This is a genomic window from Paraburkholderia sp. D1E (assembly GCF_052682275.1).
Genome location: NZ_JBQYMB010000001.1, coordinates 6,989,068 through 7,865,000 on the forward strand (window position 1 = coordinate 6,989,068; position 875,933 = coordinate 7,865,000).

General features: G+C 61.7%; 734 protein-coding genes, 1 tRNA gene, 2 rRNA genes, 13 pseudogenes and 1 riboswitch (2 of these 751 only partly in view). Of the genes and pseudogenes, 297 read left to right on the forward strand and 453 right to left on the reverse strand.

The features are described from left to right. Positions 1-212, reverse strand: partial view of a TauD/TfdA dioxygenase family protein gene (locus ACUN0E_RS31465; protein WP_408241378.1) — the 5' end (the start) only. It extends 721 nt beyond the left edge of the window; only the first 212 of its 933 coding nucleotides appear in the window; its start codon is at positions 210-212; its stop codon lies beyond the left edge, outside the window. A 336-nt stretch (positions 213-548) separates the two neighbouring features. Next, positions 549-1,103: a cytochrome b gene (locus tag ACUN0E_RS31470; protein WP_408241375.1), complete on the reverse strand. Its 555-nt coding sequence runs from the start codon at positions 1,101-1,103 to the stop codon at positions 549-551. A gap of 550 nt (positions 1,104-1,653) precedes the next feature. Here ACUN0E_RS31470 and ACUN0E_RS31475 point away from each other — a divergent pair. The 3 genes from ACUN0E_RS31475 to ACUN0E_RS31485 all read left to right on the forward strand — a co-directional run bounded on the left by ACUN0E_RS31475 (position 1,654) and on the right by ACUN0E_RS31485 (position 2,552). Further along, complete coding sequence (locus tag ACUN0E_RS31475; RefSeq protein ID WP_408241372.1) at positions 1,654-1,779, forward strand: hypothetical protein; 126 nt, start codon at positions 1,654-1,656, stop codon at positions 1,777-1,779. A gap of 53 nt (positions 1,780-1,832) precedes the next feature. Continuing rightward, a complete protein-coding gene (locus tag ACUN0E_RS31480) occupies positions 1,833-2,225 on the forward strand; it encodes a hypothetical protein (RefSeq protein ID WP_445569030.1) in 393 nt (130 codons plus the stop codon). A gap of 78 nt (positions 2,226-2,303) precedes the next feature. Continuing rightward, positions 2,304-2,552 (forward strand): hypothetical protein, encoded by a 249-nt coding sequence (locus ACUN0E_RS31485; protein WP_408389460.1) that lies wholly within the window; start codon positions 2,304-2,306, stop codon positions 2,550-2,552. A gap of 73 nt (positions 2,553-2,625) precedes the next feature. Here ACUN0E_RS31485 and ACUN0E_RS31490 read toward each other — a convergent pair whose 3' ends face one another. From ACUN0E_RS31490 to ACUN0E_RS31500, 3 genes are all read right to left on the reverse strand, one after another. Then, positions 2,626-2,874, reverse strand: a complete 249-nt coding sequence (locus tag ACUN0E_RS31490; RefSeq protein ID WP_445569031.1) for a hypothetical protein — start codon at positions 2,872-2,874, stop codon at positions 2,626-2,628. Positions 2,875-3,120: 246 nt separating this feature from the next. Beyond that, the gene (locus tag ACUN0E_RS31495; RefSeq protein WP_408340850.1) at positions 3,121-4,293 is read right to left on the reverse strand and encodes a 4-hydroxybenzoate 3-monooxygenase; all 1,173 of its coding nucleotides are present in this window, start codon (positions 4,291-4,293) and stop codon (positions 3,121-3,123) included. Between the two features lie 191 nt (positions 4,294-4,484). Next, a complete protein-coding gene (locus tag ACUN0E_RS31500; protein ID WP_408241358.1) occupies positions 4,485-5,099 on the reverse strand; it encodes a TetR/AcrR family transcriptional regulator in 615 nt (204 codons plus the stop codon). A 280-nt stretch (positions 5,100-5,379) separates the two neighbouring features. On the opposite strand from ACUN0E_RS31500, the gene ACUN0E_RS31505 reads away from it, so the two are divergent. Next, complete coding sequence (locus ACUN0E_RS31505) at positions 5,380-5,691, forward strand: hypothetical protein (RefSeq protein ID WP_445569032.1); 312 nt, start codon at positions 5,380-5,382, stop codon at positions 5,689-5,691. 39 nt (positions 5,692-5,730) lie between these two features. Here ACUN0E_RS31505 and ilvA read toward each other — a convergent pair whose 3' ends face one another. The 6 genes from ilvA to mprF form a co-directional block, all read right to left on the reverse strand. Then, positions 5,731-7,302 carry a threonine ammonia-lyase, biosynthetic gene (ilvA, locus tag ACUN0E_RS31510; protein WP_445569033.1) on the reverse strand — a complete coding sequence of 524 codons (1,572 nt, stop codon included), beginning with the start codon at positions 7,300-7,302 and terminating at the stop codon, positions 5,731-5,733. A gap of 355 nt (positions 7,303-7,657) precedes the next feature. Beyond that, positions 7,658-9,475, reverse strand: a complete 1,818-nt coding sequence (locus tag ACUN0E_RS31515; protein WP_445569034.1) for a serine aminopeptidase domain-containing protein — start codon at positions 9,473-9,475, stop codon at positions 7,658-7,660. Between the two features lie 22 nt (positions 9,476-9,497). Beyond that, positions 9,498-9,758, reverse strand: coding sequence for an acyl carrier protein (locus tag ACUN0E_RS31520; RefSeq protein WP_408241559.1), 261 nt, complete (start codon positions 9,756-9,758; stop codon positions 9,498-9,500). 174 nt (positions 9,759-9,932) lie between these two features. After that, positions 9,933-11,555, reverse strand: coding sequence for an amino acid adenylation domain-containing protein (locus ACUN0E_RS31525; protein ID WP_445569035.1), 1,623 nt, complete (start codon positions 11,553-11,555; stop codon positions 9,933-9,935). 343 nt (positions 11,556-11,898) lie between these two features. Next, a complete protein-coding gene (locus ACUN0E_RS31530; protein ID WP_445569036.1) occupies positions 11,899-13,164 on the reverse strand; it encodes a virulence factor family protein in 1,266 nt (421 codons plus the stop codon). Beyond that, positions 13,161-15,713 (reverse strand): bifunctional lysylphosphatidylglycerol flippase/synthetase MprF, encoded by a 2,553-nt coding sequence (gene mprF, locus ACUN0E_RS31535; protein ID WP_445570557.1) that lies wholly within the window; start codon positions 15,711-15,713, stop codon positions 13,161-13,163. The genes ACUN0E_RS31530 and mprF overlap by 4 nt, the downstream gene beginning before the upstream one ends. A 503-nt stretch (positions 15,714-16,216) precedes the next feature. Here mprF and ACUN0E_RS31540 point away from each other — a divergent pair. Then, positions 16,217-16,351, forward strand: a complete 135-nt coding sequence (locus ACUN0E_RS31540) for a hypothetical protein (RefSeq protein ID WP_445569037.1) — start codon at positions 16,217-16,219, stop codon at positions 16,349-16,351. A 126-nt stretch (positions 16,352-16,477) separates the two neighbouring features. After that, positions 16,478-17,020 (forward strand): PaaI family thioesterase, encoded by a 543-nt coding sequence (locus tag ACUN0E_RS31545; RefSeq protein WP_445569038.1) that lies wholly within the window; start codon positions 16,478-16,480, stop codon positions 17,018-17,020. A 174-nt stretch (positions 17,021-17,194) separates the two neighbouring features. On the opposite strand, the gene ACUN0E_RS31550 is transcribed toward ACUN0E_RS31545, so the two are convergent. Continuing rightward, complete coding sequence (locus ACUN0E_RS31550; protein ID WP_325045863.1) at positions 17,195-17,347, reverse strand: hypothetical protein; 153 nt, start codon at positions 17,345-17,347, stop codon at positions 17,195-17,197. A gap of 243 nt (positions 17,348-17,590) precedes the next feature. Here ACUN0E_RS31550 and ACUN0E_RS31555 point away from each other — a divergent pair, with 243 nt between their 5' ends. Then, positions 17,591-18,988, forward strand: a complete 1,398-nt coding sequence (locus tag ACUN0E_RS31555; RefSeq protein WP_408510282.1) for an MFS transporter — start codon at positions 17,591-17,593, stop codon at positions 18,986-18,988. A 70-nt stretch (positions 18,989-19,058) separates the two neighbouring features. Here the strand turns inward: ACUN0E_RS31555 and ACUN0E_RS31560 are convergent, their stop codons facing one another. The 6 genes from ACUN0E_RS31560 to ACUN0E_RS31585 form a co-directional block, all read right to left on the reverse strand. Continuing rightward, positions 19,059-19,712, reverse strand: a complete 654-nt coding sequence (locus tag ACUN0E_RS31560; RefSeq protein ID WP_408340384.1) for a glycosyltransferase — start codon at positions 19,710-19,712, stop codon at positions 19,059-19,061. Next, entirely contained in the window at positions 19,709-20,314 is a 606-nt protein-coding gene (locus ACUN0E_RS31565; protein ID WP_445569039.1) for a class I SAM-dependent methyltransferase, read from the reverse strand. Before ACUN0E_RS31565 ends, ACUN0E_RS31560 begins: the two co-directional genes overlap by 4 nt. Positions 20,315-20,338: 24 nt before the next feature. Continuing rightward, positions 20,339-21,508 (reverse strand): acyl-CoA dehydrogenase, encoded by a 1,170-nt coding sequence (locus ACUN0E_RS31570; protein ID WP_445569040.1) that lies wholly within the window; start codon positions 21,506-21,508, stop codon positions 20,339-20,341. 186 nt (positions 21,509-21,694) lie between these two features. Next, on the reverse strand, positions 21,695-23,668 hold the full coding sequence (locus ACUN0E_RS31575) for a hybrid sensor histidine kinase/response regulator (RefSeq protein WP_445569041.1): 1,974 nt from the start codon (positions 23,666-23,668) through the stop codon (positions 21,695-21,697). Positions 23,669-23,811: 143 nt separating this feature from the next. Continuing rightward, positions 23,812-24,861 (reverse strand): NAD(P)/FAD-dependent oxidoreductase, encoded by a 1,050-nt coding sequence (locus tag ACUN0E_RS31580; RefSeq protein WP_445569042.1) that lies wholly within the window; start codon positions 24,859-24,861, stop codon positions 23,812-23,814. A gap of 420 nt (positions 24,862-25,281) precedes the next feature. Beyond that, positions 25,282-26,175, reverse strand: a complete 894-nt coding sequence (locus ACUN0E_RS31585) for a LysR family transcriptional regulator (protein WP_445569043.1) — start codon at positions 26,173-26,175, stop codon at positions 25,282-25,284. A 115-nt stretch (positions 26,176-26,290) separates the two neighbouring features. Here ACUN0E_RS31585 and ACUN0E_RS31590 point away from each other — a divergent pair, with 115 nt between their 5' ends. Next, on the forward strand, positions 26,291-27,121 hold the full coding sequence (locus ACUN0E_RS31590) for an SDR family oxidoreductase (protein ID WP_445569044.1): 831 nt from the start codon (positions 26,291-26,293) through the stop codon (positions 27,119-27,121). A gap of 77 nt (positions 27,122-27,198) precedes the next feature. Here the strand turns inward: ACUN0E_RS31590 and ACUN0E_RS31595 are convergent, their stop codons facing one another. Further along, complete coding sequence (locus tag ACUN0E_RS31595) at positions 27,199-27,801, reverse strand: hypothetical protein (RefSeq protein WP_445569045.1); 603 nt, start codon at positions 27,799-27,801, stop codon at positions 27,199-27,201. 551 nt (positions 27,802-28,352) lie between these two features. Between ACUN0E_RS31595 and ACUN0E_RS31600 the strand changes: the two genes are divergently transcribed. The 3 genes from ACUN0E_RS31600 to ACUN0E_RS31610 all read left to right on the forward strand — a co-directional run bounded on the left by ACUN0E_RS31600 (position 28,353) and on the right by ACUN0E_RS31610 (position 31,505). After that, positions 28,353-28,793 carry a hypothetical protein gene (locus ACUN0E_RS31600; RefSeq protein WP_408241590.1) on the forward strand — a complete coding sequence of 147 codons (441 nt, stop codon included), beginning with the start codon at positions 28,353-28,355 and terminating at the stop codon, positions 28,791-28,793. Positions 28,794-29,274: 481 nt separating this feature from the next. Next, the gene (locus ACUN0E_RS31605; protein WP_408241593.1) at positions 29,275-30,384 is read left to right on the forward strand and encodes a porin; all 1,110 of its coding nucleotides are present in this window, start codon (positions 29,275-29,277) and stop codon (positions 30,382-30,384) included. Between the two features lie 2 nt (positions 30,385-30,386). Then, positions 30,387-31,505: a nucleoside hydrolase gene (locus tag ACUN0E_RS31610; RefSeq protein ID WP_445569046.1), complete on the forward strand. Its 1,119-nt coding sequence runs from the start codon at positions 30,387-30,389 to the stop codon at positions 31,503-31,505. Positions 31,506-31,551: 46 nt separating this feature from the next. Here ACUN0E_RS31610 and ACUN0E_RS31615 read toward each other — a convergent pair whose 3' ends face one another. Beyond that, on the reverse strand, positions 31,552-32,478 hold the full coding sequence (locus ACUN0E_RS31615; RefSeq protein ID WP_445569047.1) for a LysR family transcriptional regulator: 927 nt from the start codon (positions 32,476-32,478) through the stop codon (positions 31,552-31,554). A gap of 83 nt (positions 32,479-32,561) precedes the next feature. On the opposite strand from ACUN0E_RS31615, the gene ACUN0E_RS31620 reads away from it, so the two are divergent. Both ACUN0E_RS31620 and add read left to right on the forward strand, forming a co-directional pair. Beyond that, the gene (locus ACUN0E_RS31620) at positions 32,562-33,908 is read left to right on the forward strand and encodes an NCS2 family permease (protein WP_445569048.1); all 1,347 of its coding nucleotides are present in this window, start codon (positions 32,562-32,564) and stop codon (positions 33,906-33,908) included. A gap of 102 nt (positions 33,909-34,010) precedes the next feature. After that, entirely contained in the window at positions 34,011-35,108 is a 1,098-nt protein-coding gene (gene add, locus ACUN0E_RS31625; RefSeq protein WP_445569049.1) for an adenosine deaminase, read from the forward strand. 52 nt (positions 35,109-35,160) lie between these two features. Here the strand turns inward: add and ACUN0E_RS31630 are convergent, their stop codons facing one another. Beyond that, on the reverse strand, positions 35,161-36,021 hold the full coding sequence (locus ACUN0E_RS31630; protein ID WP_445569050.1) for a LysR family transcriptional regulator: 861 nt from the start codon (positions 36,019-36,021) through the stop codon (positions 35,161-35,163). 165 nt (positions 36,022-36,186) lie between these two features. On the opposite strand from ACUN0E_RS31630, the gene ACUN0E_RS31635 reads away from it, so the two are divergent. The 3 genes from ACUN0E_RS31635 to ACUN0E_RS31645 all read left to right on the forward strand — a co-directional run bounded on the left by ACUN0E_RS31635 (position 36,187) and on the right by ACUN0E_RS31645 (position 39,175). After that, positions 36,187-37,587 carry a DHA2 family efflux MFS transporter permease subunit gene (locus ACUN0E_RS31635; protein WP_445569051.1) on the forward strand — a complete coding sequence of 467 codons (1,401 nt, stop codon included), beginning with the start codon at positions 36,187-36,189 and terminating at the stop codon, positions 37,585-37,587. 226 nt (positions 37,588-37,813) lie between these two features. Continuing rightward, complete coding sequence (locus ACUN0E_RS31640; protein WP_408241614.1) at positions 37,814-38,743, forward strand: LysR family transcriptional regulator; 930 nt, start codon at positions 37,814-37,816, stop codon at positions 38,741-38,743. Between the two features lie 165 nt (positions 38,744-38,908). After that, the gene (locus tag ACUN0E_RS31645; RefSeq protein WP_408241617.1) at positions 38,909-39,175 is read left to right on the forward strand and encodes a hypothetical protein; all 267 of its coding nucleotides are present in this window, start codon (positions 38,909-38,911) and stop codon (positions 39,173-39,175) included. A gap of 193 nt (positions 39,176-39,368) precedes the next feature. Here the strand turns inward: ACUN0E_RS31645 and ACUN0E_RS31650 are convergent, their stop codons facing one another. The 8 genes from ACUN0E_RS31650 to ACUN0E_RS31685 form a co-directional block, all read right to left on the reverse strand. Next, positions 39,369-39,608 carry a hypothetical protein gene (locus tag ACUN0E_RS31650; protein WP_408241619.1) on the reverse strand — a complete coding sequence of 80 codons (240 nt, stop codon included), beginning with the start codon at positions 39,606-39,608 and terminating at the stop codon, positions 39,369-39,371. A gap of 113 nt (positions 39,609-39,721) precedes the next feature. Next, positions 39,722-39,973, reverse strand: a complete 252-nt coding sequence (locus ACUN0E_RS31655) for a DUF1488 family protein (RefSeq protein ID WP_408241622.1) — start codon at positions 39,971-39,973, stop codon at positions 39,722-39,724. Between the two features lie 774 nt (positions 39,974-40,747). After that, complete coding sequence (gene tnpC, locus ACUN0E_RS31660; RefSeq protein WP_445565280.1) at positions 40,748-42,166, reverse strand: IS66 family transposase; 1,419 nt, start codon at positions 42,164-42,166, stop codon at positions 40,748-40,750. Positions 42,167-42,345: 179 nt separating this feature from the next. Beyond that, positions 42,346-43,791, reverse strand: coding sequence for an amidohydrolase family protein (locus tag ACUN0E_RS31665; protein WP_445569052.1), 1,446 nt, complete (start codon positions 43,789-43,791; stop codon positions 42,346-42,348). Between the two features lie 18 nt (positions 43,792-43,809). Continuing rightward, positions 43,810-44,673: an ABC transporter permease gene (locus tag ACUN0E_RS31670; RefSeq protein WP_445569053.1), complete on the reverse strand. Its 864-nt coding sequence runs from the start codon at positions 44,671-44,673 to the stop codon at positions 43,810-43,812. After that, positions 44,670-45,503 (reverse strand): ABC transporter ATP-binding protein, encoded by an 834-nt coding sequence (locus tag ACUN0E_RS31675; protein ID WP_445569054.1) that lies wholly within the window; start codon positions 45,501-45,503, stop codon positions 44,670-44,672. Before ACUN0E_RS31675 ends, ACUN0E_RS31670 begins: the two co-directional genes overlap by 4 nt. A 2-nt stretch (positions 45,504-45,505) precedes the next feature. Further along, the gene (locus ACUN0E_RS31680; RefSeq protein WP_445569055.1) at positions 45,506-46,552 is read right to left on the reverse strand and encodes an aromatic ring-hydroxylating dioxygenase subunit alpha; all 1,047 of its coding nucleotides are present in this window, start codon (positions 46,550-46,552) and stop codon (positions 45,506-45,508) included. 58 nt (positions 46,553-46,610) lie between these two features. Next, positions 46,611-47,663 (reverse strand): ABC transporter substrate-binding protein, encoded by a 1,053-nt coding sequence (locus ACUN0E_RS31685; protein WP_408223290.1) that lies wholly within the window; start codon positions 47,661-47,663, stop codon positions 46,611-46,613. A 564-nt stretch (positions 47,664-48,227) separates the two neighbouring features. Between ACUN0E_RS31685 and ACUN0E_RS31690 the strand changes: the two genes are divergently transcribed. Both ACUN0E_RS31690 and ACUN0E_RS31695 read left to right on the forward strand, forming a co-directional pair. After that, on the forward strand, positions 48,228-48,407 hold the full coding sequence (locus tag ACUN0E_RS31690) for a hypothetical protein (RefSeq protein WP_408223292.1): 180 nt from the start codon (positions 48,228-48,230) through the stop codon (positions 48,405-48,407). Positions 48,408-48,621: 214 nt separating this feature from the next. After that, positions 48,622-49,701, forward strand: coding sequence for a glycosyltransferase family 2 protein (locus ACUN0E_RS31695; protein WP_408340411.1), 1,080 nt, complete (start codon positions 48,622-48,624; stop codon positions 49,699-49,701). A 99-nt stretch (positions 49,702-49,800) separates the two neighbouring features. Here the strand turns inward: ACUN0E_RS31695 and ACUN0E_RS31700 are convergent, their stop codons facing one another. The 3 genes from ACUN0E_RS31700 to ACUN0E_RS31710 all read right to left on the reverse strand — a co-directional run bounded on the left by ACUN0E_RS31700 (position 49,801) and on the right by ACUN0E_RS31710 (position 52,173). Then, positions 49,801-50,526 carry an amino acid ABC transporter permease gene (locus ACUN0E_RS31700; RefSeq protein ID WP_445569056.1) on the reverse strand — a complete coding sequence of 242 codons (726 nt, stop codon included), beginning with the start codon at positions 50,524-50,526 and terminating at the stop codon, positions 49,801-49,803. 2 nt (positions 50,527-50,528) lie between these two features. Next, the gene (locus ACUN0E_RS31705) at positions 50,529-51,254 is read right to left on the reverse strand and encodes an amino acid ABC transporter permease (protein ID WP_445569057.1); all 726 of its coding nucleotides are present in this window, start codon (positions 51,252-51,254) and stop codon (positions 50,529-50,531) included. A gap of 97 nt (positions 51,255-51,351) precedes the next feature. Next, positions 51,352-52,173, reverse strand: coding sequence for an ABC transporter substrate-binding protein (locus ACUN0E_RS31710; RefSeq protein WP_408340417.1), 822 nt, complete (start codon positions 52,171-52,173; stop codon positions 51,352-51,354). A gap of 279 nt (positions 52,174-52,452) precedes the next feature. Between ACUN0E_RS31710 and ACUN0E_RS31715 the strand changes: the two genes are divergently transcribed. Next, the gene (locus tag ACUN0E_RS31715; protein ID WP_408223301.1) at positions 52,453-52,674 is read left to right on the forward strand and encodes a hypothetical protein; all 222 of its coding nucleotides are present in this window, start codon (positions 52,453-52,455) and stop codon (positions 52,672-52,674) included. 167 nt (positions 52,675-52,841) lie between these two features. Here ACUN0E_RS31715 and ACUN0E_RS31720 read toward each other — a convergent pair whose 3' ends face one another. From ACUN0E_RS31720 to ACUN0E_RS31785, 14 genes are all read right to left on the reverse strand, one after another. After that, the gene (locus ACUN0E_RS31720; RefSeq protein WP_445569058.1) at positions 52,842-54,155 is read right to left on the reverse strand and encodes an MFS family transporter; all 1,314 of its coding nucleotides are present in this window, start codon (positions 54,153-54,155) and stop codon (positions 52,842-52,844) included. 204 nt (positions 54,156-54,359) lie between these two features. After that, the gene (locus tag ACUN0E_RS31725) at positions 54,360-54,851 is read right to left on the reverse strand and encodes a hypothetical protein (RefSeq protein ID WP_445570618.1); all 492 of its coding nucleotides are present in this window, start codon (positions 54,849-54,851) and stop codon (positions 54,360-54,362) included. Next, positions 54,802-55,368: a nucleotidyltransferase domain-containing protein gene (locus ACUN0E_RS31730; RefSeq protein ID WP_408223305.1), complete on the reverse strand. Its 567-nt coding sequence runs from the start codon at positions 55,366-55,368 to the stop codon at positions 54,802-54,804. Before ACUN0E_RS31730 ends, ACUN0E_RS31725 begins: the two co-directional genes overlap by 50 nt. Next, positions 55,368-55,523, reverse strand: coding sequence for a hypothetical protein (locus tag ACUN0E_RS31735; RefSeq protein ID WP_445569059.1), 156 nt, complete (start codon positions 55,521-55,523; stop codon positions 55,368-55,370). The genes ACUN0E_RS31730 and ACUN0E_RS31735 overlap by 1 nt, the downstream gene beginning before the upstream one ends. Before the next feature lie 28 nt (positions 55,524-55,551). Further along, positions 55,552-57,270, reverse strand: coding sequence for a SpoVR family protein (locus tag ACUN0E_RS31740; RefSeq protein WP_408223309.1), 1,719 nt, complete (start codon positions 57,268-57,270; stop codon positions 55,552-55,554). Continuing rightward, entirely contained in the window at positions 57,267-58,538 is a 1,272-nt protein-coding gene (locus tag ACUN0E_RS31745; RefSeq protein WP_054039600.1) for a YeaH/YhbH family protein, read from the reverse strand. The genes ACUN0E_RS31740 and ACUN0E_RS31745 overlap by 4 nt, the downstream gene beginning before the upstream one ends. Before the next feature lie 237 nt (positions 58,539-58,775). Next, positions 58,776-60,698 (reverse strand): PrkA family serine protein kinase, encoded by a 1,923-nt coding sequence (locus ACUN0E_RS31750; RefSeq protein WP_408223311.1) that lies wholly within the window; start codon positions 60,696-60,698, stop codon positions 58,776-58,778. An 861-nt stretch (positions 60,699-61,559) separates the two neighbouring features. Further along, a complete protein-coding gene (locus ACUN0E_RS31755; RefSeq protein ID WP_445569060.1) occupies positions 61,560-62,321 on the reverse strand; it encodes a 2-keto-4-pentenoate hydratase in 762 nt (253 codons plus the stop codon). A 434-nt stretch (positions 62,322-62,755) separates the two neighbouring features. Then, on the reverse strand, positions 62,756-64,528 hold the full coding sequence (locus ACUN0E_RS31760) for a methyl-accepting chemotaxis protein (RefSeq protein ID WP_445569061.1): 1,773 nt from the start codon (positions 64,526-64,528) through the stop codon (positions 62,756-62,758). A 360-nt stretch (positions 64,529-64,888) separates the two neighbouring features. Further along, on the reverse strand, positions 64,889-65,929 hold the full coding sequence (locus ACUN0E_RS31765; protein WP_408335755.1) for a LacI family DNA-binding transcriptional regulator: 1,041 nt from the start codon (positions 65,927-65,929) through the stop codon (positions 64,889-64,891). A gap of 101 nt (positions 65,930-66,030) precedes the next feature. Further along, positions 66,031-66,180: a hypothetical protein gene (locus tag ACUN0E_RS31770; RefSeq protein ID WP_445569062.1), complete on the reverse strand. Its 150-nt coding sequence runs from the start codon at positions 66,178-66,180 to the stop codon at positions 66,031-66,033. Positions 66,181-66,531: 351 nt separating this feature from the next. After that, positions 66,532-67,494: a sugar ABC transporter substrate-binding protein gene (locus tag ACUN0E_RS31775; RefSeq protein WP_445569063.1), complete on the reverse strand. Its 963-nt coding sequence runs from the start codon at positions 67,492-67,494 to the stop codon at positions 66,532-66,534. 348 nt (positions 67,495-67,842) lie between these two features. Beyond that, complete coding sequence (corA, locus tag ACUN0E_RS31780; RefSeq protein WP_408223321.1) at positions 67,843-68,820, reverse strand: magnesium/cobalt transporter CorA; 978 nt, start codon at positions 68,818-68,820, stop codon at positions 67,843-67,845. 145 nt (positions 68,821-68,965) lie between these two features. Next, on the reverse strand, positions 68,966-69,406 hold the full coding sequence (locus ACUN0E_RS31785) for a hypothetical protein (protein ID WP_445569064.1): 441 nt from the start codon (positions 69,404-69,406) through the stop codon (positions 68,966-68,968). 272 nt (positions 69,407-69,678) lie between these two features. On the opposite strand from ACUN0E_RS31785, the gene cydX reads away from it, so the two are divergent. Together cydX and ACUN0E_RS31795 are read left to right on the forward strand one after the other, a co-directional pair. Then, positions 69,679-69,819 carry a cytochrome bd-I oxidase subunit CydX gene (cydX, locus tag ACUN0E_RS31790; RefSeq protein WP_408510271.1) on the forward strand — a complete coding sequence of 47 codons (141 nt, stop codon included), beginning with the start codon at positions 69,679-69,681 and terminating at the stop codon, positions 69,817-69,819. After that, entirely contained in the window at positions 69,816-70,436 is a 621-nt protein-coding gene (locus tag ACUN0E_RS31795) for an AAA family ATPase (RefSeq protein ID WP_408389018.1), read from the forward strand. Before cydX ends, ACUN0E_RS31795 begins: the two co-directional genes overlap by 4 nt. Before the next feature lie 152 nt (positions 70,437-70,588). On the opposite strand, the gene ACUN0E_RS31800 is transcribed toward ACUN0E_RS31795, so the two are convergent. The 3 genes and pseudogenes from ACUN0E_RS31800 to ACUN0E_RS31810 all read right to left on the reverse strand — a co-directional run bounded on the left by ACUN0E_RS31800 (position 70,589) and on the right by ACUN0E_RS31810 (position 73,339). Further along, entirely contained in the window at positions 70,589-71,686 is a 1,098-nt protein-coding gene (locus ACUN0E_RS31800) for a saccharopine dehydrogenase family protein (RefSeq protein ID WP_408223329.1), read from the reverse strand. 222 nt (positions 71,687-71,908) lie between these two features. Beyond that, positions 71,909-72,366, reverse strand: a pseudogene (locus tag ACUN0E_RS31805) (Lrp/AsnC family transcriptional regulator). A gap of 88 nt (positions 72,367-72,454) precedes the next feature. Beyond that, positions 72,455-73,339, reverse strand: a complete 885-nt coding sequence (locus ACUN0E_RS31810) for a LysR family transcriptional regulator (protein WP_445569065.1) — start codon at positions 73,337-73,339, stop codon at positions 72,455-72,457. A gap of 187 nt (positions 73,340-73,526) precedes the next feature. Between ACUN0E_RS31810 and ACUN0E_RS31815 the strand changes: the two genes are divergently transcribed. Both ACUN0E_RS31815 and ACUN0E_RS31820 read left to right on the forward strand, forming a co-directional pair. Next, positions 73,527-74,027 (forward strand): Spy/CpxP family protein refolding chaperone, encoded by a 501-nt coding sequence (locus ACUN0E_RS31815; RefSeq protein WP_445569066.1) that lies wholly within the window; start codon positions 73,527-73,529, stop codon positions 74,025-74,027. Between the two features lie 210 nt (positions 74,028-74,237). Next, complete coding sequence (locus tag ACUN0E_RS31820) at positions 74,238-74,675, forward strand: PGDYG domain-containing protein (RefSeq protein ID WP_408521230.1); 438 nt, start codon at positions 74,238-74,240, stop codon at positions 74,673-74,675. A 127-nt stretch (positions 74,676-74,802) separates the two neighbouring features. Here the strand turns inward: ACUN0E_RS31820 and ACUN0E_RS31825 are convergent, their stop codons facing one another. The 8 genes from ACUN0E_RS31825 to ACUN0E_RS31860 form a co-directional block, all read right to left on the reverse strand. After that, a complete protein-coding gene (locus ACUN0E_RS31825; RefSeq protein WP_408223339.1) occupies positions 74,803-75,171 on the reverse strand; it encodes a DUF3022 domain-containing protein in 369 nt (122 codons plus the stop codon). A gap of 100 nt (positions 75,172-75,271) precedes the next feature. After that, entirely contained in the window at positions 75,272-76,084 is an 813-nt protein-coding gene (locus ACUN0E_RS31830) for a YhfC family intramembrane metalloprotease (RefSeq protein ID WP_445569067.1), read from the reverse strand. A gap of 60 nt (positions 76,085-76,144) precedes the next feature. Then, positions 76,145-77,410, reverse strand: a complete 1,266-nt coding sequence (locus ACUN0E_RS31835; protein WP_445569068.1) for a LacI family DNA-binding transcriptional regulator — start codon at positions 77,408-77,410, stop codon at positions 76,145-76,147. Further along, a complete protein-coding gene (locus ACUN0E_RS31840; RefSeq protein WP_445569069.1) occupies positions 77,407-78,372 on the reverse strand; it encodes a 2-hydroxyacid dehydrogenase in 966 nt (321 codons plus the stop codon). The genes ACUN0E_RS31835 and ACUN0E_RS31840 overlap by 4 nt, the downstream gene beginning before the upstream one ends. 4 nt (positions 78,373-78,376) lie before the next feature. After that, positions 78,377-79,666, reverse strand: a complete 1,290-nt coding sequence (locus ACUN0E_RS31845; RefSeq protein WP_408223347.1) for an MFS transporter — start codon at positions 79,664-79,666, stop codon at positions 78,377-78,379. 239 nt (positions 79,667-79,905) lie between these two features. Next, positions 79,906-80,889 (reverse strand): sugar kinase, encoded by a 984-nt coding sequence (locus tag ACUN0E_RS31850; protein ID WP_445569070.1) that lies wholly within the window; start codon positions 80,887-80,889, stop codon positions 79,906-79,908. A 165-nt stretch (positions 80,890-81,054) separates the two neighbouring features. Beyond that, a complete protein-coding gene (locus ACUN0E_RS31855; protein ID WP_445570558.1) occupies positions 81,055-81,828 on the reverse strand; it encodes a sugar phosphate isomerase/epimerase in 774 nt (257 codons plus the stop codon). Between the two features lie 149 nt (positions 81,829-81,977). After that, on the reverse strand, positions 81,978-82,907 hold the full coding sequence (locus ACUN0E_RS31860) for a LysR family transcriptional regulator (protein ID WP_408223351.1): 930 nt from the start codon (positions 82,905-82,907) through the stop codon (positions 81,978-81,980). Positions 82,908-83,027: 120 nt separating this feature from the next. Here ACUN0E_RS31860 and ACUN0E_RS31865 point away from each other — a divergent pair, with 120 nt between their 5' ends. From ACUN0E_RS31865 to ACUN0E_RS31880, 4 genes and pseudogenes are all read left to right on the forward strand, one after another. Beyond that, positions 83,028-84,128, forward strand: coding sequence for a YeiH family protein (locus ACUN0E_RS31865; RefSeq protein ID WP_445569071.1), 1,101 nt, complete (start codon positions 83,028-83,030; stop codon positions 84,126-84,128). A gap of 145 nt (positions 84,129-84,273) precedes the next feature. Next, positions 84,274-85,011, forward strand: a complete 738-nt coding sequence (locus tag ACUN0E_RS31870; RefSeq protein ID WP_445569072.1) for a glutathione S-transferase — start codon at positions 84,274-84,276, stop codon at positions 85,009-85,011. 112 nt (positions 85,012-85,123) lie between these two features. Further along, positions 85,124-86,857, forward strand: a complete 1,734-nt coding sequence (locus ACUN0E_RS31875) for a ClcB-like voltage-gated chloride channel protein (protein ID WP_408389030.1) — start codon at positions 85,124-85,126, stop codon at positions 86,855-86,857. A 252-nt stretch (positions 86,858-87,109) separates the two neighbouring features. Next, a pseudogene (locus ACUN0E_RS31880) lies at positions 87,110-87,973 on the forward strand (C45 family autoproteolytic acyltransferase/hydolase); the annotation flags it as partial. Positions 87,974-87,977: 4 nt separating this feature from the next. Here the strand turns inward: ACUN0E_RS31880 and ACUN0E_RS31885 are convergent. Beyond that, complete coding sequence (locus ACUN0E_RS31885; protein ID WP_445566105.1) at positions 87,978-89,360, reverse strand: IS4 family transposase; 1,383 nt, start codon at positions 89,358-89,360, stop codon at positions 87,978-87,980. Between the two features lie 137 nt (positions 89,361-89,497). On the opposite strand from ACUN0E_RS31885, the pseudogene ACUN0E_RS31890 reads away from it, so the two are divergent. From ACUN0E_RS31890 to ACUN0E_RS31910, 5 genes and pseudogenes are all read left to right on the forward strand, one after another. Then, positions 89,498-89,989 (forward strand): annotated as a pseudogene (locus tag ACUN0E_RS31890) (C45 family autoproteolytic acyltransferase/hydolase); the annotation flags it as partial. A gap of 258 nt (positions 89,990-90,247) precedes the next feature. Next, complete coding sequence (locus tag ACUN0E_RS31895; protein WP_408484070.1) at positions 90,248-90,502, forward strand: hypothetical protein; 255 nt, start codon at positions 90,248-90,250, stop codon at positions 90,500-90,502. Between the two features lie 25 nt (positions 90,503-90,527). Continuing rightward, positions 90,528-90,758: a DUF2795 domain-containing protein gene (locus tag ACUN0E_RS31900; RefSeq protein ID WP_408223363.1), complete on the forward strand. Its 231-nt coding sequence runs from the start codon at positions 90,528-90,530 to the stop codon at positions 90,756-90,758. Then, a complete protein-coding gene (locus ACUN0E_RS31905) occupies positions 90,755-91,627 on the forward strand; it encodes an AraC family transcriptional regulator (RefSeq protein ID WP_445569073.1) in 873 nt (290 codons plus the stop codon). Before ACUN0E_RS31900 ends, ACUN0E_RS31905 begins: the two co-directional genes overlap by 4 nt. Positions 91,628-91,744: 117 nt before the next feature. After that, a complete protein-coding gene (locus ACUN0E_RS31910) occupies positions 91,745-92,134 on the forward strand; it encodes a cupin domain-containing protein (protein WP_445569074.1) in 390 nt (129 codons plus the stop codon). A gap of 140 nt (positions 92,135-92,274) precedes the next feature. Here ACUN0E_RS31910 and ACUN0E_RS31915 read toward each other — a convergent pair whose 3' ends face one another. After that, complete coding sequence (locus tag ACUN0E_RS31915) at positions 92,275-93,324, reverse strand: LysR family transcriptional regulator (protein ID WP_408335784.1); 1,050 nt, start codon at positions 93,322-93,324, stop codon at positions 92,275-92,277. Between the two features lie 255 nt (positions 93,325-93,579). Here ACUN0E_RS31915 and ACUN0E_RS31920 point away from each other — a divergent pair, with 255 nt between their 5' ends. Next, positions 93,580-93,792, forward strand: a complete 213-nt coding sequence (locus tag ACUN0E_RS31920) for a hypothetical protein (RefSeq protein WP_120347811.1) — start codon at positions 93,580-93,582, stop codon at positions 93,790-93,792. A gap of 23 nt (positions 93,793-93,815) precedes the next feature. Here the strand turns inward: ACUN0E_RS31920 and ACUN0E_RS31925 are convergent, their stop codons facing one another. Further along, positions 93,816-94,433, reverse strand: a complete 618-nt coding sequence (locus tag ACUN0E_RS31925) for a TetR/AcrR family transcriptional regulator (RefSeq protein ID WP_445569075.1) — start codon at positions 94,431-94,433, stop codon at positions 93,816-93,818. Between the two features lie 219 nt (positions 94,434-94,652). Here ACUN0E_RS31925 and ACUN0E_RS31930 point away from each other — a divergent pair, with 219 nt between their 5' ends. The 4 genes from ACUN0E_RS31930 (at position 94,653) to ACUN0E_RS31945 (ending at position 102,030) form a co-directional block, all read left to right on the forward strand. Next, entirely contained in the window at positions 94,653-95,807 is a 1,155-nt protein-coding gene (locus ACUN0E_RS31930; protein WP_445569076.1) for an efflux RND transporter periplasmic adaptor subunit, read from the forward strand. Beyond that, positions 95,804-98,926: an efflux RND transporter permease subunit gene (locus ACUN0E_RS31935; RefSeq protein ID WP_408510257.1), complete on the forward strand. Its 3,123-nt coding sequence runs from the start codon at positions 95,804-95,806 to the stop codon at positions 98,924-98,926. Before ACUN0E_RS31930 ends, ACUN0E_RS31935 begins: the two co-directional genes overlap by 4 nt. Before the next feature lie 4 nt (positions 98,927-98,930). Further along, the gene (locus tag ACUN0E_RS31940) at positions 98,931-100,442 is read left to right on the forward strand and encodes an efflux transporter outer membrane subunit (protein ID WP_408335790.1); all 1,512 of its coding nucleotides are present in this window, start codon (positions 98,931-98,933) and stop codon (positions 100,440-100,442) included. Between the two features lie 640 nt (positions 100,443-101,082). Continuing rightward, complete coding sequence (locus tag ACUN0E_RS31945) at positions 101,083-102,030, forward strand: IS110 family transposase (RefSeq protein ID WP_445568457.1); 948 nt, start codon at positions 101,083-101,085, stop codon at positions 102,028-102,030. A gap of 309 nt (positions 102,031-102,339) precedes the next feature. Here ACUN0E_RS31945 and ACUN0E_RS31950 read toward each other — a convergent pair whose 3' ends face one another. Together ACUN0E_RS31950 and ACUN0E_RS31955 are read right to left on the reverse strand one after the other, a co-directional pair. Next, positions 102,340-103,218, reverse strand: a complete 879-nt coding sequence (locus ACUN0E_RS31950) for a lipid A biosynthesis lauroyl acyltransferase (RefSeq protein WP_445569077.1) — start codon at positions 103,216-103,218, stop codon at positions 102,340-102,342. Positions 103,219-103,632: 414 nt separating this feature from the next. After that, positions 103,633-106,134: a penicillin-binding protein 1A gene (locus tag ACUN0E_RS31955; RefSeq protein WP_408223379.1), complete on the reverse strand. Its 2,502-nt coding sequence runs from the start codon at positions 106,132-106,134 to the stop codon at positions 103,633-103,635. Positions 106,135-106,722: 588 nt separating this feature from the next. Here ACUN0E_RS31955 and ACUN0E_RS31960 point away from each other — a divergent pair. From ACUN0E_RS31960 to ACUN0E_RS31970, 3 genes are all read left to right on the forward strand, one after another. Then, on the forward strand, positions 106,723-107,337 hold the full coding sequence (locus ACUN0E_RS31960; protein WP_408223381.1) for a hypothetical protein: 615 nt from the start codon (positions 106,723-106,725) through the stop codon (positions 107,335-107,337). Positions 107,338-107,777: 440 nt separating this feature from the next. Continuing rightward, entirely contained in the window at positions 107,778-108,458 is a 681-nt protein-coding gene (locus ACUN0E_RS31965) for a PspA/IM30 family protein (protein ID WP_445569078.1), read from the forward strand. Between the two features lie 85 nt (positions 108,459-108,543). Further along, positions 108,544-109,737: a tetratricopeptide repeat protein gene (locus ACUN0E_RS31970; RefSeq protein ID WP_445569079.1), complete on the forward strand. Its 1,194-nt coding sequence runs from the start codon at positions 108,544-108,546 to the stop codon at positions 109,735-109,737. A 105-nt stretch (positions 109,738-109,842) separates the two neighbouring features. On the opposite strand, the gene ACUN0E_RS31975 is transcribed toward ACUN0E_RS31970, so the two are convergent. Further along, entirely contained in the window at positions 109,843-110,532 is a 690-nt protein-coding gene (locus tag ACUN0E_RS31975; protein ID WP_445569080.1) for a TetR family transcriptional regulator, read from the reverse strand. 146 nt (positions 110,533-110,678) lie between these two features. Between ACUN0E_RS31975 and ACUN0E_RS31980 the strand changes: the two genes are divergently transcribed. Continuing rightward, the gene (locus ACUN0E_RS31980) at positions 110,679-112,169 is read left to right on the forward strand and encodes a flavin-containing monooxygenase (RefSeq protein ID WP_445569081.1); all 1,491 of its coding nucleotides are present in this window, start codon (positions 110,679-110,681) and stop codon (positions 112,167-112,169) included. 108 nt (positions 112,170-112,277) lie between these two features. Beyond that, positions 112,278-113,276, forward strand: coding sequence for an alpha/beta fold hydrolase (locus ACUN0E_RS31985; RefSeq protein WP_445569082.1), 999 nt, complete (start codon positions 112,278-112,280; stop codon positions 113,274-113,276). A gap of 143 nt (positions 113,277-113,419) precedes the next feature. Here the strand turns inward: ACUN0E_RS31985 and ACUN0E_RS31990 are convergent, their stop codons facing one another. Further along, entirely contained in the window at positions 113,420-113,725 is a 306-nt protein-coding gene (locus tag ACUN0E_RS31990) for a hypothetical protein (RefSeq protein WP_408223857.1), read from the reverse strand. Between ACUN0E_RS31990 and ACUN0E_RS31995 the strand changes: the two genes are divergently transcribed. The 5 genes and pseudogenes from ACUN0E_RS31995 to tnpC (ACUN0E_RS32015) all read left to right on the forward strand — a co-directional run bounded on the left by ACUN0E_RS31995 (position 113,724) and on the right by tnpC (ACUN0E_RS32015) (position 118,676). Beyond that, positions 113,724-115,127, forward strand: a complete 1,404-nt coding sequence (locus tag ACUN0E_RS31995; protein WP_445569083.1) for a methyl-accepting chemotaxis protein — start codon at positions 113,724-113,726, stop codon at positions 115,125-115,127. The genes ACUN0E_RS31990 and ACUN0E_RS31995 overlap by 2 nt on opposite strands. 798 nt (positions 115,128-115,925) lie before the next feature. Continuing rightward, positions 115,926-116,228: pseudogene (locus ACUN0E_RS32000) on the forward strand (transposase); the annotation flags it as partial. Between the two features lie 88 nt (positions 116,229-116,316). Then, on the forward strand, positions 116,317-116,751 hold the full coding sequence (gene tnpA / locus ACUN0E_RS32005; protein ID WP_445565196.1) for an IS66-like element accessory protein TnpA: 435 nt from the start codon (positions 116,317-116,319) through the stop codon (positions 116,749-116,751). After that, complete coding sequence (gene tnpB / locus ACUN0E_RS32010) at positions 116,748-117,095, forward strand: IS66 family insertion sequence element accessory protein TnpB (protein ID WP_445569084.1); 348 nt, start codon at positions 116,748-116,750, stop codon at positions 117,093-117,095. The genes tnpA and tnpB overlap by 4 nt, the downstream gene beginning before the upstream one ends. Before the next feature lie 30 nt (positions 117,096-117,125). Then, positions 117,126-118,676: an IS66 family transposase gene (gene tnpC, locus ACUN0E_RS32015; RefSeq protein WP_445565192.1), complete on the forward strand. Its 1,551-nt coding sequence runs from the start codon at positions 117,126-117,128 to the stop codon at positions 118,674-118,676. 109 nt (positions 118,677-118,785) lie between these two features. Here tnpC (ACUN0E_RS32015) and ACUN0E_RS32020 read toward each other — a convergent pair whose 3' ends face one another. Continuing rightward, a complete protein-coding gene (locus tag ACUN0E_RS32020) occupies positions 118,786-118,956 on the reverse strand; it encodes a hypothetical protein (RefSeq protein ID WP_445565191.1) in 171 nt (56 codons plus the stop codon). Positions 118,957-119,195: 239 nt separating this feature from the next. On the opposite strand from ACUN0E_RS32020, the pseudogene ACUN0E_RS32025 reads away from it, so the two are divergent. Then, a pseudogene (locus ACUN0E_RS32025) lies at positions 119,196-120,140 on the forward strand (IS256 family transposase); the annotation flags it as partial. Positions 120,141-120,272: 132 nt separating this feature from the next. Here ACUN0E_RS32025 and ACUN0E_RS32030 read toward each other — a convergent pair. The 4 genes from ACUN0E_RS32030 to ACUN0E_RS32045 form a co-directional block, all read right to left on the reverse strand. Then, positions 120,273-121,091 (reverse strand): ABC transporter permease subunit, encoded by an 819-nt coding sequence (locus ACUN0E_RS32030; protein ID WP_408335808.1) that lies wholly within the window; start codon positions 121,089-121,091, stop codon positions 120,273-120,275. Continuing rightward, complete coding sequence (locus ACUN0E_RS32035; protein WP_445569085.1) at positions 121,091-122,020, reverse strand: ABC transporter permease subunit; 930 nt, start codon at positions 122,018-122,020, stop codon at positions 121,091-121,093. Before ACUN0E_RS32035 ends, ACUN0E_RS32030 begins: the two co-directional genes overlap by 1 nt. Further along, positions 122,017-123,183 (reverse strand): ABC transporter ATP-binding protein, encoded by a 1,167-nt coding sequence (locus ACUN0E_RS32040; RefSeq protein WP_445569086.1) that lies wholly within the window; start codon positions 123,181-123,183, stop codon positions 122,017-122,019. The genes ACUN0E_RS32035 and ACUN0E_RS32040 overlap by 4 nt, the downstream gene beginning before the upstream one ends. A 92-nt stretch (positions 123,184-123,275) precedes the next feature. Beyond that, positions 123,276-124,376, reverse strand: a complete 1,101-nt coding sequence (locus ACUN0E_RS32045) for a polyamine ABC transporter substrate-binding protein (RefSeq protein WP_445569087.1) — start codon at positions 124,374-124,376, stop codon at positions 123,276-123,278. A 509-nt stretch (positions 124,377-124,885) separates the two neighbouring features. Between ACUN0E_RS32045 and ACUN0E_RS32050 the strand changes: the two genes are divergently transcribed. From ACUN0E_RS32050 to ACUN0E_RS32060, 3 genes are all read left to right on the forward strand, one after another. After that, the gene (locus tag ACUN0E_RS32050; protein ID WP_445569088.1) at positions 124,886-126,190 is read left to right on the forward strand and encodes an Nramp family divalent metal transporter; all 1,305 of its coding nucleotides are present in this window, start codon (positions 124,886-124,888) and stop codon (positions 126,188-126,190) included. A 146-nt stretch (positions 126,191-126,336) separates the two neighbouring features. Next, positions 126,337-127,674, forward strand: coding sequence for a phospholipase A (locus tag ACUN0E_RS32055; RefSeq protein ID WP_445569089.1), 1,338 nt, complete (start codon positions 126,337-126,339; stop codon positions 127,672-127,674). Between the two features lie 144 nt (positions 127,675-127,818). Beyond that, positions 127,819-128,022 (forward strand): DUF1289 domain-containing protein, encoded by a 204-nt coding sequence (locus tag ACUN0E_RS32060; protein ID WP_408223405.1) that lies wholly within the window; start codon positions 127,819-127,821, stop codon positions 128,020-128,022. A 130-nt stretch (positions 128,023-128,152) separates the two neighbouring features. Here ACUN0E_RS32060 and ACUN0E_RS32065 read toward each other — a convergent pair whose 3' ends face one another. From ACUN0E_RS32065 to ACUN0E_RS32075, 3 genes are all read right to left on the reverse strand, one after another. Continuing rightward, positions 128,153-128,704 (reverse strand): OmpW/AlkL family protein, encoded by a 552-nt coding sequence (locus ACUN0E_RS32065; protein WP_408336038.1) that lies wholly within the window; start codon positions 128,702-128,704, stop codon positions 128,153-128,155. A gap of 175 nt (positions 128,705-128,879) precedes the next feature. Then, positions 128,880-130,070, reverse strand: a complete 1,191-nt coding sequence (locus tag ACUN0E_RS32070; RefSeq protein WP_445569090.1) for an NAD(P)H-dependent flavin oxidoreductase — start codon at positions 130,068-130,070, stop codon at positions 128,880-128,882. A 297-nt stretch (positions 130,071-130,367) separates the two neighbouring features. Next, the gene (locus ACUN0E_RS32075) at positions 130,368-130,502 is read right to left on the reverse strand and encodes a hypothetical protein (protein ID WP_445570619.1); all 135 of its coding nucleotides are present in this window, start codon (positions 130,500-130,502) and stop codon (positions 130,368-130,370) included. 33 nt (positions 130,503-130,535) lie between these two features. On the opposite strand from ACUN0E_RS32075, the gene ACUN0E_RS32080 reads away from it, so the two are divergent. Continuing rightward, positions 130,536-131,486, forward strand: coding sequence for a site-specific integrase (locus ACUN0E_RS32080; RefSeq protein WP_445569091.1), 951 nt, complete (start codon positions 130,536-130,538; stop codon positions 131,484-131,486). Here ACUN0E_RS32080 and ACUN0E_RS32085 read toward each other — a convergent pair. Next, on the reverse strand, positions 131,470-132,213 hold the full coding sequence (locus tag ACUN0E_RS32085; protein WP_445569092.1) for a hypothetical protein: 744 nt from the start codon (positions 132,211-132,213) through the stop codon (positions 131,470-131,472). The genes ACUN0E_RS32080 and ACUN0E_RS32085 overlap by 17 nt on opposite strands. A gap of 1,028 nt (positions 132,214-133,241) precedes the next feature. Between ACUN0E_RS32085 and ACUN0E_RS32090 the strand changes: the two genes are divergently transcribed. Then, positions 133,242-134,270 (forward strand): hypothetical protein, encoded by a 1,029-nt coding sequence (locus ACUN0E_RS32090; RefSeq protein WP_445569093.1) that lies wholly within the window; start codon positions 133,242-133,244, stop codon positions 134,268-134,270. A gap of 232 nt (positions 134,271-134,502) precedes the next feature. Here ACUN0E_RS32090 and ACUN0E_RS32095 read toward each other — a convergent pair whose 3' ends face one another. The 7 genes from ACUN0E_RS32095 to ACUN0E_RS32125 form a co-directional block, all read right to left on the reverse strand. Further along, complete coding sequence (locus ACUN0E_RS32095; RefSeq protein WP_445569094.1) at positions 134,503-135,297, reverse strand: FRG domain-containing protein; 795 nt, start codon at positions 135,295-135,297, stop codon at positions 134,503-134,505. Beyond that, positions 135,290-136,120, reverse strand: coding sequence for a hypothetical protein (locus ACUN0E_RS32100; protein ID WP_445569095.1), 831 nt, complete (start codon positions 136,118-136,120; stop codon positions 135,290-135,292). The genes ACUN0E_RS32095 and ACUN0E_RS32100 overlap by 8 nt, the downstream gene beginning before the upstream one ends. Positions 136,121-137,048: 928 nt before the next feature. Continuing rightward, positions 137,049-137,450, reverse strand: a complete 402-nt coding sequence (locus ACUN0E_RS32105) for an HNH endonuclease (protein WP_445569096.1) — start codon at positions 137,448-137,450, stop codon at positions 137,049-137,051. Positions 137,451-138,495: 1,045 nt separating this feature from the next. Next, a complete protein-coding gene (locus tag ACUN0E_RS32110) occupies positions 138,496-141,255 on the reverse strand; it encodes a phage tail tape measure C-terminal domain-containing protein (protein ID WP_445569097.1) in 2,760 nt (919 codons plus the stop codon). A 1,007-nt stretch (positions 141,256-142,262) separates the two neighbouring features. Next, positions 142,263-142,451: a hypothetical protein gene (locus ACUN0E_RS32115; protein WP_445569098.1), complete on the reverse strand. Its 189-nt coding sequence runs from the start codon at positions 142,449-142,451 to the stop codon at positions 142,263-142,265. Positions 142,452-142,499: 48 nt separating this feature from the next. Continuing rightward, positions 142,500-143,942: an HK97 family phage prohead protease gene (locus ACUN0E_RS32120; RefSeq protein ID WP_445569099.1), complete on the reverse strand. Its 1,443-nt coding sequence runs from the start codon at positions 143,940-143,942 to the stop codon at positions 142,500-142,502. Positions 143,943-145,276: 1,334 nt separating this feature from the next. Further along, entirely contained in the window at positions 145,277-145,597 is a 321-nt protein-coding gene (locus tag ACUN0E_RS32125; protein WP_445569100.1) for a hypothetical protein, read from the reverse strand. Positions 145,598-145,983: 386 nt separating this feature from the next. Between ACUN0E_RS32125 and halA the strand changes: the two genes are divergently transcribed. Both halA and halB read left to right on the forward strand, forming a co-directional pair. After that, a complete protein-coding gene (gene halA / locus ACUN0E_RS32130) occupies positions 145,984-147,150 on the forward strand; it encodes an anti-phage Hailong system effector protein HalA (protein ID WP_445569101.1) in 1,167 nt (388 codons plus the stop codon). After that, a complete protein-coding gene (gene halB, locus ACUN0E_RS32135) occupies positions 147,150-147,839 on the forward strand; it encodes an anti-phage Hailong system nucleotidyltransferase HalB (protein ID WP_445569102.1) in 690 nt (229 codons plus the stop codon). Before halA ends, halB begins: the two co-directional genes overlap by 1 nt. 342 nt (positions 147,840-148,181) lie before the next feature. Here the strand turns inward: halB and ACUN0E_RS32140 are convergent, their stop codons facing one another. Together ACUN0E_RS32140 and ACUN0E_RS32145 are read right to left on the reverse strand one after the other, a co-directional pair. Further along, positions 148,182-149,774, reverse strand: a complete 1,593-nt coding sequence (locus ACUN0E_RS32140; RefSeq protein WP_408389062.1) for an ABC-F family ATPase — start codon at positions 149,772-149,774, stop codon at positions 148,182-148,184. Positions 149,775-149,920: 146 nt separating this feature from the next. Next, positions 149,921-151,078 (reverse strand): NAD(P)-dependent oxidoreductase, encoded by a 1,158-nt coding sequence (locus ACUN0E_RS32145; RefSeq protein ID WP_445569103.1) that lies wholly within the window; start codon positions 151,076-151,078, stop codon positions 149,921-149,923. 172 nt (positions 151,079-151,250) lie between these two features. On the opposite strand from ACUN0E_RS32145, the gene ACUN0E_RS32150 reads away from it, so the two are divergent. Continuing rightward, a complete protein-coding gene (locus ACUN0E_RS32150; RefSeq protein WP_074283352.1) occupies positions 151,251-151,457 on the forward strand; it encodes a dodecin in 207 nt (68 codons plus the stop codon). Between the two features lie 200 nt (positions 151,458-151,657). On the opposite strand, the gene ACUN0E_RS32155 is transcribed toward ACUN0E_RS32150, so the two are convergent. The 4 genes from ACUN0E_RS32155 to ACUN0E_RS32170 form a co-directional block, all read right to left on the reverse strand. Further along, positions 151,658-152,752 (reverse strand): BMP family ABC transporter substrate-binding protein, encoded by a 1,095-nt coding sequence (locus ACUN0E_RS32155; protein WP_408209634.1) that lies wholly within the window; start codon positions 152,750-152,752, stop codon positions 151,658-151,660. Positions 152,753-152,819: 67 nt separating this feature from the next. Then, complete coding sequence (locus tag ACUN0E_RS32160; RefSeq protein WP_408335834.1) at positions 152,820-153,749, reverse strand: ABC transporter permease; 930 nt, start codon at positions 153,747-153,749, stop codon at positions 152,820-152,822. A gap of 18 nt (positions 153,750-153,767) precedes the next feature. Then, a complete protein-coding gene (locus ACUN0E_RS32165) occupies positions 153,768-154,874 on the reverse strand; it encodes an ABC transporter permease (RefSeq protein ID WP_445569104.1) in 1,107 nt (368 codons plus the stop codon). A gap of 91 nt (positions 154,875-154,965) precedes the next feature. Beyond that, on the reverse strand, positions 154,966-156,567 hold the full coding sequence (locus tag ACUN0E_RS32170; RefSeq protein ID WP_408519189.1) for an ABC transporter ATP-binding protein: 1,602 nt from the start codon (positions 156,565-156,567) through the stop codon (positions 154,966-154,968). Positions 156,568-156,818: 251 nt separating this feature from the next. Here ACUN0E_RS32170 and ACUN0E_RS32175 point away from each other — a divergent pair, with 251 nt between their 5' ends. Continuing rightward, positions 156,819-157,751, forward strand: a complete 933-nt coding sequence (locus ACUN0E_RS32175) for a LysR substrate-binding domain-containing protein (protein ID WP_172176057.1) — start codon at positions 156,819-156,821, stop codon at positions 157,749-157,751. Positions 157,752-157,843: 92 nt separating this feature from the next. Here the strand turns inward: ACUN0E_RS32175 and ACUN0E_RS32180 are convergent, their stop codons facing one another. Then, positions 157,844-159,232 carry an 8-oxoguanine deaminase gene (locus tag ACUN0E_RS32180; protein ID WP_445569105.1) on the reverse strand — a complete coding sequence of 463 codons (1,389 nt, stop codon included), beginning with the start codon at positions 159,230-159,232 and terminating at the stop codon, positions 157,844-157,846. Positions 159,233-159,748: 516 nt separating this feature from the next. Between ACUN0E_RS32180 and uraH the strand changes: the two genes are divergently transcribed. The 4 genes from uraH (at position 159,749) to ACUN0E_RS32200 (ending at position 163,469) form a co-directional block, all read left to right on the forward strand. Further along, complete coding sequence (gene uraH / locus ACUN0E_RS32185; protein WP_445569106.1) at positions 159,749-160,102, forward strand: hydroxyisourate hydrolase; 354 nt, start codon at positions 159,749-159,751, stop codon at positions 160,100-160,102. A 304-nt stretch (positions 160,103-160,406) separates the two neighbouring features. After that, positions 160,407-161,600, forward strand: a complete 1,194-nt coding sequence (locus ACUN0E_RS32190) for a urate hydroxylase PuuD (RefSeq protein WP_445569107.1) — start codon at positions 160,407-160,409, stop codon at positions 161,598-161,600. A gap of 256 nt (positions 161,601-161,856) precedes the next feature. Further along, a complete protein-coding gene (locus tag ACUN0E_RS32195; protein ID WP_408223427.1) occupies positions 161,857-162,123 on the forward strand; it encodes a helix-turn-helix domain-containing protein in 267 nt (88 codons plus the stop codon). Further along, positions 162,120-163,469: a type II toxin-antitoxin system HipA family toxin gene (locus ACUN0E_RS32200; RefSeq protein ID WP_445569108.1), complete on the forward strand. Its 1,350-nt coding sequence runs from the start codon at positions 162,120-162,122 to the stop codon at positions 163,467-163,469. The genes ACUN0E_RS32195 and ACUN0E_RS32200 overlap by 4 nt, the downstream gene beginning before the upstream one ends. 111 nt (positions 163,470-163,580) lie before the next feature. Here the strand turns inward: ACUN0E_RS32200 and ACUN0E_RS32205 are convergent, their stop codons facing one another. From ACUN0E_RS32205 to ACUN0E_RS32260, 12 genes are all read right to left on the reverse strand, one after another. Further along, positions 163,581-164,093: an ureidoglycolate lyase gene (locus ACUN0E_RS32205; RefSeq protein WP_445569109.1), complete on the reverse strand. Its 513-nt coding sequence runs from the start codon at positions 164,091-164,093 to the stop codon at positions 163,581-163,583. Beyond that, the gene (alc, locus tag ACUN0E_RS32210) at positions 164,093-165,103 is read right to left on the reverse strand and encodes an allantoicase (protein ID WP_445569110.1); all 1,011 of its coding nucleotides are present in this window, start codon (positions 165,101-165,103) and stop codon (positions 164,093-164,095) included. The genes ACUN0E_RS32205 and alc overlap by 1 nt, the downstream gene beginning before the upstream one ends. A 73-nt stretch (positions 165,104-165,176) precedes the next feature. Beyond that, positions 165,177-165,698, reverse strand: coding sequence for a 2-oxo-4-hydroxy-4-carboxy-5-ureidoimidazoline decarboxylase (gene uraD, locus ACUN0E_RS32215; RefSeq protein ID WP_445569111.1), 522 nt, complete (start codon positions 165,696-165,698; stop codon positions 165,177-165,179). Next, the gene (gene puuE / locus ACUN0E_RS32220) at positions 165,695-166,645 is read right to left on the reverse strand and encodes an allantoinase PuuE (RefSeq protein WP_408223435.1); all 951 of its coding nucleotides are present in this window, start codon (positions 166,643-166,645) and stop codon (positions 165,695-165,697) included. The genes uraD and puuE overlap by 4 nt, the downstream gene beginning before the upstream one ends. Positions 166,646-166,894: 249 nt before the next feature. Then, positions 166,895-167,761 carry an aspartate/glutamate racemase family protein gene (locus ACUN0E_RS32225; protein WP_445569112.1) on the reverse strand — a complete coding sequence of 289 codons (867 nt, stop codon included), beginning with the start codon at positions 167,759-167,761 and terminating at the stop codon, positions 166,895-166,897. Positions 167,762-167,785: 24 nt separating this feature from the next. After that, positions 167,786-169,267 (reverse strand): NCS1 family nucleobase:cation symporter-1, encoded by a 1,482-nt coding sequence (locus ACUN0E_RS32230; RefSeq protein WP_445569113.1) that lies wholly within the window; start codon positions 169,265-169,267, stop codon positions 167,786-167,788. Positions 169,268-169,599: 332 nt separating this feature from the next. Next, positions 169,600-170,340: a GntR family transcriptional regulator gene (locus ACUN0E_RS32235; RefSeq protein ID WP_445569114.1), complete on the reverse strand. Its 741-nt coding sequence runs from the start codon at positions 170,338-170,340 to the stop codon at positions 169,600-169,602. Positions 170,341-170,654: 314 nt separating this feature from the next. Continuing rightward, positions 170,655-171,581, reverse strand: coding sequence for a muramoyltetrapeptide carboxypeptidase (gene ldcA, locus ACUN0E_RS32240; RefSeq protein ID WP_445569115.1), 927 nt, complete (start codon positions 171,579-171,581; stop codon positions 170,655-170,657). 27 nt (positions 171,582-171,608) lie between these two features. Continuing rightward, positions 171,609-172,259, reverse strand: a complete 651-nt coding sequence (tadA, locus tag ACUN0E_RS32245) for a tRNA adenosine(34) deaminase TadA (protein WP_445570559.1) — start codon at positions 172,257-172,259, stop codon at positions 171,609-171,611. A 161-nt stretch (positions 172,260-172,420) separates the two neighbouring features. Next, complete coding sequence (locus tag ACUN0E_RS32250) at positions 172,421-172,822, reverse strand: DnaJ family domain-containing protein (RefSeq protein WP_408335855.1); 402 nt, start codon at positions 172,820-172,822, stop codon at positions 172,421-172,423. 545 nt (positions 172,823-173,367) lie between these two features. Then, positions 173,368-173,967 carry a 2'-5' RNA ligase family protein gene (locus ACUN0E_RS32255; protein WP_445569116.1) on the reverse strand — a complete coding sequence of 200 codons (600 nt, stop codon included), beginning with the start codon at positions 173,965-173,967 and terminating at the stop codon, positions 173,368-173,370. Positions 173,968-174,492: 525 nt separating this feature from the next. Continuing rightward, the gene (locus tag ACUN0E_RS32260) at positions 174,493-175,398 is read right to left on the reverse strand and encodes a helix-turn-helix transcriptional regulator (RefSeq protein ID WP_445569117.1); all 906 of its coding nucleotides are present in this window, start codon (positions 175,396-175,398) and stop codon (positions 174,493-174,495) included. A 263-nt stretch (positions 175,399-175,661) separates the two neighbouring features. Here ACUN0E_RS32260 and ACUN0E_RS32265 point away from each other — a divergent pair, with 263 nt between their 5' ends. The 14 genes from ACUN0E_RS32265 (at position 175,662) to ACUN0E_RS32330 (ending at position 189,922) form a co-directional block, all read left to right on the forward strand. Next, positions 175,662-176,522 carry a helix-turn-helix transcriptional regulator gene (locus ACUN0E_RS32265; protein ID WP_408389080.1) on the forward strand — a complete coding sequence of 287 codons (861 nt, stop codon included), beginning with the start codon at positions 175,662-175,664 and terminating at the stop codon, positions 176,520-176,522. Positions 176,523-176,814: 292 nt separating this feature from the next. Beyond that, on the forward strand, positions 176,815-179,010 hold the full coding sequence (gene sctV / locus ACUN0E_RS32270) for a type III secretion system export apparatus subunit SctV (RefSeq protein ID WP_445569118.1): 2,196 nt from the start codon (positions 176,815-176,817) through the stop codon (positions 179,008-179,010). Then, positions 179,007-179,285, forward strand: coding sequence for a type III secretion system export apparatus subunit SctS (sctS, locus tag ACUN0E_RS32275; protein ID WP_325043860.1), 279 nt, complete (start codon positions 179,007-179,009; stop codon positions 179,283-179,285). Before sctV ends, sctS begins: the two co-directional genes overlap by 4 nt. After that, positions 179,285-181,393, forward strand: a complete 2,109-nt coding sequence (gene sctC, locus ACUN0E_RS32280) for a type III secretion system outer membrane ring subunit SctC (RefSeq protein WP_445569119.1) — start codon at positions 179,285-179,287, stop codon at positions 181,391-181,393. The genes sctS and sctC overlap by 1 nt, the downstream gene beginning before the upstream one ends. Then, positions 181,374-182,756, forward strand: coding sequence for a type III secretion system inner membrane ring subunit SctD (gene sctD / locus ACUN0E_RS32285; RefSeq protein WP_445569120.1), 1,383 nt, complete (start codon positions 181,374-181,376; stop codon positions 182,754-182,756). Before sctC ends, sctD begins: the two co-directional genes overlap by 20 nt. Positions 182,757-182,924: 168 nt before the next feature. Further along, positions 182,925-183,140, forward strand: a complete 216-nt coding sequence (locus tag ACUN0E_RS32290; protein WP_408223457.1) for a hypothetical protein — start codon at positions 182,925-182,927, stop codon at positions 183,138-183,140. Between the two features lie 130 nt (positions 183,141-183,270). Next, on the forward strand, positions 183,271-183,774 hold the full coding sequence (locus ACUN0E_RS32295) for a hypothetical protein (RefSeq protein WP_445569121.1): 504 nt from the start codon (positions 183,271-183,273) through the stop codon (positions 183,772-183,774). Continuing rightward, entirely contained in the window at positions 183,774-184,670 is an 897-nt protein-coding gene (sctJ, locus tag ACUN0E_RS32300; protein WP_445570560.1) for a type III secretion system inner membrane ring lipoprotein SctJ, read from the forward strand. Before ACUN0E_RS32295 ends, sctJ begins: the two co-directional genes overlap by 1 nt. A gap of 81 nt (positions 184,671-184,751) precedes the next feature. Beyond that, positions 184,752-185,447: a SctK family type III secretion system sorting platform protein gene (locus ACUN0E_RS32305; protein WP_445569122.1), complete on the forward strand. Its 696-nt coding sequence runs from the start codon at positions 184,752-184,754 to the stop codon at positions 185,445-185,447. Beyond that, positions 185,429-186,058, forward strand: coding sequence for a type III secretion system stator protein SctL (gene sctL, locus ACUN0E_RS32310; protein ID WP_408335875.1), 630 nt, complete (start codon positions 185,429-185,431; stop codon positions 186,056-186,058). The genes ACUN0E_RS32305 and sctL overlap by 19 nt, the downstream gene beginning before the upstream one ends. Continuing rightward, complete coding sequence (locus ACUN0E_RS32315; protein WP_445569123.1) at positions 186,055-187,434, forward strand: FliI/YscN family ATPase; 1,380 nt, start codon at positions 186,055-186,057, stop codon at positions 187,432-187,434. The genes sctL and ACUN0E_RS32315 overlap by 4 nt, the downstream gene beginning before the upstream one ends. Continuing rightward, entirely contained in the window at positions 187,427-188,053 is a 627-nt protein-coding gene (locus ACUN0E_RS32320) for a hypothetical protein (protein WP_445569124.1), read from the forward strand. Before ACUN0E_RS32315 ends, ACUN0E_RS32320 begins: the two co-directional genes overlap by 8 nt. Then, positions 188,047-188,850 (forward strand): type III secretion system export apparatus subunit SctT, encoded by an 804-nt coding sequence (gene sctT, locus ACUN0E_RS32325; RefSeq protein ID WP_445569125.1) that lies wholly within the window; start codon positions 188,047-188,049, stop codon positions 188,848-188,850. Before ACUN0E_RS32320 ends, sctT begins: the two co-directional genes overlap by 7 nt. 40 nt (positions 188,851-188,890) lie before the next feature. Beyond that, entirely contained in the window at positions 188,891-189,922 is a 1,032-nt protein-coding gene (locus ACUN0E_RS32330; protein ID WP_445569126.1) for an EscU/YscU/HrcU family type III secretion system export apparatus switch protein, read from the forward strand. 122 nt (positions 189,923-190,044) lie between these two features. On the opposite strand, the gene ACUN0E_RS32335 is transcribed toward ACUN0E_RS32330, so the two are convergent. The 13 genes from ACUN0E_RS32335 to ACUN0E_RS32395 form a co-directional block, all read right to left on the reverse strand. Beyond that, the gene (locus ACUN0E_RS32335) at positions 190,045-202,689 is read right to left on the reverse strand and encodes an LWXIA domain-containing protein (RefSeq protein ID WP_445569127.1); all 12,645 of its coding nucleotides are present in this window, start codon (positions 202,687-202,689) and stop codon (positions 190,045-190,047) included. 255 nt (positions 202,690-202,944) lie between these two features. Next, entirely contained in the window at positions 202,945-203,751 is an 807-nt protein-coding gene (locus tag ACUN0E_RS32340; protein ID WP_445570561.1) for a lytic transglycosylase domain-containing protein, read from the reverse strand. 74 nt (positions 203,752-203,825) lie between these two features. Continuing rightward, a complete protein-coding gene (sctR, locus tag ACUN0E_RS32345) occupies positions 203,826-204,494 on the reverse strand; it encodes a type III secretion system export apparatus subunit SctR (protein ID WP_408223476.1) in 669 nt (222 codons plus the stop codon). Further along, positions 204,487-205,782, reverse strand: coding sequence for a type III secretion system cytoplasmic ring protein SctQ (sctQ, locus tag ACUN0E_RS32350; RefSeq protein ID WP_445570562.1), 1,296 nt, complete (start codon positions 205,780-205,782; stop codon positions 204,487-204,489). Before sctQ ends, sctR begins: the two co-directional genes overlap by 8 nt. Positions 205,783-206,021: 239 nt before the next feature. Then, on the reverse strand, positions 206,022-207,269 hold the full coding sequence (locus ACUN0E_RS32355) for an enolase C-terminal domain-like protein (RefSeq protein ID WP_445569128.1): 1,248 nt from the start codon (positions 207,267-207,269) through the stop codon (positions 206,022-206,024). Between the two features lie 55 nt (positions 207,270-207,324). Then, positions 207,325-208,365: an L-idonate 5-dehydrogenase gene (locus tag ACUN0E_RS32360; protein ID WP_445569129.1), complete on the reverse strand. Its 1,041-nt coding sequence runs from the start codon at positions 208,363-208,365 to the stop codon at positions 207,325-207,327. A 58-nt stretch (positions 208,366-208,423) separates the two neighbouring features. Then, positions 208,424-209,752: an MFS transporter gene (locus ACUN0E_RS32365; RefSeq protein WP_445569130.1), complete on the reverse strand. Its 1,329-nt coding sequence runs from the start codon at positions 209,750-209,752 to the stop codon at positions 208,424-208,426. 105 nt (positions 209,753-209,857) lie between these two features. Continuing rightward, positions 209,858-211,150 (reverse strand): MFS transporter, encoded by a 1,293-nt coding sequence (locus tag ACUN0E_RS32370; RefSeq protein WP_408519204.1) that lies wholly within the window; start codon positions 211,148-211,150, stop codon positions 209,858-209,860. Positions 211,151-211,230: 80 nt separating this feature from the next. After that, positions 211,231-211,998: an SDR family oxidoreductase gene (locus ACUN0E_RS32375; RefSeq protein ID WP_445569131.1), complete on the reverse strand. Its 768-nt coding sequence runs from the start codon at positions 211,996-211,998 to the stop codon at positions 211,231-211,233. Between the two features lie 90 nt (positions 211,999-212,088). Next, complete coding sequence (locus tag ACUN0E_RS32380) at positions 212,089-212,808, reverse strand: FadR/GntR family transcriptional regulator (protein ID WP_408223489.1); 720 nt, start codon at positions 212,806-212,808, stop codon at positions 212,089-212,091. 129 nt (positions 212,809-212,937) lie between these two features. Next, positions 212,938-213,078 (reverse strand): hypothetical protein, encoded by a 141-nt coding sequence (locus tag ACUN0E_RS32385; RefSeq protein ID WP_445569132.1) that lies wholly within the window; start codon positions 213,076-213,078, stop codon positions 212,938-212,940. Positions 213,079-213,346: 268 nt separating this feature from the next. Further along, positions 213,347-214,858: an aldehyde dehydrogenase family protein gene (locus ACUN0E_RS32390; protein WP_445569133.1), complete on the reverse strand. Its 1,512-nt coding sequence runs from the start codon at positions 214,856-214,858 to the stop codon at positions 213,347-213,349. A 58-nt stretch (positions 214,859-214,916) separates the two neighbouring features. Beyond that, complete coding sequence (locus tag ACUN0E_RS32395) at positions 214,917-216,518, reverse strand: GMC family oxidoreductase (RefSeq protein WP_445569134.1); 1,602 nt, start codon at positions 216,516-216,518, stop codon at positions 214,917-214,919. An 808-nt stretch (positions 216,519-217,326) separates the two neighbouring features. Between ACUN0E_RS32395 and ACUN0E_RS32400 the strand changes: the two genes are divergently transcribed. From ACUN0E_RS32400 to ACUN0E_RS32435, 8 genes are all read left to right on the forward strand, one after another. Beyond that, positions 217,327-219,027, forward strand: coding sequence for a DUF1302 domain-containing protein (locus tag ACUN0E_RS32400; RefSeq protein WP_445569135.1), 1,701 nt, complete (start codon positions 217,327-217,329; stop codon positions 219,025-219,027). A gap of 104 nt (positions 219,028-219,131) precedes the next feature. Beyond that, positions 219,132-220,496, forward strand: a complete 1,365-nt coding sequence (locus ACUN0E_RS32405; RefSeq protein WP_445569136.1) for a DUF1329 domain-containing protein — start codon at positions 219,132-219,134, stop codon at positions 220,494-220,496. Between the two features lie 122 nt (positions 220,497-220,618). After that, entirely contained in the window at positions 220,619-221,725 is a 1,107-nt protein-coding gene (locus tag ACUN0E_RS32410) for a WD40/YVTN/BNR-like repeat-containing protein (RefSeq protein ID WP_445569137.1), read from the forward strand. A gap of 79 nt (positions 221,726-221,804) precedes the next feature. Continuing rightward, positions 221,805-224,318: an efflux RND transporter permease subunit gene (locus ACUN0E_RS32415; protein WP_445569138.1), complete on the forward strand. Its 2,514-nt coding sequence runs from the start codon at positions 221,805-221,807 to the stop codon at positions 224,316-224,318. Between the two features lie 38 nt (positions 224,319-224,356). After that, on the forward strand, positions 224,357-225,334 hold the full coding sequence (locus ACUN0E_RS32420) for a lactoylglutathione lyase (RefSeq protein ID WP_445569139.1): 978 nt from the start codon (positions 224,357-224,359) through the stop codon (positions 225,332-225,334). Further along, positions 225,335-226,162 (forward strand): enoyl-CoA hydratase/isomerase family protein, encoded by an 828-nt coding sequence (locus ACUN0E_RS32425; protein ID WP_445569140.1) that lies wholly within the window; start codon positions 225,335-225,337, stop codon positions 226,160-226,162. Positions 226,163-226,166: 4 nt separating this feature from the next. Beyond that, positions 226,167-227,036: an SDR family NAD(P)-dependent oxidoreductase gene (locus ACUN0E_RS32430; protein ID WP_445569141.1), complete on the forward strand. Its 870-nt coding sequence runs from the start codon at positions 226,167-226,169 to the stop codon at positions 227,034-227,036. Next, positions 227,033-227,824, forward strand: coding sequence for an alpha/beta fold hydrolase (locus tag ACUN0E_RS32435; protein ID WP_445569142.1), 792 nt, complete (start codon positions 227,033-227,035; stop codon positions 227,822-227,824). Before ACUN0E_RS32430 ends, ACUN0E_RS32435 begins: the two co-directional genes overlap by 4 nt. Positions 227,825-227,874: 50 nt before the next feature. On the opposite strand, the gene ACUN0E_RS32440 is transcribed toward ACUN0E_RS32435, so the two are convergent. After that, a complete protein-coding gene (locus tag ACUN0E_RS32440; RefSeq protein WP_445569143.1) occupies positions 227,875-231,495 on the reverse strand; it encodes an indolepyruvate ferredoxin oxidoreductase family protein in 3,621 nt (1,206 codons plus the stop codon). Positions 231,496-231,588: 93 nt separating this feature from the next. Between ACUN0E_RS32440 and ACUN0E_RS32445 the strand changes: the two genes are divergently transcribed. Next, positions 231,589-232,494 carry a LysR family transcriptional regulator gene (locus tag ACUN0E_RS32445; protein ID WP_445569144.1) on the forward strand — a complete coding sequence of 302 codons (906 nt, stop codon included), beginning with the start codon at positions 231,589-231,591 and terminating at the stop codon, positions 232,492-232,494. 29 nt (positions 232,495-232,523) lie between these two features. Here the strand turns inward: ACUN0E_RS32445 and ACUN0E_RS32450 are convergent, their stop codons facing one another. Next, positions 232,524-232,985, reverse strand: coding sequence for a MarR family winged helix-turn-helix transcriptional regulator (locus ACUN0E_RS32450; protein WP_445570563.1), 462 nt, complete (start codon positions 232,983-232,985; stop codon positions 232,524-232,526). 115 nt (positions 232,986-233,100) lie between these two features. Between ACUN0E_RS32450 and ACUN0E_RS32455 the strand changes: the two genes are divergently transcribed. The 3 genes from ACUN0E_RS32455 to ACUN0E_RS32465 all read left to right on the forward strand — a co-directional run bounded on the left by ACUN0E_RS32455 (position 233,101) and on the right by ACUN0E_RS32465 (position 237,230). Beyond that, complete coding sequence (locus ACUN0E_RS32455; RefSeq protein ID WP_445569145.1) at positions 233,101-234,654, forward strand: DHA2 family efflux MFS transporter permease subunit; 1,554 nt, start codon at positions 233,101-233,103, stop codon at positions 234,652-234,654. Between the two features lie 122 nt (positions 234,655-234,776). Beyond that, complete coding sequence (locus ACUN0E_RS32460) at positions 234,777-235,631, forward strand: SDR family oxidoreductase (RefSeq protein ID WP_408366178.1); 855 nt, start codon at positions 234,777-234,779, stop codon at positions 235,629-235,631. A gap of 213 nt (positions 235,632-235,844) precedes the next feature. Then, positions 235,845-237,230 (forward strand): MFS transporter, encoded by a 1,386-nt coding sequence (locus ACUN0E_RS32465; protein ID WP_445569146.1) that lies wholly within the window; start codon positions 235,845-235,847, stop codon positions 237,228-237,230. A gap of 109 nt (positions 237,231-237,339) precedes the next feature. Here ACUN0E_RS32465 and ACUN0E_RS32470 read toward each other — a convergent pair whose 3' ends face one another. The 4 genes from ACUN0E_RS32470 to ACUN0E_RS32485 are packed head-to-tail and all read right to left on the reverse strand — an operon-like array spanning position 237,340 to position 240,231. Then, complete coding sequence (locus tag ACUN0E_RS32470; RefSeq protein ID WP_445569147.1) at positions 237,340-238,224, reverse strand: fumarylacetoacetate hydrolase family protein; 885 nt, start codon at positions 238,222-238,224, stop codon at positions 237,340-237,342. Between the two features lie 2 nt (positions 238,225-238,226). Next, a complete protein-coding gene (locus ACUN0E_RS32475; protein ID WP_445569148.1) occupies positions 238,227-239,177 on the reverse strand; it encodes a VOC family protein in 951 nt (316 codons plus the stop codon). 43 nt (positions 239,178-239,220) lie between these two features. Next, complete coding sequence (locus tag ACUN0E_RS32480) at positions 239,221-239,979, reverse strand: SDR family NAD(P)-dependent oxidoreductase (protein ID WP_408195714.1); 759 nt, start codon at positions 239,977-239,979, stop codon at positions 239,221-239,223. Positions 239,980-240,000: 21 nt separating this feature from the next. Beyond that, positions 240,001-240,231 carry a ferredoxin gene (locus ACUN0E_RS32485; protein ID WP_408195713.1) on the reverse strand — a complete coding sequence of 77 codons (231 nt, stop codon included), beginning with the start codon at positions 240,229-240,231 and terminating at the stop codon, positions 240,001-240,003. Positions 240,232-240,589: 358 nt separating this feature from the next. Here ACUN0E_RS32485 and ACUN0E_RS32490 point away from each other — a divergent pair, with 358 nt between their 5' ends. The 7 genes from ACUN0E_RS32490 (at position 240,590) to ACUN0E_RS32520 (ending at position 248,059) form a co-directional block, all read left to right on the forward strand. Next, complete coding sequence (locus tag ACUN0E_RS32490; RefSeq protein WP_408195712.1) at positions 240,590-241,438, forward strand: IclR family transcriptional regulator; 849 nt, start codon at positions 240,590-240,592, stop codon at positions 241,436-241,438. 441 nt (positions 241,439-241,879) lie between these two features. Next, entirely contained in the window at positions 241,880-243,193 is a 1,314-nt protein-coding gene (locus ACUN0E_RS32495) for an amidohydrolase family protein (RefSeq protein WP_154559549.1), read from the forward strand. 222 nt (positions 243,194-243,415) lie between these two features. After that, entirely contained in the window at positions 243,416-244,564 is a 1,149-nt protein-coding gene (locus tag ACUN0E_RS32500) for an acyl-CoA dehydrogenase family protein (RefSeq protein ID WP_445569149.1), read from the forward strand. A gap of 5 nt (positions 244,565-244,569) precedes the next feature. After that, the gene (locus ACUN0E_RS32505) at positions 244,570-245,661 is read left to right on the forward strand and encodes an acyl-CoA dehydrogenase family protein (RefSeq protein WP_445569150.1); all 1,092 of its coding nucleotides are present in this window, start codon (positions 244,570-244,572) and stop codon (positions 245,659-245,661) included. Beyond that, positions 245,658-246,461 carry a crotonase/enoyl-CoA hydratase family protein gene (locus tag ACUN0E_RS32510; RefSeq protein WP_445569151.1) on the forward strand — a complete coding sequence of 268 codons (804 nt, stop codon included), beginning with the start codon at positions 245,658-245,660 and terminating at the stop codon, positions 246,459-246,461. The genes ACUN0E_RS32505 and ACUN0E_RS32510 overlap by 4 nt, the downstream gene beginning before the upstream one ends. A 75-nt stretch (positions 246,462-246,536) precedes the next feature. Continuing rightward, positions 246,537-247,661: an acyl-CoA dehydrogenase family protein gene (locus ACUN0E_RS32515; protein ID WP_408195708.1), complete on the forward strand. Its 1,125-nt coding sequence runs from the start codon at positions 246,537-246,539 to the stop codon at positions 247,659-247,661. Positions 247,662-247,735: 74 nt separating this feature from the next. Further along, the gene (locus ACUN0E_RS32520) at positions 247,736-248,059 is read left to right on the forward strand and encodes a 2Fe-2S iron-sulfur cluster-binding protein (protein ID WP_408195707.1); all 324 of its coding nucleotides are present in this window, start codon (positions 247,736-247,738) and stop codon (positions 248,057-248,059) included. A 71-nt stretch (positions 248,060-248,130) separates the two neighbouring features. Here ACUN0E_RS32520 and ACUN0E_RS32525 read toward each other — a convergent pair whose 3' ends face one another. Further along, positions 248,131-249,408 carry a cytochrome P450 gene (locus ACUN0E_RS32525; RefSeq protein ID WP_445569152.1) on the reverse strand — a complete coding sequence of 426 codons (1,278 nt, stop codon included), beginning with the start codon at positions 249,406-249,408 and terminating at the stop codon, positions 248,131-248,133. A gap of 194 nt (positions 249,409-249,602) precedes the next feature. Here ACUN0E_RS32525 and ACUN0E_RS32530 point away from each other — a divergent pair, with 194 nt between their 5' ends. Beyond that, positions 249,603-251,249 carry a phytoene desaturase family protein gene (locus ACUN0E_RS32530; RefSeq protein WP_445569153.1) on the forward strand — a complete coding sequence of 549 codons (1,647 nt, stop codon included), beginning with the start codon at positions 249,603-249,605 and terminating at the stop codon, positions 251,247-251,249. Here ACUN0E_RS32530 and ACUN0E_RS32535 read toward each other — a convergent pair. From ACUN0E_RS32535 to ACUN0E_RS32555, 5 genes are all read right to left on the reverse strand, one after another. Beyond that, a complete protein-coding gene (locus tag ACUN0E_RS32535; RefSeq protein WP_445569154.1) occupies positions 251,205-251,960 on the reverse strand; it encodes a TetR/AcrR family transcriptional regulator in 756 nt (251 codons plus the stop codon). The genes ACUN0E_RS32530 and ACUN0E_RS32535 overlap by 45 nt on opposite strands. Before the next feature lie 156 nt (positions 251,961-252,116). After that, positions 252,117-252,851 (reverse strand): SDR family oxidoreductase, encoded by a 735-nt coding sequence (locus tag ACUN0E_RS32540; protein ID WP_408195703.1) that lies wholly within the window; start codon positions 252,849-252,851, stop codon positions 252,117-252,119. 52 nt (positions 252,852-252,903) lie between these two features. Then, positions 252,904-254,358: an acyl-CoA reductase gene (locus ACUN0E_RS32545; RefSeq protein ID WP_445569155.1), complete on the reverse strand. Its 1,455-nt coding sequence runs from the start codon at positions 254,356-254,358 to the stop codon at positions 252,904-252,906. Between the two features lie 7 nt (positions 254,359-254,365). Beyond that, complete coding sequence (locus ACUN0E_RS32550; protein WP_445569156.1) at positions 254,366-255,784, reverse strand: hypothetical protein; 1,419 nt, start codon at positions 255,782-255,784, stop codon at positions 254,366-254,368. 124 nt (positions 255,785-255,908) lie between these two features. Beyond that, positions 255,909-256,910 (reverse strand): helix-turn-helix transcriptional regulator, encoded by a 1,002-nt coding sequence (locus ACUN0E_RS32555; protein ID WP_445569157.1) that lies wholly within the window; start codon positions 256,908-256,910, stop codon positions 255,909-255,911. 245 nt (positions 256,911-257,155) lie between these two features. On the opposite strand from ACUN0E_RS32555, the gene ACUN0E_RS32560 reads away from it, so the two are divergent. From ACUN0E_RS32560 to ACUN0E_RS32575, 4 genes are all read left to right on the forward strand, one after another. Next, entirely contained in the window at positions 257,156-258,442 is a 1,287-nt protein-coding gene (locus ACUN0E_RS32560; RefSeq protein ID WP_408195699.1) for a cytochrome P450, read from the forward strand. A gap of 81 nt (positions 258,443-258,523) precedes the next feature. Further along, positions 258,524-259,555, forward strand: coding sequence for a hypothetical protein (locus ACUN0E_RS32565; RefSeq protein WP_445569158.1), 1,032 nt, complete (start codon positions 258,524-258,526; stop codon positions 259,553-259,555). A 145-nt stretch (positions 259,556-259,700) separates the two neighbouring features. Further along, positions 259,701-260,057 (forward strand): nuclear transport factor 2 family protein, encoded by a 357-nt coding sequence (locus ACUN0E_RS32570; RefSeq protein WP_408195697.1) that lies wholly within the window; start codon positions 259,701-259,703, stop codon positions 260,055-260,057. Between the two features lie 98 nt (positions 260,058-260,155). Further along, a complete protein-coding gene (locus ACUN0E_RS32575) occupies positions 260,156-260,701 on the forward strand; it encodes a glutathione peroxidase (protein WP_408195696.1) in 546 nt (181 codons plus the stop codon). 124 nt (positions 260,702-260,825) lie between these two features. On the opposite strand, the gene ACUN0E_RS32580 is transcribed toward ACUN0E_RS32575, so the two are convergent. The 5 genes from ACUN0E_RS32580 to ACUN0E_RS32600 all read right to left on the reverse strand — a co-directional run bounded on the left by ACUN0E_RS32580 (position 260,826) and on the right by ACUN0E_RS32600 (position 265,966). Further along, a complete protein-coding gene (locus ACUN0E_RS32580) occupies positions 260,826-262,001 on the reverse strand; it encodes a thiolase family protein (RefSeq protein ID WP_445569159.1) in 1,176 nt (391 codons plus the stop codon). Further along, positions 261,998-262,900, reverse strand: coding sequence for a 3-hydroxyacyl-CoA dehydrogenase (locus tag ACUN0E_RS32585; protein WP_408195694.1), 903 nt, complete (start codon positions 262,898-262,900; stop codon positions 261,998-262,000). The genes ACUN0E_RS32580 and ACUN0E_RS32585 overlap by 4 nt, the downstream gene beginning before the upstream one ends. 14 nt (positions 262,901-262,914) lie before the next feature. Continuing rightward, complete coding sequence (locus tag ACUN0E_RS32590; RefSeq protein WP_408195693.1) at positions 262,915-263,772, reverse strand: fumarylacetoacetate hydrolase family protein; 858 nt, start codon at positions 263,770-263,772, stop codon at positions 262,915-262,917. After that, the gene (locus tag ACUN0E_RS32595) at positions 263,769-264,851 is read right to left on the reverse strand and encodes an amidohydrolase family protein (RefSeq protein WP_408195692.1); all 1,083 of its coding nucleotides are present in this window, start codon (positions 264,849-264,851) and stop codon (positions 263,769-263,771) included. The genes ACUN0E_RS32590 and ACUN0E_RS32595 overlap by 4 nt, the downstream gene beginning before the upstream one ends. Before the next feature lie 299 nt (positions 264,852-265,150). After that, positions 265,151-265,966 carry a TetR/AcrR family transcriptional regulator gene (locus ACUN0E_RS32600; protein ID WP_445569160.1) on the reverse strand — a complete coding sequence of 272 codons (816 nt, stop codon included), beginning with the start codon at positions 265,964-265,966 and terminating at the stop codon, positions 265,151-265,153. A 149-nt stretch (positions 265,967-266,115) separates the two neighbouring features. Here ACUN0E_RS32600 and ACUN0E_RS32605 point away from each other — a divergent pair, with 149 nt between their 5' ends. Beyond that, positions 266,116-267,756: an ATP-dependent acyl-CoA ligase gene (locus ACUN0E_RS32605; RefSeq protein ID WP_445569161.1), complete on the forward strand. Its 1,641-nt coding sequence runs from the start codon at positions 266,116-266,118 to the stop codon at positions 267,754-267,756. 103 nt (positions 267,757-267,859) lie between these two features. On the opposite strand, the gene ACUN0E_RS32610 is transcribed toward ACUN0E_RS32605, so the two are convergent. Next, positions 267,860-268,660: an SDR family NAD(P)-dependent oxidoreductase gene (locus tag ACUN0E_RS32610; protein ID WP_445569162.1), complete on the reverse strand. Its 801-nt coding sequence runs from the start codon at positions 268,658-268,660 to the stop codon at positions 267,860-267,862. Positions 268,661-268,786: 126 nt separating this feature from the next. Here ACUN0E_RS32610 and ACUN0E_RS32615 point away from each other — a divergent pair, with 126 nt between their 5' ends. After that, entirely contained in the window at positions 268,787-269,521 is a 735-nt protein-coding gene (locus ACUN0E_RS32615; protein WP_445569163.1) for a DUF2889 domain-containing protein, read from the forward strand. An 87-nt stretch (positions 269,522-269,608) separates the two neighbouring features. Here the strand turns inward: ACUN0E_RS32615 and ACUN0E_RS32620 are convergent, their stop codons facing one another. The 4 genes from ACUN0E_RS32620 to ACUN0E_RS32635 all read right to left on the reverse strand — a co-directional run bounded on the left by ACUN0E_RS32620 (position 269,609) and on the right by ACUN0E_RS32635 (position 274,177). Beyond that, positions 269,609-270,175, reverse strand: a complete 567-nt coding sequence (locus tag ACUN0E_RS32620) for a 3-phenylpropionate/cinnamic acid dioxygenase subunit beta (RefSeq protein WP_408195687.1) — start codon at positions 270,173-270,175, stop codon at positions 269,609-269,611. A gap of 40 nt (positions 270,176-270,215) precedes the next feature. After that, positions 270,216-271,607 carry an aromatic ring-hydroxylating dioxygenase subunit alpha gene (locus ACUN0E_RS32625; protein ID WP_408195686.1) on the reverse strand — a complete coding sequence of 464 codons (1,392 nt, stop codon included), beginning with the start codon at positions 271,605-271,607 and terminating at the stop codon, positions 270,216-270,218. A 176-nt stretch (positions 271,608-271,783) separates the two neighbouring features. Continuing rightward, positions 271,784-272,698 carry an NAD(P)-dependent oxidoreductase gene (locus ACUN0E_RS32630; protein WP_445569164.1) on the reverse strand — a complete coding sequence of 305 codons (915 nt, stop codon included), beginning with the start codon at positions 272,696-272,698 and terminating at the stop codon, positions 271,784-271,786. A 48-nt stretch (positions 272,699-272,746) separates the two neighbouring features. Next, entirely contained in the window at positions 272,747-274,177 is a 1,431-nt protein-coding gene (locus ACUN0E_RS32635; RefSeq protein ID WP_408195684.1) for an aldehyde dehydrogenase family protein, read from the reverse strand. A gap of 188 nt (positions 274,178-274,365) precedes the next feature. On the opposite strand from ACUN0E_RS32635, the gene ACUN0E_RS32640 reads away from it, so the two are divergent. The 7 genes from ACUN0E_RS32640 to ACUN0E_RS32670 all read left to right on the forward strand — a co-directional run bounded on the left by ACUN0E_RS32640 (position 274,366) and on the right by ACUN0E_RS32670 (position 280,550). Further along, the gene (locus ACUN0E_RS32640) at positions 274,366-275,313 is read left to right on the forward strand and encodes a LysR family transcriptional regulator (protein WP_445569165.1); all 948 of its coding nucleotides are present in this window, start codon (positions 274,366-274,368) and stop codon (positions 275,311-275,313) included. A 135-nt stretch (positions 275,314-275,448) separates the two neighbouring features. Next, the gene (locus tag ACUN0E_RS32645) at positions 275,449-276,099 is read left to right on the forward strand and encodes an RraA family protein (protein ID WP_445569166.1); all 651 of its coding nucleotides are present in this window, start codon (positions 275,449-275,451) and stop codon (positions 276,097-276,099) included. A gap of 19 nt (positions 276,100-276,118) precedes the next feature. Then, complete coding sequence (locus ACUN0E_RS32650) at positions 276,119-276,892, forward strand: fumarylacetoacetate hydrolase family protein (RefSeq protein ID WP_445569167.1); 774 nt, start codon at positions 276,119-276,121, stop codon at positions 276,890-276,892. A 41-nt stretch (positions 276,893-276,933) separates the two neighbouring features. Next, complete coding sequence (locus ACUN0E_RS32655) at positions 276,934-278,412, forward strand: aldehyde dehydrogenase (RefSeq protein WP_445569168.1); 1,479 nt, start codon at positions 276,934-276,936, stop codon at positions 278,410-278,412. A 122-nt stretch (positions 278,413-278,534) separates the two neighbouring features. After that, positions 278,535-279,071 (forward strand): phosphonopyruvate decarboxylase, encoded by a 537-nt coding sequence (locus tag ACUN0E_RS32660; RefSeq protein WP_445569169.1) that lies wholly within the window; start codon positions 278,535-278,537, stop codon positions 279,069-279,071. Then, on the forward strand, positions 279,068-279,673 hold the full coding sequence (locus ACUN0E_RS32665) for a thiamine pyrophosphate-dependent enzyme (protein ID WP_408195678.1): 606 nt from the start codon (positions 279,068-279,070) through the stop codon (positions 279,671-279,673). The genes ACUN0E_RS32660 and ACUN0E_RS32665 overlap by 4 nt, the downstream gene beginning before the upstream one ends. Before the next feature lie 7 nt (positions 279,674-279,680). Then, complete coding sequence (locus ACUN0E_RS32670) at positions 279,681-280,550, forward strand: alpha/beta hydrolase (RefSeq protein WP_445569170.1); 870 nt, start codon at positions 279,681-279,683, stop codon at positions 280,548-280,550. Between the two features lie 60 nt (positions 280,551-280,610). Here ACUN0E_RS32670 and ACUN0E_RS32675 read toward each other — a convergent pair whose 3' ends face one another. The 12 genes from ACUN0E_RS32675 to ACUN0E_RS32730 form a co-directional block, all read right to left on the reverse strand. Next, on the reverse strand, positions 280,611-281,681 hold the full coding sequence (locus ACUN0E_RS32675; protein ID WP_445569171.1) for an oxygenase: 1,071 nt from the start codon (positions 281,679-281,681) through the stop codon (positions 280,611-280,613). A 33-nt stretch (positions 281,682-281,714) separates the two neighbouring features. Continuing rightward, entirely contained in the window at positions 281,715-282,659 is a 945-nt protein-coding gene (locus ACUN0E_RS32680) for a Rieske 2Fe-2S domain-containing protein (RefSeq protein WP_408195675.1), read from the reverse strand. A 112-nt stretch (positions 282,660-282,771) separates the two neighbouring features. Then, the gene (locus ACUN0E_RS32685) at positions 282,772-283,797 is read right to left on the reverse strand and encodes an amidohydrolase family protein (RefSeq protein WP_408195674.1); all 1,026 of its coding nucleotides are present in this window, start codon (positions 283,795-283,797) and stop codon (positions 282,772-282,774) included. A gap of 143 nt (positions 283,798-283,940) precedes the next feature. Next, entirely contained in the window at positions 283,941-284,771 is an 831-nt protein-coding gene (locus tag ACUN0E_RS32690; protein ID WP_445569172.1) for an SDR family oxidoreductase, read from the reverse strand. 13 nt (positions 284,772-284,784) lie between these two features. Then, positions 284,785-285,555 carry an SDR family NAD(P)-dependent oxidoreductase gene (locus ACUN0E_RS32695; protein WP_445569173.1) on the reverse strand — a complete coding sequence of 257 codons (771 nt, stop codon included), beginning with the start codon at positions 285,553-285,555 and terminating at the stop codon, positions 284,785-284,787. Positions 285,556-285,630: 75 nt separating this feature from the next. Continuing rightward, positions 285,631-286,683 (reverse strand): phosphotransferase family protein, encoded by a 1,053-nt coding sequence (locus ACUN0E_RS32700; protein ID WP_445569174.1) that lies wholly within the window; start codon positions 286,681-286,683, stop codon positions 285,631-285,633. Positions 286,684-286,703: 20 nt separating this feature from the next. Continuing rightward, the gene (locus tag ACUN0E_RS32705; RefSeq protein WP_445569175.1) at positions 286,704-287,978 is read right to left on the reverse strand and encodes an acyl-CoA dehydrogenase family protein; all 1,275 of its coding nucleotides are present in this window, start codon (positions 287,976-287,978) and stop codon (positions 286,704-286,706) included. A gap of 35 nt (positions 287,979-288,013) precedes the next feature. Further along, positions 288,014-288,751, reverse strand: coding sequence for an SDR family NAD(P)-dependent oxidoreductase (locus tag ACUN0E_RS32710; RefSeq protein ID WP_154559590.1), 738 nt, complete (start codon positions 288,749-288,751; stop codon positions 288,014-288,016). Between the two features lie 33 nt (positions 288,752-288,784). After that, entirely contained in the window at positions 288,785-291,133 is a 2,349-nt protein-coding gene (locus tag ACUN0E_RS32715) for a CoA transferase (protein ID WP_445569176.1), read from the reverse strand. Then, positions 291,130-292,137: a fumarylacetoacetate hydrolase family protein gene (locus ACUN0E_RS32720; protein WP_445569177.1), complete on the reverse strand. Its 1,008-nt coding sequence runs from the start codon at positions 292,135-292,137 to the stop codon at positions 291,130-291,132. Before ACUN0E_RS32720 ends, ACUN0E_RS32715 begins: the two co-directional genes overlap by 4 nt. Next, complete coding sequence (locus tag ACUN0E_RS32725; RefSeq protein WP_445569178.1) at positions 292,134-292,658, reverse strand: bacteriohemerythrin; 525 nt, start codon at positions 292,656-292,658, stop codon at positions 292,134-292,136. The genes ACUN0E_RS32720 and ACUN0E_RS32725 overlap by 4 nt, the downstream gene beginning before the upstream one ends. Beyond that, positions 292,658-293,353, reverse strand: coding sequence for an SDR family NAD(P)-dependent oxidoreductase (locus tag ACUN0E_RS32730; RefSeq protein ID WP_445569179.1), 696 nt, complete (start codon positions 293,351-293,353; stop codon positions 292,658-292,660). Before ACUN0E_RS32730 ends, ACUN0E_RS32725 begins: the two co-directional genes overlap by 1 nt. A gap of 166 nt (positions 293,354-293,519) precedes the next feature. On the opposite strand from ACUN0E_RS32730, the gene ACUN0E_RS32735 reads away from it, so the two are divergent. The 9 genes from ACUN0E_RS32735 to ACUN0E_RS32775 all read left to right on the forward strand — a co-directional run bounded on the left by ACUN0E_RS32735 (position 293,520) and on the right by ACUN0E_RS32775 (position 303,635). After that, the gene (locus ACUN0E_RS32735) at positions 293,520-293,933 is read left to right on the forward strand and encodes a Zn-ribbon domain-containing OB-fold protein (RefSeq protein WP_445569180.1); all 414 of its coding nucleotides are present in this window, start codon (positions 293,520-293,522) and stop codon (positions 293,931-293,933) included. After that, positions 293,930-295,120 (forward strand): thiolase family protein, encoded by a 1,191-nt coding sequence (locus tag ACUN0E_RS32740; protein ID WP_445569181.1) that lies wholly within the window; start codon positions 293,930-293,932, stop codon positions 295,118-295,120. The genes ACUN0E_RS32735 and ACUN0E_RS32740 overlap by 4 nt, the downstream gene beginning before the upstream one ends. 185 nt (positions 295,121-295,305) lie before the next feature. Then, on the forward strand, positions 295,306-296,607 hold the full coding sequence (locus ACUN0E_RS32745; protein ID WP_445569182.1) for an MFS transporter: 1,302 nt from the start codon (positions 295,306-295,308) through the stop codon (positions 296,605-296,607). A gap of 29 nt (positions 296,608-296,636) precedes the next feature. After that, entirely contained in the window at positions 296,637-297,875 is a 1,239-nt protein-coding gene (locus tag ACUN0E_RS32750; protein ID WP_445569183.1) for an NAD(P)/FAD-dependent oxidoreductase, read from the forward strand. Positions 297,876-297,955: 80 nt separating this feature from the next. After that, the gene (locus ACUN0E_RS32755; protein WP_445569184.1) at positions 297,956-298,408 is read left to right on the forward strand and encodes a hypothetical protein; all 453 of its coding nucleotides are present in this window, start codon (positions 297,956-297,958) and stop codon (positions 298,406-298,408) included. A gap of 209 nt (positions 298,409-298,617) precedes the next feature. Continuing rightward, the gene (locus tag ACUN0E_RS32760) at positions 298,618-299,532 is read left to right on the forward strand and encodes a LysR substrate-binding domain-containing protein (protein ID WP_445570564.1); all 915 of its coding nucleotides are present in this window, start codon (positions 298,618-298,620) and stop codon (positions 299,530-299,532) included. 355 nt (positions 299,533-299,887) lie between these two features. Continuing rightward, positions 299,888-301,045 (forward strand): acyl-CoA dehydrogenase family protein, encoded by a 1,158-nt coding sequence (locus tag ACUN0E_RS32765; protein ID WP_445570565.1) that lies wholly within the window; start codon positions 299,888-299,890, stop codon positions 301,043-301,045. Between the two features lie 10 nt (positions 301,046-301,055). Continuing rightward, positions 301,056-302,234, forward strand: a complete 1,179-nt coding sequence (locus ACUN0E_RS32770) for a CaiB/BaiF CoA transferase family protein (protein ID WP_445569185.1) — start codon at positions 301,056-301,058, stop codon at positions 302,232-302,234. Positions 302,235-302,258: 24 nt separating this feature from the next. Continuing rightward, positions 302,259-303,635, forward strand: coding sequence for an MmgE/PrpD family protein (locus ACUN0E_RS32775; RefSeq protein WP_445569186.1), 1,377 nt, complete (start codon positions 302,259-302,261; stop codon positions 303,633-303,635). Between the two features lie 110 nt (positions 303,636-303,745). Here the strand turns inward: ACUN0E_RS32775 and ACUN0E_RS32780 are convergent, their stop codons facing one another. The 9 genes from ACUN0E_RS32780 to ACUN0E_RS32820 are packed head-to-tail and all read right to left on the reverse strand — an operon-like array spanning position 303,746 to position 309,772. After that, positions 303,746-304,558, reverse strand: coding sequence for a sugar phosphate isomerase/epimerase family protein (locus ACUN0E_RS32780; protein ID WP_445569187.1), 813 nt, complete (start codon positions 304,556-304,558; stop codon positions 303,746-303,748). Between the two features lie 15 nt (positions 304,559-304,573). Continuing rightward, positions 304,574-305,632 carry a 4-hydroxy-2-oxovalerate aldolase gene (gene dmpG, locus ACUN0E_RS32785; RefSeq protein WP_445569188.1) on the reverse strand — a complete coding sequence of 353 codons (1,059 nt, stop codon included), beginning with the start codon at positions 305,630-305,632 and terminating at the stop codon, positions 304,574-304,576. Beyond that, positions 305,632-306,591 carry an acetaldehyde dehydrogenase (acetylating) gene (locus ACUN0E_RS32790; RefSeq protein ID WP_445569189.1) on the reverse strand — a complete coding sequence of 320 codons (960 nt, stop codon included), beginning with the start codon at positions 306,589-306,591 and terminating at the stop codon, positions 305,632-305,634. Before ACUN0E_RS32790 ends, dmpG (ACUN0E_RS32785) begins: the two co-directional genes overlap by 1 nt. A gap of 20 nt (positions 306,592-306,611) precedes the next feature. Then, on the reverse strand, positions 306,612-306,830 hold the full coding sequence (locus ACUN0E_RS32795; protein WP_445569190.1) for a 2-hydroxymuconate tautomerase family protein: 219 nt from the start codon (positions 306,828-306,830) through the stop codon (positions 306,612-306,614). Between the two features lie 4 nt (positions 306,831-306,834). Next, positions 306,835-307,602 (reverse strand): 2-keto-4-pentenoate hydratase, encoded by a 768-nt coding sequence (locus tag ACUN0E_RS32800; protein ID WP_445569191.1) that lies wholly within the window; start codon positions 307,600-307,602, stop codon positions 306,835-306,837. Then, positions 307,599-308,411 (reverse strand): 2-keto-4-pentenoate hydratase, encoded by an 813-nt coding sequence (gene mhpD, locus ACUN0E_RS32805; RefSeq protein WP_445569192.1) that lies wholly within the window; start codon positions 308,409-308,411, stop codon positions 307,599-307,601. Before mhpD ends, ACUN0E_RS32800 begins: the two co-directional genes overlap by 4 nt. Continuing rightward, positions 308,408-308,620 carry a tautomerase family protein gene (locus tag ACUN0E_RS32810; protein WP_445569193.1) on the reverse strand — a complete coding sequence of 71 codons (213 nt, stop codon included), beginning with the start codon at positions 308,618-308,620 and terminating at the stop codon, positions 308,408-308,410. Before ACUN0E_RS32810 ends, mhpD begins: the two co-directional genes overlap by 4 nt. Before the next feature lie 46 nt (positions 308,621-308,666). Further along, positions 308,667-308,831, reverse strand: a complete 165-nt coding sequence (locus ACUN0E_RS32815) for a hypothetical protein (protein ID WP_445569194.1) — start codon at positions 308,829-308,831, stop codon at positions 308,667-308,669. Beyond that, positions 308,828-309,772 carry a dioxygenase family protein gene (locus ACUN0E_RS32820; RefSeq protein WP_445569195.1) on the reverse strand — a complete coding sequence of 315 codons (945 nt, stop codon included), beginning with the start codon at positions 309,770-309,772 and terminating at the stop codon, positions 308,828-308,830. Before ACUN0E_RS32820 ends, ACUN0E_RS32815 begins: the two co-directional genes overlap by 4 nt. Before the next feature lie 208 nt (positions 309,773-309,980). Here ACUN0E_RS32820 and ACUN0E_RS32825 point away from each other — a divergent pair, with 208 nt between their 5' ends. Continuing rightward, positions 309,981-310,886, forward strand: coding sequence for a LysR substrate-binding domain-containing protein (locus ACUN0E_RS32825; RefSeq protein ID WP_445569196.1), 906 nt, complete (start codon positions 309,981-309,983; stop codon positions 310,884-310,886). A gap of 443 nt (positions 310,887-311,329) precedes the next feature. Beyond that, positions 311,330-312,022, forward strand: a complete 693-nt coding sequence (locus ACUN0E_RS32830; protein WP_445569197.1) for a hypothetical protein — start codon at positions 311,330-311,332, stop codon at positions 312,020-312,022. 59 nt (positions 312,023-312,081) lie between these two features. On the opposite strand, the gene ACUN0E_RS32835 is transcribed toward ACUN0E_RS32830, so the two are convergent. Next, positions 312,082-313,002, reverse strand: coding sequence for a LysR family transcriptional regulator (locus ACUN0E_RS32835; RefSeq protein ID WP_445570566.1), 921 nt, complete (start codon positions 313,000-313,002; stop codon positions 312,082-312,084). A gap of 248 nt (positions 313,003-313,250) precedes the next feature. Here ACUN0E_RS32835 and ACUN0E_RS32840 point away from each other — a divergent pair, with 248 nt between their 5' ends. Continuing rightward, a complete protein-coding gene (locus ACUN0E_RS32840) occupies positions 313,251-314,024 on the forward strand; it encodes an SDR family oxidoreductase (protein WP_445569198.1) in 774 nt (257 codons plus the stop codon). A 92-nt stretch (positions 314,025-314,116) separates the two neighbouring features. Here the strand turns inward: ACUN0E_RS32840 and ACUN0E_RS32845 are convergent, their stop codons facing one another. Together ACUN0E_RS32845 and ACUN0E_RS32850 are read right to left on the reverse strand one after the other, a co-directional pair. After that, the gene (locus ACUN0E_RS32845) at positions 314,117-315,214 is read right to left on the reverse strand and encodes a M14 family metallopeptidase (RefSeq protein ID WP_445569199.1); all 1,098 of its coding nucleotides are present in this window, start codon (positions 315,212-315,214) and stop codon (positions 314,117-314,119) included. A gap of 151 nt (positions 315,215-315,365) precedes the next feature. Beyond that, entirely contained in the window at positions 315,366-316,862 is a 1,497-nt protein-coding gene (locus ACUN0E_RS32850; protein ID WP_445569200.1) for a M81 family metallopeptidase, read from the reverse strand. A gap of 312 nt (positions 316,863-317,174) precedes the next feature. Between ACUN0E_RS32850 and ACUN0E_RS32855 the strand changes: the two genes are divergently transcribed. After that, positions 317,175-319,517, forward strand: a complete 2,343-nt coding sequence (locus ACUN0E_RS32855; RefSeq protein ID WP_445569201.1) for a TonB-dependent receptor — start codon at positions 317,175-317,177, stop codon at positions 319,515-319,517. Between the two features lie 157 nt (positions 319,518-319,674). Next, complete coding sequence (locus ACUN0E_RS32860) at positions 319,675-320,985, forward strand: D-serine ammonia-lyase (RefSeq protein WP_445569202.1); 1,311 nt, start codon at positions 319,675-319,677, stop codon at positions 320,983-320,985. A gap of 138 nt (positions 320,986-321,123) precedes the next feature. Here ACUN0E_RS32860 and ACUN0E_RS32865 read toward each other — a convergent pair whose 3' ends face one another. The 10 genes from ACUN0E_RS32865 to ACUN0E_RS32910 all read right to left on the reverse strand — a co-directional run bounded on the left by ACUN0E_RS32865 (position 321,124) and on the right by ACUN0E_RS32910 (position 332,341). Beyond that, complete coding sequence (locus ACUN0E_RS32865; protein WP_445569203.1) at positions 321,124-322,056, reverse strand: alpha/beta hydrolase; 933 nt, start codon at positions 322,054-322,056, stop codon at positions 321,124-321,126. A gap of 145 nt (positions 322,057-322,201) precedes the next feature. Then, a complete protein-coding gene (locus ACUN0E_RS32870; protein ID WP_445569204.1) occupies positions 322,202-323,890 on the reverse strand; it encodes a serine hydrolase domain-containing protein in 1,689 nt (562 codons plus the stop codon). Between the two features lie 34 nt (positions 323,891-323,924). After that, a complete protein-coding gene (locus ACUN0E_RS32875; protein ID WP_445569205.1) occupies positions 323,925-325,556 on the reverse strand; it encodes a serine hydrolase domain-containing protein in 1,632 nt (543 codons plus the stop codon). 130 nt (positions 325,557-325,686) lie between these two features. Next, complete coding sequence (locus ACUN0E_RS32880) at positions 325,687-326,844, reverse strand: DSD1 family PLP-dependent enzyme (protein WP_445569206.1); 1,158 nt, start codon at positions 326,842-326,844, stop codon at positions 325,687-325,689. 122 nt (positions 326,845-326,966) lie between these two features. Continuing rightward, on the reverse strand, positions 326,967-328,508 hold the full coding sequence (locus tag ACUN0E_RS32885) for a M81 family metallopeptidase (protein WP_445569207.1): 1,542 nt from the start codon (positions 328,506-328,508) through the stop codon (positions 326,967-326,969). A 24-nt stretch (positions 328,509-328,532) separates the two neighbouring features. Further along, a complete protein-coding gene (locus tag ACUN0E_RS32890) occupies positions 328,533-329,759 on the reverse strand; it encodes a tetratricopeptide repeat protein (RefSeq protein ID WP_445569208.1) in 1,227 nt (408 codons plus the stop codon). Between the two features lie 22 nt (positions 329,760-329,781). Beyond that, the gene (locus ACUN0E_RS32895; protein ID WP_408335938.1) at positions 329,782-330,213 is read right to left on the reverse strand and encodes an ExbD/TolR family protein; all 432 of its coding nucleotides are present in this window, start codon (positions 330,211-330,213) and stop codon (positions 329,782-329,784) included. 10 nt (positions 330,214-330,223) lie between these two features. After that, a complete protein-coding gene (locus tag ACUN0E_RS32900; RefSeq protein WP_408223573.1) occupies positions 330,224-330,652 on the reverse strand; it encodes an ExbD/TolR family protein in 429 nt (142 codons plus the stop codon). A gap of 12 nt (positions 330,653-330,664) precedes the next feature. Continuing rightward, positions 330,665-331,636, reverse strand: coding sequence for a MotA/TolQ/ExbB proton channel family protein (locus ACUN0E_RS32905; protein ID WP_445569209.1), 972 nt, complete (start codon positions 331,634-331,636; stop codon positions 330,665-330,667). A gap of 69 nt (positions 331,637-331,705) precedes the next feature. Next, positions 331,706-332,341 (reverse strand): energy transducer TonB, encoded by a 636-nt coding sequence (locus ACUN0E_RS32910; RefSeq protein WP_445569210.1) that lies wholly within the window; start codon positions 332,339-332,341, stop codon positions 331,706-331,708. 217 nt (positions 332,342-332,558) lie between these two features. On the opposite strand from ACUN0E_RS32910, the gene ACUN0E_RS32915 reads away from it, so the two are divergent. Continuing rightward, entirely contained in the window at positions 332,559-333,218 is a 660-nt protein-coding gene (locus ACUN0E_RS32915; RefSeq protein ID WP_445569211.1) for a helix-turn-helix domain-containing protein, read from the forward strand. A gap of 133 nt (positions 333,219-333,351) precedes the next feature. On the opposite strand, the gene ACUN0E_RS32920 is transcribed toward ACUN0E_RS32915, so the two are convergent. Further along, the gene (locus tag ACUN0E_RS32920) at positions 333,352-334,812 is read right to left on the reverse strand and encodes a M81 family metallopeptidase (protein ID WP_445569212.1); all 1,461 of its coding nucleotides are present in this window, start codon (positions 334,810-334,812) and stop codon (positions 333,352-333,354) included. Continuing rightward, positions 334,812-336,467, reverse strand: a complete 1,656-nt coding sequence (locus ACUN0E_RS32925) for a serine hydrolase domain-containing protein (RefSeq protein ID WP_445569213.1) — start codon at positions 336,465-336,467, stop codon at positions 334,812-334,814. The genes ACUN0E_RS32920 and ACUN0E_RS32925 overlap by 1 nt, the downstream gene beginning before the upstream one ends. A gap of 377 nt (positions 336,468-336,844) precedes the next feature. On the opposite strand from ACUN0E_RS32925, the gene ACUN0E_RS32930 reads away from it, so the two are divergent. The 3 genes from ACUN0E_RS32930 (at position 336,845) to ACUN0E_RS32940 (ending at position 340,002) form a co-directional block, all read left to right on the forward strand. Then, on the forward strand, positions 336,845-338,215 hold the full coding sequence (locus tag ACUN0E_RS32930) for an MFS transporter (RefSeq protein ID WP_445569214.1): 1,371 nt from the start codon (positions 336,845-336,847) through the stop codon (positions 338,213-338,215). A gap of 144 nt (positions 338,216-338,359) precedes the next feature. Then, on the forward strand, positions 338,360-339,598 hold the full coding sequence (locus ACUN0E_RS32935) for an NAD(P)/FAD-dependent oxidoreductase (protein WP_445569215.1): 1,239 nt from the start codon (positions 338,360-338,362) through the stop codon (positions 339,596-339,598). A gap of 212 nt (positions 339,599-339,810) precedes the next feature. Then, positions 339,811-340,002, forward strand: a complete 192-nt coding sequence (locus ACUN0E_RS32940) for a DUF2399 domain-containing protein (protein ID WP_408223589.1) — start codon at positions 339,811-339,813, stop codon at positions 340,000-340,002. 153 nt (positions 340,003-340,155) lie between these two features. Here the strand turns inward: ACUN0E_RS32940 and ACUN0E_RS32945 are convergent, their stop codons facing one another. From ACUN0E_RS32945 to ACUN0E_RS32970, 6 genes are all read right to left on the reverse strand, one after another. Next, positions 340,156-340,344: a type I restriction-modification system subunit M N-terminal domain-containing protein gene (locus tag ACUN0E_RS32945; RefSeq protein WP_408223591.1), complete on the reverse strand. Its 189-nt coding sequence runs from the start codon at positions 340,342-340,344 to the stop codon at positions 340,156-340,158. Between the two features lie 45 nt (positions 340,345-340,389). Next, positions 340,390-341,670, reverse strand: a complete 1,281-nt coding sequence (locus tag ACUN0E_RS32950) for a type II toxin-antitoxin system HipA family toxin (RefSeq protein ID WP_445569216.1) — start codon at positions 341,668-341,670, stop codon at positions 340,390-340,392. Continuing rightward, the gene (locus ACUN0E_RS32955) at positions 341,667-342,143 is read right to left on the reverse strand and encodes a helix-turn-helix domain-containing protein (RefSeq protein ID WP_408509936.1); all 477 of its coding nucleotides are present in this window, start codon (positions 342,141-342,143) and stop codon (positions 341,667-341,669) included. The genes ACUN0E_RS32950 and ACUN0E_RS32955 overlap by 4 nt, the downstream gene beginning before the upstream one ends. 496 nt (positions 342,144-342,639) lie before the next feature. After that, on the reverse strand, positions 342,640-342,975 hold the full coding sequence (locus ACUN0E_RS32960; RefSeq protein ID WP_445569217.1) for a hypothetical protein: 336 nt from the start codon (positions 342,973-342,975) through the stop codon (positions 342,640-342,642). A 901-nt stretch (positions 342,976-343,876) separates the two neighbouring features. Next, positions 343,877-344,149 (reverse strand): hypothetical protein, encoded by a 273-nt coding sequence (locus ACUN0E_RS32965; protein ID WP_445569218.1) that lies wholly within the window; start codon positions 344,147-344,149, stop codon positions 343,877-343,879. A 1,212-nt stretch (positions 344,150-345,361) separates the two neighbouring features. Then, entirely contained in the window at positions 345,362-346,156 is a 795-nt protein-coding gene (locus tag ACUN0E_RS32970) for a response regulator transcription factor (protein WP_445569219.1), read from the reverse strand. A gap of 133 nt (positions 346,157-346,289) precedes the next feature. Between ACUN0E_RS32970 and ACUN0E_RS32975 the strand changes: the two genes are divergently transcribed. From ACUN0E_RS32975 to ACUN0E_RS32990, 4 genes are all read left to right on the forward strand, one after another. Continuing rightward, complete coding sequence (locus ACUN0E_RS32975; RefSeq protein WP_445569220.1) at positions 346,290-347,105, forward strand: carbon-nitrogen hydrolase family protein; 816 nt, start codon at positions 346,290-346,292, stop codon at positions 347,103-347,105. Positions 347,106-347,274: 169 nt separating this feature from the next. Beyond that, positions 347,275-348,393: a polyamine ABC transporter substrate-binding protein gene (locus ACUN0E_RS32980; RefSeq protein ID WP_445569221.1), complete on the forward strand. Its 1,119-nt coding sequence runs from the start codon at positions 347,275-347,277 to the stop codon at positions 348,391-348,393. Between the two features lie 75 nt (positions 348,394-348,468). Next, positions 348,469-350,040 carry a DUF3138 family protein gene (locus ACUN0E_RS32985; protein WP_445569222.1) on the forward strand — a complete coding sequence of 524 codons (1,572 nt, stop codon included), beginning with the start codon at positions 348,469-348,471 and terminating at the stop codon, positions 350,038-350,040. A 129-nt stretch (positions 350,041-350,169) separates the two neighbouring features. Continuing rightward, a complete protein-coding gene (locus ACUN0E_RS32990) occupies positions 350,170-351,807 on the forward strand; it encodes an amidohydrolase (RefSeq protein WP_445569223.1) in 1,638 nt (545 codons plus the stop codon). A 54-nt stretch (positions 351,808-351,861) separates the two neighbouring features. Here the strand turns inward: ACUN0E_RS32990 and ACUN0E_RS32995 are convergent, their stop codons facing one another. From ACUN0E_RS32995 to ACUN0E_RS33005, 3 genes are read right to left on the reverse strand one after another with little or no spacing between them, the layout of a single operon-like run. Continuing rightward, entirely contained in the window at positions 351,862-353,061 is a 1,200-nt protein-coding gene (locus tag ACUN0E_RS32995) for a porin (RefSeq protein WP_445569224.1), read from the reverse strand. A 34-nt stretch (positions 353,062-353,095) separates the two neighbouring features. Further along, positions 353,096-354,280 carry an MFS transporter gene (locus tag ACUN0E_RS33000; protein WP_445569225.1) on the reverse strand — a complete coding sequence of 395 codons (1,185 nt, stop codon included), beginning with the start codon at positions 354,278-354,280 and terminating at the stop codon, positions 353,096-353,098. Between the two features lie 17 nt (positions 354,281-354,297). Next, positions 354,298-355,680, reverse strand: coding sequence for an IS4 family transposase (locus tag ACUN0E_RS33005; RefSeq protein ID WP_445566105.1), 1,383 nt, complete (start codon positions 355,678-355,680; stop codon positions 354,298-354,300). 142 nt (positions 355,681-355,822) lie between these two features. On the opposite strand from ACUN0E_RS33005, the gene ACUN0E_RS33010 reads away from it, so the two are divergent. The 3 genes from ACUN0E_RS33010 to ACUN0E_RS33020 all read left to right on the forward strand — a co-directional run bounded on the left by ACUN0E_RS33010 (position 355,823) and on the right by ACUN0E_RS33020 (position 357,933). Further along, a complete protein-coding gene (locus ACUN0E_RS33010) occupies positions 355,823-356,584 on the forward strand; it encodes a hypothetical protein (protein ID WP_445569226.1) in 762 nt (253 codons plus the stop codon). A gap of 95 nt (positions 356,585-356,679) precedes the next feature. Continuing rightward, positions 356,680-357,636 (forward strand): T6SS immunity protein Tli4 family protein, encoded by a 957-nt coding sequence (locus tag ACUN0E_RS33015; RefSeq protein ID WP_445569227.1) that lies wholly within the window; start codon positions 356,680-356,682, stop codon positions 357,634-357,636. A 9-nt stretch (positions 357,637-357,645) separates the two neighbouring features. After that, the gene (locus ACUN0E_RS33020) at positions 357,646-357,933 is read left to right on the forward strand and encodes a PAAR domain-containing protein (RefSeq protein ID WP_445569228.1); all 288 of its coding nucleotides are present in this window, start codon (positions 357,646-357,648) and stop codon (positions 357,931-357,933) included. Between the two features lie 855 nt (positions 357,934-358,788). On the opposite strand, the gene ACUN0E_RS33025 is transcribed toward ACUN0E_RS33020, so the two are convergent. The 6 genes from ACUN0E_RS33025 to ACUN0E_RS33050 form a co-directional block, all read right to left on the reverse strand. Beyond that, on the reverse strand, positions 358,789-359,130 hold the full coding sequence (locus ACUN0E_RS33025; protein WP_445569229.1) for an L-rhamnose mutarotase: 342 nt from the start codon (positions 359,128-359,130) through the stop codon (positions 358,789-358,791). A 61-nt stretch (positions 359,131-359,191) separates the two neighbouring features. Beyond that, positions 359,192-360,328 (reverse strand): mandelate racemase/muconate lactonizing enzyme family protein, encoded by a 1,137-nt coding sequence (locus ACUN0E_RS33030; protein WP_445569230.1) that lies wholly within the window; start codon positions 360,326-360,328, stop codon positions 359,192-359,194. Positions 360,329-360,335: 7 nt separating this feature from the next. Further along, complete coding sequence (locus ACUN0E_RS33035; protein ID WP_445569231.1) at positions 360,336-361,229, reverse strand: carbohydrate ABC transporter permease; 894 nt, start codon at positions 361,227-361,229, stop codon at positions 360,336-360,338. 4 nt (positions 361,230-361,233) lie between these two features. Then, the gene (locus ACUN0E_RS33040) at positions 361,234-362,175 is read right to left on the reverse strand and encodes a carbohydrate ABC transporter permease (protein WP_445569232.1); all 942 of its coding nucleotides are present in this window, start codon (positions 362,173-362,175) and stop codon (positions 361,234-361,236) included. A 75-nt stretch (positions 362,176-362,250) separates the two neighbouring features. Continuing rightward, complete coding sequence (locus tag ACUN0E_RS33045) at positions 362,251-363,573, reverse strand: ABC transporter substrate-binding protein (RefSeq protein WP_445569233.1); 1,323 nt, start codon at positions 363,571-363,573, stop codon at positions 362,251-362,253. Between the two features lie 95 nt (positions 363,574-363,668). Beyond that, positions 363,669-364,733 carry an ABC transporter ATP-binding protein gene (locus ACUN0E_RS33050; protein WP_445569234.1) on the reverse strand — a complete coding sequence of 355 codons (1,065 nt, stop codon included), beginning with the start codon at positions 364,731-364,733 and terminating at the stop codon, positions 363,669-363,671. A 193-nt stretch (positions 364,734-364,926) separates the two neighbouring features. On the opposite strand from ACUN0E_RS33050, the gene ACUN0E_RS33055 reads away from it, so the two are divergent. The 5 genes from ACUN0E_RS33055 to ACUN0E_RS33075 all read left to right on the forward strand — a co-directional run bounded on the left by ACUN0E_RS33055 (position 364,927) and on the right by ACUN0E_RS33075 (position 375,797). Further along, entirely contained in the window at positions 364,927-365,778 is an 852-nt protein-coding gene (locus ACUN0E_RS33055; RefSeq protein WP_445569235.1) for an IclR family transcriptional regulator, read from the forward strand. A 691-nt stretch (positions 365,779-366,469) separates the two neighbouring features. Next, positions 366,470-367,750: an efflux RND transporter periplasmic adaptor subunit gene (locus tag ACUN0E_RS33060; protein ID WP_445569236.1), complete on the forward strand. Its 1,281-nt coding sequence runs from the start codon at positions 366,470-366,472 to the stop codon at positions 367,748-367,750. A gap of 15 nt (positions 367,751-367,765) precedes the next feature. Continuing rightward, positions 367,766-370,897 (forward strand): efflux RND transporter permease subunit, encoded by a 3,132-nt coding sequence (locus ACUN0E_RS33065; protein ID WP_445569237.1) that lies wholly within the window; start codon positions 367,766-367,768, stop codon positions 370,895-370,897. Beyond that, positions 370,894-374,217 (forward strand): efflux RND transporter permease subunit, encoded by a 3,324-nt coding sequence (locus ACUN0E_RS33070; protein ID WP_445569238.1) that lies wholly within the window; start codon positions 370,894-370,896, stop codon positions 374,215-374,217. Before ACUN0E_RS33065 ends, ACUN0E_RS33070 begins: the two co-directional genes overlap by 4 nt. Further along, positions 374,214-375,797 (forward strand): efflux transporter outer membrane subunit, encoded by a 1,584-nt coding sequence (locus ACUN0E_RS33075; protein ID WP_445569239.1) that lies wholly within the window; start codon positions 374,214-374,216, stop codon positions 375,795-375,797. Before ACUN0E_RS33070 ends, ACUN0E_RS33075 begins: the two co-directional genes overlap by 4 nt. Positions 375,798-375,852: 55 nt before the next feature. Here the strand turns inward: ACUN0E_RS33075 and ACUN0E_RS33080 are convergent, their stop codons facing one another. Next, a complete protein-coding gene (locus ACUN0E_RS33080; protein WP_445569240.1) occupies positions 375,853-377,421 on the reverse strand; it encodes a tetratricopeptide repeat protein in 1,569 nt (522 codons plus the stop codon). Between the two features lie 461 nt (positions 377,422-377,882). Here ACUN0E_RS33080 and ACUN0E_RS33085 point away from each other — a divergent pair. Further along, a pseudogene (locus ACUN0E_RS33085) lies at positions 377,883-378,822 on the forward strand (aldo/keto reductase). A 30-nt stretch (positions 378,823-378,852) separates the two neighbouring features. Beyond that, positions 378,853-379,236 carry a nuclear transport factor 2 family protein gene (locus tag ACUN0E_RS33090; protein WP_445569241.1) on the forward strand — a complete coding sequence of 128 codons (384 nt, stop codon included), beginning with the start codon at positions 378,853-378,855 and terminating at the stop codon, positions 379,234-379,236. Positions 379,237-379,314: 78 nt separating this feature from the next. Here the strand turns inward: ACUN0E_RS33090 and ACUN0E_RS33095 are convergent, their stop codons facing one another. From ACUN0E_RS33095 to ACUN0E_RS33115, 5 genes are all read right to left on the reverse strand, one after another. After that, positions 379,315-380,331: a 1-aminocyclopropane-1-carboxylate deaminase gene (locus ACUN0E_RS33095; RefSeq protein ID WP_445569242.1), complete on the reverse strand. Its 1,017-nt coding sequence runs from the start codon at positions 380,329-380,331 to the stop codon at positions 379,315-379,317. A gap of 660 nt (positions 380,332-380,991) precedes the next feature. After that, a complete protein-coding gene (locus tag ACUN0E_RS33100; RefSeq protein ID WP_445569243.1) occupies positions 380,992-381,594 on the reverse strand; it encodes a helix-turn-helix transcriptional regulator in 603 nt (200 codons plus the stop codon). A gap of 262 nt (positions 381,595-381,856) precedes the next feature. Continuing rightward, on the reverse strand, positions 381,857-382,630 hold the full coding sequence (locus ACUN0E_RS33105) for an ATP-binding cassette domain-containing protein (RefSeq protein ID WP_408235334.1): 774 nt from the start codon (positions 382,628-382,630) through the stop codon (positions 381,857-381,859). Beyond that, the gene (locus ACUN0E_RS33110) at positions 382,627-383,634 is read right to left on the reverse strand and encodes an ABC transporter permease subunit (RefSeq protein ID WP_445569244.1); all 1,008 of its coding nucleotides are present in this window, start codon (positions 383,632-383,634) and stop codon (positions 382,627-382,629) included. The genes ACUN0E_RS33105 and ACUN0E_RS33110 overlap by 4 nt, the downstream gene beginning before the upstream one ends. Before the next feature lie 50 nt (positions 383,635-383,684). Next, entirely contained in the window at positions 383,685-384,665 is a 981-nt protein-coding gene (locus ACUN0E_RS33115; protein WP_408509730.1) for an ABC transporter substrate-binding protein, read from the reverse strand. A gap of 310 nt (positions 384,666-384,975) precedes the next feature. On the opposite strand from ACUN0E_RS33115, the gene ACUN0E_RS33120 reads away from it, so the two are divergent. Next, complete coding sequence (locus tag ACUN0E_RS33120) at positions 384,976-385,347, forward strand: cupin domain-containing protein (protein WP_445569245.1); 372 nt, start codon at positions 384,976-384,978, stop codon at positions 385,345-385,347. Between the two features lie 172 nt (positions 385,348-385,519). Here the strand turns inward: ACUN0E_RS33120 and ACUN0E_RS33125 are convergent, their stop codons facing one another. Next, positions 385,520-386,851, reverse strand: coding sequence for a chloride channel protein (locus ACUN0E_RS33125; protein ID WP_445569246.1), 1,332 nt, complete (start codon positions 386,849-386,851; stop codon positions 385,520-385,522). Between the two features lie 221 nt (positions 386,852-387,072). Then, positions 387,073-387,447, reverse strand: a complete 375-nt coding sequence (locus ACUN0E_RS33130) for an MAPEG family protein (RefSeq protein ID WP_408235319.1) — start codon at positions 387,445-387,447, stop codon at positions 387,073-387,075. A 398-nt stretch (positions 387,448-387,845) separates the two neighbouring features. On the opposite strand from ACUN0E_RS33130, the gene ACUN0E_RS33135 reads away from it, so the two are divergent. The 8 genes from ACUN0E_RS33135 to ACUN0E_RS33170 all read left to right on the forward strand — a co-directional run bounded on the left by ACUN0E_RS33135 (position 387,846) and on the right by ACUN0E_RS33170 (position 400,142). Beyond that, positions 387,846-389,066 carry an MFS transporter gene (locus ACUN0E_RS33135; protein WP_408235316.1) on the forward strand — a complete coding sequence of 407 codons (1,221 nt, stop codon included), beginning with the start codon at positions 387,846-387,848 and terminating at the stop codon, positions 389,064-389,066. 405 nt (positions 389,067-389,471) lie between these two features. Then, positions 389,472-390,338 carry a TetR/AcrR family transcriptional regulator gene (locus ACUN0E_RS33140; protein ID WP_408389312.1) on the forward strand — a complete coding sequence of 289 codons (867 nt, stop codon included), beginning with the start codon at positions 389,472-389,474 and terminating at the stop codon, positions 390,336-390,338. 323 nt (positions 390,339-390,661) lie between these two features. Further along, complete coding sequence (locus ACUN0E_RS33145; RefSeq protein WP_445569247.1) at positions 390,662-393,160, forward strand: acyl-CoA dehydrogenase; 2,499 nt, start codon at positions 390,662-390,664, stop codon at positions 393,158-393,160. 124 nt (positions 393,161-393,284) lie between these two features. Continuing rightward, positions 393,285-394,697: a 3-oxoacyl-ACP reductase gene (locus ACUN0E_RS33150; protein ID WP_445569248.1), complete on the forward strand. Its 1,413-nt coding sequence runs from the start codon at positions 393,285-393,287 to the stop codon at positions 394,695-394,697. Between the two features lie 2 nt (positions 394,698-394,699). Beyond that, positions 394,700-395,620, forward strand: coding sequence for a MaoC family dehydratase (locus ACUN0E_RS33155; RefSeq protein WP_445569249.1), 921 nt, complete (start codon positions 394,700-394,702; stop codon positions 395,618-395,620). 150 nt (positions 395,621-395,770) lie between these two features. Beyond that, positions 395,771-397,072 (forward strand): acetyl-CoA C-acetyltransferase, encoded by a 1,302-nt coding sequence (locus ACUN0E_RS33160; protein ID WP_445569250.1) that lies wholly within the window; start codon positions 395,771-395,773, stop codon positions 397,070-397,072. A gap of 149 nt (positions 397,073-397,221) precedes the next feature. After that, positions 397,222-399,027, forward strand: a complete 1,806-nt coding sequence (locus ACUN0E_RS33165) for an AMP-binding protein (protein WP_445569251.1) — start codon at positions 397,222-397,224, stop codon at positions 399,025-399,027. Positions 399,028-399,281: 254 nt separating this feature from the next. After that, positions 399,282-400,142, forward strand: coding sequence for a DUF1571 domain-containing protein (locus ACUN0E_RS33170; protein WP_408235295.1), 861 nt, complete (start codon positions 399,282-399,284; stop codon positions 400,140-400,142). Here ACUN0E_RS33170 and ACUN0E_RS33175 read toward each other — a convergent pair. The 6 genes from ACUN0E_RS33175 to ACUN0E_RS33200 form a co-directional block, all read right to left on the reverse strand. Further along, complete coding sequence (locus ACUN0E_RS33175) at positions 400,139-400,546, reverse strand: hypothetical protein (protein WP_445569252.1); 408 nt, start codon at positions 400,544-400,546, stop codon at positions 400,139-400,141. The two genes, ACUN0E_RS33170 and ACUN0E_RS33175, sit on opposite strands and share 4 nt — an antisense overlap. Positions 400,547-400,623: 77 nt before the next feature. Beyond that, entirely contained in the window at positions 400,624-402,201 is a 1,578-nt protein-coding gene (locus tag ACUN0E_RS33180) for an FAD-binding oxidoreductase (RefSeq protein WP_445569253.1), read from the reverse strand. Positions 402,202-402,240: 39 nt separating this feature from the next. After that, positions 402,241-402,714, reverse strand: a complete 474-nt coding sequence (locus ACUN0E_RS33185; protein WP_445569254.1) for a hypothetical protein — start codon at positions 402,712-402,714, stop codon at positions 402,241-402,243. Between the two features lie 264 nt (positions 402,715-402,978). Further along, on the reverse strand, positions 402,979-403,845 hold the full coding sequence (locus tag ACUN0E_RS33190; protein ID WP_445569255.1) for an anti-sigma factor: 867 nt from the start codon (positions 403,843-403,845) through the stop codon (positions 402,979-402,981). Beyond that, positions 403,845-404,387, reverse strand: a complete 543-nt coding sequence (locus ACUN0E_RS33195; protein WP_445569256.1) for a sigma-70 family RNA polymerase sigma factor — start codon at positions 404,385-404,387, stop codon at positions 403,845-403,847. The genes ACUN0E_RS33190 and ACUN0E_RS33195 overlap by 1 nt, the downstream gene beginning before the upstream one ends. A 15-nt stretch (positions 404,388-404,402) precedes the next feature. Continuing rightward, entirely contained in the window at positions 404,403-404,546 is a 144-nt protein-coding gene (locus ACUN0E_RS33200; RefSeq protein ID WP_408339711.1) for a hypothetical protein, read from the reverse strand. Between the two features lie 352 nt (positions 404,547-404,898). On the opposite strand from ACUN0E_RS33200, the gene hfq reads away from it, so the two are divergent. Further along, entirely contained in the window at positions 404,899-405,393 is a 495-nt protein-coding gene (gene hfq / locus ACUN0E_RS33205; protein WP_445569257.1) for an RNA chaperone Hfq, read from the forward strand. A 20-nt stretch (positions 405,394-405,413) separates the two neighbouring features. On the opposite strand, the gene ACUN0E_RS33210 is transcribed toward hfq, so the two are convergent. From ACUN0E_RS33210 to ACUN0E_RS33290, 17 genes and pseudogenes are all read right to left on the reverse strand, one after another. Then, a complete protein-coding gene (locus ACUN0E_RS33210; protein ID WP_408235274.1) occupies positions 405,414-405,641 on the reverse strand; it encodes a hypothetical protein in 228 nt (75 codons plus the stop codon). Positions 405,642-406,565: 924 nt separating this feature from the next. After that, a complete protein-coding gene (locus ACUN0E_RS33215; RefSeq protein ID WP_445569258.1) occupies positions 406,566-407,498 on the reverse strand; it encodes a phosphatase PAP2 family protein in 933 nt (310 codons plus the stop codon). A gap of 164 nt (positions 407,499-407,662) precedes the next feature. Then, a pseudogene (locus tag ACUN0E_RS33220) lies at positions 407,663-407,842 on the reverse strand (IS5/IS1182 family transposase); the annotation flags it as partial. A gap of 347 nt (positions 407,843-408,189) precedes the next feature. Next, positions 408,190-408,915, reverse strand: coding sequence for a DUF2968 domain-containing protein (locus ACUN0E_RS33225; protein ID WP_408235269.1), 726 nt, complete (start codon positions 408,913-408,915; stop codon positions 408,190-408,192). A 47-nt stretch (positions 408,916-408,962) separates the two neighbouring features. After that, positions 408,963-410,354, reverse strand: coding sequence for a sigma 54-interacting transcriptional regulator (locus ACUN0E_RS33230; protein WP_408235266.1), 1,392 nt, complete (start codon positions 410,352-410,354; stop codon positions 408,963-408,965). Positions 410,355-410,369: 15 nt separating this feature from the next. Next, positions 410,370-412,235, reverse strand: coding sequence for a TadG family pilus assembly protein (locus tag ACUN0E_RS33235; RefSeq protein ID WP_445569259.1), 1,866 nt, complete (start codon positions 412,233-412,235; stop codon positions 410,370-410,372). 8 nt (positions 412,236-412,243) lie between these two features. Further along, positions 412,244-412,618 carry a DUF3613 domain-containing protein gene (locus tag ACUN0E_RS33240; RefSeq protein ID WP_445569260.1) on the reverse strand — a complete coding sequence of 125 codons (375 nt, stop codon included), beginning with the start codon at positions 412,616-412,618 and terminating at the stop codon, positions 412,244-412,246. Between the two features lie 26 nt (positions 412,619-412,644). Beyond that, entirely contained in the window at positions 412,645-413,517 is an 873-nt protein-coding gene (locus ACUN0E_RS33245; RefSeq protein WP_445569261.1) for a tetratricopeptide repeat protein, read from the reverse strand. Between the two features lie 10 nt (positions 413,518-413,527). Further along, entirely contained in the window at positions 413,528-414,529 is a 1,002-nt protein-coding gene (locus ACUN0E_RS33250) for a type II secretion system F family protein (RefSeq protein WP_445569262.1), read from the reverse strand. 2 nt (positions 414,530-414,531) lie between these two features. Then, complete coding sequence (locus ACUN0E_RS33255; protein WP_445569263.1) at positions 414,532-415,542, reverse strand: type II secretion system F family protein; 1,011 nt, start codon at positions 415,540-415,542, stop codon at positions 414,532-414,534. Then, complete coding sequence (locus ACUN0E_RS33260) at positions 415,535-416,920, reverse strand: CpaF family protein (protein ID WP_445569264.1); 1,386 nt, start codon at positions 416,918-416,920, stop codon at positions 415,535-415,537. The genes ACUN0E_RS33255 and ACUN0E_RS33260 overlap by 8 nt, the downstream gene beginning before the upstream one ends. Before the next feature lie 3 nt (positions 416,921-416,923). Continuing rightward, the gene (locus ACUN0E_RS33265) at positions 416,924-418,165 is read right to left on the reverse strand and encodes a fimbrial protein (protein WP_445569265.1); all 1,242 of its coding nucleotides are present in this window, start codon (positions 418,163-418,165) and stop codon (positions 416,924-416,926) included. Between the two features lie 138 nt (positions 418,166-418,303). Continuing rightward, a complete protein-coding gene (locus tag ACUN0E_RS33270) occupies positions 418,304-419,755 on the reverse strand; it encodes a type II and III secretion system protein family protein (RefSeq protein WP_445569266.1) in 1,452 nt (483 codons plus the stop codon). A 40-nt stretch (positions 419,756-419,795) separates the two neighbouring features. Next, on the reverse strand, positions 419,796-420,746 hold the full coding sequence (gene cpaB / locus ACUN0E_RS33275) for a Flp pilus assembly protein CpaB (RefSeq protein ID WP_445570567.1): 951 nt from the start codon (positions 420,744-420,746) through the stop codon (positions 419,796-419,798). A gap of 88 nt (positions 420,747-420,834) precedes the next feature. Next, positions 420,835-421,311 carry a TadE/TadG family type IV pilus assembly protein gene (locus tag ACUN0E_RS33280; protein WP_445570568.1) on the reverse strand — a complete coding sequence of 159 codons (477 nt, stop codon included), beginning with the start codon at positions 421,309-421,311 and terminating at the stop codon, positions 420,835-420,837. Positions 421,312-421,319: 8 nt separating this feature from the next. After that, positions 421,320-421,820, reverse strand: a complete 501-nt coding sequence (locus ACUN0E_RS33285) for an A24 family peptidase (protein ID WP_445569267.1) — start codon at positions 421,818-421,820, stop codon at positions 421,320-421,322. A gap of 153 nt (positions 421,821-421,973) precedes the next feature. Next, complete coding sequence (locus ACUN0E_RS33290) at positions 421,974-422,141, reverse strand: Flp family type IVb pilin (RefSeq protein ID WP_445569268.1); 168 nt, start codon at positions 422,139-422,141, stop codon at positions 421,974-421,976. Between the two features lie 657 nt (positions 422,142-422,798). Here ACUN0E_RS33290 and ACUN0E_RS33295 point away from each other — a divergent pair. The 3 genes from ACUN0E_RS33295 to ACUN0E_RS33305 all read left to right on the forward strand — a co-directional run bounded on the left by ACUN0E_RS33295 (position 422,799) and on the right by ACUN0E_RS33305 (position 428,051). Further along, positions 422,799-424,427, forward strand: coding sequence for a collagen-like triple helix repeat-containing protein (locus ACUN0E_RS33295; RefSeq protein WP_445569269.1), 1,629 nt, complete (start codon positions 422,799-422,801; stop codon positions 424,425-424,427). A gap of 206 nt (positions 424,428-424,633) precedes the next feature. Continuing rightward, positions 424,634-426,103, forward strand: coding sequence for a collagen-like triple helix repeat-containing protein (locus tag ACUN0E_RS33300; protein WP_445569270.1), 1,470 nt, complete (start codon positions 424,634-424,636; stop codon positions 426,101-426,103). A gap of 247 nt (positions 426,104-426,350) precedes the next feature. After that, entirely contained in the window at positions 426,351-428,051 is a 1,701-nt protein-coding gene (locus ACUN0E_RS33305; RefSeq protein ID WP_408509712.1) for a ShlB/FhaC/HecB family hemolysin secretion/activation protein, read from the forward strand. Between the two features lie 279 nt (positions 428,052-428,330). Here the strand turns inward: ACUN0E_RS33305 and ACUN0E_RS33310 are convergent, their stop codons facing one another. The 19 genes from ACUN0E_RS33310 to ACUN0E_RS33400 all read right to left on the reverse strand — a co-directional run bounded on the left by ACUN0E_RS33310 (position 428,331) and on the right by ACUN0E_RS33400 (position 444,290). Further along, positions 428,331-428,564: a hypothetical protein gene (locus tag ACUN0E_RS33310; RefSeq protein WP_445569271.1), complete on the reverse strand. Its 234-nt coding sequence runs from the start codon at positions 428,562-428,564 to the stop codon at positions 428,331-428,333. A gap of 283 nt (positions 428,565-428,847) precedes the next feature. After that, positions 428,848-429,111, reverse strand: coding sequence for a hypothetical protein (locus ACUN0E_RS33315; RefSeq protein WP_445569272.1), 264 nt, complete (start codon positions 429,109-429,111; stop codon positions 428,848-428,850). A gap of 312 nt (positions 429,112-429,423) precedes the next feature. Then, the gene (locus tag ACUN0E_RS33320) at positions 429,424-429,711 is read right to left on the reverse strand and encodes a hypothetical protein (protein WP_445569273.1); all 288 of its coding nucleotides are present in this window, start codon (positions 429,709-429,711) and stop codon (positions 429,424-429,426) included. Then, positions 429,708-429,893: a hypothetical protein gene (locus ACUN0E_RS33325; protein ID WP_445569274.1), complete on the reverse strand. Its 186-nt coding sequence runs from the start codon at positions 429,891-429,893 to the stop codon at positions 429,708-429,710. The genes ACUN0E_RS33320 and ACUN0E_RS33325 overlap by 4 nt, the downstream gene beginning before the upstream one ends. Further along, a complete protein-coding gene (locus ACUN0E_RS33330; protein ID WP_445569275.1) occupies positions 429,890-430,276 on the reverse strand; it encodes a hypothetical protein in 387 nt (128 codons plus the stop codon). The genes ACUN0E_RS33325 and ACUN0E_RS33330 overlap by 4 nt, the downstream gene beginning before the upstream one ends. A gap of 103 nt (positions 430,277-430,379) precedes the next feature. Continuing rightward, positions 430,380-430,883: a hypothetical protein gene (locus ACUN0E_RS33335; RefSeq protein WP_445569276.1), complete on the reverse strand. Its 504-nt coding sequence runs from the start codon at positions 430,881-430,883 to the stop codon at positions 430,380-430,382. A 75-nt stretch (positions 430,884-430,958) separates the two neighbouring features. Next, the gene (locus ACUN0E_RS33340) at positions 430,959-431,606 is read right to left on the reverse strand and encodes a hypothetical protein (protein ID WP_445569277.1); all 648 of its coding nucleotides are present in this window, start codon (positions 431,604-431,606) and stop codon (positions 430,959-430,961) included. Positions 431,607-431,668: 62 nt separating this feature from the next. Further along, positions 431,669-433,798, reverse strand: a complete 2,130-nt coding sequence (locus tag ACUN0E_RS33345) for a transglycosylase SLT domain-containing protein (RefSeq protein WP_445569278.1) — start codon at positions 433,796-433,798, stop codon at positions 431,669-431,671. A gap of 2 nt (positions 433,799-433,800) precedes the next feature. Continuing rightward, positions 433,801-434,220: a hypothetical protein gene (locus ACUN0E_RS33350; RefSeq protein ID WP_445569279.1), complete on the reverse strand. Its 420-nt coding sequence runs from the start codon at positions 434,218-434,220 to the stop codon at positions 433,801-433,803. A gap of 13 nt (positions 434,221-434,233) precedes the next feature. After that, positions 434,234-434,812 carry a hypothetical protein gene (locus ACUN0E_RS33355; RefSeq protein WP_445569280.1) on the reverse strand — a complete coding sequence of 193 codons (579 nt, stop codon included), beginning with the start codon at positions 434,810-434,812 and terminating at the stop codon, positions 434,234-434,236. 255 nt (positions 434,813-435,067) lie between these two features. Beyond that, complete coding sequence (locus ACUN0E_RS33360) at positions 435,068-435,388, reverse strand: hypothetical protein (protein WP_445569281.1); 321 nt, start codon at positions 435,386-435,388, stop codon at positions 435,068-435,070. A gap of 2 nt (positions 435,389-435,390) precedes the next feature. Next, a complete protein-coding gene (locus tag ACUN0E_RS33365; RefSeq protein ID WP_445569282.1) occupies positions 435,391-435,831 on the reverse strand; it encodes a hypothetical protein in 441 nt (146 codons plus the stop codon). Then, positions 435,831-436,619 carry a hypothetical protein gene (locus tag ACUN0E_RS33370; RefSeq protein ID WP_445569283.1) on the reverse strand — a complete coding sequence of 263 codons (789 nt, stop codon included), beginning with the start codon at positions 436,617-436,619 and terminating at the stop codon, positions 435,831-435,833. Before ACUN0E_RS33370 ends, ACUN0E_RS33365 begins: the two co-directional genes overlap by 1 nt. 197 nt (positions 436,620-436,816) lie before the next feature. Further along, positions 436,817-437,401: a hypothetical protein gene (locus tag ACUN0E_RS33375; protein WP_445569284.1), complete on the reverse strand. Its 585-nt coding sequence runs from the start codon at positions 437,399-437,401 to the stop codon at positions 436,817-436,819. A 478-nt stretch (positions 437,402-437,879) separates the two neighbouring features. Then, complete coding sequence (locus ACUN0E_RS33380; RefSeq protein ID WP_445569285.1) at positions 437,880-441,620, reverse strand: DUF927 domain-containing protein; 3,741 nt, start codon at positions 441,618-441,620, stop codon at positions 437,880-437,882. 90 nt (positions 441,621-441,710) lie between these two features. Continuing rightward, complete coding sequence (locus ACUN0E_RS33385) at positions 441,711-442,163, reverse strand: hypothetical protein (protein ID WP_445569286.1); 453 nt, start codon at positions 442,161-442,163, stop codon at positions 441,711-441,713. A 97-nt stretch (positions 442,164-442,260) separates the two neighbouring features. Next, positions 442,261-442,467 carry a hypothetical protein gene (locus tag ACUN0E_RS33390; protein WP_445569287.1) on the reverse strand — a complete coding sequence of 69 codons (207 nt, stop codon included), beginning with the start codon at positions 442,465-442,467 and terminating at the stop codon, positions 442,261-442,263. An 84-nt stretch (positions 442,468-442,551) separates the two neighbouring features. Further along, a complete protein-coding gene (locus tag ACUN0E_RS33395; protein WP_445570569.1) occupies positions 442,552-442,803 on the reverse strand; it encodes a helix-turn-helix transcriptional regulator in 252 nt (83 codons plus the stop codon). 242 nt (positions 442,804-443,045) lie between these two features. After that, on the reverse strand, positions 443,046-444,290 hold the full coding sequence (locus tag ACUN0E_RS33400) for a tyrosine-type recombinase/integrase (protein WP_445569288.1): 1,245 nt from the start codon (positions 444,288-444,290) through the stop codon (positions 443,046-443,048). Between the two features lie 448 nt (positions 444,291-444,738). On the opposite strand from ACUN0E_RS33400, the gene ACUN0E_RS33405 reads away from it, so the two are divergent. After that, entirely contained in the window at positions 444,739-445,224 is a 486-nt protein-coding gene (locus tag ACUN0E_RS33405) for a DUF2147 domain-containing protein (protein WP_445569289.1), read from the forward strand. Between the two features lie 154 nt (positions 445,225-445,378). On the opposite strand, the gene ACUN0E_RS33410 is transcribed toward ACUN0E_RS33405, so the two are convergent. The 6 genes from ACUN0E_RS33410 to typA all read right to left on the reverse strand — a co-directional run bounded on the left by ACUN0E_RS33410 (position 445,379) and on the right by typA (position 455,261). Then, positions 445,379-445,828 (reverse strand): transposase, encoded by a 450-nt coding sequence (locus ACUN0E_RS33410; protein ID WP_408389304.1) that lies wholly within the window; start codon positions 445,826-445,828, stop codon positions 445,379-445,381. A gap of 162 nt (positions 445,829-445,990) precedes the next feature. After that, entirely contained in the window at positions 445,991-447,088 is a 1,098-nt protein-coding gene (gene zapE / locus ACUN0E_RS33415) for a cell division protein ZapE (RefSeq protein ID WP_408235215.1), read from the reverse strand. A gap of 90 nt (positions 447,089-447,178) precedes the next feature. Beyond that, complete coding sequence (gene lpdA / locus ACUN0E_RS33420; RefSeq protein ID WP_445569290.1) at positions 447,179-448,609, reverse strand: dihydrolipoyl dehydrogenase; 1,431 nt, start codon at positions 448,607-448,609, stop codon at positions 447,179-447,181. Between the two features lie 139 nt (positions 448,610-448,748). Then, positions 448,749-450,011, reverse strand: a complete 1,263-nt coding sequence (gene odhB / locus ACUN0E_RS33425; protein ID WP_408389300.1) for a 2-oxoglutarate dehydrogenase complex dihydrolipoyllysine-residue succinyltransferase — start codon at positions 450,009-450,011, stop codon at positions 448,749-448,751. A 133-nt stretch (positions 450,012-450,144) separates the two neighbouring features. After that, a complete protein-coding gene (locus tag ACUN0E_RS33430; RefSeq protein ID WP_408389298.1) occupies positions 450,145-453,006 on the reverse strand; it encodes a 2-oxoglutarate dehydrogenase E1 component in 2,862 nt (953 codons plus the stop codon). 428 nt (positions 453,007-453,434) lie between these two features. After that, positions 453,435-455,261, reverse strand: a complete 1,827-nt coding sequence (typA, locus tag ACUN0E_RS33435; RefSeq protein WP_408235203.1) for a translational GTPase TypA — start codon at positions 455,259-455,261, stop codon at positions 453,435-453,437. A gap of 318 nt (positions 455,262-455,579) precedes the next feature. On the opposite strand from typA, the gene ACUN0E_RS33440 reads away from it, so the two are divergent. From ACUN0E_RS33440 to ACUN0E_RS33455, 4 genes are all read left to right on the forward strand, one after another. Then, a complete protein-coding gene (locus ACUN0E_RS33440) occupies positions 455,580-456,095 on the forward strand; it encodes a MarR family winged helix-turn-helix transcriptional regulator (RefSeq protein WP_408235200.1) in 516 nt (171 codons plus the stop codon). Positions 456,096-456,144: 49 nt separating this feature from the next. Next, complete coding sequence (locus tag ACUN0E_RS33445; RefSeq protein WP_445569291.1) at positions 456,145-457,668, forward strand: efflux transporter outer membrane subunit; 1,524 nt, start codon at positions 456,145-456,147, stop codon at positions 457,666-457,668. A 76-nt stretch (positions 457,669-457,744) separates the two neighbouring features. Then, a complete protein-coding gene (locus tag ACUN0E_RS33450) occupies positions 457,745-458,971 on the forward strand; it encodes an EmrA/EmrK family multidrug efflux transporter periplasmic adaptor subunit (RefSeq protein ID WP_408389294.1) in 1,227 nt (408 codons plus the stop codon). Between the two features lie 34 nt (positions 458,972-459,005). After that, positions 459,006-460,568: a DHA2 family efflux MFS transporter permease subunit gene (locus ACUN0E_RS33455; RefSeq protein WP_408232726.1), complete on the forward strand. Its 1,563-nt coding sequence runs from the start codon at positions 459,006-459,008 to the stop codon at positions 460,566-460,568. A 114-nt stretch (positions 460,569-460,682) separates the two neighbouring features. On the opposite strand, the gene truB is transcribed toward ACUN0E_RS33455, so the two are convergent. The 5 genes from truB to rimP form a co-directional block, all read right to left on the reverse strand. Continuing rightward, positions 460,683-461,618 (reverse strand): tRNA pseudouridine(55) synthase TruB, encoded by a 936-nt coding sequence (gene truB, locus ACUN0E_RS33460; protein ID WP_445569292.1) that lies wholly within the window; start codon positions 461,616-461,618, stop codon positions 460,683-460,685. Positions 461,619-461,710: 92 nt separating this feature from the next. After that, on the reverse strand, positions 461,711-462,076 hold the full coding sequence (gene rbfA / locus ACUN0E_RS33465) for a 30S ribosome-binding factor RbfA (protein ID WP_325043011.1): 366 nt from the start codon (positions 462,074-462,076) through the stop codon (positions 461,711-461,713). A 203-nt stretch (positions 462,077-462,279) separates the two neighbouring features. Further along, positions 462,280-465,252, reverse strand: a complete 2,973-nt coding sequence (infB, locus tag ACUN0E_RS33470; protein ID WP_445569293.1) for a translation initiation factor IF-2 — start codon at positions 465,250-465,252, stop codon at positions 462,280-462,282. Between the two features lie 94 nt (positions 465,253-465,346). Beyond that, positions 465,347-466,822, reverse strand: coding sequence for a transcription termination factor NusA (nusA, locus tag ACUN0E_RS33475; RefSeq protein WP_168793450.1), 1,476 nt, complete (start codon positions 466,820-466,822; stop codon positions 465,347-465,349). Further along, positions 466,819-467,277 carry a ribosome maturation factor RimP gene (gene rimP, locus ACUN0E_RS33480; RefSeq protein ID WP_120296367.1) on the reverse strand — a complete coding sequence of 153 codons (459 nt, stop codon included), beginning with the start codon at positions 467,275-467,277 and terminating at the stop codon, positions 466,819-466,821. Before rimP ends, nusA begins: the two co-directional genes overlap by 4 nt. Before the next feature lie 186 nt (positions 467,278-467,463). Here rimP and ACUN0E_RS33485 point away from each other — a divergent pair, with 186 nt between their 5' ends. Beyond that, a complete protein-coding gene (locus ACUN0E_RS33485) occupies positions 467,464-467,778 on the forward strand; it encodes a hypothetical protein (RefSeq protein WP_445569294.1) in 315 nt (104 codons plus the stop codon). 32 nt (positions 467,779-467,810) lie between these two features. On the opposite strand, the gene rluB is transcribed toward ACUN0E_RS33485, so the two are convergent. The 4 genes from rluB to ACUN0E_RS33505 all read right to left on the reverse strand — a co-directional run bounded on the left by rluB (position 467,811) and on the right by ACUN0E_RS33505 (position 473,455). Next, positions 467,811-469,697: a 23S rRNA pseudouridine(2605) synthase RluB gene (gene rluB / locus ACUN0E_RS33490; protein ID WP_445569295.1), complete on the reverse strand. Its 1,887-nt coding sequence runs from the start codon at positions 469,695-469,697 to the stop codon at positions 467,811-467,813. A gap of 64 nt (positions 469,698-469,761) precedes the next feature. Then, complete coding sequence (gene scpB, locus ACUN0E_RS33495) at positions 469,762-470,850, reverse strand: SMC-Scp complex subunit ScpB (protein ID WP_445569296.1); 1,089 nt, start codon at positions 470,848-470,850, stop codon at positions 469,762-469,764. Positions 470,851-471,202: 352 nt separating this feature from the next. Further along, the gene (locus ACUN0E_RS33500) at positions 471,203-472,426 is read right to left on the reverse strand and encodes a pyridoxal phosphate-dependent aminotransferase (RefSeq protein WP_445569297.1); all 1,224 of its coding nucleotides are present in this window, start codon (positions 472,424-472,426) and stop codon (positions 471,203-471,205) included. 126 nt (positions 472,427-472,552) lie between these two features. Beyond that, positions 472,553-473,455 (reverse strand): LysR family transcriptional regulator, encoded by a 903-nt coding sequence (locus ACUN0E_RS33505; RefSeq protein WP_408232747.1) that lies wholly within the window; start codon positions 473,453-473,455, stop codon positions 472,553-472,555. 409 nt (positions 473,456-473,864) lie between these two features. Here ACUN0E_RS33505 and ACUN0E_RS33510 point away from each other — a divergent pair. Both ACUN0E_RS33510 and ACUN0E_RS33515 read left to right on the forward strand, forming a co-directional pair. After that, a pseudogene (locus ACUN0E_RS33510) lies at positions 473,865-474,260 on the forward strand (transposase); the annotation flags it as partial. A 301-nt stretch (positions 474,261-474,561) separates the two neighbouring features. Then, positions 474,562-474,816 carry a hypothetical protein gene (locus ACUN0E_RS33515; RefSeq protein ID WP_408232750.1) on the forward strand — a complete coding sequence of 85 codons (255 nt, stop codon included), beginning with the start codon at positions 474,562-474,564 and terminating at the stop codon, positions 474,814-474,816. A 393-nt stretch (positions 474,817-475,209) separates the two neighbouring features. Here the strand turns inward: ACUN0E_RS33515 and ACUN0E_RS33520 are convergent, their stop codons facing one another. Next, positions 475,210-475,533, reverse strand: a complete 324-nt coding sequence (locus ACUN0E_RS33520) for a hypothetical protein (RefSeq protein WP_325046491.1) — start codon at positions 475,531-475,533, stop codon at positions 475,210-475,212. Positions 475,534-475,798: 265 nt separating this feature from the next. Between ACUN0E_RS33520 and ACUN0E_RS33525 the strand changes: the two genes are divergently transcribed. The 3 genes from ACUN0E_RS33525 (at position 475,799) to ACUN0E_RS33535 (ending at position 477,468) form a co-directional block, all read left to right on the forward strand. Beyond that, positions 475,799-476,518 carry a YdcF family protein gene (locus tag ACUN0E_RS33525; RefSeq protein WP_445569298.1) on the forward strand — a complete coding sequence of 240 codons (720 nt, stop codon included), beginning with the start codon at positions 475,799-475,801 and terminating at the stop codon, positions 476,516-476,518. A gap of 247 nt (positions 476,519-476,765) precedes the next feature. Further along, entirely contained in the window at positions 476,766-477,014 is a 249-nt protein-coding gene (locus ACUN0E_RS33530) for a hypothetical protein (RefSeq protein ID WP_408232759.1), read from the forward strand. A gap of 196 nt (positions 477,015-477,210) precedes the next feature. Then, a complete protein-coding gene (locus ACUN0E_RS33535) occupies positions 477,211-477,468 on the forward strand; it encodes a hypothetical protein (protein ID WP_007182306.1) in 258 nt (85 codons plus the stop codon). A gap of 88 nt (positions 477,469-477,556) precedes the next feature. Here the strand turns inward: ACUN0E_RS33535 and ACUN0E_RS33540 are convergent, their stop codons facing one another. Then, positions 477,557-477,847: a putative quinol monooxygenase gene (locus tag ACUN0E_RS33540; protein ID WP_445569299.1), complete on the reverse strand. Its 291-nt coding sequence runs from the start codon at positions 477,845-477,847 to the stop codon at positions 477,557-477,559. A 543-nt stretch (positions 477,848-478,390) separates the two neighbouring features. Between ACUN0E_RS33540 and ACUN0E_RS33545 the strand changes: the two genes are divergently transcribed. Next, positions 478,391-479,686, forward strand: a complete 1,296-nt coding sequence (locus ACUN0E_RS33545; protein ID WP_445569300.1) for a sensor domain-containing phosphodiesterase — start codon at positions 478,391-478,393, stop codon at positions 479,684-479,686. A gap of 134 nt (positions 479,687-479,820) precedes the next feature. Here the strand turns inward: ACUN0E_RS33545 and arfB are convergent, their stop codons facing one another. Continuing rightward, a complete protein-coding gene (gene arfB / locus ACUN0E_RS33550; protein ID WP_408232768.1) occupies positions 479,821-480,225 on the reverse strand; it encodes an alternative ribosome rescue aminoacyl-tRNA hydrolase ArfB in 405 nt (134 codons plus the stop codon). A gap of 144 nt (positions 480,226-480,369) precedes the next feature. Between arfB and ACUN0E_RS33555 the strand changes: the two genes are divergently transcribed. Continuing rightward, positions 480,370-481,011 (forward strand): VC0807 family protein, encoded by a 642-nt coding sequence (locus ACUN0E_RS33555; RefSeq protein ID WP_445569301.1) that lies wholly within the window; start codon positions 480,370-480,372, stop codon positions 481,009-481,011. Between the two features lie 273 nt (positions 481,012-481,284). Here the strand turns inward: ACUN0E_RS33555 and ACUN0E_RS33560 are convergent, their stop codons facing one another. Genes ACUN0E_RS33560 through recC form a run of 3 tightly spaced genes read right to left on the reverse strand, consistent with a single transcriptional unit; the run spans position 481,285 to position 490,591 of the window. After that, positions 481,285-483,528, reverse strand: a complete 2,244-nt coding sequence (locus ACUN0E_RS33560; RefSeq protein WP_445569302.1) for an AAA family ATPase — start codon at positions 483,526-483,528, stop codon at positions 481,285-481,287. Further along, on the reverse strand, positions 483,525-487,217 hold the full coding sequence (recB, locus tag ACUN0E_RS33565) for an exodeoxyribonuclease V subunit beta (protein WP_408389276.1): 3,693 nt from the start codon (positions 487,215-487,217) through the stop codon (positions 483,525-483,527). The genes ACUN0E_RS33560 and recB overlap by 4 nt, the downstream gene beginning before the upstream one ends. Further along, positions 487,214-490,591: an exodeoxyribonuclease V subunit gamma gene (gene recC / locus ACUN0E_RS33570; RefSeq protein WP_445569303.1), complete on the reverse strand. Its 3,378-nt coding sequence runs from the start codon at positions 490,589-490,591 to the stop codon at positions 487,214-487,216. The genes recB and recC overlap by 4 nt, the downstream gene beginning before the upstream one ends. A 224-nt stretch (positions 490,592-490,815) precedes the next feature. Here recC and ACUN0E_RS33575 point away from each other — a divergent pair, with 224 nt between their 5' ends. Then, entirely contained in the window at positions 490,816-493,314 is a 2,499-nt protein-coding gene (locus ACUN0E_RS33575) for an FUSC family protein (RefSeq protein ID WP_408233070.1), read from the forward strand. 145 nt (positions 493,315-493,459) lie between these two features. On the opposite strand, the gene ACUN0E_RS33580 is transcribed toward ACUN0E_RS33575, so the two are convergent. After that, positions 493,460-493,666, reverse strand: coding sequence for a hypothetical protein (locus ACUN0E_RS33580; protein ID WP_408232783.1), 207 nt, complete (start codon positions 493,664-493,666; stop codon positions 493,460-493,462). Positions 493,667-493,752: 86 nt separating this feature from the next. Continuing rightward, on the reverse strand, positions 493,753-494,235 hold the full coding sequence (locus ACUN0E_RS33585; RefSeq protein WP_120305114.1) for an Lrp/AsnC family transcriptional regulator: 483 nt from the start codon (positions 494,233-494,235) through the stop codon (positions 493,753-493,755). A 273-nt stretch (positions 494,236-494,508) separates the two neighbouring features. Between ACUN0E_RS33585 and ACUN0E_RS33590 the strand changes: the two genes are divergently transcribed. Further along, positions 494,509-495,018, forward strand: coding sequence for a cysteine dioxygenase family protein (locus ACUN0E_RS33590; protein WP_445570570.1), 510 nt, complete (start codon positions 494,509-494,511; stop codon positions 495,016-495,018). An 18-nt stretch (positions 495,019-495,036) separates the two neighbouring features. Here the strand turns inward: ACUN0E_RS33590 and ACUN0E_RS33595 are convergent, their stop codons facing one another. The 4 genes from ACUN0E_RS33595 to ACUN0E_RS33610 form a co-directional block, all read right to left on the reverse strand. Continuing rightward, positions 495,037-497,649 carry a mechanosensitive ion channel family protein gene (locus ACUN0E_RS33595; RefSeq protein ID WP_445569304.1) on the reverse strand — a complete coding sequence of 871 codons (2,613 nt, stop codon included), beginning with the start codon at positions 497,647-497,649 and terminating at the stop codon, positions 495,037-495,039. Between the two features lie 198 nt (positions 497,650-497,847). After that, a complete protein-coding gene (locus tag ACUN0E_RS33600) occupies positions 497,848-498,495 on the reverse strand; it encodes an NAD(P)-dependent oxidoreductase (protein ID WP_445569305.1) in 648 nt (215 codons plus the stop codon). Between the two features lie 143 nt (positions 498,496-498,638). Beyond that, positions 498,639-499,094 carry an Rrf2 family transcriptional regulator gene (locus ACUN0E_RS33605; protein WP_445569306.1) on the reverse strand — a complete coding sequence of 152 codons (456 nt, stop codon included), beginning with the start codon at positions 499,092-499,094 and terminating at the stop codon, positions 498,639-498,641. Positions 499,095-499,193: 99 nt separating this feature from the next. Next, positions 499,194-499,667, reverse strand: coding sequence for a hypothetical protein (locus ACUN0E_RS33610; protein WP_408232793.1), 474 nt, complete (start codon positions 499,665-499,667; stop codon positions 499,194-499,196). A 319-nt stretch (positions 499,668-499,986) separates the two neighbouring features. Between ACUN0E_RS33610 and ACUN0E_RS33615 the strand changes: the two genes are divergently transcribed. Beyond that, a complete protein-coding gene (locus ACUN0E_RS33615) occupies positions 499,987-500,568 on the forward strand; it encodes a DJ-1/PfpI family protein (RefSeq protein WP_408232796.1) in 582 nt (193 codons plus the stop codon). Between the two features lie 129 nt (positions 500,569-500,697). Further along, on the forward strand, positions 500,698-501,024 hold the full coding sequence (locus tag ACUN0E_RS33620; RefSeq protein WP_445569307.1) for a hypothetical protein: 327 nt from the start codon (positions 500,698-500,700) through the stop codon (positions 501,022-501,024). Here ACUN0E_RS33620 and ACUN0E_RS33625 read toward each other — a convergent pair whose 3' ends face one another. After that, positions 501,025-502,779 carry a sensor histidine kinase gene (locus ACUN0E_RS33625; protein WP_445569308.1) on the reverse strand — a complete coding sequence of 585 codons (1,755 nt, stop codon included), beginning with the start codon at positions 502,777-502,779 and terminating at the stop codon, positions 501,025-501,027. A 410-nt stretch (positions 502,780-503,189) separates the two neighbouring features. On the opposite strand from ACUN0E_RS33625, the gene ACUN0E_RS33630 reads away from it, so the two are divergent. The 3 genes from ACUN0E_RS33630 to ACUN0E_RS33640 all read left to right on the forward strand — a co-directional run bounded on the left by ACUN0E_RS33630 (position 503,190) and on the right by ACUN0E_RS33640 (position 505,209). Next, positions 503,190-504,392 (forward strand): ammonium transporter, encoded by a 1,203-nt coding sequence (locus tag ACUN0E_RS33630; protein ID WP_445569309.1) that lies wholly within the window; start codon positions 503,190-503,192, stop codon positions 504,390-504,392. A 107-nt stretch (positions 504,393-504,499) separates the two neighbouring features. Then, positions 504,500-504,561: riboswitch (Fluoride riboswitch) on the forward strand. A gap of 79 nt (positions 504,562-504,640) precedes the next feature. Beyond that, on the forward strand, positions 504,641-505,021 hold the full coding sequence (gene crcB, locus ACUN0E_RS33635; RefSeq protein ID WP_408232811.1) for a fluoride efflux transporter CrcB: 381 nt from the start codon (positions 504,641-504,643) through the stop codon (positions 505,019-505,021). A 26-nt stretch (positions 505,022-505,047) separates the two neighbouring features. Beyond that, positions 505,048-505,209, forward strand: a complete 162-nt coding sequence (locus tag ACUN0E_RS33640; RefSeq protein WP_408232814.1) for a hypothetical protein — start codon at positions 505,048-505,050, stop codon at positions 505,207-505,209. Here ACUN0E_RS33640 and ACUN0E_RS33645 read toward each other — a convergent pair. Beyond that, positions 505,206-506,168 carry an alpha/beta fold hydrolase gene (locus ACUN0E_RS33645; RefSeq protein WP_445569310.1) on the reverse strand — a complete coding sequence of 321 codons (963 nt, stop codon included), beginning with the start codon at positions 506,166-506,168 and terminating at the stop codon, positions 505,206-505,208. The genes ACUN0E_RS33640 and ACUN0E_RS33645 overlap by 4 nt on opposite strands. 220 nt (positions 506,169-506,388) lie before the next feature. Between ACUN0E_RS33645 and ACUN0E_RS33650 the strand changes: the two genes are divergently transcribed. The 4 genes from ACUN0E_RS33650 to ACUN0E_RS33665 all read left to right on the forward strand — a co-directional run bounded on the left by ACUN0E_RS33650 (position 506,389) and on the right by ACUN0E_RS33665 (position 511,100). Beyond that, complete coding sequence (locus ACUN0E_RS33650; protein WP_445569311.1) at positions 506,389-507,354, forward strand: LysR family transcriptional regulator; 966 nt, start codon at positions 506,389-506,391, stop codon at positions 507,352-507,354. Between the two features lie 157 nt (positions 507,355-507,511). Further along, entirely contained in the window at positions 507,512-508,714 is a 1,203-nt protein-coding gene (locus ACUN0E_RS33655) for an NAD-dependent formate dehydrogenase (RefSeq protein WP_408232823.1), read from the forward strand. A gap of 8 nt (positions 508,715-508,722) precedes the next feature. After that, a complete protein-coding gene (locus ACUN0E_RS33660) occupies positions 508,723-509,235 on the forward strand; it encodes an HPP family protein (protein WP_445569312.1) in 513 nt (170 codons plus the stop codon). A gap of 299 nt (positions 509,236-509,534) precedes the next feature. Continuing rightward, positions 509,535-511,100, forward strand: a complete 1,566-nt coding sequence (locus ACUN0E_RS33665; RefSeq protein WP_445569313.1) for a tannase/feruloyl esterase family alpha/beta hydrolase — start codon at positions 509,535-509,537, stop codon at positions 511,098-511,100. 135 nt (positions 511,101-511,235) lie between these two features. On the opposite strand, the gene ACUN0E_RS33670 is transcribed toward ACUN0E_RS33665, so the two are convergent. Further along, positions 511,236-512,150 (reverse strand): GntR family transcriptional regulator, encoded by a 915-nt coding sequence (locus ACUN0E_RS33670; protein ID WP_445569314.1) that lies wholly within the window; start codon positions 512,148-512,150, stop codon positions 511,236-511,238. Between the two features lie 193 nt (positions 512,151-512,343). Here ACUN0E_RS33670 and ACUN0E_RS33675 point away from each other — a divergent pair, with 193 nt between their 5' ends. The 7 genes from ACUN0E_RS33675 (at position 512,344) to ACUN0E_RS33705 (ending at position 519,945) form a co-directional block, all read left to right on the forward strand. Further along, positions 512,344-513,066 (forward strand): amino acid ABC transporter permease, encoded by a 723-nt coding sequence (locus ACUN0E_RS33675; RefSeq protein ID WP_445569315.1) that lies wholly within the window; start codon positions 512,344-512,346, stop codon positions 513,064-513,066. Positions 513,067-513,074: 8 nt separating this feature from the next. Then, positions 513,075-513,824: an amino acid ABC transporter ATP-binding protein gene (locus ACUN0E_RS33680; RefSeq protein ID WP_445569316.1), complete on the forward strand. Its 750-nt coding sequence runs from the start codon at positions 513,075-513,077 to the stop codon at positions 513,822-513,824. 15 nt (positions 513,825-513,839) lie between these two features. Beyond that, positions 513,840-515,003: a M20 family metallopeptidase gene (locus tag ACUN0E_RS33685; RefSeq protein ID WP_445569317.1), complete on the forward strand. Its 1,164-nt coding sequence runs from the start codon at positions 513,840-513,842 to the stop codon at positions 515,001-515,003. 5 nt (positions 515,004-515,008) lie between these two features. Then, positions 515,009-516,097: a mandelate racemase/muconate lactonizing enzyme family protein gene (locus ACUN0E_RS33690; protein ID WP_445569318.1), complete on the forward strand. Its 1,089-nt coding sequence runs from the start codon at positions 515,009-515,011 to the stop codon at positions 516,095-516,097. A 20-nt stretch (positions 516,098-516,117) separates the two neighbouring features. Next, positions 516,118-517,293, forward strand: a complete 1,176-nt coding sequence (locus ACUN0E_RS33695; RefSeq protein ID WP_445569319.1) for a M24 family metallopeptidase — start codon at positions 516,118-516,120, stop codon at positions 517,291-517,293. 37 nt (positions 517,294-517,330) lie between these two features. Beyond that, positions 517,331-518,563, forward strand: coding sequence for a pyridoxal phosphate-dependent aminotransferase (locus tag ACUN0E_RS33700; RefSeq protein WP_445569320.1), 1,233 nt, complete (start codon positions 517,331-517,333; stop codon positions 518,561-518,563). 104 nt (positions 518,564-518,667) lie between these two features. After that, on the forward strand, positions 518,668-519,945 hold the full coding sequence (locus ACUN0E_RS33705) for a glutamine amidotransferase-related protein (RefSeq protein WP_445569321.1): 1,278 nt from the start codon (positions 518,668-518,670) through the stop codon (positions 519,943-519,945). 56 nt (positions 519,946-520,001) lie between these two features. Here the strand turns inward: ACUN0E_RS33705 and ACUN0E_RS33710 are convergent, their stop codons facing one another. The 4 genes from ACUN0E_RS33710 to ACUN0E_RS33725 form a co-directional block, all read right to left on the reverse strand. Beyond that, positions 520,002-520,994: a threonine ammonia-lyase gene (locus tag ACUN0E_RS33710; RefSeq protein WP_445569322.1), complete on the reverse strand. Its 993-nt coding sequence runs from the start codon at positions 520,992-520,994 to the stop codon at positions 520,002-520,004. A gap of 63 nt (positions 520,995-521,057) precedes the next feature. Beyond that, positions 521,058-522,212 carry a porin gene (locus ACUN0E_RS33715; RefSeq protein ID WP_445569323.1) on the reverse strand — a complete coding sequence of 385 codons (1,155 nt, stop codon included), beginning with the start codon at positions 522,210-522,212 and terminating at the stop codon, positions 521,058-521,060. Positions 522,213-522,312: 100 nt separating this feature from the next. Continuing rightward, complete coding sequence (locus tag ACUN0E_RS33720; RefSeq protein ID WP_445569324.1) at positions 522,313-523,161, reverse strand: ABC transporter substrate-binding protein; 849 nt, start codon at positions 523,159-523,161, stop codon at positions 522,313-522,315. A gap of 249 nt (positions 523,162-523,410) precedes the next feature. Further along, complete coding sequence (locus ACUN0E_RS33725; protein ID WP_445569325.1) at positions 523,411-524,280, reverse strand: LysR substrate-binding domain-containing protein; 870 nt, start codon at positions 524,278-524,280, stop codon at positions 523,411-523,413. Positions 524,281-524,391: 111 nt separating this feature from the next. On the opposite strand from ACUN0E_RS33725, the gene ACUN0E_RS33730 reads away from it, so the two are divergent. Further along, positions 524,392-524,805 (forward strand): VOC family protein, encoded by a 414-nt coding sequence (locus ACUN0E_RS33730; RefSeq protein ID WP_445569326.1) that lies wholly within the window; start codon positions 524,392-524,394, stop codon positions 524,803-524,805. Further along, positions 524,802-525,746: a 2-hydroxyacid dehydrogenase gene (locus ACUN0E_RS33735; RefSeq protein ID WP_445569327.1), complete on the forward strand. Its 945-nt coding sequence runs from the start codon at positions 524,802-524,804 to the stop codon at positions 525,744-525,746. The genes ACUN0E_RS33730 and ACUN0E_RS33735 overlap by 4 nt, the downstream gene beginning before the upstream one ends. Before the next feature lie 29 nt (positions 525,747-525,775). On the opposite strand, the gene lhpH is transcribed toward ACUN0E_RS33735, so the two are convergent. The 3 genes from lhpH to ACUN0E_RS33750 all read right to left on the reverse strand — a co-directional run bounded on the left by lhpH (position 525,776) and on the right by ACUN0E_RS33750 (position 529,537). Further along, entirely contained in the window at positions 525,776-526,783 is a 1,008-nt protein-coding gene (lhpH, locus tag ACUN0E_RS33740; RefSeq protein ID WP_445569328.1) for a trans-3-hydroxy-L-proline dehydratase, read from the reverse strand. 97 nt (positions 526,784-526,880) lie between these two features. Beyond that, the gene (msrA, locus tag ACUN0E_RS33745) at positions 526,881-527,618 is read right to left on the reverse strand and encodes a peptide-methionine (S)-S-oxide reductase MsrA (protein ID WP_445569329.1); all 738 of its coding nucleotides are present in this window, start codon (positions 527,616-527,618) and stop codon (positions 526,881-526,883) included. 47 nt (positions 527,619-527,665) lie between these two features. Further along, positions 527,666-529,537 (reverse strand): cytochrome c biogenesis protein DipZ, encoded by a 1,872-nt coding sequence (locus ACUN0E_RS33750; protein WP_445569330.1) that lies wholly within the window; start codon positions 529,535-529,537, stop codon positions 527,666-527,668. 206 nt (positions 529,538-529,743) lie between these two features. Between ACUN0E_RS33750 and ACUN0E_RS33755 the strand changes: the two genes are divergently transcribed. After that, positions 529,744-530,496 carry a response regulator transcription factor gene (locus ACUN0E_RS33755; RefSeq protein ID WP_445569331.1) on the forward strand — a complete coding sequence of 251 codons (753 nt, stop codon included), beginning with the start codon at positions 529,744-529,746 and terminating at the stop codon, positions 530,494-530,496. Next, positions 530,493-531,986: a HAMP domain-containing sensor histidine kinase gene (locus tag ACUN0E_RS33760; RefSeq protein ID WP_408232852.1), complete on the forward strand. Its 1,494-nt coding sequence runs from the start codon at positions 530,493-530,495 to the stop codon at positions 531,984-531,986. Before ACUN0E_RS33755 ends, ACUN0E_RS33760 begins: the two co-directional genes overlap by 4 nt. Before the next feature lie 52 nt (positions 531,987-532,038). Here ACUN0E_RS33760 and ACUN0E_RS33765 read toward each other — a convergent pair whose 3' ends face one another. Further along, complete coding sequence (locus ACUN0E_RS33765; protein WP_408232855.1) at positions 532,039-532,698, reverse strand: M24 family metallopeptidase; 660 nt, start codon at positions 532,696-532,698, stop codon at positions 532,039-532,041. A gap of 428 nt (positions 532,699-533,126) precedes the next feature. Between ACUN0E_RS33765 and ACUN0E_RS33770 the strand changes: the two genes are divergently transcribed. Continuing rightward, positions 533,127-534,290 (forward strand): porin, encoded by a 1,164-nt coding sequence (locus ACUN0E_RS33770; RefSeq protein WP_445569332.1) that lies wholly within the window; start codon positions 533,127-533,129, stop codon positions 534,288-534,290. A 308-nt stretch (positions 534,291-534,598) separates the two neighbouring features. Here ACUN0E_RS33770 and ACUN0E_RS33775 read toward each other — a convergent pair whose 3' ends face one another. Genes ACUN0E_RS33775 through ACUN0E_RS33800 form a run of 6 tightly spaced genes read right to left on the reverse strand, consistent with a single transcriptional unit; the run spans position 534,599 to position 540,905 of the window. Beyond that, positions 534,599-535,180, reverse strand: a complete 582-nt coding sequence (locus ACUN0E_RS33775) for a c-type cytochrome (RefSeq protein WP_445569333.1) — start codon at positions 535,178-535,180, stop codon at positions 534,599-534,601. Next, positions 535,173-536,423: a sulfite dehydrogenase gene (gene soxC, locus ACUN0E_RS33780; protein ID WP_445570571.1), complete on the reverse strand. Its 1,251-nt coding sequence runs from the start codon at positions 536,421-536,423 to the stop codon at positions 535,173-535,175. The genes ACUN0E_RS33775 and soxC overlap by 8 nt, the downstream gene beginning before the upstream one ends. A gap of 23 nt (positions 536,424-536,446) precedes the next feature. Continuing rightward, positions 536,447-537,475, reverse strand: coding sequence for an ABC transporter substrate-binding protein (locus tag ACUN0E_RS33785; protein ID WP_445569334.1), 1,029 nt, complete (start codon positions 537,473-537,475; stop codon positions 536,447-536,449). A 41-nt stretch (positions 537,476-537,516) separates the two neighbouring features. Next, entirely contained in the window at positions 537,517-538,347 is an 831-nt protein-coding gene (locus ACUN0E_RS33790; protein ID WP_408232867.1) for an ABC transporter ATP-binding protein, read from the reverse strand. Further along, positions 538,341-539,399, reverse strand: coding sequence for an ABC transporter permease (locus ACUN0E_RS33795; protein WP_445569335.1), 1,059 nt, complete (start codon positions 539,397-539,399; stop codon positions 538,341-538,343). The genes ACUN0E_RS33790 and ACUN0E_RS33795 overlap by 7 nt, the downstream gene beginning before the upstream one ends. A 57-nt stretch (positions 539,400-539,456) precedes the next feature. Further along, on the reverse strand, positions 539,457-540,905 hold the full coding sequence (locus ACUN0E_RS33800; protein ID WP_445569336.1) for a SidA/IucD/PvdA family monooxygenase: 1,449 nt from the start codon (positions 540,903-540,905) through the stop codon (positions 539,457-539,459). A gap of 313 nt (positions 540,906-541,218) precedes the next feature. Here ACUN0E_RS33800 and ACUN0E_RS33805 point away from each other — a divergent pair, with 313 nt between their 5' ends. From ACUN0E_RS33805 to ACUN0E_RS33835, 7 genes are all read left to right on the forward strand, one after another. After that, complete coding sequence (locus ACUN0E_RS33805) at positions 541,219-542,286, forward strand: ABC transporter substrate-binding protein (RefSeq protein WP_445569337.1); 1,068 nt, start codon at positions 541,219-541,221, stop codon at positions 542,284-542,286. A gap of 16 nt (positions 542,287-542,302) precedes the next feature. Continuing rightward, positions 542,303-543,163 (forward strand): ABC transporter permease, encoded by an 861-nt coding sequence (locus ACUN0E_RS33810; protein WP_445569338.1) that lies wholly within the window; start codon positions 542,303-542,305, stop codon positions 543,161-543,163. A gap of 37 nt (positions 543,164-543,200) precedes the next feature. Then, positions 543,201-544,070 carry an ABC transporter permease gene (locus ACUN0E_RS33815; RefSeq protein ID WP_445569339.1) on the forward strand — a complete coding sequence of 290 codons (870 nt, stop codon included), beginning with the start codon at positions 543,201-543,203 and terminating at the stop codon, positions 544,068-544,070. A gap of 49 nt (positions 544,071-544,119) precedes the next feature. Continuing rightward, the gene (locus ACUN0E_RS33820) at positions 544,120-544,986 is read left to right on the forward strand and encodes an ABC transporter ATP-binding protein (RefSeq protein ID WP_445569340.1); all 867 of its coding nucleotides are present in this window, start codon (positions 544,120-544,122) and stop codon (positions 544,984-544,986) included. A gap of 46 nt (positions 544,987-545,032) precedes the next feature. After that, positions 545,033-546,409 (forward strand): LLM class flavin-dependent oxidoreductase, encoded by a 1,377-nt coding sequence (locus ACUN0E_RS33825; protein ID WP_445569341.1) that lies wholly within the window; start codon positions 545,033-545,035, stop codon positions 546,407-546,409. Positions 546,410-546,439: 30 nt separating this feature from the next. After that, positions 546,440-547,387 carry a TauD/TfdA dioxygenase family protein gene (locus ACUN0E_RS33830; RefSeq protein ID WP_445569342.1) on the forward strand — a complete coding sequence of 316 codons (948 nt, stop codon included), beginning with the start codon at positions 546,440-546,442 and terminating at the stop codon, positions 547,385-547,387. Between the two features lie 101 nt (positions 547,388-547,488). Then, the gene (locus ACUN0E_RS33835; protein ID WP_408232894.1) at positions 547,489-548,709 is read left to right on the forward strand and encodes an LLM class flavin-dependent oxidoreductase; all 1,221 of its coding nucleotides are present in this window, start codon (positions 547,489-547,491) and stop codon (positions 548,707-548,709) included. A 284-nt stretch (positions 548,710-548,993) separates the two neighbouring features. On the opposite strand, the pseudogene ACUN0E_RS33840 reads toward ACUN0E_RS33835, so the two are convergent. After that, positions 548,994-550,210 (reverse strand): annotated as a pseudogene (locus tag ACUN0E_RS33840) (acyl-CoA dehydrogenase family protein). 294 nt (positions 550,211-550,504) lie between these two features. On the opposite strand from ACUN0E_RS33840, the gene ACUN0E_RS33845 reads away from it, so the two are divergent. Both ACUN0E_RS33845 and groL read left to right on the forward strand, forming a co-directional pair. Continuing rightward, entirely contained in the window at positions 550,505-550,795 is a 291-nt protein-coding gene (locus tag ACUN0E_RS33845) for a co-chaperone GroES (RefSeq protein WP_408232924.1), read from the forward strand. Between the two features lie 18 nt (positions 550,796-550,813). Continuing rightward, positions 550,814-552,454, forward strand: coding sequence for a chaperonin GroEL (gene groL / locus ACUN0E_RS33850; protein WP_445569343.1), 1,641 nt, complete (start codon positions 550,814-550,816; stop codon positions 552,452-552,454). 122 nt (positions 552,455-552,576) lie between these two features. Here the strand turns inward: groL and ACUN0E_RS33855 are convergent, their stop codons facing one another. The 3 genes and pseudogenes from ACUN0E_RS33855 to ACUN0E_RS33865 form a co-directional block, all read right to left on the reverse strand. Then, complete coding sequence (locus ACUN0E_RS33855; RefSeq protein WP_445569344.1) at positions 552,577-552,897, reverse strand: 4Fe-4S binding protein; 321 nt, start codon at positions 552,895-552,897, stop codon at positions 552,577-552,579. Continuing rightward, positions 552,894-554,543 (reverse strand): FAD-dependent oxidoreductase, encoded by a 1,650-nt coding sequence (locus ACUN0E_RS33860; RefSeq protein WP_445569345.1) that lies wholly within the window; start codon positions 554,541-554,543, stop codon positions 552,894-552,896. The genes ACUN0E_RS33855 and ACUN0E_RS33860 overlap by 4 nt, the downstream gene beginning before the upstream one ends. A 10-nt stretch (positions 554,544-554,553) precedes the next feature. After that, positions 554,554-554,691, reverse strand: a pseudogene (locus tag ACUN0E_RS33865) (ATP-binding cassette domain-containing protein); the annotation flags it as partial. Positions 554,692-555,112: 421 nt separating this feature from the next. On the opposite strand from ACUN0E_RS33865, the gene ACUN0E_RS33870 reads away from it, so the two are divergent. Genes ACUN0E_RS33870 through ACUN0E_RS33885 form a run of 4 tightly spaced genes read left to right on the forward strand, consistent with a single transcriptional unit; the run spans position 555,113 to position 558,368 of the window. Continuing rightward, entirely contained in the window at positions 555,113-555,970 is an 858-nt protein-coding gene (locus ACUN0E_RS33870) for a transporter substrate-binding domain-containing protein (protein WP_408232936.1), read from the forward strand. Further along, positions 555,967-556,728, forward strand: a complete 762-nt coding sequence (locus tag ACUN0E_RS33875; protein ID WP_408232939.1) for an amino acid ABC transporter permease — start codon at positions 555,967-555,969, stop codon at positions 556,726-556,728. Before ACUN0E_RS33870 ends, ACUN0E_RS33875 begins: the two co-directional genes overlap by 4 nt. After that, positions 556,718-557,524 carry an amino acid ABC transporter permease gene (locus tag ACUN0E_RS33880; protein ID WP_408232942.1) on the forward strand — a complete coding sequence of 269 codons (807 nt, stop codon included), beginning with the start codon at positions 556,718-556,720 and terminating at the stop codon, positions 557,522-557,524. Before ACUN0E_RS33875 ends, ACUN0E_RS33880 begins: the two co-directional genes overlap by 11 nt. Next, positions 557,511-558,368 (forward strand): amino acid ABC transporter ATP-binding protein, encoded by an 858-nt coding sequence (locus ACUN0E_RS33885; protein WP_445569346.1) that lies wholly within the window; start codon positions 557,511-557,513, stop codon positions 558,366-558,368. The genes ACUN0E_RS33880 and ACUN0E_RS33885 overlap by 14 nt, the downstream gene beginning before the upstream one ends. A 98-nt stretch (positions 558,369-558,466) precedes the next feature. Here ACUN0E_RS33885 and ACUN0E_RS33890 read toward each other — a convergent pair whose 3' ends face one another. The 5 genes and pseudogenes from ACUN0E_RS33890 to ACUN0E_RS33910 all read right to left on the reverse strand — a co-directional run bounded on the left by ACUN0E_RS33890 (position 558,467) and on the right by ACUN0E_RS33910 (position 564,529). Further along, positions 558,467-559,795 carry an LLM class flavin-dependent oxidoreductase gene (locus ACUN0E_RS33890; RefSeq protein ID WP_408232948.1) on the reverse strand — a complete coding sequence of 443 codons (1,329 nt, stop codon included), beginning with the start codon at positions 559,793-559,795 and terminating at the stop codon, positions 558,467-558,469. Continuing rightward, on the reverse strand, positions 559,792-561,165 hold the full coding sequence (locus ACUN0E_RS33895) for an MmgE/PrpD family protein (protein ID WP_445569347.1): 1,374 nt from the start codon (positions 561,163-561,165) through the stop codon (positions 559,792-559,794). Before ACUN0E_RS33895 ends, ACUN0E_RS33890 begins: the two co-directional genes overlap by 4 nt. A gap of 227 nt (positions 561,166-561,392) precedes the next feature. Beyond that, positions 561,393-561,539: pseudogene (locus ACUN0E_RS33900) on the reverse strand (CmcJ/NvfI family oxidoreductase); the annotation flags it as partial. A gap of 14 nt (positions 561,540-561,553) precedes the next feature. Continuing rightward, positions 561,554-562,900 (reverse strand): LLM class flavin-dependent oxidoreductase, encoded by a 1,347-nt coding sequence (locus ACUN0E_RS33905; protein ID WP_445569348.1) that lies wholly within the window; start codon positions 562,898-562,900, stop codon positions 561,554-561,556. 306 nt (positions 562,901-563,206) lie between these two features. Further along, positions 563,207-564,529, reverse strand: coding sequence for an LLM class flavin-dependent oxidoreductase (locus tag ACUN0E_RS33910; RefSeq protein ID WP_408232957.1), 1,323 nt, complete (start codon positions 564,527-564,529; stop codon positions 563,207-563,209). Positions 564,530-564,767: 238 nt separating this feature from the next. Here ACUN0E_RS33910 and ACUN0E_RS33915 point away from each other — a divergent pair, with 238 nt between their 5' ends. The 8 genes from ACUN0E_RS33915 to ACUN0E_RS33950 all read left to right on the forward strand — a co-directional run bounded on the left by ACUN0E_RS33915 (position 564,768) and on the right by ACUN0E_RS33950 (position 572,054). Further along, positions 564,768-565,547 (forward strand): GntR family transcriptional regulator, encoded by a 780-nt coding sequence (locus tag ACUN0E_RS33915; RefSeq protein WP_445569349.1) that lies wholly within the window; start codon positions 564,768-564,770, stop codon positions 565,545-565,547. After that, positions 565,544-567,277, forward strand: coding sequence for a fumarate reductase/succinate dehydrogenase flavoprotein subunit (locus tag ACUN0E_RS33920; protein WP_445569350.1), 1,734 nt, complete (start codon positions 565,544-565,546; stop codon positions 567,275-567,277). The genes ACUN0E_RS33915 and ACUN0E_RS33920 overlap by 4 nt, the downstream gene beginning before the upstream one ends. A gap of 17 nt (positions 567,278-567,294) precedes the next feature. After that, complete coding sequence (locus tag ACUN0E_RS33925; protein ID WP_030102639.1) at positions 567,295-567,540, forward strand: 4Fe-4S dicluster domain-containing protein; 246 nt, start codon at positions 567,295-567,297, stop codon at positions 567,538-567,540. 53 nt (positions 567,541-567,593) lie between these two features. Continuing rightward, entirely contained in the window at positions 567,594-569,024 is a 1,431-nt protein-coding gene (locus tag ACUN0E_RS33930; protein WP_445569351.1) for an ABC transporter substrate-binding protein, read from the forward strand. A 40-nt stretch (positions 569,025-569,064) separates the two neighbouring features. Next, entirely contained in the window at positions 569,065-569,919 is an 855-nt protein-coding gene (locus tag ACUN0E_RS33935) for an ABC transporter permease (protein WP_445569352.1), read from the forward strand. Then, positions 569,916-570,707: an ABC transporter ATP-binding protein gene (locus tag ACUN0E_RS33940; protein WP_445569353.1), complete on the forward strand. Its 792-nt coding sequence runs from the start codon at positions 569,916-569,918 to the stop codon at positions 570,705-570,707. The genes ACUN0E_RS33935 and ACUN0E_RS33940 overlap by 4 nt, the downstream gene beginning before the upstream one ends. A gap of 73 nt (positions 570,708-570,780) precedes the next feature. Continuing rightward, entirely contained in the window at positions 570,781-571,776 is a 996-nt protein-coding gene (locus ACUN0E_RS33945; RefSeq protein ID WP_445569354.1) for a HEAT repeat domain-containing protein, read from the forward strand. Next, a complete protein-coding gene (locus tag ACUN0E_RS33950) occupies positions 571,773-572,054 on the forward strand; it encodes a DUF971 domain-containing protein (protein WP_445569355.1) in 282 nt (93 codons plus the stop codon). Before ACUN0E_RS33945 ends, ACUN0E_RS33950 begins: the two co-directional genes overlap by 4 nt. A gap of 46 nt (positions 572,055-572,100) precedes the next feature. Here the strand turns inward: ACUN0E_RS33950 and ACUN0E_RS33955 are convergent, their stop codons facing one another. The 13 genes from ACUN0E_RS33955 to ACUN0E_RS34015 form a co-directional block, all read right to left on the reverse strand. Further along, positions 572,101-574,170, reverse strand: coding sequence for a family 2A encapsulin nanocompartment cargo protein cysteine desulfurase (locus ACUN0E_RS33955; RefSeq protein ID WP_445569356.1), 2,070 nt, complete (start codon positions 574,168-574,170; stop codon positions 572,101-572,103). After that, positions 574,145-575,077, reverse strand: a complete 933-nt coding sequence (locus ACUN0E_RS33960; RefSeq protein WP_154560115.1) for a family 2A encapsulin nanocompartment shell protein — start codon at positions 575,075-575,077, stop codon at positions 574,145-574,147. The genes ACUN0E_RS33955 and ACUN0E_RS33960 overlap by 26 nt, the downstream gene beginning before the upstream one ends. Before the next feature lie 108 nt (positions 575,078-575,185). Beyond that, the gene (locus ACUN0E_RS33965; protein WP_408232981.1) at positions 575,186-575,461 is read right to left on the reverse strand and encodes a helix-turn-helix domain-containing protein; all 276 of its coding nucleotides are present in this window, start codon (positions 575,459-575,461) and stop codon (positions 575,186-575,188) included. Next, the gene (gene epsC, locus ACUN0E_RS33970; RefSeq protein WP_408232984.1) at positions 575,458-576,435 is read right to left on the reverse strand and encodes a serine O-acetyltransferase EpsC; all 978 of its coding nucleotides are present in this window, start codon (positions 576,433-576,435) and stop codon (positions 575,458-575,460) included. The genes ACUN0E_RS33965 and epsC overlap by 4 nt, the downstream gene beginning before the upstream one ends. Positions 576,436-576,477: 42 nt before the next feature. Continuing rightward, a complete protein-coding gene (locus ACUN0E_RS33975; RefSeq protein ID WP_445569357.1) occupies positions 576,478-576,945 on the reverse strand; it encodes a rhodanese-like domain-containing protein in 468 nt (155 codons plus the stop codon). Positions 576,946-577,165: 220 nt separating this feature from the next. Continuing rightward, complete coding sequence (locus ACUN0E_RS33980; RefSeq protein WP_445569358.1) at positions 577,166-577,414, reverse strand: hypothetical protein; 249 nt, start codon at positions 577,412-577,414, stop codon at positions 577,166-577,168. A gap of 198 nt (positions 577,415-577,612) precedes the next feature. Further along, positions 577,613-579,205 carry a carboxylesterase/lipase family protein gene (locus ACUN0E_RS33985; RefSeq protein ID WP_445569359.1) on the reverse strand — a complete coding sequence of 531 codons (1,593 nt, stop codon included), beginning with the start codon at positions 579,203-579,205 and terminating at the stop codon, positions 577,613-577,615. Positions 579,206-579,325: 120 nt separating this feature from the next. Then, positions 579,326-580,435 carry a porin gene (locus ACUN0E_RS33990; protein WP_408232997.1) on the reverse strand — a complete coding sequence of 370 codons (1,110 nt, stop codon included), beginning with the start codon at positions 580,433-580,435 and terminating at the stop codon, positions 579,326-579,328. A 124-nt stretch (positions 580,436-580,559) separates the two neighbouring features. Further along, positions 580,560-581,666 carry a hypothetical protein gene (locus ACUN0E_RS33995; protein ID WP_445569360.1) on the reverse strand — a complete coding sequence of 369 codons (1,107 nt, stop codon included), beginning with the start codon at positions 581,664-581,666 and terminating at the stop codon, positions 580,560-580,562. Next, positions 581,653-582,972 (reverse strand): MFS transporter, encoded by a 1,320-nt coding sequence (locus ACUN0E_RS34000; RefSeq protein WP_445569361.1) that lies wholly within the window; start codon positions 582,970-582,972, stop codon positions 581,653-581,655. The genes ACUN0E_RS33995 and ACUN0E_RS34000 overlap by 14 nt, the downstream gene beginning before the upstream one ends. Before the next feature lie 83 nt (positions 582,973-583,055). After that, the gene (locus ACUN0E_RS34005; protein ID WP_445569362.1) at positions 583,056-584,207 is read right to left on the reverse strand and encodes a DUF5624 domain-containing protein; all 1,152 of its coding nucleotides are present in this window, start codon (positions 584,205-584,207) and stop codon (positions 583,056-583,058) included. A 51-nt stretch (positions 584,208-584,258) separates the two neighbouring features. Beyond that, the gene (locus tag ACUN0E_RS34010) at positions 584,259-585,137 is read right to left on the reverse strand and encodes an amidohydrolase family protein (RefSeq protein ID WP_445569363.1); all 879 of its coding nucleotides are present in this window, start codon (positions 585,135-585,137) and stop codon (positions 584,259-584,261) included. A gap of 22 nt (positions 585,138-585,159) precedes the next feature. Continuing rightward, positions 585,160-585,936, reverse strand: a complete 777-nt coding sequence (locus tag ACUN0E_RS34015) for an HpcH/HpaI aldolase family protein (RefSeq protein WP_445569364.1) — start codon at positions 585,934-585,936, stop codon at positions 585,160-585,162. 97 nt (positions 585,937-586,033) lie between these two features. Here ACUN0E_RS34015 and ACUN0E_RS34020 point away from each other — a divergent pair, with 97 nt between their 5' ends. Together ACUN0E_RS34020 and ACUN0E_RS34025 are read left to right on the forward strand one after the other, a co-directional pair. Next, entirely contained in the window at positions 586,034-586,942 is a 909-nt protein-coding gene (locus ACUN0E_RS34020) for a LysR family transcriptional regulator (protein ID WP_445569365.1), read from the forward strand. A gap of 27 nt (positions 586,943-586,969) precedes the next feature. After that, complete coding sequence (locus ACUN0E_RS34025) at positions 586,970-588,016, forward strand: 2-dehydropantoate 2-reductase (RefSeq protein ID WP_445569366.1); 1,047 nt, start codon at positions 586,970-586,972, stop codon at positions 588,014-588,016. Between the two features lie 127 nt (positions 588,017-588,143). On the opposite strand, the gene ACUN0E_RS34030 is transcribed toward ACUN0E_RS34025, so the two are convergent. Next, positions 588,144-589,166 carry a LysR family transcriptional regulator gene (locus tag ACUN0E_RS34030; protein WP_445569367.1) on the reverse strand — a complete coding sequence of 341 codons (1,023 nt, stop codon included), beginning with the start codon at positions 589,164-589,166 and terminating at the stop codon, positions 588,144-588,146. A 162-nt stretch (positions 589,167-589,328) separates the two neighbouring features. On the opposite strand from ACUN0E_RS34030, the gene ACUN0E_RS34035 reads away from it, so the two are divergent. Genes ACUN0E_RS34035 through ACUN0E_RS34060 form a run of 6 tightly spaced genes read left to right on the forward strand, consistent with a single transcriptional unit; the run spans position 589,329 to position 594,443 of the window. Then, positions 589,329-590,294, forward strand: a complete 966-nt coding sequence (locus ACUN0E_RS34035) for an agmatinase (RefSeq protein WP_445569368.1) — start codon at positions 589,329-589,331, stop codon at positions 590,292-590,294. Between the two features lie 38 nt (positions 590,295-590,332). After that, positions 590,333-591,187, forward strand: coding sequence for a transporter substrate-binding domain-containing protein (locus ACUN0E_RS34040; protein WP_408233024.1), 855 nt, complete (start codon positions 590,333-590,335; stop codon positions 591,185-591,187). A 21-nt stretch (positions 591,188-591,208) separates the two neighbouring features. Then, positions 591,209-591,865, forward strand: coding sequence for an amino acid ABC transporter permease (locus ACUN0E_RS34045; protein ID WP_408233027.1), 657 nt, complete (start codon positions 591,209-591,211; stop codon positions 591,863-591,865). Between the two features lie 22 nt (positions 591,866-591,887). Further along, positions 591,888-592,610, forward strand: coding sequence for an amino acid ABC transporter permease (locus tag ACUN0E_RS34050; RefSeq protein ID WP_445569369.1), 723 nt, complete (start codon positions 591,888-591,890; stop codon positions 592,608-592,610). Beyond that, on the forward strand, positions 592,607-593,419 hold the full coding sequence (locus ACUN0E_RS34055) for an amino acid ABC transporter ATP-binding protein (RefSeq protein WP_445569370.1): 813 nt from the start codon (positions 592,607-592,609) through the stop codon (positions 593,417-593,419). The genes ACUN0E_RS34050 and ACUN0E_RS34055 overlap by 4 nt, the downstream gene beginning before the upstream one ends. Beyond that, the gene (locus ACUN0E_RS34060) at positions 593,370-594,443 is read left to right on the forward strand and encodes an arginase family protein (RefSeq protein ID WP_445569371.1); all 1,074 of its coding nucleotides are present in this window, start codon (positions 593,370-593,372) and stop codon (positions 594,441-594,443) included. The genes ACUN0E_RS34055 and ACUN0E_RS34060 overlap by 50 nt, the downstream gene beginning before the upstream one ends. Positions 594,444-595,020: 577 nt before the next feature. Here ACUN0E_RS34060 and ACUN0E_RS34065 read toward each other — a convergent pair. The 4 genes from ACUN0E_RS34065 to ACUN0E_RS34080 form a co-directional block, all read right to left on the reverse strand. Continuing rightward, positions 595,021-595,731, reverse strand: a complete 711-nt coding sequence (locus tag ACUN0E_RS34065) for a lysophospholipid acyltransferase family protein (protein ID WP_408233040.1) — start codon at positions 595,729-595,731, stop codon at positions 595,021-595,023. Between the two features lie 721 nt (positions 595,732-596,452). Beyond that, positions 596,453-596,620 carry a DUF2934 domain-containing protein gene (locus ACUN0E_RS34070; protein WP_445569372.1) on the reverse strand — a complete coding sequence of 56 codons (168 nt, stop codon included), beginning with the start codon at positions 596,618-596,620 and terminating at the stop codon, positions 596,453-596,455. A 144-nt stretch (positions 596,621-596,764) separates the two neighbouring features. Continuing rightward, positions 596,765-597,124, reverse strand: coding sequence for a superinfection immunity protein (locus tag ACUN0E_RS34075; RefSeq protein WP_445569373.1), 360 nt, complete (start codon positions 597,122-597,124; stop codon positions 596,765-596,767). A gap of 43 nt (positions 597,125-597,167) precedes the next feature. Beyond that, positions 597,168-597,443 (reverse strand): hypothetical protein, encoded by a 276-nt coding sequence (locus ACUN0E_RS34080; RefSeq protein WP_445569374.1) that lies wholly within the window; start codon positions 597,441-597,443, stop codon positions 597,168-597,170. A gap of 269 nt (positions 597,444-597,712) precedes the next feature. On the opposite strand from ACUN0E_RS34080, the gene ACUN0E_RS34085 reads away from it, so the two are divergent. The 6 genes from ACUN0E_RS34085 (at position 597,713) to ACUN0E_RS34110 (ending at position 609,231) form a co-directional block, all read left to right on the forward strand. Then, complete coding sequence (locus ACUN0E_RS34085) at positions 597,713-598,597, forward strand: SDR family oxidoreductase (protein WP_445569375.1); 885 nt, start codon at positions 597,713-597,715, stop codon at positions 598,595-598,597. Between the two features lie 99 nt (positions 598,598-598,696). Next, on the forward strand, positions 598,697-599,395 hold the full coding sequence (locus ACUN0E_RS34090) for an SDR family NAD(P)-dependent oxidoreductase (RefSeq protein ID WP_408510721.1): 699 nt from the start codon (positions 598,697-598,699) through the stop codon (positions 599,393-599,395). 729 nt (positions 599,396-600,124) lie between these two features. Beyond that, complete coding sequence (locus ACUN0E_RS34095) at positions 600,125-600,961, forward strand: IclR family transcriptional regulator (protein ID WP_445569376.1); 837 nt, start codon at positions 600,125-600,127, stop codon at positions 600,959-600,961. Between the two features lie 380 nt (positions 600,962-601,341). Then, positions 601,342-602,760, forward strand: a complete 1,419-nt coding sequence (locus ACUN0E_RS34100; RefSeq protein WP_445569377.1) for an MdtA/MuxA family multidrug efflux RND transporter periplasmic adaptor subunit — start codon at positions 601,342-601,344, stop codon at positions 602,758-602,760. Between the two features lie 18 nt (positions 602,761-602,778). Next, positions 602,779-605,913 carry an MdtB/MuxB family multidrug efflux RND transporter permease subunit gene (locus ACUN0E_RS34105; protein ID WP_445569378.1) on the forward strand — a complete coding sequence of 1,045 codons (3,135 nt, stop codon included), beginning with the start codon at positions 602,779-602,781 and terminating at the stop codon, positions 605,911-605,913. A 3-nt stretch (positions 605,914-605,916) separates the two neighbouring features. Then, positions 605,917-609,231 (forward strand): efflux RND transporter permease subunit, encoded by a 3,315-nt coding sequence (locus ACUN0E_RS34110; RefSeq protein WP_445569379.1) that lies wholly within the window; start codon positions 605,917-605,919, stop codon positions 609,229-609,231. A 186-nt stretch (positions 609,232-609,417) separates the two neighbouring features. Here the strand turns inward: ACUN0E_RS34110 and tnpC (ACUN0E_RS34115) are convergent, their stop codons facing one another. The 5 genes from tnpC (ACUN0E_RS34115) to ACUN0E_RS34135 form a co-directional block, all read right to left on the reverse strand. Then, positions 609,418-610,836, reverse strand: coding sequence for an IS66 family transposase (gene tnpC / locus ACUN0E_RS34115; RefSeq protein ID WP_408341283.1), 1,419 nt, complete (start codon positions 610,834-610,836; stop codon positions 609,418-609,420). A 310-nt stretch (positions 610,837-611,146) separates the two neighbouring features. Beyond that, a complete protein-coding gene (locus tag ACUN0E_RS34120) occupies positions 611,147-611,479 on the reverse strand; it encodes a hypothetical protein (RefSeq protein WP_445569380.1) in 333 nt (110 codons plus the stop codon). 267 nt (positions 611,480-611,746) lie between these two features. After that, complete coding sequence (locus tag ACUN0E_RS34125) at positions 611,747-612,211, reverse strand: hypothetical protein (protein WP_445569381.1); 465 nt, start codon at positions 612,209-612,211, stop codon at positions 611,747-611,749. Between the two features lie 101 nt (positions 612,212-612,312). Beyond that, positions 612,313-612,876, reverse strand: a complete 564-nt coding sequence (locus tag ACUN0E_RS34130) for a peroxiredoxin (protein WP_408241924.1) — start codon at positions 612,874-612,876, stop codon at positions 612,313-612,315. A gap of 179 nt (positions 612,877-613,055) precedes the next feature. Continuing rightward, positions 613,056-614,393 (reverse strand): EAL and HDOD domain-containing protein, encoded by a 1,338-nt coding sequence (locus ACUN0E_RS34135; RefSeq protein WP_445569382.1) that lies wholly within the window; start codon positions 614,391-614,393, stop codon positions 613,056-613,058. Positions 614,394-614,691: 298 nt separating this feature from the next. Here ACUN0E_RS34135 and ACUN0E_RS34140 point away from each other — a divergent pair, with 298 nt between their 5' ends. Both ACUN0E_RS34140 and ACUN0E_RS34145 read left to right on the forward strand, forming a co-directional pair. Next, a complete protein-coding gene (locus tag ACUN0E_RS34140) occupies positions 614,692-616,506 on the forward strand; it encodes a putative bifunctional diguanylate cyclase/phosphodiesterase (RefSeq protein ID WP_408241928.1) in 1,815 nt (604 codons plus the stop codon). A 91-nt stretch (positions 616,507-616,597) separates the two neighbouring features. After that, positions 616,598-618,055: an HDOD domain-containing protein gene (locus ACUN0E_RS34145; protein WP_408241930.1), complete on the forward strand. Its 1,458-nt coding sequence runs from the start codon at positions 616,598-616,600 to the stop codon at positions 618,053-618,055. A 151-nt stretch (positions 618,056-618,206) separates the two neighbouring features. Here ACUN0E_RS34145 and ACUN0E_RS34150 read toward each other — a convergent pair whose 3' ends face one another. Further along, entirely contained in the window at positions 618,207-619,583 is a 1,377-nt protein-coding gene (locus ACUN0E_RS34150; protein WP_445569383.1) for an EAL and HDOD domain-containing protein, read from the reverse strand. 278 nt (positions 619,584-619,861) lie between these two features. Between ACUN0E_RS34150 and ACUN0E_RS34155 the strand changes: the two genes are divergently transcribed. Next, positions 619,862-620,620, forward strand: a complete 759-nt coding sequence (locus ACUN0E_RS34155) for an acetoacetate decarboxylase (RefSeq protein ID WP_408241934.1) — start codon at positions 619,862-619,864, stop codon at positions 620,618-620,620. Positions 620,621-620,805: 185 nt separating this feature from the next. On the opposite strand, the gene ACUN0E_RS34160 is transcribed toward ACUN0E_RS34155, so the two are convergent. The 16 genes from ACUN0E_RS34160 to ACUN0E_RS34235 form a co-directional block, all read right to left on the reverse strand. Beyond that, positions 620,806-621,600 (reverse strand): ABC transporter substrate-binding protein, encoded by a 795-nt coding sequence (locus tag ACUN0E_RS34160; RefSeq protein ID WP_408241936.1) that lies wholly within the window; start codon positions 621,598-621,600, stop codon positions 620,806-620,808. A gap of 270 nt (positions 621,601-621,870) precedes the next feature. Continuing rightward, positions 621,871-622,929: a succinylglutamate desuccinylase gene (gene astE, locus ACUN0E_RS34165; protein WP_445569384.1), complete on the reverse strand. Its 1,059-nt coding sequence runs from the start codon at positions 622,927-622,929 to the stop codon at positions 621,871-621,873. Continuing rightward, on the reverse strand, positions 622,913-624,253 hold the full coding sequence (astB, locus tag ACUN0E_RS34170; protein WP_445569385.1) for an N-succinylarginine dihydrolase: 1,341 nt from the start codon (positions 624,251-624,253) through the stop codon (positions 622,913-622,915). The genes astE and astB overlap by 17 nt, the downstream gene beginning before the upstream one ends. Before the next feature lie 9 nt (positions 624,254-624,262). Beyond that, positions 624,263-625,726, reverse strand: a complete 1,464-nt coding sequence (gene astD, locus ACUN0E_RS34175; protein WP_445569386.1) for a succinylglutamate-semialdehyde dehydrogenase — start codon at positions 625,724-625,726, stop codon at positions 624,263-624,265. Positions 625,727-625,728: 2 nt separating this feature from the next. Continuing rightward, positions 625,729-626,766 carry an arginine N-succinyltransferase gene (gene astA, locus ACUN0E_RS34180; protein WP_408241944.1) on the reverse strand — a complete coding sequence of 346 codons (1,038 nt, stop codon included), beginning with the start codon at positions 626,764-626,766 and terminating at the stop codon, positions 625,729-625,731. Continuing rightward, complete coding sequence (gene aruF / locus ACUN0E_RS34185; RefSeq protein ID WP_408241952.1) at positions 626,763-627,821, reverse strand: arginine/ornithine succinyltransferase subunit alpha; 1,059 nt, start codon at positions 627,819-627,821, stop codon at positions 626,763-626,765. Before aruF ends, astA begins: the two co-directional genes overlap by 4 nt. Positions 627,822-627,875: 54 nt before the next feature. Further along, a complete protein-coding gene (locus tag ACUN0E_RS34190) occupies positions 627,876-629,111 on the reverse strand; it encodes an aspartate aminotransferase family protein (RefSeq protein ID WP_408241946.1) in 1,236 nt (411 codons plus the stop codon). Positions 629,112-629,313: 202 nt separating this feature from the next. Continuing rightward, on the reverse strand, positions 629,314-630,354 hold the full coding sequence (locus ACUN0E_RS34195) for a GlxA family transcriptional regulator (RefSeq protein WP_445569387.1): 1,041 nt from the start codon (positions 630,352-630,354) through the stop codon (positions 629,314-629,316). A 28-nt stretch (positions 630,355-630,382) separates the two neighbouring features. Then, complete coding sequence (locus ACUN0E_RS34200; RefSeq protein ID WP_054043063.1) at positions 630,383-631,174, reverse strand: ABC transporter ATP-binding protein; 792 nt, start codon at positions 631,172-631,174, stop codon at positions 630,383-630,385. 79 nt (positions 631,175-631,253) lie between these two features. After that, positions 631,254-631,967 carry an ABC transporter permease gene (locus ACUN0E_RS34205; protein WP_408389138.1) on the reverse strand — a complete coding sequence of 238 codons (714 nt, stop codon included), beginning with the start codon at positions 631,965-631,967 and terminating at the stop codon, positions 631,254-631,256. A 6-nt stretch (positions 631,968-631,973) separates the two neighbouring features. Further along, the gene (locus ACUN0E_RS34210; protein WP_408241950.1) at positions 631,974-632,663 is read right to left on the reverse strand and encodes an ABC transporter permease; all 690 of its coding nucleotides are present in this window, start codon (positions 632,661-632,663) and stop codon (positions 631,974-631,976) included. A 517-nt stretch (positions 632,664-633,180) separates the two neighbouring features. Beyond that, positions 633,181-634,134: a patatin-like phospholipase family protein gene (locus tag ACUN0E_RS34215; RefSeq protein WP_408242425.1), complete on the reverse strand. Its 954-nt coding sequence runs from the start codon at positions 634,132-634,134 to the stop codon at positions 633,181-633,183. A 21-nt stretch (positions 634,135-634,155) separates the two neighbouring features. Continuing rightward, complete coding sequence (locus ACUN0E_RS34220) at positions 634,156-634,707, reverse strand: hypothetical protein (protein WP_445569388.1); 552 nt, start codon at positions 634,705-634,707, stop codon at positions 634,156-634,158. A 503-nt stretch (positions 634,708-635,210) separates the two neighbouring features. Beyond that, a protein-coding gene (locus tag ACUN0E_RS34225) for an IS3 family transposase (protein WP_445566636.1) occupies positions 635,211-636,760 on the reverse strand; the annotation gives its coding sequence in 2 pieces (ribosomal slippage) (positions 635,211-636,286 and positions 636,286-636,760; 1,551 coding nt in all). A gap of 709 nt (positions 636,761-637,469) precedes the next feature. Beyond that, positions 637,470-638,657 (reverse strand): acyl-CoA dehydrogenase family protein, encoded by a 1,188-nt coding sequence (locus ACUN0E_RS34230; protein ID WP_445569389.1) that lies wholly within the window; start codon positions 638,655-638,657, stop codon positions 637,470-637,472. Positions 638,658-638,679: 22 nt separating this feature from the next. Beyond that, positions 638,680-639,591 (reverse strand): ABC transporter substrate-binding protein, encoded by a 912-nt coding sequence (locus ACUN0E_RS34235; protein ID WP_408242193.1) that lies wholly within the window; start codon positions 639,589-639,591, stop codon positions 638,680-638,682. 272 nt (positions 639,592-639,863) lie between these two features. Here ACUN0E_RS34235 and ACUN0E_RS34240 point away from each other — a divergent pair, with 272 nt between their 5' ends. Beyond that, positions 639,864-640,775, forward strand: a complete 912-nt coding sequence (locus ACUN0E_RS34240; protein WP_445569390.1) for a LysR family transcriptional regulator — start codon at positions 639,864-639,866, stop codon at positions 640,773-640,775. A 70-nt stretch (positions 640,776-640,845) separates the two neighbouring features. Here the strand turns inward: ACUN0E_RS34240 and ACUN0E_RS34245 are convergent, their stop codons facing one another. The 5 genes from ACUN0E_RS34245 to ACUN0E_RS34265 are packed head-to-tail and all read right to left on the reverse strand — an operon-like array spanning position 640,846 to position 646,157. Next, positions 640,846-642,447 (reverse strand): rhodanese-related sulfurtransferase, encoded by a 1,602-nt coding sequence (locus tag ACUN0E_RS34245; RefSeq protein ID WP_408394131.1) that lies wholly within the window; start codon positions 642,445-642,447, stop codon positions 640,846-640,848. Further along, positions 642,444-643,052 (reverse strand): cysteine dioxygenase family protein, encoded by a 609-nt coding sequence (locus ACUN0E_RS34250; RefSeq protein ID WP_445569391.1) that lies wholly within the window; start codon positions 643,050-643,052, stop codon positions 642,444-642,446. Before ACUN0E_RS34250 ends, ACUN0E_RS34245 begins: the two co-directional genes overlap by 4 nt. A gap of 33 nt (positions 643,053-643,085) precedes the next feature. Beyond that, positions 643,086-644,135 carry an ABC transporter substrate-binding protein gene (locus tag ACUN0E_RS34255; RefSeq protein ID WP_445569392.1) on the reverse strand — a complete coding sequence of 350 codons (1,050 nt, stop codon included), beginning with the start codon at positions 644,133-644,135 and terminating at the stop codon, positions 643,086-643,088. Positions 644,136-644,148: 13 nt separating this feature from the next. Next, positions 644,149-645,066 (reverse strand): class II aldolase/adducin family protein, encoded by a 918-nt coding sequence (locus tag ACUN0E_RS34260; protein WP_445569393.1) that lies wholly within the window; start codon positions 645,064-645,066, stop codon positions 644,149-644,151. Positions 645,067-645,077: 11 nt separating this feature from the next. Further along, positions 645,078-646,157: an LLM class flavin-dependent oxidoreductase gene (locus ACUN0E_RS34265; RefSeq protein ID WP_408242189.1), complete on the reverse strand. Its 1,080-nt coding sequence runs from the start codon at positions 646,155-646,157 to the stop codon at positions 645,078-645,080. A gap of 1,069 nt (positions 646,158-647,226) precedes the next feature. Between ACUN0E_RS34265 and ACUN0E_RS34270 the strand changes: the two genes are divergently transcribed. Together ACUN0E_RS34270 and ACUN0E_RS34275 are read left to right on the forward strand one after the other, a co-directional pair. After that, positions 647,227-648,776 (forward strand): IS3 family transposase gene (locus ACUN0E_RS34270; RefSeq protein WP_445569394.1). Its coding sequence is split into 2 segments (ribosomal slippage): positions 647,227-647,701 and positions 647,701-648,776, totalling 1,551 coding nucleotides; the frame shifts between segments, so codons are not numbered across the junction. A gap of 357 nt (positions 648,777-649,133) precedes the next feature. Next, a complete protein-coding gene (locus tag ACUN0E_RS34275; RefSeq protein WP_445569395.1) occupies positions 649,134-650,129 on the forward strand; it encodes an LLM class flavin-dependent oxidoreductase in 996 nt (331 codons plus the stop codon). A gap of 308 nt (positions 650,130-650,437) precedes the next feature. Here the strand turns inward: ACUN0E_RS34275 and ACUN0E_RS34280 are convergent, their stop codons facing one another. Further along, the gene (locus tag ACUN0E_RS34280; protein WP_408394116.1) at positions 650,438-651,574 is read right to left on the reverse strand and encodes an alpha/beta fold hydrolase; all 1,137 of its coding nucleotides are present in this window, start codon (positions 651,572-651,574) and stop codon (positions 650,438-650,440) included. A gap of 504 nt (positions 651,575-652,078) precedes the next feature. On the opposite strand from ACUN0E_RS34280, the gene glgC reads away from it, so the two are divergent. From glgC to ACUN0E_RS34305, 5 genes are all read left to right on the forward strand, one after another. Next, the gene (gene glgC, locus ACUN0E_RS34285; protein ID WP_408232380.1) at positions 652,079-653,344 is read left to right on the forward strand and encodes a glucose-1-phosphate adenylyltransferase; all 1,266 of its coding nucleotides are present in this window, start codon (positions 652,079-652,081) and stop codon (positions 653,342-653,344) included. A 117-nt stretch (positions 653,345-653,461) separates the two neighbouring features. Then, positions 653,462-654,922, forward strand: a complete 1,461-nt coding sequence (gene glgA / locus ACUN0E_RS34290) for a glycogen synthase GlgA (protein WP_408232383.1) — start codon at positions 653,462-653,464, stop codon at positions 654,920-654,922. A gap of 218 nt (positions 654,923-655,140) precedes the next feature. Further along, complete coding sequence (gene pdxY, locus ACUN0E_RS34295) at positions 655,141-656,007, forward strand: pyridoxal kinase PdxY (RefSeq protein WP_408394113.1); 867 nt, start codon at positions 655,141-655,143, stop codon at positions 656,005-656,007. Between the two features lie 232 nt (positions 656,008-656,239). Further along, entirely contained in the window at positions 656,240-656,701 is a 462-nt protein-coding gene (locus tag ACUN0E_RS34300) for a hypothetical protein (protein WP_121109772.1), read from the forward strand. Positions 656,702-657,311: 610 nt separating this feature from the next. Next, a complete protein-coding gene (locus ACUN0E_RS34305) occupies positions 657,312-658,463 on the forward strand; it encodes a branched-chain amino acid ABC transporter substrate-binding protein (protein ID WP_445569396.1) in 1,152 nt (383 codons plus the stop codon). An 81-nt stretch (positions 658,464-658,544) separates the two neighbouring features. Here ACUN0E_RS34305 and ACUN0E_RS34310 read toward each other — a convergent pair whose 3' ends face one another. Beyond that, the gene (locus tag ACUN0E_RS34310) at positions 658,545-660,464 is read right to left on the reverse strand and encodes a DUF3857 domain-containing transglutaminase family protein (RefSeq protein ID WP_408232392.1); all 1,920 of its coding nucleotides are present in this window, start codon (positions 660,462-660,464) and stop codon (positions 658,545-658,547) included. After that, on the reverse strand, positions 660,461-661,360 hold the full coding sequence (locus ACUN0E_RS34315; protein WP_408394110.1) for a helix-turn-helix transcriptional regulator: 900 nt from the start codon (positions 661,358-661,360) through the stop codon (positions 660,461-660,463). Before ACUN0E_RS34315 ends, ACUN0E_RS34310 begins: the two co-directional genes overlap by 4 nt. A gap of 109 nt (positions 661,361-661,469) precedes the next feature. Between ACUN0E_RS34315 and ACUN0E_RS34320 the strand changes: the two genes are divergently transcribed. Beyond that, the gene (locus ACUN0E_RS34320) at positions 661,470-662,015 is read left to right on the forward strand and encodes a hypothetical protein (RefSeq protein WP_445569397.1); all 546 of its coding nucleotides are present in this window, start codon (positions 661,470-661,472) and stop codon (positions 662,013-662,015) included. Positions 662,016-662,075: 60 nt separating this feature from the next. On the opposite strand, the gene ACUN0E_RS34325 is transcribed toward ACUN0E_RS34320, so the two are convergent. Then, positions 662,076-662,741: a hypothetical protein gene (locus ACUN0E_RS34325; RefSeq protein WP_408232402.1), complete on the reverse strand. Its 666-nt coding sequence runs from the start codon at positions 662,739-662,741 to the stop codon at positions 662,076-662,078. A gap of 317 nt (positions 662,742-663,058) precedes the next feature. Between ACUN0E_RS34325 and ACUN0E_RS34330 the strand changes: the two genes are divergently transcribed. Continuing rightward, entirely contained in the window at positions 663,059-663,196 is a 138-nt protein-coding gene (locus tag ACUN0E_RS34330) for a hypothetical protein (RefSeq protein WP_408232405.1), read from the forward strand. A 282-nt stretch (positions 663,197-663,478) separates the two neighbouring features. Here ACUN0E_RS34330 and hutG read toward each other — a convergent pair whose 3' ends face one another. The 8 genes from hutG to ACUN0E_RS34370 form a co-directional block, all read right to left on the reverse strand. Continuing rightward, complete coding sequence (gene hutG, locus ACUN0E_RS34335) at positions 663,479-664,300, reverse strand: N-formylglutamate deformylase (protein ID WP_408232408.1); 822 nt, start codon at positions 664,298-664,300, stop codon at positions 663,479-663,481. Between the two features lie 87 nt (positions 664,301-664,387). After that, positions 664,388-665,785: a formimidoylglutamate deiminase gene (locus tag ACUN0E_RS34340; RefSeq protein ID WP_445569398.1), complete on the reverse strand. Its 1,398-nt coding sequence runs from the start codon at positions 665,783-665,785 to the stop codon at positions 664,388-664,390. Positions 665,786-665,795: 10 nt separating this feature from the next. Continuing rightward, positions 665,796-667,019 (reverse strand): imidazolonepropionase, encoded by a 1,224-nt coding sequence (hutI, locus tag ACUN0E_RS34345; RefSeq protein ID WP_408232414.1) that lies wholly within the window; start codon positions 667,017-667,019, stop codon positions 665,796-665,798. A gap of 109 nt (positions 667,020-667,128) precedes the next feature. Next, positions 667,129-667,761 (reverse strand): HutD/Ves family protein, encoded by a 633-nt coding sequence (locus tag ACUN0E_RS34350; protein WP_445569399.1) that lies wholly within the window; start codon positions 667,759-667,761, stop codon positions 667,129-667,131. Positions 667,762-667,763: 2 nt separating this feature from the next. Next, positions 667,764-669,452 carry a urocanate hydratase gene (gene hutU, locus ACUN0E_RS34355; protein ID WP_408394098.1) on the reverse strand — a complete coding sequence of 563 codons (1,689 nt, stop codon included), beginning with the start codon at positions 669,450-669,452 and terminating at the stop codon, positions 667,764-667,766. 68 nt (positions 669,453-669,520) lie between these two features. Continuing rightward, positions 669,521-670,216 carry a histidine utilization repressor gene (gene hutC / locus ACUN0E_RS34360; RefSeq protein ID WP_408232423.1) on the reverse strand — a complete coding sequence of 232 codons (696 nt, stop codon included), beginning with the start codon at positions 670,214-670,216 and terminating at the stop codon, positions 669,521-669,523. Positions 670,217-670,251: 35 nt separating this feature from the next. Next, entirely contained in the window at positions 670,252-671,775 is a 1,524-nt protein-coding gene (gene hutH, locus ACUN0E_RS34365) for a histidine ammonia-lyase (protein WP_445569400.1), read from the reverse strand. A 440-nt stretch (positions 671,776-672,215) separates the two neighbouring features. Next, entirely contained in the window at positions 672,216-673,112 is an 897-nt protein-coding gene (locus tag ACUN0E_RS34370; protein ID WP_445569401.1) for a LysR substrate-binding domain-containing protein, read from the reverse strand. A 114-nt stretch (positions 673,113-673,226) separates the two neighbouring features. On the opposite strand from ACUN0E_RS34370, the gene ACUN0E_RS34375 reads away from it, so the two are divergent. Both ACUN0E_RS34375 and ACUN0E_RS34380 read left to right on the forward strand, forming a co-directional pair. Continuing rightward, positions 673,227-674,129 carry an NAD-dependent epimerase/dehydratase family protein gene (locus tag ACUN0E_RS34375; protein ID WP_445569402.1) on the forward strand — a complete coding sequence of 301 codons (903 nt, stop codon included), beginning with the start codon at positions 673,227-673,229 and terminating at the stop codon, positions 674,127-674,129. A gap of 157 nt (positions 674,130-674,286) precedes the next feature. Beyond that, on the forward strand, positions 674,287-674,469 hold the full coding sequence (locus tag ACUN0E_RS34380; RefSeq protein ID WP_408394092.1) for a hypothetical protein: 183 nt from the start codon (positions 674,287-674,289) through the stop codon (positions 674,467-674,469). 105 nt (positions 674,470-674,574) lie between these two features. Here the strand turns inward: ACUN0E_RS34380 and ACUN0E_RS34385 are convergent, their stop codons facing one another. Together ACUN0E_RS34385 and ACUN0E_RS34390 are read right to left on the reverse strand one after the other, a co-directional pair. Beyond that, positions 674,575-675,942, reverse strand: a complete 1,368-nt coding sequence (locus ACUN0E_RS34385; protein ID WP_445569403.1) for an APC family permease — start codon at positions 675,940-675,942, stop codon at positions 674,575-674,577. A gap of 191 nt (positions 675,943-676,133) precedes the next feature. Beyond that, complete coding sequence (locus tag ACUN0E_RS34390; RefSeq protein WP_445569404.1) at positions 676,134-676,970, reverse strand: carbon-nitrogen hydrolase family protein; 837 nt, start codon at positions 676,968-676,970, stop codon at positions 676,134-676,136. A 197-nt stretch (positions 676,971-677,167) separates the two neighbouring features. Between ACUN0E_RS34390 and ACUN0E_RS34395 the strand changes: the two genes are divergently transcribed. Continuing rightward, entirely contained in the window at positions 677,168-678,025 is an 858-nt protein-coding gene (locus tag ACUN0E_RS34395) for a response regulator transcription factor (RefSeq protein WP_445569405.1), read from the forward strand. Between the two features lie 61 nt (positions 678,026-678,086). Here ACUN0E_RS34395 and ACUN0E_RS34400 read toward each other — a convergent pair whose 3' ends face one another. The 4 genes from ACUN0E_RS34400 to ACUN0E_RS34415 all read right to left on the reverse strand — a co-directional run bounded on the left by ACUN0E_RS34400 (position 678,087) and on the right by ACUN0E_RS34415 (position 681,245). After that, positions 678,087-678,821: a DUF899 domain-containing protein gene (locus ACUN0E_RS34400; RefSeq protein WP_445569406.1), complete on the reverse strand. Its 735-nt coding sequence runs from the start codon at positions 678,819-678,821 to the stop codon at positions 678,087-678,089. Between the two features lie 43 nt (positions 678,822-678,864). Continuing rightward, positions 678,865-679,293 (reverse strand): SRPBCC family protein, encoded by a 429-nt coding sequence (locus ACUN0E_RS34405; RefSeq protein WP_445569407.1) that lies wholly within the window; start codon positions 679,291-679,293, stop codon positions 678,865-678,867. Continuing rightward, complete coding sequence (locus ACUN0E_RS34410; protein ID WP_445569408.1) at positions 679,200-679,625, reverse strand: ArsR/SmtB family transcription factor; 426 nt, start codon at positions 679,623-679,625, stop codon at positions 679,200-679,202. Before ACUN0E_RS34410 ends, ACUN0E_RS34405 begins: the two co-directional genes overlap by 94 nt. 237 nt (positions 679,626-679,862) lie before the next feature. Beyond that, entirely contained in the window at positions 679,863-681,245 is a 1,383-nt protein-coding gene (locus tag ACUN0E_RS34415) for an NCS2 family permease (RefSeq protein WP_325046944.1), read from the reverse strand. Between the two features lie 505 nt (positions 681,246-681,750). Here ACUN0E_RS34415 and ACUN0E_RS34420 point away from each other — a divergent pair. The 3 genes from ACUN0E_RS34420 to ACUN0E_RS34430 all read left to right on the forward strand — a co-directional run bounded on the left by ACUN0E_RS34420 (position 681,751) and on the right by ACUN0E_RS34430 (position 685,995). Then, on the forward strand, positions 681,751-682,716 hold the full coding sequence (locus ACUN0E_RS34420) for a PRC-barrel domain-containing protein (protein WP_408232456.1): 966 nt from the start codon (positions 681,751-681,753) through the stop codon (positions 682,714-682,716). Further along, positions 682,713-683,966: an MFS transporter gene (locus ACUN0E_RS34425; protein WP_408232458.1), complete on the forward strand. Its 1,254-nt coding sequence runs from the start codon at positions 682,713-682,715 to the stop codon at positions 683,964-683,966. The genes ACUN0E_RS34420 and ACUN0E_RS34425 overlap by 4 nt, the downstream gene beginning before the upstream one ends. Before the next feature lie 778 nt (positions 683,967-684,744). Then, positions 684,745-685,995, forward strand: a complete 1,251-nt coding sequence (locus ACUN0E_RS34430) for an IS256 family transposase (RefSeq protein ID WP_408265345.1) — start codon at positions 684,745-684,747, stop codon at positions 685,993-685,995. Positions 685,996-686,232: 237 nt separating this feature from the next. Here the strand turns inward: ACUN0E_RS34430 and ACUN0E_RS34435 are convergent, their stop codons facing one another. Both ACUN0E_RS34435 and ACUN0E_RS34440 read right to left on the reverse strand, forming a co-directional pair. Next, the gene (locus ACUN0E_RS34435) at positions 686,233-687,585 is read right to left on the reverse strand and encodes an MFS transporter (protein WP_445569409.1); all 1,353 of its coding nucleotides are present in this window, start codon (positions 687,583-687,585) and stop codon (positions 686,233-686,235) included. Between the two features lie 163 nt (positions 687,586-687,748). After that, complete coding sequence (locus ACUN0E_RS34440; RefSeq protein WP_445569410.1) at positions 687,749-688,921, reverse strand: M20 aminoacylase family protein; 1,173 nt, start codon at positions 688,919-688,921, stop codon at positions 687,749-687,751. 118 nt (positions 688,922-689,039) lie between these two features. Here ACUN0E_RS34440 and ACUN0E_RS34445 point away from each other — a divergent pair, with 118 nt between their 5' ends. Together ACUN0E_RS34445 and ACUN0E_RS34450 are read left to right on the forward strand one after the other, a co-directional pair. Continuing rightward, a complete protein-coding gene (locus tag ACUN0E_RS34445) occupies positions 689,040-689,990 on the forward strand; it encodes a LysR substrate-binding domain-containing protein (protein ID WP_408232698.1) in 951 nt (316 codons plus the stop codon). Between the two features lie 217 nt (positions 689,991-690,207). Beyond that, positions 690,208-691,593 (forward strand): hypothetical protein, encoded by a 1,386-nt coding sequence (locus ACUN0E_RS34450; RefSeq protein WP_445569411.1) that lies wholly within the window; start codon positions 690,208-690,210, stop codon positions 691,591-691,593. A gap of 11 nt (positions 691,594-691,604) precedes the next feature. On the opposite strand, the gene ACUN0E_RS34455 is transcribed toward ACUN0E_RS34450, so the two are convergent. Then, complete coding sequence (locus tag ACUN0E_RS34455) at positions 691,605-692,063, reverse strand: hypothetical protein (protein ID WP_445569412.1); 459 nt, start codon at positions 692,061-692,063, stop codon at positions 691,605-691,607. A 208-nt stretch (positions 692,064-692,271) separates the two neighbouring features. Next, complete coding sequence (locus tag ACUN0E_RS34460; RefSeq protein WP_445570572.1) at positions 692,272-693,708, reverse strand: aldehyde dehydrogenase family protein; 1,437 nt, start codon at positions 693,706-693,708, stop codon at positions 692,272-692,274. 216 nt (positions 693,709-693,924) lie between these two features. Here ACUN0E_RS34460 and ACUN0E_RS34465 point away from each other — a divergent pair, with 216 nt between their 5' ends. Then, positions 693,925-694,296, forward strand: coding sequence for a cupin domain-containing protein (locus ACUN0E_RS34465; protein ID WP_408220634.1), 372 nt, complete (start codon positions 693,925-693,927; stop codon positions 694,294-694,296). A 136-nt stretch (positions 694,297-694,432) separates the two neighbouring features. On the opposite strand, the gene ACUN0E_RS34470 is transcribed toward ACUN0E_RS34465, so the two are convergent. The 3 genes from ACUN0E_RS34470 to ACUN0E_RS34480 all read right to left on the reverse strand — a co-directional run bounded on the left by ACUN0E_RS34470 (position 694,433) and on the right by ACUN0E_RS34480 (position 698,844). Beyond that, on the reverse strand, positions 694,433-695,824 hold the full coding sequence (locus ACUN0E_RS34470) for an NAD(P)/FAD-dependent oxidoreductase (protein ID WP_445569413.1): 1,392 nt from the start codon (positions 695,822-695,824) through the stop codon (positions 694,433-694,435). A gap of 158 nt (positions 695,825-695,982) precedes the next feature. After that, positions 695,983-697,605 (reverse strand): purine-cytosine permease family protein, encoded by a 1,623-nt coding sequence (locus tag ACUN0E_RS34475; RefSeq protein ID WP_408509792.1) that lies wholly within the window; start codon positions 697,603-697,605, stop codon positions 695,983-695,985. Positions 697,606-697,887: 282 nt separating this feature from the next. Then, positions 697,888-698,844, reverse strand: coding sequence for a LysR family transcriptional regulator (locus ACUN0E_RS34480; protein ID WP_408232480.1), 957 nt, complete (start codon positions 698,842-698,844; stop codon positions 697,888-697,890). 209 nt (positions 698,845-699,053) lie between these two features. Between ACUN0E_RS34480 and ACUN0E_RS34485 the strand changes: the two genes are divergently transcribed. Beyond that, positions 699,054-700,439, forward strand: a complete 1,386-nt coding sequence (locus tag ACUN0E_RS34485) for an NAD(P)/FAD-dependent oxidoreductase (protein ID WP_445570573.1) — start codon at positions 699,054-699,056, stop codon at positions 700,437-700,439. A 152-nt stretch (positions 700,440-700,591) separates the two neighbouring features. On the opposite strand, the gene ACUN0E_RS34490 is transcribed toward ACUN0E_RS34485, so the two are convergent. Next, positions 700,592-701,485: a LysR family transcriptional regulator ArgP gene (locus ACUN0E_RS34490; protein ID WP_445569414.1), complete on the reverse strand. Its 894-nt coding sequence runs from the start codon at positions 701,483-701,485 to the stop codon at positions 700,592-700,594. 97 nt (positions 701,486-701,582) lie between these two features. Here ACUN0E_RS34490 and ACUN0E_RS34495 point away from each other — a divergent pair, with 97 nt between their 5' ends. Continuing rightward, positions 701,583-702,218 carry a LysE/ArgO family amino acid transporter gene (locus tag ACUN0E_RS34495; RefSeq protein WP_408509791.1) on the forward strand — a complete coding sequence of 212 codons (636 nt, stop codon included), beginning with the start codon at positions 701,583-701,585 and terminating at the stop codon, positions 702,216-702,218. 57 nt (positions 702,219-702,275) lie between these two features. Here ACUN0E_RS34495 and ACUN0E_RS34500 read toward each other — a convergent pair whose 3' ends face one another. The 9 genes from ACUN0E_RS34500 to bcsB all read right to left on the reverse strand — a co-directional run bounded on the left by ACUN0E_RS34500 (position 702,276) and on the right by bcsB (position 717,302). Then, positions 702,276-702,548, reverse strand: a complete 273-nt coding sequence (locus ACUN0E_RS34500; protein WP_408509790.1) for a hypothetical protein — start codon at positions 702,546-702,548, stop codon at positions 702,276-702,278. After that, on the reverse strand, positions 702,545-704,095 hold the full coding sequence (gene bcsG, locus ACUN0E_RS34505) for a cellulose biosynthesis protein BcsG (RefSeq protein ID WP_445569415.1): 1,551 nt from the start codon (positions 704,093-704,095) through the stop codon (positions 702,545-702,547). The genes ACUN0E_RS34500 and bcsG overlap by 4 nt, the downstream gene beginning before the upstream one ends. A gap of 42 nt (positions 704,096-704,137) precedes the next feature. Further along, a complete protein-coding gene (gene bcsA, locus ACUN0E_RS34510) occupies positions 704,138-706,684 on the reverse strand; it encodes a UDP-forming cellulose synthase catalytic subunit (RefSeq protein WP_445569416.1) in 2,547 nt (848 codons plus the stop codon). Then, positions 706,681-707,481, reverse strand: a complete 801-nt coding sequence (gene bcsQ, locus ACUN0E_RS34515; RefSeq protein ID WP_445569417.1) for a cellulose biosynthesis protein BcsQ — start codon at positions 707,479-707,481, stop codon at positions 706,681-706,683. The genes bcsA and bcsQ overlap by 4 nt, the downstream gene beginning before the upstream one ends. Next, entirely contained in the window at positions 707,478-707,684 is a 207-nt protein-coding gene (locus ACUN0E_RS34520) for a hypothetical protein (protein WP_408232501.1), read from the reverse strand. Before ACUN0E_RS34520 ends, bcsQ begins: the two co-directional genes overlap by 4 nt. Continuing rightward, positions 707,684-709,717, reverse strand: coding sequence for a cellulose biosynthesis protein BcsE (gene bcsE / locus ACUN0E_RS34525; RefSeq protein ID WP_445569418.1), 2,034 nt, complete (start codon positions 709,715-709,717; stop codon positions 707,684-707,686). The genes ACUN0E_RS34520 and bcsE overlap by 1 nt, the downstream gene beginning before the upstream one ends. A 32-nt stretch (positions 709,718-709,749) precedes the next feature. Further along, on the reverse strand, positions 709,750-713,568 hold the full coding sequence (locus ACUN0E_RS34530) for a cellulose synthase subunit BcsC-related outer membrane protein (protein ID WP_445570574.1): 3,819 nt from the start codon (positions 713,566-713,568) through the stop codon (positions 709,750-709,752). Between the two features lie 68 nt (positions 713,569-713,636). Further along, complete coding sequence (bcsZ, locus tag ACUN0E_RS34535) at positions 713,637-714,938, reverse strand: cellulose synthase complex periplasmic endoglucanase BcsZ (protein WP_445569419.1); 1,302 nt, start codon at positions 714,936-714,938, stop codon at positions 713,637-713,639. Between the two features lie 3 nt (positions 714,939-714,941). Then, a complete protein-coding gene (bcsB, locus tag ACUN0E_RS34540) occupies positions 714,942-717,302 on the reverse strand; it encodes a cellulose biosynthesis cyclic di-GMP-binding regulatory protein BcsB (RefSeq protein ID WP_445569420.1) in 2,361 nt (786 codons plus the stop codon). 363 nt (positions 717,303-717,665) lie between these two features. On the opposite strand from bcsB, the gene ACUN0E_RS34545 reads away from it, so the two are divergent. After that, the gene (locus tag ACUN0E_RS34545) at positions 717,666-718,124 is read left to right on the forward strand and encodes a diacylglycerol kinase (RefSeq protein ID WP_445569421.1); all 459 of its coding nucleotides are present in this window, start codon (positions 717,666-717,668) and stop codon (positions 718,122-718,124) included. A gap of 163 nt (positions 718,125-718,287) precedes the next feature. On the opposite strand, the gene ACUN0E_RS34550 is transcribed toward ACUN0E_RS34545, so the two are convergent. The 6 genes from ACUN0E_RS34550 to ACUN0E_RS34575 form a co-directional block, all read right to left on the reverse strand. Continuing rightward, complete coding sequence (locus tag ACUN0E_RS34550; protein ID WP_445569422.1) at positions 718,288-718,794, reverse strand: DUF523 domain-containing protein; 507 nt, start codon at positions 718,792-718,794, stop codon at positions 718,288-718,290. A gap of 128 nt (positions 718,795-718,922) precedes the next feature. Beyond that, complete coding sequence (locus tag ACUN0E_RS34555) at positions 718,923-719,774, reverse strand: ABC transporter ATP-binding protein (protein WP_445569423.1); 852 nt, start codon at positions 719,772-719,774, stop codon at positions 718,923-718,925. Continuing rightward, positions 719,774-720,517 carry an ABC transporter permease gene (locus ACUN0E_RS34560; RefSeq protein ID WP_445569424.1) on the reverse strand — a complete coding sequence of 248 codons (744 nt, stop codon included), beginning with the start codon at positions 720,515-720,517 and terminating at the stop codon, positions 719,774-719,776. Before ACUN0E_RS34560 ends, ACUN0E_RS34555 begins: the two co-directional genes overlap by 1 nt. A 12-nt stretch (positions 720,518-720,529) precedes the next feature. Continuing rightward, on the reverse strand, positions 720,530-721,162 hold the full coding sequence (locus ACUN0E_RS34565; RefSeq protein WP_445569425.1) for a VOC family protein: 633 nt from the start codon (positions 721,160-721,162) through the stop codon (positions 720,530-720,532). 140 nt (positions 721,163-721,302) lie between these two features. Continuing rightward, positions 721,303-722,334, reverse strand: coding sequence for an ABC transporter substrate-binding protein (locus tag ACUN0E_RS34570; protein ID WP_445569426.1), 1,032 nt, complete (start codon positions 722,332-722,334; stop codon positions 721,303-721,305). Between the two features lie 57 nt (positions 722,335-722,391). Further along, positions 722,392-723,312 (reverse strand): fumarylacetoacetate hydrolase family protein, encoded by a 921-nt coding sequence (locus ACUN0E_RS34575; RefSeq protein WP_445569427.1) that lies wholly within the window; start codon positions 723,310-723,312, stop codon positions 722,392-722,394. A gap of 208 nt (positions 723,313-723,520) precedes the next feature. Between ACUN0E_RS34575 and ACUN0E_RS34580 the strand changes: the two genes are divergently transcribed. Continuing rightward, positions 723,521-724,225 carry a GntR family transcriptional regulator gene (locus ACUN0E_RS34580; RefSeq protein ID WP_445569428.1) on the forward strand — a complete coding sequence of 235 codons (705 nt, stop codon included), beginning with the start codon at positions 723,521-723,523 and terminating at the stop codon, positions 724,223-724,225. A 107-nt stretch (positions 724,226-724,332) separates the two neighbouring features. Here ACUN0E_RS34580 and ACUN0E_RS34585 read toward each other — a convergent pair whose 3' ends face one another. Next, on the reverse strand, positions 724,333-725,280 hold the full coding sequence (locus ACUN0E_RS34585) for a dihydrodipicolinate synthase family protein (RefSeq protein WP_445569429.1): 948 nt from the start codon (positions 725,278-725,280) through the stop codon (positions 724,333-724,335). A gap of 39 nt (positions 725,281-725,319) precedes the next feature. After that, positions 725,320-726,276, reverse strand: coding sequence for an alpha/beta hydrolase (locus tag ACUN0E_RS34590; protein WP_445569430.1), 957 nt, complete (start codon positions 726,274-726,276; stop codon positions 725,320-725,322). Between the two features lie 206 nt (positions 726,277-726,482). On the opposite strand from ACUN0E_RS34590, the gene ACUN0E_RS34595 reads away from it, so the two are divergent. The 6 genes from ACUN0E_RS34595 (at position 726,483) to ACUN0E_RS34620 (ending at position 732,592) form a co-directional block, all read left to right on the forward strand. Further along, entirely contained in the window at positions 726,483-726,911 is a 429-nt protein-coding gene (locus ACUN0E_RS34595; protein WP_408232543.1) for a VOC family protein, read from the forward strand. Then, positions 726,908-727,795, forward strand: coding sequence for an NAD(P)-dependent oxidoreductase (locus tag ACUN0E_RS34600; RefSeq protein ID WP_445569431.1), 888 nt, complete (start codon positions 726,908-726,910; stop codon positions 727,793-727,795). Before ACUN0E_RS34595 ends, ACUN0E_RS34600 begins: the two co-directional genes overlap by 4 nt. 261 nt (positions 727,796-728,056) lie before the next feature. Then, complete coding sequence (locus ACUN0E_RS34605) at positions 728,057-729,082, forward strand: porin (RefSeq protein ID WP_408232549.1); 1,026 nt, start codon at positions 728,057-728,059, stop codon at positions 729,080-729,082. Between the two features lie 204 nt (positions 729,083-729,286). After that, entirely contained in the window at positions 729,287-730,327 is a 1,041-nt protein-coding gene (locus ACUN0E_RS34610) for a porin (protein WP_325045283.1), read from the forward strand. A 19-nt stretch (positions 730,328-730,346) separates the two neighbouring features. Next, positions 730,347-732,155: a hypothetical protein gene (locus ACUN0E_RS34615; protein ID WP_445569432.1), complete on the forward strand. Its 1,809-nt coding sequence runs from the start codon at positions 730,347-730,349 to the stop codon at positions 732,153-732,155. A 116-nt stretch (positions 732,156-732,271) separates the two neighbouring features. Further along, positions 732,272-732,592, forward strand: coding sequence for a c-type cytochrome (locus ACUN0E_RS34620; protein ID WP_445570575.1), 321 nt, complete (start codon positions 732,272-732,274; stop codon positions 732,590-732,592). 278 nt (positions 732,593-732,870) lie between these two features. Here the strand turns inward: ACUN0E_RS34620 and ACUN0E_RS34625 are convergent. After that, positions 732,871-734,420, reverse strand: a protein-coding gene (locus tag ACUN0E_RS34625; protein ID WP_445568080.1) for an IS3 family transposase whose coding sequence is annotated in 2 segments (ribosomal slippage) — positions 732,871-733,946 and positions 733,946-734,420 — 1,551 coding nt in all. Because the reading frame shifts where the segments join, the coding sequence is not laid out codon by codon here. A gap of 768 nt (positions 734,421-735,188) precedes the next feature. On the opposite strand from ACUN0E_RS34625, the gene ACUN0E_RS34630 reads away from it, so the two are divergent. Continuing rightward, on the forward strand, positions 735,189-736,439 hold the full coding sequence (locus tag ACUN0E_RS34630) for an IS256 family transposase (protein ID WP_408265345.1): 1,251 nt from the start codon (positions 735,189-735,191) through the stop codon (positions 736,437-736,439). Between the two features lie 234 nt (positions 736,440-736,673). Here the strand turns inward: ACUN0E_RS34630 and ACUN0E_RS34635 are convergent, their stop codons facing one another. The 10 genes from ACUN0E_RS34635 to ACUN0E_RS34680 all read right to left on the reverse strand — a co-directional run bounded on the left by ACUN0E_RS34635 (position 736,674) and on the right by ACUN0E_RS34680 (position 746,609). After that, the gene (locus ACUN0E_RS34635) at positions 736,674-738,074 is read right to left on the reverse strand and encodes an amino acid permease (protein WP_445569433.1); all 1,401 of its coding nucleotides are present in this window, start codon (positions 738,072-738,074) and stop codon (positions 736,674-736,676) included. Positions 738,075-738,198: 124 nt separating this feature from the next. Then, complete coding sequence (kynU, locus tag ACUN0E_RS34640) at positions 738,199-739,428, reverse strand: kynureninase (RefSeq protein ID WP_445569434.1); 1,230 nt, start codon at positions 739,426-739,428, stop codon at positions 738,199-738,201. Between the two features lie 66 nt (positions 739,429-739,494). Continuing rightward, positions 739,495-740,517, reverse strand: coding sequence for an amidohydrolase family protein (locus ACUN0E_RS34645; protein WP_445569435.1), 1,023 nt, complete (start codon positions 740,515-740,517; stop codon positions 739,495-739,497). A 15-nt stretch (positions 740,518-740,532) separates the two neighbouring features. Then, positions 740,533-741,057: a 3-hydroxyanthranilate 3,4-dioxygenase gene (locus ACUN0E_RS34650; RefSeq protein ID WP_445569436.1), complete on the reverse strand. Its 525-nt coding sequence runs from the start codon at positions 741,055-741,057 to the stop codon at positions 740,533-740,535. A gap of 32 nt (positions 741,058-741,089) precedes the next feature. Then, on the reverse strand, positions 741,090-741,521 hold the full coding sequence (locus ACUN0E_RS34655; RefSeq protein WP_201075509.1) for a RidA family protein: 432 nt from the start codon (positions 741,519-741,521) through the stop codon (positions 741,090-741,092). Beyond that, on the reverse strand, positions 741,518-742,291 hold the full coding sequence (locus ACUN0E_RS34660) for a 2-keto-4-pentenoate hydratase (protein ID WP_445569437.1): 774 nt from the start codon (positions 742,289-742,291) through the stop codon (positions 741,518-741,520). The genes ACUN0E_RS34655 and ACUN0E_RS34660 overlap by 4 nt, the downstream gene beginning before the upstream one ends. Further along, a complete protein-coding gene (gene dmpG / locus ACUN0E_RS34665; RefSeq protein ID WP_445569438.1) occupies positions 742,288-743,331 on the reverse strand; it encodes a 4-hydroxy-2-oxovalerate aldolase in 1,044 nt (347 codons plus the stop codon). Before dmpG (ACUN0E_RS34665) ends, ACUN0E_RS34660 begins: the two co-directional genes overlap by 4 nt. A 13-nt stretch (positions 743,332-743,344) precedes the next feature. Then, positions 743,345-744,289 (reverse strand): acetaldehyde dehydrogenase (acetylating), encoded by a 945-nt coding sequence (locus ACUN0E_RS34670; protein ID WP_445569439.1) that lies wholly within the window; start codon positions 744,287-744,289, stop codon positions 743,345-743,347. 11 nt (positions 744,290-744,300) lie between these two features. Then, positions 744,301-745,122, reverse strand: coding sequence for a fumarylacetoacetate hydrolase family protein (locus ACUN0E_RS34675; protein WP_445569440.1), 822 nt, complete (start codon positions 745,120-745,122; stop codon positions 744,301-744,303). After that, positions 745,119-746,609: a 2-hydroxymuconic semialdehyde dehydrogenase gene (locus ACUN0E_RS34680; protein WP_445569441.1), complete on the reverse strand. Its 1,491-nt coding sequence runs from the start codon at positions 746,607-746,609 to the stop codon at positions 745,119-745,121. Before ACUN0E_RS34680 ends, ACUN0E_RS34675 begins: the two co-directional genes overlap by 4 nt. Positions 746,610-746,960: 351 nt before the next feature. Here ACUN0E_RS34680 and ACUN0E_RS34685 point away from each other — a divergent pair. Then, positions 746,961-747,119: pseudogene (locus ACUN0E_RS34685) on the forward strand (IS256 family transposase); the annotation flags it as partial. A 14-nt stretch (positions 747,120-747,133) separates the two neighbouring features. On the opposite strand, the gene ACUN0E_RS34690 reads toward ACUN0E_RS34685, so the two are convergent. Further along, entirely contained in the window at positions 747,134-748,516 is a 1,383-nt protein-coding gene (locus tag ACUN0E_RS34690) for an IS4 family transposase (RefSeq protein WP_445566105.1), read from the reverse strand. A gap of 127 nt (positions 748,517-748,643) precedes the next feature. On the opposite strand from ACUN0E_RS34690, the gene ACUN0E_RS34695 reads away from it, so the two are divergent. After that, positions 748,644-749,753 (forward strand): IS256 family transposase, encoded by a 1,110-nt coding sequence (locus ACUN0E_RS34695; protein WP_445569442.1) that lies wholly within the window; start codon positions 748,644-748,646, stop codon positions 749,751-749,753. A 797-nt stretch (positions 749,754-750,550) separates the two neighbouring features. Here the strand turns inward: ACUN0E_RS34695 and ACUN0E_RS34700 are convergent. Next, positions 750,551-751,546 carry a LysR substrate-binding domain-containing protein gene (locus ACUN0E_RS34700; protein WP_445569443.1) on the reverse strand — a complete coding sequence of 332 codons (996 nt, stop codon included), beginning with the start codon at positions 751,544-751,546 and terminating at the stop codon, positions 750,551-750,553. 202 nt (positions 751,547-751,748) lie between these two features. On the opposite strand from ACUN0E_RS34700, the gene ACUN0E_RS34705 reads away from it, so the two are divergent. Then, the gene (locus tag ACUN0E_RS34705; RefSeq protein WP_035551387.1) at positions 751,749-751,910 is read left to right on the forward strand and encodes a DUF1328 domain-containing protein; all 162 of its coding nucleotides are present in this window, start codon (positions 751,749-751,751) and stop codon (positions 751,908-751,910) included. Between the two features lie 211 nt (positions 751,911-752,121). Here the strand turns inward: ACUN0E_RS34705 and ACUN0E_RS34710 are convergent, their stop codons facing one another. Together ACUN0E_RS34710 and ACUN0E_RS34715 are read right to left on the reverse strand one after the other, a co-directional pair. Then, complete coding sequence (locus ACUN0E_RS34710; protein WP_408232588.1) at positions 752,122-752,751, reverse strand: GNAT family N-acetyltransferase; 630 nt, start codon at positions 752,749-752,751, stop codon at positions 752,122-752,124. A gap of 162 nt (positions 752,752-752,913) precedes the next feature. Then, entirely contained in the window at positions 752,914-753,837 is a 924-nt protein-coding gene (locus ACUN0E_RS34715) for a LysR substrate-binding domain-containing protein (RefSeq protein WP_445569444.1), read from the reverse strand. An 82-nt stretch (positions 753,838-753,919) separates the two neighbouring features. Between ACUN0E_RS34715 and ACUN0E_RS34720 the strand changes: the two genes are divergently transcribed. Continuing rightward, on the forward strand, positions 753,920-754,810 hold the full coding sequence (locus ACUN0E_RS34720) for an EamA family transporter (protein WP_445569445.1): 891 nt from the start codon (positions 753,920-753,922) through the stop codon (positions 754,808-754,810). A gap of 29 nt (positions 754,811-754,839) precedes the next feature. Here the strand turns inward: ACUN0E_RS34720 and rfbC are convergent, their stop codons facing one another. Together rfbC and ACUN0E_RS34730 are read right to left on the reverse strand one after the other, a co-directional pair. After that, entirely contained in the window at positions 754,840-755,391 is a 552-nt protein-coding gene (rfbC, locus tag ACUN0E_RS34725; RefSeq protein WP_408509775.1) for a dTDP-4-dehydrorhamnose 3,5-epimerase, read from the reverse strand. A 115-nt stretch (positions 755,392-755,506) separates the two neighbouring features. Further along, on the reverse strand, positions 755,507-756,502 hold the full coding sequence (locus ACUN0E_RS34730) for a GlxA family transcriptional regulator (protein WP_445569446.1): 996 nt from the start codon (positions 756,500-756,502) through the stop codon (positions 755,507-755,509). A 767-nt stretch (positions 756,503-757,269) separates the two neighbouring features. On the opposite strand from ACUN0E_RS34730, the gene ACUN0E_RS34735 reads away from it, so the two are divergent. The 6 genes from ACUN0E_RS34735 (at position 757,270) to ACUN0E_RS34760 (ending at position 765,821) form a co-directional block, all read left to right on the forward strand. Continuing rightward, positions 757,270-757,644 carry a hypothetical protein gene (locus ACUN0E_RS34735; RefSeq protein ID WP_445569447.1) on the forward strand — a complete coding sequence of 125 codons (375 nt, stop codon included), beginning with the start codon at positions 757,270-757,272 and terminating at the stop codon, positions 757,642-757,644. A gap of 337 nt (positions 757,645-757,981) precedes the next feature. Continuing rightward, the gene (locus ACUN0E_RS34740; protein ID WP_445569448.1) at positions 757,982-758,905 is read left to right on the forward strand and encodes a LysR family transcriptional regulator; all 924 of its coding nucleotides are present in this window, start codon (positions 757,982-757,984) and stop codon (positions 758,903-758,905) included. 16 nt (positions 758,906-758,921) lie between these two features. Further along, the gene (locus tag ACUN0E_RS34745) at positions 758,922-759,596 is read left to right on the forward strand and encodes a response regulator transcription factor (RefSeq protein WP_408232613.1); all 675 of its coding nucleotides are present in this window, start codon (positions 758,922-758,924) and stop codon (positions 759,594-759,596) included. Between the two features lie 250 nt (positions 759,597-759,846). Beyond that, the gene (locus ACUN0E_RS34750; RefSeq protein WP_408509774.1) at positions 759,847-763,140 is read left to right on the forward strand and encodes an efflux RND transporter permease subunit; all 3,294 of its coding nucleotides are present in this window, start codon (positions 759,847-759,849) and stop codon (positions 763,138-763,140) included. After that, positions 763,130-764,344, forward strand: a complete 1,215-nt coding sequence (locus ACUN0E_RS34755) for an efflux RND transporter periplasmic adaptor subunit (protein ID WP_408392164.1) — start codon at positions 763,130-763,132, stop codon at positions 764,342-764,344. Before ACUN0E_RS34750 ends, ACUN0E_RS34755 begins: the two co-directional genes overlap by 11 nt. Further along, positions 764,337-765,821 carry an efflux transporter outer membrane subunit gene (locus tag ACUN0E_RS34760; RefSeq protein ID WP_408339265.1) on the forward strand — a complete coding sequence of 495 codons (1,485 nt, stop codon included), beginning with the start codon at positions 764,337-764,339 and terminating at the stop codon, positions 765,819-765,821. The genes ACUN0E_RS34755 and ACUN0E_RS34760 overlap by 8 nt, the downstream gene beginning before the upstream one ends. A gap of 173 nt (positions 765,822-765,994) precedes the next feature. On the opposite strand, the gene ACUN0E_RS34765 is transcribed toward ACUN0E_RS34760, so the two are convergent. After that, complete coding sequence (locus ACUN0E_RS34765) at positions 765,995-767,173, reverse strand: porin (RefSeq protein ID WP_445569449.1); 1,179 nt, start codon at positions 767,171-767,173, stop codon at positions 765,995-765,997. Positions 767,174-767,499: 326 nt separating this feature from the next. On the opposite strand from ACUN0E_RS34765, the gene ACUN0E_RS34770 reads away from it, so the two are divergent. Next, positions 767,500-767,775: a DUF4148 domain-containing protein gene (locus ACUN0E_RS34770; protein ID WP_445569450.1), complete on the forward strand. Its 276-nt coding sequence runs from the start codon at positions 767,500-767,502 to the stop codon at positions 767,773-767,775. Position 767,776: 1 nt separating this feature from the next. Continuing rightward, on the forward strand, positions 767,777-768,040 hold the full coding sequence (locus tag ACUN0E_RS34775) for a DUF4148 domain-containing protein (RefSeq protein ID WP_445569451.1): 264 nt from the start codon (positions 767,777-767,779) through the stop codon (positions 768,038-768,040). 250 nt (positions 768,041-768,290) lie between these two features. Here the strand turns inward: ACUN0E_RS34775 and ACUN0E_RS34780 are convergent, their stop codons facing one another. From ACUN0E_RS34780 to ACUN0E_RS34795, 4 genes are all read right to left on the reverse strand, one after another. Beyond that, complete coding sequence (locus tag ACUN0E_RS34780; protein WP_445569452.1) at positions 768,291-769,394, reverse strand: porin; 1,104 nt, start codon at positions 769,392-769,394, stop codon at positions 768,291-768,293. 1,050 nt (positions 769,395-770,444) lie between these two features. Continuing rightward, positions 770,445-771,155 carry a winged helix-turn-helix transcriptional regulator gene (locus tag ACUN0E_RS34785; protein WP_408232637.1) on the reverse strand — a complete coding sequence of 237 codons (711 nt, stop codon included), beginning with the start codon at positions 771,153-771,155 and terminating at the stop codon, positions 770,445-770,447. A gap of 35 nt (positions 771,156-771,190) precedes the next feature. After that, the gene (locus ACUN0E_RS34790) at positions 771,191-772,588 is read right to left on the reverse strand and encodes a HAMP domain-containing sensor histidine kinase (protein ID WP_408232640.1); all 1,398 of its coding nucleotides are present in this window, start codon (positions 772,586-772,588) and stop codon (positions 771,191-771,193) included. 13 nt (positions 772,589-772,601) lie between these two features. Continuing rightward, positions 772,602-773,279 carry a response regulator transcription factor gene (locus ACUN0E_RS34795; protein WP_074286056.1) on the reverse strand — a complete coding sequence of 226 codons (678 nt, stop codon included), beginning with the start codon at positions 773,277-773,279 and terminating at the stop codon, positions 772,602-772,604. A gap of 360 nt (positions 773,280-773,639) precedes the next feature. Between ACUN0E_RS34795 and ACUN0E_RS34800 the strand changes: the two genes are divergently transcribed. After that, entirely contained in the window at positions 773,640-773,987 is a 348-nt protein-coding gene (locus ACUN0E_RS34800) for a DUF4148 domain-containing protein (protein WP_445569453.1), read from the forward strand. Between the two features lie 57 nt (positions 773,988-774,044). Here ACUN0E_RS34800 and ACUN0E_RS34805 read toward each other — a convergent pair whose 3' ends face one another. From ACUN0E_RS34805 to ACUN0E_RS34905, 21 genes are all read right to left on the reverse strand, one after another. After that, positions 774,045-777,245 (reverse strand): multidrug efflux RND transporter permease subunit, encoded by a 3,201-nt coding sequence (locus ACUN0E_RS34805; RefSeq protein WP_445569454.1) that lies wholly within the window; start codon positions 777,243-777,245, stop codon positions 774,045-774,047. A gap of 12 nt (positions 777,246-777,257) precedes the next feature. After that, the gene (locus ACUN0E_RS34810) at positions 777,258-777,806 is read right to left on the reverse strand and encodes a GNAT family N-acetyltransferase (RefSeq protein WP_445569455.1); all 549 of its coding nucleotides are present in this window, start codon (positions 777,804-777,806) and stop codon (positions 777,258-777,260) included. A 4-nt stretch (positions 777,807-777,810) separates the two neighbouring features. Further along, positions 777,811-778,392: a GNAT family N-acetyltransferase gene (locus tag ACUN0E_RS34815; RefSeq protein WP_445569456.1), complete on the reverse strand. Its 582-nt coding sequence runs from the start codon at positions 778,390-778,392 to the stop codon at positions 777,811-777,813. Between the two features lie 4 nt (positions 778,393-778,396). Then, positions 778,397-779,758 (reverse strand): TldD/PmbA family protein, encoded by a 1,362-nt coding sequence (locus ACUN0E_RS34820; RefSeq protein WP_445570576.1) that lies wholly within the window; start codon positions 779,756-779,758, stop codon positions 778,397-778,399. Beyond that, positions 779,758-781,194, reverse strand: a complete 1,437-nt coding sequence (locus ACUN0E_RS34825) for a TldD/PmbA family protein (RefSeq protein WP_445569457.1) — start codon at positions 781,192-781,194, stop codon at positions 779,758-779,760. The genes ACUN0E_RS34820 and ACUN0E_RS34825 overlap by 1 nt, the downstream gene beginning before the upstream one ends. Then, positions 781,187-782,848, reverse strand: a complete 1,662-nt coding sequence (locus ACUN0E_RS34830) for an ABC transporter ATP-binding protein (protein WP_445569458.1) — start codon at positions 782,846-782,848, stop codon at positions 781,187-781,189. Before ACUN0E_RS34830 ends, ACUN0E_RS34825 begins: the two co-directional genes overlap by 8 nt. Next, the gene (locus tag ACUN0E_RS34835) at positions 782,845-783,960 is read right to left on the reverse strand and encodes an ABC transporter permease (RefSeq protein ID WP_408392184.1); all 1,116 of its coding nucleotides are present in this window, start codon (positions 783,958-783,960) and stop codon (positions 782,845-782,847) included. Before ACUN0E_RS34835 ends, ACUN0E_RS34830 begins: the two co-directional genes overlap by 4 nt. After that, positions 783,914-784,966, reverse strand: coding sequence for a microcin C ABC transporter permease YejB (locus ACUN0E_RS34840; protein ID WP_445569459.1), 1,053 nt, complete (start codon positions 784,964-784,966; stop codon positions 783,914-783,916). The genes ACUN0E_RS34835 and ACUN0E_RS34840 overlap by 47 nt, the downstream gene beginning before the upstream one ends. A gap of 8 nt (positions 784,967-784,974) precedes the next feature. Next, positions 784,975-786,930 (reverse strand): extracellular solute-binding protein, encoded by a 1,956-nt coding sequence (locus ACUN0E_RS34845; RefSeq protein WP_445570577.1) that lies wholly within the window; start codon positions 786,928-786,930, stop codon positions 784,975-784,977. Positions 786,931-787,153: 223 nt separating this feature from the next. Further along, on the reverse strand, positions 787,154-789,892 hold the full coding sequence (locus ACUN0E_RS34850; protein WP_408232667.1) for a TonB-dependent receptor: 2,739 nt from the start codon (positions 789,890-789,892) through the stop codon (positions 787,154-787,156). A 377-nt stretch (positions 789,893-790,269) separates the two neighbouring features. Next, positions 790,270-790,845: a helix-turn-helix domain-containing protein gene (locus tag ACUN0E_RS34855; RefSeq protein ID WP_408232670.1), complete on the reverse strand. Its 576-nt coding sequence runs from the start codon at positions 790,843-790,845 to the stop codon at positions 790,270-790,272. A 303-nt stretch (positions 790,846-791,148) separates the two neighbouring features. Next, positions 791,149-792,354, reverse strand: coding sequence for a tetratricopeptide repeat protein (locus tag ACUN0E_RS34860; protein ID WP_445569460.1), 1,206 nt, complete (start codon positions 792,352-792,354; stop codon positions 791,149-791,151). Positions 792,355-792,363: 9 nt separating this feature from the next. Continuing rightward, positions 792,364-792,795: an ExbD/TolR family protein gene (locus ACUN0E_RS34865; protein ID WP_445569461.1), complete on the reverse strand. Its 432-nt coding sequence runs from the start codon at positions 792,793-792,795 to the stop codon at positions 792,364-792,366. A 9-nt stretch (positions 792,796-792,804) separates the two neighbouring features. Further along, positions 792,805-793,227, reverse strand: coding sequence for an ExbD/TolR family protein (locus ACUN0E_RS34870; RefSeq protein WP_074284788.1), 423 nt, complete (start codon positions 793,225-793,227; stop codon positions 792,805-792,807). A gap of 12 nt (positions 793,228-793,239) precedes the next feature. Further along, positions 793,240-794,145, reverse strand: coding sequence for a MotA/TolQ/ExbB proton channel family protein (locus ACUN0E_RS34875; RefSeq protein WP_445569462.1), 906 nt, complete (start codon positions 794,143-794,145; stop codon positions 793,240-793,242). A 76-nt stretch (positions 794,146-794,221) separates the two neighbouring features. Further along, positions 794,222-794,884 carry an energy transducer TonB gene (locus ACUN0E_RS34880; RefSeq protein ID WP_408232719.1) on the reverse strand — a complete coding sequence of 221 codons (663 nt, stop codon included), beginning with the start codon at positions 794,882-794,884 and terminating at the stop codon, positions 794,222-794,224. A 1,014-nt stretch (positions 794,885-795,898) separates the two neighbouring features. Next, positions 795,899-801,784, reverse strand: coding sequence for an excinuclease ABC subunit UvrA (uvrA, locus tag ACUN0E_RS34885; protein WP_445569463.1), 5,886 nt, complete (start codon positions 801,782-801,784; stop codon positions 795,899-795,901). 333 nt (positions 801,785-802,117) lie between these two features. Then, complete coding sequence (locus ACUN0E_RS34890) at positions 802,118-803,626, reverse strand: amino acid racemase (protein ID WP_445569464.1); 1,509 nt, start codon at positions 803,624-803,626, stop codon at positions 802,118-802,120. Between the two features lie 218 nt (positions 803,627-803,844). Further along, positions 803,845-805,158 carry an MFS transporter gene (locus ACUN0E_RS34895; protein ID WP_445569465.1) on the reverse strand — a complete coding sequence of 438 codons (1,314 nt, stop codon included), beginning with the start codon at positions 805,156-805,158 and terminating at the stop codon, positions 803,845-803,847. A gap of 76 nt (positions 805,159-805,234) precedes the next feature. After that, positions 805,235-806,455, reverse strand: a complete 1,221-nt coding sequence (locus ACUN0E_RS34900) for a CaiB/BaiF CoA transferase family protein (protein WP_445569466.1) — start codon at positions 806,453-806,455, stop codon at positions 805,235-805,237. Further along, the gene (locus ACUN0E_RS34905; RefSeq protein WP_445569467.1) at positions 806,452-808,218 is read right to left on the reverse strand and encodes an acyl-CoA dehydrogenase family protein; all 1,767 of its coding nucleotides are present in this window, start codon (positions 808,216-808,218) and stop codon (positions 806,452-806,454) included. Before ACUN0E_RS34905 ends, ACUN0E_RS34900 begins: the two co-directional genes overlap by 4 nt. A gap of 109 nt (positions 808,219-808,327) precedes the next feature. Between ACUN0E_RS34905 and ACUN0E_RS34910 the strand changes: the two genes are divergently transcribed. Next, a complete protein-coding gene (locus ACUN0E_RS34910; protein WP_408232696.1) occupies positions 808,328-809,206 on the forward strand; it encodes a LysR family transcriptional regulator in 879 nt (292 codons plus the stop codon). 800 nt (positions 809,207-810,006) lie between these two features. Here ACUN0E_RS34910 and ACUN0E_RS34915 read toward each other — a convergent pair. Both ACUN0E_RS34915 and ACUN0E_RS34920 read right to left on the reverse strand, forming a co-directional pair. Then, positions 810,007-810,312, reverse strand: a complete 306-nt coding sequence (locus ACUN0E_RS34915; protein ID WP_408234148.1) for a single-stranded DNA-binding protein — start codon at positions 810,310-810,312, stop codon at positions 810,007-810,009. Between the two features lie 227 nt (positions 810,313-810,539). Beyond that, complete coding sequence (locus ACUN0E_RS34920; RefSeq protein ID WP_445569468.1) at positions 810,540-811,448, reverse strand: LysR family transcriptional regulator; 909 nt, start codon at positions 811,446-811,448, stop codon at positions 810,540-810,542. Between the two features lie 154 nt (positions 811,449-811,602). Here ACUN0E_RS34920 and ACUN0E_RS34925 point away from each other — a divergent pair, with 154 nt between their 5' ends. From ACUN0E_RS34925 to ACUN0E_RS34935, 3 genes are all read left to right on the forward strand, one after another. Beyond that, on the forward strand, positions 811,603-812,346 hold the full coding sequence (locus ACUN0E_RS34925) for an SDR family oxidoreductase (RefSeq protein WP_445569469.1): 744 nt from the start codon (positions 811,603-811,605) through the stop codon (positions 812,344-812,346). A 79-nt stretch (positions 812,347-812,425) separates the two neighbouring features. Further along, entirely contained in the window at positions 812,426-813,322 is an 897-nt protein-coding gene (locus tag ACUN0E_RS34930; RefSeq protein WP_445569470.1) for an SDR family oxidoreductase, read from the forward strand. A gap of 202 nt (positions 813,323-813,524) precedes the next feature. Further along, positions 813,525-813,968 carry a hypothetical protein gene (locus ACUN0E_RS34935; RefSeq protein WP_445569471.1) on the forward strand — a complete coding sequence of 148 codons (444 nt, stop codon included), beginning with the start codon at positions 813,525-813,527 and terminating at the stop codon, positions 813,966-813,968. A 51-nt stretch (positions 813,969-814,019) separates the two neighbouring features. Here the strand turns inward: ACUN0E_RS34935 and ACUN0E_RS34940 are convergent, their stop codons facing one another. The 3 genes from ACUN0E_RS34940 to ACUN0E_RS34950 all read right to left on the reverse strand — a co-directional run bounded on the left by ACUN0E_RS34940 (position 814,020) and on the right by ACUN0E_RS34950 (position 817,777). Then, positions 814,020-815,045, reverse strand: a complete 1,026-nt coding sequence (locus ACUN0E_RS34940) for an aldo/keto reductase (protein ID WP_408234162.1) — start codon at positions 815,043-815,045, stop codon at positions 814,020-814,022. A 184-nt stretch (positions 815,046-815,229) separates the two neighbouring features. After that, positions 815,230-816,957: a tetratricopeptide repeat protein gene (locus ACUN0E_RS34945; RefSeq protein ID WP_445569472.1), complete on the reverse strand. Its 1,728-nt coding sequence runs from the start codon at positions 816,955-816,957 to the stop codon at positions 815,230-815,232. Positions 816,958-817,225: 268 nt separating this feature from the next. Further along, entirely contained in the window at positions 817,226-817,777 is a 552-nt protein-coding gene (locus tag ACUN0E_RS34950; RefSeq protein ID WP_445569473.1) for a DUF4142 domain-containing protein, read from the reverse strand. 401 nt (positions 817,778-818,178) lie between these two features. On the opposite strand from ACUN0E_RS34950, the gene ACUN0E_RS34955 reads away from it, so the two are divergent. Together ACUN0E_RS34955 and ACUN0E_RS34960 are read left to right on the forward strand one after the other, a co-directional pair. Next, positions 818,179-819,159: a chemotaxis protein gene (locus ACUN0E_RS34955; RefSeq protein WP_445569474.1), complete on the forward strand. Its 981-nt coding sequence runs from the start codon at positions 818,179-818,181 to the stop codon at positions 819,157-819,159. Positions 819,160-820,246: 1,087 nt separating this feature from the next. Next, the gene (locus ACUN0E_RS34960; RefSeq protein ID WP_445569475.1) at positions 820,247-821,026 is read left to right on the forward strand and encodes a hypothetical protein; all 780 of its coding nucleotides are present in this window, start codon (positions 820,247-820,249) and stop codon (positions 821,024-821,026) included. A gap of 21 nt (positions 821,027-821,047) precedes the next feature. On the opposite strand, the gene ACUN0E_RS34965 is transcribed toward ACUN0E_RS34960, so the two are convergent. Together ACUN0E_RS34965 and ACUN0E_RS34970 are read right to left on the reverse strand one after the other, a co-directional pair. Then, positions 821,048-822,145, reverse strand: coding sequence for an asparaginase (locus ACUN0E_RS34965; RefSeq protein WP_445569476.1), 1,098 nt, complete (start codon positions 822,143-822,145; stop codon positions 821,048-821,050). A gap of 147 nt (positions 822,146-822,292) precedes the next feature. Continuing rightward, complete coding sequence (locus ACUN0E_RS34970) at positions 822,293-823,213, reverse strand: LysR family transcriptional regulator (protein ID WP_445569477.1); 921 nt, start codon at positions 823,211-823,213, stop codon at positions 822,293-822,295. 124 nt (positions 823,214-823,337) lie between these two features. Between ACUN0E_RS34970 and ACUN0E_RS34975 the strand changes: the two genes are divergently transcribed. Then, positions 823,338-824,249 (forward strand): DMT family transporter, encoded by a 912-nt coding sequence (locus ACUN0E_RS34975; protein ID WP_445569478.1) that lies wholly within the window; start codon positions 823,338-823,340, stop codon positions 824,247-824,249. A 45-nt stretch (positions 824,250-824,294) separates the two neighbouring features. Here the strand turns inward: ACUN0E_RS34975 and ACUN0E_RS34980 are convergent, their stop codons facing one another. From ACUN0E_RS34980 to ACUN0E_RS35005, 6 genes are all read right to left on the reverse strand, one after another. Continuing rightward, a complete protein-coding gene (locus ACUN0E_RS34980; protein ID WP_445569479.1) occupies positions 824,295-825,542 on the reverse strand; it encodes an amidohydrolase family protein in 1,248 nt (415 codons plus the stop codon). A gap of 60 nt (positions 825,543-825,602) precedes the next feature. Continuing rightward, entirely contained in the window at positions 825,603-826,910 is a 1,308-nt protein-coding gene (locus tag ACUN0E_RS34985; RefSeq protein ID WP_445569480.1) for an MFS transporter, read from the reverse strand. 202 nt (positions 826,911-827,112) lie between these two features. Next, positions 827,113-828,081, reverse strand: coding sequence for a LysR substrate-binding domain-containing protein (locus ACUN0E_RS34990; protein WP_445569481.1), 969 nt, complete (start codon positions 828,079-828,081; stop codon positions 827,113-827,115). Positions 828,082-828,289: 208 nt separating this feature from the next. Then, positions 828,290-829,552 (reverse strand): MFS transporter, encoded by a 1,263-nt coding sequence (locus ACUN0E_RS34995; RefSeq protein ID WP_445569482.1) that lies wholly within the window; start codon positions 829,550-829,552, stop codon positions 828,290-828,292. 114 nt (positions 829,553-829,666) lie between these two features. Then, positions 829,667-830,776, reverse strand: coding sequence for a DmpA family aminopeptidase (locus ACUN0E_RS35000; protein WP_445569483.1), 1,110 nt, complete (start codon positions 830,774-830,776; stop codon positions 829,667-829,669). Positions 830,777-830,794: 18 nt separating this feature from the next. Continuing rightward, on the reverse strand, positions 830,795-832,234 hold the full coding sequence (locus ACUN0E_RS35005; RefSeq protein ID WP_445569484.1) for an APC family permease: 1,440 nt from the start codon (positions 832,232-832,234) through the stop codon (positions 830,795-830,797). Between the two features lie 85 nt (positions 832,235-832,319). Between ACUN0E_RS35005 and ACUN0E_RS35010 the strand changes: the two genes are divergently transcribed. Continuing rightward, entirely contained in the window at positions 832,320-833,123 is an 804-nt protein-coding gene (locus tag ACUN0E_RS35010) for a helix-turn-helix transcriptional regulator (protein WP_445569485.1), read from the forward strand. A gap of 112 nt (positions 833,124-833,235) precedes the next feature. On the opposite strand, the gene ACUN0E_RS35015 is transcribed toward ACUN0E_RS35010, so the two are convergent. The 4 genes from ACUN0E_RS35015 to acs all read right to left on the reverse strand — a co-directional run bounded on the left by ACUN0E_RS35015 (position 833,236) and on the right by acs (position 837,924). Next, positions 833,236-833,326, reverse strand: a tRNA-Ser gene (locus ACUN0E_RS35015). Between the two features lie 60 nt (positions 833,327-833,386). Then, positions 833,387-835,405, reverse strand: coding sequence for a sodium:solute symporter family protein (locus tag ACUN0E_RS35020; RefSeq protein WP_445569486.1), 2,019 nt, complete (start codon positions 835,403-835,405; stop codon positions 833,387-833,389). A 4-nt stretch (positions 835,406-835,409) separates the two neighbouring features. After that, positions 835,410-835,793, reverse strand: a complete 384-nt coding sequence (locus tag ACUN0E_RS35025) for a DUF4212 domain-containing protein (RefSeq protein ID WP_445569487.1) — start codon at positions 835,791-835,793, stop codon at positions 835,410-835,412. 148 nt (positions 835,794-835,941) lie between these two features. Then, on the reverse strand, positions 835,942-837,924 hold the full coding sequence (acs, locus tag ACUN0E_RS35030; protein WP_445570578.1) for an acetate--CoA ligase: 1,983 nt from the start codon (positions 837,922-837,924) through the stop codon (positions 835,942-835,944). Positions 837,925-838,408: 484 nt separating this feature from the next. Between acs and ACUN0E_RS35035 the strand changes: the two genes are divergently transcribed. The 9 genes from ACUN0E_RS35035 to ACUN0E_RS35075 all read left to right on the forward strand — a co-directional run bounded on the left by ACUN0E_RS35035 (position 838,409) and on the right by ACUN0E_RS35075 (position 846,083). Continuing rightward, the gene (locus ACUN0E_RS35035) at positions 838,409-839,302 is read left to right on the forward strand and encodes a DMT family transporter (protein WP_445569488.1); all 894 of its coding nucleotides are present in this window, start codon (positions 838,409-838,411) and stop codon (positions 839,300-839,302) included. A 247-nt stretch (positions 839,303-839,549) separates the two neighbouring features. Further along, on the forward strand, positions 839,550-840,116 hold the full coding sequence (locus ACUN0E_RS35040) for a TIGR00645 family protein (RefSeq protein ID WP_408392249.1): 567 nt from the start codon (positions 839,550-839,552) through the stop codon (positions 840,114-840,116). A 57-nt stretch (positions 840,117-840,173) separates the two neighbouring features. Continuing rightward, on the forward strand, positions 840,174-841,697 hold the full coding sequence (locus tag ACUN0E_RS35045) for a fumarate hydratase (RefSeq protein WP_408234472.1): 1,524 nt from the start codon (positions 840,174-840,176) through the stop codon (positions 841,695-841,697). Between the two features lie 192 nt (positions 841,698-841,889). After that, positions 841,890-842,369, forward strand: coding sequence for a bacterioferritin (gene bfr / locus ACUN0E_RS35050; RefSeq protein ID WP_090685707.1), 480 nt, complete (start codon positions 841,890-841,892; stop codon positions 842,367-842,369). 168 nt (positions 842,370-842,537) lie between these two features. Continuing rightward, positions 842,538-843,425: a glutamate racemase gene (murI, locus tag ACUN0E_RS35055; RefSeq protein ID WP_445569489.1), complete on the forward strand. Its 888-nt coding sequence runs from the start codon at positions 842,538-842,540 to the stop codon at positions 843,423-843,425. A gap of 217 nt (positions 843,426-843,642) precedes the next feature. After that, positions 843,643-843,879 carry a (2Fe-2S)-binding protein gene (locus ACUN0E_RS35060; RefSeq protein ID WP_408392253.1) on the forward strand — a complete coding sequence of 79 codons (237 nt, stop codon included), beginning with the start codon at positions 843,643-843,645 and terminating at the stop codon, positions 843,877-843,879. 280 nt (positions 843,880-844,159) lie between these two features. Beyond that, on the forward strand, positions 844,160-844,888 hold the full coding sequence (locus ACUN0E_RS35065; RefSeq protein WP_445569490.1) for an energy transducer TonB: 729 nt from the start codon (positions 844,160-844,162) through the stop codon (positions 844,886-844,888). Positions 844,889-844,915: 27 nt separating this feature from the next. Beyond that, positions 844,916-845,647, forward strand: coding sequence for a MotA/TolQ/ExbB proton channel family protein (locus tag ACUN0E_RS35070; protein WP_445569491.1), 732 nt, complete (start codon positions 844,916-844,918; stop codon positions 845,645-845,647). A gap of 16 nt (positions 845,648-845,663) precedes the next feature. Further along, the gene (locus ACUN0E_RS35075) at positions 845,664-846,083 is read left to right on the forward strand and encodes an ExbD/TolR family protein (protein WP_408336913.1); all 420 of its coding nucleotides are present in this window, start codon (positions 845,664-845,666) and stop codon (positions 846,081-846,083) included. Positions 846,084-846,494: 411 nt separating this feature from the next. Here ACUN0E_RS35075 and ACUN0E_RS35080 read toward each other — a convergent pair whose 3' ends face one another. Beyond that, positions 846,495-847,481, reverse strand: coding sequence for a LysR family transcriptional regulator (locus ACUN0E_RS35080; RefSeq protein WP_408234484.1), 987 nt, complete (start codon positions 847,479-847,481; stop codon positions 846,495-846,497). 122 nt (positions 847,482-847,603) lie between these two features. On the opposite strand from ACUN0E_RS35080, the gene ACUN0E_RS35085 reads away from it, so the two are divergent. The 4 genes from ACUN0E_RS35085 to hemP all read left to right on the forward strand — a co-directional run bounded on the left by ACUN0E_RS35085 (position 847,604) and on the right by hemP (position 850,093). Further along, positions 847,604-848,482 (forward strand): pirin family protein, encoded by an 879-nt coding sequence (locus tag ACUN0E_RS35085; protein WP_408234487.1) that lies wholly within the window; start codon positions 847,604-847,606, stop codon positions 848,480-848,482. A gap of 188 nt (positions 848,483-848,670) precedes the next feature. Next, a complete protein-coding gene (locus ACUN0E_RS35090) occupies positions 848,671-849,069 on the forward strand; it encodes an OsmC family protein (RefSeq protein WP_408234490.1) in 399 nt (132 codons plus the stop codon). A gap of 78 nt (positions 849,070-849,147) precedes the next feature. Continuing rightward, positions 849,148-849,630 carry an SRPBCC family protein gene (locus tag ACUN0E_RS35095; protein ID WP_408234493.1) on the forward strand — a complete coding sequence of 161 codons (483 nt, stop codon included), beginning with the start codon at positions 849,148-849,150 and terminating at the stop codon, positions 849,628-849,630. Between the two features lie 202 nt (positions 849,631-849,832). After that, complete coding sequence (gene hemP / locus ACUN0E_RS35100) at positions 849,833-850,093, forward strand: hemin uptake protein HemP (protein ID WP_408234496.1); 261 nt, start codon at positions 849,833-849,835, stop codon at positions 850,091-850,093. A gap of 298 nt (positions 850,094-850,391) precedes the next feature. Here the strand turns inward: hemP and ACUN0E_RS35105 are convergent, their stop codons facing one another. The 5 genes from ACUN0E_RS35105 to uvrB all read right to left on the reverse strand — a co-directional run bounded on the left by ACUN0E_RS35105 (position 850,392) and on the right by uvrB (position 856,152). Next, complete coding sequence (locus ACUN0E_RS35105; RefSeq protein ID WP_445569492.1) at positions 850,392-851,798, reverse strand: 4Fe-4S binding protein; 1,407 nt, start codon at positions 851,796-851,798, stop codon at positions 850,392-850,394. Beyond that, positions 851,795-852,640 (reverse strand): FTR1 family iron permease, encoded by an 846-nt coding sequence (locus ACUN0E_RS35110; protein WP_445569493.1) that lies wholly within the window; start codon positions 852,638-852,640, stop codon positions 851,795-851,797. The genes ACUN0E_RS35105 and ACUN0E_RS35110 overlap by 4 nt, the downstream gene beginning before the upstream one ends. An 82-nt stretch (positions 852,641-852,722) precedes the next feature. Further along, positions 852,723-853,055, reverse strand: coding sequence for a cupredoxin domain-containing protein (locus ACUN0E_RS35115; RefSeq protein ID WP_445569494.1), 333 nt, complete (start codon positions 853,053-853,055; stop codon positions 852,723-852,725). A gap of 128 nt (positions 853,056-853,183) precedes the next feature. Further along, on the reverse strand, positions 853,184-853,732 hold the full coding sequence (locus ACUN0E_RS35120) for an iron transporter (protein ID WP_120347004.1): 549 nt from the start codon (positions 853,730-853,732) through the stop codon (positions 853,184-853,186). A gap of 326 nt (positions 853,733-854,058) precedes the next feature. After that, complete coding sequence (gene uvrB, locus ACUN0E_RS35125) at positions 854,059-856,152, reverse strand: excinuclease ABC subunit UvrB (RefSeq protein WP_408234511.1); 2,094 nt, start codon at positions 856,150-856,152, stop codon at positions 854,059-854,061. A 383-nt stretch (positions 856,153-856,535) separates the two neighbouring features. Here uvrB and ACUN0E_RS35130 point away from each other — a divergent pair, with 383 nt between their 5' ends. Further along, the gene (locus tag ACUN0E_RS35130) at positions 856,536-857,735 is read left to right on the forward strand and encodes an amino acid aminotransferase (RefSeq protein WP_445569495.1); all 1,200 of its coding nucleotides are present in this window, start codon (positions 856,536-856,538) and stop codon (positions 857,733-857,735) included. Positions 857,736-857,970: 235 nt separating this feature from the next. Here the strand turns inward: ACUN0E_RS35130 and ACUN0E_RS35135 are convergent, their stop codons facing one another. Beyond that, a complete protein-coding gene (locus tag ACUN0E_RS35135; RefSeq protein WP_445569496.1) occupies positions 857,971-859,209 on the reverse strand; it encodes a DUF3734 domain-containing protein in 1,239 nt (412 codons plus the stop codon). Between the two features lie 10 nt (positions 859,210-859,219). Then, complete coding sequence (locus tag ACUN0E_RS35140) at positions 859,220-860,017, reverse strand: 3-hydroxybutyrate dehydrogenase (protein WP_408234520.1); 798 nt, start codon at positions 860,015-860,017, stop codon at positions 859,220-859,222. 222 nt (positions 860,018-860,239) lie between these two features. Between ACUN0E_RS35140 and ACUN0E_RS35145 the strand changes: the two genes are divergently transcribed. After that, positions 860,240-861,211 (forward strand): potassium channel beta subunit family protein, encoded by a 972-nt coding sequence (locus tag ACUN0E_RS35145; RefSeq protein ID WP_445569497.1) that lies wholly within the window; start codon positions 860,240-860,242, stop codon positions 861,209-861,211. 118 nt (positions 861,212-861,329) lie between these two features. On the opposite strand, the gene ACUN0E_RS35150 is transcribed toward ACUN0E_RS35145, so the two are convergent. Next, positions 861,330-861,464: a hypothetical protein gene (locus ACUN0E_RS35150; protein WP_408234550.1), complete on the reverse strand. Its 135-nt coding sequence runs from the start codon at positions 861,462-861,464 to the stop codon at positions 861,330-861,332. Here ACUN0E_RS35150 and ACUN0E_RS35155 point away from each other — a divergent pair. Beyond that, positions 861,408-862,253, forward strand: a complete 846-nt coding sequence (locus ACUN0E_RS35155) for a 23S rRNA (adenine(2030)-N(6))-methyltransferase RlmJ (RefSeq protein WP_408234526.1) — start codon at positions 861,408-861,410, stop codon at positions 862,251-862,253. The genes ACUN0E_RS35150 and ACUN0E_RS35155 overlap by 57 nt on opposite strands. Positions 862,254-862,304: 51 nt before the next feature. Here the strand turns inward: ACUN0E_RS35155 and ACUN0E_RS35160 are convergent, their stop codons facing one another. From ACUN0E_RS35160 to cueR, 3 genes are all read right to left on the reverse strand, one after another. Further along, positions 862,305-863,354, reverse strand: coding sequence for an ABC transporter substrate-binding protein (locus tag ACUN0E_RS35160; protein ID WP_445569498.1), 1,050 nt, complete (start codon positions 863,352-863,354; stop codon positions 862,305-862,307). 844 nt (positions 863,355-864,198) lie between these two features. Then, on the reverse strand, positions 864,199-864,345 hold the full coding sequence (locus ACUN0E_RS35165) for a DUF3563 family protein (protein WP_074284875.1): 147 nt from the start codon (positions 864,343-864,345) through the stop codon (positions 864,199-864,201). 293 nt (positions 864,346-864,638) lie between these two features. Continuing rightward, positions 864,639-865,061 carry a Cu(I)-responsive transcriptional regulator gene (gene cueR / locus ACUN0E_RS35170; RefSeq protein ID WP_408234535.1) on the reverse strand — a complete coding sequence of 141 codons (423 nt, stop codon included), beginning with the start codon at positions 865,059-865,061 and terminating at the stop codon, positions 864,639-864,641. Positions 865,062-865,184: 123 nt separating this feature from the next. Here cueR and ACUN0E_RS35175 point away from each other — a divergent pair, with 123 nt between their 5' ends. Continuing rightward, positions 865,185-865,403, forward strand: coding sequence for a heavy-metal-associated domain-containing protein (locus ACUN0E_RS35175; protein WP_408234538.1), 219 nt, complete (start codon positions 865,185-865,187; stop codon positions 865,401-865,403). 13 nt (positions 865,404-865,416) lie between these two features. After that, positions 865,417-866,337 carry a dTDP-4-dehydrorhamnose reductase family protein gene (locus tag ACUN0E_RS35180; protein ID WP_445569499.1) on the forward strand — a complete coding sequence of 307 codons (921 nt, stop codon included), beginning with the start codon at positions 865,417-865,419 and terminating at the stop codon, positions 866,335-866,337. 112 nt (positions 866,338-866,449) lie between these two features. On the opposite strand, the gene ACUN0E_RS35185 is transcribed toward ACUN0E_RS35180, so the two are convergent. The 3 genes from ACUN0E_RS35185 to imuA are packed head-to-tail and all read right to left on the reverse strand — an operon-like array spanning position 866,450 to position 872,605. After that, positions 866,450-870,079: an error-prone DNA polymerase gene (locus ACUN0E_RS35185; RefSeq protein ID WP_445569500.1), complete on the reverse strand. Its 3,630-nt coding sequence runs from the start codon at positions 870,077-870,079 to the stop codon at positions 866,450-866,452. A 5-nt stretch (positions 870,080-870,084) separates the two neighbouring features. Further along, a complete protein-coding gene (locus ACUN0E_RS35190) occupies positions 870,085-871,866 on the reverse strand; it encodes a Y-family DNA polymerase (protein WP_445569501.1) in 1,782 nt (593 codons plus the stop codon). Further along, on the reverse strand, positions 871,766-872,605 hold the full coding sequence (gene imuA, locus ACUN0E_RS35195) for a translesion DNA synthesis-associated protein ImuA (protein ID WP_445569502.1): 840 nt from the start codon (positions 872,603-872,605) through the stop codon (positions 871,766-871,768). Before imuA ends, ACUN0E_RS35190 begins: the two co-directional genes overlap by 101 nt. 241 nt (positions 872,606-872,846) lie before the next feature. On the opposite strand from imuA, the pseudogene ACUN0E_RS35200 reads away from it, so the two are divergent. Next, positions 872,847-872,954, forward strand: a pseudogene (locus ACUN0E_RS35200) (lipocalin family protein); the annotation flags it as partial. Between the two features lie 139 nt (positions 872,955-873,093). Here ACUN0E_RS35200 and rrf read toward each other — a convergent pair. Continuing rightward, a 5S ribosomal RNA gene (rrf, locus tag ACUN0E_RS35205) occupies positions 873,094-873,206 on the reverse strand. 200 nt (positions 873,207-873,406) lie between these two features. Then, a 23S ribosomal RNA gene (locus ACUN0E_RS35210) occupies positions 873,407-875,933 on the reverse strand (it continues 353 nt past the right edge of the window).

Sequence of the window (875,933 nt, forward strand, 5' to 3'; positions counted from 1 at the left end):
AGTTTGGCGAAGGCTTCCTGATCGGCATCCTCCAGGTGTGTCTGGCCGCGGAAAAAAATCACCTTGTGACGCACCAGCGCCGCGCGAATCGCTTCGACTGTTGTGGATTCGAGCTGGCCCGACAGGCGTACGCCGCGAATTTCCGCGCCGATGCGGCCGGTGACAGGATGAATGTCCAGTGCGTTGGACGTCGCGAGACTGAGATTCGACATGCGATGCAACTCCTAAGTCTGAGGACGAGACAGGTCAGCGCGCCACGCGGCGCGCAGGGCGAAAATCTTTAGCTGAAGGTAGCGACTGCGCGAATCGGCTGAGCGCAGATCAGATCTTCTGATCTAACCAGCGTTAGCGACGCGCGTAAAACACTTGTTTTTCATGTGCTTATCACGCACGCGGGCATAACCATCGCGCGCGGATGCAATGGCGTCGAAATCGCCATGATCCAGGCATCGGGGAAGAATATCGACGGACTCGCTGCCGCCCCAGGAATACGGGCGGCAGGCGATTAACAGACGGACAGTAACAAACGGCTAACGCACGCTAACGGGTCACGGCAGCATCCGCTGCAATGTCTGATCCTTGAGCACGAAGCGATGAAACAACGCGGCCGCGATATGCAACGCGATCAGCGCGAACAACACCCAGGCCAGATAGCCATGGATATCGCCCATTTCATGCCCCACTGACGAGCCGACCGTCGAGATGCTGGGGTACGGCAATACACCGAGCAGTTTGACGGACCATCCGCGCGAAGACGCATTGGCCCAGCCGAGCAAGGGTACCGCCACCAGCACGACATAAAGAAGGCCGTGCGTGATGTGCGAAACGACACTGAAAAAAGGCGAAAGCGATGCAGGTGCGGGCGTGTGCGTAAGACGCCAGACGATTCTCACCACCACCGCTGCAATCAGCGTTGCTCCCACGCCGAGATGCCATGCGATCAGACCATCAGGCCGCGTACCTTTATGAATGTCAGGCATGGTCCAACCGATCACGAACTGCGCAGCAATCAATAAGACCACCAGCCAGTGAAGGAATCTGGCTACGCCATCGTAGCCAGACGCGTAGCGTGAGAAATTGGCCCGGTCGGATCGCATGATCATAAGAATGTTTAACCGCAGTTAAGCCTTGGAGGGAGCGCGCTCATTTGCGCCGAGGGTACACACATGCTGAGCATACCGACGCAGCATGCTACGGATCAAATCTTAAGAAAAGCTGATGCCGCGTCTGACAATCTCTTTCGGGCCCATGTGGCGGAAATGCATCCGCAAAGCACCGACGACTGCGTATAAAGTGCGATCGGCGATCCATGAGGCCGGATCTCATCCTAAGTCTGCAACTGAATGTATCCGTCTGGCATACACACAGAAATATGTCACACCGTGCATATTCGAGTTGTTCATACGCATGCGCATCAACCTGCCCAAACGCGCCGGATGCATGAAGGCACAACATTTTTCATAGCGCGCTCAACGGGTTGGCCGCCAACTTCTCATCGGCAGAAGGGCTAATCGCCGCGCTGCAACGTGTCCCCGCACTGTGTCATGCACCCCGCCGACATGCGAAGGAATCGACACGTCCTGTTACACACGAACACACCGGTAATTCAGCCGCTCAGTAGAGTTCAATCACACATAAAAAAGGGGCAACGTCATGAAACGAATTTTCGCGCTGGTTCTTTTGGCTATCTCCCTCGGGAGTGCATTGGGCGGCTGCATCGTCGTACCAGAGGGCGGCTACCACGATCATGACCACTACCACGATCACGACCATTATTAAGCGTTGCGCGAGCAGCGCTCTCCACTCTCAATCGTAAAATCCGAGAATAAAACATGAATAGTTCACGAAGCCACTGGCTGTCCTTGGCGATCGTTGCAGGCTTGGGGATTGGTGCATCGTCAGTTGCGCTGGCACACGTCGATGTGGGCGTGAACATCGGCATTCCGGGCGTGGCCTATGCGCCTGCGCCGGTCTATGCTCCGCCGCCACCTGTCTACGCTCCGCCACCGCCGGTGGTCATGGTGAGTCCAGGCTGGTATGGCGACCGCTATTACGACGGCCACCGCTACTGGCAACGGCGCGAGTGGGAAGAACACCATCACGATCGCGAATGGCATGATGCGCGCGGCTATCGCGACGGCCCGCACGGTGACCGGCACGACCACGGCGGCGATCATGGTGATTGGCACGGCCATGGCGATGATCACGGCCGGGGCGATCATTAATGCATGGGCCGTGACGGCGTCACTGACGCGACCGGCCCGCGCGGGTGCTCGCCCCACATCATTTGCAGGAGTGACGATTTGGTACGCAACGATCCACGGCGTGTAACGGCGCAAATCGACGGCGCGGTCATTTCCGCCGAATACAGCGAACAGACCGGCCAATTGTGTTTGCGTCAGGACGGCACCGTGCTTCGCGAATGGTTTCCTCCTCACTCGTGGATTGCGATTGCGTCGGTCGCCGGCGCGCGGCATTGGGGCACGCGGCCTACTGACGAGGACCTTTGGGCTTTGCTGCGCAACGAGATGACATTATTGCGCACGCCATAACCGTATGACGAGCGTAAAGAACACGGGATAAAAGCCGCTGGTCTTGCGATGATCCGTGTACTTCGTATTGCTCTTAACGTGCGTTATAGATCGGCGGCGAATACGAGCTTACCGCTGTGTCACTGCCGCGACCTGCTTGCCACGTGCCGCGGCTGCCCGAACCATAACCGCTGGTATCGGCCTGGGCCGCCCCCTGTTGCCCGGAAACTTGCGCTTGCGTGCCCTGCGTGTTTTGCGGAGCCGGCTGATTCGATTGCGCAAACGAAGCGATCGGGGCGCTAAGAACAACAGCAATAGCAACAGCTTTGATGAGCGATTTCATGAAACCACCTCCAGAGATTGTCTTACACGCGCTGCAAATATGACGTGTTGTGCAGTCGATGAAGACAGTCTAGGTGTGGATCAGACGCGGATAAATCCTCCAATCCCGAATTCACTGTTGCTTTTGGCACGACAATGGCGAACGGCCGCCCATCAAGGGTTTGCCGATGCGAACCGGGTGCCGCGTCAGGATTTTTTACTTAACCCGGCACCTCCGCTTCACATCTCGCGCCCTGCCCGCTCATTCTTATACCGCGGCGACGCCCACATAGTTCTCCGCCATCGCGGTAGCCGCCGCACGCGACGTGGTCACGTATTCGAGTTCGGCTACCTGCAGTTGTTGCTCGAACGGCGATGCACCTTCAATGCGGTGCATCATGCTCGTCATCCAGTAAGAGAAATGCTCCGCACGCCAGACGCGTTTGAGCGCGGTCTCGCTGTAGCTGTCGAGCAGATCGGTACGGTTTTCGACGTAAAAAGCATTCAGCGCCCTGGTCAGCACACGTACGTCGGCAACCGCGAGATTCATGCCCTTGGCGCCGGTGGGCGGCACGATATGCGCGGCGTCGCCGGCAAGAAAGAGGCGGCCATGCTGCATGGTGGCCGACACGAAACTGCGCATGCCGACAATATTCTTCTGGAAAATTTTTCCATCCACGATTTTCTGGCCGTCGTGCGAATCGACACGTGCGTGCAGTTCGGCCCAGATCCGGTCGTCCGACCAGTTGTCGACGGAATCCTTAGGATTACATTGGAAATACATACGCTGCACATTCGGTGAGCGCGTGCTGATCAGCGCGAAACCGCGATCGTGCCGCGCGTAGATCAATTCATCCGACGACGGCGGCCCTTCGCACAAAATGCCGAACCAGCCAAACGGATAGACGCGCTCGAAGTCCTTGCGCAGCGCCTGCGGAATCGACGCACGCGAGACGCCTTGCGAGCCGTCACAACCGATCACAAAGTCGCATTGCAATTCACATGCTTCGCCTTCGTGGCGATAGCGAATCGACGGTTTATCAGTATCGATACCGTGCAGCGATGTGTCCGTCACGCCGAAACGCAAGGCGCCGTTGGCAGCTATGCGCGCGGCGACCAGGTCCTTGATGACTTCGTGCTGCGCGTAGACCGTGATCGAATGGCCAGTGAGTCCGGTGAGATCGATACGGCGCCGCTTGCCTTCAAAAGCCAGTTCGAAGCCGTGATGCAGCGCGCCTTCGGCCTTCATGCGCGCGCCGACACCGGCCTCGGTGAGCAGGTCCATCGTGCCCTGTTCGAGCACGCCGGCGCGGATGGTGGATTCGATCTGCTCGCGAGTACGCGATTCGAGCACGACGGAGTCGATACCGCGCAGGTGAAGAAGATGGGAAAGAAGCAGGCCTGCAGGCCCGGCGCCGATGATGCCAACTTGGGTGCGCATGAGTTGTCTCCTGAATGCGTTTGATTTGCACGCAGTTTGACAATCACACCCTGTATCGCGCAACGCGATATCACGGATATGCGTTATCTTGTTTTGAGATAATTGATGTGCCGGTTCGAACGGATTGGATACACGTAAATGCGCCTCACCGTTGCCCAGACGGCACGTGCGCTCATTCGACTGATAGCCGATCAGTCCGTATCGTTTTGCGCGGCCTCGAGGTAAACCCTAACCAGTTTACGGATCTCGGCAAGCAACTTCCGGCGCGCTGCGGGCTTCTCCTCGCCCGCCCCTGCGACTGCTTTGAGCACATGCAGAAGCACCACCGCCATCGTCTCCGACTGCGCTTTCGCCAGATGAGGAATCGCGTTGCGCAAAATCGTGGCGATGCCGCCGCGCATTGTTTCGCGAAAACGTGCGCGTCGTTCGTCGCTGCCACCGCGCGCGTCCACAAGTGCAACGGCCAAACTGCGTTGCGAATGCAGCGACGCCATGAAATCGACGAATGCGTCGGCGAGTTGGTGAGGCGTCATCGCCGGTGCCTGGTCGGCGAGCGTGGCAAAGCCACTCGTCGTGTGCTGCACATAGCGCGAAAGCAACGCATCCGCCAAGGATTCCTTGGATGGGAAAAACCGGTACAGCGAGCCGATCGCCGTGCTCGAGCGCGCGGCGATCTCGGTCATGGTGGCCGCGTCGTAGCCCTTTTCGGTAAACACCGCCACACCCGCTTCCATGATCGCCGCGACCCGCAGATGCCCCCGTTGCCGTTTCGGTTCCTGCGCGCCGCTAGAAAGTGTTGTTGCCATACCGGAGAATTTTAACTGTCTTTTTTTGCGAGGTTGGCCTCGCATAGTGCATGCGGATTCCAGCATGCATGTTAACTCCACAACTGGCAGCGGCCAAGGCTACTGGCGATGCGCGTACGTTGTTGTTCACAATACGAAGTCCGGACTGGACCGGTTTGACTTATGCGAGGACATCCTCTACTATCTTTTGCGAGGATACCCTCGCAAAAGTACGACGTCACCCGCACGACATGATCGATGCGGCCCGATCGCGTTTTTCGCTAACCAAACAAACCATTCCATGAGCTATCTCGCCCTGTTTTTCTCCGGCGCGTTCCTGTGTAATTGCGTCCCGCACCTCGCGAGCGGCCTGCGCGGCGAGCCGTTTCCAACACCCTTTGCGAAACCCCATGGCGTCGGCAATTCGTCGGCGCTAGTCAATGTGCTGTGGGGTTATTCCAATCTGCTCGCCGGCCTCTACCTGCTCACGCGGCAGCCTGTCACGATCGGCGTGAATGCAAACTGCCTCACCGTGCTTGCCGGCGTGCTGGTATTGGGCACGTTTTCGGCGGTGCATTTCGGCAAAGTCTGGCAGAGTAAGCACACGCGCTAATACGGTCGTTGGAGCCCGCCCACAATGCAATTCGCTCCGTTACGCAAGGAACAGGCGATAAACAGGATTCTGCGTCTCTTCCCAGTACGGATAACCCAGCGTTGTGAGAAAGCGCTCGAACCCGCTGTTCTCACTCTCCGGCACCTGAATGCCGACCAGAATCGAACTGTAGTCCGCGCCCTGGTTGCGGTAATGGAACAGGCTGATATTCCAGTTCGGCGCCATCGACGACAAAAACTTCATCAGCGCGCCCGGCCGCTCCGGAAACTCGAAACGGAACAGACGTTCGTCGTGGGCCAAAGGCGAGCGGCCGCCGACCATGTAGCGGATGTGCTGCTTCGAGAGTTCGTCGAAGGTCAGATCGACGGTGGCGAAACCGTGCGCCTCGAATGCATCCGCGATCTGCGCCGATTCGCTGCGATTCCTGATCTGCACGCCGACGAAAATATGTGCTGAATTCGCGTCCGCAATCCGGTAGTTGAACTCGGTGACGCTGCGCGTGCCCACCAGTTCGCAGAATCGGCGGAAGCTGCCGCGCTCTTCAGGGATCGTCACGGCGAACACCGCCTCACGCGCTTCACCGACTTCCGCGCGCTCGGCCACGAAACGCATGCGGTCGAAGTTCATGTTCGCGCCGGACGTGATCGCGATCAGCGTCTGGTTCTCGATGCCTTCGCGCTCGGCATACTGCTTCGCGCCTGCGACGGCGAGCGAGCCGGCCGGCTCCAGCACGCTGCGGGTGTCCTGGAACACGTCCTTGATCGCGGCACATAGTGCATCCGTGTTCACGATCAGCACGTCGTCGAGATATTCGCGGCATAGCCGGAAGGTTTCCTCGCCGACCAGCTTGACCGCCGTGCCGTCCGAGAACAGGCCCACTTCATTTAACGTCACCCGTTCGCCGGCCTTCAGGGAGGCCGCCATCGCGCACGAATCATCGGTCTGCACGCCGATCACCTTGATCTCCGGGCGCACCGATTTCACGTACGCGGCGACCCCCGCGGCCAGGCCTCCGCCGCCGATCGGCACGAAGATCGCGTGGATCGGGCCCTGATGCTGGCTGAGAATCTCCATCGCAACGGTGCCCTGGCCCGCGATCACGTACGGATCGTCGAACGGGTGAACAAACGTAAGACCGCGTTCTTCCTGCAGCTTCACCGCATGTCCGTACGCGTCGCTATAGGACTCGCCGAACTGCACCACTTCGACCGTCGCGCCGCCATGCGCGCGTACCGCATCGACCTTCAACTGCGGCGTGGTCACTGGCACGACGATAATCGCCTTCACGCCCATGCGCGCCGCCGACAGCGCCACGCCCTGCGCGTGATTGCCCGCCGACGCGGTAATCACCCCCCGCTCCAGCGCGTCCGCCGGAATATGCGCCATCTTGTTGTACGCGCCGCGCACCTTGAACGAGAACACCGGCTGGTTATCCTCGCGCTTCAGATAAACCGGATTGCGTAGCCGTGCCGACAGATTCGGCGCGCGTTCGAGTTCGGTCTCGCGGGCCACGTCGTAGACGCGCGCGGTCAGGATTTTCTTCAGGTAGTCGTGGCGCAACGCCACGCTGTCTGCGGGTTCCGCAACCTGATTGAGTTTGTGTAACGACAAGGCAAGCTCCTGTGCGGCAAGGGCAAATCAACAGAGAGAGATCACCAGGAGGCAGGCAGAAAGCGGACATAAAAAAACCCGCCTCGTGGGGCGGGTTGATGTTGCTGCTATCAGACGCGCGCTAACCCACCATTCGATGAATGGTGCTAATAATCAGCGCAATACGGATGTCGAGGCAGTTCATGCGTTTGATCATCGTTGACTTGGCGGCCTTTGTCAATCCCTGTTCGTTACATCGGGCAACGCCGCCAGTGAGCCGCGTGGCTCGGCGATATCTCGCGGTATGGCTAACCGCTGCAGCAAACGGTGTAGCGACCCCAGCGGTAAAAAAGGAGCCGCGAAGGGAGCCGCAAACTCATGGTTGCGGCACTTCCGCGACCCGCAAACCGGGATTCGGCGCGACGGTTTCACGCCGCGTACTCAGCACTCTTTCGCGCAGAAACACGTCGAACTGTGCCATCACCGCATCACGGGCAGCGCGGGAAAAGAGCGCGTGATCCACCTTGCCAACCACCTTCGCGGTGATGTTCCTCAGCTTGCCAAGCTGACTGCCGCTCGGTCCAAAATGAATCTCCAACTCGTCCAACCCCTCGTCGAGCGGACCGTACATCAGCGAGGTTTGCACTCCCTTGCGTTCGAGTTCCAGCGCGATTCTGCGGACGGCGCCCCCCGGCGTAGACTGCCCGAAAAGCCGTTCGAACGCCGTGCTGGCTCGTGCAGTGATACGCGCGCATAGACGACGCGTGAGTTCGGCAGTGATCGCGCGGCCGTTCACCTGCCCGGTCAACAGCCGCAGCCATTTGCGTGGATTGCGCATTGCACGCCGGTAGACGACACTCGACGCCACGTGCTGCGCGCCGGGCCGCGTCCGCGCGCCACCCCACACGAACAGCGGTGGATTGACGGCGGCGCAACCCACCACGCCGGGATGGGTGAGCGCCGTATGAATGCTGACATACGCACCCGTGCAAACGCCGAACATGACGGTTTTCGGATAACCGGCCCCCGCCAGCCAGTCGACGCCCGAGCGGGCATCCGAGACGGCATATTGGGCGTACACCCTATCGAGCGTCAGCGCTTCGTCGCGACGCAGACTATCGCCGAGACCGCTAAGGTCCATGCGCAGCGATGCGATGCCCTGGGCCGCGAGATGCCGCGCCATCAGCACCGTGAAGCGGCCGTCGCCGATCCGGTGCACGCCGCCCGTGTTGACGAACAGTACCGCCGGTGCCCCTTCAAGCGCGCGCGATGGCTGACAGAACACCCCTGCGTAGCACCCATCATCGAACACGACGGGCACCTCATGACCGTGCGCGAACTCGATCCGCGCCGCCGCTGCGCAGCCCAGCAGTTCCACCGCCGTCCCGGTCGCCATGGCTGCCCTTGCGCCCAGCCATTCGAGCACACTGCCGAATGCCTCCGCCGGCGGCTCGCTATAGCTGGGATCGAGCAGAAACCTGCTGTACTCGCTGAAAATTTGCAGGTCAATCTGAGCGCCCTGAGCCTGATAATGCCTGGCCAGCCGCTTCAGACGCGCACTTTCGCTCAGGTCGTGCAGCAGCACACGCCGCGCGGGACATTGCATGCTCTGTTCGAGGTCGACCTTCGCCAGCATCTCGAGCGAGTCCGGATAGAGACGGAAGCCGTGCGCACCGATCGTTTCCGCGGCCTCGGCATCGAGGCTGACCCCGAGCGCTTTTTGCGCACTGAGCCAGCTTTGATGCTGAATTTCCAACTCGCGGATGTAGTTCTTGCCCGAACTCAGCGGCATGAGCAGCACGAGATTCTCGACGTCGCCTAACTCTTCGGCGGCCAACGCCGCGAGCGTAGCGCCCAGGCGGAGCCCACATAGGCTCAGCCGCGTCACACCGGTTTCGGCGCGCAGCCACGCTGCGGCCGCCTTGATGCTGTCGAGCCACGCGCGCAAGCGCTGCGGGTCTTCCTCGCTGCCGCTCGAATCGCCCGTGCCAGGATAGTCGAAGCGCAGCGTGGGCGTACCGCGCGCAGCGAGCGCCTCGGCAAATTCGCGCCAGCCACGATAGGTGCACAGTGCTTCGTAGCCGAACGGATTGCATAGCACCACACCCATTTCCGCCTGAGTGTCGACCGGTCGGTGCAGCCATCCGAAACAACCGTCGAACGTTACCGGCGTCATGGTGGACGGATTCGTCATGATCGGTCGCTGCAACGCCGCTTCAAATGCGCGGCGCAAGCGATTCCTCCGGCACGAGGTGCGCAATCGTGCGCGCGAGAGATTCGATGCTCTGAAACAGTTCGTGGGTAATCAGCGCGGCTGGAATTTCGATGGCGAGTTGTTCTTCGATGGCCATCATGACGCGAACCGAGCCGAGCGACGACAAACCTGCCGCATAGAGATCGTCGTGATCGCCCAGCGAGTTGACGGGTACGTCGAGACAGGCGGCCTCTTGAAGAATGCTGCGCACGTATGTTTTCATTTGATACCCCGAAAATCTGAATTTTTTGGCTACAGCATCAATGCATCGATTCATCAAGAGCGCACGCGGATGCGCCATCATCAATAATCTGGTCTGGAACAAACGCTAACGCGAGAAAATCGTCGGTACTTTAAAATAATATTTCGTTATACAGATCATACTTGTCTACGAAAATCAGGCGATCGCATTGCTGCCTGCACAGCATTCGGCGAGCGCCTTCCTGTCGATCTTGCCGTTCACATTGAGCGGCAACGCTTCGAGCATCACGATTCGCTGTGGTACTGCATACACGGGCAATCGCTGACGGCACGCCTGCAGAACGTGCAGCGCGCTGCCTTGCGCGTTGGTCACGAAGGCAATCAGGCCACCGGCACGGCCCGCATCGTCGACGGGCCAGGCGATCACCGCGCAGAGCGCCGCATGGCTGCATGCCTGCACAACATGCTCGACTTCTTCGAGCTCGATCCGGTTGCCACGAATCTTGATCTGCGTGTCCAGCCGCCCTTGAAACACGATGCCCTGCCCGGGCACTTCGCGTGCGGCGTCCGAGCTTCGATACCAGCGCTGCGAGGTGTGGCCCGGATAGGCCGTCGACACGAAGTGGCGATTGCCCGCTTCGTCCGGCGACAGATAACCCTCGGCCAACTGAGGGCCGCCGATCAGCAGTTCGCCGCTTTCGCCGGACGCGACCGGCGCGAGCGCGTCGTCGACGATCAAGAGTTCCATTCCCGGTAATGCGCCCCCGAGTGGCATGACCACATGCTTCGGATCGTCGGCAAATTCTGGCGTGACTTCGAAAGCAGCACAGGCCACCGTGGTTTCGGTTGGTCCGTACATATTCAACACCCGGCTGTTCGGCGCGGCGCGCAACCACGCCTGTACCAGCAAACGCGGCAGCGGCTCGCCGCCGAACTGGGTGACACGCACGCTCGGAAAATCGTTCGACCCCAGTTTGCGAAACTGCTGCATGAAGCCGGCCACCGAAGGCACGCTGCTCCAGTGCGTGATCGCGTGTTCCTGAATGAACGCCGCGTTGTAGATCGGTTCGACGGTCTTCGGCACGTACAGACAGCCGCCGTTTGCCCAGCACACGAACATGTCGTGTACCGACGGATCGAAGGTGAGCTCGCACAATTGCACGTAGCGCGCGCGAGGCGCGCTGCCCAGCAATTGCAGTTGCCCTGTCACGTAAGCGTCCGCGTTGGCGTGCGAGATCGGTACGCCTTTGGGTGCACCGGTCGAACCGGACGTGAAGAGAATGTAGGCCAGATCGTGCGGCGCGCGTAACGCGGGGGCTTCTATGACGGATGATTCTGGGTGTAACCTGCCCCGTTCACCGGCGGCAGAGACTGAAGCCGCGCGCGTGCCCTGAGCATCTTCAGCGTCTTGCACGCCTTCACCGCCTGCCTCATCGAGCAGCAAAATCCGTGGGCAATCGTCGAGCAGCGACAACGCTTCTTCGAGCAACGCCGTGCAACGTCGATCGACCAGCAGCAGCGGCGCGCCCGACTGCTCGATCACGGCCGCAATGCGCGCGGCGGGCACATTGGGATTGAGCGGCACGTAAGCGAAACCAGCCTTCAGGATCCCCAACAGGCCGGCGTAGGCGGCCACGCTGCGATGCGCGAACAGCAGGCAGCGCCCGGGCCGGCCGGCCGGCATTGCATCTGCCAACCCGGCAGCAATCCGGCGCGCCCGCGATGCAATCTCACCGTAGTCATAGATGCGTTCATCGACCCAAAGCGCAGGACTATCCGGCTCGCTCGCGGCAGCATCGAAGAAGAAGGAGTCCAGCATTGACAGCCTCGGTCCATTGGGCACTAAACCGGCGCGCGCATCGGCTAACCCGAACGAGCGCGAGAGCAACTGCCGGTCATGCCGAAAGCACGCCGCGGGGCAGCAGAGCTACCCGGTGGCGCGCCGCGTTGCAGCAGAAGAGTTTCAAGAAATATCCGCAGACGACACCGAGGAGTAGCAGTGTTCTCACACAATTTTGCGTAAGAACACTGTCATCCAGGGCTTCGTAAGAATCATAGAATCCGGCAGGGCCGGTATATGTGCGATACCGCTCTCAACAGACGAATGAGGGTATGCAGGGCAGACGCGCCGCGGCTCCGGCGACGCGCTTCAAACAGATGCTCTAATCACGCACGCCGCTTTGCTTCCTGAAGGCGTCCAGAATGCGGCGCTCCAGCGCGTTGTAGTCGCCGCCGAAGTGATGATCGCCCGACGTGCGAATCACCGTGATACCGGTGTTGGTGAGCGCCGGACACAGGGTGTCTTTCTCGTTCCCACCGTAGAAGCATTGCACGATCGCGGGCGGTATGCGCGTCAATTCCGGCTGCACCTTCAAGGCTTTATCGCTCGCCGGCATACCGAGCCAGCCACCCACGCGGATCTGGAAATCGGCATCCGGCGCGAAGCCGAGCAGCGCAATCAGCGACACTTTCGCGCGCAGCGCGTCAGGCAGCCGGTTATAAGCGAACGGCATCACGTCGGCGCCAAACGAATAGCCGACGAGCGCAATGTGTTCCGCATGCCAGCGCGCCCCGTAGGTTTGCATAATGCGCGCCAGATCGCGGCTCGTCTGCGCCGGCGTCTTCTCGCTCCAGAAATAGCGCAGGCTATCCACGCCGATCACCGAGATGCCGTCTTTCTGCAAGGCGAGAGAGATGGTCTTGTCGAGATCGCGCCAACCGCCGTCGCCGGAAATCACGATCGCCATGAGGCCGTTCGGATGCGCCGCCGGCAATTCGATCAGCGGCAGATCGGAGACGTCGTCATCGTTCGTCGACGCCGTTTGCAAATGCGGCGTGACCATCGCAACGAGTCGCGTGCGATCGCCGTTGCCAGGCGTCGCCTTTTCGACGAAGCCCGGCACCTTGTCGCGAATGATCGTCGGGTCCGGCGGGCACGGTTGAAAGCGCGGATCCAGATTGCGCTCGGCATCCACCGAGACCGCGCCGGCAACCGTATTCGACGGCGCCTGTTCAAGCACACGCATTGCGAGCGTTGCGCCCTGCCCCGTACCGGCGACGATCGGCGCGAAATAGCGGCTCGACTGTGATTGCCGTTCGAGTTGATGGCTCAAGGCTTCAGCATCGCCCACCAGTTGATGGCAAGTTTCTTTTTTCGCGCTCAGGTTGGCCGCATAGCGGGCCGTATCCACACCTACGGTCAACGCGCCGGCTCTCGCGAGCGCATCGGCGGTTTGCTGGTCGGCTGCGCTCCAGCCGGTGGCCGGCGAGTAAAGCACCACGAAGCCGCGCAAGGGGCCGGCCGGCTGCGTCACCGTCACGTCGCCATAACGGCCACCGGGCACGGTGGTGGTTGCGGCAAAGGCGGCCGCGCTGCAAACAACGAGGCTCGCCGCTGCGGCGAGCTTGAAAAACGGATGCAATGTCATGAACGCCGGCCTCCTGCCAGCAATGACAGGTCCGCGAGCGTGAAGAACACGCCCACCGAACCCGACGCCGCGAGATAGCGCGGCTCCCAATGCGGCTGGAACTTGCTCTTGAAAGCACGCAGTCCGCGGAAGTTATAAAAGCGGCCGCCGAAGCGCCACACGATCCCCGCCAGCCGATGCCAGCGCGACGCGAGTGGCGTCGGCTGCATGCCGGAGAGCGGCGCGATGCCGAGACTCAGCGAGCGGAAACCCGCCTGCTTCAGATGCAACGCCAGTTGGGTGAACAGATATTCCATCGCATACGGCGACGCGCTTTCCACGTGCCGCATCACCCCGACCGTCGCTTCGGTATTCATATCGGTCGTCATGAAAGTCACAAAAGCGGCCGGTTCGCCGTTCTGGCGCACCAGCATCACGGATTGTGCCGCAAGGTACTCGTCGGTAAACGCGGCCACCGAAAAGCTCTTTTCGCGCGCGTCGCGGCTATCGAGCCAGCCGTCGGAAATCTCGCGCAGCGTTTCGAGCGACGCCGGCACATCGGCCTGATCGATCACTTCGACGGTAAAGCCGTCACGCTCGCCACGTTTGAGCGCATAGCGAAGATGCGCGCGATGCGAGCCCTTCAGGTCGAAATCGTCGAGCACCACGTGAGCCTCTTCGCCGAGCTTCATCAACGTAAGACCGGCATCCAGATAGAGCGGCAACGCGTTGGCGCGCACCTGATAGAACGCCGCACGGCCGCCATGCGCATGCGCGAGCGCGACGAACTTGCTGATCAAGCCGGCCCACTCCTCGCGCGGACCGACCGGATCGTGAAGCGCGGCCCACGTGCGGCCATTTTTCGCGTACATCAGGAAGGCTTGACGCGACGCGGAAAACAGAAAGCTCTTGTCACCCATCAGTGCGAGACCGGCGTCGCTACGCTCCTGGGCGCGCACGATGCGCGCCGCGTCCTGCAGATCCTGGGCGGGGGGCATGACGAATCGCCCCGCCGCCGGGCGCAGCAACTGCCAGAAAGAGAACGTGGCGGCGAACAGACTGGCGGCCAGCGTCGCGCGCAGCGCACGCGGCGCGCGTTCGTCGAAAGCGAATTGCCACCACAGGTCTTGCGTATACGGTACGTCGCGGAACGCAAACAGCATGACCCACACGGCCAGCATCAGCACCATTGCCACCGACACCAGCCAGCCCGCCGTAAAGCGCTCGGCGAACAGCGACGAATGACGGTTGAAACGGCGACGCGTGGACAGCAGCAACGCGATCAGCGTACCGAGCACGCCTGCTTCCACGAACGCAAGACCTTTGGTCAGCGACAGCGCGAGGCTCAACACCGCCAGCAGCAAGGTCACCCACCACGCGGCATCCAGACGCCGCAGCAAGCCGCGCGCGACGAACAACAGCAGCACGCCGAGCACACTGCACAACATCTGCGAGCTTTCGAGCACCCACAGCGGCAGCACGTCGCGCAGAATCAGAATGCGTTGCCAGAACGCGGGCGTCGCGCTGGAAATCACCAGCATGCCGCCGACCACGAAGGTGACGAGGCTCAGAAACAGCGGCGCGAGTTTATACGCGCCTGCCGCATGACGCAGCGGCAAACGGCTTCTCAGCGCGCGGCCTTCGAAGCCGGCGAGCAGTGCCGCCGAGACGATCAGCGGGACGCCGAAGTAAATCGCGCGATAGGCGAGCAGCGCCGCGACCATCTGATGCGTTTGCACGCTGCCGTTCAGCGTGAACACCATCGCTGCTTCGAACACGCCGACGCCACCCGGCGTGTGGCCGATCATGCCGAGCAGCATCGCGGCGGCATAGACGGTGATGAAGGTCACGAAACCGACGTCCGCATGCGGCAGCAGCGCCCACAACGCGAGGCCCGCAGCCACCACGTCGAGCACGGCGAGAGCCACTTGCGCGACCAGGTCGCGACGCGCCGGAATATCGAACGACAGCCACTGCCAGCGCGCGCGGATCGGGCGCGTGTCGCGACGGCAGGCGGCCGCCGCGAGTCCGAGCGCGACGAGCAGCGCCGCGCCGCTCCAACGCAACGTGGGCGGCGCGAGATGCAGCATCGTCGCAAGACGGTCGGCGAGGCACACCATGCCGAACGCCGTCATCAGCACCAGCGCGAGCGCCAGCGAAACGCTCGTGAACACGGTCATACGGCCGATCTGTGCGGGTGACACGTTCGACACCCCGTACACGCGTGCGCGCACGGCGCCGCCCGTCAGCGCGCCGAAGCCGGTCGCATTGCCGAGCGCCGAGCCTGCGGTCGCGCCGATCCACAGCGCCGCGCGCGGCACCGCAGCGCCCAGGTAGCGCAAGCCGACAGCGTCGCGCCCGACCAGCGCGATATAGCTGAGCGCGGTCGCACCGAGCGCCGCGGCCCACTCGCTCCCCGTCAGGTGACGCAGTTGGCGCATGACCGAGCGATAGTCGACCGCTTGCGAGAGATGTTGCAAGACGACCAGCAACAGCCCGCAAATGACGAGCGCGAGCACGGGCGAGAGGACGCTTCGCTTGCCAAGTGTCTTCGATGCACGGTCGAACATCGCACCTAGCAGGTCGAATTTATTGTTATAGCGGTGGAACATGGTCAATGCAGGCCTTGCGTAGAGCTGTCGCGGCGACGGGTCGTCTGCCACGGCGTCGCCTTACTTCGGCGATTACAAATGGATAACGGCAAAGCGTAAAAAAGGTTGACAGTGTTAACGAAGGCCAATCAATTTGTCGGGTTTTAACCTAGGCCGGCAGTTGAAGTGGAACGCGCTTCGTGACGTGGCAGAGCAATATGCGTCGATAAAACGGTCGATATTGCCGATTGACTTGCCGCGCTGATGAGGACCGCTGCGCTCGGCAAGGGCTCGAATTTTAAACGTTTATTGAAGATTGCGAGATAAAGATTCGGTATCGCGTGAGGCCTGCCCGATCGCGCACCGTTTTAAAGGACGATGGACTCCATCAAGGTTTCTGCTTTGCGTGCCGTAATCGAGAGCAATGGCATGGCGAAATGTTGAATTCTCGCCGCGCGAAAACCGCTACTTGAAGGGGAACGATGATGACAGATCAGGATTGGGTGATGGCCGGTATCTATCTGGTGGGCTTGGTGTCGACAGCGCTTCTGATGAGCGCGTTATCCGCACGCGCGGCCAAAGTACAGCGCGCTGTGGCCTCACGTATCCGCAAATAACGCACAGACGCTGCGAAACTCGGCGATCCAGAGGTGGCCCTCCAGCGCCCTGAAGCGGTTTGATGCTCTAATCGATGACGATGCATCGATTCCGAAGCATGCTTGCCTCAGGACAGGAGACACGGATTGACGAACGAACAACAACTCGAACGCTGGCTCGCACGCGAACAGGAAGTATTGGCGACACTTAAAGCCGGCCCGGGCCCGGGCGTCGCGCGCCCTGAACAGGTGGCGGGCAAGACCGGGCTGGAAGTCATGCAGGCGATGTTGAATGCGGAACTGCCCTACGCAGCGATCGCGCGCACACTTGACTTCACGATTGTCGAAATCAGCGCGGGGCATGCGGTGTTTCAGGGCACCCCGCTCGCGCAGCATCTGAATCCGCTGGGCACCGTGCACGGGGGCTGGATCGCCACCCTGCTCGATTCCGCGCTAGGCTGCTCGGTGCATACGATGATGCCGCCGGGTCGTGGCTACACCACGGCCGAGCTGAGCGTGAATTACGTGAAAGCTGTGACGCCGCGCGTGCAACGCGTGCGTGCCGAGGGCAAGGTGATTCATTGCGGACGGCAACTGGCGACAGCGGAAGCTCGCTTGGTCGGCCCCGACGGCACGCTCTACGCGCATGCCACGACGACCTGTCTGGTGTTCGAGATTCCCAGCCGATGAGGATACGGCCAATACTGTCGGTTGCTCGCCACGACTGGCGCCCCGGTAACAATCCGGCGCTAATCTGGCAACACGAGCGGACCGCCAGGCAGGTAGCCCGGCGCATGCGCGCCTCGGCTTTGCCGTACAGCGCCTGCGCCGACTCTGGTACCTGCTAACCCGTTACTAGCGCGCTTACTGCGGGCGGCGATGCGCTTCAGCGATCACCGCGCAGTTTTGCAGATGCAGATTGAGTGCATGCAGGGCCAGGGCGCGGATCTTGCCCAGCCACGTGGTGTTAGCTGCGGTAGCAGTGCGGGCGGTAGCGACGTTGGAAGCAGTGTTCATGGTGGACTCCTGTATAGGGTTTATACCTAGGCAATAACCCGATTATAGTCCTCTCATGTCGCGCCGCAACAAATATCAATAATGTCGTTGAGGTGTTGTGCGAGGGTCACATCCGGAACGTGAGCAATTCAGAAAAAGGGAAGCATCAGACGCAGCGCTATTAACCATCCGCACCGTACAGGTGCAATAATGGCGCCTTTGTCTGCGACCATCCGCCGCAGACCGATCGCCCGCCTGGCTCCCATGACTGTCGTCCAGAAAGCCCTGATTGCGCCTCTCATCGTCGCGTGCGCGATGTTCATGGAAAGCGTCGATGCGAACGTGATCGTCACCGCGTTGCCCGCCATGGCGCGCGACTTCGGGCGCGATCCGGTCACGCTGAAAATCGCGGTGACGAGCTATGTACTCGGTCTTGGCGTGTTCATCCCGGTATGCGGCTGGCTCGCGGATCGCTTCGGCGCGCGGACAATTTTTCGCACCGCGATCGGCATCTTCGTGACTGGCTCACTCTTGTGCGCTGCATCGAACTCGCTGGCCACCTTCACCCTCGCCCGTTTCGTGCAGGGCGTTGGCGGCGCGATGATGGTCCCGGTTGGGCGAATCATCATCTTCCGCGTGGTCCACAAATCCGACTTCATTCGCGCGATGAACTATCTGAGTGTCCCCGCGATGCTCGGACCGGCAGCCGGGCCGCTGCTCGGCGGCTTCATCACGACCTATCTGCACTGGCGCCTGATCTTCTTCATCAACGTGCCGATCGGCATTCTCGGCATCTATCTGACCAACCGGCACATCGCCAATACACGCGAACCGGACCCCGGGCCACTCGACTGGATCGGGTTTTTTCTGTCGGCGGCGGGCGCGGTGTTGCTTCTGCTCGGACTATCGCTAGTTGGCGGTGAACTCATTTCGAATCGGGACGCGTTCGGCATGTGCGCGAGCGGCGCAGTGCTGCTCGTGGGCTACGTCCTGTACGCCCAGCGCGTCAAACTCCCCTTGCTCGATCTGAGCTTTTTCAAGGTACCGACATTTCAGGCGAGCGTGCTCGGTGGCTCGCTGTTTCGCATCGGTCTCGGTGCACTGCCGTTTTTGCTGCCGCTGATGCTGCAGGAGGGACACGGCATGAGCGCGTTCGAGTCCGGCCTGATCACCTGCGCGTCCGCGTTCGGCGGCATGTTCATGCGCACGATCGCCTCGCGCGTGCTGCATCGCTTCGGTTTCCGTTCGGTGCTGGTGGTGAACGCGGCGCTGTCAGGTATTTCAATCGCGGCATGCGGACTGTTTTTCCCCGGCACGCCGACCTGGATCATCTGGTTCGTCGTGTTGCTCGGCGGCTTCTTCCCGGCGCTGCAATTCACGAGTCTCAACTCGCTGACTTACGCGGAAATCGCCAGTCGCGATGTGGGACGCGCGACGAGTCTCGGCAGTGTCGTGCAGCAGATGTCGCTCGGCCTGGGCGTGACCGTGGGCGGTATCGTGCTGCAGATTTCGCGCGTGCTGCACGGACATCCAAGCATCACGTGGTCGGATTTCTGGCCCGCGTTTCTGGTGGTGGGCTTGTGCTCGTTCGCGTCGATCCCCGTGACGCTGCGCATGCCGCATCGCGCCGGTGAAGAGATCGCGCGAGGCGGTCGCGGGTAAAGTACCGCCCCCCTCAATCGATTTACCGGACCAGCGCCAGGCATCAAGCGGGCTGCGGCCACCGACCGCCTTAGCCAGTCGCCCATGCGGCGAGCGTGTCGCCGAAGCCGCCGCGTACGCGGCTCATCGTACGTGCACTAGTAATCACGCGCGGGGCGGCGCTCCACGCGATGCGGGCACCCGTCGCAATCAACCGGTCGACGAGCGCCACGTCTTCGCTGCACGTGAGCGGCGGAAAGCCGCCGGCCCGTCGATACGCGTCGGCCGAAACGCCTAGATTCGCGCCGTGCACATGCCGATGACCGTCGGCGTCCACATAGGTCTTGCGAAAGTATTCGCGCACGCTATGCGGATGAGCGCTCCACTCGTCGACGGCAATCGAGCCGCACACCGCGTCCGCGTCCAGCGACAACTGCGCGACCAGCCAACCCGGCGACACGCGGCTGTCGGCATCGGTGAAGGCAAGCCAGCGGGCGCCGTCCGCCAGCAGGAGGTCAGCGCCCGTCGCCCGCGCGATGCCGACATTGCGCGCCTTCAGCGTCAACGTCTCGACGCCGTACGCTCGCGCGATCGCCCCGGAAAAATCGCTGCAGGCGTCGAGCACGACGACGATCCGCACCGCTTCGCCGGCCAGATCGGCATGCCGTGAGGCTTCGATCAACGCGGCAAGACAAGGGGCCAGCAACGCCTCTTCGTTATGCGCCGGAACGACCACGCCGATCATCGGATCCCCTCACGTTGCGCCACCGAACGCGCATCGCGCGACCATACGTCGATCAGCAAATCGGCTTCATCGTGATGCGCGAGACGCGAAAGGCCGCAGCGCGCATCGAACAACGCGTGGGCGGTACCGGCGCTCTCCAGCGCCTCGGCAAACGGACGGCGCCAGTGGCACGCGAGCAGCGTGCCGTCCGGCGTGAGCGATGCTGCGATTCGCGAGGCCAGCGTCTCGAGGTCGGCTGCATCGAGGTAATAGGCAAATTCGCTGATGACAATCAGGTCGAACGGTCCCGCCTCGGTCGGCCATTCGCTCGGCACCGTGCGTTGTTCGACGCGGACCTGCGGCATAGCCACAACACGTTCGCGTGCGAGACGCACCGCTGTTTCGTGCAGATCGGCGGCAAGCAGCGCGTCGCAACGGGTCGCCAGCTCGGCCGTCAGCTCGCCGTTCGCGCAGCCTGGCTCGAACGCGTTGCGATAGCGCGGACGCGGCAGCAGTGCAAGCGTGAGCGAACGCTTGCGGCGCTCGTACCAGCCTTCGCGCAGATTCCACGGGTCGTCGCTGCGTTTGTATAGTTCATTGAAGTACGCGGCTGTCGAAGACATATCAACGGCCCTCCATGTAGTCTGTCAGAGCATCCACGGAGCACCTCCGGCAGCGGCGTTGCAGTCGAACTTTGCTTTGACGATCAACTCGCCAAGTGCGGCGAGATCGCGCTCGGCATGGCTTTGCCGTAAGAACACCGGCAAGTCGGCCAGCGCGCGGGCAAAGCGCGTATCGCGACACAGCGGACCGGCGCCGAGCGAGCGCGTCGCGTGGCTCATCACGGCAGTTGCCGCCACTTCAACGACGAGGCGCGCGCGCATGGCTTCTCGCTGCGCGTCGGCTCGCGGGTTCGCGTCGATATGGGCAGCGGTTTCGCGCAGCACCGCGGCGGCGCTGGCTAGAGCGACATCGACCGCGCCAAGGTGGGCGTTGCGATGCGCGTCGGCGCGTTGAGTGGCCGCCGCGCGCAACCTCCGGCCGATCTGCGCGGCGGCGCCGTACCAACACGCGGCAATGCCGGCACCGCCATGCCAGAAACCCGGCCGGCGCACGTATGCATGCGCTCCACCGACGAGCGTGGCCGGCGTCTGATCGAAGGTGACGTCGGCGCTAGCGGTGGATTGCATGCCGACCGCTTGCCACTTCGACAGGTCGATCGAAATCGACGCGTGATCCATCGCGACGGCAGCCAGCACCGGTTCGCTGTCAAGCCAGGCGGTGACGAGCGCGTGACTGACTACGCCCGCGCCCGAACACCAGGCTTTAGTGCCGTTCAACTGCAGTTGCCCCGCATCATCGGGACGCATCACGCGTTGGCTGGCCCGAACACGCGCATCAGACGGCTCCGCGGCCCATACCCCCCAACGACTACCAAGGGACGGTGTGGGGCCCTGCAACTCGGCGAGAATCGCCAGCGCATCGGTATGCCCTTCGAACAGTTTGACGAGACCGAGATCGCACGCCGCAACCGCGGCGAGAACACGCCATCGCGCCAGAGTCTGCCCGTGCCCGGGCAATGGCATGAAAGGCAAACGGTCGTAGCCCTGTTCGACCAGCGCGCGCAAAACATCGCCCGGCGCGGCCGGGACGCCGGCATCGAAACGCGTGTCGCGGAGAAAATCTTCAAGCGACCCGGCGGAACGCGCAGTCTGCTGCGCAACCGGTGCCGCATGAGGATCGCGAGTGTCGCTTCTGTTGACTGTTTCCGGCCGCCGCGCACTCACGCCGGCCGCACGATCACGCGTATCGAGCATCGCGCCTCCCTGGAGCTGTTCGATCTATGCACGCGGACTTCCGATAGCCGCAGCACGTGCCGACAAACAGCAAGCGGCGTGCCTCAGGTATCGAACGCCTGAGGCATGCAATATTTCAGGGGGTATAGCGCGCTGAAGATAGAGGCGTGCAGCGCCTCGGGTTGAAGGAAGCTCGGCTTGGGACCGTTAGCCGGCACCGTGCTGCAGGCGCCGCGCTTCCGCCTGCTCCAGCAACGCGTCGAACAACGCGAGTTCCACTGGCTTGACGAGATGGGTGTCAAAACCGGCCGCCCGTGTCTGTTCGCGGTCGCTTGCATGACCGAAGCCGGTCATAGCGGCGAACACGGTGCCGGCCAGTGCAGGCATTTTGCGCAACGCCGCCAGCGTGGCGTAACCGTCCATTTTTGGCATTGCAAGGTCGATCAATGCAAGGTGGGGCGCGAGGCGCGGCGCGGCCTCGAGCGCCTGTGGGCCGTCGTAGGCAATGCGGACCTCGTGGCCTTTGAGTTGGAGCAGCATGGCGAGGCTGTCGGCGGAGTCCCGATTGTCGTCCACCAGCAGGATACGCAGCGGCGACACCTCGTTTGCCGCAGCGCCAGCCTCATCAGCCCGCTTCTCGGCGGGCGCCGCGGCCAGTGGCAGACTGAGCGTGAACGAACTGCCGCATCCCTCTCCCGCGCTGCTCGCGATAATGCTGCCGCCATGCATTCCGACCAGCGATTTGCACAACGTGAGGCCGATGCCGAGGCCGCCTTCGCCGGAGCTTTGCTTGTCCTTTTCCTGGACGAACAACTCGAAGATTGCATCGAGCGAACGTACAGGAATGCCGCGGCCATGGTCGCGCACCTCCAGCACAGCCATATGGTGATCGAGACGCCCGAAGATCTCGATGCGGCTGCTGAACGGCGAAAACTTCGACGCGTTATGCAACAGGTTTTGCAGTACCTGCACAAGTCGCGTCGTGTCGCCGTCGACAATCAGCGGCTCGGCCGGCATGTGCTGCGCCACACTCTGCTCCCGCGCATCGGTAAACGGCCGCGCAGCTTCGATCGCGCGCACCACCACTTCGGCCAGATCGACGCGTGCAAGGCGCAACTCGACCTTGTCCGACATGATGCGGCCGACGTCGAGCAGATCGTCGACGAGGCGCGTGATGTGAGTCACCTGGCGGTCGATCAGATCGCGTGAACGCGCCAACGTGGGACTCAGACCCGCTTCGAGTTGCATCACCCCAACCGCATTGCGCACCGGCGCGAGCGGATTGCGCAGCTCGTGAGCGAGGGTCGCGAGAAACTTGCGCATGTGCTCGCCGGAGCGCTCCAGTTCTTCGCGTTCACGGCGCTCGGTCAGATCGCGCGTGACCTTCGCGAAGCCGCGCAGCTGGTTCGATTCGTCATACATGGCGGTGATGTTGACGTTGGCCCAGAAGGTCGTGCCGTCCTTACGCACGCGCCAGCCTTCGTCTTCGACATGGCCGATCTGCTTCGCGATCGCGAGTTCGCGCACCGGCTTGCCGGCCGCCACGTCTTCGCGCGGGTAGAAAGTCGAAAAATGCCGGCCGATGATTTCGTCGCGCGTATACCCTTTGATGCGCGCGGCGCCAGCATTCCAACTCACAATATAACCATCCGGATCGAGCATGAAAATCGCGTAGTCTTTCACGCTGTCGACCAGCAGACGGAAACGCTCCTCGCTTCGCCGCAATGCGTTCATATACTCGCGCTGCGCGGTCAGATCGCGGGTAATCTTGGCGAAACCGGTCAGTAGCCCGGCTTCGTTGCGCACCGCCGTGATGACCACGTTCGACCAGAAGGTCGTGCCGTCTTTGCGAACCCGCCAGCCTTCGTCCTCGAAGCGGCCGGTAAGTGCGGCCTGTTGCAACTCGTAACCCGGCCAGCCACGCTCCACGGCTTCGGCAGTGTAGAAACGGGAGAAGTGCGCGCCGATGATCTCGTGCGCCGCGTAGCCGTTCAGCTTCTGCGCGCCGGCATTCCAGCTGACGATACGCCCGGCCGGGTCCAGCAGGAAGATTGCGTAATCTTCGATCGACTGGACTAGCGCCCAGTAGTCGACCTCGAAGGGCGTGTTCGCACGGAGCGCAGGCGGCTCGTGGGCGGACTCGCCGTGACCGCTTGCGGAAGCAGCGTCAGTCTCGTTCATAGCAGGAGGACTTAGATGGTTTGCCCAAAAGCATACACCGGCCCGTCTTCATATCCTGTTTGTTGTCCAACGTTACCGCTTCGACAACTGAAAACGCCACCTTGCCGCCGTGTGTGCAGCAAACTCGGTACCTGGAGGGACCCTTAACCCGCCGCTCCGACCTTTTCCGCCAGCTTCGCGTCGTAACTCGAATGGACATGGACCCGCTTTTTCTCCGGAAACGCGTACGTGTATGCCTTGCGCAGCGCTAGCGATGCCTCATGAAAGCCGGACAGAATCAGCTTCTGCTTGTTCGGATAGTTGGCGATGTCGCCGACCGCGAAAATGCCGGGCCGCGAGCTTTCGTAGTTGGAGGTATCCACATCGACCCGACCGCCGTGGGTCGACAGATTCCATTGTGCGATCGGCCCAAGATCGGCGACCAACCCGTACAGCACGACGAGTTGCTCCGTTTCGAGCTGCGTTTCGCCTTCGATATGCCGCAGCGCGATCGATTTCAACGCATCGCCCTCGACGCCGAGCCCTGAAATCGCGCCGACAATAAAGTCCATCTCCCCCGCCTCGACCGCCCGGCGCATCGACTCCACACTCGAATCCGCCGCACTAAAGCCGTTGCGACGATGCACCAGCGTCACGCGCCGCGCGACCTGGCGCAATGCCAGCGCCCAGTCGAGCGCGGAGTCGCCGCCGCCCGCCACCACCACGGTCTTGTCGGCGAAATCGGCGAGGCGTTGCACGCTGTAGTGCACATGGCGCGATTCCAGCGGCACGGCTTCAGCCAGCGCCAGTTTTTGCGGGACGAACGCACCGTTCCCGGCGGCAAGCAGAATCGCCGCCACGTCGAATACGAGACCGCGGTCGGTGCGCACAGTCCAGCGCCCGTCGTCGCGCTGCTCGACCGACTCGACTCTCTGCTCAAGATGGATCGGCACATCGAACGGCTTGCATTGCGCCATCAAACGCTCGACCAGCTCGCGCGCGGTACATGACGGAATGGCGGGAATGTCGTAGATCGGCTTGTCCGGATAGAGCTCCGTGCACTGCCCGCCGATCTTGTCGAGCGCGTCGACAATCTGGCATGACAGGCCGATCACGCCCGCTTCGAAAGCGGCAAAGAGACCCACGGGGCCGGCGCCGATGATCAGGACATCGGAGCGAACCGGTTGCGGAAGCTGGTCTGCGGGGAGCGTCATTCGGGATCTCATCGGGTAGGTGAATGACCCACCATACAGAATCGACCGAAACCCGGCAACGATGCCATTACAAGCGGTAAGGATAGTGTTCTGTAGGTCTGGAACGAGGAAGGCTGTGCCACCGGACGTTGGCGCCGTTTCCAGGACTATCGACTCGGCACCGGAGTTCCGACGACCCCGCCGATTTCTTTGTAATGGTAAAAATGCGCCTGCATGGCAGACGCAGTAATGGGAACCGCGACAGACGCGAGCACAACTACAGTTGAATGGCCGAGCGAAAAGAAGAAACTGGACTGTCACTTCCGAGTCTCAGCAAGCTATCTAATAAGGATAACTATGCTTGAGCCAAACAGGTAGTCTACAGCCGTCAACTTGACAAAGCCATCGGTCAGGATCCTCGACAACGGATATTCACATGCGTTAGTGATTTACCTCCCTAAGCACGTCTATGAACGCCCGCAGACCAGCAGGCACGTGGCGATGCCCAGGATAGTACAGGCAGAGCCCCGGGATGAACGGGCACCAGTCCTCCAGCACGGTAACCAGCCGGCCGTCGTCCAGCCAGTCGTGGGCCGTGGACTCCGGTACATACGCGAGGCCCAACCCATCGGACGCGGCCTCAACCATCAGACCGTTGTGATCCAGCGTGAGCACCCCGGGAACATCGATTGCCACTTCCTGCCCGTGCTTGCGGAACTCCCAGCGGTAGCGTTTGCCGCTCGGTAGACGTTGACGAATACAGTCGTGTCTACGAAGGTCGTCGGGCGTGATGAGTGGTGTGCGACCCGCCAGATACGAAGGCGCCGCAACGACTACGAAGCGAAGATCATCGCTGATGCGCACCGCCACCATGTCGCGCGGGATCGACTCTCCAAGCCGTACTCCGGCATCGAAACCTTGCTCGACGATATCGACGAGCCGTCCCTCCGCGACCAGGTCGAGCGCCATGCCCGGAAAGCGCTTCAGAAAAAGCGGCACCCCTGTTTTCAATAACAGCCGCGCCGCACTCTCATTTGCATTGATCCTGAGCGTGCCGCTCGGATTGCCGCGCGCATCGGCGACGGCATCCAGTGCGTCGTCGAGATCGCGGAGCACGGGCGCAAGCCGAGCGAGCAATGCTTCGCCGGCTTCTGTCGGCGCTACGCTACGCGTCGTGCGATTGAGCAGGCGCACGCCCAATTCGCGCTCCAGTGCGAGCATGGCGTGACTAAGCGAGGAGCGCGAAACGCCGAGTGCATCGGCGGCACGGCGGAAACTCCGATGCGCTGCGACAGTGGAAAACGCGGTCAGATCGGCAAGTGTCGGCTTGGTCATTGGTGGCGAATTTTCACGGGATCATACGCACTATAGAGACTTCTCTGACCAATGACGGGCACCTAGACTGGTAATCAGGCAATGCCATTCCATACACTTTGTGGAGAGACACACCATGATGAAGACCTGGTTTATCACCGGCACGTCGTCAGGCCTCGGTCGACTACTCGCTGAGCACCTGCTGCAACGCGGCGATCGGGTCGTCGCGACGCTGCGGCGCGAGGGGGCGCTCGACGAGCTGAAAGAACAGTACGACAACCGGTTGCACGTGCTGACACTCGATGTCACCGACATCTGCGCGGTGCACTCGAATATCGCCGCCGCATTCGAAGCGATGGGCCGTATCGACGTGGTCGTGAACAACGCGGGCTACGGGTTGTTCGGCGCGGCCGAGGAAGTGACTGATGAACAGATAGTCAGGCAGATCGCTACCAATCTCACTGGATCGATTCAGATCATCCGTGCCGCGCTGCCTCACCTGCGCCGCCAGGGCGGCGGCCGGATCGTCCTGGTCTCGTCCGAAGGTGGACAGATCGCTTACCCAAATTTCAGCCTCTATCACGCTACGAAATGGGGCATCGAAGGTTTCGTCGAGTCAGTAGCGAAGGAGGTTGCACCATTCGGCATCGACTTCGTGATCGTGGAGCCGGGGCCGACGCGCACGCAGTTCGGTGCCGGTCTCGATCACGCAGTGCCGATGCCTGAGTACGACGATACCCCGGCGGGCAACTTCAGGCGGGCGATTGCGTCCAACAGCTTTGCAATTCGGGGCGATGCAGGCAAGACAGTCGCCGCAATGATCGTCGCGGCGGACTCGGTGCATCCGCCGTTACGCCTGACGCTTGGCGGCGGTGCCTACGACTCGATCAGGGCTGCGTTGGCTGAGCGCCTGAGGGTGCTCGAAGCACAGAAGGACATCGCGTTTTCAGTCGACTCGATAAGCTAGGCGGACCGGCACAGAGGGGCGCGATGCTCAAGTGCCGGGAGCGTTCGTGCAGCCGCACGTGCTCCCGGAGAAGTCGGTTACCTGGGCGGCGGCAGCGAAGGATCGAGCTTCGCCGATTCCCTGACAAGCTGATCCGTCATCGCGGCCGCGACCGGGTTCGAGCCCGTGCCTGGCTTCGAGCTACGTTGGTCCATAGCGACGCGAGCGGCGGACATATCCGGCGGAGGCAATGATGGATCGAGCTTCGCCGATTCCCTGACCAGTTCGTCCGTCTCCGGTGTCGAGCCTTGAGTCGTTATCGCGCGACGGTCCGGACCATCTCCTCCACGCTGGGCGCGCTGCGCCGGAACCACCTTCGGCGCTCCCGAGTCCTGCACGTTCACCGACGCGACTGCCGTCGACGGCGCCTGCTTCGGTTGTGCGTCCGGTTTCGGTTGCCCGGTGACTTGTGAGGCGGCCGGACTGGATGCGCGCGCGGCCGTCATGGGCGCAGGTGCCGCTGCCAGAGCGGGAGCCGGAGCGGGAACCACCGGCTGCTGCGCGTTGGCAGTACTTTTCGTGATTGTGCCGGATGACGGCTTCGACTGGCCGATGCTGCCGTCCGTCACGTGATCGCCGACGCGCGAATCCACGACCGGAGGGCGTGCGGATTTATCCATGGCGGCCGTGACTTCTGCCATTGAGCGGCGGTCCGCCTGAAGGAGCACCAGGTACGTGATCCCTGCTGCTCCGAGCAGGAGCCCTCCAATAATCATCAAAATCTTTCGGGTATTCATCATACTTACTGACGGATCCTGCAAATGATGCGAGCCAGCCGTGATAAACGACTGATCCCGGTTTTAATCAGACAAATGACGGCATTGGCGGACCTGACGAGCAGGAACGGGCGAGCGATATCCAGAGAATTGCCGGGTCGTCCGTCCGTGCTGTAGAAACGGGCATTCGCTCAGGCTGGCTGTTCTGATCGGTCTAACGACTGCGAACGCCATCCGACGCACAGAGCCACGCGGGTGACCGATGCTCGAGCAGTAAGCGACGGTCAAATGCCTTCAAAGACGCACGCACGTTTGGCCGCCGACTGCAGCCTGACGCCAATGGTACCGAAAGTGTTTCACTATAAAACCATCGGATCATTTTGTTACACCTCTTACCGAGGTCCGAACCGGCAAGTTACAAAAACCTTTCGGTGGGCGGTTATACTCGGCGCCGTCCCAAAAACTAAAGACCTTTTATGTCGAAGAAAATCTTCCAGATTGTTGCCATTGCAGCGCTCGCCACTGCAACGTCGTTACCGGCGGTGGCCGGCGACATGAACAATGCCCTTGGCGGCGCGCTCGGCGGCGTAGCCGGCGCTGCCCTGGGTGGCGCGATAGGCGGCAGCACAGGTTCGGTCATTGGCGGTGCAGTCGGCGGCGGCGCCGGCGGCGCAGTCACGTCAAACCGCAGGGAACGCACGGGCGCCATCATCGGTGGCGCGCTCGGGGGCGGTACCGGCACAGCGGCAGGCAATGCGATGGGCGGCCGCACGGGCGGCCTCGTCGGCGCGGCCGTGGGCGGCGGCGCGGGTTCAGCGCTTGGCGGTAACATTTCACGGTCCAATTCGTACGCGGACGACTATGCCCGCGGCTACCGACCGAACAAGCGCCATCACAAGCATCGCCACTACGACTGAACGTTGAGCAAAAAACAGCGTGGTTCAATCAAAGGTTAAGCCCGAAACGCCGAATACCTTTCGCAGCGTTGCACGGGCGATTCTCACGTGGGCCAGAACCGGCGCTTGATGAACCACGCCAGCCTCTTCAATCGCCATAGCGGCGCAAAACTCCGACCGCAGCGAACGACTCCGCGATTCCCTCCATCGCGCCTTGTCCGACGCCAGCCCGCATTACCAAATTCCTCGTCATAGCCTCCGGGGCACCACCAGATAACGGCTCCGGACGGTTCACACCACTTTTACACGGGTAAGGGCAAGGACGCTTGCGCTGCGGCCGTCCCCATGTTTCGCCGATGGCCGGCCAAGGCCCATTGAATAGATTAAATTTATGGAACTATAAAAAAACAACATTATTTTTATAGTCGACGACTTCGTATAGTCGAGCCCAGTTTGAATGCGCCCTACGCTCGGCGCCCTCCTTTCCCGCTACTGGACCACGATGAAACTACTCAAGTTCGCCCCTCTCGCGATCGCCGGCGCGCTCTCCAGCGCCGCCCATGCGCAAAGCAGCGTGACGCTGTACGGCCTGATTTCGGCGGGCGTCGGCTATGCGACGAATCAGGGCGGCAAAAACGCGTGGCAGGCGCTCTCGGGGACCAACCAGAATCCGCGCTGGGGGCTGAAGGGCATTGAAGATCTGGGTGGCGGCACGACCGCGATCTTCCAGCTGGAAAACGGCTTTAACGTGATGAGCGGCACCGCGTCGCAAAACGGCCGCGAATTCGGCCGCCAGGCGTTTGTCGGACTCGCTAGCAAGACGTTCGGTACGCTGACGTTCGGCCGTCAGTACGACACGGTGCACGACTACGTCGGCCCGGTGATCATTGCGAGCAACGGCGTGAACATCGGCGACAACGACAACGGCTATAACGACATCCGCGTGCAAAACGCGGTGAAATACGTAACACCCGACTATCGCGGCCTGAAGGCCACGGCCGAGTACGGTTTCAGCAATGCCACCGGATTCGCCAACAACAATGCGTACAGCTTCGGCGCCGGTTACGAGAACGGCCCGCTGAAGTGGAGCGTGGTCTACGCGCAGTACAACAACCCGTTTAGCGCGACCAACCCGGACGGCGCGATTTCGAACGACTATGCCTCGTCGCTGCTGATCTTCGCGAAGAGCGCGCTGCATCCGGCTGCGTATGCGAGCAAGCAGCGCATCTTCGGCACGGGTGGCTTCTATACGGTAGGCCCCGCGCAATTTGCAGCGCTCTTCACCGATGTCCGCTACGATTATCTCGACGGTTCCCATCTGCATTTGCAGAACTACAATCTGAACCTGAACTACCACGTGACGCCCGCGTTCATTCTCGGCGCAGCGTATGCGTTCACGGACGGCAAATACGATGTGATCAACACGAGCCCCAAATGGCATCAGGTCAATCTGCAAGCCGACTATTTCCTGTCGAAACGCACCGACGTCGCGTTGACGGTGATCGCGCAGCAAGCCGCCGGCGACGCGCAACATGCGCAGATTTTTGCCTACGCTCAATCCACCGGCATACGTCAGATGATCGCGACGGTCGGCATGCGCCACGTGTTCTGACAATGACGAATTCATTCGATTCAACGCAAGACCGGCGCGCGTTTTTGCGCACGGCCATGGGACTGGCTGCGGGTGCGTCGGCCTGGCCGATGCTGGCCGCCGCGTCGGGTGCTGCCAGGGCGGATAGCGCGACAAGTGGCACGTCATCTTCGAGCGTTCCCGCTTTGCAAAGCGGCGCGCGCCGCAGCGTGATCATCGATTGCGATCCCGGTCAGGATGACGCGATTGCCATCCTGTTCGCCCTCGGCGCGAGCGACCGGCTCGATGTGCGTGCGATCACGGCGGTCGCGGGCAACGTGCCGCTCAATCTCACCGAGCGCAATGCGCGCATCGTGCGAGACTGGGCCGAGCGTACGCAATCTCTGCCGGTGTATGCGGGCTGTCCACGTCCACTCACGCGCGAACTGATCACGGCCGCCAACGTGCATGGCAAGACCGGCCTCGAAGGCGTGCCGCTGCATGAACCGCTCGCGCCTCTCGCGCCGCAGCACGCGGTTGCTTTTCTGATCGACGCTTTGCGCGCGGCGCCGCCGCATAGCGTGACGCTGTGCGCGCTCGGCCCGTTGACCAATCTCGCCACCGCGCTCATCGAGGCACCGGAGATTCGCAACAGCATCCGCGAAATCGTGCTGATGGGTGGCGCGTTCTTTGAACGCGGCAACATCACGCCCGCGGCCGAATTCAATATCTACGTCGATCCGCAGGCCGCGCAAGTCGTGTTTGCCAGCGGTGTGCCGATCGTCGTGCTGCCGCGCGACGTCGCCGTGAAAGCGCCGATCACGCCGGCACGCATCGCGCCGATTCGCGCGCTCGGCAATCGCTGCGGCACGATGGCCGCCGATATCATGGCCGCGGAAGTCGCGTATCAGAAGGGACGCCGGGGCGTTGAAGAAGCGCCGATGTACGACCCCTGCGCCACTGGCTACCTGATCGAGCCGTCTCTATTCAAAGGACGCGAGGTTAACGTGATGATCGAGACAGTCGGCGAATGGACGCTCGGTGAAACCGTGGTGGACTGGAGTGGACACAGCGGCCGCAAGCCGAACGCGACCTGGATCACCGAAGTCGACGCGGACGGTTTTTACGCCACCTTGCGCGCCCGGCTCGCCACACTGCCCTGAGTCAGTGAAAGACCCGACAACGCTCATGCATTCAGCGCACGTTGCGTCAGATATGCGCGGCGATCCACTCGCGGCAAGCCCGCACGTGCGGACCGCGATCGTCGCCGGCGAGCGAAATCAGCGCGATCGAACGAGTGACAGGCGGTTTGTCGAGGCGCAACGCGACCAGTTCCGCGTCATGCAGATGCATGGTGTAGAGACTGGGCAGCACCGCAATCGCCAGACGGTTGCGCACCAATTCGTACAAAGGCTCCGTGTACTCGACGCGGTATGCGACCGTCAGTTGCAGACCTTCGGCTCCGCCCGTGCGCCGCAACGCATCGCTGACGCTGCCGCGCACGAACACCGCCAGATCGCGGCCTACCAGCTTTGCCCACGCAAGGCTCTTCTTCTGCGCGAGCGGATCGTCACGGCGCACCACCCCCACGATCTGATCCTCGAACAGATCCTGGTAGCGCAGCGCGGCTTCGCCGTCGTCGTCCGCCGCGATCGCATCGGGTTCGTGCACGCCGACGCCAAAATCGACCGCGCCCTGGCGCACGGCATCGATCAAGGCGGTGTTCGGCATGTCGTTCAGCGTGAAGCGCAACGAGGGTTTTTGTGCACGCAACAAGGCGAGCGCGGGCAACAGGCGTGCCGCAGCCGACGGAATCAATCCGATGCGCACCGTCTGCACACGTTCGGCGAAGGTGCTCGCCATATCGTCGAAGGTGCCGCGCGCCTGATTGAGCAGCCGTTCCGCGAGCGGCAGCACGCTGGCGCCCGCATGCGTCAGCGTCAGCCGGTGCGCGGAACGCGCGAACAGCGGGCCGCCGAGCAGAAATTCGATCTGCCGGATCGCCGCAGTCAGCGCCGGCTGCGTCAAGGCGAGCGATTGCGCGGCCTGCGTGAAACTGCGTGCATGCGCAAGCGTGACGAAGTACTGGATTTGCCGCAGCGTGAGCGCGGGCAGCAGGGACGAACGGTCGGTCATGGAGTGCAATGCATCGACGCAATGCGCAGCAGTATAAATGGCGTAGTAACAGGATGAATCAATTGATCAATAACGAATCTTCAATGCCGACAACAAACAACCCGGCCAGGCTTGCGCACAGCGGGTGGCTCGAACGGCGTTTCGCGCTCGCCGCGCGCAAGACCAGCGTGCGTATCGAAACAATCGCCGGCATCACGTCGTTTCTCGCGGCCGCCTATCTGCTGGTGGTCATTCCGTCGCTGCTGTCGGCGGGCGGCATGGATCGCGGCGCGGCGACTACCGCAACGATTCTCGTGTTCGTGCTGAGCACGGTATTGATGGCGCTGTATGCGAACCTGCCGTTTCTCGTGGGACCCGGCATCGGCGGCTCTGTGATTCTGGGCATCACGCTCGCGGGCGAGCACGTCGCATGGCAAACGGGTCTGGGCATTGCGTTCGTGTCCGGCGTGCTGTTCCTGATCCTGACGCTGGTGGGGGCGCGCAGTCTCGTGGTGCGCCTGATTCCGGCGCAGATCAAGCTCGGGCTCGGGGCATCGATCGGTTTGTTCATCGCGGTGCTCGGCTTCCGTAACGCCGGGATGGTGATTGCCAACGCGAAGACCAATGCGCTGGCACTCGGCGATTTCTCGCGTCCCGGCACCCTGGTCGCATTGATCGGGCTCGGCGCGGCTGTCGTGCTGCAGGGCCGCCGCGTCCCCGGCGCGATTTTGTGGGCAATCCTGATTGCGGCCGGCGCCGGTGTGCCGCTCGGCGTCACGCATATGCCCACGTCGTTTCTGTCATGGCCACATAGCATTGCGCCGATCGCGTTCAAGCTCGACATTGCGAGTGCATTGAGCGTGGCTGCAATTCCGTATCTGTTCGTGTTCTTCGCGGCGGAGTTTTTCTCGACGCTCGGCACCACGCTCGCGGTCGGCGCCAAAGCGGATCTGCTCGACGAAAATGCGAATCTGCCGAACATCAATCGCCCGTTTCTCGTCGATTCGATTGCCGCAACGCTCGGTCCGATGCTCGGTATTCCGGCGCTCACCGCGCTGGTGGAATCGGCGGCAGGCGTTGAAGCGGGTGGGCGTACCGGCCTCTCCTCGCTCGCTGCGGCCGCGATGTTCGCGCTGATGCTGTTGTTCGTGCCGGTCGCGCTGGCTATTCCGAAAGAAGCGACTGCCCCGGCGTTGATCCTGATCGGGCTGTCGATGTTCAGCACGATTCGCCATACCCATTTCGACGACTTCAGCGACTCGCTGCCCGTTCTTTCGATGGTGCTGCTCACGCTGATGTCGAACAGTTTCGGCACCGGCATCGCGGGCGGCCTGCTCTGCTATGTCCTCGTCAAGCTGCTCGCCGGACGTTTCCGTGAAGTGCCGTGGGGCCTCTACGTGCTGGCCGTGCCGCTCGGCTATTACTTCTATACCGTGGTCAAGCCGCATTGAGCTCTTCACTTTAGTGACCCAGCGTAGCTGCACGTTTCATCCTGCATTTGCACTAAACTGAATTTGCGTCGAGTCTTACGCACTACCAAAAACCATACCGACATGAAAGAGACATTGGGCAACGTGCCCGCATCGCGCCTCGGCATTACGCTCACCGACGCCCATCGCGCCTTCTTCACCGCCCTGCCGAAGGTCGAGTTGCATTGCCACCTGCTGGGCGCGGTGCGTCACGAGACTTTCATCGCGCTCGCCGAAAAGAGCAACGCGCCGATCGATCGCGAAGAGATCAACGCGTTCTATACGCGCGGCGAAAAACCCGTCGGTGTGCTGCGCGTGCTGCGTGCGCTCGACGAGCATCTGCTTACGCATGCAGACGACCTGCGTCGCATCGCGTATGAATATCTCGCCGATGCCGCCTCGCATCAGGTGCGCCATAGCGAATTCTTCTGGAATCCTACCGGCACCGTACGTGTCTCGAAGATTCCCTATGCGGATGCGCAAGCGGCCATCGTCACCGCAATTCGCGACGCCGCGCGCGACTTCGGCATCAGTGCGCGGCTGATCCCGAGCATCGACCGCGAAGCCGATCCTGACGAAGCGGTCGCACTGGTCGACTGGATGTGCGCGCATCGCGCGGACGAAGTGGCGGGCCTCGGCATCGACTACCGCGAGAATGACAGACCGCCTGAGTTGTTCTGGAAGGCGTACCGCAATGCACGTAACGCCGGCTTCAGAACCACCGCGCATGCGGGCGAATTCGGCATGCCATGGCGCAATGTCGAGACGGCCGTCGACCTGCTGCAATGCGACCGGATCGATCATGGCTACACGATCGTCGACAACCCGCAGTTGGCGGCTCGCTATGCGGAGCGCGGCATCGTGTTCACCGTAGTGCCGACCAACTCCTACTATTTGCGCATGCTCGCCCCGGAAGTCTGGGCCGAACAGCATCCGATGAGACGCATGCCGGACCTGGGCCTGAAAATCCACCCGAACACCGACGACCCGACGCTACACAAAGTAACGCCGAGCGAAGCATGGCAATTGATGCATAGCCACTTCGGCTTCAGCATCGCCGAGTTGCGGCAGTTCATGCTGAACGGTATCGACGGTGCATGGGTCGACGAAACAACACGCCACGCATGGCGCGCAGCGTGGGGCGCGGAGTTCGACGTGTTGGCGGCGGCCCTGCCCGCTTAAGCGGAACAGCACCTCGGGTTAAGCGACTCGCTCAGGCGCCGCCCACGCGGCGTCATTCACCAATCCACGAACCGCGCAAATCGCTATCGTGCAGCAATTGCAGCAACGTGCCCGCCGGACGGCTCAGCCGTTTGGCGGCAAGCGCGATGAATTCCACCGAGGGCAGCGTCGGCAGACTGGCCGCATTAAGCGGCGACGCCAGGCCCCGCGCGGCCAGATACTGCGGACGAACCGTTATGCCAAGCCCGCCCCGCGCGGCCGCGATGCAGCCCGCGTGACTGCTGCTCGTGCACACCACCTGCCAGCTGAAACCGGCTTCGGCGAGTGCATCGAGCACCACGGCCCGTGTCACACTCGGCTCGGCGACCAGAATGAGCGGCAAGGGCTGGCTGAGATCGACCAGCGTACCGGTGCGCGCCAGCCACTCCAGCCGCCCCGTGAAAAGCGGTACGCCGCGGCGGTCGCCCAGACGCCGCTTACCGACCAGCAAATCGATCGAACCGGCGTCCAGCAACTCATACAGCTTGCCGGTCATACCGATGGTGATTTCCAGTTCGACGTCGGGGTGCGCGTCGCGAAACGCCGCCAGCACCGTGGGCAGCGGCCCGAGCGCGACGTCGTCCGATGAGCCGAGCCGCACGCGCCCTTTCAGACGCGGTGCGCGAAACTGCGATTCGGCCCGCGCGAGCGCCTGAAGGATCACGCTGGCGTGCGCGAGCATGGCCTCGCCGTCCGGGGTCACGGCGAGCGAATGGGTGTCGCGCACGAACAGGCGTCGCCCGACGCTCTGTTCGAGCCGGCGGATATGTTCGCTGACGCTGGACTGCGTGAGATCGAGTCGCCGCCCCGCCTCGGTGAAGCTATGGCAGGCCGCGACTGTCGCGAAGGTCTTGAGCCAGACGGGATTGAGCATGCGCCATTGTCGCCTTGGTTATCGGCAAAGTCGATAACAGTCAATGTCCCTAGTGGGGTTCCCGATTGACGGTAATGTCAATATCATGACGGAATCCCCCCAACGACTGCTTCGAGCACGGCCCGCCGGTCTGTCCGCCCCCGCCGCCCCGTAGCTCAATGAACAATGAACAAGGATTCCGCCCAGACCGCGCTACTCTGGATCGTCGCCGCCGGCTTTTTCATGCAGTCGCTCGACACGACGATTGTCAACACCGCGTTGCCGTCGATTGCGAACAGCCTGCACGTCGCACCTCTCGCAATGCAGCCGATCGTGGTCGCCTACACGCTGACAATGGCGATGCTCACGCCCGCTTCGGGCTGGCTCGCCGACCGCTTCGGCACGCGGCGCGTCTATTTCGTGGCGATCCTCGTGTTCGTACTTGGTTCGATCTGCTGCGCGAGCGCGCATACGCTCGGTCAACTGGTGATGGCGCGGGTCCTGCAAGGGCTGGGCGGCTCGATGCTGCTGCCGATCGGACGGCTCGCCGTCCTGCGCAGCGTCTCGAGTGAGCAATACGTGTCGGCGCTTGCGTTCATTTCGATTGCCGGCCAGTTGGGGCCCATCGCCGGGCCGACGCTCGGCGGCTGGTTCGTGCAGGCCATTACATGGCACTGGATTTTTCTGATCAACGTGCCGATCGGCGCATTGGGGCTCTATGCGGTACAGCGGTATTTACCGGCGCATGGCGAAACTCAGGCGCCGCCGTTCGACTTCGTCGGGTGCGGGCTGTTGTCGCTGTGCATGATCACATTTTCGCTGGCCTTCGAAGCACCGGTCGAGACGCACCGCGCGGCATGGTCGGCGGGTCTCTTCGCGCTCGCCGTGGTCAGTGCGCTCGCCTACATTCCACACGCCAGGCGCCGCAGCAATCCGCTCTTCAAACTGTCGCTCTTCGGCGAGCCGAATTTCAGCGTCGGTCTGATCGGCAACCTGGTGTGCCGCATCGGCTCGAGCGCCGTACCGTTCCTTGTGCCCTTACTGCTGCAATTGCAACTGGGTTACTCACCGCTGCATTCCGGCCTGATGATGCTGCCCGCCGCACTGGCCGGCACCCTCACCAAACGCTGGATTGCGCCGCTCGTGCGCCGCTATGGCTACGACACGTTCCTGCTCGTCAACACGGTGATCGTGGGGTCGGCGATCGTTGCGTTCGCATTGATTACGCGTGGTACGCCCCTCATCGTCGAGATCGTGATTCTGGCTGTGTTCGGCGGCGCCAACTCCATGCAATTCGCGGCGATGAACAGCGTCACGCTCAAAGGCCTCTCGCATGAAGATGCCGGCAGCGGCAACAGCCTCTTTTCGATGGTGCAGATGCTCGCGATCGGGCTGGGCGTTTCCATCGGCGGCGGGCTGGTGAATCTGTTCACGGCGCAATGGGGATCGGCGGCGCTTGGGTTCCGCCTGAGCTTCGTATGCGTGGGCGTCATCACGCTGGTGTCCGCCTGGGTGTTTCGTCATCTCGACGAGGCGCCTGTCACGCGCGAGGTGCCTGGCCAGGCGACCCAGGGCGCGGGGCGCTGATATGCCTGACGCATGACGAGCACCGCCGTCCATACGTGCATCAGGCGAACTCATCTGGATTAGCGCCTAAGCGGGCGCCTGACGCGATAGCGTAGCTGTCGTTCCACTCATGATGCAGCGTCATCGATCCGCTCGGACAGATGGCCTTTCCCAACGTCGACACATGAATTCAAACGGCGTTTCGCGTTAGCATGTCACGCATTAATGCGTAACAAGGGAATATCACATGCCATTTGACGAGCGCATGCTGAACGGCATGGGCGTGCTGACGGCGATCGTCGACTGCGGAAGTTTTGCGGCAGCCGGCGAAGCACTCGACATGTCGCAATCCGGGGTCAGCCGTTCGGTTGCCCGGCTCGAAGCGCGTCTCGGCATCCGGCTATTCGACCGCACTACCCGCTCGGTCACACTGACGGATGAAGGCCGGCACTTTTACGAACAGATCGTGCCGCTGCTCGGTGGACTCGAGGAAGCCGCGGCTTCGGCGGTTCTGGGCGCCACTGCGGTTCGCGGACGGTTGCGCGTGAACATGGACCCGTTCTTTTCGCGTCTCGTGCTGGGGCCGAGGCTGGGTGGCTTCATCGATAAGCATGCCGATCTGCAACTCGAGTTGGTTACGCGTGACCAGTTAGGCGATATGGTCGCGGACGGCTTCGATCTGGCGATCCGTTTCGGCGACCCGCCGGTTTCGACGCTGATTGCACGCAAGCTGCTCGACACGCGGATTCTGACCGTGGCTGCGCCGTCGTATCTGAAGAAACACGGACATCCAGCGAGCCCGGCCGAACTCGAGAGTGGCAAACACGTGTGCATCAAGTTCCGTGATCCGCTAACGGGTTACCCGTTCAGTTGGGAGTTTCACCGCGGACGCAAGAGAATCGTGATTACGCCGCAAGGCCGCTTGACCGTGAACGACGTCGGCACCTTGCATAGCGTGTGCGCCGCGGGCCAGGGTGTCGCGCAGATTCTCGCGCTCGGCGCCGAGCCCTTGCTCGCCAATGGCAAACTGGTCGAACTGTTTCCGGACTGGGGCGACGAGGTTTATCCGCTGTATGCGCTCTACCCTTCCCGACATCATCCGCCGGCCAAGGTGCGGGCATTCTTCGACTTTATCGTTTCGCTGACGGGGGGCCCGATACGCGAAACGGTTGCTTGAGTTGCGGTGGGCTGAGCGCGACGCGCTACCGAAAACCACCGATCGCCGACCACGCGTCTACCCGTGCAGAGGGCGCCACCTCGCATCCTGTACGGTAGCGTGCAGACATAAAGCCACCCTGCGCGCACGCTAGGTGGAGGTACTCACAGCGCGTACGGACGATCTATGTCGAACTACCCGTTTGAGAGCGAGCTTGCTCATCTCGAACAGATTATTCCATTTCTCATGACAGCCCCACCGCTGGGCTTACCCTATTGGCGACGGCGGATTCTCGCCTTGTCACCGCGTGAAGGACAACTGCCGCGTGACAGCGCCCAACGTATCGGCAGATTGATGGACGTATTCGAAAAGATCGAACGCAAGGCATTAATGGACGCGACGGCAACGCCGATAGCAACGGCAACGGCGGTAGCGACGGCAACGGCGCGGTAGCGCGCCCACGGCGCGGCGATGCATTGATCTGCGAAAACGGCGCAAGCATTCGTTCCGCTGCAACGGTAATGATGGGTCGCGCGCTGCAGGCACTTAATCGGGTAAAGCGCGACTGTGCTGCGACCGGAAGCGCAACTGGGCACGGCACAAATAGAAAAACCGGCTTTACGCCGGTTATTTTCGTTCCGCACGTTTAAAGAGCGGCGGGTTTCTTCTTGAGTATCAATGGGCGACGCGCTTGCATCAGCGTACGCTTCGCGCCCAGCCACTTCGTCACGTGCTTGACCCATTGCTTTGGTGCGGGCTCATTGCCCTCGCCTTGCGGTTCGTTTGCCGTGGTTGTGGCCGTTTTTTCGCTTTCAGCGAGACGTGCTGCTTCACGCTGCCGTTTGCTATCGGCGATTTCTTCTAGGTTGACCTGGTCATCATCCATGCTGGAACTCCCGCGACAAAACAAGGCGAGGCGCCGGTAGGCGCCGCACTGCTTCGGCTGTGGAACAAGGCGGCGAACGGCAGGTCCGGTTGGACGTGCCGCGCCGCGCTGCGTCAAGCAATCGTATAGCGGTTTTGCGGACCGCCGACATACAGACCGCGAGCGAGCGTGAGGATTTGCTCGCGATGACGGTCGAAAGCCGCCAGCACTGCAGGTTCGTCGGAGCCCGCACTCGGGCTCAGATTCGAAATGACCGAATCGTTGACAGTGAAGGCGATTTCGCGCGCGTTGTCATAGCCCCAGAAATTGACGCAGTGACGGAAGGCGTCATAGCTGCGGCTCGGGTTCGGGAAGTTGAGAGACATGTCACGCTCCCGTGGTTTTGCCTTCTTCACGGTGCGCCGAATGTGGGGCGCGGTCAAGGTGTTGTTTGTAAGTGTCAGGGTTTGGCCCTGCGGGGCGCTTTGGTTGTCTGTATGCCTGCGGTGGTGGGCTTTTCTTGATCTGTTTGCCTGCGCGGCGCTTTCTTGTCTGGTTGCCTATGGCGTTGGCCTTTCCTTGTTTTGTTATTGGTTTATTAGCGTCGCCCCTGTGCGGGGCAGGCACTTACTTCTCTTTGCCGCCGCAAAGAGAAGTAAGCAAGAGAAAGCGGCTCACACCGCTAATTCTTAAGCGGGTCCCTCGCACAGTCGCGGTAGTGGTGCATCTGGAATCCGTGCTCTCGCACATTCGGCGTGGGTGACAAGGGCGTCATACTTCCGGCGGCGCTGCGCGCGCCGAAACGCACTTCTCAAAACCAATTGCGGTGTTTTCGCACTCGTACTTAATCGGTATTTCGCCGAGACGAAGCCGATGGCTCCCTCCGTGCCGAAACGAAGCTCAGGTTCTCATGCAATTCCGTCGTCGCCGAGGTGAAGCCGCTGGCCCCCACCATGCCCAAACGAAGCCCATGTTTCCTGATGGATCCTTCCGGCGAGCACGCAGTGCAAGGCGGGAAGCATGACTGCCTTGTCACGAAGGCCAAATGCGCGGGAACACAGATTCCAGATGCACCACTACCGCGACTGTGCGAGGGACCCGCTTAAGAATTAGCGGTGTGAGCCGCTTTCTCTTGCTTACTTCTCTTTGCGGCGGCGTAACTATTCAGCGGCCGGCAGGGGCGAAACGACCAAACCGGCAAAGCTCAAGGCCAGCGCATCGATCAGCGAGCGGTTCTGCTTACGCAAAGTGGCGAGATAGGAGCGGATTGTGCAGAACGCCTCCATGCCGCAGACAGAGCGGAAACACCCTGATATTTTCTGCTTGAGTTTGGGCATGCGGATATCGCGCTCGGCCAGATTGTTGTCGAACGGCACACGGTGATCTGCAATAAAACGCCATACCTGGCGCGTCTGTGTGTGCAGGCGGCGCAGCAGATTGTAGGCAAAGCTCTGCCTGATCTTGCCGCGCCGCTCCTTGCGCCTGGACTCGCGCGCCTGCTGGGGATTAAGCCTGTCTCCCAGAGCAATCAGCGCCCGACTTCGCCTGGCGTAATAGCGCTGGCGCGATCGACTCAGTGCCGTGTTGCCGCAGGCCAGACTGAGCTCACTCTCGCGTTTGGCCTGACACAGCAGATCAATCATCTGCTGGGCCCACGCCTGCCCGGTGGACTCCAGCACAAACACCAACTCGCGCAGATGGTGGGCATTGCATAGCGCATGGTCGCAGTCATAGTAGGCATACGGTCGCCAGCCGTCATGTACCGCGATGCCCGTGAAGCCAGGCAGAATGCCGAAACTGTCGAGTGCCTCGCGACCGCGCTTGTGGTGCGCACCGTACCAGCTCAGCGTGCGCGTTGACGCGGTATGCAGCCAGTGGGGCGTACGTCCCACGCGCATGCTGCTCTCATCGAAATGCACGACCGGCTGCTTATGCAGTGCCTGGCTGATCTGTTCAACTGCGGGCGCCAGCAGATGTGCTGCCTGATCAATGCTGTGCTGCACGGTGCCGGTACTCACACGCAGACCGAACAGATCCGTCAGCGCCTGAGCGGTGCGTCCCACTGGCAGTTGCTGGTACTGCGTCAGATAGACTGCCGCGGCGCGCACCTGGGCACCGTACTGCACCGCCTGGCTTACGCCTTCGGGAAACACGCCCGAATGACGTTTGCCGCAGCGACACTGTGCGATCTGCACGCGATGTTCGGTCACCTCAAAACGCGTGGGCGGCAAATCGATCACCTGACGTCCTTCAGTCACCACGGTGATCCGTGTGGAATCAAGCCGTGCCCCGCATGCATCGCACACCCGCGCCACCGGGTGAATCTCAATGTGATCGGGTTGCGCCACGCGTTTTAGCGTCTTGCCTTTATGACCGGGCTGCGCTCCCGGGCGTGCACCGCTTACGCCGCGCAACGACTTCGGTTTGCGCTTCGGGCCGTCGCTTGATGGTGGCTTGCTGGAGTTATGACTGTCCTTCTCAAGCTTCGCCTCAAGCTCGTTCAGACGCCTCACAAGATCGACGATCAGTGCGTCCTTCTGTTCAGGCGTCAGATCCTTGATGTCGGGCATCTTCGTCATGTCCTTCACTATGCATGGCCTGGTTCCAGTTTACAACCGCTGAATAGTTACGCGGCGGCAAAGAGAAGTCAGTGCCTGCCCCGCACAGGGGCGACGCTAATAAACCAATAACAAAACAAGGAAAGGCCAACGCCATAGGCAACCAGACAAGCAAGCGCCGCGCAGGCAAAAAACCCCCATCACTTAACTTCATCCAGCAACGCCCTCACCGCCACCCGAGCCTCTCGCGCAAGCTCCTTTAGATCGACACCTTCAATCTGATCATCAACAACAACCCGCTTCCCAGCAGAGAAAAGCGCCGCCAGCGAAGGCCTCCCACCGGAGGCAACCGGTCCAATCGCCGGATCATGCAACCCAAAATACCTCGGATCATCGAGCCGATAAACCGCAAGGTCCGCGGCATAACCCACGGCAACCTTCCCGATTTCATCCAGGCCCATAATCCGGGCGCCACCCGCCGTCCCCCAATGAATCACATCGGCCACACTCGCCGCACCCGCTCCGCCTTCGAAGCTGCCGCCGCGATACTTCGGCTGCGCCAGCATGCCGCGCCGCGCGCGCTGCGCAAGCCACGTCATGTGCACTTCGGAAATCATATCGGCCGCTTCGTTCGAAGCCGCTCCATCGACGCCGATCGACACCGGCACACCCGCGTCCGCCATCTCCCGCACCGGGCAAATACCGCTGCCCAGCCGCCCGTTGCTCTGCGGACAATGCGCGACGCCCGTGCCTGTCTGCGCTAGCAGCGCGATTTCGTCGGCGTCGACTTTGACGAGATGCGCGTACCACACATCGCTGCCGAGCCAGTCGTGCTCGCCGCAGAACGCGACCGGCGATTGCCGGTACATCGAATGCGCACTGTCCTGATAGCCGACCGTCTCCGATAAGTGACTGTGCAACCGCAAGCCCAGCCGGCGCGCAACCGCCGCCGTCTCACGCATCTCTGCAGGAGAGATCGAATACAACACCGTGGTCGGCGCCATCACGACACGCTGCATCGCTCGCGGTGAAGCGTTGTGGTATCGGGCAGCGAGCCGTTCGATATCGGCGACGTAAGCGTCAAGGGTCTCGGGTCGTAACGCCGTCGGCAATTCGGCCTCGAGTTGCCGTGTTTGCGTCGCGCCGCCGCGCAACAGTACGAAACGCAAACCGAGTTTCTCCGCTTCTTCGAACAGAATCGCCGAACTGTCGAACGGCATGCCCGGGTAATACACGTAGTTGTGATCGGCTACCGTCGCGCAGCCCGAACGCGCGAGTTCGATCAGGCCGATGCGCGCCGCGAGCCGGAAGCGCCGCTCGTCGAATAGCGCACGAAAGCGATACGGCGTCGCGGCAAGCCACGGTGTGAGCGTCGCATCGAGTCCGGCCGTGTCGCCCTTGAGCAGAGACTGGAACAGATGGTGATGTGTGTTGACCCACGCCGGATAAATCACGCAATCGGTGGCGTCCACTATCGTCTCGTCAAGCCGCGGCGTGAGCGCGCCGATTGCGTCGATCGTATCGCCGACGATGCGAATGTCGGGACCAGGCACACGCGATGGATCATCTGCCGTACCACGTCCGCCTGTCATGATCGCAGCCGCGTTGCGAATCAGCGTGGAGGGTTGGGTATCGTATGTTGTCATAAGCCTGAGCGTGAAAAATCAAAGTTGGCTATCGTGCCAGCCACGCAAACCGATGCGTGACACCCATGCCGTGATGGCGAACAAGACCACTCCCGTCACGGTGATCAGCAGCAACGCCGCAAAGAGCCGGGGAATATTCAGCTGAAAACCCGCCTGCAGAATCTGATAGGCAAGCCCTGCACCACTGCCCCCCGTTCCCGCGACGAACTCGGCGACCACCGCGCCGATCAGCGACAACCCGCTCGAAATCCGCAGGCCCCCGAAGAAATACGGCAACGCGCTCGGAATCCGCAAGCGCACCAACGTCTGCCAACGGGTCGCCCGATTGATCCTGAAGAGGTTGATCAATCCCGGATTCACGCTACGCAAACCGAGCGCCGTGTTCGAGATGATCGGGAACAGGGCCACTAACGTCGCGCACAGCACCAGCGCCACATTCATGTCCTTGACCCAGATGATGATCAGCGGCGCGATCGCCACAACCGGCGTTACCTGCAACAGGATCGCGTACGGAAACAGGCTCGCTTCGATCAGCGGACTCTGCACGAACAGCAAGGCGATAACGACGCCCAGCACGGTGGCAAGCGCAAACGCCAGCAGTGTGATTTTCAACGTCGCCAGCAAGCTGCCGAACAGCAAAGGCGCGTCCTGGACCAGCTCGGTTACGATCGCCGACGGCGACGGCACCAGATACGCCGGCACCTTCATCAGCACGCACCAGCTCTGCCACAACGCCAGCACCACCATCCCGACAACCCACGGCGCAATCGCTTTTGTCACACCTGGACGTTGCAACCACGGTCGACGTTCGGGCTTCGCAGCCGCCGGACTCCGCGTGCCGTTAGTGTTGGCCGAATGACCCGCAAGCGCTTCGCCCGTCATGATTGCACCCCCGTTTCCTCATTCTCGGACGACGCGCGATGCGCGTCGGTAATCAGCTCTGAGAGCGTCTTGCAGTGCTGCATGAACGGCTCACTGACGCGGAATGCGTCGTCGCGTTCGAGCGGACCGTCGATCGGTACTTCAGCGATGATGCGGCCCGGCCGCGCCTGCATCACCACCACGCGACTCGACAGATACACGGCTTCGTAAATGCTGTGCGTGACGAACACCACCGTCATGCCGCGCCGCTGCCACAGCGCGCGCAAATCGCTGTCGAGGCGGTTGCGGGTGAATTCGTCGAGCGCGCCGAATGGTTCGTCGAGCAACAGCAGATCCGGCTCGGTGACGAGCGCACGCGCCAGCGACGCGCGCATCTGCATGCCGCCCGACAACTCGCGCGGCAGCACCTTACCGAACTTCGCGAGCCCCACGCCGTCGAGTGCCTCGGCGACACGCGCATCGGCTTCAGTACGCGGCACGTGCGCGAGATCCAGCGGCAAGCGCACGTTATCGGTAACGGTGGCCCACGGCATCAGGGTCGCTTCCTGAAACACCATCGACATGCGCCGCCCTGTCGAGCCGACCGTGTCGAACGGCTGACCCCACCAGCGCATATGGCCGTGCGTCGGCGTTTCGATGCCGGCGAACATCTTCAGCAAGGTGCTCTTGCCGCAACCGGACGGCCCGAGCAAGGAGATGAATTCGCCGGGTTCGATCGAAAGCCGCACGTCTTCGAGCGCGACTGTGCCGTTCGGATAGCGCTTGTCGACGCGCTGCACCGACAGCAACGGTACAGGCGGCCTCGGGGAATAAGTTTCGGTCGACGCCATGATCATTCCTCCACGTTGATGGGGAACACTTCGCGAAATACTTCAGACTCGCCGTTATCGTTCAACAACTTCAGTAACATTCGGCGCATCAGCAAACCGGGCTGATCCGATTCCATGTGACATTCCTGCTGACGGCGTACGTCGACGCAGGCGTCGTAGTCCGTGGCTTCGAGAATGTCGCGGTCTTCGTCGGTGATCGGACGGTCCCAGTCGATCAGTTCCTGCGTCGAGCACGCGTCTTCGGTGTCGTTGCGATAGAGCCACTGCGACAGCATCAGCGTGTGGTCGTCGATCGGCGTCGCGCAGTTATAGATGATGTGATGGATGCCGCTCGCCGGATACACGCAGCCGAAGCGGCGTGCAAACGGCATATGCCAGCGGTTGATCAGATGGCGTTCGGTAATTTCCTCGGTCGTGCCGGTGATGCGATAGCTCGCGGGTGGATTGCGCACGGGCACATGCGTCTCAGCTTCGAAGCCCCACTCGTTCGGCCGGAATTCGTACTTCGACGGCTTCGGGTTGTCGAACAGACCAAAGTTGCCTTTGTGCACGAAGCTGAAGTGCGAGTTGTCGAATGAGTTTTCCATCATGCGCAGCGGGCTCGTTTCCCAACGCTCGTAGAACTGCAGGATGCGGCGATAGCCAGGCGCGCCTTCTTCCGGAAACTCGGGAATCGGCTGCAGCGGATCTTCGAGTGCAACCCACGCGTAACCGTAGCGTTCTTCGCAGTGATACGACGGCACGATCGCGCGCGACGGAATCGCGCTGCCGTTGTTCTGCGGAATCTTCACGCATTGACCCGTGCAGTCGTAAGTCCAGCCGTGATAACCGCAGGCAATATTGCCGTCGCTGTCGACAAAACCTTTCGACAGTTTTGCCGTGCGATGACAGCAGCGATCGCGCAGCGCATGCGGCTTGCCGCCTGCGCCCTTCCATAGCACGATCGGCTCACCCAGCAAAGTGAACGGCTGCGGACCGGCATCGAGTTGCGTCATCGGCATGATTGCGTACCAGAAGCGGCGCAAGACTTTTTGTCGGGTGACCAGCATAGTGAAACTCCTTCTTTAGGCGTTCGGGCGTATAAGCGGCATAGGCGTTAAGGAACCCTTAGGGCATGACCCTGGCGTTCTGGATGTATTGAAGCGTGTAGGCCGCGTGATAGTCGGTCGAGGGCTTGAGCAGCTTCGCCCCAACCATGTAATCGAAGGTCTTCTTCCAGCGCGCGTCAGTCATCGTGCCAATGCCTTGCGTGGCTGCATCGCCGCCCGTCACGAGCTTGAGCTTCTTCAACTGGGCGACACCGTACGCGAGTTGCGCGTCGCTCATCTGCGGGTTGTCTTTCTTGATCAGCGCATTAGCGGGCGCCGGATCGTTCAGATAGCTCTTCCAGCCTTCCATCGATGCCTTCACGAAACGCGCCACCATGTCCGGCTTGTTCTTCATCGTGTCGCGCATCGTCACGATCGTCGAGTTGTACGGTGGATAGCCATCGTCGGCGAACAGGAAGAAGTGCGCGTTCGCGTGCGCCTGCTCGGCCTGAAACGTTTCCGAGGACGGATACGCCTGCATCGCCACATTCGGATCGGCGAAGAACGGTTGCAGGTTAAAGGTGTACGGACGTGCCTGCGCTTCCGTGTAGCCGTACTTCGCTTTGAGCCACGGCCACCAGGTCGTGCGGCCCGAGCCCGCGACCAGAATCGTCTTGTTCTTCAGACCCGCGAGGCTCGTCACGTCGGCGTGGGTCATCATGCCTTGCGGGTCGAACTGGAAAGCCGCGGCGACCGTCGTTACGGGAATGCCGGCTTCGACGCTGGAGAGGACCTGGAAGTCGTAGCCCATCAGGAAATCCGCCTGGCCCCCGGCGAGCAATTGCATGCCATTGACTTGCGGACCGCCCATTTTGATCGTGACATCCAGCCCGTACTTCTTGTAGATACCCGTCGCGACAGCCTGATAGAAACCACCGTGTTCGGCTTGCGCGTACCAACTGGTCAGCAGCGTCACGTGATCGTCGGCGTGGGCCGACGGTACGGCGAGCGTGACACTGGCAAGCACCGCGGCGCTTGCCGCGCGTGCGACTAACAAGCGAGACGGGGAACGAAGCGAGCGGCCACCCAAGGCAAGTCGGGCAATGCGGGAAAGAAAACGCGTAACGCGCATGACTGAACTCCGTGTGAACGTGGGGATAGTTGGGATCGTAAGAAAGCAATGCGATAAGGAGCGCTCGACGTGACCGATACGACGTGCGTGAACGACACCACGCGCGAACGAACGCAGATCGCCTCGCGTAATAGCGATGGCGCACAAAAGCCGGGTGAAAATTTGGGGCAACTGCATCGCACGCTCCTTGTTGGCGGAACCGGACGGTTCCGTTCAAACGCCGAATCGCTTCGACGTGGGCGCACGATGCGCCCCAAGAGCAATGCCCCACGATGACCGGCATATATCCATGCCGGTTCGCTAGCCGCTTCTACTCTGGTTTCCTGTTAAGCGAATGTTGTGCCAGTTGTGGCGAACTACCCCATGACGCGGCGATTCAGGCCTTTGGTGTGCGGCACCTCGACCAAGGCGCCGGAATTTTGCACTCGCGCGAAGCGACTCAGCACCGCATGGGTGCATCCCGTGCGCTTTTGACGCCCGCCCGGCGCAGGGCGAGGCGTGAGAACAGCAGCCTCGGGTCCACGCCTTGCTGCGGCACAGGTGTTCTCGAACCAGGAGCACATCATGAACGAAACGAAAGGAAGCAAAGCCACCAAACCAGCCGACATCGAGCATCCACAACCGGCCATTCACAACGACAACGAAAAGAGCAAGCTGCCGGAGCGCCACGATGAGGGGCGCAAACAGTCACCGGCGGACCGGCCGGGGAAAAAACCCGGCGAGGGTGAGCCGTCAGTAAGTTGAAACATATTGAGCGTAAGCCCACAAGCGGCTTTGCTGCGTTTTTGCACCAAAGTCGCACAATTTTTCCCCTTCGGAGCGCTTTCAGAAAAAAGACATTTTTTCCGACTTATTACCAATTATTTTTTTTGCGTAATGGACTATTTTCCTGCTTGCAGCGACGTGTGCGCCAAGCGAACCGGCTGCCGCCCCTCAACAGATAAAAAAGGCGAAGCTCATGTCCAACGCATCTACCGCCCCCATTCCCCCCATCCCGCGGGTTTCCATTTGCCTGCCCACCTGCAATCGCCCTGATCTCCTCGTCGAGTGCATCGACTCCTGCCTCGCGCAAAGCTACGGCAATCTGGAAATCGTGATCGGTGATGATTCGAAGGACACGCGCACGCAACAATTGATGGCGACGCGCTATGCGAATGAGCCACGCATCCGCTACGCGATGAACCAGCCACCACTCGGGCAGGCGCGCAATGTCGCGAGCCTGTTCGAGCGCGCCCGCGGCGACAAGATCCTGCTGATTCACGACGACGATCTGCTCACCACCGACGGGGTCGAAAAGCTCGTCTCGCTATGGGCGCTTCATCCGCAACTGGAGGTGGCGTTCGCCGATCAGTACGAAGCCGATCACAGCGGCGCAGTCGACTTCGACGAGAGCACGCGCCTGAACACCGCGTTTCGCCGCACGAAGGACGCCGAAGGCTTGCAGCCTTTGCCAGGCAGAACCGGGCTGGTCCAGATGTTCCCGAACAACGGCTGGATGGCCAACGCGGACCTCGTCAAGCGGATCGGCTACAAGGATCAGTACGGCATGTGCTGCGATTTCGTGTTCGGCACCGAACTCTGTCTCGCGGCACGCGAGGTGTTCTATCTGCACGAATACGTGTCGGTGTATCGGAAGACGGCAACCTCGATCTCGCATAGCACGCGCGGCACGGCGATTGCCGCGACCGTCAGCGCGTATGCGTTCGTCAAGGCGCTGAACCTGTCGCCGCAACTGGAACCCTCACGCAAGCTGGCGTTGCGCCGGCTCGCGCCGATCGTCGTATCGGTTCATGCGAAGAACCACCAGGCGGCGCTCGGGTTGAAGATCGCGCTCACGCATCTCTTCGCCTACAACTATGGTTTCAGCATGCGGCTCTATTACCACCTGCTCATGCTCTCACGTGCGGCCGTGAGCGTGCGGCAGCGCGCAGCGGTGGCCGCCGTGGTCGCGGCAGCGCCTGCTGTCGTCGCCGAGCCGGTCGCCGCCGTGACAGAACTCGTCACGGACCTCGTGAGCGATCGATCCGAACTGATCTGACGCTGCGGTAGCTTGACGCGACCGCCGATTCCTTCGCCGCTGCCTGGCTCATGAGCCCGATTACCGGGCAAACATCGCAGCGGCTTTATCGTTAGCCGGTCAGTCGCCAGACAAGGCCTGAGCGCCGGCCTGTGCGAGGGGTCGCACGATGCGCCTGCGCCGCGTCAACGCATAGGTGGCGACGCGATCGAGCGCCGTGCACAACACAAGATAGATCAAGCCGACGAACAAAAAGATCTGCGCGGGATACACCATCAGCCGGTTACTGACCTGCGTCGCGACGAACGACAACTCGCCGACGCCGACGATATACGCGAGCGAGGTGTCCTTCACCAGCGACACCCACTGATTCACAAACGAAGGCGCCATGATGCGCTTCGCTTGAGGCAACAACACATAGCGCAGCGTTTGCATCCGCGTGAGGCCGAGCGACAGCCCGGCTTGCCACTGACCGTCGCCGACTGCGCGAATGCCCGCGTGCACCGAATGCGCAAGGTACGCACCGCCGATCAGCGAGAGCGCGCAGACGACCGTTGCGAGTCCGGGCACATCGATCTGGAAGACCACCGGCAACAGGAAATACGTCCAGAAAATCAGCATCAACACGGGAATCGCGCGGAAAAAACCGATCACGAGTAGCAAGGGCACCCGGGTAACGCGCCCCGCCATCGTCAACGCGATCCCACCCGCGACACCGAGCACCGCCGACGCAAGCGCGGAACACAATGCAAGCACCAGCGTGAGCGCCGCGCCACCGAGCGGTCCCTGCGGAAATGCGCCGATCAGCAGATACGGCAGGTTATTGGCGAACAGCGTCCATGTCATGCTCAGCGCCTCGCGAATGAGCGATCGCGCACATGCGCCACCGCATGCGCGACGGCTTCGATCAACGCGACAGCGGCGATATACAACACGGTTGCCACGCCGAACGCCTCGAACGTCTTGAAGGTTTCGGTTTCGACCTGACGCGACGCGTACGACAGTTCGGCAAGACCGATCGCCATGGTCAGCGATGAATTTTTCACGAGATTCATGTATTGGCCGAAGAGTGTCGGCAGCGAAATACGCACCGCTTGCGGCAAAACAACATAAAGGAACGCCTGCAATGGCGTGAGACCAAGGGCCGCGGCCGCAGCATGCTGACCAGGTGGCACGCCGCGCAAACCCGCCTGGAACTCTTCGGCGATGAAGGCCGCCGTATAACACGTGAGCCCGACCCATCCGGCGACAAATTCGAACGACGGCCAGCGCAACGCGTACGCACCGACATGCACGCCATGCGGCGTGTTCAACCATTGCATCAACGCGTCAGGCATCAGTGTGGCCGCGCCGAAGTACCAGAAGAAAAGTTGCACCAGCAGCGGCGTGTTGCGAAACACAAGCACATACGTGGCCGTTGCGCGACGCAGCCAGCCGTATCGGGCATGACGCGCGATCGCCAGCACGAAGCCGAACAAGGTGGCCGCGAGCGCTGCCGTCACCGCAAGTCCGACGGTTACGCCGAAGCCTTGCCACAGCCACATCAGATACTTAGGAGCGAGCCACGCCTGCATCTTTAAACCTGCTTCTTCAAACCGCTTCTTTCGACAATGCCGACGGGCACGTTATCGACGTGCCCGTTCATTCCAGGGTGCACCAGCGACACGGAGATCAGGTCTTGTCGCCGATCCTGAAGATGCGCGCGAGCGGCGTCTTCGTTTGCGGGCCGAACCAGCGGTTGTAGATCTTCGCGGCCGAGCCGTCGGCTTCCAGCCCCTTCAACGTGTCGTTCACGAAGCCGACAAGGCGTGTCTCGCCCTTCGGGATGCCGACGCCCATGTAGTCGTTCGAAATCGTGAACGCCGGAATCTCGTAGTTCTGCTTATCCGGGACGTTGGCGAGCAGGCCGACCAGCTTTGGACCATCCTGCGTAATCGCCTGCACGTTGCCCGCGCGCAAAGCCGCAAACGCGAACGGCGTGTCGTCGTACGCGACGATTGTGGCTTGCGGGAATTTCTCGCGCAGTGTGATCTCGTTGGTGGTGCCCTTGTCGGCGCCCACCCGCAGGTTGTTGATCTGATCCGCCGACTTCAGCACCCCCTTCTTCGCCAGAAACTGCTGACCCGACGAGAAATACGGAGTGCTGAAATCGACCTGTTTGGCGCGCTCGTCGGTAATCGTGAAGTTGGCGAGCACCAGGTCTACTTTCTTCGACGTGAGGAACGGAATGCGATTGGCCGGATTGGTCGGCTGCAGTTCGAGTTTCACGCCGAGCTTGTCCGCAAGTGCCTTCGCGTAGTCGACGTCGAGGCCGACGATGTGGTTGCTTGTTGCGTCGACGTAACCGAACGGTGGGTTGCTGTCGAAGGTCGCGACGCGCAGTACGCCGGCCTTCCTGATGTCGTCGAGGCGGTCGGCGTGGGCGAGCCCCGATACCGTCATCGTCAGTCCCGTCATTGTCATTAACCAGGCAGCGAGTATTTTTGATTTCATTTTTATGGATCTCTTTGATTGTGTGCGATGCGTATGCGATGTTTCAGAAACGGTTGCGTATCGCGCGATATCCGTCACAACCGCAAGGTGCAACCGATGGCCACGCATGGGCGCCACATTAGCAGCGGCGCAACGCGTACCGAACCAAGAAATGCTCCTGTAATAAGCGTGTTTTCTGCTAAGCATCCGCTCATTAGCAAACGTGTATTTGTCGGTTGGTCCTGGGCCTGCGGCTGATTACGATGAATCTCGTACCGTCATCATTCAAGGTGATTCGCCATGTCCGACAGTGCCTGTTTCAAGCCGCGCGTCATCGAACCGGTCGCCGTCAATCAGCCGGAAGGATTGGGGCTCGCGGTGGAGTTATGGCTCGCGCATCCCGTCGATGGGATCGCGGGGCGCGCGCTGCAGATTTATCTGCGCAGCGACGCGAAGATGGCGCAAGCCGAGGCGCTGCGCGATCTGCTGCATGCATTGGGGACGGAGATTGTGGTGGCTTGAGCGCGAGCTCCGCCGCAGGCTTGCCGTGCTTGCCGTGCTTGCCGTGCTTGCCGTGCTTGCCGTGCTTGCCGTGCTTGCCGATGAGATAAAAAAACGGCGGCCGGGTTGCCCCGGGCCGCCGTTCTCAAGCAGCGCTTACGCACGCTGTTCGAGCGTGTTGCTCACGCTCAGGGTTCGTGACGCAGATACCCTTCTTTTGAAGGATCGCGCATGCGCAGCGACACGATGCCGGCGATCGCGCACAGCGCGGTCACATACCAGTAAAACGTCGTCTCGCTGCCTACCGATTTCAGCCACAGCGCGACGTATTCCGCCGAGCCGCCGAAAATCGCATTCGCCACTGCATACGACAGCCCCACGCCCAGCGCGCGCACTTCCGGCGGGAACATTTCGGCCTTGATCAGGCCGCTGATCGACGTATAGAAGCTGACGATCGCCAGCGCCACGACGACCAGGCCAAAGGCCGCATACGGGCTCGTCACGTCTTTCAACGCATGCAGCAGCGGCACGGTGCCGATGGTTGCGAAGAAGCCGAAGAACAGCATCGAACGGCGGCGGCCGATGCGATCCGACAACGCACCGAACGCCGGCTGCATCACCATGTAGACGAACAGCGCCGCGGTCATCACATTGCTGGCCGTCTTGGCGTGCATACCGGCCGTGTTGACCAGGTACTTCTGCATGTACGTCGTGAACGTGTAAAAAATCAGCGAGCCGCCGGCCGTAAAGCCGAGCACCGTCGCGAATGCACCCTTGTGCGCCCACAAGCCGCGCAGCGTGCCGGCTTCCTTGCGTTGACGCGTTTCGGCCGTGGTCGTTTCTTCAAGCGATTTACGCAGATACAGCGCGACCAGCGCCGCCAACGCGCCGATCACGAACGGCACGCGCCAGCCCCACGCTTTCAGTTCTTCGGTGGAGAGCGTTTGTTGCAGAACCACCAGCACCAGCAGCGCGCACAACTGCCCGCCGATGAGCGTGACGTACTGGAACGATGCGAAGAACCCGCGACGGCCCTTGAGCGCGACTTCGCTCATATAGGTGGCGCTGGTGCCGTACTCGCCGCCCACGGACAAGCCCTGGAACAGGCGCGCGGCCAGCAGCAGCGCCGGCGCCAACGCGCCGATTTGAGCGTAAGTGGGTAGCACCGCGATCACGAGCGAGCCGCCGCACATCATGAACACCGACACCATCATCGCGGTCTTGCGGCCGTGCTTGTCGGCGAGCCGGCCGAAGAACCAGCCGCCGATCGGACGCATCAGGAAGCCCGCGGCGAAGACGCCCGCGGTGTTGAGCAACTGCGTGGTGGTGTTGCCGCTCGGGAAGAATGCCGGTGCGAAGTACAGCGCACAGAACGAGTACACGTAGAAGTCGAACCACTCGACTAGATTGCCCGATGAAGCGCCAACGATCGCGAAGATGCGGCGCCGGGTGTCGTGGGCGTCGTGAGCCGTGGCCACGGTTTGATCGGATAGGTCGGTCATGCTGTTGTCTTTCCTTGTCTTTAAACGGAGATGGCGGTCGTGGCGCCGCCTTCACAACGCGCGCATCGAGGTGCCGCAGTGGCATCCATCGCGCGCGTGCGCGAATTTTACAGAATTGCAAGGAGAAGATGGGGATTTGTTAGGTGGCGAGGGCACTGCCCGGTGCGATGCTGCGACGCGGCAGCGGTTATGCCTTATCGGCTTTCAGCGCGTACCAACCTCAGTACATTGCTGCCTGATCAATGCCTCGACGCTGCCCACGCTCGCGATCAGGTCTTCGACAGCTTTTACCGACGGTGGCGGAGCAGGCGATTCATAGATTTTCTCGTTACGCTGCCGCGTCGCGTATTCAATCTCCGAGCGGTCGTCGAGGTCGAGGTCCGGTTTGACATGATCGAGCAAGGTTCCGATTACCTTAATACGGTGGCCGTCCCCGCCACCTGGCGCCAAGCCATGAATGTAAATAAATCCTACTGCCAACGCGTGCACCGCTTCATAGGCATTGGCATAGCGAACGATGGGCGGATGCTTGCCGTCCTTCGCCGCCTGGAGAAAGGACGCCGCGTTCCGACGGAACTGCACAGCGTTCGCCGCAGTGAACGGCGTTTTACGGACATAGCCGGCGTTGAGCATGCCGGTTAGTTTTTCAGTCAGTTGAAGTGGAAACATCGAGCACGATTTTTGGCCCTTGATCAATTGACTCTAGCACGGGATCCGAACAGCGCTTTTGCTCCCACTCATGTTCCGGGTACACGTTCACGTGGACTTCCCTGCCAAGCACCTCACCTGCTGCGTCGAGTTCGCGTTGCACGCGGCCGAGCCGCGCGTCACCGATCACCATGATGTCGATATCGCTAGCGGGCCCCGCCGTTCCGGCTGCCATCGAACCGAAGATGAACGCATGTTTTATTTTGTCACCGATCACCGCCAACGCGCGCTCGATCGGCTCCTTCAGACCGAAGCTCTTGACCGCGATTTGTCGTAGCTCCGGGTAAAGCGGATGCTGGGTGTTCGCCTGGTAGAGCGCACGTCCACCGGGCTGCTGAAGGATCACGTCGCCGTTAAGCAACTTCGCGACAAAGTCCTGAGTGGAGCTTCGGCCACCGCCGCTCAACTCGAACAGTTCAGACAGCGAATATGCACGCTCCGGGTTCAGAACGAGCGCGCCCAGGATACGCTGCTGTTTAGGCGTGAGAAGAAAATCTGCGAGCATCAAATACCCTTCTTTGGCACCTTGTTACCGGAAACCGGCATTCTAAGCTTAATACCGGAAACCGGTAAAATAGTACCGCTTTCCGGTAATTGATGCAACGTGACGTCGGCAGCGCCATGGTCAAAAAAAGCCAGCTCGAAAGCTGGCTTTTCCATCGAATCGATCGTGTTGCGCGCGAACCGCTCAAACCCTCACCGCCGGCGGCACATACTTACACTCATACCGCTTCCTCACCGTGCCATTCTCATCGACGCTTTCCAGGTAAACATCAAACTGCCACAACCGCGCCATGTGCTTGAGCACCTCATCGCTGTCGCCGGACAGATGCCGGTTGTCGCTCATGAAATGCCGCAACGTCAGACTCCGGTCGCCACGCGTGTTCACCGCCCACACCTGAATATTCGGCTCCCGATGATGCATGTCGTACTGCCGCGATAACGCTTGACGCACGTACTGATACCCACTGTCGTCATGAATCGCGGACACTTCGAGCGCATCGCGCATATCGTCATCCAGCACCGAGAACAGACGCATTTCCCGGATCAGATGCGGCGACAGATACTGGGCGACGAAACTCTCGTCCTTGAAGTTGCGCATCGCGTAGTGCATCGCGGGTAGCCACGGACTGCCGGCCAGTTCCGGGAACCACTTGCGGTCCTCCTCCGTCGGCGCTTCGCAGATCCGGCGGATGTCGCTCATCATCGAAAAACCGAGCGCATAGGGATTGATCCCGCTGTAGTACGGTTTCGTGACCGGCGGCTGGTAGACCACATTGCTGTGCGAATGGAGAAACTCCATCATGAAACCGTCTTCCAGCTTGCCCTGCGCGTACATCGTGTTGAGCAAGGTGTAGTGCCAGAACGTGGCCCAGCCTTCGTTCATGACCTGCGTTTGCCGTTGCGGATAGAAATACTGACCGACCTTGCGCACGATGCGGATCACTTCCCGCTCCCACGGCTCGAGTAACGGGGCATTCTTCTCTGCAAAATACAGCAGGTTTTCCTGCGGCTCCGGTGGATAACGCTCCTCGGTTTCCTCCGGCAATGGCGTATGCCGGGTCGGCAAGGTGCGCCACAGTTCGTTGACCTGCGATTGCAGATAGGCCTCACGTTCGCGGCGCGCCGCGAACTCCTTTTCCAGCGAAAGTTTCTGCGGCCGCTTATAACGGTCCACGCCGTAATTCATCAACGCGTGGCACGAGTCGAGCAATTCCTCCACCCGGTCGAGCCCGAAACGCTCTTCGCACTCCGCGATGTAATTCTTCGCGTAGACGAGGTAATCGATGATTGCGTGCGCATCCGTCCACAGCTTGAACAGATAGTTGCCCTTGAAGAACGAGTTGTGACCATAGGCCGCGTGCGCGATGACGAGCGCCTGCATCGTCATCGTGTTCTCTTCCATCAGGTACGCGATGCAAGGGTTCGAATTGATGACGATCTCATACGCCAGCCCCATCTGCCCACGACGGTAGCTTTTTTCGGTCGAGAGAAAGTGTTTGCCGAACGACCAGTGACGGTAGTTCACCGGCATGCCGACGGACGCGTAGGCGTCCATCATCTGTTCGGCGCTGATGAGTTCGAGCTGGATCGGATACACGTCGAGTTCATATTGCTCCGCAACACGGGCAATATGCGAGTCGTACTCTTCGATCAATTCGAAGGTCCAGTCGGACGGGCACGGCAGAGGCCGTCTATCGGCTACGTTCATACGGACTTCCCTTTGCCCCTCAGTGGGCGTTCCGGTGTGTCCCCGTGCTGCAGCGGCATCGACTGCTCCGGCTGCGGCGGCTCCCGTATCGTCCGCCTTCGCCTCGGCATGCCCCGACTGTTGCTGCTGCGGCACGCCTTTCCCGCGCGCCGGCTGCTTGCCGCGCGCTTCGTTGGGCAGGTGCTTTGCCGTCATGACGACGCCACCTGCTTTTCAAACAACTCCCGAAACACCGGATAAATGTCAGCCGCGGTTTCGACCTTCTTCATCGCCATGTGCGGCTGGCTCAGCGCCAACTGTGCATATTCGAGCCACAAGTTCTGCTCTTCCGGCGTGACCTGGATATATGCAAAATAGCGCACCTTCTCCAGGATGTCATCCGAAAGTATCTTGCGGCACTTGGGCGAATCGTCGGTCCAATTGTCGCCGTCGGAAGCCTGAGCGCCGTAAATATTCCATTCAGTCGGCGAATACCGCTCGTCCATCACCTTCTGCATCAGCTCCAGCGCGCTCGACACCACTGTGCCGCCGCTTTCCGTCGAATGAAAGAACGTGTCTTCGTCGACCTCCTCGGCGCGGGTGTGATGACGAATGAACACCACTTCGATCTTTTCGTAGTTACGCTTGAGGAACAGATACAGCAGGATGAAAAAGCGCTTGGCGAGATCCTTGCGCTGCTCGTCCATGGAACCCGACACATCCATCAGACAGAACATCACCGCCTGGCTGGACGGCGTGGGTTGCTTCACACGATTCACATAGCGCAAATCGAACGGATCGATAAATGGAATGCGCCAGATGCGTCCGCGTAAATGGTGGATTTCCTCTTCGAGCAGTTTGATCTCGTCGCGACGGTCGTCCGGATCGGCTTTCATCACTTCGAGTTGCCGCTCCATCTCGTGCAACTGATTGACGAGCGGCGCACCGAGCGCAATACGGCGGCCGAGCGCGCTGCGCAGCGAACGGACCACGTCGATATTGTTTGGCGTACCCTCGGCCGCCCAGCCGGCGCGGATGCTTTTCCACGTAGGCACGGCCATCAGATGGGTTTTGACGAGGCGCGGGAGTTCGAGGTCGTCGAAGAAATACTGCATGAACTCTTCACGGCTCAGCTCGAACACGAAGTCGTCCTGACCCTCGCCCTCATTACTGGCCTGATTGCCCCCGCCTCCGCCACCGCCCCCTTGCGGGCGCTGGATCTTGTCGCCGCGGATGTAGTCCGAATTGCCCGGATGCACCATTTCCCGCTTGCCGCCGGGGCCATGCCGGAACGACGGTTCCGCGATGTCCTTGCGCGGGATGGTGATGCTCTGGGTGTTCTGAATATCCTTGATGCTGCGGTCGCGAACCGCTTCCGAAACGGCCCGCCGAATGTAGTTCTTAACGCGGCGCAGAAAGCGCTCGCGGTTTGCAATGCTCTTGTTCTTGCCTGCTAACCTGCGGTCGATGATTTGATGAAGCACGCCCGGTCTCCCGTGTCGACCAGAATTTGTGCTTTAGCTGTCAATCGGAGTTTGCGCTTTAGCACTTACTCCGATCCCATGCAAAGCACTTACTCTGATCCCATGCAGCTGCACTATTTCAGGTGCGCGAGACGCACGTTGCATTCGCATGGCTACAAACGCAACGCTATGTCCATGCAGCTCGCGCCTCGCAAGGTGCCCGCGCGGTCGGACCGCGCGGGCGGCACGCAGTGCGTATCATGACGACTTGCGCACGCGCAGATACCAGTCACACAGCAAGCGCACCTGCTTCGGCGTATAGCCCTTCGTCACCATCCGGTTGACGAAGTCTTCGTGCTTGCGTTGCTCTTCCGCCGAGCCTTTCGCGTTGAACGAGATCACTGGGAGCAGTTCTTCCGTGTTCGAGAACATCTTCTTTTCGATCACCACGCGCAGCTTCTCGTAGCTGATCCAGGCAGGATTTTTCCCCGCATTGGCAGCACGCGCACGCAGCACGAAGTTGACGATCTCGTTGCGGAAGTCCTTCGGGTTGCTGATACCCGCAGGTTTCTCGATCTTCTCCAGTTCGGCGTTCAGCGCCGCGCGGTCGAAACTCTCGCCGGTGTCGTGGTCGCGGAACTCCTGATCCTGAATCCAGAAGTCCGCATACGTCACGTAGCGATCGAAAATATTCTGACCATACTCGGAATACGACTCCAGATACGCGGTCTGAATCTCCTTGCCGATGAACTCGGCATAGCGCGACGCCAGCACGTCCTTGATGAACGACAGATACTTCTGCTCGGTTTCCGGTGGGAACTGCTCGCGCTCGATCTGCTGTTCGAGCACGTACATCAGGTGCACCGGATTGGCCGCGACTTCAGTCGAATCGAAATTGAATACACGCGAGAGGATCTTGAACGCGAAGCGGGTCGACACGCCGGTCATCCCTTCATCCACGCCCGCGAAGTCGCGGTACTCCTGATACGACTTGGCCTTAGGATCGGTGTCCTTGAGATTTTCACCGTCGTACACCTGCATCTTCGAAAAGAGGCTGGAGTTTTCCGGCTCCTGCAAGCGCGTGAGCACCGACATCTGCGCCATCATTTTCAGCGTACCCGGCGCGCATATCGCATTGGCCAGCGACGAGTTACGCAGCAGCTTGTCGTAGATCTTGACCTCTTCGCCGTAGCGCAGGCAGTACGGCACCTTCACCACGAAGATCCGGTCGAGTAGTGCTTCGTTGTTGCGGTTGTTGCGGAACGCCTTCCATTCCGACTCGTTCGAGTGGGCGAGAATCACGCCGTCGAACGGGATCGCGCCGAAGCCTTCCGTGCCCTTGAAGTTGCCTTCCTGAGTGGCGGTCAGCAGCGGGTGCAAGACCTTGATCGGCGCCTTGAACATTTCGACGAACTCGAGCAAGCCCTGATTCGCGAGGCACAGGCCACCGGAGTAGCTATATGCGTCCGCATCGTCTTGTGCGTACTGTTCGAGCTTGCGGATGTCGACCTTACCGACCAACGACGAAATGTCCTGATTGTTTTCGTCACCCGGCTCGGTCTTGGCAATACCGATCTGACGAAGGATCGACGGGTAGCGGCGCACCACGCGGAATTTGCGGATGTCGCCGTTGTATTCGTGCAGGCGTTTCACCGCCCACGGGCTCAGAATGTTTTTCAGGTAGCGGCGTGGAATACCATACTGCTCTTCGAGGATCGGACCGTCCTCGTCGTAATCGAACAGACCGAGAGGCGACTCGTTCACGGGCGAGCCCTTGATCGAGTAGAACGGCACGCGTTCCATGAGTTGCTTCAGACGTTCCGCGATCGACGATTTACCGCCGCCGACCGGTCCCAACAGATACAGAATCTGCTTCCTTTCTTCGAGCCCCTGGGCCGAGTGCCGGAAGTAGGCGACCACCTGCTCGATCACCTCTTCCATTCCGTAGAACTCACGGAATGCGGGGTATACCTTGATGACCTTGTTCGCGAAGATACGTGACATGCGCGGATCGTTGCGAGTGTCGATCTGTTCTGGTTCACCGATTGCCGTCAACATGCGTTCGCCAGCTGTGGCGTACGCGGCGGGATTGTCTTTGCAGAGCGCGAGATACTCCTCGAGCGAGAGTTCATCTTCTCGCGTTTTCTCGAAGCGGGTCGCGAAACTGCTGTAGATATCCATGCTACCTCCTCGCCGAAGTCTAGACCGATGTCGTGCGCGGCGCGCTATTCGGAAACGACATCGCTCGAATTCATCCTAAACCCTTTTAAATTTTTTTTCCATGAACTACGTTGCGAAAATCGCGCCGCATGCGCCTCCCGACATTCCTCACTTGGAAACACAGATTCGCTCACCTACAATTTTGCGCTCGCATCACAGCTATGGCGTAACGATTGCAGACCCACGTTGCTGCCTCTCCACTGCCATTGCGCTCTGAGCGCACCCCCGCTTGCAGTGCTGTTCAGCACAGATCGCCATGCGCCGTTACACGAATCATCCCGTTCATCGAACAATCTCACTGTTACACCGGACAGCCTGTCTGCACGCGCACGTTTTGTCGCATCGAGCGCGGACGTCATGCGTTTTCCCGTGCCCCCGTACCTTTTTCAACAACGCGCGGCACCGCCATTCCGTCTACAACGACAGGCACTGTGTTACATGTTCGTTCACCGTGCTGAGCTGGCGGCGCGCCTCACCGGCGCGCCGTCAAGCGGTTCGTCAATGCGCAAGCGGTTTTGTTCCACACTGTTTAACATCAGTCACGGAAGGCCGCTGGCGTTACCGCACTTGCCTGCCCCCAGTATTAACCGCATCAGCGGCATGGTTAGTCGCGCGTATAACTGGATCACGGCAGCGCATCGGGTCGCTTCATAGGTGTATACGGCAAAGCGCCCAATGCAGATGCGGCAAATGTAAAACGGCCGCCCGCGGGCAGCCGTTTGCTTGATGCTTCCTGATGCCTACCGAGGTCCTGAGGCTTCGTAATCGACGATTACAGTCGAGCCGTTACCAGCGCGCCGTTACAACTACGCGGTGACACGCTCAGGTCAGTTCAACTTCCACTTCCCCGAGACCGTCGATGTGGCCGCGCACAACCCCCGGTTTGTCCACATTGTGCGCACCAACGTACGATCCGGTGGTAAGGGTCCATTCCGGCTCGATGGTGATGCCCATGGCGGCGCAATGGTTGACGAACCACACCAGCAGTTCGCGCGGATCGCCGGCCGGATTACCGATGGCTTCCGGCACCAGCGAGGTGCCGTCGAAACTCAACTCCAGTTCAGGCGATACAAAATCGAAGCCGCGTGCGATGCCAGCATAGGCAACCGGATGACCGGTGATCAGTGCGCCGTTGTTCTGCGCGTCGGCCAGTTGCGCGAGCGGCGCGACATTGGGCCACTCGGCAAAACGGCTATCGACGATCTCGATGGTCGGCAGCACAACGCCGACCTTCGACAGAACCTCGTCGCGCGCATAAGCCCGGCCACGCGGCTCGATCGCCTCGGCGAAACGAAAGGCGATCTCCAGTTCGACCAGCACCCGGAAGAAGCCGGTATGGGCCACCCGCGCCGGCGACGGCAGCACCAGCGAAGCCGGAATGGGCGCGCCCCCGGCGGCTCCGCCGGGCGTTCTGGCGCCGATCTTCCACGCGCCCGTCGAGTCGCCGAGGCCCGCAATGACAGCCTGCTGGATCGCATAGGCGGTTGCCGCGTCAGGCGGCAGGCTGTCGGGAGGGGGCGCATCGATCGGGCGATGCTGCCGGCGGGCTTCGACGAGGCGGTGCGCGAGGTCGTATTGCGTCATGTCGGTCCTTTATGGCTGGCGCGTTGCGCGTTGGGTTGCCGCACTGAGTTGCAGCAGTTGAAAACAGCGGGCTGACGGTCCGCGCGCTGACGGCCTGAAGCGGCGACGTTGCCGCTTCAGGCCGTAGTCGCGTCCGTCAATGTACCGGATCACGACGCTCGCCAGGGCGCGGACAACACTTGTGAACGTTACTTAGTGCGCAGACCGTAAAAAAGACCACGGTTGCATGCGCAATCGCGGTCTTTATCGTCATGCGGTCAATCCGCATAAGCACGCTTTTCGTCTAATGCTCCAGCGGGAACGAATGTTGCAACGTCGTGGCCGTCGCATGACCGATCGCAGGCCATGGCGTCGCGTTCAAAACGCGGCGCTGACGTCGCACGTCCCTAAACATTGTCGCGCATTAGCGTGCCGCGCTGGACGTACATGCCCGATCAGAAGGTTTCCCAATCCTGATCGCTGCCCGCGCTTGCTATTGCCTTCGCCGGCGTCCTCGCCGGCGTGGCGGCAACCGGTGCCGCAGCGGGTGCAGCAGAGGCCCTGGCGACCATGGCGGCCTGCGCACCGGATTGTGACAAGGATCGTGACACTTTACGCGGCGGCGCCGTGCGGGCCGGCGCGGCCGCGCGCTTCGGTGCCGCGCTGACCGGCGCCTTGACGCCGCTTTCGTCGAGGTGGAACACCGCAACCGCGGTACGCAGCTTGCCGGCCTGATCTTCGAGCGAAGACGCCGCGGCGGCCGCTTCTTCAACCAGCGCGGCATTCTGCTGTGTCACCTCGTCCATCTGCGTGACCGCGCGTGCGACCTGGTCGATGCCGCTGCTTTGCTCTTCCGAGGCCGCCGCGATCTCACCCATGATGTCGGTCACGCGCTGCACCGCGCCGATGATCTCGGTCATCGTACGGCCAGCTTCGTCGACCAGGGCCGAGCCGGATTGCACGCGTTCCACCGAGGTGTCGATCAGTTCCTTGATTTCCTTGGCCGCCGCCGACGAACGCTGCGCCAGGCTGCGCACTTCGCCTGCCACCACCGCGAACCCGCGCCCTTCTTCACCGGCCCGCGCCGCTTCCACGGCGGCGTTCAGGGCCAGGATGTTGGTCTGGAACGCAATCCCTTCGATGATCGAAATGATGTCGGCAATCTTCGCCGAGCTCTGGTTGATGTCGCCCATCGTGCCGACCACCTGGCTGACCACCGAACTGCCTTTATTGGCAATCTCCGATGCATTGGCGGCCAGCGCGCTCGCCTGGCGGGCGTTGTCGGCATTCTGCTTAACCGTGCCGGTCAGTTCTTCCATGCTGGACGCGGTTTCCTGCAGCGCTGACGCCTGCTCTTCCGTTCGCGAGGACAGATCGATATTGCCGGCCGCGATCTGGCGCGTGGCCGTCGCAATGGATTCACTGCCGCTGCGCACAGCGCGCACCGTTTCGGTGAGACTGCGCTGCATCCTGGCGATGCCTTCAAGCAACTGCCCCATTTCGTTGCGCGAGGTGACCACGATCGGACGGCGCAGGTCGCCTGCGGCGATTGCGTCGAAATGGCCAAGGGCCTGATCGAGCGGACGGCCAATTGCGCGACTCAGCGTCAGATAGGACAGCACGGCCGCAAGCACGCCGACCAGCAGAGCACCGGCGCTCACGATGCGGAACACTTCAAAGTTGTTCTGTGCGGAGTCGTAACCTTGCTTGGCCGATACAAACTGGTACTTGCGCAACGCGTCGTCGGCATTGCCGAGATCGTTGTACGCGACCTGCATGCTTTTGGCACCGTCGACGATCCTGCTCGGGGCGTTCTCCGTGATAATCGCCGCAAACGCGTCCATTTGCTGATGCAGTGCGTCGCGTTTAGCAATGACGTTCTGCGCAAGACGGTCTTCCTCGGCGTCGCGCGGCAGATCCATATACTTTTTCCACCACGCGTCAGACGTAACCCGCATCGAACGTGCGCGCTCGAGCGTCGGCGCCGCTTCCGGCGTGCCCATCATGAACGCCGCCCGGTCGAGCGCCATCCGCTCGCGCGCCGCATAGATCTCGGCGTTGCCGATATCGACCGCGCTCGGCATGGCGTTAGTAAATGTGTCCTGATAAGCGCCGTTCGAACGGCTCATGCCGAACAGACCGAAAACGCCGATAGCGATCAGCAGTGCAGCGAGAAAAGCCGTCGTGAGGCCAATCCGTGCCTTGATCGTGATGCCTTTGTTCAACATGCTTGTTCCTGTACCTGGCAAATGAGAGGCTGTGTGCGCAGCGCGAGATAGCGTGAGGCGTCTGCGTGCAGGGCGCTTTTTGATATGGCGCTCTAATACTCTCGTTTACGGCACTCGATCCGCATACTTGAAGGATTTATATGGTACGAAGAAAGACGTTGTAAGGAATTGGGAATAATTACAAAACACTGACAGGCAGCGCCGGCGCGGAAGTCGCGCAGCGCTTCTGGGTATTCAGGGAATGGATTTCAGGCTGAAGCTGTACGAAAAAGCCGAACGCGAAGTCGAAAGACCGGACACGAAGTCTTTTGGTTCGGGTCCGGCAACGCGGCGCGGGATGCCCGCCAACCCAGTGCTGGATCAGGCGGCCAGATCGCGCCTCGCCGAGCCGGCCCAGGTCGCGGTGGATTCGCGCACGATCAGCCGCGGCGACACGACGCGCCGGCGGGCCGGCGCACGCACGGTGCCGGCCGAAGTCCCGGCGATCCGTTCGATCAACGTCTGCGCGGCCATATCGCCGAGCGCGCGGACCGATTGCCCGACGGTCGAGAGCGCGGGATAGGTGAAACGTCCCAGTTCGATATCGTCGAAACCGATGATCGAGCAATCGCGCGGCACGCTGATATTGCGCTCCGCGGCGGCGCGCAGCGCGCCGATACCCATCATGTCGTTGCCGGCAAAAATCGCCGACGGCTTCACGGTGTCGAACAGTTGCCCAGCCGCGCGATGGCCGCCCGTCCCCGAAAAATCGCTTTCGACAATCGCACCGGCTGGAATCTCGATGCCGCGCTCCGCCATCGCGCGAATGAAACCGTGCACCCGCATGGCGCTCACCGCCGTTTTCACCGGCCCGGTGATGCAGCCGATCCGCACATGCCCCAGTTCGAGCAGATGACGCGTGGCGAGATAACCGCCCTTCTCGTGGTCGATCTGCACCAGATCCGCATTCACGCCTTCAATATTGCGGTCCACGACGACCAGCGGCTCACGGGCGTCGGCGAGGGCCTGCGCCAGCACCGCGTCGTCGCCCGCGGAGGCGACAATCAGTCCGTCGATACGTTTTTCCTGCAGCACGCGCAGATAGTTACGCTGCTTGGCCGGATCGTCGTCCGAATTGCAGAAGAACAGGCAGTAGCCGTTGCGCGAGCAACCATCCTCGATACCACGCGCCATCTCCGCGAAATACGGGTTCGTACTGTTCGGCACCACCAGACCGATCGTCGCCGTCGCCCGCGCCTTGAGCGAGCGGGCCACCGCCGACGGTACATAGTGAAGCTGACGGATCGCGTGTTCGACCTTCGCGCGAACGTTGGCCGACACCGGCCGTGAATTGTTCACCACGTGCGATACCGTCGTGAACGACACGCCCGCCACGGCCGCTACATCCTTGATCGTCGCCATAACCTGTTGCTCTCCTGCCTGTTGTTCCCGCCGGCCACGCCACCTGGCGATCTACCGGACGTCTTCATCGAAGACAGACCAAACCCATGGATACTTACGCTTTACCGCTCTTCCAGCTTCGACTGCTCCTGATACGCTACGCTGCTGACAACCGGCAGCGGCTTCATGCGCGCTAACGGCGGCTGCGATAGGTATCCAGCACCGCTGACAGACAGTACGGCAAGCAAGGCGTCGTGATCAGTTGAATCCATCGCAATCCCGGTTCCGTGACTCCCGGCGCGGCTTCATGCGAATCGCCCGAATGAGGCGGCCAACGACAGCCACGTGTCATGCCGGCCCAATGCGCCGAATGCGCAGGTGCTATCGGCCACACCCGCTCCCGCCGCGCAGCCACCGTCATGACGCTTACCTCTGGAATTAACGGCGGCGCAGCAGGTTTCTTGAGCGTTTATTGAATTGGCGCGGATTCGCGTGTTTTTTGCCGTGCATTCAGCATTCAGCATGCAGCGGCGTCGGTGCGAACCCGCGTGCCCTGGCGTGTTGCGGTGCTTCCCGTCGTGCTTCCTGCGGTTGCGGTGCTTCCGGTACTTACTGCCCGGCGCTTATTTGGTCACCAGATCACACGGCGTTTCCACCACACCCGACAACTGCGACTGCTTTTTGTGCTCGCTGATCGCCTTCAGCGCGGTGTCGATGCCGAACACGGCCTGCTTGGCGGCGTACTGGTCGGCGGTGGCGAGCACGCGGCCGTCCTTGAGCATCGGCTTGATCGCGCCGATGTTGTCGTAGCCGACCACCATCACCTTGCCCTGCTTGCCCGCCGCGCGCACGGCCGAGACTGCGCCGATCGCCATGTTGTCGTTGCCGGCCAGCAGCGCCTTCAGGTTCGGATACTCATTGAGCATGGCCGACGCCACCGCGTTGCCCTTGTCGATTTCCCATTCGCCCGATTGCACCGACACGACCTTGGCGCCGACGGTCTGCATGGCGTCCTTGAAACCCGCGGTGCGCTGCTGCGCGTTGGTGGTGGTCGACACGCCTTCGATAATGCCGACTTCGTCGCCCGCCTTCAGCTTTTTGGCCAGGTAATCGCCGACCTTCTGCGCGCCCTTGCGGTTATCCGGGCCGACGAACGGCACGTTCAGGTCTTTCGACTTGAGCACGTCCGGGTCGAGCCGGTTGTCGATGTTCACGACGATGATGCCTGCGTCGATAGCTTTCTTGACGACCGGCACCAGCGCCTTCGAGTCAGCCGGGGCCAGCACGATTGCATCGACCTTCGAGACGATCATCTGCTCGACGATGCGGATCTGGTTCACGGTATCGGTTTCGTCCTTGATACCGTTGGTGATCAGGTCGAACTGGGAGGCATTATGTTTCTGGTAGTCCTTGGCGCCGGTTTCCATGGTCAGGAAGAACTCGTTCGCGAGCGACTTCATTACCAGCGCGACCTTCGGCTTATGAGCGGCTGTGGTTTGCGCGTAAGCGGAGGAAAACGGCAAAGCGGCGGTGGCAGTGACGAGAACTGCGGCCGCCAGCATGCGGCGGCGAATGCGATGGCTCATGCATATCTCCAGGGTTTGTCGGGCTCGCGGTCGAGCCGTATTTTTAGTTGCGAGCAAACGTTTGCGAGGGCCTATTCTCAGCGTGCCCTGTTCGGATTGTCAACGAATCGCGGCGTTACTGTGCACCGGCACGCAAAAGTGCGTCGATGCTGCGCGCTCGATGGGGTCGACCCAGCGCGGCGCCTAAGCGTGCCGGCAAGCTGCGTCTTGGCAAAGGTCCCTCGCTTGGTCCGTGCGTGGCAAATTTGCCACCGGCTGCAAACTCAGCAGCCGGCGGGCCGCTTATGCTGGACTTTTATTGCGCACGGTGCAAGCGGGAACAACGCAGGGAGATGCGGGCGCGGCTTGTCAAAGCCAGCCAGCCTTGCGGAAGCGCCAGTACAGGATGATGTCCACGGTGAGCATCACGGCCAGACAGACCGGATAGCCGAACCGGTAATGCAGCTCAGGAATACTCTGGAAGTTCATCCCGTAGATGCCGGCGATCATGGTCGGCACCGCGAACAAGGCGGCAAACGAGCCGAGCCGCTTGGTCACCTCGCTCTCGGCAAGCGAGATCATCCCCAGATTGACCTGCACTGCGGTAACGACCATTTCGCGCCGGCCGTCGATGATTTTAACGATCCGTTCGAGATGGTCGTAGACGTCGCGAAAATAGGCTTGCATGCCTTCGCAGATGCTCGGAATGCGCCCGCCCGTCAATTTGCTGATCGCTTCCTGCAACGGCGCGATGTGGTGCTGCAGGATCACAAGGCGGCGTTTCAACGAGTACAGATCTTCGATGATCACGCGCGACGCCGCCGAATTGTTGCGTTCGAAGATGCGGTCTTCGAGTGCTTCGATCTCGGTGTTCATCGCCTCGACGATCGGAAAATAACGATCGACGATGTCGTCCGCCAATGCGTACAGCACGAACGCCGAGCCCTCCTTGAGCAATTGCGGCTCGCGTTCGCAGCGGGCGCGAACGTTCTGGAACCCGGCGCGCGTGCCGCGGCGCACCGACAACACATAGTTGTGCCCGACGAACACGTCGACCTCGCCGATCAGCAGTTCGCCCTCTTCGTCCATTTCCACGGTATGCATGACCGCGAAAAGCGACTCGCCGTACTCCTCGATTTTTGGACGCTGATGGCCGTTTTGCGCATCCTCGATCGCGAGTTCGTGCAGGCCGAACTCGTGTTTCATCACCGCCAGCTCCTCCGGCCCCGGGTCTTTCAGCGCGACCCAGACAAAGCACTCGGGCCGCGCGACATAGTCGCTGATGCTATCGATATCGATGTCAGCCAGCTTCCGGCCGTCCTGATAGGCGGCGCAATTGATCAGCATGTTGGATTACCTTGAAAACGAAACAGTCCGGCCGGCTTCGCACTGCGCGTAAGCCCGGCGGCGGATCTGCATGAACGAATACACGACAGCCGCCATGTTAAGGGCTGCGCGTGACCGTCATGTATCCAATTGTTAAAGCGCTCCGCTATCGCGCAACCCTGCGCAAAGCGACGCGGTGATCTTCCCCGAAGATGATCGACGCACGGTTCGTATAGTGGGTATCGGCCGTGACTGTAAAGCGCATTTCCACGACCGGGTCGAATTGCGTGGAGACGCCGATGCGGTGCACGCCCGGGCTCAGATAGAAGACCACATGTTCGCCGTTCATCAGATCGGTGACCTGCTCGCCGTCGATATACACCAGGGCATCGCGAAACCGGACGATAACGTCGCGGGAACGTTCGCGCCGCACATCCACCGCAACGAGGCCGGTTCCGGGCTGCGTATAACCGGGCTGGACGATGCGCGCTTGCGGCACCTCCTTGAACGGGACGGGTTCGGCAGGTGTGGCGGCGCAACCGGCGAACGACGCGATGGCAAGCGCAAGCAACGCGGCTTTGCAGTGGAAGTGCTGGCGCATCGGCATGCTGGGTCTCCCGTGTTATTGCTGGTATTGCTCTTGTTATAGGCGCATTGCGCCATCCCGGCCGAACGACCAGACTCCGCGTCCCCTCTTGCACAGGACCGTATTCTTCTTCATGATCGCTGCAAAGCGCTGCGTTGTGGGCGCTGCGCGCTGCGGATTTACCCTCAGATCCTCCGCGTGCCACTTTTGTCTGCCAGCAGGTGCTTCTCTGTGCCGGCTATGCGCCACGCTTCATCGCCGGCCTCGCCGGACATACGATCAAGGAGACTGCAATGTGGTATTTCACCTGGATTCTCGGCATCGGTGTGGCATTGGGCTTCGGCATCATCAATGTGATGTGGCTGGAAGCGAGCGGCAAATTCGCGCGTGACCCGCAGCATGCCGGCACGCCGCCCGAGGACACGTCTGCGTGACGCATCTGGTTTTCTTCTGCGGTCACGCAGGCACCGGCAAAACCACCCTGGCGAAGAAGCTGATCGGCCCGCTCATGCAGGCGAGCGCGTCGCCCTTCTGCCTGCTCGATAAAGATACGCTGTTCGGCGGCTACAGCGCGGCCGCCATGGCCATGCTGACCGGCGATCCGAACGACCGCGACAGCCCGCTTTTCCTGCAGCACCTGCGCGATCCCGAATACCGCGGCCTGCTCGATACGGCGCGCGACAATCTCGAACTCGGCATCAGCGCGCTGGTGGTCGGGCCCCTATCGCGCGAAGTGCGCGAGCGGCGCCTGTTCGATCGCGCCTGGCTGGGTATCGGCGCGCACGTGGCGCTGCGGGTGGTGTGGGTCACCACATCGGAAGAGATGGCGCATCAGCGAATTGTCGATCGCGGCAATCCGAACGACACCTACAAACTCGCGCATTGGGACGAGTACCGGCAGCGCCGCTTCCTGCCGGGCGGTGATATTTGCGAAGACCTGTTGATGTTCGACAACACAGCGCCAACGCACGCGGATTACGAAGCGTTGCTCACACGCATCGTAGGCGACCCGTATGCGTCGTCTGCGATGCTGCCGCCGCTGCCTGTGTAGCACGGGCGTTTCAAACGCAAAAACGCAAAACGCCCCGCATGGCGGGGCGTTCATAAGACGGCCTTCTGCGAGGCCTGCTTCATTACTCGCGGCAGCCATTGCCACGTCGTCGCACGGCCCCCGGTTTTGAGCCTCAACGCGACAGCCGCGGCCTACACCGTCGCCATCGCATCCAGTGACTGCCCTTCGTACAACTGGCCAAAGCGGTTCGCGAGGAAATCGCGCAGCGACACCTGCTCCTGACGCACGAAGCCGCTTTGCGGCAGTTTCTGCTCGCGGAACAGATCGAGCACCGCGCACATCGCGCCGGCCGTGGTGATCTGGATCGCACTCATCGCCACGCCACACACCGTCTTCGCGAATATCTTGCGGGTGAAGACTTCCTGCACCAGTTGGCCGTCGCGCATGCCGCTCACTGTGATGAACACCAGCACGACATCTTGCGCAGTCGCGGGCACCGAGCGGCGCATGATGGTCTTGAGCGTGTCGCGGTCGCTCGAAAGACGCAGGTCTTCCAGCAGGAATTGCATCAGGTTACGGTGGCCCGGATAGCGCACCGACTTGTAGTCGAGCGATTCGACACGGCCCGACAGGGTTTCACATAGCGTACCCAGGCCGCCGGAGGTATTGAACGCCTCGTACTCGGTACCGTCGAGCGAGAAATGCTCCAGGCCTTCGAGCGGCTGCACCCATTGCGTGCGGCTGTCGCGGATCGCTTCGCACGGCTGACAGTACTCGTTGATCAGACCGTCGACACTCCACGTCAGGTTGTACTTCAGCGCATTGGTCGGGAACTCCGGCAGCGCGCCGACGCGCATCTTGACGTCGCGGATTTCAGTGAAACGGTTTGCCAGTTCGTGCGCGGCGATGCCGATGAAGCCCGGAGCGAGACCGCACTGCGGCATGAAGGCGTGATCGGCGTCGTCGGCGATCGCGCGGATCGCGCTGGTGGCGCGTACGTCTTCGGTCAGATCGAAATAATGGACGCCCGCGCCCTTGGCCGCCGCGGCCACGTTCACCGCGAGGTAATACGGCAGCGCGTTGACGAGCGCGTCGAAGCCCTGAATGGCGGCGCGCAGCGCGGCGGCGTCGGCCGAATCGACACGGCGGGTCGGGATACCCTGGGCGGCGAGCTTATCGAGCGCGTGCTGATCGCGGTCAAACGCGACGACGTCGTAGTCGCCGGTTTCACGCAGCATGTGGGCGATGGTGTGACCGATCAAACCTGCGCCAACAATGGCTACTTTCATGCGCTTCTCCTTGTTCTGTGTGCTGTCTCCAGCTTGGAAAGTGCGCGGCGCTTAGGCGCTGCGCCCGGCGGGCTGAACCCTTGAGACACAGTTTAGGGAGAAGCAAAAACAGTTCATACACGCAAAATGCTGCGCTATGACCATAAACTTCGACATTATGACGATCTGATTAGTCGATAAGTCGAAAACATATAAAAACAGCGTAAAAACTGGGCAGCGGAATCACGTCATGCCGCGGTCGACCTTGCGCGCAAGAATGATCGACGTCGTGGTTCGCTCCACGCCTTCCAATCCACCGATCTCATCGAGCAGATCGTTGAGGCGGTCGGGCGAATCGGCACGCAGCCACGCGACATAGTCGAAATCACCACTCACCGCGCATAGCAGTTCACCTCGGGCATCTTGCCGAGACGCTTCTGCACGGCCGGCCCGTACTTCGGCGCGATGATGATGCCGACGTACGCCTGGATGCTCGAGTCGAGCACGTCCTGGCCGAGCCGCACGCTATAGCCGCCGATCACGTTGCTGCGCTCGAGCCGCGCAATCCGGGCGATCACGGTAGTGCGCGCCACACCCAGTTGGCGCGCAAGATTGGCGACGCTCTCACGCGCGTTGGCTTGCAGCAGCGCAACGAGGCTGCGGTCGAGGTCGTCGAGTTGGTCGAGGCGCGGAGGTCTCATCGAGGGCGAAAGAAGTTGGTCAGCAGTGGGCGGATTATCGCGCGTCTTTGGCATCGTGCGGCAGGCAGCCGGCGGGAACGCCGAAAGATCACACCCCGAACCGCCCGATGACGAAATCGATGAAAGTGGTGAGCTTGGGCGTGGCGCGGCGATCGCGTGGGTAGACCAGATGGACCGGCGCACCCTCGGGAAGATAGTCTTCCAGCACCGACACCAGTTCGCCGCTCGCGATCTCTCTCGCAAGCAGCGCCTCCGGCTGCAACACCAGCCCGAAACCGCGCAATGCGGCAACCTTGAGCGCCTGGCCGTTGTTCGCCCGGAACCGTCCCGCGCGCAGCTGGTTTTCGTTCGCGTTCTCGCCGCCTAGCCGCCACAACCCCTCGCGGCCCCAGTGCAGAAAGCCCAGGCATTCGTGCTGCATGAGATCGGCCGGCGTGCGCGGCGTGCCGGCCCGTTCCAGATAGGCGGGCGACGCACACGCGCGCATCCGGTAAGGCTTCAACGGCCGCGCGACGAAACTGGAATCCGGCAAATGGCCAATTCGCACCGACGCGTCGAAGCCCTCTTCCACCAGGTCGATCACGCGATTCGACAGATCCAGTTCAAGGCTCACGTCTGGCCACGCGCTCAGGTAGTCGGTCATCGCCGGGGCAAAAACTTCGACACCGTACGTCAACGGCACCGTCACCTTCAGCACGCCACGCGGCGCAGTTGCCATTGCTTCGGCGAGCGACTCCGCCTCCTTGACGTCTGTCAGAATGCGCCGGCACTGCTCGTAATATTGCCGGCCGATTTCAGTCAGACTCTGACGGCGCGTGCTGCGCGTCAGAAGCCGCGTCGCAAGCCGAGTTTCAAGCGAGCGGATGTGCTTGCCCACCATCGCCGACGAAATGTCAAAACGCTCGGCAGCCGCTGTGAGACTGCCCGCCTCAACCACGGCAACGAAGATTTCCATGCTGACGAATTTGTCCATCCGCTATTTCCTGTTCGTTTCGGTTGTAAGCGTTTGTCGCACTGCAGCCGCATTGTAGGGATATCGTGATACAAATAGCGGCAACGGCGAAGTGGGCAGCCGGCCGCCTTGCGTCGCCATGGCGACGCGCATTGGGCCGCTCGCCATGCTCGCCTTGTCATAATTCGAACAGACATCAGGAGTTTCGATGAAAAAAGCACTCGTAATGCTGGCCACCGCAGTCGCTATGAGCGGCGCATTCGCACAAACTTCCGCACCGGCTTCGGCACCGGTTGCCGCCGCAGCTTCGGCGCCTGCCGCAAAAGCTGGCCACGAGCGCAACGTCGAAGACCGCATCGCCTACCTGCACAAGCAGTTGAAGATCACTTCGGCGCAGGAATCGCAATGGAGCGCGTTCGCCGACGTCATGCGCAACAATGGCCAGACGATGGGGCAGTTGTTCCAGCAGCGCAAGGCTGACACGAACCTGTCGGCACTCGACGACATGAAGCAATACGCGACGATCGCGCAAGCGCATGCGGACGGCATGAAGAAACTGGTCGATGCGTTCGATCCGCTGTATAGCAGCTTCTCGCCGGAGCAGAAGAAGCTGGCCGACGTGACGTTCCATCAGGGCGGCCCTGAAGGCGGCCATCGCCACCATGGCAAGGGCAGCAGCAAGAAGGCGCCGGCCGCAGCCGCCGAGTAAGTGATGCAGTTGTGAAGCCTTAAGAGCTTAATTGCGCGATTGATTGCGTAGCTGATTGCGCGCGGCGCGGGTTCCCGTGCTGCGCGCCCGGTTCTTGTGCCGCCGCCAGTGGCAAAAGAAGCCGATCTTCACATGCGTCTGGCATGATGCGAGTACGTCGGGACGTAACGTTCTGGCGCGGTTGTCAATATCTCCACACCGACTCGCTTCATGACCGAACTCAAAAATCTCGACCTGAGTAAAGATGCAAACGCCCGGCGCGTCGTCAAAAACGAAACCGTGAGCGTTGAATTCGCCGCCGCCGAAGGCGAACTGATGAGCCTGGAAGGCCCGAACCGCTATGCCAGCGGCGACGCGCTGATCACCGGATCGACCGGCGACCGCTGGGTCGTCTCACGTGAACGGTTCGACGCCAAATACCTGCCCGAAGACACCGCCCTCGCCCACGGCGAACCCGGTGCATACCGCAACCGTCCAGCCGTCGTGCTAGCCAAACAGATGAATGCAGCGTTTTCACTCGCCCGCTCAGCGAGTGGTGGCGACGTGCTGCACGGCGCGGCCGGCGACTGGATCATGCAGTACGCCCCCGGCGACTACGGCGTGGTGCAGGCCGCACGCTTCGCGAAGGTCTATCGGCTCGCCGATTGATTCGCAGCCGGTGGCTGACGGCTTGTGAACTCACGGCCGGTGAGTGGTGGCCGCCCTTGGCGGGTGAGTCCTGCTGCACCCGGGCCCGCCTTCCAGCCAATGGCCTGAAGGTCTTGAATCAACCGCTTCAGGCAAACTCGTCGCCGAGATCCACCGTCACGTCGCGCGCCACCGCCTCGCCGTTCGCATACTGCTCTTCGAGCGAGCCGATGCTTGCTTCGACATACGCCCGCAGCACCGCGAAACTCCGGCCACGCAAGCGCGCCGGCAACGCGCGATAACGCGCCAATGCCGTCGGCGCAATCACCACGGTCATCACGATACGGCGCGCGGCCGCACCGAAACGCATTGCGACCCAACGAATCGCCAGCGTCGGCGTGCCATCTTCGCCCGCCTGCTGGATGAACTGCGTCTGCTCGGGAAACAGATCGCTGATGACGCGCGCCAATTCCTCGAACTCGGGGTTCGCGCAGTCGTATTGGTAAGCTTCTTCCATGAGGTGTGCCGAAAGGATGAGCCTGAACGGTGTACCGAAAGGGTACGCCGAAAGTTAGTGAATCACGGATGGTCTGTGTAACAAGCGGCTCACAACAGGCTTACGCGGCAACCGCCGGGCGACGGAACACTCTGAACAACCCACCCGCGACAATCACCGCCCCCAGCGCATACATACCGTCCACTGCGGCGAGCGGCATGAGCTGCGCCTGAAACAACGCTGCCGGCACGTCGACCAGCGCGTGCAGCGCAATCGCGAGCGGCAGGATGCCGCGCCAGCCCGCCCGCACGCCGCGCCACATCAGCACCGACAAGCCGATCTGGAACACCAGCGCGGCCACCCGTTCGAGCGCGAAAATGCCGGCCGTCTGCGGCGTCAGGCTGGCAAGAATCAGGTGGATGCGCATCACCGAGTCGGTCGGCAGATTGCTCAGGTAGCCATCCAGCTCGCCGCGATTTTCGAAGACGGCAAACAGGATCCATTGAATCTGCACCAGCACACCGACGAGCCAGGCTTCAGCGCCGCCGTGGCCGAGGCCATAAGTCAGTGCTGTGCCGTCGCCCTGGCCCGCCACGGCGGACGCGGACTTCGCCGCCGCGCGCCTGAGCAATAGGCGCATCCCGATGAAACGCCCCACTTCCTCGCAGATACCCGCGACCAGCGCGCCGTACACCACGAAGGCGAGCGGATTGGACAGGAAGGTGGCGGTCGCTTCGTTCCGATGCAGCACGTAGTCGTTCAGCGCGCGTTCGATCACCATGGCGAACAGCGCGAATATGGCGATGCCGATGATCGCATCGCGGGGATTCAGCGCGAGCGGGCGGCGCAGACGACGGTAGATCAGGAACGGTAAGGCGGCGACAAACAGGGTCGCGACGGCGAGGCTCGAGAGAGTAATCGGTGCAACAACCATGAGTTTCCTTGCGATAACCGGCGCGCACCCGCTGCGCGCCGCAGCCCGAATGATCGCAGATCAGCGCGAAGTTGACGCGCGGACGATCAATTCGCCCGGCAAGAGGCAGTCGCGTGCGGTGGTTTGAATCCCTTCGATGCGCTCATGGAGGAACTCGACCGCGCGGTAGCCGATCTCGTAGGTCGGCTGACGAATCGTGGTGACACCGGTCAATTCGGCCCATTCGGGATCGTCGATCGACAGCAGCGCGACGCGCGCCTGCCAATCCGCGCCGTAGCGCGCTTTCAGATGCAAGGCGAGGCACAGCGCGACGGGCGCGTTCGCCGCGAACAAGGCGATGCGCCTGGCTTTGCCGGTGGCGTTAGCCGAGGCTTTGCGAGCGGCGTCGGTCGCGGCATTGCCTGTGGTGTCATCTGCGGAGTTACTTGTAGCGTCATCTAGGGTGTTGCGTGCGGCGCTACCTGTCGTCATGGCCCTGGCCATGGCGCCGCCAGGATCGCCGGCTGCATCGATTGCGCGGTCCAGTTCGGCAAGGGCGCGCTCAACGGCCGCAGGCTCCGTCAGGTTCAACACCAGCGTGTGCCCACGCGCGCCGCCGTTGCCGCCTTCACGCTTTCCGCGGTTTGTACCGCCTTCGCCTTTCCCGCTAATCCTGTCTTCGTGGCCCTCGCCGCCCGCTCCGCTCATCACCTCGCGAAACGCCGCCTCACGCAGTTGCCGCGAACTGACCTGCTCGAAGGGCTGCACGACAAACCAGATATCGTCGAAGCCGTTTTCGAGCAGATGCCGCGTGCCGAGTTCGGCGGCCGCCCGGTTGTCCAGCCCGACCATATCGGCGACGAGCCCATCGACCGAACGGTCGACCAGCACCGCAGGAATCCCCCCGCCGCCTACCGGCCGCAATGTTTCCTCGCGCACGCCGAGCGCGTTCACGATCACGCCTTCCACGCGATACGTGGTCAGCAGTTGCAGATAGCGCCGCTCCATTTCGACTTCATTGGCCGCATGGCAGATCAACGGCATCAGCCCGAGCGCGTGGCAAGCGGCCTCCACGCCCTGCAACACTTCGACGGTGTACGGGTTCGTCAGGTCGGCAAGCAGCATGCCGATCAGGCGATTGCGGCCACGCTTGAGGCCGCGCGCCATCTGGTTCGGCTGATAGTCGAGCCGCTCGATGGCAGCCTCGATGCGCGCGCGCAATTCCGGCGACAGCACGCTCATCTCGCCATTCAGGTAGCGCGAGATGCTAGTCTTGCCGGTACCGGCTTCGCGCGCGACGTCTGTGATCGTCGCGCGTCGGGCGGCGGCAAGCGGCGGCGAGCTCATTTTTTCAACACTTCGCGGTTGACGATGTTCGTCGCGAGCGTACCCGCGAGCGCGGCGACCAGGTTTTCCGCCGCATTGCGCGCCATCGCATGACGGGTCTCGTGCGTCGCCGAACCGATATGCGGCAGCGCAACCACGTTCGCCATTTTCAGCAGCGGCGAATCGGCCGGCAGCGGTTCGGTCTCGAACACGTCTAGCCCCGCGCCGTGAATCGTGCCGTTTTGCAGGGCTTCGATCAGCGCCTGTTCATCGACCGTGGCGCCGCGCGATGCATTGATCAGGATCGCGTTCTTCTTCATCGACCTGAACTCTGCCGCGCCGATCATGTGCTTCGTTTCAGGCGTAAGCGGCACCTGCAGACAGACGAAGTCAGCGGTAGCAAGCAGCTCCGCCAACTCGACGCGGCGCGCGCCGTACGCCTGTTCCGCCTGCGGATTTGCGCTGCGATTCGCGTACAGCACCTTCATGTTGAAGCCAAGCGCCGCGCGCCGCGCAACCGCACCGCCGATCCGTCCCAGCCCGACAATGCCGAGTGTCTTGCCCTGCACGTCGACGCCGAAATGCGCCGGCCCGATGCTGTGCTTCCACTCGCCGGCCTTCACCCAATCCGCCAGTTCGACTACCCGCCGCGCCGACGCGAGGATCAGCGAAAACACCGTATCCGCCGTGGACTCGGTCAGCACGTCCGGCGTGTGCGCGAGCACAATGCCGCGGCGCGTGAGGTCGGCAACATCGAATTGGTCGAAACCCACCGAGATGGTCGACAAAGCCTTCAGCCGGTTCGCGCCTTCGAGCATCGCCGGCGTGATTTTTACGCTCGAACCGATGCCGCCGTCCGCATCCTTCAACGCGGCGACGAACGTGTCGTGCTGCGCGGGGTCGACCTGCACGACTTCCGCATGCTGTTGCAGATACGCGAGCACATCCTCAGGCAGCGACTTCCAGGCGACGATCTTCTTCATCAGCTTATTTTCCTTGCAACGGTGTAGCGAGCGTGCCGGCCTGGGTCTGCGCCTGCTGCTGTGGTTTGACGATCAGCGTCAGAATCACGGCAGCGACCAATGCCACGCTCATGAAAGCATACGATGCCGCGGGCGAGCCGGTCGCGCCGTTCAGATAGCCGACCACGTACGAGCCGACGAACGAACCGAGCGCGCCCATGCTGTTGATCAACGCCATCGCACCGCCCGCGACGTTCTTCGGCAGCAGTTCCGGCACGATCGCGAAGAACGGCCCATATGGCGCATACATCGCGCCGCCGGCAATCACCAGCAACGCGTACGAAATCCAGAAGTGCGTGGAGCCGAGCGCGTACGACGCGGCGAATGCAACCGCGCCGACCAGCAGGAACGGCCACACGAACACTTTGCGGCGGTTGAGTTTATCCGATGCCCACGAAGCCGCAAGCATCGCAATGGTGGCAGCCAGGTAAGGCAGCGCCGAGAGCCAGCCGGTTTCGACCATGCCGAGCGTCGAACCGTTCTTCAGGATCGAGGGCAGCCACAGCACGAAACCATACACGCCGATGCTCCAGCAAAAATACTGCGCGCACAGCTTGATCACCGCGGGCGTGCGGAATGCTTCGCTGTAGTTACGCATCGGCTTGATCGCGGCCTGTTCGGCGCGCAGCGTTTCGGCGAGGTCGTCCTTTTGCTGCTGCGTGAGCCACGACACCTGCTGCGGCTTGTCCTGCACGATGAACCACCAGCACACCGCCCAGATGATCGCGGGCGCGCCTTCGGCGATGAACATGTGACGCCAGCCAAACGAATGCACCAGATAGCCCGACACCACCGACATCCACAACACCGTCACCGGATTGCCGAGAATCAGGAAGGTGTTGGCCCGCGAGCGCTCGCTCTTCGTGAACCAGTTGCTGATAAAAATCAGCATCGCCGGCATGACCGCGGCTTCGACCACGCCGAGCACGAAGCGGATCACCATCAGCGAGGGAATATTACTGACCATGCCGGTCAGCGCCGCGCAACCGCCCCACAGGACCAGGCTCCAGAACACGAGCTTCTTCACGCTGCGGCGTTCCGCGTAAATCGCGCCGGGAATCTGGAAGAAGAAATAACCGAGGAAGAACAACGCGCCGATCAGCGACGACAGCCCTTTGCTGATGCCGAGATCCTGGTTGATGCCGGCGGCCGATGCGAAACCGAAGTTCGCGCGGTCGAGATAAGCGAGGCTGTACGTGATGAATACGATCGGCATGATCGTCCACCAACGGCGAATCGCGAGCGATGAAGTCATGAGAGTCTCCTTTGTCGACCAGAGTTAGCGCTTTAGCGCTTACTCTGGTCCCATGCAAAGCGGTCGACCAGAGTTGGCGCAAAGCATTTACTCGGGTCTCATGCAAGATAGTTGCTAACGGCTTCCCGAAAACAATGATGGGCTGTCATGGGGCGCTGTTCGAGCGCTCTTGCTGTTATCGAGCTAGCTGATGCTGAACGGCGGAATGCCTGAATACGCAGGGCGCCGCTCACGCGCACTCAGGCCACGCTTGCAACGCGCAGCACATCGGTGCGTTCCAGCGCGTCGAGTTCGGCGCGGCTCGGCAAACCTTCCGAATCGCCGATCACCTGGATCGCCAGTGCGCCGATGCGATTGCCGCGCGCGACCGCTTGCGCGAACGGCTTGCCTTCGAGCAGCGCGCTGACCACGCCGACGGCGAAGCCATCGCCCGCGCCGACCGTGTCCACCACCTTCGCGACCGGTTGACCCGCGATCACAGCGGCATCGTCGGCGGTGCGGAAGTACGCACCTTGCGCGCCGAGCTTGATGATCACGCCGCGCGCACCCTGGTCGAGATAAAACTTTGCAATGTCGTCCGGCTGCGTGTAACCAGTCAGGAGTTCGCCTTCGCCGATGCCGGGCAGCACCCAGTCGGCCAATGCGGCGAGCGCATTCAAGCCTTCGACCATCGCGGCGCGCGACGGCCACAGCGTCGGGCGCAGATTCGGATCGAACGAGATGGTCTTGCCGGCGGCACGCATTTCACGCGCCAGATGGAATGCGAGTTCGCGCGAGCTCGCGGAGATTGCCGGCGCCACACCCGTCAGATGGAGATGGCGCGCGGACAGCACATAGTCGGCCGCGTAGTCGGCCAACGAGAGGTAGCTCGCCGCCGACCCTTTGCGGAAGTATTCGATGGCTGGATCGCTGCCGTCGTCGTTCTTCGACTTCAGCTGGAAACCGGTCGGGTAACGCTCGTCGGTGATGACACAGCGCTGGTCGATGCCTTCTTTCGTCAGCGTGTCGCGCACGTACTGGCCGAACGAATCGTTGCCAACCCGGCTCATCCAGCCCACCTTGAAACCCAGACGCGAGAGGCCGATCGCCACATTCAGATCGGCGCCCGCGACGCGCTTGGTGAATTGCCCGACGCCGGCGAGTGCGCCGGGTTCGGCGGCCACAAACATGGCCATCGCTTCGCCGTAGGTGATGACGTCGAGTGCTGCGGTTGGGTTGCTCATCCTTCGCTCCTGCGTGTTTCTGCATGTTCCTGCGTGTTTCTGTTCACTGCCTGTTCTTGCCTGTGCTGCCTTGCCTGCGCTTCCACCGATCTGCGTGTACTTCTACACGCGAGTTTCCGGCTGCGCGTTTCTTTGGCTACTGCTCTCTCAGGTCCTGCGCGCCGTTTACGCGGCGGCCAGCCATGCGACGTAGTGCGCCGCGTCCTCATCGATACGGTTTGCATCGAACGGAAATTCAATGCCGCGCGGCACGTGGCGCGGCAGCTTGTCGAGCACCGCGGCGAACTGCGTGTCGCCAGCGGCCGGTGCTGCGGGAAAGCGTCGTGCGCCCTCGCCCACCGTCGTCTTGCAATGGATGTATTCGACGTGGGCAGCCAGTAGCCCGGCGGCGTCGAGCGGCGCGACATTGCGCCATGCCCAGTTGCCGATGTCGAAAGTCATGCCCAGCACGCCGGCGCGGCCTTCGCGCGCCAACGCGTCGAACAGGCCGACGAATTGCGCGAGCGAGCCGCCCTCGGCCAGTTGGCCGTTTTCGACGACAAGCCGCGGGTTCGCACTGCACAGGTGGTTAGCAATCGCCGCGCCATTGGCCTCGGCGGCGAACCCGCCGAGTTGCAGCTTCACGAATCGCGCGCCGAGCGCCGTCGCTTCGTCGAGCGCGAGACGCAGTGCGTCGGCGTCGAGGTGTCCGTCGGACGTGTAGAGCGATGCAGGGGTCGAATACACCGACCACAAGCCCAGTTCGGCGATCGATTTGCCGAGCGCGCTCAATGCCTGCGGTGCCGCCTCGGTTTCGTTGGCGAACAGCTCGCGGCGCACTTCGAACGCTGCCGCGCCAGCCTGCCTGCTCGCGTCGGCCCACTTCAAATGACCGCCTGTGCGAACCGCGTCCATCCCGAATGCGCTTGCGACGATCACTACATCAACTGCGTCAGCCATGTCGAATTTACTCAAACCTGTCTCTTGATCGGCATCTGGAACCGGTTCCAAACACATTTCGAAAAAAAGCGCCGAAGCGCCTTGGATGACCGAATAGTGCGCCGAGCCCGCCGTCGCGCACCATAGTGGAAATCCCCAGGAGATCCCGATCAGGGCCCATCCGCGAGACATAACGCGAGGAACTGCTCGACTACCCGCGACGGGGCACTCGCGTGGGGCACCAGAATCGACAGACGCCGCGTCAGCGGCTCGGGGCTCAACGAGAACCGGCACAGCGCGCCGTCCTCATGCCGCATCGACATCGCCGAGACGAAACCGATGCCCATTCCCGCCCGCACCGCCTCCTTGACGCCTTCGACGCCGGCAATCTCCAGGGCCACGCGCATCGGCACACCCGCCCGGGCAAAGGCACGCTCGACAATCTGCCGCACGCCCGACCCGGCTTCGCGCAACACCAGCGGATGCGGGCCGAACGCCGCCAGTTCCGCCCGCCCGCCATTGATGTGCAGCCCGTCCGTCATGCCCGGCCCGCCTGCGCCCCCCGCCTGCGCGAGCGGATGCGTGCGCGGCATGATCGCGACGATCTCGTCCTCGCGCCACGCATGCACCGCGGTGTCCGGCGGCAAATCCGCGCCGACCGGCCCTTCGATCATGGCGATATCCACCGAGCCCAGCGCGCCGACGATGTCCGTGGTGTTGCCGTCGGCGGTATGCAGCGTCACGTCGGGATAGCGGCGATGAAAGTCGGCGATCAGGTACGGCAGCAGATAGCTCGCGGGCGTCGTGCTGGCGCCGATGCGTAAGGTGCCCTGCTCAAGGCCGCGCAGCGCGTCGCGGTACGCATGCGCCTGCCGCCATGTATCGCGCAGCCGCGTGGCGTAGCTGGCGAGTTGCTCGCCGGCGGGCGTCAGGCGCACGCCGCGGCCATCGCGCAGGTAAAGCGGTTCGCCGAATTCGTCCTGGAGTTGCCGCAATTGGCCGGACACCGCCGGCTGCGATAAATGCAGCGCCACCGCCGCCCGGCTGATGTTGCGATGTTCGGCGACGGCAGCAAACGTTATAAGTTGATCCGGGGTCATGGCGGTCGAAGTATCCGTAGAGCCGATACCTTACATCCTAAATCATGATTTTTCATATCGATATATCTAATTTAGGATTAGACCTATCGAATCAAGACAGTCATAGGAAGGCACTACGCCATGCCCACCGCTCATCTCACTGCTTCTGCCACACCTGCCGGGTCTTCGGGATCCTCCACCCGCGGCCAGCTCAACGGCATTCTGTTCGTTGCGCTGTTTGCCGCAGCCGTGACGCGCATCGCTGCGATTCCGGCCATCGCCGGTTTGGGTTTGAGCCCACTGATCGTCGGTATCGTGGCGGGCGCCATTTACGGCAACGCGCTGCGCGACGGCATGCCCGAAAGCTGGGCGGCCGGCGTCAACTTCTCGGCGCGCAAGCTTCTGCGCATCGCCGTGGCGTTTTTCGGGCTGCGCGTCAGTCTGCAGGAAATCGCTCAGGTCGGTTTGCCCGGACTTGCTGAATCGGTGCTGATCGTCGCGAGCACACTGGTGATCGGCACATGGGCCGGCATGAAGATCATGAAGCTCGACCGCGACACGGCCTTGCTCACGGCTGCGGGCAGCGCGATCTGCGGCGCGGCTGCGGTACTCGCGTTCGAGTCGACGCTGCAATCGAAGCCGCATAAAAGCGCCATGGCCGTGGGCAGCGTGGTGCTGTTCGGCACCCTCTCGATGTTCCTGTACCCGGTGCTGTTCAAGGCGGGCTGGCTGCATCTCGACACGGTTGGCGCGGGCCTGTTCTTCGGCGGCACGATTCATGAAGTGGCGCAGGTGGTGGGCGCGGCGAGCAATGTCAGCCCGGAAGCGACCCACATCGCGACCATCGTCAAGATGACCCGCGTGATGCTGCTGGTGCCGGTGCTGCTGATCGTCGGCATGTGGGTGAACCGCTCGCCACGCAGCGCGGCCACCACTGCTACGGCCGAAGACGGCAAGCAACACGCTCGGCGCAAGCTGGCGATTCCCTGGTTCGCGCTCGGCTTCCTTGCCTTCGTCGTGATCAACTCGCTGCACGTGCTGCCCGAAAACGCGACCAGCACGCTGAACATGCTCGACACCTTCGCACTCACCATGGCCATGACCGCGCTCGGTATCGAAACCCGCATCTCGCAGATCCGTCAGGCCGGCCCCCGCGCCTTGACCACCGGCTTCATTCTGTACGTGTGGTTGATTGCCGGCGGACTGGGTATTACATGGACTGTCCAGCACCTGTTCGGCTAAAGCGCCCTCGCCTCCCCACCCACCCCGCCGCGTGCGGGGTTTTGTGCGTTCAGGAGACCCATCCGGCACGCATGCGCGGCATACTGGTTGCTGACGTAACCAGTTCATGCAAACCCGTTCATGCAAGCGGAATGAGGATCGATCGATGAGCCTGGAATTTTACTATTGGGACGGCCTGCAAGGCCGCGGCGAATTCGTGCGGCTGGCGCTGGAGGAAGCCGGCGCGGATTATGTGGAAGTGGCGCGCGGCGAGCCGTCAGACGGCCTGGGCACGAGCGCGATGATGAGCGTGATGAAGAGCCGCGACGAGCCCTACCCGCCATTCGCGCCGCCGTTTCTGAAGGACGGCGATCTGGTAATCGCGCAGACCGCCAACATCCTGTTCTACCTCGGCCCGAAGCTCAATCTCGCGCCCCTGGTTGAAAGCCTGCGCTACGTGGCCAACGGACTGCAATTGACGATCGCGGATATGGTGACCGAAGCGCACGACACGCATCATCCGCTTGCTAGCGCCCTATACTACGAAGACCAGAAAGACGCCGCCAAAGTGCGCGCGCACGACTTCATCGACAACCGGATTCCGAAGTTCATGACGTACTTCGAGCGCGTGCTGAAACAGAACCCGGCCGGCGATGCGTTCATGGTGGGCAACGCGCTCACCTACGTCGACTTGTCGATGTTCCAGCTGATCGACGGTCTGCTGTACGCGTTTCCGCGCGCGCTCAAGCGTTTCGGCGAGCACTATCCGCGCCTCGCGGCGCTGCACGACGCGGTGATCGAGCGGCCGAACATCGCTGCTTATCTTCAGTCCGAGCGGCGCATCGCGCATAACGAGGCCTGCATCTTCCGGCACTACCCGGAACTCGACAAGGCGGGGACTTGATCCACGCCGCCCTCCTTCGCGAACCCTCCGCATCGCGCCCGCTTCCGACAGCGGGCGCGATGCTGTTACCGTACGCACATTTCATCCACCCATCACGCCCTCTCCTGCCGACGTGCTTTCATTCCTGCTGAAGCTGCGCACCCGCGCCCAAACCCTGTTCCGTCTGTCCGACGCCCATACGATGCTGGTCTGGTCGGTGGTAGTCGGCGTCGCGGGCGCGTTCGCGACGATTGCCTTTCGCGAGGGCATCGCGTTGCTGCAACTGGCGGTTGTCGGCAAGTCCGGCAGTTTCGTCGAAATGGCGCGTGGCTTGCCGTGGACGGTACGTGTGTGGTTGCCTGCCGCGGGCGGCCTGATCGCCGGCTTCTTCCTGCTGATCGCGCAGCGTCACCTCGACAAGGGCAACCACATCGACTACATGGAAGCGGTCGCCATCGGCGATGGTGTGGTGCCGGTCAAGCTGAGCTTCTGGCGCAGCGTGTCGTCGCTGTTCACGATTTCGAGCGGCGGCTCGATCGGCCGTGAAGGGCCGATGGTGCAACTCGCGGCGCTGGCTGCGTCGCTGATCGGCCGCTGGGTGCATTTCGATCCGCCGCGTCTGCGCCTGCTCGTCGCATGCGGGGCCGCGGCCGGGATTACCGCTGCGTACAGTGCGCCGATTGCCGGCGCGTTTTTTGTCACTGAAATCGTGCTCGGCTCGATCGTGATGGAAAGCTTCGGCCCCGTGGTGGTCTCGGCGGTGGTCGCCAACATCACGATGCGCGAGTTCACCAGCTACAAGCCGCCATACGAAATGCCAGTGTTTCCGCCGGTGGCGGGTGCTGAAGTTCTGCTGTTCGTCGCGCTCGGGCTGCTGTGCGGTGCGGCCGCGCCGCAGTTTCTGCGGCTGATGGACTTTTCGAAAGCAAACTTTCGCAAGCTACCTGTGCCGCTACCCATCCGGCTGGCGTTAGGCGGTCTGATCGTCGGCATTCTGTCGGTGTGGACGCCCGAGGTGTGGGGCAACGGCTACAGCGTCGTCAACTCCATTCTGCATTCGCCGTGGACGTGGACCGCGCTCGTCCTCGTGCTGGTGTTCAAGATCGTCGCGACGTCGGCAACCGTGGGTTCGGGCGCGATCGGCGGGGTGTTCACGCCGACGCTCTTCGTCGGCGCGGTAGTCGGCTCGCTGTTCGGCCTCGGCATGCACGCCTTGTGGCCGCACGGCACCTCGGCGCCGTTCGCCTATGCGATGGTCGGCATGGGCGCGTTTCTCGCCGGCGCTACACAGGCGCCGCTGATGGCGATCCTGATGATCTTCGAAATGACCCTCAGCTATCAGGTGGTGCTGCCGCTGATGCTGTCATGCGTGGTCGCGTATTTCGTGTCGCGCGCGATCGGCAAGACGTCGATGTACGAAATCACATTGCGACGCAACCAGGAAGAACAGGAGCGCACCCGTCTGCGCGCCACGCAGATGCGCGAGCTGATCCGCCCCGCCGAAACCGTCGTGGCACCGAACGCGACCGTGCAGGATATGACGCGCGTGTTCCTCGAATATCCGGTGAAATATCTGTACGTGGCCAACGAGTCCGGCGCGTTTCTCGGCGTGGTCGCACTCAAGGACATCACATCCGATCTGCTCGACAAGCGCGACACCGCCACGAAAACCGCCGCGGATTATCTGCAGCCGCATTTCGATGTACTCACACCGGATATGCCGCTCGGCGTTGCGCTGCAGCACTTCATGGCATTCCAGGGGGAGCGGCTGCCGGTAGTCGAAAGCACGGCGGATCCGAAGCTGGCGGGCGTGGTCTACAAGACATCGCTGCTCGACGCGTATTTCCGGATGAATCCGACGCGCTAGGCCGGGGCTTGGGCTTTCGGGCTTTCGAGCTTTCGAGCTTTCGAGCTTTCGAGCTTTCGAGCAATTGAGTCGCTTAATCGCCATACCGTTCGTCGAGTCCGGACGGCATGGCGCCGCGGCTCCCCCCTCCTTCTCAGCCGTGCAAAGCGCGGCAGATTCTCTACAATGAGGAGACCGCTGCAGCGATTGTGAGCAGCGCGCGTTACGCCAAGACGGGCGCACCGAGACGCCCGCCCTTCGATCGGAGCGAAGATGAGCGAACCGTCCCTCGATGCCGTACGCCGCGATCAGGCGGGCTGGATTTTTCTGCATATCGAAGGCGAGCCGTACGATCGCGGCGAGCAGCACGGCCAGTTGCTCGCCACTGAAATCCAGAACGCGATCCACACTGCCCGCTACCTTGCGAAATGGGACACCGGCGAAGACTTCGACACCTTCGTCAACGCCGCCGTCGCCCAGTTCGCCAACAAACTCGACACTGAATTCGCCGACGAAATCCAGGGCATCGCCGACGGCGCGAAGCTGCCGTTCGCCGAAGTGCTGGCGTGGAACGGCTACATGGATCTGCTGCAAAGCTGGTGGCCGAGCCACGCGGCGGCCCAGCAACCGCAGCTCGGCCTGAAACCGTGGCGCGGGCGCCGCGGCCATCACTGCAGCGCGTTCATCGCCACCGGCAATGCCACCCGGGACGGCCGCATCGTGATGGCGCACAACTCGTGGGACCGCTACGCCGCGGGCGACGCGTTCAATGTGGTGTTCGACATCGTGCCGGATCGCGGCAATCGCATCCTGATGCAGGGCCTGCCCGGCTGCATCTCCAGCCTCACCGATTTCTGGGTCACCCAAGCCGGCCTGATGGTCACCGAAACCACCATCTCCAACTTTGTCGGCTACAACGCAGCGGGTGCGCCGGAGTTCTACCGGTCGCGGCGCGCGTCGCAATATGCGAACAACATCGGCGAATGGTGCGAGATGTTCGCGGTCGCCAATAACGGCGGCTATGCGAACAGCTGGCTGCTCGGTGACACCAAAACGGGCGAGATCGCGCGCTACGAACTGGGGCTGCACTATTCCGGCTTCGAAAGCACGAAAGACGGGTTCTATAGCGAATGGCACTTACTTAAGCCCGAGCCCGAGGAGCGTGCCCATATTTTCGGACGCGCTCGCGTGCGATGTGACGAGGCTCTTTCAGCCATGGATAAGACTTCGGTCTTCGTTTGCGCATTCGTGGTTCGATGCGACCGGGGCGGTTCCCAACACGAGACTGCGCGATCAGCTTGAACAGGACACTCTGGTCGTGAGTTGCCGTCAGACCCCTGGCCAGCCATTCAGTCCATAGCTGCACGGCGTGCTTGAAACTCAGTGTTCTCGGATCGGTGGCGCAGTGGCTGGCGGCTTGGGCCATCAGCAGCCGAATCACGTTGTAGGCCAGCAGATGGACCCACATCTCCTTCTCGTTCATGTGGGCAGTCTGGCAATGCAGCACATCCATGCCCATCGTCGTCTTGATGTTACGTAGATCCAGTTCCACGTTCCAGCGCCTGGCATACAACTGCGAGAGGTCCTGTTTGCTGGTCTTGTGTGCATCAAGCATCGTGGTGACCAGCACCCGGTGATGCAGCCTGCATTCGCGCACCATCAGTTCATCGGGGAAGGCCTGGTACTGCTCACGCGTCATCCAGGCGGGGCACTGCCGGGGTTTGGGCCACGTCACAATGTGATCGCGCGTGCCCTGCGACTTGCCTCGCCGAAAGTCGGTGCGGCGCGCCCCATGCTGTTCCATCACGACATCCACTCCGGCGGCGATCATTGAGGCCATCAGAAAGTAGTGGCAGTACAAGGCATCGGCGACAATCACGTCACCTCGACGAAACGTGTTTTCCAGCATGCGAAACGCCGTCAGCTCCCCGCTGCCTTTGCCCGCGTAAGTTCCGACAGCCGCCTCCAGCACTGCGCCGCTTGCCAGACAGATCACCGCAACCAGATAGGCTAACGGAAATCCCACGCCTTCGGCCTGAGCACTGGACTGTGGGAAGCGCGCCTGGTTCGACGGCGTATCGGGCATCGAGATCCCGGTGCCGTCAACCAGCTTGACCGGGCGCCCGCGCCACTTCCAGGCCGGCTCGGCCTGCTCGTGCAGTTGACGCCCCGTCTCGCGCGCCAACTCCCGGACCATTGTCAGCGGCAGTCTCTGGCGAGCGCGGCAGTAGCCTCCCGTGCGCACGCTCGTGGGCCGCAGCCCGTCGGCAACTCGCTGCGCGGCCCACCCGTTGACTGCCTTCTGACAGGAGGCATCCTCTTCCAGCGCCTGGCGCATGAACATCGACAGCGTCACCGTCGGCGGATACAGCCGTTCTCGATGCGCTGGCAAATACGCTTCGGTGGCGGCCAATAGCTGCGGGCTCGTCAGTATGTTGAAGTAGTCCACAGACTGTGTCCTGCGCGCCCGGCTTTGAACTGTGCTTCGTGTTTGCCTATGATGACTTCGTGAATTACGATCCATGGTGGCTGATCCTTGGAATGAGACGGTGTTTGCCTGGTAACAACCATCCTATCAATCCTTCGATCAGCCGCCTCCCTTTCTCTTCAAGCACTTACCCCCGTCTTCTCCTCCATGCAGGCTTAAGTAAGTGCCATTCGTTCTATAGCGGCTACAACACCGCGACCGATCTGAAGATCCGCAACCAGGAATGCATCGGCGAAGGCGAAGACTATACGGACGTGCGCAAGAACGGCGCGCGCCGCTTGCGCTTCATGCAGCTCGAAGAAATGCATCACGGCAAGATCGATGTCGAACTTGCGAAAGCGATGATCGCCGATCATCACGACGTCTATCTCGATCGCAACGATAACCCGTGCTCGCGCACCATCTGCGGGCATCTGGAACTGGACGACGCGCGCTTCGGCGGTTCCGATCAAGGGCCGTTCAATCCGTGGGGGGCCAACGACGGCAAGGTGGTCGACAGCGACATGGCGCGCAATATGGCGTTCACGGCCCGCTGGGGACATCCGTGCGGCCGCCCATTCGACGCGCAGGCGTTCATGAAGCGCCATCCCCAGTGGAACTGGCTCAACGGCTATATGCGTGACCGGCCATCGTGGCCGTGGACGCGGTTCGACGTGCTGCGCTAGACGCGGCATTTATTGCAGCGCAATATAAACGCGGTGCGACCATTCGTGACCGCGCTGCCTTTTTCCTGCCATCATGTGAAATCTACAATGAGGTTTTGTCTCTTTTGCGCGCGCGCCGCAGCGGATTGCCATCTAAGATGGTAAATGCACGCTGCCCGCATAGCGCAATGCCGTGTGTAGTTGCGCCCTCCCTCCGACGCGGGGACGGCACAGCACTTACTCAACTGTCAGCGCCGCATGAGCTTAGGAGGTCGGGCGATGAAAACCTCGACACTGTTGACCATGGTGACGCTGTCAGCCTCGTGTTTCGCCGCGCCGGTCCATACCGCGCCGGACGGCACGGCCGCCAATAGCCTTGCCGAACGCGCCGACGCCGCACCCGTCGCCCCCGCGGCGCCGGACGTCGCTGTCACGGATCAGAATCGTCCGCAACAATGGCAATTTATCGCGCTGCCCAAGTCGCGGCATCTGGAGCGAAGCTTCACGGGCCAGAACGAGCACTTGCAGACCTGAAAACACTATCCCTCGGAGCGCTTGCATGACCGCATCGGCTATTCCCGGCGAATCGATTGATCTGCAGATCGCCGACGTTTTGCGCGAAGTCAGTTTCCCGACATACAAGGACGCGCTAGTCGACGCCGCGCGCGAAGCCGGCGCAAGCAACGAAGTCATATCGATGCTCGACGGTTTGCCGGAGCAGGATTACGCCGACGTGACGTCGGTGACGCGCCTGGTTGGCGGCAATTACGGGCCGGGTCTTGGAGCATGAGCGGAAAGCAGGTGCTGAGGCTGAACGCGCTTTCCTCCGATCTGAAGCCTGCTGCAGACTGGATCCACCGCTCTCCACATTCGGGCGGCGCGAGCGGCATCGAGCGAATCGAAGCCTTCTTTCATCATGCCGGCTATGCCATGCACCGACACGATACCTATGCGATCGGCCGCACGCTGGCAGGCGTGCAGAGCTTCCGCTATCGCGGCAGCACGCGTAACAGCTTGCCCGGCGGCACGATGGTGCTGCATCCCGATGAACCGCATGACGGCCAGGCCGGCACCCGCGACGGCTTTCATTACCGGATGATCTATGTCGACCCGGCACTGTTCCAGCAGGTGCTTGGCGGCAAGCCGCTGCCATTTCTCGAAGACGGCCTGTCGAACGATCCGCGTCTCTTTGCGGCCACCGAAAGCCTGTTACGCGCCATGGACTGCGCAATCGACTCGCTCGAACAGGACGACGCGCTCTACGAACTGGCCATCGCGCTCGACGCCGTGGCTGGTGTGGCGGCGACGCGCCGGCCGGTAGATTACCTCGCGGCGGAGCGGGCGCGCGAGTATATGCTTGGCTCGCTCGACAGCGCAGTGACACTCGACGAACTGGCGGCAGCCGCTGGCCGCGACCGCTGGAGTCTGTCGCGGGATTTTCGTGCGTTGTTCGGCACGAGTCCGCACCGTTATCTGACCATGCGCCGGCTCGATCTCGTGCGCCGCCTCGCGGTTCAGGGCGTGTCGCTCGCCGACGCATCGGCGGCGGCCGGCTTTACCGACCAGAGCCATATGACGCGGCACTTCAAGCGCGCGTGGGGCGTTGCGCCGGCGCATTGGCTCAAGATGCTGGGGCCATCGGTGCGCAGCGCGCGTTAAGCGGCAGCTCGACGGATATTCCGCTGTCTGGCGGCCGCGCACACAAACGTACAAGACCCGATAGCGCCTTCCGCCGTACGCTGGTGCCTGACACTACCGCTCAGGAGGAGCACCGCGATGTCCACCCATCAAACGACTCAACAGCTTCACCGCGCCATCAACTTCGCTGAAAAGCTGCAGCTCATCAACGACCAATGGCAACCACGCGTCGTCGCGGAAATGAACGACTACCAGTTCAAGCTGGTGCGTATCGAAGGCGACTTTGTCTGGCACGAACATGCGGATACCGACGAAACGTTTATCGTGCTCGACGGGCAGTTGCGCATCGACATGCGCGATGGGTCTGTCCTGCTCTCGGCAGGAGAAATGTTCGTCGTGCCCAAAGGCACGGAGCACAAACCGTATGCCGAACGCGAGGTCAAGCTGCTGCTGATCGAACCGCGTGGCGTGAAGAACACCGGCGAAGAACACAACGAACGCACGGCGGCAAATGACGTATGGATCTAGGCAGGTTGGCTGTTCGCATCAGACATGCGCTTCCCGCACGTACTCAATATGCCATTCGCTTTCGGCAGTCCTAACGAAACCATGGCCTGAGTAAAAGCGTTTCTAAGGCGTGCTGAAGGCTCCTGCGTTCCGCACGCTCGTCAAAGCGGCGACGACACCAGGCTTCGCGCGCGCGAGACCTGGTGCTTCGGCCGCGTCGCGTCGCCCGGCAAGGCGGACACCGGCAGGTCGTCGGCATAAACCGGCGAGCTGGCAACGGCACGCCGCGCCATCGTGTCGCGCGGATCGCGCGCGTGCTCGTCGGTTCGCTGGAAATGCGCGACCAGGTGATCGATAAAGGTGCGCACCTTGGCCGGCAAATGAAGGCGGCTGGGATAAGCAATCGTAATTTCGACTTGCGGCAGGCGGTAATCGCCGAGCAACGGCACAAGGCGCCCGGACGCCAGATCCCGGCCGATCAGATAGCTCGGCAAAATCGCTACGCCCATGCCCAGCAGGGCGAACTGTCTCAGCATCTCGGTGTTGTTCGCCGCAATCGCGTTGGCGGGCCTCACACGGACTTCACCGTGCGGTCCGGTGAACACCTTTTCGTCGCCGCCCTGCTCGGCTGGCCGGCTCAGACACGGATGCGCCAACAGATCCTGCGGGCGAACCGGCGTACCGTGCCGCGCCAGATAAGCGGGCGTCGCGCAGACCGTCATGTAGCCGGTGGTCAAACGCCGCGTGACGATGCTCGCGCTGCGCATCTGCCGCGCAACCAGGATGCCGACGTCGAAACCCTCCTCCACCAGATCGACATGGCGGTCCGCCAGCGTGACATCGGGCATCACATCCGGATAACACGCGGCATACGACTGCACCACCGGCGCGAGGCTATGCAGCCCGAACACGACCGGCGCGACGATGCGCAAGGTGCCGACCGGTTCGTGATTGCGTGCCACCACCATCTGCTCGACGCCTTCCAGGTCGTCGAGAATGTGGCGTACACGTTCCAGATAGGTCGTGCCGGATTCGGTCAGCGAGAGGCGCCGCGTCGTGCGATTGAGCAGCCGCGTGCCGAGGCGTGCTTCCAGATCGGCGACATGGCGCGTGACGACGGCAGTGGAAAGATCCAGCGCGCCCGCCGCGCGAACGAAACTGCCAAGGTCGGCCACCTTGACGAATACGCGCATCGACTGCAATTGATTCATGGGACGACTCCTGCCTCGGTAAAGCCGGGCCGGCGCAACGCTGCCGCCTGTGTCGACCCGCACGACAAGGCGCGCGCGGATTTGCCCAACGATTCGATTGTATCGACCCGACCATGTCCCAACCCTGACCTGAAGATGACAATCCGGTCAGCTTTCTGAGGCGCTCGCGACACTATTGCGAGGCTTATTCCGGATATTAGATAGGTATAAACCCTTACATGCTGGTAATATAGCGCCCGAAAGGAACATATCGCTATGCCACATCGTTTTCAGCTTCTCGAAAAAATCGCGTTTTCACTGGTTTGCTGGTCTGCCGCAGCCTGTTCGGCCTTCATCGCTTATGAGCGGTGCCCGGAGATCAAGGTCGTCCTGCATGTCGGTGAAGAAGTCCTGCGCTACAGCGGGCAGTATTCGTTCGTCTGCGCCACGCCGGTTGCGGACGCCTGCGCGCAGTTGCCGGCGAGCTGATTCGCCGGCATTCGTCAGACCTATTACGCCTCGCGCCCGAACACCACGCGCGCGAAAAATCCCGCCAGCACCGTTTCAGCCATCTCCGACGGCACATTCTGCGGATCGACCGTGTGGAAGAACTGCACGCCGTCGCACAACCCCATCAAACCCATCGCCAACGTCTCCGCCGGCAACGGCAGCGGCGTGCCGACCCGCGTCGAAAATTCGCGGATGTACGCGCTCAACTGTTCGAGCTTCTCGTGCATGAACGCGTTAAAGCGTATGCGGAAGCGGCCGTCGCGCACGGCGAGCAGCTTCGCCTCCACCCACAGCAGGAAGCACTTGTTCTCGCGATGCAAGCTGCTGTAGTAGCGCAGCACGCGCTCTTCCATTTCCTCGCGCGAGCTCGCATCTTCGAAGATGGCATGCAAACCCGCCTGCATGGTCTCGTGATCGCGCCGCAGTAGTTCGAGGAACAACTCGTTCTTGCTGCGGAAGTTCGAATAGAACGCGCCGCGTGTATAACCCGCCGCCGCTGCGATGTCTTCGACACTCGCCGCAACAAAGCCTTTCTTCATAAAAATTGCTTGCGCAGCGTCGAGCAGACGCAGACGCGTCTGGTCTTTACTCTGCTCGCGTGTAAGTCGTTGCCGTTTCATGGGCGCAAGTCTAGCACCGAAAAGAATTCCAATTCACTACAACATTCAAATACAGGTGTGTATTAGAATGCATCCAATCATTCGAAGTCAGACGCGTATGCCGGTTGCATGTTTTCGGCCGCGGGTCTTCGCTGGCGGGCCGTTGCGGCTTGCCGTGTTCGTTCGCTGTCTCCAGTTGGGGTAATTGTGAAGCGTCCCGGATCTCCCGCATCGTCTGTGATGCGCCAGCAGTTCCATCGGTATGCCCGTCCCGCGCACTTGCGCCGCGCAGCATTCGCTCTCGCTCTCGCCGGTATCGTCACGCTCGCCGCGTGCTCGAAGAAAGAAGTTGCCGCGCCCGCACCGCGTCCGGTGGTCGCCGTCGCCGTGCATGCGGACGGCAGCGCAATGGCTGCGGCATCGTTGCCGGGCGAAGTGCAGGCGCGCTATTCCACCCCGCTATCGTTTCGCGTCGGAGGCAAAATCGTCGAGCGGCGGGTACGTTTGGGCGACGTGGTGAAGAACGGGCAGATCCTCGCCCGGCTCGACCCGGCGGATGCGCAGAAGAATGCCGCCAGCGCGCAGGCTCAACTCGAAGCCGCGCAACACAGTCTCGTGTATGCGAAGCAGCAACTCGATCGCGACCAGGCACAGGCCAGGGAAAACCTGATCGCGCCCGCACAGCTCGAACAGACCACCAATGCGTACGCGTCAGCCGCCGCGCAGCGCGACCAGGCCGCGCAGCAGACGGCGCTGTCGAAAGACCAGTTGCAGTACACCACGCTCATTGCCGACCACGCCGGTGTGATCACCGCGGAACAGGCCGACACCGGCCAGAATGTGTCCGCGGGTCAAGCCGTCTACAACCTCGCATGGAGCGGCGATATCGACGTGGTCTGCGACGTGCCGGAAAGCGCGCTAGCCGCGCTCTCGGTCGGGCAAACCGCGAAGGTCACGTTAGCCGCGCTGCCGGGTCACAGCTTCAACGCGCGCGTGCGCGAACTGTCGCCCGCCGCCGATCCGCAAAGCCGCACTTACCGCGCCAAGCTCACACTCGACAATCCCGGCCCGGACGTGCACCTCGGCATGACAGCCGACATCGCGCTTTCCGCGCCTTCCTCTGCAAATTCCGCTGATCAGGGCAGTGCCTTCACCGTGCCTGCCACCGCCCTGTTCCACGACGGCATGCAGCCGGCCGTGTGGGTCGTGCGTACCACGGATAACGCGTTAGAACTGCGCCGCGTGACGGTCACCCGCTACAACGAACGCACGATCGTGATCGGCCAGGGGCTCAAGGACGGTGAACGCGTCGTACTGCAAGGCGTGCACACCGTAACCGCCGGCGAAAAAGTCCACGTGATCCCGCCGCTGCATCCCGAGGACTTCGCTTCATGAGCACCACGCATGAAGAAGGACGCTTCAACCTGTCCGCATGGGCACTGCGCCATCAGGCGCTAGTGGTCTTCCTGATCGCGCTCTCGACCGCATTCGGCATCCTCGCCTATACCCGTCTCGCCCAATCTGAAGACCCGCCTTTCACGTTCCGCGTGATGGTGATCCGTACCTTCTGGCCCGGCGCGACCGCGCGCCAGGTGCAGGAGCAGGTCACCGACCGCATCGGCCGGAAATTGCAGGAAACGCCCGCGATCGATTTCGTTCGCAGCTACTCGCGTCCCGGCGAATCGCTGATGTTCTTCTCGATGAAAGACTCGGCGCCGGTCAAGGACGTGCCCGAAACCTGGTATCAGGTGCGCAAGAAAGTCGGCGATATCGCAGCGACCTTGCCGCCAGGCATTCAGGGCCCGTTCTTCAACGACGAATTCGGCGACGTCTACACCAACATCTGGACGCTCGAAGGCGACGGTTTTTCCGCCGCGCAACTGCACGACTACGCGGACCAGTTGCGCACGGTGCTGCTGCGTGTGCCGGGCGTCGGCAAAGTCGATTATTTCGGCGATCCGGATCAGCACATCTACATCGAGATCGCCAACACGCAACTCACGCGCCTCGGCATCTCGCCGCAGCAACTCGGTCAGGCGATCAATTCGCAGAACAGTGTCTCGCCGGCGGGCACGCTGACTACCACCGACGACCGCGTGTTCGTGCGCCCCACCGGCCAGTTCAAGGACGTCAATGCGCTCGCCGACACGCTGATCCGCATTAATAACCGCTCGTTCCGTCTCGGCGATATTGCGACCATCAAGCGCGGTTACGACGATCCGGTCGCCACGCAAATGCGCGCCGGCGGCAAGGCCGTGCTCGGCATCGGTGTAACGATGCAGCCGGGCGGCGATGTGATCCGTCTGGGCAAGGCGCTCGATCAGGAGACGGTCAAGCTGCGGGCCGCCCTGCCCGCCGGTTTGCACCTGGTCGAAGTGTCGAGCATGCCGAACGCGGTGGCCCATTCGGTCGACGATTTTCTCGAAGCCGTCGCTGAGGCGATTGCGATCGTGCTAGTCGTCAGCCTGCTGTCGTTGGGCGTGCGCACCGGCATGGTGGTCGTGATCTCGATTCCTGTCGTGCTCGCCGTCACGGCACTGTGCATGTATCTGTTCGACATCGGGCTGCACAAGGTGTCGTTGGGCACGCTGGTGCTTGCCTTAGGGCTCCTGGTCGACGACGCAATCATCGCCGTCGAAATGATGTCGGTGAAACTGGAGCAAGGCTGGAACCGTACGCGCGCCGCAGCCTTTGCGTACACCAGTACCGCTTTTCCGATGCTGACCGGGACGCTCGTGACCGTATCCGGCTTCCTGCCGATTGCGTTGGCGAAGTCGAGCACCGGCGAATACACGCGCTCGATCTTCGAAGTGTCGGCGATCGCGCTGATCGCGTCGTGGCTTGCGGCCGTCGTGCTGATTCCACTACTCGGCTATCACTTGCTGCCGGAGCGCAAACGTCAGGAACACGAAGCGGACGATCACGAGCACGACATCTACGACACCCGCTTTTACAAGCGGCTGCGTGGCTGGATCAGTTGGTGCATCGAGCGGCGCTTCGTCGTGCTGGCGATCACCGTCGTGCTGTTCATTCTGGCCATGGCAGGCTTCACGTTGGTGCCGCAGCAATTCTTCCCGAGCTCGGACCGCCCCGAGTTGCTGGTGGATGTGCGCTTGCCCGAAGGCGCGTCGTTCGAAGCGACGTTGCGGCAAGCGGAGCGGCTGGAGAAAGTGCTGGTGGGCCGTCCGGAAATCGATCATACGGTGAATTTCGTCGGCACCGGTGCGCCGCGTTTCTACCTGCCGCTCGATCAGCAATTGCCGCAGCCGAATTTCGCGCAGTTCGTCATCACGGCGAAATCCGTGAAAGATCGCGAGAAGCTCGCGCAGTGGCTCGAACCGGAATTGCGCAACAACTTTCCGGCGATCCGCACTCGCCTGTCGCGCCTCGAAAATGGGCCGCCAGTCGGCTATCCCGTCCAGTTCCGCGTAAGCGGCGACGATATCGCCACTGTGCGTTCGATCGCCGAGCGCGTCGCCGCGACCATGCGCGCCGACCGCGGCACCAGCAACGTCCAGTTCGACTGGGACGAGCCCGCCGAGCGCTCGGTGCGCTTCGAAGTCGATCAGAAGAAAGCGCGCGAACTCGGCGTGAGCTCGGAAGACATCTCAAGCTTCCTCGCCATGACGCTCTCCGGCTATACCGTCACGCAGTATCGCGAGCGCGACAAGCTGATCAGCGTCGATCTGCGCGCACCTAAAGCGGAACGCGTCGACCCCGCGAAGCTCGTCACGCTGGCCATGCCGACGCCGAACGGCCCGGTGCCGCTCGGCACGCTCGGCCATCTGCGCAACGACCTCGAATACGGTGTGATCTGGGAACGCGACCGGCAACCCACCATCACCGTGCAGTCCGACGTCGCGCCCGGCTCACAAGGCATCGACGTCACGCATGCAGTCGATAAAGCCCTCAGCCAGATTCGCAGCACGCTGCCGGTTGGCTACCGGATCGAAATCGGCGGTTCGGTCGAGGAAAGCGGCAAGGGGCAGACATCGATCAACGCGCAGATGCCGATCATGGTTATCGCCGTGCTGGTGCTCCTGATGGTCCAGTTGCAGAGTTTCGCGCGCGTGCTGATGGTCGTGATGACCGCTCCGCTCGGCCTGATCGGTGTAGTGATCACACTGCTACTGTTCGGCCAGCCATTTGGCTTCGTCGCGATGCTCGGTGTGATCGCCATGTTCGGCATCATCATGCGCAACTCCGTGATTCTGGTCGATCAGATCGAGCAGGACATTGCTGCGGGACACAAGCGCTTCGACGCGATCGTCGGCGCTACAGTGCGGCGTTTCCGGCCGATCACGCTAACTGCGGCAGCCGCCGTGCTCGCGCTGATTCCGCTGTTACGCTCCAACTTCTTCGGCCCGATGGCAACCGCGCTGATGGGCGGCATTACGAGCGCGACCATCCTCACGCTGTTTTATCTGCCGGCCCTGTACGCCACATCGTTCAGAGTACGCACCGATGAACGCGAGCCACCGGCGCCGTCCGGTACGACGCATTCGGGGAACTGAGATCATGGCTACCTTTGCATTCCCTCGACACCTGCGCCTCATGCTTCCCGGCGCCGCCGCGCTTGTGCTGGCCGCCTGCTCGTTCGGGCCGAACGGCAAGCCGCCTGCGATGCCGCAACCGGCTCATTACGGCGCCGAGGCACAACCGACGCAAACTGTGCCTGCGCAAGGCATCACCCAGCAATTCGTGGCCGGCGCGAAGCCCGTGCCCGAATGGTGGAAGCTGTATCAATCGGATGCGTTGAACGCACTGGTCGACGAGGGTTTGCGCAACAGCCCGACGCTCGCCGCCACGGACAAGAGCCTCGCCGCCGCACGAGAACAATTGCGCGCACAGATCGGCAGTTCCATGCTCCCGACCATCGACGCGGGCGGCCAGGCCACCCGCAACCGTGCGCTAGCGATTCCCGAGGCCGGTCCGAATACGTTCCTGTACAACGACTTCGTTGGTCAATTGCAGGCGCACTACACATTCGACCTGTTCGGCGCCTCGCGCCTCGCCGATGCTGCGCTCGCGGCTCGCGTGAATGTGCAGGCGTATCAGTTCGATGCCGCGCGCCGGGCACTGGCCGCGAATATCGTGACGGCGGCGATCACGAGCGCCGCGTTGCATGCGCAGATCGACACCACCGAGCGCCTCGTGACGATTGCCAACGATCAGGCGCGCGACACGCAACGACGCTACGCATTGGGTGCCGTTTCGCATGCCGACCAGTTGAGCGCGCAACAAAGTGCGGCGAGCCTGTCCGCGAGTTTGCCGGGTTTGAAGCAGCAATGGCTGACAACGCGCCACGCTTTGGCAGTCCTGCTCGGCCGCACACCGGACGCGGCCCCGGACGACCTCGATCTTGCGCAACTGCATGTGCCTGAGCAGGTGCCGGTGGTGGTGCCGTCCGAGTTGCTACGCTCCCGGCCCGACATTCAGGCCGCGGACGCCGCCTTGAAGGCCGCGGCGGCCGACGTGGGCGTCGCGACCGCGCAGATGTTCCCGAGTCTCTCGCTGAGTGCGTCGATGGGACAGGGCGGTTTTAGCTGGCCGGTGGCGCTATCCGGCGCGGGGGCGATATGGAGTATTGGCGCATCCCTGTCACAACCGTTGTTTCATGGCGGCGCCCTGTTCGCGCAGCGCCGTGCGGCGGTCGACACCTATGACGCCACGGTTTCGCAGTACAAGCAAACCGTGCTAGCCGCGTTCCAGAACGTCGCCGATACGCTCGCAGCGCTGCAGCACGACGCACAGGCGCTCGACGCCGCGAACATAGCAGCGCGCTCGGCTCAGGGCATTTTCGACGAAACGTCGGGACGTTACCGCCTTGGTGCGTTACCGATCACGTCGACGCGATCGAGCGAGCAGCAGTTTCGCAACGCGCAGCTTGATGAGATCCGCTATACGAGCGCCCGCCTGACGGATACGGCGGCCTTGTTCCAGGCCATGGGAAATCCACCATTGGAGTCGGAGCCGTCCGCAGCGGCGGTACCGCCAGGTCCCGCGACAAATGTGGGCGCATCTAACTAAACCTGGGATTCCGTACTGACGGGAGCGGACTTATCCCCAAGTTTATGTTGACAGGGTTGTTGATAACCATGGGGCTACGCGCTTAAGTGCTTGATGCAGATCGGTTTGTTGCGTGCGGCGCGAGTGGAAGCAAAGGTGACCAACTACGCGCTTCGCGAGGAGGGGTATATGCGGCGGAACATCTTATCCACAGATTTTGTTGACAGGCATGTTGATAACACCTGGACATCTGGACTAAGTGCTTGAGCGCACAACGAAATCAGCCTTAGATGTATGTGGCACGCCCCATGAGGCGAGTGACACTGAAGTACCGCCTCGGCGCGCGCAGCGCCGCCGGAAGAATGACGCCCTTGTCACTCACGCTGAATGTGCGAGAACACAGATTCCAGATGCACCACTACCGTGGCTGCGCGGGGGACCCGCTTATGAGCTAGCGGTGTGAGCCGCTTTCTTTTGCCTACTTGTATATTCCCTCCTGTGGCGTCGACCCGATCAGTTGTCGCCACACGGACAGTCAGCTCGTCTGCCTACAGTGCCTCGAGCCCGCAGAAAAGCCTGAGCGACTGTCCTTTTTATCCTCGTAACCCGAACAGTTGACTGAGCCTCGAGCTCGTATTTTCCTGCAAGTATGGGTACCGTGATGAACCAGACTTCCTCTTCCGTTTATATCGGCATCGACGTCAGTGGTAGCACCCTCGACGTTGCCATCCACGACACTACCGAACATTTCAGTGTCGACAATGAAACCGCCGCCATCGACCAGCTGGTCCAGCGTCTGATGGCGCTGAGCCCCACACTGATCGTCATGGAGGCCACCGGCAAGCTCGAACTCGCTGTGCTCAGGGCACTCTGCGAGGCCGGTCTGCCCGCTGTCGCAGTCAATCCCCGACAGGTTCGGGATTTCGCGCGTGCCACAGGCCGACGCGCCAAGACCGATCGCATCGACGCGTTCGCCATCGCCCATTTCGGCGCCGTCATCAAACCCGTCGTGCGTCCGTTGAACGATGTGCAGACCGAGCAGTTGCAGGCGCTGCTGTTGCGCCGCGCCCAGCTTATCGACATGCTGGTGGCGGAAAAAGCCCGCCTGGAGCGCGCCCACGCCGCAGCTAAGGAAAGCCTGAACGACCACATCAAATGGCTCAAACGGCAGCTCACCGTCGCGGACAAGGACATCGATTCGTTCATGCGCTCTTCGCCCGCCTGGCGTCAGAAGGAGGATCTGCTGCGCTCCGTGCCCGGGATCGGCCCCGGTGCCGCGGCCACGCTGATTGCATTCATGCCCCAGCTCGGCTCGCTGAACCGTCGCGAAATTGCCGCACTCACCGGTGTCGCGCCGTTCAATTGCGACAGCGGCAAGCACATCGGCAAGCGTCGCATTCAGGGCGGTCGCGCCATCGTGCGTCGCGCGCTTTACATGGCCTGCATACCTGCGCTGCGCTTCAATCCGGTGATCAGAGCCTTCTATGACCGTCTGCGCAAGGCCGGCAAACCATTCAAGGTGGCCATGACCGCGTGCATTCGCAAGCTCATCGTGACGCTCAACGCCATGGTCCACAACGCCACACACTGGAACGCATCGATGAATTGACCGGCGGTATAGCTTTGCCCGGATGCTGTGCCTGAACGCGATCACTCGCGTGGTCTGCGCTCGCCTGTACGGACTGGCGAACCGCACTGAGAATCCAGCACCCGGAAACAGCCTGTCGCTTGACTTCCAATACGGTTGCTTTTCTTTGCGGCAGGCAAAGAAAAGTAGGTGCCTGCCCCGCACAGGGGCGACGCTAATAAACCACCAGGAAATCAAGAAAAGGCCAACACCGTAGGTATACAGACGACAAACCGCGCCGCAAAAGCAAAAGGCAAAACCCCACCCAGCCGCCACGCGCAAAAAAAACTGTCAATAAACCCCAGCCTCCCCGACAGGCCGATTCTTAAACCTCTTATGCACCCAATAATATTGATCAGGAATCCGCCGCACCTGCGTCTCGAGGAATTCAGTGATCCGTCGTGCATCGACAGAAACATCATCCGAAGGAAAATCAGCTAACGCGTCAAAAATAGTCAGCTTATAGCCGCGATAGTCCGGCAAGACTTCAGTCACAAACGGCACCACCCGCGCATTCCCAGCCTTCGCCATCCGCGAAACAGAAGTCAGCGTACAAGCCGGCACACCAAAAAACGGCACAAACACCGAATCCCGCAGCCCAAAATCCATATCCGCAGCCAGCATCACCGGCTTACCGCCACGCAAAACACGCAACGCTCGCCGCACACTATCGCTACGCGGAATCATCTCCGTACCGAAGCGCCCGCGCTGCCGCTTGGCCATCGCATCGAGCAACAGATTCGACATCGGCGTATACAGCGAAGCAACCGGATGCCGTGTCGAATACATCATGCAACCCGCCTCGATACCGACAAAATGGAAGCCCACAAAAATCGTCGGCTTACCCTCCATGTCGGTAAGGTCGATCGCGCTCTCCACTTCGACAAGGCGTGCCAGCGCCTGCGCATTGCCGAACCATTGCGGGCCGCGCTCGACATAACTGCGGATCACATGACAGAAATGCGCGCGCGCGAGACGCTCGCGCGCTTCGTCGCTCATGTCGGGGAAACACAGTTTCAGATTGGTATGCACGACGCGCCGGCGCGCGCTAGGAATCCGGTACAGCAATGCACCGATGCCGGTGCCGATGCGCGCGACAACACCATATGGCAGGAAAGCAAACGCGCGCAGCAGACCTGTCATCAGACAGATGAGTATTCGACTTTTCACGAGGCAACGACCCGGTGGATGCTGAGTGACAAACACTCCAGCCGCGACAACCTGGCAGTTGCCCACGGGTGGAAGTGGCATGCGCGCGCGTTAAACGGGTCTCGCGCGGCGCGACTTTTGAGGATGGGCATCTCGCTCGCGGCGAGACGCAGCGGTGCTGGAGGCCGAAACCGCTTAGAGGAATCGAGCGCCCGTATAGGACCCAATATAAAAGCACCGTAGGCGTGATTAAAACACACTGCGGAGGGCAGGCACAAAAACTGCTCAAAGGGCCTGCCTCCGTGGCGCGACAAAATCTTCGCCAGGCAACGATCGCCCTGCCCGTTCAAAAACACTTGCGTGTGCGGCCCGCGCATCTGCACGCACTCGCTACGCCCCCAGGTGACTCCCCGAAGGAAGTCATCCTTGGGGGCATCAAGGCTTGTTCGTCTCGAACAAATCCATGATCTGCTTCTTTTCGTTCGACGACACGTTCGGCGGAGGCACCGCCGGCGGCGTCATACCCGCAGGCCCCACACCGCCGACCGCATCGCTCGCACCAGCGGTCGGATTCGCCGAATCGAGACCGATGCTGGCCACGAAACCATTGCCCGGCGTCATGTCCGTATAGAACAGTTCGCCGTCGACCGAAGTCACGCCGTCAGGCTGCGCCGGTTCGCTTTGCGGCACACCGCGCAGCGCGCGCTGCATGTACTCGACCCAGATCGGCAACGCGAGTTGTGCACCGAACTCACGGCTACCGAGACTCTTCGGCTGGTCGTAACCCATCCACGCCACCGCAACCAGCGATTGCTGATAACCGGCGAACCAGCCGTCCTTTGCGTCGTTGGTCGTACCTGTCTTGCCCTGCAAGTCCGAACGATGCAGCACGTTGGTGCCCGCGCCCGTGCCGGCCGTGGCCACCGAATGCAGCAGGCTGTTCATGATGTACGCGTTACGCGGTTCGAGCGTACGCGGCGCGTCCTGGCCCGCCGTCAGGGGTTGCGCTTTCGAGAGCGGCTCACCGCGCGCGTCGGTAACTTCATTGATCAGATACGGATTGATGCGGTAGCCGCCGTTCGCGAACACCGAGTATGCGCCCGCCGATTGCAACGGCGTGACGAGGCCCGCGCCGAGCGCCATGGGCAGATACGGCGGGGTCTTGTCGGCGTCGAAACCAAAACGCTGCGTCACGAAATCTTGCGCGTACTTGGTGCCGATGAACGACAGGATGCGGATCGACACCAGGTTCTTCGACTTCTGCAACGCGAGGCGCAACGGCATCGGACCGTCCGGCTGGTCGTCGTCCTTCGGCTCCCACGCATCACCGCCCGGCGTGCTCGGCGGGAAGTACAGCGGCGCGTCGTTGATGATCGTGGCCGGTCCGAGACCCTTGTCGAGCGCCGCCGAATAGATGAACGGCTTGAAGCTCGAACCCGGCTGACGCCACGCCTGCGTGATGTGGTTGAACTTGTTCTTGTTGAAGTCGAAGCCGCCCACCAGTGCGCGAATCGCGCCGTCCTGCGGTGTCAGCGAAACCAGCGCGCCTTCTACTTGCGGGAGCTGCGTGATCTGCCAGTTACCTTTGTCGTCGGCGACGAGGCGCACGATCGAGCCCGGCTTGATCTTCGTGGCCGCGGCTGCACGCGCGCTCAGCGCGCCGGCTGCAAAGCGCAGGCCGTCGCCACTGATCGTCACGTCGGTGCCGTCGACCAGTTGCGCCTTCACCTGCTTCGGATTCGCGTCTGTCACCACGCCGGCGATGATTTCACCGTTGTCGGGGTGATCGGTGAGTGCATCGTCGATAGCCTGATCGCGGTCGTCGCCCGGTGCGGGCAGTTGCACGAAACCTTCCGGCCCGCGATAGCCGTGGCGCCGCTCATAGTCCATCACGCCCTTGCGCACCGCGCGATAGGCGGCGTCCTGATCGGCGGAATCGATCGTGGTAGTGACGTTCAGGCCACGCGTATAGGTTTCGTCCTTGTACTGCGCGTACATCATCTGGCGAACCATTTCGGCGATGTACTCAGCATGCACGCTGTATTCGTTGCCCGGATTCTTGGTGTGAATCTCTTCCTTGATGGCCTGATCGTACTGGTCCTGGGTGATGTATTTCAGCTCGAGCATGCGCTTCAGAATGTATTCCTGGCGGATCTTCGCGCGCTTCGGATTGACCACCGGGTTATACGCGGACGGTGCCTTCGGCAAGCCCGCCAGCATCGCGGCTTCGGCCAGCGTGATGTCTTTCAGATCCTTGCCGAAATACACGCGTGCGGCCGCGGCAAAACCGTACGAACGCTCGCCCAGATAAATCTGGTTCATGTAGACCTCGAGGATCTGATCCTTGGTCAGCGCGCGCTCGATCTTGTACGCCAGCATCATTTCGTAGATCTTGCGCGTGTAGGTCTTCTCGCTCGAGAGGAAGAAGTTGCGCGCCACCTGCATCGTGATCGTGCTCGCACCCTGCGAGGCGCCGCCGTGCATGATGTCGGAAACACCCGCACGCAAAATGCCGACGAAGTCGACGCCGCCGTGCTCGTAGAAGCGATAGTCTTCGATCGCGAGCACCGCCTTCTTCATCTGGTCCGGAATGTCCTGGAAGCGCACGATGCTACGCCGCTCTTCGCCGAACTCGCCGATCAGCACATGGTCCGCGGTGTAGACCCGCAACGGCACCTTCGGGCGATAGTCGGTCAGCGCGTCGAGCGACGGCAGTTGCGGCCCCATCACCACGAGCGCGTAACCGGCAATCAGCGCGCCCACCACGGCGATAGTCGCCAGCAGACTGACAAACCAGATGGCGATGGTCGCACCGATCGAACGGCGGCCGGCCTCCCCGTCGCGCGAAGCAGCGTTGCGTCCTGGAGTGCGGTGGTAGGAGTCCCGGTCTTCACCAGCCGGAGAATTTGAAGAATGCGGTCGTTTGATGATTGGCATGACTGGAATAGTGGGCGCGTAACTGAACGCCTTTCTGCACACGCTCCTGGCGCGTGCATGGATCGTGGTCGTAGCGCGAACGCCGTTGCCGCACGCCGGGCCCGACAGCGAACCCAAGGCTCACAGCAACGGCCGATCAGGCGGCAGAACACACGACAATAGCAAACGGACTGCATGAGGCGCAAAACACCGCGCGGCCCTACGCCCCCGGGCAGCCGCACGGCACGCCTGGGACATCGTCCGGCGCAACGTAACAGCGCATTTTAAAGAAATCAAGCGGCGCCCAAGACAGTTTTTTTGTAAGAATTCCCTTCGCGCGGCGTCCCGGCGGCAGATCGCGCCAGCCATACAAGCGTCTGGCGCCGCCTGCGGGCGGTTATCAACAGAAAATGTTGAAAGGCCTGTGGACAAGACCGCCGGAAACGCTACAACTCATTGATGTCACGGGATTTTCATGTCGCGCCCGTTCCGCATCGGTGCAACTCGTCATATGATGGACTCGGCGCGCGAGTCGTTACCGACGCGCGCGACGGCGTACGCCAAATACACGCCTTGAACCGCCAATGCCAACAAGTATGCGAGCCGACCATGAACAAGCCCAGCGAACGCATCGTCGTATTCGTCACGACCGCGCAGAAACGCGCGATCGCCGCCACCGCCGAAGAACTGGGTATTAGCGTCAGCGAACTGATGCGGCGCGCGGTGTTGAGCTTCGGCGCGACCAGCGAGCAGGTGAAAGCGGCCAGCATTGTCGACCGGTTGAATGCACCACGCGCACCGGACGCGCTCGACGCGGCGCTGCAGCGCGTTGCGCGCGGCACACGCCATGCACGGGCGGCGCTTCCGGCGGCCTTGCAGACCCACGGCAACAACGAATCCGCTGCGCCGGCAGCAGGCGCGGCCGCAGCGCATGCGGATGAATTGTTGGGCACACCCGCGGGTGGAAGCCCGGCACCGTTGCTGCCGGCCGGCGTATTGGCCGCGCTTACCGCGACAGACGAGGAAATAGAAGCCGCCGCAGCCGCCGAAGCCGTGGGGCGCGTCGCTGCGGCCAAGGCGGCATCGATTGCGGGCTCAGCGCAGAACCCGGCCGACGTGGAAACGCCGTTGCGCACCGTGCTCAAGCGTCCGCGTCTCGACGCCGCGCGCGACGAAGACGATCCGGGCAGCGATCCGAGCACGGAAGGCGGCCGCTTCGCCTGAATCGAAAGTGGCACGGTCAAACGACGCGACCCATCACGCATCGACGTGTTGCGGGTGAAGAAGCGCGGACACGCCGCGCACGCGCCACGCCTATTCACATCCACGACACCGGCCACGCGCAGAGTTGGCGATTACGTCGTCGCGCCCTGCCCGCCGTGCGTAAAGTTGGCGATTACGTCATCGTGCCCTTTAAGGCGGTTTTAAGAGAATGCGTGGTGTAATATCCGCGAGCGGCTGAATGACACGCCGCGCGTTTTCAGGCTGTTTGCAATTCGTTTCAAAACCGTAAATTTACGGCGCCGCTATTGCAATTGGCGTGTGCGCCCCGAACTCCGGTCCGAACGCTGCGCAGCTTTGCGCGCAGCGGCGTAAAGTAGCATTGGAAAGCAGTTAAAGCGCGTGGGTTTATTCAGCGCCGATTTCATTCTTTGGAGGTTTTCATGTCGCTTTTTGACAGCATTTCGCGCACGCTTAAAGGTCTCCTTAACGACGCAGCCGATTCCGTGCAAGATCCGTCGCGCGATTCGCGCCAGATCGTGCGCGAACTCGACGAGAGCATTGCTAAAGCCGAGAACTCGCTGATCGAGATTCAGGCGCAGGTCGCCACGCAGCAAAGCAAGCGCGATGTTGCAGCCGACAAGGCGAAGAAGTACGAAGACGGCGCGAAGCGCGCCCTGCAATCCGGCGACGAAGCACTCGCACGTGAAGCCCTCGGCGCGCAAGCCACAGCCGAAGCCGAGCGCGATGCGCTGGCCAGGGAGCTGACCACGCTGGAGCCATCGGTTGCGCAACTGAAGAGCCAGATCGACGACATGCGTGGCCGTCGTAACGACCTGAACGCGCGCTCGAACATTCTGCAAGCCAAACAGCAGATCGCTCAGGCTAAAGATGTTGCAGCCACGGCGTTGGGCGGTATCGGCGGCAAGAATCTGTCCGAAGATTTCCAGAAGCTGGAAGACAAGGTTGCGTTGTCGAATGCCCGTTCGGACGCGCGCCTGAATTCGGCCGACGTGAAGAGCGGCAAGGCGCTCGACGACAAGCTCTCGGATCTTAACCGCGGGCCGTCCGTCGAAGATCGTCTCGAAGCATTGAAGAAGCAGATCAACACGCCGGCTCAGTAATTGCGTCAGCAGTAAATACCGGCTGCCGTTACGAGTGCAGCAGGAATCGACTGAAGGAGACGGGTGCCTCGCACCCGGTCCGTAAATGAAAAAATTTCTCGCAAGCGCATTCGCCTCACTGCTGTTCGTGTCGGCTGCGGCGTTCGCTCTGCCGACGGTTCAGCAAATCGAATCCGCCATGTCGCAAGGCAACTGGCAGCAGGCCGATGCCGGTTTGAGCGAAGTGCTGCAGGCGCATCCGAACAACGCGCGCGCGCACTACCTGTACAGCCAGGTGCTCGATCGCGAAGGCCGTTCTGCCGACGCCCTCGCCCAGGTGCAGCAGGCCAAGACGCTCGACCCGCAAATCCGCTTCACCGACCCGACCCGTTTCGCGCAAACCGAAGCGCGTATCCGCAAGAACGCGGAACGTGCCGGCGCCGCCGGCGGCAACACCACGAGCCGCGCGTCCAATCCGTTCGTGCAGCAGAATTCGCCGGCGGTGCAGCAACAGTCGGCGATGGTGTCGCAAGCGCCGCAACGGCATGGCCCCGGCATGGGCATGTGGGTCGGCATCATCCTCCTGATCGGTGTGATCGCGCTGGTGTTGCGCTGGACATTGCGCCGTGCCCGCACGCAAGACGATTCGCGTGCCGACGACGATCGTCGCGTGCAGCTCAAGCGCGCGACCGAGATGCTCAACGCCGTGCGCTCGTTGAAGCTCGACGTGAAGCTCTCCACCGTACAAGGTCATGAGGCGCTCGAGAAGGAAGTCGAATCGACCGAAGACCAGTTGCGCGGTGTGGTCGAAACCTTGTCGAACGGCAAGAATCCCGTGCCGCCGTATCAGCTCGACGAACTGGAGCAGCGCATTGGCAGCATGCGCGCCCGTGCCGACGGGCGGCCCGATCCGTATGCCGCGCCTGCCGCCGGCACGCAACAGTCGCCGTATGCACAGGAAGCCGAGCGTTTCGGCAACCCGCCGCAAGCGCCCTATCCGCAGCAAGGACCGTATCAACAGCAGCCGCAGGTCATCGTGCAGCAAGGTGGTGGCGGTTTCGGCGGCGGCATGGGTGGTCTGCTGACTGGCGTGCTGCTCGGCGAGGCGCTGAATTCCGGGCGTGAACGCGTCGTGGAACGCGACGTGATTGTCGATGATGAAACGCGTCGCCGAGGCGGTGACGGCGGTAATGGCGGCGGCCTCGACTTCGGCCAGGGCTCGAACGACTGGAGCGACAACAGCGGCGGTGGCGTCGACTTGGGCAGCAACGACGATTCCGGCGGCTGGAGCGATACCTGAGAAACACGGCGCTGCTTGAGATGCAGTCAAGCAAACGCTAACCAATCAAGCTGCAACGAAAACAGGCTCCTGCACGGAGCCTGTTTTTTTATGTCGGCGCCCTTTTTAAGCCCCCGCTGACGCTGGCGCCCTCACCGGCTCATGCTGCGCCAGCAGTACCGAACCCGCGAACAGCCGGACGATGAAACGCTCCGCGTACGCGACCAGCGCTTCCCGACGCGCGGCATCCCCATCGATGTACTCCGCCGACAAATGAAACAGCTGCAATACGATCTGCGTGCAGACTTCGTCGACGATTGCGCAGGCGAGCGTCGGCATCAGTTCCAGTTGCACGACGTCGTCCGCCATTTCCGCCGACACCTCGTGAAGGTTCGCCCGCACCGCTTCACGCAGCGCCGGCGAGGTGCCGTGATACTCGGCCAGCGCGCTCAGAAACGCCTCGCGGTTCTCCAATGCAAACGCAAAGAACGCCATGCACGCGCGACGCGGCACGCTCTGCGGCTCGTCGTGCGCGGCCAGCCAGCGCTCGCGCCGCAACATCGGCCGCAGGCGGCGGCTCACCGATTCGACTGCCTCGCGCGCCAGGTCGTCGAGCGTGTCGAAATGACGGTAGAACGTGTTGGGATTCAGCCCCGCCTCGCGCGCCAGTTCGCGCAGGCCCAGGCTTGCAAAGCTACGCCCGCCCGCGGTCAGACGCAACGCGGCTTCGATCAGCTTGCGCTTGCCTCGCGGGAGATCATGCCCGGAAAAAGCGCCATGGTCGGCGGCGGACGCCGCTTCGGGTACGAGTTTCATGAGCTTTCAGTCAGAGCCTGGCTCGTGCGTTTAATAGTCGTACTCTAAACGATCTTGACGCGAAGTGTACAGTTGTCTACCCTGCGCGTTATGTTGGTGTAGACATGTGTAGACACCCGAATTTTGCCTGACTCCGGAGCCCCCCCGTGACGCCTGCCTCATCCGCCCAACCCGCCATGCCACGCATCGCCATTGTCGGCAGCGGATTTGCGGGCATCGGCATGGCGATCCGCCTCCTGCAGATGGGCATCACGTCGTTCACGATTTACGAGGCCGTCGGCGATATCGGCGGCACGTGGCGCGACAACACCTATCCCGGCGCGGCCTGCGATGTGCCGTCGCATCTGTATTCGTTTTCATTCGAGCCGAATCCGGCGTGGTCGCGTGCGTTCGGCGGCCAGGCGGAGATCTTCGCTTACCTCAAGCATTGCGCGCGCAAATACGGCGTTGATCGCTATGTGCGCTGCAATGCGAGCGTGGCCGCGACGCGTTTCGATCAAGCGCGGCAAACGTGGCAAGTCGAAATCGATTCGAACGGCGCACGCGAAACCATCGAGGCCGATGTAGTGATCGCGGCGAGCGGTCCGCTGTCGCGCCCGGCCATGCCGCAGATCCAGGGGCTCGATCGTTTCGAAGGCAAGCTGTTTCATTCGGCGCGCTGGGACCATGACTATCCGCTCGAAGGCAAGCGCGTCGCGGTGATCGGCACCGGCGCCAGCGCGATCCAGTTCGTGCCGCGGATCCAGCCGCGCGTCGCGCAACTCGAACTGTTCCAGCGCACCGCGCCGTGGATCATGCCCAAGCCCGACAAGCCGATCGGTCCGCGTGCGCACTGGCTATTCCGGCATTTGCCGTTTACGCAGCGCTTCGTGCGCAATGCGATCTACTGGCAGCTCGAATCGCGTGCGATTGCGTTCGTCGTCAATCCAAAGCTGATGAAGTTGCCGATGAAATTCGGCATGAGCTACCTCGAACGGCGCGTCAAGGACCCCGCACTGCGCACCAAGCTGACGCCGAACTACCGACTCGGTTGCAAGCGCGTGCTGCTATCGAGCGATTACTTTCCTGCGCTCGGCCAGCCGAACGTCGACGTGGTGACGACCGGCATCCGCGAAATCGTCGCCGACGGCATCGTCACCGACGACGGCACGCATCATCAGGCCGATACGATTATCTGCGGCACGGGCTTTCAGGTGAATGACGTGGGCGCGCCATTCGACGTAACCGGCCTTGACGGCGCCGATCTCGGCGCGATGTGGCTACGCGATGGGCCGGAGGCCTACCTCGGCACCAGCGTCGCCAACTTCCCGAACTTCTTCATGATCGTCGGCCCGAACACCGGGCTGGGTCACAACTCGATGATCTACATGATCGAGTCACAAGTGCGGTACATCGCCGATTGCCTGCGCGTATTGCGCCGACGCAAGGCGCGCACGATGAACTTGCGGCCCGACGTCCAGCGCGATTTCAATCAGCGTCTGCAGAAGGAAATGCAGCACTCCGTGTGGGTCAGCGGTTGCCACAGCTGGTATCAGACGAAGAGCGGTAAGGTCACTGCGCTGTGGCCAGGCTTCACATTCAGCTTTCGCAAACGCACGCGGCGTGTGCGGCCGCACGATTATCACTTCGCGCCTTAGAGTGGCGTGCGGCGGCCGAGGGGCCGCACGCGGTGCTGAGGCTGAGGCTGAGGCTGAGGCTGAGCAGAGCAGAGACGATCAAACTCGAATTGAAGGGAGACAACAACCATGGCAAGCATCGAATCCGCGACGCCCGCATCAACAGCGCCACTACCACCCCGCTCGCTCGCCGCGCGCCTCGGCATCACCAGCGTGCCGCGTGCCGAATTGCAGCGGCGCTACACACAAAGTGGTTCGAAATTCGTCGAGATCATGGGCGCCGACGTGCACTACGTCGATGAAGGCAGCGGCGACACGATCGTGATGATTCACGGTTTCGCGTCTTCGTTGCATACGTGGAATCGCGTCGCCGACGAGCTCAAGCGCGAGCATCGCGTGATTCGTCTCGATCTGCCGCCCTTCGGCGTGACCGGACCGTTGCGCTCGAGTTCCGGTGAAATCGAGACGATGAATCTGCCGACCTACCGGCGTTTCATCGATACGTTCATGCAGGCGCTCGGCATTTCGCGCGCGACGCTGATCGGCAACTCGCTCGGCGGCCTGATTTCGTGGGATTACGCGGTACGCCATCGCGAGGCCGTCGAACGGCTGGTATTGATCGACTCGGCCGGTTTCCCGATGAAACTGCCGATTTATATCGGCCTCTTCAATAGCGCACTGGTGCGGGTCAGTTCGCCCTGGTGGCTGCCCGAAGTCATTATCAAGAGCGCAGTGCACAACGTGTATGGCGATCCGCGCAAGATCGATGCGGTGACGCTGCGACGTTACGTCGAATTCTTCCACGGCGAGGGCACGCGCGAGGCGATCGGCAAGATGGTGCCGACGCTCGACTTCAAGGACGTCGATACCGACGTATTGAAGACGCTGAACGTACCGTCGCTGGTCCTGTGGGGTGCGAAGGATCGCTGGATTCCGACTGCACACGCGGCCGAATTTGCGAGCCGCATTCCAGGTGCGAAATCGGTGATGTACCCTGGGCTCGGTCACATTCCGATGGAAGAAGCGCCTGAGCGCGTGATGGCCGATCTGCAGGCGTTTCTCGGCGCGAGCACCATGGGTGCCGCGAATGCTCCCGTTGTCGAGGGTACGCGCAGCGCACCCGGCTGACCCTGTCTTTTCCAGCTGATTCACCTGTACGCGCGCACCGCAGCGCGCGTTCTTCCAGCACTTCCTCGTAGCACTTCTTCCCAGCGCCTCCTCGCAGCACTTCCTCCCAGCGCACGCGCTTCAGACACCTCATCCCGGCATCCTCATCCTCCCCCTAGCAGGCGCAGCAAGCTCCAGAGAAACTTGCAGAGCATCACGATCAGCTCCCACAGGTGATAGAGCTGTTGCCAGCCCGAAACGCGCGCGAAAGAGTCGATCATGGATTGCCGGTGGCAGAAAAGAATGGCTGCGAAGTTGCAGGCTGAACGCACATGATAACGACTGGCTGCGGGATACTCCGTATCAAGTCCCTGGCAAGCTTGCCGTAAACGTGTCGAGAAGACGCGACATCCGCAGTGGGTGATCACGCCAATTGACTGCGCCAACCGCGCCATCATGGAGACCAGCATGACGCGTTTCAGCTTTCGCCGGGCCGGCCGTTCACAAACGGTCGTTGGCGATATTGCCGCGCAAGCCGGCAAACTGGGAATTGAAATTTGCGACGTATCGGGTCACGTCGAGGAAGTTGCCGCGCGCGTGCAGCGCCAGGCGCAGGTTTGCCGCGCACTGCGCGAGTCTGCCGCACAGACGCTCGCGGGCAATCATCGCATTGCCACTGCCGCACGCGAAATGCGTAGCGTGTCGACCGAGGCCGCGACCGGTGTGCGGGCGTCGCAGCAGACGCTGGAGGCGTCGCTCGCCGACATCCACGGACTGGTGGAAGGCGTGACGGTGATCGAGAGCCAGATTGGCGCGTTACGCAGCGCATTGGCGCATGTGAGCCGCGTCTCCGAGGAAATTTCGCTGATCGCCCGCCAGACGCATTTGCTGGCGCTGAACGCCGCGATCGAAGCCGCGCGCGCCGGCGACTCCGGCAAGAGTTTCGCGGTGGTGGCCGCCGAGGTAAAGAACCTGTCGGCGAAGACGGCCCAGGCGACTGGCCAGATCGAGACCACGCTCGCGCAACTCACCCGGCAGACCGAGCAGTTGATCAACGAGGGTTCGGTGAACACGGCGCGCGCACATCGGGTACGCGAAGGCACCCGCAAGATCGGCGACGTCGTGCATGCGACGGGCGATGCGATCACGCAGCTCAACGACGAGGCTGGGCAGATCGCCACGTTGACTGGCGAGATCGAAACCCAATGCAACGGACTCGAAGCGCAGGTGCTGGAAATGGCGAACGGCGTCGAGGATTCAAGCGAGAACTTCGCGCAGGCGAAGAACCGGTTGGGGAATTTGCTCGGCGTGTCCGAAACGTTGATCGAGTTGACTGCGGCAACGGGGGTCGAGACGACGGATACGCCGTTTATCGATGCCGTGCAGCAGGCCGCGGCTGCGGTGTGCAAGCTATTCGAAACTGCTGTCGCTCGGGGCGAGGTGTCGATTGAGGATCTGTTCGATCAGCATTACTTGCCCGTTGCAGGAAGCAATCCGGCTCAGTTCGTTACCCGGTTTACTGCTTTTACTGATCGGGTTTTGCCCGCTATTCAGGAGCCGTTACTCGGGCTCGATCCGCGCGTGGCGTTCTGCGCCGCCGTCGATGTGCGTGGTTATCTTCCGACTCACAATCTGAAGTTTTCTTTGCAGCAACGCGAGGATGTGGTCTGGAATATGGCTAATTGCCGGAACCGGCGAATGTTCGACGATCGCACCGGGATTGCGGCTGCGTCGCATACCAAGAAGTTTCTGTTGCAGACTTATCGTCGCGATATGGGTGGTGGGCAGTTTGTTCTGATGAAGGACGCGTCAGCGCCTGTGTTTGTTGCCGGCAGGCATTGGGGTGGGGTTCGGATTGGATATAAGGTTTGAGGTTTTCTTTTTGCCTGTGCGGCGCCTAGTTTGACTGTATGCCTATGGCGTTGGGTTTTTCTTGATTTGTTTGCCTTCGCGGCGCTTGTTGTCTGTGTTTTTATGGCGTTGGCCTTTCCTTGTTTTGTTAGTGGTCTATTAGCGTAGCCCCTGTGCGGGGCGGCACCTACTTCTCTTTGCCGCCGCAAAGAGAAGTAGGCAAGAGAAAGCGGCTCACACCGCTAATTCTTAAGCGGGTCCCCTAGCTTGGAGGGGGTAGTGGTGCATCTGGAATCCGTGTTCCCGCACATTCAGCCCTAGTGACAAGGCCATCATACTTCCGGCGGCGCTGCGCGCGCCGCAGCGCACTTCTTAGAACCGATTGCTTTGTTTTCGCGCTCGAGCTCCATTTGGCGTTTCGCCGAGGCGAAGCCGATGGCTCCCACCACGTGCAATCGAAGCCCCGGGTTTCCCTGGCGGACCCATCCGCGACGCACGCAGTGCGGAGTGGGAACTGATGAGCGCTTTGTCGCTCACGCGGAATGCGCGAGGGCACCGATTCCAGATGCACCACTACCCCGACTGTGCGGGGGACCCGCTTATAAGCTGGCGGGGTGAGCCGCTTTCTTTGCTTATCTTTCTTTGCGGCGGCAAAGAAAGTAAGTGCCTGCCCCGCACAGGGGCGAACGCTAATAATCCAATACAAATTCAAGGAAAGGCCAAAGCCCAAAGCGCACAGAAAAACGCGCCGAGCGAGGGTGTAATTAGTTTTGTGTAAACGGTCATTTGGCAGGAGACTGCCAGTAATCAGGAGCGACGATGACCGTAGCGAAACGCAACAAACGCGTGAAACCCGACCCTGAGCTCGTCAAGCTGGCCGACAGCCTGCTGGCGAACTACCAGAAACCAGAGGACCTGATTGGCGAGAACGGCCTGCTCAAGCAGCTCACGAAGATGCTGGTTGAACGGGCGCTAGAGACGGAGATGTCCGAACACCTGGGCCACGGCAAGAGCGAAGCGGTCACCAATGCCACGGGCAACACCCGCAACGGCCATAGCGCCAAGACGTTGCAGGGGGAGTTTGGCGAGTTGCCGCTCGATATCCCGCGTGACCGTCAGGGTGCGTGTAAGCGGCTCGTCTGGGCCGTTATGGACAGCGGATTGAGGGTTTGGGTAATTTGGTGTCCACCAAATTATTGCGGACACCAAAGTGGACAATACATTGAAGGCGCGCGCAGCCGGTGGCGCATATAAGCGACCGAATTTCCCTACGGAGTTCAAACGGCGCCTGGTAGAGCAGTCACTTGAGCCAGGTGCCTCGGTAGCGTTGATTGCGCGTGCCAACGAGGTTAATGCGAATTTGCTGTTCAAATGGCGACGGCAGTATCTGCAAGGTGCCTACGGCATCCCGTCGCTTCCCAACCCCACGATATCCGATCCTGCCCGGGAGAGTGCGCCGCTGTTGCCGGTGAGCATTGTCGCCGACACCGCCGAATCGACCCCGGTGACGGTGCGCGACGCGGGGGGCGTGAACACCGTGGTTGAGAGCGTGTGCGAGGTGGTGTTCAGCAATGCGTGTCTGCGGATCCGCGGCGAGGTCTCGCCCGCCACGCTACGTCTGTTGATCCGTGAGCTGTCGCGATGATCGGCCTGCCGGCGGGCACACGTATCTGGATCGCAGCAGGGGTGACCGACATGCGCTGCGGCTTCCAGGGCCTGGCCGCCAAGGTACAGACGGCGCTTGAGGAGAATCCGCTGGGCGGTCACGTGTTCATCTTCCGCGGCCGTCGCGGCGACCTGGTAAAAATTCTTTGGGCTACCAGCGACGGGCTATGGCTGCTTGCAAAGCGGCTCGAGCGTGGCCGCTTCGTTTGGCCGCAGGCCGATAGCGGCAAGATCCATCTGACCCACGCCCAGCTGTCGATGCTGCTCGAAGGCATCGACTGGCGGCAGCCACGCCGCACCGCTGAGCCACTGTCGATGTTGTAAACCGCGCGGCACCTGCGTAAACTGCGTGGCATGTCTGATGCCAGCGACCTTCCTGATGACATCGATGCACTCAAGGCCTTGCTGCTCGAGGCGCGGGCGTCCCTGGCCGAGCGGGATCTGGAAATCGAACGGCTCAAGGCGCAAATCGACAAACTCAAGCGCATGCAGTTCGGCCGCAAGTCCGAGAAACTGGACCGGGAAATTGCGGAACTTGAGACCCGACTGGAGGACCTGACCGGCAGCCGGGGCGTGGCCGAGACGCGCGAAGCGCAGGCCGGCAGCAGCAAGGCGAGCGCGAACCGTGCTTCGCGCGAGGCGCTGCCGGAACACCTGCCGCGCGAGGAGCATGTGCTGGAGCCGGATCCGGTTTGCCCCGAGTGCGGCGGCCAGATGCAACCGCTGGGCGAGGACGTCTCCGAACAGCTTGGCCGCATCGCGGCAGCGTTCACGGTCATCCGTACCATCCGGCGCAAGAAGGTCTGCGCGTGCTGCCGCCGCATCGTGCAGCCGCCTGCGCCGAGCCTGCCGATCGAGCGCGGTATCGCACACCCGAGCCTGCTTGCCGACATTCTCGTGGCCAAATACGCGGATCACCAGCCGCTGTACCGGCAGTCGGTGATTGCGGCACGCGACAAGGTCACGCTGGACCCGGCGAGCATGGGCCGATGGGTCGGCATGTGCGAGTCCCTGGTCGATCCGCTGGTGGAGGCGTTGCGCCGCTATGTGATGGCCGGCACGAAGCTGCATGCGGATGACACGCCGATTCCCGTGCTCGCGCCAGGCAACAAAAAGACCCGAACCGGACGGCTGTGGGTCTATGTGCGCGATGATAGTCGGGCTGGCTCGAAGGAATCCCCCGCGGCATGGTTTGCCTACTCGCCCAACCGGCGCGGGGAGCATCCCCAGCGCCATCTGGCCGACTTCAGCGGCATCCTGCAAGCGGACGCTTACGCCGGCTTCGACGAGCTGTTCAAGGATGGCTCGATTCGCGAAGCGGCGTGTCATGCGCACGCGCGACGCAAACTCTACGACATTCACGTACGCACGCCATCAGAGACGACCACCGAGGCGCTCAGATGCATTGGCGAGCTCTATGGTATCGAGGCCGGCATCCGCGGTAAGCTGCCAGCGGAGCGACTGCGTGTGCGGCAGGCGCAGGCCAGACCCTTGCTCGAAAACTATGGCATGTGGCTCAGGGCAAAGCTCAAGACGTTGTCGGCCAAGTCGGACACAGCCAAAGCGATCAACTACTCGCTCAACCAGTGGGATGCGTTGACGCTGTATTGCGACGACGGCACGGTGGAGATAGACAACAACATCGCCGAAAATGCGCTGCGTTGTGTGGCCCTGGGTCGAAAGAACTTCCTCTTTGCCGGCTCCGACAGCGGCGGCGAGCGGGCGGCGGCGATGTACTCGTTGATCGCGTCGTGCAAACTCAATGGCATCGACCCGCGCGCTTACCTGTGCCACGTGCTGACCTGTATTGCCGATCATCCAATCAACCGCGTCGACGAATTGCTGCCCTGGCGCGTTGCCGCAGACCTGCAAAATCCACCCCAACCTGCGGTTCCGACCGGTTGAACAACAGCGGTGGACAGCACGCCCCGATCGCCCGGAGCGGCTCACACGCGCTGAGCCGGTAGCCGACTGCACCTGGGACACCGGTCCGTTACCCGGTAACGCTGAAGGGCTACCGTGGCACCTGGAAGTAGGTATCCCATTCTGCGGAGTCCGGATCGAGCCTGCGCACGATCGCCGCGTCCGCCCGCACTGCCAGCCGCTCCAGCATCTCACGTTTCGTTACCGAGTAACGGCGTGCCAGCCGTGCGAGCGCGAGATCGGCTTCAGTGGTCACCCACATATCAAGCCGCCGCTCCCCGTTGCCATCGTTTCCAGCTGTCGCCCGCCTTGCCCGGAAGGCGGCCTGCCGCTCCGCTGTTGTTTGCGCCATCGGTTTCCCCTCGTCGTTGTTACCCGGTAACGATATGTCTGAACTCGTTACCGGGTAACGCAAAATACCCAAAGGAGATAGCATGTCCCGCTTCACATCGCGTTGTCCAGGAAAAACCGAACGGTCCAGGCGAGGCGCTTACGGGTGCGTTCGAGCCGAAGCTGGTGAGTCGTCATCAGACGCGCTGGTCGGGCTTTGACGACAAGATCATCTCGCTATATGCCCGCGGCCTGAGCGTGCGGGAGATTCAGGGGCATCTGGAAGAAATGTACGGTACCGAGGTGTCGCCCACGCTCATCTCGGCCGTAACAGACGCGGTGAGCGAGGATGTGAAGGCCTGGCAAGCCCGCCCGCTCGACGCGCTTTACCCCATCGTTTATCTCGACTGCATCCACGTCAAGGTGCGCGACAGCGGTGCTGTACGGACCAAGGCGGTCTATCTCGCCATCGGCGTGAACATGGACGGCCACAAGGAAGTCCTGGGGCTGTGGATCGCCCAGACCGAGGGCGCGAAGTTCTGGCTGCAGGTGGTGACCGAGCTGAAAACGCGCGGCGTGCAGGACATTTTTATTGCCTGTGTCGATGGGCTCAAGGGCTTCCCCGAAGCCATCGAAGCAGTCTATCCGAAGGCAGCAGTTCAACTGTGCATCGTGCATATGGTGCGCAACAGTCTGAACTTCGTGTCCTGGAAGGTGCAGCGCGAGGTCGCCGCCGACCTGAAGACGATCTACACTTCATCGACGGTCGAGCTGGCCGAGCAGAAGCTGAGTGCCTTCGAAGCCACGTGGGACAAGGACTATCCGTCCATCGGGCAGAGCTGGCGGCGCAACTGGGCACGCGTCATTCCGTTCTTCGACTATCCGCCGGAGATCCGGAAGGTGATCTACACCACCAATGCCATCGAATCGATCAACATGAGCCTGCGCAAGGTGATCAAAACCCGCAGTTCGTTCCCGACCGACGAGGCCGTGACCAAGCTGTTTTACCTGGCACTTAACAACATCAGCAAGAAGTGGTCGATGCCGATCCGGGACTGGAAGGCAGCCCTGAACCGCTTCACTATCCAGTTCGAAGACCGCCTGTTACCGGGTTAAATCAATACCCGTTTACACAAAATTCCGGACACCCTCCGCCGAGCAGGCAAACAACCCAAGAAAAGCCCAACGCCACAGACAAACAGACAAACAGACAAACAGACAAACAAGCGCCACGCGGCAAAAAAACACCTACACCGCCATCACAGCCCTCTTCCTCTCTGCCCGCTGCATAAAATAATTAGCAACCACAACACCAACAGTAACAACAGCAATAAAAAGCGTAGCCAACGCATTCATCTCAGGATTCAACCCAAGCCGAACGCGAGAGAAAACAACCAGCGGCAGCGTAGTCGACCCAGGTCCTGACAAAAACGCCGACAAAACCAGATCGTCGATCGACAAGGTAAACGACAACAGCCACCCAGAAACCAGAGCCTGCGAAATCAACGGCAACGTAATGAAGAAAAACACCCTAAGCGGCGTAGCCCCAAGATCAAGCGCGGCTTCCTCAAGCGAAGGATGCAACTCCTTCACACGTGACTGCACGATGATGGCCACGTAAGAAATACACAACATCACGTGCCCGATCCAGATCGTGAAAATGCCACGCCCGGCGGGCCATCCCAACCACTTGGCCATTTCGATGAACAACAGCAGCAACGAGATCCCCTGAATCACCTCGGGAATCACCAGCGGCGCATTGATCATCCCGGTGTAGAGGGTAAAACCACGAAACCGCCCCATGCGGGCCAAAACAAACCCGGCCCATGTACCGATAATCACCGAAGCAAACGCCGTCAGCAACGCCACGCGCAACGACAACCACGCAGCCGCGATCAACTCATCGTCCTGCAACAACGCCGCATACCAGCGTGTAGAAAACCGCGTCCATACTGTGACCAGCTGCGATTCGTTGAACGAATACACAATCAGACTCACGATCGGAATGTAGAGAAACAGAAACCCGATCCCCAAGGCAATGAACTGCAAAATCCGGTTCGGCTTCATCAGTGCCTTTCCTCCATCGCCTTCGCCTGCGCGTACTGGAAAAACGCCATCGGCACCAATAACAACAACACCATCGCGCACGTCACGGCAGACGCCATCGGCCAATCGGCATTGTCGAAGAACTCATTCCACATCACGCGGCCAATCATCAGCGTGTTCGCGCCACCCAGCAATTCCGGAATCACATACTCGCCTACCGCCGGAATGAACACCAGCAAACAACCGGCAATGATGCCGTTCTTCGACAGCGGCAAGGTGATCTGCCAAAACGCCCGCCACGGCTTCGCGCCAAGGTCGTAAGCGGCTTCCAGCAACGTCATGTCCATCTTCACCAGATGCGCATACAGCGGCATCACGAGGAACGGCAGATACGAATACACCATGCCGATATACACCGCGGCATTCGTGTGATAAAGCTCGATCGGCGTATGGATCAGCCCGATCGACATCAGGAAGTTGTTCAGCAAACCATTGTTCTTCAGGATGCCGATCCATGCATACACGCGAATCAGAAACGACGTCCAGAACGGCAGCATCACAGCCATCATCAGCAGATTGCGGCTCGCCGGATTCGATCGCGCAATGTAGTACGCCATCGGATAACCGATCAGCAAACACAGCAACGTGGAGATGCCCGCGACCACCACCGAATTCACATAAGTCGCGAAGTACAGGCTGTCGGTCAACAGAAACGCGTAATGCGACAGGTCCAGCGCGACGTGAATCACACCATCTGTGTACGTGGTGAGTTCCGTATAGGGCGGAATGCCAAGCTGCAAATCCGCGAAGCTGATCTTCACGACCAGCAGGAACGGCACGAGGAAAAACAGCAGCAGCCAGATGAACGGCCCGGCCACCACCGCAGTGCGGCCGGTCAGGTTGAAACGGCGCACCGGCCACGACGCGAGAGAACTGATCGAGCGCTTCATGAGGTCAGTACCACGCCGGCCGATGCGCTCCAGCGCACATATACTTCGTCGCCCCAGGTGGGCGGATCGATCTCCGTCAACGCCAGGCTCGTTACGTTGGCGATCACCGTTTTGCCGGCGTCGAGCTTCACGTGATACAGCGAATAGCCACCCATGTAAGCGATATTCGTGACGACGCCCTTGCCCCAGTTGTACGCACCTTCAGGCGGCTTGCGCGTGAGCGCGATGCGCTCAGGCCGCACCGAGATCGTCACCGGCATGCCGAGCGGGCCGGTGATGCCGTGGCTCACGTACAGACGCACCGGCAGGTCGGGCGTTTCGATGAACACGTGATCGGGTTCGTCTTCGACGACGTTGCCGTCGAACAGATTGGTCGAGCCGATGAACTCGGCCGAAAAGCGGCTGTTCGGATATTCGTAGACTTCGTGCGGCGTGCCGAGCTGGATGATCTCGCCTTCGCTCATCACCGCGAGGCGGTCCGCCATGGTCATAGCCTCTTCCTGGTCGTGCGTCACCATCATGCAGGTCACGCCGACCCTGTCGAGAATGTTGACCAGTTCGATCTGCGTGCGCTGGCGGATCTGCTTGTCGAGCGCGGACATCGGCTCGTCGAGCAACAACAGCTTCGGCCGCTTGACGAGCGAGCGCGCGAGCGCCACACGCTGCTGCTGGCCGCCGGAGAGCTGATGAGGCTTGCGCTTCGCAAAGCGGCCCATCTGCACGAGATCGAGCGCAGTCTGCACGCGGTCTTTCAGTTCCGCCTTCGGCACGCCTTCCTGCTTCAGGCCGAAGGCGACGTTGGCCTCGACCGTCATGTGCGGAAACAGCGCATACGACTGGAACATCATGTTGACCGGCCGGCGATAAGGCGGCAATTGCGCGAGGTCTTCGCCATCGATCAATATCTTGCCCGACGTGATCGATTCGAGGCCGGCCAGCATACGCAACAAGGTCGATTTACCACAGCCGGAACTGCCGAGCAGCGCGAACAGCTCGCCCTTTTTCACCGACAGGTTGACCCCTTTGACCGCTACGGTCTCGCCGAACTTCTTCACGATGTCGACGATCTGGACGAAATTCGCTCCTGCGGCGTCCGCTTCGACATTCAGGCCCGGGGACGGTACGGCGTCCCCTGCCTGCGCGCCCGACTGATCACTACTCATCACAATGCTTTACTCCGGCGTTTGACGAACAAAGCCCCCGGTGGACACCGAGGGCTTCATGTTGAACCATACCCGTTCACTCTGGCCGCGGATCAGCGGCCGGACTTGAATTCAGTCCACAGCCGAGTTTGCAGCCGCTGGATTTCCGGCGGCAGCGGCTTCAGCAGGAACAGCGTCTTGATGACTTCAGGCGGCGGGTACACGGCCGGATCGTTCGCCACGTCCTTGTCCACATACTTGCGCGCTTCGAGGTTGGCGCTCGGGTAGTAGACGGCGTTGGTAATCGCGGCGTGAACCTGTGGCGTTTCGATGTAGTTGATCCACTCGAGCGCCGCTTCCTTGTTCTTCGCGTCTTTCGGAATCGCCATCACGTCGAACCACACCGGCGCACCGCCCTTCGGAATGTAGTACTCGACCTTGTACGGCTTTTTCGCTTCGGCCGTGCGATGCTTGGCGATCACGACGTCGCCCGACCAGCCGTACGCGAAGCACACGTCGCCGCCAACCAGATCGTTGATGTAGCCCGACGAATTGAACTGCGTGATGTACGGGCGGATCTTCTTCATCATCTCGAGCGCGGCGCGGTAGTCGGCCGGGTTCGTGCTCATCGGATCGCGGCCGATGTAATGCAGCGCGGCGGCGAACATCTGGTCCGGCGCGTCGAGCACGGACACGCCACAGGCTTTCAGCTTCGAAATGTTTTCCGGCTTGAAGAGGACGTCCCAGCTGTCGAGCGGCACGTTCTTGCCGAGGAGCTGCTGCGCCTTGGTGACGTTGTAGCCGAGGCCGGTCGTGCCGTATGCCCAGGGTACCGTGTACTTGTTGCCCGGATCGGCGCCCGCCACGAGGGCCATCAGCGAGGGATCGAGGTACTTCAGGTTCGGCAGCTTCGATTTGTCGAGCGGCGCGAAGATGCCGGCGGCGATCTGCTTGCCGGCGTAATTGCTGGTTGGCACGACGATGTCGTAGCCGGAATTGCCGGTGAGGAGCTTGGCTTGCAGCGTGTCGTCGCTATCGTAGTTGTCGTATTTGACCTGGACGCCCGTCTGCTTGGCGAAGTTCGGAATGGTGTCCTTGGCGATGTAATCGGACCAGTTATATACGTTCAGCTGCGTATCTTTTGCAGCGGCCGTCAACCACGGCGTTGCGCACAAGACCAGCGCCGCCACCTGCCCCACTACCCGTCTTTTCATCCCGTTCTCCGATCCTGACCGGTCCGAGCCGATCGTATTCACTCATGCCGCAGCACACCGCACGCGGCTCCCCTGAAAAACCCGAAAACTACCATTAATTATTGCGTGCACCCAAAAAAACGCCGGGCTGTCGCGCAAACGGTACAGCGTAAGCCGTGCCGCTACAAAATGGGCGCAATTTTAGCGGGTTATCGGCGCCTGTCTACCCGAAAAAAACACCAGTGGCGCTCTCGCTGTTATCCCGTCGTCAGGTTGCGCCGCGCTCACTGCACCCGGGTCGCATCGAGGCGGCAGCCGGAGGTCGTTTTTCGCGAATTTTATGCGGTACGGCTAAGCTTCAATGCGAGCGTAAGCCACCCTTCGCGGCACGGTGCACAATAGCTCTGAAAGACTCGAAGACGGCGCGGCGCGAATCATGCAGGCGTGCATTGGCCTCACTGCGTCGCGTGCCGGGTTCGCTGCGGGCACGTCGCTTGCGGGCGGGCGCAGTCTTAAACCTCCAGGCATCGATGAACACGAATCCGTCCGCGTTGCGACCGAACCGCCGCCGGCGTCTGCCAGGAGGCGGGCCGGCACGCCCGGCACACTGGTTTTCGTTCGTCGGCGCCGGGGCGCTGATCGCGGTCGGCTATATCGACCCGGGCAACTGGGCGACAGCACTCGGCGCCGGCGCGGGCTACGGTTATCAGTTGCTAAGCATCGTGCTGCTGGCGAGCCTGATGGCGATGCTGCTGCAGTGGCTGTCGTCGCGGCTGGGCGTCGTCACCGGCCGAGACCTGGCGCAGGTCTGCCGTGAACGCTCGAGCCGCCGCGTCACCCTCTTCCTGTGGCTGACCAGCGAGGTCGCGATCATTGCGTGCGACGTCGCCGAGGTGGTCGGCAGCGCCGTCGCATTGCAATTGCTGCTCGGTGTGTCGCTGACGGTCGGCGTGCTGATGTCGGCTGTCTGCACCTTCGCGCTGCTGGCGCTCCAGCAGAAAGGCGGCCGCAAGCTCGAGGCGGTGATCGCGGCGCTGATCGGCTTTGTCGGGCTGTGCTTCGTGATCGAGCTGGCGCTGGCGCGGCCCGACTGGCATGCCGCGCTGGCCGGCACCGCGCCGAGCCTCGACCTGCTGCGCAACGTGGGCATGGTGTGGCTGGCGGCGGGCATTGTCGGTGCGACAGTGATGCCGCACAACCTGTATCTGCACTCCGCGCTCGTCAAGCACCATGCGCCGGAAGGCAGCGACGCCGAGATCAAGGCCGCGTTGCACGTTGTGAATCTGGACACCTTCGGCTCGCTGTCATTTGCCTTCGTCATCAACGCGGCGCTGCTAATCGTGGCGGCGGCGGTGTTTTACGCGAGCGGCCATCGCGACGTCACCGATCTCGCCGACGCCCACCGTCTGATCGCGCCGCTCGTCGGCACGCATTGGGCCGGCATCCTGTTTGCGGCGGCGCTGCTCGCATGCGGCCTGAGCGCGACCGTCACGGGCACGCTGGCCGGTCAGGCGGTGATGGAAGGATTTCTGCGCCTGCGCCTGCCGCGCTGGAAACGCGCGCTGCTCACCCGGGCGCTGGCGATCGGGCCGGCGCTCCTTGCGGTGGCACTGTTCGGCCAGCACGGCTCCAATCAACTGCTGGTGGCAAGCCAGGTGGTGCTGAGCCTGCAATTGCCGCTCGCGGTCGTGCCGCTGATCCGCTATACGTCGGACGCCAGCCTGATGCGCGGCTGGCATGTGCGCGGCGTGCCACTCGCGTTGGCGTGGCTCTCGGCTGCGTTCATCGTCATGCTCAACGGCGCGCTGTTGTGGCAGTTGGCGTTCGGTGGATGAGGCGGTTTTCCGGCTGCTCCTTGCATTCAGTTTGCGGATGAAGCCGGTTTGTAAGTATTCTCTGAGTAATTCCCGATAATAAGCGATGCCGCTCGACGCCCCTGCTGGCCGTCTCGCTCGCGCTTCTGCTCTCTGGACGACAGCCCATGCGCTTTCACGCTTCGCTTGCCGGCCTCGCCCCCAACACATCGCCTCAAAGTCGCCACGCCATCCCGCGCATTTCATGCGCCACGCTCCTGTCCACGTTCGTCGCCGTCGCCGCCTTCGCCTCCTTCCCAGGTGAGGCCCGTGCAACGGTCGCGATGCTGCAACCCGCACGCGTCGCTGCGGCTAACGAGCCGTTGCAAATCACGCTGCTCTACTCTGCCGACGACGCCAAGGCGCTCACCATCACCGTCCCGACAACTATCCGCGTAACCGTGAACGGCGCCGAACAGTCGCCGCAGCCGCTCGACCTGCAGCGCGAGCCGGGCGTGCCCGACACGCTGCATCTGCGGCCGGGACAGTTCCGCAAGGTACGTTTCTCAGCGCCCTGGCCGCAGTCGGCACGCGGCGAAGTGCGGATCGATCCGGTGGGCTTCGACGCGTCGCCGGCGCTCGTCGCGATCAATCGCGGGCCGCAACAGGACGCCGTCGCCCAGGCAGAACAGGCGGAAAGCCAGGCAAGCACGCCGGCACAGGCCGCCGAAACGGCCGCGGCAGTCGGCGGTCCAACGGGCGACGCGATGTCGCCTCCCGGCGATTCGCTCTCGACGACCGGACGCGGTGTGCTCTCGCACGTCTCCTACTACGAGCCGATGTACTTCGCTGCCGGCCACAATGGCGACACGAACGCACGGCTGCAATTGAGCCTCAAATACCGCATCCTGATGCCGGACGATCTGCGCTCGAAAGCTTTCCTCGACAACCTGTACTTTGCCTACACGCAGACCTCGATCTGGGATCTGTCCGCCGATTCGCGGCCGTTCCGTGACACCACCTACTCACCGCAGCTGTTCTACTACGTGCCTGACACGGGATGGCACAGCCCGTTTTTCACGCGTATGGGTTTTGCGGCGGGCATCGCGCATGAATCGAACGGCAAGGCGGGCACTGACTCACGCAGCATCAACATGCCCTTTATCCGCCCGACATGGGAATTCGGCGATCTGACGGGCAACCATCTGACCATCTCGCCGAAAATCTATTACTACCTCGGCACGAGCAACAATCCTGATATCGCCGACTATCGGGGCTACGTCGATCTGCTGGTCAAATACGGCAGCCCGGACGGCTGGCAACTCGCGACCACGCTGCGCAAAGGCACCAAACACTGGTACGGCAGCATCGATTCGCAATTCACCTATCCGCTCGCCAGGCTGCTCGGCAGCAAGTGGGGCGGCTATATCTGGGTGGGGTATTTCAACGGCTATGGCGAGGATCTGCTTGACTACAACAACCGGCAACACTGGATGGCGCGGATCGGATACAGCATTGCGCGCTGAGGGAAAGGATTCAGATCGCGGCGAAGTCGGCAACGGATACTGCCAACCGACCATGCATTCGTGCCACGGCAAGCGCAACGCCGAGGCGCGATCGCCGCATCGGTTAACATAGCGGAACTTCGCTTCTCCGCCCCAAGGTTTCCGATGGCTTCGAATCTCCACGATCTTCCTGACAGCCCGTGTATCGGTGTCTGTTCCACGCTTTTCGACGAGGTCTGCAAAGGCTGCGGCCGCACCGCCACCGAAGTGTCCAACTGGGTGTTTCTGAGCGACGAAGAAAAGCGCGCCGTATGGGTACGCATCGAGCAGGACGGCACTGCCATGCGTTTCAGGAACGACAAGCTGTAATCTCACGGCTGCGCGGCCGCGCGTATCGGCCCTGCTGCCGGAAAACCCTTTTCCCTATTGGGATTGCAATAAAAAAACGCCGGACATCCCGGCGTTTTTCGTTGTGAGCGCTGTTTCTCAGGTACGGAATTCAGAACCGCATACCGACACCTAAACCGACCACGACCGGATCGATATTCAGCCGACCGAGCGACTGACCGCCAAGCGAAGCGTCGGTATGCATCCAGATCTTCTTGATGTCCGCGTTGACGAACAGCGACTTGGTCACCTGCACGTCCACACCGGCCTGCAACGCGGGGCCAAAGCTGTGGTTGGTGATCGAAATCGGCTGACCGCCTGCGTTCAGGCCGTTGTTGTAGAACAACGTGTAGTTCAAACCTGCCCCGACGTACGGGCGGATGCGCCCCGCGTGGTTGAAGTGATATTGCAACAGCAGCGTGGGCGGTAACACGTTCACACCACCAAGACTACCGAGACTCGAAGTCAATTGATGGCGCGACGTGCCGAGAATCAGCTCGACGCCGAGGTAATCGCGGATCATGTAGGTCAGATCCAGCTCCGGCACAGTGGCGTTGTTGACGCCCACGTTGAGCGCCGACAGCGACTGGTTGGTCCCCACGTTCGGCATGATGCTGATTGCGCGCAGACGCACCAGTACGTCGCCGGCATGTATGCCGTTCATCGGGTCCTCGCCGGCAGCCTGCGCCTGCGGAGCCAGCGCGCCCGCGCATAGCAGGCACGCGGCGATGGCGGTGGTCCTGATCCTGTTCCTTAACGAGTGCTTCATGTGCTTCCCCGAGTGTTGGTTTGCCTGCGGGGATTGTCGAAGGTCTCGCCAGGCTTCACGTTGACCCGTATCAACCAAGCGAGAACGCCCATCGCCCTGCGACAGCGGGTCGCGTCGCGCCGGTCAGGAGCAGTTCAATCAGATCGTGGACGCTGCGAATCGCCGTGCCGAACGGCAAGGCTTCGCGGCCACGGAAGAACAGGCCGTTGGCCACGTCGCCGCGCAATGCCGCGGCAAGCCGCGTATCGATACAGAAGTGGCCGAACTTCTCCACGCCGTCGCGCCATCCACAGACGCTGAGACATTCAAGCGCGGTCGGACAAACATGTTTGAGCGCGCCGATCTTCTCGCGGATTCTCGTTTCATGACGCAAGTAACGCATTAGCCACGGTGTCTTGACGGCGCGCGCGGGCAACCCTGTCACGCTGACGAATTCGACGATGTCGTCGGGCGTCGCTTCGGCCAGCACGCGCTTGAAGTTGGGATGCGCGTCGCCTTCTTCGGTGACGGCGAACGGCGTGCCGAGTTGCACACCGCCGGCACCGGCGGTCAGTAACGCGCGCACGGCTTCGTGGCTATTGATGCCGCCCGCGACGATCAAGGGCACGTCTTTGCGGCTCAAACCGAGCGACGTGAATACCGCTTCGAGCTCCTCAAGCACACGCAGGAAATCGAAGCGCGGGTCGTGCAGATCGGCGAGGTTGGTTACGCCAAGATGGCCGCCTGCGTGGGCCGGATGTTCGATCACGACGGCGTCGGGCAAACGGCCCTTTTTCATCCATTTCTTCAGCACCAACGCGACGCCGCGGCTATCCGACAGGATCGGGATCAGCGCGATGTCGTGGCTCTGGGTCATGTCAGGCAAATCGAGCGGCAGGCCCGCACCCATGACAATGGCATCGGCGCCGTTTTCGCAGGCGACGCGCACGTAATCTGCTTGCGCGTTGACGGCTTTCATCACATTGACGGCGATCATGCCGCGGCCGTCGCTGAGTACTTTGGCGGCGTGAATTTCACGCGCCAGCGCGGTGAGGTTCGCCTGTTCGAGCGTAGCCCGATCAGGGGACTGCCGGCAGAGTTCGATCAGATCCTGGTGATGATGGCGCAGGTCAATGCTGGCGATAGTGCCGAGTGCGCCCTCGCGGGCGACGCTGCCTGCCAGCCGATGGGCCGAGATGCCGACGCCCATGCCGCCTTGCACGATCGGAAGCAGCGAGCGGCCACGGATAACGAGCGGCGGGAAAGAATGAGAGGTGTGCATTGACGACCCGATGGATAGACTATCGAAACGGTGATAATCGATCGTTGAGCGCAGCTTGGGTTGCTTTGGATCAATGAACCTGTCGACCGGTTTGGTTTTCAGTCTGACCGGTTGATGTTGGTCATTTCACAGTGATATTTATGGTTCTTTCCTTGCGGCACCGGGGAGTCTGCAGGTCTGCGGCGAACGGACGGGCAAATCAGAGGGGGGATTGAAGTCGCGCGCCCATGAAAAAAGCCCGCTTCGAAGAAGCGGGCTTTGCTTTTGCTTTACGCTACACCGTGAAGCGAGGAACGCTTACTGCACGCCCTGGCTCAACAGGAAGTCTTCATAATTGCCGCCGAAGTCGTTCAACGTGCCGTTGGTCTTCACTTCGATGATCCGGTTCGCAAGACCGCTCACGAACTCACGGTCGTGCGATACGAACCCCATTCCTGATACTTTTCAATCACTTGGAGAGCAGGAATGGCCTCAATCATCCCCCGTGGGACAAAATGGCAGGTAAAAGTACGCGTCAAGGGTCAACCGATCCAATCCCGGACGTTCGCGACCAAGTATGAGGCAGAGCAATGGGCCGCTCAGGAGTCCAAGCCCGTAGAAGGTCCAACAGTAGGAGACCTTTTCCGCAAGTACGTAGACCAGGTAGCGCCCTCCCGCCGTAACGGTAAGTGGGAACGTTCTGTACTGAGCCGGATGCTCCGCACGGAAAAGAAGCTATGCGCGGTGGCCGCCAACTCCCTCGGTAAGTCGCATCTGGCGGAATGGCGGGACCGCCGTGTAATCGAGGTGGCGACTAGCACTGTAGGTCGCGAACTGGACGCAATAGCATCCGTGTACAGGGTCGCAATAGACGAGTGGGACATGGGCCTTACAAGCAACCCTGTCCACGGATTCCGCCGCCCCAAATTGCCGCTACCCCGTGATATCCGGCTGTCCGTGGGTGACGATGGGCGGCTCATTGCCGCTGCTATCGAATTTAACCGGGAGATAGCACCAGCAATCATTCTCGCCATAGAAACAGCGATGCGTCAGGGAGAGATAGCCAAACTCCGTTGGGAACATATCGACCTGGACGCCCGTACCGCCCTGCTACCCATGACAAAAAACGGTACCCCACGCAGAGTCCCGCTATCCACAAAGGCAATCGAGGCCCTTACATGGTGTCCGCCGCCGCACACCGGGCGGGTATTTAAGCTCACACAGCACGCGATGAAATACGCGTTTCGGGAGGTTCGGCAACAGTGCGGACTCGGAAACATACGCTTTCACGATCTACGCCATGAAGCAGCAAGCCGCCTATTCGAGAAAGGACTAAACGTAATGGAGGTTGCGGCCATCACCGGACATAAAAATCTCAAGATGCTCCAGCGCTACACCCACCTGCGGGCGGAGGACTTGGCTAAGAAGTTGGGCTAACCCCTAGACTAGCCGCAAGCTCCGGCCAATTCTTAGCGCGTATGACTCTCTCCTGGAGGACGTTCTTTGATCGAGCCGGGGCGATTACTTCGCCATTTTCGTCCTTACGCTCCTCATAGAAGCCGGGGATATGAATGCTGTCCCACATGTCCCTATTAGCCAGTTCCCAAACGAACGCGTTAAGCTCAGTAAGTGGGGGTTCAACCACAATCACAGATTGCTTACCTGTAACCGCGTCTTGAACGGTCGTCCCGCGCACGTTGTAGCCGTCCAGCCCTTTGAGACCCGCGTACACCTTCTTACCGTCCTTGCTCCTACGATGGAACACCTCAACGATAAACGGCTTACCCAAAAGCAAAACCATGTGCCTATGCGCCCCACCATGGGCATCATTCATTATAGTAAAGAGCTTAAAGAAGTTGGCCCGATAGTCCAGCGATAGCGTCTCTTGTACGGTAACGCGGCGCGGAGCCAACGTACCGTCATCAAACTTACGCGGTTGATGATTCGGGCCGGACAGTTCGAAAACGAGGTCCACCTTGTCACGGAGAACCATATCCCCGGTCGCGTTCGCTTCCTCATGCTTACCAATCTCAAAGTAGCCAACGAGGCGCGCATAGGCCATACCAGCGGCGGGTGGAATGTAGCCGTCTTGAACGGAGGGTGCACGCATATCCGGCCCGCTCGTAACGCCTTTAAGAATATACGACCAAAGGTCTTTATCCATCGTGCTTCCTCATAGCGAATTGACCGAGTGTAGCCAACGCACTAGTAGCAGCGCAACAATTTCATATGGAGTACATACTATATGTCAACAGTTTCGCCGAAACATGGACACATAGGTGTTTCGCTATCGATCCTTCGAGCGCTGAGCTATCCTACAAATGCTCAACGAACAAGCAGCTACATGGAGGGACGATGCCCAAGGTAAGAACGCATCACGTCAGAACAGAGCGCATTGGAACGCGTGACGTTCCCGGCCCTTATCCCCCTTCTACTACCGCGAATAGCATCACTGAGGCAGACGCCCTGATGATCGCAGTCAAGGCCGTAGAGATATACGCGAATCGACACCCAAGGCCGCCCCACGTCACGATTTCTCAGGCAGCCGAAATGCTAGGCCGCAGCAGACCTACGGTACGCAAGGTGTTGATCCACAATCGGGTTCGCCTTAACGCTCTAGGATCGATCCCAATTGAGGAGATAGACAAACTGTTGCTAAGTGTCTCCTGAACCTCTTGACACGGGTCGGTAGAGTGGCTATGGCCTAGCCAAGCCCCGTACCCAGCCCGCATTCTTTTTATCGCGTCCGATATACACGATTGAACACCACCCGGTCCCCGTAAAATTTCTGAATGACGGCTGACAGACCGCCAAACACTGCTAGTCCAGCGATCCAACCGCCGAACGACATAGAATCAGGCAGCATATGCCCGACCTTATAGCCCACCACCGCAGCCGCCAGAAACGCAGCACCAAATAGTCCGTTCGCTGGTCCGTATTTCACTTCATCCTGACAACCTGTACAAACCGTAGCACCTCGCGGAACTTTCTACGGTGGCGAGTTCTTCCCGTTACGCCCGTTAGTAGAGGCGCTAGATAAGTTCGAAGGGCACGGCGTTACGTTCTCGGTTTGATTGTCGAGAGACATTCTGGCACGGTACACTCACCGCATAACTTCTCGGCGGAAATATGATGGGTGACTCCCAAGACAGCATTCGACCCATCAGAGACGGGTTTAGGTCGCGGTTATCCTTGGCCGCTTCGATCAGTCTTGACGAGTATTTTTCGGTATACATACGAGAGCTAGCAGCGGCACTAGACTATTGTGCGTCTCCTAATCTCCTGAAAGCTTCGATAAGCGCTAAAGCCTTAGCGGCTAATCCCGATATTCTTCGCTTTTCCCTTATCTTTAATGAACTGACTCAAGTAGTTCTACCCACCGCTGGTACGCTGCAATTGATCGTACCCCAAGGGAAGGCTGCGAAAGAAACGTTCGGCAAATCAGGTCTAGCGCTAAATATGGAAATCGCCCATATGAAGGAGCTAGGATTAACCCCTGATAATTTACCGGATTTCTCTCCGGCGTTTGTCCTCCCAGAAGGCAAAGAAAGTGAAGGCTTGCTCAGAGAGCTTTCCGCAATCATCAATCAGGGACGCCTTGTAGTCGCTCCCGAGCGTGCGGCTATGTACGTGGAGAAAGTCGCCCCCGATGGAAGTAGGGAGTGGAAATTACTTAATATCCAATCCGACAGCCCACTCGCCGCATGGACGATTGATTCGGAACGAAAAAACGAGACGATCCCAATTGTGAGCCAAGGGATAGATAATCCAGCACACAAAGATCTTTTTGATATCACCGTCCCGTACTTCGCCAACCTCTCATATACGAAACTAGCTAGTATCCTTGCGGATGAGGCGGATTTAGTTGCAAGTTTGCGGGTTGCTATCAAGTCCGCCGTCAAGGACGCAAAGGAACCAAACGTTGCTCGCGAAGTAATTCAAGACGTGGTAAACCCAAAGCTAGACATGATGGAGAGAAAATTTAAGGGGTTGCTGAGTCGTTACGCTGTCAGTCTTGCCGGTGCATCGGTTACGACCGTGGGTTTGGCGTATACGGCGATAACCTCACAAGCCAGCATCCCCGCAGCAATAGCCGGTCTCGCGGGTGCGGGAGGACTCGCGCTATTATCGAAAGAATACAGCGCATGGAAGGAGAAGCAGGCCGCGCTAAAAGACGATCCGTTATATTTTCTGTGGCGTTGCAAGAAAGAACAGAGATGACCCACTCGATTACCGCTGCCTTCAATGCATCTAGGTACCACGGTGAGGAACCGCCCGACACCACAATCCAGTTTGGGAGCGGCGTCTGCAAAAAGACTTGCGGCAGGTACGTTGCTGACAATGTTGATATCATGGTGGTGACAGCTGCGATATAGTTGGATACGGAAATTCTCCGGTGTGCCAACTTTCCAAAGTTCCCTTAAGAACGTCCAGCGCGCTCACATAGTTAGCACTAGAAATAGACGCTCATCTCCATCTTTATAGATTTCGCCAGCCCACCAAGATCCCCGTATATTGTTTTTGAATTTATTCCCATTTTTCGCAACGCGACGACTGCGCCCTCATACAGAGACGCCGGTATAACTATTTTCGCCATATCGACACCATCGTACACGTCACTAGAAATTATCTCCATAGCGCGGCGGTTCAACCCCCCAGATATTAAGAAAGTCCCCATTTGTCGATCAATTCTAACATTTGCCTCCACGGGCTCTGAAACCCATGCAATATCATAAGAATATCTATCAATTACCGTTTCAAAAATTTCATCCTGCTTTTCATTTATTGAAACCCTAGTCTCATTGAACATTCGATCCCGCGCTCTTATATAATCTATCGATCTCTCCATAAGATCGGAGTAGTTTAAATAAAATATTGAAAAATCGCGCCCGGATCTGGGATCATATGATTCCAGTGCAAAATATAGTGCAATATATGGACTTGTGGTGAAGTCTATCAAACGCGTCGGAACACCATAGTGCTGCATAACCGACAACCATGCCAACTTCGATTCTGGGCGATGTTCCCCACCACAATATATTCTGTATTTTGATTTGAATGAATTCAGCGAGTGATCTTCGCACTTTCTAGCCAAATCGGCAGACCACCCATTGCCCAGCAGGCGCTCCAAGGTCGACTCAATTTTCCAAGCCGCGTCTGCTTGACCGCGAAAAACATATGGATTCGGCAAGGCATTAAGCTCGTGTGCCAATTCGACCATTGACGACACCCGTTTTTCCTTAATCACCCCGGACCTCATGGTAAGCAGTTTGTATCACACGTAGAGTCGCTTCCTTCCCGGCTTCAGCGTCAACAGCAACCTTTCTAGCGTCACCGTGGAACGATATTGAAACCGGTGGCTTACCCTGCTCCTCCAAGATTACGGCTGAGGCTGCGTTCCCTGTAGCGGCCGTGGATTTAGCGACAGCTATTACAGCGTCCTCGTTGAGTGACTGCCCAGCCACAGAGACACTACCCTGATCGCCGTTCAATTGTTGACAGTAATAGGATAATGGTTTTTGAAATAGCTCGTCAGCATCAATAGGATTCGGCCCTGTAAAATTAGCCTTGAATTTCTTTACCGCGTAAGCACCCAAAATTTTCTGAACAAATGTTTCCGGGTCGCGAATCCTATCAACTCTGACAGTTATCTCATTTTCGACAACGCCAGCAGTTGACTGCATTAGTCGCTCAATTTTATAAGCGATAGAGCCAACATCATTGGCTACCCGCGACTTTCTACCAATTCCCAAAACACCATAGCCGGCATCGAAATAGACAAACGTGTACGGCCCCGAATCATCAAGCACCTCCTGAAAATCTCCAGTCCCTTCGTCGTATTTTTCGACAGTCGCCTTTGTAATCCGCCCCACTGCGAACCTACCGGCATCCGCCGTAATATGTTCAATATTTCCGATATGCCAGATATTGTTATGCCTCAACTCCAGCGAAGGCTTTTCACCCAAGCCCCGCTCAAACAATTCCCTAGCAGTTAGCCCAGGATCAAATAGCGACACCTGTGAAGGCTTGATAAACTTGATTCGATAAAGGTGATATTCATTGAACCGCATGTCAAGGTCTTATGTACGTTTTATCCAATAGGCATAAGGCCCTTCCCCACCCCGAAGCCTATAGCCCAACTCGAACAAGAACATAGCACACGCATTTCAAATCGTCCCTTAGCTCGTCAGCGGTCGCGTACCTTTGGTAGTCGAAAGTTGCAGACAGGCAACATAAGACCGGTCTGCTCCCCACATTGCCTCCCCTCCCAATTGCCTCCATGTCACAAAACGTGGCCTAGCGAGCCACCTTTTTGAAGGCACTTTCTATACCTGACAAGGGTTTCCGGCCGATTGCTTGTAGTAATACACACTCTGCGAGTCGGAAAGTCAGGGAGCCCATACAGATTTACCCGAGAAGATTCCCGGCCAGCCGTACCAAATGAACGATTCCTCAAGTACGGATTGAGTCGTATTGATACCATGCCGTTGGAACAAGCTGCCTAGAGCCTGCTCGTTAGCAATGATTCCGGCCCGCGCAATGTCTCCTATCAGTTCAAAATGCTGACCCCTTGCTCTCGCGATACGAGTCACCTTACCTTGACGATTTATGTATCCATCGATAAGACGCTCCAGAGGTAACACGAATGAGCCTCTACTGTTCCGCATGCTGAGAAGAAACACGGCCAAGTCCTTGACCCGCTTCTTAAGCGTGTTCAATACGCATAGCTGTTCTATTAGCTTGACACTAGGATTGCGTGGCACCGGCGCACGCCTCTCGAACATATCGCGCTTGCTAATAATTTCCCCTGTCTGTGTATCAAGGTAAGACTTAGCCGATACTCTCAGCACAGGGTACTTGACAGCTTTCCATCCTGCCTGCTTTAGCGTCAGCTTTGGCACAGAGACCAATGTAGTATCAGGCTCCCATTCGATGTACCTCGGAGTTATCTGACTGGCTCCATAGCTATCGGCGTCTACGTTATCGTATAGCACCGTATCACCAACTACCATCTAGCGGCATGCCATCTAGACCGAATGCACGTTTAACCTTGAATCCTCGGTCTCTGTTGGTCTTATCCACATGGCATGGATTACACAGATATTGCAAGTTGGCGTCATCGTTGGACCCGCCTTGCTCCAATGGCTTAACGTGGTCTACAACACCATGTAAATCCACGCGCTTGCAGATACAACAGGTCCATTGATCCCGCTTGCGGATACGGCCCCGTATCTTTCCCCAAGCGTGGCCGCTAAGGTCATCAATACGTGGAGCTTTCGTAGCCGCTAATCTGGCCCGCTGCTTTGCCGTAAGAGGCTTGGTCCGTGGTGTACTACAGAATGGGCAACGCCACTCCATTCCCTCAGGTTTCCAATGTGGATGCTTAGAACACTCACTCATATGCACTCCTTATTATAGCTCCGTAGAACCACTGTGATTCCCGCCCACCATCAGGTACTAGCCAACCCGTAGCAACCGCTCAGCGGCCTTCTCAGTGGGTCGGACACAGGGAATTAGATAGCCACCAATGGGCGGGGGGGTATGTAAAATTGCGGAGGTCATCGGCTCAGCGCCGACAGGTTCACTCTGTTTTAACGAAAGCCCTAAAAATTAAACTTTTTCGAGCGCAAAACGGGCCGCAAAACCTTGATGGATAAGGAACCGACCTTAGAATCTATAGTGCAAAAACATGCACCCATTTGCACTCGCTCGGGGACCAAGAGCTAAGCCTTAATGCGCTCCGCTAGTCCTTCTATCAGGTGCGCTTGGTCTGCTAGGTCGGTCGTAAATGCTTCCCGGCTGTGGTCCGGCATATCCTCCGCTGCGATTCCATGCACGGTTAGGAATGCGGCGAGGCCCGGAATCAGCATTCGGCATGTAGCGTAATCCGCCCCGTGTAGTGCTAACAGCTTGTCCGCCTCCGTACTGCGCTTAACCTTGACGCCTGAGGCCTCGCTACGCTTAACCGATAGTCGATCAATACCTAGATCATTACGTAGCCTGCGGACCATCGTATTAACGCTATCCACGGCTACCCATTCGGGGCTACGCTTAGCCGTCCCCGCTGCGGACGCTACCGTTACCGGCGCATTCTTGGCCTCTCGCTGCGCTTTCCGTAGCATCGCCTCTGCGTTGATAAGCTCACCAATCCGTGGGTCATCCCGGCTTAGAGCCGGGTTCAACAGCAAAATTTCATGGATTCGATCTGACTTGCTTTTACGTGCCATAGTTACTTTGCCGCCTGCAAGGTCTTAATGATCGCGCTCGAATCAGCGCTAGCCCTAGCGGGGTCCAACTCGTACAGCTTGGCGATAAGCGGCGAAAGCGCACGGGTAAGCGCTACGTCACGTTCTGCGGTGTTAGTTACGTTATTTGATTTCATACGTTATCCTCAATTTTGAAAGTGTTTGGCGCGCCGATTTACGGTTAGCCCGCCCTAGCGGACCTAAATTTGTCCGTATTTCTGTTGATAGCTATATCCGCCTTGGCCGCGCATTTTTTGGTCCATGCGCTTATCTACAAGCGCTTGAAACACCGGGAGCAACGCCTTAGCATCCTCCGCAGTCAAACCGCCTCGCCCCTTGCCGTCTAGGTGAAAATGCAGATCACCAGAGCCGGAACCGCTACCACTGGACGAGGAGGAGCTAGCCGGAGCGTCACCAACCGCACCACCTGACGCGAAGTGCGCAACCTGGCCGGAGTTGATAGACTCAAGCAAGCTACGGTTTTGATTAGCCGCCGAGGCGTTAACCACAAACTCCCCGTTAGAGAGCATTGCCGGGATGCTATCGCTACGCCCCGTACCCGCGCCGCTGATAGAGCCACCGTCCGCGTAGTGACCGACAGAGCCGCCGTCAGAGAACCCGGCCCAAGAGCTAGACACACTTTGGAAAACTTGCATTTCCGCTGCGTGGAGCGCGATCTTAGCCATGTCCGCGACGACGCTACTAGCGAATTGGCTAAAGTTGAGCTTGCCCGTAGTAACGAATTGGTCCAACGCGCTAGACATGCTCGCCCACACGGAGGTAAACGCCTCACCAACGTACTGTGCGTTAGTCTTGCCCGCGCTGCCGATACCTACGATAGACAGCTTGATTTGCGCTTGGTAGCTTTCGCGTATCGTTTGCTCGTCCGTTAAATGTTGCTTGTAAAGCGCTAACCGATCCGAGTAGGCTTGAGCGGCAATCTGCGTCCGATCATCGTAGGATTGTTGGTCAATTTGCTTGGAGTCGAATTGCTCTCTCAGCTTATCAACGTCCTGGTAGTACGTGTTGAGTAGCTTAATCTCGCCCGTGTAGTCGGTCTTTTGCTGAGGCGCCATGAAGCGTTGGGCGTCGCCATTCGCGTAGCTTTGAATGAGAGCGCGAGTAGCCGCCTGCTCTTGGTCCGCATACTTGGTCGTGGCCTCCGCGCGCTTTTGCCACTCCTTACCCAAATCGGTAGACGCCTTTTGCGCAGCAATTACCCGCTCATGCTCGATACGGTTAAGCTCTTGCCGTGCACTCTGCGCCGCAGCAATGTTTTTCTTTTGCTTGGCAAGCTCAAGGCGCTTTTGCTGGATAGCCTCCTCTTGCTTAAAGTAGTCCTCGTTAGTCGCAATCACCTGGACGTAATAGTCCCGATAGTTCAACAGACCCTTATCAAAGTCGGACTTGATATTGTCTAGGTGTTCCTTTCGGCTATCGTCAATGCCCTTAAGCTGAGTGTTTAGCTCTGCAATCTCTCCGTTAAGCTCATTATCGTTACCCTTCTTTGGGGCCTTCTCACCCTTGGCGTAATGAATTTTCTTATTGCCCGTGGGGCCGAGGTGCGGAGTAGCGAGTGACTTTTGATCGTCCCACAGTTTCTTAGTAAAGGCCGCGTAGGAGTCGCCCTGTTTCTTAAGGTCTGCGTACCCGTTCTTAGCATCCTCAACGATTGCCGACCAACTACCTTTGCCGAGGTCGTTAGCCATCTTGCTAAGCATGGTGACAGACGTGCCAACCTGATTTAGGCCCGTGACCACTGTCGCCGCTGACGTAGCGACAACCCGGAAGGTCTCCAGCACACCGGCGTAGAACTGGTTCACTAGCGGTCCCATTGCCGAGTTATCGGAGAATGCGCTAGTAATCGATTCGATAGCCGGGATGAGTTGCGCCTTGGCGTGCATGGTCATTGCTTCCCATTCCGCGTGCGCCTCCTCCGTGTGTTCCTTCATCGCCGCTAGTTGCTTGATGGTGTTATCGGAGAGGACACCGCCCAGGGCGTTAGCCTTGTCGGTGTACTCCGCGATACCGGAGCTACCCTTGTCCAGCAATGGGATTAGTTTTTCTCCGGCCTCGCCAAACAACTCATGCGCTACAGCCGCCTTAGCGGCGCTATCTTGTGACTGTTGGAACGCGTTCGCAACCTCAAGCAACATATCGTGCGGGGAGTCAGTCTTAACTTGCTGCATACTGATACCGAGGGCGGTAAATGCGTTAGCCGCGTTTTTGTTTCCCTCTACCGCTTTGTTCTGCGCCTCGCCCAACGCTACGACAGCCTTTGCGGAATCCTTAGCATCAAGACCAACGGAGCGCGTAGCGTAAGACCACTCTTGAATGCTCTTGGTGCTTTGGCCGGTCTGCTGCGAGAGCTTCTGTACGCCGTCCGCGTAGGTCTCAAGCTCCTCCGCCGCCTTATGGACAATCTCCGCCGACAGTGCCGCTGTAGCGGCCACCGCACCGATACCAAGCGCGAGCGGATTAAGGAGCATCGATATTGAGTTAGTCTGATTCGCCAACACCATGAGCGAGCCGCCGAACCGCTTAAAGTTACCCTGTGACAACTCATGAGCTAGGACTAACAACTCTCGTTGCGCGCCCGCGTTAGCAAGGGAGAACCCGTGCGTATGCTTAGTAGCCTCGTCAATATCGGCAATATAGCCTTTCATTGTTGAGGAAATACCTAAGCTCTCCGCTTTCATGGAGGCCAACTCCGCACGAGTCTTACCCGCCGTGCTAGCCATTTTGTCCATTTGCATAACCGCTTGCGCGATTTGCTGGACTTGCTTGCTAGTCGCAGCCCCTGACTCCTCCAGCGCGCCTTGGAAATTCTCCAACACCTCTTTAGCACGCCCCGTGCTAGCCGCGTAGGCGGAAATACGTTGATTCGCTTTGTCAATAGCCGCAGTAAACCCGGACGAATCCGCTGAGACCCTTACCTTTACCTCGTTATTACTTGCCATCCATAGTACTCCGTATCATATGACCTATTTTATATCGGCTAGTCCAGTGGCCAACGGGCGGACCGCCTACGGTTGAGACCTTAATAGACCCCGTAAAATAACCAACCCGTAATAGGGTTTGGAAAATTCATTCCCGATGTACTACTGTAGGTCCAAGAGATACCACTAGAGTTAATCGTGACTATCGGCGGAGGAGTTTGGTTGGAGATATGCGCGTACAGAAAATCGGGTTGAAAAGACCACCAAGGGACGCCATCCGACATGTCACAAGCCATACTTCCCGCTTGCCCCTTGATCTGCACAGTCCCCTTGATACGACCGCATCGGTCTGACGTGTCCAGCAAGATCTGCCCGGACCCGTTCCAAATCTGCAATCCGGAGGCCATTACCGCGAGGCCTCATGCTGGCTCTGAAACTTAGCGGCCTTCGCAAGGTGTTCTCTCGTCTCTGCAAGAGCCGCCATAACCCGCCTACGGTCTGCTAGGTAGCAACCAAAGGCGGTTAGCCTCGTCCCGCGCGTTGTTACCGGCGCACAGATGGTATTGAGCCATTCTCAGGCTATAGCCATACATGCCCTTACGCACCTTTATAGCGCGCTCAAGCCGCGCGTCTAGCTCGTTGATAGACACGCACCGGACCATCCCTTGTGACTGTCCATACAAAGCCTCTAGTACGCCAATACGAATTTCGGAGGTTGGCCTTGCGAACGTTTGACCGTTACGACCCCGCATGCGGGTCAGTACGCCCATAGCTTCCGCCATGCGAACAACACGCGCACGGTTATTCGACATTGTGCGCCCCCTGTGCACTGATGAAGTCCGCCCGGAGGCGGATAGCTGCGGCAAGTGACGGAACGCGGCCAAGCCTCACCCGTTTCAAAACCGGACCGTACGAGCCGTCCACCCTCCGCACATACTGTCCGGGGACCACCTTCATCCCCCGGACTTCATATTCTCCGCCAATGAGCCGGATGCCGCGAGGGAGGCCCCGGTTACGTTCGGCTCGGATCATTGGCGCTCCGCCTCCTGCAATTGCATTGCAATCAATCGATGCAGAGCGGCGGCTGTGATCAGATCATTTCGTGCGATTACGAGTCTTGCCGTGCTGTTGTCCCGATGGGCCGCTGCTATGATTTCGTTGAGCGCCTTTTCATCTTTCCCGGAAAGCAAGCCATCGATTTCAAATGTCATTTCCATAGTATTCCTTATTGTTTGACGGGCGGCTAAGCCGCCCACCGCATAAGATCAGGCCGAGAGTGCGACTTCCACCGCTGCGCCTGGAACAAATTGCCAGTCGATATACTGGTGTGCAGCAAGGGCAACTTGGGACGTCTGAAACATATTCACTGGCACGTTAGCTGCCACGCCCGAAAGACCGTAAACGTCCGCGTGTCCCATAGCATCCACTACCGCATCACCGATGTAGGCAAGTACGCGGGTTGCATCCGTAATGAACAGCTTTCCCGTAGGAACGCCATACGAGCAAATCGCGGGCATTCCGCCATAGAATCCGCCGCGCGCCGTAATTTGAGTCTCTGTAGGGCTACGCAGCGAAATTGCGGTAAGCGGGTTCACAAGCACGCAAGCTTGAGTAATGTCCCCGGTGAACGCCAAAACACCTGCACTAAAGCCGATAGCCTGTGTAGCTGCCGCCCCAAGGCCTTCCGGGGATACATTGTCGCGAGCTTGAGTACCAACAAATGCGTTATCAATGGCTCGGCTAAGGGCTCGCACAAGGATGCCTGTTAGGGTCGCCTCCGCAGTATCGTCGGTCGCTCGAACGAGTTCTTGCGAAATCACAGTGCACACGCCTGCTTTTCGCTTATCCGACAGATACACGCCAATATTGCCCTGAGCCAGAGGCATACCTGTTCCTTCGCCAAAGAAAGCACCGGCTACGGGCGACGACTCCACGTTGATGCGAGTAATAGCTGGAACCTGCACCAAACCTTGCAGTTGGCCCAGGATTGATCGGCTATAAACAGCTTGGACGAATTCCGAGCGGCTAAGCTTTCCGATTGTTAGCGCTCCAGTTGCATCAGCGCCCGCCACCATAGGATTTACGGCAGCCTTGATGTAGGTTGCTTCCGTAGAATGTTCGCCCCATCGGTTCTCGGCGTATAGCGCGGCGTTGTGCCCGTCCGCTGCCTTGGCGATAGCTGCACGGATGAACGTCTTGTTTTGCATGCGGATAGGTTCAATCATGGTCATGTCCTTTTGATAGTGAAATTGAGTTGATTTGAATGCGGTAATGACAGCATCTGGATTTGCGGGTATCGATACGAGACTAAGCTCATGTACGTCCGCTTTGCTGTAAAGTGTCCCGCCATTTGACAGCGGCTGCGACTTGACCGGACGGAACCCGATAGACACGCCCTTGATAATTCCGCTCTTGACGCTGTGCCAAGCCTCATCCGTCCTTTGCTTAACCGTGCCGTCCTCGTCTACCTTTGCAATCTTGGCTTTGAACGGGAGGCCGTTAGCATTGGGCGCTCCGAAAGTAACCGTACCGACAGGCCGTGAATGGTCGTGGCCAAGCAGCAAAGGTGCCTCCCTCTGGAACGTGAGGCCCATCGGGTCCACGATATCTTTTACGCGGTCGACGGTCGGTGTGCTTGCGATACCCTCAAACTCACGGGCATCCTCTGTAATCGCCTTAACGACGAATTCCGAAAACATCTTATCCATATACTTCCTTATATTTAGAATGCCTAAATTTATCCGCATTAGACGTGAGCGCGGTTTATCAGTAACGGGCTACGGGTGCTGCGCTTCCAAGTACTTCGCTAGAGCGCGGCGGATAATCTCGCTTACGTCTAGGTCTTGCTCAGCGGCGCAGATACGAACCGCCCTTTGCATATCAGGCCGAGTCTTGAAACTCATTGTGCGCAGTTCGCTGCCGCGTGGCTTACGTCGCGCCGTGATCTCCCCTGAGACCATGGATTTTCTCTCCTGTTGGTAATACCACTAGTTAAACAAAGTGGACCGGATGCCACACCATAGCGGCGTTACCAATCCATACGCACAAACATACAAACAGCAAAATTGCTCTATCTTTCACATGCACTCCTAATTTTACAATCGCGAACTATCCGATCTACGAACAAGGCTAGTTAGTGAAACGGATTACGGTGGTCTATCCCTACCCGCGCCCCCGTGGGCAGTGCACACGCAGCAAGCCGCGCTGCACTCTCATGCTCGTTGGAACAGTGGCGCGCCATAATCATGACCCGCGCGACGTTACCGCGTTGTTTCGTAGATGCTTGCGTGACTTCAAAGCCGTAGTGTGTCAGCGTAGCGATTGCTAGGCGGTGCGCCGTGCGCTCATCAAGTCCCGGTACTTCGATATGAATAGTCTTGCTCATTGGTCCGTTTCGCCGTGAGTTGTGAGTTGCGCCGCCATACGCCCCGCCATGCGCCTCCGCTGGTTCGGGAACATGCGGCTAAGCGCAAGACAATCATTACCTGTGCTGTGATTCACGGCAGGGTTGCGTTCCGTGTCACCTCTAAGCGGGCTAGTCTTGGTTTCCCCGTAGCCCGGAGCCTTATACGCCTCGTGATTAATCCGTCGCACGGGTTTTCTAGCTGACTCAGGTAGCCTCTCCGCCGTTGGCGTGGCGTATGGCGTCCGATGGTCTATCCGCATAACAGTCCTCCTTGGTTGGATAAGGAGACTCCGTAAATCCCCTTATCGAACCTCTCAGTTCGTCTAGCCGTTCCGTTGTTTGAGTCCCCGTAGCGACCCGTGCGGCCCATCTTGTCCCCAGGTTTCCCTGACGCTCAGACCCGTTGCGGCTAGTTAGTAATCTTCCCGTTTAATTCCCGTCTGACTTCTCGGAGAGGCTAGGGCCGGGGGAGCCGGGGTTTCCATGAATCCCGGTCACCAATCCGGGAGAATGTCTAGGTAGCTAGCTACACTACCAATGACGAACTGAAGTATGCCAGCAAGCTTCACTACCATCAAGACTGAAAAGAAAAACCGCCGAACAATATTTACTATTGTTTCGCGGCGGCTGATAGTTTTATTCAGAATCGTCCGGGGCGGCGGGTGCACCGTTGGCCCACTCGTACGGCCAGTTATCAACGGTCTCCACTTCCTCATCGTATTTGGTGAGGCTGATGGTACTGAGCAATATAGCCAGCTTGTCCGGGTCGGTCTCGGTTAGACGCTTGTATCGTATGTAGCCGTCTGCAAGCTCTCTAAGGATCGCGCTGGCTGTACGGTCCTCAATGTCTCCGATTGCCTTTAGAACCTTTATCTGGGACTTGAGCATTCGTACCTGCACGGGCTGAGTATTGCGCTCGGTCTTTACCCCGTTTTTTATCGGGTCTTTCGTTGGCATCGTGCACCTCTAAATTTTTTTGTAGTGTAGCACCGTTGCCGCCTAGCCGACATACAAAACCGCGCTGCAATATCCTCCGCCGTCACCTGCTAGTACGTGTTCTGAAGCATTGAGAGGGCTTTATGACCGCAAATCTTAGCCAGCGTCAGAACGTTTTCTTCGCGAGCCATACGCGCCAGGACCTTCGCCTGCGTGGCGTGGATATGCATATCGCCGGATAAAATGTGCTTGACGTACCGGCTCCGCTTCTGTCACGGCGAAAGTTAAGCTACGCGCGAGGATGGCACCACCGGCAACGGGTCGGGCCACGGTACAATATGAAATTTGGGTACCAGTTACCAAGTGCGCCCTTAACACTACAATCTGTGACGCCACCAATTCATCCCATGGATAACCCAATATCTCCGGCACTCAACAGCGGCGATTTAGCGAACCCCGCCAACTCAGCAACACCGGTCAACCCTGCTCAGCATGCGAGTGGCTCGATTACACCGGAAATTGTTGTTCTTCGGGTTCGCGGCAAACGGACAAAAAGTTATTGGGAACCAGTGTTTAACCCAAACTCAGCGGCACCCGTCGCCGTGTATGACTGGGATGTAACTGGAAAAACAGGCATTCAAAATCAATTGTGTCGCGCTTTCGAATTGGCTGCTCTCATGCGAAGTCGCGCCCAAACACGATGGCCCGTAAGTACGTTTGCGTTCGCCGATTGCGATTTCGAGGGGCAATTTGCAGACGTGACGTTCAAGAATTGCACGTTCGTCGGTTGCGACTTTGGCTCATGTTCTTGGAAAAATGCAAAATTTTCAAACTGTGAGTTCAAAAAATGTTCATTTACAATGACCACCTTTGAACAAAGTCAATTTATCACTTGCAAATGGGAAAAAATTGGCATATCGGGCACTGAAACTAAGTTTTTTGATACGAGCGTAAGCAATCCCCTTGAATTTATAGCCGCTGCCTGGACAAACTTAGATTCAGGCGTATTGAGTCAATTTAACAAAGATGCTTTGTATCAAACGATGCGCCTGGAGCAGACAAAAACGAAAGTTGCCAGACTCATTCTATCGAACAATGAACGCAGCGGAGACGATGCAACCTATTATAGATCCGTCGAAACATATCTAAGACAAATCATTCGATCCAAACAAATCGTTTGCAAGTACAATATAAAAAATCGCATATCAATCATAGTCAATATCGCGTCGCTGTTATTGTTCTACGTCGAATCGGTATTGCTAAGAATTTCAGGAACGATAAATAATTGGGGCGCAAGCGTTGCACGACCTGCGGTTGTGGGATTGATCATCGCTGCTGCATTCGCAGGGTGGTACTACTTCGCATGGCGATTTTTCCTGGGGATGTCGCCGCCACTCAAGGAGACAGCCATGAAATCGTTCGACGTAACGCTACTTTTTGGATACACCAAACACGCCTTGGCCGGAAGCCGCTTCTTTGAACAGACGTCGTACGCGATAAATGCCTTTCTTGGGTTATGGTGGTATGCGATCTTTGTACCCACCGTCATTAATCGCATTAGTCGAGTTCGCTGATGACAATTACCTCACTAGCATTGTACGGAAGTCGCGCACGTCAGGACGAAGATATACATTCCGATATTGATCTTTTTGCCATTTCGACTGACCTTCAGTATCAGATGATTGTGCAAAAGAACACCAATATCGCCAGCTATCCGCGACCGCTTGCTTTCGAAAGAGCAAGGCAAGGCGATCTTTTTATGCTGCACATAGTAAATGAAGCACAGGTTCTTTACGATCCGACCAATGAATTTTCACAATTGAAAGAGACTTTCACTTTTAAGGGTTCTTACGATTCTGAAATTCAATTCGCTTCGGATATAGCGTGGATGTTGATTGATAATTCAAGCACGAGCAATAATTTTTCTTTCTTGAACCGGCGCATCGCATGGTGTGTTAGAACTATCCTTATCGCTCGTGGTGCAAATTTACAGCGACCAATATTTTCGGCGAGCAAGCTCGCTGAATTTTCAGCCTCAGATCTAACTCTGCCCCTTATCAAAGGAAAAAGCTCTAATGAAGCTCGGCCCGGCGCGTTGGACGCATTAGAGGCTTTCTTGAAGAAATTCGGAGGGGCACATCCGTTTCTCGACCGAAAAACATCCCTCATTGAATACGCGGGATACTTCGCCGGGCAGGGAAACGTTATGGGAAGCAAAACATTGACTATGCTTCAAAGCACTGCAGAGGATTTCTATTCGTAAGATCCCAAGTAGAGCCTTGATTTAAAGAAACGATTTCGAGCGCACAGGATTCGTACTGGCCTTGATGCGGCAGTGTCAGGCCTGCAGTGCTAACAGCGCTACTGTTCCGCATCCTGCGTTCGCCTTACGTCAAACGTCAACTCGCAGGACAATTACAAAACACTGCGATGGCGAATCGCCCGGAAAACGCCTGTTTGAACCGGGCATACGCGATTGATTTATAAGCTTTACTTCTTTACCCAACGCTGATGCACCTCTTCGAACAGACACACACCACTAATGTACCCACCGGGACAACCAATGGGTACAATCGGGTACATCAGGAATGGGTACAGAAAGCGCTTACTGCACGCCCTGGCTCAACAGGAAGTCTTCATAATTGCCGCCGAAGTCGTTCAACGTGCCGTTGGTCTTCACTTCGATGATCCGGTTCGCAAGACCGCTCACGAACTCACGGTCGTGCGATACGAAAATCAGCGTGCCTTCGTACTTGTCGAGCGCGATCTGCAGCGATTCGATCGATTCCATGTCCATGTGGTTAGTCGGCTCGTCCATCAGCATCACGTTGTGGCGGCCCAGCATCAGCTTGCCCCAGATCATGCGGCCCTTCTCACCACCGGAGAGCACCTTGACCGACTTGCGGATGTCGTCGGCATTGAACAGCAGACGGCCGAGGGTGCCGCGCACCATCTGCTCGTCGTCGCCTTCCTGGCGGTAGCCGTCGATCCAGTCCATCAGCGTGAGGTCGTCCGGAAACTCTTCGTACGTATCCTGCGGCATGTAACCGATGTTCGCGTTTTCGGCCCACTTCACCGTGCCGTGATCGAGCGCAAGCTTGCCGAGCAGCGAGCGCAGCAGCGTGGTTTTACCCGCGCCGTTCTCGCCGATGATCGCGATACGCTCGCCCGGCTGCACGCTGATGCTGAAATCGTTGAAGATCGAGCGCTCGTACTTCTTCGAGATCTTGTCCGCCACCACCGCGATGTTATGCAGCTTCTTCTCGTATTCGAAACGGATGAACGGGTTCTGCCGCGACGACGGCTTGAATTCCTCGATCTTGATCTTGTCGATCATCTTCATACGACTGGTAGCCTGGCGCGCCTTCGACTTGTTCGCCGAGAAGCGGCGCACGAAGTCCTGCAGGTCGGCGACGCGCTCCTTCGCCTTGGCGTTGGCGTTCTGCTGACGCTCGCGCGCCTGCGTGCTGGCCAGCATGTAGTCGTCGTAATTGCCCGGATAGACCTTCAGCGTGCCGAAGTCCATGTCGGCCATGTGCGTGCAGACCTGGTTCAAAAAGTGACGATCGTGCGAGATGATGATCATCGTCGAGTTGTACTGGTTGAGCACGTCTTCCAGCCAACGGATCGAGTTGATGTCCAGGTTGTTGGTCGGCTCGTCCAGCAGCAGCACGTCCGGTTTTGAGAACAGTGCCTGCGCGAGCAGCACGCGCAGTTTCCAGCCCGGTGCGACGTTGCTCATCGGGCCGTTGTGGTCTTCGATCGCGATGCCGATACCGAGCAGCAGTTCGCCCGCGCGCGCTTCGGCGGTGTAGCCGTCGTACTCGGCGAACTTCGCTTCGAGTTCGGCGGCGTGCATATAGTCGTCGTCAGTCGCGTCGGGGTTCGCGTAGATCGCGTCGCGCTCGTTCATGGCGGCCCACATTTCGGCGTGGCCCATCATCACGACGTCGAGCACACGCACGTCTTCATACGCGAACTGATCCTGGCGCAGCTTGCCGAGGCGCACATTCGGTTCGAGCATCACGGTGCCGGAACTCGGTTCCAGATCGCTACCCAGAATCTTCATGAAGGTCGACTTGCCGCAGCCGTTCGCACCGATCAGGCCATAGCGGTTCCCTCCCCCGAATTTGACAGAGATATTCTCGAAGAGGGGCTTTGGCCCGAATTGCATGGTGATATTGGCGGTAGACAGCACGACACGTCCTTTGAATGTGATATCGGCGAACAACCTAACATTTTAACAGGTTATCGCGAATTCAACCCACGCACGCGCCGTGCTCCCGCGTTTTGACGCCGCTTTCACGCTGCGTTCACACGCGCCTCACGTCTTCCGGGCGCCTTCTAGCCGCCGCGCGGCGTCTGCAAAACGTCGATGAAGGCCGACAGATCGGCTTCTGCAAGCCCCATCGCCGCACCGAGTCGCAGCAGTTGCTGGACCGTCGACGAAACCGGCATCGGCGTGCCAGTCTCGTACGCTGTCGCGGCGACCGTGTCGACGTCCTTCTGGAACGTACGGAATGCGCCGATCGGCGCGAGGCCGCTTTGCGTCATGCGGGGCACGAAAATCTGCAGCAGTACGGAATCCGCCCAGCCGCCGGCGAGGCCTTCAGTCAGTTTGGAAGCGTCGATGCCGCTGCGTTGCGCCAGGCTCACCGCCTCGGCGATCGCCGCCACGGTCGCGGTGACGATGGTCTGATTGCAGAGCTTGGTAGTCTGCCCTGCACCGACCTCGCCCATATGCGTGACACGGGCTGAATACGCACCGAGGAGCGGCGTGACCGCCTCGACGTCCACTGCCGCGCCGCCTGCCATGATCGCGAGCGTCCCTGCGGTCGCGCCCGCTACACCACCGGATACCGGTGCATCGATCCAGCCGACGTTTGTGGCGCCTGTGCCTGTGCCTGTGCCTGTGCCTGTGCCTGTGCCTGTGCCTGTGCCTGTGCCTGTGCCTGTGCCTGTGCCTGTGCCTGTGCCTGTGCCTGTGCCTGTGCCTGTGCCTGTGCCTGTGCCTGTGCCTGTGCCTGTGCCTGTGCCTGTGCCTGTGCCTGTGCCTGTGCCTGTGCCTGTGCCTGTGCCTGTGCCTGTGCCATCAGGTTGTCGCCCTGGCCCACCCTGGCCCGTAGCCGCAATCACACCTTCCACCGCGACCGTAGCCACCGCCGCCGCACGTTGCGCGAACGCGCGCGTCGCGGCCGGAGGAATGCTCGAGTGATCGACGATCCAGCGCACGCGTCTCGGCGCAGCGGCATCCCCACTCAGGAGTCCCTCGGCGCCGAACACTGTTTCTTCAACCGCCGCCGCATCCGCGACGCACAGCAGCACCGCCTCGCATCGCGAGGCGAGTTCGCACGGCGTATCGACCACCTTGGCCCCATCCGCCAACAACGCTTCCGCCTTGGCCCGTGTGCGATTCCAGACGTGCACGGAATGCCCCGCGCGCAGCAGATGCCGGATCATCGGCGCGCCCATCAGGCCAGGACCGCAAAAACCAATTTCCACTTTCAAGCCTCATCAGGTTTCAGATTGAGTTGCGCGGACATCATAACGGCCTCGCCTCATCGCGGCATATCGGGCATGCGATGTGCGAGATGACTAACCCATACGAGCGATGCCGGCCGCGATCCATTGCCTATACTTTTTTCACACCAACGAAGATCAAAGGAGGAAGTCCATGTCGGAACACGTCTACAAGCAAATCGAACTGACCGGCTCATCGACCAAATCGATCGACGACGCAATCAGCACCGCAATTACAAAAGCGTCGAAGACGCTGCGCAATTTGCATTGGTTCGAGGTAACGGAAACGCGGGGCCAGATCGAAAACGACAAGGTCGCCTACTGGCAAGTGACCATCAAGGTCGGCCTGCGCATCGACTAGCGCTTCGCCTGAGACATATTCAACACATCATCTGAAGCAAAAAAGCTGCGTCCGTACTGGACGCAGCTTTTAGTGCAGCGGTTACCGGGACCGCCGCCTGGTCGATCGCGACTCCGCCATTACGCGGTCATTCGTGACCCGATCGATCCTGATCCCGCCAATCGCTGCACGATTCGCTCACGACAACCGCGAAAGCCAGATTACTTCGGCAGCGAACCGTCCACGCCTTCCACATACCAGTTCAGGCGTTGCAGTTCCGGATCGGTCAGCGTCTTGCCTGCCGGCACCTTCACCGCGCCGGACTGGTCCTTGATCGGACCGGTGAACACGTCCCACTTGCCGCCTGCCAGCTCATCGCGCTTCGCCGCGACCTGCTTCTGCGCATCAGCCGAAATCGCCGACGTGTTCAAATCTTCAAGATTGACGGCCTTCTGCGGAATGCCCCACCACACCGGATCGTTTTTCCACTTGCCGTCCAGTACCTGCTGGATAGCCGCGTTGTAATACACGCCCCAGTGCGCGACCACCGAACCGAGATGCGCCTCAGGACCGAACTTCTTCATGTCCGAGTCCCAGCCGAACGCATGCACGTGCTTTTCCGATGCGGTCGCGAGCGTCGCGCTCGAATCGGTGTTTTGCAGCAGCACGTCGGCGCCCTGGCCGATCAGCGTTTCAGCGGCCTGCTTTTCCTTGCCCGGATCGAACCAGCTGTTGATCCAGATGACCTTGGTGTGAATCTTCGGGTTCACCGAACGCGCGCCGAGCGTGTACGCGTTGATGTTACGGATCACTTCAGGAATCGGCACCGACGCGACAAAGCCGAGCGTGTTGGTCTTCGTCACATAACCCGCGGCGACGCCGGCCAGGTACGCGCCCTGATACATGCGCACGTCATAGGTGCCGAAGTTCGGCGCCTTCTTGTAGCCGGTTGCGTGCAGGAACACCGTATCAGGGAAATCTTTCGCGACCTTCAACTCGAAGTCCTGATAGCCGAAGCTCGAACCGATGATGATTTTATTGCCCTTGTTTGCCAGATCGCGGAACACTCGTTCCGAGTCGGCCGATTCCGGCACGTTCTCGATGCGGGTGATCTTGATCTTGTTGCCAAACTTCGCTTCCGCTTCCTTCGAGCCCTGATCGTGCGCGAAGGTCCAGCCGGCGTCGCCAGGATTGCCGAGATAGACAAACGCAACGCCCGGTGCGTCGGCAGCTTGCGCAGTTTGTGCGAGCGGCGCGGCGAGCGCCAGTGAGGCCGCGCCCCAAGCGAAAGCGGTCAGCAGATTTCTTCTCTTCATGTTCTCTCCTGTCGTGTTTGTCGATTGATTTGAAACGTGTGGTCGGTCATATGAAACGGCAACCGTGTCAGCCCGCCGAGAAAAACGGCTTGCCAAGCGATGCGGGTGCATTCAGACGAATTGTGTTCGGGTTGCGCGAAATCAGTACGAGCACGACGATGGTCGCGACGTACGGCAGCATCGCGAGAAATTGCGTCGGCACCGGCACGCCGATGGCCTGCGCGTAAAACTGCAGGCCGGTCACGGCGCCGAACAGCAGCGCGCCGATCAGGAGACGGCCCGGGCGCCATGTCGCGAACACCACCAGCGCGAGCGCGATCCAGCCGCGGCCCGAAGTGAGTTGCTCCTGCCACAAGTGCAGGTTGACGATCGAGTAATAACCGCCGGCGAGCCCCGCCATGCCGCCGCCAAAGGCCACCGCGCCGTAACGCACGCCGACCACCGGAAAGCCGACCGAGTGCGCCACTTGCGGCGATTCGCCGACCGAGCGCAGCACGAGGCCCGCACGCGTGCGGTACAGGAACCACCAGATCACCGCGAACATCAGGAACGCGAGGTAATCGAGCGGCGTGAGGCTGAAGAATGCGGGGCCGAGCACCGGGATCTTCGAGAGCCCCGGAATGGTCCACGTGTCGATCGTGGCGCGCACGGCCGCCGACGTGTACGGCTTGCCGACATAGGCCGACAAGCCGATGCCGAAGATCGTCAGCGAGAGGCCGGTGGCGACCTGATTGGCGAGCATGGTCAGCGTGAGAAACGCAAACAGCATCGACATCGCGAGGCCCGCGCCGATCGCGGCGACCACGCCGAGCCACGGGCTGCCGGTAATGGCGGTGACCGCATAGCCGGTCACGGCGCCCATCAGCATCATGCCTTCGACGCCGAGGTTGAGAACGCCCGACTTCTCGGTGACGAGTTCGCCCGCGCCTGCGAACATCAGCGGGATCGCGGCGGAGACGGCGCTCGAGGTGAGCGCGCTGGCTTGTTGAATATCCATGGGGATCCGGCGGGAAAATCAGTGGGCTTGCGCGGCGACTGAGCGCCGGCGCACGCGATAGTTCACGAACAGGTCGGCACCCAGCAGGCAGAACAGCAGCAGCCCCTGGAACACGCCGGAAAGCGCCTGCGGTAATTGCATCGAGGTCTGCACCGCTTCGCCGCCGAGGTACAGCAGCGCCATTAGCAAGCTCGCGAGCACGATGCCGACCGGATGCAGCCGCCCCACGAACACGACGATGATCGCGGTGAAGCCGTAGCCCGGCGACCATGTCGCCTGCAACTGACCGATCGGACCGGAGATCTCGCCCATGCCGGCGAGGCCCGCCAGGCCGCCGCTGATCAGCAGCGAGGTCCAGATGGTTTTCTTGTCGGAGAACCCGGCGTAGCGCGCGGCGAGCGGCGCGAGACCGCCGACGTTCATCCTGTAGCCCGCGAAGCTCTTGCGCATGAAGAGCCACGCACACGGAATCGCGATCAGCGTGACGAATACCGACGCGTTCAGCCGCGTGCCGCGCAGCCATTTCCAGTGCCAGTCGCCAGAAAATGTCGGGTACAACGCGTCGCCGCTGAACATCTCCGAGAGCGGAAAGTTCATGCCCTGCGGATCGCGCCACGGGCCGCTCACCAGATAGATCAGCAACTGCGTGGCCACATACGTGAGCATCAGGCTGACGAGAATCTCGTTGGTGTTGAAGCGGCTTTTCAGCAGCGCGGGAATCGCGGCCCACGCCATGCCACCGAGCACGCCGGCGACCATCATGGTCGGCAGAATCCACCAGCCGGTGGCCTGATCGAAGTAGATTGCGACACCGCTGGCGGCGATGCCGCCGAGCAGCATCTGCCCTTCAGCGCCGATATTCCAGACGTTGGCGCGATAGCCGATCGCGAGACCAAGGCCGATCAGGCAAAGCGGCGAAGCCTTCAGCAGCAGTTCGGACCAGCCGTTCACGCTGGCAAGCGGTTCGATGAAAAACGCATGCATGGCTTCGAGTGGATCGCGGCCGACCAGGCTGAAGATCAGGAAGCCGATCGCGAGCGTGAGCAACGCGGCGATCAGCGGCACGGCAAGCTGCATCGTGCGCGAGGGCGTCGTGCGTGCTTCGAGTCGATACGGAAGAATCATGGGAGCGTGTGCTTATGTGAGTGCTTATGTCTGGTTCTGGTGCTTATGGTGCTTTAGCGTCGATCAGCTATCCGATCGCGCATCTATCTGATCAGGCATGCGCCGGCTGTTCCGCCGACGGCGCCGCGCCCTCGCGGTCGCCGAACAGGCCCGCCATCCAGCGGCCGATTTCTTCGGCGTTGGTCGCCCCCGTGGCACGCACTGGCGAGAGTCTGCCGCCTGCGAGCACCGCGATGCGATCGCAGATGTCGAACAATTCTTCCAGCTCTTCTGAGATCACCAGAATCGCCACGCCGCTTGCGGACAGGTCGAGCAACTGCTGACGAATGAAAGCCGCCGCGCCGACGTCGACGCCCCAGGTCGGCTGCGCGACCACCAGCACCTTGGGTGCCTGCAAAATCTCGCGACCCATGATGTATTTCTGCAGATTGCCGCCGGAGAGACTTTGCGCCAACGCTTCAGCGCCACCGCAACGGACGTCGAAGGCTTCGATACACCGCTTGGCGAAGGCACGCATCACGCCCGCCTTGATCCAGCCGGAATTCACCATCTGCTGACGATGTGCCGTGAGCAGCGCGTTTTCCGACAACGTCATTGCAGGCACCGCGCCGCGGCCCAGGCGCTCTTCCGGCACAAAACCGAAACCAAGCGCGCGCCGGCCGCCAGCGCCGAGACGACCTGCCGCCTTTCCGCAGATCGTGACAGCATCGGCACGCGTGCCGCGCTTTTCACCCGAGAGTGCCGACAGCAATTCGGCCTGCCCGTTGCCCGACACGCCCGCGATGCCGAAGATCTCGCCGGCATGCACGCCGAACGACACGTTATCGAGCGAGGTGCCGAACGGGTCGTCGCTCTCCACCGACAACTGCTTCACGTCGAGCAGCACGTCACCCGGCTTATGTTCACGTCGCGTGTAATCCGGCAGCGAATGGCCGACCATCAACTGCGCGAGCGACGCATGCGTCTCTTCTTTCGGCGTCACGTGACCGGTCACGCGGCCGCCGCGCATCACCGTGGCGGTGTCGCACAACTCCTGGATTTCGTCGAGTTTGTGGCTGATGTAGAGAATGCTGCACCCTTCTGCAGCGAGACGCCGCAGCGTCGCGAAGAGCTTGCGGACCGCTTGCGGCGTGAGCACCGAAGTCGGTTCGTCCATGATCAGCAAACGCGGGTTCTGCAGCAGGCAGCGCACGATTTCGACGCGCTGCCGCTCGCCCACCGTCAGGCTGTGCACGTGACGTTGCGGGTCGATGTCGAGGCCGTAGTCGGCGGAGACTTCGCGGATACGCCTCGCCAGCGTCTTCAGATCGAACGGTTCGTCGAGCGCGAGCGCGATGTTTTCACCGACCGTGAGCGTCTCGAACAGCGAGAAATGCTGGAACACCATGCCGATGCCGAGCTTGCGCGCCGCAGCGGGGCTCGCGATCTCGACCGGCTGGCCTTCCCATTGGATCTCACCGGCGTCGGGACGCACCGCGCCGTAGATGATTTTCATCAACGTGCTTTTGCCGGCGCCGTTTTCGCCGAGCACGGCATGGATTTCACCCGGCGCGACGATCAACGTGACGTCGTCGTTGGCGCGTACGGCCGGATATTGTTTGGTGATGCCATGAAGCATCAACCGGGGCGCCGCCTGTTCCGGCCTGTTTGCCGGCTGCGCGGCGGCGCCGTCGCTATAAGAAGAGTCGCTCATGTGATTCCGTAGTACGTCAGAGACTGCCGGTTACAGCGCGTCCGCCCGCCCTGTCAGCGAGCGATCCGTCACCACAACCGGATGACAATACCTAAATCGACCGGCCCAGTCGAGCCGTCAAAATTCCCCGCAAACCCCCGTCGCAGCGTGCTCTGCGGGTATCCCACTCTTGACGTGGCTTTGTGTTCATATTAAAAGCCATATATACCCACGCCCGTTCGATCAGCCAGAACATATATTTCGGAGAAGTCATGAGTCAGCAACGCGAGGCGATCGATACGTATCTATTACGCGTCTTGCACACCCTGTTGATGGAACGCAGCGTCACGCGCGCGGCCGTCAAACTGAATCAATCGCAACCCGCCATCAGCGCGGCCCTGCGCCGTTTGCGCGACATCACCGGCGACCCGCTGCTGGTGCGCGGCAAATCCGGCATGGTGCCGACCGAGTACGGCCTGCGCCTGCTCGAACCGGTGCAAAACGCGCTGCGCGAGATCGAACGCATCAAGTTCCAGCAGCACAACTTCGACCCGGCAACCTCGATCCGCTGCTATCGGATCGGTTGCCCGGACTACCTGAACGTGCTGTTCGTGCCGACGGTGGTCGAGCGCTTTCGTCAGGCCGCGCCGAACGCGACGCTCGAATTTCACTCGCTCGGGCCGGCGTTCGACTACGAACTCGCGCTCGAGGACGGCAAGCTCGACACCGTGGTCGGCAACTGGCCCGAGCCGCCGGAGCAGTTGCACCTGTCGAATCTGTTCGTCGATCAGATCGTCTGCCTGATGAGCAACGCGCATCCGTTCGCCAAACGCGGCGGGTTGACGCTCGACCAATACCTGAATGCCCCGCATCTTGCGCCTACTCCTTACTCGGTGGGCCAGCGCGGCGCGATCGACGTGCATCTCGCGCGCGAACGCTTAAAACGTCATGTGGTCGTTACGTTGCCATACTTCAATCTGGCGCCCTACGTCCTGATCAAGTCCGATCTGATCTTCACGACCACGCGCCTGTTTGCCGACTACTACGCCAAGTTCCTGCCGCTGACCGTGGTGCCCGCACCGCTCGACTTCCCGCCGATGCAGTACTACCAGTTGTGGCACGAACGCGTGCATTACTCCGACGAAGTCCGCTGGCTGCGCAGTCTGGTTGCCGAAGCCACCAAGACGTTGATCGACAAGCCTTGATCTTTGTGCTGCGGTCTGTCGGCATCCCGTTTTTGTGGATGCCGACAGACCGCCTTCTTCTGTTTCGCCCTTATTCCGTCGTTACTGCAACGTTACGCTGCCGCTTCGTAAAGCGTCTTCGCCAACCGGTTGTGCTGCTCGATGACCGGTCCAAGCTCCAGCGTCGTCAACTGACCATTCTTTACCACCATCTTGCCGCCGATCACGCTATGGCTCACCTGCGACGGCGCGCAGAACACCAGTGCCGCGACCGGATCGTGCAATGCGCCCGCAAACAGCGGCTGACGCAAATCGAAAGACACGAAGTCCGCCGCCATGCCCGGCGCCAATGCACCGATGTCGTCGCGATTGAGCACCTTCGCGCCGCCTAGCGTCGCAATCTCCAACGCTTCACGCGCGGTCATCGCGTCCGGCCCGAAGCCGACCCGCTGCAACAACAGCGCCTGGCGCACTTCCGCGACCATTTGCGCACCGTCGTTCGACGCCGAACCGTCCACGCCCAGGCCCACCGGCACACCGGCAAGCCGCATCCGCCTGACCGGCGCAATCCCCGAGGCGAGCCGCATGTTCGAACACGGGCAATGCGCGACGCCGGTGCCGGTGCGGGCGAACAGTTCGATACCCGCGTCGTCCAGTTGCACGCAGTGCGCATGCCATACATCGTGACCGACCCAGCCGAGGTCTTCGGCATACTCGGCCGGCGTCATGCCGAACTTCTCGCGGCTGTACGCGATGTCGTTGACGTTCTCTGCCAGGTGCGTGTGCATCGATACGCCGTAATGCCGCGCCATCACCGCCGATTCACGCATCAGGTCGCGGCTCACCGAGAACGGCGAGCACGGCGCCACCACCACGCGCAACATGGCGTAACGCCCTTCGTCGTTGTACGTCTCGATCAGGCGCTGCGTGTCCTTCAGGATGTCCGTTTCACGCTCGACCACCGAATCCGGCGGCAAACCGCCATCTTTCTGCCCCACGCTCATGCTGCCGCGCGCTGCGTGAAACCGCATGCCGATCCGCTGCGCCGCGACGATGCTGTCGTCGAGGCGGCTGCCGTTCGGGTAGATATACAAATGGTCGCTCGAAGTCGTGCAACCGGACAGCAACAGCTCGGCCATCGCCGTCAAGGTAGAGACTTCGATCATCTCCGGTGTGAGGTTCGCCCACACCTTGTAGAGGCTGGTCAGCCAGCCGAACAGTTCGGCGTTCTGCGCAGCGGGAATCGCGCGCGTCAGGCTCTGATACATGTGGTGGTGCGTGTTCACCAGCCCTGGAATCACCAGATGGCCGCGCATGTCCAGCACTTCGTCGGCCGTTTGCGGCAATTCCGCGGTCGGACCGACCGCGGCGATGCGGTTGTCCTCGATATACAGACCGCCGTCGCGCAGTTCGCGCCGGGCGCCGTCCATCGTGACCAGCACGTCAGCGTGCTTCACCAACATCGTTTTTTTCGGCTTCATAGCCGCCTGCTCCATCGTCATTCGTTTCTCCGCTTCATTGCTTCCGTGCAAAGCCGTTCGAACGCGATGTGACAGCACGCCAACCGTGCCGCCGCGTCCCGTCGAACGCCGTTGGCCCGGTTACCCAGCGTGTTTCCGCCGTCTTCGGGGTGTGCCGCGCTTCACTCAGGTTTGCTGCAGCGCACAGGTGTAACCTTCGACGGCCAAAATAATGCTGACAACTCGTGCCAGTGCGATACCCAACCTCACGCTGCCGATATAGTGGGCCTTTTTTGGCGCCGGTACGATCGAATTACACGGCAATAGTCGAACGAATCGACTCGATGCGGCTTTCAGCAGGCTGTCTGTCATGCGCCAGGTATTATCTTTCCTATCTCGCGCGCGCTGAGGTGAACATCCTTTTTACAATGGCTGCCACGGCGCTCGCTTCAATTCGCCGACGGGTATGTAGCCACTGACGTGGAGCCTCGATCCGCCGCAACGTATTCTGGATCGGGCCGCCGCCGAAACCTCGCATTCACATAAGGAAAATTGCGAATGGGAAAGCTCACTACCCACGTGCTCGACACCGCGAACGGCCGTCCCGGCGCGGGCATCAAGGTCGAACTCTTTGCGCTCTCCGGCGACACCCGCCGCGCGCTCAAAACCACCATCACCAATGACGACGGCCGCTGCGACCAGCCGCTGCTCGAAGGCGACGCATTGGTCCCGGGCGAATACGAACTCGTGTTCGGCGCCGGCGACTACTTTGCATCGATCGGCACGAAGGTGCCGGAGCCGCGTTTTGTCGATCGCGTCGTGTTGCGCTTCGGCGTGGCCGATGCCGCTGCACACTATCACGTGCCGCTGCTGGTATCGCCGTGGTCGTACAGCACCTATCGGGGCAGTTGAGCCGAACGGAGCGTATCGATAGGCGTTGGAGGAGGACGAGGTTGAAGTCGCGCTGTAGTGCGAGCGCGCCCGATTGCATTGTGCGGATCCTTGGAGACACCCGCGAAGCGCAATCGAACGCGAGCGACTCGACCCGAAGTTCCAATAAAAAACGGCGCTGTGCGAACTGAGCGCACCGCGTCTCTCACCCCGCAGTCTGCGCAGCGACACCGTGCATGCCGACGACCCATCAACCGGGTCCCGAAGGCGCAATCAAGGCACAGGCGTCGTTGCGCGTACAACGAATCAGAAGTGGAGGAGTTTCATGGAAGGCTTTATCACTGACTGGCTGAACCTGGCATTGCGCTGGTTTCACGTCATCGTCGCCATCGCCTGGATCGGCGAATCGTTCTATTTCGTCGCGCTCGACAACAGCCTGAAACCGCCTACGGACCCGAACCAGCGCAAGCGTGGCGTGTTCGGCGAGTTGTGGCACGTGCACGGCGGCGGCTTCTACAACATGCAGAAGTACACCGTCGCACCGCCGGAAATGCCGGACGATCTGCACTGGTCCAAGTGGCCGTCGTACACCACGTGGCTGTCGGGCGCGAGCCTCTTCACGGTGCTGTATCTGCTCGCGCCGTCCACCTACCTGATCGACAAGAACGTGCTCGACATGGGCCCGGTGGTCGCGGTTGCTTCGGCGCTCGGCTTCCTCGCGGCAGGCTGGATCGTCTACGACTCGCTGTGCCGTCTGCTCGGCAACAAAGACAAGGTACTCGGCATCTGCGTCGGCGTTTATGTGGTGATCGCGGCGTACCTCGCGTGCCATATCTTCGCGGGCCGCGCGGCTTACCTGATCATGGGCGCGATGCTGGCAACGATCATGTCGGCGAACGTGTTCTTCGTGATCATCCCGGGCCAGCGCAAGATGGTTGCCTCGATGCTCAAGGGCGAAACGCCGAACCCGATCTACGGCAAGCGCGGTAAGCAACGCTCGGTGCATAACACGTATTTCACGCTGCCGGTGGTGTTCGCAATGCTGTCGAACCACTACGCGATGACATACACGAATCAGTACAACTGGGTCGTGCTGCTGATGATCATGCTGGCCGGCGCGCTGATTCGCCAGTTCTTCGTGATGCGTCACCGTGGCCAGGTGCTGTGGTACTTGCCGCTGGTGGGTATCGTGCTGATGTTCGCCGCCCTCTTCTCGACAATGCCGAAGCCGGTCGTGCCGCAAGCACAAGCTGCGAATGCGCCGAGCATCAAGGTGGCCGATATTGCGCCGGTGCTGCAACAGCGCTGCGTGGCATGCCACTCCGCTCATCCGACGATGATGGGCAGTGCGCCGGCCGGCGTGTTGCTGGATACGCCCGACGAGATCTCGCAGAACGCACAGCGGATCTATCAGCAGGCGGTGACGTTGAAGGCGATGCCGCTGGGCAACGTCACACACATGACCGACGACGAGCGGATGAAGATCGCCGCGTGGTTCGAAGGCGGTGCGGTGAAGTAATGAGCTCGCCGGGTGCGTTGCCCGGCTTGGCAAAGCAGCATGAAGCGGGCTTTTCGCATGAGCGGGAAGCCCGCTTTTTTGTTTGTCAGTCAGGGTTGCTTGTTAAAAATGACAATTAAAATTGTAGCCCAAGAGATACGAATTAAAGTAAATTCGAGAAATTGTAGCCCATGAGGCACAAAACAATAAAATGATTTGTGCCTCATGGGCTACAATATAGACTTACAATTGAAAATTTGATGCCCTGGGGCTACAAATGACCAATCTCGCTGACGTATCGGACATGCTAAAGGCCGTTCGGCGCGAAAGCCGCCTGTCGCAAGAGGAATTGGCCCACCGCGCGGGCGTGGCTCGCACCACCGTCGCGCGTATGGAAACGCTCGCCAAAAACGATATGAGTGTGTCCGTGCTTGTGCGTCTGCTCGAAGCGGCCGGCTACGACCTCAAGTTTGTCGCGCACGGTCACGGGCGCACGCTCGAAGACATCCTGGCTGAACAACGCATGCCGGACACGGACTCATGAGGCTCGACGTTCAGGTACAGGGCAAGCACGTCGCTACGCTGTTTCGCGAGCGCGACGACTACGTCCTCAAATACGATCGTGACGCAACGGCGGCCGATTTCATCAGTCTGACCATGCCGGTACGCGAAGAAGCCTGGCGCTGGCCGCGCGACCTGCATCCGTTTTTCCGGCAAAATCTGCCGGAGGGCTACCTGCTCAATCTGATCCGCGAGCAATTCGGCCCCTTGCTCGACGGCACCGATCTGTCGCTGCTTGCCGTAGTCGGCGCCATGGGGATTGGCCGCGTCACCGTGACGCCCGAAGGCGTCGCGCCGGGCACCGAACTGCAACCGTTAGACGTGCAGGACATCCTGCACGGTGACAACACCGCCGAACATTTCGCTGCGCTGGTTCGTGAATATGCGCGCGCGGCCATCTCGGGTGCCGTGCCGAAGTTCATCGCACCTCAAACGGACGCTTCCAGCGCGTCCACACCGACGCCGCTCGGCAAACCGACAATCCGAACCAGCCGCCACATCGTCAAAGGCTCCGATGACAGCACGCCGTTCCTCGGTTTCAACGAGTTCTACTCGATGCGCGTGCTCGAACGGCTTGGCGTAGCGCCTGTCGCGCGCACGCAGATGTCGGACGATGGCCGGGCGCTGATTGTCGAACGCTTCGACGTCGATACGCATGGGCTGCCAGCCTATGGTGTCGAAGACATGTGTGGCCTGCTAGGTTTGCCGCCACACGAAAAATACAATTCGACCAGCGAAAAAATGCTCAATGCCGCGCGAGCCTACCTGCTCGACCGTGACAGCATGCGCCAGCAACTCGAGCATCTCGCCTGGCACTTGCTGACAAACTACGTCGTGCGCAATGCGGACTGCCATACGAAGAATGTCGCGCTGCTCTACACGTCGGTGGATGACGTCGCGTTCACGCCTGTCTACGACATCGTCACGACGCAGGCTTATCCGCGTTTCGCGGCCAATCCACCGGGCCTGCCGATCGACGGCCGTAAGACCTGGGCGGCAGGCAAAACGCTCGAGCGCTTTTTTAACACCCGCATGGGAATCGCACCACGGCAATACGCGCAGATGGTCGAAGCGTTGTGCGATTCGGCGGTCGCTGTCGGTCACGAATTGATTGAAGCGGCGCGCAACGAGCCACGGTGGCACCACGTCGCGAAACACATGCTTCACGCCTGGGACGACGGCACGGCATCGCTACGATCGCCGAAAAAAAGCCTGCAGTTCAAAGGACTCAAACCGGCAATCGAAGCCGCGGGGTTCTCGGCGCCGGAGCCGGCGGAGCGTGCGCGCGAAGTGATCGGGCACTCACCGCTCTTAGGCAAGCGTAGCTGAAAGATCAGTTGCCCCTGCCGTCGCCTTCCTTAAAAGAAAAAAGCCCACAGCAAGTACTGTGGGCTTTTTTTACAACCAACCGGCTCAACGTACTACGCTAAAGCAACGACCTCAAACGGTTACCGCGCTCAACGCATCTTCAGTGAGCCAAAGCGACTCGGCCAGATCCTGCTCGTTCAGGTTCAATCCATCGCCGCCACGATCGACGACGATAAAGTCGCTCACGTCGCCCAATGCAATCAGCGGATGGTGCCAGACACCCTTCGCATAGTTCACACCTTGCCAGCCGCTCGTCACAAACGCACGGATCCGAGTCGGGTCCAGTTCGCCCGCCGGCGCCACGACCACCAGATACGGCTTGTCGTTCAGCGGCACAAAGGCCTGGCTACCCAGCGGATGCCGTTCAAGCATCTTCACTTCGAACGGCAATGTACGCGGCTGACCGCGAAACAGGTTCACGAGCGTGCGGCCGTTCTCGTCGGTCACGTCCACTTTCGCGAGATCGTGATAACGAATCGTGGTGCCGAGGTTGATCGGAATCTGCTTCGCGCCTTCGAGTTCGACCACGTCGCCGAACGGGGCGAACGCTTCCTTCGTCAGCGGTTCGATAGCCAGCGTTTTCATTATGCGAGCGTGCCCCACAGACGCAGACGCGACACGCCACCGTCCGGAATGATGTTGAAGCGCACGTGCGTCACCGGACCCAATGCAGCGATTTCGCTTTCGAAATAGTGCTGGTTGTCCATCTTCAGCTTCTGCTCACCCAGCAGCACCGGCCAGAACATGGCTTGCGTGATCAGCGAGCTGGCCGTGCCGCCCGTTACATACGCGGCCTGGATCGAGCAGCGATCCGGATAGTTGCCCTTGAAGTGAGCCGTATCGACTTCGATCTTCTTGATCACACCCGGTTGTGCCAGCGCGACGATCGCCCAGTCATTGCCCGGTTCACGGCGGCGACGCGTTTCCCAGCCGTCGCCCATGTTCACGCCGCGGCCCGGCATCAGAATCGTCGACGCTGCACCGAAGTGCTGGTTGTTCGCCGCGACCAGATACGCGCCGTTTTCCATCGCGGCCAGATCGAACTGCTCGGTGCGGCTTGCGCCTGCCCAGTCGACTTGCGGCTGGCCATACACACGCAGACGCGCAATACCGCCGTCCGGGTAGATGTTCACGCGCAGGTGCGTGTAAGCATTCGCGTCGCTGACTTCGTGATAGTGGTGGCTGTTGCCTTGCAGCGTGGTCGACGGAACGATTTCGGTCCATTGCGTCGACTGGTTCGGTACGCCGTCCACGACTCGCGCACCCTCAACCGAAGCCGCCGGCGGGAAATTACCCGTGAAGTGGCTGGTGTCGAGATCGAGACCCTTGATCACGCCCGGACGCGCGAGCTTCACGACGCACCAGTCGTAGCCGTTCGCGCGCTTGCGGCGCGTTTCCCAGCCGTCCATCCACTTACCGTTGTCGTCGTACTTGCCCGGAATGAAGACGGCCGGCTCCGGATTCAGCATGCGATCCTTCGGTGCGAAGAAATCGTCGCTGGCCTCGAGCGCCTGTGCGCCCAGACGCGGGTCCGCCAGATTCACATAGCGGCGCGTGAATTCCGGTGCGTTGGGGTCGAGAATCGGGAGTGCCATCTTTGTCTTCCTTAATGTTTGCTAGTGCTGAAAAAACGTTTCGGTTCGAGGTCCGCGACGCGTAGTTAAAGCCTTACGCGTCGACCAGGTCGTCGAGCCGGAAACGTGCGATGCGGTAGATCTGATCGAGGCTGGCGCGCAATTCATCCGCGCGGCCGTTGTTCACGCGCGCCTCGAAGTTCGCGATGATGCCGTGGCGGTCGTAACCGCGCACCGCGAGGATGAACGGAAAGCCGAACTTCTCGCGATAGGCGCTATTCAACGCCACCAGCCTGTCGAATTCTTCCTGTGTGCACTGGGCAAGGCCCGCGCCGCTCTGCTCACGCGTGGATTCGGCCGTCAACTCGCCACGCACCGCAGCCTTGCCGGCGAGCTCCGGGTGGGCGTTGATCAACGCCAGTTGCTTCTCTTCACCGGCAGTCTCGACGATGTACGACATCTTTCGATGTAATTCATCGATGCTGGCAAACGGCCGTTGCTGGGCGGCGATTGCCGCAACCCACGGCGAGTGCTCGAAAATGCCCGACAGCGCCGCGACGAACGCGTCGGTCGAGGTGCTGTTGAGTTGGTCCAGAGTGTATTGCATCGCCTTCATGCCGCTGCCCCGCGGTTGTTTTGTTGGTAAGGGTGATGTTCGCGCCAGTGCCGCGCGATATCGACGCGCCGCGTCACCCACACGCGATCGTGCTGTTCGATATGGTCGAGAAAACGTTGCAATGCGCGGAAACGCCCAGGGCGGCCGAGCAGGCGGCAGTGCATGCCGATCGACAGCATCTTCGGTGCTTCGTCGCCTTCTTCGTACAGCACGTCGAATGCGTCGCGCAGGTACGTGAAGAAATGGTCCGCGGTGTTGAAGCCTTGCGGGCTCGCAAAGCGCATATCGTTAGTGTCTAGCGTGTACGGCACGATCAGTGAGGGGCTCTTTGCACCGCCCGTCACTTCGACATCCATCCAGAATGGCAGATCGTCGCCGTAGTAATCCGAGTCGTACAGGAAGCCGCCGTGTTCGGCGACCAGACGATGCGTATTGGGACTGTCGCGGCCGGTGTACCAGCCGAGCGGCCGCTCACCCGTAATGCGTTCGATCGCTTCCATGCCGAGGCGCATGTGTTCCGCCTCTTTTTCCGGAGACACGTCCTGGTAGTGAATCCAGCGATAGCCGTGGCAAGCGATCTCATGACCGAGCTCGACGAAGGCGCGCCCCAGATCAGGATGCCGTTCGATCGCCATGCCGACGCCGAACACCGTGAGTGGCAGGCTGCGCTTTTCGAATTCGCGCAGGATACGCCACACGCCGGCGCGCGAGCCGTATTCGTAGATCGATTCCATGCTCATGTGACGAGCCGGATAAGACGCCGCGCCAACGATTTCCGACAGAAACTGCTCCGAGCCCGGATCGCCGTGCAGCACGCAATTCTCACCGCCTTCTTCGTAGTTCAGGACGAATTGCACCGCGACGCGCGCTCGACCCGGCCAGTTCGCCTGCACCGGGTGGCGGCCGTAGCCGATCAGATCGCGTGGATAGTTCGAGTCGAGTGGCATGGTTTGACGAAAGCGTGATGACGGTACGTAAAATTCGCGTAGAACTCACGTGACATGCACGTGGGGTTTGCGTGGCGTTGCATGCGTTTGCGTGCGTTTGCGTTATTACGGCATGCCGGCGCGGGCGAAAACAGGCCTGAACAGCGGCACCAGAACCAGTGGCAAATCGTGTTCGGGTACCAACGCCGAGTGGGACCAGTGTAGCGAAAACACCCGGGTGCGCCCATACACCCGGGCAGATAGTGCGTGTCAGACGGGATGTATGTGCGAATCCGGTCCCACTGGGCGTTCTGTGGTGTTTACCCGCAGTAAACCGGTCGAATTTGCACTTTCCACGGCGCTTGCGGCCGAATCGCGAGGCGGCTGGGGATTTGGGTCCGCATCAGCCGGACTGAAGGCTTCCAGCGCGCCGTCGTAGCGCTTGGCCAGCGGCCGGGCATAGTCACCCCGCTTGGCCGTCGACAGCCGTAGCGCGACCAGCGCCTCGGTCCATTTGACTGCCGCCGTCACGCCCTCGATCACCGGCGCGCCCAAGGCATCTTCAATCTCCGCGCACAACTCGGCCATGCCAGCGCAACCGAGCACGATCGCATCCGATCCGTCCTCCTCCAGCGCGCGCCGGCATTCATCGAGGATGATGCGGCGCGCCGCCGAGCCGGGCTTGTCCAGATCGAGCACGGCGACGTCGGTGGCGCGCACGTTGCGGCAGAACCGCTTCATGCCGTAGCGCTCCGCGAGATGCCACGCCATGCCGCACGTGCGCGCCAGCGTGGTCACCACCGAAAATCCCGGTGCCAGCACGCTTGCCGCATGCATCGCCGCTTCGGCGATGCCGATCACCGGACCGCGCGCCAACTCCCGTGCCGCGTACAAACCGGGGTCGCCAAAGCAGGCGATCACGTAACCGTCGCAGCCCTCGCGCTCACCGGCGATGATCTCGGCCAGCAAGCCGGGCGTCGCGAGCGCTTCGTCGTAATAGCCTTCAATCGACGGCGGCCCCATCGTGGGATTCACCGCAATCACTTCAGTGCCGGGCGCGGCGACTTCGCGTGCGCAGCGGCCCATGGCGTCCGTCATGCGTTGCGTCGTATTCGGATTGATCAGTTTGATGCGCATATCGACTCCTGTTGCAGCACGGGCTCAGCGAGCCAGCACACGGTAGAACACTGCACCCAATCCAGCCCCGATGAACCACGAAAAATTGGCTAGCCCGTCGAGCGTCGGCACCATCACGCAGATCACCGCGATGAGCGCAGCCGGCAACAATGCGGCCACGGCTCGGTAGTTGACACCGTTGGTGTACCAATATGAACCGGCCGGCGAAACCGAGTAGAGATCATCAAGCACGACCTTCTGACGCTTCACGATAAAATAATCAACGATCAGGACGCCATACAAAGGTCCGATGAAGCTGCCGAGCACATCAAGCGTGTAGTGAATCACAGCCGGGTTATTGAACAGGTTCCACGGTGTGATGAAAATCGACGCCACGGCCGCGAGCATGCCGCCCGCACGCCAGCTAATCAGACGCGGCGCGACGTTCGAGAAGTCGAAAGCCGGCGAAACGAAATTAGCGACGATATTGATACCGATGGTTGCGATCGTGAAGGTCAATGCGCCGAGAATCACCGCGGTCGGATAGTCGATATGGCCCACCGTTTCTACCGGGTCCGTGATCAATTCGCCGAATACCGGCAGCGTCGCCGCGGTCGTGATCACCGTCACCAGCGAGAAGGCGAGGAAGTTGACCGGCAAGCCCCAGAAGTTACCGCGCTGCACACTGCGAAAGCTCTTGCCGTAGCGGGAAAAATCGCCGAAATTCAGCATCGGTCCGGAGAAGTACGAGACCACCAGTGAGATTGCCGTGATCATCACCGGCACCACTTGCATGCCGTGGTATTTGACACCGCCCAGGTTGATGCCGATGTTTCGCCATCCTGCGCGATACACCATGTAGCCCGCGAGAATGAACATCACCACGTAGACCGCCGGACCGGCGAAGTCGATGAACTTCTTGATGGTCTCCATGCCGTGCCAGAACACGAGTGCCTGCAAGACCCACAGCAACATGAAACCGGCCCAGCCCAAGGTGGAGAGACCCATGAACCCATGGTGATGCACATCCGCGTACGGCAACAGTTGCGGAACGAACTTCAGCACCACGATCACCAGTGCGCTCGAAGCCAGATAAGTCTGGATTCCGTACCATGCTACCGCGATCAAACCGCGAATCACGGCAGGGATATTCGCGCCGAGCACACCGAACGTCGCGCGGCAGGCCACCGGATAAGGCACGCCGTTCGCCTGACTCGGTTTGGCAATCAGATTGCAGAGTACGTTGACAATGGCAATGCCGACCAGCAGCGCGATCAGGACCTGCCAGCTTGTCAGCCCAAGTGCGAACAGACTGCCCGCGAACACATAACCGCCGACGCTGTGCACGTCCGACATCCAGAACGCGAAGATGTTATAGGCGCCCCAGGTTTGATGGCGCAGCGGCGCCAGGTCTTCGTTGTACAGCCTCTCGCTGTAGCCTGCGGGCATCGACGGATCGCTGGGCACGCCGCCGTCTCCGTAAGTGGGAATTGCGGGATTGCCGGGCGCTGCACTGAACTGAGCCATGTTTCCTCCTTGGGATAGGGACCATCGATAGCAAATCGAAGGACGTTGCATCGGCCAAGCCAGTTGCCTCTCCTCGATCTGGAAACAGGAGGTTCGAACCGACCAATTGACCGTGCCGCGGATGTCTCTGTACTTGATGTACTTGTGGTTATCGCACCGCCTGTAGCCGCGGATTCCCGGCGATGCGTTACTACTCCAAGGCTGTCATCCCATGACGGCCACGCGTGCGCAAGCCGGCAGCGCTCACGTCGAGCCGCCTTGCAACGCCTGATTCAGTTCAGTTCAATTCAGTGCGGCGCGCACCGTCAACGGACACGCACCGGCCGCGTGCCTCAGCCTGGCGCGGACTTGGTTCCAGATGCTTCCTTCGGTGCGCCGTTGAGTGCACCGAACACTTCATGCAGATCGGCCGCGCCACGTGCGGGGCGGTCCAGCATCTTCAACTCGACGCTTTGCAAATGGCGCGACATGAGTGCCGCCGCCTCTTTTGCATCGCCGGCGTCGAGCGCGGCGAGAATCGCTTCGTGGTCTTCGAACGAGCAAGGGCTGCGTCCGAGCGACTCGTACAGGGCCGAAATCAGCGTGGAGCGCGCCACCAGTCCGTTCAGGCAATCGCACAGCACCGTGTTGCCGGTGAGCCCGGCCAACTCGGTATGGAACTCACCCGACAGGCGAATCCACGCCGGAAAATCACGTGTTTCGAACGCTTTGCGTTCGCGGCCGATCATGCTGCCGATGCTCTTCAAGCGGCGCATGCCATGACCGCCGCAAATCTTTTCAACCACAGCCAGTTCGATAATCCGACGCATTTCGAACACTTCATGCACTTCCTGCAGCGACGGACTAGCGACGAACGCTCCACGATTCGGCTCGAGATCGACGAGATGATCGGTCGCCAGTTGCGCGAGCGCCTGCCGGATCGGGCCACGCTTCACACCGAATACTTCGCACAACTGTGCTTCTGTCAGTTTCGCTCCAGGCGCTAGCCGATGCTCGAGGATTGCTGCGCGGATGCGCTCGGCGATCGCTTCGGGTTTCGAACTATTCGAGGTTGCGGAGTCGGTGTCGGACATGATGTTCGTCTCGGTATGTTGGTCATCATAGGATGGACATAAAGATTGTCAACAATTTTTGCCTAGAATTTCGACAATCCACGTAGTTGGCCTGAGTTACGGGTCCGCGGATACGCCGTACAGGCCTTGTTCAGCTTCACTACCAGTTTAATTAATCTATAGGATGGTCGTCTATTGGAGACGATTTTTGTCAACAAAATGAGAGACCTTCATGGAACCGATCTGCTAGGAGTCGCCCCAATAAATTGACCGTTAGTTGCGTTGAAAACCTGAAAAGAAAGCGGACAAAGCCCGCTTCATAGCCCCGCGCGCTTTCAGGCGAGGGTCGGATAGCCCGATAACGTCAGTTTGAACCCATGCGCATTGGCGACGAGGTGCGCGTCCGCGCCAACCGGCAGCGTCAGCATGTTGGGAATGTGGCCGAATTGCAGACCGGTGATGACCGGAATTCCAATCACCGACCTCACCTGCTCGATCATCGTGTGCAGGTCGTAGCCGTTGTCGTACTCGTACGATTTACCGCCGGAGAAATCGCCCAGCACAAGCGCCTGCTGCTGCGCGAGAATGCCCGACAGGTGCAACTGATAAAGCATCCGCTCAAGCCGGAACGGCTGCTCGTTGACATCTTCGAGGAACAGAATGCCGCCCTGCACTGGCGGCATGTATGGTGTGCCGATCAGCGAAGTCAGCACCGCCAGATTGCCGCCCCACAACATGCCCTTGACGTCGGCAGTTTGCGCTTGCGGCGCATTGCTCGTCACCGTCATGGTCGGCCTGGTCAGCGCGGACCAGAAGTGCTGCATGGTGAATTCGCTCAGATCTTCCGCGCCAAAATCGCTCATCAACATCGGGCCGCCGAAAGTTTTCACACCGGCGCGCGCCAGCAAAGCAAGCTGTATCGCGGTGAAATCGCTATGGCCCACCAGCGCAACCGGCTGATCGGCCAGCCGCCGTTGCAGCCCTTCGTAGTCGAGTCCGTGCAGGATACGCGCCGCGCCATAGCCACCACGCACGGCTAGCACGATGTCGGGCAACTCACGCGAGGGGTCGGCCAGCCGGTTCAGATCGGCGGCACGCTCGCCGTCCGTGCCGGCGAAGCGCTGGTAGCGGCGCCTTGTCGCCTCCACACCCTCAACGCGATGCCCCTGCGCATGCAAGCGATGCAATGCGCGATGCAGCACCTCGGCATCATGCGGATATCCGGACGGTGCGATCAATTCAATGGTGCGATGGACGGTCATTGGCAAGACCTGTTGGACGTTGTTGTTTTAGAGCGGCTCAACCGATCCCGGTTCGCTGTGTGCGTCGGCGTCGCCGGTGCGTGCCTCACCACGCACTTCGACATGCACTTCAGGGTGTGCTTCGCTGCTTGCTACGACGTGCGCTTCGCTCCGTGCCGCCGCGCGTGCCTCTCGGCTTGCGCGCCGCCGCTCGGCGAAGAACGATTTGAGGGCGTCGCCGCATTCTGTTTCGAGCACACCGCCAGTCACCGTGGTGTGGTGATTCAACTGTGGATTCGCGAATGCGTCGACGACACTGCCGCACGCGCCGGTTTTCGGATCGCGCGCCCCGAACACGACGCGAGCGACGCGTGCGTGCATGATCGCACCGGCGCACATCAGGCAAGGTTCCAGCGTCACGTAAAGCTCGCAGCCCGGCAGACGGTAGTTTTCGACGGCTTGCGCGGCCGCGCGCAATGCGATCATTTCCGCATGCGCCGACGGGTCGTGCGCACCGATCGGATGGTTGAACCCTTTAGCGATGACTTCGTCGCCCCGCACGAGAACCGCGCCAACCGGCACTTCGCCTGCGGCGCGGGCTTCTTCTGCGGCAGCCTGGGCGAGCGCCATGAAGCGACGATCGCGCTCCGAGACAGGCGGCGGTACGGGCGATTCGTCTGGTGTGGGTGTGTCGATCAGCGTAGCGGCGGCAGCCGTGGGAGTCAGATCACTCACCACGGGTGCTGGAGTATCGGGACCAACGGTTCCGGCCTGAGCAGCCGAAAGCGTGACCGCCTCGGTCAATTCACCAGAGTCGCCCGGCTCCGGACCCGGCGCGGCGGGACGGGCAAGCGGCTCGCTCACTGCGAACCCGCATCGGCCATATTGAGGTTGCCGGCACGTTCCGACAGCCGCTCGGCAATGCGGCGGCAGTATTCGCGCGGCAGGACCAGTGGGCCGCCGCGCAGCGATTCAAGCGCCATATAGAGCGCCAGCATGCGCGCCTGAAGACGGCAGCGGGTGGCCTGATCGCTCACGGCATTCAGATCCGCTTGCAGGTCGCGCAAGGCGCGCAGCTGCTCGACAGCCGGCGGCACGAAGCCCGCATTCTTCAGAATCCGGTTGGCAACGCGCACTTCCTCAGGGACAAGTGCATCGTCCTCCAGAGGCAGCGGCGCACCCGCGCCCGGCAAATCATCGAACTCACCGCGCGCGGCTGCGGCGGCAATACGCTGTTCGACTAACGCATCAAGCAATTTCATCTGCAGTCCACTACGTTGCGGCCCAAGCATTCTATCAGGGAGCGCGCGCCGGTTCTGGCTGTCTGACCGACGAATCCCCCTGGTTTTCAGATTTTGCGTATTTGAGGGACACCTGGCGTGGATTAGGGTGGAGGGTTGCCGGCGCCACGCTTCGTGCCCGCAAAAAACTTACAACCATCTTTCACCATGCGGCGCAAAACGGCCGCCCATAGCTGCCCTACTCATTGAATTCCTCTTACGCTATGCAATCCGGAACCACCGACCACCGCTTCAACATTGCCGTTTCCGCTCACGCCAGACGCTTCGATCCGTGCCCCATCGTATCGGCTGCACGACCTCAAAATCCCGCTTTCAAGCGATATCTACGCATGGCATTGGCGGCGTTTGCGATGTCGGCCGCGTTATCAGGCTGCGGCGTGTTCTGCGGCGGTGCAGGCGGGAGCGGCGGCGCATTCGCCGGCGGTTGCGCGACCGGCGTGCGGTTCTAGTCCGGCGCGCCTCAACGCATGGGCTTCACGACAACCGCCGCGAAGCCAGTACCACGGTCATCCGGCCGCCAACCGCCAGCGCGCCAGAACGACATGCCGGGTCCGCCCGAGCAGGCTGTGGACCAGCGCAAACTCGCGCACATTCCAACTGACGGCCTCGACAGGACGCTTCACGAACCAGGGCATGCCATAAGCGAGGGTCACGTGCGGGGTGTATGAGGTATTTGACGAGACCGCGCGATCCCCAAATCCAGCGTCTTGCAATGCCACTGCAAGTGCCTCGTGAAGCGTGTGGAGCCCAACGACACCCTCGCCTCCACTCAACACCAGCGGCCCCGGCCGCGGCTTCAGCGCAAAACTGAGGGCATTGTCGAACTCGACGCTAAAAGGCGCCATCCTGACCGACGCAGCCGCGCTCACGGCCGCATCCACCCGCGCCGGCGGCAAACCGCCCGCGAAATTCCCGAGGTGCAGCAACGTGGCGTGCAAACGGTTGGCCGCGAGAGGCTTGCTCTTCGAGCGCGTCTCCCCGCAGAGCTGTTGCGCCAGCTTCGAGATGCTCGCCGCCGTATGCGTATCGGGAAAGACGGCGAAGAACAGGCCGTCTGTCGGCACAGGTGGCGCCTCGAGTCCGGGCAGCCAGAGTTGCTCAGGCATGGCGCGCCTGAATCGGTGACGCAAACATTTAGAAGAATCTCCTCTCATCGATGCGGGCTTGCCCGCGCATCTGAAAATTTTCACAGCTCGATGGCGCGAAGCTCACCACGTCGGTTCACGCCCAAAACCGTTGCACTCACTGGGCGCACGCATACGCACATGCCCACCACTGTACATTCATACAGTAGTGTCGGCAACGTGGAATTTGCAGACGGTACAGTCGCGACGGTCGTAACGCGCGGCACCACGGCCACTCAACGCGGCGCTACTGAGTGAGAAAGTCCGTCTGGGGACGATTTGGACGCGCCGTTCGAAGTGGAAGGCGGTTGCGCGATCGCGACTTGTCATCCGTCGTTCGCGCTGAGGCAACTGGGCAGGACAGTGATAGGCGTCGCGGGTCGCTCCTATCCCGCATCACCGTGCGATTTCGACCGCGGGCTCAACCAGGAATGGAATCGACGTTAGCAACGCGCCCGCGCTCTCACAAGCATAAGTGCCCACGCAACACCCCGCCCCGGCAAACCCTCAAATCAACTCCATCTTCGAGGTCAGGTAAGTCAGCTCGATCCGGTTCGCCACGCCAAAGCGCTTGCGAAGTTTGCGCAGGTGGTAATCGACGTTATGCGCGCTCGTGTCGAGTCTTCTGCCGATTTCCTTATCGGATGCGCCTTCGGCGATTCCGGTCAGCAGTTTCTGCTCGAATACGGTGAGCCCGTGCGCTGCGTGTTCGCGCGCTGCTGAGATCAACTTCGGCGAGCCGAACTTATGCACCGACAAACCGATCGACAACGCCTGCTCCACGGTGGCCCGTGTGATCCATTCGCGACTGCGGCGCGGCGCTGTAAAGCTCATGAAGGCGTGCAGCCGCGTGCCCGGCATCGCCATCGAATACATGATCCCGCTGCACATGCCGTCGTCGCGCATGGTGTGCAGAAAGTCGTCGAGTGCCTCGGGTGGAGCCGGCACATCTTGACCGCTATGCCCGCGCAAGTTGCGCAGATCCCACACGATCGCCATATTGCAGCGGCGTGCGCCGAAGGTGCGCGGATCGACATCCACGTGATGGCGATCCACATACTCGCCGCGATAAGCCGAGGGCGTGAACGCCTCGTGCAAAAAGAGCCGCTGCACGCCTTCACGGGAATATTCGAGCGCGAAATAAGCAAACGTCGAGAAGCCCGTCAGATGTAGCAGGCTCGCGACGATGCGCGTGCGCTCCGCCTCGCTCTGCGCACTGGCCAGCATGTCGGCCACGCCGAGACGCGGCGCATCTTTCTGTTCGACTGCCGCCGGTTTCGAGTCGTTGTACCAGACCACCGGAATCGAATTCGCGCGCTGCATCGCGTCGCGCGCAACGCTCCCGGCGCCCGCAGCGCTCGCCGCCGGCAGGATGTCAACAGGGTGATCTTCGCTTAGCGCAATGTCGGACATCGGTTCCTCACCACGGCGGCGCAGCGACGCAGATTTCGCTCGGTACGAACTACGGCGCGAAAAATAGCGACGAGATGAATGGAAGAAAAACGTTGCGGCGCGCAGGGTTTTTAAATTGCCGCTGATCGTTCGTGAAACATATCGTAATATCAATGCCGAACGATAGCGCAAGCAAAGCGCGTGTGGAAGAAGCAATAAAAAAAGACCAGGGATGTGCCGGGGTTTGATTCGTAGTCCACTAGAAAAAGAGGAATCCCACCCCAATGACACCGTCAGACGGCTCTCCCGTGGTCGAATGGTTCTCGCAAGCCGATGTGCTTGCCTACCTGCAGCCGCATCACAATGCAGGTGTCGCCCAGGACACTACGAAAAATCGCACGCCTGATCATTTCGTTTTTACCGACCTCATTACCTCAGCCGGAAAATTCGACCCATCCCTGATCGACTTCAGCGAATATCGCACGCAGTTGCGAGACGCAGGCTTCAGCACCTTGAGCTACGGCGCCTTCGAAATGATCGGCCGCCGGGTGCTACACGCGCATCTGCTGCGCGACCTCGCGCCGGTCTCGTTCGCGCAGCCGTACTTCGAGGGCATGTGGTATGAGGTCGATCCACGCTTCGCCGAAGTGCAGCAAAGCGGTTTCCCCGTGGCGTGGCGGCTCGCCCGCATCGACGAAGACGCGCAACGCAGCGGCGACCGGCGCAAGCTCGCACTCGTCGCGGCACTGCGCGCGCATGCAATGAATAGCGGCGTGATCTTCAGCCTGTCGGCCCCGCAACTCGGTCTGAGCGTCGGTGTCGGGCTCACCTCCGAACTGCACGACTCCGACTGGATCAACGATCGCGTGATCGGCACGGCGCTCGCTGTCAGCCTCGCCGTGCATCGCTTCGCGCAGCCGTTTCTCGAGGACCGTGTACGTGCCACGCGCGTCATCGCGCTAGAACCCGAACAGGAAGCGGTCCTCCGGCGGCTCGTGCAAGGCTTGTCCGATCAGGAGATCGCCGACGCACTGCGGACCTCGCTGCACAAGGTCAGTTATCACATCCAGATGCTCGAACGCATCTTCAACGTGCAGAACCGCGCGCAACTCGCCTATCTGGCCGCGCGGCGCGTCGTGGTGTAGGCCTCTTTGCGACGGCGCTGCTGCGCCGTTTGGGCGTTTCGTAGTCGGGCTCGCCACGAGCCGCCAAAGTGTCCCGAACGCTACGAGGCGCCCCCGATTCTCTCCTGACTGTCCCCGCTAAACTCGATCGCAACCGGATACCTGAGGGCGTCGGCTTGCGCGTGCTCCACGCAAGCCGTCCTGCGGTGTGCCGAGCGATGCACTCGCATCCACGCAACGCCGACGCAATGCGTTGCGTGGTCCCGAACCGGATACACGGCCGGGCTATAAACCAGGGAGTCGATACTCGACGATGGCAGATCTGAAGGCGCTTCCGCGCGACTGGCTGCGGCTATTTCCGGCTGGCGCAAATGCGTCCGGCATGCGCCGCGCCGCGTCGCCACGCGCCGATCTGTTCCTCGCGGCGTTCATTGTCGCCGTAATCGCGCTCTTCATCCTGCCGCTGCCGCAAGCCGCGCTCGACGGAATGATTTCGCTGAACCTCGCGATCAGCGTCGTGTTGCTGACAGTGTCGACCTATGTGCCTTCGGCGGTGAGCTTTTCGTCGTTCCCGGCACTGCTTCTGTTCACGACGCTGTTTCGCCTCGCGCTGAACATCGCGTCGTGCAAGCTCATCCTGCTGCACGCGAACGCGGGGCATGTGATCGATGCGTTCGGCCGGCTCGTCGTCGGCAACAACGTCGTCGTGGGTGGCGTGGTCTTTCTGGTGATCGCGGTCGTGCAGTTCATCGTCATCGCGAAAGGTTCGGAGCGCGTCGCGGAAGTCGGCGCGCGTTTTTCGCTCGATGCGATGCCAGGCAAGCAGATGAGCATCGACGCCGATCTGCGCGCCGGCATCATCAGTGCCGAAGAGGCGCGCGAGCGGCGCGAAAAGCTCGAGCAGGAATCGCAATTGCACGGCGCGATGGACGGGGCGATGAAGTTCGTCAAGGGTGACGCAATCGCCGGGCTCGTGATCGCGTTCATCAATATCGTCGCGGGTATCGCGGTCGGCACGCTGATGCACGACATGAGCATCGGCGAGGCGCTGCAGCGTTACGCGATCCTGACGGTGGGCGACGGCATGGCGTCGCAGATTCCCTCGTTGCTGGTATCGATCGCCGCCGGCATCGTGACGACCCGCGTCGCGACGCGCGACGCCCGTCAGCGTCAGTTGGGCGAGCAGCTTGGCGAACAACTCGGCGCGCACCCGCGTGCGCTGCTGATCGCCGCGCTCGTACTCGCCGGTTTCCTGATCGTGCCGGGCTTTCCGAAGTGGTCGTTCGCGCTGATCTCGGCGGCGCTCGGCACCTTTGCAGTCGTTCAGATGAAACGGCGCACCACGGCGCCGACCTTCAACCTGATCAGCATCACAGGACGCGTCGGCGATGCACAAGGCGAAGGGCAATCCGCGCGTGTGACTCATTCGGCCGGCGTCACCTCGCTGATCGCCGTGACGCTCGCGGCGGACCTGCGCGGCGCGCTGAACCTGGCGCACTTGCAGGCTTCGCTGTCGAGCGCGAAAGCTCGGGTCGACGCGGACATCGGCACGGTGTTTCCGCGCATCTCGCTCGCCGACGACGAAACGGCGCCGGACGGCACCTACCGGATCTATCTGCAAGACGTGCTCGCCGCGCACGGTGCGCTCAAACCCGGCTGGTTCCTGTGGGACGGCGTGTCGCCGCTGCCGGAACAGGCCGAGCGGCAGCCCGCCGAAGCATTCGGCCCGTTTACAACGGCGTTGTGGATCAAGGGCGACACGGCGCAAGCCGAAGGCAAACCGCTCTCGAGCGAAGCGGCGCTCGGCGCGCATGTCGAACAGATCGTGCGGCAGCATGCCGACGAATTGCTCGGCATCCAGGAAACCCAGGCGCTCGTGCATCTGGCGCGGCGCGACCATCCGGAACTGGTCGGCGAACTGACCCGGCTCGTGCCGCTGCAGCGCGTCACCGAAGTGCTGCGCCGCCTGCTCGCCGAACAGGTACCGATCCGCAATCTGCGTGTGATCTTCGAAAGCCTGATCACGTGGGCGCCCAATGAGCCCGACGACGTGATCGCGCTAGTCGAACTGGTGCGCATCGACCTACGCCGGATGATCACCGACCGGCACGCGGGCGCGGCGCGCCAACTGCGCGTCGTGCTGTTCGAACAGAACCTGCAGGAACGCATCGAGAAAGCGGTGATGCGTACCCGGCAGGGCAATTTTCTGGCGCTGCCGAGCGGCGTCAAGCAGGACATCTGCGAGCAGGTCCGCGCGATCGTCAATGCGTCGAGCGCGGCGCCGGGCGCGCACGGCAATGCACGGCTCGCGGTGATGATCGCGCTCGGCGCGCGCCGCTACGCGAAGTCGATTCTGCAGCCCGTACTGCCCGATCTGCCGGTGCTGTCGTATCAGGAGATCGAAGAGGACGTGCAGTTGCATACGGTGGGCTGGGTGAAAAATCCCGCCGACGACGGCACGCCAGGCGCTGGCGCCGACGTGCGGACGGCAACGGGGGCCACGCCATGACGAGCTCCACGATTCTCGACTTGACGCAGCAGGCGCTGATGCTGGTGCTGCTGCTGTCGCTGCCTATCGTGCTGGTCGCCACCGTTACGGGTCTCGCGGTTGCGGTGCTGCAAGCCGTCACGCAGGTGCAGGACGCAAACCTCGGCATCGCCGTCAGGCTGGTCGCCGTGATGGTTGCGCTGGTGGTGTTGTCGGGATGGCTGGGGGGCGAGGTGCTGCGCTTTGCGCAGCAAGCGCTGACGCGATTATTTGTTTCCACAACAGGTGTTTTCTGATGCGCCGACGTGCAGTTCCGTTCTCCTTCGACAGGCGGCGTGCGCAAGCCGCCGCGACGCTGCTGTTCGCTACGGCCCTCCTCTCCATGTCGCTGTTCGCGGCGCTGTCGCAGCCCGCGCGCGCGGCCGAACTGCGCTGGCGCAACCGGCCCTTTACCATCGTCGCGAATGGCCGCAAGATCGCCGACTTCATCCGCGAGCTCGCGTCGTCGCAAGGCGTGACGGCGGTCGTCGATCCGAAGGTGGACGGCGTCATCAGCGGCCGCTTTTCCGGCACGCCGCAGCAAACGCTCGACACGATCTGCTCGACCTACGGCCTCACGTGGTACTACGACGGCTCGTTCCTGTACATCGATCCGGCGGATCAGTCGCAAAGCCAGGTGATGCCGATCCCGCCGAATTCGGCCGGCGAAATCGGCCGCGCGCTCGAGACGATGCAGATCACCGACAAGCGCTTCGCGCTTGTCATCAACGACCGCGCGAACAGCATCTATGTGTCCGGTCCGCGCCGCTATATCGAACTGGTGCGGCAGGCGGTCGGCTCGGTCGGCAATCCGTCGTCGAACGGCCAGCTTGCGGACGTGCGCGCATTCCGGCTGCACTACGGCTGGGCCTCCGACTTCACCGTGAACCGCTCGGGCAAGGAAGTGGTGATCCCCGGCGTCGCGACGATGTTAAAGCGCCTGTACGGCAAAGGCGGCAATCACAGCAACACCATGCCGGTGAATGCGACGCTCGGCGCGGCCGCACGGCAAATGAAACTCGGCTCCGGCGTGACGATCGCGGTGCCGCGTATCGAGTTTCCCGATATCGCGGGCGGACCGTCCGCCAACAGCGGCTACGGCGCCTCGGGTCTGTCGACGGATGGCGTGAGTCCGTTCGCGAACAACGCGGGCGGCGGCGACACGCTGCCGCAGATCGAAGCCGATCCGGCGATCAACGCGGTGCTCGTGCGCGATCTGCCGGAGAACATGTACCGCTACCAGTCGCTCATCAACGACCTCGACGTGCGGCCGCGGATCGTCGAGATCAATGTGACGATCATCGATATCGACGAGAACTCGCTCGACAGCCTGGGCATCGACTGGCGCCTGCATACGTCGCATGGCGACGTGCAGATCGGTAACGGCTCAAGCCCGCTGAACGGCAACACGCAATACAACGGCAGCGGCAACCCGCCGCTCACGTTCGGCGTCGGCACGAGCGAACAGGGCCAGACGGGCACTTTCCTGCCAACCGGTATCGCGCTCACCGCTTCGATCGGCGGCTCGTTGCGCGACTATCTGCTGACCCGCGTCAACGCACTCGCGCAGAACGGCAATGCGGAGCTGCATTCGAAACCGAAGGTGCTCGCACTCGACAACACCGAGGCCATCCTCGAAAACCTCACGCAGTTCTACGTGCAGGTGCAGGGCTACCAGGATTCGTCGCTATACAGCGTGACGACCGGCACGAGCATCAAGGTGACGCCGATGATCGTCGACGACAACGCGGCGCAGCCCGCGAACGTGAGCGCAACGCCGGGCGCAAACCCGGAAAGCGTGATGATGTCGATCGACATCCAGGACGGCAATGTCGTACCCGGCCAGTCGGTATCGAACATCCCGGTCATCCAGCAACGCAACATCGTCACCAAGACGATGATCGATGAAGGCAAGAGTCTCCTGATCGCCGGCTTCAACAACGACCAGGTCCAGATCAACAAGAGCGGCGTGCCGTGGCTGTCGAACATTCCGTGGATCGGCAACCTGTTCAAGTACACCGACAGGACCGGCGACCACATGGAGCGTTTCTATCTGCTCACGCCGCGCGTGGTCAGCAACGCGTCGATGTATGCGCCGGACGGCGCGCCCATCAACCCCGGCGCGGGCAGCACGCCGGATGCGAACGGTATGTCGATGTACCGGCCGCCCGACAACGATATCGCCGTGCCGCTCACGCCCAAGCCGCTGCCCGGCTCGCGTTTCGGCCCGCCCCTGCCCCCGCCGCCGAAAGACCCGGCGTCGCAGCCGGCAGCGACGCAAAGCAGCGCCCAGTCAGGATCGCAAGCCGGTGCGCCGACCAGCCCGCCAACAGGATCGCAGGATCATGTCTTCAACCACCCTTGATCCGCACCGCACCGCGTTGAACGCGCCACCCGCGCCTGCGCAGGATGCCGCGGCGTCGCCGTGGAACCTGTGCTTTCTGAGCGGACCGATGTACGGCCGCACGATGTCGCTCGCGCGCGGCGCGAACTGGATCGGCACCTCGGCCGACTGCGAAGTCATCCTGCCCGATCGCGAGATCGGCGCGAAGCAGGTGTGCCTGCAGGTCGGTGCGCTAGCCGTGACCGTGCAAAACGTCGGCACGGAAAGTAGCGCGCCGGTGCTCTTCAACGACGAAGCGCTCGCCGCGGGCCGCCGTTCGCTGACGCCCGGCGACGTCGTGACAGTCGGCTCGATTCGACTCGGCATTGCCCGCAATGCGCAGGCTGCCGCCGCGCTGCCCGCCGAAAGCGAGAAGCCGTCTGCTGAACACGACACGGTGTGGCCCGGCTGGCTGGCCGGCGCGATGCGCCGCGTCGGCAGCCGCCGCTTCGTGCTGGTGCTAGCCGCACTGTGGCTCGGCGTGGCGCTGGGCGCGCTCGGCTACGGCCTGGTCGCGTGGTCGGGCAGTCTGCCGTGGCAGCAGGAATCGGCGCTCGCGCGCGTGCACCGGCTGCAGCAGGCGCTGCGTGTCTATCCGGAACTGAGCGTGGCGCCGCGTGACGACGGCGCGCTCGTCACCGGCTACGTGAAAGACGGCGCCGAGCGCGACAAGGTCGCGCAGATCGTCGCCGGTGTCGATAACGCGGCGCTCGGCAATCTGTATGTGGTGAGCGACCTGCTCGCGACCGCGCAAACCTACTTCAGCGATACGCCGCTGACGGTGTCGTATCTCGGCCGCGGCAAGATCGAACTCAGCGGCGACGCGCCGCGCACGCAGATCGCACAGCGCATCCAGAACTACATGAAGGACGCGCGCCCCGCGCTCGAAGTCGTCGATCACGTGCATTACGACGACCCGGCGGCGCCGACGCACACCGGCATGCTGGGCGGCGCCGGCGGCATCCCCGAGATCGTCACCGTGTTCGCGGGAGACGGCGACCAGCGCTACATCGAGACCGCCGACGGCAGCCGCTATTTCGAGGGCGCGAAGATGAAACAGGGGCCGACCGTCGTATCGATCGGGCCGGACGAAGTGGTGTTCGACAGCGAAGGCCGCCGGATCACGATGCCGCTCGGCGGCAGCCGCGCCGGCACGCCAACCGCGACACCGGACGGCGCCTCGACCGCGCTCGTGACGGGTGGCGCGGCGGCAGGCGTGGCGTTGCCGGCGGCCGGTTCGGGCGCGCTTCAAGCCAGTGCGGCGGCGGCACCCGCCTCGCTGACGCCGAATGCCTCGGGCACACCCGCTTTAGCCGCACCGACGCGTGCGGCTAAAGCGCCGTAGGAGCAGCAACACAGGTATCAACTATTCGCGTGCGGCGCGCCACGAGCGGCGCCTCACGCCACCCGACGCAGGCCGGCGCGTTCACCCGCAGCGCGGCGGCAGGCGAAAGCGGCGTACGGCATAAGGCCGTGCTGCCGAAGTCGTTGTTCACGCACCAAGGAGCTACACATGAGCACAACTCAACCCAGCGGCCCCGTCACCGATACCGGCGCCGTGCAGGACCAGGCCAACCAGTTGATCGAGGCACAGACGAAGCTGACCGAAATCCAGTTCCAGGTACAAAGCTCGACGAGCACCTTCCAGACCACCGGCGCGGTGACGTCGGCAGCCGGGACGGCCGCGTCGCAGGCAGCGGAGCATATCGGTTCGGCAGGCCGCTCCTGAGCCCGGGCGCTGGCCGCCCGTGCGTCGCGGGACCGCACCCGCCGGTGATAGTCATCGGCGGCGGGGTTGCGCACGTGCAGAGCGGCCGGTTGCCCGCGCTGTCCCATGCTATCCATAAGGAGAGCAGATCATGAATGTTTCAGGTGTCGCACCGCCCGCCACAGCAGCGCTCGCAAGCGCTGCGCAGACGGCTCAGACTGGCGCGCAGAACAAGGCCCAGGACGGGGCGCAGATCCGCCAGTTCGACGGCCTGATGCAGCCGTCCGATACGCATGCAGCCAATGCGTCGGCGGCAGCCGGCCAGCCCGCCGCCACTCAAACGGCGCAGACCGTGGCCCTCCAGTCGCCCACCACGGCAGTACAGATGACGCCGCAGACGGCGCCCTCGTCGCTCGTCGAGCGTTTGCGCGATTTCACAACCGATCTCGACACGCGCTATTCGAAGCTGCAAAACCATCAGGTTCAGATGCTCACGTCGATGACGCAGAACGCCAACGATCCGATGATGGCGATGGCCCAGGCGATGGACTTCCAGTGGAGCGCGACGACCACGATCTCCGAATATCAGTTGAGCCTCGCGGTCGCCCAGGCAACCAACGGCTTGACCCACTCGATTCTGAAGAACCAGGAATGATGGCGCACCGTTTCACTCAGGGTTTCGGACGGCTCGCACATTGCGCGCGTGAGCACACTTCGCGCGCGCCATTCCGTCGTTGCGTGGCGCGCGTGGTGCTCGCCGGCGCGCTCGTGCTGCTGGCGGGCTGCCAGAAGGAGTTGTACTCGAGTCTGTCCGAAGCCGAAGCCAACCAGATGATCGACGTCCTGGGCGACGCCGGCATTTCGGCGTCGAAAGACAACGACGCGCGCGATGGATCCGACCAGCAGTCGTGGCAGGTCGAAGTGTCCGAGAACGACCTCCATGCCGCCTTGTCCGTGCTGCGCACCAACGGCCTGCCGAAGCCGCATTTCGCGAGCATCGGTGAACTGTTCCAGAAGCAGGGGCTGGTCTCCACGCCCGCCGAAGAGCGCATGCGCTATCTGTACGGCGTGTCGCAGGATCTGTCACGCACGCTGCAGGACATCCAGGGTGTCGTCATCGCCCGCGTGCAGGTGGTGATTCCGGAAAACGATCCGCTCGCCGACAAGATCAAACCGTCTTCGGCCGCGGTGTATATCCGCTACAAACCGGGTGTCGATCTGCGCGCGATGGCGCCGATGGTGAAGGACCTCGTCGCGCACAGCATCGAAGGATTGCAGTACGACAACGTATCGCTGTTTTTGCAGCCCGCAGCGGAACAGGCCCCGCCCGTCAACGGCATTAGCAGCGCCGTGAACGACATCGTGCGCCTGCGCTCGCCGCTCGGCTGGCTGGTCGGTGCGCTGATCCTGTTGACGCTCGCGGTGATCGCGCTGTCGGCCGCGCGGCGCGGTATGTTCGGCGGCCGTCTTGCCGGGCTGCTCGGCAGCGGCCGCGGCGGCGAAGCGGGTACGCGCAGCATGCGCGCGAGCGGCGCGCGGGACAGTGCCTAGCCCCCGCCGACGCCGTATGCGTGCCGCGCATCGCGCCCCGCCCTTGTCGCTCTTGTGGCCGGCAACGCCATGGAGCGCTGCATGAGCACACCGTGGCTGCATGCACTCGACACGCCCGCGCCGCCGCGGCGCGTGCCGTTCTACCGGATGGTGTGCGAGTTCAACCTGCGCCCTGACCTGTACCTGCACGTCACACGCGTGCCGCCGGAGTGGCCCGCCGCCTACCGGCAACTGTCGCGCTTCGGCGACGCGGGCCGGCGCCTGATCGCGCGTCATCTGCTCGACGCGCAGGCCGTCGCGCGGCTCACCGACTTCGACGCCGCCACCCCGCTCGCACGGCTTGCACTCTTGCCTGGCGCCGCGCTCGAACAGCTCGCGACGTACGCGGGTTTGCTGCTGCACCGGCACTGGCTGCGCGACGCGTTGCAGGTGCGCCGCGTGCGCGCTGAAATCGTCGCGAAAGTCGGCGCGGATGCGTTGGCGCTGACACTCGAACGCGCGCCCGAATTCACCACGCTGGGCGACACGCTCGAGCCGTGGGCCGCCGATCCCGCCGTCCTGCCGGCATTGATTCGCGCGCGCGGCGGACGTCTGGTCGCCGACTTTATCGCGGCGGCCGGTGTGCCGGTCGAACGCCGCGTGCGCCTGAAATTCAATCGCGCGATCGACGACGAAACGCCCTATCTGCTCAATCACGCACAGCGCGACCAGTTCGGCGAGCTGCTGTTTCTGTTTCTGATTCCCGAGAGGTTAGCGACATGGGATTGGCTTTTCTGATTACCAGCGACAACCTGCAATTGCTGTCTGAACGCAAGGTGCTCAAGGAACGCGAATACGCGGCACTGCTCGATGCATCGGCGGTAATCGCAACGGCGCGCGAGGAAGCCGAGCGGATTGTCGCCGCCGCGCAGCGCGAGTTCGAAGCACGCCAGGCGGCCGGCTATGAAGAAGGTCTGCGCCGTGCGCAAAAGGAATACGCGGCGCAGACCTATAGCCAGGCGTTGTCCGCGGCGAAAACCATGGAGTCGATGAAAGATTCGATGGCGGAAATCGTTGTCAAGGCCGTGCGCGCGATCGTCGGCGAAATGAAACCGCAGCAGCTTTACGAAGCCGCGCTCACCCGCATCATGCCGCTCGTGCGCGACGAAGCCTTTCTGATCGTGCATGTCGCGCCGGGCCGCAGCGACGAGATGAAGGAGGCGCTTGCCGGGGCATTCGCCGGACAGGCACTGTCGCAGAAGATCCGCGTCGTCGAAGACGCGCAGCTCGCAACCCGGGCCTGCATGGTCGAAACACCGTCCGGGCGTATCGACGCGAGCCTCGATCTGCAAATCGACGCGCTGCGCCAGGCGATCCGCCGCGAACCGCTCAAAGGCGCCGCGCGATGAACACCTACAGCGGCGGCGCCGCGCATCCCGAGGATGACGACGACGCGCTATCGCTCGACAGTGGCAGGCTGGTCGGCGATCTGGATGCAGGACTCGCGTTTTTCTCGCCAGTGTCGGTGCAAGGACGCGTGAATCATGCGGTCGGGCAGATTCTGAACGCCACCGGCATCCGCGCGCGGCTTGGCGAAATCTGCGAATTGCGCACGCCCAATCAACCGACGCTGCTCGCCGAGGTGGTCGGCTTTTCACGGCAGACCACGCTGCTCACGCCGCTCGGCGAGGTCGCCGGTCTGTCGCCGGAAACCACCGTCGTGCCGTCCGGGCGCGAACATATGTTTCCGGTCGGCGCGGCGCTGTTCGGCCGCGTGCTCGACGGCCTCGGCCAGCCGCTCGACGACCGCGGCCCGGTGACCGGTGCGGCATGGGTATCGACCCAGCAGTCGCCGCCCAATCCGCTGGCGCGCCGGATGATCGACACGCCGTTCGCAACCGGCGTGCGGGTGATCGACGGCCTGATGACGCTCGGCGAAGGACAGCGCGTGGGTATCTTCGCGCCCTCGGGCGTCGGCAAGAGTACGCTGCTTGGCATGATCGCGCGCGGCGCGAAGGCCGACGTCAACGTGATTGCGCTCGTCGGCGAACGCGGCCGCGAGGTACGCGAGTTCATCGAACATGGGTTGTCGCCCGAGGTGCGCGCGCGTTCGATCCTCGTCGTCTCGACCTCGGACCGGCCGGCGATGGAACGCGTCAAGTCTGCGCTCGTCGCCACCGCGATCGCCGAGCATTTTCGTGATGCGGGCAAGCGCGTACTGCTGCTTGTGGATTCGCTGACGCGCTTTGCGCGCGCGCAGCGCGAGGTCGGCCTCGCGAGCGGCGAGCCGCCCACGCGGCGCAGCTTTCCGCCGTCGACCTTCGCGGTGTTGCCGCGTTTGCTCGAACGCGCGGGACAAGGCGCCACGGGCTCCATCACCGCGCTTTACACCGTGCTGGTGGAAGGCGATGAAGAGTCGGACCCGATCGCCGAAGAAGTGCGCTCGATTCTCGACGGCCATATCGTGCTGTCACGCAAGATCGCGCTCGCCAACCGTTATCCTGCGATCGACGTGCTCGCGAGCCTGTCGCGCGTGATGCCGCTCGTGACTACCGCGGTGCATCAGCGTGCCGCGGGGCGGCTGCGCGAACTGCTCGCGAAGTATCAGGAGATCGAACTGCTGGTGCAGATCGGCGAATACCGCGAGGGCAGCGACCGGCTCGGCGACCTCGCGCTGCGCGCCCGCGATGCGTTGAGCGCCTTCTGCGCGCAGCCCGCCACCGAGAACGCCCCGTTCGATGCGCTGCTCGCGCGTCTCACGCGCCTCGCCAACGATCATGTCTGAAGCCGACGATGCTGCCGTGCTCGCCACCCTCGCCCGTCTGCGGCGGGTACGCGAGATGCGCTCGCAACTGGCGCGCGTCGCGGCCGCGCGTCAGCAAGGCATCGCCGCGCAAAGCCGGCGTGCACTCGACGACGCGCAACAGCGCCTGAACCAGCAGGTGGCGCTCAAGGCGGCGATCCAGCAGCGCCTCGTGGACGGTGCGGCCGGGCACATTCCTGCCGGCTCGGCGCGCGCCCTGCAGGAAGCGGCCGCCGACACGCGCACCGCGAATCTGCAGATCGGCACCGCCACGCAATCGGTCGAACAGGCCGACACGACCCACGACGGCCACGAAGCCGAACTCGCGCAACTGCAACGTGCTGCAAGGCGCGCAAAAGCCGCTGAAGACAAGCTCGAGAAAGCCGGTGAAAAAGCGCAACGCGCGCTCGCCGCGCGCGTCGAACGCGCCGCCGAAGAGGTCGCGGACAGTCACGCAATCCGCGGTTTTTCATCTGCGGCGCGATTCGCGAGCGCCGCGGATCATGCAACGGCAGCACGGGCTGCCGAGCCTGCCGCCGAAGAAGACGTCCCGCCACAATCCGACGCTCCGCCCTTCCCCCACGCCAACAACCGATGCTAGATCAGGCGCAGAATTTCACCGACATCGCCGCGAGCGCGAGGCCGATCCTCTTCGTGATGCCGCGCCTCCTGCCAATCATGCTGATCGTGCCGGTCTTCAACGAGCAGATCGTGACGGGTCTCGTGCGCAACGGTCTCGCGGTTGTGATCGCCGCGTTCGTCGCGCCGGCCATCGACCCCGCGCAGATCGTCGATCTGCCGTTCCTGATCTGGTGCCTGCTCGCCGCGAAAGAAGCGCTGATCGGCATCCTGCTGGCCGGCGCGATGAGCGCGGTGCTGTTCGCGATCCAGGGCGTGGGTTATCTGATCGACTTCCAGACCGGCAGCGGCAATGCGGCTTTCTTCGATCCGATGGGCGGCCACGACGGCGGCCCGACCTCGGGCTTCCTGAACTACGTCGCGATTACGCTATTCGTCACGGCGGGCGGCCTGCAGATGATCGTGCAACTGTTCGCGCAGTCCTACACATGGTGGCCGATCGGCGCGCTGACGCCGAACCTGTCCGCGGTGCTCTCCACCTTCATCCTGCGCCAGACCGATGCGGTATTCGTGTGGATGGTCAAGCTCGCCGCACCCGTCGTGATCGTGCTCGTGCTGGTCGAAGCGGGCATCGGGCTGATCGGCCGTGCGGTGCCGCAACTGAATATCTTCACGTTCTCTCAGCCCGTGAAGAGCGCGCTCGCGATGCTGATGATGGTGATGTTCATGCCGCTCGTGTATGCGTCGCTGCACGCGCAGTTGAGCCCCGACAGCGGCATGATCGCGCTGCTGCGGAGCTTGCTGCAAAGCGCGCCGTGAAGCCACTTCCGTCAGGACAGACACAAAAGACGCACACACCATGGCCGAAAAGAGTCAGCAACCCACCGCCAAACGGCTGCGTGAAGCGCGCGAGAAAGGCGACGTTCCGAAAAGCGCGGAGACGATTTCGACCGCGGTGTTTGTCGGCGTCTGTATTGCGGTAACAGCAGGCGGTGCGCAAATTTTCGCGTACGTGCAAGCGCTGTTCCGGCTCGTGTTCGAGGCGAGCGGCGCTGCCGATCCCGGCGCGCGTATCGCGGTGCTGCTCGACGGCGCCGCGCATGCGTGGCTGCAGGCGTCGCTCGTCTTTGTCGGCGTCGGCTTTGCCGCCGGCGTGCTCGCGGGTTTCGTGCAGGTCGGCGGCGTGATGGCATGGAGCCGGCTCGTGCCGTCGCTCGGACGCATCAATCCGGCTGAAGGGTTGAAGAACCTATGGTCGCTGCGCAACCTCGTCAATCTCGCGAAGATGCTGCTGAAGACCACGCTGCTGATCGCCGTGCTCGGCTCACTGATCTACGCGTCGCTCGATCCCTCGGTGCAGTCCGGCTTCACGCGGCCGCTGTCGATTCTCGCGCTGCTCGCGCATCTGCTGGTCATGCTGTTCGGCTGGGTCGCGCTCATCTTCATCGTGATGGCGTTGATCGATATCGTGCATCAGCGTTTCGAGTTCAGTCAGAAGATGAAGATGTCGATCGAGGACGTGCGGCGCGAACGCAAGGAAGACGAAGGCGACCCGCATATCCAGTCGCGGCGCCGCATGATCGCGATGGAAATGCAGCTCGCGTCGCTGAATGACAAGATCGGCTACGCCTCGGTGGTGGTGTATTCGTCGCGCGTGGCGGTGGCGCTCTATTACGGAGGACTCGGCACGCTGCCTTGGGTACTCGCGCGCGGCGAGGGCGAAGTTGCCGAGCGAATCGTCAAGCTGGCGCAGACTGAACTGAGGCCGACACTCGCAAACGTCGGGCTCGCTGAAGCGTTGTACGAAACGACGCGTGAGAACGGCACGATCGAGGCGCACCATTTCGAAGAAGTGGCGCGGCTGCTGAAGTGGGCGAAAGGCACCGGCTAGCAATGGGCCAGGAGCCGGCCCGACAAACGGGCGATGATCGCCCTGCCCGCTGCCCGCCATTCACCGCTAGCTTCTGGCTTCTGGCTTCTGGCTTCTGGCTTCTGGCTTCTGGCTTCTGGCTCCTAGCCAACAATAATCAACTGCCCCGGATCGATCGACGCCGGATGTTTCGCCACCGACGGATTGAGCTGCAGAACCTCATCGAATGCCATTGCGTCCTGCCGGTTGCGCGACATCTTCTGCTGATCAGCCGCCGGAACATGCGCGGCGTCCAGCAGCGAACGCCGGTTGCGATCGGCAATCACCCACAACGAATCACCCTCGACAACGAAGTACTGCTTCGGCTGATTCGACGACGGAGTCGCGGACGGGGTGCCGGTCGGCGCCGGTTGCGTGGACGACGTCGAACCCGGCGCGGGCGCCGACTTCGATGGCGATGACGATGGCGACGTCGAAGTCACACCAGCCCCCGGAGTCGGACTGACCGACGGCGCCGTGGGCACGCCCGACGGCAGCAAACCTGGCGCCGGGCTGGCGGACGCCCCCGGCTGCTGCAGATGCTGCGTATTGCCTGGATTCTTCGTGTTCTGACTCGACCCGCCGGACAGGAAGCTCTGAATCAGCGTGCCCGCAAAAATACCCACCGGCGCGAGTGCCAGCACAGTCGGGAAACGCTCCATGCCCGGCGTCGCGTTAGGGAACTGGGTGTGCAGCCGCCCCGCGCCGAGAATCGTCGCGGAGGTGATCGCGAGGCCGCCCAGTACCGGATGCCCTTCGCCGATCTGCACGATGGCGCTCGCAAAACCGGCCGCCGAGGTCACGTAGTCGCTGGCCGCATCGACAAAACGGGTCACGCGGCTGCGTTTGTCGGCGTTCACCTCATGCGCGTTGCTGAGATAAACGAGACTCGTGTAAGTCATGCCGAGCGATGCCCCGAGCGTCGTCAACACCGGGGCGAGCACGCCGTGATGCGCAGTAATGGTCGCGATGTTGGTCGCAATCGTCGCCGAGTAGCCGACGATTGCGGCGCCACGCCCGATCAGGCCGACCGCATGACGCGGGCTGCCGTGATGCAGACGCTTCAGCGACGTGCCGCCCACCACGCCCTGCATCTGCGCGAGCATATCCGCCGCGACGGCTTTCGTGTGCGTGACCGTGTCGTCGAACGAAAGCTGGCCGTCGTTGTTCATCGCCCGCAGTTGCGCGGCTTTCAGCCGGCCTTCCTGCGCGATCAGCGACAACTGATTGACGCGCGCTTCGTCGAGACTGTTCGCGCCCAACTGCGAGCGCAAACCGCGTTCGAGCCGGCCGACCACCGCGTCGAACACGCGCGGGTCACCGTTTTTCAGACTGGCGACCGCGCCCTGATGCAATGCCTGAAACACCCGGCCCGCCCGTGTGCCGACGAACAGCGAGGTCGCCGTATGGTGCAGCCCTTCGCTGCCGAACGTATGCAACAGGTTGAGCGAATTGCCGCCGAGCACCAGTGCGGACGGCGTACCCACCGCGATCAGACCGCCCGAGCGGAGCCGGTTGCGCCAGCCGCGCGCGCGTGCGTGCACGCGCAGCGCATGCAGTTCGGCCTCGGCGCGCTGTTCCGGTGCAATCGGCTGCGGGCTGAGTTGCGCCGCGGCTTTGCGGCTTGCGCTGATCGGCTTGGAGCCGTCGTTGCGTAGTACCGGATCGGCAACCACCGCGCGCCAATGCCCGGCCGGGTCCGCCGTGCCCGCCTTTTTCGCGGACAACGTCTTCACCTGCGGTGCGCTCACATGCGCGCCGATCTCACTCTTCCAGCGAATCGAGAACGCGCGCGCGAGTTTTTCGGTGCGGCCGCGCGGGGGGTTGCCACTGGCCGTCCAGCCCTTCTCGGCAGAGTCGATCGTCGCGAGGCGAGCGCGGTTCAACAACGCGGTTGTGTTGCCCTCGTAAAGCTGCCGATGCAGCGTGTCCAGTTGCTCCGGCGTCATGCCCTGAGCACGGCCGAGCCGTTCGACTTCGGCGAACAGCAACTGATGCTGGTCCGCAAGCGCCTGCGGGCTGACGCGTTCGAACACCCGCGTGAGCGCATCGGCGCCGTGCAGCCGCGCGAGCTTACCCGGCTCGCCGTGGTAGTCGACGATCAACTGCGCAAGCGCCGTAGTGAGGTCCTGGTTCGCGATAAAGTCGGCACCGTGCGTGCCGTACGACAAACCCATGTGAACCCATTCCAGGCTCGGCCGATCGAGCACGGCCTTCAGCAACTCCACATGACCCGCGCCCGGCACGGATTCGGGCACCGAGTCCCAGCCGTGGAACGTGACCATCACCGTCGGCGCGCGGCTCTTCGGATTGTCTTTCGCCCACTTGTCGAGCGCGCTGAAGGTCCGCACGAAGTCGTGGTACGTGTCGTTGGTGCCCGCCTGGAAGCGCTGGTCTTTGCCCGACACGAGCGCGCGCGACGGCGCGGTCTCAAGACGGATCGCAAAGCCCGCTTCCGCCGCCTCGTCGAGCCAGCGATGCAGATGATGCAGATCGTCGAGCGCGAGCGCCTCGCCGCCTGACCCCGCGGCCGGCTCGATCACGCCGTTTTCGCCATCGAAGCTCGCGCTCGCCTGATCGCCGAGCGCTCGCACTTCTCGCAGGAAGGCCGGGTCGTGCGACTGTCCGAGCGCGGCCGCGAGCGAATGCGGATCGACCACGAGCGAAACCATCGGCATCACGCCGCCATACCGCCTGATCTGCGCGGTCATCAAGGCGGGATCGTCGCGCAACGCAAAAGCGCGCGACATCGGCGCGATGCGGTCCTGAATGGCCGGGTCCGAACGCACGAACATCTGGATCATGCGCAGGTCCGCCACGTTGGCGACGCCAAAGCGGCGCGCCAGGGTCTTGATCGGTATCGGCGCAAAACGCGACGGCGTGGTCGGGACGTCGCGCGCGACATAATGCCTGTTGCCAAGCGACTTCCACATCGTCGGGTCGGCCATCACCGTCTGCCGCCCGGCGGCGTTCAGTTGGAGCTGCTGGTCGGCCGGCCCGCGGCTGCGCGCGTTGAACGCCTTGATGCGGCCGAGTTCGGGGAACCAGCGTTCCAGTTTCGCCGCGCCATAGCGCAGATTCGATTCCACCACCGTGGTGGTCGATAGACCCGGCTGATACGGCTCGATCTGCAGCGACGCCGCTGCGGCGGCACGCGCCGTACGCTTTTTACCGCCGTTACCGCTTTTGTTCCCCGCCTGCAATTTCTGGGTGAGCGTATTGATTTCACCCTTGACGCCGTCATAGGTCGCCTTGATGCGGGTGGCCAGCGCCTCGAACTCCGGCGAATTCTTGCCGAGTGTGTCCGCCTGCTTCCATTGTTTCTTCAGCACGCGCGCCCGTTCGTTCAATGTGGCAAGCCGCGTCGGCGCTGTATGCTCCAGAAACTCGTCGGGCTTCAGACGCGTCAACAGAAAGTGCACGTTGGCGCCATACTGACCCCGGCCCACCGGCATTTCGTCGAGACTGACACCCGGCTCGTTGACATTGCTGGCTTGTTCCCGGTTGTCGAACCAGCGCAGTTCGCTGTCGCGTGTGGCGATGATTCCACGCGGTGTCCCGAGCGTTTCGGCAATCGGGCCTTCCGTGTCATACACGTAGATATAGTGCTCCGCTCCGATGCTTTTCTGGTCGATGGCGCGCAGCAGATGCAGTGCGTTATGGCCACTGAAGTCGATCACGCTCAGCGGTTTTTCCGGCGACGGCAGCAGATTCAACTCGACCAGCGGATTGCTCTCGCCAGCCGGTTGCGTGGGCTGCGCGAGCGCCTGCTGCCGACGCAGCAGGGTCACGGCCTTACGCGCCGCCGTGGAGACCCGCGACGCGCCGTTGCGCGCCCCTTCTCTGCCTTGCGCGAGCCTCAACTGCCCGACGTCGCCCGCCTTACGGCGCGGCTTCTTTTCCGGCTCGGCCGAATTCTTCTTCTCGGCCGGCTCGAAGCCGCCGACCCGCGCGACCGCCGCCGGCTCGCGATCGCTGACGATAAAGCTCACACCGCGCCGGCCCGCGCGGCCCACCGGAATGCGGCCCGCCCGGCGCCGGAACGCTGCGCCCAGTTCGTGTTCGGGGATCACCGTGTCGGCAACCGGCGTCGTCTCGTGATAGATCCATTGGTGAAGCGCATTGCGCTCGGCATAGCCGAGCACCTTGCCGGTTTTATTCTCGACTGCGTAAATCTTCTGTTGCGCATCGACCGCCTGTGCGGCGAGCTTGGGACGCTTGAAGCGGGGCGCGTCGGCCAACGCGGCAACGTCCTGTGTCAGTTGCGAATCGATCGGCTTGCCGGATGCGGCCACCTGCCAGGACTGCTTGTCGTTCGACGCCTCGATCTTGGCCGCGCCGCCAAAGCGCGCGAGTTCGTCCGCGGCGACCGGCGATACGTAAAAGTCGTACTTCGCGCGCTCGGCAGCAGCGTCGGTAGCGGACTGGTTCAGCGCTTTCGCCAGTGCGCGTGGCACGTTTTTGCGCTCCAATGGCTGCGGCCTGGTGAGCTTGCCATGCTCGTCGGTTGCAAGCTCGGCCACGAACCGCGGCTGCGGATGCTCCGCGTCCGCAACCGGCTGTGCGTCGTGCCTGGCGACCAGAATGTGCGCGCCGCGCCCCGCTTGTCGGGCCAGGTCCTCGAGTTGCGGCACGTGCGCGCCGTCGATCCGGCGCAGCGTCCGCAGGTCGTGTTCGTCGAGCCATGCCGCCGCGCGCGCTTCGTCGGGTGTCAGTGCGGGCGGCTGGGCAGCGGTAGCCGTAGCCGGCGTGTTCGGCGTGCCGGCATTCGGATTAGGTGCCGGCATCGCGTGCGGCGCGGCGCCGTTGGCCACTTCGGAGGCCTGCTGCTCATAGAAGGCCCGATAGCTCGGATGCCCAGGCAACGACGTGCGCATGTTGCCGAACACATTCGCAAGCCGTTCCACGGACGCGGGATCGTCTGCACGGGCGCGGCCGTATTCGCGTTCGATCGCATCGGGTAGCTTGATCTGTGTACCGATATCGACACGCCCATCGGTTGCGGCCTTGATCTCATCGCGCACAGCGAAAGCGTTCAACTGTGCGCGTGCTTCCGCGCGCAGCGCGCTCTGCGCGAAGGCTGGCGTACTGCTGTAGTCGAGTGCGAGCTTGCCTTCAATGGCCTCGACCGCATGGCCCGCTTCGTGCGCGAGCACATAAACCATCGCGCCGGCCTGCTGGAATTTTCCGTCGATGACGATACGCCGGTTATGCGCGTCGACCTTGCTGCCCTCGCCCGCGCCTCCGCGCACGACTTTCCAGCCGTCCTGTTTCCAGAGCCGCATCTGTTGCGTGAGCAGTTCTGAATAGCCGATCAGATCGAGCGCCGCGCGCGGCAGCGGTGCGCCGCCAAAGCGCATGCGAATCCGCGTAATAAGCGAGGGCTTTTGCGAGAACGCACCGGGCTGCGCGATCTCTTCGGCGTCGGGGTGCGCGAGTTCGATTTCGCCGCTATCGACGCCCGCCTGCACACTCTGCTGCACAGCGTCGATGTCGTCGAGCGTACTCAGATGGCGCAGCCGGTCGTTAAAGCCAACCTCGCCCGGGTCGCTGACCAGCACGTCGCCGTCGCGCGTGATCATCGCCTGGAAGTCGATATCGATCTCGTGCCGCTCGACCACGTCGCGAATCTGCTGCAGATGGGCGAGCCCCTGGCGCGAGATGCGCGCCGGCAGTTCGCCGTCTTCGATTGCATGGGTATGCATGATGCCGAGCGGCCGGTACAGCACCGCGACGCGATTGAATGCCGAAAACGGACCGCTCATCGACAGGGTGCGCAAGCCGAAACGGCGCAGCACCGCGAGCGCGTTCAACTCGGCCTCGGCCGCCTGCCGATGGAAGTCGGCATCGTAGCGCGGGCCGCGTTCGAGGACGCCGAGCGCTGCATCGTGGCCAAGTTCGAACACCATCTTCTCGGCACCGTAACCGAGCACGGCGCCCGCATGCTGTTCAGCATCGAGCCGCCGCGCCGGATCGCCGTCGCGGTAGACACCGCGTGCGTCCGCCGCGAGTTCACCCAGGTTGGGCGCGCCGAACGGCGCCGGGTCATAGCGGGTCAGCGCGCTGGCGTCGAGCAGCGTACCGTCCGCGGCGATGGCCTCGGCCGGCGGCACGTAGATCGGCTGTTGCCACAGGTTCGCGAGTTCCGCCGCGTGTTGCGGACTCGCGTGGCGGGCAGCGAGGATCACACGCACGTCGTCGCCGGCAAACGTGCGGCCGAGATCGAGCGTAAAGCCGCGCGCGTCGACAGGTACGCCGTCGAGCAGCAACGTACCGTCCGGCGCGGTTTCCGCATGCACAACGATCAGATCGCGATCTTCGTTCTTCGAAGCGCGGCCCGATGGCTCCCGTTGCAGCGTGCTCAGGTCCGGCACGTCTGCACCGAACGGCGACACATGATAGGCACGGGCACGTGTCCACTCGATGCGCTCGGGGAACGAGGCGGTGTGGCCGCTTGTGTCGGCTGTGTCGGCTGTGTCGCGCGCGTTGGCGGTATCGCTGGTGTCGCTGACGTTGCCGGGATCGCTGGTGCGGGCCTGCGCCGTGACCGCGGGCGTAACAGGTGCGGCCGGCCTCCCGGCGGCATCCGGCGTGCCGACGCGTGCGAGTCGCGCTTTCGCCAGCGCGATGTAATCGTCGATCATCTGCAGGCTGGTCGCACGAGGCTGCGCGCCCTCAGTGACCGATTCGAAGTCCGCCAGATAAAACGTCCCGTCGCGGCTGATCAGAAACTGCAAATCGCCGATCGCGACATTGCGCTCGACCATCCAGTCGCGCGTCGCGGTAAGGCTTTCGATCGACTTCGCATTAAAGAGGCTCGTGTCGTACACGGGTGTGCTCGGCGCACGCTCCCCATGCATTTCGGTCTCCCGTGTCAGCGGCCGGTCGGCGGCACGATACGAATCCATCACCAGCGCATCGTGCCCATGGATGCGTCCGACGCCGTCGATCCGTGCCACGTAGGGCGCGCCCAGCGCCTGGAGCTGCTGTGTCTTCGCGACCATGTCGCGCGGATCGTCGACCACCTCGGGCTCGTCGATATCGTCTTCGAGCCGCTCGATCGGGTTGAGCTCGCGATACACGACCACCGTCTTGTCGCCGAGCTGCAGCGCGGTCTTGTACGCGCCGATGCCACGCAACTGCCCGAGATGCGCTTCGGGATCGATCTGACTACGCGTGCCATCCGTACCGGTCACATGAAACGTGCCGCGTTGCGCATCGAACTCGACAGGCCCGTCGAGGCCCGAGCGGATCGGCCCAGGCGTCAACATTTCCCACTCGGTCGGCGCATCGATGCGCGGCGCGAACACGTGCACGCCGGTGATATCGGCGAGCTGCTGGGCACGCGCGCGCGTCACGTCACTCGGGCGCGAGAACGGCAACGCGATGGGGTCGCCGCCGCCCTCGAGGCGGCTGGAGAAGAAGCGGTCATCGAGCACAAGCCGGTGCGGTTCGGTGTTCAGCAATTCCTCGGCAAAACTCAGGCGCGTGGCGCTCTCGAACGGCGAGCGCGCGAGCGCCCGGTCAAGACCCGCGTCAAGCGCACGGCCGTATGCTTCCAAGCCTTCGCGCGTCGTCGGCAATGGCTCAGGCACGTTGGGGCCTGCGCCGGGCTCGTGAGACTGCGGCGCGGGCATATGCCGCGCGGCGCGCGTCGGGAAGCCTGCCGGGTCTGGACGCGCGCGGTCATACGCTTCGTTGTAGAACTGCGCATACGTCTTGCCGGACGTGCCCGAGACGGGCGCTTCGGCGAACGCTTGCGTCAGACGCTCGACCGTGCCCGCGTAGTCGTCGGTCGGCGCCCATGCATCCGCCTCGCGCTGGATCGCGTCGGGCAGGCGCACGTGCGCGGCGATATCGCCGCCGCCCGCCATGTCGATTTCGTAGCGCGCTTCAAATGCGTTGATCTGCGCGCGCGCTTCGGCTTCGAGCGCTTTGCGCGTAAAGCGGCTGCGGCCGCTGTAATCGAGGCCGCTATTGCCATCGATTGCCTCGACCGCATGTTTTGCTTCGTGCGCGAGCGCATAGGTCATGCTGCCCGGCTCACGCAAGCCGCCATCGAGTGTCACGCGTTTTTTCTTCGCGTCGATCCGGCTGCCGCGACCTTCCCGGCCGACCTTCACACGCCAGCCTTCGTCGTTCAGCATACGCAGTTGCTGCGACAGCGTGCCCGACTGCTGGGCGAGCGCGCTCACTTCATTGGGCAGCGGCGCGCCGCCGAAGCGCATCTGCAGACGCGCAAGCAGGCCGGCCTTGTTGCTGTCAGCGGCCGGTACGGTTTCTTCCATTTCCGGATGTGCGAATTCGATGCCGTCGGTGTCGGCCTCCTCTGTCTCGGTCGGTTTCTGGCTATCGCGGGCCTTGCCGGCAGCCTGGGTGTTGGCGTCTTCGTCACTCGTGCGGCTCGGGTCTTTCGGCACATACAGACCGTTACGATAGGTTTGGGGCGCATCTGTCGCGCGCGGCGCCTGCGCATCGGCCAGCGCCTCCGGACCCGCGACGTACAGGCCGCTCTCACGCAGAGCGAGCCCCTGTGCATCGCCGGGCGCACGTGGCGCGGGATCGAAACGGATCAAACCGCTGGCGCCGCGAATCGTGCCGTCGGCCGCGAGCGCGTTGCGCGGCGCGACGAAGACCGGCTCGTTCCACGCGTTCGCGAGTTCCGGCGCGATCTTCGCCTCCTCGCTGCCTTCGATCAGGACAATCGGCTTCGCGGCGGATGCCGCGGACGCCACGGCGAGGCGCGCCGCCGGTGCCGCTTCGCTTTCCGCGAGCGGTTGCCCGTCCGGGCCGAGCAAGGTGTTGTTGCTCCTGCTCGCATCGTTACGCACGACGTACAGCGTGCTGCCGTCATAGTCGCGCGGCTCGATCAGCGGTGCGCGCGTCAGCGGCTGGCCGCCCGGCGCCCCCGTGTCGGTTTCGGGTGCAAACGGTGGCGCCTCGGTGGCGTTGAGCGCGGTCCACGCGACGCGCTGCTGGAAGGTCGTCGGACGCGCTTCGTCCACGCCGTTTCCGGTGAGCGGATCATTCGCACGCCGCCATACGATCGCGTTGGTTTCGCTGCTGCGGCGATTCGCGCTGTCCGTCAGATGCGCTTCCTCGTTGGCCTGCTGACTACGCTCGCGGACTTCCGTCGAGCTGCGCAGTCCCTCGCTCATCGACTGCGCGGCGCCTACGGTGCTCTCCGTCAAGCTCGTCTCTGCATTCTGCGTAGCCTGGCGTGTCAGCGGATCGGTGGTGTCACTGGCGAGCGGCGTGGTCGTGCGCGGTGCGGTGGGTTTGACCGGCTCGCTGCTGGACGGCGTACCGGCATTGCGACCGGCCAGTTGCGCCACTGTGGCGGCCACTTCCTCCGGTGTTTTCAGCTCGCTGGGACGGCTGAGCGACAGATTGTCCGACAGCTCGAGGCCACCGGATTCGCCAACGGTGACGTGCTCGCCCGTGTCGTATGAAGTCAGCTTCACCTGCCGCAGCGGACCGCTCTTCGTCGGATCGACGACCGAGATGCTGCCATCATCGCCGAGCACCGCCGATGCGCCCGTTTCCTTGCCGCGGCCCGTATAGCCGTCCGCATTGCCGCGATTGAGCACACGTACCGGCATGCCATCGTAAGTCAGCACCTTGTTGCCGACTTGCAGCGTACCGTCGCTGCCGACCTTCACGGTTTTACCGTCGAGCGTGGCGAGATTGCGATCGAGCGTCAGCGCGTCGGTGCTCGTATTGGCGAGGCGCTGCACACGCACGGACTGATCGCCGAGCGTCAGATTGGTCTGGCCGTCTTCGGTGCGCGCCGCAAAGTCCAAACGGCTGCGCACGATGCCGGTCGAGGTTGCCTTCAGCACGTCATGCCCTTTGACCAGCGCCACGTTCATCACGAGCGACGAGACATCCTGCGCGATATTGCCGTGGCCCGTCACGACGTCGTAGCTGAGCTGTCCGCCGGCCTCGACGGCGCCGCCGAATGCACTCGCTTTGGCGCCGAACCCCGCTGTCTTGTTGACGATGCTGGCCGCCTTGCCGGAGTCCGCGCCGAGTGTGGTCGCAGCCTTGGCGAATAGTTCGGTGCCGGTGAACTTCGTGACCGCTTTCGCGGCGCCCGCGGCGCCGACCGGAATCAGGTTGATATAGTCGGCGCGCGCGCCGGCGTCGAACGGACTGATGGTGCGATCATGATCGACCCGGTTCGCGAGGTCGTAGCCGGAGTTCGCCACGGCCGCCGCCGACGCGCCATAGATCATGCTCGTGCCGATCACGTTCAGCGAGACGCCGAACGGCAGTCCGACGCCCGTCGCATCGAGCACGCCACCAGCCACGTCGAGCACGACCCCGCCGATCAGTGTGCCGAGATTCAGATTGCTCGCGCCGAGCGTGTGCAGCGTGCTTTCCCAGAAGCTGTCGTGATGCGCGGCACTCGACTTCACCTGTAGCACGCCGTTGTTGTAGCCGGTCGCAATATCCACCGTGCCGTCGGACGACAACTGGTTGTTGTTGATGTAATCGTCGATACTCGAATACTTCGCACCGCCGTCGTCGACATAGTGTGCGTCGCCGCCGTCCTTGTTCGTGACCTTGAACAGCGCGGTCGTCGTCATACCGCTGTCTTTCGACGCGTAGACGATAGGCAGGATGCTTACCTGAGCGTCGTTGCCGCCCACCTTGTGAATTTCGTTGTAGACGGTATTGATCGTCTTCAACGCGTCGCCGTCGTACTGCACGCCGTCCGCGCCTGGCTGCTGCGCGGTTTGCAGGCCGAGCGCCTTGCCGATCAGATTTTTCTGGTCAGTCGCGCTGGTCGCGCCGAAGTTATAAGCCTGACCCTTGTTGGTGCTCGCACTCGCGTTACCAAGCATCGATTGCGACAATTCGCTGCGATGCGATTCGTAAAACTGGTCGAGCGCCTTGGCGTAATCGGCCTTGTCCGAATCGGTCACCGGGTTCAGCAGATTGTCGCTGAGGCCCGCGTTGAACTGGTCGAACAGCACCTGGTCGTGCGCGCCGTCGGACATCAGTTGCAACTGGTTGACCTTGTTGTTCGCCGCGTCCAGTGCGGCGCGCGCATCAGACAACTGTTGGGTGTACGGATTGATCTGATACGGGCCCACCGATGTGAGCAGCAAGTGACCTGGTCCGCCATGCTGGGCGACATTGACGAACGGCCCGTCGGCCGCGCCGCCGTGCTGGCTATTCCAGGCGTCGTATTGCTGCTGGACTGTCTGCAAAGTGCTTTTCGCGCCGGTCTGATCGCTTTGCGCCGCATTCAGTGCGAGTTTCGTCGCCTGGTCGTTGACCGAATCGGACAGCCGCCCATCTGCCGCATGCAGCGCCGACGCCACGGTTTTCAGGCCCTTGATTTCGAGCGGCGTCGGATCGTTGACCGCACACATCGTGCGATGGTCGTACTGATTCTGCAGGCCATTCGCGGCATCGTCGTATTGCGATGCGAGCGAGTTGCCGTAGGCGGCCACGAAGCTGTCGTGCGCGAGACCCGCCTGGGTCTTGTCGGCAGAAAGCTTCGTGTAGGCGTTGCCCAGGGTGACATCGACTTGCGGGTCGATGAGCTGCGCGTTCGGATTGGCCTTGTGCCACTGATTCGACGCGCTCAGCGCGTTGTTGTAGTCCGTCTGGTCCTGATCCACCTGACGGTTCGCGGACAGCATCTGCAGATAGCCGCCGCTCGTCTGAGCAGCCGTTTGCGCGCGGGTCAGCAGATTCTGCTGCTGGGCCACCGTCGTGGCCATGACCGTCGGGCCGAACTTGCCGGACACCGCGTCGAAGGTCTGCTGCACGTCCGCGACCTGCGAGGCGTCGCTCGCGGCGCTCAGGCAGGCGTTCGCGTAGTTGGCATCGGCGGCGGCGCTATTCAGGTTGGTCTGCGCCGTGCTGGCGTCGATGGCCGGCGGTGCGCTGACCTCGAGGCCGAGCGGCGCGAGCTTGTTGTTCAGGTTCGCGATGCTCGTTTTCATCGCGTCGCCATAGTCCGGGTCCGACGCATGCGACTGCAGTTGCGCATAGGCCAGATTCGAATTGGCAACGTCGGCGCTGTAGCGGCTGTTCGCTTTGGCGAGTGAAGCGTCGGCTTTTTGCCAGGCGTCGTAGGCCCCCAGTTGCTGCGGCGTTTTGCACGCGCTAGCAGGCGGCGGATTCTTCGGATCGAAGCCCGGCATCAGCTTCTGGAGCGCCGTGGCCGCATTGTCCGCAGCCGTCTGCGCGGGCGCGATCGCGCCCTTGTCGGAGTCGGCCTGCTGCGCATACGCGATCATGTAGCCGGCGTCCGTTGTCACCTCGAGCTCGCGCCCCGCTTTCGTGGTGGCCGTCTGGGCGTTGGTGTAGTCGGTCTGTGCGCTCTTGAGGTCCGCCGCGCTCGTCGTCGGGTCCGATTGCAGGTTCGTCAGCGTATTCAGCCTGGTCTGCTGATTCGTGACCGCGTTGTCGTATTGGGTTTGCGAGTCCTGGATCGCCGCTTGCGCGGCCTTCGTGGTCGGGTCGTCGACGGTGATGTCGGGCGGCGGCGGCTGATACTGACCGGCGAGCGTCTGGATCAGCGTGTTCGCGGCGCTGATGTCCTCGTTGGTCGGCTTCGACGGGTCGGAGTTCGCGTCGACCTGCACCGTGATCTGCGGCGGCATGACCGGCGTTTGCGAGCCAGTCTGGCCTTGTGTCTGCGGGGGTTGGGGCGTGGGTTTGCTGAGCGTCTCGTCGAGAAAACGCATCCAGTTGACGCCCATGCCGACGCCGTCGATTTCCAGCATGCAAGTCTCCCTGCCATCCAGCCTGTGCGCAGGCGTTGGGCGTGCGCCGCCCAGCGCCGCACAGGGCACTGATGCGAGTGTACGAAGCCAGCGCACCCTGGATACGGCGGGATCTCGTAGGCCGGCGCACGGCTTGGCGGACTTGCGTGACGCGGGCTACGAAACGATGGGGTTCAGCCGACGGGCCGCGCGCCGTGAGGGTGCTCCCAGGCGTTCGTACTGATCGTTGAGACGGCTTGCCGTTCGTTGACCGCGCTAGTGCGAATCCAGGCAGCGCACGCACAGCGCGCGTATCTGCGCGGCACTCAAGCCCCGGCATACGGTGACGAGCGGGTGCGCGTGACACGACGGCGCGCTGCGTTTCATGTCGCTGACCGGCTTGAACTGCGGCTGTGCAAGGGAAGATTGGACCGACACCGCCACGGACTGTGGTGCGCTCTGGCCGGGTCGATAGAACGCGTTAGTGCGTGGCGGTTCTTTCGCGTCACGCACCACCGGGATCGGCTCGATCCCCCCATGCAACGCATCGCGGCGCGCATTCACCAGAACCTGACGCACATAGCCGGTGGAAAAACCCGTGGTGAAATTGCCGCTGTAATAGCACGACAACGCAGCGCGCAACGCGGCCTGCTGATCGAAGGACGCACGGCTCGAACGACTGAAGCATTCGCTCAGAATTTCCGCCCCGGCGCGCAGATTGCGGCACGGTTCGAAAAGCGTCGCCGCCGTTTCGCCGTACTTCGCGAAGTTGCGGTTGTTCACCTGTGAGAGACCAACGCTATAGCTGTAGCCGAGCGTCTCAAGCTCGCGCACCGTGGCAAGCGCTTCGACCAGCGACGCTGGCTGCCGTTCGAGATGCGCGCCCACCACACCGATCGCGAACGGATTGAAGCCGGATTCGGTACGCACGAGCGCGGACAAGGTGTAGGGGTCGACGTTCGGCGCGCAATCATGGGCGAGCTGCGTGAAGCCGACGCGCCGGTTTGTCTGCGTCGCACCGGCTGCGTCCGTGACTGCGCCGCTTGCTATTGAAACGGGCAACAGCGCAGCCAGCAGCAGCATGCCCACGAGCGGCGCGCCATGCCGCCGCCATGCGCCCGCGAGCGGCGCGATGAACGCCAGGCGCGCCACGCGTGTCATCCCGCCACCCTGTACGACAGCACAAGGCCGTGCACGAGCAGCGACCAGCCGTCGAGCGCAACGAACAGCAGGAGTTTGAACGGCACCGAGATCGTCGTCGGTGAAATCATCTGCATGCCGAGCGCGAGCAGAATGTTCGCCACCAACAGATCGACCACGATAAAGACGATATAAATCACGAAACCGATCTGGAATGCCTTGGTCAACTCGGCGAGCGTGAAGCTCGGCACAAGGACCAGCAGGTCGTCGTTCTGCAGACCGTCCGCGCGGTTTTTCGGCCAGACGCTCGTTGCCGTTTTCACGAAAAATTCGCGATCGCGCAGCCGCGTGTGCGCGACGAGAAAATCCTTGATCGGCGGCAGCGCGGCATCGGCAAGCGCGCCCAGGTCCGCAGTCGATAGCTGCGCCGAGGCGTTGAAGTTGCGCGCCTGCAGCGCGTCGCGAATATTCATACCGACGGGCGCCATGATGAACAATGACAGGATCAGCGCGATACCGTTGAGCACCATGTTCGGCGGCACCTGCTGAATGCCCAGCGCCGAGCGCAGCAGGCCGAGCACGACCACCAGCTTCGTGTAGCTCGTTACCATCAGCGCCGCGAATGGCGCCACGCCGAGCGCGACAATGACGGCGATCAGCGAAACCGGATTCGGCAGATTACCCATCCTGCCGCTCGCGTGGCGCCTGGGCAGCCGGCGGCGTCAGCGTGGTGACGCGCACGCCGAGCTTCTGGCCGACCGCAATCAGATGGCCGGTGCCGACCAGCATCCCGTTAGCGACGATGTTGATCACGCTCTGGTTGATGCCCTGCTGCAGTTCGATCACGCCACCGGGTTGCAGCACACTGAGCTCGCCGAGCGGCATCGTGCAGGACGGTAACTGGAAGGTCACTTCGACGGCGAGCCCGTCGAAGTGACGCGCGGCCGACGTCGCGGCGCCGCTCTCCTCTGGACTGGCCGGCTGCGTGCGCGGGGCTTCGGACGATTGCGAAGGTTCCAACGGCATCTCCCTGATTCGTTCAACGACTAGCCGGTTGCCCGATGGGCGGCCGGTGATTTCCCACGCCGGTTCAGCGGGGACTCGCGCGACGCACAGCAGGCTCTGGCCCTCCGCGCGCCAGTGTTCGATCGCGATGATGTCGCCGGCCAGCACGTCGGCCAGTTCCTGGGCCGTCAGGCTCGTGCGGCCGAGTTCGAAAGCGAGCGGCACGGGTAACGCCGCGAATGCCGCTGCGTTTTTCTGCGCGGCAATGGCGCGCGACGCGGCGAAGCTCCCGGCTGCTTGCGGTGACGCGGCGAAGAACACGCCAAGCGCATCGGGCGCATCGAACAGCAGCGCGCCGTGGCAACGCCACTCGTTATCGCTGCGGCGCAATTCAAAGCGCAACGTGGCAGGCGCACTGCGCAACCTCGACGACCCGGCGCCGTTGGTCCCCTCGGGATGCGACCCGACACGCGCGTCCGGCCCGGCGGCCGGCGGCAATAGCTCGACACGTTGACGGGTCAGCGTTTGCAGCGCGGCGACGAGCGGCGCGCACAGGTCCGCGAGCAACGCCGCACGCAACACCGCCGGCACCGACGGGTCCGCGGCATCGCCCAGCCATGCCGCCTCGGCCGACGGGTCGATCCATAGCGTGCCGTACGCCGGGCCGACGACAAAGCGATACGCGTTCGCGTCGAGCACCGGCTCGGCATCGACGCGCCATCGCACCTGATAGTCGACACCGCCGAGCGTCAACGGCAAGGGCGCGAGGGCCGCATAGGCGTGCGTCAGCCCGCTCGCCGCGGCGGCGGACAGCCGCGGCAGATACGGCGAAGTATCGAGCACGGTCGCAGCCACCGACGGCACGGACGGCGCGGGGCTGGCTGCGGGCCAGCGGATCGCTTCCGGGTCGGTCGTCACCTGATCTGTACGGTCGTCGATGTCGGCTCGCAAAAGAGGCAGCGCATGCACGGCGGGATCAAGTGGATTCGCGGGTTGACTTAATGGCGTGTCGGCCGGACGTCCCATTTCACATGGGGTTGGGCGGGCTGATCTGACGATTTTATGGGGCTTGGTTCGGGGATGCCGCGCGGGGAATCGTAGTCCTGGCGGCTGGCGGGGTGTTGCGGGGAGGATTGGCTACGAAGAACTGCGCCGCCGGCACGATCGATTTCAACCACACTGACCGCAAGCCGGCGACATTGACTCGTTCAGGGCGTCTGCAGCGTGCCGTCCTTCAGGCGCGTTTGCGTCCACGTCGTCACGGTGTTTTCGCACGGATATTTCGCGGCCTCGGTTTCGTCGATATCGACGCCCAGGCCCGGTTTTTCATTGGCATAGACGTGCCCATTCCTGAACGCGGGCAAGCCTGGGAAAACATCCAGCAGGGCCTCTCGCGGCCCTTTGAGTTCTTGAATCACGAAGTTTGGCGGCTCGGTCCCCGACCATTCCTGCACGCCAAAATTGCGTGCGGCGAGATCGATATGAATGTTCGCCGCATGCGCCAGCGGCGACATGTCGCCCGGACCGTGCCATGCGGTCCTTACGCCGAACTGTTCGGCAAATATCTGCAGCTTGCGCGCTGCCGTGATGCCGCCGATCTGGCTCAGATGCACGCGGATGAAGTCGATCAGCCGCTCGGTAATCAGAAACCGCCATTCGTACGGGTTATTGAACAACTCGCCCTGCGCCAACGGCGTGGTCGTTTTGGCCCGTAATTGGCGTATCCATTCGCCTTCCTCGAGCGCAATCGCGTCCTCGAGAAAGAACAGTTCGTACTGTTCAAGCTCGCACGCGAAGCGGATCGCTTCCACCGGCTTCAGACGTTCGTGCACGTCATGGCACAACTCGACGTCAAAACCGACTTTGCTGCGAATGCCGTCGAACAGCTTGAGCGTCTCCCGCATGTATTTTCTGCTGTCGAGATACACCCCGTCCGCGGCGCCTTCGGGCGCGCTCGCGGGCGCCTTGCCGAAGCCACCTCCGCCATAGCCGCCGCTTTGGCAACGAATATGCGTAATGCCCTGCTCGCGATACTTCTGGATGTTCTCGCACAACTCGTTCAGATCGCGGCCGTCCGCATGGCGATAGATCGGCACGCCTTCGCGGCACTTGCCGCCGAACAGTTGATAGAGCGGCATGTTCGCCATCTTGCCCTTGATGTCCCACAGCGCCATATCGACACCGGAGATCGCGTTGTTCTCGATCGCGCCGTTGCGCCAGTACGCGTTCTGATGCATCAGTTGCCACAGTTCTTCGATCGCCTCGGCATCGCGGCCGACCAGCAACGGCCGCAGATATTCCTCGATGAGGCACTTCACCGCCACATGCCGGTAGGCGAACGTCGCGCATCCGAGGCCCACCAGGCCGGGCTGGCTGGTCTCGATCTTCACGACGATCAGGTTGATGCCTTCCGGCGCGGTCAGGATGATCTTTACATCGGTAATCAGAGTTGCCATGTTCTGTCTGCCAAAATCGAATCAATGAATCGGACGCGCGTTGCCGGGTTCTTCGTCAAAACGTGATCTGCACTTTCATCTGCGTGCTGCGATCCGCTGCGAGATCGAATGCTTCGATCGCGCGCTCGATCGGCAGCGTGGCGGTGATGATCGGCTTCACGTCGATGCGGCCTTCCTTGATGAGCCGCGCGGCCAGCGCATATTCACCGTGAAAGCGAAACGCACCCTGCAAACGGATTTCCTTGCCGACCAGCGCGTTGATCGGAATCGGCACGTCACCGGTGACGCCGACCTGCACGATGGTGCCGCGCGGACGCAATGCCGGGATCACGTCCTTCAGCACTGCCGCCGCACCAGTACATTCGATCGCGACATCGAAATAGCCCTTCTCCGCGGTGAATTCATCCGCTTTCAGACCCGGCTCAATCGAGACGTTGAGCGTGCGGGTCGCGCCCATTTCCGTAGCTTTCTTCAACGGCGCGTCGTGGATGTCGGTGGCGACCACTTCGAGCGCGCCGGCATGGCGGGCGGCCGCCACGACCAGCGCGCCGATCGGGCCAGAACCGGTCACCAGCACGCGCTTGCCGGTCACGGAGCCGGCCTGGCTGACCGCATGCAGCGCGACGGCCAAAGGTTCCGCACAGGCCGCCTCGCCGAGCGAAACCGCGGTCCCGACCGGCTCGCATTGATATTCCTCGGCGGCGATCAGCTCGCGAAACGCGCCTTGACTGTGCGGGACTCGCATCGCGCTGCCGTAGAACCACATGTCCGCACAATGCTGCTGTTCTCCGGCGAGACAGAACTTGCAATGTCCGCACGGGCGGCTCGGATTCAGCGCAATGCGATCGCCCGGCTTGACGCGGGTGACCTTGGCGCCAATCGCCTCGACCGTCCCCGCGACTTCATGACCGAGCACGATCGGTTGCTTCACACGCACGACGCCGAAGCCGCCATGCAGGTAATAGTGCAGGTCGGACCCGCAGATTCCGCCGGCGCCGATGCGAACCAGCACCTGGTTCTCCCCGATATCCGCCACCTCGACCGCCTCGATCCGCAAATCCTTTTCTGCGTGCAAAACGCAGGCGCGAGCTTCCATAAACGACTCCTGTTTCAATAATTTCGTTGACCTCGAAGATCACGCCACTTCACGCGAATCATTCGGGCAACACGATACGTTCGACCTTGCCGACGATAAATGCGTAAGACAGCGCCCCGATGAGCGCCAGGGACCCGATGAATACCAGCGCCGACTCGAAATGTCCGTCCTTGACCAGCATGCCGATCACGATCGGCACGGCGATGGCCGAGAGATTGCCCATGAAATTGAACATTCCGCCGGTAAGGCCAATCAGGCTCTTCGGCGCGAGCGCCGAGACAAACGCCCAGGTGATCGACGCCATGCCGTTACCGAAAAAAGCCAGCGACATGAACAGAATGACAGCGGTCTGGTCCTGAACATAGTTGGCTCCAACGATCGACGTTGCGAGCACCAGCCCGGAAATGACCGGTACCTTGCGCGCAAAGCCGACCGAGAACCCGCGTCTAAGCAGAAAATCCGACAGGAAACCTGAACACAGAATACCGACATAGGCCGCGAGGAACGGCACCGACGCCATGAATCCCATCTTGATGGTCGTCATCCCGCGATACTTGACCAGGTAGGTCGGGAACCAGGTGAGGAAGAACCACAGGATCGACGACAGGCAAAACTGGCCGATGAACACGCCCCAGATATTGCGATTCTTCAGCACATGTCTGAAATCGGCCCAGCCGCCTTTTCGGGCCCCACCCTGCTCGCCGGCATCGACCAGACCGCCACCGTCCCGGATGTAATCGAGTTCGGCCTCGTCGGCCTTGCTGTCCTTCGGGTCGCGATAAAAAATAAACCACACCATGCTGTACACAACGCCTGCGGCGCCCGTGAAAAACAGCATGCCGCGCCAGCCGAACGTCGCCTGAATATAGACGAGCAGCGGCATGAAAAATGCGATGCCGACAAACTGCCCAGAGGTGTAAAACGCAATCGCAGTAGCGCGCTCGCGCTCGGGAAACCACGTGGTGACGACGCGGTTATTGATCGGATACGAAGGCGCTTCGAACGTACCGAGCAGCACGCGCAAACCGAACAGCGCCGAGAAGCCGTTCACGGCCGCCTGCAGGCAGGTTGCCACCGACCATCCGCACAGCAGGATTGCATACAGGATGCGCGGTTTCACGCGATCGACGAGCATGCCGCCTGGAATCTGCAGAATCGCGTACGACCAGCCGAACGCCGAGAAAATCAGCCCGAGCTGCACGGGACTCAGATTCAGGTCGCGTCCGAGCAGCGGAGCCGCCAGCGAAAGATTGCTGCGGTCCATGTAGTTGACGGCGATGCCGAGGAACAGCAGGAAACCGACGACGAAACGTTTTTTCGTGGCTTTGGTCGCGACGGTAGATCGCGCCGGCCCGGTGCTCAAGGTGGAGGTGCCCTGGAATTTCATCAGCAGTCCCTTTGATTGGGTAGCCTGCCGTACCGGCAGGCAGCTCGCAGCCCTGCCCGGATTGAAGCGCCGGGAACGCAGGACTGGTACGTGCGATTCATTGCGTTACGTGCGATGCAACGACAATGAAGCGTCACGTTTCGCGTGCTCGTCAGCATTCGCGGGCACGGTGATCATCAGGATGACCGAGAGCAGCAAACCGACCGCCATGAAGATGTACGAAGCCGCCGGGCTGCCGGTCGCGCCGTTCAGATAGCCCACCACCCACGATCCGAGGAATGCGCCCAGCGCGCCGCATGCGTTGATAAGGCCGATCGCACCGCCCAGCACGTTGCCCGGAATCAGCTCCGGCACCAGTGCGAAGAACGGGCCATACGGCGCATACATCGTGGCGCCCGCAATGACCAGCAAAGCGAACGAAATCCAGAAGTGCGAGCCGCCGACCAGATAGGAAGCGACGAACGCAATCGTCCCGACGAGCAACAGCGGCCACACGAACAGCTTGCGGTTGCGCGTCTTGTCCGACAGCCACGACGCGAGCAGCATCAGAATGATCGCGGCGAGATACGGCACAGCCGCGAGCCAGCCGACCGAGACGATATCGATCGTCGAGGCGGCTTTGAGGATCGACGGCAGCCACATGATGAAGCCGTACACGCCAATGCTCCACAGCGCGTGAATCGCGCAGAACTTGATCACGATCGACGAACGGAACGCCGCCTTGTAATTACGCACCGGCGCAATATGGGCTTGCTCGGCCGTCAGGCGTGCTTCGAGTTCGGTCTTTTCGGCGTCGCTCATCCAGGGTGCGTCGGCCGGACGGTCCTTCACCGTGAACCACCAGACCACCGCCCATGCGATTGCCGGCATGCCTTCGAGGATGAACATCTCGCGCCAGCCGAAGCTGCGAACCAGATAACCGGACACCACCGACATCCACAGCACCGTCACCGGATTGCCGAGAATCAGAAAGGTGTTGGCCCGCGAGCGTTCACTGCGCGTGAACCATCGGCTGATGTACATCAGCATCGACGGCATCACCGCGGCCTCCACCACGCCGAGCACGAAGCGCAGCACCATCAGCATTGGAATGTTGCTGACCATGCCGGTCGCCGCCGCGCACAGTCCCCACAGAATCAGGCTGAAGAAGATCAGCTTCTTGACGCTATTGCGTTGTGCATAGATCGCACCGGGCACCTGAAACAGGCAGTAACCCAGAAAGAACAGTGAGCCGATCAGCGACGACGTACCGTGCGAGATGCCGAGGTCCCTATCGATTCCGGCTGCGGCGGCGAAGCCGTAGTTCGCGCGGTCGAGATAGGCCAGGCTATACGTGATGAAGATGATGGGCATCAGATACCACCATCGTTGAGTTGCTACGGGTTTGACGCTTTCCATGATGTCTCCGGACCGGTGTGGCGCGCGAACTATCTGATGCGAGCGGCGGGTTGTTCTGCTCTACTCGCGTGGATCTGCATTTAAAGAACGGCCAGCCAGCCGCCGTCGACGTAGATGATCTGGCCGTTCACGTAGCTCGATGCCGGTGAAGCCAGATACACCGCCGTACCGACGAGTTCTTCCGGCTTGCCCCAGCGTTGCGACGGATTGCTGCTCTTCACCCATGCGTCGAAAGCAGCGTTCTCGATCAGCGGCTTGTTCATGTCGGTCAGGATGTAGCCCGGCCCGATCGCGTTCGCCTGAATGTTCGAGGCCGCCCACTCGGCGCTCATGGCGCGGGTCAGCATCTTGATGCCGCCCTTCGCCGCCGTATACGCGCCGACTGTCGCGCGCCCGGCTTCGCTCGTGAGCGAGCCGATGTTGATGATCTTGCCGCCCGCGCCACGCGCGATCATGCGTCGTGCAGCCTGCTTCGCGACGATGAAAGCGCTCGTCAGATTGGTGTCGATCACGCGCTGCCAGTCGCTCAGTTCGAGTTCGACGAGCGGTTTGCGAAACTGGATGCCGGCGTTGTTGATCACGATATCGACCTGCACGCCGTCCTTGTCCCACTGCGTGAATGCTTCGGCTACGGCGCCTTCGTCGGTGACGTCGAAGGCGCGGCCTTGCGCACTGAAACCCTTATCGCTCAGACGGGCGGCCGCTTCCGCGACCGTGTCGGCGCGCGTACCGTTCAGGATGACGTTCGCACCGGCTGCCGCCAGTCCCTCCGCAAGCGCGAAACCGATGCCGCGCGCCGAGCCGGTAACGAGCGCCGTGCGGCCGCTCAGATCGAATAACTGTGTCATGGGTTTTTCCTCTCGATGTTCAGAAATGAGGCGCGAGTGCGCCCCTCGCGATCGTCATGACGGTCGCGATGAAATGGGTTACGGGGGTCGCTACACCGGTTGGTCGTTAGCGGTTCGGTTCAGCACCGCGCGATCCTCAAAGTCCTGCTCGGCGCGCCTGATGAGCGTGAGCACCGCCGCTTCCGCCGCCTCGGGATCACCCTTCTCGATCGCGACGCACAGTGCCTCGTGCATCGGCAGCGAACGGGCCGGTCCTCCGGCGATTTCGGAGCTGAGTTCGAAACTGGTGCGCAGGATCGCCGACAACGCGTTCTGCATCTGCTGAACGAACTGGTTGTGGCAGGCGACAAGGATGGCGCCGTGAAAAGCGAGATCGGCGGGAACGTACTCGCCGTGGCCGGCGACTGCGCGCTCCATTGCCTTGAAAGCTCGCCGGACCGCACTGCGGTCTTCGTCAGTTGCACGTTTCGCGGCAAGCCTGGCTGCGTTCGGCTCGATGATCATGCGCAGCTCCATCAGATCTTCGATGAGGCCAGGCTCGACGGCGCCCGCACGCGCACGCCACATGATCACGTCCGGGTCGAACAACTGCCATTGCGCGCGCGGCAGCACCACCGTGCCGTAGCGGCGGCGCACCTGCAGCATGCCCTTCGCGGAGAGCGACTTCATCGTCTCGCGGATGGTGATGCGGCTCACCTGCATCTGCTCGGCCAGAACCGGTTCGGCGGGAAGAATGTCGCCGGGCATGAATTTGCCTGAACAGATCTGCTCGCCCATCTGATTCAGGACCTGCCTGTGCAAAGTCGCCACGATTTGCTCTCTATGTCATACGTATGATGTAGAAAGATAGGCGTGAGGAGGCCGAGTGGCAATTCGGGTTGACCCTGAGTACGGACCTTCGGGGTGGGCTGGCCACCTCAGGCTCGATGCGGCATGTCTCTACATGGCGACGGTCCCGTCCGCGCTCCTCTTATGCGATGCATTGAACGGCCGCAGCAACACGATCACGCCCAACGCGCCGGCCGCCGCGAGCGTTGCCGCGAAGCAGAATGCGACCCGATAGCCGCCGCCGTATTGCACGAGCCACCCCGTGAGCCCGGCCGCGAGAATGCCCGCCAGGTTCGCAAGGAGATGGACGAACCCGCCAGCCGCACCACACGACTACCCGGCACGATTTCCTGAATCAGAACCCAGCAGGTCTGTGGCGTCATTCTCTCGACGATCGACGTCACCCACTCGAACGTTGAATTCGATATCACTGTCAGAATCGTGATGGCTTTCGAATCCGCTCGATCCTCCGGTCGCGAACGTCTGCTGGCGGAAGTCTGTTACCCACTACAACTGAGAATCAAACCCCAATCCGGAACAGCACCGACTTCTCCTGTGTATATTCAGCGAGCCAGTTTTCGCCGAACTCGCGCCCAAGCCCGGATCGCTTATATCCGCCGAACGGCGCGTCCATCAATGAATACAGGCCGCCATTGATCACCACGCCGCCGGTGCGCAAGCGCAGCGCCATCTCATAGGCCCTCGCCGGGTCCCGCGAATGAATTCCGCCATACAGGCCATAGCGGCTGTCATTGGCAATCTGCACCGCTTCTTCGTCGCTATCGAAGCCGATCACACTGGCTACGGGGCCAAAGATCTCCTCCTGCGCGATCGACATATCGTTCGTCACGCCGTCGAAAATCGTCACGTCGTAGAAGAACCCCCGGTCCAGATGAGCTGGCCGCCGCCCGCCGGCCACAAGCCGCGCACCCTCGTCCTGCCCCTGCTGCACGAAGCGCTCGACCCGGCTGCGGGCCGCTTCGCGGATCAGCGGTCCGACCACGGTGCCGGCCGCCGCCGGGTCGCCGACGCTCAACTGCGCCGCAATCGCACGCATGGTTTCGACATACGCGGGACGGATCGCGTTGTGCACGATATGACGTGTCGCCAGCGCGCAGCCCTGGCCGCAATGGGTCGACACCTGGAACACGCCTTCCATCGCGGCTTTCTGCACGTCGGCATCTTCACGCACGATCAACGCCGACTTGCCGCCGAGTTCGAGCAGCGTCTTCTTGATGGTCGGCGCGCCTTGCGCCAGAATCGCCGCGCCCACCTGCTCCGAGCCGGTGAACGTCACCATGTCGACGCGTGCATCCGCGGTCATCATCTGTGCGACGTCGGCATTACCGGTGACGATGTTCAGCACGCCGTTCGGCAACCCGGCTTCCTGCGCCGCCTCGCCGAACAGCAGCGCCGAAAACGGCGTATGCGGCGACGGTTTGAGCACGACCGTGTTGCCGGCCAGCAAAGCGGGAAACAGCTTGGCCAGGTTGGTGAGAAACGGCGCGTTGAACGGCGTGATCGCCGACACCACGCCGATCGCTTCACGCACCACGACACCGCTGCCGATCAATTGCGCGCCGGCGGGATCGAATGGATTGAGCTCGGTCGTAATCGGCAGATGGCGCGCCACCTGGTTGAGGGAGCGCTCGATCGCGGTTTCGACAATCTTCATCGGCGAGGCGAACATCATGGTTTCGGCAAGTGCGCGCGTGGCGCCCGCTTCGACGATCTGCAACGCCTTGATGCGATCGGCACGCGCGAGCAACGCGGCATGCATGCGCCGCATAAAACCGGCGCGCTCGGCCGGCGACATGCGCGGCCATGGCCCGCGATCGAATGCTTCACGCGCAGCGGCGAGCGCCGCTTCGGCTTCATGCAACCCGCCAACCGGCGCTTCGCCAATCACTTCCTCGGTGGCGGGATTCAACACGGGCTGACGCTCGCCGCCTTGCGGCGTCACCCATGCGCCGCCGATAAAGAGCCGCGTCTGTTCGGTAAACTGCTTCGGCAGCGCCGCAAAATCGTTCATTCGATGTCTCCGTCCTAGTCGTTGTCAGATGGCGAGAGCGCGGGCAGCAAGGCCACGCTCATGGCTCGCCGAGTATCAGTTCAGCCGCGCGCATGCCGATCGCCATGGCGGGCGCGTTGGTATTGCCGGCGATCAGCGTGGGCATGATCGACGTATCGACCACCCGCAGGCGTTCGACGCCACGTACCCGCAGTTTCGTATCGACAGCAGCGGCATCGTCGTTGCCCATCTGGCAGGTGCCGGACACGTGAAAGGCGGTCGAGCCGAATTTGAAGTACGCCTCGACCAGTTCCTCATCGGAGGTGAACGCGGGACCCGGCGCAGTCTCCTCGGCAAAATGGCCACCCAGTGCCGGCTGACGCAGCATGCGGCGGATCAGCCGGACCAGCTCCACGCTGTGGCGGCGGTCCTGTTCGGTGTCGAGATAATTGGCGTCGATGGCGAGCGGCGCGGCATGATCCGTCGACGTGATGCTCACGCTGCCGAGGCTCTGGGGATGCGTGAGATAGGCCACCCAGGTCATGCCGGGTTGCGTGTCGATCGCGATCTTGCCGTCTTTCACCGTTAGCGAATACAGGCCGACGCCAATCTCCGCATTCGGGCGCGTCAGTTCCGGGTTCGTTTTAACGAAGGCGCAGACCTCGTGCGCCGCATGCGTCATCGGGCCCGCGCCACGCAACTGGTAGCGGAACATGTTGGCGACAAGCGGCCAGCCGCGAAACTGCCGGTTCAGGCTGCCGCCCGTGACGCGCGCGCTCAGCATGATCGGGCGATGCTCGCGCAGGTTGCGACCCACCGCGGGCAGGTCGGCAACCACGTCGATGCCGAGCTCGCGCAATCGCTTGCCGTCGCCAACACCGGAGAGTTGCAGCAATTTCGGTGAATTCAGCGCGCCCGCGCTCACCAGCACTTCGCGCCGCGCATTGACGGTCAGCACAGAACCCTCGGCCGTACGCAGCGACACGCCGGTGGCGCGCTTGCCGCTGAAGTTGATCCGCTCGACCTCGACACCCGTGCGGATATCGAGATTCGCACGGCCGCGCACGGGATCGAGAAACGCCTTGGCAGCGCTCCAGCGGCGCCCGCGCCAGATGGTTCGCGGCTGGTAGCCGATCGCCGCATCCGCAGCCGCATTGATGTCCGCGACTCGTGGCACACCGCTCTGCCCCGCTGCTTCGATCACCGCCTCGCAAAGCGGATCGCCCGACGGATGCATCGACACTTTCAGCGGGCCACCCGCGCCTCGCCACTGCGCCTCGCCGAGCTCGTGATCTTCCATGTCCTTGAAGCAACGGCCCATCTCAGCCCAGCCCCAGCCGGTGCAACCCGCTGCTTCCCAGTCGTCGTAATCGCGCGGATGGCCGCGCAGATACACCATACCGTTGACCGAACTCGAGCCACCGAGCGTGCGCCCTTTTAACCAGTCTTCCGAGCCGCCGCCGCTGCGCTGGGTGGCGCGATAGCTCCACACGAGCGGGCCGCCCGGGCTCAGGATCTTGCCGATGCCGCGCGGCATGTGGATCAGCGCGCTGCGATCCGGCGGACCGCTTTCGAGCAGCAGCACGGACACACCCGAATCCGCCGACAAACGGTTGGCCAGCACACAGCCCGCCGAGCCTGCTCCGACAATCACATAGTCGTAATGCTCACGAAAAGCCATCGATCGTTCCTGTGACAAGTTCACGGTTTTGCCCGTCGCCGGCAGCGGCGCCATTTCGGCTCGCACGGCCAATTCCCGAATATTATGAACATATCTCTTCAATGTGTCTCTTATTAGGCGATACCTCCAGGGTATCTCTGGAGACGGTTGCTCAAGAAGCCCCGCGAGACCGGGTAACTCCTGATAGCGGACAACTTGAACAGGTTCGATTCTGGTGATCAATTTAAGAAATTTCCGGCAGACGGTCCGGCCGGCCAGCATTACCTCCCGACTGCCGAGCATGCAACCCCCACGCCTCATCACACGTCCTGCTGTCTATTCCGCGCGCCGCCCCATTGATGCCCTGCGCCGGACTGCGCGCTACGCAGCCTCTCCACACGCGCATCCGATGCTCGCCATTGCCCGGAAGGCCTTGCCACATAAGCATCCAATCAAAGATGCAAGGCCAATGACCTTACCCGACGGCGCACCTTTCACCTGCGGAAATGGGCGGCATCTCCGTCTTCTGACGCTACGCCACGCAGCTTCCTTGCCCCCACCATCGAAATGGATATGAACAACTTCGCTGAATTTGTCTCGAATAGGGGAAAACGAGAGAGTCGGAGTCGAAATTCTATCTATAGAATTCAATTCCGAATCCAGGCGAATCTAACGAGTCCCGACGAGCAGACTGCACAGAGTTGAACACTGTGTGTAATTCCCTGGGCGGCAGCGTGGAACCCACGAGGCCAGCAGCACCGTGCCGTCACCAGCGTCAAACAAAAACCCAGCCCCGCCAGGGAGCTACGGAGACAAGGAGATGAAGGGAATGAGCAGCTGCGCCAGATTCGAAAAAAACCGGATGAGCCTCGGTATCGCGATGGCTCTGGGATGCTGGGCCGCATCGGCCAGCGCCGTGCAACTCAGTTCGAACCCCGATCTGAACATCAATTGGGACAACACGATCAGCTACAACCTGGGCATGCGTGCGCAGGGCATCAACGACGGGATCGGCAACAACCCGCTCTACAGCGAATCGGATTACAAGTTCAAGCACGCCGGCGACATCGTGACCAATCGCGTGTCCGACTTGAGCGAACTCGACGCGATCTATCAGGACAAGTTCGGTTTCCGCGTGAGCGCCTCACTTTGGAAAGACTTCGCGTACGGCGGCGGCGTGAGCAACAACCCGGGCTCGGCTTACCCTGGCGTGCCGTACTCGAGCCTGAACTCGTACAGCGGCAATCACTACAGCAGCTATACCGAGCGCTATTACCAGCAAGGCGCGAATCTGCTGGATGCGTTCGTGTTCTACAAGTTCGAGATCAACGGCCAGCCGAGCGCAATCAAGGTCGGGCGTCTGACCCAGTACTGGGGCAATGCGCTGATCTTCGGCACGGAAGGCATCAACTACGGTCAGAACGCCTCGGACAACATCAAGGGCGCCGCCTCGCCCGGCACGCAGGCCAAGGAGCTGGCGATCCCGCGCGCGCAGATCCTGTTCGAGACCCAGCTCACACCGACGATCGGACTCGCCGCGCAATACTTTGCCGAATACATGCCGACCCGTCTGCCTGAAGGCGGCACGTATCTCGGCACGGTCGGCTTCGGCTTCCAGGGGCCGAATCTGTTGCAGGGCGCGGTGCCGCGCGGCTCCGACGTGATGCCGAACAACGGCTTTCATAACGACTACGGCGCCAAGGTCACATGGGCGCCGCAATGGCTCGGCGGCACGTTCGGCTTCTACTACCGCAATCTGACCGAGACGCAGCCGTGGGTATTGCTGGGCGTGAACCCGGCAACCGGCGCGACCAACTATCACCTGGCCTACGGCTCTGACGTGAAGCTGTACGGCATGAGTCTCGACCGGCAGATCGGCGACTTCAGCACGGGATTCGAAGTGTCGTACCGGCATAACACCGCGTTGAACAGCGGCACCGGTCCACTGGCGAGCGACCTGAGCGGCCAGCAAGGCGCACGCGGCGACGTCGTCAACGTGATCGGCAACGTGCTGGCGGGCCTGTCGCGCACACCGTTCTGGAACACCGGCAGCGCGCTGGCCGAAATCGCTTTCACGCAGAAGGTCAAGACCACCAGCAACGGCGCGCTCTACAACGGCGTGGACAACTCGGCCGAATGTCCGACCGGCAGCAAGTGGGCCGGCTGCTCGACCAACAGTTCGGTGGCGCTGGCGGTGCAGTTCGATCCGCAATGGCTGCAGGTGTTCCCGGGCGTCGACATCGACGCGCCGATGTTCATCCAGTACGGCCTGTGGGGCAATACGCCGAGTCTGGGCGGCACCAACCAGGGTTCGATGATCTACACCTTCGGCCTGCACGCACTGATCCAGAACAAATACAACGTCACGCTGCAATACAACGGCTATCACTCGCATACGGGCGGCCAGACCAACTTCGGCGCCGCCAACGGTTTGCCGAGCGGCGGCCCTTCGTATTACGCAACAGGCAACGGTCCGTATTTCTACAACGACAGGAATTGGGTTTCGCTGACGTTTTCTTCTTCATTCTGACGGGCGACGGTCGCGCCCGCTTTCTGTCACGGACGCCCTCAAGCGCCGGATAAAAAGCCGTCTCGCACCAGCTGGTTTTTCCGACACACATTCTGGAGACAAGCATGAAACTCGCAATGGTACTGGCAACGATGGCGACGGCAGTCGCCGCCAGCGGGCCTGTGCTCGCGGCGGTCAGCGCCGACGAAGCCAAAGAGCTGGGCGGCAGGCTCACCGAATTCGGCGCACAGAAAGCCGCCAACGCGGACGGTTCGATCCCTGCCTACACAGGCGGCGTGAAGGATCTGACCATCCCCGCCGACTTCAAGCCCGGCAGCGGCCGCTATCCCGATCCGTTCAAGGATGACAAGCCGATCGAGTCGATCACCAAGGCCAATCAGGCCAGGTACGCCGACGCGTTGACGCCTGGCACCAAGGCGCTGCTCGACCGCTTCCCGGGTTTTCGCGTCGACGTCTACAAGACGCGTCGCACGATGACCTATCCGGACTGGGTGCTGAAGAACACGGTGAGCTGCGCAACCACGGCGAAGCTCGTCGGCAAGGTCAAGGGCGATGGCGTGGAAGGCGCGTTCGGCTGCATCCCGTTCCCGATTCCGAAAGACGGCTATGAGGTGATGTGGAATCAGAATATGCGCTACCAGGGCGTGCGTACCGACTTCCGCTTCCGCACCATCTTTGTCGATGAGGCCGGTCACAAGACGTTGATGGGCGATCAGGAATCGAGGTTTATCTACCCGTTCTACGACCGCAATGCGACCAAACTGAACGACGTGTACTTCCGCCTGACCTACACCAGCTTCTACGGCCCTGCCTCGCAGGTCGGTCAGTTGTATCTGGCGAAATACAGCGTCAATAACGGCGACCAGGACGACACCACCTGGATCTACATGCCGGGTCAGCGGCGCGTGCGCGTGGCGCCGGAACTGAAGTACGACACGCCCATGGCGGGCATCGGCGGCACGCTGCTGTTCGACGAAATCGGCGGCTTCCAGGGCCGGATGGACCGCTTCGATTTAAAGCTGGCGGGCGAGAAAGAAATCATCGTGCCGTACAACAACTATCGCGCGTATCAGTCGCCGAATCTGGTGGGCGACAAGTTCGCCAATCCGGATGTCGTGCGCTGGGAGAAGCATCGGGTGTGGGTGGTCGAGGCGACCCTCAAGCCGGGTCAGCGTGATGTCTACAGCCATCGCACGTATTACATCGACGAAGACACGTGGCTGATCGTGGCGTATGACGCGTATGACCAGAGCAATGCGCTCTACCGTACCGCCTATACGCTGGACATCGTTCCTTACGACAAACCGCGCGTCGGCCAGCCAATCCAGGTGGTCTACGACCTGACCAAGGGCAACTACGCGGTGATCGCGGATCAGGGCGATCCGGTCACCCACATGATCCCTTACGACGAATTGCCGAACCAGGCGTACTACACGCCGCAAGCACTGCAAAGTGCGGGCGTGCGCTAAACGGCGCGGCGCGTGCTCGCTGGAACCGGGCATCGATCCGGCGAGCGCGCTGCCTGCACAGTCGAAGAAGGGTCAATGTGTTGCCAATGCGTTCGCAACCTGTGTATGCGGAGACTTACCCCATGACTTTCCGGTCAGTGCAATGTCTGACAGCCATCGTCGCGGCGCTCGCGAGTGCTTCGGCGCTCGCCGCGACGGCCGGCGCGGAGCCGCCGGCGGCCCACGCCGCACGCTTTGTCGATCCGCTCGACGCGCCCGCCGACACCGCCGTCTCACCCGCCACCCGGCCGATGACCGCGGTGGCGAGCGCGGGTCCGCGCCTCGTCGGCGTGGGCCAGCGGGGCGTGATCGTCGTGTCCGACGACCATGGGCACAGCTGGCGCCAGGTCCCCAGTCCGGTGCAAAGCGATCTGACGGCAGTGGCCTTCCCCACGCCCTCACAAGGCTGGGCTGTCGGCCACGACGGCGTGATTCTGCATACCTCGAACGGCGGCACGAGTTGGACCAGACAGCTCGACGGACGCGTCTCCAACGAGCGCTTCGTCGCCTATTACCGGGACGCAGTGGCACGCGGCGACGCGAATGCCGCCGCGTATCAGAAGCAGGAAGAAAACAACGCCAAAGCGGGCCCATCGTTGCCTTATCTCGATGTCTGGTTCGACAACGCCACCGAGGGCTATGCGGTCGGCTCGTTCGGCTCGCTCGCCATGACGACCGATGGCGGCAAGACCTGGCAGCCCGGCCTCGGGCACATCGACAACCCCGACTTCCTGAATCTGAACGCGATTCGCGGAATTGGCGGCGAGGTGTATATCGCCGGCGAACGCGGCACCGTGTTCCGGCTCGATCGCGCGAGCGGCCAGTTCAAGCGGCTGCAATCGGGCTATAGCGGCAGCTTCTTCGGCATCGTCGGCAACGACCAGCGGCTCTTTGCCTTCGGCCTGCGCGGCACCGTTTATCAGAGCACCGACCAGGGCAACAGCTGGCAAAAAGCCGACACCGGCACCGATTCGACGCTGAACGGCGCCACCGTGCTTGGCGATGGCCGCATCGTGATCTGCGGCAGCCGCGCGATGCTGCTGGTCGCCGATCCGGTTAGCGGCGCCTTCCAGCGCGTCTCGGCCGATACGCCGATGCTGTTCGCCGGCATCGCCGCGGACGGCGCGGATCGCGTCGCGCTCGGCGGTTCGAGCGGTATGAGCGTTGAGGCGATCGGCGCGCGGCGCTGAGCCGGACAGGCGCAATCAGCGCAGTAAGTGCAGCGGGCGCGAGAGACGCCATTGAATTGCATCACTAGAGGTGTTCAGCATGGATAACCCACACGATCAGTCCGCAGCGAAGGATCAACCGCAACCGGCGCAGCCTTTCGACCGCCGTTCAGGCGGTCCGGTCGAGCGGCTGATTTTCAATCATCGCGCACTCATCGTGATCGTTTGCGTGTTTCTGACGGCGCTGTTCGGCGTGCGCGCGACACGCCTGGAAGTCAACGCGAACTTCCTGAACATGATTCCGCAGTCGCACCCGTTCGTGCGTAACTATCTCGACAACGCCGCGTCATTACGTGCGCTCGGCAACTCGCTGCGAATTTCGGTGGAGAACACCAACGGTTCGATCTACGACGCCGACTATCTGCGCACGCTGCAAAAGATCAATGACAAAGTCTTCCTGATGCGCGGCGTGGACCGCGCGTACATGAAGTCGCTGTGGACGCCGTCGGTGCGTTGGACCGAAATCACCGAAGACGGCTTTCGCGGCGGCCCCGTGATGCCCGAAGCCTACGACGGCTCCACGAAGAGCCTCGACGAATTACGTCGCAACGTGGCACGCGCCGGCATCGGCGGCTCGGTGGTCGCCAACAACGAACGTTCGAGCGTGGTGTTCGTGCCGCTGCTCGACAAGGACCCGGCCACCGGCGCGCCGCTGAATTACCGCGAGCTCTCGCACGATCTGGAAAAGCAGATCCGCTCGCTTGAAACCCCCAACGTCAAGATTCACATCGTCGGCTTCGCGAAGCTGGCGGGCGACCTGATCGACGGTCTCGACGGCGTGTTGATCTACTTCGGTATTTCCGCGCTGATCGCCGCGTTCGCGCTCTATGCGTACACGCGCTGCCTGCGCAGCACGGGTCTGGTCGTGCTGTGCTCGGCCGCCGCCGTGATCTGGCAGCTCGGTATCGTGCAGTGGCTCGGTTTCTCGATCGACCCCTATTCGATCCTCGTGCCCTTCCTTGTCTTCGCGATCGGCGTCTCGCACGGCGCGCAGAAAATGAACGGCATTACCCGCGACGTCGCGCGTGGCGTGCATCGCTATGCGGCCGCCCGTCATACGTTCCGGCGCCTGTTCCTCGCCGGCCTGACCGCCCTCCTCGCCGACGTGGTCGGCTTCGCAGTGCTGATGATCATCGACGTGCCCGTGATCCGCAATCTCGCGCTCGCCGCCAGCATCGGCGTGGGTGTGCTGATCTTCACCAACCTCGTGTTGCTGCCGGTGCTGCTGTCGTACACGGGCGTGAGCCGGTCCGCGGTGCGACGCGCGCGCCTGAGCGCCGATCCGCAAGCGAAGCGCGGCTTCGTGGTGCGCAGCTATCAGGCCTTCGACCGCTTTTCCACCCGCCGCTGGGCCATTGGCGCGATGATCGGCGCGCTGTTGCTGTTCATCGGCGGTTTTGCGATCAGCACGCATCTGCAGGTGGGCGACCTCGATTCCGGCGCACCCGAACTGAAGACGAACTCGCGCTACAACCGCGATAACGCGTTCATCAACCAGCACTACAACCTCTCGAGCGATGTCTTCGCTGTGATCGTCAAGACACCGGCCGGTGGCGTGGAGAGCTTCCCGACGTTGACCGAGATGGACCGCCTCGAAGCGAAGCTGCGCGAGACCGAAGGCGTGCGCGGCACAGTGTCGGCAGCCAGCGTGGTGCGGCAGTACACGGCCGGCAACTTCGAAGGCTCGCCCAAGTGGCTGACGGTGAATCGCGATCCGTTCGTCTCCGGCGATGCGTTTTCGAACGTCGTGGTGGCCATGCCCGAGCTGACCAACGCCGACCGCACGGTCGCACCGCTGCTGGTCTTCCTGAGCGACCACAAGGCCGAGACGCTGACGCGCCTGGTGCACGTGGTGAACGATTTCGCCGCGGTGCACGACACGCCCGAGCGGCATTTCCTGCTTGCCGCGGGTTCGGCCGGCATCGACGCAGCGACCAATATCGTCGTCGAACAGGCCAATCGCGAGATGCTGCTGCTGGTCTATGCGTCGGTGGCGATCCTTTGCTTCATCACCTTCCGTACGTGGCGCGCCGTGGTCGTCGCGCTGATTCCGCTGATGCTCACCTCGGTGTTGTGCGAAGCGCTGATGGTGCTGCTCGGCATCGGCGTGAAGGTCGCCACGCTGCCGGTGATCGCACTCGGCGTCGGGATCGGTGTCGATTACGCGCTGTATCTCCTCTCCGTGCAACTCGCGCGGCAACGCGCCGGCGCCACGCTGCGCGAGGCCTATCGCGATGCGCTGATGTTCACCGGCAAGGTGGTGATGCTGGTCGGCTTCACGCTCGCGGGCGGCGTCGTCACGTGGGTCTGGTCGCCGATCAAATTCCAGGCCGACATGGGCATCCTGCTCACCTTCATGTTCCTGTGGAACATGGTCGGCGCCCTCGTGCTGATTCCGGCGCTCTCCTATTTCCTGCTGCGGCCGAAAGCCGAGCGCTTGCGCGGCGATTCCGGCACCGAACCCTCCGGCGCCACCCAGCCCGCAATCGCCACCTCGGCTGCCTCGGCCACCCGCCTGCGCGCCGCGGCACCGGTGGTCCGTGAGGCGTCCTGACAAGCTGTTCATCCAACACTTTTTGGAGATTCACCGATATGTTCGATCTGCTGATGACCGCCGACATGATGGTTCCGGACCCGGACGGAATGACCGAATTGCTGGTCAGCAAGCTGGGAATTCACAAGCACCCGAACTGGCGCCAGGCGTTCGACAACCATCCGTACATCGCCCATTTTCTGCGCGTGCACAAGTCGCTGGCGGTGGCGCCGACGCGCGTCGAGCCGCAAGTGCATCTGGATCGCCCGAATCCCGGCGACCCGTCGTTCCATCATTTTCTGCAGAGCCTCGAAGCGTTTCAGGGCAAGCACCGGCCGATCCTCACGCACTCGATCGTGGTGGCGGCGCACGGTCCGAAGTTCGAGCAGACCGTCGAGCGCCTGATGCGCCGCCGCCTGCCGTTCCGGATGGCGCAGCGCACCCCGGAAATGCCCTTCGACCGCTTGTGGGTCGGCGTGACGCCTGAGCGCCCAGAGTACGAACCCTCCGTGGACGGCGGCCTGTGCATCGAGATCATGCCGATGGAGCCGCTGCAATTGCCGCCCGACACTTTCGCGATCCCCGCGCCGCAACCACGCGATCTGCAGCCGGGCCAACTGGTGCGTGTCACCGCACGCGGCTTTCTCGTGCGCAATCTCGACGACACCCTGCGCCGCTGCTCGGCGAATCTCGACTGGGAACCGGTCGGCGCGGTGGAAACCCTGGTCGGCGAAGGCTACCGGCGCGCGCGAATGGGCTTCACGCTGCCCAACAGCGCGTCGCTAGACGTGCTCGAGGCGACCCGCTGGGACGGCGAGGCAGGCCGCTATCTGAATAGCTGGGGGCCGGGCCCGTATTTCGTGCGGATCGCGGTGAACGGCCTGCAAGTCAAGGCCGAAGAACTGAAGGCGCGCGGCATTGGCTTCGACTGGGTCGAATCGTCCGAAGCCGTGGGCGGCCGTTCGCTGATTCGGATCCACCCCGCCGAGCTCGACGGCCAACTGTTCGAGTTCGAAGAATTTCAGGCGCCCCGTTAAATGCTGACTACCCACGAGGGGATCCCCACCATGAACGGGCTGACGATCAACCCTACCGTGCGCGTCGAGCGCAGCGGCAAGACCGCGTGGATCGTGCTGAACCGGCCGGAACAGATCAACGCGATCAACGACGACATTCGCCGTGGCGTGCCGCAGGCGCTGCAACTCCTCGACACCGATCCCGACGTTCACGTGATCATGCTGCGCGGTGAAGGCCCGCGCGGCTTCTGTGCGGGCGCGGACATCAAGGAAAAGCGCGGCTCGGAATCGTCGCTGCAAGTGCGGCGGCGCATGGAACGCTCGCGCTGGATCGAGGCGCTCGATCAGGTCCAGAAGCCGGTCCTCGCCGCGCTGCACGGCTTCTGCATGGGCGGCGGACTGGAGATCGCGCTCGCCTGCGATATCCGCTTCGCGTCGCCCGATACCGTGCTCGCGCTGCCGGAAACCGGCCTCGGCCTGATTCCGGGCGGCGGCGGCACGCAGCGTCTCGCGCGCGTGGTCGGCCATGGCCGCGCGCTCGACGTGCTCCTGACCGGCGACCGCATGAGCGCGCAGCAAGCAAAGGAAATTGGCCTCGTCACGCGTATTTCGGCGACACCCGAGAGTCTGATCGCCGAAGTGCAGACGCTCGCGGACCGGCTCGCCGCGAAATCGCCGGCGGCCACGATCTACGTCAAGCAGGCAGCGCGCGCCGCGCTCGAACTCGATCTGCGGCGCGGCCTGGATCGCGAGCTCGACCTGTTCGCGCTGCTTGCCCCGAGCGACGACGTAAAGGAAGCCGCGCTAGCCTTCAAGGAAAAGCGCACCCCTGTTTTCACTGGAGACTGAGCAGATGACTAGCGGTAGCGGTACGCAAACTTTGCATCAACATAGCGAAAAGTCCGGCGGCAAGCTTGACGGAAAAGTCGCGATCGTCACCGGTGCCGGCGGCGGACTCGGCGCCGCGTGCGCACGCGGACTCGCGGCACAAGGTGCGCGCGTGGCCGTGGTCGATATCGACGGCGATGCCGCGGTAGCCGTCGCCGCATCGATTGGCGAACACGCGATGGGGCTGCGCACCGACGTCTCGTCCGAAGCCGAGGTCAAGGCGATGATCGCCGCGGTGCTGGAGCGCTTTGGACGCATCGACATCCTGCACAACAATGCGGCCGTGCTCGACGCCGCACAACGCAGCGGCGACCGCGATGTGTGCAACGTCGAAGTCGAAGCATGGGATCGCGCGATGGCGGTCAATCTGCGCGGCCCGATGCTGTGTTCGAAGCACGCGATTCCCGCGATGCTGAAAGTGGGCGGCGGCTCGATCATTCATGCATCGTCCGGTTTTGGCGCGCAGGGTGATTTCACCCTGAGCGCGTATGCGGCGTCGAAAGCCGGCTTGACGATCCTGAGCAAGTCGATTGCCGCGCAGTACGGCAAGCAGGGGATTCGCTCGAACACAATTCAGATCGGTCTCGTGGTCGCGGAGAACGGTGGCGCGCATCCGCTGCCCGACGACATCAAGGCGGTGATTCTCGACGGCCATCTGACGCCCTATCTCGGCGAACCGAAGCATGTGGCGGACGTCGTATGCTTTCTCGCTTCGGACGAAGCCGCGTTCATCACCGGCGCGACCCTCCCCGTCGATGGCGGTTTCACGAGCCATGCGCCGACTCTGGCGCCCATGCGTGCGCTGTTCGCCGCGCGCGGTAGAGAAGCATATTGAGCGCACAGCCGTCGTCTCAGGCGCGACCGGACTTCAATACTTCCGCTGCGAAGCCGAAGTCCGGCGGCAAGCCGACTATCGTCCTGGTGCACGGTGGCCAGCATAGCGGTACATGCTGGCAGCCGACCGTCGACGCATTGCGCGCGCGCGATCCTTCAGCGCAGGTACTTGCCGTCGATCTGCCCGGCCACGGTAACGAACCGGGCAATCTGGCGACGCTGACCATCGCACAATGCGTCGAGAGCGTGACGGCGCAGATTCTGGCGACACGGCCGGACCGGGTGCTGCTGGTCGGCCATTCGATGGCGGGGATCACGTTGCCCGGTGTGGCTGCGCGGCTCGGGCCCGCGCTCGTGCAACGGATGGTTTTCATCGCCTGCTGCATCCCGCCTGACGGTAAAACCGTGCTCGATACACTGCATGCGCCGATGAATCTGATCGCCTCGCGAGCGGCGCGGCGCACGGCCGTTAGCGCACCGCTCCCCGCATTCATTGCGCGCTGGGTATTTGCCAATGGCATGACGCGGGAGCAGAAGCAGCGCGTGGTCGCGGGTCTATGCGCAGAAAGCACCCGAGTGACAACGGAACCGGTCGATCGCTCGACATTACCGCGCGTACCGATGAGCTGGGTGCTGACGCAACGCGACCGTGCGTTGCGGCCAAAGGTGCAACACGAATTCATCGGCAACCTGGGCGGTGTGGACGAAGTGATCGAACTCGATACCTGTCATAACGCGATGATCAGCGAGCCGGTGAAGCTGGCGGAGATCCTGTTGAGCCGATGCTGAGCATGACAAAGGGCGCTTGCTTCACTCAAGCGCCCTTCAGCTTCATCACGTCACATTACGAGGCGCTCTTCTTGCGGCTCCTTTGGCTGGTTCGGCCCCCTTGCCTGCACATACTCCGTCATCAACGCCTGCCGTTTTTTCTCGACAGCGTGGATATTGCGTTCCTTGACGTGACCAAATCCCCGGATCTCGTCCGGCAACGTCGCGAGCCGGATTGCCACATCGAGATTGTCCGCATTCAGTGAGGCGCAAAACGTTTCCACCAGCGCGATGTAGTCCTCGATAAGTTGCCGCTCCATGCGCCGCTCGGCAGTCTTGCCGAAGAGATCGAATGCGCCGCCGCGCAGACCTTTGAACGTCGCCAGCATCCGGAACATGGGCAGTACCCATGGTCCAAAGCGGCGCTTGACCAGGTGGCCATGTTCGTCGCGTTTGGCGAGCAAAGGCGGCGCGAGATAGAAGCTCAATGTGTAGTCTTTGCCCGGCTCGCCTTCGAACTGGGCGCGCAGCTTGTCGAGATAGGCCGGATCGGCATAGAGCCGCGCGACCTCGTATTCGTCCTTGTAGCTCATCAGCTTCGCGAGATTCTGCGCGATGGCGCGCGCAAGCGGCATCTGCGTATCGCCGCTGATGTGCGATTCCCTCGCGCGTAGTCGTCCCACCACGTTTCGGTAACGCTCTGCATAACGCTCGTCCTGATACACGATGAGAGCCTGCGCGCGCAGTTCGATCAGTTTCTCCACTGACTGCGGCAACGGCAGTACGACCGCCTGCGTTTGCACTACGTCGCGCGCTTGCTGCGGCACGAACTGATCCGTCGCCTGCGCGCCGTGTTCCGCAATGTAGCGCCCCCAGTCGAACGCGAGACGGTTCTTCTCGACCGCCACGCCGTTCAGTTCGATTGCGCGCAGCAGACTTGCATTCGAAAGCGGCAACCAGCCCTTCTGCCACACATAGCCCAGCAGCAACGGGTTCGCGTAAATCGTGTCGCCCAGCAGCGTCAGCGCGAGCTGATTGGCATCGATAAATGCGCAATGCTCGCCGACATTGGCGCGTAGATCCTGCTCCGTCTGCGCACCCGGAAATACCCAATGCGGGTTCTTCACAAACTCGGCGGTGGGTGTGGCGCCACTATTGATCGCCGCACGGGTGACGTCGAGACGCGTCTTCGAGAGCACTTCCGGCAACGCCGACACAATCGCATCGCAACCGATGATGAGCCGCGCCTCGCCAGTGCCGATGCGCGTGGCGTACAGCGCCTCGGGCGTCGGCGCAAGCTGGATATGGCTCAGCACCGCACCGCCTTTCTGCGCGAGGCCAGCCATATCGAGCACGACGACACCCTTGCGTTCCAGATGCGCGGCCATGCCGATCAACCCGCCGATCGTGACGACCCCCGTCCCCCCGACGCCGGTCACGAGAATGCCGTAGCGGTGCGCAAGCGGCTCGATTCGCGGCTGTGCTAGCGCCGCAAAATCCGCTCTGCGATTGTCGCCTTGCGCGGTCCCACCCGTGCCTGCCGGCTTCCTCACTTGCGCGCCTTCCGCCGTGACGAAGCTCGGACAAAAGCCCTTCACGCACGAAAAATCCTTGTTGCACGACGATTGATTGATTTTGCGTTTGGTGCCGAGCGGCGTCTCGAGCGGCTCGACCGACAGACAGTTCGACTGCACCGAGCAATCGCCGCAGCCCTCGCAGACCGCGTCGTTGATGAACGCGCGTTTGGCGGGGTCCGGGTACGTGCCGCGCTTGCGCCGCCGACGCTTCTCCGTCGCGCAGGTCTGGTCATAGATCAGCACGGTGGTGCCGGCCGTGTCGCGCAACTCGCGCTGGATCGCATCGAGCCGGTCGCGATGATGGACCTGAACACCTGTCGGCAATGGTACGGCCGCCGAGTATTTCTCAGGCTCGTCGGTCACTATCACTACCCGCTTCGCACCTTCAGCGACGACCTGGAACGCGATCTGCGGGACCGTCAGCACACCGTCGACCGGCTGGCCACCGGTCATGGCGACCGCATCGTTATAGAGAATCTTGTAGGTGGCGTTCGCGCTTGCCGCAATCGCCGCGCGGATCGCCAGCAGGCCGGAGTGGAAATAGGTGCCATCGCCGAGGTTGACGAACACATGCTTATCGCTCGTGAAATGCATCTGCCCGAGCCACGCCACGCCCTCGCCGCCCATCTGGCTGAAGGTGTCGGTATTGCGGTCCATCCACATCGCCATATAGTGGCAACCGATACCCGCCAGTGCACGCGAGCCTTCCGGAACCCGCGTCGACGTGTTGTGCGGGCAACCCGAACAGAACCACGGCTTGCGCTCCACCGTGACGCGCGGCCTCGCCGCCTCGCGCTCCTTCGCCTCGATCAAGGCGACGCGCCCGGCGATTCTTGCGGCGACGTCGGCGGGCAAATCGGCCTTCGCGAGACGCCGCGCGATCGCCTTGGCGATCAACGCCGGCGACAGTTCGTGGTGCGCCGGCAACAGCCAGTCGCCGCGCGGCACCGACCACTCGCCGCCTTCGTTGTCGCGTTCGTCGAACTTGCCATAGACTTTCGGACGCACGTCATCGCGCCAGTTGTACAGCTCTTCTTTCAGCGCGTATTCGAGAATCTGGCGCTTTTCTTCGACGACCAGAATTTCCTGCAAGCCGGTCGCGAAGTGGCGCGCGTCCTGCGCATCGAGTGGCCATACACAACCCACTTTCAGCACGCGAATGCCCACCTGCGCACACGTTGTGTCGTCAAGACCGAGGTCGAGCAGCGCCTGGCGCACGTCGAGGTAGGCTTTGCCCGCGGTCATGATGCCGAAGCACGGCGCGGGTGAATCGATCACCACACGGTTCAGTTTGTTGGCGCGCACGTAGGCGAGCGCCGCATACCATTTGTGGTCGAGCAGCCGCGCTTCCTGCGCGAGCGGCGGATCGGGCCAGCGGATATTCAGACCGCCCTCGGGCATCGTGTAATCGTCCGGCAGGGTGATCTGTACGCGCTCGGGATCGATCTCGATCGACGCGGTCGACTCCACCACGTCGGTCACGCATTTCATCGCGACCCACAGGCCCGAATAACGGCTCATGGCCCAGCCGTGCAAACCGTAGTCGATATATTCCTGCACGCTGGACGGATACAGCACCGGAATCCCGCTTGCGATGAACGCGTGTTCCGATCCATGCGCCACCGACGACGACTTCGCGCCATGATCGTCGCCTGCCAGCACCAGCACGCCGCCGTGCCTGTCGGTGCCCGCCGAGTTCGCGTGACGGAACACGTCGCCGGTGCGGTCGACGCCCGGCCCTTTGCCGTACCACATGCCGAATACGCCATCGTAAGTCGCGCCGGGCCACAGATTAATCTGCTGCGAGCCCCATACGGCGGTGGCCGCAAGGTCCTCGTTGACGCCCGCCTGAAACACGACGTCATGCGCTTTCAGATGACTTTTGGCCTTCCATAGCGCCATATCCAGCGCGCCGAGCGGCGAGCCGCGATAGCCCGAGATATAGCCGGCGGTATTCAGACCCGCGCGGCGGTCGCGTTCTTTCTGTAACATCGGCAGGCGCGCCAATGCCTGAGTCCCGCTGATGTAAATGCGGCCCTGGTTCAGGGTGTATTTGTCGTCGAGCGAGACGGCGGCTAGCTCCGCTTCTTGAGCGGACGATGCTGGCGCATTCATGGGCTTGTCCCCGATATTGGTTTCGGGTCAGTATAGGCAGGCCGATTCCAGCGGTAAAACCACAAAAACGCAAGCCTCGCATCCGAAAAACGCATGGCCAAAGACGTCACCCTCAGACAACTCCGTTACTTTGTCGCCGCTGCCCGCGCGGGACAGTTTTCGATGGCGGCCGCAAGCGAGCATGTGTCGCAATCGGCGATCACCAATGCCGTGATCGCGCTCGAACAGGCCCTCGGCGCACGCTTATTCGACCGCGGCGCGCACGGCGTGACGCTCACCGCCGACGGTCACGATTTCTACAATCATGCACGGCACGTGCTGGAGTCGGTACGTGACGCGCTACACAAGCCGCGTTCGGGTGCGCGGGCCAGTTCGGGCACGGTGCGGATTGCGGCCTCGTATGTGGTGCTCGGCTATTTTTTGCCGGAGTTACTGGCGCGGTTTCGCGCGAGTTTTCCTGCGATCGAACTTGATCTGCGGGACATGGACCGGCCCGCTATTGAAGAAGCGGTATTGCGAGGCGACATCGATCTCGGCGTCACGCTGGTGTCGAACGTCGAACGCCCGGACGAGTTTGGGCACCAGATTCTGATTCGTTCGCGGCGGCAGTTGTGGACGGCGCCTTCGCATCCGTTAGCGATGCTGCCGAGCGTTTCGCTGGCTGATGTGGCTGCGCATCCGAGCATCGTGCTCACCGTCGACGAAGGCGAGGCTTCGATGATGCGCTATTGGCGCGCAGCCGGATTGGAGCCGAATATCGCATTTCGGACCGGCTCAATGGAAGCCGTGCGGGGCCTGGTGGCCAACGGCTTCGGCGTGACCGTTCTGTCGGATATGCTGTTTAGAGCCTGGTCGCTCGATGGAACGCGGATCGATGCGCGGCCTCTCATCGACCCGATCCCGCCGATGGAAGTCGGCTTGCTATGGCGCCCCAGCGGGGAGATCGCGCCAGCGGCGCGACAGTTGCAGGAGTTCCTGATTCAGGCACATAGCACATAGCGCGCAGGCTGGCCAGGCCCAGCACCCGCTCATACCTCGGCCGTGCCGCAACTCGCGATCGCCTGGGCCAGATTTGCCCTCATACGATGCAACAAGCCCATCAGCACTTCACGCTCGTGAGTATCGAAACCGGCTAAAGCTTCGTCCGCAACCCGATCGCCGACATCGAGCACCTGGACGAGCGCCGCGCGTGCTTTCCGGGTCGCTTTCACGCAGTAAGCCCGCCGGTCGCCGGCATCCGCCACCCGCATCACCCAGCCGCCTTCGGTCATTCTGTCCAGCAGCCTCGTCAACGAAATCGGCGAAATCTCCAGCGTCTCGGCAAGCCTCGCCTGATTTGTCTCGCCATACCAGGAAAGGTAGGCCAGCACCCGGCTCTGGGCACGCGTCAACCCGAGGCGAGCCTTGGCACGCTCATCGAAAAGGCGGCCGCACAGCCGGCCCGCGTCCGTGATCAGAAAGCCCAAGCGGTTGTCGTAGCCGTTCTTCATGCCGGCGATTATACGAGTCAATTTAGTCTAATGTGAACATGACGGCGATATCTGTCTCAATTACAATAAGCACGCTTACTAATTTTGCGCGCGACGCGACTGAGACCTCTACGTTATGGCAGGACATTCCACGACACCCGCCCAGCCGCTGCAACCCGGCGCCGGGCTCAACCGGCCGCTCATCACCGTGTCGATCATGCTGGCCACGCTGATGCAATCACTCGACAGCACGATCGCCAACGTGGCCCTGCCGCATATGCAGGGTGCGCTGTCCGCGTCGCAGGACGAAATCACCTGGGTTCTCACCTCGTATATCGTGTCCGCGGCCATTGCCACGCCGCTCACCGGCTGGCTCGCCACCCGCTTCGGCGTCAAGCATCTGCTGGCTGCGTCGATCACGGGCTTCACGATCGCTTCCGGCCTCTGCGGTCTGGCGGACTCGCTGCCGCAAATCGTCGTCGCGCGGTTGCTGCAAGGAATCTTCGGCGCGTCACTGGTGCCGCTGTCGCAATCCATCCTGCTCGATATCAATCCGCGCGAAAAACAGGGCCAGGCGATGGCCGTGTGGGGTATGGGCGTGATGGTCGGGCCGATTCTCGGGCCCACGCTCGGTGGCTGGCTGACTGAAAGCTATAACTGGCGCTGGGTGTTCTTCATCAATCTGCCGGTGGGCGTGTTCGCGCTGTTCGGCACACTCGCCTATTTGCCGGAAAACCGCCGCAAGCTCGGCGAGCAGTTCGATTTTTTCGGCTTCGCCACTCTGAGTCTGGCCGTCGGCGCGTTGCAGGCGTTACTCGATCGCGGCGAGCAACTCGACTGGTTCAGTTCGATGGAAATTCGCGCCGAAGCGCTGGTGGCCGTCATCAATTTCGCCTTCTTCATTGCCCATACGGCGACCGCCGGGCCACGCTCTTTCTTCCGCTATCAGTTGTTGAAAGACCGCAATTTCGTGACGGGCGTGTTCTTCATCTTCGTGGTCGGCGCCGTGATGTACGCCACGCGTGCTCTGTTGCCGCCGATGTTGCAGTCACTGATGAATTACGACGCGGCTACCGCTGGCCTCGTCAGTGCGCCGAGCGGTGTCGGCACGATGATCGCCATGATGGTGGTGGGCCGGCTGATCGGCCGCTTCGACGTGCGCCTGCTGCTCGTTACCGGCTTTCTGATCTCGGCGTTCGCGCTGTGGCAGATGACGCACTACACGCTGGTGCTTTCTCCATCGGACATTATCTGGCCGGGCGTGGTGCAGGGCTTCGGCCTGGGCCTCGTGTTCGTGCCGCTCAGCTCCGTTACCTTCTCCACGCTTTCCGGCGAGCTGCGCAGCGACGGCACCGCGATTTACAGCCTGATGCGCAACATCGGCAGCAGTATCGGGATTTCAGTGGTCCAGACCTTCATCACGCGCAATACCCAGGTGGCGCATGCATCGCTGGCCGCACACGTGTCGGTGTACGACCCCGTGGTGCAGAATCAGGTCGATCTGCATTCCCCGGGCGCGCTCGCGCTACTGAACATGCAGGTCACCCAGCAGGCCTCGATGATCGCGTATATCGACGACTTCAAGCTGATGTTCATCGCTACTCTGCTGGTCATTCCTTTGCTGGCCATCATCCGCCCGGCCCGTCACTCGAGCGCCTCGCCCGCCGACGCCCATGTGGCGATGGACTAGTCCGCATGCGCGAAGAACTTTGATCCGGTTTATCTGTACATTTATCGATATTCTGTTTAAATTATAAAAAAACAGACACCACCCGGCGAGGAACCCTGGCTGGGTCCGACATGAGGAGACATATGCAGATCGACCTGAGCAGCAAGCGCGTGATCGTCACCGGCGCATCACGCGGCATCGGCCGCGCCATCGCGCGGGCCTTTGCCGCCGAGGGCGCGCGCGTCGCCATTTGTGCGCGCACCAGCGCCGACCTTGAAGCCGTTGCAGAAGACCTGAAAGTGCGCGGCGCGTCAGCCGTGATCGCGCACTCAGTCGACGTGACCGATACCGAAGGCGTCAAACAGTTCGTGGAACACGTGGCGCAAAGCTGGGGCGGCGTGGACGTGCTGATCAACAATGCCGGCCAGGGCCGTGGCGGCAGCCTCGATACGCTGACGCCCGAACAGATCCTCGAGCATGCCAACATCCTGCAAATGGGGCATTTCCGCTTTGTGCAGGCGGTGGTGCCGCATATGCGCAAGCAACGCTGGGGCCGCATCATCGAGATCAACGCGCTCGCGGGCGTCGTGCCGACGCCGGACGGCATTCCGTCGGTCGTCAATCGCGCGGCCTGCGTGGCGATGTCGAAATCGCTCGGCATGTCACTCGCGAAAGACAACATCCTCGTCAACAGCCTGAACATGGGCTGGATCGACACGGGCCAGTGGGACCGCCACTATCGCGAGATGCCGGCCGGCTGCACGCGCGAGGAGTTCGACAAAATGGTGCTGAAGGTCGTGCCGATCGGCCGCTTTGGCAAACCCGAAGACGTCGCGGGCATGGCGCTATTCCTGTCGAGCGATTACGCGAGCTTCATCAGCGCGGCATCGATCGATATCGCAGGCGGCATGGGCGGCCAGATCGCCTACTACCCGACGCTCAAACGCGATTTCTACGAAGCGGTGAAGGCGCGTGGCGAGGCTGCAGTCGAGCAGTAAGCGGACGGGAATGCCATCACGCTGCCGCGGCGTACTTTTTCAGCACGCTGCATTCCATGACGTATGACACCGCCCGCCTCGCGCGGGCGGTTGTCCATCTGCCTCGGGAGTCCTGCTTTGCCCACCGCCCTCACGCCCCGGACGCAGCAAAGCGCGCCCACCTCATTGTCCACCTCAGCGGCTACCCCAGGGTCTGCCTCTCCGACTGCGTCAGTGGCTGCCTCGTCGGGCAACTCGGCGACTGCCGCGTCAGCCGGCACAACACCCACCTATCCATCGGCCCGTTACGCGTGGTACGTCATCGCCGTGCTATTCGCAGTCACTTTGCTTTCTCAACTTGACCGACAGTTGCCCGCGCTGCTGGTACGTCCTTTGCGTAAAGAGTTCGGCATCTCGGATACGGCATTCAGTCTGTTGCAGGGCTACGCGTTCGCGATCTTTTACACGCTGGCCGGTTTGCCGCTTGGCCGCCTCGTGGATCGCGGCAACCGTCGCAATCTGATCTTCGTCGCGCTGCTGTTCTGGGGCGCAGCCACCGCGATCTTCGCGTTGGGCCAGAGCTATGCGCACCTGCTGCTCGCGCGGGTCGGGGTTGGAATCGGCGAAGCGGTGCTCGCGCCGGCCGCCTATTCGTTGATCGCCGATTGCATTGCGCCAGCACGACGCGGCCGCGCGATAGCGATCTACTACGTCTCGATTGCGATCGGTTCAGGCGCGTCGTTACTGCTCGGCGGCTGGTTGCTGGCGGCAATTCCGCCGCACGGTCTGGCGATTGCGGGTATCGGCAGTGTGCCGGCATGGCGTCTCGCGTTTGTCGCGGCTGCGCTGCCTGCTGTGCCGCTTGCCTTGCTGTTACGGGTGACGGTGCGCGAACCGGCACGTCAGGAAGTGGTGGCGGCGAGCGCTGGAATCGATGCGGCCGAGAACGCTTCCATCGGCGATTTCACGCGTTATCTGCGCCTGCATGCGGCCACGTTTGCCCGTGTGCTGACTTATCCGGCGTTGCTGTCGATCATCGGCTATGGTGCGCTTGCCTGGGCACCCGCGTTATTCGAGCGCAACTTCGGTATGCCGCCGATGCGTTCCGGGCCCGTGCTCGGCCTGATCATCGCTATTGCAGGTGCGGGTGGCACGCTGGTATGCGGTTTTCTCAGCGATGCGTGGACGGCGCGCGGCGTGACAGCGGCACGCTTTCGCGTCGCGCTGCTCGGCTCAGCGGTGTTCGCACTGCCGTGCGTGCTCTGGCCGCTGGTGCCGGACGTCCGTCTCGCGTTCGCGCTGCTATTCGTCAGCGTGTTCGGCCTTGGCATTGCCCAGTCGGCGGCGCCCGCGGCGATTCAGGCGGTCGTGCCCAACCGCATGCGAGGCCAGGCCATCGCGGTGTATCTGCTGCTCGCGGGATTGCTGGGCATCGGCTTGGGGCCGACCGCAGTCGCGCTCGTCACCGATCACGTGTTTCATCGCGACGGCGCTTTGCGCTATGCCGTGGCGTGTACGGCGGCCCCCGCAGCGTTGTTCGGATTGTGGCTGATTGGCTCGGGCATCAAGCCCTATGCGCGAACACTCGCTGCTTTGCAGGTTGCGCAACAGCGTCGGTAAATGAAAAACGGCGGCTAGGCGTGAGTGCTCAGCCGCCGTGTGACTACGATGCTCGTGATGATTCGGTTGCCTGTTGCACCTGCCAAACGCACTTGCCAATCGCACTTGCCTATTCACCGCGCCCTAACCGGCCAATAGCACGCATCGGCGAGAGCACCCGCTTCGCTCCGATCCGGTTACGCAACACGCCAATGCGCTCGATCTGCGCTTCGATCACATCGCCCGGTTGCAGGAAGCGGCCGTCTTCGAGCCCTACACCACATGTCGACCCGGTGAAGACCAGATCGCCCGGACGCAAGGCGATGCGTGCATCCACATAGTTCAGCAATTCGTCGACCGGAAAAATCATCTGGTCGGTCGTATCGTGCTGACGCTCCTCGCCATTGATGCGCAAGCTCAGCGTCACGCACGGCTGGCCAGGGCCGCCGAACTCATCGAGTGTGGTGATCCAGGGGCCGATCGGCGCGGTGCTGTCGAGCGCCTTCTGCGTGAACAGATCGAGCGAGCCGAGCTGCTTGCCGGCATCGCGCGCGCTAATGTCGTTGCCCACGGTATAGCCAAGCAGACAGGCGCTCGCCTGCGGTTCGTCACCGAACGCACGCGCGACGACCGCCACCAGCTCGACTTCGTAATCAAGCTGATTCGTGACGGCGGGATACTGGATCTCGCCGCCGGGCGGCACGAGCGCCGACGCCGGCTTGATATAGGCGAGCGTATGCGGCGGCGCCTGCTTGCGGCCGAGCCGCACCAGATGCGACAGATAGTTCAGACCGACACCGAACACGCGTGCCCCGGGATTCACCGGTGGACACAACTGCAAATCGGCGAGCGGCAAACGGCGCGCATCGAGCTCGAGCGCCGCGCCGCCCTGATCCGCGACCACCGGCGCCCACGCTTCGAATGGCGCGCGAATGCGCTGCACCTCGCGCGCGTCTTCATCGACCTGAGCCCAGAAACTCTCGCCCGCCGCGTCGCGGACTCTTGCGAGCTTCATGGCTAGGCCGGCTGACGTCTGGCGGCGAGAATCGCGAGACCCTCGGCATCCATCACTTCTTCCGGCGCACGCACGCTCGGACCAAGGATCGGGCCGACCAGTTCGTGGCCCCACGTGCTCAGCTTTTCCGGATTCAACTCGAACCCGTCGCCGTGCCAGGGCTCGAGCTCGGTGATGATCTCGAACGCGAAACCGCCCGGCGAGAAATGATAGAACGACACGTGCGGGTCTTGCGTGTGCTGACCGAGCGTCATCATCATCGGCAGCTTGCGCTGCTTGACGATGTCGTAGGTCTCACCCACGTCGCGCAGATTGTTCACGAAGAGCCCGATGTGCTGGATACCCATCTTGTTCGGCCCGAGGCCGTACGCAATGTCGTGGCTCGTGCTGGTGTTCAGTTTCGAGCGATAGAACGCAGTCTTGCCCTTGCCCGCTCCCGCGCCGTAGTAGTGAAAACCCATCACCACGGTCAGGAAGTGTTCGAGTTCGGGTGGAAACTCCGGCGTGATCACCACGATATGACCGAGACCTCGCGCGCCGGCGTTGAAGCCGCCGTGCGGACGGCCTGGGATAAACGAGCGCGGCATCCATTTCTGCGAGTAGAACAGCTCATGCTGATAGCCGACCGGATCGCGAAAACGCACGACGTCGCGTACGCCACGCAGTTCCGCGTCGCCTTGCGTGACTTCGACACCCGCTTCACGTAGCCGCGCCACAGCGGCCTGAAATTCCAGCTTGCCGCGCGCTTCCCAACCGATATACGCGAGCCGGTCAGCCTTGCCGGGATGAAACGCAAAGCGGTGGCGCCGGTCGTCCATCCGGAAGTACAGCGAATCGCGATCCGTTTCCGGCGACGCACCGATTTGCAAGCCCAGCACTTCGGGGCCATAGATGCGCCATTCATCCATGTTGGCCGTCTCGAAGCCGAGGTAGCCGATGCCGATAATATCCACGACGTCTCCTGATAATGTGTTCTCTCAGGCATGCACGGCGCCATTAGAGCGCGAGCATGCCGCCGTCCACGACGATGTCGGTGCCGGTGATGTACGAGGCCTCGTCCGATGCCACAAACAAAGCCGTGGCGACGATCTCTTCCGCTTCGCCCGCGCGTTCCATCGGAATGCCGGCGAGCAGCATGGCACGCGTGGCCGGGTTATCGAGAAACGGTTTGGTGCCGGGTGTGACGACCACGCCCGGGCTGATGCTCACTGCGCGAATCCGATGCTTGACGCCTTCCACCGCGAGTTGCCGCGTCAGAGCGATCACGCCGGCCTTGGCCGCCGAATGCGCGCCGATGCCGGTCGCCGCCGAGGCCCCCCACGCCGCCACCGACGAGATATTGACGATCACGCCGCCCTGCGCGGCGAGATGACGCCAGGCAAAACGCGTCGGATAGAACACGATGTCCAGTTCATTACGCAGCGTGTAACGCCAGTCGTCCACCGACATCTCGCCGATCGGACCGAAGCGTGCCGCCGACGCGTTGTTGTACAGAATGTCGATGCGGCCATAGGCGGCGATCGCGTCTTCGATCCACGTCTGGGCGGCTTGTGGATCGCCCAGATCGACGCTGCCCGTGCCTGCCATGTCGAGACCTTCTTCGCGCAGCAGTGCAATCGTTTCGTGCTGCGCCGCCGCGTTCAAATCACAGCCGAACACCTTGGCGCCTTCGCGTGCGAAGCGCAGCGCGGCTGCCCTGCCCTGGCCGCCGCCGGTGCCGCTGATCAGCGCGACTTTTCCTTCTAGCCGTCCCATGAGATGCGTTCTCCCGTTGGCTCAGCCGGCGATCGCTTCGACGCTTAACGCCTCGGCGGGACAAGCGGCCGCGCCTTCGCGCGCGTCGGCCTCCAGTTCGGCGGAAATCGTCTCCGCTTCGAGATAAACGAGGCCGTTCTCGTCGAGCTTGTAGACCTGCGGACATAGTTGCGCGCACAGGCCATAACCGCAGCAGCGGCTCCGATCCGCGCTCACGCGCAGCACCACTGATGCCTTGATTTCCGAATTCATGTCTCCTCCTTTGGACGCGTGGCCATTCAAGGCCATTGGCTGGAAATTATATGCACAGATTGTTTAAATGTGTTTATTTTATGGTCCGGGTTGACCCTGGCTACAGGTGCCTGCGGCGGTGTTTGGCCGTTGAGGAGTGAATCGCAGGCTGCCCCGGTTTGATCGGGTAAGCCACTATGAACAAAGGCTTTGCGCCGGGACTATTCTGGCTACAGAATATAATCACTGCCTGTAGAACGATTCGGGAACGATTCCGGTACACCGTGAATACCCTTTGGCGCCGCGCGTGTTGCGGGCAAGGATAGAAAATGAACGGCACGTTGCCAGTGCCCGGACGGCAACCAGGAGAGCGCCACCCATGACGACAAAGAAGAACACTGCTGTAAGCGAGTCCGTAGGTACCCGAGCGAGCGTGGCGCGGCACGCCGCTCATGAAGCACCAAAAAGCCGTGGCGCAGCGGGCGCGGTGACGGTAAAGCCCGTTGCCAACGCGATTCGTATCCTGCGTTATCTGACACAGACCGGCGCGCCTGAGCGAGCGGCCGACATCGCGCGGCATCTGTCGATCAATCCCAGTACCTGCTTCAATATTCTGCGCACACTCGTTGCTGAGGACGTGGTCGATTTCAACGCATTGTCGAAGACGTATTCGGCGGGCCTCGGGTTAGCACGGTTGGTGGAGCAACTGGTCACGCAGGGGCAGCGGCTGCAGATGGCTGCTCCGCCGATGCAGGATCTTGCCGCGGAATTCGGCGTCACCGTGACCTTGTGGCGCCGGCTCGGCGCGGACCGGATCGTGCTGGTGAGTTCCGAATCGAGTCCGACGGATTTGCACATCGATATGCCGGCCGGACAGCGGCTGCCGATTCTGATGGGGGCCAGCGGACGCCTGTTCGCCGCGCGCCTCGGGCTCACCGATGAACAGTTGCGTGATGAGTTTGACCAGTTGCGCTGGGCGCGGCCCATCTCGCTCGAAACCTATGTGCGCGAGGTGAATCGCGCGCGGCGGCGCGGCTGGGCCAGCGACGATGGGTACTTCGCAACCGGTGTGATGGCGATTGCCGCTGCTGTCTGCGACAAGAGCGATAACATCGCGTTTACCGTCTCTACGGTCATGATTCGGGGTGATCGAGGGGACGCGCAAGTGGAGGCGCTCGGCGAGGCTGTTCGCGACCTGGCTCACCGGTTGGAGTCCGTACTGTTCTGAATTTCCTTCTCGTCCGGGCGCGCGGCTGTGCGCCTGAAACGTGGGTGTTTCCGCGTCGCGGCGCATTTCATTCGGCGCAATAGCACGCCTTCGCATTGCCGGCACTCGCCTGACGCATCGTCCTCTCCTTCGAAGTATCGATTCACGTTCGCGCAAGGTGCAGGGGTTCGAGTCCCCTCCCTCGCACCGCCTTCGCCTCGAACGGCTGCCCACCGCGCGCAAATTAAAAGAAACCTCACTCCGCGAACCTGCGGACAGAGCACGCGCCGGCAAACATCCCTACTCCCTCTCCCTGTAAACCCTAAAAACGCCGCATCAAACGCACTTAAGTGAACATTATCGTTGATTGTGTTTAACTTGTTATCTACTATCTCTCTACCAATTCACTCCAAACCCGGCTCGCCGACTCGCAGGCGAGCCCCTTCACTACGGGGACCCCCGATGAAACTGGAAGACCTCATTCTCGTCAGCGTAGACGATCATGCGATCGAGCCGCCTAACGCTTTCACACGCCACATGCCCGCCAAATACAAGGGCCGCGAACCGAAAGTCGTGCAGCGCAGTGGCCGCGATGTTTGGGAATTCGAAGAAAAAGCCACCGGCTATATGGGCCTCAATTCCGTCGTGGGCCGGCCGAAGGAAGAGTACGGCATGGAGCCGCTCGGCTACGAGCATATGCGCCGCGGCACCTGGGACATCAAAGCCCGCGTCGACGACATGAACGCCAACGGTGTGCTCGGCTCGCTGTGCTTCCCGACTTTCCCCGGCTTCGCCGGTCAGCGCTTTCAGGCCTATGCGGATCGCGGCGTGTCGCTCGCGGCCATCCAGGCGTACAACGACTGGCATCTGCACGATTGGTGCAATGCCGCGCCGGGACGCTTCATGCCGTTGATGATCGCGCCGTGGTGGGACCCGCAAGCGGCCGCTGCCGAAGTCGAGCGGATGGCCAAACAGGGCGTGCACGCCCTGTCGCTCTCGGACAACCCCTCGCTGCACGGTTACCCGTCGATCCATAACGATCACTGGGATCCGGTCTACAAGGCGTGTGCCGACAACAACGTGGTGATCTGCTGCCATATCGGCACCGGTGCGAAGGCTGACCACGCTTCCGACGAATCGCCGATCGATGCGTGGATCACCTCCATGCCGATCTCGATCGCCAATTCGGCCGCGGACTGGATCTGGGGGCCGATGTGGAAGAAATACCCGACGCTGCGCATGGCGCTCTCGGAAGGCGGCATCGGCTGGATTCCGTATCTGCTGGAGCGCGCTGATTTCACGCATCGTCACCATCACGCGTGGACCATGTCGAACTTCGGCGGCAAGATGCCTAGCGATATTTTCAACGAGCACATCATCACCTGCTTCATCGAAGATCAGTTCGGCCTGAAGAACCTCGATTCGATCAATCTGGACAAGGTCACATGGGAATGCGACTACCCGCACTCCGACTGTACGTGGCCCAATTCGGCCGACGTGTTCTGGGAACAGGCGCAGGCGCAAAACGTGTCCGATGAAGTGATCAACAAGATCACCCATCTGAATGCGATGCGCGAGTTCTCCTATGATCCGTTCCCGATCCTCGGTCGCGAGAACTGCACGGTCGGTGCGCTGCGCGCCAAGGCGAAGCACGTGAGCATCGAGCCCGCGCTTGGCATGGGTGGCGCCGCGCCGGTGCGCGATCCGAACAAGCCGGTGACTTCCGGCGACATCAACCGGATGTTCGCCGCGGCCGACGCACAAGCCGCGCTGTAAAGCGGTCCACACACGCCGTGGCAGCAGAGCGCCGCGGCGTGAGCAACACAGACCGGGCCGCGCACCGTGCATCGCGCATCGGCTTCGTGGTTCAAGCGACCCAGGCAGCCGGCGTGGCCTGCCGAATGTGCTTGAACGTGCTTGAACGTGCTCGAATGCGCTCGACATCCTCGGCCACGATTGGCGCGCCCCGGTGCCCGCTCCCTGCGTCCCATCCGAACTATGTCCGCTACCGCCTTTCGTTATCACCGCATTCCCACCGACGCCGAACCGCTGCGCGAGCAGGTACGCGCGTTCCTGGCCGAGACCTTGAAAACGCGGCCGCCGCTTAAGCGCGCCGAATCGTGGATGGGCGCCGATCCCGCGTTCAGCCGCGAACTCGGCCGGCGCGGCTGGCTCGGCATGGCGCTGCCCAAACGTTATGGCGGCAGCGAGGCCGGCCCATTTGCGCGCTATGTCGTGATCGAAGAACTCCTCGCGGCGGGTGCGCCCGTCTCCGCGCACTGGATCGCCGACCGCCAGAGTGGCCCGCTGCTTCTGCGCTACGGCACCGAAGCGCAACGCGAACGCTATCTGCCCGCGATCTGCCGTGGAGAAAGCTACTTCTGCATCGGCATGAGCGAGCCGAATTCCGGTTCGGACCTCGCGTCGATCCGCACGCGTGCCGAACGCAAAGGCGACGGCTGGCTGCTCAACGGTCACAAACTGTGGACCACTAACGCGCACTACTCGCACTACATGATCGCGCTCGTGCGCACCGGCGAAAAATCCGGCGCGCGGCACGAGGGCATGTCGCAATTCATCATCGATCTGAAAGCGCCGGGTGTCACGATCCGCCCGATCCGCGACCTGGCCGGCGGCGAGCACTTCAACGAAGTGTTCTTCGACGACGTGCAACTCGGCGCCGACGCGCTGGTTGGCACCGAGGGCCAAGGTTGGAACCAGGTCACCGCTGAACTCGCGTTCGAGCGCAGCGGACCCGAGCGCTTTCTCAGCAGCATCGCGTTGCTGCATACGCTGATCGATGCGATTGGCCGCCGCCCGGATGCCCTGCAGGCACGCGAAATCGGCCGGCTGACAGCGCGGCTCTTCACGTTGCGGCAGATGTCGCTCTCGGTCACGGCGGAACTTGCGGCCGGGCAAAACCCCGCGTGGGCCGCGTCGTGCGTCAAGGATCTCGGCACCAGCTTCGAGCAGGAGATTCCCGAAGTCGCGCAATTGCTGCTTGATACGCTGCCCAGCACCGGCGGCGGCAGCGACCATGCACAAGTACTCGCCTATCTGATGCAGATGGCGCCTTCCTTTTCCCTGCGCGGCGGCACGCGCGAAATCCTGCGCGGCATCATCGCGCGCGGACTTGGACTGCGGTAATCGTCATGAGAGAAATTTTCGAATCCACCATCGAGCGCCTGCTCGGCGACATCGTCACTCCCGAGGTGCTGCGCGGCAGTGAAGCAGGCGCGTGGCCCGCGTCTCTGTGGAGCGCCATTGAAGAATCTGGTTTTGCCGTGGCGGCCGCTTCAGAAGCGCAAAGTGGCGCCGGCGCGAGCTGGGCCGACCTGTTCGTCGTCGTGCGGGCAGCGGGCCGCCATAACCTGCCCTTGCCGCTCGCCGAAACGCTGCTGGCCAATGCGCTGCTCGGCGAATGCGGACTCGAAGCAATCAATGCGCCGCTAGGCATCGCGGGTGGCGGCTCGGTGACGCTGCAACAGGGACGCGCGAGTGGCACATTGCTGGACGTGCCCTGGGGCCGTCACGTTGGCCACGTGGTTGCGATCACCGCGGGCAAGGAGCCGACCCTGGTGCTGCTCGACACGGCCGATGCACAGGCGACGTTGCGCCTGAACACGGCGGGCGAACCGCGCGACGATCTGCATTTCGAACGCGCCGCCTGCGTGAGCTGCGTGCCCTTAGCCGCCGATCTGCAAGCCGATGCGCTGCAGCTGGGCGCGGCGATGCTGCGCAGCGCGCAGATCGCGGGCGCCTTGCAAGCGGTGCTCGACCTGACGATTCTCTATGCCACCGAACGGGTGCAGTTCGGCAAGCCGATCGGTGCATTCCAGGCGCTGCAGCAGCAGATCGCCGTGCTCTCCGAACATGCCGCGGCGGCAGCGGTAGCCGCCGAGTGCGCGTTCAGCGCATCGCTCGACGGCGCCGGCGGCTTCGCCGCGCTGCCGATCGCCGCAGCGAAAGTGTGCAGCGCCGAGGCGGCGAGCTTCGCGACGGCAGCGGCGCATACGGTGCACGGCGCGATCGGCTTCACCCATGAACATGCGCTGCATCACTCGACCCGGCGGCTGTGGTCATGGCGCAGCGAATTCGGCAACGCGACCCTATGGGCGCAACGGCTGGGCGCCGCCGTGTGCGCGGCCGGGTCGTCCGGATTGTGGCCGGCGCTGACCGCGGGGCGCCTCGCGCCGCTCGAACGGCCCGCAGCGGCGGTGCAGTTGCAGGGAGTCGCGGCATGAGCGACACCTTTCTCAACGTCGAACGCGACGGCGCAGTGCTGACCGCGTGGCTGAACCGTCCTGAGACGCGCAACGCACTGTCTGAACCCGCGCAAATGGATGAGCTGGTCGATCTCTGCCAGCAGGTGCGCCGCGATCGCACGATCAAAGCACTCGTGTTGACCGGCGCCGGCAGCGCGTTTTGCGCGGGCGGCAACGTGAAAGACATGCGCGAGCGCGGCGGCATCTTCGCCGGTTCGCCGCACGAAGTGCGCGACAGCTACCGCAATACGATCCAGCGCATCCCGCTCGCACTGTACGAGCTCGACGTGCCGGTGATCGCCGCCATCAATGGTCCGGCGATCGGCGCGGGGCTCGATCTCGCCTGCATGTGCGACATTCGCATCGCGTCGGACAAGGCGCTGTTCGCGGAGAGCTTCGTGAAAGTCGGCATCGTCCCGGGCGATGGCGGTGCATGGCTGCTGCCGCGCGTGATCGGCATGCAGCGCGCAAGCGTGATGTCGTTCACCGGCGACACGATCGATGCGGCCAAAGCACTCGAATGGGGACTGGTGGCTGAGGTCGTCGCCGCTGACGACCTGCTCGCACACTCCCAGGCGATGGCACGACGCATCGCCGCCAACCCGTCGCACGCGCTGCGCCTGACCAAACGGCTCTTGCGCGAGGGCCAGCATATGCGGCTCGATTCGTTGCTGGAGTTGTCCGCCGCCTATCAGGCGCTCGCGCATCACACCGAGGACCATCGGGAAGCGGTCAACGCGTTTCTCGACAAACGGCCACCGCGCTACCTGGACAGATGAACGCGTGTATAAGTCACGCGTATTAGACCCAGCCCACTCCACCCAAACGCAGAGCGACAATCGCAGGACATGACCATGCGGACCGTTTTCAGGGAAGACCACGAGTTATTTCGCGAGCAGGCCCGGCGCTTTATCGAAACTGAGATCGTGCCGAATCTGCACGCATGGGAACAGGCCGGCATCGTGCCGAAATCGCTGTGGCGCAAAGCCGGCGAAATCGGTCTGCTGTGCTCGACCGTGCCCGAGGAGTACGGCGGCAGCGGCGGCGACTTCGGTCATTCCGCGGTGATGATCGAGGAACTGGCGCGCGTCAACGCCACGGCCATCGGATTCACGACACACTCGGAAATCGTCGCGCCCTACCTCGTCGCCTATGGCAGCGAAGAACAGAAACAGCGCTGGCTGCCGCGCATGGCGAGCGGCGAACTGATCGGTGTGATCGCTATGAGCGAGCCCGGCATCGGCAGCGATCTGCGTTCGATGCGCACCGGCGCACGCCGGGAAGGCGATCAATACGTAATCAACGGGCAGAAGACGTTTATCACCAACGGTGGCAACGCCGGCCTGATCGTCACGGCGACCAAGCTCGATCCGCAATCGCGCGATCTCACGCTGATCTGCGTCGAAGAAGACACGGAAGGCTTTTCCAAAGGCAAATTGCTGGAGAAGATCGGCCTCAAAGGACAGGATACGTCCGAACTCTTTTTCGACAACGTGCGCGTGCCGGCCGGCAACCGGCTCGGCGAAGAAGACAAGGGCTTCAGCTATCTGACCCATCAGCTCGCATGGGAACGCACCATCATCGGGATTCGCGCGGCGGCCTCGATCGAGGCGTTGCTCGAGGAGACCATCCAGTACACCCGCGACCGGCGCGTGTTCGGCAAACCCGTGTTCGACTTTCAGAACACTCGCTTCAAGCTGGCCGAAGTCAAGGCGCAAGCCACCATGCTGCGCGCCTTCGTCGACGACTGCCTCAGCCGCGCGATGCGCGGCGAACTGACCGCCGAAGTCGGCGCAATGTGCAAGCTGGTCGGCTCCGAACTGCAAGGCAAGCTGCTCGACGAAATGCTGCAATTGCATGGCGGCTACGGCTATATGAGCGAGTACCGGATCGGCAAGGCATGGGTGGATGCACGGGTGGCGCGAATTTACGGCGGCACTTCGGAAATCATGAAGGAAATCATCAGCCGGTCGCTATAGGGCTGCCATTCACGTTGCACGCAGACCCGCGAATCGAAAACCGGCGCTTCAACCACGCTATACAGGAGACGACCATGCCCAAACTCTCATACATCACGCACGACGGCTCGCGCACCGACGTCGACACGGCCATTGGTGCGACGGTGATGCAAAGTGCGCTCGAACGCAACATCGCCGGGATTAGCGGCGACTGTGGCGGCGCGTGCCAATGCTGCACCTGCCACGTGTTTGTCGAAGAAGCATGGCGAGACAGATTGCCGCCCATCGACGATATGGAAGACGCGATGCTCGACAGCACGGCCGAGCCGCGCCGTGTCAATAGCCGGTTGTCATGCATGCTGACCATGACTCAGGAACTCGACGGTCTCGTCGTGCATCTTCCCGCCTCGCAGATCTGAGCGAAGATCGTTGTAGTAGTAAAAAGGCGACCTGCGGGTCGCCTTTTTCAATCCGTCGCCGGATTCGTTCCTCAATCCCAGATCACATGCAACGCATGCGGCCCGCGCAATTGGGCGCCGACAATCTGCGGCTTCGGCATATCCGGATCGAGCCGCAGGTTCGGCAGCAAGTCGAGAATGGTATTCACCGCCACCGCAAGTTCGACCTTGGCGATGAACTGCCCGATGCACATGTGCGGACCAAAGCCGAAGCCGAACGACGGCTTGAGCTTGCGATCGATATCGAAGCTCTCGCTGTTCTCGAACACCTCTTCATCGCGATTCGCCGACGACACGATACATTGCACCATCGCGCCCTTCGGAATGCTGAAGCCGCCGATCTCCGTGTCCTGCGCCGCCTGGCGCACCTTGAACGTCGCTACCGGTTCGAAACGCACGGCTTCGTCGATCGCTTTCGGCACGAGGCTGCGATCCGCGCGCACCCGCTCGAGAAGTTCGGGCCGCTCCAGCAACGCCACCATCAGCGAGCCGAACGTGCGCGTGGTGGTCTCACCCGCCGCCGGCAGCAAGGAGCGCACGAAAGTCGCCACTTCGTGGTCATCCAGAGAGCGTCCTTCGTACTCCGCGCGGATCAGCCGGCAAATCAGGTCGTCGCCTTGCGCGCCGTTCTTGCGCACTTCGGTCACTTCGAGCTTGACCGCGTCGTAGAGTGCCTGAGCGGCTTCCATCGCCGCTTTGCGCGCCTGGGCGGCTTTCTGGGCATCGACCTGCGGGCCCGCCAGAATCGCCAGCGCCCACGCAGCATATTGCTCGATCTGTTCAGGACGATTGTCGGGAAAACCGATCAGCGAATAGATCAAACGGATCGGGAAATGCAGGCCGAAGTTCATCAGATCGGCGCGGCGCTTCGGCACCATTGGCTCGATGTATTCGCTGCGCACGATCGGCGCCATCTTCGTCTCGCGCCAGCGGTTCACCACATCCGGCATGAAGACCGGCTGCAACAGCGAGCGAGCGCGGCGATGCGCTTCGCCGTCCATGCCGGTCAGGATCAGGCCGTCGAAGAACGCGCCGAGTCCTTCGGCGATAAAGCCGCTCGTGAAGTGGGTGGCATCGCGCAACACCGACATCACGTCCTTGTACTTGAACAGCGTAAACGTGGGCCGGTTCGCATCGAGACCGGCAATGTTCGGCACGCCCAGGCGCGCCATGAAGTCTTCCGCGATGACCGGCGAATTGCGGCGCATGTCACGGTAAATCGCGTGCAGATCGACGTCGCTGCCTTTGTAGTTGTCGGCGACGCCGGCGAAGGCGCTCTCGAGCGAAGTTGCTGCGGCGGGTGTGCTCATGCCTGTCTCCATCGTTGATATTCGGCGCGCGGACTTAGGGATCAGCCTGATAACCGTTTGACCCGGGGTCAGCGCATTATATTGAACAGATTTGTAGATTGTGATCCACTTAAGGAATGGAGGCAAGACAAAAGGCGCACACTGCGATCGACGCAAACGCCCATGCACCCTGACAACAAAAAGGACGGAGACACATGGCAACAGAAAAAACTTACGACGCGTTGATCGTCGGCGGCGGCCATAACGGGCTATCCGCGGCCTGCTATCTCGCCGAGGCGGGCAAGAAGGTGCTGGTGCTCGAAGCGCTCGACAAGGTGGGCGGCATGGCTTCGTCGGGCTATCTGCTGGAAGGTGCGCCACAGCACATGGTTCATCCGTGTGCGCTCGACATGATGTCGATGCGCGTGCATCCGCGCGTGCCCGCTGAATTGCAGCTCGAACGGCACGGCTTTCGTCAGATCGAACTGACGCCGGGTTACGTCTATTTGCATCCGGATGGCAGTTCGCTGGTGTTCTGGCGCGATCCGGAGAAGACCGCCGCCGAGATTCGCCGCTATAGCCCGAAAGACGCCGACGCGTTTCTCTCCTTCATCAAGGTCGTGTTCGCCTTCATCGACATGGCGGTTCCGATGATGCGCGTCGACCCGGCGGAAAAAAACCTCGGCGCGAAATTCGAGGCCTTCAAGGCGGCGCTGCGCAATCGCAAGCTGAAACCCGAACTGATGGCATTGCTCACCGGTTCAGCTTATCAGGCCGCACAGGAACATTTCGAGCACCCGGTGACGATCTCCGCGATGTGTTGCCTGACCGGCCTCGCCGGTCCCATCACGGCTGACGGCAGCGGCATCTATTACGCGCTGCTCGGCTTTTTGCACCGCTTCGGTGTGGGCCGTGTGGTCGGCGGCATGCAGACGCTGTCCAATGCGATGGCCGCGCGGCTGCGGGAACTGGGCGGCGAAGTGATGACCTCGGCAAGCGTCGCGGAGATCATCGCCGACGAATACGCGGCGCGTGGCGTCCGTCTCACCGACGGCCGCACATTCTATGCGCATGCGGTCATCGCGAGTTGTCACCCGAAGATCGCGCTGGAACTGGTTACGCCCGGCCGGGTCGAAAAACGCCTCCTGACGCGCATGGCGCATGCGCCGGCCAACGCGCACGGCGCGTCGCCACTGAAGGTCGACATGGCCCTGCGCGGCCAGATATCGCTCAAACGTTTCGAAGCTAAACGCGGCGACGGTCTCGATCTGCGCAAGACCTGCTTGCTGATCGGCACCACGGAAGCCGTGCTGGAAAACTTCCGTGCGTCGGCGCGTGGCGAAGTCCCCACCTTGCCCTATCTGACGATCACCGCGCCGAGCGCGGTCGACCCGTCACAGGCGCCTGCCGGACAGGACACGGTGTATCTTTATCCGCCCGCCATGCCGACCCAGCCACGCGAAGGCTGGGATGCGATTCGCGAACGCGTGACGCAGCAGGTGATCGACCAGGCAAGCGACTACGTGGACGGGTTGAAAGAGTTTGAGATTGCGCGCCGCATGGAGGCGGCGCCGGATTTCACGCAACGGCTGAACACCGTTAATGGTTGCGTGGTGCATATCGACACCAGCACGATGCGCTCGAACAAATTCCGGCCTGCGTACGGGCTGGGTGGCGCGACGTTGCCGGTACGCGGTTTGTACTTCGGGGGCGCTGGCATTCATCCGGGTGGCGGCGTGAACGGCATGCCGGGCCGCATCGCCGCGCAACGTGTGCAACGCTATCTCGGCAAAGCAGAGCGGCGTGGTACGGCCCAATCAGGCTTCGTGATGGCGATTCTTGCCGCGTGGGGCGTCTGCTAAAGCCGTCAAAGCCGGCCGCTTCAGCGGTGGCCGGTCGCTGGCAAGCAACGAGGACAGCACGAAGTCCACCGAGAATTCACGCCATGCCGCCGCGCCCGCCGCGGACGTCGTATCGAAACCGGCGACCGCGGACACCGTGTAGTGATTGGTGAAGCCGCCGGTAGTCAGCAGCGCGCACGCGGCGTAGAACATGCGCGCATCCACGCCGTCACGAAACTCGCCGCTCGCCGCCCCGCGCTGCAGGATACGCTCCATCTGCGCAACCAGCGCGGGCGCCAGATCGACGAAACGATTGCGTTCGACGGGATGCGTGTTGTGCTCGTGAAACCGCAGGCTCTCCTGCGCCAGGGAGCCGAGCGCCGGGTCGAGCCGGTATTGATCGATTGCGTGTTGCAGGAAAACCCGCAATGCCTCCACCGGCGGCAGGTGATCGAGTTCGAGCGCCAGCAGATCAGCGAGTATGTCTTGCGCGGACTCGTCGAGCACGCTGGCGAACAACTGTTCCTTGCTGCTGAAATAGTGATAGACGAGCTGCTTGGTCACGCCCGCTGCCCGCGCGATATCGTCCACACGTGCGCCCGCGAGGCCCTTCTCCGAAAACGCCAGGCGCGCCTCTTTCAATAGACGGCTGAGCGTGGCCCGCTTTCGTGAGGGCGAGGCAAGTGCCGCGGACGTGGACGGCGCGGCGGTATCGGTAAGCGTCGAAGGCATGGATAGGCAGCACGCGATGCAGGGAAAACGAAGCACCGCTGAAGCGGTTGAATACGCCCTTCCCGGCGCAGTCCGCAGCGGTGTTCGACTAATGCATTGTAGTGCTGATCGACGGTAAAAGGCGCCTCGTTCTCACACCGCCGGTCATTCTCCGCTTCAGAAACTTTGCGAGAGCGGCCGCACGACGATCTCATTGACCGCAACATGTTCCGGTTGCGCAATCGCGTAGACGATTGCGTCGGCGATCACGTCCGGCGACATGGCGCCCTCGAACAGTTTTTGCGCGCGCTCGCGGAAAGCCGGCACCGTAATGCTGTCGGTGAGTTCGCTCGCGACGAGACCTGGACAGATCGAGGTCACGCGCACCTTGCCCGCGCATTCCTGACGCAACCCCTCGCTGATCGCACGCACCGCGAATTTGGTCGCCGAATAGACAGCGCCACCCGGCCCCACCGTCAATCCCGCCACCGACGAAATATTGATCACATGTCCGGCGCCCTGTTCGAGCATGCCGCCGAGCACCGCGTGGATGCCATACAGCACGCCCTTGATGTTCACGTCGATCATGCGGTTCCAGTCGTCGACGCAGCCTTGCGCAATCATCGATACAGGCATGATGCCCGCATTGTTGACCAGCACGTCGACGCGGCCGAAGCGGTCGCGCGCCTTCTGCGCGAGTTGTTGCAGATCGGCTGATTGCGTGACGTCGGTAGCGGCCCACAGCACGTTGGCGTCGCCGCCGAGTTGCTCCGCCAGATGCTTCAGGCGATCCGCGCGCCGCGCGGCCAACACGAGTTTGGCGCCCTGCTGCGCCAGCCGTCTGGCGCTCGCTTCGCCGATGCCGCTGCTCGCCCCGGTAATCATGATGACTTTGCCGTCTATCGAATTCATAGGTTTCGCTCCTTCGTTTAAAGTTGATTGCGCAATCGCGGCGCGACCGCGCTTAGCCCGCCAGCGATTCCACCAGCCCTGGATCGGCCGTCTCTTCGGTGACCCATTTCACGGTGCGGCGAATCGGTTCGATCGCATCCTGGCGATCGAGGTTGTGCTGCAAGGTGGCGGCCGCGCCGAGCGAGACCAGCCGTTGCGCGCCCTGATACGCGAGCCGGTCGCGCAACCTGTGTTTGAGCGCTTCTGGAAAAATACCGATGGTCTGCGTATACGCGTTGACCGAACGCACGGCGGTGTCGATTTCATCGATCGGCACCAGATTGCCCACGCGGCAACCGAGGATGCGCGAGAAGCTGACCGGCGCGCCGTCGCGCGAGACGATCAACGCACCTTCATTGCTTCTGCCGCCGAAGACCGTGTAGTCGTCCCCCATCATGCGGATGCCGTCGAGTTCTTCTTTCAGCAGCGGATCAAAAGCCTTGTGGGGAGTGGAAAGATTCTCGGGCAAGGTTTGCAGTGCCGCAAACGTGAGTTCGGCAAGCTTGGCGCACCGCGCGAGGCCGGCTTCATCGGTGCCTGACTGCACGTAGATCACGCGCGCGCTTACACAAGCCTCCTGGTTCTGCGCACCGACGTCGAGCGCCAGACGCCTCGCCACGCTGGCCAGCGTCGTCTCGTCGGCGAAGGCTTCGCGGCCGATGATCGTGCCGCTCAGTTTCGGATCGAGCGTGATCAGATCGAGGCCAGGTTGCAGATAGCGCGTGATGTGCTTGACCGAATCGAAACCGCCCCATGCAATCAGCTTCTCGACCTTGCGGGGATCGTAGATATGCCGCTCCACCGCTTCATCGCCCCCTTTCCAGTACGCGACGCTCAGATGTTTCGTCAGCGGATGATCCGGCGCCATGTCGATCATCGTGCGGGCCAGCGCCATCGACGTCAGCGGATCGTTCGACGGCGCCTTGATGATCGCGTCCGAGCGTGTGAGCGCATTGCGAATCAGCGTCAGTACCGCGACCACCGGCGCATTACCCGCAATCACGTGAACGCAGCGCGCGCCGAATGCACGGGTGCGCGCCGTGACGCCCGGCAGACTGCCCGGCTGCTCGACCCAGCCTTCCAGATACTCGGCGCCGACTGAACGCGCGACGATGTTGTACAACTCCTCGCGTTGAAAGAGGCGCGGCGTGCGTGTGTAGTGAAAGCGCAGAATGCTTTCCGACAGCCCGGACGTGGCGCACGACAGTTCGAAGGCCTGCTGCAAATGACGGTTGTCAGCAAAATTGAGGTGCTGGCCGAGTTCGACCAGATAGTCGACGATCTGCTCGAGACTCAGCGTGTACAGGTCGGCCATTTGCGACGGCGCGCGCAGGGTCAGTTCGTCGACATGGCGGCTCACGTCCGGCGCGGTAAAAGAAACGCCGCCGCGACGGCCGCCAAATGTCAGCGCATCGCCTTCGATGAGCTTGCCGCGAATGATCAGCGGCACGTTGTAGGAAGTGGTCATGATTGGCTTACTCGGAGAGTTCGGTCAGAAAGTTGAGCGCTTCGTCGTGCGCGGCCGGGGCGCCTGCGCAAATCACTTTGTCGTCGCCGCCTTCTTTCTCGCTGTAGCGGCGGATCGCTGCGAGCAGATAGGGGCCACTGCGACCGCAACGGCAGGGTTTCTCGTAACCGTGCAGCGTGATTTCGTCGCCGGTCACGAGGCCCGCCCAGTAGGTGCCCGGCAACAGATCGAGCGAGGCGAAGCGACCCGTTAAACCGTCTTTGCGTGGCAGCGGTTTGCCGGTCGCCGGATCGAGCAGGAACGCGATGGTGGTGGGCGGTACGTGGTAATGGCCTTCCTCGCAGCGCATGCAGAAACCCATCTGTTCGCTGCAGCCGTAGAACTCGTAGAAGTTGTCGAAGCCAAGGAACTCGACGAGTTGCTCGCGCCAGTTGTCGGGCATGTTCTTGCCTTTCTTGCCGCCGCCCGTGTGCAACACGCTGCCGTTGCCAAACACCTGGCGGGCGCCCCGCGCCAGACCTTCGGCGGCAGTCTCGTACAGGATCGTCCAGACCGCGCCCATGTAGACGTCACGGCCGGCGAAGCGGGCGATCGCCTCGGCAAAGAACTTGCGCAGTTGCTCGGGACGTTCGCGCTCTACCCGCACGAGTTCATCGCGTTTGGCCAGCAAGGCATCGGAAATGTGTAGCGAGCCGAGTTCACCTTGCGCCTCGGCTGCGGCGAGACGGCCCGATAGCGAGGCGACATCCGCGGAAAAACGCGCGTCGGGGTACATGAACAATGCGTTGTGCTCGCCGCCCGCGTACATCTCGACCTGATAGCCGCTGCCGCGCGCGGCGGCGCTCGCGCCCTTGCGATAGGTCGGCGCAATCAATGGACGCGGATTCGCAATCAGATCCGGGCCACTACCCGGACCGCGCCAGTCACGAATGCGGCTCGCCGACAGCGTAATGTTCTGGCGCCACTCGCGGTCGGTGCGCGGCAGAAACGACAGTTTGCCCGTGGTGCCCGACGTATGGAACACGCGCAAATTAGTTTGGGCGTCGAGCAGATCGATCCAGTCGTCGATCAGCTTGACGCCGGATGCGTCCACTTGGCTCAGGTCTTCCGTGGTCAAACCGTTGAGCCAGCGCGTGAGCTTGTCGAACTGGCCGCGCTCGAGATACGACAGCGGATACGACTTGTACACCGTGTGCGCGAACAGCAAGGGGGCGACGTCGTCGATGCTGTTGATCGCGTCGATGCCCTGCTCCGCGGCGAGACGATCCAGCACCGGAATTTTTGCGCGCATTTCGCCGAACCGCCGGCGGGCGCCGCTCAGTTGTATGTCCTGGATCTGCTGCGGGGTGAGACGGAAGGCGTCGTCATAGCACGCGGTGACGAGTGCGGCGGGATCGGCAAGGAGCTGCGTATACAGCGTGGACATGGTGTCTCCGTTCGGGCTGTCTGGACTATTCGGACCGCGCGCGGAATGATTCGCGGTGCGTGTCTGAATGCTATGAAAACGAGCCGCCGAATAGAATCGCTAGTTGCCGCGCTGCGCGGTCAAACTATCGTCGAACGGACATGTCGTGCTCAGGCGCCGTTCGCAAGCCCAGCAGATCGAGTCGATAGGCCCGCGGCGTACGGCCGGTGACCTTGCGAAACGCCGCGCCGAATGCCGCGGCGCTGGTGAAACCGCATTCGTATGCAACCGTTTTGATCAGCACGTCGGCATCGGCCAGCCGTCCTTTGGCCTGGCGGATACGCGCATCGGCGATAAACGCGCTCAACGTCGCGCCGGTGCTGTTCCTGAAAGTGCGCGACAGGTGCCGCGCGCTGATACGGCATGCCTGCGCCAGTTCGATCACACCGGGCGACGGTCCGTACGCACCCTCGACGCGCTCGCGGATCAGGCGCAACTGCCAGGACGCGAGCTTGCTGCCCTCGCCCTGGTCCGCACGCGGATCGATGCCGCGAACATGCCGCGCGATATGCACGAGCATCGACATCAACAGACTTTCTGCGAGCGCCGCGCTGGCAAAGCCTGGACTAAGCGCTTCAGCGGCCAGTTGCAGCATCGCGTCGCGTACCTGGGTCACCCGCAAATCGCGGCACAGTTCGAGCCGGGCGGTATCCCATTGCCAGTCGCGCAGTTGATCGAAACGCGCGGGTTCGAACATGCAGCAGACCACGCGCCGTTGCATCGCATCACAACGCACATGGAAGGTCTGACCGGGCGGCACCAGCACACACTCGCCCAGCCGGCCAAATGCCGTTTCGCCAGCGCCTGCACCGAAGGTGCCGCCAGGGATGCCGCGAAATGCGCCGCACGCGCCGCGTTCGCGCGAATCGAGTGCCAGGTCCAGATAGCCCATCGCCGGATGGAATACCGCATCGAGCGGGCCGTCGAGCGTAAACGTGCGCACATTGACCTCGATCGATGGCGTGGTCAGATGCGCGTCTACCGACAAATGGGCCGGCGCCATGCGCTCGCGACGCACCAGCTTGCCGCCGCTGGCCACGCTGTAGAGATCTGAGACGTTCGGGTCCACCGTTTGAGCGTACGACATCACAGCCTATATATGAACATTTTTGTACAATATGTCTATATAAGCCGTTCGACACGGCGCGCCTATAGCGACGAACCCGTAGCGCGTCCCGTTTGACGGCGCGTCAAACGAACCCGGCGGACAGCGCGGGCATTGCTCGCTAAGCTGCACAGCAAGACGGACAGCGCGTCCGCTGACGTTACCAGGCCCGATTGCCCATCGCCACGTTGAGCAGCCGGGCCGAAAGAAGACCCATGAGGAGACACATGAACGCACCCACGCAGGAAGGCCTCACGCTCGATCTGGAGGCGGCCTATCACGCTGTCTCCGACACCTTCCGGGGCCCCGACCTCGATTTGCAGGCGCTTTGCCGCGAAATGCGCCATACGCAGCCTGTAATGCAAGGCGATTTCGTCGCCACACGGCTCGGCGTGCCGACCAATGCGGGCGCCAAAGCGGCGCAATGCGCGGTGACGCTCTTCAAGTATCAGGACGTAATGGCCGTGATGCGGGATGCCACGACCTTCACCAGCGGCTTCATCGCCGAAGGTCTCGGCGCGTTCTTCGACGGCCTGATCGTGCTGGCGATGGACGGCGACGCCCATCGCCGCGCGCGAGGCCTGCTGCAGCCTGTATTCATGCCGGAGACGGTGAACCGCTGGCGGCCCGAACTCGACCGTGTGATCCGTCAGGATTTTCTCGAGCCGCTGCTGCCGAAGAAGCAGGCCGAACTGATGGACTTCGGCCTGTACTTCCCGATTCGCGAGATGTACGCGCTGATGGGCTTCCCGACCGACGACACCGCGCGCTTCAATCAATACGCAACGTGGGCGCTTTCGATGGTGGCCGGCAATCAGATCGACCCTGAGAAGATCAGGATCTATGGGCCACTCGCCGGAGCGGCCGTCAAACATCTCTACGACGCGGTGAAAGAAGTGGTGGTGCAGCGCCGCGCGGAAGGCGCCCACGGCGACGACCTGATCAGCCGCCTCATGCGCGCGGAGTACGAAGGCCACATGCTCGACGATCACGAAGTGACCACCTTCGTGCGCTCCCTGCTGCCCGCGGCCGGCGAGACCACCACACGCACCTTCAGCTCGGTCATGGCGCTGCTGCTCGAGCGTCCCGAACTGGTCGAGCGCGTGCGCAACGATCGCGCGCTGATCCCGCGTCTGATCGACGAAGCCGTGCGTTTCGAACCGGTCGCCACCTTCAAGGTGCGGCAGGCGGCGCGCGACGTCGAGATTGGCGGCGTGCAGGTGCCCAAGGGCGCGCTGGTGCAGTGCATGGTGATCTCCGCGAACCGCGACGAAGATGCGTTCGACAACCCCGATACCTTCGATATCGACCGCAAACCCAAGCCTTCTTTCGGCTTCGGTTTCGGCACGCATATGTGCATCGGCCAGTTTGTCGCCAAGGTCGAATTGCAGTGCGCGGTGAACGCGATTCTCGATCTGTTCCCGAACGTGCGGCTGGATCCCGGCAAGCCCGCGCCGAAAATCGCCGGCGCTCAGTTGCGTGGCGCGAAGTCCGTGCCGGTCATCTGGGACTGATACTCGGACTGACAGCGCGTTGTCTATCGGCGCACTTGCACCTCGCGCATCCTTACAGCATGAATTCCCTCGAAAAAGACCATGAAGCACTTCGACACTCTTCCAGAGCGCGGCAATTTCACCTTCCAGACGCTTGTCGCGCCACACAAAGTAAGCGGCCGCGCCATGCACGATCTGCGCGGCTTTTACGGGCTGCAACTGACCAAGGGCATGCCGTTCGGTTGCGTGCGCGACGAAGACGGTGAAATCTATGCATTCGTGCGTGCCGTCAACGAACCCGGCAGCACGCCGAATCCGACCAAATTTGTTTACCTGTCGACGCAGGTGGATGGCCAGCATCTACGCATCGACAAATCGCGTATCGAGCCGCGCGCGATGACGCTGTTCCCCAGGCGCTGGCTCGACGGCGATACGGCCTGCTGGTCGAGCCTCGAAGGAGAGACAGGCGCCGCGTGGCGATTGACGGCATCCGGCGAACGCCTGAGCTGGCGGGAAGACGGTTTGTTCGATCTGAGCGGCCCATTGCTCGGTCAGGGCATGCAGTGGTATCTGCCGGGCCCGGAATGGGGCACGTTCTATGTCTCGCAGATCTACGATATCGCCGGCACCTGCGACGGCCGCAAGGTCAAAGGCTTGATGTGTTTCGACCAGGCGTATATGGCCGAAGGCGGCGCGATCCACTTCAAGAAGGACCTTGTCGTCAACAACAAGATGCATGTGATCTGGTGGTCGTTCGCCACCGTCTACAAGGACGGCACGTGGGACGCAGGCTCCTTCATGGTCGGTCACGAGAATCTCGGCTATGCGATTTTCCAGAACCACAAGGGCGAAATCCGCACCACCACCAATATCGAGGGCAGCGTCACGCACAAGGACGGCAGCTACTTCGTCGAAAGCGCGCGTATCGTGCTCGACGGGCATGAAGAGTGGGAGTATCTGCCCTGCCCGAAAGGCGAGATGATCGACTTTGTCGGCGGCTTTCCGATTACAGCACAGCAGGAAGGCCGCTGGCGCCGCGTCGGCGATACGCGCGAGCCGGATCGCTGGCTTGGATGGGGCGAATCCGATCGACGCAACGGCACAGCGCGCAATGTGCGCGGTGCGGATCTTTGACGTGTCTCCGATGCGTCTTTGAAGCGTCTTTGAAGCGTCTTTGAAGCGTCTTTGAAGCGTCTTTGAAGCGTCTTTGAAGCGTCTTTGAAGCGTCTTTGAAGCGTCTTTGAAGCGCGAAGCAGTATTCCTTTCAAACGAAGCGATCATGTCCACTACCGAATCCGCCGAAACTATCGCAGCCTTTCTCCACGACCAGACCGAACACTGGAACGCCGGCGACAAGGCCGCATTCTTCGATGCTTATCGACGCGTTGCGTCCGCAGGACTCACGATCGAATACATCGGCCGCCCACCACAAGACGGTTGGTCGGTACTCGAGCATATGTGGGAGAACCAGCGGACGAATATCCGCGCCGAACCGGTAGCGAAGATCATCAACGGCAATGAAGCTGCCTGCTACGTGCGTAATGTGGTGGTCGGCACCGGGCGTGTGATCGAAACGGTCGAGCTCTTTCGCTTCGCGGCCGGCCACCTATTCGTGCGCTACTTCATCAAGCAGTAGTCCGGCGTTCGCCTGAGAGCACGCCGCACGCGATCGAACAGAATCACGTACAGTGCAGATTAGAATTTTTTCACCTGTCTGCAACCAGAGGACTCGCAATGAGCACATCGATTTACGACATTCCTGTTAATACTATCGACGGCGCACCCGGCAACCTCGCGCAGTATCGCGGCAAAGTGCTGCTGGTCGTCAATGTAGCGTCGAAATGCGGGCTAACGCCGCAGTACACGGGGCTGGAAAGCCTCTATCAGGACAAGCACGCAGCCGGTCTTGAAGTGCTGGGTTTTCCCGCTAACAACTTCAAGGGTCAGGAGCCGGGCTCGGACGATGAAATCAAATCGTTCTGTTCGACCAGCTACGACGTGCACTTCCCGCTGTTCTCGAAGATTTCGGTGAAGGGTGAAGACAAGCATCCGCTGTATACGGCACTGACAGGCGCGCAACCGTCCGCGATCGGCGACGGTCCGTTTCGTGAGCGCCTGAAAGGCTATGGCGTCGAATCGGGTGATCCGGTCGAAGTGCTATGGAATTTCGAAAAGTTTCTGCTGAACCGCAACGGCGACGTGGTCGCGCGTTTTGCCCCCGATGTGACGGCGAACGATCCGCGCCTCGTGGCGGCGATCGACGCGGAACTCGCGAAGTAAGTGCCAGGCTGACTGATTTCAGCAGCTGATTTCAGTCGCTGATTTCGGCCGCATGCAAAAACGGCGCGCTGTTTATCGCGCGCCGTTTGCTTTCCAGAACTTTCCCCGATATGCCGGCTCGCGTTCAGTCCAGCCGCTCGATAATCGTTGCCGTCCCGAGGCCACCCGCGCAGCAGATCGCCTGCAAGCCATAGCGCGCACCACGCCGTTCCAGTTCGTGCAGCATCGAGGTCATGATGCGTGCCCCGCTCGCGCCCAGCGGATGACCGAGCGCGATCGCCCCGCCGATCACGTTCAGCTTCGAATGCGGCACGCCGAGTTCTTTCATCCACACGAGCGGCACGGACGCAAACGCCTCGTTGACTTCGAACAGATCGATGTCGTCGATGCCGAGACCCGCCTTCGCCAGGACTTCACGCGTCGCGGCAATCGGACCGGTGAGCATCAGCGTCGGATCGGCGCCGACGGTGGCGACCGCCCGCACACGTGCCCGCGCCCGCACGCCGAGTGCCTTCGCTTTGGCGGCGGACATCAGCAGCAAGGCCGCCGCGCCGTCCGATATCTGCGATGAATTGCCGGCTGTCAGCCGCCCCTGGCTACGAAAACTCGTCTTCAGCGTCGCAAGTTTTTCGGCGTGGGTGCCGGGACGGATCGTTTCATCGGCAGAGAAAAGCGCTGCTTCGCCTTCCTGCGATTTCTCGCGCAGACGCTGCACCGGCACTGGGACGATCTCGCGCGCAAACCAGCCTTCCGCGGCTGCGGCCGCCGCACGCCGATGACTCTCCACCGCGAACGCGTCGAGCTGTTCGCGCCCGAGTTGCCACTCGTCGCACAGACGTTCGGCTGCTTCGCCCTGGCTCGTCAGCTCGTACCGTTCGCTCGCCATCCAGCCGAACGGATCACCATGCAGATCGCGATTGCTGCCCATCGGGACGCGGCTCATGTTTTCCGCGCCTCCGGCCACCACCACCTCGGCCGCGCCGAATGCAATCAGGCCCGCGGCAACGTGCACCGCTTCTTCTCCGGAGCCGCATTTGCGGTCGATCGTGAGGCCCGGAATGCTGTCCGGCCAACCCGCGCCGAGCAGAGAAGTCCGTGCGATATTGGCCGACTGCTCGCCGATCTGCGTGACGCAACCGAAGATCACGTCGTTGACGACGTCCGGTGCGAGCCCGGCGCGTTTGACCAGTTCATCGATTACGTGCGCGCCAAGATGATCGGCGCGCACGCCGGCAAGCGAGCCGCGAAACTTGCCGATCGGCGTGCGCGCCGCACCGACGATCACGACATCGCTGCTCATAGTGAACTCCCCTTCAGCCCCGAGCCGGACACCCGCTGACCGTCTTCGTAGCGATACACACCGTGACCCGTCTTACGCCCCAGGCGCCCCGCAGCCACCATCTTGATGATCAACGGACACGGTCGGAACTTGTCGCCGAGCGTCTGATGCAGATACCTCAGCACCGACAGGCGCGTATCCCAGCCGGTGAGGTCACCAAGCTCAAGCGGCCCCATCGGATGATTGAAGCCGAGACGCAGCGCGGTATCGATATCCTCCGCGCTGGCCGCGCCCTCCTGCAACATCCACATCGCCTCGTTGCCGGCGAGCGCCGACATGCGGCTCGTCGTCAAACCCGGCGATTCGTTGACGATGATCGACGTCTTGCCGATCGCATCCGAATACTCGCGCGTGAGCGCGACGGTTTCGTCGCTGGTGGCAAGGCCGCGCACGAGTTCGACCAGCTTCATCTTGTGCACGGGGTTGAAGAAATGCATGCCGATCACGCGTTCCGGATGCGCCACCGCCGTGGCGATCTCGGTCACGCTGAGCGCCGAAGTGTTGGTCGCGTACAGCGCGCCGTCGGCCATCACGTCTGCCGCGTGCGCGACCACCGCCTGCTTGACTGCCAGTTTCTCCGACACGGTTTCGATCAGCAGATGCGCACCGTCCGCGGCGGAAGCGAGGTCGGTTTTGATGGCGAGCCGCGCCTTGGCGGCATCGGCCGCGCTGACCTGAAATTTACCGAGGCGCACGCCGTCGTCGAGAATCTTGCCGATGCCTTTGTGGGCGCGTTCCAACGCATTTTCGTCCATGTCGACGAGTGTCGTGCTGAACCCCGAACTCGCGAACGCATGCGCGATGCCCGTGCCCATCAGACCCGCGCCGACCACGACCACCTTGTTGTTTTTCAAAGTCATACCGCTGTCTCCCTTCATGCTGATTCGTTTGCCGATACGACGTTGCGCAATGTGCCGATGCCTTCGATCGAGGCTTCCACCACGTCACCGGGATTCAGAAAGCGGCCCGTACCCTGACCGGTGCCCTCTGGCGAGCCGGTGAACAGCACATCCCCCGCTTCGAAGCTCGAGCGCTCGTCAACGAAGCGCACCAGCGCCGCCACGTCCCACGTCATCTCTCCCGACGATGCATCCTGCCGCGTATCGCCGTTCACTTTCAGCGTCATGCGCAACGCTGGACTGCCGGTCGCGAATTCGTCGCGCGTGACGATCCAGGGGCCGAGGCCCGTCGAACGATCCTGGCTCTTCGCCGCGAACAGATCCATCCCGACACCCGGCGGCCCACTGCGTTGCAGATCGCGCGCGCTGACGTCGTTGCCTACCGTGTAACCCAGCACGCTAGTGAGCGGATCCTCGCGGTCCACCCGTTGCGCGCCGATCACGGCGACCAGTTCGACTTCGTGGTCGAGCTCTCTGGTCAGCGGCGGATAGCGAATCGGATCGTGCGCGCCGATCAGCGCACCGTATGCCTTCAGGAACGCCACCGGCTGACTATGGCTCTTCATGCCGAAGTCGGCATTCAGATGCTTCGCATAATTGGCGCCGGCGACGACCACACGATTGCCGCGTTCAACCGGCGGCAGCAGGCGCAACTCGCCCAGCTTGCGCGGCGCCCCTGCCAGCTTGAGTGCGGCGGCGCCGTCCTCCGGTCTCGCGGTGAGTGCCGGCGCCCATTCGGCGAATGAACCTGCGATCGGGGTCGCTTCGCCACGCTCCATATCCACTACGGCCCAGAACGGCGCGCCACCGTCCGTGCAGCGCGCGAGCTTCATGCGCTCACCGCCTGCTTCGGCGCCGGCATGCCGATCTTCGCCGGGTCGAGATGCAGCAGCTTGCAGGCGTTCTGCCAGCGGATCTTTTGCAGGTCGTCATCCGACAAACGCAGACCGTCGGTCAGATCGTGACGCACCGCATCGCTGCCGCCGAAGTTGCTGCCGTACAGAATGCGGTCCGCGCCGATGATGTCGATCAGCGCCTGGCGCATCGGCACTTCATGCAATTCGACGTCGAAATAGAAGTTCTTCAGATACTCGAGCACCGGCTTCTTGTTGTGCGCGAAGTCGAGATTGGTATTGCACTGCGCGAGACGGCCAAGTTGGTACGGCACGTAGCCACCGCCGTGCGTGATGTACACCTTGAGATCCGGGAAGCGGTCGAATACGCCGCCGCAGATCAGATTCCAGAAACAGCGCGTTTCGTCGTACTGCATGCCGACAATCGCCGTGGTCTCGTAACGGTCCTCGTTGGCCTTCTTGCCCCACGTGACCGACTGGTTGTAACCGTGGATGAACATCGGCAGGTCGAGGTCGCACAGCGCCTGCCAGACCGGATCGAGTTCCGGCGAATCGAACTCGAGGCCGCCGAAATTGGCACCACCCGCCACAAGCCCTTTTGCACCGAGTTCACCGCACGCGCGGCGGATTTCCTTCGCGGCCTCTTCGGGCACGTTCAGCGGCGCATGCGCCCAGAACATCAGACGATCGGGTGCGGCGGAACAATATTCGGCGAGTGTGTCGTTGACCGTCTTTGCGTAGCGCACCGAGAAGTCCGCTTCCGCCCAGTACATGTAGCAATGCGACGGCACCGACACCACCTGGGCATTCTGGCCGGCGGCGTCCATACCGGCCAGACGTACGTTCGGATTGGCCCAGCGCGCGAAGTACTCGTCGAGCTTCAGCCCTTTGCCGGACCGTACGGCAGCTTTGCGCTCGGGTGAACCCAACGTCAGGATCCAGTCGCCCACCCGCAACTTGACGTCGCCGTCCTCGTGCTGTTCGAAGAACGGGCCCCAGTGGGGGTGTTGGTTGTAGTAGCCCGGATGCGGAGCGTGGGCATGAAGGTCGATGAGCATGATGTCTCCTGGCGCTCGACGGCGCAGATGTGGGATTGACCTGTCTGCGGTTCACCGACACCCGGACGCACGAAAGCCGGATGCGCGAAGCAGATCAGACTGTTCGACATCATGCCAATGTTAGTCACTTAATGCAATTGTGTTCAAATTAGCGTTTACGTGGGCTCCTCACACTTGCCGTCGGTTTGCTTTCCCTCTCTGTTACCACCGGCATTCCTGCATGGCGACGCGCCGGCCCCGGCGAGAATGCCGGTGGCAAGACGGTCGCCGGGAACCGCGGCGTGCGTGAACGCATAGGCTCAGCGGCGCGCCCGCGTGACGCCACCGAAGCGGATCGAGTCGATGAGACGGCCGATGCGGCGTTGCATCGCGCCCCGCTCGGACTCGCTCGACACGAGGTGTTCGCTCATGACGAAACGGATCAGCAGATCGCAGATCAATTCGCGATCGAGTTTGACGCCCAGACGTTCGTCCCATGCGTCGAACACCGGCGACAGCAAGTCCTGAAAGCGCACCACGGCGTCGTGAAAGATGCGTTTGAAAAAGCGCAGTGCGAACTCCGGTGCAACCAGCAACATGCGCCGGGAATTGCCCGCATCGAGGTAGTCCTGCAGGTAGTTGATGACCACGTCGAAGCGCTCGTCCGGGTCCTGATAGCGCACCAGCAGTTCAGCCAGCGACTTGTGGAAGTTCTCCCGCTTGTGGCGCGAAAACGCTTCGAGCAGTTCGTCCTGCGAGGCGAAATAACGATAGAACGTGCCCCGCGACACGCCCGCCGTCTCGCACACTTCAAGAATCGAAATACGGTCCGCACCCGACTCCAGCACAACCTTTTCCGTCGCGGCAAAGATGTTGTCGATGGTCTGCTCGGAGCGGCGATTGCTGCGCCGGCGGCGTGGAGCCGCGGCGGGTGCTGCGGGCGCGGCGGCAGACGCCGGCGTCACGGCGGGCGCGGCTTGCACGGCAGGCGCGCGGCTCTTGCGTGCCTTTGGCGCTGGCGCCACCGACTGCGCCGCGCTCTTGCCGCTTTTCTCGGCGACGGCGCGTTTCTTCGCCGGTTGTTTGACAGCGATCTTCGAGGTGCCGGCTTTCGATGGAGTGGTCTGTTTAGCCATAAGTTGAATAGTTTTTAGAAAAGTGTGCGGGTTTCCCCGCAGATCAGGATTGGAATACAAACACTAGAATTCAATTCTCGGGTTAGAATTTGTGGGCAGGTCGCCCGGTTCACGCCCAGTTCATTTTCTGAGAGGTTGATATGGCTGGTATGGGAAGAGCAGAGACTTGGTCGCTCGGTGAACAGGACACTGTTATCGCCGCACTCGAGCGCGCCGTCGTGGCGCATCCGGACCGGGTTCTGCTCGACTTTTCGGGTGCGCTCTATACCTACGCGGACGTCGACCGTCTTTCCACGCGCCTCGCCCACTCGCTGGCGTCGCTCGGGGTTCAGGCCGGGCAAACCGTGGTCACGATGCTCGACAACAACGTCGACGCCGTGATCTCGTGGCTCGCGGTCAACAAACTCTGCGCCGTCAGCGTGCCGATCAATACGGCATTGCGCGGTGAATTCCTGCGCCATCAGATCGCCGACGCCGGCGCGCCGCTCGTGATCTGCGAAGCCGACTATCTCGATCGGATAGGCGCCGTGGCGGCGCAACTGTCCGACGTGAAGCAGGTGCTGTATCGCAGCGCCGATGCGGGCGCGACCGCCGTCACCGCCACCCGTTGCGGACCATTGCCGCTCGCGCCGCTCGACGCCCATCGCGGTCATGACGACACGCCCTTCGAGCGCAAGCCGGACCCGCGGGACCTCGCCAGCCTGATCTATACATCCGGCACCACCGGCCCGTCCAAGGGCTGCATGATCAGCTACAACTTCATGTGCAATCTGGCACGCCTGCAATTGCGCGCCGGCCCCGCGAGCGCCAACGACGTGACGATCACGCCACTGCCGCTGTTTCACATGAATGCGCTGGCGGTAGGCATCCTGTCGAATATTCTGGTGGGCGCGCGCGTGGCGATCATCCCGCGTTTCTCGGTGTCCAATTTCTGGCCCGAAGTCGAGCGCAGCGGCGCCACTATCGCGTCGATTCTCGGCGGCATGGGCGGCCTCCTCGCCAATGCGCCGGATAACGAGGCGGCAAAGCGCTGCTTCGGCCAGATTCATACGGTGCGCGGCAATCCGTTCACAGAAGAAAACAAGAAGGTCTGGCGCGAGCGCTTCGGCGCCAGGCAGGTCGGCGGCAACGGCTACGGCCTCACGGAAGCATGCGTGATCACTTCGCTGCCGGGTGGCGAATACGCGGCGCCTGGGTCGTCCGGCAAACGCATAGCCGACTTCGACGTGCGAATCGTCGACGATCTCGACCGCGAGCTGCCGGCCAATACGCCGGGCGAAATCGTCTGCCGTCCGCTGCGACCGGACATCATGTTCATGGGCTACTGGCGCCGTCCCGAGGAGACGCTGAAGCTGATGCGCAACATGTGGTTCCATACCGGAGATATAGGCAAGTTCGACGACGATGGATTTTTCTATTTCGTAGACCGCAAAAAAGACTATTTGCGCCGCCGTGGCGAAAATATTTCCAGCTTTGAGATGGAATCGGCCTTTGCGCGCCACCCCGATATCGCCGAGGTTGCGGTCCATGCCGTGCCATCGGACAAAGGCGAGGACGACGTCAAAGTCACCGCCATTCTGAATCCGGGTGCCGCGCTCACCGCCGAGACCCTGTTCCACTGGGCTACCGACGCCGTTCCATATTACGCCCTGCCACGCTACATCGAGTTTCGCGAGACGCTGCCCAAGAACCCGCAAGGCCGCATTCTGAAGTATCAGCTGCGCGATGAGGGCAAGACGGCGTCCACCTGGGATATCGAGGCGACCGACATCAAGGTGGCCAAACGCTGACCGTGTTCAGTTTCTTCAGTGACTAGCAGTAAAGGGGCCCGCGGGGCCCCTTTGCTTTATATACGACCCGCTTTCGTACTCAGCCGCGTGCCCGGCACATCACTCAGTACTCGCGCACAGGCACATTGGCCGGCCGCGAGTTGTAGCCCGGCAGATGCAGACCGCCATCCACATGCAATGTTTCTCCGGTGATGAAGCGCGACATCTCCGAAGACAGGAACACCGCAGCCGGCCCAATATCTTCTTCCGGATCGCCGCAGCGACCGAGCGGACGCGCCGCGGCCGAACGTTCGGCAAAACCCGGATTTTCTTCCGCCAGCTTGAAGAACGTCGCACCCATCGCCGTCGGCGCAATTGCGTTCACCGTGATATTGAAGCGCCCCCATTCCGAGGCCGCGCTGCGTGTCAGACCGACGATGCCCGACTTGGCGGTATTGTAATCGGCATGCAACCACGCGCCGGTCTCGGTGTCGATCGAATAGAAGTTGACGATGCGGCCCCAGCGGCGCTCGCGCATATGCGGCATCACCGCGCGCATGGCCCACCAGGTGGCCCACAGCGACGACGTCAGGGTTTGCTGCAACATCTCGTCGGTCTTGTCTTCGAACAGTACGTTGGGCGTGGGAATGAAGGCGTTGTTCACCAGAATGTCGATGCTACCGAAGTGCGCCACCGTGCTCTGCACGGCTGCCTCTAGCGAAGCCTTGCTGGTTACGTCGGTCTTGACGAACAGCGCACGGCCGCCGATCTCCCTGATTTCGCGCTCGACCTGCAAGCCGGTTTTCTCGTCGATCTCGGCAATCACCACGGCCGCGCCTTCTCGCGCGAAGGCCCGTGCAACGCCGCGGCCGATGCCGCCGCCGGCGCCCGTGACGAAACCCACCCTCTCCTTAAGCAATGCCATGCCGACGCCTCTTGTTTATTGAACATAATCTGCGATATCGTACACTTTAAGAATAAAAGTGTCAGTATTTTGCAGTCCGCAATTGCGCATTGCCACTGTTTTCCCGTTGTTTTCGAGGGTTCTTTCATGTTCAGGCGTCGCATCGTCATCAGCAGTCACATCGGCACGTCGCAGCGCGTCACGCGCGCGGCACTCGAAGACGACTTCCACCACTTTCGGGTCGAAGTCGCTAGCGCGCATGGACAAGCGACGCGCATTGCCGCCGCGTCACCCCGCCGGCCCTATACGCTGTGTGCGCAAGCCGCCGGGCAATTGCAGGCGCTGGTCGGCATGACATTGACGCAAACAGCCCACGAAGTCACGCGCGTGGCGGATGCCAGCGAGCAATGCACTCATCTGTTCGAACTCTCCGGATTGGCGATCGCGGCAGCGGCGCGCGGTACATTGCGGCGTCAATACGACGTCGAGGTGCCGACGCGCGTGGATGATCGCACGCACCCGGTGCTCGCACGCGACGGCGTCCCCTTGCTGGAATGGAATGTTGTCGGCACGGTGATTCAGGGACCGCCACCGTATGCGGGCATCGATCTGTATCACGGCATGGCGCGCTGGGCGCTGACTACGCTGCCAGGCGAGGAGGCCGAAGCGGCGCTGGTTCTCAGACGCGCGACCGGCATCGCCAAAGGACGTGGCAGGAATCTCGACGCACAAGTACATGCACGTCCTAACGGCAACTGCTTTGCCCAGCAGCCCGTGCGAGCCGAACAGGCGATTCGCATCGTGGGTTCGACCCTGGACTTTGCCGCGCGCCCCGCCGACCTGTGCGCGGACGACCTGGCATGGCTGGCCTTCGACGAATGAGCCACTGAGCATCGTCCGCCATAAAAAAAGCCCCCGGAAACAGGGGGCAACTTCCTTGGCTCGCGAAGCCTCGAGAAACGGTAACGACTATAGAAAGATCGCCAGATTCGGCGTGCCGAGTACGGCCTGATCGAGAATGATCTCGCGGCGCGCCAGCTTGAACGTTTCGCCGCTGCGGCGGAGCACGTCATGGCGCTCGCCGCTGATCAGATCCAGTTCGTCGAAATTAAAACGGCTGCGCGTCACCAGCAGATTGCTGCGCACCACGTATTCACCGGCCGACTCGCCTTCGTACACCAGCACGTTGGTCACGAGCCGGTGCGTGCGCGACGGCGGGTCTTCCGCCCACGCGCTCTTGGTGCCCGTGAGGCGCATGATCCGGCCCATGATCGAGCGATAGTTGTCGTGATAGTGCTGCATCGTGCGGATGACCGACGACTCATGCTGTGCATACGGCCGTGTTTGCCGCAGCGGCGCCGCGTAGACGAGATCGGTGGCGAGCGTTGCGCCCCATTCTTCCAGGCGAATCTCGTCGAGCAGCACCGCCTCGTCGTACAGGAACTCGACCACCGCGTTATATACGGCTGAACCGAGCGGCACGCGAGCACGTTGCGGCGTTGCGGCCTGTTGTACGGCTTCTTTTACTTCGCTCATCACACTGTCTCCTTGAGTGGCTTTGATTGGCGCGCGGCGCTCAACTTTCCGAGGTCATCAGTTCGCGCCAGTGCAACCACCAGTGCCATTGCGTGTCGTCCTTCGTGAAGCCTTCGTTGACCAAGCCCGGACCCGGCCAGCCTGCCGGTGCGCCGGTTTCGTAGATCGCCTGATACTTGAGCGTCTGCTTTTTGCCCTGCGCGCCCTTCGCCGCGAGCGTCATATGCGGCCACGTGTCGGAGTCGTCCTGCTCGACCATCCCCGACGTGCCGAACAACTGGATGGTCTGCTTGAGCATCTGCTCGCGCACCTCGGGCGGACAGTCCTTTTCCGCGAAGACCCAGTTGACGAACTCGAGCTTGTCCGGTCCGCGCGGAATATAGGCGTGCAGCGTGATCGAGCCGATCACCGAGCCGTCGGCCTGCGGAATATAGAGGAAGCCGAACAGCACGTTCGGGAACATGCCGCCCACTTGTGGCGGCATCGAAGTCTGCACCTGCAATTGGCCTTCGTTCAGATTGCGCTTGAGCTGGCTGACCATTTCCCTGGTCATGCCCGCGGGCGGCAGCACGTCGAGCTTCTGTTCGACCGTCAACTGATCCGGATCGAGCCCGGTCAGACGGCGAATCTTGCGGCCGAGGTCGATGCAGCGCAGCGCATGGCCGTGCGGCGAACTGATTTCGACGCCGTACATCTCCGGGCTCAAATCGCCGCCCTTTTCGTCTTTCTTCGAATACGCACCCACTTCGCCGAGCCAGCGGTGCAAGGTCAGCGTGTGATAACCGTCGCCCGACGACTGTTCGCCGGCCGTCTTCCAGTTGGCGCGCACGATGAAGCGCTGCGGCGGCCCGAGCACTTCGATGCCCCTGTCGCTGCGTTTGAACAGCATGTCGTAATACCACTTCGCATCGCCAAGGAATTCCTCGAACGACGGGCCGTTCAGATTCCAGGTCGCGAAGATCAGACCGCCGTACAGCGTCATCCGCGCCTTTTTCAGCGATAGCTCGTCTTTGCTGCGAATCTTGCCATGCATGCATTCCTTCTCGACCGGCGCGCCGAGGAACTGACCGTTCGGACGAAACGCCCAGCCGTGGTAGATGCAGGTGTGGATCTGCGTGTTGCCGGCGTCTAGCGTGGAAACACGCATGCCGCGGTGCGAGCACACGTTCAGCATGACGTGAATCTCGCCGCTCTTGTCGCGCGTGACCAGCACCGAGTCCGACCCCATGTCGCGGACCATGAAGTCGCCGGAGTTCGGAATTTCGCTTTCATGGCCAAGCAGCAGCCACGTCTTGCCGAAAATCCGCTCCATCTCCAACTCATATAGTTCGGGGTCCGAGAGAGCGCGCATCTGCACCTCCCGCGTTTCGACGTTCACCAGATCAGCGACCTTGGTGCCGTCCGCCAGTGTGGGACTGGTCTGCGTCAACATGCTTGTCTCCTTGACTTACCCTTCGTGGGGTTAAGTTGTTAATATAAACACTTTTACTATCTGTGTACATATTTTGAGTTTTTGATCCGGATAATCCCCTACGGGTGCGAAGCGGGCACGTTCATACCTGGTCGCGCCCAGTCTTCGTCATGAGTCGGCAAGCCATGTCTTTATGTTCAGGAAGCGGTCCAGCCCTTTGGCACGCGCGCCCTGTCGATCTTCGCCAGATCGCAGATCGCGTCGGCAATGCCGGAAAAGTCGATGCGGCCATACTCACTGGCCCGCGCGAGACTGAACGACTCGAACACGGCCGCCGCCACCGGCATCGGCACCTTCGCTGCGTGCGCGGCGCCGAGTACCAGCGCCATGTCCTTGTGCGCGAGATCGATCGTGAAGCCCGGCGTGGTGTCGCCCGCGAGCACCTTGTTCGGGAAGTTCATCCGCAATTGGCCATTGCTCGCCGAGGTGCCGTAGAGCACCTGCAGCGTCTTCGTGATGTCGAGGCCGAAGCGCTGCGACAACGCAAGCGCCTCCGCATTCACCTGGCACAGCGTAACGGCGACATAGTTGTTGACCAGCTTGGTGCGCCCACCGGTGCCGACGGCCCCGCAATGATAGACGGTGGTGCCCATCGCGTCGAGCAAGGGTTTGACGCGAGCGAAATCCGCATCACTCGCCCCCACCATAAACAGCGATTCCCCGCGGTCCGCATGCTCGGCGAGACGGCCGACCGGCGCGTCCACCACCGAGAGACCATGCTCGCGCGCGCGCACTTCCAGCCGGTCAGTGGCGAGCGGATCGATCGTGCTCATATCGAGCAGCACGCTGCCGCGCGCGGCGTTGGCGAAGATGCCGTCGGCGCCCAGCGCAACCTGTTCCACTTCCACCGAACTCGGCAGCATCGTCACGACAATCGAACAATCCCGTGCGATCTGCGCAACGCTTTCGCCGGCGCGTGCACCGAGCTCCACCAGTTCCGCCACGGCCGCGCGGTTCAAATCCATCACGACCAATTCGAAGCCCTGCTTGCGCAGGTTGGCCGCCATCGGCTTGCCCATGCGGCCGAGGCCGATAAATCCGATCTTTTCCATCACTCAGGTCCTGTTGTCGTCCATCGTTATCAGAAAGGGCTGGCCGGTTCAATAACCGACGTAGGCCGTTTTGCTGTTCGTGTAGAAATCCACCGCGTAGGTGCCCTGCTCACGCTGACCGTAGCTCGACGCCTTGGTGCCGCCGAACGGCACGTGATAGTCGAGGCCCGCCGTCGGCAGGTTGATCATCGCGAGGCCGCTTCTGACGTGCTGTCGGAAGTGGCTCGCGTACTTGTGCGAGGTCGTGCAGATGCCCGCCGAGAGGCCGTATTCGGTGTCGTTGGCGAGCGCCAGTGCTTCGTCGTAACCCGACGCGCGGATGACCGTCGCGAACGGGCCGAACACTTCCTCCCGGTTGATGCGCATGCTGTTCGACGTGGCGGTCATCAGCGCGGGCTGCATGAAGAAGCCGGGCGTACCGGGCTGCAACAACTGGCCGCCTTCGACCAGCTCCGCGCCTTCGTCACGTCCGGCCTGGATATAGCCTTGCACCATGTCCAGCTGGCGCTGATTGATGAGCGGGCCGATGTCCGTGCCGACTGTCAGCGCGTGGCCGACCTTCAGCGAGCGCATACGGCTGCGCAATGCGTCGACGAAACGATCATGGATCGCATCGGTCACGATCAGACGGCTCGATGCGGTGCAACGCTGTCCCGCCGAAAAGAAAGATCCGTTCAGCGCACATTCCACGGCGACACCGAGATCGGCATCGTCAAGAACGACGAGCGGATTCTTGCCGCCCATCTCCAGCTGGACCCGCACCATGTTGGCGATCGCGCTTTGCGCGAGACGCCGGCCGGTGCGCACGCTGCCGGTAAAACTCAGCGCGTCGACACCTTCGACAAGCGCCTCACCGGCATCCGCACCGCGTCCGTTGATCAGATTCGCGACGCCGGTCGGCAGGCCATTGCGCTCCAGCACGCGAAACAGTTCCCACGCCACGCCCGGCGTTTCTTCCGAGGGCTTGAGCACGGCGGTGTTGCCGAATGCGAGCGCCGGCGCGAGTTTCCACGCGGCAATTGCAATGGGGAAATTCCACGGTGTGATCAACGCGACGACACCGACCGGTTCGCGGCTGATCTGGACATTGATGTTGGGACGTACCGACGGCAGGTTCTCGCCGCCGTAACGCACGGCTTCTCCGGCAAAGAACTGAAAGATCTGACTGGCGCGCAATACTTCGCCGATGCCTTCCGCGCGCGTCTTGCCTGCTTCACGCGAGACCAGCTCGCCGATTTCCTCCTTGCGGGCCGCGAGTTCGATCGACGTCTTCAGCAGAAGGTCGCTGCGCACCTGAGTCGTCGTGGCGCTCCAGGCGGGTTGTGCCGCGCGCGCGGCCGCGACTGCTTCACGCATTTGCGTCGCATCCGCGAGCGCGTAATGCCCGATGCTTTCACGTGTATCCGACGGATTGATGCTCTCGATCGAACTCGATCCTTCGCACCATTCCCCGCCGATAAGGTTGGGCTTCACTGTCATGTGGCTTGTCTCCGATATGCGCAGCATTCGCGTAAACGCTCGGCTGAACGCGATGGTGTTATGGCAGGGAGTCATCTTAGAATTGCGTGCAATTCGCTGTCGAATGACAAAAACTGATCGCCGTATCACGCACTGACATGCGTGCTTTTCGTTTGCGTTCAGCGTGTGTTTGAACTACCGGACTTGCTATGGACATTCGCCAGATCCGCACTTTCCTTGCGATCGCCGACACGGGAAGCGCGACGCGCGCGGCCGAGTTGCTGCACATCGTGCAACCGGCGGTATCGCGGCAATTGAAGCTGTTGGAGGACGACGTTGGTGCGCCGTTGTTCGAACGCGATCGTCGCGGCATGCAGTTGACGGACGCCGGATTGATCCTGCTCGATCGCGCGCGGCGGGCATTGCGTGAGTTGGAGACCGCCCAGCAGGAAATCCGGCCGACGCCCGGGCTCGTGTCCGGCGCGGTGAGTTTAGGTTTGCTGCCCAGCAGCTGCGAGTTGCTGACTGCACCGCTGGTGGGTGCCTTGCAGCGCGCGTTTCCGCAGATACGGGTCTCGCTGTCGGTCGGCTATACCGATCATTTGCTGCGCTGGCTCGAGAGTGGCGAGATCGACGCAGCGCTGCTGTACGACCCCACGGCTTCGCCTGCTCTTGATGTTCAGCCTTTGGTCGAAGAGTCGTTGAGCCTTGTCGGGCTGGCGTCGATGGGTCTGGGCGACGACTATCCCGTTTCCGTTGCGGCACTTGGAGAATCGCCGCTAGTTTTGCCGAGTGCGCCGCATCGGTTACGGAGTCTGGTCGAGCATGCTTGCGCTGTCGCCGGCGTCAGGATCACCCTGGCTGCCGAGACCAATGCCTTGAGTGTGCAGAAGGCGCTAGTCGCGCAGGGATACGGCGCGAGTGTGATGCCTCGTGTTGCCGTTCAGCAGGATATCGAACGCGGCGTGTTCAGCGCGGCGCGTATCGATGGGGAGGCTTTTCTCAGGCGCATTTACCTGGCCATGCCTACGACGCGAAGGTCTTCCACCGCCGTTCGATGTGCCACCAGTGTGTTGCAGAACTGCGTGAAAGACATCGCTTGTGGCGGTGAGTGGAAGGGAGCCCGATGGATTGGATCCAGCCATACCCGGGACTGATGGCTACATCAAATTTTGTGATTCGACATGCCGCCGGCGCGGCTCCTAGAATCCCTTAGCCACGGATGCGCCGCCAGGCGACAAGACACCGCACGCGCTCATCCGCGTTTCCGCCCTTTGGCAAAGAGAACTCCAATGACCTCACTCGCCGATCAACTGGCCACCTGCAACACCCCTGGTCTTTTCGATGTCCTGCGCATCCACGGTCTGCCCGTCCACGAATTGCCGCGCAACATCAAGGGCCTTGCACCCAATATGAAGCTCGCCGGGCCGGTATTTACCGTTACCGGCCGCGCCGATCCGACCATCTCGGTCAGCGAATCGCTCGAACTCTTCATCTCCAGAGTTCTCTCAGGCGCGCCGCGCGATCACGTCGTTGTGTGCCAGCCACATGACCACGCGCGCTCGGCGATGGGCGATCTCGCCGCCGAGGCCCTCAAGCAGCGCGGCATCCGCGGTTACTACATCGACGGCGGTTCACGCGATGCGGACGAAATCGAAGCCATCGGCTTTCCGGTTTTCGCCCGCTATACCAGCCCGATCGACATCGTCGGCAGCTGGCGCCTGGAAGCCACCGATGTGCCGGTGGTCATCGGCGGTGTCACGGTGTCGCCGGGCGACTACCTGCTTGGCGATCGCGACGGCACGCTTCTGATCGAGCGCGAACACGCGGAGTTCGTCATCACCGAAACGGTCAAGACCATGAGCACGGATTCACGCATGCGTACCGCCATTCGCGGTGGACGCGATCCATATGACGCCTTCCTCGAGTTCGGCAAGCTGTAGAAGACCCTCAGGACACCCCATGAAAATCGCCCGCTATCGTCTGCATGACGCCGTTCACTATGGTGTGCTCGAAGGCGAGCATCTGGAGCGCCTGAGCGGCTCGCCCTTCGATGGCATCACACCGGCAGGCCGGGCGGATGCGTTGACCGACGTGACACTCCTCTGCCCGCTGCCTGCCCCGCGACTATTCGCGGTCGGCATGAATTACGTCGGCCACATCGCCGAGGCCGGCGCGAAGACACCCGAGATTCCGCAATTTTTCATGATGCCGACGACGGCGGCAATCGGCCCGAAGGAAGCCATCGTCCGGCCGCGCGAGGCCCAGGTGGTCCATCACGAGGCGGAGCTGGCCATCGTGATCGGCAAAAAGGGCCGTCGCATCGATATCGGCCATGCGCTCGACTACGTGTTCGGCTACACTTGCGCGAACGACGTGAGCGAGCGCGTGATCCAGAACCGCGAAATGGGTTATGGCTGTTTGCTGGTCGGCAAGGCCTTCGATACCTTTTGCCCACTCGGCCCCATCATCGCCACGGGACTCGACGCCGGCAAATTGCGCGTGCAGTCGAGCGTCAATGGCACCCAACGCCAGGACGGCAACACGTCGGATCTGCTCTTCCCCGTGCCCTTCATCGTGTCCTATTTGAGTCAGGCGATCACCCTGCTGCCCGGTGACGTAATCCTCACCGGCACGCCATCCGGCGTCGGCCCGCTCAATGGCGGCGACGTCTGCGAAATCACGATCGAAGGCATCGGCACGCTGAGCAATCCGGTGATCGACGAAGCCGCTTGAGCGGGCTCACCGCTACGCCCTCTTTCGAAACAGGAATCGACATGCAACGCTACGTGCATTACATCGACGGCCGGGATGCGCCGCCGCAAAGCCAACGCTGGTTCGAATCGCACAACCCGTACACCGGCGACGCATGGGCGGAAATCGCCGAAGGCTCCGCCGGCGACGCCGATCTTGCCGTGCAAGCCGCGCACCGCGCCTTTACGAGCGGCGCATGGCCGCAATTGACTGCAACGCAACGCGGCGAGTTGTTGCGCCGGCTGGGCGATCTGATCGCACGTGACGCGCAGAAACTCGCCGCGATCGAAGTGCGCGACAACGGCAAGCTGCTTGCCGAAATGGCCGGACAACTGAACTACATCCCGCAGTGGTTCTATTACTTCGGCGGTCTCGCGGACAAGATCGAAGGCAGCGTGATCCCGCTCGACAAAAAAGGCTTCTTCAACTTCACACGCCATGAGCCGCTCGGCGTGGTCGCGGCAATTACGCCCTGGAACTCGCCGTTGCTGCTCACCGCATGGAAGATCGCGCCGGCGCTGGCCGCGGGCTGCACCGTCGTGATCAAGCCGTCTGAATTCACTTCGGCCTCCACGCTGGAGTTCGTCAAACTGTTCGCCGAAGCCGGCTTTCCGGCTGGCGTCGTCAATATCGTGACCGGCTTTGGGCGCGATGTGGGCGCGGCCCTCGTCGAGCATCCGCTGGTGCGAAAAATAACCTTCACCGGCGCGGACAGCACTGGCCGCGCGATCAACGAAACCGCCGCGCGTCACTTCAAGCACGTGAGTCTGGAACTGGGCGGCAAGTCGCCGAACATCGTGTTCGCCGATGCAAATCTCGACGACGCGGTCAACGGCGCGGTCGCCGGCATCTTTGCCGCGACCGGGCAAACCTGCATTGCCGGATCACGGCTGCTGCTGCAGGAGTCGATCTACGACACATTCGTCGAGCGATTGGTGAATCTCGCCCGCACGGCGCGGATGGGCGATCCGATGTCGCAGGATACGCAGGTCGGTCCGATCACCACGCGTCCGCAGTACGACAAGGTCCTGCGCTACATCGATACCGCGCAGTCCGAGGGCGCCACGCTCCTGCTCGGCGGCAAGGCCGGCACGCGGCCCGAATGCGGACGCGGCTGGTTCGTCGAACCGACTATTTTCGGCGACGTCGACAACAGCATGCGCATTGCCCAGGAAGAGGTGTTCGGCCCGGTCCTCTCAATCATCCGATTCAGGGACGAAGACGACGCGCTGCACATTGCCAACGACGTGCGCTTCGGACTCGGTTCGGGGGTCTGGACATCGGACATTGGCCGCGCGTTTCGCGTGTCGGAGCGGCTACAGGCCGGCACCGTCTGGGTCAACGCCTATCGTGCTGTCAGCTTCATGTCGCCGTTCGGCGGCTATAAGGATTCCGGCCTGGGGCGCGAAAACGGCGCACAGGCAATTCACGAATACCTGCAAACCAAGAGCGTGTGGATCAACACGGGCGCGGGCAGCGCCAATCCGTTCGTGATGCGCTGAGGGCGCGAGGCGCCGCTCGCGTCCATGCCAAAAGCTGATATCTCCAGCAACCTTTGTTATTGGCGCGGCACCCGCCTCTCGCCCTAGCATAGCGCTACACATTCACGGATTCACGAGGAGACATGAGCACAACCGAGTCGCCAGTATCGAACTGGCAGGAGAGCATTTTCTCCATTCTGAAGAGCGGCGGCGTGCGCCAGGTCGCTTATGTGCCGGATGCCGGCCACGCGCATGTGATTAGCCGCGTCCAGCAGGACCCGCAGATGCGCGACATCGTGCTCACCACCGAAGAGGAAGGCGTCGCGCTCACGAGCGGCGCCTGGCTCGGCGGCCAGCGGGCGGTGCTGCTGATGCAAAGCAGTGGCGTGGGCAATTGCGTGAACATGTTTTCGCTGTTGCAGAGCTGTCGCTTCCCGTTTCTCACCCTGGTGACGATGCGCGGCGAGTATGCCGAGTTCAACCCGTGGCAATGCCCGATGGGCCAGGCGACGCAGGCGGCGCTCGAACTGATGGGGATCACCGTCCTGCGCGCCTCGACGCCCGACGAAGTCGAAGACATGGTGTCCGCCGGTCTCGACGCAGCCTTCGAAGGCGGTCAGCAAGTTGCCGTGCTGCTGTCGCAGCGCCTCATCGGACGCAAAAAGTGGGAACGCAAATGAACACCTCCTCTTCCATCGCTTCTTCCGCGTCGATCGATCGCCGCGAATTCGTCGCGCGTCTGCTCGCGTTGTGCCCGAACGCGCTGGTCGTAACGGGTCTCGGTTCGCCGACTTACGATGTGTTCGCGTCAGGCGACTCGGACCGTTATTTCTATCTCTGGGGCGCGATGGGCGGTTCGACCTCGATTGCGTTGGGGCTCGCGCTCGCTCAACCGGAGCGCCCCGTGCTAGCGATAACCGGTGACGGCGAACAATTGATGGGCGTGGGCAGCCTCGCGACCGCCGGTGCACAGCAGCCGCCCAATCTGTCCGTGGTCGTACTGGACAACGGCCACTTCGGCGAAACCGGCATGCAGCGCAGCCATAGCAGTCTTGGGACAAAGCTCGCGCAGGTGGCGCGGGCATGCGGCATCGAACAGGCTGCCGAAATTCATTCGCTCGACGGCGTCGAGGCACTGGCCGCCCGGATCAACGCGCGTGCAGGACTGAACTTCGCGCAGGTGCATATCAAGCCGGACGAGTTGCCGCGCGCGTTGCCCTCACGCGACGGTGTCTTCGTGAAGAATCGCTTCCGCCAGGCGCTCGGCTTCGCTCCGCTGTGACCACGCCATGACTCTGCCCACGACGACGCCGCTGTCCGCCGAACTCGAAGCGCAATACAACATGCGCCTGCTGCGCCCCGATTTCGAGGCCGGCCTGCTGCAGGAATGGCTGGCACGTTCAGCCATATCCAGGCGCTTGCCGGGCGCGCAACTGGATGTGGCGTACGGCGCGGGCGAACGGGATCGTCTGGACTACTTTCCCGCCGCGTCCGCCGATGCGCCGCTGCTGATCTTCTTTCATGGCGGCTTCTGGCAACGCGGCGACAAGTCGGTGTACAGCTTCGTGGCCGAGCCGTTCGTGGCCGCGGGCGTGTCGGTCGTACTCGTGAATTACACGCTGTGTCCGGCGGTTTCGGTCAAGCAGATCGTCGCGCAGTCGCAACGGGCGCTGGCGTGGCTGTGGCGTCATGCCGGCGAGCTCGGGTGCTCGCGCGAGCGCTGGTTCGTCAGCGGCCATTCGGCGGGCGGCCACCTGGCTGCACGAATGATGGCCACGCACTGGGATACGCTCGGCGATGATTTACCGAAACCGATGCTCAGCGGCGCGATCCTGATCTCGGCGCTGTTCGACCTGGAGCCACTGTGCGACACCTCGATTAACGAAGGCCTGCGGCTCGATCGAAAGCAGGCACGCGCCGTGAGTGCGCTACGTCACTCGCCCGCGACCGACGCGCCACAACTGATCGCGGTCGGCGGCGCAGAGACGGCGGCGTTTCATCAGCAGGCCCGCGCTTACGAAACGGCATTCGGCAATGCACAACGCTTCGTGCCGCATTATCGAATCGATCACTGCGATCATTTCGACGTGGTACAGGCCTTCGCGAACCGCGCGCATCCGTTCTTCGAACTCTGTCGCGAGTTCGTCCGCGCGCGCTAGCAAAGTACGCGGGCGTCATGCATGCCCGCGGTTCTTTTCAACGCTCGCCCGCGAGCCGTGTCAATCCACCATCCCGAGCAGCGCTCGGATATCGCGTCCCGGTTCCGCGTCCGATCCGTACGAGAAGTCGCCGCGCGCCTGCCGTTGCACCAGTTGATCCATCAGGAAACGATAGCGCGTACCCGGTGCGTCGAAACGTGAATGCAGATCGAGTCGGTCGTCCGGATCGAAATAACGCTCGTTTTGCGGCCGGATCACCGAGTTGTCCTGCGGCTGGATCACGAACGCGATTCGCGGCATCACATAGCGCAATGGAACCGGCGCTGCCGTCGTATTGAAGGTGACGTCGCAGCGTGAGCGATGGCGGCCCACCGGCACGAACGGCTGCAGATTCGGCACGTCGTAGCCGGGCCTGAAACGCGGATAGGAAATGCATACGTTGCTGCGCAAATGCACGTGTAGCACCGCACGAAAATCCTGGTACTTCGCACGCACGCCGCCGACCCAGCGCATGATCGGCGCAACCGACTTCTGCGTGACGATGCGGGTGCGCGTAACCGTCTCCGACGTCCATTCCGTTTCGACGACGTCGGACTCGGACGCGCCGTCACCGATCGTATTCGCATGCAGAAAATCGGCATGCGTGAGATCGATCAGGTTTTCGATCGAGAGTGCCGAGGTCGAATCGAAGCGCACCGTGCGTTGCGTATAACCAGGCAAGCTGCCGTCGAGCGGCAAAAACGGAATGTGCGGCAGCAATTGCTCGTCGGCGTTATCCGGACTGCCGTACCACGCCCAGATATAGCCATAGCGCTCCATCACCGGATAGAAACCCGAGCCGCCAGTGAACGCGCTGGCCTGCGCACAGCGCTGGTCCAGTTGCTCAGGGCGGAATTCGGCGGCGAAAGGCTTACCCGCGTGGTCCCGCCACAGAAAATACGGCTGCGAATGAACGATGCGGCGAATCGGCTTCGCCACCACGTCACGGCTATGCGAGACCGGAAACCAGGCGTCGCGCAAATCGTAGTTGAGCGGTGTCCAATCGCGGCGCGCGGGTCTGGATGGTGTGGCTGCGGGGCCGGCCGCGGCATTGGCCGTATCGGCGGCGAGTGTTTCGGTGACGGCATTCATCGTGCGATGCTCCTTGTCGAAATGGGAAACAACTCAGGCGGCCTCGCTCAAAGGCGCACGCCGCGCGGCGCGTGCCGCGGCCAGATCACGCGACGGCGCCACCAGCAACGCAGCCAGCATGGCGCCGTCGATCATAGGTTGGATCCGGAACGGCGCGCGTGCGCGAGCCCGGGCGATATGCCAGCGCAGCGGCGCGCCGGCCACGCGCGTATCGTGTCTGAAGCCGCGCCAGCACAGGCTGGTGGTGCCGCGCCGATTAGCACTGGAGGCGATGCACAAGGTCACGAGCGGCATTTCGTCCGCGTCCAGCAGTTCGACGCTGATCGTGCCGCCCTCGAGCGGCACCGCCGTGCGCACAATCAGCGGATGATCGATGACGAAAGCCGGCGGCAACATCCGCGTGTTCCACACCGCGCCGCGATCGACCACGAGACGCCCTGCTTCCACGCGTGGGTCGCCGAGGAAGAAATCGGTCATACGCACGCTGCCGAATTCGAGCAGGCATTCGGGGCCGTCCAGCATCGCCGCGAGATATTCGTCGTGCGCGATGTTGACTACCGCGGCGCCGCTGAACTCGGTACCCTGCGGCTGATAGTCCACGCCCGGCAGCGGCGAGTCGACGGGGTTGCCCTCGCCTAACCACACGTGCACGAAGCCATTGCTTTCGGCAACCCGATAGGCCCGCGCGCCGTAACGCGACGGCACGCGCTCGTCCTCACGCAGATTCGGAATCGTGGCGCACATCCCGGTCGTGCCGTTGAAGGTCCAGCCGTGATATCCGCATTGCAGTCCCTTCGGCGTGACCGTGCCGAGTGCAAGCGGCACGCGCCGATGCGGACACCGATCCTCCAGCGCGCACAGTTCACCCGCCGTATTGCGAAACAACACCAGTGCCTCACCATTGCACATCACCGCGAGCGGCTTCTCGCCGTTCACTGACTCGCGAAGGGCCGCCGTCCACCAGTTGCCTGTCGTCATGCGCGTGTCTCCGTCTTTTTTATGGGGTACAGTCGGCACGGCGCCACGAGGCACCGTGCCGTTGCGCGTTGCAGACTTCTTTGCGCGCTTTGCTTCTTCCCGCGCTACTGCTTCAGGCGGCGACCTGCTCGCTGACGTCGAGCTTCAGCAACTTGATGGCATTGCCGCTGCGGATTTTCTCGCGATCCGTCTCCGATAGCCCGAGGCCTTCGGTCAGATCGCCGTGCTCGTACGCGCCGCCGAAGTTCGTGCCGTATACCAGGTTATCCACGCCGACCACTTCCACCACGCCGCGCCGCAAGCCGGTTGCGTGCACATCGAGGTCGAAGTAGAAGTTCGGCAGATAGTCCATTACCGGACGCTTGTTGCGCGAGTCCGGCGCCATCACGCGGTTGAGATCGTTCAGACGTCCAAGCTGGAAAATTGCCATGCCGCCTGCGTGCGTGATGTAGGTCTTCAGGCCGGGGAACGTATCGAGCGCGCCGCCGTTGATCAGATTCCAGAAGAACAGCGTTTCGTCGAAGCAATCGCCGACGATCGAGGTGGTTTCGAACTTGTCGTCGGTATGCTTTTCGCCCCAGTAAATCGACTGGTTGAAGCCGTGAACCATGATCGGCGCATCGAGTTTTTCGAGCTGTTCCCATACCGGGAACAACTCTTCGCTATACGCTTCCAGACCGTTGAAGTTGGCGCCGCCCACGCACACGCCCTTGGCACCGAGTTGCGTCACCGCGCGATCTATTTCCCGTGCGGCCTCGACCGGATTGGCAAGGTTCGCATGCGCCCAGAACGCAAAATGTTCCGGGTCCTTTGCGCAGAAGGCCGAGAGTTCGTCGTTACAGATGCGCGCGTATTCGTCGCCGAATTCGCCGGCCCAGTACATGAACGCATGCGACGGCGTGGACAGTACCAACTTGTCGACACCGCGCTCGGTCATCAGCTTGCGGCGCGTTTCATGGGTCATGCGCGCGAGCAGGTTTGCTTCGGCTTCGTCGTCGTCGCGCGCTTTCGACGGCTGCGTCGTGCCGAGCGAAAAATGACCGACGGTCAGTCCTTTGGTCTTCATGAAGGGGCCCCAGAACTCGTGGCGCTTGAGCATCGCGGGGGTGAAAAGATGGGCGTGGACGTCGATCAGCATGGGTCTTTCTCCTGTATGGCGGGGTATGGCCGTGTACGAATGCCGTCGCAACGCGAATGTCATGCGGGCGGGCGGCGCGATGTTCGAAATGCACGCGCGGCGCATTAATGCGCGGCGCGCTCTGCTCCATTGGTTCGATCTGTTCAGTCGCTTCGATCTGTTGCGCGAGGCATGCTTCCCATGAAACCCGCCGCGCGCTGGTGAAACTGGCCGCTGCCGGATGCGCCCGTCACCGTCACGCCGGAATCGACTACCAGCGTGTGCGCGGTGACATGGCGTGCATCGTCGCTTGCCAGGTAGACGAGCGCGGCGGCGATTTCCTCGGGCATCAGCGGCGTGCCGAGCGGTGATGCCGTGGCGGCTGCGTCAAGCGCGGCTTCGAGACTGCCGCGGCCCTGCACGATCATGTCGGTGACGGTCGTACCCGGGGCCACCGCGTTGACGCGCACGCCGTGAGGTGCGAGTTCCGAGGCCGCTGATCGCGTGAGTCCGATCACACCGTGTTTGGCTGCGGTGTACGCATGCGGCCCGAGACCGCCGATGACACCGGCAGTACTCGCCACCGACAGAATGCAGCCGCCCTTTTGCCGCACCATCGCGCGACCGGCATGCTTGATACCGTAAAACACGCTATCGAGCAGCACAGCAAGGGTGGCGTGCCAGGCAGCGGCGTCGGTCTCGAGAATTGAGCCGAACGCACCCACCAATCCCGCGTTGTTCACCATACAGTCGAGCCGGCCATGCCGTTGCAATGCATGCTCGACCGCCTGAGCGACCTGCGCTTCAACGCTCACGTCGGTGCGCACGAACGATGCATTCGCCAGTTCGTGCGCCAGAGAAGCACCGGCGTCGACGTCGATATCGGCCAGCACTACCGTGGCGCCTTCCGCCGACATGCGCCGTGCCGTCGCCGCGCCTATGCCACTGGCGGCACCGGTGATCAGCGCGACCTGGCCTTGCAGACGTTCAGTCATCGCGTGCCCGCGCTCAAGGAATCATCAGACCGCCGTCTACCGCCAGCGTCTGTCCGGTGATGAAGTTCGCGCCGTCGCTGACGAGAAAGAGCAGCACGGGCGCCATCGCTGTGTCGGGATCGCCAAGGCGCCCGCCGAGCGGAATCTGCTGCGCCATGAAAACGTCGTGCGCGGCGAGTTGTTCGGCATCCAGCCGGGCGCGGAACTTCTCGTACATCGGGGTCCACATGGCGGGCGCCAATGCATTGACCGTGATGCGGTACTTGCCCCACTCCTTCGCCGCCGTGCGAGTCCAGCCGAGCACCGCCGCCTTGGCCGCCGAATAATGCGCGAGCCCCGGCACGCCCATCACGCCCGCCGCCGACGCGAAATTGATAATGTGCCCGCCGTGTTCTTTCAAATGCGCGAAAGCGGCCTGATTGGTGTTGAGCGTGCCGCGCGCGTTGACGTCGAACATCAGGTCCCAATCTTCCTGAGTGATCGATTCCGCCGGCGATTTACGCTCAACGCCAGCGATATTCACGAGCGCATCGAGGCCGCCGATGCGCTCCACCGCCGCGCTGAAAGCGTCGTCGACTTGCGCGCGCTGGCTCACGTTGCAGCGGAAATAATGCGCCTCTCCCGGACCCTTTGCGGATGCCTCAGCGGCGATGCTGCGACCCGCTTCGTCGTTCAGATCGAGTGCCGCCACTTTCGCGCCCGCAGCAACCAGCGCCTTGACGGCACTCGCGCCGATGCCGCTCGCTGAGCCCGTCACGATCACGCGTTTGTTCTGGATATCCATGTCTGTCTCCGTGTTTCCGTTCTGTTCCGTTCTGTTCATATCGAATGCGCTATGCGCCGCCGGAGGTGGCGTCTGTCACGCCAGTTGCGCAATCAGATCTTTGGCCTGCCCGAGCAGGCGCACAGCCGACGCATGATGCTTGCTACCCAGTTCCGCCGATGACTTGCCCGCGCACGACCGCGCATAACTTCCCTCGAGCAGGATGCCGAGTTTGAAGCGCGCGAGCACGACGTACCAATCGATCGCAGATAAGTCACGATCGCTGCGCTCGCGGTAATAGCCGACCAGTTCGGCCGCGCTCGGAAAACCGAGCCACGGTGTGACGCGAATCGTTCCCGCACCTTGACCTTCGGCATTCGGCCATGTGGCCACCAGCCAGCCGAGATCGAGCAAAGGATCGCCTACAGTGGCCAGCTCCCAATCGATAATCGCCGCGAGTTCGGCCGAGTCATTGCGAAACATCACGTTAGCCAGATGAAAATCGCCATGCAGAATGCCGGTGCGCGACGGCGCGGGACGATTCGCTTCCAGCCACTCCGCGACCTCGACGACGCCCGGCAGCGAAGCGGGACCGGGCCAGCCCGCATGCACCTGATAATGCTCCAGTTGCGCGTGCCAACGCGCAACCTGGCGTTCGAGGAAGCCCTGCGGCTTGCCGAAGTCGCCGAGACCGACCGCCAATGGGTCGACTTCGCCGAGCCGCAGCAGCGCATCGACCATCGAATAGCCCATGCGTTGCTGCGCTTGCGGCTGCGCATGAAAATCCGGCAGCGCCGCCGCCGAAGCGTTGAAGCCCGCCACCGGCGCCATCAGGTAGAACGGTGCGCCGAGCACGGCATCGTCGGTACAGGATCCGAACAACGCTGGATGCGGCACCGCGGTGCCTGCCAATGCGCCTAGCACACGCGCCTCGCGAGCGATGGTCGCGCACACTTCCGGCCGTGCGTGCAAGGGCGGCCGGCGCAGGACGAATTCGCGCGCCCCGCGTCTGAAGCGCAACAGGATGTTTTGCGTGCCACCCGTGAGCGGCTGCGCGTCGGCAATCGGTCCGCTTTCGAGTGACTGCGCATCCATCCATTGCGTGAGCCGCTCGAGGTCCACGGCCGCTTGCCAGGCGGAATTCGTCATCACGTACTCCTGTGAGCGGGTTAGCCGAGCGCCGCGCGGAATTTCCGCTCGGCGGCCGCGGCCGCGGTCGGCCGGTGGTAAGCGGGAAACAGGTCCGCGCACGGCACGTAGTCACGCAGCAACTGTTTGGCAACGGTGACCTTGTGCACTTCGGTTGGGCCGTCGGCGAGACCCATCTGGAAGGCGCGCGAGATCATGCCGGCGAACGGCATCTCCGACGAAGCGCCGATCGAACCATGCACATGCAACGCGCGCGCCGCGATATCGTGCAGCAGCTTCGGCATCGCGGCCTTCACGGCGGCGATGTCCTTGCGTACTTTCTGGTAATCCTGATAGCGATCGATGCGCCACGCGGTGCGCATCACGAGCAGGCGGAACTGCTCCAGTTCAAGCCACGAGTCCGCGATCTTTTCCTGCACCATCTGTTTGTCGGCGAGCACGCAGCCCTGCGTGTGACGTGACAGCACCCGCTCGCACAAGGCATCGAGCGCTTTCTGCGCGAGACCGATCGTGCGCATCGCATGATGCACACGGCCACCGCCGAGCCGCACCTGAGCGACCACGAAGGCTTCGCCAGGCGCGCCGAGCATGTGGTCGGCCGGCACGCGCACCTGATCGAAGGCCAGATAGGCGTGCGTCGCTTCGGGCTCATCGGCCATGCCGACATTGCGCAAAATGCTCAAACCAGGCGTGCCCGCCGGCACGATGAACATCGACATGCCCTTGTAGGCGGAGACGCCAGGATCGGTGATCGCCATCACGATGAAAAAGTCCGCGAACCGCGCGTTCGATGCAAACCATTTCTGTCCGCTAATCACCCAGTCATCACCGTCGCGCACCGCGCGGGTCGTGAAGACCTTGGGATCGGCGCCGCCTTGAGGTTCGGTCATCGCGAAACAGGAGACGATATCGCCTGCCAGCAAGGGCGCGAGATAACGCACCTTCTGCGCTTCAGTGCCGTAATGCGCCAGGATTTCCGCATTGCCGGAATCGGGCGCCTGACAGCCGAAGACGATCGGCGCGAACAGCGCGCGGCCCAGAATCTCATTGATTAGCGCGAGCTTGACCTGCCCATAGCCCGGTCCGCCGAGTTCGGGCCCGAGGTGGCACGCCCACAGCTTGCGATCCTTCACCTGCTGCTGCAACGGCTTCACGAGAATCTGAAACTTCGGGTCGTGGATATTCCACGGGCTGCCCAATACATGTTCGAGCGGTTCGACTTCGTCGCGCACGAACTGCCCGATCCAGTCGAGTTCGGCCTGAAAGTCAGGATCGGTTTCAAAGTCCCAGGACATGCGGTTCCTCTTCGAGGTAAACGTGCGAATAAGACTCAGGCGAGCAACATGCCGCCGTCGAGCAGCAAGGTCTGGCCGAGCATGTAAGCGGACAGCGGCGACGCGAGGAACAGTGCGCCGCCGGCCATGTCCGCGGGCGTGCCGAGGCGACCGAGCGGAATGCGCCGCAGCGCGCCTTCGAGCCGCTTCGGGTCGGCGGTCGTCACGCGCGTGAGCTTGGTTTCCACAAGCCCGGGCGCGATGCCGTTCACGCGGATGCCGTCGCGTGCCCACGCTTCGCCTAGCGTGCGTGTCAGACCGAAGGCGCCGGTTTTCGACGCGTTATACGCGGGATTGCCGCGCGTCGAATGAAAGGCTGCTGCCGAACTGACGATGATCATCGCGCCGCGTGCCGCCTTCAACGGTTCGAAGCAACGGTCCGCACAGGCCATCAGGCTGGTGAGGTTGATGTCGAGCACCTTTTTGAAGCCTGCCGTCTTGAACTCCTGACGGTCGTATAGCACCGTGCCTTGCGCCTGCACCAGCACGTCGAGACGATCGAACGGCAGTGCGCAGCGTTCGATGTTGGCCGACTCCGAGACGTCCACCTGGGCGTAATGCAGCCCCGTCAGATTCGAATCGATCGAATCGGCGTAATCGGATACCGAAGCGCGCGTGCCCCACACATGCACCGTCGCGCCGCGTTGCAGGAACGCCTGGGCAATACCGTTACCGATACCGCTTGAGCCGCCTACCACCAGCACGTTCTTGCCGGTGAAATCGAGTTCGTTCATTGTCCTTGTCTCCGTGGCGCTCAAATAGAGCGCTCAAATGCGCGTGACGCCCTGATTGATCAGCGCTTCGATATGTTGTGCGTCGAAACCCAGCATCTCCAGCACCTCGCGGCTGTGCTCGCCAAGCGCGGGCGGCGCCCGTTCGATGAGAAGCGGCAAGTCGTCGAAGTCCCACAGCGCGCCGATCTGCTGCAGCGAGCCATAGACGGCGTGGCCGTACGTAGCGTGCAGCCCGGCAGCGGCATGGTCGGCGCTGTCGAGGAACGCGTCGCTTTGCGATTCCAGTGCGGGCTCGGCGGGAACGCCCGCCGCGTGCAAGGTGTCGAGTGCCGCCGTGACGTCCAGCGCGGCAAGCGCGGCTTCGGGTTCCTTGCCAGCGATACGCGTGAAGGCGTCGCCTTCCGCCGTGCCCAGTGCGGCCACGGCGATCCAGCCATCCTTGCAGCGATAGAGCCGATGCGTCGGCGCGATACCGTGCTGGCCCGCGTCGAGATGCGCCATCGGCGTCAAGGCGCGCGCCTGATCGATCACGACGGCTTCGCTCGCGGTCAGCGTCATCGCGCCGAGCAGCGACGAGGCGACGGCCTGTCCCTGGCCGGTCCGCATGCGCGCGAGATGCGCGAGCAACACCGCGAACACCGACGACAAGGCCGCCAGATGATCGCCAACGCCAAAGCGCAGCCAGCTCGGCGGATTGCCCTCGCCGCCCGATTCCGTTTCCCAACCGACCGCCGCCTGCATCAACTGATCGAAGCCCGGCCAATCGGCGCGCGGACCTTGCGGCCCATACGAGCTGACATGCGCGCAGACGAGCGCCGGCTTGATGGCGCGCAACTGGTCCGGCGCGATGCCGAGCTTGCGCGCCGCCGGCAGCCGCACGTTGTGATGGACGATGTCGGCCCAGTTCGCGAGCGCCTCGATGACCGATTTGCTGCCTTCGGCGCCAAGCTTCAGTGCGAGCCCGCGCTTGCCGCGTTGCGTGCCGGCGAAGGCGCGCTCGAGCCGACGCATCGCGTCGCCCGCGGGCGGCTCGACCTTGATGACATCGGCGCCGAGATCGGCAAGCACCATGCAGGCAAACGGACCGGCGAGATAGGCGCCGAGGTCCAATACCTTGAGGCCGTCGAGCGGAGGCCGGGACGCCGGTGACGCGGCGCCTTCCGTGTGCGGCCCGCTAGTAGCGCCGGAATCCCCGCGCGCGATGGCGCTAAAGCGATTCTTGTCCGCCCAGCCGATATCGCGTGCGGCCGCCGGTGCTTGCAAGGGTCCGCGCACACGTGCCGGCGGATCGACGTGATAAGCCGGTCCGGGTTGGGACGTCCTGCCGAAAACCGGATCGTCCACGCCGACCACATAACCGTTAAGCCGAGCCTGTTCGTCGGCATAAATCTCGCCGAATGGCGCGGCGATCTGCGCAGCAACGTCGTGCGCCCAGAAATGTTCGACCCAGTCCTGCGCATTGCGCGTGGCAATGATTTCGCGGTTCGCGCCGAAGTTGGGCGCGACATGGCTCGGCGGCCATTGCGCATTGGCGCGCGCCACCTCGTCCGGACCCATCGCGGCGAGCGCTTCAGCCATCCACGGCGCGGCGTCGGGCGAGTAATGCACGTGAATCCAGCGTCCGTCCGCACAGCGATGCAGCGGAATCGGCACGCTCTTGTCGAGCCCTTTGGCAAACACCGGTGTGGGCTGCGCGGCGCGCGACCAGTGCATCGTCATCGGCACAAGTGCGGCTTGCGCCAGACTCGTATGTGCAATGCCGCCCCGCCCGTCGCGTTCACGCGCGATCAACCGCGCCATGACGCCCACCGCGCTCAGCCAGCTCGCGATCCAGCTTGCGAACGGCATGCGGATGAATACCGGACCTGGCCGATGCCCCGGCTGTTCATCGAGAATGCCCAGGCGCGCGAGCACCAACGTCTCACGCACGGGTGAGTCGGCGAGTACATGACGGCGCGGCCAACTACCCACGCTTGCGACGACCAGCGCGGGATAGGATTGCCGTAATTGCGCGTCGCCCAACGACCACGCGGCGGCTTCGGCGGGCGTAAGGTCGTGGACCAGCACGTCCGCATCCGGCAACAAGCTATCGAGCAGGTCGCGCTGCGTATCGAGGTCGCCATCGGTCACGCGGCGCTTGCCGCGATCGAGCACATGAAAGAGTGCCGCGCCGCGCTCGGCCTCATGGCGTGGCCGTTCGATTTTCACGACGTCCGCGCCGGCTTCGGCGAGATACAACGCGGTGGCGCTGCCTGCGAGGCCGGTGGCGAAGTCGATTACTTTCAGACCGGCTAACAGCGCTGGCTGCGTGCTTTGCGCACGTTGCGCGGCATCGGTTTGAGCGGCGTCAGTTTGAGCGGCGTCGGCTTGGGCGGCGCTCATGCTTCGACCTCCTGCACAACCGGGCGCACGATCCTGCTGCGCAATACGCCGATGCCCTCCACTTCCAGTTCGACCACATCGTCCGGCTTCAGATAGCGTAGCTGTTCAAGTCCGCAACCGTTACCGACCGTGCCTGAACCCAGAAACTCGCCCGGATGCAACGTCTCTGAGCGCGAGATATGCGCGATCACGTCCTCGAATTGCCAGCGCATGTCGCGCGTGTTGCCGCGGCCCCATTCCTCGCCGTTGACGCGCGCAATCATCGTCAGATCGTACGGGTCGCCCAGTTCGTCGGCGGTGACAAGGCACGGGCCCATCACGTTTGCCGTGTCGAAGTCTTTGCCTTTGGCAGGTCCGAGCATGCCGCCCATTTCGGTGGCCTGGGCGTCGCGCGCGCTGATGTCGTTGAAGATGGTGTAGCCGTAGATGTGCGCCCGTGCGTTCTCGCGCGAAACGTCTTTCGCGCGCTGGCCGATGTAGCAGCCGAACTCCAGTTCGAAGTCGAGCAGCTTGCTATAGGCCGGCCAGATCACGTCGTCGTCGGGGCCGATCACGGCGAAGCGGTTGCACTTGTAGTAGATCGGCTGACGGTTGAAGGTGTCGATCACGCGATCGTCGGCGCGCGTGTTCATCGCTTTCAGCGTCGCTTCCGGGTCGGGCGTGCGCATGGCGCGCGCGCGGCGTGCCGCGGCGAAGCTCTGCCGCAGATGCAGTTCGAAGCACGAGCAGTCGCGCATCTGCGTGGGTGGTTGAATCGGCGCGAGCAATTTCACGGCGCTGCGGGCGCGCACCGCGTCGGCGGGTGCGCGGGCCAGCAGCGCGCGGGCTTCCTCGAGCAACGGCTCGCCGCCTGTCAGCAACGCCTGCACGCTCGCCAGCGCGACGCTGTCGCCGCCACGCACGATGCGGCTCGCCTCGCGCAAATCGAGTACCGCCTGATCGTTGTCGAACAGTGCGCCGGAGCGCTGCGCGCCGTCGGCCAATTGGAAAGTGACGAGTCTCATCGAGGGGTTCCGGCTTGAAGGGATGAATCGGACGCAGTGGTGTCGATGCCCGGCATGGCGCGCCGCAGGACCACCGGCAAGCCGCCGTGGGTGCGCTTGCTCATCCAGTGGGATAAGGCCGCGTCCATGTAATCGGCGTGGCCGGGAAACCAGCCGGCGAGCGCTTGCGCGAGTTCACGCGCGACCTGACAGGCGGCGCCGTCGCGCAGCATCTGTGCAACTTCGCGCACCGAGCGCAGAACCGCCGCGTGTTCGTCCGCGTGACACTGGGCGGCGGGAAAGCTCGTGTCCCGCATCCATTGCTCTTCCTGCTCGAAATGAGCGACCGCATGCTTTTCGAAAGCCGCGAGCGTTCCGGGCACGGCCGCCTCGTCGCATTGCTGCAAGGCGGCCACGCAGTCGACGAACTCACGATGCGTCTCGTCCATCTGCGCAAAGCCAAGCAGGAAGCCGTCATGCCAGCTCAGCGCGGCGCCCGGCTGTGGGATTACGTTCAGGTCATGAACAAGCGCGGTGGCCATCACACGCGCCCCGCTACAGGCAGGCACGCGCCGGTCACCGCGCCGGCATCGTCCGACAACAGGAAGGCGATTACCGCGGCAAGCTGGTCCGCCGCGACCCAGCGCGACGTATCGGCATCCGGCATATCCACGCGATTCGCGGGCGTATCGATGATGCTCGGCAGCACCGCATTGACGGTGACGTTCCGGTCTTTCAGTTCTTCCGCGAGCGCCTCGGTGAGCCGCGCGACGCCTGCCTTCGAAGCCGCGTACGCGCCCATGCCCGCACCGGCCCTCAGGGCGGCCAATGCGCCGACATTCACGATGCGCGCGCTCTTCTCACGCAGCAGATAAGGCAGGACTTCACGCGAAGCGATCGCCGCTGTGCGCACGTTCATCGCGTAAAGACGATCCCACGTTTCGATGCTGCCCGACTCCAGTGTTTCCCACGCAAAGCCACCCGCGATGTTGACCAGCGCGTCTATCCCGCCGAGCCGCCCGGCGATCTGCTTGAACGCGCTCGAGGTGCTGGCCGCATCGCCAAGATCGACACCGCCGAATACCGCTTCTACACCGTCGATCGCCACGCTTGCAGCGCGATCCAGCAGCGCGACACGTGCGCCGCGCGCGCTCAGTTCGGCGCCGACCTGGCGCCCTAACGCGCCAAGACCGCCCGTGACGATGACTCTGCGATGGATGAGTTGATTGGTCGGCATAAGAACGCCTGTCTCCTGTGTTTGACCGGGCTTCTGAGTGATTTCCCTGGCGGGAAAACCCTGCACCGTTCACGCTAATTTAATACATTTTTCGCGTTTCTGTTCATATATTATGGCGACATCAACATACGGTCAACTGCCAGGCAATACGAAATCAACCGCATCCATGCCGAGAAAACTTCCGCTTCTGACTGTTGAAACCGCGCCGTTCTGGCAAGGCGGTGAACATGGCCTGCTCAACATCTATCACTGCGATGCGTGCCGCCATCTGTTTCATCCGCCCGCGCCGCTCTGCCCGCGCTGCATGTCATCTCAGGTGGGTGCGAAGCCCGTCTCGGGACGCGGCAAAGTGGTGAGTTTCACCATCAATCATCAGGCATGGCTGCCGGATCTTCCGGTGCCGTATGTGGTGGCGATTGTCGAACTCGCGGAGCGTGAAGGCCTGCGTTTCGTCACGAATATCGTCGGCGGTGCAGTCGCGGACGTGCATATCGGCATGCCGGTGCGCGTGAGATTTGAACAGCAGGAAGACGTGTGGCTGCCGCTCTTCGAAGCCGATCCCGACCGGAGCGTGGCATGAGCGACAACCTGTTCGAAAAGAACGTGGCGATCAGCGGCATCGGCCAGTCGGAAGTGGGCCGCCCATCGAACCGCAGCGCCATGCAGTTGAGCGTGGACGCCGCGCTCGAAGCGATCGCCGATGCCGGCCTCACCCGCGAGGACATCGACGGGATTTCATGCTGGCCGGGCGACAACGACAACGGCAACCCGTTCTCGCCGGTGGGTCCGAATGCGCTGATGAATGTACTCGGCCTGAAGGTGAACTGGTATGGCGCAGGCTACGAAGGGCCCGGGCCGCTCACGGGTCTGGTGAACGGCGCGATGGCAATCGCCGCGGGTCTATGCAAACACGTGCTGGTGTTCCGCACCATTACCGAGGCGAGCGCGCGCCTGAAAAGCAAGACCGCCAGCGCGCTCACCAACAAGACAGTGGGCCGCGACGGCAGCTATTTCTGGCAGTGGTATACGCCGTTCAACGTCGTCTCCGGCATCAACCTGATGGCGCTGTATGCGCAGCGTCACTTTCACGAGTACGGCACGACGCCCGAGCAACTTGCACAGATTCCGCTGACCTGTCGCGCCAATGCGATGCTCAACCCAAAAGCGGTGTTTCGTCATGCGATGACGATGGACGACTATCTCGCATCCCGCATGATCTCCACGCCGCTGCGCATGTTCGATTGCGACGTGCATTGCGACGCGTCCACGGCCATCGTGCTATCGCGCGCCGACCTTGCACGCAACGGACCGAATGCGCCGATCCGGCTCGAAGCCATCGGCTCCGCACTGCATCAGCCGTGGTCGTGGGATCAGATTTCGTTGACGGAGATCGCCTGCTTCGACGTCGGACGCATGCTGTGGTCGCGCACCGATCTGAAGCCCGAAGACGTCGGCAGTGCACAGCTCTATGACGGCTTTTCGATCCTGACGATGCTCTGGATGGAAGGACTCGGCCTCTGCCCGCGCGGCGAGAGCGGCGCGTTTGTCGAAGGCGGCCAGCGTATCGCGCGCGGCGGCCAGTTGCCGTTGAACACCAACGGCGGCCAGTTGTCCGGCGGACGTACCCACGGCCTCGGCTACGTGCACGAAGCCTGCACGCAGTTGTGGGGCCGAGGCGGCGAGCGCCAGCTCGCGCCGCACGAGGTGGCGATTGCTGCGGCAGGCGGTGGGCCGCTCGGCGCCAGCGTGCTGCTGGTCAAGCAATGACGCGCTCACTTTAGACCGATGACTCAGCCAACCGCGCCACCTCCCAGGGCATGTACCGAGTTATCCGAGTAAATCTATAGGTAGAATTGTTTTCTGTATGTGGAATATCACACTTGTGGCGGACTGCTTCCGAAGCACGTTTTGTGCGCGCAGGGGCCGCTTGCCTATCCGTAAAGGAACCGCCGATGTCCCCCTCTGACTCGTCTCAATCCGCCGCCATCGACCTCACCGAATTCCGCGCCGGCTGGCGCCCCGTGCTGATGGCGATGCTCGGGCTCGGCGTGGCCGCCAACGCTTCGCTGCTGTATGCGTTCGGTTCGCTGGTGATTCCGCTGCAACATGCGTTCGGCTGGAGCCGCGGTGAACTGCAGCCGGCGATCAGCTTTCTGTTCGGCGGGGCTGTAATCGGCGCACAAATTGTCGGCTGGCTCAATGAACGCTATGGAATGCGGCATGTGACGATCGCGTCGCTGATCGGACTCGCCGTCGTGTATGCGCTGATGTCGCTGATGCAGGTGATGGGCCACTCGATCGGTTGGCTCTATCTGATGTGCACGCTGCTGCCGATCGCCGGCATGGGCACGATGCACATCACGTGGACGCATCTGGTCAACCTGTGGTTCGAGCGTAATCGCGGCCTGGCACTTGCCGTGATGCTGTCAGGCACAGGCCTCTCGGCGATTCTGATTCCGTCAGCGGTGACGTGGGTGATCGGCCGCTGGAACTGGCAAGCCGCGTTTCTTTTGCTGGCGGCGCTGCCGTTGATTCTGGTGTTGCCGCTCGTGCTGATGTGGTTGCAGACACCAGTCGGTCAAGACGCATCTGCGGGCCGTGGCGAGCGTGCCGCCGGCCATCACGCGGCGCCGCCGGTGCGGGCGCACACGGGGCTCGCGTTCCGTGACGCGATCGGTTCGGCGCGCTTCTGGACGCTCAACATCGCGCTCTCGCTCGTGGTGGCCGCAACGGTCTCGATGGTCAGCAACACCGTGCCGCTCCTGCGCGACAAAGGGCTCTCGGCGGCCGAAGCCAGCCATATATTCGGCAGCTTCGGGCTCTCGCTGATTGGCGGCCGGCTGCTCGTCGGCTATCTGATCGACCGTCTGTGGGCGCCCGCGGTCGCTGCTGTCGCGCTGGCCATGCCCGCGCTGGGCTGTCTGCTGCTGTCGACCACCAGCGCCGATCACGCCGCCACGCTCGCGGTTGCGACGCTGTTGATCGGCCTCGGCGCGGGCGCCGAGTTCGACATTGCCGCGTATCTGATTGCGCGTTACTTCGGCATGCGCAACTATGGGCGCCTGTTCGGCATGCACGTCGCGCTGATCACCATCGCAGCCGCAATGGCGCCGTGGCTGTTCGGCCGGATCTATACCGTGACCGGCTCATACACGACGATGCTGTCGATCTGCGGCGCTGCCTTTCTGCTCGGCGCGATCACGCTGCTGCCGCTCGGCCGTTACCCGAAATTCGATTCACTGAATCTGGCCTGATTACTCGACTCGTACTCTCGATCCCCCTCATGTCATTGAATAACGTTGTCATCGTCGGTGCGGGCCAGGCCGGATATCAGACTGCGGCTTCGCTGCGGCAGGAAGGTTTTGAAGGACGCATCACGCTGATCGGCGACGAGCCAGGTGTGCCGTATCAACGCCCGCCGTTATCGAAGGCCTACCTGCTCGGAAAGATCGGCACCACGGCGCTGCGCTTTCGCACTCACGAATGGTTCGAGCAACAGCGTCTCGAGCGGGTCGAAGCGCGGGTCACGCGGATCGATCGCGAGGCGCAGTGCGTGGAACTGGCGAGCGGCGAACGCGTGCCGTACGACCACCTGGTGCTCGCCACCGGTGCGCGCAACCGCGTGCCGCCCATTGAGGGAATCGAACTCGACGGCGTATTCGGCATCCGCACGCTGGAGCATGCCGACGCGCTCGCGCCGCGCGTGGCGGCCGCGCGCGAGGTGGTCGTGATCGGTGCCGGCTTCATCGGCCTCGAATTCGCGGCAGTAGCAGCGGCCAAAGGCCTATCGGTCCACGTGGTCGAACTCGGAACGCGGCCGATGGCGCGCGCCCTCTCCACTCATATGTCGACGCTGTTCAGCGCTGCGCATACCGGCTGGGGCGTGAAGTTCGACTTTGGGCAAACCGTCGCGCGGCTGGTCGGCGACAACGGTCGGATAGTGGCCGTGGAAACGGGCGACAACCGCCGTCTGCCAGCGCAACTGGTCGTATACGGGATCGGCGTGTTACCCAACACCGACCTCGCTGCCAACGCGGGGCTCGCCGTGCAAAACGGCATCTGCGTCGACACGCAGTTACTGACCAGCGATCCTTCAATTTCAGCCGTCGGCGACGCCGTCAGTTTTCCGTCTGCGTGGAGCGGCGCGCCGATCCGCCTGGAGTCGGTGCAAAATGCCGTCGACCAGGCGCGCAATGTCGCGGCACGCCTGACCGGCAAGCCTGTGGCTTACACCGCCTTGCCGTGGTTCTGGAGCGACCAGGGCGACCTGAAACTGCAGATCGCGGGGCTCTCCGACGGCCACGACGAAACAGTCCTGCTCGGCTCTGGCGAGAGTCGGCAACTGAGCGTGTTGTGCTTCCGCGCTGGCCGCCTGATCGCAGTGGAATCGTGTAACCGGCCGGGCGACCATATGGCGTCGCGCAAACTGCTGGCCCGCGCCGCGTTGCCGACAATCGCGCAAGCAGCCCAGCCGGGTTTCGATCTGAAGGAATTCGAAGCCGCCACCCGGGAACCGGGCTGAACTGATCTGAAGCTGATTTGAATGAGGCCGCTGCGGGCGCGCAGCGACATCGTGGTTCAGCGTCACATGCCGGAGCGTCGATGAGAGCACTCAAATGGGCCATGGCAGCGTGGTGTCTGCTCACAGTGCCCGCGCATGCCGCCGCGCCCGCAGCCAGCGGCCCCGCGTCACCTCAAGCCGCCCGTTGCACCGCAGGCGATGCGGGCCGCTACGAAGTCACCGAGTTTGTCGACCGAACCACGCTCGTGAGCGACGGCCATCTGGTCAAACGCATCGTGACGTCGTCGAAGGAAACGACTGCCAGCGGCAACCTGACGTATAACGATCTGTTTTTTGTCGTGTTCGACCATGCAGCCCTGCCCACACTGACCATCACGGCGGCAGATGCCAGGCTTGAGCTGGGCCCGAGCGAATTGGACCTGAATCAGTTGCCTTGGTGGCTGGTCGAGCCGATCGCGCCACAGCAGTTGGGCGAGTCGACGGTTTATACGCTGAAGATCGTCGGCGGCCCGGATTGCGCAACAGGCAACTGAGCACCCGCCGGAACAGCCGGCGATTCAATTCCGGCTCATGTCACAGTCGTGCTGCGTCGCCGCCTTGGCTGTATAGCCGGCGATCTCGTCCAAATCGAACGGCGCGTTCCTGAACGGTGCGATCAACATCGCGTTCCCCAGATTGATTTCTGCTATTTGCTACACTGGATCAACGGAGCACCTCTTCATTCAGAGCACGCAACATGGCCATGCATTTCGATCTGGTTGATCTTCGTCTCTTCACATGTATTGCTGAGACGGATAGCTTGACGCGTGGTGCCGAGCGATTTCATATGTCTGTACCCGCGGCAAGCACCCGGATCAAAAATCTGGAAGAAAGCATGGGGGCGAAACTACTGTATCGGACCAGTCAGGGCGTTACCCTGACGCCGCCGGGCCAGGCATTCCTTCACCACGCCCGGGTTGTCCTCTCGCAGCTCGAGCAGTTGCGTGGCGATATGCAGGAGTACGCGCGCGGCGTCAAAGGCCATGTGCGGATCTTTGCGAACACAACTGCTACGACCGAATTCCTTCCCAACGATCTGCGTGACTTTCTCGCCGGGCATCCAGACGTGAATGTCGAGCTTCGCGAACGGTTGAGTCATGACGTGGTGCGCGCGGTGAGTGACGGCACGGCGGACGTCGGGATAGTGGCCGGCAATGTCAGGCCCGAATCTCTGCAAGTCCTGCCGTACCGCTCAGACCGGCTCATATTGGCGGTCTCGAGTTCGCACCCGCTCGCCGGAAAGACGTCCATTCCATTTGAAGAGGCAACCGGGTTCGACTTCGTCGGGATGCCGGAAGCAAGCGCGATTCACACCTTTCTGAACCGCGTAGCAAGCGACATCCATAAGAAACTTCAGTTGCGAATTGAAGTGGGCAACTTCGAAGCGCTGTGCCGGATGATCGAGGCTAACGTTGGGATCGGCGTGTTGCCTTGCTCGTCAGCGGTGCGCTACGTTAAAACCATGAACATCCGGCTGGTTGAAATCGAGGACGACTGGGCAACGCGCAATCTGCTGATCTGCGTGCGCAACCTCGACCTGTTACCGTCTTTCGCGCGGGAACTGGTCGACCTCCTCACGCGAAAGTGCAAAAGCGATGGTGAGTCGCAACCGGCCTGAGCGTCAACGGTTAGTCTGCGCTTAAAGCCCTCTTCTCCAGACACAAATTGCAGTCAGCAGGCGGATGCGTCAATCTGGCGTAAACGACGCGCCCCGATGACTGTGACTTTGCTGATCGATCGAATTCGGCGCAAGCTTCCCGCCGAATCGATCGCGTCTTTCCTATTCAAAGCGGTCAACCCGCTTTTTGACCACGCCCCTTTTTTTTCCTCTACGCGGCTCGCGCTCCGGGGTTGACTGAAGCGAAGCTCCGGGCAGCTCATTCCGATGGCGTGTTGTGCGTCGACGCCGAGGCGACACTAAAGACACCCGCGTATGTTTTTCAAAAATGAACTCCGAGGAGTAGAGACAAGTGCTGGCTAACATCGACCCCTATCAGGACATCCGTGAAGCGGTTCGCGATTTGTGTTCCAACTTCCCTGCCGGGTATTTCCGCAAGATCGACGAGGAACGCGCCTACCCAGAGACCTTTGTGCAAGCCCTGACCGACGCCGGTTGGCTGGCAGCCCTCATTCCGCAGGAATACGGCGGCTCCGGGCTCGGCCTGACCGAAGCTTCGGTGATCATGGAAGAGATCAACCGCAGCGGTGGCAATTCCGGTGCCTGTCACGGGCAGATGTACAACATGGGGACACTGCTCAGGCACGGCTCGGCAGAGCAGAAGGCCAGGTACCTTCCGGAAATCGCCAGCGGAAAGTTGCGGCTTCAGTCGATGGGCGTGACCGAGCCGACGACCGGCAGCGACACCACGAAGCTCAAGACGACCGCGGTTCGCAAAGGCGACCGATATGTCGTCAACGGTCAGAAGGTGTGGATTTCCCGGATCCAGCATTCCGATCTGATGATTCTGCTCGCGCGGACCACGCCGATCGATCAGGTAGCGAAGAAATCCGAGGGCATGTCGATCTTTCTGGTCGACCTGCATCAGGCAATCGGCAAAGGCATGACCGTCCGCCCTATCCCGAACATGGTGAATCACGAGACTAACGAACTCTTCTTCGACAACCTCGAGATCCCTGCCGAAAACCTCATCGGTGAGGAAGGCAAAGGCTTCAAGTACATCCTTGACGGACTGAATGCCGAGCGGACGCTGATCGCCGCTGAATGTATCGGTGACGGGTACTGGTTTCTCGACAAGGTTTGTAAGTACGTCAAGGAACGTGTCGTCTTCGGCCGACCGATCGGACAAAACCAGGGCGTACAGTTTCCGATCGCTCGCGCGTACGTCAACGTCGAAGCGGCGAGCTTGATGCGATATAAGGCCTGTCAGCTTTTCGACGCCAAACTGCCGGCTGGCGCGCAAGCCAATATGGCCAAGCTGCTTGCCGCTGACGCCTCCTGGGAGGCCGCGAACGCGTGCCTGCAGTTCCACGGTGGCTTCGGGTTTGCGAACGAATACGACATCGAACGCAAGTTCCGCGAGACACGGCTCTATCAGGTCGCGCCGATCTCGACCAATCTCATTCTTTCGTATGTAGCCGAGCATCTGCTCGATCTGCCGCGCTCTTTCTGAGGAGACCGACATGAAACCGCTGGACGGCGTGAAGGTCATCACCCTCGAACACGCGATTGCAGCACCGTTTTGTACCCGTCAACTCGCGGATCTTGGCGCCCACGTGATCAAGATCGAACGGCCAGGTGCCGGTGACTTCGCGCGTGCCTACGACGAGCGCGTGCACGGCATGGCCTCGCACTTTGTATGGTGCAACCGCTCGAAGGAAAGCCTCACGCTGGACGTCAAGGCCCCGCAGGCACAGGGCATTTTCGAGCGCCTGCTTGAGGACACCGACGTGCTGGTGCAGAACCTGGCACCCGGGGCCGCGGCACGATTGGGGCTGTCGTATGACGCGTTGCATGACAGGTATCCCCGCCTGATTGTCTGCAACATCTCCGGTTACGGGTCCGATGGTCCCTATCGGGACAAGAAAGCCTATGACCTGCTGATCCAGAGTGAGTCCGGGTTCCTTTCGATTACCGGCGGTCCGGACTCACCGGCAAAAGCCGGCTGTTCCATCGCCGACATCGCGGCGGGAATGTACGCCTATACGAACATCCTCTCCGCGCTTCTACAACGATCGAAAACCGGGCTGGGCCGGGAAATCGATGTCTCGATGCTCGAGAGCATGGTGGAGTGGATGACGTATCCCCTTTACTACGCGTTCGATGGCGCATCGCCGCCACCACGCGCCGGCGCCGCCCACGCGACCATCTACCCGTATGGCCCCTTCCCCGCTGGCGATGCAAAGACCGTCATGCTGGGATTGCAGAACGAGCGTGAATGGGGCGTCTTCTGCACACAGGTGCTGCTGGAACCCGAGCTCGCCATCGATCCTCGCTTCAGTTCCAACTCGAAGCGCGTAGCGGCACGCGAGGCACTGCGCGAAATCATTGTTGCCGCGTTCAGCACACTGACGTCGGAAGACGTCATCAGTCGGCTGGATAACGCGCAGATCGCTAACGCGCGGATGAATGATATGCACGATGTGTGGTCACATCCCCAGCTTAAAGAACGCAATCGCTGGGTGAGCATCGATTCCCCTGCCGGCGCCATTCCCGCCTTGCTGCCGCCAGGCGCCAGTACCGCATCCGATGTTCGACTGGACGCTGTGCCCGCGTTAGGCCAGCACACCGAAGCCCTTCTGAATGAATTGGGCTTGTCGACCCATGCCATCCGCGAGCTTCGTGAAGCGGCCGTCATCTGACTCCCCAGTCAAGGTAAGCCTGTTATGAGTAACACCCAGATTCTTGCTTCGTTTGCGGCCCATCTTAAGTTTGAACAGATCCCCAGGGACGTGGTGGCACGCACGGAAGACCTCTTCCTTGACTGGTTCGGCTCGGCACTGGCTGGCCGCGGCGCACGCGCGGTCGAGACGATCCAGAAACTCGCATTGGATTTTGGCCCACAGTCCGGTCCCTGCGAAGTACTGATCTCCCGTCGAACCACCAGCCCGCTCTTCGCGGCAATGATCAACGCCGCCGCTTCGCACTTCGCTGAACAGGACGATCTTCACAACAGTTCCGTCCTGCATCCGGCAACCGTCGTCTTCCCTGCAGCGTGGGCCGTTGCGCAAGCGCTTGGCAGAAGCGGCAAAGAGTTCATCGTTGCGTCTGTCGCAGGTTATGAAGTGGGCATCCGCGTCGGTGAATTCCTAGGCCGGTCGCACTACAGGATTTTTCATACCACCGGTACAGTCGGGACGATCGCGGCCGCAGCAGCGGTCGGCAATCTTTTGCGATTGAGCGACGAGCAGATGGTGAATGCGTTTGGTTCCGCCGGCACCCAGGCAGCGGGGCTCTGGGAATTTTTGAAAGACGCCGCGGACTCCAAGCAATTGCATACGGCCAAGGCTGCGGCGAACGGTCTTCTCGCAGCCTACCTGGCGGCAGACGGCTTTACCGGCGCAAAAGATATCTTCGAGGGCGCGAAAGGCATGGGTGCCGGCATGTCCACGCAAACGCATCCGGACAAACTCGCCGACGCGCTCGGCACGCGCTGGGCGCTGATCGAAACGTCTTTCAAGTATCACGCTTCCTGCCGGCACACTCATCCTGCAGCCGACGCCCTGCTGCAAATCATTCAGCGGGATCAGATCGCGCCGGACGACATCGGGACAGTGGTGACTCATGTTCACCAGGCAGCGATTGATGTCCTTGGCCCGGTAACCGATCCGAAGACGATCCATCAGGCAAAGTTCTCCATGGGCACCGTACTCGCCTTGGTAGCGGAATTCGGCCACGCGGGCGTACGTGAGTTCGACGATCACTACAGGGACAGCAGGATCGCGCACTTCTGCAAGAAAGTTTCAATGGTGCTCGATCCAGAGGTCGATACAGCCTACCCGTCACGCTGGATCGGCAAAGTCACCGTTCAGACGAAGGACGGCCGTACTTTCGAGGGTCGCGTGGATGATCCCAAGGGCGATCCAGGCAACACGCTCACGCGCGCTGAACTCGAGCACAAAACGATCACGCTGGGTTTGTATGGCAAAGCGGCCACTGAAGACGAACTCAAGCGCTCCATCGCGTCGGTATGGACGATTACCGATGCAACGGTCGTACCCAAACTGCTCCCCGAATCGAAACTGGGGACTCAGCATGGCTGACCTTGCACCCTGGTCTTATCTCTTCGTTCCCGGCAACCGGCCGGACAGGTTTGCCAAGGCGGCTTCGACACGCTCCACTGCCCAATGCCGAACCGGTATGACGATGGTGCTTACCCCAAATCGTCCGCAACACGCTTTGCGGCAGCCAGTGTCATGCGCAATCGTTCGTCCAGTTCGAGCGTTTCGGCGAGCTTTCGGTTAGGCACTTCAAGCCCGAATGGAATGGCCGCCGGCAACGCGATGACGAACTCGCGCAACGGCAAACCACCCTCGCCCGGCAACAGGCGGTCATAGCGCGCTTCTTCGGAAATCGCCGCCGTGGTCGCGGGCGCTGTCGCGCTCGCGTCGCAGAACTGCGCGTACCGGATGCGCGCCGGATCGATCGCCGCAATGTCGTCGATCTTGCCGCCGCTGCGCATCAGGTGAAACGGATCGAGCAGCAATGCGCCGTTGGCCTGCGCCGCTTCGCTGACGATCGCATTGGCGGCCTGGATGCTGCCGACGCCGAGCCACGCCGCAAATTCGAGCGCGCAGGAAATGCCGAACGATGCAGCCAGTTCGCAAAGCTGCCCGAACTTGTCGACCGCCAGCGAGCGGTCGGCAATATCGATCAGTGTCAAAGCATGGCGTGCGCCAAGCCGCATCGCGGTCTCGAACACGCGCTTGAAGTCCTGTACGTCACGCTCAGGCGTGAGCAACATGACTTCGACATCCAGCACGGCGAGCCCAGTGTCGCGCAAGCGTGCTTCCGTTTCCCGCAGCATCGGCGAGTCGCCGAACATCGGATGCTGTGCCTCGCCGGCACGAAACGGGCTGAGACGCAGACTGACCGCGCCGTAGCCCGTGCGGCTCGCAGCCGCCACCAGTTCGGGCGGCGTCAGCTCAATCGCCGTGAGCGGCACCAGAGAGTAGAGCCGTGTCATCGCATTGCTCCTGTCTCAGCCCGCTTCGCTCATGGTCGGCTCGGCATGCGTCTGCGCAACCCGTTTCAGTAGATCAAGAGCGACGTCGACGATCATGTCTTCCTGGCCGCCGACCATCTTACGCCGGCCCAGCTCAACAAGAATGTCGACGGTCTTAAGGCCGTATTTGCTTGCCGCCACTTCCGCATGACGCAGGAAGCTCGAATACACGCCCGCGTAGCCGAGCGCGAGCGTCTCGCGGTCCACGCGCACCGGACGGTCCTGCAACGGCCGCACGAGATCGTCGGCTGCATCCATCAGCCGGTACAGATCGCAGCCATGATTCCAGCCCTGACGCTCTGCAGCCGCGATGAACACTTCCAATGGCGCATTACCGGCGCCTGCCCCCATGCCCGCAAGACTCGCATCGATGCGATCGCAACCTTCCTCCACCGCAACCAGCGAATTCGCGACACCAAGACTCAGGTTGTGATGCGCATGCATGCCGGTCTGCGTTTCCGGCTTCAGCGCGTCCTTGAATGCGCGGAACCGGTCACGGATATCGTTCATGCCGAGCGCGCCGCCCGAATCGACCACGTACACGCAGGTCGCGCCGTAGCTCTCCATCAGCTTCGCCTGTTCGGCGAGCTTCTGCGGCGTGGTCATGTGGCTCATCATCAGGAAGCCGACGGGGTCCATGCCAAGTTCGCGCGCGAATTCCAGATGCTGACGCGAGACGTCCGCTTCAGTGCAATGCGTGGCGACCCGTACGATGCGTGCGCCGGCGTCGTATGCGTTGCGCAGATCGTGAGTCGTGCCGATACCTGGAATCAGCAGCGTGGCAATCTTCGTGGTCCTGACGCTCTCTGCCGCTGCGGCAATCCACTCGACATCGCTATGTGCACCGAATCCGTAGTTGAAGCTCGATCCTTCGATACCATCACCATGCGCGACTTCAATGCTGTCGACGCCTGCCTGGTCGAGTGCGGCAGCAATCGCCTTCACGTTCGCAATGCTGTACTGATGACGGATCGCGTGGCTGCCGTCGCGTAACGTGACGTCCGAGATGTAGAGTTTTTTATCGAGCGACGTCATTACACCGCCTCCTTATGACCACGCGCGATACCGGCAGCAACCCGGCGACGCGCCATCATGTCGCCGCACGCGAGCGCGGCCGAGGTCATGATGTCGAGATTGCCCGCATACGAGGGCAGATAGTGAGCGGCACCTTCTATTTCGAGGAACACCGACGTTTTCAGGCCATGCTTCGGACCTATGCCGGGCACGTTCAGCGGCTGCTCCGGCGAGATCACGTCGAACTGCACCTTCTGCTTCAGACGATAGCCGGGCACGTAGGCCTGCACGTTCGCCACCATCTGCGCAATGCTGTCTTCAATCAGTTGCGTATCGACCAGATCTGACAACACGAACACCGTGTCGCGCATGATCAGCGGCGGCTCGGCCGGATTGAGCACGATGATCGCCTTGCCGCGTGTCGCGCCGCCGAGTATCTCGATCGCGCTGCGCGTGGTCTCGGTGAATTCGTCGATATTGGCGCGCGTGCCAGGACCTGCCGATTTGCTCGAGATCGACGCGACGATTTCCGCGTAGTGCACCTTCGACACCCGTGACACTGCCGCGACGATCGGAATCGTCGCCTGGCCGCCGCACGTCACCATGTTCATGTTGGACGCGTTCTCGGCCTCAAGGTTGATCGCGGGAATCACGTACGGGCCGATTGCCGCCGGTGTCAGATCGATCACCTGCACGCCGTGCTGCTGAAGCACGTCGTTGTGACGCTTGTGCGCGCCTGCCGAGGTGGCATCGAACACGATGTCGATGCCCTGGAACACGTCGAGCTTCAGCAGACCGTCGATCCCTTCGGCAGTCGTCGCCACGCCCATACGTTCAGCGCGCGCGAGCCCATCCGATTTCGGATCGACGCCGACCATCGCACCCATTTCGAGGTGTTTGCTATTGCGCATTACCTTGATCATCAGATCCGTGCCGATGTTGCCCGGCCCGATGATCGCCACTTTTACCTTGTCAGTCATGTCTTCTCCGAAACCCTGCTTCATGCTTTGGGAAGCGCCGCGCTGCCATCCACGACGCGGTCCGCAACGGTCTTGCCACCACGTCCCCAGCAATCGGGCGGCACTTCTTCCACCAGTACGCGCACGCCGTCGATCGGCATCTCGAGGCTTTCCGCCATCGCTTGCGAGACACTTTCGATCAGGCGGCGTTTCTTCTCGGGGCTACGGCCCTCGAGGATCTTGATCAGCGCAATCGGCATCGTCTTACCCCTTGATGTGAAAACCCGCACTGCCGAGCTGCTCCATGTCGACCGACACGTATTGCCCAGGCTTGATCCATTCGGCCGGCGTCGCGCCGCCCGCCATCACGATCCAGCCGGCTTGCAAGGGCTCGCCTGCCTGGGCCGACAAACGTGCGGCGGCTACCAGCGAACGCAACGGATGACCGAGCAGTGCCGCCGTCGAACCGACCTGCACGGCGCGGCCGTCGATATTGAGCGTCAGGCCAAGATTGCTGAAGTCGATCTTCGGATCGCGCCACGCGCCGATCACGAAGCCGCTCGACGATGCGTTATCCGCGATCACCTCAGGTAGCGTGAACTTGAAGTCCTTGTAGCGCGAATCGATGATTTCGAGCGCCGGTGCAATCGCTTCAACTGCAGCAAGCGCTTGCGGTCCAGTCACGTCGCCTGCGAGGGAATGCTTCAACACGAACGCGATTTCCGGTTCGACGCGCGGATGCACGAAGCGCGAAAAATCGATCGCGGTACCCTCTTCGATCTGCATGCCCGCGGTGAGGCGGCCCCAGATCACGTCGGAGAGACCCATCTGAACCATCTTCGCGCGGCTCGTGAAACCCATCTTCACGCCGACCCGGCGCTCGCCCCGCTCAACACGCCGTTTGATCGACGCGGATTGAATCTCGTAAGCCTGATCCAGCGACAGGCCGCCTTCGGGATCGAACTGTGAGACTTCGGTTGCATGGCGCGCTGCGTCGTCGAGCAGCGTCGCGTAGTCGGTAATGGCGCTCATTGGCGGGCCTCGCTCGGGGTTTGTCTGGAATCGGCTTCGAACACGGCACGCACCGAGCCCAAACCATTGATACGTGCCTCAACGATGTCGCCGGGCGTCACCGCCACCATCGGGCCGAGCGCGCCGGACAGCACCAGGTCGCCCGCCAGCAGCGGCGTGCCGAGCGCGGCCATCTTGCGCGCCAGCCACACCACAGCGTTGATCGGATTGCCCAGGCATGCCGCGCCCGCGCCGACCGATACCGGCTCGCCACGGCGCTCCATCACCATGCCGCACAACCGAAGATCGAATTCGGACAGCTTGCGCGGGCTGTTACCCAGCACATAAGCCGACGACGACGCGTTGTCGGCAATCGTGTCGGTGATGCGGATATTCCAGTTGGCAATCCGGCTGCCGACAATTTCGAGCGCCGGCAGCACGTAATCGATGGCGTTCAGCACGTCGAGCTGGCCGGGATTCGGCATGCGCAGATCGCGGCCGATCACGAAGGCGACTTCAGCTTCGATCTTTGGTTGCGTGAGAATGGATGTGGGGATGAGTTCGCCGTCGCCGTAACCCATGTCGTCGAACAGCATGCCAAAGTCCGGCTGATCGACGCCCAGTTGCTTCTGCACGGCCACCGACGTCAGGCCGATCTTGCAGCCGACAATGCGCCGGCCTTCGGCGACGCGCCGCTCGGCGTTCGTATGTTGAATCGCGTAGGCGTCTTCAATCGTCAGTTGTTCGTATGTCTCGCGCAACGGCGCGATGTACTGACCGCTACGCTCGGCCTCGACCAAGGCGCGGGCCGCCTGTTCAATCGGTGTCATTTCCCGTTCTCCTGTGCGGCTGCGGCGAGCTCGTCCTTGGTTTGATCGCCGACGGCCCAGTGTGTGGCCGGCGTGACCGTCGCGTACACGCGGATGGTGTTGAGCGGCGCGCCTAGCGTTTCGTGCACCGTGCGGGCAACCGCTTTGACACATGCCTTGATGGCGGCGTCGTCACGGCCTTCGACGAGTGAAATATGGATGATAGGCATGGCTTTCCTGTATGTGCGATGCGCCGTGATGCAACGCCGGATTGGATTAAACAGCGGCGGGAGGCGCCACCACGGCCGCCGTCTGCCCGCCGAGTTCGCCGCTGTCTGCGGAACGCTGTGCAAGCACCGTATTGCCGAGATTGATCGCTGCGCGCAGCACGCTGCCCGGCGCAAGTTGCCCCCGCGCCTGCTGAAGCTGCGCGTCGCTCATGACGCGCGCTCCAGCACGGACCAGACCGGGCGCGGGCCTTCTGCCTTGCCGGTGATCGGCGGCTTCGGCAATCTGGCCTCGCCTGCTTCGATCCTGAAGTGATGCGCGAGCGAATACCATGGCCCCGGAATATCGCCGGACGGTGCGAGTCCGTTGTCGTGCAGGACGTATTGCCCGACCAGCGCCTGGGTTACGCCGAATTGCACGTCGGTGTCGAGATTGGGATCGTCGCTCGAATAGACCTGCGAGAACTGGGTTTTGAAACCCGGTTTGTAGATCATGAAATGGATGTGCGCCGGACGCATATTGTGGCGGCCCTGCGCGCGCAGCAACTCGCCAACGGGTCCCGACAGCGGAATCGGATAACCCGCCGGCTTCACGCTGCGGAAGGCAAGGTGCCCCTGGCTATCCGTAGTGAGCTTGCCGCGCAGATTCATATCAGCCTGCTCGGGGTCCTGGTTTTCGTAGAAACCTTCCGCTGACGTGTGCCACACATCGACTTCGACGCCTTCGACCGGTTTGCCCTCCGCGTCGTGCACCCATGCATCGACGAAGATCGGCACGCCCGGGGTTTCCGAGCGGACGATCGAACCGCCGTTCGGCGTAGCGGGTGAATCCATGCGCCAGAACGGTCCCATCAGATTGGCGGTGGTTTCGGTCTGGCCGTTGTCGCCGTTGTTCAGCAGGCAAACCAGCGACGACAGGCCGACCGAGCCAGCCGCGAGTACGACTTCGTTGTGCGATGCGCTCGACAGTTGTCCGAGCTTTGCGATGAAGCCGCAGGCCTGATGAAATTCAGCTTCGGTGAGTTTGGCGTCGCGTGCGAAGTCATGCAGATGCTGCACTGCCGCCGACATGATCTCGCGGAAGCGCGCGTCAGGCGCACGGTTCAGTTCCGCGAGAACCGCCTGGGTGACGTCCTTCTGATTACCGATGATCATGCCTGTCTCCAATCGTGTGCACGCTTCGCCGCTCTTCAGTCGCTACGAACTTTGCGGACGATGCGCTGCTGTACGTATTGCACCCATGATGCGCGCCAACTGAACATACCGTCCAATACCGATTTTCGAATTCCTGATACCTTATCGGTATGGCTGCAAGCTGGCGCGAATACCGCGCCGATATCGGCGTACGAACTGGGAAGAGACGATGGAACTGAAGCAGATGCGCTATTTCCTGGCCCTCGCGGAGGAACTGAACTTCGGGCGAGCGGCCGAGCGCCTGCACATGGCGCAACCGCCGCTTACCCGGAATATCCGCGCACTCGAAGAAGAACTCGGCACACAGTTATTCATCCGGACGGCCAAAGGCGCGGAACTGACGGAAGCGGGTCGTGCGCTGCTCGACGAAGTGCCGAACATTCTGGCGCTGTCCCGCCGCGCCGAAGAACAGACCCAGCTTGCCGGCCGGGGCTATATGGGGCGGCTCGATGTCGGTATCTTCAGCTCCGGGATCCTGAATGTGATTCCGCGACTGCTTGCCGATTTTCATACCGAGAGGCCCGAGGTAAAAATCGGCTTGCACAATATGTCGAAAACGGAACAGATTGCGGCGCTTCGCGAGCGTCGCATCACGATCGGTTTTAACAGGCTGGTGCCGAACGAAAACGATATTGCCGTCGACTGGGTACAGCGCGAGCCATTTCTCGTTGCGCTCTACGAAGGTCATCCGCTGTGCAAGAAGAAAACCGTGACGCTGCGCGACCTCGACAACGAGCGCATGATTCTTTACCCCAACGCACCGGTGCATGGGCTCGCGCAAGAGGTCACGGCCGCATTTCGCGCGGAAGGGGTCCGCTTGCGTGTCGAACAGGAAGTTGAGGATGTCGTTACGTGTATTGCGTTGGTTGCTAGCCGCTTCGGCGTCTGCGTGACGACGGAGTCGGCGGTCAACCTGCGCTTGCCCGGCGTGGTGTATCGCCCGCTCAAATCATCGCTGTTGCGGGAGATCGAGTTGAGTTGCCTGTATCGGCGTGAAGATAAGTCGCCGATCCTGCAAGCTTTTCTCAAGTTGATACGGTCGTCTCGCTCGAAACATGTCCTCGTGAAGGACTGAACGTAGCAAGTGCGCACCACTGTCGAACGCAGCATCGACACGATGGTGATCTGGCGGCACTCGTTTGCGGTGTCGGCCCGCTTTCATGAAGGGAAGTTCGTAGCGATCGACTGCCTTTGGAAAGATGGAAGCATTCGCAAACAGGATCTGAAACCAGCCAGGCGGCGCGTCGAGAAATTCAACCCGCATAACCCTCTGCCAGAGTCTTCCATTTCGATAATTTGATGGCATGATGCACTCCTACTCAATAAGCCCGTCAGTCTATGCCTCTTATCCCGCCCCAGCGAGTCAAGCATCTCATCCGCGACGCTGCATTTATTCTGCTCCTCGGCAACGCGCCAGTCATCGCCGGCGCGGCAAACCTGACTTCCGCACCCTCGAGAACGCTCCCGGCTGCCGGTACGACGTGGTGCTATAGCATCGGCTCACCCCAAGTTACAACAATGACGCTCAAAGGTCTCTCCTCCGGTATCGCAAGCTATGACGTCGGCGGGCCCAATGCAACCATGCACATAGAGGAACAGATCGACACGTACGCACCGGTCAACGCAACCCGGCACGGACAGCGACAGTTACTGGTGTTCCCGCTCTCCAAAGGTAAGAAGTGGTCTGACGAGTTCAGCGAAGACGCCACGTCGCATGTTGGCCATGATGCCGAGTGGCAATACGCCTACCATGCGATCTCCCAGAGTCATGTCATAGGCACCGAGAAACGGCATGTCGGTGCGGGCACGTTCGATACGTTCGTGATCGAGCGCAATACCGCGTGGACCAAACGCGACCCGCACTCCTCCAGCACGACACTACACGCCCTGCACTGTGACGACGCGGACTGCACAGTCACTGGATACAGCAAGGAAGTATTCTGGTACGCACCGTCGATCGGCCGCGCAGTCCTTCGTGCCTATTCGCAAAGCGGTGATTCCGATTACATCTGGAATCGCTCTCCCGAGGAGATCCTCAGAGACGCAAGCTCGCTCGTCACTGAGCTCGTCGGCTACGGCAGCGATGCGACCTGCAGGAACCCTCATCCGCCGTTGCTCGCACGCGTGCCATCTGCGCCGTGGTACGGGTTTCCGCTGTTCATGAACAACACGTGGGAGTTTCTGATGCAGCGGGACATGGCACGCGAATAGGATTAGCACAGGCTATTCGCTGCTGCGCGAGGAAGGACCGGCGCCCTGATCGGTCGGCTTCATTTTCTTCCACCCGCATCGCAAACAAGTTGCCCTTTCAATAGCGCATCGAGCCAGTCGGCGAACACCTGTACCCTGCGCGACAGATGTTGCCGATGCGGATAGAGCAAGTTCATCGGCATTGGCGCAGCCCGGTATTCAGGCATCACCTCGATCAGTTCGCCCGCACGCAGATGCTGCTGCACGTCATAGGCAGGAATCTGGATCAAGCCGAGTCCTGCAAGGCAGCATGCGATATACGCCTCCGCGCTGTTGACGGTCACGCGGCCTTGCGTTGTCAACGTCCTTACGGTCTCGCCGTCGAGCCATTCCCAGGGCGCGATACGCCCGCTCGATGGCGACGCATACTGAACGATCTGGTGGGTTGTCATATCGCCGGGCGTGCACGGCGTACCATGATGGGACAAATAGAGGGGGCTCGCAACATTGATCAGGGGCAGACTTCCAATGGGGCGCGCGATCATGCCGGAATCGTGAGGCTTACCTACGCGCAGTACGCAGTCGACCCGTTCTTCGACAAGGTCGATCGTGCGATCGGTCAGGCTGAGCGTGATGTCGATTTTCGGATAGGAGACGAGGAATTCCGGCAGTGCGGGTGCGATGATCAGCCGGCCTATACGGCCTGGCACGTCGATGCGCAGCACGCCGCTCGGTCCTACCGATGTCGGCCGGAACAGGTTCTCGGTCTCCTCAACATCGGCGATCAGGCGCAGACAGCGCTCATAGAGCGCGGCGCCGTCCTGGGTCGGCGACACCTGACGCGTTGTCCGATGCAGCAACCGGGCGCCGATCCGTCCTTCGAGTTCCTGGATCGCCGCGGATACCGACGAGCGAGGCAAGGCGAGCGTGTTCGCCGCGCGCGTGAAATTCGCGCACTCGACAACGCGCACGAAGACGCGAAACAGGTCAATACGATCCACGTTCGCTCCCGCCTTCGCTAGCGCGCCGCTCGCCGTCGTATCGAGCTTTCTGCGCGAGATGCCGTCCATCGGTCCGGCACGCGCACGCGCCGCCAGTCTCGCTCTTCGCCACGTCCATGCATGCCTTCCACTGTTCGACTTTTCTGACCAGTGATGTCAGAAATAGTAGATTTAAATGATTTTCCTGGAATATATCATCCGACAGGATGAGAGGCTGCATAGGGCGGCTTCAGCACTGGGGATGAACCATGGCAAACCACAGCATCAAAGGCAAAACTGTCGTCATTGCGGGCGGAGCGAAAAATCTCGGCGGACTGATTGCGCGGGATCTCGCCGCGCAAGGCGCCAAAGCGGTAGCGATCCACTACAACAGCGCGAGCTCGAAGGCCGCAGCGGACGCAACGCTTGCCGCGATCGAGGCGGCGGGCGCCAAGGCGGTTGCTTTCCAGGCCGATCTGACCTCGGCCGGCGCGGTGGAGAAGCTGTTTTCGGATGTCACCGCTGCCGTTGGCCGCCCTGATATCGCAATCAATACGGTGGGCAAGGTACTGAAGAAGCCGTTCGTCGACATCACCGAGGCCGAATACGAGGAAATGACCGCGGTGAATTCCAAGACCGCGTTTTTCTTTCTCAAAGAGGCAGGCAAACACGTAAACGACAATGGCAAGATCGTCACGCTCGTCACGTCGCTGCTCGGCGCGTTCACACCGTTTTACGCAGCCTACGCGGGCACCAAAGCGCCGGTCGAGCACTTCACACGCGCGGCGGCCAAGGAATTCGGCGCACGCGGCATTTCCGTAACGGCCATCGGCCCCGGGCCCATGGACACGCCGTTCTTCTATCCCGCCGAAGGCGCGGACGCGGTGGCCTACCACAAGACCGCCGCCGCACTCTCGCCGTTCTCCACGACTGGTTTGACCGACATCGAGGATGTGGTGCCCTTCATCCGTCATCTGGTCAGCGACGGATGGTGGATTACGGGACAAACCATTCTGATCAACGGCGGTTATACGACCAAGTAAGCGAGCGAATGAAATCCCTCTCTTCTGATAGAGGAGAGGTGTTGGTCCCGCGACGCCGGACTGAAAAAGGAATCACTGGAGCATTCCAGGACTTATGCCTGGTCGCCCTTCCCGGAAAGACCAAAAATCGCCTGCAGTGCGACGACGCGCGCCTGTGCGAACACCATGCCTTTCCATGCGTCGTTATCGCAATAGAAGACGTCTTTCAGGTTCCGGCCGATCTGCTCCGACTGTTCAGCGGAACCGTCCGGATGCCGATGCAGCCAATGGTCGGCGCGTAGCGCATGCAAGACCCGCGACGTCTCATAGGTTCCAAATTCGAGGCCAAGCGTGGTCTTTTCGATTGTCGGGAATCCGTCGTAGACGGTATTCATCAACGGCCCATCGATAACGGCCGAAACTGAACGCGGGTCGACGATCTGTTTGACATCGGCGCCCCACCAGTTACGCGCGCGCCGCAGTTCAGGCATGTCGCCTCTCATGAAGATTTTCTCGCCGTGACCGTGAGCGCCGAGACCGGTATGGATGTCCACCCACGCCAAACGATCGTAGTTGGGCAGATGCGCACCGAGAATCGCATTGACCTCGCGTGTGCTCCAGCATCGCGAACTTCCGCCGTAGAACATGCCGTCAGGCACCTCGTATTGCCCCTTCGTCGCGGTCTCGCGCAACTTGCGCTCGCCATGCTGCCGGATGTAGCTGGCAAGCGCTTCATTATCGGCATCCGTTGGCGGCCACGTCTCGGGCAGGAGCAATGCGTCGAGTTCCCTGTAATCCGGGTTAGCACCGACAGCCGTGGTGAAATCGGTGCAATTGCGATTCAGGTCGACATTGTCTTCGTTCACTCTGCGCAGATGCGCAAACCCATAAGGATTGACAGCGTGAATCAGGAGCAGCGCGACCGCCTTGTCCCGCAGTTCGTCCAGAAAATCGGTGTCGTTCAGCAAGCCGACCTGACATCCCGATCCGCAAAATCCCTCCACGCCGTGCGTTCCAGACGTTAAGACGAGCAGTGACCTCGCGTTGTCGGGCGAGAACAGGGCTGAGTCGATCGAAAGCGCCGCTCCATCGGGCCCGATCTTGTGCGGATGAAATACACGCCCAACGGTCATGCCCAAGGCCTGAGCCGCCTTGATAAATTTTTCTCGCGCTTCGACGTACGTGGCTGAAAAATAATTTTGCACCGCCATTTCCAGACCTCTAATCTTTGTATGAAAGTTGAGCGATGAAGTAATTCTTTTGCTCGCTGGGGGATATTGCCGGGTCGTTCTCGCTCGTTCCGCCCGCCCGTAAGCGGACTCGAGAAAGACTCGAACCAGCTGCGCGCATCCCCCTGGTCCATCAGTGGCCAGTCTGCGTGTCCGCAAATGGATCGTCTGTAGCAGGCCACAATGATCTGCCCGCCTTTGCATAAAGCCGGGTGGCAAAGTCTCGTTCGAGCGCGCCCGGCGCATCGACGTGAATAATGTCTTTGGCGAGCGGGGCAAAGGCCGCGTGGAAGTGATTGAGGGACTTCACGACAATGATCTTGAACTGACTCGGATCGAGTCCCAACGCGACCATGAATTCAGGGTGGAAGACCTGCGTTCGATGTGTGTTCAGAATCAGATTGACGTTGCCGATGCTGACCCATGCCGCGTCGCCGATGCTGATGGGGACGAGGCCGAATCTCTGCGTGATGCCGGACGCGATCCGGCGCACGGTAACGTCCAGATCCAGTGGCTGGCCCGAAGCGGCACCGACTTTCCCCCCAATACGAAGTTTCAGTCTCGCGCCTTCGCCGGCCTCCTGGCAGAAACGGACGGCAACCGGATCCCAGTACAGGGCGCTAATGACATTGTCGATGCCCCGCTCCAGGATTCTCCGCAGAATAAAAGTCGAGTCGCCTGGTGCGCCGCCGCCTGCGTTATCGGACACATCGGCAAGAACAATCGGCCCCTCGGCAGCGGCGCATGCGCGATCCAACGCTTCGTCTATCGATTTGAAAACCGGCGTCAGGGCTGCGCGTTTGCTCCAGAGTTCATCGCCCAGTGCCGCGGCCAGGGCAGCGGCCTTGTCATGGTCACCGTCGGCGATCACGAGCATCTTGGCGCCGACGTCCGCGACGTCTCCCCATGGGAAGCCATGGACGAAAGACACGGAGAGAATGCCGTCGGCGCCTTCCATCGCTTTCATTCTTTCGACGAACTCGCGCAGCGGCTGATCCTGGGTCCTGAAGATGCCTAGCATCCGGCAATCGAACATCGCCATGCGAGGCCTGACTTTACCGGCTACCGTATCGGCGACAAGTTCGAAGAGTTGAGCCGCGCAAATTTCGATATCGACGTGCGGATACTCCTTGTACGTCACGATTGCCGTCGCCTTGTCGAGCATCAGCGGGGTGAGGTGGGCATGCAGATCCAGCTCCACCCCAATCGGCAGGTCCGGCCCGACAATAGTCCGGATATGGCTGAGCAGATCGCCTTCAACGTCGTCATAACCGTCGGCCACCATCGCGCCGTGCAGCGCAAGGATAACGAAGTCGACTGTGCCGGCCGCCTTCAGATCGGCAACGATCCTTTCCCGAAATGCTTCATACACGGCGCGGCTGGTAATGCCGCCCGGTTCCGCCACCGCGCAGAGACTTTCGACCGCCGTCCAGCCGCGCGCATCGGCCATCTCCTTCCAGGTTGCAAGCTGGGCTGAGCAGCAGTTCAGTTGACGCTGCGTGGCGTCGCCATAGGCGAGCAATAACTGCTCGAAGCTTTGCCGCCCGGTGGGGATGGGCGAAAAAGTATTGGTTTCGGTGTCGAGCCCGGCCATGAAAAATTTCATTTTGTCTCTTTCGATGATTGTCATCAGGCCGGGGTGCCCTGCCATTGCCGCCCATTGTACAGAACGATAAAAATATTTCCATTTAGGAAAATTCCCCTACCTCAAACCATGTGAAGAGCCCGCGGCGTGTGGCAAAACTCACCGATCGCGACCGGGATGATGCGTTTTCCCAGGTTGTCCAGGATGGCTTAAATCCCCATTTTTGAAAATCTTTTTCTTTTTAGGATAATTTTTGCTACCTTGTGCACGTGGCCCAGTACAAGGAGCTGCATAAATCCGGCCGGGTCACTCCAGCCAGTTGAATCGAGACCATGGAATTCAAGGAGGAGACCCATCGTGGGTACAAAAACCAAGCAGAACAGGCCCCCGCAGAAAAAACGTAACAACGGTCGCGCTGTCGTGCGGCCCGTGGGCGGGCGCTATGCGTCGATGCTCGTCGGGCCCGCTGTCGGACTGACGGTACTGTGTGCGCATGCGCAAACGGTTCCCGCCAATCCCACGCCGGCTTCCGCACCCGTCGCAGCGAGCGCCACGAAAGCAACGGCGCCGGCCACACCTAAAGCGCCCGCCAAGGCCGCTGCGACTGGCGACGTCACGACCCTGAACACGGTCGAAATTACGGCGAACCGGCGCCGGGAGCCGGCGCGTGAAGTGCCGATGCAAGTGAATGCGCTGAGTGCGCAAGAACTTCAGCGCAAGGGCGACGCGTCAATGCGCGATTACCTGACGAAGGAGCCGGGCGTATCCCTATCCTCGGTGGGCGCGGGCAATGCCCAGATCACCATGCGCGGGATCACGACCGGCACGGACATCTCGCCTACAGTCGGTGTCTACGTCGACGAAGTGCCGTTTGGCTCCAGCACGATCTATGGGTCCGGCTCACAACTTTCACTGGACATGGGGCTGCTCGACCTCAACCACATCGAGTTGCTGCGAGGTCCGCAAGGCACGCTGTACGGTGCGGGCGCAATGGGCGGGTTGCTGAAATATGTGACAAACGAGCCGGACACCGAAGGCGGCATCACCGGTCATGCAGGCATCATGTTCTCGGGCACCGACCACGGCGGCCTCAACCATACCGAGAGCGCGGTGGTGAATGTGCCCATCAAGCAGGACGTCGCCGCCCTGCGAGTCAGCGCATTCAACCAGCAGGACGGCGGTTACGTGAACCGTGTCGGCAGCGATCCGGAAAAAGGCGTGGACGGCGCCAGCACCCGCGGCGGCCGGGCATCCCTGACCGTCACGCCAACCAACGCACTGACAGTGCGCCTGACCGCGACCACGCAGCAGATCAAGCGCGATGGCACGGCGTCCGTCGACTACAACTTCTACACGCGGCAACCGGTCTACGGCGACCTTACCCAGAACCGGCTGGTCGATGAACCGTTCGACCAGATCATCGAGCTTTATTCCGCGAACATTGAGTACGATTTCGGGTGGGCACGCCTGAACGCTATTTCGGCCTATCAGACCATACGCTCCAGCCAGACCAGCGACGATTCGTCTGTCTATCCTGGCATCCTGAACGCCCAGTTCGGTGCGCCACTGTTTCGTACGGCTGCCGCGAATCTGGCTATCTCAACGGATAAGTTCACTCAGGAATTGCGCCTCACGTCCCCGGCCAATCGCAAGCTCGAGTGGATCGCAGGGCTTTTTTACACAAGCGAACGCACCAGCCAGAATCAGTCTCTCACCGCCACTGGGCCCACGACATCGCTCAATCTGCTCACGAATCAATTTCCGTCGACCTACAAGGAATATGCAGCCTACGGCGATCTGACCTATCACTTCACCAGCCGATTGTCCGCAACCGCCGGTTTGCGGATTGCCCACAACGATCAGACATTCAGCGCCATCGCGTCGGGCCCGCTTGCCGGTTCGGGGAATCAGCCCGGTCAGTCAGCTGACACGAGCAAGACGTATCTCTTCACGCTCGGCTATCTGGTCACGCAGAACAGCAGCCTGTACGGGCGGATTGCAAGCGGCTACCGCCCGGGTGGTCCGCAGCCGAGCTATCACGATCCCGTCACTGGGCAAATGTCGCCGGGAACGTTCAACCCCGACACGCTGACCAGTTATGAAGTGGGCTACAAGGCCGATTTCCTGGATAAGCGCGCGTCGTTATCCGTTTCCGCATTCGATATCGAATGGAAGAACATCCAGCTCAATACGATCATCAACACCCTCGGTGTGGTAGCCAATGGCGGCAAGGCCCGTTCGAGGGGACTGGAATTCTTCGGCACGCTGAATCCGACTCCGCAGTGGCATCTGGGCGCGGGCCTCACCTATCTCGACTCCCGGCTCACCCAGGATGTGCCGGGCATTGGGGCAGTCTCGGGCGACCGCCTGCCAAATACGCCGGATTTCTCGGCCACGCTCAATCTCGACTATCTCTTCAACGTCGCCTCGTATCGCGCCTACGTGGGCGCGACCGAGGCCTATATCGGGCCACGCAACTCGAACTTCCCCGGAAGCAAGACCGCGCCGAACTTCAACATGCCGGGCTATTTCACGACGGACCTGCGTGCCGGTATTGATCTGCGCAAAGCAAACGTCTCGTTCTTTGTTCATAACCTGTTCAACAGACGCGGCATGCAAGCAGGGGAGCTCCTTCGTTCCGCTCGGAGGCCCCGCCTCGGTTATCTTTATCCAGCCTCTGACAATCGGCATGCAGGTTGACGTGCCGTTCTAAAACGGATCATGGGCGCGGAGATTGCCGGCGTCTCCGCGGTGGCGCGGCCCGCATTGTCGGGTCGCGCCACCATACCGAACGGCGGTGCGCTCCGCCGCCAGCCACACGAGTTGCCCATTCGAGCCGGCGTCACTGAGATAGTCCATGCTTGAATCCAACGATTTGTTATCCGAACTAAGATCGCGGAAACCGCTGCTGTGGCTCAACCCGAACGTCGGTCGCCCTTTGCCGGCCAACGCGCCCACGGCGGACCAGATCACAGAAGCCGGGAACCGGCTGGCGCGCTGCGAGCCGTTGATGGCGCAGCTGTTTCCCGAACTCCGCGCGACCGCGGGGAAGGTGGAGTCTCCGCTGGTGCGCGCCGACCCTCTGCAAGCCGCACTGACAGATCCGGGCAAGCCTCAGGGCGCGTGGTTCATCAAGCGCGACGATGCGCTGCCCGTGGCAGGTTCCATCAAGGCTCGCGGCGGTTTTCACGAGGTGCTGGCACTGGCCGAGTCGATCGCCATCGAACGCGGCCTCGCGGATGCGACCAGTGATCGTCGGCTCCTCGCCTCACCGCCAGCACGCGCGCTGTTTGCGCAGCACACGGTCACGGTCGGCAGCACCGGCAATCTCGGTTTGAGTATCGGCGTGATGGCGGCGGCGCTGGGGTTCGAGGCCGTCGTGCACATGTCCACCGACGCGAAACTGTGGAAGAAGGAGCGTCTGAGGCAGCGTGGCGTTCGGGTCGTCGAGCACGAGGGCGACTATGCCCAGGCCGTTGCCGGCGGACGCGCGCAGGCGCTGGAAATGCCTCGCTGTCATTTCGTCGACGACGAAGGTTCGTTGATGCTGTTTCTCGGCTACGCAGCCGCGGGCCGCCATCTGGCCAGGCAGCTTGCCGAGGCGGGCCGCATCGTCGACGCAGAGCATCCGCTCTTCGTGTACATCCCGTGTGGCGTCGGCGGTGCGCCGGGCGGCATCACCTACGGTCTGACGGCCTTGTTCGGCCCGCATGTGCATTGCTTCTTCGCGGAGCCCGTGGCTTCACCGTGCATGCTGGTTCAACTGGCGGCCGGTTGCGATGAGCCCGTGTCCGTGTATGACATCGGCCTCGACAATCGCACGGATGCCGATGGACTCGCGGTCGGGCAGGCGTCGTATCTTGTCAGCCCGCTCATGGCCGCGCAGCTCGCCGGCGTATTCACAGTGAGCGACGATGAGCTCTACACGCAGTTGCACGTGGTCAAACGGACCATGGAGATCGAGCTTGAACCGTCGGCCGTGGCGGGCCTCGGTGGTCCGGCATGGCTGAGCGAGTCGGCCGCCGGTCGTGACTACTTGCGTGCCCGCAATCTCGACCTGAGCGCCGCGACGCACGTGATCTGGACGACGGGTGGATCATTGGTGCCACCCGAGGAACATCGGCGCTTCCAGGCTCGCGCGAAGGCGCCGGGCGCGACTCACGGCTAAGAAGTCGGGCCACGTTCGCGGCGGCCCCCTTCTTCAGGTCTTCAGGCAATGCCCCGTGACGCGTTCGGTACGACACGGATGCAGTTCAGCCACGCGTTCCCGTGCTCCGACGCCCCACTGGGCGACTGCCTCTTCCGCTCAATTAAAAGCGAAGTCGATCGCGCGACCGAGCGCCGGCCACGGTGCAAGCCCGTGCCCCTGTTTGGGGAAGACCGCGTAATCCTCAACCTGATAACCGTTCGATCCGCGCAAGGCTTGCAATCTTGCGGTGAGTTCACGCGCGTTCTCGACCATCCGGTTGCTGCGAACGCGAGCGTCGAGTTCCGCCTGAGCCATAGCGAGCGCGGCCGGGACAGCGGTCGGCGTCTCCTCCTCGCTACCCATGGTCACGAGCACCCGTGGACTGACCGTGCCGGCGCTCACCGCGGCCGAGAATTTTTCCTCATTCGCCAGCACCGCTTTCTCGCTCCACCAGATCGACGGACTTGCCGCGATAAAGGTTCGAAAAGCGTTCGGTTCGACGAATAACGCGTGGAGAACAGCCAGACCGCCCAGCGAATGTCCGAAGATCGCCTGGTTCGAGCGGTCGATGGGGACCAGCTCCGCGACGCGCGGCTTGACCTCCGTTTCGATCGTCGCAAGAAAGTCGTCGAGACCGCCAACCCGTTCCGGTGTCAGATTGAAGCCCGGTATCTGCTGCGTAGCAAGGACTTCGACACTGACCGGCAAGCTGAGGTCGTACATTCGCTTCAACCCGAAGGCATAGGACATCGACGTCAGTTCATTCAATCCCGGCAACGCCCCAAGCGGTTCAATGGCTTTGTTGATAAAAGCAGGATCGCTGGGATAGCCGATACCCACGACAACCACATCATGCACGTTGGCGCGAACCGCTTCCATGGCGCTCGCGAAATAGGCATGTGCATCGAGCACATAGAGCACCCGGTAGCCGCATTCAGGCGCGGGTAGCAACGGCAACGCCACGCTGATCGAGTATTGATGGCCGTTAACCCCGGAAACAAAATCGATTTTCCGGGTGTTGGGGATCGAAACAGGCTGAGCTTGCGTCATACGCTTCATCTACCTCAATGATTGGTTAGGGTCTGCACAACGCAGACTCCATCGTGCTGCGAAACAAAAGTGACGGACGCGGGTCCCGTCACCGGCATTCATGATTTCGTGTGTGTTCCTGGCGTGCGCCGATACCGGCCCGAGCTCAGCCTCTCTGTTTCCGCTCGAACGAGAGATTCCTGGTGCGCGGCAAGTTGATCTGGAATCCTGTCATTCGCCCGCCTTGCTTCGAAAAACTGAACGCGGCGCACCAACCCATCATGGAGGGCGCGAGACATGCAAGCGTCTCGCCCAGACAAATCAGCTCGCTCTCGGCTTGCCCATACGCATCGCCGCAGCGAAGCACGATGCGTTCACCATCGCGGACGATCACGGCCGTGCAGTCGGCATCGGCGCTGTAGTACTGGCCCGTGACCGCTTCGACGAAAGCTTCAGCGTCGGCGGCGTCCCTCGCAACCTTTCGATAGACCGCGGAGTGTCCGCCGAACCGGATCGTCAACTCGCGGCTGCTGGCCGCATCGTTCAGCCCGAGCTCGACCTCACCCATGCCTACGGCTGGCAGGATGACCCGTCCGTCAGGGGCTTTTCTCAACGGCACCCCTTGCGGTGCTCCGCACATCGACAGCTTCAGTACGCCCTCCTCTTCGACCAGCCCATAGATCATGCCGGTGTCCGTTGACCACCAGTCGCCGAGCAGGTCCTTGTAGTCGGCCGCCGCGATCGTTGGCGCGCGGTCTCCCAGATGGTCGGCGAGGATGAGATCAAGTGCCTGCTCGGCCAGCTTCACCGGGCTGCACGCCGGCGCGCCATTGGCCATGATCACGATGTCGAGCCCATGGTCGGGCGCCGTAAGCATCTGGCTCGACCCGCCGATCACGCCACCGGAGTGATGCGCGACACGCACCCCCCGATAGGACTCGACCACCAGACCCATCGCATAACTTCCGACGGCTCCGTCTGGAAAAGGCACAAGCCCGGTCAGCGCCGTCCAGGTTGCGGGCGAGCCGAAGCGGTCCTGCGTACGAAGATGTTCGGTCCAGCGCAGCATGTCGTCGATCGTCGAGACGATGGCGCCTTCGCCACGGTTCTCCTCCGAAGGAAACAGGCCGCGCCGCCAGCCGCCGCCCGGCGCCGGCATATGCATCGTCGCAATGCCCGGCGTGATGCTGTAATCGCTAGGGATCGCCTCGGTATCGAGCATGCCCAATGGATGGAACAGCCGCTGCTTTAGCTGGGCTTCGAACGACGCACCGCCTACCCGCTCGATCGCAATCGAAACCAGGTGATAGCCACCGTTGTTGTAAAGCATCGTGTCGCCGGGCGCGAAGTTACGCCCCGTCTGGCGAACCTGCGTGGCGAGACCCGTCCCTACCGGCGGCACCGCCAGTCCACGGCTCAGGATGCCGATGTCCACAAAGCAGCGCGAGCCGCCTCGGTGCAGAAGGAGTTGCCTGAGCGACGGGTCGCCGCCCGGACCGGCGAGTTCGGGAATGACGCTTCGGATCGGCGCGTCGAGATCGAGCTTGCCTTCCTCGACAAGCAGCAAGGCCAGGAGAGCGGTGAAGTGCTTGCTGATCGAGGCGATCCGCATGCGCGTGCCCGGCGTGTTGGCCACTGCGTGCTCCAGGCTGGCGAGCCCAAGGCCGCGCCGATACAGCAGCTTGCCGTGCTGCGCAATGCCCACCACGAGGCCCGGCGCATCACTGCGATTGAAAGGGGCAAAAAGACCGTCAAGGGCACTGCTGACATCCACCTTCAACTCCGGACCCACCATAGCGCTTCTCCACAGATTTGCCGCCATAGCGGCGCGATAACCATTTGCCAAAATGGACATTCAATGCACTCGAATGTCCGCCCCGAACTGGGACTCAGCTTGCCTGTTTCCGTTCGAACGAGAGATTCCGCGTTCGCCCTGAATTGATCTGGAATCCGCTCACTTGCCCGCCTTGCTTCGAAAAACTCAACGCACAGGACCACCCCGCCAGAGAGGGCGCAGTGCATGCAAGCGTCTCGCCCAGACAAACCAGATCGCTCTCGGTTTGCCCGTAAGCATCGCCACAGCGAAGCACGATGCGCTCACCGTCCCGGGCGATCACGGCCGTGCAGTCGGCATCGGCGCTGTAGTACCGGCCAACGACCGCTTCGGCGAAGGCTTCAGCGCTCGCGATGTCTCTCACGACCTTTCGATAGATTGCGGATTGCCCGCCGAACCTGACGGTCATCCCATCGCCGCGCGCGGCTTCCTCCAGCCCGATTTCGACATCGCCCATGCCCGCACCGACGCCCCGCGCAACCGCCCGGCCGTTAAGTCCTTTCTCCAACGGCAACCCCTTCGGACTACTGCACAGCGACAGCTTCAGCACGCCCTCCTCATCGACCAGGCCGTAGATCATGCCGGTGTCCGTTGACCACCAGTCGCCGAGCAGGTCCTTGTAGTCAGCCGCCGCGACCGTAGGCGTGCGCTCACCCAGATGGTCGGCGAGGATGAGATCGAGCGCCTGCTCGGCCAGCTTCACCGGATAGCACGCGGGTGCGCCATTGGCCATGATCACGATGTCGAGCCCGTGGTCGGGTGCCGTGAGCATCTGGCTCGACCCGCCGACCACACCGCCGGAGTGATGCACGATTCGCACCCCCCGATAGGACTGGACCATCAAACCCAGTGCATAACTTCCGGCGGTTCCGTCAGGAAAAGGGGCTAGCCCGGTCAGCGCAGTCCAGGTCGCGGGCGAGCCGAACCGGTCTCGCGTCCGAAGATGTTCGGTCCAGCGCAGCATGTCGTCGACCGTCGAAACGATGGCGCCCTCGCCACGGTTTTCCTCCGAGGGGAACAGACCACGCCGCCAGCCACCGCCCGGCGCCGGCGTGTGCATCGTCGCAATGCCCGGCGTGATGCTGTAATCGCTTGGGATCGACTCGGTATCGAGCATCCCCAAAGGATGGAACAGGCGCTCCTTTAGCTGGGTTTCGAACGACGCACCGCCCACCCGCTCGATCGCAATCGAAACCAGGTGATAGCCGCCGTTGTTGTAAATTATCATGTCGCCGGGCGCGAAGTTGCGACCCGTCTGGCGAACCTGCGTGGCCAGCGCGGTACCCAGCGGTGCAATCGCCAATCCGCGGCACAGGAAGCCGATGTCGAGATAGCAGCGGGAGCCGCCACGATGCATCAGGAGTTGCCGAACCGTGGGGTCGCCGCCTGGGCCGGTAAGTTCAGGAATGTAGCTTCGGATCGGTGTGTCGAGACTGAGTTTGCCCTCCTCGACCAGCAGCAGAGTCAGCAGAGCGGCGAAGTGCTTGCTGATCGAGCCGATCCGCAGGCGCGTGCCCGGCGTATTGGCCACTGCATGCTCCAGGCTGGCGAGCCCAAAGCCGCGCCGGTACAGCAGCTTGCCGTGCTGCGCAATGCCCACCACCAGGCCCGGTGCATCACTGCGATTGAAAGGGGCAAAAAGACCGTCAAGGGCACTGACATTCACATTCAACTCTTGAACCACCATGACGCCTCTCCACAAGACATAGCGCCAAGGAGGCGCAACAGTTAGTAGTACGTTGGAGAACTTTCCAACATAGAATCATTTGCAAACCGCACAAAACCGACAATATGAGAATCTCGGCGAAGGCGCCAGTCTAGCGGCTATGGCCGCGAGCACTCACTGGCCATATGACCTCAACGCTTCCCCGGCGAAACACAATGATCTCGTCATGCAGATTGAGCGTCGGGTCGCAATGGCCCGGCACCAGCAGCAACTGGCTGCCCAGCGCAGGTTTGACGACGTCGCGATTGAGCATCTGCACACTTCCATGTTCGTCGTTCACGACCGTGTAGTGCAAGGTGCGGCTTGCGCCATCATCGCCCCAAACCGTCGGCAAACCGGAATCGACGGCGAGAGACTTGAGTCCCGCGTCGACCACCACGATCCGTCCGGCGTCACTATTGCCAACGCTGATCACCGACGCGGCGAGAAACAGGCTGTGTTCGAAGCGCAGCGCGTCGGTATAGACGTTGCGACCGTAGTCCCCATCCATGAAGGCATAGGAACCGGGCTGCACTTCGGTGTAGACCCCACTGGCGAGATCGAACTCGACGCTGCCACTGCCGCCGCCCGTGACAACCGCGCAGACCACACCGTCACGGCGGAGTGCCTCGACGACCTCGGCCGTGCGAGCCGCGGCGACTCCCGAGGCATCACGCCGCTCGGCATATTCGCGGATGTGCTGGATACCGCCGTGATAGGCCTGCAAGCCTTTGAACGTCAATTGAGCGTGGGCGGACATCACCTCCAGCAATTGCAACACCTGCCTGGCATCGGCAACACCGCAGCGGTTCTGGCCGACGTCGATTTCGACGAAGACATCGATACGGCTGCCGTGCACGGCGGTTGCCGCCGCTAACGCCATCACCTGATCCGGGTGGTCGACACAAACGCTGAAGCGCCCATGCAACGCCATCCGCGCCAGCAAGTCCAGCTTCGCCGAACCGATGATTTCGTTGCTGATGTGAATATCCGTGACACCGGCATGGAGAAAAGGCAGCGCCTCGCTGACCTTCTGGCAGCAGATGCCAACTGCACCGCGCTGGATCTGCGCGAGTGCGATCGCCGGGCATTTGTGCGCCTTGGCATGCGGACGCAACGCTACGCCGGCCGCGTCGGCTCGCGCCTGCATGACGTCGAGATTGCGCTCGAATGCGTCGGCGTCCAGCAGTAGCGCGGGTGTATCGATGCTTGTTATCGGATTCCCCGGACTAGTTGCCGGTAGAACCTGGATATTTTGAATGCTGCTCATAGTTCAATGTAGATCCAGTCGGATCGGGTGGTCGACCGTTGACGGACTCGCTCGCGAAATGCCAGGCTGCCGGCGCCTGGCGACGCAGCCGACATAGCGTGAGCGGTCCGGGTAAATAAAACTCAAGCGTCCCGAGTTGGCTCGGCAACCTGCTCGGACCTGACTCGCACGACGTCTTCATGGAGTGGCCAAAGGTGCTGCGCGAGGCGCGAACGAGGAAACGATGCGACATCGGCTGAACTCAGTCCCGGGCTATCGACAGTAATGATTGCCGAGGCCAGGGCATGGAATCCTGCCCGGAAATGGTTGGAGCTTTTGAGCGCAACGATCTTGCGGCACTTCACGTCGATGCCATGAAGCAGCAACATCGCGTGATCGAAGGTTTGCGTCGGACGCGAGATAACAATAACGTCGACGCCCTCGATGATGAGCCTGCACGATGTCCCCAGATCGAATTGAAGGCCCTCCAGCATGGACCCTGGAAGACTCGTGAAGCGGCCGTCGGTAATGGCTTTGACATACGCTTGTGCAACGATGGGAGCGCCTTGCATCTTGCCGAACTTCCCGCCGAGTTCGACTTCTATCGTCGCGCCGACGCCGGCACGCTCAGCTTGCTGCGCGACGTCTGGATCGTGAATCGCCACGAAGCACGCGGTCTCGGGCGGAAGCTGCGCGTGCAGAAGCGCCCGCAACAAATGCGTCGCATCGCCAGGCGCGCCGCCACCTGGGTTGTCCGAACTCTCGTTGATCACAACCAGACCTGACTCGACCGCAAGGGCCTGCCTGACGCCCTCCTCCGGCGCAAGGACCTTGGGCCTGAACGCCTCCCGGTTAGCCCAGATCCAGTCGGCAACTTCGTCGGCGCAGCGCTGCGCGAGGTCAAGGTCGCCATCGGTCGTACACACCACCGTGAGGCACGGCGCGGGAATATCGGCGTACGGAAAACCATGGAACCAGGAGCAATCGATCACCCCCGGCCGTTCACCGATACGCGCGCACAAATCGTTGACGTCCGCCGCGGGCAACCCGGAATCCGTGCTCATGACGATACCCAGCATGGGCAACTGGTGAATTGCAGTGACCGGCCTGATCACCCCGCGGGCTGTCTGGGCCAGCAGCTCGACAGCCTCGACGCCGCGCTGAAGGAGGTCCGTATGCGGATAGAGTCGGCACGGCAGCGTCAGGTCGCTATAGACACGCATCTGCTCGGTCATCTGCCCGTGCAGATCGTAGACCGATGCGATGGGCACCTCATCGCCGACCAACTCGCGTACCGCCGCGAGCAGGTCGCCTTCGAGATCGTCGATCCCCTCCACGACACCCGCTCCGTGCGGCGCCATCAAGACCCCATCAACCGGGAGTGCGTTGTTGATTCCGGTGAGCACAGATCGCTTCAGGTGCTCGTAGACACTCGCGTCAATGGTTCCGGACGGCCACGCGAAAGCCACGGTCGAGTAAACCAGTTCGATCCCCGACGCGGCGGCCGCTTCGATATAGCCGCCTACCGAACGATTGGTTCCTGCGTACTCGGCTTCAACTTCATCGCCACTGACACACCTGAAGCCGGATAGCTGGGTGTGACCCGTGAACTCCGTCGCATAGGTATTGGTCTCGTGACAGATTCCGGCGACGACAAATCTCAGGGTTGCGGGGGCATTATGCATTGGGGGCCTTTTTCGTAATATCGATCATGCACTACGCGATGCGAGCTTCCACAGTCGAGCCAGCGTGGCCGCTTCGCCATTGCCGGCGACGACGTCAAATGCATTCAGCGCTTTCCCCTTTTGACCGGCCAGGTAGTAAGCAATGCCAAGATGCAAGCGCGCTTCATTCGGATCCGCAAGGCCGCCTTTCGCAAGGCCCGTCTCGATCAAGGCTATGCCTTCCTGATTTTTTCCCGAGAGCGCCTCGTTGAAGCCGGTTTCGACCAACTCGGCGCCGTTGCCTACCGTAGCGGCCGGCTGCGGCTGAGCTGCCGCTTTGGTGGCGAGGTTCCTGAGCCGCTCGCCGCGTCCCGCATCCGCGCCTTTGCCCAGCACACCGGAACTGAACCCCTGGTTCACCACACTCAATGCCTCCGCCCCGTGCCCGGCCAGAATCGCGAGCTGCGCCATCTGGATGTAGTCACTTGCGCCACTCAGATTGTTTGTGGCTCGCTTGAGACGATAGACATCGAGTTCGAATCGTCCCGCGAATTTTGGATCTGCCTGCAGGCGGCCGAGTAGTTCGCCCCAATAAGCCGGTGTCGGATAATATTTAACGAGTTGTTCCAGCACCGCTGTGTAGCCGGCGTTGTCGTCCTGCTTCTGATAACAACTCGCCAGCAGTTTCAGCGCGTCAGCGTCAGGCGCACGCCCGGCGCGCATCTCCGCATCCACCGCCGGCCGGAGGATTTTTTCTGCTGCACCGGGGTTGCCCGCCATGTAGTAAGACTGCGCGAGCAGCGTTTTCATATGCTGATCGCCCACCCCCGCGCTCTGATAACGCTGCCCCCATTGCACGGCCTGCGCATAATTTCCCTGCTGATAGGCGAGACTCGCCAGAGCCGCCATCATCTTCTGCTGCTCCGCAACCGGCTGGCGGCCGCTCTGGATCAGCAATCCGTAGTCGCGTGCGGCCACTGCGAGGTCGCCGGCGGCAACGGCTGCCGCGCCGCCCATCTGTGCAATAACGTCGCTTTCGTATTGCGACTTGCCGGGCACGGCCTCTGCCTGCGCGACGCTCGCCAGCGCATCCTTGTAGCGTTGCGCCTGGTACAACGCACGCGCAGTCTGCAATGGTCTGGCTACTTCCGGCCGGAGGGTCTCGGCTGGAAACGCCGACTTGCTGACGAGCACAGCGCTCACCCCGATCGCTAGAAACAGCCCACGCAGCAGAGCGGACGACATGCGTCCAGAACTAAGTCCACGACTCATTTTCCACCTATCCCAGACGTTCCTACTGCATGAATTGCTCATTGCCGACGAGCGCGATTTTGGTGACGCCCTGCCGTTGCGCCGCCGCCATCACAGCAGCCACGCGACGGTACGGTACCAGCCGGTTGGGTCTGAGATGCAGCTCCGGCTGGTCCGCTTGCGCCGCCACCGTCTTAAGGTGCTGATCGAGATCCCCTAGGTCCGCAAGGGGCGCACCATTCCAGCTGATGGTGCCATCGAAGTCCACGTCAACCTCCACCACCGGCGGCGGAGCCTTCACGACGGGAGGCGGCGTACCCACTGGCATATTCATCTTCACCGCATGCGACTGGATCGGGATGGTGATGATCAGCATGATGAGCAGCACCAGCATGACGTCGATTAATGGCGTCGTGTTGATCTCGACCAGTACTTCGGGTTCCTGATTACCACCCGCCGGAATGTTCATTCCCATTTCTGCCTCCTCACCCGCCGTGCGCAACCGGATTCGTAATGAAATCTACCTTCGCGATACCCGCTCGCTCACACGCCACTACGACTTTGCCGACGTATTCGTAACGCGCATTCTCGTCACCCCGGATCTGGACCTCGGGCTGCGGCTGCTGTATCGCGACCTGCTTCAGGCGCGCCACCAGCGTCGGCATATCAATGTGCTGTTCCGACCAGAACACGTCGCCGTCGCGATTAATCGCAAGCACGATGTTCTTCGGCGTGGTCTGCAACGGCTGGACCGTCTGCGTCGGTAACCGGACGTTCACGCTATGCGTGGCGACCGGAATGGTGAGCAGGAAGATGATGAGCAACACCAGCATCACGTCCACCAGCGGCGTGGTGTTGATCGACGACATCACCTCATCGTGCTCGTCGCTGCCTTGTCCCGCACTCATGGCCATGATCTGCTCCGCTTACGACGTTGCTGCCTTCATGGATCGGCGCGAGGACGCGTCGTCAGGAACGGAATACGAAGAACCCTTCGTGACCGTGCCCGCACTGCTCAGGAGTACGGTATGCAGTTGTGCGCCGAAGCCGCGCACCCGCTCCATGACGGCCTTGTTGCGGCGTACGAGGAAGTTGTAGCCGAGCACCGCCGGCACGGCGACCGCGAGACCGATTGCCGTCATGATGAGCGCTTCACCCACCGGACCCGCCACCTTGTCGATCGACGCCTGTCCGGCAATACCGATTGCCGTCAACGCGTGATAGATACCCCAGACCGTACCGAACAGACCCACAAACGGCGCTGTCGAGCCGACTGTCGCGAGAAACGCGAGACCATCCTGCAAGCGATTGGAAACAACCGTGGTTGCCCGTTCGATCGACACGCTGATCCAGGTGTTGAGATCGACTTTTTCGAGCAGCACCCCTTCGTGATGGCGACTCGCTTCGATCCCGCTGCCCGCTATGAAGCGAAATGGGCTGGCTTCGTCCAGTTGCTGCACTCCGGCTTCGAGGGACGGCGCATCCCATACCTTCTCGTCAGCCGAACGCGCACGACGGTTGGCACGGAATTGCTCGAAAAATTTGGTCACCATGATGTACCAGCTGCCCATCGACATGATCACCAGAATGACGAGCGTGGCCCGCGAAACAATGTCGCCGCCTTTCCACAGCGCATCGAGCCCATACGGATTCGACACCCCTTCGGTCATTGCCACCGGCGGCGGCGGAATGGGCTGGTCGGTCTGCTCTGCCAGCGCTTGCACAGCGGGCGCGGCGCTCGTCTGTGCGCTCGTCTGTGCGCTCGTCTGTGCGCTCGGCGTGGCGGCCGTGCTGCTGGCGGACTGCGCATAGGCGGTCCCCGTTGCGCTCAGCAGTGCCACAGAGGTCAGGGCGAAAATTGCGCTTGCCGCAATGGCGGCCAAACTCGGGTTCTTCATGTCATCACTCCAAGATCGTTCTTCATAGACCTGGCAGGTAGCGCCCGCCAGCATTGCTTGACGTTGCCTTCAATTCAGATTGAACGAGAACGGTACCTGTACACGAACGTCCTCTCCTTGCGCGACACAGTTGAACTGCTTGACTGCGTTCACTGCGGCCCGATCGAGAAGGGGATCAGCCGACTTCACAACCTGCACGTCCTGCATGTTTCCGCGTGCGTCCACCACGAACTCCACCAGTACGTCCCCCGTAATGCTGTTGCGCTGGGCTTCACGCGGATACCGCATCGACTGCCTCACCTGCTGCGAATTCGGGCAAACCACCCCCACTTCCGTGTGCACCGCATGCGCAGGCGCTGCCGCAACAACCGGCGCGGGCATGGGTGCGGATTGCGGCTGAGGCGTGGCCGATCGCTGCGCCAGCACCGGCTGCTGCGCTTGTGCGGGAACCACCACTTCAGGGGGCGGAATGAACGGCGGCGGGGGCGCGAATTTCGGCGGGGGCGGCAAGATGATCGCCGGCTTGGGCGCAGGCGGTCTCACCTCTTCGACGATTCTTGTTTCGATGGGCTTGCGGATCACCTCAATCACCTTCGAGGCGAGACCATTCACCAGAATGTAGATGAGCGCGACGTGTAGGAGTGCCACAAATCCGATACCGCCAACGCGGCTGGCGGAATAGTGGCGCTGACCAGCGTATTTCATTTGTCCCTCCTCCAAGCACCCGCGCCTTGCTGGCGCTCCCCGGGTGTCATTTCTCATATCTGTCCACATCGCAGCCAGACCGTTATCGCTGCGTGACTCACACATTACACCAACAATTTTCCAAATAGAACATTTTTTTCCACAATGAATAATTTAGGACGTAATGTACGTGTAATGAAAATTTTTGGCATACTGGTCGCTTATGCGGAAAACACCTATGCGGAAAAATCTTGCTACCCACGATCCATCCAGTCTGAGCAAGCCCGGCCAGACCATTCGCGCGCTGCGTAACAAACTTGGGCTGACATTGCAGGAAGTCAGCCAACGCACCGGGCTCGCCATCTCAACTATCTCGAAGCTCGAGATGGGACGGGCGTCCCTGTCCTACGAGAAGCTCTCGCTTGTGAGCGCCGGTTTGGGCGTCAATATGTCGGAGTTGCTTGGACTTCTCGGCGAAAGCCCGGGCAGCGAGACAGCCCCGTCGGTGCCGGGCAGACGCATCATTCAGCGACAAGGTGAGGGCGTGGCCGTGCGGACTGGCCCCTATGTGGAGACGTTCCTTGCCGTGGAGTTGCTGAACAAGCAACTGGTACCGCTGATTGTCGACGTGCGAGCCCGCACCATCGAGGAATTCACCGACGAATTCGGCAGCCTGATCAGGCATTCCGGCGAGGAATTTATCTACATGCTGGAAGGCGAAGTCGAGTTCCACACAGAGTTCTATGCTCCTGTGCGGCTTAAGCAAGGCGAGTCAGTCTATTTCGATAGCAGCATGGGACACGCGTTTCTTGCAGCATCTGAGGGTCCGTGCCGCCTTCTGTCGGTGTGCACAAGCGCGGAGCAGCGCGTCATCGAGCAGCTTCAGAAGCAGGAATGACCCGAGGTTCTTTGCGCTAGCAAAGGGCCCTGGTTGCGTCTGACTCAGCAACGCTCAACGCCGGCTAGACGACGCGATTCAGCCGGGCGACCGCCCGGCCTGCATGAAGTTTCGCTCTCGCGTGTTCTCCCCGTCACGCCTCAAAAGGGTTCTCAACGCGCGGCCAGTAGTTGAGACTGCGAACGCGGTACGGGATATTGGCGAAATCAGGCGTTAATGCCCCCGCTGCCGACACGTAGAGCACTTCTCGTGCAATCGGCGCAAATTCCGCATGGAAATGCTGCGAGGATTTGACCACGACAATGCGCTTGCTCGCGAGGTCGATTCCGAGTCCGGTAAAGGCAGTTGGCGCAATGGTTTGTTCGCGCACCGTCATCAACACGATGTCAATGTTGTCATCCGTCGACACCCACGCCGCCGAACCCAGCGGGCGCGCCATAGCGCCCATGCTTTGATGATGTTCACCCGCTAGCGCGCGCACCGTGACCGTCAAATCCAGCGGCTCGCCGGAACTCACCCCCAACTTGCCGCCGATCCGAAGCGTAAGCCGCGTACCGACACCCGCTTCCCTGCAGACCTGCACCGCGCCGATGTCGTACATGCAGCCAAGCGCTACGTCTGTGATACCGCGTTCGATGAGCCGTCGCAGAATAAACGTGCTGTCGCATGGCGCGCCGCCACCCGGATTGTCAGCGAGATCGGCAAGCACCACCGGACCGCCGTCGCCAGTGAGCGCGCGATCCAGCGCGTCGTCGATCGACAGGTGTGCCGGGCGTGCCGCTTCACGCATGTCCCATAACTCCTGGCCTAGCTGCGCAGCGATGCGCTGAGCCGTGGCTTCATCGTTGTCGGTGACTACCCAGATCCTGGCGCCCGTCTCCGCCACATCTCCCCATGGAAAACCGTGGCCGAACGACACGGACAATACGCCGTCTTTCCCCTCCAGTGACTGCATGCGCTTAACGAAGTCGATCATCGGTTCGCAGGTGGTATGCCATTTACTTACCATGCGGCAATCGTGGACCGCGGTCACAGGACGCACGCGCCCTTCCGCAGTCGCCACGGTCAACGCAAACACCTCTCGCAGGCGCTCGATAATGTCCGTATGGGGATATTCCTTGTAGCAGATGATGACGTTTGCGTTGCGCTGCATCTGCTCGGTAAAGTGACAATGCAAATCGAGCTCCACGCCGATTGGCACCTCGTCGCCGACCAGCACGCGAACGGCCTCGAGTAGATCTCCTTCGCAATCGTCACAGTGTTCCGCGATCATTGCGCCGTGCAATATCAGCAGCACAGCGTCGACGGGAAGCGCCGCTCGCAGGTCCGCGAGAATTTCCTCGCGAAAACTCTCGTACACGCGCTGCACGGTACGCCCTGCCGGTTGCGCCATCGTAGACAGGCTCTCGACTATTTCGTGACCCTGCGCGGCCGCAAGCCTGCGCAATTCGGCTATTCCCACCCCGAGCCCGTCCGGCGCCACCTTGCTCGCATCGCCGTGATAAATCCCGAATGCCTCGTAGCCGCCAAGTCCGGTCGGACTCGGCGCGAAGGTATTCGTTTCGGTGATCAGCGTTGTGGTGAAAATTTTCATTATTTGCGCCCCTGGGTCGCGTTATCGTCAGTCCGTGCGAAATGCAGATTCATCGAGCGGGTGGTACTCAACCGGAAGCTGCACACCCGCCCCGCGTCTTCCCGCTCGACGACCAGCACCGCGGGCACGCTCAATTCCCCGGGCTTAACGGAGGTTGCAGCAACGTCTCGCGATATCACCTGCAGTTCGCTACTCCAGCCGCTGCGCACACCCCTGACGGCCAAGCTGACCTCGCTGCCGTCGAAGCTGATTGTTCCGCTCGCGGCAAGATCGTTCGACACGTAATTCCCAATAAACCCGCTAGCAAATTCCGCGACAGGCGGCGGAACATCCGGCAGGCGCACAAGCCGATCGACGTGCCCGCAATTGGACAACTCCATCACCGGCGCATCGCTCAGCAGCGACGTCGGCACATGGCGAAACGAGAGCGGCCCCATGCCGGGAAACGTCACGCAATACCGGCTTTGGTCGGCGACCACCGGCAACGCTATCGAGTTGAGCAGATTGAAGCCAAGCTCGCCGTTATCGTCGAGTATTTCGACGAGCGTTCGCGTGTCCTGCGACCAGTAGCGCCCGAGGAGCCCGGCCAGCTCCGCCGTTTTGACGCGTGGCGGTGCAGCCTCCAGTGCGTCGTCGCCAAGCAGCCGGTCGATCACCTGCCACGCAAGCTCTGTTGGACTGACCGGAGCGCCGTTGGTGATCACGATGATGTCGAGTTCGTGCGCCGGCACGGTAATCATCTGCGAAGCTCCGCCGGCCACCGCCCCGGCATGGTGGATCACCTCGACACCCCGATATTTCTCCCGCTCCAGCCCGAGGCAGTACGTGCCCACCACACCGCTCGAGTAACGGGCAGGCGACAGCATCTGCGCCCAGGTGGCCTCGCTGCCGATCCGCTTCGTGCCGCGCAAGTGCGCGAGCCATATGAGCATGTCGGCCGCGGTCGAGACGATCGAGCCTTCGCCCAGTAGATCTTCCAGCGGCAGAACACCGCGACGATAACTGCCGTCCGGCTGCGATACGTGCGGCGTGGCCCTGCCCGGCACCACGGTGAGGTCGCTCGGCACGGAGTCGGTATCCACCATGCCGAGCGGTTCGAAGATACGCCGCTTCAGGAAGGTTTCAAACGCCATGCCGCTGGCGCGCGCGATAGCGATCGACAATAGATGGTAGCCGCCGTTGCAATACGCCATGCGCTCGCCAGGCGCAAAGTTCGCGTCCTGTTGCAGCAGTTGATATCTGAACGCGTCGCCCTTTTCCATCATCGCGCCGACGTTACCCAGCACGCTCAGATCCAGGTAGCACCGGTATCCACCGGTATGTGTCATGAGCTGGCGCAGCGTCGGTTCGCCAGCGAGGACCGGCAACTCAGGGATATAGGCGCGAATGTTCGCATCGACATCAAGCTTGCCGTCTTCGGCGAGCAACAGTGCTGCGAGACAGACGAAGTGCTTGCTGGTCGAGCCGATGCGCATACGCGTGCCCGGCAGATTCGCCACGGCCAACTCCACGCTCGCGAGCCCGAAGCCCCGCCGGTAGAGCAGCTTGCCATGTTGTGCAATGCCAACTACCAGGCCCGGCGCATCACTGCGATTGAATCGCGCAAAGATGTCGTCGAGGGCACGCACTCGTGAATCTGGATCTGCGTCCGCCATCGGTCTCCTCCACAGGTCATCGCACCCCACCGGCGCAATGGCACGCAGTATATTGACCAATTTTCCAATAAGTCAATTTTTTCTAAAAAAGATAAATTCCGTCTCAACCGGGGTGCCGCCGGCATTGTTCGCGACACTCGCAAAACCATCGCATTCCGCCACAAGCCCCGCCTGACGGGCACAACACCTTGATGAACAAAGGTCTCGCAGTCAGTCGTTGACTGGATTGGTCGCCGATGTGGCAGTCACGGAGAAAAGTCCGGGCGTATTTTCCATATTGTAAATATTTTTCTTATTTGGCACTATGCAGAAAACCCACCGTGCCGACATCGGCCGGCCGGGACACTTGCATCCCAGGATGCCTAACAGGAATTGGCATGTCATCTACTTCGAATTCCAGCCGCGGTATCAGTCTGATACGCCTGGGCGGATACGGCGCGGGCGGATCCGCCAACGCGCTCGCCGCTACTCCAGTTCCCATGCTGCTTCTGTATTTCCTCACGGAATACGTGCATCTCGAGCCATGGCTTGCCGGGATGATTCTGGCGGCCCCCAAGCTGTGGGACGTCCTCGTCGACATGCCGATCGGACGTTATTCGGACCAGTTGGCGTTGCGCGCGGGCGGCCGTCTACGCGTCTGTATCTTGAGTGGGCTCGCGCTGATGGTGCTTCTGCCCCTAACCTTCTTTCACCCCGCGATCACCTCCAAGCCGCTGCTTGCCGCGTTTTATGTGCTGGTCCAGATTCTGCAAGCGACCTGCTATACCGTTTTCGGCGTGACTTTTCTCGCCCTGGCCGGTGACCTGGCAGCGGATTCCCTCCAGCGCAACAAATTCCTCACGGTCGGGAACCTCGGCGCCGCCCTCACTACGATTGCTCTCGTGGTTTGCGTACCGGTCCTGATCCGGTTCGGTGGCGGTGGCGAGCGGGGCTACCTGACCATGACCCTGGTGGTAGTAGTGGCGATGGCGTTCATGTACGCCTGGTTTTACAGCGCGGTTCGCAACGCCCCAGTTCACCCCGCCGCATTGTCAGAATCCTCCGCGGAAATGTCGCTGCGTGACGGCATCGTTGCTGTCCTGCATAACCGGGCGTTTCTTGCACTCATTATCGTGATCATCGCGCTCGGCACAGCGGGAGGCTGTCTGAATTCCCTGATTGCCTATGAAAATCAGTATCTGCTTGGACGCCGCCCCGAGGACCTGTTCCTGCTCGCGGGACCGGTGCTGATCGGCGGCCTCCTCGGTCTGCCGCTTGCCGTTCCGGTACTGCGCCGCCTTGGCGACAATGGAACGCTACGGATAGGCTTTCTCGTCACCGTTGCCGCATTTATCGGCTACTGGGCCGGCCTTGCCACTGGGTTGATACCGGTGGTCATGGTGGCCGGCGCGATCTACGGCATCATCTGTTCGGTAGCGGGTGTGGCCTTGACGGCCGCAGTGCTCGACACCGTGAAATCGTCCACGGGAGGACCCTCTCTTGGGCTTTACCTGGGCATGTTCATGTCCGCGCAAAAACTCGGCCTGTCACTCGGTGGCGTAGTCTCGGGCGGCCTCCTGTCGCTCATCGGCTACCACGCAGGTGCGCCTGCCACTGTCGAACTCCATCACCGCATTGCCCTGTTGGGCCTGGTGGGTCCTCTGGTTCCCCTGCTGATTGCCTGTGTCGCCATCTGGATGTTTGGGGTCTATAGCCAGCCGCCTTTGACGCGCAACAATCCGGTCGACTCCTGCGCCGAAACCTTCTGAGCTATACCGGGCAATGCGGAAAGCTAATGGCATTAGACGCTCGCCACCGCTAATCGCGGCCGTCGGCGCGTCGATCACCGAGCAGATCGCCAACATGCCGAATCGCATGGGCGCTGACATGAAACGAATCATAGGGAACGACCGATGAAGTTCGATACCATCGTGCTCGGCGCCGGCATAGTGGGTGTGTCGGTGGCTGCGCACCTGCAAAAACGCGGCCGGTCGGTTGCACTGGTGGACCTCAGGCAGCCAGGCAACGAGACCTCATTCGGCAACGCTGGACTGATTCAACGCGAAGGCGTCTATCCGTATGCATTTCCGCGCGGATTGCAGACCCTCTTGCGTTACGCACGCAACCAGTCGACCGATGTGCGGTACCACCCGGACGCGATGCTCAAGCTCGCGCCTTTCCTGTGGCAGTACTGGCGCAATTCGCACCCGCGCCGCCATGCGGCGATCGCCCGCTCCTATGCCACGCTGATCGAACACTGCGTGACCGAGCACCGGGCGCTTGCGCAAGAAGCCGGCGCGAGTTCTTTACTGCGTCCGATCGGCTGGATGAAAGTTTTTAGAACGGCAGCCAAACAGGACGAGGAAACGAGGCTTGTCGAGCAGTGGCATCGTGAATTCGGCGTCGAGTTCGATTCACTCGACGCCACGCGCTTACGCCAGATTGAACCGGATCTGGACACCTCGCTGCTGGGTGGCGTCCGATATGTCGCATCGGATTCGGTAAGCGATCCCAATGCGCTGGTAACCGCCTATGCAAGGTATTTTGAGCAACTAGGCGGCCGCTTTTTCATTGGCGATGGCACGACACTCAAGGACAAATGGGCGGTGAACACCCATGAGGGGCTGATTGAAGCCACATCTGTCGTCGTGGCGATGGGGCCGTGGTCGGAACAGGTGACCTCGCGGCTGGGTTATCGTTTGCCGCTGGCCGTCAAGCGTGGCTATCACATGCACTATGAAGCGCAACCCGGCGCGTGCCTGAACCATCCGGTGCTCGACGTCGAGCATGGTTACCTGATCGCCCCAATGAGCCGCGGAATCAGGCTGACCACAGGCGCCGAACTGGCACGCCGCGATGCGCCCCGAACGCCCACGCAACTGAACGCCGTTGAACCGGTTGCACGCACGCTGTTTCCGCTTGGGGCGCGTATCGACAGCGAACCATGGATGGGAGCACGCCCTTGCACGCCCGACATGATGCCGATTATCGGACCCGCAAGACGTCACAAAGATCTCTGGTTCGCATTCGGCCACGCCCATCACGGATTTACGCTGGGCGCCGTCACCGGACGCCTGGTTGCCGAGATGATTACTGGAGAATCTCTGTTGGTGAACCCTCACCCGTTTCGTGCCAGCAGGTTCAGCGCATGAGGCTGGCAGTCGCGGAGACCAATGGGTTAGAACTGCGGCGTGAAAGCGGCAGGGGAAAGGTTCCAGGAGACACCTGTTTCCTCTGCCGGATGTAAATGCGTTACCGCCGCATATAGGCCCTGCTGGTCGGCCACCTTATCGATTTTTCGGCCGGCTTACGACTTGAGAGTGCAGATCGCGAACCACGTAATGCGGGCATATGATGCCCGACCGTGGCGATTCAGTTCAGTTCTGCCGACTATGAGACCGCGGTTGAGGAACATGCACGCTCGGAACATCGGCTGGAGGGCCCGGTCGTCGAGGCGCTTTGGGATGCAGCGCTCGCGCCCGCGATGCAGGAGCATGGCCTGGCGTTTGCGGAAGAAGGGTTGAGCGACGAGTTGGTGAGAGATCTGAAGCGGTAAGGGTTCGGAATACGCAGCTTGTAGAGGCGGCGGCGCGCAAGGCGCGATGGCAAAAGAAAGAAGTATGGACCGCTCATTACCCGGTCACAGCCGCAAAGCTGCGTGAAGATCCTCGCGCTCGAACGCGCTCGCTATGCGCCCGATCTCTGCCTGCTAGCCGCCCACTTCGTGGGTAACACCCTGCGATAACTTCCTCACGACGTTGCCCGAACACATCGGAACTCGCTTGAGAAACAGCATCCCAAAGATATATTCCTTAAACTCGGAAGCGTCCGTCTTGCCGCGCAGGATATCGGCGACTTTGAACAGCTGGCGCTTCAGTTGCGGCAAAGTCAGAGGCATTAAAAACCCGGAAAGTGTATTGAATAGTATTGATCTGGTCGTTACTTATGCATGCACGGCAAGACGAAAGGCAGCTTCCATCTGCTGCTGTTCTCTGTGAGAGATTGAAAGAGAATCGGCGATCGTCCGCCACTGCGAAACAACATGAATCTGGTTCGAGATAATCTCTTCGACCTGCTCAACGGAAACTCTGAAGTAAGGCGCAACGGACTGTGCCAACTCCAGATCTATCGCGTTGTCCGACTCGCTGATATTAAGCTTCAGCCCGTGGGAGCGGGATACCGGGTTCATATCGAATGCGGGAGAAAGCGCCCACCCCTGTCCCTGTTCCAGCAAGAAACCGTGGTTGCGCAGATGGTCATCGGTATTGGACACGAGCAGATTAAAGACAATGCGCGACCACAGCTCTCGCAGATCGGCATCGGTGCTCGCGCCGTCGGTCATCAACACCTGCGCGATTTCCAGGTAGCTGACACCTGTCGAAGCGTCATCACCATCCTGATGGCCGGTCAGGTTCATCGCGGAGGCAAAGTGCCGCCGCCGACCCTGCAACGTACGATCGAACCGTTTAACCAGGAAGGTGTGGTGAGCACTGCCGAACCGCCGGACCAGCGCATCGGACACGTCAAGCCCGCAGGCCCTGGCCAAGGTGTACACCACCATTTCCCAGGCTCCGACGTCATGGTCGTCCCGCACACTGGGAAACTTGGCGATCCAAAGGTGTCCTGTTGGATCGACCACGCTGGCCTTGGGACGTGCGCCCCCTAATGAACCGCCGGGTGCGATCAGCATGCGCAGCCATTCGTCGGCTTCGCTCGCCGTATTGTCTTCATCGCGTTCGAGGGCCAGGCTTGCGGCCTCTAGCGCGCGCAATTGTACAAACGGAGGCGCTGCAATGTCGTGCTGATCGTCCTGGAACGGGCCTTCGTCGTCACGCCGAAAGCGCAGCGCACCGACGCGATATGCGTCATGAACGCCCATCAGGTAGTCCGATTCATAAAGCCGCGCCTTGGGATCGGCCCGGCCGGCGCGCTGCGCCCGCTCCAGCTGCCGGCGCATCAACAGGCGCCCCCATCGATCCGGGCTGGCGTCACTGAATGCACCAAACGTCTCCTGTCCCTGTGGCGGATACTGTCGGCCCGTGAACCAACCGAGCCGCGGGTCGAGCTTGAGACCGGCCATATCTGGCCGATTCAGCACTTCATCGTCGAATTCGTATTCGAAGACTTCCTGGGCGGCAGCGGGGTGCGTGTAAAGCCTGCCTAACCTCAGAGGCTCGGCAAGGCCGTCCCAATCTCCATAGACGGCAATCAGCCCGTTGTTCATCTCGCCGGCCCCTTCTTGTCCGGCCTGGGAATCTTGATGAGAGAGGCCAGGTTGTCTGCACTGACAAACGTGTCATCTGCCGTCCAATTGCTCGCGACGGAGTGCTCTGTCTTTTCGGAGGGAGCAAACGTAGAGGCCCGACGCTTTGGCGCCGGGGGTGCAATTTGCTTTGTAGCGCGAGATCGCCTTGGCAGTGCTGCATCCTGCAGGTTTCGGCCGAGGGGGTCGTCCTTCAGCAGGAGATCCAGGTCTTTGTCCGCGCCCAATACCTGCATGACGGCCAAATAGGCGCCTATCGTGACCCCGGAACTGCCCTTCTCCAAACTCCGCAATGTGACTGGCGTCATTCCCGCCCGTTCCGCGACCTGCTTGCCGGTCAGGCGCCGACGCAGGCGTCCCAAGCGTAAACGCTCCCCGAGCTGCTGCAAGCGCAGCTCGGTACCAGGTAGCAAGGGAGCGGTTTTTTTGGCCATAAGAGCAATATTACTACTCTAATCGGCCAAAATGGAAAGAATATTATGCCTTTATTCCCACTCGATCGTCAATTGTCGACCGGGACCCTTGTGAAGACGGTCTTTTCACCTGGTCGGGTAGCGACCATACCGTCAGCCATACCGAAAAATCCAATCGGCAGTTATCAGCTTTGGACAGACTGCATCGGAGAATCAACGTGCGCTTTCGTTCAAACATCACGGACACTGGGCACTCGAATACCACTTCTGCGGGGATACAGTCACCGATACCGTCAACCACTTTCCAACGCGATCCTGGCAAAGCTTGAAGAAGCCATGATCCCAACTGCGGTCGCGCCTCCGCTCAGAAAGCATGCAACGCGTGTCGCAACCGTGGCCAGCGAAACGCAGTAGCCGCTCGACAGGAAGATGCTGCGCAACCAAGAGCGTCTGCATCGAGGATAACCGCATGGTCGTATTCCAAGCCCTTGACCAGCAGCGTTGTCCCGATGAGCTTTCAGTGGCCAATAGGCCGCCCTGTGTGCCTCATCTCGCGCTGGTACAGGTTCGCAGCCTCTGAGAGAATTACCCTTTCTCCTTCAATGTGCATCTTCAGCACGTTGAGGAAGCGATACAACAGGTCACGACGGTAGGCCGACGCCTCTTGGTTAGCCTTTAACGCCAGGAAGAATGCCTTGAAGTGGCCGCTTGTTGGCGTCTTCAAGTAGGCATTCGCTGCATGCAAGACCAGGGGGTACTTGGTCCCTTTGCTTTGTTTTGCCACCTGGCCCCGCTTGGTGTCTGCCGTCAGTGCCTTATCCACACCAGTGAAGTACTTCTCGGAAAAGTCCAATGCGAGAAGAAAGCCTTCCTGGCCAGTTCGCGAGTCGGTGTGGCGAACGAAAATATTCTTTGCTGAGCAAGAGACTTCTCAGCTCGCCTCCCAGCCTCGCCAATTCGCCAATTCGCCAATTCGCCACCTACAGGGTGCGTCAATGCCCACCGCTGCTACGCTATATTTGAGGCATTTTTCGAGCATATGCTCTGGCGCTTCCTTGCGGAGGTTACACACAATCTGGGTACCACGCAGGATAACCAGATGATTCCCCTTCCGGTCGCCGCCAATATCGACCCGCTACAGCTCGTCCAGAGCCCATAGTGCAATTGCCCTTTTAAATAAGTCCCAGCGGCCGCAGAGGAGGACCGCAGAATAGACCGATGAGTTTGTCGCGGTTGAACTGCACGGGCCCCTCACTCGACCATCTCTACGCTGTACCCATCGCTGCGTTTTTCCGATTTCGTGCAATCCAAGCGTGACGGCACTCGTGCTCCTTCAAGATTGAGCAAGCGTTGCGTCAATGCTGACCGGCATTTAGTAGCATCCAAATTTGCCGCGTGGGTGGCCCGGCAAGAATTCGCGCAAATACCGCGCGGCACCTAACGCAGGTGTAGTGCTCTTCAATTCGCGCATCTTTGACCGCGTCGGCGACATTGAGCGTGAGGTCTTGATGCGGAAGCTCAGCCGCTGACTTTCCGTAAAGGTTAGCGCACCGCCCGCAGGCTTGAATCCAAAGGTCCATTCGTCAGTTGTCGGCAATTTCGAGCGTCACGCGGCCAGTCGATGCTCGTAAAACGTATAGGTTTTAAAGCGAGGAATATCTGCGACGGGGCGTCGCAAGGTAGACCATTTAAGGTAAGCGCACCATTAGTGCCCACGCCATCAAAAGCGAACAAGGAATCGATGTCTCTCGCGGTTAGTCCCCAAACGGGTTGTCGGTGTTTTTCACTTCGGCATTGAGGTTGTATTCCGCACGCACGGCCTTGAGCACGCCCTCGATGTCGCGCTCGAAGCCGACCGCGTTGCCGAAGTGGGTCATGTTCCAGTTGCAGCCTGTCTTGTCAGACTCTTGCAACTGCGGCCGCGGCACACGAATCTTCACGCCATCCTCGACGATTTCCTGCAGTCGATGGATTCGCCGGTTGACCTCCTGCTGAAGCTGCGAGGCATTGAGCGTCCTGCGTATCATCTAAGTCTCCTTCCGGTTGCTCAAGCCAGTCTAGCGCAAGTGAGGCGTTCCGCGACCTGGCGCTGAAATGCAAAGTGCCTCAGAGAGAGCAGGCGCCCTGGTTCGTCGGGACGCGTCAGTAAGTCAGTACGCGACAATCGCGACGCCTCTGCCGCCAATGCCACGACCACCGACGCGCGCACCGTCCCCGCCACCACCGATGTTCGCCTGGCCAATCGCTATACCGCCAGCCGATGCTCATAATACGGCCTGTCCCTGTCATCAAGTATCGCCGCCGCGAGGTCAGCGGCGTCTGACAGCCCCAACTTACGCGTCCGGCGAACCAGATGCTTGCCGATTGCGACCAGGAGGAATAATCCTTGTTCGGCAACTACACTCTGTTTGGGCGCATGACAAACGAAAAAATGCTGCGTTAATTAAGCGCCGATACCCAGAATTGGATTCCATCTCTGTAACAACATTCGCGACAGGCACATTAGGGGCGTGACCGACGCAGGAAAATACTTTTCGCGATCAGTCTATTGATTTACTGAGATGGACTCGACGCCCCTTCGGGGAACCGCGTCGTGTAGACCAGCGGCAACATGAACGCAATACAGGTTTAGATTCCGGAATCACCCAGCGCAGGTTTGCGTAGCTCTATTACATGATGACGAAATCGGTAGAACCAGCATCCTGAAACCTGCTTTCCGTGCCGGCTGTGTAGTTCAAGCCGTTGATTTGTTCAGTACAAGGGTGCGCGGATTTCATCAAGGCTGCGGGCGTGCTTCGGCAAATGCCCACGAGCAAGCCGGATACATGAATGCAGACCATTTCCAATCATCATTAAGAGCTTGCAAAGCGCGTCGGGTCCATACATACACGGATTCCACCTCCTCGCTCAGTTGCGATGTGCGCTGATCAACGGTGACCTCGGCGAAAGACTTGCGAGATACAAAAGGCCGGAGCCACCACTATCGAACGAGGCCGCGGTATTTATCAAACTCTTCGAGCGAACACCGAACGCAATACCCCTAAGTTTTTAACGCTCCCCCGACACTCTAGCCGATTCGTTGATCGCTATTTGCACCACAGCCGCCGCCGTCAGGATGCGGAAGTTTCCGCACGCCAGAGGTCCGGAAAGCACAGTCCCATAAAATCTCTTCCCCGCCAGCATCTGCAAGATGGCATGATTGCGCACGCCATTCCGGAACAATTTGCAAACGGAAATCGCTATGAATCACTCTGCGCTTTCAAGAACAGCGCAAAAAGTTCAGACTGCGATTTTATTTCCAGTTTCCCATACATATTTCTGCGATGAGACTTCACGGTTTCGATAGAAATATCCAGCTTGCTGGCTATCCCCTTATTGGAGTGGCCGCTCAATATTAACCTGCCAATATCCATTTCTCTGGCGGTGAGCGGGATTCCGAGCCGCTCCATCGCGTCTTCCAGGCCACTCTGCCAATGAGGCGTTTGAGGAGACGCGACCTTCTCGGCAAGCACGCCTTCAAAGAACATGCGTTGACGCATCAGTCCGGCAACCCATGGCCTCATCAGGTCGAACAATGCGATTTGTGCTGGGGTAAAGCGCTTTTTGCTACCGAGCGCGACACATACGGTCCGTGCGTCGTCCAGCACAACGGTGTATTGAACTTCGTCTTCCACGACATAGTGCGTGAAATAGAGTTTGTAATAGTCGGTCTGGTTAAAGCACTCAGGCGCAACGTCGGATAGGCGAAAGAGACCGGTCTTCGGGCTTTCACGGTTGGCGATGTAGAAGGGGTCCAGGAGATATAAACCTTTGACATAGTCAGTGTATACCGGGTCCGGTCCCTCCCCCTCGAAAGGGTTCACGGCGAGCACGTGCGGGCGGTCATCGCTGAACAACAGCACCACCCAGCTATCCGTGGGGACGTACTCGTCCAACAATCGGATCAGAGCCAGCCAGAATCCTGGGCGATCCAGGGTGTCAATCAACTGGCCGACCGATCGGTGCCACGCGACATCCTGCAAGCTCAAACTCATGCGCCTCCCCCGTAGGTACTAGCTACTCGATGTGATTATTGAAATCATCGGTGAGCGCCATACTTCCATGCGCCCTTGCAAGCAGCATTCACTCTTGTCGCCAGGGTTTCGCTAATAAAGGACAGATTCACCGATGAAGATCGAAATCGTACAACTGGCCGGTCGCGACGGCGATACGGCATACAACTTGAACCGCGCGCTGAAAGCCATTGCCGCATGCGCACCGGATACCGACATAGTACTGTTTCCCGAAGCCCAAATCACTGGCTTCCTCGATGCGCAGAACATTTCTTCGTTGGCTGAACCTTTGAACGGGCCCAGCGTTCAAGCGATCGAAAAGGCAGCGCGCGAGCGTGACATCGCCGTGGTCATCGGTCTGATCGAAAATGACAACGGACGCTTCTATAACACGACCCTGTTCATCACCCCCCAAGGCATCTCGCTCAGCTATCGGAAGACCCACTTGTGGGTTTCGGAGCCGGGTCTGGTGCTGCCCGGCGATCGGTACGCCACGGTGGAGTGGAGAGGCGTGCGCATCGGCCTCCTGATCTGCTATGACATGGAATTTGCCGAGACCGCTCGAGCCCTGACCACGCTCGGTGCCGAACTGCTCCTCGCGACAAACGGCAACATGGAACCTTACGGTTATGTTCACCGAACCGCGCTTACAGCACGAGCTCAGGAAAACCAGGTATTTGCTGTGATGGCGAATCGGGTCGGCGAAGGCGCGGACGATCTGGTCTTTGCAGGTGGCAGCGCGGCTATAGACCCCTTCGGCCGCACGCTGTTCGAAGCCGGCAGAGAAGAATGCCGCCATGTCGTCGAACTCGATTTCGCACAGATCGCAGCCTCACGCGCGCTCTACGACTACCACGCAGACCAGCGCCAGCCGTTCCCAGGAGAGACGACTGAGTATCCGGATGGACGGCGCGAACTGCTGATTCCGTAGGCTGCCGAAAGGTTTGTCGAGTCAAGCGCATGCGCATCCCCCTTTGGGGTTAGCTACTCGACGTGATTATTGAAATTATTGGCGAACAGCATACTTGCCTCACTCCTGCCGAATCACGCGCATTCGAGGCCGGAGTTTCACTCACAAAAAAGTCATGGTGGAGAGACAGATGTCAAAGAACTGGATGAACCGTTTGAAGACGGTATGCGCGGCGCTCGCATTCGCCGGGGTTACATGGCACGGTATGCCGTCGGCACAAGCGGCCGACCAGGTCGTCAACGTCTACAACTGGGGCAACTCGATCGGCAAGGACACGGTCGCGAACTTCGAGAAGGCGACCGGAATCAAGGTCGTCTACCAGGAGTTCGATTCGAACGAGACGCTGCAGGCGAAGCTGCTGTCGGGCACGTCCGGCTACGACATCGTCGTGCCGTCCGACATCTTCTGGGCGCGCCAGTTGCAGGCCGGCATCTTCCAGAAGATCGACAAGACGAAGCTCCCGAACTACGCCCTGCTCGACCCCGACATCATGAAAATCCTCGCGAAGGACGATCCGGGCAACCAGTACGGCATCCCATGGACATGGGGTACGGACGGCCTCGGCATCAACATCGAAAAGGTCAAGGCAGCGCTCGGCAACGATGCGCCACTGACCAGTTGGTCTTTGCTGTTCGACCCGAAGTACGCGCAGAAGCTGAAGGGCTGCGGCATCTCAGTGCTCGACTCGGCCGTCGACACGTTCGGCATGGCCCTCATCTATTTGAAGAAAGACCCGAACACGAACAACCCGGCCGACTATCAGGCGGCGTATGAGTTGCTCAAAAGTGTCCGGCCTTATATCACCCAGTTCAATTCGAGCAGCTATATCAACGATCTCGCCGGCAACGATATCTGCCTCGCGCTAGGCTGGTCGGGCGATATCAACTCCGCCCGCATCGCCGCCGCGAGCGCCAAAAGGTCGTATCACATCAAGTACGTGATCCCGGACGAGGGCAGCGCGCTGTGGTTCGACATGATGGCCATTCCAAAGGATGCCCCGCATCCGGACGCCGCGCTCAAGTTTGCCAACTTCGTCCTTTCAGAGAAAGAAAGTGCAAACCTGACTAATGACACGTCTTATCCGTCAGCCGTGCCGTCGTCAAAGCCGCTCGTGCGTGCGGATGTGACCGCCGATCCGGCCGTGTTTCCGTCGTCTGAAGTGATCCATAAGCTGAGCCTCAGCAAGCCGATCCCGCCCGATCTGATGCGGCTCATGAACCGGCTCTGGGCAAAGCTCAAGACCGAGTAACCCCCTAAAGGCTTACCCTGCGCGCCCCGCTGCCAATAGCGGGCGGGGGCACGCTCGTCCCTATGGATCATCGACATGAAAGTAAAACACATCACCGCGCTGTGCCTGCTGGCCTTCGAGGCGGTCTCGGTGTTCGCGGCCGAACCGCAGCCCACCTCGGACGCAAGCCGCCTGAAGGCACTTCAGGCGCAAGTCAATGCGCTGCAGGCCAACCTCGACTCGCTGCGCAAGAGCATCGCAGGGTCCACCGCGCTGGCGCCACCCACGAACGCCGGAACGGCGAACATCGGCCCGGTGAACACCGCGACGGCCGCCGCGGCCGCATCCGACACGGCGCCCGCATTTACGAACGACGACGTGCAGCAGATGCGCGAGCAGATCGCCAACGCATCGCTCAAGGTCGACTCACTGCAGGAAGCGGCGACCACCGGGCCGCTCGCCGGCCTGAGCATCACCGGCTATATCGATCCGGTCTATCTGTACAACCGTGCCCAGCATTCCGCCAGTTTCATGTTCGTCAATCATGATCCGGGCATTTACGACTACTACAACAGCACGCTCGGCGACGTCTATCTCGACATCAAGAAAACCTTCGGCGTCGGGCCAATGGCGCCGTCCGCCGAGATCGTGATCCAGCCGAACCGCGGCTTCGGCAGCGTGCTGAGCAACGAGCACGGCGGTGTCGGCAACAACATCTTCACGCAGGCCCAGGTGTCAGTGCCGCTCAGCACTACAAAAACCTTCGAGACCGGCCTGATGACGAGCCTCGCCGGCTACGAAGTGCAGCCGTCCAACCAGATGCTCACGCTCACGCACGGCCTGCTGTACGACTTCAGCGAGCCGGGCAACATGGTCGGCATAGGGTTGAAGGGTTCGGATGCGACGTTCACGCATTTCTGGCAAGTACTGCTCGGCAACGAACAACTGCGCACTGCAAGCGCGATCGTCAACGCCGCAAACAATACGACCAAGACCAACTGGACTCCGACGCTGACAGCCCGTTACGACAGCGCTACCACAACGGGACTCGACATTGGCGCCTCGGGTACGATCGGCCGGCAGACACTGTTCTCGCCGTGCGCGGCCGCGGGTGGCTATGGCTACCAGTGCGACGCCTCATCTCCATTCGGCCTGTACACGTATGTAGAAAGCGATGTGACGTATACGCACGATAAAACGCAGTTCAACGCGCAGATCGACTACGGTCAACTGCAAAAAGCTGCATGGAACGGCGGCACCGCCCGCTGGTTCGGCACCTCTTTGCTCGGACATACGAAGTGGACAACGTCGGGGATCGGCCGCATGGGCGCGACGCTACGCTTCGACTACCTGAACGACGCAGCCAACGGCGGCGGCGGCAGCAGCATCCTCTACGGCCTGTCCGGCGGCAACCCATCAGTCAATGGCACGAGCGGCTTCGGCATCGATCCTTCCTGCTTCCAGAACTCCTCCAGCAAAGGCACGGAGTGCAAAGGCGCGCAGCGCTACGCCCTCACCGCCGATCTGCTGTTCTATCCGACCGACCAGATCATCGTTAAGCTCGAATACCGTCACGACGGGGCGAACCACCCGGTCTTTATGAAGAGCGACGGCAGCTACTCGCGTAGCAACGATATCGCGGCGCTACAGTTCGTCTATACGTTCTGACCGGGATCACTTTTATTTTCAAAGCCTGCGACCGGCGTGTCGCCGTGCTGTCCGCTGGATAGGGCGCAGCCAGGACCGTACGCCTCCTGATCCACCCGAACAGCTTCATTGGTTTTATCCGGAGATACCATGCATCAGCCAGCCGACCTGATCATTACCCATGCGAACATTCACACCATGGATGACACGCTGCCCAAGGCGCAAGCCATCGCTGTGCGCGATGGCCGTATCATGGCCGTTGGAACGAACGAGGAAATCGAGCGCATGACGGATGCACGCACGCGCCGCATCCATGCGCAAGGGCGCATGATGTTGCCCGGCCTGCAGGACACCCATGTGCACTTCCAGTTGAGCAGTGCCGATCTGTACCACAACGCTGCCCTGTACCATGCTACGAGTGTCGACGAGTTGCTGGACATCATCCGGGAGTTTGCCGGCCGAAACCCGGACAAGGCATGGATCCGCGGCGTGGGCTTTTCGTCCAGCCTGTTCAGTCCGGAAACGCTCACGAAGGAAAAGCTGGATAGCGTGACCGGGGGACGTCCGGCGCTGATGCTGGCGAGCGACCATCACAACGGCTGGGCCAATAGCGCAGCCTTCGAGATTGCCGGCGTGAAGCCCGGCAGCACGGAGCCGGACAATGGCAATTACGTGCGGCTGGCCGATGGCAGTCCGAAGGGTTGGCTGATCGAGGACGCGATCTGGGCGATGAACCGCATCGCGCCCGGTTATACGGACGACGAATACCTGGAGGCCATGAAGCATTACAGCAACGCGTTCAATCGACGCGGCATTACCGGCGTTCTGGATGCCATGGTCAACCGCAACTATATGAAGAACTACCAGGCGTCCCATGACCGTGGAGACCTGACCATTCGGGTGCGTGCGACCTCGAAGATCTTTGCCCACAAACCGCTAACCGAACAACTCCAGGAGTTGATGGACTTGCGAGAGATTTATCGGGGAGACAGGGTTTCTCTTCACTCAGCCAAGTTTTTTCTGGACGGTGTGCTCGAAAATGGAACGGCTGTTCTGCTCGAGCCGCGCAGCGATACCGGTGGGAACGCGGAGCTGATGTTCAGCCAGGCGCAGATCAATGAATATTTCGCGGCATTCGACCGTGAGAAGTTCCAACTGCACGTGCATACCATCGGCGATGGTGCAGTGCGCGCTGCGGTGGATGGGATCGAGTATGCCTTGCATCAAAATGGCAAGTGGGACGCTCGCCACCAATTGGCGCACCTGCAGGTGGTGAATCCGGCCGATATTCCTCGATTCAGGGCTCTTGGCATCCTTGCCAATTATCAGACCTTGTGGGCACAACCCACCCCTGCGGCAGATGCGATCGCAGAAGCCATGCTCGGCCCCGAACGCAGTCAATGGATCTTTCCCATCGGCGCCTTCATCCGTCAAGGCGTGACCTGTATGTTGAGCAGCGATTGGGGTGTCAGTACCTACGACCCCTTCCAGATCATGCAGACTGCCGTCACCCGACAAAATGCCCACGCGAGTCCCAGCGACCCCGCTCTCACCCCGCAACATCGCATCAGCATCGAAGAGGCTTTGCGTGGATACACCATCAATGCGGCGCAAGCTGCATGGCGCGACGACAGCACCGGTAGTCTGACCGTGGGCAAGTACGCCGACCTGATCGTGCTCGACCGCAATCTGTTCAACATTTCGCCGTGTGAGATCGGCGAAACCCAGGTGCTGCTCACCCTGCTGGGCGGTCAGGAAGTGCACCGCGATGCCGGGCTTGACGCCTGACATGCGGGTTTGGGTCAGTGGCTTGCGCGGCGCGCTCGCGCCGCGCCATTGCTCCTAGAACCGCTGAATCATGCCAACCGTCAGTCCGACCTGGCTGCGCGACGACGACGGCGCCCCGTTGAAGCCGTCGCCGATCGAGGCAGTCGCATCGATGATCTTGCCGGCCTCGAGCGTCTTGCCACTCGCGCGCTGATACCCCTCGGCCGCGTAAAGACCCGTGCGCTTCGACAGGCTGTAGTACTGCGTCAACGAGAACTGGTGATACTGCGCCGCGCTCGTGATCCCATTCGACTGCGTCGCGCGCGTGTAGCTGTAGCCGCCCGCGAAGTCCCAAGCCACTGTCGGTTTGAAATGCAGCACGGCGCCCGCCGTGTTGAATATCGCCGTATTGCGGAACGTCGAATTGATCCCCGGGATGTACTGCACATTCGAGTACGACGCCGACACATCCCACGCCGACGAGAACTGGTAACCCGCCGTCACCGCGACGCGCTGCTGCGCCTGCGCCGTCGTGTAGCCGATGTTGATCGCCGACACGGCCGTCTGCGCGCCGCCGTTCGAGACCGTCGAGTACTCGCCCCACGCGCCGCCGCCCGGCGTCGAGTTGTTAACGCGTTGGAATGCCGCGGCGATGCCGACCGGCCCGTTGATGTACTGCAGGCCCGCGCTCCAGGTCGAACCTGCGTTCACGCTGCCCGCTTCGCCGCCGAACGCATACGAACCGCCAAACGTGAAACCGTGGTACGTCGGCGACATGTAGACCAATGAGTTGTTCGCGCGGTAGCTCATGTCGAGCGAATCGATATCGCCCGGGTGTGCGCCGGAAAAGCCGGTGAGCCAGAGCGCCGGGCTATACGGCGACAGTAGTGTGAAATATGCGGTGTACTGGCGGCCGGCCGTCAGTGTGCCGTACGTCGGATCGCTCAGGCCTGCCCACGCCTGACGGGTAAATATACCTCCAGCGAATTGCGAGATGCCGTTAGTCGCGTTGACGCCCGATTCCAACTGGAAGATCGCCTTCGTGCCACCACCGAGATCCTCGTTGCCCTTCAGACCAAAGCGGCTGAGCGCCCACCCGCCCGGCGACATTTTCAGGGCGGAATGGCCGCCCGTTGTCGAACCGGGTGATGTGCTGCTGTTCTGAAAGATAAGGCCGCTATCGACAATTCCGTAAAGCGTCACGCTGCTCTGAGCGTGAGCCGCGGTAGCGGCAAGGCCAGCGGCCGTCATGGCGACGGTAACGTGCTTTTTCATTGATTCTCCATCCTGCAAACGTAGATTTATAAATTTAGACTTGGCCGCTCAGACGAATCTGCCGCTCGCCTTCGACCGAACCTTCTGCCTCTCCATCGGGCAGCAGCAGCGCAGCAACGAAGGTGATCCCCGCGATCGCCGCGAATAGCAGCGCCAGCGGCCCCCACTGCACGCCGTACTTCTGCGCGATCCACAGCCCCACCAGCGGCGTAGTCCCGCCGAAGACGGCACCGCAGATCTGGTAGCTCAGAGAAATGCCCGTGTAGCGCACGTTGACCGGAAAGACTTTGGGCAGGAACGGCGCCAGTGCCGCGTAATAGCAACTCGCCAGCGCGGTAGCCACCAGGATGCCGATGGCGATATTGCCGAGGTCGCGGGTCAGCACCAGCATCATCATCGGCATGGCCCACAGGACGGTCGCGCCCGACACGATGGCGATAAACCTGCGCTCACCGATGCGATGGGCGAAATACGACGCCACCGGAAAGCTCACCAACTCGACCACGCCGACGTAGTTGATGATCTTCAGGATGTCCGGCCTCGCGATCTGGAGATAGGTGGTGGTGAAGGTGATCATCAGCGTGGTGATGAAATAGAAGCCCGAGATGCCGAGCATGGACAGGCCAATCCCGAGCACCAGGCGGCCCTTGAATCTCGCAAAGATCGTCCTCAGCGGAGCTGCCGCTTCCGCATGCGCAGTCTTCGCGTGTTCCTGCTGGTACGCTTCCAGCTCCGGGCTTTCATTGACGCCACGCCGGATCAGAAACGCCACCAGCACCAGCACTGAGCTCAGCAGGAACGGGATGCGCCATCCCCAACTTTTGAAGTCACTTTCGGGCAGCGCCGACACCACCTGGAAGATCGACGTGGCCATGATCAGGCCAACCGGACTACCGTACTGCGGCGCGGCGGCAAGGAAGGTGCGCCAGCGCGGTGGTGCATGTTCAGCGGCAATCAGTACCGCCCCGCCCCATTCCCCGCCCACGGCCACACCCTGGACCAGCCGGAGAATCACCAGCAGCGCGGCCGCAGAAATGCCAATGGCGTGATACGACGGCAGCAACCCGATCAGCGTGGTGGCCCCGCCCATCATCAACAGCGTGATGATCAGCGATGCCCTGCGGCCCGCCTTGTCGCCGAGGTGCCCGAACAGGATCGCGCCGAAGGGCCGCGCCACAAAACCTACGGCGAAGGTGCCCAGTGAGGCGATCGTTCCCATGAGGGAATGGCACTTACTTAAGCCCGAGCCCGAGGAGCGTGCCCATATTTTCGGACGCGCTCGCGTGCGATGTGACGAGGCTCTTTCAGCCATGGATAAGACTTCGGTCTTCGTTTGCGCATTCGTGGTTCGATGCGACCGGGGCGGTTCCCAACACGAGACTGCGCGATCAGCTTGAACAGGACACTCTGGTCGTGAGTTGCCGTCAGACCCCTGGCCAGCCATTCAGTCCATAGCTGCACGGCGTGCTTGAAACTCAGTGTTCTCGGATCGGTGGCGCAGTGGCTGGCGGCTTGGGCCATCAGCAGCCGAATCACGTTGTAGGCCAGCAGATGGACCCACATCTCCTTCTCGTTCATGTGGGCAGTCTGGCAATGCAGCACATCCATGCCCATCGTCGTCTTGATGTTACGTAGATCCAGTTCCACGTTCCAGCGCCTGGCATACAACTGCGAGAGGTCCTGTTTGCTGGTCTTGTGTGCATCAAGCATCGTGGTGACCAGCACCCGGTGATGCAGCCTGCATTCGCGCACCATCAGTTCATCGGGGAAGGCCTGGTACTGCTCACGCGTCATCCAGGCGGGGCACTGCCGGGGTTTGGGCCACGTCACAATGTGATCGCGCGTGCCCTGCGACTTGCCTCGCCGAAAGTCGGTGCGGCGCGCCCCATGCTGTTCCATCACGACATCCACTCCGGCGGCGATCATTGAGGCCATCAGAAAGTAGTGGCAGTACAAGGCATCGGCGACAATCACGTCACCTCGACGAAACGTGTTTTCCAGCATGCGAAACGCCGTCAGCTCCCCGCTGCCTTTGCCCGCGTAAGTTCCGACAGCCGCCTCCAGCACTGCGCCGCTTGCCAGACAGATCACCGCAACCAGATAGGCTAACGGAAATCCCACGCCTTCGGCCTGAGCACTGGACTGTGGGAAGCGCGCCTGGTTCGACGGCGTATCGGGCATCGAGATCCCGGTGCCGTCAACCAGCTTGACCGGGCGCCCGCGCCACTTCCAGGCCGGCTCGGCCTGCTCGTGCAGTTGACGCCCCGTCTCGCGCGCCAACTCCCGGACCATTGTCAGCGGCAGTCTCTGGCGAGCGCGGCAGTAGCCTCCCGTGCGCACGCTCGTGGGCCGCAGCCCGTCGGCAACTCGCTGCGCGGCCCACCCGTTGACTGCCTTCTGACAGGAGGCATCCTCTTCCAGCGCCTGGCGCATGAACATCGACAGCGTCACCGTCGGCGGATACAGCCGTTCTCGATGCGCTGGCAAATACGCTTCGGTGGCGGCCAATAGCTGCGGGCTCGTCAGTATGTTGAAGTAGTCCACAGACTGTGTCCTGCGCGCCCGGCTTTGAACTGTGCTTCGTGTTTGCCTATGATGACTTCGTGAATTACGATCCATGGTGGCTGATCCTTGGAATGAGACGGTGTTTGCCTGGTAACAACCATCCTATCAATCCTTCGATCAGCCGCCTCCCTTTCTCTTCAAGCACTTACCCCCGTCTTCTCCTCCATGCAGGCTTAAGTAAGTGCCATTCGTGCTAATGCAGTTCCCGGAGCACGGCGATCCGTATAATGAGTTGTACGTGAATTCACAATGGTATGGTTTGCAGCCGCCCGACAAACAGCTCGATCCCGCCGGGATTGCGAAGAAACGGCTTGATAAGGCTGGCAATCACAAAACCGTAGCAGGCAATTATAGAGAGGCCATGCTGACTGTTGTAACGCGACAGAGCCAGTTGAAAAATCAGTATCACGGCAAGACCTATGTGGCGTATGGCGAGGGCGGTCTCGACTTCAGGTCGCCGCCGTCCAGCACGGCAACGGAGGCCAGCGACAAGGGCAAGCCTGGCATCGAGAAAGGTGCGCCGACGAAAGATCTGTTGACCTGGGGCAACGCAATCTGGACGGGAGACGTGCCATCGGACGTGCAGCCGCCTGAACTTCAGGCCGCAAAGTTGCTGCACGACTCGGGCAAGGGCGAGATCCGCGTGCTTCTGGAACAGCGCAAACTGAGTGTCACGTTCACCGTCCAGAAGACGAACACGTTGCCGGACGTGAATGCCAAGACCGACTGGTCACAGGTGGCAACCAGGACAGGCATCATCCGTGGCGACGGTACAGTGCCCGCATGGTCGGCCGATGCGCAGGTGCGTGGATTAAAGCCTGATGTGCCCGGTGATCCGGCCAAGGGTGTTCAAATGGCGTTCGTTCAGGGCGGATACGAACACATGACGAGCTATGCGCACCCGTGGACGCACTGGGCGACACTCTACAGTGTGGTCCAGATGGTCAACGATATCTAGGTGTCGGAAACATGTTAATGGCTCGTATCCTTCGACCCCTCTTTCTGCTGGCAGCTCTTTGCGCCTGCTCTCTTGCGCTTTCCGTGGAACCAACGATGAACAATCCGCTGCTCTCCAAAGTGCGCCCTTGGTGCATCGGCCGCCTCGTATTCGACCGGCCCGTGTCGAGCGAAATCTCGAATCAAAGTTACGCCTACCGAGGCGACAAGTTCGTAACGACCCACAATGTTTTACCCGATGTCTATCGCACGACAGCGGAGGCGCGAGAGAACGAACTGCGTACCAAACAGCGTGTGAACCCTGTCAATCTGGATGAGAAGACCGGCAAGGCGTGGCTGGAAAAGGCATTCTCTCCGGTCAAAGACTCGCGGGTTTTTATCTACCAGGAAGGCGTGGCGAAAGTTAAATTGCCTTTCAAATCGGAAGGCTATCTTTTTGCGGATCACACGCTCTTTCATACGACCGGCGGTATCGGAGAGGATGGCCTTTACGACGCCGAGAATATATACAACGACATCTACAGACGCATCAAGGCGCGGGACAACTGGGCGGTGCCAGCGGAATCGGGCTTTTGTGTTGACGGGGGGATCATCACCGGATCGTCCACTCACACTGAAGAAGTGAGCCAGTCATTTGCGCTCATGCCAGGCCGGCCGGCTCTGCTCCTGATCAAGCTGCGTGATTCGATGGACGATGATCAAGGTCAGCCGCTCACCAAGAATCTGTCCGAGCTGCGCGCACAACTTGATAGAATGCCTGGCAGCTATCGCATCCTGCGCAAGGGCAAACGCGTGGTGGCCGGCATGGACGCCGAAGAGGTCCTGTTTGCGCTTCAGGACGGTCCGATTACGGTCTACCGTTTCTATCTGCTAGCACCGGGCAATCCTGCCACGCTTGCACAACCGCATACCTCGGTTGAACTGCTACTGGGCACGTCTTCACGGAGCGACCTACCGCCTGATCAGGCAACGTCGCCGGTCGATGAGGCGGAAGCACTGCAGGTATGGGACGCCCTGCTGAATAGCCTCCGGCCGCGACCGGGTGCAGTGTAGGAGCGTACGATGCGGCGTTACGACATTGTGAAAGGCGACAGAACGACGGTGGGTGGCATCGTGCAGGGTGGTGACGGTAATGACTTGCTCGGCGGGCGCGAGCAGGCCTACGAAACCGATCCCGTCCTGTGCCCGGTCTGCAAGACCGTTGGGTTTATCAAGTGCGAGGGCGCGCGCATTTCCATGACCGGGCCCGATGGGCGGCAGGCGGCGCTGAGCGATGATCTGTGCGCCTGCCTGTGCACACCGCATCCGCGTCTTGTGCCGTCGCAAACGACGTCTTACGTTGACGTGTAAGCGCCGCCGCCCGATGACGTAGCGAACCGATAGCGAATACCAAGGAGGGTGACGTGATGATGAAGCGAATATTCAGTCTGATGCTGCTGCTGGCGATCGTGGCGACCATGGCGGGTTGTGCGTCGCTGAAATGCATTCCGACGTGTTGACGTTCTGAGGCGCGCAAGCGCCTGTTTTCCTCAGCCCGATCGTAGCCGCCCCACCCTTGCGGTAAAAGCTCGCTACCAGCACCGACTTCAGCAAACGACCGATCTCCGCGCGGGCTTCGATCGGCATCCGGGCCTTCGGCCGGCGCTGCGGACCGACGAAGGTCTGGACATAACGAACCGTATTGTGTGCCCGTTGGGTTTGCGCGGCGTACTCAAGCTGGTCTTTGTACGGCTAACCTAGCCACAGATTTTTCATTGATCCGTAGGCAACCAAAGTCAGTCATCTTATTCGTGCCCACAAGGGCCCCCAAACTTCCGTGAATCCCTTTGTTGTAGTGGTGCAACACCCCGCCGCCGCCAATTCGAATTCCATCAAAGGCCGTCATCGTCTATCTTCCTGCACTTGGATCAAACTAGTCCATTAGCTAGTACATCATTGAAACAATGAATATTTAAATTCAATAAAAACAATAATTTATATCGTTAGTTTGGCGCCTCTCCTGGGCACCAACAGTTGTTCCGGCGCAAGCCGAAGAAGTCCGAGAAACCCCGTAAGATCAACGTCTTACGGGGTTTTTTGTTTTCTACAGATCCCATGCGCTCCACGGGTATCGACGATTTTTGCGTATGCGCCTGCATATACACGGAATCGCGCACGGAATCGAGGAGCAAACCACTGCCCAAACGGGCGCCTTCGAGCCCCCCATCATGGTTGCCGTGACAAATCGAAAATAAGCGCCGCTTCGACCCATTTTTCACCGGGCGGGGTCCACGGCGTTGGGGCCTGAAACTTCGACATCAGACTCTGCCATTCCGTCAGCACGGGATCATTTGCTTCAGTGTCCGCAAACCGTTGAGCGCTGAAGATTGCGCCATCTGTCTCCATCAGCATGCACAGCCGGGTGCCCAAACGGAAAATTTCCATACGGGTAATACCGTGAGTGCGCAGATAATCCGCCACCTCCGGCCAGATCTCGCGATGCATGGCTTCGTACTCGGCAATCAGATCGGGGGAGTCCTTGAGATCCAACATCAGGCAACGTCTCATCAGGTTCTCCAACGGTCGTGCACGCCCGTCACCACGCCTCTCTCCGGCTGCGCGCGATCCATCATCTGCCTCCGGCCGCGACACGCTCAGGGGGCCGACCAATCGACTTATGTACGTGCTGGTTCGCGCGAATCGCGTCCCAGTCCCAATCGATGCCAAGACCTGGCTCGTCCGGCGCGACCGCATACCCCTGCTCAATCTTCACACGCGAAGCCGTGAGCGTGTCGATCTGCGGGATGTATTCGACCCACGCGGAATTCGGCACCGCTGCACACAGGCTCACGTGGAGTTCCATCAGAAAATGCGGGCAGATCGCGATGTTCATCGCCTCGGCAAAATGAGCGATCTTCAACCACGGCGTGATCCCCCCGACGCGCGCAACGTCCGCCTGCACAATCGAACAGGCGTCTGCCTTCATATATTCGGCGAACTGCGCAGGATGGTATATCGATTCGCCGACCGCGACCGGCACCGCCGTGGCTGCACTCAGTTGCCGATGGCCGGCAATGTTTTCAGCGGGCAGCGGCTCCTCCAGCCACGCGAGGTGCAGCGGCTCGAATGCGTGTGCTCGCCGCAGCGCCTCCGAAAGCGTGAAGCCCTGATTCGCGTCGACCATCAGCTCGAAATCGTCGCCCACCGCATCCCGCACGGCCACAAGTCGCCGCACATCTTCGGAAAGATGTGGGCGCCCGACCTTCAGCTTCGCGCCGCAGAATCCCGATTCCTGCGCCTGCAAGGTCTGCTCGACAAGCTCGCTCTCCGACAGGTGCAGCCAGCCGCCCTCCGTCGTATAAGTCCGCACGCGTGGCTTTGCACCACCCGCGGCAATCCACAACGGCAGTCCGGCCACACGCGTATTGCGATCCCACAGCGCGGTGTCGATCGCGGCCAGCGCGAGACTCGTGATCGCACCAACCGCCGTCGCGTGCGTGTGATAGAACAGATGCCGCCAGATCGCTTCATATTCCGCGGGATTGCGGCCGATCAGCTGCGGCGCCAGATGGTCGTGCAGCAACGCGACGATCGACGAGCCGCCTGTGCCGATCGTGTATGTGTAGCCTGTGCCTTCGCTACCGTCGCTACAACGGATCGTGACCAGCACTGTTTCCTGAACGACGAACGACTGGATGGCATCCGTGCGCCGCACTTTCGGCTGAAGGTCGACCTGCCGGATTTCTACGGTTTCGATGTGGGTCATGGTTGTTCTATCCTTTGACGCCGCCAAGCGTAAGACCTGCGATCAGGTGTTTCTGAACGATAAATGTAAGGATGATGGCCGGAATAATGATGATTACGGCCATCGTGCACATGCCGGCCCAGTCCACCGTGAACTGCGCTGTAAAGTCCATCAAGCCGACGGGCAGCGTTTTGGTATCGGGGCTGCGGCACAGTTGCGACGCCAGCGCGAACTCGTTCCAACTGGTCAGAAACGCAAAGATCGCCGCCGACGCCACCCCCGAGCGCGCGAGCGGCAGCTCGATATGCCAGAACGCCTGCCAGCGGCTGCACCCATCGATCTGAGCAGCCTCGGCCAGTTCCGCCGGCACTTCGCGAAAGAACCCGTCGATCAGCCAGACCGTGAACGGTACGTTCATCGCGAGGTAGACAATGATCACGCCGATATGCGTGTCGAGCAGACCCGTCCACGCCCATAACATGAAGATCGGCAGCGAGAGCGCGATGCCCGGAATCGCACGCGTGAGCATCAGCACCACGAACAAGAGCTTTTTGTGGCGGAACTCGAAACGCGCAAACGCATAACCGCCGGCCACCCCGACCACGATCGCAGCGATCGTGCTCGCCAGAGAAATCACCACCGAATTTACGAAGTACTGACGAATCGGCAGCGACGCCATTCCACCAAAACCCAACACATTGCGGAAGTTATTGAGCGTATAGCTGCCGGCATCGAGCAGCGGCTGGTTCGACAGGATCGCGACATTCGAGCGGAAGGCGTTGAGCATGACCCAAAGGCCGGGCAGGCAGATGACCGCCATGACAAGGAAGACCGCGAGCCACAAAGCTCCCCGCTTCACCGGTGCTCGCAGCGAATCGAATGTGGACGCACGATTGGAAGCGCGATTGAATGTAGTACCCATGATGTCAGGCCGGCCCCATGTGTTTGCGCGCCGCGTTGAGTTTGCGGAAAAAGTACAGCGTGAACAGCACCGATACGAGCACCGACACGTAGCCGATGGCGTTCGCGTAACCCATGCGCGAATCGTCGTAGGCGATGCGGCCCACCATCGTCCAGAGCAGTTCGGTACGGCCGCCCGGACCGCCGTTGGTCATGATGCGCACGATGTCATAAGCCCGGCCGACGTCTAGCGAACGGATCGTCATCGCGATATAGATGAACGGCATCAGGTAAGGCAGCGTTACGTAACGGAAGGTTTGCCACGGCGTGCAGCCGTCGACTTTTGACGCTTCGATCGGATCCTTTGGGAGTGCCATCAGGCCAGCGAGCAGAATGACCGCGAACACCGGCGTCGAATTCCACACCTCCGCCGCGATCAGCGAAGCGAGCGCCGATTGCGCGTCGACCAGAAACGGAATCGTGGTCTTCAGTCCGAATACCGTTTGCAGTACATGGTTGACGACACCGGTGCTGTCGTTAAGCATGAACTTGAACTGAAAACCGACGAGCACTGGCGAAAACATCATCGGGAACATCATGATGGTGCGCAGCGCGCGCTGGCCTTGCACAATCTGGTTGAGCAGCAACGCGATTCCGAGGCCCAGCAACAGTTCCAGATTCAATGCAATCGTCAGGAACAGCACGGTACGACCGAACGCGGCCCAGAAATCCCCATTTGCAAACGCGCGCATATAGTTTCGCAGGCCGACGACGTTCCAGATCGTGTCCGGATCGATGAGCCTGTACGCGGTGAAACTCGTGTAGAGCGAAAAAAGCAACGGCAGCACAACGACGATCGCTACCGAAAAAAAAGCCGGCAGTAGCAGCCTCAACGGAACTGCCAGGCTCTCATTCAGAACCGGTCCGGGAGATTGTGCGGCAGGCGAATAGCGGATATTGAATCGCATATTGGAGCGCATGCTGAGGCAGGGGAAAACGGATCGACTGCATGGCGCGGCGCGCAGGCCGCGCCATGCATGTCACTAGTTGGATGCGTCCTGCATGATGTCGGAAACTTTTTTCGCCGCATCGTCAAGCGCCTGCTGGGACGATTTGTCGCCGATCAGCGCCTTCTGCAGTTCCGGCCACAGCGCGTTGGATATCTCGTCCCATTGCTGAATCCGCGGAGGCGTAAAGGCATCCTGCTGAGCCGCCGTGCTGAACACCGAGATCGCATGCGCCATATACGCATCCTGTTTCGCCTCGAACTCCTTCACGATCGCCTGCTGCGCATCGACCCGCGACGGAATCGTGCCGAGCCGCGCCTCCACCATCTGCGAATCGAGGCTGGTCAGGAACTGAATGAAGCTCGCTGCGACTTCCGGGCGGTCACAGGTCTTCGTGATCGAGAAGCTATGCGAGCCTGACCAGCCAGGCCGCTTGTTGGCAATGCCGAGCGGCGCCGGCACCACGCCAACGTTGCCAGCCAGTTTTGAAGTCTTCGGATCGTTGTAGAACGAAGCAAAGCCTGGCCAGTCAAGATCCAGTGCCACTTTGCCTGCAGCAAAGTTGTTGCCGAGATCGTCCCATACATAGCTCGGCACCCCCTTGGGTACGGCTCCCTCCTTGTATAGGTCCACGAACCAGTTCAGCGTCTTGACGCCGATCGGCGAGTTGAACACAGGACGATTTTTCCCATCCAGCAACTGCCCGCCATTGGCGATCAACAGCGAATAGAACGTGCCTGTGATTGCTTCGTCCTTGCCGGGGAATTGCGTGCCGTAAAAGTTCGGCGCTTTGGTGAAGAACTTCGCCTGCTGCGTGAATTCAACATAGTTCTTCGGCGGCGCGAGCGGCTCGCCAAACTGCTTGTGATAAGCGCTCTGGTTGGCCGGATCGGCGTAGGCCGCTTTGTTGTAGTAGAGCGCCTCAATGTCGACCGAGCGCGGAATCTGCACCAGATGCCCCTTTATTTCGGACTGCTTGAGCAGACTCGGCGAGAACGCCGCCAGGTAACTGGCCGGGAACAGGCCCTTCAGATCACGAAAAATCGGGTACTGTGCCGAGAAATTCGTGTGGTTGGACGACACGCAATAGTCGATATGACCCGATGCGATGTCCTGTTTCAACTCGCGATCGAGCTCGAAATGGCTCTTGCGCGATACGATCTCGACTTTCGCACCCGTCTGTTTTTCCCACAGCGGAATGCGCGTGTAGAGCGCCTCATACTGGACGCCGCCGATCAGCTTGACTCGCAGCGTGTAGCCTTTGTATTCGCCGTCGGCATGTGCGAGACCCGACGCGACAACACCCGCGAGCGCAAATACCGAAGCTGCGAGCCTGAACATGGTTTTATAACGCATCATTGTCTCCTCCTTTATGGATTCCGCCGTGGACCGCGCAGCTTGCCGGCGGCAACTGTGCAATGCGAGCCTCGCGGCGGTTTGGCTCGCCATCCTGTTTAGCGCAGCCGTCGCCCGCTGCTGCGGTCGAACACGAGTACCTTGGCGGGGTCCGCTAGCAGCGCGATGGTCGTGCCGGCACGCACATCGGTACGGCCGTTCAGCATGACGCAACAAGGCTGGCCGGCCACCGTGCCGAACAGCTCGGTTGCCGCACCGGTCGGCTCAACCACTTCGAGCGCGAACGGCATGCCGTCTGCGCCAGCAAGGCCGAGATGCTCGGGACGAATGCCGTACGTCACCTCCTGTCCGTGCGCGGCGTTGACGGATGGCGCGGGCAACGCGAACTCGCCGATGCGCACGCATGCGCCGTCCCCTTGCTGCTCGTAAATCCCCTTAAAGAAGTTCATTGCAGGCGAGCCGATGAAGCCCGCTACGAAGAGATTGTCGGGATCGTCATATAACGCAAGCGGTGTGCCGATCTGTTCGATCACGCCACCGTTGAGCACGACGATGCGGTCTGCCATCGTCATCGCCTCGATCTGGTCGTGAGTCACATAGACTGTCGTGGCACGCAGGCGCAGATGCAGCGCCTTGATCTCCGCGCGCATCTGCACGCGGAGCCTCGCATCGAGATTCGAGAGCGGCTCGTCGAACAGGAACACCTTCGGGTCGCGCACGATCGCGCGGCCCATCGCCACGCGTTGCCGCTGACCGCCCGACAGATGGCGGGGATGACGATCCAGCAGATCCTGCAGACCCAGCATGGTCGCCGCCTTTTGCGCCCGCGAGGCAATCTCCTGCGGATCGCGATTGCGCAGCTTGAGCGCGAACGTCAGATTTTCGAGCACGGTCATGTGCGGATAGAGCGCGTAGTTCTGGAAAACCATCGCGATATCGCGATCGCGCGGCGGCCGTGCATTGACGACCTCGCCGTCTATCAGGATGCGCCCGTGGCTGACGCTTTCGAGGCCCGCCAGCGCACGCAGCAGCGTGGATTTCCCGCATCCGCTCGGCCCGACCAGTACGACAAACTCCCCGTCCGGAACCTGCAGGTCGATCTGCTTCAACACCTCCTGTTCACCAAACGATTTTCTGACCTGCTCGAATGCTACGGCTGCCATCCGCCCTCCTTTCCGGGTCATTCAGTAACCGGCCGTTGAGCGCAACTGACCACTCTCGCCGTATCTCCAGGTAAATTGTATATATGAAACTCTATTTCATTGATGAAAAGTTAGTAGGTGTTTTCCCCGTCCGTCGAACGGGTCGTTTAACGCTCACACAACCTTCAGTCGCCCTACAATCCGTCTGGTTATCATGTGCGCCATTTCATCTGCGATTTCAGGAGGAAACTTGAACGCCAACGCACCGCGCTATTCGGCACCTGCACTGGAAAAAGGTCTGGACATCATCGAATTGCTGGCGGACCACGCGGAGGGTTTGTCTCTTGCGGAACTCGCAAAAGAACTCGGCCGTACCACCGCCGAAATATTCCGGATGGTCGTGACGCTGGAAACGCGCGGCTACCTTTGCAGCATCGGCGACCGGTACGTTCTATCGCTGCTGCTTTTCCAGCTGGCGCACCGGCATCAGCCCGTGCGCTCGCTAGTATCGAGCGCGCTGCCGCTGATGACACAACTCGCCAAAGAGGCCAGCCAGTCGTTTCATCTGTGCGTGTATCAGAAGGGACGCGTGCTGATCGTCGCCGGCGTCGAAAGTCCAGAGCGTTGGGGCTTTGCGTTGAAGGTCGGCACGTTGATTGGGCTCACCGATACCGCGTCGGGACAGGTACTGCTCGCCTTCCAGGAAGAACCGCAACGTGTCGAGATGTTCGAACTGCACGTTCCGGTGGACGGCGAACGGGCCATGGACCCGCAACAGCTTGCGAAGGACCTCTCGCAGATCCGCAAACACGGTAACGCACGTATGTCCAGCCGGCAGGTCAAGGGGGTGAAGAATCTGGCCTACCCTGTGTTCGGCCGGGACGGTCATGCCATTGCGGCACTGACTACGCCCTATATCGAGCGAATCGACGAGGCCCCCGTGCCGTCGATGGCCGAAGTCGGCGACATGATGAAACAGGCAGCGGAAACGCTTACTTCATTGATGGGTTTCAACGTCTATTGGGATGCGGCTTCGCAGCCCACCCAGCAATCCGATCGTCGATGAAACTGAAGGTGACCGGTCAGGCTAGGGTGCAAATTACGGGCGCGAGCGAAGAAAGGCTCATTCGCCATTGCATCATCCGACACGTGCCCTCGTATCGGACGCGCTGCCACATGAGTGATAACGCGGCCTAAATAATTTCAAAAAGCTTTCGGCGAATTTTGCCACTCGCCGTGACAGCCGTCCCCCCAAAAACCCCACGTTCAACCGTCCGTTGCCGCAGGCTGCCTGCTGGAATACACCCCACGGCGTCTTTCAGACCCCAACATGTTTCACGCTGGTAACTCAAGCCTTGCGCACACCCGGTACATTGATGCCATGCCTCGTCGCAATCGCTGTCCACCCGCTTCCACCAAGGCAAACATGAGCAATACACGGTCTGTCAGCAAGGCCCTCCCGGCAGTCAGCGACTCGCCGCACGCGCTATCCCGCCGGGCCATCTTGACCAAGCATTACCGCCGATTGCAAAGCGGGTTCATCGTCATGGGTCCAATCGCGAGGCCATAACGTCGCCTTGTGCCGGTCACCATGTGATGCATTTTGCGCAATCGCTTTGCTTGCGATTAGCTAACACCATGCCAAAAGCTCATTGAGTTGTGACAACGCACGAGAACCGTGGCATGTTCCCAAAATCCCGGCAGAGAATGACTCCCCGCCCGATCATCAACGGCAGCATCTGTTTTCGGAGATACCTATGAGCGAAGCCGTGTCCAAGCAACCAAAGCGCTCCCGACGCGGGCTCATTCTGTTTGCGGTTGTCGTGCTGGCGCTGATCGCGCTTGTCCTTGTCCACCTGTTGACCCGGAAGAAACCCACGAACAACGTCGCGCCCATTGTCGTCACCGTGGCGAGCGCGACACTCGGTTCGATGCCAGTGACGTTGAGCGAACTCGGCACGGTCACGCCGACCGCCACCGTCACCGTGCTGCCGCAGCTAAGCGGCTACCTCACGGCCGTCGGATATCACGAAGGCCAGGAAGTACAGAAAGGCCAGTTCCTCGCCCAGATCGATCCGCGCCAGTATCAGATCAGCAAGCAGCAGGCTCAGGCGACACTCGCCAAAGACCGCGCAACGCTGGCCCAGGCGCGTGCCGATCTTGTCCGCTTCACGCAGTTGAACGAGCGCAAGTCGATCGCCCAGCAGACCTTTGCGGATCAGCAATTCCTCGTGCAGCAGGACGAGGCTGCGGTCCAGGCCGATCTCGCCAACATCGCCCAGTTCGACCTCGACCTGACCTATTGCCGCATCACCGCGCCGGTCTCCGGCAAGGTCGGCCTGCGCCTGGTCGACCCGGGCAACTACGTGACGGCGTCATCGTCGACGGGGATCGTCGTCATCACCACCATCAAGCCGACTACCGTGCAGTTCACGGTGCCGCAAGACGCGCTGGCCTCCATCGTGCAGCGCCTGAATGGCGGCGCTACCTTGCCGGTCACCGCCTATTCCAGCGACAACGCGCACGAGGTTGCCACAGGCGCGCTCTACGCCGTCAGCAACCAGATGGCCACGGCGACCGGTACCGTCACCTTGCGCGCGACTTTCCCCAATGAAGACGAAGCGCTGTTCCCCAACGAGTTCGTCAACGTCAAGTTGCTGGTTGATACGATGCAGAATGCCGTGCTGGTGCCGACCGCCGCCGTGCAATCTGGCGCGCCGGGCGACTTCGTCTATCTGGTCAATGCTAACAATACGGTCTCCGTGCACAAGGTCAAGCTCGGCCCGAGCGACGGTAAGAACACGGTCATTGTGTCCGGCCTTGCCGCAGGCAATCACGTGGTCACGGACGGCACAGACCGGCTGAACGACGGCGCCAAAATCCAGGCGGCCAAGCCGAAACCCGCGGTGGGCGCCTCCGGCACGGCCACCGCCAGCGCGCCGGCCAGCGGCGCAGCAAGTGGCGCCGCCGCCGAGCCTGCCGCCTCCGAACCCGCTGCTGCATCCGCGGCGGCGTCGGCCAATGCTGCTTCGTCGTAGCAGGCTCACGCGCCGATGAACATTTCCCGCCTGTTTATTCTTCGACCGGTAGCCACGCTGCTGCTGATGATCGCCCTCGTGCTGGTGGGCCTCGTCGCCATGCGTGTGCTGCCGGTTTCATCGCTGCCCAACGTCGACTATCCGACCATCCAGGTGCAGACGTTCTATCCGGGCGCGAGCCCGGACGTGATGGCCACCACGGTCACGGCGCCGCTCGAAGTGCAGTTGGGCGAGATCCCCGGCTTGCAACAGATGACGTCGTATAGCTCGGACGGCGCGTCGGTCATCACGTTGCAGTTCGATCTGTCGCTGAACCTCGACATCGCCGAGCAGAACGTCCAGCAGGCCATCAACGCTTCCAACAGTTACCTGCCCTCCGGCCTGCCGGCGCCGCCGACGTATGCCAAGGTCAATCCGGCCGACCAGCCGATCCTGACGCTCGCGGTCACATCGAGGTCGATGTCGCTGACCCAGCTTGAAGACGTCGCCAACAACCGTCTCGGCACCAAGATTTCCGAAGTGTCGGGCGTGGGCGTGGTCACGACCAGCGGCGGCAATGTGCCGGCCATCCGCGTCGAAGCGGACCCGCACAAGCTGGCCGCCTACGGCCTGAACATCGACGATCTGCGCACGCTGCTCAGCTATGTCAACGTCAGCCAGCCGAAGGGCAATTTCGACGGCCCGGACCTCGATTACACGATCAACGGCAACGATCAGATCACCGATCCGAAAGACTATCTGGACACGGTGATCGCCTACCAGAACGGCGCTCCTGTATTCATGCGCGACGTCGCGCGGGTCAGTCAGGCCGCCCAGGACGTTGAGCGCGGTGCCTGGTACAACGGCACACCGGCCATCGTGCTCAACGTGCAGCGGCAACCGGGCGCGAACGTGATCGCGACCGTCGACCAGATCATGAAGCAACTGCCGCAGCTCGAATCCACGCTGCCGGCCGGCATGAAAGTGACCGTGGTGTCGGACAGCACGGGCGTGATCCGCTCGTCCGTCCACGACGCGGCGTTCGAACTGATCCTTGCCATCGTGCTGGTGATCGCGGTGATCTTTGTGTTTCTGCGCAACGTGCCGGCCACGCTGATCCCGAGCGTCTCGGTGCCGGTCTCGCTGATCGGCACGCTGGCCGTGATGTACCAGATGAACTACTCGATCGACAACCTTTCGCTAATGGCGCTCATCATCGCCACCGGCTTCGTGGTCGACGACTCGATCGTGATGATCGAGAACATCGTGCGTTATCTGGAGGAAGGCAAGACACCGCTCGAAGCCGCAATGGAAGGCGCGGGGCAGATCGGCTTCACGATTCTGTCGCTGACCATCTCGCTGATTGCCGTGCTGATTCCGCTGCTCTTCATGGGCGGCGTGATCGGGCGTCTGTTCAGCGAATTCGCAGTGACGCTTGCCGTCACCATCGTGATATCCGCAATCGTCTCGCTGACCGTGGTGCCGATGCTCTGCGCGCGCATGTTGCGCGCGCAGGCCGAGCGTCATCCGAGTCGCTTTGAGCGGATCAGCGAGGGCCTGTTCGACAAGACGCTCGCCGCCTATGAACGCGGGCTGCGCTGGGTGCTGGATCACCAGGTGCTGACGCTCATGGTGGCCGTCGGCACGGTCGTGCTGACCGGCATCCTGTACGTGGTGATTCCGAAGGGCCTCTTTCCCGTGCAGGATGTCGGCGTGATCGAGGGGATCAGCGTGGCCGATAACTCGGTGTCGTACACCGCGATGGTGAATCGCCAGGGCGCGCTTGCCGATGCGATCCTGAAAGACCCGGATGTCACCTCGCTGACCTCTTACGTGGGTATCGACGGCACCAATTCGACGCTGAACAATGGCCGCTTCCTGATCAATCTGCGCGATCGCGACAAGCGTTCCGACACGGCGCAAGAGGTGGCGCGCCGTCTGCAACAGGAAGTCGCCAGTGTGCCGGGCGTCAGGCTCTACATGCAGCCTGAGCAGGATCTGACGCTCGACACGACGGTCTCGCCGAACCAGTACAGCTTCGTGCTGCGCGGACCGAGCCAGCAGGCGTTCCAGAAGTACGTGCCGGAACTGGTTGCGAAGCTGAAGCAGATTCCGTCGCTCGCCGACGTACAAAGCGACATGAATACCGACGGCCTCAGCGTGAACGTCGAAGTCAACCGGCAACTGGCGGCGCGCTTCGGCATTACGCCCGCGACAATCGACAACGCGCTGTACGACGCGCTCGGCCAGCGGATCGTTTCGACCATCTTCGAGCAGTCGAACCAGTACCGCGTGATTCTCGTCGCCAAACCGGAATCGTTGCCGAACGTGCAGTCGATCGGCAACCTGTATCTGCCGAGTCAGACCAGCAGCACGGGCCAGGTGCCGCTGTCGGGCATCGCGAAGATCCAGATCACGAAGTCGCCGCTCGTGATCAGCCATCTGGCGCAGTTCCCATCGGTCACCATCTCGTTCAACCTCGCGAAAGATGCGTCGCTGAGCACCGCCGTCAAGGCCATCCATCAGGCCGAACAGTCGGTGAACCTGCCGCCGTCGATCACCTCGTCGCTGCAGGGCGCGGCCCAGGCATTCGAAGATTCGCTGTCGAGCGAAGTCTATCTGCTGATTGCAGCGCTGGTCGCGGTGTATATCGTGCTCGGCGTGCTGTATGAGAGCTTCATCCATCCGGTAACGATTCTCTCCACGCTGCCCTCGGCGGGCATCGGCGCCCTGCTCGCGCTGATGATCGCCGGCAGCGACCTGGATGTGATCGGCATCATCGGCATCGTGCTGCTCATTGGTATCGTCAAGAAGAACGCCATCATGATGGTCGACTTCGCACTGGACGCTGAACGCAATCACGGCAAGCCACCGCGTGAGGCGATCTTCGAGGCGTCGCTGCTGCGTTTCCGCCCGATCCTGATGACCACGCTCGCCGCCATGCTCGGCGCGCTGCCAATGCTGCTCGGCTCCGGTACGGGTTCCGAATTGCGCCGGCCGCTGGGGATCGCGATCATCGGCGGTCTGACGCTAAGCCAGATGCTGACGCTCTTCACCACGCCCGTGATCTATCTGTTCTTCGACAGAATGGCCGAGCGTACGAGACGCTGGCGCAACCGCAATAAACCGGAGAATTCACCGCCCAGCGGAGCGGAGGATACGCCTTGAACATCTCGGCGTTATTCATCCGGCGGCCCGTCGCGACCACGCTTCTGGCCATCGCGATCCTGATCTCGGGGGCGCTCGCCTACTTCCGGCTGCCGGTTGCGCCGTTGCCGAACATCGCCTTTCCGGTGATCGTGGTGCAGGCGAACATGGCGGGTGCGAGCCCGAACATCATGGCGTCCACAGTGGCCGAGCCGCTCGAACGGCGACTTGCCACCATTGCCGATGTCGAAGAACTGACTTCGATCAGCTACGTCGGCTCGTCGATGATCATTATCGAATTCGGGCTGAAGCGCGACATCAACGGCGCCGCGCGCGACGTCGAAGCGGCCATCCAGGCGGCGCGCGCCGACTTGCCGACCACGCTGCGCAGCAATCCGAGCTATCGCCAGTACAACCCGGCGGATGCCCCCATCATGGTGCTCTCGCTGACATCGGACACGCTCACCAAGGCACAGCTCTACGATTCCGCGGATTCGGTCATCCAGCAGCAGCTCTCGCAGGTCAACGGTGTGGGCCAGATCACGCTCGGCGGCGGCGCGTTGCCCTCGGTGCGCGTCGAGTTGCAGCCGGGTAAGCTGAACAGCTACGGCATCGGTCTGGAAGACGTGCGCGCGGCGATCAGCGCAGCCAACGCGAACAGCGCGAAAGGCCATCTCGACGAGGGTGACCAGCGCTACGTGGTCACGTCCAACGACCAGATTAGTCATGCTGCGCCGTACAAAGACCTGGTGGTCGCCTACCGTAACGGCGCGCCGGTCCAGTTGCGCGACGTGGCTCAGGTCAGGGACTCGAACGAAAATATCCGCAATGCCGGGCTCTTCAACGGCAAGTCCGCCATTCTCGTGATCGTATATCCGATGCCCGGCAGCAATGTCGTGAGCACCGTCGCGCAGATCCGCAAGGTCCTGCCGTCAATCGAAGCGACACTACCGAGCAGTGTGCACGTGGACATTGCGGTCGACCGCTCGGAGTCGGTCAGAGCGTCGGTGGGCGATACGGAGCGCACGCTGTTCATCGCCGTGCTGCTGGTGGTGGGTGTGGTGTTCATTTTCCTGCAATCGCCGCGCGCCACGCTGGTGCCGGCCGTCGCGCTGCCGCTGTCGATCGTGGGCACCTTCGGGCCGATGTACCTGCTCGGCTACAGCATCGACAACCTTTCGCTGATGGCGCTCACCATCGGTACCGGCTTCGTGGTCGACGACGCGGTGGTGGTGCTGGAAAACATCGTGCGTCACATGGAGTTGGGGCTCAGTCCGAAAGAGGCGGCCTTGAAAGGCAGCGGCGAGGTGGGCTTCACCGTGATCTCGATGAGTCTGTCGTTGATTGCGGTGTTCCTCCCCATCATGCTGATGCCGGGCGTCGTCGGCCTGCTGTTCCATGAGTTCGCGGTCACACTGTCCGTCGCCATTCTGATCTCGCTGGTGATTTCGCTGACGGTCACACCGGCCATGTGCGCCTACGTGCTGAGCCGCGACAACGCCGGGCATTCGAAAGCCCGTTGGGCGACGTGGATCGAAAAGCAGTTCGATCGCTTCAGGAATGCCTATGCGCGCTCGCTCGCGGCCGTACTGGACCATGCACTGCTGGTCATCCTGCTGTTGATTGGCCTCCTCGTCGCCAACGTGTTCCTGTTCAAGCTGGTGCCGGCCACCTTCTTTCCCGAGCAGGACACGGGCATCCTGATTGGCCAGATCATCGCTGACCAGAGCATCTCCTTTCCAGCGATGCAAAAGAAGCTCACGCAATTGCAGGAGATCGTGCAGAAGGATCCGGCAGTGGCGTCGGTCGCCGGCTTTACCGGCGGCCGCGCACTCAATAGCGCGAACGTGTTCATCGAACTCAAGCCGCTGGCGCAACGCCATGCCACGGCCACCGAAGTCGTGAACCGCCTGCGGCCCAAGCTCAATGGGGTCTCGGGCGCGCGGCTCTTTATCCAGGCACAGCAGGATCTGCGAATCGGCGGACGGCAATCCGCCGCCGAGTATCAGTACACACTCACCAGCGACGATTCCGCCGCGCTGTTCAAGTGGACGCCGCTACTCGTCGCTGCGCTTGGCAAGGAGCGCGGACAGTTGCTCGATGTGAACTCGGATTTGCAGCAGAACGGTCTGCAGACCTACGTCACCATCAATCGCTCGACGGCGGCGCGCTACGGCTTTGCGCCGAACCAGGTCGACAACGTGCTGTATGACGCGTTCGGCCAGCGGACGGTGTCGACCATCTATAACCCGCTCAACCAGTATTTCGTGGTGATGGAAGTGGCGCCGGATTACTGGCAGTACCCGCAAGCGCTCAACCAGATTTACCTGAGCACGGCGTCGGGCAACGCCACCGGCACCGCGGGCACGCAGATGCCGGGTGCCACCGTGTCGGGCGTGACGGTGGCGACCGAAGCCGGCACCACCACTTCGTCGGGCACAAACACGCTCAACTCGAACGCGCAAGCCAACGCGACCACCAATAGCATCGCCAACAGCAAGGGCGGCAATTCGACCGGCAGTGCAGACAGCACGTCGGCTGAAACCATGGTGCCGCTGGCGGCGCTGGCATCGTACTCGAACAGCCACACGTCGACACAGGTGAACCACCAGAGCGGCCTCGTGGCCGCGACGATTTCGTTCAACCTGCCGGCAGGCGGTTCGTTGAGCCAGGCGGCCGTGTCGATCAACAACACGATTCGCGAGATCGGCATGCCCGCCAGTATCCACGGATCGTTTGCCGGTGCGGCGGCGGCCTACTCGCAGTCCATGGGGACGGTGCCGCTGCTGATCCTGGCGGCGCTCGGCGTGGTGTATATCGTGCTCGGCGTGTTGTACGAAAGCTCGATCCACCCGCTGACCATCCTGTCGACGCTGCCGTCCGCGGGCATCGGCGCGACGCTGGCATTGCTGATTTTCGGCACACCGTTCTCGGTGATCGCGATGATCGGCATCATCCTGCTGATCGGTATCGTCAAGAAGAACGGCATCATGATGGTCGACGTCGCGATCCACTTGCAGCGCAGCGAAGGCATGCCGGCGAAGGAAGCGATTCACTCGGCCGCCGTGGTCCGTCTGCGGCCGATCATGATGACCACATTCGCGGCCGTGCTCGGCGCGGTGCCGCTGGCCATCGGCATTGGCCAGGGCGCTTCGCTGCGCCAACCGCTCGGCATCACGGTAATGGGTGGCCTGATCCTGAGTCAGGTCTTTACCCTGTACACAACGCCGGTGATCTACCTCTACCTCGACCGCTTGCGTTTCAAGCTGGTCAGATGGTCCGCCAACCTGCCATGGAATCGCGACGCGCAGCAACCCGGACAACCGGATACGAGGGCATGACGATGAAGATTTCCCGTAACCGCTTTGGGTCGCCAGGTGAGCCACCTGGTGGACCGCTCGATGGACCGCCCGGTGACCCGCTCAACCGCGTTGGCCGCCTTGGCTCCCTGCGCCCGCTGGCCGTCGCGACGCTGGCCCTGCTGGCGAGCGGCTGCATGGTCGGCCCGGACTACCACCGGCCGCCAGTCAACGTGGCCGCCACCTACTCGGAGTTGCCGGGCTGGACGCAAGCCGAGCCCGCGGCGGAGAAACCGAAGGGCGACTGGTGGACGGCCTTCAACGATCCGCTGATCGACCAGCTCGAACCGCTGGTGTCGGTATCGAACCAGACCGTGCGCGCGGACTACGCGAACTATCAGGAAGCGCTGGCAGAAGTGCGAGCAGCGCGTGCCGGTCTGTTCCCGACCATCGGCGCAACCGGTTCGGGCACCAAGGCGCGTAGCTCGGTCGGCAATGCCGCCAGAGTGGTCAACTCGGCCTCGCTGGAAGGCAACGTCAGCTGGGCGCCTGACCTGTGGGGCCAGGTGCGGCGCACGATCGAAGAAAACGCCGCGACGGCGCAATCGAGCGAAGCGACGCTCGCCAATGCGACGCTCTCCGAGCAGGTGGCGCTGGCCACGGCGATTATCCAACTGCGCACCAGCGACGCCAATATCGACCTTCTGCAGAAGACGGTCGTGGCCTACCAGCACTTTCTGGACGTCGTGTCCGACCAGGATCAGGCGGGCACCATCCCGCCGTCCGACGTGATCTCTGCCCGCACCCAGCTCGAGACGGCGCAGTCCAATCTGATCGCGCTCGGCGTGGCGCGCGCTCAAGACGCGCACGCGATCGCCGTGTTGGTGGGCAAGAATCCGGAAGAGCTGTCGATTACGCACAGCACCACGATGCCGACGCTGCCGGGCGTGCCCGTCGGCGTGCCGTCGACGCTGCTCGAACGCCGGCCCGACATCGCCGCCGCCGAGCGCAAGATGGCTGCGCAAAACGCGGCGATCGGCGTGGCGGTGTCAGCGTATTACCCGGCGATTTCCCTCTCCGGGCTGGCCGGCCTCACGCAGTCGCCGTTGTCCGGTCTGTTCAACGTGGCCAACTACGTCTGGTCACTGGGCGGCAGCGCCACCGAAACGCTGTTCGACGGCGGCTTGCGCAGCGCGGACGTCGACGCGGCGAAAGCAGCCTACGACGCGGCCGTCGCGAACTACCGGGGCACGGTGCTGACGGCATTCCAGAACGTTGAAGATGACTTGAGCGGCTTGCGGATCCTGACCGAACAATCGGCCGTCCTGGATACGGCCGTGAAAGACGCGACCCGTGGCGCCGAAATCGCGTTCAACGAGTATCAGGCCGGTACGGTGGACTACACGACGGTGGCGACCGCGCAGGCCACACAGTTGAGCGCCCAGCAGACCGCGCTGAATGTTCAGGAGACGCGCCTGCTGGACGCGGCGTCGCTATTCGGCGATCTGGGCGGCGGCTGGTCGGCAGACCAGTTGCATGATCCGCGGCACCCGGACCGGCAGGCAGCGCCTGCGCAGACGGGGGATGCGGCAGCGGGAACGGTGGACGCGAAGGCGCAGTGATTTTGAAGGGTCGCGGAGGGTGGCTTCTCCGAAGTCATCATCTCCCCGCCTCCCTTTACCCTGCGAATGTCCTGGCGCACGCATGCCGTACCTGTTCGATAACCGCAGGCCATTTCCCGCCCAAAGGCTGGCGGAACAGGCGAATCGTCTCGGGATACCAGGGGGAGTCTGTGCGTTCGTGCATCCAGCGCCAGTCGACCTCCTCTGCCGGCAGTATGACCCAGCACGGCGTACCAACCGATGCGGCGAGATGCGCAATCGACGTATCCACGCAGACGACAAGATCGAGTTGCGCGACGATCGCGGCGCTGTCGGCCATATCCGCTACGTCAGACCCGAGATGCAGCAATGGTTGGCCAACAGGCGGCGATTGGGCCTCGTCCTCGCCCTCACCCTTTTGCAGACTCACGAAACTGACGCCCGGGATGCTCCAGAGTGGCGCCAGCATCGCAAGAGATCGCAGCGACCGGTTTGCATCGTTCTGATGTTGGGCGCTACCTTTCCATACGAGACCGATCCTGCGACCGGAAGGAAGTCCTGCGAGGCGCGCGCACCAGGATTCGACGAGCGACGGGTCCACTTCCAGTCGGACGGGCGGCGGGATCGTTTCCATCGTTGTGCCCATATACAGCGGCGCGCTCAATGGGCTCGTCCAATAGTCGTAATTCGCCGCGGCCGCCCATCCAGCCTCGTGAGTCAGCACCACGTCTACGCCCTCAACCGCAGCGAAGAGCCGGTGCAGCGCGGGAGCGCAGGCGAACGCGATTTCGGCCGCCCCTTGCGCCTTGAGAAGCGAAAAGTAGCGGCCAAAATGAATCGCATCGCCAAGTCCGCCCTCCTGCCAGACCAGCAGCTTTTTTGCTGCCAGCGCTTCGCCGCGCCAACGGGGACGGTTAATGACTTTCTGCGTCTTATGTTGCATGGACCTGGGATCCGCGTGACGCTCGTCATATAACCGCCATCCTTCCTCGAAGCGCCCCATGCTGATTAGCAGGATGGCCAGAGCGAACTTCGCCATGGGGTAATCGCCGCGAATCGAGAGCGCCTGCCGGTAGGCGGCCTCGGCTTCCGGCAGGCGTCCGAGCTCCTTCAGTACATTGCCGAGGTTGCTGTAGCCCATGATGAAGCCAGGGCTCGTTTCAACTGCCCGCTGATACGCTTGCGCGGCTTCGCACCAACGGCCGAGCGGCCTTAGCACGACGCCGAGGTTGTAATGAAACTCAGCGCGATCAGGGCACATGAGCGACGCTTGCCGATAAGCCGCCTCTGCTTCGGAGAAGCGCCCCTGGTCCTGCAGCATCGACCCGAGCTGGTTGTGGACATCGGCAAGATCGGGGCGGACTTCCAGCAATTGCCGAAAAAGCACCTCCATGTCATGCAGGCGGTTGAGTCCTTTCAGCAGGGTGCCGAGATTCATGTACGCGTCCACGAATCCCGAGTCCGCTTCGATCGAACGGCGCCAATACGACTCGGCATCGCCGAGCAGGCCCAGGCCGAGCGAACTGACCGCTGCGATCTGCAACGCCTCGGCCAAAAGGTTGTCCGCTAACGGCGGCTGCATCTCGAGCAGCGGCTTCACCTTCTCCAGGGCATCGGTGAATCTTGCCGATTGATCTGGCTGCACTGCCGGCCCGTTATTACCCGTGTCGGCGGGCTCACCGTCAGATGATGAACGCATAGTGGATAAGAGCGATTAGAACGTAACGTTTTGTATTTGCGCTGGATAGCATGCGTGCATATCAAATCGAAGAACTGGCGACAATCAGCATTAGCCATGTCGCGCAGTTTGGGCGCATCTGGTCACACTGTCGCGATTTTTCCTTTAAATGTTCGCTGCGCACCTGCCGGTCAGGTTCCGAAAACGCACTTCCCAGGATCAGGCTACCATCACCCACTGTGTGTTCTTCCCTCCCGGCAGCCTCCACTGCCACCCCGTTATTCGTTTGCTACACTTGATCGGGAAGATAAAGCGGTTAACCGACTCGAGTAGGTTGACGTTTTTCTGTTCATGAACCTGGTGCCGCAATTGCAGACCCAAGCGTCGGTCCTTCGTTGCAGGGCATGAAATAGCGCGGAGGTGTCGCCATGATTGAGTCTTCCGATTTCCGGAGCAAAAAGATAGCGCTTAATCACGGAGGCGGCCGCCTGCCCGCGCTCGGATTTGGCACGCTGATTCCCGGCAGCCACGACTACGCGTGCTACCAGAGACGCGCTGGAAGCCGGCTATCGGCACTTTGATTGTGCCGAGCGATATCGGAATGAGCGCGAGGTGGGCGAGGCGCTACGAATAGAACTTACTGCTGGAGGGATCGCGCGCGAAGACATCTTCGTGACCACAAAATTGTGGAACTCCAATCATCGGCCCGTTCGTGTCGAACCGGCTTTCGAAGCAAGTCTTGAAAGGCTCGGGCTCGACTCTCTTGATCTCTATCTGATACACACCCCGTTTGCATTTCAACCGGGAGACGAGCAGGACCCGCGCGATGAAAACGGCGATGTCATCTACGATAAAGGCGTGACTTTGCTGGACACGTGGAGGGCGATGGAAGATCTCGTCGACCATGGAAGATGCCGGGCCATCGGACTGTCCGATATCGGCCTGAACGAATTGCAGCCTCTCTATGAATCGGCACGAATCAAGCCGGCAGTGGTGCAGGTCGAAGCACATCCGTATCTTCCAGAAACGGAACTTCTGGAATTCTGCAAAGAGAAAGAGATCGTGTTTTTGGCCTTTGCGCCATTGGGTCACGGAATCAGGCCTGGGCCGGTTGAGGATCCAGTTGTCTCGCAGATTGCCGCGCGAATTGGCAAGACGCCGGCGCAGGTGCTGCTTGCCTGGGCGATCCAGCGTGGCGGGGCTTTGCTCACCACCCCCAAAACTGCGGCCCGCGCGCGAGAGAATTTCGATATCTCCGCGCTTCCGGCAGACGCGTTCGACGAGATCAACCGGATCGAGACGAGGCAGAGGTTCAACGAAGTCGTCAAGACGGGCAGTCCCGGGTTTATTCCGCGACGTACGTCATAGATAAACGTGAACGGTATCCGGAGGCACGCTATGCAGGACAACCAAATACGTGAAGCCCTGAACGCGCACTGGCACGCGTCGGCGGCCGACAATCTCGACGCGGAACACGATATTTACGATGACGATGCCATCTGTGACTATCCCCAATCAGGTGAACGAATTCTCGGGCGAATTAATTTGCAGGCACTGCGGAGTCATCACCCAGATAAGCCATCGGGTTTCGAGGTCAGGAGAATTCAAGGGGAAGGTAATCTCTGGGTCACGGAATACACCATCGCCTATGAGGGGCGAACGGCTTACACGGTAAGCATTATGGCGTTCCGCAACGGCAAGGTCGTTCACGAGACCCAGTATTTTTCGGAATCCTTTGAGGCACCGGCTTGGCGGAGTCGGTGGGTCCAGCAGATCGCGTGACGTCGCGTTGTGGCGAGATCGCGTTGGCACGTATCGCTCGTGCCCGACTGCGAAAGACAATCGGGCACAAGCAGGGCTTCAGCCGTTCTTGAACAGGAAGCTATAAGCGTTCAACGCGGGCACCCCGCCGAGATGCGCATACAGCACGCGCGAGCCATCGGGAAACGCTCCTCGCCGAACCTTATCGATCATGCCCTGCATCGATTTGCCCTCGTACACCGGATCGGTCAACATGCCCTCCAGCTTCGCGCTGAGTCGAATCGCCTCGAGCGTACCCTCCGACGGAAGACCATATTCAGGACCGCCATAGCGCGTATCCAATACCACGTCCTCGTCGCGAATTGGGCGGCCAAGCTCCACGAGCTCGGCTGTGTGGCGCGCGATGCGCAGAATCTGATTGCGCGTCTGCTCCGGTTTTGCCGACGCGTCGATGCCGATCACCCGGTCAGCACGGCCATCCCTCGCAAAGCCGACCACCATGCCGGCCTGCGTGCTGCCCGTCACCGAACAGACGACGATGTAGTCGAACCGGAAGCCAAGTTCAGCCTCCTGCGCACGCACTTCCTCCGCGAATCCGACGAACCCCAGTCCGCCGAGCGGATGTTCGGAACATCCTGCGGGAATCGGATAAGGCTTCCCGCCCGCATCGCGAACGCTTTGCATCGCCTGTTCCCAACTGGGACGGATGCCGATGTCGAAACCGTCGCTGACCAGTCGCACATCCGCGCCCATCATGCGCGACATCTGGATGTTGCCCACGCGGTCATAGACAGCGTCCGAGTAATTGACCCAGTTCTCCTGAACCAGCACGCACTTCAGACCAAGATGAGCAGCGACGGCTGCTACCTGCCGGGTCTGGTTCGACTGAATGCCGCCGATCGACACCAGTGTGTCGGCGCCCTGTGCCAATGCATCGGGAATGATGTATTCCAGCTTGCGCGTCTTGTTGCCGCCGAACGCCAGACCGCTATTGCAGTCTTCCCGCTTGGCGTAGAGGTGAACTTTGCCTCCGAGGGATTCGCTCAGGCGAGGCAGCGCATGGATCGCGGTAGGACCAAAGGTCAGCTTGTGACGAGGAAAACGATCAAGGTTCACGCAAGTTCTCCGAATGGATAGGACGGTGGACTTCGTCGCCGGACATCTCACGTCGACGGCATACCATCAAATCTTAGAGAAAATCGTGCGAAACATGGTTGCGAATATTTTGGTTATGACCATCTATTGATGGTGTTTTATCGCAATACAGCAAACTGAAATTTCTTCCAGAATATTGAAAACGAAACAAAATTGCGTACGCAAATTTGCGTATCAGACGTGCCCCGCCCTGAACCTGATCGAACCGGCAAGGAGATCCCGCGCGCGTCAGAAAAACTCATCAACCCCGAACGTCGCTTTGGCCGCCAAGGTCGCGTTGAGTCCGCCTGCGTGCCTTCCTGCGACGAAGCAGGACGACGTCGGCACATGTGTGACCCGATCGTCACCCCTCTGATTAGCAGGATAGGTTGGGCGCGCTGTTTCGAGTAGCATCAGTCCCTGCATACCGGCTTGACTGTGTCGTCGGCAGTTTTGGAAGCGCGACCGTTAAGCCACAATAATTCGAAAGAGCCGGAAACCTGAGAGAACAAGATGAGAGCCCGGAAAACGCGTGCAAAAGCGGCGGGCTCAGCGTGGGAAAAGCCACTCCACAATACCTACTCGCAAGGCTAGCGAGTACCTTCGTGCGCGGGCGGTCGTCCCGCGTGGGAACAGCCGCGCCTATCTGGCGCCCGGCTGGGCGGTGCCATTGGAAAGATGCTTGAGCCACAGGCTCATCAAGCCCGCTCGTCCTCGCACACCGTATTTGCGGAAAATCCCGGTGATATAGGAATGTGTGGTCGATGCGGCGAGGCCAAGTCGCTCGGCGATCTGTTTCTCGGTCGCCTCGGTGAGCAACAGTTCGACAACCCTGCGTTCGTACGGAGCAAGAACAGACAACAACGCTGAGGGTGCGGACTCCCGGCGACGGAGTTCTGTCACGTCGCGGGCTACACCGACACGCAGGCGCTCGTGCTCCATCCAGCGTGCGGACCACGTGACGTAGACGTCGTTTCCATTCTTATGACGATAGCGGTTCTCAAAGCCGACCCGCTTGCGGCCGGCGAGGACCTCCTTCGCTTCGTTGCGCGTGGCGTCCTGGTCGGCTGGGACCACGAAATCGATGATGAACTGATCGACAAAATCGCCCGGCACGTAGCCAAATATATCCTCGCATGCAGGACTGGCATGGCGTATACGTCCCTGCTCATTCACGAGAAAGATTGCGTCGGGCGAAAAATCCGCGGCAGCGGTGACAAGATCTTCGATGAGTTCGCGTTTCATGGCCGGGTTGACTCCTGCGCATCCGGATCGCGCCTGGGACACCACTTCGCGTGATGCGTAAGAAATGGGAAGCAGGCTGCATTGGAGCGTCAGGGTAACGCGATACCAATATATGGTCAATTTTACTTAGCGAGTAGGCAGACTCGCCAAGATGGCGCAGAAATTTCCGATCACCCCCCCCCCCATAAATTGTGGCAATTTGATTAAGACCCCTCCTGGTCACGGTGTTGCATCAGCAATAAATAAGGGGCGGATACGGCGTTCAGTGGTCCGATCTGCGCGCGTTCGCGTACGTGTCCCCCACCATCAGATGCACAATCTCGTCGCCGTTAGTCCCGGCTACGAGCCGTTCGCCGGCGACCTCGCCGCGCCGCAGCACAACGATGCGATCGGCAATGGCGAAGATGTCGTGAAGGTTATGCGAGATCAGAATCACGGAGACGCCCTGGGCTTTCAGCGCGGCGATCAACTCCATCACCTTGCGTTGTTCGGGTACGCCGAGCGCGGCGGTGGGCTCGTCCATGATCAGCACGCGCGCATTCCAGTAAATGGCTCGGCCGATCGCAATCGCCTGCCGCTGGCCACCCGAGAGCATCTTCACCGGACCGCTGAGCTTACGCTCGGGAATCACGATGTCGAGACGCTCGAGCACTTCGCGTGCAACCTGCGCCATGCGCGGCCGGTCGATCACCTGAAGCCCGAATTGGCGGCGCGTCGGCTCGCGCCCGAGGAAGATGTTGCTCCCGACATCGAGATTGTCGGCAAGCGCAAGATCCTGATAGATCGTCTCGATCCCCTGCGCGCGAGCATCCTGCGGGTCGCGCATCTGCAAGGACGCGCCGTTGAACAGCAGGTGGCCCGCGTCCGCGCGGTAGACCCCGGAGATGATCTTGATGAGGGTCGACTTGCCCGCGCCATTGTCGCCTGCGAGCGCCAGCACTTCGCCCGCCATTAGTCGCAGCGAAACGCGCCGGAGCGCCTCCACGCCGCCGAAGCGGATCGAGATGTCGCGCGCCTCGAGGATCGGCGTGCTCATTGGGCACCTCCGAGACGTTCTTTGTACTGGTCGATCAGCACCGACATGATGATGACAATGCCGACCACGATGAACTGCCAGAACGCATTGACGTCGATAAATACCAGTCCGAACTCGATCACCGCGATGATCAACGCGCCAATCAGCGTGCCGATGACATTGCCGGTACCGCCGAACAGACTCGCGCCACCGATCACGACCGCTGCAATCGAATCGAGAAGCATCGGCTCCCCGGCGTTGGCGGCACCCGCAGCAAAGCGCGCCGTATAGACGATGCCGCCGATCGCGGCAAACGCAGCGGCGATCAGATAGATCACCAGCAGATGGCGCCTGACATTGATGCCGGCGCGGATCGCCGATTGTGGATTGCCGCCGATTGCATAGGTGTACTGGCCGAAGCGCGTCTTTGACAGCACAAAATGCATGATGACCAGCAACACAGCGGTCAGCGCCACCGGGATCCAGCCGCGGCCGAGCCACGCGAGCCCGGCATTGTCGACTGCCACCGTCATGCCGCTTCCCGCCGCGAGAAAGCCCGCCCCTCGGGCGACACCATACATGCCGAGCGTGCCGATGAAGGCGGGTACGCCGAGCCGCGCGATCAGTATGCCGTTGACTAGGCCCGGAATCGCGCATACCGCGACGGTCAGCGGAATGGAAAACAGCAGGATCCACGGCGAGCCGCTGCCCAAAATCGTGAATTGCGCGACACACACGGCGGCCAGTCCCATGACAAATCCTACCGACAGGTCGATGCCCGCGGTGATGATCACGAACGTCTGACCGATCGCGAGCAGCAGCGGCGCGCTGGCCGCCAGCCCGATCGACTGCAGGTTGTAGACATTGAAGATGAACGAGCGATGATCCGAGATCCGCGCCCAGACTTCGAAAAACACCAGTAGCGCACAAAGGAAAATCCAGGGCCACACCTTGCTGACCAGTGCGAGCCGGTCGAGCCGTGAGTTATCCATAAAGTCGTCCGGGAAATCGGCAGCGGTATCCACGTGCGCGCATGGGCGCACGCGGGGACAGGTCCTCGCTCGATAGCGCTCGCCTAGTTGGAATAGATGTACTGCTTCATGTCCGGCTGGTCGATGTTCGTCTTGTCGAGCACCACGAAGCCCGTGCTCTTGAAAGGCGGAATCTTCTTGCCGCGAATCACGTCTGCCGCGAACTTCACGCCGTAATAGCCGATCTCATCCGGGCGCTGCGCGATCGCGATGTCCACGAGGCCGCTTTTGATCTGCTGGTCGATGCCAGGCACGGCGTCGAACACCACGACCTTGACCACGCCCTGCTTGCCGGCCGCCTTGACGCCTTGGGCGGCGCCACTGCCGGAGAAAGTGTTGGCGCCGAACACGCCAGCAAGGTCGGGGTTGCGCGCTAGCACCGCGGCGACGTGGGATGCAGCGCGGTTCGCATCATCCTCGTTATATTGCGTTTGCAGCACCTTGATGTTTGGGTGCTTCTTCATCTCTTCCTGGAAACCCTCGGCGCGCGCATCGGTACTTGAGATGCCCGGCTTGTTGTTTTCGCAATAGACCGTACCCTTGTCGCCGATGGCCTTCGCGAGCGAGCGCGCCGCAACGCGGCCGCCTTCCAGGTTATCCGAAGCAATATAGGACAGTGGGAAATCCGCGTCGCCCTTGCCGGTCTGATAGTGCCCATCGCCGATATACGTATCGACCGTGATGACCTTGATGCCCGCGTCTGCCGCTTCCTTCAGTGGTCCGATCAATTGCTGCTTGTCGACCGGTGAAACCAGCAGTACATCCGGATGTTTGGCAATGAACGCCTTGAGGATCGGCACTTGCTCGGTGGTGTTCCATGCCTTGGGCACCTGGAATAACAACTGGACGTGTTCTTCATTTGCGGCCCGCTCGGCGCCGCGGTGCATCGTGAAGTAGAAAGGATCGGTGACGCCCGGCAGCAACGCGACGACTGGATGCGCGGCATCCGCATGCGCCGGCCCCGCGAACGAACAGGCCATGGTCGTTGCGAGTGCAACCAGATAGTGGGAAACGAAGCGCTTCATTTTTGTCTTCCTCCTGTTGAGTCCGACGAACGGCGCCTGAGCTGATTCGTTCTGACCTTCCCGAAGTGACGGCGTCCGGCAGTTGGCCAGTATACTGGCGGGTGTCAGCAGCGAGCCTGGTGTTTTCCAGCATCGCTTCCGCATAACTCCGCCGATGGACCCGGTTTGCCGCGGTCTCGCAGACGCGGTCTCATACCTGCCAGGCGCAGTAGCTTTGATCGCCGCGGCCACGTTCGAACAACCCCAAGTTTCTGGGTTCGTCACCGGCGAAGTTTTATGTGGACATACGCAGACCGAAAGGCGACACGATATGACTCACGATCCATCGACAGCGCCACAATTTCGCTGGAGCGATTCGAACGACGTCCCCTGGATACCTTCAACGCTCGCAAAGGGTGTCGAAGTGAAAAACCTGGGCAACGCGAACGGCCGCGCAATCCAGCTCGTGAGATTCGCACCCGGAGCAGCGTTTCCCGATCACCTTCACACCGGCCCTGAGTTCATCTATGTCCTGGAGGGCGAAGTGACCTGGAACGGTCGAGTGCTAGGGCGTGGAAACGTCGGGGTGGCGGAAACGGGGACGGTCGAGCGCGGTTTTCACAGCATGACCGGGTGTGTGTTCCTGCTTGTGTACGACCTCGATCAGATTTTCGATTCGGTGAGGCCGGGATCGGGTCAATAAAGGTCGCACGACCCGGACGTGCATGAGTGCCTCATGCCGCTCCACGAAACCATCAGGTTCTTGCGCTTCGGCAAGGATCACATGACGGTAGCGGCTCGGCTTCGCGGCGCTTCGGATCTGCATGCCTTGGGCGGTACGGCACGTCATGCCGCACCGTCAAAGGCGAAAAATTCTATCGCGCTTTGCCCGCCCCGCCCCAATTGAAACCAGAACCAAATTGCATTGCCGGCGCCCACTTCGCACACGCCTGAAAACTCAACGCGGCACCGCCGACGGCGAACAAAACCGGAATCAGAAAATCGTGGCTTACCCGGGTAAATTCAAAAACGAGAACAACAGCCGTAATAGGCATCTGCATCGATGAAGCCAGAAACGCCGTCGCACCGACAACGGCGAAAGCGCCTAGAGAAGCGCCCGGCCAAAACAGACTCCAGGCCCCGCCAAGCACGATCGCCAGCAAGGCGCCATTCGCGAGCCCGGGCGTCAACAGACCGCCTTCAGCGCCCACACGCAAACTACTCGCGGTAATCACCACCTTCAGCACCAGCAACATAGCCGCGAGACTCATCGTCAAGCCACCATCGAATGCCAATCCCGCAGGCCCTTTGCCATTGCCGAGCAACTGGGGAAAGTGCATCGCCAGCACGCCGATGATCGCGAAGTTCAACAGCGACAACACAGGCAGGCGCCAATCCTTGGGCGCCTCTGCGCGCGCGCGTTTGGTCAGCTCGGTAAAGCCCCACGCCGCAGCACCGAAAATCGGCCCGCACACCACGGACCACACCACCAGCGACGTGCTCAAGGTCAACGACGGCACCAGATACTGATGTTCATTGCCCAGACCGAGTTGCGCGACCAGCGCCGCCACCGCCGACGTGACGACCGCTGGCACGAGCGCCTTCCAGCCGAATGTGCCCAGCAAGACCTCGAGTACGAACACCGCGCCGCCGAGCGGCACGTTATAAACAGCGGCAAGGCCCGCTCCGGCCCCGCATGCAACCATGATCCGGCTCTGCTCGACCGATAAGCCGGCGCGGTGGGAGAGCCAGCCGGCTAGCACCGAACCGATCTCGCGCGGCGCGACTTCGCGCCCGAGCGGCGAGCCCAGTGCCACCGTCACAATCTGCAGTAATGCATGCACGATGGTGCTCAGCATAGGCATACGCGGATCGTCGGACTTGACGGCTTGACGAATGCTGACGAGCGGCCGCCCGAAGCGATACAGCAACCACCAGCCGAGCCCCGCCACCAATCCGCACGTCGTCAGGACAAGCAGGCGCCGCTCAGGCTCGGCGCCGGTGACGCCTTGCAGAAAACTCTCGCTGCTGATCACATGCGCCACGCTGTAGCCATATGCGAGGTGCTGAATGGTGTGCAGCAGCAAGGCAAGCAACATGCCACCGAGACCGGCGCCAATGCCCGTGAACAGCGTGACCGTGGCAAACGCCGCCAGCGGCTTTTGTGCGCGCCGCACAGGCGCTGAAGTGAGTGATTTGAGTGACATGGCGCGTCGGGACCGGCGACATTAATAAGATGACAACGATCTTATTCCGCGCCGCAACATGAGTCCAATTGATTTTTCTGCTCGACTGATGCGTTATTTGCATAAATAGCGCATGCCGGTCCCCTTCAACAGCAGCGCAAGCGCACTCGAGCCCATCCGCATCGTGGGAGCCGACGAACGACGCGCGCATCCGCCAGCATCGCCCCACGCTTCGCCTTACCTCAGTTCACTGAGACGAAAAACATCGACACCACGCACGCGACGCCGACAAACCACACCAGCGAACGCAACGACGCCAGGTTCGCCACATACAAAACGCCGTGCAACACGCGCGTGACAACAAAGGTAATCGCCAGCCAGTTGATCCACGGGCTCGATCCGCCCGCCTGCCCCGCGACGACGACCGCAGCGGTGAACATCGCCAGTGCTTCCCACGCGTTCTGATGCGCAGCGTAAGCACGCGCGCGCCAGCCTTCGAGGCCCGAGAGATAGGTGCGCGGCGCGCCATTGTCATAGCGCTTGCTGACCTTCGCCAGCATGATCCAAGGAAACGGCAGCACAACCACGATGAGCAGGCATAGATGCGGAATCGTCATTCGTTAGTCCCTTTGTATGCGCGGCGTGAATGCCGCGAGCCGCTGTTATACCTGCAGGCATCCGCTCCCGCCAACCTGAATCCCGCGAGTGGCACCTCTACCCGACACTCGAATCCGGAGAACCGGACCGCTGTTCTCAGAAGCGAAATAAACATTACAAATAACAAACAAAGAAGCAAACATGATTAATACGATAATTACATTTACCAAACATTTTCCATGCATCGAGATTCAGCATGAAATTCGCTCCAGGGATTAATACGGATAAACGCGGGTTCATTCATGCAAGCGCTTAACGCTCGGCGTACACTCGCTCGAAGCCCGCACCACGGGGCGCACGGGGCTGCAGAGCCGCCCGTCGTCAAACACGGGTTATTGGAGACTCAGGAGAACAATCAATGAGCTGGACACGGGAACAGAGAAACGTCACGATCGCCGCCTATCTGGGCTGGACCCTGGACGCATTCGATTTCTTTCTAATGGTGTTCGTATTGAAAGATATCGCGGCCGAATTCAATACAAAAATCCCGACGGTTGCCTTCGGCATCATGCTGACCCTGATAATGCGTCCAGTCGGCGCATTGATTTTCGGCTGGCTCGCCGACAAATACGGCCGCCGTCCGACGCTGATGGTCAACATCGCGTGCTTCTCGCTGCTGGAATTGCTGTCCGGCTTTTCGCCTAACCTGACCACCCTGCTCGTGCTGCGCGCCCTGTTCGGCATCGCAATGGGCGGCGAATGGGGGGTGGGCGGCGCACTGACGATGGAAACCGTGCCGCCGAAGTCGCGCGGCATCGTCTCAGGTCTCCTGCAAGCCGGCTACCCGAGCGGTTACCTGCTCGCCTCGGTCGTGTTCGGCGTCTTCTATCAATACATCGGCTGGCGCGGCATGTTCTTCGTCGGCGTGCTGCCAGCGCTGCTGGTGCTGTATGTGCGTGCGCACGTGCCGGAATCGCCCGCCTTCAAGACGCTCGAGAAGAAAACACGTCCGGGCCTCATCGCCACGTTGAAACAGAACGTCGGGCTGTCGCTCTACTCGATCGTGCTGATGACCGCGTTCAACTTCTTCTCGCATGGTTCGCAGGATCTGTATCCGACCTTCCTGCGCGTGCAGCATCAGTTCGACGCGCATACGGTGTCGTTGATCACGATCACGCTGAACATCGGCGCGATCTGCGGCGGCCTGTTCTTCGGTTTCATCTCGGAGAAGATCGGCCGCAAGCGCGCGATCTTCATCGCCGCATTGATCGCGTTGCCGGTGCTGCCGCTGTGGGCTTTCTCGTCCACGCCCGTGCTGCTCGCGGTTGGCGCGTTCCTGATGCAGATCTCCGTGCAAGGCGCATGGGGTGTGATTCCGGTGCACCTGAACGAAATCTCGCCCGATGAAATTCGCGCGACGTTCCCAGGCCTCGTGTATCAGCTCGGCAATCTGATCGCGTCGGTGAACGGCCCGCTGCAGGCGAGCGCCGCCGAAGCGCATGGCAACAACTACGCGCTGATCATGGCTGTCGTGATCGGTATCGTAGCGGTGGTCATTGCCGCGCTGATTCCGTTCAGCCGCGAACGCCGCGGCATCGACATGACGCAGTCGGCGAAACAGGTTGCAGCACAGCTTTAAGCGTTCGAACTAAACAGCTATTTCGACGCCGCGTTATCGGGCACAATAGATACAAAGGCGGCTCGAACCGCCACAAAGCAAAAGTCAGGCAAAGCAGGCGCAAAGCAGAAGCAGCAATGCGCACAAAGCTGGCGGCAGAAAGCAAACGCAAGGCCAAACAGGTAGCAAGTAATACGAGGCCGTTCCGATTTCGATCGGAACGGCCTTTTTTATTTCCGCGTGGTTTGACGCGCCCGCGCCCATTGGAAAGACGGACCTTCGTCAGGTCTTCTAGAGGAGTTCGTCCACACAGAGCCCTTGATCGCAGTCCCTATCCTTCTTTATCCTGAAAAAAAACGGCTGTTTCAAATGATAATTTGAATCGCTTGTTTGCGGGCCGGATGCCCGGCAACTGGGAGACGCAAAATGGCAGTTCGCACAACAGGCCGGCACGCCGGCGACACGAAGTCCCGCATCCTCGACGCCGCCGAAACACTCTTCATCGAATGCGGCTATGAGGCCATGTCCCTGCGCCAGATTACTTCGCGTGCCGAGGTGAATCTCGCGGCGGTCAACTATCACTTCGGCAGCAAGGAATCGCTGATTCATTCGATGCTGGCGCGCCGGCTCGACCGGCTCAACCAGGAGCGGCTCAAGCTGCTCGACCGCTTCGACCAGATGCTCGGCGCGCGTCTGACCTGCGAGCACGTGCTCGGCGCAATGTTCATTCCCGCGCTGCGGCTCTCGCGCGATCCGCGTGTCGGTGGCAAGGCGTTTTTGCGCTTGCTGGGCCGCGCTTATACGGATCCGTCGGCGTTCATCCGGGACTTTCTGAATGCGCATTACGAGTCGGTGGCGATACGCTTTTTCGATGCCTTCCAGCGTGCGTTGCCGCATCTGCCGCGTGAAGAGCTCGGCTGGCGTCTGCACTTCGCGATCGGCGCGCTGTCCGGCGTGCTGGCCGGTACCGATACCGACAGCCTGATTTCGGAGTTCTCACAGGGCAAGTCGATGAACGACCTGCAACTGATCGCGCGTCTCGCCTCGCTGATGGTGGCCGCGCTTAAAGCGCCCCTGCCTGACGGCTCGCAACTGGCCACGTTCGCCGCGGTGCTGGGCGACGCCACTGAAGGCGGCCCGGAAGGCCAGGCGGATGACGCAAACCCGGCTGCGGGTACCCAGTCGGCGTCAGGCGGGTCTGAATCGTCGGGACCGGCAGTCTCGGACGGTGAACGACGCGGTGGCAACATCGAGGCAAGTTCGTTTCAGCCCGCGTTGCACGGCACGGCCTGAATCAAGCGGCGCGGGCGGCGCTGCCATAGGCCGTCCGTGCGCAGACATCATGAATACCGCATACCCGAGCAGCACATCTAAGTCCCGCACCTAAGCGACGTCACGCTGTCGAACTGCAGACATGACACGAAAAGCGAAGCAGGCACGACTCGAAAGCCGCTTATGAGTGGCCCGAAGCGACCAGGACGCGGCTAAAGGCGACTTGAAAGCGACCCGAGCGCACAGCGTAACAGCAACACCGCCAGTCAGAAGATCAACAGAACGCGAGCCGTCCGCGACCCGTGGATGCGTTCGCACGCACTATCGAAACAGGAGGAAACGTCATGCCGTGGTTCATCCTAGTACTCGTCATTGCCGCTCTCGCACTCGTCTACGTTCAGGCGCGTGCCTCATGGTGGCTTGCCGTCATGATCATCTGGGTGGCGGCCGCGCATGTCAGCGGAGCAGCGGGTCCGGTGGCGACAACGGTACTCGCGATTGTCTTCGTCCTCCCTGCCCTCGTACTCACGATCAAACCATTGCGCCGTACGTGGCTCACGAAGCCGGTGCTCGACATCTTCCGCAAGATCCTGCCGGAGATGTCGCCGACCGAGCGCGACGCAATCGAAGCCGGCACCGTCTGGTGGGACGCCGAACTGTTCTCGGGGCGCCCGCATTGGGACACGCTGCTCGGCTACGGCCCCGCCACGCTGTCCGCTGAAGAACAATCGTTTCTCGACGTCGAATGCGAGCGTCTGTGCGATCTCGCGAACGATTGGGAAACCACCATGGTGTGGCAGGATCTGTCACCGAAAACCTGGCAGTACATCAAGGAGCGCGGCTTTCTCGGCATGATCATTCCGAAGCAGTACGGCGGCAAGCAGTTCTCCGCTTACGCACATTCGCAGGTCATCATGAAGCTCTCCACGCGCTGCTCGGCCGCTGCCGTTTCGGTGATGGTGCCGAACTCGCTCGGCCCGGCTGAGTTGCTGATGCACTACGGCACCGAAGAACAGAAAAACCACTACCTGCCACGTCTCGCTCGCGGCGACGAAATCCCCTGTTTCGCTTTGACGAGCCCCTACGCCGGTTCCGATGCGGCAGCGATTCCCGATGTGGGCATCGTCTGCAAGGGCACGTTTGAAGGCCGCGAGACGCTGGGTTTTCGCGTCACCTGGGACAAGCGCTACATCACGCTTGGACCGATCGCAACTGTTCTCGGCCTCGCGTTCCGCGCGCTCGATCCCGACCATCTGCTCGGCTCGGACGAAGAGCCCGGCATCACCTGCGCGCTGATTCCCACCGACCATCCGGGCGTCAACATCGGCCGCCGTCACTGGCCGCTGAACGCGGTGTTCCAGAACGGTCCGAACTCCGGTAAAGATGTCTTCATTCCGCTCGACTGGGTGATCGGCGGCCGCACACAGGTCGGTAACGGCTGGCGCATGCTGATGGAATGTCTCGCGGCGGGCCGCGCGATTTCGCTGCCGTCGTCGAATGTGGGGATGGCGAAGATCGCTGTGCGCGGCACCGGTGCTTATGCTGCGGTTCGCCGTCAGTTCCGCACTGCCATCGGCAAGTTCGAAGGCGTGCAGGAAGCGCTCGGCCGCATGGGCGGCAATCTCTACGTGATGGACGCGGCGCGCCGCCTGTCCGCGCATGCGGTGGACCTCGGCGAAAAGCCGTCGGTGATTTCGGCGATCGCGAAGTATCACATCACCGAACGCGCCCGCATGGTCATCAATGACGGCATGGACGTCGCCGCCGGCAAGGGCATCTGCATGGGACCATCGAACTTTCTCGCGCGTGCCTATCAGCAGGTGCCGATTGCAATCACCGTGGAAGGCGCGAACATTCTGACGCGTTGCCTGATCATCTTCGGTCAGGGTGCGATTCGCTGTCATCCGTATGTGCTGAAGGAAATGGCGGCCACGCGCGAAACCGATCACGCCAAGGCGCTGCGCGATTTCGATGCGGCCTTTTTCGGCCATGTCAGCTTCACGCTCTCCAACGTCGTGCGCAGTTTTGTTTATGGCATCACGGGTGGCGCGTTCATCGCCAAGCCACGCACGGCGTACGCACCGCTGCTGTCGTATTACCGCGCCGCCACCCGTATTTCGACCGCATTCGCGTTGCTCGCCGACGTCTCCATGTTCGTGCTCGGCGGCGATCTGAAACGGCGTGAACGCATTTCCGGCCGTCTGGGCGATGTGCTCTCCCAGCTCTATCTGATCTCCGCGACGCTCAAGCGCTTCGAAGACGAAGGCCGTCAGGAAGAAGACCTGCCGCTGGTACGCTGGGGTGTCGAAGATTCGCTGTACAAGGCACAGTACGCGCTCGACGGGGTGCTCGCGAACTACCCGAACCGCCTCGCCGCGGGTCTCGTGCGCGTGCTCGCGTTTCCGTTCGGCCTGCCGTATCGCGAGCCGTCCGATCGCCTCGGCACCGAGATCGCGGAGCTGATGCAAACGCCGGGCGCGGCGCGCAACCGCCTGGTCTCCGACTCGTACGTGCCGCATCCGGACGTCGATGCGCTCGGCTATGGCGAGCTCGTGTTCGAGTTGAACCCGCGCTTCATGCAGATCGACCAGAAACTGCGCGACGCGGTCAAGCAAGGCCTGCTCGAACCGATGCCTCAAAGCCTGCCGCAATTGGCCGCGTGGACCGAAGCGGCACAGCAGAAAGGCCTGATCGATGCCGACGATCGCCGCGTGCTCGAAGACTACGCGCGGTATGGCGCGCAAGTCGTGCAGGTCGACGACTTCCCACCCGACTTCGACATGCTCGCCAATTTGCAAAAGCGCAAGGACGCGCTCGAAAAAGCGCTGGAACTCGCGGCTTGAGCGCCTTGAAAAAACATCCAGACGGGGCACTCCCAGATGCCCCAAACTGGGTGCACACTGACACACGTCCGAGGTCCCCTATGGGGATTTCCTTCGGGGCGTGGCCAGCGGAGCAACGAACAATATGAACGACTCTTATCTGAACTTCGTCAACTCGCCGTTCGGCGCGCGCCTTGCGCGCTCGCTGGGCTTGCCGAAGCCCGAAGTGCTACACCGCTATCGCGCGGACCGGCCCGAGTTCGACGGACTGGTGGCGATCGGTGCGGGCCGCGAACCGCATCTGCTCGAGGCGCTTGCGAATCTCGTCACGAGCATTGGTGTGACGAGTGTTGCGCATGAAAGCGCTGGCCTGTGGGTACCGCTCGCGAATCGCCATGGTCTGATGACCGGCCGTTTCGAGGCGGCGGAGTCCGGTTCGCACGGCAAGCTCACTGCCCTGCTGTTCGATGCGAGCGGTATCGAAGACAGCAGCCAGCTCGAACCGCTGCACGGATTCTTCCACGACACGTTGCGCTCGCTCGGCAAGTGCGGCCGCATCATTGTGCTGGGGCGTCCGCCGGAAGCCTGCGCGAGTCCGCGCCAATGGACCGCGCAGCGCGCGCTCGAAGGCCTCACGCGTTCGCTCGGCAAGGAAGCGCGGCGCGGCATTACCGCCAATCTCGTCTACGTGGAGCACGGCGCCGAGAACGGCATCGAAGCGACGTTGCGATTTTTTCTATCGCCGCGTTCCGCCTATGTGTCGGGCCAGGTGGTGCGCATCGGCGTACGCGCCGGCGCCGATGCCTTGCCGGCGTTCGACTGGAATCAGCCGCTCGCGGGCCGTCGTGCCGTGGTCACCGGCGCCGCGCGCGGCATTGGCGCATCGATTGCGAGCGTGCTCGCCGCGGAAGGCGCGCACGTCATCGGCATCGACATTCCGTCGGCACGCGACGCGCTCGATTCGACGATGCGCCAGTTGAACGGCACCGCGCTCAGCTTCGACATCGCCGCGCCCGAAGCGCCCGCGCAGATCGCCGCAGCGCTCGACGAGCAAGGCGTGGATATCGTCGTGCACAACGCGGGCATCACCAGGGACAAAACCATCGCGAAGATGACCGATGCCGCGTGGCAAAGCGTGATCGATATCAACCTGTCCGCGCAGGAACGTATCGACGACGCCTTGCTCGCGGCCGGCATTCTGCGCGACGGCGGCCGCATCATCGGCGTGTCGTCGATCAGCGGCATCGCGGGCAACCTGGGCCAGACCAACTACGCCACATCAAAAGCCGGTGTGATCGGCCGGGTGCAAAGCATGGCGCCGCATCTGCGCGCACGTGGCATCACGATCAACGCGGTCGCGCCGGGTTTTATCGAAACGCAAATGACCGCGAAGATTCCACTGGCCATCCGCGAGGCCGGCCGCCGTATGAATTCGATGAGCCAGGGGGGCCAGCCGGTGGATGTCGCGCAGACCATCGCGTGGCTCGCGCATCCGGGATCGGCGGGCGTGAGCGGCCAGATCGTGCGCGTGTGCGGACAAAGCCTGATTGGAGCGTGAGCATGCGTGAGCCGGGTGATCCGTTCAGGAGTGCTCACGCAGCGAGCGCGGGCCGTCCCAGGACCGTCGTCATCGAGCAGTTGCCCGCGCCGGCAAAGCTGTATGCCCGCGCGTTGTCCGGCATCGTCAAACGTGGGCGCGACACGCACTTGCCGGCATTGCGCCTCGTGCGCCCTGCCGTGGTCCTCGACCCCGGCCCGATCTGGCGTTATTCGCGGGTTTGCGGCTTTATCCCCGAGCACGGCGTGCCGCTCACGTATCCGCATCTGCTTGCCTTCCCGCTGCACCTGCTGATGCTGACCGACCCGGCGTTTCCCTGGCCGGCACTCGGCCTCGTGCATCTGGCGAACCATGTGCGGTTGCGCCGCCCGCTCGCTTACAAGGACATGTTGCGCGTCGAGGTTGAATTCGGTGCGCTGCTGCGTCACGACAAAGGCCAGGCGTTCGTGCTGCATACCCGCATGTACCGCCGCGGCGAAGCGGTGTGGGACGGCGACAGCGTCTATCTGAAACGCGGCGTGCCGGCGAGCGGCGGTCCGCTCGATCCGCTGGAACTCGGGCACGACGCGTTGGAACGCATCTCGCGCTGGCAACTGCCGCCGCAACTGGGCCGCGACTACGCGAAAGTCTCCGGCGACTACAACCCGATTCACCTGACTGCGCTATCCGCGAAAGCATTCGGCTTTCCGCGCGCCATTGCGCATGGCATGTGGACGCTGGCGCGCGCGGCCGCCGCGCTGCAACCGCCGAAACCGCTCGCCGAGGCGACGTTGAGTGCCGAATTCAAATTGCCGATGCTGCTGCCGGGCGAAGCAACACTGTGGAGCGCGTCGCCCTCGCTGATCGAGCGCGACATCGAAGTACGCGACATTGCTGGAGAAAAACCGCATTTGCGCGGCCGAATGCAATGGAAGCTGCTATGAGGCCTCGCAGACACGCCTATGTTTTCGTCATCGCATGGAATTGAAGCTGCCTGAGAATTGTTGTTGATCCAACAGAAACACCATTGCAAAGAAGCCTTACTCACCATTCGCACCGTTCAATAACCAGGGAACGACCCAAAGGAGCCGAGCATGTCCAACCCGCTGCCCGCCGTGCGCCGCGTCGCTATCATCGGCGGCAACCGGATTCCGTTTGCCCGCTCGAACACCACGTACGCGACCGCGTCGAATCAGGACATGCTGACGTTCACGCTGCAAGGCCTGATCGACCGCTACAACCTGCACGGCGAACGCCTGGGCGAAGTAGCGGCCGGCGCCGTCATCAAGCATTCGCGCGATTTCAACCTGACGCGCGAATCCGTGCTATCCACCACGCTCGCCAAAGAAACGCCCGCTTATGATGTGCAGCAGGCCTGCGGTACCGGGCTGGAAGCGGCGATTCTCGTCGCCAACAAGATCGCTCTCGGGCAGATCGAAGTGGGCATCGCGGGCGGCGTGGATACGACCTCCGACGCACCGATCGGTGTCAACGAGCGCATGCGCAAGATCCTGCTCGAAGCGAATCGCGGCAAGAGCACCGGCCAACGTGTCGGTGCGCTGACCAAACTGCGACCGGGCATGTTTTTCAAACCGCTTTTGCCGCGCAACGGCGAGCCGCGTACCGGGCTTTCGATGGGTGAACATTGCGAGCTGATGGCCAAGCGCTGGAACATCTCGCGCGAAGCGCAGGATGTGCTCGCTTACGACAGTCACCGCAAGCTCACCGAGGCGTATGCACGCGGCTTCGTCAACGATCTGATGACACCGTACCGTGGCCTCGCGCGCGACAACAACCTGCGCGCCGACCTGACACTGGAAAAACTCGCCGGTCTGAAGCCGGTATTCGATCGCGACGCAGGCACGCTGACAGCCGGCAATTCGACGCCGCTGACCGACGGCGCGTCCGCCGTCTTGCTCGCAAGCGAAGAATGGGCGGCCAAACATGGCCTGCCGGTGCTGGCGTATCTAAGCTGGTCCGAAACCGCCGCGGTCGACTTTTTCGACAAGAAAGAAGGCCTGCTGATGGCGCCCGCTTATGCCGTGCCGCGCATGCTGGCGCGCGCCGGGCTCACGTTGCAGGACTTCGATCTGTACGAGATTCACGAAGCCTTCGCCGCGCAGGTGTTGTGCACGCTCACGGCGTGGCAGGATGACGAGTATTGCCGCACGCAGCTCGGTTTGGCCGGGCCGCTCGGCGCGATCGATCGGGCAAAATTGAATGTGAACGGCAGCTCGCTTGCCACCGGCCATCCGTTTGCCGCCACGGGTGGCCGCATTGTCGCCGGACTCGCGAAAATGCTCGCGCAACTCGACAAACCGGCCGGCACCGCACGCGGGCTGATTTCGATCTGCGCGGCGGGCGGCCAGGGCGTAGTGGCGATTCTGGAACGTTGAGCGCCGCGGCTGGACCAGCGCGTGCTTCAATGAATGCTTTGCTTCGAAAGTTGCTGTAATGACCGCTTTGATTGCCGCTTTGATTCGTTCATGACTGGCTGCAAGACCAGCACACAAACAGATGAAGCCACTGCTTCAGGAGACGACCGATGACCCAGCCCACGCAAGCCCCGCTCTCGCCCGCCGCCGGATCCGCACCCCTGACGAATGCAGCAGATCAGGTGCCCAGCCAGGCGGCGAATCACGCGCCCAACACCGACGGCATCTGGTACGCGTCGTATCCGGCAGACGTGCCGCATGAAATCGACGTCAACCAGTACGAATCGCTCGTGCAGTTCTTCGACGAATGCATCGCGCAGTTTCGTGAGCGTGTCGCGTATGTGAGCGTCGGCGCGAACATGACGTATGGCGAACTCGGCCGCAAGGCGACCGCATTCGCGGCGTATCTGCAAAGCATCGGCGTGAAGCCCGGCGAGCGCGTCGCGATCATGCTGCCGAATACGTTTCAGTATCCGGTGTCGCTGTTCGGCGTACTCAAGGCGGGCGGTGTGGTGGTCAACGTCAATCCGCTCTACACGGTACGCGAACTCGCGCATCAGTTGAAGGACAGCGGCGCGCAAACCATCATCGTGTTCGAGAACTTCGCGAAGACGGTCGAGGACGCGCTGCCCGGCACCAAGGTGCAGAACGTGATCGTGACGGGTCTCGGCGATCTGCTCGCCGACGGCCTGAATCTGAAGGGGCGTCTGCTCAATTTCATGCTGCGCCATGTCAAGAAGATGGTGCCGGCATACAACCTGCCGAAAGCGGTGCCGCTGCTCGAAGCGCTTTCGATCGGTTACACGCGGCCGTTGACGCCAGCGCGCCCCACTCACGCCGACATCGCTTTCCTGCAATACACCGGCGGCACCACCGGCGTGGCCAAGGGCGCGATGCTCACGCACAAGAACATCATCGCCAACCTGTTGCAGGCGAAGGCGTGGTCCGAGGGGCAACTGAGCGGCGACATCGAAACGGTGCTCACGCCGCTGCCGCTCTATCACATCTATTCGCTGACGGTGAACGCGCTGATCTTCATGGGACTCGGCGGGCGCAACATTCTGATCGCCAATCCGCGCGACATGAAACGCGTAATGATGATCATCCGTCACGAGAAATTCACCGGCATGACGGCGGTCAACACGCTCTACAACGCGTTTCTCGACAACGAAGAGTTCTGCAAGCGCGACTTCTCGAACCTGAAGCTCGCGATGGCGGGCGGCATGGCCACGCAGAAGTCGGTCGCCGATCGCTTCAAGGCGGTCACCGGCAAACCGATCATCGAAGGCTATGGGCTGACAGAGTGTTCGCCGATCGTGTCGATGAATCCGGTGGACCTGACCAATCTACGCGACTTCGAAGGCTCGATCGGTTTGCCCGCACCGTCAACGCAAGTGCGCTTCAAGAAGGACGACGGTACGTGGACGAACATCGGTGAAGCCGGTGAACTGTGCGTGAAAGGCCCACAGGTGATGAAAGGCTACTGGAATCGCCCGGAAGAAACCGCCAAGGTGATCGACGACGACGGCTGGCTCGCCACCGGCGACATCGGCGTGATGGATTCGCGCGGTTTTATCCGTCTGATCGACCGGAAGAAAGACATGATCCTGGTGTCAGGCTTCAACGTCTATCCGAACGAAGTCGAAGACGTGATCGCAGCGCTTCCGGACGTACGCGAAGTCGCCGCAATCGGTGTGCCCGACGCCGCGCAAGGCGAACGTGTGAAGGTGTTCATCGTCAAGCGCAACCCTTCGCTCACCGCGGAACAGGTGATCGCCCACTGCCGCAAGAACCTGACGGGCTACAAGGTGCCGAAGCTCGTCGAATTCCGTGACGATCTGCCGCAAACCAACGTCGGCAAGATTCTGCGACGCGCGCTGCGCGACGAGGAACTCGCGAAGCAAAAACCTGCCTGACAGGAGGCAAGGCGCTCGATGCCATACCTTGCACCATCTTTTCGGAGAGATTCATGAAGCACAGCCTGTCCGCACGCTCACGCCGCTTGTGCCGATCGAGCCCATTAAGTGGCTCGAACCGCTCGCCGGCCTTCATGCGCCTCATCCGTTGTTCATCGGAGGCCGCGAGGTTGAGCGCGTCCCTGACAGCTTCATTGCGTGCGGTTTCGTCACGGGGACTTCTCATTGGCGCTCTGGTGGCCGGCGCCGTTGCGATGGCAACACCACCAGCGTTCGCGCAGAACGACGACACACCGCCCGCGCTCGACACTGCCAGTGACGTCAAGGCACCCACCACGCCGGTCTCGCAGGTCGGCAAGCTCACGCTCGATCAGCAGGTCAAATGGCTGCGCGCCGAGCAGCAAAGCGGCGCAATGGAAAAACTCGACGACGCCCAACTGGTCGCCGTGTTTCAGTCGCTCGACCCGCTTGCGTTGCCGCGCTACATCAAGGAAGGGCCGAACGGTTACCCGTCATACGAATTCACCATGTCGCGCTCGGAACGCATTCATGGGCAGTGGCCCGATAAGCCCGATCACATGCTGGTGCGCATCGCCCACGATCCATTGCGGATCTACGCGAAGTGGCTGCCCGACGGCGCGCACGCCGGTCAGGAAATCATTTACGACGAGTCCAAACGCACCGACGAAATGTATGGCCACCTCGGCGGCATCATGAATGTCATGCCGCTGTGGACCTCGCTGAACGGCGCCCTCGCCCGTGCACAGTCGAACCACCAGGTGCGCGATCTTGGCACCGAGTACATTGCCAATCAGTATCTCGCCGAAGGCAAGAAATACATCGAGGCCGGCTTGCCGCGCTCGACCCAGGTGGAAGTGAAAACCATCGACGGCGTGCGCGTGGTGGCCTTCACCTTCGAAACGCCGGACGGCCAGCCCAAGTTCTATGCGAAGAAAGAAACGCTCGGGCTGGATCTACGGCATCCGTATTTCCGCACGGTCGAGTCATATAACAACGACGGCAAAATCTTCGAGAAGATCGTCTTCGAAAGTATCACGCCGAAAACCTTCGACGACTCGACCTTCGATCCGAAGAACAAGGCTTATAAGTTCTAGCGGGCAAGGCGCGGCGTCAGCGCGAATGCAACGTTCGCGATGGGTCCCGCGCCCTGCTCGTAGCTGTGCTCGGCCATGTGGCCCACGCGGGTGGCAAGTTCCTTAAGCACGAAGTAATCGGATACGCGTGTGAGGCCAATCAGCGACGCGGACGTTTGCGCAGGCGTTTGCCTGAGGCGCGGCGCAAGCGTGGTGTACCAGAGCGTGCCGATGTCATCGCCGGTTTCGAAAGCGGGCAGCTTCATGTGTGCGACGTAGTCGGCGAATGCAGGGCCGCACGCGAGCGTGGAATCGATCACGGCGAGCGTGTCGCCGCGAGCGGCTGCGTGGGCGAGCCACGGCCATGCGCCACCTGCCGCGGTCGAAAACCATGCGCCGGCCATCATGAAAGCACGTCGGTCCATTGCTTCACCACATCATTACTGGGCGTGCGTCATTCGCATCACTCACGTCATGCACGTCACGCCCTCACCTACGCGCCTCACGTATAACCCCGCCGGTCGCGCCACGTTGCCGGCCAGATCCCCTGCTTACCCGGCGCGAGAATACCGTTCGGGTCGAGTGCGTCCTTGATCGTTTCCGAGAGTCGCAGCAACGCGCCGTCGTTAAAACTGTACTGCGCCGCAGCGAAATCCATATACGCAAGATGCGCGCGATATTCGCCGTAGCCCGCCGCGCGCGCATCGCTCATCAGCGACCGCAGTAAAGCACCGGCCTGCTCAACCTGATTTGCGTCGTCGCGGTCAAAAATCGCCGCGAAGATGTGGTGCAAATGACGCACGCCCGCCGTAAAGCCGCCGTAGTAATCGAAGCCGTATTCCGCGGCACGCGTTTTGGCCATCGTGTATTGACGCAGCGCGTCGCGCCCGGTCGCCGGGCACACCGGCGCGAAGTCCACATGTGCGCCCGCGCCGCCGCGCCAGTCGAGCATGCGGAACGCGCTCATCGCCGGGATACCGGCCAGGTTGCGATCACCGCCCGCGGTGGGTTGCGCGTCGCCCGTATAACGAGCCGCCGAGAGTTTTGCCTGCGGCACGCGGGAGAAAGCGCGCTGCACGATCGCATAGCGGGCGTCGATCAGTTCAGGCGTACCGTATAGTGCGAAATGCAGATTCCAGCGGCCGACGTTCAGTTTATCGAGCATCGCCGTCACCGCGTTCTCGGGCATCGCGCCTTTGCCTTCGTACCACTGCTGACGTGCCGACAGTCCCGCCGCCCGGCGCAAACCACCTTCGATCACCGCGTTATTGCGGATCGTTTCATCGAGCCGCAACGGCCGCAAGATATCGACGATCGCGTCGAGATCCTCCTCATGCCGAAACTGGATTTCACCGAGCAGGTACGCGGGCGGCGCGGGCATCAGCCAGACACCGAGCTTGGTGACAATGCCGTAGTTCGACTGCATGAACATCGCATCGAAGGAAGGTCCATAGCCCGGTTGATACAGTTGCCACGCAGTGCCGATTTCGATTCCGCCCATCCCGGTGCGCAACACGTCGCCGTTGGCAAGCACCACTTCCATGCCGCACTGCGCAGCCGCGTGATCGCCGTACGCGGTATAGCCAAAGCCGCGCTCGAGCGTATTGCCGACCACGCTGCCCCAACCCGCCGCTGGCGGATCGACCCAGAGCCTGTAGCCTTTGTCGCGCAAATGCGCGTAGAGATCGAAGTAGCTGACGCCCGGTTCGACCAGCGCGTAGGCGAGCGTTTCGTTCACTTCGATAATGCGGTTCATCCGCTGCAGATCGAGCACCACCGAACCCGTCAGCCGCGGCGCAGCACCACCGTACGCGAAGTTGCGTCCGGTCGAAACCGTCCACAACGGAATACGAAATTGATTGGCAATCCGCAACACCGCGCGAATCTCGTCGACGGATGCGGGCAGCAGCGCTGCGGATGCAGAAAACGCTTCGCGCTCGCCGGGCGCGAACGGATCGAGGTAAGCGGCGAGCCCGGCGGCCGAAGTCACCACCTGCGGCTCACCGACAATCGCGCGCCAACCGGCGAGCGCGCGATCGAACTCGACGGTGGAAACTTTCGGCGGCAAGCTGCGCGTCAAGGCGTCTCCTTTGCGGCCGCACGCGTAGGCGATGGCGCGCTAGCGGCGCATTCCACCGCCACCACCGCCGTGCGACATGCCGCTCCACATGTGCATCGACCCGCCGCCGTGCCAGTTGCCATACGATCCGTGTCCATAACGCACGTGGTCCATGTGATGAAAATGATGGAAGCGGTCGACGAAAATGAACGACACGCCGGCGCCGAATACCACCGGCGGCCCCCAGTACCATGGATCGTAGTAATACACCGGGGCCGGCCCCAAAGCCTGCGCGGCGGCATCGTCTTCGACGATCTGCCAGCTACCGTCCGGCTGCAGGCACGCGCGGCCGCTGATCTGCTGCATGACACCGTCGATTTCCGCCTGACCCACGACAAGACGGCACGTCGAAGCGTCGCTCGACGGCGTGTTCGCGTCCGATTGCGCCTCGGCCGGCGCCGCGCAAACGGCGCACACACACAGACACACTACGCCGGAACACAACCCGGTGCCGGATTGATGAAAAGTAAGCATGATTTCGCTGCCTCGACGCGCCGGCGTTGCGACTCGCAAAAAACGTGTCGACACCGTAAAGACCCCGTCGGTTTGCCTCGCACGAGACCGTGCCGTCCGCGCACATGCAAAGCGGTTCAGCATGATCCTGCAGCAAGTAAACGAAGCGTCGCGTGACGCTATTCCGACTGCGCGCGTGGGCCACAACGCTTTTCTGTTACCACGTGTTGCAGGCAGTTCGCGGCCGGCGCCGGGCATGTCCAGATGCTTGCCGTGCTTTCAGCGCTACTGCCAGCTTTCCGGCTTGCCGCCGAGCGCACTGCATACCTCGATAGCGATGCTGCGCAGCTTGCCTTCCGCAATCGGCCCGGACAACGCGTAGCCCATACGGTCGTTGACCCAGTAGAAGGTCCGGCGGTTTCCGTCGCGGAACAGGCGGAACGCGGTTTCGTCGCGAGAAATACCCGTGATGTACAGCGTGAGCCGTGCACCGCTGGTATTTTCATACATGAACTGCGCGGCCGGTCCGGCTTCGCCCGGCAACAAACGCCCGCCGACCAGCGAGTAACCGTACTCCTGCAACGACGGCACCGACAGCGGCCGGTTCAGGCGCTTGGACAGCCAGTTGATCAGATGCTCTTCTTCGCTCGCGGCGACTTCGACAGGATGACGCCGCTCGGGCGTGTACACCGCATAGGCGATATCGGCGCGTTCGGCAAAACTCGGCGGCTGGCCGCCCAGACCGTTCCACGCGCCGCCCGTCAGACGCGGTGCGAGCGGCCCAAGGGCGAGCGCGAGACCCGCGCCGGCTGCGAGCCAGCACGCTGCGAGGCCGACGCGTTGCCACCACGGCGTAGGCCGCCGCACTACGATGAAGGCCGGCTCGCCGGCGTCGCTCCGACCGACGCTTCCGCTGCGCTCGTTGTGTTCCTGATGTTCGTTGTGCTCATTGCGCTGTGGCGCACCGCACAGCGCCTGCAGCGCCGCTTTCTGTGCGCGCCACGCAGCCACTCTTGCGGCAGCCTGCGGCTGCTGCGCCAGTTGCGCCTCGATCGCGGCGCGCTCCATCGGCGGCAACTCGCCGTCGACAAACGCCGACAGCGCTCGCAGATCGAGTCCCTCAGGCAAACTGGAATCGTGGTCGTTATTCATCACGGATTTCTCACTACTTTCAGCGGCGGGACTTTACGCGCCAACCCCACAGCGCCCCCTTCAACCGGCCCCTCCGTCATCAGCACGCGCATATGTTCCCGCGCGCGCGACAGCCGCGACATCACCGTGCCGATCGGCACACCGAGCGCCTTCGACGCTTCCTGATAAGACAGTTCCTCCACGCAAACGAGCAGCAGCACTTCCCGTTGCTCGACCGCCAGGCAATACAGCGCGCGCTGCAGATCGCGCAACACCAGACCGTCGACCTCGCCATGCGGCGCTTCGAGATTGCGCCACGGCGCGCTTTCATCGTCGACGGCAATTTCGCGGCGGCCGCGCAACTGATCGATGTAAAGATGCCGCAGGATCGTCAGAAGCCATGCGCGCAGGTTGCTGTTCGGACGAAACGCCGCCCAGCGAGCGAGCGCGCGCTCCGCCGTGTCCTGCACGAGGTCGTCGGCCCAGGCGCGGTCGCCCGTCAGTGCGCGCGCATAGCGGCGCAACTGCGGGAGCCACGAAATCACTTCCGCTTCGAAATTCACCCGGCGCGACAACGCTCAGTAGCCGCCGCCGCTGCTCGTGCCACCGCTGGCGCCTGAGGCGCTGCTGTCGGTCGCGGAGGTGCAGGCGCTCGTTGCAAGCGAGCCTAGCGCGAGCGCCAGCAGCACGAAGGCGGCGGAAAGAATGCGGGATACGTTCATGGTGAGTCTCCTGATGGGTGCCAGGCCGGTGCGTGCGAGCCGGGCCCCCGATCGGCCACGTGCGACATGCAGCGCTGCCATGCCTGACTTAACGTGAGCGGATTGCGATTTATTCCGCACACGGCACTGCCATGAGCGATATTTTTCCGCCATCCACGCTGGGAACGCCAGAACGTGGCCGAAGAACGCGCTATTCGTCCCCAGATTCGTAACTCAACGTTACAGCCAATAGTTATCAGATGCTTATGTGCGCGCAAGCCGTTATAGTGGACGCAGTTCGGCCGCCAACGCGTTCCGCCCCCACACAGGGTAGAATCGCGGCGAACACCCGTCTTACTAACCTGAATTGTCCATGGCTTCCGCAGAATCGCATCCGCAAAACGACTTCATGAACGCTGCGCGCAAAGAACGAAAGCGCGTCGAGATCTACCTTGTCAACGGCATTCGCCTGACGGGGTGTATCGAGTCGTTCGATCAGTATCTGGTGATGCTGCGCACGCCTGTCGGCCTGCAAGGCATCTACAAGCGCGCGATCTCCACGATCCAGCTCGACACCGGCACGCGTCCGGCGCCGCGAGCCGGGCGGCCTTCGCACGGCGAGCACACCACGCGTGGCCCGCACGGCTCGCGTGAACCGCGCGACCATCGTGAGCCGCGCGAACCGCGTGAATCGTATGGCGCGCCGTCGTCGGATCGCCCTGCGTCCGATCGTAGCGGCAGCACGTCCGACGGTCCGGTGGTCGTCACACGCCGCCGGCGTCTGTTCGGCACGGGTGGCGGCGACGGTGGCCACCATGGCGGCGGCAATCATGGTGGCAACGGCGGCACGAGCGGCGGCAACGAATAAACACCTGCCGAAGCGGCCGGCTATTCCGACGGATGGCCGAGCCGCTGCAAAATCTTTTCCAGTCGCATCATCTGCAAGTCCGTCAGCTCGAATCCGCCTTTGACCGCCAGCACGCGGCGCCGCCAGTACAGGGCGTCCAGCATGCGCAGCGCCGGTTGCCGTGTCGCCCAATCCAGATGTTCCAGTTCGGCTTCCACCACGTGTGAGGCGTTGAAGCGCTGCGCGCGCGCAGGGTTTTTTCGGTCCATGTCGTTCGCTGCCCTATTGTTCGCTGCTCTTGTTTGCTCCCCTCCCGAGCTGAAAATTGCCGGTTCACGGCATGTCGTGTGGCCTGCCGATCGGGGCTGCTTTTGTTTTTAAGCGACACACTGAAAACGACTTGATGCGGATTGGTTTTAAGTTTTGTTTTTTTGTTCGTGGGTTTCTGGTCTGGTCTGGTATTTGGGGCTGGTTTTTAAGGTTTGAAGGGGATGCTTACAATCTGGGCGTGCTGGTCGTTCGGCTAGTACTCGCCTGGGGCCGCTTTGCGCTATGCTGGATCGTTGATTCTCTTTCTAACTGGAGCACGTCATGGCCAAGCAGAAGCAACCTACATCTCACCCTAAGGATTCGGCGCAGCCCGCTGGGTCTGCCGAGAGTCGCCTCGATGAGGCGCTCGAGGAGAGCTTTCCCGCCAGTGATCCGATCGCCGTCGATATGAGTGAGCCAAGGCACTTGCCAGTGGAAGAGGAGCCTTCGGCTGGGAAGAAGCGGCATTGAAGGTGTCGGTTTCCACCCTGCACGGCGCGGCAAATTCCATTTTTATTCAAATACTTAGGATTGGTTTAGTACAATTTGGCGCGGGCTTAAATGGTGGTAACACGTCGCACGGTCGCAACAATTCAGGTGATGTAGCTCACACTTGCTCCAGACAACGGCGTCACTCGGGTCGGCTGGGAGCGCCGCTGATACTTCGGCTCCTCCAGAACCTCCATGTTCAGATATTTTTACTAGTGGTGTTGCGCGACACGCTTGTGAGACGCCCAGTCTCACGTACCGACTTGGTCTGGCGGTGGAACATCCGCCGCACCTTGCCAATCATCGTCATCGGCGATCGCCCCCCGCCAGAAAAACTAGCAGGATAGGTTGATTGCCCGACTCAATTTTCAGTCGGCGCGATCCCTACAAGTGGCTCATTTTTCGGTCGGCTTAAACTGTTCGCGAGTGACACACTCGATTGCTTCTCTGAATTTCGTGGGCGGGACGACCGTTCGCTGACGGTTCGCGACTCTTAGGGCTTGGATGATTAGAACCGAGAGGAGCAATCCTGCGATTACGTCGAATAGATAGTGCCCCCCCTGCGTCGGCGTTGAGACGATCATCGTCGTATTAATGACTATCGCCAACCCAAAAAGCAATCGGATTCGTCGAAGCGAGTAGGTGAACAGAACGGCCAACATGGTGTGAAAGGAGGGTATGGACACAAGCCCCTGCATGTTCCGTAAGTCGAATATCCGCATTGTCCCATCGCGCAATATCGCAAAATCTGACACAGTTGACGCGGTATTCGGATCGGCAACCTTAAAGTATACGAACGCACTTGTCGCAGGGAACGGCGTCGAAATAATTAAGAGCAGAATCGCCGACAACATCAACAGAACAAAGAATTCTGATAAATCTTCGTGGCAACCCGATATCCCTAGAATGGCTGGAATCGCGAGTAATTGCCAAAATCCGCTCTCGTATGCAAGTGCAAGGATTTGCTGAACCTGTGAGTGAGACTTGACCCATAGGTATACTCCGGGCCAATCGAAGCCGAGTGCGCGATCGAAGCGAACCAGACTATTGTCTACAAGCGGCGCATTGATTGACACGCACAGGTAAGAGAGGATGCTGGCCGACGACATAAAGCATAGAAGTAGAGAAAACCAGGCTGCAGTATCTGAGACTTCCGCATAGCGCAACTTTGCAGTTATTCGCTCGTAGCGTGGGATGCGCCGTACTGCCCGTAGTACGACGACTGAGCAGATTAAAGCGCCCACAGCCTTGCAAACATACTCGATGCCTGTCCATCGCACAGAACGGTTCGTCAAATGGAGCCACGTGACATCGATCAGCAGGATCATGCCTACCACGGCCCATCCGCACAGATATCGTCTCAAGCGCGACGGTGACCTCTGCTCGAAGGACACGCCAGCATCTTCAGGTTGTCGCATGTGTAACGTCTCAGGAATATCTACCTAATATCTTATTCAACGTTGCGTGGCAACGAAATATCCTGTCCGCCGAACGTGCCGAATGGATGCTCGACAGTCTGTCGCCGGATGCGCATCATCTCAGGTACATGATCAAATCGCGCCTGCATCTCATCAAGAACAGCTTCGTGTTCCCAGCGTATCACGCGACGTTGAGAACCTCGCGTGCAGTTTCCTTTTAGCGGATATTGCTGGTAATTCGAACTCCAATACTTACGCCGTTGCACTTGACGTCACCGTCTTTGAAACGAACACAGTTATTCTTCATCGAACGGGCATCCGGAATCGTGAATGATATCTGTCTGTCGGGTGCCGCGTTGAGTTGAACCTCGAGTCAGGGAAACCAATGGGCTTGGACGCGCCGCTTGTACGGCAGGCGGAGCTGCTTTGCAGATGAGGTTACCGCGGGGATTGCTACTGAGGGGTTACTGCGAGGCTTCGTACCGTCGTACTGCGGGGATAGATGCCTGTATTGCGACAACGGCTTGAACGTCGGGTGGGGCGCGCGGTGCGTTCAAAGCCGCCTCGCCCTCCCCACCTTCCGGTTTCCCGGCCGTCGCGTTTAGTGCGTCGGCAGGCCGGTTTCCAGTTGACGCTGCAGCTCGCGAACCTGGCGTTGCGCGGCGCGCAGCTGGTCTTGTGCGGCAGCCTTCTGCTGCGCCAGCGCCGTTGCTTCGGCACGGGTCTGCTGCTGCTGATTCGCCACAATGGTCTGCTGCTGATGCGCAACGTCGAGGTCGGCCTGCAAGCGGTTTGCACGGTCCTGCGACAACGCGATCATGCGCTCCGTGAACGCCTTCTGCGCTTCCAGCTGCGAGCGTCGAATCTCGACGTCCGACAGTTGCAACGTCTGGCGCACAAAATCCTTGTAGATCATGTCGGCGCGCGTAGCGTCCTGCGTCTTGATGACGCGCCAGAAGTTCTTCTGCTGGAACAACGCTACGTAGTACGTCATCTCCTTGCCGTAAAACAGCAAGCTCGCACCGTAGCTGCCGTTGTACGTCGTACGCAATTCGCTCAGATCCGAGCCGCGGATCATCTGCTGCAATTCCGCAACGTTGCCCGCAGCAGATTGCCTGGCTTCGTCCGGCGTCAACGCGTTCGTCTGCGCCTGTCCATTCTGCCCAGCCACTGCATTGGCCGGCAAGGCCGTCGTCGTGCCCGGCTGGGAAACGACGCCAGCGCTCGATCCGCTATCCGGCAGAGCCTGCGCATACACGCCCTGCACGGCCCCCATCGCGATGAATGCGGCCAGGGCAATCTGCCGTAGTTTCGACTTTCGGTCCATGTAAATCCTGCTTGAACAGTTTTTGTTTTAGTACAACCGTCTCATTATTACTCACTTTCGCGTGTTTCGGGCTCTTCGTCAAAAATTTGGTATTTACGCATCTTCTCCCACAAAACCTTGCGGCTAATACCTAGATAAAGAGCCGTGTCCTGCCGGCGCCACCCATTTGCGTCGAGCGCGGCCAACACACGGTTTCGCTCCGCCATGTCCCATTTGCTGCGATCCACCAGTACCTCGGCCGCACTTTCGGCCGGCACCGGCTGGCTGGTGCGTGCAAGCGCGAGCAGCCGCTGCAGGCGCGCCGCGTCCCACGCGCCGATCTGACGCACCGTCACGCCGATCCGCTCGGCCAGGTTGCGCAGTTCGCGCACATTGCCGGGGAAGTAAGTGTCGGCCACCGCGTCGGCCAGCCAGTACGGCAGGTCCGGCAACGCGGAAAGACGTTCACTGCCGACGATCTGCGCGATGAACGCCTTGAAAATTGCAATCTTGTCGACGGCGCCCCGCTCTTCGAGCGACGGAATCTTCAACTCGATCACGGCAAGCCGGTAGTAAAGATCGGCGCGGAAAGTGCCGTCCTTGACCAGTTGCGGCAGATGCTTGTTGGTCGCCGCCACCAGCCGGAAGTCGAGCTTCACCGGCGCGGCCGAACCGATTCGGGTGACCGCGCTGTCTTCGAGCACGCGCAGTAGCTTGACCTGCTGATAGAGCGGCAGATCGCCGATTTCGTCGAGGAACAGCGTGCCGCCGTCCGACTGTTCGAAGTAGCCCTTGTGCGCGACCACTGCACCCGTGAACGAGCCTTTCGCGTGGCCGAAGAACAGTGATTCGAACAGGCCGTCCGGAATCGCGCCGCAGTTCACTGCGACGAAGGGCCCCTGACCGTAACGGGTATGTTTTTCGTGCAGCAGTTGCGCGATGCGCTCCTTGCCGACGCCGGTTTCGCCTTGCACCAGCACGCTCGTGTCGCAGTCGGCAAACGTGTCGACTTCGTGCAACAACGCCTGCATGCATTCCGAGTTGGCGATCATCGCGTCCGACTCGTGCGTCTTGGCGCTGTGCGCGCGCAGTTGCAGCACGAGCTTCATGACCATGCCGCGCAATTCTGCGCAGGTGAAGTCGAGCGGCAGGATATGCGAATAGTCGGACGGGTAAGTCGCCGGGTCATGGTCGCGCGGCGCGGCGCCGACCCACACAACGGGGATGCCGTGCGCGGCCTGCCAGTCGCGCATGAGCAGCGCGCCGCTGTCGATCACCGAAACGCTGATGATCGCGAGCGACGGCCGCTGCGCCGTCCGTTCAGGCGAGATCGCGATATCGTCCGCGCGGATCACTTCGACGTCGAAGCTCGCCATGCAGCGCGCGACCCGGTCGACGATGTCGGCCTTGCCCTCCCAGACGTAGATATCGAGTTCATCGATTTTGGGGTTGGTTCTCATCTTGTCTTGGTTAGGCTAGTTGACCAGTTGCGCGACGCCGCATTTCAGCGACATATTGTGGACCGTGGCGGTGCCGATCTGAACGCCCAGCAGCGAAAGTGTGGGGACGAGCACGGTGTCGAGCAGGTTGAACACTGGCTGCAGCAACGGTGTCAGGACGCCGGCGACCGCAGTCAGAATCGAATTCAACAGCGACGAAATATCGATCAGGTTGTTGAGAAGCGAAATGTCCAGCGCGCCGGGCAACGCGTTCAGCAATTGCGAACTGAAGATGGAGAGCGCGCTGCCAACCTGGTTGGAATTGGCGCTCACCACCACGTCGAAGCTGCCCGACGAGCCGTTGATGACAATCGGCGTGGAACCCGGCGTCAACGCCAAGGGACCGATGCCGTGCACGATGACGTTGGCCACCTGCACCGTTAAGCCGAGCAATGTCGCCGTGATGGAAGCCAGTTTGATCGGGGACGAATAGACTGCCGCAGTGACGGGCGCAGTGACCGGCACCGTACACTGCACACTGCCGCCAGACAGACAGGCCGCCGCGATGCCCGGTGTCACCTGCAGCGTTGCGTTGGTGGCCGCCTTGGTACTTTCGCAATCGACCGCCGTGAGGCTCGCGGTGCCGGGCGCGACGGCCAGCGTGACCACGAGCGGCGTGCTGAGCGCGGAGATCGACGCGGATACCAGCGGCGGCAAGCCCACGGTCAACGTCGGCAGCGGAACCGGCGCCAACGTGACGGTCGCGTTGACCACGGCGGTACGCGCAACGGTGCGTGACGTGGACGATCCGTTGACGACCGTCGTCCCGCCCTCGCCCACCGCCAGCACCGGCGGATTGATGACCTGCAGGGAGAGTCCCAGCACGCCGGGCAAGCCAGCCGTCACGTTGATCACCGGCGCCTTGCTCACCGAACCATCCGGACTGCGCTGCGCGATCTGCGCCGCAACCATCAACGCATCGAACGCGTTGATCGTCGCCGTTGCCGCGGCATTCGGATTGGCAAGCCCAAGTGCGAGCAGTCCGGGAGCAGACGTACCGCCATCGCCGACGGTAATGTTCTGACCGCCAGGAATCGTGACGGCCAGCGTTCGCAGAATCGCCGCGTTGACGGTATCGCCGCCGGCTTGCAACGCAGTGACCATCGCGAGCATCAGGTTCTGATAGGTCACCGTGGTCGCGAGCAGGCCTTGCATCGACGAGGCACCTAGCGCCACCATCAGATCCGAAAGCTTGATATGTGCCGTCGCGAGACTTTGCGTATCGCCGATACTCAGCGATACGCTGGTCTTCAGTAAGCCACCCAGGATCGCGTTCAGCAGTGCCGATTGTTGTGTGTTGATCGTGGCAATGCCGGTACCGAGCGAGAACGCGTCGATGTTGGACGCCAGCGCGGTGGCAGTCGCAGTCACGTTACGCGACGGTCCGAGGAACAGATAGGGCACTTGCTGCGAAACCTGGACTTGCACCGCGTTTAGCGGATTACCACTCGTGCCGAAATAAGTGCTGGTACTGGTATCCCAACGCCCGCAAGTCGTCGTGAGCGTTTGGGTAGATCCGTTAGCCGTGAATCCATTGGCCGTTGCGTTCTGCTGCGCGACGGTCGTTACCGACGAGCAACCCGCGGGAGTGCTGATCACCTGTACACCGGCCATCGCCGCCATATCCGCCGTGCGCTGCAACTGCCGGCGCGCATAGTACGTGTTGCCGACATCGAGTGCACCGAGTGCCGCAAGCGCCAGGCTCAGGAAGATCGCGGCCATGACCGCGACCGCACCATGCTGCCGGCGCGGCGCAAGCGCAGCCGCGCCGCCGGCACGACGTGCGTAGCCCGCACGCGTCCGGCGTCTGGCTGGGACCACTGGGAATTGACGTCCGGGCATGTCATCGCTCACCGGCTGCTGCCACTCGAGCCAGAACCGAGTTGCGAACCGCTGCCACCGCTCCCGCCAGAACCCAATGCTGACTCGTAAAGATCGGGAATCTTGCTCTTGAACGATTCCAGATAACGACGGTATGCAAGGCCTGCTTCCGCACCTAGCATCGGCAGCGCGGGCGCTGCTTCCGCGTTGCTGCTCTGCAGATTGGTCCAGGCACGTGCCGAATGACCGATTTCGCTCGCAGCCGGTGCCGTCTCTGTCGAAGTGCTGGTCTGGGCAAGCGCCATGCCGGTCGAGCCCGCGATCAAGCCGAACGCAAGCCCCACTCCCATGACAATGCGTGCCACCGATCCCATGCAACCCCGTTCCATCTGTTTGGTTTTCATATCCTTTCCCCTGATTGCGCCGTTGCTCATTGCGCGAACCGCTGCAATAAGCGCGGCGCCGGCTCGATCCCCTGCACGCTCGCCATGGCGCCGGCCGGTGCACCTGGCTGCTGCGCCGACGCTGAAGATTGCGATTGCGCACGCTCCGCCACGGCCACCTTGGCCGCGTCGCCACGAATCGCCGCGCGCACTTCGGGCGCCAGCTTCTGCTGATTCATCACCGCCAGCGCCTGCGCCTGCTCCCCGTTGGTAAGCAGAAACAGAACAAGATTGCTGACGATCTTCGGATTGTTCTGATCGAGTTGAGCCGCCTGCATCAGCGGCACGCGCGCACCGCTTACATCGCCGTTGCGCATGCGTGCATAGCCGAGATCCGACAGGGTCACCGCATCGGTCGGCGCGAGTTGCGCCGACTGCTCCAACTCCTGCGCGGCGCGCGCGAAATCGCCCGCCCCGCCGGCGAGCAATCCGAGGCCGCGATAACCTCGTGCGGCAAGCGGCGTCTTCAGCAATTGCGTGTACGCGGTCGCGGCGGCTGCCGGTTGAGCGGTCATACGCAACGCGTCAGCGCGCAGCAGAATCGTGTCCGGCGTCACACTGTATTGCTTTTCATAGGCGTCGATATGCGCGAGCGACGCGTAGTAAAGTCCCTGCGACTGCATCTGATCGATCAGCCCGAGATACATGCCCGGCGTGTCCGGCGCGGGATCGCGATTGGCCTGCTGGGCGAGCGCCGCGCGCTCGGCTTGCGGGCCCACGCCGTACCCGAGATCCTTCGATGCGCACCCGCCCAGCCACATCGACATCGACACCGCCAGCGACACCGATAACAAGGCTGCCACGCGCACGTCCCGCGGTTGGATGCGCTTCTGATACCCGATCGGAAAACTGTGAGCCATTGCAAAATCCTCAGTGTGGCGTCGAGTGCAGCGACTTCGTGACGGCAAGCACGCCCGGTCCGGCGGTGACGATCATCAGAGCCGGCAACAGCGTGAGGATCATCACGCCGGTCATCTTCACCGTGAGGCGGCCAATGCGTTCGCGCAGCATCGCGCGGCGCGCCTCGCGCAAGCGGTCACCAAACTGTTTGAGCGGCTCCTGCACCGCGCCACCGTGCCTGTCGACCTGTATCAGCAGTCGCACCACCGCACGCAAATCCTCGTTGTCATAACTCGCCGCAAGGCGATTAAGCGACTGGTCGCGCGAGCGGCCGGCCGCGAACTGACGCTGCGCAATTTCCAGCTCATGAGATAGCACCGGCAGCACCGTACGAAAATCGCTCACCATCACCTGCAGGCTTTGATCGAGCGAGAGACCAACGCCTTGCAGCAAACGCAGCAGATCGACCATCAGCGGCAATTCCTCAATCACGCCGTTGCGACGCCGGCTGGCGCGGCGGGCCACGTAAATCTTCGGCACCATGAAACCGGCCAGGGCGGACGCAATAACGATCACCGTCCAGGTCGACGCCGAAACATGCTCGCGTGCAAGCGTGCCGGCTAGCAACGGCAGTATGGCCATGCCCACCAGCCGCGCCATCAGAAACAGGCCACGCATGCGCGTGTCGACGAATCCACATTGTTCGAGCAGACGGCGGTCTTCCTCGGCGACGATCAGCCGACCGAGCGGTGTATCGAGCCAACGCACCCCGGCGTGTGCAAAACGCTCGAACAGGCGCTTCCAGCCTATGGGCCAGCCACTTCGGGCAGGGGCGCCGGTGTCCGCCCGCTCACTGCCGCGCGCAGCGGCGGTGAGCGCCGCGCTCTGCAGCGCGCGCTCGTCGAGCGCATGCGTCAGCGTGCGTTCGCTGCGCCGCGCCGCCGCGAGCCGCACGACCAGCACCGCAGCAATCAGCAACAGGCCGAGTGCTGCGAGAGCAAGCGCGATGGCGGCAACGTGTTGAGCTTGCATCTTCAGTTCCTCAGCCTTGCCATTCGATGCAGCAAATAGGAGCCCAACGCCTGCAACGCAAACGCCAAGTAGACGATATTGCGGCCGGTCGGATCGAACCACATCGATGCGAAATATTTCGGATTCGACAGAATCAGGAAGCCGCCAATACCTACCGGCAGTAGGCCCAGTACCCACGACGACATGCGTGTTTCCGCCGACATCGCAGAAAGCTCACGTTCGGCCTGTTCGAGATCACGCATGAACGATGACATCCGGTCGAGCATCACGTCGGCACGGCCGCCGTATTTAACCGACAGACGCAGCACCGCGCCGACCAACTCGAGCTCGCGCGCGTTATAAATCACTGCGACCTGAGAGAGCGCACGATCGATTTCGACGCCGCTGCGCAACATCCGTGAGACGTGGTCGAGGCATTCGCGCAGTGGCGCTTCCGTGGTCTGCAGCGATGCCTGAAAAGCAGCCGGCACGCTGTTGCCTAGCGTGATCAAGCGAACGATACCGTCGAGAAACAGCGGTAGTTGCCTCACAATCTGTTGACGGCGTTTGTTAGCGCGCATCGTCACTAGAAAGTAAATGAATGCCCCGCACGTAACCAGGACGGCAGCGGCGGCCAGCACGCCACCGACGCTCGCAGCCCAGATACACAACACGAGCACGACCGTCCCGATCAGTATGGCCGGCACACGCGCATGGGTGATGCCCGCGCTGATCATCGCGTGCTGCCACATGAAGCTGCCACGCGCTTTCAGATAGCGCACGCGGGCAAACCAGCCGGCATCGGCCAGCGGTGCTTGTGGCGCAGCCACGTGGGGCACACCAGCACGTGGCTGCGCCACGCGGGGGCTGGCCACGGGGCCGCCTGCGCCAACGGCGCCCGACGTCATGCGACTATCGATGAAGCGTTCGGCGCTCATCTGGTCTTTACGTTGTGCGCCGCGTTGCCATAGCAGTAACGCGCCTGCTGCGCACAGCAGCGCGAGCGCCGCGAAGACCAGCACCGAGCTAGACATTGAAGCCTCCGCCGAAGCCGCCCGTGCCGCCGCCTCCGAAACCGCCGCCGCTGAAACCCGCGTTACCGAATGCATTGGCTTGCGCCCCACCGCCCAGAGCCTGACGGAAACGCGCCAGTTTGGGCGAGTGCGGATGGATACCGAGCGATACCCAGTTATCGAGTTCGTCGCCCTCTGCGGTTGCGACCGGCTCGTAGCGATACAGCTCCTGGGTCGCGATGATGTTGTCCGACAAACCCGTCACTTCGGTAATCGACAGAATCCGCCGGCGTCCATTCGAGAGGCGCCCGATCTGCACGATGAAGTCAATCGCATTGGCGATCTGACGGCGCAGGCTCGATTCCGTGCCCTGAAAGCCAGCGAAGCCCGCCAGCATTTCCAACCGGTACAGACACTCGCGCGGCGAACTCGCGTGGACGGTGCCCATCGAGCCGTCGTGGCCAGTATTCATCGCCTGCAGCATTTCGAGCACCTCGCCGCCGCGCACTTCGCCGACGATGATCCGGTCTGGGCGCATCCGCAAGGTATTGCGCAGCAAATCGCGGATCGACACGAGGCCCGCACCGTCGAAACCGCCGGGACGGCTTTCGAGCCGCACCACGTGCGGATGGTTCAGCGACAGTTCGGCGGTGTCCTCGATCGTCACAACCCGCTCCGGCTCGGGAATGTGAAACGCGAGCGCGTTCAGAAGCGAGGTCTTGCCCGAACTCGTACCACCCGACACCAGCACGTTGCAGCGCGCCGCCACCGCGGCTTCGAGCAGCGCGCCGACTTCGGGGCTATACGTGCCGTTGGCGAGCAGATCGTCAGGACGCAGTGGGTCTTTGCGGAATTTGCGGATCGAGACGATCGGCCCGTCGATCGACAACGGTTCGATCACCACATTCACGCGACCGCCGTCCGGCAAACGCGCATCGACCATCGGATTCGATTCGTCGAGGCGCCGCCCGATCGGCGCGAGAATCCGCCGCACGATACGCAGCAGGTGGGCGTTGTCGGCGAAACGCACCTGGATTTTCGTGAGGATCCCGTGCCGCGACACGTACACGTCGTTGTAGCCGTTGATCAGAATATCTTCGACGGCCGGATCGGCGAGCAGATCCTCGATCGGGCCGAACCCCGCCAGTTCTTTGGTCAGCGCCTCGGCTATCAGCCGCACTTCGCCCTCGTTGATCGGAACCCGGCGCAGCCGCACAAAGCTGTCCATCTCCAGATCGACGAACTGGTTGATCGCGTTACGCGACCAGCGGCCGAACTCCGAGCCAAGTTCCTCGATACGCGTCAACAGATGTTCGTGCGCAGCGTTCTTGATATCCTGGAACTGCTGGCTATGCGCGAACGAAGGCGCGTTGTCGGCAAATTCAATCTCTTTTGCCATCGTTTATGACCGCTTTTGAGTGGTTGGAATGAAGCGCTTAAGCGCACTAAGCGCGGATTTTCCGCCTGGTTGCGCGGCCGTTCTCGCGGCGCCACCGAGCCGTTCAATCAACGGCTCCAACGCTCGCACATAAGGATCGCGTGCCACAGTGTCCGCCAGCAGATGCCCCTGGTTGACAGCCTGGCCGAGTGCAACACGCCGCTCCGGTAACGTCGTCAGCAACGGAATCTCCAGCCGCTGTGCGATCTGTGCAGCGGCTAGCCCGAGGTCGCTATCGAACTTGTTGACGATCAACCTCACGTTGGCGGTATCAACACCCTCTTCGCGCAATCCGTCGAGCACACTCACTGCCGATACGATCGAGGCAACGCCCTGATCGCACATCAGCCACGTTTCGTCCGCGGCCTGCACGACGTGCGCGATGAATTCGACATTGCTGAATCCACCCAGATCGACGATCTGCTGGTCAAAGAACGCCCGCAGCCGGTTCAGCAAACCGATCGACGACGAATACGACACCTCGCGCATATCGGCAAGGTTCGGCGGCAGCGTCGTGAGCGCGAGGCCGCTCGTGTGGTGCGACAGTGCGGTATGCACGAAGGTCTGATCGAAGCGGCGCAGATTGCGCACAGCTTCGACAAAATTGAACTCGCTGCGGGTATTCAGGAGCAGCGAACCGTCGCCCGCCGGCAAGCCGAGATCGAGCAACGCGGCTTGCCGCCCTTTTGCGACATCGCGCCGTTGCAACATGACCGCGAGGTTCGCGGCCAGCGTGCTCACACCCATGCCGACGCGCGCCCCAAGCAGTGCGGTCACCTGCCCATGGCGGCTGACCGGCTCGACCAGGTTGTCGAGCACCTGACGCGTGATGCGCAAAGCATCTTCAGCGGGAGCCGACAGATCGATGAAATCACGCACGCCGACACGCAACGCGGCCAAGGCGCTTTCCGGCTCGACGAGCGAACCGAGCGCGACGATCTGCATACCGGGATAGGCGCTGCGCACTGCGCTCGCGGCAGCACTCGCCGCAGCGGCGCGGCCGCCGGAAAAGTCGACGAATACCAGCGACGGGTGGAGCACCCCAATGCGCTGCATGAGCATTGCCGGATCGAGCGTGACCGCTTCGACCGTGCCGGCGCCTACCAGCGTATCGGAGAGCCAATGCACGTGTTCGTCTGCTAGCGAAGCGAACACGAAATAATCGGTGACCGCCCGTTCAGTCAATGAATGCGTTCTCGCGTTCATGTTGGACATCCTTTTGCGGCATCGGCAGCCAGGCCGCCGCGTCGTCCTGCATACTGCCGCGCACAGGCTCTGTGCGCGTGCATCTGTTTGCTTCGCGTAATCCGGTTACCGCGTGCGCCGAGCGAAGTTTCGGCGCCCTCATTTTGAAAACCCCGGCGCTGCATCGCCCGCAATGAAACCACCGACCAGTGAGCGCCACACCGGACCGTTGCGCTGCTCGGACTGTTCGCCCGGCGTCGTCGGCACGGGTGCCCCCTTCGCGAGCGGCGACACCAGATGCGGCGTCACGATGATCACCAGCTCTTTCTCATTCTGCTGGTAGCTCATTTGTTTGAAGAACGTGCCAATGATCGGCAGATCGCCCAGCAAGGGCACCTTGGATATATTCGAGGTGGTCTCGCGGTCAACCAGGCCGCCGATTACAAAGCTCTCGCCGTCTCCGAGTTCGACCGTGGTGTCCGTGCGCCGCGTCGTGAACGCCGGCACTGAGACGCCGCTAATCGTCACCGCGTTCGCGAAGTCGAGCTGGCTCGCCTCCGGCGCCACTTTCAGCGCGATGCGTTGCGGGCCCAGTACGGTCGGCGTCAACGTGAGACCGATGCCGTAGGGCTTATATTCGATCGAGGTCGTCCCTAACCCTTGCGGCACCGGCACAGGAATTTCGCCGCCGGCGAGAAAGCTTGCACTCTGTCCGGACAACGCAACGAGCGTCGGTTCGGCCAGCACGCGAGCCATATTGTTGCTTTCCATCAGGCTCAGGTCGGCGAACAGACCGTGGGTCGCCGAGTTGAACACCAGATTGAACGCTGACGACAGCGGCGTCGTGCTGGTCATCTGGGGCGCCTGCCCCGCCGTCGCGGACACCGAGGTCAGTGCCGATGGCGCGAACGAGCCGAACGTGAAACCGTTGTTCTGCTTGAAGAAGTTGAAGCCGATCTGCTTGAGCACGGAACGGCTGAATTCCACGACGCGCACATCGACCTGCACCACGGCACGGCTGGCAACCGTCGACGTATCGAACACCGCGCCGTCTTTCGAGGTTGCGCCGTCCTTGCCTGCTGCGGCATCCTTTGCAAGCGATCCTTCCGCCGCGACAACGGCGCGCTGATGCGCTTCCATCGTCGCCGCCGAACCGGACATCAGCGCAGTACCGCCGAGCACCTTGACACCCGGCGTATCGGGGCCGAGCAGCGAAGCCGCCGCTTGTGTAATGACGTTCACCGTGTACGTCAATGGCGTATCGCGGCCTCGCTCCCACAACATCAAACTCGTGGTTCCCGCGGCCTTGCCAACCAGCAGCACGCCGCCACGGCCGCTACCCTTCATGATCAATACGTCGGCCACCGACGGGTCGCCGAGTGCTATGCGTTGCAGTACGTGGCCTGTCGCCACCTGTTGCTGGCTGCCGACCGTCAGTCCAATAGTTTGGCCGCCCACCAGCTGCGCAGGTTCGGCCGATGAGGCAGGTCGTGCCGGGCGCGCCTTCCGCGCGTGCTGGGTAGGATCGGCTGCGTGCGCCGCGCCTGACGCAGTCAACAACGCCAATCCGACGTACGCCACCGTCCCGAATGCAAAAATCCGTTTTGTCATGTAGTCATGGACGCGACCGGCCGCCCGCTCCCTAAAACTGCTACCAGGCGACCGTTTCGGCGCGCCCACCCCGTATCACTTCGATACCGCTCTTTGTACTGTTTGTATTGCCTGCCACGCGGGTCGGCGCAACCGGCATATGCTGCGCCGGTGCGAGCCGCGGCGCGACACCTGCCAGGCTGCCAGCACCAGACAAGGTGTCGAGTGCAACGCCGGCCGCAGCCTTCGTCGAGTCCTTCAACGCATCGCCGGAACCGGCATGCGCAGAAGTTTTAAGCACGCCTGGTTGCGCGGGAAAAACGCTTTCGTCGGCCACTTCGGTATCTTTTGGATTGCGTAGCGCGAAAACCAGCCGGCCGGCACTCTCCGCTAGCGTCAGCCGGTCGACATCGGCAACCGGCACCGCCAGCACCGCTGTGCGCACCATGCCGTTCGGGTCACCCGCGGTATCGCCGCTCGCGGTCGCATTACCGAACGCGAGCACACGGACTTTCGACATCAGCAGGCGCGCCTGGGTACGGTCGATTTCGGAGCTGCCGACGCCGGCGTTATCGCGTTTGAGCGTAAAAAACACGTCGACGAAATTGCCGGGCCGCAGCCGGTTCGCCACCGCATTGCTTTCGTCGACGCGTACCGCGAGGGCGCGCTCACCTGGCTCAACACGCTCCGCCAGGCCCGACGACAACTGCGTTTCCAGCACCGGGGAGTCCGCGCTGATATCCGCGTTCGGCACACGGCCCGTCAACTGGGCCGGATCGGTGAAGGCGCCATTCGGATTGATCGGCAGCGCCTGCACGCGCAAAGCATCGACGGTAATCGCCTTGCCCGCCGGCAGTGGGCGGGTCGCCACCACGACCGGAAAAGTAGCTTGCGTCGCGGCCGTGACGGCCACCGGCGCCGGGCGGCGCGACAGTGTCCAGGCAAACAGGCCGAGCAGCAACGCGACCGCGATCAGCACACCGGCGATAATTTTGGTCAGATTCGGCATGATGACTCGCTGCTTCGATTGAACAATGCCCTATAGCGCGAGCATTCACGCGCGCGTCGACGGACAGGAAGGCTGAGAACCAGCGCGTGCATCACTGAATATTCTCCGGATTGAGTTGGACGGTCGCGCTGCTCGTTAGCGTCTTCGGCAGCGGGATACTCACGAGCGCTATCGATGGCACGATCGGGTGGCTCTGGTAGTCGTAGACCATTGCGACTTGCACACATTGCATCCCATTACTGGGACTACAGGCGCTCGCGGTCGACGTGCAGGTCGCGGCGCTGACGATCGAAGCCACCACCGCCTGGGCCGCGACGCAGGCTGCCGTGGCGCGATTGGTGAGCGCACTTTGCAAAGAAGTGTTGGGCTGGTAATTCAGAGCGGCCCGCGCGCCTTCTTCGGCCGCCAGTGTCAGGTTCTGCTGGGCCACCATCATCAGGCTGAAGGTGATGATCATGTACACGATCGTGAAGAACAGCGGGAACACCAGCGCGAATTCGACGGCCGTGGCGCCACGTTGGCGGCGCGCAAGCGCGGGCCCTTTCTGTGGTTTCATGGACCGAGTTATGGAAGGTCTCATCGCAGCACACCCGTCGACATTTGCAGCGCCAGCCATGCACAGGCCGCCACTGTCAGACACGCCGCATAGGGGGTCGATACTTTACCGCCCACTTCGAAGGTCGGACCTGCGTGTCGCCCGATCGTAGCGAGTCGCGTGCGGGTCGTGACGAGCAGCCAGAGCGCATGCATGCCGGCTGCGAGGCTCGCGGCGACCCAGAGTCCGAGCAGCGTGTGCACACCGCACCAGGCACCTAACGCGGCGAAAACCTTGACGTCGGCAGCACCCATCGCACCCAACGCAAAAAACGGCAGCAACGCGAGCAGGCCGACGACAGCGCCCAGCGCTGCCTGTCCGGCCGAAATATTAAACGGGCTGCGCTGGAATAGCGCGCACGCAAATGCCGCCGCTAATCCAACAAAGACAAGCGAATTGGAAATGCGCCGGGTGCGGCAATCACATATAGCAATGGCCGCAGCCCACGCGACAAATAGAATGCCGGCGACGGGTAAATTCATAATGGACTCGACGGGCGAGATATATCAGTGCGGACTGCATAAGCAGTCTGCACTAAAAACTCAAGTGACCTTGTTCCAGAAAGGGCGCGAGACTAACCGGCTCGAACCGGTCGCATCTCGATTCCACCTACAGGAACTGGCGCCGCCAGACCCCTAGCCCTTAATTAAAAGGGCAATCGTTGAGAATGCACTCGTAAGCGCGGTGGTGATAGAACCGACCGCGGCTACAAGTGCCACCGCCATCAACCCCGCGATGAGCCCATACTCGATGGCCGTAACGCCCTTGTTATCTCTCAGGAAGCGTTGTGTGAATTTTTTCATTTTTACCCTCGGACTTTCATTTATTTCGTTTGTTTACGTGCTGCCTCGGATGGCGGAGTCTTCAGTGCTGCGGACCATTGGTCTCTCATTCCTGGCCCTGCGTGTTGCACTGCAGAAGCACCGCCTTGCAGCCGGCTTCAATAAAACAGATGTCTATGAGCTTTCTGTTCGATAACCCACCTCCCTCGTCAATCCATGATGCTTTTGGGTTTTATAGCTGAACAATCATATTTAAGCAATTGTCCGCTTCCCTGAGCCCACACCATATGCGTTTTAGCAGCGTACTCAGGTTAACGGCAGTTCGTGCGTTGCAGCACATAGGAATAACCATGAGTTAGATTCGCTGCACTAATTATTTGTTTGAACAGAACGTTTCAAGCGTCTGGAACCCTCTCGTTGCGCTTGCGTTACGTCGCGTTTCGTAACGGCGCGCCCGCCTCGTTACGTTACGAAACCCTCGCAAACGTTTAGCAAAGTCAATTGCTCGCGGTATATCTGGGTTAGCAGACACTCCATCAATTCCTCTCAAAGCCATATCACATATGGCTTCACGCTCTTCAGCATAAAAATAATCCGCATTGCTCAGTCGAAATGGCACGGCTCGTGCAGAGATAGGCACGCAGCAACACCCAAAAACACATGCGATGCGAGGGCGACATGAACATTCAAACGGCCAACACTACAGTACGAACAACCCTGATTGCTGCCGGCGTGGCAGCGATGCTTTCTCTTGGCGCTTGCGGAGGCTCCGGAAGCCTGAGTTCCGGCACCGGCAGCAGCGGTAGCGGCTCCGCCGGCGGCTCACTTTCCACCGGCGGCGGCAGCAGCGGCAGCGGTTCGATGGGCTCAGGCGGTTCCGGTACGGGCACCTCTGGCACCGGCACTTCGGGCACTTCCGGCACTGGAACGTCGGGTACAGGAACGTCGGGTACGGGCACCTCAGGCACCGGTACAACCCCCGTCTCGAATGCGCTCGGCACAGTTGTCGGCAACACCGGTGGCGTGGTCGGCGATCTCGGCTCGACGGTCTCGGGTATCGGTAGCGTGATCGGTTCGCAATCGCTGCCAGGCGTCAGCTCGCAAACCACCCAGGCTGCCGGCGGCATCGTGCAGCAAGTCGGCGCGGCGGTCACGACGCTCGGCAGCGGCGTGTCGCAAGGGCTCGGCCAACTCGGCACCGGCAGCAACGCAGTCGGCACAACGGTCTCGAGCCTCGGTGGCGTGGTCGGTCATGTCGGCGGCGCAGTGACGGATGCAGGCAACCTGGTGACGAGTCTCGGCACCGGCCCGCTCGCACCGTTGGCAGCCATCACCACGCCGCTCGGCGGTGTCGTCGATACGCTCGGTGGCGCAGTGACCAACGGCGGCGCCACGCTCACCACCGTGCTCTCAACGGGTCCGGTTCAGCAAGTCACGCAAACGCTCAGCACCGCGATCACGCCAATTACGTCGATGGTGGTAGCGACCACGCAGACGGTCGGCAACACCACCGGCCTCGGCGCACCGCTGAACAACCTGCTCACGACTCTCGGCGGCGGCCTCGGTAAGGCCGGCACGCTGATCAGCGCAACCGGCGGCAATCCGATCACGGCCGCTCTTGGCAATACGGTCACGGATACGGGCACCACGGTCGCATCGGTAGGCGGCCTGCTCACCGGCAGCACCACCGGCAATCCGCTGGCGCCGCTCACCAGCCTGCTCGGCGGCCTGGCCGGCGGCACCGGCACCAGCACCAACCCGCTTGCTCCGCTCACCAGCGTACTCGGTGGCTTGACGGGCGGCACGAGCAGCAGCGGCACCAATCCGCTCGCTCCGCTCACCAGCTTACTCGGCGGCTTGACCGGCGGCACGGGCACCAGCACCAACCCGCTCGCTCCGCTCACCAGCGTACTCGGTGGCTTGACCGGCGGCACCAGCACCAGCACCAACCCGCTTGCTCCGCTAACCAACGTGCTTGGCAGCTTAACGGGCGGCCTCGGCGGCACTTCGAGCAGCAGCCCGTTGGCACCTGTCACCGGCCTGCTCTCGAGCGTGACGAGCGGCCTGAGCAGCGCGAGCGGCGGCAGCAGCGGCCCGCTCGCCCCGGTTACCGGCTTGTTGTCGAGCGTTACTGGCGCACTCGGCGGCGTCACGACGACGACGACCACGACGACCACCACGGCCTCCACCAACACGACCACTGGCCTGTCTCTGTCGAGCACCAGCGGCAAGGGAACGGGCAGCAACCTGCTCGCCCCGGTGACGTCGCTCGTCGGCAGCCTGCTCGGCGGTTTGACGAAGAAGTAAGGAATGCAGTTGAAGTCATCGAAAGAAGTGCAGTAACCGGCAACCCGGCGTCCGGAAACCCGGCGTGCGGAATCCGGAGTGCGGCCCGCCAGCCGCCCCCCGGCTCTGCCGGAAGCTGACTCAACTGAGCCGCGCCGCTCAGACACCCGTAGCACCGGCGCACGGAAACAACGCACACGACATTTAGAAGACACTGAGGAGCACACATGTCCACCCAACGTTTTTTTACTCTCCATGCGGCGTGCGCGACCGTGTCGTCGTTGCGCGCACCGCTGATCGCCGTAACGGTCGCCGGCTTGCTCGCGGCGTGTGGCGGCAGCGGCGTCACTGCGCCACCGAGCGCGTCATCCGGCAGCGGTAGCGCCGGTGGCGGCGGTTCGACCAGCGGCGGCACGACCACCACCACGACGTCGGGCACCTCCGGCGTTGTCACCGCCGCCGCGAAGACCACCAGCGACCTCGGCAACACGATCGCCTCGCAGACGATCCCGGGTCTCAGTCCGCAAGTCACGCAAGGTCTCGGCAACGCGGTATCGAGCACGAGCAGCACGCTGAACTCGCTTGCCAACGCAGTGAGCGGCGGCGTCGGGCAGATCGGCACGACGTCCAATCCCGTCGGCACCACGGTCGCCGGACTCGGCTCAGTGGTCAGCTCGACGAGCGGCGTCGTGCAAGGTCTGAGCACCGCGGTCGGCGGCCTCGGCACCGGCAATCTCGCGCCGCTGTCACCGCTCACCACACCGCTTGCAACCGTCCTCTCGACGGCTGCCGGCGCACTGAATGCCGGCGGCGTAACGCTCGGCAATTCGCTGGCCTCCGTGCCGGTGCAACAGATCACCCAGCCGATCAGCACCGCGATCACGCCGATCGTGCAGACGGTCGGACTCGTGACGCAGACGGTGGGCACGCAGACCGGTCTCGGCGCGCCAGTAGGCGGCCTGCTCGCGCAAATCGGCGGCACGTTGAGCTCGACCAGCGCGCAAGTCGGCGCGGCAACGAAGAACCCGCTCGGCGCCGATCTCGGCACGCTGGTCGGCTCGCTCGGCAACACGGTGACAAACGCCGGCGGCCTCGTCAATCCGAATGGCCCGAATGGCGCGAATCCGATTCCCGGCCTGATTACGAGCCTCGTCGGCAGCACGAACGTGGCCGTCGTCAATGGGCCGCCTGCCAACGGCAGCCCGTTCGGCCCGCTGCAAAGCACGCTCGCGAGTCTCGGGCTCGGCAGCAATCCGCTCGGCTCGCTGTCGACGCTGCTCGGCGGCACGCCACTGTCCGGCCTGACCTCGGCGCTGAGCGGCACGCCCTTGAGCTCGCTGACTTCGGGTGGCTCGCCGCTGAGCTCGCTGACCTCAGTACTGGGCGGCTCACCCTTGAGTTCGCTGACCTCGGTACTCGGTGGCACACCTTTGAGTTCGCTGACCTCGACGTTAGGCGGCACGGGTAGCACATCGAATCCGCTGTCGACGCTGACCAGCGTGCTCACTGTCGTCACCAGCAGCACATCGGGCAGCAGTAGCAGTGGCCCGCTCGCCCCCGTAACTGCCCTCGTTGGCCAGTTGACCGGCACGCTCACCTCGGTGGCTGGCTCGACGAGCAGCTCAAGCGGCTCGAGCAGTGCGACCGGCGGCTTGACGACACTCCTCGGCGGCCTCGTACCAGTGAGCCATAAGTAGTCCGCATAACCCGGCCGTCGATGCGGCACGCATAAAACGCCGCATCAGACGTCCAGTTACGCAGTGTGCATAAGCAGTCCGTCTCAGCACGTGCTCCGCGCTTTTGCAATCGATGCTCAAGCCCGACGGAGCACGTGACGTAATACATACAAGCATGGCAGTATGCGTCGAGCCACACATAAGCGATCGCGACCAGCCCGGCCAGGCGGCGCGTCCGCAAGACAGAACGGCATACGAGGAAAATCCGATGAAACTCGGGTACGGTAGTAAATGGACCCTACTGCTCGCTGCAATCGCAGCAAGCGCGATGCAGGTAGAAGCACAAGCGCAGTCACGGCCAGTGGTCGGCGGCAACCCGATGGATTCGCTGCCGCAGATCAAGGCGCCCGATAAGGGCCCGAACGTGACCCTGCAGGTCACGCCGCAAGCTCCCCAACTTCAGGAACTGCTCGCCCGCCACCTGACTCCTTCAAAGATTCAGGTCGAGGGCGTGAAGTCCATTCCGTTCGACGAAGTCGCGCAGCGCTTCACACCGCTTGTCGGCAAAGACACCACCATCGGCGACCTGATTCAGGTCGCCAACGGCGTGACGAAGCTGTATCAGGACCGCGGCTTTGCGCTCTCGTTCGCATTCATTCCCGCGCAGACATTCGAGGGCGGCGTAGTGCGCGTGACGGTGGTGGAAGGTTACGTGTCCGCGGTCAAGGTGACCGGCGAGCCGGGCGTGCTCGAAAACAAGATCCGCGCGATCGCCGACCACATCGTCGCCGACCGGCCGTTGCGGCGCGCCACCTTCGAGCGCTACATCAACTTGCTGGGTCTGTTACCCGGCGTGAAGGTCGCGGCCAACGCGGCGCCGCCGCAGAACACCGACGGCGCCACCACACTCGAACTGAACGTGGAGCGCAAACGGTTCGACGTCAGCACGGGTATCGACTTCAATCACCCTGGCGTACAAGGCCTGCTGACCGCAACCGAAAACGGCCTGACCGCGCTCGGCGAACAACTGAGCGTGTCGGCCTTGCTGCCGAAGGGCCGCGACAACGTCACCTACCTCGCCGCGCACGCCACGGTACCGATCGGCAGCGATGGACTGACCGGGAAGATCGACGCGTCGCACTATCGCGGCAATCCGACCGACAACCCCGGCCTGCCCTCTTACATCGCGCGCACGGTCATCAACGACAAGGTCAGTGGCTCACTGACCTATCCGATCCTGCTGAGCAACACGCGAAGCCTGATCGGCACCGCCACGGTCTATGCCTCGCACGACGAAGACCGCTACAACAACCAGGACACCGGCGCGCAGATCGGCTTGCGCTCGCAGGTGCGGGTAATGCAACTGCAGGCCGACTACGCCAGCGCGGAACCAGGTCAGGTGCGCCGCGCGAGTATCAATGTGGCAAAGGCATTCGATATCCTGGGCGCGTCGAAAGCCGGCGACTCGAACGTGCCCGGCACGACGGTCACGAATCCGGCGTCGATCAACTTCGTGCGGACCGGCGCAAGCTTTTCGCAAACCAACGAGTGGCCGCTGAAGATCGGCACCGCAGTTTCGTTGACCGGCCAGTACAGCCCCGTCTCACTGCCGACCTCGGAACAGATCTCGTTCGGCGCGCAACGTTTTGCGCAGGGTTATCAACCGGGCGAGGCGTCGGGCGATTCGGGCTGGGGGGCGATGTTCGAAGTCAACCGGGCGTTTACGCCGGGCTTCACCTATCTGCGCACCCTCACACCGTATGTCTCGTTCGACATGGCGCGCGTGTATCTGCATGCGGGGACGCCGTCGCCGTCGAGGCTGTCGTCGATTGCGTTCGGCTTCCGGATCTCGGACGCGAAGTATTACAGCCTGGATTTGTCGGTCGCCAAACCGATCGGCGACGCGCCGGTGGAAAGCGCGTCGCGCAGCCCGCGCATCAACGCAACATTCTCGTATCAACTGAACTGATATTTAGAAGCGCCGCGTCCTGATTAGAGGTTCCACTATCGGACCTCTTCAAATCGCTCCGACCCAATACCGGCTTGGGTTCGCGCTTTTAGAGGCGGTGAATCCCCGTTACGATCCCCTTAGTCAGGGCTAGGGTACTTACGCCGCTCGCTTCGCTGCTGCCTCAGTCTTTTCTAGCTCGAAACTCCGATGAACGCCGCGCATAGTAGCGCGAGCAAGATGGCGGTTCCCGCGACCGCGACCGCGATAGCCTTCGCGTCTTGGCTCATATAGTGTCGCCTAGCGCTTAACCGCGAAAACGAAGGTCTTTCCGCTGACTTCCGCTTCGACCGTCTCCCCGTCCCGGATCGCGATGCGAATGCGCTTAAGGACGGACGGCCCGAGGTCCAACGCGAGTGCGCGATTGGCCGCGTCTACGCCGGGAAACTCCTGCGACTCCGAGCGCTTGCCCTTCGCGCGAACGCAGACCGGAACGCGCGGCTTTACTGACGATTGCGTGGCTACTTTCGACATGGCGTCTAGCTCCTATCTAGGTTGATGCAGTCGAACTATCGACCGTCCTGAACGATCAGAAAGAGCTATCGTAATGCGAAATGTATCAAATTGGATACAATTTTTGGAGGTAGATTGGTGGCATCCGGTGCACGGTGACTAGGATCGAGCCGCGCGAACATTTCGGGCGTAGACGGGAGGTCGGTGGGCAGATCGAGCGAGTGTCGATTTGCGGGAGAAAAGAATTCCGCTAGGCGGTCGGCCCGGAGCGGGCGAAGGCTCGCGGGCCGACCTATCCGGGTATCTACGCTCGTCCGGTCGGGCGAATCGACGGCCTTACTCGGTCAACCTCAGCAGCTTTTCGGGCCTTCTCGCGGATTAGCTCAGGGTTGATATCGCGCACGTACTCCGCCAGCATAAACATGTGATGTTGCGCCTTTCGGGCCGCGACTGCGCGCGCGTGCGGGCTGACGAATGAAAGGACGTACGCCATCGCGCGCCTGTTCATTTCCGTCGAGACGAAGCCTTCTTCGATAGCGGTGATCGTGTCGATTGTGCTGTTTGCCATTTGGTCTGATCCTAAGAGAAAGTTTGGGTAATAGGCTCTTCGCTTCAAAGGCCATTGGATCGCGTTGCGCGACCGAACGAAGCGTGGCGGGTTCTCTGTAGGACAGACGGCGGGGTGTGCCGATGCCGTGTTGGCAACGACATTTGACTAGATCGGAGTATTCGATGCAAGCGATTTATTTGCTGGCCGCTGCTTGAGTCCGTCATTGACTCATGCTACCCGCGAGCGCCGCGAGAATGGGGCGCTAGGCCGTCCGGCGAAGCGGGCTGAGGGTAGCGTGAATCGGAGCGCGGCGAGCCATCCGGGCACGGCCTATTGTGTCGGCGCGGCCTGTTCCGACTTCTGCGCGGCCTTGATCTTGCGCAGGAGCGAAGAAAACTCAGACCGACACTCACGACGGAGCAGCGGCTCCACGATCACCCGAATTGCCGCAGCCGGATCGACCTCCATCCGACGAGACTTCAGCACCTCTGCCCACTCGCTGACGAACTGGCTGCGGCTTTCCGGTCGAACGAATCTGACCAATGTCTCGCCAGTCGCCGTGATCGGGTTCATCGGCGTCCCGGCTTTGGCCCTGTTGATGTCGCGTGATGGCTTCATTGCGTCACCACCCGCGTCACTTCGAGGAAGTCATTCAAAGCGCGGCGAGCTTCTGCGCGTGATCGAGCATTTCCGTTCGGATACTTCGCCATGCTCTCCATCGCGGCAATCGCTCGGTCGCGATTCCAGATTTGGCTGAACTGGCCGTTGTCCCAGAGCCGGTCAAATTCGGCTTGACTCATCTCTTCACTCCTTTTTTCGCTTCCTGCTGCTGGACTATTCGATCCACCGCCAGCCGCGTGATGTTGCTGACGACTAGATTGCCGCTCGCATCGGTCTGTCCGAGCAAGTATCGAAAACTGGTGCTGCACAGGACGTCACGAACCTTGCTCGGTGCAATCTTCACCATCTCGTCCAGCGCATCCCCACCATTCGCGGCGTCAAGTTGCTCGAACGATCCGAGCAGCGTCTTTATCATCGTGGGCCGGTCCAACCGCTCCAACTTCGCGAACATCTGGTCCATCATCGTCTGCTCTTGCTCGCGGCGTGTCTGCTCTGCTAGCAGGTCAACGAGCGTATCGAACGCGATTCTGTAAACCCCGTCCATCACAGATTGCTGGGTCATTTCCTCTTCCTCTTACTCTCAAAGAATTCAACGATGGCGAATATCAGCAGGGTCAATCGAAGTGAAAAGTACGCTGCAACAATCGCCAGCCTAAACGTACGGCTCACGCCGCGACCGCCTGCGCCTCACCAAGAATCTCCAGCGACAAGTCATACGGCAAATCCTTCGCTGCGCGTGTGCAGAACGCGCGATATCCGGCGCACGATTCCTTGTTGACGGCAAGCTCGCCGTTCCGCGTGATACGTAGGACGTGTTCACCCACCGAGCCTTCCGGCAAAAGGCCAACCGCCACGAGATAATCGATAGTCGAGAGAAAGGACAACACGCGCTCGTCGTGCGTTGTCCTCGCGGCGAGCGCGTGTTGTCGAATGCCGCTGACCTGATTGCCGCGTATGCCTGTCGATAACGTGAGGGAGAACGGGAAAACGAGCCAGCCATTGACTGCTTTTAACGCGCCGCTGAACATGACCAACTTGCCGCCCTCATCGCGCATCACTTGCGATAGGAGCTTGACGTTTTCGAAGTCCGGTTGGAAGTTGCAGATGGTGTTGACCGTTCTGTGGAGCTTGGCCAGCAGGAATGCTGCTGCTTTGTCTTGTGCGTTCATTTTGATAGGTATCCTGAGTACTTCGATTTGATTGCCGCGCCCGATTCGTTACCACAGGGCGCGGCTGAAAGGTGCTTACTTGCCGAACAGCTTCTGCATCGTGCCGATAGGGTCGAGGTCCACATCGTCAGCGAGACCAAGTGCGACGCGAGCCGGATTGACGGCGTTTGCCGCGTGGCGTAGTTCAGACGCGCGCTTAGCAGCCTGTTCGCGGAGTTGGATTGTGGCCGCGTCAAAAGCGCGCCAAGCGCCGTCCTGACCGGTGATCTGGCCCGTCACGAGCGCTTCGGGATCATCGGTCGCCGTTTCGTTGTATTCACGCACGAGCGAATCGACGCCAGCCGCGAGCTTGCTGATGGCCTTGTCGATAGCTTTAGCCAAGCGCGGATCGTTCGCGAGCGCTTTCAATTCGGGGTCTGCCTGTGCTTCGTCGGAGTTGCGGATTTTGATGATGGCGTCCAAGCCGTGAACCAGCGAATCTGCGGCCTTCACGTACTTACCGAAGCGCGCCCTGTCTGCGATGCCGAGTGTGGACGGGATGATTGTGCGAATGCCTTTGACGGTCGGCGCAACTGCGTCTTTGCCGGTACCATTGACGCGGACGTTTTTTGGAATCTTACGATGGCTGACTACTGTAGACATGGTACTTCTCCTATCTTGAGTAAGGACTCCTACATTGAAGTCCGGGTTGAAAACTACAAATCTATTTTCGCCGCGCCACATGTCCTCGCATACAAAAGGACACTGTCAAACTCAGGACGGGCGCGGCTTCGACACTTACTGCGTCACCCCTTAATACCGGTTGCGTTGTTGTTGACCAAATCGGTCATACTCTTCCGCAGCGCATCGTTGACGGCTTGACCCACGGCCTTCGGGTCGCCTGCGCCGTTCACATTGATAACGATCTGCATTTCACCAATCGTCCGCGTACGGTCGCCAGCCGGTTGCGCATTGACCACATCGCCGGAGTACTGCCGCAGCAAGTCGAGACCGCGCGATTGGGTGACGAGGTCTTGCTGGAGCTTCGCATAGGTCTGCTGCGGCAATCCGCCCGTCGCCAACTGACGCTTAATGTCGTAGATGCCGTTTTGCATACCGGCGTCCAGTTGGTTCGCCGCCCACGAAGCGTCACCGCGATGCACGCCGCCCTGCTGAATTTGTTGCAGCGGAACATGGAGATAGTCAGCAACCTGCTGCTGCACGGCCATGACGTTCATATCGGCTTTCGAAACGCCGATGCCCTTGCCACTACCGCCGTAGAACCCGGAGACCTTGGAGACGTACTTGGGATCGCTATTGCCGTTGTAGCCGTTAAGCGCGCCTGCGGTGTCGCCTTTACTCCGTCCCAGCATCTCTTTGTAGATTCGAGCGCCGACCATGATGTTTCCTGCCGGGTCCATCACGTCTCCAGCGCCGTACGCTTTCCAGTTGCCCTTCGTTACTTGCATCAGCCCGCCAGCACCAGTCGAACTGTACTGCCCGTTGATGCCGTGCGACTCCGCCATCATGATGGAGTACAGCATCTGCGGATCGACGTTATACGCCGACGAGGCCGCGCGAATCTGCGGCGCATACTGACTACTGGTCCAATTGCCGCGTCCGCCGCCAGACAGTGTCGTAGGCCCGGAGCCGGTCGAACCCGGAAGGTTGTTAGCGCGACCGATTTCGCCCGCCCATGCAGCCCATGCTTGCTGCAATGAAATTGCGCTAGAAAACGACTGAACCGCGCCCGCGAACATATTGACAGCCAAGCTCATCTCGCTAGCTGTCTGGAGGCCGCGCTTGTTTATGTCGTCAGCCTTATCGATAGTCTTATCGCGATTTTCCTGCTCCTTCTTGGCGTCCGCTTTCTTCTGCGGGTTATACCTGTTCGGGTCATTGTGCGCAGCGTTCTGCGCCGCCTGATAATCCTCGTCAGGAATACCGTTCAAGCGCCGCCACCAGCCGATCAGCCCGCCGCCCTTCTGCGGGTGCGCCTTGGCTTCCGCAACGGAGCTATGGACACTGCCGGTCAATCCGGTCTTTTGGACATCGTGAACGGCGTTCGGAATAACAGCCGCGAGCTTCGTCATAATCTCAACGAGCTTCGTGAGTGCCGGCAGCAGAGGTTCAGCGAGTTCGTTGGATAGTTCAGTGAACTTCTCCTTGAGCGTCGCGAGTTCCTGATTGAATTTTGATAGCGAGCTTTCGGCCTGCGCGCGCTGATCGATTTCTTTCTGCGTCAGATCGGTGATATGGCCCACTTCCGGACCAAGACGCTGGAGCGTCAAGAGCCAATCCTGATTCATGCCGGTCGCCTTCGCGATGCCTTGAACGTCGCCTGTGCTCTTTCCTTGAAGGCCGCTCGCGAGTTGGGACAAACGCGCTGTGAGGCCGGTCGGAGTCTGGCCGCGAGCGCCGACGTCAACACCAAGCATCCGCATCAGCCGCGCCTCTTTACCCGTCCGGGACGGATCGGTATAGGCGCTATTGGCCATCTCTGAGAAGTTCTTGAGACCTTCTGCGGCAGAGTCTCGCGAGACGTATCCGCCGCCCCGTCGAACGAACTGGCGCTGCCAATTCTCCATGCGCATGGACGATACGCCCAAATCCATACCTTGGCCGCGCTGCTGATTGTATTGCTCACGCATACTCATCAAGGCCTTTACGCCCAGAGCGAGCGCACCGAGAGCCGCGCCTGCGACCGCGAATTCCGCGCCCATCGCCTTGATTGCCGCGCCCACTGCGTTCATGCCGGGCACGAGCTTGCCGAGTTCGCTGGACGCGTCTGCGGCGAAGCTCTTTAAGTCGCTGGCGGACTTCTTGCTGCTGTCGCCAACCTTGCCCATCTTCTCGTTCAGCTTTTCGAGCCTGCCGATGCTGTCCTTAACGTCCACTTTGTACTCCAAAGTGAATCGATCCAGGTCATCTGCCATTTTCAACTCCTGTTATGTGTAGCGGGTAGCGGATAGTCGAAGTGAACGACGCAGCCGTGGCGCGTTGCTGTTCGCTTGACGATTAGGCGGCTGTCAGCGGCCCGTACGCGCTCTTCAGCCAGTTCGGCTAGGGCGATATTGCGTGCAGCCGTCCGGACAGCTTCTAGGCGCGTCTTCACGCCCGGAAAGACGTAATTGCGGCCGGTATCGGGACTGCCGCCGATGCGCTGCGTGCCCGCCGTATCGATCGCGTCGCTGAGCACGTTGGCGTTAAGCAGGCCGTCGAACCCGCATGCGTCGAATGCCGCGCGCAAATCCTTCGCCGTGACGATGACGCAGCCTGTCCGGTTGTGGTAGCGGATTTTGGCCACTTCGAGAACGCGCGGAATGAATCGCCGCGCCTTGTATTCGTGTTCGGTCATGACGCGGCGCTCCTCAGATGCTCGTGCCGCCTGCGTTGAATTTTGTGACGCCGTCCAATCTGCTCCAGTCGATTTCGATGCCGCTGCCGTTCTCAAGCGCGGCTTCCGTTTCGAGTTCTTCGGAGTGGCCCGTGATGATCCCGGCAAGGATCAAGTTGTCGGACGGGCGGCGATGCTTGTACTCTTCCGGCGTGTGGTCGCTTAGAGCGATGGACAGAGCGCGAGCCGCGTCTGCCGCGTGGTGCGTCATTTCCGATACGCGGGCATCGAGTTCAGCGTCACGCTTGCTGCCGAGCGCGGTGATGACTTCGAGCAATTCGACCTTAAAGGTGCTCGTTTCCTCGTAGACTGCCGCTGCAGCGTCGAGGGCTTCGGGACTTGCGAGTAGATGCTTGCCGAACACTGCCGCGAAAGATTCGAACGTGCCGAAGCCGATGGCGCGAAGTGACGCGTGTGTACGGCGCTCGTGCGGCATGAACAAGACGCGAATAGCGGGCGCAGATTGGAAGTCTTCGGGCAGCATGACGTTCGCGCCTTCCGGGAAACGACGGATGCGAATATGGGTGAGCGGATTGCTGAGATCGCTTTTCATTTGATAGTAATCCTAAGTATTATTGGTTGGCTGTCGTCCTGACGTACCGTTCTTCACGTGTTTTCGGTACAGGAACGATTGTCGCCGCGCGAGGTGTACGGCTTCGCTCAGCGTTTCAAGCGGATCGATTAGAGGTTCCGGGTGAGAACCTATGAAGGGATGAGGCGCTTGGGTTCGCGGTGATCGGGCCGTGATTACCCGTTGAAATACCCGTATCGGAGCGGAGGAAGGCCCTGCGGCGAGATCGACCGGGCGCTATAGAGTGTTCGAAGCGGCGAGCGCGGCCCGCCTAACAGGCGAATCGACTATCAGCGAGTAAGAGCCGAACGGGCCGCAGCGCTTTCCCCACTCATATGGCCGCGTCGGCGTGACCGCACTGCGACGTTCACGCTCAATGGCGTTCTTGCGCTTGGCTTCTTCAGCGCGCCTAATTCGGCCACGGCGAAGTCTGTTGGTGAGCGCCGCGCTGATATCGACATCGCGCCACTCCGTTCCTTGGCCGTTGGTCATCTCGTCAAGGCGGCTGATGAAATCTAGCGCGATGCCGATAGGGCTGAGTGGGTCACCTGTGAACATGGCTATCGGGCGAACAAGTCGAGTATGTGCATCAGACCTGCGTACGCTTTCCGCTCCGCCGTTTCAATCAAGGTCTCGCGCTCTTCCTCGCTGATCCGGCCCTCGCCGCGTGCAGCGCGATGGGTCGAAAGATGGAACAGGCCATCGTGATAAATGCTGGAGCGCGGACGCATAGCGTGTTCGATTCGGGCACGGCTCGTCGGCTGCTCATTCGCGTTCGCCACGCTCGCGTTGATCGCTTGTTGACCATACTCGCGACTTGATCCACCGATCTGCGTTTGCAATTCGAGGTCCGGGTTGAAGCCAAACACATGCCCTGCTTCTTCGACTTTGGAGTGTTGCTCCTTGCCACTCTTCGCCGGTGCTGGGTCGTCCCAGAATGTGGCCGCAGGTTTCTTGTCGGCCTTCTCACCCTTGCTCTTGTCTTTGTTGATCCAGGCCATCAAACTACTCCTTTGTTCGTTTTACGATCAATCTTGGCTTGTGTGCGCTCGCCTCTGAGCTTGAGTGCTGCTTCATCGGCACGCTGTTCATCGGTTCGCCCGTCGTTCCAAAGCGCGTTCGACCCGAAGTCAACGTTGCTGTAATCGATGTTGTTGCCCATAGCGCTCGCCACCATACTCGCAGTCGTTTGCTCATTTGGGATCGGCCCGATGCCGATGTTGTACGGCTTGACCTGTGCGTCGGATTGAACGCTGAAGTTGGGTGAAGGATGACGCTGATAGATCAACATCCAAATATCGATGGCGTCTTCCTCTTCCAACGCCACGATCCACTTCGCCCATTCTTGTTCTGTCGCATCATCGCTCCGGTTGAGGCGTTCGTATTCAGCTTCTACCTCAGCTTGTGTAAGCGTCACGAGCCATGCGACGTAGTGAATCGATTGTCGGCCCGGTTCGCCTGCTAGGACCGTCTCATACAATTCCTTCATCCAATGCGCCCTGCCCTTAGCGAGCGGGTTTTTCCAAGCTACACCGTTGTGCGCCCACGGATTCGTGCGGTAAAACGCGTTCCATTGAGAGATGTCTAGCAGCGTTTCGTCGCCGGGTCGGGTGCGTTCGTGCTCAGGCAGCGATTCCTCAGACCCGTACATCGCATAGAAGTCGCTTAACTCGAAGCCCTCGCGCTTTCCGGCCTTGCACAGTTCCGCGTGCGCCCATCGGTTCGCGACTCGCCGCCCGAACTCGCTGGCGACGCTGTCGTATTCGTGTTCTAGCTGGTTCGTTTGCATCGGTCTGTAGGTCTGTGTGGGTTCGGTTCGTCGTCGGCTTCTAGGCTGTCTGCTCCGGAGTCCGTCGCCGCGCCTACGTCTGATTACGGGGTCTAGCGCGGGGAAACGCGGTTGATGGGTGTCGGACCCAGACCGCGCTTGATATTCGAAGTCCTGCTATAGAACCTCTATTCCCAGTTTCACCCGCTCTCGCTCGATTAGTGGGTGATCGCGCCTTCGGACGGAGCCGCGCCGAACTGACGCTCGATGCGCCGGGTGTAGAAGTCTGCGAGGCTCTTGTCCACGAGCTTCTGCTGCCCGGTCTCCGTCATCTCCGTGATGCCCAGAAGGACGTTAAGCTGGGCGATAGCGTTGAGCCGCGCCGACTCCCTGTTGCGGTCGTCCTGAACGATCTGGAGCAACTTGTGGGCTGCGAGGCGGGCGTGCCAAAGCTCGTCGGGCTTCGCTGCTTTGATCTTGGCGTCGATCTGTTTGGCTATTGACGGAATGGAGAGGATTGCGAGCGCGAGCATGTCGGCGTTCGTGGTGCCGAAGCCGCGCTTGATTAGCTGGAATGCTCGAATCACAGCTTGGTCCTTCGGAACGCCGCGCACGAACAGGTCAATGAAGTCGTCGGTTTCCTCGGGGAGGTATTCGAGAAAATCTTCATCGGCAAAGTTCGCCGGGTCGTGGAGATTCTGGTGAGGGTTAAACATCGCTGCGCTCGCTAATATGTGTCCTTGTTGCTCGCGATAGTAGGCGTTGCCGCGTGTCGATGGATAGAGCCGCTGCTGATTTACCACGCGCTAACGGTTTCTAACGCGCTAACGGTCGGCGTTAGAAAAACCGTTAGAGGCGAAAGCCGCGCCCGATAAGGCGTTGACGGACCTTCTAACGGTTCTAACGGTTCTAACGTTAAAAAAAATATATACCTACCCGACCTTGTTTTCAGGCGATTTTGTGCAGCGGCTCTCTCGTTTTCTCCCTCCGCCCTCGGACTCGCTCTGCAAAAATTCGTCCTATTTCTACTTCCTATACCTATACTTCTAAAACAGCGTTAGAACCGTTAGAACCGTTAGCGCAAGTGTCGATCCCATACCCGGCGCGGCTTTCCGCGCTAACGGTTTTTCTAACGCCGACCGTTAGAACGCTGGACACCGTTAGAAACCGTTAGAACGCGACCGCCGCGCCAGCCACCTTCAAACGACCAAGCACGACCAAGCACAAAATGAAAAGGGCCGCCGAAGCGACCCTCAAGGACCACGAACAACGTGATAGCAATCAGCTCAGGTAAGCCCGCAACTTATTCACGTCTACCGCGTAAAAACGCCCACTAACCTTCGATGTGTTGATGGTAAGACTCCACACGCGCCGCCCACCTTTTCGCTCATGGATGCACCCGGACTCAGCACACATGCGCTCGATGACTTGCTTGTACTTACCCGTCACAAGTGCCCAGGCAGCGGTGTTGAAGTAGTACACCTTACGCTTTGGCTCAGCCTCCTTCACGCCAGAACCAGCGACCTCGTTCGCAATCATAGAACCGACCTTACCGGGCGGCAAACCTACAACGTCCACCTCAGCCTCCATCCCGGCCACCTCACCCTCGACCAACTCCCAATATCCTGAACGATCAATAACGCGCACGTCGCTGCCGTCGCCGAAGTCGCCGCCGTTAATATCAGAGAACCGACTTCCACCGAACCGATCAATATAGTCCACGAGCGACTGCGCGGCGTTATGCGTATCAGAACTCTTCCCGGCCTTCGGTCGATTTTCCATCCACCGTTTAAACGCCGTAATGCACGCGTCACGCATCGATTCCGACGACCACGGAAACAGGCCATATCTAATTCCAAGCTCACCCGCAACGGCAACAATCGCAAACGACTCAGCCGTACGCAGGTCTGCCGCCGACCGGGCGTGCACCTTCAGCAGCGACACATTCTCCTTCAGCAGCGCGGCCAAGTCCGGGCGATCCGCAAGCATAGAGCGCACGAACTCCGGGCCTGCCCATCCGTGGCACTTTGAAGCAGCATCCTTGAGGCGCTTCGCGAACGCCGCGCCCGCCGCTTTTCCGTCGCCGCCGTGTCGCTCCAACTCGCCGTGCAGGTCGTCAAAAATGCCATACTCGCCGCGCACAAATACGTCGATCAGGCGCACGGACATGCCAGCGGCGTACTCCTTGCCGGTGCACTCGACCAAGTACTGAATGGTCTTTTCGCCGGTCGTCACGGCGGCAATCCGAAACGTCCTCATCTCGCGCAGCCGACCCGTAATATCAGAGCGACCCTTCTCGCTTCCGTTCGCGATGTTGTACGCCATGCCGAACACGTGCTCAGCGTTTTCTTCGTTCGCTTCATCGACCACGATTGCCGTGTCGCTACGTTCGATTGCGGCGGCCATGATGGCGTTAGGTGTAGCGACGAACGTGAGCTTCTGGCTGTCGGGCGGTCCCCAGATGGAGAGCATCGCCAGCGCGCTCGTCGTCTTGCCGCCAGTGGTCTCGCCGCACAGGTGATACATCACGCTATCCTTGTTATATTCGCGCAGCAGCGGCCCCGCCAGCCCAATCGCCATCACCATCATCAGCATCGGGTTCCCCTCAGCGAGCGCCGGCACCGTCCGTTTCCACTCTTCCAGCGAGCCCTTCTGTGAGTATTCGAGCCGCGCCCGGTTATCCTGAAATACCACGTCGTTCGCACCGATGACCTCGAAGGGCGTGACAAACGCATCTTGACCCTCGAACCAGCCGACCCGATCCGTGCAATAAAGCAGCGGCAGTTTTTTCGAATTCGCCGCCGTCAACATATACGACTCAAGCGCCTTAGATTCAAAGCGCATCACTTCCGCGCCGTTATCAAGCAGCATCTCACGCAGCTTCACCGGATCACCCGCCAACATTCGCATCGGCACCGCGATCTGCTTCCACTCGCCGGTATCCTTCTTGAGCCGCAGCACGCGACCCCACGACGTGTCAGCCGCGTCGCGCGTCCGTCCGATAATCTCGACGGGCGACAAGAACCGGATGGAGGCGACGACGGGCACGCCGCGCTTCACTTCGCGCTTATGCGCATATACGCCAGCACGGCGGTGCGTCATCTCGCCCTTAAACCGGAAGTCATTCTCAGAGTACGTGAAGCCGAATTCACCCTCATCGACCCAAGGCACCTCGACTTCGGGCAACTCCTTCAGCCACCCGGGCACTTCCCGCGCGCCGCCAGCCTCGTTACTCGCGCCGAACCGCTTCAGCCGCTCGTCGTCAGGATAGAGACGCGCCGCTAGGTCAAGAATGCCCTTGCTTGAATCGACCGGGCCTTTCATTTGAATGTGCTTGGTGCTGTCTTCGATGCCCCACGGCTTCGTCGCGTCTTCATCCTTCCGTGCCTTCTTCCAGTCACGGAACGCTTTTCCGTCTCTCTTGTAGCGCTCGATGTGGAAGTCAATCAGCCCGTCGCGCTCTTCATCGGACGCCTCCCCAAACGCCTCCATCTCGTTCGCGGCTTTAACGAGTTCTTCGGGCTTAAACTGCGTGCTGTCGCCGCTGTAGTCGTGTTCCGCAGCCTTCGCCCGAAGCGCCGCAGCCAAGCGCTTGTACTCCGGCAGCGAGGCGTCCGAAGCGTCGGCGCGGTGTTCAGCTTCAGTCTTTTTCGACACATTCTCGCCGCCGTTCGATTCCGGCACGGCCTCCGGTTCGCTCGCGAGGTGTCCGCGTGCCGCGACGATCCGCGACGCCGACGCAATCCGCTCCCACTCGCTTCCTGCCTTCGGCGCGTCGAACTTCCAACCAGTACGCGCAGCGAAGACAGCAGACAGGCGAAGCTGGCGCACCTTGTTCCTCGCCCACGCAGCGGCTTTCTCCACTTCCTCTTCCATCTGCTCTTCGATGCCCGATTCAGCCAGCATAAGCTTCCAGCCGCTCTCGCCGTCATTCTTCGAGCCAAGTGCACACGAGCCGCCTTTGTGGTAGCAGATCGCGGTGTAGGTGTACTTCTGACTCGATTCGGGACCGCTCGCCCGGAAGCAATTGCCCGCGCCGCACACGAGGCAAGTGCCGCGATAATCATCAGTGCTCGTTTCGTAGCAATCGCCGTCCGCGCGCATCGCTGCGAGCACGCGCTTATACGCCTCATCGTCGTATGCGTTGCGCGTATCGATTTCACGCTTTCCGCCCGTGCGCTTAACGATGTGGACCGGGTTAATTTCGACGCCAATGCGCGCAGCGAGACCTTCGAGAGTGTGCAGAGCGCTCCAGTTCTCTTCTACTAGCCGAACCCGGAACCCCTTGCCGTCGTCGCCGGGGTACATTAGATCGCCCCAGAGCAGTTCGTTATTCTCGCGCTTATGCTTGCCGTCCTCCATGATCTTGTGGAGCTTGAGATTGCGGGAGTAAGGCGCGCGGACGATGCGCACCGGGCTGACGAGTTCATCGACCGTGCCGCCCGCCGAGAAATGACCGACAATCGCTTTCATCGCGCCAGCGGCATACGACTCATCCGTGCAAGGCGCTTCAAGCAAATAGCCGACTTGAAAGTTGTCGGGTGAAGTTTCGAGCACGAACGTCGGCGTACCCAGAGCCGCGCGCAAAGCGTCCACCGTCGTCGTTTGCGTTTTACCCGCGTTCGCGGCCTTGTTCGCACCCGCCGTCGCTCCGGTGCCAACGTCATCGAAGTGGACCATCAGAAGCGCCCTAAAGCCGTCCTTCAGATCGATCTCAAACCACGGCTTGCGACCTTCTTTCTCTCTCTTTACGCGCACGCACGCGGCGATGCAGGTGTAGAGGTTGGTATCAGCGTCGAGAGCTTTCGACTCGCTCCACGGATACATCGCGAAGCCGCCGACGCCGGGGTTGGGCTTTTGCCGGAAGCCCACGCGCCCGTCGCAGCCTTCTGGAAGACGCGAGCCGAGCTGCTTGAAGAAGCGTTCGCGCTGCGCGACGAGTTGCGCCGGTGTTAAGTTGTTGACACCGTTCGAAGAATTCGCTTCGGCTTCCTTGATGTCGCCAGAATTACCGGTTAGCATAGTACTTAGTCCTTGTAGTTACTTCCGGCTGCTAACCGGGAGGGTTGTTGAAGAAAATTCTTTAAGCCGCGCTCAGTCGCGGCTTTCTTTTTACCCGCCGTGACCTTCGCGTCTCCGCACCGGTCGCGCAGCGCTGATCCGGGCCAACTCTTCGTGCTTACCGGCCATCGCCATAGCAATCGCCTCGGCAACGATCCCCGCTGCGCTCGTAATCTCCCAGCCGACTCCGCCGACCTCCATCGCCAAGCCGCCATTCTGGCTGGCAAGATTCCCTGCGACGTTGTTCAGGGCGGTCGAAACGTCATCAGCCGCCCCGCTAATTGCGTACGCGATGCGCTCCAACGCCTCTTCGATGCACTTCGAGCCCGCCGCCGTGTGATAGTCGGCGGCGCACGCTTGGATATAAGCGCCGTAGAACGCGGCGCGCTGCGCTTCTGGAATCTTGTACTTTTCAGCTGCATCGTGCGCGTACTGAAGATAGCCATTGATCGTCATCGGAGCTTGACGCAGCAGTTCTCCGAAATCAGCCGTGATGTTGCCCATAACTATGTATTCCTTATCGGGTTGTAAATTTCGAGACAAACGAAGCCGCGCCAGAACTACGGCAGCAACTCTCGTCACTTCGTTTGGGATTGGCGCTTTAGCTGGTGCGTCGCCGCGTACCGGGCGGCTTACCACCTCCGCGCATACCGCTGTGGTCGTCCAGCATCGGACGTTCCTTCACGGCGTACAGCGCGGCGCGGCGCATAAACTCGCTCATCGTTACGCCCATGCCCTTGGCAGCGGCCTCGACCTCAGCACGGAACTCCGACGAGGTTTTACACATAATCGCTACATCGGCCTTCATGATTTTTCTCCTTTCGGTTGCGTCGAATTCTGGTTAATCGTAAGCCCTTGCGATGTGTCCTCGGCCACCACCGACACGCCCGTTTCACACCGCGCCCTCTCCCTCAGCAACCGGGTGCGCAGCCAGCCAGGCGTCCGGCCCGATCCGCATCCACTCGCGAACATCCTCAGCACGCCACAAGCGCAGACGCGGCGATACCCGGAGCGGAGCGGGGAACTTCCCGCTGTTCAAGAGTCGCCAAACCGTTACGTGAGAAATGTTGACGATGGCTTTGAACTGCGACAGTCGCATCAGCCCAGTCGTCGGCAGTTCCATAGTTGTACTTACTTGTGTCATATCAATTCCTTGGTCGGCATCGAAATCATCGGCCAAAACAAAAAGGCGAGAACCACCGCGCTCCTCAGAGTGCAGTCTGTTCTCGCCAATTTAGGGGCGGAAAAACGTAGGTCGCTTTCGCGTCCGTTGTCGTTGTTACTCGTTATTAACTAGGCGCTATCCTAAGGTCGCGGAATGAACTCGCAAAGCCGCAGAAGTTATAAGCAGCGCGGCCCATATGCCTAAACGTGTATAAAGCCCGCCTACGCCGCTCGCGCCCGACTCTTAAGGCCGACGACCTTACCGCCCTTCGCGAGCGCTTCTATCGTGTCGGCGTAGTGTTGAAGCGCCTCGCGCCGTTCCTCGACAAGCTCGTGATGATGGTACGCGCCCGCCACGCCCTTCTCCGTGTGCGCCAGCAATAGCTCAACGACATCGCGCCGGAAGCCGTGCTCGCGTAGGATCGTTGCGCCCGTACCGCGCAGACCGTGCGGCGTGAAGTCGCTCGGCACGCCCTCCAACCGCTTGAAGAAGCTCGTCATCGTCGCAGCGGATATCGGAACGGCGCGGCGCGAAGCGGTCGTGAAGACCCACTTGCCGCCGCCCGTTAGAGCCTGCTGCGCTTCGAGTATGGCGACGGCTTGACGGCTGAGATAGACCCGTTGCGGCTTGCGCATTTTGGTCCGCTCTGCCGGGATGGTCCACGTACCCTTGTCGAAGTCGATCTCACTCCATTCGGCCTTGATCGCCTCAGTTTTGCGGCTGAGGGTCAGCGCGATTATCCGGGCAGCGGCGATGGTCGATGGGTGGGCCACACCGTCTACCTGCTTGCCTACTGCCCGCCAGAACACTCCTAACTCCAACTCGCTGAGGTGACGGTGGTGCTTCGACGACGGCACCTTGATTGCGCCGCGCATCGCCGACGCTACGTTGTGTTCTACGCGTAGCGAACGGATCGCGTGGTCGTATATCTGTTTGATCAGCGAACGGACCTTCTCCGCCGTTCCTGGTGTGTCGCGGACCTTCTGCATGATCGCTAGAACGTCGTGCGGCTTAACATCGCCCAGCGCCTTGGTTCCGATGGACGGCCAGACGAAACGCTCTAGTAGTGATCGCATCTTTCGCTGATATGCTGGCGTCGCGTCGCTTAGTTGCTCGTCCAACCACTTCTGCGAGAACGCCTTGAACAGCCCGTCATCGGTTGCCGCTGCCCGCTTCTTTTCCTCGCGGTCGGCCTTCTTAGCAACCGCTGGATCAACGCCCGCAGCGAGTTGTTGACGGGCGGCGAAGTGCTGGTCTCGCGCGGCGCTCACGCCGACCTCCGGGTATTGTCCGAGCGTGACCTCACCCCGCTTCCCGGCGTGAGCGTAGCCGTAGCACCACGTGCGCGTTCCCGCCGTCGATACGCGCACAAACAACCCGCCGCCGTCCGCGATCTTGTAGGGCTTGTCCCGACCGCGCGCGGCGTTGAGCTTCGCCGGGGTAAGTGTGTAGTTCGTATGCCTCATGATCTATTCCTTTCGTTCGCCCTTCTTCGTAAGGTTGGGGATAGGCTGGAGCCGAATCCCCGTACCGTCCCCCGCGTTTCGCCTCGAATTGAAGAGCTTGGAAACGAAACAACCGGAAGCAACGAGAAAGATCAAACAGTCGTTAAGTATCTGATTTTAAACAGCATTAATGTCCGAACCAGAGCAACGAAAAACGACCGGAAGCAACGAGAAATAACGACTAGAGGTTCCACTATCAAACGGCGCGCGCACTTTCACGTATTCTGCGCTGAGGATGTGCAATTCGCGGCACTCAGGCCGCGAATTGCAAACCGATGTAGCCGAAGTTGAACCTGAGGGGCAATACAAGGCATACGAGGCGTCACGGCGGCCGCAGTAGAAGGCCGCCCGAGATGCTAATAACGCCGCGCGACCATGATCGCGCCGTCTTTAATCAAGGAGGAAGACAATGATGCAATTCGCTCAACGCGCACGCGCAATCGCGCTTCGCACAGCCAAACATGCCGCCCTCGCCGGCGTACTGCTCGCCAGCGCCGTCACGGCAATGGCGCAGACCGATTCCCCAATCGGCACGTGGCAAACCATCGACGATCACACCGGCCAGCCCAAAGCGCTCGTGCAAATTACACAGGACAGCGGCGGCTCGCTGAGCGGCAAGGTGATCAAGGGACTCAATGCCAATGATCAACCGGATCGCCGCTGCACCGAATGTACGGACGCGCGCAAGGACCAGCTGATTCTCGGCATGACGATTATCAACGATATGAAAAAGGACGGCGACGCCTGGGATCACGGGCAGATTCTCGACCCGGAAAACGGCAAGGTTTACAAGTGCAAGATGCACCTGGAAGACAGTGGGAACAAGCTGATCGTGCGTGGCTACATCGGCGTTTCGCTGCTGGGTCGCTCGCAGACCTGGATTCGCCAGCAATAGTAATAGCAGGCGGGTAGTTCAGGCGCCAATGCCTGACGCGCGAATGTGGCGTTCCATCAAGGCCGCTACTGCTGCCAGGATGGAACCGGAAGAAACGGCCGACGATCGCAATCGTCCGGCCGTTTTTTTGTTTGAGTCTGGCTGGTCGGGGTGGTCATGCAGCGTGCTTGAAGGGCGACGCATACGCGAACGGCGAAGACGGTAACGGCTTGACCGATACCGGGCTATACGCCGTGGGCGCAGTGGCCGGAACCTTTTCTGCGTCAACACTCTTCTGTTCCGCGCTCACATGCGTGCGCATGCGCGCTTCCATGAGGTTACAGAGCTCTTCGCTCGCCGCGCCGAATAGCTGATCCATGACGCGCTTGAGTACGCCGGATTCATACCACGCCTTGAAGCGGCGATGGCAGGTTTGATACGACGGGTATTTGCGCGGCATGGCGGACCAGGTCGCGCCACTGTACATCACCCACAACACGCCGTTGAGCACCGAACGCGTGTTGGCAAGCGGCCGGCCACGCAGTTCAGAGCGCGGACGCAGCTCAGGGAGCAACGGTGCAATGCGTTGCCATTCTTCATCATTGATATCACGGTGCGGATTCATGGCTTCTCCTTTGTTAGAACCATGACAAAGAAGATATCCAGTCGTCCGCGGACGGAACATAAGACCAATCCGAATCTTGAAAATACGCCTTCGGACCCCGCCGGTTCGGTGAGCGGACCGTGATCTATCGCAAAAGCATCGACACCCGCGTCACGCCGCTGCTTACGTCAACGACGTATCGACGAGCCGGCGCGGCGCGTCGAGATATTCTTTCGACTGCATTTCAACGATGCGCGAGACCGTGCGTGTGAATTCGTTGGCCATCGGGCCGTCGACGTACAGTTGATCGGGCGGCACCGCTGCCGACATCAACAGTTTGACCTTATGGTCGTAGAACACATCGATCAACCAGGTGAAGCGGCGCGCCTCCGACGCCATGCGCGCCGACATCTGCGGCACGCCGGACAGGATCACCGCGTGAAAACGGCTCGCCAGTTCCAGATAATCGTTCTGCGAGCGCGGACCGCCGCACAACGTCGCGAAATCGAACCACACAACACCATCAGCACGCCTCAACGCCTTCAGCTCGCGCTTTTCGATGTGCAGGATAGGACTCTCATCGGGCACCGCTGCAAGACGCGAGAATGCGTCGCGCAACGCTTTGTCCGAGGCCGCGCCGAGCGGCGTGTGATACACCTCGACCTGGGCCAGCGTGCGCTGGCGGTAGTCTATGCCCGCGTCGACATTGATCACGTCGAGTTTCGACTTGATCAGTTCGATTGCCGGCAGCATACGGTCGCGATGCAGACCGTCCGGATACAGCGTGTCCGGATCGTAATTGGACGTCATCACGAATTGCACGCCGTTCTCGAACAGTTTGTCGAGCAAGCGGTACAGGATCATCGCGTCGGCGATATCCGACACGTGGAATTCGTCGAAACAGATCAACCGGTAGCGCTTGGCGATACGGCGCGCGAGTTCGTCGAGTGGATCGGCCGTGCCTTTCAGGTCTTCCAGTTCGCGGTGCACCTCGCGCATGAATTCGTGGAAATGCAGCCGCGTTTTGCGCTGCACCGGCACGATCATGTAGAAGCTGTCCATCAGGAAGCTCTTGCCCCGTCCTACGCCGCCCCACATGTACACGCCGCGCGGCAGGTCCGGGTGGATGATCAGCTTCTTGAACGCATTCGAGCGGCGCGACTTGTACTCGACCCACTCGTCATAACACCGCTGCAGACGGTCGACCGCCGCGCGTTGCGCCGGATCCGATTGGTAACCCCGCGTCTGCAGTTCTTTTTCGTAGTATTCGGTGACGTTCATTGTGTTGCTGCAAAAAGAAAGGCGGGAGGGAGTGAACCCGCCCGCCTTTGTGGTGATGCCAGAGTTGCGTTCAGTCAGGCGTGCGCGTGATTACATGTTCAGCGCGCGTTTGTCCACGGCGAGCGCCGCTTCACGCATGACTTCCGACAACGACGGGTGCGGATGGCAAATGCGGCCGATGTCTTCCGACGCCGCCTTGAATTCCATCGCCACCACGGCTTCCGCGATCAGATCCGATGCGTTTGCCGAGATGATGTGCACGCCCAGCAGTTCGTCGGTCTTCGCGTCGGCGATCATCTTGACGAAACCCTCCGCCTTGTTGATGCCCAGCGCACGACCGTTCGCCATGAACGGGAACTGGCCCGTCTTGATCTCGCGGCCTTCGGCCTTCAGTTGCTGCTCCGTCTTGCCGACCCACGCGATTTCCGGTTCGGTGTAGATCACCCACGGAATGCAGTTGTAGTCGATATGCGGCTTCTGACCGTCGATGATTTCGGCAACCAGCACGCCTTCGTCTTCAGCCTTGTGCGCGAGCATCGGGCCACGCACCACGTCGCCGATCGCGTACACGTTCGGGACTGCCGTCGCGCAGTGGTCGTCGACGTCGATGAAACCACGCTCGTTCGCCTTCAGGCCGATGGCTTCGAGACCGAGGTTGTCGGTGTTCGGCACGCGGCCGATCGACACGATCAGGCGGTCGGCTTCGAGCGTTTGCGCATTGCCGTCCTTGTCTGTGTAGGCGATCGTGACGCTCTTGTCGGTGGTCTTCACTTCGCCGACCTTCACGCCGACCTGGATGTCCAGACCTTGCTTCTTGAACTGCTTGGCGGCTTCTTTAGCCAGTGCCTGGTCGGCCGCACCGAGGAATTCCGGCAGCGCTTCGAGCACGGTGACTTCCGCGCCCAGACGACGCCACACCGAACCCAGTTCCAGCCCGATCACGCCCGCGCCGATCACGGCGAGTTTCTTCGGCGTGGATTCGAAGCTCAGTGCGCCTTCGTTGTCGGCGACGATCTTATTGTCGACCGGAATGTTCGGCAGGTGACGCGCCTTCGAGCCGGTCGCGATGATCACGTTCTTTGCCGTGACCACCTCGGTTTCGCCTTCGCCGCTCACTTCGATCTGCACGCCGGCGTCCGTCTTGCCGGTGAACTTGCCGTGGCCCTTGAGCCACGTGATCTTGTTCTTGCGGAACAGGAATTCGATGCCCTTGGTCATCTTTTCGACGATGCCTTCTTTACGGGCCATCATCTTCGAGATATCGACCTTCACATCCGACACGGAAATGCCGTGGTCGGCCAGGTGATGCGACGCGTTTTCAAATTCTTCCGACGACGCGAGCAGCGCCTTCGACGGAATGCAACCCACGTTCAAACACGTGCCGCCGAGCTTCAGCGTGCCGGCCGGGTTCTTCCACTGTTCGATACATGCGACGGTCTTGCCGAGTTGCGCTGCGCGGATTGCGGCGATGTAACCGCCTGGGCCGGCGCCGATCACGACGACGTCAAATTCTTTGGACATGACAATCCTTTTGATGACGGAACAGCGCGCGGCCACGTTTCGTGGCGCGCGTCGTTCCAGTACTGCGGAATGCTATAGACGTGCTGCTTATATGGTGTCGGCTTGCGCGATGACAAGCCGACGCCCGCCAAACCGGCAATTACAGGTCGAGCAGCAGGCGCGCCGGGTCTTCCAGCGCATCCTTCATCGCGACCAGCGACAGCACCGCTTCGCGACCGTCGATGATCCGGTGGTCGTACGACAGCGCCAGGTAGTTCATCGGGCGGATCACGATCTGGCCGTTTTCGACCACAGCGCGTTCCTTCGTGGCGTGGACGCCCAGAATGGCGGATTGCGGCGGGTTGATAATCGGGGTCGACAGCATCGAACCGAACACACCACCGTTCGAGATCGAGAACGTACCGCCGGTCATTTCTTCGATCGACAGCTTGCCGTCTTTGGCCTTCTGGCCGAATTCCGCAATCTTCTTCTCGATTTCGGCGAGGCTCAGTTGATCTGCATTGCGCAGGATCGGCACCACCAGGCCACGCGGCGAACCGACCGCGATACCGATGTCGAAGTAGCCGTGATAGACGATGTCGTTACCGTCGATCGACGCGTTCACGAGCGGGAATTTCTTCAGCGCGTGGACAGCCGCCTTCACGAAGAACGACATGAAGCCCAGCTTCACGCCATGTTCCTTTTCGAACTTATCTTTGTACTTGTTGCGCAGGTCCATCACCGGTGCCATGTTCACTTCGTTGAACGTGGTGAGGATGGCGTTGGTTTGCTGCGACTCGAGCAGACGCTCCGCGATACGCGCACGCAGACGCGACATCGGCACGCGTTGTTCCGGACGGTCCTTCAGCCACTGGTCGGCCGATGCCGGTGCCTTGACGTCCGGCAGCGACGGCTTTGCAGCCTTCGGTGCGGCAGCCGGTGCCGGTGCCGCCTTGGCAGCCGGAGCGCCTGCCGTCAGCACGTCTCCCTTGGTGATGCGGCCGTCACGGCCCGTGCCGGCGACGTCGCCCGCGCCCAGACCCTTCTCGGCCATCAGCTTGCCGGCAGCCGGCGAAGCAGCGGTGTTCGTACCCGTTGCGGATGCGGCCTGAGCGGCCGGTGCCGGCGCGGCAACGGGTGCCGGCTTCACTTCGGCTTCGACAGCAGCGGCGCTTGCCGTGCCTTCGGTGTCGATCTTGGCGATCACCTGATCCGCGACGACGATGTCGCCGTCGTTCGAGATCACTTGTGCGAGCACGCCAGCAGAGGGTGCCGGCACTTCGAGCACGACCTTGTCGGTCTCGATTTCGATGAGAATTTCGTCTTGTGCAACAGCCTCGCCGGGCTTCTTCTTCCACTGCAGCATCGTGGCTTCCGAGACCGACTCGGAAAGCTGGGGAACCTTGACTTCAACAATAGCCATTATGAATATCCTGAATACGTATCGGGTGACGGCGCAGTGAACGACGACCGCCTGCGAACCTCGAATGCCGCGAATGATCTTTCAGACGCGGCACGGGAAAGCGCCCTGCGCTTTCCCGGTTCGGCTCTAGTGTTTATTTAGCGATCGACGCGCTCTTGAGGCGGCCGAAAGCGCCTTCGATCAGCGCCTTCTGCTGCTCGTAGTGCTTCGCGTAGTAGCCGACAGCCGGCGAGGCCGAAGCCGGACGGCCGCTGTATGCCAGCTTCTGCCCTTCCTTCATGCCTTCCTTCAGGTGGTGCTCGATGTAGAACCACGGGCCTTGATTCTGCGGCTCGTCCTGCACCCAGACCACTTCGGTCGCGTTGTCGTACTTCTTCATTTCCGCTTCGAACTGCTTGTGCGCGAACGGATAGAGCTGTTCGATACGAATGATCGCGACGTCGTTCGACTTCGATTCACGGCGATGCGCCAGCAGGTCGTAGTACACGCGGCCCGAGCAGGCCACCACGCGCTTGACCTTCTTCGCTTCGATCGCTTCGTCGATTTCGCCAATGATCGGCTGGAACGCACCCTTCGCCAGTTCGGACAGATCCGACACGGCTTCCTTGTGACGCAGCAGCGACTTCGGCGTAGCGACAATCAGCGGCTTCCTGAACAGGCGGATCATCTGACGGCGCAACAGGTGGAAAATCTGCGCCGGCGTGGTCGGCTGAACGACCTGCATGTTGTGGTCTGCGCACAGTTGCAGGAAACGCTCGATACGTGCCGACGAGTGCTCCGGACCTTGACCTTCATAGCCGTGCGGCAGCAGCATCGTGAGACCCGAGACGCGGCCCCACTTCACTTCGCCCGACGAGATGAACTGGTCGATCACGACTTGCGCGCCGTTCACGAAGTCGCCGAACTGCGCTTCCCACGCAACGAACGTATTCGGTTCAGCGGTCGAGTAACCGTATTCGAAGCCCAGCACCGCTTCTTCCGATAGCACCGAGTCGATCACGTTGAACTTCGCCTGACCTTCTGCGACGTTCTGCAGTGGCACGTAGGTGCCGTCGTTCCAGCGCTCGCGGTTCTGATCGTGCAGCACCGCGTGACGGTGCGTGAACGTGCCGCGGCCCGAGTCCTGACCGGTCAGGCGCACTGCATAGCCCGACGCAACCAGCGACGCGAATGCCAGGTGTTCACCCATGCCCCAGTCGAGCTTCGCTTCGCCACGGCCCATCGCGCGACGGTCGTTGATGACGCGCTCGACCAGCGGGTGAACCTTGAAGTTTTCCGGGATCGTGGTGATGCGCTCAGCAAGGCGCTTCAACTCGGCGAGCGGTACTGCCGTGTCGGCTGCGTCGGTCCACTTGCGGTTCAGGAACGGAACCCAATCCACCGCGTACTTGCTCTTGTAGTTCGAGAGCACCGGGTCGACCGTGTGATGACCTTCGTCCATCGCCTTGCGGTAGGCCTTGACGAATTCGTCGCCTTCTTCCGCGGTGATGACGCCTTGCTGGACCAGCTTCTCAGCGTACAGTGCGCGCGTGCCCGGGTGCTTCGCAATCGTCTTGTACATCAGCGGCTGCGTAACAGCCGGCGTGTCCTGCTCGTTGTGACCCAGCTTGCGGAAGCAGACGATGTCGACGACGACGTCCTTGTGGAACTGCATGCGGAAGTCGATGGCCAGTTGCGTAGCCAGCACGACCGCTTCAGGATCGTCACCGTTCACGTGCAACACCGGCGCTTCGATCATCTTGACGACGTCCGAGCAGTACAACGTGGAGCGCGAGTCGCGCGGGTCCGACGTCGTGAAGCCGATCTGGTTGTTGATGACGATGTGCAGCGTGCCGTGCGTGCCGTAACCGCGCGTTTGAGCGAGGTTCAGCGTTTCCATCACGACGCCCTGACCTGCGAAGGCCGCGTCGCCATGGATCTGCACCGGCAGCACTTGCAGGCCGCTGTCGTCGCCGCGACGATCCATACGCGCCTTCGCCGAACCTTCGACCACCGGGTTGACGATTTCGAGGTGCGACGGGTTGAACGCGAGCGACAGGTGGACCGGGCCGCCTTCGGTCGAGACGTCCGACGAGAAACCCTTGTGGTACTTCACGTCGCCGGCCGGCAGGTCGTCGACGTGTTTGCCTTCGAATTCGGCAAACAGATCCGCCGGCATCTTGCCCAGCGTATTGACCAGCACGTTCAGACGGCCACGGTGGGCCATGCCGATGACGATTTCCTGCACGCCGTTGGCGCCGCCATGACGCACGACTTCGTCCATCGACGCGATGAAGCTTTCGCCGCCTTCGAGCGAGAAGCGTTTCTGGCCGACGTACTTGGTGTGCAGGAAGCGCTCGAGGCCTTCAGAGGCCGTCAGGCGATTCAGAATGTGCTTCTTCTTTTCATTGGAGAAGTTCGGCGTCGAACGGATCGACTCGAGCTTCTCTTTCCACCAGCGCTTCTGTTCCGGATCGCTGATGTACATGTACTCGGCGCCGATCGTGCCGCAGTACGTGTCACGCAGGGCCTTGACGATCTCGCGCAGCGAAGCACGCTCGAACCCGAAATACAGATTCGTTGCGCTGAACTCCTGGTCCATGTCGGCTTCAGTGAAGTCGTAGAACGCGGGTTCAAGTTCGGGGATAGCGGGACGTTCGCGGCGCTTCAGGGGATCGAGATTGGCCCATTGCGAGCCGAGGAAGCGATATGCGCCGATGAGGGACTGCACATAGACCTGCTTGCGGGAAGTAGCGAGATCTTCGCCGCCGGCCGCCGCGCGCGGGATAAAGGCATTAGCCTTGGCTCGTTGCGCAAACGATTCGACGATCGGGCCGTGGGCCACGTCGTTGGCATTGCTGCCATCCGATGCAGGGACGTTCTGCAACGCGTCGAAATAGCTGCGCCAGTTCTCGGGCACTGACGCCGGATTGTCGAGATACGCTTCGTACATTTCTTCTACGTACGGAGCATTGCCGCCGAACAGATAGGAGTTCGACTGGAATTGCTTCATCATTTTTACGCTCACCTTTCTTCGAGTTTCTCGAGAAATAGCGGGTTACAGAACCTTCCGCGACACGGCCTGACCGTTTGGCGGATTGCGCGAATCAAGTCTTGCTTGGAAGGACCTAAAACTTTGCACCCGGGGAGCATATCACAGAACGGATAGTGCAGATAGCAGACGGATTGCCGCTCGAGCCCGTCGTGACGGGCTTTCAGGGGTATTACCAGCGCTCGCAACAGTCTTCTGCGAGAAACGGGGACAAACGGGAACAAACGGAACACCAACCGCAGAACAACTGCATCCAACGGCTGCAGGCGGTCTGCGGTAGCCGGCGCAAACTGCCGGCCACCGCTCCCTCGACGCCAGAGGGGCCAGAAACGGCAAAAGCCACCCAGAGGTGGCTTTTGCCTGACATCGCGCCGCTAAGGGCCGGTGCCGATTTAGTCCACTGCGCCCTTACGGCTGGCGCTGCGGCGCTCGTGTTCCTTCAGGTAACGCTTGCGCAGACGAATGGATTGCGGCGTGACTTCGACCAGTTCGTCGTCGTCGATGAATTCGACCGCGTATTCCAGCGACATCTGGATCGGCGGCACGAGGCGCACTGCTTCGTCCGTACCCGACGAACGCACGTTGGTCAATTGCTTACCCTTGATCGGGTTCACGACCAGGTCGTTGTCACGGCTGTGAATGCCGATGATCATGCCTTCGTACAGCGGCTCGCCCGGCGATACGAACATACGGCCGCGGTCCTGGAGCTTCCACAGTGCGTACGCGACTGCCGCGCCGTCGTCCTGCGAAATCAGCACGCCGTTACGACGCTCGCCGACACCGCCTTCCCTGACCGGCTGATACGAGTCGAACGTGTGGCTCATCAGGCCCGTGCCGCGCGTCAGCGTCAAGAACTCGCCCTGGAAACCGATCAGGCCACGCGCCGAAATACGGTACTCGAGACGCGTACGGCCACGGCCGTCCGACGCCATGTCGAGCATTTCACCCTTGCGGCGACCCAACTCTTCCATCACGCCGCCCTGGTGAGCGTCTTCCATGTCGACCGTCAGGTTTTCGTACGGCTCGTGCTTCACGCCGTCGACTTCCGTCATCACCACGCGCGGACGCGACACGGCCAGTTCGTAGCCTTCACGGCGCATGTTCTCGACCAGAATGGTCAGGTGCAGTTCGCCGCGGCCTGCCACTTCGAACGTGGTTTCGTCGCCCGTTTCTTTCACGCGCAGCGCCACGTTGTGGTTCAGCTCCTTCATCAGGCGGTCACGGATCTGACGGCTCGTGACGAACTTGCCTTCGCGGCCGGCCAGCGGCGACGAATTGACGAGGAAGTTCATCGTCAGGGTCGGTTCGTCGACGGTGATCATCGGCAGCGCTTCCGGTTGTTCCGGAGCGCAAATGGTCACACCGATACCGATTTCTTCGATACCGTTGATCAGCACGATGTCGCCAGCTTCAGCCGCCTCAACCTGCACGCGCTCAAGACCCTTGAACGACAGCACCTGGTTGATCTTGCGGTTCAGAATCGCACCGTCCGGACCCGAACGCACGGCCACTGCCATACCCGGCTTGATACGGCCACGCGTGATGCGGCCCACGCCGATACGGCCGACGTACGACGAATAGTCGAGCGACGTGATCTGCAGTTGCAGCGGACCTTCCGGATCGGCCGGGCGGACCGGAACGTGTTCCAGCACGGCGTCGAACAGCGGACGCATGTCGCCTTCACGCACATCCGGGGTCAGACCGGCATAGCCGTTGAGACCCGATGCGTAGACGATCGGGAAGTCGAGTTGTTCGTCAGTTGCGCCCAGCTTGTCGAACAGATCGAACGTCTGGTTGATCACCCAGTCGATCCGCGCGCCCGGCCGGTCAACCTTGTTGATCACGACGATCGGCTTGAGACCGAGCGCCAGTGCCTTCTTGGTCACGAAGCGCGTTTGCGGCATCGGGCCTTCGACAGCATCGACCAGCAGCAGCACCGAGTCGACCATCGACAGCACGCGCTCCACTTCACCGCCGAAGTCGGCGTGGCCCGGCGTGTCGACGATGTTGATGTGCGTGCCTTCGTACTCGACCGCGCAGTTCTTCGAAAGAATCGTGATGCCACGTTCCTTTTCGATGTCGTTCGAGTCCATCACGCGCTCGACAACCTGCTGGTTGTCGCGGAACGTGGCCGTCTGGCGGAGGAGCTGATCGACGAGCGTGGTCTTGCCGTGGTCGACGTGGGCGATGATGGCGATATTGCGTAGGGCGCGAGTCATAGGAACCTGGAGACAGTTGAGTGCGCCCGCAGCAGCATTGTGTACGAAGCCAACAAAGCCCAAAGCGCACTTTTGGGAACCCAACATTATAGCACGGCGAAATGAAGCTTTCTGGTATTCCCTGATAGCCCCACTGTTTTCCTCGCAGCGACGTGTAAGAAATAAGGTCATTCTGCATCAGCAATAACCTAGGCAAACCCGCACGCATTGTGCCTTGAGCAGGAAAAGTTCCTTGCCTAAGCTGTAATAACGCTTGCCGCGTCAATCAACCGCCCCCTATAATCCTGCCTAGTCAACCATTGCATTCGCACGAGAATCATGACGGAGCCGTCCTCTACCCCCACGCCGGATATCAGCGAGTACCAGCTAGGCGAAAGTGTCGGCTATCTGATCTCGCGGGTGAAGTCGACCATGTCCAACCTGGTCACGCAGCGCAGCATGGCTGAACTGGGCATCACCAGCCAGCAAGGCAGCATCCTGTTCATGGTAGCGAGCGGCAAATGCCTGCTGGCGGCTGAACTGGCGCGGGAATACGGCATTGACGCAAGCGCCGTCACGCGTCTGGTCGACCGGTTGGAAAAGCGCGGCCTGCTGACGAGGGTGCGCAGCAACGAAGACCGCCGGGTCGTGCGACTCGCGCTGACACCGGAAGGTCACGCGATCGCGGCAAAAATGCCCGCGATTTTTAACGGCGTGCTGGACAACCTGCTGGGTGGTTTTACCCCTGAGGAAGTCGGTTTTCTGAAAAGCATGCTGCGTCGTGTACTCGTCAATTCCGGTGAACAAACGGGACTAACCCGTGATGCAACAAGCAATTTTGACAGCAAATCGTAATAAATTGCTTGCAGTGTCCATCATTACATTCCACTCAAAGAGTCGAGCGATGAAATCCCTTTCCCTGTCCGCGCCCGCGCTTTCGAGCCGGGCCGCTGTCGCCGCCGCGGTGACGGCGCTCGCCCTCACGGGGTGCGCGAACTACTTCGGTATGAAGAGCGACAAGCAGATCTCGTCGCCGGCCCAGTACGAGTCCACCCAGAGCCTGTCCGGTCAGGGTGGCCAATGGCCGTCGCTCGACTGGGCCAACCAGTTCGGCGACCCGCAGTTGCCCAGGCTGATCGCAGAAGCGCTGGAAGGCAGCCCCTCGATCGCGCAGGCTCAGGCGCGCCTCGCCAAGGCTTCGTCATACATTGAAAGCTCGCGCTCGGCGCTGTACCCGAAGGTCAACGGCAGCTACTCATGGACCCGCGAACTGTTCTCGGGAAACGCGCTCTACCCGCCTCCGTACGGCGGCACCTGGTATAGCGAGAACAACGTGCTGGCGAGCGCGTCGTGGGATCTGGACCTGTGGGGCAAGAACCGCCAGCGTCTGGGCCAGGCCGTGTCGCAGGAAAAGGCGGCCGAAGCCGACATGCAGCAAGCGCGCGTGACGCTCGCTGCGTCCGTGGCGAGCACGTACAACCAGCTTGCGCAGTTGTATGCGTACCGCGACATCGCCGCGCGCGAAATCGCCAACCGCCAGGACATCGGCCGCATCACCAACGGTCGCGTGGCCGCCGGGCTCGATACCAACGTCGAACGGCAAACCGCGAACGGCAACATCGCGACCAGCCAGTCGAATTTGACGGATCTCGATGGTCAGATCACTGTGGTGCGCTATCAGTTGGGCGCGTTGCTCGGCAAGGGTCCGGATCGCGGCCTGCAGATCGCCAAGCCGGTCCTGACCAGCGGCGAAGCGGTAGCGCTGCCGGACAATCTGCCCGCCGACCTCGTGGCGCGCCGCGCGGATATCGTCGCCGCACGCTGGCAGGTGGAAGCCGCGATGCATGACGTGAAGGAAGCGAAAGCGGAATTCTTCCCGGACATCAACCTCGCCGCCGGCGTCGGTTTCGATGCGTTCGGCTGGGGCCGTTTCCTTAAGTCGGGCAGTCGCCAGATGCAACTCGGCCCGGCGATTCATCTGCCGATCTTCGACGCCGGCGCACTGCGCTCGCAGTTGAAGGGCCGCTACGCAGACTTTGACCTCGATGTGGCGAACTACAACCAGACGCTGATCAGTGCCCTCTCGGACGTCGCGACGCAAGTGTCGTCGATCCGTTCGATCGACCAGCAATCGGGCGACGCACAGCGCGCGCTCGACGCGTCGACCAAGGCCTATCAGTTGGCGGTAATCCGCTACAAGGCCGGTTTGTCGCCGCAGTTGCAGGTGCTGACCGCCGACCAGAACCGCCTTAGCGCCGAACAGACGGTGACGGGCCTCAAGATGCGCCGCCGCGATATGCAGATCGGCCTCATCAAGGCGCTCGGCGGCGGTTTCGACGCAACGCAGACCGGCCTCGTGGTGCCAACCGATGCCCCGGCATCGGCCGCCCCGGCATCGGCCACCGCCGCGACCGCCGCTGCAAACTGAAGCCACATCGACGCGAGCCACGCCCGCACGAACATCCGAATAAACGACGACGTTTGAGAGAAACCGGAGCACATCAATGAGCACCCCCCAGCAGCCCGCGGCCCCCGCACAACCGGCGAACAACGGCAAACGCAAGCGCATGATGACGCTGCTCGTCATCGTGATCCTGATCGCCGCGGTCGCCTACGGCCTTTACTACTTCCTCGACGCACGCTTTCATGAAGACACCGACGACGCGTATGTAAACGGCAACGTCGTACAGATCACGCCGCAAGTCACCGGCACGGTTGTCGCCGTGAACGCGGACGACACGCAAACGGTGAAGGCCGGCGACCCGGTCGTCGTACTCGATCCGGCCGACGCGCGCGTCGCGCTCGAACAAGCCGAAGCGAATCTCGCGCAGACGGTGCGCCAGGTCCGCGGCCTGTTCGCCGACGACAATCAGTATCAGGCGCAAGTTGCCCAGCGTCAGTCCGATCTGTCGCGCGCGCAGGACGACCTGAAGCGCCGCCTGACGGTTGCGCAAACGGGCGCCGTGTCGCTGGAAGAAATCTCGCATGCCCGCGACGCCGTGAAAAGCGCGCAAGCCTCGGTCGATGCCGCCCAGCAACAACTGGCGTCGAACCGTGCGTTGACCGCCAACACCACGATCGCGGATCACCCCAATGTGCAGGCCGCCGCCGCGAAGGTCCGCGATGCATACCTGAACAACGCGCGTAACAACCTGCCGGCACCGGTCACGGGCTACGTCGCGAAGCGCTCGGTGCAGGTCGGCCAGCGCGTCTCGCCGGGCACCCCGCTGATGGCTATCGTGCCGCTGGGCGGTGTGTGGGTCGATGCGAACTTCAAGGAAGTGCAACTGAAGCACATGCGCATTGGCCAGCCGGTCGAACTGACGGCCGACGTGTACGGCTCGTCGGTGGTGTTCCACGGCAAGGTGGTTGGCTTCTCGGCGGGTACGGGTTCGGCGTTCTCGCTGCTGCCTGCGCAGAATGCAACCGGCAACTGGATCAAGGTCGTGCAGCGTCTGCCGGTGCGGATCGCGCTCGACCCGCAGGAACTTGAAAAGCATCCGCTGCGCATTGGCCTGTCGATGCAAGCCGACGTGACCATCAAGGATGACAACGGCGGTCAACTCGGCAACGCGCCGAACACGGTCTATCAGACCAACGTGTTCGAAAAATACGGCGACCAGGCCGACGCCGAAATTGCTCGCATCATTTCGGAGAATGCAGGTCCGAACGGTGGTTCGCAGAAGTCGGCTCAAGCAGGCTCCGCGAAGCCCGCTGCGAAGTTGATGTAAGCGGCGCGACGATTCATATAAGGTTTTTTGATTAATGGCTCAGGCTCAGGCGCAAGTCCCTCATCCGCCGCTCGAGGGCGCGCAGTTGGTGATCGGCACCATCGCGGTGTCGCTCGCCGTTTTCATGAACGTGCTCGACACGTCGATTGCAAACGTGTCGATCCCGTCTATCTCAGGCGATCTCGGTGTGTCGTCCGACCAGGGCACGTGGGTAATCACATCGTTCGCGGTAGCGAATGCGATCTCCGTGCCGCTGACCGGCTGGCTTACCGAACGTGTCGGCCAGGTGCGCCTGTTCATGGCGTCGATCATTCTGTTCGTGATCTCGTCGTGGATGTGCGGCCTCGCGCCCACCCTGCCGTTCCTGCTTGCCTCGCGCGTGCTGCAAGGCGCTGTGGCCGGCCCGATGATTCCGCTGTCGCAAACGCTGCTGCTCGCGAGCTACCCACGCGCCAAGGCGCCAATGGCTTTATCGATGTGGGCGATGACCACGCTGATCGCGCCGGTGGCCGGGCCGATTCTCGGTGGCTGGATCTCGGACAACATCTCGTGGCCATGGATTTTCTACGTCAACATCCCGGTCGGCGCGATCGCCGCCATCGCGACGTGGACGATCTTCCGCAACCGCGATTCGGTCATCAGAAAGGCACCGATCGACGGCGTCGGTCTCGGTCTCCTGATTCTCTGGGTCGGCTCGTTGCAGGTGATGCTCGATAAGGGCAAGGACCTCGACTGGTTCTCGTCGACCACCGTCGTCGTGCTGGCGCTGGTCGCGGTGATTTCGCTCGCGTTCTTCATCGTGTGGGAATTGACAGCCGAGCATCCTGTGGTCGATCTATCACTCTTCCGGCGGCGCAATTTCACGAGCGGCACGATCGCGCTATCGATCGGCTACGGGCTCTACTTCGGCAACCTCGTGTTGTTGCCGCTGTGGCTGCAAACCGATATCGGCTACACGGCCACCGAAGCGGGTCTAGTGATGGCGCCGGTCGGCCTGTTCGCCGTGCTGCTGTCACCGATCACCGGCAAGGTGTTGCCGCGTACCGATCCGCGCTATATCGCGACCTTGTCGTTCCTCGTGTTCGCGCTGTGTTTCTGGATGCGCTCACGCTATACGACCGGCGTCGATACTTATTCGCTGCTGCTGCCCACGTTGATTCAGGGGATCGGCATGGCCGGATTCTTCATCCCGCTGGTGTCGATTACGCTGTCGGGTTTGCCAGGCAACCGGATTCCGGCTGCGTCGGGACTGTCGAATTTCGTGCGGATCATGTGCGGCGGTATTGGCACGTCGATTTTCCAGACCGCGTGGGATCACCGCACCATCATGCATCATGCGCAACTGGCCGAACAGGCGAGCGCGTACAACCCGGTTTTCGATCAGTCGATCCGACAGATGGGTGCGGCGGGCTTCAGTCAGCCGCAGGCGTATGGTCTGTTCAATACGATGGCCACGCAGCAGGCCGCGCAGTTGGGCGTGAACGATCTCTTCTTTGTCTCGGCGGGGATCTTTGTCGCGCTGATCGCGCTGATCTGGATGGCAAAGCCGGAACGCGCCGGTGGCGATGCGGGTGCGGCGGCTGCGGCGGCGCATTGAGGGTTTAGCTTCGGTCCACGATGCGTGGCTGTGGGTGTGTATGTAGGTAGCAAAAAAGGCGGGACCACTTGATAGCGGTTCCGCCTTTTTCGTTGCTGCTTGCGATGTTCCGCTCTAGCTCTCAGTCGTGACCACCAGCCGCTCGGGCGCCAATACGCCCTCGCCTTGCTTCGCGACGCCGAGCAGACGTCCTTCGGCTGAATACACACGTACGCGAGGTGCATTCACAGCATCGCCCGTGACGGTCAACTCGGAGAGCTTCAGACGTTGACCATGCAGGAAGCGACGGGTCGCGTCTTCGTCCAGGGTGACGAGCGGGAATGTGGACAGCAATGCATCGACCGGCTGCAGCCACACATCACGCTCGCTCTCCGTCGCATCGGACAACGCGTCGAGCGTCACCGAGTTTTCAAGCGTCAGCGCGCCGACGCCGGTACGCCGCAGCGCAACCAGATGCGCGCCACAACCGAGCGCTTCGCCGATATCCTCGGCGAGCGTGCGCACATATGTGCCTTTGCTGCACGTCACGCGAAACGTCACGTCGGGCAACGCACAGGCAAGCATTTCAAGCGCGTGAATCGTCACCTGACGCCCTTCCCGTTCAACCGTCTGACCGGCGCGCGCATATTCGTACAGCGGCTTGCCGTCGCGCTTGAGCGCCGAATACATCGGCGGAATCTGGACGATGCCGCCGAGAAAGTTCTGCATAGCCGCCTGCACCGCAGCCTGATCGCACGTCACGTTGCGCGTATCGATAGCTTCGCCTTCGGCGTCGCCGGTGGTTGTGCGGATACCGAGGCGCATGGTCGCCTCATAGGTTTTGTCGGCTTCGAGTAGATCTTGCGAGAACTTGGTCGCTTCACCAAAACACAGCGGCAAGAGACCTGTGGCGAGTGGATCGAGCGTGCCGGTGTGGCCGGCCTTTTTGGCCAGGTAGAGACGCTTCGCACGAATCAGCGCGTCGTTGCTCGACAGGCCGAGCGGCTTGTCGAGCAGCAGCACGCCGTCGAGCGCGCGACGCGGCACGCGGGGGCGTTGAGGTGCAGTCATGTCAGAAAGACAGGGTCTTCGAAGTGGTCGGAAACAGCGCTAGACGAACTGCAACTGAGACATTGCAGCCAGGAACGCGGATAACGGCGCGCTCAGTCTTCTTTCGCGCGATTGGCGTTCGCCTCGTCGATCAGACGAGACATTTCGACGGCCCGTTCGATCGTCTGATCATAGTGAAAATGCAGCGTCGGCACGGTATGAATGTGCAGGCGCTTGAACAACTGATTGTGAAGATGGCCGGCCGCGTGCGTGAGCGCTTCGAGCGTCTGTTGCGGGTCACCGGTCAGCGTCGTGAAGTAGACCTTCGCGTGCGCGTAGTCGGGCGTCAGCTCGACGCTTTGAATCGTGACGAGACCGATGCGCGGATCCTTGACCTCGCGCAGCAACTCGGACAGGTCGCGCTGGATCTGATCGGCGATCTGCACGTTACGATTGGGAGAAGAACGTTTTTTAGCCATGATGTTTGTGTGATCCGCTCTGACGGATGCAAAAAAGTTGTTCACGCGAGCCGTGGCGGTTCATGGCTCTACGGCAATGAACGGTTTGACAGCGACTGCAAACCACCGCGGGCCGCAATACGCGACAAATGCTCAGGCCCAAAAACCAACGGGCGGAGCGGGCGCTTAAGCCCGCTCCGCCCGTTGAGCCAATGCCGCGTGAATTACAGCGTACGCGCGACTTCGGTAACTTCGAAGACTTCGAACTGATCGCCTTCGACGATATCGTTGAAGTTCTTGATCGACATACCGCACTCGAAGCCCTGGCGGACTTCCTTGACGTCGTCCTTGAAGCGCTTGAGCGAATCGAGCTCGCCCGTGAAGATGACGACGTTGTTGCGCAGCACGCGCACCGACGACGAGCGCTTGACGAAACCGTCCGTGACCATACAGCCGGCCACCGCGCCGATCTTCGGTACCTTGAAGACCTGACGCACTTCGACCGTACCCGTCACGATTTCGCGCTTCTCCGGTGCCAGCATGCCCGACATCGCAGCCTTCACTTCATCTACTGCGTCATAGATGATGTTGTAGTAGCGAATATCCACACCGTTGCTTTCCGCCAGCTTGCGCGCCTGTGCATCCGCACGGGTGTTGAAGCCGATGATGACCGCCTTCGAAGCCGTAGCCAGGTTGACGTCCGACTCGCTGATGCCGCCAACTGCGCCGTGCACGATCTGCACGCGAACTTCGTCGGTCGACAGCTTGAGCAGCGACTGCACCAAAGCTTCCTGCGAACCCTGCACGTCGGCCTTGACGATGAGCGGCATGTACGCCACTTCGCCTTCGCCCATCTGCTCCAGCATGTTCTCGAGCTTCGCGGCCTGTTGCTTGGCCAGCTTGACGTCGCGGAACTTGCCTTGACGGAACAGTGCCACTTCGCGCGCCTTGCGGTCGTCCGGCATGACGATGACTTCTTCGCCTGCTTGCGGCACTTCCGACAGACCTTGAATCTCAACCGGGATCGACGGGCCTGCCGATTTGGTCGGCTTGCCGGTTTCGTCGAGCATGGCTCGCACACGACCGTAAGCGCTACCTGCCAGCACCACGTCGCCGCGGTTCAGCGTACCCGACTGGACCAGGATCGTTGCAACCGGACCCTTACCCTTATCGAGCTTCGCTTCAATGACGAGACCCTTGGCCGGCGCTTCGATCGGTGCCTTCAGTTCCAGCACTTCGGCTTGCAGCAACACGTTTTCCAGCAGTTCGTCGATACCCGCGCCGGTTTTAGCCGACACCGACACGAACGGCGAATCGCCACCGTATTCTTCCGGCACGACGCCTTCCGCGACGAGTTCCTGCTTCACGCGGTCCGGATTCGCATCCGGCTTGTCGATCTTGTTGATCGCGACGACGAGCGGCACGCCGCCTGCCTTCGCGTGGGCAATCGCTTCCTTCGTTTGCGGCATCACGCCGTCGTCGGCTGCAACCACCAGAATCACGATGTCGGTTGCCTTCGCACCGCGAGCACGCATGGCCGTAAATGCTTCGTGGCCCGGCGTATCGAGGAACGTGATGACACCGCGCGGCGTTTCGACGTGATAGGCGCCGATATGCTGCGTAATCCCGCCCGCTTCACCCGCTGCAACCTTGGCGCGGCGGATGTAGTCGAGCAGCGAGGTCTTGCCGTGGTCGACGTGGCCCATGACCGTGACGACCGGCGGACGCGGCAGTGCTTCTGCGTCCGTGATTTCGCCTTCGACCAGCATCGCTTCCGGATCGTCCAGCTTGGCCGCAACCGCGTGGTGGCCCAGTTCCTCGACGATGATCATCGCCGTTTCCTGGTCCAGCATCTGGTTGATCGTGACCATCTGGCCGAGCTTCATCATCGACTTGATGACTTCCGAGGCCTTCACCGCCATCTTGTGCGCCAGATCGGCGACCGTGATGGTCTCCGGCACGTGTACTTCGCGCACGATCGGTTCGGTCGGCGCCTGGAACGTGGTGTTCTGATCCTGATGCTTGCCGCGACCCTTCGGGCCACCGCGCCAGCCGCGATCAACACCGCCGCTCGAATCGCCACGCGTCTTGATACCGCGGCGCTTCGCTGCGTCGTCCTGCCAGCCGCCCTTGCCACCACCCGGCTTCTTCTTGTCACCAGCCGACGGCGTGGTCGTTGCAGCCGGAGCCGCAGTTGCCGGCTTCTTGACTGCCGGACGTGCAGGCGCTTCACCTGCCGGACGCGCCGGCTTGTGCAGCGTGCCCTTGGCTTCCACGGCCTTGACCGGCTCAGCGGGCTTCGGTGCCGGTTCCGGCGCCTTGACCTGCGCCTTGCGCGGCGTGTTCATCATTTCGCGAATCGCACGCGCTTCGGCTTCCGCCGCCGCACGGCGCTTGCTGACTTCTTCCTGCTCGGCACGCGTTTTCTCGGCGGCCTGACGCGCTGCGTCTTCCGCTTTCTTCGCTGCTTCGCGTTGTGCGGCACGTTCTGCCGCTGCGCGCTCGTCTTCCTGCTCGCTTTCCTTCGCGACCGCCGGCTCCGCAGCCTTGGCCGCTACCGGTTCAGCCTTCGCAGTCGCCGCCTGGGCAGCCTGCGCCGGCTCTGCAACTTGAGCCTGCTGGCGAACAGCCGCCTCAGCCGCAGCCGCTGCGCGCTTCTTCGCTGCTTCTTCTTCCGCACGACGGCGCTCGGCTTCGGCAGCCTGCTCGCGCGCCTGACGTTCCGCTTCTTCGCGCTCGAGCTGCTCCTGACGCGCCTTCAACTCCTGAGCCTGCTTTTCGAGCAGATCGGCTTCGTGACGAGCTTCCTCTTCACGGCGCTGGAGTTCCAGATCGTCGACGTCGGCCTCGGCCTCGGCCACATGATTCGATGCATCGCCGCCTTCAGCGGCGGATTCGTCGCGGCGGACGAAAGTGCGCTTCTTGCGCACCTCGACCTGAATGGTGCGAGCTTTGCCCGTCGCGTCGGATTGTTTGATCTCCGACGTATGCCGTTTCGTCAGCGTGATCTTGCGCTTGTCCGCATCAGTCGAGCCGTGAGACTTGCGCAAGTGGTCGAGCAGACGCGCCTTGTCCGTTTCGGACAAGCTGTCGTCTTCGCTCGCTTTAGTGACGCCTGCTGCCTGAAGCTGCTCAAGGAGCACGCCTGCAGGCATTTTCAGTTCCGCGGCAAATTGGGCTACGTTGTTACTCGCCATTCATTCCTCTTAATGCAAGGACCGATTCCTTGCGGTTAGCATCTTGTCATGCGGCCTAACGGCCGCGGTCAATTTAGTGCGCCATGGTCATTTCTCACTGGAACCAATGTTCACGTGCTTTCATGATCAACGCCTTAGCGGCATCCTCTTCCATTCCGGTCATCTCGACCAGTTCATCCACAGCCAGCTCGGCGAGTTCGTCGCGCGTCTGGATCTGATGTTCGGCAAGCTTGGCGAGCAGGTCGGCATCCATGCCGTCCAGGCTCTTCAGGTCGAGTGCAACATTCTCGACCTTTTCTTCATTCGCGATCGCCAGTGTCAGCAACGCATCGCGCGAGCGATTACGCAGTTCGTGAACGGTGTCTTCGTCGAATGCTTCGATTTCGAGCATCTCGTTGAGCGGCACATAAGCGATCTCTTCGAGGCTCGTAAAGCCTTCGTCGATCAGGATGTCGGCAACTTCTTCGTCGACATCGAGACGCGCCATGAACAGGTCGCGCAGTACACCGCGTTCCTGATTCTGCTTTTGCGCAGATTCGTCCGGCGTCATGATGTTGATCTGCCAGCCGGTGAGTTCGCTGGCAAGACGCACGTTCTGGCCGCTGCGGCCGATCGCGACCGCCAGTTCGTTTTCGTCTACGACGACGTCCATCGAATGTTTTTCTTCATCGACGACGATCGACTGGACGGCTGCCGGCGCGAGCGCGCCGATCACAAACTGTGCGGGATCTTCCGACCATAGCACGATGTCGACGTTTTCGCCACCGAGCTCATTGCGCACGGCCTGTACGCGCGAACCGCGGATACCGACGCACGTGCCGATCGGATCGATGCGCTTGTCGTAAGCGACCACGCCGATCTTGGCGCGCACGCCCGGATCGCGGGCAGCCGCCTTGATTTCCAGCAGGCCCTGCTCGATTTCCGGCACTTCCATTTCGAACAGCTTCATCAGGAATTCGGGCGCCGTACGCGACAACTCGATCTGCGGACCGCGTGCGGTGCGATCGACCTTGGCGATGTAGGCGCGCACGCGGTCGCCCACGCGCAGGTTTTCCTTCGGAATCAGCTGGTCGCGGCGCAGCAGCGCTTCGACACGGCCGGTTTCGACGATGAAGTTACCCTTATCCAGGCGCTTCACCGAGCCGGTCATGATGTGCTCGCCGCGCTCGAGGAAATCGTTCAGGATCTGCTCGCGTTCCGCGTCGCGCACCTTCTGCAGGATCACCTGCTTGGCAGCCTGCGCGCCGATACGGCCGAATTCGATCGACGGCACCGGTTCTTCGATGAACTCGTCGAGCTGGATTTCCGGCTTCTGTTCACGCGCTTCGAACAGCAGGATTTCCTGATCCGGCTCTTGCAGGCCGGCTTCGTCCGGCACCACTTTCCAGCGGCGAAACGTTTCGTGCTCGCCGCTTTCACGGTCGATCTGGACGCGAATATCCGCGTCTTCTTCGAAGAGTTTCTTGGAGGCCGAAGCGAGGGCCGCCTCGAGCGCGGCAAATACCACGTCTTTATCGACGTTCTTCTCGCGTGCCAGCGCATCCACCAGCATCAACACTTCGCGACTCATTGTTTGCGGCTCCTAAAGTCAACTTTCGGAACGAGGCGTGCCTTATCGATATCCGCGACGGTGAAATCGAGCATCGCGGCGCCTTCCTTCCCTTCAAATTCCAGGCCGATCGTCTCGCCTTGCGGAGCATGCAGGATGCCCCGGTACGATTTCCGTCCGTCCAATGGCTTTTTCAATGTGATTACCACTTCGCTGCCTGCGAAGCGTTCAAAATCCGCCAGTTTTTTCAGCGGGCGGTCGAGCCCCGGCGACGATACTTCAAGCCGCTCGTATTCGATATTTTCGACCGTCAGAACGTGCTGGAGCTGACGCGTGACTTTCTCGCAATCTTCGATCGCAATGCCGGCCGGCTGGTCGATATAAATGCACAACATGCCGCGCCCGGTGCGCTCGAGATCGACGAGCTCGTAGCCGAGTCCCACGACCGTGGTTTCAATCAGTTCCGTCAGTTGCACAGTGCCCTCTAAGATGTTCGCGCGGCGAGACCTGCCGGGTTTGTCTGCAAACACCAATGCGGGCCGCGCGCCAAGCTGGCGCACGTTCGTGCTACCCGAGATGCCGAACCACCTGGAACTGAGCGGCAAAAAAAAATGGGCTAAACGCCCATCATCTTATTACCGGTGGTCGCACCTGAGCCGCACATGAAAAGCCGCACGCCCAGCGACTTCGCGATTGTAGCCATTTTTCGGGACAAACGCAAACCGCAGAACGCCGCGCGAAGCGCATTTCAGCTTGATTTCATGGGAATCTTTCAACGATATAGCGACGCTCCGGGCCTTTTGCAAGGCGGCTTGCGCCGCCTCGGCCCCGCGCCGGACAAGCGGGGCCAAGAAAATCTGCCCCTACTTATGCACACGCCGCGGTTTTATGCGTTACATGAAACCCGCGATGAAACCTGCAGCGCTCGTCGATCGATTCTGACGGTAATGAGGCGTAAATCGTTGAAGAACGATTAGCGGCCCACCGTCATGCTTATGCTGATTGTTGCTTAACGGCCACGTGAGCGGCCGCGCGGCGCGCCGCCACTACGATTGGCGCCGCCCGCGTTGGCGTTGCCGCCACCGGCGCGGTTAGCGTTACCACCACGATTGCTGCCCGGCCCACGGCTACCGCCGCCACCGCCCGGGTTGCCGCCCGGGGCGCCAGTGCGCTTACCGCCGCCAGCCGCACGATTGCCATTGCCCGATGGCGCCCGATTGCCATCGACGTCACCACGGCCGCCACGCGGGCCACCCGTGCTACCGCCACCGCCGCTCATCGGGCCGCTAAAGCCACCGGCACTGCGTCCAGCGCCGCGGCTACCGTAGCCGCCACCGCCGCCGAAACCACCACCCGCGCCACCTGCACCACCACCGAAGCTGCCCCCCGCTGTGCCGCGGCGGCCTTGACCGCGCGGCTGCTGCTGATCGAAGCGGCCATGCGACATCAACACCGGTTCACGGTTAATGAAGCCCATCGACGTTTGCATCGGATCCGGCTGCTTGCGCTCCGGTGCCGAGTTGCGGCTGCCATGTTCTTCCGACGGAGCCTTCAGGCCGACAGACGCCATCAGCGCGCGTACCTGATTGTCTTCGAGCTCTTCCCAACGGCCACGCTTCAGACCCTTCGGCAGCGAGATCGGGCCATGACGCGTGCGGATCAAACGGCTGACCATCAGGCCGGCGGCCTCGAACATGCGGCGCACTTCACGATTACGCCCTTCGGCGAGCGCGACGTGATACCAATGATTGGTGCCCTCGCCGCCGCCATCGCGGATGCGCAGGAAATTCGCCGGGCCGTCTTCCAGCTCGACGCCGTGCAGCAGCTTCTGACGCATGCCTTCAGCCAGTTCGCCGACCACGCGCACCGCATATTCACGTTCGACGCTGTAACGCGGATGCATGAAACGGTTGGCCAGATCGCCCGAAGTGGTCAGCATCAGCAGACCTTCGGTGTTGAAGTCGAGGCGGCCGACCGCGAGCCACTTGGCGGTCTTCATGGGCGGCAGATTGTCGAACACCGACGGGCGGCCTTCCGGATCGGCGTGGCTGACGATTTCGCCGGTCGGCTTGTGATACAGCAGCACGCGCGGAGGCTTGTTGGCCAGCTTGCGCTTGACCGGCTTGCCGTTGATGCGGACCTGGTCGGTCGGCATGATGCGTTGGCCGATGTGAGCCGGCTCACCATTCACCGACACCCGGCCGGCAATGATCAGCTCTTCCATGTCGCGGCGCGAACCCATGCCGGCTTCGGCCAGCACTTTATGCAGCTTCGGCGCATCGTCGTCCGCAGCCAGGACACGCTTGGGCGCGACCGGCTTGCCACGACGCAGCATGGGGGCGCGCACGCCGCCAGTGGCGCTGTTGTCCGCATCGAATGCGGGCGAGGTGACGTACGAGAACAGGTCGTCCGGGCTCGCTTCGGTTACAGCTACGACCGGTACTTCACCGCCACGGCGATTCTGGCGCTGACCACCTTCGCGCGGCTGACGCTCGCGCTGCCCTTCGCGGGGGGCGCCTTCACGTTGACCACCCTCGCGCTTCGCACCGCCCGCATTGCGGCGCGGGCCTTGACCCTTGGCGCCGGCATCCTTGCGCGGCATGCGCACCTGCGCTACGACCTCGCCGTCCGGCGGCGCTTCCGTGACGACCGGCGCTCCTTGCGCGGGCGCGCCTTCGGCGCCCTTCGTCTTCGCTCCGGCGCGGCGCCGCGCGATCAGGCTACGCGGTCCGCGACGCAGACCACGGCGCGGACGGTCTTCGCCGTCTGCTTCCGTGGTCTGTGCCGGGCGCTCGCTTTCGCCTGCCGACGCTTGCGTGGTGCGCGCTTCGTCGGCGCGTGCCGACGGCACGGCGCGCTCGGATTCGGACGAATCGGTGTCGTGGGTATGTGTCAAAACAACCTCAAAATGTCAGGTCGCGCGCGCCCATTGCGGGCGCGGCAAAAAAAGTTCGGTTACGTCAGGCGCTGCGCGACTCGGGTTCGTCGTCGGTCAGAATGCCATCGTCCTGCGCCGCATCGCGACGATCCTCAGGATCGCCGTGCGCCGCGGTGGTCGGGTTCGGCTCGGCGGCATGCTCCGTATCGCGGAGCACGCCCGAGTCGTGCGCGGGTGTTGCAGGATCGGCCTGGGAGGCCGGATCATGATTCAGTGCGGGCTCGGCGCCGCCGGCCTGCGGTTCAACCTGCGTTTCAACTTTTGCCGCTTCGGCATGTTCTTGCCCGGCCGGCGCTGCGGCGGCATCCTGATGCGACCCGGGTGCCGTCGCACCCTGCGTTGCCTCGGCAGATTCAGCTGCCTCGCCTGCTTCGGCGGCCCGGTTTGCCTCGGCCGACTCCGCGTGCTGCGCCTGATCGGCCGGCGCTTGATGCTCTTCTGCGTGTTCGCCAGCGATTTCCGTTCTTGCGGCCTCGCCTGCGGCGGAGTCCACCGACTCTTCGAGCGGGCCTTCTTCGCCTGAAACCAATGCCTGTGCGGTCTCGATCTCGGAAAATTCGATCGCATGCTGACCGAGCAGATCCGCGTTCAGCTGCGCCGACGGATCGGCGAGCGGCGGCAATTCGTCAAGCGCCTTCAAACCGAGGTCGTCGAGAAATTGCCGCGTGGTCGCGTAAAGCGCCGGACGGCCTGGCACATCACGATGGCCGATCACCTCGATCCAGCCGCGATCCTCGAGTTGCTTGACGACCTGCGTATTCACCGTAACGCCGCGAATCTCTTCGATATCGCCACGCGTGACCGGCTGCCTGTACGCAATGATCGCGAGCGTCTCGAGCACCGCGCGCGAATATTTCGGCGGCTTCTCAGGATGCAAACGATCCAGGTACGAACGCATCGCGGGCTTGCTTTGAAATCGCCAGCCCGACGCCAGCCCGACCAGCTCCACACCGCGCCCAGACCAATCCTGCTTGAGGTCTTCGAGCAAATTCCGAACAGTGTCTGCCGACACGCCGTCGGCAAAGAGCTTGCGTAAATCGCCGAGCTTTAACGGCTCCTGCGCGCAGATCAAGGCAGTCTCGAGGACGATCTTCGCCTCTTGGGTATTCATGCAGCTAGGTCAGACCCTGTGGTCAAAGAACCGGATCAAACAGACGATGTGGAACTGAAGACGCGCTCGCCCGATTCTGATCGGTCATATTGATGGAGCACGCACCGGGGGGAGGCGAAACAGGCAATCGAGCCAAACCCAGCCGGACGGAGCAGCGATATTCCTGAAAGGAATCGCGTGACTGAGCGCCATATTACGCAAAAACAACCAGTGCGTAAAGACGAAATCCCCGGCGCATTTTTTAGTTTGACCTTTGCTCGCGTGCTTTCGCAGAAAAGTGGGCCGAAAAGCACGAGAATCGGGCTGAAATGGGTCCTTAAACGGCCAGAACACCTGTCTGCTCCGCCACGGCTCAATGTGCGCCGTGTAGCGCCAGAAATCGCTTCAGACGCTCCACACCCGCGTCGAGCCGCGCCGTGTCGCAGGCATAACACCAACGCACGAAGCCCTCGCCTTGCGGTCCGAACGCGCTGCCGGGCGCGACGCCCAAGCCGACCTCCCGCACCATTGCCTTGCACAGTTCAAGACTGCGCGACGCGCCCGGCATGGAGAAAAACAGGTACATCGCCCCGGGCGGCGCCTTCACGTCAACACCCGGCACGGTGGACAGCGCATGCACCAGATGATCGCGTGACGCCTTAAGGTCGAGCACCAGCTCCTGCGTAAAGCGCTCGCCCTGCTGGACGGCCGCGATGCCCGCCTGCTGGACGAAATCCGGTGCGCACGACGTGTTGTATTCGACCAGCTTGCCCAGATCGTCCATCAGCGAGGCCGGCGCGACGATCCAGCCGAGCCGCCAGCCGGTCATCAGCCACGCCTTGGAAAAAGAATTCACGCAGATCACGCGCTCGTCGCGCGTGGCCAGATCGAGAAACGACGGCGCCGTGCGCGAATGAGCGCCGCGCGCGCCGGCATTGGCGTCCGCATAATAAAGACGCTCGTAGACTTCGTCGGCAACGATCCAGATGCCGTGGTGACGGCAATGCGCCAGCACGGCGCGCTGCTCGTCGCGGCTCATCACCCAGCCGGTTGGATTGTTCGGCGAATTGATCAGCAGCATCTTCGTGTCAGGCGTCAGCGCAGCCAGCAACTGCTCGAGATCGAGCTGCCACCCGCGTTCGCCGTAGCCCAGCGCGACCGTTTCCACCTGCGCGCCCAGAATCTTGGGAATCTCGACCAGATTCGGCCATAGCGGCGTTACCGCGACAACACGGTCACCCGCGCCCACGACCAGTTGCGCAGCCAGCATCAACGCGTTGACACCGGCGCTCGTCACCGCGATGTGATCGAGAGACGTCGCCCCGTGCAACTCGCCGACGTAGCCCGCGAGCGCCGCCCGCAGCGGCGCAATGCCCAGGTTATGCGTATAGAAGGTGGCGCCGGCGGCCAGGGCGGCGCTGGCGGCATCGCGAATAAAGGCAGGCGTCACCCGGTCGGACTCGCCGAACCAGAACGGCAGCACGTCGGCGACGCCGAAACCGGCATTCGCAACTTCACGGATCTGCGAAGGACGCAAGGCGCGCACGGCGTCGCGTGCGTTGGGGATGAAGGGCACAGGCCGATCCGATTCGCTCATCGAGGCTTCCATACGGGTGATGGACGGGTAATGGGGCAAGGCTGACGCCTGGGAGAGGCGACAGTTTAGCGCGGCACCTGTTTTTGGCGCGTCGAAATCACCCGGTGACGCGGCGCGCCTGGGTCATCAGCTCAAATCCTCCGCGCGCGCCGGCAATTGACGAATCAGGCTCCATACCGCCTCCGCCGCCGGCGACAGTGAACGGTCGCGCCGCCGCACCAGTTCCACCGTGCGCTCGGCGCGCGGTACGAGCGGCCGCGCCACCAGCGAGGCGCCCGCGGGCAGCGGCAACGCCAGCCAGGGCAGCACGCTCACGCCGACACCCGCCTCGACCAGTCCAAAAACGGTTGCGGAATGCCCCAACTCCTGTACCACGGTGGCGCTCACCCCGTGCTCCTGCATCACGGCGTCGATAATCGGCCGGCTACCCGACGCGTAATCGAGCATGACAAGCGGCTGACCCTCGAGGTCGGCCCATGCGATCTGCCTCTTCAACGCCAGAGGATGGTCGTCGCGAGAAACGAGGCAAAACGAGTCCGTCATCAGCGATTCGCTGACCAGGTCGTCGGCGGAAAATGGGCCGATGATTACGCCGAAATCGACTTCGCCCGACTTCACCTTGCGCACCACGTCGCTTTGCACGTCGTCGCGCAGCCCCAAGGTGATGTAGGGGAACTGGCGTCCGCACGACGCCACCACGCCGGGCATCAAGCGGCAGGCGACGGTCGGGCTTGCGGCCACTACCACGCGTCCGCGGCGCTGCTCGCCAATTTCACGGATCTCACGCAACGCGTCGTCCAGATCCGTTAGCAGGCGTGACACGCTCGACACCAGGTTGCCGCCGACATCCGTGAGTTGCACCTCACGCGTGGTGCGGTCAATCAACTTCAGACCGATTTCCCCCTCCAGTTCGCGTACGCAGCGGCTGACCGCCGATTGCGTCAGACCGATCTCATCGCCGGCCCGGCTGAAGCTCTGCAAACGGGCGACCTCAATGAAAACCCTTAGCTGGCGCAGCGTCACATTCATTTACCGACCTCATCAATAACCCCATTTGATGCGCATTGTATGGCCAAATATCGCACCACAATCGCATTTAATGCGATCGCTGCAATGCAGCAATAAGGCGCAAACGCACGCTGGCCGGGCCTGATTGCACAAGATTGGTGATTGTCCCGATTTGCGAGATGGGTTTTTTGGATTCTTATACGCCCCTAGCTAGCGCCCGCGCTGGCCCGCTGTCACAGGGCTTTCAGGTAGTCGGACTCAACTTGGCACACTTCCTGCATTTACATGCACACAGGGTCGGCGCCATGACTTCTGACTGAATAGCAGACCGTGGCAAGCCCGACCCCCCTTGGCACTCGCCTATCGAGTGCATGGAGAGTGCGCGGCGCGGGGCAGCGCACCGGAGTTAGCTTCGCTGAGGTGAAACATGATGCTGTTCGACGATTTGAGAGACAACGAGTGGGCGCTGGTCGAGGCGTTGTTCTGTGCGGAGCCAGCACGGAGCGAACGGCGCGGTCGGCCACGCGTGGAAGCACGCGCGGTTGTCAACGCCGTGCTTTGGGTGCTGTCGACGGGCGAAGGCTGGTCCAAACTTCCGGGCCGCTATCCGTCGCCGCCGACTTGCCGCCGTCGCTTCGACGAATGGCAAGCCGATGGTACGCTCGCCGAAATAGTTAAGCGACTCGGTACGAGCGGTCGTGAAATTTCGCTGCGCGGCCGGATTGGCGCAACGGCGGCAAAACCGCCGGCACCGCCGAGCCGCGACCGTTTGCGTGGCGCATTCTGGACCAATCCAGAATCGTGGCGCGCGCCGGTCAAGATGGCCTGACGCGAATTGTTTTGCCTCCGGGCGCCTTGCGGGCGCCCGGCGTGTATCTGGGCCGCCGTGCGCCGTGTATCGACGCCCGCCCGACCTGCAATGGGCACCGCTTCCCGGCGCGCCCAGCGTAGTCGTCCCTCCCCGCTTTGCCGGCTTCGTCACCGATCCGCTCCAGACATCTGAAGCGGATCGATGGTTGCGTGTGAAACATCCATTTACCATTGCTTACAGCGTGCTTTCGCTACTCGGCATACCTTATGTGTATGCAAACAGGCCTTGAGTCGATCGGCTTGACGGGAAGCTCAGCATGAAACCAATGTCACTGCTTCTGTGCGGCATTGTCGTTTCATCAATGGCCGCACCGGCGCTCGCACAGCAGCGCCCACAAGGTTGGAACTGGCGGCCAGACCACACGGCCAGCGTTGAAGCATGGCAGCAAAGCGGAACACGCAACCGCGACTTCACGCCGCCCGCGCCTCGTGGCGACTTGCGCGGCGATATCGCAAGCAATGTACGCCCGCGCCCGGAACCGCCGCGCGAAGACACTTCACGCCGCCGCTAGGCGCACATCAACGTGCCACTAACTGGTTGAGCGCGTGTCGAATTGTGTGTATTGGGATCGTCGTCATTGTTCGCCGTTGTTATCCGCGTTGGCGGGTAACTATGCGAGGCAATGCGCTGCATGGCGAATTGACGATCAGAGGGAACCACCCGACGGCACGCCAGTCTGATTTAACGCCATCAGCACAGCGTGGCAGTAGTAATTCCGGTATGCCCGTATCCTCGCGATACGGGCTTTTTTTTGCATCAATGGGATGGGGCGGCGCGCACTGTACCCAAGCGCGTAAGCGAGGCAATAAAGTGGAGCAACGAGCAGAGCAACAAGCGGAGCGATAAAGCCACCACCAGCCGCGCAAAGCGGCCGGAAAAACAGCGCCAAGCGGCTCACCGCCCCCTAAGATCGGGCTTCGAGAGCGGCTGTGGGCCGCGTTTCGGGTGTCGCGACGACGTAGTCGTTCATTCGCTGTGCGGTCCAGCTCAACAGGCGTTCGTCGTGCTCGAGCCGTGCAAACTCGGCCCTGCCCCGCTCGGTGAGCACGGCGATATCGACAGGCGCGTGAAAACCGGGAGCCGGTGCGACCGTGCGCTGCCGAACGGTGTCCATCAGGCCGAGCGCACGAAGATATTGGAATACACCCGGCCGTCTGGCCCATGGGACCTGGCGATATTGCGCCCGCCGCAGCGCTTCAAGTACCGCTTCGTTGGAATACGTGGTCATCTCACTTCTTTCTTAAAGTAGCTATGACACATCTATGCCCAACACGTCACCGCGCCACCAGTGACGCGCATAGCACCCGCCCTTGGCTGGAAGCTCGCTGCATGCGATGCATGTCGAATTCCGCCAGGTGCTGCCTGATCTCGTTTTCGGAACCCCCGTCTGAACGGCATGTTAGCGTTCTCTCTAAGGGCCAACGATGCAACCGCTGCGGCGCGATAGCAAGCCCTTAGATTTGTCCCGAAAGTCATACGTTACCGCATTTAAATTGATTCTATTCACTTTATTAGCGCTTTTTTTTGCAGCAATCGTGCTATGGAAACGCGGCCGCCGGCCTCTGACCATCGGCACGATCGCACTGTTCTGGCTGCTCGCCGCCGGCTGGCTCACTGCGCCCTTACTGGAATTTGCGCAGCCGCATCGGCAGACCGACACGCCTGTCAGCTTCGCCTCACGCACCGCGATCATTATGCTCGGCGGAGGCACCATCTACGACGACGACAACGTACTCGTGCCGCCGCGTGACGTGTTCGCGCGCATAGCGGTCAGCGCGGAAAATTACGCGGCCTGTAAGCGTACGGCAGCCACGTGTCAGGTGATCGTGAGCGGTGGCAACCCACAGCGGCATAGCGCAACCGAAGCGGATACCTATCTACCCTATCTGTTGCGCAAACAGGTACCGCGTGCGGACATCGTGCTGGAAAACAGCAGCCGCACGACTTACGAAAACGCGCGCAACGTGTCGGCTATGCTCGACCGGTCACGTTACGACTCCCTGATACTCATTACCTCCGCATATCAGATGCCGCGCGCATTGCTCGACTTCCATCGTTTCGGCCTTGCGCCGCAACCGTTGATCTCGAGTGCGCTGCACGCCTCTCTCGGCGTACTGCCACGCTATGACAATCTGGTGAATGCGGAGACTGCGCTGCACGAGCTAATTGGAATCGCACAATTTCATGTCTATCGTGCAATCGGATGGTTCTGAATTTCACGCCCGGTGACAAGGAAATTTATTTAGAGATGCGAATATTTTCTTTATATCGGCATCACTCTACCGAGCTTGATGCGAGATCGTTGTCGACAGCAACAGTGAGTCGAACGTAACGAGATGTAACTAATTGTCACTACCGTTACAAAACGTCCGCTGGAGCGGATATTGCTGGCTAGAATGCATTGTCTTTCCGATTGGACAGGCATGTACTCGGATCCACAACCACTCTGCGGAGGTAACAATGAAGAAAGTGTCCCTGGCGATCCTGGTTTCCCTCAGTGCCGTAACGGGCGCGGCCTATGCGCAGGACAACGGCGTCATGATGAGCACCGATCCGGCCAAGGCCGCCGACGTCGAGCAGCGCGCGCAAGATTTGCAAAACCGCCAGCAAGCAATGGAAAGCGCGCCGGCCATGTCGGAGAAACATCACAAGATGGCTCCGCATCACCATCATAAGAAGGCCGCCAAGGCCGACGCCGCCAGTTCGTAAGCGCAGTTGACAGCATCACCCGCGGCCTCGCCGCGAAGGTGAAAAGCCGAAGCCGGCACCGCCGGTTTCGGCTTTTTTATTGTCTAACGGACTTGCTGCAGGCCCGCTGCGCCCGGCTGGCGTTATGCTAAAGTCGCGCACCGACCGGCGCCCAGCCGGCCCCCTAACCTGCGCGCACCTTGGTGCGGAGGACAGCATGAGCAACATTCAGCTAGATATCGAATGGACTGAAGCAGCATCTCGCAAAATCGAAAAACTGATGCCGCGCGGCGGTCAGGAAGCGTTCCTCGCGCTGCCGCCCGTCGAGTGTCTGCCGATGGAAGGCGACGTGCTGTTTCTTGGCCCGGACGGCAAGCAGCAACCGTTCATCGTCGCGGAGCGCCAATATCACCATGATGGCGATGCCGACTGGACCATCATCCTGATCCTCGACGTCCCGCAAGCCACGCACTAAAAATTAAACGGCGAGCGCCGCACGGGCCGGATCCGGCCTGGCAGCTCACTCGCCGTTGTTCAGCGCTTAAACTTCGCCTTTCAAGCGCTTACGCGATCTTCGACACGACGCGAATTTCCGCGTGTTCGACCCAATCCGCCGCCGCTTTCTTATAAGCCGCAATGTGCGCGGATCTGGCATGCGCCGCCAGTGCTTCCTGGCTTTCCCAGCGCTCGACAAACACGAACCGGCGCGGCTCCTGCACGTCACGATGCAGATCGTATTGAAGCGCACCTTGTTCTTTACGCGTCGGCCCGACGATGTCTTCGAGCGCTTCGCGCAGTTGCTCTTCATAGCCCGGCTTTGCCACCGAGATTGCGACCACCGCGATTTCCGCCATGCCTGCCCTCCGTTTTTTCACGAAAAGCAGCAGCATACCCGCCGGCCACCAAACCTGCAGGCGCTCACGCGCGCAGGGCGGATTACCCTGACGCATAGCCTCATGCGTGCGCGAAACGTCTGAGCACCGTCCTTGCCTGGAGTTTGGCGGGCGACCACTCACGACCCTGCTACCCTCGGCTTCATACACGCGATTGATTGTGTTTGAAACGATTGACTTCGCGCCAGGCAAACGAGCACGCAACTCCCGCGAGACGCCTGCTACGCCGGGGTCGGCTGCCACGTCACGGCTGGTTTGCCGGGCGTCCGCCATGTTCCTCGTTTGTGATAACCCGCACATTCATGCGAAGTTCGAACTGCTAGACTGGTTTTGATTAATCCCGCCGGAGTCCCGCATGGCTGGCATTGCTCTACGCGTTCCCGGGCTGTGGCCGCCAGGCCCTGCCGGCGCCTGGGCTGTGCATCCGTTGCGCGCTGAATCTGTTCGCGCGCCCCGTCACCCGCTTGCCGCGATGTCACTATGCCCGCTCTCATGCCTGCCCTTATGCCATCCGTCAGTGAATTGACCCTGAGCGGCCTGCTCCCGCATCTGGTCCGGGACGAGTCCGGCTGGACCGCGACATGGCGCGCGCTGACCCTGCACAGTGTGTTCCAGCCGGTGCTGTCCGTCACGCATCAGTGTGTGGTCGGTTATGAAGGCCTGTTGCGTGCGGTCGATCCAGTCGGCTTGCCGGTATCGCCGGAAGTGCTGTTCTCCGGCACACGCTCGGCCGCCGACGCGCGCGAACTCGACCGGATCGCGCGCTGCCTGCATGTGGCAAATTTCATGGAACAGGGCATCAGCACAGGGTGGCTGTTTCTGAATACGCGCCCGCAGGTGTTCGAAACCGGCTGGCCGCAGCGCACCTTCATCGACGAGCTCTCAGCGCACTTCGGCCTGCCGCAGGAGCGCATCGTCATCGAAGTACTCGAACAACCCGCCGACGATGAATCCGCCGTTGCCAGCATGCTCGCGGCGTCGCAGCCACGCGACTTCCTGATTGCGATCGACGACTTCGGTACCGGTTTTTCGAACTTCGACCGTGTGTGGCGCTTTCGCCCCGACATCGTGAAACTCGACCGCTCCCTGGTCGCGCGGGCGGGAAAGCGTGACGGCGACGATTCGATGATCAGCCACCTGATCGCAATGCTCCACCAGTCCGGTACGCTGGTGCTGGCCGAAGGCGTCGAAACCGACGAAGAATTGATGATTCTGATACAGGCCGACGTCGATTTCGTACAGGGTTTCTGGCTCGGCCAGCCGAAGAGTTCGGTGGAGGCTGCGTGCGCCAGGGTGCCGGCGCTGATCGAGTCGATGTGGACCAAGTTTGCCGCTTATGAACGTGCCCGCGCCGGCCACCAGCGGCTCGGCTTCGAAGGATTCGCTGAAGCCGTGCTCGCCGCCGCCGAAACCTTCAAAACCACCGGCGATCTACGGCAGGCGGCACAAAAGATGTGGCATCTGCCCGAAGCGCGCCGTGTGTTTGTCACTGACGGTCAAGGCGAGCAGACGCAAGCGTCGATCGCGGCCGCCTCGGTCCCGCCACCGCCGCTGCGGCTCGCCCCGCTCTATACCGATACGCGCAGCAACTGGTCGCGGCGCGCATATTTCAAGCATGCGCTCGCCGCACCGGGGCGTGTCGCCATGATGGGGCCGCACTATTCGCTCGCGGACGGCCAGGACTGCTATACCGCGGCAATCGCATTCGACCGTGACGGCACGCATGTGCTTTGCGTCGACTTTGTGCCGACGACGTCGCCAGCCACTACCCGTTCTGGCGGACGCGGGGGCAAACGCTGAGCCTGAGCGGGTCCTGGCCTGCTCTCTGCGTACTGCGGCGAGCGACTGTCAGGGCGCATCTGACGCACCTCTGGAGGCATCTTTATGGCGCTTCCGGGGTCTAGCGCCTCGGCTCCGCCTAATCCCTCCACCCGTCAATCCTCGACCCGTCCGCGGCCGGATTTGATCTCACTGCGCTTGGCCTTGCCGTCGAGGCGGCGCCGATTCGAGGCACGCGTCGGCCGGGTCGCGACGCGCGGCTTGCGCGTCACGCTGACGCTTTCGATCAGTTCATCAAGCCGCGCCAGCGCCGCCGCGCGGTTCATCTCCTGAGTGCGATGCTCCTGCGCCTTGATGATCACAACCCCGTCGCGCGTGAGCCGATGATCGGACAACGCGAGCAGGCGCATCTTCAGCACTTCCGGCAACGACGAAGCGTGCACGTCGAAACGCAGATGAATGGCACTCGAGACCTTATTGACGTTCTGACCGCCCGCTCCTTGCGCGCGCACTGCGGTCAATTCGATTTCGTTCGGCGGGATCGGATAGCGGGATGTCATGACTGGATTGGGCTAGGAGACGCAAGTGTACACAGGGCGTAGTCGATTGCGGACTATCGGGCGCGGCTGCCGATGCGAAAAACCATTTGCAACGACACAGCCGGTTCACCGATACTGCCGTTTTCGCTTACAGCGTAAATTCATATGAAACTCCGTCCGGGTTTTGTGCTGGAACTGGCCATCAACTTTCTGCTGCCATGGCTTGCTTACCGCCTCGCGCTGCCGCATCTGGGCGAAACAGGCGCGCTGATCGCCTCCGCCGTGCCGCCAATCGTCTGGAGCCTGATCGAACTGATACGCTTTCGGCGCGTCGACGCACTCAGCGTGATGGTCGTGGCCGGCATCGTGCTGTCGGTCGCGGCGATGGCGTTGGGCGGCAGTCCCCGCATGTTGCTGCTGCGAGAGTCGCTGGTGTCCGGCGCGGTGGGCGTGGTGTTTCTGCTGTCCTTGCCGATGCGCCGCCCGCTGATCTTCTATCTCGCGCGCGCCACCGTCGCCCGTGAAATGGAAGGCGGCGCCGCGCGCTTCGAAGCGTTGTGGCGCGAGAGGCCTGCTCTCGTCAGTGCAATGCGGCTCATGACACTGGTATGGGGCATCGGCCTGACCGGTGAAACGGCGCTGCGCGCATGGATGGCGCTCACCTGGCCGATCGAGCGCTTTCTGGTGATCTCGCCGTTCATCGGCTATGGCATTTACAGCGCTTTGGCGCTGTGGACGCTCTGGTACCGCAAGACTATGCGTAGCCGGGTCGAGGCGCGCGTGCAACCGGGTGGGATCGCGAGCTGAGGGGTTTGGCTGCCTGGCTGCCTGCCTACTCGGCCGCTCGGCTACTCGGCTACTCGGCTACTCGGTTGCTCGGTTGCTCGGTTGCTCGGCTACTCGGTTGCTCGGTTGCTCGGTTGCTCGGTTGCTCAGTTGCTCAGTTGCTCAGTTGCTCAGTTGCTCAGTTGCTCAAGTTACCTGAGTTGCCTCGCCTGCTTGCACCACCCGGACTGCCTGAATCGCCCGAACTCCTTGCCGGGTCCGCGAACGAATACGCGCGTTGCCCACGCCAGCCCGCTAGGCGACGCGCCACGCCTCCGCAATTCGCGCAGCCAAGCCCGAGTCACGCTGCGTCGGCGTCGCAATGGCCTGCGTCAGCACGGCGCGCGCGCCGATCACTTCCACCCGCTCACGCGCACGGGTAATTGCCGTGTACACGAGTTCGCGCGACAACACACGGCTGAACACCGACGGCAGCATCAACACCGCATGCTGGAACTCCGAGCCTTGCGACTTATGAACCGTGAGCGCGAATGCCGTATCGTGCGGCGGCAGCGCCGCAGGCGATACGGCACGCAGACCGCCGTCACCCGTACGGAAATACACGCGCAACGCGCCTCCCCCACCTGGCAACGCAATGCCGATGTCGCCATTGAACAGCCCGAGCGCGTAATCGTTGCGCGTGACCATTACCGGACGACCCGCAAACCACTGTGCGCCTACAGCCAGTGTCACGCCCGCCGAGCGCCGCACCTGTGCGGCCATTGCGGCATTCACCTGATCGACGCCGCGTGGCCCTGAGCGCGTCGCGCACAGGATTCGAAAACCGTTCAGCGCGTCGAAGAGCGGCAATGGATCTGGTGTATCGGCGGCTAGCGCTACAGCAAGCGCATCCGCGTACGCTGCAAAACCTGCGGCAAGACGCGCGATCGTGCGATCGGCGAGCGTCGCATGCGTGTCTTCGTACAGCGCCGCTGCGCAGGGTTCGGCAGGGTCGATGCGCAGGACTTCGAGCGCCGCGCCGGCCGCGCCGTTGCGAATCGCGAGCGACAGGCGGCCGATCGGCGATTCGAGGCCGAATCGATAGTTGCGCTCGAGCCAGACGACGCAATCGGCGAGGGGGTTTTGCGCCGGCGAAGGCGATACTGATGCCGATGCCGATGCCGATGCCGATGCCGATCCGGATGCTGATGCCGACCGCGGAGACGTTGACGACAACGGCGCGCCGGCAGCGTGCTCCGGGCTAGTCGCGAAGAGATCGTCGCCGGGAAGTTCACCGAAGCCGCCGCGCGTTTCACCATCGACGAACAGGTCGTCAGGCAGCGCATCGACATCGTCCGGCGCGCCTGCATGTGCAAAAAAATCGTCGGCCCCGTCTCCGAAGCCGCTCGACACGCCAGGCAATGCTTGCGACAACCGTGCCGCTTCAATGCCAAGCGCCGCAGCGATCCGCTCCAGGCCGTTTTGCGTAAAAGCAGGCCGCGCGCTGAGCTCGGCGAACACCGCACCGGCCTCGACGGCGGCGAGTTGGTCCTTGTCACCCAGCATCACGAGACGTGTCTGCGGCGCGATGGCATCGAGCAGATGCGCCGCCATCGCAACATCGATCATCGACGCCTCGTCGATCACGACGACGTCATAAGGCAGCGGGTTGTCGCGATGATGCCGGAAGCGCCCGCCCGGCCCGGACCCCAGCAGCCGGTGCAAGGTGTACGACGTCTGCGGCAAGCGCGCAGCGAGTTCGGGCGGCAAATCGCCCGCACGCGCAAGCAAGGCTTCCTGCATCCGTTGCGCAGCCTTGCCGGTGGGCGCCGCCAATGCAATCCGCAGATTGACTCGCCCATCCAGCAAACAGGCGAGCACACCGACTACCGTCGTCGTTTTGCCGGTACCCGGGCCGCCGCTGACGATGGTCAGGCGTCCGGACAGCGCCATGACTGCCGCGACCCGTTGCCAGTCGATATCGTCGTCCTGCGGTGGGCCGAAGTAGCGCAGCAGACGCTCGTGCAGCGTTTGGGCGTCGGCGCCGGCGTCGGCACCTGTACTAGTGCTAGCATCAGCACTAGCCGCGACAGCATCATGACTATGCGTGCGCGCATCCGCCGACCGCCCCCCACCCGCATGCGCAATCAGCGAGCGCGCGAGACGCCGCTCGTAGTCGTAGTAGCGCGCCAGATACAGTCGCCCCTGCCCGTCGATCACCAGCGGCCGCAAAGCCGCCGCGCTTTGCGAGCCGTCGCTAGCCATGCCGCTTGCAAACAGCGCCGCGCGCACATCCGCGCTCGACGCATCGAAACGTTGTGCCAGCACGACAAGCGGCAGACACACATGCCCTTCGGCCGTCGCACGGCTCGCGGCAAAGGCTGCCCGCGCCGCCCACTTCACCGCCCCGCCTGACGCGCCGCCGCGCCGCGCCAGCGTACCGATACGGCGCGCGAACCCTTCGGCAAGCGCCGTGCTGAAATCGGCCGGCGCCGGTAAATTCACTCCGATGTCATCGAGCGCCGGCGGTGCGGAAGCGTTCCGCTCGAATGTGCTCATGCGACACCTCCGATCATCGCCGCATCGAGCAGCGCCACCAGTTCAAATGCGGGCCGCCGCATGTGCACGCCTGCCGCCCCGGCGGCATCACGCCACTGCGGACGCACACCGCGCACGAACAGATAGAGATAGCCGCCGATGTGCGTGTCGTACGCATAATCGCGCACGCGCGTTTTCAGATAGCGATGCAGCGCCACCGTATAGAGCAGCGCCTGCAGGTGATACGCGTGACTCGCCATGGCCGCTTCGAGCGGCGCCCCAGCATAGTCGGCAGCCGTGTCGCCCAGATGGTTCGACTTCCAGTCGACGATCCAGAAGCGTCCGCCGTGCTCGACGATCATGTCGATAAATCCTTTGACGAAACCGCGCAACACGCCGGATTCCAGCGCAACGTCGGGATAGCCGTGTTCGATCAGCAACTCGCGCAACGCTGGAAAATCGAGCGAAGGCGCGGCAAACAGAAATTCGAGTTCGTTCAAACGGTGCTGCGGATTCAGCCTGGCGAGCGCCATGCCGGGCACGAGTTCGGTGCTCACCACGTCCGCGATCAGCTTATGCATCATGGCGGGCAAACGTGCCGCGAGTTCAGGCACCGCCGGCGCCGGGCGCTCGCGCAACGCGCCCCGGATGGCATCCGGCCATGTCTGCGGATCGGTGAAATCCGCGAGCTCGAACATACGATGCAGACACTCGCCCGCCGCCGCGCCGCGTGGAAACGCGAGAATGTCGTCCTCAGCGTAAGACGGTGCTTGCGGCATCGGTAACGGCGTTGGCGCGATCGCGTCGGCGATCTCGTCGTGATCGGGACGCACGTCTTCCACCGGCGCATGCGCTTCCTCGGCTTTGCTGCCGGCGGCGATCAAGCCACTGAAACTCGCCATGCGCCACTGATCGCGCAACGGCCGCCGATTGGCGCGCGCCTGCATCTGCGTGCCGCTGTCCTGGAGGCTTTCCAACGGCATGCGGCGCTCCACCTTCGGCAACCCCTGCAACGTGATCGGGCCGCCCGCCAGCGCCTGCCATCGCTCGGACAAGGCCGCTTCGTCGGGTGGATCGGTGAGCCAGTCGTCGAAGCTGTGACCGTTGCCGCCCACCAGCCAGTTCAGCACGCTGCGCCGCGACTCCTTGGTGGAGCGCGACGAAAGATACGTACCGGCGACCAGATAGCAGCGGTACACCGCGCGCGTCAGCGCCACATAGACGAGCCGCGCCCGCTCCGCCGCCTGTTCGCGCACCGCGTAACGTGATGCGCGTTCGGCTTCTTCGTCATCGCAACCGTAGTGCAGCACCGCATCGCCCGTTTCGTCGTGATACTCGCGCGCATCGGGCAAGCCGGAGGATGGCGGCTCGCGCAGCGCACCGTCGTTCAGAAACGGACAGAACACGACTGCGTATTCCAACCCTTTCGATTTGTGGACGGTGACGATCTGCACGAGGTTACGATCCGACTCGAGCCGCAATTGCGCGTCTTCGCCGCCACCTTGCGTGCGTTGTGCGGCGAGCCAGCGCAACGTCGGTGCGATGCCGGGTTGCGTGGCGGCACGTGCCTGCACGAGTTCGGCCAGGTGATTCACGTTCGTCAGCCGACGCTCGCCGTCCGGTCCGGCCACCAGCCGCTGTGCGACACGCAGCTCGCGCATCAGCGTACGCCACATCAAGGCGAAGCCGCGCTCGTGCCAAAGCGTGCGATAGCGTGAAAAGCGTTCGACCCAACCCATCGCATCGGCGGCATGCGCGGGATCGTCGGCCGGGGCCGGCGCGTCGGCGACCTGCTCGAGGTGCCACAACGCTGCGGCGTCGAGGCCGAGCCAATCGGTGGCGAGCGCGGCGCGCAAACGGCGCAGATCGCCCGGTGTATCGACCGCGGCCAGCACGCGTTCGATCTGCTCGGCGTCGAGCGTCGCGAACACCGAGGCCTGCGCCAGTTCCACACTGCCGACGCCCCACGACGCCAGCACGCGCTTGATCAGACTGCCCTGCTTATGCGTTTGCACCAGCACCGCGATATTGCCCGGGGCGAGCGGTACGTCGCCAATCGTCACCGCCCCCTCGCGCGCACCGCGCAGCAGCCGCACGATCTCGGCGGCGCAGGCTTCGCTCGCCGCGCGCTGCGCATCGCGTTTGGTCAACGCGGCGTCGCCTTGCGGCAAGGTCCAGATACGGAAATCGCCCGCGTTCGCATCGGATTCGGAAAATGGCGGACGACGACGCTCGCCGGCCCGCACCGGCTGATAGTCGAGACCGTCGAGTACGAACGCCTGTGGATTGGCTTCGAACAGCCGGTTGCAGGCCTCGACAATCGGCGCGGTCGACCGCTGATTGACCGCGAGCGTGTAGCACGCCGACGCCGCTGCGCGCGCCGCCAGATAAGTATGCAGATCCGCCGCGCGGAAACTGTAGATTGCCTGCTTCGGATCGCCGACCAGAAACAGCGGACCGGCCGGCGCGAAGATGCGGCTGAAGATCGCGAACTGCAACGGATCGGTATCCTGAAACTCGTCGATCAGCGCGGCCGGATAACGTGCGCGCAAAGCATCGGCAAGCCAGGGGTTGGCCGCGAGCGCGCGATACAGATTGGAGAGCAGATCGTCGAACGACACCACGCGGCGGGTGCGTTTGCGCGCCACCAGTTCGGCGGGGGCATAGTCGAGCCAGGTTTCTATGAGCGAGAGCCAGCGCGCGCGTTGCGCGGCTTCGGCCGCGATCACGGCTGCAGTCAGTGCTTCTGCGTGCTCGAAGAACGGATGCCCGGGCGGCTCGAACTTGACCTTGGTGGCTTTTTTCAACGCCGACGCCGTCAACTTCAAGGCCGCCTTCGGCGGCGGCGCATGGCAGTCGTCCTGGGCGAAATAGTCGGTCCACGCGGCGATCGCGGCGCTCACAAGGTCTGACTTGTGCGAGGTCTTGCTCAGACGGTCTTGCGCTTCGCCAAGCAGCCTCACGATCCCGTCGCGCTCCGCCTGCCAGACTGCGCGGGCAGCGTCGAAACCCGCCTGCGGATCGGCATGGTTTCCACTTGCATCGACCTTGCCCCAGCGCAACTGCGCCAACGGCTTTTTCAACCGCCGCGCGAGTTGCTCATCGAGCGACGCGGGACCGGCACGTTTGGCCACCAGCCATGCTGCGAAAGCAGGATACGCATAAGCCATCGGTTCCACTTGCTCGCGCCAGAAATCGGCTGCCATATCGAAACGCAGGGCTGCGTCGTCAGCTTCCATTTCGAATGCGAACGGCATGGCCGCGGCGAACGGCGCTTCCTGCAACGCACGCTGACAGAACGCGTGGATGGTATGAATCGCGGCCTGGTCGAACGTACGCAGTGCACGGCGCACGACCTTCAACGCTGTCTCGCGACCGATGCCTCGCTCCGGCGCCAGCGTCGTTTCAAAGAGACGCTGGATGAACGGATCGCCGCCGTCGTCGTCAGTATCGATAGCCCGATCCAGTTCCGCAAGCCGCCCGCGAATCCGCTCGTGTAACTCCGCGGTCGCCGCTTTTGTAAAGGTCACGACAAGAATCTGATCGGCGTTCAGGTTCTTTTCGAGCAGCAGTCGCACGTATAACGCGCAGATGTTCCAGGTCTTGCCAGTTCCGGCCGATGCCTCGATCTGATTGACGCCGTCGAGCGAACACGCGAAGACGTCGAGTTCTTCCGCGACCAGCGCGACATGGTGAACGGCGCCGCTCATGATGCGCTCCGAAGATGCTGCACGAGCGGTTTGAAAACGATCGAGGCAAGACTGCCGAACGGTTCATCGAGCGTCAGCGGCGTGCCGCGCAGCGCGATACGCAAGGCGGGGTCGTCCGACTCGCCGCGCACACGGTCATTGATCCACACGCCCAGCGCAGCAGAATCGCTCTCGCTGACCTTCACCCACGCGCTCTTCGGGAAAAAGCGCAGCGGCAGCATGCGCCCTGCTCTGAACAACGCGGCAAGCGGCGCCAGTTCATCGAGCGGCGCGGCGACCGGCGTAAGCTCAAAGCTCTCGCCGCTGCCATGCCAAACCGTGCGGCGCGGGCCATTCGGCTGCGCCGCGCAATAAACCAGATGCGCGAGCCACGCCGACAGATAGTCGCGCGCAGTAGGCTTGGCGTAGCGGAAAATCACCTGCCCTGTTTCGGTCAGCAAATTCAAGGTGCCGTGCAGTTGCAGCGGTGTTTCGGCCGCTTTGCGGAGCGCCGCGTCATGCGGGCCGAAGAGCGCATCGGCGATGTCGGCACGATCGGGCCAGCGCGGCACGATATCGAGCACGAACGGCAAACGCTCGACCCCCGACGCAACTTCGCGGCGCACGCTGTCGGCGAGCTGGCGGAGCGCCCCGAGTTCCCGCGAGCGCCATACCGTACCGGTCGCCCCACCCGGCAACTCGGGACTGGCCGCTGCAACACGGCGCACGCGTTCGAACATGCTGTCGTCGTCTTCGGTATCGCTATTCAGCAGTACCGGCAGGAGCCGCTCCGCCAAGGCATCGCGACCCGCCCAATCGAGTTCGAACGGCTCAGTGTCGAGCAATTCGCCCTGCGCATCCGACAACACGATACCCAGGCGGTCACGCAACAACGCACGCGCCGGATGACGCCAGAAGCGCACGAATTCGTCGAAGGCAACCGAGGCCGTATCTTCCGCGGGCAACGGTTGATCGAAGAATGGCGCAGCGGCCGGATGCTGCGGCGCGGCCAGCAAACTGGCCAGTTCCGCACGATCCCTGTCATACGTGAAGAGGCCCCGCTGCGACGAGAAATAGTCCGACGCGAACGCCTGCAGCGGATGATCGATGATGAAGGCATGCCGTGCGGCTTCGATTTCCGCAGGACTCGCCCCTTCCCCCGCCGACACTTGCGCGAGGTGATCGAGCAATTCGTCGACCAGCGCGGCGGGCGGCAACGGCGCGTTGTCGCGAATGCTGCGGCCCGTATAGGCGATAAACAACCGGTCGCGCGCAGCCAGCAGCAGATCGAGGAACAGATTGCGTTCGTCATCGCGACGCTGCCGGTCACCTGCTTTACCGAACGCGGCCATCAGGTCGAATTCGTCGGCGCGGGCGAGACTCGGCAACACGCCGTCGTCCATACCGAGCAGGCAGACAATGCGATACGGCAAACCGCGCAAACTGGTCAGCGACGAAAACGTCACGCTACCCCAAGGCACGCCGCCGCGTGCCGGGTCGTCAAGCGCCTCGGTGAGTGCGCCGCGCACCACGGCGGCCGGCAATACGACGTCTTGCGCGCCCGCCTGCATCGCGTCGCCCATCTTGTCGATGGCGTCGCGCACCGCCGCCAGCGAGTCGGCAAACTCAACCCCGCCGTCGAAACACTGCGCGAGCGTCTCGAGCAGCAGTTGCGCCCATTCAGCAGGTGTCTGCTCGACCGCGCAGCGCTCTGCGAAGGTATCGATATCGTCGACGAAACGCGACAGGCGGCCGAGCAACTCGGCGTCCGAGCCATCGGCGCCCTCAACGGGCAACCAGGCATCGACCGGCTCGCCTCCGTCCGGCATCGCGTAGCCGAGGTACAGACGGGTCAGCGCATCGGCGAACGTATGGCGCGCGACAGGTACGTGTTCGCCCGTCGGCTCGCCCGGCACAAGCCCCCGACGTGCGCCGGCGGCCGCGAGCCATTCCTGCGCGGCTTCGAGGGCGCTTGAATCGATCCCGTAACGCGCGGCAATCGCATCGACCCGCAGCCATTCGATCAGATCAGGCGCGCTCACGCTGCGCTCAGGCAACGCCAGCCAGTCCAGCAGCAATCGCGCGACCGGATTGGCCTGCGAGGGCGGCAAACCGGTGATCCGATACGGAATGCGGCGAGTGTCGCCAGGGGGCGCGGTGCCGAACACCGCGTCGATCAGTGGTCCGGCCGCCGCGAGGTCGGACACGGCCACCAGCACGTCGGACGGCTGCAGATCGTCGAACTCATCGAACCAGCCGAGCAGGCGGTCATGCAGCACTTCGAGCTGCCGCGACAGGCTGTGACACACATGGACCTCAATGCCGTTTTCGATCGGCAGTTCGTCCGTGTCCGTTTCCGCCCGCAGATCGAGAATGCCGTTCTGCACGGCGGCGAGCCAGCTCGGTTCCGGATTCTCGGTGAAGTCGCCCGTTTCGCCGGATGCGGCGCTCTCGGTCAGCTCGTGCAGCATGTGCAGTTGCGCCTGGGTCTGACGGCCCCACTCGGCCAGCAGCGGATGGCCCACTTCCTGATAGTCGAGCTGACCGGCGACATCGAGCGCTTCGACGCGGCCCGCGCTGACAACGTCGAACCAGAACTCGCGGCACGGGTTCATCACATACAGACGCACATCGACCCAGCGTGACAGCGCGCGCAGCAAAGCGACGTGCAGCGGCGGCATGGTCGGCAGCGCGAACACGCTGACCGCTTCGGGCCACTGCGCGTTCGAGATGGCTTCGAGATCGAGTGTGCCGATTTCTTCAAGAAAGCGATACGCAGGCGGCAACGCCGCCGCAGGCGTTTGCGCGTCGCCCGCCACTTCGGCAAGCACGGCGCGCCACAGCGCGGCTTGCCAACGCTCGTCCTCGCGCGCCGCTTCGCTCGCGCCGACGAGACGCGGACCGTTGTCGTCCGCGGCGCCGCTCGCGAAAATCGACCCGCCCTTCTGCCATTGCAGCAGCCATTCCGGGCGATAGGTCAGATAGTGGTCGAGTACGGTGGCCACGCGGCGCGCCAGTTCGTAGCGCATCGACGCATCCGCCGCGTCGAGATACGTACGCAGACGCGGCGAAGCGTTCCAGGGCACCGCTTCATCTGCCTCTCCCAGCAGCCGGTAGCACCGCCAGACAAGCCGGTCCGGCGCGAACGGCGAATGCTTCGGTACTTCGATCACGCCGCCGATTTGCGCCCACAGCCACTGCGCGAGATAACCAAAATTGACATTCGCGCAGATGCCCTGGCGCGCCGCGATGTCGAGCTCGAGCCGGCGCCTCACCGCCGCGCTCGGGACGATCACGGGCTGCGCGGTCCAGGGATCGGACGGCGCCTGCGCCAGGTCGTCGAGCAGCGCGCCGACAAGGGTTTCGTAGCGGTTCGAGTAGAAGAGTTGGAGCATGGATCCCGGAAAAGCATGCGACGCGAGCGGAACGCCCGGGCCGCGACAGACATTGAAGCGACAGCATAACAAACGCGCTCCCAGGGCAGAACCTGGCCAGACGGACGAGGTCAGATCAGGCACAAAATCAGTTAGACTCGACGGCAGTTTGGGTCTGCCCCGGGTCGGCCCCTGGGTCGACCTTTTCAACCGCGTTTTCTCAGTGAATGGAATCCAGGCAGTCGATGCGCTATTCGGTTGAAATAAAAAAATTCCTCTACAGCCAGTACTTTTATGGCGGCCTGCGCATCGCAGTCGGCGTGTCGTTACCGGCCATACTGTGTTTGATCGTGTTTCACGACCGCGAACTCGGCTTCACGATCGCGACCGGCGCACTCGGCGCATGTGTGGTCGATATGCCGGGGCCGCTCAAGTACAAGCACAACGAGATGCTGGCGTGCACGGTGATCGGCTTCCTGTCCGCGCTCGCCACCGGTCTTGCCACAGTCAACCCGGTGGCGCTGTGGTGTACGGTCGTGCCGCTCACCTTCGTGCTCTCGTTGATCGTCGTGTATGGCAACCGCTGGCCGCAGATCAGCTTCGCCACGCTGTTCATGATGATCATGACGCTGGAAGATCGTTTCACGCCGATGCAGGCGCTCGTCAATGCGTCATGGATTCTGGTGGGCGGTCTCTGGTACACGTACTGGTCGACCTTCGTGAGCCGCTGGATGATGCATCGCATCGAACAGCAGGCGCTCGCCGAAAGCGTGTTCGCGTGCGCGGACTATCTGCTCGCGCGCGCCGCCTTCTACGATCTCGATAACGATCTCGACGAGTGCTATCGCAATCTGGTCGACAAGCAGATTACCGCAGTCGAGCGTCAGGACGCCGCACGCGACATCGTGCTGCGCAATCTGCCCAAACTGAAAGCCGGTCGGCTCGAACCGCGCCGGGCGATGCTGTTCAATCTGTTCATCAATACCGTCGATCTGCACGAATTGTTCGTCGGCACACATGTCGATTACTCGCTGGTACGCAACACGTTTGGCGGCTCCGACCTACTGGTGTTTTACCGCGATCTGATTCGCAAATCCGCAGCCGATCTCGAAGAAATTGGGCTCGCGGTATTGCAAAACCAGCCGCCGCGTATCCGCGTGAATGTAAAAGCCGAATTGCGCGCCATCGAGTTCGAGATCGAACTGATGCGCAAGCAGGACCTGGCGGCCAAAAATCCTGAGGCTTATTCGGCGATATCGTCCACGTTCCGGCGCATCTGGAGCGCCACGCGTCTGATCGACAAGATGCGCAAAAGCCTGTCAAGCGATCCCAGCGCGACCGAGACCGAACTGCGCCTCGACCAGGCGCTTTCCCGTTTCGTATCGAGCCGCCGCGTGCCGTTCGGGCAAATCTTCTCGAATCTGACGATGGCCTCGCCGAGCTTTCGCCATGCGCTGCGCGTGACGATTGCGGTCGCCGTGGGTTTCTGGCTAGGCCGTCTGCTGCCGCTCACCAACGCATACTGGATCGTGATGACCACGGTCATCATCCTGAAGCCCGGCTATTCGCTGACCAAGCAGCGCAACGGGCAGCGGATAATCGGGACGCTGATCGGCTGTGCGGCAAGCATCGCGTTGATGATCTTCGTCAAGGAACCGCACATCCTGATGGTGGTGATGTTCGCGTCGATGGTGATGAGCTACAGCCTGTTGCTGTTCAATTACACGGCGAGCGTGGTGTTCACGTCCTCGTATGTGCTGCTCATGTTCCATCTGCTCGCGCCGGGCAGCATGCGCATCATCGGCGAACGCGCAATCGACACCGTGGTGGGCTGCGCGATTGCGATTGCGGCGAGCCACCTGTTCCCCTACTGGGAATACCGGTTGATGGGCAAGCTCGTCAACAACATGATCAACGCGACGCGGCAGTATCTGGAGGCGAGCTGGTGGTGGAGCGGCAAACCGGCTGCCGCGGTTGTCGCTACGGTCACTGAAGGCGGTGCGTTTGCACCCGCTGCGGCGATGGCTGATCCGGCGATCGAATTCGCCAGACCGGCGCTCGCAGCGGCAAACGCCGGAGCGAATGCGGGCGGCAACGCTGCTCCCAAAGCCGGCGCAAACGCTGGTGAGACTGCTGGTATAAACGCCGGAGCGACCATTGGTGCAAGCAACGCCGGCACCACCATGGTAAGCAACGCGACCGCCAAGCCGACCGGTGGCGCGTCCCCTGCCGCCGTAGCGGCTGCAACAGCGCTCGATCGCGATTACCGCTACCGGCTCGCGCGCAAGAACGTCCACGTGGCGTTCGCCAATCTGGGCCAGGCCTTCCAGCGCATGATGCTCGAGCCGAAGTCCGCGCAGAAGTTCGTACCAGAATTGAACGACCTGCTGGTACGCAGCCACGTGCTCGCCTCGCAGATCACGGTGGCCGCGCCGTTGCTGCGCACCTCCGCGCAGCAGGCCGACAGCGTTTCGCTACAGCCGTTGCAACGCGCGCTGAGCGCGATCCGCGACAATCTGACCGAAGCCGAAGCCGGTAGCGCACCTGCCGCCGATCAGGGCGAGCAGGTCAAACAATTGGCACGTGAGTTGGATGCGATGGTGGTCGAGACGGAGAAGTCGCCGGACCACTCGGCGGACGCCGTGCACGACATGAAATTGCTCGCGCATCAGTGCAAGCAGATGCTGACGGCGTCGGCACTGATTCGCAAGGATGCGAGCATGATTCGCCTGCCGGAAGAGTGAAACGACAACGGCTGCGATAAGGAGCCGCGCCTGTCGTGTGCGGCGTGCTCGCGGCTAGCGTTCTGTGCACGCCAGCTATCAACGTTGCGTCAGGCGTCGCGGCCAAATCCGGCACGATGCCGGACCACCGTTCACTCGGGCCGTCTTATTGCGCGGCGTCGCTTGTGGGCTTCGCTACCGTCGCAGCCGCAGCGTCCGATGAAATGGTCGGCGCCGGCGCGTTCTCGCGGTCGAAATCGCGCTTTTCGGTGATGGCGTTATAGAAGAGCGTGGCGATCACCAGCAGTACCGCGACCACGATGAAAACAGCAATGCCAAAGGTCGGGTTCTTCTTGCGCGGCGGTTTGTTCATGAGGCGGGCTCGGTTCGCGAGGCAGTCGCGGATAGTGTCTGGGAAGGCGGCATTCTACGCCCACTGAGCTTGCACGCGGCTTGCAGTCAGCGCCCCTCCACCACCGCCGAAGGCCGCACCGGCAGCGCCGTCGAGTACTTGATCTGTTCCATCGCAAAACTCGAACTCACGTCATACAGCGGCACAGCGGCAATCAATAGCTTGTAGACGCGATCGTAGTCGTCGATATCGGACACCACCACGCGCAGCAGGTAATCGGTTTCGCCGCTCATCCGGTACACCTCCACCACCTCCGGAATCTCCTGCACCGCACGCGTAAAAGTCTGCGCCCAAGCCTCGGTGTGCTGGTTCGTGCGCACCGCGACAAACACGGTCGTGCCCACGCCCAGTTTGCGCGCGTCGCACAGTGCCACCTGCGCGCGAATCACGCCCGTCTCCTTGAGGCGCTGCAGGCGCTTCCAGCAAGGCGTTTGCGACAGATTCACGCGCTGTGCCAACTCGGCGATCGGCATGGTTGCGTCTTCCTGCAGCAGTTCGAGCAGCTTCCGATCGATAATATCCATTCCCATCATCACACCTCTATAGGAAATTATTCTACTTTTAGGACTCTAGGGGGAATTATATGGAAACTCTTTCTCCAGGCAAACGGGTATAAATATGTCTATCCAAAAATAGCCGATAAGCAGCCATACCGCTGCGCAGCGATCATGAGCCAAGACCTCCGTTCAGCACCCGTCACCCGTTCCTCCGTCAACGCCGCACAGTTTGCCGGGGCGAACGAAGCGCCCTCGCGCGCGCGCCACAGCGCGCCGCTCGCGCATCTGTGCGACGCGCTCGACGCGATGTTCGAAGCCTGTGTGAAATTCCCCGAACCGTCGGATTCGACCTTCTTCGCGCGCAGCATGCGCATCGCGCTTGCCGAAGCCGCGGCGAATCCCGGCTTGCTCACATCGGCGCAGCGCGAAGGCTCCGCTGAAAATTACCGCCGTCATCTGCTGGCCGCCGACCCGCATGGCCGCTATGCGATCGCCGCGCTCGTGTGGCAGCCACACCAGGCGAGTCCGGTGCATGCGCATCACACGTGGTGCGGCTACGCAGTGCTCGACGGCACGCTGAGCGAAACAGTCTTCGAATGGAATGGCGCACAGCACTGTGCAAGCGCCACCCGCACACAAGCGCGCAATACCGGCGCCGTGTCGTTTGTGCGCGGCGGCAGGGCTGGCATTCACCGGCTGGGAAATTGCAGCGATGCGCCCGCTGTCTCGCTGCATATTTACGGTGTCGCGGGTGCGCAGATCGCCACGCACGTCAACGACATCGTGCGCACAACCGACGCACCCGCGCTCGTCTGAAACCCGCGTGTAGCGCAATCAGCTTTTGCCGCCCGCCTCGCCTGCCGTCGGAATCTGCGGCGGGATCGGCGCGGTCTGCCCGGTCGGCGGCGGCGCCGGACGCGGTTCGTGCGACACATCGCGCGCCACCGCCGCGGCAGCGTGCGCGGCCCGCGTCGAACCCGCTGTCTCGGCATGTGCGTGCCCATGCACATGCGGCCCGACCCCGGACATTTCATCGTCCTGCAAAGGCTGTCCTTCACTATCCTTCGACGATGTGTACACACGCATCTGCGGCACCGGAATCTCGATACCGGCTTCGTCCATCTTGCGTTTAAGCCTCAAATTGAAGGCGCGCGCCACGCTCCATTGCTGCAACGGCCGCGTCTTGATCTGCCCTTTCACGACCATCCAGTTCGGATCAAAACGGTCGAGCCCCCATACCTCGATCGGTCCGAGCATTTCGCGGCGATAACGGAAGTCGGCCATCAGATCGGCGCCGACTTCGCGAATCAGTTGCGTGATCTGATCGACATCGGTCGAAAACGACATCCGCACTTCAAAAACCGCATAGGCGAAGTCGCGCGAAAGATTCTTGACGATCTTGATCTGCGAGAACGGAATCGCGTGAATCGCGCCTTGCCCATCGCGCAAGCGAACGGTGCGGATCGACAGATGCTCGACGGTGCCCGCGTGACCACCGTCCACATCGATCCAGTCGCCGACCGAAATCGTGTCTTCGATGATGATGAACAGGCCCGTGATCAGGTCGGTCACGAGCGACTGCGCGCCGAAACCGATCGCGAGGCCGATCACACCGGCGCCTGCCAGCAGCGGCGTCACGTTGATACCCAGATTCGCCGCCGTGACGATGCCGGCAATCGTCATGATCGTCACCAGCAGCACGTTGCGCAGCAGCGGCAGCATCGTGCGCGCCCGCATGCTTGGATTGCGCGACTTGTTGCGCGGACCACCCGGGTTGAGGGCTTCGGTAATCGCGGTGTCAACCAGAATCCACAGCAGCCACGAAATGAACACCGTCGCGATGATCGCTGTCACCGCATGCGCAATCCCGCGCGCCGCAACGTTTTCCTCGACGACTTCCGCGAGCGACACACCCCACAAACGTGCCGCCAATTCGAAGAAGAACAGCCAGATGAAAAGCGTCAACAGCGTCCCGCAAAAGCGCAGCAAGCGTGTCAGATACGGTGAGCGGCGCCGGGCCCGCGGACTGCGCGGGCGCGTCATGCGCAACACGATAGCCGACAGGAAGAATGCGAACACCAGCAGGAGTGCGGTCACCACCGAAATCTGCAACACGTTTTCGCTGGATCCCGAGCCGCCGAGCGTGGCCACCACCGACGCGGCGGCGAGCACCAGCACCGGCACGTGCCAGAGCGAAGCGAGCACGTCGAACGCGTCGGTCGCGGCCCTGTGATCATGGCGCTGCTCGTAAGGCCGGTTGCGAATCAGATGCGCGACGGGCCGGCGGAACGCCAGCGCGAAATAGCCGGTCAGCACAGCGGCCGTCATGTTGGCGGCCGTCGAAATCAGGGCCGCGAGATTCGATCCGAGCTGATGCTCGACGTCATAGTTGACCGCCGCATCGCCGAGCGCGGCGCATACGCCCACCACGAACAGCACGCGCCGCGCATGATCGATCAGCAGGCGCACCGCAACCCGCCGATGCCCCGAGCCGAACAGCGAAAACATGATCAGGCAGATCGCCGAGAACACCGCGCCCGCAACAATCGCATAAGCGACCACCATGCCGAGCGTGCGGCCGAGCGCATCGGGCATGGCGCGCACGAACAGCAGCGCCGCGAGAAAGGCCACGATCCACGGGCCAACGCGGCGCAGCGCGAAGATAAGCAACTCACGCGTAGTGGGATTCGGATTGAGTCCCATGAGAATACCGAAGCGCCGGTATAGCCGGTGTTGCACGTAAATCAGCGCGCCGGCGCACGCGCCCCAGCCGGCCAGCATGGCAATCATCGAAAAGACGATGCGACCGAAGCTCTCTTTCCCCTGGCCCGAAACGATCGTGTAGAGCTCGTTGGCGGCCGCATTGAAGCGTCCGCCCCAATAGCGCACCGGCGTGCGGCCCTGATGCACATCGGATTCGAACGACGCGATGCCTGACGCGATCGCGCCGAGCAAGCCAGGACTCGGTTGCGCGGGCGCGGGCGGCGCGACGTTTTGCGAGACCTCGCGCAGCTTTTTGAGCTGGGCGACGAGCGCCGTGCGCTGCCGGTCGTTGTCGAGCGTGGCGATCACGCTGTCGAGCGAGCGCGCCAGTTCCGCCTGGCTCGCGGGCGACGGCGCAGAGGCCGCTTCCGCGGCAGAAGCGGCCGAGGCGGCAGACGCAGGCGTTGCCGTCGCGCTATTGATCAGGCTCTGCAATGCCGGAATGACCGGCGTGCCGGTGCCGGCAGCCTGGGCGGTTGCGGGCATCCACCCGATGCCGAGGATCAACGCGAGGCAGACCGTGGCCGCCCATGCGCCGAACCACGCCGCGACGTGAGCGCGAACGCCGCGTCGAGCGCTGAATCCGGAATGACTGGACGAAACATGAAAGTCGGCGTGAGTCGCCGGTTGGCCGCCGTTGGACGGCGCGGCCCCGGACTCACGCCGCAACGGGCATGACTGCATGGCGATCCGTGAGAAAACGGGAGACGCCAGTGTAGCCGCAGTTTTACCGCCAGCAACCGAACATGCGTAACCGATTGTTAGGACGCTTGCCTGAATTCAAGGATTTGCGGGCCGCCGTCATCCCCTCGAACGGCCGCTACGACACACGCAACGGGCCACGCGGGGCACGAGCCGCGCGCGAACCCGCTCCGTTGAGGCTCAATAAGCCACCGTCGCGATCTGATGGACAAAACGGCCCTGCTCCAATTCATCGACGAAGGCAATCGCATAGTCTTCCGCGGAGATACGGCTATTGCCCTCGGCGTCGGCCAGAAGCGTGTTCGCGCCCGTGCGGAACGTGCCGGTACGCTCGCCCGGGGCGATCAGCGCGGCCGGTGCGAAGAAAGTCCAGTCGAGATCGGTGACGCCGCGGTAGTAATCGAATGCGTCGCGGTGCGCCAGTGCGATCGGTTTGTAGGCGTCCGGGAAACCATCCGTGTCGACCAGTTGCTTGCCCGGCGCCACTTCGAGCGAACCCGCGCCACCCACTACCACGAGGCGCTTCAGACCCGCTGCGCGTACGCCGTCGACGAGCGCATGGGTCGCCTTGGTCAGCGCCGCGAGATCGTCTTGCGGCGGCGCATACGCGCTCGCCACCACATCGTGCCCGCGCACCGCGGCGCCAACGCTCGCGGCGTCGAGCAGATCGGCCTGCGCGGCTTTCAGATTCGCCACATCTGCCGGCACGCGCGCTGGATTGCGCGCCAGTGCCGTGACCTGATGTCCGCGGCGGGCCGCTTCCGCGGCGATCCGCGAACCAATCGTGCCGGTGGCGCCAAACAACGCGATTTTCAACTGTTTGCTCATTTCGATACTCCGGTCATTAACTTATATGTAACTACATTGATTACATATAATGGGGAAAAAAGAGGGGCTTGGGCCCCCGTCCATTCTCAGGCACGCGCGTCGACTACATCACACGCGCCCTTCTCTACTGCTTCCTCACTACGTTATCCATGCGGACGCCGTTTGCTTTCACGCGTCCGTTCGGCGCGTACCACGTCGGCGGTGGCGTCGGCCAGCGTGCGTGCGCCGAGCGACGCTTCCATGGCTTGCTGCGCTTCGTCGATGATGCCGCGCAGCACGACCTGGATATTGCGCCCCACCATGCAGGCCGGATTCGGCTGCTCACGATGCATGGCGAATAATTGTGCGTCGTCCACCGCACGATACACCTCGAGCAAGCTGATGTCCTCAGGCGCCCTGGCGAGCAGCGCGCCGCCGCCCGCGCCGAGTTGCGAGGTAGTGAGACCCGCCTCGGCCAGCATGGTCAACAGACGCCGGATCAACGCAGGATTCGTATTCACGCTGCCCGCGATCATTTCCGACGAGAGCGGCACGCCCTCCTGCAACGACAGCAGTGCGAGTACATGCACCGCAAACGCAAACCGGCTACTCGTATTCACAACAAACCTGCCCGGCGACGACAATGTGTAACCATGGTAATTACATTTAATCCGGCTGTCAAACCGGCTGTCAAACGGACCGGCGCACAGGCCACGATCTCACTTGTCCATCTGCTTTTGCGCGTCGCTCGAATCGCTCGATGTCGACGAAGAGGCTGAAACGCTCGCCGACGAAGCCGAACTTTGCGCCGACCACTCCTGCAGCTTGCGCCCTGCCGTTTCGAGGCCCTGGCCGGTCAGCGCCGCCGCCTTGCCGAGTTGCGCATTCGTCGCGCTCGCCGCACCTTGCAGATTGGCTTGTGCGGTCGATGCCAGCGAGGCTGGATCGATCGTGATCGACGGCGCGGACGCCGATTCGAGGTTCTGCTGGGTGGCGGCCTTGGTCGCATCGACCTGCTGGCCGACGTAGCTGGCCGCCTGATCGAGCTTCTGACCGGCGGCTTGCGCCGCATCGTTGAGCTTGCCGGCAACCTGCGCCGACGCATCGTTCTTCTGACAAGCCGTCAGGCCGCCGAACACGAGGGCGACAACAGCGACGCGGCGCAACAGCGGTGAACGAATAGATAAAGTCATATTTGAGTGTGAGCCGCATTGAGCGGCTTCCGCATGCGAAAACGCGCCAATGATACGCCGTCGCGCATCACGGTCTCCGCGGCGAGTCCCCGGGAGCCCGCGCGCCCGAAGCTGCGGCGCGCGCCGCGGCATCAAAGTCAGCGGCGCCAGGCTGCGCTAGGGCTGCCCGAAAACAGGTCAGCAAACGCCGCTGCGCGCCCAACTGCAATCCTGCATCCCTGCATACGCGCCATCGGGCCTCCGTCGCGGTTCTGTCAAATGCGTTGGAGTAGACTGCCTGAGCGTTCGATGTGTTCCGTTGATCAATTGGAGGCATGCGATGGCAGCAAAGAAGATTCTGTTCCTGACCGGCGACTTCGCCGAGGATTACGAAACGATGGTGCCGTTTCAGGCACTGCAGGCGGTCGGTCACGTGGTTGACGCGGTCTGTCCGAACAAGAAAGCCGGCGACAAAATCAAGACCGCAATCCATGATTTCGAAGGCGACCAGACCTATACCGAAAAACCTGGGCATCAATTCACGCTCAACGCAACGTTCGAAGACGCCGATCCCCGTCAATACGATGCGCTGGCAATCGCGGGCGGCCGCGCGCCGGAGTATCTGCGACTCAATCACAAGGTAATCGAACTCGTGCGGCAGTTCGCCGAAGCGGGCAAGCCGATCGCCGCGATCTGCCACGCCGCGCAACTGCTGGCCGCCGCCGACGTGATTCGCGGCAAGCGCATTTCCGCCTACCCGGCCTGCGCGCCCGAAGTCAAGCTGGCTGGCGGCGAGTACGCCGACATTCCGGTCGACGCTGCGATCACCGACGGCAATTTCGTCACCGCCCCCGCATGGCCCGCGCATCCTGAATGGCTGCGTCAATTCCTCGTGCTGCTCGGCACGCGGATCGAACTCTGATCCTGAGGCGAGCGCCTTGCCCTCGCGGCAATGCGCGCTCGCCTGAACCTACCCGCATTTGAGACTAATCCGATAGTTCGCAACGGAAAGCTTTCCTATAGTCGCCGGTTGACCTGGGAGCCTTTTTCGATGGAACTGACTGATTGGATCGTCATTCTCGCCGTCACGTTGATGGCGATTGCTTTTTTCTGTGCGCGCACACCGGCCAACTGGTCGCGAGAAAACCGCGCGCGACGTCTGGCGGGCACACGTATGCTGGTACAGGCGGCGTGCGCGCTGTGGGCGGCGCTATTGATCGTCGCGCACGGCCTGCTCGCCCTGGGCGGCTTGCCCGGCCTGCATCCCGCGCCGCTCGAGGCGCTCACGGGCGTTGCGATCCTGATCGTTTGCGGCTGCTACTGGTCGATTCGCGGCAGCAAACTGCTCAAACCGCGCCGGCTGTTTACCGCTTACTGATTACCGCGTACTGATATCGGGCGTGGCATTGGCGGCATGCGCCGCCGCACCGCCGTTCAGGCCAGGGCCTTCACGATCAGCGAGGCCCGCGCCTACTTCGCGCATATCACGAACCGCGTGAACACCCTCCGCTATCGCGACATGCGTCTCGACAGCCAGTTGCGCCGTCCGCATCCCGGCTTCGGGCAGCGACAGATAAAACGTCGTGCCCATGCCCTCTTTCGACTCCACCCACACACGCCCGCCGTGCCGCTCCACCACGCGCCGCACGAGCGCAAGCCCGATGCCCTCACCCGCCGCCACATTGCCGTGCAAGCGTTGAAAGGCGTTGAAAAGCCGCGGCAGCGCGATCGCCGGAATGCCCAGGCCATTGTCCCGCACGTAGAAAATCCGCAGTGAATGCACGCCCGGCGGCGCCGGCGTCGTACCAATTTCAATCTGGCCTTCGCGGGCCGGGTCCAGATAATTGACCGCATTGCCGATCAGGTTCGCGAATACCTGTTCGAGCGCGGTCGGATCGCCCCACACCGCCGGCAAGTCGTGCACGATGACGTGCGCCCGGCGCGCCCGGATCGACCCTTGCATCGCATCGATCACGCGCGGCACGATATCGCCCACTTCGACCTTTTGCTGCCGGTACTCGACGCGGCCGACACGCGACAGCCGCAACAGCGCGTCGATGATGTGCGACGCGCGCAGCACGGCTGTCTGCAGGAAGTGCAGCGCCTCGCCGATATCCTCGTCCACCACCCGTTCGATACGCTGCCGCGGTTCCGACGCGAGCGACGACCGGCGCAGCATTGCGCGCAATTCGTCACACGCGCGAATCAGTTCTTTCGAGAAGCCTTGCAGATTCACCAGCGGCGCACGCAGGTCGTGCGACACGCTGTAGATGAACATTTCGTTTTCCTGGGTCTGTTGCCGCAAGGTCTCGTTGATGCGCGCAAGTTCACCGGCGCGACGCGCGAGATCGGACTGGAAACGCGCCTGGATGCGCTCGGCTTCGAGCAGGCGCCGGCTGGTTTCATGCAAGGTCAGATCGAGCCGGGCGATTTCATCGCGGCCGGGGCCGATCGGCGCTAGCGGCTCGTTACCCGCGAGTCGCCCGGCGTTATCGGACAGCAGTGCGAGCCGGCCGCGCACGCCGCGCGTGAACAACCAGACAGCCAGCGCGACGAACAGCAAGGAGCCGAACACGGCCGCGACGATCAGCATCTGTTGCCGTTCGCGCGCGGCTTCGGCTGCGTTCGAACGCAACGTGTCGAGGCGCCGCTCTTCGGTCTGGAAGGCCGCCACCTGCTGACGAAAGCGATCGAGCACGTCGGCCGAGGCCAGCTCGCGGAAACGATCGAGCAGATCGCGCCGCCGCCCCGAATGCAGCATGTCCTGAACGCGATCCGACCACTGGCGATATCCCTGCACCGCCTGGCGCACCTGCACCACGCGCTCGACCTGCGCCGGGTTATCGGCAACCAGCTCGGCCAGTTGATCGATGCGACGGTCGACGTCCATCCACACGGTAACCGGTGTCGTGAAGCGGGTATCGTTGGCGAGCACCGCGCCGCGCAGCGCCACGGATTCGCCCAGCACCGGATCGAGAATCGCGGTGGTCTGGCGCAGCACGTCTTCGCTATGGATGGCCCACTGCTCCGCCTGGGTCGCGTCGGACTGCGCCTTGACCAGTCCGGACAACAGCGCCAGTTCGAAGAGGGCCGGAATCGCGATCAGCAACAGGCCTTTAGTGGTCAGTCTCATGCGTGCGCATTGGAGGTCGATGGCCGGCAGATCGTGCACGGGGACGGCACATTATGTCGGCCTTTGGGCAGGAAGACAAAGACGACACGCCACGGACCAGACTTCTTCCGCCAAATTCAGCGCCCTCTGCAGCGAATGTGCATACAACGTCAGGCTTTTGAATTAAACGTAAATCAAATCGAATGTTGTGCCCATGTTTGGATCATGAGGTCCGTTGTGGAACCGATATGCACTTATATTGGGCTTTCATTGCTGTCCACGGTGCAAAACCCCGCGCATTGCCCAAATGGGAGCGAGTGACATGAAACCCATCCCGGTGCTGATTTGCACCTGATCGACGCTTTCCAGCACAAATTTGGCCCGCTTCTTGCATTCAATGCCCGCTTTTTTGGCATAAGCGGGACACATCGATGGAAAGTCTGAAAACCGGCACCGACACCCTCTTCCTTTTGCTAGGTGCCGCGATGGTGCTGGCCATGCACGCGGGGTTTGCATTTCTCGAACTCGGCACGGTGCGCAAAAAGAATCAGGTCAATGCACTGGTCAAGATTCTGGTGGATTTCTCGGTTTCGACGATCGCGTATTTCTTCATCGGCTACACGATCGCCTATGGCGTGCAGTTCTTCGGCAGCGCCGAGTCGCTGGCCGCGCACAATGGCTATGCGCTGGTGCGCTTCTTCTTCCTGCTGACCTTTGCGGCGGCGATTCCCGCGATCGTGTCGGGCGGTATCGCCGAGCGCTCGAAATTCAATCCGCAGCTGTTCGCCACCTTCGTGCTGGTCGGGTTCATCTATCCGTTCTTCGAGGGGATCGTGTGGAACGGCCGCTTCGGCATTCAGAACTGGCTCACCCAGGTATTCGGGGTGCCGTTTCATGACTTCGCCGGTTCAGTGGTGGTGCATGCGTTCGGCGGCTGGGTCGCGTTGCCGGCCGTGCTGCTGCTCGGCGCGCGCCACGGCCGCTATCACCGCGACGGCGGCATTGCCGCGCATCCGCCGTCGAATATTCCGTTCCTCGCGCTGGGCGCATGGGTGCTGACGGTCGGCTGGTTCGGCTTTAACGTGATGAGCGCGCAGACCATCGACAAAATCAGCGGCCTCGTGGCAGTCAATTCGCTGATGGCGATGGTCGGCGGCACGCTGACCGCTTGGCTCGCGGGCCGCAACGACCCCGGTTTCACGTACAACGGTCCGCTCGCCGGGCTGGTCGCGGTATGCGCAGGCTCCGACGTGATGCATCCGCTTGGCGCGCTGGTGACAGGTGGCATTGCGGGCGTGCTGTTCGTCACCATGTTCACCTGCGTGCAGAACCGCTGGCGCATCGACGACGTGCTCGGCGTATGGCCGTTGCATGGTCTGTGCGGCGCATGGGGTGGCATCGCAGCCGGCATCTTCGGTCTGCATGCGTTCGGTGGCCTGGGCGGCGTATCGTTCGGGGCGCAACTGGTCGGCACGCTGGGCGGCATCGTGGTGGCGACGCTCGGCGGCACGCTCGTGTACGGGGCCATTCGCATGACGGTGGGCTTGCGGCTCGATCCGGAAGACGAGTACAACGGCGCGGACCTGTCGATCCACAAGATTTCGGCGACGCCGGAACGCGAAAGCGTCGGCTGACACGTTCGCCGCAACGCATCGCTAGCGGCGCGTCGGCGGTTTCGTGTCCGGTTGCCCGCCGATCATGCCGCGCCCACCTGTCCCCAGTGGGTTCGCCGATGCTAGACTTGCGCGCTGGAGATGGCATTCTCCCTTAACCGCCCTTGTGGCTGATGATGCCTGCTTCGCCCGGATGACGACGGACGCGGCATCGCGCGTCCCTCCTCAGCCCGGTTTGTCGACCTTTTCGCTTCGCCAGGGCAATTTTCATGTATTGGTCCATTCTCGCCGTCGGCATCGGTGGCGCACTCGGCTCGCTGTTCCGCTGGTTCCTCGGTATCCGTCTGAACGGCCTGTTCGCCGGCTTGCCGCTCGGCACGTTCGCCGCCAATGTGATCGCCGGCTACGTCATCGGCGTCGCGGTCGCGGGATTCGCGCGGGCGCCGCAGATCGCGCCCGAATGGCGGCTCTTCGTCATTACGGGATTGATGGGTGGCCTATCGACTTTCTCGACATTCTCAGCAGAAGTCGTGCAGCGCTTGCAGGACGGCCGGCTCGGCTGGGCGGCGGGCGAGATCGCCATTCATGTGGGCGCGTCGCTGCTGATGACCGTCCTCGGCATCGCAACCGTTTCGTTGCTGGCGCGCTAACAAGCCGGAGCTGGATACGCCGGCCGATGCCCAACTGGAATGGGTACACGGGCTATACATACCTGAACGTCAACTACGAGAACGACGCACCAGATCTGACCGACGGCACCGACCCGAAGCATGTTTTAAGGATCTGGACGAACTACACGTTCATGCAATGCCTGACGAACGGCGTGACGATCCGCTAGTAGTCCGATGTATTGAATGTCCGCAGGAAGTCGAAGAGCGCTGCCGTCACTGCTTCCGGCGCCTCCTGCTGTATCCAATGGCCGACGTCAGGGAGCAGTGTGCTGGAGACAAGGCCCGGCAAGTTCTCCGCATGAGCCGAATAGGCGTCACGTCGCCAATTCAGCACAGGGTCCCGCGCGCCCGCGAGGAACATCGCCGGTTGTGTGATGCGTGCGTCGGCAAAGGCGCCAAGCAACCCCCAGTTCCGGTCGAGATTGCGATACCAGTCGAGCGGCGCACGAAAGCCACGGGCGAAAGCTGCTGTTTGCAGGCGGAGGTCCTCCGGCGTCAGCCAATCCGGCAGACCGGCGGGCGCCGGGAAGGTAGCAAGAAATCCGCTCCCGGCGACCATGCCGTTCCAGAGCGGCTCGGGCGCGCCGCCAGAGAGGCCCCAGTAAATGCGGCGGAGGCTTTCCGCCGGATCAGCGTCAAGTTCCGCCTCGGCGCGACCCCGCGGTTCGAACCAGAGCCAGTAGAAGTGCGCCCGCCCCAGGCGGCGCAGGGTCGCGAGCGGCGGAGAAGAAGTGCGAGGGATGAACGGAACCGAAAGTCCGGCGACGCCGATAAACCGGTCAGGCCGCAACATGGCTGCCGTCCAGGCAACGACCGCACCCCAGTCATGACCGACGATCACGGCTTTCGGATGCCCAAGCGTATCGAGCAACCCGACCATGTCGCCCACCAGATGCAGAATCGTAAAATCCTCGATCGTCTCCGGCGCGCTGCTGCCGCCATATCCCCGCATGTCAGGCGCGATCACACGGTATCCCGCTTCGGCGAGCGCCGGCACCTGATGGCGCCAGGAATGCCGCGATTCGGGGAATCCGTGGCAGAGCAGGACCGGCATACCGCTGCCGGCAATGTCGGCTCGTAGCTCGATCCCGTTGGTGGAAAAATCCCCTGTCTCGATTCGCATCATTTGCAAACCCACCTGCTGATTTTCTCGGCGCAGCGTAGCACTCTGCGCATGCGCCGGTATGTGGCTGAAAACCCTGATTCAATCCTGGTCGGCATAGTGGTCTTTTCTCCCGACATCCGACTGCACTCATGCCTGGGTGTGTGGCACGCGGTCATGATCACATGATCGAGCACAGTGCGTGGCGAGTTCGTTATATTCCATGTGATATAACGAAGCCGGCATGTGCAAATGGCATCTGCCGGTACCCGGGAGCGCGATGTTCATCCGTCAACTTCATTATCTGGTTACGCTTGCGAAAGAGCAGCACTTTGCCAAGGCTGCCGAACTGAGCCATGTCTCGCAGCCCGCGCTTTCCTCCGCGATCCGAAGCCTTGAAGCTGAGTTGGGTCTGGTCATCGTGAGGCGCGGCAGGCGTTTTCTTGGCTTCACCGAAGAAGGCGAACGGGTGCTCGGATGGGCCCGCCAGACGCTCGCCGCGCTCGAAAATATGCGGCAGGACGCATCGGCCGCCCAGGTGCGGCTGACCGGCACGATCCGCATCGGCGTCATTCCCACGACGATGCCCATTGTGGGCTTGTTGCTGGGCGCGTGCCGATCGGATCACCCCGCGATCCGATACGCCGCGCGCTCGCTGAGTGCGGACACGATCCTTCGCCAGTTGGACGACTATGAACTCGATATCGGGTTCACGTATCTGGATAATCGCGTCCAGGCGGGGTTTGCGGTTCTTCCACTGTATAGCGAGCGTTACTTTCTGCTCTCCCCTCCTGACTCGCCTGCCAGGCCGGATCTGAACCGTTGGGACGCGCTTGGCGAACTGCCGTTCTGCCTGCTGGGCACGACGATGCAGAATCGCCAGGTCATCAACGCGGCATTTCGCAGCGCCGGCGTTCAACCAACCGTCGTGCTCGAAACGGATTCCTTGCTCGCACTGTATTCGAACGTCCAGCATGCCGGCCTATACAGCATCCTGCCGCACAGCCTGTTAAGCGTGCTCGACACCCGAACCAGCGTCAAGGCAACGCCATTGCTGCCTGAACTGACACGCGAGATCGGTCTGATCACGCGCAATTCTCCGTCCATACCACCGCTGGCGGCAGCAATGTGGAGCGCGGCAGAACGACTCGATCTGCAGCAATCGTTCGATACATTGCTCAACAACGCAGACATCGCCGCGCTGCAATAGCGGGAGTTTAATAAGCAGCGGTTATCAGTCGATCCGTCCAAACGATTGGACCGGCCCGCTTCCCTCAAAGACACTGTGCTCATCGATGCCTCGCATCGACCCGGCCGTCAAACGGTTGACGCCGGATCACTTATTGCATTGAGTGGAGCGAGACGACATGGCCAAGGTTCTTTGTGTGCTGTATGACGATCCGGTTGACGGTATGCCGAAGCGGTATGCGCGTGACACCATTCCTGACATCACCCATTATCCCGACGGGCAAACCGCGCCAACCCCCGAAGCGATCGATTTCACGCCGGGTCATTTGCTGGGTTGCGTATCGGGCGAACTGGGACTGCGCAAATATCTCGAATCGAACGGCCACCAGTTGGTCGTGACGTCGAGTAAAGACGGTGCCGATAGCGTGCTCGACCGCGAACTGCATGACGCTGAAATCGTCATTTCGCAACCGTTCTGGCCGGCCTATATGACCGCCGAGCGCATCGCGAAAGCACCCAGACTCAAAATGATCGTCACCGCCGGCATCGGTTCGGACCACACCGATCTGCAGGCGGCAATGGATCGCGGCATCACGGTCGCCGAGGTCACTTATTGCAACAGCAATAGCGTAGCCGAACACGTCGTGATGACAACGCTTGCGCTGGTGCGCAACTATCTCCCGTCGTATGACTGGGTTATCAGGGGCGGCTGGAATATCGCCGATTGCGTCGAACGCTCCTATGACCTTGAGGCGATGAACGTGGGCACCGTCGCCGCCGGCCGTATCGGCCTGCGCGTACTGCGGCTGCTCAAGCCCTTCGACGTGAAGCTGCACTATCTGGATCGCCACCGCCTGCCGGAGTCGGTCGAGAAGGAACTCAACCTCACCCACCACACCAGTCTCGAGAGCCTGACCAAAGTGTGCGACGTCGTGACGCTGAACTGCCCGCTGCACCCCGAGACCGAGCACATGATCAACGCGAAGACGCTTGCGAATTTCAAGCGTGGTGCTTATCTGATCAATACGGCACGGGGCAAGCTGTGCGACCGCGATGCCATCGCCGCAGCACTGGAAAGTGGCCAGCTAGCCGGCTATGGGGGCGACGTCTGGTTCCCTCAGCCTGCACCGGTCGACCATCCGTGGCGCAGCATGCCGCACCACGGCATGACGCCACACATCTCCGGCACCAGCCTGTCCGCGCAAACTCGCTACGCCGCAGGCACCCGTGAAATCCTCGAGTGCTTCTTCGAAGGCAGGCCGATCCGCAATGAATACCTGATCGTGCAAGGCGGCAAACTTGCGGGTGTCGGCGCGCACTCGTACAGCGCAGGCAACGCGACGAAGGGATCCGAAGAAGCTGCCCGCTTCAAGCAGAGCTAACCCCGCATATGGCCTCCCCGTCCGCCGCTCCCTCTGGCGTCAACGGGGCCTCGACGCGGCGCGCCCGGGCCGGCAGCATCATGCTAGCCGGCCTGGGCGCGTTCGCGGCCCTGGCTCTCGTGGGCATGCTGGCGCAGAAAACCTCGCAACCGTGGATCCTCGGGTCGTTCGGGGCAACCTGCGTGCTGCTGTTCGGCTTTCCGGCCAGCCCGTTTTCACAACCGCGCAACATCATCGGAGGTCACGTTCTGACGTCACTGGTCGGTTTGCTATTTCTGCATCTACTCGGTCCGGGGTACCTGCCAATGGCCGCCGCCGCGGCATGTGCCACGATGCTGATGATGCTGACACGCACCGTCCATCCACCGGCCGGCAGCAATCCGGTCATCATCTTCGTGGCTCAGCCAGGCTGGTCTTTCTTGCTGTTGCCAACGCTCGTTGGGGCTTGCGCACTGGCTTTGATCGGATGGCTCTACTGGACAATCGTTAAACGCGGTTCGTGGCCAACGCCGCCGCAGTGACGCCGCGGTCAGCTACTCGATTGCAACGATGACCCTGGACACGTCCCCGCCCCCAGGCCAGCCCCTCCCTCTGTCGACTTCAACTTTCACACGCAATACGTCGTGGGGTGCGTTTGTACCCCACGCACTTCCTGCGTTCGCCCACTGCGCGCCACTTCAATCAAATCTGCGTTGGTTCTCCAGGGTTAACGTCGCTATCCGAGCGATTTCCAACAACTTATGCTGCACCTCACTCACAAAACCGACCGGCCGGTTAATTAATAAAAACAAAAATTGTTGTCCTCAACCAGGAGATATGAATGGCAAATCAGAATGTCAGAGGCTCGGACGGCGCGCGCAGGCGGATCACCCAGTCGTACCTGGTATGGGGCATCGCCAGTCTTTGCAGCGTATTTGTCACTGCATGCGGAAGTGGTGACGTGACACCCCCCACGGTCGCCCAGACCAACGCGTCCAAATGCACCACGCTCAACGGCCAAACCATCGGCGGGATCCAGATCACCGCCACGAAGCGCACCGAAGCGAGCGGCGATGTGCCCGCCTACTGCAAAGTTAGCGCGACCGGCGCTCACGGCACCACGCTCGACATCGAGGTCGATCTTCCGGATAACTATGCGAACCGGTTATTCCACCAGGGCGGGGGCGGTTTCGACGGATCCATTCCAACCGTCGAATCTGTCAACCTGACTTACCCTCTCACCAAACCGCTGCAACGCGGCATGGCTTTCACGGCTTCAAACGGTGGCAACCGGGACGGCAATCCTGCCGATTTCATCACCAATGCGACCCAAAAACAGGACTACTCGTACGCCGCGCTCGGCACCACCGTACATTTTGCCAAAGCGGTGATTAGCGCCTTCTACGGTCAGTCACCCAAGTACACCTACTTCGAAGGCGCATCGAACGGCGGCCGCAATGCTTACCTCGTCGCGCAGGATTGGCCCGGCGATTACGACGGCATCATCGCCGGCTCCGAAACCATGAATATGGCGACGCAAACCATGGCATGGCTGAACATGGCCTCCAAGGTCGGGACGGCCGCCATGCCCGGCAGCGCGCAATGGACGGCGGCCTATCAGGCAGCGCTGCAACAATGCGGGAACGCCAACGGCGTGATACTGAACCCGGACGCGTGCACCTACGATCCCGCTCCCCTTCAATGTGGAACCGCAGGCGCGCCCGCCGCGACCTGCCTCACACCGGCTCAATTGCAGACCGTCCGGCAAGAAATCGGCGCACTGGATACCGGTAGCGGAACGCTGCTCTATTCCGGTTACTACTGGGCCGACTTCGGCAGCTCGCTCGGTGTCGGCGCGTATGCAACGCTGGGCGGCGGATTCGCCGGGATCGCGACAGGCAATGGCAATTGGCTCTTACCGGCCACTGCCGCAGGAAGTTTGCAGGCAACCTTTAATGTCGATAGCGCCTATCCGGTCATCGCCGCAGGTTTGCAAAGCGCGGGAGCCGATCACAGCCTTCAGGCTATCGCCCAGTATCTGGCTTCGGGCAAAAAGCTGATCTCGTTTCACGGCGGCGCCGATCCGCTGCTGTCGGCTCGTGACCATATCCGCAACTGGCTGACAATGACGCAACTCGCGGGGTCGGCGGCCAGTAATGCGCGGTTCTACCGTGAGGCCGGTGTGGGTCATGTCGAAGGTGGCAATGGACCGGATCAGTTCGACTACATTGGTCCGATGATCGCCTGGGTCGAGCAAGGCGCCGCACCGGGTCAACTGACTATGACCAAACTCGACACGAACGGCAACGTGACAGCAACGCTGCCTGACTGCCCGTATCCGACCGTGCCGCACTACAACGCGGGAGACATCAATCAGGCAGCCAGCTATAGCTGCGCAAGCAGTTAAAAGCGCAACGACCCGTGCTGCGGACGAACGCTGACTACGAGTTGTCACGCGTCCAACGCATGGGTCGTTTCCGCTTGTCAAAGCGGTTTGCGCTCAGGTCTGAGCACATCGTACCCGGTCTTTCGGGCGTTCCCTTTACGCGACCTTCCCGCCTTTCGCCACCGCATCGGCGGCCCCCGTCGTATGGTAGGCATGAAACAGATGCTTGCGCATGCGCTCGGCGGCGACCGGCATGTCGTTCGCGAGAATCGCGTCGATGATCTCCAGGTGTTCGCTGCACCACTCCCGAATCCGCTTGCGGTTCACATAACCCTGAAATTCGAGCAGGCGGCGCAGCCGGTTCTGCTGTTGCATCGATTGATGCATGAATACGTTCCCGCTGTATTCGGCAAGCATCTCGTGAAAATTGGCATCGGTTTCGAACACCTGCTTCGGCGTCACGCCATTGAGACCGAGTTGCGAAGTCAGGAAGATATGTTCACGCCGGCATCTTTCCAGCGCTGAGCGGTCCGCCGAAAAAGTGGGCAATAGCAGGCCGGCCGGCTCCAGGGTCAAGCGAAAATCGTAACTGTTCTTCAAGGTGAGTGCCGAGTCGAGCGAGGGCTGAAAGCTCCAGCCGTGCCCTTTATTACGCACGATCAGGCCATCTTCCGAAAGACGCGACAAGGCTCGCGTCATCGTCACCCGGTCCACCTCATAGCGCTGCGCGATATCCGTCTGCGTGAGCGACGCCGGAATCAGACCCGCCAGGCGGTCCGTCACGAGACGGTTGTACAGATCCTCGTCCCCCGAAGTGGGCAACTCCAACTCGATGCGGTGCAGGCCCTCCGCGGAACGTGCCAGAAAGAACCCCTGATTTTTTCGCGCCTCGATCACACCGAGGGACTCGAGCAATGTCATGGCCGCTCGCACGGGCGTGCGCGACACCCCGAGCAGGTCCGCCAGTTGTTGTTCGCGCAGGTGATGGCCTACCTCGAACCTTGCTTCCTGAATGAGATCCAGGATCTGTTTGGCCAGCAGATGGGCACCCTTGCCCGCCCTTTTTGTCATTGCATCGTCCCTTCGAATCGATCTGTAGAAGAATATCAAAAAATACAAATTTCAAATACCAATCGGCGTAGAGATCGGCGAGATCACCGTCAAATTGACTTCCTTACAGCGGAATTAATCCTTGACCCGCCTTTTTTCTCTTTGTATAAATCGACACAATTCATACAAATTGTAGTTAGTATTGGAGTTGATCATGTCACTACACCTACTGCTCGAGTACCTGATCTCGAGAGATTTTCTCCACGGCGCGGCGCTCACGCTTGTCCTGACCGTCATCTCGCTTGGATTCGGCATGCTGATCGGCCTCGTGCTGGCGCTACTACAGGGCACGCGCAGTCAGATCGCGAAGACCTTCACGTTCGCCTATTTGTGGTTGTTCCGCGGCACGCCCGTCCTGTTCCAGATCATCTTCATCTACAACGTGCTGCCGTCCTTCGGCATCCGGTTCAGCGCGTTTGTCTGCGCGGTGCTCGCACTGTCGCTAAACGAAGGCGCGTTCATGTCGGAGATATTCCGCTCCGGTCTGCAAGCCGTGAAGCAGGGACAACGCACGGCAGGGTTCGCGTTGGGTATGACGCGCGCCAAGGTATTCCGCCATATCGTCGTGCCGCAGGCGCTGCGGGTCGTCCTGCCGCCTATCGGCAACCAGATGATCGGCATGCTCAAGCTGAGCGCCCTCGTCTCGGTGATTGCCGTGCAGGAGTTGCTGCTCGTCGCCGATCAGGCGGCAAGTGCGAACTTCCGTTACCTGGAAGCGCTAACTGCTGCGGGAATCTACTACTTGGCGCTCACTACGCTGTTCATGCTGCTGCAGGGATGGATGGAACGCGCGCTCGATCGCAAGCGCAGGACCAGTACTCGCCGCATGTCGTTCGCCGAACGTCTGCTCGGCACTTCGCAATCCCTCGTTCGCTAAGGATGCCCATGTCTACTGGCGCCTCCCTTCCCTTGCTGAAAGTCAGCCGTATCGACAAGAGCTATGGCGACACGCGTATTCTCAAGAGCTGCTCGATCGATGTCGCGGCGCAAGAGACGATCGTGATTGTCGGCCCTTCCGGGTCCGGTAAATCCACCCTCCTGCGCTGTATCAACCTGCTCGAGACAGTCGATGCCGGCAACATTCTGTTCGAAGGCCGCGACCTCGCGCGCGAGCGAAAAAACGAACACCTGGTGCGCCAGCGAATCGGCATGGTGTTTCAGAATTTCGAGCTGTTTTCCCATCTATCCGCCATCGAAAACGTGATGCTTGCGCCGATGACCGTGATGGGCGTTTCGCGCCACGACGCACATGACCTCGCACTCGGCCTCCTGACCAAGGTGCGCCTGCGCGAGCGCGCCGATTACTTTCCGGAGCAGCTCTCGGGCGGTCAGCAGCAGCGCGTCGCGATCGCACGTGCGCTGGCGATGAAACCGAAGGTCATGCTGTACGACGAGCCCACCTCCGCGCTCGATCCGGAGATGGTCAGCGAAGTCCTCGACGTTATGGCCGAACTGAGCGCGGAAGGCATGACGAGCCTCGTCGTGACCCACGAAATGGGGTTTGCGCGGCGCGCGGCCGACAAGATCGTTTTCATGGACGCCGGCGAGGTCATCCTGACCGAGACCAGCGAACAATTCTTCAACGGCTCCACGCACGAACGTGCGCGCCGGTTTCTTGACCAGATCCTGCACTGACCCGGAACACTTCTCATGTCCATCCAACCCGATCTGTCCCGCATGAAACGGGACCTGACTGCGCTTGTCGGTATCAATACGGAAAACCCGCCCGGCCGCGAAATCGAGGCCGCGCAACTCGTGGAGCGCCTGCTCGCCAGCGAAGGCTTCGACCTGTCGCTCAGCGAATACAAGCCGGGCCGCGCCAACGTGATGGCGCGACTGGAAAACGGCCCCGGCCCGACATTCGCATTCAACACTCACCTCGATGTCGTACCGGCCGGCGACGGCTGGAAGTCCGATCCGTTCGTCCTGCGCGAAGCGGACAACCGCCTGTACGGCCGCGGCTCATGCGACGCAAAAGGCCCGCTGACCGCGATGATCGAAGCGATGCGCATGCTGGCCGCGGACCGCTCCGGCTGGTCGGGCACGCTACTCGGCGTCTTTACGGCTGACGAGGAGATCGCCAGCGAAGGGGCGAAGTTCTATGCGGCCGGCCGGCCCAAAGTCGATTTCGTGGTGGTCGGCGAGCCGACCTCGAACGCGACCTTCTCGGCCCACAAAGGCAGCCTGCGGCCGCTCGTGCGAGTGCACGGCGTCACTGCCCATTCCGGCACACCGCATCTCGGCGACAACGCGATCTATCGCGCCGCCCAACTGCTCAAGCTGGTCGAAGGGCATCACGAGAACGAAGTGCGTTGCCGCTGTCATCCGCTGGTCGGTTCGGCTAGCCTGACCGTGACCCGTGCGCTCGGCGGCCATGCGGACAACGTTGTTCCCGGTGCCTGCGATCTGCTGCTCGACCGCCGCATGGTGCCCGGCGAACTCGAAGAGGACGTCAAGCGGGAAATCGAGCAACTTCTCAAAGTCGCGTACGAGCAATTCGGCGTGCGAGCGGAAGTCCTCGAATATCGCCCTACCACCGGCGGCGCGACCGAAACTACGCTCGACTCGAAAATCGTTCAGGCGAGCCTCGCAGCGTGCCGTGCCCATGGCACCGCCGAGCCGGGCCCGTTCGGCTTCCAGGGCGGCTGCGATCTGGTGCATTTCCGCAGCGTCGGCGCGACCGGCGTCGTGATCGGCCCGGGCACGCTCGAAGTCGCGCACAAGCCGGACGAGTTCGTACCGATCGACGAACTGCTCGCATCGAGCCTGATCTATCGGGACGTCGCGCTCGAGATGATGAAAAAGGGCGGCTGACGATCGTGCTAGCCACCCTTCACCGCGCCTCGCTCCACTACGGCGACGGCCTCACGCTGCACACGGCGGCGTCGGGCAGCGTCGGATACCTGGACGCGCTGTATCTGCGGCTCGTCGAACAGGACCATGTCGGCATCGGCGAAGTACGGATCAACATCGCCTATCTGAACGGTCTCGCACCGGAGACAGTCATCACCGACGCGCACGCCGCGCTCGCGCAGATCGACTGGCGGCGCGATGCCCGTGCGCTCGTTGAAACATCCGGCGAATGGCTCGCGCGCTTCTGCGCGCCGGTGCGCATGATGATCGACAGCGCGCTCTGCGACCTGTACGCGCAGCAGTGCGGCGTCAGTGTCGCTCAGATGTTCGGCGCACACGGCGAGCAGCCCACCATGTGGCGCTCGAACCAGACGCTCTTCTGGTCGTCGGACGAAACCATGCTGGCCCGCGCCGCCCGTTATCTCGAACGCGGCTTCAACGATCTGAAGCTGCGCGTGGCGATTGGAACATTCGACGACGATCTGCGCCGCATCGACCTGCTGAAAACTCGATTCGGCGATTGCATCATGTTGTCCGTCGATGCGAACGGTCAGTGGCTGCCCGGCGAATGTCCGGCGCGCTTCGCCGCGCTTGCCGCGCGCGCGGTCGAATACGTCGAGCAACCCATCGCAGCCGGCGACTGGACGAATCTGCGCCGTCTCGCGCAGATGAGCCCGCTCATGCTCATGCTCGACGAAAGCCTGCAATCGGACGCTGACATCGACACCCTGTGCGGCTTCGCCGGTCTACCGGTGGCCGCGCATCTGAAGCTCGTGAAACTGGGCGGTATCGCATCGACAATCGGCGCCGCACGCCGGCTGAGTGCTGCAGGCATTCCGCTGATGATCGGCCAGATGAACGAAGGCGCCGCCGCGACCGCAGCCGCCCTTCAGGTTTGCTGCGCGACTGCGCCGCGCTGGGCCGAACTCTATGGCGCCGATGGCCTTCTCGACGATCCTGTCAGCGGCCTTTCGTATCGCACAGGAACGGTCTGCGCCGCAGGCCACACCGGACTCGGCGTTTCGTTCGACGCCGCATTGACCCACACTCTCTAGACGCTTAGGAAACCCTCGACATGCAAACAAGCCAAGGTCCCGCTCAGGGTTGCGAATCAGCCTTTCCGGCCGGGGAATATGCAGGCCGTGTCGCTCGCGCACGCGCATTGCTCGCCCAGGCGAACATCGACGCAATGATCGTCACCGGTCCGGAAAACATCTTCTATCTGACCGGGCAACAGACACCCGGTTATTACACGTTTCAGGCACTGATCCTGCCTGTCGCGGGCGAACCCGTGTTCGTGATCCGCCAGCTCGAATACTTCAACTTCATCGCCAATACCTATATTTCGGATGCCCAGGTTTACAGCGACGGCGAAAATCCGATCGACGTGCTGGTCAAGGTCATCCAGCAAAAAGGGCTGGCCGGCAAACGCATTGCGCTCGACAAGCGCGGCTGGTTCCTGCCGATCGCCGTCTACGAAACGCTGTGCGACAAGCTCGGTACGATCGCCGATTCCGCCGGCGTGGTCGAACAGCTTCGCGCAGTGAAGTCGGCGGCGGAAATCGAAAAGCTCGCCACGGCCGCCGGTTATGTCGATGCCGGCATGCGAGCGGGTCTGGCCGCGGTCAAGCCGGGCTCAACCGAAAACACGCTAGTCGCGGCGATGATGTCCGCGGCAATCGCGGCAGGCTCCGAATACGTCGGCATGGAACCGCTGGTGTCGGCCGGCCCACGCACCGGCGTGCCGCACGGCACGTGGCGCCGTCGCGCGCTCGAAGTTAACTCGCCGGCGTTTCTCGAAATGGCCGGATGCCACGACCGCTATCACGCGGCGCTAATGCGTTCGGCGTGGATCGGCGAAGTTCGCCCCGAAGCGTTGGCGATGGAAGAAGTCTGCCAGGAAGCGCTGCAAGCTTCACTCGACGCCATCAAACCCGGCGCGCCCTGTGAAGCACCCCACCTTGCCTGCCAGCGGGTCATCGACCGCGCCGGCTACACGGACAACTTCAAGAAACGCACGGGCTACTCGGTCGGCATTTCGTTCGCGCCGGATTGGGGCGAAGGATCGATCCTCAGTCTCTACACGGGCGTCATGACGCCGCTGCAACCGGGCATGACCTTCCACATTCCGCCCGCGCTCCGGATTTACGGCGAATTCACTGTCGGCGTCAGCGAAACCGTGGTGGTCACGGAGACCGGCTATCGGGCACTCGGAACGGTCGAGCGACCTTTGCTGCGCGTCGCGGCCTGAGCCGCGAGCCGGACACACAAGACAACACGAGGTCAATATGTTTTCCAATCAGCTGGCGCCGCGCATGCAACGGGTGCAGCCCTCGCCCACCGCGGTTATCTCCGACAAAGTCAGGCTCCTGCTCGCGCGGGGCAAACCGGTCATCAATCTCGGCGAAGGCGAACTGCACTTCGACACGCCTGCTCATATCAAGCAGGCCGGCATCGCCGCGATCGAACGTGGCGACACCAAGTACACGGCGGTCGCCGGGACGGCGGAACTTCTCAACGCGATCGTCGACAAATTCGCTCGCGAGAACGGCATCCAGTACTCGGCGCAGGAAGTCATCGCCGGGACCGGGGCAAAGCAGCTCATCTTCAACGCGCTCCTCGCGACCATCGCGCCCGACGACGAAGTCCTGATCTGCGCGCCCTACTGGGTGTCTTACCCGGACATGGTCGCACTCGCCGAAGGGCGAGTGCGCGTGCTGCCGAGCACGCCTGAAACGGGCTGGAAGTTGCAGCCGGACGTGTTGCGCGCCGCCATCGGCCCGAAGACCCGCTGGCTGATCCTCAATTCGCCGAACAATCCGTCCGGCGCGGTCTACACGCGCGATGAACTGAAAGCGCTGACGGACGTGCTGGTCGAACACGAACACGTGTTGCTGATGGCCGACGATATCTACGAGCACGTGCGCTATGACGACCGCTTTTATACGCCGGTACAGGTCGAGCCACGGCTGCGCGAACGCACGCTGACCGTCAACGGCGTGTCGAAGGGATATTCGATGACTGGTTGGCGCATCGGCTACGCCGGCGGGCCCGCCTGGCTGATCCGTGCGATGCAGACGCTGCAATCGCAAAGTACGTCGAATCCGAGCACGATCTCACAGGCCGCGGCGTTGGCCGCGCTGCGCGGCGGCACGGATTTCATGTCCGACTGGCTCACCGCGCTGCAGGTCAACCGTCAGATGGTGCTTGCGGCAATCGGACGATGCCCCGGACTGCACTGCGCGGCGTCCGAAGGCGCGTTCTACGCGTTCGTGAACTGCGCGGGCCTGATCGGTGCGATAACACCGGACGGGATCGTGCTGGGCACGGATCTCGATTTCGCCAATTACCTGCTCGATGCCGCGCATGTCGGAGTGGTACACGGGAGCGCATTCGGCGTGGAGCATCACGTCAGGATCGCTTACGCGGTGCCCGCGCAGACCTTGCAGGACGCGTGCAGCCGGATCGAGGCCGCCTGCGCCGCGCTGGTGCACTCGCCGGTCGAGATCAGCGGCCGCTAATCGCTGGTCGCCTGCAGCATTAAACGACGTGTGGCCGGTCCGGTACGGCCATACGCCCAAACAACGGTGCATGACGCGCGCCCACCCGATCTCCAGAGGCCCCGATGCTGTACCTCGTTGAAGACGATGCCGACACGCCGGCACACTACGGCGCACAGGCCGCGATTCTGGCCAATGTGGTCGGCGCGACATTGCAGCATCTCGCAGCCCGCTTCGACGAAAATCGTTTCCCCGACGCGTTACAGCACGTGACCGGTGACGGCGCCCTCGTGCCGAGCGGCCTGATCTGGAGCGAACGCCTGAGCGGGCAGCCGGTTACTGCGGCACGCAGCGCCGAAGACCTGATCGCGAACGCGGCGAACGCGGCCGTGATCGTACCCGTCCACCCTGGCACCGAGGGTGGACTCGCGAGACTCGACGCGCTATCTGCCCTCGCCACCCGCAGCCATGTCGCGACCGTTCGCTATCGCGTGATGCGCGCACGCAGCCTCACCGAAACAGTCGAACTCGAACAGTCGCACAGCACGAGCCGCGTGACGAGTATTGTCACGCGGGCGCAGCAGGACCGGTTTGGCCGCTGGACAGGGAGCGCATCGCACGCGCAAGGTGGACCGGGTGCGGCCTTCCCGGCAACCGGCGCACACAAGCGCACGGCGAGCGCAAGCGTGCACATCGCGCTGATCGGCCGCGAAGCGGATCAACGCGACACTTACCCCGCCACGCTCGCCGCGCTGGCGGACGCGGCCGACGCGCTAGCGATCAGCATGGACATCAGTTTCGTCTCGCCGCACGACCTGGGCGACGCGAGCGCCGAAGAGGCGCTTGACGCTTTCGACGGTATCGTCCTGCCCGGCGGGGCCGACATGACGCGCGTGGCGGGACAGATTGCGGCCGCGACATACGCATGGCGCGCGTCGAGACCTGTCGTCGGTCTATGTCTCGGCATGCAGTCAATGGCCACCGCGATTGCACGGCTCGCCATGCGCACGAACGATGTCGGCTTGATGGAAGCCCAGCCGGACGCGAGAATCTTGAGCTTCGTGCCGATCGGGGCCGATCGTTCGGCACCGCCCACCCATCGCCTCGGGCGCCATCCGCTCGACGTCGCGCCGACCTCCAGGTTGAACGCGATCCTCGGCAAGCAGCCGTGGATTCATTGCAATCACCGCTACCGGCTCAATCCCGAACTCGATGTGCCGCTGTCGTCTGTTGGCGTGGAGATAGTCGCTCGCGATGCCAGCGGACGGATCGCGGATGCGATTGAAGCACGCAACCATCCGTTTTTCATCGGCATGCAGGGACATCCGGAACTGTCGTCCGCAAGCGGCGCCCCTCATCCGCTATTGAGCGCGTTTCTACGCGCCGCGGCGGACCGCGCCTGAGGCACGATCCGATGCAGCCTGCGGTCCGCATTGCCCGCAGGCATCGCTACGCATACTCAGACTTCCGCTTTGCTGATGGCTGACGCGAACAGCGCAGCGTCGACGTTACCACCGGACGCGATCACCAATACCCGCTTGCCGCGCAGCGATGCCGCGACGGGATCGGTCATCAGTGCGGCGAGTGCCACCGCGCCGCCCGGCTCCACGACGACGCGGAAAGCCTCGAAGCAGAATGCCATGGCCTGCATGACTGCATGGTCGCTGGCCGTGAGTACGCCGGAGAGTCGCTGGCTGTTGATCGAGAACGGCAACTCCGCCGGGATCGGCGCGAGCAGCGCATCGCAAATCGACGTAGTGCCGGCCGGGTTGGCCTCCCGATTTCCCGATGCAAGAGAGCGCCGGGTATCGTCGAATTCGGCCGGCTCCGCCGCCCAGACCTGAGCGCGCGACCCCGCCGCCTCGACCGCGAGACAAGTGCCCGCCGAGAGTCCACCGCCGCCACACGGCACGATGATCGCGTCGAGCGCATCCTGACCTAGCCGCGCCAGCGCTTCGAGCGCAACGGTGCCCTGCCCCGCGATCACGTGATGGTGATCGCCCGGCGGAACCACGGCAAACCGGCCGCGTGTCGCCAACTCCGCTGCCACGGCCTCACGGCTCTGGCGTTCGCGGTCATAGCGGACGATCTGCGCGCCGGCGATCCTGGCTTTTTCGACTTTGTTCGCGGGGGCGTTAGATGGCATGACGACCGTGGTCGCGATACCGAGCATCCTGCCGACGGTGGCGATTGCCTGCCCGTGATTGCCGGTCGAGTACGCCACGACGCCGTCCGGACAGTCGTGCCGGTCGAGACGCGACAGACAGTTATACGCTCCGCGAAACTTGAACGCCCCGGTGTGCTGAAGACTCTCCAGTTTGACGAAGACTTTCGCCCCCGTGATTTCGTCGAGCAGATCCGACCGCACGACCGGCGTGTCGATCGCAACGTCGCGCAGTTGCGCGGCCGCGTCCAGCACATCTTTCGCGACGGGTGTTTGATAAGACAACATGCTATAGGTCTCGATTCTAAAAAAATGGGAACGGCAGGTATCCCCTGCCGCGAGCCGTTGTGATCAGAAACGATGCCGCAAGCCCACGGAGACAATGGCCTGCGTACTCGTGCCGTCGACGCCGTAGGACGAGATGGTTGCCACGGCGGCCTGCGTCCCGCCGGACGCCGTGCGTTGCGTGCCGCTCGCGCGCTGGAACGCGGCAGTAGCATAAACGTCGGTGGCTTTCGACAGCGTGTAGAAACTGCCTGCACTCACCTGGTTGTAGCGTGCCGACGCATCACCGCTTGCCGAGGTCAGGATGTAGCCCACGCCTAAGCGCAATCCAGGAGAGACACGATAGAAGCCATAGACCCGCCCGGTGTTGAACTTCTGCGTCGCCGCGAAAGTCGACTCCCCGTCGCTGGTGTAGCGCGCGTTGCTGTAGCCCGCTCCCAGTGTGAACGCGCCGATCTGATACTGCCCTGCGACTTGCGCGATCGCGAGCATATGTGCGCTCTGGTAAGCCGTATTGATCGACCCACCTTCGAAAAGTGCGTCGGTGGTGGCGCTGGTCCAGCCGGTGCGTTTGCCCGAAGCGGCGTTGGCGTTGGCCGCCTGAAAGTAACCGGCGGCAAGTTTCAACGGCCCCTGGCTATACGAGACAGCACCGCTTGCGGTATAGCCCTGGCCGGTCGACCCTGCAACGCCACCGAATGCATACAGCGCCTCGAATTGCAGTCCTGAATAATTTGGACTCGAATATTTCACCGCATTCGAAACACGTGCGCTGAAATCGTTGTTGTCGACATCGCCCGGCGTCGCGAACGGGACACTGCCGCCCGTGCCGTCCGCGGTCAACGGTTGCACGAGGTCGACGACCGGGTCGTACATGCGGCCCATGACCACCGATCCCCAGCGCTCACCCGACAGCCCGACGAAGGACTGCCGGCCGAACTCACGGCCGCCCTGAAGCAACTTGCCGGTGCCGATCGAAAATCCGGATTCGAGCTGGAAAATCGCTTTCAGGCCACCGCCGAGATCCTCACTCCCCTTCAATCCCCAACGGTTCCCCGATAACCCACCGCTGAGCAAACTGTAGCGATTGCCGCTCGATGTCTTCAGGTAGCTGATACCGGCATCGACGATGCCGTACAACGTGACGCTGTTCTGCGCATGTGCTGTTGCAGAGATGCCGGTCAATGCGACCGCCACACTTATCGAAGCCACTCGTTTCATTTTCTGCCTATGGTCTGTATGCAAACGACGGATGAGCGACGCCCGTCAAGGCGGGGTCCCCGCCTCGACCATTCATCCTGAGAGGAAAAATATTCGGCGCTTAGTCGGTATGAGCGGCGGCCGAGTCCTGGCCATTGAAAATCGACACGGAAGGCGGCAGCTTCCATTTCTCGATCAACTGCTTGTACGTGCCTTGCGCCACCACTTTCGCAAGGGCATCCTTCAGCGCCGCCGCTACGGCTGCATTGCCTTTCGGGACGGCGAACCCAATCGTGGTCGTCTGTTCGAATTCCGGACCGACCGCCTTGTAGACGTTGGGCACTTCGGTCAGCAACTGCACGGTTCCGGGCGTCGAGTTGTAGATGGCGTCGGCGCGCCCCTGGCGCAGGCTCAGCGCCGAATTCTGCGCGGTCGGCAAGGTCATGATGTTGGGCGCGCTGTGGCCGGCCGCGACGCAGCGCTGCGCGTCGGCGCGTGCGTAGGTTTCCTCGATACCGCCCAGCGTGACCGCGATGTTCTTGCCGCAGATCGAATCGTCCCGGCCGGTGATCTTCGCGGGATTCGCCGCCTGCACGATGACCCGGTCGCCGATCCGCAAATACGGCACGAAGTCGACCTGAGCGCTGCGTGCCGGCGTCATGTACATCGCCGAATTGATCAGGTCGATCCGGCCACCTTGCAGCGCCGGGATCAAGCCGCTGAACTGCATGTTCTGCGGGGCGGGCGTCAGATTCATCGCTTTCGCGACCGCATTGATCAGATCGATGTCGAAACCCGTCAACGCACCGTTCTGGGTGAACTCAAACGGGGCGAACGTCGCCGCGACGCCGTAAGTCAGTTGCCCGGCTTCGACCGTCTTCAAAGGCGCGGCTGCCAGGGCAGGCGCGGCACAAGCGAACGAAATGGCTGCCGAGGTGAGCAGTGCGCGCAGCGCGATAGAGGGTTTCATGGCGATCCTGGTGGCGAAAATAGAGGTTTTGCTTAAGTTGTACAAATTTATACAAACACGAAAATGAATCGTCAAGCGAGAATTTAAGTTCTCTTTCAAAATCACCATGAAATGTGCGTTTTTGTTCGTGGTTCGCCTTCCAACATTTTGTATTTTTACTTCATCTTGTACATGTTGAAGCAAATCACAGAGACAATCTGATCCGGATACGCCGTGCCTCACGCACCGGCCGTTACGCAGCGGCGCGGATCATTTCGCCGGCGACTCGACAAGCGCCCGCGAAAGGATGGCCAGCATGTTGAGGCGGTCCGCCTGAGCGCTCGTCAACAGCACGATTTCGCGCTCATAGGCCCCTTCCGTGATCTGCGTCATCCGGCAGTCGCCAGCGAAACGCTCGATGCCGGACCAGCGCGGCACAAGACTGACACCCACGCCATCCGCCACCAGCATGGCAATGGCCTCAAGCGCGTCCAGATCGCAGATGACAGACGGCTCGATCCCCTTGTCGGCGAGAAATTTAGCCGAATAGCGGCCTCCCCATGCGTCTGGGTCGTAGCGTATGTAAGAGCGCGAGCGCAATAGCGAAACAGCGCTACCGCGTGCGTTTTTGTCCGCCAGCAAAACAAGCGGTTCCCTGCGCAGCACGACAGCACGAGTCGTTTTCGGCAGCGGAAACGGTGGAGCGACAACGATGGCTGCATCCAGCTCGCCTGCCTGCAGCGCCTGGTAAAGGCCACGGGAGGTTCCAGGGATAATCACCGGCCGGCCCTGCGGAGCCTGTTGCGTCAGCGCCCGCAAAGCGCCTGGCAGCATACCGGTCAGCGCGGTGGAGATCGCCCCGACCCGCAATGTGCCGCTCAATCCGTCCAGGTCCGCGTCGCCTTCCAGTAGCGCCGACTCACGCACGATACGGCGGGCGCGCGGCAGAAGGCTCAGACACGCCTCGGTCGGCCGCGCCGTGTACCCGCTGCGCGAGAGCAGTGCAAAACCAAGTTCGCGTTCGAGCGCCTGAACCCGCTGACCGATCGCCGCGGCCGTAATCTGTTCCACGCGCGCGGCATCCGCAATCGACCCGCAATCGACCACCGCGATCAGGCTTTTCAGATAACGGGTTTCCAAAAGAATTCCTTTTGTTTTATAAAAAAATACATGCTATCTCTTTCGTAGAGCCGATGCTAGGCTGCCGGAATCGCATCACTGACCTCTCTCCCGCCAAGCCTGGAGCCTCCTATGCAAACCTGTTTCCATCTCGCTTATCACGTGCGGGATCTAGACGAATCACGCGCGTTCTACGGCAAGATCCTCGGCTGTCAGGAAGGCCGCAGTACCGATACATGGGTGGACTTCGACTTCTTCGGCCATCAGATCTCGTTGCATCTGGGCGAACCCTTTCCCGTCACGAACACGGGCAAGGTGGGTGAACATTGGGTGCCGATGCCCCACCTCGGCCTCGTGATGGAAATGCAGGACTGGCGCGAACTCGCGGACCGCCTCGTCGCCGAGGAGATCGACTTCGTCATTCCACCGGGCCTGCGCTTCGCCGGCGAACCGGGCGAGCAGGCAACCATGTTCTTTCGCGACCCCTGCGGCAATCCGATCGAAGTCAAAGGCTTTGCCAACCTCGGCAAGGTGTACGCAAAGTGAAGACCGCTATTCCCTTCATCTGCAGCCCTCACTACCCGTTCGCGGCAGACTGGATCGACGCCCTGCAACAGGCAATGCCCGACGAGAAGATCGTGCCGCTGCATGCGCTGGATGCACAAGCGAAGGCCGCTTGCACGGTGGCCATCGTCGCCAACCCGTTGCCGGAGGACGTTCGGCAACTGCCTCAATTGAAGTGGGTACACAGTGTCTGGGCGGGCGTCGAGCGGCTCGTGACCGATCTGGCCGATACCGATCTGAAGATAGTCAGACTGGTCGATCCGCAACTGGCCGAAACCATGACCGAGGCCGTGCTGGCCTGGACGTTGTACCTGCATCGCGACATGCCGGCCTATGCGGCGCAACAGACCAATCGCCAATGGCTGGCGCAGGATTACACGCGTCCACAGGATAAGACTGTGGGGCTGCTGGGGCTGGGCGCACTTGGCGAAGCGGCTGCCCGGCGTCTGGTGGCGTCCGGCTTCAACGTCTGCGGATGGAGCAGAACGCGCAGAGACGCATCCGACGTCGAGTGCTTTGCGGGCGACGCCGAACTGCCCGCCATGTTGGCGAAGACGGATATTCTGGTTTGCCTGCTGCCGTTGACGGTCCACACGAAGGGACTATTGAACGCGACAAGGCTAGGACATCTCCCCGAGCACGCGTCGCTCATCAATTTCGCGCGCGGCCCGATCATCTGCGACGACGCACTGCGCGCGGCACTGGAATCTCGCCGGATAAAACACGCGGTGCTCGACGTGTTCAGCGTTGAGCCGTTGCCGCCTGATAGCTGGCAATGGGGCAATCCGCACGTCACCGTCTTGCCGCATATCTCCGCGCCGACGGATCGCCGGACGGCATCGGCGATTGTCGCTCGAAACATCCGCACCTATCACGCAAGCGGCGCGCTTCCCGAAAGCGTCGATCGGGCACGGGGATATTGAGCGGTCGCTGTCATCGGCGCGAGCCCCGCTCAACGTACCAGGAATCCATACTTGAGTGGATCGCGCTCGTCGATGATCCAGTTGGCGAATCCGCACACATGGGCTGAACCTTCGATCTCGGGGATCACGGCCGGGAACTTGCCAAGTTGCGTTTCAGCTACAACGCGTGCGCGAAACACGGTGCCAATGACCGATTCATTCACGAGTACGTCGTCTCGCCCGATCTCGCCACGCAGATACAGTTGCGCCACACGGCCTGCGGTGCCTGAACCCGTCGGAGAACGGTCCACCTCCCGGTCCGCGAAAATGCAACAGTTCGCCTGAGTCGATTCGGGAAATCTTGGCAAGCCGTGAATGATCGTGCCGTAAATATGGTTGATTTCCGGAATCTCCGGGTGCACGAGCGGGAACGCCTGATTGGCGGCAATCTTGACTTCCGCACCGAACTGTTTGAGCGCATCGACCGATGACTCGCGAATGGTGAGGCCATGCGGCGCGCCGTCTGTGTAGAAATAAAATGCCCCGCCGAATGCGATGTCGCCTGTCACGGTCCCGTAGGTCGGCGTCTCGACGCTCACGTCGCGCCGGTAAATGAACGAGGGTACGTTAATGAATCGCACACCGTTGGCATGCATGCCGTCCCACTTGACGAATGCTTCGATAAAACCACACGGTGCGTCGATGCCGACACGCGTCTCGGGCGATTCGCGCTGCACCCAGCCGAGCTCCACCGCGGCCGTTGCCAGGGCGATCACGCCATGTCCGCAGTGGTCGCTATATCCTTCGTTGTGCAGGAAGATCACGCCGAAATCAGCCGTGGGTGAAACGGGCGGCGTGAGATAGCCCCCGTACATGTCCGCGTGTCCGCGGGGTTCGAACATCAGGGCCTGACGAATATTGTCCGCATGTTCGCGTACCCAGGCACGGCGCTCCACAATCGAGTTGCCCTGCAGGCGCGGAAGGCCCGACGTGACGATCCGGAACGGCTCGCCGCCGGTATGCACTTCAACGGTACTGATTGTGCGGCTGACCTGCATATCCGTATCTCCTCTGGATGGTGTCTGCGCACCATTATGGACGCCATGCGACGTGCCGCGTGCTGCGACGGGCTCAACCCTCTTTTCGTGCGAGAAACTACGCGCTCACTTTCAGCAACACAGGATCATTACGATACAGATCGGGAAACATCCGCTTCAGTTCGCTCACCTTCGGCAGATCGTTAATCGCGATGTACGGGGAGTCGGGATGGAGAGCGAGGAAATTCTGGTGGTAGTTTTCCGCCGGATAGAAACCCTTGAAGTCCTCCACGCGAGTAACGATAGGCCCTGAAAATACGCGCGCTTTGCCAAGCTGCGCGATATACGCTTGCGCAACAACGCGCTGCTGAGGGTTGGCCGGGAAAATCGCTGAACGGTATTGCGTCCCGTGGTCGGGTCCCTGATAGTTCAGCTCGGCGGGGTCGTGCGCCACCGAGAAGAAAATCTGCAACAACCGTCCGTAGGTGATCTGAGTCGGGTCGTAGGTAATCTGCACCGACTCCGCGTGTCCCGTGTCGCCTTCGCTGACGGTTTCGTATTGCGCGGTGCCGGCCGCCCCGCCTGTGTAGCCCGAAGCAACCTGCTTCACGCCGCGCACGTGTTCGAATACACCCTGGACACCCCAGAAGCAGCCGCCCGCGAACACGGCCGTTTCACTATGCGTCGCACCAACTTTTTCATCCTGGGCAGGCGGTGGAATCCTGATCGCTGCTTCAGCCGAATTCGCGATGCGCTGCGCGGCGAAAACACTCGCCGCGATAGCAACGCAACCGGCAAGTCTGGCAAAGGCCGAACGCTTGCTTCGGGAAGTCTGACGGGTAGAAGTCGTGTGCATGACATCGGTCCTTCAAAGAGTGGTTGATTCACGCCGCCCGGCCCGGATTAGCCGAACGTAAATGCATACGCCTGCACGCCGGGATCCAGAAACTCGATCGAGAACGTGTGATCCGCGACATCGCCGGTTTGCCGCACGAGCTGGTAAAGACGCTGCTCGGTTACGGTGCCGCTGCCGTCGGCGGCAACGTCGGTACCGTGTGCGGCGCCCGGTGCGGCGCCATCGACGCTCACGCGGAAGCGAACCGGCTTGCCGTCCTTGCCCGGACCCAGCACGAGGTGCAGATCGCGAGCATGAAAGCGATAGACGATGCGCCCCGACGCAGCCGCGAGCGTCGCATGTTCGGCGCCGACCTTCCATGCGCCGGCCAGTCCCCAATCATTGACGGCGGGCTGTGACGGCGCCGAATAGGTGTGCACCTTGTCCTGCGCCTCACCGCCGGGCGAAGCGAAATTCTCCGCACGTTGATAGCCGATATAGGTTTCCGGCGACTGCATATCGGCGTTGTCGGCCGCGGCCTGTACACCTTGTGCGCTGGTACTCGTGATGCCGAGCGCGACCTTCGACGCGCTTGCATGCCCCGCTTCCGCCAGCAGTTGCTGAATCACCTTTTCGGATTCCGCATAATCGCCTTCGCCAAAATGGTGATAGCGAATCTGCCCTTTCGCGTCGACGAAATAGTGCGCCGGCCAGTACTGATTGTTCAGCGCGCGCCAGATCGCGTAGTTGTTGTCGATGGCAACGGGATACTCGACGCCGAGATCGTGAGTGGCCTTCTTCACGTTGTCGATATTGCGTTCGAACGCGAATTCCGGTGCATGCACGCCAATCACCACCAGGCCTTGATCCTTATATTTCTGCGCCCATGCCTTGACGTACGGCAGTGAACGCAGGCAGTTGATGCACGAGTACGTCCAGAAGTCGATCAGCACAACCTTGCCGCGCAGGCCCTGGACCGTCAGTGGCGGCGAATTCAACCATTGGACGGCGCCATCCAGCGTCGGCAACACGCCTTCGACCGGCAACGGGGCCGCGCCGCCTGGCGTGCCTTGGGCGGCACGCATCATCGCACCGGAGTCGGCAGAGGCGCTGGCATCGGCGGCGGGGTTGGCCGTCATCACGGCATTGTTGTTCGCTACATTGACCACCGTATTGGCTGCACGAGCTGCTGCCGCCCCATTGGCCGGCGTCGCGCCGGGCGAAAGCGTGTCCACCAGTTTCTGTTCGATGCCTCCGGTGGCGATAGTCGAGATGCGTGTCAGCACACCTGTGTCGAGGCCCAGCGCAATCGCCACCACGCCGCATAGCATCGCCGCACCGATCCCGCGGCGAATCCATTCGCCTGCCCCCAGCGAGCGCTTCATTGCCGTGAACACGCGTCCGCCGATCAGCAGCGCCACCGCAAGCGAAGTTGCGGCACCGGCCGCATAGGCCACCAGCAACAGCGTGGTGCCGACACTGGCGCCCCGTAGTGCCGCACCGGTCAACACGAGGCCGAGAATCGGACCAGCGCACGGCGCCCACAACAGACCCGTCGCAATGCCCAACAGAAATGACGAACCCGGGCGAACCTGCTGGCCGTCGCTCTGGGCGAAGTTCGACAGGCGATTGCCGGCGCTCACCAGCGGCCGCATCAGATGATCGGCAAAGCGTGGCAGCAACAGCGTCAGTCCGAAGACGGCAAGCAATACAATCGCGAGCCAACGGCCATACTGGTTGGCCTGGGTGACCCAGCCGCCACCCACGGCGGCAAGGGTCGCGACGATGGCGAACGTAAGGGCCATGCCCGCGAGCAAAGGCAGCCCGCTGCGCACGAACGGCTGATCGGCGCGCGCGAAAACAAACGGCAGCACCGGCAGGATGCACGGACTGAGAATCGTAAGGGCGCCGCCAAGATAGGCAAGAACGATAAGTAGCATGTCGGTTCCGGACGTGGGTGCAGGAATCTGCGGAAAGTGGCCCCATCCTAAAGCGCGGAGGATGTCGAAGTCCTCACGGAAAGTTAAATTAAATGTGATAACTCGCTGCCCGAAAATTCTGCACAATGGCGCAACGGCCCGCTTTTGCCGGAGCGCGTTCTTTCCACCGTTCTGAACCACGCCCTAGCCCGCGTCTAAAGCCCTCCATGGACCACTCGAAGCGCATCCTGATCGTCGAAGACGACGTCGACATCGCCAACGTGCTGAGCCTTCATCTTCGCGACGAACGTTACGAAGTCGTGCACAGCGCGGACGGCAACGAAGGGCTGCGATTACTGGAGCAAGGCGGCTGGGACGCACTGATCCTCGACCTGATGCTGCCGGGCGTAGACGGCCTGGAAATCTGCCGGCGCGCCCGTGCAATGACGCGCTATACGCCGATCATCATCACCAGTGCGCGTTCGAGTGAAGTACACCGGATTCTCGGCCTCGAACTCGGCGCCGACGACTACCTGGCCAAGCCGTTCTCGGTGCTCGAACTGGTTGCACGCGTCAAGGCGTTGCTGCGGCGCGTCGAAGCCATGGCGAAAGACTCGCGAATCGACGCGGGCAGTCTGCAGATTGCCGGCCTGACGATCGATCCGCTCACCCGCGAGGCCACCGTCGAGGGCAAGGCCATCGAACTGACGCCGCGTGAATTCGACCTGCTCTATTACTTCGCGCAGCATCCCGGCAAAGTGTTCTCGCGAATGGACCTGCTCAATGCCGTGTGGGGTTATCAGCACGAGGGCTATGAACACACCGTCAACACCCATATCAACCGGTTGCGCGCCAAGATCGAAGCCGATCCCGCCCAGCCCGAGCGCATCCTGACCGTCTGGGGACGCGGCTACAAGCTGGCTGTGCCAGGTCCAGGCGACGGGCCTGCGCCCGGCGGCGCACATCAGGACGCGCCGTGAATCTGACACTGACCCAGCGACTCTTGCTTGTTTTCGCCGCGCTCCTGCTGGCGTGCTGCGGCGCGTCGGCGTGGCTGCAGATCCGTTCGAGCGACCTGCACGAAAAGGAAGTCGTGCAAAGCCTGTCGCGCAGCCTCGCCGACCATATCGCGCACCGCACCACCCTGATGGATGCGAACGGCTTAAGGCCCGACGCAGTGCGCCAACTGTTCGGCCAGTTGATGATGGTGAATCCGAGCGTCGAGGTATACCTGCTCGATAACCGCGGGCGCATCCAGGGCGACGACGCTCCTGCGGGCCACGTCAAACGCGAGCAGGTGAATCTCGCGCCGATCCGGCAATTCATTGCTGGGGACGCGTTACCGATCCTCGGCGACGACCCGCGCAGCCTCGACGGAAAAAAGGTGTTCAGCGCCGCACCGCTGCAGTTGAGCGGGCAGCAACCCTCCGGCTATATCTATGTCGTTCTGCTCGGCGAGGAGCACGACGCACTGGCTGCACGCGTCGCCGCCAGCTCGGTGCTGCGCACTACGCTGTGGTCGATGGCGCTGGTCGCGCTGCTCGGTTTGCTCGCGGGCCTGACGGCCTTCGGCCTGATCACGCGGCCGCTGCGCCGCCTGACCGACGCCATGCGCCGCTTCGACGCCGACGGCGAGCCCGACACGCAACCGGCCGTGCCGCGCTCGGCGCCGGCCGGACAGCGCGATGAAATCGCGGTGCTCGAAGCAACGTTTGCGCAGATGGCGAACCGCATCGGCGAGCAGTGGCGTGCGCTGACGAGACAGGACCAGCAACGGCGCGAGCTGATCGCCAATATTTCGCACGACCTGCGCACCCCACTCACTTCCTTGCACGGCTACCTCGAGACGCTATCGCTCAAGGCCGACACACTCGGCGAAACAGAGCGCAAACGCTATCTCGCGATTGCGCTCGCACAAAGCGTCAAGGTCGGGCGGCTCGCACAAGCGCTATTCGAATTGGCCCGGCTCGAACACGGCAACGTGCAACTCGCACTCGAGCAATTCTCGCTGGTCGATCTGGTCCAGGACGTCTTCCAGAAATTCGAGTTGCCGGCCGAGGCACGGCACATCCGGCTGCGAGCCGGTATTCCGCCTCGGCTGCCAAACGTCTGCGCCGATCTCGGCATGATCGAGCGTGTCCTGACGAACCTGCTCGATAACGCGATTCGCCACACGCCCGCCAACGGGGTAATCGATGTCGATCTCGCGCACAAGGACGACCGCGTATCGGTCACGGTGAGCGACACCGGTCCCGGCATTCCAGCGGAGCAGCGCGCGGGATTGTTCGAACGTCCATTCAGCTCAGGCGGCGCGCATCGCGGCGGCGGACTCGGCTTACTGATCGTGCAGCGCATGCTGCAATTGCATCACAGCCAGATACGCCTGCTCGAACATGCGGGACCCGGCACGACATTCCGCTTCGACCTGCCGACAAACGAGAAGCCGACTGTCGCCAGCATTCCGCTCTGACCGATCGTCTGACGCGGCACCGGGGTGACGGGTTGCCGCGTAAGGAGCGCGATCAGATCAGCAAGTCCTCATAGAACGAGCCGAACGGCCGGGTCGGATGGGCGAGCTGGATTTCAAGAATCCAGAGGCCGGTGTCCGGACAATCCGCGAAATCGCCCAGATCGCCCGCCTTATAGATGGCGTGCGGAAAGTCGCTGACGCGATGACCCTTGATGTCGAGGTTCAGACGCCACCCGAGCGCCGTCGCACGCCGTTCGGCAAAGTCATACAACGCTTTACCGCCCGCGCGCGTCGACCGCCAATGCTGCTCCACTTCGTCGAACACGGTCTTCGCGGCATCCGCGCAGGCCTTCATCTGCGCATCGTTGCCGACCACAAAGGTCGCGCCCGCATCGCCCTCATGCTGATCCCAGACCACGCCCAGATCAACGAAGAAAATATCGTCGTCCTTGAGTTGCGGGTCGCCGTCCGATCGCTCCTTGAAAGTCTTCAGCGTGTTCTCGCCGAAGCGCACCAGCATCGGATGCCAGATACGGTCCATGCCCAACTCGTTCAGCACAGTCTTGCATAAGGCCGTCGCCTCCGACTCAAGCATGCCGGGCTGGATCCGCTCTGCCAATCGGTCCACCACTTCCCATGTTTTGCCCCGAGCGTATTTCATCGACTCGAGCACGTATTTGCTTCCGACCGCCTGCTTTGCCACGCTGTCCATCCATCCTCTCCGGTTATATCCCTTTGAATATAGCGAGAGGGAGGTCCGGTGTCCACGGCGCACCTCGGCTTACTGTGTGTCATAAAGACTACAACTTCATGCAAACTTGTTTACGGATAGACAACGGGCCGATATATTTCGAAATATATAACGGAATAAGACGTCGCGGTTCGCCCGAAACGCTTATACGCCTGACAGATTCGTCGTTGCTCCGACGCTTTTGTCGCCAGGCGGCGAGTACCGTCCACAACGCGGTTTTCGTCCCGCCCCCGTTCAATCGCATCCTCCAGACATTGATCTCTTTCCTGCGCGGCCTCGTGCGGCTTTGCCGTGGGCGCTCGATCAATGCCTGTATCGCTTGCCAACCTGGTTCGCGTAGCGCGTGACAACCACGCACCGCGCGGCCACCCTAAAAGAAGAAGGAAAAAATGAAAAAGACCCTCCTCGCCACCGCAGTTCTCGGAAGCGTCACGCTCAGCGCCCATGCACAGAGCAGCGTCACGCTCTACGGCCTGATCGATGCGGGTATCAGCTACGTGAACAACGCGCGTGCCGGCACGGGCCATGGCAGCCTCGTCAAATACGACGACGGCGTCGCATCGGGCAGCCGCTGGGGCCTGCGTGGCACGGAAGATCTCGGTGGCGGCCTGAAGGCGCTGTTCGTGCTGGAAAGCGGCTTTAACAGCGGCAACGGCACGCTCGGCCAGGGTGGTGCGATGTTCGGCCGCCAGGCCTTCGTGGGCCTGTCGCAGAACGGTATCGGCTCGCTGACGTTCGGTCGCCAGTATTCGTTTTCGACGGATTACCTGGGCGGCACGTATTCGACCGGTAGCCAGACCGTTGCAGGTAACTACGCTTATCACATCAACGATGTCGATCAACTGACTTCCAGCCGCATCAACAACGCGGTCAAGTTCAGCAGCGCGAACTTCTCGGGTTTCACGTTCGGCGCGTTGTACGGCTTCTCGAATCAGGCTGGCGCATTCGCCGGCTCGCCGGCTAGCGGCACGACCGCTGCACCGGTCGCGGGTTCGTCGCGCGCCTACAGCTTCGGCGCAAACTACGCGAACGGCCCGATCAGCGTCGGCGCAGCGTACACGGACATTCGTTACCCGAGCCAGGCTGTGCCGACCTTCTCGAGCACGATCGCCAACGTGTCGGCAGGCAATGTGCGCGACCTGCGCACGTACGGTATCGGCGGACGCTACGCGATCGGCGCGGCCACGCTGTGGGCCCTGTACACCAATACGCGTTTCGAAACGCTGACGGGTGCTGCGACGACGTTCACGGCCTATGACGCAGGCGCAAAGTACGCATTCACTGCGGCGTTGACCGTCGGTGCCGGCTATACGTATATGCATCTGGGTAACGCAAACAAGGGGCACTGGAATCAGGGCGACCTGAGCGTCGACTACGCGCTGAGCAAGCGTACCGACGTGTACGCACTGGGCATTTATCAGATCGCTTCGGGTCGCAACGGTACGCAGGACGTGCAGGCCCAGATCGGTTCCAGCACGAGCTTCTTCGGTCCGTCCGGTTCAGGTGCGGACAACCAGTTGGCATTCCGTGTCGGCGTGCGTCACCGTTTCTAAAAGTCGGATTTCTGGCGACAGCACACTGCGTTCGGATTTGAGCAGCGCGTTGCGTTGAAACTGAAAACATGCCGGGCGCCTGATACGCGGCCGGCATGTCGTTCAAACTGGCTTGCCAGGCCGTTAATGATCGGGCACGAGATGCGGCGACCCCGCGCGAATTCACATGTCCAGGTAAAATTCCAGTCCAACTATGTTGCGGCTGATTCAGCGGCAACACCCGCAGCCGCGCAGTAAAAATGATCCGGCATAGTGCCAATTCTCACTGCGGCCCGTGAAGCAGAAAGCGCTTTACCAGTGCGCGCGCTTCACAGTCGTCCCGGACGCGGATCAATCACGAAACCACCACGATTAGGCATCACTACACGCGGCAGCGAGGCCGCGTCGAGCGTCGTATTCGCCGGCACGATGCCGTTCCGGTTGAGCAGAAATGCGCTGACCGCGTACACCTCATCGGCGGAAAGCGATTCGGGCGCGTTGTAAGGCATCGCGCGGCGGATATAGTCGAACAGCGTCGTCGCATAGGGCCAGTAACTGCCCACCGTTCGCTTCGGCTTCACGCCCGTCAGCTTACCCTGTCCACCTACCAGTTGATCGCCAAGACCGCCCTCGCCCTGCGCCCCATGGCACGCCGAGCATTTCGCGGCGAATACGTGCGCGCCGGTCGCAACATCGCCGCTACCCGCAGGCAGGCCACGGCCATCCGGTGCGACGTCGATATTCCACGCCGTGAGGTCCTGCTCCGTGAGCGGCGTGCCGATGTCGTGGGACACCTCCGTGTCCTGGCCGCCCGGCGCGATCGTTGAACATGATGCCAGCGCCGCGAGCGACAGCAGCGCGATCAGTGCCACTCGCGCTCGCATGCGCATCGGCGACCGGCCATCACGCATTGCGCACCTCGCCGCTGGCGTCGACACGCCATTGCTGGATCGCGTTGTAGTGGTACTGCGAATTCAGGCCGCGCGCGGCAACGAGTTCGGCACGCGTCGGTTGCACATAGCCGGTCGAATCGGTGGCGCGCGAGAGAATCGCGGCAGCGCCGCCGTCCCAGCGCCAGTCCGCCTGAAAACGCGTGAGCGCGCGATCGTGGATGGCGCCGTCCAGACGCGCGGGGCGCCACGTTGCACCGCCGTCGGTCGACACGTCCACCTTGCGGATCGTCCCGCGTCCTGACCAGGCCAGACCGGTGATCGGGTAATAACCGTGCGTCGTGAGGCGATGTCCCGGCGACGGCCGCGTAATCACGGACTTCGCGTCCATCTCGAACGCAAACTGACGCGCGGTGCCGTTCGCGAGCAGGCTGGTGTATTTCGACGTTTCTTCGCGCGTTTGTAACGGCGCATCGACCACTTTCAACCGACGCAGCCACTTGACGTTCGTATTGCCCTCAAAGCCCGGAACGATCAGACGCAGCGGATAGCCGTTCTCCGGGCGCAAGCGTTCGCCGTTTTGCGCGTAGACCACGAGCGCGCGATCGAGTATCCGTTCGAGCGGCAAACTGCGCGTCATCGCAGCGGCGTCCGCGCCTTCCGCCAGCAACCAGCCCCCGCCCGTTGTGCTACCGGATGCCGCGACGCCCCCCACCTCCTCCAGCAAAGTCGACAAACGCACGCCGGTCCATTCGCAGCACGACAGCAGCCCATGCGTGAGTTGCACCGGCATGCCGCTCGGGCCATTCCACTCGTTGCCGGTATTACCGGAGCATTCGAGAAAATGAATCCGCGATTCCGACGGCAGGCGCAGCAGGTCGTCCATCGTGAATAGCTTCGGAATACGTACGAGGCCATGAATGGCCAGCCGATGCTGATCGGGATCGATGTCGGGCACGCCGCCGTGATGACGTTCGTAGACCAGCCCGTTGGGCGTAAGCGTGCCGTGCAAATCGGCGAGCGGCGTCATGGACGACGCCGCGCCGGGCAACGGCCACGTGCGTGCACTCCGGCGTACTACATCGGCCTCGTGCGGCGACGGCACACCGTAGGGATGCTCGAGGATGGGCGCACCCGGCACGCGGCTCGATTGCGCCACCGCGAGCGGCTTAAGCAGTTCACTTGCCGTCGCGGCTTGCGAAGCAACGAGGCCGCCGGCCGCAAGGCGGCCAAGCAGCCGACGACGGCCGGGCGACGGTGGCATATCCACCGGGGAATGACGCACGCTCACGCCAGCACGTTCGAGAACACCCGATCCGCCAGACGGTTCGAATCGGTTCCACTGTTGAGCACGCCAACCGCCTTCAGATCGTCGGCATACAGCGAGATCTCCTTCTTGAACGCCTCGCCGACCGGATGATGGCGATCGGTATGGCTCTTGAGCATCGCCGTCAATTGGCCCACATCTGCGGACGGCGTATAGACCGAGAAAATGGCTGCCGCGTCAGCCGGATGATTGGCGGTCCACTCGGTCGCTTCGAGCAGCGCCTGCGTCAACGCCTGCGCGGTAGCGCGATCTTTTCGCACCAGCGAACCGCGTACGCCAAGCACACAGCATGAACGCGTCTGGTATTCGCCGCATAGATTGTTCGACACCTCATACAGGTGGTCAGATTCGCGGATCGACCAGATGGTCGGATCGCCGTCCGCGATGGCCTGCACTTCGCCCTTCTTCAGTGCTTCACCCAACAGGTTCGCCGGATACTGGCGCCAGTTCACATCGCGTTCCGGATCGACGCCGATTTTCTTCAACACGATGGCAAAGAAATTCTTGGTCGGACTCGCCATATCGCTGACGCCGATCGTGCGGCCCTTCAGTCCGGCCACGTCGACGATGCCCGACGCGCGCGTGGCGAGCAAACGCATGCAGCCACCGTGAATCCCGGCGGTCAGTTTCACATCGAAGCCCTGCTCCAGCGGCTTGATCCAGCGCAGCGCCATACCGACGCCCGCGTCGGATTTGCCCGTCGCGATTGCCTCGAGCAACTGGTCGGTCGATCCCGAAAAATTCACGAGCTCCACCTGCAAACCGTGCCGCTCGAAAAATCCCTGCTTTACCGCAACGGCCACAGGCGCAGTACAGATCGCGCCCGCGTTCCAGGAAAGCTTCAGCGGCTTGAGCGGCGTTTGAGCGAACGCGAGCGCCCCCGGCATCAGCGACGCACCACCGAGCGCCGCCGCTCCCGCAGCCCAGGCCGTCCTGCGCAACCACGCGCGGCGGGCCGGGCTCAGCGGAGATTCATCGTAGGGATTCATGGTTGACTATTCCTCAGGTCGTTATCGATTGTTTTATTCGTTCAGGTGTCGAGTCCGAGCTGGGCAAGCACCTCGCGGCGCAGCGCCACCAGTTTCGGATCGTCGCGATGGCGCGGATACGGCGCGTCGTTACGCACCTCGGCGACCACGCGCGCCGGCCGCTCACTGAAAACGATCACGCGATCGGCGAGCAACAGCGCCTCTTCCACGTCGTGTGTCACCAGCAGCACGGAAAAGCGGGCGTCCTGCCAGAGCCGCGCCAGTTCACCCTGCATGCGGATACGCGTGAGGGAGTCGAGCTTGCCGAACGGTTCGTCCAGCACCAGCAGCGCCGGATCGTTGACGAGCGCGCGGGCCAGCGCGACCCGCTGCGCCATGCCACCCGACAATTGATGCGGAAACGCTTCCGCAAAATCACTCAGACCGACCAGTTCCAGCGCCGCGTCGATCCGTTGCTGCCCCCGTTCCTCTTGCGGACCGCTGCGCCGGGCGAAGCGTTTGCGCTGCGCCTGCGGACCGATTCCGACATTGCCGCGCACCGTACGCCACGGGTACAAGGTCGGATCCTGGAACACCACCACGCGCGACGGATCGGGGCCCGTGATCGCGGCGCCGTCCGCCTGCACGGTGCCCTGCGTCGGCGTATCGAGGCCGGCGACGAGCCGCAGCAAGGTCGACTTGCCACAACCGCTAGGCCCGAGCAGCGCAACGAACTCGCCCGGCTCGACCGCGAAGCTGACGTCATGCAGTACGGGCAACGCCGCGCCGCGGAGCGCGAATTGATGACTGACATGGCGCACGTCGATGCGCGCGCCGTCACGAACCGCAGCCGCAGCGGCGGTCTGATTCAGCACTTCGGGTACGGCTACCATTTGAGTAATCCTTTTTGCCACGCCAGCAAGCGATCACGCAGGCGGAACAGCAACGTGATCAGACCCGAGCACATCAGCGCCATCACCAGCAACGCGGCATACATATTCGAATACGCGGCCCAGCCCTGCGCCCATTGCAGATACCAGCCGAGCCCCGCCTTCACGCCCATCATTTCCGCGACAATCAGCACGGAGAACGAAGCGCCAAGACCCATGAACAGCCCGACGAACACCGACGGCAGCGCCGCCGGAATCGCAACGCGCAGGATCAGAAAACCGGGTCTCGCGCCGAGCGTGCGTGCGATGTCGTAATAGGCCGGGTTGACGCCGGCCACACCCGACCAGGTCAGCACGGCAACCGGAAAGGCGGTCGCCAGCGCGATCAGGAACACACTGGCGCTGAAACTCGAGGGAAAGAAGAAGAACGCCAGCGGCAACCACGCGGTAGCCGGTAGCGGTCCGATCAGCCGCAGGACCGGATGGACCCAGTAGCTCACGGCCTGCGACCAGCCGATACTCACGCCCGTCACAAAACCCGCAGCCGCGCCCAATACATAGCCATAGGCGAGTAGTCCAAACGAATGCACGACGCTCGAACCGAGCCGCGGATAGTCTTCGGCGAATACACCGATCAGTGCTTGCGGTGGTGCAAAAAAGGGCCGTGGCAGCCATTCGAGTTGCGCCGTGACCGCTTCCCATGCGCTCACGCCGAGCGCCAGCGCGAGCAGCCACGGCATGGCCCCAAGCCATGCGTCGGTGCGCGTGGGCGTCGTCGCCTCGCTGGACGTGCTGCGCCATCCCGCGACGGCCGTCGCGACAGCGAATGCAGCGAGCACCAGTTTGAGCGCGATGAATTCTTTCGTATACGGCCAGTCGTCCAGACTCGGCCACCATTCGGTCAGCGCCGCGCTGCCGAACCACGCTATGGCAGCGAGGCCCGCAATCAGGACGTCACGTGAAAGCCCACGCTGTGTTACGGCACGCTTGACGCCGCCGGTTTCCGCGCCGATGGCCGGTGCTCGTGTCGCGATCGATTCGAACTGAGTGGACATAACGGTCCCTGCCTCCTGCCTTGTTGACTTAGCGTGACGGCTTGCCTGAAGCCCATTTCATGCGACGTCGACCTTGTCGCGCTGCCAGACGCTGTGTGTGTAGACCGATTCGTCGAAATCGGCGGCGATGTCGCCATGAATACGTGTTTCATGCGCGTCCAGATCGGCGAGGAACAGATCGCGGCTGATTCGCTGCACCACTGCGGGAATGTCGCGCTTCATGCTCGGCACGTCGCCGACCGGCAGACCGAAACTGACGAAGGCCGCAGGGTTATAGACGTGGATATGCTTCAGGTAAGGCGCGTCGCCCTCCACCTTCTCGAGGTATTCGAGCCCGGCGCCGAGATACGGATGCGCGCCAAGCGCGTCGTCGCTATCGCTTGCGGCGGGCACGTATTGATCACGCCACAGGCGAATATGCCCGGCGATCTGCGCCAGTTCCGGCCGCAGCGCGGGATCGACGACGTAGCCCGTGCCGGCAATCACGAAATCGAATGCAAACGACTCACCCGCCACGTCGGTCTCGACGTGCTCGTCCCTGACGCTGGCATGTGTCCACGACGCGCCGGGATGCAGATGAAAGTTCGGAAAACGTGTGACGCGCTCCACGGCATCGAGCGGCGGCGTCGAACCGGCGCGGCGGAAGCGTCGCGCCTGCGACCAGCGAATCTCGTCGGGCAATTGAAAATAGTTGTCGTACGCACCGGGATAGGCGCGTGTTCGGGTCACCGGCACGGAAGCAATCCGTTCACGTCGTGCGAACAGATTCACCTGCCTTGCTCCGGCTTCGAGGGCCGTGGCCGCCGCATCGAATGCCGATGCCGCGCTGCCGATCACCGCCACGGATTTGCCGCTCAGTGCCGCGAAGTCGATTGCCTCGGAGGTGTGGGCAAGAAGCGTCGGCGGAAGGTTTTTCAGCACGGCGGGAATGTTCGGTCCGCCATTGCCCGCCACACCATTGCCGAGGACGATCTTGCGTGCCGTCTCCACGACGTTCCGAACCGTCGCGCCGTCGCGTACTTCCAGATGCAAACGAAAATGCTCACCCACGGGCTCGATCCGTGCGAGACGGGTGCCGTAGCGAATCGGAATCTCGAGGAAATGCCGGTACCACGCGAGGTATTCTGCCCAGCGCGTGCGAGGAATCCGGTCGATCTCCGCGTACGACGCGGCACCGAAGCGCGCCTCATACCACGCCTGAAAGCTCAGTCCGGGCAAGCCCGCCTCCGGACCAGCCAACGACTTCGGTGTACGCAATTTATTCATGCGGGCGCGATTCAACCAGACACCCGATTGGCCTTCGTCGGATGCGGCGTCGATCACACTAACCTGACCGATCCCCGCGCGTCTCAGAGCGAACGCGAACGCCGTGCCGGTTTGCCCACCACCGACAATCACGACGTTATGGTCGATGCCATCGTGCGGCGGAACCCAGTTCTCGGGCGACGGACCGATCAGCCGTAATGTATCTAGCGCATGTTGATCGGGGTGGATGGATTGCGTCATGGTGTCGGGGTCAGCCAGGATATTGGTAAGCAGGCGTATACGTCGAAATCGGATGGCACGGCCATCGGACAATCAAGTATCCCGGTGCCACCGGCTTACCCAAACCAACAAATTTCGCTTTGCTTATTTGTTTTTCCAGGGTGTCGCGATTGCGCCCTCATAGCCAGCCAGATGGCAGGTTCGAACTCCCGCAGATTTTCTTATCAGCAATGATTGGTTGGATTCGAACGCACGCGAATCTAACGTGTAGTGCCAGCTATCGGCTCATCCGAGCATTTGCACCTCGTTCCCTCCCCTCGATTGGACTTGCCGCATGCGCTATTTCCGTTTGCTGAAATCTTTCGTCGCCGTGGCGACCCTGTCGCTCGCTGCGGCTCACGCCTACGCCGACAAACCGGCAGTGATACGCATCGGTGTTGCGCAGCAAGGTACGGGCGATCCTCCCACCTTTGGCGGATCACCTGCAGCAACCGTGCAATTGCAGCAGTCGCTCGAAAAAGAATTCGCCGCCGACGGTATCAAGGTCGAATGGCTGTTCTTCAAAGGCGCCGGCCCCGCAGTCAACGAAGCAATCGCCGACAAGTCGCTCGACTTCGCCTATCAGGGCGATCTGCCCGCCGTGCTCGGGCGCGCCAACGGCCTGAAAACGCGCCTGCTGCTCGCCTCGGGTGTCCGCGCCGGCGTCAAGATCGCCGTTCCTGCAGATTCGGACATTCGTTCGATCAAAGACCTGAAGGGCCGGCGCGTGTCGATCTTTCGCGGCACCAATCTGCAACTCGTCACCGACAATGCGCTCGCCGCCAATCAACTCGACGAGCGGGATCTGCGCGTGATCAATCTCGACTCCGCGAGCTCGCTTGCCGCGCTGGCGTCCAAAGGGATTGATGCATCGGTCAACGATTACCACCTGTACAAACTGCGCGACCAGGGTCTCGCGAAAATCGTCTACGAATCGCAGAACGACGGCCCGCAATTCACACGTCAGGCGCATCTGTTAGTACTCGACGACTTCGATCGCGCGCATCCGGATATCGTGCAACGCGTCGTCAACGTGCTCGTCAAAGGTGCGCAATGGTCGTCCGATGAGACGAACCGCGACGCGCTCTTCAAGCTGTGGGCCCAAAGCGGTGTGTCCTATTCCTCGTGGCAGGCCGAGTTTGCGAATCAAAGCCTGAAAGACCGCAATTCGCCGTTGATCGACCCGTTCATCGTCGCGCGCTACAAGGCCGTCGCGGCGGATGCGCTGAAACTCAAACTGATCCGTCAGCCCGTCGAGGTCGATAACTGGTTCGAGACGAAATATCTCGACAACGCGCTACGCACACAAAAACTCGACCATTACTGGACGCGCTACGACGCCGCCGGCAAGCCGCTCAGCTAAAACCGGAGCAATCACGATGAGCGAAACCGCATTTCCGGTCGAGAGCGAACAGCTCGGCCACGCCACCGCGCCCGAGGTGCCTGAGGCGCCGCTGCATCGCAATCCTCGGCTGCACGCACTCGCCTGGCAGCTCGCGCCATGGGTATTGCCGGCCGTACTGCTCCTCTTATGGATGACGGGTTGCGAGCGCGGCTGGATCGCGCCGCAAATTCTGCCGCCGCCCGAGCGCGTGTTCGACACCTTCATCGAACTGGCGAAGAGCGGCGATCTCGTGAGCAACACGCTGATCAGTCTGCAACGCGTTCTGCTCGGCTTCGGTGCCGGCACGCTACTCGGCTTCGTGCTCGGCGCGGCGCTCGGCCTGTCACGCACGTTTGAAGCCTATGTATTGCCGAGCTTCAAAGCGCTCGTGCAGATTCCGGTACTCGGCTGGCTTCCGTTTCTCTTGTTGCTCGTCGGCGTTGGGGAGCCGCTCAAATACATTCTGATCGCGCATGCCGCGCTTGTTCCGGTGACCTTGAGCACGCTGCAAGGATTCCGGCAGACACCTGCCACGCTCGATGAGGTCGCGCGCGTATTCCAATACAACGGCTTGCAACGGATCGTCTATCTCGTTCTGCCCGCTGCCGTGCCGACGCTCGCCACCGGCGTACGGCTCGCATTCACCAAAGCCTGGCTCGCACTGGTGGTCGTCGAACTGGTGGCGTCGTCCGAAGGGCTCGGCTATCTGATCGTCTACGGCCGCCAACTGTTTCAGCTCGACCTGGTGATGGCGTCGGTGGTCGTGGTAGGAGCCATTGGTTACGCGGTGAACCGTTCGCTGGACGCACTCGAAGCGCGCTTGCGGCGCGGACAGCCCTCGGCGTTTCGCGAGTGACCGCGCCCACTGCTACGCCGCACATGAGGAATCTACGATGAGTCTCTTCTCCTTCCACCAGTCGAAGCCGCCCGCCGACACGTCCTGCGATTGCAACGTGCCCGCCGCCTTCCGCCGCGCGGCGCAACCGCGCCGGCCGCTGCTCACGCGCGTCGACTGGCGCGGCGCCGTATTGCCGCTCATCGCGATTGCGATCTGGTGGGCCGTCTCGGAGGCGCATGTCGTCAAACGCGGTTTGCTGGTGAGTCCCGCACAAGTGCTCACCACGGCGTGGCAACAGATTGTCAGCGGCGCGCTTTTCAAGGCCCTTTCCGCGTCGCTCGCGCGTGAAGCGAGCGGTTTTGTGATCGGCACGCTGGGTGGCCTGCTGCTCGGCAGTGTGCTGGGTTTCTCGCGGCTCGCCACACGCATGATTGGTCCGAGCTTCGACACCTTCAAGCAGATTTCGCTGTTCGCATGGATCCCCTTGATCTCGGTGTGGTTCGGTCTTGGCGATGCGGCAAAAGTCGTATTCCTGTCGCTCGCCGCGTTGCTGCCGGTCGCCGCTCACACGTGCGACGGCATCCACGCGGTGCCGCGCGCCTATATCGAAGTCGCGCGCGCCTTCCGTTACACGCGATGGCAACTCATCAGCGCCGCCATTCTGCCGGCCGCGTTGCCGTCGATTTTCACCGGTATCTACCTCGCGCTGATCTATTCGTGGCTCGCCACACTCGGTGCCGAATATCTGCTGGTGGCCGGCAGCGGCATCGGTAACACGCTGATCGACGGCAGCGAGCAGTTCCGCATGGATCTGGTGCTGTTCGGCGTGATCGTGGTCGGTCTGACCGGCTGGGCGCTGAACGCGTTGGCACGCGCCGTGGAGCGTGCGGTTTTTGCACGCCGTTCCCCTGCCGCCGCACGATAAACATGCACTGAATACGCACCGGACACGAACGAAAAGGACAGGACCGCACATGACATCTTCCACGCTTTCCGAAAGCATCGACATTCTCCGTGTCAGCAAGCGCTATGCACAGCAGGACGGCACGCCACTCGCGGTGCTCGACGACATCAGCCTGCGCGTGCGTCCCGGCGAATTCGTCAGTGTGCTCGGTTCGAGCGGCTGCGGTAAATCGACACTGCTGCGATTGATCGCGGGACTCGATACCGACTACACCGGTGAGATCGTCGTCGCCGGCAACAAGGTACGCGATACCTCGCTCGAACGTGGAATCGTGTTTCAGGACCACCGGCTGTTCCCGTGGCTCACGGCGTCGCAAAACATTCTCGCTGCGTTGCGTAATGCTCCACTCTCAGCGCTCGAAAAACGTGACGCCGTTGCGCAACATATCGCGCTCGTCGGCCTGAACGGCTTTGAACATGCGTATCCGCATCAACTGTCGGGCGGCATGGCGCAACGTGTCGCGATTGCACGCGGTCTCGTGAACCGTCCACGCGTACTCCTGCTCGACGAACCGTTCGGCGCGCTGGACGCGCTCACACGCGGCCGCTTGCAAAACGAATTGCAACGCATCTGGGAACGCGAACGCATCACGATGATTCTCGTGACGCACGACGTCGACGAAGCACTCTATCTCGGCGATCGGGTTGTCACGATGGCGCCGCGCCCGGGACGCATCAAACGGATCGTCGACGTCGCTTTGCCGCGCCCACGCGAACGTAACGATCCCCGTTTCATCCGTTTGCGCGACGAGGTGCTGGCCGATTTCGCGGAGCAGGATGGCGAGCGCCGCGAACCTCACGGAGACGATACGCCCGACGGTGGTACGCGCATCCCAGTGGCTAGTCCGCCGATCACCGAATGGCGGCTCGCATGGTGATGCGCACGGCTTCCCGCCAACACACAAAACATTTACGGAGCGCACGATGAGCAGTGAAAACCGGCAGAAGCGGCAGATCAGACTGGGCGCGTTCCTGATGGAGACAGGCCATCATATCGCCGCATGGCGGCATCCGGATGCGCACGCGAGCGGCGGACTCGACTTCGCGCACTACGCTGAACTTGCGCAGATCGCCGAACGCGCCAAATTCGACGCAGTGTTTTTTGCCGACAGCGTGAGCGTGCGCGACAGCAATCTGCCATCGCTATCGCGCACCGCGCGCGCCGATCATTTCGAGCCGTTGACGCTGCTGTCGGCGCTGTCGGTCGTGACGAAACACGTCGGCCTGATCGCGACCGTCTCCACGACGTTCAACGAACCGTACAACCTGGCGCGCAAGTTCGCGTCGCTCGATCATCTGAGCGGTGGACGCTCGGGCTGGAATCTCGTCACGTCGAGCACCGAGTCCGAGGCGCTCAATTTCAGCTTCGACCGGCACCCGGATCACGCGATCCGCTACGAGCGCGCGCGCGAGTTCTACGACGTGGTGGCAGGCCTGTGGGATAGCTGGGAAGACGACGCGTTTATCCGCGACAAGGAAAGTGGCGTCTATTTCGACCCGGACAAGCTGCACGTGTTGGGCCACACCGGCAAGCACTTCAAGGTGCACGGACCGTTGAACGTCGCGCGTTCGCCGCAGGGATGGCCGGTCGTCGTACAGGCCGGCGCGTCGGAAGCGGGACGTGAACTCGCGGCGCAAACCGCAGAGGTGATCTTTGTCGCGCATCAAACGCTCGACGAAGCGCAGTCGTTCTATCGCGACGTCAAAGGACGCCTCGCGAAATACGGGCGCGCGCCGGATCATCTGAAGATCATGCCAGGCATTTTCCCGATTGTCGGCCGCACGCAGGAAGAGGCTGAAGCAAAGTTCGCCGTGCTGCAGGACCTGATTCATCCGACCGTGGGTCTGTCGCTGCTATCGAACATGTCGGGCGGCGTGGACCTGTCTCAATACCCCGTCGACGGGCCATTGCCCGAATTGCCGGAGACCAACGGCGGCAAGAGCCGTCAACGCCTGCTATTCGATCTCGCGCGGCGCGAAAACCTGACGATCCGCGATCTGTATCTGCGCATTGCCGGCGCTCGCGGCCATCAGCAGGTGGTCGGCACACCGCACAGCATCGCGGACCAACTACAGCAGTGGTTTGAAGAGGAAGGCGCAGATGGCTTCAACATCATGTCGCCATGGTTGCCGGGCGGGTTGACCGAATTCGCCGATCTGGTGGTACCGGAGCTGCAACGGCGTGGACTGTTTCGCACCGAATACGAGGGACGCACGCTACGTGAAAATCTCGGACTCCCACGACCCGCAAACCGATATACCGCCGAGACAAAACAGGTATCCGCAGTAGCGGGTTACTGACCCGAAGCATTTTCTTCCCAAGGAACCCCCATGAGCGCAGCCGCATTGCAGGAACTACAGTCGATTCAGATCAACCCGCTTTCCGCGCACATCGGCGCTGAAATTCATGGTGTGGATCTCACGCAGAAACTGGACGCGCGCCAGATCGCGGACATTCGTTCGGCGCTTCTGAAATGGCGTGTCGTGTTTTTCCGCGAGCAATTCCTGACGCACGAACAGCACGTCGCATTCTCGGCACAGTTCGGTGAGCTGACCTTGGGGCATCCTGTGTTCGGCCATGTCGACGGCTATCCGGAGGTCTATTCGATCTCGAAGTACCGCAAGGCGACACGTTTCGAGGGACAGCCGCTGCTGCGGCCCTGGACCGGCTGGCACACCGATGTGACGGCCGCGGTTAATCCGCCCTGGGCGTCGATCCTGCGCGGCGTGACGATTCCGCCTTACGGCGGCGATACGCAGTGGACCGACCTGGTGACCGCTTATCAGAAGCTTTCCGCACCGTTGCGCGCGTTCGTCGACGGTCTGCGGGGACTTCATCGCTTTACGCCGCCAGCGGGTGCGAGTGGAACGCAAGCGTTTGCCAAGGCCGTCGAACAACGCATTCTCGTCACCGAACACCCACTCGTGAGAGTTCATCCGGAAACGGGCGAGCGTGCACTCTATGTGAGCCCGAGTTTCCTGAAGTCGATCGTCGGCGTCACGCCGCGCGAAAGCCAGGCGCTGCTCGAACTGCTCTGGGAACATGTCACGCGACCGGAGTTCACCGTGCGCTTCAAATGGGAGGCCGGCAGCATTGCCTTCTGGGACAACCGCGCGACGGCTCACCTCGCACCCACGGATATTTTCGATCTCGACTTCGACCGGCAACTGTATCGCACGACGCTTGTCGGCGACGTGCCCGTCGGCCCGGACGGAGTGCAATCAGTGGCAATCGAGGGCTCGCCGGTGAGCGCCGCGGCGGCAGTCGCGTTGAACTGAGAACTGGGAACTGCGCTGCAGCGCAGACCCGCGCGCCGGAAAATTTCAGGCGTCTGCATCGAACACACAACCATTCATACCGATCGACTCGGATACTCACTGTGACTCACTCAACTCTGGCTGCGCCCTCGCCCGCCTCGACGATTTCTGCCGAAGCTCCGCGTGACGCTTCCCCCTTCGTTCCGGTCCGCTCGCCCACTGCGTTCGCGGATAGCCCGGTATCGCGCGCATTGGAACAGCCCCTGCTGCTCGGACTGTTTCTGCCGATTCAGGCGGGCGGCTGGAGCGCGTCGACGCTGCCACGCACCACGGACTGGTCATTCGACTACAACCTCGCGCTGGTGCAGAAAGCCGAGGCATTCGGTTTCGATCTCGTGTTCGCCTTGTCGCAATGGTTGCCGAAAGGCGGCTACGGCGGCGTGTTCAATGGCGAAGCGCTCGACTCCTTCATGTCGCTCGCCGCGATGACCGCGCGCACTGAACGCATCATTCTGGTAGCGACCAGTCACGTTCTGTACGGCCCCTGGCATCCGCTTCATTTCGCCAAATTCACCGCCACGCTGGATCACATCTCGAAGGGCCGCTGGGGCATCAACGTTGTCACCGGTCATCGCGCGATCGAGCATGAGATGTTCGGCTGGCACCGTATCGAACATGACCGGCGCTACGAACTTGCCGCTGAATTTCTCGATGCCGTACAGCAACTATGGGCGCAACCGGACAACTTCAGCTTTGCACCCGAGCTTTCGACGTGGAAGCTGGACAAGGCGTTTGTAACGCCCAAGCCACGCTATGGGCGTCCGTTGCTCGTGAATGCGACCGGCTCCGACGCCGGCATCGACTTCGCGGCCCGCTACTCCGACATCGTATTCATCACGAGTCCCGCCGGCTCCGAGATCGAGGCCGCACTGACCGCATTGCCCGCGCACACTGCACGCGTGAAGGCCGCAGCAGCGAAGCACGGGCGTGCAATCCGTACGCTGATCAATCCGATGGTGATCTGCCGCGAGACAGCCGCCGAGGCACACGCCTATCACGACGCCATCGTGGCGCATGGCGACGAAGCCGGTTTCCATCGTTTCGATAGCGACGCTCATGCATGGCGCGGCAATGCCGAACAGCGCAATCAGGCCGCGGCGCGCGCGGTGGGGGGCAACATCTCGATCGTCGGCTCGCCGCAGCAGATCGCGGATTACATCGTGCGGCTGCATCAGGCCGGTGTCGACGGCGTGCAGCTGAGTTTCTTCGATTTCCAGCCCGACCTGGATTTCTTCGGCGAGCGCGTCCTGCCGTTACTGCGCGAAGCAGGCTTGCGGTACTGACGACTGGTTACTGATGACACATGTCACATCGCAGGCGGCGTTGCGCCGCCACCGCAAGCGCCTCTTCAGCGGCGCACCCGGATTGGCCGTCACGCTCATCATCGCGCTGTCAGGCCTGCCGTCGCAGGCACAGACTCGCGGCGATAAGCCCGTCCCCTTGTCCGTCCCAGGTGCCCGTTGTTTCTGAACCGCGCAAGACGATGCGCGTCAGAATCAGTAGGCACCCGCCAGGCGGTCACTTCGTCAAGACACTTTGGGGGAAACCGTGGCGCCTTTCCAGATACTCAGAAAACGCGCCCTTCGGTGAGATGCGTGGTCACACCGTTCAACTCGTAGTCGCCGATCACGCGTGCTTTGTGCAGCAATGGATTGTGGCTGAAAATCGTGCGCAGATTGCGCCAGTGACGGTCGAAATTGTCAGCTCGCCCAGTGGCCGACGCGCCGCCGATTTCAAACAGGCGCTCGCCCGCATGGAGCGCCAGCTTGCTGACCACCAGTTGAGTTTTGGCGGTAGCCAGCGAGCCTTCCAGCACCAACTGCTCCGCATTGGCCGCGCCGCTGCGGATTGCATTGGCCGAACGGTCCAGAGTGCGTGCGTTCTGATTCACCAGCGCGTCGATCGACAGGCTGTGCGCCGCGAGATCGCCGACCACCTGCTGCACGAAACCGTCCTCGCGTGCCGAAGGGGCCGGGCTATGAGCACCGGGCGCCCGTATTGCGTCACGTAGCGTCGCGCATCCGCAAGAATGTTACGCACGATACCTGCCGCAACCGTCACCAGATGCAACTGCCGCAATGCGCTGCCGTGCCGGCCTGCGAGACTCGTATAGCCACGCGTGGCAATTTCATCCGAGAGGACCTGTACGTTGTCGAGTACCAGGCTGCCACTCGCCGTCATGCGTTGCCCCATCCCATCCCAGTCGTCGAGTACCTGCAGACCTTCGCGGGACACCGGAATCACGATCGACACCTTCTCGTCGTTTTCATCCTGCACGTTGATACGCGCATAGTCGGAGAACGCCGTGCCGGTCGAATAGTATTTCTTGCCCGTTACGCGAAAGTGCTCACCGTCGCGCACCAGTTTAGTGACGATTTCACCGGGCCTGGACGTGCCGAGTTCCGTCGACGCCCCACCGAAGATTGCCCCTGCCCGTACCCGTTCGATCTGCGTATCGTTGAAAGCGGAACGCGGTGACAACAGCAATTGCTCGGTCAGATCGAAATGAATCCGCAATGCATGCGCGACATTCGATTCATGCGCGGCCAGCGTGGCTATCACATGAAAAAGATCTTCTAGCGAACCACCGAGGCCACCCCATTCGACCGGAAAACGAGCCACGCCCAGCCCCGATTCGCGAAACAACGCGAAGCGGTCGAACGGCAACTCGCGCCGCACTTCACGTTGCGCGGCATCTTCGCCGATCGCTTTAGCGAGTGCCGGCAACCCGGTCAGTGCCGCGTGAAGCCGCGCATGCGCTGCGCCTTCCTGAGAGACCTGCATGCCTTCATTCCTTGTTTGTAAAAGCGCACGGATCAGGCTTGATCCGGCTAATGTGCCTTGGGAGAACGAACAGCGTCCGCATGGGACGTGCCGATGCGACAGGCCAGTATAGGGATGCGGCACGCAGCGTAAAACCAGCGATTCAAGCTATGGATATGCGCGTTTCTGAAATGCCATTTGCCGATAAGGATCGATGAATCCGTTATTGGAGCGTCGCCCGGCATATTTCTATACTCGATTCCGGTCAGCACTCACCAACGACGAGTGCCAAATTTCAACTGCGGAAGTCGAACCATGAGCCTACGTCCCTTGCATGACCGCTTGATCGTCAAGCGTCTCGACCAGGAAACCAAAACTGCTTCAGGCATTGTCATTCCTGAGAGCGCCGCGGAAAAACCCGACCAGGGCGAAGTCATCGCCATTGGACCGGGCAAGCGCGATAACGACGGCAAACGTATCGAGCCCGACCTGAAAGTCGGCGAGCGTGTTCTGTTCGGCAAGTACGCCGGTCAGTCGGTCAAAGTCGACGGCAACGAATTGCTCGTACTGCGCGAGGAAGATGTCGTCGCAGTCGTCACTCAATAACGAACGGAGCGTTACAACATGGCAGCAAAAGAAATCATTTTTAGCGACGTCGCCCGCTCGAAACTGGTCGAAGGCGTCAACATCCTGGCCAACGCGGTCAAGGTCACGCTCGGTCCGAAGGGACGTAACGTGGTTCTGGAGCGCAGCTTCGGCTCGCCGGTGGTGACGAAAGACGGCGTCTCGGTCGCCAAGGAAATCGAATTGTCGGACCGCGTGCAGAACATCGGCGCGCAACTGGTGAAGGAAGTCGCGTCGCGCACCAGCGACGCCGCCGGTGACGGCACCACCACCGCGACGGTGCTCGCGCAAGCCATCGTGCGTGAAGGTCAGAAATACGTCGCGGCGGGTCTCAATCCGCTAGACCTGAAGCGCGGCATCGATAAAGCCGTGGTGGCCGCCATCGACGAGTTGAAGAAGATCAGCAAGCCGACCACGACCAGCAAGGAAATCGCCCAGGTCGCAACGATTTCGGCCAACGGCGAGGAGTCTATCGGTCAGCGCATTGCCGAAGCGATCGATCGGGTCGGCAAGGAAGGCGTCATCACCGTTGAAGACGGCAAGTCGCTCGACGATGAACTCGACGTGGTGGAAGGCCTGCAGTTCGACCGTGGCTATCTATCGCCGTATTTCATCAACGATCAGGACAAGCAGGTTGCCGTGCTCGACAACCCGTTCGTGCTGCTGCACGACAAGAAGGTGTCGAACATCCGTGATCTGCTGCCGATTCTGGAGCAGGTCGCGAAAGCCGGCCGGCCGCTTCTGATCATCGCGGAAGACGTGGAAGGCGAAGCGCTGGCTACGCTCGTAGTCAACAACATTCGTGGCATTCTGAAGACCGTCGCGGTCAAGGCGCCAGGTTTCGGCGACCGCCGCAAAGCGCTGCTCGAAGACATCGCGATTCTGACAGGCGGCCAGGTGATCGCTGAGGAGACCGGACTGTCGCTCGAAAAGGCGACGCTCGCGGAACTCGGTCAGGCCAAGCGCATCGAGGTGGGCAAAGAGAACACCACGCTCATCGACGGCGCGGGCGACAGCAAGACCATCGAAGCGCGTGTGAAACAGATCCGCACCCAGATCGAGGAAGCAAGCTCCGACTACGACCGCGAAAAACTGCAGGAACGAGTGGCGAAGCTGGCGGGTGGTGTCGCTGTCATCAAGGTCGGCGGTGCAACCGAGATCGAGGTCAAGGAAAAGAAAGACCGCGTCGACGACGCGTTGCATGCCACGCGCGCCGCAGTCGAAGAAGGGATCGTGCCGGGCGGTGGCGTCGCGTTGATTCGCGTGAAGCAGGCCATCAGCGGACTCAAAGGTTTGAACGCCGACCAGGACGCGGGCATCAAGATCGTGCTGCGCGCGCTTGAAGAGCCGCTGCGTCAGATCGTGACGAATGCCGGTGAAGAGGCTAGCGTGGTGGTCGCGAAAGTGGCTGAAGGCACGGGCAACTTCGGTTACAACGCGCAGACCGGCGAATATGGCGATCTCGTCGAATCGGGCGTACTCGATCCGACCAAGGTCACGCGTACAGCGCTGCAAAACGCGGCGTCGATTGCGGGTCTGCTGCTGACCACCGACGCCACCGTGCATGAAGCACCGAAGGATGCGCCGGCGGCAGGTCAGCCTGGTGGCCCGGGCGCAGGTGGACCGGGACTGGATTTCTGAGCGTCGGCACCATAGCAGGTCATGCCCGCCAGCGTGCTTTTTACAGCATGCCGGCGGGCGCTAACGGGACACATACGGGGCACACAGAACTGCACGTACCCATCCCACCGCGCTCATGTGTCTCAATGCGAGCGAATCAGCAACTCGTAGCTCGCATCCTGGCTCGCGGTTGACTGTCTTTCACGTCCCCAGCCGATCGCGAGCCGGTAGTTTCCCAGGACAGGTTCATCTGATCCGGCGGCGAGCGACGCAGGTTCGACTTGCGGTGCAACGAAGAGCGCGTCTTCGGGGCAATACAGTTCGCACATGAAGCAAGTCTGACAGTCGCCTTGACGCGCGATGCGCGGTGGGCCGTCGCGCACCACGTCGAACACGTTGGTCGGGCAGGCCCGCACGCAGATGTTGCAGCCCGTGCAGCGCGCAGCGTCGACGATCTCGATCATGCCGTCACTCCTTCCGTATCCGCGGCAGCCCGAGGCACCGCCAAGCTCTCGATCCATACTTCGTCCAGGCCTCCGCTCAACAGGCGGTGTCCCTGCGATGGATCAAGTGCGGCATGCTCGAGCCGCCGATGCATACCGCGCGTCTCGGTACGTTGCTGCGCGCTGCGATACATCCAACGCGAGGTGGCGAGCATGGCCGCTGCTTCACGCGCGCGCACGGCATCCAACGCGCTCTGCGCCGGAGCCGCACGGCGCACACGCTGCCACAGTGCGTCGAGCCGGGAAAGCGAGTCATCGAGTAACGCACCCTGGCGAGTCCAGTTACGCTGCGTAGGGAACACCTCCTGCTGCACGCCACGAATTACTTCGCCGCTGTCGTAAGGCGCCTTGCCGCCGCCGTCTCGAAGCCCTGCTCCTCCCGTACGCACCACTCTGCCCTGGCGCGCCGCGGGGCCTCGTGAACGCGCGTAATCCGAGGCGCCCGCACCGGCCCAGAATCCCGACGACATCGCCCACGCCGCGTTATGGCTACCGCCTCCGGTAAAGCCGCCGCAGATCAGTTCACGCGTCGCCGCATCGCCCGCTGCATACAATCCCTCGACCGAGGTGGCGCAGGTCGGGTCGACCAGATGCAGGCCGCCGGTTCCCCGCACGGTTCCTTCGAGACGCAGGGTGACCGGGAAATGTTGCGTGAATGGATCGATCCCGAGCCGGTCGAACGGCAAGAAGAAGTTCGGCTGCGCAGTGCGCATCCGTGCGCGAATCTGCTCGTCGGCACGATCGAGGCACGCAAACACGGGCTGGGTCTGCAAGGTTTGCGCGATCACCCCGCGGCCATGCGCCGAGCCTGCGCCGGGAATCACCGATCCGTCACGGTAATAGAACGTCGCCCATTTATAGAACAGCGATTTCGTCACCGATGAAAACGCTGGACCCAGGCCATAGGCGTTCGAGAACTCCATACCTGAAAGCGCAGCCCCCGCTTCGGCGGCCATCAACTGGCCGTCACCGGTCAGGACGTTGCAGCCGAGCGCGTTGCTGAGAAACGCACAGCCGCCGGTCGCGATGACCACCGCGCCCGAGCGCACGATCCATGTGTCATCCGCCTGACGATCGACGCCCGCGGCCCCGGCCACCGCGCCCTGCTCATCCACTAGCAATTCGAGCGCCGGACTGTGGTCGAGGATGCGCACATGGGCTTCCTTGACGCGTTTGCGCATCAGCCTCATATAGTCGGGGCCTTGCAACGATGTGCGCCGCTCTTCGCCGGATTCATCAACCGGAAATGGGTAGCCCCACTCGGCCAGTTGCTGCGCATTGATCCACGTCTGTTCGAGCACGCGATCCATCCAGGTCTGATCGGCAAGCTCGCCGCCCAACTTGAAACGGCTCGCTTTCGCGAGACGCCGCGCTTCCGCATCGCGCGGCACGTGCCACACCGCAGTGCCGGCAGGCGCAGTCGCGCCGGAAGTCCCGCAGAAGCCTTTGTCTGCCAATATCACGCGGGCGCCGTTGGCAGCGGCGCTAATCGCCGCCCACGCCCCGGCCGGACCGCCGCCGATCACCAGCACGTCGGCGTCGTGCCGCACCCCGCCGTCCGCCGCCGTCACGGGAGGCCGCCCGTTTTTCTCTGAGTTATCCGCCATGAGCGGTTCCCCTTAAAATCGACACCCGATCTGCAATCCGGCGTAAATCGCCCATGCGATGCGACACGAGGGGAATCGCCACGCCCTCGCCGCGCAATTGATCGAGTAACGCGAACAGGCGCTCGGCTTCCGGAGCGGACAAGCTCGCCCCCATCAGCGCGACAACCTCGCCTGGGTGAATCGACAGGTCGAGTTTCGCCAGCGCCGTAGTTGGCCCGAAAGACTTCGATACGGAGGCGGCAGTCAGAATCGGCAATGGCATCGGAGAAGTCCCGGAAGCCTTGTTTCAGGAGTATGGCCGGCCATGTTAGCGTCGCGGTTCGGAGCGGCCAACGAAGCGTTGTTCATATCGTTAGGTGTCGCATGAATAGCGGCGCTTCATTCCCAATTACGCTCACAGCGCAATCAATGCCTTGGTCGGTAAATCCGCTATTTCGTCGATTTCAATGCTCAAGCGACGCTCGCGTCTGCATAAATGCGCGAATCAGATAACGGTATGAAAAATCCTTGGTTCTTTCCGGCGCCACACATGCCGAGAATAGGCGATCCCGTATTCAGCCTATCCTTCCATGTTCAGCCGACCGACCCGCCCCACCCTCCAGCGCGCCGCATTCCGCACATTGCGCGCCGTGATGCTTCTTGCAGCAATGGGCACCAGTGCCGCCCACGCCGACACGACGCTCGACCGGATTCATCAGCGGCACAAGATTGTCATTGGTGTGATCCTGTCAGGGCCGCCGTTCGGTTCGCTGGACCCGGCCACCCAGAAACCGCTCGGCTTTAATATCGATCTCGCGAACGACGTCGCGAAGCGCCTCGGTGTCGATGTAGAGCTGACGCCGGTCCAGCCGTCGAACCGTGTGCAGTTCCTGCAACAAGGCAAGGTCGACGCCCTGATCGCCAACATGGAAGTCACGAAGGAACGCGCGGAGATCTTCTCCTACCCGCCCACGCCCTTCGAGGAAATCGGCGGCGCTCTCATCACCCGCAAGGACAGTGGCATCAAGACGTGGAACGATGTGCGCGGCAAGCCCGTCTGCGTCTCGCAAGGCAGCAACTATACGAAGCCGCTCGCCGAAGAATACGGCGCACAGGTGAAAGCATTTCGCGGCCAGCCGGAGTCGTTGCTCGCGCTGCGTGGCAATAACTGCGTCGCCGCGGTCCACGTCGCGCCTACCCTGCGCCTGCTGGTCGCACGCAATCCGGACTGGAAGGACTACACCATCCCGGTATCGAACGAGCTGATTCCGTCGCCGTCTGTGATCTGGGTTCGCAAGGGCGAAACGGACACGCAAAGCGCACTCGAAAAAATCGTGCAGGACTGGCATCGCAGCGGCTGGCTGATCGACACTGAGCGCAAGAACGGGATGCAGCCCTCGCAAGCCGTGCTCGATCTGCATGCGAAGTACAAGGCGCAAGGTGCATGAGCGCGTCGACTGAAGCGCTCATGCACGCCGCTGCGGCAGTGGTGGCTGCGATCGGCAAGATCGGGTTGAACTACAGTTTCGTACTCGCCCCCGACGAACTGGCGTCGTTCCTGCACGGCATGCTGGTCACGCTCGAACTGTCGCTTGTCACGATACTTGGCAGCCTTGTCGCCGGCATTGCGCTAGCGGCGCTGCTCACTTCGCCGCGTCCGGCGCTCGCGCGCCCCGCTCGCGTGTTCGTCGAAATCACACGCAATACACCGACGCTCGTGCAGCTTTTCTGTGCCTTTCTGGTAATCAATATGCTGATCAGCGAGGCACTGCGTAATCTGGGCGGCAATCCGCTGACGCCGTTTATCTGGAGCGCGATCGTGATTTCGCTGCATAAGGGAGCGTTTCATGCCGAAGCACTGCGCGCCGGCATTGAAGCGGTGCCGCGCGCCACGCTCGAAGCGGCGCAGTCGCTCGGTTTCAGCCGACGCCAGCGGCTTTTGGGCGTGCAGTTGCCGCTCGCGCTGCGCTTTGCCCTGCCCGCGCTCGTCAACAACATGGTCGATCTGGTGAAGATGACGACGGTCGCCTCGGCAATCGCCGTCGGCGACGTCACGTACGCGTCGATCATGATCTGGACGCAGCGCGACAACGTGCTCGAATTAATGATCCTGATCCTGCTGTTCTTCGGCCTGCTGACCTTTGCGGTCAATCGCGCGGGGCGCTGGCTTGAAGTCCGTCTGAGGATGCCCGGTTATGGCCACTGAATCCATCACCGTGCCCGTGCGGGACGGGCGGTACCGTTCCATCTTCGCGCTTGCCAGCGTGGTTGGCCTCGCCGCCCTGCTGGCTCTCGCCGAACACGAAATCGCTCACGGTCCACGCTATCCAGCGCTCGCCGCACTCATCACGTGGGCGCCGGCGCTCGGCAAGTCTCTGTGGGTCAACATCGAAATCAGCCTGCTAGCCATCGCGCTCGGCACACTCGCCGGTCTCGCGCTCGGCCCCTTGCTGCTGTCGCCGGTCCGGGGTGTTCGTCTGATTACCCGCAGCTATGTGCAGATGTTTCGAAATGCACCATTGCTCGTGCTGATCTACTTTTCGACCTACGTGTTCCCATTCGAAATCGCGCTCGGCCAACACATCGTGCCATTTCCCGACTGGTTCAAGGTCACGCTCGGCCTCGCGCTGCCTGCCAGCGCCAACTTCGCCGAGATCTTCCGCGGCGCGATCCAGTCGATCCCTCATGCGCAGTGGGACGCCGCGCGTTCACTTGCCTTCAGCCGAACCCAGGTGTTCCGTTGGATCATCCTGCCGCAATGCGTGAAGCGGATGCTGCCGCCATGGATGAATCTTTACGCCAGCATCACGATGGCGACCGCGCTCGCATCGCTGGTGGGCGTACACGATCTGCTGGACACCGCGCAGGTTGCGAGCAATACCGTGGCGCGTGCGGATTTCACAGTCGTCGTCTATTTCACGGTGCTCGGGTTGTTCTTCGCATACTGCTACCCGATCGCGCGCTTCACCCGTCTTCTTGAGAAACGCTATGCTTTCAGCTGATGTCTCGCTCGCCCCTGCCGCCGCTACGGCAGCCGTGCGCCCACTGGTCCGGTTGCGCGACGTGCATCTTTCATTCGGCTCGACGCCGGTGCTCAAGGGTATCGACCTCGAGGTGTTCCGCGGACAGGCCGTGTCGATCATCGGACCGTCCGGGTCGGGCAAGTCGACGATTCTGCGCTGCATGACCGGATTGTTGCGTCCACAGCATGGTGAGATCGAAGTCGACGGAATCCGTGTCGACCGGCTTGTCTCGGAACGCGATGAGATCGAATTGCGCAAGCGCGTCGGTTTCGTATTCCAGCAATACAACCTGTTTCCGCATCTGAGCGTATTGGACAATCTGGTTGTCGCGCCAGTGCGCATTCTGGGGCGTGACAAAGCCGGCGCCACCCGCACCGCTTACGATCTGCTGAAGAAAGTGCGCCTCGCAGACAAGGCCCATGCCTACCCGGGGGAACTGTCGGGCGGTCAACAACAGCGCGTGGCGATCGCACGCGCCCTCGCGATGCAACCGGATCTCATCCTCTTCGACGAGGTGACCTCGGCTCTCGACCCGGAGACCGTAGGCGAAGTGCTAACCGTGATCCGCGATCTGGTGAAAGACGGCATGACCTGCGTGCTCGTCACGCACGAGATGCGCTTTGCCGAAGAAGTCAGCGACACGGTGTATTTCACCGAGGCCGGCGTGATTGTCGAACACGGCCTAGCTAACGCGCTGTTCCGCGCGCCGGTCAGTCCGCGTACACGCGAGTTTCTGGCGCATACCCAGTCTGCGCCGGAGGCTGCACGCGCTGCGCCGCCCCGCGCGCCGCTACAACTGGATCTGCGCCACTTCGCGATCTAGGCCGGCTAGTACGACGCATCGGGCGATACAAACCTGAACGACGCGGCGTCTGCCCTGCAGACGCCGCGTTTTACTTTCCGTGCTTTACTTTCCGTGCGTCACTGCCCCGCATACCGGCTCACGGGCCGCTGCAAACCGAGATGATCGCGCAACGTGGTCCCGCTATATTCGGTGCGGAATAACCCACGCCGCTGCAATTCCGGCACGACGAGTTCGACAAAGTCGTCGAGGCCGCCGGGGAAATATGGCGGCATGATATTGAAGCCGTCGGCCGCTTCGCCGGTGAACCACTCCTCGAGCGCGTCCGCCACCTGCGTAGGTGTGCCCCATACAATGCGGTGCCCACGCGCGCCGGCCACCAGGTAATACAGTTCGCGCAAGGTCAGATTCTCGCGGCGTGCGAGATCGGTCAGCAGTTTGGCGCGACTTTTCAGCTGATCGGATTCAGGTAGCTCCGGCAACGGACCATCGAGCGGATACTTCGACACGTCATGCCCGAGCCGGTCGGATAACAGTGACAATGCGCCGGACGTATCGGTCCACTCCTGCAATTGCGCGTACTTGTCTTTCGCTTCCTGTTCCGTTCTACCGATCACAGGAAACACGCCCGGCATCACATGCAGTTGCTCGCCTTCACGGCCAAATTTCGGCAGGCGGCCTTTCAGATCGCGATAGAAGACCTGCGCTTCTTCTATCGTCTGCTGCGCAGTGAACACTACCTCCGCCGTGCGCGCGGCCAGGTCCTGCCCCGGCCCGGACGAACCTGCCTGAATCACCACCGGATGCCCTTGTGGCGGGCGCGACGCATTCAATGGGCCTTTGACGGAGAAAAACTGACCCTTGTGGTCCAGCGTATGAACCTTGGCGGGATCGAAGTAGAGGCCGCGCGCTTTGTCCTTGAGCACCGCGTCGTCATCCCAGCTATCCCACAGCCCCTTGACGACATCGACGAATTCGCCCGCCATTTCATAGCGCAGCGCGTGATCCGGGTGATTGCCGCGCGTAAAGTTCGCGGCCGTACGATCGTACGAAGTCGTCACGACGTTCCAGGCCGCACGCCCGCTGCTCAGATGATCCAGCGAAGCAAACGCGCGCGCGACGTGATATGGCTCGCTATACGTGGTCGACGCGGTAGCAGCGAGGCCGATGTGGCGCGTGCCCATGGCGAGCGCCGACAGCAGGCACAGCGGTTCGAGCCGCATTGCCATCGACGGATGCGCATCGGGGCCGCTCGTGAGGCCGTCGGCGAGAAAAACCATGTCGAACTTCGCGCGCTCGGCGGTCTGCGTGACGCGTTGCATCAGCGCCAGATTCTCGCTGCCCGCCTGCGCATCAGGATGCCGCCAGCCTGCGACGTGGTGCCCCGCGCCCTGAATGAAGAGCCCGAGACGCATCTGCCTGCGGGTGCTGCTGTTATTCGTGCTCATACGTGGATCTGTGCGAAGACATTGAAAAGTGAAGCGAGATCGGGTGTGCTCTGCATCGTGTCGATATGCGTCGGGATGAAAGCGAAGCGTTCGTCGTGGCCGGTGGCGTCCGCGAACTTCGCGTGCAGATCTTCTGCGCTGTAGAGGCGATCGGTCTTATGGCTCAGCACCGTGCCGTTACGCAATACGATCTCCACCGTCGAGAAACGGGTAGCGGGATCGGTCGAGGCGCGCGCCGCAGTTTCATCGTGGCGGCTCGCCACGCGTCGCGCGAGCGCGATCAGATCGTCACGCACGGGTACATCGGCAAAGGTGGCGAGGCCCGGCGAACCATCCGTCAACGCGGCCGCGACCGCGTAGGCAACGCTGAAACGTGCTTCAAGGCCGGTCGAAGGTAACGCTCTGGACAGTGGCGTGTCGCCGCCGGGCGGAAACGTTACCGTCACTTCGCCGATGTCATCGGGCGCGAGACGGTGCGTGTCGCGCAATGTCAACGCGGCATGCACGGCGTAGTGCGTCGCGGTACAGCATGCCCACGGCTTGAAGTACAGGCCCGGAACCGCGATTTGCCAGGGCGCGCCCCAAGCTTCGAGCACGCGTTCGGGTTGTGCGGCGCCGCCGCTGAACACGGCAAAAAAACCGATGGGTCCGTCCAATGCCTCCGATGAGCCCTGCAATCCCGCCGCCGCGAGTTCAGCGGCGAACAGACCTGCACGCGCGGCGAGCCCCGCATGCAGGGGTTTCGCTTCGCTGCCGAACTGCAGGCGTAAGCCGGCGGACTGCGTGGCGGCGAGACCCAGCGCGTTCTCAACGGCCGCGGCATCGAGCTTCAGCAGATAAGACGCAGCGGCGGCCGCGCCAAGCGCGCCCAACGTCGCGGTATTATGAAATCCCTGCTCGTAATGCCGGCTGCCGAGCGCGAGACCGAGGCGCGCCATCGTTTCCACCCCTACGACGTAGGCGTCGAGCAAGTCAAGCGCGCTGCTGCCGCGTGTTTGTGCCAGCGCGAACAGCGCGGGCAGCAATACCGTAGTGGGATGGCCTCTTACGCTGCTGTGCACGTCGTCGTAGTCGAGCGCGTGCCCGGCGTAACCGTTGAGCAAGGCAGCCTGCTGCGCCGACACACGAGCGGCGCTGCCGATCACCGCTGCTTCACCTCGCGAGTCATTGGCGCTTACCGTCAGGAGTTTTCGATAGCCGCTGTCGCTCGCACCGGCAAAAGCGGCAGCGAGGAAATCGAGAATGCCGCGTCTGGCTGCAGCAATCGCGCCGGCGTCCTGGGAAGGCGACGCCTGCGTGATCGCGACGGCCAGCCGTCGTGTAATGCCGGCGGCCTGCTGGCCGACGCTGGGTGCATGAGGGCTTGGCATGTCAAAGGCGTGAGAGCTGTGGAATCGCACTGGGCTAGCGTTGCCTGCACTTCGCTCGACGACGGTTAAACGATGCGTCGACTCGAAAGGCAGGGCAATGTCCCAAACGCCGCATGCTAACGAAACGCCGTGTCACAACCAAACAAGAAATCACGCTTTCGATATAGCATATTCTGCGATGCTGCAGCAGACGCACACGCTGCCGGCCTGCCGGCGCAACCTGTCGCTCAAAAGAACAACAGCGCGCGCAGTTCAATGCTTCGGCGCGGCGGTGCCTCGGCCGGCGAAGTGGGATCGTCGAATGCCGTATGGGGCGATAGACACGCGATTCCGTCGCCCGTCGAATCGTAAATCTTCAGCAGCAGAAATTCATCGGGCGACATGTGCGTCAAGGCTGCGCATGGAGCCTGTGTACAGGCCGCCGCAATCCCAGGTTCTCGCGCAACGTGCGGCCTTCATAGTCCTCGCGGAATAGTCCGCGTCGCCGCAGCTCAGGCACCACCAGTTCGACGAAATCGGTTAAACCGTCCGGCAGTACCGGTGGCATCACGTTGAAACCGTCAGCGCCATGATTGACGAAGCGCTCTTCGAGTTGATCGACGATCTGGGCTGCGGTACCGACGAGTTGCCAATGGCCGCGCGCGCCCGCAACCCGCAAATACAGCTGGCGGATCGTGAGGTTCTCGCGGCGAGCCAGTTCGAGCGTCAACACCTGCCGGCTCTTGCTCGCATTCGTCTCCGGCAGTTCCGGGATCGGTCCGTCGAGCGGATAGTCCGAGAGATCGAACCCACCGGTCAGTCCGGATACCAGTGCAAGCCCAACCTTCGGATCGACGAGCGACTGCAACTGCTCGAACTTCTCCCTCGCCTCGCTTTCGGTTCGGCCGACAATCGGGAACACGCCGGGCATGATCTTCAGATCGTCCGGATCACGGCCATAAGCCTGCATGCGTCCCTTCACGTCCGCATAAAAGTCCACGGCATCCTGCAGCGTTTGCTGCGCGGTAAAAATCACCTCGGCCGTCCTGGCAGCGAGGTCCCGGCCGGCTTCGGACGACCCGGCCTGCACGACGACCGGATGCCCCTGCGGGGAACGGGCAACGTTCAGCGGCCCCTTGACCTGAAAGAAACGCCCCTTGTGATTCAGCACATGCCGTTTGACGGGGTCGAAGAAACGCCCTTCGGCCTTGTTGCGAACGAATGCGTCGTCCTCCCAACTGTCCCAGAGACCCTCTGCGACTTCCGCGAACTCGGCGGCACGCGCATAGCGCTCGGCGTGATCGAAATGCCTGTCGCGGTTGAAGTTCTTCGCTTCGTGCTCGCTCGACGAGGTGACCAGATTCCAACCGGCACGCCCCCCGCTAATGTGATCGAGCGACGCGAATTTTCGGGCAATGTGATACGGCTCGTTGAAGCTCGTCGAGGCCGTACCGACCAGGCCAATGCGCTCAGTCACCGCCGCGAGCGCTGAAAGCAACGTAATCGGCTCGAACTGCGCCACGTAGCTGTGCGCCGTGCGGCTGAGAAAGTCGACGTTGTCGCCACGGGTACCCACACCGTCGGCGAGAAAAATCAGATCGAATTTCGCGGCCTCGGCCGCTTGCGCGAGCCGGACATAGTGGCGGAAGTTAACGCCGGCGTCCGCCTGGGCCGCGGGATGCCGCCACGCCGCAATGTGGTGTCCGGACGGATAGAGAAAAGCGCCGAGGCGCAGGTGCCCGCTACGTTTGCTCATGGAAGTTCGCGATGGAGAATTGACGGGTAGAGCCCGCACTGCGTCGATCGGCCAGTTGAACGGATTGAGTGGGCCGGGTGCTAAACGGGTCGACGTTAGCGCGCTGCGTGGCGCGCGGCAACCAAGCAAAGCTCATAACCTTATGAGCCTCGACAGGCGCGCGTTGCGTCAAAGGGAAGCGGCTGGAACCGCGTAGCGTAGGCGCTTTGCTCGTCCCGGCTGCAAACCCGGTACCCGGGTTTGCGCTACCTATCGAACGCACCGTGAAATAAGCCGATTTATAAGCCGATTTCCGGTTCGGTTATCTCACACAGGAAAAAAACGGTTCTCAGGCCGTGGCAATCCCAGATTCTCACGCAGCGTCACCCCTTCGTATTCGCGTCGGAACAAGCCTCGCTTCTGCAACTCGGGAATGACCTTGTCAACGAAGTCGTCGAGACCGCCGGGCAAATACGGGAACATCACGTTGAACCCGTCCGAACCCTCTTCCACCAACCATTGCTCCATCTGATCCGCGATCATCTTCGCCGTGCCCACCATTTCGAGTCCCGAGTATCCGCCAATACGCTGAGCGAGCTGGCGAATCGTCAGCCTGTCGCGCTGCGCCCATTCGACTACCCTTTGCCGCGCTGTCCGGCTCGCATTGGTCTCGGGGATTTCGGGCAGTGGGCCGTCCGGATCGAAACCGGACACGTCGTGCCCCAACGCAATCGACAACGAAGCGATTCCACTCTCGTAGTGAACGAATGTGTCGAGCCGCGCCCGTGTTTCCAGTGCCTGTTCCAGCGTATCGCCGACGACGACGAAGGCGGCCGGAAGTATCTTCATGTGATCGCGTTGACGGCCGATCTTTTCCATACGGCCTTTCACATCGGCATAGAAACGCTTGCCGTCAGCCAGCAGGCTTTGCGCGGTGAACACCACCTCCGCAGTTTCGGCCGCAATCTGGCGTCCGGCTTCCGACGAGCCGGCCTGCACAATGACGGGCCATCCCTGAACGGGGCGTGCGATGTTCAACGGGCCGCGCACGGAGAAGTTCTCGCTCCTGTAGTTCAGCACATGCAGTTTCTGCGGATCGAAGAACGTGCCGCTTTCGATATCGCGGATAAACGCATCGTCGGCCCAACTGTCCCAGAGGCCGGTGACCACATCGAAGAACTCGCGGGCACGCCGGTATCGCTCGTCGTGTTCGACATGCTCGTCGAGACCAAAATTGAGCGCGGCATCGGGATTGGACGTCGTCACGAGATTCCATCCCGCGCGGCCGCCGCTGATGTGGTCGAGCGAGGCAAAACGCCTGGCCACGTGATAAGGCGCGTCGAACGTGGTGGACGCGGTTGCGATGAGCCCCAGCCTCTCAGTGACCGCGGCCAGCGCGGGCAGCAGGGTCAGCGGTTCGAACGACGTCACCGTGTGGCTATGCTTGAGCGCATCGAGCGGCATGTTGAGCACCGCAAGGTGGTCAGCCATGAAGAACGCGTCGAAGCGGCCACGCTCGAGCGTCTGCGCGAAGCGCTTCAGATGCCCGAAATTGAAGTTGGCATCGGGCCATGCACCGGGATAGCGCCATGCGCCGGTATGAATCGTCGTAGGACGCATGAAAGCGCCGAGGCGAAGCTGACGTGACATGTGGCGAGGCTCCATCGCAAAGGTCAAAGCAGTTTAATCGTCCTTCGCCGACGTTGCTTGCCACCGCCCACTCGCTGTATCCACCTGCCAAACCCGATGCACCGGGGCGCCGACGCTAACAGGAACGCCGAAAGCTCTCCCGCAGAAAAGCAAAGCACAAAATCTTCGTTCGCGCGTCAAGGCTCCATCACTAGACTGTGATTCAACTTGTCATAACAAGTACAGAAAACCCCAAATCATGCTGAAACCCGACTCCGCCAACGTGCTTCCCCTGTCTGCGCCGCCGCTCTACGAGCAGATAAAGACGGCGTTGCGCTCACGTATTCTCAATGGCACGTATGCGGCCCATTCCCAGATGCCGTCTGAAAACGACCTCTGCGCGATGTTCAACGTCAGCCGCATCACCGTTCGGCAAGCGCTCGGCGATCTGCAAAAGGAAGGTCTCGTTTTCAAACTTCACGGCAAGGGTACTTTCGTCTCCAAGCCGAAAGCCTTCCAGAACGTCAGCGCGTTGCAAGGCTTCGCCGAAGCGATGTCGTCGATGGGATATGAAATCGTCAATCAGCTCAAGCACATTCACTTCATTCCGGCCACCGCGCACATCGCTGATCGTCTCAAGCTGCCCGAAGGCGCGAAAGTCGCCGAAATCCATCGTGTGCGCCTGCTGAATCGCGAACCTGTGTCGCTCGAAATCACGTGGGTTCCGGAAGCATTAGGCAAACGCCTCGCCAGCGCGGACCTCGTCACGCGCGACATCTTTCTCATTCTCGAGAACGATTGCGCGGTGCCGCTCGGCCACGCCGACGTCTCCATCGACGCGATTCTCGCCGACGATGAAATCGTCGAAGCACTGAACGTTGAAGAAGGCAGTCCGGTGCTTCGCATCGAACGTCTGACGCATAGCGCGGACGGCACGCCGATCGATTACGAATACCTCTATTTCCGCGGCGACGCATTCCAGTACCGTTTTCGCATCGACCGTCAGAAAGAGAAGAAGACCACAAGGAAGACGAAATGAATACGCACGTGATCGAGTACGACCTGGTCGTCGTGGGTGGTGGCACCGCCGGTCCAATGGCTGCCGTCAAGGCAAAGGAACAGAATCCGAACCTGAAGGTCCTGCTGCTGGAAAAGGCCAACGTCAAACGCAGCGGCGCGATTTCGATGGGCATGGATGGTTTGAATAACGCCATCATTCCCGGCCATGCGACGCCCGAGCAGTACACCAGGGAAATCACCATTGCCAACGACGGCATTGTCGATCAGGCAGCCGTCTACGCCTACGCTCAACACAGCTTCAAGACCATTGAAGAACTCGACCGCTGGGGTGTGAAGTTCGAAAAAGACGGCACGGGCGACTATGCGGTCAAGAAAGTGCATCACATGGGCTCATATGTGTTGCCGATGCCGGAAGGCCACGACATCAAGAAAGTGCTCTATCGGCAACTCAAACGCGCACGCATTGCGATCACCAATCGCATTGTCGTCACACGCGTTCTGACGGATACGCAAGGGCGCGCCTGCGGCGTACTGGGCTTCGATTGCCGTACGGCGGATTTTTACGTGGTGCGCGCCAAGGCGGTGATTCTCTGCTGCGGAGCGGCGGGCCGGCTCGGATTGCCCTCCTCGGGATATCTGATGGGAACCTACGAGAACCCGACCAACGCCGGCGATGGCTACGCGATGGCCTATCACGCAGGCGCCGCGCTAGCGAACCTCGAATGCTTCCAGATCAATCCACTGATCAAGGACTACAACGGCCCCGCATGTGCCTACGTGACCGGCCCGCTCGGCGGCTTCACCGCGAACGGCAAGGGCGAACGCTTCATCGAATGCGATTACTGGAGCGGCCAGATGATGTGGGAGTTCTATCAGGAACTCCAAAGCGGCAACGGCCCGGTGTTTCTGAAGCTCGACCACCTTGCCGAAGAAACCATTCAGACCATCGAACAGATTCTGCACACGAACGAGCGCCCGAGCCGCGGACGGTTTCATGCGGGGCGCGGCACGGATTACCGGCAGCAGATGATCGAAATGCACATCTCGGAGATCGGGTTTTGCAGTGGCCACAGTGCGTCCGGGGTCTACGTCAACGAGCGTGCGGAGACCACCGTTGCCGGTCTTTACTCGGCCGGCGACATGGCTGCGGTGCCGCACAACTACATGCTTGGCGCGTTTACCTATGGCTGGTTCGCGGGTCAGAACGCGGCGCAATGCATCGAGGGCCGCGAGCATGCAGCACTCGATAACGAGCAGGTGGAAGCTGAGCGGGTACGGATCTATGCACCGCTTGAACGGAAGACGGGGCTTGCACCGGCGCAAGTCGAATACAAGCTGCGCCGGATGGTGAATGACTATCTTCAACCGCCGAAGGTCACGCGGAAAATGGAAATCGGCCTGCAACGTTTCGCGGAGATCGCCGCGGATATCGACCAGATCAAAGCCGACAATCCGCACGAACTGATGCGCGCCGCGGAAGTGCGGGCGATTCGCGACTGCGCCGAAATGGCGGCGCACGCGTCGCTGTATCGCACGGAGAGCCGTTGGGGCCTGTACCACCATCGTGTCGATTTCCCGCAACGCAACGACGCGGAGTGGTTTTGCCACACGCATCTGAAGAAAGACACAGCGGGCCGCATGGTCAGCGAAAAGCGTGCCGTTCAACCGTACGTGGTGCCACTCGACAACCGCGACAGTCAGGCCTATCAGAACCTGCGGATCGGCGAGCCCTCGCTCGCCGACGCTTAAGGAGTCACGGAGTCACCATGTCTACGACACCGCACAACATTTTTCAGCGCAGCGCAGCGCCCGTCACGATCGACGAAGACAAATGCATCGCCGACAAGGGCTGCACGGTCTGCGTGGATGTATGCCCGCTCGACCTGCTTGCGATCGACCTGACCAAGGGCAAGGCCTACATGAAGTTCGACGAATGCTGGTACTGCATGCCGTGCGAGAAAGATTGCCCGACCGATGCGGTCAGGGTCGACATTCCTTATCTGCTGCGCTAGTGGCGAGCCATCCAGACTAAAGCGCTGCTTCCCTATCAATCGGGGTTTAACTCATGACGATCCGTCGTTTGCTTGCCGCAACGCTCTTCGCGAGCGGCCTGTTTTCATTCACAGCCATCCCGGCGCATGCTGAGACGATCCGCATCGCAATCGGCACTCAGGACACGACGATCAATTGCGCAACCGGTGGCCTGCTGATCCGCGAGTTGAATCTGCTCGATAAATATCTGCCGCATGACGGCAAATACAAGGACGTCAAATACGACGTGCAGTGGAAAGATTTCACGTCCGGTGCGCCGATGACCAACGAAATGGTGGCGGGCAAACTCGACTTCGGATCGATGGCGGAGTTTCCCGCCTCGTTGAACGGTGTGGCCTTCCAGAAGGCCGGCAAGAAGAGCGTATTTATCACGGTTCTCTCGGGCAGTATCGACGGTAGCGGCAACGGCATCGTGGTGCCGGGCGATTCATCGATTCGTTCGATCGCCGACCTGAAAGGCAAAACGATCTCGGTACCCTTCGCTTCGGCGGCGCACGGTATGTTGCTGCGGGCAATCAAAGCTCAAGGCTGGAATCCCGACACCGACGTGAACATCATCACGCAGTCGCCCGAAGTGGCGGGTAGCGCGTTGAAAGCGCACAAAGTCGACGCGCACGCCGACTTTGTGCCGTTCGCGGAGCTTTTCCCCTTCCGCGGCTTTGCGCGCAAGATTTACGACGGTGCGCAAACTCACGCACCCACCTTCCACGGCACGCTTGTGGATGCGGACTATGCAAAGCGCTATCCGGAAGTGGTGGTGGCGTATTTGCGCGCGGTGATCGAGGCGAACCAGTTGTTTGCGCAAGACCCCGAGAAATACAGCCAGCTGATTCAGAAGGTGACCGGCATCGACGCCGAAGTCAATTACCTGTTCCACGGCCCACTCGGTCTGCAGACGCGCGATCTGACATGGAAGCCTGAATACCGGCAGGCGACCGTCACGGCCATCAGCACGCTCAAACTGCTGAAGAAGACCGACGTCGATCTGGATGCCAACACGTTCATCGACGATCGCTATATCCGCGAAGCGTTCAGGCTATCCGGTCTGAACTACGACGCCGCGCTCAGGAATTACGCGAAACAACCGCTCGTCGCCAATGATGCGCAAACGGGCAAACGCATCACCGATTTCCGCAGCGCGACGCAAATCTGGGTCGACGGTGAAGGCAAGGTACGCAACTATGCCTCGACCCAGGAAGCGTTCGCCGCACTCAATACGCTCGAGCAAAGCGGCAAGAAGGCACGCGTCGTGTATGTCCAGGATCGTTCGAGCGGACTGAAACTGTTCGCCAATCAGGCGTGGTACGTGAAGGACGCCAAGGGCAGCATCAGCGCATTCCTGCTGAAAGAAAGCGCCGATAGCTACGCGAAACAGGTGGACGGCAACGTCGTGGATTTCGCCGCCGCGAAGACCGACGCAACGCAAGCCGTTGCCGCGCGCTAACGGATCATCCAGCGGCGTTCATCAATCACGGGAGTCCCCGATGTCAGCCATTCTCGAAGCCACGGAAAGCGCCAGCATCCGGCGCACCGCCACCATCCAGCGCATCTGGAATCCAGCACGTCTCGCACGCGTGCTGACCAGACTCGTATCGGTTCTGGCGTGCGTCGGTATCTGGCAAATGCTCGCCGAGCATCATGTCTCATTCGGGGTGGTGACGTTCGCGAACGTGCCGGCACCGAGCGACGTCGTGCCCGCGGCCTGGGCCCTGCTCCACTCACCCAAACTGCCGATGCACCTTTTTTCCAGCCTCATGCGCGTGCTGGTGGGCTTTGCCGCGGCGAGCGTTGTGGGTATCGGCCTGGGACTCGCCATCGGGCGCTATCGGGCATTCGAAGACGCGGTCCTGCCTCCGCTCGAAGTGTTGCGGCCGATTCCCGCAGTTGCGTGGATCCCGCTTGCCATCCTGATGTTTCCTTCGTCGGAGATGAGCATGATGTTCATCACGTTCATCGGCGCGTTATTTCCGATTCTGCTCAATACGATCCACGGCGTGGAAGGTGTCGATCCGCGGCTTGTCGCCACCGCGCGCTCGCTCGGCACGCGTGGCGGTGCATTGTTTAGCGAGGTGATCCTGCCGGGCGCGGCGCCTGCCATCGTCACGGGTTTGTCGATCGGCATGGGTACCGCGTGGTTCTGTCTCGTCACCGCCGAGATGATCGCTGGTCAATACGGCATCGGCTATTTCACATGGGAGTCGTACACCTTGCAGAATTATGCGGACATCGTCGTCGGCATGCTGCTGATCGGCGCGTTGGGGATGGGCAGCAGCGTGCTGGTGCGGCGAGCCGGGCTGGCGCTGATACCGTGGTACCGGATGGAGGCGTCGCAGCGATGAGCACCGAATTGCAATCGAAACCGTCGGGCCGCATCGACGTGCGTGCGCTGAGTGTCGAAGTCGGCGTGCGCGAGCAGCGGTTCACTGCACTCGACCAGTTGGACTTCTCCGTTGAACCGGGCGAGTTCGTCTGTGTACTGGGACCGTCGGGATGCGGAAAATCCACGCTGCTGGCAGCGCTCGCCGGCCACGTGGCAGCCAGCGCGGGCGAGATTGTCGTCGACGGTGAGCGGGTCATGCGCCCGCATCCGGAGCGCGGCCTCGTGTTTCAACAGCACACGCTCTTTCCGTGGAAACGCGTGATCGACAACGTCGCGTTCGGCCTGAAGATGAAGGGCCTCGCCGCCGACGAGCGACGTCGGCAAGCCGGCGAACTGCTCGATCTGGTCGGATTGAACGGCTTCGGCGCACGCTATCCGGCGCAGTTGTCAGGCGGCATGCAGCAGCGCGTGGAAATCGCGCGCGCGCTGATCAACCGGCCACGCGTGCTGTTGATGGACGAACCGTTCGGCGCGCTCGACGCGCAAACGCGCCGCATGATGCAAACGTTGCTGCTCGACGTGTGGACGCAAATCCGCACCACGGTGCTGTTCGTCACGCACGATATCGACGAAGCGCTGTTTCTCGCCGACCGCATCCTGGTGCTGTCGCAGCGGCCCGCGCGTATCGTCGCTGATCTGCGCATCACATTCGAGCGCCCTCGCGACGACGAGACCACGACCGAGGCGCAATTCATCGAGATCAAGCGCCACTGCCTTGCACTGCTGCGCGCGGCGGCAGCGGCATAAAACGCTTTGCGTGCTTGACGTTCTTGACCTGTGCATCGAACGCATCTGTTTCAATCCAGACACCATTCACCTCATGACCGATATTTCGCTTCCGCTTACGTTCGACCCCAATTCACTCGACCCGGAAGCCGCCGAGATCCTGCCGCGCCTGGCGTCCGTGGATGCCGCCGTGCGCCGCATCGCCCTCCTCGCGCTCGCCGACCTTGAAGACGAAGCCGTACTCGGACCGATTGTCGCCGCCTTGCGCGCCGACGCGTCATCCGACGTTCGCGCTCAGGCCGCCGAGATACTCGGTGCGTGGGAGCGCGCCGACGCGGTGGAGGCGCTGTGCGAAGCCCTGGCGGATCCTGCGAAAAATGTCCGCGACGCGGCCGCGCAGAGCCTGTCCAGTCTGAAAAGTCCGGATTCGGGACCGCTGCTCGCACCGTGGACCACGCATTGCGATCCGTTTGTGCGCCAGGCTGCGCTGCGTGGTCTGCGCGAATTACGCTACGCGGGCGCACTGGAACCCGCGCTGACCGCGCTGACGGCAAGCGAAGACGTCGTGCGACTCGAAGCCGTGAGTGTGCTCGGCTGGTTGAAGAGCGAGCGCGCAGTGGGCCCGCTTACTGCCATCGCCGCACACGATCCCAACGCCGCCGTACGGCGCGCGGCAATCGGCGCGCTGGGCATTGGAGCAGCGACGACGGAAGAAACCGTCGTCGCATTGTTGAGCGCGTTACGCGACGCCGCGTGGCAGGTCCGTGAAGAAGCGGCGGCCACGCTCGGCAAACTACGCGTGCAAGGCGCGCAGGATCCACTGATCGCGGCACTTGATGACGATTACTGGCAAGTCCGTTTGCAGGCGGTCCGCGCCTTAGGCAAACTCGGCGACGCGACCGCGAGCACGGCGGTCGCCGCGCTGCTCACGCATGCGATCAGCAACTTGCGCAAGGAAGCGGCATTGTCGCTTGGCGAACTGGGCGACACAGCGTCATTGCCTGCCCTGCACACAGCCGCGACCGATGCTGATCCAGAAGTACGCAAGGCCGCGCGCATAGCCTTGACGCAAATTGAAAAAACGCCATGATGAACGCGCCCGAACACATCACCGTTCACGCGGCGAGCGGACGATTATCCCTGACGTGGAATAGCGGACACACGCAATGGATCGACAACGCGACGCTAAGGGAACGTTGCCCTTGCTCGACATGCCGCCGCTTGACGCATTCAGGCCGCGCGGCGCGAATCGAACCGTGCGTCGCGATTGTCGACGTGCAGCCGATGGGCTACGGTGTACAGATCGTGTTCAGCGATGGACACGCGCAGGGGATCTATCCGTGGGATTATCTGGCGGGTATTGCCTGAACCCAGGTATAGGAAAGCGGCGGCCGCAGTCGGCCGCCGCTTATCGTCAGCGTCGTGAAGACAGCCGCCGCACCACCGACACCAGCGCATCGACTTCATCGCAGGTGTTGTAGAACGCGAGTGACGGCCTCACCGTGGCTTCGACGCCAAAGCGACGCAAGATCGGCTGCGCACAATGATGCCCCGAGCGCACGGCGATGCCCTCTTCGTTCAGCGCCTGTCCCACTTCCTCGGTCTCGTAGCCCTTCAACACGAAAGACAACACACTGGCTTTGTCCCGCGCCGTGCCGATCAGCCGCACGCCGGGCACCGGCTGCAGCACGCTCGTCGCATAAGCCAGCAGATCGTGTTCATAGCGCGCGATATTCTCGATGCCCACCCGTTGAACGTAATCGATCGCCGCACCGAGACCCACGGCATCGGCGATATTGCCCGTGCCGGCTTCGAAGCGATTGGGTGGCGGCTGGAACACGGTGCGCTCGAACGTGACGTCCGCAATCATGTTGCCGCCACCCTGCCAGGGCGGCATATCGTCGAGAATCGCGCGCTTTCCGTAGACCACGCCGATGCCGGTGGGGCCGAACACTTTATGGCCTGAGAACACGAAGAAATCAGCATCGAGCGCCTGTACGTCCACACGCATGTGCGACACGGATTGCGCGCCGTCGACGAGTGCCTTCGCTCCTGCGCGATGCGCCAGTTCGATGATTTCCTTGACCGGCACCACCGTTCCTAGCGCGTTCGACACCTGCGTGACCGACACGATCTTCGTCCGGTCATTGAGAAGCCGCCTGTATTCATCGAGCAATACCTGGCCGTTGTCGTCGACCGGAATCACGCGCAACGTAGCGCCGGTTTGCGCGGCAAGCTGCTGCCACGGCACGATGTTCGCGTGATGCTCCAGGTGCGAGACGATGATCTCGTCACCTTCGCCGACATGCTTCACGCCCCACGTCTTCGCGATCAGGTTGATCGCCTCGGTGGTACCGCGAACGAAGATGATTTCTTCCGGCGACGCCGCGCCGATGAAGCGCTGCACCTTGCTGCGTGCGGCTTCGTACGCATCGGTAGCGCGGCCGGCCAGCGCATGGGCAGCCCGATGAATGTTCGAGTTCTCATGCGCGTAGAAATACGCCAGCCGGTCGATGACCGCCTGCGGTTTGTGCGTGGTCGCGGCATTGTCGAACCACACCAGCTGACGGCCGTTGACGCGCTCCCGCAGAATCGGAAAGTCGCGGCGAATCGCATTGACATCGAATGGCGGATGGGCTGACAGCCCGGCATGCGGCACGCTATCCGTCGCACTGGGCGTCTGCCCAGGAAAGCGCGACACCTCATTCAGATTCAGAAAATAATGCGAGCCACTGCCGCGTTCTGCCTGCGTCGTGCCCGGCACCGCTTGCGAGGTGCTCGGGCGGTCATATGGGAAACGTTGCTCCGCAAGCGGTTCATCGACACCTGGCAGACCGAGCGATTGCGCGCTCACGTCGTTCCATCCTGGCACCACGATATCCGACGATGCCACGTTGGATGTCCGAGCATGTCCCGTTTCGCCCAGGAAATAGTAAGGCGCCGTGGATGCCGGTGACACTGGCGACGCTGGCGATGCGCCGCCCCCAGACGGACGCTGTGCGCCCTGCCCCTCAGGCACGCCAAGCGCGGCTCCGCCAAAGCGCGGATCGAGCGCCGGCGCAACAGTCACTATGCTATCGGGCAAGCCGTTCTGTGCCGCAGCATGGGGCGCAAGCGCAGGTGCCCGATTCCCCAGCGACAGCACGTGCGTAGGCGCCGACGGCAGCAGGTTGCCGCCGGGCACATGTCCCTGCGGCAAGGCTGCGCCAGGCACACCGGTACCCGCGCCACCCGGACCCGCGAGCGGCGAACCCGCCGGTGCCGGGTTGCTGATCTCGTTGAGTACAGGTGCCGTGAGCGGCAACGTGGCGGCCGAGCCAGGCGTGCTGCCCGCCTGTGGCGTGTGACCCGGCAGCGCGGAAAAAAATGCATTGGCCAGCGACGCTAACGTCGCCGGATCAGGCAAACCCGCGGGCGGACCGGTCGGCACATCGTGCGGCAGAACGCTATCCATGGGCTTACTTGTAGGTGTCTGGGTAGTCATGGTACTTGCCGATCTCCACGTCATCGAGAACTGCCAGCGCGTCCGGCGAATGCACCGCGAGCGAGCAATAGAGCGAGATCAGGTACGACGCGATCGCATGATTGTTGATGCCCATGAAGCGGACCGACAGACCCGGACCCTGCTCGCCGGCCACGCCCGGCTGGAACAGGCCGACCACGCCCTGGCGCTTGTCGCCTACGCGCAGCAGCAGAATCTTGGTCTTGCCATCGGCAACCGGCACCTTGTCCGACGGAATCAGCGGAACGCCACGCCACGTCAGGAACTGCGAGCCGAACAGGCTGACGGTCGGCGGCGGCACACCACGGCGCGTACATTCACGACCGAAGGCGGCGATCGCGAGCGGATGCGTCAGGAAAAACGCCGGCTCTTTCCATACCTTGGTCAGCAATTCGTCGAGATCGTCGGGCGTCGGTGCGCCGGTCAGCGGAAACACGCGCTGCTCTTCAGCCACATTCGCGAGCAGGCCGTAGTCCGGGTTGTTGATCAATTGGCTTTCCTGCAGCTCCTTGATCGTTTCGATCGTGAGCCGCAATTGTTCCTTGATCTGATCGTGCGGGCTGCTGTACAGATCCGAGATCCGCGTGTGCACGTCGAGCACCGTGCTGACCGCATTCAGGAAGTACTCGCGCGGTTGCTCTTCGTAGGGCACGAAGGTGCGCGGCAAAATGCTTTCATCTTCGCGCGCGGTACACGCCGCCTTCACGGCTTCGGGATTCTTCACCTGGTTCAGACGATAGATGCCCGCCTCGACCGGCAGCCATTGCAGCAGATGGGTAAGCCACCGGGGCGTAATCGTCGCGAGTTGCGGAACGGTTTTGGTGGCATTGGCTAGTTGCCGTGCTGCGGTATCGCCGAGCGCCGTCAGGCCGCCCACTGTTGCTGTCATCTGAAGCTCCGGGTTTGATAGAAGAAAAACAGGAAAGCTTATGAACGAAAGTGATTATCGGAAGGTGCCCCCGGCCGTTCAACATGCTATAGACGGCAACGGGGCGGTCTAACCGACGGACGCCGGATCGACGAGAGCGGAATGCGCGAGCGTGGCGATGCCCAGGTCGCCGGGCGAATGGTTGAGCAAGCGTTCAACCGGCACGTTGAAAGCACGGGCAAGCTTGTCGAGCGTGACAATCGACGCGATAGCAGAACCGCGCTCGATCTCGCCAACATAAGAGCGGTTGAGGCCGGCGTACTCGGCTAATTGCTCCTGAGACCAGCCGGACGCCGCACGAAAGCGCCGCACCGCGGCGCCGAAGTCTCTGACGAGCACGCTCATCGGGCCGCTCCGGCGACGGCGGGCTCCGCGGCGGCAGACTCACGCGGCGTGCGATCGCGGAGCGCAGCGGCGCCGGTGCCTTCGTTGCGTGACACGGCCTGCGTCACATGCGAACCTGGCGCGACATCCTGCGTAAGCCACACATTGCCGCCGATCACCGAACCCTGCCCGAGCGTGACGCGCCCAAGAATCGTGGCGCCCGCGTAAATCACGACGTCGTCCTCGACGATCGGATGACGGGCATGACCCTTTTCCAGATGCCCCTGCGCGTCGCGCGGAAAACGCTTCGCGCCCAGCGTAACGGCCTGATAGACCCGGACGCGTTCGCCGATAATGGCCGTTTCACCGATCACCACGCCCGTTCCATGATCGATGAAAAACCCCGCGCCGATCCGTGCCCCAGGGTGAAGGTCGATACCGGTTTGCGCATGCGCGAGCTCGGCGATGATTCGCGCCAGCAACGGCAACCCCAGCCCATAAAGCTCATGCGCAAGCCGATGGTGGATCATCGCCAGCACGCCCGGGTAGCACAGCAAGACTTCATCCACACTGCCCGCCGCAGGGTCGCCGTGAAACGCGGCCAATACGTCGCTGTCGAGCAAGGTGCGAATTGCCGGCAGCCGCGCCGCGAAAGCACGTACCGCGATGCCGGCCTGAGCCTCGATCGTGGCGGCGGGCGGCGGTTGGTGACGGCTGCGGTAGTGAAGCTCCAGACGCGCCTGGCTTAGCAGTGCATGCAGCGCGGCGTCGAGCGCGTGCCCAACATAGAAGTTTTCACTTTCCTGACGCAGATCGGGCGGTCCGAGCCGCATCGGAAAAAGCACGCCTTTCAGCGTGTCGATGACCTCCGAGAGCGCTTCGCGCCCCGGTAATTCGCGCCCGCCCGGCTCGAGCGAGCGTTTCTGCACTTCGCGCCATTGCTGGCGGACCGTCTGAAGCGCGTGAACAATCTCATCGACATCAAACACAGCCACAGCGGTTACTCCCCGTAAAGTGCAGCGTTGACGATCAGGCTGTCAGTCCTGAATCCACGGCAGTCCATGAAAACGCCAGCCATTGCTGGCGCCGCGCCGTTGCGCGCCGTCCAGCTCCCCTTCAAAACCTTCCAGAACATTGAATACCTGCGTGAAGCCGGCTTTCGCCGCGGCCTCGGCGGCCAGCGCCGAGCGGTTGCCGCTGCGGCATAGCAGCAGCACGACCGCGTCCTTGCCGGTCTTCGCTTCCAGTTCACGCACGAAACGCGGATTGCGCGTCAGGCTCGTACCGGTTGCCCACGCGACATGCAGACTGTCCGGCACGAGTCCGACGAATTTGCGTTCTTCAGCAGTGCGTACATCCACCAGCACGGCGTTGCCGGCCTTGACGAGCGCCCACGCATCCTGCGGCGGCAGGCCGCCGGCGTACGGCAGACCGGCTTCTGTGGCGGCCGAACGGGCAGCTTCAAGCAGCGCGTGGGTGGGTCGTTCTGCGAGTTCAAGCGTCATGACGTCTCCTTCGATATCGCGCGATTCACTACGCGCTGGTCAAAGCCATCTGCGAATGCAACCGCCTATAGCCATCAGGAGACACTATGAAAGAGAGCCGGCCGAAGCCGAACCAATTAATTGTGATTTCTAAAGAAGCATCGGTTCGGTCGCTCCGGCTTGCAGTTGACCTGCTATGCCGGCTCGCCGCGGATTTGCCGCGCCACCGCCGATCCGCCGATTATTCCGGCGGGATCTTGAGCGGCACGACAAACATGCCAGCGGTGTATTCCATATGGAAATAGCCGCAGCGCGCGTAAGTGGCAATGCGTTCGAGCTGCTCGGGCGATTGGGCGGTGTAGGTAGCGGCAGCCGTCTCGTCTGAGGATTGCTCGGACGAGACGGGCGCGCGTTTTGACAACTGCTTCTGCAGGCTTCGCACCGGATGCCAAAGTCCGCCCCAGATAAGCGTCGCTGAAAGTGTGGCCATACGGCCTCCGTCGATCCATTGCTATACGAATGAATCTAGCGACCTGGATACGGAATCGCAAACAAGCTTTTGTGGATTGGTTTTCGGAGAATGGTTCAAACCGTAATCAGGGTTTGCGCTGCCCGCGGTGTATCCGTGTGGCGCGAGCAGCGCGCCTTCCTGCCGTCCTGGAAGGTCGGGTATCGGCCGGTATAGCCGTCATAAGCCGTGCGACGGCGCCTCGCCATACCAGTAGCTGCACTGATGCGCAGTGTACGCATCGTAGGTGTTCGAGATCGGGTAACCGAAGTCGAGCGTTTGACGGGTCGCCGAGGTGTACAGCGGCCAGTTCGCCACCGAACTGCCGGAATTCGGATTACCGGAATGGGCGAAACCTGCCAGCGCCGTCGTCATCGCCGTGGATAGGGTGGACTGGTTCGCCGTCGGGCTCGGGATCAGTTGCCACCAATAGTCGAGATCCGACGAATGGAAGGCGCCATAGTTCATGGTGGTCGGCGGCAGGAATGAAATCAGGCTGTTGACGCGGTATGGCGCCGGATCGGAAAAGCGATACATGTATACCGCGGGCGAATACTTCGCGAGGTTGTCGGCGTCCTGCATTTCGCCGCAGGTGAACAGGTAGTCACCGGCGACTTTGGCCAGTGCCTGACTCGGCGACGAAAACTGGCTCGCCGGATAAAGCGCAGCAGTAGCTGCGCCGGGAACGCCGAGGAAGTTCTGGATCGCCGTTTGGTAACCCGAAGCGGTGACGGGATTGCCCTGTGCGTCGAAGGCCGCGGCGACGAAATATGTCCCTTCATCTTCGGTGAAGCCCGATATCACCGGCACCCGGTTGTACTGGCCACTGGCGAATGCGGCGCTCGTCGAACTCGGCAGTACCTTGCCGTCGATCGTTGCGTACCATGCCGACGGATTGCCCTGCAACAACGCGGCCGCGGGCAGATTGCGCAAACACGCGGTACTCGCCGGATCTGTGCAGCCCCACGTTTTGGCATAGCCGACACCGTCCGTCTCAGCCTGCTGCAAGGTCTCCTGTTGCCGGCTGAAGCCGCCGCTCTGTGCAACGGCCTTCGCAAACAAACCCGCTGAACCCGGCGAAGCCAGTTGCACGTACACCGAATGGCCGCCCGCCGAATCGCCGAAGATCGTCACATTCGCGGGATCGCCACCGAACGCGGCGACATTCTTCTGGAGCCACGCGAGTGCAGCGGTCTGATCCATGATGCCGTAATCGCCGGTGGCGCCGTTGGGATCTTCCGCCGCAAGCGCTGGGTGAGCCAGAAAGCCAAGCGCATTGAGACGGTAGTTGATTGTCACCACAATCGCGTTCGCCTTCAGGGCTAGCGCGCTGCCGTCAGTTGCGACGCCGGAACCAACAATGAAGCCACCACCGTGAATCCAGAACAGCACGGGTAACTTCGTTATGCTTGCGGTAGTACCCGGCACATAAACGTTGATGAAGAGACAGTCCTCACTTCCGGTGGGGGCCGTCGCCGTGCCCTGCAAACATGCCGAGCCGACGTGCGATGCGTCGTACACACTGGTCGCGTAGGCCGGGGCAGCAACGGGCGGTTTCCAACGCAGCGCGCCGGTGGGCGGCGCTGCATACCGCAAACCGAGAAACTCGCGCACGCCGTTGACGACGACTCCCTTGACCTGTCCTTGCTGGGTCGCGACGACGGTGGGATCGGCGGGCGGCGCAGTGTGGACGCTGCCGCCGCAACCCAGCATGACGAGCGGGACCGCTACTGCGATGAGCCAGCCAATGGCTCGCTGGCGATGGGTATTCATGCTTGCCTCCTGAAATCCGGGGAACGCAACCGCCTGGCGCTTGCCCCGGACTGGATTCAACTGGCGGTTTGAGATGAACGGCGGTCAATACGCTACGCATTCGCTCCCGGCGTACCAGGGCTAGAACAGCGTACGGATCCCTACCCGCACCGCAGTCGACGATTGACCCGTGCCGACATACACGCCATTGGTAAACACCGGTGCCGCACCCCCACCCAGGAAAACCGGCGCCGCGCCACCCGATGCGCGCAGATAGGTCGCGCTCGTATAAACATCGGTGCGCTTCGAAAGCGCGTAATCGAGCAGGAGCGTCGCGTTCTGCCACTTCTGCGAGCCGAGCTTGCTGTACCAGTAGCCGCCCATTAGCGTGGTGGCTGGCGTGAACTGAAACACTTCGTTCACTTCATAAGTCGGCATCGAGCCGTTGTCGTGACCGATACGAAAGTGCGTATCGGTGAACAACAAGCGGGTCAGGCTCCTGCCGAAGCGATAGCTGCCGCCCACCCCAAAGCTGCTGACGCTGTTCGCCAGCACTGGCGTGGCGGGAAGATCGGGGAAGAATGTCGTGCCGGCCTGGCTCGGCCCATTCAGGCCGAGATCATGTGTATCGGTATACGCAGCGCCGAGGTTCAGCGGACCATTCGAATAACGCAGTCCAAATGCAATCACGCGCCCGGTTCCAGCTGATACGGATTGCGAAGGAAATGCATACAGCGCGCCCGCTTGCAATCCCGCGTAGTTCGGCGACGTGTACTTGATCGCGTTATTGATGTGCAGCGTGCCCGCAAGGTGATCGAAGTCGCCCGGATGCCACGAGTACTGGCCGGCGACTTGCCCCATGGCAAATTGCGTGAGGTTGTCCCAGAAGAAGTCGTACTGCTTGCCGAGCGTGAAGCGGCCGTAGGTTTGATTTTCAACACCCAGCCATGCCTGGCGGCTAAACAGCACACCCGATTGCACCATCGTGCCTGAGTAGAGATTGAAACCGTTCTCCAGGTCGAATATAACCCGCGTGCCGCCGCCGATATCCTCCACGCCGCGCAAGCCCCAGCGATTCGACTGGATCGAGCCGTCGTTGGCGACGAAAGTCGAATGGCCATTCAGGTTGCTGAAGTAAGTAATACCCGCATCGATAATGCCGTACAGCGTCACGCTGCTTTGTGCATGCGCAATCGGACTGCTCAAAGCCAGTACTGCGGTTGCGCTTAAGCTCAAGGCAAACTTTTTCATTGCTCGTCTCCAATGTTTTATTTTTAAAAGGCAAAGCGTCGCCCTCCCCCGCAAGAGGGAAATCTGTTCCCGTGTGGAACTGCCCGGCGGGCCGCCGGGCGTAACTGATATCGGGGTCTAGCCGCTAACCGTCGAACCGGTATAACGTCGAATCCGTGCGAAAGCGGATCTCGTCGCTCAGGCTATTGCTAACTACCAGATAGCGCTGACCGTTATCGACAAAGCTGGTGGCGTCGGTTGCACCGGACGTCGCAAACTCACCCACCCGTTCGAAGCGCGCATCCCGCCACTGGAAAATCTCCGATTGCTGCACGACAACCGGTGCTTTAGGCGTTCCGGTGATAAAGCACACGCGCACCAGATAGCGCCCCTCTTTGCCGTCGATCAGACACAGCTCGCGTCCACCCGGGCCGCCCAGCATTTGCATATCGACAAACCGTGCGCCGTCGAATCGATAAAGCGTGGTGTGTTTAATCAGGTTCGCGTGCACCAGCCATAACGCGCCCTCTGCTTCGAAAAAGCGGAATGCACGGCCGCCGTTTTCGTCGAACGTTTGCAGTGGCACAAACTTCTCGCCATCCCAGCGATTCACCGACGATCCGCTGACATGGTCCGCATACGCGAGATAGTGCTCACCGCCGAATGACACGAACGCGAAGTTGTAGCCCCACTGTCCATTGAAAGTCTGAAACGGCACGAAGCGCTCGCCATTCCATTCGAACACGCACGATTCGCGTGGATGCTTCGGCACGACACCGTCGATCACCACGCCTTGCGCCAAAGCGAGGAAATGACGCGAGTCGAACGAAAAGGCAATCCACTGCTTCGCCGCGAATACCGGAAAGTTTTGCAGAGGCACCCATGTGCCGGCGACGCGTTCATACACCACCGCGTCGGTGTCGAGATCGTACGGTCCCTTGCCGCTGCGAATGCCGGCCGCGGCGAGAAAGCGCCGGCCGTCGATCTCGAAGTACTCGAGGTCTTCGCCGCCGGGCAATGACAGCGCTTCATGCTCGATGAACCGGCCGTCCTGCCAGCGGTAGATCGGCGCTTCAATGTCGCTGTCGCCAGCATTCATGTAAGGCGCCTCACCCGGTACATCGCGTGCGAGTTGTGGCACGCCGAGAAAGGTGCCCTCGTCCGTCGTAAAGACTTCGACCGCGCGCGCACCGCTGGTGGGCAGTTGCTGCAGTGTCGTAAGCAGGCCCCCGCCCAATTCAGTTTTTGCCATGACCCGCTTCTCCCAGCTCCGAACCCGTGATCGCAAAAGACGCAGTCGGCGTGACCGGTCCACTCTCGTTTTCGCGAGGCCGCAGCACATTGGCGAGACACAGGCCTAGCGCCGCGCCTACCGCGAGAATCGCCGCCAGCATGAAAAGTGTTTCGAACGACAGATGCTGCGAAAGAAGCATGCCGCCGACCACCGGCCCGACGATCGACCCAATGCGTCCGATCGCCAATGTCCAACCGACACCGGCCGCCCGTACATTGGCGGGGAAGAGATAGCTGGCGATCGCCGGAAACGTCAACTGGCCGCCGACCAGAAACGCGCCGACCGCAAACAGCATCGCCAGCGCGATATTCCCCGCACCGATGATCTGGCCGAGCGCCACCGTCAATACCGCGCCGCCAAGAAAGGAAATGGCCACCGGCAAAAAAGGCCCACGTTTGCTGACCAGTGTCGAAATCACCAGCGCGCCGCCGATGGCGCCTAAATTGAGCAACACCGAACCGAGCGCAGCGCGGCCCGGTTCGACGCCGTTCATGTTGAGGATGGTCGGCATGAAGCTGACCAGGAAGCCCGACAGGATCATGCTCGACAACACGCTGACCCACAGTGCCAGCGTCGCCGGGAGCCGGCCGCCGGTAAACATGCTGCCGACCACGTTCAGACCGCGCGCCGCCGCGTGCTGTCGTGCTGCCGCCCGTTCGGCGCGGCTGACGGTTTGCGCCGGAATTACGAGGAGCACCGGGATCAGCGCGAGCAACGCGAAGGTGCCGCCCATCAGAAACACGAACGGCCAGCCGAAGCGCACCATCAACGCCGCGGTGATCGCACCGCCCACCACCGCGCCAAGCGGAAAGCCGATGAACATCAGAATCACCAGCGAAGAGCGGCGTTGCGGTGAACTGCTCTCAGCCGTGATCGCCGCGACCGGCGGAATGGCGCCACCCATGCCGAGGCCGCCGAGAAAGCGGAGCGCGGCCAGCATCGTCGCCGAGGTGGAAAAAGCACAGCCAAGCGTGAAAATGCCCGTTACGGCGAGCGCCAGCAGTAGCATCGGGCGCCGACCGAAACGGTCTGCCAGCGGCCCGATAATCAGCGAGCCGAGCACGGTGCCGATGAAGCCGGCGCCAAACACGCGCCCCAGTGTTGCGTGATCGATCTGCAACGACTTCGCCAGCAACGGCGCGACGAACGACAACATCAGCGTGTCGAAGCCATCGATCATCGACACCGCGAAGCACACCAGCGTGATGCGCAGCACGTTGCTGAGCGGCGGACCCGCCGACGGCTCTTGTGCAAGTGAGTTCATGAAGCCTGTCTCCTTCATCAAGGGCGTTTTTTTATGACCCGCGCGGATGCCCTTGCGCGCGGGTATTGATCCAGCGGCCGTCGCTATGACTGCACGGTGCTCGGGAAAGTCACATTCGTAAAACCAGGAATCTCAACTTTTTGCGGCTGATTGCCGTTGCGGTACAACTGATCGACGATGTAATCGGCGACGCAGTTGGACAGCAGTTGCGTCGGATCTTCCATGATGCGGCGCAGGCGAGCCGCGGTCGCATCGTGATCGTCGACTGATGTGATGGGCGGCATGCCGTCGGCCGGCGCCGGATCGAACCGATACGGTTGCTGCCCGGGAAACAGTGAGCGCGCGACATCGATACTCGAACGGGTGTTGAGCCACAACGCCCGATACGTGCGTTCCAGTTCCGCGAGGCCTGCGGCGTCTGGCAATTCGGCGACCGAGAACGACGGTGCGTGCGGCGCGACGAACACGCGTTCGGGCAGCAACACGCGATTCGACGCGCACCACACCAGATAGCACATGTTGTTCGACGCCCACGTGACACCGGCGGTCGGCCTGCCCGAGCGGCCGCTGACGAGCACCATCAGGCGGTTCCAGTCGAGTGCTTGCGCGCGCAACCAGTTGCCGATGCGGTAGACGATGTCGAGAAACGCAAGCCCGAAGGTCGCGAACATCACGTCGTTCATCGGCACAGGAAACGCGCTCGTACGCGGCGCGGCGAAGTACTCGTCGTTCAGGCGCGCGAAGGTCAGCAGCGAATGATCTTGCTCGGCCCGGTCGAGCAGATCGATCGTCACGCCGCAGGTGTAGTCGACGAGATCGGCAATCTTCTGCTCGTGGCCCGCGAAACTCTCGACCGCGACCTGATCGCGCCAGAGCGCGAGCGAGTTCGCCGCGCGGGTTTCCTGCGCATGGACGCGCAGGTTCAACGCGTCGTGTTGCCACGTGTCGTCGTGCGGCGACAGTTCGCGCATTCGCGCAAGGTAAGCCAGCGCCAGCGGCAGATGCGATACCGCCGTCAACTCGATGAAGCCACGCGTCGATTTGCGAAAACTCTCGATCGTCGGCGCACGCCCCGCGCCGGGAAACAGCACGATGTCGCTGCCGGTCGACACGAGCAACGGGTCGTCCGCTTGCTGCTGCGCCATCTGCTCTGTCAGATGCGCGCCGATGCTCTGCGGGTCCGACGTGAACGCGCGAAAGAGACCGGCAAACGCTGCGTTGGGTTGATAGGGCATAGTGAGTGGGTGCCGCCTCAATAATCGTTCAGTTGCCGCTCAAACTGTCGCTCAGTAATCGAACAACCGTGCGGGGTTGTCGGACAGGATCATCTTGTGCACCGCCGGATCGTGGGTCCACGCACCGAGCAGATTCAGCAATTCGCCGGTGTCGCGCGTCGAATCGGGAATGTGCGGCCAGTCCGAACCCCAGATCACTTTCTGCGGCGCAGCCTTGATGATCGCTTCGGCCATCGGCGCCACGGCTTCATAGCCGCGATGTTTGGCGATCCGGTACGGCGCACTGAGTTTAAGCCAGCAGCTACCATCTTTCAGCAAGCTGAGCAGACGGTCGAAATCCGCTTGCGTGAGACCGTCTTCTTCGAGCATGTAGCCCATGTGATCGATGACGAAATCGGTCTGTACGTCGGCGAGAAACGGAATCAGATTGCGCACGACCCAGCCCGGCGCATAGAACTGCACGTGCCAGCCGAGGCTTGAGCACAAACGGGCCATCCGTGTGATGTACTGCTGGATCTCGACGGTCGGCAGCCCGGAACGCGCAAACAGATCGAGGCGCACCGCGCGAACACCGGACTGATGGAAGCTGTCGAGCGTCGCCGCGTCCGTGCCCTCCTCGATCATCACGACACCGCGTGCGATCGAACCTGCCACATGCAGCGCGTCGATCAGACAACGGTTGTCCGTACCGTAAAAACTCGGCTGCACGATCACGAAACGCTTCAGGTGCAGCACGCTCATCATCTGGAGATAGTGCGAGAGCTTGCCGTCCGGCAGCGTGTAGTGCGGATGCTCGACTTTTGGGTATTTGTCCTCGGGGCCGAACACGTGCATGTGCGCGTCGCAAGCGAGCGGCGGCATCGTGAACGACGGGCGCGTCAAGGTTTCATAGTCACGCATCGGCGTGGAAATCAGCGGGGTTTCTGCCATGATCTGAAAATAAGAGTTCGAATTAAAGTTGACGTGCCTGCTCGACGCGCTCGCGCAACGCCGCCAGATAAACATCGCTGTCGATGCCGGCGAAGATGAAAGGCGCGGCGCCCTCGCGGCGCAATTCGTTGAGCGCCTCGCACTCCGGCATTCCGCCCACGATCACCACCTTGCCGTGCCGCTGTGCCGCTGCAATCACCTTGCGGCACGCCGCCACGACTTCGGGATGCGCCGATTCGCCGGTGTGGCCCAGATCGGCGGAGAGATCGTTGCAACCTAGCGCGAGCACGTCGACGCCTTCGATCGCCGCGATCGCATCAGCGGCTTCGACGCCGGCCCGGCTTTCGATCAGCACCTTGAGCACGGTCGCCTCGTTCAGACGCCGGTTGAGTTCGCGAGCGGGAAGTTTCTCGAAGTTGACGTAGGGCAGCGTCGCCAGTTGCGAACGCTGGCCAAGCGGCGGAAAGCGCGTGGCGATCACCGCATCGCGCGCCTGCTCGGCGGTCTCGACGCGCGGCACGATGATGCCGAGCGCACCGCCATCCAGCACGCGGTTGATGGTGCCGTAATCGCGTTCCGGTACGCGCACCCACGGCATCAGGCCGAGGTCGACCGCGCAGGAGCACAGTTGCGCCACGGTGTCGACCGGCAGCGAACTGTGCTCCATATCCACCCAGATCGTGTCGTAGCCGGCCGCTTTGGCCCAGCGGACCGCATCCGTCGTGCGCGAGGCGCGAATTCCCAGCGCAATGATCTTGTGTCGCGCTCGCAGGCGTTCGACCAGTTCCGCACCGTTCATGCTGTCTCCGTCGTTGTGTTGGTGGAAGACAGTATCGCCCCGGAAACAGTTTTGATTTATTCTCCAAATCAAGCTTATTGATTTACAGAGCAAATCAATGAATATCCGTCATCTGGAATTTTTCGTGGTGCTGGCGCAGGAACTGCATTTCCGGCGCAGCGCCGAGCGGCTGGGCATTACGCAGGCGCCGTTGAGTCTTGCGATCCAGTCGCTGGAGGCGGAACTGGGCGCGCGGCTCTTCCACCGCACGCGCCGCACTGTTGCGCTGACCGAGGCGGGGCTGGCGTTGCTGGAGGATGCACGGGCGATCCTCGCGCGGATCGAACACGCAAAGGAAAGCGTCTGGGAGACCGTTAGCGGCGAGGTTGGGCGTTTGCGAGTCGGCTTTACCAACGCTTCGACGCTGTCGCCGTTTTTCCCGAAGCTGATTCACGCGTACCGGACGCAACGTCCAAAGGTCAACATCACGCTGCTGGAGTTGTCGTCATCCCGGCAGATTGAGGCGATCGAGCAGCGCGAAATTGACGTCGGTTTGCTGCGGATGCCCGAAAGCGCGCCACCCACCGATCTGGTGTTCACGCCTCTGATGGAAGAGCCGCTACTGCTCGCCATGCATGCGCGGCATCGGCTCGCCAGTGCCCCATCGATCAAGCTTAAGGATCTGCGCGACGAGCCGTTCATCGCCTATCCGCGGCAAGCAGGGGTCGCGGTTTACGAAAAGATTGTCGCGTTGTGCGCAAAGCGCGGATTCAAACCCCAGGTCGTCCAGGAGGCCCAACAGGCGTCCACCCTGATCGGACTGACCGCCACCGGTCTCGGGATTTCGCTCGTGCCGTCGACGCTGCAGACCATCGCGGTGCCGGGCGTTGTGTTCAGACACCTGGACGAAACCGACACCATCACCACGCTATACATCGTTCACCGCCATGGGGACGCCAACGCCCGGGCGATGCAATTTGTGGAGTTGGCGCGGGGTCTTCGGGACGAAACTTCGTATCGCACATAATGGCATCCCCACTCACGCGAGATTTTCATGGCGACGATTTGTGTGTATGGCGCCGGCTCGGTCGGCTGCTATATCGGTGGCAGGCTGCTGGCCGCGGGAAGCGAAGTCAGCTTTGTCGGGCGCGCGCGGGCGGGGACTGAACTGCGCGAGCATGGCCTCGCGCTGTCCGACTATCGCTCGGGACACTGGCACGTGCCGCCGTCCCGCATCGATTATTCGACCGATGCGGCGGCCGCCGCGACGGCGGACCTCGTACTGGTGACCGTGAAGTCCGCGGGCACACCTGTGGCGGCGGCGGAGCTTGCGACTGTGCTCCGCCCAGACGCGCTCGTGGTCAGCTTCCAGAATGGTTTGGGCAATGCCGATATCCTGCGTGCCGCACTGCCTCGGCATACTGTTCTGGCCGGCATGGTGCCATTCAATGTAGTGGGCGACGGTCGAGGCGCCTTCCACCAGGGATCGACCGGTCATCTGGCCGTTCAGACAGCCCCGGCTTTATTGCCGTTTGTCGCCGACTTTCGCGATGCCGGCTTACCCCTCACTCTGCATGCGGACATCCTGCCAGTGCAATGGGCGAAACTCCTGCTCAACCTCAACAACGCGATCAACGCACTGTCGAACCGGCCGCTGAAAGAAGAGCTCTCACAGCGTGCGTATCGGCATTGCCTGGCTCTCGCACAAACCGAAGCGCTCGCACTACTCACCCTATCCGGCATACGGCCGGCCAGGTTGACGTCACTCCCCGCCAACTGGATCCCCCATCTCCTGAACACACCCGATGCACTGTTCGAACGACTCGCGAGAACGATGCTGGCAATCGATCCGCTAGCGCGCTCTTCAATGTCCGATGATCTGGCAGAAGGACGCGTAACGGAAATCGACTGGATCAACGGCGAAGTGCTGCGTCTGGCCGAACGCTGCGGACAGCGCGCGCCGGTGAATGCGCGTCTGTGCGCGCTGGTGCGTGCGGCCGAACAGCGTGCAGTTCGTCCGGCGTGGTCAGGAGAAGCGTTGCTGACGGAGCTGCTTGCGGCCCGGAACGATCGGACTGGCCTCTCTCCAGGGCAGGCGTGAGGCCAAACCTGGCGGCATCATCGCCGCGCGACTGTCGCGACAAAGCCTGCGTCCCTAAGGGCTACTGCAGATTCCGTGTGCGGGCGCTTTGGAGTCACGGTGGCCAGGAGACGGTCAGGGCCGGCGACTACGCCGTGACTACGATGTTTTCGTTCTCTACGCCCAAATGTGTTTCCTGCAAAAGGCGCACGAACAGGTCCGTGCTCGGCGCAAGTTGCCTGTCTTCGACTTGTACAAGTGAAAAGAGCGTGGTGTAGTTGAGTTCCTCCGCGTCTTGAACAGGCACGAATCGCCATCGCGCGTCTAGCGACTCCGCATAGTGCGTTGGGAGAAATCCTGCAAAACAGCCGCTCGCTAAAAGCGTTGCGACCGCCTCCAAACCTACAGATACGCCATGCCGTGCGATGCCGAGACATTCGACGAGGCGAGACGTGTGAGGGTCCCGTTCACGCACAATCAACTCGTAGCCATGCGCCAGCAGGCTACTGAGCGTTGGTGGTGGGTCATCGGTCCGCGCAACGTACAGCTTGAACACTTCTTTAAAGAGTGCCATGCATCGAAGGTGCACGTCACCGACCATTGTGCCGGTCACACCACGTGTGGTCCCCGTAATGGCAAGTTGAAGTTGTCGATCGGCGAGTTTCGCAAGAAGGTCAGACGGGAGGTGTATCGACAAATGGACGGTTACGTCTGGCGCAAGCTGTCTGAACCTGGTCAGTGTTGTCACAAGTTTGCATTCGGGATTGGTCAGGCAGTTATCGGCGATACCGATATGCAAGCTGCCTGTCATCACGCTGCGCGCACGATTGAGTTCGTGGCCAATCATCTGCAGGGTATCGTGCGCGTTAATTGCGGCTCGCAGCACCGCGCGCCCGAATTCTGTTAATTCAAAGCCACCGGGGCCCCTGAAGCACAATCGCGCGCTAAGTCGGGCCTCCAGCGCAGCCAGTTGACGGCTAATCGTCGACCTGTCCATTCCCAATTCCGTCTCGGCAGCAGCGAGACCGCCAGCCTCAGCGACCGCGCGGAAGATTCTAAAGAGCCGCAAGTCGCCCTCGCCAATCGAAACGCCGTTAGCCGATGTGTCGGGCTTTGACCCAACATTGAACGCAGCTGCACTGGAGTGGTGCGAATCATGGACGAGTTTCATGCGTTCCTCCCTACTTCCCGCAGATGCAAAGACAATGCCAGAGAGCACTGCGGTTTGAAGGTTGCGCGACTTGCACGCATGGTTATTTTGGCGGCACTCCTTCGCATTTATTCGACCTCCTAGACTGGGTTCACTTCTCAATCGCCATCTCCAGGAGAGAACATGAACCTGCCGCTCACCGTACCACCCCGCGCTGCACATCAAAGTTTTCTGTATTCGCCTATCCAGACCGACCTTGACAAGCTTGAAGCACATGTTGCAATCATGGGGCTGCCCTTCGGGAGCGCCTACGATGCCAGAGCCATCTCAAATGACCAGATTCACGCACCCGACGCTGTGCGGTCGGTCACAGACCGAGTGTGCCGGTCACTAGAGCGCTACGACTACGATGTCGGCGGCCCAATCTACGACGGACGCGCGCTGAAAGTGGTCGATGTCGGCAATGTCCCAGCCGACTTCAATGATCTCCGCAGCCACTATGCACGCGCCGAGCAGGCAATTCGCAAGATTCTCGCAAAAGGCGCGCTGCCCATCACCATCGGAGGCGACCACGGCATCACGACGCCGGTGCTGCGCGGGTTCGCGGACGAAGGCCCAATCACCATCGTGCACGTGGATGCACATCTCGACTGGCGCGACAACGTGAACGGCGTGCGCGATGGTTTGTCGAGCCCGATTCGTCGCGCGTCGGAGATGCCGCACGTCAAGGACATCTTTCAGATTGGCATGCGCGCACAAGGCAGCGCACGTCCTGAAGAAGTTGTCGCGGCCGCCGCATACGGCTCGCATATCGTGCCCGCTTTCCAGGTGCACGACGAAGGCATCGATTCCGTTCTCGCAATGATTCCGGACGGAGGCCGCTACTACCTCACTATCGACGCCGACGGGCTCGACCCGACCGTCATGCCGGCTGTCGAAGGTCCGGCGCCAGGAGGTCTCACCTTCCACCAGGTACGCAAGCTCATTCACGGCCTGGTGCGCAAGGGGCGCGTCGTGGGCATGGACATCGTCGAAATTACGCCCTCAATCGACGTGAACATGATTTCCTGCATCACTGCAGGACGTCTTATCGTCAATCTGATTGGAGCCGCGGTCCGAGCCGACTACTTCGATGTGCCGCGCGTCTGAGCAAACACCTTCTTCGCCACAATACCCCGGGGAATATCATGATGCATATTTCAAGAAAGGCTCGTGCGAGCATCGCAGCCACATTTTGCACAGCCTTGCTGGCGATGTCGCATAGCGCGCTCGCCGAAACGACACTGGAAAAGATCCGGCGCACGGGGACGGTGACGGTCGGTACCGAAGCCGCGTATCCGCCCTTTGAGTTTGTGCAGAATGGCAAGATTGTGGGATACGGGTCCGACATTCTTGCCGAGGTCGTCAAGGAACTGCACGCCAGACTGGTTCAGATGGACCTTCCGTTCCAAGGCATTCTGCCCGGTGTGCTGGCCGGCAAGTTCGATTTCGTCGCTACGACAGTAGGCATCAACGAGGAGCGCGCGAAGCGGTATGCGTACACGCTGCCGATTGCCGACGGCATGCCCTATCTCCTGGACCGAAAGGGGGAGTCTCTGAAGGCGTCCGACCTGAACGGCAAGGTCGTCGCGACGCAGCTTGCCTCGTCGACCGAACCCGTCGCTCGAGCGCTGGACGCAAAGCTCAAGGCTGCAGGAGGCAGCGGGTTCAAGCAGCTCAAACTCTACACATCGTTCCCTGATACCTACGTCGCCTTGTCGAATGGCGAGGTCGATAGCGTTGTCCAGTCGTTGCCGAATCTCGCGGTGCTCGTCAAGCAACATCCGGATGATTTCAGGCTCGGCGGTCCGGTCCAACTCGACGGCGCCTACACCTATCTCGCGTGGGTGACGCGTCCCGAAGACAAGGACTTGCGCGACTTCATTTCGGGCGTCATTCGCAAGATGCGTGACGACGGCCGCCTCGGCGCACTACAGAAAAAGTGGTTCGGCTACGAGATGAAGATTCCCGACAGTGGCTACCTGCCGCCCGGCGCAATCTAGTCCTCGCAGAGGAGCAGTGCGATGAAATTTCACATCGACTATCTGTGGTCCGTGCTGCCCGCGCTCGCTTCGGCGGCGCTGACGAACCTCCGCCTCGCTGCAATTGCTATTTTGATGGCCCTTGTGCTCGGCACAGCTTTGACCATATTGCGAGCAGCCAAAATTGGTTGGATAAACAGTGTCATTGCTGTAGTCATTAGCTTTGTGCGTGGCACGCCATTGCTCATCCAGATTTTCATCTTCTTCTATGTACTGCCCGCGGCGGGCCTGAATCTAAGCGCCCCGACCGCCGGCGTCGCAGCGTTGGCCTTCAATAGCATGGTGTTCGTCAGCGAGATTTTGCGCGCTGGCCTTGGAACGCTCGACCCCGGTCAAGTCGAGGCGGCGACGGCCCTTGGGCTGCGCCCAGCATCAATCTGGCGATACATCGTCCTGCCGCAGGTGCTGCGCCGTGCACTGCCCGTTCTCGTTAATGAAGCGTCGATTGTCGTTAAGGGCACGGCACTACTGTCGGTCATTACCGTCGTGGATGTTCTGCGCACCGCGCAGCAAATCGCGGCCGAATCGTTCCGTCCTTTTGAAACCCTGCTCGGTGCTGCGTTGATGTTCGTGCTCATCAATCTGATGCTCAACGCGGGCGCGCACATCATCGAGCACAAGGTCGCATTGCGCTCCTGAGCGCGCCACCGGGATTGCACCAATGAAATTCGACCCATCCATTATTTTTGACAATGCGCCGCTCTTTCTGCATGGCGCATTACTGACGCTTGAAATCTGCGTCTGCGCGCTCCTGATCGGCTACTTGATGGGAATACTGCTGGCGCTCATGCGTATTGCCCCACAACGGCTGCTGCGTCTGCTTTCGGGTGGGTGGATTACGCTTATTCGCGGTGTGCCTTTCATCATTCTGCTGTTTGTCGTGCACTACGGACTGCCGTTCGCCGGCGTGCGTTTGCCGTCAATCGTCACCGGCACCGTCTCGCTCGCAACATTTGCGAGCGTGTATTACGCCGAGGTTATTCGCGCGGCCGTGGAGGCTCTGCCAACGGGACAGTATCAGTCAGCGCGTGCAATCGGCATGTCGCCATTCCAGGCCACGCGCCATGTCATCGTGCCGCAAATCCTGCGCGCGCTCGTGCCGCCGTCCACAAACGTGACACTGACGATGATGAAGGAGTCTGCCGTGCTCTCGTCGGTGACGGTACCTGAACTCAGCTACCAGGGCTTAATCGTGCAAGGGAACACCTTTGCACCATTCGAAGTGTTCGCCGCTGTTGCTGGACTTTACTGGCTTATAGCCATTGCCACCGCGGAAGCAGCTCGATGGCTGGAACGCCACACGGGCGGAGCGCAAGACGTCCGCATCTCACGAAACGCGCTTGCCGAGCGCTACCTATCTCTCGAAAAACGGGGCGTGCAATGAGTGCAGGCGGAATTGCGCTACGTCTATCAGCGCTTCAAAAACGATATGGCAACACGACTGTGCTCGACGACTTCTATCTCGACGTGCGGGAGGGCGAAATTGTCGCCTTGCTTGGACCGAGCGGTTGCGGCAAGAGCACCCTGCTGCGCTGTGTGACCTGGTTGGAACCGCCCGATGACGGCTTCATCGAGGTCGGCGGCAAGCCATTCGGACGAACGCGCGTAGGCACTGGTGTTATCGAAAATCAGTCGCGCACGGCCATCGACAGGATGCGGCCAAGCATCGGGCTTGTCTTTCAGCAACTGAACTTGTGGCCGCATATGACGGCGTTGGAGAACGTCGTCCGTGCGCAGTGCGTGGTGCTCGGCCGGCCGCGGGCAGAAGCAGAGCGCCGCGGAGAATCACTGCTATCACGGCTGGGACTTGGGGCGTTCGCAAAACGACCTGTCCATTCACTGTCGGGAGGACAGCGCCAGCGTGTGGCAATAGCGCGTGCGCTCGCGATGGACCCCGCCGTGATGCTGTTCGACGAGCCGACCTCCGCGCTCGACCCTGAACTCGTCGGCGAAGTGCTGGCGTTGTTGAAGACCCTTGCTAGTCAAGGGACGACGATGCTTGTCGTCACACACAGCGTCGGATTCGCGGCAGCGCTGGCAAATCGAATCGCGTTTATGGAGGGCGGGCGCATTGTCGAGGAAGGTGCGCCTCAATCATTGCTTGCCTCGCCCCGCACCGAACGTCTGCGCGCGTTCCTTCAACATGCCGCGCCAGAGCGCCTCGGGACTGTCGCTCCAGTGGCGACCGGGTAGCCCTTTGCCCTACCTCATCACTCAATCGAAACCTCGGGTTCACAGGAGCCGTTCAGCTATGCAGCGCGTAAATCGACCCTATGTCGGAATTCCGTCCTTCCTTCGCTCGCGGATTTGCGAGGACCTGACTAAACTTGATGCAGCGATAGCCGTGTTCGGCGTGCCGTTCGACGAAGGTTCGCCGTTCTTTCCTGGTTCGCGGATGGCGCCACGGTCGCTGAGAGAACACTCACTGCGTTTTGGCGGAGGCGAGGGTGGCTATTTCGACCCGCGCACCCGCAAGCAGTATCTCGTCGAAGAAATGCGTAATGGGCTAATCGCCGACGTCGGCGATGTCGACATCCATCCGACTAACGTCGAGCGTACCTTCGAGAACATCACCGGGATGACGCGCGGGATTCTCGAGCGTGGCGCCATGCCTGTGGCGCTAGGCGGCGACCACTCAATCACCGACTCAATCTTCCGTGCTTTCGACGAGAAGCTGCACGTCATTCACTTCGACGCGCACACTGATTTCGCGACCTTCGAACATGATATGGAGCACACAAACGGTCACGCCTTCCGACATGTCGCCGCGTTGCCCAACACGTTGAGCCTGACGCAGGTAGGCATCCGCAGTCTTCGGCACGCGCCCGCCCACATCGAGGATGTGTTCGCCTCAGGCAACCGCGTTGTTCCCATTAACGAGTTCCGTGACCTCGGACCGGAAGGCATCGCGGCGCTGCTGCCGGAGGGGTCCCGCGTATATGTCAGCATCGATGTCGACGTCATGGATATGTCGTTGACGCCGGGTTGTGTCTCCGCGGAGCCGGACGGCATGTCGTATGCCGACTTGCGGGACTCATTGAAAGCCATTGCAGTAAGTCACGATGTCGCAGGTTTTGACTTTGTCGAGGTCAACCCGCTGCTCGACGCGCGCACAGGCGTCACTTCATATCTCGGTGCACTGACGGTCGTCGAGTTTCTCGGCAACATATGTGCGCAACCCCGTTGGGCGGCAAGGCGGTTGTCGCGCCCACGCTGATTTCGGCGAAATCGCGCCGTAAAACTGCTGAGACGGTCGGGCGAGTGCGGGGTCACGGGAAACCAGCGCCCGCGAGCAGTTACCGGATCAACCGCAAACGAGGTTGCTTTAGCGCCTGGGATGGCCATATTCAACGCTTCGTCTTTATGCATGATGCCCGGAGAAGGTGCGTGCTCCTGAATCCATTCACTGATGCGGTGCTTGGTCGTCGTTCAAGCGGACTCGCGGCAGCGGAAACTCTGCTGGTTCCCAACTTGCTTGTTATGAGCATCGGAGGACACGCCATGCATCTAGCCCCTTTTGTAACGCCAGAACTTCTTCTAATCGAGCAGTCGATGAATAGAGAGTTTCTTGACGACATGCATGGCGCGCAGCAAGTCTCCGAGCCAGGAATAACGAAACGAGAAACAGTACGAAACGCGAGGTGGTACGCTCGCGCTTTTTCATGGCTGAAGCTGTAAGGTCTATCTTGACAGCAGAAACGGCCTCCTTCGCAGCCGGAGACTTCGTCGCGACAGCCTTCTTTCCCGCAACCCCCGGCGGTACAGAATGAAGAAGCCTCACGGCACTGAAGCCATCAAAGCCGGAGCAACTCAGCTTTCATCCAGTCGTGAACTGCGCGACTCAATTCCTGTTGCGATGTGTCCTGGGACGGGAATGCTGGACCGATGACAACGTCGATGTGCCCCACCCCAACGGGCCACCCTTTCGCTGGCCAGACTTTTCCGGCGTTGTGGACGACTGGGACGACCGGAGCGCCAGTCGCGCAGGCGAGACGAATACCACCCGACGTCAGTCTCAACGGCGCACCGTGTTGCACCCGGGTGCCCTCCGGGAATATGACCACAACGTCGCCCTTTGCCAGCCGCCCGGCACACTCCTGTGTCACGGCCAGGTGAGCCTGGCGGGGCGAGCCACGATTCAGGCTGACCATATCGAGGCCGCGCAGCACCCACCCGAAGAACGGAATACGCAGAAGGTCTTCCTTAAAAACAAAGCTGATGCGTCGCGGCAATAGCGCGAGAAATGCAAGCGTCTCCCATGTGGATTCGTGACGGCACAAGATGATGGAAGGACCTTCCGGAAGGTGCTCGAGTCCTTCCACCGAGCATGTGATGCCGGGTAACCACCGCATCACGGCAACCATCGCACGACACCACTGCACAGCAAGCCAATAACGGCCGGCCCTCCCGACGAATGGGAAGAGCGCCAGTATCCCTATTGAATAAAGTGTCCCACTGCCGAGAAGGTAGACAATGAAAAGCCATTTGATGAGCGTGGGGCGCATGGGAAGCAGAATAAAGGGGGGGGCTGGCAGCGGGAGGTCCCGCCGCTATGAATAGAGACTGCGCGGCAGCGCGATACGTTCGCGCGTTGGCATCGCTCCAGTGGCCTCGCGTAGCAGAAAGCGCCACTGCGGTTTGACAGACTAATAATATCTGACTCGTGGATGATTGAGCGGGAGAACAGCGATACTGCCGGTGCGGGAACTGTCAGCATCTGTGACGGTCCTCTTATGTAAGCAAAACGCTTGTTCAGAAAAAAGCGTCTATCTCAATCTGCTCACGCTAGCGGCGCAACGCTCGATTTTTCATTGGAGATTTATGTACAAAGCCATACTGGCCACTTTGTTGGTCGCAACCACGATTCTGGCGCTGCCCACCGAGGCCAGCGCGCGTCCGCGCATGGAATGCCGGCGTGTCTGGGTTCACGGCCATCTTGTTCGCAGATGCAGGCCGCTGCCGCCGCCTCGGCGACATCATCATCGACCGCCTCCACATCGTCGGCCACCGCCGCCTCGCTACTGATCACTGATATGCCGTGCAGCTGACTTTGATGGTGGGTCCGTCGAGTTTCAACGGCAAGACGACCTCGTGCTAATAGCAGTCCCGGAGAGCGACTGCGCGTTGGCACTCGAACTCTATCGCTGCATTAAACGCAGGGCGGGCGAACGTCGGTGAGACTAGAGCGTCGAATATTTGCGCGGGACCTCCGCTTCGCCGCTCCAGTCACACCGAGCCAGTATCTGAATCCAACGCTGCCAGCGTGCCATCTGCGCCTAGCTGCTGCCATGCCTTTTCCCAATACTCCTGGGAACGCCCGTCGGGACTTCCTTCTTTCTCCCAAAGATAGAACGCGAGCGTACGAATTTGCACTTCGGTAACAGGTACATCCATTTTCAATCTCCCAAAAAAATACCTTTAACTGGTCAACGCATTTTCACCATGCTCAATCGAGTCGACCGTTCGAAAGGGAAGCACCGCACGGTGTCCGGCTTCCGAATGCCAAACCACCCATTCATGCGTGATCCGCGACAACGGCTAACCTCTTTGTTGGCGACGACTGCTTGCTGCGATTCGCGCGACCATGGGAACCAGGCGAGGGTTGAACACAGGAATTGAACCAGCACGACTTCCAGCTCGAGCAACTATTGCATCAATGGTGACCCGTGCGACCGCACGTTGTGCCCGCCTGGCGAAGTGTTTCATCCGCCGGTCGCTGACCGGATGCTGCGCCCATACTAGCGCTGCGAACCAACCGATAACCGTCCATCCGAGCAGGATGTTCACCATGGTCACCGCAAAGGCGTCTTCGCGTTCTCTAGCGTCTGCAATCATTGCCGGCACCAGATACAGCATCAGCGCACCCACGAACACTGCAGCCTCGATAATCTTCAACATATCAACACCTCGCTACACCCTCTGGCAGCAGACGACCTTCAGATTAGTGGCCTGCGTACATGCGGCCAACAGACTCGGCAGGCTGACGGCTGCCAGATTCCGAAGATGAGGCAACTACGCCGCCGTACGAATCATTAACGGAGCCAACCGCATCGTTGCGTTCGGCTGCAACGGTTTGCGCATTCTGGCCTCGCTGTGACGCTGGCGCGCCCACCGAAGGACGGTAGAAAGGTGCCGGGCCATAGCCGCTGGCAAATGCAGGCGCAGCGATAGCGGTAGTAGCTGCGATGAGCAGAGCCGCAAGAAGTTTGCTTTTCATGACGAATCCCAAATGCGATTGATAAGAGCGCCACAAGTCGGATGAGACCCGCGCCACTGACAAGAGTCAGTTTAGGCGGCGCCTATCTTTTTTCTATACCAATAGCGTGAAATCACAATTGCTACAGAGCAAACAATACGGCCCCGCTACGCCCATGCCGGGTTCGCGGGTATCCCTGTTGAAGGAGGTCTGCGACGGAAGTCCGCGCTGCCCTCTGCGCGCCAATGAACGCAGAAGCGTATGCTGCTTTAAATCATCAGGAGACGACTATGAGCCTTGCAGGCAAGACACTATTCATGTCCGGTGGCAGTCGCGGCATCGGACTCGCGATTGCACTCAGAGCCGCACGCGACGGCGCGAATATCGTGATTTGCGCAAAGACCGCGGAGCCAGACCCGCGTCTCGAGGGTACGATTCATACGGCGGCGGCCGCTGTTGAAGCGGCTGGCGGCAAGGCGCTTCCGCTTGTTGTGGATATCCGCGACGAAGAACGCGTGAAAGCGGCAGTTGCCGAGGCCGTTGGCTTGTTCGGTGGCATCGATATCCTCGTGAACAACGCCAGCGCCATTCGACTGACTGGCACGCTCGACACCCCCGTCAAACGATACGACCTGATGCATGGGGTCAATGGCAGAGGGACGTTCGTATGTGCACAGGCCTGCCTGCCTCACCTCCTCAATTCGTCGAACCCGCACATCCTTACGCTGTCGCCTCCGTTGGTCCAGGACGCAAAATGGTTTAGCGACTTTCCGGCATACACCATTGCCAAATACACGATGAGCCTGTTCACACTAGCTCTTGCCGGAGAGTTCAAAGACCGGGGTGTCGCCGTCAATTCGCTATGGCCTCGAACGGCTATTGCAACCGCTGCCGTGCGAAATGAGATTGGCGGTAAGGACATGATTGCAGCATGCCGCACGCCTGAGATAGTCGCCGACGCGGCCCACTTTATCCTGACGCGCCCGGCCACAGAATGCTCGGGAAACTTCTTCCTCGACGACGAAGTTCTGCTGGCAGCCGGTGTGCGCGACTTTGCACAGTACGACGTGCAGGCTGGGGCCGCATTGCAAGCGGATTTCTTTGTGGAGGCCCTGCCGGGCATGTTGCCGGCGGACAATATGACGAAGCGTGCATCGCGTAACCCACTCCGCTAAAAAGTTAGAGTGTGCCGATACGGATGCAGTCACACGCGCTGGAATTGCTAACTTCGTTCATACGTAGCAGATCCAGTCCCTGTTGAATCCGGAGGAACCATGAGTCGAACCGAGACAGCCTTGATTGTGGGCGCGGGAATGGGATTGAGTGCTTCGCTCGCGCGACTGTTTGCAGCAGAGGGTATGCAGGTTGCGCTTGCTGCCCGAGACACCAGCAAGCTGACCGACCTCGTCGACGAAACGGGGGCTCTCGCCTTGAATTGCGACGCGAGTCGACCGGACGATGTTAAAGCACTCTTTAACCGCGTAGAGAACGCCTTCGGCGCTCCCGACCTCGTTGTCTACAACGCGAGTGGCCGCTATCGCGCGGCAGTCGAAGACATCGACGCAGAGAAACTTGAGGATGCGCTTAAAGTGACCGCAGTCGGTGGCTTTCTCGTAGCCCAGGCCGCAGCCGTTCGAATGCTGGCGCGCGGCAGCGGCACCATCCTCCTGACCGGCGCTACGGCGAGTGTGAAAGGGCTACCGGGTTCGACGCCATTCGCGATGGGCAAATTCGCGTTGCGGGGGATGGCCCAATCTATGGCCCGAGAACTCGCCCCACGGAATATTCACGTTGCCCACTTTGTCATCGACGGCGGTATCGCCAGTGGCCGGACGCAACCGGACAACGGCGGCACTGACGACAAATGGCTGGACCCTGACGCCATAGCCAGGGAATACCTCCATATTCATCGTCAACATCGCAGCGCGTGGACATGGGAGGTCGAGCTGCGTCCTTGGGTAGAAAAGTTTTGACGAGCGTGCCGGCTGAAGAACAGGGAAGGCGCCTCGATACCTTGGACGCATTGGCGCGCGTGGTAGGCGTTGAAACCTGGCAACTGCTGGTTTGATACCGGCAAAAAACCCGCCGCAGGGCGAATTAAGTAACTTCTGAATGGGAATGTCCGCTCGGACTGACGGCCCGCACCTCGATTTCGAGGGCGATGGCAAAAGACCCGGAATTGCTGCGGCGCAACAGCAAAAATCCGAAACCTGCAGACTTTGTTGCATGCAAAGGCGCGTTTAGTGAATGCCGCAGACTTTGTTGTGCGCCCATAGGACAAAAAAAAGGCGTCACGTTACCGTGACGCCTTAAAAAGTTCTAGCCATTCCGAGGGCCGTGCTAGAACCTGAGAGACGGTATTCGAAAGTGGGGCCGGCGCGAGATTGGCCGTGAAACAGGCGCTGCGTGCACTTACAGGGGACTCGAGCAGACACTCCGCGGACCACGGTTGGTTCAAAACTTCAAAATACAGAACCTGAAACCGTCTTTCGAAATGAGATTCCATTTTTTATGGTTATGCTGACTAAGTCAAGCAAAATTTCAAGCGGCTTCATTCATCGCGGAAAAATATTCCGATACAATGAATCTTCAAGTGCAAAAAGGACTTCGTGCCCCATTTTGGGGCCTTCGCCCAGCCTTTTCGGAACGCTTGCTAGCAGCTAGGTGAACAGAAAACTGAAATATAGTTCCAGAAAAACGATATGAACCAACCTACGCCTTCCCAAACTGCCGCGGGCCCAGCCAAAGATAAAGACGGCCCGGGCGACGAAGTCACCGCGCTAGCACGCGGCTTGACCGTGCTGCGCTCAATCGCCGCAGCCGACGCACCGCTCAGCAATCGCGAGCTGGCCGAATTGAATGGCATTCCGAAGCCTACCGTTTCGCGGATTACCGCCACGCTCGTCAGCGCGGGATTCCTGTTTCGTTTGCCCGACAGCGAGCGATTCGTACTGACCTCGTCGGTGCTGGAGTTGAGCAACGGCTTTCTGCGTAATTTCGACATTCGGGCCCGGGCGCGCCCCTTCCTCATCGAACTCGCCGAACGCACCGCGCTGTCGGTGCATCTGGCCGTACGCGACCGTCTCGACATGGTGGTGATCGACGCGATCCGGCCACGCTCGGCGGTGCTGGTGTCGCGTCTCGAAATCGGTTCGCGTATGAACCTCAGTCGCACCGCGGTCGGCCGTGCCTATTTGTCGGCACTCGCCGAACCGGAGCGCGAAAAATTGCTGATCGGCTTGCAGGCCGCCGAGGGCGACGACTGGGGGCACGTCAGCGGCCGCCTGACAACCGCCTTGCGAGAGACCGCGGAGCAAGGCTTTGCGATCGCCACGGGCGAATGGTACGACGGCCTGAATGCCATCGCGTCAGGGTTCATCGGCCCCTCGGGCGAGCGCTATGCGGTCAATTGCGGCGGCTCCGCGGATCAGTGCCCGCGCGACTGGCTGATATCGCGCGCGGCGCCGGCCCTGCTCGAATGCGTCAGTAAGATCATGCTCGAGATCGGCGGCACACCTGGGCGCCGCCTGGATAACTGACATGCGCAGTCGCTCGCTGGTCGGCGGCCACGGCGTGCTCAACCTGTCATTTTTCATTCATCCTGTAACCTTCGTAATCAAAAGAAAAAAACACGGGTGGACTGTTACAGAGCCCGCGACGTAGGATCATGGATTCCCGTGGCGGGACGCCGGCCCGGCTTGCCGTTATCACCGTTCGATAACGGCCCGGCCGACCCGCCATGACGGCGCATTGCGTTAACATCTTTGACCCGCGCCTCGGGTAGCATCGCGCTGAACATTCGCGGCGCGTCCGCTGTCGAAACCGCCTGTCATGCCGCCTGCGTGCCGGTCCGCCGAACTGTCGAAGCGGCACAATCGCACGAGCGGCTCACATCAAAGCCAGCCACCTGACCGAACCGATGGACGAACAACAAAAGCATTCGGAAACCTCACGCCCTACCACGCCGGCCTCCCAACCCGGTTCGCAACCGCCCGCCACCGGGGGCCCTGCTGGCGGCCCCGGGAACACTCCGGCCGCGGCCAGAGGCCATCGCGGCCGTAACATCGCACTGACCGTGGCGGCGCTGGTCATCCTCGGGATCGTGTTGTGGCGCTGGCATCCGTGGGGCGGCCCCGGCGGCGGCGCGAGCGCGGCTGCCGGTGCGAGCGGCGCAAGTGGCGGCCACGCGGGCCGTGCGGGCCGCGGTGGCGCCGGCGCCCTCGCCAACATGCCGCAGCCTGTTCACGTGGCGACCGCCACCCAGGGTGAGATGCCGGTGGTGCTGACCGCGCTCGGCACGGTCACGCCGCTCGCCAACGTCACCGTGCTGCCGCAGTTGAGCGGCACGCTGCAAAACGTGTTCTTCCAGGAAGGCCAGATGGTCAAGAAGGGCGACGTGCTTGCCCAGATCGACCCGCGCCCCTATCAGATCTCGCTGGAAAACGCGCAAGGCACCCTCGCGCGCGACCAGGCGCTCCTGCAGACCGCCCGCCTCGATCTGAAGCGTTACCAGACACTGCTCGCGCAAGACTCGATCGCCAGCCAGCAGGTCGATACGCAAGCCTCGCTGGTCAAACAGTACGAAGGCACGGTGAAGTCCGATCAGGCGAACATCGATACCTACAAGCTCGACCTCGTCTACGCGCGCATCACCGCGCCGGTGTCGGGCCGCGTCGGTTTGCGCCAGGTCGATCCGGGCAATTACGTGACGCCGAGCCTGACCAACGGCCTCGTCGTGATCACGCAGTTGCAGCCGATCAGCGTGATCTTCACGACCTCCGAAGACAATCTGCAGCAGATCATCCAGCAGACCCAAACGGGCGCGAAGCTCTCGGTCACCGCGTATGACCGCAGCAACACCACCTCGCTCGAAGGCGGCTCGCTCGAAACACTGGATAACCAGATCGACACCACCACCGGCACGGTCAAACTGCGCGCCGTCTTCCAGAACAGCAAGAACCTGTTGTTCCCGAATCAGTTCGTGAACACACGCCTGCTGGTGGACACGATCAAGGACGCGGTAATCGTGCCGACACCGGCCGTGCTGAACGGCTCGATGGGTCAGTTCGTGTACGTCGTGAAGCCGGACAACACGGTGACCGTGCGCGCGGTCAAGGTCGGTCCGGTGGACGGCGAGCGCACCAGCATCAAATCCGGCCTGCAAGTCGGCGAGCGCATCGTGATCGACGGTTCGGACCGGCTGAAGGAAGGCGCGAAGATCACGATTCCGGCCGACAGGCCACGCGGCGCCTCTGGCGCGCGCGGCGCAAGCGGCGCGGCGGGCGCATCGGGTGCACACGCACATCACGGCAAACACGCGGCGCAAGCTTCGCAATAAAGGCACGGCAACTACCGCATGAATCCATCCCGCGCCTTTATTCTGCGCCCCGTCGGCACCGCGCTGCTGATGGCGGCGATCATGCTGGTCGGTCTCGTCGCGCTGCGCTTTCTGCCGCTCTCCGCGCTGCCCGAGGTCGACTATCCGACGATCCAGGTGCAGACCTTCTATCCGGGCGCGAGCCCGGACGTGATGACCTCGTCGGTCACCGCGCCGCTCGAACGCCAGTTTGGGCAGATGCCGTCGTTGAATCAGATGTCGTCGCAAAGCTCGGCCGGCTCGTCGATCATCACGCTGCAGTTCAGCCTCGACCTGCCGCTCGATATCGCCGAACAGGAAGTCCAGGCCGCGATCAACGCGGCGGGCAACCTGCTGCCGTCCGACCTGCCCGCGCCGCCGATCTACGCGAAGGTCAATCCCGCCGACGCGCCGATCATCACGCTCGCGATCACGTCGAAAACGATGCCGCTCACCCAGGTGCAGGACCTGGCCGATACGCGTCTCGCGCAGAAGATCTCGCAGGTGGCGGGTGTGGGTCTGGTGAGTCTGTCAGGCGGCCAACGTCCGGCCGTGCGGATTCAGGCGAACCCGCACGCGCTCGCTGCGTACGGTCTGAATCTGGACGATCTGCGCACCACGATTTCGAACCTGAACGTCAACACGCCGAAGGGCAACTTCGACGGTCCGACGCGCAATTACACGATCAATGCGAACGATCAACTGACCGACGCCGACGCGTACAAGAGCGCGGTGGTCGCCTACAAGAACGGGCGCGCGGTGATGCTGACGGACGTCGCCACCATTGTGCAGGGCGCGGAAAACACCAAACTCGGCGCATGGGTCAACAACACGCCGGCCATCATCCTGAACGTGCAGCGCCAGCCGGGCGCGAACGTGATCCAGGTGGTCGACAGTATCAAGGCGCTACTGCCGCAACTGCAACAGTCGCTGCCCGCCGCGCTCGACGTGGAGATCGTCACCGACCGCACCACCACGATCCGCGCTTCCGTGCGCGACGTGCAGTTCGAGTTGCTGATGTCGGTCGTGCTGGTGGTGCTGGTGATGTATCTGTTCCTCGCCAACGTCTACGCAACCATCATTCCGAGCCTGTCGGTGCCGCTATCGCTGATCGGCACGCTTGCGGTGATGTATCTGTGCGGTTTCTCGCTGGATAACTTATCGCTGATGGCGTTGACCATCGCGACCGGCTTCGTGGTCGACGATGCCATCGTGATGATCGAGAATATCGCGCGTTATGTCGAAGACGGCGAGTCGCCACTGGAAGCCGCGCTGAAGGGCTCGAAACAGATCGGCTTCACGATCATTTCGTTGACGGTTTCGCTGATCGCCGTTTTGATTCCGCTGCTCTTCATGGGCGACGTGGTCGGACGCCTGTTCCATGAATTCGCGATCACGCTGGCCGTCACGATCGTGATCTCGGCGGTCGTCTCGCTCACGCTCGTGCCGATGATGTGCGCGAAGCTCCTGCGCCACACGCCGCCGCACGAAAGCCACCGTTTCGAAGCAAAGGCCCACAAGTCGATCGACTGGGTGATCGCCCGTTACGCCGTCGCGCTCACGTGGGTCCTGAACCGGCAACGCTCCACCCTGTTCGTCGCGCTGCTCACGCTCGTGCTGACCGGCGTGCTGTATGTATACATTCCGAAGGGCTTCTTCCCTGTGCAGGACACCGGTGTGATCCAGGCGATCACACAGGCCCCGCAGTCGGTATCGTATGCATCGATGGCCGAGCGTCAGCAGGAGCTCGCCGAGCAGATCCTGAAGAACCCGGACGTGGAAAGCCTCACCTCGTTCATCGGCGTGGACGGCAGCAACATCACGTTGAACAGCGGCCGCATGCTGATCAACCTGAAGCCGCGCGACGACCGCAGCAACACCGCCAGCGACGTGATCCGCCAGTTGCAGCAGGACGTCGCGCATATTCCGGGCGCGTCGCTATACATGCAGCCGGTGCAGGACCTGACGATCGATTCCACCGTCAGCCCGACGCAGTACCAGTTCATGCTGACCGACCCGAACATCAGTGAATTCACCACGTGGGTACCGAAACTGGTCGACCGGCTGAAGCAGTCGCCGGAACTGGCGGACGTGGCCACCGACCTGCAGGACAACGGTCAGTCGGTCTATATCGAGATCGACCGGGCTACGGCGTCGCGTTACGGCATCACGCCCGCTACCGTCGACAGCGCGCTCTACGACGCCTTCGGCCAGCGCATCATCTCGACCATCTTCACCCAGTCGAACCAGTACCGTGTGATCCTGGAAGCGCAGCCGCAGATGCAGCATTACACCGAGTCGCTGAACTCGATCTATCTGCCCTCTTCCACTTCGTCGGGCGGCCAGGTGCCGTTGTCGTCGATTGCGAAGTTCATCGAGAAGCCTGCGCCGCTGCTGGTCACGCATTTGAGCCAGTTCCCGGCCACGACCGTTTCGTTCAATCTCGCGCCCGGCTCGTCGCTTGGCGCGGCGGTGAAGGCGATCGCTCAGGCGGAGAAGGATGTCGGGCTGCCGGCGTCGTTCCAGACGCGCTTCCAGGGTGCGGCGCTGGCGTTCCAGGCGTCGTTGTCGAACGAGCTGTTCCTGATCCTGGCGGCAATCGTCACGATGTACATCGTGCTCGGCGTGCTGTACGAAAGCTTTATTCACCCGATCACGATTCTGTCGACGCTGCCGTCGGCGGGCGTCGGCGCCTTGCTCGCGCTGTTGATCACCGGGCACGATCTGGACATCATCGGCATCATCGGTATCGTGCTGCTGATCGGTATCGTGAAGAAGAACGCCATCATGATGATCGACTTCGCGCTCTACGCGGAGCGCGAGGAAGGCAAGCCACCGCGCGAGGCGATCTATCAGGCGTGTCTGCTGCGCTTCCGCCCGATCCTGATGACCACGCTCGCCGCCCTGCTCGGCGCCCTGCCGCTGATGCTCGGCACCGGCGCGGGCTCGGAGTTGCGCCGCCCGCTCGGTATTGCGATTGCGGGCGGTCTGATCGTGAGTCAGTTGCTGACGCTGTTTACGACACCCGTGATTTATCTCGGCTTCGACTCGCTAGCACGCCGTGCGCGTGAGCGCTTCAATCGCGGCGATTCTTCCAAAGGTGCGACGCCGCCCGCCACCGATGCAGGGAACTAAGCGATGAACATGTCGCGTCCGTTTATTTCCCGCCCGGTCGCCACCACGCTGCTGGCGATCGGCATCGCGCTGTCCGGGATTTTTGCGTTCACCAAGCTGCCGGTCGCGCCGCTGCCGCAAGTCGACTTCCCGACCATTTCGGTGCAGGCCACGTTGCCGGGTGCGAGTCCGGACACCGTGGCAACGAGCGTAGCTAGTCCACTCGAACGGCATCTCGGCTCGATCGCCGACGTGACCGAAATGACCTCGCAGAGTTCGGTCGGCTCGACGCGCATTACGATGCAGTTCGGCCTGAACCGCGATATCGACGGTGCCGCGCGCGACGTGCAAGCCGCGATCAACGCCGCGCGCGCCGATCTGCCGGCGAGCCTGCGCAGCAACCCGACGTATCACAAGGTGAATCCGGCCGACGCCCCGATCCTGATTCTGGCGCTCACCTCGAAGACGCTGACCGCCGGCCAGTTGTACGACTCGGCGGCCACCGTGTTGCAGCAGTCGTTGTCGCAGGTGGACGGTGTCGGCGAAGTGGATGTGAGCGGTTCGGCCAATCCGGCGGTGCGTGTCGAACTGGAACCGCATGCACTGTCCCACTATGGTATCGGCCTCGAAGACGTGCGCGCCGCGCTCGCCGCGGCCAACGCGAATAGCCCGAAAGGCTCGATCGAGTTCGGCCCGAACCGCGTGCAGATCTATACGAACGACCAGGCGAGCAAGGCGTCGCAGTATAAGGATCTGGTCATCGCGTACCGTAATGGCGCGGCGGTGAAGCTGTCCGACGTGTCGGAAGTGGTCGATTCGGTCGAAGATCTGCGCAACCTCGGCCTCTTCAACGGCAAGCGTTCGGTGCTGGTGATTCTGTACCGCCAGCCCGGCGCGAACATTATCGACACCATCGACCGCGTCATGGCAATGCTGCCGCAGTTGCACGCATCGCTGCCCGCCGACGTCGACATCGCGCCGGCCGCCGACCGCTCCACAACGATCCGCGCGTCGCTGAAAGACACCGAGCGCACCTTGATCATTGCGGTCGCGCTGGTCACGATGGTGGTGTTCCTGTTCCTGCGCAACTGGCGCGCGACGCTGATTCCGAGCATCGCCGTGCCGATCTCGATCATCGGCACGTTCGGCGCGATGTATATGCTCGGCTTCTCGATCGACAACCTGTCATTGATGGCGTTGACGATCGCGACCGGTTTCGTGGTCGACGACGCGATCGTGGTGCTGGAGAACATCTCACGGCATATCGAGAATGGCGTGCCGCGCATGAAGGCCGCGTTCCTCGGCGCGCGCGAAGTCGGCTTCACGGTGCTGTCCATCAGTATTTCGCTGGTCGCCGTGTTCCTGCCGATTCTGCTGATGGGCGGCATTGTCGGGCGGCTGTTCCGCGAGTTCGCGCTGACGCTGTCGCTGGCGATCGGCGTGTCGTTGCTCGTCTCGCTAACGCTCACGCCGATGATGTGTTCGCGCCTCCTGCGCGAGCCGCACGAAAAGAAGGAAGAAGGACGTTTTGGCCTCTGGCTCGAACGCGGCTTCACGGCGATGCATCGCGGTTATGAGCGCACCCTCGGCTGGGCGCTGCTCCACCCGCGCCTGATCGTGACGATTCTGGTCGCGACCATCGGACTGAATATCTGGCTGTACATCATCGTGCCGAAGGGCTTCTTTCCGCAGCAGGATACGGGGAGGCTGATCGGCGGCATTCAGGCCGACCAGAGCACGTCGTTCCAGGCGATGAAGGGCAAGTTCTCGGAGATGATGGAGATCGTCGGCAAGAACCCCGCAGTGGACAGCGTGGCCGGCTTCACCGGCGGCCGGCAGACCAACTCCGGCTTCATGTTCGTTTCGCTGAAGCCGAAGAGCGAGCGCAAGCTATCCGCAGACCAGGTGATCCAGCAACTGCGCGCCCCGCTCGGCGACGTGGCCGGCGCACGCACTTTCCTGCAGGCGGTACAGGACATTCGCGTCGGCGGGCGGCAATCGAACGCGCAGTATCAGTTCACGCTGCTGGCCGATTCGACGCCCGATCTGTATCTGTGGGGACCGAAGCTCACTGAAGCGCTGCAGGCACGCCCCGAGCTCGCCGACGTGAATTCCGACCAGCAGCAAGGCGGCCTCGAGGCGATGGTGACGATCGACCGCGCAACCGCGTCGCGCCTTGGCATCAAGCCGGCGCAGATCGACAACACCTTGTACGACGCGTTCGGCCAGCGCCAGGTCTCGACGATCTACAACCCGTTGAACCAGTACCACGTCGTGATGGAAGTGGCGCCGAAGTACTGGCAGAGCCCGGACATGCTGAACCAGATTTACATCAGCACCTCGGGCGGCAGCGCGAGCGGCGCACAGACCACCAACGCGCCGGCCGGCACGGTTACCGTGCAGACAACCACTGCAGCGAGCACGAGCGCGACGACCGGTGGCACGGCGGGTACGACTGCGTCGAGCGTGGCGAGCATCGCGGCCGACTCCGCGCGCAATCAGGCGATCAATTCGATTGCGGCGAGCGGCAAGTCGAGTGCTTCGTCGGGCGCGGCGGTGTCGACCTCGAAGGAAACGATGGTGCCGTTGTCGGCGATCGCGAGCTTCGGGCCGGGTAATACGCCGTTGTCGGTGAATCATCAGAGCCAGTTCGTGGCCTCGACGATTTCGTTCAATCTGCCACCGGGTGTGTCTTTATCGACGGCAACGCAGGCCATTTACGACACGATGGCGCAGATCGGCATGCCGGGCACGATACACGGCAGTTTCCAGGGGACGGCCCAGGCGTTCCAGCAGTCGATGTCCGACCAGCCGATTCTGATTCTGGCCGCGTTGGCGGCGGTGTATATCGTGCTGGGGATGCTGTACGAGAGTTACATCCATCCGCTGACGATTCTGTCGACCTTGCCTTCGGCGGGTGTGGGTGCATTGCTGGCTTTGCTGCTATTCAAGATTGAATTCAGCATCATTGCGCTGATCGGGGTGATTCTGCTGATCGGCATCGTGAAGAAGAACGCGATCATGATGGTGGACTTTGCGATTGAAGCTTCCCGGCAGGGATTGTCGTCGCGGGATGCGATTTATCAGGCTTGCATGCTGCGATTCCGGCCGATCATGATGACGACCTGTGCTGCCCTTCTTGGGGCATTGCCGCTTGCCTTTGGGCAAGGGGAAGGTGCGGAGCTGCGGGCGCCGCTTGGGATCTCTATTGTGGGTGGGTTGATTGTTAGTCAGATGCTGACGCTCTATACCACGCCAGTGGTTTATCTTTATATGGATCGGATTCGGGTTCGGTGGGAATCGCGGAAGACTCGGAGAAGGGGTATGGCGGCGTCCTGATTTTTTTGCCTGCGCGGCGCTTTGTTTGTCTGATTGTCTGCGGCGGTGGGCTTTCTCTGATTTGGTTGCCTGCGCGGCGCTTATTGTCTGTTGGCCTATGGCGTTGGCCTTTCCTTGTTTTCTTGGTGGTCTATTAGCGTTCGCCCCTGTGCGGGGCAGGCACTTACTTTCTTTGCCGCCGCGTAACTATTCAGCGGCAGTCAGAGGCGAAACGACGAATCCGGCAAAGCTCAACGCCAGCGCATTGATCAGCGAACGGTTCTGTTTGCGCAGAGTGGCCAGGTAGGAGCGGATCGTACAGAACGCCTGCATGCCCGATTCCGAGCGGAAACAGCCGGAGATTTTCTGTTTGAGCTTGGGCATGCGGATATCGCGTTCGGCCTGGTTATTGTCGAACGGCACCCGGTGATCGGCAATGAAGCGCCACACCTCGGTCGCCTGCAGATGCAGCCGCCGGACCAGATTGCAGGTAAAGCTTTGTCTGATCCTGCCGCGCAACTCCACGCGTTCAGGCGCGCGAGCCTGTGTCGGATTAAGCTTGCGCGCCTGGGCGATCAGGGCCCGAGCGCGTCGCCTGTAATAGCGTTGCCGCGATGGATCCAGCGCCGTGTTGCCGCAGGCCGCGCTGCGGTCGACCTCGCGTTTGGCCTGGCAAAGCAGATTGATCATCTGCTGGGCCCAGGGTTGTTGCGTCGACTCCGCGACGAACACCAGTTCGCGCAGATGATGAGCGTTGCACAGCGCATGTTCGCACTCATAGGCAGCGTATGGCCTCCAGCCGTCGTGTACCGCGACGCCCTTAAAACCGGGAAGGATGCCGAAGCTGTCGAGCGCCTCGCGACCGCGCTTGCGATGGGCGCCATACCAACTCAACGTACGGGTCGAGGCAAGATGCAGCCAGTAGGGCATACGACTGACGCGCATGCAGCTCTCATCGAAATGCACCACGGGCTGCTCGCGTAACGCCTCGTTGATCTGCCTGACTGCCGGCGCCAGCAGGCGGGCAGCCTCATCGATGCTCTGCTGCACCGTGCCCGTACTCACGCGCAGACCGAACAGATCTCCCAGTGCCTGAACCGTACGCGCCACCGGCAACTGCTGGTACTGCGTCAGATAGACGGCCGCCGCCCGGATCTGGGGACCGTACTGCACCGCCTGGCTCACGCCCTCGGGAAACATCCCCGAATGGCGCTTGCCGCAGGCGCACTGCGCGACCTGGACGCGATGCTCGGTCACCTCGAAACGCGTGGGCGGCAGATCGATCACCTGACGGCCTTCGGGTAAGACGGTGATGCGGGCGGATTCGATCTGCTGGCCGCATGCATCGCACACCGGCGCCACCGGATGAATCTTGATGTGATCAGGCTGAGCCACGCGTTTGAGCGTCTTGCCCTTGTGCCCGGGTTGCGCGCCGGGCCTGGCGCCGCTCGTGCCACGCAATGACTTCGGTTTGCGCCGCGGCCCATCGCCTGACGGCGGCTTGCTGGAGTTATGGCTGTCCTTCTCAAGCTTTGCCTCAAGCTCGTTCAGACGCCTCACCAGATCAACGATGAGTGCGTCCTTCTGCTCCGGTGTCAGGTCCTTGATGTCAGGCATCTTCGTCATGTCCTTCACTATGCACAGCCTGGTAGCAGTTTACAAGCGCTGAATAGTTACGCCGCCGCAAAGAAAGATAAGCAAAGAAAGCGGCTCACACCGCTAATTCTTAAGCGGGTCCCCCCGCACAGCCGCGGTAGTGGTGCATCTGGAATCCGTGCCCTCGCACACTCCGCTCTCGTGACAAGGCAGTCATGCTTCCCGCCTCGCACTGCGTGCTCGCCGGAAGGGTCCGTCAGGAAACATGGGCTTCGTTTAGGCATGACGGGAGCCATCGGCTTCGCCTCGGCGAGGCCCTGAAAATGCCAGATGGTTTTCGTTAGGGAGCGTCGGCCGGCACATCAAACGGCCAGCGGCGCCAACGCCTCCCCGTCCCCCTCGCCGGACGCTGGTCTTCGTCCAGGAAGCAGCAGTGGGCTGCGATGACAATTTGTAGTTTGCAGAGTCCACAGAACGTCGACAACAGCATGCACATTGATGAGCCATCGCTGGGCGTCAGCGGCAGCGCGTGGTTGCTGAAGTACCGCTGAGTGTTCACAAAAGCGCGTGGTTTGATGAAATGCCGCTGAGCGTCAGCAGCAGCGCTGCGGTTGCTGAAGTACTGCGTCGGCGCACGCAGCGCCGCCGGATGTATGACTGCCTTGTCACTCACGCGGAGTGTGCGAGGGCACGGATTCCAGATGCACCACTACCGCGGCTGTGCGGGGGACCCGCTTATAAGCTGGCGGGGTGAGCCGCTTTCTTTGCTTATCTTTCTTTGCGGCGGCAAAGAAAGTAAGTGCCTGCCCCGCACAGGGGCGAACGCTAATAGACCGCCAAGAAAACAAGGAAAGGCCAACGCCATAGGCCAACAGACAACAAGCGCCGCGCAGGCAACCAAAATCAAGAAAATCCCAACACCGCAGGCACAAAAACACCCCTAAAGCCTCTGCTCAACAGCAAGCAAAAATATCCGCGCCCACTGCTTAGCCTGCCGCTCACCCACCATGGGCAAAACCCAAACCTGACGCTTAGCGTCCTTAACCTTCAAAGCGACCTGCCATTGAGCATCACGGCCTTGCACCTCCGCCCCAAGCAGGTCGGCAAAAATATAAGCCCCCTGCTCGCCGCCAAGGCGAATCTCACATAACCGCTTGCCCGCAGCAAGCCGAACCGCCCCCCAGCTTCCCTTGAGTTCATGAGTCCAATCGCCATCGCGAATATTGGCAGCAACTTCCTTCCGACGCCGCCACCAATAAACAACTGCGGCAACCAAAAGCAAAGCAACAAGAACAGCAACCCCAACCGCAACAGCCGGGCCTAAAGCCGCTTGCAAGGCATAAAAAGCCCGCACCGCGCCATACACCAGCGCGATCAACGCAATGAACGCAACAAGAATCGGCATCGCAAACTCGCTAGACAAAAAATCAGGCTAGCACGGCGCGGCCCTAATCCGCAGGGCAAAAAACCATTGCGAAAAACGCGCCGCCGCGCGAGTGCCAGGCCCTACGGCTGCTTATGCGTCGCCGCCCACTCCTTCACCGCCTTGAGCGTGTTCTCGACATGCTTCTCCGGCGAGAGGCTCGTGTACTCGTAAATGATCTTGCCGTCCGGCGCAATCACGTACGACACACGATTCGCCATCGAGCTATGCATCGGCATACCGGCGTCATATGCACCGATCACCTTCGAGTCGGCATCGGCCGCCACCGGGAATTTGCTGCGGCATTCGCTCACCGAAAACTTCGTCAATGTGTCGATGTTGTCGTGCGACACGCCGATTACCGTCGCACCATATTTCTTGTACTCGTCGACAGCTTCGGCAAACTCGTGGGCTTCAATCGTGCAGCCCTTCGTGAAGGCCGCCGGATAGAAATACAGCACCACCGGTCCGTTCTTCAACTCGTCGGCCAATGAATAGGTGTAGGTCTTGCCGCCCAGAGAAGCCTGCGCGGTGAACGGCGGCGCGGCATCGCCCGGTTTGAGCGTGGCCGAGGCCGTCAGCGAATGCATCGCGAATCCCACCGACAGGACAGCGGCCAGCGCCGCCGATATGAGTTTTCTCTTCATTTCCAATCCCTCGAACGTTAGTGCACGCGGTTGGCGTAATGCGCCGAAGGTTGCGGCACTCGGCCCAACCCCGGCAATCTCCACTCGCTATTGGACCACGTACAGACAAGATACGTCAGAAACTGCGGAAAGGATGCAGACGCGAGCCGGCCAGGTATCAGGTCACCGCCAGGCCACTGCTAGGCCGCCGCTTCTTCGACATGCGCGCCGAACCACGCCGCCGCGGACAGGTTCAGCTCGGCCAGCACCTCAGGCGTGAGCGCCGCGAAGCCAGGCGGCGCATCGGGTCCGGCTGCGATCGCGGTGGTATCGGCGCCCTCGCCGGCCGCTTCGGCAATCCGCAACAAGGTGCCTAGCGCGCCGCTACGCGCCACGATCGCATCACGAATCTGCGGCGCAAGGCTGAGCTTCTCGAGGACGGACGCCGGTGTGCTGCCGAGCACCACATGGACCAAAGAAAAAATCCCGGTCATGAAAGCGGCATCGGCAAATTCGTCATCGGACGGGCGCAGCCAGCCGGCGGTCAATTCCATGAAGCGCGAGCGCGTGCCGGCCAGTTGCACCAGCGGATCGGCGCGCCACGGCAGTTCGCCGCTATCCGCGTACAGCAGCAGTTGCGCCCAGCGCGCAATCTGCCGCGTGCCGGTCGCGATGATGGCCTCACGCAGCGAAGCGATATTGCGCCCCAGCCCGAACGCACTCGAATTGACGAGGCGCAGCAGTTGCACCACCACGCTCGGGTTCAGTTTGAGCTCCGCTTCGAGTTCGACAATCCCGGCATCCCGCGACAACAGCGCCAGCAGGCGCAGCAGGCCGGGCCGCGGCGAGCGGTTGCGCGGCGTGGCCAGCACCTGCGGCCGTGCGAAAAAATACCCCTGAAACAGATCGAAGCCGAGGTCGCGAGCGATCGCAAAGTCTTCGCGCGTCTCGATCTTCTCGGCGAGCAGTGTCTTGCCGTGGCTGCGTATCGTCGACGCCAGTTGGCCAAGCGCGGCCCGCTGGGTCTGCAGGAAATCGATCTTGACGATGTCGGCATACGGCAGCGCGGCAAGCAGGTCGTCGGACAGTTCGCTGATATCGTCGAGCGCCACCTGAAAGCCGGCGCGGCGCAACTCGGTCAAGCGGTGGCCCAGATGCGCGTCGAACTTGACGGTTTCGAGGATCTCGAGCACAAAACGCTCCGGCGGCATCAGATGGACGATGTCGCTAAAGAGCAGCGCGCGGTCGATATTGACAAAGCCGCGGTGCTGACCCAGTACGGCCCCCACACCGATCCCGCCGATCGCGCGAGCCACGACCTGCGCCGTTGCCTGGGCGTCGTCGCTGACCTCGGCATAATTATGCGCGCTGGCTCGAAACAACAATTCGTAAGCATTGAGCGCCCCGTTGCGATCGAGAATCGGCTGGCGGCCCAGATAGACGAACTGTGCTCCGGACGTCGGGTCGGCGTCTTCGGAACATGGCTCAGGCACCTCGACGTGCCGGGGACTGGCCCTGACAAAGTGACGTTCAGACATGGATCATCGGTGCAAGTGTTCGGAAGGCTACGCAGCGACATCAGGGCCGGCACTGCACAACGGGTTTGTCGTATTAACGGACGGCAAGCCGCTGCACTTTAACTGAATCGCTCGCGTGGCGACGCCGGGCCATGCCGCCGCGTCCTTACCCTATGTTTTTTACAGCAGACGCTAAAGATTTCCCGCTGCCGGTCGTTATCTTGTTCTGATGGGGCGGCCTGATACCGCTTAACCGCCCGGACACGGCGGGCAATGAGCCGCCCCGCCTGCAGACGAACACAGGTTGCCAGCGACAAACATGGAAGCGAATACGATCACCGCGCCCCGCCGGGGCTCCTTGCGCACGGTCATCGACCGGTTTCGTACGTTCGGCCGGCGTGCCCACGGCAAACCCCAGGCACGCGCCAGCCGCGCCGCGCAACTGGAACAGGTGGTCGGCGCCGTCGACCTGCTGGCGCACATCGATCACGAGTTGCACTTCCTCTATGTTTCGGACGCCAGCCTGCGCTTCATCGGCTATCACCGTGAATATCTCGAGACCATCACGCTGCACGATCTCGTGGCGCCCGCCGACGTGCCACGCCTCGACGCGCTGCTGACGCGCGCCGTGGCCACGGGCAACGTCGAGAAGGCGACGCTCGGTCTCATCAAGTCACTGACCTACCCGATCACCGTCGAGCTGCGCGTGGTGCGCAGCAGCCACGACGGCATCGACGGCTATGCGATCGCCGGTTTCGACGTGTCGGCGTGGCGCGCCACCGAGGAACGCCTGACCCAGGCGCTGCATCTGGACCGCCTGACCAATCTGGCCAATCAGCCGGCGCTGATCCCCGCGTTGCTCGACGCGCAACAGCAAGCCGACGCCCACGGCACGCCGGCCGCGCTGCTGCTGCTCGACCTCGACGACTATCAGCGCGTGAACCGCGCGCTCGGCTACGATGCCGGCGACGAGATGTTGCGCGACACCGCACGGCGTCTATTGAACATGACGAGCCCGGGCGAGACGGTGGCGCGAGTCGCCAGCGACGAGTTCGCGATCCTCGTGAAGCCTGCCGCGAGCCGCACCGACGCGGCCGCCGCGGCCGAGGCGCTGGCGCGCCGCCTGTTGACCGCGATCCAGCAACCGTATGTCTTCAACGGCCAGCAGGTGCATCTGTCGGCGAGCATCGGCATTGCGCTCTATCCCGATGTGCGCCACGCCAACGACAACGCCGCCCACGACACCCACCTGCTGCGCTGGGCCGATCATGCCTTGCTGCAGGCCAAGGCGGCCGGCGGCAACACGCTCGCCTTCTACGTGCCGGACGACAATCCCGCCGACGCCGAGCGCCTGAAGCTGGAGGCCGATCTCTACGACGGCGTGCGCAACGGCGAATTCTCGCTGCACTTCCAGCCGATCACGAGCAGCCGCACGCATGGCGTGGTCGGCGTCGAAGCATTGATCCGCTGGTCGCACCCGGTGCACGGTCTCGTGCCTCCTTCAATGTTCATTCCGCTTGCGGAATCGATCGGCCTGATCAACTTCCTCGGCAACTGGGTGTTGAAGGTCGCCTGCATGCAGTTGATCCAGTGGGACAAGCAGGGCATCTCATTGCAATACGTCGCCGTGAACGTGTCGCCGCAGCAGTTCCGCGATCCGCGTTTCAAGGACGCCGTGCGCGAAGCGATCGAGTTGACGGGCATCGACCCGCGCCGCCTCGTGTTCGAGATCACCGAAAGCCTGCTGATGCACGACCCGGCGCATGCCAAGGTTCTGCTCGAAGAGCTGACCGCGATGGGCATCCGCTTTGCCGTGGACGATTTCGGCACCGGCTATTCAAGTCTGGCTTACCTGCAACGATTCCCCTTGGCCAAACTCAAGATCGACAGGAGTTTTGTCGAGAATCTGCTAACCTCCCGCAACGATCAGGCAATCGTTAGCGCGGTCGTCGGACTCGCGCAAACACTCGATCTCGAACTGGTTGCCGAGGGCGTTGAAACAGAAGCACAACGCACCCTGCTCACCGAGATGGGATGCGACCACATTCAGGGATGGCTCGTCTGCAAGGCGCTGCCCTCCGACGAACTCGCGCAGCGTTTCGAAGCGCGCACGCTTCACCTGCACACCGCATAGCGATGCAGACAAACCTCCTGCACAGCGGAAGATGCCGGCCGGGAGCCGGTGTGGCATTCATTGGAACATGTATGGCTTTTGCGGGACTCACATGGTAAAGGCGGCGGTGCTCGACCGGCTCTGGACGCGAATGAGCGAGCGCGGCGATTTCCCCATGCTGTCGCAGTCGTTGCGTACCACCATGGCGGCGATGAACAACGACGACCTCGACTTCACCGGCCTCGTGCAGGTCGTATTGTCGGATTTCGCCCTGACGCAAAAGGTGCTGCGGCTTGCCAACTCGGCCATGTACATGGCGTTCGGCGGCAACATCACCACCGTGTCGCGCGCACTCATGGTGCTCGGCATGGATGCGGTCGGCCACCTGGTGGTCGGACTGAAAATCGTCGATCACTTTCATCACAGCGCGCCGCGCCGCATCGACGCGAAACTCGAATTGAACCGCACGCTGCTGTCGGGCTGCGTCGCACGCAAGCTGACCGAGCGCGGCGATCTGCGCGCAGGCGAAGAAGCCGTGGTCTGCACGCTGATGCGGCAGATCGGCAAGCTGCTGGTGGTGTTCTATCTCGACGCCGAGTGGGATCAGATTCGCCGGCATATCGAAGACGGCACCCTCGAAACCGATGCGTGCGTACTGGTGCTCGGCGTCACGTTCGACGAAATCGGCGCCGAAGCGGCGGTGCGCTGGCGCCTGCCCGACATGATCCGCTCCGGCATGGGCGAGTTCGATCCGCTGGATATCGAGCAACCGCGCCAGGTGCAATGGCTGCGCGCCATCACCAACTATTCGACGGCGGTCGCCGACGTGCTGACCCAGCAGAACATGCCGGACTGGGAACGCGAAGAACGCATCACTGAACTGGCGCAGGCATACAGCCGCGCGCTGAACACCGACCCGGAAGTGTTGCTCGAGATGAGCGTCGCGCTCGCCCGTGAAGAAGGCGGCGACGGCGTGATGCGCGAGATCGTCGAGTTGCGCGCCAATGCGGACGCGATCGCACGCGAGGCGCTCGATCCGGAAGCGCGCATCGCGGCGGGTGTGGGCGATCTGCGCGGCCTGCCCGACGACAGCGCGCTCGCGCCGGCGTTGGCGCTGGCCGCGGAAACCGTGTTGGCGGCGCTCGGCTTCGCGCGCACGGTGGTGTTCGTCAAGCACAGCAACGGCACCTTCAAGGCGCGCCTCGGACTCGGTCCGAAGATCGACGCGGCAATGCCGCGGCTTTCGTTCAACACCGCGTTTGAGCCCGACGTGTTTCATCTCGCGATCGCGAATTCGGTCGGCATTTTTATCGAGAACGCACGCGACCCAAAAATGGTCGCGCGGTTACCGGAATGGTTCCGGCGTTCGTTCGACGATGCCCGCGCCTTCGTGCTGTTGCCGGTAGTCGACGAAACCGATCAGACAGTAGCGCTGTTATATGGCGACTGGTCTCATACGAACGAGCCACGCCGGATATCGCAGAAGGAAATGAGCGCGTTGAATGAACTGGCCAGGGAGTTAGGACGTTTTTTCGGCTTGGGGCAGATGCAGGAAATGGAGATGATGTGAAGACGTGGCGTGATCGTTGATCACGGTGCTTCACGCTCACCGGTTTTGTATTTGCCCTAAGTCGCGAGTCATGAATCCTGGATGCGGAAAGGCCGGCATGTTGCGCATGCCGGCCTTTCTGATTCAAACCTCGAACCTCAACCCTGCCCCCTCAATCCTCAATCCTTTCTAACCCCTCCGCACTCCGATCCGCAACCCCGGCCCAGGCTCCCGCCGCCAACCCAAGCAGCGCGATCTCTTCCACCGTCAACGGCTGCAAACGCGCGCACAAGGCATCGAGTTCATCCCACGCGCCGCACTCCAAAGCTTCGACCGCCGTCAGCAGCAAGCCCAGCACACCCTGCCGATGCAGGATGCCCGCCTGGATCGGCCGCGACAGCGTCAGCACATTCAACGTGCTTTCAAGCGAACCACCGAACACCGCATCGACAAACGAAAACACGCCGGTCAGAAACGCCGCATCGGATTCGTCGCGCCCGGCTTCGGGCAAGCGCTCGATCGCCAGTTCCATGAAACGCGCCCGGCTCGCCGCGAGCTGCAGCAGAGGATCGTCCTCGAGCGCGACCTTGCGGCCGTCCGCGTACAGCAGCAATTGCGTCCAGCGAGCGATCCGGTTCGTACCGGTTGCGTTGATCGCTTCTCGCAGCGTCGTGACCTTGTGGCCAACGGCAAGGCCGCTCGAATTCGCGAGCTTCATCAGATGCATGACGAGCACGGGATTCAGTTTGAGTTCGGCTTCGAGTTGCGCAACGGTCGGCTCGCCTGACAACAGTTGCAGCAGGTTCAGCAATGCGTGCCGCGGCGCGCTGACGCGCCGTGTCGTCGAGGTCTGCGCTCGCGCGAAGTAGTAGCCCTGGAAACGATCGAAGCCGAGAGCATGCGCCGCGTCGAAATCGGCCTGCGCATCGAGACCCAGCGCGATCAGCAGCTTGCCGGCCGACTTGAGCACGCTTGTCAGCTTGGGCAACAGCGCACTCGGGGTACGCGCGAAATCGATCTTGACGACGTCCGCGTAGGGCAGCAGCTTCGCGAACGTCTCGTCGGGCTGGGTCACCTCGTCGAGTACGAAGCGATAGCGCCGGCCGTGCAATTGAACGATACGCGCGATCAGGGCGTCGTCCACCTCGATCGTCGGCGCCAATTCGAACATGAAGCGCTCGGTGGGCAGCCGCAGGATCGAGTCGTCGAACAGCATCTCGCGGCTGACATCGACGTAAGCGGGATGCCCGGTGAGCGCGCTGCGCACATTGCTCTGCGCCAGACCGCGAATCACGGCTCGCGCCACCATTTGCGCCGGCTCGGGCGCGCGGCCCGGCAACGCATCGGCACTCGAATCCGTGCCACGCCCCGCAATCGGGGCCGCGTCAGGGTCTGCGCCCGCAGGCAAATCCGGCGCGCGCACTTTGATCTCATAGCCGCACAGCATGCCGTCCCGATTCAGAATCGGCTGACGCGCGAAGCTGGCATTCAGTTGCGCATCGTCCGCTGCACCCGTGTGGCCCGGATTCTCGATTGCGATGGTGGTCATTCCATTCCCCCGCTAAGCGCCGCCCCGGCGCTCACTGCTGTATTTTGGTTTTGGCTGCACCGATAGCGTGCGCCCAAGCCTCTGAGGCCCGTGGCGTCTGCGATGCGCCCGGCGATTTTAGCTCAGGCCGCTGCGCGCGGACATGCCAACGCCGCAATATCTCGAAATAATTGGTTACCCGTCTCGCTGAAGGCCTGGAAAGAATCGACGATACTCTTGTGCAGTGCAGAAGCGTTCCACCACTCGTGCTACCCCGCCTTTAACCACCAAGGAAAATCATGGACGTCAAAAGCGTGCTGTCAAATGCCTTCGCGATGCCGATCACGAGCCCGGCGTTTCCGATGGGCCCGTATCGTTTCATCGACCGGGAATTTCTGATCATCACCTACCGCACCGATCCGGACAAACTGCGCGCCGTCGTGCCCGAGCCGCTCGAGATCGGTGAGCCGCTGGTGCATTACGAATTCATTCGCATGCCGGATTCGACCGGTTTCGGCGACTACACGGAAAGCGGCCAGGTGATCCCGGTGTCGTACAACGGCGTGGCAGGCGGCTACACACTGGCCATGTATCTGGACGACCATCCGCCGATTGCCGGCGGCCGCGAATTGTGGGGATTTCCGAAGAAGCTCGCCAAGCCCGTGCTCGAAGTCCACACGGACACGCTCGTCGGCACACTCGATTACGGCCCGGTGCGTATTGCCACCGGCACGATGGGCTACAAACATCGGCAACTGGACCTCGCACAGCAACAGAAACGCCTGGAAGCGCCGAACTTCCTGCTGAAGGTGATTCCCCACGTGGACGGCACGCCGCGCATTTGCGAACTGGTGCGCTACTACCTGCAGGACATCACCCTCAAAGGCGCATGGACGGGCCCCGCCGCGCTGGACCTGGCCCCGCACGCGCTGGCCCCGGTGGCAGACCTGCCGGTGCTCGAAATCGTCGAGGCGCGGCATCTCGTTGCCGATCTGACGCTCGGACTCGGTGAAGTGGTGTTCGATTATCTCGACCAGCCTGAAGCCAACGTTCGCTGATCGACTGGCACGGCGCGCTGTACACGACGCACGTGACGCGCATATGAAGCGCGTGGGAAGCGCGTGAAGCACCGCTGCCAGATACGCGTCAGGAAGATGACGCTTCAAGCCTCGCCCAAAATGCAAACGGCCGCATCAGCGGCCGTTTGCATCAAGCAAAATCCATCAGGCAAGACACACAACGCTTACTTCAACACGACCTTCACGTCGAAGTACTTCGCCGCGAAGCGGTCGATCGTGCCGTCGGCCTTCAGTTCCTTGAGCGCCTGGTTCAAGGCGTCCTTCAACGCCTTGTCGCTCTTGCGGACGCCGTAGCCCACGCCCGCGCCGAGCAGCTTCTCGTCGGTGACGGGCGGCCCGGCGAATTCGAAGCCCGCGCCTTGCGGCTTCTTCAGGAAACCCTTCGAAGCCGCTTCCGCGTCCTGGAACGCGGCGTCCAGACGGCCCGATGCGAGGTCGGCGTAAATCTGGTCCTGCGTCTGATACGGCACGACATCGACGCCAGCCGACGCCCAGCGCGCCTTCGCGTACGCTTCCTGAATCGTGCCTTGCAGCACGCCGACGTGCTTACCCTTGAGCGATGCCGGCGTGGGCAGCAGACCGCTGCCCTTCTTCGCGATCATCTGATTCGGGATCGTGTAGATCGGATCGGTGAAATCGATCGCCTGGCGGCGCTGTTCCGTGATCGTCATGTCCGAGTTGATCGCGTTGAACTTGCGCGCTTCCAACGCCGGAATCAGGCCGTCGAACGAATTCTCGACCCATACACATTTCGCCTTCAGCTTTGCACACACGGCATTGCCGATATCGATATCGAAACCTTGCAGCTCGCCCGACGGCGACTTCGATTCGAACGGCGCATACGACGCCTCAACGCCGAACCGCACTTCCTTGATATCCGCGGCTGACGCGGACCCTGCCGTTACCGTTGCCGTCGCGAACAGCGCGAGCGCGGCCATGTTTCGCCAATTCATCTTCATTACAGGTGTTCCTCTACGGTATTGAACAAGACGGAGCCGAATCCGGGCAAGCATGATTGCCGCGCCAAAAATGCGATTCAAACTCGTGCGGCCGGTCTGGTGCAGCGCAACAGCCGCGAGGGCGGGATTGTACAGGCTTCGCCAGGCGCGCCAGGCGGGCGCCGACACCCGCCACCCTCACACGACCTCGAATCGATGCACGGCAAAGGTGCAAATTCGTGTCGCGTTCGGGCAAGAGATGAGGTGTGAAGGAGATGATGCCGCGGACGGCTAAACGAGCTTCGCGAGCGTTTCCTGGGTGGTCTCCACGACCAGCAGACCCGCACGCAAACCCGGTTTGACCGTTGCGTTGGGAAACACGATGCGCTCTTCGTCGTGACGCACGGTGTAGCGATACTCGCCATCGCGTGCGAGCACCGTGTTCTTTACGAAGGGCGTGAAATTCGGCACATCGGCGGCAAGCAGCAATTCGAATGCTTCGCTTTGCTTGGTGAGCTGGTCGATCACGGTGAACACGCGCGGCATCGCCGCGGGCGCGTTGCCGTTCTTTGTACCGGCTAGCAGATGGCGCAGCGCTTCGTCCGCACCGGCAAAACGTGTCAGATCGTTCTGGCCGAACGGACGCACCTTGCCGAGTTCCAGTGTGCACGCTTCGGCGCCGCATGCTTGCGCGGTGAAGTGCGAATACGTGTTGCCCTTGGTGGTGTGCAGCAAAACTGCGCTGATGCGCGCTTCGCCGAGCCACTCGAACATCGCGCGCGAAAACGGCGTGCCGGTGTGCGGCAACAAGGCGAATTGCTCGAACGCGGAGGCGCGGATCGCCGTGTGCATGTCGATATGCCAACGAGCACCAGGCTCTTGCGAAGCAGCGGCAAAGAACTGCGTTGCCGCACGCTCCAGGGCCACCGCGCGCGGCGCTTCGTGGCTATGCGGCACCTGCGTGTGACGTCCACTGAAGAGCCGGTTCAGATCGTCGTCGCGATAACGGCACGCGTCGCGCATGGCATCGACGTTGCCGAGAATCACCAGCAGGCGGCATGTCAGCGCGGCGTCGCCTTGCGCGATATCGTGCACGAGGCGTGAAAGCAGTTCGATCGGCGCTGTCTCGTCGCCATGCACGCCGGCGGAAGCGAGCACGCTGCGCGCGGCTACGTCATGCGAGGCCGGTTCGAGTTGCAGAACGCCGTCGTCGAGCCAGGACCAGCGCACACCGCTGTCGGCACACGCGCCCTGCATTTCCTGCGCGTCAGGCCGCGTGCCCGCCAACGTATAGGCAAGAAAATCGTCGAGCATCGGAACCGGCATGCTGTGCTTAGCGCTGGAAGTCATACAGGGAGCCCAGGCCGAGAATCTGCGTCAGCTCATCGAGCGCGGTGCGCGACTCGGCGAGCAAGTTCGGATCGGTCAGATCGGACGGTGCGAGACGATCGCGGTAGTGCTTTTCGATCCACGTATCGAGGCGGCCGAACAGGTTGTCGTTGATCCATACGCCAGGCGTCACCGCCGCGCGCTCCACATCGTTCAGCGCCACCCGCAGACGCAGACATGCCGGACCACCGCCGTTCTTCATGCTTTCGCGCAGATCGAACACGAGCACGTCGTCGATCGGCCCGGTGTGCGAGGTCAGATCGTCCAGATAGGCGCCCACACGCTCGTTCTCGCGGCATTCCTGCGGCACCACCAACACCTGCTTGCCGTCCGGGCGCGTCAGCAACTGGCTGTTGAACAGGTACGACGTGACCGCGTCGGACACGCTCACTTGCGCGTCCGGCACCTCGATCACGTTGAACTCGGCCTTCAGCCCCGAGAGCTTGGTGCGCAGTTCGTCGTACACCGCGTTCTGTTCGACAAAAGCGAGTTGATGGCAGAACAGCGTAGTGCGATTGCCGACCGCGATCACGTCGTTATGGAACACGCCCGCGTCGATCACGTCGGGGTTCTGTTGTGCGTACACGGTGGCCGATTCTTTCAGACCGTGACGATGCGCGACCGCGCGGCTCGCCTCGAACGTCTGACGTGCGGGAAAACGCTTCGGCTCCGGTCCGCGGCGATATTCGCTGCGGCCGTAGACGAAGAATTCGACGCCACATGTGCCGTATTCCGAGCAGAAACGCGTGTGATTCGCCGCGCCTTCGTCGCCGAGGGCGGGCGTGCCAGTCAGTGCCTCATGCACCGCGAAACGATCGGTGTCGCTGAAAATAGCGCGCAAGGTGCGGCGCGTCGACTCATGCTCGATCGCGCGATGCAGCTTGCTGCACAGATTGGCCGGCGTGAAATGCACGCGGCCGTCGTGCGTGTCGGCTGACGGACTCACCGTCGCGGCATTCGCGGTCCACATCGCCGAAGCCGAACTCGCCGCGGCCAGCAACTCGGGCGCGTCTTTAGCAACGCGGGCGATCACCGTTGCGTCGTCGCCCGAAAAGCCGAGTTCGCGCAGGAGGCGCATCGAAGGACGCTCCTGCGGCGGCAACACGCCTTGATGAAAACCGAGGTCGGCCAACTGCTTCATCTTGCGCAGACCCTGCCGGGCAGCCGCTTTAGGATTGGCAACCGACTTCTCGTTGTTCTGCGACGCGACGTTGCCGAACGAGAGCCCCGCGTAATTGTGGGTCGGGCCGACGAGACCGTCGAAATTGGCTTCAGTGGCTTGCATCGTCGATCCTTAGAATTGAAGACCCGGCGAGACGCTCGCGGGCATTTGCAGTTGCGCGCTTTCGACGGACGCCATCGGATACGCGCAATAGTCGGCAGCGTAGTACGCGCTCGGCCGGTGATTGCCCGAACGCCCCGGACCACCGAACGGCGCGCCCGACGACGCCCCATTGGTCGGCCGGTTCCAGTTGACGATGCCCGCGCGGATGGTGCGCTGGAAATGCGCCCACAGCGCTTCGTCGTCGGCGAGCAGGCCGGCGGAGAGGCCGAACTCGGTGTCGTTGGCTTTTTCGATCGCTTCGTCGAAAGTGCCGTAGCGAATGATCTGCGCCAGCGGTCCGAAATGCTCTTCGTCCGGCAGGTTCTTCACGGCGGTCACGTCGAGAATCGCAGGCGTGACGAAGCCGAGTTTCGGATCGCGCTGCTCCATTTTCAGCAGTGCTTTCGCGCCGTCGGCCAGCAAGCGCTCCTGCGCCGCGACCAGGCGCGAAGCCGCCCGCGCGGAAATCACCGCACCCATGAACGGCTGCGGATCGGCGTCGTATTCGCCGACGCTGATACGCGAAGTCACTTCGGTAAGACGTTCTACAAAGCGGTCACCGAACGCATCGTTCGGCACAAAAATACGGCGCGCGCAGGTGCAACGTTGCCCCGCCGACAGAAACGCCGACTGAATCGTGTGATGCACAGCGGCATCGACATCCGCCACGGGTCCGATCACGAGCGGATTGTTGCCGCCCATCTCCAACGCCAGCACGATCTCCGGACGACCGCCGAACTGCTTGTGCAGCAATGTTCCGGTATCCGAACTACCCGTAAAGAACAGGCCGTCGATCTGCCGATGGTTGGCGAGCGCAATGCCCGTCTCTTTCTCGCCTTGCACGAGGTTCAGCACGCCCGCAGGCAAACCCGCATCGCGCCAGATCTGCACGGTCAGACGCGCGACACCCGGCGCGAGTTCTGACGGCTTGAACACAACCGCATTGCCCGCGATCAGCGCCGGCACGATATGCCCGTTCGGCAAATGTCCCGGGAAGTTATACGGCCCGAACACGGCGACCACGCCATGCGGACGATGCCGAAGCACGGCAGTGCCGTCGGCCATCGGCGAACGCTTTTCGCCGGTGCGTTCGTTATAGGCCTGAATCGAAATTTCGACCTTCGCCGCCATCGACGCCGCTTCAGTGCGCGCTTCCCACAGCGGCTTGCCAGTCTCCCGGCCAATCGCTTCAGCGAGCGCTTCTTTACGTTCCGTCACGAGCGCGGCGAAGCGGCGCACCACGCCGCAACGCTCGTCGAGGCTCAAGGCCGACCACGCTGCAAACGCGCGGCGTGCGCTGCGTACCGCACGATCGACGTCGTCCGCCGAGGCGCTGTTGCCTTCCCACACCGTCGCGCCCGTACCCGGGTTGCGCGACGCGAATGCGGGTCCTGTGCCGGCGGCCCATTCGCCGTCGATGAAAAGCTCGCTCATGATCATCCTTGTTTGTGTTTCAGCGGCAGCACCCGCACCGGGTCGCCTGCCTTGACGTCGAGTGCGGCCGCCTCGGCGGCGCTCATGCGGAACACGCCGTCTTGCGGCACGCCCGCAGCCGCGCCCACGCGAAAATCGCCCAGCGACGTATTCGATACCAGTGAACGCGGTGCATCCTGCGGCGCGCCTGCCGGCACATCGGCGATCTCGACCGGCACCACCACGCTTTCGCGCACAGTGCGCAAGTCGGCGATATGGCATTCGAGCACCGGGCCCGCATCGAAGATATCGACGTGATTCTCGTAGCGCAGCCCCTCCGATTCGAGCATGCGGCGCGCCGGAATCGTGTCGCTATGCGTGAGGCCGACGCATTCCTGCGCCTCTTCCGGCAACAGTTCGACATACACCGGATAGCGCGGCATCAGCTCGGCGAGAAACGCCTTGCGGCCGTGCGAGCTCAGATAGTCCGCTGCGTTGAAATCGATCTGGTAGAAATGCGAGCCGACTGCGCGCCAGAACGGCGAGGTGCCTTCCGCGTCGAAATGGCCGCGCAATTCCGCGCACAAACGCTGCGGAAAGCGCTCGCGGAACTGCGCGAGAAACATGAAGCGCGAACGCGACAGCAGACCGCCGACGCCGCTCGTGCGGTAACGCGGGCTCAGGAATAGCGAACACACTTCGGCGTAACCCGTGAGGTCATGCGAGATGTTCAGCGCACGCATGCGCGTCCAGATGCCGAGGTCCTGGCTCGCGTGCACGACCGTGCTCACGCGGTAGTTGTAAAACGGTTGCTGCAAACCGACTGCGGTTTCGATGCCGCATACACCTGCCACGTCGCCGGTGTCGGTATCTTCCATGACGAAGAAGTACCCGGCTTCGTGCGGCTCGGCGTGGTTTTCCATTGTGCGGCGGGCACGTTCAACGCGCGCCGCCAGTGCATCGCGATCCGGCTTGAAGGTGGTGAGACCGGGGCCGGTCTCCTGCGCGAGCCGCATAAGCGCGTCCACATCGCCTCGTTGCACAACGCGAACGACGATCATTGTGCGTCTCCCGTCAATTCTTCCTGATGCGGCTCATGCAGGGGCACGCAGCGTACCGCGTCGCCCTCCTGCACGCCGAGCGCGGCACGCGCCGCATGCGACAACGACGCGCCGTTTGCCTTACCGGCCGGCAATTCACCGAGTACGCAACGGAACTCGCCGTCCGCCCCGTTATGCGCGATCAGATACGTCGAGCCGTCGGCAACCGCGCCGGCTTCGTGCACCACACGCGTTTCATTGCGTTTCACGCAGGCACTGCGATCCACTTGTGCGGTCAACACCGGACCCGCATCGAAAATGTCGATAAAGCGATCCGTCTCGAAGCCCTCTTCGAGATGAATCTCATACGCGAGCAACGCCTTCGAATCCGGCTCACCAAGCACGCGTTGCGCCGCTTCCGGCAGCAAGGGCACATAGATCGGATAGGTCGGCATCACTTCAGCGATAAAGGTGCGACTGCGTCCGCCCGATTCGATTTCGATGTCGGCAAAGTTACGGCCAAAGAACTTGCGCCCCACGGCTTCCCAGAATGGCGACACACCGGAATCGTCGGTCACGCCGAGCAGCAACGAGAACACCTCGGGCGTGAAGCGTTTGCGATTTGCGGCGATGTACATCATCCGCGCACGCGACATCAGATGCGCTGCCGCATCGCCGCGCAGCGACGGATCGATGTAATAGCCCGCAAGCCGGCTCTTGCCGGTCAATTCATGCGACATGGTCAGCGCATGAATCTTGCGATTCACGTGCAACTCGCGCGACGCATGAATCAGCGCGTCGTTGCGAAACGCGTAGAACGGGTCCGAATAACCGGCCGCGGCGACAATGCTCGCCGTGCCCATCAGCTTGCCGCTCTCTGCATCCTCGAGTACGAACAGATAAAACTCCTCGCCCGGAAAATCGGCTTCCGCGCGAAACGAGTCTTCCGATAGCGCGACGCGCGCTTCGAGCGCTTGCCGGTCGTGCGGTAGCGAATGCAGCACCGGTTGCGCGGTGCGCGCCATATGTTCGAGCGCATCGAGATCCGCGAGGCGGCTTGGGCGTACGAAGAGCATCATCGTTCCTGTTGAATGTGACGCATGATCAATGCAGCAAGTCAGTGCCAGCGATCAGTGCGACGCCGTTTCGGCCTTCGCACCGACAATCTCTTCGATGGCCTTCGCCAGACGCGCGAAGCCTTCGTTCATATCGTCGAGCGGCATGATCAGCGACGGCACGAAACGCAGCACGTCGGGACCCGCCATCAACATGATCACGCCGTGCTGACCCGCAGCGGTGACGAAATCTTTGGCGCGGCCCTTGAATGCATCGGTCAATTCAGCACCGATCAACAGACCCTTGCCACGCACTTCCTTGAACAAACCGAAGCGTTCGTTCAGCTTCGCGAGATGACCCTTCAATGCTTCGCTGCGAGTACGCACGCCTTCGAGCAGCTTCGGATCGCTGACCAGCTCGACCACCTTCTCCGCGATCGCCGCGCCCAGCGGATTGCCGCCGTAAGTCGTGCCATGTACGCCGACCTTGAAGTGCGCGGCCAGTTCGTTAGTGGTCAGCATCGCCCCGATCGGGAAACCGTTGCCGAGCGCCTTCGCGGTAGTCAGGATGTCCGGCGTCACGCCGCTGTCCTGATACGCGTAGAAATAACCGCTGCGGCCCACACCCGTTTGTACCTCGTCAAAAATCAGCAGTGCGCCGTGCTGGTCGCAGGCTTCGCGCAGCGCCTTCAGGAACGCCGGATCGGCCGGGATCACACCGCCCTCGCCCTGGATCGGCTCGACGATCACCGCACAGGTCTTCGCGCCGATCGCTTTCTTCGCCGCTTCGATATCGTTGTACGGCAAGTGGATAATGCCGGCCGGCACCGGGCCGAAACCTTCTGAGTACTTCGGCTGGCCGCCGACGCTCACGGTGAAGAATGTGCGGCCATGGAACGACTGCGTGAACGAGATGATTTCGACTTTGTCGGCGCCGTGGCGTTCGAACGCGACGCGGCGCGCCAGTTTCAACGCTGCTTCGTTCGCTTCCGCGCCCGAGTTGGCGAAGAACGCGCGATCGGCGAAGGTCAGGTCTTCGAGACGTTTGGCCAGACGTAGCACCGGCTCGTTGGTGTAGCCGTTGCCGATGTGCCACAGCTTGCCACCTTGCTCGTGCAGCACATTCAGCAGTTCAGGATGCGCGTGACCGAGCGCGGTCACGGCTATACCGCCGGCGAAGTCGATATAGTCGCGGCCTTGCGTATCCCAGACGCGTGAGCCGAGACCGCGATCCGGCACGAAGGCGGCGGGCGAAAACACCGGCACCATCACTTCGTCGAAGGTCTGGCGTGTCACAGTCAGGTCGTTCATGGCAAATCCTCGTTACAGGTGAGAGGTAATACACGTAGTGTAGGAAACCGCAGGCGATACGTCTTGCGCATACGCGACGCTTTCTATGAGCTTCCAGGCGGATATGTCGCGGACTGGTTGCTGGACGGTCGCAAACAGCGCGCTTTCCGGCCGTTCCTTTCGCTTTTTCCGCCTGCCTGTTCGACTTGCCTACTCGGCTTGCCTATTCCGCCTGATCGGGCCGTTCGATCAACGCAGCCGGTCGCGGCTCGCTGGCCGCGGCGCCAGTCTGCTTATCGATCCAGTTACGACGATCCTCGCGTGGTGTGACACCAAAGCGTTCGCGATAAGCATTCGAAAAGTGCGCCGCCGACGAAAATCCGCAAGCAAGACTGATCTGCACCACCGATTTGCTGGTGCGCTGCAACTGCGTGCGCGCTTTCGAAAGCCGCAACCCCAGGTAGTACTTGGATGGCATCGAGCCGAGATACTGACGAAACAGGCGCTCCAACTGACGCCGCGAGACATCGACGAGACCGGCGATTTCATCGGTGGTCAGCGGGTCTTCGATATTCGCTTCCATCAGCATCAGCGCATCGTTCAGGCGCGGATGGCGCTCGCCCGGCGCGGTCACGTACGGAATGCGCTGCCGCTCTTCGCCCGCACGCAACACGCCGACGCCGAGCGTATCGGCAATCCGGTCCGCCAACTCCGGACCATGGTCGCGGCCGATCATCGCCAGCATGAAGTCGACGGTTGCCTGACCGCCCGCGCAGGTTGCGCGATCACGGTCGATTTCGAAAATTTGCTGGGTGACGATCGAGCGCTCGAACTGCTCGGAGAACTGCTGGTAGGTTTCCCAGTTGACGCTCACGCGATAGCCCGATAACTGCCCCGCCATCGCCAGCCACCAGACACCGTGATGAATGCCGGTGACGAGCGGCGTGCGCTGCCCGACCCGCGAAAGACTTGCGAGAAAGAGGCGATAGTCGGCGAATTGCTGGAACCGTTCGCTGACGATGATCAGCCAGTCGCACGAAATCGCATCGCCGAAGGCGGCATCGGCAGGCCATTGCGCGCCGCCCGACAAAGGCACTGCGCGGCCGTCCCACGAACACACCTGCACGCGGTACAGCGCCCGGCCATCGATTTCGTTGGCGAGATTGAGCGCATCGACAATCGGCCCGACGCCCGTCATCGACACCGGCGGCAAGGCGACGATTGCGACCTGCGTGGTGCGGGCCGGGTTGGACGTGCGAGCCATCACTTTTCAGTAAAACGCGAACCGCGCCTTACTTCAGACTGCCGGACAGGAACTGCTTGAGCCGTTCACTGCGCGGCGTGGTCAGCACTTCAGCGGGCAAGCCCTCTTCTTCGGTGCGGCCCTGATGCAGAAACATGACGTGGTTCGACACATTGCGCGCGAAACCCATTTCGTGCGTGACGACGATCATCGTGCGGCCTTCTTCGGCGAGCTTCTGCATCACCTTTAGCACTTCGCCGACCAGTTCGGGGTCGAGCGCGGAGGTGGGCTCGTCGAACAGCATCACGTCGGGGTTCATCGCCAGTGCACGCGCAATGGCCACGCGCTGCTGCTGACCACCTGACAGATGCGACGGATACTGCTTTTCCAGACGCGGCGCGAGCCCTACCTTCTCGAGATATTCGCGCGCACGTTCTTCCGCTTCGCGACGCGACATGCCGAGCACATGAATCGGCGCTTCGACGATGTTCTCGATCACGTTCATGTGGGCCCACAAGTTGAAGTGCTGGAACACCATCGCGAGTTTCGTGCGGATGCGTTGCAGTTGCTTGTGATCGGCCACTTCCAGATTGCCGGCGCGGTCGGCTTTGGTTTTAACCATTTCGCCGTCGACCACGATCTGCCCCGCGTTCGGTCGCTCCAGAAAATTGATGCAGCGCAGGAAGGTACTCTTGCCCGACCCGCTCGCGCCGATGATGCTGATCACGTCACCCTTGTTCGCGTTCAGCGATACGCCCTTGAGCACTTCGTTGTCGCCGTAGCGCTTGTGGATGTCCTGAACGGCGAGCTTGCAAGCTTCGGTTTGAGTCGTGTGGAGCAAGATGCTCTCCCTTTGAAAATACGGATCAATCTACGTGACAGCACGGCCCAGCCGCGCCGTTGCATCGAAACATGCCTGCTCAGTGCGTGCGCACCGCCAGGTAACCCAGCCAGTGACGCTCGGCGCGGCGGAACAGGGCCACCAGCGCGAACGACACCACGAGGTAAATCAGCGCCGCGAGGCCGAACGCATCGAACGACTGATACGTGGCGGAATTCGCATCGCGCGCCACCTTCAGGATGTCCGGCACCGTGGCGGTAAATGCGACCGTGGTGGCATGCAGCATCAGGATCACCTCGTTACTGTACAACGGGAGCGCCCGGCGCAGCGCGGACGGTATCACAATGCGGCGGTACATCGTGAACCAGCTCATGCCGTAGGCACGGGCCGCTTCCACTTCCCCGTGCGAAGTCGAACGGATCGCGCCGGCGAAAATCTCGGTGGTATACGCGCAGGTGTTCAGTGCGAAAGCGAGAATCGCGCAGTGAAAACCGCTGCGAAAAAACGCGTCGAGCAGTTGATGCGAGCGCACGAATTCGAGGCTGTACATGCCGGTGTAAATCAGCAACAGTTGCACGTACAACGGCGTGCCGCGAAACACGTACGTGTAGAGACGCACCGGCGTCGACAGCCAGCGCTTCTTCGATACGCGCGCCACCGCAAGCGGAATCGACGCGAAAAAGCCGATCCCGATCGACGCCACCAGCAACCACAGCGTGACTGCCAGACCGGACATGCGCTGACCGTCCCAGTACAGGAACGCGCGCCAGAATTGATTGAGAATGTCGATCATGGTCGATTAGAGCTCCGCGTGGCGCACGCCGATCGAATAGCGCTTTTCCAGCCAGATCAGCACGAGATTCGACATGGTGGTGATCGCCAGATAGATCAGCGCGGCGATCAGGATGAAGAAGAACATGTTGAAGGTGCTCTTGCCCGCGTCCTGGGCGGCTTTGACGACATCGGCGAGACCGATGATCGACACCAGCGCCGTGGCCTTGACCAGCACCTGCCAGTTGTTGCCGATGCCCGGCAGCGCGAAGCGCATCATCTGCGGAAACAGGATGCGTGTGAACACGCGTGCGCCGCTCATGCCGTACGCACTGCCCGCTTCGAGCTGGCCGCGCGGCACGGCGAGAAACGCGCCGCGGAAGGTTTCGGTGAAGTAAGCGCCGTAAATGAAGCCGAGCGTCAACACACCGGCCACGAACGGATCGATATCGAACTGCGGCAGATTGAGCGCGTCGGTGAGATTGTTGACCGCGATCTGGATGCTGTAGAACAGCAGCAGCATCAGCACGAGATCGGGCACTGAGCGGATCAGCGTCGTATAGCCGGTTGCGATCATCCGCAGCGGCCGGTTGAACGAGAGTTTCGCCGCCGCACCCGCGAGGCCGAGCAGCACCGACGCTGCCAGCGACAGGACGGACAACTCGATCGTCTGGATCGTGCCGGCCAGCAACACCGGACCAAAGCCGTATAGGAACACGCGTGTCTCCATCCAGGTTTATTGAGGATGTCATGGACGGTGTCGGCTTCGGCTGCCCGACTCGTCCAGCATGGCGCGGAGTCTCGCAAGCGAAAATTAATTTCTCAAAGGACTGGGGAGTGTGTGCTGCGGTGCAGCAATGGGCCGCCTGGTGCGGGTGGGGGCTTGCAGCGCTGGGTTTTGTGGGGGATATGGGTTTGTAAGGTGGCGAGTGTGCCGTGGGCACTGCCGCGATTTAGCAAGTTTTGGGTCGCTTTTTCGATAGAGGTGGGGGGCGCCTGCGGCGGGGGCCTTGCTTGATTTGGTTGCCTGCGCGGCGCTTTGTTGGTTGGTTTGCCTACGGAGGTGGGCTTTCCTTTGTCTATTTGCCTGCGCGGCGCTTGTTTATCTGATTGCCTGTGGCGGCGGCCTGCCCTTGATTTGTAGTGGTCAAGGCAACGCTAATAGACCAATAAGAATTCAAGGAAAGGCCAACACCAGAGGCACACAACAATAAGCGCCACGCAGGCAAAAAACCCTATTCAATCCCTAACCTAGCCCGAATAGCCGGCAACATAAACTCCACCGCCGCGCGCCCCTCTTCCATCGCCGGCCCGGCCCGATGAAAATCAAAAATCCCCATCCCGCCCAGCCGCGGCTGAATCAGAATATCCGCCGGCTCACCGGCAAGGCGACTACGCGTAATCCGCACCTGCATGATGTCGATACTCTGCGCGATCGAACTGAGCATCGAAGGTACACGCGCACTCGGTGCCGGCGGCACACGCACATCATCCGAAGCGCGTCCTTCGGCAGGCGCAAGCCAGCGAGGCCACGGCTTGCCGTTACGACGCAGCGAGACCGGCGGCGGCGCAGCCGGATCGATCGCTGGCGTCTCGACCACCGCGCCGCCGAAATCGCGGCCATTCAGAATATCGTTGTTCAGATCGACCGCGATCACGCAGTCCGCGCGCATGCCGCGCGCCACCGAAACCGGCACCGGATTGCTCAGGCCGCCGTCCACCAGCCACACCCCGTTGTGAAACACCGGCGTAAAAATCCCCGGAATCGCAATCGAAGCCCGCACCGCGTCAACGACGCTGCCGTCCTGCAACCAGGTCTCGCGCCCCGAATCGAGTTCGGTGGCCACCGCCGCGAACGGCATGTTCAACTGCGCAATCGAGCGGCCGTCGAATTTGTCCGCGAATATCTGGATCACCTTACGCCCGCCGAGCAAGCCACCCGAAAAACGCAGATCGAGTAGCCGCACCACCGTTTGCCAGGTGAGCTTCGAGACCCATTCTTCGAGCCAGTCGAGATCGCCGTTTGCATACACGGCGCCGACCAGCGCGCCGATCGACGTGCCGCACACCACATCCGGCTTGATGCCTGCATCGAGCAACGCGCGAATTGCACCGATATGCGCCCAGCCACGTGCGGCGCCGCCTCCCAACACCAGCCCGATCCGGCTGTATCGACGTCGATGTATCATGTGTTGCCTGCCTTTTATCGTCTATCGCCCGCGTATCACGTCCGAGCGCGATGTCGTGTACACCTTCTGAAACTGGTCGAAGTGCACGTTGAAAATGCCTTCTTCAGTCACGCCGCCCTCGCGCCACTTCCAGCTCCACACGGTTTCCGGCTTGAGCGGAAACACGGCGACCTGGCCTGGCTTGCCGAGCAGGCGGCGCACTTCGTCTTCGCTCATGCCAACGCGAATCTTCCCGAAGTTGTCGGCGGTCAGCACCTGCGTGATAGCTTGCAATTTGCCGTCACGGTCGATGTCGACCATGTACGTGTTCAGTCCTTGCGGGCCGCGCGGATATTCGAAGCGCTTCGAACCGTCGGTAAACGAGCGCTCGGTTTCCGGCTTGCCCATCTGATCGCGGATCTGCGCCTCGGTCGTGACGCCTGGCGTCATATCCTTCAGCAACAACGCGTCCGGCTTGACGGCGTTGAAGAATTCCTTGAGTTTTTGCACGGCGCGGTCGCTCTGTTGGTCGTCGCAACCGGTCAGCGCAACGCACGCGGCCAGCATCGCGACGGTAAGCAGTTTCAGGCTCACAGCGAGTTCCTGTACGGATGCGAAGCGGCAATTCGCCCGCATCCCGTTGTGTAGGGTGTACTACAGGATAACCGCGCACGGAAAAAACCGCGAGCGAGGCCGGCAGGGCTGCGGAGGGCGGTGAGCGGTGGACGGCGGGCGTGGGCGTGGGCGTGGGCGTGGGCGGCGGATCGTAGTAGGCAGCCGAAGTTGCCGTTGCCGCCTCCCTTGCGACCCAACGGCCGGCTACGGCGCTACGGCGCTGTGCTGTGCTGTGCTGTGCTGTGCAGAGCGCGAGACTGAAAACGTAGTGGTCGGTTTAGTGAAGTGCCCTTCGGCGCGCGCAGCGCCGCCGGAAGTATGACTGCCTTGTCACTGACGCCGAATGTGCGGGAACACAGATTCCAGATGTACCACTACCGTGGCTGCGCGGGGGACCCGCTTAAGAATTAGCGGGGTGAGCCGCTTTCTTTGCTTATCTTTCTTTGCGGCGGTGTGTGTCAAGGTAGTTGTCGCATGAACCGTTACGCTGCGTGCTTATACATTTTGGCCGACGCGTGAGTTCGCTCCGGGTTCAGATAGACCGAGTCTGCCAGGTGCCAGTTGCGGATGGCACCTGACCAGCGTGCGGGGTTCTGCCTGCGCGCGTCTTCGTACAGCGCACACCGGCGGGCCAGCAGATCGTTGGCTTCGCCGCGATGCCGTTGCCCCGGACTGACATACTTCAGGCCGCTGTGACAGTGCTCTTCGTTGTACCACTGCACGAAGCGCTGCACCCATTCCCGGGCCGCCTCCAGCGTGTCGAACGGCTGCTCGGGCCATAACGGACAGTACTTCGCCGTGCGGAACAGCGACTCGGCAAAGGCATTGTCGTTGCTCACGCGCGGCCGGCTGAACGAAGGCTGCACACCCAGATCGATCATGGCCGCGCGCATCGTGGCGCCTTTCATTGCACTGCCGTTATCCGAGTGCAGCACCAGCGGACGCCCGGCGATACCTTCACGCAAACATCCCTTGTTCAGCAACTCGCTCGCGTGCTCAGCCGACTCCTGCTCCCACACCTCGTTCATCACCAGTTTGCGGCTGTAGATGTCTTTCATCATGTACCAGTAGAAGTACCGGCCCCTGACCGTGCCCGGCATCCACGTGATATCCCAGCACCACACCTGGTTCGGACCATCGGCACAGTGCGTCGTGAGCGTGCGTCGTTGCGGGGCTCGCGCGCGGCCCCGGCGCTGGCCCTGTCCTGCTGCTTTCAGTATCCGGTAGAACGTCGATTCGCAAGCCAGATAAATCCCTTCATCCGCCAGCTTCGGCACGATCTGGTGCGGCGTCAGGCTCGCGTAGCCCGGACGGTTGGCCGCATCGAGCACGGCCTGACGTTCTGCCTCACTCAGCCTGTTGGGCGGCGCTGCACGCTTCACCTGAGCGCGCCCGTCCTGCGGCGACAGGCGCCAGCGCTGGACACTGCGCACGCTGAGCCCCAACTGCTCGCACGCACGCGAGCGGCGCGCTCCCTGCTGTACAGCTTCATCGATCAACTGCATGGCTTCATCGCGATCCGGGCGGCTGATCAGTCTTCCTCTTCCTTGCCCCAGATCGCTTCGGCTTTTTTTCGCAGATTCAGCAAGGCCGCCGCCTCCGCGCGGGCCGCGTCAGCGCGTTTGAGCTGGCGCTCGAGTTCACGGATGCGCTTTTGCGCAGCCTTCGCCTCGTTGCGCTGGGCCGCCGTGGGCTTCGTTTCAGGCACCGCGTTGGCCTGCTCGCACGCCTCGCGCCACTGCCGGATCTGCTCCGGATAAATGCCTTTACTGCGGCAGTATTGTGAGGTCTCGATCTCGTTGAGCGACGCCGTCTCCAGCACCGCCCTGAACTTCCCGGCGCTTGACCACTGATCGCCCGTTTTGCCATTGCCCGGCATGAATTTCCCTGTATCTCTTGCATGCTGCCGCCAGGTCCGCAGCGTCACCGTGGTGATGCCCGTCGCCCCCGCCAGCTCGATGACCGCACGATTGAACGGCGGCATCATCTGCTGGATTACCCATTCCCGGGTTTCCGCTGAATAGCGTTTCATCTTCCATTCGCTGTCCGCCCCCCATCTTTACACCAATCGGTTCGGGTGAGGCGACAACTAGCCTGACATGGAGGGGCGGCGGCAAAGAAAGTAAGTGCCGCCCCGCACAGGGGCAACACTAATAGCCCACTAAGCAATCAAGAAAAGGCACGACAAATGAACAACAAACCCGCGCCGAGCCCAAGAAAACCGATCACCAGAAGCAAAAAAGCGACGCTGTGCAAAGCGTCGCCAAGTCGGTCGATATGGTCAAACCGAGAAACAGTGAGAAACACCGAGAAACAAACAACCGCCGGAACAGCCGCCAAAAAACCACAGCACTGCGGACGACGCGCAGCGGCCTGATCCGGGCGAAGCGGTCAGCGACCTTGGCCTCTAACCTTGCGCCATCGCCGAAATGGCAGACCGCTGCTTGTTTGGCCGCCCTGGTCCCTCGATAAGCCTTTCAAGTGCCGCTAATCTAAACGGATTGGCGGATTTAGACGAGAGCGCGTTTACACCGAATGGGCAGATGATTTGCGCTCCACAGCACCACAGCACCGACATTGCCCGCGGCGTGCGGTGGGCGGCATGCGGTCCGCGCGCCGGCCGCGCGACCCTTACGCACGACAAAACGCAGCGAAAATGCATTGACTTCCCCGCAGGCACAGCGAAGATGCTTCGCCGTCCTCGCGAGCACACGTAGCCCATCCAAGCCGGCACATTCCCCTCAGATTGCTCCGTTCCCGAAACCCACGCGCCCCGCCCCCTGCAGCACCGAATCGTTCTGCGGCGTATGAATCCGCGCACAGAGCACGTCGCGAAAGTGACGTTCGAGTGGATTATCACGGGAGAGGCCGGGATTGCCGCTCGCCTCAACCGCCAGTTGCACCGCCTCGATCGACTGATTCGTCACCGTATATTTGACGAGCGGCGCTTCGTCGAGCGTCACGCGTTCGGCATACGCGCTCGCGTCGAGCAACACGCGATTGCTGAAGAGCAATGCGTCGATGCGGCCGAGCGTCTGCTGAAACGCGGGCAGGCTCGCGAGCGGCGCGCCAAGATTACCGGGCTTGCGCGCGACGGCCCATTGCGCGAACCAGTCGCGCGTGGCCCGCGCGACGCCGTCGTACACCGCCGACAACAGCACGCTCATCCACGCGAAGCCGAGCGCATCGAGTCCGGCTCCCGGCTCGCCAGGCAGGTGCACATCCACTGCGTGTCCGGCAGGCACGAACACGTTGTCGAACACGAGTTCATGACTGCCCGTGGCGCGCATGCCGAGATGATTCCATTCGCTGCCAACCCGCACGCCAGGTGTGTCGCGACGCACCAGCCAGACGCCGACGCGCGGCGGCGTCTCGTCGCTGCGCGCCCACACCGCAAGCCAGGTGAGGCCGGGGCTGCCGGTCGAGTACAGCTTGCTGCCGTCGATGATCCAGCCGTCGGCGCTGCGCTTCGCAATAGTCGATGGCAAACCGCCGCGCGCCGGCGTGCCCAATTCGGGTTCGACACGCAGCGAATTGATCAGCGCGCCGTCGCGTACCGCGTCGCGCGCCACACGTTCACGCAGCTCGACCGGCCAATGCGGGTTGCCCTGCAAGCGATGATGAAACAGGTATTGCATCACCAGCACGAGTGCCGTGGATGGCTCGCCGCGCGCCACCGCGCGCACCACTTTCAAGGCTTGTGGCAAGCTCGCACCCGCGCCGCCAAGCGATGCGGGCACCGTCAACGAGAGCAGGTCGAATTCATGCAGGCGCGCCAGATTGGCGTGCGGAAATTCCGCCGTGCGGTCGTAGTGAGCCGCGCTTGCAGCAAACTCGCTGGTCAGCCGCGCGAGCAGTGCGTCGAACGCATTGCTATCTAGCGGTGGATGACGGCGCGTCACCGCGCTTTCGGCAATCGGGGCGTTCATATCAGGACTCCTGCGGGCCGCATCAAGGCAGAGGGAAGCTGCGATCGAAGCTCGTACGCACGTCGAGATGGGCACGAATCACGTTCGCGGCTTCGTAGGTATCGGCGGTGCGCTGCTGCGCGGCGACTACGCTGTCGTCGATGGCCACCGGATGCACCTGGCCACGCTGATAGACGGTTTTCAGCACATCGGTCGGCAGGCCCGTGACTTTTGATTGCATCGCCGCCACCTCGTCGGGATGCGAAAGCGCCCAACGCTGGCCGATCGCCACGCGCCGCAGGAAGTCGGCGAGTTGCACGCGCTTGTCCGCGATCGCGCGTTCGGTCGCGACCTGATAGCTGAGCCCTTCGGACAGGCCGACGCCGTTGGCGATGATGCGATCGTGATCGCGCGCTTCGCCGAGCGCGGTATACGGGTCCCACACCGACCATGCATCGACGCTGCCTGACGCAAGCGCCGCCTTCGCATCGGCCGGTGCGAGGAATACGAACGAGACCTCAGTAAGCGGCACGTTGGCCTTCTTCAGTGCTGCGAGCGCGAGATAGTGGCCGATCGAACCGCGCGTCGTGGCAATGCGTTTACCCTTCAGGCTCGCTGCATCGTTCAACGGCGAATGTGCGCCGACGACGATCGCCAGATCCAGCGGATTCGACCGGGTAGCCGCGACCGCGCGTACCCGGGCGCCGGCAGCGAGCGCGAACACGAGAGGCGCATCACCCAGGCCGCCGACGTCCACGGCACCCGCATTCAAAGCCTCGCCGAGCGGTTGCGCAGCTGGAAAGTTAAACCACTCGATCTTGTACGGCAGGTCTTTCAGCTGACCGGACGCTTCGAGAATGCCGCGTGTTTGCAAAGCCTGATCGCCGACTTTGAGCACCGGTAAATCGGCGGCATAGGACTGCGTTGCGCAAACCGCTGCGCACAACGCAAGCATTGCCGCGCCGAGCGGCTTGAGCAACGTACGTTGCAAGGCGGATGAGACAGAGAAAGAGGAACGGGAAGTCGTCATAGCGGCGGTTACGTCGTGGCATCCTGGTGATTTGCCATCGACGATAAGGCACGCATCTGTATAAGACAAACGCATTATTCTGCTAAGCAAATATGCGAATTTTCTTGAGCCGCGAGGCGTGTTCGCACATCGATACGGGTATTATCGAACGCACGAATCTTGCGCCCGGTTGCGTACTCATTTAATCACCGCTCATCATGAAGATCGACGAAATAGACGCATACGTCACCGTCATTCGCTGTCAGTCGCTGCAACAGGCGGCGCTCTCGCTCGGGCTCACGCAACCGGCCATCACGCGCCGCCTGCAGAATTTCGAGGAGGCGCTCGGCGTCGAACTGCTCGACCGTAATACGCGCCCACTCAAGGCGACGGCAACGGGCCGCGTCGTCTATGAACAGTGCCGTGTGATCCAGCGCGAACTCGACGTGCTGCGCGAGATCGTCGCCACCGACACGCCGCCGGTCGGCACGCTGCGCCTCGGCGTCGCGCAGACCATTGCCGACATCGCGCTTACCGATGCGATGCGCGGTCTCAAGGCGGCCTACCCCGATCTGCAGGCGCGTGCGTCAACCGGTTGGGGCAGCCAGCTCCTGCAACGCGTCGAGCAGGGCGAACTCGACGCCGCGGCGATCCTGCTGCCCACCAACAAGACTTTCGACGAGACATTGTCGGCGCACTCGCTTGGCCGCATCAAACTGGCGGTGGTCGCGCAGAAAGGCATGCTGAAAAAGCGCGCGCATACGCTGGCGGAATGCCAGTCGATCGGGTGGGTGTTGAATCCGGATGGATGTGGCTTTCGCGACGGCCTGCAACGCACGCTGACGGGCATGGGGCTCGCGCTCAAGCTCAATCTGGAAACGCTCGGCACCGAATTGCAATTGCAACTGGTCGCTGACGGTAACGGCCTGGGCCTCGTGCCGTTACCGCTGCTGCAGGCCAGCGCTCACGCGGACGCACTCGATATCGTCTCGATCAGCGACTTCAAGCCGCTCATCGATATCTGGCTCGTGCATCCGCGCGTGCTCGGTAAATTGCAACAGCCGGTCGAGCGCTTCGGCGCGGCAATCGAGCGGCAATTCAAGGAAGCGCGCGTGCAGCGCGCGGCCTGAGTTGCACGCTGTTTGCTTCGGCTGATCCGGCCGATTCGCCCGCTTCATCTGCCTGGCTCAGGGACACATCTCAGATCACGCGAAAGCCGTGCGTCCCATCGCGCCCAAGTTGAGCAACGAGGCCATACTCCCACTCCAGATACGCGTTCATCGCTTCGCGCGCGTTATCGGTCCCCTCGTACGGACGACGATAACGATCGATGCGCGGCGAAGCCAGGCGCGTCTCGCCGCTTTCTACGGCCAGACCCGCTTCGATCCACGCGCTCGTTCCACCGCTTAGCACCTGCACCGGCTTCCCCGTCAACGCCGCCAACTCAGGCGCGGCGAAGCGCGCAAGCAGACTGCTGCCACAGGTCACCACATACCGTTGCGCATCCGGCAGCTTGCGCAGCGCTTCGTCGAGTTGCCCGCGAATCGCAAACCACGCGCCCGGAATATGGCGCTTCACATAGTTCGCGCTGGTCGTGAAATCCAGCACGACAGTGCCGGGCGATTGCAGCAGCGTCACCAGGCCGGCCGGCGTGATCTCCTCGGTGGCAGGCGGCGTGGGCGCATGGCGCGCAGCGGGCGCTGCGCCTTTTTCGCCGAAGTCCGCATTGCCCAGGCCGTCCACCACATACACTTCGACGTTCATCTGAGCGAGCCACGAGGCGGTCATGTTCGCGCGCACGCCGTCGTTGTCGGCGAGGATCACGCGCGCGCCGCGCACCGGCGCGAACATGTCGGTCTCCTGCACCAGTTGACCGCCGGGCGCGTTGCGAAAACCGGGCACGTGGCCCGCTTCGTACTCTTCCGGCATGCGCACGTCGAAACGATAGACCGTGCGTACCGCTTCGTCGGCCCAACGACGCGCTTCGTCGCGCGATGTACGGCCCACCTTTGCGCGATCCGCCACGCCCCGCGCGGAATCCGTGGCGGCGAGACGAAGTTTGTCATCGACAAGCGGATCGAAACGGCGCGAACTGCCGTGCGCAAGCGCCTGACCGGCAAGCGTCCAACCGATGGTGCCGTTGCGCAGCGCCGCAACCGGATTCGGCACGCCCGCATTGATCAGCGACTGCGCACCGATGATGCTGCGCGTACGCCCCGCGCAATTAACGATGATCCGTGTCGCCGGATCCGGCGCGAGTTGCCGCGCGCGCAGCACCAGTTCCGCGCCCGGCACGCTGATGCTGCCGGGAATATTCATGGTGTGGTATTCGTCGAAGCGGCGTGCATCGAGCACCACCACGTCGGCTTCATGATCGAGCAGCGCCAGCACCTGCGGTGCTGCCAGCGAGGGCGTATGGCGCTCGCTTTCGACCAGTTCGCCAAATGCCTTGCTCGGCACGTTGACGTCCTGGAACAGTTCGCCGCCCGCCTTGCGCCAGCCTTGCAAACCACCGTCGAGCAACGCGACATCGGTATAGCCCAGCTCGCTCAAACGGTGCACTGCGCGTTCGGCGAGCCCTTCGCCGTTGTCGAACACGACGACCGGCACGTCGCGGCGCGGCAAGCGCACGGGCGCTTCCAGTTCGAGACGCGAGAGCGACAGGTTGGCCGCGAACAGCGGATGACTGCGCGCGTGCGGGTCCTCCTCGCGCACGTCGACGAGCGCGATTTCCTCGCGATCGAGCAATGCGCGGCGCACGTCTTCGAATGATCGGATACGGAACTCTTTAACGAAACTCATGAGATCAGGGACTCCTTCGAAACATTCCAGATATTCGGCAACACGTCGTTCGAGTAGCCGGAGATAAAGGTTTTGCGGCCTCCGCCGACGGGATAGACGGAACGCGTCACCGCGCCGATATTTCCACCGTACACGTGAATGCTGATCGATGCACGATCGCGAAACGCATTACTCACGCGATGGATATCGCCAATGCGCGGCGACACGGCATCCACCGCGCCGGTGTCGAGGCGCTTTGCCGCCCCCTCTTCCTCCAACGCGCCGCCTGGCGTGATGCGATATCCCTGAGCAATTTCCGCACCACGCAACACGCCGATCAAACCCCATACGGTGTGGTCGTGCACCGGTGTGGACTGCCCGGGTCCCCATACAAAACTGACAATCGAAAAACGCTGCTGCGAATCGGCGTGCAGCAAGAATTGCTGATAGCGCTCAGGGTCGGGCTGCGCGAAGGCGTCGGGCAACCAGTCGCCATGGGCGATCAGTTCGCCGAGCGCGGCACCGCCGGCTTCGAGCAGATGTGCTTCGGGCACATGCTCGTCGACAAGCGACGCAATGCGTCCGACGAACGCGCACAGCCGGTCCGGTCTCAAAGCTTGAGTCATCGAATATTCACACAGTTGATTGACTTGAATCGGTCACGCACCGCGAGCGAGCGCGGCGTTGAAGGTGTCGGTCCACATCGGTGCGACATCGACATGCCTGTCGATAACCGCGGCGCGCGCGAACGTATCGGCAACCTGCTGCTCGCTCGCGATGTCCGCCGCCGTGATGCCGGTGACGCGGCGCGCCTGGCTCTGGTTGCGATACAAGGAGCGGATCGCCTCTTCCGGCACCCGCAACTCGGCTGACAATACTTTCGCGTATACATCCTGATTCTGGCCGAACCACGCGCAGGCGCGTTGCAGCCGCACCAGCAGATCCGCGGATGCAGCGCGCCGTTGCGGGTCGGCGAGCACCGACGGGTGCCCGTAGTACAGATAGTTGCCAGACAGATAACCGTTAGCGTTTTTCAACACACGCGCCCCCGCTTGCGAGATCGCGAGCGGCACGTTGTAGCCGTAGATCGCCCAGGCATCGAGCGAACCGGCGTTGAAAGCGGCGAAGCCATCGCGCGGCGCGAGCGAGGTGGCCTGTATATCGTTGAACGACAGCCCTGCCTCTTCGAGCATGCGCAGCAGGTAGTAATGTGTCGTGGTGGCGCGCAGATAGCCGACGCGTTTGCCCTTCAGATCGGCGATCGAACGGATCGCCGAGCCCTTCGGCACCAGCACGACCTGATTGTTGACGTCGTCCTTGTAGACGGCGATCACGCGCACCTGGGCGTTCTGCAGGCGCGCGAAGATCGGCGGGATTTCGCTTCCCGAGGCGATATCGAGCGAGCCGCCGTTCATCGCCTCGACCATCGCGTTGCCGGACTGGAACTCGGACCAGTCGATGGTGTACGGCGTATCCGCGAGGGCCGCCGTTTTCAGCAGCGTCGCGTCGCCGCCTTTGTAGGTTGCGACGCGCAAGCGGACCTTGCTGAGATCGACAGGCGGATTGGTTTTCTCGCCAGCTGGCGCGGCTGCACTGGCTGCTGTCGAGATCAGGCCTGAGCCTGCTGCGCCGAGCAACGCGGCAGCCGGCAGCGCGGACATGAGCCGGCGGCGCCGGAGCGAAACCGGCGATTCGAAACGTTGGGTCATCTTATGGAGGCGTTCAGGTCAGGACGTCAGGCTCGGCTTCGACCAGCCCTTCCAGCAGGCTCTGGAACGCAAACAGCGCGCCGCCGGGGCGGCCTACCTGTTCGTGCGTGAGCGTGGCGACATCGTGCGGGATAGCTTGCGGCGTGCCGGCGGATTCGGCGAGCAATTGCGTATGGCAGGCGTTATCGAGCGCGATATACCACCACGCTGCGGCCTCGACGCTCGGACCGGCCGTGAGGATGCCGTGATTCTTCAGGATCACCGCTTTTCTTTCGCCCAGCGCCGCGGCGATGCGCGCACCTTCATCGGTATCGAGAACGACGCCGCGGAAGTCGTCGAACAAGGCGTGATCCTGATAGAACGCGCACGAGTCCTGCGTCAATGGGTCGAGCGTGCGGCCGAGCGTCGACCATGCCTTGCCGTAGAGCGAATGCGTGTGCGCGGCGGCGACCACATTGGGGTGCGCCTCGTGAATCGCCGCGTGAATCGCAAAGGCCGCCTGATTCAGCGGCCCATCGCCGACCACAATCTCCCCTTGCGCATTCACCAGCAGCAGATCCGACACGCGAATGCGGCTGAAGTGCTTGCCGAACGGATTGACCCAGAAGTGATCGGGCCACTCCGGGTCGCGCGCGGTGATATGGCCGGCGAGACCCTGATCGAAACCATAGCGGGCGAACAGGCGAAACGCCACGGCGAGCCGTTCCTGCCGATAGCGCCGTTCGGCCGCAATGCTTTCGCGCGGCGGGACGTCGTCGAACCAGAATTTACGGAGCGGCGCGTGACGCTGGAGTGGTGGCGTGTCTGGGGTGTTTTGTTGCGCCGGGGTACTTTGCAACGCCGCCGTGTTTTGCTGCGCCAGAGTGTCTTGCTGTGTGGAGGCTCCTTGCAGCGCCGGGGTGTTTTGCAACGGGGCAGACAGATCAGTCATCGTCGCTCCGTTCAGGCGGCCACGCGTTCGACGCGTGCGATGCGTTCGCGGGTGGCCGGAATCAGTTCGCGGCCGTAGTCGACGGCGTCTTCGAGCGGATCGAAGCCGCGCACGAGGAAGGTCGAGACGCCGAGCGCGTAATACTCGGCGAGTGTCTCGGCGACCTGTTCCGGCGTGCCGACCAGCGCGGTCGAATTCGAGCGTCCGCCGATTTCCTTGGCGATGCCGGTCCACAAACGTTCATCGACACGATCCGATTCACCGGATGCCGCCAGCAACCGGCGCGCGCCTTCGCTTTGCGCCGGGCCGCCAACACTGAGCCCTTGCGCCGCGCGCAGCCGCTTCGTTTCTTCGAGGATATGCTCCGCGCGTTCCCAGGCAGCCGCCTCGGTCGCGGCAAGAATGGGGCGAAACGACACCGAGAAGCGCACGGTACGGCCATGTTTGGCGGCTTCGGCTCGTACGCGGGTGACCTGTTCACGCACTTGCGCCTTCGATTCGCCCCACAGCGCGTAGACGTCTGCATGACGGCCGGCGATTTCGAGCGCCGGTGCCGACGCGCCGCCGAAGTACACGGGGATATGGGGTTGCTGTACCGGTTTTACTTCAGAGAAGCCTTGTTCGAAGCGGTAATACTGGCCGTTGTGATCGAAGGGTTTCGTTTCGGTCCAGATGCGGCGCAGGATGTGCAGATATTCGTCGGTGCGGGCGTAGCGTTCGTCATGCGACAGATAGTCGCCGTCGCGGCGTTGTTCGGCATCATCGCCACCGGAGATGATGTGGACGGCGAGACGGCCGCCGGAATAGTGATCGAGTGTTGCCAGTTGACGCGCGGCGAGTGTCGGCGAAACGAAGCCCGGGCGATGCGCGAGCATGAAATGCACTTTGCTCGTGACGCTTGCCGCGTGGGCGACGGTGAGGAGCGCGTCGGGGCTCGTCGAATGATGCGGTACGAGGATGCGGTCGAAGCCCGCTGCTTCGTGAGCGCGGGCGAACTGCTCCACGTAGTCGATGTCGATGACCGGGCCTTGCGGTGCGTGGGTTTCAGACACCTTGCGGGTCTGGATCATGCCGATGAATTCGATGGACACGCTGGTGTCTCCATGGACGGGTTTTTTGCCCGGCGGGGCGGGGGCTTTGTTTGCTGGATGCGTTGCTCTGTTCGAGGGGTTTAAGGTAGCAGCGCTACATGCGGTTGTTAAATATTGATCGGCCATATCTATATCGGGTTTGCATGTAACGAGGGGGGGTTGCCTGTTCGGCGCTTTGTTTATTGGTTTGCCTATGGCGGTGGTCTTTGCCTGGTTTTTTTGCCTGCGTGGCGCTTGTTTGTGTTTTTATGGTTTTGGCCTTTGCTTGATTTGTTAGTGGTCTATTAGCGTCGCCCCTGTGCGGGGCGGCACTTACTTTCTTTGCCGCCGCAAAGAAAGATAAGCAAAGAAAGCGGCTCACCCCGCTAATTCTTAAGCGGGTCCCCCGCACAGTGGCGGTAGTGGCGCATCTGGAATCTGTGTTCTCGCACATTCAGCCTCGGTGACAAGGCTGTCATACTTCCGGCGGCGCTGCGCGCGCCGCAGCGGTACTTCAGCAACCACGCGTTTTTGTGGACACTCGGTGGCATTTCATCAAACCACAGCGCTGCTGTGACGCCCAGCGGTGGCTCATCAATTGGCATGCTGTTGTCGACGCTCAGCGGAAACTCCGCAAACTACAAACTGTCGCGGTAGCCCACAGCTGCTTCCTGGACGAAGACCTGCGTCCGGCGAGAGGGACGGGGAGGCGCGAGCGCCGCTGACCGCTTGATGTGCCGGCCGACGCTCCCCAACAAACGCCATTCGGCATTTTCAGCGCCGCGCCGAGGCGAAGCCGATGGCTCCCACCACGCCCAGACGAAGCCCATGTTTCCTGATGAACCCTTCCGGCGAGCGCTTAGTGCGAGGCGGGAAGCATGACTGCCTTGTCACGAACGTGGAGTGTGCGGGAACACAGATTCCAGATGCGCCACTACCGTGGCTGTGCGGGGGACCCGCTTAAGAGTTAGCGGGGTGAGCTGCTTTCTTTTGCCTACTTTTCTTTGCAGCAGGCCCTCCATGTCAGGCTAGTTGTCGCCTCACCCGAACCGATTGATGTAAAGATGGGGGGGCGGACAGCGAATGGAAGATGAAACGCTATTCAGCGGAAACCCGGGAGTGGGTAATCCAGCAGATGATGCCGCCGTTCAATCGTGCGGTCATCGAGCTGGCGGGGGCGACGGGCATCACCACGGTGACGCTGCGGACCTGGCGGCAGCATGCAAGAGATACAGGGAAATTCATGCCGGGCAATGGCAAAACGGGCGATCAGTGGTCAAGCGCCGGGAAGTTCAGGGCGGTGCTGGAGACGGCGTCGCTCAACGAGATCGAGACCTCACAATACTGCCGCAGTAAAGGCATTTATCCGGAGCAGATCCGGCAGTGGCGCGAGGCGTGCGAGCAGGCCAACGCGGTGCCTGAAACGAAGCCCACGGCGGCCCGGCGCAACGAGGCGAAGGCTGCGCAAAAGCGCATCCGTGAACTGGAGCGCCAGCTCAAACGCGCTGACGCGGCCCGCGCGGAGGCGGCGGCCTTGCTGAATCTGCGAAAAAAAGCCGAAGCGATCTGGGGCAAGGAAGAGGAAGACTGATCAGCCGCCCGGATCGCGATGAAGCCATGCAGCTGATCGATGAAGCCGTACAGCAGGGGGCACGCCGTGCGCGTGCATGCGAGCAGTTGGGACTCAGCGTGCGCAGTGTCCAGCGCTGGCGCCTGTCGCCGCAGGACGGGCGCGCTCAGGTGAAGCGTGCAGCGCCGCCCAACAGGCTGAGTGAGGCAGAACGTCAGGCCGTGCTTGATGCGGCCAACCGTCCGGGCTACGCGAGTCTGACGCCGCACCAGATCGTGCCGAAGCTGGCGGATGAAGGGATTTATCTGGCTTGCGAATCGACGTTCTACCGGATCCTGAAGGCGGCGGGACAGGGCCAGCGCCGGGGCCGCGCGCGAGCCCCGCAACGACGCACGCTTACGACGCATTGTGCCGATGGTCCGAACCAGGTGTGGTGCTGGGATATCACGTGGATGCCGGGCACGGTCAGGGGCCGGTACTTTTACTGGTACATGATGAAGGACATCTACAGCCGCAAACTGGTGATGAACGAGGTGTGGGAGCAGGAGTCGGCTGAGCACGCGAGCGAGTTGCTGAACAAGGGATGTTTGCGTGAAGGTATCGCCGGGCGTCCGCTGGTGCTGCACTCGGATAACGGCAGTGCAATGAAAGGCGCCACGATGCGCGCGGCCATGATCGATCTGGGCGTGCAGCCTTCGTTCAGCCGGCCGCGTGTGAGCAACGACAACGCCTTTGCCGAGTCACTGTTCCGTACGGCCAAGTACTGCCCGTTATGGCCTGAGCAGCCGTTCGACACGCTGGAGGCGGCCCGCGCATGGGTGCAGCGCTTCGTGCAGTGGTACAACGAAGAGCACTGTCACAGCGGCCTGAAGTATGTCAGTCCGGGGCAACGGCATCGCGGCGAAGCCAACGATCTGCTGGCCCGCCGGTGTGCGCTGTACGAAGACGCGCGCAGGCAGAACCCCGCACGCTGGTCAGGTGCCATCCGCAACTGGCACCTGGCAGACTCGGTCTATCTGAACCCGGAGCGAACTCACGCGTCGGCCAAAATGTATAAGCACGCAGCGTAACGGTTCATGCGACAACTACCTTGACACACACCGCAGGCAAAGAAAAGTAGGTGCCTGCCCCGCACAGGGGCGACGCTAATACACCAATAACAAATCAAGGAAAGGCCAACGCCACAGGCACACAACCAAAAAGCGCCACGCAGGCAACCAAATCAAGCAACCCCCACCGCCGTAGGCAAACCAACAAACAAAGCGCCGCACAGGCAACCCAAATCACCCGCAGCCTGAACAGGCAAAAACCAATCCCTAAACCCCCTTCCACGAACGTGGACATCCCCCCGTCCCCGGCAGAAAACCAAAACCTTTGCCACAATGCCCCATCGCGCGAAAGCGCCCGAAACAGCAAATGAACAGAAAATGATCCCCTTCTCGGTCCTCGACCTATCGCCAGTCACCGCAGGCGCCACCCCTGCAGACGCGTTCAAGAACACACTCGACCTCGCCCAGCACGCGGAAAACTGGAATTACCGCCGCTTCTGGTTGGCGGAGCACCACAACATGACCGGCATCGCCAGCGCTGCCACGTCGGTGGTGATCGGCTACGTCGCCGGTGGGACGAAGAAAATCCGTGTCGGCTCCGGCGGGGTCATGCTGCCGAACCACGCCCCGCTCGTCATCGCGGAACAGTTCGGCACCCTCGCCTCGCTCTATCCGGACCGCATCGACCTGGGCCTCGGCCGCGCACCCGGCACCGACCAAAGCACCGCCCGCGCGCTGCGCCGCGATCTGCAAAATAGCGCGGACTCTTTCCCGGATGACGTCGTCGAGTTGCAACGCTATTTCGCCGACCCCGTGCCGGGTCAGCGCATTCGCGCCGTTCCAGGCGCAGGCCTGCATGTGCCGCTCTGGCTGCTCGGCTCGTCGCTGTTCAGCGCGCAACTGGCTGCGGTGCTTGGGCTGCCGTTCGCATTCGCGTCGCACTTCGCGCCCGATCATATGCTCACCGCGCTGCGCGTCTATCGCGAGCAATTCCGGCCATCGGCGACGCTCGACAAACCGTACGCGATGGTTGGCGTCAATCTGTTCGCAGCCGATACCCATGAGGAGGCGCAGCGTCTCTTCACCTCGCTGCAGCAGCAGTTCATCAACTTGCGGCGCGGCACGCCTGGTCAGTTGCAGCCGCCAGTCGAGCGGCTCGAAGCATCGGAAATGGAGTTAAACGGCGTCGCGCATTCGCTCGCCTGCACCGTGCTCGGCGATCGCGATGTGGTACGCGAAGGGCTGCGGTCGATCATCGATCAGACCGGCGCGGATGAATTGATGCTGACCGCGCAGATCTACGATCACAAAGCGCGGCTGCGCTCGTTCGAGATCGGCGCGCAAGTGCGTGAAGAATTGGGCGCCGGTAAGTAACAACGCCGGCGAGTAACAAAAAGGGCGGCCTGTATCAGTAAAGGCCGCCCTTCTTTTTTCGTTGATCAGTTGGCTGCCCTGAGTACACGAGCATCGGGTTGCCACGCAGCAATCCTCACCGCGTCAGGTCAGGTCAGGCGAGTTCAACCTCGATCCCAAGCGTCAACTCAAACTCACATCCCGGTTCTGGCTTCGACTGAAGCACTTCAACTCAAGCTCACGCCCGAGCTCTGACTTCAACCGAAGCGCTTTAACTGAGATCAAGCCCTGGTTCTAACCTCGCCCAAGCCCAGAACGCCCGCCAAACCTCACCGATTCGCCGGCACCGCCGCCAACCCCTCGAGCAGCGCCTTATGAAACGCCTGCGGATCCTGCATCTGCGGCGCGTGCCCCAAATTGGCGAATTCGACGAGCGTCGCGTGCGGAATCGCCTTCGCGGCTGCCTTGCCCAGTTCGGGGTAGTGACCAATCTTCGCGCGCACTTCAGGTGGCGCGGCGTCCTTGCCAATCGCGGTCGTGTCCTTCTGACCGATCAGCAAAAGCGTCGGCATGGTCAGGTGGCCCAGTTCATACACCACCGGCTGCGTGTAAATCATGTCGTAAAGCAGCGCGGAATTCCACGCCACGATCTGTTTGCCAGGGCCGCGGTACATCCCCGCCAGCATCTGCACCCACGGTTCATAGTCCGCGCGCCACTGGCCGGCGTAGTAGGTTGCCTGCTCATAGCGGCGAATCCCGTCCGCAGTCGTCTTCAGTTCGCGCTCGTACCATTGGTCGACGGATAACGACGGCACGCCCTTCGCCTTCCAGTCCTCGAGGCCGATCGGATTGACCAGCACCAGTTGCTGGGTCTCATGCGGATACATCAACGCATAGCGGATCGCAAGCATGCCGCCGGTCGAATGGCCGATCACCGTGGCGTCGCTTACGCCAAGCGATTCGAGCAGCGCATGCGTGTTGCGCGCCAGTTGCTGAAAACTGTACTGATAGTGCTCGGGCTTGCTCGATTTGCAAAAACCGATCTGGTCCGGCGCGATTACCCGATAACCGGCGTCGCTCAGACGATGGATGGTCGCGTCCCACGTCGCCGCGCAGAAATTCTTGCCGTGCAGCAATACGGCCGTGCGTCCGTTCGCGTGCTCCGGCTTGATATCCATGTACGCCATATGCAACGCCACGCCTTGCGAGGTGAAGTCGTATTGCTCGACCGGCGCCGGATAGTTGAAGCCCTGCAACTCAGGGCCGTACGCCGGACCGCTGTTGTCGACGGCTACAGCCGGCGCGGCGCCGGCAGCGGCGGGGCCGGGCTGGCTGCCCGGACTACCCGCACTAACAGAACTATTCGCCAAAGCGGCGCTGGCCGGCGTGGCGGCGAAAACACCTGGCGCAGCGGCTAGCACGCAGGCGCTCAACAGGGCGGACAAAGACTCGCGGCGAAAATTCATCGATAGTTTTCTTGCAAGGAGAAATCAGCGGGAAGCCTGCAGGCACGCGCGTCGGCAAGCCAACGCCCGAGCCCCGTTCAGAGCGGACGATTCTACGACGCGCTGCCGGACTCTGCTGCCGCGCGCGCAAACGCATGACGGCGTCGGCTGATGTGGCACGCATATTGCCGCCTGCTCACCTTACGCTCTGTGTGTCGTGGCGCACGGATGCTCCGCGTGCAAGGGTTGATCGTTTGCAAGGCGGCCGCGCGAGCGGCATCGCAGAATTCACTATTCGCCCGCGGCAATTCGGTGCTAGAACTAGCAGACGCCCCGCGAAGACGGAGCCGCCTGGCAGCACGAATCAACATCACAGACAGCACAGGACCACCCGGGGCATACTAATCAGCAACCATCTTGCATGGGACCGGAGTAAGTGCTTTGCATGGGGTCAGAGTAAGCGCTAAAGCGCCAACTCTGGCCGACAGCCAAAGCACCAACTCCGGTCGACAAAAGGAGACAGACATGGAAACTCCGGCACGGCTGAACGATCTGCAACGCACCACCCTCGCCATCGTCCTTGCGGGCGGACGGGGCACGCGGCTCGGGCCGCTCACCAACAAGCGCGTCAAACCGGCGGTGCACTTCGGCGGCAAATACCGGATCATCGACTTCGCGCTCTCCAACTGTCTGAACTCCGGCATCCGCCGCATCGCGGTGGTCACGCAATACAAGGCGCACTCGCTATTGCGTCACCTGCAGCGCGGCTGGGGTTTCCTGCGCGGCGAATTCGGCGAATTCATCGATCTCTGGCCGGCACAGCAGCGCGTGGAAGGCGCCCACTGGTACCGCGGCACCGCGGACGCGGTGTTCCAGAATCTCGACATCATCCGCTCGATCCGGCCGAAATACGTGGTGGTGCTGGCGGGCGACCACATCTACAAGATGGACTACACGCGCATGATCGCGGATCACGCGGAGAGCGGCGCGGATTGCACGGTCGGCTGTATCGAGGTGCCACGCATGGAGGCCGTGGCCTTCGGCGTGATGGCCGTGGATGAAAACCGCCGCGTGACCGGTTTCGTCGAGAAACCCGCCGATCCGCCCGCCATGCCGGGTCGCCCGGATTCGGCGCTCGCCAGCATGGGCATCTACGTGTTCAGCGCCGATTACCTGTATTCGCTGCTAGAAGAGAACATCTCGAGCGTCGACACCGATCACGACTTCGGCAAGGACATCCTGCCGCGCGTCGTCACACAGGGCACCGCGATCGCGCATCCGTTCAGCATGTCGTGCGTATCGTCGGACCCGACCGTGGAGCCGTACTGGCGCGACGTCGGCACGATCGATGCCTACTGGGCAGCCAACCTCGATCTCGCCTCCACCATCCCGACGCTCGATCTGTACGACCGCAACTGGCCGATCTGGACGTATCAGGAACAGTTGCCGCCCGCCAAGTTCGTACGCGACATGAAAGGCCTGCAAGGCACCGGCAACAATCTGATCGTGTGCGGCGGCTGTGTGATTTCCGGCTCGCAGATTTCGCGCTCGGTGCTGTCGTCGAACGTGAAAGTGAGTTCGTTCTGTAATATCAATGAGGCAGTCTTGTTGCCGCAGGTCACCGTCGGCGCGAGTTGCCGCTTGCAGAAAGTGGTGATAGACCGCGGTTGCGCCATTCCGGACGGCACGGTGATCGGTGAAGATCCGGTGGCCGACGCCGAACGCTTCTATCGCACCGAAGACGGCGTGGTACTGGTCACGCCCGAGGCGCTGCGGCAGAAGGGGACGTGATCCTTCGCCGGGACGGCAAACGAACGGAAGGGCAAAGCCGCCGCCCGTCTTGCCGCTCGGGCACACCGGATGCACACCTGATGCAAACCCCGCACTAACAGGAACGAGACCGAGCCTATGACGATTCGCGCCCTGCACGTCGCCAGCGAGCTGTATCCCCTCCTCAAAACAGGCGGCCTCGCCGACGTCGCGGGTGCATTGCCGCCCGCCCTGATCGAGCGCGGCGCCGATGTGCGGGTGCTGCTGCCCGGCTTTCCGGCGGTGGTCGCCGGCTTGACCGACTTGCGGCCGGTGGCGCAACTGGGCCGCCGTTTCGACTCGCCCGGCGTTACGCTCGAACAGGGCACGCTGCCGTCGAACGGCCTGATCGTCTACGTGATCCGCGCAGGTTCGCTGTACGACCGGCCCGGCAACCCCTATCTGAACGACGAACACGTGCCATACGGCGACAATGCGCAGCGCTTCGCCCTGCTCGGCTGGGTCGCCGCCCAACTGGCGCAGCACCTCGACCCGGCGTGGGCGCCGCAGATCGTTCACGCGCACGACTGGCATGCCGGGCTCGCGCCCGCCTATCTGAAGGCGGCTGAACGGCAGCACGGCCGCTCGTTCGCGCGCAGCGTCTTTACCGTGCACAACCTCGCGTATCAAGGCGTTTTTCCGGCGCACCAGTTCGGCCAGCTGGCGCTGCCGGACGACTTCTTCAGCATGCACGGCGTCGAATTCTATGGGCAGTTGTCGTTCCTCAAGGCCGGCCTCTACTACAGCGATCGCATCACCACCGTCAGCCCAACCTACGCACGCGAGATCCAGACGCTCGCCCAGGGCGGCGGCCTCGACGCATTGCTGCGCCATCGCTCGCACGATCTGAGCGGCATTCTGAACGGCGTCGATTACTCAGTATGGAATCCCGCCACCGACACGCTGCTCGACGATCACTACACGGTCACCCGTCTGGCCGGCAAACTGGCGTGCAAGGAGGCGCTGCAGAAGCGCTTCGGCCTCGCGCAGAAAAGCGATGCGCTGCTATTCGGCGTGGTGAGCCGGTTGACTGAGCAGAAAGGCCTCGACCTGCTGCTCGAGACGGTCCCCGAAATTGTTAAACGCGGTGGCCAGCTGGTGGTGTTCGGTACCGGTGACCCGGCGCTCGAAAACGGTTTAAAGCGCGTTGCCCACACCCATCCGGAATCGGTGGCGGTCGAGTTGGGTTTCGACGAAACACTCGCGCATACCATCGTCGCCGGCAGCGATGTGATCGCGGTGCCGTCGCGCTTCGAGCCATGCGGGCTGACGCAACTGTATGCGCTGGCTTATGGGTCGCTGCCGCTCGTGCATTGCGTCGGCGGCCTGGCGGACACGGTGGTCGACGCGTCGCTCGAAAATCTCGCCGACGATCTCGCTACCGGCTTCGTGTTCGAACGATTCGAGCCGAAGGGCCTTGCAGCGGCGATCCGCCGCGCCTTTGCGCTCTATGACCGCCGCACCGAGTGGAAGGCCACCCAACGTCGCGCGATGAACCAGGACTTCGGCTGGGGCGCCTCGGCCGAGCAATATCTGGCGTTGTATCGCGAACTCGCCTGATCCCCCACCCGTTTGATGGTTCGACGCAACAACACGGGGACGGATCGACTCGCGCATGACAAACTCATGTATTGTTTCCTGACTATGCAGATTGCGCATTTTCCTTGCACCATCTGAAACAGGAACGCCGCTTCAGGCGGCCGGCCCAAGCCGGTTCGTCACCGCGGCCACCCTTCCGTTTTCATTGATCGCGCCTGACTGTTTGCGCGGGCCACACCATGACAAAAAACGTTCTGAGCATCCAGTCACATGTCGTCTTCGGACACGCCGGCAACAGCGCGGCCGCGTTTCCGATGCGCCGGCTCGGCGTCAATGTCTGGCCGCTCAATACCGTCCAGTTCTCGAACCACACGCAATACGGCCATTGGACCGGCGGTGCGATCGAGGCCTCGCAGATGGAAGACCTCGTCGAAGGGATCGGCGCGATCGGCATGCTGCCGCGCTGCGACGCCGTGCTGTCCGGCTATCTCGGTACGCCCGAGCAAGCGCAAGCGGTGGTGGAGATCGTCAAGACCGTGAAGGCCGCCAATCCGCGCGCGTGGTACTTCTGCGATCCGGTAATGGGCGCCGCGAGCGGCTGCAAGGTCGAACCGGGCATCCAGGAATTTCTCGTGCGCACCATGCCGGAGATAGCCGACGCGATGGCGCCGAATCATACCGAGTTGCAGCGCCTCGTGGGACGCGAGATCGAGACGCTCGAAGAAGCTGTGACCGCATGCCGCGAGGTCATCGCCCGCGGGCCGAAGCTCATGCTGGTCAAACACCTACTCGATCGCAACAGCCCCGCGGACCGTTTCAACATGCTGGTCGTCACCGAGCGCGAGGCCTGGATGGGGCAGCGGCCGCTCTACCCGTTCGCGCGGCAGCCGGTGGGCGTCGGCGATCTGACGAGCGCCGTGTTTGTCGCGCGCACGCTGCTGGGCGATTCGATCCGCGCGGCCTTCGAGCACACGCTGGCCGCCGTGAACGCGGTGGTGAAAGCGACGTGGCAGGCTGGGCGTTACGAGCTGGAACTGGTGGCCGCGCAAAACGAAATCGCGCAGCCGCGTGAATGGTTCGACGCCTGGGTCGCGGACACGGCGTAGGCCGGCAGAGAGAACTTCGGTTGCAGGGAGCGATCTCGTCACGGCCTGCCTGAAGACACGCTGCTTTGGGTACGCCGGCCGCACAGCACGATCCGCCCGCGGGCCACGTAACCACGCTTGTCAGCCCGCCGTCCTATAATGCGTGCCGCGTGGGCGACGCAATCACCCGCCGCACAGCATTTTTCAGGCATCCGGGCATCCGGGCATCCGGCATTCAGCAGACGAGGCATCGATGGACGGTTATATCCGCAGCGAGCGGGAAGAATTTTTTGAGCAGTTGTGCATGAGTGTCGACGCGGACGAAGCGCACGAGCAGGAAGCGATCGAGTACTTCGAGAACCAGTTCGACCAGGCCGACTTCGATCCCGCACAATGGCTCGACATCGCGCTTTACTATTCGCCAGCGGTGGCGCGCGGCATCGTCGACATGGTGACGCCCGACGACAAGGCGCGCAGCAACATCGCTGAAGTGATCGCCGACAACCTCGACATTTCGTACGGCGAGGACGAGTGCCAGCAGTTCGCCGAGACCATCGAATTCGCGTTGAACAACGGCGTGCCGGTGGACCTCGATCTGGTGCTCGACGGCTGTCAGCGCGCGATCGACGATCTTGACACCTGGGCCGACGAAGAAACCAAAGCGCCGATCCTGCGCCTGCGTGAAGAATTGCTGCGCCAGCAAGGCGAGCATTGACGTTCTTTTTTGAATTGCTGCGCCAGCCAGCCGAACATTGACGTTGTTTTCGCTTGCGATCAGTCACATCTGGCGCTTCGACCGTTTCTCGCATTTTTGCCTGCGCGCTCACGGAAGTTGGTTTCCGCGTAAGCGCCATCGCAATCAAGCCGCCGCGTCCGCGCCGGTTTCCCGAGCGGCTTCTCAGGGCCGCCTCTCCATCGCTTCCTGAGCGGATACTGGCCGCCTTTTTTCTTAAGCATATGCGGAAATCCGCAGCCGCACGCCGCCACTGACAGGCCGACAGCCAAGGCGCTGCTCAGGCTATGCCGAAATGCTCATTCAAAGCGCCGCGAACTGCCAAGACGGTTGCAAATTGGCTTTCTATATTCGCGCCAGATTGACCGGCATGCAAACGCCATTGCGCGCGCCCAATCCCCGAATCACCCAGGGGCTTCGTTCGGGGCGGGGGACTTCCTACTGGGCGTTTTCCAGCATTGTTCGTAGCGACCGGTCGTCCGTACCCTAGATGACGCGCGCCATGCGAAGTCCGACCCATGTTTGCGCGTCGATCCAGCGTTACCGCCTTGCCGCTTTCACACCTGAACTGTCGATGGAGAGGAGAGAGACCATGAGTCTTCGCAACACGCTGAAACCGCTTGCACTGCTCGTTGGCGCTGTATTTGCGACCGCGCCGCTGGCCAGTTTCGCGGACGACCTGCCGGTGAAGATCGGCTTCGCCGCGCCGCTCACGGGCGCCAACGCCGGCTACGGGAAGGACCTGGAGAACGGTGTCCAGCTTGCGATCGAGGAAGCCAACGCGCAGAAGATCAAGATCGGCGACAAGGTCGCACAATTCCAGCTGGTCGCCGAGGACGACCAGGCCGACCCGCGTATCGGCGTGCAGGCCGCGCAGAAGCTGGTCGACGCGGGCGTATCCGTGGTCGTGGGCCACTTCAATTCGGGCACGACGATTCCTGCCTCACAGGTGTACGAGCAGGCCGGCATTCCGGTGATCGACCCGGCGGCCACCAATCCGATCATTGCCGGACGAGGCTTTGCGAACACCTTCATGGTGATTTCCACCGATGCGCAGAACGCCGGCAACGCGGGCGTCTACGCCGTCGAGGTGACGAAGGCCAAACGCATTGCGATCATCGACGATCGCACCGCGTTCGGCCAGGGCGAGGCCGACGAGTTCGAGAAGGCAGTGAAGGCACATGGCGGCACCATCGTGACGCGCGAATACACCGACAATCACGCGGTGGATTTCAGCACGCAGATCACCAAGATCAAGGGAACCAATGCGGATCTGGTTTTCTTCGGCGGTCTGGATACACAGGCGGCGGGCTTCGCGAAGCGGATGAAGCAATTGGGGCTGAACGCGCAACTGGTGGGCGGCGGCGGCGTGATGGACCAGGACTTCATCAAGCTCGCCGGCGACGCGGCCGACGGCGTGATGGCCTGGGAATACGGCCGACCGTTGGCCCAGTTGCCGGGCGGCAAGGACTTTTCCGCGAAGTTCAAAAAGCGGTTCGGGGTGGATATCCTTTCGTACGCACCGTTTGGGTATGACGGGGCATGGGCCGCGATCAAGGCGATGCAGCAGGCGAAATCCAGCTCGCCAGCGGTCTACCGGCCGGTGCTCAAAGCGATCGACTACGACGGCGTGACCGGGAAAATTTCTTTCGACAGCACCGGGGCGTTGAAAAGCGGCGCGTCCACGCTATATCAGGTCAAGAGCGGAGCCTGGGTTCCTGTCGTGACCAAGAGCGGAAGTTAAGCGTCTCTTTTTGCCCATGACGGCATGGTTGTTCGTGCTGCAGTGGCGGTGTTTTGTCACCGCCGCTGCAGCCACCTGCGCCTACTTGACGACCTTCACCACCACCTCGGAATCGAGATCCCGCTCGATCCGGACAAGATCATCCTTTACACCGGCAAACTCATCGGCGGAGCACATCTGGTGCCCAAACGCGGCGCGAAGCTGTCGCCTGACCTGCAAGACCCGCGCGACAGGATCGAACACATAGCGGGAAGAAAACTCGAAGAAACGATCCTTCACCGTGGCATCCGGCGGCACATCCGTCACACGGACGAAGCTCGGCAGCGTCATTTCCAGCGTCTCATCGAACGCTCCGCCAATACACGCCCACGGCTGCGTTCTTGAAGGCTCCGCCAGCCATGCCTGCACCTGCCCCGCCATGCCGCCGGACAAGCTCGTCAAGGCCGGCACAGCGGTCGTTCCATCGGTCCAGACAAAATGTGCCACCTGTCCCTGCATCGACGTGGAAAAAGGCCCGTCCGTGGCGGCGGCGTCGCCGGTGTGCAATTGCGCTGTGCCATGCAAGCCGGTCAACAACAGCCGGTTCGCGGCGATCTGTTGCGTGCGCTGCCGCGTTGCCCGCCGAAACGTATTGCGTTCGAGCTCCGCGGTATAGCCGGCATCTTCCACGCGATAAGCGTAGTTCGCCGCCCCGCTCTCATCGACCTCGATTTGCAGGCGCGCCGTGCGCTCGCGCAACTGGGTGGCCGGCGTGCGCGCCAACACGCCCTCGCCGACCAGCAACACCGGCCGGTCCATCACACCCGGTGGCAAATAACCAAACTCGATGCCACCCGCCGTGGTGTCGGCAAATAACGATAGCTCAGGAATCCAGACGATCGCATGATTGATCGCGCTTGCGCCGTAGCCGGGCACGTCCGGCAAACTATAGTACGGCCCGAGATTGAGCAGCACGGCCTCGCTGCGAATGCCGACCGCGGCCAATAGCGCGCTGTACAACGCGACGTGGTCCTTGCAGTCGCCATATCGGTTGCGCAGGATGTCGATTGCCTTATGCGGGACAGCCGCCGTCTCGCCGAGAAACAGCGCCACGTAGCGAATATTCAGACGCATCCAGTCGTACAGTATCTGCGCTTTCGCGCGCGGATCGCTGGCCTCTCCGGTCAGGCTCTGCGCGAGCTGGACGATCGCCGGGTCGCTCATCGTCGCGTCGTTAGCGGCCCCCCGATAACGCGCGGCGAAACTTGCGAAGTCCGGTACCGTCGACACCATCAACCGGTCACCCCAGTTCGCATAGCCCACCGCGCCCGCTTCGGGCGGCGCATATGGGCCGTGCCGGTAGTCAAACTCGTAGCGGGTGCGTCCGTTTGCCGTGACGGGCGGTAACGCAACATAGCCGCGCGCATCGGCATAAAGCGGTATGTCGGCGGGCAGGTCGAAAATCAGGCGTTGCATCTCGACGGGGTCGCGCGTCGGTTCGACCAGGTACGCGAACGTGCCGGCCTGCAAGGGCTTCGTGCGCGTCTTGCGAAACGCCAGATGCACACGCGCGCCCGGCTCGACGCCTGGAAAGATGACCGTGCGCAACACGCCGTCCTCGAAACTCGGCGCGCCCGCCGAGCGCGGCTCCTGCACGTCGCGGATCGCTTCGGGGCCGACCGGATGCGTCACGCCTTTCGGGTCGATCGTTTCCGCGCTCAGCAATTGCACCTGCTCGATGTCCTTGTTGAACCACACGTAACGTTGCGCGATATCGTCGACGCCGCTCGTCGTGTTCGCCCGCAGGACCGTGTCGTCGTGTTCTTCGACGGAGCCGTCTTTCTGGATCACGAAGAGATGGACGTCTCGCTCCATCGTCGAGGGGGAGAGGTCGTCGTTGGCGGTGCTTGAGGTGCTTGAGGCGTCTGTGGTGCTCGAGCCGCCAGCGGCATACGAGGCAGTTGCGCACACGATCAACGCCAGCGTGGCAGCCCGCTTCATAAACGCGACGCACCGCGTCATGCGCGACGCACCCTGCCCCGCGCGCGCCACACACGCGGACTCGACGCGAACTCCGCGCGAAACGCATGATTGAAATTCGACAGATCGTTGAAGCCGCAATCGAGCGCGATATCAACGACCTTCGCGCTATCGTCCTGAAGACGCAGCGCCGCTGCTCGCAAACGCGCCCGCAGCACATATTGATGCGGCGTCACGCCGGTCACGCGCTGGAACGTCCGCAGAAAATAGAACTCGCTCAGCCCCGCCGCGGCAGCGAGGCTCGTGAGCGTATGCGGTGCGCCAGGCGTGTCGTCGATCAGCCGCACCGTCTGCGCAACGCGTGACCAGGCCGCAGCGCTCGCGGGCGGTTCCCCGCGTGTCAAAGCGCCCGCCGCCTTGAGCGTCGAGACCGCCAGTTCGACCGCGAGTTCGTCCCACACCGCGTCGCCTGCGTCCGACGCGCCCGCACAGGCCCGCGCGATCAGCGATGACAACGCAGGCAGTGACGGGATGCGCGCGCGCCTGAAGTTCAGATTCCCGCTCGCGATGCCCGCGTCCGCGGCAAGCCGTTCGAAATACGCCGGCGCGTAGCGGAAGGCGAGGCAGCGATCGCCGGCCCCATGCCGATGGCCGCATTCGAAACACTCACCCGTATTGCCGAGCAGCAGCGCGCCGGAGGTGAGCAGCTCACGCCCCGTCCCTGCCCGGTAGCCGAACGAACCGGCGACCACCATCGCGATGCACACGCCCGCATGCCGTTCTTCGAACGGCTGGTCGCGTGGCCCGAAGGTGCAGAGGATGTCCGCGACATCCCAGTTCGTGCCTTGGGCCAACGGGCGCGCGGTTATGCTGCCGCGCGTGCCTTCCCGGGCCCGTTGCGCGAGCGCCTGCTGCAAAGTGACGGCAATTTTCCCCAAGATGCACCTCGGCTGAGTCCGTATCGTGGTTTTAGCACATCGGCGGCCGGCGCGGTTTTGCCCGTTCCGGCGATGGCGCTTTCACGGAACGCCCGAAGGAGCACACACGATGAACATGCTGGACGACACCCTCGACCGCGGCTTTCACGCCGCATTGGCCGCCCCGGCGCGCGCCGCCGACATCGATGCCGCCGACGACGCTTACGGTTGGCTGATCGGCAGTTGGGACATGGACGTGCTGCATTACCGCGTCGACCTTGGCAGCGCGCGCCGCCGCGGCGAGATTCATTTCGGCTGGGTACTGGAGGGCCGCGCCGTGCAGGACGTGTGGATCATGCCGCCATGCAGCGAGCGTCACACGGGGCTCGACGCCGGCGCCACGATGTACGGCACCACCCTGCGAGTGTGGGACCCAATGCTGCGGGCGTGGCGCGTGACATACATCAATCCGCAGACCGGTCAGCGCGATGAACTGATAGGCCGGCGCATTGGCCATGATCTCGTGCAGATCGGCACGCACGCCGACGGCACGCCGATTCGGTGGAATTTCACCGATATCACGAAGGATTCGTTCCGCTGGACCGGGGTCGCGCTGGCGCAGGACGGCGTGACGTGGACGCTCGAGGCGGAATTTCACGCGCGCCGCAGGTGTTAGCGTGCAGCCTCGCAATCAGGGGTTTCAAACCTGCGTATCACCGGAACCCCCGCTGCGCGCTCAATCCCCCTCCCCGATTTGCCCGAGCAACGCCTGCAACCGCTCCACATGCCTGAGCAGCAAATGCCGATGTTTTTCGATCTGCTCCAGCCGCCCGGCCAGGTCGGCCTGAATCGGGTCGTCGAGATCGGCGGCGGCGATCACGTCCTCCACCTTCGATCGCATCGATGAAAGATCCACCGGCGCATGACTCAAATGCCGCTCGAAGCGCCGCACGTCCTGCATCGCCAGATCGCGAACTTTGCGGATATGGGCCTGGCGCCGGTGTGCTTCGGCATCGAGCGTCTCTTCTTCCACACGTTTGGCCGGACCCGCCTGGCCGAAAATCGGCTCAGGCGGCCGCAGCACCGTCTTCTTGCGCACTGGATGCGCAGTGCCGCGAAACCGCGCCAGCGGCCGTTCGTTGTCGATCGCCTCGCGCGCCTTGGCCGGTATGTCCTGCTGCGTATGCGACGCGTTCATCCAGCCATTCGGCAAACCCGTGACCGCCTCGATACCGCGCACGAATTCCTCGCTGAATTCGCGCTGACCGGACAACATCAGCTTCAGGTAGCTGGCGGAAAAGGTCATCATGCGTGCCAAACGCGTCGCCGCGCCCACCTCGCGGGTCAGCAGCACCAGGTTCGCTCGCCAGACCGGGAGCAGCAATTCGTCGGAATCTTCCATCGCTGGGTCTTCCATCTTTTTGCCCGATGTATGGACGACGCGCTCACACACGTCATCGTTCTGAAAGGGTAGCCGCCTGGGCGCGCGGCGCGCAATGCCCGCGCACGCATCCTGCGACTGTCGATGTGTCGAAATTACACGCTACTGCGCGCGGCTGCCCGGGGATAAAACGCCATGAAGCGCTGCGTTTTGAGTTGACCCATGCATTCAGCCAGCGTTCCTCCGCTACGCACGCGATGTATGGCATCCTTCGCTACCGGTGCGGCACGTCTCGTGCTGTAGCCCCTGCACCACCTCAATGATTTAAGGATTCTGTAATGAAAAAAGTCATTCTTGCGCTTGCTGCGGCCATAGCCGCCCTCAGCGCGATCGCTCCCGCCCAGGCCGACGAGCATCATCACAGGGTATGCCACAAGGTGCACGTCCACCATCACTGGGAAAACCGCTGCCACTGATTGCCGCGTGCCGCCCGGGTGAGCATCAAAGATGCCCCGCTTTATGCGGGGCTTTTTTTTGAGCCGCCCGGGGCTGCGTGCCGGCATGTTCTTCAACGCTCTATAAGTTCTGCGCGAAACCGGCAGCATGCAATCACGGACACATGCTGTTACACCTTTGCGGTGCAAGGGGACGCCTCATGGCGACCTCGCGGAATGCGAAGCGCCATGAATGCTGTGGGGAAGAGTAGATGAAAAGCAACGACAGCGGCGCCGACCTGGCCGACGCGCGCGAACGATCGGTCAAGCTGCCTTGACGCGCTCCAACGCTGTCGCCACAAGTTTTTCCAGCAAGGGCTCGATTTTCACTGCCAGCGTTTCGTTGTACGCATAGGGCATCTGCTCCTCCATATACGTAATCTGCGACAACTCGAGTTGTACCGCGTGCACACCCTCCGAGGGCTGCCCGTACTGCCGCGTGATATACCCACCCTTGAAGCGCCCATTGGCGACAGCGGAATAACCGCCATGCCGCTCGACCACAGCGGCCAATTCCTCGCCTAATCCGGCCACCGCGCTGGCGCCGTTCGACGTGCCGAAGTTGAAATCCGTCAGACGTCCTTCAAAAAACCGCGGCACATGCGAGCGAATCGAATGCGCTTCCCAGAGCAACACCTTGCCGTGCTTCGCCTTCAGCGCGGCAATCTCGCCCACCAGTGCGTCGTGATAGGGCTTCCAGTAAGCATCGCGCCGACGCGCGACTTCGGCGTCGGTCGGCAGATGGCCTTCGAGATACAACGGCTCCTTGTCGAAGGTATCGACCGGCAGCAAACCGGTGGTGTCCTGCCCTGGATACAGATTCGCGCCGTCGGGCGGACGGTTCAGGTCGATCACATAACGCGCATACGTCGGCGACAGGATCGACGCGCCCATGCGCCGCGCAAACGCGTAGAGGCGGTCGAGATGCCAGTCGCAGTCGTCGGTGCGCTGCGCGACCGGCGTCATTGTTGTGGCGATATCGGCGGGGATTTGCGTGCCCAGATGCGGGATCGAAATCAGCAACGGCAGGCTTCCCTGATGCAGCGATAAAACCGGCGGAGTAGTTGCAGTAGACGAAGCAGTCATGTCAGTCCGGAATCGATAAAAGTCGAAGACTCTAGTTTACCCAGCAATTCACGCGAGCATTTCACGTCAGCAAGCCGCTTTAGCAACTCACTTGAGCAAATCGGCGAGCGCCACGCGATAGCGCGCGTACACAGCCTCTTCGTCGCGATGACGGCGGTTGTCGACAACCTTGTCGCCGCCAGCGTAGACGTCGCGAATCGGCGTCTCGCCATGCTCGCAGAATACAACGCCCGAGAGCCACGCGCCCGGCGCGTGCTCGGCGATACTCGAATGATCCGGATCGAGCACCAGCCAGTCGGCACGGCGCCCTGCCTGCAATGCGCCGACCGCACGACCCGTTGCCTGTGCACCGCCGTCGAGCGCAGCGTCGAATAGACGGTCCGCCACGTGCGCGGCGTGCGCCGAAGCCAGCACGTTGCGCTGCCGACGCGTGAGACGCTGCCCGTATTCGAGCAAACGCAATTCCGCCCGCCAGTCGACGCCGATATGGCTGTCCGAACCAATGCCGATGCGCCCTTGCGCGTCGAGATACTCTTGCGCCGGAAAAATGCCGTCGCCGAGATTGGCTTCGGTGGTCAAACACAAACCGGCGACCGCACCGCTTTTCGCGAGCGCCAGCGTTTCGTTCGCATCGACGTGCGTCGCATGCACGAGGCACCAGCGGCTGTCGACGTCGAAGCGGTCGAGCAGCCATTGCACCGGCCGCGCACCTTCGGTTTCAAGGCAGGCGTCGACCTCGGCGGTTTGCTCGGCAATATGAATGTGAACCGGCGCGCTTCGCTCGATGCCGTTCAACAATGTCCGCAACGATTCGGCCGAGACCGCACGCAATGAATGCGGCGCGACGCCATAGCGCAACGCCGCACTCTCAGAACGCGCCGCACGCAACGTGTCGAGCAGATCGAGCAGACTCTCCGGCGTATTGATGAAGCGCTGCTGATCTTCACGCGGTGCGCGTGAACCAAAACCGCTGTACTGATACAGCACGGGCAGCATCGTCATGCCGATGCCGCTGGCCGACGCCGCATCCACCACGCGCTGCGCCAGTTCCGCCTGGTTCGAATAACGACTGCCATCCGGCGTGTGGTGCACATAATGGAATTCGCAGACCGACGTATAGCCCGCTTTCAACATCTCGATGTACAGCCACTGCGCGACAGCAGCGAGTCCTTCCGGCGTAATGCGCGCGGCAAAACGGTACATCAGATCCCGCCAGCTCCAGAAATTATCGGTGGCCCCTGTGCCGGATGCGGCGCGATATTCGGTGAGGCCGGCCATTGCGCGTTGAAACGCATGCGAGTGAAGATTCGGCATGCCAGGCAATACGGGACCGGCGGCTTTTTTTACACCGTCAGGAACCGCTACCGTATCGGGCGTAACCGATGTCAGCGTGCCGTTTGTGTCCCATTCCAGCAGCACATTGCGGCGCCAGCCGTCGGGGAGATAGGCGTGATCGGCGAATAGTGATTGTTTTGCTTGCGTCATCTCTCAGGCCCTAGCTCAATTCACGCCGCGTATAAACGGTCTCGCCCGCGCGTACGACTCGTGCGCACAACGGACGCCCAATCCAGTAAGCCAGCTCGGCAAGCGTTTCCACCGACCACACCGCGAAATCCGCCGCACGCCCGGCTTGCAGCGCGCCGTGCGTATCCGCCTTGCCGAGCGCACGCGCCGCATGCGCGGTCACGCCTTGCAGCACTTCGGGCACGGTCATGCGGAATAGCGTGGTCGCCATGTTCATCATCAGCAGCAGCGAGGTGGTGGGCGATGTGCCGGGATTGCTGTCGGTGGAAATTGCGATCGGCACCTGATAGCGCCGCAGCAAGTCCAACGGCGGCAATTGCGTCTCGCGGATGAAGTAGTACGCGCCGGGCAGCAGCACGGCGACTGTGCCGGACGTTTTCATCGCGGCAACACCGGCCTCGTCGAGGAATTCGAGGTGATCCGCGGATAGCGCGTGGTGACGCGCGGCCAATGCCGTGCCGCCGCTGTTCGACAACTGCTCGGCGTGCATCTTCACCGGCAGCTTGTAGCGCTCCGCTGCGTTGAACACACGCTCGCTTTGTTCCAGCGAAAAACCGATGCGCTCGCAGAACACGTCGACCGCATCGACCAGGCCTTCGTCGGCAAGCGCGGGCAGCATCGTGTTGCAGACTTCGTCGATATACGCGTCGGCTCTTCCGGCGAATTCGGGCGGCAAGGCGTGCGCGCCGAGAAACGTCGTATAGACCGACACCGGATAGCGCTCGCCCAACTGGCGCGCGACGCGCAGCATCTTGCGCTCGTTCGCGAGATCGAGGCCGTAGCCGGATTTGATTTCGATCGCCGTGACGCCCTCGGCGAGCAGCGGTTCGAGGCGCGCGGCCGATTGGCGGAACAGCGAGTCTTCGCCGGCGGCACGCGTGGCGCGCACCGTCGAGACGATGCCGCCGCCCTGCCGCGCGATTTCTTCATAACTGACGCCCGCCAGGCGTTGCGCGAATTCATCCGCGCGCTGGCCGCCATATACCAGATGCGTATGGCAATCGACGAGACCTGGCGTCACCCACGCGCCGTGCAGGTCTTCACGCGGCCATGCGGCGTACTCGGCGGGTAATTCGGAAGCTGCGCCGAGCCATGCGATCTTGCCGTCTTCAACGGCAATCGCAGCATCGGGCAGCGTGTGTTGGGGATCGCCCTCGGGGCAGAGTTTCAGGTGATGCCAGACGGTTTGCTTCATCGCGTGCTCTTTGCAGCTCGTTGCGTGTCTGTGGTGATTCGCGGCGCGCTTTGCCAGGCGTTTGCCAGGACCTAGGCGCGGGCGCGAATCGTCGTCATCGTTGCGTTCATCACGTATAGCGGATGCTGATCGCGAGCAAGGCACCAGCGCCCTTGACCGTGCATGACAGCGTATTCGGCGTGCCGATGCGCAGTGTGTCGCCGGGCTCCAGCGCGCGCGGTTGGGCGTCGCCACCGAGTGTGACCGAAACCGAACCGCTTGCGCAGAACAACAGCACCACGTCGGCGGACACAGTGCGCTGCGTATCACCGCGCCACACTTCAGTTTCGCCCACCGCCGCGCCACGCCGGACCATCAGGTTGAAGTCGCGCGTGGCGCCGTCAACGAGGCGTGCATCGATTTGCGCTTCGCCCGCGAACTCCGCGATATCGAGCGGCTGAATCAATGCGAGCGTGTTCACGGCGTGCGTGCCGGCGTCGTCTGTTTCGTCGAGCAACATGCCCGCGCCCGACAACAACACGAGTGTGCGATCGATGCCCGCGAAACGCGAGAACGGTCCTGCTTGCGCGACATCGGCGATGCTCACGCGCCACACGAATGCATCGAGCCCCGCGCCTTCGGGGAACGCCGCGACTTCACGCGTGACGCCGCCGCCGTTCTTCCACGGCGCCGCCACGAGATCGGCGCCACGGATGAGCGTTGTGCTTGCCATGCTACCGACAAGCGTGCCGTGAAGCGCCATGATCAACGGCCCAGCATCGGCAGATTCAGGCCTGCCTCGCGCGCCGTTTCCTGCGCGAGTTCATAACCCGCATCCGCGTGACGCATCACACCGGTCGCCGGATCGTTGAACAGCACGCGGCCGAGGCGCGCCTTCGCGGCATCCGTGCCGTCAGCGACGATCACAACGCCCGAATGCTGGCTGAAGCCCATGCCTACCCCGCCGCCGTGATGCAGCGAGACCCACGACGCGCCGCCTGCCGTGTTCAGCAGTGCGTTGAGCAACGGCCAGTCGCTGACTGCGTCCGAGCCGTCTTTCATCGATTCGGTTTCGCGGTTCGGACTTGCGACCGAACCGGTGTCGAGGTGATCGCGGCCGATCACGATCGGCGCCTTCAGCTCGCCGCTCCTGACCATTTCGTTGAACGCCTGGCCCAGACGATAACGATCCTTCACGCCGACCCAGCAGATCCGCGCCGGCAAACCCTGGAACGCGATACGTTCGCGCGCCATGTCGAGCCAGTTGTGCAGATGCGGATCGTCGGGAATCAATTCCTTGACCTTCGCATCGGTCTTGTAGATGTCTTCCGGATCACCGGACAGCGCGACCCAACGGAACGGGCCCTTGCCTTCGCAGAACAACGGACGGATGTACGCCGGCACGAAACCCGGGAAATCGAACGCGTTTTCCACGCCCATTTCCAGCGCCATCTGACGGATGTTGTTGCCGTAGTCGAGCGTGGCGGCGCCGCGTTCCTGCAGCGTCAGCATCGCCTGCACCTGTTTGGCCATCGACTGCTTGGCCGGCGTGATGATGGAATCCGGCGCCGTCTTCATGCGCTCGCGCCAGTCTTCGACGTTCCAGCCTTGCGGCAAATAACCATGAATCGGATCGTGGGCGCTGGTCTGGTCGGTCACGCAATCCGGCGTGATGCCGCGCGTCACGCATTCGGCGAACACATCGGCTGCGTTGCCCAGCAGACCGATCGATACCGGCTTGCCTGCCTTCTTCGCTTCTTCAAGCATGACGAGCGCTTCGTCGAGCGTCTTCGCTTTTTTGTCGACGTAGCGGGTCTTCAGACGGAAATCGATACGCGTCTCGTCGCATTCCACCGCGATCATCGAGAAGCCGGCCATGGTTGCTGCCAACGGCTGCGCGCCGCCCATGCCGCCGAGACCACCGGTCAGAATCCAGCGGCCCGAAGGATCGCCGTTGAAATGCTGGTTCGCCACCGAGAAGAACGTCTCGTAGGTGCCCTGCACGATGCCCTGGCTGCCGATGTAAATCCAGCTGCCCGCGGTCATCTGCCCGTACATCATCAGGCCCTTGCGATCGAGTTCGTGGAAGTGTTCCCACGTCGCCCAATGCGGCACCAGATTCGAATTCGCCAGCAGCACGCGCGGTGCGTCGGCATGCGTCTTGAACACGCCGACCGGCTTGCCCGATTGAATCAGCAGCGTCTCGTCTTCGTTCAGGTCCTTCAGCGATGCGAGGATCTGATCGAAGCAATCCCAGTTCCGCGCAGCACGGCCAATACCGCCATACACAACCAGTGCATGCGGATGCTCGGCGACTTCCGGGTCCAGATTGTTCTGGATCATCCGGTACGCGGCTTCCGCGATCCAGGTCTTGCAGGTCTTTTCCGCGCCGCGCGGTGCGCGGATCGTGCGAGTCGGGTCCAGACGCGGGTCGATGTGTTTCGGGTTGTTCATGGTGGCCCTCGGAATGCGTGAAAATGTTCGGGAGAAATCGGGAAAATGAGTCGGAAAATACGGCGAAATCAGAAATGTCCGGTGAAGCGATAGCGGCTGCCGGGATGCCAGAGATTGGCGATCGAGGCGACCTGGCTTTGCGACCACGTGCGCCGATGCAGCACGAGGCACGGTTCGAGTTCATCCATGGTCAGCAATTCGCGCGTGTCAGCGTCCGCAGCCAACGCTTCGATGCGGTACTCGACGCGCTGCAGCGGCGCGACGCGCACCAGATACTGATTCGGCGTGGTGTTCGTGAAGTCCTGCAACGCGTACTCGGGCGCGACCGCCGGGTTGACCCAGCGCTCTTCGAGCTGCACCGGCTCGTCGTTTTCGAAATGCAGCACGCGTGAATGAAACACCGGACTGCCCGCGCTCACCTGCATTTCTTCGGCGAGCGCTTCGTCGGCGATGCTCGCGCCGATGTGCAACACCTTCGCCTGATAACGATGACCGCGCGCGACGATTTCGTCGGAGATGCTGCGGATCGCCACCAGCGTCGATTCGTACTTGGGCCGGGCCACGAACGTGCCCGAGCCCTGCACGCGCGTCAGCACCTGCTCCGAAGTCAACTCGCGCAACGCGCGGTTGACCGTCATGCGCGCGACGTTGAATTCGCGCGCGAGCTCGTTTTCGGAGGGCACCTGGTCGCCTTCAGACCATTCGCCCGCATGAATGCGGCCGAGGATGAAGTCCTTGATGCCCTGATAGGCCGGTGCGTTCATTGGCTTGTTGGCGTGCTTAAACGTGTTTTTCGAGCTTACTGTTCGGATGCAAACGAGAACGGGCTCAGCTTCGCGATCGTGCCGTCCTGCACCAGGTGCGTCACAGCCTCGATATCCGGTGCGAAGTAGTGATCGAGCTCGTAATGCGCGACGTCCTTGCGCACCGCGTCCATCACTTTCTGCAGGCTCGGGCTGGTCTTGTGCGGCGCGCGCAGGTCGACGCCTTGGGCGGCGGCAAGCAACTCGATCGACAGGATGTTCGCGACGTTTTCGGCAATATCGCCGAGCTTGCGCGCGGCGAACGTGGCCATCGAAACGTGATCTTCCTGGTTCGCGGAGGTCGGCAGCGAATCGACCGAAGCCGGATGCGCGAGTGTCTTGTTCTCGGAGGCGAGCGCCGCGGCGGTCACGTGAGCAATCATGAAGCCCGAATTCACACCGCCATCACGCACGAGGAACGGCGGCAGGCCCGACAGCGTCGTGTCGATCAGCAGCGCGATGCGGCGTTCGGCCAGCGCGCCGATTTCAGCGACGGCAAGCGCGAGGTTGTCAGCAGCGAATGCGACCGGCTCAGCGTGGAAATTGCCGCCCGACAGCACTTCGCCCGTGTCCGGGAAAATCAGCGGATTGTCGGAGACGGCATTGGCTTCCAGCAGCAGCACATCGGCTGAATGGCGCATCTGGTCCAGACACGCGCCCATCACTTGCGGCTGGCAGCGCAGGCTGTACGGGTCCTGAACCTTGTCGCAATCGGCGTGCGAAACATTGATGCCCGAGCCTTGCAACAGCGAACGGTAAGCGGTTGCCGCGTCGATCTGACCTTGATGGCCGCGCAGTTCGTGAATGCGCGCGTCGAACGGTTTGACCGACCCCGCTGCTGCGTCCACCGACAACGCGCCCGCCACCAGTGCGGTGCGGTACAGATCCTCAATGGCGAACATGTTGTAGAGCGCGAGTGCGGTCGAAGCTTGCGTGCCGTTCAGCAGCGCGAGACCTTCCTTCGCTTGCAGCGTGAGCGGCTTGAGGCCGACCAGCGCGAGACCTTCGATGGCCGGCATGCGCTCGCCCTTCGCGAACACGTCGCCGACGCCCAGCAACGCGGCCGACATATGCGCGAGCGGCGCGAGGTCGCCCGATGCGCCAACCGAACCCTTGACCGGAATCACCGGCAGGACGTCGGCGTTGTACAGCGTGATGAGCGCTTCCATCACTTCACGACGGATGCCCGAGTGGCCGCGCCCGAGGCTCGACAGCTTCAGCGCGATCAGGAGACGCACGACCGGACGCGACATCGGCTCACCCACGCCGACCGCGTGCGACAGCACCAGATTACGCTGCAGCAGTTCGAGCTGGTCATGCGGAATGTGCGTGCTGGCGAGGCGCCCGAAACCCGTGTTGATGCCATAGGCCGGTTCGCCCTTCGCGGCGATATCGGCGACGGCTTTGGCGCAGGCGTCGATGGCGGCGTGGCTGGCAGGATCGAGTTGCAGCGCGACGTGTTCGCGTGCGATCTGGCGCAGTTGCGGGAGGGTCAGGTGGCCGGGCTTCAGAATCATCATGGTGTTGTGTCCTGTCTTGTCTATACAATTCGAGAGAAGTCTAACGTCGCCGTCTTGTATATACAACTTGTTTTTGCGGCTTCCAGCCTGGGGGTTTCCATTAGAACTAGATGCTGGCAAGGCACCCATGTCGGTTGAGCCGCGGTTTGAGGTGACAGCGCTTGCCCCACCGCATTCGTTCGCCTCGACAGATAACTTGTATATACACGTTCAAAATGTAGAGCGGCAAGCGGACAAAAAGATTCAACGCGCCGGCTGGGGCAGTTGGCGGGCCGCGGCGGCCAATGTGCCCCCTTTCCCCCTGCGCCGATGCGCCGCTGCACTGCAACCTCGATGTCCCTCTTCCAGAGTTATAGGAGAACGCACTGACGACGCAAAAAAGCCCGCGCACTCCTACGAGCCGCGGGCTCTGTTGAAACGCGCTACTGGCGAAAGATTCGCTAAAGCCTCACCCGCGCCGCCATGAAATCCAGGAAGCACTGCACGCGTCCCGCCAGCGACGCGCTCTGGTAATACACCGCGCTCACCGGCTGCCTTTCATCTACCAGCACGTTGCCGAGAATCGGCACCAGCCGCTCTTCGCGCACGTCGGCCGCAGTCATGAAGACGGCGAGACAGGCGATGCCCCATCCTGAGAGAGCCAGTTGGCGCAGCGTCTCACCGCTCGATGCGGTGATCGCGGGCTCGATCTTCAGCGGCTCTGACTTGCCCTTCCCGCCCCGCCGCAACGGCCAGCGATTCAGATGCTCCGGCGCGGTAAAACCGATCAGACGATGCTCGCGCAACGCTTCCACCGACCTGGGTTCGCCGTATTCGGCCAGATACGCCGGACTGGCGAGCACTCTCAGCTTGCTGCTGCCCAAGGCGCGCGCATGCAAGGTCGAATCCTGCAACGCACCGATACGGATCGCGATATCCACCTTCTGTTCGAGCAGATCGACGATCCGCTCGTTGCTGGTCAGCTCCAGACGAATCTCCGGATACAGCGCCGAAAACGCCTTCATATGGGGCGCCACGCAATGAAGCATGAATGGCGACGCCGCATCGACACGCAAACGCCCCGACGGCCGCTCGCGCCCGCGCGTGACGGATTCCTCGGCCTCTTCCATCGCATCGAGAATCGCCCGGGCCCGCTGCAGAAACGCCTCACCCTCTTCGGTCAGTTGCAGACGGCGCGTCGTGCGCCGTACCAGCGCCGTGTCGAGTTTCTTTTCGAGACGCGTGAGCGCCCGGCTGACGCCTGAGACGGTTTGCCCCAATTTCTCCGCCGCCGCGGTGATCGAGCCGCTATCGATCACCGTGACGAACACCAGCAATTCGTCGGTCGAAGTTTTCATTGTTGATTTCAAATCAAGATTGATTTGAGACTAACACGCTTTTTGCGAGAATCAAGACGGTGGATACTGCGTGCATGTCATCGTGTTTCCGGTGTTTCCCTCTAGGAGAACGTCTTGAAGATTTTCATTACTGGCGCAAGCGGCTTTATCGGCGGTTCGATTGCGGCGCACCTCGTACGCGCCGGCTATCAGGTGCGCGGTTTGATCCGCAAGCCCGAACATAGCGCCGAGTTGCAACGCCTCGGTATCGAACCCGTCATCGGCACGCTCGACGACCGCGAGCTACTGATCGCGGAAGCAAAAGCGGCCGACGCGGTCATCAACGCCGCGAGCAGCGACCATCAAGGCGCGGTGCAAGCGCTGATCGACGGCCTGGCCGGCTCCGGCAAGCCGTTTCTGCATACGAGCGGCTCGAGCATCGTCGGCGATGCCTCGGGCGGCGAAGCGGGCGAGGCACGCATCTATCACGAGGACGCCCTGCCCGAGCCGACCGCGGATAAAGCGGCACGCGTCGCCATCGATCAACTCGTGCTCAACGCGGCGCAGCAGAACATCCGCTCGGCGGTGCTGTGCAACACGCTGATCTATGGCCACGGCGCGGTGCCGGGCAGCGCAAGCGTGCAGTTGCCACGGCTCGTGCGTCAGGCGCAAAAGAGCGGTGTCGTGCGGCACGTGGGCAGTGGCGGCAACATCTGGTCGAACGTGCATATCGACGACGTCGCCGAACTCTATCGCCTCGCGCTGGAGAAGACACCGGCGGGCACGTTCTACTTCGTCGAAAGCGGCGAGGCGTCGTTCCGTGACATGAGCGCCGCGATCGCGCGCGTGATGAAACTCGGCGCGGCGCAAGACTGGCCGCTCGGAGAAGCGCAGAAGGAATGGGGCTACGAAATGGCGTCGTATGGGCTGGGTTCGAATAGTCGTGTGCGCGGTGAGCGCGCACATAAACTGCTCGGCTGGCAGCCCAGGCGTAACTCGGTGATCGACTGGATCGAGCACGACATGATGTCCGCGTAGGGGACTTCCTGCGGGGCGCCCCCCAAGGGGACTTCCTGCGGGGCGTAATTTGTGTAAGCCCAGTCGTTGCGAATCCGTAAGCTCAACTCGCTAGAATCCGGCTCACGTAATAGCGTGATTCGACGATACGAGTCACGCGCGAGCCCGGATTTAATCGATGAACTTGGCGCTGAACTTCGACTGGCTGACCAACCTGCTAGCGATTATTTTCGTCGTGGCGTGTCTATACGACTCACGCTACGACGAATACGGCACGTTGACACTGTCGGCGGCCGCAATGGGCCTTGTGGTGATGGCGATCGAGCTGTTCCTCAGGCCCGCTTTCGATATGGCGCTTTGAGTTCGACGCTGCGTGAAGCAGCGTCATCAGGTCTAACGCGCGCGCCACCTTGCGCCCTGCCTCGCCGCTGACAGACGGCCACGAGTACAAGCGCGAGCGGCCGCATCAGACCGCGACTTCCGGCGGCGCTTGACGGAAACAGCGCGTGATCCAGCCCAGATAACACAAGCCCAGCACGAACCACACCGCACCCAGCACCAGCGCGGTTTTCTCGAGGCTCACCAGCAGCCAGATATCTGCAATCGCCCCGGCCAGCGGAAACAGCAGGCCGCCGATCACGCCCATCGCATTCGCACTGCCCTTCGCGTTGAAAAACTGACGGATTACGCACAGATTGACCGCAGTGAACGCGAGAAACGCGCCGAAGTTGATGAACGAGGTTGACGTCGCCACATCGAGCTTCAACGCGACCAGACCAATTGCGCCCGCGATCGCGATGTTCAGCGCCGGTGTCTTGAACTTCGGATGCACGAAACCGAAGATGCGTTTCGGCAATACTTCGTCACGTCCCATCGCATACAGCAAACGTCCCACGCTTGCCTGCGCCGAGATACCCGAAGCGAACTGCGCGAGAATCAGGCCGGCCAGAAACACCGTCACGAAGATATCTCCGCCGACTTTGCGTGCGACTTCGAAAGCGGCCGAATCCGGGTCCTTGAACACCGCACCCGGGTGCGCGAGCTGCACCGTGTACGCGGCAATTACGAAGATCGCGCCGCCGATCAGTGCGATCAGCACGATCGCGCGCGGCATGGTCTTTTCAGGGGCGATGGTTTCTTCGGTCAACGTCGACACCGCGTCGAAGCCGAGATACGAATAGGCGGCAATTGCGGCACCCGCCATCGTCGCCGAGAACGGCACGTGCGGCTTGAAGAACGGTTCGGCCGAAATCAGACCGCCGGGGCCGACTGCAGCGGTCACATAGTGGCAGCACAGCACGACGAACAACGCGACGATCGCGAGTTGCACGACCATCAGCACGATGTTGAAACGGTTCGCGAGTTCGATGCCGAGAATATTCAGCGCGCTCGTCAAGACGATAAACGCGATGATCCAGATCCAGCTCGGAATGTGCGGGAACGCGGCGCTGAGATACGCGGCGCCGATTAGCCAGATCACCATCGGCAGGAAAAAGTAATCGAGCAAGGTGGCCCAGCCAATCATGAAACCCAGATGCGGATTGAAGGTTTTGCGCGTGTATGTATAGGCAGAACCCGCCACCGGGAACAGCCGCGCGAGCTTGCCGTAACTGAGCGCGGTGAACACGATAGCGATCAGGGCAATCAGATACGCGAGCGCAGCGGTATCGTTGCTGGCGCTCGCCAGCACACCGTATGTGCCGTAGACGATCAGCGGCGCCATATAGGCGAGGCCGAACAGCAAGACTGAAGGCAGGCCAAGCGTACGCTTCAGATGCGTGCCTTGCGGCGCGGCAGGTGCGTCTGCGCGCTCAGCGGGTGATATCGGGGTCATGCGGTGTCTCCTCTTACGAATGGGCGAGCGTCGCCGGGGGCGGCGTTGAACGCGCCCCGGTCGAGCTTTGTCGATCAGACTTGCTGGATGCGCGTATCTCGCGCAGATAGTTCTTTGCGTGAAGGGGTGCGCGTGAGTGCGTGGGTGCGCTTATTTGTGCCCGAGGCTACGCATCTGCACTTACGTACGCCTCAACGCGCGCGGATCACACGCGCAGGTTGCCCGTGCTCGCCATCCACTGTCGCGAGATCGAGCGCAATGCGCGCGTCATGCAGATAACGATAGTGTTCACGCGCGCCTTCGAGACGCGCCGGATCGAGCGTGGCGCGCAGAACTTTTTCTTCCTGACCCGCGTCGCACACTACGTCGCCGAACGGATCGATCAGCGCCGATTCGCCGGGGAACGTGAGATTGTCGTCACCCGTGCCGATGCGATTCACGAGCGCCGCGAACATCTGATTCTCCATGGCGCGCGCCACGATCGCCCGGCGGTGCACCGGCCCGAATGGCGCCATATTGCCGTTCGTCACGATCAGGAGATCGGCGCCCAACGACGCGACCGCGCGCGCCGGTTCGGGAAACTCGATGTCGTAGCAGATCAGCAGGCCAACGGTCAGGCCCTTGAAACTGCACACTTCGTAACGGTCGCCCGGTTCGAATACACCCGTGTCCGAGGCCCACAGATGCGTCTTGCGATAGCGCAGCGCGATCTCGCCGCGTTCGTCGACCAGCACCGTGGTGTTGAAAAAGCGGCTGCCGTCCCGTTCGGCGAGACCCACTGCAACCGCAACGCGTGCTTCGCGTGCCGCATTGCGCACTGCGGTAAGCGACGGCCCGTCGATCGGTTCGGCCACGTCTCCGATGGTGTCCCGCGTCGGAAAGCCCGACAGCGTAGTCTCCGGAAACACGATCAGATCGGTCCCGGCCGAGCGTTGGCTGATGGTTTGCAGCACGCGTTGCACGTTTCTACCGCCGACGCCCACCGCGCCATCCACGATCGGGATCTGTGCCAGTTCGAGTTGAAGCATTCTGTCTCCTGTGTCGACCAGAGTTAGTGCTTTAGCACTTACTCTGGTCCCATGCAAAATGGTTACGGTCCTTGCCGGTCTGCTTCGCGTTAAATAGCGGTTGTTGTCAGTCCGCCCGCGTTTCAGGTTGGGCCTATTATTACCAGACATATTTTTGTTCGTAATCACCCAGCTGGGTTACCCTCAACGGAGCACGCATGGAACTCGAATGGCGCGATCTGGCCTTTCATCGCGAGATCGGCGCGGTTATCGAAGCACTCGACAGCGCGCAATTCTGGACTCGCCTCACGCGCGCACTCGAACGCTATGTCGTGTTCGACAACTGGGTCGCCCTGCGCTTCACACCGGGCGTCGCGCCGCTCGTCTGTGCGGAATCGCCCACACCGGACGGCACAGTAGATGCGATGTTCCAGGACTATCTCGCCGCGCTCTATCAACTCGATCCGTTTTATATCGCCGCAACCGGGAAGCCTGCCTCCGGCTTCGTCACGCTTGCGGATGTCGCGCCCGACAACTTCTCGATGACCGATTACTACCAGCGGTACTTCAGGAAAAACATCGTGGGCGACGAAGTGCATTTCAACTACGTGATCGACGCGAGGCATACGCTGGCATTCTCGCTGGGCGCAACGCATCGCTATGGCGAGCGCGACCTGGCCGTACTCGCGCTTTGCGCGCCATGGGTCATCGCACTGCTGCGGCAGCGCTTGCCGTATGAGGCATTCGACGCGCCGCAGCCCGCCTCGATCGAAGCGGCGACGCAAACAGAGATGGGCGCAGCGACAGAAGCAGGCGCCCCAGCGGACACGCCCACCTATGCCGCGCGCTTCGAACAGGTGTCGTCGACGAGCGGACGCTCGCCGCTCACCGCACGCGAAGTGGAAGTCGCGATGCTGACCTTGAGCGGATTTTCAACGCGCGCCATCGCGGAGAAACTGGTGATCTCATTCGAGACGGTGCGCGCGCACAAGAAGCACATCTATACAAAACTCAACGTCAACTCGCAGTCGGAGTTGTTCGCGCTGTTTTATGAAGCGGGACGCAAAGGGGCATGACGTCCCGCGCTTTCCTGCGAGCGCGCACTACTGCTGCACACGGCCGCCGCGCACTTCGCCATCACGAGCCGCACGCGGCGCATCCCCCCGCCTTCTCTTCATAGCGGTCGGGATGTTTGAGCCATTCGCCCATATTCTTCTTCTCGTCGCGGCCCTTCGGCGTGACGTCGAAATGCGCGTAAGTACTGAGGAACTGCTCGCCGCCGCGCCCGTAAGTGGAATACGTGTGATAGACGTCGCCCGCTTCGTCCTTGTAGAACACGCTGTGACCGGATAGCTCGTCGATGCCGACATCCTGCTCGGTAAAGTTGTAGAACGCCTTTTTGCTGGCGACCTCCTCCGGCGTGAACGACACGTGATAGTCGAAATTGAAGTCACTCTCATTGGATGACACCCACTGAAACTTCCAGCCCATCCGTTTCCTGAAAGCCCCGATCTTCGCGAGCGGCCCACGCGAGACCGCCACGTACGATACGTCGTGATGTTCAAGATGCGTCAGGATGCCGTCCATGTGATCCGACACGAACGAGCAGCCGAAACAGCCCTCTTCCCAATCCGGGCCCAGCATGAAGTGATAGACAATCAACTGGCTACGCCCGCCGAACAGATCGGCGAGTGTCTTGCGGCCTTGCGGCGTATCGAATATGTAGGTCTTGTCGACCTTCACCCACGGCAGCGCGCGACGTTTGCTGGCGAGTTCGTCGCCAGCGCGTGTGTACGCTTTCTCTTCGACCAGTAGCGCCTTGCTGGCGGCCAGCCATTCTTCCTTCGTACCAACCCGGTGTTGCGGATCCATGTGCGTCTCCTTCTCTGCATCGTGCAGGTTAGATAGAGCGAAATCACGCGAAGTAGCGTTCCAGCGAATCGAGGCCACCGCTCCAGCCGGCTTGATGCAGGTCGCGCGTTTCTTCGTCGACGAACTGTTCATGCGTGAGCGTCAGCAAGGTGCCGTTACCGTCCGGCCGTAACAGCACCGTGACGAGCGACTCCTGCTCCGGACTCGAACGCCATGCCCATGTGAACACGAGTCTGGCGTCAGGCACGACCTCCAGATACTGGCCGCCGGCCTCGATTTCCAGCCCATCCGGCTTGCGATACACAATCGTGAAGCGCCCGTCCACGCGCGCATCCAGTTCCGCATGGGTCACCTCGGCATCGCCCGGATGCATCCACTTCATGAGTTGCGCCGCCTCCGTCCAGGCGCGGAAGACTTTGGCGGGCACGGCGTTGATCCAGCGCTGGAGGGTGAGGCTAGGTTTGGTGGACATGGGGTTTCCTCTTCGACGAAAGCGGCAAGACGATCGAGTGATCCAGACCAGAAGCGCTGATAGCGGGTGAGCCATTCCATGGCTTCCTCCATGGGTCCGGCGCACAAGCGGCACGCCACTGTACGGCCGGTTTTGCTACGCGTGATGAGGCCGGCCTCGGACAACACGTCGAGGTGCTTCATCACCGCGGGCAACGACATCGCAAACGGCTCGGCGAGTTCACTGACCGAGAGATCGCTCAGTTCGGACAGACGCGCGAGCAACGCACGCCGCGTCGGATCGGACAGTGCGGCAAAGGTGCGATCGAGTATCATTTCATTATACTTAACCATAAGGTTAAGTATAGAAACACACGTGAGGATGTCAAGGACAGGTACGTACTTTTCTCACAGCACGCAGGAATATGAAGGGAACGCTACAAAAAAGATACGCGGCGCATCGCAGATAAAACCCTGCAATACGCCGCGTCAAGGTGGAGAACAACCGACTACACGTTCGAGCAAAGCGGCACAGAAAGCCCGCCCCACTCTCGCGTTACAGCAAATCGCATAAAACGCAATGCAGCAGAATCAGATCGCCCAACCGCCGAGATAGAAACCGACCAGCACGACAGCGATGACAACCGTACCCACGTTCAGCTTGCGATATTCACCGCTCACCACGCGGCCGATCACCAGCGTCGCGAAGCCGAGCATGATGCCCGTCACGATGTTGGCGGTCAGTACGATGAACACGGCGCACATCAGGCCCGACATCGCGTCGACCATGTCGTCCATGTGCAGCTTGCTCACGTTCGAGAGCATCATCAGACCGACGTACATCAGCGCCGGTGCCGTTGCATACGAAGGCACCAGACTCGCCAGCGGCGAGAAGAACATCACCACCAGGAACAGCAGACCGACCACCGCCGCCGCCATCCCCGTCTTCGCGCCGGCTGCAACGCCGACCGTCGATTCGATGTAGGCAGCCGCCGGTGCGCCACCGAGCAGGCCCGAGAAAATCGAGCTCAGCGAATCCGCCGTCAACGCACGGCCGCCGTTGATGATGCGACCGTTTTCGTCGAGCTGACCCGCCTGGCCGGCAACGGCGCGAATCGTGCCGGTTGCGTCGAACACAGCGGTCATCACCAGTGCCAGCACGCTAGGCAAAACGGCCATCGACAGCGCGCCCTTGATGTCCATCGCGCCAATCAGCGAAGCATGGCCCGGTGCGCTCAGCGCAGGCAGTGCGAACACGCCGTGGAACGCCACCGCCGGATCGATCATGAGCGCAATCGCCGAGATCGCGATGATCACGATCAGGATCGAGCCCGGCACGCGACGGCGCACCAGACCGAAGATCGCAGCCAGACCCGCCACCGACATGATCGCCGGCAACGCCGTGATGTTGCCGAGCGCGACCGGCAGACCGGCGCCCGGATTCTTCACGACCAGACCCACGTCGTTGGCGGCGATCAGCAGCAGGAACAGGCCGATGCCGATGCCTGTGCCGTGCGCGATGCCCGTCGGCAGATTGCGCAGAATCCACGAACGCACGCCCGTCACCGAGATGCCGGTGAAGACGACACCCATCAGGAATACCGCACCGAGCGCGACATTCGGATGCAGACCTTTACCAAGCACGAGGCCGAACGCGGTGAACGCGGTTAGCGAAATCGCGCAGCCGATCGCAATCGGCAGACGCGCCCACACACCCATCAGCAGCGAGCCGAACGCGGTGGTCAGGCACACGGCGACAAACACCGCGCTGGTGTCGAAGCCCGCTTTGCCGAACATGCCCGGCACGACGAACACGGAATAGACCATCGCGAGGAAGGTCGTGATACCCGCGACGATTTCCGTACGCTGCGAACTGCCGCGTGAAGAGATTTCGAAGTAGCGGTCGAGAAAGCCCTTTCCGTCGAATGATTCGGCGCCGACTTCAGAAATCGGTTGGGCGTGGGGTTCCATCATGATGAGTGCCTCCTTTATCAGCGTGCTGAAACGGCCCGTATTCCGGCCGCCATCAGGTTGGTCTCGTTACGTTGATCTAATGTCGTGTGGCAAGGTTTGAACGTCGGCTTGCGATGCGTCCGGATAACCCGCATGCTCCGTTCTTCTTTTGCTGTCCCGAAATGTAGGGCAACACAAATATGTCTCCCATCGCATGAATGGCATGCCCGACATGTCGCGACGCTTATATCGTTTAGGGGACGGCAAACCAGGTGGGCGCTCCACGCGTTTACACCTACGGTTTGTCATGAAGTTGTGAAAGGGTTTTGAGGGGTTCAGCACGCCAGAACGGGCGTCGATCGCGGCCGGAAGTGCACAACGCGGCATGCACCTTGCGCCGGGGACACCTGTCAGGAGCCCTTCAAAACCGGGCCGCCCGACGCCGCGGGTTACACTCTGGCCCTTACCCGACTTAACTGCGGCGGTCCACAGCGCCCGTCCGCACTGGCCGATGGAGTCCTTCTTGATGAGTGGCGGTTTTTCGCGTCCTGCCTGGCGTCTTCTGATTCTTGCTGTGTTCGCGCTATTCGCGCTGTCCGGTTGCAGCCTGCTGTGGGGTCCGGGACAGGCGCCGATCGTCGATGCCACGGTGATGCCCGTCGAACCCGCGAGCGCCCCCGTGGCTGCCTCCGCGCCGGAACCGGTCGAGACCGAAGCGGCCGAGCCCGAACAGCAGAAGAAGCCCAGGAAACCGGTCGTCAAGCCGCGCAAGGTCGAACCTCCGCCGCCAGTCGTCACGCCCGCGCCGCCGCCCCCTGCGCCCCCGCCGCTGATCGTGCTGCGCACGATCGAGCGCAGCGAGGCGCGCGCCTTGCTCGATAGCGAAGTCCAGAAGCCCGACGGCAAAGTGATTGGCCGCGCGGTCGATATGATCGCGGATGCGAGCGGCAAGCCGCGCGAAATGGTGGTCAATCTGCAGGGCTTCCTCGGCGTCGGTGATCGCAAGGTCAATTTCCCGTGGAGCGCGTTCCGCTTCACGCCGACCGCGAAGACCGCGCCGATCACGCTCAACGCAGCGGCCGTGCCGACGCCTGCGGCAAAGTCCACTGCCGTGCAATTACAGCTGATCGACACCGATGTCGAGCGTTCGAACGGCGCCAAGGTCGGCCGCGTGATCGACGTGCTGATCGACGCCAACGCGCAGCCGCAGGCGGTCGTGCTCGACGTCAACGGCATGGTCAGCACCGAGCGGCGTTCGATTGCCGCCAACTGGTCGGCGCTGCGTTTCGTCGTCAAAGACAAGGAACTGCATCCGCTGATCGATCTGAGCGACGCGCAGATCAATGCAACGCCGCCGTACGCCAGCGACAAGCCGATCCGCGCGGTGTCGCCGGCCCCGGTACCCGCTCCTGCGCCCGCTCCCGCCGCTGCAGCCTCCGCCGCGCCGGCCGCGACCGTTACGGCGGGTTCCAACGCACGGGCGGCCCGATGATAGGCCGGACTTTGGTAACCACGCGCAGTCTGCGCGCCCTCGATTGGCTGAATTTTTTCGTCGCCAACGTGCAGACCGGTTTCGGGCCGTTCATTGCGTCGTACCTTGCCTCGCACAAGTGGACCCAGGGCGAGATCGGCATGGCGCTGTCGGTCGGCACCATCAGCGCGATGGTGAGCCAGGTGCCGGGCGGCGCTGCCGTCGACGCCCTGCGCAACAAGAAAGGCGCGGCCGCATGGGCGATCTTCGCGATCATCTTCAGCGCGGTGCTGCTGGCCGCGAGCCCGACCGTGCTGCCGGTGATTGCCGCCGAGGTGTTCCACGGCTTTGCCAGCTGCATGCTGACGCCGGCGTTGGCCGCGATCTCGTTTGCGCTGGTGGGACGTGCGAATCTCGGCGACCGGCTGGGACGCAATGCCCGCTGGGCGTCGATCGGCAGTGCCGTAGCAGCCGGGCTGATGGGCGTGTTCGGCGAATACTATTCGCCGCGCGCGGTGTTCTGGCTGACCGCGGCGCTGGCCGTCCCCGCGCTGTTTGCGCTGACGATGATCCAGCGCACCGACACAATCGAACTGCCGAAAACCGGGCCGACACCTGAGCAGATCGAACGACGCGAGAGCCTGCGCGAGTTGCTGCGCGACAAGCGGATGCTGCTGTTTGCGGCGTGCATTGTGTTGTTCCATTTGTCGAATGCGGCAATGTTGAATCTTGCCGCCGGGGAAGTGACGGCCGGCATGGGCGACAACGTGCAGCTCGTGATTGCCGCGTGCATCATCGTGCCGCAGGCGATTGTGGCGATGATGTCGCCATGGGTCGGACGCTCCGCCGAACGGTGGGGGCGCAGGCCGATCCTGCTGCTCGGGTTTTCCGCGTTGCCGATACGGGCGTTGTTGTTTGCCGGAATCAGCAGCCCTTATTTGCTGGTGCCGGTGCAGATGCTGGACGGCCTGAGCGCCGCGGTGTTCGGCGTGATGCTGCCGCTGATTGCCGCCGACGTGGCCGGCGGCAAGGGACGGTACAACCTTTGCATCGGCCTGTTCGGGTTGGCTGCCGGGATTGGGGCGACCTTGAGTACGACTGCGGCTGGGTTTGTGGCGGATCACTTTGGGAATGCGGTGAGCTTCTTTGGACTTGCTGCTGCGGGCGCGCTTGCCGTTCTGCTGGTGTGGGCGGCGATGCCCGAGACGCGGGATGCAGCTGCGGATGAGGAGGCTGCGGCTGTGGGGGATGGGAAGTCGGCTGTTAGATGATCGGTTTTTTGCCTTTGGCGGCGGCATTTGGGTGGTTTGTGTTTTGTCTGCGCGGCGCTTTATTTGTCTGTTCGCCTACGGTGTTGGCCTTTCCTTGAATTCTTATTGGTTTATTAGCGTCGCCCCTGTGCGGGGCAGGCACTTACTTCTCTTTGCCGCCGCAAAGAGAAGTAAGCAAGAGAAAGCGGCTCACACCGCTAATTCTTAAGCGGGTCCCCCGCACAGCCACGGTAGTGGTGCATCTGGAATCCGTGCCCTCGCACATTCGGCGTGAGTGACACAGAGCTCATCAGCTCCCACTCCGCACTGCGTGCGTCGCGGATGGGTATGCACGGGAAACCAGAGGCTTCGTTTGAGCACGGCGGGAGCCGTCGGCTTCGCCTCGGCGAAGCGCCCAGCTATCCAAAAACGAACTCCCCCACGCATATCAAAGTGCAAAATCACTGACCGATAAACGTAGTTGCCATGACAGCGGCAATGGCGCTAGCAATGACATCGGCACTGGCAGTCGCAGTCGCACTGCCAGCGGCAGTCGCGAGCCGTGATGCTGAGCGAAACGCGGGTGTGAAAACGTAGTGGATGGTTCTATGAAGTGCGCTTCGGCGCGCGCAGCGCTGCTGGAAGTATGATGGCCTTGTCACTCACGCCGAATGTGTGAGAGCGCGGATTCCAGATGCACCACTACCCTCTCCGAGCCAGGGGACCCGCTTATAGAGGGTGTAATTAGTTTTGTGTAAACGGTCATTTGGCAGGAGACTGCCAGTAATCAGGAGCGACGATGACCGTAGCGAAACGCAACAAACGCGTGAAACCCGACCCTGAGCTCGTCAAGCTGGCCGACAGCCTGCTGGCGAACTACCAGAAACCAGAGGACCTGATTGGCGAGAACGGCCTGCTCAAGCAGCTCACGAAGATGCTGGTTGAACGGGCGCTAGAGACGGAGATGTCCGAACACCTGGGCCACGGCAAGAGCGAAGCGGTCACCAATGCCACGGGCAACACCCGCAACGGCCATAGCGCCAAGACGTTGCAGGGGGAGTTTGGCGAGTTGCCGCTCGATATCCCGCGTGACCGTCAGGGTGCGTTCGAGCCGAAGCTGGTGAGTCGTCATCAGACGCGCTGGTCGGGCTTTGACGACAAGATCATCTCGCTATATGCCCGCGGCCTGAGCGTGCGGGAGATTCAGGGGCATCTGGAAGAAATGTACGGTACCGAGGTGTCGCCCACGCTCATCTCGGCCGTAACAGACGCGGTGAGCGAGGATGTGAAGGCCTGGCAAGCCCGCCCGCTCGACGCGCTTTACCCCATCGTTTATCTCGACTGCATCCACGTCAAGGTGCGCGACAGCGGTGCTGTACGGACCAAGGCGGTCTATCTCGCCATCGGCGTGAACATGGACGGCCACAAGGAAGTCCTGGGGCTGTGGATCGCCCAGACCGAGGGCGCGAAGTTCTGGCTGCAGGTGGTGACCGAGCTGAAAACGCGCGGCGTGCAGGACATTTTTATTGCCTGTGTCGATGGGCTCAAGGGCTTCCCCGAAGCCATCGAAGCAGTCTATCCGAAGGCAGCAGTTCAACTGTGCATCGTGCATATGGTGCGCAACAGTCTGAACTTCGTGTCCTGGAAGGTGCAGCGCGAGGTCGCCGCCGACCTGAAGACGATCTACACTTCATCGACGGTCGAGCTGGCCGAGCAGAAGCTGAGTGCCTTCGAAGCCACGTGGGACAAGGACTATCCGTCCATCGGGCAGAGCTGGCGGCGCAACTGGGCACGCGTCATTCCGTTCTTCGACTATCCGCCGGAGATCCGGAAGGTGATCTACACCACCAATGCCATCGAATCGATCAACATGAGCCTGCGCAAGGTGATCAAAACCCGCAGTTCGTTCCCGACCGACGAGGCCGTGACCAAGCTGTTTTACCTGGCACTTAACAACATCAGCAAGAAGTGGTCGATGCCGATCCGGGACTGGAAGGCAGCCCTGAACCGCTTCACTATCCAGTTCGAAGACCGCCTGTTACCGGGTTAAATCAATACCCGTTTACACAAAATTCCGGACACCCTCCGCTTATAAGCTAGCGGTGTGAGCCGCTTTCTCTTGCTTACTTCTCTTTGCGGCGGCAAAGAGAAGTAAGTGCCTGCCCCGCACAGGGGCGACGCTAATAAACCAATAACAATTCAAGGAAAGGCCAACACCATAAAACCGCAGACAAACAAGCGCCGAGCAGGCAAACAACCACCCAAAGCGCCCCGCAAGAAAACCCCTTTAATCAATAGCCTTCCCAGCAGTCTCTCGCATAAACGGCAACGGCAACAACGACACAAGCCCACATCCAATCAGATACCAGGCAGGAGCCAGATTACTCCCAGAAACCTGAATCAACCATGTAGCAAAAAACTGCGCAAACCCGCCAAAAATAGAAACACCCAAACAATAAACAATCGACATCCCGGTCGCGCGAATCTCGCGCGGAAACATCTCCGGCAACATGACGATATTGGGCACCGCGGTAAACGCGACAAAAACGGCCAGCACAGCGACGACAGATAACAGAACAGGCACCGTCGGCGACGCATTGATGATCATGAAAGCCGGGTACACGGCGACAATCAGCAAAACACGAGACACCCACAAAACCCGCTTGCGCCCGACACGATCGGACAGCGCCCCGGCGAACGGCGAGCAGATCACCGTCACCACCGCCGCGGTCCACGCGGCCCACAGCGCCGACGACATCGGCAAATGCAGAATCCGTATCGCGTAGGTGGACAGATAAAACAGCACGATATAGTTCGCCGCCGTGCCGCCAATCGTCGTCAACACGCCCGTCGTAATGACACGCGAATGCTCGCGGAACAGCTTGCGCACCGGCTGTGCAACCGGCACCCGTTCCGCTCCATCGTTGCCATCCTCAACGCCCGGCAGGGTCTCATTCAGGTGACGCCGGATATAAATCCCAATCGGCCCCATCGCCATACCGATCACGAACGGCACGCGCCAGCCCCAGCTCTCCAATGCGGCAGTGGACAGCGCCGCCGCTAGCGCCACGCCCAGCAGCGACCCACAGACGGTGTTCAACCCCTGGCTCACAAACTGCCAGCTTCCGTAGAATCCGCGCGTCTTGTCGCTGCCATATTCAAGCAGCAACGATGTCGAAGCACCGATCTCGCCGCCCAGCGCGAAACCCTGAATCAATCGCGCAAGGATCACCAGCAGCGGCGCGGCTACACCAATCGCCGCGTAAGTCGGCGCAAACGCGATGATCGCGGAGCCGAGCGTCATCAGCCACAGCGTAAGACTCATCGCCGCCTTGCGGCCCGCGCGGTCAGCGTAGGCGCCAAGGAAAATACCGCCCACCGGACGCATGATGAACCCCACGCCGAACGTGCCCACCGCCAGCATCAGTTGCGCAAGCTGCCCTTCCACCGGGAAATACAGCTTGCCGATGATCGTTGCGAAGAAACTGTAGATCGTGAAATCGAAAAACTCGAGGCCGTTGCCGAGCGTGATCGCAGCAATCGCTTTGGCCTGGCTCGCGCGCCCGGCATGCGCAGTCGACGCGTTCTGCATGTTCAACGCGTCGGCGCCCACGGGTTGCGGTGTAGCGGAATAGTCCATCTGTGTCTCCATGGTGTCTGTCCTGCTGATGCGCGGCTCTACGGCTTTGTGCGCCTGAAAACAATGCGCGGCCTGACTGGTCCCACAAGGCCTTGAAGGCCCCGATGGTCCTCTCGCCCTTCGGAGCCTTACATGGCGTCAGTCCGATCCGATGCCGCCCGCCTCAGACAAGAAACGTCTGCGCGAGCCGCACCCAATAAGCCGCGCCGGTCGCGAGGCAATCGTCGTTGAAGTCGTAACCCGGGTTGTGGACCATGCAGCCGCCTTCGCCGTCACCATTGCCGATGATCAGGTAGCTGCCGGGGCAACGCTCGAGCAGGAACGCGAAATCCTCGCTGCCGGTCAGCGGTTGCATGCCGGCAATCAAGCCGTCTTCGCCGAGCCAGTCGAGCGCCACTTGCCTGGCAAGACCGGTCATCTCCACGTCGTTGACGAGCACCGGATAGCGGCGCTGGTAATCGACCTGCGCCTGCGCGCCGAACACGGCCGCCTGCCCGCACGCAACCGCCGTGATGCGCTCCTGCAAATGGTCGCGAACCTCGGGCTTCAGCGCGCGCACGGACAAGCGCATCTCCGCGGTCTCGGGAATCACGTTCGGGGCTTCGCCTGCGTGAATCGCACCGACCGTGATGATCGCCATATCGAGCGGTGCGATATTGCGCGAGACAATGGTCTGCAACGCCAACACGATTTGTGCGCACACCACGACCGGATCGACGGCCTTATGCGGCACCGCGCCGTGACCGCCGCGACCGGTCACCTTGATGATCACCGTATCGGACGACGCCATGAACGAGCCTGGCAGAAAACCGAACTTGCCGGTCGGAAAGCCCGGCATGTTGTGCATCGCGAAAACGGCGTCGCACGGAAACGTGTCGAACAGGCCGTCTTCGAGCATTTTTTTCGCGCCGGCCTGCCCTTCTTCGGCCGGCTGGAAAATCAGATTCAACGTACCGTCGAAATTCTTTTCCTGCGCCAGATGCTTGGCGGCGGCCAGCAGCATCGCCGTGTGGCCGTCGTGGCCGCATGCGTGCATCTTGCCGGGCACCGTGCTCGCATACGGCAGACCGGTCGTTTCGTGGATCGGCAACGCGTCCATGTCGGCACGCAGGCCGAGTTTGCGCGTGCCATTGCCAACTTTCAATTGGCCGACAACACCGGTTTGACCCAGCCCGCGATGCACCGTGTAACCCCACTCCTGCAAGCGCTCGGCGACCAGATCGCCGGTGGCGAACTCTTCGTAGGCAAGCTCCGGCTGCGCATGGATGCGATGGCGCAGTGCGATCATTTCGTCTTCGAGTTCGGCGATGCCCGCCGGGATAGCCATGGTGTTCACGATGTCGTCTCCGTCTATGAATGCGTGGACCCAGCATAGCGACGCCGATTTTCCAGCGGCAGGCGTAGAATCGTTGCGGCAGCAACCAGTGGTTGCCACCTTTCTACCCTCTCGTCAGATGAAACTGCATCAATTGAGCACTTTAGCGGCCATCGCGGATACCGGTAGTATTCGGGCCGCTGCCCGTTCGCTTGAGCTTTCGCCGGCTGCCGTGACCAAGGCAATGCGCGAACTGGAGGCGGATCTGCACGCACCGTTGCTGGTGCGTGGTGCGAGCGGCGTTGCGTTCACCGAGTTCGGGCGCGCGCTGGTCGTGCATGCACGGCTGGTGCTCGGCCAGTTGCAACGCGCGGAAGCGGAGATTGAAGCGATGCGGGGCGCGGCGGCCGGCAAACTGTCGATCGGCGTGACGCCCTGGGTCGCGTTAACGTTTCTGCCGCCGACGGTGCAGCGCTTCCGGCAGCGCATGCCGGAAGTCCAACTGGAATTCTTCGAGGGTCTGCTGGCGGTCGTGCAACCGCGCTTGCGCGACGGCAGCCTCGACTTTTCGATTGGCCGCCCTCCACCTGCTTCGCCGCAATCGGAGTTTCACAACGTACCGCTGTTTTCGACGCATTCAGCGGTGGTGGCGCGGCGTGATCATCCGAAGGCGGGTTGCCGCACGCTGCTCGAACTGGAAGACGCCGAATGGGTGTTGAACTGGGACCCGGCAAGCCGCGAGTCGATCTCGGACAATCTGTTCCGCAAGCGTGACATGAAGGTACCGCACACGATCCATCTCGCGCATTCGCTCGCGGTCGTGCTCGGCCTGCTCGCGAGGACAGACATGCTCAGCATTTTTCCGTGGCCGCTCGTCGAAGTGACCCTCGCGAAGGAAAATCTGTGGGCGCTGCCGCTGCGCGAAACGGTGGATGAAACCATCGTCAGCATCACCTCGCGCCGCGGTGCGCCGACAAGTCCGGCGGCCACGTGTTTTCTCGATTGTTTGCGTGAAGTGATCGACGAAGGAGCGCGTTCGCAAGACCCCGAACTGCGCCGCCTGTTTCATTCGATCGAACTGCTGCTGTAGCAAAGTGGCGCGATAAAATAACGGGTAATGTGGCCTGGTGGGGTGACTCAATTCGTCGAACGAGATCTTGTCCCCACCTCATAGCCTCGTAGTCAAACAGGCGACGCACACATGTCGCTCGTCGCCATCCATGCGGGCTGTAAGCTGAATCGCATGCACGCCCACTATGCTTCGAGTGCGCAGCGGCGCGCCGCCCTGCACCCACTCCGTGCCGACCATGAAGCAGACTCCGCCCAATAACGAAGCCGACTACGACACACAGGCGCCAAGCGCATCAGTGCAGCGCGGCAGCGATAACGACAGCGCCCCGCTCGATCCGTCCCGTCACCGTACCCTCGCTGAAGCCCGCCACGCCGATGGCGACGAACTGGGCGCCGTCGCGCATCTGATTGCCGCCCACACGCTGGACGCCTATGCAGCCGGCGAACCCGGCGCCAGCACCTCGAATCTCTGCGATGTCGCGACCGGATACTTCATGACAGGCGATCACATGATCGCCGGATACTGGTACCGCCTCGTTCTGACGCTCGATCCGCATGTCGCGGTTGCCTGCCAGAATCTGGCTGCCATCCTCGCAGGCACTGGACACACGGCAGAAGCCGCCGCCTATCGGGACCGTGCCTATCGGATCCAGCGCGTCTTTGTTGAAGGAACCGGCGCTCAGCAGCACCGCGTGTTGATCCTCTGCGCAGCACACACGTCCGGCAATGTCCCGTTCGATGCACTGCTGCCCGGCACGACCTGCTGCCGCATCAAGTATGCGATCGACTATGCCGCGGACGAAGAGGACCAACAGTTGCCGGCCTACGATCTCGTGTTCAACGCGATTGGCGATGCTGATGTCGCCGCCCCGCTCGCCGGGCGGCTCGCGCGCTTCGTCTCGCACTGCGCACGGCCCGTGCTCAACCCACCCGCCGCGGTCGCCCGAACCCAACGGCACCGTACCGCGAGCCTGTTCGCCGGGCTGCCGGATGTGCAGGTGGCGCCTTGCGTGCAGAGCGAGGCCGCGCCGGTTTCACGCGCCGCGCTTGACGCCCTGCTGGCAGAAGCCGGCATCGACTTTCCGGTCCTGGCGCGCCCCGCCGCTACGCACGGCGGCGAGGGACTGACGCTATGCGAGAGTCTCACCACGCTGGAAGCGTGGCGGTCGGCACAAGTCGGGGTTTCCTATCTGGCGACGTTTCGCGACTATCGCAGCGCCGACGGCTTCTACCGCAAATACCGGGTCATTTTTGTCGACCGGGAGCCGTTCCCTTACCACCTGGCGATTTCGCCGCACTGGATGGTGCACTACTACTCAGCTGAAATGGAACACCATCCGTGGAAGCTGGAGGAGGAGCGGTGCTTCCTCGACAATCCGCACACCGCGCTCGGGGAGCGTGTGATGCATGCCATTACGGCAATCGGCAGGCGGCTCGATCTCGACTACGGAGGCATCGACTTCACGGTGTTGCCAGGGGGACAGGTGCTGGTCTTCGAAGCGAATGCGACCATGCTCGCGCACTTCGAGCGCGAGACCGGCACCCTCGCCCACAAAAATCCATACGTGCAACGTATCGTCGACGCATTCGAACGGATGATGTCACGTCACCCGGCAACCTGAATGCGGGTCCGTTACTGGCTGGATAGATGCTGGTTCAGAAACGGCACGAAGCCGTTTTGCGTCGGACCGATCTGCTCGACGCAATCATCGTAGTCGGAGCCCATTGCGCGATCCTGACCATACATGCCGCGACACTGCGCATACAGCGTGATCGTCGCCCCGCTGCCCTTGGCCACGCGCGTGGCCGAATAGACCGCCTTGCCCGAGCGGCTCGGAACGTCGGTCTCGATCGCTGCCGCATCCGCACGGACGATCGAGGTGGAAGAATGCGCCGCCACGTAGTCTTTCGTGAGCGACCAGGCCTTATCGCACTGCGTCTGATCCGCGCACGCAACAGAGGCGTTACGCTGCGCGGTATCGAGCAGGCTCTCGGAGCGGGTAAAGTCGCGCGCCTGGGCTTCCTGCTTTTCGGCGGACATGCAGCCGCTCAGGACAAGCGCGGCAAGCGCAATAGCGATAGTTGTTTTCACAGGTTGAAGATCCGATGGCGAATTCCGGTGAGGATTATAGTCGCCCTCAACAGACACTCGCAGGTTTGGAACCGCCATCGGAAAACGGCCATCGCGGTGATGTCCCTCACCGCTCACTGCCCGCATAACTTTCGTTATGCTTGCGCGGCTTAGGACCACCACCGAATTACATTACTGAGGCGCATCACCGCCCGGCTGTCACGCAGCCTCAAGCCGCGTAGCCGACCACGCCCTTGATTTCCAGAAAGTCCTCGAGACCGAACTCGCCGTACTCGCGGCCATTACCCGACTGCTTGAAGCCGCCGAACGGCGCATCGGGGCTGTAGTCCGCGTAGTTCAGATAGATCGTGCCGGTACGCAGACGCTTCGCCACGGCATGCGCGTGCTCGATCGACGCGGATTGCACATAGCCCGCGAGACCGTAGAGACTGTCGTTGGCCATCGCGATCGCTTCGTCTTCAGAGTCGTAGCCGAGGATCGACAGCACGGGCCCGAAAATCTCTTCACGCGCGATCGTCATACCCGGCGTGACGTTGCCGAAAACTGTCGGGCGCACGAAGTAACCCTCCTTCAATCCTTCGGGACGTCCCGGGCCGCCGGCCACCAGCGTCGCGCCCTCTTCGATGCCCACGCCGATCAGCCGCTGGATCTTGTCGAACTGCTGCTCGCTGATGACAGGCCCAAGATCGATGCCCGTGGCATCCGCGGGACCGACGACCAATGCTTCAGCCGTTTCCCTCGCGTACGCCAATGCCTCGGTGAGGCGCGCGCGCGGCACGAACATGCGCGTGGGCGCATCGCACGACTGGCCGCTGTTGTCGAAACAGGCACGTGCGCCGCGCATCACCGCCTGCTTCAGATCGGCGTCTTCGAGAATCAGGTTCGCCGATTTACCGCCCAGTTCCTGATGGACGCGCTTGACGGTATCCGCCGCGGCCTTCGCGACCTGCACGCCCGCGCGCGTCGAACCAGTGAACGACATCATGTCGATGTCCGGATGACGCGACATCGCCTCGCCCACCGTCGCGCCTTCGCCGTTGACGAGGTTGAATACGCCGGCCGGCACGCCCGCTTCATCGAGGATCTCGGCGAAGATGATGCCGGAGAGCGGCGCCAGTTCCGAAGGCTTGAGCACCATCGTGCAGCCGGCCGCGAGCGCGGGCACGACCTTGGTGGCGATCTGCAAGGCCGGCCAGTTCCACGGCGTAATCAGCCCGCACACGCCGACCGCTTCCTTGCGGATCAGAATGCTGCTCTTCACGTACTCGAATTCGAACGTATCGAGCGTGCGGATCATCGTCTCCAGATGCGCGACACCGGTCCACGCCTGCGCGTCGTTTGCATATTGCAGCGGCGCGCCCATCTCACGGCTGATCGCATGCACCATGTCGTCGTAGCGCTTGCGGTAGACGTCGAGGATCACTTGCAGCAAATCGATTCGCTGCGCGATCGTGGTCTCGCTGTAGGCGGGAAAGGCACGCTTTGCTGCCGCCACCGCACGGTCGACATCGACCGCGCTGCCGAGTGAAATCTGCGCGAACGCAGTGGCCGTGGACGGATCGATCACGTCGAGCGTGGCGGAGCTGGCCGGCTCTTGCGGGTCGACCCATTGGCCGTCGATATAAAACTGCCTGGCGTGTTGCAGTTGCATGGCTTGGTCCTTTACATGAATGTGTTAGGTCAGACGGTGGGCCGCAGATCGCGCCCGGGAGCGGTGTCGAATGCTTTACATCGACGCCGCTCAATCTGAATGTCTTCAAATCGAAATTCATCGCTACGCAGCTTTGGCTCAGACTCCGGTTCTGCTTCGACTCAGCAATCGAATGCTTCGTCATCGAATCACATTCACCAGGAGAGACACATGAGCACCCTCACTTTTACCCGCATCGACGCTAAAGGCCCCGGCGCTTCGGGCCTGAACCCGGCCCTGCACGATCCCGCCGACGTCATTCTGGAAGGCGCCAAGGCGCCGCACGCCCTCAACGCCTTCTCCGATGCGACCAACATGCTGTCCGCGGGCGTCTGGCAATGCGATGCGGGCACGCTGAAGCTGGCCGACCTGCCGATCCACGAAGTCTGCGTGCTGATCGAAGGCGAAGTCGTCATCACCAGCGACGACGGCCGCAGCGACCGTTATGCCGCCGGCGACGCCTTCATCCTGCACAAGGGCTTCTCGGGCACGTGGCACATGCCGGTGGCGACCAAGAAGTACAGCATCGTGTACTGCGGTTGATTCATACTGCATCACACCGTTGCTTCATCAGGAACCGCACCCGTTAAGGTGCGGTTTTTTTATTCTGGCGGCAATGAGTAAAAAACCGCCAGGTGCATAGACAAACTCGCAGACAAGCTCGCGACACCATCCGCCGCTACATCGGGAAACCCAGCGCCTTGATCGAATTGATCCAGAGACGCCGCCAGCCACCGCGATCGTCGGCGCCGTCGAATGCGTTAAAGGTGATCTTCGCGGCGATCCAGCGCAGCGGTTCCGGCGGAATGTACGACGGCCCTTTGCGCGAAATATCCAGCGACGTAATCAGCGTATCGCGATTCCACAGCATGTCGAGGCCCATCTTCGCACCGAAGCGGCTGCCCGCCACGCCGAAGCCCGTATAGCCCGCGACGAACACGCTCTTGCCGCCGTGATAGCGGCGCGCGAACACCGCGCCACGTGAACAGTAGTCGATCGGGCCACCCCACGCATGCGTGAAGCGCACGTCATCCAGTTGCGGGAACGTGCGATAGAACGCTTCGGCGAGCTTGTAGTAGGTGCGTTCGTCACGATCCGCAGCCGGATTCGGATCGCCGCCGAAGTGATAGCTCACACGGCCGCCGAAGATGATCCGGTTGTCTTTCGTGAGACGGAAATAATTAAGCTGCGTACGCGTATCGTAGATGCCCTGGCGATTGTTCCAGCCGATGCGCGCCATCTGCTCGTCGCTCAAAGGCGCGGTCGCGACGATGTGATCGCGCACCTGCATCACGCGGCGCTTGATGTCGGTCACGCCCACATCCGCTGTGCCGGTGCCGAGCAGCACGCGTGGCGTTTCGATGCGGCCTGATTGCGTGTGCACGATCATCGTCGCGCCAAGATCTTCCATACGCGTGATCGGCGAGTGTTCATGCAAACGCACGCCGAGTTTCAACGCGGCGGCTTTCAGACCCCACGCGAGCTTTGCCGGATGAATCGTGCCGCTGCGATTGCGCGACCACATCGCGCCCGCGAACAGGGGCGAATCGAGTTGTTCGCGAGCGCCCTTGCTGTCGAGCAGCACCACGTCGTGCCCATGCGCCACGTGCAACTCGTAGTCGCCCTTGAGGTGATCGAGGTGGCCCGGATCGACGGCAACCGTCATCTCGCCATTCCATTCGACGTCCGCTTCAATGCCGTAACGCGTCAACGATTCCTTGAAGCCGTCGAGATTCTCCTGGCCCAGCTTTTCCAGCACGTCGAGGTCTTGCGGAAAAACCCGCGTCGCGTTCGGCAGACCATGCATCACCGAGGTGGAAATGATCCCGCCCGGACGGCCCGACGCACCGTAGGCCACCTTCCCCGCTTCGACCAGCACGACGTCGAGCGAAGGATCGGCTTCTTTCGCCTGAATTGCGGCCCACAGGCCGGTAAAACCACCGCCGACCACCACCAGATCCGCCGTAGTTGGACCGATCAACTCCCGTTCGACAGCCGGTGCGCGCGGATTGTCCAGCCAGAACGGAAACAGCTTTACACCTTCAAACGCGCGCTTTACTGACTCGCTCATCTTGTTTGCCTACTCAACTTGAATACCATTGCATTTACTGCGTGACTGTTGCTTCGGTGCAGTCCTGGTGTCGCTTCGACGCAACTTCTAATGCCACCTCGATGCTGCCCTCGTCGCAGTCTGACTGCGCCCGCCCTGAGCGCCTCGAACCGCACGATTCAATCCGCGTCCTGCGTGTCCAGCGCTTCTTCGCGTTCACGTTGCGCGGCGCGCTGCTGCGGTTGCGGTTGCGTCTTCATTGACGTCGTCATTTGCGGCCCGCCAGCCTTAAGCTTAGTCGCCGGCACCACCGGATGCACGGTCACATTGCGTTGCGACCCGCTACGCAACCAGCGGCGGCCACGCGGCCCATACACGCCGTCCGGTTCTGGAAAGCACTGCAGCAATCCGATATACAACGCGCAGGCAAGCGTCAGCGAAACCGGCATGCTGATATCGAGACCACCGGCGAGCTGCCCGAGCGGACCGACAAACTGATCCGGCAGATTGACGAAACACAGACCCACCACCGCACTCGGAATCCACGCGCCCATCGCGCGCCAGTTCCAGCCGTGCCTGAACCAGTAGTGGCCGCCACGGCCGCCGCGATTGAACACCTGCAGATCGTCGGACAGATAGAAACCGCGCCGAGTCACGAAGCCGATGATCATGATCACCATCCACGGGCAACTGCAAACGTTAATCAGCACCGAGAACGTCGATACGCTTTCAACCAGATTGAATGCAAAGCGGCCAAGAAAAATGAAGCCGATGGCGAGGCTGCCGATCAGCAGCGTGGCGCGCACGCGGTTCAGAAACTTGGGGAACATGCTCGACATATCGAGCCCGGTGCCATAGAGCGCAGTGGTTCCCGTCGACATGCCGCCGATAATCGCAATCAGGCACACCGGCAGAAAGAACCAGTTCGGCGAGATCGCCAGCAGACCGCCCACGTAGTTATTCGACGCGATGAAGTCCGGCGCCTTGCTGGCGATGATCGTTGCGGTAGCGAGACCGAAAAAGAACGGCACGAAGGTGGCCAGTTGTGCCAGCATCACCGCGAGAATCGTGCGCTTCTTCGGCGTGTTCTGCGGAATATAGCGGGCCCAGTCGCCGAGCGTGCAGGCGAACGACACCGGATTGCTCATCGCAACCAGCACGGCGCTCACGAACGCCGGCCAGAAACCCACCGAACCGAGTGCGACCTTGCCGGCGTACGCGCTATTGAACGGCCCGGCGAACGCCGCAATACCGACCACGAACAGCAGACTCGCCGCCCACACCGCGATTTTGTTGACCCACAGCATGAAGCGGAAACCATAGACACAGACGGTCAGCACCAGCACCGCAAAAAGACCGTACGCGAAACTCAACGTCATCCAGTTGACCGGCAAGCCGAGCAGATGATTCGCGCCACCCACCAGCGCGTCGCCCGAGCTCCACACCGCCAGCGAGAAAAATGCGACCGCGGTCAACACCGCAAGAAAGGAGCCGACGATCCGGCCATGAATACCGAAATGCGCACCGGAAGAAACCGGATCGCTCGTGCCGTTGCGCGGACCGAACAGGCCCATAGGCGCGAGGATGCACGAACCGATCACTACGCCAAGCACGATCGAATAAACGCCTGCCTTGAACGACAGACCGAGCAGCACCGGAAAACTGCCGAGCACCGAGGTGGAAAAGGTATTGCAACCGCCGAACAGCAAGCGGAACAGATCGATCGGCCGCGCATAACGCGAGCGATCCGGGATGCGTTCAAAACCGAATGTTTCGACTTGGGTGATGCTGTTACTGCTCATTGTCTCCGACTCCTGTAACGGCCAGGTCAATCACAATGGCTCGCCACGGGGATGCGGCGTCCACTTTTCTCAGATGTCTGGACGTCACTGTAAAGACAATCGGCGCAGGCAAAAATATCGCCCGCCCAACCTTTACTTCGATCTCGGGCGATGTAACCTGAAACGCCCGTCCTATAAGGTTCAGCGCATGCAATGAAAGACTGCACGGAGACGTCCTGTGAGCCTTGCACAGCGCAAACGTCGAAGCGAATCGCGAGAATCCGCGCGTCAAACCGGGCAAGCCTACCGCGCCTGACGGCGCCGCTTCGCAGCGGCGACGGTGGGCAGCGGCACCGGCACCGCGCCGGACATACCGTGCTCGATCAGAAAATCGCGGAACAGCCCGGCGACATGCGGCAGGCGCTTATCGGACACATGCATCACGTACCAGTCGCGCTCGATCGGATTGGCGGGCAAGGGCAATAACGCCAGCAAGCCGGCCTGAAATTCCAGCGAGCACGCGTGCAGCGACAGAAACGCGATGCCCAGGCCCGCCTCGACCAGTTGCTTGATCGCCTCGTTGCTCGAAAGCTCGGAGCCGATATGCAGTTTGTGGCCCGCGAGTCGAAACAGATTCTCGACAGTCGAGCGTGTGCCCGAACCCCGCTCCCGCACGAACAGATTCGCGGTTTGCAGATCGTCCAACGACAGGCGCTTTTTCTTCATCAGCGCGTGGGCGGGCGAGGCAACGAACGCCATCGGATGCTTCGCAAATGCGGTGGCCACCGTACGCAATTCGCGCGGCGCGCTGCCCATCACCGCGAGATCGATTTCGTGCGTGGCCAGCATGCGGATGATGTCGGCGCGATTGCCGACCTTGAACTGCACCTTCACTTGCGGGCGCAACTCGGTGAAGCGCACCAGAAAAGGCGGAATCAGATATTCAGCCGTAGTGATCGCGCCGATGCGCAGCGTGCCGCCCTGCTCGCCTTGTAACGCGGCGAGATCATCTGCCGCGCCGTTCCATAGATCGAGGATTTCCAACGCATAGCGTGCGAGGATTTCGCCCGCCGCGGTCAACTGCACGCCACGGCCCACTCGCTGCAACAGCGGCGCGCCCGCGGCCTCTTCGAGCAGACGCACCTGAAGCGACACCGCCGGCTGCGTGAGCTTCAGTTCTTCGGCCGCACGCGACACGCTGCCGAGCTTCGCGATCGTATGCAAGGTTCTCAATTGACGGAACGTGGCAGCTTTTAACATAAGTGAAAACCTATATGTTCTGTATAAACATTAAATTGTGCTGCGGTTTCCGTCGATTCTATACTGACCCTGACAGATGAGGCCGATCAATACCGGGGATAGCCCGGGGACACTTTCACCGGTTCAGCACGGATAACTTCAGGAGGATACGGATCATGGCCGCAACCGATCAGCAAACACCCTCTGACCCGCAGCAATGCACGCCGCGCATGCCGCACACGGCAGACGCGGCGGAAGCAGTGCAAGCGGCACAAACGGCGCAAACCGCGCAAGCGGCAGCGCATCGCGTCGTGGTCGTCGGCGGCGGTGTCGGCGGGCTTGGGCTCGCGACGCGGCTGTCGGAAACGCTCGGCCGCGCCGGTCTCGCGCAGATCGTGCTGGTGGATCGCTGGCCGACGCACTTCTGGAAGCCCTTGCTGCATGAAGCCGCATCGGGCCAACTCGATCCGGCCACGCATCAACTGCAATACGCGGTGCAGGCGCAACGGCATGGCTTCGAATTCGAACAGGGCGAACTTGCCGCGCTCGATCGGACGACCCGTCACATCACGCTGAATGCGCTCCACGACGCCGACGGCCGCGAAATCCTGCCGTCACGGCAGCTCGCATTCGACACGCTGGTGCTGGCAATGGGCAGCGTCACGCAATACTTTGGCGTGCCGGGCGCGGCCGAACACGCGTTGCCGCTCGAATCGGTCGCGCATGCGGAAGCGTTTCGCCGCAAGCTGCTTGACGCCTGTCTACGTGCGAACCATGCGCGCCGCGCGCGGACCGCGCAAGCGGATACGCCGGTATCGATCAACATCATCGGTGCGGGCGCAACCGGTGTTGAACTCGCCGCTGCGTTGCGCGACACGGTGCGCCTCCTGAACCGCTACAGCCCATTCTCACTCGATCCCGTGCGCGACTTCCGCATCCGTCTGATCGAGAGCAGCGAGCGCGTACTGCCCGCTTTGTCTGAAACGATTTCGGCGCGCGCGCAGACAATGCTCGGCAGTCTCGGTGTCGAGGTGTTGAACGCAACGCGCGTCACCGAAGTGCGCCCCGACGCCGTGCTGACTAACGAAGGCGCACCGCTCGCCAGCGACATCGCCATCTGGACCGCGGGCATCGCAGGGCCGCCAGTGTTGCGCACCCTGGACGGCATCGCGGTGAATCGCAATGCACAGGTGCAGGTGAACCGCACGCTGCAATGCACGAACGACGCGAATATATTTGGACTCGGCGATTGCGCGGCCTGCCCTTCTTCTGAAAACGCGGACACGTTTCTGGCGCCCCGCGCTCAGGTCGCGCACCAACAGGCGCTGTTTCTGGCACGTGCGCTTAAGTGCCGGATAGCGGGAGAGCCCTTACCTGAGTTCGTCTATCGCGACGCCGGCACACTGGTCGGTTTCGGCCGCGAAGGCACGATCGGTAGCCTGAGCAACAGCTTGCTGACGCAACCGGTGTTTGTCGACGGCTGGCTGGCAACCGCCGTCTACAAACTCATCTATCGCCGCCACGTAATGACGTTGACAGGCTTCGCGCGCATGGCGCTGGATTCGGCGAGTCACTGGCTGCGCAGACGCGTGCATCCGGTGATCCGGCTGCATTGACAGCTTTCGAATAGCGTACGAGCCGGACCTCGCCAGGGATCCGGCTCGTACGCATCACGGCCTGCATGTCGCGCTACTCAGTCTGAAAAGCGTCCGCCATCGCGCGCGATGACCGGTGCGCCGCTCACGCGAGGCCGGCAAAGGCGATCGCCTCAATCGAGAAATTCCGTGGCTCGCTTGCGCAGCACCGCACCGAAATCGTCGAGCCAGCCGATCGACAGCCGCCAGCTCTGCCAGTACAGATCGACATCGATATGCTTGCCGGGCGCCATGTCCACTAACTCGCCGCTGGCCAGATGCGGCGCGATCATGCGTTCGGGGCACATGCCCCAGCCAAGTCCCGTCACGCAGGCGCGCAAAAAACCGGCGACATGCGGAATCCAGTGCAACGGCGGATCCAGTTCCGCTCGCGTGATGCGGCGCATGAAGCGCTTTTGCAACTGATCCTTCGGATTGAAATCGACACACGGCGCGCGCCGCAGCGACTCGCGCGTGACGCCGTCGGCAAAATGACGCTCACGAAACGCCGGCGTGCATACCGCCAGATAGCGCATCCGCCCGAGGCGGGTCGAGCGGCAGCCCTGCACCGGCTCCGCCTGCGTGGTGACCGCGCCTTGCACGCTGCCGTCGCGAATCCGCTGCGCGGTGTGGTCCTGATCGTCGACCACCAGATCGAGCAGCATCTCCCGTTCCACGCAGAACTGCGCCACCGCGTCGATAAACCAGGTGCCTACGCTGTCGTCGTTGACGGCCACGCGCAGTGCCGGCCATGGTTCGACCAGCGCGCCGGGCAGCGCCGGCAGCCGGCCGCTCAGCTCCGCTTCCAGCAATTGCACGCGTTCGGTATGGCGGCACAGCAGCGCGCCCGAGGTGGTCGCGACGCACGGCTGGCCGCGCTTCACGAGCACGCTGCCCACCCGTTCCTCCAGCAGCTTGACCCGCTGGGAGACGGCTGACGGGGTCACATTCAGTTCGCTGGCCGCACGATCGAACGAGCCGTGCCGCACCACCGCGGCCAGTGCGTCGAGCAACGCATAGTCGAGCATTAGCGTTCCTTAATCAGCATTAAGTAAATTAGCTTCTCTTATGAGAAGCAACACCGCAGACTAGCCCCGTTCGCTTCCCCCGTCTACTGGATCGATTATGAATTGGCTGTCTTTTTCCCACGGTGCCGCCCTGTGCGCGTCGCTGATCGTGACGATCGGCGCGCAGAACGCCTTTGTGCTCCGTCAGGGCATCATGCGCTCGCACGTCGGCAAGATCGTCGCTTTGTGCGCGCTGTCCGACTTCATCCTGATCGGCGCGGGTGTGGGTGGCGCGTCGGTCCTGGTGGAACGCTTTCCGGTATTCGTCCACGCGATGCTGTATGTCGGGCTCGCCTATCTGGCGTGGTTCGGCATCAACGCGCTGCGCCGCGCGGTGCGGCCTGGCCATGCGGTGCTGGACGCCAACGGGAGCGGCACCGCACCTGCCGCGCGTGCGGCACCTGTGCAACGCGCCATGCCGATCATCCTGATGACCTTGGCCTTCACGTGGCTCAATCCGCACGTGTATCTCGACACTTTCCTGCTGATCGGCACGGCGGGCGCGCGCGAACCGGAGGGCGCACGCGTGGCGTTCGCGCTCGGCGCGATGGCGGTGAGCGGAGTCTGGTTTGTCGGGCTGGGCTACGGTGCCCGTGCATTGGCGCCGCTGTTCCGCCGCGCGACGGCGTGGCGCGTGCTGGATGGCGCGATTGGCAGCATGGTGCTGCTGCTGGCCGTGACACAGTTGCGGTGAGCTTAGCGCACGCCGCCTGAGGACAGCGCGCCGGCCGGCGCGCTGCAGCGCAAGCGCCTAGTCGGCCGCTGCCGCTTGCACGCGTTCGTCCGAAGTGGGCGCCGTGCGCGCCACGGGCATTGCGGGAGCCGCAGCCTCGTCGAGCGGCACAAGCTTCATCAACCGGGCGAGCACCGGCCACTTCAGAAGCGACAACTGATAAGACTCCCGCGCCTGTTCGTCGAAATACCTGGCCGGATCGAGCTCAGGCAACCGGCGCCCAAGGCCGGTGATATCGTCCACCGGCCAGCCGCTCGCCGGCGCCCTCACTTCAGGATTGGCTACTGTCATTTGCCGTCCACCCATACGCCGTCCGGCGTCTTGACCACATAGCCCGACGCCGTCTTCATCGTCACGGTGCCTTCGTTCTCGCCGACCATCTGCGTTTGCGGCAGATTGGCGGCATATTGCGCCAGGGTCACGCCCGGCTTGAACGGACTGTTCGAGACGAGGTTCGACAGCAGTTGGGCAACCGCCAGGAAACTCGCCGGATTGTCGATCACCGTGGTCGGTCCATGATTGCCCTGGAAACCGACCAGCCGCACCCCCGCCGGTCCATGCACGATGCGCGGCGTTGGGATTTCACGCAGACCGGCGACCTGATTCGCATCCCCGCGCAGCGCCGCGCCATGCTCCGGCACGAACACGATCACCGCGCGCCGCCCCGAGGCCGCGATCAGATCCGCAAAACGGTCGAAGTCGCTCATCATCTTGTTCACGCGCTGCGGATACGAATCGATACTCGACAGACTGCTGTTCGGCAGACGGTTGCCGTCGTGCAGGCTGATCGTGTTGTAGTACAGCGCCACCGGGCCGGGCGTGCTTGCGCGCTGCGCATACCAGCTGGCGAGCGTCGCGTAATCGTCGTGAATGGCCGAGCCATCGAAGGCATGCATCGCGACCGGCACGTTCGCGTTCGAGATCATCGGCACGTTCGGCACACCGGTGTTGTCGTGCACCAACTGCAGGAAGTTGTCGAAGTGGCCGTCGTGATTCAGCATCGTCTGCGGCGTGTAGCCGGCCTGCGCCAGATCGGCGAGCAGGTGGCATTGCTGCGGCGCATCCTTGTAGAGATCCGCGTGCGCTTCCTGCCCACAGCTCGCACGCAGCACGCGAATCGCGGCCGGTCCGCTGTAGCTGGCGGCTGTGCTGAAGTTGGTGAACAGATAGTCGAAGTGGCTCAGCATCGGATGATTGCGCGCCTTAGCCGCATCGAGGTCGTCCCACGACAACGAACAGATATGCAGCACGATCACGTCGAACTGCGTGTTCGCATCGGCGCCGAGATGACCGAAGGTAACTTGCCGTTGCGATTCCTGCGTGCGGAAGGCAGATAGCGCCGCGTTGTGATCCAGTGGCTGCGCGGCAAGTGCATTGCCGGATGCCGCCGTGGCTGGCCCGATCTGCAGCCGCGCATACACCGCGTTACCCTGTTGCCACAGCGGGATCGCGACCAGCGCGATCAGCACGAAAGTCGCCACACGCAGCCAGCGGTTGACGATCAGATAACCGACCAGGCCGCCAAGCGCGGTGAGCAGGAGCATCGGCGGCAGGAAACGCTGCGCGAGTTCAAGCCAGTAGCCAAAGCTGAAGGTGGTGAGATTGCCGAACTCTTCGGTCAGACGCGAGAACGGCGGCACATTCGCTTCGTAGTACATCAGCGGGATGCCGATCGCGAGACCGAGCAGGTTACGCAGGATGCGCCAGCCGCGGTGGCGCAGCGTCGCACTCGCCACCAGCGCCAGTGCGAAGACGATGTTGGCGATCCACACCGGCTGCAGATGTCCGCCCGTGAACAGGTACAGCTTGATGATGAAATACAGGTTCCACAGAGTCATGCTTGGCGTTCTCTCATTGGCCGGGCGCACGCGCCACCGGCATTAATAGCGTGTACGGTCCAGCGCGAGCAGCGACTGAAAGGCGCGCAGCGCCCCGCTCAGCAGCCGCGAATAACCTTCCATGCCCATCGTCAGCACTTCCTTCAGGCCGCGCAGCGGCGCGTCCTCAATCGTCTCTTCGTCCCAGTTGAGCCAGGCGTCGGCACGGCCGAACGTACATTGCACCATCTGCCGCTCCTGTTCGAGCGTCAGGCCGTCGAAGCGCACACCGAGGTGCGAACCCACAAAACGGCTCACGTGCACCGGAAAATGGAATTGCCGGTCGCCACGGCTCAGGCACACGCCGAGGCTGTCGCCAAGCGCGAGCTTCAACGCCGGATCGACTTCGAGACCGAGACCGCCGGTCGAATAGTCACTGGTGGTGCACGCCACCGTCGTGCCGTCTACGAGCAGCAACGTCGCCGCGGCCCGCATCGAAATACGATGGGTGACGCGCACCTGCTTCGCTTCGCGCGCCACGCTCGCTGCGGCACCGAGCATCACGAGGTTGTAGAGCGTCCAGAACACGTTCATCAGGATCGTCGCGGTTTCACCGCCCGGCCCGAACGTCAACCGGTACACGCCCGCCATCAGCGCGCAGCCGTTCAGCGCCAGCAGTACCAGATACGGTTTCGACACCGCCCAGTCGAAGTAGCCTTCATCGATGCGGCCGCCCTTGTCAGTGACATTGAACTTGCCGTGCTTCGGGCTAAAAAACGCGATAGTGGTCGGCAACGCGATGTACCACGCGAGCACCGATTCGTACACTTCGGCCCAGAACGAATGGCGGAATTTGCCCTGCATCCGCGAGTTCGCGATGTTGGCGAGCACGATGTAAGGCAGCACGAAGCCCGCGATGGTGGTCGCGGACGCGTTGATGAAATACATCTGGAAGAACAGGTACGCCATCGGCATGGTCAGGAAGATGAGCCGCGGCACGCCGTAGAAGAAATGCAGCATCGCGTTGCCGTAGCACAGGCGCTGAAACAGACTCAGGCCGCGGCCGAGAAACGGATTGTCGATGCGGAAAATCTGCGCCATGCCGCGCGCCCAACGGGTGCGTTGCTTGATGTGGCTGGCGAGACTCTCGGTGGCAAGACCCGCTGCCTGCACGGTCGGCAGATACGCGGTCGTATAGCCGCGCCGGTGCAGCTTGAGCGCGGTGTGTGCGTCTTCCGTGACTGTTTCGACCGCCACACCACCCACTTCGAGGAGCGCCGTGCGCTTGATGACCGCGCACGATCCACAGAAGAACGACGCGTTCCACAAGTCGTTGCCGGACTGCACGAGCCCGTAGAACAGATTGCCTTCGTTGGGCACGCGGCGGAAGGTGCCGAGATTGCGCTCGAACGGATCGGGCGAGAAGAAATGATGCGGCGTCTGCACCATCGCGCATCGGGCGTCACGCAGGAACGTGCCCATCGTGGTTTGCAGGAACGAGCGGGTCGGCACGTGATCGCAATCGAAGATCGCAATGTACTCGCCGTGCGTTTTTTCGACCGCGCGGTTAATGTTGCCCGCTTTCGCATGCTGATTGTCGTCGCGCGTGATGTAGCCGATACCGGCATCGCGAGCGAAGTTCCTGAATTCCTCGCGATGGCCGTCGTCGAGCAGATAAACCCGCAGCTTGTCCGCGGGCCAGTCGATTCCCTGGGCGGCAAACACGGTCGGCCGCACCACCGTCAACGGTTCGTTATAGGTCGGAATATAGATGTCGACGCTCGGCCAGCTCGAGGAGTCGGCGGGTAGTTCGGAAACCGTACGATTGAGCGGCCATGCAGTCTGCACGAAGCCGAACAGCAGAATGATCCAGGTGTACGCTTCGGCGCCGAACAGCAGATAGCCGAGAATCGCCTCGCCCGGCGTCTGGAACGACAGCGTCTGCGTGACGCGCCACCAGACGTAGCGCATCATGGCGAGCAAGGCCAGCGTCGTCAGGATCAGCGCGGGCATGCGACCGGGGAAGCGGCGCACCACGAGCGCCACGACCACCAGCACCGCGAAGAATTCGAACTGGCCGTCCGTCGACAGTGGCGAGGTGCCGATCATGGTCCACAGCACGCCGCCCGCCACCACCAAGAACGGCAGTAGCCAGCGAATGTGGCCGACGCGTTCGGTGCCGGCTTCGAGCCGCATACCCCAGCGTTGCCACGGCAAGCTCGGCAGCCTCGCTTCGATGTACCGGCGCACGCGCCGCCAGCACAACAGCACCGGCACCAGCCAGCGGTCAATCCACGCAAGCACCGCGCGCACCTTGGCCGCGCCCGCCTGGGCGTGCGGCTTCGGTGCCCGGATGAACGCGCGCCACAACCACGCACGCAGGCGATGCGGTTCGAGCACGCCCCACTGGGTGGCCAGATGCAGCACGGCAGCGTGGATCCACAAGCGCGCGACATCCGCCTTGCCGGCTGCCGGCGGCTGGAAGAACACACGCACGAGCCAGTCGAGCGCCGTGCGCTCGGCGGGAAGTCCGAGGCCGCGCGCGAGCCGGTCGAACGCGCGCTGGCGTAGCGTGCGTTCGTTGCGGCTAGCGGACGTGGCTCCGTTCATGGCTGCCCACCCGCACGGCGCGTGTTTGCCGCCGGTGCATCAGAAGGTGCAGCAGCGAGCCACGCATGCAGCCAGTTCGCGAGGCCTTGCAGATCATGCGATGCCTGCGAATGCGGTGCGTCGTCGAACAGCCACGTGCCGCGTGCGAACGATTCGGGCAACGCCGCGTCCAGATGCACGCGCTGCGCGAGCGGCAGGCCGTCACCGAGCGCGGCGCCCAGCATCGCCAGTACGTCGCGTTGCATGTCGCGCGCCGGATTCAGCCGGTTGACGATGATCCGCAGATTCACGCCGCCGCGTCGCAACCCCTCAAGCCGCGCGACCAGGGTCGCGCAGGCGGCCGGCTCGGGCGGCGTCACGCACAGCACGAGATCGGCGCTCTGCACGGCCTGCCCGGCTTGCTGCGACGGGTAGCGGGCCGTGTCGATGAGCACGACGCCATCCTGCGAAAGATCGAGTTGCGCGAGCGCGTTCGCAAGCCACTGCGGTTCGGCCGCGAGGCGCGCATCGCAGCGCGCGCTTTGTTCGAGCGACACTGCGCCATACGGAACGAACAGCACGCCTTCGCTGCTGCGCCACGTGTGCGCGTGCCACGCTTCGTTTTCGTCGAGCATGGCTTGCGCGAGGCCGGCCGGGGCGAGGCAATCGAGACCGAGGTGCGCGCCGAGCATATTCTGCGGATCGAAATCGAGCGCGACCACGGGACGGCCGCGCCGCGCGAGCAGCACGGCGAGCGCGGCGCTCAGGGTCGTGCGGCCGCTACCGCCTGCGGTGGAGACAACCGCAATCGTCTTCATGACGTGCCCCCAGCGGCGCGCTCCGCGTCGGGCAACAGGCGCGCACGCAATGCGACCGGCTCGATTTCGCAGGGCACCGCATCGCGCGGATCGAAGTGGCGCATCGCCGCGAGACCGCGACGCGAGCCGGCGCGCTGCCACACGATCCACACCGGGATCGCGAGAATCAGCCCCGCGACAAAACAGATCAACAGAAATCCCATTACTCGCTCCCCTTCTTGCGCAGCGGCATCGCGTAGGGCTCGGCACGGCGCTGCGGTGGGGCCGCGCGGAGTGCCGGCGGCTGCGGTGGCTGCGGCGCGTTTGACCCGGGCGTTGCTTCGTGCCCTGCTACCTGCCCTGTCTTCTGCTCAAGCTCCTGGGCCGCTTGCGCGCGCGCGGCCCCGAGCGCCTGCTCCACTGCGACGAGCTCCTCCACTGCGGCGAGCTGATCGACCGTGGACATCCCATCCCCGATCGGCAAAACCGTGCCGACGTGCGCGGCTACGGCCGGCGCAGCGGTTTGTTTACCCAACGGCATCGCAAACAGATCACTGTAGTCGGCGATCGGCGTGCGCCGGCTCGCCGTGGCGAGCGCATTCAATTCATCGCCAATGCTCTGCTCCGCCAGATACACGATATCGCCCGCGATCCGCTCGACCGGCACATTGAAGATGCGGGCGAGCGCGGCGTCCGCGTCGGCCAGCCGGCAGGCGAACAGAAACACGTACAGATGCGAGGCATCCGCCGTGAAGACGTCGCCCGCACGGCGCGGCACGCAGCTTTTCAGCGCTTCGATATGCGCGCATTGCGGCAGCAGCGTCAGCTTGACGAGCACATGCGGCAGTTGCAGCACGGCGCTGCGTTCGAGCACCGCGCGCACCCGCGTGCAGTACGTGCCGGCCGGCAGATAGCCAAGCACGTCTTCGCTCAGCGCGGCGCTGAGCGCGGTTCGATAATCGGCGGCGACGGGTCGCGTGTGCAGTTGTCCCTGCAACGATTGCAGCAGCGACTGCATCCGCGAAAACGGCAGATCGCGACCGAGCACCAGGTTGGCGCCGAGCGTCAGCACCAGCAGTTCGTATTGATGGCGCAGCACTTCACCCCGTTCGGCGACGACGATCTTCAACGCGCGCCCGGTCTGGCGGCGCAGCGCATGAATCGCCGCGCACAGTGCATCGAGCTGTGCGCCGCCGGCGTAATCGAGCACCACGGTCGCCGCCTGCGCGCCAACGCATGCCGCGAGTACGGCCTGCTGATCGGCCAGCACTTCCCAGTTCGGCGGGACCCACGCCTCGTGTCCGCGCACCACCGCGCGGCTGACCACTACCCGCTGTTCATCGCGCGCCAGCAGCCCATCGCCTCCGGCACCATTGCCTGGCGTATCGGACGCAACGCTCAGACGGCCGCTATCGGTAAAACGCAGCGAGCGTACGTCGCCGGTGACGAGCGTGCGATCCGAGCGCCAGAAGTCCACATGCCACAGCAATTCGCCGTGGGTGCGCTCCATCCGCGCGACGCCCGCGCAGGCTGCGTGAAATTCGTTGCGGCCATGCTGCGCCGCTGCGCCGTCGAGCGCGGGTGCAACGAACAGCGAATCGGCATCGGCGTCCGTGTCCCCATCCGCGTCCGATTGCGAACCCAGCAGCAACACCAGCGTAATGTTGCGCACCGCGCACCAGTTCGCGAGCATCCGGCCTTCCCGCGCAAGTGCGGCCGGATCCACCCAGTTGAACCAGCGCTCGGTGCCTTCGACGAAATACAGCGAGCGCGAACGGAAACCGAAGCGCTTGAGCGCGCGCAGGCCGCCGAACACCCTGGCAAGCGCGACCGGCGGCACCCCATGGATGGCTGCATCGGCGGAACCGGCCAAGGCGTTGCCGGTCGGCGGCATCGCAAGGACGCTCAGGTTACGCGGCCAGCCGGAAGCCGGCGCATTGGCGCTGAAACCGAGTTCGCGCAGGCGCGACGCGACCTGTGCGCGAGCGCGTGCCAGCACGACGGTGACATCGCGCGCCTGCGCCTGGCGCGCGCTTTCCCAGAGCAGCGCATCGGCGCCCGGCGTGCGCGCAGCCGCGTAGATCGCGTAGAGCTTGCCGGCTTCGAGCACGGCCCATTCGTCGGGGAGTGCATCGATCGCCAACTGGCCGAGCGACCGCGCGCCGCTCTCCGAGCCCGCCCGGCGGACAGCCTGCAGCAGGCGTCGCACAAAGGCGCCGGCCAGCGTCGGCTTGAGTGATTTCGAAACGGTGCTCACGCGTGGCTTCCCTGATCTCGTTGTATCGCCGCTCAAAAGCTGGAGTAAAGGCGCACAGGCCTCGGCGACAGACTGTTGTCCTGCTTGCGTCCGTCGAAGGTATAGCGCATGTACAGCAGCGCGGAACTCGGTGCGTAGTCATGCGAACGGTCGATGCTCAATTGCGCGCCCGCCACCAGATAACGGTTGAAGCGGTACTGCACGATGCCGCTCAACCCATACGAGAACGCGACGCCGCGCGTCGAACTGGCCGTGTTGACGAGGTTGCTGAAGCCCGGCGCCGAGGCGGCCGTATTCCACAGACTGTTGAGCGCCGGCGACGCACTGTTCAGGGCGGGCAAACCGTTCGGGTAATACGGCGAGTCCTTCTCATACGAATTCGACACGCCGACAGTGGCCGTCAGGTCCCAGTTCAGCGCATCGCGCCGGCCGGCCCATTCGATCGGCACGCCAACCGACAGATAGCGTTGCGGGCTGTAATATCCGCCCTGCCCAAACGAATAGAAGCGCTGATTATTGGTGTAGTGCCAGACGTTGCCGACCAGCCCTGTACTCACCAGCGTGTTGACGCGCTGGTAGACCGGCACGGTGAAGCCGGTGCGCAGGGTGATTTCCTGGTTGCTCGCCACATTGCGGCCGGTCAGCATCCCCGCGCCGACATCGGCGAACACGCTGGTCCTGCCGATATCGACCGCCGTGTGGAAGTCGAGGCCGTCGCGACGCACCCCGCCCCATACCGCGCCGCTCACCGGATCGTGCATGCCCGCGTACGACAGCAGGCTGCTCGTCTCCGGACGGCGCGAGCCGCTGATCGAAAAGCTCGCCGGTCCCGCATCGAATTGATAGCGCACACCGCCAACCATGTAATGCACGGGAAAACCAAGCGGCGTGGTGCCGAAGTCGAAACGCCATGCGTCGGACGTATAGCCGGCGCCGAGCGCGACACCGGTAGCCGATTGATGCAGATACGGCAGCGTCGCGGCGAAGTCGGCCACGGTCTGTGCCGGCACGTTTTGCGATTGCGCGAGCTTGTCGGCGGCGCCCAGCGTGCCGAACGTGTCGCGTGTGAATGCGTTCGCGTCACTGACGTCGAGCGTGCCGGCATCGATATGAACCGTATCGGCGTGGAGGAAAAAGTGGCCGTCGTAGCGATAAGGAATCTGCAGGTACACGGGCGCTTGCCACGCACGAAACTGCGAAATGCCGCTGTCGCCCGACTTATAGGCGGGTATCCATGCTGTCTCGATCTCCGGATTGCGGCGTTGCTGCAGATCGGTCAGCGCGGCCTGCGCGGGCGTGCCGTCAGGACCGGCCGTCACACCCGCCACGCGCTCCTGCGTAAGCGACAAACGGTACAGCGATTCAGCGTTCTCGTACTGACCCAGGTCCTGGGCGATGCGTCCGCTTTGCACCGTCACATCCGGCCGCGCCGGATACGCGACCCGCAAGGCCGAGGTGATCTGCTCCGCCTCCTGCGGGCGGCGCAATGCCGCCAGCCGGCGAGCCGCGGACAGCCGCGTATCGACGTCGTCGGGCGCCGCGCCGTCGATCACCGTGCGCACGAGATCGAGCGCCGAGCGGCGATCGCCGCTTTGCTCCAGCACACGGGCGAGCGCCAGTTGCGCGTCGGGATCGTTAGGTGTCGCGGCCAGCACCGGGGCCAGCGCGGCGCGCGCGGCCGCATAGTGCCCCTGCAGCCGCTCGAGATCGGCCACTTCGAACGCATACCGCTTGTCGCGCCGGCCGGCCGGGCTGACGCGGGTGAGCAGGCGGCGCGCGGCGGCAAAGTCCTGGCGATCGAGCGCTTCGTCGGTCTGCCGCAGGATCAAACGCAACGCCTGGTCTTCGAGACGCGCGCTTTGTGCGGGGCTCAGTTGCACGTCGTCGCTGCGCAGTGACGTCAGCCATACATCCAACTGGTCATTGCGTTGCGCGCTGCCGAGCAGATCGCCGTAACGCAGACGCACGTCGGCGTCGGTCTGCTGCGGATGCGTGTCGATCCAGTTCTGCAGCAACGCGAGGCCGCGCTCGGGTTGGCCGTGATCGATCCACATCGAGCCGACCGCGGCTAACAGGTTCGGATCGTCGCCGGCCAGCGAGCGTGCCTGCTCGAGCGCTTGTGCGGCGCCCGCCTGATCGTCCTGCGCGAACGCGGCGCGTGCTCTCGCGAGGCACTGCTGCGCTTGCAGGTTGCGCTCGAGCGCGCGCATGCCATCCGTGCGGTCCTGATCGGCGATCGGCGCAAGCACGTCTTGCGCACCGCCGATGTCGTCGAGCGAGTTGCGATAGAGCGCGCTCGCATAGCGCATTTCGGGCGACGCCGACACGGAAAGGCCATCGTCCATCACCACCCGCCCGAGTTGCGGCAGACCCAGATCGCGATACAGGCGCGCGAGCGCAAACCGCGTCCACGGTGCATCGGGTGCGAGCCGCAAGGCCGCTTCGTAGCGCTGGGCGGCCGGGCCGCGCTGGCCGGCCATCAGCAATTTTTCTGCTTGCCCGCGGAGGATATCGGCGCGCAGTTGCGCGAGGCCCTGGCGGTCGTCGGCGGCAGTGAAACGGCTTTGCAAGGCGTCGAGGAGAGGCGCGACCTGAGCCGCGCGACCGGTGTTCTCGAACAGCGTCTGGGTACTGCGCACTGCCGACAGATTCGGTTCGCGCGCCGCCAGCAAGTCACGCAGCAGCGGTTCCGCGGCACTCCAGTTGCGTTGCGCGAGCAGCGCGTCGGCGAGCATCAGTTTGGCGTCGGCGTTGGCCGGCTCCATCGCGAGCGCGGCGCGTGCGGCCCGCTCGGCATCCTGCGGACGTCCGGCTGCGGCGGCCTCGCGGCCCTGCGCCAGCGTGCCCCAGAATTGCGCGGCACGCGCGAGGCTTTCCCATTTCCCGCGATTGTCCGGCGCGAGCGCGGCCGCGCGCAGAAACAGCGTGCGGGCTTCGTCACGCCGCCCTTCGCGCATGCGCACCAGACCGAGGCCGCCAACCGCCTCGGCGTCGTTCGCCCGGGCTTGCGCGGCCCGCGTGAGCAGCGGTTCGGCCGTCGTCAGATCGTTGCGCGCGAGTGCCTGCAGGCCGCGCTGCTGCGCGATGTAGTCGGGATTGCGTTCGAGTTGCCGCTGCGCCTCCGACTGCGCTTCGATCACGCCGACCCGGTCCTTGAATTCGGTATCGTCCGGCACGAGTTGCAGATAGGCGCGCAGCGCGGCGAGATAAGCCGGATCCGCGCCAGCGGATTGCAGCACGTGACGCCATGCGTCCAGCGATGCCGAGCGATCCGAATCCGGCCGTGTGGCGAGATTCCATGCGATGCGATTGGCCTCCGCGCGCGTCTCGCCGCGTGCGTTCAGCAGATTGGCGAGCACCAGCGCCGAATCGAGATCCGACGGATCGGCAGCGATCCGCTGACGCAATGCCCCGACTGCCTGCACGCGGCCCTCGGGCGTGCCCGCGATGATCTGGTAGTACTCGGCGCCGAGCGACCCCGACGGCGCACCGTGCGGAAACAGCGCGACCAGCCGCCGCGTCGCTTCGGCGGACTGGCCGCTGCGCGCCATCAGGCGAATCGTCGCCAGTTCTTCACGGCCGTTGGTGGCGACGCGGAACTCGTCTTCGATCTGCTGCGTGGCGGGCGTGCCGGGGGCTTTGATCCGCAGCCGCGCCAGCGTCGTCTGCGCGGCCTGCGCCTCGCCGAGACGCAACTGGATGCGCACCTGCTCTGCCAGCAACGAAGTATCGTCCGGCGCGATCAGCAGCGCCTTCTGGATCGATTGCAAGGCAAGATCGTCACGATGCTTGGTTGACCACATGCGGGCCGTCCCAAACAGGCGTTGCGCGGCGGCGTTTTGTGATGACATGGTCGTGCCGGCCCACGCGGCTGCCGACGCGACCTGCGCCGCGAGGCAGAGCAACAGCGCCGCGCACGTTAGCGGGAAGCGGCGCGACACGGCGAACTCCAGTGCAGGTTGAGGGTGCCGTCGGCGGCAAAACGATAACGGCCATCGCGCCAGCCCAGCCCGAACAGACTCAGCACACTGGTGTAATAGCCGGCCGGCGTGTCGCGATCGAGTTGTTCCATGCGCGCGATCTGCGCATCGCCGAGCGCGCGCTGGCCGCGCGCGTCGAGAAATGGCACGGCCGCTGCGGAGAAGCCTGCGTTACCCATGTTCGCGCCGACGCTGCCGTTCGTCGTATCGACGTTTTCAGGCGGCGCACCGTGCGCGGCGATAAAGCCGGCAAACGGCGCGAGGTGCGTGAGCAACGGTTGCGCGAGCGGATCGCCTGGATCGAGCATGCCGGCCCAAAGATAGACACGAATTGCGTTGTAAGCGCTCTCGGCCTGAGTTTGCGGGTCCGGCGCGAAACCGTGTTTGGCGCGGTACAACGCCCAGTCAGGTGAAAAGCCGTGCGGCGCGGTGTCGAGCAGGACCCGGCCGGTGCTGGCGAGAAGGCGCGTCCAGCGTGCGTCGTCCGGCAGCCGCGTGCCGATCCCGCGGACCACCTGCGGCGGCGAATAACTCGGATTGACGCGCCACACGTCCGGCGCCGGATGAAAGCCCACCGGCCCAGGCAACAACGTCAACCCGAGACCGGGAACGCTGGCGGTTTCCTCGTCGAGCACGCGCTTCGCGAGGACCGCGCCACGCGCCGTATAGCTGCGTTCCTGCCACGCGCGGCCGGCTTCGAGCAGTGCATAGGCGATCCACAGATCGGCATCGGAGGAAGCATTCGCATCGAGCACGTCCCATTGCCCGCTGTCCGTGCGGCCCCATAACCAGGCCGGCAGATGCGCGGTCAGGTCGCCTTGCGCGAGATGCGTCTCGGTCCAGTGCAGAATCGAATCGAAGGCCGGGCGGTCGTTGGCGACGAGCGCAAAGAATAATCCGTACGACTGACCTTCCGATACCGTGCGCGAATCGGCCGAGCCGACGTCGATCACGCGCCCTTCAGGCGAGATGAAATCGCGCTTGAACTGCTGCCAGCGCGGCCATGCGGGCGCAGCGCAACTGTCCGGCGCAGGGCTGGCAAACCCTGTTGCCGTGGCCGGCGGCGGCAGGGCCGCAGCGAACGCGCCGCTCGCGAACACGGCGGCCACGCCGGTGGCCATGCTGGCAGACACGCTCGTGGCAATCGTTGCGCCTGCCACCGACGCCATACGTGTGCGCGCATTCGCCAGTGCCCCGCCGGGCGCCTGCCACAGCGACGCTTTCCACTTCACCGGCAGCATCGCTCAGACTCCCCGGCGGCGCGCGGCCAGTTCCTGCAGCGCGGTGAATGCGCCAACCGCCAGCAGCAGCCCGGCGATCGCGCCGAGCACGCCCAGCAGAATTGGATGCTGGATTGCCTTGCTCCAGAGCCGCGCATACCAGGGCACATAACCGACCAGGTACGGTTCGCCGACGCGCATGCTGTCGACTTCGCCGCCGCGCACCAGTGCGACGTCGCCCTGCAGTTGCGAGACCCGGTCCGGTTTTTCCAGCACGTCGAGCAACTGGGTCAGTTGATGCTGATCGGTGGCCGTCAGCGCGACCACGCTGCGTCCTTTGCTGCCGGGCAATTCGAAGCCCATTAACGCGGCCAGCGCGCCGTCGCGTTCGAGATGCGCGCTGCCGTCCGGCAGATGCGCGCCGTTGCGCCACTGCTCCTTCACCGAGAACGAGGCGCGCGTGAGCGTGCCGCCATCGACACCTTCTGCGCCGACGTTCGGGCTCGCGCCGATGGTCAGCGGCAGTGCCTGATGCCAATGATCCAGCATGGGTCCCGAACCATTGCCGCCAATCACCAGCAGATCCTTGCCCGCCAGTTGCGTGATCTCGGCCGGCCGCGCGATCTGCACGCGCAGCGCCGGATAGCCGGTCCACTGCCCCATGTGGCCGAGCATCGTCAGCAATGCTTCGAGTTCTTCGGGTGCGGGATGCGCGGGAATCACCACGGCCGTCTGCGCCAGATCGGCGTAACGCGTAAACGGGAAGCCGCTATTCGCGAAGTACGCGAGATTCGGCATCTGCGCGTAGTGAACGAAGTTCGAGAAGTCGATCGTCGAGTCCGGATCGACCGCCGCCTGCACGGGATTCGACGCGACGCCCTGACACAGCCCCGTCTTTTGCGAATCGAGATTGAAGCGCAACTGCAACTGGTTCGAGCTGCCGACGCGGAACGCCGGAATATCGAGCAGGTTGCTCGAACGGTTACCGCTCGTCGACAGCACCGGCAGTTGCAGGCGGCCCTGCGCATCGTCAGCGCTAGCCGGCGCAAGCCGGTACGACTTGACCAGTTGATCGTTGATCTGCACGGCAAGGACAGAATTGTTCTGCACCGTCGGCGCCGTGTAACGGTACTTCAGATTCAGCGGCACGCCTGCGCCATTCCATGAGAACAGATCGGCGGGCACGCGCAGGTTCAGACGGATCGCGTCCGGCGCACTGCCGCGCACCTGCAACTGATTCGGATCGTCGATCAGCTCCTTGAAGGCCACCGGACGGTCGACCGGCAACCAGCGCGGCGCGTCATAGGGCTTGCGCGGCGCGCCGATGTCGATCTGCGCGACCTGCACGGCGGGGCCCGCCATCGCCGTCCTGCCGAGCACGAGCGCGGCGGCGGCCTGATCGACTTCGGCTGCGGTTCGGCCCGTCACGATCAGCAGCTTCTTGTCGACGGCGGCCGGATTGTCGGTGACGATCAGCATCGGCCCATTGACCGGCGGCAGTTTCAGCGCTGCGGGCAACTGCGCGCTGCGCGCCACCACCACAGCCTGATCGTCGGACGGCAAGGTGGATGAGGCCGGAAAACGCGCCTGACGATAATCGGCGAGCGCGCCGAACCACGAGGCCAGCACCCCGGCGCTGCGCAGCGTCGCGTTGTCGGCGGCCGCCGGTAACACGAACGGCAGACGCAAGCGGCCCACATCGCGCCGGTCAAAAAACGGTGCGGGCAGCAACGCGAGATCGTTAGGCAAACGAATCGGCGAGGTGTCGAGAATGATCTCGCTCGTCGGACTCACGTCGGCCCATAGCGACGAGTTTTCCGGGTCTTCGCAATGGTCGAGCGTGTAATGCGCGATGAGTCGAAGGCCAAGCTGGTTGTAATCTGTCAGGAAACGCGGATCGAGCGGAATGTCCTGCGTGACGATCTGCCCTGCATGCTCACGATCGAACGGTACGGTCGCCACCACTTCGTTGTTGATCGACACCTTGAAGTGCGAGATCGGGAACACCAGCGCCGGCGAATACGTGTAGCGCAAGCGCAGCCGCGCCGCGGTCACCACGTGATCGAGCCGCACGCCGACGTTGACGACGCGCACGTCCTCGAGACCGCGCAGGTTCAGCGGCTGATAGGCGCCCAACGCGGAGAACGGCAGGTGCACCGTAGTCGAACCGGCAACGCTGCTGGCGGCATTGGTCACGTTCGTCGTGTTCGACGCGTTCAATGCATGCGCGCCGTTGGGGGCCGCGCCTGGCGCAGCGGGCGACGGCAATGCGACAGTAGCGGCAAGCAACGGAACGGGCGCGGAAGGCGCGGCGGCCAGCGTGGCTGTGTACAAAGCGCCGGCGAGCGCCGTCAGCAACAGGCAAAACGAGACAACAGGTTTCATGGACAGATCAGCTTGTTGGACTTCGGCCATCCGCCCCATGACTACGCGGGACATCGTTGCGAATTCGGCCTGCCGCAGAAGTTTGCGGGGAACGTGAAAAACGGAATGCGGCATGACCGCAATGCGGTCCTCTACACGTGTATACGGACGATCCGGCGAAACCTTGAATGACGAGCGGCACGACCGGCGCGGCCAACACTTGAAACGTGTATCGCAGCGTGCTGGAACCCTGCTTTTCGCCTATTTCCCGTAGTCTCTCGCTCAGGCGTACTGGCGCCGTTGGGCGGGCGCAAAGATATCACAAGTCTGTGACAATTTGTGACATTTGAGGCATGCTGCGGCCATCCAGATCCGAAGCAAATCATGAGCAATCCGACCCGATCTTCTTCTGTCCCTTCAGAGGTTTCTGCAGCGGCCCCGCCCCCTGCGCCGTTGCCAGCCAAACGCAGCGGTCCTTTCCGGGCGCTGTTCGCGCTGCGGCACTCGTGCGACGGCATGGTTGCGACGTTGCGCGAGGAAAGCGCCTTTCGTCAGGAGATAGCATTGGCGGCGATCTTGCTGCCTTGCGCGCTGTTGCTGCCGGTTAGCGCGATCGAGCGGGTATTGCTGATCGTTTCCGTGCTGCTGGTGCTCCTGGTGGAGTTGTTGAACTCGAGCATCGAGGCCGCGATCGATCGCATTTCGCTCGAACGGCACGAATTGTCGAAGCGTGCCAAGGACTGCGGCAGCGCAGCGGTGACGATGGCGCTGCTGATCTGCGCGGTAACATGGGGCATATTGTGCGGACCGCTGGTTTATCACTGGCTCCGCGCGCAAATGTGAGCCGCTGTGCCGGCGGCCTGGCAGGTCTCGCGAATACCGCGCCTCTGATTTCTAGTAATGCGTATTAATCGTTTGCGCGTGGATAGACTGGAATGCGCAAACGTTAGCGCATGGTGAAAGTCCCCGGCTTTCGGTTGGTCTTCTACAGTTCTCCGGCGCATTGCTACGTGCCCTGCTCATCCGATTCGAGTGCGATAGCCGCGGCCAACTCCGCTATTTGCGATTCCGCGAAAACGCGGATGCCGTGCTGCTGCAACAAGGCGGCGGTGACACCTGCGCCTGCGTGCTGGGTGCCCGTGAAGGCGCCATCGTAGAGGAAGGTGCTGCCGCAGGAAGGACTGCCGTCGGCCAGCAATGCATAGCGGCAATTTTCCGCTTGTGCGCGGCTTAATGCGTGGTGAGCGCCCGCGATGAAGAGCGCGGTAACGTTTGCGCCTGTGTTGTCTTCGATCGACGCCGCTTGGGTTAGCACGTCGAGACCCGTGCGGCGCAGCTGGATTTCCGCGGGCGGACGCGGGGTCGGAAACCCGGCGGCCACTTCCGGACAGACGACGATGAGGCGCCCTTCGGAGCGCCATTTTTCCAGCAGCACTTCACGGACGGGTTTGGCTTTGCCGTTATAGCGGACGGGGTGGCCCGCGAGGCAGGCACTGACCAGAATCTTCAACATTGGATGGCTGCCGCAGGCTTGGGGTGGTTTCTAGTCGTTTGGATTGTAGTAGGGATTGGGTCTTTGCCTGCGGTGGCGGTCTTTCTCTTGTCTTCTTGTCTGTTTGCCTACGGCGTTGGTTGTTTAATTTAAAACACCCCCATCAGCCTGGAAAGCGCCGAAACATACTCCCCGTACAGGGGATTGCTCTTGACCTGATCAGGCTCCCGCGGCCGCGGCAAATCGATCTTCATATCGTGAACAACCCTCCCCGGCCGCTCAGACATCACCAACACCCGATCCGACAAAAACACCGCTTCATGAATGCTATGAGTAACAAGCAAAACCGTCAGCGTGCTCTGCTGCCAGATTCGCAAAAGCTCTACATTCAAGCGGTCCCGCGTCAGCGCATCCAGCGCCCCAAAGGGCTCATCCATCAACATCACGCGCGGCTCGAGCAACAGAATCTGCCCAATTGCGGCACGCTGCCTCATCCCACCCGACAATTCATGCGGGTACCGGTCGGCGAATGCCGTCAACCCCAAGGTCTCGAGCAACGCGGGAAGCCGCTGCTCAACCTGCGCCCTCGGCACACTCCTCAATTTCGCGCCTAATCGGATATTCGCCCCAACGGTCAGCCAGGGCAGCATATTGCTCGTCTGAAACACCACCCCGATATCCGGCACCGGCGCGGAAATGGGCTCGGCACCCAGCAAAATCCGGCCGCCATCGCATGACACAAGACCCGCCACCATCCGCAGCAAGGTGCTCTTGCCGCAACCGCTCGGCCCGAGAATCGAGACGAACTCGCCCTGGCGAATCTGCATCGAGACATCGTCGAGCGCGCTGAACGCCCCCGCCCCACCCCGCGCGGCGAAACGCTTGCCGACCTGCTCGACGGAAATCAGCGCGGGCGCCGCTTCGTCGCGATGCAAGGGGTGAACCTGTGCGCCGGTTGCCGCGGCGCGCTGCACAATACGCAACTTGTCGACCAGTGCCATCAGACCGTCACTCCTCTCCACCACACACCGCGCGAAACCAGTTCGACGGCCCAGTAAAACAGCATCGCCAGTACGGTCACCATCAGGATCGCCGCGAACGACAACGCGGTCTGCGCGTTCGACGTCGCGAACACGATCAGATGCCCCAGCCCCGACTCGGAGCCGATGAACTCACCCACAATTGCCCCGATTACCGCCAATGGCATCGCGATCTTCAAACCGTCGATCAATGCGGGCAACGCGGCGGGCAAACGCAAATGCCAGAAGGTCTTCGCCTGCGACGCACCGAGCGCCCGAAAATGCTCATCCAGGTTGCGCGGCACGCCGGCCAGGCCGCCCATCGTCGCAATCACAATCGGAAAGAAAGCGAACAGCACGGCCGCCGCCAGCTTCGAGGCAAAACCATAACCGAACCACACGATCAGCAACGGCGCGAGCGCGATCTTCGGCATGCTCTGCAACGCGGTGACGAGCGGAAACAGCGTGCGCCGCGCGATGCTCGACATGCTCGCCAGCAAACCGATCGCCAGACCACCAATCAGCGCCAGCGTGAAACCGGCGAACACTTCCCAGGCGGTCGCCAAGGTATCGGACAGCAACTGCCCGCGCATTTCCCAACCGGCAGCGAACACCTGCGATAACGCAGGGAGCACATATTCGCGCGTGCCCGTCCAACGCACGCCGAACTCCCAGATCAAGCCAATCACGATCCAGAACGAGACGGTTTCGATCAATCGCTTCATGAGGTTTCCGAATTATTCGTGATCGGACGGATCGGCTTTCGCTGAATCGTCGGCTGCAGACTGCGCATCTGCTTGCGCCGCTGCCTGGGTCGCTGCCTGAGTCGCTGCCTGAGCCGATTTTTGTGCTACCAGATGCGGCGGCGGCGGCACGACAAAGCGCTCGAAGCGGTACTGGTCGAACGATTCGATGGTGCGCTCCCACACCTGGGGTTCATGCGCGTCGCGTTCACCGATCTGCGTCATCTCGCAGTACACCTCGACGTTATTGCCGTCCGGGTCCTTGAAGACCAGAAACAGGTTATTGCCCGGACCATGCCGGCCGATGCCGCGGACGATCTCGACACCATGCTCCTGTAGCACCTTCACCGAACGCTCCATCTCTTCATAGCTGTCGATCAGATACGAAAAGTGCTCAAGGCCTGGTCGCGAGTAGCGCGGCAAGTCGTTGAAGTCGGCGGAATCTTTCGGCAACTGCGCGAGCGCGAGATCGTGGTGATCGCTGCCGGCGCGCAGAAACACCATCTGGTCGCCGATCCAGTCCGACACCTTGAGGCCCAGCACGTCGGTATAAAACTGTGCGGACTTCTTGATGTCGCGCACCATCAGCACCATGTGTCCAAGCCGCTTCGGACGCAAACTGTTCATTACCTGTCTCCTGTGTCGACCCGAGTTAGCGCTTTAGCACTACCCGGGTCCCATGCAACATCGTTGCGGTGCTCCACGCCTCGCGCGGGCTGGTTGGAGCGAGCGCGTCGTTTAAACGATGCACTCGCTCCCGAACGGGTTTATTCGACGAACTGATTCGTGTAGAGATCGGCCGGCTTCACTTTCGTGCCGGTGCCGAACGCACGCGACACGAACGCAGCGGTGGCATCCATGCGCGCGGGACGCAGCCAGCCGGTCTTGTGCTGCGCGGGATCGTCGGTGATCAGGCCGTTGGTTTCGACAATCTGTTGCAGCAGGATTGCCTTGTCGAGCACGGGATAAAGCGCCCCGATCGCGTCGGCGGCTTCTTGTGGATGCTCGCGCATCAGCGCATAACCACGATAGGTCGCCGCGACAAAACGTTTGACCACGTCGGGATGCTGGGCAACGAAGGTATCGGTAGTCACGATGCCGTTACCCATCATATCCAGACCAAAATCCCGGTAGTAAACCTTGCCGAGATGCTGCCCCGCGCGCTTCGCCAACGCTGCCTGCACCGGCAGGCTCGCGCCTTCCCAGCACTCGGACAGGTCGATCCGCTTCTGCAACAGTGCGGTATTGATCACAGCCGGGTCGAGACGCACAGTCTTGATCGCATCGGGCGCCATGCCGTTCTGCTTGAGCCACGCGGGCATGATGTTCTGCACCGGCGAGGCACCGCCGCCGCCGAGCGTCATCCCCGACAAATCCTTCAGCGTGTTCACCTTGAAGCCGGGCCGCTCGAGATAGCACATCGCCCCGGGCCAGCGCGTGTTGATCGCGCCGACCATCACAGCATGTCCGCCATGCGCGCGGTTCAGCATCACGCTGACGGGGTCGCCGTAGCCGAATTCGAACAGACCCTCATCCACTTCATTGACGGTACGCTGACCGCCGTAACCGCGCATCACGCTGACGTCGAGTCCGGCCTCGCGGTAGTAGCCCTTCGCTTGCGCAAGCAGAATGCCGCCGGTGCTGCCCTGTGGCAGCCACGCCAGATTGACGCGCACCGCGTCGGCCGCGTGGGCGCTCGTAAAGAGCGCCGTGGCTGCCAACGCAACTGCGCTCAACGCAGCCTGCTGCTTCAATGGCTGAACCAGCCGTCGTATCGCGCGCCGTACCCGCTGCAACATGTCGTGTTCCCCGTCTTTGAGTGGAGTGAGTGGATAACGCCGCGAGCCTGATTGCGCTCAGCCGGCGACCAGCGGATTCTCGATCGAGCCGATCCCCTCGATCGATGCGACCATCACGTCGCCCGCCTTCAGATAAATGCCGCGCCCCATGCCGACGCCGGTCGGCGTGCCCGTCGCGATCAGATCGCCCGGTTGTAGCGTGAGAATCGTCGATAAATATTCGATCTGCTCGGCGATGTTGAAAATCATCCCGGACGTATTGCCGTCCTGCATCATTTCGCCGTTCACCGCGAGGCGCATGCGCAGATTCTGCGGCTCGGCGATGCACGCACGCGGCACGAACCAGGGGCCGAGCGGACCAAAGGTATCGAAACTCTTGCCGCGAAACCAGTCGTGTTTGAACGGATAGTCGGTACGGCGGTTCAGGTCGCGCGCGCTGACGTCGTTGAGAATCGTGTAGCCGGCGATGTAGTCGTAAGCGTCTTCTTTAGCGATGTGGCGGCCGCTCCTGCCGATCACCACAGCCAGTTCAACCTCCCAATCGACCCGCTCCGCGTGCGGCGGAATGACGACGTTGGCAAGCGTCGGCACCACGCTTGTCTCCGCTTTCATGAACATGTACGGCGTGCTTTCCTCACGCGGCGCCAGTTCAGTACCCATTTCCTCTGCATGCTCGTAATAATTCGACGCCGCCGCGAAAATGCGCCGCGGCTGGTACGGCACACACAGCGTGTGACCGGCGAGCGGCGCGACATCGAGCGTGCCCGCCTCGATCGCACGCGCCGCGGCTTCGAGTCGTTCGACGGTCGCCGCGCCGCCTTCCTCCCAACCGGCGATCAGCGAGCCGACATCGGCGAGCGGCGCCTGCGAAGCAGTTTGCTTCAGCGCCGCGTGTGCGTCGTACAGCTTGCCGCCGACCGCCAGGCCGGTAGCGGTGCGGCCATTCAATTCATAAGTTGCGATACCAAACCAGATCACGTGTTGCCTCGCTTTTTGTGTTTGTAGGGTGTGAGTTAGCGGCTGTCGAGGGTTCAATAATTCGTATACATTTAGACATCTGTGTATTTTTACTGAAATTCTCGTATACACCAATCGGGGTATGAACACGTTCACGCGTACACTGCATGGGCCTGCAGAGGCCGGATATGCGCGGTGGCGATTGAGGCGGTTGGGCCGCTGGCGCATAATGGGGCCACTTGCTCACGGTTTCGCTCAACCCAACACCATGACGATGACGACGCTCTCCTCCAAGATCTACCGACTGCTGTGCGACGAGATCATCGACGGCACGCTCGAACCGGGCCAGAAGCTCGAAGAAGCCGCACTCGCCGAACGCTTCAACGCCTCGCGCACGCCGATCCGCGAAGCACTGCGCGAACTCGCCGCGCGCGGCATGGTCGAGCTGACCCCGCGCAAAGGCGTCGTGGTCGCGCAGTTCAGCATCGACGAACTGGCCGACATGCTCGAAGCGATGTGCGAACTCGAAGCGTTGTGCTGCCGTTTGAGCGCGCAACGTATGAGCCTCGTCGAGAAGAAACAGCTCGAAGAGCTCCAGACCGAAATGAACGCCGCGATCGCGCGCGGCGATGAAACGGAGTACTTCCAGCTCAATCGCGAATTCCACGAACTGATCTGCAAGGGTGCGCAAAGCAAATCGCTGGCGTCGATCATGTCCATACAACGGCAGCGCCTGGCCGGCTTTCGCGCCGCGCAGCCGGCTTCGCCTTCGCGCTTCGAATCGGCAACCGACGAGCATCGCGAGATCGTCTCCGCGATCCTCAACTCCGAACCGGAACGCGCGTACAACGCGATGCGCGACCACACGGCGCGGCTGTCGATCGTCGTGCTCGGCCGGCTCAAGCGGCAGCGCATTGAGCGCGAGAACGCCTGAGTCGTTGCGCGCGCTGCTTCGCAGCAGGCACTGAGATACCTGCTGCGGACGCGCTAACTGAAGCTGGAGCTGGTGCGATAGCCGCAGTCGCTGCGGTCGCTGCAGGCTCACGCGGCCACCGCCGCAAGCGATGCCGTCGAAGGCATCGAAAAATCCAATGCCTGAAGCTGCTGCAACAGCGCGCCGGACTGCGCCGGATTCAACGGCGTGAGTGGCGGACGCACGCGGGTCCATTCGGGATCGTTCGCGAAGTGCGCGACGATGCTTTTCAAAGCGGGGATCATCGGTTGCGCTTGCACCGCCAGACGAACGGTCGCGACCTTGCCTTCCCACACTCTCCGTTCTTCCAGCGACGCCGCGTTCAGCAGGCTCGCAATCGCATGCGGCTGAATGTTCGCCGTCGCCGAAATGCAGCCGGCCGCGCCGAGCGGCAGCGCTTTGCCGAGCAACGCCTCGGAAGCTGGAAACACCGCGAAGCCGGGAAACTTTTCCAGCATCGCCTGGGTGTTGGCCCAGTCTCCCGAACTGTCCTTGATGCCCACCACCGTTTGCGGATACGCCGCGATCAGCCGCTCGATCAGCGTGTGGGTAATCGGCACGCCGGTGAACTGCGGGATGTGATACAGCAGCACGCGTAGCTGATCCGAGCCGACTGCCTGAATCACATCGGAGTAGTACGCGAACAGGCCGTCGTCACTGACGCCCTGGTAGAAGAAAGGCGGCAGCATCAAGGCGCCCGCGCAACCGGCTTCGGCGGCGTGACGCGTCAGCGCGATCGCGTCAGGCAGCGCGCATGCGCCGGTGCCCGGTAGCATCTGCAAGGGGTCGATGCCGGCTTCGATGACCTGGTCCAGCAACCCGTGACGTTCTGCGAGACTGAGCGAGTTGGCTTCGCTATTCGTGCCGAACAGCGCGAGCCCGGCGCCCTGCCCGACCAGCCACTGACAGAACGCGACGAAGCGCGCTGCGTCCACGCCCAACCCGGCGCGGAACGGCGTAATGACCGGCGCGAATACGCGTGGCTTTTCAAAAGCAGACGGACGGCTAACAGACATACGGATCTCCTGATTGGCTAGACGGATAAACGCGGACGATCACGCGCTGAAAAAATCGAGCATCGCGTCGCCTAACAGCGTCTCGCCCGAATCGAAATGCGCGACTACCGATGTGTGGTTGTGCCGCAGCATCTGCATGAAGCGCGGCGCGCGTTTAGCCACCGGTTCACCGGCGCGTTGACGCGCGTGCAGTACACGCTCGAAAAAAGCCGCACCGTAGGCGTCCAGATAAGGGTTTTCGTATTCGGCGACGACCACCATCAGAGGTGTGTCGAAGTGCGCCGCATGGGTCAATGGCGAACGCGCGGCGTAGCATGTTTCGTGCGCGCCGAAATAGGCGCGCACGCCTGCTGCGTTCGGGTTGTCGGGAAGCACGTCGGCGGCGAGCCGCGCGCTAATGAGTACGGCACCGGCGACTGTCGAAGCGCTCTCGCGCAACCCGGCAAAGAGTGGATCGCACAGGTACGTGGCGACATGTGCGCCACCCGCCGAATGTCCGACCAGAAAGATCCTCTGCGGATTACCACCGAATTCGGCGACATGTTTCAGCGCCCACGAAAAAGCGGCGACGACGTCGTCCGCACCAGCGGGGTAAGGCGCTTCAGGCGCGAGCCGGTACTCGACATTCAGCGCGACGCAGCCCTGCCGCGCAAACCATCGCGACACATTGTCGTAAATGAGTCCGTTGAAGCTCTTGCTGCCGCGCAGAAACGCGCCACCGTGGACAAACAGCACCACATCGGCATTGCCCTTCTTCCGTGTCGTTGAAGCGGCAAACACATCCAGACGCTGCCGCTCATGCTCGCCGTACGCAACATCGCGCGCCACCTCGAACGACTCCCCCGCATCCCGCGATGCAGCCACCAACGGCGAATACGCGTCGATCACCAGATCGCGGTGCGTATTGATATCGCGCCCCCACACTGGCCCGATCTGCGCAAAGCGCTGCCTGAGCGCGGCGGAAAGACTACCCAACGGTTCCTGCGAGGTGTGCATCGGTGGTCCTCAGACAGTGCGGCGAGTCGGCGCCAGAGGCGGCGACCGGTGTATGAGAACCATTCTGGTATATCAATTTGATTTTGTGTATACATTTGTTCTACGTAGTATACCTGGTGAAGTTGCGGACACACTTGATTCACAGTCACGACAACCCTCATTTCGCCGACAGGCGATTCATCGCCAGGACAACTCAAGGACATCTCATGGACAAGCTCCGCCACATCGCGCTTTCGGTCGACGATCCGGAAGCCGCCGCGCAATTCTTCGAGCAGGCATTCGGCATGCGCCGCGCGGGCAACGCGATGCGCGGCATCTATATGACGGACGGCACGATGAACGTGGCGCTCCTCAACTTCAAGGATGAAACCGTCCCCGGCTATGCGGGGCTGAAGGATGTCCGCGGCGTGATTCACTTCGGCATGTGGGTCGATAACGTCGAAGACACCGCGGCGCGCGTCGTCGCGGCGGGCGGCACGTATCTGACGGGACGCCACGAAAAAGATCCGAATGTGTTCTACGAAGTGAAGTACCGGATGCCCGACGGCACCGTATTCGACATCACCGAAAACGGCTGGAAAGGCGCGGTGAAAGAGGTCGCGCCTGCCGCGCAAGCCGCTGATCCGCAGCCATGAGTCCCGTCCTGAGCGCAAGCATGGGCGGCAGGCATGTGCTGGCGCTGATCGCTTTGCCCGACGCAACGCTCGACGCACTGCGGCGCGACTACACGCTTCACTATCATCCCGACGGTTGGGACGATGCGTTGCCTGCCGGCGTTGATCCAGTGACCCTGCGCGCGGTGGTGACCAACGGCTCGACCGGGTTGTCCGACGCGCAGATGGCCGTGCTGCCCGCGCTTGAGATCGTCAGCGCATTCGGTGCGGGCTACGAGAACGTCGACGTGGACGCCGCAGTGCGACGCGGCATCGTCGTCACCCATGCGCCCGGTGCCAATGCGGCGACCGTCGCCGATCACGCCATCGGCTTGCTGCTCGCGCTCGCGCGCGGCTACGCGCCGCTTACCGAGGCGGTACGCGCCGGTCGTTGGCGCGACTCGCGTGCCGAGCGCCCCACGCTGACGGGCGCGCGCCTGGGGCTAATCGGAATGGGGCGTATCGGCAGGCTGATTGCAGCGCGTGCGCAGGGCTTTGACATGACGCTCGGCTATCACGGGCGGCAGCCGCATGCCGATGCACCAGGCCGTTACTACGCGGATCTGATCGAGCTTGCCACCAACAGCGATTTCCTCGTCATTGCCTGCAACGGTGGCCCGTCGACGAAACACCTGGTCGACCGCCAGGTGCTGCAAGCCTTGGGGCCATCCGGCTACGTGGTGAATGTCTCGCGCGGTTCGGTACTCGACACGCAGGCGCTGATCGACGCCCTGGCTCACGCCGCGATCGCCGGCGCAGGACTGGACGTAATCGAAGACGAACCCGAGGTGCCGCCGGGGCTGCTCGATCATCCCGACGTGCGCTCATCACGCCGCACATCGCGGGCCGCTCCCCCGCTTCATTGATTGCCCAGCGCGACGCGTTGCTCGCCAGTCTGTCCCAGCACTTCGCACAAGCATCCGTCGAATTCGCGGTGCGCATCGCCTGAAACGTGGCGGCGCGGCTTCGTGCCGCCACTGCCGCTTCATTGCTGTCTCGTTGTCGCCTCGCTGATGTTCCGCTGATGTCTCGCCGTTGCCTCGCCGTTGCCTCGTCGTTGTCCCGCTGATGTCTCGCCGTTGTCTCGTTGTTGTCTCGCTGTTCCCAACCGCACAAGAGGATCCGCCATGAACGTTCGATCGTTGGGCGCGCTCGCGCTCAGTTGCGCCGCCGCATGGGGACTCGCGTCCCATGCCGTCAAAGCGCAAACGTCTGTCACGCTGTATGGGCTCGTCGGGCTCGATGTCGCCAGCAGCAAACGCAGCAATGGGCCGCCCGCCGCGATAGCCGAACAGAGCCCGGGATTGACGGCGCCTTACTGGGGCATCCGTGTCAACGAGGATCTCGGCGCCGGCTATCGCGCAATCGCCGTGCTCGAGAGCTTCTTTCAGCCGACTAACGGCGGCGTCGGCCGCACCGCCGCCGATCCGTTCTGGGGACGCAATTCGTATGTCGGCATCGCCGGACCGTTCGGGCGTGTGACGCTTGGACGGCACACGAATCTGCTCTACCTCGCCGAGCAGGCGGTCAACCCGTTCCAGGCGTCGATCCTGTTTTCGCCGCTTGTGATGCAGACCTTCACCGCGCCGTACGGCGGTGCAATTGTGGGCGACACCGTCTGGAATAACGGCATCCAGTACACCAGCCCCAATCTGAACGGGCTGACTACCACCGCGGTGTATGCGCCGGGCGGCTTCGCAGGCTCGGACGGCACGTACAACGCCGCGTTATCGACACTCTATGCAGGTGGTTCGCTCACCGCTGTCGCGACCGTACAACGCACACGCGTGGTCGCCGGTGTGGCGTCACCGACACAGAACGCGTACATCGTCGGCGCTGCCTATGATTTTTCGCTCTTCAAGCTCTATGCCGCAGTGCAAGGCCTGCGTACCGATTCGACCAACATCGGTGCGCATACCTACGAAGCCGGTCTCTCGGTGCCGTTGACCTCCCAGCTCACCGCGCTGGCGGAATGGGCGTACACGCGCCGCAGCGCGCCGAAAAACACCGTCACCGCCCGCAATACGGGCTCCGTGGGGCTCGACTACTTCCTGTCGAAACGCACCGATCTGTACCTGGTGACCGTCTACGACAAGCTTTCTGGCTATGGCACCGCGATGACGTATGCCGCCGGAATCCGGCATCTGTTTTGAAGCGCGATGCCATCCGGGTCAACCCGCTATAACCAAACCGTTGTTTTGTATAAAAAAATAAAGCTCGGAATCCAAATTTTGCCGTGGGTATAATTTTTCCCAGTTTGTGTATACACGACAGAAAGAGGACGTAACCGCGGCTGTCGCGCGCGACGACAGCACTCTCTACCACACGAAAACAACAACGACCTGTTTGGAGATTGAATGAAAAAGAAGGCACTCGTGTCAGGCGCCGTCATGCTCGCATGCGCCGGGGCACACGCTCAGTCGAGCGTCTGGCTGTCGGGTTATGTCGACCTGAACATCGAACATCTGATTTCTTCCGGCTCCGGCGGAAACATGACCCGCATGTCGAGCGGCGGTCTGAACAACTCGCGCTTCAACTTGAGCGGTGTCGAAGATCTGGGCGGCGGCAACAAGGCGGTGTTCACCATCGAGCCGATGTTTTCCGCGAATACCGGCGTGCAGTCGACGCAGTTCCGGCAGTCGTTCGTGGGCCTGAAAGGCAACTGGGGCGAGGTGACGATGGGCCGCCAATTCACGCCGTCGTACTGGATTGCGGGCTACGCCGATCCGAGTTGGGCCGCCGACTTCAGTATGGTCAACAACATGGAATTCTTCTACGCGTCGTATCGCGTGGATAACGCGATCCAGTACAAGACGCCGACTTTCTACGGCTTCACCGGCCGGATCATGGCGACGACCGGCGTGGGCGACAGCACCCGTGCGGGGCGCTTTCTGAGCACCAGTATCGACTATCGGCACGGGCCGATTTTCCTCGGCGCCGTGAGCGAGTTGCAGTACACGCGGGATATCTTCAAGTCGTCGCAGATCCATTCGTCGCGCGATAACTATTTCGCCGCCGTCTATAAGTTCGGTGGCTTCGAACCAACGCTGATCTATCACACGTACAACGGCTACTACGCGTATCCGCCGTACGTCGCTTTCAACTCACAGGGTTGGGACGCACAGATCGGCGCGCGCTGGAACATCGACGGGCGCAACCGTCTGTATCTGAGCATCGTGCACCGCCACGACGACAACAACACCAGCATTTCCAGCGCCACCGGCGGCGTGATCGGCTACATCTACGGTTTGTCGAAACGGACCGACCTGTATGCGACTTTCGCTCACGTGAAGAGCCAGCACGATGTGCCGGTCGCCTACCCTGTGACGTTCCAGGAGTATCCGAACGGTGGACAGAACCCGAGCGGCTTCCAGTTCGGGATTCGTCACGCGTTCTAGTATAAAAAGGAGGAAGCCCATGCTTCGCAAACGTAATCTGAAATCGACTCTCGCAACAGGCGTCCTGTTGACCTTCATGTCCGCGGCAGCCTGTGCGGCCGCGGAAGGCGCTTCGGCTACAAGCGCATCGAATGCAGCGGCATCGGCCGGCGCGGCGTCCGCGGCACAAGTGACGCCCGGCACGCCGAATGTCAAGGATCCCTATCTCGCCCAGTGGCTGCGCCTCACTCCGGATCGCCGGCCTGTCCCGCTCAAACCGGGTGTCGACTACGGCATGGATCCGGCAACCGGCCAGTTCGTGTGGCCGAAGGCCACCCCTGAAGTGCACCAGGGCCAGCACTTCCCCGGCGAAATGACCACCTGGGATAAGAAGAGCTATACCAAGGACGTCAAGGTTCTGGCCTTCTATCCCCTCGTCGATTCGCCCTTCCACGCCTGGAACAATATTGCCGACTTCGACGGGCGCCGCTATCTCTACATCCACGACCGCGACTATTTGCGGATCATGGACGTTACCGACCCAGCCAACGGCAAGGTCGTGTTTTCGCAGGGCGGTACGTGGGGACCGAAGGGGCCGACCGAGAAGTTCGACCCGAACAATGTGCATGACTATCTCGGCGGCGCCACCATCGTGTGGAGCAAGAAGCTCGGCAAGCCGGTGCTCGTTGCCTCGTTCGAAATCGGCCGCTACGGCCTGATGACCGACAAGAGCGAACAGCCTGACAAGGTCGAAGCACAGCGCCACTACAACTCGCTCAAGGGCTTCAAGGTCTTCGAAATGGACGGCCCGTTGCCGAGCCAATGGAAGCTGATCGCGACACGCACGACCGACTACAAGCACCCCGACGCGCCGGTCGGTCAGCAGCAGGGTTCGGGCTCGCTCGATGCGCCTGAGTATTACGGCGGCAAGTACATGATCCTGTCGGCTGCACCGGACGACAGCTACGGTTTGACCGAATATCCGAACTACCTGTATTCGCCGGGCTATCAGGTCTGGGACATGTCGGATCCTGCCGATCCGAAGTTCGTATCGCAGATCTCGGTGCCGGGGCAGAAACTCGGCAATGAAGCCGACGAACAAGCTTATCTGACGAATCCGCGTGCGGGCAATCGCACCTCGTGGATGGGCTCGCGTATTCCAATCTTCCTGCCGAAGCCTTTGGAAGACGGCGGCAAGATCGGCTTCGGCGCGATGGGTGGCCTGGGTCTTTATTCGTTCGACCTGTCCAACCCGGCCAGGCCGAAGGTGCTCGGCAATGTGAACACGGCACCGAGTTTCGCAGGCACCGAATACGACAACGCCGACGTCAGCCAGTACGCACGCACGGGCTTTGTGCTGACGAGCGGTTATCCGATGAACCGCGATTGCTACGAGCCGTACAAGGACATTTTCGTCGTTGATGCCCGCGATCCATCGCATCTGAAGGTGGCGGGCAAGCTACCGCAGCCGACACCGCCTGAAGGCGCGCCGTTCACGAGTTTCTGCCAGCGTGGCGGCAACTTCGGTCCGAAGCGTTCGAATGCGATCGGTCAACCGGGCGGCTCGCGTCAGGGCGTGATTCCGTACTCGTTCTATAACGCAGGCGTGCAGATTTTCGACGTACGCAATCCGGAGAAGCCGACCATCGCCGGGTATTTCGTGCCCGCGCTGGCGGACGAGAGCGAGCTGCCAAGCTATACCCTCGGCAAGGGCGTGCTGGCGATTTATACCGAGTACGACCGCAATATTATTTGGGCTTTTACGGAGAATGGTGCTTATGCGTTGTCGACACCGTTGCTTGGGAAGCCTGTGATTGGCGCTCCGTCCAAGCCGTGGCCGCCGCGGTAACGCGCCTGGGTTTGTTCATTCTTCATGTTTGTCGTTAATTGTTGAGCGCTTTACCCTGCCGGCGGTTTTCGTCGGTGGGGTTTTTTGTTTTTTACTGGGGTGAAATTGTGAGAGGGATGGTTTTTGTTGCTGTGCTGGCTGGGGGTTTATGCGGGAGCTCTTTTGCCGCGGCGCCGGGTGGTATTACTACAGGTGGTATTTCTGCTAGCGAGCAGACTTGTCGCGCTTGTCATTCGATCGATACGACGAAGGTGGGGCCTGCTTTCAGGGCTATCGCCGAGCGGTATCGGGGGGATTCGAATGCGGTCGCGAAGCTTGAGAAGAGTATGTTGGAAGGGAGTTCCGGGAAGTGGAATACGGGGGCGCAGATGCCGGCTAATGCGATTTCGGCCGCTGATGCAGAGCGGTTTTCGCATTGGATTTTGGGGCTTAAATGAGGGTTCTTTTTTTGCCTTTGGCGGTGGTATTTTTTGGTGTGCGTGGGGTGAATGTATTTTTTTGCTTTGGTTGCCTGCGCGGCGCTTGTTTGTCTGTTTGCCTGTGGCGTTGGCCTTTCCTTGATCTGGGTTGCCTGCTCGGCGCTTTCTTGTCTGCTCGCCTATGGCGTTGGCCTTTCCTTGAATTGTTATTGGATTATTAGCGTCGCCCCTGTGCGGGGCAGGCACCTACTTTTCTTTGCCTGCGGTGTGTGTCAAGGTAGTTGTCGCATGAACCGTTACGCTGCGTGCTTATACATTTTGGCCGACGCGTGAGTTCGCTCCGGGTTCAGATAGACCGAGTCTGCCAGGTGCCAGTTGCGGATGGCACCTGACCAGCGTGCGGGGTTCTGCCTGCGCGCGTCTTCGTACAGCGCACACCGGCGGGCCAGCAGATCGTTGGCTTCGCCGCGATGCCGTTGCCCCGGACTGACATACTTCAGGCCGCTGTGACAGTGCTCTTCGTTGTACCACTGGACGAAGCGCTGCACCCATGCGCGGGCCGCCTCCAGCGTGTCGAACGGCTGCTCAGGCCATAACGGGCAGTACTTGGCCGTACGGAACAGTGACTCGGCAAAGGCGTTGTCGTTGCTCACACGCGGCCGGCTGAACGAAGGCTGCACGCCCAGATCGATCATGGCCGCGCGCATCGTGGCGCCTTTCATTGCACTGCCGTTATCCGAGTGCAGCACCAGCGGACGCCCGGCGATACCTTCACGCAAACATCCCTTGTTCAGCAACTCGCTCGCGTGCTCAGCCGACTCCTGCTCCCACACCTCGTTCATCACCAGTTTGCGGCTGTAGATGTCCTTCATCATGTACCAGTAGAAGTACCGGCCCCTGACCGTGCCCGGCATCCACGTGATATCCCAGCACCACACCTGGTTCGGACCATCGGCACAGTGCGTCGTGAGCGTGCGTCGTTGCGGGGCTCGCGCGCGGCCCCGGCGCTGGCCCTGTCCTGCTGCTTTCAGTATCCGGTAGAACGTCGATTCGCAAGCCAGATAAATCCCTTCATCCGCCAGCTTCGGCACGATCTGGTGCGGCGTCAGGCTCGCGTAGCCCGGACGGTTGGCCGCATCGAGCACGGCCTGACGTTCTGCCTCACTCAGCCTGTTGGGCGGCGCTGCACGCTTCACCTGAGCGCGCCCGTCCTGCGGCGACAGGCGCCAGCGCTGGACACTGCGCACGCTGAGCCCCAACTGCTCGCACGCACGCGAGCGGCGCGCTCCCTGCTGTACAGCTTCATCGATCAACTGCATGGCTTCATCGCGATCCGGGCGGCTGATCAGTCTTCCTCTTCCTTGCCCCAGATCGCTTCGGCTTTTTTTCGCAGGTTCAGCAATGCCGCCGCCTCCGCACGGGCCGCGTCAGCGCGTTTGAGCTGGCGCTCGAGTTCACGGATGCGCTTTTGCGCAGCCTTCGCCTCGTTGCGCTGGGCCGCCGTGGGCTTCGTTTCAGGCACCGCGTTGGCCTGCTCGCACGCCTCGCGCCACTGCCGGATCTGCTCCGGATAAATGCCTTTACTGCGGCAGTATTGTGAGGTCTCGATCTCGTTGAGCGACGCCGTCTCCAGCACCGCCCTGAACTTCCCGGCGCTTGACCACTGATCGCCCGTTTTGCCATTGCCCGGCATGAATTTCCCTGTATCTCTTGCATGCTGCCGCCAGGTCCGCAGCGTCACCGTGGTGATGCCCGTCGCCCCCGCCAGCTCGATGACCGCACGATTGAACGGCGGCATCATCTGCTGGATTACCCATTCCCGGGTTTCCGCTGAATAGCGTTTCATCTTCCATTCGCTGTCCGCCCCCCATCTTTACATCAATCGGTTCGGGTGAGGCGACAACTAGCCTGACATGGAGGGCCTGCTGCAAAGAAAAGTAGGCAAAAGAAAGCAGCTCAAACCACTAGCTCTTAAGCGGGTCCCCTGGCCTGGAGAGGGCAGTGGTGCATCTGGAATCCGTGCCCTCGTGCATTCAGCGTGAGTGACAAGGGGCTCATCAGCTCCCACTCCGCACTGCGTGCGTCGCGGATGGGTATGCATGGGAAACCAGAGGCTTCGTTTGGGCGCGGTGGGGACCATCGACGTCACTTCGCCTCGCCTTGGCAAGACGCCAAATACGCAAATACCGCAGTGCTCTCCAGGTATCGCTGCTTCACTCCGACCGACCAGAAAGCCGTTCCGGCCGGAATTTTCATAGTTTGTACTTCGAATAAAGCATCAATGTTTTATTCGAAGTACCGAAGTACCGAAGTACCGAAGCATTGAAGCATTGAAGCGCTGAAGCGATAAGGCGATAAGGCGATAAGGCGATAAGGCGAAGCGATAAGCACGATACCGGCTGAATCACCGTGGCGAATGAGGCGTGAATGCGAAAACACAGCGCACGGGTTTATGAAGTGCGCGTCGGTGCGCGCAGCGCCGCCGGAAGAATGACTGCCTTGTCACTGACGCGAAGTGTGCGAGAACACAGATTCCAGATGCACCACTAGAGGGTGTAATTAGTTTTGTGTAAACGGTCATTTGGCAGGAGACTGCCAGTAATCAGGAGCGACGATGACCGTAGCGAAACGCAACAAACGCGTGAAACCCGACCCTGAGCTCGTCAAGCTGGCCGACAGCCTGCTGGCGAACTACCAGAAACCAGAGGACCTGATTGGCGAGAACGGCCTGCTCAAGCAGCTCACGAAGATGCTGGTTGAACGGGCGCTAGAGACGGAGATGTCCGAACACCTGGGCCACGGCAAGAGCGAAGCGGTCACCAATGCCACGGGCAACACCCGCAACGGCCATAGCGCCAAGACGTTGCAGGGGGAGTTTGGCGAGTTGCCGCTCGATATCCCGCGTGACCGTCAGGGTGCGTTCGAGCCGAAGCTGGTGAGTCGTCATCAGACGCGCTGGTCGGGCTTTGACGACAAGATCATCTCGCTATATGCCCGCGGCCTGAGCGTGCGGGAGATTCAGGGGCATCTGGAAGAAATGTACGGTACCGAGGTGTCGCCCACGCTCATCTCGGCCGTAACAGACGCGGTGAGCGAGGATGTGAAGGCCTGGCAAGCCCGCCCGCTCGACGCGCTTTACCCCATCGTTTATCTCGACTGCATCCACGTCAAGGTGCGCGACAGCGGTGCTGTACGGACCAAGGCGGTCTATCTCGCCATCGGCGTGAACATGGACGGCCACAAGGAAGTCCTGGGGCTGTGGATCGCCCAGACCGAGGGCGCGAAGTTCTGGCTGCAGGTGGTGACCGAGCTGAAAACGCGCGGCGTGCAGGACATTTTTATTGCCTGTGTCGATGGGCTCAAGGGCTTCCCCGAAGCCATCGAAGCAGTCTATCCGAAGGCAGCAGTTCAACTGTGCATCGTGCATATGGTGCGCAACAGTCTGAACTTCGTGTCCTGGAAGGTGCAGCGCGAGGTCGCCGCCGACCTGAAGACGATCTACACTTCATCGACGGTCGAGCTGGCCGAGCAGAAGCTGAGTGCCTTCGAAGCCACGTGGGACAAGGACTATCCGTCCATCGGGCAGAGCTGGCGGCGCAACTGGGCACGCGTCATTCCGTTCTTCGACTATCCGCCGGAGATCCGGAAGGTGATCTACACCACCAATGCCATCGAATCGATCAACATGAGCCTGCGCAAGGTGATCAAAACCCGCAGTTCGTTCCCGACCGACGAGGCCGTGACCAAGCTGTTTTACCTGGCACTTAACAACATCAGCAAGAAGTGGTCGATGCCGATCCGGGACTGGAAGGCAGCCCTGAACCGCTTCACTATCCAGTTCGAAGACCGCCTGTTACCGGGTTAAATCAATACCCGTTTACACAAAATTCCGGACACCCTCCACCACTACCCCCTCCGAGCCAGGGGACCCGCTTAAGAGCTAGCGGTTTGAGCTGCTTTCTTTTGCCTACTTTTCTTTGCAGCAGGCAAAGAAAAGTAGTGTGCCCCGCACAGGGGCGACGCTAATAAACCGATAACAAATCAAGGAAAGGCCAACACCATAAAAACACAGACAAGCGCCGCGCAGGCAAAAAAAACATCACGCCAACCCAGTACGAGCCGCCTCGACAACCTTCCCCCGATACCAAACAAAATAAACAACAAGCAACACAACAACAAACGGCACCCCAATCACCAGAGTCATCCGAAACTCTCTGGTAAACCACGTAGTGACCAAAGCACTCACCATCAGCCCTGCGCCAAGCAGAGAAGTAACCGGAAACCCCCACATCCTGAACGCCAACGGCATCCCCCTATGCTGATGGCGAAAAAAGAAATGGGTAACAAAAATCATCAACCAGGTAAACATGGCACCAAACATGGAGACCGACATCATCAACACAAACGAAGCATCCGGATAAATCACGTTCAAAACAGTAGCCAACGCAATTCCAATCGTCGAAAGCCACAACGCAGCAACCGGAACCCCTTTCCGGTTCAAATCCCCCAGCCGCCGCGGCGCATACCCCGCACGGGAAAGACTAAACATCATCCGCGTAGTGATATACAACTGGCTATTCATCGCCGACAACGCCGCCACGAGAATCACAAAATTGACCACACCCGCGGCCCCCGGCACATGCGTCGCCGCCATCACCCGCACGAATGGACTCTCATCAGTCCCCGCCGCATTCCACGGCACAATCGCTAGCATCAACGCCAACGTCAACAAATAAAAGAACACCAACCGGAACATCGTCGCGCGAAACGCTTGCGTGATCGCCTTCTGCGGATCGCGCGCCTCGCCCGCGGCCACCGCGATCATCTCGATGCTCAGATAGCTGAAGATCGACACGATCACCGCCACCCACATGCCCCACACACCCTTCGGAAAGAAGCCGCCGTGCGACGTGTAATTAGCAAAACCAATCCCCGAGCTGGCGGGCGCGCCGAACACCACATAAGCGCCCAGTAAAATGAAACCGACAATCGCCACGATCTTCAGCATCGAAAAAACATACTCGACCGCGCCGAACACCTTCACGCTCACCGAGTTAATTCCGATCAACGCCGCAGAGAACCCGACAATCCAGTACCAGCCAGGCACGCCAGGAAACCAGTACTTCATATACACGGCAATCGCCGTCACTTCGGTGCCGACCGCAAACACAATCGACGACCAGTACGCATAGCGCACCAGAAATCCCGCCCACGGCGCAATATAGTGCTCGGCATAGGCACCGAACGATCCCGACGTCGGATGCGCAACGGTCATCTCGGCAAGGCATCCCATCAACAGCAGCGCAATCAGCGCGCCAATCGCATAACTCACCAGCACGCTCGGGCCGGCAAAACCAATGGCGAATCCGCTGCCGAGAAAAAGGCCCGTGCCGATCGCCCCGCCAATCGCGATCATCGATAATTGCCCCGTCGATAACCCCCGGTGTAATCCCTTCTCGCGTTCGACAATCGTGTCGAAGCCTCGCTGCTCTTGCGTCATCTCGTGTCTCCTCCTGGATGCGGTTACGTGTATGGACGCAACCGCCGGTGCCGCGCTGTCGTATTACTTGTGTTGCTCGAATCGCGGCGCTTAAATGCTTAAGTGTTCAAGTACGTTGAGCGGATCAGGTCACCGACTTGCGCGCTTTATATTCTTCGGTATTCCACGCATCGGTTGCGATGATGTCCTTGAGTTGAGCGATGGTGTCCCAGATATCCACGTATCGCACGTACAGCGGCGCAAAGCCAAAGCGCAGAATGTCCGGCGCGCGGAAGTCGCCGATCACGTTGCGCGCAATCAGCGCCTGCATGATCGCGTAGCCTTCCGCATGACCCAGCGATACCTGGCTGCCGCGTTGCTCAGCGGCGCGCGGCGAAGCGAGCGTGCAACCAAGGCCCTTCAGTTCCTGATCGGTCAGCTCGATAAACAGATTGCCGAGCGCCACGCTTTTATCACGAAGCACGTCGAGGTCGACGCCATCGAACGCTTCGAGCGCGCTCTCCAGTGCGATCACACCGATCTGTGGCGCGGTGCCAGTCAACATGCGATCAATGCCTGGATGCGGCGCGTAGTCGTGCGTGAACTCGAACGGCTTCGAGTGGCCGTGCCACCCCGTTAGCGGTTGATGCACGGCTTCGATGTGGCGCGACGCAACGAACACAAAAGCCGGCGCACCCGGACCACCGTTCAGATACTTGTAGCCGCAGCCCACCGCGAAGTCGGCGTCGCAGCGGTTCAGATTCACCGGCATCGCGCCCGCCGAGTGACACAGGTCCCACACGATCAGCGCGCCGGCTTCATGTGCCTGGCACGTCACCGCTTCCATGTCGTAGCGCTTGCCGGTTTTGTAGTTGACGTGCGTGAGCGACACGATCGCCACGGTATCGTCGATCGCCGCGACGATGTCGTCCGGATCGACGCAACGCAGTTCACAACCCGTCATCTCAGCGACGCTCGAAGCGATATATACGTCGGTCGGAAAATTGGTTCGCTCAGCGAGGATCACCTTGCGGCCCGGACGCATGCGCGTAGCCGAAACCAGCACTTTGAACAGATTCACCGAGGTCGAATCGGCGACGATCACCTCGTCCTGCCCTGCGCCGATCAGTTTGGCAATCTTGTTGCCAGTACGCTGCGGCGCCGGATACCAGTCGGCGTCGTTCCATGAACGGATCAAACCGTTCGCCCATTCGTGTTTGAGCGCCCGTTCGATACGCGCGGGTACATTCGCGGGCATCGCGCCCAGCGAGTTACCGTCGAGGTAAATCGTGTCGGCGGGCAAATCGAAGCGCGCGCGGCAGTGGGCCAACGTGTCGGCAGCGTCGAGCGCGGCGCAGTGTTCCCGGGTGATCATCTGGCTAATTTCCTGTGTGTTCTTATTGCAATTGCAAGCTCAATGGCGTGCGTTGCTTGCATCTGTTTAAACCGCGTGTGCGACCGTCGTAGGCAAATCGAAAAAACGTTGGGCGTTGGTGCCGAGAATCTTCGCCTTGGCCGTGTCGCTCAGTTGCGGATGATCCGCGACCAGATCGCCGATCTTCTGCTCGCCGAGCGGGAACGGATAGTCGGAACCGAGCAAAACATGGTCCTCGCCCATCGTCTCAACCAGCAGGCGCAAAGCACCCTGATCGAACACCGCGCTATCCACGTGAAAGCGTTCGAGATACGACACCGGCGGATTCGGACAATCCTCACGCACAATATCGCGCTGCTCCCACGCGTTCTGCACGCGGCCGAGCAAAAACGCAAAGCTGCCGCCGCCGTGCGCGAAGCACAGTTTCAGCGACTTCGGAATCCGCTCGAACGCCCCCGACAAAATCAGCGACACCATGCTCAACTGCGTTTCCGCCGGCATCGCGACGAGCCACGGCAGCATCCACTTCTTCATGCGGCCGTCGGTCATCATGTCCCACGGGTGCACGAGCACTGGAATGCCTTCGTTCGCGCAGTGCGTGAGAAACGTCACCAGGTGTTCGTCGTCGAGATCGCGCGGGCCGAGGTGATTGCCGATCTGTACGCCGCGATGACCGGCCCGGTGCGCGCGTGTCGCCTCGCGGCAAGCGAGGTCGACGTCCTGCAGCGGCACTTGCGCGAGCGCCATCAACCGTTGCGGGGCGTGCGCGCAGAGTTCGAGTGCGCGGTCGTTCATCCGCGCGGCCCAGTCGTGCGCGGTGGTGGCGGCGTAACGATAGCCGAACATCACGGGTGTCGCGCACATCAACTGGATATCGACGCCGAGCGCATCCATTTCAGCAATACGCACCGCCGGATCCCACAGCGCGCGGTACACCGGACGAAAACTCTTCTCGCCGGTCATGATCATGCCGCGTTCGCCGTCCGCGTCGATCTTCAGCCACGGCGCGTGTTCCGCGTCCAGCCTTGCGGCTTCTTCCCGCACGATCGGCGGGAAGAAGTGGGAATGCATGTCGATTCGAAGTGTCATCGTGATTCTGTTTGTTTAGACGGTCTTGCCGGGGTGGACATGACCACAATGCGCGCAGCGGCGTTTTTCTTCTGAGGCATAGAAGGCGTTGAAAAGCGGTGGCAGATCGCTGACGATGCTTTTCAGTTGCACCTCTACGCGATAGACGAGATGTCCGCAGTCATCGCAGTACCATTCGAAACCGTCCACCACGCCTTGCGGGCGTTGCCGTTCGATCACGAGGCAGACGCTGCCCGCTTCCGGCCGTTGCGGCGAATGACGCACATGAGGCGGCAGCAGAAACACGTCCCCTTCACTCAGGTCGACGCGTTCGCGTTTGCCGTCGATCCATAGATACAGATACGCGTTGCCGCGCAGCTGATAGAAGAATTCCTCGAGCGGGTCGTCGTGGTAGTCGGTGCGATGGTTCGGGCCACCCACCACCGTGACGATGAAATCGCTGTCCTGCCACACCTGCTGATTGCCGACCGGCGGCTTGAGCAGATGCGCGTGGTCGTCGATCCAGCGCTGAAAATTGAACGGTTTGCCGTACGTGAGCATGGCTGTCTCTTTCTTTAGTTTTTTGCGCGTGTTTATTTTTTCGGTGCGTACGCAATCGCCTTCATCTCGATCAGCAGATGCGGATGAGGCAATTGATGCACGGCGACCGTCGTGCGCGTCGGACCCGTTTCGTCGAAGTACTCGCCGTACACGGCGTTATAGCCCCCGAAGTCGTTCATGTTGACGAGGAACGACGATATCTCGACAAGGTTCGACAGGTCCGCGCCTTCGCTCTGCAGGATATCGCGAATGTTCTCGATCACCACACGCGTTTGCTCGCGAATGTCGAGTTGAACGGTGCCGAGTTCGTCGGCGGAGGCGCCCGCAATCGTATTGTCCGGACGGCGCGAACTGGTGCCGGAGACGAACAGGAAGTCACCCGCTCGCGTCACGTGCGGAAAACGGCCGCGCGGTTTGGCTTTACCGGGCACGACGCGCCCTTGAATGGTCGGTTCGTTGGTCATGAGAGTCGATAGGTAGTAAATTCGGTGCTGCCAAGGCCGTTGACGACGCAATGCACGTGCGCGTCGACGGGCAATGGATGAGCGGCGGTGGCGGCGCCCGCCATGATCAGCGAACCAGCCGGTAATACGAGGCCGCTTTGCGAAATCAGGCGCGACGCCTGCACGATCGAGCGTAGCGGATCGCCGAGAATCGCCGCGGTCGAGCCGGCCTGCACGATACGGCCGTCAATACGCATCGTCACGCCCGCGTTGCGCAGGCCGTCGAAGCGTGTGGTCCACGGGCCGATCACCAGCCCCGCCGATGAACAGTTATCGGCGACCACATCTTCGAGCGTGAACTTGAAATCACGGTAGCGTGAGTCGATGATCTCCATCGCCGGGGCTACCGCTTCCAGATAGCGTGACGCTTCGAGCAGGGTTAGCGGCCGGTCGATCTCGCGGCTCGTCAGGAAGCAAACCTCCGGCTCGACGCGCGGGTGAATGAAGCGATTCAGCGCGACGCGGCCGCCATCTTCATCGAGCATCGAGTCGGTCAACCAGCCCCAGATCAGGCTGTCGACACCCATCTGAATCATCTTCGCGCGGCTCGTAAAGCCCAGCTTCACGCCGACCATGCTCTCGCCGCGATGAATGCGCCGCTCAATCGACGCGCGTTGAATCCCATAAGCGTCGTCCAGCGAAAACGGCGTGGACGTGGTGAGTTGCGCGATCGGCTCCGCGTGGCGCGCGGCGTCGTCGATACGCTCCGCGATAGCATCGAGATTGATCACGCGGCCTCCTTCGGCGCGAGTTCACGTGCCTTGCGCATATCCAGCGCAACGTCGACGATCATGTCCTCCTGGCCGCCGACCATGCGGCGCTTGCCGAGTTCGACCATGATGTCGAAGGCCGACAGGCCGTATTTCGCGGCGGCCGCTTCCGTGTGGCGCAGGAAGCTTGAGTACACGCCGGCATAGCCCAGCGCGAGCGTTTCGCGATCCACCCGCACCGGCCGCTCCTGCAACGGACGCACGATATCTTCGGCGGCGTCGATCAGCTTCTTCACGTCGCAGCCGTGATTGAGCTTCATCCGGTCTACCGCGGCGATGAACACTTCGAGCGGCGCGTTGCCTGCGCCCGCTCCCATTCCGGTTAGCGATGCATCGATGCGATCGCAACCGTGTTCGAGCGCGATCACGGAATTCGCCACGCCCAGCGACAGATTGTGATGCGCGTGCATACCGGTTTGCGTCGTCGGATCCAGCACGGCCTTGAATGCATCGAAACGCTCGGCGACGTCACGCATATTCAACGCGCCGCCCGAATCCACCACGTACACACATTGCGCGCCGTAGCTTTCCATCAGTTTCGCCTGCTTCGCCAATGCGTCGGGCGTGGTCATATGCGACATCATCAGAAAGCCGACGGTATCCATGCCGAGTGAGCGCGCGTATTCAATGTGCTGCTTCGAGATGTCCGCTTCGGTGCAATGCGTGGCGATCCGGACGATGCGTGCGCCAGCGTCGTACGCCGCGCGGAGATCGTGGACGGTGCCGATGCCAGGCAGCAGCAGCGTCGCCACTTGCGCGCGTTTCACCGTACCGGCCACCGCGTCGATCCATTCAAGGTCGGTGTGTGCGCCGAAGCCGTAGTTGAAACTCGAACCCGAGAGACCATCGCCATGCGCGACTTCGATACTGTCGACGCCCGCGTCATCGAGTGCCTGTGCGATCGCAACCGCGTTCTCCAACGAGTACTGATGGCGGATTGCATGCATGCCGTCGCGCAGCGTCACATCCGACACATAGATTTTCTTGTTGCTATCGGTCATTACGTCGTTCCTTTCACGCTGCCACGCGGCTGGCCGCGATCTGCTCGGCCGCGGCCAGCGCCGCCGAAGTCATGATGTCGAGATTGCCCGCATACGAAGGCAGATAGTGCGCAGCGCCCTCCACTTCGAGGAATACGCTCACCTTCAGGCCCGCGCGGCGCTCGTTCGCGTGCAACGCGAGTGGGTTCGCCGCGGTGTAACGGTCAAACTGTACGGCCTGCTTCAGACGATAGCCGGGCACGTAACTCGCCACCGCCGCGACCATTGCATGAATCGAACTTTCGATTTCGCCGGTGTCGGCGTCTTCTTCGGTCAGGCAGTAGACGGTATCGCGCATCATCAGCGGCGGCTCGGCCGGATTGAGCACGATGATCGCCTTGCCGCGCGCCGCCCCGCCCACGGTTTCAATCGCCTTCGAGGTGGTCTCGGTGAATTCGTCGATATTGGCGCGCGTACCCGGCCCCGCCGAGCGGCTTGCAATCGATGCGACGATTTCGGCGTAACGCACCGGCGCCACGCGCGATACCGCATGAACGACTGGAATCGTCGCCTGGCCGCCGCATGTAACCATGTTCAGGTTCGGCGCGTCGAGATGCGCGAACAGATTCACCACCGGCACCACGAACGGCCCGATAGCGGCTGGCGTCAGATCGATCACGGTGATGCCGTGTTCGCGCAGTACGGCCGCATGGCGATGATGTGCGCCTGCCGAGGTCGCGTCGAATGCAATGCGAATGTCGCTGAAGTTCGGCATGGCCACGAGACCGTCGATCCCATGCGCAGTGGTCGGCACGCCGAGCCGTTCGGCACGCGCCAGACCGTCCGAAGCCGGATCGATCCCGACCATCGCCCCCATCTCGAGGTGCTTTGCGTTACGCAGCACCTTGATCATCAGATCGGTGCCGATATTGCCGGAGCCGATGATGGCGATGGCCTGCTTTTTCTGTTTATTGTGCATGGCTTTCTCTGTCACGCTGCGGATTCCGTGTGGTGGGAAAAACTCGCGCTCACGGAGCCGAGACCTTCGATGTGGGCGGTGAAGACATCGCCGGCATTGACGCCGACCATTGGGCCGAGCGCGCCGGTCAGCACGATATCGCCCGCCTTCAGGGGCGCGCCGACACGTGTCATGATGTTGGCGAGCCATACCGCTGCGTAGAGCGGATTACCGAGGCAAGCGGCGCCAACGCCGACGCTCACCTGATCGCCACGCCGCTCCATCACCATGCCGCAGTTGATCGCGTCGAAGGCATCGAGTTTGACCGGGCGATTGCCGAGTACGAATAGACCGCTCGACGCGTTGTCGGCCACTGTATCCGTCAAGCGGATATCCCAGTTGGCAATACGGCTGCCGACGATCTCGATCGCGGGCAATGCGTAGGCGGTTGCGCCGATCAGGTCGGCAATCGTGTGCCGTTCGTGCGGCAGATCGCGTGCGAGCACCAGCGCGATCTCCGCTTCCACTTTGGGCTGCTGCGCGCGCGACATGGCGATCTCTTCGCCGTCCGCAATCGACATATCGTCGAACAGCATGCCGAAATCTGGCTGATCGACGCCGAGCTGGATCTGCACGGCTGCCGACGTCAGGCCGATCTTGCGGCCCACGAGGCGGCGACCGGTTGCCAGCTTCCGTTCAGTGTTCAGGCGCTGCACGGCATAAGCGGCTTCCAGCGCGTCGCCACCCAGGTCCGCGATCGCCGCACGCACTGGCGCGATGGGTGTGTTGCTCTGCTGCGCCTGCCAGATTGAGTCAGCAATCTGTTGCGCCGCCTTCAGGTCGATCTCGCTCATGCGATCCTCACGCAGACGTTGGTCAGTTCCGAATAGAAATCGAGCGAGTGACGCCCGCCTTCACGGCCGATGCCCGAAAGCTTGGCTCCGCCGAACGGTGTGCGCAGGTCGCGCACGAACCATGCGTTGACCCAGACGATACCGGTTTCGATCTGCCGCGCCACGCGGTGGCCGCGCGAGAGTTGCGTCGTCCAGATGCTCGCCGCGAGTCCGTAGGCGCTGTCGTTGACGCGGACGATCACTTCGTCTTCGCTATCGAACGGCGCAATATGGCAGACAGGTCCGAAGATTTCCTCTTTGACGCAGCGCGCATCGTCGTTCAGTCCGGTCCAGATTGTCGGCATCACGAACGCGCCCTGATCGCGTTCGTCGCCGAATTGCGGGACATTGCCGCCAGTCACCACGGTTGCTCCCTCTTCGACTGCGAGCCGGAAATACGACAGCACCTTCTCGCGGTGGCCACGCGAGATCAGCGGACCCATCGTGGTTGCTGGATCGTGAGGCGCGCCGACTTGCAGCGCCTCGGTTTTTTCCTTCAATGCGGCGACGAAGCGCTCGAGGATCGGCCGCTCGACGTACACGCGCTCGCTGCACAGACAAACCTGCCCGGCATTCGTGAAGCTCGATTTCAACACGCCCGCGACGGCCGCGTCGAAATCCGCGTCGGCGAACACGACGGCTGCATTCTTGCCGCCGAGTTCGAACGATATCTCCTTCACGCCATCGGCGACGGTCTTCATAATCGTGCTGCCGGTACGCGATTCGCCGGTAAAAGTGATCGCGCTGATGTCCGGATGACGCGTGAGGAATTCACCGGCAGCGTTCGGCCCGTGACCGTGAATCAGATTGAACACACCAGGCGGCAAGCCGATATCGTGCATCACTTCGGCGAGCAGCGTGGCGGAACTGGGCGTTTCTTCCGAGGGTTTCGCGACGACGCAGTTGCCCATGGCGAGGGCCGGCGCGACTTTCCACGTGAACAACAGCAAGGGCAGGTTCCACGGCGAGATGATGCCGACCACGCCGAGCGGTTTTCGCGTGACGTAGTTGATCAGTTCGCTGCCGTCGGCTGCATGTGTTTCGAAGAACTCGCTGTTTGCGGTGCGGATGAGATCCGCGAAGGTGCGGAAGTTCGCGATGCCGCGAGCAATGTCGAGCTTGCGGGCTTGCTCGAGTGGACGCCCGGTGTCGGCCACTTCTGCCGCGACGAAATCTTCGAAGCGGGCTTCTATGCCGTCGGCGATTTTATGCAGCCAGTCCGCACGTTCAGCCGGTTTGGTATTGCGCCAGCCGGCGCGTTGGGCGGCGGCTGCGGCGCGGACGGCGGCGTCGACGGTTACGGCATCGGCTTCACAGACTTGAGCGAGTTGTTTGCCGTCTACCGGACTGATGTTTGGGAAGGTGGTTGCAGTCGCAATGAATTCGCCGTTGATGTAATGGCGAAGTAACGGTTGAGCGCGCTGCGCGGCGGCCGGGGTGAAAGTCACAACGTCTCCTGCTCGATTGAGGTGTTTGCAGGAGTCTAAAGGGGGGCCTCGCGAGGCGATAATCAAAGATTGGGTGGTGGGTATGCTAAAGGGGAATACCAGAAGGTTAGGTTTTTTGCCTTGGGCGGCGGTAATGGGGGTGGGGGTGGTTTGCCTGGGGTGGTTGCCTGGGGTGGTTGCCTGGGGTGGTTTGCCTGCGCGGCGCTTGTTTGTCTGTGTTCTTATGGCGTTGGCCTTTCCTTGTTTTCTTATTGGTCTATTAGCGTCGCCCCTGTGCGGGGCAGGCGAGGGTGTAATTAGTTTTGTGTAAACGGTCATTTGGCAGGAGACTGCCAGTAATCAGGAGCGACGATGACCGTAGCGAAACGCAACAAACGCGTGAAACCCGACCCTGAGCTCGTCAAGCTGGCCGACAGCCTGCTGGCGAACTACCAGAAACCAGAGGACCTGATTGGCGAGAACGGCCTGCTCAAGCAGCTCACGAAGATGCTGGTTGAACGGGCGCTAGAGAGAATGGCACTTACTTAAGCCCGAGCCCGAGGAGCGTGCCCATATTTTCGGACGCGCTCGCGTGCGATGTGACGAGGCTCTTTCAGCCATGGATAAGACTTCGGTCTTCGTTTGCGCATTCGTGGTTCGATGCGACCGGGGCGGTTCCCAACACGAGACTGCGCGATCAGCTTGAACAGGACACTCTGGTCGTGAGTTGCCGTCAGACCCCTGGCCAGCCATTCAGTCCATAGCTGCACGGCGTGCTTGAAACTCAGTGTTCTCGGATCGGTGGCGCAGTGGCTGGCGGCTTGGGCCATCAGCAGCCGAATCACGTTGTAGGCCAGCAGATGGACCCACATCTCCTTCTCGTTCATGTGGGCAGTCTGGCAATGCAGCACATCCATGCCCATCGTCGTCTTGATGTTACGTAGATCCAGTTCCACGTTCCAGCGCCTGGCATACAACTGCGAGAGGTCCTGTTTGCTGGTCTTGTGTGCATCAAGCATCGTGGTGACCAGCACCCGGTGATGCAGCCTGCATTCGCGCACCATCAGTTCATCGGGGAAGGCCTGGTACTGCTCACGCGTCATCCAGGCGGGGCACTGCCGGGGTTTGGGCCACGTCACAATGTGATCGCGCGTGCCCTGCGACTTGCCTCGCCGAAAGTCGGTGCGGCGCGCCCCATGCTGTTCCATCACGACATCCACTCCGGCGGCGATCATTGAGGCCATCAGAAAGTAGTGGCAGTACAAGGCATCGGCGACAATCACGTCACCTCGACGAAACGTGTTTTCCAGCATGCGAAACGCCGTCAGCTCCCCGCTGCCTTTGCCCGCGTAAGTTCCGACAGCCGCCTCCAGCACTGCGCCGCTTGCCAGACAGATCACCGCAACCAGATAGGCTAACGGAAATCCCACGCCTTCGGCCTGAGCACTGGACTGTGGGAAGCGCGCCTGGTTCGACGGCGTATCGGGCATCGAGATCCCGGTGCCGTCAACCAGCTTGACCGGGCGCCCGCGCCACTTCCAGGCCGGCTCGGCCTGCTCGTGCAGTTGACGCCCCGTCTCGCGCGCCAACTCCCGGACCATTGTCAGCGGCAGTCTCTGGCGAGCGCGGCAGTAGCCTCCCGTGCGCACGCTCGTGGGCCGCAGCCCGTCGGCAACTCGCTGCGCGGCCCACCCGTTGACTGCCTTCTGACAGGAGGCATCCTCTTCCAGCGCCTGGCGCATGAACATCGACAGCGTCACCGTCGGCGGATACAGCCGTTCTCGATGCGCTGGCAAATACGCTTCGGTGGCGGCCAATAGCTGCGGGCTCGTCAGTATGTTGAAGTAGTCCACAGACTGTGTCCTGCGCGCCCGGCTTTGAACTGTGCTTCGTGTTTGCCTATGATGACTTCGTGAATTACGATCCATGGTGGCTGATCCTTGGAATGAGACGGTGTTTGCCTGGTAACAACCATCCTATCAATCCTTCGATCAGCCGCCTCCCTTTCTCTTCAAGCACTTACCCCCGTCTTCTCCTCCATGCAGGCTTAAGTAAGTGCCATTCGCGCTAGAGACGGAGATGTCCGAACACCTGGGCCACGGCAAGAGCGAAGCGGTCACCAATGCCACGGGCAACACCCGCAACGGCCATAGCGCCAAGACGTTGCAGGGGGAGTTTGGCGAGTTGCCGCTCGATATCCCGCGTGACCGTCAGGGTGCGTTCGAGCCGAAGCTGGTGAGTCGTCATCAGACGCGCTGGTCGGGCTTTGACGACAAGATCATCTCGCTATATGCCCGCGGCCTGAGCGTGCGGGAGATTCAGGGGCATCTGGAAGAAATGTACGGTACCGAGGTGTCGCCCACGCTCATCTCGGCCGTAACAGACGCGGTGAGCGAGGATGTGAAGGCCTGGCAAGCCCGCCCGCTCGACGCGCTTTACCCCATCGTTTATCTCGACTGCATCCACGTCAAGGTGCGCGACAGCGGTGCTGTACGGACCAAGGCGGTCTATCTCGCCATCGGCGTGAACATGGACGGCCACAAGGAAGTCCTGGGGCTGTGGATCGCCCAGACCGAGGGCGCGAAGTTCTGGCTGCAGGTGGTGACCGAGCTGAAAACGCGCGGCGTGCAGGACATTTTTATTGCCTGTGTCGATGGGCTCAAGGGCTTCCCCGAAGCCATCGAAGCAGTCTATCCGAAGGCAGCAGTTCAACTGTGCATCGTGCATATGGTGCGCAACAGTCTGAACTTCGTGTCCTGGAAGGTGCAGCGCGAGGTCGCCGCCGACCTGAAGACGATCTACACTTCATCGACGGTCGAGCTGGCCGAGCAGAAGCTGAGTGCCTTCGAAGCCACGTGGGACAAGGACTATCCGTCCATCGGGCAGAGCTGGCGGCGCAACTGGGCACGCGTCATTCCGTTCTTCGACTATCCGCCGGAGATCCGGAAGGTGATCTACACCACCAATGCCATCGAATCGATCAACATGAGCCTGCGCAAGGTGATCAAAACCCGCAGTTCGTTCCCGACCGACGAGGCCGTGACCAAGCTGTTTTACCTGGCACTTAACAACATCAGCAAGAAGTGGTCGATGCCGATCCGGGACTGGAAGGCAGCCCTGAACCGCTTCACTATCCAGTTCGAAGACCGCCTGTTACCGGGTTAAATCAATACCCGTTTACACAAAATTCCGGACACCCTCGGGCAGGCACTTACTTCTCTTTGCCGCCGCAAAGAGAAGTAAGCAAGAGAAAGCGGCTCACACCGCTAATTCTTAAGCGGGTCCCTCGCACAGCCACGGTAGTGGTACATCTGGAATCCGTGCCCACACACACTCCGCGCGAGTGACAAAGGAGTCGTCAGCTCCCACTCCGCACTGCGTGCGTCGCGGATGGGTATGCATGGGAAACCAGGGGCTTCGCTTCGCGCGGTGGGAACCATCGGCTTCGCCTCGGCGATGCGCCAAAGTATCCAGAAGACAAGTTCTCCACGCGAATCAAAGTGCGAAACCACAGGCCGAAAAACCGCGGTTGCCATGCTGGCGGCAGCGGCAGCGGCAGTGAAGTGGCAATCGCGAAACGCGAGTACGAAAACGTAGTGGTCGGTTTTATGAAATGCGCTTCGGCGCGCGCAGCGCCGCCGGAAGTATGACGGCCTTGTCACTGAGGCTGAATGTGCGAGAACACAGATTCCAGATGCACCACTACCCTGGCTGCGCGGGGGACCCGCTTAAGAAATAGCGGTTTGAGCCGCTTTCTCTTGCTTACTTCTCTTTGCGGCGGCAAAGAGAAGTAAGTGCCCGCCCCGCACAGGGGCGACGCCAATAAACCAATAACAATTCAAGGAAAGGCCAAAGACCGAAGAAGCCAGATCAAGGAAAGGCCAACGCCGTAGGCAACCAGGCCCAAGGAAAGGCCAACACCGCAGGCACACAGCCAAAAAGCGCTCCGCAGGCAAAAAAAATCAAACCCCAACATCATCAGGCGCCACAGCCGCCCCCACACCCACCCCCACCTTCACGGCCTCCCGCAAACACTCCACAAAAGCCTGACAAGCAGCACTCTGCTCCTTATGCGACCGCACCGAAAACCCAACAGTGCCAAACGCGCCGCTTTCGGGCAAATCCAATATCCGCAACAACCCCGCATCTTCAAACTGCTGCGCGGCAACCCGCGGCATCAGCGCAATCCGTGGCGTATCGAGCAACAAGCCGATATTCGTCAACAACGACAATGACTCCACGATATCCGTAGGCAGCGGCAACCCCGCCGCGCGAAACAGATGTTCCGCGGAAAGCCGTGCCGGCGAATCAGGCGTCGGCAGGATCCAGGGCGAGCCGACCAGCTCCGACAAATGCGTCACACCAGCCGGAGCCGGCCCATAGCCTTTTCCGACCACCACGCACAGGGACTCGTCAAAAAGCGCCTCGTGCGTCAACGGAAAAGCACTCGCAATTGGCAACTCGCGCTCCGGCAACCGCCCGACAACGATATCGAGATCCCCCGTCGCCAGCGCCGGGAACAGGTGCGCCGTCGTGCCCTCACGCACCGTCACCAGAACGTTCGGCGTGCGCGCTTTCAGCATGGCGATCGCGGTGGGCAGCAGCCGTGCCGATGCCGAGATGAGCGTGCCGACAATCACATGGCCACTGGTGCCCAGCCGAAAGTCGTTGAGCTCGTCAGTCATATACCGCAACTCCGCCATCAGCGATTTGACCCGTCGCCCGAGGAGCAACCCCAGTTCCGTCGGCACGACCCCCCGGTTCGAGCGCGCGAACAGCGCACCGTCGAAACACGACTCAAGTTCGTGGATGACCTTGGTGACGGCCGGCTGCGTCAAGCGCATCTCGTTGGCCGCACGCACGACGGAGCGCGTTTCCAGCACGCGTTCGAAGATCATCAGCTGATTGAGCTTCAGCTTGCGGATCAGGGAAATCTCGCTGAGTGGATTGTGTTGCATGGCGGGCGTGGGCGGAATCAATGATCCGCGATGGTAACAGCACAAAATCGGTAGACCGATTAGGGGCACCACTTGTTCGTCCAACCCTGGGCACACCTATTGCTGTATATCGCTCGCCGGCAAAAGCCCGTCAAAGCACACAGTGCCAACAACGGATAGCCGTTTTTAACTTCAATTCAGCAATCCATCGGTGGGAGGCCCCATGCTTCGATACGCTGTAATCTTCTTCATCATCGCGATCATTGCCGCGGTATTCGGCTTCGGCGGCATTGCCGCAGGCGCAACGGAAATCGCCAAAGTTCTGTTCTTCATCTTCGTGGTGATCTTCCTCGTCACCTTGCTGATGGGCGTGATGCGACGCTGACCACCGCATTGACCAAATAAGCGAAGAAACACCCGCTCCGGTGCGAGCACCGGCAACTATTGCAATACTTGCCACACCGTATTGCAAGCGTTGCTGCCCGCGCCGGGGTTTTTAATGCAAGAGCCTGCACATCACGCGCCCGTGCATCCCGAACGCATTGCACCGCAGCACACACGCGACACGCTGCAAGTACGCCAACCGCGCAAACGCCTCATGCCGCGCGCGCAATTCTCGCCGGCACAGTCAACCTATGTGACCAGTTCGCGAGCGTACGCGTCGCCACCGGCGGCTTGCTCAAGATCGCGCTGTCGTAATGCTTGCCGTCGAACCGCACGAAATCGACGATGCGAAATCCCTGCCCTCGATAAAACGCAATCAGGTGAGCCGCCGGTTGCGGCGTATCGAGCGCGAGTTCCGCATAACCGCGCGTCGCGGCCCAATGGTCGGCGAAAGCGATCAATAACGTACCGATGCCACGCGCCTGCCACACCGGTTCAACGCCGAACTGGCGCAAGCTGGCGATATCGTCGCGCCGGTACAAGTCGCACGGCGACTCGTGATCCGGTGCATACAGCGTCATCGTACCGACGATGCGCCCCTCGCAGACCGCCACGTAGCAATCGCCGCGCGTCGCGCGTGAACGCGTCGTCTCCACCGTTTGATCCACACATGTGCAATTCAGCCCCATCGCACCGAGCCGTGTGAAAGCCCGATGCAGCAGCGCGGTCAACGCGACGTACGAATCGCGCGATGGATCGAAGCGGCGCAGCTCGATACGGCCCACACCCTGACATACGTAGTCGATACGGACAGCTTGCTGCGTCGTTGCACGTCGCTTCACGTTGAACACCTCACGCTATCAAGATGCACGAAGTGTAGATTTCGCGAGTAGGCGTCTCAAGAAAAAATGTCGTAAAAACTCACATGGGACGTGCATGAGACGCGCATGCGAGCCTGCGTGCTGGCGTACATGCCAACAAGTTATCGGCAGATTGCCAGGGCACTAGCCAGCGGGCGCCATAAGCGGCTCGTTTTCCCGCAGGCCGAGATGCAATTCCTCGCACAGGAACGTCTGCAATGTCTGCACGGCGGCCGCCTGGGCACCGGAGACCGCACGCATGAAAAGCCCGAAATCGGCCGTAGGCGCATCGGGCAATCCGTCGGCCTGACGGAGCACGCGCATCGACTCCGAACGGATATTGCCGTCGAGCAGCACCGAGACACCCAGCCCCGCTTCCACGGCCGACTGCACCGCCGGCAAACTGGTGCTGGTACATACAATGCGCCACGCAATCCCCGCGCGCCGCAGCGCCGTCAACACCTGCTGCTGCCACAGACACGCACCGCCGAACGCAACCACCGGCAACGCCGCGTCAACGTCGCGGCTAAACCCGCGCGCGCCGACCCAGAAGAGCGGCTGCGTCCAGGTCAGCAGCGGTACCGAGTCGACCAGCGCGGGATCCCCCACGACCACATCGAGGCCGCCATCCGAAAGCCGGTTCGACAGCGCCGCACTGGTATCGACGACGATCTCCAGCGCCACCTGCGGATAAGCGATCGAAAAGCGCCGCAACGCGCGCGGCAGCCGACCGACCGCGATGTCTTCCAGCATGCCGAGCCGCACCGTGCCGGACACCTGCCCCGCGCTCAACGCCCGCCGCGCATCGGCACCCGCGCCGAGGATCGTATGCGCGAAAGGCAGCAGCAGATGCCCCGCTTCGGTCAGTTGCACGCCACGCGGCGAGCGGTCGAGCAAACGCTGCCCCAGTTCTTCTTCGAGCCGGCGCAATTGCATACTCACCGCCGCCTGGGTGCGCGCGAGGCGCACCGCCGCCACGCCCACGGCGCCGGTCTCCGCAACGGTAACGAACGCACGCAGGAGACTGCTGTCGAGATCTCGGGTCATCACGTTTATTGAAGTGATCATAAGAAATATCAACTTATCTTAATACCGCTTGCACCGATAAGATAGCGTCCAACGAATCCGAAAGAGCGGCAACGAGGCCACCATGCAGGACACCACGATCAAACCAGCGCTGAATTGCGCGCCAATCCCGGTAAAGCCCGCCAGCGCGGCGGCGGGGGCGGCGCTTCTGTGCGTGCTGTCGATGTCGAGCGTGCAGTTCGGCGCTGCCCTCTCCGCGCCGACCATGACAGCGTACGGTTCGCTCAGCACCACCTGGTTGCGTCTCTGCTGGGCCGCCGTGGTGCTTGCGTTGCTGGTGCGCCCGCGGCTCTTCACCTACTCGCGCTCGCATTGGCTCGCGGCCGGTGCGTTGGGGGCGGCAATGGCCGGTATGACGCTGTGCTTTTTCGCGGCGGTTCAGCGGATTCCATTGGGGCTGGCCGTCGCAATCGATTTTCTCGGGCCACTCGCCGTAGCGACTTTCGCGGTACGGCGCGCGCGAGCACTCCTGTGGCCCGCGTTGGCGATTGCCGGCGTGCTACTGCTTTCGCGTGATCGCGCGGGCTGGATCGGCGAACCACTTGGCGTGCTGCTCGCGTTCGGCGCCGCGCTCGGCTGGGGCAGCTATATCGTGCTGATGAAGAAAATCGGCACCGTGTTCGCCGGACTCGAAGGATTGTCGGTGTCACTGATTGCAGCCGCGCTGGTTGCCACGCCATTCGGCTTCGCGCAAAGCGGCATACACATCGCCGCAGGCCAGATCGCGGCAACCGCGGGCCTCGCATTACTGGTTCCGTTGTTACCGTACGCGCTGGAGATGGTGGCACTGCGGCACATGCCGGCTGCGTCGTTTGGAATCCTGATGAGTGTCGAACCCGCGATCGGCGCGTTAGCCGGCTTCGTGGTGCTGCATCAACCGATGGGAGTCTTGCAGATAGCAGGCACCCTGCTGGTGGTCGCCGCGAGCGTGGGCGCCGTGGCGGCAACGCGCTGAACGGTGCTGAATCACTGCGTGTGCCGCGCTCAGGCGAAGTTTTCCGCTTCGTAAAGACGCCGGCCCGCTGCGTCCTTGGCGCCGAGTATCGGCTCGATTTCGATCGGCCACGCGATGCCGATATCAGGATCGCACCACAAGATGCAGCGCTCGAGTTCGGGGAACCAGTATTCGGTGGTCTTCCAAAGGCACTCGGCGACATCGGAGAGCACGACGAAACCATGCGCGAAGCCCGGCGGCACCCATACCTGCCGATGATTGGCCGCGCTCAGATAGACGCCGCTCCACTTGCCGAAGTTCGGCGAATTGAGCCGCACGTCTACGGCGACGTCGAACACCTCCCCTACCACCACGCGCACGAGCCGACCCTGCGGTCGCTGCACCTGATAGTGCAGCCCGCGCAACACGCCACGCACCGCCCGCAAATGACGGTCTTGCACGAAATTGAAACCATGCGAGACGTCGTCGGTAAACTCATCCGCACTGAAGCTCTCGAAGCAGAAGCCGAATTCGTCGCAAAACACCTCGGGCTCGATGAGTTTGACCTCCGGCAATACCGTCGCCATTACCTTGTTGCCCATGGCCACTGTGCTCGTAAGAAGCCTGTCCGGAGAAACCACGTTCGCCACTGCACGCACCGCTGCGCATGCATCCATCCACGATGAGGTACGCCGTCTGCACGGCGCCCGCCCAAGCTTACATTTCGGTCGCCACCCGGCTGCGTGCGCGGTATTCGGTCGGCGACAGCGCCATACGCTTACGGAATATCTTCGCGAGGCGATCGCCGTTGCCGGTACCGCTGCGGCGCGCGATCTTGTCCACCGGTAATTCGGTTTCAGTCAGGAAGTTGCAGGCGATGCGCAGCCTTACCTGCAGCAGATAGTCAGAAGGCGTGACGTGCATTTCATGCTTGAAGCGTCGCAAGAAATTTCGCTCGCTCATCGCCGCCACCTGGGCGGCGTCGGCAACCGATACAGAACGATCGCAATTCGCCTCCATCCAGCGCGCGGCTGCACGGATTTTCTCGGCGACACTGAGTGTGCCGCCTTCAGCCGGCAGCGGCACCCAGGTGGCGGCCATGCCCGGCATGACCCGATCGGCAACGCTGCGCGCGAGCTCCGCGCCGAGATCGCGCTTGATGAACATCAGCGCACTGCGCGCACAGTCGTTACGATCATTGGCGGCGCTGCGCGCGGCATCGGTCGTGGCACTGTTCAGATAACGGTTCACCTGAAGGCCGTCATGCTCCGCGGGGCCCGCCGCCTCCAGCACGAGACGGCCCTCGCCGATCGTCTCGATCGCGCGAGTACGCGTCTGCACCAATCGCAGCCAGCCAAGCAGCCGTTCGTCGAGCGCGGCCTCATGTGCGCCGTAGCCGCCCGCAACGAACAGCACGTCGAAACCGCTGCCGTAACGTGTGTCGATACGATCGGTCCAGATTCGAGCCGACGAAGAACTCGCGACGCTGCCGCCGTCCATCGATAAAAACTGCACTTCATAAGGCGGCTCTTCACCGGCCCGCGAGCCGGAGAGTTCGTTGGCGGTCTGGAACATCTCGACCACCGTGCCAGGCCCGAGCAGCCAGAAGCCGTCGAACAGCAAGACGCCAATTCGCCGCGCTGCACTACGCACGTTTAGCGTCGGCGTATGTAACCAGGTAATCCTCGCAGTATCCAGGTGCATGTGCGGCATGATGTTCCCTCAGAACTGTCGTACGTTGCGGACCCCGCTATCCCTTCGGCCGGCCGATATGGTCGAATTTAATTACGGCGAATGAAAACTGCCGGCAATTTTTCTTAACGGATTATGCGTGATGTTAGCGTAATGCCTTGCTATAGTAAATTTGAAAAACAAATTGGTATTGCGAAAGCCCATGTATGAAGAACACCATTATCGTGCGTTTCATATGACTGTCCGCATATGCCCCCGCCTCGCGGTAGATCGTACCGGTCCGCCGTCCGCCAGAATGCCGAAGAACCTTATATCTGCTCGATTTCAGGCCTGCAACGACGGGGCATGAAACTGGCGCAGCCCAGCGGATTTGCGGTAGCGACCCACCGCGATCGCATCCAGAAGTGTTTCAAACCTGAACTCTAAACATCGCAAATAATGAACATCCAATCAGACCTTTATTCGCAAATCATGAATTTATCGGCGGTGTGAATGTGGCAAACCGCACATTCAATGAAACATTCCGGATTAAGCATTTTGGCACCTGATTCCCAATCGACTAAAAACGTTTCTATATTGAAACATCTGGCCTCTTTTACATATGAATAAATGCGCCAGTCATCTGTCCCCAACAGCGCGAAAACATCGGACGAATCTGCGATATGGCGGAAATCGTGCCAGGCGGCTTCCTTAAACAAAGTTTCATCCCTGGATCGTGCTCTTTAAGACTTGCTTAAGAGAGGTCGCGCCATAATTTGCGCACCGTGAGAGCTGGAAGGAGCAGAGATATGTCGCGCCCCATGAGCATCGAAAGAGTCAACGAATATGGACAGAACGCCGTTCGCATCGCCATCGAGGACAGTGCGGTACGGCTCGAAGTAGCCGATCTGGACGCCGTGATCGAACACCTCAGCGCGCTGCGCGCCATGATGCGCCCGGAAGTGCCTAAAGAACCGTTGCGCACCCATCAGTACGTGATTGAAATCGATCCGTGCTGGCACACCGAGAAGCATCCACTGCATGACGGCGCCGTACTGTTCCTGCGGCATTCCGGCCTGGGCTGGGCCGGCTTCGCACTCCCCACCGAAAGCCTCGCCAGGTTGCATCACGCACTGACACAGCAACTGGAAGCATCGCTCGAAGTCCACGGCATGCTCAACTGAATCGACTGGATGACGAGCTCACGCAGCTTGTTGCGTTTCGCGTAGCACTGTATTTCAGATTGCGCCTGCATCTCGCTGTGCCTCGCATCTATACTTCTCCCGCCGCGTGATAGCGGTTACTTTCATTCAAGTCTCTTTCCGAAGCGCGGCGCAGTCCGCGCTCTTTTTTTGCGCATCGTTTAGGTTTGCTGATGGTCCACGAGCGAATCGAGATACAGGGTCGCCCATCCAGTTCATGAACATTGCACAAAATTAAAAAAGACTTAATCCACCTAGCTGTGCCGTTTTACCTGCGATCGCCGATGATGCATCCATCGTCCTTCTCTACTGTCCCAACATGAACCAGCTACAAGCGATGCGTGTCTTCACACGAGTGGTGGATCTCGCCAGCTTCAATCTTGCGGCGAGACAGTTAGGGATGTCGGCAGCGGCGGTCACGCGCAGCGTCGGCACACTGGAAGCACATCTGAATATGCGCTTACTGAACCGCACCACGCGCAGTCTTTCGCTGACCGATGTAGGCCGCGAGTATCTCGACGGTTGCCGCACGATCATCGAGAAACTCGACGAGATGGAATCGAACCTGCTTGAGACAACGCGCGATCCGCAGGGCACGTTACGGATCGCTACGCCGATGACGTTCGCTACCTCCGGGTTGGGCGCATTGCTGGCCTCGTATCGCACGCTGCATCCACGTGTGGATTTCGACGTAACAACATTCGACACGCATATCGATCTCGTGGAAGGCGGTTTCGACGTGTGTTTCTCCGACGACAGGCGACTCGCCAATTCCACGCTGGTGAGCCGCACGCTGACCAGTGTCGATGAATTGACCGTCGCTTCCCCGACCTATCTGGCGCGTCACGGCACCCCTCGCGATCCGGCCGCGTTGAACCGCCATGGCCTGCTGACGGTCTCCGACGGTTCGTCGCGCACCTGGGAATTCGCGGACGACGACGGTGTCTACCGCGTCAACACCGGCAGCGCGCTCACCGCAACGAGCAGCGCGATGGTGCGCGTGGCCGCGCTCAATCATATGGGTATCGCCCTGCTGCCGATGCCGATCATTGCCGACGATCTCGCGCAAGGCGCACTCGTGCCTGTCCTCGAACAGTTCGAAATCAACGGCGGCCCTCGCCAGGTGTCGATTCTCTACTCCGGCCGCAACTACCTGTCGATGCGCGTGCGCAGTTTCATCGACTTCGCGGTCAGCCAGTATCGCGCGCCGGACCGCCCGGTCGCGCTGCGGGCGGTGGCCTGATCGGGGCGCGCGCATCATGCCCAAAATACTGACGATTGAAGATGACGAGTTGATCGCGCACGACATCGTTCGCACACTCAGCGCAAGCGGTTTCTCTGTCGACGTGGCCCGCACCGGCCGCGAAGGCATGGCGAAGGTGATGGCGGGCGACTACGACGTCGTCACACTCGACCGCATGCTGCCCGATCTTGACGGCCTGACCATCGTGGCGACAATGCGTGGTGTTGGCATGGAAACGCCGGTGCTCGTGATGAGCGCGATGTCCGATGTCGATCAGCGCATTCAGGGCTTGCGCGCCGGCGGCGACGACTATCTGACCAAGCCGTTCTCGTCCGAGGAAATGTTCGCACGCGTCGAGGTGTTGTTGCGCCGCCGGCCACGTCACGCCAAAGCTGAGACGATGTTGCGCAGCGGCGCGCTGGAGATCGATCTGGTGCGCCGCAGAGTCACCCACCGGCAGCGCGAACTCGATCTGCAACCCACCGAATTCCGCGTGCTCGAATTCATGATGCGGCACACCGGCCAGGTGCTCACGCGAACGATGATTTTCGAAGCCGTGTGGGGCTGCCGTTTCGATCCAGGTACCAACCTGATCGACGTACACGTAGGCCGTTTGCGCAAGAAGGTCGAGACGCCCGGCGAGCGTCCATTGATTCGCACCATTCGAGGCTCAGGCTATCTGTTCGGCTGACGCCGTTCAACTCGCAGGTTTTCCGACGAAGCTTTAGCGCTGCATGTAGCGCTAAAGCCGTTGCAACGCGACTATCGGCGCAATCGCACGCACCCCCGCGGCTTCCTAAAACTAGTTTCATTTGTTTAGTCCGCGACTGTTAGGACCCGCTCTCCAGAATGCCGTTACCGGGCAACGCCATTGGTGCGAGCCCCAAAACCGCCACACGCCCGCGCAGATTCAATCGCGCCTCTGAACGGAGCAGCCTTCGATGTTAAAAATAGTCCGGTTAGCTTTGACCCGGCCCTACACGTTCATCGTGCTTGCGATGCTGATCCTGTTGATCGGCCCGCTTGCCGCGTTGCGCACGCCAACGGATATCTTTCCCGACATCCGCATCCCCGTGATCAGCGTGGTCTGGAATTACGCCGGCCTGCAACCGGACGATATGTCCGGACGCATCGTCACCTATTACGAGCGCACGCTCGGCACGACCGTCAACGACGTCGCGCATATCGAGTCGCAATCGTTTCGCGGCTACGGCATCGTGAAGATCTTTTTTCAGCCGACCGTCGACATCCGCACCGCGACCGCCCAGGTGACCTCGGTGTCGCAGACGGTGCTCAAGCAGATGCCGCCCGGCACCACGCCGCCGCAGATTCTTAACTACAACGCGTCCACGGTGCCGGTGCTGCAACTGGCATTGACCAGCAATACGCTCGACGAACAGAAACTCGCCGACTACGCGACCAACTTCATTCGCCCGCAGTTGCTGAGCGTGCCTGGCGTGGCGATTCCGACGCCGTATGGCGGCAAGACCCGTGAAGTGCAGATCGATCTCGATCCGCAAGCCTTGCAGGCAAAAAAACTCTCGGCCAACGATGTCGCCACCGCCCTCGCGCAGCAGAATCAGATCATTCCAGCGGGCACCGAAAAGATCGGCCGTTTCGAATACAACATCAAGCTGAACAACAGCCCGCTCGCACTCGACGAACTGAACGCGCTGCCGATCAAGACGGTGGATGGCGCCACGATCTATATCCGCGATGTGGCCCACGTACGCGACGGCTATCCGCCGCAAGGCAACGTGGTCCGCGTGGACGGTCATCGTGCCGTGCTGATGAGTATTCTGAAGAACGGCTCCGCCTCGACGCTCGATATCATCTCCGGTGTCAAGGCGCAATTGCCGCGAATTGAAGCGACGCTGCCGCCCGGATTAAAGCTCGTGACAATGGGCGATCAGTCGACCTTTGTGAAAGGCGCCGTCAGCGGCGTGGCGCGGGAAGGCGTGATCGCCGCCGCGCTCACCTCGCTGATGATTCTGCTGTTCCTCGGTAGCTGGCGCTCGACGCTGATCATCGCGGCATCGATTCCACTTGCAGTGCTGGCGGCGATTGCGGGTCTCGCCGCCATGGGCGAAACGCTCAACGTGATGACGCTCGGCGGCCTTGCACTCGCGGTCGGGATTCTGGTCGACGACGCCACCGTCACGATCGAAAATATCAACTGGCATCTGGAACAAGGCAAGGACGTACGCAGTGCGATTCTGGACGGCGCGGCGCAGATCGTCGCGCCCGCGTTTGTGTCGTTGCTGTGCATCTGCATCGTCTTCGTGCCGATGTTGCTGCTCAACGGCATTGCGCGCTTCCTGTTCGTGCCGATGGCCGAAGCGGTGATCTTCGCGATGATCGCGTCGTTCATTCTGTCTCGCACGTTCGTGCCGATGATGGCGCAATACCTATTGCGCCCGCATGCATCGGGCGGTCACGCCTCCGGCGAACTGGCTGCGGTGATGGACCCGCATGGCGGCCATTCGCACGCGGCACCGTCGCGCAATCCGCTGGTGCGCTTTCAGCGCGGCTTCGAGCATCGTTTCGAGCGCGTGCGCAGCGTGTACCGGATCGTGCTCGGCCTCGCCCTCACGCATCGCAAGCGTTTCGTGACAGGGTTTCTGATCGTAGTCGGCGCGTCCTTTCTGCTCGCCCCGTGGCTCGGGCGCAATTTCTTCCCGAATATCGACTCCGGAGAAATCGCGATCCACGTGCGAGCCCCTATCGGCACACGGGTCGAAGATACCGCCGAGCAATTCGATCTGATCGAAAACGCAGTGCGCCGGGCGATTCCGCCGGACCAGTTGCGCGGTATCATCGACAACATCGGCCTGCCCAATAGCGGTATCAACCTGACCTATAACAACAGCGGCACGATCGGACCGCAAGACGGCGACATCCTGATCTCGCTGAACGAGGACCACCAACCCACCGCCGGCTTTGTCCGCACACTGCGTGAAACGCTGCCGCGCCAGTTTCCCGGAACAACGTTCGCTTTCCTGCCGGCCGATATCGTCAGCCAGATTCTGAATTTCGGCGCACCCGCGCCAATCGACTTGCAGGTGGCTGGACCGAACCAGGCGGCCAATCATCGCTACGCCAATGAAGTGATGAGGCGCATGCGCATGATCCCCGGCATTGCCGACACGCGCATCCAGCAGGCGTCGACGTACCCGCAATTCACCGTATCGGTAGACCGCTCGCGTGCCGATCAACTCGGCATCACCGAACAGGATGTGACCAATTCCGTGGTGGCGAGCCTCTCGGGAACGAGTCAGGTGTCGCCGACGTACTGGTTGAATCCGAACAACGGCGTGTCATATCCGATCGTCGCGCAGACCCCGCAATACCGCATGACGTCCCTGTCCAATCTGAGCAACTTGCCGGTGACCAGCAAGAGCGGTCAGGCGCAGATTCTCGGCGGTATCGCGACGATCTCGCGCGGCGTCGGCAATGCGGTGGTTTCGCACTACAACATCGAACCGCTCTACGACGTGTTCGCGACCACCCAGGGTCAGGATCTCGGCGCTGTCTCCGCGAAGATTCAGAACATCATCCATGCGACGGCGAAAGATGTGCCGAAGGGTTCGATCGTCACACTGCGTGGTCAGGTGCAGACGATGAATAGCGCGTTCCTCGGTTTGTCGCTGGGTCTGGTCGGCGCAATTCTGTTGATCTATCTGCTGATCGTCGTGAACTTCCATTCGTGGAGCGACGCGTTCGTGATCGTTACTGCCTTGCCCGCAGCGTTGGCCGGCATTGTGTGGATGCTGTTCACCACCCATACGCCGCTCTCGGTGCCCGCACTGACTGGCGCGATTCTCTGCATGGGCGTCGCAACCGCCAACAGCATTCTGGTGGTGAGCTTCGCCCGCGAACGGCTGGCCGTGACCGGCAATGCGCTGGTCGCGGCGATGGAGGCCGGCTTCACGCGCTTTCGCCCGGTGTTGATGACGGCGCTCGCGATGATCATCGGCATGGCGCCGATGGCGCTCGGCCTCGGCGACGGTGGCGAGCAGAATGCGCCGCTCGGCCGCGCCGTGATTGGCGGTCTGATCTGCGCGACTTTCGCCACGCTGCTGTTCGTACCGGTCGTGTTCAGCCTCGTGCATCGACGCGATGCGGCGAGTCATGGCCCCTCACACGGTCCGTCAAACGGCCCATCGCATAGCTCGTCGAACGCCCCCTCGCACGATCACTCATCATCCGAACCCGGAGTCCATCATGTCCACTGAGATCGAAATCAATTCGCCGAAGCGGCTGCGTCATCTGAAGCTGGTCGGTATCGTCGCGCTACTGGCGGCAGCGGGCATCGTGACTAGCGGCATTGCCAGCCGCGTGCATGCGAAGCAGGAACTCACCACCTGGTCGGCCCAGCAAGCCGTGCCGACGGTGGTGGCGTACACACCCAAACACGACCTCGACGCGCAGGCGCTGGTGTTGCCCGGACGACTGTCCGCTTTCGTCAACGCGCCGATCTACGCACGCGTGTCGGGTTATCTACATGCGTGGTACGCGGATATCGGCACCCACGTCAAAGCCGGCCAGTTGCTCGGCGTGATCGACACGCCCGATCTCGATCAGCAATTGCTGCAGGCTCGTGCCGATTTGCAGAATTCAGTGGCGAACGAAAAACTCGCCGCATCCACGGCGAACCGCTGGACGAAGATGCTGCAGCAGGACTCCGTCTCACAGCAGGATGCCGACGAAAAGACCAGCGATCTCGTTGCCAAGCAGGCAACGGTAGCAGCAGCCGAAGCCAACGTTCGGCGTCTCGAAGCGCTCGAGTCGTTCAAGCGCATCACCGCTCCGTTCGACGGCATCGTCACCGCGCGCACCACCGACATCGGCGCACTCATCAACGCGGGCGGCGGCAACGGGCCTGAACTGTTCTCGGTGTCCGACGCACGTCAGCTGCGCGTCTATGTGAGCGTGCCGCAGGACGAAGCGGCCGCCATCAAACCCGGCATGACCGCTACCCTCACCGTGCCCGAACGCCCGGGTGTGAAGTTCAACGCGAAACTCGTCGACACCGACGATGCGATTACGCCCTCCTCGGGCACGCTGCTGGTGCAGCTCGCGGTGGACAACCAGAACGGCTTGCTGATCCCCGGTGAGTACACCGAGGTGCATTTCGCGCTGCCGACCGACTCGCACGCCTTGTCGATCCCGGCCAGCTCGCTCATTTTCCGGCAGCACGGTTTGCAGGTCGCAGTGGTCGGCAACGACAACCATGCGGTGCTCAAATCCGTTTCGATCGGCACCGATCTCGGCACGCACGTCGAGATCGCGTCGGGGTTGAATCCAACGGATCGTGTGATCGACAACCCGCCCGACTCGCTCACTTCGGGCGATGAAGTGCGGCTTGAAGGCAACCCGGCCGGTACGACGGACACGTCGCTAGCCGAACGCCGGCCGGCGGAGAGCACTCATGGATAAACGCCGCATCTGCATCGCGTTGGCGGCCGCGGCGCTGCTGAGCGGCTGCTCGTTCGCGCCGACCTACCAGGCGCCGGCCACCAGCATCCCGACGACATTCAAGGAAGGCGGCGCCTGGCAGCTCGCCAGACCGGCCGACCGCGTACCGCGCGACGCGTGGTGGAGCGTCTATCGCGATCCGGTGCTCGATCACCTTGAAGTTCAGGTGGCGGCCGCCAATCCGGACGTGGCCGCGGCGATGGCGCGCCACGACGAAGCCACCGCCTATCTGTCGCAAGCCCGCTCGGGGTTGTTTCCGACCATCGGTGCTGAAGCGTCGGTCGAACGCCAAAGGCAATCGGACAATCGCCCACTGCGTGGCGCGGGTCAGCCCGCGGTGTACGGCACCAATGACGTCGACGTCGGCATCGGTTATGACCTCGACCTGTGGGGCAAGATCCGCAACGAGGTTTCGGCGGGCCGCTCGGCGATGCAGGCAAGCGAGGCCGATCTCGAGTCGGTACGTTTGAGTTTGCAGGCGAATCTGGCAGGTGCGTACTTCAATCTGCGCGGACTCGACGAACAGCAGCAATTGCTCAATGACACAATCGACACCTACCAGCATGCGCTCAAGCTCACGCTAAGCCGCCACGCGGGTGGCATTGCATCCGACCTCGACGTCTCGCGCGCGCAGACGCAACTCGACACCGCGCGCGCTTCCGCCGACGATATCGCCGCACGCCGCGCGCTGTATGAGCACGCGATCGCCAGCCTGACCGGTGCGCCGGCGTCGACGTTCACCCTTGCGCCGGTGATCGAAACGGCTTATCTGCCGTCCATTCCAACCGGCGTGCCTGCGGCGCTGCTGCAACGGCGCCCCGACATCGCGGCAGCCGAGCGGCGTGTCGCCGAGGCCAATGCACAAATCGGCGTGGCCAGGGCAGCATTCTTCCCGGACATTTCGCTTGGTCTTGACGGCGGCTATCAAAGCGACACGCTTTCGCCATGGCTGATGGCGCCGAACGAAATCTGGTCGGTCGGGCCGAGCCTGGTGCTCACGCTATTCGACGGAGGCCGCCGTGAAGCGATCACACAACAGGCCCGCGCGAAGCTCGCCGAAAACGGCGCCAGGTACAAGGCCGCCGTGCTGCTCGCCTTCCAGCAGGTCGAAGACAACCTCGCGCAATTGCATCATCTCGGCGACGAAGCCACCCAGCAGAACGAGGCGCTCGTCGCCGCGCAACGCACGTTGACGCTTTCGATGTCGCGCTATCGTGACGGCGTGGTCAGCTACCTGGACGTGGTGACCGCGCAGACCACCGAACTCACCACGCAGACCGATGCATTGAACCTCAATACGCGACGCCTGCTGGCCTCAGTGGGACTGATCGAGGCCTTGGGTGGCGGCTGGTCAGCGGACGGCGCTACGGGCACGCCTGCCGTTCAGGCGGCAAGCGCGCAAGTGGAGCATCCGAGGGTGCTCGCTTCCGCTGATTGAATCCTCGGGTTGAATTTGCCGGTTGAAACTGCTCATTGAAATTATCCGGCGAATTCTGCCGGTTAAATCTGCCAACTGGGTCCGCCAATGCCATAAAAAACGTCGCCGGTTCATCACCGGTGACGTTTGCGCTTCAGGCAAGCTTACGGCACCTTGCGGTTCGCTGGTGACGCTCAGAACCGATGCCGCATTCCCACGGCCACAACCGCCTGCCGATCGCTCGACGAAGCCGCCAGCGAATAGATCGACGCATTGCCAAGCACCGCAATACCGTCTGCACCCGACACGTGTTGATACACGCCTTCCAGATACAGGTCGGTTCGGCGTGACAATGCGTAGTCCGCCTGAAGCATGAACTGATTCCACTTCGGCGCAACGCTCTTGCCGGCGTCGCTGAAATGTCCGTCGGTGAACGTGTACGAACCGCCCAGCGAGAATGCCGGTGTAATCGCGTAGCGCGCGTTCAGCTCGTAGTTATTGAAAGTCAGCATATCGCCGTTGAGCGTGGAATACGCGCCGCCCTGCGTAATCTGATGCGGATCGTTGAGCATCGTCCGGGTAAAGACGAGGCCAACGGTCGCCGCACCGAACGTGTAGCGACCTGCCGCGCCGAGGATACGCTGGCGTGCGCCGGTGAAGGTCGCATCGCCGTCGCTGCTGCTCACCGCGCCGCCGGTATTGTTGGGTTGATTGACGCCGCCCGGCTGGTTCACCTGCAGATAAGCCACCGCCAGATTGAACGGGCCGCCCGCCCATTGCGCGCCGAGACTATAGGCGTTGTTGTTGCTGAAGCCGCCTGCCGCATTGCTGAAGGCGTAGGCGCCGCCGACCGTGAAGCCGTCATAAGTCGCGCTGCGGAATTTCAGCGCGTTGTTCATGCGCAGGTCGTTGTTGAGGTTGTCGTTATCGAACGGATGGTCGGCAATATTGCCGCCGAATCCCGAGCCGGTTGCCGAAAGCGGCGCGACGAAATCGACGAGGAAATCGTATTGCCGGCCCAGCGTCACGGTACCCCACTGTTTGCTGGCGACGCCAACCCATGCCTGTCGGCCGAACTCATCGCCGCCATTGGAGAACTTGCCGCTATCGATATTGAAACCGTTCTCAAGATCGAAGACCGCGCTCAGTCCGCTGCCCAGGTCTTCGTTACCACGCAGGCCCCAGCGGTCGGTACTGACATTGCCGCTTTCCATCATCCAGTTGCTTTTTCCGCCTGAGGTCGATTTCTGATTGCTGACGTAGTCGATGCCGGTATCGAGCGTCCCGTAGAGCGTAACGCTGCTTTGTGCGTGCGCCGCCGCGCCGAAGGTGCCAGCCAGCGCGACGAGTGTGGTTGCCAATGCTTTATTCATGTCTGATTCCGGGTAAGAGAAGGCGCCGATCCGCGCATTGACGGACCGATCCCGCACACCGTGCGGGTAGCCGCAATGTAGGTTTGCGGAGTGACATACCCGTGATCAAAACCGGCTGATTCATGAAACGTTTTTTATGTTCATGAAATGCGCCCGACAACTCCCCTCACTATTGGCCCGGCGACGCTCCAGCGGATAAATATCTTTTCATGCGTACACCACCGATCCGCTAAAGCCAGGTGACTATCCTTCTCATCAACCGATCCACGAATGCATAGCGGTTCGCGAATCGGTCCCATCCAATTTGATTTGTGAGGATTACGAACATGAAATCTCTGACGCTCGCCATCGCTTTCATCGGTGCAACCGCAACGGCTTCCGCTTTCGCTCAATCGACGACGGCTCCGACTCAGCAGAGCGCCGCGCCGGCAATGCAAGTGGCGCAGAACAGCACCTCCGCGGTTAACGCAGCAGGATCGTGGGTGGCGCCTTACGGTCAGTCGACCGGCGGGAAGACGCGTGCGCAGGTCTATCAGGAACTGGTGCACGCGGAGAAAGACGGCCAGCTCGCCTATCTGAACTCGACCCTTTACGCACACTGAGATGCGCGTGAAGAAAAGCAGGCGAGCAAGCACCGCATTGGCGCTGCTTCTCGCCTCCGGCCTTGCAGTGGCGGCCACGTCGGCCGCCGCCGCGCCGCCGGTAGGCGAAACACTGAGCCGGTCGACCGCGCTGGCATCCGCCGGCGGGTGGACTTCGCCAAACGCAGTGAATGGCCGTGGCAAAACACGGGCCCAGGTTTACCGGGAACTGATCAAAGCCGAGAACGATGGCCAGATGAATTATCTGAACCGGCTCTATCGTTAAACGCAACACGCGGCATCTCTTTCCCTGACATCCATGACTCTTCGCACCGCGATCAGACGATCTGCTTCGTTCGCCGTTGTCGCCGTTGCAGCCGGACTGTTGCTATCCGGATGCGCGACGACATCGACATCCACCAGCGCCGACAACTGTGTCGGTCCACCGAGTTTCTGCAATATCTACTTTGGTTCATGAACAAAAAAGAGCGCGCTCCCCCTTCGGGCAGCGCGCTCTTTTACTTGATGCCGATGCTTTAGAACGAGTGTCGAATGCCCACCCGGCCGACGACCTGCTTGCCGTCAGACGAAGGATCGAAGCCGGCGATCTGCGCAACGGCGCCGCCACTGGCCTTCTGTAGTGCCGCGAGCGCATAGATGGCGGTGCGCTTCGACAATTCGTACTCCGCGCTCAGATTGAGCTGCTGGTACTTGGGCTCCTGATTGGTCGCATGATCGCGGCCATCCGTGTAGGTGTAGCCGGCAGCGAGATTCAGCTGACTGGTTGCCGCAAACGTACCGGCAATTTCATAGTTCTGGAATTTGACGTCCTGTCCCGCATCGCCCTGCTGGAAATTGACGTTGGTGAAGTTGCCCATCACCTTGAACTTGCCGATCTGATAAGAAGCGCCGGCAGCAAAGATACCCTGACTACGCGCATTGGCCAGATAGTTGCCATACACCGCATTGGTAAAGCCCGAGCCGTTCTGATAGCTCTGGATCGACTGTTCCGGATCGTTGACCCGCAGATAGCCCGCTCCCATCGAGAACGGTCCGTTCGTGTACGACGCCGCCGCGCTATAGGCGGAGTTATTCGAGAACTGACCCGCCTGCCCACCGAACGAATAGAGGGCTTCGCCCGTAAAGCCACCGATAGTGGGACTCGTGTACTTCACCGCGTTGCTGATAGCGAAGCCGTTATCGAGGTTATCCATGTCATTGGGGTGGGAGAAATACCAGCCACCGTAGGTACCGTTAAGCGAGAACGGTTCGATGAGATCGACGACCGGATCCCACTGCCGCCCGAGGGTGACCGTACCGGCTGTCTGACTCGCGAGCCCGACGTAGGCGTTACGGGAGAAGGCCAGACCGCTGCCGAGACCGCCGTTAGTCGAATTGAAGCCGCTTTCCAGATCGAACACCGCTGAGAGACCGCTGCCGAGATCTTCCTTGCCTCGGAGGCCCCAGCGGCTGCCTGCACTGACGCCGCTGGCCATTTGATAGAGATGGTTACCGTTGACGTTGCTGGCGAAGTCGATACCTGTATCGAGCAGCCCGTAGAGCGTGACGCTGCTTTGCGCGTGCGCGGTGGAAACGGCGCCGACACATAGGAGTGCCCCGACCAAGTGTGTCAGTTTCATCTTCTGATTCATGAATCACCTTTCATTTAATTAAGGATGCCTGATAGCAGTGGAGATTTTGCGGTGCTGTGTGACCACGGAGTGAATATATCGAGGTCAGAAACCGTTGCATCTGCAATACAGACTTTCAGTTTTTTTGTTGGGTTTTCATGAAGGGGCGTTGACCCAAGGTGCATGAGAGGGGGGTTTTTGATCGGGTGTGTGCCTACAGCGATGGGGTTTTCTTGGTTTGTTTGCCTGCGCGGCGCTTTCTTGTCTGGTTGCCTACGGCGTGGGCCTTTTCTTGATGTGTTTGCCTGCCCAGCGCTTGTTTGTCTGTGTTCTTATGGCGTTGGCCTTTCCTTGTTTTCTTATTGGTCTATTAGCGTCGCCCCTGTGCGGGGCGGGCACTTACTTCTCTTTGCCGCCGCAAAGAGAAGTAAGCAAGAGAAAGCGGCTCACACCGCTAATTCTTAAGCGGGTCCGCCGCGCAGCCACGGTAGTGGTGCATCTGGAATCCGTGCCCTCGCACCTTCGGCGCTGGTGGCAAAGGACTCGTCAGCTCCCACTCCGCACTGCGTGCGTCGCGGATGGGTATGCATGGGAAATCAGGGGCTTCGCTTCGCGCAGTGGGGCCGTCGGCTTCGCCTCGGCGGCGACGAAGTTGCTGAAGAAACCAAAGTGGCTTCGTTTGCAGGAAACCACCGGTTTCGCCTCGGCGGAGCGCGAGCACGGAAACGTAGTGGTTGGTTCTATGAAGTGCGCGTCGGCGCGCGCAGCGCCGCCGGAAGTATGACTGCCTTGTCACTGACGCCGAATGTGCGGGAACACAGATTCCAGATGCACCACTAGCGTAACTGCGCGGCGGACCCACTTAAGAATTAGCGGTGTGAGCTGCTTTCTCTTGCCTACTTCTCTTTGCAGCCGGCAAAGAGAAGTAGGTGCCGCCCCGCACAGGCAACGCTAATAGACCACTAACAAAACAAGGAAAGGCCACCGCCATAGGCACACAGACCAAGGAAAAACCAACACCACAAGCAAACAAACAAGCGCCGCACAGGCAAAAAAAGACTAAACCGAAACCTGATACCCAAACCGACTAACAGTCTCAATCCGAACCTCAGGCACATCCCCCAACAGCTTCCGCCTCAACCGCGAAACAACAAGATTGACGCTAGAAGGGTCCACATCCTCCTTCTCCGGCCACGCATACCTGATCAGCTGATCCCTGGCCACAGGCGCATTAACCTGTCTCATCAGGCATTCAAGCAAAAGAAACTCCCGCCGTGTAACGGCAACCCGCCGAGTACCACAAACAAGTTCCCGAGTAGCAGCATCCAAAGCCGGTCCACCCATCGAAGGCAAAACCGAAGCCGCGACAGAAGCGGACGCAGAACCACCCAACGCCCCCCGCCCGCCCCCAACCCGCTGCAAAGCGGCCATCCTCTCGTGCATTTCAATAAACGAATAAGGCTGGCAAAAACACGCATCCGCGCCAGCACGCAGAACCTTGGTGCGATCCTGCGCAGTAGCAGCACCAAGCACGGCAACAATAGCCGCCCCACTGCCAGCAACAGCAAACTCCCCAATAAAACCCTGCAGGGAAGAATAAAACCCAACCTCAAGCACCATCAAAACAATCGCATCGAACGGTTCTTGCGAAGCAAGAAAGACTCCGTCCCGCAGATCATCGGCCCGTTGCAGGCTATGGGCGCTCTCCTGCAGCGCCTTGAACAGCCATGCGGCTTCCGGATGAGAAGGACCCACGAACAGGACACGCATTCACCCCCCTGCCTGGACAAGAAAAGAATACGACCTCATGCAAGCGTCCTCGACCAGCATTCGATGGAAATCCTGGCGCCAGGCTGCGCATTACCGATCTTCATCGTGAAGTCATGCACCCTCATCACCGCTGAAACGATGCTCAAGCCGAGCCCCGATCCAGCCAGGTGCCGCGTACTCTCGCCCCGATAAAACCGTTGCAGGACCGCATCGCGTTCATCCGCGGCAATACCGGGCCCGTTATCGACAATATCCACCTGAGGCCCCGCCGAAGTCTGCCGAAGTTCCATGCGCACTTCCCCGCCCTCAGGCGTGAACTTGATCGCGTTATCCACCAGATTGCTCAACGCTTCAAACAGCAACGCACGGTCGCCATGAATCGCATCGACCGGTTGTACATGCACGGATAGCTGAATCGAGCGACTCTCGGCGAGCGGTTCGTAGAGTTCACCGACTTCCTGCACCAGCGTCTCCAGCTGCATTTCGCCGAACCCGCCGCGGCGCTGCAATGTGCCGATCTCGGAGATCCGCAACATGGCGCGAAAGCGGTCGAGCAATGCATCGGTCTCGATCCGCGCACGCTCCACTAGCTGCGACAGCGCGGCGTCGTCGAGCGTATCGGTGCGCTCCGCCGCATGCGCCAGCAAGGTTCGCACATGCGCGAGCGGGGTGCGCAGATCGTGCGCGATACCGTCGCACGCACCCTTCACTTCGTTCATGAGGCGTTCGACTTCCGCGAGCATATGGTTCACCAGATGCGCGAGCATATCCACTTCGTCGCGTCCGCCGATCGGCAAGCGCTGTGCGAGATCGCCCTGTGCGATACGCTGCGTGACTCGCCGGATCGCTTTCAGCCGGCGCATCTGCCGCACGCTCAGGGCCAGTCCACCCGCCACACCCGCAAGCAGGCATACGATTCCGCCGCCCACCAGCGCGTTGATGATGGTCTCGCGAATCCGCAGAATGTGCGTCAGATCGCGCGCGATGACGAGCGTCGAGCCGTCCTTGCGCCGCTCGGCCATGGCGCGGACTACCGGCGCCTGTTCGTTGCGCCCCATCGAAAGCGCGAGATCGAGCGTCTTGCCGGTGCGATTGGTGGGTAGTTTCGAGGGATACACCAGTACGTCGCCGGCCAGCAGTTGGCCGTCGGCAGCGAACAGGCCATAGTAATTGGTGTGCATGCGCTCGTGTTCGATACGCCGATGAATCGCGTCGGCAAGTCCGGCGTCAGGCACCGAATCGAAGTAGACCAGTTGCCAGTCCATCACCACATCGGTCTCGCGCTCCATATCACCGGTCACTGCCCAGCCGATGTAGCCCAGCAACAGCATCACCGAAAGCGAAAAGATAACCGCGTAGACCGAGAGCAGGCGAAAGGTGGTGGAATGCCAGCGTCGCCCGAGCGCAGATTGAGCCGGGAAGGTTGTGTCCATCAGGATGATCTGCTCATGCGAGGATATAACCCGAGCCCCGCACGGTCTGAATCATCGGCGTGACGCCGGGGGGGTCGATTTTCTTGCGCAACCGGCCCATGTGCACATCGATCAGATTGGTGCCTGGGTCGAAGTGGTAACCCCACACTGCTTCGAACAGCATGGTACGCGTGATGGTTTGCCCTGCGTGCCGCATCATGAATTCGAGCACGCGATATTCAGTGGGCAGTAAAACGATCTCTTCGCCGTCACGCTGAACCTTGCGGGAAATCAGATCGAGTTCGAGCGGGCCGACCCGCAGATGGGTTTCGAGCGGTGTAGCCGGTGTTTGACTGCGGCGCAACAGGACTTCGAGGCGCGCGGTCATTTCTTCGGGGTCGAACGGCTTGGTCAGATAATCGTCGCCGCCAGCACGCAGGCCGCGTACTCTTTCATCCACGTCGCCCAGCGCGCTTAGCATCAGCACCGGTGTTTGAATGCCGATGCTGCGCATGGTGGTGAGGATCGTAAGGCCGTCCACGCCCGGCAGCATGCGGTCGAGCGTGATTACGTCGTAATCTTCGCTGATCGCGCGCGCCATGCCGTCGCGGCCGTTCGCCACCCAGTCCACGGTGAAGCCGCGGCTTTTCAGCTCCCCGACAATTTCATTCGCGGTAATTTCATCATCTTCGATCGTCAGTACTCGCGACATGATCATTGCATGCGCTGCCACCTGCTCTACTGACGCAAGCGGCGGGCGCGACCGGTTATCAGTAGGAAGACATAATGCCATATTCGGCTTGCGCGTTCAGGGGACGGGCGTGCGATTCGACGGGTGTCGCCGCCTTGCCTCAGTGCCTGCCTGCAGGCTACGCGCAGTCGTATAGCGGATGAATATCCGCTTCATGAAGAAAAATTTAAGTTCGCCGCGGGCTCAATGAAAACGAGCGAAGCAACGATAAAACAAATTTCATTTTCCCGACGCCGCTCCGGTAGGCGGCCTCAACTAGCCTACTGCCATCCCGCTGCTTTCCTTGCGGTCCGACTCGAACCCTATCGTGGATGGTATGAAATGAAGCTCGCAACCAGAACCCTCGTCACCACCCTTCTGCTGATCGGCAGCGCTTCGGCGATGGCCTCGCCGGGTCTCACGCCGCAACAATGCAACGACTATCCGTTCAAGCAGCTCAAGAGCGAAGTGACACACAAGCAGTTGATGCAGGAACTCGGTGAACTCGAGGCGGTGGGTTACGATCCCGACGACGCCAACACCTACCCGGACGACCTGTCACAGGCGGAACAGAGCCTGCAAGCCGAATATCGCGTGGACTGCATGCCGGCCGCACATGCGTCTGCGACCACTACGCAAACGCCGGCTGGAGCGGCGTCCACGCAAGCAGCGAATCAGCCGGCCGGCTAACCACCGCGCCCGGCTCTGACGGCGGCGGCGCCCACGCGCGGTGTGAGCGCCGTCACGTCATCGGCCATTCGTCAGCCGGCCGCGCTCTGCCGTCTCCCGGCGCCCGCGTCGTTCGTCACGCTTGCGGCGCAGCTCTGCGAGCCGGCGCCTGCTATACGTTAGCGAGGCAACCGCGTGAAACGCAACCGGCGCGAACACGAGACCGAACAGCGTGGCCGCCAATACTCCGCCGAACACACCGGTGCCGATCGAACGACGACTCTCGGCGCCCGCACCGCTCGACACCACCAAGGGTACGACGCCCAGCAGGAACGCCGCCGAGGTCATCACGATCGGCCGGAAACGCGCGGCCGCGGCGTCGGTCACGGCACGCGTCAAGGGCAGGCCCTGTCGATACAGATCGCGTGCGAACTGCACGATCAGAATTGCGTTTTTCGCCGCGAGGCCGATCACCGTAATCATGCCGACCTTGAAGTACACGTCGTTGGGCATGCCGCGCAGCAGCACCGCGGCGACCGCGCCGATCACGCCGAGCGGCACGACCATCAGCACGGCAAGCGGGATCGTCCAGCTTTCGTACAAGGCCGCCAACGCCATGAACACGGCCAGCAGCGACAACGCGATCAGCAACGGTGTGAGCTGAGCCGCCGCGGTTTCTTCGCGCGCCGCGTCGACCCAGTCATACGAAACACCGGTCGGCAATGAGGCAGCGAGCCGTTCCATCTCCGCCATCGCCGCGCCCGAACTGTAGCCGGGGGCTGCGTGGCCGCTCACGTCGAGCGACGGATAACCGTTGTAGCGGGTCAGCATCACCGGGCCGATGGACCAATGCCGTGACGCGATCGCGGATAGCGGCACCATGCCGCCCGTCGAGTTCGGCACGGCGAGCGCCATCAGATCGTCTTCGGTCATGCGCGTGGCGGCGTCGGCGGAGATCATCACGCGGCGCATCCGGCCGCCGGCTGGAAAATCGTCGATATACGTCGAGCCGAAGGTGCTGCCCAGCACATCCGAGATGCGGTCGAACGACACGCCGAGCGCGTACGCTTTCGCGCGGTCGATGATGAGTTCGACGCGCGGCGCATCCGGCAGATCTTCCGAATGCACCGAAGCCAGTACCGGGCTTGCCTTGGCCTGCGTGAACAGTTGCTCGCGCGCAGCCTTCAGCGCGTCCAGCCCAACGCCGCCGCGATCTTCGAGCCGGAACACGAAACCGTCCGAATGCCCGAGTCCGGGCACGGAAGGCGGCAATTGCGCCTCGACATTACCGTCGAGAATCTTGTCGAACTTCTCGTTGAGCCGGTCGCGCAACGCCATCGCATCGGTGTCGCGCTTGCCCCAGTCTTTCAGTTCGACAAAGCCCATCGCCACGTTCTGACCGCTGCCGGTAAAACTCCAGCCGACCACACTGGTGACGTGCGCAATCGCGGACTCAGTGTGCAGGATCTTTTCCACCCGTTGGACCACCGCGAGCGTACGTGCCTGCGTCGCACCGGCCGGCAATTGCACCATCACCTGCAACTGACCTTCGTCTTCGCTTGGCAAAAAACCGCCGGGCAACTGCCAGTACAGTGCCGCGCACACGCCAACCAGCACGGCATAGATCGCCAGCATCGGTCCGATACGGTGCAACGTACGCGCGGTCAGCCCGCGATAGCCGCGCGCGGCACGATCGAAACCGGCCGTGAAACGGCTCGCCGCACGCGCCGCAAAGCCGGGCAGGCCGCGGCGGGCGTCGCGCTGACTAACCGGGTGCTTGTGCGCTTTCAGCAAATTCGCGCACAGCGCGGGCGTCAACGACAAAGCCATGAACGATGAAATCAGCATCGACGCGATCATCGCCACCGCGAACTGACGGTAGATGCCGCCGACGCCGCCCGGAAAGAACGCCATCGGCACGAACACGGCCGTCAGCACCGCGGTCACGCCGACGATCGCGCCGCCGATCTGCGACATCGCTTTACGGGTGGCCTCACGCGGCGGCAGGCCCTCTTCTTCCATTACGCGATGCACGCTTTCCACCACCACGATCGCATCGTCGACGAGAATGCCGATGGCAAGCACAAGGCCGAACATCGTGAACACGTTGATCGACAGGCCGCACGCGTACATCGCGAGAAACGCGCCCATTAGCGTGACCGGAATCACGACAGTCGGCACCAGCGTATAGCGCAGATCGCGCAGGAACAGCCACATCACGAAGAACACCAGCACCACCGCTTCCGCCAGCGTGACGAGCACTTCACGAATCGCAATCTTTACGAAATGCGCGTTGTCGAACGGAATTTCGACGGCGACGCCCGGCGGCAAACCTTTCGACAACTCGGCGAGCCGCGCGCGGATGGCGTTGGAGGTCTCGAGCGCATTACCGCGCGGTCCGAGTTGAATCCCGACGGTCGCCGCAGCCTTGCCGTTCAGGCGCGAGTAGTACGAGTAATTGTCGCGGCCCAGTTCGACCCGCGCGACATCGCGCAAGCGCACCGCCGAACCGTCGGGCAGCGCCTTCAGCACGATCTGTCCGAATTCGGCGGGTGAAATCAGTTGCCCCTTCACGCTGACCGAGGCCGTCAACTGCTGACCCGGAACGAAAGGCGCGTCGCCCAGCGTGCCGGCCGTCACCGTGGCGTTCTGCGCAGCGATCGCGGCATTCACCTCCGCCGCGCCGAGCCCGTACTCGCGCAGCTTCATTGGATCGAGCCAGATACGCAGCGCTTCGTCGGCGTCCCACAACTCAGCCGCACCCACGCCAGGCGCACGCTTCAGTTCGCGCAGCACGTAGCGGCTCAGATAGTCGCTCAATTGCACGGAATCGCGCGAGCCATCCGTGGATGTCAGCGCGACCAGCATCAGAAACGTGTTGGCCGCCTTGAATACGCTAATGCCCTGCTGCACGACCTGTTGCGGCAAACGCGGCTCGACCTGCTTGAGCCGGTTCTGGATATCCACCAGTGCCAGGTCAGGATTGGTACCTGGCGCAAAGGTCGCGTCGATCTCGAGATTGCCGAGGTTGTCGCTGGTCGTTTCGTAGTACAGCATATTGTCGGCGCCATCGAGACTCTCCTCGATGATGCTGCCGACGTTGGCATCGACCACCTCGGTGGCCGCTCCCGGATAGGTCGCGCTGATCACGATGCGCGGCGGCGCAAGACGCGGATACTGCGCCACCGGCAGTTGCGGAATAGCGAGCGCGCCCGCCACGACAATGGCGAGCGCGACGATCCACGCGAAGACCGGGCGGTCTATAAAGAAGAATGGCACGCAAAATTCCGTTCAGATTGCCTGGAGGCGCGGCGCCTCGACGAGACGGGCCATATGCAGCACGTCGGCCAGAATGCCCTCGCGCATTGCAAAACCGCGTGAACGGCCTTCTTCGACAAAGCCGAACTTGCGGTACAGCGCGATCGCCGGCGCGTTGTCGGTGAACACCGTGAGTTCGATGCGACGCAAACCGAGAGACGCATCCGCGCAGTCGGTCAACGCCTGCAGAAGGGCCGAGCCAACACCGCGCCCATGATACCCGTCATGGACGGCCAATCCTAAATGCGCGCCATGCGCGCGGCTCGAACGGTAAATCTCCAACCCGGCGTGCCCCACCATGCGACCGTCGAGACACGCGCACACACTCACACCACCCTTGAGTTGCTTCTCGTGCCACGCGCGGAGTTGTTCAATGTTGCGATAGCCAACCGAGAGCGTGCCACGCCGCACGGCCGGCAGGCTCATGATCTCGGCAAACGCCTCCATGTCGGACGATTCGAGCGCTCGCACCGTGATGCGGTTCTCGAGCGCCGCGTCGCTCTGCAACGTTTCTTCTTTCATGGCTTTATTCCGCTGCGAGGTTGGGTACTGAAGGCGTCGACATCAACGGTGCGGGTTCACGCAACCGCGCCATGAAATAGCAGTCGATCAACACGCCACGGCGCAACACCGCGCCGCGCTGGCGCACTTCGATCTCGAAGCCGAACTTGCGGTACAACGCGAGCGCCGCGTAGTTGTCAGTAAACACATGCAACTCAACCCGGCGCAGACCGAGCCAGTTGTCAGCGAGATCGAGTAATTCGGTCATCAGCACATTGCCGATGCCACGCCTGTGCCATGCGTCGTGCACGCAAATGCCAATCGACCCGGCATGCGCGCGGCGCCCCTTATAAGGCGTCAGTTCCGCTTCGCCAACCAGCGTGTCGCCGACAGTTGCCGCAATCACGATCTCACCGGGGGCCAGCTTCTCGATGTACTCCCGCGTGATGGCGACTGACTCAAACGGCACGTGCGGATTGCCGTTGACCACCACCGGCAACTGCTGCATTGCGTGGAATTGTTCCGCGTCGGCCACGCGCAACGCGCGCAGCGTCAGGCCCTCCGGCAAGCGCTCAGGTACAGATTCTGTTTCTTTGTTTTGATCCATAGGCTCATAACGTCAATTCGAATGATCTCGCCAGGATGCCGGGCAATTGCATGCCGCCCGTGGCGCGCTCGCCCCATGTCGAGTCGCTCAATAGCAATTCCGCTTGCGAGCCGAGTTGCTCGAGTTCGCTGCCGAGCAGGCGGTACAAACTGTCGTCGAAACGCATGGCCTCGAGCGGCGCGACGATCTGCCCGTTCTCGACCCAGAAGGTCGCAAAGCGCGTCATGCCGGTCAGGCGGCAATTCATCCGGTCGGAGAAATTCACGTACCAGAGATTGCCGATGTAGAGACCGGTATCGAGCTTCGCCAGCACGTCCTCTTCCAGCAGATCGCCCGGCTGCATTGAGAGCGCAGCCGGCGACTCGTTCGCCAGCGCACCGTTGGGCGTCAACCCGTACTCGCGCGCGCTGCGTGCATTGGTCAGGCGTTCGGCACTGCGGCCGGCCTGAATCAACGGGACGCTTTCGCGCAGGTAGCCGTCGTCGTTAAAACCGGGGGTAATGCCGAGATTCAGATCTTCGCTGATCGTGACGCGCGGGTCGACTACGATTTCTCCCACATGCAGCTTGTACAACTCGCTGCGCGAACTCGCCTGCGCGCGTGCCGAAAAACCGTTCCATGCCGTCACACCGAGCAATTCGGCGAGTGCTTCAGGCGCCAGATATGAACGATAACGCCCCGGCGCCAACGTGCGCGGTGTGCGCGCAAGCACGGAGACGCGCGTTGCCGCCTGCCCGACCTTGCGCACGAACACGGCATCGCTCCAGTCGTCGCCGGCATACGTTGTTTTGATCGCACGGCCGCTTGGATCGTATAGCGACCAGCTGAAATTGAAGTTATCGACTTCGTACCAGCCGCGGCTGCCACTCGTGGACGCGAAACCGCGCACGATGGTGCCGCCCGCGTAAAAGCCGACGAAATCCAGCCCTTGCGCACATTCGGCAACGGTGCGCAACAAGCCGCCCGGCTCCGGCAGTTTGCCCGAACGTTGCGTGGCGCGCTGCCATTGCGACGTGTCGAACAACAGATGCGGATCGTCCGCCGCACCGCGCAGGCTTTCACGCAAGGTGGCGAGCGTAGCGCTCACATCGTCGAGATCCTGTTGCAGGTCGCCGCAAACGGTCAGCGTCGAATAGGCCTGGCGTGCACCGTCGATCAAACGCAACGTCAGCTTGCCTTGCGACACGCTGCCGATCTGCCGCACCTTGCCCGAGTTGAAACGGATAAAGTCCGACTGCTCGCCCGCAAAAGAACTCAGCGTGGTTTCCGCGCCTTGCTGCAAGCGTTCGATGGCGTCGGCCAGCGATGTGAAATGCTGCTGCCAGTCAATCGACCGCGCGGAACGCGAGGACATGAATTGGCTCATCATGCGCCTCCGAACACGTCGATATTGCTGAACACGCAAGCCGGCGAGGCATGGCCGACGCGAATGATCTGCGCCGGTTCGCCCTTGCCGCACATGGACGTGCCGTACACCTCGCGCGTCTCCGCGCTCCCCACCGCGCTCAGGCTGCGCCAGAAATTCGCCGAAATGCCGCGGTAATTCGGCTGTTTGACGACCTCGGTGAGCTTGCCGTTTTCGATCAGTTGGCCGAACTCGCAGCCAAACTGGAATTTGTTGCGATGGTCGTCGATCGACCACGACGTATTGGTGCGCATCAGAATGCCGTGTTCGATGTTGCCGATCATCTGCGCCAGTGAACTCTCGCCGGGCTCGATATTCAGATTCGCCATCCGGTCGATCGGTGGCCGGTTCCAGTTCGACGCGCGTGAATTCGCCACACCCGCCATATGCGCGCGTTGCTGCGAAAGCGCACCGCCGAGCGGACGTTCGAGCACCCCGTCGCGTATCAGGTATTGCTTGTGCGCTTCGGTGCCGTCGTCGTCGAATGCATAGGCGGCGGCCTCCTCGCGCAATTCGGGGTCGAAGGTCACGTTCAGCAGTTCCGACCCATAGCGGTACGAGCCGAACATTTCCTTCTTGACGAAGCTCCAGCCGGCGAAGTTGCGCTCGTCGCCGAGAATGCGATCGAGTTCGAGCGGATGGCCGATCGATTCGTGAATCTGCAGCATCATCTGATCGGGCATCAGCAGCAAATCGCGCTTGCCGGACGGGCAATTCGGCGCGGCCAGCAATTGCAGCGCTTCAGTGGCGACACGTACGCCTGAGCCGTCGAAGCCGAAGCGCGTCAACACCTCCATGCCGCCCTGCCCCAGGGTGCCGTAATTACCGCCGAGGGTACGCACTTGCGTATCGCCGTCCGCGTGTGCGGCCACGCTCAATTGCGGCATCACGAACTGGAACCGCTGATCGATCCGCACACCGTCACCGGTCATGTAAAGCTGGTCGGTATGCGTAATCTGCACGGCGGCGACGCGTTCGACGATGCGTGCATCGAGATTCGCGCTCGCGCACTCCACGCCCAGGCGGTCTAACCATTCGGCGCGGCCCGGCAATGCCTGCTGCGCGTTTGGCGACACATAGTGGCCGCTCATGGCGGGGCGCGCCACCTCGCGGTGATCGATCAACGAGAAGGCCGCGCTCGCTTCCGCGCGGGTCGTGGCAAGATCCAGCGCTTCCTGCAGGCCGGCGGCACTCAGATTCGCGGTGGCCGCATAGCCTGCTCCCGCGCCCACCCACGCGATCAGCATCGCGCCACGATCGCGCACCGTGCGCATTGGTTGTGCGATGTCGTTGCGGATCTCGTGATCGTCGATCTGTTCGTCGACAATGCGCAGCGACCAGAATGCCGCGCGGCTCATAAGCGATCGGGCGGCCTGCGCCCAACGTTCGTCAATCATTCGTGGTTCCCGTATGAGTCCCTGTTGCACCCGCCGGCGACACAATCAGTGACGACGCGAGCAGCGACTGGGTATAAGGATGCGACGGCGCGCGCAACACATCGAGTGTGTCGCCGGCTTCAACGATGCGTCCTGACTTCATCACGATCACGCGATGCGCCATGGCTCGCATCACCGCCAGATCGTGCGTAATGAACAAATAGCTTAGTTTGTACTTTTTCTGCAGATTCGTCAGCAGATTCAGCACCTGCTTCTGAATGGATACGTCGAGCGCACTGGTCGGCTCGTCGAGCACCAGCAATTCCGGCTCGACCGCGAGCGCTCGCGCAATCGCAATTCGTTGGCGCTGGCCGCCGGAAAACTCGTGCGGATAGCGCAGCATGGAGTCCGCAGACATGCCCACTTCTTCCAGCAGGCCACCCACGCGTGCGCGCCGCGCTTTGGCATCCATGTCGGGCTGATGCATCGTCAGGCCTTCGCCGATGATCTGCTCCACTGTCATACGGGGCGACAATGAGCCAAACGGATCCTGAAACACGACTTGCATGCGCGAATACAGCGCCCGGCGGGAACGCTGGGTTTTCAGCGTGGAAAGCGGCAAGCCGTCGATATGAATATGGCCGGCCGCTGGTCGCTGCAGGCCTAGCACGGTCGCCGCCAGCGTCGATTTACCCGACCCCGATTCGCCGACGATGCCGAGCGTTTCGCCGCGCCGCACGCTCAGGTCGACGTCGTGCACCGCGCGGAAGGTGGAGCGCCCGAACATGGAACGCCAGCCTTTCGCGGACGTGCTGTAGTCGACGGCGAGCCCCTGCACCTCGAGCAACCGCCGCGCACCCGGCTCGACCGGCTCGACTGCACGTTGCGGCTCGCTGTCCAGCAGGCGCTGGGTGTAGGGATGCTGTGGGTTGGAGAATAACGCTTCGGTCGTATTGGTTTCGACCAGCACACCCTTCTCCATCACCGCGACGCGCTGTGCAAAACGCTTCACCAGATTCAGGTCATGCGTGATCAGCAGTACAGCCATGCCACGTTCGGCCGCTTCCTGCTCCTGCAGCGTGATCAACAGATCGACGATCTGCTGGCGCACGGTAACGTCGAGCGCGGTGGTCGGCTCGTCGGCAAGCAGCAGACGTGGCCGGCACGCGAGCGCCATCGCGATCATCGCGCGCTGCCGCTGGCCGCCCGACAGTTGATGCGGAAAGCTGTCGATGCGGCGTTCGGGCTCGGGAATGCCCGTGCGCCTGAGCGCCTCAATGCCGCGCTGGCGCGCCGCGTTCGGCCGTAAGCCTTCGTGCAAACGCAAACTTTCGGCAATCTGCTTGCCGATCGTAAAGAGCGGATTGAGCGCCGTCATCGGCTCCTGAAACACCATTGCCACGTCGGCGCCGCGCAGGCCGCGCATCTGCTGCTCGGTTTTCTGCAGCAGATCTTCGCCGTCGAGCAGCATGCGGCCGCTCAGGTCGGCATGCTCGACAAGGCGAAGAATCGACAACGCGGTGACGCTTTTGCCGGAGCCCGATTCACCGACGAGTGCGACACGTTCGCCTCGCGCGATCGAGAGGCTCAGTTCGTGCACCGCGATCTTGTCGCCGAAACGCACGGAGAAGCGATCGATCTCGAGCAACGGCCGGTTCGGTTTCGGGTCGCTCATCGCGGACCTCCGCCGAATGCCGAGCCGCGCGAGCGCGTATCGAGCGCATTGCGCAACGCGTCGCCCATGAAGGTCAACAGCAGCAGCGTGATCACCAGGGCGGCGAACGCCGAAATCGAAATCCACCAGGCGTCAAGGTTGTTCTTGCCTTCCTGAAGCAGCTCGCCGAGGCTCGGCGTCGGCGGCGGCACGCCCAGCCCAAGAAAGTCGAGACTGGTCAGCGACAGAATCGCGGCACTCATACGGAACGGCAGAAAGGTGATCACGGGTGTCAGGCTATTCGGCAGCACGTGGCGCCACATAATCTGCCAGTTCGAGAGGCCCATGGTGCGCGCCGCCCTCACGTAATCCAGCGAGCGGTTACGCAGGAATTCAGCGCGTACGTAGTCGGAGAGCACGAGCCAGCCGAACATCGATAGAAGAATAAAGAGCAACCATAGCGTCGGCTCGAAAATCGACGCGAAGATGATCAGCAGGTACAGGTCAGGCATCGAGCTCCAGATCTCGATCAGACGCTGGCCGATCAGATCGGTGCGCCCGCCGTAAAAGCCCTGCACCGCGCCAGTCAATACGCCGATCAGGACACCGGATACTGTAAGCGCCAGCGCCATCAGCACCGAAAGCCGGAAACCGTACAGCAGCCGCGCAAGCACGTCGCGGCCGTATTGGTCCGTGCCGAGCCAGTTGCTCCTGGTAGGCGGCGCCGGGTAAGGATGCGCGGCGAAGTAGTCGATCGTGTCGTAGTGGAAATGATTCGGCGGATAGATCGCAAAGTTGCCGTTCGATTCGAGCCGCGAGCGGATATACGGATCGAGATAGTTCGCGCGTGCCGGAAAATCGCCGCCGAAAATTTTCTCCGAATAGTCCTTTACGATCGGAAAATAATAGTGCCCCTCATAACGGACAATCAACGGACGATCGTTGGACAGCACCTCGCCGAGCAGGCTGATGACGAACAACGATACGAAGATCACGAGGCTCCAGTAACCGAGCCGCTGCCGTTTGAAGCGCAGCCATGTGCGTCGCCATGGAGATGGCGACGCCGCGTGCGCCGCACCGGACGCGTCAGCGGTCCAGGCGGTTGAATTGGATGCGGGGGTCGACGAGGACATAGCAGACGTCAGCAATGAGTTTGGTTACGAGGGCGATCAGCGTGAATAGAAACAGGGAACCGAGCACGACCGGATAGTCACGGCGAATCACCGAGTCGTACGAAAGTTGGCCCATGCCGTCGAGTGAGAACAGGGTTTCAATCAGCAGGTTGCCGTTCAGAAACGCGCCGACAAAGGCCGCCGGCAAACCGGTCAGCAACGGAATCGCGGCATTGCGCAGCACGTGTTTCCACAGCACGTCGCGCTCCGGCGCGCCCTTGGCGCGCGCGGTCAATACGTATTGACGTCCGATCTCCTCGAGAAAGGTATTCTTGGTCAGGATGGTGACGATCGCGAAGTTGCCTACCACCGAAGCGGTGACCGGCAGCACGATGTGCCACAGGTAATCGAGCACCTTGCCGAAGGCGCTGAGGTCGCTAAAATTATCCGAGGTCAGGCCGCGCATCGGAAACACCTGCCAGAACGTACCGCCACCGAACAGCATCAGCAGCAGCACGCCCAGCACGAAACCGGGAATCGCGTAACCGGCGAGCACCAGTACGCTGGTCACGGTGTCAAAGCGCGAACCGTTGCGCACCGCTTTCGCAATGCCCAACGGCACCGATATCAGATACGTGAGCATCACCGTCCATAAGCCGAGCGTAATCGACACCGGCAGCTTCGATTTGATGACGTCCCACACGCTGTCATGCTGATAGTAGGACTGACCGAGATCGAAGGTCGCATAGCGCTTGAGCATCAGAACGTAGCGCTCGAGCGGTGGCTTGTCGAAGCCGAACTGCTTCTTGATTTGCTCGAGTTGTTGCGGATCGACACCCTGGCTGCCGTGATAGCCGCCGCCCCCCGACCCCGCCTCTCCGCCACGGCCAACGCCGTGGCGGAGTTGCGTCATCACCTGTTCAACCGGCCCACCCGGCACGAACTGCGTGACGACAAAAGTCAGCGTGACCACGCCGAGCAGCGTTGGCACCATCAACAGCAACCGTCTGAGAATGTAGGCAAGCATGCTGTTCCTTAATGGGCTGCAGCCGTTGTGGCAGATGCGGATTGAGCCACAGGCGGTAGCTGTGTAGCTTGTGTGCCCGGCGCTTTCGCATACCAGTAGTCAATGACCCAGTCTTCGTACAGATAGGAATTCGGCACAGTTTTCGGAAAGCCGAGCGTGGTCTTGTAGCCGATGCGAGCACCCGGCGCGTAGTACTCCGGCACCAGGTAGAACGAATAGATCAATACACGATCCAGCGCACGGGTCGCGGCCTCCAGATCGTCGAGATTGGTGGCGGAAAGCGCGGAGTGAATCAGCGAATCGATCGCCTTCGAACGGATGCCCATATAGTTTTCGGAGCCGACTTCGGAAGCGGCCGCACTCCCGAAGCGGCGCGTCAGTTCGGCGCCCGGAATCGTGACCGGTGGATAGATGAAGGTAGTCATGTCGTACTCGAAATTGTCCAGCCGTTTCTCGTACAAGGCACTGTCGATTTCGCGCATATGAGCCTGAATGCCGAGCATGCCGAGCGCCTGCATATATGGCAGGATCAGACGATCCATGCCGGGCTGGTCGTCCATGATCTCGATCGTCATCGGTGTCCCGTTGGCGTCGCGCAACGCACCGTCGCGATAGTGCCATCCGGCTTGCGCCAGCAGATCGCGGGCGACGCGCAAATTGCCGCGCAAGGAATTCGGCGGGATCGTGTCCGGTTGTTTGAGCATCGGACCGAACACTTCAGGCGGCACGCCGCCGCGCAGCGGTTCGAGCAGCGCCAGTTCTTTCTGGCCCGGCATGCCGGTCGCGCCGAATGGACTGGCTTCGAAATAGCTGCTGGTACGCCGGTATTGACCATAGAACATCATCCGGTTCATCCAGTCGTAGTCGAGTGCCATCGTCAGGGCATGACGCACGCGCGCATCCTGGAACATCGGCTTGCGCATATTCATCAGCATGCCCTGCATCTGCGCGGGACCGTCGGCGAACTCGCCCTTCTTCAACAGCCCGTTGTCGAAGTTCTTGCCGACATATTTACGCGCCCACTGCGTCGCGCTGTATTCCACAATGACGTCCGCGTCGCCCGCCTTGAAGGCTTCGAGTTGCGTGTAATGATCGCGGTACAGATTGAAGATGACGCGCTCAAAACGGAACATGCCGCGTCGCGATGGCAGATTCGCCGCCCAGTAGTCAGGGTTGCGGCGATACGAAATCTGCTTGTCGTTTTTGCGTCCCTCGATCAGATAGGGACCGCTGCTGATCGGTGGAGTGGAAGAAATCTGGTCGAACGGGAGGCGTTTTCCATTGGCCTCGATGCCCCACTTCGGCGAGAAGATCGGCAGGTCACCGGCGATCAGCGGCGCATCGCGCTCCGGATGCTTGAAATCGAAACGGATCGTGCTCTTATCGATTACGGTCGCGCTTTTGATAACCGAGAATTGCGCGTTGAAAAGCGGTGATGCCTGCGGACTCGTCAGCGTGTCGTACGAATATTTGACGTCGGCGGCGGTGATCGGGTCGCCGTTCGAAAAGCGTGCGGCGGGATTGACATGGAACGTAGCTGACGTCAGATCCGGTGCGACCTCGACATTGTCGGCGATCAACGGATATTCGGAGGCCAGTTCGTCCCAGCTACGCTGCATCAGCGTATCGAACATCAGATTGAGAATGTCGGGCGCGGGCGCGCCACGCACCAGAAATGGATTCAGCGAATCGTAGGTTTGCAGTTCACTGTAGTTTTCGAAACTGAGCGAACCATTAGTGGGCGCGTCGGGATTCGCGTAGTCGAAATGCGTGAAATCAGCGGGATATTTTGGCTGGTCGTACTGTGAAATCGACGGATTCGCCTGTGCGGCCATCGGGATCGCTACGCATACCGCAAATATGCCAGGCGCAGCGACAACGGTGACCAGAATGTTCGCGGCGCGGCGCACTACGCCGGGCAAACATCCAATCGCGTCGTGCAGGCGCAGCAGTCCGGAATTCATCATTCTTGTCATCTGCCCATACAGTGCGCACTGGCTCGTGACCTGCGCGCGATTCGTCCTGCGGCACGAGTGCAGCCTGTTGGCTTTACCGGCGCACGCGGGCCCATTGCAACGACAGGCAGCCTGCGCCGCCATATCATGAGTCGCTGCTTAAAGCACACCGCTCCGGTTCCTTGCACAAACGGAACCGGAGCGGCTCTTCCATCAGATCAACTGCCGGACATCAGAACTTGTACGTTGCGCCGATCTGCGCGAAACGGCCGATGTACGTGTATATCGACTGATCATACCCATTCTGATCCAGCGTGCCATTCGCAAAGATCGGATCGTACGGCGGTGTACGGTTGAAGATGTTGTCGATGCCGCCGTAAATCGTCCAGTGCTTGAAGCCCGTGTACGTCATCATCAGGTTGAACTGGCTATACGATCCCACCTTGTTCGGCTGGGCCGCCAGATTCTGCGCGTACGGACCCGTGAACTGCCATGTCAGCGCTGCGTCGAACTTGTGGTACGTCCAGTCCAGAGTGGTGTTGCCTCTCCAGCGCGGGAAGCTGCCGCCGAACGGTTGCGTGAGGGTGTAGTTGTTACCCGCACCGTTTATCGGCGAGGAGCCCAGGAAGCCGAGCTTGAAGCTGTCCACGTAAGCCCAGTCACCCGACAAGGTGAACGTACCGGCGGTCGACGTCGGCAGCGACTGGCGGAACGTGCCTTCGAAGCCGTTTGTGTCGAGGTAACCGAGGTTCTGATACGGAATGACCTTGTACAGCACGTCGCCCGTGGTCGGGTCAGTGGCGATCTGCGAAGGCGTGCCCTGGCCGATCACGTTATCGACGCGAATCTTGTACCAGTCAAAGCCGACATCGGTTGTGCGGGTCGGTGACAACTGGAAGCCGATGTTGAAGTTACGCGTGTGCTCCGGCGCCAGGTTCTGATTACCCTCGGTGATCGAGGTGTAGTTCAGGCCGGTTTTCGGATCCACCTGGATCCCCAGCGTCTGCGACTTGCTGTCCTCAACGAACGTCGGCGCACGGAAACCGCGGTCGTATGAGGTGTACATCGTGAGCGCCTGAACCGGCTGATAGCGCAGCGCGAAGCGCGGCGAGAACGCACCGCCCACATCACTGTAGTGGTCGTAACGACCCGACTGGCTGAAGGTCAGGTTACGCAAAATCGGAATGTCCACCTGGTAATACACGGCCGCCACGTTGCGCTGGCCGTTCACCGTCTGGAGATTCGGATTGATGACCAGGCCGTCTTCGAATGCCCCACCCGGGTTGAGCACTTCGCTCTGGTGCGTGAACTGCGCACCGAACCCGAGGCCCACGTCGCCCGTCGGCAAGTGGAACAGTTCCGGCGTCGACAACGTCGCGTCAACAGTATCGAGCTTCGAGATACCCAGATTGTCCGCATCCATGTACAGCCCGTTGAACGCATTGGGCGTAGCCGACGGATTCGCGAAATTCAGTGTCCCGTTCTGATAAATGTTGTTCAGTACATCGGAATTAATCTGGTTCGTGTAGGTGTTCGCGACCGTGCTTTGCGAGTGGCTGACCGACGTCGCCCAATCCCATTCACCGTTCGGCAGATTGAACGAACCCTTGACGCCCGTGGATGCGCGCCAGTACGTGGCAGTGGTCTTTTCCGAGATCGAGTTCGGGAAAGCATAGGTGAGCGGCGTGGCAACCCCGAACGGGTTGTACGGATTACTCGCCGGCACCACCGTGCTAAACGGGGTAAGCAGCTTCGTCTGCGGATTCAGCACGAGTGTCGGGTTCTGCGGATTACCGACCACGTTGCCCCACAGACCATCATTGGTGGTGGTCGAGTTGCTGCTGATCAGGAAGTCGCCGAACGCCGTCGTCGTATCGTTGATCTTGAAGTCTGCGTGAATCTTCGCGTTGAGACGCTCGGTCATCGGCGCGATCGACGTGCCTTCTGCGGTATTGAAGCCGCACACCGTGCCCGGCAAGCCGGCAGTCAGCGAGTTGCTGGCTGCAGGGCGCACCGAACCGCCGGACGGACAACCGCTAAGCGCCTGCACGCTGCCGTCGGGCATATTCCAGTACGACGGCGCGAGCAACGAAAGGCCGCCCGCCTGATTGGTGAAGTCCTGATTACGCGTCGAGTCGCGGTCTGCGAGCGTGAAGCCGTTCGACTTGTAGTAGCTCGCGGCGGCCGTCACGTTGAAGCGATCGGAGTTGAGATCGCCAAAGCCGCCGAGCACGCCGAATTTGGTCGTGCCGGCACCGCCGCCGCCGTTGATGGCGCTGCCGTAGCTGCCGTCGAGTTGCAGGCCCTGGAAGTCGTGCTTCGTGATGATGTTGACTACGCCCGCGATGGCGTCCGAGCCGTATTGCGACACGGCGCCAGTCTTCACGATTTCGATGCGGTCGATGGAGTTCAACGGCAGCGTGTTCAGGTCGAAGAAGGAGTCGACGCTGTTCGAGAAGAACGCGAACGGCGCAACGCGCTGTCCATCCACCAGCACCAGCGTGTATTTTTCGCTGAGGCCGCGCAGGGCGATACCCGCAGCGCCTGCCGCAAAGTTGCCGGACTGGCCTTCGCTCCAGCTATTCGCCGAGTTGGCCGAGGTGTCGCGCAGAAAATCGGAGACGGTCGTTGCACCGCTATTCTGAATGTCTTTCTGCGTAACCGTCTGAACCTGGTTGAAACCGACCTTGTCCGAGCTGCGGATCAGCGACCCGGTCACTTCGAATTTCTTCAGTTGCTGGACGCCTTTGCCAGTCGGCGTCGCGGTGTTGTTGTCCGCGGACGGTGTTGCAGCGGTGCCCGATGCCGGAGTCGCAGCCGCTGCCGGCGTGCTTTCCGTCGTCGCGCCTGCCGCGGTCCCGGTGGTGGCCGGCTGGCTTTGTGCAAACGCCGGTACGGCGATTACGGCCGACAATGCCAGTTCAGCCCAGACTATTCTTTTGATGGCCAGCGCCAATGCCCTTTGTTTCATTTTCCCCTTCCCGCTCGTCAATAAGGCCACAGCTGTGTGTGAAGAGAGGTCTTGTGAACCTCTCCACTCGATATACGGCGATCTTGCGCCGCGCTCCGTTAAAGCTGCCCCCTCCTCCTGATGCCCGGAGAACCGGTCAACAGCGCACCGGAATCACCTGATACAGGCAGGAAGACGGGACACTTCATAAACATTAATATCGGACTACTTATTTATTACAAACGAAATGCGCAGCGCTTTCTAATTGTTTTCATCTCTACTACTTCGAACGAAGGATCAGGTCGTGCCTCTCCACCTGATCAATCACGAATCAAGCCTTAAGTAATGCTTAAAAATCATGAGCGAATGCTTTCCACGAAAACATGGAACAAAGGCATCTAGAACAATCTTGGCGTGCCCACCCACACAACCAACGCTTCTTCGCGGGCGGTATTGCACCAGGCGTGCGGCACGGTGGACTCGTAATGCGCGGTGTCACCCGCTTGCAATACGAACGTTGTACCTTCCAACGTGAGCGATATCTGGCCGCTCATCACATACAAAAACTCTTCCCCAGCATGCGTCGTGACTTCCGATGGGTTCTGTCCCACCGGCATTCTGACGAGGATGACTTCCAGCTTGCTGCCGACTGAGAGATTCGTCAGCCGTCCAAAAAGATTCGCGGTTCCGTCGAACCCGAAGTACTTCAGTTCACTCCCTCTACGCACCGACCTGTCTTCGGTTGGCGTATCGACGAAGTACTGCACCGTCACACCTAAAGCTCGAGCAATGCCAACTAGCGATGTAATCGAAGGCGTTGCACGGCCTCGTTCCACCTGCGACAAAAAAGGCTTGGAAATGCCTGCCGTGGTTGCCACTTCATCCAGCGTGCGCTTGAGTCGTTGGCGAAGCGCGCGGATTTTGCTTCCTATAGAAACTGCGACCTGTGCCTTGTTATCGAGTGGCAAAACCATAGCAAGACAGAATCCCGTAGTCAAAATTAGTTTGATGAAACCAAACTATGTTTCATTGGGTGCAACACCCTCCCTAAGACATGCGCCATATGTCTGGTTAGTTGCCGCGATGGGTGGCTCAATCACTGTGATCGTCGGGACACTTTCGTACTTACTGCAAACCGGGCGATGGTTGCGCGAGCAACCACGCTCTTCTATTTGCGAGGGCCCGCATTCCGCACCTCGAGAACGTACCGCCCGGCTCGATGCATGGATACCTCCGCGACACTTCACAAAATGGAACATATCGGGAACAGGAGGCCGTTACTTCGACGCCACCAGCACCCACAAACGGGCGAGGTCGGCCGAACCGTCGGTACCCTTCACCGCGCGGAAGGTTTGCACTGCACGCGCTTTATCGCCCGCAATGTAGTACGCCTCGCCGAGATGCAGTTGCGCCTGGTCCGGGTGATCGATTCCGCCCTTCGCGATCGCAGCGTCCATGGCTGTCAGACCCTGCCTGGCCTGCCCTGCGAAGACCTGGTTGAAGCCGATGTCGACCGGCGCGACGGGGTTCGCGGGATCGGCCGGCGCTTGCGCCCGCTTCGCGGCGAGCGCCTGCAGCCGCTTTTCGCGATCCGCTTGTGCATCGTGGCCCAGAACGCCCGATGAAAAGCCCTGGTCGATGACCTGTTTGCCTTCGGCCGTAGTGCCTGCCACGATCGCGAGCTGCGTCATCTCCATGTAGTCGTCGGCGGTGGTGAGCGAGCCAGTCGCGCGGCGCAGGCGGTAGGTATCAATATCGAGCGCCGAAGAATAGCCGGGCTTGCTGCGAATCGCGTTGAACAGATCGTCCCAGTAAGACTGCTTCGGATGATAGGCAACCAGCTTTTCGAGCGTGCTGCGATACGTCGCGTCATCTTTCACACGTTGCGCGCACGTGCCGAGCAATTGCAGTTGTGACTCGTCGGGTGCGTGACCGGCACGCACTTCTGCATCGACACCAGGCTTGAGCAGGCTCACCACGCTGCCGCAATCGTTTGACAGGTAGTAAGACTGCACAAGCAATGTGCGCATATCGGGATCGCTGCCGCCCGACTTCAGATAGCGCTGCGCGACCTTCGCGGCCTGTGCGTAGTTTTTCTGCTGGAAGTAGATGCCCGCGAGTGCCGCAGTCGTGCGTTGCTCGTCAGAACCAGTCAGGTGTCCTGAGCTCAACAAAGTTTCGTAGGCCTGGGCGGCCACTCCGGATTCGCCGGCCGCCGCAGCCGCGGCGCCGCGCATCTCCTGAACCATGTAGCTTTCATAAGCCGTTTTGCCGGGAACCGCGTCGGCCTGATCGATCTTCGTCAACGCATCTTTGTACTTGTGCGCGCGATACAGATCCTGCGCGGCGTTCAGCGGCTTCGCCACATCCGGTCGCAAGGTGTCCGCGGCATGAGACGCGACCGGCAGCATGGCGAGTGCGGACAGCCCTCCGATAGCAGCCGCAACGACAGCGCGCTTGAATCGTAGATGGATCGTTAGCATTCCACTTCCCTATTGCATGTACTGCTCGTTGCCGATCAGGCCGATTTTCGTCGCGCCCAGTCGTTGCGCGGACGCCATTACCGCTGCGACATCCTTGTACGGCACCAGCCTGTTCGGGCGCAGATGGATTTCCGCCTGAACCGGTTCGGCCGCCACCTGTGCAAGCCTGGACTCGAGCGCCGCGCGGTCCGGCACCGGCTGGCCATTCCAGGTCGTGGTGCCGTCGAAGTCGATATCGATCTGCACCACTTCCGGTTGCGTGATCGGCGGCGGCGGATTGCCCACCGGCAAGTTCATCTTGATGGCATGCGTCTGGATCGGAATCGTGATGATCAGCATGATCAGCAACACCAGCATCACGTCGATCAGCGGCGTGGTATTGATATCGACCATCACATCCGGTTCGGAATTGCCACCGCCCGACGATACGTTCATTCCCATGATCGTGTCCTAGCCGCCGCGCGCGGGCGGCTCAGTAATAAACGAGACCTTGGCGATACCGGCGCGCTCGCACTCGGTAATGACCCGGCCGATGAATTCATAACGCGCGCTCTGGTCACCGCGAACGTGCACTTCCGGCTGCGGCGTCATGACCGACACGGTTTTCAGGCGTGCCAGCAGCGTCGGCCCATCTACCTGCTTCTCGTTCCAGAAAAAATCACCGTCGCGGTTGACCGCAATGACGATACTTTTGGGTGTGGTCTGCAGCGGCTGGATCGTCTCCTTCGGCAGTTGCACCGGCACCGTATGCGTCACCACCGGAATCGTGATCAGAAAGATGATCAGCAGGACCAGCATCACATCGACGAGCGGCGTGGTGTTGATACTGGAGATGACCTCGTCGCTATCATCCTGCCCAACGCTCATAGCCATGACAGACTCCGCTTATTGGGCCAGCGATGCTTCACGAGCCGAAGCGCGTGCCGAGCGCCGGCTGCCCGCGAGCAGGACAGTGTGCAGTTGTGCGCCGAATGTACGAACACGCTCCATCACCGACTTGTTGCGGCGAACCAGGAAGTTGTAGCCGAGCACCGCCGGCACGGCCACGGCAAGGCCGATCGCGGTCATGATCAGCGCCTCGCCCACCGGGCCCGCGACCTTGTCGATCGAAGCCTGGCCAGCGATACCGATTGCCGTCAGCGCGTGATAAATGCCCCACACCGTACCGAACAGACCGACGAACGGCGCTGTCGAGCCGACGGTACCGAGGAACGCCAGACCGTCCTGCAGACGATTCGACACGTTGGTGATGGCACGCTCAACGGATGTATCGATCCACGTATTGCGGTCGACGGCTTCGAGCAGTGCTTCGTCATGATGTTCGCCTGCCTCGATCGCCGTTTCAGCGATGAAGCGGAACGGCGAGGCTTCGTCGAGCAGCTTCGCGCCTTCGACCAGCGAGGGTGCGGTCCACAGTTGTTCGTCGGCGCTCTTTGCACGACGGTTCACACGGAACTGCTCGAAGAACTTGGTGATCATGATGTACCAGCTACCCATCGACATGAGCACCAGCAGAATCAGTACGAAGCGTGCAACGAAGTCGCCGTTCTTCCAGAGCGCGCCGAGACCGTACGGGTTATTGACGGTTTCGGACGTGGCCGGCGCCGGTGGCGGTACCGCTTCGTCAGCCGCCGGGGCGGCCGTTTGCGGTGCGGCGGTGGCCGGCGCAACTGCCGACGCGGTGACGTCGCTAGCTTGCGCGTGAGCCATATTCGGTGCCACAAAGGTATCCACCGTGGTTACGGCGAACAACATGGTTGCCGCCAATGCGGCGAGAGTACGCTTCTTCATGCCTGCTCCAAGTTCATTAGTACAACTTCTAAACTAAGACTGATAAATCGCTACCGGTACCGAACAGCCTGTGGATTCAGTTCAAGTTGAACGAGAACGGAACTTGCACACGGACAGCCTGGCCTTGGGAAACGCACGTGAACTGCTTGACCGCGTTGAACGCAGCGCGATCGAGTGAAGAATCGTCCGCCGACTTGGCAACGCGTTCATTCGTAATATGGCCCTGCGGATCGACTACGAATTCAATCAGTACATCACCCGTCACGTTGTTCTCCTGCGCTTCTTTCGGGTAGCGAATCGACGAACGGATCTGATCCGAGTTCGGACACACAACGCCTACTTCAGCGCTTACAGGCTTGCTCGGCGCGGGTGGCGCCGGCGGTGCGGGCGCCACTGCAGGTGCCGATACGACCGGTGTGGCCTGATGCGTGATAGTCGGCTGCGGCGGCGTTTGAACCTGCACTTCCGGCGGCGGCACGAACGGCGGCGGCGGCGGTGCGAACTTCGGCGGCGGCAATTGCACGGTGGGCAACGGCGGCGGCGGCGGAGGCTTTACCGGCTCGATGATTTTCGTTTCGATAGGATGCTGGATGACCTGTACGACCTTGGTCGCAAGCCCATTGATGAGTGCGTAGATCAGCACGACGTGCAGGACCAGAACAACTGCGATACCGCCGAAGCGGCGTACTGGGTTTTGCTGCTTGCGCCCAAACTCACGCGGGCGTCCTGGCCTCTCCATACGGGCCGTTGCTGCCGGGAATTGCCCTTCGACTTTCGTACCCACCTTTACTCCTCCGGCGTGAACCGTCCATTTCTGTAACTGCAGCGCGCTTGCATACGGCAACAACGTTCACTTCAGACAACCATATCCATCGACCGGACCTTTGATTTGTAGTCCAAAATTTATGCGACTGGGCCCAACTCTGGTGCAATGGTATGGGTACGGCGGTGAGACGCCATGGCGGCACTTCACAGTAGTCGAACGGCCATCTAAGTAGAACTACTAATAGATTAAATTCGACTCGCTCATTTCCGTCTGGCATGAACAACTGGAGACAATTTGATCGAAGCGCGCTGCGGCTTCTGAACTTTTTGCGCGATTGTCACCCGCGTTTCATGGGAGGCAACAATAGCAGGACAAAAAATGCGCGGTCAAACTTTTTTTGATGGGAGCATACTAAGTTTAGAGAGAAGACTCTAACTAATGCCGTATTCGTGTCGCTTTAAAAGAATAAGCGTGTGTCGAACAGATACGAGCGCGCCTTGCGCGGCTCGCTAATTGGGACGCCGCCGCTATGGCGGCATTCCGTGACACGTCATGAGCTGTGGACGGATCACCCCCGGTGCGTGGCGCAAAAGCCCGGTGGGCGGGCCTTTGGCGATAGTCGCATAGGAACCGGGGCGAATCGCGAACAGGTCGTCTAACGTGATGATCGAGCGCCGACCAAAAGCCGACGTCGACGGCGAGAAGATAGCAGAAGGAAAATCGCGTTTGAAACTCTTTTTAGCGGTATTTACGACACTCTAAATACGCATTTCAATTACGTCATTTGTATATTTACAAAATCATTCTAAATAATTACATATAGCCGACAGAATCGATAATTTCCGGCTTTGAGATGCCGGAGCGCCTCGACAACACGTGCATAGCATTCAAGCGGATGTTGGCTGCGAGTCATCTGGGCGCGTACGACTCATCAGACTGAGCGAGCAGCGTGGAGCAGCGCAAAGTTCATTGCGCCGCTCCACTGCCTCAACCGTTGGTTCCTTCGCCCGCGACCACGGCCGTGTCGTTCTGTGTTCGCGCGAGCACGGAGCGCAACGCCGCGCCTGTATGGCTGGCAGCGACCCGAGATAGCCCTTCGGGATCCGTAGCAGCGACGATTGTGCCGCCACCCACACCGCCTTCCGGACCGAGATCGATGATCCAGTCCGCCTCGGCAATTACGTCGAGGTCGTGCTCGATGACGACCACGCTATGACCACCGTCCGCGAGACGGTGCAGCACGCGAATCAGCTTCGCGACGTCTGCCATATGCAAGCCGACAGTCGGTTCGTCCAGCACATACAAGGTGTGAGGGGGCTTCTGACCACGCCGTGTGATGTCGTCACGCACCTTGCTCAGTTCGGTGACAAGCTTGATACGCTGCGCTTCCCCGCCCGACAACGTAGGCGACGGTTGCCCAAGCGTCAGATAACCGAGCCCGACATCTTTCATCAATTGCAATGGATGCGCGATGTTCGAGATCGGTGCGAAGAACTCAACGGCTTCGTCGATTTCCATGGTCAGTACATCGCCGATATTCTTGCCGCGCCACGTGACTGCCAGCGTCTCGGGGTTGAAGCGTTGCCCGTGGCAAACGTCGCACGGCACCTTCACGTCGGGCAGGAAGCTCATGCCGATGGTCCGCACACCCTGCCCTTCACAAGCCGGGCAACGGCCCTCGCCGGTGTTGAACGAGAAACGCGACGCCGTGTATCCACGCGCACGCGCTTCGAGCGTGCCAGCGAACAGCTTGCGGATCGCGTCCCACACGCCGATGTAAGTCGCTGGACAGGAACGCGGTGTTTTGCCGATCGGTGTCTGATCGACTTCGAGCACACGGTCGATGGTTTCCCAGCCTGTGATCGCACTGCACCCTTGCCATGCATGCGTAACGTTCAGCGGCGCGCGCGGCGCCGTACGCGCCAATACGCTCGAACGCCGGTTCGCCGCCGGCTGGGTCTCAGCCGCTGCACGCGCACGCCGCGTGGCTGGCGACGACAGCACCGAGCGCCCCACCGCATCCAGCAAATTGGCCATCAGCACGTCGCGGGCGAGCGTCGATTTGCCCGACCCGCTCACGCCCGTCACCGCCACCAGCCGGGAAAGCGGAATGCCGACGGTGACGTTCTGCAGGTTGTGGAGCTTACCGCCATGCACCGTCAACCAGTTCTCCGGCACCGCAGCGGCACGTTTGGTCGGCGCAACGACTTCACGGCGCGGCTGCAGCGGATGCACGATCGGATTGGCGAGAAACTGCCCGGTCAGCGAATCGGGCTGCGCCGACAGATCGGCCACGCTGCCCTGCGCGACAAGCGTGCCACCACGCTTGCCCGCGCCCGGCCCAATATCGATGATGTGATCGGCACGCCGAATCGTGTCCTCGTCGTGCTCGACGACGACCAGCGTATTGCCTTTCTCGCCCAGCTTGCGCAAGGCATTGAGCAGAATCTGGTTGTCGCGCGGATGCAGGCCGATGGTCGGCTCGTCGAGCACGTAGCACACGCCCTGCAGGTTGCTGCCCAGTTGCGCGGCGAGCCGGATGCGCTGCGCTTCGCCGCCCGAGAGGCTCGGCGCCGCACGGTCGAGACTCAGATAGCCGAGCCCGACTTCTTCCAGAAATTGCAGGCGGCTGCCGATTTCGCTGACCACGTCGCGTGCGATTTCCGCGTCCCGGCCAGTCATTTCCAATGTGTCAATCCACGCGCGCGTGTCGGACACTGTCCATTGCGCGACGTCGACAATGGCCTGCTCGCCAAACGTGACCGCGCGTGCGGTTGGGTTCAGACGCGTACCGGCACAATCCGCGCACGGTTCGTCGACGAGACCTTCCGGTTCCTGCTCCTCGGAAGGCAAGCTTTGCTCACGACCACGGTTGTCGTCGACAATCACGGTGTCGTCGTATGCCGCGCGTTGTTCGCGCGTCAACGCTAGACCCGTGCCGACGCACGTGGTACACCAGCCATGCTTGCTGTTGTACGAGAACATGCGCGGATCGAGTTCGGGATAGCTCGTGCCGCACACCGGACAGGCGCGCTTGGTGGACAGTACTTTCACCGTGCCGAGTTTTGCCGTGGGGCGGCCGCTGCTGATCGCGTCGTGCAATCCGTCAAGCGGTGCCAGCAGATGCATGACGCCCTTGCCGATTTCCAGTGTCTGGTCGAGCGCCTGTCGCAGTGCCGCTTCATTATCCGGCGACACGACGAGGTCGGTCACCGGCAACTCGATGGTGTGCTCGCGGAAACGATCGAGCTTCGGCCACGGGTTCACTGGCACGAACTCGCCGTCCACACGCAGATGTGTATTACCGCGCGCCTTCGCCCACTTCGCGAGATCGGTATAGACGCCCTTGCGATTCACGACCAGCGGCGCAAGGAAGCCAACGTGCTGCCCTTTATGATCGCGCAGCAACTGCGCTGCAATCGATTCGATACTTTGCGACGTGACCGGCGTGCCGTCGTGGATGCAATGTTGCAGACCAAGCTTCACGTACAGCAGACGCAGGAAGTGCCACACTTCGGACGTGGTTGCCACGGTACTCTTGCGGCCGCCGCGCGACAAACGCTGCTCGATCGCGACGGTGGGCGGAATGCCATATACCGCGTCGACCTCAGGCCGCCCTGCCGGCTGCACAATGGAGCGCGCGTACGCGTTGAGCGATTCGAGGTAACGGCGCTGCCCTTCGTGGAACAGAATGTCGAAGGCCAGCGTGGACTTGCCCGAACCGGATACGCCGGTAATCACGTTGAACTTGCCGTGCGGGATATCCACATCCAGCGCTTTCAGATTGTGCTCGCGCGCATTGACGATGCGCACCACGTCCTCGCCTTCGATTGCCCGCCGCGCACGCGCCGCACTCAGCGCCTTTTGCAGCGGAATACCCTGCGACGCCGGTTCGGCTTTGGCGTTCATTGCACGGTCGTACTGCAGCAGCGCCTCGCCGGTATGCGATTCCGGACAAAGCTTGACGTCTTCCGGCGTACCCGCGCACAGCACCCTGCCGCCGCCATCGCCACCTTCGGGACCGAGGTCGATCAGCCAGTCGGCCGCACGGATCACGTCGAGATTGTGTTCGATCACGATCAACGAATGTCCGCCCGCCAGCAGCTTGCCGAACGCTTGCATCAGCTTGGCGATATCGTCGAAATGCAGGCCGGTGGTCGGTTCGTCGAACATGAACAGACGTTTGGCGACCGCCTGCTTCGCGCTGCGCGCGGTGCGCGCCTGCGCCGATTCCGCGAGGAAGCCGGCAAGCTTGAGCCGCTGCGCTTCGCCGCCGGATAACGTGGGCACCGGCTGGCCGAGCTTCACGTATTCGAGGCCCACGTCGACGATCGGCTGCAGCACACGTAATACTTCGGCATCCTTCGAGAAGTAGGCAATGGCTTCGCTCACCGTCAGTTCCAGCACGTCGGCAATGCTCAAAGCACGCGCGGGTTCGCCGCGCTCGATTTTCACCTCGAGCAGTTCTGCGCGATAGCGGCGCCCATCGCAATCCGGGCAGCGCAGGTAGACGTCGCTCAGGAACTGCATTTCGATGTGCTCGAATCCCGAACCGCCGCAGGTCGGGCAGCGCCCGTCGCCGGAATTGAAGCTGAACATGCCGGGTCCGTAGCCGCGTTGCTGCGCAAGCGGCGCCTTGGCGAAGAGCTTGCGGATTTCGTCGAATGCGCCGACATAGCTGGCCGGATTCGAGCGCGCGGTCTTGCCGATCGGCGATTGGTCGACGAATACGACATCCGTGACCTGATCGGCGCCCATCAGGCTCCTGAATGCGCCGGGCGACTCGGTGGCTAGACCGAAGTGCCGTGCCATGGCCGGATGCAAAACGTCCTGCAACAAGGTGGACTTGCCCGAGCCCGATACGCCTGTCACGCAGACGAGCCGCTGCAACGGAATCTCGACAGTGACGTCGCGCAGATTATGTTCGGTTGCGCCCTCGAGCACGATGCGCGGCGTGCTGTCATTCACCGGACGTTGTGACCAGTGCGCCGCGTCCGCCACATGCCGGCGACCACCCAGGTACTCGCCGGTCAGCGTGCCGGACGAGCGGATCGCCTCCGGCACGCCGTCGTAAATGATCGAGCCGCCGCGCTCGCCAGGCCCTGGGCCCATATCGATCAGACGATCCGCCGCGAGCATCACTGAGGGATCGTGTTCGACCACCACCAGCGTATTACCCGCGTCGCGCAGCCGATGCATCGCCTCGACGATCCGGTTCAGATCGCGCGGATGCAGACCGATGCTGGGCTCGTCGAGCACGAACAGCGTTTTGGTTAGCGACGTGCCGAGCGCCGTGGTCAGGTTGATCCGCTGCACCTCGCCGCCCGACAGCGTGCGGCTTTGCCGGTCGAGCGTCAGATACCCAAGGCCGACGTCGCAAAGATATTTGAGACGCGTACGCACTTCGGCAAGCAACAGCTTGAGCGCGTCGTCCAGCAATGCGCTCGGCAGGCTGATCTCGTCGAAGAACCGCCGGATGCGCTCGATCGGCATCAACATCAGATCGTGCACGGTCAGACCCGGCAAAGACTCCAGTTGCGCACGTGTCCAATCGACGCCACGCGGCATGAAGCGCTTTTCGGGCACCAGCCCCTCGTCCGCATTCGCTTTACTGCCGAGGCGCCATAACAGCGATTCCGTTTTCAGACGCGCGCCACCGCAGGTCTCGCACGGTGTATAGCTGCGGTACTTCGACAGCAGCACGCGGATGTGCATCTTGTACGCTTTCGATTCGAGATATTCGAAGAAGCGTTTGACGCCGTACCAATGACTTTGCCACTTGCCGTTCCAATCCGGCGAACCGTTGATAACCCAGTCGCGCTCAGCGTCCGTCAACTCGCCCCAAGGCGTGCCGCGGCGGATATCGGCTTTCGCCGCATAGCGCATCAGATCGTCCTGGCACTCTTTCCAGGCCGGTGTTTGCATCGGCTTGATCGCGCCGTCGCGCAGCGTCTTGCGCGCGTCGGGAATGACCAGGCCGAGGTCGACGCCGATCACGCGGCCGAACCCGCGGCAGACTTCGCATGCGCCGTAAGCCGAATTGAACGAGAACAGCGCCGGCTGCGGGTCGGCGTAACGCAAGTCGCTCTCGGGGCTGTGCAGACCAGTGGAAAAGCGCCAGATTTGCGGCTCGGCTTCTTTGGCCTCCGGTGCCTCCGGCGCGGCAGGCAGCACGTAGATGTTGACCCGGCCACCGCCGCGCTTGAGCGATGCCTCGATGGCTTCGACCACGCGTTGCTTGTCGACCGAGGTCAGGCGGAAACGGTCGGCCACCACGTCGAGCAGCTTGCGCTTGCCGGTGGGCGAATCCACTTCGCGCTGCGCCTGCACACGCGTGTAGCCGCTCGCGGAGAGCCATTGCTCGACTTCCTGCTCCGACGCCGTCTCCGGCAACTCGACCGGAAACGTAACGACAAGCCGCGAGTCATGTTCGGCAGTACGCTGGAGCAGCTCGGCGTAGATCGTTTCAGGCGTGTCGTGGCGCACCTGCTGCGCGGTCTTGCGATCGAACAGTTCGGCCGCACGCGCGTAGAGCAGCTTCAGGTGATCGTTGAGTTCCGTCATCGTGCCGACGGTGGAGCGCGAACTACGCACCGGGTTGGTCTGGTCGATCGCGATGGCAGGCGGCACGCCGTCGACCCGGTCGACTTGCGGCCGGTCCATGCGGTCGAGAAACTGCCGGGCGTAGGCGCTGAAGGTTTCGACGTAGCGCCGCTGCCCTTCCGCGTACAACGTGTCGAACACGAGGCTCGACTTGCCAGAACCGGATGGGCCCGTAACGACCGTCATTTCGCCGGTTCGTACGTCGAGATCGATGTTCTTCAGGTTGTGCTGGCGCGCGCCGCGAATGCGGATAATTCCGTTAGATGCCAATTTTTCCGACCGTCTGAATGAGTGGAGCACCTCTCACGGACGCCTCGCGACCGCGCAAGTTCGGGACACCCGGCTAGCGGAATGACACGCCAAAGGCCGGGTTGTAAGGGGATACTATACTGTATATTTATACAGTTTTCCATGACACGACACGGTTGCGCTTTCGCCGTGCTTTGGGCCGTGAATGGCGGCGCTGAGTGCGCCCGATCGGCCGATCAGCAAGCGTTGTGTCGTTTCAGGAGGGACCGTGCAGCGTTCAGAAAGTGGCGGCGCAGGGCGGGAATTGCAAGGCTTTCCAGCGCGGCGCCGCGCGCAAGCTGGATCCAGCCGGGTCTAGCCGTAGACGCTTTCCACGCTAAGCCGGCCCGCCCTCGGCACCGATTCCGAAGCGGCCTGCGTCGCTCCGCTCTCGCCCAGCGCATAAGCCACGCAGCGTTTTGCCAACACCTCGGCCGGGTCGACAAACCACACCACCCGCTCGCCTGGCCGCACCAGCGTCGAACCGTGCAGCAGCAGCGGCAACTCGGTGCAGCCCAGCACGATGACCTGCACACCTTGCGCGACCAGGTCATCCACCGCGGCGGCAGCGTCGTCGCAGCACTCGCCTGACCTGTAGCCCGCCTTGGCGCCGCCCGGTCCGTAAATCGCGTTCATGAGCCGGACCTGGGCGGCCGCGGCCGGTGCGACCTGGACGAAGCCGCATGCTTCGAGCGCTTTCTCGTAGACCCGGCTCGCAAGCGTGCCCGAAGTGGCCAGCACGCCGACTTCACGCAGGCTCGGAAAGGCCTCGCGAAGATAGTCGGCGGTACAGGTCAGCATATTGACGATCGGAATCGTCAACGAAGGCTGAATCCGTCCGACGAAGGCATGCGCCGTATTGCACGGAATCGCAATGAGATCGGCGCCGCCTTCTTCGAGCGCCTTACAGCCCGCATAGAGCGCGAGCGTCGGATCGTCGCCGTTGCCGAGCAGCGCTTCAGTGCGATCCGGAATCTGCGGATTCTGCTCGACCATCACCTTGATGTGGTCCTGATCGCGCGCGGCCGGTGTATTGCGCACCAGTTTCGCCATGAAATCGACCGTCGCTGCCGGGCCGATACCACCCAGCACGCCTACCTTGAAACGCCGCTCCGGCTGCGAATATTGCGCTGCCGCTACGTAGCGCGCATAGACCAGATTGGCATCGACGAACGGCACCGCCATGGTGCCGAGCGCGCGCGACACCATGGCGATTTCGGCAAGCCCGGGCAGGATAATCTCCGCGCCTTGTGCAATGAGATCCGCGCAAGCCGCACGCAGCAACTCGACTGGCCGGCCGTACAGATGGCCGCTTTTGATGCCTTCGTTGCCATACACGGCGCTCGTGACGCAATCGATGCCCTGTTCGTTACGCGGATGCAGCACGTCGAATTGCGCGCTGTCGAAATAGCGTTCGAAGAGACCGTTGTCGCGGATCGTGTCGGAAGTCAGCACGCCGATGCGGCGGACCGACGGGAAAGCCTGCCGCACGTGCGCCGAAAGTGCGGTCATGACGTTGGCGATCGGCAGAGCCACGTTCGCCGAGAGTTCGTCGATGAAGGTGTGACTGAGAAAGCACGGCAAGACGATCGCGTCGACACCGCGTTTCTCGAAGGCGCGAATCGTGTCGAACACGTGGATCTTGAATGGCGCGCTCGCTACGCTTAGCGAAGCCGGTCCCGGCCACGATTGCTGCTCGAGGACGAAATCGAATGGCTTGGCCGCGCCGGGCCGGCGCCAGGCCGCGGTCATCCGGCTCAACACGTCGACGCTGGCGAGTGGCGACGCGCCTGTCACTACACCCAGCGAACGATGACGATACATGATGGTTTCCCCTGTCGTTTTTATTTCGCCTTGATATTAGGACGCTTTTGGGGCTTCTGGATGTCGTTAATCACGAAATAGCGGGTTTATGCCTGGCTGGGCCCTTACTAAATGTTTGCTTACGGGGATGCCTATCCCCGTTTTGCAATAGGTTGAGTGGCGTTGGCCTTCTTCGGGACATGGAGACAAGCAATCGCCGTGCGGCAAAATACCCGAACCTAGGCCACTTCGACAATACCTCGCGCAGCGCCGTGCTTGCGTCGCTCCAACGTGCCGATACAAACCAGTGAGACCCCGGCCAGGAAACTATAAAACACCGCCAACGGCCACCATGCGCCCGGATACCGATGCGCGAGCACCGTCCCGATCAAAGGCGTCAGCCCGCCAGCCAGTGCGGCACACACCTGATAAGACAAAGAGATCGCCGAATATCGGACGCGCACCGGGAATGCAGTCGACATAAACCCGGCCATCACAGCATAGGAGCTCGACATGCACATCACCGCCAGCGCGATGCCGATCACAATGGCTACCGGCCGCCCGGTCGATACCAGCGCGAACATCGGATAAGGCGAAAGCATCGCCAACGCCGCCGCGCCCTTCAAAAACCTTCCAGTACCGATTCGCTGCGCAAACCACCCGGAACCCAGTTGCGTGAATAGCTGAATGAACGCCACTACGAACAGACAATCGAGAATCAGCGAACGATCGAGCCCAAGCGTCTGCGTCGTGTAATTGAGCATGAACGTATTGACGAACCATGCACCGGCCACGCCGATTACGTTCGCACCCAGACACAGCAACACCGTGCGCCACGCGTCGCGCACAACCTCGGCGACCGGCAGCGCCGCGACTCGCCGTTGCGCTTTGAGCGCCTTGAATTCAGGCGATTCGTCGACCCCCGCGCGGATCAGCAAACCAACCACCAGCAAGACCGCGCTTGCGAGAAACGGCAAGCGCCAGCCCCAGCTAAAAAACGCCACCTTATCCATCGATGCCACCGCGCGAAACGCGAGCAGCGACAGGATCAAGCCCGCCGGACTGCCGAGTTGCGCAAACGATGCGAAGAAAGTACGCCGTCCCTGCGGGGCATGTTCGCTTGCCATCAGCACCGCGCCGCCCCACTCGCCACCGATCGCTATGCCCTGTGCGACGCGCAGCAGCACCAGCAACACAGGCGCCCATACGCCGGCGTTCGCATACGTCGGCAGGAAACCGATGCCGACCGTGCCCACGCCCATGATCGCCAGCGTCGCCACGAGCGCCTTCTTGCGGCCGATGCGATCGCCGAGGTGGCCGAACACCAGGCCACCGAACGGCCGTGCAAAAAAGCCCACGGCGAAGGTGCCGAACGAAGCCAGCGTCGCGAAGAACGGGTCGCTACCGGGAAAGAACAGCTTGCCGAAAATCAGCGCGGATGCAGTAGCGTAGATGTAAAAGTCGTACCACTCAATCGTAGTACCGACAAAAGCCGCTGCTGCGGCGCGGGTGGGTTGCCGGCCTGCGGCGAGGTCGTCTGGCTCGCGATTCATGTGTTTCGTCTCCAAGGTTGTTCTTCTGGATGGCGCGGCTTCTTCGTGCCGTCGCCGGAAAACTGCTTGCTTAGGGTTAGGCTTTGAGTACGCCCGCTTCGAGCAAACGTTGCTGGGTTGCAGCGTCGATGCCCAGTGCGTCGAGTACCTCACGCGTGTCGCCGCCAAGCGTCGGCGGCGCGCTGCGATACGTGGCCGGCGTGCGCGACAATTTGATCGGTGAAGCGGTGCCGCGATACTCACCCATCTCGATCACCATGCCGCGATGTAGCGTGTGCGGATGGCGCGCGACGACGTCGACAGTTTGCACCGGCCCGCACGGAACGCCTGCATTGATCAAGGCGTGCGCAAGCGGTTCGCAATCGTGTGACGCGAGCAGGCTCTCGAGCGCGGCCTTCAGCGGCTCGCGATGCGCGCAGCGGCTGCGGTTATCCACGTAGCGCGGATCGTCGGCCAGTTCCGGCGCGCCGAGATGCGCGCACAGTCGCGCGAACTGCCGGTCATTGCCGACAGCGAGAAAGATCGGTGCGGTCGCAGTGCGGTAGCTGTCGTAAGGCGTGATGTTCGGATGCGCATTACCGCTGCGCTGCGGTGTGCGTCCCGAGCCGAAATAATTCGGCAGATGCGGATGCAGAAGCGACACACCGCAGTCGTACAGCGCGATATCGATCGATTGGCCGCGCCCGCTTTTCGTGCGCTCGGCGAGCGCCAGCAGAATGCCGGCCAGTGCATTCAAACCGGTCACCATATCGACGACTGGCAAGCCGACGCGCGTCGCCGGCCCGTCGCGTTCGCCGTTCACACTCATCAAGCCTGTCATCGCCTGAATCGCGGCGTCGTAACCGGGCAAGCCTCCGAGTGGGCCATCCGGACCGAAGCCCGATACCGCGCAATGAATCAGCTTCGGAAAACGCTCGCGCAAATCGCGCTCGTAATCCATGCCCCAGCGCGCGAGCGTGCCGGGCTTGAAGTTTTCGACCAGCACGTCGGCGTCTTCGAGCAGCTTCCACAGAATGTCGCGGCCTTCGTCGCACGACAAATCCACGGCGATACCCTGCTTGTTGCGGTTCACGCCGGCGAAGTACCACGCAGTGTCACCGTAAAACGGCGGCCCCCAGCCACGCGTTTCGTCCCCGCCGGGAGGCTCCAGCTTGATAACCTGGGCGCCGTGGTCAGCCAGCGCCTGAGTACAGTAAGGGCCGCCGAGCACGCGGCTGAGGTCGATGACCTTGATGCCTTGCAACGCACCTTGCGTGTTTTGCGTGCCCTGCGTGCCGGTGTTTGCGTGTCCGGTCATTGCTTGCTCCCTGACGGCAGCAGTTGCAGCGCCTGATCGAGCGTCACGCTGCGGGCGTTGACCAGGGCATCGACAACGTCGCTGTCATTCGAAGACGTCTGCATGTCGAGCGGATCGAACGGCAACAACTTGTGCCGCAATACCAGATGACTCAGCGCGAGACGCCGGAAATCCGGCGCGAGACGCACACCTTCACACGCCATAAGTACCGCCGTGCTCGCGTGAAACAGGGCCGTGCCCGCCTGCCGGACCGATTCATCCCGGCCGCACTCGGCGACGCTCGCAAGGGCATCGCAAGCACGATTCAAGGTGGAACGCAGCACCTTGAGACTCTCAGCCGGCAATCCTGCGGCGCCGAGCAGATCCTGCAGATACGTGCGCAGCGGTTCAAGTGCGCCGTCCCGTTTCGCCGCGCGCGCGATGTCGAGCGCGACGATGTTGCTGGTGCCTTCCCAGATCGACCCGAGATGCGCGTCGCGCACGAGACGCGCATCGCTCCACTCTTCGATGTAACCGGTGCCGCCGCGCACTTCCATCGCGTCGCCGGTCACGCGGCGGGCATCGCGGCAAGCACGGAATTTGATCAGCGGCGTGAGGATGCGCACGCATTTCGCCGCCTGCCGATCACCGGCGTCGGCCTTTTCGAGCAGCAACGCGATCTGCATGAACATCGAGCGGGCCTGCTCCGCGGGCAGCATCATCTTGAGCAATTGCCGCTGCATCAGCGGCATATCGATCAGCTTGCGACCGAACGCTTCACGATTACGCGCGATGTGCAGCGCCTCGGTCAGCGCGCGGCGCATCAAGCCGGCCGCACGCACGCCGTTCGACAGACGCGACATGTTGATCATGTCAGCCATCTGGTGGAAGCCGCGTCCCACTTCGCCGATCAGATACGCCACGGCGCCTTCCAGCACGATCTCGCCGCTCGCCATTGAACGGCTGCCAAGTTTGTCCTTCAGGCGCACGATCCGATAGCTGTTGCGCGAGCCGTCCGGCAGGGTCTTCGGCAACAGGAACAGCCCTAGGCCGTTAATGCCGGAGGGCGCATTGTCCACGCGCGCGAGCACCATCGCGAGATCGGCGTCGGCGTTCGAGCAGAACCATTTGTCGCCGTACAGACGCCACGCTTCTTCACCGTTCACGCCGGTTTCGAGCGCTGCACGCGTCGCGATACGGGCAACATCCGAACCCGCCGCCTGCTCGGTCATGAACATCGCGCCTTGAAAAAGCGTGTCGAAATCGCGCGACGCCAGCATTGGCAGAAATCGCGCGACCAGTTCGGGCGCACCGAATTTGCGCAGCGTGCGCGTGAGCGAGTCGGTCATGCTGACGGGGCAGCACAGACCGAACTCCGCCTGCACGAACAGGAACGTCAACGCGTATTTGACCAGCGGCGGCGGCGCTTTTTTGCCTTCACGGGTGTCATGACTCATCGACGCCAAACCAAATTCCGCGTAGGCCACGCGCTCGAGGGCGACGTAATCGGGATGCTTGTCGATGCTTTGCAGCGCTTCGCCACGCCGCGTGCGATGGCGCAATTGCGGCGGATTTTTGTCGGCGGACAGCGCCCAGACGTCGAGTTCGTCGGATGCCCGCTGGCCTAGCGAAACGAGTTGGCTTTCAAGTTCCCGATACAGCGCGTCGCCGAGATGCAGTTTGAGCAAACCGGCGAAATCGGGGTCGCTGTTGAAGAAGTTGATGCCCCGGCTATCGGGAATATTGGACGAGCCGTGTGCCGGCTGCGCGGTGATTTCGCTCATGCGTGTCTCCTTTGTGGAAGGAGCATAGAAGCGACTTCGATAATCGTCTAATACAACTTATATCCGGTACGATAGATGTAGCTTATCGATAAAAGAACCGGAGACTGCCGTGGACCTGAAGCAATTACGCTATTTCGTGGCGGTCGCCGAGGAATTGCATTTCGGCCGCGCGGCCAAGCGGCTGTTCATTTCGCAGCCGGCGCTCAGTTTCGACATCCGCAAGTTCGAGGACCAGTTGGGGGTGCAACTGCTCGCGCGCACCAATAAGACAGTCGCACTGACGAACGCGGGGCAGGTGCTGCTTGGCGAAGCGCGCCGCTTGCTGCTGCAGGCCGGCGAGGCCGAACGCATCACGGTTCGATCGGCGCACGGGCTGGCTGGCCGCTTGCGGATTGGCTTCGTGAATTCGATGTTGTATCGCGGCATGCCGCAGGCGGTGAACCGTTTTGAGGCCGACTATCCGGGGGTGGAAATCGTCTTGAAGGAAATGAACACCAGCGAGCAGGTACATGCGATCCAGCGGATGCAGATTGACATGGGCTGCGCGCATTGGGGCAATTTTCCGTCGGATGTGATTTCTACGCCGATTTTTTCGGAGCCGTTTTTGTGTTGTCTGCCTCTCGATCACCCGCTGGCGAAAAAGCGTCGCGTCGATTTGCGCGCGTTAGCGCAGGAACCGTTCATTCTGTTTCCGCGCACGGTGTCGCCGCATTACCACGATCTGATCATTGCGCAGTGTGTGGGGGCCGGTTTTAGTCCTTTGATCCGGCATGAGGCGCGGTTGTGGCAGACCGTCGTCACGATGGTCGGATTTGGGATGGGGGTTGCGTTGGTGCCGTTTACCTTGCGGCAGGTGCAGGATCCACGGGTTTGCTTTTTGCCCTTGCAGGGCGAGACGCTTTTATCGCAGGTTCTGCTTCTGCGGCGGGCTGGCGATGCGGAGCCTGTCGCGGATCGGTTTGTTGAATATCTTGAGCGTGGGAAGTGAGGGTTTTTTGCCTGCGTGGCGCTTTGTTTGTTGGTTTGCCTATGGCGTTGGGCTTTTCTTGATCTGGGTTTTTGGCTTTTGGCCTTTCCTTGAATTGTTATTGGTTTATTAGCGTCGCCCCTGTGCGGGGCAGGCACTTACTTCTCTTTGCCGCCGCAAAGAGAAGTAAGCAAGAGAAAGCGGCTCAAACCGCTAATTCTTAAGCGGGTCCCCCACGCAGCCACGGTAGTGGTGCATCTGGAATCTGTGTTTCCGCACACTCGGCGTCAGTGACAAGGCAGTCATGCTTCCCGCCTCGCACTTCGTGCTCGCCGGAGGGGGCCATCAGAAACCTGAGGCTTCGTTTGGACGCGGTGGAGGCCATTGGCTTTGCCTCGGCGACGACGGAGTTGCATAAGAAACCAAGGGTGTTCGTTTGCGGGGCGGGAGCCACCGATTCCGCCTCGGCGGTACGCACGCACGAAAACGTAGTGGTCGGTTTAGTGAAGCGCCCTTCGGCGCGCGCAGCGCCGCCGGAAGTATGACGCCCTTGTCACTGGCGTCGAATGTGCGAGGGCACAGATTCCAGATGCACCACTACCGTGGCTGCGCGGGGGACCCGCTTAAGAATTAGCGGTTTGAGCCGCTTTCTCTTGCTTACTTCTCTTTGCGGCGGCAAAGAGAAGTAAGTGCCCGCCCCGCACAGGGGCAACGCTAATAAACCAATAACAATTCAAGGAAAGGCCAAAAAGCCAGTTCAAGGAAAGGCCAACCCCGCAGGCACACAACCAAAAAGCGCCGCACAGGCAAAACAAAACCGCTTACCCTTCCCCCCGATACCCCACCAGCACCTTATGCGCAACCATATCCACAGCAGGCTTAATCAACCCATTCTTGTCAGTCCAAACCTTGGGCGTCAACGCCCCACTAAGCGCAACGCTATCCGCATCACTCAGCGCAAGCAACGCAGTCTGCACGTCATCATCAAATGCAATTACGTTGACGAAAATCGTATCGCCATCATTGGTGGCCGCCCGGACCTTGCAGGTCACAAAGCGCTTACCATTCTGCCCCGTGCGGATCTGCGCCTCGCCGTACAAGCGCCCGCCCACCAGTCCATCGATCATCGTCCTGCTCCTGTTATTCCGTACCGTGCAAAAGGCAATATCGCTCAGCACGGCACATATGATCCCACGATACGCAGCGCGGCTTGCACGAAAGCACGAACCGCTCGCGTGCTATGTGTCAATCGCCCTATCCCTACCGCACACCGGACGCTTCGTTAACCGCAGTTGCCGCACTGGTTCAGCCACCCTTGCAACACACGTCACATGCCTGCGCTGAACTCTCACGTTCATCGCGAACCGGTCTGAGCCCCAGCCGCCTCGAAAATATCGCGCAGCCATTGCGCAAACACTCGCACACGCGAGGACAACTGCCGACTCTGCGGATAGAGCACCGAAACCGGCATGGGTGGCGGCGGAAAATCCGCGAGGATGATCTTCAGCCGCCCCGACGTCAGTTCTGCCGCCACGCGGTATTGCGGCACCTGCACGATGCCGAGCCCGGCCACCGCTGAGCCCGTGTAGAGATCGGCACCGGTCACCGATACCGCCGACGGCAGGTACGTGGCCGTATCGCGGCCGTCGACTCTGAACTCGAGCGGCACCGCCTTGCCGGTCGCGCTGGACAGATAATTCACCGCCCGATGCGTGGACAAAGCCGTCGGATCGGCCGGCTCGCCATAGGTCTCCAGATAGGCCGGACTCGCCACCGTCACTTGCGGCAACTGCGCAACACGCCGCCCCACCATCGACGAATCCTGCAGATTGCCCGCCCGCAACACACAATCGATCCCCTCCCGCACCAGATCGACCAGCCGGTCGTCCTCGCCGATCGTCAGTTCGATGTCGGGAAACCGCGCGAGAAAAGCGGGTAGCGCCGGCACGACGAAGTGCCGGGCCAGGGTGCCCTGCAGATTCACACGCAACAGGCCCTTTGGCGCGATATTGGAAAACGAACCCTCCGCCTCCTCCATATCGGCGATCAGCCGCACGCAGCGGCGGTAATACGCCTCGCCGTCGTGCGTGAGGCGTACCGAGCGCGTGGTGCGCTCGAGAAGCCGCGCGCCGAGCCGCTGCTCCATACGCTTCATCAGGTTGGTGACGGTGGCGCGTGGAATCTGCAGGTCGTCCGAAGCGCGCGTGAAGCTTTGCCGCTCGGCGATCCGCACAAACACCCGCATTTCCTCGAAACGATCCATGGTTGATGCCTGTGTGCCGGGCCGGCGAGCCGGCGGCCTGCCAGTCAATTGTTAAAGAAAATGAAATTATGATGGCAAGTTTAACCTGATTATCTCAGAGGCGAAAGCGGCCAAGATTCATCTCACCAACCCACCACACAGAAGGAAACGAATCATGAACACAATCAAAAACGCCCAAGTCGCCATCGTCACCGGCGCATCCCGCGGCATCGGCGCGGCGGTTGCGCAACGCCTCGCCAAGGACGGCTTCGCGGTCGCCGTCAACTACGCGTCGAGCTCGACGGAGGCCGATGCGCTCGTTGCGGACCTCACGGCGGCGGGCGCCAGGGCCATCGCCGTGAAGGCCGACGTGTCGAAGGCCGGCGACGTACGTCGCATGTTCGAGACCACCGAACAGCAACTCGGCAAAGTGGACGTACTGATCAACAACGCCGGCGTGCTCAAGACCGTGCCGCTCGCCGACACCAGCGACGCGCTGTACGACCAGACCTTCGATATCAACGTGCGCGGCACCTTCAACACCCTGCGCGAAGCGGCCACACGGATGAACGACGGCGGGCGCATCGTCAACTTCTCGAGCACCACGCTCGCGCTGAACATGCCGGGCTACGCAATCTACAACGGCACCAAGGCCGCCGTTGAAGCCTTCACGCATGTGTTCGCCAAGGAATTGCGCGGCCGCAACATCACCGTCAACGCGGTGGCGCCGGGTCCGATTGCGACGTCGCTGTTCCTCGACGGCAAGACCGAAGAACAGATCCAGACCTTCGCGAAGATGCCGCCGCTGCAACGCCTCGGCCAGCCGGACGATATCGCCTCGGTGGTGTCCTTCCTCGCCGGCCCGGATGCAGGCTGGGTCAATGGCCAGATCCTGCGCGCCAACGGCGGTGTGGCTTAACCCCGCTTGAAAACGCTTAAAGCGTCTTTTTCATAGCACTTCAAACGTCGTATCACTTTCATCGAATCGGAGAAGAAAAATGCAGAAGAACGTCATTTTGGTGACGGGCGCGGGTACAGGCATCGGCAAGCTCACCGCGCAATCGCTGGCCGAAGCCGGCCATATCGTCTACGCGACGATGCGCGATGTCGAAGGACGCAACAAGCCGCGCGCCGACGAAATGCGAGCGTTCGCCAAGGCGAAGGACATCCAGTTGCACCCACTCGAACTCGACGTGTTATCTCAGGAATCCGCCGATGCCGCTGCCGCGACGATCATCCGCGAGCAAGGACGGCTCGACGTGGTGATGCAGAACGCGGGACATCTGGTAGTCGGCCCGAGCGAAGCATTCACGCCCGAAGAAATGGTGAAAGTGTTCGACACCAACCTGTTCGGCGCGCAGCGTGTGAACCGCGCGGTGCTGCCGTATCTGCGCCAGCAGGAAGCGGGCTTGATGCTGTGGATCAGCAGCACGACGACCAAGGGCGGCTTTCCTCCCTTCCTCGGTCCGTATGGTGCTGCAAAGGCCGCGATGGATTCCCTGGCCGTCACCCTCGCCTACGAAATCGCGCGCTTCGGTATCGAAACTTCGATCGTGGTGCCGGGCGCGTTCACTCGCGGCACCGCACACTTTCCGAGCGCCGGCAAACCAACCGATGCCGAACGTGCCGCTGCGTATGCACGCTATGACGGCCTGATGAATCAGATCGGCGAGCGCCTGTCCGAACTCACACCGGACGACGCCGATCCGCAAGCCGTGGCCGATGAAATCGTGCGGCTCGTCGCGCTGCCTTCGGGCGAGCGGCCGATGCGCTCGGTGATCGATTTCGTCGGTGACGGCGCGCGTGAAGTGCTCGAAGTCTCGGAACGCGTGCGCATCGAGTTCGCCAGGCGGATCGGCATGGGCGATCTACTCGAGGCAAAAATCAAGCGTTAATCAGGCATGACAGTGAGGGACGTCAGGTGTGACTGATGAACCTTGGCGTCCCGCAGTTTCTTTATCGCTTTGAACACACACGTTGATGAAATTCTCCATCCTGATCGCCTGCGCGTTGCTGCTGTCCTTTCTGATCACTTCGTGCGATGGACGACAACAAGCGCGGTCGCCGGACGCATCCGTCGCCGCGTGGAGTACAGCCATGAAACCCTCAGTGACTTACCTTCATTTGTTGAAACACACGCCGTTCTTCACGAGCCTGACAACCGAACAATTGCGTTGGGTGATCGGCCATTCGCATGAGTGGGAAGCGCAACCCGGCACCGTCATCGCGCAATGCGACGGCAGTGCTCGCGCCGCCGCGAGCGATCGAGGCATGTGGATTCTTCTGGACGGAGGCTGGCAAATCGAATACGGCCAACAGTCGTACCCGGCGAGCCATGCGAGTGCGGGGAAATGGTTTAGCGCGGCTGTGACCGATCGGCCATGCAGCCTTGTCACGACCGAACACAGCTATGTGATGAAGATCGAACGCGCCGACTTTGACGCGATGCTCGAACACGGTTTCGCATTCGACTCCCATCTTGATGCGGGACGCCGCTATTACAGCGAACTGTTCGCCGCTCCGGTCGAACTCGTCAAATAGCAGTGGAGCCGGAGCGGGTTGTTACTCTGTGCAAACACCCAGGAAGCGCGCTTAAACCGCCTTCGGATTACGCTCCGCAAATCCTTCCTGATGCCAGTACGGATACGCGGGACGTACGGCGCTGGCAGCGTCGAGTTTCGCTACCTGTTCGGGCGTCAGATTCCAACCTACCGCGCCAAGGTTCTGCCGCAGTTGCTCCTCGTTGCGCGCGCCGATCAACACGGTCGACACCGTAGGCCGCTGTAGCAGCCAGTTCAGTGCGATTTGCGGCACGGTCTTGCCGGTTTCGGCAGCCACCTCGTCGATTGCGTCGAGCACGCGGAACAGATATTCGTCCGGCACCGGCGGCCCCATGTCGGAGGTTTTATGCAGACGGCTCGTTTCCGGCAACGGCTGACCGCGCTTGATCTTGCCGGTGAGACGCCCCCAGCCGAGCGGACTCCACACCACCGCGCCCACGCCTTGATCGACGCCGAGCGGCATCAACTCCCACTCGTAATCGCGGCCGATCAGCGAATAGTAAGTCTGATTCGCGACATAGCGCGGATAGCCGTAACGGTCAGCGGTGTCCTGAGATTTCATCAAATGCCAGCCGGAGAAATTCGACACGCCCGTGTAGCGGATCTTGCCCGCGCGCACGAGATCGTCGAGCGTCGACATGACTTCGGCGACCGGCGTCTTCGCGTCGAAACCGTGCAACTGGAACAGGTCAATGTAATCTGTTTGCAGACGTTTGAGCGCCGCGTCCACCGCCTGAATCAGATGAAAGCGCGACGAGCCGACATTGTTCGGACCGTCGTCGAAACGGAAAGTCGCCTTGGTCGAGATGATCGCTTTGTCGCGCTTGCCCTTGAGCGCTTCACCGAGCACCGACTCGGAAGCGCCGCTCGAATAGATGTCCGCGCTGTCGAACATCGTGACGCCCGCATCGAAGCAGATGTCGATCAGGCGACGCGCTTCGGCCACGTCGGTAGCGCCCCACGCCTGAAAAAATTCGCCCTTGCCGCCGAATGTGCCCGTGCCGAAACTCAGTACCGGCACCTTGAAACCAGATGCACCCAGATGTCTGTATTCCATTGATAATTCTCCATGGCCTAGCCGTCGATAAACGGACATTCAGTCTACGCGCGTCCGGGCAAACGTGCCGGCGGGCGCGCATTGTGGTGACGATTGTCGCGCTGATCAAAGCACGCCCCCATGGCAACGAAGTGAAGCATGCAGTCCAGCGCTATCCGGCTAATGCACAGTCAAGGCTTTATCTTCAGCGCACCGCCGATTTTCCCTCGGCGCTCAAGGCGGCCAGCGCGTCATGCGCACTTCGAATCACGCTGTCCCAATCGCCCAGTGCCGGCTGCCGGAACAACCTCGCTTGTGCATACCAGGGCGTATCGGTACGTTCGAGCATCCAGCGCCAGCACGTGTCGAAGCGGTTCAGAATCCATACCGGCTTGTTCAGCGCGCCGGCCAGATGCGCGGTGGACGTATCCACCGATATCATCAGGTCGAGATTGGCTACCAGTGCGGCCGTATCGGCGAAGTCGTCGAGTTCTTCCGTGTAGTCAATGACGTTGGGATGTGAATCGTTGCGCGGTGACTGAAGCGCAGCCGGTCCCTTCTGCAGACTGAAGAACTGCACGTTCGGCACATCGAGAATCGGTGCGAGCCGCTCGAATGTAATCGAACGGCGCGCGTCGTTCTTGCGGAGCTCGGCGACATGCGGCCGACTTCCACCCGCCCAGACGAGTCCGACTTTCAGCCCCCCTTCCGCTTTTGCAGCGATGCGCTCGTGCCACTCATGCGTGGCTTGCGGGTCCGCGAACAGATAAGGCGTCTTTGAGGGAATATTCGCGAGATCGGTGTTGAACGCGAGCGGCAGACTCAGCAACGGGCAGTGACAATCGAACGGCGGCAGGGCCTGCCCCGCTTCGATCAATTGATCCACACCGTCGAGCGTGGACATGAGCCGCATCAACTCGCGCGGTACTTCAAGCACCACTTTTGCGCCGAGCGCCGAGACCATGGCCGCATAGCGGCAAAACTGCAGCGTGTCGCCGAGGCCTTGCTCTGCGTGCAGCAAAATCGTTTTACCGTCGATTGAAAAATCGCCCAGCCAAAGCGGTTGCGCAAAGATGCGCCTGCCTGCTTTGATCCGGCTGCGTTCCCAGCGCCATTCGTATTCCTTCCACCCTGCTTCGAGCTGCCCCAGTTGAAGCAGACACAACGACTGGTTCCAATGCGTCTCGGCAGCGGTGGGGTTCACGGCCAGCGCGCGCGCATAGCTCTGCAAGGCTTGCGCGTGCTCATCGAGATCGATCTGGGTCAGGCCAAGATTGTTCCAGGCATCGGCAAACGCGGGCGCGAGTTCTAGCGCGCGCTGATAGCTTTGCCGCGCTTCGTTCGGCTGGTTCAGATCGCTGAGCGCATTGCCGCGATTGCTCCATGCGTCGGGATAGTTCGGCTGCAATGCGAGTGCGTGATCGCAGCTTGCGAGAGCATCGTCGGAACGGCCCAGATCGCGCAGCACGCAAGCGCGATTGTTCCAGGCTTGTGCGAAATCCGGCATCAATGCGATCGCACGATCAAAGCTGGCGAGCGCTTCGTGTGGCAAATTCAGACCGGCTTGCGCATTGCCGCGATTGTTGAGTGCATCCGGGAATCTGGATTGCAAGGCGAGCGCCCGATTGGCGCTCCCGAGTGCTTCGTCGAAATGTTGCAAGGCATTGAGCGCATAGGCGAGATTCGAATGAAGCGGCGCCTGCTTCGCATTGATGGCGAGCGCCTTTCTGAGGAACTCAATGCCCTCCTGCACACGACCCGCCTGCAGCGCGAGCGCGCCCAACAATTGCAGCGCCTCGAAATGGCGCGGCTTGAGTTCGAGAATCTCACGGTAGAGTTCTTCGGCCTCGGTCACTGCGCCGTTCTGCTGAAGCGCGACGGCTTGCCGAAGCATATGGTCCAACTGTTGCGGAAGATTGGCGGGCTTGCTCATGCGGTGAGCTTTGATTGAATGCGCGTGGAATCGGAAAACCACTTTCGAGCCGCCTGAATCGCGTTGAAGCCGCGCAGGCCAGGCCCGGAAGAACGAAGCCGATTATCGCCGAAAAGAACGCATTTGACCTGCTGTATGCGGGCTGCCCTGATTGTCCGCGGACGAAAGGGTTGCCACTGGTTCTGGAGGCGTTCTTTGATGCAGCCTGATGGCTGCGCGTCACGCCGCAACGTGACGCGCGCCTGGTGCCGGACAGTGCCCGGTCGGCTTACTGGGCAGTCAGATGCTTACGCTTGGCGAGATCCTGAGCCATCGCGTAGTGCTCCTGGATGGTCGGCAGTGACTTCTTCGCGACGTCCTTCAATTGTTCGTCACGACCCGAGGCGATTTCCGCCTGGAATGCCGACAGCGTTCTCTGCTCGCCGGCGAGCGCGACCTGCTCGATATAGGTCTTGTCGAAGTCGACACCACGCAGGTTATTGATGCTCGCGAGCACCGCTGGGTCCGGATCGTTCTTCGGCACGTCGACGCCGCGCGGGCTCGCGGCGCGCAGTGCGTCCGAGATTTTTGCGTTGTCGTTCGACACGCGTTCTGCGAAGGCCTTCACGTCCCGGTCGGTGGAGCGCGAGGTGGCAATGCGTGCTGCATCGCGTTGCGTGGCGACGTCCTTGGTGGCGTCGGAGATGAAAGCCTGGTCGGCGGCATGAATACGAGCGGCATCCGGCGCGGCCGGTGCGGTCTGAGCGCTGGCTGCGGTAGCGACAACCATAAGGCTGGCCATGCAGGCACTGGTGATGGCGGCGAGAGGCAAGCGGATCATATGTTCTCCTTGAGGTGGAAGCGAAACGACAGCGAAGCGTGTGCGCCGTGGCCACTGCGTGCGATTGCATTGATACCTTGCAAGTCGCTTGCGACTGGCTAACGGCGCCGCGCTCTTATCGCTGTGCATTCTAGGAGGCGCATTACCCAGCATGTGAAACCATGCTGTCGCTTCTGTAACGTTAGGTAACCTTCATACGAATTACCTCGTTTTGCTGTAAGCCCACTTCTCTCTTCCTGCCCCGAATAGCGGCTGGGTGCTCACCACAAAGCATCAGTAAAACCCCTGAATTCACTGAACTTTTCTGTTGTTGCGCCGATAACAAAAAGTAGGGCGCGCGCCAGGGCCGAGTGAAAGGTATGCATGGTGCACTACCGCGCCGCAATCCCTGGAGAATGTCGATGGCAGTAGATCGCCGCGCGAACAACGAACGCAGCAACCTGACGAGTTCCAACAAATTCGAGTTGTTGCTGTATCGGCTGGGTTCCGTTCCCGGCAGCGACGCGCATGAGCTTTACGGCATCAACGTATTCAAAGTGCGTGAGATCTCGACGATGCCGCCGGTGACACCGATTGCGGGTTCTTCGCCATACGTAATGGGTGCTGTGGACATTCGCGGGCAGATCATTCCCGTGATCGATTTGCCGCGCCTGATGGGCTGCGAGCCCACGCGCGGCCTGAACATATTGCTGGTGACGGAATTCGCGCGTTCGACGCAGGCTTTTGCGGTCGAAGAAGTGGACGACATCGTTCGGCTCGAATGGAACCAGGTGCTATCCGCCGAGGGTGCGGCCGGAGGCAATCTGGTGACGAGCATTGCGCGTATCGACGGCAACACGGGTGACTCGCGGCTCGCCCAGGTGATCGACGTGGAGCAGGTGTTGCGCGACGTGTTTCCGTCGCAGCATCCGAGCGTCGACCCGACGTCTGTCGGCGAAGCGCTTGGCATTCGCCGCGGCGCGAAAATTCTTGCCGCTGACGATTCCGGTTTTGCACGCAAGCTGATCGAACAGGCGTTGAGCGCGATCGGTGCGGAATACGTGATGACCAAGACTGGCGAGGAGGCGTGGAATACGTTGCAGCAGGCCGCGCGTGAAGCGCAGGCTACCGGCACGCGGGTGAAGGACAGTATTGCACTGGTATTGACCGATCTCGAGATGCCCGAGATGGATGGGTTCATGTTGACCCGGCAGATCAAGGCTGACGAACGGACCCGGGATATTCCGGTGATTATTCATTCTTCTTTGACTGGCGCTGCGAATGAGGCGCATGTGAAGAATGCTGGGGCGAATGGGTATGTGGCGAAGTTTGCAGCCGCGGAGCTGGCTGATGCTATTCGGAATGTTTTGGCGGAGGGGTCTGTAGTAGAGGGGGGTGTTTGAGGTTAGGTTTTTTTGCCTGCGGCGCTTTGTTTTGTCTGTTGGCCTATGGTGAGGATTTTGCTTGGGGGTTTTGCCTGCGCAGGGTTTTATGTCTGATTGCCTACGGCGTTGGTCTTTTCATGTTTTGTTTGCCTGCGCGGCGCTTTTTGGTTGTATGCCTACGGTGTTGGCCTTTCCTTGAATTGTTATTGGTTTATTAGCGTTGCCCCTGTGCGGGGCGGGCACTTACTTCTCTTTGCCGCCGCAAAGAGAAGTAAGCAAGAGAAAGCGGCTCAAACCGCTAATTCTTAAGCGGGTCCCCCGCGCAGCCACGGTAGTGGTGCATCTGGAATCTGTGCTCTCGCACATTCAGCGTCAGTGACAAGGGCGTCATATTTCCGGCGGCGCTGCGCGCGCCGACGCGTACTTCATAAAACCGTCCGGTTATGGTTGGCGTTCGAGTTTCGCTCAACGTCGCGGCTCACCGTTGTATCGCCACTGTGACCATTCCTGCTACTGCTACTGCGGCTGCGGCTGCGGCTGCGGCTGCGGCTGCGGCTGCGGCTGCGGCTGCGGCTGCCACACACTGACATTTCATTCTCGGTGGAAGTTCGCGCATAAATGTAGAGGCGTCTCGCCGAGGCGAAGCCAACGGCCCCCACCACGCGCAAACGGAGCCTCTGGTTTCCCATGCATACCCGTCCGCGATGCACGCAGTGCGGAGTGGGAGCTGATGAGTGCCTTGTCACTCACGCTGAATGTGCGAGGGCACGGATTCCAGATGCACCACTACCGCAACTGCGCGGGGGACCCGCTTAAGAATTAGCGGTGTGAGCTGCTTTCTCTTGCCTACTTCTCTTTGCAGCCGGCAAAGAGAAGTAGGTGCCGCCCCGCACAGGGGCAACGCTAATAATCCAATAACAATTCAAGGACAGGCCAACGCCACAGGCAGACAAGAAAGCGCCGCGCAGGCAACCAAATCAAGAAAATCCACCCCCGCAGACAAACAGACAAAACAAAAGCGCCGCAGGCAAAAAACCCCAATAAAACCTCAATTCTATGTGACCATACCCAAACCAACCCAACCCGCACGGAGTGCAACAAAGAAATGCAACAACCAGACCCACTCCACCCTCTGCGTCCCGTCCTGAAAAACTACGTGTGGGAACACGGCCACGTCGGCACTCGCTACCTCAACTGCACCACCGGTGAAATCAGCTTTGATGACGGCAAAAAATCCCGCTTCGCGGCAGAAAAATACCTCTACGTCCCACTCGACAAAGACGCCGCCGACGACCCGCTAGCCATCGGCCCTTCAACCCAGGATGCCGCCCTCGCGCGCTTCCTCCGCGCCGCGCAACTCGGCAAACCCGAAGAAGCCGGCTCCGCCGCAGAAGTCCAACGCGCCGTTCATGATTGCCTCGATCTGGCGATCTTCAGCGCCTATCAGCACGACGCGCTGCAAGCTGTCGACCACTACACGCAGGAAGCCATGTTCGACGACGAAATCCGCGCCGCGCTCGTCAACGATATTCGCCAGGTCTACGGGCCAATGCGCGAACAACTCGCGCTCTATGACTTCACCGTGCTGCACGGTCTGCCCACGCCGCTTCTCTTCAGCGATTCGCCATTCATCGACTGGCGCGTGCGCATCAAGCCGGCCATGCCGTTCGTCTCGTTGCCCCTCGGACCCTACGCACTGCTGGTCGGCACACCGTCAGGAAGAACCAGCCGCGCCGCACCCGTCGCGTGGAAAACCGCCGTGTCGATGGGCGCGCTAAAGGATCACAATCGCCTGATGGTCGAACGCGCCCGTCTGTGGATCGTGGCCACCAGCGACGATCAACTGGTAGCCATACAGGATCGCTTCAAGAAAGACGACGCATAACAGGCACCGCGCTGCGTACCTTCACGCCTCGCAGTGTGGATGCGCTTCGAGCGCAAGCGAAAATGCCAGATGGCCGATTTCGATGCCCATGGTGTTGAACATCGGCGACGCACGGAACGCGCCCAGTTGCGCACGTTGCTCAGGGCTGCCGATATCGAGCCGCGCGAGCAGTTCAGCAACGACGGCGTAGAGCACGCCGATGTTGCCGTCCTCGACCTTCACCGCAATGCCGAGTGCGTCGTCGGCGCCGAGTTGCGCCGTCTGCCGCGAAGCCCTCACGCCGATTGCGTAGCTACCGTCGGCCCCTACCTTGCCGATCAGCGCACCATCGAACGCCCGCATTAACGCGGTGCAGAAACGCCCCTCGCCTGCCACCCATTCCGGATGCGCCGCCATCGCACGATAGATGCGTGCGAGCGCAATGGTTCGTGGTGCAATGGAAGAAGAAGCGGCGGAGGAAGCCGAAATCTCATCCTCTGCCGCAGCGAGCTTCGCGAACAGGCGTGCAAGCCGGTCAAGGGCGAACGCTGGCGTGGGCAGATTGCAGCCGTCAATCGACCATTGCACCGCATCGTCCGGCAAGTCGCATACGTCGGCGACGGTATGTTTCACGCGTACCTGCAGTGGATGCCCCGGCAGTTCATAACCCTTAATCGCTGCGCCGATCGAGCGTGCCCCGGCCAGCATGCCGGCGTGCTTGCCCGAGCAATTGCTGCATACCGCGTCTGGCTTGAAATCGCGCTTCAGCCAGTCGACATGCACGGCATCGGACAGCGGTGGATGGCCGCCGCAACGCAGATCGGCCTCGCTAACCTCAGCCTTGGCCAGCATCTGCCGCGCGCGTTCGATGTGGCGCGTCTCGCTGCTGTGCGAGGCGCACATGAGTGCGAGATCAATTTCGTCGAAACCGAAACGCTCGAGTGCGCCGGTCTCGACTACCGCCAAGGCCTGTGCGGGCTTTGCCGCGGAACGTGCCAGCGTGATACGCGAAGGATCGCCGAATGAATACAGCAGGCGGCCATCGGCCTGAACCACCGCGACATGAGCAACATGTGTGTTCTCGATTGCTTCGCCGCGATAGACAGTCGCCGCAATCGGCCCGGTTTCACGCAAGGTCATGTTCGCTCTCCTCCTGATCGCTTCTGTCGTTGCGATCGCTATAGTCATGGTGACACGAGCGATTCTACGTTCGTCTTTCGTGCAAACCAAATCGATACTCTGCGGCCACGGCATACGAACGCGTTGCGCAGCGAGTTGGACCCGCGCTTAAGTCGCCTCGCGAATATGCTCGACGAGATAATCGATCAGCGCCCTCACCTTCGGAGGCAAGAAACGGTTCGGCGGATATAGCAGCCACACCGAGCCCACATAAGCGCGCGCCTCGAGCTTCCAGTCCGGCAGTACCTGCATGAGTTCTCCACCTAGCAATGCGTCGGTGGCGGCAAACTCAGGCAAGTTCGCAATGCCGAAATTCTGCTGTGCGGCCTCAAGCCGCGCGCCAGCGTGATTGGCAATGTAACGCCCCTTCACGTCAACGGTTTGCGTCTCCGAGCCGCGGCGAAAGCGCCAACGGTTGTCGTCGGCAGTTTCGCCAAGGTAGATGCAATCGTGCTGGAGGAGATCGCGCGGTTGTGCCGGCGTGCCGCGCTCACGCAAATAAGCGGGCGATGCAACCAGCAGCCAGCGCACTGCGCCCAACCTGCGCCCCGCGAGCCCTTGCGGTGGATGCTCGGTCAGACGGATGACCAGATCGACATCATCGGCGAGCGGGTCGACGTCGTGATCGGTGAAAAGCAGTTGCAAGTCGACTTCATCGTAGGCACGCAGAAAACCGGGAATCAGCGGATGAATCACCGTCTTCGCGAACGCGGTGGGCGCGCTCACGCTGACCTTGCCTTGCGGTCTGCCGGCCAGTTGCCCGGCGGCATCCACCGCGCCCGATGCGGCGCTCACCATGTCGCGGCAGAAACGCGCCACCTGGAGACCCGATTCCGTGACCCGCACCGTCCGCGTGGACCGTTCGAGCAGGCGCGTCGCCAAGGCGTCCTCGAGGCGTTTGATCTGGCGGCTGACGGTAGACGGCGTACTGCCGAGCTGACGCGCGGCCACCGAAAAATTGCCGGCATCGACAACGCGCGCGAAAACCGCCATGTCCGGCAGCAACGCGAAAAGGTCGGTTGGGTTCATCGTCGAGCGCTCGCGGAGGTTGAATCGATTAATGCATTCACGACATAAATGATGTGCGCAACGACCCGATTATCGCCTCATGAGCAAAGTTCGACAATATGCGTTCATCTGCTTGAGGTCCGCCATGTCGAAACAAGAACGCCTGCTTCTGCTCTCCGATCTGATGCTGCTCGCGGTCGCCGTGGTCTGGGGCACCAGTTATGGCGTCGTCAAAAGCGCCCTGGTGTTCTATCCGGTACTGGGTTTGCTGGCAATGCGCTTCGGCATCACCTTCGTGATCCTGTCGCCCGCCTTGCGCCATCTACGCGCCGCCGATGCACGCACGCTGCGTGGCGTGCTGATCGCGGGCGCCCTGCTGCTCGGCATCTTTCTCTGCGAGACCTTCGGCATTCTGCTGACGCGCGCGGCCAATGCGGCGTTTCTGATCAGCCTGTGCGTGGTGCTGACGCCGCTTGTCGAATGGTGGCTGCTCAAGCGCAGGCCGAGCCGCATCGAATGGGCGGCGGTCGCGCTTTCGCTGTTCGGCGCGTGGCTGCTGGCAGGGGATGGCGCGCTGAGTTTCAATCCCGGCGACGCGCTGATTCTGCTCGCCGCGCTGCTGCGCGCGCTGAATGTGTGTGTAACTAAACGCGTGATGCGCGACTCCACGTTGCCGCCTTTGTCGGTGACAGCGGTTCAGTCGGGTGTGGTGGCATTCGGCAGCGCGGCGGTGGCGGTGCTGTTTGCGCCGCAACAGTGGCAGCCGGTGCCGTCGCTCGCCGGGCACGCCATGTTCTGGGGTTACATCGGCTATCTGGTGATCGCGTGCACGCTATTCGCATTCTTCGCGCAAAACTTCGCGATCAAACGCAGCAGCCCAACGCGTGTGTCGCTGTTGATGGGCAGCGAGCCCGCTTTCGGCGCGTTATTCGCCTGCATCTGGTTAGGTGAACGGATTTCAACGACGGCCTGGATCGGTGGTGCGTTGATCGTCGCGGCATCGATTCTCGCGACTGTGCGATGGACAGCATTGCGTGTGAGCGCCGCGGGAGCCTAGAGAATTTCCGAGGCCCTTGCCGATCGCTGCACACGCATCTGCCGATTAACGCGACGCGACCATGCCCCGCTCGCTCACCACCTCGCCACGTTGCAAGACATACTCGAGGCGCTCGCCCTGCCCGGTCAACACCCCGATATCCTTGAGCGGATTGCCGTCGACCACCAGCACGTCGGCAATCGCCCCGGCTTTGATAGCACCGAGCTTGCCCCTCCGATCGACGATATCGGCCGCGATTGTAGTCGCTGAGCGCAACGCTTCCAGATTGCCGAGCACCTCGGCGCGTATACGCAATTCATCGCTCTGGAATGTGTGCATTTCGCCGAGCAAGTCCGAACCGAATCCCATTGGCACTCCAGCGTTCGCATAGATCTGCAGCGAGTCGCGCCCGGCTTGCCGCACGGTTTCGACCTTGGCGATCGAATCGGCCGGCAAACCATAATCGGCACCGTGCCTGGCCAGCGCATCGTAGGTGACCAGCGTGGGCACGACGAACGCACCGTACTCGCGCATCAGTTTCGCGGCGGCTTCGTCGACCAGATTGCCGTGCTCGATCGTGCGTACGCCACAGCGAATCGCACGCGAAATCGCGCGGCCGGTGTAGGCATGCGCCATCACGTAGGTATTGGCCGCCTCCGCTTCGGCGACGATTGCCCGGATCTCTTCCTCAGAGTATTGCGTGTTGCTGATCGGATCGGTCGGCGATGCAACGCCGCCGGATGCCATGATTTTGATCTGCGTGGCGCCCTTCTGAATCTCTTCGCGCACGGCGAGCCGCACCGCATCGACACCGTCGACCACTCGCGCAATCGCCCCGGCACGAAAGGCGCATGAACAGGGTTCCAGCACGTCGCCGCGTGGACGAAAATCGCCGTGGCCGCCGGTTTGCGACAACGCCTTGCCCGACGGGAAAATGCGTGGCCCCGGAATCAGGCCACTCTCCAGCGCCTGCGTCAAACCCCAGTCCGCGCCGCCCGCGTCACGCACCGTCGTAAAGCCACGGCCGAGCATCGCCTTCAGAATCGGCAGCGCACGAATCGCAGTAAGGATATTCGGCTGCGTCGCATTCACACCGAGGTTCGCGCGCGAAGCGAGCACGTGCACGTGACAATCGATCAGGCCGGGCATCACCGTCTTGCCGCGCGCGTCGATTACGCGCGCATTCGGCAGGTCGACAGGACGATCGGTGACTTCGACGATATAGCCGTTTTCGATTACGACGTGATGATGGTCGAGCAACGCACCCTGGGCCAGATCGAGTACGTTGCCGCCGCTGATTACCGTAATGCTCATTGATATTTTCCTGACTGGATGAAGGAATCCATCCGGCTTTCGTTCGCCGGACGCGCGGCCTCAGGCTTGGCTACGGCGCGTATCGCGCACATAGAACGTGCCGACGAGACTGATGGCCGCGGCGATCATCACGTAGATTGCGGGCGCCATATTGCTGCCCGTCGACGCGATCAGCCACGTGATGAAGAACGGCGCGAAGCCGCCGAAAATCGTCACCGCAAAGTTGTACGCAACAGAGAGGCCCGTAGACAACACCTTGGTCGGGAACAGCTCCGAGAATGCCGCGAGAATCGGACCGGTGTAGACGGCGATCAGCAACCCGAACACGCCCTGAAACACCATCAGCGAAGCGAGCCCAGGCGCGTGATTGATGTAAGTGAACATCGGCCATGCGAGCAGAAGGATCAATGCAGCCGCGCCGGACAGAAAGCGGCGGCGGCCGAAGCGGTCAGCGAGTGCGCCGATCACGGGTGAGAAACACATAATCATCACCCCACCGAACATGCCGGCACGAAAGCCCGTGGATTGCGGCAGATGCAGTGTGCGCACCGAATAGGTCGGCATATAGAACAGCAGTACGTAGGTGCACACCGTCCACAGAATCACCATCGAAAAGCTCGCGAACGTCTCGCGTGGAAAGCGGCGAAACACTTCCGCGAGCGGCGAATCGCTTTTCGCCTCCTCGGCAACCGCGCTGAACGCCGGCGTTTCGTCCATGCGACTACGAATGAAATAGCCGACCGGTCCGATCAGAATGCCGATCAGGAACGGCATTCTCCAGCCCCACGAATGCAGCGCATCGGCGCTCAGGCTTGATGTCACGAACGTGCCGACCGCAGCGCCCAGCAGCACGGCAAAGCCAATGCTCGACTGAATCCAGCTCGAATAGAATGCACGCTTGCCAGCCGGTGCATATTCAGTAAGAAACGCAGTGGCGGTGCCCATTTCGCCGCCGGCCGAAAACCCCTGCAGCAACCGGGCAACCACGATCAGCACCGGCGCCCACAGACCGATCTGGTCGTATGTCGGAGCGAGGCCGATGAGTGCAGTACCGCCCGCCATCAACAGAATAGTCAGCGAGAGCGCCGCCTTTCTTCCCACTTTATCCGCGTACACGCCGAGCACGATACCACCCACCGGCCGCATGAAAAAACCCACGCCGAACGTCGCGACGGTGAGCAGCAGCGAGGTCAGCTCATTGCCGGTCGGAAAGAACAGCTTGGCGATGATCACCGCGAAAAAGCTATAGACGGTGAAGTCGAACCACTCGAGCCCATTGCCGAGCACAGTGGCGATAATGGCACGGCGCCGCTGTCGCGCGAGCGTATCCACGGACATCGCGACGTTGGATGAAAGCGTTCCTTGCATGGTCTCTTTCCTCATCAGGCTGCTTGTGCGACCGCTCGTGCGGCCGCTGCATGGCTACGGGTCCGGCTGATCTGCCAGCAATGCGACGCATCGAAATCGAGCGGCGCTTCCGCGTGCATAAAGCCGATCGTAGAGAGACCTGATTTGTTTTCGAAACGAAAGATTCACATGCATGCATGCGCGCAGCGCATGCGAAACGCAGTCAGGCGACGGGCGCGTTGCTCGTCTCCGCGAGCGTTTGCCCGCCGGTCGACCCGCTTGTCTGCCCGCTCGTCTGCGCCTCTGCCTGCTCGAACAGCCAGCGCGTGAAGAGGCGCGCCGCCTGATTCTCCGCGCGATCGTTCGGCGATACGACGTAGTAACCGCCACCGTGGCTCGCCGAGGCTCGCGTAGCACGCACCAGCAGTCCCTCGTTCAGACACGCATCGATCATGTGACGCCAGCCGAGCACGACGCCCTGCCCAAGAATCGCCATCTGCACGAGTTGCGGATAATGATTGACGACGACCGACTGCGGGGAACCGGGCATCTGCACATTGTTGAGACGGAACCATTCGGGCCACGACATCCATTGCCGCTGACCGTCTTCCTGCATCAGCAATGTTTCATGGGCGAGATCGGCAGGCTCCAGCACCCGGCCGGCGAGATATCCGGGTGAACATACCGGGTACACGTCTTCGTCGAAAATACGGCGTGCGGTGAAATGCGGCTCGGCGCGCTGGCGGATGTAGTAAAGACCCACGTCGAATTCCGCCGGCGACAACGAAGCGAGTCCGTCCCGCACGATCATCCGGATCTTCACGTTCGGATGGGCGGCGCGAAATGCACCCAGGCGCGGCGTGAGCCACAACACCGCGACACCCGACGAACACGCAATCGTCAACTCCAGATCGCCGTATCGCTTCATCACCTCGAGCGTGGCTTCCGAGCAATTGGCGAGCAGCCACTGCACGTGCTTCGCGTAGCGTTCGCCGGCGATCGTCAGACGTAGGGCGCGATGCTCGCGCACGAAGAGCGAGCGGCCGAGGAAGTCTTCGAGTTGCGCGATCTGGCGGCTGACCGCGCTTTGCGTCAGATGCAGCTCGACAGCCGCCTTGGTGAAACTGGCATGCCGCACGGCCGATTCGAATGCGATCAGACATTGAAGCGGAGGTAAAGGGGCGATCCGCATGATGAAGGTGGCCGAGTGAGGTTGCCACCATCATAGCGGGTCGAGGCGCACGCCGAATCACGTCTACGCGGACGACTCCGCAGGTGGCACGCTCAACGTTACCGGCGTCCGTATTTAAGGAGAACCCGGCGAAAACGGCAACCGGGTTTTCAAAAACCGGGAGGATGAACATGGCATCTCGTTCCTGGCAACGCGTCATGCGTCTCCATCAACGGCTTGGCACCAGTTCCTCTTCCCGCTCCAGCGAGCGCGTACGCCTGAGTTCCGGAAAGAATCGCATCCACAGCAAGGCGACGGCGATCGTCGCAACACCGCCCACCAGCACGGCGGGTTGTGCGCCCCACCACCCTGCCGTCACGCCGGATTCGAATTCACCCAGTTGATTCGATGTCCCTATGAAAAGCGAATTGACCGCGCTGACGCGACCCAGCATTTCATCCGGTGTCCGCAGTTGCACGAGCGACAGGCGCACCACTACGCTGATGGTGTCAGATGCGCCCAGCACCATTAGCGCGAAGAGCGATACGAAAAACTGATGCGACAGACCGAACACGACAGTGGCCGCGCCAAACGCGATCACGCCACCGAACATCGCAGCGCCAGGCCGGTTGCGCAGCGGAAAATGCGCGAGCCAGACGGTGCCCGCGAGCGCGCCGATGGCGGTACCCGAACGCAGCAGGCCGAGACCGAGCGGCCCTGTGTGCAGGATGTCGCGTGCGAAGACCGGCAGCAACGCGGTCGCGCCGCCGAACAGCACCGCGAACAGATCGAGCGATAGTGCGCCGAGTATCACGGGCTCCTTGCGGATAAAGGCGATGCCGGAGAACACCGACTCGAGCGTGACCGGCGCGCGGCGCGCTAGCCTGATTTGCAGCGGGATGGCCCACACAGAGGCAGCCGCGGCCGCAAACGACAGCGTGCACGCGAGGTAGGCCGCGCCAGGACCGATGCCATATAGCAGGCCGCCCAATGCCGGACCCGCGATCTGTGCGGTTTGATTCGCGGAGGTGGCCCATGCCGTGGCTTTGGGCAATTGTCCACGCGGCACGACGCCGGGCAACAGTGATGCAACCGCAGGCGATTCGAAGGCGCGCGCCGCACCCACGCATGCGGCCAGCACATAGATGACCGGCGCGCTGATCCAGCCACCGAAGGTGCCAAAGGCGAATAGCAATGCAGCGACGCTTTCGAGGCTTTGACAGATGGCCGCGATCCGGCGACGGTCGTAGCGGTCGGCCACGTGACCAACCACGAGCGTCAGCACGAACATCGGCAGAAATTGGGCGAGACCCACGAGGCCGAGTGCGAAGGCGCTATGCGTTAGTGCGTAGATGTGCCAGCCCATGGCCACGGCGAGCATCTGGAACGACAGCGACGAGAGGATGCGGGTGCACCAGAAACGTTGGAAAGCGGGATGTTTGGGCAAACTGAAGCTAGGGTCGCCGACGGGATCGGCTGGAGGTCGGGGCATTAGTTTCTTGCTCTTTACTAGGCTGGTTCGGGCGGCAGCTAGTTTAGAGCAAGTTTATTTATTTTGTTTTTACGCTTGGGAGCGCTTTCTTTATGTAAGGCTGCGGCATCGGCCTTAGCTATCCGGCTTCCATCCCACCTCACGAAGCGCCGACAGCAGGCGCTCAGAACCGATCGCCACCGCGCGAGCGCCACGCGCGTTCATATCCGTAGCGGCTAACAGTGCATTGACGATGGCTTCTTCAACGGCCTCCGCAGCCGCCGAAAACAAAGCAGACATGTGATCGTTATTCACCATCTCCACGGCAGTGGTGGGCTTGCCAACACTCCCATAATTAACCGCCGGCAGCCCCGAATTCCCCACCGAAAAGGCCACAAATATATCGCCGCTCGAATCTTCAGTGCCTCCGCCCATGCGGGCGATCCCAACGCTCGCACGCTGCGCCAAGCGTGTGCACTGATGCGGCAACAAAGGCGCATCCGTCGCAAGCGTCACGGCAATCGAACCCATGCCCGCTTCCCCCGTGCGCCGCTCTTCGGTTTGCCTGAACGGCGAATGCACGTTCCCGAGCACCTCGCCCACCGGATATCCCGCCACCCGTAGCGCGTCACGCCGACCATAGTTCGCCTGCACCAGCGCACCGACGGTCCAGCCACCTTCGGCCGGTTTCAACACCCGCGATGCCGTGCCGATACCGCCTTTGAACTCATGGCAGATCATCCCCGTGCCTCCGCCAACATTCCCTTCCCTCACCTCTCCCGTGCGCGCTTCGGCTCGCGCACGTTGCACATGGTCCGCGGTGATATGCTGCCCCCAGATGTCGTTGAGCAGTCCGTCGTAGGTTTCGAGCACGACCGGCATGCACCAGTACACCTCCCCTTTGACGTCATCCCGCTCGGCCGCGACCAGCGCGTCGCGCACCATGCCAACACTATGCGTGTTGGTGTACGCGATCGGCGTCGTCAGCAAGCCGGCCTCGCGGATCCATTCGAGACCGGTTGCGTCGCCATTGCCGTTCAGAATGTGGCAGCCCGCAAAACAAGGCGCCATGCGCGCGCTGCCCGCGCGCGGTTCGATGATGGTCACGCCGGTGTGCACCGACGCATCGCCCGCGTCCACGTTCAATGTGTGATGCCCGACACGGACGCCGGCGACATCGGTAATCGCATTGAAACGCCCAGGCGTGCCGCGCCCGATACGTATGCCGAGTTCCCTTGTACGCATTGCCTGTTTTCCTTCGATTCAAAGTTCGCGAAAAGTCACGCTATGACGTGCCCACGCCGCATACATCGCGAGCGCCAACACCAGCAATCCACCGATGATGTACAGATCCGTCGGCTTGGTCGCGCTCTGCATTGTCGTGTACAACGTGTAGGTTGCACCGATGATCGCCACCAGTGGCGGCAGCGGCCACAACGGCATCCGGTAGTGATGCTCGACATCGCGCCGCACGATGCGGCTGGCCAGCGCCGCCACCGCGATCACGATGTAGATCACCAGCAGCAGATCGACCGTGAAGGCGGTCAATTCATCGAGGCTCGAGACGAAAAGCAGGAGTGCCGACGGGATCGCAAGCGTCAACGTGGCGAGCCACGGCGAATCGAATCGTGGATGAATGCGGGTGAATGCATGGTTGCAACTACGCACCCATAGTGCGTGCCGGCCGCTGCTGTACAACAGACGCCCTACCTGAATCACGATAGCGATGATCGCATTGAACACTGACAGGAAAATCCCCGCGCTCACCACACGCATGATGACGGGGTTGCTGAGTTCACGAACCACATAGCCGATCGGATCCGTGCTCTTCGACATATCGATCAATGAAGGCGCACCGAGCACGATCGCCGTCAACGGAATCAACTCGACCAGCAGGATAACCAGCAGCGAATACATGACGGCTTTCGCGATGCTGCGATTGCCCCCTTCGAGGTCTTCAGCGAGAAACACCGCGGCGCCGAAGCCGTTGTAGCAAAAGATCGCCGTGCCCACCGCCGGGATGATAGCGGCGGCAGTCGCCGAAATCAGCGTACCGTTGCTCGCGACTTGAGGATGCACCAACGCGCTAAAAGCGCGATGCGGTTCGGAGAATCCCAGATATGCGATGAGGAGGAGCACCAGCACTTCGACAGTCAGGAACGCGCCGGTAATCCACGCGTTGGTCTTGATGTTGAGAATGCCGAGTACGTAGCTGAGTACGACGATCGCGAGCGCCACCGATTGATTGCTGAAGTTCGTGCCCAGCGCATTGTTCAGATACGGCGCCGCGCCGCTCGCCAGTACAGCAGGAATGAACACACTGACAGCCAGCACCGCGATGAAGGTCAGATAGCCCGGCAACGCACCGAACACCCGTTTCGCCATCACGTACTCGCCGCCGGCGCTGCGATGTGCCGCGCTCAATTCCGCATAGCACAACGCGAAAGCCAGCGCGAGCACGCCGCCGAGCAGGAACGACAGCACCGCACCGCTGCCCGCCTGCTGGATCGCAAACGGCGCGATCACGAAGATGGAACTGGCGGGCGTTACCCCCGATACGGTAATCATCACCACGTCCCGCACGCTGAGCGACTGCTTCAGCGCGCCGGACGTGCCCAGCCCTGCGGAGACGGCTTGCGCCGCAACCGACGTTTCCGTGATCGCCATCGTCCTCTCCTTTGCAATGATTTTTTCAGCGCCCATACTTGAGCACTGTTCGGCGCAGTGTAGGAAGCCAATTTACGCAACGCTATTACCGCTTAGGGTTACGCCAATTAGGTGGAGACGCATGGATCGACTGTTCACGGAAGTAGCAATGCATCAGGCGCTGGCGCGCGTGATCGATCATCTGGGCGGACCTCGGTTCTGGCGGAATCTGATTCTTCTGCTCAACGAAATCATGCCGTTCGACAACGCGCTTGCCGTGTTAGTCGAGCAGGACGGCGTGCCTCGCGTGTTGGAAGAGTTCGACACCGGCGGGACGGATGCGCCGTCGCCGGTGCCGCTTTACCTGAATGGGCTTTATCTGCTCGATCCGTTTTTGCAGGCCGCGCATGATGGATTGACCGACGGGTTCTATAGACTTGAGGAGGTCGCGCCTGATCTGTTCCGGCAAAGCGAATATTTCCTGAGTTACTTTCGCGACGCGGTTGGAGAGGATGAATTGCAGTTGATCGTCAATGTTGCGCCCGCCGGTGGGGTTGTGTCGCTGTCGTTGGGGGCGAAGGCGAGATTCGACGTGGAGGTGCTTGGGCGGCTAGCGGTATGCGCGCCCTGGCTCGTTGCGACGATACGGCAGCATTTGGCACGTCTTGCCGCTGAGCCGGGCAAGAACGTCGAGCGTGGCGATCTGTCGGGCCGGGTCGAGCGTGCGTTGGCGGGGTTTGGTGCGGAGTTGCTGTCGGAGCGGGAAATGGCGATTGCGCGGTTGGTGCTGCGAGGGAATTCTTCGAAGGCTATTGCTGAGCGGCTCGCGATTTCGCCCGAGACGGTAAAGGTGCACCGGCGGAATCTTTACAACAAGCTCGGTATTTCGACGCAGCCGGAATTGTTCTCGTTGTTTATTCAGGCGTTGGGGCACGAAGCGGGATAATTTCCCCTGGCCCGCTGCGGATCGCGCGAGATCGAGGCTTTGACAAGCGATTTTCGACGCAAAACAAAAAGCCGCTGAACCTTTTAGATTCAACGGCTTCTCGTTTAATTCCTGGCGGAGAGACGGGGATTCGAACCCCGGATAGGTTATTAACCTATACACGCTTTCCAGGCGTGCGACTTAAACCGCTCATCCATCTCTCCGGCGGGGAGCCGAATTATAGCAAACTTCGCGCCCTGCGCCAGACCCATGCGCAAACCCACCTAAGGATGCCGGATGTAGTCCACCAGCGCCCTCGTATAAGCATCGGGTTTCCGGTCGACCAGACTCACCCCGATCGCCACGAGAAACCCCGCCGGGACACCAAACACGCCTGAGCTGATCGGCTCGATCCCGAACCACCGTGCACCGGCGAAGCCCGTCATCTGCGTGAAGAACGGATACGTCGACACGATGTAGTAAATGCACACCACCAGCCCCGCCACCATGCCGGCCACTGCCCCAAGGCGGGTCGTGCGCTTCCAGAAGACGCCCAGCACCAGCACCGGAAACAGGCTCGAAGCCGCCAGCGAAAACGCCGCGCCCACCAGAAACAGAATATTCCCCGTATTGAGCGACGCCACATACGACGCGAACAATGCCACCCCCAGCAGCAGAATCTTCGAGATGGTCACGCGCCGCTGACTCGAAGCCGTCGGATCGACCATGTGGTAATAGACGTCGTGTGATAGCGCGTTGGCAATCGTCAGCAGCAAACCATCCGCGGTCGAGAGCGCCGCGGCCAGCGCGCCGGCCGCGATCAGTCCGGACATCACATACGGCAGCCCAGCGATCTCGGGCGCGGCGAGCACGACCATATCCGGCTGCATCTGGATTTCGCTCCAGCGCACGATGCCATCGCCATTCGTGTCAGCAAGGCTGATCAGACTCGGCTCGACCTTGCGCCACTGCGTGAGCCACTGCGGCAAATCGGCAAAGTGATGACCGACCAGATTGGTCAATATCTCGTACTTGATCAGCACGGCCAGCACGGGCACCGTCAGATAGAACAGCGCGACGAAGAACAGTGTCCAGCCGACCGAGCGCCGCGCGGACGCCACCGAGGTCGTCGTGTTGTAGCGCGTCAGGATGTGCGGCAGGCTCGCGGTGCCAAGCGACAGGCACAGCAGCAGCGACAGGAAATTGCGTTCGTGGGTGCGCCTGTCTTCTTCGCTCGTGACGGGAAACGGCTCGTGCATCGGCACCGGCGCGGCCGCGCGCATCAGCATCTCGTCGCGGCTTTGGGTCCAGACGATCTGTGCGGCCGCGGCATCGCGCGGAAACTGTTCCAGCTCCCTCTCATGCTCCTTGATATCGCGCAGCGGGCCATTGTGGCGACGCAAGTCCGCGACTTCCTGCGTGAGGCGCAGCTTCTCATTGACGAACGAGTGCGGCAACGTATCGAGCCGCATCTGCATCAGCGCAGCGCGCCGCCGATAGTCGTCGCGTACGATCTGTTCGAGCGGCGCCTCGCGCACCTGCTTCTCCAGGCCTTCGACGCGTTCCATCAAGCGGCCGTAGTTGAACTGCGGCACCCAGCCAAGGCCATCCTTATGCGCGATCATCGACACGGGAATCAGAATTGCCGCGATCAGGATGATGTATTGCGCGACCTGGGTCCACGTTACGGCACGCATGCCGCCCAGAAACGAGCACACGAGAATGCCCGCGAGTCCGCAGAAAATGCCGACTGCGAAATCCACGCCGATAAAACGCGTCGCAATCAAGCCGACGCCCTGAATCTGCGCGACCAGATAGACGAACGAGCACAGGATCGCCGCTAACGCAGCGAGTCCACGCACCGCGTTGCTCGAAAAGCGCGTGCCGAGAAAGTCGGGAATCGTGTAGCGCGCCAGCTTGCGCACGTACGGCGCGAGCAGGAATGCAACTAGGCAATAGCCGCCGGTCCAGCCCATCAGGTACGCGAGCCCGTCATATCCGGTCGTATAGATCGAACCGGCGAGACCGATAAACGACGCAGCGGACAACCAGTCGGCCGCAGTCGCCATGCCGTTGAAGGCGGACGGCACGCGCCGCCCCGCTACGTAGTATTCGACGAGGTCGGACGTGCGCGACAGCAAGCCGATCACCGCATACACCGCGATCGGCACGAACAGGAACACATAGCCGATCCATACACCCGGGCCAGTGATGCGCTCGATGCGCCACATCACGTAGATGAATAGCAGGAAGCCAAGCGTATAGAGCGCGTATGAGCGGATCAGGCGGTGCGTGAGCGTCATCGGCTCAGTTTCCGCGCGCAGTGGGCGCGCCGGAATCGGCACCGGCACTGGTGGCGCTCGCATCGGCGTCGAAAGCGCGTTGCAGACGGCGGTCGGCGCGCTGCATCAGCACGATATAAACGACGATCAACGCGACGTAGATCAGAATCGCCCCTTGCGCACCGAAATAGAACGGCAACCGGAAGCCGCCGAAGCGCACCTGATCCAACGCCGGCGCCACCAGCGGCAAAACGAACGACACCACGAAGCCCACCGTCATCAACGTCGCGATCAACGCGAGATTGAAACGCCAATATTTCTGATGCGCGCGCGCCATCGCTGCCGACACCGCAGGGGGTTCGGGCGCGGGATTGAGCGTAGCGTGAGGGGGGTGGTGTGGCGCGGCCATGCGCCTATGTATCAAAAAGCCACCGGGCAGGCAATCGGGATTGTCCGCGCGGTGGCTTTAACAGGCTAACTTAAATGGTCAACACCTGGGTCCAGTCAAGAGCGGGTCGGACGACGCGCTCTTGCCGTCAACCCAGGCAAACCCAGGCTCAGAGCGACTCGCCGAGCTGATCGAGAATCGCCGGGTTCTCCAGAGTCGATACGTCCTGGGTGATTTCCTCACCCTTAGCTAGCGAGCGCAACAGGCGGCGCATGATCTTGCCCGAACGCGTCTTCGGCAGGTTCTCGCCAAAGCGGATGTCCTTCGGTTTGGCAATCGGACCGATCTCCCTGGCGACCCAGTTGCGCAGTTCGTTGGCGAGCTTCACCGCTTCTTCGCCTTCAGGACGAGCGCGTTTGAGCACCACGAATGCGCACACGGCTTCACCGGTCGTATCGTCAGGACGGCCAACCACAGCCGCTTCTGCCACGATCGGGTTCGACACCAGCGCCGACTCAATCTCCATCGTGCCGAGGCGGTGACCGGACACATTGAGCACGTCGTCGATGCGACCCATGATCGTGAAGTAGCCGGTTTCCTTGTCGCGCACCGCGCCATCGCCGGCGAGGTACAGCGTGCCGCCGAGTTCTTCGGGGAAATAGCTCTTCTTGTAACGGTCGGGATCGCCCCACACGTTACGCAGCATCGCCGGCCACGGGCGCTTCACCACCAGAATGCCGCCCTGCCCGTTCGGCACGTCCTGGCCGGTTTCATCGACCACTGCCGCCATGATGCCCGGCAGCGGCAGCGTGCATGAACCCGGCACCAGCGGCGTGGCGCCCGGCAGCGGCGTGATCATGTGGCCGCCGGTTTCGGTTTGCCACCACGTGTCGACGATCGGGCAACGGCCGCCGCCGACGTTCTCGTGATACCAGACCCACGCTTCCGGATTGATCGGTTCGCCAACCGTGCCGATGATGCGCAGCGTCGACAGATCGTAGCTTTTCGGATGCACTTTCTCGTCCGCTTCGGCGTATTTGATCAGCGAGCGGATTGCGGTCGGCGCGGTGTAGAACAGCGTGACCTTGTGCTTGGCGATCATGTCCCAGAAGCGGCCGGCGTTCGGATAGGTCGGCACGCCTTCGAACACGACCTGGGTACCGCCGAGCGTCAACGGGCCATACGTGATGTAGCTGTGGCCGGTGATCCAGCCGATGTCGGCGGTACACCAGAACACATCCGTGGGCTTCCAGTCGAAGGTCCACTTCATGGTCTGCGCAGTCCACAGCAGATAGCCGCCGGTACTGTGCTGGACGCCCTTCGGCTTGCCGGTCGAACCGGACGTATAGAGGATGAAAAGTGGATGCTCGGCGCCGACCCACTCAGGCGCGCATTGATCCGATTCGGACTGCGTGAGTTCGTGCATCCACAGATCGCGGCTTTCGTTCCATGCGATCTTGCCGCCAGTGCGCTTGTACACAATCACGCTCTTCACCGCATCGCAGCCGCCCATGGCAATGGCTTCGTCGGCGATGTTCTTCAGCGGCAAGGCTTTGCCGCCGCGCATCTGTTCGTCGGAAGTCACGAGCGCGACCGCACCCACATCCACCAGCCGCTCATTCAGCGACTTCGACGAGAAGCCGCCGAACACCACCGAATGCGTTGCACCGATACGCGCGCACGCCTGCATCGCGACGATGCCTTCGATCGACATTGGCATATAGATCACGACGCGATCGCCCTTCTTCACACCGCGTTTTTTCAGCGCGTTCGCAAAGCGCGACACCCGTTGCAGCAGATCCTGATAGGTGACGTTGGTGACCGTGCCGTCGTCGGCTTCGAAGATGATCGCAACACGCTCGCCATTGCCCGCTTCGACATGACGGTCGATGCTGTTATACGACGCGTTCAGCTGGCCGTCTTCGAACCATGTGTAGAAAGGCGCCTTCGATTCGTCCAGCACCTTGGTGAAGGGCTTGTTCCAGCTTAGCGTCTCGCGAGCGAGGCGCCCCCAGAAACCTTCGTAATCACGCTCCGCTTCGGCGGCAAGCGCCCGGTACGCGTCCATACCGGAGATCGTCGCACCAGCCGCTGCTTCAGCGGAGGGCGGGAAAACACGGCGTTCGTGAAGAACAGATTCAATCGCAGACATCGACAACCCCTTGGTGAAGATGAAACTAAAAACCTGTGCTGGCGCGCCTGTGACGCGCCTTGTCATGATGGCGCCGCCATTCGTGATCAACAGGCGGCGCGCTGTCTCCAACCCTCGCGCGGCGATCGCCGATCGCTGCGCCGCGGCCCGTTCGCCTTTCACTTTCATTCATGCGGCACCGCAACATAAATGAATGGCCGACGTTCCGCTCCCACGGTCAAACATAAACTTTGCAACTTACCAGCCACTTACGCGAGGCGCATCGCGTGACGGGCGAAAACCCTTACGCGGTTCAGACGGGTCACGCACGGCATGCTACGCGCTACGTTCCGTTCACGCGTGCTGATCGACCTACCGATACGACGGATCCATGCCGAAATCGGGCACCCGCGGCGCATCACGCGCGCCGCACAGGCGCCGCGCCTTTACGCTGACTCGCACGCCCTCTTACAATGCTAACTGAACTAGCCGTCTGGATTCCAGCTTGAATCGTTACTCCCTGCTTCTCATTACCTCGATGCTGCTGGTCGGCAGCAATGTCGGAATCGGTAAATCGATCGTCGAGTTTGTCCCCGTCCCCCTGTTCGCGCTGTTGCGCTTCGTCATTGCGATGGCGGTGTTGTGGCCGTTGCTGCGCGTCGCCAAGCTGCGCCGCGTCAAACGCGATGAATGGCTCAATCTGTTTTTGCAGGCGCTGTTCGGCACTTTCGGGTTCACGCTGCTGATGCTGGGCGGCGTGCAGCGCACCAGCGCGGTCGCAGCCGGCGTCATCACCAGCACGATCCCCGCGGTCGTCGCACTGTTCTCGTGGCTAATCCTCAAAGAGCGACCGAACGGTCGGGCACTCGCATCGATCGCGCTGGCGATCCTCGGTGTGGTCGTCATCAATCTCGCTCACGTAGATGAGAATGCGGGCGGCGAGACTTCGTTCACCGGCAATCTGATGGTGCTGGGCGCCGTGTGCTGCGAATCGCTTTACATCATCCTGTCGCGCCGTTTGACGCAGACGCTCGCACCCATCAACATCTGTGCCTACACGCACATGTTTGGCCTGCTGCTGATGCTGCCGCTCGGCACCACCGCGCTACTGCACTTCGATTATCGCGCGGTGCCTGTTAGCGTCTGGACGCTGGTGCTGTGGTACGGGCTGTCGGCAAGCATTTTCTCGTTCTGGCTGTGGATGAAGGGCATTCGTCATGTGCCTGGCAGTCTCGCGGGCGTGTTCAGCGCCGTGCTGCCGGTAGCCGCGGCGATTTACGGCATCGTGTTTCTCGGTGAGCGGCCTACGCTCGCCCACGGCATCGCGCTCGCGTGCGTGGTGGCGGGGATCGGGCTGGCGAGCCTGAAGGTGAAGCGAGTACCGCCAGTGGCCTCCTGAGCGCCACCGCTGCCCGCCGCGCCGCAGCAAATTCATCCGACGCTGTACAATGGCGCGCCTGACGCGAGCTTTTCCGGCCTCCCCTGGCTGCGTACCGCGCCGTCTGCGCCCTGGTTTGCGTGCTCGACCCGCGCGTTTGGTTTGCGCTTCGGGTCAGCGCATTTAGTCCGTGTTCCGTCACCTGCGTTTCATCTGACTCTTGCCTATGTCCGCCCCGCGACCCGACTCAGCCCGTCAGCGCCGCCCAATGCGCCCGCTGCCCGCCATCATCTTCATGAGCCGCTGGCTGCAGGTGCCGCTCTACCTGGGCCTGATCGTCGCTCAAGGTGTCTACGTCGTCCTGTTCCTGAAAGAAGTCTGGCATCTGGTTACAGCGTCCATGACGCTCGACGAAACCAACATCATGCTGGTGGTACTCGGCCTGATCGACGTGGTGATGATCTCGAACCTGCTGATCATGGTGATCATCGGCGGGTATGAAACCTTCGTGTCGCGCCTGGGCGTGGAGGGTCATCCAGACGAACCGGAATGGCTAGACCACGTGAATGCCGGGGTGCTCAAGGTCAAATTGTCGATGGCGCTGATCAGCATTTCGTCGATCCATCTGCTGAAAACTTTCATCAGCCCCGACCAGAATTCGACGCACACCATCATGTGGCAGGTCATCATCCACATCGCCTTCCTTCTCTCCGCGGTGGTAATGGCACTGGTCGACCGCCTTACCACGCATACGCACCCGAAACATTTTCAGGAGCCCGCAGGATTGCATCCGCTGGGTTCTAACGGTTCCACTCCCCTGAAGGCGCACGACTGACCGCACTACCCTGCGAGTCCGATAACAAGCGCCACTGTCCCCACTGAGCTAGCCATCATGACCGTCATCAAACAGGAAGATCTGATTCAGAGCATCGCTGATTCGCTTCAGTACATCAGCTATTACCACCCGCTCGATTACATCCAGGCCTTAGGCCGCGCTTACGAGCTCGAAGAGAGCCCGGCCGCGAAGGATGCGATCGCGCAGATCCTGACCAATAGCCGCATGTGCGCCGAAGGCAAGCGCCCGATCTGCCAGGACACCGGCATCGTCACGGTGTTCGTGAAGGTCGGCATGGACGTGCGTTGGGACGGTGCGACGATGGGCGTCACCGAGATGATCAATGAAGGCGTGCGCCGCGGTTATCTGAACCCGGACAACGTGCTGCGCGCGTCGATCGTGAGCCCGCCGGAAGGCGCGCGCAAGAACACGAAAGACAACACGCCGGCCGTGATCCACTACGAGATCGTGCCGGGCGACAAGGTCGACGTGCAGGTTGCAGCGAAGGGCGGCGGCTCGGAAAACAAGTCGAAATTCGCGATGCTGAACCCGTCGGACTCGATCGTCGACTGGATTCTGAAGACCGTGCCGACCATGGGCGCAGGCTGGTGCCCGCCGGGCATGCTCGGCATCGGCATTGGCGGCACCGCTGAGAAAGCGATGGTCATGGCGAAGGAATCGCTGATGGATCCGATCGACATTCAGGACGTGATCGCACGCGGCCCGAAAGACTGGATCGAAGAACTGCGTATCGAACTGCACGAGAAGGTCAACGCGCTCGGTATCGGTGCGCAAGGTCTTGGCGGTCTTGCCACCGTGCTCGACGTGAAGATCATGGCTGCACCGACACACGCTGCGAGCAAGCCGATCGCGATCATCCCGAACTGCGCGGCAACGCGTCACGCGCACTTCACGCTGGATGGCTCAGGCGTGGCGAAGCTCGAAGCGCCGTCGCTCGACGCATGGCCGAAGGTGCAGTGGGAGCCGGACACTGAAAAGAGCCAGCGCGTCGATCTGAACACGCTGACGCCGGAACAAGTGGCGGCCTGGACACCGGGCCAGACGCTGTTGTTGTCGGGCAAGATGTTGACGGGCCGCGACGCCGCGCACAAGCGCATCGCCGATATGCTCGCGAAGGGCGAGAAGCTGCCGGTCGACTTCACGAACCGCGTAATCTATTACGTCGGCCCGGTCGATCCGGTGCGTGACGAGGCTGTCGGCCCCGCAGGCCCGACCACCGCAACGCGCATGGACAAGTTCACCGAGACCATGTTGTCGCAAACGGGTCTGATTTCGATGATCGGCAAGGCCGAGCGCGGCCCCGTTGCGATCGAGGCGATCAAGAAGCATAAGGCCGCGTATCTGATGGCGGTGGGCGGCGCGGCTTACCTCGTGTCGAAGGCGATTCGCAGCGCGAAGGTTCTCGCGTTCGAAGACCTCGGCATGGAAGCGATCTACGAATTCGACGTGCAGGACATGCCGGTGACGGTCGCCGTCGATTCGACCGGCACGTCGGTGCATCAGACCGGCCCGAAGGAATGGCAAGCCAAAATCGGCAAAATTCCGGTCGCGACGGTTTGATCGGTACTAGCATCAGCTAAGAAAGTGCAAGCCGGGGCCTCAAACCCCGGCTTTTTTATCCTGGAATGAGAACGGTACGCATCACGCAAAAAACCTTGCAAATCAAGGTGAAAAACTGTGTTTTTGCCTTGGCTTTTTGCCTTTCGCCGTTTATTGTTCTGGGAAATTCAAAGCCCCCTACAAGGACACATCATGCAAGGCGACAAGAAGGTCATTGAGTATCTCAACTCCCAGTTGAAGAACGAACTCACCGCCATCAACCAATACTTCCTGCATGCGCGGATGTACAAGCACTGGGGCCTCGAGAAACTCGGCAAGCATGAATACGACGAATCGATCGGTGAAATGAAGCACGCCGACTGGCTGATCGAACGCATTTTCATGCTCGACGGCCTGCCGAACCTGCAAGACCTGCACAAACTGCTGATCGGCGAAGAAACTAAAGAAATCCTCGAGTGCGATCTGAAGCTCGAACAGATTTCGCAAAGCACCTGCAAAGAAGCGATTGTGTATTGCGAATCCGTTCGCGATTTCATCTCGCGCGAAATCTTCGTGAAGATCCTCGACGACACCGAAGAACACATTGACTGGCTCGAAACGCAACTGGACCTGATCGACAAGGTCGGCATCCAGAACTACCAGCAAACTGCAATGGGTTCGATCGAGTCCTGATCGAATCAGGTTGGAAACGCCCGTGCGTCGGCACATGAACCGGCTCATACGCCATCTTGTTGGCCGGCCTGTTTGCCAGGATAGGCGCCGTGCGGGCGATATACTTGCGCACGTTCCTGTTTTCGTGAGTTTTCCGTAACCGCTGTGCCGCGCGTCTCCTTATCGCCTATGCCCGCAGAATCGCCGTCTTCGAGTGCCCGGATTGCCCTCTCAGGTGGCGGTTCGCGGGCGCCGGTCGGCATTTTCGATTCGGGTCTGGGCGGTTTGTCGGTACTGCGGGCGGTCCGGGCGCAACTCCCCGGTGAAGCGCTCATCTACGCCGCCGACTCGCTCTACGCCCCCTACGGTGAACGCGACGACGACTTCATCGCCGACCGCACCCTGGCGATCTGCGAATGGCTCGCGAGCCAAGGTGCCAAGGCGCTTGTGGTCGCATGCAACACGGCAACCGCGCAGTCGATCGCGCTGGTCCGCGAAAAACTGGCGATCCCGCTGGTGGGTGTCGAGCCGGGTGTCAAACCGGCCGCGCTGCAGTCCAAAGCGCGTGTCGCCGGCGTGCTCGCCACTCAAGTGACCTTGCGCAGCGCCCGCTTTCAGACACTGTTGGAGCGCTACGCCGCCGATTGCCGTTTTCTTTGCCAGCCTGGCCACGGGCTCGTGCAGGCAGTGGAACGCTGCGACGTAGGCTCCGCCGAACTGCGTGCGCTCCTGCGCAGCTACCTGCAGCCCATGCTCGATGCCGGCGCCGACACGCTGGTGCTCGGCTGCACCCACTACCCGTTTCTCGATGCGGCGATCCGCGACATCGTCGGCGACCGGCTGGTGCTAATCGATACGAGCGTGGCCATTGCACGCCAGCTCGAACGGGTACTCGACCAGCACGGGCTGCGCGCCACCTCGGAAAGCGCCGAACCTGTTCTGCCCCGCTTTTATTCCACCGGTGACGGCACGCATCAGCAACAGCTCGCCGCGACCCTGCTGCACATCGACGCGACAGTCGAGCAGGTCGTGATCCCTTCGCGCCGCACAGCAGCGCCGGACTCCCAAGCCGCATAAAAACCCTCGCCAGCTGCCTTTTAGGCCGCCCCCACGGCTGTTTTGCGCGCTTTTTAGGCGTTTTTTCACCCTTCCCGCCACCTGCGACGAATCCCGTCCCGTAGACGAAACCCTTCTAAGAGTCTGGTTTTGTTACAAAAAATCATGCTGGACGCTTGCCAAACCAGCCAATCAAAATGATAATAGTTCGCATTAACGTTAGCTATGACGCCCTGCCATGATTGTCTGTGTCTGCAAGTCTGTTTCTGACCGAAAGATCCGTGCCTCGATCGCGGAAGGTGTCGATTCGTTCGACGAACTCCAGTTCGAACTCGGCGTCGCTTCCTGCTGTGGCAAGTGCGCGGAATCCGTGCGCGGCGTCATGATGGAAAGCGGCGTGTGCGCGAGCCGCTGCGGCTTCGATCATCACTCGCAGGCAATGCCGCTGACGTTTTACGAACGCAAGGCCGCCTGAGGCTGGTTTGAGGACACGGTCCACGCCGCGTCTCAGGTAATCACCGCTTTATCGCTTCACTGCTTCATGCGCTTGCTGTATGCGCTGCTTCAAGCCTTATCCCACTGCCGTCAGCAAGCCAGTATCCGTACCAGCCAGCTACCCGCTCACCCGTTAAAAGGAGTTTGAGATGGAATTGTTGATTGGTTTCGTGACTACTTTGTTCATTTCGTTGCTGATCTTCCGAACATGACGATGTCTTGTCTGACGTGCCGCATCGACGGCACGTCGCCACGCTAACATGCAGGCCTCGCATACCGTTTCAGCCGGCGCCACGCCGGCCTCGTCCGCCCGAATGAACTCCCGTGCCTTGACCGCGATTGCCGCCGTCGCGGCGATTCACGTCGCTTTGCTTGCGGTGATCCTGACATTACGTCATGAACCCGTCGCGCCGCCGCTCGAATCGCGCGTCATGACCGCGCAGTTGCTGGCGCCGGCGCGGGTGGCCGCGCCCGTTGCGCTGCAATCGACCACACCGCCGCCGCCCAAGCCGACACCACCGGTTCATACCAAGCCCAAAGTCCAGTCCAAGCCAACACCGGCGCCCAAGCCGACGCCTACGCCATTGCCGGTGGCCGCCGCGCCGTCGCCCACGCCAATTGCGGCGGCTGATCCGACACCGCCCGCGCCGGCTGCTCCGCCCGCTCAGGCTGCGCCGGCAGTCGGCCGTCCGACGATGGAAATCACCGCGCCGAAAAACGTTTCGCACATCGACTGCAACATGGTCACGCCAGAGTACCCGTCGCTGTCCAAACGACGCGGTGAAACCGGCACCGCCTATGTGAAGTTCGTGGTCGGACTGACGGGCAAGCTCGAGAACATCGAACTGAAAAAGAGCAGCGGCTTCAACCGCCTGGATGACGCCGCGGTTGCCGCAGCACACGCGAGTGCCTGCAAGCCCTATCTCGAGAACGGCCAGCCGATTCGGGCCGCGTACACCCAGCCTTACAACTTCAATCTGAACGATTGAAGCAGATTTTAAAAACAAGGAATTGCGATGCAAAACTACGGATTGGCGCACGTGTGGGCGCAAGGGGATTTCGTGACGCGCGGTATCGCGCTCGCACTGTTGATCATGTCGGTCATGTCGTGGAGCGTGATCGTCATCAAAGGCTGGAATGTGATGCGCCTGAAGCGCCTCACGAAGAATGCCGAGCAGCAGTTCTGGCATTCAGATGATCTCGCCGACGGTGTGAAGAAGCTCGGCGCAGGATCGTCGATGCCGCAGGACAATCCGTTCCTGGCACTCGCACTGTCGGGCCAGGAAGCCGCGGATCACCATCATCAGACGCAGCCGCATCTGCACGATCGCATGGACGTGTCGGATTGGGTGACGCGCTGCCTGAAGGACACGATGGACGAAAGCGTCGCGCGCATGCAAAGCGGTCTGGCGATTCTCGCGTCGATCGGCAGCACGGCGCCGTTCGTCGGCCTGTTCGGCACCGTGTGGGGCATCTATCACGCCCTGCTCGCGATCGGCGCGAGCGGCCAGTCGTCGATTGATCAGGTCGCGGGCCCGGTCGGCGAAGCGCTGATCATGACCGCGTTCGGCCTGTTCGTCGCGATTCCGGCAGTGCTGGGTTACAACGCATTGACGCGCGCCAACAAGGCGCTTGTCGCCAAGCTGAGCCGCTTTGCGCACGGCCTGCATGCATTCTTCGTGACGGGCGCCCGTCTGTCGTCGTCCAAGCGCGGCGACGGTCTGCGCCTCGCCGCACGCACCAACTGATCGACGAGGCATTCCGATGGCAATGAGCCCTTTCGCCAGCGACGATGATGATGGCCTGATGAACGAAATCAACATGACGCCGCTTGTCGACGTGATGTTGGTTCTCCTGATCGTCTTCATGGTGACGATCCCGGTGATTCGTCACGCGGTCAAAATCGATCTGCCACACGCGAGCAGTCAGAAGGAAGACACCAAGCCCGCGCAAGTGACGGTCGCCGTCGACGCGGACGGCAACGTGCTGTGGGACGACAAGAAGGTCGACGACGCGACACTGCGCGCGAAGATTGCAGAAGCTGCGCAAGCGAATCCGCAGCCGGAGCTGCATCTGGATGCGGATCGCAAAGTCGCGTACGAAAAAGTGGCTGAAGTGATGTCGGCGGCGCAGGCCGGCGGCCTCACGAAGATCGGCTTCGTCACGCAGCCTAAAGGTAAATAAGCGCAAGTGAAGGTAGGAGACGCGCCGTAGCAATGCACCACTGTTAAGCAGCGCCTGCCGAAAAATCAGAAAAACCCTTGAAACAAGGGCTAAAAGTAAAAGGCCTTCATCGTCAGATGAAGGCCTTTTTTGTGCGCACTCGGCGCCTTCGGGCGGCGGGATTATTTACCATCAGAAGATGACTGATAGCTCGAGTCACCGCATGCGACAGCCGTGATCGACACGGACAGCGCGGTCAGCCCTATCAGGCCCACTATTATAGAGGCCATGAGTTTTCGCATAAGAGACTCCTTAGCGAAGGGATTTCACTATAGGCCCGCGAGCGCGCGCATTCAAGCAAACCGTCATTGAAAGTACTCATGACAAGCGGCGCTTAAATGCTAAAAGCGATGTTGCCGCACGTAATAAGTGCTATGACGCGACCGCGAGAACAGGCTGTGATGCGTCTTGCGTTGGACGCGTCGGGCACTCGCCCATGATGTGTTTACCTTCGTCCGGATCGAGCATTTCGACCAGATAATCGACGAATGCGCGCACCGCCGGCACCATCCCCTGCCGCGACACGAATACCGCGTACAACTGCGGCGTCGGAAAGGTCCAGTCCGGCATTACCGGCGACAACTGCCCCGCGCGCAACGCGCTGCCGTACATCATCTCCGGCAACGCGGCGATACCCACGCCGGACAGCACCGCTTCGCGAATCGTCATCAGATCCGCGGTGACGAGGCGCGGCTCGTGTTCGTGCGCGTGGCGCGTGCCGTCGGGGGCAATCAGATCGAAAACGTGGCGTCCGTCGCCGGTCGGTACATCGAGCGTTTCGAAACGGCCCAGATCGGCAGGCAACAACGGCGGCGCATTCTGCTGCAACAGGCTCGGCGCGCCGACCAGCATCTGCTGCGTGCGCCACAGCGGGCGCACGACGATGTTGGCGTTTTCCGGCGGATCGGAGCGCACGCGCAACGCGAGGTCGATCGAATCCTCGAACAGATCGACTACGCGGTTGGTCACGCGCATCACCACCCGTACTTCGGGGTAGCGATGCATGAATTCCGGCAGGATCTGCGACAGGATGGTCTGCGAGATCGTCACCGGCACGCTCACGCGCACCGTGCCGCGCGGCGACGACCGCAGTTGCTGCACCACGTTGACGGCAGCCTGCGCTTCGCTCAGCATCGCCTGACAATGCTGGTAGAAGAGTTGTCCGGCTTCAGTGAGCGCCAGCTTGCGGGTAGAACGCTGCAGCAAACGCACGCCCAGCGACGCTTCCAGCTCGGTCAGCCGGCGCGACAGGCGCGACTTGGAAATACCCAGCACGCGCTCGGCAGCGGAAAAACCACCGTGTTCGACGACCTGCGAAAAGTACATCAGGTCATTCAGATTGTGTGAATCGATCTTCATCTCATCGTTCCAGTAATAGAACAATCCATTGCGTGACAGCGGCTGGCACCTTGAAAAACGGTCCCTATAATAGCTCCATGTTTCAAAAATAACGCTATTCCCCATTTTTCAAGGTGACTTTGATGAGCACGGCACGCACGATCGAACGCACGTTTCCCGCCGTTCGCACGACCGAAGGTGGCGGTTTTGTCGTCCACCGCCCGTTTCCGACCCGCATGCTGATGGATTTCGATCCATTCCTGCTGCTCGACGAAATGGGTCCAATCGACTACGCGCCGGGCGAGGCCAAAGGCGCGCCGGATCATCCGCATCGCGGCTTCGAGACAGTCACGTACGTGCTCGAGGGCCAGTTCGGTCACAAGGATTCGGCGGGCCATTCAGGCACGCTGCATGCCGGCGACGTGCAGTGGATGACCGCGGGCGCGGGCGTCGTGCACAGCGAGATGCCGGACCCGTCGTTCGTACGCACCGGTGGACGCGTGCACGGCTTGCAGTTGTGGGTCAATCTGCCGCGGCGCGACAAGATGATCGAACCACGCTATCAGGAAATGCCGTCGGCCAGCATTCCGGTTGCGACTTCCGCGGACGGCAAGGTGCGCGTCAAGGTAATTGCGGGCGAAGCGCTCGGTGTGAAGGCAGCGATCGAAACGCGCACGCCGATCCTGTACCAGCATTTCTCGCTGCAACCGGGGGCATCGATCCAGCAGCCGGTGCCGTCCGACTATCGCGTGTTTGCTTACAGCCTGTCCGGCAAAGGTTTCTATGGCGAAGGCGAAGCGCGCCGGGAAATCGACGCGCAGACGATGGTGGTGTTTCAGAACGACGGCGAGTCGGTCACGCTGACGGCGGGGGCCGAACCGCTCGAAGTGCTGCTCCTCGGCGGCGTGCCGTTGAAAGAGCCGGTGGTGCGCTACGGTCCGTTCGTGATGAACACGGAAGACGAAATCCGCCAGGCCGTGATCGATTATCAGGCTGGGCGCATGGGCGCGATCACGCACTGACTGACCATGTGGGCACGCGCCTCCGCTGACGACTGTGGTGGCGCGCTCTCACCACACCGAGCGCGCCGCCACACATGGCGCGAAGGCCGGTAAATTCGTTCACAATAGCGGCTCATGCCGCGCACCACGCTGTCTCACCATGACGGACCGTGGCGCGCGGCGATTTCCGTCCCTGTTCAGGAGCGCGCATGGCAGAGCCCACCGTCACCGCCCACATCGGCTCGACGAATTTTCAGGTCCTTTTCGACGACGGCAAGCACACGTGGCTTGCCGACGAACCCGAGTCGCTAGGCGGCGGCGATCGCGGACCGACGCCTGTCGCGCTGTTGCTGTCGAGTCTCGGGGCCTGCACGTCGATCACGCTGAAGATGTACGCTCAGCGCAAGGGCTGGCCGCTCGCCGACGTGCGCGTGGCGCTATCGCTTGAAACCGGCGACGCGGGTTCGACCATCGACCGCAAGATCATGCTGGAAGGCGATCTGTCCGACGAGCAGCGGGAACGACTCTTGCAAATTGCCAATGCGTGCCCGGTTCACAAGATCCTCACGCATTCGATCACGATCCGTTCGGGTCTTGCCGTCGCCTGATACAGGAATGGCCCGGATCGGCCGGCACCGGCTAACGGGGCCGCAGGTATTGCAACGCTTTCATAGGAAGCCGTCGTTTTGAATTTCGAACACCTTATCCAGATCAACGATCCGTTGAATCCGTTAGTCGATTCGATGACCCCCGAGCAGTTGTGGGAGGGTCTCGTGCTGCGCGCCGAACAGCCGCAACTGTTCGTGATCGGACTCGACAGTTGCACCATCCTTTCGCGTGAAGGCGACACGCTCGAACGGGAGCTGCACTATGGCAAGGCCACGGTGCGCGACCGTGTCACGCTGCGGGATCGCCAGAGCGTGCGCTATGACATTCTGCCGACGGCAGACTATGTCGGCGGCTCGCTCACCATGACCATCGAGCAGCCTGACGAACTGCAATTGTTCCTGCGCTTCGAGTACACAACAACCCTGCCCGTCTCCGACGATCAGGACGCTGTGCAGACGCAGGAAATCGTGAAATCGGCGTATCGCGAGAACGATATCGATACCGTGCGGCTGATCCGCCAGTACGTGCAGACCAGGCAGGAACCCGGTTCGTTGCATTGATGCGTGTGCGGGCACTCTGCCCGCGCCGTTGCGCCGCATGAGGCCGCCGTGTGGAAGGTGGCCTCATGCGGCCTGCTTCCTGGCCGTTCTCCCTCACGTCGTTCAGCTATCGAAAGTCGAATCCGATGAATTTCTCTTTCTTGTAAATGGGAATAGTTATCATTTAGAATTAATCCATCGAATCGACCAACAGCTAAAACGAATGACCGATCTCACGCGCTCTTCCACACTCAGCCTGCGCCGCCCGGCGGCCGCGCTGACCAGTCGTCCGAAAGCAGCGACGGCGACAGCATCCGCGGCGAAGCCCGCAGCGGATCTCGCCAGCGGTACGAGCGAAAAGTCGGATCGGGTCGTGCGCAGCGACGCATTGCTGCAAGGACATAGCCACGTCAGCATCATGCATAACGGCGAGACCTACCAGTTGCGTGCGACACGCTTAGGCAAGCTGATCCTGACGAAGTAACAGGCAACAACGAATAGAAGTCAGTACCGGGTATTGTGGGGACCACCTCCTCGAGAGGTGTTAGGCATTAGCCAGCCACGACGGCTTGCACGTGAGAACTAGACCCCTTCGTGCAGACACCAAGCCAGCCGTCGCAGCAAGCCAGGCCGCTTTTTTGGTTCTCACCCAATGCGGATGCACGAAACGACGTGTGTCGCAGATTCAGAAATAAAAGAAGCCGTGGGATGGTGCCATCTCCACGGCTTTTTGTTTGGCACAATGCCGAGCGGGTCCTGGTAGCGCGTCGAATCGCTAAGACTTATTTCGAAGCCCAGCCCCAGAACATCAGCCACCATGCGCTATCGACCACCGCCAGCGCCGCGACGAACCACACCATCGCGAGGCCGCGTTGAACGATGCGCTCGCTATAGCGCCGTGTGACGAGCCAGGCGAGCCACGCGCTCCACAGGTTGGCAATCGCCAGAATCGCGATACGCATATCCGACGCCCACCACAACGACATATGTTCCGCGCGAAGCAGCGACAGCGTGGTCGCCGACAAGCCGAGAAACACGCCCGCGCCGGCAATCGGAATCAGGCCCTGCGTCAAATGATGCAGACGCACGGCGCTAAAACGCCCCAGCGTGCGCGTCGCGCCCATCAGCAGCACCAGCAGCACCGTGCCGTACACCAGCGCCGTAGCGAGGATATAGCCGATCACCATCGTGCCGTCGAGCCACGAGAATACGTCGTTCTGCTCGGGGTAATGCGTGAACAGAAACCACGGCGCGTTGGTGTCGAGCGGCCAGGTGATGTCGTGATCGACCAGCCACGTGGCGAAGAACATCTTCAGGTCGACGAACCAGCGCGAAGCGGTCCAGTGGAATGCGCCGATCGCGATGCCGAGCAGGCCGTACAGGATCAGTGCGGTATCCCACGGGTTCGCCTGCCTGTCGCCGAGCTGCACGACTTCCGACGACGGCGCGCGCCACGTCAGCGCGATCGCATCGCGATGTCCGCTGCAACGACCGCACATATGGCAGTCCGACGCGCCCTTCATATTGCGCAGCGGCACCAGCGGCGCGCAATTGATCGGAATCACACGATGCCCATGTTCGCCGTTCTTGTACGAACGGCGCCACGCGTCTTCATCGATTTTGTAGTGGAACGGCGCGAGACGCGCCAGTAGCGAAAAAACCCCGTTGACGGGACACAGATACTTGCACCAGACGCGCTTCTCGCGTCCGTACAGCAAGCCGATGATCATCGCCGCAAAAGTCGAGCCGCCGAGCACCAGCAGCACCGCTTTCGGATACTGGTAGACGCTCACCATCTGACCGTAGATGGTGGTGATGCCGAATGCGACGAACGGCCAGCCGCCCCAGCGCATCCAGCGCGGAATCGCCCAGCCGCGGCCATATTTGCTGGCGAATTCGGCGAGCGCGCCTTCCGGACACAGCACGCCGCACCAGACGCGGCCAAGCATCACCATCGACAGCAACACGAACGGCCACCAGATGCCCCAGAACACGAACTGCGCGGCAAGCGTCAGGTTATTCCACAGATGCGCGGTGTCGTCCGGCAGCGGCATCACCGCGGGCACGAGAATCAGGAATGCGTACACCGCCACCACGACCCACTGAATGCCGCGGATCAAACCACCGTGACGCTGCATCCACTGCCCGGCCGCGGCGAGGCGGCCCGGACGGGTCATGACAGTACTCATGCCGCGCGCCCGGCGGCCTGCTGCGCCGGCTTGCGATTAGCGCGACGCACCAGCAGATAGACGACCGCCCAGTACACGGCGTAGGCAATCAGATTCATCAATGCCGGGTGGGCACGATAACCGGTGAGCGTCGCGACCAGCGAGCCGAACGTGCTCGAGTCGTCGAGGATTGCTGACGAATTCCACATCTGGTCGATGATCGTCGGCAGGATCTCCTTGTCGATCAGCTTGTCGACACCGGTCTGGAACAGACCCGCGCCGAGGAACAGCAGCATGATTTCGGTGACGCGGAAGAAGAGCCGCCACGAGAAATACTTGCCGCCCAACTGCAGCACGTAGAAGGTCAGGAATGCGAGACCGAGGCCGATCGCCACGGCGAGCATCTGGCTGCCATCCACGTGGCCGGACTGGCCGAAACCAAGGCCATACAGGAAGATCACCGTTTCGCTGCCCTCGCGCGCGATCGCCAATGCGACCAGCAACGCGACGCCCCACCAGTTCGAATCGTGCTTGCTCTTTTGCAGCGACTGTTCCATGTCGCGCTTGAGGGACCGGCCGTGCTGCTTCATCCACAGCACCATCTGCACGATCAGCACACACGCGACCAGCACCATTGCGGTCTGGAAATAATCCTGCGCGTCACCGGAGAGCACTTCGGTGAAACCGACCAGCGCCGCGCCAAGCGCGACCGCCGCGATCACACCGGCCGCGACGCCGCCCCACAGGTACGGCAAACCACGGCGCGCGTCGTCGTCGCCATTTTTCAACCACGCGTACAGGATGCCGACGACCAGCAAGGCCTCAACACTTTCCCGCCACACGATGAATAGAATCTGACCCATCCAAGCTCTCCCCTCTACTCTTCTGCTGCTTTGGCGAACGCGTAACCTGGTTGTTCAAGGCCTACGCTCGCACCCCAAGCCATTACTTCGCGACGATCACGCCCTGCGCCTGCTGATGGAAGTCGTCGAAGAACTTGTACTCCCCCGGCGAGAGCGGTGCGATGACGACGAACGAATCGCCGCCCGGCGCCAACACTTTTTCTTTACGCAATTGCACGCTTTCGAATTCGGCCGCACCCTTGCCGGTGTTGCGTATCGCGATCTTGATGCGCTGCCCTGCCGGCACTTCGATGCGCGCCGGAATGAGCTTGCCGTCGTTCATTTCCAGGTTGAAGGTCGGCAGATCCACTGCGTGTGCGGCCCCCACCGTCAAAGCGGTCATGGCGAGGATCGCGATCTTTCGGTTAATTCTCATTAGCCTTTCCGGAAAACGCGGCTCAGCGGGTTTTGTTGTCCGCGCGCCGCCTGCTGCATGCATTCACTCATTCACGGCTCGCTACGCACCGATGCGTGACGAGCTGTGATGATCTGCGTCTACGGCGATTAGTAACCACCCTTCTTGCCGATACCCGCGAACGTGAAGTCGTACTCGAGCGTGATCGGCTTGAACCACGGGCCTACACCGGTTTCCTTGTCGACGTGACGGCCGAAAGCCATGTGGCCAGTTTGCATCGGCGCCTCGACGATCAGCTTCAGGTGGTACTTGCCCGGGCCTTGCAACTTGACGTTGTCGCCATAGTGCGGACCGTCGTTGGCGACCATTGCCATCATGTCGCCCTTCTGGGTCTGATTCGAACCGGCTTTCGTCAATTCATAACGAACTTGCAGATACGGCATCCAGTCGCCTTCGGCGAAGCCCGTCGGATTATTCTTGACCGCGTGGATGTCGGCTTCCAGATGGACGTCCGAATCCGACGCCTTGCGCATCATGCCTTCGGGTTCCATCGTGATCGGCTGCAGGTAGACCGCACCGATTTCCATGCCGCCCTGGATCTGGTGCTTGCCGATCGGATATTCCGCTGCCGTTGCGGAAAGCGCCGCTACTGCGGCCACCGCTGCTGCGCCACCACGCACAAATGAAGAAATCCGCATTGAAACTCCTTGTTTTTATCAGACTGGAATCGAACCCATTGGAACAGCGCGGTGCGCATGCGTTTTATGCCGCGGTCCCGACGTCCTCCGACTGAGGCAACAGGCCACAAACAATCGCATTACGAACGTTAATGCGAACCATTCTCAATATTGGTCGAGTTTATCATTGATCGGCAAGGAGAACAAACGGGGACGCACGCAAAGCCTTATGGCAGCAGGGCCTTAAGGCGCTCCTAAGGAAAGCGGGGGCGAAGGTGCTGGCGGAGCGTGAGGCGGGGGAGAGACAAGACGCGGCACATCGCCGCGCCCTGACGGACAGGAAGAATTTATTGGACGCCGGGTACGTGGTCGCCGACGTTCGCGCCGAATACGCGTTGCCGCAACAGCGCCAGCTGGTCGCGGGTCTGCGCAGCCTTTTCGAACTCGAGGTTCTTGGCGTGCTCCATCATCTGCTTTTCGAGACGCTTGAGTTCCTTGGCGAGTTGCTTCTCGGACATGTCCTCGAATTTCGCCCGAGTCTGCTGTTCTTTCAACTCGGCGCGGGCGTCGTCGACGTTGTACACCCCGTCGATAATGTCGCGAATCCGCTTGACCACGCCGCGCGGGGTAATGCCGCGCTCCAGGTTGTAGGCGATCTGCTTGGTGCGCCGCCGCTCGGTTTCGTCGATAGCGCGGCGCATCGAGTCGGTCACCCTGTCCCCATAGAGAATCGCCTTGCCGTTCACGTTACGCGCCGCCCGGCCGATGGTCTGAATCAGCGAGCGCTCGGCGCGCAGGAAGCCTTCCTTGTCCGCGTCAAGAATCGCGACCAGCGAGACTTCCGGAATATCCAGCCCCTCGCGCAGCAGGTTGATCCCGACCAGCACGTCGAACGTGCCCAGCCGCAGATCGCGAATGATTTCGACCCGCTCCACCGTGTCGATGTCGCTGTGCAGGTAACGCACCTTGACGCCATGGTCGGCCAGAAACTCGGTCAGCTGCTCGGCCATCCGCTTGGTCAGCACCGTGACCAGCACACGGTCGCCCACCTTGACGCGTTCGTTGATCTCGGCAAGCACATCGTCGACCTGGGTTCGCGCCGGACGCACTTCGATTTCCGGGTCGACGAGGCCGGTAGGACGCACCAGTTGCTCGGCCACCTGCCCTGCTGTTTTCTTTTCGTAGTCAGCCGGCGTGGCCGACACGAACACCACCTGGCGCATCTTGCGCTCGAACTCGTTGAACTTGAGCGGGCGATTATCGAGCGCCGACGGCAAGCGAAAACCGTAGTCGACCAGATTCTCTTTACGGGCCCGGTCGCCGTTGTACATGCCGTTCAGCTGGCCGATCAGCACGTGCGACTCGTCGAGCAGCATCAACGCGTCGGCCGGCAGGTAGTCGACCAGCGTCGGCGGCGGCTCGCCGGGCGCCGCACCCGAGAAGTGCCGCGAGTAGTTCTCGATGCCTTTGCAGAAACCCAGTTCCTGCAGCATTTCCAGATCGAAGCGGGTGCGCTGCTCGAGCCGCTGCGCTTCGACGAGCTTGCCGTTGCTGTAGAAAAACTCGAGCCGCTCGCGCAGTTCGTCCTTGATCGTTTCGACCGCGCGCACCACGGTATCGCGCGGCGTCACATAGTGCGACGACGGGTACACGGTGAAACGCGAAATCTTCTGCCGCACGCGGCCGGTGAGCGGATCGAACAATTGCAGCGTCTCGACCTCGTCGTCGAACAACTCGATACGCACCGCCATTTCGGCGTGCTCCGCCGGGAAAATATCGATCGTGTCGCCGCGCACGCGGAACGAGCCGCGCTGGAAGTCAGCTTCATTGCGGTTGTACTGCATCGCGATCAGCCGGGCGATGATGTCGCGCTGGCCGAGCTTGTCACCCGTGCGCAGCGTCAGAATCATCTTGTGGTACTCGGACGGGTTGCCGATACCGTAAATCGCCGACACCGTGCCGACGATAATCACGTCGCGCCGCTCCATCAGGCTCTTGGTGGCCGACAGCCGCATCTGCTCGATGTGCTCGTTGATCGAGGAATCTTTCTCGATGAAGAGGTCGCGCTGCGGCACGTACGCTTCCGGCTGGTAGTAGTCGTAGTACGAGACGAAATATTCGACCGCGTTGCGCGGAAAAAACTCGCGAAACTCAGAATAGAGCTGCGCGGCGAGCGTCTTGTTCGGCGCGAATACGATCGCCGGCCGGCCGAGCCGTGCGATGGTGTTGGCCATCGTGAAGGTTTTGCCGGAGCCGGTCACGCCGAGCAGCGTCTGGAACGACAAGCCGTCCTCAATGCCTTCGACGAGCGTATCGATCGCCGTGGGCTGGTCGCCAGCAGGCAGATACGGCTGATAAAGCTGAAACGGCGAGCCTTCGAACGTGACGAATTTGGATTCGTCGAGCGTCTCGTCGACTTCAGTCAGATGTTGTTCGGACATGGGGAGCGGCACCGGGCCTTGGGCAAAGAACTATTCTAACGGGTTGCGGGAACCCGGGCTGAGCGGGTCTGCAGGGGGAGGGATGCGCGCCGGGGGGCCGATGCAGAGGCGATTTCCCGCCGGTTTGGGGCCGCTGCTCAACCTTCGCCGGCTTGGCCAGAGGCAGATCCGCTACGACCACATGACGCCGGAGTGCCTGTTTTTCAAGCAAATAATTCAGTCCAGCAGGCTTTGTCGGCCGAAAAACGCCCGCGGATTCGCTACAATGCGAAGTTGCGCTCGCTCGCCGATGCCCGCCTTCTGCCTGAATCGTTCGTCAGACAACTTTTGGCCGGGTCGCCCGCGCTTGAAGCCGCCCTCTTTTCACTACCAGCCCACCCATCATGTCTCTGTTCTCCGCCGTCGAACTTGCTCCCCGCGACCCGATTCTGGGCCTGAACGAAGCCTTCAACGCCGATGCGCGCACCACCAAGGTCAACCTTGGCGTTGGTGTGTACTTCAATGAAGAAGGCAAGATTCCGCTGCTGCGCGCCGTGCGCGACGCGGAAAAGGCACGCGTCGAAGCCGCGCTGCCGCGTGGCTATCTGCCGATCGAAGGCATCGCTGCCTACGACGCCGCAGTGCAAAAGCTGCTGCTCGGCAATGATTCGCCGCTGATCGCCGCAGGCCGCGTTGTGACGGCGCAGGCACTGGGCGGCACGGGTGCGTTGAAAATCGGCGCCGATTTCCTGAAGCGCCTGAACCCGAACACCAAGGTCGCGATCAGCGATCCGAGCTGGGAAAACCACCGCGCGCTGTTCGAAGGCGCCGGCTTCGAAGTCGTGTCCTATCCGTACTATGACGCGCACACGCACGGCGTGAACTTCGAAGGCATGCTGAGCGCGCTGAACAGCTATACCGCAGGCACGGTTGTCGTGCTGCACGCGTGCTGCCACAACCCGACCGGCGTCGACCTGACTGTCGACCAATGGAAGCAGATCGTCGAAGTCGTCAAGGCGCGCAATCTGGTGCCGTTCCTCGACATCGCTTACCAGGGTTTCGGCGACAACATCGAATCCGACGCTGCAGCAGTTCGCCTGTTCGCGGCATCGGAACTGAACGTGTTCGTGTCGTCGTCGTTCTCGAAGTCGTTCTCGCTATATGGCGAGCGCATCGGCGCACTGTCGATCATCACGGCAAGCAAGGAAGAATCGGCTCGCGTGCTGTCGCAACTGAAGCGCGTGATCCGCACGAACTACTCGAACCCGCCGACGCACGGCGGCGCGGTGGTCGCAGCGGTGCTCGCGTCGGCCGAATTGCGCGCCACGTGGGAAACGGAACTCGCCGAAATGCGCGACCGTATCCGCGCCATGCGCAACGGTCTGGTCGAACGTCTGAAGGCAAGCGGCGTGGATCGCGACTTCAGCTTCGTGAACGCACAACGTGGCATGTTCTCGTACTCGGGTCTGACGGCGCCGCAAGTGGACCGTCTGCGTGAAGAGTTCGGTATCTATGCCGTGGGCACGGGCCGTATCTGTGTGGCTGCGCTGAATACGCGCAACCTCGACGTGGTGGCTAGCGCGATCGCTCATGTGTTGAAGTAAGGCATTTCAGGGCGCGGATGTTCGTCGCGCGTACCTTGCTTTGCTTAGCTCAAGCGGCTTGAATTGCTTGAATTGCTTGTAGAAACGGCGCCCTTTCGGGCGCCGTTTTTTATTGGCCGGCTGTTGTGGGGCGTGTGACTCTCACCTACCGACACGGCCTGCTGTTGCGACTCGCTGCTTGCGACCCGCCGCCGTCAATTGCTGACGTGACCTGCCGCACTCATCTACGGTTGTTTCAGCGCGCATCCCGATGGATATCGTGCGTGACAAAGCCTGCGTCGTTATCTGGCATGTCGAGCCAATCGGGTTGTGCAAGCGAATGGCGGATATCTTCCAGCCCGCTTTTCCAATGTTCACGCATTGTAGAGAGACCGAACTGGAAGTCTTTGAAATGCCCTTCGTATTCCTTCTGCCGGTAGATGAGGTGGATCACGTTGTAACGCTTCGAACACGATAGATCATCCGCAAGCTTGCACCACGGATCGTCGCGCTGGTCAGACGGCACGCGATCGAGTACCTCACGCAGCACATGCCGGAAACGCTGCGAACGTTGCAGCATATCGGTCACGAGACGCGTTCGGCTCGAATACTGGATGTCTTTCATGCGCCCCTGAACATCGGTGATGTTGTCCGGCACCGGCCCGATCGCGCTCCATAGATCGACCTGGAACGCGAGCGTATCGCGACGCGGCGTGGACTGAATCACCTCGTAGAGCGGTGTGTTCGACATCAAGCCGCCGTCCCAGTAATACTGGCCATCGATTTCGACCGCCGCGAAACCCGGCGGCAACGCACCTGACGCCATGAAATGCTCAGGCTTCAGTTTCGTGTGCCTGTTATCGAAGTAGGCGAAATTGCCTGTTCCGCAATTCACCGCCCCCACCGACACACGCATCTCACCGGAATTGATGCGATCGAAATCACAGAGCGCTTCCAGCGTGGCCTTGAGCGGTGTCGTGTCGTAATAGCTCGCCAATTGCGGCGGCCCGGAGACAGTGGGCAGCGGCGGCGGGAAACGCGGCACGAAAAAACCCTTTTGCCCTTCAACGATCGCGCCCATCGCCTGAGACGCCGTAAAGGCCTTACGAACGGCCTCACTGGAATTGAACAGCGCATGCTCGATAAAGGCCGGCAACGGTGGCCCGAACGCCGGTTGGCAGATCGTCTCCCAGAACTGCAGCAGCCGCTCGACGCGTTTCTCCGGCGGATTGCCGGCAATGATGGCCGTATTCAGCGCGCCGATCGAAATGCCGGCGAGCCAGTTCGGCTCGATACCGGCTTCGTAAAGCCCCTGAAAGACACCGGCCTGATAGGCGCCCAACGCGCCGCCGCCTTGCAGCATCAACGCGACCGTTTCATAGTTGGGCAATCGGAGATGCCGGCCGGGATGCGCGGAGGGCGCAGGACCGGCGCCCTCGCCTTCCTCGCCGCCGGGCGCGCCGACGCGCGCCCGCTTGAGATTGCGTTGCGCCATGGGCGCCTCCTTATTGCATATACCAGCCGTGGCTCACAATAAAGGACTGACCGGTCAGCGCCGCAGTCGGGAAAGTAGACAGGAACAACACCGTCTCTGCAACGTCTTCCACTGTAGTGAAGATGCCGTCGACCGTGCCGCCCAGCATCACGCGCTTGATCACGTCTTCTTCGCTGATGCCAAGCTCCTTGGCTTGCTCGGGAATCTGCTTGTCAACAAGCGGCGTACGCACGAAACCCGGACACACCACATGCGAGCGCACGTTATGTTTCGCGCCTTCCTTGGCTAGTACACGCGCGAGCCCCAGCAACGCATGCTTGGCCGTCACATAGGCGGACTTCAGCGGCGAGGCTTCGTGCGAATGGACCGAGCCCATGTAGATCACGATGCCGCCGCGATCGTCTTTGTACATGTGCTTGAGCGCGGCCTTGGTGGTTAGAAAAGCGCCGTCCACATGGATGGCCTGCATCTTCTTCCAGTCGGAAAATGAGTAGTTTTCGATCGGATTGACGATCTGGATGCCGGCGTTGGAAATCAGAATGTCGATCGAGCCGAACTCGGCCGCGACTTTGTCGATGCCCTGGTTGACGGCGTCTTCGTTCGTGACGTCCATCGCCACGCCGATTGCCTTGCCGCCGGCCTTTTTGATTTCTTCAGCAACGGCGTTCGCACCGTCCTGATTCAGATCGGCGATCGCGATCGCCGCGCCCGCAGCGGAAAGCGTGAGCGCAATCTGCTTGCCGATGCCGCTCGCGGCGCCGGTAACCACGGCAACCTTGCCATTCAGATTCGTGTTCAGTGACGACATCCAGAACCTCCATGCAGTTGATGAGCAATGAGACCACGGGCCGCGGGCGGCGTGAAGTCAGCCAAACGGCATAGGCCGTTTGGCCGAATGCTGCACTGCGGCCAACGCTGCTATTGTGCATGAACCGTGTAAACAACATCCGTAAAACGCACATCGAACCTTATCTCTTTAAACTAGACCTTTCGGCGGGATTCCGGCGGCATCACTACCAAGGAGGAATGCATGAATTATCGACGTCTGGGCCGTTCCGGCCTGCAAGTCAGCGAACTGTCCATCGGCTCATGGGTCACCTACGGCAATCAGGTGGATCACCGTGCGGCGCGCGAATCGCTTGCGGCCGCGCGCGATGCGGGAGTCAACTTCTTCGACAACGCGGAGGTTTACGCCGCCGGCCAATCCGAAGAAATCATGGGCCAGGCGCTCAAGGAACTGGCGTGGCCGCGCGTAAGCTACGTGGTATCGACGAAATTCTTCTGGGGGCTCAACGAAGCACCGAACCAGTACCACACGCTGAACCGCAAATATTTACTGAACGCGATCGACACATCGCTCAAACGGCTGCAGCTCGATTATGTCGATCTGGTGTTCTGTCATCGTCCTGACCCAAACACGCCGGTCGAAGAAACCGTCTGGGCCATGAGCGACATGATCACGCGCGGCAAGGCACTGTACTGGGGCACGTCCGAATGGAGCGCCGACGAAATCCGCGCTGCTTACGAGATCGCCGAGCGGCATCATCTGCACAAACCGGTCATGGAGCAGCCGCAGTACAACCTGTTCCATCGCAAGCGCGTCGAGCAGGAATACAAACGGCTTTACGAGGATATCGGCCTTGGGCTCACCACATGGAGTCCGCTCGCGTCCGGCCTGCTCACTGGCAAGTACCGCGGCGGCGTGCCTGCCGATAGCCGGGCACAGTTGCAAGGCTATGACTGGCTGCGCAAGCAGGTCACCGATGCCGGCAAGAACAACGTGGTCGGTAAGCTAGGCGAAGTAGCCGACGAACTGGGCTGCACGGTCGGCCAGTTGGCGATTGCATGGATTCTGAAGAATCCACATGTGAGCACGGTCATCACCGGTGCGTCGCGCGTCGAACAGATCGGTGAGAACATGAAATCCGCCGATGTGGTCGAGCGGATCACACCGGAGATCAAGCAGCGGATCGAAGAGATCATCGGCGACGCCTACGACTGACCGACCGGCTGCTCGCTGGCCCGCGGAACGTGGCTCGCGTACCATCAGGGTCGTGTCACGCGCAACGCACTACGGGGTGCAACGCGGCGTCGCGTACAATACGCGACCGCGCTGCACTTCAGTCGTGCTGCCGCATTGCACTCGCATCGCCGAATCCGCCCTGGACCGGCACGCCCTCTTTCAGCGTCTCCTCATCATGCTCAGCTACCGCCACGCCTTTCATGCAGGCAATCACGCCGACGTTCTGAAACACGCCGTTGTGTTACAGCTACTGCGCTACCTCGGCCAGAAGGACAAATCCTACTGGTACATCGACACGCACGCGGGCGCCGGCGTCTATTCGCTGAAGGAAGGCTACGCGACCAAAACTGGCGAGTTCCAGACCGGCATCGCCAAACTATGGGCGCGTAACGACCTACCGTCGATCTTCGCGGATTACGTCGACGAAGTGAGCGCGCTGAATCCGGACGGCCAGTTGCGCTTTTACCCGGGCTCGCCGTATATCGCGTGGCGGCAGATGCGCGAGCAGGACCGCATGCGCCTGTTCGAACTTCACACCACTGAAATCGACGTGCTGCGCCACAACTTCCGCGACGCGGGCCGCCGCGCGATGCTGTATGCGGGCGACGGCTTCGATGGCATCCTCGCGTTGCTGCCGCCGGCGCCGCGCCGCGCGCTGGTGCTGCTCGATCCGTCGTACGAAGATAAGCGCGACTACACACGTACGCTGCGCTGCGTCGAAGAAAGCCTGAAGCGTTTTCCGACCGGCACCTACGCGGTCTGGTATCCGCAGGTAAGACGCCTTGAATCGCAGCGCTTCCCCGATCAGTTGAAGAAGCTGCAGGAGCGCAACTGGCTGCATGTGAGCCTGACCGTCAGCAATCCGCCAACCGATGGCTTCGGGTTGTTCGGCAGCGGCATGTTCATCCTGAACCCGCCGTATACGCTGGCAAAAACGCTCAAAGACCAGATGCCCTGGCTGGTCCAAACGCTCGGCGAGGACAAGGCCGCGCAATTCAAGGTCGAATATCGCGGCGATTGAGCCGCGCCCCGGTCGCACACGCGCGCGACGGTAAATCGCCCCCCAGACCGCTTACTTGAGTTGCGCCGCTGCCTTACGGGCGAAGTCGTTGGTATAGGTCGCGTTCAGATCGATCTTTTTCGGATCAAGGCGGGTATCAAACGACGACAAGGCGCGCAATGAGGTCGCCGGACCATCCGCGGGCATCAAGCCGTCCGGCGAATATGCGTCGCGCACATTGTGAAATGCCGCCACATAGAGAGCTGAATCGTTGAGCAAATATGCCGGCGGCACCATCTTCAGCAAGTCAGCATCGCTCGCGGTCTGCAACCAGTGGTCCGCGCGTACGATCGCATTGGCGAGCGCCTGCGTCGTCTTCGGATACTTCTGGATGAAAGTCTCCGATGCGTAGAGCGTCGCAGCCGGCATCGTCCCGCCGAATACTTCCTGCGTGCCCTTCACAGTACGCGTATCGACCAGCACTTTGATCGCACCACTGCGCGTCAGTTTGGTCATCATCGGATCGACATTGGATAGCGCGTCGATCTGACCACCGCTCACCGCGGCCAGGACCGTGGCGCCGCTGCCCACACCGATCGCCGAAATCTCGTTGCGCTGTACGCCCGCCTTGCGCAAAGCCACGGTGAGCACCAGATCCGTCGACGAACCCGGCGCGCTCACGCCAACTTTGGCCCCCTTGAAGTCCGCCAACGTCTTGATCTGATCCGCCTTCGACTTCACCACCGCGACGACGATCTGCGGCGCGCGGCCCATCAGCGCGAACGCGCGGTAGTGCTGCCCCTTGGCCTGCATGAACAGCGTGTGCTCGAACGCGCCGGCCCCGACGTCAGCGCTACCGCCTACGACCGCTTCCAACGCCTTCGATCCGCCCGCGAAATCTTCGAGCGTGACGTCGAGCCCTTCGTCCTTGAAGTAGCCCAACTGCTGTGCGGCGAGTACCGGCAAATAGTAAAGACCCGGCAAACCGCCGACGGCCATCGTCAACGTGGGCTTTTCCGGTAGGTCTTTGGCGAGCGCGACACCGGGCAGCGCCGCGGGTATGGCCAGCGCGATCAACGTGGCACAGGTGCCGGCAGCACGCCGCATCCAGTGAGTAGGCATTTGATGTCTCCTTGTTCTGTTTTCATTCGATGCGATGGCGCTGCGCACGGTGCATGGCCCACATCGTTCGCGAGAGAGCGTGCCACGATTGTCGTCGGACGGTTTCGCACACGCCATGCGCCGAAACCCGAATGGCGTCTGCCCCGCCTCGCGCATTAGCCGAAGGCGCGCGTACGCATGCGGCGGCACGACAGAGGACCTGCGGCTCGATGCGCGAATGGACGGAAAAGAAACTGCTGGGAGATATCGCGCCGAAGGCGCTTATTGCGCACGAGGTACTGGATGGGGTTGCGGCTGCGGTTGTGGAGACGGCTTGCCACCGCCAACCGGCACTGGGATGTAGGGCGCGACAACGATCGGTATCGACGAATTCGGCGCCAACTCTGTGGGCGTCGCGATGGGCTGTGCCCCGACGATCGGCTGCGGCGAGAGCGGCGCGGTCTGCAGCACAGTACCGCTCTGGCCGTCGCTTATCCCGCTCTGCGAGTCGAGTATCACGGGCTTACGGGCGTTGTTGCTCGACGCAGCGAAAGCCGCTGGTACTGCGAAGGCCATTGTCAGCGAAGCCGCGACGGCCGTGGCCAGGACAGATTGGGGCAAGCGGACAGGAAGCATGGGCGGACCGGTTGAGTTTGAGAATGCCGGATTGCGCAGAAAGCGTCTTACCTTACCGCGGCCGCAAGCGCCAGGCTAGTCGTTATTGGCCATGAATCGCCTTGCAGCCCACCTGCCGTGAAATTTTCGCGGTCCAGATGTGACAAAGCCCCGTTTATACGGGGCTCAACACTTTACTGCAATGGCCGCGCACGAAACGCTGCCAGGTCAAACCTGATACAGCTGAAACTTACAGCGAGTAGCCGTTGGTTTCGAGTGAGCGGATGCGCTGCTCGAGCTGAACGATGTCCGACGACGACGCCAGATAGGCTTCACGACGGCTGCGCTCTGCAGTTTCAAACCAGGTGCTCAACTTTTCAAGTACGTATGCAAACATGATGTTCTCCAAGGATCAGATTGAATCCCCGGTGAGTTTTGCATCAGGGATTTCCCTCAAAAGGGTTAACCCGAATTATATCCCTATGGTGCAACCTTGCTAGTGAAATGCCCGCATGACGTGCATTCCGTTTTGGAATGGTGCACGCCCATGGTGCACTTAAGTCATTGATTTAGCTAAATTCAGGATAGATTTTTCGAGGCTATTGATACTACCCCAAATTATTTAGCACCATAATTGTGCGCTTGGTCGATCAGTTGCGACAAATCTTGCAACAGGTTGCACCAGTGCGCTCAGATCGGATGACAACCCTTCCCCGACACCAGATCAGTGTCGGCGAGCCGCTCGATAATCGGGCAATCCGGGCGATCGTCGCCGTGACAATGATCGGCCAGATGCGCCAATGTGTCGCGCATGTCGGTCAGCTCAGTAATGCGGCGATCGAGTTCCGCGACATGCTCCAGCGCAATCGCTTTCACTTCGGCGCTGGCGCGTGACCGGTCGTGCCACAACGCCAGTAAACGGCGGATGTCTTCCACCAGAAAACCAAGACGGCGTGCCTGCCGGATGAAGCGCAACGAATGAACCTCTTGCGGCCCGTATACGCGATAACCGGCACTCGTGCGCGCCTTTGCCGCCAGCAAGTCCACGCTTTCGTAATAGCGAATCATCTTCGCCGTGACGCCCGACGCGCGGGCCGCTTCACCGATGTTCATGACTGTTTCCCCAATGTGTGCTTTGATCGTACATCTTCCCACCGTGGGAAGGTCAGCCACTCAATTGCGCATCGGCAGGCATAATTCAATCATCGCAATCTTCATTTTTTCGAGGCAATCCCAATGACGATCGAATTCCAGGTAGAAGGCATGAGCTGCCAGCATTGCGTGACTGCGGTCACGAACGCGATCCGTGAGCACGATGAAGTCGCTCAGGTCCGGGTCGACCTGGCGTCCGGCCGCGTGGCGGTCGAATCGGCGCAACCGGCTGACACGCTAAAGGCCGCTATCGACGAGGCCGGCTACACGGTTACCGGCGTGACCAGCGACTCGACACGCTAAGCGAGCGACCGTTATGTTCAAAGTTGCCGTCATTGGTGCTTCCGGGCTGCTCGGCCGGACGCTCGTCGACGAACTGACGCAGCAGGCCGGTTGGCAAGTTGTTGCCACGGCGTTCAGCCGGCCGGGTCCAGACACGGTCGCGCTAGATATTCGCGACGCGCGAGCGGTCGAACAATTTGTCGAACGCGAAGCGCCGGACGCACTCGTGATTGCCGCGGCGGAACGCCGGCCGGATGTGTGCGAGCACGATCCGGCGCTCGCCCGGGCATTGAATGTCGATGCGGTGCGAACCCTGGCCGCGGCGGCAAAGCGGCGCGGCGCATGGACGCTCTCGATCTCAACCGATTACGTGTTCGACGGCACTCACCCGCCCTATCAGCACGATTCCGCGCCCGCGCCGCTCAATGCCTATGGCCGCAGCAAGCTTGAAGGCGAGCGCGCGCTGACGGAATCCACCGATCTCGGCTGCGTGCTGCGTTTGCCGTTGCTATATGGGCCGATCGTCGATTGGGCAGAATCGGCGGTGACGAGTCTCGTGCCGGCGATTGCCGCATCGGCTTCACACGAAGGCAAGGCAGCCGTCATGGATGCATGGGCGATTCGCTATCCGACCTTTACGCCTGACGTCGCATTCGTGATCCGGCAGATGCTCGAACGGCATGCGCGTGACGAAGCGATCCGCGGCATCGTGCAATGGTCGGGAGACGAGCCGATGAACAAGTATGAAATCGCGGTGCGGCTTGCAGAAGCGCTGCAAGTCGATGCGCAACTGGCACCACAGCACATACCCACCGACGCTACGCCACGTCCGCATAACTGCCACCTGGCATCGGATCGGCTCGAGGCACTCGGCATTGGCCGCCGCACGCCGTTTGACGTTGCGATCCGGCAAGTGCTGGCCGCGTTTCCGTTGCGAGGCGATACGCCGGTGTAGTTCCCGGCAGCAAGCCTAGCCACGGCACGTTCTGCCCGCGTGGCCATAGCCCGCCGGTACGGCGGCATGGCGCCCGGGCATGCGGGCCAGGCTATGTCGGGTCGGGTCAGCATCAATGAAAATCGCGGCTCGCCGTGGCCAGTTCGCCGAGCCATTCGCTGTGATCTTCAAGTCGATGCGCGACGAGATGAACCACCTCGCCGTTCTGTTTCCGTTTCGCGCTGCCCGCTTTATTTGCGTTCACCACATTGCCGACGCTGTCACCCCCGGTCGACACGCCGTCGTCGCGCTGCAAGACACCATACACCGCCAGCAACGACGAACCCAGCAGCACCTTGCGCTGCTTTTCCACCAGCGATGGCCAGACGATTACATTGATCGAACCGGTTTCGTCTTCGATGGAAACGAACACCGTGCCGTTTGCCGTGCCCGGCCGCTGCCGCACGGTGACGATCCCGCAGGCGCGCGCCAGCGTGCCGTGCCGACACGCGGCAAGTTCGGCCGCCGTGCGAAAACGCTGCTTGGCAAGACGCTCGCGCAATAGCGCAAGCGGATGGCGATTGAGCGTGAGGCCGATGCTCGCGTAATCATCGACGATCTCGCGACTTTCGGTTGCCTGCGGCAATGCCAACGGCGCTTCGGCGATCGGCGCATCGCGCAGCAGCTTGGGCACCGCGTGCTGCGCGGTCACCGCCCACCACGCTTCGCGCCGATGGCCTGCGATGCTGACCAGCGCGTTCGCCGCAGCGAGCGCTTCGAGATCGCGCCGCGTCAATGCTGCGCGACGCGTCAGATCGTCGACATTGGTAAACGGCGCGTCACTGCGGGCCGCCACGATCCGTTCGGCAGCCACCTGTGAAAGACCTTTGATCAGGTGCATGCCGATACGCACGGCCGGACCGCGCGCCCCATAGGTTTTCGACGATTGGAATACACGTGCGGTCAGCTGTTTTGCCGCGCGCCGGATCGTCCGGGCCACCGTGAAGCGTCGCAACGACAGATCGCGAAATTGCTGCGCGGATAATACGCCCTGCTGACGACGCAAGGAGGTCTCGCTCGATGAAATCCGCTGCCCTTCATGGCCGCGTCTTTCGAAAGTCGACTCCCAATCGCTCAAGGTCACATCGGGCGTCAATACTTTGACACCATGACGCTTCGCGTCCTGCACCAGTTGCGACGGCGAATAAAATCCCAACGGCTGACTGTTGAGCAACCCCGCCAGAAAAGCGGCCGGCTCATAACGCTTCAGCCACGCGCTGAGATAGACGAGCAACGCGAAGCTCGCTGCATGACTCTCCGGAAAGCCGTACTCGCCAAAGCCTTCGATCTGTCTGCAGATCCGGTCGATAAAGTCCTTTTCATAACCACGCGCCGACATCCGGTCGTTCAGATCCTTCTGATACTTCGCCAGGTTGCCGGTGCGCCGCCACGCGGCCATCGCGCGTCGCAACTGGTCGGCCTGCTCACCGGTGTATTTCGCCGCAACCATCGCGAGGTGCATCACCTGCTCCTGGAAAATCGGCACACCAAGCGTGCGTTGGAGCACCGGCCGCAATTCATCCTTTGCGTAGTCCACCGGCTCGATACCTTGCTTGCGGCGCAGATACGGATGCACCATTCCACCCTGAATCGGCCCGGGTCGCACGATCGCGACTTCGATCACGAGATCGTAGTATTTGGTCGGCTTCAGCCGCGGCAACATGCTTTGCTGCGCACGCGATTCAATCTGGAATACGCCGATCGTGTCGCCATGTCCGCACATTTCGTAGACGGCCCGATCCTCTCGCGGAATATCCTGCATCCTGAATTCCGGAAAGCCACGCCGCAATGCGACGAACTCCAACGCGCGCCGGATAGCCGACAACATGCCGAGTGCCAGTACGTCGACTTTCAATAACTTGAGCGCATCGATATCGTCCTTGTCCCACTCGATTACACTGCGGTCTTTCATCGTCGCGTTTTCAATCGGCACGAGTCGCGACAGCCTGTCTTTCGCGATCACAAAACCACCGACGTGTTGCGATAGATGACGCGGAAAATTGCGCAGCTCTTTGGTAAGGCGAATCAGATTCTGCGTGATATGCGAGTTGGCATCAAAGCCCGCTTCAGCCAGGTATTTGGCGACCGCATCCGTACCATCCCACCATTGCTGCGATTTACTGATCCGCTCGATCAATGACGCTTCGAGTCCCAATGCCTTGCCAACATCCTTCAGCGCGCTGCGCGCGTGATACGTAATCAGCGAGGCAGTCAACGCCGCCCGATGACGGCCGTACTTGCCGTAGATATATTGAATCACCTCTTCACGGCGCTGATGCTCGAAATCGACGTCAATATCAGGCGGTTCGTTGCGTGCACGCGAGATGAACCGTTCGATCAGCATATTCATGCTTATCGGATCGATCTCCGTCACATGCAGGCAGTAACACACAATCGAATTTGCCGCCGAACCGCGACCTTGGCACAGAATGTTTCTGGAGCGCGCGAAGCTCACGATATCGTGCACCGTCAGGAAATATTTTTCGTATTTCAGTTCGGCGATCAGCAGTAGCTCTTTTTCGATCTGCTCGATCCGCTTGAGATTCATGCCGCCCGGCCAACGTTCGATTGCACCAGCCATGACCAGCTTGCGCAGATAACTCGATGGCGATTCACCGCCCGGCACCAGTTCTTCCGGATACTCGTACTTGAGTTCGTCGAGCGAGAAGCGGCATAGGGCTGCAATACGTAGCGTTTCTTCGAGCGTATCGCGCGGGTACAGTTTGGCGAGCCGCACGCGAGTGCGCATGTGCCGCTCGGCATTGGCCTCGAGCGCGTGACCGCACGCCGATAGCGGTGTGACGAGGCCTATCGCGGTCAAGGTGTCCTGCAACGGTTTGCGCGAGCGCACATGCATCAGGACGCCACCTGCCGCCACCAGAGGCAATCCACTCGTTTTCGAAATCATCCGCAACGCGTCGATCTGCAGATCGTCGCTGCCGGTTTGCCAGAGTTCAAGTGCGATCCATGAGCGTTGCGGAGCCAATGAGGCGAGCCAATGCGCGCAGCACAGCGTGTGTGAGAGCGTCGCCGTGCGTTGCGGCACGAGGATCAGGACGCAATCGGGCAAGGTCCTGAGATGCTCGAGATGCGGCAACGTATCGGTGAAATCGGACGGGCTGAGGCGATAGCTGCCTTTGTCGGCACGCGAGCGAGCGAGCGTGATCAGTTCGGAGAGGTTGCCGTAGCCATTACGGTTGGTTGCGAGTGCAACCAGTGTGCAGAACGGTTCGCCTGCATCGTCCGTCAGATTGAGTTCGCTGCCGATGATGAGGTGAGGGATCGGTTTTAGCGCCTCTTGATCAGTGGTTTCCTGTTGTGAGGTTTCCTGTTGTGGGGCCTCCTGCTGCAAGGCTTCCTGTTGTGAGCTCGCTGGCTTTGTAGTCGTCGACTTTGTTGCTTCTTCTAAAGACGTTCCTGCTTGCTCGGCTTTCGCCTTGTCTTCGCGTTCCTTCTTTTGGCGGTCCCGCTCCTGTTTGATTTCTCTCACCGCGGTGTGCGCTCGCACGACACCCGCCAGCGAGCATTCATCGGTAATCGCGAGTGCGCTATAGCCGCACGACATCGCCCGCTCGACCAGTTCATACGGATGTGAAGCGCCGCGCAGAAACGAGAAATTAGTCTGGCAATGCAGTTCCGCATACAGCGGCAATTGAGCCGCAAGTGCCTGCTCGACTAAAAATGTGGGCCGGGAATTTGCCATGATGCTCAGCCGAACAAACCCTGCAAATACCACTCGCCGCCAAGACATTCTCGATACACCCAGAACATATGGCCACGATCGTCTGCCGCAATGTAGTAATCCCGCTCGACGCGGTTACCGTCCCACCACCCTGCTTCAATCCGTTCGGTACGCGTGAGCATTTTTAGCGGCCGACGATAGATCGGCCGCTGGTCGCACACCATCAGGCGCAGCGGTTTGTCGAGCATCCAGACGGGACGAGGTTGCGATGGCAATGCACCGCCGGGTAGATCGAACGAAGCTTGAGCATCGGCCGGTTGTGTTACGAATATGCGGCTACTTTTAGCGTCACTCGTTTTTTCAGGCTGTCGTGATATATGTTCTGCGTGTTCTGCCAATTCCGCCGCATCGCCGCGTGCATGCACACTTTCCAATGCAGCGTGCTGCAACTCATCGGTCAGCCAGGTTTTATCCGCTTTGATTTTTGTCTCAGCTTTCGCAGACGAACGCTTCTTGCGCGAAAACGCTTGCGCCTGGTAGGCCTCGACGCGCATTGTCCGCTCAGGCCGATGATCATCCTGTACCGACATCTGCAGCACGTTCTCCGGCCCCAAACGCGCGCTTAAGCGTTCGAGCAGACGTGCAATCGAATCGCCGTCTGATTCAGGCATTGGAAACAAGGTGTCCGACCGCGCTGCATATTCACCGATCTGATCCGCGACCAGCTTCAACTCGATCACGGGCGCCACCAGAGTCGTCTGATTCAACTTCTCACGCAACAGCCAGATCAGATGCTCGGCATCGCGCGACGGTATGGCCCATGCGACCTTCAGACTCGACGTTTTCGGCGCATGACGGGATGCCAATTCATGTTCGAGCACCAACGTATAACCGCTGAGCGCTGCATGATGTGCGCTCAACCATCCAGCCAGTTGCACAATCAGCCGACGCGCGGCGAACAGTAATGCATCGGCATTATCGACCCGCGACGGCAACTCCAACTGCGCATGAAACGATGCCGGCGCACGAAACGATTCGCGCGGATCCGGACGCGTGCCATAGGCTTGCGCCAGCAAATCCAGAATGCCACTGCCGAAACGCCGTACAACGCCCGACCTTGGCAACTGACGCAAATCGGCCAATGTCGTACAACCGAAATGCACAAACGCATCGCGATGCGTCTGTGCAACCGGCAGCAACGACACAGATACGCGGTCGAGCACCCGTGCAAGCGACGTTTCCTTTATCACGTGCCAACGATGCCCCTGGCGATCGGCATGCGCCTGCGCCAACAGCCATGCGCCCCAGGCGGTTGGTGCGCATGCGAGGCGCGCCGTATAGCCGAATTCGGCCACCGTCGCGGATACCCGTGACAACAACGCGCGCAAGCCTCCAAACAACCGCAAACCGGAGCCGACTTCCAGCAACAAGGTGTGCGCGTGCGCGAGCGACACCTTCGGCGTGTACGTCAGCAAAGCGAGCGCCATCGCTTCGAATGCCTGGGTTTCGCGGTCTGCATCCGCGGCAAGCATCTTGAGACCAGGAGCCAAAGCCAATGCGTACGAGCGCGAATGGCCCACATGCACACCAGCACGCAAGGCGTCCAAATCCGGAATCAGGATGTGCGCGTGATCGGCCAGCGCATAGCAGCAGCGCACCTCGGTGACGTCTTCAGCACCTGGAGGCTGGCTTGCCGCATCGCCGGGCTCACACCGATTCTGCTTCGCGCGTGAACCATCCGGGAGCGACGCGAGAGGCTTCACCGCTTCCAGCGACAAGAGTGGCAATGTGACTGCAATCCACAACATGTTTGATCTCTCGTCGTTGATTGCTGCCGACTCTGCTTTCCGGCAACAAGACGCTTTGTAACGGCAAAATGAGCCGCAGAGGTTCAGCTAGCGGTGGCCCACGGCGCTTGAAGATGTCGATCGAGATACCAATCTCCTGCAACCATTGACGACGGTTGATCGTCTGCGCATTAGCCGGCAAGAGTGGCTCGCAGATCATTCGCAATGGCGCCGGCGAAGATTGCGTAGCCGCCTCGACAGGTCGGATCAAAAATGCCAGCGATGCCGACTCCTGAGCGGCCACCTGCAGACGCCGAACCTTATCGGCGTGCGCATTCGGCAGCCATACCAGCACTGCGCCGATGCCATCCTGCTTCAATGCCTGAGCAGCAGCCCACAGCGCCTGGTCGTCACTCGAACGCACCCATAAGACACGCTCGACGTCGATACCCCAAACCCTCAGTGCCGAAGCACTGGGCTGGTAAGGGGGCGCCACGAGCATGACGTGCCGTTCGGCTTGTGCCGTAAGATGCCGAAGCGCCCGAGCCAACAGGCGCAGTTCGCCGACTCCTTCGTGTTCAATCAACAATTCCGTCAGGCCACCGGCCGACCAGCCCTGTCCAGGCAGCAGTTGATCCAGCGCGGCATAGCCGCTGGAAATCACCCGCGAGTCCGCCTCGGCAAGCTCATTGCCCTGCCACACCTGACGCCGCAATTGCGACGGCAGTGTCGTCGTCGCCAGGTGAATCGCTGCTGCCATAAATACGCTCGTTCAATAGGGAATGCTCGGCCCTGCCCGGCATCGGGTAAGCATGGGGCGGCGAGTCTTCACTGTATATTTATACAGTACTTTGAGGTGGATGTTAAGACAAGGCGACGGAACGAACCGCGCGCAGGAAGGGAAATGAAAAGGGAGTAAAGCTGTTTTTGTTTTTGCAGGTTTTTCGCCTACGGGAGAGCTGTTCTTTGGCACTGCTGCCAAACGAACAAAACCAGAGTTCGTGCTGTGGGAAGGTGCGGTGCGGGTGAGTCGCGAAGGCGTGGACGTTGGACGCGCTTATCTGGAGCTGACGGGTTACGCGAACGCGATTCGGATCGGGAAGGAGTGAGTGAGCGGCGGGGAACTGGAGCCGCATCAGACAAGGTCCACTACGACGGTGGCATGCTGAGCCCACGCCTGTACGTTTTTGCTGCGGTAAACGCAGAAACCCCACCGTTGAGGGGTGGGGTTTCTGTTACTGCAGGGGAGCCTGACGATTACCTACTTTCACACGGGAATCCGCACTATCATCGGCGTGGAGTCGTTTCACGGTCCTGTTCGGGATGGGAAGGGGTGGGACCGACTCGCTATGGTCATCAGGCATGACTTGTTGCCGTACTGCTCGGGGAGCAATACAGCCAATCTGGAAGAAGTAGTTTCTGGTGATGCTCACCAGCGGGAGTTGTGTTGTTTCTGGCACAACACTGATCTCAACCGTGCGTCGCGTGTCCCTGCCCCCTTCGGGGGTGGTCCTGAGTAAGCACTGAAGTGCTAACTCATCACGCAAAACACACCTGTTATAGGATCAAGCCTTACGGGCAATTAGTATCAGTTAGCTTAACGCATTACTGCGCTTCCACACCTGACCTATCAACGTCCTGGTCTTGAACGACCCTTCAAGGGGCTCGAAGCCCCGGGGATATCTCATCTTAAGGCGAGTTTCCCGCTTAGATGCTTTCAGCGGTTATCTCTTCCGAACATAGCTACCCGGCGATGCCACTGGCGTGACAACCGGTACACCAGAGGTTCGTCCACTCCGGTCCTCTCGTACTAGGAGCAGCCCCCTTCAAATATCCAGCGCCCACGGCAGATAGGGACCAAACTGTCTCACGACGTTTTAAACCCAGCTCACGTACCTCTTTAAATGGCGAACAGCCATACCCTTGGGACCGGCTACAGCCCCAGGATGAGATGAGCCGACATCGAGGTGCCAAACACCGCCGTCGATATGAACTCTTGGGCGGTATCAGCCTGTTATCCCCAGAGTACCTTTTATCCGTTGAGCGATGGCCCTTCCATACAGAACCACCGGATCACTATGACCTGCTTTCGCACCTGCTCGACTTGTCGGTCTCGCAGTTAAGCACGCTTATGCCATTGCACTATCAGCACGATTTCCGACCGTACCTAGCGTACCTTCGTACTCCTCCGTTACACTTTGGGAGGAGACCGCCCCAGTCAAACTGCCTACCATGCACTGTCCCCGACCCGGATCACGGGCCAAGGTTAGAACCTCAAACAAACCAGGGTGGTATTTCAAGGACGGCTCCACGCAGACTGGCGTCCACGCTTCATAGCCTCCCACCTATCCTACACAGATCGGTTCAAAGTCCAATGCAAAGCTACAGTAAAGGTTCATGGGGTCTTTCCGTCTAGCCGCGGGGAGATTGCATCATCACAAACACTTCAACTTCGCTGAGTCTCGGGAGGAGACAGTGTGGCCATCGTTACGCCATTCGTGCAGGTCGGAACTTACCCGACAAGGAATTTCGCTACCTTAGGACCGTTATAGTTACGGCCGCCGTTTACCGGGACTTCAATCAAGAGCTTGCACCCCATCATTTAATCTTCCGGCACCGGGCAGGCGTCACACCCTATACGTCCACTTTCGTGTTTGCAGAGTGCTGTGTTTTTATTAAACAGTCGCAGCCACCAGTTTATTGCAACCCCTTCACCCTTTGCGCGCAGGCGCATCAAGCTACAGGGGCGTACCTTATCCCGAAGTTACGGTACCAATTTGCCGAGTTCCTTCTCCCGAGTTCTCTCAAGCGCCTTAGAATACTCATCTCGCCCACCTGTGTCGGTTTGCGGTACGGTCTTGTTAAACTGAAGCTTAGAGGCTTTTCTTGGAACCACTTCCAGTTGCTTCACCGCCTAAGCGGCTCGTCCCATGCCCTTGAATTGCGCGCCCGGATTTGCCTGAGCGCCTTCTCCAACACAGGAACCGGGACTTCCAACACCCGGACAACCTTCCGCGATCCGTCCCCCCATCGCATTTAACAATGGTGCAGGAATATTAACCTGCTTCCCATCAGCTACGCATTTCTGCCTCGCCTTAGGGGCCGACTCACCCTACGCCGATGAACGTTGCGTAGGAAACCTTGGGCTTACGGCGAGGGGGCCTTTCACCCCCTTTATCGCTACTCATGTCAGCATTCGCACTTCCGATACCTCCAGCGCACTTTTCAATGCACCTTCGCAGGCTTACGGAACGCTCTCCTACCATGCACATAAATGTGCATCCGCAGCTTCGGTATATTGCTTAGCCCCGTTACATCTTCCGCGCAGGACGACTCGATCAGTGAGCTATTACGCTTTCTTTAAAGGATGGCTGCTTCTAAGCCAACCTCCTGACTGTTTTAGCCTTCCCACTTCGTTTCCCACTTAGCAATATTTGGGGACCTTAGCTGGCGGTCTGGGTTGTTTCCCTCTTGACACCGGACGTTAGCACCCGATGTCTGTCTCCCGTGATTGCACTCTTCGGTATTCGGAGTTTGCTATGGCGTAGTAATCCGCAATGGACCCCACAACCATGACAGTGCTCTACCCCCGAAGGTGATACACGAGGCACTACCTAAATAGTTTTCGGAGAGAACCAGCTATTTCCAGGTTTGTTTAGCCTTTCACCCCTATCCACAGCTCATCCCCTAACTTTTCAACGTTAGTGGGTTCGGACCTCCAGTACGTGTTACCGCACCTTCATCCTGGCCATGGATAGATCACCTGGTTTCGGGTCTACACCCAGCGACTGAACGCCCTGTTCGGACTCGCTTTCGCTACGCCTTCCCTAATCGGTTAAGCTTGCCACTGAATGTAAGTCGCTGACCCATTATACAAAAGGTACGCAGTCACCCCACAAGGAGGCTCCTACTGTTTGTATGCATGCGGTTTCAGGATCTATTTCACTCCCCTCCCGGGGTTCTTTTCGCCTTTCCCTCACGGTACTGGTTCACTATCGGTCGATCACGAGTATTTAGCCTTGGAGGATGGTCCCCCCATCTTCAGACAGGATTTCACGTGTCCCGCCCTACTTGTCGTACACCCAGTT

What these genes read in the sequence shown, in the direction of transcription:
- ACUN0E_RS31590 (WP_445569044.1), top strand. Translation starts at nt 26,291, where the DNA reads ATGATGAAGACCTGGTTTATCACCGGCACGTCGTCAGGCCTCGGTCGA.
- ACUN0E_RS32415 (WP_445569138.1), top strand. Translation starts at nt 221,805, where the DNA reads ATGGATAACCCACACGATCAGTCCGCAGCGAAGGATCAACCGCAACCG.
- ACUN0E_RS33595 (WP_445569304.1), bottom strand. Translation starts at nt 497,649, where the DNA reads ATGCAGTCATGCCCGTTGCGGCGTGAGTCCGGGGCCGCGCCGTCCAAC.
- ACUN0E_RS32920 (WP_445569212.1), bottom strand. Translation starts at nt 334,812, where the DNA reads ATGAAAATTTTCACCACAACGCTGATCACCGAAACGAATACCTTCGCG.
- ACUN0E_RS32170 (WP_408519189.1), bottom strand. Translation starts at nt 156,567, where the DNA reads ATGAGCGACTCTTCTTATAGCGACGGCGCCGCCGCGCAGCCGGCAAAC.
- ACUN0E_RS31680 (WP_445569055.1), bottom strand. Translation starts at nt 46,552, where the DNA reads ATGCTGGTCACCCGACAAAAAGTCTTGCGCCGCTTCTGGTACGCAATC.
- ACUN0E_RS31600 (WP_408241590.1), top strand. Translation starts at nt 28,353, where the DNA reads ATGTCGAAGAAAATCTTCCAGATTGTTGCCATTGCAGCGCTCGCCACT.
- ACUN0E_RS33330 (WP_445569275.1), bottom strand. Translation starts at nt 430,276, where the DNA reads ATGACCCAGCAATCTGTGATGGACGGGGTTTACAGAATCGCGTTCGAT.
- ACUN0E_RS32315 (WP_445569123.1), top strand. Translation starts at nt 186,055, where the DNA reads ATGAACACCTACAGCGGCGGCGCCGCGCATCCCGAGGATGACGACGAC.
- ACUN0E_RS31605 (WP_408241593.1), top strand. Translation starts at nt 29,275, where the DNA reads ATGAAACTACTCAAGTTCGCCCCTCTCGCGATCGCCGGCGCGCTCTCC.
- ACUN0E_RS32865 (WP_445569203.1), bottom strand. Translation starts at nt 322,056, where the DNA reads ATGACGCAAGCTCAGCCTGTTTCGATCCCCAACACCCGGAAAATCGAT.
- ACUN0E_RS33985 (WP_445569359.1), bottom strand. Translation starts at nt 579,205, where the DNA reads ATGAATACCCATCGCCAGCGAGCCATTGGCTGGCTCATCGCAGTAGCG.
- ACUN0E_RS34985 (WP_445569480.1), bottom strand. Translation starts at nt 826,910, where the DNA reads ATGCAAGGAACGCTTTCATCCAACGTCGCGATGTCCGTGGATACGCTC.
- ACUN0E_RS31830 (WP_445569067.1), bottom strand. Translation starts at nt 76,084, where the DNA reads ATGGTTGTTGCACCGATTACTCTCTCGAGCCTCGCCGTCGCGACCCTG.
- ACUN0E_RS35180 (WP_445569499.1), top strand. Translation starts at nt 865,417, where the DNA reads ATGTTCAAAGTTGCCGTCATTGGTGCTTCCGGGCTGCTCGGCCGGACG.
- ACUN0E_RS31615 (WP_445569047.1), bottom strand. Translation starts at nt 32,478, where the DNA reads ATGACCGACCGTTCGTCCCTGCTGCCCGCGCTCACGCTGCGGCAAATC.
- ACUN0E_RS34495 (WP_408509791.1), top strand. Translation starts at nt 701,583, where the DNA reads ATGAATTGGCTGTCTTTTTCCCACGGTGCCGCCCTGTGCGCGTCGCTG.
- ACUN0E_RS32640 (WP_445569165.1), top strand. Translation starts at nt 274,366, where the DNA reads ATGGACATTCGCCAGATCCGCACTTTCCTTGCGATCGCCGACACGGGA.
- ACUN0E_RS33785 (WP_445569334.1), bottom strand. Translation starts at nt 537,475, where the DNA reads ATGAATCCCTACGATGAATCTCCGCTGAGCCCGGCCCGCCGCGCGTGG.
- ACUN0E_RS31945 (WP_445568457.1), top strand. Translation starts at nt 101,083, where the DNA reads ATGAACCAGACTTCCTCTTCCGTTTATATCGGCATCGACGTCAGTGGT.
- ACUN0E_RS35135 (WP_445569496.1), bottom strand. Translation starts at nt 859,209, where the DNA reads ATGGCGCAACGCAATCTCAAGCGGGCGCGCGTCGGCGCGCCCGGCGGC.
- ACUN0E_RS31955 (WP_408223379.1), bottom strand. Translation starts at nt 106,134, where the DNA reads ATGCCAATCATCAAACGACCGCATTCTTCAAATTCTCCGGCTGGTGAA.
- ACUN0E_RS32730 (WP_445569179.1), bottom strand. Translation starts at nt 293,353, where the DNA reads ATGCCGACCAATCAACTCATCCATCGCAGAGTCATCGTCACGGGCGGT.
- ACUN0E_RS34000 (WP_445569361.1), bottom strand. Translation starts at nt 582,972, where the DNA reads ATGAACTCACTTGCACAAGAGCCGTCGGCGGGTCCGCCGCTCAGCAAC.
- ACUN0E_RS33315 (WP_445569272.1), bottom strand. Translation starts at nt 429,111, where the DNA reads ATGGCAAACAGCACAATCGACACGATCACCGCTATCGAAGAAGGCTTC.
- uvrB (WP_408234511.1), bottom strand. Translation starts at nt 856,152, where the DNA reads ATGTCCGAACAACATCTGACTGAAGTCGACGAGACGCTCGACGAATCC.
- ACUN0E_RS34745 (WP_408232613.1), top strand. Translation starts at nt 758,922, where the DNA reads ATGCCCAAAATACTGACGATTGAAGATGACGAGTTGATCGCGCACGAC.
- ACUN0E_RS34565 (WP_445569425.1), bottom strand. Translation starts at nt 721,162, where the DNA reads ATGAACAGTTTGCGTCCGAAGCGGCTTGGACACATGGTGCTGATGGTG.
- ACUN0E_RS34550 (WP_445569422.1), bottom strand. Translation starts at nt 718,794, where the DNA reads ATGTTGAAGATTCTGGTCAGTGCCTGCCTCGCGGGCCACCCCGTCCGC.
- acs (WP_445570578.1), bottom strand. Translation starts at nt 837,924, where the DNA reads ATGTCTGCGATTGAATCTGTTCTTCACGAACGCCGTGTTTTCCCGCCC.
- ACUN0E_RS33010 (WP_445569226.1), top strand. Translation starts at nt 355,823, where the DNA reads ATGCAGTTCCCGGAGCACGGCGATCCGTATAATGAGTTGTACGTGAAT.
- ACUN0E_RS32580 (WP_445569159.1), bottom strand. Translation starts at nt 262,001, where the DNA reads ATGAGCAGCGATGTCGTGATCGTCGGTGCGGCGCGCACGCCGATCGGC.
- ACUN0E_RS33980 (WP_445569358.1), bottom strand. Translation starts at nt 577,414, where the DNA reads ATGGCCACACTTTCAGCGACGCTTATCTGGGGCGGACTTTGGCATCCG.
- ACUN0E_RS31820 (WP_408521230.1), top strand. Translation starts at nt 74,238, where the DNA reads ATGACCGAACTCAAAAATCTCGACCTGAGTAAAGATGCAAACGCCCGG.
- ACUN0E_RS32115 (WP_445569098.1), bottom strand. Translation starts at nt 142,451, where the DNA reads ATGGAAATGACATTTGAAATCGATGGCTTGCTTTCCGGGAAAGATGAA.
- ACUN0E_RS32335 (WP_445569127.1), bottom strand. Translation starts at nt 202,689, where the DNA reads ATGCTGGAAATCGACGGCGTCGGCATGGGCGTCAACTGGATGCGTTTT.
- ACUN0E_RS32770 (WP_445569185.1), top strand. Translation starts at nt 301,056, where the DNA reads ATGAAACCGCTGGACGGCGTGAAGGTCATCACCCTCGAACACGCGATT.
- ACUN0E_RS35105 (WP_445569492.1), bottom strand. Translation starts at nt 851,798, where the DNA reads ATGAGTACTGTCATGACCCGTCCGGGCCGCCTCGCCGCGGCCGGGCAG.
- ACUN0E_RS31685 (WP_408223290.1), bottom strand. Translation starts at nt 47,663, where the DNA reads ATGCGCGTTACGCGTTTTCTTTCCCGCATTGCCCGACTTGCCTTGGGT.
- ACUN0E_RS34330 (WP_408232405.1), top strand. Translation starts at nt 663,059, where the DNA reads ATGAAAAAAGTCATTCTTGCGCTTGCTGCGGCCATAGCCGCCCTCAGC.
- ACUN0E_RS33920 (WP_445569350.1), top strand. Translation starts at nt 565,544, where the DNA reads ATGAATACGCACGTGATCGAGTACGACCTGGTCGTCGTGGGTGGTGGC.
- ACUN0E_RS34520 (WP_408232501.1), bottom strand. Translation starts at nt 707,684, where the DNA reads ATGGGATTTCTGTTGATCTGTTTTGTCGCGGGGCTGATTCTCGCGATC.
- ACUN0E_RS32180 (WP_445569105.1), bottom strand. Translation starts at nt 159,232, where the DNA reads ATGACGATGGAGCAGGCGGCTATGAAGCCGAAAAAAACGATGTTGGTG.
- ACUN0E_RS34020 (WP_445569365.1), top strand. Translation starts at nt 586,034, where the DNA reads ATGAATATCCGTCATCTGGAATTTTTCGTGGTGCTGGCGCAGGAACTG.
- ACUN0E_RS31515 (WP_445569034.1), bottom strand. Translation starts at nt 9,475, where the DNA reads ATGACGAATCCGTCCACCATGACGCCGGTAACGTTCGACGGTTGTTTC.
- ACUN0E_RS32550 (WP_445569156.1), bottom strand. Translation starts at nt 255,784, where the DNA reads ATGTCCACGCTGTATACGCAGCTCCTTGCCGATCCCGCCGCACTCGTC.
- ACUN0E_RS32885 (WP_445569207.1), bottom strand. Translation starts at nt 328,508, where the DNA reads ATGCATAATGCCCCCGCAACCCTGAGATTTGTCGTCGCCGGAATCTGT.
- ACUN0E_RS31520 (WP_408241559.1), bottom strand. Translation starts at nt 9,758, where the DNA reads ATGAAAACATACGTGCGCAGCATTCTTCAAGAGGCCGCCTGTCTCGAC.
- ACUN0E_RS34085 (WP_445569375.1), top strand. Translation starts at nt 597,713, where the DNA reads ATGAGCCTTGCAGGCAAGACACTATTCATGTCCGGTGGCAGTCGCGGC.
- ACUN0E_RS34095 (WP_445569376.1), top strand. Translation starts at nt 600,125, where the DNA reads ATGAACCAACCTACGCCTTCCCAAACTGCCGCGGGCCCAGCCAAAGAT.
- ACUN0E_RS32470 (WP_445569147.1), bottom strand. Translation starts at nt 238,224, where the DNA reads ATGAAGCTCGCAAGAGTCCGCGACGCGGCGGGCGAGAGTTTCTGGGCT.
- ACUN0E_RS34890 (WP_445569464.1), bottom strand. Translation starts at nt 803,626, where the DNA reads ATGTATCGTCATCGTTCGCTGGGTGTAGTGACAGGCGCGTCGCCACTC.
- ACUN0E_RS34955 (WP_445569474.1), top strand. Translation starts at nt 818,179, where the DNA reads ATGGCAGTAGATCGCCGCGCGAACAACGAACGCAGCAACCTGACGAGT.
- ACUN0E_RS34800 (WP_445569453.1), top strand. Translation starts at nt 773,640, where the DNA reads ATGAAGCTCGCAACCAGAACCCTCGTCACCACCCTTCTGCTGATCGGC.
- ACUN0E_RS31690 (WP_408223292.1), top strand. Translation starts at nt 48,228, where the DNA reads ATGAACGAAACGAAAGGAAGCAAAGCCACCAAACCAGCCGACATCGAG.
- ACUN0E_RS33700 (WP_445569320.1), top strand. Translation starts at nt 517,331, where the DNA reads ATGTTTTCCAATCAGCTGGCGCCGCGCATGCAACGGGTGCAGCCCTCG.
- ACUN0E_RS34445 (WP_408232698.1), top strand. Translation starts at nt 689,040, where the DNA reads ATGAAACTGCATCAATTGAGCACTTTAGCGGCCATCGCGGATACCGGT.
- ACUN0E_RS32400 (WP_445569135.1), top strand. Translation starts at nt 217,327, where the DNA reads ATGAGCAGCTGCGCCAGATTCGAAAAAAACCGGATGAGCCTCGGTATC.
- ACUN0E_RS32445 (WP_445569144.1), top strand. Translation starts at nt 231,589, where the DNA reads ATGGCCAAAGACGTCACCCTCAGACAACTCCGTTACTTTGTCGCCGCT.
- ACUN0E_RS35070 (WP_445569491.1), top strand. Translation starts at nt 844,916, where the DNA reads ATGCAAAACTACGGATTGGCGCACGTGTGGGCGCAAGGGGATTTCGTG.
- ACUN0E_RS32915 (WP_445569211.1), top strand. Translation starts at nt 332,559, where the DNA reads ATGCGGAAAAATCTTGCTACCCACGATCCATCCAGTCTGAGCAAGCCC.
- ACUN0E_RS32560 (WP_408195699.1), top strand. Translation starts at nt 257,156, where the DNA reads ATGAACGCACCCACGCAGGAAGGCCTCACGCTCGATCTGGAGGCGGCC.
- ACUN0E_RS34590 (WP_445569430.1), bottom strand. Translation starts at nt 726,276, where the DNA reads ATGCACACCTCGCAGGAACCGTTGGGTAGTCTTTCCGCCGCGCTCAGG.
- hutU (WP_408394098.1), bottom strand. Translation starts at nt 669,452, where the DNA reads ATGAACAACCCGAAACACATCGACCCGCGTCTGGACCCGACTCGCACG.
- ACUN0E_RS34390 (WP_445569404.1), bottom strand. Translation starts at nt 676,970, where the DNA reads ATGCTTCAACTCGAACTGGCACAGATCCCGATCGTGGATGGCGCGGTG.
- ACUN0E_RS32225 (WP_445569112.1), bottom strand. Translation starts at nt 167,761, where the DNA reads ATGCGCATCAAACTGATCAATCCGAATACGACGCAACGCATGACGGAC.
- lhpH (WP_445569328.1), bottom strand. Translation starts at nt 526,783, where the DNA reads ATGCAGGTCAGCCGCACAATCAGTACCGTTGAAGTGCATACCGGCGGC.
- ACUN0E_RS31720 (WP_445569058.1), bottom strand. Translation starts at nt 54,155, where the DNA reads ATGACCGACCTATCCGATCAAACCGTGGCCACGGCTCACGACGCCCAC.
- ACUN0E_RS34720 (WP_445569445.1), top strand. Translation starts at nt 753,920, where the DNA reads ATGCAGGACACCACGATCAAACCAGCGCTGAATTGCGCGCCAATCCCG.
- ACUN0E_RS33145 (WP_445569247.1), top strand. Translation starts at nt 390,662, where the DNA reads ATGCCGTGGTTCATCCTAGTACTCGTCATTGCCGCTCTCGCACTCGTC.
- ACUN0E_RS33020 (WP_445569228.1), top strand. Translation starts at nt 357,646, where the DNA reads ATGCGGCGTTACGACATTGTGAAAGGCGACAGAACGACGGTGGGTGGC.
- ACUN0E_RS33960 (WP_154560115.1), bottom strand. Translation starts at nt 575,077, where the DNA reads ATGACAGCAACAGTGGGCGGCCTGACGGCGCTCGGCGATACCGCAGCA.
- puuE (WP_408223435.1), bottom strand. Translation starts at nt 166,645, where the DNA reads ATGCCACTCGACTCGAACTATCCACGCGATCTGATCGGCTACGGCCGC.
- ACUN0E_RS31695 (WP_408340411.1), top strand. Translation starts at nt 48,622, where the DNA reads ATGTCCAACGCATCTACCGCCCCCATTCCCCCCATCCCGCGGGTTTCC.
- ACUN0E_RS34190 (WP_408241946.1), bottom strand. Translation starts at nt 629,111, where the DNA reads ATGAACGACCTGACTGTGACACGCCAGACCTTCGACGAAGTGATGGTG.
- ACUN0E_RS33810 (WP_445569338.1), top strand. Translation starts at nt 542,303, where the DNA reads ATGAGCGAAACCGCATTTCCGGTCGAGAGCGAACAGCTCGGCCACGCC.
- ACUN0E_RS34600 (WP_445569431.1), top strand. Translation starts at nt 726,908, where the DNA reads ATGAGTCCCGTCCTGAGCGCAAGCATGGGCGGCAGGCATGTGCTGGCG.
- ACUN0E_RS34450 (WP_445569411.1), top strand. Translation starts at nt 690,208, where the DNA reads ATGAAGCAGACTCCGCCCAATAACGAAGCCGACTACGACACACAGGCG.
- ACUN0E_RS32830 (WP_445569197.1), top strand. Translation starts at nt 311,330, where the DNA reads ATGACGCTCAAAGGTCTCTCCTCCGGTATCGCAAGCTATGACGTCGGC.
- ACUN0E_RS34385 (WP_445569403.1), bottom strand. Translation starts at nt 675,942, where the DNA reads ATGACCCCGATATCACCCGCTGAGCGCGCAGACGCACCTGCCGCGCCG.
- ACUN0E_RS32100 (WP_445569095.1), bottom strand. Translation starts at nt 136,120, where the DNA reads ATGCGGTTCAATGAATATCACCTTTATCGAATCAAGTTTATCAAGCCT.
- pdxY (WP_408394113.1), top strand. Translation starts at nt 655,141, where the DNA reads ATGACAAAAAACGTTCTGAGCATCCAGTCACATGTCGTCTTCGGACAC.
- ACUN0E_RS33555 (WP_445569301.1), top strand. Translation starts at nt 480,370, where the DNA reads ATGAAACTCCGTCCGGGTTTTGTGCTGGAACTGGCCATCAACTTTCTG.
- ACUN0E_RS33410 (WP_408389304.1), bottom strand. Translation starts at nt 445,828, where the DNA reads ATGAATCCGCACCGTGATATCAATGATGAAGAATGGCAACGCATTGCA.
- ACUN0E_RS35145 (WP_445569497.1), top strand. Translation starts at nt 860,240, where the DNA reads ATGAATTATCGACGTCTGGGCCGTTCCGGCCTGCAAGTCAGCGAACTG.
- ACUN0E_RS31815 (WP_445569066.1), top strand. Translation starts at nt 73,527, where the DNA reads ATGAAAAAAGCACTCGTAATGCTGGCCACCGCAGTCGCTATGAGCGGC.
- ACUN0E_RS33545 (WP_445569300.1), top strand. Translation starts at nt 478,391, where the DNA reads ATGCCATCCGTCAGTGAATTGACCCTGAGCGGCCTGCTCCCGCATCTG.
- ACUN0E_RS34480 (WP_408232480.1), bottom strand. Translation starts at nt 698,844, where the DNA reads ATGTTAAAAGCTGCCACGTTCCGTCAATTGAGAACCTTGCATACGATC.
- ACUN0E_RS33155 (WP_445569249.1), top strand. Translation starts at nt 394,700, where the DNA reads ATGCGTGAGCCGGGTGATCCGTTCAGGAGTGCTCACGCAGCGAGCGCG.
- ACUN0E_RS31655 (WP_408241622.1), bottom strand. Translation starts at nt 39,973, where the DNA reads ATGTCTCTCAACTTCCCGAACCCGAGCCGCAGCTATGACGCCTTCCGT.
- ACUN0E_RS33585 (WP_120305114.1), bottom strand. Translation starts at nt 494,235, where the DNA reads ATGGGAATGGATATTATCGATCGGAAGCTGCTCGAACTGCTGCAGGAA.
- mhpD (WP_445569192.1), bottom strand. Translation starts at nt 308,411, where the DNA reads ATGACACCGATTGAACAGGCGGCCCGCGCCTTGGTCGAGGCCGAGCGT.
- recC (WP_445569303.1), bottom strand. Translation starts at nt 490,591, where the DNA reads ATGCTCCAACTCTTCTACTCGAACCGCTACGAAACCCTTGTCGGCGCG.
- ACUN0E_RS35115 (WP_445569494.1), bottom strand. Translation starts at nt 853,055, where the DNA reads ATGAGAATTAACCGAAAGATCGCGATCCTCGCCATGACCGCTTTGACG.
- ACUN0E_RS32340 (WP_445570561.1), bottom strand. Translation starts at nt 203,751, where the DNA reads ATGCTGCTGCTGGCTGCGCTGTTGCCCGTTTCAATAGCAAGCGGCGCA.
- ACUN0E_RS33365 (WP_445569282.1), bottom strand. Translation starts at nt 435,831, where the DNA reads ATGGCCTGGATCAACAAAGACAAGAGCAAGGGTGAGAAGGCCGACAAG.
- bcsA (WP_445569416.1), bottom strand. Translation starts at nt 706,684, where the DNA reads ATGAACGGAGCCACGTCCGCTAGCCGCAACGAACGCACGCTACGCCAG.
- ACUN0E_RS32850 (WP_445569200.1), bottom strand. Translation starts at nt 316,862, where the DNA reads ATGACAATCATCGAAAGAGACAAAATGAAATTTTTCATGGCCGGGCTC.
- bcsQ (WP_445569417.1), bottom strand. Translation starts at nt 707,481, where the DNA reads ATGAAGACGATTGCGGTTGTCTCCACCGCAGGCGGTAGCGGCCGCACG.
- ACUN0E_RS35060 (WP_408392253.1), top strand. Translation starts at nt 843,643, where the DNA reads ATGATTGTCTGTGTCTGCAAGTCTGTTTCTGACCGAAAGATCCGTGCC.
- cydX (WP_408510271.1), top strand. Translation starts at nt 69,679, where the DNA reads ATGTGGTATTTCACCTGGATTCTCGGCATCGGTGTGGCATTGGGCTTC.
- ACUN0E_RS34195 (WP_445569387.1), bottom strand. Translation starts at nt 630,354, where the DNA reads ATGGCTCGCACGTCCAACCCGGCCCGCACCACGCAGGTCGCAATCGTC.
- ACUN0E_RS34435 (WP_445569409.1), bottom strand. Translation starts at nt 687,585, where the DNA reads ATGGACTATTCCGCTACACCGCAACCCGTGGGCGCCGACGCGTTGAAC.
- ACUN0E_RS33505 (WP_408232747.1), bottom strand. Translation starts at nt 473,455, where the DNA reads ATGAATGTGACGCTGCGCCAGCTAAGGGTTTTCATTGAGGTCGCCCGT.
- ACUN0E_RS31555 (WP_408510282.1), top strand. Translation starts at nt 17,591, where the DNA reads ATGACTGTCGTCCAGAAAGCCCTGATTGCGCCTCTCATCGTCGCGTGC.
- ACUN0E_RS32845 (WP_445569199.1), bottom strand. Translation starts at nt 315,214, where the DNA reads ATGGCGGTGCAAAATTATTTTTCAGCCACGTACGTCGAAGCGCGAGAA.
- ACUN0E_RS35085 (WP_408234487.1), top strand. Translation starts at nt 847,604, where the DNA reads ATGAGCACGGCACGCACGATCGAACGCACGTTTCCCGCCGTTCGCACG.
- ACUN0E_RS35010 (WP_445569485.1), top strand. Translation starts at nt 832,320, where the DNA reads ATGGATCGACTGTTCACGGAAGTAGCAATGCATCAGGCGCTGGCGCGC.
- ACUN0E_RS31570 (WP_445569040.1), bottom strand. Translation starts at nt 21,508, where the DNA reads ATGCTCGATACGCGTGATCGTGCGGCCGGCGTGAGTGCGCGGCGGCCG.
- ACUN0E_RS31705 (WP_445569057.1), bottom strand. Translation starts at nt 51,254, where the DNA reads ATGCAGGCGTGGCTCGCTCCTAAGTATCTGATGTGGCTGTGGCAAGGC.
- ACUN0E_RS31765 (WP_408335755.1), bottom strand. Translation starts at nt 65,929, where the DNA reads ATGGCGACGATCAAGGATGTAGCGGCCGTGGCGGGCGTGTCGTTCACG.
- sctC (WP_445569119.1), top strand. Translation starts at nt 179,285, where the DNA reads ATGCGCCGACGTGCAGTTCCGTTCTCCTTCGACAGGCGGCGTGCGCAA.
- ACUN0E_RS34835 (WP_408392184.1), bottom strand. Translation starts at nt 783,960, where the DNA reads ATGTCCTCGTCGACCCCCGCATCCAATTCAACCGCCTGGACCGCTGAC.
- ACUN0E_RS31630 (WP_445569050.1), bottom strand. Translation starts at nt 36,021, where the DNA reads ATGCTCAATCCCGTCTGGCTCAAGACCTTCGCGACAGTCGCGGCCTGC.
- ACUN0E_RS34005 (WP_445569362.1), bottom strand. Translation starts at nt 584,207, where the DNA reads ATGCCCTATCAACCCAACGCAGCGTTTGCCGGTCTCTTTCGCGCGTTC.
- ACUN0E_RS32530 (WP_445569153.1), top strand. Translation starts at nt 249,603, where the DNA reads ATGGCAACAGAAAAAACTTACGACGCGTTGATCGTCGGCGGCGGCCAT.
- ACUN0E_RS33955 (WP_445569356.1), bottom strand. Translation starts at nt 574,170, where the DNA reads ATGACTACCCAGACACCTACAAGTAAGCCCATGGATAGCGTTCTGCCG.
- ACUN0E_RS34055 (WP_445569370.1), top strand. Translation starts at nt 592,607, where the DNA reads ATGAGTGCAGGCGGAATTGCGCTACGTCTATCAGCGCTTCAAAAACGA.
- ACUN0E_RS32320 (WP_445569124.1), top strand. Translation starts at nt 187,427, where the DNA reads ATGTCTGAAGCCGACGATGCTGCCGTGCTCGCCACCCTCGCCCGTCTG.
- ACUN0E_RS34045 (WP_408233027.1), top strand. Translation starts at nt 591,209, where the DNA reads ATGAAATTTCACATCGACTATCTGTGGTCCGTGCTGCCCGCGCTCGCT.
- ACUN0E_RS33395 (WP_445570569.1), bottom strand. Translation starts at nt 442,803, where the DNA reads ATGACACAAGTAAGTACAACTATGGAACTGCCGACGACTGGGCTGATG.
- ACUN0E_RS32820 (WP_445569195.1), bottom strand. Translation starts at nt 309,772, where the DNA reads ATGATCATCGGTAATCAGAAGGACGTCACCCAGGCGGTTCTCGCGGAA.
- add (WP_445569049.1), top strand. Translation starts at nt 34,011, where the DNA reads ATGAAAGAGACATTGGGCAACGTGCCCGCATCGCGCCTCGGCATTACG.
- ACUN0E_RS34595 (WP_408232543.1), top strand. Translation starts at nt 726,483, where the DNA reads ATGGACAAGCTCCGCCACATCGCGCTTTCGGTCGACGATCCGGAAGCC.
- ACUN0E_RS35005 (WP_445569484.1), bottom strand. Translation starts at nt 832,234, where the DNA reads ATGGGCGCTGAAAAAATCATTGCAAAGGAGAGGACGATGGCGATCACG.
- ACUN0E_RS33820 (WP_445569340.1), top strand. Translation starts at nt 544,120, where the DNA reads ATGACATCTTCCACGCTTTCCGAAAGCATCGACATTCTCCGTGTCAGC.
- ACUN0E_RS32305 (WP_445569122.1), top strand. Translation starts at nt 184,752, where the DNA reads ATGAGCACACCGTGGCTGCATGCACTCGACACGCCCGCGCCGCCGCGG.
- ACUN0E_RS34750 (WP_408509774.1), top strand. Translation starts at nt 759,847, where the DNA reads ATGTTAAAAATAGTCCGGTTAGCTTTGACCCGGCCCTACACGTTCATC.
- ACUN0E_RS32910 (WP_445569210.1), bottom strand. Translation starts at nt 332,341, where the DNA reads ATGAAATACGCTGGTCAGCGCCACTATTCCGCCAGCCGCGTTGGCGGT.
- ACUN0E_RS33645 (WP_445569310.1), bottom strand. Translation starts at nt 506,168, where the DNA reads ATGATGCGAATCGAGACAGGGGATTTTTCCACCAACGGGATCGAGCTA.
- ACUN0E_RS33120 (WP_445569245.1), top strand. Translation starts at nt 384,976, where the DNA reads ATGACTCACGATCCATCGACAGCGCCACAATTTCGCTGGAGCGATTCG.
- ACUN0E_RS31775 (WP_445569063.1), bottom strand. Translation starts at nt 67,494, where the DNA reads ATGAGCCATCGCATTCGCCGCCGCATGCTGGCGGCCGCAGTTCTCGTC.
- ACUN0E_RS32510 (WP_445569151.1), top strand. Translation starts at nt 245,658, where the DNA reads ATGAGCGACACCTTTCTCAACGTCGAACGCGACGGCGCAGTGCTGACC.
- ACUN0E_RS33795 (WP_445569335.1), bottom strand. Translation starts at nt 539,399, where the DNA reads ATGTCCACTCAGTTCGAATCGATCGCGACACGAGCACCGGCCATCGGC.
- ACUN0E_RS32055 (WP_445569089.1), top strand. Translation starts at nt 126,337, where the DNA reads ATGCGCTTTCACGCTTCGCTTGCCGGCCTCGCCCCCAACACATCGCCT.
- ACUN0E_RS32615 (WP_445569163.1), top strand. Translation starts at nt 268,787, where the DNA reads ATGTTCAGGCGTCGCATCGTCATCAGCAGTCACATCGGCACGTCGCAG.
- ACUN0E_RS32760 (WP_445570564.1), top strand. Translation starts at nt 298,618, where the DNA reads ATGCATTTCGATCTGGTTGATCTTCGTCTCTTCACATGTATTGCTGAG.
- sctS (WP_325043860.1), top strand. Translation starts at nt 179,007, where the DNA reads ATGACGAGCTCCACGATTCTCGACTTGACGCAGCAGGCGCTGATGCTG.
- ACUN0E_RS32545 (WP_445569155.1), bottom strand. Translation starts at nt 254,358, where the DNA reads ATGACCACTTCCTACAACGTGCCGCTGATCATTCGCGGCAAGCTCATC.
- ACUN0E_RS33855 (WP_445569344.1), bottom strand. Translation starts at nt 552,897, where the DNA reads ATGATCGAGATCGTCGACGCTGCGCGCTGCACGGGCTGCAACATCTGC.
- ACUN0E_RS33995 (WP_445569360.1), bottom strand. Translation starts at nt 581,666, where the DNA reads ATGGCAAAAACTGAATTGGGCGGGGGCCTGCTTACGACACTGCAGCAA.
- ACUN0E_RS32365 (WP_445569130.1), bottom strand. Translation starts at nt 209,752, where the DNA reads ATGAAATTCCAGGGCACCTCCACCTTGAGCACCGGGCCGGCGCGATCT.
- ACUN0E_RS32975 (WP_445569220.1), top strand. Translation starts at nt 346,290, where the DNA reads ATGAAGATCGAAATCGTACAACTGGCCGGTCGCGACGGCGATACGGCA.
- ACUN0E_RS34980 (WP_445569479.1), bottom strand. Translation starts at nt 825,542, where the DNA reads ATGAGCATTACGGTAATCAGCGGCGGCAACGTACTCGATCTGGCCCAG.
- ACUN0E_RS34765 (WP_445569449.1), bottom strand. Translation starts at nt 767,173, where the DNA reads ATGAATAAAGCATTGGCAACCACACTCGTCGCGCTGGCTGGCACCTTC.
- ACUN0E_RS33230 (WP_408235266.1), bottom strand. Translation starts at nt 410,354, where the DNA reads ATGAGAACCAACCCCAAAATCGATGAACTCGATATCTACGTCTGGGAG.
- ACUN0E_RS34370 (WP_445569401.1), bottom strand. Translation starts at nt 673,112, where the DNA reads ATGAAAACTTCGACCGACGAATTGCTGGTGTTCGTCACGGTGATCGAT.
- ACUN0E_RS32645 (WP_445569166.1), top strand. Translation starts at nt 275,449, where the DNA reads ATGACCTCACTCGCCGATCAACTGGCCACCTGCAACACCCCTGGTCTT.
- sctR (WP_408223476.1), bottom strand. Translation starts at nt 204,494, where the DNA reads ATGGGTAATCTGCCGAATCCGGTTTCGCTGATCGCCGTCATTGTCGCG.
- ACUN0E_RS33185 (WP_445569254.1), bottom strand. Translation starts at nt 402,714, where the DNA reads ATGCTTACTTTTCATCAATCCGGCACCGGGTTGTGTTCCGGCGTAGTG.
- tnpB (WP_445569084.1), top strand. Translation starts at nt 116,748, where the DNA reads ATGATCGGCCTGCCGGCGGGCACACGTATCTGGATCGCAGCAGGGGTG.
- ACUN0E_RS35160 (WP_445569498.1), bottom strand. Translation starts at nt 863,354, where the DNA reads ATGCCTACTCACTGGATGCGGCGTGCTGCCGGCACCTGTGCCACGTTG.
- ACUN0E_RS31840 (WP_445569069.1), bottom strand. Translation starts at nt 78,372, where the DNA reads ATGAAGAAGATCGTCGCCTGGAAGTCGCTGCCTGAGGATGTGCTCGCG.
- ACUN0E_RS35120 (WP_120347004.1), bottom strand. Translation starts at nt 853,732, where the DNA reads ATGCGGATTTCTTCATTTGTGCGTGGTGGCGCAGCAGCGGTGGCCGCA.
- ACUN0E_RS33675 (WP_445569315.1), top strand. Translation starts at nt 512,344, where the DNA reads ATGTCACTACACCTACTGCTCGAGTACCTGATCTCGAGAGATTTTCTC.
- ACUN0E_RS32875 (WP_445569205.1), bottom strand. Translation starts at nt 325,556, where the DNA reads ATGGTGGTTCAAGAGTTGAATGTGAATGTCAGTGCCCTTGACGGTCTT.
- ACUN0E_RS33625 (WP_445569308.1), bottom strand. Translation starts at nt 502,779, where the DNA reads ATGAGACTGACCACTAAAGGCCTGTTGCTGATCGCGATTCCGGCCCTC.
- ACUN0E_RS31965 (WP_445569078.1), top strand. Translation starts at nt 107,778, where the DNA reads ATGTCGCTTTTTGACAGCATTTCGCGCACGCTTAAAGGTCTCCTTAAC.
- ACUN0E_RS33485 (WP_445569294.1), top strand. Translation starts at nt 467,464, where the DNA reads ATGAAAAGCCGCACGCCCAGCGACTTCGCGATTGTAGCCATTTTTCGG.
- ACUN0E_RS32370 (WP_408519204.1), bottom strand. Translation starts at nt 211,150, where the DNA reads ATGGAAAGCGTCAAACCCGTAGCAACTCAACGATGGTGGTATCTGATG.
- ACUN0E_RS33165 (WP_445569251.1), top strand. Translation starts at nt 397,222, where the DNA reads ATGACCCAGCCCACGCAAGCCCCGCTCTCGCCCGCCGCCGGATCCGCA.
- ACUN0E_RS33105 (WP_408235334.1), bottom strand. Translation starts at nt 382,630, where the DNA reads ATGAGCACGCCGATCCTCGAGGCGCGCGACATCTCGATCCGCTTCGGC.
- ACUN0E_RS32725 (WP_445569178.1), bottom strand. Translation starts at nt 292,658, where the DNA reads ATGGCCACCGCGCTTGTTCATGACCTGAACGTAATCCCACAGCCGGGC.
- ACUN0E_RS33560 (WP_445569302.1), bottom strand. Translation starts at nt 483,528, where the DNA reads ATGAGCACATTCGAGCGGAACGCTTCCGCACCGCCGGCGCTCGATGAC.
- ACUN0E_RS32665 (WP_408195678.1), top strand. Translation starts at nt 279,068, where the DNA reads ATGAACACCTCCTCTTCCATCGCTTCTTCCGCGTCGATCGATCGCCGC.
- ACUN0E_RS32505 (WP_445569150.1), top strand. Translation starts at nt 244,570, where the DNA reads ATGAGAGAAATTTTCGAATCCACCATCGAGCGCCTGCTCGGCGACATC.
- ACUN0E_RS32775 (WP_445569186.1), top strand. Translation starts at nt 302,259, where the DNA reads ATGAGTAACACCCAGATTCTTGCTTCGTTTGCGGCCCATCTTAAGTTT.
- ACUN0E_RS34675 (WP_445569440.1), bottom strand. Translation starts at nt 745,122, where the DNA reads ATGAGCGAGATCGACCTGAAGGCGGCGCAACAGATTGCTGACTCAATC.
- ACUN0E_RS32500 (WP_445569149.1), top strand. Translation starts at nt 243,416, where the DNA reads ATGTCCGCTACCGCCTTTCGTTATCACCGCATTCCCACCGACGCCGAA.
- ACUN0E_RS33705 (WP_445569321.1), top strand. Translation starts at nt 518,668, where the DNA reads ATGCTGTACCTCGTTGAAGACGATGCCGACACGCCGGCACACTACGGC.
- ACUN0E_RS34015 (WP_445569364.1), bottom strand. Translation starts at nt 585,936, where the DNA reads ATGAACGGTGCGGAACTGGTCGAACGCCTGCGAGCGCGACACAAGATC.
- ACUN0E_RS32050 (WP_445569088.1), top strand. Translation starts at nt 124,886, where the DNA reads ATGAACACGAATCCGTCCGCGTTGCGACCGAACCGCCGCCGGCGTCTG.
- ACUN0E_RS35065 (WP_445569490.1), top strand. Translation starts at nt 844,160, where the DNA reads ATGCAGGCCTCGCATACCGTTTCAGCCGGCGCCACGCCGGCCTCGTCC.
- soxC (WP_445570571.1), bottom strand. Translation starts at nt 536,423, where the DNA reads ATGCCACCGTCGCCCGGCCGTCGTCGGCTGCTTGGCCGCCTTGCGGCC.
- ACUN0E_RS32750 (WP_445569183.1), top strand. Translation starts at nt 296,637, where the DNA reads ATGTCATTGAATAACGTTGTCATCGTCGGTGCGGGCCAGGCCGGATAT.
- ACUN0E_RS34500 (WP_408509790.1), bottom strand. Translation starts at nt 702,548, where the DNA reads ATGACAGTAGCCAATCCTGAAGTGAGGGCGCCGGCGAGCGGCTGGCCG.
- ACUN0E_RS32035 (WP_445569085.1), bottom strand. Translation starts at nt 122,020, where the DNA reads ATGAAGCGCTCGATCAGTTCTCTCGCGTCGTGGCCGGTGCGCCGTTTC.
- ACUN0E_RS32780 (WP_445569187.1), bottom strand. Translation starts at nt 304,558, where the DNA reads ATGACACGGCTCTACTCTCTGGTGCCGCTCACGGCGATTGAGCTGACG.
- ACUN0E_RS32030 (WP_408335808.1), bottom strand. Translation starts at nt 121,091, where the DNA reads ATGAAGCCGAACCGGATTTTGCAGTTCATTGCCTTGGGGATCGGGTTT.
- ACUN0E_RS32955 (WP_408509936.1), bottom strand. Translation starts at nt 342,143, where the DNA reads ATGGCCAAAAAAACCGCTCCCTTGCTACCTGGTACCGAGCTGCGCTTG.
- ACUN0E_RS33720 (WP_445569324.1), bottom strand. Translation starts at nt 523,161, where the DNA reads ATGAAACCCTCTATCGCGCTGCGCGCACTGCTCACCTCGGCAGCCATT.
- ACUN0E_RS32080 (WP_445569091.1), top strand. Translation starts at nt 130,536, where the DNA reads ATGGCCTCAATCATCCCCCGTGGGACAAAATGGCAGGTAAAAGTACGC.
- ACUN0E_RS34730 (WP_445569446.1), bottom strand. Translation starts at nt 756,502, where the DNA reads ATGCCGCACATGCACCTGGATACTGCGAGGATTACCTGGTTACATACG.
- ACUN0E_RS34405 (WP_445569407.1), bottom strand. Translation starts at nt 679,293, where the DNA reads ATGTCCACCAAACCTAGCCTCACCCTCCAGCGCTGGATCAACGCCGTG.
- ACUN0E_RS35075 (WP_408336913.1), top strand. Translation starts at nt 845,664, where the DNA reads ATGGCAATGAGCCCTTTCGCCAGCGACGATGATGATGGCCTGATGAAC.
- ACUN0E_RS33935 (WP_445569352.1), top strand. Translation starts at nt 569,065, where the DNA reads ATGTCAGCCATTCTCGAAGCCACGGAAAGCGCCAGCATCCGGCGCACC.
- ACUN0E_RS32165 (WP_445569104.1), bottom strand. Translation starts at nt 154,874, where the DNA reads ATGATTCTTCCGTATCGACTCGAAGCACGCACGACGCCCTCGCGCACG.
- ACUN0E_RS33975 (WP_445569357.1), bottom strand. Translation starts at nt 576,945, where the DNA reads ATGACGCTTGAACTCGCAGAACGACCCACCCACGCGCTGCTTGAAGCT.
- ACUN0E_RS34580 (WP_445569428.1), top strand. Translation starts at nt 723,521, where the DNA reads ATGGGGCCACTTGCTCACGGTTTCGCTCAACCCAACACCATGACGATG.
- ACUN0E_RS34430 (WP_408265345.1), top strand. Translation starts at nt 684,745, where the DNA reads ATGACCGTAGCGAAACGCAACAAACGCGTGAAACCCGACCCTGAGCTC.
- typA (WP_408235203.1), bottom strand. Translation starts at nt 455,261, where the DNA reads ATGACTCGCGCCCTACGCAATATCGCCATCATCGCCCACGTCGACCAC.
- ACUN0E_RS35185 (WP_445569500.1), bottom strand. Translation starts at nt 870,079, where the DNA reads ATGGCAAATTCCCGGCCCACATTTTTAGTCGAGCAGGCACTTGCGGCT.
- ACUN0E_RS33770 (WP_445569332.1), top strand. Translation starts at nt 533,127, where the DNA reads ATGAAAAAGACCCTCCTCGCCACCGCAGTTCTCGGAAGCGTCACGCTC.
- ACUN0E_RS32575 (WP_408195696.1), top strand. Translation starts at nt 260,156, where the DNA reads ATGAGCACATCGATTTACGACATTCCTGTTAATACTATCGACGGCGCA.
- bcsG (WP_445569415.1), bottom strand. Translation starts at nt 704,095, where the DNA reads ATGACTCTGTGGAACCTGTATTTCATCATCAAGCTGTACCTGTTCACG.
- ACUN0E_RS34995 (WP_445569482.1), bottom strand. Translation starts at nt 829,552, where the DNA reads ATGCCCCGACCTCCAGCCGATCCCGTCGGCGACCCTAGCTTCAGTTTG.
- ACUN0E_RS34305 (WP_445569396.1), top strand. Translation starts at nt 657,312, where the DNA reads ATGAGTCTTCGCAACACGCTGAAACCGCTTGCACTGCTCGTTGGCGCT.
- ACUN0E_RS31975 (WP_445569080.1), bottom strand. Translation starts at nt 110,532, where the DNA reads ATGAAACTCGTACCCGAAGCGGCGTCCGCCGCCGACCATGGCGCTTTT.
- ACUN0E_RS32685 (WP_408195674.1), bottom strand. Translation starts at nt 283,797, where the DNA reads ATGCTGATCGACGTCCACGCCCATCTTTTCACCCCCGCGATGCTCAAG.
- ACUN0E_RS31645 (WP_408241617.1), top strand. Translation starts at nt 38,909, where the DNA reads ATGTCGAACTACCCGTTTGAGAGCGAGCTTGCTCATCTCGAACAGATT.
- ACUN0E_RS34215 (WP_408242425.1), bottom strand. Translation starts at nt 634,134, where the DNA reads ATGATACATCGACGTCGATACAGCCGGATCGGGCTGGTGTTGGGAGGC.
- ACUN0E_RS31540 (WP_445569037.1), top strand. Translation starts at nt 16,217, where the DNA reads ATGATGACAGATCAGGATTGGGTGATGGCCGGTATCTATCTGGTGGGC.
- ACUN0E_RS33115 (WP_408509730.1), bottom strand. Translation starts at nt 384,665, where the DNA reads ATGAAGCGCTTCGTTTCCCACTATCTGGTTGCACTCGCAACGACCATG.
- ACUN0E_RS34145 (WP_408241930.1), top strand. Translation starts at nt 616,598, where the DNA reads ATGGTAAAGGCGGCGGTGCTCGACCGGCTCTGGACGCGAATGAGCGAG.
- ACUN0E_RS33035 (WP_445569231.1), bottom strand. Translation starts at nt 361,229, where the DNA reads ATGGGTACTACATTCAATCGCGCTTCCAATCGTGCGTCCACATTCGAT.
- ACUN0E_RS34080 (WP_445569374.1), bottom strand. Translation starts at nt 597,443, where the DNA reads ATGAAAAGCAAACTTCTTGCGGCTCTGCTCATCGCAGCTACTACCGCT.
- ldcA (WP_445569115.1), bottom strand. Translation starts at nt 171,581, where the DNA reads ATGACCGTCCATCGCACCATTGAATTGATCGCACCGTCCGGATATCCG.
- ACUN0E_RS32900 (WP_408223573.1), bottom strand. Translation starts at nt 330,652, where the DNA reads ATGGCCATGAGTGCGGGACAAGGCAGCGACGAGCACGATGAGGTGATG.
- ACUN0E_RS34935 (WP_445569471.1), top strand. Translation starts at nt 813,525, where the DNA reads ATGAAACCCTCAGTGACTTACCTTCATTTGTTGAAACACACGCCGTTC.
- ACUN0E_RS34130 (WP_408241924.1), bottom strand. Translation starts at nt 612,876, where the DNA reads ATGAAGAGAAAACTCATATCGGCGGCGCTGGCCGCTGTCCTGTCGGTG.
- ACUN0E_RS33255 (WP_445569263.1), bottom strand. Translation starts at nt 415,542, where the DNA reads ATGTCTAGCTCGGTGCTGGTCTTCGCGGCGCTCGCGCTGCTGTGCGCA.
- ACUN0E_RS32795 (WP_445569190.1), bottom strand. Translation starts at nt 306,830, where the DNA reads ATGCCGATTGCGCTGATCAAGATCCTCGAGGGCCGTAGCCCCGAGAAG.
- ACUN0E_RS33610 (WP_408232793.1), bottom strand. Translation starts at nt 499,667, where the DNA reads ATGACTTTATCTATTCGTTCACCGCTGTTGCGCCGCGTCGCTGTTGTC.
- ACUN0E_RS32375 (WP_445569131.1), bottom strand. Translation starts at nt 211,998, where the DNA reads ATGACACAGTTATTCGATCTGAGCGGCCGCACGGCGCTCGTTACCGGC.
- ACUN0E_RS33710 (WP_445569322.1), bottom strand. Translation starts at nt 520,994, where the DNA reads ATGTTGTCTTATCAAACACCCGTCGCGAAAGATGTGCTGGACGCGGCC.
- ACUN0E_RS34250 (WP_445569391.1), bottom strand. Translation starts at nt 643,052, where the DNA reads ATGACTCAAGCTTTGAGACCGGACCGGCTGTGCGCGTTCGTCGGACGC.
- ACUN0E_RS33695 (WP_445569319.1), top strand. Translation starts at nt 516,118, where the DNA reads ATGCAAACAAGCCAAGGTCCCGCTCAGGGTTGCGAATCAGCCTTTCCG.
- ACUN0E_RS34100 (WP_445569377.1), top strand. Translation starts at nt 601,342, where the DNA reads ATGGACGAACAACAAAAGCATTCGGAAACCTCACGCCCTACCACGCCG.
- bfr (WP_090685707.1), top strand. Translation starts at nt 841,890, where the DNA reads ATGCAAGGCGACAAGAAGGTCATTGAGTATCTCAACTCCCAGTTGAAG.
- ACUN0E_RS34410 (WP_445569408.1), bottom strand. Translation starts at nt 679,625, where the DNA reads ATGGTTAAGTATAATGAAATGATACTCGATCGCACCTTTGCCGCACTG.
- ACUN0E_RS33050 (WP_445569234.1), bottom strand. Translation starts at nt 364,733, where the DNA reads ATGGCAGCCGTAGCATTCGAGCAGGTCAGAAAATCGTTTGGTGAACAG.
- ACUN0E_RS31490 (WP_445569031.1), bottom strand. Translation starts at nt 2,874, where the DNA reads ATGAAATCGCTCATCAAAGCTGTTGCTATTGCTGTTGTTCTTAGCGCC.
- ACUN0E_RS33750 (WP_445569330.1), bottom strand. Translation starts at nt 529,537, where the DNA reads ATGCTACTTATCGTTCTTGCCTATCTTGGCGGCGCCCTTACGATTCTC.
- ACUN0E_RS33800 (WP_445569336.1), bottom strand. Translation starts at nt 540,905, where the DNA reads ATGACGCAATCCATCCACCCCGATCAACATGCGCTAGATACATTACGG.
- ACUN0E_RS32160 (WP_408335834.1), bottom strand. Translation starts at nt 153,749, where the DNA reads ATGGATATTCAACAAGCCAGCGCGCTCACCTCGAGCGCCGTCTCCGCC.
- ACUN0E_RS32800 (WP_445569191.1), bottom strand. Translation starts at nt 307,602, where the DNA reads ATGAGCGCCATTACCGACTACGCGACGCTGCTCGACGACGCAGCGCGC.
- ACUN0E_RS31940 (WP_408335790.1), top strand. Translation starts at nt 98,931, where the DNA reads ATGGCTACCTTTGCATTCCCTCGACACCTGCGCCTCATGCTTCCCGGC.
- ACUN0E_RS34255 (WP_445569392.1), bottom strand. Translation starts at nt 644,135, where the DNA reads ATGACCCAACGTTTCGAATCGCCGGTTTCGCTCCGGCGCCGCCGGCTC.
- ACUN0E_RS32715 (WP_445569176.1), bottom strand. Translation starts at nt 291,133, where the DNA reads ATGAGCGCCGCCCAAGCCGACGCCGCTCAAACTGACGCCGCTCAAACC.
- ACUN0E_RS34690 (WP_445566105.1), bottom strand. Translation starts at nt 748,516, where the DNA reads ATGGATCGTAATTCACGAAGTCATCATAGGCAAACACGAAGCACAGTT.
- ACUN0E_RS34875 (WP_445569462.1), bottom strand. Translation starts at nt 794,145, where the DNA reads ATGAAGAAGCGTACTCTCGCCGCATTGGCGGCAACCATGTTGTTCGCC.
- ACUN0E_RS34900 (WP_445569466.1), bottom strand. Translation starts at nt 806,455, where the DNA reads ATGACCGGACACGCAAACACCGGCACGCAGGGCACGCAAAACACGCAA.
- ACUN0E_RS33370 (WP_445569283.1), bottom strand. Translation starts at nt 436,619, where the DNA reads ATGCAAACGAACCAGCTAGAACACGAATACGACAGCGTCGCCAGCGAG.
- ACUN0E_RS32450 (WP_445570563.1), bottom strand. Translation starts at nt 232,985, where the DNA reads ATGAAGAACGGCTACGACAACCGCTTGGGCTTTCTGATCACGGACGCG.
- groL (WP_445569343.1), top strand. Translation starts at nt 550,814, where the DNA reads ATGGCAGCAAAAGAAATCATTTTTAGCGACGTCGCCCGCTCGAAACTG.
- ACUN0E_RS33990 (WP_408232997.1), bottom strand. Translation starts at nt 580,435, where the DNA reads ATGAAAAAGTTTGCCTTGAGCTTAAGCGCAACCGCAGTACTGGCTTTG.
- ACUN0E_RS34050 (WP_445569369.1), top strand. Translation starts at nt 591,888, where the DNA reads ATGAAATTCGACCCATCCATTATTTTTGACAATGCGCCGCTCTTTCTG.
- ACUN0E_RS33235 (WP_445569259.1), bottom strand. Translation starts at nt 412,235, where the DNA reads ATGCCCGGACGTCAATTCCCAGTGGTCCCAGCCAGACGCCGGACGCGT.
- ACUN0E_RS32425 (WP_445569140.1), top strand. Translation starts at nt 225,335, where the DNA reads ATGCTGACTACCCACGAGGGGATCCCCACCATGAACGGGCTGACGATC.
- ACUN0E_RS33965 (WP_408232981.1), bottom strand. Translation starts at nt 575,461, where the DNA reads ATGAGCGTGCTCGTCAGAGACTTCGGCGCCGCGGTGCGGCGCTTTCGT.
- ACUN0E_RS32660 (WP_445569169.1), top strand. Translation starts at nt 278,535, where the DNA reads ATGAGCACAACCGAGTCGCCAGTATCGAACTGGCAGGAGAGCATTTTC.
- rbfA (WP_325043011.1), bottom strand. Translation starts at nt 462,076, where the DNA reads ATGGCTAAAAAACGTTCTTCTCCCAATCGTAACGTGCAGATCGCCGAT.
- ACUN0E_RS31500 (WP_408241358.1), bottom strand. Translation starts at nt 5,099, where the DNA reads ATGGCAACAACACTTTCTAGCGGCGCGCAGGAACCGAAACGGCAACGG.
- dmpG (WP_445569438.1), bottom strand. Translation starts at nt 743,331, where the DNA reads ATGACCGATAGCAACAAGAAAATCTATGTGTCGGATGTGACGCTGCGC.
- ACUN0E_RS32195 (WP_408223427.1), top strand. Translation starts at nt 161,857, where the DNA reads ATGACCAATCTCGCTGACGTATCGGACATGCTAAAGGCCGTTCGGCGC.
- ACUN0E_RS32980 (WP_445569221.1), top strand. Translation starts at nt 347,275, where the DNA reads ATGTCAAAGAACTGGATGAACCGTTTGAAGACGGTATGCGCGGCGCTC.
- ACUN0E_RS31635 (WP_445569051.1), top strand. Translation starts at nt 36,187, where the DNA reads ATGAACAAGGATTCCGCCCAGACCGCGCTACTCTGGATCGTCGCCGCC.
- ACUN0E_RS33620 (WP_445569307.1), top strand. Translation starts at nt 500,698, where the DNA reads ATGGAACTGACTGATTGGATCGTCATTCTCGCCGTCACGTTGATGGCG.
- ACUN0E_RS31575 (WP_445569041.1), bottom strand. Translation starts at nt 23,668, where the DNA reads ATGAACGAGACTGACGCTGCTTCCGCAAGCGGTCACGGCGAGTCCGCC.
- ACUN0E_RS31580 (WP_445569042.1), bottom strand. Translation starts at nt 24,861, where the DNA reads ATGACGCTCCCCGCAGACCAGCTTCCGCAACCGGTTCGCTCCGATGTC.
- ACUN0E_RS33305 (WP_408509712.1), top strand. Translation starts at nt 426,351, where the DNA reads ATGAAACTCGGGTACGGTAGTAAATGGACCCTACTGCTCGCTGCAATC.
- ACUN0E_RS32040 (WP_445569086.1), bottom strand. Translation starts at nt 123,183, where the DNA reads ATGAGTAGTGATCAGTCGGGCGCGCAGGCAGGGGACGCCGTACCGTCC.
- ACUN0E_RS34620 (WP_445570575.1), top strand. Translation starts at nt 732,272, where the DNA reads ATGGTTTTTGTTGCTGTGCTGGCTGGGGGTTTATGCGGGAGCTCTTTT.
- hutC (WP_408232423.1), bottom strand. Translation starts at nt 670,216, where the DNA reads ATGAACGCACCGGCCTATCAGGGCATCAAGGACTTCATCCTCGGCCGC.
- ACUN0E_RS31910 (WP_445569074.1), top strand. Translation starts at nt 91,745, where the DNA reads ATGTCCACCCATCAAACGACTCAACAGCTTCACCGCGCCATCAACTTC.
- ACUN0E_RS32515 (WP_408195708.1), top strand. Translation starts at nt 246,537, where the DNA reads ATGCGGACCGTTTTCAGGGAAGACCACGAGTTATTTCGCGAGCAGGCC.
- ACUN0E_RS31870 (WP_445569072.1), top strand. Translation starts at nt 84,274, where the DNA reads ATGAGCCTGGAATTTTACTATTGGGACGGCCTGCAAGGCCGCGGCGAA.
- ACUN0E_RS34770 (WP_445569450.1), top strand. Translation starts at nt 767,500, where the DNA reads ATGAAATCTCTGACGCTCGCCATCGCTTTCATCGGTGCAACCGCAACG.
- ACUN0E_RS33590 (WP_445570570.1), top strand. Translation starts at nt 494,509, where the DNA reads ATGTTCGAAGCCTGTGTGAAATTCCCCGAACCGTCGGATTCGACCTTC.
- ACUN0E_RS34705 (WP_035551387.1), top strand. Translation starts at nt 751,749, where the DNA reads ATGCTTCGATACGCTGTAATCTTCTTCATCATCGCGATCATTGCCGCG.
- odhB (WP_408389300.1), bottom strand. Translation starts at nt 450,011, where the DNA reads ATGGCTATTGTTGAAGTCAAGGTTCCCCAGCTTTCCGAGTCGGTCTCG.
- ACUN0E_RS33575 (WP_408233070.1), top strand. Translation starts at nt 490,816, where the DNA reads ATGCGCTATTCGGTTGAAATAAAAAAATTCCTCTACAGCCAGTACTTT.
- ACUN0E_RS32175 (WP_172176057.1), top strand. Translation starts at nt 156,819, where the DNA reads ATGAGTCAGCAACGCGAGGCGATCGATACGTATCTATTACGCGTCTTG.
- ACUN0E_RS33325 (WP_445569274.1), bottom strand. Translation starts at nt 429,893, where the DNA reads ATGAGTCAAGCCGAATTTGACCGGCTCTGGGACAACGGCCAGTTCAGC.
- zapE (WP_408235215.1), bottom strand. Translation starts at nt 447,088, where the DNA reads ATGAACGTCACCGAATACTACGAAAAAGAACTGCAGACGCGGGGTTAC.
- ACUN0E_RS34380 (WP_408394092.1), top strand. Translation starts at nt 674,287, where the DNA reads ATGAACTTGGCGCTGAACTTCGACTGGCTGACCAACCTGCTAGCGATT.
- ACUN0E_RS34990 (WP_445569481.1), bottom strand. Translation starts at nt 828,081, where the DNA reads ATGCGGATCGCCCCTTTACCTCCGCTTCAATGTCTGATCGCATTCGAA.
- ACUN0E_RS32255 (WP_445569116.1), bottom strand. Translation starts at nt 173,967, where the DNA reads ATGCCTGAGCAACTCTGGCTGCCCGGACTCGAGGCGCCACCTGTGCCG.
- ACUN0E_RS35025 (WP_445569487.1), bottom strand. Translation starts at nt 835,793, where the DNA reads ATGGCCGCGCCACACCACCCCCCTCACGCTACGCTCAATCCCGCGCCC.
- ACUN0E_RS34975 (WP_445569478.1), top strand. Translation starts at nt 823,338, where the DNA reads ATGTCGAAACAAGAACGCCTGCTTCTGCTCTCCGATCTGATGCTGCTC.
- ACUN0E_RS34030 (WP_445569367.1), bottom strand. Translation starts at nt 589,166, where the DNA reads ATGAAACTCGTCCATGATTCGCACCACTCCAGTGCAGCTGCGTTCAAT.
- ACUN0E_RS32045 (WP_445569087.1), bottom strand. Translation starts at nt 124,376, where the DNA reads ATGAAAAGACGGGTAGTGGGGCAGGTGGCGGCGCTGGTCTTGTGCGCA.
- ACUN0E_RS34465 (WP_408220634.1), top strand. Translation starts at nt 693,925, where the DNA reads ATGAGCACCCTCACTTTTACCCGCATCGACGCTAAAGGCCCCGGCGCT.
- imuA (WP_445569502.1), bottom strand. Translation starts at nt 872,605, where the DNA reads ATGGCAGCAGCGATTCACCTGGCGACGACGACACTGCCGTCGCAATTG.
- ACUN0E_RS34140 (WP_408241928.1), top strand. Translation starts at nt 614,692, where the DNA reads ATGGAAGCGAATACGATCACCGCGCCCCGCCGGGGCTCCTTGCGCACG.
- ACUN0E_RS34240 (WP_445569390.1), top strand. Translation starts at nt 639,864, where the DNA reads ATGAAGATCGACGAAATAGACGCATACGTCACCGTCATTCGCTGTCAG.
- ACUN0E_RS32440 (WP_445569143.1), bottom strand. Translation starts at nt 231,495, where the DNA reads ATGAATGCGCCAGCATCGTCCGCTCAAGAAGCGGAGCTAGCCGCCGTC.
- ACUN0E_RS32585 (WP_408195694.1), bottom strand. Translation starts at nt 262,900, where the DNA reads ATGACTTTGAAAAACAACAAGGTGGTCGTGGTCGGCGCGGGTCTGATG.
- ACUN0E_RS33875 (WP_408232939.1), top strand. Translation starts at nt 555,967, where the DNA reads ATGAGCGCGTCGACTGAAGCGCTCATGCACGCCGCTGCGGCAGTGGTG.
- ACUN0E_RS34855 (WP_408232670.1), bottom strand. Translation starts at nt 790,845, where the DNA reads ATGGTTTTGCCACTCGATAACAAGGCACAGGTCGCAGTTTCTATAGGA.
- ACUN0E_RS33225 (WP_408235269.1), bottom strand. Translation starts at nt 408,915, where the DNA reads ATGGACCGAAAGTCGAAACTACGGCAGATTGCCCTGGCCGCATTCATC.
- ACUN0E_RS31925 (WP_445569075.1), bottom strand. Translation starts at nt 94,433, where the DNA reads ATGAAACGGCAACGACTTACACGCGAGCAGAGTAAAGACCAGACGCGT.
- ACUN0E_RS32075 (WP_445570619.1), bottom strand. Translation starts at nt 130,502, where the DNA reads ATGGGGTTCGTATCGCACGACCGTGAGTTCGTGAGCGGTCTTGCGAAC.
- ACUN0E_RS32625 (WP_408195686.1), bottom strand. Translation starts at nt 271,607, where the DNA reads ATGTTGACGCAGACCAGTCCCACACTGGCGGACGGCACCAAGGTCGCT.
- ACUN0E_RS32590 (WP_408195693.1), bottom strand. Translation starts at nt 263,772, where the DNA reads ATGAAGCTCGCGCGCTGCACGGACGGTGGCGCGCCGTTCTGGGCCGTA.
- ACUN0E_RS34280 (WP_408394116.1), bottom strand. Translation starts at nt 651,574, where the DNA reads ATGAATTTTCGCCGCGAGTCTTTGTCCGCCCTGTTGAGCGCCTGCGTG.
- ACUN0E_RS32520 (WP_408195707.1), top strand. Translation starts at nt 247,736, where the DNA reads ATGCCCAAACTCTCATACATCACGCACGACGGCTCGCGCACCGACGTC.
- ACUN0E_RS34010 (WP_445569363.1), bottom strand. Translation starts at nt 585,137, where the DNA reads ATGGCAGAAACCCCGCTGATTTCCACGCCGATGCGTGACTATGAAACC.
- crcB (WP_408232811.1), top strand. Translation starts at nt 504,641, where the DNA reads ATGTATTGGTCCATTCTCGCCGTCGGCATCGGTGGCGCACTCGGCTCG.
- ACUN0E_RS32190 (WP_445569107.1), top strand. Translation starts at nt 160,407, where the DNA reads ATGGAAGGCTTTATCACTGACTGGCTGAACCTGGCATTGCGCTGGTTT.
- rfbC (WP_408509775.1), bottom strand. Translation starts at nt 755,391, where the DNA reads ATGGGCAACAAGGTAATGGCGACGGTATTGCCGGAGGTCAAACTCATC.
- murI (WP_445569489.1), top strand. Translation starts at nt 842,538, where the DNA reads ATGCCCGCAGAATCGCCGTCTTCGAGTGCCCGGATTGCCCTCTCAGGT.
- ACUN0E_RS33075 (WP_445569239.1), top strand. Translation starts at nt 374,214, where the DNA reads ATGACGATGAAGATTTCCCGTAACCGCTTTGGGTCGCCAGGTGAGCCA.
- ACUN0E_RS31560 (WP_408340384.1), bottom strand. Translation starts at nt 19,712, where the DNA reads ATGATCGGCGTGGTCGTTCCGGCGCATAACGAAGAGGCGTTGCTGGCC.
- ACUN0E_RS33775 (WP_445569333.1), bottom strand. Translation starts at nt 535,180, where the DNA reads ATGCGTGATGGCCGGTCGCCGATGCGCATGCGAGCGCGAGTGGCACTG.
- ACUN0E_RS31675 (WP_445569054.1), bottom strand. Translation starts at nt 45,503, where the DNA reads ATGGCGTCGACCGAAACTTATTCCCCGAGGCCGCCTGTACCGTTGCTG.
- ACUN0E_RS32840 (WP_445569198.1), top strand. Translation starts at nt 313,251, where the DNA reads ATGGCAAACCACAGCATCAAAGGCAAAACTGTCGTCATTGCGGGCGGA.
- ACUN0E_RS34865 (WP_445569461.1), bottom strand. Translation starts at nt 792,795, where the DNA reads ATGGGAATGAACGTATCGTCGGGCGGTGGCAATTCCGAACCGGATGTG.
- ACUN0E_RS33890 (WP_408232948.1), bottom strand. Translation starts at nt 559,795, where the DNA reads ATGAGCACGAATAACAGCAGCACCCGCAGGCAGATGCGTCTCGGGCTC.
- ACUN0E_RS33945 (WP_445569354.1), top strand. Translation starts at nt 570,781, where the DNA reads ATGACCGATATTTCGCTTCCGCTTACGTTCGACCCCAATTCACTCGAC.
- ACUN0E_RS34110 (WP_445569379.1), top strand. Translation starts at nt 605,917, where the DNA reads ATGAACATGTCGCGTCCGTTTATTTCCCGCCCGGTCGCCACCACGCTG.
- ACUN0E_RS33665 (WP_445569313.1), top strand. Translation starts at nt 509,535, where the DNA reads ATGGCAAATCAGAATGTCAGAGGCTCGGACGGCGCGCGCAGGCGGATC.
- ACUN0E_RS33360 (WP_445569281.1), bottom strand. Translation starts at nt 435,388, where the DNA reads ATGTTCACAGGTGACCCACTCAGCCCTATCGGCATCGCGCTAGATTTC.
- ACUN0E_RS31850 (WP_445569070.1), bottom strand. Translation starts at nt 80,889, where the DNA reads ATGAGCAACCCAACCGCAGCACTCGACGTCATCACCTACGGCGAAGCG.
- ACUN0E_RS34645 (WP_445569435.1), bottom strand. Translation starts at nt 740,517, where the DNA reads ATGACACTTCGAATCGACATGCATTCCCACTTCTTCCCGCCGATCGTG.
- ACUN0E_RS32480 (WP_408195714.1), bottom strand. Translation starts at nt 239,979, where the DNA reads ATGGGACGGCTAGAAGGAAAAGTCGCGCTGATCAGCGGCACCGGCGGC.
- ACUN0E_RS32635 (WP_408195684.1), bottom strand. Translation starts at nt 274,177, where the DNA reads ATGACAGTGAAGCCCAACCTTATCGGCGGGGAATGGTGCGAAGGATCG.
- ACUN0E_RS33755 (WP_445569331.1), top strand. Translation starts at nt 529,744, where the DNA reads ATGGACCACTCGAAGCGCATCCTGATCGTCGAAGACGACGTCGACATC.
- ACUN0E_RS33655 (WP_408232823.1), top strand. Translation starts at nt 507,512, where the DNA reads ATGGCCAAGGTTCTTTGTGTGCTGTATGACGATCCGGTTGACGGTATG.
- ACUN0E_RS35175 (WP_408234538.1), top strand. Translation starts at nt 865,185, where the DNA reads ATGACGATCGAATTCCAGGTAGAAGGCATGAGCTGCCAGCATTGCGTG.
- ACUN0E_RS35020 (WP_445569486.1), bottom strand. Translation starts at nt 835,405, where the DNA reads ATGACGCTCACGCACCGCCTGATCCGCTCATACGCGCTCTATACGCTT.
- ACUN0E_RS34655 (WP_201075509.1), bottom strand. Translation starts at nt 741,521, where the DNA reads ATGACCAACGAACCGACCATTCAAGGGCGCGTCGTGCCCGGTAAAGCC.
- ACUN0E_RS34735 (WP_445569447.1), top strand. Translation starts at nt 757,270, where the DNA reads ATGTCGCGCCCCATGAGCATCGAAAGAGTCAACGAATATGGACAGAAC.
- ACUN0E_RS33680 (WP_445569316.1), top strand. Translation starts at nt 513,075, where the DNA reads ATGTCTACTGGCGCCTCCCTTCCCTTGCTGAAAGTCAGCCGTATCGAC.
- ACUN0E_RS33215 (WP_445569258.1), bottom strand. Translation starts at nt 407,498, where the DNA reads ATGATCCTGCTGATCGATGTCACGTGGCTCCATTTGACGAACCGTTCT.
- ACUN0E_RS34340 (WP_445569398.1), bottom strand. Translation starts at nt 665,785, where the DNA reads ATGACGCAAGCAAAACAATCACTATTCGCCGATCACGCCTATCTCCCC.
- ACUN0E_RS34485 (WP_445570573.1), top strand. Translation starts at nt 699,054, where the DNA reads ATGCCGCACACGGCAGACGCGGCGGAAGCAGTGCAAGCGGCACAAACG.
- ACUN0E_RS34915 (WP_408234148.1), bottom strand. Translation starts at nt 810,312, where the DNA reads ATGATCGATGGACTGGTGGGCGGGCGCTTGTACGGCGAGGCGCAGATC.
- msrA (WP_445569329.1), bottom strand. Translation starts at nt 527,618, where the DNA reads ATGCACACGACTTCTACCCGTCAGACTTCCCGAAGCAAGCGTTCGGCC.
- ACUN0E_RS34245 (WP_408394131.1), bottom strand. Translation starts at nt 642,447, where the DNA reads ATGAGTTTCGTTAAAGAGTTCCGTATCCGATCATTCGAAGACGTGCGC.
- ACUN0E_RS31750 (WP_408223311.1), bottom strand. Translation starts at nt 60,698, where the DNA reads ATGGATATCTACAGCAGTTTCGCGACCCGCTTCGAGAAAACGCGAGAA.
- ACUN0E_RS32295 (WP_445569121.1), top strand. Translation starts at nt 183,271, where the DNA reads ATGAATGTTTCAGGTGTCGCACCGCCCGCCACAGCAGCGCTCGCAAGC.
- ACUN0E_RS33670 (WP_445569314.1), bottom strand. Translation starts at nt 512,150, where the DNA reads ATGACAAAAAGGGCGGGCAAGGGTGCCCATCTGCTGGCCAAACAGATC.
- ACUN0E_RS34545 (WP_445569421.1), top strand. Translation starts at nt 717,666, where the DNA reads ATGAGCAATCCGACCCGATCTTCTTCTGTCCCTTCAGAGGTTTCTGCA.
- ACUN0E_RS34755 (WP_408392164.1), top strand. Translation starts at nt 763,130, where the DNA reads ATGTCCACTGAGATCGAAATCAATTCGCCGAAGCGGCTGCGTCATCTG.
- ACUN0E_RS31640 (WP_408241614.1), top strand. Translation starts at nt 37,814, where the DNA reads ATGCCATTTGACGAGCGCATGCTGAACGGCATGGGCGTGCTGACGGCG.
- ACUN0E_RS32600 (WP_445569160.1), bottom strand. Translation starts at nt 265,966, where the DNA reads ATGGCTAAACAGACCACTCCATCGAAAGCCGGCACCTCGAAGATCGCT.
- ACUN0E_RS32410 (WP_445569137.1), top strand. Translation starts at nt 220,619, where the DNA reads ATGACTTTCCGGTCAGTGCAATGTCTGACAGCCATCGTCGCGGCGCTC.
- ACUN0E_RS34895 (WP_445569465.1), bottom strand. Translation starts at nt 805,158, where the DNA reads ATGAATCGCGAGCCAGACGACCTCGCCGCAGGCCGGCAACCCACCCGC.
- ACUN0E_RS32260 (WP_445569117.1), bottom strand. Translation starts at nt 175,398, where the DNA reads ATGTCCGACATTGCGCTAAGCGAAGATCACCCTGTTGACATCCTGCCG.
- ACUN0E_RS33520 (WP_325046491.1), bottom strand. Translation starts at nt 475,533, where the DNA reads ATGACCACGTATTCCAACGAAGCGGTACTTGAAGCGCTGCGGCGGGCG.
- ACUN0E_RS33135 (WP_408235316.1), top strand. Translation starts at nt 387,846, where the DNA reads ATGAGCTGGACACGGGAACAGAGAAACGTCACGATCGCCGCCTATCTG.
- ACUN0E_RS34740 (WP_445569448.1), top strand. Translation starts at nt 757,982, where the DNA reads ATGAACCAGCTACAAGCGATGCGTGTCTTCACACGAGTGGTGGATCTC.
- halA (WP_445569101.1), top strand. Translation starts at nt 145,984, where the DNA reads ATGGATAACCCAATATCTCCGGCACTCAACAGCGGCGATTTAGCGAAC.
- ACUN0E_RS31960 (WP_408223381.1), top strand. Translation starts at nt 106,723, where the DNA reads ATGAACAAGCCCAGCGAACGCATCGTCGTATTCGTCACGACCGCGCAG.
- ACUN0E_RS32330 (WP_445569126.1), top strand. Translation starts at nt 188,891, where the DNA reads ATGGCCGAAAAGAGTCAGCAACCCACCGCCAAACGGCTGCGTGAAGCG.
- ACUN0E_RS32990 (WP_445569223.1), top strand. Translation starts at nt 350,170, where the DNA reads ATGCATCAGCCAGCCGACCTGATCATTACCCATGCGAACATTCACACC.
- ACUN0E_RS31835 (WP_445569068.1), bottom strand. Translation starts at nt 77,410, where the DNA reads ATGAGCTCGCCGCCGCTTGCCGCCGCCCGACGCGCGACGATCACAGAC.
- ACUN0E_RS32700 (WP_445569174.1), bottom strand. Translation starts at nt 286,683, where the DNA reads ATGACGAATTCCGCCTGGCAAGCGGCCGTGGACCTCGAGCGGCTCACG.
- truB (WP_445569292.1), bottom strand. Translation starts at nt 461,618, where the DNA reads ATGACTGCACCTCAACGCCCCCGCGTGCCGCGTCGCGCGCTCGACGGC.
- ACUN0E_RS33380 (WP_445569285.1), bottom strand. Translation starts at nt 441,620, where the DNA reads ATGCTAACCGGTAATTCTGGCGACATCAAGGAAGCCGAAGCGAATTCT.
- ACUN0E_RS32880 (WP_445569206.1), bottom strand. Translation starts at nt 326,844, where the DNA reads ATGAGCAGCATTCAAAATATCCAGGTTCTACCGGCAACTAGTCCGGGG.
- ACUN0E_RS31985 (WP_445569082.1), top strand. Translation starts at nt 112,278, where the DNA reads ATGGCAAGCATCGAATCCGCGACGCCCGCATCAACAGCGCCACTACCA.
- ACUN0E_RS33200 (WP_408339711.1), bottom strand. Translation starts at nt 404,546, where the DNA reads ATGAACGTATCCCGCATTCTTTCCGCCGCCTTCGTGCTGCTGGCGCTC.
- ACUN0E_RS32495 (WP_154559549.1), top strand. Translation starts at nt 241,880, where the DNA reads ATGAAACTGGAAGACCTCATTCTCGTCAGCGTAGACGATCATGCGATC.
- ACUN0E_RS35080 (WP_408234484.1), bottom strand. Translation starts at nt 847,481, where the DNA reads ATGAAGATCGATTCACACAATCTGAATGACCTGATGTACTTTTCGCAG.
- ACUN0E_RS33940 (WP_445569353.1), top strand. Translation starts at nt 569,916, where the DNA reads ATGAGCACCGAATTGCAATCGAAACCGTCGGGCCGCATCGACGTGCGT.
- ACUN0E_RS31610 (WP_445569046.1), top strand. Translation starts at nt 30,387, where the DNA reads ATGACGAATTCATTCGATTCAACGCAAGACCGGCGCGCGTTTTTGCGC.
- ACUN0E_RS32525 (WP_445569152.1), bottom strand. Translation starts at nt 249,408, where the DNA reads ATGAGCACACCCGCCGCAGCAACTTCGCTCGAGAGCGCCTTCGCCGGC.
- ACUN0E_RS31865 (WP_445569071.1), top strand. Translation starts at nt 83,028, where the DNA reads ATGCCCACCGCTCATCTCACTGCTTCTGCCACACCTGCCGGGTCTTCG.
- ACUN0E_RS32895 (WP_408335938.1), bottom strand. Translation starts at nt 330,213, where the DNA reads ATGGGAATGAACATTCCGGCGGGTGGTAATCAGGAACCCGAAGTACTG.
- tnpC (WP_445565280.1), bottom strand. Translation starts at nt 42,166, where the DNA reads ATGACGAAGATGCCCGACATCAAGGATCTGACGCCTGAACAGAAGGAC.
- ACUN0E_RS32890 (WP_445569208.1), bottom strand. Translation starts at nt 329,759, where the DNA reads ATGAGTCGTGGACTTAGTTCTGGACGCATGTCGTCCGCTCTGCTGCGT.
- hutG (WP_408232408.1), bottom strand. Translation starts at nt 664,300, where the DNA reads ATGACTGCTTCGTCTACTGCAACTACTCCGCCGGTTTTATCGCTGCAT.
- ACUN0E_RS31650 (WP_408241619.1), bottom strand. Translation starts at nt 39,608, where the DNA reads ATGGATGATGACCAGGTCAACCTAGAAGAAATCGCCGATAGCAAACGG.
- ACUN0E_RS32675 (WP_445569171.1), bottom strand. Translation starts at nt 281,681, where the DNA reads ATGAATGCCGTCACCGAAACACTCGCCGCCGATACGGCCAATGCCGCG.
- ACUN0E_RS33040 (WP_445569232.1), bottom strand. Translation starts at nt 362,175, where the DNA reads ATGCGATTCAATATCCGCTATTCGCCTGCCGCACAATCTCCCGGACCG.
- ACUN0E_RS34760 (WP_408339265.1), top strand. Translation starts at nt 764,337, where the DNA reads ATGGATAAACGCCGCATCTGCATCGCGTTGGCGGCCGCGGCGCTGCTG.
- ACUN0E_RS32605 (WP_445569161.1), top strand. Translation starts at nt 266,116, where the DNA reads ATGGGAAGAGCAGAGACTTGGTCGCTCGGTGAACAGGACACTGTTATC.
- ACUN0E_RS34530 (WP_445570574.1), bottom strand. Translation starts at nt 713,568, where the DNA reads ATGTCATCACAAAACGCCGCCGCGCAACGCCTGTTTGGGACGGCCCGC.
- ACUN0E_RS32755 (WP_445569184.1), top strand. Translation starts at nt 297,956, where the DNA reads ATGAGAGCACTCAAATGGGCCATGGCAGCGTGGTGTCTGCTCACAGTG.
- ACUN0E_RS33790 (WP_408232867.1), bottom strand. Translation starts at nt 538,347, where the DNA reads ATGGTAGCCGTACCCGAAGTGCTGAATCAGACCGCCGCTGCGGCTGCG.
- ACUN0E_RS31505 (WP_445569032.1), top strand. Translation starts at nt 5,380, where the DNA reads ATGAGCTATCTCGCCCTGTTTTTCTCCGGCGCGTTCCTGTGTAATTGC.
- ACUN0E_RS33615 (WP_408232796.1), top strand. Translation starts at nt 499,987, where the DNA reads ATGGCAGCAAAGAAGATTCTGTTCCTGACCGGCGACTTCGCCGAGGAT.
- ACUN0E_RS32995 (WP_445569224.1), bottom strand. Translation starts at nt 353,061, where the DNA reads ATGAAAAAGCACGTTACCGTCGCCATGACGGCCGCTGGCCTTGCCGCT.
- ACUN0E_RS32065 (WP_408336038.1), bottom strand. Translation starts at nt 128,704, where the DNA reads ATGAACGGCATACATGCCGGCGACGTACTGGTGCGTCTGCGCGCAATC.
- ACUN0E_RS34825 (WP_445569457.1), bottom strand. Translation starts at nt 781,194, where the DNA reads ATGATTGACGAACGTTGGGCGCAGGCCGCCCGATCGCTTATGAGCCGC.
- ACUN0E_RS33065 (WP_445569237.1), top strand. Translation starts at nt 367,766, where the DNA reads ATGAACATTTCCCGCCTGTTTATTCTTCGACCGGTAGCCACGCTGCTG.
- ACUN0E_RS33285 (WP_445569267.1), bottom strand. Translation starts at nt 421,820, where the DNA reads ATGAATTTACCCGTCGCCGGCATTCTATTTGTCGCGTGGGCTGCGGCC.
- ACUN0E_RS31530 (WP_445569036.1), bottom strand. Translation starts at nt 13,164, where the DNA reads ATGACATTGCATCCGTTTTTCAAGCTCGCCGCAGCGGCGAGCCTCGTT.
- ACUN0E_RS32235 (WP_445569114.1), bottom strand. Translation starts at nt 170,340, where the DNA reads ATGTCCGACACCGACTCCGCAACCTCGAATAGTTCGAAACCCGAAGCG.
- ACUN0E_RS34670 (WP_445569439.1), bottom strand. Translation starts at nt 744,289, where the DNA reads ATGCACAATAAACAGAAAAAGCAGGCCATCGCCATCATCGGCTCCGGC.
- ACUN0E_RS33340 (WP_445569277.1), bottom strand. Translation starts at nt 431,606, where the DNA reads ATGTGGCGCGGCGAAAATAGATTTGTAGTTTTCAACCCGGACTTCAAT.
- ACUN0E_RS31995 (WP_445569083.1), top strand. Translation starts at nt 113,724, where the DNA reads ATGACGCGTTTCAGCTTTCGCCGGGCCGGCCGTTCACAAACGGTCGTT.
- ACUN0E_RS32655 (WP_445569168.1), top strand. Translation starts at nt 276,934, where the DNA reads ATGCAACGCTACGTGCATTACATCGACGGCCGGGATGCGCCGCCGCAA.
- ACUN0E_RS32680 (WP_408195675.1), bottom strand. Translation starts at nt 282,659, where the DNA reads ATGACGACAGGCAACTGGTGGACGGCGGCCCTTCGCGAGTCAGTGAAC.
- ACUN0E_RS33925 (WP_030102639.1), top strand. Translation starts at nt 567,295, where the DNA reads ATGTCTACGACACCGCACAACATTTTTCAGCGCAGCGCAGCGCCCGTC.
- ACUN0E_RS33630 (WP_445569309.1), top strand. Translation starts at nt 503,190, where the DNA reads ATGGAAAGTCTGAAAACCGGCACCGACACCCTCTTCCTTTTGCTAGGT.
- infB (WP_445569293.1), bottom strand. Translation starts at nt 465,252, where the DNA reads ATGGCGAGTAACAACGTAGCCCAATTTGCCGCGGAACTGAAAATGCCT.
- aruF (WP_408241952.1), bottom strand. Translation starts at nt 627,821, where the DNA reads ATGCTCTTCGTACGCCCAAGCCGCCTCGCGGATCTCGATGCGCTCGAA.
- ACUN0E_RS33515 (WP_408232750.1), top strand. Translation starts at nt 474,562, where the DNA reads ATGAAACCAATGTCACTGCTTCTGTGCGGCATTGTCGTTTCATCAATG.
- ACUN0E_RS32930 (WP_445569214.1), top strand. Translation starts at nt 336,845, where the DNA reads ATGTCATCTACTTCGAATTCCAGCCGCGGTATCAGTCTGATACGCCTG.
- ACUN0E_RS32205 (WP_445569109.1), bottom strand. Translation starts at nt 164,093, where the DNA reads ATGAAAACGCTGGCTATCGAACCGCTGACGAAGGAAGCGTTCGCCCCG.
- ACUN0E_RS34155 (WP_408241934.1), top strand. Translation starts at nt 619,862, where the DNA reads ATGGACGTCAAAAGCGTGCTGTCAAATGCCTTCGCGATGCCGATCACG.
- ACUN0E_RS33140 (WP_408389312.1), top strand. Translation starts at nt 389,472, where the DNA reads ATGGCAGTTCGCACAACAGGCCGGCACGCCGGCGACACGAAGTCCCGC.
- uraH (WP_445569106.1), top strand. Translation starts at nt 159,749, where the DNA reads ATGGGAAAGCTCACTACCCACGTGCTCGACACCGCGAACGGCCGTCCC.
- ACUN0E_RS34070 (WP_445569372.1), bottom strand. Translation starts at nt 596,620, where the DNA reads ATGGATGTACCTGTTACCGAAGTGCAAATTCGTACGCTCGCGTTCTAT.
- ACUN0E_RS34400 (WP_445569406.1), bottom strand. Translation starts at nt 678,821, where the DNA reads ATGGATCCGCAACACCGGGTTGGTACGAAGGAAGAATGGCTGGCCGCC.
- ACUN0E_RS35165 (WP_074284875.1), bottom strand. Translation starts at nt 864,345, where the DNA reads ATGTTTGCATACGTACTTGAAAAGTTGAGCACCTGGTTTGAAACTGCA.
- ACUN0E_RS32060 (WP_408223405.1), top strand. Translation starts at nt 127,819, where the DNA reads ATGGCTTCGAATCTCCACGATCTTCCTGACAGCCCGTGTATCGGTGTC.
- ACUN0E_RS31810 (WP_445569065.1), bottom strand. Translation starts at nt 73,339, where the DNA reads ATGGACAAATTCGTCAGCATGGAAATCTTCGTTGCCGTGGTTGAGGCG.
- ACUN0E_RS34810 (WP_445569455.1), bottom strand. Translation starts at nt 777,806, where the DNA reads ATGAAAGAAGAAACGTTGCAGAGCGACGCGGCGCTCGAGAACCGCATC.
- ACUN0E_RS34815 (WP_445569456.1), bottom strand. Translation starts at nt 778,392, where the DNA reads ATGGATCAAAACAAAGAAACAGAATCTGTACCTGAGCGCTTGCCGGAG.
- ACUN0E_RS34105 (WP_445569378.1), top strand. Translation starts at nt 602,779, where the DNA reads ATGAATCCATCCCGCGCCTTTATTCTGCGCCCCGTCGGCACCGCGCTG.
- ACUN0E_RS34795 (WP_074286056.1), bottom strand. Translation starts at nt 773,279, where the DNA reads ATGTCGCGAGTACTGACGATCGAAGATGATGAAATTACCGCGAATGAA.
- ACUN0E_RS32535 (WP_445569154.1), bottom strand. Translation starts at nt 251,960, where the DNA reads ATGCCTTCGACGCTTACCGATACCGCCGCGCCGTCCACGTCCGCGGCA.
- ACUN0E_RS32555 (WP_445569157.1), bottom strand. Translation starts at nt 256,910, where the DNA reads ATGTCGTACGCTCAAACGGTGGACCCGAACGTCTCAGATCTCTACAGC.
- ACUN0E_RS34970 (WP_445569477.1), bottom strand. Translation starts at nt 823,213, where the DNA reads ATGAACCCAACCGACCTTTTCGCGTTGCTGCCGGACATGGCGGTTTTC.
- ACUN0E_RS34040 (WP_408233024.1), top strand. Translation starts at nt 590,333, where the DNA reads ATGATGCATATTTCAAGAAAGGCTCGTGCGAGCATCGCAGCCACATTT.
- ACUN0E_RS31935 (WP_408510257.1), top strand. Translation starts at nt 95,804, where the DNA reads ATGAGCACCACGCATGAAGAAGGACGCTTCAACCTGTCCGCATGGGCA.
- ACUN0E_RS32110 (WP_445569097.1), bottom strand. Translation starts at nt 141,255, where the DNA reads ATGGCAAGTAATAACGAGGTAAAGGTAAGGGTCTCAGCGGATTCGTCC.
- ACUN0E_RS32595 (WP_408195692.1), bottom strand. Translation starts at nt 264,851, where the DNA reads ATGCTCATCGACCTTCATGCCCACGCTCCGCATCCGGGCTACTACAAC.
- ACUN0E_RS33455 (WP_408232726.1), top strand. Translation starts at nt 459,006, where the DNA reads ATGGCTCAGGCTCAGGCGCAAGTCCCTCATCCGCCGCTCGAGGGCGCG.
- ACUN0E_RS32125 (WP_445569100.1), bottom strand. Translation starts at nt 145,597, where the DNA reads ATGCCAACGAAAGACCCGATAAAAAACGGGGTAAAGACCGAGCGCAAT.
- ACUN0E_RS35040 (WP_408392249.1), top strand. Translation starts at nt 839,550, where the DNA reads ATGCGCCCGCTGCCCGCCATCATCTTCATGAGCCGCTGGCTGCAGGTG.
- ACUN0E_RS35190 (WP_445569501.1), bottom strand. Translation starts at nt 871,866, where the DNA reads ATGTTGTGGATTGCAGTCACATTGCCACTCTTGTCGCTGGAAGCGGTG.
- ACUN0E_RS33905 (WP_445569348.1), bottom strand. Translation starts at nt 562,900, where the DNA reads ATGAGCAAACGTAGCGGGCACCTGCGCCTCGGCGCTTTTCTCTATCCG.
- ACUN0E_RS33650 (WP_445569311.1), top strand. Translation starts at nt 506,389, where the DNA reads ATGTGCAAATGGCATCTGCCGGTACCCGGGAGCGCGATGTTCATCCGT.
- ACUN0E_RS31730 (WP_408223305.1), bottom strand. Translation starts at nt 55,368, where the DNA reads ATGCTCGCAGATTTTCTTCTCACGCCTAAACAGCAGCGTATCCTGGGC.
- ACUN0E_RS31565 (WP_445569039.1), bottom strand. Translation starts at nt 20,314, where the DNA reads ATGTCTTCGACAGCCGCGTACTTCAATGAACTATACAAACGCAGCGAC.
- ACUN0E_RS34920 (WP_445569468.1), bottom strand. Translation starts at nt 811,448, where the DNA reads ATGGATCGTTTCGAGGAAATGCGGGTGTTTGTGCGGATCGCCGAGCGG.
- ACUN0E_RS33320 (WP_445569273.1), bottom strand. Translation starts at nt 429,711, where the DNA reads ATGAAGCCATCACGCGACATCAACAGGGCCAAAGCCGGGACGCCGATG.
- ACUN0E_RS33295 (WP_445569269.1), top strand. Translation starts at nt 422,799, where the DNA reads ATGAACATTCAAACGGCCAACACTACAGTACGAACAACCCTGATTGCT.
- ACUN0E_RS32150 (WP_074283352.1), top strand. Translation starts at nt 151,251, where the DNA reads ATGTCGGAACACGTCTACAAGCAAATCGAACTGACCGGCTCATCGACC.
- ACUN0E_RS34035 (WP_445569368.1), top strand. Translation starts at nt 589,329, where the DNA reads ATGAACCTGCCGCTCACCGTACCACCCCGCGCTGCACATCAAAGTTTT.
- ACUN0E_RS31495 (WP_408340850.1), bottom strand. Translation starts at nt 4,293, where the DNA reads ATGCGCACCCAAGTTGGCATCATCGGCGCCGGGCCTGCAGGCCTGCTT.
- ACUN0E_RS31970 (WP_445569079.1), top strand. Translation starts at nt 108,544, where the DNA reads ATGAAAAAATTTCTCGCAAGCGCATTCGCCTCACTGCTGTTCGTGTCG.
- ACUN0E_RS33500 (WP_445569297.1), bottom strand. Translation starts at nt 472,426, where the DNA reads ATGAGCGAATCGGATCGGCCTGTGCCCTTCATCCCCAACGCACGCGAC.
- ACUN0E_RS34260 (WP_445569393.1), bottom strand. Translation starts at nt 645,066, where the DNA reads ATGACTGATCTGTCTGCCCCGTTGCAAAACACCCCGGCGCTGCAAGGA.
- ACUN0E_RS34860 (WP_445569460.1), bottom strand. Translation starts at nt 792,354, where the DNA reads ATGCTAACGATCCATCTACGATTCAAGCGCGCTGTCGTTGCGGCTGCT.
- ACUN0E_RS33245 (WP_445569261.1), bottom strand. Translation starts at nt 413,517, where the DNA reads ATGGCTCACAGTTTTCCGATCGGGTATCAGAAGCGCATCCAACCGCGG.
- ACUN0E_RS34585 (WP_445569429.1), bottom strand. Translation starts at nt 725,280, where the DNA reads ATGTCTGTTAGCCGTCCGTCTGCTTTTGAAAAGCCACGCGTATTCGCG.
- ACUN0E_RS31760 (WP_445569061.1), bottom strand. Translation starts at nt 64,528, where the DNA reads ATGTTGAACAAAGGCATCACGATCAAGGCACGGATTGGCCTCACGACG.
- ACUN0E_RS31770 (WP_445569062.1), bottom strand. Translation starts at nt 66,180, where the DNA reads ATGGATTCAACTGATCACGACGCCTTGCTTGCCGTACTGTCTGTCAGC.
- ACUN0E_RS33715 (WP_445569323.1), bottom strand. Translation starts at nt 522,212, where the DNA reads ATGAAACGAGTGGCTTCGATAAGTGTGGCGGTCGCATTGACCGGCATC.
- hutI (WP_408232414.1), bottom strand. Translation starts at nt 667,019, where the DNA reads ATGAAGCAAACCGTCTGGCATCACCTGAAACTCTGCCCCGAGGGCGAT.
- ACUN0E_RS32610 (WP_445569162.1), bottom strand. Translation starts at nt 268,660, where the DNA reads ATGGCATTGCTTAAGGAGAGGGTGGGTTTCGTCACGGGCGCCGGCGGC.
- ACUN0E_RS33885 (WP_445569346.1), top strand. Translation starts at nt 557,511, where the DNA reads ATGCTTTCAGCTGATGTCTCGCTCGCCCCTGCCGCCGCTACGGCAGCC.
- bcsZ (WP_445569419.1), bottom strand. Translation starts at nt 714,938, where the DNA reads ATGCTGCCGGTGAAGTGGAAAGCGTCGCTGTGGCAGGCGCCCGGCGGG.
- nusA (WP_168793450.1), bottom strand. Translation starts at nt 466,822, where the DNA reads ATGAGTCGCGAAGTGTTGATGCTGGTGGATGCGCTGGCACGCGAGAAG.
- ACUN0E_RS33150 (WP_445569248.1), top strand. Translation starts at nt 393,285, where the DNA reads ATGAACGACTCTTATCTGAACTTCGTCAACTCGCCGTTCGGCGCGCGC.
- ACUN0E_RS32630 (WP_445569164.1), bottom strand. Translation starts at nt 272,698, where the DNA reads ATGGAAAAGATCGGATTTATCGGCCTCGGCCGCATGGGCAAGCCGATG.
- ACUN0E_RS33390 (WP_445569287.1), bottom strand. Translation starts at nt 442,467, where the DNA reads ATGAAGGCCGATGTAGCGATTATGTGTAAAACCTCGTCGGAGTTCCGT.
- ACUN0E_RS31920 (WP_120347811.1), top strand. Translation starts at nt 93,580, where the DNA reads ATGCCACATCGTTTTCAGCTTCTCGAAAAAATCGCGTTTTCACTGGTT.
- ACUN0E_RS33815 (WP_445569339.1), top strand. Translation starts at nt 543,201, where the DNA reads ATGAGTCTCTTCTCCTTCCACCAGTCGAAGCCGCCCGCCGACACGTCC.
- ACUN0E_RS34490 (WP_445569414.1), bottom strand. Translation starts at nt 701,485, where the DNA reads ATGCTCGACTATGCGTTGCTCGACGCACTGGCCGCGGTGGTGCGGCAC.
- ACUN0E_RS32250 (WP_408335855.1), bottom strand. Translation starts at nt 172,822, where the DNA reads ATGAAATTGCTTGATGCGTTAGTCGAACAGCGTATTGCCGCCGCAGCC.
- ACUN0E_RS34415 (WP_325046944.1), bottom strand. Translation starts at nt 681,245, where the DNA reads ATGATGGAACCCCACGCCCAACCGATTTCTGAAGTCGGCGCCGAATCA.
- ACUN0E_RS32720 (WP_445569177.1), bottom strand. Translation starts at nt 292,137, where the DNA reads ATGAGACTCGTCACTTTCCAATTGGCCGACGGCGCGCAGCGCTCCGGC.
- ACUN0E_RS31755 (WP_445569060.1), bottom strand. Translation starts at nt 62,321, where the DNA reads ATGACGCAATACGACCTCGCGCACCGCCTCGTCGAAGCCCGCCGGCAG.
- ACUN0E_RS31480 (WP_445569030.1), top strand. Translation starts at nt 1,833, where the DNA reads ATGAATAGTTCACGAAGCCACTGGCTGTCCTTGGCGATCGTTGCAGGC.
- ACUN0E_RS32925 (WP_445569213.1), bottom strand. Translation starts at nt 336,467, where the DNA reads ATGGCGGACGCAGATCCAGATTCACGAGTGCGTGCCCTCGACGACATC.
- ACUN0E_RS33830 (WP_445569342.1), top strand. Translation starts at nt 546,440, where the DNA reads ATGAGCGCAGCCGCATTGCAGGAACTACAGTCGATTCAGATCAACCCG.
- ACUN0E_RS33845 (WP_408232924.1), top strand. Translation starts at nt 550,505, where the DNA reads ATGAGCCTACGTCCCTTGCATGACCGCTTGATCGTCAAGCGTCTCGAC.
- ACUN0E_RS32120 (WP_445569099.1), bottom strand. Translation starts at nt 143,942, where the DNA reads ATGGATAAGATGTTTTCGGAATTCGTCGTTAAGGCGATTACAGAGGAT.
- ACUN0E_RS33910 (WP_408232957.1), bottom strand. Translation starts at nt 564,529, where the DNA reads ATGTCACGTCAGCTTCGCCTCGGCGCTTTCATGCGTCCTACGACGATT.
- ACUN0E_RS31855 (WP_445570558.1), bottom strand. Translation starts at nt 81,828, where the DNA reads ATGGCTGACGCAGTTGATGTAGTGATCGTCGCAAGCGCATTCGGGATG.
- ACUN0E_RS33540 (WP_445569299.1), bottom strand. Translation starts at nt 477,847, where the DNA reads ATGGCGGAAATCGCGGTGGTCGCAATCTCGGTGGCAAAGCCGGGCTAT.
- ACUN0E_RS35140 (WP_408234520.1), bottom strand. Translation starts at nt 860,017, where the DNA reads ATGTCGTCACTGAACACGAATCTGAATGGCAAGGTTGCCGTGGTTACC.
- ACUN0E_RS32460 (WP_408366178.1), top strand. Translation starts at nt 234,777, where the DNA reads ATGCAGATCGACCTGAGCAGCAAGCGCGTGATCGTCACCGGCGCATCA.
- ACUN0E_RS34870 (WP_074284788.1), bottom strand. Translation starts at nt 793,227, where the DNA reads ATGGCTATGAGCGTTGGGCAGGATGATAGCGACGAGGTCATCTCCAGT.
- ACUN0E_RS34420 (WP_408232456.1), top strand. Translation starts at nt 681,751, where the DNA reads ATGAGTGGCGGTTTTTCGCGTCCTGCCTGGCGTCTTCTGATTCTTGCT.
- ACUN0E_RS34160 (WP_408241936.1), bottom strand. Translation starts at nt 621,600, where the DNA reads ATGAAGATGAATTGGCGAAACATGGCCGCGCTCGCGCTGTTCGCGACG.
- ACUN0E_RS33915 (WP_445569349.1), top strand. Translation starts at nt 564,768, where the DNA reads ATGCTGAAACCCGACTCCGCCAACGTGCTTCCCCTGTCTGCGCCGCCG.
- ACUN0E_RS32020 (WP_445565191.1), bottom strand. Translation starts at nt 118,956, where the DNA reads ATGTGGGTGACCACTGAAGCCGATCTCGCGCTCGCACGGCTGGCACGC.
- ACUN0E_RS33000 (WP_445569225.1), bottom strand. Translation starts at nt 354,280, where the DNA reads ATGGGAACGATCGCCTCACTGGGCACCTTCGCCGTAGGTTTTGTGGCG.
- ACUN0E_RS32200 (WP_445569108.1), top strand. Translation starts at nt 162,120, where the DNA reads ATGAGGCTCGACGTTCAGGTACAGGGCAAGCACGTCGCTACGCTGTTT.
- ACUN0E_RS32290 (WP_408223457.1), top strand. Translation starts at nt 182,925, where the DNA reads ATGAGCACAACTCAACCCAGCGGCCCCGTCACCGATACCGGCGCCGTG.
- ACUN0E_RS32265 (WP_408389080.1), top strand. Translation starts at nt 175,662, where the DNA reads ATGACACCGTCAGACGGCTCTCCCGTGGTCGAATGGTTCTCGCAAGCC.
- astA (WP_408241944.1), bottom strand. Translation starts at nt 626,766, where the DNA reads ATGATCGTCGTTCGCGTTGTGCAACGAGGCGATGTGGACGCGCTTATG.
- sctJ (WP_445570560.1), top strand. Translation starts at nt 183,774, where the DNA reads ATGGCGCACCGTTTCACTCAGGGTTTCGGACGGCTCGCACATTGCGCG.
- ACUN0E_RS33730 (WP_445569326.1), top strand. Translation starts at nt 524,392, where the DNA reads ATGCAAACCTGTTTCCATCTCGCTTATCACGTGCGGGATCTAGACGAA.
- ACUN0E_RS34940 (WP_408234162.1), bottom strand. Translation starts at nt 815,045, where the DNA reads ATGGAATACAGACATCTGGGTGCATCTGGTTTCAAGGTGCCGGTACTG.
- ACUN0E_RS33430 (WP_408389298.1), bottom strand. Translation starts at nt 453,006, where the DNA reads ATGATGAAGCAATTCCAGTCGAACTCCTATCTGTTCGGCGGCAATGCT.
- ACUN0E_RS34555 (WP_445569423.1), bottom strand. Translation starts at nt 719,774, where the DNA reads ATGGCACTGGTCGACAAGTTGCGTATTGTGCAGCGCGCCGCGGCAACC.
- ACUN0E_RS33765 (WP_408232855.1), bottom strand. Translation starts at nt 532,698, where the DNA reads ATGGACAGCGTGGCAAAGCAGGCGGTCGGAAGCAAATACGTGCTCGAG.
- ACUN0E_RS34630 (WP_408265345.1), top strand. Translation starts at nt 735,189, where the DNA reads ATGACCGTAGCGAAACGCAACAAACGCGTGAAACCCGACCCTGAGCTC.
- ACUN0E_RS32810 (WP_445569193.1), bottom strand. Translation starts at nt 308,620, where the DNA reads ATGCCTATCATCCATATTTCACTCGTCGAAGGCCGTGACGACGCCGCC.
- ACUN0E_RS32360 (WP_445569129.1), bottom strand. Translation starts at nt 208,365, where the DNA reads ATGGAAGCTCGCGCCTGCGTTTTGCACGCAGAAAAGGATTTGCGGATC.
- ACUN0E_RS33100 (WP_445569243.1), bottom strand. Translation starts at nt 381,594, where the DNA reads ATGAAACGCGAACTCATCGAAGATCTTGTCACCGCTGCCGCGGATTTT.
- ACUN0E_RS33265 (WP_445569265.1), bottom strand. Translation starts at nt 418,165, where the DNA reads ATGAACGCGAGAACGCATTCATTGACTGAACGGGCGGTCACCGATTAT.
- dmpG (WP_445569188.1), bottom strand. Translation starts at nt 305,632, where the DNA reads ATGACGTCGCTCGATAAAAAACTCTACATCTCGGACGTCACGTTACGC.
- ACUN0E_RS34615 (WP_445569432.1), top strand. Translation starts at nt 730,347, where the DNA reads ATGCTTCGCAAACGTAATCTGAAATCGACTCTCGCAACAGGCGTCCTG.
- ACUN0E_RS34075 (WP_445569373.1), bottom strand. Translation starts at nt 597,124, where the DNA reads ATGTTGAAGATTATCGAGGCTGCAGTGTTCGTGGGTGCGCTGATGCTG.
- ACUN0E_RS34925 (WP_445569469.1), top strand. Translation starts at nt 811,603, where the DNA reads ATGAACACAATCAAAAACGCCCAAGTCGCCATCGTCACCGGCGCATCC.
- ACUN0E_RS33805 (WP_445569337.1), top strand. Translation starts at nt 541,219, where the DNA reads ATGCGCTATTTCCGTTTGCTGAAATCTTTCGTCGCCGTGGCGACCCTG.
- ACUN0E_RS32985 (WP_445569222.1), top strand. Translation starts at nt 348,469, where the DNA reads ATGAAAGTAAAACACATCACCGCGCTGTGCCTGCTGGCCTTCGAGGCG.
- ACUN0E_RS33130 (WP_408235319.1), bottom strand. Translation starts at nt 387,447, where the DNA reads ATGACGATTCCGCATCTATGCCTGCTCATCGTGGTTGTGCTGCCGTTT.
- ACUN0E_RS35130 (WP_445569495.1), top strand. Translation starts at nt 856,536, where the DNA reads ATGTCTCTGTTCTCCGCCGTCGAACTTGCTCCCCGCGACCCGATTCTG.
- ACUN0E_RS34395 (WP_445569405.1), top strand. Translation starts at nt 677,168, where the DNA reads ATGGAACTCGAATGGCGCGATCTGGCCTTTCATCGCGAGATCGGCGCG.
- ACUN0E_RS32935 (WP_445569215.1), top strand. Translation starts at nt 338,360, where the DNA reads ATGAAGTTCGATACCATCGTGCTCGGCGCCGGCATAGTGGGTGTGTCG.
- ACUN0E_RS33930 (WP_445569351.1), top strand. Translation starts at nt 567,594, where the DNA reads ATGACGATCCGTCGTTTGCTTGCCGCAACGCTCTTCGCGAGCGGCCTG.
- ACUN0E_RS34965 (WP_445569476.1), bottom strand. Translation starts at nt 822,145, where the DNA reads ATGACCTTGCGTGAAACCGGGCCGATTGCGGCGACTGTCTATCGCGGC.
- ACUN0E_RS34905 (WP_445569467.1), bottom strand. Translation starts at nt 808,218, where the DNA reads ATGAGCGAAATCACCGCGCAGCCGGCACACGGCTCGTCCAATATTCCC.
- ACUN0E_RS33950 (WP_445569355.1), top strand. Translation starts at nt 571,773, where the DNA reads ATGATGAACGCGCCCGAACACATCACCGTTCACGCGGCGAGCGGACGA.
- ACUN0E_RS34700 (WP_445569443.1), bottom strand. Translation starts at nt 751,546, where the DNA reads ATGCAACACAATCCACTCAGCGAGATTTCCCTGATCCGCAAGCTGAAG.
- ACUN0E_RS33300 (WP_445569270.1), top strand. Translation starts at nt 424,634, where the DNA reads ATGTCCACCCAACGTTTTTTTACTCTCCATGCGGCGTGCGCGACCGTG.
- ACUN0E_RS32405 (WP_445569136.1), top strand. Translation starts at nt 219,132, where the DNA reads ATGAAACTCGCAATGGTACTGGCAACGATGGCGACGGCAGTCGCCGCC.
- sctD (WP_445569120.1), top strand. Translation starts at nt 181,374, where the DNA reads ATGTCTTCAACCACCCTTGATCCGCACCGCACCGCGTTGAACGCGCCA.
- ACUN0E_RS34350 (WP_445569399.1), bottom strand. Translation starts at nt 667,761, where the DNA reads ATGGCGCTTCACGGCACGCTTGTCGGTAGCATGGCAAGCACAACGCTC.
- ACUN0E_RS34065 (WP_408233040.1), bottom strand. Translation starts at nt 595,731, where the DNA reads ATGCGCCCCACGCTCATCAAATGGCTTTTCATTGTCTACCTTCTCGGC.
- ACUN0E_RS33210 (WP_408235274.1), bottom strand. Translation starts at nt 405,641, where the DNA reads ATGGACCGAAAAAACCCTGCGCGCGCGCAGCGCTTCAACGCCTCACAC.
- astB (WP_445569385.1), bottom strand. Translation starts at nt 624,253, where the DNA reads ATGCAAGCCACTGAAGCCAATTTCGACGGTCTCGTCGGCCCGACCCAC.
- ACUN0E_RS34135 (WP_445569382.1), bottom strand. Translation starts at nt 614,393, where the DNA reads ATGTCTGAACGTCACTTTGTCAGGGCCAGTCCCCGGCACGTCGAGGTG.
- ACUN0E_RS33250 (WP_445569262.1), bottom strand. Translation starts at nt 414,529, where the DNA reads ATGCAAGCTCAACACGTTGCCGCCATCGCGCTTGCTCTCGCAGCACTC.
- ACUN0E_RS34650 (WP_445569436.1), bottom strand. Translation starts at nt 741,057, where the DNA reads ATGCTCACGTACGGCAAACCGTTCAATTTTCAGCGCTGGATCGACGAC.
- alc (WP_445569110.1), bottom strand. Translation starts at nt 165,103, where the DNA reads ATGGCACTCCCGATTCTCGACCCCAACGCACCGGAATTCACGCGCCGC.
- ACUN0E_RS33175 (WP_445569252.1), bottom strand. Translation starts at nt 400,546, where the DNA reads ATGGACCGACGTGCTTTCATGATGGCCGGCGCATGGTTTTCGACCGCG.
- ACUN0E_RS32710 (WP_154559590.1), bottom strand. Translation starts at nt 288,751, where the DNA reads ATGAACGAACTCGATTTCACCGGCAAGAACGTGCTGGTGGTAGGCGGC.
- ACUN0E_RS32745 (WP_445569182.1), top strand. Translation starts at nt 295,306, where the DNA reads ATGTCCCCCTCTGACTCGTCTCAATCCGCCGCCATCGACCTCACCGAA.
- ACUN0E_RS31905 (WP_445569073.1), top strand. Translation starts at nt 90,755, where the DNA reads ATGAGCGGAAAGCAGGTGCTGAGGCTGAACGCGCTTTCCTCCGATCTG.
- glgA (WP_408232383.1), top strand. Translation starts at nt 653,462, where the DNA reads ATGACGATTCGCGCCCTGCACGTCGCCAGCGAGCTGTATCCCCTCCTC.
- ACUN0E_RS34960 (WP_445569475.1), top strand. Translation starts at nt 820,247, where the DNA reads ATGCAACAACCAGACCCACTCCACCCTCTGCGTCCCGTCCTGAAAAAC.
- ACUN0E_RS32565 (WP_445569158.1), top strand. Translation starts at nt 258,524, where the DNA reads ATGAAGCACTTCGACACTCTTCCAGAGCGCGGCAATTTCACCTTCCAG.
- ACUN0E_RS34850 (WP_408232667.1), bottom strand. Translation starts at nt 789,892, where the DNA reads ATGAAACAAAGGGCATTGGCGCTGGCCATCAAAAGAATAGTCTGGGCT.
- ACUN0E_RS32430 (WP_445569141.1), top strand. Translation starts at nt 226,167, where the DNA reads ATGACTAGCGGTAGCGGTACGCAAACTTTGCATCAACATAGCGAAAAG.
- astD (WP_445569386.1), bottom strand. Translation starts at nt 625,726, where the DNA reads ATGAGCGAGCTTTTCATCGACGGCGAATGGGCCGCCGGCACAGGACCC.
- halB (WP_445569102.1), top strand. Translation starts at nt 147,150, where the DNA reads ATGACAATTACCTCACTAGCATTGTACGGAAGTCGCGCACGTCAGGAC.
- ACUN0E_RS33880 (WP_408232942.1), top strand. Translation starts at nt 556,718, where the DNA reads ATGGCCACTGAATCCATCACCGTGCCCGTGCGGGACGGGCGGTACCGT.
- ACUN0E_RS34230 (WP_445569389.1), bottom strand. Translation starts at nt 638,657, where the DNA reads ATGAACGCCCCGATTGCCGAAAGCGCGGTGACGCGCCGTCATCCACCG.
- ACUN0E_RS31595 (WP_445569045.1), bottom strand. Translation starts at nt 27,801, where the DNA reads ATGGCAGAAGTCACGGCCGCCATGGATAAATCCGCACGCCCTCCGGTC.
- ACUN0E_RS33055 (WP_445569235.1), top strand. Translation starts at nt 364,927, where the DNA reads ATGTGCGCCATTTCATCTGCGATTTCAGGAGGAAACTTGAACGCCAAC.
- ACUN0E_RS35110 (WP_445569493.1), bottom strand. Translation starts at nt 852,640, where the DNA reads ATGGGTCAGATTCTATTCATCGTGTGGCGGGAAAGTGTTGAGGCCTTG.
- ACUN0E_RS32490 (WP_408195712.1), top strand. Translation starts at nt 240,590, where the DNA reads ATGACGACAAAGAAGAACACTGCTGTAAGCGAGTCCGTAGGTACCCGA.
- ACUN0E_RS32485 (WP_408195713.1), bottom strand. Translation starts at nt 240,231, where the DNA reads ATGAATTCGGAAATCAAGGCATCAGTGGTGCTGCGCGTGAGCGCGGAT.
- ACUN0E_RS33600 (WP_445569305.1), bottom strand. Translation starts at nt 498,495, where the DNA reads ATGAGCAAACAGTTGAAAATCGCGTTGTTTGGCGCCACCGGCACGATT.
- ACUN0E_RS31470 (WP_408241375.1), bottom strand. Translation starts at nt 1,103, where the DNA reads ATGATCATGCGATCCGACCGGGCCAATTTCTCACGCTACGCGTCTGGC.
- ACUN0E_RS34790 (WP_408232640.1), bottom strand. Translation starts at nt 772,588, where the DNA reads ATGGACACAACCTTCCCGGCTCAATCTGCGCTCGGGCGACGCTGGCAT.
- hemP (WP_408234496.1), top strand. Translation starts at nt 849,833, where the DNA reads ATGACCGATCTCACGCGCTCTTCCACACTCAGCCTGCGCCGCCCGGCG.
- cueR (WP_408234535.1), bottom strand. Translation starts at nt 865,061, where the DNA reads ATGAACATCGGTGAAGCGGCCCGCGCGTCGGGCGTCACGGCGAAGATG.
- ACUN0E_RS32970 (WP_445569219.1), bottom strand. Translation starts at nt 346,156, where the DNA reads ATGAGTTTGAGCTTGCAGGATGTCGCGTGGCACCGATCGGTCGGCCAG.
- ACUN0E_RS32650 (WP_445569167.1), top strand. Translation starts at nt 276,119, where the DNA reads ATGAAAATCGCCCGCTATCGTCTGCATGACGCCGTTCACTATGGTGTG.
- ACUN0E_RS32945 (WP_408223591.1), bottom strand. Translation starts at nt 340,344, where the DNA reads ATGCCTCTGACTTTGCCGCAACTGAAGCGCCAGCTGTTCAAAGTCGCC.
- ACUN0E_RS34715 (WP_445569444.1), bottom strand. Translation starts at nt 753,837, where the DNA reads ATGATCACTTCAATAAACGTGATGACCCGAGATCTCGACAGCAGTCTC.
- ACUN0E_RS31845 (WP_408223347.1), bottom strand. Translation starts at nt 79,666, where the DNA reads ATGACTTCATCGCTCGCGATTCGCCGTTGGTGGACGATCATGCCGATC.
- ACUN0E_RS32455 (WP_445569145.1), top strand. Translation starts at nt 233,101, where the DNA reads ATGGCAGGACATTCCACGACACCCGCCCAGCCGCTGCAACCCGGCGCC.
- ACUN0E_RS32690 (WP_445569172.1), bottom strand. Translation starts at nt 284,771, where the DNA reads ATGACTGAACGTCTGCAAGGCCAGGTCGCGCTGATCACCGGTGCCGCC.
- ACUN0E_RS31885 (WP_445566105.1), bottom strand. Translation starts at nt 89,360, where the DNA reads ATGGATCGTAATTCACGAAGTCATCATAGGCAAACACGAAGCACAGTT.
- ACUN0E_RS33440 (WP_408235200.1), top strand. Translation starts at nt 455,580, where the DNA reads ATGACGGAGCCGTCCTCTACCCCCACGCCGGATATCAGCGAGTACCAG.
- ACUN0E_RS31990 (WP_408223857.1), bottom strand. Translation starts at nt 113,725, where the DNA reads ATGCTGGTCTCCATGATGGCGCGGTTGGCGCAGTCAATTGGCGTGATC.
- ACUN0E_RS32870 (WP_445569204.1), bottom strand. Translation starts at nt 323,890, where the DNA reads ATGTCCATTTTGGCAAATGGTTATCGCGCCGCTATGGCGGCAAATCTG.
- ACUN0E_RS32965 (WP_445569218.1), bottom strand. Translation starts at nt 344,149, where the DNA reads ATGATACGCAGGACGCTCAATGCCTCGCAGCTTCAGCAGGAGGTCAAC.
- ACUN0E_RS31800 (WP_408223329.1), bottom strand. Translation starts at nt 71,686, where the DNA reads ATGAAAGTAGCCATTGTTGGCGCAGGTTTGATCGGTCACACCATCGCC.
- ACUN0E_RS34610 (WP_325045283.1), top strand. Translation starts at nt 729,287, where the DNA reads ATGAAAAAGAAGGCACTCGTGTCAGGCGCCGTCATGCTCGCATGCGCC.
- ACUN0E_RS32670 (WP_445569170.1), top strand. Translation starts at nt 279,681, where the DNA reads ATGACTCTGCCCACGACGACGCCGCTGTCCGCCGAACTCGAAGCGCAA.
- ACUN0E_RS31715 (WP_408223301.1), top strand. Translation starts at nt 52,453, where the DNA reads ATGTCCGACAGTGCCTGTTTCAAGCCGCGCGTCATCGAACCGGTCGCC.
- sctL (WP_408335875.1), top strand. Translation starts at nt 185,429, where the DNA reads ATGGGATTGGCTTTTCTGATTACCAGCGACAACCTGCAATTGCTGTCT.
- ACUN0E_RS33310 (WP_445569271.1), bottom strand. Translation starts at nt 428,564, where the DNA reads ATGTCGAAAGTAGCCACGCAATCGTCAGTAAAGCCGCGCGTTCCGGTC.
- ACUN0E_RS34605 (WP_408232549.1), top strand. Translation starts at nt 728,057, where the DNA reads ATGAACGTTCGATCGTTGGGCGCGCTCGCGCTCAGTTGCGCCGCCGCA.
- ACUN0E_RS34060 (WP_445569371.1), top strand. Translation starts at nt 593,370, where the DNA reads ATGCCGCGCCAGAGCGCCTCGGGACTGTCGCTCCAGTGGCGACCGGGT.
- ACUN0E_RS32705 (WP_445569175.1), bottom strand. Translation starts at nt 287,978, where the DNA reads ATGTCCTGGGACTTTGAAACCGATCCTGACTTTCAGGCCGAACTCGAC.
- ACUN0E_RS32950 (WP_445569216.1), bottom strand. Translation starts at nt 341,670, where the DNA reads ATGAACAACGGGCTGATTGCCGTCTATGGAGATTGGGACGGCCTTGCC.
- ACUN0E_RS31665 (WP_445569052.1), bottom strand. Translation starts at nt 43,791, where the DNA reads ATGACAACATACGATACCCAACCCTCCACGCTGATTCGCAACGCGGCT.
- ACUN0E_RS34205 (WP_408389138.1), bottom strand. Translation starts at nt 631,967, where the DNA reads ATGATCGACATTCTCAATCAATTCTGGCGCGCGTTCCTGTACTGGGAC.
- ACUN0E_RS33025 (WP_445569229.1), bottom strand. Translation starts at nt 359,130, where the DNA reads ATGAGACGTTGCCTGATGTTGGATCTCAAGGACTCCCCCGATCTGATT.
- ACUN0E_RS35090 (WP_408234490.1), top strand. Translation starts at nt 848,671, where the DNA reads ATGGCAGAGCCCACCGTCACCGCCCACATCGGCTCGACGAATTTTCAG.
- ACUN0E_RS33160 (WP_445569250.1), top strand. Translation starts at nt 395,771, where the DNA reads ATGTCCAACCCGCTGCCCGCCGTGCGCCGCGTCGCTATCATCGGCGGC.
- ACUN0E_RS32905 (WP_445569209.1), bottom strand. Translation starts at nt 331,636, where the DNA reads ATGAAGAACCCGAGTTTGGCCGCCATTGCGGCAAGCGCAATTTTCGCC.
- corA (WP_408223321.1), bottom strand. Translation starts at nt 68,820, where the DNA reads ATGCTGATCAATTGCGCCGCCTATCAGGACGGCCGGAAGCTGGCTGAC.
- ACUN0E_RS34775 (WP_445569451.1), top strand. Translation starts at nt 767,777, where the DNA reads ATGCGCGTGAAGAAAAGCAGGCGAGCAAGCACCGCATTGGCGCTGCTT.
- ACUN0E_RS32815 (WP_445569194.1), bottom strand. Translation starts at nt 308,831, where the DNA reads ATGAGCGACGCGCAGCTTCAGCAGGCGCGGGGGCAACTTGCGCCGGGC.
- ACUN0E_RS33450 (WP_408389294.1), top strand. Translation starts at nt 457,745, where the DNA reads ATGAGCACCCCCCAGCAGCCCGCGGCCCCCGCACAACCGGCGAACAAC.
- ACUN0E_RS34950 (WP_445569473.1), bottom strand. Translation starts at nt 817,777, where the DNA reads ATGATCCGCTTGCCTCTCGCCGCCATCACCAGTGCCTGCATGGCCAGC.
- scpB (WP_445569296.1), bottom strand. Translation starts at nt 470,850, where the DNA reads ATGAATACCCAAGAGGCGAAGATCGTCCTCGAGACTGCCTTGATCTGC.
- ACUN0E_RS32540 (WP_408195703.1), bottom strand. Translation starts at nt 252,851, where the DNA reads ATGAATTCGATAGACGGCAAAGTCATCATGATTACCGGGGCGAGCAGC.
- ACUN0E_RS31550 (WP_325045863.1), bottom strand. Translation starts at nt 17,347, where the DNA reads ATGAACACTGCTTCCAACGTCGCTACCGCCCGCACTGCTACCGCAGCT.
- glgC (WP_408232380.1), top strand. Translation starts at nt 652,079, where the DNA reads ATGGAAACTCCGGCACGGCTGAACGATCTGCAACGCACCACCCTCGCC.
- ACUN0E_RS31620 (WP_445569048.1), top strand. Translation starts at nt 32,562, where the DNA reads ATGCCGACAACAAACAACCCGGCCAGGCTTGCGCACAGCGGGTGGCTC.
- ACUN0E_RS32740 (WP_445569181.1), top strand. Translation starts at nt 293,930, where the DNA reads ATGAGCGACAACCTGTTCGAAAAGAACGTGGCGATCAGCGGCATCGGC.
- ACUN0E_RS34425 (WP_408232458.1), top strand. Translation starts at nt 682,713, where the DNA reads ATGATAGGCCGGACTTTGGTAACCACGCGCAGTCTGCGCGCCCTCGAT.
- ACUN0E_RS33405 (WP_445569289.1), top strand. Translation starts at nt 444,739, where the DNA reads ATGATGCAATTCGCTCAACGCGCACGCGCAATCGCGCTTCGCACAGCC.
- ACUN0E_RS33660 (WP_445569312.1), top strand. Translation starts at nt 508,723, where the DNA reads ATGGCCTCCCCGTCCGCCGCTCCCTCTGGCGTCAACGGGGCCTCGACG.
- ACUN0E_RS32230 (WP_445569113.1), bottom strand. Translation starts at nt 169,267, where the DNA reads ATGGCTCAGTTCAGTGCAGCGCCCGGCAATCCCGCAATTCCCACTTAC.
- ACUN0E_RS32420 (WP_445569139.1), top strand. Translation starts at nt 224,357, where the DNA reads ATGTTCGATCTGCTGATGACCGCCGACATGATGGTTCCGGACCCGGAC.
- ACUN0E_RS33400 (WP_445569288.1), bottom strand. Translation starts at nt 444,290, where the DNA reads ATGAGGCATACGAACTACACACTTACCCCGGCGAAGCTCAACGCCGCG.
- ACUN0E_RS31475 (WP_408241372.1), top strand. Translation starts at nt 1,654, where the DNA reads ATGAAACGAATTTTCGCGCTGGTTCTTTTGGCTATCTCCCTCGGGAGT.
- ACUN0E_RS34560 (WP_445569424.1), bottom strand. Translation starts at nt 720,517, where the DNA reads ATGAAGCGATTGATCGAAACCGTCTCGTTCTGGATCGTGATTGGCTTG.
- ACUN0E_RS33355 (WP_445569280.1), bottom strand. Translation starts at nt 434,812, where the DNA reads ATGAAAAGCGATCTCAGCAATCCGCTCACCCATATTCGCATCCGTCGT.
- ACUN0E_RS31785 (WP_445569064.1), bottom strand. Translation starts at nt 69,406, where the DNA reads ATGCCGATGCGCCAGCACTTCCACTGCAAAGCCGCGTTGCTTGCGCTT.
- ACUN0E_RS33125 (WP_445569246.1), bottom strand. Translation starts at nt 386,851, where the DNA reads ATGTCACTCAAATCACTCACTTCAGCGCCTGTGCGGCGCGCACAAAAG.
- ACUN0E_RS32395 (WP_445569134.1), bottom strand. Translation starts at nt 216,518, where the DNA reads ATGGCTTTTCGTGAGCATTACGACTATGTGATTGTCGGAGCAGGCTCG.
- ACUN0E_RS33825 (WP_445569341.1), top strand. Translation starts at nt 545,033, where the DNA reads ATGAGCAGTGAAAACCGGCAGAAGCGGCAGATCAGACTGGGCGCGTTC.
- ACUN0E_RS33640 (WP_408232814.1), top strand. Translation starts at nt 505,048, where the DNA reads ATGCCCAACTGGAATGGGTACACGGGCTATACATACCTGAACGTCAAC.
- ACUN0E_RS33270 (WP_445569266.1), bottom strand. Translation starts at nt 419,755, where the DNA reads ATGACAAAACGGATTTTTGCATTCGGGACGGTGGCGTACGTCGGATTG.
- ACUN0E_RS33060 (WP_445569236.1), top strand. Translation starts at nt 366,470, where the DNA reads ATGAGCGAAGCCGTGTCCAAGCAACCAAAGCGCTCCCGACGCGGGCTC.
- ACUN0E_RS34840 (WP_445569459.1), bottom strand. Translation starts at nt 784,966, where the DNA reads ATGCTTGCCTACATTCTCAGACGGTTGCTGTTGATGGTGCCAACGCTG.
- uraD (WP_445569111.1), bottom strand. Translation starts at nt 165,698, where the DNA reads ATGAAGGCGATGCAATACACTCTGGACCAACTCAACAGCACCTCGACC.
- sctT (WP_445569125.1), top strand. Translation starts at nt 188,047, where the DNA reads ATGCTAGATCAGGCGCAGAATTTCACCGACATCGCCGCGAGCGCGAGG.
- hutH (WP_445569400.1), bottom strand. Translation starts at nt 671,775, where the DNA reads ATGATGATTCTGAAGCCCGGCCACCTGACCCTCCCGCAACTGCGCCAG.
- ACUN0E_RS34235 (WP_408242193.1), bottom strand. Translation starts at nt 639,591, where the DNA reads ATGCTTGCGTTGTGCGCAGCGGTTTGCGCAACGCAGTCCTATGCCGCC.
- ACUN0E_RS35000 (WP_445569483.1), bottom strand. Translation starts at nt 830,776, where the DNA reads ATGCGTACAAGGGAACTCGGCATACGTATCGGGCGCGGCACGCCTGGG.
- ACUN0E_RS31700 (WP_445569056.1), bottom strand. Translation starts at nt 50,526, where the DNA reads ATGACATGGACGCTGTTCGCCAATAACCTGCCGTATCTGCTGATCGGC.
- ACUN0E_RS33290 (WP_445569268.1), bottom strand. Translation starts at nt 422,141, where the DNA reads ATGAAAAAATTCACACAACGCTTCCTGAGAGATAACAAGGGCGTTACG.
- ACUN0E_RS33535 (WP_007182306.1), top strand. Translation starts at nt 477,211, where the DNA reads ATGAGCAACATTCAGCTAGATATCGAATGGACTGAAGCAGCATCTCGC.
- ACUN0E_RS33335 (WP_445569276.1), bottom strand. Translation starts at nt 430,883, where the DNA reads ATGAACGCACAAGACAAAGCAGCAGCATTCCTGCTGGCCAAGCTCCAC.
- ACUN0E_RS32790 (WP_445569189.1), bottom strand. Translation starts at nt 306,591, where the DNA reads ATGACTGACAAGGTAAAAGTGGCGATCATCGGGCCGGGCAACATCGGC.
- ACUN0E_RS33580 (WP_408232783.1), bottom strand. Translation starts at nt 493,666, where the DNA reads ATGAACAAACCGCCGCGCAAGAAGAACCCGACCTTTGGCATTGCTGTT.
- ACUN0E_RS31825 (WP_408223339.1), bottom strand. Translation starts at nt 75,171, where the DNA reads ATGGAAGAAGCTTACCAATACGACTGCGCGAACCCCGAGTTCGAGGAA.
- ACUN0E_RS31915 (WP_408335784.1), bottom strand. Translation starts at nt 93,324, where the DNA reads ATGAATCAATTGCAGTCGATGCGCGTATTCGTCAAGGTGGCCGACCTT.
- recB (WP_408389276.1), bottom strand. Translation starts at nt 487,217, where the DNA reads ATGAGCGGCGCCGTTCACCATGTCGCGCTGGTCGCGGAAGAACTCGAC.
- ACUN0E_RS34325 (WP_408232402.1), bottom strand. Translation starts at nt 662,741, where the DNA reads ATGGAAGATTCCGACGAATTGCTGCTCCCGGTCTGGCGAGCGAACCTG.
- ACUN0E_RS33685 (WP_445569317.1), top strand. Translation starts at nt 513,840, where the DNA reads ATGTCCATCCAACCCGATCTGTCCCGCATGAAACGGGACCTGACTGCG.
- sctV (WP_445569118.1), top strand. Translation starts at nt 176,815, where the DNA reads ATGGCAGATCTGAAGGCGCTTCCGCGCGACTGGCTGCGGCTATTTCCG.
- ACUN0E_RS34780 (WP_445569452.1), bottom strand. Translation starts at nt 769,394, where the DNA reads ATGAAACTGACACACTTGGTCGGGGCACTCCTATGTGTCGGCGCCGTT.
- ACUN0E_RS34150 (WP_445569383.1), bottom strand. Translation starts at nt 619,583, where the DNA reads ATGACCACCATCGCAATCGAGAATCCGGGCCACACGGGTGCAGCGGAC.
- ACUN0E_RS33190 (WP_445569255.1), bottom strand. Translation starts at nt 403,845, where the DNA reads ATGAATAACGACCACGATTCCAGTTTGCCTGAGGGACTCGATCTGCGA.
- ACUN0E_RS34025 (WP_445569366.1), top strand. Translation starts at nt 586,970, where the DNA reads ATGGCGACGATTTGTGTGTATGGCGCCGGCTCGGTCGGCTGCTATATC.
- ACUN0E_RS32070 (WP_445569090.1), bottom strand. Translation starts at nt 130,070, where the DNA reads ATGCACACCTCTCATTCTTTCCCGCCGCTCGTTATCCGTGGCCGCTCG.
- ACUN0E_RS34470 (WP_445569413.1), bottom strand. Translation starts at nt 695,824, where the DNA reads ATGAGCGAGTCAGTAAAGCGCGCGTTTGAAGGTGTAAAGCTGTTTCCG.
- ACUN0E_RS31670 (WP_445569053.1), bottom strand. Translation starts at nt 44,673, where the DNA reads ATGACGGGCGAAGCGCTTGCGGGTCATTCGGCCAACACTAACGGCACG.
- ACUN0E_RS33030 (WP_445569230.1), bottom strand. Translation starts at nt 360,328, where the DNA reads ATGACCCACATCGAAACCGTAGAAATCCGGCAGGTCGACCTTCAGCCG.
- ACUN0E_RS35045 (WP_408234472.1), top strand. Translation starts at nt 840,174, where the DNA reads ATGACCGTCATCAAACAGGAAGATCTGATTCAGAGCATCGCTGATTCG.
- ACUN0E_RS32355 (WP_445569128.1), bottom strand. Translation starts at nt 207,269, where the DNA reads ATGGCAACTCTGATTACCGATGTAAAGATCATCCTGACCGCGCCGGAA.
- ACUN0E_RS33350 (WP_445569279.1), bottom strand. Translation starts at nt 434,220, where the DNA reads ATGACCGAACACGAATACAAGGCGCGGCGATTCATTCCGCGCGTTCTC.
- ACUN0E_RS33240 (WP_445569260.1), bottom strand. Translation starts at nt 412,618, where the DNA reads ATGAAAACCAAACAGATGGAACGGGGTTGCATGGGATCGGTGGCACGC.
- ACUN0E_RS34880 (WP_408232719.1), bottom strand. Translation starts at nt 794,884, where the DNA reads ATGGAGAGGCCAGGACGCCCGCGTGAGTTTGGGCGCAAGCAGCAAAAC.
- ACUN0E_RS33045 (WP_445569233.1), bottom strand. Translation starts at nt 363,573, where the DNA reads ATGATGCGTTATAAAACCATGTTCAGGCTCGCAGCTTCGGTATTTGCG.
- ACUN0E_RS31930 (WP_445569076.1), top strand. Translation starts at nt 94,653, where the DNA reads ATGCGCCAGCAGTTCCATCGGTATGCCCGTCCCGCGCACTTGCGCCGC.
- ACUN0E_RS34785 (WP_408232637.1), bottom strand. Translation starts at nt 771,155, where the DNA reads ATGCGTGTCCTGTTCGTGGGTCCTTCTCATCCGGAAGCCGCATGGCTG.
- ACUN0E_RS33005 (WP_445566105.1), bottom strand. Translation starts at nt 355,680, where the DNA reads ATGGATCGTAATTCACGAAGTCATCATAGGCAAACACGAAGCACAGTT.
- ACUN0E_RS34945 (WP_445569472.1), bottom strand. Translation starts at nt 816,957, where the DNA reads ATGAGCAAGCCCGCCAATCTTCCGCAACAGTTGGACCATATGCTTCGG.
- ACUN0E_RS31740 (WP_408223309.1), bottom strand. Translation starts at nt 57,270, where the DNA reads ATGACGGCAAAGCACCTGCCCAACGAAGCGCGCGGCAAGCAGCCGGCG.
- ACUN0E_RS33445 (WP_445569291.1), top strand. Translation starts at nt 456,145, where the DNA reads ATGAAATCCCTTTCCCTGTCCGCGCCCGCGCTTTCGAGCCGGGCCGCT.
- arfB (WP_408232768.1), bottom strand. Translation starts at nt 480,225, where the DNA reads ATGACATCCCGCTATCCGATCCCGCCGAACGAAATCGAATTGACCGCA.
- mprF (WP_445570557.1), bottom strand. Translation starts at nt 15,713, where the DNA reads ATGTTCGACCGTGCATCGAAGACACTTGGCAAGCGAAGCGTCCTCTCG.
- ACUN0E_RS34090 (WP_408510721.1), top strand. Translation starts at nt 598,697, where the DNA reads ATGAGTCGAACCGAGACAGCCTTGATTGTGGGCGCGGGAATGGGATTG.
- ACUN0E_RS34125 (WP_445569381.1), bottom strand. Translation starts at nt 612,211, where the DNA reads ATGCCGATTCTTGTTGCGTTCATTGCGTTGATCGCGCTGGTGTATGGC.
- ACUN0E_RS32570 (WP_408195697.1), top strand. Translation starts at nt 259,701, where the DNA reads ATGTCCACTACCGAATCCGCCGAAACTATCGCAGCCTTTCTCCACGAC.
- ACUN0E_RS33895 (WP_445569347.1), bottom strand. Translation starts at nt 561,165, where the DNA reads ATGCCAAGCCCTCATGCACCCAGCGTCGGCCAGCAGGCCGCCGGCATT.
- ACUN0E_RS34275 (WP_445569395.1), top strand. Translation starts at nt 649,134, where the DNA reads ATGATCCCCTTCTCGGTCCTCGACCTATCGCCAGTCACCGCAGGCGCC.
- ACUN0E_RS31900 (WP_408223363.1), top strand. Translation starts at nt 90,528, where the DNA reads ATGACCGCATCGGCTATTCCCGGCGAATCGATTGATCTGCAGATCGCC.
- bcsB (WP_445569420.1), bottom strand. Translation starts at nt 717,302, where the DNA reads ATGAAACCTGTTGTCTCGTTTTGCCTGTTGCTGACGGCGCTCGCCGGC.
- ACUN0E_RS33385 (WP_445569286.1), bottom strand. Translation starts at nt 442,163, where the DNA reads ATGGGCAACATCACGGCTGATTTCGGAGAACTGCTGCGTCAAGCTCCG.
- ACUN0E_RS33345 (WP_445569278.1), bottom strand. Translation starts at nt 433,798, where the DNA reads ATGGCAGATGACCTGGATCGATTCACTTTGGAGTACAAAGTGGACGTT.
- ACUN0E_RS33870 (WP_408232936.1), top strand. Translation starts at nt 555,113, where the DNA reads ATGTTCAGCCGACCGACCCGCCCCACCCTCCAGCGCGCCGCATTCCGC.
- tnpC (WP_408341283.1), bottom strand. Translation starts at nt 610,836, where the DNA reads ATGACGAAGATGCCTGACATCAAGGACCTGACACCGGAGCAGAAGGAC.
- ACUN0E_RS33090 (WP_445569241.1), top strand. Translation starts at nt 378,853, where the DNA reads ATGCAGGACAACCAAATACGTGAAGCCCTGAACGCGCACTGGCACGCG.
- ACUN0E_RS34300 (WP_121109772.1), top strand. Translation starts at nt 656,240, where the DNA reads ATGGACGGTTATATCCGCAGCGAGCGGGAAGAATTTTTTGAGCAGTTG.
- ACUN0E_RS31585 (WP_445569043.1), bottom strand. Translation starts at nt 26,175, where the DNA reads ATGACCAAGCCGACACTTGCCGATCTGACCGCGTTTTCCACTGTCGCA.
- ACUN0E_RS34820 (WP_445570576.1), bottom strand. Translation starts at nt 779,758, where the DNA reads ATGAGCCAATTCATGTCCTCGCGTTCCGCGCGGTCGATTGACTGGCAG.
- ACUN0E_RS34475 (WP_408509792.1), bottom strand. Translation starts at nt 697,605, where the DNA reads ATGAGCAGTAACAGCATCACCCAAGTCGAAACATTCGGTTTTGAACGC.
- ACUN0E_RS34310 (WP_408232392.1), bottom strand. Translation starts at nt 660,464, where the DNA reads ATGACGCGGTGCGTCGCGTTTATGAAGCGGGCTGCCACGCTGGCGTTG.
- ACUN0E_RS33015 (WP_445569227.1), top strand. Translation starts at nt 356,680, where the DNA reads ATGAACAATCCGCTGCTCTCCAAAGTGCGCCCTTGGTGCATCGGCCGC.
- ACUN0E_RS35155 (WP_408234526.1), top strand. Translation starts at nt 861,408, where the DNA reads ATGCTCAGCTACCGCCACGCCTTTCATGCAGGCAATCACGCCGACGTT.
- ACUN0E_RS34635 (WP_445569433.1), bottom strand. Translation starts at nt 738,074, where the DNA reads ATGACGCAAGAGCAGCGAGGCTTCGACACGATTGTCGAACGCGAGAAG.
- ACUN0E_RS31895 (WP_408484070.1), top strand. Translation starts at nt 90,248, where the DNA reads ATGAAAACCTCGACACTGTTGACCATGGTGACGCTGTCAGCCTCGTGT.
- astE (WP_445569384.1), bottom strand. Translation starts at nt 622,929, where the DNA reads ATGACTTCCAGCGCTAAGCACAGCATGCCGGTTCCGATGCTCGACGAT.
- tnpC (WP_445565192.1), top strand. Translation starts at nt 117,126, where the DNA reads ATGTCTGATGCCAGCGACCTTCCTGATGACATCGATGCACTCAAGGCC.
- ACUN0E_RS31525 (WP_445569035.1), bottom strand. Translation starts at nt 11,555, where the DNA reads ATGCTGGACTCCTTCTTCTTCGATGCTGCCGCGAGCGAGCCGGATAGT.
- ACUN0E_RS32735 (WP_445569180.1), top strand. Translation starts at nt 293,520, where the DNA reads ATGCCGAGAAAACTTCCGCTTCTGACTGTTGAAACCGCGCCGTTCTGG.
- ACUN0E_RS32825 (WP_445569196.1), top strand. Translation starts at nt 309,981, where the DNA reads ATGGAACTGAAGCAGATGCGCTATTTCCTGGCCCTCGCGGAGGAACTG.
- ACUN0E_RS31860 (WP_408223351.1), bottom strand. Translation starts at nt 82,907, where the DNA reads ATGACCCCGGATCAACTTATAACGTTTGCTGCCGTCGCCGAACATCGC.
- ACUN0E_RS32085 (WP_445569092.1), bottom strand. Translation starts at nt 132,213, where the DNA reads ATGGATAAAGACCTTTGGTCGTATATTCTTAAAGGCGTTACGAGCGGG.
- ACUN0E_RS33530 (WP_408232759.1), top strand. Translation starts at nt 476,766, where the DNA reads ATGAAGAAAGTGTCCCTGGCGATCCTGGTTTCCCTCAGTGCCGTAACG.
- ACUN0E_RS31735 (WP_445569059.1), bottom strand. Translation starts at nt 55,523, where the DNA reads ATGGAAAAGCCAGCTTTCGAGCTGGCTTTTTTTGACCATGGCGCTGCC.
- ACUN0E_RS33170 (WP_408235295.1), top strand. Translation starts at nt 399,282, where the DNA reads ATGGCAACACCACCAGCGTTCGCGCAGAACGACGACACACCGCCCGCG.
- ACUN0E_RS32390 (WP_445569133.1), bottom strand. Translation starts at nt 214,858, where the DNA reads ATGAACGATTTTGCGGCGCTGCCGAAGCAGTTTACCGAACAGACGCGG.
- ACUN0E_RS32105 (WP_445569096.1), bottom strand. Translation starts at nt 137,450, where the DNA reads ATGAGTGAGTGTTCTAAGCATCCACATTGGAAACCTGAGGGAATGGAG.
- ACUN0E_RS34930 (WP_445569470.1), top strand. Translation starts at nt 812,426, where the DNA reads ATGCAGAAGAACGTCATTTTGGTGACGGGCGCGGGTACAGGCATCGGC.
- ACUN0E_RS32695 (WP_445569173.1), bottom strand. Translation starts at nt 285,555, where the DNA reads ATGGATATCCAGAACAAACGCGTGATCGTGACGGGCTCAGCGAGCGGC.
- ACUN0E_RS34320 (WP_445569397.1), top strand. Translation starts at nt 661,470, where the DNA reads ATGAACATGCTGGACGACACCCTCGACCGCGGCTTTCACGCCGCATTG.
- ACUN0E_RS34570 (WP_445569426.1), bottom strand. Translation starts at nt 722,334, where the DNA reads ATGTTGCAGCGGGTACGGCGCGCGATACGACGGCTGGTTCAGCCATTG.
- lpdA (WP_445569290.1), bottom strand. Translation starts at nt 448,609, where the DNA reads ATGTCCAAAGAATTTGACGTCGTCGTGATCGGCGCCGGCCCAGGCGGT.
- ACUN0E_RS31710 (WP_408340417.1), bottom strand. Translation starts at nt 52,173, where the DNA reads ATGAAATCAAAAATACTCGCTGCCTGGTTAATGACAATGACGGGACTG.
- ACUN0E_RS32860 (WP_445569202.1), top strand. Translation starts at nt 319,675, where the DNA reads ATGCTTGAATCCAACGATTTGTTATCCGAACTAAGATCGCGGAAACCG.
- ACUN0E_RS33860 (WP_445569345.1), bottom strand. Translation starts at nt 554,543, where the DNA reads ATGGCGGATAACTCAGAGAAAAACGGGCGGCCTCCCGTGACGGCGGCG.
- ACUN0E_RS34830 (WP_445569458.1), bottom strand. Translation starts at nt 782,848, where the DNA reads ATGAGCGACCCGAAACCGAACCGGCCGTTGCTCGAGATCGATCGCTTC.
- ACUN0E_RS32620 (WP_408195687.1), bottom strand. Translation starts at nt 270,175, where the DNA reads ATGAGCGAAGTAAAAGAAGCCGTACAACAGGCCGCAACGCCGCAACGT.
- hfq (WP_445569257.1), top strand. Translation starts at nt 404,899, where the DNA reads ATGGCTTCCGCAGAATCGCATCCGCAAAACGACTTCATGAACGCTGCG.
- ACUN0E_RS32155 (WP_408209634.1), bottom strand. Translation starts at nt 152,752, where the DNA reads ATGAAGAGAAGAAATCTGCTGACCGCTTTCGCTTGGGGCGCGGCCTCA.
- ACUN0E_RS34845 (WP_445570577.1), bottom strand. Translation starts at nt 786,930, where the DNA reads ATGAATTCCGGACTGCTGCGCCTGCACGACGCGATTGGATGTTTGCCC.
- kynU (WP_445569434.1), bottom strand. Translation starts at nt 739,428, where the DNA reads ATGATCACCCGGGAACACTGCGCCGCGCTCGACGCTGCCGACACGTTG.
- ACUN0E_RS33260 (WP_445569264.1), bottom strand. Translation starts at nt 416,920, where the DNA reads ATGGCAAAAGAGATTGAATTTGCCGACAACGCGCCTTCGTTCGCGCAT.